The 901,975-nt window shown below is 69.9% G+C and carries 844 protein-coding genes, 8 tRNA genes, 4 pseudogenes and 2 riboswitches (1 of these 858 cut by a window edge); of the genes and pseudogenes, 541 read left to right on the top strand and 315 right to left on the bottom strand.

Going from position 1 to position 901,975, the window contains the following annotated elements:
- The 7 genes from serS to ACFQ0P_RS04250 form a co-directional block, all read left to right on the top strand.
- A protein-coding gene (gene serS / locus ACFQ0P_RS04280; RefSeq protein WP_204980704.1) for a serine--tRNA ligase crosses the window boundary here: on the top strand, positions 1-317 show its final stretch. 955 nt of this gene lie to the left of the window's left edge; only the last 317 of its 1,272 coding nucleotides appear in the window; its start codon lies off the left edge, out of view; the stop codon is at positions 315-317.
- Positions 314-1,222 (top strand): HAD family hydrolase, encoded by a 909-nt coding sequence (locus ACFQ0P_RS04275; RefSeq protein WP_204980702.1) that lies wholly within the window; start codon positions 314-316, stop codon positions 1,220-1,222. Before serS ends, ACFQ0P_RS04275 begins: the two co-directional genes overlap by 4 nt.
- A gap of 134 nt (positions 1,223-1,356) precedes the next feature.
- Positions 1,357-1,441: transfer RNA gene (locus tag ACFQ0P_RS04270), tRNA-Ser, on the top strand.
- A 45-nt stretch (positions 1,442-1,486) separates the two neighbouring features.
- Entirely contained in the window at positions 1,487-2,776 is a 1,290-nt protein-coding gene (locus ACFQ0P_RS04265; RefSeq protein ID WP_378771447.1) for an LCP family protein, read from the top strand.
- The gene (locus ACFQ0P_RS04260; RefSeq protein WP_204980699.1) at positions 2,776-4,086 is read left to right on the top strand and encodes an LCP family protein; all 1,311 of its coding nucleotides are present in this window, start codon (positions 2,776-2,778) and stop codon (positions 4,084-4,086) included. The genes ACFQ0P_RS04265 and ACFQ0P_RS04260 overlap by 1 nt, the downstream gene beginning before the upstream one ends.
- A gap of 87 nt (positions 4,087-4,173) precedes the next feature.
- Positions 4,174-4,262 (top strand) — tRNA-Ser (locus ACFQ0P_RS04255).
- A 142-nt stretch (positions 4,263-4,404) separates the two neighbouring features.
- Positions 4,405-4,797 carry a hypothetical protein gene (locus ACFQ0P_RS04250; protein ID WP_378771445.1) on the top strand — a complete coding sequence of 131 codons (393 nt, stop codon included), beginning with the start codon at positions 4,405-4,407 and terminating at the stop codon, positions 4,795-4,797.
- A 10-nt stretch (positions 4,798-4,807) separates the two neighbouring features.
- On the opposite strand, the gene ACFQ0P_RS04245 is transcribed toward ACFQ0P_RS04250, so the two are convergent.
- Complete coding sequence (locus ACFQ0P_RS04245; protein WP_204980697.1) at positions 4,808-5,812, bottom strand: LacI family DNA-binding transcriptional regulator; 1,005 nt, start codon at positions 5,810-5,812, stop codon at positions 4,808-4,810.
- A gap of 136 nt (positions 5,813-5,948) precedes the next feature.
- Here ACFQ0P_RS04245 and ACFQ0P_RS04240 point away from each other — a divergent pair, with 136 nt between their 5' ends.
- From ACFQ0P_RS04240 to ACFQ0P_RS04205, 8 genes and pseudogenes are all read left to right on the top strand, one after another.
- Positions 5,949-7,472 (top strand): sugar ABC transporter ATP-binding protein, encoded by a 1,524-nt coding sequence (locus ACFQ0P_RS04240; protein WP_204980696.1) that lies wholly within the window; start codon positions 5,949-5,951, stop codon positions 7,470-7,472.
- On the top strand, positions 7,469-8,455 hold the full coding sequence (locus ACFQ0P_RS04235) for an ABC transporter permease (protein WP_204980695.1): 987 nt from the start codon (positions 7,469-7,471) through the stop codon (positions 8,453-8,455). Before ACFQ0P_RS04240 ends, ACFQ0P_RS04235 begins: the two co-directional genes overlap by 4 nt.
- Entirely contained in the window at positions 8,452-9,522 is a 1,071-nt protein-coding gene (locus ACFQ0P_RS04230) for an ABC transporter permease (RefSeq protein WP_204980694.1), read from the top strand. Before ACFQ0P_RS04235 ends, ACFQ0P_RS04230 begins: the two co-directional genes overlap by 4 nt.
- Positions 9,523-9,552: 30 nt before the next feature.
- Entirely contained in the window at positions 9,553-10,611 is a 1,059-nt protein-coding gene (locus tag ACFQ0P_RS04225) for a rhamnose ABC transporter substrate-binding protein (protein ID WP_204980693.1), read from the top strand.
- 89 nt (positions 10,612-10,700) lie between these two features.
- Positions 10,701-12,143, top strand: a complete 1,443-nt coding sequence (locus ACFQ0P_RS04220; protein WP_204980692.1) for an L-fucose/L-arabinose isomerase family protein — start codon at positions 10,701-10,703, stop codon at positions 12,141-12,143.
- Between the two features lie 2 nt (positions 12,144-12,145).
- Positions 12,146-12,475 carry a putative quinol monooxygenase gene (locus ACFQ0P_RS04215; RefSeq protein ID WP_204980691.1) on the top strand — a complete coding sequence of 110 codons (330 nt, stop codon included), beginning with the start codon at positions 12,146-12,148 and terminating at the stop codon, positions 12,473-12,475.
- On the top strand, positions 12,472-12,840 hold the full coding sequence (locus tag ACFQ0P_RS04210; protein WP_204980689.1) for an L-rhamnose mutarotase: 369 nt from the start codon (positions 12,472-12,474) through the stop codon (positions 12,838-12,840). Before ACFQ0P_RS04215 ends, ACFQ0P_RS04210 begins: the two co-directional genes overlap by 4 nt.
- 13 nt (positions 12,841-12,853) lie before the next feature.
- A pseudogene (locus ACFQ0P_RS04205) lies at positions 12,854-12,979 on the top strand (FGGY-family carbohydrate kinase); the annotation flags it as partial.
- 284 nt (positions 12,980-13,263) lie between these two features.
- Here ACFQ0P_RS04205 and ACFQ0P_RS04200 read toward each other — a convergent pair.
- From ACFQ0P_RS04200 to ACFQ0P_RS04180, 5 genes are all read right to left on the bottom strand, one after another.
- On the bottom strand, positions 13,264-13,446 hold the full coding sequence (locus ACFQ0P_RS04200) for an aldo/keto reductase (RefSeq protein WP_378771437.1): 183 nt from the start codon (positions 13,444-13,446) through the stop codon (positions 13,264-13,266).
- Between the two features lie 62 nt (positions 13,447-13,508).
- On the bottom strand, positions 13,509-15,545 hold the full coding sequence (locus ACFQ0P_RS04195) for a beta-galactosidase (protein WP_204980685.1): 2,037 nt from the start codon (positions 15,543-15,545) through the stop codon (positions 13,509-13,511).
- 71 nt (positions 15,546-15,616) lie between these two features.
- Entirely contained in the window at positions 15,617-18,700 is a 3,084-nt protein-coding gene (locus tag ACFQ0P_RS04190; protein WP_204980683.1) for a family 43 glycosylhydrolase, read from the bottom strand.
- 129 nt (positions 18,701-18,829) lie between these two features.
- Positions 18,830-21,337: a family 78 glycoside hydrolase catalytic domain gene (locus tag ACFQ0P_RS04185; protein WP_204980681.1), complete on the bottom strand. Its 2,508-nt coding sequence runs from the start codon at positions 21,335-21,337 to the stop codon at positions 18,830-18,832.
- Entirely contained in the window at positions 21,316-23,661 is a 2,346-nt protein-coding gene (locus tag ACFQ0P_RS04180) for a beta-galactosidase (RefSeq protein WP_204980679.1), read from the bottom strand. The genes ACFQ0P_RS04185 and ACFQ0P_RS04180 overlap by 22 nt, the downstream gene beginning before the upstream one ends.
- A 411-nt stretch (positions 23,662-24,072) precedes the next feature.
- Here ACFQ0P_RS04180 and ACFQ0P_RS04175 point away from each other — a divergent pair, with 411 nt between their 5' ends.
- The 4 genes from ACFQ0P_RS04175 (at position 24,073) to ACFQ0P_RS04160 (ending at position 28,164) form a co-directional block, all read left to right on the top strand.
- Positions 24,073-24,930: a carbohydrate ABC transporter permease gene (locus ACFQ0P_RS04175; protein WP_204980678.1), complete on the top strand. Its 858-nt coding sequence runs from the start codon at positions 24,073-24,075 to the stop codon at positions 24,928-24,930.
- Positions 24,927-25,748 carry a carbohydrate ABC transporter permease gene (locus tag ACFQ0P_RS04170; protein ID WP_204980677.1) on the top strand — a complete coding sequence of 274 codons (822 nt, stop codon included), beginning with the start codon at positions 24,927-24,929 and terminating at the stop codon, positions 25,746-25,748. Before ACFQ0P_RS04175 ends, ACFQ0P_RS04170 begins: the two co-directional genes overlap by 4 nt.
- A 44-nt stretch (positions 25,749-25,792) precedes the next feature.
- The gene (locus ACFQ0P_RS04165) at positions 25,793-27,076 is read left to right on the top strand and encodes an ABC transporter substrate-binding protein (RefSeq protein WP_204980676.1); all 1,284 of its coding nucleotides are present in this window, start codon (positions 25,793-25,795) and stop codon (positions 27,074-27,076) included.
- 71 nt (positions 27,077-27,147) lie between these two features.
- Positions 27,148-28,164: a LacI family DNA-binding transcriptional regulator gene (locus ACFQ0P_RS04160; protein WP_204980674.1), complete on the top strand. Its 1,017-nt coding sequence runs from the start codon at positions 27,148-27,150 to the stop codon at positions 28,162-28,164.
- Positions 28,165-28,353: 189 nt separating this feature from the next.
- Here ACFQ0P_RS04160 and ACFQ0P_RS04155 read toward each other — a convergent pair whose 3' ends face one another.
- Positions 28,354-29,667 (bottom strand): cellulase-like family protein, encoded by a 1,314-nt coding sequence (locus ACFQ0P_RS04155; protein ID WP_204980673.1) that lies wholly within the window; start codon positions 29,665-29,667, stop codon positions 28,354-28,356.
- A complete protein-coding gene (locus tag ACFQ0P_RS04150; RefSeq protein WP_204980672.1) occupies positions 29,664-32,912 on the bottom strand; it encodes a DUF5107 domain-containing protein in 3,249 nt (1,082 codons plus the stop codon). Before ACFQ0P_RS04150 ends, ACFQ0P_RS04155 begins: the two co-directional genes overlap by 4 nt.
- Positions 32,913-33,000: 88 nt before the next feature.
- Between ACFQ0P_RS04150 and ACFQ0P_RS04145 the strand changes: the two genes are divergently transcribed.
- Complete coding sequence (locus ACFQ0P_RS04145) at positions 33,001-33,864, top strand: AraC family transcriptional regulator (protein ID WP_204980671.1); 864 nt, start codon at positions 33,001-33,003, stop codon at positions 33,862-33,864.
- 190 nt (positions 33,865-34,054) lie between these two features.
- Here ACFQ0P_RS04145 and ACFQ0P_RS04140 read toward each other — a convergent pair whose 3' ends face one another.
- The 3 genes from ACFQ0P_RS04140 to ACFQ0P_RS04130 are packed head-to-tail and all read right to left on the bottom strand — an operon-like array spanning position 34,055 to position 36,556.
- Entirely contained in the window at positions 34,055-35,146 is a 1,092-nt protein-coding gene (locus ACFQ0P_RS04140; protein WP_204980670.1) for a phosphotriesterase family protein, read from the bottom strand.
- Positions 35,143-35,751 carry a TetR family transcriptional regulator C-terminal domain-containing protein gene (locus tag ACFQ0P_RS04135; RefSeq protein WP_204980667.1) on the bottom strand — a complete coding sequence of 203 codons (609 nt, stop codon included), beginning with the start codon at positions 35,749-35,751 and terminating at the stop codon, positions 35,143-35,145. Before ACFQ0P_RS04135 ends, ACFQ0P_RS04140 begins: the two co-directional genes overlap by 4 nt.
- Complete coding sequence (locus ACFQ0P_RS04130) at positions 35,735-36,556, bottom strand: TetR/AcrR family transcriptional regulator (protein WP_378771429.1); 822 nt, start codon at positions 36,554-36,556, stop codon at positions 35,735-35,737. Before ACFQ0P_RS04130 ends, ACFQ0P_RS04135 begins: the two co-directional genes overlap by 17 nt.
- Between ACFQ0P_RS04130 and ACFQ0P_RS04125 the strand changes: the two are divergent.
- From ACFQ0P_RS04125 to ACFQ0P_RS04095, 7 genes and pseudogenes are all read left to right on the top strand, one after another.
- Positions 36,510-37,286, top strand: a pseudogene (locus ACFQ0P_RS04125) (CoA-binding protein); the annotation flags it as partial. The gene ACFQ0P_RS04130 and the pseudogene ACFQ0P_RS04125 overlap by 47 nt on opposite strands.
- An 18-nt stretch (positions 37,287-37,304) precedes the next feature.
- On the top strand, positions 37,305-38,621 hold the full coding sequence (locus ACFQ0P_RS04120; RefSeq protein ID WP_378772354.1) for an acetate--CoA ligase family protein: 1,317 nt from the start codon (positions 37,305-37,307) through the stop codon (positions 38,619-38,621).
- Positions 38,618-39,073, top strand: a complete 456-nt coding sequence (locus tag ACFQ0P_RS04115) for a hypothetical protein (protein WP_204980661.1) — start codon at positions 38,618-38,620, stop codon at positions 39,071-39,073. Before ACFQ0P_RS04120 ends, ACFQ0P_RS04115 begins: the two co-directional genes overlap by 4 nt.
- A gap of 34 nt (positions 39,074-39,107) precedes the next feature.
- Entirely contained in the window at positions 39,108-40,685 is a 1,578-nt protein-coding gene (locus ACFQ0P_RS04110) for an ABC transporter substrate-binding protein (RefSeq protein ID WP_204980659.1), read from the top strand.
- Positions 40,612-41,649: an ABC transporter permease gene (locus tag ACFQ0P_RS04105; protein ID WP_378771425.1), complete on the top strand. Its 1,038-nt coding sequence runs from the start codon at positions 40,612-40,614 to the stop codon at positions 41,647-41,649. The genes ACFQ0P_RS04110 and ACFQ0P_RS04105 overlap by 74 nt, the downstream gene beginning before the upstream one ends.
- A gap of 56 nt (positions 41,650-41,705) precedes the next feature.
- Positions 41,706-42,488 (top strand): ABC transporter permease, encoded by a 783-nt coding sequence (locus ACFQ0P_RS04100; protein ID WP_378772352.1) that lies wholly within the window; start codon positions 41,706-41,708, stop codon positions 42,486-42,488.
- Entirely contained in the window at positions 42,485-43,972 is a 1,488-nt protein-coding gene (locus tag ACFQ0P_RS04095; protein WP_204980654.1) for an ABC transporter ATP-binding protein, read from the top strand. Before ACFQ0P_RS04100 ends, ACFQ0P_RS04095 begins: the two co-directional genes overlap by 4 nt.
- Positions 43,973-44,007: 35 nt before the next feature.
- Here ACFQ0P_RS04095 and ACFQ0P_RS04090 read toward each other — a convergent pair whose 3' ends face one another.
- Genes ACFQ0P_RS04090 through ACFQ0P_RS04070 form a run of 5 tightly spaced genes read right to left on the bottom strand, consistent with a single transcriptional unit; the run spans position 44,008 to position 50,411 of the window.
- Positions 44,008-45,402 carry an amidase gene (locus ACFQ0P_RS04090; RefSeq protein WP_204980651.1) on the bottom strand — a complete coding sequence of 465 codons (1,395 nt, stop codon included), beginning with the start codon at positions 45,400-45,402 and terminating at the stop codon, positions 44,008-44,010.
- A 57-nt stretch (positions 45,403-45,459) separates the two neighbouring features.
- On the bottom strand, positions 45,460-46,632 hold the full coding sequence (gene manA / locus ACFQ0P_RS04085; protein ID WP_204980649.1) for a mannose-6-phosphate isomerase, class I: 1,173 nt from the start codon (positions 46,630-46,632) through the stop codon (positions 45,460-45,462).
- Positions 46,629-47,252, bottom strand: a complete 624-nt coding sequence (locus ACFQ0P_RS04080; RefSeq protein ID WP_204980647.1) for an SGNH/GDSL hydrolase family protein — start codon at positions 47,250-47,252, stop codon at positions 46,629-46,631. The genes manA (ACFQ0P_RS04085) and ACFQ0P_RS04080 overlap by 4 nt, the downstream gene beginning before the upstream one ends.
- A gap of 4 nt (positions 47,253-47,256) precedes the next feature.
- On the bottom strand, positions 47,257-49,386 hold the full coding sequence (locus ACFQ0P_RS04075; RefSeq protein ID WP_378771421.1) for an alpha-galactosidase: 2,130 nt from the start codon (positions 49,384-49,386) through the stop codon (positions 47,257-47,259).
- Between the two features lie 8 nt (positions 49,387-49,394).
- Positions 49,395-50,411, bottom strand: a complete 1,017-nt coding sequence (locus ACFQ0P_RS04070) for a LacI family DNA-binding transcriptional regulator (protein WP_204980642.1) — start codon at positions 50,409-50,411, stop codon at positions 49,395-49,397.
- 297 nt (positions 50,412-50,708) lie between these two features.
- Between ACFQ0P_RS04070 and ACFQ0P_RS04065 the strand changes: the two genes are divergently transcribed.
- The 8 genes from ACFQ0P_RS04065 (at position 50,709) to ACFQ0P_RS04030 (ending at position 61,565) form a co-directional block, all read left to right on the top strand.
- Positions 50,709-52,028, top strand: a complete 1,320-nt coding sequence (locus ACFQ0P_RS04065; protein ID WP_378771418.1) for an ABC transporter substrate-binding protein — start codon at positions 50,709-50,711, stop codon at positions 52,026-52,028.
- Positions 52,029-52,125: 97 nt separating this feature from the next.
- Entirely contained in the window at positions 52,126-53,112 is a 987-nt protein-coding gene (locus tag ACFQ0P_RS04060) for a carbohydrate ABC transporter permease (RefSeq protein ID WP_204980640.1), read from the top strand.
- A complete protein-coding gene (locus ACFQ0P_RS04055; RefSeq protein WP_204980638.1) occupies positions 53,109-53,927 on the top strand; it encodes a carbohydrate ABC transporter permease in 819 nt (272 codons plus the stop codon). Before ACFQ0P_RS04060 ends, ACFQ0P_RS04055 begins: the two co-directional genes overlap by 4 nt.
- Entirely contained in the window at positions 53,924-56,398 is a 2,475-nt protein-coding gene (locus ACFQ0P_RS04050) for a glycoside hydrolase family 2 protein (RefSeq protein ID WP_378771415.1), read from the top strand. Before ACFQ0P_RS04055 ends, ACFQ0P_RS04050 begins: the two co-directional genes overlap by 4 nt.
- Before the next feature lie 32 nt (positions 56,399-56,430).
- Positions 56,431-57,357, top strand: a complete 927-nt coding sequence (locus tag ACFQ0P_RS04045; RefSeq protein ID WP_204980636.1) for a glycoside hydrolase family 113 — start codon at positions 56,431-56,433, stop codon at positions 57,355-57,357.
- A complete protein-coding gene (locus tag ACFQ0P_RS04040; protein ID WP_204980634.1) occupies positions 57,354-58,307 on the top strand; it encodes an N-acetylglucosamine kinase in 954 nt (317 codons plus the stop codon). The genes ACFQ0P_RS04045 and ACFQ0P_RS04040 overlap by 4 nt, the downstream gene beginning before the upstream one ends.
- Positions 58,308-58,384: 77 nt before the next feature.
- Positions 58,385-60,436, top strand: coding sequence for a cellulase family glycosylhydrolase (locus tag ACFQ0P_RS04035; RefSeq protein WP_204980632.1), 2,052 nt, complete (start codon positions 58,385-58,387; stop codon positions 60,434-60,436).
- A 91-nt stretch (positions 60,437-60,527) separates the two neighbouring features.
- Positions 60,528-61,565: a LacI family DNA-binding transcriptional regulator gene (locus tag ACFQ0P_RS04030; protein WP_378771411.1), complete on the top strand. Its 1,038-nt coding sequence runs from the start codon at positions 60,528-60,530 to the stop codon at positions 61,563-61,565.
- 35 nt (positions 61,566-61,600) lie between these two features.
- Here the strand turns inward: ACFQ0P_RS04030 and map are convergent, their stop codons facing one another.
- Positions 61,601-62,362, bottom strand: a complete 762-nt coding sequence (gene map / locus ACFQ0P_RS04025; protein WP_204980630.1) for a type I methionyl aminopeptidase — start codon at positions 62,360-62,362, stop codon at positions 61,601-61,603.
- 62 nt (positions 62,363-62,424) lie between these two features.
- Between map and ACFQ0P_RS04020 the strand changes: the two genes are divergently transcribed.
- On the top strand, positions 62,425-62,694 hold the full coding sequence (locus ACFQ0P_RS04020) for a helix-turn-helix domain-containing protein (protein WP_204981523.1): 270 nt from the start codon (positions 62,425-62,427) through the stop codon (positions 62,692-62,694).
- A 98-nt stretch (positions 62,695-62,792) separates the two neighbouring features.
- Here the strand turns inward: ACFQ0P_RS04020 and ACFQ0P_RS04015 are convergent, their stop codons facing one another.
- Positions 62,793-64,586, bottom strand: coding sequence for an ABC transporter ATP-binding protein (locus ACFQ0P_RS04015; protein WP_204980628.1), 1,794 nt, complete (start codon positions 64,584-64,586; stop codon positions 62,793-62,795).
- Between the two features lie 582 nt (positions 64,587-65,168).
- The gene (locus tag ACFQ0P_RS04010; RefSeq protein WP_204980626.1) at positions 65,169-66,179 is read right to left on the bottom strand and encodes a LacI family DNA-binding transcriptional regulator; all 1,011 of its coding nucleotides are present in this window, start codon (positions 66,177-66,179) and stop codon (positions 65,169-65,171) included.
- Between the two features lie 93 nt (positions 66,180-66,272).
- Here ACFQ0P_RS04010 and rhaI point away from each other — a divergent pair, with 93 nt between their 5' ends.
- From rhaI to ACFQ0P_RS03995, 3 genes are all read left to right on the top strand, one after another.
- Positions 66,273-67,445, top strand: a complete 1,173-nt coding sequence (gene rhaI, locus ACFQ0P_RS04005; protein WP_204980624.1) for an L-rhamnose isomerase — start codon at positions 66,273-66,275, stop codon at positions 67,443-67,445.
- Positions 67,446-67,567: 122 nt separating this feature from the next.
- Positions 67,568-69,604: a bifunctional aldolase/short-chain dehydrogenase gene (locus ACFQ0P_RS04000; RefSeq protein ID WP_204980623.1), complete on the top strand. Its 2,037-nt coding sequence runs from the start codon at positions 67,568-67,570 to the stop codon at positions 69,602-69,604.
- Positions 69,605-69,779: 175 nt separating this feature from the next.
- Entirely contained in the window at positions 69,780-71,138 is a 1,359-nt protein-coding gene (locus ACFQ0P_RS03995) for a rhamnulokinase (RefSeq protein ID WP_204981522.1), read from the top strand.
- 364 nt (positions 71,139-71,502) lie between these two features.
- Here ACFQ0P_RS03995 and ACFQ0P_RS03990 read toward each other — a convergent pair whose 3' ends face one another.
- From ACFQ0P_RS03990 to ACFQ0P_RS03975, 4 genes are read right to left on the bottom strand one after another with little or no spacing between them, the layout of a single operon-like run.
- On the bottom strand, positions 71,503-72,303 hold the full coding sequence (locus tag ACFQ0P_RS03990) for an IclR family transcriptional regulator (protein ID WP_204980621.1): 801 nt from the start codon (positions 72,301-72,303) through the stop codon (positions 71,503-71,505).
- A gap of 16 nt (positions 72,304-72,319) precedes the next feature.
- A complete protein-coding gene (locus ACFQ0P_RS03985) occupies positions 72,320-73,348 on the bottom strand; it encodes a zinc-dependent alcohol dehydrogenase (protein ID WP_204980620.1) in 1,029 nt (342 codons plus the stop codon).
- Positions 73,348-74,220: a fumarylacetoacetate hydrolase family protein gene (locus tag ACFQ0P_RS03980; RefSeq protein WP_204980619.1), complete on the bottom strand. Its 873-nt coding sequence runs from the start codon at positions 74,218-74,220 to the stop codon at positions 73,348-73,350. The genes ACFQ0P_RS03985 and ACFQ0P_RS03980 overlap by 1 nt, the downstream gene beginning before the upstream one ends.
- A complete protein-coding gene (locus ACFQ0P_RS03975) occupies positions 74,217-75,131 on the bottom strand; it encodes an SMP-30/gluconolactonase/LRE family protein (protein WP_204980618.1) in 915 nt (304 codons plus the stop codon). The genes ACFQ0P_RS03980 and ACFQ0P_RS03975 overlap by 4 nt, the downstream gene beginning before the upstream one ends.
- A gap of 88 nt (positions 75,132-75,219) precedes the next feature.
- On the opposite strand from ACFQ0P_RS03975, the gene ACFQ0P_RS03970 reads away from it, so the two are divergent.
- The gene (locus tag ACFQ0P_RS03970; protein WP_378771403.1) at positions 75,220-76,938 is read left to right on the top strand and encodes an IlvD/Edd family dehydratase; all 1,719 of its coding nucleotides are present in this window, start codon (positions 75,220-75,222) and stop codon (positions 76,936-76,938) included.
- 22 nt (positions 76,939-76,960) lie between these two features.
- Positions 76,961-77,704: an SDR family NAD(P)-dependent oxidoreductase gene (locus tag ACFQ0P_RS03965; protein WP_204980616.1), complete on the top strand. Its 744-nt coding sequence runs from the start codon at positions 76,961-76,963 to the stop codon at positions 77,702-77,704.
- A 6-nt stretch (positions 77,705-77,710) separates the two neighbouring features.
- Here ACFQ0P_RS03965 and ACFQ0P_RS03960 read toward each other — a convergent pair whose 3' ends face one another.
- Genes ACFQ0P_RS03960 through ACFQ0P_RS03950 form a run of 3 tightly spaced genes read right to left on the bottom strand, consistent with a single transcriptional unit; the run spans position 77,711 to position 79,886 of the window.
- Complete coding sequence (locus ACFQ0P_RS03960; RefSeq protein WP_204980615.1) at positions 77,711-78,178, bottom strand: DUF3237 domain-containing protein; 468 nt, start codon at positions 78,176-78,178, stop codon at positions 77,711-77,713.
- Positions 78,175-78,642, bottom strand: coding sequence for a MarR family winged helix-turn-helix transcriptional regulator (locus ACFQ0P_RS03955; protein WP_204980613.1), 468 nt, complete (start codon positions 78,640-78,642; stop codon positions 78,175-78,177). The genes ACFQ0P_RS03960 and ACFQ0P_RS03955 overlap by 4 nt, the downstream gene beginning before the upstream one ends.
- Complete coding sequence (locus ACFQ0P_RS03950; RefSeq protein WP_204980612.1) at positions 78,639-79,886, bottom strand: flavin-dependent oxidoreductase; 1,248 nt, start codon at positions 79,884-79,886, stop codon at positions 78,639-78,641. The genes ACFQ0P_RS03955 and ACFQ0P_RS03950 overlap by 4 nt, the downstream gene beginning before the upstream one ends.
- Before the next feature lie 183 nt (positions 79,887-80,069).
- On the opposite strand from ACFQ0P_RS03950, the gene ACFQ0P_RS03945 reads away from it, so the two are divergent.
- From ACFQ0P_RS03945 to ACFQ0P_RS03870, 16 genes are all read left to right on the top strand, one after another.
- Entirely contained in the window at positions 80,070-81,047 is a 978-nt protein-coding gene (locus ACFQ0P_RS03945) for an ATP-binding cassette domain-containing protein (protein WP_204980611.1), read from the top strand.
- A 71-nt stretch (positions 81,048-81,118) separates the two neighbouring features.
- Complete coding sequence (locus ACFQ0P_RS03940) at positions 81,119-81,910, top strand: ABC transporter permease (protein WP_378772348.1); 792 nt, start codon at positions 81,119-81,121, stop codon at positions 81,908-81,910.
- A gap of 164 nt (positions 81,911-82,074) precedes the next feature.
- Complete coding sequence (locus tag ACFQ0P_RS03935) at positions 82,075-83,142, top strand: LacI family DNA-binding transcriptional regulator (RefSeq protein ID WP_204980609.1); 1,068 nt, start codon at positions 82,075-82,077, stop codon at positions 83,140-83,142.
- Between the two features lie 60 nt (positions 83,143-83,202).
- The gene (locus tag ACFQ0P_RS03930) at positions 83,203-84,492 is read left to right on the top strand and encodes a sugar ABC transporter substrate-binding protein (RefSeq protein ID WP_204980608.1); all 1,290 of its coding nucleotides are present in this window, start codon (positions 83,203-83,205) and stop codon (positions 84,490-84,492) included.
- Between the two features lie 58 nt (positions 84,493-84,550).
- Positions 84,551-85,492, top strand: coding sequence for a carbohydrate ABC transporter permease (locus ACFQ0P_RS03925; protein WP_378771397.1), 942 nt, complete (start codon positions 84,551-84,553; stop codon positions 85,490-85,492).
- Positions 85,493-85,494: 2 nt separating this feature from the next.
- Positions 85,495-86,442 (top strand): carbohydrate ABC transporter permease, encoded by a 948-nt coding sequence (locus ACFQ0P_RS03920; RefSeq protein WP_204980607.1) that lies wholly within the window; start codon positions 85,495-85,497, stop codon positions 86,440-86,442.
- A 65-nt stretch (positions 86,443-86,507) separates the two neighbouring features.
- Positions 86,508-87,467, top strand: a complete 960-nt coding sequence (locus ACFQ0P_RS03915) for a glycosyl hydrolase family 32 (protein WP_204980606.1) — start codon at positions 86,508-86,510, stop codon at positions 87,465-87,467.
- A gap of 101 nt (positions 87,468-87,568) precedes the next feature.
- Positions 87,569-90,424: an HAD-IC family P-type ATPase gene (locus tag ACFQ0P_RS03910; protein WP_204980604.1), complete on the top strand. Its 2,856-nt coding sequence runs from the start codon at positions 87,569-87,571 to the stop codon at positions 90,422-90,424.
- A 132-nt stretch (positions 90,425-90,556) separates the two neighbouring features.
- Entirely contained in the window at positions 90,557-91,600 is a 1,044-nt protein-coding gene (locus ACFQ0P_RS03905) for a LacI family DNA-binding transcriptional regulator (RefSeq protein WP_204980603.1), read from the top strand.
- A gap of 91 nt (positions 91,601-91,691) precedes the next feature.
- Positions 91,692-92,639 (top strand): ROK family protein, encoded by a 948-nt coding sequence (locus ACFQ0P_RS03900; protein ID WP_204980602.1) that lies wholly within the window; start codon positions 91,692-91,694, stop codon positions 92,637-92,639.
- Complete coding sequence (locus ACFQ0P_RS03895) at positions 92,636-94,453, top strand: class I mannose-6-phosphate isomerase (protein WP_204980601.1); 1,818 nt, start codon at positions 92,636-92,638, stop codon at positions 94,451-94,453. Before ACFQ0P_RS03900 ends, ACFQ0P_RS03895 begins: the two co-directional genes overlap by 4 nt.
- Before the next feature lie 159 nt (positions 94,454-94,612).
- Entirely contained in the window at positions 94,613-95,884 is a 1,272-nt protein-coding gene (locus ACFQ0P_RS03890; RefSeq protein WP_204980600.1) for an ABC transporter substrate-binding protein, read from the top strand.
- A gap of 5 nt (positions 95,885-95,889) precedes the next feature.
- Positions 95,890-96,831, top strand: a complete 942-nt coding sequence (locus ACFQ0P_RS03885) for a carbohydrate ABC transporter permease (RefSeq protein ID WP_204980592.1) — start codon at positions 95,890-95,892, stop codon at positions 96,829-96,831.
- 2 nt (positions 96,832-96,833) lie between these two features.
- Positions 96,834-97,646: a carbohydrate ABC transporter permease gene (locus tag ACFQ0P_RS03880; RefSeq protein WP_204980590.1), complete on the top strand. Its 813-nt coding sequence runs from the start codon at positions 96,834-96,836 to the stop codon at positions 97,644-97,646.
- A gap of 11 nt (positions 97,647-97,657) precedes the next feature.
- Entirely contained in the window at positions 97,658-99,787 is a 2,130-nt protein-coding gene (locus tag ACFQ0P_RS03875) for a hypothetical protein (protein WP_204980588.1), read from the top strand.
- Positions 99,784-100,944 carry a GDSL-type esterase/lipase family protein gene (locus tag ACFQ0P_RS03870; RefSeq protein ID WP_204980586.1) on the top strand — a complete coding sequence of 387 codons (1,161 nt, stop codon included), beginning with the start codon at positions 99,784-99,786 and terminating at the stop codon, positions 100,942-100,944. The genes ACFQ0P_RS03875 and ACFQ0P_RS03870 overlap by 4 nt, the downstream gene beginning before the upstream one ends.
- Position 100,945: 1 nt before the next feature.
- On the opposite strand, the gene ACFQ0P_RS03865 is transcribed toward ACFQ0P_RS03870, so the two are convergent.
- Positions 100,946-101,995, bottom strand: a complete 1,050-nt coding sequence (locus ACFQ0P_RS03865; RefSeq protein WP_204980583.1) for a DUF4185 domain-containing protein — start codon at positions 101,993-101,995, stop codon at positions 100,946-100,948.
- A 57-nt stretch (positions 101,996-102,052) separates the two neighbouring features.
- Positions 102,053-103,225 carry a DUF4185 domain-containing protein gene (locus ACFQ0P_RS03860; RefSeq protein ID WP_204980581.1) on the bottom strand — a complete coding sequence of 391 codons (1,173 nt, stop codon included), beginning with the start codon at positions 103,223-103,225 and terminating at the stop codon, positions 102,053-102,055.
- A gap of 47 nt (positions 103,226-103,272) precedes the next feature.
- Between ACFQ0P_RS03860 and ACFQ0P_RS03855 the strand changes: the two genes are divergently transcribed.
- From ACFQ0P_RS03855 to ACFQ0P_RS03830, 6 genes are all read left to right on the top strand, one after another.
- Complete coding sequence (locus tag ACFQ0P_RS03855; RefSeq protein ID WP_204980579.1) at positions 103,273-104,271, top strand: DUF4432 family protein; 999 nt, start codon at positions 103,273-103,275, stop codon at positions 104,269-104,271.
- 10 nt (positions 104,272-104,281) lie between these two features.
- Complete coding sequence (locus ACFQ0P_RS03850) at positions 104,282-105,139, top strand: SMP-30/gluconolactonase/LRE family protein (RefSeq protein WP_204980577.1); 858 nt, start codon at positions 104,282-104,284, stop codon at positions 105,137-105,139.
- 13 nt (positions 105,140-105,152) lie between these two features.
- Positions 105,153-105,959 (top strand): SDR family NAD(P)-dependent oxidoreductase, encoded by an 807-nt coding sequence (locus ACFQ0P_RS03845; protein WP_204980575.1) that lies wholly within the window; start codon positions 105,153-105,155, stop codon positions 105,957-105,959.
- Complete coding sequence (locus ACFQ0P_RS03840; RefSeq protein WP_204980573.1) at positions 105,956-106,990, top strand: mannonate dehydratase; 1,035 nt, start codon at positions 105,956-105,958, stop codon at positions 106,988-106,990. Before ACFQ0P_RS03845 ends, ACFQ0P_RS03840 begins: the two co-directional genes overlap by 4 nt.
- 109 nt (positions 106,991-107,099) lie before the next feature.
- Positions 107,100-107,564 (top strand): hypothetical protein, encoded by a 465-nt coding sequence (locus ACFQ0P_RS03835; protein WP_204980571.1) that lies wholly within the window; start codon positions 107,100-107,102, stop codon positions 107,562-107,564.
- Positions 107,565-107,676: 112 nt separating this feature from the next.
- Positions 107,677-107,880 (top strand): hypothetical protein, encoded by a 204-nt coding sequence (locus tag ACFQ0P_RS03830; RefSeq protein ID WP_204980569.1) that lies wholly within the window; start codon positions 107,677-107,679, stop codon positions 107,878-107,880.
- Between the two features lie 20 nt (positions 107,881-107,900).
- Here ACFQ0P_RS03830 and ACFQ0P_RS03825 read toward each other — a convergent pair whose 3' ends face one another.
- On the bottom strand, positions 107,901-108,890 hold the full coding sequence (locus ACFQ0P_RS03825; RefSeq protein ID WP_204980568.1) for a formylglycine-generating enzyme family protein: 990 nt from the start codon (positions 108,888-108,890) through the stop codon (positions 107,901-107,903).
- A gap of 87 nt (positions 108,891-108,977) precedes the next feature.
- On the opposite strand from ACFQ0P_RS03825, the gene ACFQ0P_RS03820 reads away from it, so the two are divergent.
- The 3 genes from ACFQ0P_RS03820 (at position 108,978) to ACFQ0P_RS03810 (ending at position 112,220) form a co-directional block, all read left to right on the top strand.
- The gene (locus ACFQ0P_RS03820) at positions 108,978-109,688 is read left to right on the top strand and encodes an AIM24 family protein (protein WP_204980566.1); all 711 of its coding nucleotides are present in this window, start codon (positions 108,978-108,980) and stop codon (positions 109,686-109,688) included.
- Between the two features lie 586 nt (positions 109,689-110,274).
- Entirely contained in the window at positions 110,275-111,099 is an 825-nt protein-coding gene (locus ACFQ0P_RS03815; protein ID WP_204980564.1) for a sugar phosphate isomerase/epimerase family protein, read from the top strand.
- Entirely contained in the window at positions 111,096-112,220 is a 1,125-nt protein-coding gene (locus tag ACFQ0P_RS03810; RefSeq protein ID WP_204980562.1) for a Gfo/Idh/MocA family protein, read from the top strand. Before ACFQ0P_RS03815 ends, ACFQ0P_RS03810 begins: the two co-directional genes overlap by 4 nt.
- Positions 112,221-112,236: 16 nt before the next feature.
- Here ACFQ0P_RS03810 and ACFQ0P_RS03805 read toward each other — a convergent pair whose 3' ends face one another.
- The 3 genes from ACFQ0P_RS03805 to ACFQ0P_RS03795 form a co-directional block, all read right to left on the bottom strand.
- Complete coding sequence (locus ACFQ0P_RS03805) at positions 112,237-112,851, bottom strand: TetR/AcrR family transcriptional regulator (protein WP_204980560.1); 615 nt, start codon at positions 112,849-112,851, stop codon at positions 112,237-112,239.
- A 29-nt stretch (positions 112,852-112,880) separates the two neighbouring features.
- Positions 112,881-114,068 carry a 4-hydroxybenzoate 3-monooxygenase gene (locus ACFQ0P_RS03800; RefSeq protein WP_204980558.1) on the bottom strand — a complete coding sequence of 396 codons (1,188 nt, stop codon included), beginning with the start codon at positions 114,066-114,068 and terminating at the stop codon, positions 112,881-112,883.
- 86 nt (positions 114,069-114,154) lie between these two features.
- Positions 114,155-114,907 carry an IclR family transcriptional regulator gene (locus ACFQ0P_RS03795; RefSeq protein ID WP_204980556.1) on the bottom strand — a complete coding sequence of 251 codons (753 nt, stop codon included), beginning with the start codon at positions 114,905-114,907 and terminating at the stop codon, positions 114,155-114,157.
- Between the two features lie 118 nt (positions 114,908-115,025).
- Here ACFQ0P_RS03795 and pcaH point away from each other — a divergent pair, with 118 nt between their 5' ends.
- The 8 genes from pcaH to ACFQ0P_RS03755 are packed head-to-tail and all read left to right on the top strand — an operon-like array spanning position 115,026 to position 121,482.
- Positions 115,026-115,850 (top strand): protocatechuate 3,4-dioxygenase subunit beta, encoded by an 825-nt coding sequence (pcaH, locus tag ACFQ0P_RS03790; protein WP_204980554.1) that lies wholly within the window; start codon positions 115,026-115,028, stop codon positions 115,848-115,850.
- A complete protein-coding gene (gene pcaG / locus ACFQ0P_RS03785) occupies positions 115,847-116,407 on the top strand; it encodes a protocatechuate 3,4-dioxygenase subunit alpha (protein WP_204980552.1) in 561 nt (186 codons plus the stop codon). Before pcaH ends, pcaG begins: the two co-directional genes overlap by 4 nt.
- On the top strand, positions 116,397-117,734 hold the full coding sequence (locus ACFQ0P_RS03780) for a lyase family protein (protein WP_204980551.1): 1,338 nt from the start codon (positions 116,397-116,399) through the stop codon (positions 117,732-117,734). Before pcaG ends, ACFQ0P_RS03780 begins: the two co-directional genes overlap by 11 nt.
- A 6-nt stretch (positions 117,735-117,740) precedes the next feature.
- The gene (locus ACFQ0P_RS03775; RefSeq protein WP_204980549.1) at positions 117,741-118,514 is read left to right on the top strand and encodes an alpha/beta fold hydrolase; all 774 of its coding nucleotides are present in this window, start codon (positions 117,741-117,743) and stop codon (positions 118,512-118,514) included.
- Positions 118,511-118,915, top strand: a complete 405-nt coding sequence (gene pcaC, locus ACFQ0P_RS03770) for a 4-carboxymuconolactone decarboxylase (RefSeq protein ID WP_204980547.1) — start codon at positions 118,511-118,513, stop codon at positions 118,913-118,915. The genes ACFQ0P_RS03775 and pcaC overlap by 4 nt, the downstream gene beginning before the upstream one ends.
- Positions 118,912-119,673 carry a 3-oxoacid CoA-transferase subunit A gene (locus tag ACFQ0P_RS03765; RefSeq protein ID WP_204980545.1) on the top strand — a complete coding sequence of 254 codons (762 nt, stop codon included), beginning with the start codon at positions 118,912-118,914 and terminating at the stop codon, positions 119,671-119,673. Before pcaC ends, ACFQ0P_RS03765 begins: the two co-directional genes overlap by 4 nt.
- Entirely contained in the window at positions 119,670-120,311 is a 642-nt protein-coding gene (locus tag ACFQ0P_RS03760; protein ID WP_204980543.1) for a 3-oxoacid CoA-transferase subunit B, read from the top strand. Before ACFQ0P_RS03765 ends, ACFQ0P_RS03760 begins: the two co-directional genes overlap by 4 nt.
- Before the next feature lies 1 nt (position 120,312).
- A complete protein-coding gene (locus ACFQ0P_RS03755; protein ID WP_204980541.1) occupies positions 120,313-121,482 on the top strand; it encodes a thiolase family protein in 1,170 nt (389 codons plus the stop codon).
- Positions 121,483-121,537: 55 nt separating this feature from the next.
- Here ACFQ0P_RS03755 and ACFQ0P_RS03750 read toward each other — a convergent pair whose 3' ends face one another.
- Positions 121,538-122,305 (bottom strand): SDR family NAD(P)-dependent oxidoreductase, encoded by a 768-nt coding sequence (locus tag ACFQ0P_RS03750; RefSeq protein ID WP_204980539.1) that lies wholly within the window; start codon positions 122,303-122,305, stop codon positions 121,538-121,540.
- A complete protein-coding gene (locus tag ACFQ0P_RS03745) occupies positions 122,302-123,258 on the bottom strand; it encodes a LysR family transcriptional regulator (RefSeq protein WP_378771373.1) in 957 nt (318 codons plus the stop codon). Before ACFQ0P_RS03745 ends, ACFQ0P_RS03750 begins: the two co-directional genes overlap by 4 nt.
- Positions 123,259-123,449: 191 nt before the next feature.
- Here ACFQ0P_RS03745 and ACFQ0P_RS03740 point away from each other — a divergent pair, with 191 nt between their 5' ends.
- From ACFQ0P_RS03740 to ACFQ0P_RS03720, 5 genes are read left to right on the top strand one after another with little or no spacing between them, the layout of a single operon-like run.
- A complete protein-coding gene (locus tag ACFQ0P_RS03740) occupies positions 123,450-124,754 on the top strand; it encodes a C-glycoside deglycosidase beta subunit domain-containing protein (protein WP_204980535.1) in 1,305 nt (434 codons plus the stop codon).
- Between the two features lie 35 nt (positions 124,755-124,789).
- Positions 124,790-126,265, top strand: coding sequence for a C-glycoside deglycosidase beta subunit domain-containing protein (locus ACFQ0P_RS03735; protein WP_204980533.1), 1,476 nt, complete (start codon positions 124,790-124,792; stop codon positions 126,263-126,265).
- Positions 126,262-127,185, top strand: a complete 924-nt coding sequence (locus tag ACFQ0P_RS03730) for an alpha/beta hydrolase (protein ID WP_204980531.1) — start codon at positions 126,262-126,264, stop codon at positions 127,183-127,185. Before ACFQ0P_RS03735 ends, ACFQ0P_RS03730 begins: the two co-directional genes overlap by 4 nt.
- 39 nt (positions 127,186-127,224) lie before the next feature.
- Positions 127,225-128,430 (top strand): GDSL-type esterase/lipase family protein, encoded by a 1,206-nt coding sequence (locus ACFQ0P_RS03725; RefSeq protein ID WP_204980529.1) that lies wholly within the window; start codon positions 127,225-127,227, stop codon positions 128,428-128,430.
- Positions 128,427-129,905: a family 43 glycosylhydrolase gene (locus ACFQ0P_RS03720; RefSeq protein ID WP_204980528.1), complete on the top strand. Its 1,479-nt coding sequence runs from the start codon at positions 128,427-128,429 to the stop codon at positions 129,903-129,905. Before ACFQ0P_RS03725 ends, ACFQ0P_RS03720 begins: the two co-directional genes overlap by 4 nt.
- On the opposite strand, the gene ACFQ0P_RS03715 is transcribed toward ACFQ0P_RS03720, so the two are convergent.
- The 3 genes from ACFQ0P_RS03715 to ACFQ0P_RS03705 all read right to left on the bottom strand — a co-directional run bounded on the left by ACFQ0P_RS03715 (position 129,898) and on the right by ACFQ0P_RS03705 (position 136,802).
- A complete protein-coding gene (locus tag ACFQ0P_RS03715; protein ID WP_204980526.1) occupies positions 129,898-132,054 on the bottom strand; it encodes a glycoside hydrolase family 3 N-terminal domain-containing protein in 2,157 nt (718 codons plus the stop codon). The genes ACFQ0P_RS03720 and ACFQ0P_RS03715 overlap by 8 nt on opposite strands.
- A gap of 80 nt (positions 132,055-132,134) precedes the next feature.
- Entirely contained in the window at positions 132,135-133,436 is a 1,302-nt protein-coding gene (locus ACFQ0P_RS03710; protein WP_204980524.1) for an ABC transporter substrate-binding protein, read from the bottom strand.
- 150 nt (positions 133,437-133,586) lie between these two features.
- Entirely contained in the window at positions 133,587-136,802 is a 3,216-nt protein-coding gene (locus tag ACFQ0P_RS03705) for a glycosyl hydrolase (protein ID WP_204980522.1), read from the bottom strand.
- A gap of 146 nt (positions 136,803-136,948) precedes the next feature.
- On the opposite strand from ACFQ0P_RS03705, the gene ACFQ0P_RS03700 reads away from it, so the two are divergent.
- From ACFQ0P_RS03700 to ACFQ0P_RS03645, 12 genes are all read left to right on the top strand, one after another.
- Positions 136,949-137,911, top strand: coding sequence for a carbohydrate ABC transporter permease (locus ACFQ0P_RS03700; RefSeq protein ID WP_204980520.1), 963 nt, complete (start codon positions 136,949-136,951; stop codon positions 137,909-137,911).
- Between the two features lies 1 nt (position 137,912).
- A complete protein-coding gene (locus ACFQ0P_RS03695; protein WP_204980518.1) occupies positions 137,913-138,749 on the top strand; it encodes a carbohydrate ABC transporter permease in 837 nt (278 codons plus the stop codon).
- A gap of 99 nt (positions 138,750-138,848) precedes the next feature.
- Positions 138,849-139,643 (top strand): TIM barrel protein, encoded by a 795-nt coding sequence (locus tag ACFQ0P_RS03690; RefSeq protein WP_204980516.1) that lies wholly within the window; start codon positions 138,849-138,851, stop codon positions 139,641-139,643.
- Positions 139,640-141,181, top strand: coding sequence for a GMC oxidoreductase (locus ACFQ0P_RS03685; protein WP_204980514.1), 1,542 nt, complete (start codon positions 139,640-139,642; stop codon positions 141,179-141,181). The genes ACFQ0P_RS03690 and ACFQ0P_RS03685 overlap by 4 nt, the downstream gene beginning before the upstream one ends.
- 46 nt (positions 141,182-141,227) lie before the next feature.
- Positions 141,228-141,632, top strand: a complete 405-nt coding sequence (locus ACFQ0P_RS03680; protein ID WP_204980512.1) for a C-glycoside deglycosidase beta subunit domain-containing protein — start codon at positions 141,228-141,230, stop codon at positions 141,630-141,632.
- Positions 141,629-142,735 (top strand): sugar phosphate isomerase/epimerase family protein, encoded by a 1,107-nt coding sequence (locus ACFQ0P_RS03675; protein ID WP_204980510.1) that lies wholly within the window; start codon positions 141,629-141,631, stop codon positions 142,733-142,735. The genes ACFQ0P_RS03680 and ACFQ0P_RS03675 overlap by 4 nt, the downstream gene beginning before the upstream one ends.
- On the top strand, positions 142,732-143,781 hold the full coding sequence (locus ACFQ0P_RS03670) for a sugar phosphate isomerase/epimerase family protein (protein WP_204980508.1): 1,050 nt from the start codon (positions 142,732-142,734) through the stop codon (positions 143,779-143,781). Before ACFQ0P_RS03675 ends, ACFQ0P_RS03670 begins: the two co-directional genes overlap by 4 nt.
- Complete coding sequence (locus ACFQ0P_RS03665) at positions 143,774-144,556, top strand: nuclear transport factor 2 family protein (RefSeq protein ID WP_204980506.1); 783 nt, start codon at positions 143,774-143,776, stop codon at positions 144,554-144,556. The genes ACFQ0P_RS03670 and ACFQ0P_RS03665 overlap by 8 nt, the downstream gene beginning before the upstream one ends.
- A gap of 8 nt (positions 144,557-144,564) precedes the next feature.
- The gene (locus tag ACFQ0P_RS03660; protein WP_204980504.1) at positions 144,565-144,981 is read left to right on the top strand and encodes a C-glycoside deglycosidase beta subunit domain-containing protein; all 417 of its coding nucleotides are present in this window, start codon (positions 144,565-144,567) and stop codon (positions 144,979-144,981) included.
- Positions 144,978-146,159: a Gfo/Idh/MocA family protein gene (locus ACFQ0P_RS03655; RefSeq protein ID WP_204980502.1), complete on the top strand. Its 1,182-nt coding sequence runs from the start codon at positions 144,978-144,980 to the stop codon at positions 146,157-146,159. Before ACFQ0P_RS03660 ends, ACFQ0P_RS03655 begins: the two co-directional genes overlap by 4 nt.
- Positions 146,160-146,183: 24 nt before the next feature.
- A complete protein-coding gene (locus ACFQ0P_RS03650) occupies positions 146,184-147,185 on the top strand; it encodes a sugar phosphate isomerase/epimerase family protein (protein WP_204980500.1) in 1,002 nt (333 codons plus the stop codon).
- A gap of 4 nt (positions 147,186-147,189) precedes the next feature.
- Complete coding sequence (locus ACFQ0P_RS03645; protein WP_204980498.1) at positions 147,190-148,182, top strand: Gfo/Idh/MocA family protein; 993 nt, start codon at positions 147,190-147,192, stop codon at positions 148,180-148,182.
- 73 nt (positions 148,183-148,255) lie between these two features.
- Here the strand turns inward: ACFQ0P_RS03645 and ACFQ0P_RS03640 are convergent, their stop codons facing one another.
- From ACFQ0P_RS03640 to ACFQ0P_RS03630, 3 genes are all read right to left on the bottom strand, one after another.
- Positions 148,256-149,128, bottom strand: coding sequence for a ThuA domain-containing protein (locus ACFQ0P_RS03640; RefSeq protein ID WP_204980496.1), 873 nt, complete (start codon positions 149,126-149,128; stop codon positions 148,256-148,258).
- Positions 149,125-150,579, bottom strand: a complete 1,455-nt coding sequence (locus tag ACFQ0P_RS03635) for a hypothetical protein (RefSeq protein WP_378771361.1) — start codon at positions 150,577-150,579, stop codon at positions 149,125-149,127. Before ACFQ0P_RS03635 ends, ACFQ0P_RS03640 begins: the two co-directional genes overlap by 4 nt.
- 69 nt (positions 150,580-150,648) lie before the next feature.
- Positions 150,649-151,917: an ROK family protein gene (locus ACFQ0P_RS03630; protein ID WP_204980494.1), complete on the bottom strand. Its 1,269-nt coding sequence runs from the start codon at positions 151,915-151,917 to the stop codon at positions 150,649-150,651.
- A gap of 103 nt (positions 151,918-152,020) precedes the next feature.
- Here ACFQ0P_RS03630 and ACFQ0P_RS03625 point away from each other — a divergent pair, with 103 nt between their 5' ends.
- The 10 genes from ACFQ0P_RS03625 (at position 152,021) to ACFQ0P_RS03580 (ending at position 163,340) form a co-directional block, all read left to right on the top strand.
- Positions 152,021-153,052 carry a Gfo/Idh/MocA family protein gene (locus ACFQ0P_RS03625; protein ID WP_204980492.1) on the top strand — a complete coding sequence of 344 codons (1,032 nt, stop codon included), beginning with the start codon at positions 152,021-152,023 and terminating at the stop codon, positions 153,050-153,052.
- Positions 153,049-153,813, top strand: coding sequence for a hypothetical protein (locus ACFQ0P_RS03620; RefSeq protein WP_204980490.1), 765 nt, complete (start codon positions 153,049-153,051; stop codon positions 153,811-153,813). The genes ACFQ0P_RS03625 and ACFQ0P_RS03620 overlap by 4 nt, the downstream gene beginning before the upstream one ends.
- Positions 153,814-153,919: 106 nt before the next feature.
- On the top strand, positions 153,920-154,939 hold the full coding sequence (locus ACFQ0P_RS03615; protein WP_204980488.1) for a VOC family protein: 1,020 nt from the start codon (positions 153,920-153,922) through the stop codon (positions 154,937-154,939).
- A gap of 85 nt (positions 154,940-155,024) precedes the next feature.
- On the top strand, positions 155,025-155,987 hold the full coding sequence (locus tag ACFQ0P_RS03610; RefSeq protein WP_378771356.1) for a fumarylacetoacetate hydrolase family protein: 963 nt from the start codon (positions 155,025-155,027) through the stop codon (positions 155,985-155,987).
- A complete protein-coding gene (locus ACFQ0P_RS03605) occupies positions 155,984-156,982 on the top strand; it encodes a cyclase family protein (RefSeq protein WP_204980481.1) in 999 nt (332 codons plus the stop codon). Before ACFQ0P_RS03610 ends, ACFQ0P_RS03605 begins: the two co-directional genes overlap by 4 nt.
- Positions 156,983-157,017: 35 nt before the next feature.
- Positions 157,018-158,154 carry an FAD-dependent monooxygenase gene (locus ACFQ0P_RS03600; protein WP_204980480.1) on the top strand — a complete coding sequence of 379 codons (1,137 nt, stop codon included), beginning with the start codon at positions 157,018-157,020 and terminating at the stop codon, positions 158,152-158,154.
- Complete coding sequence (locus tag ACFQ0P_RS03595) at positions 158,151-159,155, top strand: amidohydrolase family protein (RefSeq protein WP_204980479.1); 1,005 nt, start codon at positions 158,151-158,153, stop codon at positions 159,153-159,155. The genes ACFQ0P_RS03600 and ACFQ0P_RS03595 overlap by 4 nt, the downstream gene beginning before the upstream one ends.
- Positions 159,152-160,129 carry a fumarylacetoacetate hydrolase family protein gene (locus ACFQ0P_RS03590; protein ID WP_204980477.1) on the top strand — a complete coding sequence of 326 codons (978 nt, stop codon included), beginning with the start codon at positions 159,152-159,154 and terminating at the stop codon, positions 160,127-160,129. The genes ACFQ0P_RS03595 and ACFQ0P_RS03590 overlap by 4 nt, the downstream gene beginning before the upstream one ends.
- Before the next feature lie 128 nt (positions 160,130-160,257).
- Positions 160,258-161,745 (top strand): MFS transporter, encoded by a 1,488-nt coding sequence (locus ACFQ0P_RS03585; RefSeq protein ID WP_204980475.1) that lies wholly within the window; start codon positions 160,258-160,260, stop codon positions 161,743-161,745.
- 20 nt (positions 161,746-161,765) lie between these two features.
- On the top strand, positions 161,766-163,340 hold the full coding sequence (locus ACFQ0P_RS03580) for a GMC oxidoreductase (RefSeq protein WP_204980473.1): 1,575 nt from the start codon (positions 161,766-161,768) through the stop codon (positions 163,338-163,340).
- A gap of 64 nt (positions 163,341-163,404) precedes the next feature.
- On the opposite strand, the gene ACFQ0P_RS03575 is transcribed toward ACFQ0P_RS03580, so the two are convergent.
- The gene (locus ACFQ0P_RS03575) at positions 163,405-165,300 is read right to left on the bottom strand and encodes an amylosucrase (RefSeq protein ID WP_204980471.1); all 1,896 of its coding nucleotides are present in this window, start codon (positions 165,298-165,300) and stop codon (positions 163,405-163,407) included.
- A 76-nt stretch (positions 165,301-165,376) separates the two neighbouring features.
- On the bottom strand, positions 165,377-166,051 hold the full coding sequence (locus tag ACFQ0P_RS03570) for a TetR/AcrR family transcriptional regulator (RefSeq protein WP_204980469.1): 675 nt from the start codon (positions 166,049-166,051) through the stop codon (positions 165,377-165,379).
- A gap of 103 nt (positions 166,052-166,154) precedes the next feature.
- Between ACFQ0P_RS03570 and ACFQ0P_RS03565 the strand changes: the two genes are divergently transcribed.
- Positions 166,155-167,183 carry an NAD(P)-dependent alcohol dehydrogenase gene (locus ACFQ0P_RS03565; RefSeq protein WP_204980467.1) on the top strand — a complete coding sequence of 343 codons (1,029 nt, stop codon included), beginning with the start codon at positions 166,155-166,157 and terminating at the stop codon, positions 167,181-167,183.
- A gap of 80 nt (positions 167,184-167,263) precedes the next feature.
- Positions 167,264-167,752, top strand: coding sequence for a DUF6326 family protein (locus ACFQ0P_RS03560; RefSeq protein WP_204980465.1), 489 nt, complete (start codon positions 167,264-167,266; stop codon positions 167,750-167,752).
- Positions 167,753-167,799: 47 nt separating this feature from the next.
- On the opposite strand, the gene ACFQ0P_RS03555 is transcribed toward ACFQ0P_RS03560, so the two are convergent.
- Positions 167,800-168,354: a helix-turn-helix domain-containing protein gene (locus ACFQ0P_RS03555; protein ID WP_204980463.1), complete on the bottom strand. Its 555-nt coding sequence runs from the start codon at positions 168,352-168,354 to the stop codon at positions 167,800-167,802.
- A gap of 66 nt (positions 168,355-168,420) precedes the next feature.
- Between ACFQ0P_RS03555 and ACFQ0P_RS03550 the strand changes: the two genes are divergently transcribed.
- Positions 168,421-169,956, top strand: coding sequence for an FAD-dependent oxidoreductase (locus ACFQ0P_RS03550; protein WP_204980461.1), 1,536 nt, complete (start codon positions 168,421-168,423; stop codon positions 169,954-169,956).
- A gap of 103 nt (positions 169,957-170,059) precedes the next feature.
- On the opposite strand, the gene ACFQ0P_RS03545 is transcribed toward ACFQ0P_RS03550, so the two are convergent.
- Together ACFQ0P_RS03545 and ACFQ0P_RS03540 are read right to left on the bottom strand one after the other, a co-directional pair.
- Positions 170,060-171,703: an amidohydrolase gene (locus ACFQ0P_RS03545; protein WP_378771348.1), complete on the bottom strand. Its 1,644-nt coding sequence runs from the start codon at positions 171,701-171,703 to the stop codon at positions 170,060-170,062.
- A complete protein-coding gene (locus tag ACFQ0P_RS03540; protein WP_204980458.1) occupies positions 171,700-173,130 on the bottom strand; it encodes a purine-cytosine permease family protein in 1,431 nt (476 codons plus the stop codon). The genes ACFQ0P_RS03545 and ACFQ0P_RS03540 overlap by 4 nt, the downstream gene beginning before the upstream one ends.
- A 95-nt stretch (positions 173,131-173,225) precedes the next feature.
- Here ACFQ0P_RS03540 and ACFQ0P_RS03535 point away from each other — a divergent pair, with 95 nt between their 5' ends.
- From ACFQ0P_RS03535 to ACFQ0P_RS03505, 7 genes are all read left to right on the top strand, one after another.
- On the top strand, positions 173,226-173,876 hold the full coding sequence (locus tag ACFQ0P_RS03535; RefSeq protein ID WP_204980456.1) for a TetR family transcriptional regulator: 651 nt from the start codon (positions 173,226-173,228) through the stop codon (positions 173,874-173,876).
- A gap of 76 nt (positions 173,877-173,952) precedes the next feature.
- Positions 173,953-175,167, top strand: a complete 1,215-nt coding sequence (locus ACFQ0P_RS03530; protein ID WP_204980454.1) for a low temperature requirement protein A — start codon at positions 173,953-173,955, stop codon at positions 175,165-175,167.
- Between the two features lie 281 nt (positions 175,168-175,448).
- On the top strand, positions 175,449-176,084 hold the full coding sequence (locus tag ACFQ0P_RS03525; protein ID WP_204980452.1) for an NAD(P)-dependent oxidoreductase: 636 nt from the start codon (positions 175,449-175,451) through the stop codon (positions 176,082-176,084).
- Positions 176,084-176,518 (top strand): MarR family winged helix-turn-helix transcriptional regulator, encoded by a 435-nt coding sequence (locus ACFQ0P_RS03520; protein ID WP_204980450.1) that lies wholly within the window; start codon positions 176,084-176,086, stop codon positions 176,516-176,518. Before ACFQ0P_RS03525 ends, ACFQ0P_RS03520 begins: the two co-directional genes overlap by 1 nt.
- Positions 176,515-177,378, top strand: a complete 864-nt coding sequence (locus ACFQ0P_RS03515; protein WP_204980447.1) for an SDR family oxidoreductase — start codon at positions 176,515-176,517, stop codon at positions 177,376-177,378. Before ACFQ0P_RS03520 ends, ACFQ0P_RS03515 begins: the two co-directional genes overlap by 4 nt.
- Positions 177,379-177,440: 62 nt before the next feature.
- The gene (locus ACFQ0P_RS03510; protein ID WP_204980445.1) at positions 177,441-177,917 is read left to right on the top strand and encodes a YdeI/OmpD-associated family protein; all 477 of its coding nucleotides are present in this window, start codon (positions 177,441-177,443) and stop codon (positions 177,915-177,917) included.
- A 183-nt stretch (positions 177,918-178,100) separates the two neighbouring features.
- On the top strand, positions 178,101-179,294 hold the full coding sequence (locus ACFQ0P_RS03505) for a glycosyltransferase (protein ID WP_204980443.1): 1,194 nt from the start codon (positions 178,101-178,103) through the stop codon (positions 179,292-179,294).
- A gap of 9 nt (positions 179,295-179,303) precedes the next feature.
- Here ACFQ0P_RS03505 and ACFQ0P_RS03500 read toward each other — a convergent pair whose 3' ends face one another.
- Positions 179,304-179,873: a TetR/AcrR family transcriptional regulator gene (locus ACFQ0P_RS03500; protein ID WP_204980441.1), complete on the bottom strand. Its 570-nt coding sequence runs from the start codon at positions 179,871-179,873 to the stop codon at positions 179,304-179,306.
- A 49-nt stretch (positions 179,874-179,922) separates the two neighbouring features.
- Between ACFQ0P_RS03500 and ACFQ0P_RS03495 the strand changes: the two genes are divergently transcribed.
- Complete coding sequence (locus tag ACFQ0P_RS03495) at positions 179,923-180,906, top strand: SDR family NAD(P)-dependent oxidoreductase (RefSeq protein ID WP_204980439.1); 984 nt, start codon at positions 179,923-179,925, stop codon at positions 180,904-180,906.
- Between the two features lie 35 nt (positions 180,907-180,941).
- Here the strand turns inward: ACFQ0P_RS03495 and ACFQ0P_RS03490 are convergent, their stop codons facing one another.
- Complete coding sequence (locus ACFQ0P_RS03490) at positions 180,942-181,436, bottom strand: MarR family winged helix-turn-helix transcriptional regulator (RefSeq protein ID WP_204980437.1); 495 nt, start codon at positions 181,434-181,436, stop codon at positions 180,942-180,944.
- Positions 181,437-181,589: 153 nt separating this feature from the next.
- Here ACFQ0P_RS03490 and ACFQ0P_RS03485 point away from each other — a divergent pair, with 153 nt between their 5' ends.
- Together ACFQ0P_RS03485 and ACFQ0P_RS03480 are read left to right on the top strand one after the other, a co-directional pair.
- Positions 181,590-182,411 carry a DUF4397 domain-containing protein gene (locus ACFQ0P_RS03485; protein WP_204980436.1) on the top strand — a complete coding sequence of 274 codons (822 nt, stop codon included), beginning with the start codon at positions 181,590-181,592 and terminating at the stop codon, positions 182,409-182,411.
- A gap of 11 nt (positions 182,412-182,422) precedes the next feature.
- Positions 182,423-183,055 carry a class F sortase gene (locus ACFQ0P_RS03480; protein ID WP_204980434.1) on the top strand — a complete coding sequence of 211 codons (633 nt, stop codon included), beginning with the start codon at positions 182,423-182,425 and terminating at the stop codon, positions 183,053-183,055.
- 41 nt (positions 183,056-183,096) lie between these two features.
- Here the strand turns inward: ACFQ0P_RS03480 and ACFQ0P_RS03475 are convergent, their stop codons facing one another.
- Positions 183,097-184,110, bottom strand: coding sequence for a LacI family DNA-binding transcriptional regulator (locus ACFQ0P_RS03475; RefSeq protein WP_378771339.1), 1,014 nt, complete (start codon positions 184,108-184,110; stop codon positions 183,097-183,099).
- 147 nt (positions 184,111-184,257) lie between these two features.
- On the opposite strand from ACFQ0P_RS03475, the gene ACFQ0P_RS03470 reads away from it, so the two are divergent.
- The 3 genes from ACFQ0P_RS03470 to ACFQ0P_RS03460 all read left to right on the top strand — a co-directional run bounded on the left by ACFQ0P_RS03470 (position 184,258) and on the right by ACFQ0P_RS03460 (position 187,453).
- Positions 184,258-185,193, top strand: a complete 936-nt coding sequence (locus tag ACFQ0P_RS03470; RefSeq protein WP_204980432.1) for a dihydrodipicolinate synthase family protein — start codon at positions 184,258-184,260, stop codon at positions 185,191-185,193.
- Between the two features lie 116 nt (positions 185,194-185,309).
- The gene (locus tag ACFQ0P_RS03465) at positions 185,310-186,620 is read left to right on the top strand and encodes an Nramp family divalent metal transporter (protein ID WP_204980430.1); all 1,311 of its coding nucleotides are present in this window, start codon (positions 185,310-185,312) and stop codon (positions 186,618-186,620) included.
- A 224-nt stretch (positions 186,621-186,844) separates the two neighbouring features.
- Positions 186,845-187,453 carry an RNA polymerase sigma factor gene (locus tag ACFQ0P_RS03460; protein WP_204980428.1) on the top strand — a complete coding sequence of 203 codons (609 nt, stop codon included), beginning with the start codon at positions 186,845-186,847 and terminating at the stop codon, positions 187,451-187,453.
- 139 nt (positions 187,454-187,592) lie between these two features.
- Here ACFQ0P_RS03460 and ACFQ0P_RS03455 read toward each other — a convergent pair whose 3' ends face one another.
- Genes ACFQ0P_RS03455 through ACFQ0P_RS03440 form a run of 4 tightly spaced genes read right to left on the bottom strand, consistent with a single transcriptional unit; the run spans position 187,593 to position 190,745 of the window.
- A complete protein-coding gene (locus ACFQ0P_RS03455) occupies positions 187,593-188,510 on the bottom strand; it encodes an ABC transporter substrate-binding protein (RefSeq protein WP_204980426.1) in 918 nt (305 codons plus the stop codon).
- 26 nt (positions 188,511-188,536) lie between these two features.
- Positions 188,537-189,268: an ABC transporter permease gene (locus tag ACFQ0P_RS03450; protein ID WP_204980424.1), complete on the bottom strand. Its 732-nt coding sequence runs from the start codon at positions 189,266-189,268 to the stop codon at positions 188,537-188,539.
- The gene (locus tag ACFQ0P_RS03445; RefSeq protein ID WP_204980423.1) at positions 189,265-189,936 is read right to left on the bottom strand and encodes an ABC transporter permease; all 672 of its coding nucleotides are present in this window, start codon (positions 189,934-189,936) and stop codon (positions 189,265-189,267) included. The genes ACFQ0P_RS03450 and ACFQ0P_RS03445 overlap by 4 nt, the downstream gene beginning before the upstream one ends.
- A complete protein-coding gene (locus ACFQ0P_RS03440) occupies positions 189,933-190,745 on the bottom strand; it encodes an ABC transporter ATP-binding protein (RefSeq protein WP_204980421.1) in 813 nt (270 codons plus the stop codon). The genes ACFQ0P_RS03445 and ACFQ0P_RS03440 overlap by 4 nt, the downstream gene beginning before the upstream one ends.
- A gap of 166 nt (positions 190,746-190,911) precedes the next feature.
- Between ACFQ0P_RS03440 and ACFQ0P_RS03435 the strand changes: the two genes are divergently transcribed.
- Complete coding sequence (locus ACFQ0P_RS03435) at positions 190,912-192,330, top strand: dihydrolipoyl dehydrogenase family protein (RefSeq protein ID WP_204980419.1); 1,419 nt, start codon at positions 190,912-190,914, stop codon at positions 192,328-192,330.
- Positions 192,331-192,373: 43 nt separating this feature from the next.
- Here the strand turns inward: ACFQ0P_RS03435 and ACFQ0P_RS03430 are convergent, their stop codons facing one another.
- A complete protein-coding gene (locus tag ACFQ0P_RS03430) occupies positions 192,374-192,976 on the bottom strand; it encodes a flavodoxin family protein (RefSeq protein WP_204980418.1) in 603 nt (200 codons plus the stop codon).
- A gap of 244 nt (positions 192,977-193,220) precedes the next feature.
- On the opposite strand from ACFQ0P_RS03430, the gene ACFQ0P_RS03425 reads away from it, so the two are divergent.
- The 4 genes from ACFQ0P_RS03425 to ACFQ0P_RS03410 all read left to right on the top strand — a co-directional run bounded on the left by ACFQ0P_RS03425 (position 193,221) and on the right by ACFQ0P_RS03410 (position 196,319).
- Entirely contained in the window at positions 193,221-193,772 is a 552-nt protein-coding gene (locus ACFQ0P_RS03425; RefSeq protein WP_204980416.1) for an RNA polymerase sigma factor, read from the top strand.
- On the top strand, positions 193,759-194,550 hold the full coding sequence (locus ACFQ0P_RS03420) for an anti-sigma factor (RefSeq protein WP_204980415.1): 792 nt from the start codon (positions 193,759-193,761) through the stop codon (positions 194,548-194,550). Before ACFQ0P_RS03425 ends, ACFQ0P_RS03420 begins: the two co-directional genes overlap by 14 nt.
- 98 nt (positions 194,551-194,648) lie before the next feature.
- Complete coding sequence (locus ACFQ0P_RS03415; RefSeq protein ID WP_204980413.1) at positions 194,649-195,638, top strand: NADP-dependent oxidoreductase; 990 nt, start codon at positions 194,649-194,651, stop codon at positions 195,636-195,638.
- A 93-nt stretch (positions 195,639-195,731) separates the two neighbouring features.
- The gene (locus ACFQ0P_RS03410; RefSeq protein WP_204980411.1) at positions 195,732-196,319 is read left to right on the top strand and encodes a fasciclin domain-containing protein; all 588 of its coding nucleotides are present in this window, start codon (positions 195,732-195,734) and stop codon (positions 196,317-196,319) included.
- Positions 196,320-196,418: 99 nt separating this feature from the next.
- On the opposite strand, the gene ACFQ0P_RS03405 is transcribed toward ACFQ0P_RS03410, so the two are convergent.
- Positions 196,419-198,587, bottom strand: coding sequence for an alpha-galactosidase (locus ACFQ0P_RS03405; protein WP_378771331.1), 2,169 nt, complete (start codon positions 198,585-198,587; stop codon positions 196,419-196,421).
- A gap of 81 nt (positions 198,588-198,668) precedes the next feature.
- On the opposite strand from ACFQ0P_RS03405, the gene ACFQ0P_RS03400 reads away from it, so the two are divergent.
- The gene (locus ACFQ0P_RS03400; RefSeq protein WP_204980408.1) at positions 198,669-199,169 is read left to right on the top strand and encodes a DUF427 domain-containing protein; all 501 of its coding nucleotides are present in this window, start codon (positions 198,669-198,671) and stop codon (positions 199,167-199,169) included.
- 118 nt (positions 199,170-199,287) lie between these two features.
- Positions 199,288-199,749: a hypothetical protein gene (locus ACFQ0P_RS03395; RefSeq protein WP_204980401.1), complete on the top strand. Its 462-nt coding sequence runs from the start codon at positions 199,288-199,290 to the stop codon at positions 199,747-199,749.
- A gap of 12 nt (positions 199,750-199,761) precedes the next feature.
- On the opposite strand, the gene ACFQ0P_RS03390 is transcribed toward ACFQ0P_RS03395, so the two are convergent.
- Complete coding sequence (locus tag ACFQ0P_RS03390; protein WP_204980399.1) at positions 199,762-200,010, bottom strand: hypothetical protein; 249 nt, start codon at positions 200,008-200,010, stop codon at positions 199,762-199,764.
- A gap of 98 nt (positions 200,011-200,108) precedes the next feature.
- Between ACFQ0P_RS03390 and ACFQ0P_RS03385 the strand changes: the two genes are divergently transcribed.
- The 3 genes from ACFQ0P_RS03385 to ACFQ0P_RS03375 all read left to right on the top strand — a co-directional run bounded on the left by ACFQ0P_RS03385 (position 200,109) and on the right by ACFQ0P_RS03375 (position 204,889).
- Positions 200,109-200,576, top strand: a complete 468-nt coding sequence (locus ACFQ0P_RS03385; protein ID WP_204980397.1) for a hypothetical protein — start codon at positions 200,109-200,111, stop codon at positions 200,574-200,576.
- 94 nt (positions 200,577-200,670) lie between these two features.
- On the top strand, positions 200,671-202,731 hold the full coding sequence (locus tag ACFQ0P_RS03380) for a sigma-70 family RNA polymerase sigma factor (RefSeq protein ID WP_378772346.1): 2,061 nt from the start codon (positions 200,671-200,673) through the stop codon (positions 202,729-202,731).
- A gap of 319 nt (positions 202,732-203,050) precedes the next feature.
- Positions 203,051-204,889: a sigma-70 family RNA polymerase sigma factor gene (locus tag ACFQ0P_RS03375; protein ID WP_204980393.1), complete on the top strand. Its 1,839-nt coding sequence runs from the start codon at positions 203,051-203,053 to the stop codon at positions 204,887-204,889.
- A 482-nt stretch (positions 204,890-205,371) separates the two neighbouring features.
- Here the strand turns inward: ACFQ0P_RS03375 and ACFQ0P_RS03370 are convergent, their stop codons facing one another.
- Together ACFQ0P_RS03370 and ACFQ0P_RS03365 are read right to left on the bottom strand one after the other, a co-directional pair.
- On the bottom strand, positions 205,372-206,130 hold the full coding sequence (locus tag ACFQ0P_RS03370) for a TetR/AcrR family transcriptional regulator (RefSeq protein ID WP_378771326.1): 759 nt from the start codon (positions 206,128-206,130) through the stop codon (positions 205,372-205,374).
- 240 nt (positions 206,131-206,370) lie between these two features.
- Entirely contained in the window at positions 206,371-207,765 is a 1,395-nt protein-coding gene (locus ACFQ0P_RS03365) for a glutamate decarboxylase (RefSeq protein ID WP_204980391.1), read from the bottom strand.
- A gap of 255 nt (positions 207,766-208,020) precedes the next feature.
- Here ACFQ0P_RS03365 and ACFQ0P_RS03360 point away from each other — a divergent pair, with 255 nt between their 5' ends.
- Entirely contained in the window at positions 208,021-208,536 is a 516-nt protein-coding gene (locus ACFQ0P_RS03360) for a gluconokinase (protein WP_378771324.1), read from the top strand.
- Positions 208,537-208,538: 2 nt separating this feature from the next.
- Here ACFQ0P_RS03360 and ACFQ0P_RS03355 read toward each other — a convergent pair whose 3' ends face one another.
- Complete coding sequence (locus ACFQ0P_RS03355; RefSeq protein WP_204980389.1) at positions 208,539-208,880, bottom strand: DUF2834 domain-containing protein; 342 nt, start codon at positions 208,878-208,880, stop codon at positions 208,539-208,541.
- Between the two features lie 86 nt (positions 208,881-208,966).
- Here ACFQ0P_RS03355 and ACFQ0P_RS03350 point away from each other — a divergent pair, with 86 nt between their 5' ends.
- The gene (locus ACFQ0P_RS03350; RefSeq protein ID WP_204980387.1) at positions 208,967-209,446 is read left to right on the top strand and encodes a GNAT family N-acetyltransferase; all 480 of its coding nucleotides are present in this window, start codon (positions 208,967-208,969) and stop codon (positions 209,444-209,446) included.
- Here ACFQ0P_RS03350 and ACFQ0P_RS03345 read toward each other — a convergent pair.
- On the bottom strand, positions 209,421-210,662 hold the full coding sequence (locus ACFQ0P_RS03345) for an MFS transporter (protein WP_204980385.1): 1,242 nt from the start codon (positions 210,660-210,662) through the stop codon (positions 209,421-209,423). The two genes, ACFQ0P_RS03350 and ACFQ0P_RS03345, sit on opposite strands and share 26 nt — an antisense overlap.
- A gap of 157 nt (positions 210,663-210,819) precedes the next feature.
- Here ACFQ0P_RS03345 and ACFQ0P_RS03340 point away from each other — a divergent pair, with 157 nt between their 5' ends.
- Complete coding sequence (locus ACFQ0P_RS03340) at positions 210,820-211,110, top strand: DUF4287 domain-containing protein (RefSeq protein WP_204980383.1); 291 nt, start codon at positions 210,820-210,822, stop codon at positions 211,108-211,110.
- 3 nt (positions 211,111-211,113) lie between these two features.
- On the opposite strand, the gene ACFQ0P_RS03335 is transcribed toward ACFQ0P_RS03340, so the two are convergent.
- From ACFQ0P_RS03335 to ACFQ0P_RS03325, 3 genes are all read right to left on the bottom strand, one after another.
- The gene (locus tag ACFQ0P_RS03335) at positions 211,114-211,719 is read right to left on the bottom strand and encodes a DnaJ family domain-containing protein (protein WP_204980381.1); all 606 of its coding nucleotides are present in this window, start codon (positions 211,717-211,719) and stop codon (positions 211,114-211,116) included.
- Positions 211,720-211,727: 8 nt separating this feature from the next.
- Positions 211,728-212,576, bottom strand: coding sequence for an NAD-dependent epimerase/dehydratase family protein (locus ACFQ0P_RS03330; RefSeq protein ID WP_204980379.1), 849 nt, complete (start codon positions 212,574-212,576; stop codon positions 211,728-211,730).
- 217 nt (positions 212,577-212,793) lie between these two features.
- A complete protein-coding gene (locus ACFQ0P_RS03325) occupies positions 212,794-213,738 on the bottom strand; it encodes an oxygenase MpaB family protein (protein WP_204980378.1) in 945 nt (314 codons plus the stop codon).
- Positions 213,739-213,843: 105 nt separating this feature from the next.
- Here ACFQ0P_RS03325 and ACFQ0P_RS03320 point away from each other — a divergent pair, with 105 nt between their 5' ends.
- From ACFQ0P_RS03320 to ACFQ0P_RS03300, 5 genes are all read left to right on the top strand, one after another.
- Complete coding sequence (locus ACFQ0P_RS03320; RefSeq protein WP_204980377.1) at positions 213,844-214,863, top strand: LacI family DNA-binding transcriptional regulator; 1,020 nt, start codon at positions 213,844-213,846, stop codon at positions 214,861-214,863.
- 117 nt (positions 214,864-214,980) lie between these two features.
- Positions 214,981-215,712, top strand: a complete 732-nt coding sequence (locus ACFQ0P_RS03315; RefSeq protein WP_204980376.1) for an L-ribulose-5-phosphate 4-epimerase — start codon at positions 214,981-214,983, stop codon at positions 215,710-215,712.
- Entirely contained in the window at positions 215,709-217,313 is a 1,605-nt protein-coding gene (locus ACFQ0P_RS03310) for a xylulokinase (RefSeq protein ID WP_204980375.1), read from the top strand. Before ACFQ0P_RS03315 ends, ACFQ0P_RS03310 begins: the two co-directional genes overlap by 4 nt.
- 36 nt (positions 217,314-217,349) lie before the next feature.
- Positions 217,350-218,861, top strand: a complete 1,512-nt coding sequence (gene araA, locus ACFQ0P_RS03305; protein WP_204980374.1) for an L-arabinose isomerase — start codon at positions 217,350-217,352, stop codon at positions 218,859-218,861.
- A gap of 70 nt (positions 218,862-218,931) precedes the next feature.
- Positions 218,932-219,876, top strand: a complete 945-nt coding sequence (locus ACFQ0P_RS03300) for an aldose 1-epimerase family protein (RefSeq protein WP_204980373.1) — start codon at positions 218,932-218,934, stop codon at positions 219,874-219,876.
- 19 nt (positions 219,877-219,895) lie between these two features.
- Here the strand turns inward: ACFQ0P_RS03300 and ACFQ0P_RS03295 are convergent, their stop codons facing one another.
- Positions 219,896-220,468, bottom strand: a complete 573-nt coding sequence (locus tag ACFQ0P_RS03295) for a hypothetical protein (RefSeq protein ID WP_204980372.1) — start codon at positions 220,466-220,468, stop codon at positions 219,896-219,898.
- A gap of 13 nt (positions 220,469-220,481) precedes the next feature.
- Positions 220,482-220,901, bottom strand: a complete 420-nt coding sequence (locus ACFQ0P_RS03290) for a DUF4383 domain-containing protein (RefSeq protein ID WP_204980371.1) — start codon at positions 220,899-220,901, stop codon at positions 220,482-220,484.
- Positions 220,902-221,121: 220 nt separating this feature from the next.
- On the opposite strand from ACFQ0P_RS03290, the gene ACFQ0P_RS03285 reads away from it, so the two are divergent.
- A complete protein-coding gene (locus tag ACFQ0P_RS03285; RefSeq protein WP_204980369.1) occupies positions 221,122-221,508 on the top strand; it encodes a DUF5684 domain-containing protein in 387 nt (128 codons plus the stop codon).
- A gap of 4 nt (positions 221,509-221,512) precedes the next feature.
- Here the strand turns inward: ACFQ0P_RS03285 and ACFQ0P_RS03280 are convergent, their stop codons facing one another.
- Entirely contained in the window at positions 221,513-222,361 is an 849-nt protein-coding gene (locus ACFQ0P_RS03280) for an SDR family NAD(P)-dependent oxidoreductase (protein WP_378771314.1), read from the bottom strand.
- Between the two features lie 91 nt (positions 222,362-222,452).
- Here ACFQ0P_RS03280 and ACFQ0P_RS03275 point away from each other — a divergent pair, with 91 nt between their 5' ends.
- Both ACFQ0P_RS03275 and ACFQ0P_RS03270 read left to right on the top strand, forming a co-directional pair.
- The gene (locus tag ACFQ0P_RS03275) at positions 222,453-223,118 is read left to right on the top strand and encodes an asparagine synthase (RefSeq protein ID WP_204980368.1); all 666 of its coding nucleotides are present in this window, start codon (positions 222,453-222,455) and stop codon (positions 223,116-223,118) included.
- Between the two features lie 96 nt (positions 223,119-223,214).
- Positions 223,215-223,287 (top strand) — tRNA-Arg (locus ACFQ0P_RS03270).
- A 270-nt stretch (positions 223,288-223,557) separates the two neighbouring features.
- On the opposite strand, the gene ACFQ0P_RS03265 is transcribed toward ACFQ0P_RS03270, so the two are convergent.
- From ACFQ0P_RS03265 to ACFQ0P_RS03255, 3 genes are all read right to left on the bottom strand, one after another.
- Positions 223,558-224,445 (bottom strand): zinc-ribbon domain-containing protein, encoded by an 888-nt coding sequence (locus tag ACFQ0P_RS03265; protein WP_204980366.1) that lies wholly within the window; start codon positions 224,443-224,445, stop codon positions 223,558-223,560.
- Between the two features lie 61 nt (positions 224,446-224,506).
- The gene (dinB, locus tag ACFQ0P_RS03260; protein ID WP_204980364.1) at positions 224,507-225,703 is read right to left on the bottom strand and encodes a DNA polymerase IV; all 1,197 of its coding nucleotides are present in this window, start codon (positions 225,701-225,703) and stop codon (positions 224,507-224,509) included.
- Between the two features lie 84 nt (positions 225,704-225,787).
- Positions 225,788-225,967, bottom strand: a complete 180-nt coding sequence (locus ACFQ0P_RS03255; RefSeq protein WP_204980363.1) for a hypothetical protein — start codon at positions 225,965-225,967, stop codon at positions 225,788-225,790.
- Positions 225,968-226,052: 85 nt separating this feature from the next.
- Between ACFQ0P_RS03255 and ACFQ0P_RS03250 the strand changes: the two genes are divergently transcribed.
- From ACFQ0P_RS03250 to ACFQ0P_RS03235, 4 genes are all read left to right on the top strand, one after another.
- Positions 226,053-226,418, top strand: coding sequence for a VOC family protein (locus ACFQ0P_RS03250; protein WP_204980361.1), 366 nt, complete (start codon positions 226,053-226,055; stop codon positions 226,416-226,418).
- Positions 226,419-226,453: 35 nt separating this feature from the next.
- Complete coding sequence (locus tag ACFQ0P_RS03245) at positions 226,454-227,248, top strand: alpha/beta fold hydrolase (RefSeq protein ID WP_378772344.1); 795 nt, start codon at positions 226,454-226,456, stop codon at positions 227,246-227,248.
- Positions 227,249-227,470: 222 nt separating this feature from the next.
- Complete coding sequence (locus ACFQ0P_RS03240) at positions 227,471-229,069, top strand: L-serine ammonia-lyase, iron-sulfur-dependent, subunit alpha (protein ID WP_204980360.1); 1,599 nt, start codon at positions 227,471-227,473, stop codon at positions 229,067-229,069.
- Between the two features lie 89 nt (positions 229,070-229,158).
- A complete protein-coding gene (locus ACFQ0P_RS03235) occupies positions 229,159-229,614 on the top strand; it encodes an Hsp20/alpha crystallin family protein (RefSeq protein ID WP_204980358.1) in 456 nt (151 codons plus the stop codon).
- A gap of 36 nt (positions 229,615-229,650) precedes the next feature.
- Here the strand turns inward: ACFQ0P_RS03235 and ACFQ0P_RS03230 are convergent, their stop codons facing one another.
- Positions 229,651-230,841, bottom strand: coding sequence for a low temperature requirement protein A (locus ACFQ0P_RS03230; RefSeq protein ID WP_204980356.1), 1,191 nt, complete (start codon positions 230,839-230,841; stop codon positions 229,651-229,653).
- 123 nt (positions 230,842-230,964) lie between these two features.
- Between ACFQ0P_RS03230 and ACFQ0P_RS03225 the strand changes: the two genes are divergently transcribed.
- Genes ACFQ0P_RS03225 through ACFQ0P_RS03215 form a run of 3 tightly spaced genes read left to right on the top strand, consistent with a single transcriptional unit; the run spans position 230,965 to position 233,135 of the window.
- Positions 230,965-231,573 carry a TetR/AcrR family transcriptional regulator gene (locus ACFQ0P_RS03225; protein ID WP_204980354.1) on the top strand — a complete coding sequence of 203 codons (609 nt, stop codon included), beginning with the start codon at positions 230,965-230,967 and terminating at the stop codon, positions 231,571-231,573.
- Between the two features lie 51 nt (positions 231,574-231,624).
- Positions 231,625-232,404, top strand: a complete 780-nt coding sequence (locus tag ACFQ0P_RS03220; RefSeq protein ID WP_204980352.1) for an ABC transporter ATP-binding protein — start codon at positions 231,625-231,627, stop codon at positions 232,402-232,404.
- Entirely contained in the window at positions 232,401-233,135 is a 735-nt protein-coding gene (locus ACFQ0P_RS03215; protein ID WP_204980350.1) for an ABC transporter permease, read from the top strand. Before ACFQ0P_RS03220 ends, ACFQ0P_RS03215 begins: the two co-directional genes overlap by 4 nt.
- Before the next feature lie 15 nt (positions 233,136-233,150).
- Here the strand turns inward: ACFQ0P_RS03215 and ACFQ0P_RS03210 are convergent, their stop codons facing one another.
- Positions 233,151-233,591 carry a MarR family winged helix-turn-helix transcriptional regulator gene (locus tag ACFQ0P_RS03210; RefSeq protein ID WP_204980348.1) on the bottom strand — a complete coding sequence of 147 codons (441 nt, stop codon included), beginning with the start codon at positions 233,589-233,591 and terminating at the stop codon, positions 233,151-233,153.
- A gap of 42 nt (positions 233,592-233,633) precedes the next feature.
- On the opposite strand from ACFQ0P_RS03210, the gene ACFQ0P_RS03205 reads away from it, so the two are divergent.
- Positions 233,634-235,436, top strand: coding sequence for a DUF2207 domain-containing protein (locus ACFQ0P_RS03205; RefSeq protein ID WP_204980346.1), 1,803 nt, complete (start codon positions 233,634-233,636; stop codon positions 235,434-235,436).
- 23 nt (positions 235,437-235,459) lie between these two features.
- Here ACFQ0P_RS03205 and ACFQ0P_RS03200 read toward each other — a convergent pair whose 3' ends face one another.
- On the bottom strand, positions 235,460-236,722 hold the full coding sequence (locus tag ACFQ0P_RS03200; protein WP_204980344.1) for an HNH endonuclease signature motif containing protein: 1,263 nt from the start codon (positions 236,720-236,722) through the stop codon (positions 235,460-235,462).
- Between the two features lie 444 nt (positions 236,723-237,166).
- Positions 237,167-237,601, bottom strand: a complete 435-nt coding sequence (locus tag ACFQ0P_RS03195; protein WP_204980342.1) for an SRPBCC family protein — start codon at positions 237,599-237,601, stop codon at positions 237,167-237,169.
- 275 nt (positions 237,602-237,876) lie between these two features.
- On the opposite strand from ACFQ0P_RS03195, the gene ACFQ0P_RS03190 reads away from it, so the two are divergent.
- From ACFQ0P_RS03190 to ACFQ0P_RS03165, 6 genes are all read left to right on the top strand, one after another.
- Positions 237,877-238,416 carry an alternate-type signal peptide domain-containing protein gene (locus ACFQ0P_RS03190; RefSeq protein WP_204980340.1) on the top strand — a complete coding sequence of 180 codons (540 nt, stop codon included), beginning with the start codon at positions 237,877-237,879 and terminating at the stop codon, positions 238,414-238,416.
- 92 nt (positions 238,417-238,508) lie between these two features.
- Positions 238,509-239,060, top strand: a complete 552-nt coding sequence (locus ACFQ0P_RS03185) for a hypothetical protein (RefSeq protein WP_204980338.1) — start codon at positions 238,509-238,511, stop codon at positions 239,058-239,060.
- A 32-nt stretch (positions 239,061-239,092) separates the two neighbouring features.
- Positions 239,093-239,992 (top strand): hypothetical protein, encoded by a 900-nt coding sequence (locus ACFQ0P_RS03180; RefSeq protein WP_204980336.1) that lies wholly within the window; start codon positions 239,093-239,095, stop codon positions 239,990-239,992.
- The gene (locus ACFQ0P_RS03175; protein ID WP_204980334.1) at positions 239,989-240,657 is read left to right on the top strand and encodes a signal peptidase I; all 669 of its coding nucleotides are present in this window, start codon (positions 239,989-239,991) and stop codon (positions 240,655-240,657) included. Before ACFQ0P_RS03180 ends, ACFQ0P_RS03175 begins: the two co-directional genes overlap by 4 nt.
- Before the next feature lie 67 nt (positions 240,658-240,724).
- Positions 240,725-241,096: an HNH endonuclease gene (locus ACFQ0P_RS03170; protein WP_204980332.1), complete on the top strand. Its 372-nt coding sequence runs from the start codon at positions 240,725-240,727 to the stop codon at positions 241,094-241,096.
- Positions 241,054-241,557, top strand: coding sequence for a GNAT family N-acetyltransferase (locus ACFQ0P_RS03165; protein WP_204980323.1), 504 nt, complete (start codon positions 241,054-241,056; stop codon positions 241,555-241,557). Before ACFQ0P_RS03170 ends, ACFQ0P_RS03165 begins: the two co-directional genes overlap by 43 nt.
- A gap of 34 nt (positions 241,558-241,591) precedes the next feature.
- Here the strand turns inward: ACFQ0P_RS03165 and ACFQ0P_RS03160 are convergent, their stop codons facing one another.
- Positions 241,592-242,425 carry an esterase/lipase family protein gene (locus ACFQ0P_RS03160; RefSeq protein ID WP_204980320.1) on the bottom strand — a complete coding sequence of 278 codons (834 nt, stop codon included), beginning with the start codon at positions 242,423-242,425 and terminating at the stop codon, positions 241,592-241,594.
- 10 nt (positions 242,426-242,435) lie between these two features.
- Positions 242,436-243,098 (bottom strand): TetR/AcrR family transcriptional regulator, encoded by a 663-nt coding sequence (locus ACFQ0P_RS03155; protein WP_204980319.1) that lies wholly within the window; start codon positions 243,096-243,098, stop codon positions 242,436-242,438.
- Between the two features lie 90 nt (positions 243,099-243,188).
- On the opposite strand from ACFQ0P_RS03155, the gene ACFQ0P_RS03150 reads away from it, so the two are divergent.
- The 3 genes from ACFQ0P_RS03150 to ACFQ0P_RS03140 are packed head-to-tail and all read left to right on the top strand — an operon-like array spanning position 243,189 to position 246,255.
- A complete protein-coding gene (locus ACFQ0P_RS03150) occupies positions 243,189-244,634 on the top strand; it encodes an MFS transporter (protein WP_204980317.1) in 1,446 nt (481 codons plus the stop codon).
- A gap of 48 nt (positions 244,635-244,682) precedes the next feature.
- Positions 244,683-245,372 carry a peptidoglycan DD-metalloendopeptidase family protein gene (locus ACFQ0P_RS03145; RefSeq protein ID WP_204980315.1) on the top strand — a complete coding sequence of 230 codons (690 nt, stop codon included), beginning with the start codon at positions 244,683-244,685 and terminating at the stop codon, positions 245,370-245,372.
- Between the two features lie 49 nt (positions 245,373-245,421).
- On the top strand, positions 245,422-246,255 hold the full coding sequence (locus ACFQ0P_RS03140) for an aldo/keto reductase (RefSeq protein ID WP_204980313.1): 834 nt from the start codon (positions 245,422-245,424) through the stop codon (positions 246,253-246,255).
- Between the two features lie 10 nt (positions 246,256-246,265).
- On the opposite strand, the gene ACFQ0P_RS03135 is transcribed toward ACFQ0P_RS03140, so the two are convergent.
- A complete protein-coding gene (locus ACFQ0P_RS03135) occupies positions 246,266-247,006 on the bottom strand; it encodes an SDR family oxidoreductase (RefSeq protein WP_204980311.1) in 741 nt (246 codons plus the stop codon).
- 119 nt (positions 247,007-247,125) lie between these two features.
- Here ACFQ0P_RS03135 and sigJ point away from each other — a divergent pair, with 119 nt between their 5' ends.
- Together sigJ and ACFQ0P_RS03125 are read left to right on the top strand one after the other, a co-directional pair.
- A complete protein-coding gene (gene sigJ, locus ACFQ0P_RS03130) occupies positions 247,126-248,010 on the top strand; it encodes an RNA polymerase sigma factor SigJ (RefSeq protein WP_204980309.1) in 885 nt (294 codons plus the stop codon).
- A 9-nt stretch (positions 248,011-248,019) separates the two neighbouring features.
- Positions 248,020-250,170, top strand: coding sequence for a S9 family peptidase (locus tag ACFQ0P_RS03125; RefSeq protein ID WP_204980307.1), 2,151 nt, complete (start codon positions 248,020-248,022; stop codon positions 250,168-250,170).
- Between the two features lie 6 nt (positions 250,171-250,176).
- Here ACFQ0P_RS03125 and ACFQ0P_RS03120 read toward each other — a convergent pair whose 3' ends face one another.
- From ACFQ0P_RS03120 to ACFQ0P_RS03105, 4 genes are all read right to left on the bottom strand, one after another.
- The gene (locus ACFQ0P_RS03120) at positions 250,177-250,362 is read right to left on the bottom strand and encodes a DUF1918 domain-containing protein (RefSeq protein ID WP_204980305.1); all 186 of its coding nucleotides are present in this window, start codon (positions 250,360-250,362) and stop codon (positions 250,177-250,179) included.
- 61 nt (positions 250,363-250,423) lie between these two features.
- Positions 250,424-250,648, bottom strand: coding sequence for a hypothetical protein (locus ACFQ0P_RS03115; RefSeq protein ID WP_204980303.1), 225 nt, complete (start codon positions 250,646-250,648; stop codon positions 250,424-250,426).
- 40 nt (positions 250,649-250,688) lie between these two features.
- The gene (locus tag ACFQ0P_RS03110; protein ID WP_204980301.1) at positions 250,689-251,111 is read right to left on the bottom strand and encodes a VOC family protein; all 423 of its coding nucleotides are present in this window, start codon (positions 251,109-251,111) and stop codon (positions 250,689-250,691) included.
- A gap of 39 nt (positions 251,112-251,150) precedes the next feature.
- Positions 251,151-251,528 carry a SpoIIAA family protein gene (locus ACFQ0P_RS03105; protein WP_204980299.1) on the bottom strand — a complete coding sequence of 126 codons (378 nt, stop codon included), beginning with the start codon at positions 251,526-251,528 and terminating at the stop codon, positions 251,151-251,153.
- 85 nt (positions 251,529-251,613) lie between these two features.
- Between ACFQ0P_RS03105 and ACFQ0P_RS03100 the strand changes: the two are divergent.
- Positions 251,614-251,769 (top strand): annotated as a pseudogene (locus tag ACFQ0P_RS03100) (RtcB family protein); the annotation flags it as partial.
- Between the two features lie 119 nt (positions 251,770-251,888).
- Here the strand turns inward: ACFQ0P_RS03100 and ACFQ0P_RS03095 are convergent.
- Together ACFQ0P_RS03095 and ACFQ0P_RS03090 are read right to left on the bottom strand one after the other, a co-directional pair.
- Entirely contained in the window at positions 251,889-252,869 is a 981-nt protein-coding gene (locus ACFQ0P_RS03095; protein WP_378771295.1) for a DNA-3-methyladenine glycosylase family protein, read from the bottom strand.
- Positions 252,870-253,009: 140 nt separating this feature from the next.
- Positions 253,010-253,789, bottom strand: coding sequence for a winged helix-turn-helix domain-containing protein (locus ACFQ0P_RS03090; protein ID WP_204980297.1), 780 nt, complete (start codon positions 253,787-253,789; stop codon positions 253,010-253,012).
- Positions 253,790-254,325: 536 nt separating this feature from the next.
- On the opposite strand from ACFQ0P_RS03090, the gene ACFQ0P_RS03085 reads away from it, so the two are divergent.
- The 10 genes from ACFQ0P_RS03085 (at position 254,326) to ACFQ0P_RS03040 (ending at position 264,076) form a co-directional block, all read left to right on the top strand.
- Positions 254,326-255,357: a LacI family DNA-binding transcriptional regulator gene (locus ACFQ0P_RS03085; RefSeq protein WP_204980295.1), complete on the top strand. Its 1,032-nt coding sequence runs from the start codon at positions 254,326-254,328 to the stop codon at positions 255,355-255,357.
- Between the two features lie 105 nt (positions 255,358-255,462).
- On the top strand, positions 255,463-256,779 hold the full coding sequence (locus ACFQ0P_RS03080; RefSeq protein WP_204980293.1) for an ABC transporter substrate-binding protein: 1,317 nt from the start codon (positions 255,463-255,465) through the stop codon (positions 256,777-256,779).
- 54 nt (positions 256,780-256,833) lie between these two features.
- Positions 256,834-257,805, top strand: a complete 972-nt coding sequence (locus tag ACFQ0P_RS03075) for a carbohydrate ABC transporter permease (RefSeq protein ID WP_204980291.1) — start codon at positions 256,834-256,836, stop codon at positions 257,803-257,805.
- Complete coding sequence (locus ACFQ0P_RS03070; RefSeq protein ID WP_204980289.1) at positions 257,805-258,692, top strand: carbohydrate ABC transporter permease; 888 nt, start codon at positions 257,805-257,807, stop codon at positions 258,690-258,692. The genes ACFQ0P_RS03075 and ACFQ0P_RS03070 overlap by 1 nt, the downstream gene beginning before the upstream one ends.
- Positions 258,692-260,923: an alpha-xylosidase gene (gene yicI, locus ACFQ0P_RS03065; RefSeq protein WP_204980287.1), complete on the top strand. Its 2,232-nt coding sequence runs from the start codon at positions 258,692-258,694 to the stop codon at positions 260,921-260,923. Before ACFQ0P_RS03070 ends, yicI begins: the two co-directional genes overlap by 1 nt.
- Positions 260,920-262,380 (top strand): glycoside hydrolase family 1 protein, encoded by a 1,461-nt coding sequence (locus ACFQ0P_RS03060; protein ID WP_204980282.1) that lies wholly within the window; start codon positions 260,920-260,922, stop codon positions 262,378-262,380. The genes yicI and ACFQ0P_RS03060 overlap by 4 nt, the downstream gene beginning before the upstream one ends.
- 86 nt (positions 262,381-262,466) lie before the next feature.
- Positions 262,467-262,766, top strand: coding sequence for a GNAT family N-acetyltransferase (locus ACFQ0P_RS03055; RefSeq protein WP_204980279.1), 300 nt, complete (start codon positions 262,467-262,469; stop codon positions 262,764-262,766).
- A gap of 63 nt (positions 262,767-262,829) precedes the next feature.
- Entirely contained in the window at positions 262,830-263,267 is a 438-nt protein-coding gene (locus ACFQ0P_RS03050; protein ID WP_378771291.1) for a DUF1622 domain-containing protein, read from the top strand.
- Positions 263,268-263,336: 69 nt separating this feature from the next.
- The gene (locus ACFQ0P_RS03045) at positions 263,337-263,561 is read left to right on the top strand and encodes a hypothetical protein (protein WP_204980278.1); all 225 of its coding nucleotides are present in this window, start codon (positions 263,337-263,339) and stop codon (positions 263,559-263,561) included.
- Positions 263,561-264,076, top strand: coding sequence for a hypothetical protein (locus ACFQ0P_RS03040; protein ID WP_204980277.1), 516 nt, complete (start codon positions 263,561-263,563; stop codon positions 264,074-264,076). Before ACFQ0P_RS03045 ends, ACFQ0P_RS03040 begins: the two co-directional genes overlap by 1 nt.
- A 75-nt stretch (positions 264,077-264,151) precedes the next feature.
- Here the strand turns inward: ACFQ0P_RS03040 and ACFQ0P_RS03035 are convergent, their stop codons facing one another.
- The 4 genes from ACFQ0P_RS03035 to ACFQ0P_RS03020 form a co-directional block, all read right to left on the bottom strand.
- Positions 264,152-264,376, bottom strand: a complete 225-nt coding sequence (locus ACFQ0P_RS03035; protein ID WP_204980276.1) for a hypothetical protein — start codon at positions 264,374-264,376, stop codon at positions 264,152-264,154.
- A gap of 100 nt (positions 264,377-264,476) precedes the next feature.
- Positions 264,477-265,211, bottom strand: coding sequence for an alpha/beta fold hydrolase (locus ACFQ0P_RS03030; protein WP_378771290.1), 735 nt, complete (start codon positions 265,209-265,211; stop codon positions 264,477-264,479).
- 20 nt (positions 265,212-265,231) lie between these two features.
- Positions 265,232-265,786 carry a hypothetical protein gene (locus tag ACFQ0P_RS03025; RefSeq protein WP_204980275.1) on the bottom strand — a complete coding sequence of 185 codons (555 nt, stop codon included), beginning with the start codon at positions 265,784-265,786 and terminating at the stop codon, positions 265,232-265,234.
- Between the two features lie 65 nt (positions 265,787-265,851).
- Complete coding sequence (locus ACFQ0P_RS03020) at positions 265,852-266,325, bottom strand: 8-oxo-dGTP diphosphatase (protein WP_204980274.1); 474 nt, start codon at positions 266,323-266,325, stop codon at positions 265,852-265,854.
- Positions 266,326-266,418: 93 nt separating this feature from the next.
- Between ACFQ0P_RS03020 and ACFQ0P_RS03015 the strand changes: the two genes are divergently transcribed.
- The 3 genes from ACFQ0P_RS03015 (at position 266,419) to ACFQ0P_RS03005 (ending at position 271,602) form a co-directional block, all read left to right on the top strand.
- A complete protein-coding gene (locus tag ACFQ0P_RS03015; RefSeq protein ID WP_204980272.1) occupies positions 266,419-267,573 on the top strand; it encodes an exonuclease SbcCD subunit D in 1,155 nt (384 codons plus the stop codon).
- Positions 267,570-270,581: an AAA family ATPase gene (locus tag ACFQ0P_RS03010; RefSeq protein ID WP_204980263.1), complete on the top strand. Its 3,012-nt coding sequence runs from the start codon at positions 267,570-267,572 to the stop codon at positions 270,579-270,581. The genes ACFQ0P_RS03015 and ACFQ0P_RS03010 overlap by 4 nt, the downstream gene beginning before the upstream one ends.
- 163 nt (positions 270,582-270,744) lie before the next feature.
- Complete coding sequence (locus ACFQ0P_RS03005) at positions 270,745-271,602, top strand: SGNH/GDSL hydrolase family protein (RefSeq protein ID WP_204980261.1); 858 nt, start codon at positions 270,745-270,747, stop codon at positions 271,600-271,602.
- A gap of 60 nt (positions 271,603-271,662) precedes the next feature.
- On the opposite strand, the gene ACFQ0P_RS03000 is transcribed toward ACFQ0P_RS03005, so the two are convergent.
- Entirely contained in the window at positions 271,663-272,607 is a 945-nt protein-coding gene (locus ACFQ0P_RS03000; RefSeq protein WP_204980259.1) for a hypothetical protein, read from the bottom strand.
- An 80-nt stretch (positions 272,608-272,687) separates the two neighbouring features.
- Between ACFQ0P_RS03000 and ACFQ0P_RS02995 the strand changes: the two genes are divergently transcribed.
- Positions 272,688-272,870, top strand: coding sequence for a hypothetical protein (locus ACFQ0P_RS02995; protein WP_204980257.1), 183 nt, complete (start codon positions 272,688-272,690; stop codon positions 272,868-272,870).
- A 4-nt stretch (positions 272,871-272,874) separates the two neighbouring features.
- Here ACFQ0P_RS02995 and ACFQ0P_RS02990 read toward each other — a convergent pair whose 3' ends face one another.
- The 4 genes from ACFQ0P_RS02990 to ACFQ0P_RS02975 form a co-directional block, all read right to left on the bottom strand.
- A complete protein-coding gene (locus ACFQ0P_RS02990; RefSeq protein ID WP_204980255.1) occupies positions 272,875-273,432 on the bottom strand; it encodes a phosphorylase family protein in 558 nt (185 codons plus the stop codon).
- Positions 273,433-273,552: 120 nt separating this feature from the next.
- Positions 273,553-275,034 (bottom strand): lipase maturation factor family protein, encoded by a 1,482-nt coding sequence (locus ACFQ0P_RS02985; RefSeq protein WP_204980253.1) that lies wholly within the window; start codon positions 275,032-275,034, stop codon positions 273,553-273,555.
- A gap of 37 nt (positions 275,035-275,071) precedes the next feature.
- On the bottom strand, positions 275,072-275,728 hold the full coding sequence (locus tag ACFQ0P_RS02980; RefSeq protein ID WP_204980252.1) for a response regulator transcription factor: 657 nt from the start codon (positions 275,726-275,728) through the stop codon (positions 275,072-275,074).
- 9 nt (positions 275,729-275,737) lie between these two features.
- The gene (locus ACFQ0P_RS02975; RefSeq protein ID WP_204980250.1) at positions 275,738-277,195 is read right to left on the bottom strand and encodes a sensor histidine kinase; all 1,458 of its coding nucleotides are present in this window, start codon (positions 277,193-277,195) and stop codon (positions 275,738-275,740) included.
- A gap of 142 nt (positions 277,196-277,337) precedes the next feature.
- On the opposite strand from ACFQ0P_RS02975, the gene ACFQ0P_RS02970 reads away from it, so the two are divergent.
- The 3 genes from ACFQ0P_RS02970 to ACFQ0P_RS02960 all read left to right on the top strand — a co-directional run bounded on the left by ACFQ0P_RS02970 (position 277,338) and on the right by ACFQ0P_RS02960 (position 279,794).
- Positions 277,338-278,486, top strand: coding sequence for a phosphotransferase (locus ACFQ0P_RS02970; RefSeq protein ID WP_204980248.1), 1,149 nt, complete (start codon positions 277,338-277,340; stop codon positions 278,484-278,486).
- Between the two features lie 110 nt (positions 278,487-278,596).
- Positions 278,597-279,043 carry a hypothetical protein gene (locus tag ACFQ0P_RS02965; RefSeq protein WP_204980246.1) on the top strand — a complete coding sequence of 149 codons (447 nt, stop codon included), beginning with the start codon at positions 278,597-278,599 and terminating at the stop codon, positions 279,041-279,043.
- Positions 279,044-279,215: 172 nt separating this feature from the next.
- The gene (locus tag ACFQ0P_RS02960; RefSeq protein ID WP_204980244.1) at positions 279,216-279,794 is read left to right on the top strand and encodes a hypothetical protein; all 579 of its coding nucleotides are present in this window, start codon (positions 279,216-279,218) and stop codon (positions 279,792-279,794) included.
- Between the two features lie 155 nt (positions 279,795-279,949).
- On the opposite strand, the gene ACFQ0P_RS02955 is transcribed toward ACFQ0P_RS02960, so the two are convergent.
- A complete protein-coding gene (locus ACFQ0P_RS02955) occupies positions 279,950-282,004 on the bottom strand; it encodes an NAD(+) synthase (protein WP_204980242.1) in 2,055 nt (684 codons plus the stop codon).
- Between the two features lie 86 nt (positions 282,005-282,090).
- On the opposite strand from ACFQ0P_RS02955, the gene ACFQ0P_RS02950 reads away from it, so the two are divergent.
- From ACFQ0P_RS02950 to ACFQ0P_RS02940, 3 genes are all read left to right on the top strand, one after another.
- Entirely contained in the window at positions 282,091-285,633 is a 3,543-nt protein-coding gene (locus ACFQ0P_RS02950) for a TM0106 family RecB-like putative nuclease (protein ID WP_204980240.1), read from the top strand.
- A 60-nt stretch (positions 285,634-285,693) separates the two neighbouring features.
- On the top strand, positions 285,694-286,014 hold the full coding sequence (locus tag ACFQ0P_RS02945) for a DUF3467 domain-containing protein (protein ID WP_204980238.1): 321 nt from the start codon (positions 285,694-285,696) through the stop codon (positions 286,012-286,014).
- 180 nt (positions 286,015-286,194) lie between these two features.
- The gene (locus ACFQ0P_RS02940) at positions 286,195-286,710 is read left to right on the top strand and encodes a hypothetical protein (RefSeq protein WP_204980236.1); all 516 of its coding nucleotides are present in this window, start codon (positions 286,195-286,197) and stop codon (positions 286,708-286,710) included.
- 33 nt (positions 286,711-286,743) lie between these two features.
- Here ACFQ0P_RS02940 and ACFQ0P_RS02935 read toward each other — a convergent pair whose 3' ends face one another.
- From ACFQ0P_RS02935 to upp, 3 genes are all read right to left on the bottom strand, one after another.
- On the bottom strand, positions 286,744-287,175 hold the full coding sequence (locus tag ACFQ0P_RS02935) for a DUF6855 family protein (RefSeq protein WP_204980234.1): 432 nt from the start codon (positions 287,173-287,175) through the stop codon (positions 286,744-286,746).
- Positions 287,176-287,208: 33 nt separating this feature from the next.
- Positions 287,209-287,676 carry a hypothetical protein gene (locus tag ACFQ0P_RS02930; protein WP_204980233.1) on the bottom strand — a complete coding sequence of 156 codons (468 nt, stop codon included), beginning with the start codon at positions 287,674-287,676 and terminating at the stop codon, positions 287,209-287,211.
- Between the two features lie 62 nt (positions 287,677-287,738).
- Entirely contained in the window at positions 287,739-288,371 is a 633-nt protein-coding gene (gene upp, locus ACFQ0P_RS02925) for a uracil phosphoribosyltransferase (RefSeq protein WP_204980231.1), read from the bottom strand.
- 105 nt (positions 288,372-288,476) lie between these two features.
- Between upp and tadA the strand changes: the two genes are divergently transcribed.
- Together tadA and ACFQ0P_RS02915 are read left to right on the top strand one after the other, a co-directional pair.
- Entirely contained in the window at positions 288,477-288,908 is a 432-nt protein-coding gene (tadA, locus tag ACFQ0P_RS02920; RefSeq protein WP_204981509.1) for a tRNA adenosine(34) deaminase TadA, read from the top strand.
- Between the two features lie 92 nt (positions 288,909-289,000).
- Positions 289,001-289,747, top strand: a complete 747-nt coding sequence (locus ACFQ0P_RS02915; RefSeq protein WP_204980229.1) for a DUF2306 domain-containing protein — start codon at positions 289,001-289,003, stop codon at positions 289,745-289,747.
- Positions 289,748-289,756: 9 nt separating this feature from the next.
- On the opposite strand, the gene ACFQ0P_RS02910 is transcribed toward ACFQ0P_RS02915, so the two are convergent.
- The 5 genes from ACFQ0P_RS02910 to ACFQ0P_RS02890 form a co-directional block, all read right to left on the bottom strand.
- Positions 289,757-290,686 carry an LLM class F420-dependent oxidoreductase gene (locus ACFQ0P_RS02910; RefSeq protein WP_204980227.1) on the bottom strand — a complete coding sequence of 310 codons (930 nt, stop codon included), beginning with the start codon at positions 290,684-290,686 and terminating at the stop codon, positions 289,757-289,759.
- Positions 290,687-290,692: 6 nt separating this feature from the next.
- Positions 290,693-291,658: a cation diffusion facilitator family transporter gene (locus ACFQ0P_RS02905; protein WP_204980225.1), complete on the bottom strand. Its 966-nt coding sequence runs from the start codon at positions 291,656-291,658 to the stop codon at positions 290,693-290,695.
- A gap of 99 nt (positions 291,659-291,757) precedes the next feature.
- On the bottom strand, positions 291,758-292,870 hold the full coding sequence (locus ACFQ0P_RS02900) for an alpha/beta fold hydrolase (protein WP_204980223.1): 1,113 nt from the start codon (positions 292,868-292,870) through the stop codon (positions 291,758-291,760).
- Positions 292,871-292,953: 83 nt separating this feature from the next.
- Positions 292,954-293,619 (bottom strand): SRPBCC family protein, encoded by a 666-nt coding sequence (locus ACFQ0P_RS02895; RefSeq protein ID WP_204980221.1) that lies wholly within the window; start codon positions 293,617-293,619, stop codon positions 292,954-292,956.
- A 1-nt stretch (position 293,620) separates the two neighbouring features.
- Positions 293,621-294,052 carry an ArsR/SmtB family transcription factor gene (locus ACFQ0P_RS02890; protein WP_204980219.1) on the bottom strand — a complete coding sequence of 144 codons (432 nt, stop codon included), beginning with the start codon at positions 294,050-294,052 and terminating at the stop codon, positions 293,621-293,623.
- A gap of 69 nt (positions 294,053-294,121) precedes the next feature.
- Between ACFQ0P_RS02890 and proC the strand changes: the two genes are divergently transcribed.
- Positions 294,122-294,961 (top strand): pyrroline-5-carboxylate reductase, encoded by an 840-nt coding sequence (gene proC / locus ACFQ0P_RS02885; protein WP_204980217.1) that lies wholly within the window; start codon positions 294,122-294,124, stop codon positions 294,959-294,961.
- Positions 294,962-295,096: 135 nt separating this feature from the next.
- Here the strand turns inward: proC and ACFQ0P_RS02880 are convergent, their stop codons facing one another.
- Together ACFQ0P_RS02880 and ACFQ0P_RS02875 are read right to left on the bottom strand one after the other, a co-directional pair.
- Positions 295,097-295,768, bottom strand: coding sequence for a potassium channel family protein (locus tag ACFQ0P_RS02880; protein WP_204980215.1), 672 nt, complete (start codon positions 295,766-295,768; stop codon positions 295,097-295,099).
- On the bottom strand, positions 295,761-297,200 hold the full coding sequence (locus tag ACFQ0P_RS02875; protein ID WP_204980213.1) for a TrkH family potassium uptake protein: 1,440 nt from the start codon (positions 297,198-297,200) through the stop codon (positions 295,761-295,763). Before ACFQ0P_RS02875 ends, ACFQ0P_RS02880 begins: the two co-directional genes overlap by 8 nt.
- Positions 297,201-297,267: 67 nt before the next feature.
- Between ACFQ0P_RS02875 and ACFQ0P_RS02870 the strand changes: the two genes are divergently transcribed.
- The gene (locus ACFQ0P_RS02870; RefSeq protein ID WP_204980211.1) at positions 297,268-297,672 is read left to right on the top strand and encodes an ArsR/SmtB family transcription factor; all 405 of its coding nucleotides are present in this window, start codon (positions 297,268-297,270) and stop codon (positions 297,670-297,672) included.
- Positions 297,673-297,677: 5 nt separating this feature from the next.
- Here the strand turns inward: ACFQ0P_RS02870 and ACFQ0P_RS02865 are convergent, their stop codons facing one another.
- On the bottom strand, positions 297,678-298,472 hold the full coding sequence (locus ACFQ0P_RS02865) for an ABC transporter permease (protein ID WP_204980209.1): 795 nt from the start codon (positions 298,470-298,472) through the stop codon (positions 297,678-297,680).
- Positions 298,469-299,383 carry an ATP-binding cassette domain-containing protein gene (locus ACFQ0P_RS02860; protein ID WP_204980207.1) on the bottom strand — a complete coding sequence of 305 codons (915 nt, stop codon included), beginning with the start codon at positions 299,381-299,383 and terminating at the stop codon, positions 298,469-298,471. The genes ACFQ0P_RS02865 and ACFQ0P_RS02860 overlap by 4 nt, the downstream gene beginning before the upstream one ends.
- A 97-nt stretch (positions 299,384-299,480) precedes the next feature.
- On the opposite strand from ACFQ0P_RS02860, the gene ACFQ0P_RS02855 reads away from it, so the two are divergent.
- The 5 genes from ACFQ0P_RS02855 (at position 299,481) to ACFQ0P_RS02835 (ending at position 301,639) form a co-directional block, all read left to right on the top strand.
- The gene (locus ACFQ0P_RS02855; protein ID WP_204980205.1) at positions 299,481-300,404 is read left to right on the top strand and encodes a TetR/AcrR family transcriptional regulator; all 924 of its coding nucleotides are present in this window, start codon (positions 299,481-299,483) and stop codon (positions 300,402-300,404) included.
- Positions 300,405-300,524: 120 nt separating this feature from the next.
- The gene (locus ACFQ0P_RS02850; RefSeq protein WP_204980204.1) at positions 300,525-300,716 is read left to right on the top strand and encodes a helix-turn-helix domain-containing protein; all 192 of its coding nucleotides are present in this window, start codon (positions 300,525-300,527) and stop codon (positions 300,714-300,716) included.
- Between the two features lie 82 nt (positions 300,717-300,798).
- Positions 300,799-300,897, top strand: a complete 99-nt coding sequence (locus ACFQ0P_RS02845) for a 30S ribosomal protein bS22 (protein ID WP_003792170.1) — start codon at positions 300,799-300,801, stop codon at positions 300,895-300,897.
- 71 nt (positions 300,898-300,968) lie between these two features.
- Positions 300,969-301,262, top strand: coding sequence for a rhodanese-like domain-containing protein (locus ACFQ0P_RS02840; RefSeq protein ID WP_204980203.1), 294 nt, complete (start codon positions 300,969-300,971; stop codon positions 301,260-301,262).
- Between the two features lie 122 nt (positions 301,263-301,384).
- The gene (locus ACFQ0P_RS02835; RefSeq protein WP_204980202.1) at positions 301,385-301,639 is read left to right on the top strand and encodes a glutaredoxin family protein; all 255 of its coding nucleotides are present in this window, start codon (positions 301,385-301,387) and stop codon (positions 301,637-301,639) included.
- Positions 301,640-301,642: 3 nt separating this feature from the next.
- Here the strand turns inward: ACFQ0P_RS02835 and ACFQ0P_RS02830 are convergent, their stop codons facing one another.
- The 5 genes from ACFQ0P_RS02830 to aspS form a co-directional block, all read right to left on the bottom strand.
- Positions 301,643-302,767 carry an ABC transporter ATP-binding protein gene (locus tag ACFQ0P_RS02830; RefSeq protein ID WP_204980201.1) on the bottom strand — a complete coding sequence of 375 codons (1,125 nt, stop codon included), beginning with the start codon at positions 302,765-302,767 and terminating at the stop codon, positions 301,643-301,645.
- Positions 302,764-303,561: an ABC transporter permease gene (locus ACFQ0P_RS02825; protein ID WP_204980200.1), complete on the bottom strand. Its 798-nt coding sequence runs from the start codon at positions 303,559-303,561 to the stop codon at positions 302,764-302,766. Before ACFQ0P_RS02825 ends, ACFQ0P_RS02830 begins: the two co-directional genes overlap by 4 nt.
- Entirely contained in the window at positions 303,558-304,517 is a 960-nt protein-coding gene (locus tag ACFQ0P_RS02820) for an ABC transporter permease (RefSeq protein ID WP_378771277.1), read from the bottom strand. Before ACFQ0P_RS02820 ends, ACFQ0P_RS02825 begins: the two co-directional genes overlap by 4 nt.
- On the bottom strand, positions 304,496-305,638 hold the full coding sequence (locus tag ACFQ0P_RS02815) for an ABC transporter substrate-binding protein (RefSeq protein WP_204980199.1): 1,143 nt from the start codon (positions 305,636-305,638) through the stop codon (positions 304,496-304,498). Before ACFQ0P_RS02815 ends, ACFQ0P_RS02820 begins: the two co-directional genes overlap by 22 nt.
- A gap of 253 nt (positions 305,639-305,891) precedes the next feature.
- The gene (aspS, locus tag ACFQ0P_RS02810) at positions 305,892-307,232 is read right to left on the bottom strand and encodes an aspartate--tRNA(Asn) ligase (RefSeq protein WP_204980198.1); all 1,341 of its coding nucleotides are present in this window, start codon (positions 307,230-307,232) and stop codon (positions 305,892-305,894) included.
- Positions 307,233-307,268: 36 nt separating this feature from the next.
- On the opposite strand from aspS, the gene ACFQ0P_RS02805 reads away from it, so the two are divergent.
- From ACFQ0P_RS02805 to ccsB, 7 genes are all read left to right on the top strand, one after another.
- Entirely contained in the window at positions 307,269-307,640 is a 372-nt protein-coding gene (locus tag ACFQ0P_RS02805) for a hypothetical protein (protein WP_204980197.1), read from the top strand.
- A gap of 114 nt (positions 307,641-307,754) precedes the next feature.
- Positions 307,755-308,456, top strand: a complete 702-nt coding sequence (locus ACFQ0P_RS02800; protein WP_204980196.1) for a DedA family protein — start codon at positions 307,755-307,757, stop codon at positions 308,454-308,456.
- 42 nt (positions 308,457-308,498) lie between these two features.
- Positions 308,499-309,131, top strand: a complete 633-nt coding sequence (locus ACFQ0P_RS02795) for a histidine phosphatase family protein (RefSeq protein ID WP_204980195.1) — start codon at positions 308,499-308,501, stop codon at positions 309,129-309,131.
- Positions 309,128-309,733, top strand: a complete 606-nt coding sequence (locus tag ACFQ0P_RS02790) for a TlpA family protein disulfide reductase (protein ID WP_378771272.1) — start codon at positions 309,128-309,130, stop codon at positions 309,731-309,733. The genes ACFQ0P_RS02795 and ACFQ0P_RS02790 overlap by 4 nt, the downstream gene beginning before the upstream one ends.
- 29 nt (positions 309,734-309,762) lie before the next feature.
- Positions 309,763-310,590 (top strand): cytochrome c biogenesis CcdA family protein, encoded by an 828-nt coding sequence (locus ACFQ0P_RS02785; protein WP_378772342.1) that lies wholly within the window; start codon positions 309,763-309,765, stop codon positions 310,588-310,590.
- A 1-nt stretch (position 310,591) separates the two neighbouring features.
- Entirely contained in the window at positions 310,592-312,277 is a 1,686-nt protein-coding gene (resB, locus tag ACFQ0P_RS02780) for a cytochrome c biogenesis protein ResB (protein ID WP_378771269.1), read from the top strand.
- Between the two features lie 4 nt (positions 312,278-312,281).
- Positions 312,282-313,322, top strand: coding sequence for a c-type cytochrome biogenesis protein CcsB (gene ccsB / locus ACFQ0P_RS02775; RefSeq protein ID WP_204980192.1), 1,041 nt, complete (start codon positions 312,282-312,284; stop codon positions 313,320-313,322).
- Positions 313,323-313,482: 160 nt separating this feature from the next.
- Here ccsB and ACFQ0P_RS02770 read toward each other — a convergent pair whose 3' ends face one another.
- Positions 313,483-315,486, bottom strand: a complete 2,004-nt coding sequence (locus ACFQ0P_RS02770; protein WP_204980191.1) for a YhgE/Pip domain-containing protein — start codon at positions 315,484-315,486, stop codon at positions 313,483-313,485.
- On the bottom strand, positions 315,483-318,368 hold the full coding sequence (locus ACFQ0P_RS02765; RefSeq protein WP_204980190.1) for an MMPL family transporter: 2,886 nt from the start codon (positions 318,366-318,368) through the stop codon (positions 315,483-315,485). The genes ACFQ0P_RS02770 and ACFQ0P_RS02765 overlap by 4 nt, the downstream gene beginning before the upstream one ends.
- Before the next feature lie 139 nt (positions 318,369-318,507).
- Between ACFQ0P_RS02765 and ACFQ0P_RS02760 the strand changes: the two genes are divergently transcribed.
- Positions 318,508-319,152 (top strand): TetR/AcrR family transcriptional regulator, encoded by a 645-nt coding sequence (locus ACFQ0P_RS02760; protein WP_204980189.1) that lies wholly within the window; start codon positions 318,508-318,510, stop codon positions 319,150-319,152.
- Between the two features lie 25 nt (positions 319,153-319,177).
- Here the strand turns inward: ACFQ0P_RS02760 and ACFQ0P_RS02755 are convergent, their stop codons facing one another.
- The 3 genes from ACFQ0P_RS02755 to ACFQ0P_RS02745 are packed head-to-tail and all read right to left on the bottom strand — an operon-like array spanning position 319,178 to position 322,829.
- Complete coding sequence (locus tag ACFQ0P_RS02755; RefSeq protein ID WP_378771266.1) at positions 319,178-320,170, bottom strand: o-succinylbenzoate synthase; 993 nt, start codon at positions 320,168-320,170, stop codon at positions 319,178-319,180.
- A 35-nt stretch (positions 320,171-320,205) separates the two neighbouring features.
- Positions 320,206-321,867 carry an alpha-amylase family protein gene (locus tag ACFQ0P_RS02750; protein WP_204980188.1) on the bottom strand — a complete coding sequence of 554 codons (1,662 nt, stop codon included), beginning with the start codon at positions 321,865-321,867 and terminating at the stop codon, positions 320,206-320,208.
- Positions 321,864-322,829 (bottom strand): TIGR03885 family FMN-dependent LLM class oxidoreductase, encoded by a 966-nt coding sequence (locus tag ACFQ0P_RS02745; protein ID WP_204980187.1) that lies wholly within the window; start codon positions 322,827-322,829, stop codon positions 321,864-321,866. The genes ACFQ0P_RS02750 and ACFQ0P_RS02745 overlap by 4 nt, the downstream gene beginning before the upstream one ends.
- Positions 322,830-322,964: 135 nt before the next feature.
- On the opposite strand from ACFQ0P_RS02745, the gene ACFQ0P_RS02740 reads away from it, so the two are divergent.
- From ACFQ0P_RS02740 to ACFQ0P_RS02720, 5 genes are all read left to right on the top strand, one after another.
- On the top strand, positions 322,965-323,300 hold the full coding sequence (locus ACFQ0P_RS02740) for a PadR family transcriptional regulator (RefSeq protein WP_204980186.1): 336 nt from the start codon (positions 322,965-322,967) through the stop codon (positions 323,298-323,300).
- Position 323,301: 1 nt separating this feature from the next.
- Complete coding sequence (locus ACFQ0P_RS02735; protein WP_204980185.1) at positions 323,302-324,264, top strand: permease prefix domain 1-containing protein; 963 nt, start codon at positions 323,302-323,304, stop codon at positions 324,262-324,264.
- Positions 324,265-324,411: 147 nt separating this feature from the next.
- Positions 324,412-325,212: an LLM class F420-dependent oxidoreductase gene (locus ACFQ0P_RS02730; protein ID WP_204980184.1), complete on the top strand. Its 801-nt coding sequence runs from the start codon at positions 324,412-324,414 to the stop codon at positions 325,210-325,212.
- A gap of 20 nt (positions 325,213-325,232) precedes the next feature.
- Positions 325,233-326,144 carry a 1,4-dihydroxy-2-naphthoyl-CoA synthase gene (locus ACFQ0P_RS02725; protein ID WP_204981505.1) on the top strand — a complete coding sequence of 304 codons (912 nt, stop codon included), beginning with the start codon at positions 325,233-325,235 and terminating at the stop codon, positions 326,142-326,144.
- Positions 326,145-326,235: 91 nt separating this feature from the next.
- Positions 326,236-327,390 (top strand): AMP-binding protein, encoded by a 1,155-nt coding sequence (locus ACFQ0P_RS02720; RefSeq protein WP_204980183.1) that lies wholly within the window; start codon positions 326,236-326,238, stop codon positions 327,388-327,390.
- Position 327,391: 1 nt separating this feature from the next.
- Here ACFQ0P_RS02720 and ACFQ0P_RS02715 read toward each other — a convergent pair whose 3' ends face one another.
- Positions 327,392-327,775 carry a VOC family protein gene (locus ACFQ0P_RS02715; RefSeq protein ID WP_204980182.1) on the bottom strand — a complete coding sequence of 128 codons (384 nt, stop codon included), beginning with the start codon at positions 327,773-327,775 and terminating at the stop codon, positions 327,392-327,394.
- Positions 327,776-327,856: 81 nt separating this feature from the next.
- Between ACFQ0P_RS02715 and ACFQ0P_RS02710 the strand changes: the two genes are divergently transcribed.
- The gene (locus ACFQ0P_RS02710; RefSeq protein WP_204980181.1) at positions 327,857-328,837 is read left to right on the top strand and encodes a 1,4-dihydroxy-2-naphthoate polyprenyltransferase; all 981 of its coding nucleotides are present in this window, start codon (positions 327,857-327,859) and stop codon (positions 328,835-328,837) included.
- 15 nt (positions 328,838-328,852) lie between these two features.
- On the opposite strand, the gene ACFQ0P_RS02705 is transcribed toward ACFQ0P_RS02710, so the two are convergent.
- Positions 328,853-329,125: a DUF4229 domain-containing protein gene (locus ACFQ0P_RS02705; protein ID WP_204980180.1), complete on the bottom strand. Its 273-nt coding sequence runs from the start codon at positions 329,123-329,125 to the stop codon at positions 328,853-328,855.
- Positions 329,126-329,218: 93 nt separating this feature from the next.
- On the opposite strand from ACFQ0P_RS02705, the gene ACFQ0P_RS02700 reads away from it, so the two are divergent.
- From ACFQ0P_RS02700 to ACFQ0P_RS02690, 3 genes are read left to right on the top strand one after another with little or no spacing between them, the layout of a single operon-like run.
- Positions 329,219-329,701, top strand: coding sequence for a PLD nuclease N-terminal domain-containing protein (locus ACFQ0P_RS02700; RefSeq protein ID WP_204980179.1), 483 nt, complete (start codon positions 329,219-329,221; stop codon positions 329,699-329,701).
- A 1-nt stretch (position 329,702) separates the two neighbouring features.
- Positions 329,703-331,496, top strand: coding sequence for a 2-succinyl-5-enolpyruvyl-6-hydroxy-3-cyclohexene-1-carboxylic-acid synthase (menD, locus tag ACFQ0P_RS02695; protein ID WP_204980178.1), 1,794 nt, complete (start codon positions 329,703-329,705; stop codon positions 331,494-331,496).
- An 18-nt stretch (positions 331,497-331,514) separates the two neighbouring features.
- Positions 331,515-332,378: a PPK2 family polyphosphate kinase gene (locus ACFQ0P_RS02690; RefSeq protein ID WP_204980177.1), complete on the top strand. Its 864-nt coding sequence runs from the start codon at positions 331,515-331,517 to the stop codon at positions 332,376-332,378.
- A gap of 157 nt (positions 332,379-332,535) precedes the next feature.
- Here the strand turns inward: ACFQ0P_RS02690 and ACFQ0P_RS02685 are convergent, their stop codons facing one another.
- The gene (locus ACFQ0P_RS02685) at positions 332,536-333,825 is read right to left on the bottom strand and encodes an isochorismate synthase (protein WP_378771259.1); all 1,290 of its coding nucleotides are present in this window, start codon (positions 333,823-333,825) and stop codon (positions 332,536-332,538) included.
- A 23-nt stretch (positions 333,826-333,848) separates the two neighbouring features.
- Here ACFQ0P_RS02685 and ACFQ0P_RS02680 point away from each other — a divergent pair, with 23 nt between their 5' ends.
- The 6 genes from ACFQ0P_RS02680 to ppsA all read left to right on the top strand — a co-directional run bounded on the left by ACFQ0P_RS02680 (position 333,849) and on the right by ppsA (position 341,237).
- Positions 333,849-334,388, top strand: coding sequence for a DUF402 domain-containing protein (locus ACFQ0P_RS02680; RefSeq protein WP_204980176.1), 540 nt, complete (start codon positions 333,849-333,851; stop codon positions 334,386-334,388).
- Positions 334,389-334,501: 113 nt separating this feature from the next.
- Entirely contained in the window at positions 334,502-335,188 is a 687-nt protein-coding gene (gene ubiE, locus ACFQ0P_RS02675; RefSeq protein ID WP_378772341.1) for a bifunctional demethylmenaquinone methyltransferase/2-methoxy-6-polyprenyl-1,4-benzoquinol methylase UbiE, read from the top strand.
- A complete protein-coding gene (locus tag ACFQ0P_RS02670) occupies positions 335,185-336,240 on the top strand; it encodes a polyprenyl synthetase family protein (RefSeq protein ID WP_204980174.1) in 1,056 nt (351 codons plus the stop codon). Before ubiE ends, ACFQ0P_RS02670 begins: the two co-directional genes overlap by 4 nt.
- Positions 336,241-336,306: 66 nt before the next feature.
- Positions 336,307-337,677: an FAD-dependent oxidoreductase gene (locus ACFQ0P_RS02665; protein WP_204980173.1), complete on the top strand. Its 1,371-nt coding sequence runs from the start codon at positions 336,307-336,309 to the stop codon at positions 337,675-337,677.
- Between the two features lie 25 nt (positions 337,678-337,702).
- Positions 337,703-338,731 carry an alpha/beta hydrolase gene (locus ACFQ0P_RS02660; RefSeq protein ID WP_204980172.1) on the top strand — a complete coding sequence of 343 codons (1,029 nt, stop codon included), beginning with the start codon at positions 337,703-337,705 and terminating at the stop codon, positions 338,729-338,731.
- Between the two features lie 79 nt (positions 338,732-338,810).
- Positions 338,811-341,237, top strand: a complete 2,427-nt coding sequence (ppsA, locus tag ACFQ0P_RS02655) for a phosphoenolpyruvate synthase (RefSeq protein ID WP_204980171.1) — start codon at positions 338,811-338,813, stop codon at positions 341,235-341,237.
- Positions 341,238-341,267: 30 nt separating this feature from the next.
- Here ppsA and ACFQ0P_RS02650 read toward each other — a convergent pair whose 3' ends face one another.
- Both ACFQ0P_RS02650 and ACFQ0P_RS02645 read right to left on the bottom strand, forming a co-directional pair.
- Positions 341,268-341,825 (bottom strand): flavodoxin family protein, encoded by a 558-nt coding sequence (locus ACFQ0P_RS02650; protein WP_204980170.1) that lies wholly within the window; start codon positions 341,823-341,825, stop codon positions 341,268-341,270.
- A gap of 39 nt (positions 341,826-341,864) precedes the next feature.
- Positions 341,865-342,617, bottom strand: coding sequence for an SDR family NAD(P)-dependent oxidoreductase (locus tag ACFQ0P_RS02645; protein ID WP_204980169.1), 753 nt, complete (start codon positions 342,615-342,617; stop codon positions 341,865-341,867).
- A 182-nt stretch (positions 342,618-342,799) separates the two neighbouring features.
- Between ACFQ0P_RS02645 and ACFQ0P_RS02640 the strand changes: the two genes are divergently transcribed.
- Positions 342,800-343,648: a universal stress protein gene (locus ACFQ0P_RS02640; protein ID WP_204980168.1), complete on the top strand. Its 849-nt coding sequence runs from the start codon at positions 342,800-342,802 to the stop codon at positions 343,646-343,648.
- A gap of 2 nt (positions 343,649-343,650) precedes the next feature.
- Complete coding sequence (locus ACFQ0P_RS02635; RefSeq protein WP_204980167.1) at positions 343,651-344,121, top strand: hypothetical protein; 471 nt, start codon at positions 343,651-343,653, stop codon at positions 344,119-344,121.
- A 12-nt stretch (positions 344,122-344,133) separates the two neighbouring features.
- On the opposite strand, the gene ACFQ0P_RS02630 is transcribed toward ACFQ0P_RS02635, so the two are convergent.
- Positions 344,134-344,769, bottom strand: coding sequence for a response regulator (locus tag ACFQ0P_RS02630; protein ID WP_204980166.1), 636 nt, complete (start codon positions 344,767-344,769; stop codon positions 344,134-344,136).
- Positions 344,766-346,493, bottom strand: a complete 1,728-nt coding sequence (locus ACFQ0P_RS02625) for a GAF domain-containing sensor histidine kinase (RefSeq protein ID WP_204980165.1) — start codon at positions 346,491-346,493, stop codon at positions 344,766-344,768. The genes ACFQ0P_RS02630 and ACFQ0P_RS02625 overlap by 4 nt, the downstream gene beginning before the upstream one ends.
- A gap of 146 nt (positions 346,494-346,639) precedes the next feature.
- Here ACFQ0P_RS02625 and ACFQ0P_RS02620 point away from each other — a divergent pair, with 146 nt between their 5' ends.
- The 6 genes from ACFQ0P_RS02620 to ACFQ0P_RS02595 all read left to right on the top strand — a co-directional run bounded on the left by ACFQ0P_RS02620 (position 346,640) and on the right by ACFQ0P_RS02595 (position 354,061).
- Entirely contained in the window at positions 346,640-347,230 is a 591-nt protein-coding gene (locus ACFQ0P_RS02620) for a pyridoxamine 5'-phosphate oxidase family protein (RefSeq protein WP_204980164.1), read from the top strand.
- Positions 347,214-349,148, top strand: coding sequence for a heavy metal translocating P-type ATPase (locus ACFQ0P_RS02615; RefSeq protein WP_204980163.1), 1,935 nt, complete (start codon positions 347,214-347,216; stop codon positions 349,146-349,148). The genes ACFQ0P_RS02620 and ACFQ0P_RS02615 overlap by 17 nt, the downstream gene beginning before the upstream one ends.
- 193 nt (positions 349,149-349,341) lie before the next feature.
- A complete protein-coding gene (locus tag ACFQ0P_RS02610; RefSeq protein ID WP_204980162.1) occupies positions 349,342-349,839 on the top strand; it encodes a universal stress protein in 498 nt (165 codons plus the stop codon).
- Between the two features lie 513 nt (positions 349,840-350,352).
- The gene (locus tag ACFQ0P_RS02605; protein WP_204980161.1) at positions 350,353-350,649 is read left to right on the top strand and encodes a hypothetical protein; all 297 of its coding nucleotides are present in this window, start codon (positions 350,353-350,355) and stop codon (positions 350,647-350,649) included.
- Positions 350,646-351,119 (top strand): hypothetical protein, encoded by a 474-nt coding sequence (locus ACFQ0P_RS02600; protein ID WP_204980160.1) that lies wholly within the window; start codon positions 350,646-350,648, stop codon positions 351,117-351,119. Before ACFQ0P_RS02605 ends, ACFQ0P_RS02600 begins: the two co-directional genes overlap by 4 nt.
- Before the next feature lie 206 nt (positions 351,120-351,325).
- Positions 351,326-354,061 carry an AAA family ATPase gene (locus ACFQ0P_RS02595; RefSeq protein ID WP_204980159.1) on the top strand — a complete coding sequence of 912 codons (2,736 nt, stop codon included), beginning with the start codon at positions 351,326-351,328 and terminating at the stop codon, positions 354,059-354,061.
- 212 nt (positions 354,062-354,273) lie between these two features.
- On the opposite strand, the gene ACFQ0P_RS02590 is transcribed toward ACFQ0P_RS02595, so the two are convergent.
- Positions 354,274-354,456 carry a helix-turn-helix transcriptional regulator gene (locus tag ACFQ0P_RS02590; protein WP_204980158.1) on the bottom strand — a complete coding sequence of 61 codons (183 nt, stop codon included), beginning with the start codon at positions 354,454-354,456 and terminating at the stop codon, positions 354,274-354,276.
- A 95-nt stretch (positions 354,457-354,551) separates the two neighbouring features.
- Here ACFQ0P_RS02590 and ACFQ0P_RS02585 point away from each other — a divergent pair, with 95 nt between their 5' ends.
- Together ACFQ0P_RS02585 and ACFQ0P_RS02580 are read left to right on the top strand one after the other, a co-directional pair.
- On the top strand, positions 354,552-355,160 hold the full coding sequence (locus ACFQ0P_RS02585; protein ID WP_204980157.1) for a helix-turn-helix domain-containing protein: 609 nt from the start codon (positions 354,552-354,554) through the stop codon (positions 355,158-355,160).
- On the top strand, positions 355,138-356,271 hold the full coding sequence (locus tag ACFQ0P_RS02580; RefSeq protein WP_204980156.1) for a tyrosine-type recombinase/integrase: 1,134 nt from the start codon (positions 355,138-355,140) through the stop codon (positions 356,269-356,271). Before ACFQ0P_RS02585 ends, ACFQ0P_RS02580 begins: the two co-directional genes overlap by 23 nt.
- Here ACFQ0P_RS02580 and ACFQ0P_RS02575 read toward each other — a convergent pair.
- On the bottom strand, positions 356,262-356,750 hold the full coding sequence (locus ACFQ0P_RS02575) for a YajQ family cyclic di-GMP-binding protein (RefSeq protein ID WP_204980155.1): 489 nt from the start codon (positions 356,748-356,750) through the stop codon (positions 356,262-356,264). The genes ACFQ0P_RS02580 and ACFQ0P_RS02575 overlap by 10 nt on opposite strands.
- Positions 356,751-357,018: 268 nt before the next feature.
- Between ACFQ0P_RS02575 and ACFQ0P_RS02570 the strand changes: the two genes are divergently transcribed.
- From ACFQ0P_RS02570 to ACFQ0P_RS02535, 8 genes are all read left to right on the top strand, one after another.
- Entirely contained in the window at positions 357,019-358,278 is a 1,260-nt protein-coding gene (locus ACFQ0P_RS02570) for a sugar ABC transporter substrate-binding protein (protein WP_204980154.1), read from the top strand.
- 82 nt (positions 358,279-358,360) lie between these two features.
- Positions 358,361-359,959: an ABC transporter permease subunit gene (locus ACFQ0P_RS02565; RefSeq protein WP_204980153.1), complete on the top strand. Its 1,599-nt coding sequence runs from the start codon at positions 358,361-358,363 to the stop codon at positions 359,957-359,959.
- Positions 359,960-360,039: 80 nt separating this feature from the next.
- Positions 360,040-360,954, top strand: a complete 915-nt coding sequence (locus ACFQ0P_RS02560) for a sugar ABC transporter permease (RefSeq protein WP_204981503.1) — start codon at positions 360,040-360,042, stop codon at positions 360,952-360,954.
- A gap of 122 nt (positions 360,955-361,076) precedes the next feature.
- Positions 361,077-363,065, top strand: coding sequence for a glycoside hydrolase family 13 protein (locus ACFQ0P_RS02555; protein ID WP_378771246.1), 1,989 nt, complete (start codon positions 361,077-361,079; stop codon positions 363,063-363,065).
- 173 nt (positions 363,066-363,238) lie between these two features.
- Positions 363,239-364,144, top strand: a complete 906-nt coding sequence (locus ACFQ0P_RS02550; protein ID WP_204980151.1) for a bile acid:sodium symporter family protein — start codon at positions 363,239-363,241, stop codon at positions 364,142-364,144.
- Between the two features lie 55 nt (positions 364,145-364,199).
- The gene (locus tag ACFQ0P_RS02545) at positions 364,200-364,700 is read left to right on the top strand and encodes an FBP domain-containing protein (protein ID WP_204980150.1); all 501 of its coding nucleotides are present in this window, start codon (positions 364,200-364,202) and stop codon (positions 364,698-364,700) included.
- Positions 364,697-365,611 carry a PfkB family carbohydrate kinase gene (locus ACFQ0P_RS02540; protein WP_204980149.1) on the top strand — a complete coding sequence of 305 codons (915 nt, stop codon included), beginning with the start codon at positions 364,697-364,699 and terminating at the stop codon, positions 365,609-365,611. The genes ACFQ0P_RS02545 and ACFQ0P_RS02540 overlap by 4 nt, the downstream gene beginning before the upstream one ends.
- Positions 365,612-365,709: 98 nt before the next feature.
- A tRNA-Tyr gene (locus ACFQ0P_RS02535) sits at positions 365,710-365,791 on the top strand.
- A gap of 263 nt (positions 365,792-366,054) precedes the next feature.
- Here the strand turns inward: ACFQ0P_RS02535 and ACFQ0P_RS02530 are convergent.
- Positions 366,055-366,678, bottom strand: a complete 624-nt coding sequence (locus tag ACFQ0P_RS02530; RefSeq protein WP_204980148.1) for a TetR/AcrR family transcriptional regulator — start codon at positions 366,676-366,678, stop codon at positions 366,055-366,057.
- 92 nt (positions 366,679-366,770) lie between these two features.
- Here ACFQ0P_RS02530 and ACFQ0P_RS02525 point away from each other — a divergent pair, with 92 nt between their 5' ends.
- On the top strand, positions 366,771-367,424 hold the full coding sequence (locus ACFQ0P_RS02525; protein ID WP_204980147.1) for a hypothetical protein: 654 nt from the start codon (positions 366,771-366,773) through the stop codon (positions 367,422-367,424).
- 68 nt (positions 367,425-367,492) lie between these two features.
- A complete protein-coding gene (locus ACFQ0P_RS02520) occupies positions 367,493-368,173 on the top strand; it encodes a hypothetical protein (protein WP_204980146.1) in 681 nt (226 codons plus the stop codon).
- Positions 368,174-368,251: 78 nt separating this feature from the next.
- Here the strand turns inward: ACFQ0P_RS02520 and ACFQ0P_RS02515 are convergent, their stop codons facing one another.
- From ACFQ0P_RS02515 to ACFQ0P_RS02505, 3 genes are read right to left on the bottom strand one after another with little or no spacing between them, the layout of a single operon-like run.
- On the bottom strand, positions 368,252-368,857 hold the full coding sequence (locus tag ACFQ0P_RS02515; protein ID WP_204980145.1) for a hypothetical protein: 606 nt from the start codon (positions 368,855-368,857) through the stop codon (positions 368,252-368,254).
- Between the two features lie 11 nt (positions 368,858-368,868).
- Positions 368,869-370,065 carry a hypothetical protein gene (locus ACFQ0P_RS02510; RefSeq protein ID WP_204980144.1) on the bottom strand — a complete coding sequence of 399 codons (1,197 nt, stop codon included), beginning with the start codon at positions 370,063-370,065 and terminating at the stop codon, positions 368,869-368,871.
- Positions 370,062-370,889 (bottom strand): hypothetical protein, encoded by an 828-nt coding sequence (locus ACFQ0P_RS02505; protein WP_204980143.1) that lies wholly within the window; start codon positions 370,887-370,889, stop codon positions 370,062-370,064. Before ACFQ0P_RS02505 ends, ACFQ0P_RS02510 begins: the two co-directional genes overlap by 4 nt.
- Before the next feature lie 217 nt (positions 370,890-371,106).
- Between ACFQ0P_RS02505 and ACFQ0P_RS02500 the strand changes: the two genes are divergently transcribed.
- On the top strand, positions 371,107-372,186 hold the full coding sequence (locus ACFQ0P_RS02500; RefSeq protein WP_204980142.1) for a hypothetical protein: 1,080 nt from the start codon (positions 371,107-371,109) through the stop codon (positions 372,184-372,186).
- A 19-nt stretch (positions 372,187-372,205) separates the two neighbouring features.
- Here ACFQ0P_RS02500 and ACFQ0P_RS02495 read toward each other — a convergent pair whose 3' ends face one another.
- Positions 372,206-373,789, bottom strand: coding sequence for a phytoene desaturase family protein (locus ACFQ0P_RS02495; RefSeq protein WP_204980141.1), 1,584 nt, complete (start codon positions 373,787-373,789; stop codon positions 372,206-372,208).
- A 51-nt stretch (positions 373,790-373,840) separates the two neighbouring features.
- Here ACFQ0P_RS02495 and ACFQ0P_RS02490 point away from each other — a divergent pair, with 51 nt between their 5' ends.
- The 4 genes from ACFQ0P_RS02490 (at position 373,841) to ACFQ0P_RS02475 (ending at position 376,643) form a co-directional block, all read left to right on the top strand.
- The gene (locus ACFQ0P_RS02490; protein ID WP_204980140.1) at positions 373,841-374,641 is read left to right on the top strand and encodes an inositol monophosphatase family protein; all 801 of its coding nucleotides are present in this window, start codon (positions 373,841-373,843) and stop codon (positions 374,639-374,641) included.
- Between the two features lie 198 nt (positions 374,642-374,839).
- Entirely contained in the window at positions 374,840-376,399 is a 1,560-nt protein-coding gene (locus ACFQ0P_RS02485; protein WP_204980139.1) for a peptidoglycan DD-metalloendopeptidase family protein, read from the top strand.
- Between the two features lie 64 nt (positions 376,400-376,463).
- Positions 376,464-376,535, top strand: a tRNA-Thr gene (locus ACFQ0P_RS02480).
- Between the two features lie 34 nt (positions 376,536-376,569).
- Positions 376,570-376,643 (top strand) — tRNA-Met (locus ACFQ0P_RS02475).
- A gap of 188 nt (positions 376,644-376,831) precedes the next feature.
- Here ACFQ0P_RS02475 and ACFQ0P_RS02470 read toward each other — a convergent pair.
- A complete protein-coding gene (locus ACFQ0P_RS02470) occupies positions 376,832-377,287 on the bottom strand; it encodes a MarR family winged helix-turn-helix transcriptional regulator (RefSeq protein WP_378771239.1) in 456 nt (151 codons plus the stop codon).
- Positions 377,288-377,312: 25 nt separating this feature from the next.
- Between ACFQ0P_RS02470 and ACFQ0P_RS02465 the strand changes: the two genes are divergently transcribed.
- Complete coding sequence (locus ACFQ0P_RS02465; protein WP_378771236.1) at positions 377,313-378,548, top strand: FAD-dependent monooxygenase; 1,236 nt, start codon at positions 377,313-377,315, stop codon at positions 378,546-378,548.
- A gap of 45 nt (positions 378,549-378,593) precedes the next feature.
- Here the strand turns inward: ACFQ0P_RS02465 and ACFQ0P_RS02460 are convergent, their stop codons facing one another.
- Together ACFQ0P_RS02460 and ACFQ0P_RS02455 are read right to left on the bottom strand one after the other, a co-directional pair.
- A complete protein-coding gene (locus ACFQ0P_RS02460) occupies positions 378,594-378,875 on the bottom strand; it encodes a winged helix-turn-helix transcriptional regulator (protein WP_204980137.1) in 282 nt (93 codons plus the stop codon).
- Positions 378,872-379,276, bottom strand: a complete 405-nt coding sequence (locus ACFQ0P_RS02455; RefSeq protein WP_204980136.1) for a VOC family protein — start codon at positions 379,274-379,276, stop codon at positions 378,872-378,874. Before ACFQ0P_RS02455 ends, ACFQ0P_RS02460 begins: the two co-directional genes overlap by 4 nt.
- A 101-nt stretch (positions 379,277-379,377) precedes the next feature.
- Here ACFQ0P_RS02455 and ACFQ0P_RS02450 point away from each other — a divergent pair, with 101 nt between their 5' ends.
- Entirely contained in the window at positions 379,378-380,466 is a 1,089-nt protein-coding gene (locus ACFQ0P_RS02450; protein WP_204980135.1) for a trypsin-like serine peptidase, read from the top strand.
- Here the strand turns inward: ACFQ0P_RS02450 and ACFQ0P_RS02445 are convergent.
- From ACFQ0P_RS02445 to ACFQ0P_RS02435, 3 genes are read right to left on the bottom strand one after another with little or no spacing between them, the layout of a single operon-like run.
- Positions 380,426-381,202, bottom strand: a complete 777-nt coding sequence (locus ACFQ0P_RS02445; protein WP_204980134.1) for a DUF2071 domain-containing protein — start codon at positions 381,200-381,202, stop codon at positions 380,426-380,428. The two genes, ACFQ0P_RS02450 and ACFQ0P_RS02445, sit on opposite strands and share 41 nt — an antisense overlap.
- Positions 381,199-381,873: a TetR/AcrR family transcriptional regulator gene (locus tag ACFQ0P_RS02440; RefSeq protein ID WP_204980133.1), complete on the bottom strand. Its 675-nt coding sequence runs from the start codon at positions 381,871-381,873 to the stop codon at positions 381,199-381,201. Before ACFQ0P_RS02440 ends, ACFQ0P_RS02445 begins: the two co-directional genes overlap by 4 nt.
- A complete protein-coding gene (locus tag ACFQ0P_RS02435) occupies positions 381,863-382,903 on the bottom strand; it encodes an epimerase (protein WP_204980132.1) in 1,041 nt (346 codons plus the stop codon). Before ACFQ0P_RS02435 ends, ACFQ0P_RS02440 begins: the two co-directional genes overlap by 11 nt.
- A gap of 204 nt (positions 382,904-383,107) precedes the next feature.
- Here ACFQ0P_RS02435 and ACFQ0P_RS02430 point away from each other — a divergent pair, with 204 nt between their 5' ends.
- The 3 genes from ACFQ0P_RS02430 to ACFQ0P_RS02420 are packed head-to-tail and all read left to right on the top strand — an operon-like array spanning position 383,108 to position 386,309.
- Positions 383,108-384,184 (top strand): acyl-CoA dehydrogenase, encoded by a 1,077-nt coding sequence (locus ACFQ0P_RS02430; protein WP_204980131.1) that lies wholly within the window; start codon positions 383,108-383,110, stop codon positions 384,182-384,184.
- Positions 384,181-385,566, top strand: coding sequence for a bifunctional PIG-L family deacetylase/class I SAM-dependent methyltransferase (locus ACFQ0P_RS02425; RefSeq protein ID WP_204980130.1), 1,386 nt, complete (start codon positions 384,181-384,183; stop codon positions 385,564-385,566). The genes ACFQ0P_RS02430 and ACFQ0P_RS02425 overlap by 4 nt, the downstream gene beginning before the upstream one ends.
- Positions 385,563-386,309 carry a glycosyltransferase gene (locus ACFQ0P_RS02420; RefSeq protein WP_204980129.1) on the top strand — a complete coding sequence of 249 codons (747 nt, stop codon included), beginning with the start codon at positions 385,563-385,565 and terminating at the stop codon, positions 386,307-386,309. The genes ACFQ0P_RS02425 and ACFQ0P_RS02420 overlap by 4 nt, the downstream gene beginning before the upstream one ends.
- Positions 386,310-386,311: 2 nt before the next feature.
- On the opposite strand, the gene ACFQ0P_RS02415 is transcribed toward ACFQ0P_RS02420, so the two are convergent.
- On the bottom strand, positions 386,312-386,485 hold the full coding sequence (locus ACFQ0P_RS02415; RefSeq protein ID WP_204980128.1) for a hypothetical protein: 174 nt from the start codon (positions 386,483-386,485) through the stop codon (positions 386,312-386,314).
- 41 nt (positions 386,486-386,526) lie between these two features.
- Here ACFQ0P_RS02415 and ACFQ0P_RS02410 point away from each other — a divergent pair, with 41 nt between their 5' ends.
- Positions 386,527-386,706 carry a hypothetical protein gene (locus ACFQ0P_RS02410; RefSeq protein WP_204980127.1) on the top strand — a complete coding sequence of 60 codons (180 nt, stop codon included), beginning with the start codon at positions 386,527-386,529 and terminating at the stop codon, positions 386,704-386,706.
- Between the two features lie 127 nt (positions 386,707-386,833).
- Here the strand turns inward: ACFQ0P_RS02410 and ACFQ0P_RS02405 are convergent, their stop codons facing one another.
- From ACFQ0P_RS02405 to ACFQ0P_RS02395, 3 genes are read right to left on the bottom strand one after another with little or no spacing between them, the layout of a single operon-like run.
- Complete coding sequence (locus ACFQ0P_RS02405; RefSeq protein ID WP_204980126.1) at positions 386,834-387,064, bottom strand: hypothetical protein; 231 nt, start codon at positions 387,062-387,064, stop codon at positions 386,834-386,836.
- On the bottom strand, positions 387,061-388,041 hold the full coding sequence (locus ACFQ0P_RS02400) for a hypothetical protein (protein ID WP_204980125.1): 981 nt from the start codon (positions 388,039-388,041) through the stop codon (positions 387,061-387,063). The genes ACFQ0P_RS02405 and ACFQ0P_RS02400 overlap by 4 nt, the downstream gene beginning before the upstream one ends.
- Positions 388,038-388,286 carry a helix-turn-helix domain-containing protein gene (locus ACFQ0P_RS02395; RefSeq protein WP_204980124.1) on the bottom strand — a complete coding sequence of 83 codons (249 nt, stop codon included), beginning with the start codon at positions 388,284-388,286 and terminating at the stop codon, positions 388,038-388,040. Before ACFQ0P_RS02395 ends, ACFQ0P_RS02400 begins: the two co-directional genes overlap by 4 nt.
- Between ACFQ0P_RS02395 and ACFQ0P_RS02390 the strand changes: the two genes are divergently transcribed.
- The 4 genes from ACFQ0P_RS02390 (at position 388,285) to ACFQ0P_RS02375 (ending at position 391,037) form a co-directional block, all read left to right on the top strand.
- Complete coding sequence (locus ACFQ0P_RS02390; protein WP_378771226.1) at positions 388,285-388,935, top strand: helix-turn-helix domain-containing protein; 651 nt, start codon at positions 388,285-388,287, stop codon at positions 388,933-388,935. The genes ACFQ0P_RS02395 and ACFQ0P_RS02390 overlap by 2 nt on opposite strands.
- 9 nt (positions 388,936-388,944) lie before the next feature.
- The gene (locus tag ACFQ0P_RS02385; protein WP_204980122.1) at positions 388,945-389,457 is read left to right on the top strand and encodes a hypothetical protein; all 513 of its coding nucleotides are present in this window, start codon (positions 388,945-388,947) and stop codon (positions 389,455-389,457) included.
- 25 nt (positions 389,458-389,482) lie between these two features.
- Positions 389,483-390,166, top strand: a complete 684-nt coding sequence (locus ACFQ0P_RS02380; protein WP_204980121.1) for a phosphatase PAP2 family protein — start codon at positions 389,483-389,485, stop codon at positions 390,164-390,166.
- Between the two features lie 70 nt (positions 390,167-390,236).
- Positions 390,237-391,037: a DUF1206 domain-containing protein gene (locus ACFQ0P_RS02375; RefSeq protein ID WP_204980120.1), complete on the top strand. Its 801-nt coding sequence runs from the start codon at positions 390,237-390,239 to the stop codon at positions 391,035-391,037.
- 21 nt (positions 391,038-391,058) lie between these two features.
- Here the strand turns inward: ACFQ0P_RS02375 and ACFQ0P_RS02370 are convergent, their stop codons facing one another.
- On the bottom strand, positions 391,059-392,774 hold the full coding sequence (locus ACFQ0P_RS02370) for an amidase (RefSeq protein ID WP_204980119.1): 1,716 nt from the start codon (positions 392,772-392,774) through the stop codon (positions 391,059-391,061).
- Entirely contained in the window at positions 392,771-393,808 is a 1,038-nt protein-coding gene (locus ACFQ0P_RS02365) for an agmatine deiminase family protein (RefSeq protein ID WP_204980118.1), read from the bottom strand. Before ACFQ0P_RS02365 ends, ACFQ0P_RS02370 begins: the two co-directional genes overlap by 4 nt.
- 66 nt (positions 393,809-393,874) lie before the next feature.
- Between ACFQ0P_RS02365 and ACFQ0P_RS02360 the strand changes: the two genes are divergently transcribed.
- The 4 genes from ACFQ0P_RS02360 to ACFQ0P_RS02345 all read left to right on the top strand — a co-directional run bounded on the left by ACFQ0P_RS02360 (position 393,875) and on the right by ACFQ0P_RS02345 (position 397,042).
- On the top strand, positions 393,875-394,498 hold the full coding sequence (locus ACFQ0P_RS02360; RefSeq protein WP_204980117.1) for a TetR/AcrR family transcriptional regulator: 624 nt from the start codon (positions 393,875-393,877) through the stop codon (positions 394,496-394,498).
- On the top strand, positions 394,495-395,052 hold the full coding sequence (locus ACFQ0P_RS02355; protein WP_204980116.1) for a cysteine hydrolase family protein: 558 nt from the start codon (positions 394,495-394,497) through the stop codon (positions 395,050-395,052). The genes ACFQ0P_RS02360 and ACFQ0P_RS02355 overlap by 4 nt, the downstream gene beginning before the upstream one ends.
- 221 nt (positions 395,053-395,273) lie before the next feature.
- Positions 395,274-396,242, top strand: coding sequence for an LLM class F420-dependent oxidoreductase (locus tag ACFQ0P_RS02350; protein WP_204980115.1), 969 nt, complete (start codon positions 395,274-395,276; stop codon positions 396,240-396,242).
- Between the two features lie 8 nt (positions 396,243-396,250).
- Positions 396,251-397,042, top strand: a complete 792-nt coding sequence (locus ACFQ0P_RS02345) for a glycosyltransferase family 2 protein (protein ID WP_204980114.1) — start codon at positions 396,251-396,253, stop codon at positions 397,040-397,042.
- Positions 397,043-397,072: 30 nt separating this feature from the next.
- Here ACFQ0P_RS02345 and ACFQ0P_RS02340 read toward each other — a convergent pair whose 3' ends face one another.
- Together ACFQ0P_RS02340 and ACFQ0P_RS02335 are read right to left on the bottom strand one after the other, a co-directional pair.
- Positions 397,073-397,801: a DUF72 domain-containing protein gene (locus tag ACFQ0P_RS02340; protein ID WP_204980113.1), complete on the bottom strand. Its 729-nt coding sequence runs from the start codon at positions 397,799-397,801 to the stop codon at positions 397,073-397,075.
- An 81-nt stretch (positions 397,802-397,882) separates the two neighbouring features.
- Positions 397,883-398,179 (bottom strand): hypothetical protein, encoded by a 297-nt coding sequence (locus tag ACFQ0P_RS02335; RefSeq protein WP_204980112.1) that lies wholly within the window; start codon positions 398,177-398,179, stop codon positions 397,883-397,885.
- A gap of 184 nt (positions 398,180-398,363) precedes the next feature.
- Here ACFQ0P_RS02335 and ACFQ0P_RS02330 point away from each other — a divergent pair, with 184 nt between their 5' ends.
- On the top strand, positions 398,364-399,248 hold the full coding sequence (locus tag ACFQ0P_RS02330; protein ID WP_204980111.1) for an SDR family oxidoreductase: 885 nt from the start codon (positions 398,364-398,366) through the stop codon (positions 399,246-399,248).
- Positions 399,249-399,275: 27 nt separating this feature from the next.
- On the opposite strand, the gene ACFQ0P_RS02325 is transcribed toward ACFQ0P_RS02330, so the two are convergent.
- The 3 genes from ACFQ0P_RS02325 to ACFQ0P_RS02315 all read right to left on the bottom strand — a co-directional run bounded on the left by ACFQ0P_RS02325 (position 399,276) and on the right by ACFQ0P_RS02315 (position 403,113).
- Positions 399,276-400,454, bottom strand: a complete 1,179-nt coding sequence (locus ACFQ0P_RS02325; RefSeq protein ID WP_204980110.1) for an ROK family transcriptional regulator — start codon at positions 400,452-400,454, stop codon at positions 399,276-399,278.
- 122 nt (positions 400,455-400,576) lie between these two features.
- Complete coding sequence (locus ACFQ0P_RS02320) at positions 400,577-401,641, bottom strand: ABC transporter permease (RefSeq protein WP_204980109.1); 1,065 nt, start codon at positions 401,639-401,641, stop codon at positions 400,577-400,579.
- Complete coding sequence (locus ACFQ0P_RS02315) at positions 401,638-403,113, bottom strand: sugar ABC transporter ATP-binding protein (RefSeq protein ID WP_204980108.1); 1,476 nt, start codon at positions 403,111-403,113, stop codon at positions 401,638-401,640. The genes ACFQ0P_RS02320 and ACFQ0P_RS02315 overlap by 4 nt, the downstream gene beginning before the upstream one ends.
- Before the next feature lie 314 nt (positions 403,114-403,427).
- On the opposite strand from ACFQ0P_RS02315, the gene ACFQ0P_RS02310 reads away from it, so the two are divergent.
- The 8 genes from ACFQ0P_RS02310 (at position 403,428) to ACFQ0P_RS02275 (ending at position 410,556) form a co-directional block, all read left to right on the top strand.
- Complete coding sequence (locus tag ACFQ0P_RS02310; RefSeq protein WP_204980107.1) at positions 403,428-404,468, top strand: substrate-binding domain-containing protein; 1,041 nt, start codon at positions 403,428-403,430, stop codon at positions 404,466-404,468.
- 102 nt (positions 404,469-404,570) lie between these two features.
- Complete coding sequence (locus ACFQ0P_RS02305) at positions 404,571-405,716, top strand: Gfo/Idh/MocA family protein (protein ID WP_204981501.1); 1,146 nt, start codon at positions 404,571-404,573, stop codon at positions 405,714-405,716.
- Between the two features lie 27 nt (positions 405,717-405,743).
- On the top strand, positions 405,744-406,745 hold the full coding sequence (locus tag ACFQ0P_RS02300; protein ID WP_204980106.1) for a sugar phosphate isomerase/epimerase family protein: 1,002 nt from the start codon (positions 405,744-405,746) through the stop codon (positions 406,743-406,745).
- 91 nt (positions 406,746-406,836) lie between these two features.
- Positions 406,837-407,730: a DUF2510 domain-containing protein gene (locus ACFQ0P_RS02295; RefSeq protein ID WP_204980105.1), complete on the top strand. Its 894-nt coding sequence runs from the start codon at positions 406,837-406,839 to the stop codon at positions 407,728-407,730.
- A 3-nt stretch (positions 407,731-407,733) separates the two neighbouring features.
- Positions 407,734-408,528, top strand: a complete 795-nt coding sequence (locus tag ACFQ0P_RS02290; protein WP_204980104.1) for a sulfite exporter TauE/SafE family protein — start codon at positions 407,734-407,736, stop codon at positions 408,526-408,528.
- 35 nt (positions 408,529-408,563) lie between these two features.
- The gene (locus ACFQ0P_RS02285) at positions 408,564-409,013 is read left to right on the top strand and encodes an FAS1-like dehydratase domain-containing protein (protein WP_204980103.1); all 450 of its coding nucleotides are present in this window, start codon (positions 408,564-408,566) and stop codon (positions 409,011-409,013) included.
- Positions 409,010-409,423, top strand: a complete 414-nt coding sequence (locus tag ACFQ0P_RS02280) for a MaoC/PaaZ C-terminal domain-containing protein (protein WP_204980102.1) — start codon at positions 409,010-409,012, stop codon at positions 409,421-409,423. The genes ACFQ0P_RS02285 and ACFQ0P_RS02280 overlap by 4 nt, the downstream gene beginning before the upstream one ends.
- Positions 409,420-410,556, top strand: coding sequence for a UDP-N-acetylmuramate dehydrogenase (locus ACFQ0P_RS02275; RefSeq protein ID WP_204980101.1), 1,137 nt, complete (start codon positions 409,420-409,422; stop codon positions 410,554-410,556). Before ACFQ0P_RS02280 ends, ACFQ0P_RS02275 begins: the two co-directional genes overlap by 4 nt.
- Here ACFQ0P_RS02275 and ACFQ0P_RS02270 read toward each other — a convergent pair.
- Positions 410,553-410,684, bottom strand: coding sequence for a hypothetical protein (locus ACFQ0P_RS02270; RefSeq protein WP_378771214.1), 132 nt, complete (start codon positions 410,682-410,684; stop codon positions 410,553-410,555). The two genes, ACFQ0P_RS02275 and ACFQ0P_RS02270, sit on opposite strands and share 4 nt — an antisense overlap.
- Before the next feature lie 198 nt (positions 410,685-410,882).
- On the bottom strand, positions 410,883-412,085 hold the full coding sequence (locus tag ACFQ0P_RS02265; protein WP_204980100.1) for a pyridoxal phosphate-dependent aminotransferase: 1,203 nt from the start codon (positions 412,083-412,085) through the stop codon (positions 410,883-410,885).
- 153 nt (positions 412,086-412,238) lie between these two features.
- On the opposite strand from ACFQ0P_RS02265, the gene ACFQ0P_RS02260 reads away from it, so the two are divergent.
- From ACFQ0P_RS02260 to ACFQ0P_RS02240, 5 genes are all read left to right on the top strand, one after another.
- The gene (locus ACFQ0P_RS02260) at positions 412,239-412,580 is read left to right on the top strand and encodes a hypothetical protein (RefSeq protein WP_204980099.1); all 342 of its coding nucleotides are present in this window, start codon (positions 412,239-412,241) and stop codon (positions 412,578-412,580) included.
- Positions 412,581-412,706: 126 nt separating this feature from the next.
- Entirely contained in the window at positions 412,707-413,588 is an 882-nt protein-coding gene (locus ACFQ0P_RS02255; RefSeq protein ID WP_204980098.1) for an ABC transporter ATP-binding protein, read from the top strand.
- Entirely contained in the window at positions 413,585-414,457 is an 873-nt protein-coding gene (locus tag ACFQ0P_RS02250; protein WP_204980097.1) for an ABC transporter permease, read from the top strand. The genes ACFQ0P_RS02255 and ACFQ0P_RS02250 overlap by 4 nt, the downstream gene beginning before the upstream one ends.
- Before the next feature lie 21 nt (positions 414,458-414,478).
- Positions 414,479-415,681: a sensor histidine kinase gene (locus tag ACFQ0P_RS02245; protein ID WP_204980096.1), complete on the top strand. Its 1,203-nt coding sequence runs from the start codon at positions 414,479-414,481 to the stop codon at positions 415,679-415,681.
- Complete coding sequence (locus ACFQ0P_RS02240) at positions 415,678-416,307, top strand: response regulator (protein WP_204980095.1); 630 nt, start codon at positions 415,678-415,680, stop codon at positions 416,305-416,307. Before ACFQ0P_RS02245 ends, ACFQ0P_RS02240 begins: the two co-directional genes overlap by 4 nt.
- 51 nt (positions 416,308-416,358) lie before the next feature.
- Here the strand turns inward: ACFQ0P_RS02240 and ACFQ0P_RS02235 are convergent, their stop codons facing one another.
- Complete coding sequence (locus ACFQ0P_RS02235; protein ID WP_204980094.1) at positions 416,359-417,954, bottom strand: isocitrate lyase; 1,596 nt, start codon at positions 417,952-417,954, stop codon at positions 416,359-416,361.
- A gap of 13 nt (positions 417,955-417,967) precedes the next feature.
- The gene (gene aceB / locus ACFQ0P_RS02230; protein ID WP_204981500.1) at positions 417,968-419,608 is read right to left on the bottom strand and encodes a malate synthase A; all 1,641 of its coding nucleotides are present in this window, start codon (positions 419,606-419,608) and stop codon (positions 417,968-417,970) included.
- Positions 419,609-419,832: 224 nt separating this feature from the next.
- Here aceB and ACFQ0P_RS02225 point away from each other — a divergent pair, with 224 nt between their 5' ends.
- The 3 genes from ACFQ0P_RS02225 (at position 419,833) to ACFQ0P_RS02215 (ending at position 423,830) form a co-directional block, all read left to right on the top strand.
- Positions 419,833-421,311, top strand: coding sequence for a helix-turn-helix domain-containing protein (locus ACFQ0P_RS02225; protein WP_204980093.1), 1,479 nt, complete (start codon positions 419,833-419,835; stop codon positions 421,309-421,311).
- Positions 421,312-421,617: 306 nt separating this feature from the next.
- Positions 421,618-423,183, top strand: coding sequence for a glucoamylase family protein (locus tag ACFQ0P_RS02220; protein WP_204980092.1), 1,566 nt, complete (start codon positions 421,618-421,620; stop codon positions 423,181-423,183).
- Positions 423,180-423,830, top strand: coding sequence for a TetR/AcrR family transcriptional regulator (locus ACFQ0P_RS02215; protein WP_204980091.1), 651 nt, complete (start codon positions 423,180-423,182; stop codon positions 423,828-423,830). Before ACFQ0P_RS02220 ends, ACFQ0P_RS02215 begins: the two co-directional genes overlap by 4 nt.
- Before the next feature lie 84 nt (positions 423,831-423,914).
- On the opposite strand, the gene ACFQ0P_RS02210 is transcribed toward ACFQ0P_RS02215, so the two are convergent.
- From ACFQ0P_RS02210 to ACFQ0P_RS02185, 6 genes are all read right to left on the bottom strand, one after another.
- A complete protein-coding gene (locus tag ACFQ0P_RS02210) occupies positions 423,915-425,069 on the bottom strand; it encodes a glycoside hydrolase family 1 protein (RefSeq protein ID WP_204980090.1) in 1,155 nt (384 codons plus the stop codon).
- A 29-nt stretch (positions 425,070-425,098) separates the two neighbouring features.
- The gene (locus ACFQ0P_RS02205; RefSeq protein ID WP_204980089.1) at positions 425,099-426,052 is read right to left on the bottom strand and encodes a carbohydrate ABC transporter permease; all 954 of its coding nucleotides are present in this window, start codon (positions 426,050-426,052) and stop codon (positions 425,099-425,101) included.
- A 3-nt stretch (positions 426,053-426,055) separates the two neighbouring features.
- On the bottom strand, positions 426,056-426,991 hold the full coding sequence (locus tag ACFQ0P_RS02200; protein ID WP_204980088.1) for a carbohydrate ABC transporter permease: 936 nt from the start codon (positions 426,989-426,991) through the stop codon (positions 426,056-426,058).
- Between the two features lie 9 nt (positions 426,992-427,000).
- Positions 427,001-428,302 (bottom strand): sugar ABC transporter substrate-binding protein, encoded by a 1,302-nt coding sequence (locus ACFQ0P_RS02195; protein WP_378771204.1) that lies wholly within the window; start codon positions 428,300-428,302, stop codon positions 427,001-427,003.
- A gap of 344 nt (positions 428,303-428,646) precedes the next feature.
- On the bottom strand, positions 428,647-430,038 hold the full coding sequence (locus ACFQ0P_RS02190) for an NAD(P)/FAD-dependent oxidoreductase (RefSeq protein ID WP_204980087.1): 1,392 nt from the start codon (positions 430,036-430,038) through the stop codon (positions 428,647-428,649).
- Positions 430,039-430,242: 204 nt separating this feature from the next.
- Positions 430,243-431,775, bottom strand: a complete 1,533-nt coding sequence (locus tag ACFQ0P_RS02185) for a PucR family transcriptional regulator (protein ID WP_204980086.1) — start codon at positions 431,773-431,775, stop codon at positions 430,243-430,245.
- A 93-nt stretch (positions 431,776-431,868) separates the two neighbouring features.
- On the opposite strand from ACFQ0P_RS02185, the gene gabT reads away from it, so the two are divergent.
- The 15 genes from gabT (at position 431,869) to ACFQ0P_RS02110 (ending at position 446,064) form a co-directional block, all read left to right on the top strand.
- Entirely contained in the window at positions 431,869-433,227 is a 1,359-nt protein-coding gene (gabT, locus tag ACFQ0P_RS02180; RefSeq protein WP_204980085.1) for a 4-aminobutyrate--2-oxoglutarate transaminase, read from the top strand.
- 124 nt (positions 433,228-433,351) lie between these two features.
- Positions 433,352-434,713, top strand: a complete 1,362-nt coding sequence (locus ACFQ0P_RS02175; protein WP_204980084.1) for a flavin monoamine oxidase family protein — start codon at positions 433,352-433,354, stop codon at positions 434,711-434,713.
- Positions 434,710-435,588 (top strand): universal stress protein, encoded by an 879-nt coding sequence (locus ACFQ0P_RS02170; RefSeq protein ID WP_204980083.1) that lies wholly within the window; start codon positions 434,710-434,712, stop codon positions 435,586-435,588. Before ACFQ0P_RS02175 ends, ACFQ0P_RS02170 begins: the two co-directional genes overlap by 4 nt.
- On the top strand, positions 435,585-437,159 hold the full coding sequence (locus ACFQ0P_RS02165) for an APC family permease (protein ID WP_204980082.1): 1,575 nt from the start codon (positions 435,585-435,587) through the stop codon (positions 437,157-437,159). Before ACFQ0P_RS02170 ends, ACFQ0P_RS02165 begins: the two co-directional genes overlap by 4 nt.
- A 40-nt stretch (positions 437,160-437,199) precedes the next feature.
- Complete coding sequence (locus ACFQ0P_RS02160) at positions 437,200-438,564, top strand: NAD-dependent succinate-semialdehyde dehydrogenase (RefSeq protein WP_204980081.1); 1,365 nt, start codon at positions 437,200-437,202, stop codon at positions 438,562-438,564.
- Between the two features lie 209 nt (positions 438,565-438,773).
- Positions 438,774-439,211, top strand: coding sequence for a pyridoxamine 5'-phosphate oxidase family protein (locus ACFQ0P_RS02155; RefSeq protein ID WP_204980080.1), 438 nt, complete (start codon positions 438,774-438,776; stop codon positions 439,209-439,211).
- Positions 439,212-439,355: 144 nt separating this feature from the next.
- Positions 439,356-439,428: transfer RNA gene (locus ACFQ0P_RS02150), tRNA-Trp, on the top strand.
- A 93-nt stretch (positions 439,429-439,521) separates the two neighbouring features.
- A complete protein-coding gene (gene secE, locus ACFQ0P_RS02145) occupies positions 439,522-439,788 on the top strand; it encodes a preprotein translocase subunit SecE (RefSeq protein ID WP_204981498.1) in 267 nt (88 codons plus the stop codon).
- 75 nt (positions 439,789-439,863) lie between these two features.
- The gene (nusG, locus tag ACFQ0P_RS02140) at positions 439,864-440,991 is read left to right on the top strand and encodes a transcription termination/antitermination protein NusG (protein ID WP_204980079.1); all 1,128 of its coding nucleotides are present in this window, start codon (positions 439,864-439,866) and stop codon (positions 440,989-440,991) included.
- 246 nt (positions 440,992-441,237) lie between these two features.
- Positions 441,238-442,068: an endonuclease domain-containing protein gene (locus tag ACFQ0P_RS02135; RefSeq protein ID WP_378771197.1), complete on the top strand. Its 831-nt coding sequence runs from the start codon at positions 441,238-441,240 to the stop codon at positions 442,066-442,068.
- 298 nt (positions 442,069-442,366) lie between these two features.
- Positions 442,367-442,798 carry a 50S ribosomal protein L11 gene (gene rplK, locus ACFQ0P_RS02130; RefSeq protein ID WP_056121761.1) on the top strand — a complete coding sequence of 144 codons (432 nt, stop codon included), beginning with the start codon at positions 442,367-442,369 and terminating at the stop codon, positions 442,796-442,798.
- A gap of 14 nt (positions 442,799-442,812) precedes the next feature.
- Entirely contained in the window at positions 442,813-443,502 is a 690-nt protein-coding gene (rplA, locus tag ACFQ0P_RS02125; protein WP_204980077.1) for a 50S ribosomal protein L1, read from the top strand.
- Positions 443,503-443,717: 215 nt separating this feature from the next.
- Positions 443,718-444,524 (top strand): amino acid ABC transporter substrate-binding protein, encoded by an 807-nt coding sequence (locus tag ACFQ0P_RS02120; protein WP_204980076.1) that lies wholly within the window; start codon positions 443,718-443,720, stop codon positions 444,522-444,524.
- A 69-nt stretch (positions 444,525-444,593) separates the two neighbouring features.
- Positions 444,594-445,262 (top strand): amino acid ABC transporter permease, encoded by a 669-nt coding sequence (locus tag ACFQ0P_RS02115; protein WP_204980075.1) that lies wholly within the window; start codon positions 444,594-444,596, stop codon positions 445,260-445,262.
- Positions 445,249-446,064 carry an amino acid ABC transporter ATP-binding protein gene (locus ACFQ0P_RS02110; RefSeq protein WP_378771193.1) on the top strand — a complete coding sequence of 272 codons (816 nt, stop codon included), beginning with the start codon at positions 445,249-445,251 and terminating at the stop codon, positions 446,062-446,064. The genes ACFQ0P_RS02115 and ACFQ0P_RS02110 overlap by 14 nt, the downstream gene beginning before the upstream one ends.
- 5 nt (positions 446,065-446,069) lie before the next feature.
- Here ACFQ0P_RS02110 and ACFQ0P_RS02105 read toward each other — a convergent pair whose 3' ends face one another.
- Positions 446,070-446,345 carry an acylphosphatase gene (locus ACFQ0P_RS02105; protein ID WP_204980074.1) on the bottom strand — a complete coding sequence of 92 codons (276 nt, stop codon included), beginning with the start codon at positions 446,343-446,345 and terminating at the stop codon, positions 446,070-446,072.
- 58 nt (positions 446,346-446,403) lie between these two features.
- Between ACFQ0P_RS02105 and ACFQ0P_RS02100 the strand changes: the two genes are divergently transcribed.
- The gene (locus tag ACFQ0P_RS02100; RefSeq protein ID WP_204980073.1) at positions 446,404-446,757 is read left to right on the top strand and encodes an iron chaperone; all 354 of its coding nucleotides are present in this window, start codon (positions 446,404-446,406) and stop codon (positions 446,755-446,757) included.
- A 16-nt stretch (positions 446,758-446,773) separates the two neighbouring features.
- Here the strand turns inward: ACFQ0P_RS02100 and lysE are convergent, their stop codons facing one another.
- Positions 446,774-447,427: an L-lysine exporter gene (gene lysE / locus ACFQ0P_RS02095; RefSeq protein WP_204980072.1), complete on the bottom strand. Its 654-nt coding sequence runs from the start codon at positions 447,425-447,427 to the stop codon at positions 446,774-446,776.
- A gap of 71 nt (positions 447,428-447,498) precedes the next feature.
- Between lysE and ACFQ0P_RS02090 the strand changes: the two genes are divergently transcribed.
- Positions 447,499-448,392, top strand: a complete 894-nt coding sequence (locus ACFQ0P_RS02090) for a LysR family transcriptional regulator ArgP (protein WP_204980071.1) — start codon at positions 447,499-447,501, stop codon at positions 448,390-448,392.
- Between the two features lie 5 nt (positions 448,393-448,397).
- Here ACFQ0P_RS02090 and ACFQ0P_RS02085 read toward each other — a convergent pair whose 3' ends face one another.
- The 3 genes from ACFQ0P_RS02085 to ACFQ0P_RS02075 all read right to left on the bottom strand — a co-directional run bounded on the left by ACFQ0P_RS02085 (position 448,398) and on the right by ACFQ0P_RS02075 (position 451,733).
- Positions 448,398-449,429, bottom strand: coding sequence for an NADP-dependent oxidoreductase (locus tag ACFQ0P_RS02085; RefSeq protein ID WP_204980070.1), 1,032 nt, complete (start codon positions 449,427-449,429; stop codon positions 448,398-448,400).
- Between the two features lie 97 nt (positions 449,430-449,526).
- Positions 449,527-450,012 (bottom strand): MarR family winged helix-turn-helix transcriptional regulator, encoded by a 486-nt coding sequence (locus tag ACFQ0P_RS02080; RefSeq protein WP_204980069.1) that lies wholly within the window; start codon positions 450,010-450,012, stop codon positions 449,527-449,529.
- An 11-nt stretch (positions 450,013-450,023) separates the two neighbouring features.
- The gene (locus tag ACFQ0P_RS02075; protein ID WP_204980068.1) at positions 450,024-451,733 is read right to left on the bottom strand and encodes an MDR family MFS transporter; all 1,710 of its coding nucleotides are present in this window, start codon (positions 451,731-451,733) and stop codon (positions 450,024-450,026) included.
- Between the two features lie 126 nt (positions 451,734-451,859).
- Between ACFQ0P_RS02075 and ACFQ0P_RS02070 the strand changes: the two genes are divergently transcribed.
- Positions 451,860-452,363: a 2'-5' RNA ligase family protein gene (locus tag ACFQ0P_RS02070; RefSeq protein ID WP_204980067.1), complete on the top strand. Its 504-nt coding sequence runs from the start codon at positions 451,860-451,862 to the stop codon at positions 452,361-452,363.
- A 37-nt stretch (positions 452,364-452,400) separates the two neighbouring features.
- On the opposite strand, the gene ACFQ0P_RS02065 is transcribed toward ACFQ0P_RS02070, so the two are convergent.
- Together ACFQ0P_RS02065 and ACFQ0P_RS02060 are read right to left on the bottom strand one after the other, a co-directional pair.
- Positions 452,401-453,075: a YqaJ viral recombinase family protein gene (locus ACFQ0P_RS02065; protein ID WP_204980066.1), complete on the bottom strand. Its 675-nt coding sequence runs from the start codon at positions 453,073-453,075 to the stop codon at positions 452,401-452,403.
- Between the two features lie 49 nt (positions 453,076-453,124).
- Complete coding sequence (locus ACFQ0P_RS02060) at positions 453,125-454,561, bottom strand: helix-turn-helix domain-containing protein (protein WP_204980065.1); 1,437 nt, start codon at positions 454,559-454,561, stop codon at positions 453,125-453,127.
- 123 nt (positions 454,562-454,684) lie between these two features.
- Between ACFQ0P_RS02060 and ACFQ0P_RS02055 the strand changes: the two genes are divergently transcribed.
- Positions 454,685-456,565 carry a phosphoenolpyruvate carboxykinase (GTP) gene (locus ACFQ0P_RS02055; protein ID WP_204980064.1) on the top strand — a complete coding sequence of 627 codons (1,881 nt, stop codon included), beginning with the start codon at positions 454,685-454,687 and terminating at the stop codon, positions 456,563-456,565.
- Between the two features lie 192 nt (positions 456,566-456,757).
- Here the strand turns inward: ACFQ0P_RS02055 and ACFQ0P_RS02050 are convergent, their stop codons facing one another.
- The gene (locus ACFQ0P_RS02050) at positions 456,758-458,743 is read right to left on the bottom strand and encodes an ABC transporter ATP-binding protein (protein WP_204980063.1); all 1,986 of its coding nucleotides are present in this window, start codon (positions 458,741-458,743) and stop codon (positions 456,758-456,760) included.
- A 23-nt stretch (positions 458,744-458,766) separates the two neighbouring features.
- A complete protein-coding gene (locus ACFQ0P_RS02045) occupies positions 458,767-458,982 on the bottom strand; it encodes an AsnC family protein (RefSeq protein ID WP_378771186.1) in 216 nt (71 codons plus the stop codon).
- A 122-nt stretch (positions 458,983-459,104) separates the two neighbouring features.
- Between ACFQ0P_RS02045 and ACFQ0P_RS02040 the strand changes: the two genes are divergently transcribed.
- The 3 genes from ACFQ0P_RS02040 to ACFQ0P_RS02030 are packed head-to-tail and all read left to right on the top strand — an operon-like array spanning position 459,105 to position 461,760.
- Positions 459,105-460,046, top strand: a complete 942-nt coding sequence (locus tag ACFQ0P_RS02040) for an ABC transporter ATP-binding protein (protein ID WP_204980062.1) — start codon at positions 459,105-459,107, stop codon at positions 460,044-460,046.
- Positions 460,043-460,933 carry an ABC transporter permease gene (locus tag ACFQ0P_RS02035; RefSeq protein ID WP_204980061.1) on the top strand — a complete coding sequence of 297 codons (891 nt, stop codon included), beginning with the start codon at positions 460,043-460,045 and terminating at the stop codon, positions 460,931-460,933. The genes ACFQ0P_RS02040 and ACFQ0P_RS02035 overlap by 4 nt, the downstream gene beginning before the upstream one ends.
- Positions 460,930-461,760, top strand: coding sequence for an ABC transporter permease (locus ACFQ0P_RS02030; protein ID WP_378771184.1), 831 nt, complete (start codon positions 460,930-460,932; stop codon positions 461,758-461,760). Before ACFQ0P_RS02035 ends, ACFQ0P_RS02030 begins: the two co-directional genes overlap by 4 nt.
- 567 nt (positions 461,761-462,327) lie before the next feature.
- Here the strand turns inward: ACFQ0P_RS02030 and ACFQ0P_RS02025 are convergent.
- The 6 genes from ACFQ0P_RS02025 to ACFQ0P_RS02000 form a co-directional block, all read right to left on the bottom strand.
- Positions 462,328-462,681 carry a Fe-S protein gene (locus ACFQ0P_RS02025; protein WP_204980060.1) on the bottom strand — a complete coding sequence of 118 codons (354 nt, stop codon included), beginning with the start codon at positions 462,679-462,681 and terminating at the stop codon, positions 462,328-462,330.
- A 48-nt stretch (positions 462,682-462,729) separates the two neighbouring features.
- On the bottom strand, positions 462,730-463,209 hold the full coding sequence (gene ribH / locus ACFQ0P_RS02020; protein WP_204980059.1) for a 6,7-dimethyl-8-ribityllumazine synthase: 480 nt from the start codon (positions 463,207-463,209) through the stop codon (positions 462,730-462,732).
- On the bottom strand, positions 463,206-464,480 hold the full coding sequence (gene ribA / locus ACFQ0P_RS02015; RefSeq protein WP_204980058.1) for a GTP cyclohydrolase II: 1,275 nt from the start codon (positions 464,478-464,480) through the stop codon (positions 463,206-463,208). The genes ribH and ribA overlap by 4 nt, the downstream gene beginning before the upstream one ends.
- Positions 464,477-465,163 (bottom strand): riboflavin synthase, encoded by a 687-nt coding sequence (locus ACFQ0P_RS02010; RefSeq protein WP_204980057.1) that lies wholly within the window; start codon positions 465,161-465,163, stop codon positions 464,477-464,479. Before ACFQ0P_RS02010 ends, ribA begins: the two co-directional genes overlap by 4 nt.
- On the bottom strand, positions 465,163-466,194 hold the full coding sequence (ribD, locus tag ACFQ0P_RS02005; RefSeq protein ID WP_378771181.1) for a bifunctional diaminohydroxyphosphoribosylaminopyrimidine deaminase/5-amino-6-(5-phosphoribosylamino)uracil reductase RibD: 1,032 nt from the start codon (positions 466,192-466,194) through the stop codon (positions 465,163-465,165). The genes ACFQ0P_RS02010 and ribD overlap by 1 nt, the downstream gene beginning before the upstream one ends.
- Before the next feature lie 66 nt (positions 466,195-466,260).
- A riboswitch (FMN riboswitch) is annotated at positions 466,261-466,422 on the bottom strand.
- Positions 466,423-466,502: 80 nt separating this feature from the next.
- Positions 466,503-467,462 carry a sugar-binding transcriptional regulator gene (locus tag ACFQ0P_RS02000; protein ID WP_204980056.1) on the bottom strand — a complete coding sequence of 320 codons (960 nt, stop codon included), beginning with the start codon at positions 467,460-467,462 and terminating at the stop codon, positions 466,503-466,505.
- Between the two features lie 92 nt (positions 467,463-467,554).
- Between ACFQ0P_RS02000 and ACFQ0P_RS01995 the strand changes: the two genes are divergently transcribed.
- Both ACFQ0P_RS01995 and glpK read left to right on the top strand, forming a co-directional pair.
- Positions 467,555-469,270 carry a glycerol-3-phosphate dehydrogenase/oxidase gene (locus ACFQ0P_RS01995; protein WP_204980055.1) on the top strand — a complete coding sequence of 572 codons (1,716 nt, stop codon included), beginning with the start codon at positions 467,555-467,557 and terminating at the stop codon, positions 469,268-469,270.
- A gap of 70 nt (positions 469,271-469,340) precedes the next feature.
- Positions 469,341-470,885, top strand: a complete 1,545-nt coding sequence (glpK, locus tag ACFQ0P_RS01990; protein WP_204980054.1) for a glycerol kinase GlpK — start codon at positions 469,341-469,343, stop codon at positions 470,883-470,885.
- Positions 470,886-470,887: 2 nt separating this feature from the next.
- Here glpK and ACFQ0P_RS01985 read toward each other — a convergent pair whose 3' ends face one another.
- From ACFQ0P_RS01985 to sdhC, 10 genes are all read right to left on the bottom strand, one after another.
- Positions 470,888-471,760: an Fpg/Nei family DNA glycosylase gene (locus ACFQ0P_RS01985; RefSeq protein ID WP_204980053.1), complete on the bottom strand. Its 873-nt coding sequence runs from the start codon at positions 471,758-471,760 to the stop codon at positions 470,888-470,890.
- Positions 471,761-471,794: 34 nt separating this feature from the next.
- Positions 471,795-472,361: a GNAT family N-acetyltransferase gene (locus ACFQ0P_RS01980; protein WP_204980052.1), complete on the bottom strand. Its 567-nt coding sequence runs from the start codon at positions 472,359-472,361 to the stop codon at positions 471,795-471,797.
- A gap of 119 nt (positions 472,362-472,480) precedes the next feature.
- Complete coding sequence (gene trpS, locus ACFQ0P_RS01975) at positions 472,481-473,485, bottom strand: tryptophan--tRNA ligase (RefSeq protein WP_204980051.1); 1,005 nt, start codon at positions 473,483-473,485, stop codon at positions 472,481-472,483.
- Positions 473,486-473,509: 24 nt separating this feature from the next.
- Positions 473,510-474,358 carry an exodeoxyribonuclease III gene (locus tag ACFQ0P_RS01970; RefSeq protein ID WP_204980050.1) on the bottom strand — a complete coding sequence of 283 codons (849 nt, stop codon included), beginning with the start codon at positions 474,356-474,358 and terminating at the stop codon, positions 473,510-473,512.
- A 42-nt stretch (positions 474,359-474,400) separates the two neighbouring features.
- Complete coding sequence (locus ACFQ0P_RS01965; protein WP_204980049.1) at positions 474,401-475,723, bottom strand: YhjD/YihY/BrkB family envelope integrity protein; 1,323 nt, start codon at positions 475,721-475,723, stop codon at positions 474,401-474,403.
- Positions 475,724-475,732: 9 nt separating this feature from the next.
- A complete protein-coding gene (locus ACFQ0P_RS01960; protein ID WP_204980048.1) occupies positions 475,733-476,959 on the bottom strand; it encodes an MFS transporter in 1,227 nt (408 codons plus the stop codon).
- A 10-nt stretch (positions 476,960-476,969) separates the two neighbouring features.
- Complete coding sequence (locus tag ACFQ0P_RS01955; RefSeq protein ID WP_204980047.1) at positions 476,970-477,758, bottom strand: succinate dehydrogenase iron-sulfur subunit; 789 nt, start codon at positions 477,756-477,758, stop codon at positions 476,970-476,972.
- Positions 477,758-479,584 (bottom strand): succinate dehydrogenase flavoprotein subunit, encoded by a 1,827-nt coding sequence (gene sdhA, locus ACFQ0P_RS01950; RefSeq protein ID WP_204980046.1) that lies wholly within the window; start codon positions 479,582-479,584, stop codon positions 477,758-477,760. The genes ACFQ0P_RS01955 and sdhA overlap by 1 nt, the downstream gene beginning before the upstream one ends.
- A 41-nt stretch (positions 479,585-479,625) precedes the next feature.
- Entirely contained in the window at positions 479,626-480,081 is a 456-nt protein-coding gene (locus tag ACFQ0P_RS01945; protein ID WP_204980045.1) for a succinate dehydrogenase hydrophobic membrane anchor subunit, read from the bottom strand.
- Positions 480,081-480,515 (bottom strand): succinate dehydrogenase, cytochrome b556 subunit, encoded by a 435-nt coding sequence (gene sdhC / locus ACFQ0P_RS01940; RefSeq protein WP_378771173.1) that lies wholly within the window; start codon positions 480,513-480,515, stop codon positions 480,081-480,083. The genes ACFQ0P_RS01945 and sdhC overlap by 1 nt, the downstream gene beginning before the upstream one ends.
- Positions 480,516-480,700: 185 nt before the next feature.
- Between sdhC and ACFQ0P_RS01935 the strand changes: the two genes are divergently transcribed.
- The 8 genes from ACFQ0P_RS01935 to ACFQ0P_RS01900 all read left to right on the top strand — a co-directional run bounded on the left by ACFQ0P_RS01935 (position 480,701) and on the right by ACFQ0P_RS01900 (position 490,267).
- The gene (locus ACFQ0P_RS01935) at positions 480,701-481,816 is read left to right on the top strand and encodes a mannose-1-phosphate guanylyltransferase (RefSeq protein WP_204980043.1); all 1,116 of its coding nucleotides are present in this window, start codon (positions 480,701-480,703) and stop codon (positions 481,814-481,816) included.
- 196 nt (positions 481,817-482,012) lie between these two features.
- The gene (locus ACFQ0P_RS01930; RefSeq protein WP_204980042.1) at positions 482,013-483,137 is read left to right on the top strand and encodes a BMP family lipoprotein; all 1,125 of its coding nucleotides are present in this window, start codon (positions 482,013-482,015) and stop codon (positions 483,135-483,137) included.
- Positions 483,138-483,237: 100 nt separating this feature from the next.
- The gene (locus ACFQ0P_RS01925) at positions 483,238-484,755 is read left to right on the top strand and encodes an ABC transporter ATP-binding protein (RefSeq protein WP_204980041.1); all 1,518 of its coding nucleotides are present in this window, start codon (positions 483,238-483,240) and stop codon (positions 484,753-484,755) included.
- A complete protein-coding gene (locus ACFQ0P_RS01920) occupies positions 484,752-486,089 on the top strand; it encodes an ABC transporter permease (protein ID WP_204980040.1) in 1,338 nt (445 codons plus the stop codon). The genes ACFQ0P_RS01925 and ACFQ0P_RS01920 overlap by 4 nt, the downstream gene beginning before the upstream one ends.
- Complete coding sequence (locus tag ACFQ0P_RS01915) at positions 486,086-487,378, top strand: ABC transporter permease (protein ID WP_204980039.1); 1,293 nt, start codon at positions 486,086-486,088, stop codon at positions 487,376-487,378. Before ACFQ0P_RS01920 ends, ACFQ0P_RS01915 begins: the two co-directional genes overlap by 4 nt.
- 14 nt (positions 487,379-487,392) lie before the next feature.
- On the top strand, positions 487,393-487,794 hold the full coding sequence (locus ACFQ0P_RS01910; protein ID WP_056121682.1) for a cytidine deaminase: 402 nt from the start codon (positions 487,393-487,395) through the stop codon (positions 487,792-487,794).
- Positions 487,791-489,092, top strand: coding sequence for a thymidine phosphorylase (locus ACFQ0P_RS01905; RefSeq protein WP_204980038.1), 1,302 nt, complete (start codon positions 487,791-487,793; stop codon positions 489,090-489,092). The genes ACFQ0P_RS01910 and ACFQ0P_RS01905 overlap by 4 nt, the downstream gene beginning before the upstream one ends.
- A gap of 59 nt (positions 489,093-489,151) precedes the next feature.
- A complete protein-coding gene (locus ACFQ0P_RS01900; protein ID WP_204980037.1) occupies positions 489,152-490,267 on the top strand; it encodes an adenosine deaminase in 1,116 nt (371 codons plus the stop codon).
- Here ACFQ0P_RS01900 and ACFQ0P_RS01895 read toward each other — a convergent pair.
- The 11 genes from ACFQ0P_RS01895 to ACFQ0P_RS01845 all read right to left on the bottom strand — a co-directional run bounded on the left by ACFQ0P_RS01895 (position 490,242) and on the right by ACFQ0P_RS01845 (position 501,403).
- A complete protein-coding gene (locus ACFQ0P_RS01895) occupies positions 490,242-491,150 on the bottom strand; it encodes an endonuclease domain-containing protein (protein ID WP_204980036.1) in 909 nt (302 codons plus the stop codon). The two genes, ACFQ0P_RS01900 and ACFQ0P_RS01895, sit on opposite strands and share 26 nt — an antisense overlap.
- A 313-nt stretch (positions 491,151-491,463) precedes the next feature.
- Positions 491,464-492,420, bottom strand: a complete 957-nt coding sequence (locus ACFQ0P_RS01890) for an SDR family oxidoreductase (protein ID WP_204980035.1) — start codon at positions 492,418-492,420, stop codon at positions 491,464-491,466.
- A complete protein-coding gene (locus ACFQ0P_RS01885) occupies positions 492,417-493,412 on the bottom strand; it encodes a bile acid:sodium symporter family protein (protein ID WP_204980034.1) in 996 nt (331 codons plus the stop codon). The genes ACFQ0P_RS01890 and ACFQ0P_RS01885 overlap by 4 nt, the downstream gene beginning before the upstream one ends.
- Entirely contained in the window at positions 493,409-494,773 is a 1,365-nt protein-coding gene (locus ACFQ0P_RS01880) for a flavin-containing monooxygenase (RefSeq protein WP_204980033.1), read from the bottom strand. Before ACFQ0P_RS01880 ends, ACFQ0P_RS01885 begins: the two co-directional genes overlap by 4 nt.
- An 83-nt stretch (positions 494,774-494,856) precedes the next feature.
- Positions 494,857-495,651: an alpha/beta hydrolase gene (locus tag ACFQ0P_RS01875; RefSeq protein WP_378771165.1), complete on the bottom strand. Its 795-nt coding sequence runs from the start codon at positions 495,649-495,651 to the stop codon at positions 494,857-494,859.
- Between the two features lie 29 nt (positions 495,652-495,680).
- On the bottom strand, positions 495,681-496,835 hold the full coding sequence (locus ACFQ0P_RS01870; RefSeq protein ID WP_204980032.1) for a mannitol-1-phosphate 5-dehydrogenase: 1,155 nt from the start codon (positions 496,833-496,835) through the stop codon (positions 495,681-495,683).
- Positions 496,835-497,272, bottom strand: a complete 438-nt coding sequence (locus ACFQ0P_RS01865; protein ID WP_204980031.1) for a PTS sugar transporter subunit IIA — start codon at positions 497,270-497,272, stop codon at positions 496,835-496,837. The genes ACFQ0P_RS01870 and ACFQ0P_RS01865 overlap by 1 nt, the downstream gene beginning before the upstream one ends.
- Positions 497,273-497,378: 106 nt before the next feature.
- Entirely contained in the window at positions 497,379-499,052 is a 1,674-nt protein-coding gene (locus tag ACFQ0P_RS01860; RefSeq protein ID WP_204980030.1) for a PTS mannitol transporter subunit IICB, read from the bottom strand.
- The gene (ptsP, locus tag ACFQ0P_RS01855) at positions 499,049-500,722 is read right to left on the bottom strand and encodes a phosphoenolpyruvate--protein phosphotransferase (RefSeq protein ID WP_204980029.1); all 1,674 of its coding nucleotides are present in this window, start codon (positions 500,720-500,722) and stop codon (positions 499,049-499,051) included. Before ptsP ends, ACFQ0P_RS01860 begins: the two co-directional genes overlap by 4 nt.
- A 4-nt stretch (positions 500,723-500,726) precedes the next feature.
- On the bottom strand, positions 500,727-501,002 hold the full coding sequence (locus tag ACFQ0P_RS01850; RefSeq protein WP_204980028.1) for an HPr family phosphocarrier protein: 276 nt from the start codon (positions 501,000-501,002) through the stop codon (positions 500,727-500,729).
- A 20-nt stretch (positions 501,003-501,022) separates the two neighbouring features.
- A complete protein-coding gene (locus tag ACFQ0P_RS01845) occupies positions 501,023-501,403 on the bottom strand; it encodes a PTS sugar transporter subunit IIB (RefSeq protein WP_378771161.1) in 381 nt (126 codons plus the stop codon).
- Positions 501,404-501,588: 185 nt separating this feature from the next.
- Here ACFQ0P_RS01845 and ACFQ0P_RS01840 point away from each other — a divergent pair, with 185 nt between their 5' ends.
- Entirely contained in the window at positions 501,589-503,562 is a 1,974-nt protein-coding gene (locus tag ACFQ0P_RS01840) for a BglG family transcription antiterminator (protein ID WP_204980027.1), read from the top strand.
- Positions 503,563-503,785: 223 nt separating this feature from the next.
- Here the strand turns inward: ACFQ0P_RS01840 and ACFQ0P_RS01835 are convergent, their stop codons facing one another.
- The 4 genes from ACFQ0P_RS01835 to ACFQ0P_RS01820 all read right to left on the bottom strand — a co-directional run bounded on the left by ACFQ0P_RS01835 (position 503,786) and on the right by ACFQ0P_RS01820 (position 508,554).
- Complete coding sequence (locus ACFQ0P_RS01835) at positions 503,786-504,370, bottom strand: GNAT family N-acetyltransferase (protein ID WP_204980026.1); 585 nt, start codon at positions 504,368-504,370, stop codon at positions 503,786-503,788.
- A 66-nt stretch (positions 504,371-504,436) separates the two neighbouring features.
- Positions 504,437-505,828, bottom strand: coding sequence for an MFS transporter (locus ACFQ0P_RS01830; protein ID WP_204980025.1), 1,392 nt, complete (start codon positions 505,826-505,828; stop codon positions 504,437-504,439).
- Between the two features lie 132 nt (positions 505,829-505,960).
- Positions 505,961-507,634 carry a phospho-sugar mutase gene (locus ACFQ0P_RS01825; protein ID WP_378772336.1) on the bottom strand — a complete coding sequence of 558 codons (1,674 nt, stop codon included), beginning with the start codon at positions 507,632-507,634 and terminating at the stop codon, positions 505,961-505,963.
- A gap of 86 nt (positions 507,635-507,720) precedes the next feature.
- Entirely contained in the window at positions 507,721-508,554 is an 834-nt protein-coding gene (locus ACFQ0P_RS01820) for a purine-nucleoside phosphorylase (RefSeq protein WP_204980024.1), read from the bottom strand.
- An 81-nt stretch (positions 508,555-508,635) separates the two neighbouring features.
- Between ACFQ0P_RS01820 and ACFQ0P_RS01815 the strand changes: the two genes are divergently transcribed.
- On the top strand, positions 508,636-510,093 hold the full coding sequence (locus tag ACFQ0P_RS01815; RefSeq protein WP_204980023.1) for an NAD(P)H-quinone dehydrogenase: 1,458 nt from the start codon (positions 508,636-508,638) through the stop codon (positions 510,091-510,093).
- Positions 510,094-510,252: 159 nt separating this feature from the next.
- Here the strand turns inward: ACFQ0P_RS01815 and ACFQ0P_RS01810 are convergent, their stop codons facing one another.
- Both ACFQ0P_RS01810 and ACFQ0P_RS01805 read right to left on the bottom strand, forming a co-directional pair.
- Positions 510,253-512,019 (bottom strand): acetyl/propionyl/methylcrotonyl-CoA carboxylase subunit alpha, encoded by a 1,767-nt coding sequence (locus ACFQ0P_RS01810; protein ID WP_204980022.1) that lies wholly within the window; start codon positions 512,017-512,019, stop codon positions 510,253-510,255.
- A 75-nt stretch (positions 512,020-512,094) separates the two neighbouring features.
- Entirely contained in the window at positions 512,095-512,799 is a 705-nt protein-coding gene (locus ACFQ0P_RS01805; protein WP_204980021.1) for a Maf family protein, read from the bottom strand.
- Positions 512,800-512,822: 23 nt separating this feature from the next.
- Between ACFQ0P_RS01805 and ACFQ0P_RS01800 the strand changes: the two genes are divergently transcribed.
- Genes ACFQ0P_RS01800 through ACFQ0P_RS01785 form a run of 4 tightly spaced genes read left to right on the top strand, consistent with a single transcriptional unit; the run spans position 512,823 to position 517,134 of the window.
- Complete coding sequence (locus ACFQ0P_RS01800) at positions 512,823-514,142, top strand: class I SAM-dependent RNA methyltransferase (RefSeq protein ID WP_204980020.1); 1,320 nt, start codon at positions 512,823-512,825, stop codon at positions 514,140-514,142.
- Positions 514,143-514,161: 19 nt separating this feature from the next.
- A complete protein-coding gene (locus ACFQ0P_RS01795) occupies positions 514,162-514,839 on the top strand; it encodes a response regulator (protein ID WP_204980019.1) in 678 nt (225 codons plus the stop codon).
- A complete protein-coding gene (locus ACFQ0P_RS01790) occupies positions 514,829-516,079 on the top strand; it encodes a sensor histidine kinase (RefSeq protein WP_204980018.1) in 1,251 nt (416 codons plus the stop codon). The genes ACFQ0P_RS01795 and ACFQ0P_RS01790 overlap by 11 nt, the downstream gene beginning before the upstream one ends.
- Positions 516,076-517,134, top strand: a complete 1,059-nt coding sequence (locus ACFQ0P_RS01785; protein WP_204980017.1) for a hypothetical protein — start codon at positions 516,076-516,078, stop codon at positions 517,132-517,134. Before ACFQ0P_RS01790 ends, ACFQ0P_RS01785 begins: the two co-directional genes overlap by 4 nt.
- A gap of 609 nt (positions 517,135-517,743) precedes the next feature.
- Here ACFQ0P_RS01785 and ACFQ0P_RS01780 read toward each other — a convergent pair.
- Together ACFQ0P_RS01780 and ACFQ0P_RS01775 are read right to left on the bottom strand one after the other, a co-directional pair.
- Positions 517,744-517,971, bottom strand: coding sequence for an acyl-CoA carboxylase subunit epsilon (locus ACFQ0P_RS01780; protein WP_204980016.1), 228 nt, complete (start codon positions 517,969-517,971; stop codon positions 517,744-517,746).
- On the bottom strand, positions 517,968-519,557 hold the full coding sequence (locus ACFQ0P_RS01775) for an acyl-CoA carboxylase subunit beta (protein WP_378771152.1): 1,590 nt from the start codon (positions 519,555-519,557) through the stop codon (positions 517,968-517,970). The genes ACFQ0P_RS01780 and ACFQ0P_RS01775 overlap by 4 nt, the downstream gene beginning before the upstream one ends.
- A 191-nt stretch (positions 519,558-519,748) precedes the next feature.
- Here ACFQ0P_RS01775 and ACFQ0P_RS01770 point away from each other — a divergent pair, with 191 nt between their 5' ends.
- The 26 genes from ACFQ0P_RS01770 (at position 519,749) to ACFQ0P_RS01645 (ending at position 549,594) form a co-directional block, all read left to right on the top strand.
- Positions 519,749-521,932: a serine hydrolase gene (locus ACFQ0P_RS01770; protein WP_204980014.1), complete on the top strand. Its 2,184-nt coding sequence runs from the start codon at positions 519,749-519,751 to the stop codon at positions 521,930-521,932.
- Positions 521,933-521,954: 22 nt separating this feature from the next.
- Positions 521,955-522,752 carry a biotin--[acetyl-CoA-carboxylase] ligase gene (locus tag ACFQ0P_RS01765; protein WP_204980013.1) on the top strand — a complete coding sequence of 266 codons (798 nt, stop codon included), beginning with the start codon at positions 521,955-521,957 and terminating at the stop codon, positions 522,750-522,752.
- Positions 522,753-522,822: 70 nt separating this feature from the next.
- Positions 522,823-523,389 (top strand): PH domain-containing protein, encoded by a 567-nt coding sequence (locus ACFQ0P_RS01760; protein WP_204980012.1) that lies wholly within the window; start codon positions 522,823-522,825, stop codon positions 523,387-523,389.
- 64 nt (positions 523,390-523,453) lie between these two features.
- Positions 523,454-524,590 carry a 5-(carboxyamino)imidazole ribonucleotide synthase gene (locus tag ACFQ0P_RS01755; RefSeq protein WP_204980011.1) on the top strand — a complete coding sequence of 379 codons (1,137 nt, stop codon included), beginning with the start codon at positions 523,454-523,456 and terminating at the stop codon, positions 524,588-524,590.
- A 117-nt stretch (positions 524,591-524,707) separates the two neighbouring features.
- Positions 524,708-525,175 carry a 5-(carboxyamino)imidazole ribonucleotide mutase gene (gene purE, locus ACFQ0P_RS01750; RefSeq protein ID WP_204981491.1) on the top strand — a complete coding sequence of 156 codons (468 nt, stop codon included), beginning with the start codon at positions 524,708-524,710 and terminating at the stop codon, positions 525,173-525,175.
- Complete coding sequence (locus tag ACFQ0P_RS01745; protein WP_204980010.1) at positions 525,172-526,644, top strand: LCP family protein; 1,473 nt, start codon at positions 525,172-525,174, stop codon at positions 526,642-526,644. Before purE ends, ACFQ0P_RS01745 begins: the two co-directional genes overlap by 4 nt.
- Positions 526,645-526,647: 3 nt before the next feature.
- On the top strand, positions 526,648-527,769 hold the full coding sequence (locus tag ACFQ0P_RS01740) for a glycosyltransferase (protein ID WP_204980009.1): 1,122 nt from the start codon (positions 526,648-526,650) through the stop codon (positions 527,767-527,769).
- Between the two features lie 96 nt (positions 527,770-527,865).
- Positions 527,866-530,739: an LGFP repeat-containing protein gene (locus tag ACFQ0P_RS01735; RefSeq protein WP_204980008.1), complete on the top strand. Its 2,874-nt coding sequence runs from the start codon at positions 527,866-527,868 to the stop codon at positions 530,737-530,739.
- Between the two features lie 31 nt (positions 530,740-530,770).
- A complete protein-coding gene (locus tag ACFQ0P_RS01730) occupies positions 530,771-531,766 on the top strand; it encodes a GDP-mannose 4,6-dehydratase (protein ID WP_204980007.1) in 996 nt (331 codons plus the stop codon).
- Entirely contained in the window at positions 531,763-532,920 is a 1,158-nt protein-coding gene (locus ACFQ0P_RS01725; RefSeq protein ID WP_204980006.1) for a LegC family aminotransferase, read from the top strand. The genes ACFQ0P_RS01730 and ACFQ0P_RS01725 overlap by 4 nt, the downstream gene beginning before the upstream one ends.
- Positions 532,917-534,080, top strand: a complete 1,164-nt coding sequence (neuC, locus tag ACFQ0P_RS01720; protein ID WP_204980005.1) for a UDP-N-acetylglucosamine 2-epimerase — start codon at positions 532,917-532,919, stop codon at positions 534,078-534,080. Before ACFQ0P_RS01725 ends, neuC begins: the two co-directional genes overlap by 4 nt.
- Entirely contained in the window at positions 534,077-535,174 is a 1,098-nt protein-coding gene (locus ACFQ0P_RS01715) for an N-acetylneuraminate synthase family protein (protein ID WP_204980004.1), read from the top strand. The genes neuC and ACFQ0P_RS01715 overlap by 4 nt, the downstream gene beginning before the upstream one ends.
- Complete coding sequence (locus tag ACFQ0P_RS01710) at positions 535,167-535,805, top strand: NeuD/PglB/VioB family sugar acetyltransferase (RefSeq protein ID WP_204980003.1); 639 nt, start codon at positions 535,167-535,169, stop codon at positions 535,803-535,805. Before ACFQ0P_RS01715 ends, ACFQ0P_RS01710 begins: the two co-directional genes overlap by 8 nt.
- A complete protein-coding gene (locus ACFQ0P_RS01705; RefSeq protein WP_204980002.1) occupies positions 535,802-536,848 on the top strand; it encodes a nucleotidyltransferase family protein in 1,047 nt (348 codons plus the stop codon). Before ACFQ0P_RS01710 ends, ACFQ0P_RS01705 begins: the two co-directional genes overlap by 4 nt.
- A complete protein-coding gene (locus ACFQ0P_RS01700; RefSeq protein WP_204980001.1) occupies positions 536,845-537,543 on the top strand; it encodes an acylneuraminate cytidylyltransferase family protein in 699 nt (232 codons plus the stop codon). The genes ACFQ0P_RS01705 and ACFQ0P_RS01700 overlap by 4 nt, the downstream gene beginning before the upstream one ends.
- Positions 537,540-538,988, top strand: a complete 1,449-nt coding sequence (locus ACFQ0P_RS01695; RefSeq protein ID WP_204980000.1) for a hypothetical protein — start codon at positions 537,540-537,542, stop codon at positions 538,986-538,988. The genes ACFQ0P_RS01700 and ACFQ0P_RS01695 overlap by 4 nt, the downstream gene beginning before the upstream one ends.
- Before the next feature lie 96 nt (positions 538,989-539,084).
- The gene (locus ACFQ0P_RS01690) at positions 539,085-539,990 is read left to right on the top strand and encodes an ABC transporter permease (protein WP_204979999.1); all 906 of its coding nucleotides are present in this window, start codon (positions 539,085-539,087) and stop codon (positions 539,988-539,990) included.
- The gene (locus ACFQ0P_RS01685) at positions 539,987-540,724 is read left to right on the top strand and encodes an ABC transporter ATP-binding protein (protein ID WP_204979998.1); all 738 of its coding nucleotides are present in this window, start codon (positions 539,987-539,989) and stop codon (positions 540,722-540,724) included. Before ACFQ0P_RS01690 ends, ACFQ0P_RS01685 begins: the two co-directional genes overlap by 4 nt.
- On the top strand, positions 540,721-542,682 hold the full coding sequence (locus tag ACFQ0P_RS01680; protein WP_204979997.1) for a DUF6541 family protein: 1,962 nt from the start codon (positions 540,721-540,723) through the stop codon (positions 542,680-542,682). The genes ACFQ0P_RS01685 and ACFQ0P_RS01680 overlap by 4 nt, the downstream gene beginning before the upstream one ends.
- A 32-nt stretch (positions 542,683-542,714) precedes the next feature.
- The gene (locus tag ACFQ0P_RS01675; protein WP_204979996.1) at positions 542,715-543,449 is read left to right on the top strand and encodes a glycosyltransferase family 2 protein; all 735 of its coding nucleotides are present in this window, start codon (positions 542,715-542,717) and stop codon (positions 543,447-543,449) included.
- Positions 543,446-543,877, top strand: a complete 432-nt coding sequence (locus ACFQ0P_RS01670) for a DUF2304 domain-containing protein (RefSeq protein ID WP_204979995.1) — start codon at positions 543,446-543,448, stop codon at positions 543,875-543,877. The genes ACFQ0P_RS01675 and ACFQ0P_RS01670 overlap by 4 nt, the downstream gene beginning before the upstream one ends.
- Complete coding sequence (locus ACFQ0P_RS01665; RefSeq protein ID WP_378771138.1) at positions 543,874-545,118, top strand: glycosyltransferase family 4 protein; 1,245 nt, start codon at positions 543,874-543,876, stop codon at positions 545,116-545,118. The genes ACFQ0P_RS01670 and ACFQ0P_RS01665 overlap by 4 nt, the downstream gene beginning before the upstream one ends.
- On the top strand, positions 545,115-545,726 hold the full coding sequence (locus tag ACFQ0P_RS01660) for an acyltransferase (RefSeq protein WP_378771136.1): 612 nt from the start codon (positions 545,115-545,117) through the stop codon (positions 545,724-545,726). Before ACFQ0P_RS01665 ends, ACFQ0P_RS01660 begins: the two co-directional genes overlap by 4 nt.
- A complete protein-coding gene (locus ACFQ0P_RS01655; RefSeq protein ID WP_204979994.1) occupies positions 545,723-546,820 on the top strand; it encodes a DegT/DnrJ/EryC1/StrS family aminotransferase in 1,098 nt (365 codons plus the stop codon). Before ACFQ0P_RS01660 ends, ACFQ0P_RS01655 begins: the two co-directional genes overlap by 4 nt.
- Positions 546,820-547,806, top strand: coding sequence for a Gfo/Idh/MocA family oxidoreductase (locus ACFQ0P_RS01650; protein ID WP_204979993.1), 987 nt, complete (start codon positions 546,820-546,822; stop codon positions 547,804-547,806). Before ACFQ0P_RS01655 ends, ACFQ0P_RS01650 begins: the two co-directional genes overlap by 1 nt.
- 3 nt (positions 547,807-547,809) lie before the next feature.
- The gene (locus ACFQ0P_RS01645) at positions 547,810-549,594 is read left to right on the top strand and encodes an ABC transporter ATP-binding protein (RefSeq protein WP_204979992.1); all 1,785 of its coding nucleotides are present in this window, start codon (positions 547,810-547,812) and stop codon (positions 549,592-549,594) included.
- A 19-nt stretch (positions 549,595-549,613) separates the two neighbouring features.
- Here the strand turns inward: ACFQ0P_RS01645 and ACFQ0P_RS01640 are convergent, their stop codons facing one another.
- Positions 549,614-550,048, bottom strand: a complete 435-nt coding sequence (locus ACFQ0P_RS01640; protein ID WP_204979991.1) for a hypothetical protein — start codon at positions 550,046-550,048, stop codon at positions 549,614-549,616.
- A complete protein-coding gene (locus tag ACFQ0P_RS01635) occupies positions 550,045-551,463 on the bottom strand; it encodes a glycosyltransferase (protein WP_378771131.1) in 1,419 nt (472 codons plus the stop codon). The genes ACFQ0P_RS01640 and ACFQ0P_RS01635 overlap by 4 nt, the downstream gene beginning before the upstream one ends.
- Between ACFQ0P_RS01635 and ACFQ0P_RS01630 the strand changes: the two genes are divergently transcribed.
- From ACFQ0P_RS01630 to ACFQ0P_RS01620, 3 genes are read left to right on the top strand one after another with little or no spacing between them, the layout of a single operon-like run.
- Positions 551,450-552,601 (top strand): glycosyltransferase, encoded by a 1,152-nt coding sequence (locus tag ACFQ0P_RS01630; RefSeq protein WP_204979989.1) that lies wholly within the window; start codon positions 551,450-551,452, stop codon positions 552,599-552,601. The genes ACFQ0P_RS01635 and ACFQ0P_RS01630 overlap by 14 nt on opposite strands.
- A complete protein-coding gene (locus ACFQ0P_RS01625; protein ID WP_204979988.1) occupies positions 552,598-553,740 on the top strand; it encodes a hypothetical protein in 1,143 nt (380 codons plus the stop codon). Before ACFQ0P_RS01630 ends, ACFQ0P_RS01625 begins: the two co-directional genes overlap by 4 nt.
- Before the next feature lie 49 nt (positions 553,741-553,789).
- Positions 553,790-555,085: a nucleotide sugar dehydrogenase gene (locus ACFQ0P_RS01620; RefSeq protein WP_204979987.1), complete on the top strand. Its 1,296-nt coding sequence runs from the start codon at positions 553,790-553,792 to the stop codon at positions 555,083-555,085.
- A 32-nt stretch (positions 555,086-555,117) separates the two neighbouring features.
- Here ACFQ0P_RS01620 and ACFQ0P_RS01615 read toward each other — a convergent pair whose 3' ends face one another.
- Complete coding sequence (locus tag ACFQ0P_RS01615; protein ID WP_204979986.1) at positions 555,118-556,344, bottom strand: FG-GAP-like repeat-containing protein; 1,227 nt, start codon at positions 556,342-556,344, stop codon at positions 555,118-555,120.
- A gap of 345 nt (positions 556,345-556,689) precedes the next feature.
- Between ACFQ0P_RS01615 and glf the strand changes: the two genes are divergently transcribed.
- Genes glf through ACFQ0P_RS01600 form a run of 3 tightly spaced genes read left to right on the top strand, consistent with a single transcriptional unit; the run spans position 556,690 to position 559,402 of the window.
- Positions 556,690-557,826 (top strand): UDP-galactopyranose mutase, encoded by a 1,137-nt coding sequence (gene glf, locus ACFQ0P_RS01610; RefSeq protein WP_204979985.1) that lies wholly within the window; start codon positions 556,690-556,692, stop codon positions 557,824-557,826.
- A 23-nt stretch (positions 557,827-557,849) separates the two neighbouring features.
- Positions 557,850-558,656, top strand: a complete 807-nt coding sequence (locus ACFQ0P_RS01605; protein WP_204979984.1) for an ABC transporter permease — start codon at positions 557,850-557,852, stop codon at positions 558,654-558,656.
- Positions 558,656-559,402, top strand: coding sequence for an ABC transporter ATP-binding protein (locus ACFQ0P_RS01600; RefSeq protein WP_204979983.1), 747 nt, complete (start codon positions 558,656-558,658; stop codon positions 559,400-559,402). The genes ACFQ0P_RS01605 and ACFQ0P_RS01600 overlap by 1 nt, the downstream gene beginning before the upstream one ends.
- Here ACFQ0P_RS01600 and rfbD read toward each other — a convergent pair.
- Genes rfbD through rfbA form a run of 3 tightly spaced genes read right to left on the bottom strand, consistent with a single transcriptional unit; the run spans position 559,387 to position 562,699 of the window.
- Complete coding sequence (gene rfbD / locus ACFQ0P_RS01595; protein WP_204979982.1) at positions 559,387-560,832, bottom strand: dTDP-4-dehydrorhamnose reductase; 1,446 nt, start codon at positions 560,830-560,832, stop codon at positions 559,387-559,389. The two genes, ACFQ0P_RS01600 and rfbD, sit on opposite strands and share 16 nt — an antisense overlap.
- Positions 560,832-561,830 carry a dTDP-glucose 4,6-dehydratase gene (gene rfbB / locus ACFQ0P_RS01590; RefSeq protein ID WP_204979981.1) on the bottom strand — a complete coding sequence of 333 codons (999 nt, stop codon included), beginning with the start codon at positions 561,828-561,830 and terminating at the stop codon, positions 560,832-560,834. The genes rfbD and rfbB overlap by 1 nt, the downstream gene beginning before the upstream one ends.
- Positions 561,830-562,699 carry a glucose-1-phosphate thymidylyltransferase RfbA gene (rfbA, locus tag ACFQ0P_RS01585; RefSeq protein WP_204979980.1) on the bottom strand — a complete coding sequence of 290 codons (870 nt, stop codon included), beginning with the start codon at positions 562,697-562,699 and terminating at the stop codon, positions 561,830-561,832. The genes rfbB and rfbA overlap by 1 nt, the downstream gene beginning before the upstream one ends.
- Positions 562,700-562,811: 112 nt before the next feature.
- On the opposite strand from rfbA, the gene ACFQ0P_RS01580 reads away from it, so the two are divergent.
- A complete protein-coding gene (locus ACFQ0P_RS01580; protein WP_204979979.1) occupies positions 562,812-565,040 on the top strand; it encodes a hypothetical protein in 2,229 nt (742 codons plus the stop codon).
- Here the strand turns inward: ACFQ0P_RS01580 and ACFQ0P_RS01575 are convergent.
- From ACFQ0P_RS01575 to ACFQ0P_RS01565, 3 genes are read right to left on the bottom strand one after another with little or no spacing between them, the layout of a single operon-like run.
- Positions 564,991-565,914, bottom strand: a complete 924-nt coding sequence (locus ACFQ0P_RS01575) for an NAD-dependent epimerase/dehydratase family protein (protein ID WP_204979978.1) — start codon at positions 565,912-565,914, stop codon at positions 564,991-564,993. The two genes, ACFQ0P_RS01580 and ACFQ0P_RS01575, sit on opposite strands and share 50 nt — an antisense overlap.
- Positions 565,911-566,933 carry a glycosyltransferase gene (locus tag ACFQ0P_RS01570; RefSeq protein WP_204979977.1) on the bottom strand — a complete coding sequence of 341 codons (1,023 nt, stop codon included), beginning with the start codon at positions 566,931-566,933 and terminating at the stop codon, positions 565,911-565,913. The genes ACFQ0P_RS01575 and ACFQ0P_RS01570 overlap by 4 nt, the downstream gene beginning before the upstream one ends.
- Positions 566,930-567,760, bottom strand: a complete 831-nt coding sequence (locus ACFQ0P_RS01565; RefSeq protein ID WP_204979976.1) for a glycosyltransferase family 2 protein — start codon at positions 567,758-567,760, stop codon at positions 566,930-566,932. Before ACFQ0P_RS01565 ends, ACFQ0P_RS01570 begins: the two co-directional genes overlap by 4 nt.
- A gap of 155 nt (positions 567,761-567,915) precedes the next feature.
- Here ACFQ0P_RS01565 and ACFQ0P_RS01560 point away from each other — a divergent pair, with 155 nt between their 5' ends.
- Positions 567,916-568,416 (top strand): GtrA family protein, encoded by a 501-nt coding sequence (locus ACFQ0P_RS01560; RefSeq protein ID WP_204979975.1) that lies wholly within the window; start codon positions 567,916-567,918, stop codon positions 568,414-568,416.
- A gap of 22 nt (positions 568,417-568,438) precedes the next feature.
- Here ACFQ0P_RS01560 and ACFQ0P_RS01555 read toward each other — a convergent pair whose 3' ends face one another.
- The 4 genes from ACFQ0P_RS01555 to ACFQ0P_RS01540 form a co-directional block, all read right to left on the bottom strand.
- Complete coding sequence (locus ACFQ0P_RS01555; protein ID WP_204979974.1) at positions 568,439-569,416, bottom strand: glycosyltransferase family 2 protein; 978 nt, start codon at positions 569,414-569,416, stop codon at positions 568,439-568,441.
- Entirely contained in the window at positions 569,413-571,323 is a 1,911-nt protein-coding gene (locus ACFQ0P_RS01550; RefSeq protein ID WP_204979973.1) for a glycosyltransferase, read from the bottom strand. Before ACFQ0P_RS01550 ends, ACFQ0P_RS01555 begins: the two co-directional genes overlap by 4 nt.
- Before the next feature lie 120 nt (positions 571,324-571,443).
- Entirely contained in the window at positions 571,444-572,757 is a 1,314-nt protein-coding gene (locus tag ACFQ0P_RS01545) for an O-antigen ligase family protein (RefSeq protein WP_378771123.1), read from the bottom strand.
- Entirely contained in the window at positions 572,754-574,151 is a 1,398-nt protein-coding gene (locus ACFQ0P_RS01540) for an O-antigen ligase family protein (protein WP_204979972.1), read from the bottom strand. The genes ACFQ0P_RS01545 and ACFQ0P_RS01540 overlap by 4 nt, the downstream gene beginning before the upstream one ends.
- A 77-nt stretch (positions 574,152-574,228) precedes the next feature.
- Here ACFQ0P_RS01540 and manA (ACFQ0P_RS01535) point away from each other — a divergent pair, with 77 nt between their 5' ends.
- The 4 genes from manA (ACFQ0P_RS01535) to ACFQ0P_RS01520 all read left to right on the top strand — a co-directional run bounded on the left by manA (ACFQ0P_RS01535) (position 574,229) and on the right by ACFQ0P_RS01520 (position 580,247).
- The gene (gene manA, locus ACFQ0P_RS01535) at positions 574,229-575,392 is read left to right on the top strand and encodes a mannose-6-phosphate isomerase, class I (protein WP_204979971.1); all 1,164 of its coding nucleotides are present in this window, start codon (positions 574,229-574,231) and stop codon (positions 575,390-575,392) included.
- Between the two features lie 170 nt (positions 575,393-575,562).
- Complete coding sequence (locus ACFQ0P_RS01530; RefSeq protein ID WP_204979970.1) at positions 575,563-575,889, top strand: WhiB family transcriptional regulator; 327 nt, start codon at positions 575,563-575,565, stop codon at positions 575,887-575,889.
- 90 nt (positions 575,890-575,979) lie between these two features.
- On the top strand, positions 575,980-578,832 hold the full coding sequence (locus ACFQ0P_RS01525) for a glycosyltransferase (protein ID WP_204979969.1): 2,853 nt from the start codon (positions 575,980-575,982) through the stop codon (positions 578,830-578,832).
- Positions 578,829-580,247, top strand: coding sequence for a DUF5719 family protein (locus tag ACFQ0P_RS01520; protein WP_204979968.1), 1,419 nt, complete (start codon positions 578,829-578,831; stop codon positions 580,245-580,247). Before ACFQ0P_RS01525 ends, ACFQ0P_RS01520 begins: the two co-directional genes overlap by 4 nt.
- 4 nt (positions 580,248-580,251) lie before the next feature.
- Here ACFQ0P_RS01520 and ACFQ0P_RS01515 read toward each other — a convergent pair whose 3' ends face one another.
- A complete protein-coding gene (locus ACFQ0P_RS01515) occupies positions 580,252-580,692 on the bottom strand; it encodes a metallopeptidase family protein (RefSeq protein WP_204979967.1) in 441 nt (146 codons plus the stop codon).
- A 99-nt stretch (positions 580,693-580,791) separates the two neighbouring features.
- Here ACFQ0P_RS01515 and ACFQ0P_RS01510 point away from each other — a divergent pair, with 99 nt between their 5' ends.
- On the top strand, positions 580,792-580,998 hold the full coding sequence (locus tag ACFQ0P_RS01510) for a DUF3499 family protein (protein WP_056121530.1): 207 nt from the start codon (positions 580,792-580,794) through the stop codon (positions 580,996-580,998).
- A 53-nt stretch (positions 580,999-581,051) separates the two neighbouring features.
- Positions 581,052-582,521 (top strand): adenosylhomocysteinase, encoded by a 1,470-nt coding sequence (ahcY, locus tag ACFQ0P_RS01505; protein ID WP_204979966.1) that lies wholly within the window; start codon positions 581,052-581,054, stop codon positions 582,519-582,521.
- Positions 582,522-582,533: 12 nt separating this feature from the next.
- On the opposite strand, the gene ACFQ0P_RS01500 is transcribed toward ahcY, so the two are convergent.
- On the bottom strand, positions 582,534-583,379 hold the full coding sequence (locus tag ACFQ0P_RS01500; protein ID WP_204979965.1) for an RDD family protein: 846 nt from the start codon (positions 583,377-583,379) through the stop codon (positions 582,534-582,536).
- A gap of 16 nt (positions 583,380-583,395) precedes the next feature.
- On the opposite strand from ACFQ0P_RS01500, the gene ACFQ0P_RS01495 reads away from it, so the two are divergent.
- Together ACFQ0P_RS01495 and ACFQ0P_RS01490 are read left to right on the top strand one after the other, a co-directional pair.
- Positions 583,396-584,391 (top strand): stage II sporulation protein M, encoded by a 996-nt coding sequence (locus ACFQ0P_RS01495; protein ID WP_204979964.1) that lies wholly within the window; start codon positions 583,396-583,398, stop codon positions 584,389-584,391.
- A gap of 441 nt (positions 584,392-584,832) precedes the next feature.
- Positions 584,833-585,480 carry an MIP/aquaporin family protein gene (locus tag ACFQ0P_RS01490; protein WP_204979963.1) on the top strand — a complete coding sequence of 216 codons (648 nt, stop codon included), beginning with the start codon at positions 584,833-584,835 and terminating at the stop codon, positions 585,478-585,480.
- Positions 585,481-585,538: 58 nt separating this feature from the next.
- On the opposite strand, the gene ACFQ0P_RS01485 is transcribed toward ACFQ0P_RS01490, so the two are convergent.
- The 5 genes from ACFQ0P_RS01485 to ACFQ0P_RS01465 are packed head-to-tail and all read right to left on the bottom strand — an operon-like array spanning position 585,539 to position 591,059.
- On the bottom strand, positions 585,539-586,843 hold the full coding sequence (locus ACFQ0P_RS01485; protein ID WP_204979962.1) for a DUF58 domain-containing protein: 1,305 nt from the start codon (positions 586,841-586,843) through the stop codon (positions 585,539-585,541).
- Between the two features lies 1 nt (position 586,844).
- Positions 586,845-587,831, bottom strand: a complete 987-nt coding sequence (locus ACFQ0P_RS01480) for an AAA family ATPase (RefSeq protein ID WP_204979961.1) — start codon at positions 587,829-587,831, stop codon at positions 586,845-586,847.
- Complete coding sequence (locus ACFQ0P_RS01475; RefSeq protein WP_378771113.1) at positions 587,831-589,024, bottom strand: DUF4350 domain-containing protein; 1,194 nt, start codon at positions 589,022-589,024, stop codon at positions 587,831-587,833. The genes ACFQ0P_RS01480 and ACFQ0P_RS01475 overlap by 1 nt, the downstream gene beginning before the upstream one ends.
- The gene (locus ACFQ0P_RS01470; protein ID WP_204979960.1) at positions 589,021-589,725 is read right to left on the bottom strand and encodes a DUF4129 domain-containing protein; all 705 of its coding nucleotides are present in this window, start codon (positions 589,723-589,725) and stop codon (positions 589,021-589,023) included. Before ACFQ0P_RS01470 ends, ACFQ0P_RS01475 begins: the two co-directional genes overlap by 4 nt.
- Complete coding sequence (locus ACFQ0P_RS01465) at positions 589,716-591,059, bottom strand: glycerophosphoryl diester phosphodiesterase membrane domain-containing protein (RefSeq protein ID WP_204979959.1); 1,344 nt, start codon at positions 591,057-591,059, stop codon at positions 589,716-589,718. The genes ACFQ0P_RS01470 and ACFQ0P_RS01465 overlap by 10 nt, the downstream gene beginning before the upstream one ends.
- A gap of 229 nt (positions 591,060-591,288) precedes the next feature.
- Between ACFQ0P_RS01465 and mtrA the strand changes: the two genes are divergently transcribed.
- From mtrA to hpf, 5 genes are all read left to right on the top strand, one after another.
- A complete protein-coding gene (gene mtrA / locus ACFQ0P_RS01460; RefSeq protein WP_204979958.1) occupies positions 591,289-591,969 on the top strand; it encodes an MtrAB system response regulator MtrA in 681 nt (226 codons plus the stop codon).
- 7 nt (positions 591,970-591,976) lie between these two features.
- Positions 591,977-593,683 (top strand): MtrAB system histidine kinase MtrB, encoded by a 1,707-nt coding sequence (gene mtrB / locus ACFQ0P_RS01455; RefSeq protein ID WP_204979957.1) that lies wholly within the window; start codon positions 591,977-591,979, stop codon positions 593,681-593,683.
- On the top strand, positions 593,680-595,380 hold the full coding sequence (locus ACFQ0P_RS01450; protein WP_204979956.1) for an LpqB family beta-propeller domain-containing protein: 1,701 nt from the start codon (positions 593,680-593,682) through the stop codon (positions 595,378-595,380). The genes mtrB and ACFQ0P_RS01450 overlap by 4 nt, the downstream gene beginning before the upstream one ends.
- 91 nt (positions 595,381-595,471) lie before the next feature.
- Entirely contained in the window at positions 595,472-596,140 is a 669-nt protein-coding gene (locus tag ACFQ0P_RS01445; protein WP_204979955.1) for a ComF family protein, read from the top strand.
- A gap of 121 nt (positions 596,141-596,261) precedes the next feature.
- Positions 596,262-596,921 (top strand): ribosome hibernation-promoting factor, HPF/YfiA family, encoded by a 660-nt coding sequence (gene hpf, locus ACFQ0P_RS01440; protein WP_204979954.1) that lies wholly within the window; start codon positions 596,262-596,264, stop codon positions 596,919-596,921.
- A 57-nt stretch (positions 596,922-596,978) separates the two neighbouring features.
- Here hpf and ACFQ0P_RS01435 read toward each other — a convergent pair whose 3' ends face one another.
- From ACFQ0P_RS01435 to ACFQ0P_RS01415, 5 genes are all read right to left on the bottom strand, one after another.
- Positions 596,979-598,334 (bottom strand): hypothetical protein, encoded by a 1,356-nt coding sequence (locus ACFQ0P_RS01435; RefSeq protein ID WP_204979953.1) that lies wholly within the window; start codon positions 598,332-598,334, stop codon positions 596,979-596,981.
- An 80-nt stretch (positions 598,335-598,414) separates the two neighbouring features.
- Positions 598,415-600,205: a DEAD/DEAH box helicase gene (locus ACFQ0P_RS01430; protein WP_204979952.1), complete on the bottom strand. Its 1,791-nt coding sequence runs from the start codon at positions 600,203-600,205 to the stop codon at positions 598,415-598,417.
- Between the two features lie 248 nt (positions 600,206-600,453).
- Entirely contained in the window at positions 600,454-603,309 is a 2,856-nt protein-coding gene (locus ACFQ0P_RS01425) for an ABC transporter permease (protein ID WP_204979951.1), read from the bottom strand.
- Positions 603,306-604,025, bottom strand: coding sequence for an ABC transporter ATP-binding protein (locus ACFQ0P_RS01420; protein ID WP_204979950.1), 720 nt, complete (start codon positions 604,023-604,025; stop codon positions 603,306-603,308). The genes ACFQ0P_RS01425 and ACFQ0P_RS01420 overlap by 4 nt, the downstream gene beginning before the upstream one ends.
- Entirely contained in the window at positions 604,022-604,636 is a 615-nt protein-coding gene (locus ACFQ0P_RS01415) for a PadR family transcriptional regulator (RefSeq protein WP_204979949.1), read from the bottom strand. Before ACFQ0P_RS01415 ends, ACFQ0P_RS01420 begins: the two co-directional genes overlap by 4 nt.
- A gap of 232 nt (positions 604,637-604,868) precedes the next feature.
- On the opposite strand from ACFQ0P_RS01415, the gene secA reads away from it, so the two are divergent.
- From secA to ACFQ0P_RS01400, 3 genes are all read left to right on the top strand, one after another.
- Positions 604,869-607,700, top strand: coding sequence for a preprotein translocase subunit SecA (gene secA / locus ACFQ0P_RS01410; RefSeq protein WP_204979948.1), 2,832 nt, complete (start codon positions 604,869-604,871; stop codon positions 607,698-607,700).
- An 81-nt stretch (positions 607,701-607,781) separates the two neighbouring features.
- Positions 607,782-609,008 (top strand): pyridoxal phosphate-dependent aminotransferase, encoded by a 1,227-nt coding sequence (locus ACFQ0P_RS01405; RefSeq protein WP_204979947.1) that lies wholly within the window; start codon positions 607,782-607,784, stop codon positions 609,006-609,008.
- A 58-nt stretch (positions 609,009-609,066) separates the two neighbouring features.
- The gene (locus tag ACFQ0P_RS01400) at positions 609,067-609,417 is read left to right on the top strand and encodes a hypothetical protein (RefSeq protein ID WP_204979946.1); all 351 of its coding nucleotides are present in this window, start codon (positions 609,067-609,069) and stop codon (positions 609,415-609,417) included.
- 24 nt (positions 609,418-609,441) lie between these two features.
- Here ACFQ0P_RS01400 and ACFQ0P_RS01395 read toward each other — a convergent pair whose 3' ends face one another.
- A complete protein-coding gene (locus ACFQ0P_RS01395; RefSeq protein WP_204979945.1) occupies positions 609,442-609,882 on the bottom strand; it encodes an Rv3235 family protein in 441 nt (146 codons plus the stop codon).
- Between the two features lie 129 nt (positions 609,883-610,011).
- Between ACFQ0P_RS01395 and ACFQ0P_RS01390 the strand changes: the two genes are divergently transcribed.
- Positions 610,012-610,641 carry a hypothetical protein gene (locus tag ACFQ0P_RS01390; protein ID WP_204979944.1) on the top strand — a complete coding sequence of 210 codons (630 nt, stop codon included), beginning with the start codon at positions 610,012-610,014 and terminating at the stop codon, positions 610,639-610,641.
- Here the strand turns inward: ACFQ0P_RS01390 and ACFQ0P_RS01385 are convergent.
- Positions 610,629-610,910: a helix-turn-helix domain-containing protein gene (locus ACFQ0P_RS01385; RefSeq protein ID WP_204979943.1), complete on the bottom strand. Its 282-nt coding sequence runs from the start codon at positions 610,908-610,910 to the stop codon at positions 610,629-610,631. The two genes, ACFQ0P_RS01390 and ACFQ0P_RS01385, sit on opposite strands and share 13 nt — an antisense overlap.
- 98 nt (positions 610,911-611,008) lie before the next feature.
- Here ACFQ0P_RS01385 and ACFQ0P_RS01380 point away from each other — a divergent pair, with 98 nt between their 5' ends.
- From ACFQ0P_RS01380 to ACFQ0P_RS01370, 3 genes are read left to right on the top strand one after another with little or no spacing between them, the layout of a single operon-like run.
- Positions 611,009-611,638: an SAF domain-containing protein gene (locus ACFQ0P_RS01380; RefSeq protein WP_204979942.1), complete on the top strand. Its 630-nt coding sequence runs from the start codon at positions 611,009-611,011 to the stop codon at positions 611,636-611,638.
- A complete protein-coding gene (locus ACFQ0P_RS01375) occupies positions 611,635-612,966 on the top strand; it encodes an AAA family ATPase (protein ID WP_204979941.1) in 1,332 nt (443 codons plus the stop codon). Before ACFQ0P_RS01380 ends, ACFQ0P_RS01375 begins: the two co-directional genes overlap by 4 nt.
- Positions 612,967-612,976: 10 nt before the next feature.
- Positions 612,977-614,464, top strand: a complete 1,488-nt coding sequence (locus ACFQ0P_RS01370; protein WP_204979940.1) for a sensor histidine kinase — start codon at positions 612,977-612,979, stop codon at positions 614,462-614,464.
- Positions 614,465-614,480: 16 nt separating this feature from the next.
- On the opposite strand, the gene ACFQ0P_RS01365 is transcribed toward ACFQ0P_RS01370, so the two are convergent.
- Positions 614,481-614,729 (bottom strand): WhiB family transcriptional regulator, encoded by a 249-nt coding sequence (locus tag ACFQ0P_RS01365; protein WP_018171995.1) that lies wholly within the window; start codon positions 614,727-614,729, stop codon positions 614,481-614,483.
- Positions 614,730-614,980: 251 nt separating this feature from the next.
- On the opposite strand from ACFQ0P_RS01365, the gene ACFQ0P_RS01360 reads away from it, so the two are divergent.
- A complete protein-coding gene (locus ACFQ0P_RS01360; RefSeq protein ID WP_204979939.1) occupies positions 614,981-615,376 on the top strand; it encodes a histidine kinase in 396 nt (131 codons plus the stop codon).
- A gap of 10 nt (positions 615,377-615,386) precedes the next feature.
- On the opposite strand, the gene bcp is transcribed toward ACFQ0P_RS01360, so the two are convergent.
- Genes bcp through aroA form a run of 3 tightly spaced genes read right to left on the bottom strand, consistent with a single transcriptional unit; the run spans position 615,387 to position 618,331 of the window.
- Positions 615,387-615,863, bottom strand: a complete 477-nt coding sequence (gene bcp, locus ACFQ0P_RS01355; RefSeq protein ID WP_204979938.1) for a thioredoxin-dependent thiol peroxidase — start codon at positions 615,861-615,863, stop codon at positions 615,387-615,389.
- Between the two features lie 21 nt (positions 615,864-615,884).
- Positions 615,885-616,961, bottom strand: coding sequence for a ribosome small subunit-dependent GTPase A (gene rsgA, locus ACFQ0P_RS01350; RefSeq protein ID WP_204979937.1), 1,077 nt, complete (start codon positions 616,959-616,961; stop codon positions 615,885-615,887).
- Positions 616,958-618,331: a 3-phosphoshikimate 1-carboxyvinyltransferase gene (gene aroA, locus ACFQ0P_RS01345; RefSeq protein WP_204979936.1), complete on the bottom strand. Its 1,374-nt coding sequence runs from the start codon at positions 618,329-618,331 to the stop codon at positions 616,958-616,960. The genes rsgA and aroA overlap by 4 nt, the downstream gene beginning before the upstream one ends.
- 152 nt (positions 618,332-618,483) lie before the next feature.
- Between aroA and ACFQ0P_RS01340 the strand changes: the two genes are divergently transcribed.
- Complete coding sequence (locus ACFQ0P_RS01340; protein ID WP_204981486.1) at positions 618,484-619,080, top strand: sigma-70 family RNA polymerase sigma factor; 597 nt, start codon at positions 618,484-618,486, stop codon at positions 619,078-619,080.
- A complete protein-coding gene (locus ACFQ0P_RS01335; protein ID WP_204979935.1) occupies positions 619,077-619,319 on the top strand; it encodes a zf-HC2 domain-containing protein in 243 nt (80 codons plus the stop codon). Before ACFQ0P_RS01340 ends, ACFQ0P_RS01335 begins: the two co-directional genes overlap by 4 nt.
- Positions 619,320-619,329: 10 nt before the next feature.
- Here the strand turns inward: ACFQ0P_RS01335 and ACFQ0P_RS01330 are convergent, their stop codons facing one another.
- Both ACFQ0P_RS01330 and ACFQ0P_RS01325 read right to left on the bottom strand, forming a co-directional pair.
- Entirely contained in the window at positions 619,330-620,235 is a 906-nt protein-coding gene (locus tag ACFQ0P_RS01330) for a diacylglycerol kinase (protein WP_204979934.1), read from the bottom strand.
- Positions 620,232-621,893: an FAD-binding oxidoreductase gene (locus ACFQ0P_RS01325; RefSeq protein ID WP_204979933.1), complete on the bottom strand. Its 1,662-nt coding sequence runs from the start codon at positions 621,891-621,893 to the stop codon at positions 620,232-620,234. The genes ACFQ0P_RS01330 and ACFQ0P_RS01325 overlap by 4 nt, the downstream gene beginning before the upstream one ends.
- A 34-nt stretch (positions 621,894-621,927) precedes the next feature.
- Here ACFQ0P_RS01325 and ACFQ0P_RS01320 point away from each other — a divergent pair, with 34 nt between their 5' ends.
- Positions 621,928-622,509, top strand: a complete 582-nt coding sequence (locus ACFQ0P_RS01320) for a TetR/AcrR family transcriptional regulator (RefSeq protein ID WP_204979932.1) — start codon at positions 621,928-621,930, stop codon at positions 622,507-622,509.
- Positions 622,506-624,065 carry a glycerol-3-phosphate dehydrogenase/oxidase gene (locus tag ACFQ0P_RS01315; protein WP_378771097.1) on the top strand — a complete coding sequence of 520 codons (1,560 nt, stop codon included), beginning with the start codon at positions 622,506-622,508 and terminating at the stop codon, positions 624,063-624,065. Before ACFQ0P_RS01320 ends, ACFQ0P_RS01315 begins: the two co-directional genes overlap by 4 nt.
- Positions 624,066-624,080: 15 nt before the next feature.
- Here the strand turns inward: ACFQ0P_RS01315 and ACFQ0P_RS01310 are convergent, their stop codons facing one another.
- Complete coding sequence (locus tag ACFQ0P_RS01310) at positions 624,081-627,812, bottom strand: multifunctional oxoglutarate decarboxylase/oxoglutarate dehydrogenase thiamine pyrophosphate-binding subunit/dihydrolipoyllysine-residue succinyltransferase subunit (protein WP_204979931.1); 3,732 nt, start codon at positions 627,810-627,812, stop codon at positions 624,081-624,083.
- A 174-nt stretch (positions 627,813-627,986) separates the two neighbouring features.
- Here ACFQ0P_RS01310 and guaB1 point away from each other — a divergent pair, with 174 nt between their 5' ends.
- Complete coding sequence (gene guaB1, locus ACFQ0P_RS01305; RefSeq protein ID WP_204979930.1) at positions 627,987-629,444, top strand: GMP reductase; 1,458 nt, start codon at positions 627,987-627,989, stop codon at positions 629,442-629,444.
- Between the two features lie 103 nt (positions 629,445-629,547).
- Here the strand turns inward: guaB1 and ACFQ0P_RS01300 are convergent, their stop codons facing one another.
- The gene (locus tag ACFQ0P_RS01300; protein ID WP_204979929.1) at positions 629,548-630,501 is read right to left on the bottom strand and encodes a type IV toxin-antitoxin system AbiEi family antitoxin domain-containing protein; all 954 of its coding nucleotides are present in this window, start codon (positions 630,499-630,501) and stop codon (positions 629,548-629,550) included.
- A 310-nt stretch (positions 630,502-630,811) separates the two neighbouring features.
- On the opposite strand from ACFQ0P_RS01300, the gene ACFQ0P_RS01295 reads away from it, so the two are divergent.
- Together ACFQ0P_RS01295 and ACFQ0P_RS01290 are read left to right on the top strand one after the other, a co-directional pair.
- Positions 630,812-632,143: a hemolysin family protein gene (locus ACFQ0P_RS01295; protein ID WP_204981484.1), complete on the top strand. Its 1,332-nt coding sequence runs from the start codon at positions 630,812-630,814 to the stop codon at positions 632,141-632,143.
- Positions 632,140-633,201 carry a hemolysin family protein gene (locus ACFQ0P_RS01290; protein ID WP_204979928.1) on the top strand — a complete coding sequence of 354 codons (1,062 nt, stop codon included), beginning with the start codon at positions 632,140-632,142 and terminating at the stop codon, positions 633,199-633,201. The genes ACFQ0P_RS01295 and ACFQ0P_RS01290 overlap by 4 nt, the downstream gene beginning before the upstream one ends.
- Before the next feature lie 19 nt (positions 633,202-633,220).
- On the opposite strand, the gene ACFQ0P_RS01285 is transcribed toward ACFQ0P_RS01290, so the two are convergent.
- On the bottom strand, positions 633,221-634,285 hold the full coding sequence (locus tag ACFQ0P_RS01285) for an NADH:flavin oxidoreductase/NADH oxidase (RefSeq protein ID WP_204979927.1): 1,065 nt from the start codon (positions 634,283-634,285) through the stop codon (positions 633,221-633,223).
- A gap of 31 nt (positions 634,286-634,316) precedes the next feature.
- Between ACFQ0P_RS01285 and ACFQ0P_RS01280 the strand changes: the two genes are divergently transcribed.
- From ACFQ0P_RS01280 to ACFQ0P_RS01265, 4 genes are all read left to right on the top strand, one after another.
- Positions 634,317-635,147: an ADP-dependent NAD(P)H-hydrate dehydratase gene (locus ACFQ0P_RS01280; RefSeq protein WP_204979926.1), complete on the top strand. Its 831-nt coding sequence runs from the start codon at positions 634,317-634,319 to the stop codon at positions 635,145-635,147.
- Positions 635,148-635,208: 61 nt separating this feature from the next.
- Entirely contained in the window at positions 635,209-636,414 is a 1,206-nt protein-coding gene (locus ACFQ0P_RS01275) for a hypothetical protein (protein ID WP_204979925.1), read from the top strand.
- Between the two features lie 25 nt (positions 636,415-636,439).
- Positions 636,440-636,754: a thiamine-binding protein gene (locus ACFQ0P_RS01270; protein ID WP_204979924.1), complete on the top strand. Its 315-nt coding sequence runs from the start codon at positions 636,440-636,442 to the stop codon at positions 636,752-636,754.
- 114 nt (positions 636,755-636,868) lie between these two features.
- The gene (locus ACFQ0P_RS01265) at positions 636,869-637,609 is read left to right on the top strand and encodes an NUDIX hydrolase (RefSeq protein WP_204979923.1); all 741 of its coding nucleotides are present in this window, start codon (positions 636,869-636,871) and stop codon (positions 637,607-637,609) included.
- Position 637,610: 1 nt separating this feature from the next.
- On the opposite strand, the gene metX is transcribed toward ACFQ0P_RS01265, so the two are convergent.
- Positions 637,611-638,816 carry a homoserine O-acetyltransferase MetX gene (gene metX, locus ACFQ0P_RS01260; protein ID WP_204979922.1) on the bottom strand — a complete coding sequence of 402 codons (1,206 nt, stop codon included), beginning with the start codon at positions 638,814-638,816 and terminating at the stop codon, positions 637,611-637,613.
- Positions 638,817-639,004: 188 nt separating this feature from the next.
- Positions 639,005-640,024, bottom strand: coding sequence for a DUF2332 family protein (locus ACFQ0P_RS01255; protein WP_204979921.1), 1,020 nt, complete (start codon positions 640,022-640,024; stop codon positions 639,005-639,007).
- A gap of 171 nt (positions 640,025-640,195) precedes the next feature.
- Here ACFQ0P_RS01255 and ACFQ0P_RS01250 point away from each other — a divergent pair, with 171 nt between their 5' ends.
- Entirely contained in the window at positions 640,196-640,561 is a 366-nt protein-coding gene (locus ACFQ0P_RS01250) for a hypothetical protein (RefSeq protein ID WP_204979920.1), read from the top strand.
- A gap of 341 nt (positions 640,562-640,902) precedes the next feature.
- On the top strand, positions 640,903-641,847 hold the full coding sequence (locus tag ACFQ0P_RS01245) for a hypothetical protein (protein ID WP_204979919.1): 945 nt from the start codon (positions 640,903-640,905) through the stop codon (positions 641,845-641,847).
- A 57-nt stretch (positions 641,848-641,904) separates the two neighbouring features.
- Here ACFQ0P_RS01245 and ACFQ0P_RS01240 read toward each other — a convergent pair whose 3' ends face one another.
- Positions 641,905-643,227, bottom strand: a complete 1,323-nt coding sequence (locus ACFQ0P_RS01240; protein WP_204979918.1) for a bifunctional o-acetylhomoserine/o-acetylserine sulfhydrylase — start codon at positions 643,225-643,227, stop codon at positions 641,905-641,907.
- A 134-nt stretch (positions 643,228-643,361) separates the two neighbouring features.
- On the opposite strand from ACFQ0P_RS01240, the gene ACFQ0P_RS01235 reads away from it, so the two are divergent.
- The 5 genes from ACFQ0P_RS01235 (at position 643,362) to ACFQ0P_RS01215 (ending at position 650,625) form a co-directional block, all read left to right on the top strand.
- Positions 643,362-644,153, top strand: a complete 792-nt coding sequence (locus tag ACFQ0P_RS01235; RefSeq protein ID WP_204979917.1) for an SDR family oxidoreductase — start codon at positions 643,362-643,364, stop codon at positions 644,151-644,153.
- Positions 644,150-645,103 carry a metal-dependent hydrolase gene (locus tag ACFQ0P_RS01230; protein WP_378771088.1) on the top strand — a complete coding sequence of 318 codons (954 nt, stop codon included), beginning with the start codon at positions 644,150-644,152 and terminating at the stop codon, positions 645,101-645,103. The genes ACFQ0P_RS01235 and ACFQ0P_RS01230 overlap by 4 nt, the downstream gene beginning before the upstream one ends.
- Positions 645,094-645,792, top strand: coding sequence for a uracil-DNA glycosylase (locus ACFQ0P_RS01225; protein ID WP_204979916.1), 699 nt, complete (start codon positions 645,094-645,096; stop codon positions 645,790-645,792). The genes ACFQ0P_RS01230 and ACFQ0P_RS01225 overlap by 10 nt, the downstream gene beginning before the upstream one ends.
- A 9-nt stretch (positions 645,793-645,801) precedes the next feature.
- Positions 645,802-646,419, top strand: coding sequence for a GNAT family N-acetyltransferase (locus tag ACFQ0P_RS01220; protein WP_204979915.1), 618 nt, complete (start codon positions 645,802-645,804; stop codon positions 646,417-646,419).
- Between the two features lie 87 nt (positions 646,420-646,506).
- On the top strand, positions 646,507-650,625 hold the full coding sequence (locus tag ACFQ0P_RS01215) for a DUF7507 domain-containing protein (RefSeq protein WP_204979914.1): 4,119 nt from the start codon (positions 646,507-646,509) through the stop codon (positions 650,623-650,625).
- A gap of 6 nt (positions 650,626-650,631) precedes the next feature.
- Here ACFQ0P_RS01215 and ACFQ0P_RS01210 read toward each other — a convergent pair whose 3' ends face one another.
- From ACFQ0P_RS01210 to ACFQ0P_RS01175, 8 genes are all read right to left on the bottom strand, one after another.
- On the bottom strand, positions 650,632-651,042 hold the full coding sequence (locus tag ACFQ0P_RS01210) for a protealysin inhibitor emfourin (RefSeq protein ID WP_378771083.1): 411 nt from the start codon (positions 651,040-651,042) through the stop codon (positions 650,632-650,634).
- Between the two features lie 16 nt (positions 651,043-651,058).
- On the bottom strand, positions 651,059-652,135 hold the full coding sequence (locus ACFQ0P_RS01205; protein WP_204979913.1) for a M4 family metallopeptidase: 1,077 nt from the start codon (positions 652,133-652,135) through the stop codon (positions 651,059-651,061).
- A 34-nt stretch (positions 652,136-652,169) separates the two neighbouring features.
- Entirely contained in the window at positions 652,170-652,964 is a 795-nt protein-coding gene (locus tag ACFQ0P_RS01200) for an ABC transporter ATP-binding protein (RefSeq protein ID WP_204979912.1), read from the bottom strand.
- The gene (locus tag ACFQ0P_RS01195; protein WP_204979911.1) at positions 652,961-653,788 is read right to left on the bottom strand and encodes an ABC transporter ATP-binding protein; all 828 of its coding nucleotides are present in this window, start codon (positions 653,786-653,788) and stop codon (positions 652,961-652,963) included. Before ACFQ0P_RS01195 ends, ACFQ0P_RS01200 begins: the two co-directional genes overlap by 4 nt.
- Entirely contained in the window at positions 653,785-654,696 is a 912-nt protein-coding gene (locus ACFQ0P_RS01190) for an ABC transporter permease (protein WP_204981482.1), read from the bottom strand. Before ACFQ0P_RS01190 ends, ACFQ0P_RS01195 begins: the two co-directional genes overlap by 4 nt.
- A gap of 92 nt (positions 654,697-654,788) precedes the next feature.
- The gene (locus tag ACFQ0P_RS01185) at positions 654,789-655,739 is read right to left on the bottom strand and encodes an ABC transporter permease (protein WP_204979910.1); all 951 of its coding nucleotides are present in this window, start codon (positions 655,737-655,739) and stop codon (positions 654,789-654,791) included.
- Entirely contained in the window at positions 655,736-657,244 is a 1,509-nt protein-coding gene (locus tag ACFQ0P_RS01180) for an ABC transporter substrate-binding protein (protein ID WP_204979909.1), read from the bottom strand. The genes ACFQ0P_RS01185 and ACFQ0P_RS01180 overlap by 4 nt, the downstream gene beginning before the upstream one ends.
- Positions 657,245-657,382: 138 nt before the next feature.
- Positions 657,383-658,348, bottom strand: coding sequence for an alpha/beta fold hydrolase (locus ACFQ0P_RS01175; RefSeq protein ID WP_378771077.1), 966 nt, complete (start codon positions 658,346-658,348; stop codon positions 657,383-657,385).
- A 202-nt stretch (positions 658,349-658,550) separates the two neighbouring features.
- Here ACFQ0P_RS01175 and ACFQ0P_RS01170 point away from each other — a divergent pair, with 202 nt between their 5' ends.
- The 3 genes from ACFQ0P_RS01170 to ACFQ0P_RS01160 are packed head-to-tail and all read left to right on the top strand — an operon-like array spanning position 658,551 to position 660,312.
- Entirely contained in the window at positions 658,551-659,057 is a 507-nt protein-coding gene (locus ACFQ0P_RS01170; protein ID WP_204979907.1) for a carboxymuconolactone decarboxylase family protein, read from the top strand.
- Entirely contained in the window at positions 659,054-659,782 is a 729-nt protein-coding gene (locus tag ACFQ0P_RS01165; RefSeq protein WP_204979906.1) for a tyrosine-protein phosphatase, read from the top strand. Before ACFQ0P_RS01170 ends, ACFQ0P_RS01165 begins: the two co-directional genes overlap by 4 nt.
- A 56-nt stretch (positions 659,783-659,838) precedes the next feature.
- Entirely contained in the window at positions 659,839-660,312 is a 474-nt protein-coding gene (locus ACFQ0P_RS01160) for an SIP domain-containing protein (protein WP_204979905.1), read from the top strand.
- On the opposite strand, the gene ACFQ0P_RS01155 is transcribed toward ACFQ0P_RS01160, so the two are convergent.
- The 4 genes from ACFQ0P_RS01155 to ACFQ0P_RS01140 form a co-directional block, all read right to left on the bottom strand.
- Positions 660,288-660,815 (bottom strand): Fe-S oxidoreductase, encoded by a 528-nt coding sequence (locus tag ACFQ0P_RS01155; RefSeq protein ID WP_378771074.1) that lies wholly within the window; start codon positions 660,813-660,815, stop codon positions 660,288-660,290. The two genes, ACFQ0P_RS01160 and ACFQ0P_RS01155, sit on opposite strands and share 25 nt — an antisense overlap.
- Positions 660,812-661,633: an arginase family protein gene (locus ACFQ0P_RS01150; RefSeq protein ID WP_204979904.1), complete on the bottom strand. Its 822-nt coding sequence runs from the start codon at positions 661,631-661,633 to the stop codon at positions 660,812-660,814. Before ACFQ0P_RS01150 ends, ACFQ0P_RS01155 begins: the two co-directional genes overlap by 4 nt.
- Positions 661,634-661,811: 178 nt before the next feature.
- Complete coding sequence (locus ACFQ0P_RS01145; RefSeq protein ID WP_204979903.1) at positions 661,812-662,573, bottom strand: PspA/IM30 family protein; 762 nt, start codon at positions 662,571-662,573, stop codon at positions 661,812-661,814.
- 53 nt (positions 662,574-662,626) lie between these two features.
- Entirely contained in the window at positions 662,627-664,651 is a 2,025-nt protein-coding gene (locus ACFQ0P_RS01140; protein WP_204979902.1) for a TPM domain-containing protein, read from the bottom strand.
- Between the two features lie 196 nt (positions 664,652-664,847).
- On the opposite strand from ACFQ0P_RS01140, the gene ACFQ0P_RS01135 reads away from it, so the two are divergent.
- From ACFQ0P_RS01135 to ACFQ0P_RS01110, 6 genes are all read left to right on the top strand, one after another.
- Entirely contained in the window at positions 664,848-665,684 is an 837-nt protein-coding gene (locus tag ACFQ0P_RS01135) for a DUF3097 family protein (protein WP_204979901.1), read from the top strand.
- A gap of 82 nt (positions 665,685-665,766) precedes the next feature.
- On the top strand, positions 665,767-666,504 hold the full coding sequence (gene trmB, locus ACFQ0P_RS01130; protein ID WP_204979900.1) for a tRNA (guanosine(46)-N7)-methyltransferase TrmB: 738 nt from the start codon (positions 665,767-665,769) through the stop codon (positions 666,502-666,504).
- The gene (locus ACFQ0P_RS01125; protein ID WP_204979899.1) at positions 666,501-667,859 is read left to right on the top strand and encodes an MFS transporter; all 1,359 of its coding nucleotides are present in this window, start codon (positions 666,501-666,503) and stop codon (positions 667,857-667,859) included. Before trmB ends, ACFQ0P_RS01125 begins: the two co-directional genes overlap by 4 nt.
- A gap of 11 nt (positions 667,860-667,870) precedes the next feature.
- On the top strand, positions 667,871-668,779 hold the full coding sequence (locus ACFQ0P_RS01120) for a CPBP family intramembrane glutamic endopeptidase (RefSeq protein ID WP_204979898.1): 909 nt from the start codon (positions 667,871-667,873) through the stop codon (positions 668,777-668,779).
- Positions 668,780-669,097: 318 nt separating this feature from the next.
- Positions 669,098-669,162, top strand: a riboswitch (guanidine-III (ykkC-III) riboswitch).
- A gap of 9 nt (positions 669,163-669,171) precedes the next feature.
- Complete coding sequence (locus ACFQ0P_RS01115) at positions 669,172-669,492, top strand: DMT family transporter (RefSeq protein ID WP_204979897.1); 321 nt, start codon at positions 669,172-669,174, stop codon at positions 669,490-669,492.
- Positions 669,493-669,761: 269 nt separating this feature from the next.
- Complete coding sequence (locus ACFQ0P_RS01110) at positions 669,762-670,265, top strand: GNAT family N-acetyltransferase (protein ID WP_378771068.1); 504 nt, start codon at positions 669,762-669,764, stop codon at positions 670,263-670,265.
- Here the strand turns inward: ACFQ0P_RS01110 and ACFQ0P_RS01105 are convergent, their stop codons facing one another.
- Positions 670,266-670,490, bottom strand: a complete 225-nt coding sequence (locus ACFQ0P_RS01105) for a hypothetical protein (RefSeq protein WP_378771067.1) — start codon at positions 670,488-670,490, stop codon at positions 670,266-670,268.
- A 231-nt stretch (positions 670,491-670,721) separates the two neighbouring features.
- Here ACFQ0P_RS01105 and ACFQ0P_RS01100 point away from each other — a divergent pair, with 231 nt between their 5' ends.
- From ACFQ0P_RS01100 to ACFQ0P_RS01085, 4 genes are read left to right on the top strand one after another with little or no spacing between them, the layout of a single operon-like run.
- A complete protein-coding gene (locus ACFQ0P_RS01100) occupies positions 670,722-671,063 on the top strand; it encodes a PadR family transcriptional regulator (RefSeq protein WP_204979896.1) in 342 nt (113 codons plus the stop codon).
- A 1-nt stretch (position 671,064) separates the two neighbouring features.
- Complete coding sequence (locus ACFQ0P_RS01095; protein ID WP_204979895.1) at positions 671,065-671,439, top strand: DUF1048 domain-containing protein; 375 nt, start codon at positions 671,065-671,067, stop codon at positions 671,437-671,439.
- Entirely contained in the window at positions 671,436-672,200 is a 765-nt protein-coding gene (locus tag ACFQ0P_RS01090) for an ABC transporter ATP-binding protein (protein ID WP_204979894.1), read from the top strand. The genes ACFQ0P_RS01095 and ACFQ0P_RS01090 overlap by 4 nt, the downstream gene beginning before the upstream one ends.
- Complete coding sequence (locus ACFQ0P_RS01085; protein ID WP_204979893.1) at positions 672,200-672,964, top strand: ABC transporter permease; 765 nt, start codon at positions 672,200-672,202, stop codon at positions 672,962-672,964. Before ACFQ0P_RS01090 ends, ACFQ0P_RS01085 begins: the two co-directional genes overlap by 1 nt.
- A gap of 145 nt (positions 672,965-673,109) precedes the next feature.
- Here the strand turns inward: ACFQ0P_RS01085 and ACFQ0P_RS01080 are convergent, their stop codons facing one another.
- The 4 genes from ACFQ0P_RS01080 to ACFQ0P_RS01065 all read right to left on the bottom strand — a co-directional run bounded on the left by ACFQ0P_RS01080 (position 673,110) and on the right by ACFQ0P_RS01065 (position 678,608).
- Positions 673,110-673,361, bottom strand: a complete 252-nt coding sequence (locus ACFQ0P_RS01080; RefSeq protein WP_204979892.1) for a hypothetical protein — start codon at positions 673,359-673,361, stop codon at positions 673,110-673,112.
- A 460-nt stretch (positions 673,362-673,821) separates the two neighbouring features.
- Positions 673,822-675,972: a heavy metal translocating P-type ATPase gene (locus tag ACFQ0P_RS01075; protein WP_204979891.1), complete on the bottom strand. Its 2,151-nt coding sequence runs from the start codon at positions 675,970-675,972 to the stop codon at positions 673,822-673,824.
- 99 nt (positions 675,973-676,071) lie between these two features.
- Complete coding sequence (locus tag ACFQ0P_RS01070; protein ID WP_204979890.1) at positions 676,072-676,656, bottom strand: GNAT family N-acetyltransferase; 585 nt, start codon at positions 676,654-676,656, stop codon at positions 676,072-676,074.
- An 80-nt stretch (positions 676,657-676,736) separates the two neighbouring features.
- On the bottom strand, positions 676,737-678,608 hold the full coding sequence (locus ACFQ0P_RS01065) for an alkyl/aryl-sulfatase (protein ID WP_204979889.1): 1,872 nt from the start codon (positions 678,606-678,608) through the stop codon (positions 676,737-676,739).
- Between the two features lie 550 nt (positions 678,609-679,158).
- Here ACFQ0P_RS01065 and ACFQ0P_RS01060 point away from each other — a divergent pair.
- Both ACFQ0P_RS01060 and ACFQ0P_RS01055 read left to right on the top strand, forming a co-directional pair.
- A complete protein-coding gene (locus ACFQ0P_RS01060; RefSeq protein WP_204979888.1) occupies positions 679,159-680,775 on the top strand; it encodes an SPFH domain-containing protein in 1,617 nt (538 codons plus the stop codon).
- A 339-nt stretch (positions 680,776-681,114) separates the two neighbouring features.
- On the top strand, positions 681,115-681,507 hold the full coding sequence (locus ACFQ0P_RS01055) for a hypothetical protein (protein ID WP_204979887.1): 393 nt from the start codon (positions 681,115-681,117) through the stop codon (positions 681,505-681,507).
- Positions 681,508-681,535: 28 nt separating this feature from the next.
- Here the strand turns inward: ACFQ0P_RS01055 and ACFQ0P_RS01050 are convergent, their stop codons facing one another.
- Positions 681,536-682,576, bottom strand: a complete 1,041-nt coding sequence (locus tag ACFQ0P_RS01050) for a nuclease-related domain-containing protein (protein WP_204979886.1) — start codon at positions 682,574-682,576, stop codon at positions 681,536-681,538.
- The gene (locus ACFQ0P_RS01045) at positions 682,573-682,653 is read right to left on the bottom strand and encodes a DUF2510 domain-containing protein (protein WP_204981479.1); all 81 of its coding nucleotides are present in this window, start codon (positions 682,651-682,653) and stop codon (positions 682,573-682,575) included. The genes ACFQ0P_RS01050 and ACFQ0P_RS01045 overlap by 4 nt, the downstream gene beginning before the upstream one ends.
- A gap of 202 nt (positions 682,654-682,855) precedes the next feature.
- Between ACFQ0P_RS01045 and ACFQ0P_RS01040 the strand changes: the two genes are divergently transcribed.
- The 4 genes from ACFQ0P_RS01040 (at position 682,856) to ACFQ0P_RS01025 (ending at position 684,888) form a co-directional block, all read left to right on the top strand.
- Positions 682,856-683,590, top strand: a complete 735-nt coding sequence (locus ACFQ0P_RS01040; protein ID WP_204979885.1) for a thermonuclease family protein — start codon at positions 682,856-682,858, stop codon at positions 683,588-683,590.
- Between the two features lie 40 nt (positions 683,591-683,630).
- Positions 683,631-684,035: a DoxX family protein gene (locus ACFQ0P_RS01035; protein ID WP_204979884.1), complete on the top strand. Its 405-nt coding sequence runs from the start codon at positions 683,631-683,633 to the stop codon at positions 684,033-684,035.
- Positions 684,036-684,067: 32 nt separating this feature from the next.
- Positions 684,068-684,370: a putative quinol monooxygenase gene (locus ACFQ0P_RS01030; RefSeq protein WP_204979883.1), complete on the top strand. Its 303-nt coding sequence runs from the start codon at positions 684,068-684,070 to the stop codon at positions 684,368-684,370.
- Between the two features lie 77 nt (positions 684,371-684,447).
- The gene (locus ACFQ0P_RS01025) at positions 684,448-684,888 is read left to right on the top strand and encodes a GNAT family N-acetyltransferase (RefSeq protein WP_378771059.1); all 441 of its coding nucleotides are present in this window, start codon (positions 684,448-684,450) and stop codon (positions 684,886-684,888) included.
- Positions 684,889-684,898: 10 nt separating this feature from the next.
- Here ACFQ0P_RS01025 and ACFQ0P_RS01020 read toward each other — a convergent pair whose 3' ends face one another.
- Positions 684,899-685,207, bottom strand: coding sequence for a hypothetical protein (locus tag ACFQ0P_RS01020; protein WP_204979882.1), 309 nt, complete (start codon positions 685,205-685,207; stop codon positions 684,899-684,901).
- Between the two features lie 44 nt (positions 685,208-685,251).
- Positions 685,252-685,392: a hypothetical protein gene (locus tag ACFQ0P_RS01015; RefSeq protein WP_204979881.1), complete on the bottom strand. Its 141-nt coding sequence runs from the start codon at positions 685,390-685,392 to the stop codon at positions 685,252-685,254.
- 101 nt (positions 685,393-685,493) lie between these two features.
- On the opposite strand from ACFQ0P_RS01015, the gene ACFQ0P_RS01010 reads away from it, so the two are divergent.
- Positions 685,494-685,808, top strand: a complete 315-nt coding sequence (locus ACFQ0P_RS01010; RefSeq protein ID WP_204979880.1) for a hypothetical protein — start codon at positions 685,494-685,496, stop codon at positions 685,806-685,808.
- A gap of 97 nt (positions 685,809-685,905) precedes the next feature.
- Complete coding sequence (locus ACFQ0P_RS01005; RefSeq protein ID WP_204979879.1) at positions 685,906-687,972, top strand: alpha/beta fold hydrolase; 2,067 nt, start codon at positions 685,906-685,908, stop codon at positions 687,970-687,972.
- A gap of 2 nt (positions 687,973-687,974) precedes the next feature.
- Here the strand turns inward: ACFQ0P_RS01005 and ACFQ0P_RS01000 are convergent, their stop codons facing one another.
- The gene (locus ACFQ0P_RS01000; RefSeq protein ID WP_204979878.1) at positions 687,975-688,478 is read right to left on the bottom strand and encodes a nitroreductase/quinone reductase family protein; all 504 of its coding nucleotides are present in this window, start codon (positions 688,476-688,478) and stop codon (positions 687,975-687,977) included.
- A gap of 101 nt (positions 688,479-688,579) precedes the next feature.
- Between ACFQ0P_RS01000 and ACFQ0P_RS00995 the strand changes: the two genes are divergently transcribed.
- Complete coding sequence (locus tag ACFQ0P_RS00995) at positions 688,580-689,398, top strand: VOC family protein (protein WP_204979877.1); 819 nt, start codon at positions 688,580-688,582, stop codon at positions 689,396-689,398.
- Positions 689,399-689,449: 51 nt separating this feature from the next.
- On the opposite strand, the gene ACFQ0P_RS00990 is transcribed toward ACFQ0P_RS00995, so the two are convergent.
- From ACFQ0P_RS00990 to ACFQ0P_RS00980, 3 genes and pseudogenes are all read right to left on the bottom strand, one after another.
- On the bottom strand, positions 689,450-690,259 hold the full coding sequence (locus ACFQ0P_RS00990; protein ID WP_378772332.1) for an Ltp family lipoprotein: 810 nt from the start codon (positions 690,257-690,259) through the stop codon (positions 689,450-689,452).
- Between the two features lie 108 nt (positions 690,260-690,367).
- Positions 690,368-690,535, bottom strand: a pseudogene (locus tag ACFQ0P_RS00985) (DUF2510 domain-containing protein); the annotation flags it as partial.
- A 682-nt stretch (positions 690,536-691,217) separates the two neighbouring features.
- Complete coding sequence (locus ACFQ0P_RS00980; RefSeq protein WP_378771053.1) at positions 691,218-691,835, bottom strand: hypothetical protein; 618 nt, start codon at positions 691,833-691,835, stop codon at positions 691,218-691,220.
- A gap of 119 nt (positions 691,836-691,954) precedes the next feature.
- Here ACFQ0P_RS00980 and ACFQ0P_RS00975 point away from each other — a divergent pair, with 119 nt between their 5' ends.
- The 5 genes from ACFQ0P_RS00975 to ACFQ0P_RS00955 all read left to right on the top strand — a co-directional run bounded on the left by ACFQ0P_RS00975 (position 691,955) and on the right by ACFQ0P_RS00955 (position 698,062).
- On the top strand, positions 691,955-692,134 hold the full coding sequence (locus tag ACFQ0P_RS00975) for a helix-turn-helix domain-containing protein (RefSeq protein WP_378771050.1): 180 nt from the start codon (positions 691,955-691,957) through the stop codon (positions 692,132-692,134).
- 328 nt (positions 692,135-692,462) lie between these two features.
- A complete protein-coding gene (locus tag ACFQ0P_RS00970; protein WP_204979874.1) occupies positions 692,463-693,542 on the top strand; it encodes a DNA cytosine methyltransferase in 1,080 nt (359 codons plus the stop codon).
- A gap of 9 nt (positions 693,543-693,551) precedes the next feature.
- On the top strand, positions 693,552-695,720 hold the full coding sequence (locus ACFQ0P_RS00965; protein WP_204979873.1) for a BbrUII/HgiDII family restriction enzyme: 2,169 nt from the start codon (positions 693,552-693,554) through the stop codon (positions 695,718-695,720).
- A 264-nt stretch (positions 695,721-695,984) separates the two neighbouring features.
- The gene (locus ACFQ0P_RS00960; protein WP_204979872.1) at positions 695,985-696,953 is read left to right on the top strand and encodes a DUF3825 domain-containing protein; all 969 of its coding nucleotides are present in this window, start codon (positions 695,985-695,987) and stop codon (positions 696,951-696,953) included.
- Positions 696,954-697,102: 149 nt separating this feature from the next.
- Positions 697,103-698,062: a hypothetical protein gene (locus ACFQ0P_RS00955; RefSeq protein ID WP_204979871.1), complete on the top strand. Its 960-nt coding sequence runs from the start codon at positions 697,103-697,105 to the stop codon at positions 698,060-698,062.
- Positions 698,063-698,233: 171 nt separating this feature from the next.
- On the opposite strand, the gene ACFQ0P_RS00950 is transcribed toward ACFQ0P_RS00955, so the two are convergent.
- Positions 698,234-700,975 carry an AAA family ATPase gene (locus ACFQ0P_RS00950; protein ID WP_204979870.1) on the bottom strand — a complete coding sequence of 914 codons (2,742 nt, stop codon included), beginning with the start codon at positions 700,973-700,975 and terminating at the stop codon, positions 698,234-698,236.
- Between the two features lie 560 nt (positions 700,976-701,535).
- Between ACFQ0P_RS00950 and ACFQ0P_RS00945 the strand changes: the two genes are divergently transcribed.
- Positions 701,536-702,768 (top strand): AAA family ATPase, encoded by a 1,233-nt coding sequence (locus ACFQ0P_RS00945; protein ID WP_204979869.1) that lies wholly within the window; start codon positions 701,536-701,538, stop codon positions 702,766-702,768.
- A gap of 656 nt (positions 702,769-703,424) precedes the next feature.
- Here the strand turns inward: ACFQ0P_RS00945 and ACFQ0P_RS00940 are convergent.
- Positions 703,425-703,874 (bottom strand): very short patch repair endonuclease, encoded by a 450-nt coding sequence (locus ACFQ0P_RS00940; protein WP_204981477.1) that lies wholly within the window; start codon positions 703,872-703,874, stop codon positions 703,425-703,427.
- A gap of 188 nt (positions 703,875-704,062) precedes the next feature.
- Between ACFQ0P_RS00940 and ACFQ0P_RS00935 the strand changes: the two genes are divergently transcribed.
- The 6 genes from ACFQ0P_RS00935 to ACFQ0P_RS00910 all read left to right on the top strand — a co-directional run bounded on the left by ACFQ0P_RS00935 (position 704,063) and on the right by ACFQ0P_RS00910 (position 713,136).
- On the top strand, positions 704,063-705,142 hold the full coding sequence (locus ACFQ0P_RS00935) for a DNA cytosine methyltransferase (RefSeq protein WP_378771043.1): 1,080 nt from the start codon (positions 704,063-704,065) through the stop codon (positions 705,140-705,142).
- A gap of 46 nt (positions 705,143-705,188) precedes the next feature.
- Positions 705,189-706,652: an ATP-binding protein gene (locus ACFQ0P_RS00930; RefSeq protein WP_204979867.1), complete on the top strand. Its 1,464-nt coding sequence runs from the start codon at positions 705,189-705,191 to the stop codon at positions 706,650-706,652.
- Positions 706,639-709,380 carry a Z1 domain-containing protein gene (locus ACFQ0P_RS00925; protein ID WP_204979866.1) on the top strand — a complete coding sequence of 914 codons (2,742 nt, stop codon included), beginning with the start codon at positions 706,639-706,641 and terminating at the stop codon, positions 709,378-709,380. The genes ACFQ0P_RS00930 and ACFQ0P_RS00925 overlap by 14 nt, the downstream gene beginning before the upstream one ends.
- A complete protein-coding gene (locus ACFQ0P_RS00920; RefSeq protein WP_204979865.1) occupies positions 709,377-710,345 on the top strand; it encodes a PD-(D/E)XK motif protein in 969 nt (322 codons plus the stop codon). Before ACFQ0P_RS00925 ends, ACFQ0P_RS00920 begins: the two co-directional genes overlap by 4 nt.
- Positions 710,338-712,407: an AIPR family protein gene (locus tag ACFQ0P_RS00915; RefSeq protein WP_204979864.1), complete on the top strand. Its 2,070-nt coding sequence runs from the start codon at positions 710,338-710,340 to the stop codon at positions 712,405-712,407. Before ACFQ0P_RS00920 ends, ACFQ0P_RS00915 begins: the two co-directional genes overlap by 8 nt.
- An 84-nt stretch (positions 712,408-712,491) precedes the next feature.
- Positions 712,492-713,136, top strand: coding sequence for a hypothetical protein (locus ACFQ0P_RS00910; RefSeq protein ID WP_204979863.1), 645 nt, complete (start codon positions 712,492-712,494; stop codon positions 713,134-713,136).
- A 142-nt stretch (positions 713,137-713,278) separates the two neighbouring features.
- On the opposite strand, the gene ACFQ0P_RS00905 is transcribed toward ACFQ0P_RS00910, so the two are convergent.
- The 3 genes from ACFQ0P_RS00905 to ACFQ0P_RS00895 all read right to left on the bottom strand — a co-directional run bounded on the left by ACFQ0P_RS00905 (position 713,279) and on the right by ACFQ0P_RS00895 (position 716,201).
- Complete coding sequence (locus ACFQ0P_RS00905) at positions 713,279-713,893, bottom strand: HNH endonuclease (RefSeq protein ID WP_204979862.1); 615 nt, start codon at positions 713,891-713,893, stop codon at positions 713,279-713,281.
- Between the two features lie 258 nt (positions 713,894-714,151).
- Positions 714,152-715,894 (bottom strand): DNA/RNA helicase domain-containing protein, encoded by a 1,743-nt coding sequence (locus ACFQ0P_RS00900; RefSeq protein ID WP_204979861.1) that lies wholly within the window; start codon positions 715,892-715,894, stop codon positions 714,152-714,154.
- Entirely contained in the window at positions 715,881-716,201 is a 321-nt protein-coding gene (locus ACFQ0P_RS00895) for a nucleotide pyrophosphohydrolase (protein WP_204979860.1), read from the bottom strand. The genes ACFQ0P_RS00900 and ACFQ0P_RS00895 overlap by 14 nt, the downstream gene beginning before the upstream one ends.
- Positions 716,202-716,519: 318 nt before the next feature.
- Between ACFQ0P_RS00895 and ACFQ0P_RS00890 the strand changes: the two genes are divergently transcribed.
- Complete coding sequence (locus ACFQ0P_RS00890) at positions 716,520-717,677, top strand: tyrosine-type recombinase/integrase (RefSeq protein ID WP_378771035.1); 1,158 nt, start codon at positions 716,520-716,522, stop codon at positions 717,675-717,677.
- Between the two features lie 127 nt (positions 717,678-717,804).
- On the opposite strand, the gene ACFQ0P_RS00885 is transcribed toward ACFQ0P_RS00890, so the two are convergent.
- Positions 717,805-717,877: transfer RNA gene (locus tag ACFQ0P_RS00885), tRNA-Arg, on the bottom strand.
- Positions 717,878-717,956: 79 nt separating this feature from the next.
- Positions 717,957-718,769 (bottom strand): SGNH/GDSL hydrolase family protein, encoded by an 813-nt coding sequence (locus ACFQ0P_RS00880; RefSeq protein ID WP_204979859.1) that lies wholly within the window; start codon positions 718,767-718,769, stop codon positions 717,957-717,959.
- A gap of 204 nt (positions 718,770-718,973) precedes the next feature.
- On the opposite strand from ACFQ0P_RS00880, the gene ACFQ0P_RS00875 reads away from it, so the two are divergent.
- The 10 genes from ACFQ0P_RS00875 (at position 718,974) to ACFQ0P_RS00830 (ending at position 731,622) form a co-directional block, all read left to right on the top strand.
- On the top strand, positions 718,974-719,828 hold the full coding sequence (locus ACFQ0P_RS00875) for a transglutaminase-like domain-containing protein (RefSeq protein ID WP_204979858.1): 855 nt from the start codon (positions 718,974-718,976) through the stop codon (positions 719,826-719,828).
- Between the two features lie 49 nt (positions 719,829-719,877).
- Positions 719,878-721,545, top strand: a complete 1,668-nt coding sequence (locus ACFQ0P_RS00870; protein WP_204979857.1) for an arginine--tRNA ligase — start codon at positions 719,878-719,880, stop codon at positions 721,543-721,545.
- 2 nt (positions 721,546-721,547) lie between these two features.
- A complete protein-coding gene (locus ACFQ0P_RS00865) occupies positions 721,548-722,369 on the top strand; it encodes an LmeA family phospholipid-binding protein (protein ID WP_204979856.1) in 822 nt (273 codons plus the stop codon).
- Positions 722,370-722,638: 269 nt separating this feature from the next.
- Positions 722,639-724,057, top strand: a complete 1,419-nt coding sequence (gene lysA / locus ACFQ0P_RS00860) for a diaminopimelate decarboxylase (RefSeq protein ID WP_204979855.1) — start codon at positions 722,639-722,641, stop codon at positions 724,055-724,057.
- On the top strand, positions 724,054-725,385 hold the full coding sequence (locus ACFQ0P_RS00855; RefSeq protein WP_204979854.1) for a homoserine dehydrogenase: 1,332 nt from the start codon (positions 724,054-724,056) through the stop codon (positions 725,383-725,385). The genes lysA and ACFQ0P_RS00855 overlap by 4 nt, the downstream gene beginning before the upstream one ends.
- Before the next feature lies 1 nt (position 725,386).
- The gene (gene thrC, locus ACFQ0P_RS00850; RefSeq protein ID WP_204979853.1) at positions 725,387-726,475 is read left to right on the top strand and encodes a threonine synthase; all 1,089 of its coding nucleotides are present in this window, start codon (positions 725,387-725,389) and stop codon (positions 726,473-726,475) included.
- A complete protein-coding gene (gene thrB / locus ACFQ0P_RS00845) occupies positions 726,472-727,419 on the top strand; it encodes a homoserine kinase (protein ID WP_204979852.1) in 948 nt (315 codons plus the stop codon). Before thrC ends, thrB begins: the two co-directional genes overlap by 4 nt.
- Positions 727,420-727,612: 193 nt before the next feature.
- A complete protein-coding gene (gene rho / locus ACFQ0P_RS00840) occupies positions 727,613-729,718 on the top strand; it encodes a transcription termination factor Rho (protein ID WP_204979851.1) in 2,106 nt (701 codons plus the stop codon).
- Positions 729,719-729,738: 20 nt separating this feature from the next.
- Positions 729,739-730,815: a peptide chain release factor 1 gene (gene prfA, locus ACFQ0P_RS00835; protein ID WP_204981475.1), complete on the top strand. Its 1,077-nt coding sequence runs from the start codon at positions 729,739-729,741 to the stop codon at positions 730,813-730,815.
- A 408-nt stretch (positions 730,816-731,223) separates the two neighbouring features.
- Complete coding sequence (locus ACFQ0P_RS00830; protein ID WP_204979850.1) at positions 731,224-731,622, top strand: hypothetical protein; 399 nt, start codon at positions 731,224-731,226, stop codon at positions 731,620-731,622.
- A 190-nt stretch (positions 731,623-731,812) separates the two neighbouring features.
- Here ACFQ0P_RS00830 and epsC read toward each other — a convergent pair whose 3' ends face one another.
- From epsC to cysK (ACFQ0P_RS00815), 3 genes are read right to left on the bottom strand one after another with little or no spacing between them, the layout of a single operon-like run.
- Positions 731,813-732,403 carry a serine O-acetyltransferase EpsC gene (gene epsC, locus ACFQ0P_RS00825; protein ID WP_204979849.1) on the bottom strand — a complete coding sequence of 197 codons (591 nt, stop codon included), beginning with the start codon at positions 732,401-732,403 and terminating at the stop codon, positions 731,813-731,815.
- Positions 732,400-733,371 carry a cysteine synthase A gene (cysK, locus tag ACFQ0P_RS00820; RefSeq protein ID WP_204979848.1) on the bottom strand — a complete coding sequence of 324 codons (972 nt, stop codon included), beginning with the start codon at positions 733,369-733,371 and terminating at the stop codon, positions 732,400-732,402. Before cysK (ACFQ0P_RS00820) ends, epsC begins: the two co-directional genes overlap by 4 nt.
- A gap of 27 nt (positions 733,372-733,398) precedes the next feature.
- Complete coding sequence (gene cysK / locus ACFQ0P_RS00815; RefSeq protein ID WP_204979847.1) at positions 733,399-734,337, bottom strand: cysteine synthase A; 939 nt, start codon at positions 734,335-734,337, stop codon at positions 733,399-733,401.
- 125 nt (positions 734,338-734,462) lie between these two features.
- On the opposite strand from cysK (ACFQ0P_RS00815), the gene prmC reads away from it, so the two are divergent.
- The 14 genes from prmC to ACFQ0P_RS00745 all read left to right on the top strand — a co-directional run bounded on the left by prmC (position 734,463) and on the right by ACFQ0P_RS00745 (position 747,213).
- On the top strand, positions 734,463-735,341 hold the full coding sequence (gene prmC, locus ACFQ0P_RS00810; RefSeq protein ID WP_204979846.1) for a peptide chain release factor N(5)-glutamine methyltransferase: 879 nt from the start codon (positions 734,463-734,465) through the stop codon (positions 735,339-735,341).
- Between the two features lie 52 nt (positions 735,342-735,393).
- Positions 735,394-736,080, top strand: a complete 687-nt coding sequence (locus ACFQ0P_RS00805) for an L-threonylcarbamoyladenylate synthase (RefSeq protein WP_204979845.1) — start codon at positions 735,394-735,396, stop codon at positions 736,078-736,080.
- Positions 736,077-737,234, top strand: a complete 1,158-nt coding sequence (locus tag ACFQ0P_RS00800; RefSeq protein ID WP_204979844.1) for an MraY family glycosyltransferase — start codon at positions 736,077-736,079, stop codon at positions 737,232-737,234. Before ACFQ0P_RS00805 ends, ACFQ0P_RS00800 begins: the two co-directional genes overlap by 4 nt.
- Positions 737,231-737,758, top strand: coding sequence for a hypothetical protein (locus ACFQ0P_RS00795; protein ID WP_204979843.1), 528 nt, complete (start codon positions 737,231-737,233; stop codon positions 737,756-737,758). The genes ACFQ0P_RS00800 and ACFQ0P_RS00795 overlap by 4 nt, the downstream gene beginning before the upstream one ends.
- Positions 737,759-737,887: 129 nt before the next feature.
- Entirely contained in the window at positions 737,888-738,688 is an 801-nt protein-coding gene (gene atpB, locus ACFQ0P_RS00790; protein WP_378772329.1) for a F0F1 ATP synthase subunit A, read from the top strand.
- Between the two features lie 46 nt (positions 738,689-738,734).
- Positions 738,735-738,971: an ATP synthase F0 subunit C gene (gene atpE / locus ACFQ0P_RS00785; RefSeq protein WP_169581528.1), complete on the top strand. Its 237-nt coding sequence runs from the start codon at positions 738,735-738,737 to the stop codon at positions 738,969-738,971.
- A 28-nt stretch (positions 738,972-738,999) separates the two neighbouring features.
- On the top strand, positions 739,000-739,560 hold the full coding sequence (locus ACFQ0P_RS00780; protein WP_204979842.1) for a F0F1 ATP synthase subunit B: 561 nt from the start codon (positions 739,000-739,002) through the stop codon (positions 739,558-739,560).
- On the top strand, positions 739,560-740,351 hold the full coding sequence (locus tag ACFQ0P_RS00775) for a F0F1 ATP synthase subunit delta (protein WP_204979841.1): 792 nt from the start codon (positions 739,560-739,562) through the stop codon (positions 740,349-740,351). Before ACFQ0P_RS00780 ends, ACFQ0P_RS00775 begins: the two co-directional genes overlap by 1 nt.
- A gap of 60 nt (positions 740,352-740,411) precedes the next feature.
- On the top strand, positions 740,412-742,052 hold the full coding sequence (gene atpA / locus ACFQ0P_RS00770) for a F0F1 ATP synthase subunit alpha (RefSeq protein ID WP_204979840.1): 1,641 nt from the start codon (positions 740,412-740,414) through the stop codon (positions 742,050-742,052).
- A 20-nt stretch (positions 742,053-742,072) separates the two neighbouring features.
- Positions 742,073-742,969 (top strand): F0F1 ATP synthase subunit gamma, encoded by an 897-nt coding sequence (locus ACFQ0P_RS00765; RefSeq protein ID WP_204979839.1) that lies wholly within the window; start codon positions 742,073-742,075, stop codon positions 742,967-742,969.
- Between the two features lie 22 nt (positions 742,970-742,991).
- Positions 742,992-744,440 carry a F0F1 ATP synthase subunit beta gene (gene atpD / locus ACFQ0P_RS00760; RefSeq protein WP_204979838.1) on the top strand — a complete coding sequence of 483 codons (1,449 nt, stop codon included), beginning with the start codon at positions 742,992-742,994 and terminating at the stop codon, positions 744,438-744,440.
- Positions 744,441-744,442: 2 nt separating this feature from the next.
- A complete protein-coding gene (locus tag ACFQ0P_RS00755; protein WP_204979837.1) occupies positions 744,443-744,703 on the top strand; it encodes a F0F1 ATP synthase subunit epsilon in 261 nt (86 codons plus the stop codon).
- A gap of 85 nt (positions 744,704-744,788) precedes the next feature.
- Positions 744,789-745,538 carry a YaaA family protein gene (locus tag ACFQ0P_RS00750; protein WP_204979836.1) on the top strand — a complete coding sequence of 250 codons (750 nt, stop codon included), beginning with the start codon at positions 744,789-744,791 and terminating at the stop codon, positions 745,536-745,538.
- Between the two features lie 154 nt (positions 745,539-745,692).
- A complete protein-coding gene (locus ACFQ0P_RS00745; protein WP_204979835.1) occupies positions 745,693-747,213 on the top strand; it encodes a SulP family inorganic anion transporter in 1,521 nt (506 codons plus the stop codon).
- Positions 747,214-747,228: 15 nt separating this feature from the next.
- On the opposite strand, the gene ACFQ0P_RS00740 is transcribed toward ACFQ0P_RS00745, so the two are convergent.
- Positions 747,229-747,717 carry a DUF4282 domain-containing protein gene (locus ACFQ0P_RS00740; RefSeq protein WP_204979834.1) on the bottom strand — a complete coding sequence of 163 codons (489 nt, stop codon included), beginning with the start codon at positions 747,715-747,717 and terminating at the stop codon, positions 747,229-747,231.
- Positions 747,718-747,875: 158 nt separating this feature from the next.
- Between ACFQ0P_RS00740 and ACFQ0P_RS00735 the strand changes: the two genes are divergently transcribed.
- The 7 genes from ACFQ0P_RS00735 (at position 747,876) to ACFQ0P_RS00705 (ending at position 759,088) form a co-directional block, all read left to right on the top strand.
- Positions 747,876-748,664 (top strand): DUF5684 domain-containing protein, encoded by a 789-nt coding sequence (locus tag ACFQ0P_RS00735; protein WP_204979833.1) that lies wholly within the window; start codon positions 747,876-747,878, stop codon positions 748,662-748,664.
- A 71-nt stretch (positions 748,665-748,735) separates the two neighbouring features.
- Positions 748,736-749,734 carry an aldo/keto reductase gene (locus tag ACFQ0P_RS00730; protein ID WP_204979832.1) on the top strand — a complete coding sequence of 333 codons (999 nt, stop codon included), beginning with the start codon at positions 748,736-748,738 and terminating at the stop codon, positions 749,732-749,734.
- 141 nt (positions 749,735-749,875) lie between these two features.
- Entirely contained in the window at positions 749,876-751,609 is a 1,734-nt protein-coding gene (locus ACFQ0P_RS00725; RefSeq protein ID WP_204979831.1) for an ABC transporter ATP-binding protein, read from the top strand.
- Positions 751,606-753,651, top strand: a complete 2,046-nt coding sequence (locus tag ACFQ0P_RS00720; protein WP_378771015.1) for an ABC transporter ATP-binding protein — start codon at positions 751,606-751,608, stop codon at positions 753,649-753,651. The genes ACFQ0P_RS00725 and ACFQ0P_RS00720 overlap by 4 nt, the downstream gene beginning before the upstream one ends.
- Before the next feature lie 49 nt (positions 753,652-753,700).
- The gene (locus ACFQ0P_RS00715) at positions 753,701-754,558 is read left to right on the top strand and encodes a PP2C family protein-serine/threonine phosphatase (RefSeq protein ID WP_204979830.1); all 858 of its coding nucleotides are present in this window, start codon (positions 753,701-753,703) and stop codon (positions 754,556-754,558) included.
- Positions 754,559-754,624: 66 nt separating this feature from the next.
- Positions 754,625-757,510, top strand: a complete 2,886-nt coding sequence (locus ACFQ0P_RS00710) for an FtsK/SpoIIIE domain-containing protein (protein ID WP_204979829.1) — start codon at positions 754,625-754,627, stop codon at positions 757,508-757,510.
- A 9-nt stretch (positions 757,511-757,519) separates the two neighbouring features.
- Positions 757,520-759,088 carry an APC family permease gene (locus ACFQ0P_RS00705; RefSeq protein ID WP_204979828.1) on the top strand — a complete coding sequence of 523 codons (1,569 nt, stop codon included), beginning with the start codon at positions 757,520-757,522 and terminating at the stop codon, positions 759,086-759,088.
- Between the two features lie 82 nt (positions 759,089-759,170).
- Here the strand turns inward: ACFQ0P_RS00705 and ald are convergent, their stop codons facing one another.
- Together ald and ACFQ0P_RS00695 are read right to left on the bottom strand one after the other, a co-directional pair.
- Positions 759,171-760,286: an alanine dehydrogenase gene (ald, locus tag ACFQ0P_RS00700; RefSeq protein ID WP_204979827.1), complete on the bottom strand. Its 1,116-nt coding sequence runs from the start codon at positions 760,284-760,286 to the stop codon at positions 759,171-759,173.
- Between the two features lie 58 nt (positions 760,287-760,344).
- The gene (locus ACFQ0P_RS00695) at positions 760,345-761,334 is read right to left on the bottom strand and encodes an asparaginase (RefSeq protein ID WP_204979826.1); all 990 of its coding nucleotides are present in this window, start codon (positions 761,332-761,334) and stop codon (positions 760,345-760,347) included.
- Positions 761,335-761,385: 51 nt separating this feature from the next.
- Here ACFQ0P_RS00695 and ACFQ0P_RS00690 point away from each other — a divergent pair, with 51 nt between their 5' ends.
- Positions 761,386-761,862, top strand: coding sequence for an OsmC family protein (locus ACFQ0P_RS00690; protein ID WP_204979825.1), 477 nt, complete (start codon positions 761,386-761,388; stop codon positions 761,860-761,862).
- A 6-nt stretch (positions 761,863-761,868) separates the two neighbouring features.
- Here the strand turns inward: ACFQ0P_RS00690 and ACFQ0P_RS00685 are convergent, their stop codons facing one another.
- Entirely contained in the window at positions 761,869-762,585 is a 717-nt protein-coding gene (locus ACFQ0P_RS00685) for a lysophospholipid acyltransferase family protein (RefSeq protein WP_378772326.1), read from the bottom strand.
- A gap of 147 nt (positions 762,586-762,732) precedes the next feature.
- Between ACFQ0P_RS00685 and ACFQ0P_RS00680 the strand changes: the two genes are divergently transcribed.
- Together ACFQ0P_RS00680 and dxr are read left to right on the top strand one after the other, a co-directional pair.
- Entirely contained in the window at positions 762,733-763,719 is a 987-nt protein-coding gene (locus ACFQ0P_RS00680) for an FKBP-type peptidyl-prolyl cis-trans isomerase (RefSeq protein ID WP_204979823.1), read from the top strand.
- A 25-nt stretch (positions 763,720-763,744) separates the two neighbouring features.
- Positions 763,745-764,827 (top strand): 1-deoxy-D-xylulose-5-phosphate reductoisomerase, encoded by a 1,083-nt coding sequence (gene dxr, locus ACFQ0P_RS00675; RefSeq protein WP_204979822.1) that lies wholly within the window; start codon positions 763,745-763,747, stop codon positions 764,825-764,827.
- A gap of 16 nt (positions 764,828-764,843) precedes the next feature.
- On the opposite strand, the gene ACFQ0P_RS00670 is transcribed toward dxr, so the two are convergent.
- The 3 genes from ACFQ0P_RS00670 to ACFQ0P_RS00660 form a co-directional block, all read right to left on the bottom strand.
- Positions 764,844-766,508 (bottom strand): Mur ligase family protein, encoded by a 1,665-nt coding sequence (locus tag ACFQ0P_RS00670; protein ID WP_204979821.1) that lies wholly within the window; start codon positions 766,506-766,508, stop codon positions 764,844-764,846.
- Between the two features lie 83 nt (positions 766,509-766,591).
- On the bottom strand, positions 766,592-767,305 hold the full coding sequence (locus ACFQ0P_RS00665; protein ID WP_204979820.1) for a YcnI family copper-binding membrane protein: 714 nt from the start codon (positions 767,303-767,305) through the stop codon (positions 766,592-766,594).
- Positions 767,306-767,379: 74 nt separating this feature from the next.
- Positions 767,380-767,961, bottom strand: a complete 582-nt coding sequence (locus tag ACFQ0P_RS00660; RefSeq protein WP_204979819.1) for a hypothetical protein — start codon at positions 767,959-767,961, stop codon at positions 767,380-767,382.
- Positions 767,962-768,040: 79 nt separating this feature from the next.
- Here ACFQ0P_RS00660 and ACFQ0P_RS00655 point away from each other — a divergent pair, with 79 nt between their 5' ends.
- From ACFQ0P_RS00655 to ACFQ0P_RS00645, 3 genes are all read left to right on the top strand, one after another.
- Positions 768,041-769,387, top strand: coding sequence for a M50 family metallopeptidase (locus ACFQ0P_RS00655; RefSeq protein ID WP_204979818.1), 1,347 nt, complete (start codon positions 768,041-768,043; stop codon positions 769,385-769,387).
- A gap of 79 nt (positions 769,388-769,466) precedes the next feature.
- On the top strand, positions 769,467-769,832 hold the full coding sequence (locus ACFQ0P_RS00650; protein ID WP_204979817.1) for a YciI family protein: 366 nt from the start codon (positions 769,467-769,469) through the stop codon (positions 769,830-769,832).
- On the top strand, positions 769,829-771,055 hold the full coding sequence (locus ACFQ0P_RS00645; protein WP_204979816.1) for an RNA polymerase sigma factor: 1,227 nt from the start codon (positions 769,829-769,831) through the stop codon (positions 771,053-771,055). Before ACFQ0P_RS00650 ends, ACFQ0P_RS00645 begins: the two co-directional genes overlap by 4 nt.
- A gap of 283 nt (positions 771,056-771,338) precedes the next feature.
- Here the strand turns inward: ACFQ0P_RS00645 and ACFQ0P_RS00640 are convergent, their stop codons facing one another.
- Together ACFQ0P_RS00640 and ACFQ0P_RS00635 are read right to left on the bottom strand one after the other, a co-directional pair.
- Positions 771,339-773,261, bottom strand: coding sequence for an anthranilate synthase family protein (locus tag ACFQ0P_RS00640; protein WP_204979815.1), 1,923 nt, complete (start codon positions 773,259-773,261; stop codon positions 771,339-771,341).
- Positions 773,262-773,422: 161 nt separating this feature from the next.
- Entirely contained in the window at positions 773,423-774,661 is a 1,239-nt protein-coding gene (locus ACFQ0P_RS00635) for a low temperature requirement protein A (RefSeq protein ID WP_204979814.1), read from the bottom strand.
- A 114-nt stretch (positions 774,662-774,775) separates the two neighbouring features.
- On the opposite strand from ACFQ0P_RS00635, the gene ispG reads away from it, so the two are divergent.
- The 4 genes from ispG to ACFQ0P_RS00615 all read left to right on the top strand — a co-directional run bounded on the left by ispG (position 774,776) and on the right by ACFQ0P_RS00615 (position 778,907).
- Positions 774,776-775,906, top strand: a complete 1,131-nt coding sequence (ispG, locus tag ACFQ0P_RS00630) for a flavodoxin-dependent (E)-4-hydroxy-3-methylbut-2-enyl-diphosphate synthase (RefSeq protein ID WP_204981472.1) — start codon at positions 774,776-774,778, stop codon at positions 775,904-775,906.
- A gap of 189 nt (positions 775,907-776,095) precedes the next feature.
- Positions 776,096-776,497, top strand: coding sequence for a YciI family protein (locus tag ACFQ0P_RS00625; protein ID WP_204979813.1), 402 nt, complete (start codon positions 776,096-776,098; stop codon positions 776,495-776,497).
- Positions 776,494-777,738: an RNA polymerase sigma factor gene (locus ACFQ0P_RS00620; protein WP_204979812.1), complete on the top strand. Its 1,245-nt coding sequence runs from the start codon at positions 776,494-776,496 to the stop codon at positions 777,736-777,738. Before ACFQ0P_RS00625 ends, ACFQ0P_RS00620 begins: the two co-directional genes overlap by 4 nt.
- 158 nt (positions 777,739-777,896) lie before the next feature.
- On the top strand, positions 777,897-778,907 hold the full coding sequence (locus tag ACFQ0P_RS00615) for a hypothetical protein (protein WP_204979811.1): 1,011 nt from the start codon (positions 777,897-777,899) through the stop codon (positions 778,905-778,907).
- Positions 778,908-778,910: 3 nt separating this feature from the next.
- Here the strand turns inward: ACFQ0P_RS00615 and ACFQ0P_RS00610 are convergent, their stop codons facing one another.
- Entirely contained in the window at positions 778,911-779,930 is a 1,020-nt protein-coding gene (locus ACFQ0P_RS00610; protein ID WP_204979810.1) for a 1-aminocyclopropane-1-carboxylate deaminase, read from the bottom strand.
- An 81-nt stretch (positions 779,931-780,011) separates the two neighbouring features.
- Entirely contained in the window at positions 780,012-780,647 is a 636-nt protein-coding gene (gene pcp, locus ACFQ0P_RS00605) for a pyroglutamyl-peptidase I (RefSeq protein WP_204979809.1), read from the bottom strand.
- Positions 780,648-780,696: 49 nt separating this feature from the next.
- Between pcp and ACFQ0P_RS00600 the strand changes: the two genes are divergently transcribed.
- Both ACFQ0P_RS00600 and ACFQ0P_RS00595 read left to right on the top strand, forming a co-directional pair.
- Entirely contained in the window at positions 780,697-782,493 is a 1,797-nt protein-coding gene (locus ACFQ0P_RS00600) for a proline--tRNA ligase (protein ID WP_204979808.1), read from the top strand.
- Between the two features lie 46 nt (positions 782,494-782,539).
- Positions 782,540-783,598, top strand: coding sequence for an LOG family protein (locus tag ACFQ0P_RS00595; RefSeq protein ID WP_204979807.1), 1,059 nt, complete (start codon positions 782,540-782,542; stop codon positions 783,596-783,598).
- A 54-nt stretch (positions 783,599-783,652) separates the two neighbouring features.
- On the opposite strand, the gene ACFQ0P_RS00590 is transcribed toward ACFQ0P_RS00595, so the two are convergent.
- Positions 783,653-784,174 (bottom strand): pyridoxamine 5'-phosphate oxidase family protein, encoded by a 522-nt coding sequence (locus tag ACFQ0P_RS00590; RefSeq protein ID WP_204979806.1) that lies wholly within the window; start codon positions 784,172-784,174, stop codon positions 783,653-783,655.
- Between the two features lie 66 nt (positions 784,175-784,240).
- Positions 784,241-785,074, bottom strand: a complete 834-nt coding sequence (locus ACFQ0P_RS00585; protein WP_204979805.1) for a DUF1206 domain-containing protein — start codon at positions 785,072-785,074, stop codon at positions 784,241-784,243.
- 134 nt (positions 785,075-785,208) lie between these two features.
- Here ACFQ0P_RS00585 and nusA point away from each other — a divergent pair, with 134 nt between their 5' ends.
- From nusA to rbfA, 4 genes are all read left to right on the top strand, one after another.
- Positions 785,209-786,198, top strand: a complete 990-nt coding sequence (nusA, locus tag ACFQ0P_RS00580; protein ID WP_204979804.1) for a transcription termination factor NusA — start codon at positions 785,209-785,211, stop codon at positions 786,196-786,198.
- A 153-nt stretch (positions 786,199-786,351) separates the two neighbouring features.
- On the top strand, positions 786,352-786,603 hold the full coding sequence (locus ACFQ0P_RS00575; RefSeq protein WP_204979803.1) for a YlxR family protein: 252 nt from the start codon (positions 786,352-786,354) through the stop codon (positions 786,601-786,603).
- A 112-nt stretch (positions 786,604-786,715) separates the two neighbouring features.
- Positions 786,716-789,460 (top strand): translation initiation factor IF-2, encoded by a 2,745-nt coding sequence (gene infB, locus ACFQ0P_RS00570; protein ID WP_204981471.1) that lies wholly within the window; start codon positions 786,716-786,718, stop codon positions 789,458-789,460.
- 55 nt (positions 789,461-789,515) lie between these two features.
- On the top strand, positions 789,516-789,947 hold the full coding sequence (rbfA, locus tag ACFQ0P_RS00565) for a 30S ribosome-binding factor RbfA (RefSeq protein ID WP_204979802.1): 432 nt from the start codon (positions 789,516-789,518) through the stop codon (positions 789,945-789,947).
- 3 nt (positions 789,948-789,950) lie between these two features.
- Here the strand turns inward: rbfA and ACFQ0P_RS00560 are convergent, their stop codons facing one another.
- Positions 789,951-790,817 carry an A/G-specific adenine glycosylase gene (locus tag ACFQ0P_RS00560; RefSeq protein WP_204979801.1) on the bottom strand — a complete coding sequence of 289 codons (867 nt, stop codon included), beginning with the start codon at positions 790,815-790,817 and terminating at the stop codon, positions 789,951-789,953.
- A 60-nt stretch (positions 790,818-790,877) separates the two neighbouring features.
- Here ACFQ0P_RS00560 and ACFQ0P_RS00555 point away from each other — a divergent pair, with 60 nt between their 5' ends.
- From ACFQ0P_RS00555 to ACFQ0P_RS00545, 3 genes are read left to right on the top strand one after another with little or no spacing between them, the layout of a single operon-like run.
- The gene (locus ACFQ0P_RS00555; RefSeq protein WP_204979800.1) at positions 790,878-791,564 is read left to right on the top strand and encodes a uridine kinase; all 687 of its coding nucleotides are present in this window, start codon (positions 790,878-790,880) and stop codon (positions 791,562-791,564) included.
- A gap of 41 nt (positions 791,565-791,605) precedes the next feature.
- The gene (truB, locus tag ACFQ0P_RS00550; protein WP_204981470.1) at positions 791,606-792,451 is read left to right on the top strand and encodes a tRNA pseudouridine(55) synthase TruB; all 846 of its coding nucleotides are present in this window, start codon (positions 791,606-791,608) and stop codon (positions 792,449-792,451) included.
- Complete coding sequence (locus ACFQ0P_RS00545) at positions 792,448-792,816, top strand: hypothetical protein (protein WP_204979799.1); 369 nt, start codon at positions 792,448-792,450, stop codon at positions 792,814-792,816. The genes truB and ACFQ0P_RS00545 overlap by 4 nt, the downstream gene beginning before the upstream one ends.
- A gap of 3 nt (positions 792,817-792,819) precedes the next feature.
- Here ACFQ0P_RS00545 and ACFQ0P_RS00540 read toward each other — a convergent pair whose 3' ends face one another.
- A complete protein-coding gene (locus ACFQ0P_RS00540; RefSeq protein WP_204979798.1) occupies positions 792,820-793,896 on the bottom strand; it encodes a peptidoglycan DD-metalloendopeptidase family protein in 1,077 nt (358 codons plus the stop codon).
- A 158-nt stretch (positions 793,897-794,054) separates the two neighbouring features.
- Here ACFQ0P_RS00540 and ACFQ0P_RS00535 point away from each other — a divergent pair, with 158 nt between their 5' ends.
- The 6 genes from ACFQ0P_RS00535 (at position 794,055) to ACFQ0P_RS00510 (ending at position 799,751) form a co-directional block, all read left to right on the top strand.
- Complete coding sequence (locus ACFQ0P_RS00535) at positions 794,055-794,504, top strand: hypothetical protein (protein ID WP_378770997.1); 450 nt, start codon at positions 794,055-794,057, stop codon at positions 794,502-794,504.
- A complete protein-coding gene (locus ACFQ0P_RS00530; RefSeq protein ID WP_204979797.1) occupies positions 794,501-795,475 on the top strand; it encodes a bifunctional riboflavin kinase/FAD synthetase in 975 nt (324 codons plus the stop codon). Before ACFQ0P_RS00535 ends, ACFQ0P_RS00530 begins: the two co-directional genes overlap by 4 nt.
- Positions 795,472-796,224: a hypothetical protein gene (locus ACFQ0P_RS00525; protein ID WP_204979796.1), complete on the top strand. Its 753-nt coding sequence runs from the start codon at positions 795,472-795,474 to the stop codon at positions 796,222-796,224. The genes ACFQ0P_RS00530 and ACFQ0P_RS00525 overlap by 4 nt, the downstream gene beginning before the upstream one ends.
- A 198-nt stretch (positions 796,225-796,422) precedes the next feature.
- Entirely contained in the window at positions 796,423-797,430 is a 1,008-nt protein-coding gene (deoC, locus tag ACFQ0P_RS00520; RefSeq protein ID WP_204979795.1) for a deoxyribose-phosphate aldolase, read from the top strand.
- 18 nt (positions 797,431-797,448) lie between these two features.
- Positions 797,449-798,891 (top strand): aldehyde dehydrogenase family protein, encoded by a 1,443-nt coding sequence (locus tag ACFQ0P_RS00515; protein WP_204979794.1) that lies wholly within the window; start codon positions 797,449-797,451, stop codon positions 798,889-798,891.
- Positions 798,888-799,751, top strand: a complete 864-nt coding sequence (locus ACFQ0P_RS00510) for an aldehyde dehydrogenase family protein (RefSeq protein WP_204979793.1) — start codon at positions 798,888-798,890, stop codon at positions 799,749-799,751. Before ACFQ0P_RS00515 ends, ACFQ0P_RS00510 begins: the two co-directional genes overlap by 4 nt.
- Positions 799,752-799,840: 89 nt before the next feature.
- Here the strand turns inward: ACFQ0P_RS00510 and ACFQ0P_RS00505 are convergent, their stop codons facing one another.
- Positions 799,841-800,557, bottom strand: a complete 717-nt coding sequence (locus ACFQ0P_RS00505; RefSeq protein ID WP_204979792.1) for an NRDE family protein — start codon at positions 800,555-800,557, stop codon at positions 799,841-799,843.
- A gap of 47 nt (positions 800,558-800,604) precedes the next feature.
- On the opposite strand from ACFQ0P_RS00505, the gene coaBC reads away from it, so the two are divergent.
- The 4 genes from coaBC (at position 800,605) to ACFQ0P_RS00485 (ending at position 806,054) form a co-directional block, all read left to right on the top strand.
- Positions 800,605-801,831 carry a bifunctional phosphopantothenoylcysteine decarboxylase/phosphopantothenate--cysteine ligase CoaBC gene (coaBC, locus tag ACFQ0P_RS00500; RefSeq protein ID WP_204979791.1) on the top strand — a complete coding sequence of 409 codons (1,227 nt, stop codon included), beginning with the start codon at positions 800,605-800,607 and terminating at the stop codon, positions 801,829-801,831.
- A gap of 88 nt (positions 801,832-801,919) precedes the next feature.
- A complete protein-coding gene (locus ACFQ0P_RS00495) occupies positions 801,920-802,564 on the top strand; it encodes a hypothetical protein (protein WP_204979790.1) in 645 nt (214 codons plus the stop codon).
- A gap of 202 nt (positions 802,565-802,766) precedes the next feature.
- The gene (locus ACFQ0P_RS00490; RefSeq protein ID WP_204979789.1) at positions 802,767-804,923 is read left to right on the top strand and encodes a DEAD/DEAH box helicase; all 2,157 of its coding nucleotides are present in this window, start codon (positions 802,767-802,769) and stop codon (positions 804,921-804,923) included.
- Positions 804,924-805,025: 102 nt separating this feature from the next.
- A complete protein-coding gene (locus ACFQ0P_RS00485) occupies positions 805,026-806,054 on the top strand; it encodes an ATP-dependent 6-phosphofructokinase (protein WP_204979788.1) in 1,029 nt (342 codons plus the stop codon).
- A gap of 123 nt (positions 806,055-806,177) precedes the next feature.
- On the opposite strand, the gene ACFQ0P_RS00480 is transcribed toward ACFQ0P_RS00485, so the two are convergent.
- Together ACFQ0P_RS00480 and ACFQ0P_RS00475 are read right to left on the bottom strand one after the other, a co-directional pair.
- Positions 806,178-806,594 (bottom strand): endonuclease domain-containing protein, encoded by a 417-nt coding sequence (locus ACFQ0P_RS00480; protein ID WP_378772322.1) that lies wholly within the window; start codon positions 806,592-806,594, stop codon positions 806,178-806,180.
- Positions 806,595-807,230: 636 nt separating this feature from the next.
- Complete coding sequence (locus tag ACFQ0P_RS00475) at positions 807,231-809,354, bottom strand: S9 family peptidase (RefSeq protein WP_204979786.1); 2,124 nt, start codon at positions 809,352-809,354, stop codon at positions 807,231-807,233.
- Between the two features lie 188 nt (positions 809,355-809,542).
- Here ACFQ0P_RS00475 and ACFQ0P_RS00470 point away from each other — a divergent pair, with 188 nt between their 5' ends.
- The 5 genes from ACFQ0P_RS00470 (at position 809,543) to ACFQ0P_RS00450 (ending at position 814,255) form a co-directional block, all read left to right on the top strand.
- Complete coding sequence (locus tag ACFQ0P_RS00470; protein WP_204979785.1) at positions 809,543-810,835, top strand: inorganic phosphate transporter; 1,293 nt, start codon at positions 809,543-809,545, stop codon at positions 810,833-810,835.
- Positions 810,832-811,164, top strand: a complete 333-nt coding sequence (locus tag ACFQ0P_RS00465; RefSeq protein WP_204979784.1) for a peptidase — start codon at positions 810,832-810,834, stop codon at positions 811,162-811,164. The genes ACFQ0P_RS00470 and ACFQ0P_RS00465 overlap by 4 nt, the downstream gene beginning before the upstream one ends.
- A 32-nt stretch (positions 811,165-811,196) precedes the next feature.
- Positions 811,197-812,135 (top strand): phosphodiesterase, encoded by a 939-nt coding sequence (locus ACFQ0P_RS00460; RefSeq protein ID WP_204979783.1) that lies wholly within the window; start codon positions 811,197-811,199, stop codon positions 812,133-812,135.
- A 116-nt stretch (positions 812,136-812,251) separates the two neighbouring features.
- Positions 812,252-813,727 (top strand): aspartate ammonia-lyase, encoded by a 1,476-nt coding sequence (locus ACFQ0P_RS00455; RefSeq protein WP_204979782.1) that lies wholly within the window; start codon positions 812,252-812,254, stop codon positions 813,725-813,727.
- Positions 813,728-813,814: 87 nt separating this feature from the next.
- A complete protein-coding gene (locus tag ACFQ0P_RS00450) occupies positions 813,815-814,255 on the top strand; it encodes a DUF4190 domain-containing protein (protein ID WP_204979781.1) in 441 nt (146 codons plus the stop codon).
- A gap of 51 nt (positions 814,256-814,306) precedes the next feature.
- On the opposite strand, the gene ACFQ0P_RS00445 is transcribed toward ACFQ0P_RS00450, so the two are convergent.
- Positions 814,307-815,170, bottom strand: a complete 864-nt coding sequence (locus ACFQ0P_RS00445) for a fumarylacetoacetate hydrolase family protein (protein ID WP_204979780.1) — start codon at positions 815,168-815,170, stop codon at positions 814,307-814,309.
- Positions 815,171-815,235: 65 nt separating this feature from the next.
- Between ACFQ0P_RS00445 and ACFQ0P_RS00440 the strand changes: the two genes are divergently transcribed.
- Positions 815,236-816,447, top strand: a complete 1,212-nt coding sequence (locus ACFQ0P_RS00440) for a PrsW family intramembrane metalloprotease (RefSeq protein WP_204979779.1) — start codon at positions 815,236-815,238, stop codon at positions 816,445-816,447.
- Between the two features lie 169 nt (positions 816,448-816,616).
- On the top strand, positions 816,617-816,985 hold the full coding sequence (locus tag ACFQ0P_RS00435) for an FKBP-type peptidyl-prolyl cis-trans isomerase (RefSeq protein ID WP_204979778.1): 369 nt from the start codon (positions 816,617-816,619) through the stop codon (positions 816,983-816,985).
- Between the two features lie 69 nt (positions 816,986-817,054).
- Here the strand turns inward: ACFQ0P_RS00435 and ACFQ0P_RS00430 are convergent, their stop codons facing one another.
- Positions 817,055-817,702 carry an NAD(P)-dependent oxidoreductase gene (locus ACFQ0P_RS00430; RefSeq protein WP_204979777.1) on the bottom strand — a complete coding sequence of 216 codons (648 nt, stop codon included), beginning with the start codon at positions 817,700-817,702 and terminating at the stop codon, positions 817,055-817,057.
- Positions 817,703-817,814: 112 nt separating this feature from the next.
- Here ACFQ0P_RS00430 and ACFQ0P_RS00425 point away from each other — a divergent pair, with 112 nt between their 5' ends.
- The gene (locus ACFQ0P_RS00425; RefSeq protein WP_204979776.1) at positions 817,815-818,765 is read left to right on the top strand and encodes an AraC family transcriptional regulator; all 951 of its coding nucleotides are present in this window, start codon (positions 817,815-817,817) and stop codon (positions 818,763-818,765) included.
- Between the two features lie 105 nt (positions 818,766-818,870).
- Entirely contained in the window at positions 818,871-819,437 is a 567-nt protein-coding gene (locus ACFQ0P_RS00420; RefSeq protein ID WP_204979775.1) for a YceI family protein, read from the top strand.
- Here the strand turns inward: ACFQ0P_RS00420 and ACFQ0P_RS00415 are convergent.
- Positions 819,400-820,428: a DMT family transporter gene (locus ACFQ0P_RS00415; protein ID WP_378770985.1), complete on the bottom strand. Its 1,029-nt coding sequence runs from the start codon at positions 820,426-820,428 to the stop codon at positions 819,400-819,402. The two genes, ACFQ0P_RS00420 and ACFQ0P_RS00415, sit on opposite strands and share 38 nt — an antisense overlap.
- 219 nt (positions 820,429-820,647) lie before the next feature.
- Between ACFQ0P_RS00415 and rpsO the strand changes: the two genes are divergently transcribed.
- Positions 820,648-820,917: a 30S ribosomal protein S15 gene (rpsO, locus tag ACFQ0P_RS00410; protein WP_005048780.1), complete on the top strand. Its 270-nt coding sequence runs from the start codon at positions 820,648-820,650 to the stop codon at positions 820,915-820,917.
- Positions 820,918-821,105: 188 nt separating this feature from the next.
- On the opposite strand, the gene ACFQ0P_RS00405 is transcribed toward rpsO, so the two are convergent.
- A complete protein-coding gene (locus ACFQ0P_RS00405) occupies positions 821,106-822,128 on the bottom strand; it encodes an isopenicillin N synthase family dioxygenase (RefSeq protein ID WP_204979774.1) in 1,023 nt (340 codons plus the stop codon).
- Positions 822,129-822,207: 79 nt separating this feature from the next.
- Positions 822,208-823,380: an acyltransferase family protein gene (locus tag ACFQ0P_RS00400; RefSeq protein ID WP_204979773.1), complete on the bottom strand. Its 1,173-nt coding sequence runs from the start codon at positions 823,378-823,380 to the stop codon at positions 822,208-822,210.
- 100 nt (positions 823,381-823,480) lie between these two features.
- On the opposite strand from ACFQ0P_RS00400, the gene ACFQ0P_RS00395 reads away from it, so the two are divergent.
- The 3 genes from ACFQ0P_RS00395 (at position 823,481) to ACFQ0P_RS00385 (ending at position 826,373) form a co-directional block, all read left to right on the top strand.
- Complete coding sequence (locus tag ACFQ0P_RS00395; RefSeq protein ID WP_204979772.1) at positions 823,481-824,362, top strand: alpha/beta fold hydrolase; 882 nt, start codon at positions 823,481-823,483, stop codon at positions 824,360-824,362.
- Positions 824,363-824,521: 159 nt separating this feature from the next.
- Positions 824,522-825,727, top strand: a complete 1,206-nt coding sequence (locus ACFQ0P_RS00390) for an LLM class flavin-dependent oxidoreductase (RefSeq protein WP_204981467.1) — start codon at positions 824,522-824,524, stop codon at positions 825,725-825,727.
- 1 nt (position 825,728) lies between these two features.
- A complete protein-coding gene (locus ACFQ0P_RS00385; protein ID WP_204979771.1) occupies positions 825,729-826,373 on the top strand; it encodes an FMN reductase in 645 nt (214 codons plus the stop codon).
- 3 nt (positions 826,374-826,376) lie between these two features.
- On the opposite strand, the gene ACFQ0P_RS00380 is transcribed toward ACFQ0P_RS00385, so the two are convergent.
- Positions 826,377-827,183, bottom strand: coding sequence for a DNA/RNA non-specific endonuclease (locus ACFQ0P_RS00380; RefSeq protein WP_378770981.1), 807 nt, complete (start codon positions 827,181-827,183; stop codon positions 826,377-826,379).
- Between the two features lie 46 nt (positions 827,184-827,229).
- A complete protein-coding gene (locus ACFQ0P_RS00375; protein WP_204979769.1) occupies positions 827,230-827,928 on the bottom strand; it encodes a DedA family protein in 699 nt (232 codons plus the stop codon).
- A 32-nt stretch (positions 827,929-827,960) separates the two neighbouring features.
- Here ACFQ0P_RS00375 and ACFQ0P_RS00370 point away from each other — a divergent pair, with 32 nt between their 5' ends.
- On the top strand, positions 827,961-829,931 hold the full coding sequence (locus ACFQ0P_RS00370; RefSeq protein ID WP_204979768.1) for a GDSL-type esterase/lipase family protein: 1,971 nt from the start codon (positions 827,961-827,963) through the stop codon (positions 829,929-829,931).
- Here the strand turns inward: ACFQ0P_RS00370 and ACFQ0P_RS00365 are convergent.
- Genes ACFQ0P_RS00365 through ACFQ0P_RS00355 form a run of 3 tightly spaced genes read right to left on the bottom strand, consistent with a single transcriptional unit; the run spans position 829,928 to position 832,539 of the window.
- The gene (locus ACFQ0P_RS00365; protein ID WP_204979767.1) at positions 829,928-830,614 is read right to left on the bottom strand and encodes a response regulator; all 687 of its coding nucleotides are present in this window, start codon (positions 830,612-830,614) and stop codon (positions 829,928-829,930) included. The two genes, ACFQ0P_RS00370 and ACFQ0P_RS00365, sit on opposite strands and share 4 nt — an antisense overlap.
- Entirely contained in the window at positions 830,611-831,870 is a 1,260-nt protein-coding gene (locus tag ACFQ0P_RS00360) for a sensor histidine kinase (RefSeq protein ID WP_204979766.1), read from the bottom strand. The genes ACFQ0P_RS00365 and ACFQ0P_RS00360 overlap by 4 nt, the downstream gene beginning before the upstream one ends.
- Before the next feature lie 36 nt (positions 831,871-831,906).
- The gene (locus ACFQ0P_RS00355; RefSeq protein ID WP_378770975.1) at positions 831,907-832,539 is read right to left on the bottom strand and encodes a YrhK family protein; all 633 of its coding nucleotides are present in this window, start codon (positions 832,537-832,539) and stop codon (positions 831,907-831,909) included.
- Between the two features lie 167 nt (positions 832,540-832,706).
- Between ACFQ0P_RS00355 and ACFQ0P_RS00350 the strand changes: the two genes are divergently transcribed.
- Positions 832,707-834,158, top strand: a complete 1,452-nt coding sequence (locus tag ACFQ0P_RS00350) for a cation:dicarboxylate symporter family transporter (protein ID WP_204979765.1) — start codon at positions 832,707-832,709, stop codon at positions 834,156-834,158.
- Positions 834,159-834,212: 54 nt separating this feature from the next.
- On the opposite strand, the gene ACFQ0P_RS00345 is transcribed toward ACFQ0P_RS00350, so the two are convergent.
- A complete protein-coding gene (locus tag ACFQ0P_RS00345) occupies positions 834,213-834,398 on the bottom strand; it encodes a hypothetical protein (protein ID WP_204979764.1) in 186 nt (61 codons plus the stop codon).
- Between the two features lie 11 nt (positions 834,399-834,409).
- Entirely contained in the window at positions 834,410-834,592 is a 183-nt protein-coding gene (locus tag ACFQ0P_RS00340; RefSeq protein ID WP_204979763.1) for a DUF5302 domain-containing protein, read from the bottom strand.
- A 317-nt stretch (positions 834,593-834,909) separates the two neighbouring features.
- On the opposite strand from ACFQ0P_RS00340, the gene ACFQ0P_RS00335 reads away from it, so the two are divergent.
- The 3 genes from ACFQ0P_RS00335 (at position 834,910) to ACFQ0P_RS00325 (ending at position 839,202) form a co-directional block, all read left to right on the top strand.
- Complete coding sequence (locus ACFQ0P_RS00335; protein WP_204979762.1) at positions 834,910-837,192, top strand: polyribonucleotide nucleotidyltransferase; 2,283 nt, start codon at positions 834,910-834,912, stop codon at positions 837,190-837,192.
- Between the two features lie 239 nt (positions 837,193-837,431).
- The gene (locus tag ACFQ0P_RS00330) at positions 837,432-838,466 is read left to right on the top strand and encodes an aldo/keto reductase (RefSeq protein WP_204979761.1); all 1,035 of its coding nucleotides are present in this window, start codon (positions 837,432-837,434) and stop codon (positions 838,464-838,466) included.
- A 133-nt stretch (positions 838,467-838,599) separates the two neighbouring features.
- Positions 838,600-839,202 (top strand): histidine phosphatase family protein, encoded by a 603-nt coding sequence (locus tag ACFQ0P_RS00325; protein ID WP_204979760.1) that lies wholly within the window; start codon positions 838,600-838,602, stop codon positions 839,200-839,202.
- Here ACFQ0P_RS00325 and ACFQ0P_RS00320 read toward each other — a convergent pair whose 3' ends face one another.
- Positions 839,203-839,685, bottom strand: a complete 483-nt coding sequence (locus ACFQ0P_RS00320; RefSeq protein ID WP_378770969.1) for a GNAT family N-acetyltransferase — start codon at positions 839,683-839,685, stop codon at positions 839,203-839,205. It lies immediately after the preceding gene.
- A gap of 58 nt (positions 839,686-839,743) precedes the next feature.
- Between ACFQ0P_RS00320 and ACFQ0P_RS00315 the strand changes: the two genes are divergently transcribed.
- Both ACFQ0P_RS00315 and ACFQ0P_RS00310 read left to right on the top strand, forming a co-directional pair.
- On the top strand, positions 839,744-840,559 hold the full coding sequence (locus ACFQ0P_RS00315) for a 4-hydroxy-tetrahydrodipicolinate reductase (protein WP_204979758.1): 816 nt from the start codon (positions 839,744-839,746) through the stop codon (positions 840,557-840,559).
- Positions 840,556-841,005, top strand: coding sequence for a hypothetical protein (locus ACFQ0P_RS00310; protein ID WP_204979757.1), 450 nt, complete (start codon positions 840,556-840,558; stop codon positions 841,003-841,005). The genes ACFQ0P_RS00315 and ACFQ0P_RS00310 overlap by 4 nt, the downstream gene beginning before the upstream one ends.
- A gap of 4 nt (positions 841,006-841,009) precedes the next feature.
- Here ACFQ0P_RS00310 and ACFQ0P_RS00305 read toward each other — a convergent pair whose 3' ends face one another.
- The 4 genes from ACFQ0P_RS00305 to ACFQ0P_RS00290 all read right to left on the bottom strand — a co-directional run bounded on the left by ACFQ0P_RS00305 (position 841,010) and on the right by ACFQ0P_RS00290 (position 843,419).
- Positions 841,010-841,936 (bottom strand): TIGR01777 family oxidoreductase, encoded by a 927-nt coding sequence (locus tag ACFQ0P_RS00305; RefSeq protein ID WP_204979756.1) that lies wholly within the window; start codon positions 841,934-841,936, stop codon positions 841,010-841,012.
- On the bottom strand, positions 841,929-842,354 hold the full coding sequence (locus ACFQ0P_RS00300; protein WP_204979755.1) for an OsmC family protein: 426 nt from the start codon (positions 842,352-842,354) through the stop codon (positions 841,929-841,931). The genes ACFQ0P_RS00305 and ACFQ0P_RS00300 overlap by 8 nt, the downstream gene beginning before the upstream one ends.
- A gap of 92 nt (positions 842,355-842,446) precedes the next feature.
- Positions 842,447-842,989, bottom strand: coding sequence for a DUF4395 domain-containing protein (locus ACFQ0P_RS00295; RefSeq protein ID WP_204979754.1), 543 nt, complete (start codon positions 842,987-842,989; stop codon positions 842,447-842,449).
- Positions 842,982-843,419 carry a TlpA family protein disulfide reductase gene (locus ACFQ0P_RS00290; RefSeq protein WP_204979753.1) on the bottom strand — a complete coding sequence of 146 codons (438 nt, stop codon included), beginning with the start codon at positions 843,417-843,419 and terminating at the stop codon, positions 842,982-842,984. The genes ACFQ0P_RS00295 and ACFQ0P_RS00290 overlap by 8 nt, the downstream gene beginning before the upstream one ends.
- 108 nt (positions 843,420-843,527) lie before the next feature.
- On the opposite strand from ACFQ0P_RS00290, the gene ACFQ0P_RS00285 reads away from it, so the two are divergent.
- The 19 genes from ACFQ0P_RS00285 to dapF all read left to right on the top strand — a co-directional run bounded on the left by ACFQ0P_RS00285 (position 843,528) and on the right by dapF (position 861,492).
- A complete protein-coding gene (locus tag ACFQ0P_RS00285; protein WP_204979752.1) occupies positions 843,528-844,337 on the top strand; it encodes a thymidylate synthase in 810 nt (269 codons plus the stop codon).
- A complete protein-coding gene (locus ACFQ0P_RS00280) occupies positions 844,334-844,843 on the top strand; it encodes a dihydrofolate reductase (RefSeq protein WP_204979751.1) in 510 nt (169 codons plus the stop codon). Before ACFQ0P_RS00285 ends, ACFQ0P_RS00280 begins: the two co-directional genes overlap by 4 nt.
- 10 nt (positions 844,844-844,853) lie before the next feature.
- Positions 844,854-845,618, top strand: a complete 765-nt coding sequence (locus ACFQ0P_RS00275; RefSeq protein ID WP_204979750.1) for an SDR family NAD(P)-dependent oxidoreductase — start codon at positions 844,854-844,856, stop codon at positions 845,616-845,618.
- 106 nt (positions 845,619-845,724) lie between these two features.
- Positions 845,725-846,702, top strand: coding sequence for a 4-hydroxy-tetrahydrodipicolinate synthase (dapA, locus tag ACFQ0P_RS00270; protein ID WP_204979749.1), 978 nt, complete (start codon positions 845,725-845,727; stop codon positions 846,700-846,702).
- Positions 846,699-848,381, top strand: coding sequence for a ribonuclease J (locus tag ACFQ0P_RS00265; protein WP_204979748.1), 1,683 nt, complete (start codon positions 846,699-846,701; stop codon positions 848,379-848,381). The genes dapA and ACFQ0P_RS00265 overlap by 4 nt, the downstream gene beginning before the upstream one ends.
- Before the next feature lie 61 nt (positions 848,382-848,442).
- The gene (locus ACFQ0P_RS00260; RefSeq protein ID WP_204979747.1) at positions 848,443-848,937 is read left to right on the top strand and encodes a GNAT family N-acetyltransferase; all 495 of its coding nucleotides are present in this window, start codon (positions 848,443-848,445) and stop codon (positions 848,935-848,937) included.
- Between the two features lie 79 nt (positions 848,938-849,016).
- Positions 849,017-851,695, top strand: a complete 2,679-nt coding sequence (locus ACFQ0P_RS00255; RefSeq protein ID WP_204979746.1) for an FtsK/SpoIIIE family DNA translocase — start codon at positions 849,017-849,019, stop codon at positions 851,693-851,695.
- A gap of 29 nt (positions 851,696-851,724) precedes the next feature.
- Positions 851,725-852,297 carry a CDP-diacylglycerol--glycerol-3-phosphate 3-phosphatidyltransferase gene (pgsA, locus tag ACFQ0P_RS00250; RefSeq protein ID WP_204979745.1) on the top strand — a complete coding sequence of 191 codons (573 nt, stop codon included), beginning with the start codon at positions 851,725-851,727 and terminating at the stop codon, positions 852,295-852,297.
- Positions 852,294-852,755, top strand: a complete 462-nt coding sequence (locus tag ACFQ0P_RS00245; RefSeq protein ID WP_204979744.1) for a CinA family protein — start codon at positions 852,294-852,296, stop codon at positions 852,753-852,755. Before pgsA ends, ACFQ0P_RS00245 begins: the two co-directional genes overlap by 4 nt.
- 170 nt (positions 852,756-852,925) lie before the next feature.
- Positions 852,926-853,234, top strand: a complete 309-nt coding sequence (locus ACFQ0P_RS00240; RefSeq protein ID WP_172990241.1) for a helix-turn-helix domain-containing protein — start codon at positions 852,926-852,928, stop codon at positions 853,232-853,234.
- A gap of 36 nt (positions 853,235-853,270) precedes the next feature.
- A complete protein-coding gene (locus tag ACFQ0P_RS00235) occupies positions 853,271-853,492 on the top strand; it encodes a DUF3046 domain-containing protein (protein ID WP_204979743.1) in 222 nt (73 codons plus the stop codon).
- A 308-nt stretch (positions 853,493-853,800) separates the two neighbouring features.
- Positions 853,801-854,853, top strand: a complete 1,053-nt coding sequence (gene recA / locus ACFQ0P_RS00230; RefSeq protein ID WP_204979742.1) for a recombinase RecA — start codon at positions 853,801-853,803, stop codon at positions 854,851-854,853.
- A 51-nt stretch (positions 854,854-854,904) separates the two neighbouring features.
- The gene (locus ACFQ0P_RS00225; RefSeq protein WP_204979741.1) at positions 854,905-855,672 is read left to right on the top strand and encodes a regulatory protein RecX; all 768 of its coding nucleotides are present in this window, start codon (positions 854,905-854,907) and stop codon (positions 855,670-855,672) included.
- Between the two features lie 94 nt (positions 855,673-855,766).
- A complete protein-coding gene (locus ACFQ0P_RS00220; protein WP_204979740.1) occupies positions 855,767-856,750 on the top strand; it encodes an ABC transporter ATP-binding protein in 984 nt (327 codons plus the stop codon).
- The gene (locus ACFQ0P_RS00215) at positions 856,747-857,625 is read left to right on the top strand and encodes an ABC transporter permease (protein ID WP_204979739.1); all 879 of its coding nucleotides are present in this window, start codon (positions 856,747-856,749) and stop codon (positions 857,623-857,625) included. The genes ACFQ0P_RS00220 and ACFQ0P_RS00215 overlap by 4 nt, the downstream gene beginning before the upstream one ends.
- A 71-nt stretch (positions 857,626-857,696) precedes the next feature.
- Positions 857,697-859,247 carry a tRNA (N6-isopentenyl adenosine(37)-C2)-methylthiotransferase MiaB gene (miaB, locus tag ACFQ0P_RS00210; RefSeq protein WP_204979738.1) on the top strand — a complete coding sequence of 517 codons (1,551 nt, stop codon included), beginning with the start codon at positions 857,697-857,699 and terminating at the stop codon, positions 859,245-859,247.
- Positions 859,244-860,173, top strand: coding sequence for a tRNA (adenosine(37)-N6)-dimethylallyltransferase MiaA (gene miaA / locus ACFQ0P_RS00205; protein WP_378770958.1), 930 nt, complete (start codon positions 859,244-859,246; stop codon positions 860,171-860,173). The genes miaB and miaA overlap by 4 nt, the downstream gene beginning before the upstream one ends.
- Positions 860,170-860,592, top strand: coding sequence for a GNAT family acetyltransferase (locus tag ACFQ0P_RS00200; RefSeq protein WP_204979736.1), 423 nt, complete (start codon positions 860,170-860,172; stop codon positions 860,590-860,592). The genes miaA and ACFQ0P_RS00200 overlap by 4 nt, the downstream gene beginning before the upstream one ends.
- 30 nt (positions 860,593-860,622) lie before the next feature.
- A complete protein-coding gene (dapF, locus tag ACFQ0P_RS00195) occupies positions 860,623-861,492 on the top strand; it encodes a diaminopimelate epimerase (RefSeq protein ID WP_204979735.1) in 870 nt (289 codons plus the stop codon).
- A gap of 25 nt (positions 861,493-861,517) precedes the next feature.
- On the opposite strand, the gene ACFQ0P_RS00190 is transcribed toward dapF, so the two are convergent.
- Positions 861,518-862,159, bottom strand: coding sequence for a class I SAM-dependent methyltransferase (locus ACFQ0P_RS00190; RefSeq protein ID WP_204979734.1), 642 nt, complete (start codon positions 862,157-862,159; stop codon positions 861,518-861,520).
- Positions 862,160-862,264: 105 nt separating this feature from the next.
- Between ACFQ0P_RS00190 and hflX the strand changes: the two genes are divergently transcribed.
- Complete coding sequence (gene hflX, locus ACFQ0P_RS00185) at positions 862,265-863,788, top strand: GTPase HflX (protein WP_204979733.1); 1,524 nt, start codon at positions 862,265-862,267, stop codon at positions 863,786-863,788.
- Here hflX and ACFQ0P_RS00180 read toward each other — a convergent pair.
- Positions 863,785-865,704 carry a prolyl oligopeptidase family serine peptidase gene (locus ACFQ0P_RS00180; protein ID WP_204979732.1) on the bottom strand — a complete coding sequence of 640 codons (1,920 nt, stop codon included), beginning with the start codon at positions 865,702-865,704 and terminating at the stop codon, positions 863,785-863,787. The genes hflX and ACFQ0P_RS00180 overlap by 4 nt on opposite strands.
- A gap of 274 nt (positions 865,705-865,978) precedes the next feature.
- Here ACFQ0P_RS00180 and ACFQ0P_RS00175 point away from each other — a divergent pair, with 274 nt between their 5' ends.
- On the top strand, positions 865,979-866,938 hold the full coding sequence (locus tag ACFQ0P_RS00175) for a methylenetetrahydrofolate reductase (protein ID WP_204979731.1): 960 nt from the start codon (positions 865,979-865,981) through the stop codon (positions 866,936-866,938).
- Positions 866,935-869,271, top strand: coding sequence for a 5-methyltetrahydropteroyltriglutamate--homocysteine S-methyltransferase (metE, locus tag ACFQ0P_RS00170; RefSeq protein WP_204979730.1), 2,337 nt, complete (start codon positions 866,935-866,937; stop codon positions 869,269-869,271). Before ACFQ0P_RS00175 ends, metE begins: the two co-directional genes overlap by 4 nt.
- Here the strand turns inward: metE and ACFQ0P_RS00165 are convergent.
- Both ACFQ0P_RS00165 and lexA read right to left on the bottom strand, forming a co-directional pair.
- The gene (locus ACFQ0P_RS00165) at positions 869,268-870,749 is read right to left on the bottom strand and encodes a hypothetical protein (protein ID WP_204979729.1); all 1,482 of its coding nucleotides are present in this window, start codon (positions 870,747-870,749) and stop codon (positions 869,268-869,270) included. The genes metE and ACFQ0P_RS00165 overlap by 4 nt on opposite strands.
- A gap of 70 nt (positions 870,750-870,819) precedes the next feature.
- Positions 870,820-871,500, bottom strand: a complete 681-nt coding sequence (lexA, locus tag ACFQ0P_RS00160; protein WP_204979728.1) for a transcriptional repressor LexA — start codon at positions 871,498-871,500, stop codon at positions 870,820-870,822.
- Between the two features lie 271 nt (positions 871,501-871,771).
- Between lexA and ACFQ0P_RS00155 the strand changes: the two genes are divergently transcribed.
- The 7 genes from ACFQ0P_RS00155 to ACFQ0P_RS00125 all read left to right on the top strand — a co-directional run bounded on the left by ACFQ0P_RS00155 (position 871,772) and on the right by ACFQ0P_RS00125 (position 877,583).
- On the top strand, positions 871,772-872,158 hold the full coding sequence (locus ACFQ0P_RS00155) for a LysM peptidoglycan-binding domain-containing protein (RefSeq protein WP_204979727.1): 387 nt from the start codon (positions 871,772-871,774) through the stop codon (positions 872,156-872,158).
- A 14-nt stretch (positions 872,159-872,172) separates the two neighbouring features.
- Positions 872,173-873,267: a histidinol-phosphate transaminase gene (locus tag ACFQ0P_RS00150; RefSeq protein WP_204979726.1), complete on the top strand. Its 1,095-nt coding sequence runs from the start codon at positions 872,173-872,175 to the stop codon at positions 873,265-873,267.
- A complete protein-coding gene (gene hisB / locus ACFQ0P_RS00145; protein ID WP_204979725.1) occupies positions 873,264-873,872 on the top strand; it encodes an imidazoleglycerol-phosphate dehydratase HisB in 609 nt (202 codons plus the stop codon). The genes ACFQ0P_RS00150 and hisB overlap by 4 nt, the downstream gene beginning before the upstream one ends.
- Complete coding sequence (gene hisH, locus ACFQ0P_RS00140; RefSeq protein WP_204979724.1) at positions 873,869-874,519, top strand: imidazole glycerol phosphate synthase subunit HisH; 651 nt, start codon at positions 873,869-873,871, stop codon at positions 874,517-874,519. The genes hisB and hisH overlap by 4 nt, the downstream gene beginning before the upstream one ends.
- A 52-nt stretch (positions 874,520-874,571) precedes the next feature.
- Positions 874,572-875,318 carry a bifunctional 1-(5-phosphoribosyl)-5-((5-phosphoribosylamino)methylideneamino)imidazole-4-carboxamide isomerase/phosphoribosylanthranilate isomerase PriA gene (gene priA / locus ACFQ0P_RS00135; protein WP_204979723.1) on the top strand — a complete coding sequence of 249 codons (747 nt, stop codon included), beginning with the start codon at positions 874,572-874,574 and terminating at the stop codon, positions 875,316-875,318.
- The gene (locus ACFQ0P_RS00130) at positions 875,302-876,069 is read left to right on the top strand and encodes an SseB family protein (RefSeq protein ID WP_204979722.1); all 768 of its coding nucleotides are present in this window, start codon (positions 875,302-875,304) and stop codon (positions 876,067-876,069) included. Before priA ends, ACFQ0P_RS00130 begins: the two co-directional genes overlap by 17 nt.
- A gap of 113 nt (positions 876,070-876,182) precedes the next feature.
- Entirely contained in the window at positions 876,183-877,583 is a 1,401-nt protein-coding gene (locus tag ACFQ0P_RS00125; protein WP_378770950.1) for a pyridoxal phosphate-dependent decarboxylase family protein, read from the top strand.
- On the opposite strand, the gene ACFQ0P_RS00120 is transcribed toward ACFQ0P_RS00125, so the two are convergent.
- The gene (locus ACFQ0P_RS00120; protein WP_204979721.1) at positions 877,580-877,972 is read right to left on the bottom strand and encodes a DUF1844 domain-containing protein; all 393 of its coding nucleotides are present in this window, start codon (positions 877,970-877,972) and stop codon (positions 877,580-877,582) included. The genes ACFQ0P_RS00125 and ACFQ0P_RS00120 overlap by 4 nt on opposite strands.
- Positions 877,973-878,182: 210 nt before the next feature.
- Between ACFQ0P_RS00120 and infC the strand changes: the two genes are divergently transcribed.
- From infC to pheT, 10 genes are all read left to right on the top strand, one after another.
- Complete coding sequence (infC, locus tag ACFQ0P_RS00115; protein WP_204979720.1) at positions 878,183-878,854, top strand: translation initiation factor IF-3; 672 nt, start codon at positions 878,183-878,185, stop codon at positions 878,852-878,854.
- Positions 878,855-878,925: 71 nt separating this feature from the next.
- Entirely contained in the window at positions 878,926-879,120 is a 195-nt protein-coding gene (rpmI, locus tag ACFQ0P_RS00110) for a 50S ribosomal protein L35 (protein WP_018172232.1), read from the top strand.
- 32 nt (positions 879,121-879,152) lie between these two features.
- On the top strand, positions 879,153-879,536 hold the full coding sequence (rplT, locus tag ACFQ0P_RS00105; protein WP_204979719.1) for a 50S ribosomal protein L20: 384 nt from the start codon (positions 879,153-879,155) through the stop codon (positions 879,534-879,536).
- Between the two features lie 98 nt (positions 879,537-879,634).
- On the top strand, positions 879,635-880,432 hold the full coding sequence (locus tag ACFQ0P_RS00100) for a TrmH family RNA methyltransferase (RefSeq protein ID WP_204979718.1): 798 nt from the start codon (positions 879,635-879,637) through the stop codon (positions 880,430-880,432).
- Positions 880,433-880,511: 79 nt separating this feature from the next.
- Positions 880,512-881,303 carry an amino acid ABC transporter ATP-binding protein gene (locus ACFQ0P_RS00095; protein ID WP_378770944.1) on the top strand — a complete coding sequence of 264 codons (792 nt, stop codon included), beginning with the start codon at positions 880,512-880,514 and terminating at the stop codon, positions 881,301-881,303.
- A gap of 120 nt (positions 881,304-881,423) precedes the next feature.
- A complete protein-coding gene (locus ACFQ0P_RS00090; RefSeq protein ID WP_204979717.1) occupies positions 881,424-882,338 on the top strand; it encodes a glutamate ABC transporter substrate-binding protein in 915 nt (304 codons plus the stop codon).
- A gap of 72 nt (positions 882,339-882,410) precedes the next feature.
- Positions 882,411-883,067 carry an amino acid ABC transporter permease gene (locus tag ACFQ0P_RS00085; protein ID WP_204981463.1) on the top strand — a complete coding sequence of 219 codons (657 nt, stop codon included), beginning with the start codon at positions 882,411-882,413 and terminating at the stop codon, positions 883,065-883,067.
- Positions 883,064-883,978: an amino acid ABC transporter permease gene (locus ACFQ0P_RS00080; protein WP_204979716.1), complete on the top strand. Its 915-nt coding sequence runs from the start codon at positions 883,064-883,066 to the stop codon at positions 883,976-883,978. Before ACFQ0P_RS00085 ends, ACFQ0P_RS00080 begins: the two co-directional genes overlap by 4 nt.
- Before the next feature lie 44 nt (positions 883,979-884,022).
- A complete protein-coding gene (gene pheS / locus ACFQ0P_RS00075) occupies positions 884,023-885,063 on the top strand; it encodes a phenylalanine--tRNA ligase subunit alpha (protein WP_204979715.1) in 1,041 nt (346 codons plus the stop codon).
- A complete protein-coding gene (pheT, locus tag ACFQ0P_RS00070; RefSeq protein WP_204979714.1) occupies positions 885,063-887,609 on the top strand; it encodes a phenylalanine--tRNA ligase subunit beta in 2,547 nt (848 codons plus the stop codon). The genes pheS and pheT overlap by 1 nt, the downstream gene beginning before the upstream one ends.
- Before the next feature lie 10 nt (positions 887,610-887,619).
- On the opposite strand, the gene ACFQ0P_RS00065 is transcribed toward pheT, so the two are convergent.
- On the bottom strand, positions 887,620-888,750 hold the full coding sequence (locus ACFQ0P_RS00065; RefSeq protein WP_204979713.1) for an AAA family ATPase: 1,131 nt from the start codon (positions 888,748-888,750) through the stop codon (positions 887,620-887,622).
- A 92-nt stretch (positions 888,751-888,842) separates the two neighbouring features.
- Between ACFQ0P_RS00065 and ACFQ0P_RS00060 the strand changes: the two genes are divergently transcribed.
- From ACFQ0P_RS00060 to argH, 8 genes are all read left to right on the top strand, one after another.
- Positions 888,843-889,817: an NAD-dependent epimerase/dehydratase family protein gene (locus ACFQ0P_RS00060; RefSeq protein WP_204979712.1), complete on the top strand. Its 975-nt coding sequence runs from the start codon at positions 888,843-888,845 to the stop codon at positions 889,815-889,817.
- 226 nt (positions 889,818-890,043) lie between these two features.
- Positions 890,044-891,090, top strand: a complete 1,047-nt coding sequence (argC, locus tag ACFQ0P_RS00055) for an N-acetyl-gamma-glutamyl-phosphate reductase (RefSeq protein ID WP_204979711.1) — start codon at positions 890,044-890,046, stop codon at positions 891,088-891,090.
- A gap of 55 nt (positions 891,091-891,145) precedes the next feature.
- Positions 891,146-892,303 carry a bifunctional glutamate N-acetyltransferase/amino-acid acetyltransferase ArgJ gene (gene argJ / locus ACFQ0P_RS00050; protein WP_204979710.1) on the top strand — a complete coding sequence of 386 codons (1,158 nt, stop codon included), beginning with the start codon at positions 891,146-891,148 and terminating at the stop codon, positions 892,301-892,303.
- The gene (argB, locus tag ACFQ0P_RS00045; RefSeq protein WP_204979709.1) at positions 892,300-893,199 is read left to right on the top strand and encodes an acetylglutamate kinase; all 900 of its coding nucleotides are present in this window, start codon (positions 892,300-892,302) and stop codon (positions 893,197-893,199) included. The genes argJ and argB overlap by 4 nt, the downstream gene beginning before the upstream one ends.
- Positions 893,196-894,422 carry an acetylornithine transaminase gene (locus tag ACFQ0P_RS00040; RefSeq protein ID WP_204979708.1) on the top strand — a complete coding sequence of 409 codons (1,227 nt, stop codon included), beginning with the start codon at positions 893,196-893,198 and terminating at the stop codon, positions 894,420-894,422. Before argB ends, ACFQ0P_RS00040 begins: the two co-directional genes overlap by 4 nt.
- Positions 894,419-895,342: an ornithine carbamoyltransferase gene (gene argF / locus ACFQ0P_RS00035; protein WP_204979707.1), complete on the top strand. Its 924-nt coding sequence runs from the start codon at positions 894,419-894,421 to the stop codon at positions 895,340-895,342. The genes ACFQ0P_RS00040 and argF overlap by 4 nt, the downstream gene beginning before the upstream one ends.
- A gap of 16 nt (positions 895,343-895,358) precedes the next feature.
- Entirely contained in the window at positions 895,359-896,492 is a 1,134-nt protein-coding gene (locus tag ACFQ0P_RS00030) for a heparan-alpha-glucosaminide N-acetyltransferase domain-containing protein (RefSeq protein ID WP_204979706.1), read from the top strand.
- Positions 896,489-897,919 (top strand): argininosuccinate lyase, encoded by a 1,431-nt coding sequence (argH, locus tag ACFQ0P_RS00025; RefSeq protein ID WP_204979705.1) that lies wholly within the window; start codon positions 896,489-896,491, stop codon positions 897,917-897,919. The genes ACFQ0P_RS00030 and argH overlap by 4 nt, the downstream gene beginning before the upstream one ends.
- Positions 897,920-897,940: 21 nt before the next feature.
- Here the strand turns inward: argH and ACFQ0P_RS00020 are convergent, their stop codons facing one another.
- On the bottom strand, positions 897,941-898,537 hold the full coding sequence (locus ACFQ0P_RS00020; RefSeq protein ID WP_204979704.1) for a hypothetical protein: 597 nt from the start codon (positions 898,535-898,537) through the stop codon (positions 897,941-897,943).
- Positions 898,538-898,549: 12 nt separating this feature from the next.
- The gene (locus ACFQ0P_RS00015) at positions 898,550-899,182 is read right to left on the bottom strand and encodes a DNA-binding protein (RefSeq protein WP_204979703.1); all 633 of its coding nucleotides are present in this window, start codon (positions 899,180-899,182) and stop codon (positions 898,550-898,552) included.
- Between the two features lie 164 nt (positions 899,183-899,346).
- Here ACFQ0P_RS00015 and tyrS point away from each other — a divergent pair, with 164 nt between their 5' ends.
- Together tyrS and ACFQ0P_RS00005 are read left to right on the top strand one after the other, a co-directional pair.
- The gene (tyrS, locus tag ACFQ0P_RS00010) at positions 899,347-900,654 is read left to right on the top strand and encodes a tyrosine--tRNA ligase (RefSeq protein WP_204979702.1); all 1,308 of its coding nucleotides are present in this window, start codon (positions 899,347-899,349) and stop codon (positions 900,652-900,654) included.
- 33 nt (positions 900,655-900,687) lie between these two features.
- A complete protein-coding gene (locus tag ACFQ0P_RS00005; RefSeq protein WP_204979701.1) occupies positions 900,688-901,647 on the top strand; it encodes a DUF4184 family protein in 960 nt (319 codons plus the stop codon).
- The last annotated feature ends 328 nt before the right edge of the window (positions 901,648-901,975 follow it).

Genomic DNA, 901,975 nt, shown 5'->3' with positions numbered 1-901,975 from the left:
CGGCCGGCGACCTCGGGTCCAGCGCCGCGCGCAAGTACGACGTCGAGGCCTGGGTCCCGACGCAGAACGCGTACCGCGAGCTCACCTCGACCTCGAACTGCACGACGTACCAGGCGCGGCGGCTCGACATCCGTCACCGCCTCCCCGCCGACCGCGGCGGCAAGACCGAGCCCGTCGCGACGCTCAACGGCACCCTCGCGACGACGCGGTGGATCGTCGCGATCCTCGAGACCCACCAGCGCGAGGACGGCTCGGTCACCGTCCCGGAGGTGCTGCGCCCGTTCCTCGGCGGCCTCGAGGTGATCGAGCCCGTATGACCGAAGCGCACCTGCCGCCGACCGGCGCCGTCAAGGTGGTCAAGCCCAAGAAGGCGGCCAAGCTCGTCGAGCGGGTCGCCCGCGACACCGAGGACGCGTCCGTCCACACCGAGCGACTGCTCATCGTGCTCGACATCGACGGCACGGTCATCCTCGAGGACGAGTCGCTCAGTCCCGGGGTGGTCGACGCCGTCGCGCACGCGCAGCGCGCGGGCCACGAGGTGATGATCGCGACCGGGCGCAGCTGGGAGGGCACGCGCGGCATCCTGCGCGTCCTCGGGATCGCGCCGGAGTACGTCGTGTGCTCGAACGGCGCGGTGGTGCTCAAGCGTGTCGAGGCCGACGAGCTGCGGTACGAGCGCGACCACGTCGAGACGTTCGACCCGGCAGAGGTGCTGACGCTGCTGCGCGAGCATCTCCCCGACGCGCGCTATCTCGTCGAGCTCCCCGACGGGCGCCGGCTGTACACGGAGTACCTCGACGACTGGAACCTCGTGCACGCGCAGCGCGTCCCGTTCGACGAGCTCGGCGCCCAGCCGGTGTGCCGCATCGTCGTGGTCGCCCCGGATCAGCACGAGGACGACTTCATCGACCTCGTCGACCGCATCGGCCTCAACCAGGTCTCGTACGCCGTGGGGTGGACGGCGTGGCTCGACATCGCGCCGCAGGGCGTCGACAAGAGCACCGGCCTCGAGCTGGTCCGCACCGAGCTGGGCATCGATCCCGCGCACGTCCTCGTGATCGGCGACGGCCGCAACGACGTCGGCATGTTCCGGTGGGCGCTGCAGAACGGCGGGCGCGCCGTCGCGATGGAGCAGGGTCCGGCCGAGGTGAGGGATGCCGCGGGCGAGACGACCACGTCGGTGTCGGCGGGCGGCGTGGCCGAGGTGCTGCGCCGGCTCTGACGCTGCGCGGGGAACGCGGCATCCGGTGCGTCTTTCAGACCTTGCACAGGCGGTGCTGGAAGAATCGGTCGACAGTGCTGTCGGCTAGACTCGACGCCTGTTCGACGGATGCCTCCTCACGGAGGGGTCGGTCGGGAGGGTTGTCCGAGCGGCCGATGGACCTGGTCTTGAAAACCAGTGGGCAGCAATGTCCCGTGGGTTCGAATCCCACACCCTCCGCATGGCGTGGCTCGTCTGGGGGGTGACCACCCCGAGAGGAGCCGAGTGACCGAGACGACCAAGCCCGCCAAGCGCGGCCGTCGCACCGTCGCACGGCACGGCGAGTTGCGCTCGCCGCATCCTTTCTCGCTCGTCATGAAGGTGATCGGCGTGATCCTCGCCGTCGTCCTCGTGTCGGGGGCGGGCGTGGCCGCCTATGCCGCGATCGACCTCACCTCGAGCATCGCCCAGAATTCCGTGGCCCTCGAGGGTCAGGAGCCCGTGCCGCCCGACATCGGGGCGATCGAAGGCGGCGTGAACGTGCTCCTCGTCGGGACCGACGAGTGCGAGCCCGAGTACGCGGGGATCTTCGGTGACCGCTGCACCGGCGCGGATGCCGGCGGGCAGCTCAACGACGTCAACATGCTGCTGCACATCTCCGACAATCCGCGTCGCGTCACGGTGATCTCGTTCCCGCGCGACCTGATGGTCCCGATCCCGTCGTGCACGCGCGAGGACGGGTCGGTCAGTTCGGCGATGTCGAAGCAGCAGATCAACACGGCGTGGTCGTACGGCGGCCTGTCCTGCGTGACCAAGACGGTCTCCGAGCTCAGCGGCATGAACATCCCGTTCGCGGCGAAGGTCAGCTTCGGCAACGTCATCAACATCACCGACGCGATCGGCGGCGTCGACGTGTGCATCGGCAACGGCGGCATCCGCGACCGCTACACCGGCATCGACTGGCCGGCGGGCAACCGCAACGTCCAGGGCCTCGAGGCGCTGCAGTTCCTGCGCACGCGCCACGGGCTCGAGAACGGCAGCGACCTCGCCCGCATCTCCAACCAGCAGCAGTACATGTCGAGCCTCGCGCGGAAGCTGACGAGCGAGGAGGTGCTGTCGAACCCGGCAACGCTGTACAAGCTCGCCACGACCGCGGTCGACAACATCACGCCGAGCCAGTCGCTCGCCAACCCGACCACGATCGTGCAGATCGCGCTCGCGGTGAAGGACGTGCCGCTGGACGAGATCGTGTTCCTCCAGTACCCGGTGGGCGCCGACCCCGACGACATCAACCGCGTCGTGCCGGACTACGCCACGGCCGACACGCTGTGGACGCTGCTCGCCGAGAACAAGCCGCTCAACGTCACGAACGACCCGAACCAGGGCGGCGGTGTCATCGCGGTCGAGCCGCAGCCGACCGAGCAGCCCGCCGAGACCCCTGCGGCCACCCCCGAGCCCACCGCTTCGGGTACGCCCGAGCCGACCGAGACGCCCGTCGACCTCCCCGACTCGATCGCGGGCACGTCGGGCGCCGACCAGACCTGCTCCGCCGGAAACCTCCAGGCCGTCGGCTGATGGCGGGGTCTCCGCCCGCGAGCCGGGCCACCCTGGCGCGTCACGCCACCGGCCGGGAGCGGCATCCATTCGTCTCCCTGCTCGCGATGGTCGCCGTCGTGCTCGGCGTGGTCGGGACGAGCGCCGTCGGCCTCCTCGCCTTCCAGGTGTGGGATGCCGCGAACTCGCTGTCCGCGAACGCCGTGGTCATCGGACAGGACCAGGAGCTCCCGCCGTCGCTCGGCGCGATCGAGGGCGGCGTGAACCTGCTCGTCGTGGGGACCGACTCGTGCGAAGGGGCGAACGCGACGCTGTCGGGGGCGTGCCAGAACGGCGACACAGACGGCGAGCGCAACGACGTGACGATGCTCGTGCACATATCGGACGAGCCCCGGCGCGTGACCGTGGTGTCGTTCCCGCGCGACATGGTGGTGCCGATTCCGGCGTGCCCGACCGAGGACGGCTCGGGCTACTACTCGGCGATGAGTGCGCAGATGCTCAACGCGTCCTACATGTACGGCGGGCTGCCTTGCACGGTGCTGACCGTGCAGCAGCTCATCGGCGAGGAGATCGACTTCGCGGCGGCGATCCGCTGGACCGGCGTGATCAACATGTCCGACGCCATCGGGGGAGTGGATGTGTGCGTGTCGGGTGACGTGAGCGATCCGCACACGGGCCTGAGCCTCACCGCGGGCACCCACACCCTCGAGGGTGTGCAGGCCCTGCAGTTCCTGCGCATGCGGCACGGGATCGGCGACGGATCAGACCTCGGCCGCATCTCGAACCAGCAGCAGTTCATGTCGTCGATGGTGCGCAAGCTGCAGTCCGACTCCGTGCTCGCAAACCCGTCCGTGCTGTTCAACCTCGCCGGGACCGCGATCAGCCAGGTGCAGCAGCAGCAGCTCGTGCTCAGCCAGTCCCTCGCCAACCCGACACTTATGGTGCAGATCGCCATGGCGGTGAAGGACGTCCCGTACGAGGACATCGTGTTCGTGCAGTATCCGACCGCATACAGCGAGGGCTACAGCCGGGTGCTTCCGGTGACGGATGCCGCGGAGGTGCTGTTCGCCGCGATCCGCGACAACAAGCCGCTCACGCTCACGGGCGAGGCGAGCCAGGGCTACGGCGTCGAGGTGACCGGCGAGGCTGCGCAGCCGACCCCCGATCCCGATGCGACGGCGACGCCTTCGCCTGACGCGGGTGGTGGCGAGGCTGGCGGTTCCGGGGCCGACACTCCAGCGGAGGCCGCGCCCGAGGAGCGGGTCGATCTGCCGTCGAACATCGCGGGGCAGACGGCGGCCCAGACCACCTGCACGGTTCCGCAGTACTGACCCGCGCCGGGTCGGGCCGGTTCTGTGCGGTCGCGCGGAGCGGTTATGATTGCTGGGCGCGTCCGGCCGGTTTACGCTCGGGCGCCTGGAGACGTCGCATAGTCAGGCCTAGTGCACCACCCTGCTAAGGTGGAGTCCCCTCACGGGGACCGAGGGTTCAAATCCCTCCGTCTCCGCAGAAAAATCCCCGGTTATCCGGGGGTTTTGGCGTTGGCGTGGGATTGCGGTTTCGGAGCTGGACCAGCGAATATCCACGCCAACTGTCCCCCAAGTGTCCCCCGACGGAATCAGGGCCTCGGCGGTGGCCAATCGTGCGGCGTGTGCGCGCCGCTGACCTTCACCGAGAACGTGAGCGTAAACGGCCAAGACCGTGCGGGGGTCATCGCCGAGATACTCCGCGACTTCGTGCACCGGCGTGCCGAGCCGAAGCCACGTCGATGCCGCATAGTGCCGAAGTGCGTGCCGGTGGAATCCGAGCAGGAACTTGCGGACGACGCCTACGGCCAGCTGTCCGCCTTGAGTGTTGGTGAAGAGGTAGTCGCTGTGCTTCTTGCCGGCGGCATGCTGACGGAAGATTCCGACGGCCCGGGGGGGCAGGGGGATCGCGCGACTGCCGCGCCACGTCTTGGGCGCCTTCTCGTCGTACCGATCCGAGTGCGAGCTCTCGACGGCGGCAACCCCCCGATCACCCGCGCGACGCCGACCTCATGACCGGGTGCATCTAGGCGGCGGGAGCCGACGAGCGGACGATCAGCTCGGGTACGAACACTGTCGTAGTGTGGCGATGGCTCTCGCCGTCCGCGATCTCAGAGATGATGTGCCCTACGGCAGCTCGGCCCATTTCGGCTTTGGGCTGCGCCACGCTCGTAATCTGGACGTCGCCCTCTGTCGCCAAGGCAAGGTCGCCGTATCCGACTACCCGGGCATCGCGAGGCACGTCAAGCCCTCCTTCGTGCAGGCCTCTGATGACCCCGAAGGCGAGTTGGTCGTTCGTGCAGAATACGTCGCGGGGGGAGCCCGATTCGGCAATCATGCGGCCCACTGCCACACCGTCCTCAATGGACATGCTTTCCGTCTCGTACTGCACAAGGCTGTGCGTGTCTACCGCCTGCAGGGTTCCCGCGAGACGGTCCGCACACTGCGGAATCGTCAGCGCGCCGTTCACGATCGTCAGCGCGCGAGTGTCGGGCCGACCGAGCAGGTGGTCCGCGGCTAGGCGTCCTCCGGCGACGTCGTCGACAACGACGGCGCAACTGTCGTGGGAGTTTTCTACGCGGTCGATCAGCACCAGATGGGTGCCTACCATTCGCAACTGCGTCAGTCTTTCAGCGGTGGCGAGAAGGGGCACCACTATGGCCCCCGCCGCGCGGTGCTCGGCGAGCATCTCGAAGTGGCGACGCTCCACCGCCGGGTCGTCATGGCTCACGCACAGCGCCAGCGCGTAACCCTGTTCGCCGGCTTCGACGGCGACGGATTCCGTGACTGCCGCGTAGAACGGGTTCACGATCTCAGGGACGACCAGGCCGATTACGCGAGCCGATCCCTTGCGGAGTGTCGCCGCAGCGCGGTTCGGGACGAAGTCGAGTTCCGTCATGACCGCGAGGATCCGCTCGCGGGTCGATTGGGCGACGAGGTGTGGGCGATTGATGGTGTTCGAGACCGTCGCGACAGTCACACCGGCGGCAGCTGCCACACGCGCGAGGCCGAGCCCCTTCTCGGCTGCCATCGACGATCCTCTCTCTCCCGGCTAGATCGTAGTCCCGACAGAATCACAATCTGATCGCCGCTCTTGACTTGGGCGCTCGCGCGGCTATAGTCGGGTTAGATTTAATCGATTAAACCACTCAATGGAGAGGATGGCGATGGTGCTCGAGCAGCCGGACGATCTGCCAGTGGTCGTTGCCCTCCGCGGCGCTGTCAAGACTTTCGGGCCTGTCGTGGCGTTGTCCGACGGCAGCATCGAACTGCGTGCTGGCGAGATTCACGCCCTGGTCGGCGAGAACGGCGCGGGCAAGTCCACGCTCGTGAAGATCCTCGCCGGCGTGCACCAACCGGATGCCGGCGAGTTCCTCGTCGCGGGCCAGTCCGTCGCCTTCAAGACGGTGGCCGAGAGCAAGGCGGCGGGAATCTCCGTCATCTATCAGGAGCCCACCCTTTTTCCGGACCTCACCGTGGCCGAGAACATCTTCGTCGGACGGCAGCCCCACAACCGGCTCGGGTTGGTCAGCCGGAGCCGGATGCGTCAACAGGCGCACTCGCTCTTCGAGCGGTTGGGCGTGGTCATCGATCCCGATCGGTCAGCGGAAGGACTTTCGATCGCCGATCAGCAGATCATCGAGATCGCCAAGGCGATCTCGATCGACGCGCGAGTGCTCGTCATGGACGAGCCGACCGCCGCGCTGAGCGGAGCTGAGGTCGACCGGCTGTTCGGGGTGGCCCGCGCCCTCCGAGACAACGGTGCGGCGATCCTGTTCATCTCGCACCGGTTCGAGGAGGTCTTCTCTCTGGCGGATGCGATCACGGTGATGCGCGACGGACGCTACATCTCCACCCACCGGACATCCGAGACGGACGCAGGGTCCATCGTCCGCGAGATGGTCGGCCGCGACATCGGGGCCCTCTTCCCAAAGGCGCCCGCCGATATCGGCGCCCCCGTCCTGGAGGTGAGGGGCCTCACCCGCGCAGGTGTCTTCTCCAATATCGACCTGACTGTGCGCGCCGGCGAGATCGTCGGTCTGTCGGGACTCGTCGGCGCGGGTCGCACTGAGGTCGCCCGCGCGATCTTTGGCATCGATCCGTACGACTCCGGCGAGGTCCGCGTGGGAGGCTCGTTGCTCTCACGGGGCAAGCCCCGGCGCGCAATCCTCGCAGGCATCGGCTTCGTTCCCGAGGATCGCCGCAAGCAGGGGCTTGTGATGGACCTCTCGGTGATGCGCAACATCGCGCTCACCCTGCGCAACTCTCTGTCCCGCCTCGGGATCATTCCGCCGCGCGCAGAACGCGCTGCGGCGGCCGAATGGGCCCAGAGGCTCCAGGTGAAGGCCGGGTCGCCCCTCATCGCCGTGTCCACCCTCTCGGGTGGCAATCAGCAGAAGGTCGTTCTCGCCAAGTGGCTCGCCACCGAACCGTCCCTGCTCATCGTCGATGAACCGACTCGCGGAATCGACGTAGGGACCAAGTCGGAGGTGCACCGGCTGCTCTCCGAACTCGCGGGACGCGGCATCGCGATCCTGATGATCTCGTCGGAGCTCCCCGAGATCCTGGGCATGTCTGATCGGGTGCTGGTGATGTCGGAAGGCCGCATCACCGCCAACCTGGACCGGGCAGATGCGAGTCCCGAAGCCATCATGCACGCGGCCCTGCCGTCGAAGGAGACCGTCCGATGAGCCTGTTGAGATCCGCCCTGCGTCTGCGGGAGGCGCCCGTAACGCTCGCGCTCATCGCGCTGGTGGCTCTCACGGCAATCGCCAACCCGCGGTTCCTCGCGCCACAGAGCGTCAAGGATCTCCTTCTGAATGCGACCATCCTGATGATCCTCGCCGCTGGTCAGGCAATCGTCCTCATCACCCGCAACGTCGACCTCTCCGTCGGATCAATTCTCGGCATTTCGGCATTCCTCACTGGCACACTCTTCGCCACGGTGCCGGGCATCCCGATCCCGATGGTGTTCGTCGCGGGCATCGCCATCGGCGGCGTGCTCGGGGCACTGAATGGTCTGCTGGTGACGATCGCGGGCGTGCCCTCGCTGGTGATCACCCTCGGAACGCTCTACATCTACCGAGGCATCAACAACGCCTGGGCCGGAGGCAAAGAGTACTTCTCGGGCGACCGCCCGGCGGAGTTCGGCAACCTCTCTATCGACACCATCCTCGGGTTCCCGATTATCACGCTGATCGCGATCGTCGTGATCGCGTTCCTGGCCATCGCCCTGGGATTCACGCGTAAAGGGCGTGACCTCTATGCGATCGGGTCGGACCCGGACGCCGCCCGCCTGTTCGGAATCCCCGTCACATCCCGCGTGTTCACAGCGTTCGCCGTGAACGGCATTCTCGCGGGACTGGCGGGCGTGCTCTACACGTCGAGGTTCAGCTCGGTCGGGGCGACAACCGGCACGGGAATGGAGCTGGACGTCGTCGCTGCCGCCGTCGTCGGCGGAGTTGCGATCTTCGGCGGCAGCGGGAGCGTGGTGGGGGCGGCGATCGGCGCGGTCCTGCTCACCACGATCACGAGTTCGCTCACCGCGGTGCGCGTCGACAAGTTCTGGCAGCAGGCGATCGTCGGCGTGCTCATCCTCGCGGCCATCGTCATCGATCGGCTGGCGGGGATGCGCGCGAAGCGAAAGCTCCGGATCAGCGAGGCAGTCTCATGACCATCACCCCGACTTCACCGATCTCTCTCGTCGATGAGGCCAAAGTGCGCTCCGGACCGGCGCGGGTGCTCCTGAGCCGTGACGGCATCTTCGTCGGCATCCTGCTCATCACCGTGCTTCTCGCGTGCCTGTTCGTACCGCGGTTCGCATCGCCCGTCACCTCCGGGTATCTGCTGCTCAACGCGGTGCCGGTGCTGCTGGTCGCCCTCCCGATGACGCTCATCATCATCACCGGCGAGATCGACCTGTCGGTGGCGAGCATCGCAGGCCTGACCGCGGCGACGGTAGGAAGCGTCACCCTCGCGGGGCACCCGTTCGGTCTCGCCGTGGCCGCCGCGATCGTCGTGGGCATCCTCGCGGGAGCCTTCAACGGTTTCCTTATCGCTTACGTCGGCCTACCCTCCCTCGCCGTGACGATCGGCACGCTTGCTCTCTTCCGAGGCCTTGCCCTCGTGCTCATCGGAGACAACTCGGTTTCGGCGAGCGCGCACCCCGAGTGGGCGACGGCCTTCATCAACGCGAAACTGGGCGGTTCCGGCATCCCGTTGATGATCATTCTCGTCGCCGTGATCATCGTCATCTTCGCGATCGTGCTGCACGCGACGCCCTTCGGCCGCGGTCTGTATGCGCTCGGTTTCAGCAAAGAGGCGGCCCGATTCGTCGGCATCAGTGTGCGCACGTCGAAATTCTGGCTCTATGTCGCCAGCGGAGCGGTGTGCTCGCTCGTCGGCATCTTCTGGTCGCTCTACTACAGCGCACGCAGTGACAGTGCGGCCGGACTGGAGCTCACCGTCATCGCGGCCGTGCTACTAGGCGGTGTTTCGATCTTCGGTGGACGCGGCACGATCCTGGGCGCCGTCACCGGTGTCCTGCTGATCGCCACAATCACGTACGCAATGCGCTTGCAGCGCATTCCCGACGTGACGCTCGTGATCGTCACCGGGGTGCTCCTCATCGCCTCCGTTATCGGCCCGCGCGTGCTGGACGCTCTCCGCGAGCGCTCGCACGTGCGGCGGGTTCAGCGCACACTTCCTCGACCTGCCCGGGCCGAGGCGTCCGACGCCTAGCACCAGGCGTCCTGCTCGAAGGGAAAGACAATGAAGTTCATCCGCACCACCAGGACCAGGCGCCACGGCGCCGGCATCGTCGCCGCAGCCGCAGCTGTCGTCCTCGTCATGACCGGTTGCGCTGCGAGTGGCGGCGACGGCGGCGGCGAGTCCGAGGCACCCGCAGACGCCGCGATCACATTCATTCCGAAGAACCTCAACAACCCCTACATCACCCTGGAGCTGTCTGGAGCGAAGGAAGCGGCGGAAGAGCTCGGCTACACCTACGCCGAGGCAGCCCCCCTCGACGCCGGCGCCGACAGTCAGATCCCGTTCATCCAGACCGAGGTTCAGAACGGCACCAACATCGTTGCCGTCTCGCCCAACGATCCCGATGCCGTCTGCCCGGCGATGGAAGACGCCCGTGCAGGAGGCGCGAAGCTCATCACCTTCGACTCCGATTCGGCTGTCGAGTGTCGTGACCTCTTCATCAACCAGGTGTCGGTGGAAGCCGTCGCCAAGGGTCAACTCGAGCAGCTGTACGAACAGATCGGTGGAACCGGAGAGATCGCCATTCTCTCCGCCACGGCGGCAGCCCCGAACCAGAACTCGTGGATCGCGGCGATGGAAGAGGAGATCGACGCGAACCCCGACTACGAGTGGGACCTGGTAGCCACCGTGTACGGCGACGATGACGACACCAAGTCGTTCCAGGAAGCACAGGGGCTGCTGCAGTCCTACCCGGAGCTGAAGGGCATCATCTCGCCCACCACGGTGGGCATCGCTGCGACTGCGCGTTATCTGTCTACGTCGGAATACAAGGGCAAGGTCGCATTGGTGGGCCTGGGCCTCCCCGGCCAGATGAAGGAATACCTCGAGGACGGCACCGTGGAGGCCTTCGCCCTGTGGGATCCGTCCGAGGTCGGCTATCTGACGACATACGCCGGCAAGGCGCTGCTCGACGGAACCATCACAGGAAAAGAGGGTGACACCTTCGACGCCGGCAAGCTCGGTTCCTACACGGTGGGTCCCGATGGGCTCGTCCTCGTCGGCGAGCTGCTGAAGTTCGATGCCGAGAACATCGACGAGTACGACTACATCTCGTTCTGAGCCACGGGGTGGCGGGCACAGCTCGCCACCCCCCATTTCCCCCGCACACTCCCGGCCATCTGCGCCGACCCCGAAACGAAGGCGACGCCATGCCCGCCCCCGGCGATTCTCTTGCCACTCTGCTTCCGCCCAAGGAGCGGCGCAAGCCGCGTATCGGCCTCGTTGCCGGTGGTCTCGGAACTTACTGGCCTCAGTTCCCCGACCTGCTCCCTCTGCTCACGGAGTCGTCACGGTACGTCTCAGAGCGGTTCGCGCAGATGGACGCCGACGTCACCGACGTGGGCTTCATCTCCGACGCCGTCGACGGCGCCGCAGCCGCCGAGAAGCTGCGCGTAGCCGACTGCGACCTCATCGTGCTCTTCCTGACGACCTACCTGACCAGTTCGATGGTGCTGCCCATCGCCCAGCGCGCGCAGGCGCCGGTCCTCGTCATCGATCTTCAGCCGACGGAGAAGATGGATCACGCCACCTTCGACACCGGTGCATGGCTGGCGTACTGCGGTCAGTGCCCCGTTCCCGAGGTAGGAAACGTTTTCCGGCGCGCTGGCATCGAGTTCCGCTCCGTTTCTGGCTGGCTACGTCAGGAGTCGGCATGGCGGCGGATCGAGCAGTGGATCGACGCGGCGCACGTCCGCTCCGCCCTGCGCCACGCGCGTCACGGACTGATGGGGCACGTCTACCCGGGCATGCTCGACGTGTCGACTGACCTCACATTGCTGCCGGCGACCTTCGGTTCGCACGTGGAAGTGCTCGAATTCGACGATCTGCGCGTGCGCGTGGAGGCGGTGACGGATGCCGAGATCGAGGCTCGCATGGATGAGGCACGCCGCATCTTCACTCTCGACTCCTCCGTGGTGGATGACGACTTCGCCTGGGGCGCTCGCGTATCGGTGGGGCTCGACCGTCTCGTCGACGACTTCGCGCTGGACTCTCTCGCCTATTACCATCGGGGCCTCAACGGTGAGATGCACGAAAAGCTCGGCGCCGGGATGATCCTCGGTGCCTCCCTGCTGACCGCCCGGGGCATCCCAGCCACCGGCGAGTACGAACTGCGCACGACCGTCGCCCAACTCGCGACCCAGGTCGTCGGCGCCGGTGGCTCGTTCTGTGAGATCCAGGCACTCAACTTCGAGGACGGCGTTGTCGAGATGGGCCACGATGGCCCCGCGCACCTGGCCGTCTCATCCCGCGACCCGTTGCTCCGGGGCCTCGGGGTTTACCACGGCAAGCGCGGATGGGGTGTCTCGGTCGAGTTCGACGTCACCCACGGTCCGGTCACCCTCCTCGGACTCGGTCAGGACCGCGACGGCTCTCTCTCGTTCGTCGCGTGCGAGGGCACGATCGTTCCGGGGCCGCTTCTCTCCATCGGCAACACCACCAGCCGGGTCGACTTTGGGCGTGACCCCGGCGAGTGGGTCGACGAATGGTCGGCGACCGGGATCGGCCACCACTGGAGTCTCTCCCTCGGGCACCGCGCGGGCACCTATCGCGCCGCGGCGTCCCTCCTCGGTATCGACTTCCGGAAAGTGTGAGCATGGCCGTCTCCGTCGTGGCGGTGCTTACCGCGAAGCCCGGGTTTGGCCCCTCGGTCATCGAGGCATTCCGCGAGGTGAGTCCGCTCGTGCACGAAGAACCCGGCTGCGAGCTCTACGCCGCGCACCTTGAGCAGGACGGCGACACCGTTGTGATGGTCGAGCGGTGGACCACCCGCGCCGACCTCGACGCGCACGCGCAGGGGGCACCTCTGGCCCGGCTCAACGAGCTCAACGCCGGTCTGCTCATGCGACCGTACGACGTGTGGTTCCTGGACGCGGTTGTGCTCGGAGACCCGGCCAAGGGCATGATCGCGGCGGTGAACGAGTGAACCGGTACTGCTTCCAGCTGCGGGTGGCTCCCGCACACCTGGATGAGTACCGCCGCCGCCACGCGGCGGTATGGCCCGAGATGCTTCGCGCACTGCGCGATTCCGGGTGGAGCAACTACTCTCTGTTCCTCCGCCCGGACGGGCTGCTGATCGGGTACTTCGAGTCCGAGCACGAATTCGAGACGGTGCAGTCTGCGATGGCCGCGACAGATGTCAATGCACGCTGGCAGGCCGAGATGGCCCGGCTCTTCGAAGGCCTCGACGGCACCCCGGATACCGGACTGTTGCTGCTGGACGAAATCTTTCACCTTGAAGATCAGCTTGCGGATGCCGATGCATCCGGAGCGGAAGGCGACTCATCGTGACCACCCTTCCCCCCACATCGTCGGCGGCGGGGACTTGAACCGTCTGCTGTGCCAGACGACGGCCGACCGGGCCGGGTTGCCGGTGCTCGCGGGGCCCGTCGAGGCGACCGCAATCGGCAACCTGCTGATCCAGGCGCGCCCCTATCGGAGACGGGCGACGCCGCCGAAGGCCCCACCTTCGTTCTCGCGTGAGGGGTGAACCCGACCATTCACGACCCCAAGAATGCCTACGGTACAAGGGACTTCGGGGTGGTTGAGGCCGCGGATTGTCGCCTCACCTTTTGCTCCAGCCGGTGCCGGCTTGCGCTGTCACCGCTCTGCCAGCTCCTCATAACGGGTGAGCTGCTCAATGGTCGCGCCGGTCCACGCCAGCCCTCCCAGTACGACTTGGTCACGCGCCGCCGTCCCCTTCGTCGCGAGCCATCAACCGAGGATCTCCTCGGTCTGGCCGGGGCGACTGCCCAGCGGCGGTCTGCCGTAGACGTCAGCGGTGTCGATGACGTTCACTCGGGCATCTACGGCGTGATCCAGCATCGCGCACGCGGCGGTTCCGCTCACGACCCGGCCAAAGTTCATCGTTCCCAGACTGATGCGACTTACCCGCACCCCGGCCCACCCGAGATGCCCCTACTCCACCGTGCTCTTCCTCAGGCTCGTTTCGGCCGCGGTCAAGCGGTCCCAGAAATCTCGACCACCCGCACCCCGCCGGCAGGGACCGCGTCGGTCGCCGTCACTGGGCTGCCCGTGAGGAGGTCGTGGCCGACGAGACCCGCGCCGTCGTCGTGGGTGCCGTGGTTGATCTGGATGGCGAACGCTAGGTCGTCGGTGGTGCGCAGCACCGTCTCCACATCGCTGGGAGGTGCGTAGGACACGCCCGCGCTGTCGAGAACGCCAGTCACGAACAGGTCCAGGTCGGCCCCGTCCAGCGCCGTGGAGAGGTACCACGCCGAACCAGCGCCATGCTGGTTGCGAGTGATAGCCGGAGCCCCTGCCGCCGGGCCGTCCGAGTAGCGGACAACCACCTCAGCGCTTGACGGGGTAATGTCATCGCTCCACACGCGGCCGGTCCTGCCGTCACTGAGCGTCACCGTTTCGTGGGCTCGCAACGGCAGGAACTCCTCAATCACCAAGCCGAGAACGTCACGCAGCTGGCCCGGGTAGGGGCCGAACGGGACGTCGTCGTTGGTGGAGACGATGCCCGAGAAGTAGGAAGCGGCGAACGTGCCTCCGTTGGCGACGAATGCCCTGATGTTCGCGGCAGCATCGTCATCGACCAGGTACAGCGAAGGCGCGAACAGGACGTCGTATCCGCTGAGATCGGCGGCGGGGTGTACGAAGTCGACGGTGACGCCACGGCGCCAGAGCGTTGCATAGAACTCTTCGATCCGCTCGCGGTGATCCAGATCCACGGATGGGCGCCAGTCGAGGTCCTGTGCCCAGAATGACACCCAGTCCCAGGCAATGGCGACACGAGCATGGACCCGCGAGCCGACCAGCGCGTCGAGCGAGGCGATTTCCGCTCCGAGCTCAACGGCCTCTCGCCACTTCTTGGATCCCTCACCGGCCTGTGGGATGAGTGCGGAATGGAACTTCTCTGCACCCTTCTGGCCAGCCCGGATCTGGAAGAACATCACGGCGTCTGCGCCGCGGGCGGCGTGCGCCAGACTGTTGCGCCGCATCTCGCCGGGCTGCTTCGCGATGTTGCGAGGCTGCCAGTTCACTGCGGACGTGGAGTGTTCCATCAGGATCCAGGGCTTGCCGCCCGCCAGGGACCGGCACAGGTCTCCTGAGCGGGAGACATCGAGGTGATTCTTGGGTCGCTCTGCAATCAGATAGTGGTCATTGGCGATGATGTCCACTTCGTTAGCCCACTGCCAAAGGTCGACGCTCGGGCAGGTGATGGCCATGAAGTTGGTGGTAATCGGCTGGGGAGCATGCTCCCGGATCGCGTCACGTTCGATCCGGTAGCACTCGAGCAGCGCATCAGAACTGAAGCGAGCGAAGTCGAGTCGGTGCGCAGGATTGCTCGCTGTTCCCGACTCGCGCGGCGCGTCGACCTCGGCCCACTGGCCGTACCGCTGACCCCAGAAGTTCGTGCCCCACGCATCGTTGAGCCGATCCAGGGTTCCGTAGCGCCGCTGCAGCCAGAACCGGAACGCGGCCACCGACGCCTCGTCGTAGCTCTCCGCGACCGGGGTTCCGTACTCGTTGTGAACATGCCAGAGCACGACTGCGGGGTGGGAGCCGTACCGCCGCGCGAGTTGCATCGCGATGCGGCGAGACGCCGCGCGATACTCAGGGGAGCTCGGGCTGACGATGCCGCGAGATCCGAACGCCAGGGGGGTGCCTGCGCGGGTGACTGCGCGGCTGTGCGGATACTTCCGGTAGAACCAGGCCGGCGGTGCCGCCGTCGGGGTCGCAAGATCCACGTCGATGCCTGCGGTATGAAGCAGATCGATTATCTCGTCAAGGAAACTGAAGTCGAAGATATTCTCCTCAGGTTCGATGAGCGCCCACGAAAAGATCCCGATGCTCACCAGATTGACGCCGGCATCCTTCATCAGCCGGATGTCTTCATCCCACGTCTCCCGCGGCCACTGCTCCGGGTTGTAGTCACCGCCGAAACGGATGATACGGCGACCCGGGATCCAGGTGCCGGTCGTCCTGCTGTCGGGTTGTTCGGCGCGGAGGGTGGTCTCGGGCACTGCGGGTCCTTGTCTTTGTGAGGGCGCCGCCCTCCTAGGGGACTAGGAGGGCGGCGCCGGTTAATGTGGGGTTACGGCGTGGCTGGCTTCCAGGGACCGTTGGGGTCGCCCGGAGCTTGATTGCGGGTCCACCACTTGGCGACGTACTTGTTGCCGTTGTGAATGACCACGTCGCCGGTGTTGAAGATTCGCGACGAGGTCCAGACGGCGACGCCGGCCTGCTCACGAATCTCCTGCCAAGGGCCGTAGGGGTCGCCCGGCTTCTGGTTCTTGGTCCACCAGCTGGCGAGCCAGATCGCGTCTGCGAAAAGCACCTTCTGGCCGGTGTTGTACGCCGTGGTGGCCGACCATGCGGCCAGCACGGTCACCTTCACTGTGGTGGTGGTTGCCGCCGCTCCGGTCGCAGTGAGCTGCGAGCTCACGGTGACAGTCAGCGTCTTCTCTCCCGCCTGCGCGGAGGAGAAACCAGCAACGGTGTACTGGCCGTCGCCCAGCTGCGCCTCCGTTCCGTCGGTCTTCCGAGTGGTGACGGTGAGAGTCTCTGGCTGGAAAGGAGCGCCCACGGCGTACAGGGCTTTGGACGTCGTGACAGAGACCGACGTGACAGCAGAGACGAGTCCGTCGCGCGCTGCGGTGAGCGCCGAGGCGGCCGCGTCGATTTCTGCCTGTGTGGATGTCGCCGCGGCGAGCACGCTCCCCGCGTGGGTGCGCGCGTCCGCAAACGGCGACCAGCTAGCGGCGGAGTAGTCGGAAACGCTCGCCGACTCCGTGTCGTCGTACACCGACTGCAATGCCGCGGAGTCGGTGGCCTGCCGGACCAGGGACAGCGAGTCCACGCGCACGTTCTGGTTCCCACCGGCGCTGCGTGCCTCCACGGAGATGGTGGCCACCCCGCCGGAGATCTTCATGTCGCGGGCTTCGACACTTGCCCAGCCGCTCGTAGCGTTGTTCAAGTCGACGGTGTGCCGTTGCCCGTTCTCACCACGGATGACGACCCGGGCGTACTCGAGACCGCCGGCGGTGTTCACCTTCGCGCGGAATGTGTAGACGCCGCCCGGGACCTCGTTCTCTTGCGACACAGAACCGGAGAATGCGCCCGCCGCGCCAAGCTGCAGCGCAAACCGGGACGAGTCAGCGCCTGGACCTGGGTTGGAAACGAAGGCGCTGGTTGCCGAGTCCGCGTCCACAGTGGTCGTCCAGCCGGTGACATTCGTCACTGCGATCCGGTCGGCAGCGAAGTCGGGGTTGCGTACGTAGTTGTTGTTCGCCCCGACTCTCCACTCGCCGGTAACCGCGTTCAGCTCCCAGTGCGTGAGCGCATTGAAGGAGAGCTCATCATTGTCATAGCTGAGCGGCACCCACTGGTTGTAGCCGATGCCGTTCCATGCGAAGTTGGCCCACCGATCCCCGGCGTAGAGGACGGTGTCCTGCTCTGTACCGTGGATCGTGACGAAGAAGCCCGTCTGCGTCACCAAGCTGTAGTCCTTCTCGGTTCCCTTCAGCGTGTACTCGGGGCTATACGTGCCCTGGATGTCGCCGGTGAGCGACTCGATTACGTGGTTGACGGAGGAGTTCCACCCGTGGAGGTCGCTCGTGAGCATGTAGTACTTGCCGTTGAGCTTGAACATCGCGTTGCCCTCGCGGCCGCCATTGACGCGGTTCACGTGCACTGCCGGTTCTATGCTGAGCGAGTCGCTAGGCGCGATCTTCCCGACGTAGGCGTTGGCGCGGCCGCTGCTGTTGGAGAAGATCAGGTAGTCGGTGCCGTCGTCATCGGTGAAGACCGTCTGGTCTCCGGTCGAGTTCGTGGGCACGTTGGTGATCTGCGGCTGGATATTGCCGTAGTCGAAGTCGTCGGTCGGCGAGTCTCCCTGGAGGAAGAGCACCATTCCGCGCTTGGACGTGTCGGGCTCGAATCCCTGGCCGCTCTGAACCATGAGGACGTACTTGCCGGTGTTCTCGTTGTAGACCACACCGAGTCGGCCAACCCAGATCGCGTCAGCGAGCGTCTGCATCTTCGCGAAGTAGGTGCCCTGTGACTCGGGAACCGTAATCGGAGTCGAGGTTGTGGCGACGTCGTTCTCGAAATTCCAGTTGACGAGGTCCTTCGACGAGTAGACGGGGATCGACGCGAACGTGGAGGTGTTGTACGCGCGGGTGGGGCTGTTCCGGTAGGTTTCTGCCTCCTTGTAGTGCACCCCGTACCAGTAGTACGTGTCGCCGAACTGGAAGATGCCGCCGCCCTGCGAGTAGATCGGGTTGCCGTCGGTGTCTGTCCAGAAGGTGTTGTTCGTGATGGGCTCGAACGTGCCAGTGGTCAGCGCATCCAGACCGGCTGCCGCGCTCTGCAGCGCGGACTTCGCTGCCACGACTTCAGCATTCGTCGAGGATGAGGTCCCTTCAAGGTCCTGCGCCGCGGACAGCGCCGACGCGAACGGCTGCCAGGAGGCTTCCGTGTAGTCGCTGGGTACCCGAGTGCTGTAGTCAGCGATGAGGTCGCGGAGTCCGCCGACCTCTACCAGCGCTGCGGTCGCGCTCTTGAGCTGAGCGAGCGCCGCGGCCCGCTCGGCTGCGGTACCTCCCGTTCCGAGTGCGGTCGCCGCTGTGCGCGCGTCGCGGAACGCCGGCCACGAAGCGGGGGTGTGGTCCCCTTCAACCTTGACGGCTGCGGCGCGGACAGCATTGGTGAGGTCGTCCGCGGTGGGCGCCGGGGTGGTGTTGGTGGTGAACACCGCCGACGCGTGATCGATGTAGCCGCCTTCGACCTGGACGAGGAGGACATGGCGTCCCTCTGCCAGGCCGTCCTTGGTGAAAAGAACCCGTGCGGTGCTGTTCTTCGCGGCACGGTAGTTGGCCATGCCCACTTCCACTCCGTCGACGAACACGCGCCCGGTGCCGTGACCGACGTCGGTGAGCCCGTAAAGCTCGAGCTTGCTGCCATCGAAGACGATCTCAAACGACGACCCGGCGGGTGCGTAGTGGCTGCGGGAGGTGGCTCCCCAAGTGCCCTGGTAGTAGGTCTTGTTGAGCGTTCCCTTGGTCGTGGTCACTTCACTGTGGCTGACGGTGTAGCTGGTCGCGGCAGACGCGGAGTCGACACCGGTGAGTTGAGATAGCGTCAGCGCCGCTATGACGGCGGTGACGGCGACGAGCACTGCTCGCGCGCGTGTTCGGATCGTTCGACGCATGTTCTACTTCCTTGTAGTCGGATGACTGGGTGATGCGGGGCGGCAGCCTTGTGGGCGCTTGGGGATGGGACGCTGTGGGGTCACCCACGGCGTGAGCTATCGGCGGAGGACGGCGTTGGGGGGCAGGATCACTTCTCGTTCCACGTGGGCCGGCAGGTCGACGGTGACGACAACGGTGCCGTCCTGGTCTCTTTCCCACGCCACCGTCATCCGCCCCTGCGGCGAGTCGAACGTGGTGCTTACGGTGTCGACTCCCTGCAGCGGGTAGGGGCGGATGACGACCTTCTCCCAGCCGACTGAGCCGGGGGCTTGGCGGAGTCCGGCTACGTCACCTGTGAGCCAGTCATCGATGACGCCGAGCATGAAGTGGTTTTGCGAGGCCACCCCGGTCTGACCTTCCGTGCCTTGCCAAGACTCGGCGAGCGAGCTGGCACCTTCGTCGATCTGGTGGCCATAGCCGGGGGCGTTCTGGTGTCGAATCAGGCGGTTGAGCTTGTCTGCCTGCCCGATCTCAGTGAGTGCTCGGATGAGATGCGGTAGCGAGATCTCACCAACCGTGAGGGTGTCGCCCGCGCGGCTGATGGCGTCCAGCAATCCCCGCGCGATGGCGTGCGTCGCATCGGAGTCAGCGTGGCGGGAGCTCCACGCGAGAGCCCAGCTTCCCTGGCTGCCGCTGCCCCACACACCCGTGCGGGGTTCCCAGAATCTGCTACGGAACGCCGCCCATACTTTGTCGGCTCTAGCGCGCCAGATCTTGCCGAGGTCATCAAATCCGACGGCCGAGGCGCTGTCCGCGGCCGTATCCAGCATGGAGGCCCACCCGTGGGTGGCGACCATATCGCGGGGGGTAGTGGTGTCCACCTCGATCCAATCGCCCAACCCGAAATCGAGGATGTGGTGGGTCGCGCGGGTGTCCAGGTAGGCGAGGTAGCGGGTGATTGCGGGCAGCGCCTCGATGATGATGCGCGAATCGCCGTATTGGCGGTACAGAAGCCACGGCACGTCGATGATTGCGCGGCCCCAGTTCGGGTCGTTACGGAACGCGTCGATGTCGCCCTTCACCGGGTACTCGTTGAACACGACGAGTTCCGGCGCGATGTTGGGGATGAGGCCGTCCGGCGTCTGAGCTTCAATCATGTGCCGCACAATGTCCCCGAGGTGAGCGTGCACATCGTAGCCACGGGCGAGGACCGAGAAGCAGTAGTGAATCTGTTCGAGCCAGCCGAGCTTCTCCCGGTGGGGGCAGTCGGTGAAGACGCTGAACATGTTGCTCTGCACAGCGCGGTCGATGATCTCGTGCAAGCGAGACAGGAACTGGTCGCTGGAAGAGAACTCGCCGACGCGTTGATTGTCGGCGCGGAGCACCTCGAGCTCGATGGCCTGCCCAGCCTCCTCTGCGCTCACGCCGGTCACATCCCAGTAGCGCGCGCCGTGATACACCCCGATGGGCGTCCACTCCGCACGCGGACTCACGGGCGTAAAGCTGTCCCAGATGGGGGAGCCGGTCGTGGACTGATCCACGAACCCGTCTTTCAACAACTCCGATGGGGTGAGGACAATCGGCTCGGTCGGACGAGCCGCCGAGAGCTGCAGCCGTAGCCGCCCTGCACAGTTCGTGCCGAAGTCGACGACGAGGTGGCCCTTGTGGTGCCGGATGTGCTGAGGGCGGAGCACATCGACAACGCGTACAGGTGGGGCCGCTCGCCATCTGACTGGGGCCACCGCTTTGACCAGGACCGCGGGCTCCCATGGCGTGGCGTGACCATCGACGAAGGTCTCGCCCCCGTACCAGTGGGACGTCACGACGGGGCCCAAGCGCGCTTGCCAGGTGTCGTCGGTCACAACAACAGTGCTCGTCCCGTCTGGGTGGCTTGCCTCCAGCCGTACCTGCGCCCACACCGGCTCCCCGGTGCGTTCGAACTTCGTATACCGCTTCCCCGAGGGGAGATATGCGATGCCGCTGGCGAGGGTCAGTTCGAGCGAGTTGACGCCGTCCCGGATCGCGTCGGTCACATCCCATGCGGTAGCGAGAGTACTCACGCGCAGATCGCTGTACCCGGGTTCGAGTTCCGCGTCGATGGCGCGGTTCCCGTTGAGGTCAGGGACGACGACTCCTGCCCCTGTGAGGTAGAGCCGGGCGGATGTGACTTTGGAGTGGATCGAGAAGGTAGTGCGCAACTGGGGAAGGGCGGCCGGGGCGATGGCTCCGGGACGCAGCCATTCCTGGTGCGTGATGGGCGTCGCCTGCCACTCTTCTGGATGCCAGAGAGGAGCTTCGACGAAGGCAGGGTCGGACCACGGTCCGTCATCAGCGGAGACCGCCCACCACACCCGTTGCCTGCTCTGCAGCTCAGCCGCCGGCCACTCGGCGGTGGTGCCCGCAACGGTGATGTCGAAGACGTCGCCCTCACCCTCGACGAGCCGCTGGAGCGTGCTCGCCCCGAGGACTCTGAAGTGATCCGGTGCGACCGGCCCGTCGAGCTTCCAAGACAGCCAGGGACGGGGTGAGCGCACTCCCACCGGGTCTGAGAGCCCGTCCGCTTGCAGCGCCCGCGGAGCCGGATGTGTCGACGCCGAGCCCATCACAGACTTGCTTCCTGCCATCGTCCGCGTACCGCGGCACCCACCTCTTCGACCCCGCCCAGCGGGCCTGCGGCCGCGGTACGGCGGTGCGCGGCTGTGACTGAGAGGTTGACCTGTGCGGCCGGGTGCATCGGCAGAACCTCAAGTTCTACCGCGGCTCCCGCGCCAAGATCCAGGGGACGGAGATCCACGACCCAGTTCCCGCCAGACCAGAACTGGTCGCCCACAGGTACGCCGTCCACTACAAGCCGAGCCACGTCACCGGCCCATGCGACGGTGAGCTCCCCGTCTCGGGCCCACGGGGGCAGTCCGAGGGCGAGGCGGTCCGCGTACGCCTGGAAATCCGCGTCGACGGGTGCGCTGGCGCGTTCGTCGAACGAACCGTACGAGGTCGGCACGGGGAGTGCGGCGACGGTAGACGTGTACTGCAGCGGGGTGTACGGCGTGGCGGCAGAAGTCACGGTCACCTCCACAGCCACGAAATGCCGGGCAGATGGAGAGTAGCGGTGCACGGAGGGCAATGCGTCGGTGTGGCGACCGGTCAAGCGGTCACCCTCCAGCCACAGCGGTTCCGACGACAGCACCAGCTGGCGACCACCAGGACCCTCGAGCACCCAAAGGTCGTTGGCGAGTGTTGACGGGATGACGAGTATGTCGAGTTCGCCGGCGGGAGACGTGGCACGCAGCACAGCAGGTGCGACCGGGTCGACAGTGACGACGCCGCCCGTGAGGGCAGCGCCGCGCGAATCAGCCACAGCGACTCCCTCAGCCAAAGCGATCCGGGCATCGATCCCTGTTTCGGCGGTGAGCACGAGGGTGGGTGTATCGCCGTCCAGCACCGTGAGTGGACTGGCTGTAGCCCAGTCGAGCGTCACGCCACCGACGGTGAGATTCACGGGCCAGTGCGCCAGCGTCCCCGCAGGAATGGTCACAGGACGGTCCGGGAACTGCACCACGGTGTCATTCAGGACGAGGTGGAACTGGGCATCTGGGTACGGCTCGAGCGACACGAAGGGCTGATGCCAGCTGACGAACACGAAGCCGGCGCTTCCGTTACTGCGAAGTGCCCAGCGCAAGGTGTCGACGTCCTCCACCCCTCGCGGCATCTCCGTAGGCAGGGAGGATGGCATCGGTGCAAGCACTTCACCGAACGCGCGAAGGAATGCGTGCTGCCGGCGCAATGCCGAGTGCGTGTCGTTCAGGCGGCCGGTTGCGCCAATGGGTGCCTCGAAGTCGTAGTCGAATCGTGCGAGATCATTCGGGTATCCGGTGGCATGCGATTCCTGCGCTCCGCCGTCGACTGCCGGGTTGGTTCCCCCCGTGTACATGTAGTAACCCTGCCAAGCCGACCCGTTGCCGATCTTGTTGTGGGCGACAGTGGCGATGTCCAGTCCGGTGGGGCAGGGACGACGGTGATAGGCCTTGGCCATTCCGCCGCCGAGCTCACACGTTGCGGCCGGGAACAAGGTCGAGGGCGTGCGGGGCGAGGGGTGGCCGACAGCGCCCCCGCCGATCCCGGCGTGCGCGCGCAAATCGGCCCCGATCCCGGGGTCATCCCACACATGGGAGAAGAAGAAATGCTCGCGGAAGGTGATGTCCCAGGGAGCGTCCCAGTTCACCCAGAATCCGTCGGCGTAGCCGCCGAACAAGGGCATGACCTCGCCGTCGGGGAGTTCGGCACCACCCCATCCGGTGGCGGTCCAGATCGGTGCGGACATGCCGACTTCGCGCGCGATCCGCTTCAACGTGACGATGTGTTGTGGCTGGTCGTATAGCTCGTTCTCGATCTGGATCGCGATGATCGGACTATGCGGGCCGAAAAGCCCCGTCAGCTGCTCCGCGAGGGCGGCAAACCATGGGCGCACGAACCCCAGGTACGCCGGATCGTCCGTTCGGTGGGCGACGGGTGCGTGCTGGACCCAGTCAGGGAAGCCGCCGTTGCGGGCCTCCCCGTGGCACCACGGGCCGATTCGCAGGACCACATCCAGCCCGAGCTCCTCGCAGAGCTCCACGAACGCGCGCACATCTCTGTTGCCATCGAAACGGAGTTCACCGTGCCGCTCTTCGTGATGGATCCAGAACACGTAGCTGGCGACGGTCGTGATACCCCCGGACTTCATGAGCTGGAGACGCTCCGCCCATGCTTCCCGTGGCACCCGACTGAAGTGCATCTCGCCGGACACAGGGATGAATGGCACACCGTCTCGTTCGACGAACTGGTTGGTCAAACGGATGCGGGCGTGACGGTCGACCTCGTTGCTCATGACGGGCCGGCTCAGCGGCGACTCCCATTGCTGATGCGTGATGGACAGGGCGGGCGCCGAGACGCGCGACGTCGCAGTCATGAGGGGCGGGACTCTCCTTTGAAGCGTGTCCTGTAGTGGTTTCCCAATGCTTGAGAACTGCAAACGTTCACAGCAATTTCTTCAGTATGCACAGTCGTCCCGAAAAGATCTACCTTCACTTGTTGCATAAAATCCCGGTGGCCACGCGGGACTCGACCACCTGGGGCTACCCTTTGCACGTTTCAGACCGGTGTGCAATACTGTGATCGTTTACAGGCTCTCGGCGCAGAGAGAGCTTCCTCAACGGAGATGGAGCCGGACAATGACCCTCTGCCAGATGCCGAGTAAGTCTCTCGGCCAGGGCGCATGACTCAGGTTCTGAACAACCCGGCCACCGTCGAGGCTGCCGAGATTCATCCGCGCCGCGGGAAGCGGCGCTGGCGTCGCGCAGGTGACCCAGCAAAGGGACCCGTGACGCCGACCTGGTTCATCATTCCCGCGCTCATCGTCTACACACTCATCGTGTTGTGGCCGAACCTGCAGGGGTTCTTCTACTCGTTCACGGATTGGGATGGCTTCGGCCTGACGTGGTCGTTCGTCGGGTTCGAGAACTTCCTCGGTGTGCTGCAGGACCCGAACACGATGCGCGCCATCCTGAACACGTTCCTCATGACGATTGTCGTGACCGTTGGCCAGAACGTCGTCGGACTGCTGCTGGCACTCGGGCTGAACACGCGGGTCAAGACCCGCTATGTGCTCCGCCTCGTCTTCTTCCTCCCCGTGGTCCTGACGCCCATCGTCGCGGGCTTCCTCTGGAAGTACCTTCTCAGCCCGACGGGATCGGTCAACACAATCCTCGAATCGCTCGGCCTGGGATGGATGCAGCAGGACTGGCTCGGCAATCCCGACATCGCGATCTACTCCATCTGCGTGGCGATCATCTGGCAGGGAGCGGGCTACTCGATGGTGATATTCCTCGCCGGCCTGCAAAACGTGCCCGAAGACGTCCTGGAAGCAGCCGAGATCGATGGCGCCGGATCCTTCCGCCGGACATGGAGCATCGTGCTCCCCCTCATCAACGGGGCAATCGTCATCAACGTTCTCCTCTCGCTGATCGCAACGCTCAAGCAGTTCGACACCGTGTTCGCGATGACCAAGGGGGGCCCCGCCGGAGCCACCGAGACCATGGCGACGATTGTGTACAAGACCGCGTTCACCTACCTGGAGTACCCGACCGCACTCGCGCAGGGAGTAGTGCTCACCATCATCGTCGGCGTCATCGCGTACACGCAGTTCCGGGTGACGCGTCGCAAGGAGGAGATCGCGTGAACCGGTACACGGTCAGGACCGCAATCCTCGAGGCAGTTCTGATCCTCACCGCGGTTGTCTTCATCGCGCCCCTGGTGATCCTTCTCTCCGTAGCGCTTCGCGATCCACACGGGGAGGCCGGCTTCCTCGGGTTCACCTGGCCGCTGAACTTCGGCAACCTGAGCACCGCGTGGGTCGACTCGGCGATGGGCGCGAGCCTCATCAACAGCGCCCTGATCACCACAACGTCGGTGGTGCTCATCGTGGTGGTCTCCTCGTCAGCCGCCTACACCCTTGCGCGAAAGACACAGGCTTGGTCTCGCGGGCTGTTCTACCTATTCCTCGCCGGGTTCCTCTTCCCCGGTCAGCTTGCGATGCTCCCGCTGTACCTCTGGTTCGCCAACATCGGCCTCGTCGGGTCGCCGGTCGCGGTGATCGTCATCAACGTCGGTGGTTTCCTCCCCTTCGCGATCTTCCTTTACGCCACGTTCCTCCGTGACCTGCCTCGCGAGTACGAGGAAGCGGCGACCATCGACGGCGCGCGGCCGACCCGCACTTTCGTCTCGATTGTGTTCCCGCTACTTAGGCCAGTCACCGGCACCATTGTGATCCTGACCGGCCTGGCCATCTGGAACGACTTCTTCACGCCGTTGCTGTACCTCTCGGGCAGCGGAGCATCCACCGCACCGCTCTCCGTCTACAGCTTCGTGAGCAGATACAGCGCCAACTGGCCGCTGGTCTTCTCCGCGCTGATCATCTCGGTGATCCCGATCCTCATCGCGTACTTCCTCATGCAGCGGTTCATCATCCGCGGCTTCGCCTCCGGCCTAAAAGGCTGACCAGTACCTGCACCGCCCACCCTGCAATACCCGAAAGGAATCCCATGTCACTGAAGACACCGCTCCTCCGCACCGCTACGGCGGTGCTCACAATCGGGGCACTCGGCATCGCCGTCGCCGGTTGTTCCACCTCCAACGCCGGGAACGGCTCCGGAGATGAGCAGACCCTTACGGTCGCCACCAACGGTGGCACCGGCATGGAGGCTGTCATCGACGAGTTCGAAGAGGACAACCCTGGCGTGACCGTCGAGCTGCTCGATTCGCCCGACTCGTACCAGCAGGTCACGGCGACCCAGCTCACCGGTGGCACCGCGCCTGACGTCATCCAGGTGTTCCCGGGCACGGGCAACAACGTCAGCGTGAAGATCGCCGGCGATAAGGGCTACTTCAGCGACCTGAGTGACGAAGCGTGGGTCAGCGAGCTTCCCGAGGCATCGGTCGATCTGCTCAGCACCAGCGACGGCCAGGTCGTCGCCGTTCCCATGACGTTCTCGTCGATTGGCGCGATCTACAACGTCGACACCCTCGACGAGGTCGGCCTCACCCCGCCCACGACGTGGGACGAGGTGTTGCAGTTCTGTGCTGACGCCACCGCGGCCGGCAAGGTCGCCTACGGGCTCGGCCTATCCGACACGTGGACCACCCAGCTCATCCCGTACGCGCTCACGGCAACTCTCGTCTACGCCGAGGACCCCGACTTCGCGCAGCAGCAGGTCGACGGAACCGCGACCTTCGCTGACTCGGGCTGGGAGCAGGCGTTCGACCAGTACCTTGAGATGGAGGACGCGGGCTGCTTCAACCCGTCGCCCAACGGCACCCCCTACGCGCAGGTGCAGGAGGCCATCGCTGACGGTTCCACCATCGGCACGGTGAGCGTCGCCGCCGAGACGCAGGGCATTCAGACGGTCGCAGGCCGTGACCTCAACCTCACGTACGAGGTGTTCCCGGCCACGAACAACGCCGACGAGACCTTTCTCTCCGCAACCGTGGGACCGTCGTTCGCCGTGAACGCGAAGGCGAAGAACCAAGATCTGGCGAAGAAGTTCGTTGCCTACCTCGCCGACTCCGAGACCCAGGTGACCTACGCGGACGCGTACGGTGACACCGCGGCTCTCCCCGGCGACAACGTTCAGGACACCGCGGTCGCGGCGGTTGTGAGCCAGTTCGTCGGCGAGAACAAGATCTCGACCTGGCCCGACCAGCTGTGGCCGAGCACCACTATCCAGCCCGCGGTGTTCGACGGCGTGCAGGCGCTGTTCGCCGACCAGACCACGGTCGACGATGTCCTCGCCAGGATGGACGCCGCATTCGCCGAGGGCGCGGAGTAATCCATCCCAATTCGCCCGCCGTGCTGCCGATAGGTCGCACGGCGGGCGAAATCTCTAGACTGAGGCCCATCATGACCACCTCGCCGACGAACGGGCGCCGCCCGACTATCGACGACGTCGCTCGCGCCGCAGGGGTCTCCAAAGGAACCGTCTCACGTGCACTGAACGGGCACCGCTGGGTGAGCCCTGACGCGCAGCGGGCGGTCGAAGCTGCCGTCAAGCAGACCGGCTACCGCGCGAACGCACTGGCAAGAGGTCTGAAGCTCCAGCGCGCAGGGTCCGTCGCGTTCCTACTGGGCGAGGACCTGGACCACATGTTCGGAGACCCGAACTTCGCCACGCTTATGCGCGGTGCATCCGACAGCCTCGCGGAGATGTCGATGTCGATGGTGCTGCTGCTCGCGGGCTCCGCCGACGAGCAGGCCCGTGCGCTGGATTTCATTGGCACGGGAACCATTGACGGCGTCATGTTCGTCTCGTGGCATCACGACATGTCAGTCCTCACCGACCTGAACCGCGCGGGGATTCCTACCATCTTCTGCGGTACTCCGCGAGCCGGCGATCCCATGACGAGCTTCGTGACAGCCGATGACCTGGACGGCGCCATCCAGATGGTCGAACATCTGCTTTCACGCGGTCGCAAGCGCATCGGGATGATCGCTCCGCCGAAGGACGCCGTCGGTGGCTCGCTGCGTGTCGAGGGGTATCTCCGGGCACTCGGCGATCTCGCAGACGAGAGCCTGATTGTGTACGGCGACTACACCCGCGAAGGCGGTCGAGCCGGCATGCTCAAGTTGCTGGCACAGCATCCTGACATCGACGCTGTTTTTGCGGCGAACGACCTCACTGCGGCCGGCGCCATCGAAGCGGCCCAGGCCGAAGGCAAAGTCGTACCTGACGACATCTCCATCGGCGGCTTCGACGACAACTCCGCCGCTACCTCGACGGTCCCAGCCATCACGACGATGCGTCAGCCGTTCATCCGCTTGGCCAAAGAGATGACGCGTCTACTCATAGACCAAATCAATGGCGAACCGCCAGCGCAGTTGACGTTGCGCACCGAGCTCGTGGTGCGCGACTCGACCTAGATGCCCCACCCATCGACGTCAACTGCTTGCCCGCGCCGATCGGCGTCGTCGCCGTGATCGCGCTGGCGGCGAATCGAAGACGGACCGATGACACTGGACTTCGCTGCACCGCCGGGTGCTGTCGTCGACGTGCGGGTCGGCCCGGGGTGGACCCGTCATTGCTCGTTGATAACGCCTACTTCGACGGGGTCAATGGGGGACGAACCCGGTGACTCGTGCGGTGAGCTGGCGCTGCCACTCGCGCTGACGCCACATCGGATGATGCGCTGCCGCATTCGAGCAGAGCACAACCCCCCATACGCCGTGCCGGAGTGCCGTCTCGATGCCGTGCTCGGCGAGTCGATGCCCGACCCTGGATTCCTCGAAAGAGCCGAGCAATGGCGTGTACCCGATCCAGCCTTCTCCCACGACCGCCGGGATCGTCTTCCATCGCGCCCATGCGGCGATTGCGATGGTTCGGGACTCGATCTCGCGGAGCATGACACGTTCGTACGCCGGATACTCTGTGAACAGCCACGCATCCCAGGCCACGGGGTCGATCCAGTCGTAGCCGTAGATCATCTGGTCTGTGACGACCGTGGCCTCGAACTTCCACGAGGCGGCGCGGCCGTATTCCTCCGGCGTCGGCGCGTCCGCACGAAGCAGGGAGCGCAGAGGCGCATTGGGGAATCCTGGACTACGGTCGGACCGGATGGCGAGGATTTTCTGCAGTTCGTCCAGGACACCGTAGCTGTAGACGTGGCACTGTGCAGCTGAGAGTCCGTCGGGAAGCGCATGCATGGCCAGATGCGGCGGCTTTCCGAAGCTCGCGGTGAAGAGCAGATCAGGATGCTTTGCGCGTAGAAGCGCGACCGCGGCAACGCCGCCGTTTGCGAGGGCGGGCAGGATCGAGTAGTCGACCTCATTGTGGAGCTCCACCATGGCGATGCCTTCACGGTGGCCAAGCGCGGTCAGCCAGACAATGAGTCGATCCCAGGCAGCCGCGAGCGCGCCGTACCGGTGCGCGAGCGGCACCCCATCGATGGCCTCGAACCATGTCGACGAGGCGGCGAACGCGGTGGACTGTTGGTACTCCCAGCTGGCCAGAATGACGACCATTCCGTGGCGCTCAGCGGCCTCGAAGAGTCCGAGCAGCCGTGCGTACAGATCGATCCGGTAGCCTCCGGGCGCGTCGTACCAGCGGGTTCTCTGCCCGAAGAATCCTCCGTGCGGGCTCGCCCCGAGGCCCTCGATCTCGAGGTCCGCTGCGAGCCCATCAAGACCGACACCACCGAACAGCAGCAACGGCGCGGCGCAGATGCGAATGGCGTTGTAGCCCAATGACGCCGCATCCGCTGTCACCGCATCTAGATCCTCGTAGGGTTGGCCCGGTCCCGCCTGCGTGTACCAGGAGAAGTCCCACAGCGTGATCGCCAGTCGCGGCGGGAGATGCGAGGGCAGCGGGCCCGTCAACGACGAGTCGTTGCAATCCGCCGAGCCAGAGCCGAGATAGCGATTCGTCATGTGGCGACCGTCCTGTGCGCTGCGCGCCCGCGGGCGGCCAGTGACATCAACGCCTCCGCGGCGCGATGGCGAGTCAGCGTGGTATCGGAGTCGAACAGTGCCAGTTCCGGAAGCGATGTGGCGAAGTAGTCGACGGCATCCCGCTGTTGTCGGAGCTGCGCCGCGCGATCATCGAGCTCCCGCCACGCGGCAGCAGCCCTCGCGGCATCGCCGAGGCGTCCGTGTGCGACGCCCACCCAGTACGTCGTCTCGTCGGCGGGGCGGGTCTCGACCGCGTGAGGTGTCGTTGCGCGCGCTGACTCCCACGCGGCACGCGCGCCCGTGTCGTCGCCGTTGGCTTTGCACGCGTCCCCCAGAACCACCCAGCGTTCGGCCGGCCGTTCCGCTGGATGACGCCCCTCGCCGAGGTTCTTCGGCGCTGTGAACCCCTGCTCCAGGAGTTCGATCGCCGCGCTCGGGTCGCTGCGAGCGAGTGCCCGAGCGAGCACACATGCTGCACGGTCGTAGGCGGCAATGACACGACCTTCGCCGCCTTCGAAGGGTTGGAAGGTGCGCGTGGTGAGGATCTTCCAGGCGTCGGAGGTCCGTCCGACGTCGAGGAGGAGTGTGACGTGTCGAAGCGACAGGTCGTCACGCGAACTCAGGAGCGGTGTGTACTGCTCCAAGAGATCGAGGCGCTCTTGGGCCCCACATCCTCGCCGTTCCGCGAGAATGTCGCGTTCGAACACCAGACGGGCATCGGCGCGCAACGAGAGCGCGTGCTCGAATGCGGTCGCCGCGGCCTCCTCATCGTTCCCAGCCGCAACCGCGGCCACCGCGAAATTGCGCCACACGACCGGGTCGACAGAGTTCAGCTCGGTCGCGGACCTCAGCAGCGCCAACGCATCCTCCGCACGTCCGGCGTTGAGCATCCACATACCCAGCAAGCCGGCCGCGACGTCGTCCTCGGGGTCGGACTCAACGGCAGCGGCCAGCGCGTCGTACTGATCGAGGCCCGCCGGGAAGGCGAAGCGCGGATCGGAGAGTCGCGCCTCGGCACGTTCAGCCGCAGCCTCCTCGACTCGACCGGCCGCTCTCAACCAGTGGGCGCGCAGGTAGTGGCGGATCGGACCCGCAAGTCCGGCGGCCGGCGAGGCGCAACTCTGACGCGCAGTTGCGCGGAGCGCCGCTTCCAGCGCGCCAGCGCGGGCGAACTCGGAGCCGACGTCGAGTGCGGTGCGAGCGTCGCGGTCGTTGTGGATTCCCAGGAGCGCGGCGGTTGCCGCATCCAGCGGATCTGCTAGATGCAATGCCGTCAAGGTCGACGATGCTGCCACGGCCTTGCCCAGCGCCGCGGCTGCGAGAGCGGAGAGGCGCTGCCCTTCTGGAATGGCCCCGGCAGCCGCGGCGAGCCGGGCTGCACGGCGCGCGTCGCCGGTGCGCAGCGCGATGCGGGATCGTGCGAGGTTCGCGGGCGCCGCCCACGCGCCGTTCCACGCGGCCTTCGCGAGCCAGCGATCGGCTTCGGCATGGTGGCCCAGGCGGTCGCAGGCAAGCCCGAGAAGGTAGAGCGGCTCTCCTTCCCGCGGGTTGAGATTTCGACGGGTAACTCGGGCCACCGCCGTCTCGAGCGCTTCTCGAGCGAGCTGGTACTCGCCGCGACTGTAGTGCCAGCTTCCGAGCGCGGTCGCGGCGCGCGAGTCGAACGGATCTCGGCGCAGCGCCTCACGCAGATAGAGAAGCGGCGAACGAGTGGGGTGGCGGTACTGGATCAGGTGGATCGCGATGGCGTAGAGCTCGTCATTTGAATCGATGGTCTCCGGCGCATCGGGCGCGGCAGCGACCGAAGGTTCATCGATGGCTGGGGGCTTTGCGCGCCATTCCACGAGAATGGAATCCTCGCCATCAACCCTTACCCGACTGACGGCTTCGCGCGATGAATCGACCTCACAGATGAATGGATTCTCCGGATCGAGGCGGGTAGTCCAGTCCGCAAGCACCGAAGTCGCCCCCCAGACTGTGACTGAGACCAGGGAGTGGGAGCCAGTCGACGCAACCCCGATGCGGGTACTCGTCTCGCCGAGCGACACGGACACAGCGGCCTCCGGCGTCGCTTGACGAACCGGCCCGATGCGATGGATGGGATACCAGAACTGACTGAACGTTCTGGTCTCGCCGGGAAGCAGCCAGCTGAAGTCGGGCTGGTTGTCCGTGTATACGCCAGCCATCAACTCGACGTAAGGGCCATCGTCGTCTGTGAGCTGCCGGTCCCACGCGTGACCGATGGGGCCATTCCCCCATGTCCACTGCTTCTTGCCGGGGGATATCGCGCGGTCCGCCCAGTGGACGAAGCCCGCACCCGCGGAGTGATCGTAGCCGCCGAAGAACTCGTCGCCGGTGTCGGTGATCATGTATGACGTTGGGACAGGGATGTTCGAGTAGCGATCGATGCGGTCGGCACCTGCGTGCAGCATCGCCAATGCCGGATAGTCGACGCCGTAGTACGGCCGGTCGGAATGGGGGAACGCGGTGATCGCCCTGCGCGCGTGGTCGGCGACGAATCCGACGTCGTCAGGGAAGAACGACTGGTAATTCTCGTGCACCCGGGCAGCCGCATTCGCCCACCACAGGAACGTCTGCGGCACATCTGTCCGATTGTGAAGGCGGGCCTCCGCTTCGACCAGCGACGATCCCGGTCGAAGTCGGATGCCGTGTACGCCTCGCATTCGCTGGAGCGGGTCCAGGTCGCTGTGCCATACGACGACCGCGCCGTCCTCCTCGCGCTCGATCCGGGTGTCGACGGGGAGGAACGTCCCAGGGCGGTGATGCTGTGGCCAGTTGAACTCGACGCCCCCAGAGATCCACGGCCCTGCGAGGCCTACGAGCCCGGGCTTGATGACGTTGTTCCTATAGAAGAAGTCGTATCCGACGACCTTGTCATAGCCGATATGGATCCGGCCGCCGATCTCCGGCAGGAGCATAAGGCGGACGTATGCATTCTCTATATGGATCGCCTGCCAGAGGCGCGGCGCCTTCGCCTTCGACACGTTGTCAATCATCGGCAGCGGGTAGACCTTGCCACTCGACCCCTGATAGACCCGACGGTCGAGAAACAGCGGATAGGGGTCTGGATCCCCCACCTCATAGGTGTCGATCGCGACCGGCTCGCTCCAGCACGCAACACCACCCCCGCTGAGGATCAGGGCCTGTTCGTCCGGCGGATCCGGTAGGAGGATTCGGCTCTGAGCTTCGTTGTCACTGGACACGGCCTCAGGCTACGGTTGCCCGCACCAGCGGAGAATAGGCTTTTCGCGGCATACCTGGACTAATCAATGATCTCTGGAGAGTTGGTCGATGGATCGCGGCGATGGATTCGAGGGACAGCGCGTCGCTGTCGTGCCGCGGTCGGTCGTAGAGTCGGCGCTCGGGGCTCCGGTGACCCGCCGCATGATGGTGACCGATGCGGGATGGTTCCCGCTCGCAGATCGACATGCCCGCCGCCGCGCCTCCGGCGCTAGGGAGACGATCGTCATTGTCTGCGTGGCGGGATCGGGCTGGATCGAGACCGGTGGTGTCGCCGAACGACTCGCTGCGGGGGATGCGGCGATCATCCCCCACGACGTTCCTCACGCGTACGGCGCAGCTCCCGGCGATCCCTGGACGATCTGGTGGCTCCATGTGGTCGGAACAGATGTGGCCGAACTTGTCAGCGCCGCCGGCGTTTTTCCCGGTCGGGCGAAGGTTACGCTTCGATCGCCCGACCCCATTGTGGCGCTGCTTGACGAGATTCTTCTGGCGCTTTCGCGCGATACAACCTCGACGACGCTCATTGCTGCGTCGGGGATCGCGTGGCGTGTGATGACCGAGCTTGCCACGGACCGCCGCCGTCCCGAACGGGGGACCCCGCTGCAACGCGCAATTCGCGTGCTCGAGGAGCGGATCGATCGTCGGGTCTCGGTCCCAGAACTCTCGGCGCTCGTTGGGCTGTCGCCCTCCCATCTGTCCGCTCTGTTCCGTGAGGCGACCGGTGGGGGTGTGATCGCATATCACTCGATTCTGAAGATGGCACGCGCTCGAACGCTCCTTGACACGACCGATCTGTCGATCGCTGATGTCGGGCGTGCAGTGGGAATGCACGATCCCTTCTACTTCTCGCGACGGTTCAGTCGCCTCCACGGAGTAAGCCCCCGGTCGTATCGGGCGATGGCCAAGTTCTGAGCTCGCACCGCGAGGCGTAGCTTTCGCGTTATGGGTCAGGGTCTCGTGCGGGCGCGCGTGAAGGCCCGGGCGTGAGGATGCGTCCAGGCTGTGGGGTTGATCGCGTGGGGGCTGTCCATGTATTCGCCCGCCTTCGCCGAACGCAAACGAACTCCTCCTGAGTCTGCCCACGCACCACGCGGCCGTTACGTCAGGTCGTATGGGCTGCCGGGGCGCGGCCGGGCGAAAGCGAGAGGGCGTGAGCCGGGTTGACTCGTGTCAACTGATGGAGCTGATCCGTAGTCATGCCCATCGACTGAGCAAGCGGAAACACATTCTCGAGGATGTGCTGGAGACCTTCGCCGCCGTACTTCGTCGTCTGCATTTTCATGGCGAGGTCCTGGCTGATGAGCAGCTGGTCTAGGTATCCCTCCTCGATGAGGCCGAGAAGCATCTCGACTCGCTGCGAGTCGCTCGCCTGCGAGACGGAGCCGTGGGGTCCGTCGGAGAGGAGCGGTTGTTCGAATCCGAACATGTCGAGCTCGAGCCACGCGCCGCTCTGTGCGAGTTCGATCACCTCCGCCGGTCGGACCGACTGCAGGTCAATGTGGGCCATGATCGTGCGGGTCGGGTCGCCGCCCGTATTCACCACGACATCGAGCGCGCGCTTCGCGGCACCAGAGACGACTGCGTGGATCTGGAGGGCGACGCCTGTTTGGCGCTGTGCGGAGACAGCCGCGCGCAGGCCGCGTTCCTCAGCGGGCGTCGGTTCGGGAGACATGCCGATCTCACCGAGGATTCCGCACCGGATGCCGGTGCCGTTGACGCCGACCTCGATGTCGCGAACGAAGGCGTCAGTGAGCTCGCCTTCATCAACATCCCGCGTCCATTGCGGATGGACTGGGTCGATGTACAGCCCTCCGCCCATGACGATGTGCACGCCGGTGGCCCGCGAGACCCGGGCTAGCCCGACCGGGTCGCGTCCGAGACCGATCGAGGTCGAGTCCACGACGGTGCCCCCGCCCCATTCCTTGTAGAGAGCGACGACTTCGATCGCCTCGGCCACGTCGAATCGCTCGAGATTGTCGCGGCAGCAAAATGGGTTGCGGCGGATGTGCTGGTAGTTCTCGAGGGATACCGGCTGATCCAGCCAGTATCGGTCGCTGAACGGCATGTCCTCTGGCACTTCGAGGTAGAGGGAAGCGTCGGCCAGGACGTGCTCATGCGGCTGAATGTGCCCGAGTTCGTGCGCCGGAACGTCGCCGAGGACGGTGCGAACCGCAGGGACGAGCGTTTGCGTCATGAGTTTCCTCTCGAAGGACCATCAGGTGCGCCCGGCGTCGTAAACGACAAGATGGAGTCCAGGAGAATGGATGCCGCGCGCACTTGGCGCTGCCGGGTCCACTTGCCTGGATGCTCCGCCGCACTGAGAACGGCGCCGTTTGTCACAGCGCGTACGTAGAGGGTGAGCGTCTCCAGCTCCTCGGGCCGGACGATCGGAGCGAGCCGCTCACGGATGAGGCTCCGCATCCGTTCCTCGAGGTTGTCGAGAAACTCTCTGATGCGAACATCGTCATCCGCGCGGGTGAGAAGCGACAATCGTGCGCGCTCCATGGCGAGGGAACGCTCATCTGTCGGCAAGCACCACTCGATGAAGGTCCTCAGGCCCATCAGATCATCGCCGGCCGACTGGAGGCTCAGTTCAAGATCGGATTCGAGCCACGAGAGCACCCCGTCATAGAGATCCGACTTGCGGGGATAGATATGCGTGATCAGCGTCGTCGAACCGCCGAGTTCGGTGGCCAGCGCCTTGACGGTCAGCGCTTTGCTTCCGCCACGAGCCAGGACCGTCATCGTCGCTTCCGCGATCTCCTGCTTGCGCGCCCGAAGATCAAGAGTGCGCGGCATCGGTGACCTCCCGGAGCGGAAGCGAGTGGAGGGCGGTGTCAGCGACCTTGCGTTGCCGCCCCGCCGGCCAATCCGCAGGATGCTCGACAGCGGCGAGCACGATGCCGTTGATTGCCATCCGCAGCGCGTCCGTCGAGTCCTCAAGATCATCGGGATCCATCAGCGGCTCGAGGTGCTCGCGAAGGAGCTGGGTCATGCGCTCTTCGACACGGTCGAGATGGGCGCGAATCCACTCACTGTAGGAGCCGAGCTCCGAGACGAGCTGGACGCGAGAACGCTCTTGGATCCACGATGTGTGATCGTTGGGTAGGAACCAGTCGATGAGTATCGACAATCGCTCGCGATCGTTCGATCCCTTCTCGAGCTGAGATAGCTCTTCGTCGAACTGCTCGAGCTGATACTCCAGCAGGTCCCTCATCAGGTCGCTTTGCGTGGCGTAGTAGTGCGTCACCAGTGTCGGCGAACCCCCGAGCACGTCGGCGATGGAGCGAACCGTGATCGCGCCGTACCCGCCACCCTCCAGCAGCGAGTTGGCGGCGTCGAGGATCGCCTTTGCTCGCTCGTCCCGAGGGCCGTGCGATTCCATGAGTCCTCCCTCGAGTCCCAGCCAGTGTTTCACGTCGGTAAATTCTGTCGGATCGCAGCGACCGGCTCCCGTTGACACTGTATAACAGACGATGTACAACGGATGTAACAAACATTGGAGTTTCGTTGTGAGTTTCCGCAGCACCGGTCGCGCGGCCTCGATCTCGGCCCTGATGAAGCCGACCTCGATCGCGATCCTCGGGGCGTCCGCGAGGCGCATATCGAGTGGGAACGAGGCGCTTAGGAACCTGATCGCCGCGGGCTACCCCTCAGAGGCCATCCATCTGGTGCATCCGACCGCAGACTGGATCGACGGCCGTCGAACATTCCCCTCCCTCCGAGACCTTCCGACCGTGCCGGACGTGGCGCTCCTCGCCATTCCCCTGACGGCGGTGCCTGCCGCTCTCACCGAACTCGAGGCCCTGGGCTGCCCAGCCGCGATCGTCCCGGGAGCAGGGCTCGCGCCAGATGAGCAGGCCGAACTCCGCGCGATCGCCGAAAGCGCCCACATCGCGGTGCACGGGAACAACTGCATGGGAGTCCTGAGCATCGCCGATGAGGTGCCGCTCTGGTTCTATGAGGGGATCCTGACCGATCTTCCAGCCGGTCCGATCGCCATAGTGTCGCAGTCGGGGTCCGCGACATTCCTTGCCCGAGCGGTCGAAGGTGCCGGCTTTTCGCGCGTCATCTCTACGGGCAACGAGATCGGACTGACCTCGGCTGACTACCTGGATTGGCTCGCGGACGACCCTGCGACAGAGGTTGTTGGGCTCGTCGTCGAGTCGGTCCGCGATGTGACCGCGTTCAGTGCGGCCGTCGCCCGCCTGCGTCAGGCGGGAAAGCCGCTCGCTGTGCTCAAGGTCGGTCGAACCGATGAGGGAGCGAAGGCGGCCGTCGCCCACACAGGTGCGGTGGCTTCGTCAGCGGCAGCCGCTCGGAGCTACTTTCAACGACTCGACGTCCCCCTGGTGGCGGACTACGACGAGCTCGCAGCGACGCTGCAGGTGCTCGCCGCGGGCATCCGTCCGCGGGGGCAGAACGTGGCTGTCATCACCGACTCCGGCGGGCAGGCGGCCCTCACCGCCGACCTGGCGGTCACGGCTGAGGTGCGTATCCCGCCATTCCGTCCGGAGACGATTGATCGGCTGCAGCGTTTGGTACCTCACGCGAAGATCGGCAACCCGTTCGATGCGGGAGCGAGTCCGTTCACCACAGACCAACAGTACGAAGATGCCTTCGCCGTCGCGGCCTCCGATCCTGGCATCGACGCGGTGGCGGTGATCCTCGAAGCCGCAGGGAGTGCGCCCCGGTCTGAGGCGATGTACGCCGTGTCGATGATGGGCGGCGGGATCGCGCGGATCGCGGAGACCGGCAAACCGGTGATAGCTGTGTCTAGCACGACAGCGACCACCCATCCCGCGTCGCGGGAAGCGCTCGGCGGGGTCCCGCTCGTGCGGGGAATCTCGTCCGGTCTCGTCGCCCTCCGGGGTTCGGCGGGCAACCGGACACCGCTCCCCATCGAGCACCATCGGCCCTCGAGTCTTCCCACGGCGCAGCAGGTCGCGCAGTTGCGCGACCTGCTCTCGGAGCGCGGCGACGGCGTGCTGCCAGACGGCACTGCCCGTGGACTGCTCTCGGCTTACGGCATCGAGATGGTCCCTTCCACGATCGTCGAGACTGCCGAGGAAGGCGTCGAATGGGCGGACGGCCGGTACCCCGTCGTCGTGAAGATCTCGTCGCCTGACATTGCCCACCGCTCCGACATCGGCGCCGTTGTTACGGGAGTCTGCGGGCCTGAGCAACTTTCTCGTGCGGTGTCCGACATCCTCGCCGCCGTAGAGCGGCGGGCACCGTCAGCTGCGGTGAAGGGCGTGGAGATCCAGGAGCAGGTGTCTTCTGGACACGAGGCGATTGTGGGACTGGCGAGCGATCCTGTCTTCGGCCCAGTTGTGGTTGTGGGCTCGGGCGGGATCTTCGTGGAGCTGTTCGACGACGCCCAGCTTTCCGTGGTCCCGGTGACACACGCGGAAGCAAGCCGACTCGTCGATGCCACCACACTCCGCGCGAGGATGGACGGCCACCGATCTCTCAGCGCACAGGTCTCGACGTCCGCTCTCGCCGAACTCGTCCAGCGCGTCAGCTGGCTGGGGCACGACATGCGGGGCTTGGTCGACGAGATGGACCTCAACCCCGTCGTCATCAACCGGGCGACCGGGCAGCCCATGCTCGTGGATGTCTTGATCACCAAACGAGCAGCCCTCGCAACCAAAGGAGTGCCCGCATGAACTCGCGCAACACGGTCCTCAGCCTCGCTGATTTGGCGCGGCTGGAAGGAGAGGAAGCAACCGGGGACTGGTTCTCGGTCGATGCCGAGCACGTAGCCGCCTTCGACAAAGCGAGCTACTTCCCTGCCGATGAGGACTACATGGACGGCTATCCCGACGGTCTCGTCGAGGGCTTCTATCTCCTCGCCTTGCTCGACGAGTTTGGGTCGAGGCTCTTCCCTTTCGACACACAGACCCTCATCCCGTGGAACTACGGGCTGGACCGCGTGCGCTTCATCACGCCCGTGCACATCGATGAGCCCTTGCGGCTGAGTGCAACTATCACGCGGGTCGACGATCGGGGAGATTCACTCCTTGTCGCTACCGAGTACCGCGCCGAACTGGCCGGCGCCGATCGACCGGCGTTCGTTGCCGAGCAGCTCACCCTCTGGCGCGAAAAGACCGGGTCATGACCGACCGCAATCACAGAACACAGGAGACAGTGAAATGAACGTTCCCTCACGGATGACACTCGTCGCCGTCTCGGCGATCACCGCGATCACTCTCAGCGGTTGCGGGGCCGGCGCTCCATCGCCGACCGGGTCCCCCGTAAGCGGCGGGTCCCTCACGATCGCGGAGGCGGCAGACACCTCGGAGCTCGACCCCCAGACGAGCCTCTACGACTCCAGCTGGCGCCTCCAGGATCTCGTTTACGATTCGCTCGTGACCACGAACTCCGCGTCGGAGATCCTGCCGTCGATCGCCGAATCCTGGACCGACGACGGCACCAGCTACACCTTCACGCTCAGGGACGATGTCGCGTTCTCGAACGGACGCCCGCTCGCCGCATCGGATGTTGTCGGCTCCTTCCAGCGGCTCCTGAGCCCCGACACCGGCTCCTACTGGGCGGCCCAACTGGGGCCTGTGACCGACGTGGTCGAGGTGGACGCCCAGACGGTGCGCTTCGATCTCGCGACGCCTTGGGCCCCGTTCCTGGCGTCCCTCGCGAGCGTCAGCGCTGCGATCCTCCCCATGGAAGAGATCGAGGCAGGCACGTTCGACCCCACCACCGAGATGCTCGGCACCGGCCCATTCCAGTTTGAAGAGCACGTGCAGGATCAGCAGTGGACCTTCACGGCGAACCCCGAGTACTGGGGTGCCGATGAGGTCGCCCTCGGTGAGGTCATCGTCCGCATCGTCCCCGACGACTCCGCGCGCATCGCTGCACTGCGCGATGGGTCCACCGATATCGCGTACTTCGCGAACCCCGACTCGTCGACCCTCCTCGCCGGGGTGCCGGATGTCGAGACGGTCGTCCAGGAATCCAGCGACGTGTACTGGCTTGCACTCAATTCCGTATCGCCGGAGTCGCCATTCGTCGACCAGGACCTTCGCCGGGCGACCGCGACAGCGGTCGACCGGGCGGCGCTCATCGACACTGCCCTCGCGGGGAGTGGACTTCCGACAGCGATCGCCTCCGCCGGACTTCCCGGCTCCTGCTCGCCCGACGCGCTGCCTACCTACGGCGGCACCTCCCAGGAGGCCGCAGAGCTCCTGGCAGACGCGGGACTCGCCGGCACCGGCTTCGACATCATGTCGCCCCCCTATCTGTCCACATTCGACCCGATCGCACAGGTCCTGCAGCAGGGGTTCGCTGACGCAGGACTCGATGCAACGATCGAGACACCAGAGATGGGCGCCTACATCGACCGCGTCTACGTGCAGAATCCGTCCGACTTCGACGCGCTGATCGACTACTACGCGGGCTACCTCTACCCGACCATGGCGATCCAGAACCTCGTCGTCGACCCCGCCAACCCGAACGAGCTCTCGGGCTTCTTGTCGGTGACTCCCGGCCTGGAAGAGCTGCTCAACGTCGCGAACACCAGCAGCGACCCCGAGGAGCGGTCGCAGGCGCTTGAGGACCTCTGCGTCCTCGTCGCCGAGACGGCCAACGTCGTTCCGCTCGCGACCAAGTCCACCACGATCGCGGTGCGGACGGACCAGGTGGATGCCGAGATCCCGGCGTTCGACGGCTACGACATCTACCTCCGCAACATCACCGAGTACACCGAGTTGGGTTGACGTGAGACTTGCCGGGTTCCTGCTCCGAAAGATCGGCACAGCAGCCATCACGCTCCTCGTGGTGCTGCTGGTCGTCTTCCTCTCCCTCCAGCTCCTCCCGGGCGGGTTCGCGGAGATCGTCCTCGGGCCGAGGGCGTCGGAGCAGGCCCGGCAAGAGGCGATCGAGCGGTTTGGCCTTGATCAGCCCGTCCTCGTTCAGTTCGGCAACTGGCTGCTCGCGGCGCTGCAAGGAGACTTGGGCGTCTCCCTCGTCAGCGGCCGCCCCGTGGTCGACGAGATCGAAGTGCGCTTGCCCCCTACCCTGCAGTTGGTGATCGTCGCGCTGCTGATAGCAGTGGTGGCTGGCATAGTCCTGGGCCTGGTCGCGGGCCTCGCCCGCCATCGAGCGGTTCGGGGCTCGGCGCGGCTGGCGGGGACCCTCAGCCTCAGCCTTCCGGACTTCGTGCTCGGTACGCTGCTGCTCTATTTGGCCACGGTATGGGGATGGGGTCTGACGAACCGGGGATACATTCCTTTCTGGGTGGATCCGGCCGGTGCCCTGGCGTCGGTGATTCTTCCGGCGATCACCCTCGGGCTCGGGGGAGTCGCGCTGGTGATGCGGACCCTGCGGGATTCGTTGCAGAGCACGCTCGCGCAGCCGTTCATCTCCACGGCGGTTGCGCGCGGCGACTCTCCCTCGCAAATCGTCAGGCGGCACGTTCTGCGCAATTCTGCTGCGCCGACGGTCACCGTCATCGCCCTGCTCATCGGCGGTTTCCTCGGGGGCACCGTCGTGGTCGAGACCCTCTTCTCCGTGCCCGGCATCGGGTACTTCTTCGCAACGTCGGTCCGTAGCCGTGACTTCGCCGTCGTGCAGGCCATCGTGCTTCTGAGTGCGACCGTCTTCATCGTCGCCAACATGATCGTGGACGTCGTGCAGGTGCTGTTGGATCCCCGGCGCGCAGAGAGGCGGGATGCCGCGTGAGAACCACACGCATTCACCTGCCGTTCCGGCGAGATCCTTTGGCGCGTATCGGTCTGGTGCTGTTGACTGCCCTCCTTGCCGTGTGCCTGTTGAGCCTCGTGCTCCCCGGACTGGACGGCACTTCGACGGTGGGGGCGCGGTTCGAGCCCCCGTCCTGGACCTTCCCTCTGGGCACGGACGCTCTCGGGAGGGACCTTCTACCGCGCCTGATCGAAGCGACACGGACGACCGTCTTCATCTCCGTAGTCGCCGTCACTTTGAGCACTCTCCTCGCCACGGCCATCGGCATCGCAGCGGGACTCATGGGTGGACCGGTCGAAGTGCTCTCGATGCGCATCGCCGACGGGCTGTTCGCCTTCCCGGCCATGCTTCTCAGCATTCTCGTGGCGACGATCGTCGGAGCCGGTGAGGTCGCGGCGATCGCATCGATCTTCATCATCACCCTCCCCCTCATGATGCGTGTCTTCCGTGGTGCCACGCGAGACGTCGTCCACCGGGACTTCGTCACGGCCAGCGCGGTAGGAGGAGCACGGGGCCTGAGGATCGCCGTCCGGCACGTTCTCCCCAACATCGGCGGCGCGGTCGCTGTCCAAGCCACCTACGCGGCCTCGATCGCGATGCTGATCGAAGGCGGCCTCAGCTTCCTCGGCTTCGGTGTCGTTCCACCCGCCGCGTCCCTCGGCTCGCTTGTGCAGGAGGGGTCGGCGTACCTCACCGTCTATCCGTGGCTCGCGCTCGTGCCGGGTGCCGTGCTCGCGGCCGCGATCCTCTCTGTCAATCTCGTGGGGGACGGCCTTCGCGACGCACTCGATCCTCGCGACGAAAGGTCGATGTCATGACGTCCATGTCGGCATTGGAGATCGCCGGACTCGCAGTTTCCTACGCCACCTCGCGCAGTCCAGTCCAGACCCTGCGGGATGTCGACCTCCGCATCGCGCCAGGAGAGATCGTCGGGGTCGTCGGCGAGAGCGGCTCGGGAAAGTCGACGCTCGCGGCCGCGATCTCGGGCACGCTCGCACCGAATGCCTCGCGCGACGCTCGCACGCTCTCCATCGCCGGCGCAGATCTCGCGAGCGCGACGGCTGACGAGCGTCGGGCGATCCGCAGGGATCGGCTCGGTCTCATCAGTCAGAACCCCATCACATCCATGGATCCGACCCGAAAGATCGGGAGGGCGTTCTCGGACATCGGGCTCGATCTGGCAGCTGCAGAGGCTGCACTTCAAGCAGTGGGCCTGCTGGAGACGCATCGTATCCTCCACTCCTTCCCGCATCAGCTCTCGGGTGGGATGGCGCAGAGGGTCGGAATCGCGCTGGCTCTGGCGCGCCGCCCTCGTCTGCTCGTCGCCGATGAACCGACCAGCGCCCTCGACGCGAACGTCGCAAGAGCCGTGCTCGAGCGACTTGTCGCGCTTGCGCGCGAGAATGATGCCGCGTTGCTGCTGATCACCCACGACCTGACCGTCGTCCGCGAACACTGCTCGCGTGTGCTGGTCATGTATCGCGGCGAGATCGTCGAGCAGGGGGCGGTGGAACAGGTTGTGTCGCAGCCGAAGGCGGAATACACGAAGCGCCTCCTCGCGGCGACGAGCCTGCGTGATGCGGAGCCTCGCGAGCCGCGAACGACCAGCGCCGATATCGCGGTCTCGATCAGCAAAGCGAATGTCGAGTTCGTCTCTGGACCTCCGTGGGATCGCACCCGCAGGCGCGCATTGCGGGACGTCTCGGTCGAGATCCGGCGGGGTGAGATTCTCGGCGTCGTCGGCGCCTCGGGATCCGGAAAATCAACGCTCTGCCGCCTGATGCTCGGTCTTCAGAGCCCGGACTCCGGGTCCGTTCTTCTCCGAGGACGGCCGTTGCGCGAAGAGCGTCGTCGCAATCGTGGATCCGTGCAGGTCGTCCTTCAACACCCCGACTGGGCGCTCAATCCAAGCCTGCGCGTCGGAGCGTCGATCGCTGAGCCGCTCAGGGTGGTCGGAAGGCCAGGCAGGTCTGAAACTCGAACCAGAGTGCGCGCGACGATGGAGCGGCTCGCGCTGGACCCCGATCTGGCCGACCGGTTCCCTCACGAGCTGTCGGGAGGTCAGCGGCAGCGCGCGTCGATCGCGCGCGCGCTCATCGCGAAGCCCGAGCTGATCGTGTTCGATGAGGCCGTGAGCTCCCTGGACGTCTCGGTGCAGGCGCAGGTGCTGAGGGAGATCGCCGCTGTCCACCGGGAGCTCGGCTTCACCGCGGTGTTCGTTTCGCACGACGCCGGTGCGGTGGCCTACGTCGCCGATCGAGTAATTCGTATGGAGGACGGCTGCGCCACTGAAGTCGCGTAGTGGTCCGGTCCGCGTCCTCCGCGGACCGGATGATCTCAATGCGGGTGCCGCTGCCCAGCATCGCTGAGCTGCTCGAAGGCCGCAGCAATGGAGAGGACCGAGGCGTCCGCACGCGGACGTCCGATGACCTGCAGGCCGATGGGGAGGCCGCCGCTTGTAAATGCTGCCGGGACGCTGATCGCCGGCAGTCCGGCATGGGTCGCAGATTCCGTAAGGCGGTGCAGCGCGAACGAGAGGCCGAAGTCGCCGTTGTCCGCGAGTATCTCGCTGTGGAGTGGTGCGGGCATCGGCGTCGTCGGGGTGACGAGGAACTCACAGGGACCGAGGATTCGCATGTACTCGTTATAGATGAGCGTGCGTGTGCCGCGCAGGGCGTCGCTCACCGTGCGGGGGTCGAGCGCTCGCGCGCGGTCGGCGATCTCGCTGATCAGCGGCCATAGTGGTGTTCCGGAGGCCGCGAAGTCGTCGGCGACCGCGATGTACTCCGGCCCCCAATACGCGACGAAGTATTCGAGGACATCGGGCAGCGACACGTCGACGGGTTCGATGAAGGCGCCGGCGTCCTGCAGCCGATTGACGGCAGACTCGAAGCCCGCGCGCGTCTCCGAATCGAGTCGCCCAATGCCGAGGTCCGGGCTCACCGCGATCCGCACTCCACGCAGGTCTCGGGGGTTGCGGGCGGCGCCCGAAAAGCTTTCCCCGGTGTGAGGAAGCGCGAATCGATCCCGATGGTCGGGCCCCGCTGTTGCGTCGAGCAGGAGTCCCGCGTCGAGCACAGTTCGGGTGATCGGGCCCTCCGTGGTCGACGGGTCGGTGCTGTCTCGAAGCGGGATTCGGCCGAGGCTCGCCTTGAACCCCACCGTGCCGCACAGCGAAGCGGGGACGCGAATGGATCCTCCGCCGTCACTGCCCCACGCTAGCGGGGTGACTCCCGCGGCGGTCGCGGCCGCTGCCCCTCCGCTCGAACCTCCCGAAGTCCGACGACAGTCCCACGGGTTGGAGGTCGTACCGCTCAGATGGCTCTCGGTCGTTCCCAGTAGACCGAACTCCGGAGTGGTCGTCTTCCCGATCAGGATCACCCCGCACGCCTTCAGGCGTTCCCATGAGATCGCATCGGCCGTGGGCACGTGGTCCTGGAAGATCGTGCTCCCGTAGGTCGTCCGGACTCCGGCGGTGTCCGTCAGATCCTTGACGGTGATCGGAATGCCGAAAAGCGGTGGCAGTGCCTCGCCGGCCCAGAGTCGCTCCTCTGCGACCCTCGCTCTCGCGCGCGCTTCGTCCGTCGTCACGGTGACGAAGGCGTTGATCGACGGATCGACGCGATCGATCCGCGTGAGGGCGGCGTCGACGACCTCCACCGGCGAGAGCTCGCGACGACGGTACCTTTCAGCGAGCTGGGCCGCGGACAGCCATGTCACGTCATCGGTCAATGTGCGTCCCTCCCAGCGGCCTATGTTACAGACGTTGTACATCCCTTGTCATTCTCTTCACCGCCTCGTCGTCTCATCGCCCACGGCGAGGTAGAGCCGACCGGCCCCGCGGACGGCGAGATGCACCGGGCTTGTCACGAGGAACGCCGACCCCTGAGCGAACGACTCACCTGAGTCGCCCGTTGACACGACGAACTCACCGTCGACCACCAGCCCGACGGTCGGGCCGGCTGTGGTCACCACGTCGTCGCCGTCGATCATGACGAGGGCGAACGGGACATTCCGACCTGTCGGAACCGATGCGGGCCGGTACTCGATGACGTGGTCGGACAGTCGATCCGCGTCCAGCCGGGACGCGGGCCCCGTCGAGAAATCGAGCACCTGGATCAGTTCGGGGAGATCCACATGCTTGGACGTCATCCCCCCGCGCAGCACATTGTCTGACGGGCCCATGAGCTCAATCCCCGTCCCACGAAGGTAGGCGTGGATGTTCCCCGCGGGCAGCCACAGCGCCTCGCCCGCCGCGAGGGTGACGTGGTTGAGCATGAGGGAGATCGCGATTCCGGCGTCGGCGGGGTATTGCCGCGCGATGCGATCGGGCAGTTCGTAGCGGAGAGGATCGGCGGATGCGACAGCGGTCAGGCTAGCCACTAGCCGGTCTACCGTTTGCCCTCCGTCGAGGAGCCATCTGAACGCGGCACGCACCCCGTCCGGTCCGCGGAGGATTCGCCCCCACTTCTCGAACGGCGCACGATCCGGCGAGGCATCGGCCAGGTCGCGGATGGCTGCGACCGTGTCTGCGGGTTCACGGAATCCGCAGAGTGCCTCGAACCCATCCTCGAGTGCGACGATCAACTCTGGCTTCGCATACGGATCCTTGTAGTTTCGCTCCCTCGCGGACTGTGGGATGCCCACGGCTTCTTCGGCTGCGAACCCTGCCGCCGCCTGTTCCGTTGTCGGGTGCGCCTGAAGTGACAGGGGGGATCTCGCGGACAGCAACTTCAGCAGGAAGGGAACCGACTCACCCGTCGCGCTCTCCCACCCGGCGAGGTCACTCTCGCCGGCCGGCACGGTCGTGATCCGCGCGGGCGCAGACGCGTGTGCTCCGAGCCACAGCTCGGCCTCGACTTCCTCGGTCTCGGCACGGCCGAGTACCCGCGAGATGCCGCCGCGCGAGCCCCAGTCGTAGTCGCGGATGACCCCTTCGATCCTGAGCAGGCGGGCGCTCATACGGAACCCGGTGTTGTGATCGGTGCGTGGGCGAGCCATGTTGCGGCCAGCGCGAGGTGACCCGCGGGGCTCGGATGCACTCCGTCCGGGGCGAGCTCGGTCGAACCCTCTCGTCGAAGCGCCGTGAGCAGCGTCTGCGTGGGCACGAGGCGCGCGCCGAACTCGGCGGCGAGACCACGAACTGCGACGAGCTTCGGCTCCAGATCCTCGTACCACTCCTCCTGATCGGAGTTCACCGGGAGGAGGACCGGCTCGCAGACGACGGCGGAAACTCCGGCCTGGGAGAGGGACTCCAACAGGTACCGGTAGTCAGCGACGAATTCGCCGAGAGGGGTCGGGTCGTCGCTGTCGTAGCGCCGCCAGACGTCGTTGATTCCGATCAGGATGCTGACGATAGAGGGCTTCTGGGAAAGCACCTCTCGCTCCCACCGGGCCTTCAGATCTCGCACGCGGTCGCCTGCCACCCCGCGATTGATGACACGGAACCCCCGCAGTGCTCTGGAGGCTGCGAGCTGTTCGACGTACCCGTCACCGAGCTCGCGCGGGTCCTCTCTTCGACCGCAGTCGGTGACGCTGTCGCCCGCGAAGACGATAGTTGGTCGGGTTTCTGCTGCACTCACCGGTTCACTCCTCAGATCTGATGTGCAGGACGATGGCCTGCATAGGCCACAGCACGGGTAGCTGGAGACCCGCCTGCGCAAGGACGCGCCCCGAGAGGCGAACACCTTCTTCGTTCATCCATCCCGGGATGTTCCACCCCGCCACGAGCTCGCCGAACTCGGTCCGCATGGCGACCCGGAACAGGCGATTCGGATCGAGGCCGTCTATGCGCAGCCGTTCGGCTCTGGCATCCTCTAAGCCCGACACCGTGGCTGCGATGACCACGGCCTCGCGGCCGTCCGGGTGGAGGAAGGTGGTCACGCGCCAAGCGGGATCCCTCATCGCCGGATGCGCGACGACGCTGGAGTGGATCAGCGGACGCAACTCCTTGTACGCAGATGCGAAGCCAGCTATCGCGTCACGCTCTTCCGCGCTGCACGTGAGGATGTTCCACTCCAGTCCCGCCGACCCCATGAGGCTCGTAGCCATCCGCATCCCCAGCGAGGTCACCCTGCCGGAGCTGTGCGATTGAGCGGGTCCTACGTGAGCCCCGACGAGTTCCGGCGGCACGAGCAAGCCGGTCCAGCGCTGGATGTCCTGCCGCTCGACCGGGTCGTTGGAGTCGCTGCCCCACACGCGGTCGCAGACATCGAGAATGGCGAGGTCTGTGCGGGCCCCGCCGCTCGAGCAGGACTCGACCTCAAGGCTCGCGTGGCTCTCCTTCAGCTCGCGGATCAGCCGGTAGACCGCCTGGGTCTGCACGTGGGTCCCCGGTCGGCCGTCGTGCACCGACTCGATCAGATCGCGGTTGTGGTCCCACTTGATGTAGTCGATCCCGATCTCGTCGATGAGCGCGTCGATGCGATCCCGGATGTACGCGTACGCGTCGGGGTTCGCCAGATCGAGCACGTATTGGGAGCGCCACGATAGGGACGCGTCGTGCTCGAGGTGCCGCGGGTCGTGCAGCAGCCAGTCGGGGTGACGGCGCGCGAGGTCGGAGTCGAGGCTGATCATCTCGGGCTCGAACCACAGCCCGAACTGCATCCCGAGGCCGTGCACCCGATCGGCGAGCGGCCGCAATCCGTCGGGCCAGACGGTGGTGTCCACCGTCCAGTCGCCGAGGCTCGTCGTGTCGTCGCGTCGCCCGGCGAACCAGCCGTCGTCGAGGACGAAGCGCTCCACGCCCACCTCGGCTGCCACGTCGGCGAGCCTCTCGAGCTCACGAGGATCTTGGTCGAAGTAGACGGCCTCCCAGGTGTTGAGCGTGAACGGACGGGGAGAACGCGGATGCTGCGGTCGACCGCGAAGCCACGTATGCACACGGTGCGCTAGGCCATCCAGGCCGGCGTCGGAGAACACGAAGGCCACCGCCGGTGAGCGGTACTCCTCGCCGCGTTGCAGGACGATCTCTCCCGGCCGCAGCAGCTCTCCACTGCCGAGCAGCGTCAGGGACTCGGTGAGACGGTCGACGCGGTAGGTCGTGTCCGCGGACCACGCCGCGTGAGTGAGCCAGACCCGTCCACGATCCCACTGCGGTGCCCCTTCCGAGAGGGCGAAGAACGTCGCCGCGTCATGGCCCGGACGCCCTCGTCGCGATTGGCGGACCGTCGAGCCCGGCGGAATCTGCGACTCCGCCGGGCGCTTCTCCCGGGACCACCGACCGTCGAGGCTCGTCACGTGGGTGGTCGAGGACGGGACGGGGAGCGTCGGCTCGATCCACTCCACTTCGAAGACAGCGTCCTCGACTCCATCGTGGCGCAATGCGCCGGTGCACCAGACCACACCGCCAGCGGCGATCTCCAGACCGACGTCAAGCGTGAGTCCGGATGTCGCGTCCCGCGCTTCGACGTGGAGTGACGAGGCGGCGGACTTCAGTTGCACAACCTCCCACCGCGGCCTGAGGAGCACGCCATCCCTGCGCACCTGTATGCCGGGCCTCCCGCTCCACCCGTCGCCCTCCAGCGGCAGGAGAGTCGTTTCCCAGGCGGAGTCGAGTGTGGCGGGCGGTGTTTGACGCGCGAGCGCCCGGGCGGTCTCGGCCGCTTCTCGATCGTCGAGTTCGCCCAGGCTCGAGCCCCAGTAGAGCGCGCGGGGGAGTCCGCGGTGGCTCGTATCGATCAGGAGCGAGATGCCTTCGGATTCGAGGTGAATCACTTCGCCACTCATTCGCTTGTCTCCGGTACGCGCTCGCCGGTCCCGCGCTCGATCACCCACGTCGGGAGCGTGATCGACTGCGTCGCACCGGTGGGGTCGGCGATCCTCTCGACGGCTAGGCTGGCGGCGCGGCGCCCCAGCTCGAACGGGTCGTAACTGATGACGCTCACGCCGATCACGTCGGCCGTATCGAAGTCGTCGAATCCGATGAGGGCGGTCTTTCGGTCGTCGAGGTCCTTCATTGCCCGCAGAGCGCCGATCGTCATGCGGTTGTTGCCGCAGATGACCGCCGTGGGTGGATTCGGCCCTGCGAGCAGATCGCGCATCAGCGCTTCGGGCTCGAGCTCGCGATCATCTCTCAGGCGCTCCCACTCGTGGGTATCAGCGATGCCGGCATTGGCCATCGCCTGTCGATAACCGGCCACGCGTTCAGACTGAGAGTAGATCGACGCCGGATTGCACGCGTATGCGATGCGGCGGTGCCCGCGTTCCAGAAGGCGCGAGGTCGCGTCGAAGGCTCCGGTTCGGTTGGCGAGGAGCACGGAGTCGGCCACAAGGTTTCGGGCGGGGCGGTCCACGGCGATGACCGGCGTGCCCAAGTGCCGTTCGCCTTCGAGATACGACTGGTCGTCCGAGACCGGGATCATGACCAGGGCCGCGATGCGCTGGGCGAGGAGGGCGTCCGCCACCCGCTCCTCACCTTCGACGGTGTCGTCCGAGGTTGCGAGCACGACCCTGAATCCGCCCGCGGCCAGCTCGTGTTCCAGCCCCGCCGCGACCTTGTAGTAGAAGGGGTTTCCGAGCTCTCCGACCATCAGGCCGATCGTGTTGGTACCGCCTCCCCGCCGCAGCCCCCTGGCCAGAGTGTTCGGCCGGAACCGCAGCCGCTTCGCCGCGATCATGACGCGGTCGACCGTCGCCGGATTGACCAGTTCGCGCTGATTGAACACCCGTGACACCGTCTTGGCGCTCACTCCGGCGAGTCTGGCGACGTCCTCCAGCGTCGCCCGTTGCTGAACGCTCATCTGCGCTGCTCAAGGTCGGGGGCAGAGGCACCTTCATCGCGGGGAGACCTGGTTTGGGCAACCAATGACCACGAAGGACATTCTCCGGACATCAGCGTCCTCTTTCTCGGGGAGGTACATGGGAATCGGCCGCGAGGCGGTCGTGGATTGGGAGAGGCGATCGAGGACAGTGTAGGACAAAAACTACTAAAGCGCTTTACTCCACGTGTCGATTGTCCTACGCTGACACCGCACCCCGACGGTGAGGGCACCCTCGCCACACCGGTGGGTGCCCACACCAGCGAGGGAGACATTCACATGGCAACACGCAAGGCAATGATCGGCCTTGTCGCGGCGGCAGCGGCGACGACGCTGCTGCTGACTTCCTGTTCAGGCGGCGGAAGCGGCGAGCCCACGAGCGACGAAGTCGCGGGGGACATCACGTTCCTCACGAACCGCACCGACCTGGAGACGGATGGGACCTGGGACGCCTACATCGAGGAGTTCCAGAAGGAGTACCCAGACGTCAACGTCACGGTCGAGGCGATCACCAACTACGCGGATGACGTCCGCACCCGCATGAGCAGCCCGAACGGCTATGGCGACGTGCTGCTCATCCCACAGGTGCCCGCAGATCAGTTCGCGGACTTCTTCGAGCCCCTCGGGGACGTCGGTGAACTGGAAGGGACCTACCGGTTCCTGGCACCCGCCAGCTACGACGGCGTCGCGTACGGCATCGCACTCGGCGGCAACGCCAACGGCGTGCTCTACAACACGGAGGTGTTCGAGGCGGCCGGCGTCACCGAGGTTCCGACCACCGAGGACGAGTTCCTCGACGCGCTGCAGGCCGTCAAGGACAACACCGAGGCAATCCCGTACTACACCAACTACAAGGACGGCTGGCCGCTCGGCGGTCAATGGACGGCCAACGTCGGCGCGCTGACCGGCAATGCCGACGCGCAGAACGAGATGGCTACCGACCCCACGCCGTGGGTCGAGGGCACCGACATCTACGCAATCGACTCGCTGCTCTATGACATCGTCGCGGAAGGACTCAACGAGCCCGATCCCCTGACGACGAACTGGGAGCAGTCCAAGTCGGACTTCGCCACAGGGAAGATCGCATCGATGGTTCTCGGATCGTGGGCGATCTCGCAGTTCCAGACCGCCGCCGCCGACGCCGGCGCATCGGAGGACGTCGTCGGCTTCATGGCCTTCCCGGCCACGGCCGAGGACGGCACGCAGTACGCGACCATCGGTGGTGACTACAACCTGGCGATCAACAAGAACTCCTCGAACAAGGCGGCTGCCAAGGCGTGGCTGGACTGGCTGGTGGAGGAGTCCGGCTTCACTGACACGCAGGGCATGATCTCGGCAGTCATCGATGCCCCGCTGCCGTCCAACCTCACCTCCCTCGCCGACGGCGGTGTCGAACTGATCGAGGCCGCCCCCGCGCCCGCCGGCCAGGAGGGCCTGCTGAGCAACGTGGCCGACACCTCGAAGGTCGACATCTGGGGCAACATCTACCGCCAGCAGCTGGTGGACGTCGCCCGCGGCCAGGCGGACGGAGACAAGGAGACCTTCTTCGCCGATCTCAACGAGCGCTGGAGTGCAGCGGTCGAGGAGCTCGAAGGATAGTCCCCCGGACCGGTCGTCCGGACCCGCTCGCCCGCGGTCCGGACGACCGGCCATCCCCGCCCGCCGGCGGGAAGCACCATCGAAGGAAGAGAGCACTGTGTCGGTCTCGACGAACGGACCCGTTCCCGCGGGAATCTCCGGTCCGCTCCATGGAGTAGCGGATCTCGAGCGGCGGCCACGCCGCCGCAAGCCGAGGCGATCCGGGGGCCCTGCCGGCCGCGGGTGGCTCGCCGGCCTCACCCCGTACCTGTTCATCGCGGTGGCGGTAGGACTGCTCGTCCTTCTGACCTACGTCCCCGCGATCAACATGATCTGGTACAGCCTGAACGACTGGACGGGGTTCGGTCCGGTTGACGAATTCGTCGGGATCGACAACTACGTCAAGGTCTTCACCGAACCCGAGATCTTCGCGGTCTTCGGCGTGAGCCTCTATTACTTCGTCGCATCGTTCGCGCAGATGGCGATAGCGCTCTACTTCGCAACACTGCTCAGTTTCAGCACGCGATTCTCCAACTTCTTCCGGGGGGTTCTCTTCTTCCCCTACCTCATCAACGGGGTCGCCATCGGGTTCGTGTTCCTTTATCTCTTCCAGCCCGGCGGGACCCTCGACACCGTCCTTTCCTGGGTGGGTGTCACAGAGCCGCCCCAGTGGCTCGGTGACTCGTCGATCGCCAACTACTCGCTGGCGGCGACATCCGTGTGGCGCTACACCGGTCTGAACTTCGTGCTGTTCCTCGGCGCGATCCAGTCGATCCCCGCGGAACTGTACGAAGCCGCAGAACTGGACGGCGCCGACCGCTGGAAGCAGTTCCGATACATCATCTTCCCCGGCATCCGGCGGATCATCGGGCTCTCGTTCATCCTCGCAGTGGCCGGAAGCCTCTCCGTATTCGAGATCCCGTTCATCATGACGGGCGGAGCCAATGGCACGGCCACGTTCGTGATCCAGACGATCCAGACAGCGTTCAACTTCCGCCAAGTCGGACTCGCGTCGGCGATGGCGGTGGTCCTGCTCGTCATCGTGCTGGTGGTCACCTTCGTTCAACGAAGAGTGTTCCCTGACGAAAAGGTGGACCTGACATGACCCGCGTCATCCCGCGCGTCGTAAAGTACGCATCGCTCATCATCGCAACCATCGTGGTGCTGCTGCCCCTGTCCGTGGTCGTCTTCGCGAGCTTCAAGACGAGCGAAGAGTATGCGACGACGGGGCCGCTGACCCCTCCGTCGAACTGGTTCAACATCGACAACTTCCGCGTCGCGGCCGAGCAGGGCGACATGGTCGCGGGTTTCGTGAACACCACGATCGTCCTCGCCATCACGCTCGTCGGAACGGTGCTCATCGGGACGATGGCCGCCTATGCGATTGATCGGTTCGCCTTCCGCGGGCGCCGGCTCGTCCTGGGCCTGTTCCTCGTGGCGACCTTGATCCCCAGCGTCACGAGCCAAGTGGCGACCTTTCAGATCATCAGCGGTCTCGGTCTCTACAACACCAAGGCCGCGCTGGTCCTCCTCTTCATGGGCACCGACATCATCGCGATCTACATCTTCATCCAGTTCATGCAGTCGATCCCGATGTCACTCGACGAGGCGGCGATGATCGACGGCGCCAACCGCTGGACCATCTACTGGCGCGTCATCCTGCCACTGCTCAAGCCCGCGATCGCCACGGTAGTGATCATCAAGGGGATCGCCGTCTACAACGAGTTCTATCTCCCCTTCCTCTACCTGCAATCCGAACCACTGATCTCCACTGCGCTCTTCCGCTTCAAGGGACCCTTCGGGGCGCAGTGGGAGCTCATCGCTGCGGCGACCCTCCTCGTCATCATTCCCACCGTCATCGCCTTCGTGTTCCTCCAGCGCTGGATCTACAAGGGCCTCGTCTCTGGAGCAGTCAAGTGACCATCGCAAACCCCCTCCTCGCGCCCCTGTCGCGTACCCCGATCACTGAGGGATGGACGGTGCGCGCGGCATCGGGGCCTGCCGAAGTGGGCAGCCAGCACCTGCTGGCGACCGTTCCTGGAGTTGTGCACTTGGATCTCATGGCGGCCGGGCTCATCCCCGACCCCTACCTCGACGACAACGAGTCGAAGCTCGCGTGGATCGGCCTCGTCGATTGGACGTACGAGACTCAGGTGACGGTGACCGCGGAGGTTCTCGCGGCCGGAGAGCGGCACGAACTCGTGTTCGACGGACTGGACACCATTGCCACCGTCAGCCTGAACGGTGAGCGGCTCCTCGAGGTCGCGAACCAGCATCGGAGGCACCGAGTTGACATCACCGACCGCCTTCGCGCCGGCGACAACCGCCTCACTGTCGAGTTCCGCAGCCCGGTGCGATACGCGAATGCGCAGAGCGTCGCGCTCGGCGCACGCCCGCGGCCCTATCCCTTCCCGTACGACGCGATCAGGAAGTCCGCGTGCAGCTTCGGCTGGGACTGGGGGATCGCGACCTACTCGAGCGGGATCTGGCGCCCGGTTCGCCTGGAGACCTGGTCCGGTGCACGTCTCGGCGACCTGCTCGTAACCGCCGAACCTCAAGGAGCCGGCGGCATCGTGCGGGTGAGGGCAGCAGTGGTCCGCACGGGCGGCGAGCTTCCACTCACCATGACGGTGTCCGTCGCCGGTGAGTCGGCGACCGTCGACGTGGACGCCGACAGGGGCGTGGACATCGAGGTGCGGATCCCGGACGTCGAGAAGTGGTGGCCCGCCGGGCACGGTGCGCAGCCGCTCTACGACGTCTCGGTTCGACTCTCGGCCAACGCATCCCTTCTCGACGAGACCACGCGAAGGGTCGGCTTCCGCACCGTCCGGTGGAACACCACTCCGGATGCCGCCGGCACGCCGTTCGAGCTTGTGGTGAACGACCGCGCCATCTTCGTCAAGGGGGTCAACTGGATCCCGGATGATGCCTTCCCGAGCAGGATCGATCGTTCGCGGTACCAGCGCCGGCTCGAGCAGGCGACGCACGCGCACATCAACCTCATCCGAGTGTGGGGCGGAGGCATCTACGAGGCCGACGACTTCTACGACCTCTGCGATGAACTCGGTCTTCTCACCTGGCAGGACTTCCCGTTCGCGTGCGCAGCGTATTCAGAGGACGAGCCCCTGCGGTCGGAGGTGGAGGCAGAAGCGCGCGACAATGTCACGCGCATCGCTCATCACGCCTCCCTCGTCCTGCTCACCGGCAACAACGAGAACCTGTGGGGCTACGAGGACTGGGGGTGGAAGGAGCGGCTCGACGGCAAGTCGTGGGGGGAGCACTACTACTACGAGCTGCTGCCGACCATCGTGGCCGAGATCGCGCCGCACGTCCCCTATGCACCGGGCAGTCCGTTCAGCCCCGGCGGAGAGCACCCGAACGCCGAACGACACGGCACGATGCACCTCTGGGAGCAGTGGAACCGGCTCGACTGGAAGACCTATCGGGATCAGACGCCGCGCTTCGTGGCGGAGTTCGGTTGGCAGGGGCCTCCGACCTGGTCCACTCTCACCCAGGCAATCCACGACGAGCCGCTCACGCCGGAGTCTCCGGGAATGATCGTGCACCAGAAGGCCATCGACGGAAACGCAAAGCTCACGTCCGGACTCGTGCCGCACTATCGAGTGCCCGAAGACATGGAGACGTGGCACTGGGCGATGCAGCTGAACCAGGCGAACGCCGTGACTGCGGCGCTCGAGTGGTTTCGCTCGCACGCCCCGCATACCTCGGGAGCGGTTGTCTGGCAGCTGAACGACTGCTGGCCGGTGACCTCATGGGCCGCCATTGACGGCGGCGGCCGGGAGAAGCCTCTGTTCTTCGCGCTTCGGAACGCCTTTGCCCCGCGCGTCGTCACCGTGGTCCCGGTCGCCGGCGAGCTCACGGTCACGCTCGTCAACGACACCGACGAATCCTGGTCGGGTGATCTGGAACTGCGCCGCCGCGACTTCTCCGGCCGCATCGTGGCCACCGACTCGCGTCACGTCGCCGTGGGTCCCCGCGCTACCGTGCGCGTCGCAGTCGATGGTGCGGTCGCCGAACCCGGCGACGCCGCGCGCGAGCTCCTTACCGCCGAGGCGCTCGGCCAACGGGGAGTCTGGTGGTTCTCAGAGCCGCGCGACAGCGCGCTCCCCGCCCCCGAGTTCTCGCTCGCGGTCTCGCACACAGACGAGGAGACGTTCGATGTCGAGGTGACTGCGGGCACCATCCTGCGTGACCTCGCGGTCCTGGTCGACAAGATCGCCCCCTCCGCCACGGTCGACGAAGGACTGCGCACCCTCCTCCCTGGCGAGATGACCACATTCCGGATCAGCGGCGTTGCGGCGATCGCAGAGAGCGAACTTCGAGAGCCGGGAATCCTGCGCTCTGGCAATGAACTGGTGGCAGGCTCGTGAGTCACGAAAGTGAGATCGCTCCCGTTTGCGGCATGACCTGGGGATGGGTCGGCGTCCCCGGCACGTGGGCGACTCCCGAAGGCGAGGCATCCATCACGTCGATGGCTGAGCACGAGGTGAACTGGACTGCCCTCGCCTACACCGGCATCCAGGACACCGCCTTCTCCACCAGCGTGCGGTACGGGGCCCCCACGGGCGTCGGGGAAGGGGAGATCACCTGGGCGATCCGGAAGGCGCACGAACTGGGCATGAAGGTCTGCCTCAAACCCGTCGTCAATGTGGCCGATGGCACGTGGCGTGCACACATCGGATTCTTCGACTGGGACGTGCCCGGCGAGCCATCGTGGACGGAGTGGTTCGACTCCTACAGCGATTTCATCCTCGACGCGGCTCGAATCGCCGAGCGCGAGAGCTGCGAGATGCTCTGCGTGGGTTGCGAGATGGTGCGATCGGATGGCCAGGAGCAGCACTGGAGGCGGCTCATCGCCCGCGTACGCGAGGTGTACAGCGGCGTCATCACCTACAACTGCGACAAGTACCAGGAAGACCGAGTCTCCTGGTGGGACGCCGTTGATGTCATTTCTTCGAGCGGCTACTACCCCGTGAACGCGTGGGAGCGCGAACTCGACCGGATCGAGGCGGTGGTCCGTTCTTCCGGCAAGCCCTTCTTCTTCATGGAAGCGGGGTGCCCCTCGCGAGTCGGGTCACCTGACCTGCCGAACGATTGGTCGCTCGTCGGTGCGCCGTCTGGCGAAGCGCAGCTCGCCTACTACCGCGAGATGTTTCGCGCGTGCCGCAACCGAGACTGGGTGGGAGGACTCATGCTCTGGGACTGGCCGGCTCAGCTGTACTCGCCGGAGGAAGCGTCCACCAACGATGACTACTGTCCCTATGGCAAACCCGCGGGGGCGTTCATGGCTGCTCAGTACGCCGAGTGGAAGTCGGTGACAACCTCGTGACGACCGTCCACCCCTACGGCGGGACGACCGTCGCGATTGATGCCGGACAGACGGGCACGAAGGTCCGCGCGCGTGACGGTGTCGAGTCCCCCGTCGAGACGCTGTACCCGGGCGTGCGGACCCACGAGCCTCTACTGCCCCAGCTGGTCGAGGTGGTGCGCGCGCAGCAGCGCGAGCTCGGCCGGCCTGTGGAAGCGGTCGCGTTCGGCGTGTCAGGGCTGACCCGCAGCCAGTCCGACGCCGGCGCGCTTCTCGCAGCGCTCGGCGATGTGGGTGCCCGGCATGTGCTGCTCGCCCACGACTCCGTCACGTCGTTCCTCGGCTCCCTCGGCGATGCTCAGGGCGCTGTCATCGCTGCGGGGACCGGTGTGGTGACGCTCGGCGTCGGATCGAACCGTATCGCGCGCGTCGACGGCTGGGGCAACATCATGGGCGACGCCGGCAGCGCCTACTGGATCGGTCGCGAGGCGCTCGAGGCAGCGATGCGCGCGCACGACGGCAGGGATGCCCCGACCGCGCTCACCGAGGCGGTGCGGGAGCGCTGGCGTGACATAGAGGACGCCTACGTCCAGTTGCAGTCGGACCCGGACCGCGTCCGCATCGTGGCGTCGTTCGCGTCGTCGGTGACCGAACTCGCCGACGTCGATGCAGCGAGTGCACAGATCAGTCTGCGCGCTGCTCGCGAACTCGCGCGTTCGGTCGTAACCGCGCTTCGCCGGGTCGAGGATCCGGCCAACCCCGACGCCGAAGAATTCGTGAGTGCCATTGGAGGAGTGTTCACGTCGCAGCGCATCTTGGGGCGCTTCGGCGAACTGGTGGCCGAGGCTCGTCCCTCAGCGCACATCGTGAGTCCACGCGGCACCGGACTCGACGGCGCAGCGATGCTCTTCGGCGTGCCGCCTCAGCATCCGCTCACCGAGCTCATCCGCGTCGCGAGACGGGATCGGTAGCGCGAGAAGGACCCGGGGTCGGGCGCCCGGGTCACGCCACCGGTGGCATGCGCCACCGCAGATCAGGAAGGTCGAAGATGACACACATTCCGCCCGACAGGGGCCGCCGCGCGGTCGCGACTCTCAGCGTCGCCGCGCTCGCCGTCGCGTTGCTGGCCGCGGCGACGCCGGCGAGCGCCGCACCGCCGCCCTCACCCTCCGCCTCGCAGTTCGTGAAGGCGCACGGAAACAAGCTGACGCTCGGGGGAAGACCGTACGAGTTCGCAGGCACGAACAACTACTACCTCGGATACAAATCGACGGGGATGGTTGACGCCGTCCTGGACGACGCCGCCGAGGCAGGGTTCGACGTGATCCGCACCTGGGGGTTCCAGGACTTCCAGTCGCCAGACGGCTCCGGATCCGTCCACCAGAACTTCGAAGGCGTCTGGTATCAGGCGTGGGATGAATCAGCCGGGAAGCCGATCGTCAACGAAGGGGCCGACGGCCTGCAGAAGCTCGACTACGTCATCGCCGCCGCACGCGAGCGCGGCATCCGGCTCATCATCCCCTTCACGAACAACTGGAACGCCTTCGGGGGAATGGACCAGTACGTCCGCTGGGCCGGACTCGACGAGCACGCCGACTTCTACACCGACGCAAGAATCCGCGGATGGTTCAAGGACTGGATCGCCACACTGCTCGATCGGACCAACTCGCTGACCGGCGTCAAGTACAAAGATGATCCGACCATCTTGGCCTGGGAGCTGGCCAACGAGCCTCGCTGCACCAGCGCCGGCGTCTACCCGGATGGCACCTGCGATACCACGACCATCACGACGTGGGCTGACGAGATGAGCCGGCACGTCAAGTCCATCGATCGCAAGCACCTGCTCGCGGCCGGCGACGAGGGCTTCTTCTGTCGGCCGGAGAACAAGTGGTCCCTCACGCAGAAGTATGGGCCCTCGGGATACGGGCCGGGATTCGGGGAGGACTGCGCCGACGGCGTCGACACCGTCGCCCTCGCATCGCTGAAGCACATCGACATGATGTCGATGCATCTGTACCCCGATCACTGGAAGACCACCACGGCGTGGGGGACGGGCTGGATCGCCGAACACGGCGCAGCAGCCGCGAAGATCGGCAAGCCGGTCTACCTCGGAGAGTTCGGGCTCGTCGACAAGGCGACGCGCATGCCGGTCTACGACGAATGGCTGCGAACGATCCGGCACTCCGGTGTCGACGGCGCGCTCTACTGGATCCTGTCCGCTGAGCAGGACGACGGCACGCTGTATGCGGATTACGACGGCTTCACCGTGTACTGCCCGAGCCCTGTCTGCACGCTCATGAGTGCGCACGCGAAGCTCGTGCCCTTCTCGCTCGCCGGTGCGAAGACGCTGCTCCAGACGATCGCCGACAACGACGCGATCACCGTGGAGCGCGATACGGCAGCCGTGGTGGACGTGCTGGCCAACGACGTGTCCCTGACGCTGCCGCTGCGAAAGAGCACGCTCGACCTCGACCCCGCGGTTCGAGGACGGCAGACGTCCGTCGCGCTGCCCGGTGGATCGCTCGCGATCACCGCTCCGGGCGTGGTCACCTACACCCCTGAGGCTGGCTTCGTCGGCAAGGTGGAGTTCCCGTACACAGTCGGAAACGGCGTGACTACGTCGAAGGCGGTCTTGACCGTCACGGTGCGTCCGGCGCCCGGGGATCCCGTCGTGCTTGCGTCATGGGAGGGCGGACTCGAGGGATGGGCTCCAGCCAACTGGCAGACCGATCCCGGCGCGCTCAATGTCGGCCCTATTGGCGCGACCGACGGGAGCGCCGCGCTCCAGGTGACGTCGAACGGAGCCTGGTTCGGGTCGCCCGCCGACAGTCCCGTCCTCGACCTATCGACGCGCACGGCGCTCGAGTTCGACATCACGACAGCGGCTGCGGGGACATCCGTCTCTGTGGCCGTGCGCTACGGCGACGCCTGGACGTGGTGCCAGTCGCCCTGGGAGTGGGTGCCGGAGAACACGACCCGGGCGGTCACCGTTCCGCTCGACGGGTTCGGATGCGATGCATCCAGCCTCACGGCGGTGCATGACGTGCTGATCTTCTTCAACGCGGGTCAGTTCGCGATCGATCGCCTCACCGTGAAGTAGACCGGGGCGGATGCCGGGGGTCGCCCGAGTCCCGGCATCCGCCTCTTCCTCGCTTCGCGCAAGAGCGCACACACGGGCATAGGGTTCAAAGGTGTCCACCTCAGGTCTGCCCAGCAGTCGCGTGACGATCAGTGACATCGCCCAGCGGGCCGGCGTCTCGATCGGGGCCGTATCGTTCGCGCTGAACGGACGCAAGGGCGTATCGGAGGAGACGCGCGAGCGTGTCCTGAAGATTGCCAACGAGCTCGGCTGGGCGCCAGCCAGCGCGGCGAGATCACTGGCGGAGGCGCGCACCGAGACCTTCGGGATGGTACTCGCCCGAGATCCACGCAATCTCGGTGTCGAGTCCTTTTACATGCAGTTCCTCGCAGGGCTCGAGGTCGAGCTCGCCCGCCGCTCCTACGGCCTGTTACTGCAGGTCGTACCCTCGCGCGCGGATGAGCTCGCCGCGATGGAGAAGTGGCGCCGCTCTCGACGCGTGGACGGCGTGCTGCTCGTGGACGTCGCCACGGATGATCCCCGGATCGCGTTGTCGACGCAGCCCGGCGCGCTGCCCGTTCTTGTTGTGGCGGATCCGTCCGTCGCGGGCGGCCTACCGTGTGTGTGGACGGATGACGCGACCTCTATGCGCGAGGCCTTGCGCTATCTCGCCGGGCTCGGCCATCGCGACGTGGTCCGTGTGGCCGGCCTCGACTCGCTCGCGCACACTCGAATTCGGGACGATGCCTTCCTCGACGAGGCGAGGCAACTCGGACTCGACGTCGCGATCCTCAGGACCGACTATTCACCTGAACTTGGCGCGAGTGTGACGCGACAGGCGCTGAATTCGGCGACCCGGCCCACGGCCTTTGTCTACGACAATGACGTTATGGCGGTCGCCGGGCTGACGACAGCGATGGAGCTGGGTCTTCGAGTCCCCGATGATGTTTCGATAGTCGCGTGGGACGACTCCGTACTGTGCGAGCACACTTTCCCGAAGCTGACCGCTCTCAGCCATGATGTGGTCGCCTTCGGCTCTCATGTTGCGCGCCGGCTCTTCGACGTCGTCGATGGGACCGGTTCCGGCGCCTTCCTCGACTCCACGCCCAAGCTCACCGTCCGCGGGTCTACTGGCCCGCCGCCGCGCTGACCCACGCGCCTCCGCGAGAGGGGCAGTCCGGAGTGCTACTCGGTCAGCACGAGGGGTCCGTCCTCCGTGATCGCCAGGGTGTGCTCGGTGTGGGCCGCGCGGCTCCCATCAGCCGATCGCACGGTCCAGCCGTCGGGGTCCATCCGGATCCGCGAGGTCGTCTCGGCCCACCACGGCTCGAGCGCGATCACCATACCGGGGCGTAGGCGGTAGCCGCGGCCGGGTCGTCCGTCGTTCGGAATGTGTAGATCGCCGTGCATCGTGCGCCCTACGCTGTGGCCTCCGAACTTGAGGTTTACCGGGTAGCCCGCGGATGCGGCGACCGCACCGATCGCGGCCGAAAGATCGCCGATGCGGTTGCCGGGCACTGCAGCCGCGATCCCGGCTGCGAGGGCCTCCCGGGTCGATCGAATCAGCTTCTCGTCGCTCTGATTGCTCTCGCCGACGACCCTCGTAACGGCTGCATCGGCCACCCAGCCGTTGATCGACACCGCGAAGTCCAGGCTCAGCACGTCGCCGTCTTGCAGCCGGTAGTCGTGCGGTAGTCCGTGTTGAGCGGCGTCGTTGACAGAAGTGCAGATCACATTGCGGAAGGGCCCGTTGCCGAAGGACGGCGCGTAGTCCCAGTAGCACGAGACGGCCCCGCGTGCGTCGATTTCGCGACGCGCGGCGTGCTCGATCTCGAGCAGGTTCATTCCCACCTCGGCTCGGGCTGAGAGGGAGGCGAGGGTGTCGCGGACAAACGCACCCGCCGCGCGCATCTCATCGATCTGGGCGGGGGTATGCAACTCGATCATGCCGGTATAATAATATGAACGAACGGTATGAAAATACCACAAGCTCAAAGGACCCCGACATGATGGTGCGCGCCCCGCTCACGCCGGAGCAGCTTGAAGCCGGCCGTCGGCTCGGTGAGACGCTCCGTCGGGCCCGTGGAGTCCGGACGTTGAACGAAGTCGCCGCGCAGGCAGGGCTCTCGCCCGAGACGTTGCGCAAGATCGAGACCGGCAGGCTCCCCAGTCCAGCATTTGGCACCGTTGCGGCGCTCGCGCTCACACTGAATCTTTCACTCGACGCGCTCGCGCTTGAATGGGCGGGAGCATCCACCGCGGAGGCCCGCGGAGCCTGATCCCTGTCGGCAACCTACGCACCGACAGTTTGCCGAAGAGCTTGTCGGGGACGGAACTGTGACAGCGCGATGAGCCCGACGCGACACTTGGCGCAGACTTAACCGGATGTGGCGAGTCGCGCGTAGAGCCCCCCGCGTGCGATGAGGGAGTCGTGATTCCCGACCTCGGCGAGGCGGCCACTCTGCAAGACCACGATCCTGTCGGCTCTGCGTATCGTCGACATGCGGTGCGCCACGATGAGAGTCGTCCGACCGTGGCGTGCCCGATCGAGTGCAGCCGTGACCCGCGACTCTGAAATCGGGTCGAGAGCGCTCGTCGCCTCGTCCAACACCAGGATGCGAGGCCGGCGCACCAACGCACGGGCAATGGCTAGACGCTGACGCTGGCCGCCAGACAGAGACGACCCCCGCTCGCCGACGATGGTGTCCAGACCCGCGCCGCCGTCGTGCAGGATGTCGAGGGCATCGGCTTCTTCCAGGGCGGTGAAGATGTCCTCGTCGCTGAGATGAGGCGTCCCGTAGGCGACGTTGTCGCGCACCGTCCCCGCGAGGAGCGCGACCTCCTGTGGCACGATCGAGATGTGTGACCGGAAGGATCGTCGGTCCAGTGACTGCATGTCGCGGCCGTCTATGAGAACGGACCCGGACTCGGGGTTGACGAAACCAAGCGCAGCGTTCAGCAGTGTGGACTTTCCGGATCCCGAAGCGCCGACGAACGCAACCGTCTCACCAGGGGCGATGCGGAGATTGATCCGGTCCAATGCGGGAGTCTCCGCCGGCGAATACCGCACGACGACATCCCTGAACTCGACACAGCCGTCTACGCGCTCCACCGGCAACTTGCCCTCATCATCCTCGACGTCTAGTTCCTCTGCGACGTCCGAGAGTGACCTGACAGCATCGAGCCCTCGCGCGAAAATCGGGGTGACATTGAGCAACATCACGATCGAGCTCGTGAGCAGCCCGAAATAGGTGCTGAGCAGGACGACCTGGCCGGCAGAGATGGGGAAAATCTGCGACACGGCAAGCAGAGCGGCGGAGACCAGGCACAGCAGACCGAGTACCTGGTAGGAGAGCCATGACAGCGCACTAAATCGCCCATTGAGGAGGTCGAGATCGCGGCCGACCTGACGCACCGAATCTGCATGCCAGGCCACTCGCTCCGTCGCAACGTCCTCCAGACCGTGCCCCCTCGTGATCGGCATGAGGGCTGCCATCTCACTGACTTGGGCAGAGAGGCGTTCGACCTCGGAGCGGAAGGCCTCGTTCCGGGCGGAAGCGCGCCGCCTGATGAAAGCTACGAGCGCTGCGGCGACCGGTATGGCAAGTAGGAAGACCGCAACAAATGGAGGGACGGAGATGGCCGTGATGACGATCGCGCCCACCACCGTCGCGCAAGCAGAGACCACCGTGGGGAGTACCTGAGCAAGCATGAGCTCGAGGCTCTCCACGTCTCTCACGATCTTTGTCTGGACCAGCGAGGCGCTCTGCCGATTGTGAAAGCCGAGCGAGAGTCGCTGGAGTCTCGAGGCCAGTCCTGTCCGCACGGCGTAGGCAAGCGTTCGAGTCGAACTGCTGCTGAGGCGAACGAAGATCATCGTGAACGGGTAGTTCAAGGCCAGCACCGACAAAGCCACAGCGCCCCATGCCGCAATTCGCCAGGCTGGGCCGCCCGCGACGACGATGTCGATGATCGCAGCCGTGACGGGTGGCAGCACCCACACTGGGCTGTCCTTAATGACGAACGCCACCACCGCGAACGCCATCTTCTTGCGGTGCGGGTGCAGAAGACGGAGGAGTGACCTGAGGGGCTGGTCGCGGCGGACGCTACTCGCGAACGCGGACTCGCTGTCGCGGTGCGCCCGGTCTGTCGCTCTGCGTCGATCCGTCATGAATCCAATGCTAAAGCGCTTTATGCCTGAGGTAGATCTGCTATTGCGTCCATTGGCGCAACGCGTTCAGTTCGATCTCGTCGGGACGGATGTTGAAACGGGCGAGTCGGCAACGTCGTCGTCCGCTCTGCCGCAGCAGGTTCGTTTTCTGACGACGTGACGAAGGCCAGGATGCCCCATGAGTAGTTCGAATCGTCGATCCGTAGCGGCGAGGATCGCGAGCCCCGATTTGGCTTCTGGCGGCAACATCCGCGGGAACAATCGAGTGTGGCTCGACGCACGTTCGAGAACTCGAACCGTTGATTTCATGCGGTTCTGTGACCTGATGTGATCCGGTGACCACATCCCGTATGCGTTCACATCCCACCGTCGCCGTCAGAAATCGGCGTTTCGTGGCTGAACGGGGCGGTTTCCGTTCTCGCCGTGTTCCCGCCCGCCGTCCCACGCCTTGTCATTGACCCGTGAAGCCGTACTCCCATGCAGACCCTTCCGCGCACCGGCACGCACGGGACCTGCTGACTCAACTCCGATGCGGGGTGATGGTCGGTGCTAGACGGTTCAGCGTCCGGATCAGATGCTCCATCATTGCTGACGCGCAGCGGTCGACTGCCGCACGATGAGTTCGGGAGGAAAGACCACCTGGTCCACCCCTGCTCCGTCGTCGATCTCCGCGAGAAGCAGATCTACCGCTCGTCGGCCGATGAGCTCGCTGGGTTGGCGGATCGATGACAGGGGGACGACGGCGGCCGAGGCGAAGTCGATGTCGTCGTAGCCGATGATCGCGATGTCATCGGGGACCGTGATGGAACCCAGCATGACGAGGGCCTGGAGCACTCCGACGGCGAGCAGGTCGTTCGCGGCGAAGACGGCGTCGGGGCGGTCGCCGGGCTTGCGCCCCCGGAGACGTTCGCCTGCAGCGCGGCCCTCAAGGACGGTTAGGGCGGTCGCCTCGATCACCTCGAGCGAGGCATCCCGTTCCGACTCCACCGCGCGACGCGCGCCGGCGAGCCGGTCCGTCACCTGGCGCGTGGTCAGCGGCCCGCCGACGAAGGCAATGCGGCGTCGGCCGGTGTCGAGCAGGTGGCGCGCGGCGAGGTAGCCGCCGCCGACGTCGTCCACGGCGACGGACGAGAACTCGCCGCTGTCGCTGGGGCGATCGACGAGCACGACGGGGATGCCTCGGGCTCGAAGGCGCGCGAGCCGTGTCGAGACGTCGTCGACCGGCGTGATGAGCACCCCCTGCACGCGCTGTTCCTCGAAGAGGTCGAGGTACCGCGTCTCGCGCGACTCGTCGTCGTCGCTGTTCCCGAGCAGGATGGCGAGGTCGCTCTCGGCGGCGCGCCGCTCGGCGCCGCGGGCGACATCGGTGAAGAACGGATTGCCGACGTCCAGCACCACAAGGCCGATACTGCGACTGCGTCCCGCCCTTAGTTGGCGGGCGGCGTCGTTGCGGACGAAGCCGAGCTCGTCGATCGCCGCCTGGACGCGCTGCACGGTCGCTGCCGAAACCTTGTCGGGCCGATTGAGCACGTTGGAGACCGTGCCCACCGACACCTGCGCGAGCGCGGCGACATCCTTGACGCTGATCGACATCCCGACCTCTGCTTCCGACCCGGTTGGAGTTGCGTGAAACGATACAGGGCGCTATTGTTTGAAACGATTCATAACCGCTTGGAGACCTCGACGATGAGTACGGCAACGCTTCCCCCCGAAATCCTGAACCAGCTTGCCGGCCAGGGCATCGAGCTCCCGTCGTGGGCGTTCGGCAACTCGGGTACCCGCTTCCGCGTGTTCACCACTGCGGGGACCCCGCGCGATCCCTTCGAGAAGATCGCGGATGCCGCGAAGGTGAATGAGTTCACCGCGCTCGCCCCGAGCGTCGCGCTGCACATCCCGTGGGACAAGGTCGACTCGTACGACGAGCTGCGCGACCACGCCGAGGGCCTGGGCGTGAAGCTGGGCACGATCAACTCGAACACGTTCCAGGACGAGGACTACAAGTTCGGAGCCCTGACGCACGCCGACGACCGCATCCGCCAGAAGGCGATCGATCACCACTTCGAGTGCATCGACATCATGCACGCGACCGGCTCGCGCGACCTGAAGATCTGGCTCGCCGAGGGTTCGAACTATCCCGGACAGAACGACATGCGCGCCCGCCAGGACCGCCTTGCCGACTCGCTGCAGCAGATCTACGCGCGCCTCGGCGACGAGCAGCGTCTCGTGCTGGAGTACAAGTTCTTCGAGCCGGCCTTCTATCACACGGATGTCCCGGACTGGGGAACCTCGTACGCTCAGGTGGCCGCGCTCGGCGATAAGGCGATGGTGTGCCTTGACACCGGGCACCATGCGCCGGGGACCAACATCGAGTTCATCGTCATGCAGCTGCTGCGCCTCGGGAAGCTCGGCTCGTTCGACTTCAACTCGCGGTTCTACGCCGACGACGATCTCATCGTGGGCGCGGCCGACCCGTTTCAGCTGTTCCGCATCCTGTTCGAGGTGATTCGCGGCGGCGGGCTCAACAACCCCGACGTGGCGTTCATGCTCGACCAGTGCCACAACATCGAGGACAAGATCCCCGGCCAGATCCGCTCGGTCCTCAACGTGCAGGAGATGACCGCTCGGGCACTGCTCGTCGACCGGGATGCCCTCGCCGCAGCGCAGGCCGCCAACGACGTGCTCGGCGCCCAGGCAGTGTTCATGGACGCGTTCTACACCGACGTGCGCCCGGCGCTCGCGGCCTGGCGTGAGGATCGCGGGCTTCCGGCCGACCCGATGGCTGCGTACGCGGCATCCGGCTACCAGGAGCAGATCGCGGCGGATCGCGTCGGCGGCACCCAGGCCGGCTGGGGCGCCTGACCCACTCCCGAAACCCGTCGAGGCCACTTCTGTGCGAGACAGCCAGGGCGTTCGCCCCCATCTCGCACAAAACTGTCTCTCGCTGGCCGAGACTTTCCCGCTCCACTCGACGAAGGAACCTCATGACGAACCCGACAGCTGCCGAGCTGATCGCGCGGTCGAACCGCCTCGGCGCCGACCCGAAGAACACGAACTACGCCGGCGGCAACACGTCCGCCAAGGGCACGGGGACCGACCCGGTCACGGGCGAACCGCTCGAACTGCTGTGGGTCAAGGGCTCGGGCGGCGATCTCGGCACCCTGACTGAGTCGGGCCTCGCCGTTCTGCGTCTGGACCGCCTGCGCGCGCTCGAGAACGTCTACCCCGGCATCGAGCGCGAGGACGAGATGGTCGCCGCGTTCGACTACTGCCTGCACGGCAAGGGCGGTGCGGCGCCGTCGATCGACACCGCCATGCACGGACTGGTGGATGCCGCGCACGTCGACCACCTCCACCCCGACTCGGGCATCGCGATCGCGACCTCCGCCGACGGGGAGGAGCTGACGGCGAAGATCTTCGGCGACCGCGTCGCCTGGGTGCCGTGGCGCCGCCCGGGCTTCCAGCTCGGCGTGGACATCGCCGCGATCAAAGCGGCGAATCCCCGGGCGGTCGGGTGCATCCTCGGCGGCCACGGCATCACGGCGTGGGGCGACACCTCGGACGAGGCCGAGTCGAATTCGCTGTGGATCATCCAAACCGCGGCGAACTACATCACCGAACACGGCAGGCCCGACCCCTTCGGCGCCGCGCGCCCGGGCTTCGAGGCGCTGCCCGAGACCGAGCGGCGTGCGAAGGCCGCCGCGCTGGCCGCGACGATCCGAGGACTTGCCTCGACCGACAAGCCGATGGTCGGCCACTTCTCCGACGCCCCGGTCGTCACCGACTTCCTCGCCTCCGAGAAGGCGCCGGCCCTCGCGGCCCTCGGCACGAGCTGCCCCGACCACTTCCTGCGCACCAAGGTCAAGCCGCTGATTCTCAACCTTCCGGCAGACGCGACGGTCGAGGCATCCATCGAGCGCCTGCGCGAACTGCACGCCGAGTACCGCGCCGACTACCAGTCCTACTACGACGCGCATGCCACCGCCGACAGCCCCGCGATCCGCGGCGCCGACCCGCTCATCGTGCTGGTCCCCGGCGTGGGCATGTTCTCGTACGGCGCGAACAAGCAGACCGCTCGCGTCGCAGGCGAGTTCTACATCAACGCGATCAACGTGATGCGCGGTGCCGAGGCCCTGTCGACCTACACGCCCATCAGCGACGCCGAGAAGTTCCGCATCGAGTACTGGGCGCTCGAAGAGGCCAAGCTGCAGCGGATGCCCAAGCCCAAGACCCACCAGGGCCGCATCGCGTTCGTCACGGGCGCGGCCTCCGGCATCGGCAAGGCCATCGCGACCCGCCTGGCCGCTGAGGGCGCGTGCGTCGTGGTCGCCGACCTGGACCTGGAGAAGGCGCAGGCAGCCGCCGCCGAACTCGGCAATACGGATGTCGCGATCGGCGTCGCCGCGAACGTCGCCGACGCCGCAGGCGTCCAGGCCGCGATCGACGCGACCCTGCTCGCGTTCGGCGGCATCGACCTCGTGGTGAACAACGCCGGCCTGTCGCTGTCCAAGCCGCTGCTGGAAACCACCGAGAAGGACTGGGACCTGCAGCACGACGTCATGGCCAAGGGCTCGTTCCTCGTGTCGAAGGCGGCCGCGAAGGCCCTCATCGAGCAGGGGATGGGCGGTGACGTCATCTACATCTCGTCGAAGAACTCCGTCTTCGCCGGCCCCAACAACATCGCCTACTCCGCCACCAAGGCCGACCAGGCCCACCAGGTGCGGCTGCTCGCGGTGGAACTGGGCGAGCACGGCGTGCGCGTGAACGGCATCAACCCCGACGGCGTGGTGCGGGGCTCGGGTATCTTCGCGGCCGGCTGGGGCGCGAACCGCGCCGCCACGTACGGCGTCAAGGAGGAGGACCTGGGCCAGTTCTACGCGAACCGCACGATCCTCAAGCGCGAAGTCGTGCCCGAGAACGTCGCCGACGCGGTGTACGTCCTCACCGGTCCCGAGCTCTCGCGCACGACGGGCCTGCACATCCCCGTGGACTCGGGCGTCGCGGCCGCCTTCCTGCGATGAGTGGCCCGACACTTCCCCGCCGAGACCGCACGGTCTCGCCGAGACCGCACCTGGTCCACGCGAACAGCGGGGTCAGTCGGCGAGACCGCGCTCTCTCGACGAACGCGAGCGCGCAGTGAGCTCGACCGGCGGGGTCGTCGCTGCCGTCGATCTCGGCGCGACCAGCGGGCGCGTCATGCTCGGATACGTCGGCGATGGGATGCTGCGCCTCGAGGCGGTCTCGCGGTTCCCCAACGGCCCGGTGGCCGGGCCCGATGGCCTGCACTGGGACTTCACGGCGCTCTACCGGCACGTGGTGGACGGGCTCCGCGAAGCCATCGCCCGCGAGCCGGAGCTGACGAGCGTCGGCATCGACTCGTGGGCCGTCGACTACGGCCTGGTCGTGGGCGGCGAGGTGTCGGGGGAGCCGTTCCACTACCGGGACGACCGCACCGTCCGGGGCGTGGAGCAGGTGCACGCCGTCGTCCCGTTCGATGAGCTCTACCGCCGCAACGGTCTGCAGTTCCTGCCGTTCAACACGCTGTACCAGTACGTGACCGAATGCGGCCTCGCCGATGCGGATGTCGCGCTCCTCGTGCCCGACCTCGTTGCCTTCCTCCTCACCGGAGCACAGGTCGCCGAGCGCACCAACGCATCGACCACGGGGTTGCTGGACGTGCGCACGGGGGAGTGGGACCTCGAGCTGGCCGAGCGCCTGGGCATCCCGGCATCCGTGCTCCCGCGCCTCATCGACCCGGGCGCCTCCCTCGGCACCCTAAGGGGAGCGGCGCGCGAGCGTGTGGGTGCCCCGCTCGAGGTCATCGCAGTCGGATCGCACGACACCGCTTCGGCCGTCGTGGCGGTTCCGCTCAGCTCGCCGAACGCGGCGTTCATCTCGTGTGGCACGTGGGGCCTGGTCGGCGTGGAGCTGCAAGAGCCCGTGCTGACCGATGCTGCGCGGGCCGCCAACTTCACCAACGAAGGCGGCGTCGACGGACGGGTCCGCTTCCTCCACAACGTCACCGGGCTGTGGCTGCTGAGCGAGTCGGTGCGCGCGTGGGAAGCAGAGGACGGTACGGCGATCGACCTTCCCGAGCTCCTGGAGGCCGCGGCATCCGTCTCCGGCGACATCCCCACTTTCGACGCCAACGATCCTCGGCTCTCGGCGCCCGGCGACATGCCCGCTCGCATCACGGCCGTCCTCGAGGAGACCGGCGCTGGAACGCCGACCTCTCGCGCGGCGTTCGCACGCACGATCGTGGAGAGCATCGCGCAGGCGTTCGCCTCGGCCGTCGCCACCGCCGGCCGACTCACCGACCGCGAGATCGATGTCATCCACGTCGTCGGCGGCGGCGCGCTGAACCGGCTGCTCTGCCAGGCGACCGCGCACCGGGCGGGTCTCCCCGTGCTGGCTGGGCCTGTTGAGGCGACCGCCATCGGCAACGTGCTGGTGCAGGCGCGCACGCACGGCTGGTTCGGGCCGGATGCCTCGCTCGAAACGCTCCGGGAAGGCGTCGCCGCAGCCTTCCCTCCGATCAGATACGAGCCGCGGTAGCTGCACCGAGTCGCAGCCCGGATCAAAGGGCGGCACGCCGACCGGTGAGAACAAGAGCGGGAACAAACGAGGTGAAACGAGTGCGACTCGATCGTGTCCCTGAGACATTCGAGCGTTGATTTCATGCGGTTCTGTGACCTCAGGTAGTCCGTGTGACCTGATCCCGTATGGGTTCAAATCCCACCGTCAGGGCGGCCGCGCCCGCGCTCCCGTCGTGCCCGGTCCGCGCAACAGCAGCCATCGCCTGATCGAGGACGTTCCACCGGCGACGGGCAGGACCAGCTCGTCGCGATGCAGCAGGCATCCAGACGCGAGCTGCTGAGCGCCTCCATTCAGCGCGACGAACCGCCGACCCGCGGCTGCCCTACCCGAGTGCCCGCGGTCCGAGGTGCCGGCTGATGGCATCCGTGATCTGGGGGACGGCCGCTTCGAGGCGTTCGAGGGGGGTGCGGAAGCTGACCGCACTCACGCTGACGGCGCCGGTCGGAGTTGCGGAGCCGTCGAGGAACACGGGCACGGCGACGCAGTTGATGCCGACCTCGTTCTCCTGGTCGTCGATCGCATAGCCGCGGCGGCGCGTGGTCTGCAGCTCGGCGAGCAGCGCCTGCGGCGTCGTGCGGGTGTGCTCGGTCTTCTGCTCGAGCGGAAACGAGCCCACCCACTCCCCCACCTCTTCGAGGGTGCCCAGCCGCGAGCTGAGGAGCATCTTGCCGACCGCCGTGCGGTAGGCCGGGTTGCGGCCGCCGACGACCGAGGTCAGCCGAACGGCGCCCTGGGGCGGATCCATCTTGGCCCGGTAGACGATGTCTCTGCCGGAGAGGACGGCGTAGTGCGCGGTTTCTCCGAAGGTCGTGGCCAGCTCTTCGAGCAGCGGCTGCAGGCGCGCGGTCTCCGGCCGGCCGTCCAGGTTGCGGAAGGCGAGGCGGAGGAACTCGTCGCCGAGCACATAGACGCCGCGTCCGGTCATGTCGGCCAACCCCGCTCGGCGAAGGGTCGCGAGCGCCCGGTGGACTGTTGGCTTGGAGCTTCGCAGCGTGCCGGCCAGTTCGTCGAGGGTGACTCCGAGTGGATGCTCCGCAAGCTCGGTCAGCACCGCGATGACGCGGTCCGCGCCGACCAGCTTCTCCTCGGCGGGAGGCTCGGCATCCGTCAGCTGATCAGTCATCGCGCATCTCTTCTCGTCAACCCCGGGCGCGCGGATCGACGTGCACCTTGGGGCCGGGACCCGCGTTCGCGCCCCGTCGTCCTTCGAACCGGGCCGGGACGTCTTCCAGTGACACGACCTCGCTCACGAGCGCGTCGGGCACGACCGATCCGGCGGCGAAATGCTCGATCGCCCCCGCGAGTCCGGGCGAGGCGGAGAGGATGCCGACCGCGGTGATGTCCTTGAGCGCGATGTCGCGAGTGTCGACGAGGCTCGGTGTCGAAGAGAGGCCGATGTAGACGACGCGGCCGGCGGGCTTCGCGAGCCGGACCGAGAGCGCCGGCATCCGGTCGTTGCTCGTCGCCTCGATGACGGCGTCGAACCTGTCCGACTCCGACGCCGCGAGCTCATCGAGCTGCCACGTGTGCGGCACGCCGAGGGACTGCGCCAGCGCGAGCGATCCCTCGCGGACGCCGCCGACGTGCACCTCGGCGCCTTCCGCGAGGGCGAACTGCGCCGCGAGGAGGCCGATCGTGCCCGACCCCAGCACGAGGACTCTCTGCCCCTCGCGGACGGCGGCCGCGCGAACAGCCCGTAAGGAGTTGCCACCCGGCTCGACCAGTGCGGCGGCTGCGAGACTGACGTGGCCGGGGATCTCGAAGGCGAAGCGCGAGGGAATCAGGACCTTCTCGGCGAGTGCGCCGGCCCACGAGCCGCGGATGCCGACCTCGGCCCGATGCGGGCACACGTGCTGGTTCCCCGCCCGGCAGTACTCGCACTGTCCGCAGCCCAGCATCGTGTCGCCCGTGATCCGCTTGCCCAGCCATTCGTCGTCCGCGGCGTCGCCGACGGCAACGACACGTCCGGTCCACTCGTGACCGAGCCGGATCGGGAAGCTCGTGTGCCCCTGCTCGATGTACGCCATCTCGCCCGTGTACAGCTCCACGTCGGTACCGCAGATCCCGACGCGCTCGACGTCGACGAGCAGCTCGCCGGGAGCGGGGACCGGGTCGGGAACCTCCTGGACGGACGCCTGGCGCGGCGCCGTGACGACGAGAGCACGCATCAGCCGACGGCGGCGGGGTGCGCGACGACGCGCTGGGTCTGTGTGCCGAGGCGCGTGATGCCGAGGGTCATCGTCTCGCCGCCGCGCAGGAACACCTGCGGGGACCGGCCCATGCCCACCCCCGGGGGAGTCCCGGTGTTGATGAGGTCGCCGGGTTCGAGGGCGAGGAACTGGCTGAGGTAGTGCACGATGAAGGCGGGACTGAAGATCATCGTGGAGGTCGAGCCGTCCTGCCGGCGCGTGCCGTCGATGTCGAGCCACATGTCGAGGTCGAGCACGTCGCCGATCTCGTCGGGCGTCACCAGGTAGGGTCCCGCCGGGTTGAAGGTCGGCGCGGACTTGCCCTTGGACCACTGACCATTGCGCTCGAGCTGCCACTCGCGCTCGCTCACGTCGTTGACGAGGACGTATCCCGCGATGGATGCCTCGGCCTCGGTCTCGTCCGCCAGGTAGGACGAGTGCCGCCCGATCACGATGCCGAGCTCCACCTCCCAGTCGGTCTTGTGCGACCCGCGCGGAATGAGCACGTCGTCGTCGGGTCCGACGAGAGTGTTCGGGGCTTTCGTGAAGAGGATGGGCTCGGTCGGAACCGCCTGCCCCGTCTCGGCGGCGTGGTCGCGGTAGTTGAGACCGATGCAGAGGATCTGGTGGGGACGAGCGATCGGCGCGCCGAATCGGCGGTCGCCCACCGGCTCGGTGCGCCCCGCGGACACGCGGTCGGCGACGATGGTCGCCAGGGAGGCGAGCGCGCCGGAGGCGAAGAAGGCCTCGTCGAAGTCGGGCGTGACATCCGACAGGTCCACGAAGACGTCGTCGTCGACGAGGACTCCGGGGGTTTCGGTGCCTGCGGGGCCGAGGCGGACGAGTCTCATCTGGATGCTTCTTTCTGCTGGTGCCAGTAAGGGGTGGTCGTGTCGCCGAGCCAGGCCGGGGCAGGAAGCCCCGCTGCCTCGACGTCGGCCAGGAAGACGGCGCCGGACTGGTCGCTCCAGGAGGCGAGACCCTCCTGGGCCGTGGTGATCGCGAGGATGTCGAGATCGGCGCCGACGAACGCCGGACACGAGACCTGAGAGGCATCGACGGTCACGATGTCGAGGAGCTCGCCGGTCGGAGCGTGGCGACGCACGCACCCGCCGCCCCACTGCGCGATCCACAGCGAGCCGTCGGCGCTGACGGTGAGCCCGTCGGGGTGGTGGGGGAGGTCTTCGAGCACCACCGCCCACGGCTCTTCGTGGTCGAACACGCCCTCGCCGTAGGAGTGCTCCGACACGGTGTTGGCGAGGGTGTCGACGTGATAGATCGTCGCACCGTCGGGCGAGAACGCGACGCCGTTCGAGAGGCGCAGGCCATCGCGCAGTGTCTCGACGGTACCGTCGGGCGCGATCCGCAGCAGCACCTCGGTGCCGGTCTCGTCACCCAGCGCCAGGGTGCCGACGACGAACCGGCCGTGCGGGTCCACGGCGCCGTCGTTGAGGCGCACGTTCCGCCGATCGCCGAGCAGGTCGGGGCCGATCGAGACATCGCCGGTCGGCGAGACGGTGGCGAGGCCCCGCGCCGCGGCGAGCAGAAGGCCGCCGTCGCTCGCGAGCGCGACGGCGCCGACGGTCTGTCCGAGGCGGATCGCGCCGATGTCCTCGATCCGATCGCCGCTCAGACGGCCCGCGAGAACCTCGCCCTTCCAGATGTCCACCCAACGCACCACGTCGGCGGCAGCGTCGAAGATGACCCCCTCGGCGAGCTCGAACATCGCGGGGGTTGCAGGGAGGGAAGCGAACGTCGTCATCGACCCTGGTCTCGATCTGCATCCGCGGCTTGTGCCATAATTCTGAATGTTAGCGCAGCGTTCAGTTTGTTGGAAAATGAGGTCGACGGTGAATCAGCTTCGAAGCGCCGACTGGTACGCCGGAAGCGATCGGAACGCGTACATCCACCGGGCCTGGATGCGCCGCGGTCTTCCCGAGGACGCCCTGGACGGGACGAGGCCCCAGATCGCGATCGCCAACACCGCTTCCGACCTCACCCCCTGCAACATGCACCTCACCGAGGTCGCCGAGAGCGTCAAGCAGGGCGTGTGGGCAGCCGGGGGAGTGCCCTACAACCTCCCCGTCGTGTCGCTCGGCGAGACCCAGGTGAAGCCGACCGCCATGCTGTGGCGCAACATGGCGGCGATGGCGATGGAGGAGATGTTCCGCGCGAACCCGATCGACGGGCTCGTGCTTCTCGGCGGATGCGACAAGACGATTCCCGCGCTGCTGATGGCCGCGGCATCCGTCGACATCCCCGCCGTGGTCGTACCCGGCGGTCCGATGATGACCGGCCACTTCCGAGGGGAACCTCTCGGCTGCGGGACGGATGTCTGGCGCCTGAGCGAAGAGGCCCGGGCCGGGACGATCTCGAGGGCGCAGTTCCTGCAGTCGGAACAGTCCATGATCCGCGGCAAGGGGCACTGCAACACGATGGGGACGGCATCCACCATGGCGGTCGTGGCAGAAGCGCTCGGCATGACCATCCCCGGATTCGCCGGGACACCCGCCGCGGACGCCCGGCTCCTCTCGCTGTCGCACGACACGGGCCGGCTGATCGTGGACATGGTCGCGGCAGGGCGCCGGCCCAGCGACATCATGACGAAGGATGCCTTCCTCAACGCGATCATCGCCGTCGCCGCGGTGGGCGGGTCCACGAACTCCGTCGTGCACCTCCTGGCGATCGCCGGACGACTCGGGCTCGACCTGACGCTCGAGGACTTCGACGCCGCCGGCGCGGGCGTTCCGGTCATGGCGAACCTGCAGCCCAGCGGGCAGTACCTGATGGACGATCTCTACCGCGCCGGCGGACTGCTCGCGGTGCTCTCCCAGGTGAAGGATCTGTTCCACCCGGAGCCCCTCACCGTGACCGGCAGGCCCTTCGTGGACTCGCTCGGCGAGCATCCTGTCTACGACGACACCGTGATCCTGCCGCGCGACGCGCCGCTGATGGACGACGCCGGCATCGCCGTGCTGCGCGGCAACCTCGCCCCCCGCGGCGCGATCATCAAGCCGTCGGCGGCCACCCCGGAGCTGCTCCAGCACGTCGGGCCGGCGGTCGTGTTCGATTCGATCGAGGACATGCGCGCCCGCATCGACGATCCCGGCCTGGAGGTCACCGCCGACTCTGTCCTGGTGCTGCGCGGCTGCGGGCCCCGCGGCTACCCGGGAATGCCCGAGGTCGGAAATATGCCGCTCCCGCGCAAGCTGCTCGAACAGGGTGTGCGCGACATGGTGCGCATCAGCGACGCTCGAATGAGCGGCACGGCATACGGCACCGTCATCCTGCAGGTCGCGCCCGAGGCGGCCGCGGGCGGACCGCTCGCGTTCATCCGTACGGGCGACATCGTCACCGTCGACGTCGAGAACCGCGTCCTCAGCTTCGAGGTCTCCGACGAGGAGATGCAGTCGCGCTCGCAGACGCCCGCCAGCGAGGCTGCCTACGCCGCGCCCCAGCGCGGCTGGGCCAAGGTGTACGTCGACCACGTGATGCAGGCCGACACCGGGGCCGACCTGGACTTCCTGGTCGGCTCGAGCGGCGACGCGGTGAGCCGTGAATCGCACTGACCCGACCCACCGAAGGAGAGAGATGTCCGAGTTCGACGGAGCAGTCGCGGTCGTGACGGGCGGTGCGAGCGGCATCGGTGCCGCCACGGCAGCCCTTCTGGCCGGACGCGGCGCACGCGTGGCGGTCCTGGACCGGAGCACCGACGGCGTGCCCGACGCGATGTTCGCCGCTGCCTGCGACGTGACCGATGCCGACCAGGTGGATGCCGCGGTCGCCGCGGTCGCCGCGCACTTCGGCGGGATCGACATCGTGATCAACAACGCCGGCATCGGCGCAGCGGGCGACATCGCCGCGAATGACGACGCCGAGTGGCGGCGCGTCCTGGACGTCAATGTGATCGGCATCGCCCGCGTGACCCGCGCCGCGCTGCCCCACCTCAGGGAGTCCTCGCGCGCGGCGATCGTGAACACATGCTCGGTCGTCGCGATGGTCGGCGTGCCCGACCGCGCGCTCTATTCGGCGAGCAAGGGCGCGGTGGCCGCGCTCACGCTGGCGATGGCCGCGGACCACGTCCGTGAGGGAATCCGCGTCAACGCGGTCACACCGGGGACCGCCGACACCCCGTGGGTGGGACGGCTCCTGGATGCGGCCGACGATCGGGATGCCGCGGCATCCGCTCTTCGCGCCCGCCAGCCGATGGGTCGCCTGGTGACGGCCGAGGAGGTCGCGCACGCGATCGTCTATCTCGCTTCGCCGCTGTCTTCATCGACGACCGGCACGCTGCTGGCCGTCGACGGCGGGATGGCCGGCATCCGAGGGAAGTGATCCGCCTCACGTCACGCGATAGGCGGTGTACCGGACCGATGCCGCCTCGCGGACGCAGGACGCGACGAAGATCGCGTGCTCGAGATCGGCGTGCGCCGGAGCGGAGGTCTCGATCCGCACGGACGTGCGGAAGTAGTAGGCGTCGGGGGCCACGCTCTCGCCCGCGAGCAGGGCGGCGAGGACGTCCGGCGGACCGCTGCGCACCCCCGCGACTTGAAGGTAGAGCAGCTCACCCGCTGACGTGCGCGCCGAGTAGCGGCCGTCGATCTCGAGTGCGCCGTCCGGCCGGACGACCTGCCAGTCCGCACCGCCCGGCAGGATCGTCGCCTCGAGGGCGCCCGAGATCTCACCGCCGACGATCGGGATGACTCGCCGGTGACCGGCCCGCGTGATTCCGTAGTCGTCGAGAGGGCCGAGGCGTACGACGACGTCGAACGCGGGGGCCAGGCCGGGCACCGCGGGTGGGGCGCTCACGACGCCGCCTCGGCGCGCGCGGCGGCGCGCTGTGCGACCAGGACGTCCCGCAGCCGCTCGAGAGCGGGGACGGCTTGCTCGAGGGCGGTCAGGTCTTCGGCGGAGAGGGATGCCGCGGCATCCGCCACGATCGCCTCCGAGGCGCGGTCGAAGCGCTCGAAGTAGCCGAGCGCTTTCGCCGAGGCGACGACATCGACCTGGCGGCGATCGTCGGAGCGCGGCCTTCGTGCGACCAGGCCCGCCCGCTCCATGCTCGCCAGAAGGTTGCTGACGGTCGAGCGGCGGAGGCCGAGCGCGTCGGCGAGGCCGCTCGGAGAGGCGACGGTGCCGTGGGGCAGCGCGCGGACGACTTCGACCTGCGCGTCGGGGATGTCGGGCAGGCCCTCGCGCTCGCGGGCAGCGGCCAGCAGTGCCCGGCGGAGCGGGGAGATGACGGCCGCGAGCCGGCCGGCGTCGAAACTCACGACGCCCGCCGCGCCGTCAGCGACCGGCGGTCGTTGAGCACGTCGGGGTGGAAGCCGGCGGCGCGTTTGTAAGCGGCGGCGATCTCGGCCAGCTCATCGGCGGGGATCACGTCGTGCACGTCGTCGAAACCGCCGGGCGCGCGTTCGTACGCGAGCTGCATGACCCGCTCCGGGCCGGTCTGGCGGGTCATCTCGAGCAGCCTCGCCGTCACAGGGCGGCGGTCGGCTTCGTAGGCGGCGAGCGCGTCGGCCGGCGTGGTCGCGGTTGCGAGATGGTAGGCGAGGGTGCGTGCGTCGAGGATGGCCTGCGAGCCGCCGTTCGAACCGTTCGGGTACATCGCGTGCGCCGCGTCGCCGAGGAGCGTGGTGCGGCCGAACGTCCACTGCGGAAGGGCGTCGCGGTCGACCATCGGATACTCGAGGATCTCATCTGCCGCGGCGATCGTGGCGGGCACGTCGAGCCAGTCGAACCGCCAGTCGGCGAACAGCTCGACGATCGGCGCAGGATCGACCGCACGGTTCCAATCGACGTCGGGCGAACCGGCGCTGCGCCGCTCTGCGATGAAGTTCACGCGCGCTCGGCCCGCGGTATCCGGTGCCGACAGCGGGTACGCGACGAACTTCTGCTCGCCGTCGCCGGCCATGATCATCGTGCGGCCATCCAGGTAGGTCGGGACCACCGCGGTGCCTCGCCACAGCGTCAGCCCGCTCCACACGGGTCCGCCGTCGTCGGGGAACAGCTGCGCCCGCACCGAGGAGTGGATGCCGTCGGCGGCGACGATCACGTCGGCCTCGAGCTCGACCGGTCCGGAGGGGGTCTCGAATCGAGCGACGTCGACGTCACCGCCGCTCACGATCTCGATCAGACGGTGGTCCGTGCGCACCACGTCGCCGAGGCGTTCCTGGACGGCCGCGAGAAGCGCGAGCTGCAGACCTCCGCGATGCACGGACTGCTGCGGCCACCGATAGCCCGCTTCCAGGCCCCGGGGCTCCGTCCAGATCGGCTGACCGTACCGGTTGAAGTAGCTCAGCGCGCTCGGCGCGACCCCGAGCGCCGCGATGCGCTCCGCGAGCCCGAGCTCGGTCAGCTCCCGCATCGCGTGCGGGAGCAGGTTGATGCCCACCCCGAGTCCGCGGATCTCGGAGACCCGCTCGTACACGGCAATGTCGCGGAATCCCGCCGCCTCAAGGCTGAGAGCAGTGGCCAACCCGCCGATGCCGGCGCCGACGATGGCGATACGCATGTGAACCTCTCCCCGCGACTCCGGCGTCGCGCTGTCCACATAGTTTTGTGTATGAATTATTAGGAGTCAAGCCGTGTCTGTTCGGCTGCGCCTTACGCGCCCGGAGTCCGGAACCACCGCCACCGCTGACGATCGGGCTCCCCGCCGAGCCGACCCCCCTGCGCGCGCCGCTAGCATTCAGCCATGGCCTACATCGAGGCGCACGATCTCGTCAAGACGTACCAGCCGAAGGGGGCGCCCGAGGTGCGCGCGCTCGACGGGCTCAGCCTCGAGGTGCCGCAGGGGACCGTGACGGCCCTGCTGGGTCCGAACGGCGCCGGCAAGACCACCACGGTGAAGGTGCTGACCACCCTCATCCAGCCCGACTCGGGGAGCGCGCGCATCGCGGGGATCGACGTGATCGCCGATCCCCAGCGAGTGCGGCGGATGAGCGGGGCGAGCGGGCAGTACGCCGCGGTCGACGAGAACCTCACCGGCTTCGAGAACCTGCTCATGGTCGGACTGCTCTACCACCTGGGGCGCAAGCGCGCGGCCCAGCGCGCTCGTGAGCTCATCGAGCTGTTCGACCTCGTCGAAGCTCAGAACCGTCCGGTGAAGGGCTTCTCCGGTGGGATGCGGCGGCGCATCGATCTCGCCGGGGCGCTCGTGATCAATCCGCCCGTCCTGTTCCTGGACGAGCCCACCACGGGTCTCGATCCGCGGAGCAGGCTGGCGCTGTGGGACGTCATCGAATCGCTCGTCGGCGGCGGGACGACCGTCCTGCTCACCACGCAGTACCTCGAGGAAGCGGACCGCCTGGCCGATTCCATCTCGATCATCGACAACGGGAAGGTCATCGCCGAGGGGACCGCGGACGAGCTGAAGTCCTCGGTGGGCGGACAACGCGTCGCCATCACGCTCGTCGACCCCGCGGACGCGCCGGCGGTCCGCGGCATCCTCGAGCGTGTGGGCACCGGACCCGTCACGGTCGATGGGGACCGCACGCTGGTGGTCCCGGTGTCGGACGGTGCCGACGCACTCGTCCACATCATGGCCGACGTCGGAAGCGCGGGCGTCCTGCTCCACGACGCCGGGATGCGGCGCCCCACCCTGGATGACGTCTTCCTGCAGCTCACCGGCCACGCCGCCGAGAGCTCGGCCGACGAGGAGGAAGCCGCGTGACCACCACCCGCGCCACCCGCGACGAGAGCCCGTCCTCCCAGGCGACGCTCGAGCCCGAGGCGGGGACCCCGATCAGTCGCTTCCTCTCCGACGGATACGTGACGACCTGGCGGAACATCAAGAAGATCGTCCGGGTTCCCGACATCCTCGTCTTCACTCTGATCCAGCCGATCATGTTCGTCCTGCTGTTCACGTTCGTCTTCGGCTCGTCGATCCAGGTCCCCGGCGAGAACTACACGTCCTTCCTCATGGCGGGCATCTTCGCCCAGACGATCGTGTTCGGATCGACCTACTCGGGCTCGGCGATGGCGCAGGACCTCAAAGACGGCATCATCGACCGGTTCCGCACGCTCCCGATGAACGGGTCGGCGGTGCTGGTGGGACGCACGCTCGGCGACCTCGTGATCAACTTCCTCTCGCTCGTGGTCATGATGCTCACCGGCTTCCTCGTCGGCTGGCGCGTCGAGTCGGGGGTCGTCGGATTCCTCGCCGGCGTGGCACTGCTGCTGCTGTTCTCGTACGCGTTCTCGTGGGTGATGAGCTTCCTCGGGCTGAGCGTGAGGAGCCCCGAGGTCATCAACAACGCCTCGTTCCTCATCCTCTTCCCGCTCACATTCATCTCGAACGCTTTCGTGCCGAGTGAGAACCTCCCCGGGCCCCTTCAGGTCTTCGCCGAGTGGAACCCCGTCTCGGCGCTGGTGCAGGCGGCACGCGAACTGTTCGGCAACATCCCCGCGAATGCGCCGACCCCCGATGCGTGGCCGCTGCAGCACCCCGTCCTCTACGTCCTCGGCTTCGCGGTCGTCATGCTCGTCGTCTTCGTGCCGCTGTCGGTGCGGCGCTTCGCCCGCCTCAGCCGCTGAGCCGCTGAGCCGCTGAGACGCTGAGACGCTGAGCGCGGTCGTCCTTCGTCCGGACCGAACCACGACGACCCGCGAGGTGCGCGAAAGTCGCCCTTGACGACGGCCGGTCGACAGGTCGATAATCTTCGGTATCGGCTAAATCGATTTATCACGAAGGTGTGAAGATGGCTCGGGCCCGGATCTCAGACGTCGCAGCGGCGGCAGGCGTGTCGGTGACGACCGTCTCGCTCGTCATGAACGACGTCGAGTCACGGATCTCCGAGCAGACTCGCCGACGCGTGCGCGAGGCCGCGCGCGCCGTGGGCTACGCGCCGAGTTCGGTGGCCAGGGGCCTGCGGACGCAGCAGACCCGCACGGTCGGGCTCATCTCCGACCAGATCGCGACGACCCCGTTCGCGGGGCGGATGCTCGCCGGTGCGCAGGACGCCGCTCGCGAGAACGGTCACCTCGTGTTCCTCGTGGACACGGGCGGCAACGGAGCCATCGAGCGCGACGCGATCACGGCACTGACCTCGCAGCAGGTCGACGCGATGATCTACGCGTGCATGTGGCACCGCGTGGTGGAGGCGCCCGAGGGCCTGCCGCCGGCTACGGTGTTCCTCGACTGCCGGCCCGCCGCGGGCGGCTTTCGCAGCGTCGTGCCGGACGATCGGGCGGGCGGCTATGCCGCGACGCGCGAACTCATCCGGGCGGGCCATCGGCGGATCGCCTATCTCGACACCGACGACGGCCCGATCGCCTCGAACCTGCGTCACGAGGGCTACCTCGAGGCACTGGCCGAGGCCGGCATCCCGGTGGACCCGGCTCTCCACGTCACCGGCGCGACCACCGCACAGGGCGGAAGGTCGGCCGCGGAGGTCCTCCTGGACATTCCGGAGAGCCGGCGTCCGACTGCGATCTTCTGCTTCAACGACCGCATGGCCGTGGGTGCCTACACGGCCGCCCATCACCGCGGACTCGAGATTCCGCGAGACCTGTCGGTCATCGGCTACGACGACCAGCAGCTCGTCGCCGCGGAGCAGGATCCCCCACTCACCACGATCGCCCTTCCCCACTACGAGATGGGTCGCTGGGCGATGGAGGTCGCGCTCGGCGTGCGCGAGGAAGGGAATGACAACGCCACGCACCAGATGGAGTGTCCCGTCGTGAGACGAGACTCCGTGGGCCCGCCGCCGGCGCAAGTCGCCAAACCGAACCGGCGACGGGCTTCATACACCGAACGACTGCCGTAGGCAGTCTCCGATCAGCGGACGGCGCGCGCGCCGACCGCCAAACAAAGGAAACCACAGAAAATGCGCAGAACGACGCCGATGTTCGTATCGGTCGGGCTGGTGGGGGCGATCGTCCTCACCGGATGCGGCCAGGCCGGTCAGGGCGAGTCCACGACCGAGGACGGTCGCACCCAGCTCACCATGTGGACGCACTCCGCCGGAAACCCCGCCGAGCTCGAGGTGTACGAGCGGATCATCTCCGACTTCAACGAATCGCAGGACCAGTACGAAGTCGTGCACGAGTCCTTCCCCCAGGGTGCCTACAACGACGCGATCGTCGCGGCCGCGGCATCCGGTGATCTCCCGTGCCTGCTCGACCTCGACGGACCGATCATGCCGAACTGGGCGTGGGCGGGGTACCTGCAGCCGCTCGAGCTTCCGACCGAGCTGACCGACTCGCTGCTGCCCACGGCGGTCGGCGTGTGGAACGACGAGATCTACTCCGCCGGCTACTGGGATGCCGCGCTGGCGATCTTCGCGCGCGAGTCCGTTCTCACCGAGAACGGGATCCGCATCCCGACCGTCGACGAGCCGTGGACCGCCGACGAGTTCGGTGAGGCGCTGGCGGCGCTCAAGGCGGCAGGATACGAGACCCCGATAGACATCGGCGCCGAAGACACCGGCGAGTGGTGGCCGTACGCCTACTCGCCGTTCCTGCAGAGCTTCGGCGGCGACCTGATCGACCGCTCGACCATGCTCAGCGCCGAGGGGGTGCTCAACGGACCGGAAGCGGTGGCGTGGGGAGACTGGTTCGCCGGGCTGTTCGCGGACGGGTACGCCGGCAACAGCGGGACCGTGGGGAACCAGGAGTTCATCGACGACGAGGTCGCCCTCAGTTACACGGGCGTGTGGAACGCCGTCGCGGCGCTCGACGCCGTCGGCGACGACCTGCTGATCCTGCCCCCGCCGGACCTCGGCACCGGGCCGAAGATCGGCGGCGGTTCCTGGCAATGGGGCATCTCGTCGGAGTGCAACGACGCCGACGGAGCGCGCGAGTACCTCGAGTTCAGCTTCCAGGACGAATACATCACGGAGTTCGCCGACAAGCAGGTCGTGATCCCGGCGACCGAGGCGGCGGCCCAGGCGTCGGAGTACTTCGGCGACGACGGCGCGCTGCGCCCGTTCGTGGAGTTCTCGCAGGAGTACGCGGTGCTGCGCCCCGAGACCCCCGCCTACGCGGTGATCTCCACCACCTTCGAGACGGCGGCGAAGGACATCATGAACGGCGCGGACGTGCAGGAGACGCTCGATCGCGCCGTCTCGGAGATCGACGCGAACATCGCGTCGAACGACGGGTACGGCTTCCAGTGATCCGCCGCGCCGGCGGGGGCTGCGTGTCCCCGCCGGCGCACTCTCAGAGAGCTCCGTCATGACTGTCACGCCACCGACGGTCGCCGCCGAGGAACCTCGGCGCGCCACCCGTCGCCTCCGCTCCATCAAGGGCCGCGAGACCTGGGCCGGCCTCGGGATGATCGCCCCCGCCGGCATCCTCCTCGTGCTGTTCCTGATCATTCCGGTGATCCTCGCGTTCACGCTGTCGTTCACCAACGCACGACTCATCTCGCCGAATCCTCCGCGGTTCGTGGGGTTCGACAACTTCATCCGCGCCTTCACGGCCGATCCCGTCCTCATCCAGTCCATCGGCAACACCGCGATCTTCGCGCTGGTCGTCGTGCCCGTGCAGGCCGCGCTCGGCCTCCTCCTTGCTGTGCTCGTGAACCGGCGCATGCGCGGCATCACGGCGTTCCGGGTGATCTTCTTCATCCCGGTCGTCACCTCGATCGTGGTGGTGTCGATCCTCTGGAAGTTCATGTACCAGGAGGACGGGCTGATCAACTCGATGATCGATGCGCTCACATTCGGGTTGTGGTCGGGCCAGGACTGGCTCAACGATCCCCAGACCGCGCTGGGCGCCATCATCTTCATGTCCATCTGGCAGGCCGTCGGCTTCCACATGATCATCTGGCTCTCGGGGCTGCAGACCATCCCCGAGGAGCTCTACGAGGCGGCCAAGATGGACGGCGCGAGCCCGTGGCGTCAGTTCACCAACGTCACGTGGCCCGGTCTGCGGCCCACGATGGTGTTCGTCCTCGTCACGATCACCATCGCCGCGCTCGGCCTGTTCGTGCAGGTCGACGTGATGACCCAGGGCGGTCCGGTCAACTCCACGTCGACGATCGTCTTCTACGCGGTGCGCAAGGGATACGAGCAGCAGGAGATCGGGTACGCCGCGGCGATCTCACTCATCTTCTTCGTGGCGGTGCTGATCATTGCACTGATCCAGCGTCGCCTGACGCGAGAGAAGGACTGACCATGTCCGAAACGAGAACCCTCACCACCGCCGCTCCCGCGGATCGCCCGCTCCGGACGCCCGCATCGAGCGAGCGATCCCACCGCCGCAGGAGCACGATCCTGCTCTACGCGGCGCTGTCGCTGTTCGGCATCGTCTTCCTGTTCCCGCTGGTGTTCATGTTCGTCTCGAGCCTCAAGCCCGACAGCCAGATCCTGCAGGACATCGATTCGGTGAACGCCTTCCTCCCGATCGGCGACATCAGCCTCGACAACTACTTCGGGGTGTTCGACCGCGTCCCCGTCGCGCAGTTCATGTTCAACTCGGTCCTCGTCACGGTCCTCACCGTCGGGTTCGGCCTGATCGTCAACTCGATGGCGGGGTTCGCCCTCTCGAGGCTGGAGTGGAGGGGCCGCGTCGTCGTGCTCGCGCTCGTCATCGCCACGCTGATCGTGCCCTTCGAGACGATCGCGGTCCCGATGGTCTACTGGGTCGCGCAGCTGCCGACGCTCGTGATGGAAGGCGGCGTGCTCAAATACGACTTCGGCTGGCTCAACACCTACGAGGTCCAGATCGTGCCGTTCATCGCGAACGCGTTCTCGATCTTCCTGTTCACGCAGTACTTCTCGACGATCCCCAAGTCGCTCGACGAAGCGGCCCGGATCGACGGGGCGAGCTGGTTCACGATCTACCGCCGTATCCTCGTGCCGCTGTCGGGCCCAGCCTTCGCGACCGTCGCGATCCTGACCTTCCTCCCCGCGTGGAACCAGTACCTGTGGCCCCTGATGGTGGTCCAGAAGGAGGAGCTGCGACCGGTGATGGTGGGCATGCAGTACTTCTTCCAGCTCAACACCGCGTGGGGTGAGGTGATGGCGTACACGTCACTCATCACGCTGCCCGTCCTCATCATGTTCCTGATCTTCCAGCGCGCGTTCGTCAGCAGCATCGCCGCGAGCGGGGTCAAGGGATGACGGTGAACGTCTCCGCGACCCCGCACCGAACATGCGCGCCCGCGCCGACCAACGAAGGATAGACCTTGTTCGACCTCCCCGACTCCTGGGTGTGGGACTTCTGGTTCGCTGACGACGGCGACCGGTACCACCTCTTCTTCCTCTACGCTTCACGCGCGCTGCACGACCCGGACGCACGGCACTACCGCGCGTCGATCGGGCACGCCGTCTCCACCGATCTCGTCGAGTGGACTCAGGTGGCCGACGCGCTCGTGCGCAGCGACGCCCCGGCATTCGACGATCTCGCGACGTGGACCGGATCCGTCGTCCGGCACCCGGACGGCACCTGGTTCCTCTTCTATACGGGCTCGTCTCTCGCGGCCGACGGCAAGAACGTCCAGCGCATCGGGTACGCCACCTCCACCGATCTCCAGACGTGGACCAAGAGCGAAGCTCCCGTGCTGGAAGCCCGAGCGCCCTGGTACGAGAAGCTCGACAGCGGCGACTGGCACGACGAGGCCTTCCGAGACCCCTGGGTGTTCGCGGACCCGGGCGGCGACGGCTGGCACATGCTCATCACGGCCCGTGCCGCCCAGGGCCCCGTCGACGGGCGAGGCGTGGTCGGCCACGCGTGGTCGTCCGACCTGCGCACGTGGGAGCTTCGTGAACCACTTTCGGCCCCGAGCGCGGACGGCTTCGGACAGCTCGAGGTGACCCAGGTCGAGGTGATCGACGGGCGGCCGGTGCTGATCTTCTCGTGTCTCGCCGACCACGCGACCGCCGGCCGACGGGGTCAGAGCGGCGGCACGTGGGCGGTGCCGGCGGAGTCCGTGACCGGCCCGTTCGATGTCGACGCCGCCTACCCGCTCACCGACGAGAGGCTCTACGTCGGGAGGCTTCTTCAGCGCCGCACCGACGGCCGATGGCTGCTGTTCGCATTCCACAACCTCGATGACGGCGGCGCCTTCGTCGGCGGGGTGACCGATCCGATGAACGTCGGATGGGAGGGGGACCGGCTCGTAGTCGAAACGCACGGCGGCGCTTGACCCGACCACGGCGGGGGCCGCTACGTTGTCCACAGGGGGCGGCGGCCGCAGGCACGACCACCGCGTTCCCCGCCGCCGCCTGACGGAAGCGAGCAACCCCCGTGACCTCCGACACCAAGCCCGCCGACCCGGCCCTCGGGCTGACTGACGCCGAGGTCGCGGAACGGGTCGCCGCAGGGCGGACCAACCGCTACACGCCCGACTCGAGCCGCAGCGCGTGGCACATCGTCCGCGCGAACGTCTTCACCCTCTTCAACGGCATCGTGTTCGCGTGCTTCTTCGTCCTCTTCCTCGTGGGGCGCTGGCAGGACGCGCTGTTCGGCTTCGCCGCGTTCGCCAACTCGATCATCGGCTGCGTGCAGGAGTTCCGGGCGAAGGCGGCGCTCGACAGGCTCGCTCTCCTCAACGCGTCGCTCGCCCGCGTGAGGCGGGATGGCGCGGAGCGCGAGATCACTCCCGACGATGTGGTCGTCGACGACGTCCTCGTGCTGCGCGCCGGCGACCAGGTCCCGGCGGATGCCGTCGTGCTCGAGTCGCGTGCCCTGCAGATCGACGAGTCGATGCTGACGGGCGAATCGGATGCTGTCGACAAGCACGAGGGCGACGAAGCGCTCTCGGGCTCGATCGTCGTCGCGGGCGAGGGCACCGCCCGCGTCACCAAGGTGGGTGCCGACTCGTACGCGAACCGGTTCGCGGGGGAGGCGAAGCGATTCTCGCTCGTGTCGAGCGAACTCCGCTCCTCGGTGAACCGGGTCCTGAAGTGGGTCGGCTGGGTGATCGGGCCCGTCGGGCTGCTGGTCTTCAACGCCCAGATCATGGTCGCCGGGGGCTACTCGGCCGCGTTCGAGTCCGGCGGCTGGGTGCAGGCGGTCGTGAACACGATCGCGGCGCTGACCGCGATGATCCCGCTCGGCCTGGTGCTGATGACGAGCATCGCCTTCGCCGTCGGTGCGGCGAAGCTCGCGAGCAAGCAGGTGCTGGTGAACGAACTGCCGGCGGTGGAGGGACTCGCCCGCGTCGACGTGGTCTGCCTCGACAAGACCGGGACGCTCACCGTCGGCGACATCGCTTTCGACCAGGCGCACTCGATGTCGAGCGAGCCCGCTCGAGCCGCGGCCGAGGACGCGAGCCGGGTCCTCGGGTGGTACGCCGTCGCGTCCGACGCGAACGCCACCGCTCGGGCGCTGCGGACGGACTACGCGGATCCGCACCTCACGGCCGAGCGCGACATCCCCTTCTCCTCGGCCCGCAAGTGGAGCGCCGTCTCCTTCCGGGAAGTCCCCGGCACGTGGGTGATGGGTGCCCCCGAGATGATCTTCGGCGACGCGGCCACCTCCCCCGAGACCGAACTCGGGCGCGCGGCCACGGAGCTCTCCGCGTCGGGCCGCCGCACCCTCGTGCTCGCGCGATCCGACGAGGCGCTGTCGGAGACGGATGCCGCGGCCGAGCGTCTGCCGTCGAACCCGGCTCCGATCGTCGTGCTGACCTTCCGCGAGACGGTGCGACCGGATGCCGCGCAGACCCTGGCGTACTTCGAGCGGCAGGGGGTCGGCATCCGGGTCATCTCCGGCGACAATCCGCGCACGGTCGCCGCCATCGCACGGGAGGTCGGACTCGACGTCGTCGGCGGCTTCGACGCGCGCGAGCTGCCCGACGACGACGCGGCGCTCGCCGACGTGCTGGAGCGCGAGACCGTATTCGGACGCGTGACTCCCGAGCAGAAGAAGCGCATGGTGACCGCGCTGCAGAGCCGCGGGCACGTCGTCGCGATGACCGGTGACGGGGTGAACGACGCGCTCGCGATCAAGACCGCGGACATCGGCATCGCGATGAACTCGGGGTCGGCGGCGACGAAGGCCGTCGCCCGGCTCGTGCTGCTGGACGGACAGTTCTCGCACCTTCCCGATGTGGTCGCCGAAGGCCGGCAGGCGATCGCGAACATCGAGCGCGTCTCCATGCTCTTCCTCAACAAGACGGTCTACGCGACGGCCCTGGCGATCATCTTCGGTGTGCTCGTGCTCGAGTTCCCGTTCCTTCCCCGGCAGCTGTCGATCACGGACGGACTCACGATCGGCATCCCCGCGTTCTTCCTCGCCCTGATGCCGAACGCGCAGCGCTACCTGCCGGGGTTCCTGCGCCGCTCGCTGATCTTCGCGATCCCGTCGGGCCTCGTGATCGCCCTGGGACTCACCTGGTACACGTACGTGGCGAAGGGGCTCGGCGTGACCGAGGAGCAGCTGCGGACCGGGGCGACGATCATCCTCGCGATCGTGGGCATCTGGGTGCTCGCGGTGCTGTCGCGGCCGCTCAACCGCTACAAGGTCCTCATCATCGGCGCGATGTTCGTCGCGCTGGTCGGGGTGTTCACCATCCCGCTCGCCACGACCTTCTTCGAGCTGGTCGATCCGGGCCAGGAGCTGTCGACGGCCCTCGTAGGAATCGTCATCGTGATGATCGGGGCGATCGAGGTCGTGCGTCTCGTGCATCGCCGGCTCACGTCCTCGCTCACGGAGGCGCCCGCTGTCGATACCCCTCTCCGGTCGCGCGGCGCGCTGGCCGTGACGACGCTCGTCGCGGTGCTCGCATACGGCGGCGCCGCGCTGGCCGTGCTCCTCGGGGTCCTCGTCGTCCTGTCGCGCTATGACGCCGTCGACGACACCGAGGTCCGCACCATCTCACTTGTCGGCGCCGGACTCGTCCTGCTCGGTCTGCTGGTGCTCAGCGCTGCGGCGGGCCTGCGCCGGGGGAGCGGATTCTCCCGGCTGCTCGTGACCGTCTGGTTCGCGTTGCTGCTCGCCCTCAACACCCTGATCCTCGTCGGCAGCGACGCCTGGGACTGGGTGGCTGCCGTCAGCGCGCTCGTGGCGGGTGCCGTGATCGCGCTGCTGTGGACGCCGCCGGCGGCGCGGATGTTCGGACGCATCCGCGATTCCTCCCTCGGCACAGCGGGGCCGTGACGGCCGAGCCGATAACGTTATCAGCGGCGACGCGTTCCCCGGACGGCTGCCGCAGGGATCCCGCGTGAGCGAAGCGGGCCCGGCGGGACGGCATCCGCTACCGTGAAACCGCGTCGCGAAGGAGGGATCGACATGTCCGGTGTCGCCGGAGCGAGCAAGAAGCCGACGGTCAAAGAGGTCGCCCGCCGCGCCGGCGTGAGCCCGATGACGGTCTCGCGCACGCTCGCCGGCGGGGCGAACGTGCGTCCGGATGTGCAGGAGAGGGTCCTGGCAGCGGTCCGCGAGCTGGGATACCACCGCAACGAGAACGCGCGCAGCCTGCGTCCGGGGCAGTCGAGCGGCCTCATCGGCGTCGCGATCACGAACCTCGGCAATCCGTACTACGGCAACTTCGCTCTCGGAGTCGAAGAGGTCGTCGCCGAGACGGGCCGCCGCATCATCCTGGGGAACACCGGCGGCGAATCGTGGCGCGAACGTCAGCTGGTGGCCGACCTGCGGGGTCGTCAAGTCGAAGGGCTCATCCTCGTCCCCGCCGGCGGTCCGTCCGACCATCTGTCGCCCGATCATCTCGGCGACATGCCGCTGGTGCTCGCGTCACGCCGGATCTACGGTCTCGACGTCGACGTCGTGCTCCTGGACGACGTGGGCGGCGCGTACCGGGGCACGCTCGCGCTGCTGGATGCCGGGCACACCCGGATCGGCTACCTCGGCAACGTCGGGTCCGCCTTCACGGGAGGTCGCCGATACGAGGGCTTCGCGCGCGCCCTCGCCGAGCGCGGCGTGATCGCCGACCCCGAGCTGATCGTGCGCGAACAGCAGGATGCCGCGTCGGCCTCGGCGGGTGAGGCCACCCGCCGCCTGCTCGACCTCCCGGCGCCGCCGACGGCGATCTTCAGCGCGAACAACCGCAACAGCATCGGCGCACTGCGCGAGATCGGGCGCCGCCTGCGGGCCGGCAGCCGTGCCGCCGACATGCCCGAGATCGTCAGCTTCGACGACTTCGAGCTGGCCGAGCTGATGCCGGTCCCGGTGACCGTCGTGGAGCACGACGCGCGCCAGCTGGGCAGGGAGGCTGCGAGGCTGCTGCTCTCGAGGCTGCAGATGACAGACCGCTCGGAGCAGCCGGCCCGTCTCGTCGAGATGCCGGTGCGCGTCGGCCGAGCCGTGCACGTCTGACACTGTGCAGGCCGGGTGTTGCGGCATCCGATCGACTCGGCTATGGTAACGTTACCAACTTAGATCACTCAGGAAAAGGACGACGGCGTTCATGCGAATCGCGGCGATCGACTTCGGCGGCACGGCCGTGAAGCTGGGCGTCTTCGACTCGCGCACGCTCGTCGCCCAGGAGGAGATCGCGATCGGCGAGGCGGGCGTCGATCTCGCCTCCGTCGCAGATCGGGTCGGCCGGCTCCTCGATGGAGCGGAACCGGCCGCCCTCGGCATCGCCGTGCCCGGAATCGTCGACGAGTCGGGGAGCAGCCTGCTCGCCGCGCACGGGAAGTACGCCGACCTCCACGGCGTGGATCTGCGGGCCTGGTCGCGCGAGCAGTTCGGGGTTGCGGCAACGGTCGAGAACGACGCCCGCGCTGCCCTCATCGGCGAGATGGTCGCGGGCAGTGCGCGGGGTGCGCGGGATGCCGCACTCATCGTGCTGGGAACCGGGATCGGAACCGCCGCAGCGCTGGACGGCCGCATCGTGCGCGGTGCCCACGGCCACGGCGGCATCCTCGGCGGACACGTCACGGTGGATGTCCTCGGCCCGCGCTGCACGTGCGGAAACATCGGCTGCGCCGAGGCACTCGCGAGCACGTGGGCGCTGGCGGCCGACGCCCGTGCAGGTCGGCTCGACCTCGGTCCCGCGCTGGCGGCGAGGCTCGCGGAAGACGGTGCGATCGGCATCCGCGATCTCGTCGAGACGCGAGACGAAGCGGAGTCGCAGTCTCTCCTCGAGCGGTACATCTCGGTGTGGGCAGCAGCGGTGGTCACCCACTGCCATGCGTTCGACCCGGAGGTCGTCGTCCTCACCGGCGGCGTCCTGCGCTCCGCCGACGCGATCCTTCCCGCACTCCGCGAGACGGTGCACCAGAACCTCTGGTCGTCGTCGTTCCGCCCCGCGTTCGTCGTGCCCGAGGACCCCTCCGCCTCCGTGATGCGCGGCATCGCCGCGCTCGCCGCCGACCCAGATCCGCTCGACCTCAGTGAAGGACAGTCATGACCGCCGTCGATTCGCCGGGAGTCCCGCTCGAGGACTACATGATGGACGACCGCAGCAGCTACGTGAAGCTCCCGACCGTCTCCCTGCCCGCGGGCAGTGAGATCCTCGTCGGCGACGAGGCGTGGCGCGCGGCGATGGATATCGCGCAGTCTCGCGCGGCCCACCCGGTCGTCGCCGTCGACGTCTACCCCGGTGCCGACGTGGCGGAGATCACCGCCCGCATCCGCACCGTCGTGCCGCATGCCGAGGTGATCGATGTGGAGGATGCCGCCGCCGCCGCACCGGAGGCCATCGACGCCCTCATCGACCGCAATCTCACCGACGACCGCGTGTTCGGGGTCATGAGTCACTTCACCCTCGACGAGTTCTACGACGCGGAGCGCCTGGCGGAGCTGCGCCGACGCGTCGACGAGCGGACGGGGCCGGTGATCCTGGTGGGCTGGGGAGCCGATCTCGCAGCCGCCGGTGAGGCCCACGCGCTGGTCCTCGTCGACATGGCGCGGTGGGAGATCCAGCAGCGACAGCGCGCCGGCGCCGGCAACTGGCGGGCCGGGAACGGCGGCCTCGACGCCCTGCGCAAGTACAAGCGAGGCTTCTTCGTGGAGTGGCGCACGGCCGATCGCCACAAGCGCGGCATGTTCGACCGGATCGATCTCGTCGTCGACGGGAACGCCGACCCCGACGCGGCGGGCGCGGTCCGCGGCGAGGACTTCCGCGCGGGGCTGGCAACGGCCACCTCCGGCCCCTTCCGCGTCGTCCCCTTCTTCGATCCGGGGGTGTGGGGCGGGCAGTGGATGAAGTCCGCGCTGGATCTCGATCCGACCGTCCACAACTACGCCTGGTGCTTCGACTGCGTGCCCGAGGAGAACTCGCTGCTGCTCGAGGCCGGTGGCCGTGTCGTCGAGGTCCCCGCGATGGACCTCGTGCTGAGCCAGCCTCGAGCCCTGCTCGGCGAGCGCACCTTCGCGCGGTTCGGCGCGGAGTTCCCGATCCGCTTCGACTTCCTCGACACGATGGGCGGAGGCAACCTCTCGCTCCAGGTGCATCCGCTCACGGAGTACATCCGCGACACGTTCGGCATGTCGTACACGCAGGACGAGAGCTACTACATGCTGGATGCCGCCGACGACGCCGTCGTGTACCTCGGGGTGAAGAACGGAGTGGACCCCGCCGAGATGATGGCCGCGCTGCGGGCGGCGACCGACGGGGACCATCCGTTCGAGGCCGAGAGGTTCATCAACACCTACCCCGCCCGCAAGCACGATCACTTCGCCATCCCCGCGGGCACCGTCCACGCGTCCGGCGCGAACTCGATGGTGCTCGAGATCTCGGCGACGCCCTACATCTTCACGTTCAAGCTGTGGGACTGGGGCCGCGTGGGGCTCGACGGCATCCCTCGCCCGGTCCATCTCGATCACGGTGAGAAGAACATCCAGTGGGAGCGCGACACGGACTGGGTCGAGCGCAATCTCGTGGGCCAGGTCGAGGAGCTCCGTCGCGAGCCGGGACTGGTCGAGGAGCGGACCGGACTGCACGAACTCGAGTTCATCGAGGTGCGACGTCACTGGTTCGAGGACGAAGCCGCTCACGACACCGAGGGGACGGTCAACGTCCTGAATCTCGTGGAAGGCGACGAGGTCGAGGTCGTGAGCCCGACCGATGCGTTCCCGCCGTACGTGATCCACTACGCCGAGACCTTCATCGTCCCGGCCGCCGTGGGGCCGTACGTCATCCGGAGGAGATCGACCTCCCGAAGCGAGCGCTTCGCGACGGTGAAGGCCTACGTCCGCGGCACGCGATCCACCGACGCCTGATCGGCCCGAGTCCACAACTGAACAGACCGACAACTCAATACGCAGCACAGCACGCGGCACCCGCCGCGGTCGGCGCCCGCCTTGCATCCGCTCTCCCGAGTTGATACCTTGGATCGGCCCGGCTTGGTAACGATACCAACCTTGGACAAAGGAGTTCCAATGAAGTCACGACGCATGATCGGGGCTGGCCTTGCCGCCCTCGCGACCTCCGCCCTGGTGCTCGCCGGGTGTTCCGGCGGCGGCGGCGGCGACGACGCCGGTGCCACGACGGGCACACTCGATTTCTACACCGACAAGGCCGCGTGGGAGCCCGACTTCGAAGAGCTGAACGCGGCCAGCGAAGACGAGGCCGAGATCACCCTCAACACGACCGGCTACTCGGATGCCGCGCAGTACGACGCGTTCATCAAGCAGTCGTTCCGCACCCAGAAGAGCCCCGGCCTGTTCACCTGGCACACGGGCGACGCTCTCCGGGAGCTCGTCGACGAAGGTCTCGTCGCCGAGACCACCGACCTGTGGACGAAGGCCGTCGACGAGGGATGGGCGACCGAGGGGCTCCGGGACGAGTACACGTTCGACGGCAAGCAGTACTGCGTCCCGATGAACATCGCCTACTGGGTGATGTACTACAACAAGAACATCTTCGAGGAGTACGGCATCTCGGAGCCGACGACGTGGGAAGAGCTGGACGCCGCGGCGGCCACGCTCAAGGATGCCGGCGTCACGCCGTATTACCAGACGAGTGTCCTGTTCACGTTCCAGTGGTTCCAGCAGCTCGTCGCCGGAACCGATCCCGACCTCTACCGCGGGCTCTCGACCGGGGAGGTCAAGTACACCGACCCCGAGATCGTCGACATCATGAACATCTGGCTCGACCAGCAGGAGAAGGGCTGGTTCAGCGACGCCGGAAGCACGATCGACCCGGCGGTCGGCCTCAACGAGGGCCAGTTCGCGATGATCAACTTCGGGTCGTTCTTCAACGGCTCCCTCGACGGAGCGGGCATGGTGTCGGGTGAGGACTACGACATGTTCGTCATCCCCGCGGTGAACCCCGACCTCGACAAGACTCCGGTCGCCGTCGAGACGGGACCGCTCTGCGTCGCCGAGAACTCGCCGCAGAAGGACCTCGGCATGGCCTACTCCGAGTGGTGGATCTCGCCCGAGGCGCAGACGGCCTGGAACGCCGCGCGCGGCGACGTGGCCTTCAACCCGATGGCGACGGTCAACGACCCGATGCTGGCCGAGCTCGGCACGACCGTGGCCGACGGCGAACACGAGCTCGTCACCCGCTACTTCGAGGCGACGCCCACGCCGATCCTCACCGTCGCGCTGGAGCAGTTCGGCGCCTTCAACGCCAACCCGGGCGACCCGATGCCGTTCCTCGAAGCCATCCAGGCCGAGGCGGACGACTACTGGGCCGACCAGGAGTAGATCGCGTGACCGTCCTTCAGACACCTGAGCGAGAGCGGGCGGCACGGGACTCCACACGGGGTCCCGGCCGGCCGCCCCGCCGGAGGACGCAGTATCAGGGTTCCGCCCGGGGCTTCATCGCCCCGGGCGTGTTCCTGGTCGCCGTCCTCCTCTACCTGCCGCTGCTGTGGACCACGTTCCTCAGCTTCACCGAATACAACGGGCTCGGCGATCCGGACTGGGTCGGCATCGACAACTACGTCGAGATGTTCGAGGACCCGTCCTTCGTCGGCTCCCTCCTGAACACCCTGCTCTGGGTGGTCGGAACCCTCCTCATCCCGGTCGGGTTGGGCCTCGCGATCGCTCTGCTCACGTGGAACCTGCCCGGTGGGGTCTGGCTGCGACTGCCGTTCCTGATCCCCTACGCGGTGTCGGGCATCGGGGTGGGCGTCATCTGGTCGTTCATCCTGTCCGCCAACGGCGCGCTCGACCAGGCGCTCGAGGTGTTCGGAGTCGCAGATCCGCCGCGCTGGCTCATCGACGCGCCGCTGAACACCATCGTGATGATCCTCGCCGCGTCGTGGCAGGGCGTCGGGGTCAACGCTCTCCTGTTCACCATCGGACTCCAGTCCATCCCCAAGGAGCCCCTCGAGGCTGCCCGCGTCGACGGCGCGACGGGCTTCCGCCTCTTCGGCAGCATCCTCTGGCCGATGCTGCGCCCGCTCACCGCCGTGGTCGTCGGGCTCTCGATCGTCGCGAGCCTCAAGACGTTCGACATCGTGCTGTCGATGACGCGCGGCGGGCCGGGCCGCGCCTCCGAGACGCTCGCCCTCACGATGTACCGCGAGACGTTCGTGAACAGCGACTACGGGCTCGGGTCCGCGATCGCCGTCTTCCTGTCGGTCGTCACGCTGATCGCGTCGGTGCTGTACCTCCGCCAGCAGCTCTCCCGGAAGCACGAGATGTGAACATGTCCAAAGTCATCCGCACCGCGGTCCTGGTGATCCTGGGCCTCTTCTGGCTCGTTCCCGTCTACCTGCTCGTCGTGAATGCGAGCAAGGCTCCGGCCGAGTTCGTCTCCAGCGAGGCGTGGGTCCCGAACGGCTTCGCCCTGATTCCGAACATCCTCGACGCTCTGCAGCTCTCGGGTCTCGCCGACAGCGTGGTCAGCACCATCATCTACGCGGTGGTGTCGCCGATCATCGCCGTCCTCGTGGGCGCCGCCGCCGGCTTCGCGATCGTCGCGCTGCGTCTCAAGAGGGGATTCCTGTGGTTCGTGATCATCTTCGGCGGCACCGTGTTCCCGCTGCAGATGGTCCTGCTCCCGCTCTTCGACGCCTACTCGCGTGTGGGTCTGTACGACACGCAGGTCGGCATGATCATCGTGTACACCGCGATCTCCATCCCGTTCTCCGCCTTCGTCATGCGCAACTTCTTCACCGGCGTCGCCTACAACGTTTTCGAGGCGTCGGTCCTGGACGGCGCGTCGACGTGGCGGATCTTCACCCGCATCTACCTGCCGATGGCCTCCAGCGCGCTCGTGGCGGTGTTCATCCTCCAGGCGACGTTCATCTGGAACGACCTGCTGCTGGGACTCACGCTCACCCAGTCCGACGAGGTGAGGCCGATCGTCACCGCCCTCTCGGGCATGCAGAGCACCTACGGCGGGGCGCAGATCTCGACCGTCCTCGCGGCCGCCGTGCTGGTGTCGCTCCCGACGGTCATCCTGTTCCTGTTCACCCAGAAGTTCTTCGCGCGCGGTCTCGCGCTCGGCCAGTACTAGAAGGAGATCCGTTGCTCACCGCGACACGCCATATCCCGACCGTGGCGGACCTGTCGGCGGACCCGGTCACGCATCACTACGACGACACCGTGGCGCCCGCCGGATTGACGAACAACCTCGGGACGGTGAGGGTCGACCACGACCTCACGGCGATCACCGCAGTGCAGTTCCCGCCCGTGTCGCAGGGTCTCGCGGCGACCGCCGTCGCCTTCGTGGACGGGAGGATCTTCCGTTCGTACGGGGTGCCCGTGACGCACGAGTGGCGACCAGACCGGGTGGTCCGGCGCGCTGCGCTCGACGGCCTCGACCTCGAGACGACGACGGTGGCCGTCCCGGGGACGACGGCGGTCGCGATCGACGTCCGCGTGCGCAACACCGGATCGGAGGATCGCACGGTCGAGGTCATGCTCTCCCTCGCGTCGCGGGTGGTGGCGCACGACGGCCCGTGGCTCGCGGCCGAGTCCCCGGACGCGCGGAACGAGGCATCCGTCGACGGTTCACGCCTCGTCTTCACGGACGCGGCGGAGACCGCGTGGAGCGTCCAGGGCGTCGACGTGCCCGCCACCGCCCGGCTGAGCGGGGTCGCGCCGACCTCGGAGCAGTTCTCCATCGGCGTCGGCGGGATGGGGCGCGGGGGAGATGTGACGGTCGCGATGGAGGTCGCGGCGGGCGGGAGTGCGCGCTTCGGCTATGTCCAGGCCGTGGGTGGCTCGCGCGAGGCTGCGGTCGGTGTGTTCGACGCCGTGGCCGCGGACGTCCCCGGGGCGGTGCGAGCCGCCGAGGTCTACTGGAACGCGCAGCTCGAGGCATCCGTCACACCGGGGAACACCGAGTTCTCGGGGCACCTGCCCCTTCTCGAGACACAGTCCGATGCGCTCCGCCGGCTGTACTGGTGGGGCATCCTCGGCATCCTCTACTTCCGCCGGGACTACGAGGGCAACGTGCTCGGGCGCAGCTACGACACCCTCATGCCGAACTACTGGGGCACCACGACGTTCCTGTGGGACTTCAGCCTGAGCTCGGTCACCCACGCCCTTCTCGATCCCGCCGCGATGAAGCGGCAGCTCTCGCACTGGATCTCGCGCGACACGCACACGCTGTTCGGGACGTCGTCGCTCACGGGCGACCCGGTCGGTCAGTGGTACTCCGTGAACGACTACGCGATGACCCGGCTCGTGCGGGACTACGTGAGGTTCACCGGCGACCACGGCTTCCTCGACGAATCGCCCGCGAGCGAGCGCACCGTGCTCGACCATCTGCGACTGTGGGCGCGCGCGTGGCAGGGCCTTCGCCGGTCTTCGAAGCTCGCGGACTACGGCGAGATCGAGAACCTGCTGGAGTGCGTCAGCTCGTACACCCACGAGGTCGCGAGCTTCAACGCGGCGAACGTCTGGAACCTGCGGGTCACGGCGGACGTGCTCGAGCATCGGGGGGATCGCGCGGGCGCGGGTGAACTGCGGTCCGAGGCCGACGCGCTCGTCGAGGCGGTGCTCGAGCTCTACCTTCCGGGGGAGGGCTTCTTCGCGGCAGGTCAGCCGGACGGCACGAGGCTTCCGGTGCGCCACTGCTACGACTTCAACATCGTCGGGACCTCGATCGCCGACGACCTCGACGACCAGACCCGGCGCGAGATGGTCGCGTTCTTCCGACGGGAGCTGCAGACGCCCGAGTGGATGCGGGCGCTGTCGCCGTGGGACCCCGACGCGTCCTACAGCGTCCGGCCCGATCACCAGTGGAACGGCGCCTACACGGCGTGGCCGGCCGACGCCGCCCGCGCCCTGGTGGCGCTGGGGCGGCCGGACGTCGCGCTCGATTGGCTGCCGGGGCTGGCTCGCACAGCGAACCAGGGTCCGCCCGGCCAGGCGCACTTCGTCGAGGAGGCGCAGCCGCTGCTGGGAGGCGGAGCGCGCAAGGCCCCTCCGCAGCTGCCCTACATCAACGACTGGGCCTGCTCGTCGTCCGGCGCGTACGTCGCCCTCGTCATCGAGTCGCTCTTCGGCGCCGAGCCGGGTCTCGACGGCCTCGCGGACGCGGACGGCTGCGTCGCGGCGCTCGATCCGTCGGCCGTGCTGCGGGGCCTCCGGGTCGGAGACCGGCTGGTCGACGTCCACGCCGACGGGCGTGTGGTCGACCGCCCGTGAGCGAAACCCTCCGCGAGGTCGATCTCGCCGACGTCCGCGTGCGGGGCGCTGTCGAGGTCGAGCGCACCGCCCGCGGCATCCTGCCCCACCGCCTTCCTGCGTGGGCCCGCGCCCAGGTTCCCGACGCCTTCATGGCGCAGACCTCGGCCGAGAGCGCGGGCGTGCGCCTCGCCTTCCGCACCGCGGCGACGGTCATCGAGCTCGAGGTCTCCGCCCGCCGGATGGCGCCGGACGCCCGGTCCCCGCTCCCGCCGAGCGTCTACGAGCTGGCGGCCGACGGCTCGGTGGTCGCCGCGGTGGCCGCGGCATCCGGATCGCGGTACCTGTTCACGTTCGACGATCCGAGCGGCACCGTCGTCGACGGTCCGCCGACGCTCGTGCGCTTCGCCGGCCTGCCCGCCGCGGACACCTCGTACGAGCTGTGGCTGCCGTACACCGATGCCGTCGAAGTGCTCGCGGTCCGCGCGGATGCGCCGGTCCACCCGGCCGAGGAACCTGTCGCGCTGCGCTGGCTCCATCACGGCAGCTCGATCAGCCACGGCTACCGCGCCGACGCCACCTCTGGTACGTGGCCGGTCGTGGCGGCGCTGGCGGCCGGGGTCGAGCTGACGAACCTCGGGTTCTCAGGCAGCGCGATGCTCGACCCGTTCACCGCCCGCACCATCCGCGACCGGCCCACGGATCTGATCACCGTCAAGATCGGTATCAATCTCGTGAACGGCGACGTGATGCGGATGCGCGCGTTCCGGCCCGCGCTCGACGGCTTCCTCGACACCGTTCGAGAGGGCCATCCGTCGACCCCCATCGTGGTGATCTCGCCGATCTTCTGCGCTCCGGTGGAGACCGCCGCCGGGCCGACGGTCCAGGATCCGACCCGGCCGTACGAGTGGTCGATCGCCGGTGGAACCGAGGCGGATGTCGCGCAGGGCAAGCTGTCGCTGGGGTCCATCCGTGCCGCGATCGCCGACATCGTCGAGCGGCGCCGCACGGCGGACGACCGGCTGCGTCACGTGCACGGGCACCTGCTCTACGGACCCGACGACGCGCGCACCCTGCCGCTTCCCGACAACCTGCATCCCGGTCCCGACGTGCAGCGCCTGATGGGGGAGCGATTCTCGGAACTGGTGCTGCACCCCCTGCTCGCACAGCGGCCCTGACTCAGGCGAACGTGATCTCGATGAGGTGCGGCCGGTAGACCGTGGAGTCGATGAAGGTCATGTACGTCACCTTCCCGCCCTCACGCGCGAACTCCGGATGCTCCTTCCCGGCGTTGAAGAGCGCGGCCTCCGATCCGCGCTCGGGGCGGAACACCACCTCGGGGTCGCTCCACGGGCCCGTCAGTGCGGGGGCGGTCCGCATCACCAGGATGTTGTCGCGCCGGAAGGTCGTGAGCGAGATGAAGCATCCCAGGTACGGGTTCCACGACGCCGACATCTCGTTCGGAACGTCGGAGAAGAGGCACGCGGTCGGCGCAAAGGCCTTGGCCCACCGCACCTCGCGGTCGGGCTGCGCCGTGGTGGGCGCGGACACCAGGTACTCGTACGCCCCGGCGTCCTCGATGCGCTCGGGCAGGACGCGAGCGAGGTACATGTCGCCGGCCGACTTCGACTCGGGCTGTATCGAACCCCACAGGTACAGGTGCTCGCCCTCGCGCTGCACCCAGACTCCGAACCCGGGCTGGTCGCCCTTCCACCACTCGTAGGTGCCGTCGGGAGCGAGGAGGCGTTCGAACCGGTGCTCCTCATCCCCGCGGGCGACCCCCATGCCGTCCAGAGTGAAGGTCTCGAACACATCGAGGGCGGGATCCATCGTGATGCGGTGGTAGTAGAGGTAGAGGTGCCCGCCGGTGTGCACGCCGTGGATGGCCCACAGCCGCTGCGTCGACCTGTGCTCGGGCGGGAGGAAGTCGATGAGCTGCCGGGCTCGCGTGCCGCTCTCGTCCTTCAGGTACCGGAATCGCGTCACACCGTCCGTGAGGTCCTGCATCGGCACGATCGCGCCGGTGTTCGAGAGCACGTCGGTCAGTTCGAAGCCGCGGATCGAGTCGAAGGGTCCCTCGACGGAGTCCCCGAAGACCCAGAACGTCTCGTCGCCCGGCAGTTCGACGGAGCTCACGGCATCCTGTCCCGTGATGTCGACGTCGTTGCCGCTGAACTGCACGCCGAGGTCCCGCACCGAGGCGACCCGCCGGCTGGGTTCGAGCATCATCGTGATTCCTCCCTGCGACCGGACCCGCGCCACGGCGGGTCCGGTCGAATCGGCCTGTTACGGCGTGACGGTCAGCTCGACGCTGACGAACCGCGGCCGGTAGATGGTCACGTCGTCGTAGAGATCGTCCGGGACGAAGCTGTTGACGTTGTACGTCACCAGCAGCGTGTCGCCGTCGCGGTCCTCGGGGTGCTCGTGGGCGTTGTACGTGAAGACGTTCGGGTTCCCGTACGACCCGAAGGCGCCGGTCTCGGGGGTCCGGTACAGCTCGGCGGCGACCGTGAACGGTCCCGTCGGCGAGCAGGAGACCTGGGCGACGATGCGCGTGCTGAAGAGCTCGCTCGTGTCCTGCGTGACCATCAGATACCCGTCGCGGTAGGGCTCGACGCTGAACTCGTTCGCGACGTACGAGGCGACCGGCACCGCGTCTGCCTCGTTCGGTGCCCACCGCTCGCCGTCCCAGAACTTCCACCGCTTGGTCAGGTCACCGCCGTTGACGCGGGCCACGAAGGCGGATCGGACGCCGTCGATGTCGTTGATCCCGTAGACGTACGTCGTGTTGCCCTCCGACAGCGTGTACGAGCCCCAGTTGATGCCGACCTCGGAGGGCAGTTCGGTGATCGACTCGAGTTCGAGGGTCGTTCCGTCGAGCGTCGCCAGGCGGTTGGCCGACCACCCCCAGTCCCACATGCCGGTGCCGAAGCGCTCGAACTGCAGCAGCGGCACCTGCACGTCGCCCTTCTTGTTGAGCTCGGGATCGCCCAGCCAGTGCCAGTTCCCCTCTGCGGTGGGTCCGATGATGGATGCCGGAGCCTCGGGGGTGCCGCCGGTCACGGTCGACAGCTCGCCGCCGGAGTCGAGCACGATCGAGTTGTTGAGGAACGGCGTCGACAGCGGCCGACCGAGGTCGGCATCGACCGGGCCGAGGAACGTGTCGGAGAAGAACCAGGCCTGACGGCCGTCCTCCAGCACGAGGGAGTAGGTGCTGTCGCCGCCGGTCCACCCTGCGCCGGAGTTGCCGTACTCGGCGAACTGCGACGTCCGCTCGGCGTCGACCGTCGACGTGGCGCTGATCGTGCTGTCGACCAGATCGCAGCTTCCGGAGTGCGCCGGCCGCGCGGTGGCGCCCGCGTCCGCGGCGGCGGGAATCGCCGGGATCAGCAGTGCGGCGGCCATCGTCGCCGTCGCGGCCGTGGCGGTGAGTCGGCGGGGATAACGGGGGGTGTTCATGACGCTCCTTCGCGTTGGTATCGTTATCAAACCTGGTATCGTTAACAATGTCACGGGGAGCCATTTGGTTCAATCCCCTCGGCCGCACTCGACGAGGAGGCGATCGCATCACTCCGCTCACGCTGGGCAACGGGCAGATCCAGGTCGACATCGACCCCGGGCGCGGAGCCGACATCCTGCAGGTCACTGACGTGGCGTCGGGCGTGGGCGTGCTGGCCGCCACCCCGTGGCGCGCCCGGGCAGACAGCATCCGCGACCATCGCATGGCCCCGAGCACGATCGACCCCGCCGACCGGTGGCTCGAGCAGTATCGAGGCGGGTGGCAGACTCTGTGCCCCAACGCGGGGCCCGCGCGGCGGGTGGGTACGGTCGAAGTGGGATTCCACGGCGAGGCATCGACGTCGGCCTGGGTCGTCGACGCCGTCGACGATGCCGCTGCTCGACTGTCGATCGAGCTCTTCTCCGTTCCCGTGCGGATCGAGCGTAAGCTCCGGATCGTGGGAGCGTCGCTCGTCCAGAAGGACACGCTGATCAACCTGAGCGACCTCGGGGTGGAGCTCGATTACGTCAGCCACCCGGCTTTCGGCGGCGCGTTTCTCGATGGCCGCTGTCGCGTCGAGACGGATGCGGCCACGTTCACCCTCGACCCTGACGAGAGCGGCGAGCGGACCGCGCCGTGGCCGCGCTCGCCGGCCGCCGACGGCACGCCCGACCTGAGGGCAGTGCCCTCGCCGGGGCAGTCGTCCCGCGCCTTCGGCTGGCTGTCGGGCTTCACCGAGGGCTGGTACTCGATCACGAACGCAGACCTCGGACTCGCCGTCCGCGTCGAATGGGATGCGCGCATGCTCCCGCACGCGTGGTGGTGGCAGGAGCTCAACGCGTCGGCGGACCACCCGTGGTTCCGGCGCGCACGGATCATGGCGATCGAGCCCGCGAGCACGACGACGTCCGGTCCCGGGCGGGGCACGACCCTGCGGCTCGAACCTCGCGCGGCAGTCGAGATCACGATCGCGCTCCGACTGTCGACGTCGGGCCCCGCGAAATGAGGTGGACGCCATGAGCGCCGACGAGCGCCTTCTCCTCCGGGCGGCGGCCCGCGTGGGCGAGGGGCCGGTGATCGACACGCGCACCGGGCGCCTGTGCTGGGTCGACATCCTGTCGGGTGCGCTGCTGCAGAGCGATCTCGAGACAGGGACGACAGAGCGGTGGGAGTTCGACACGCTCATGGGCGCGATCGCGCCGCGCGCGTCCGAGCGGGGGTTCGCCATTGCGATCTCCGAGGGGTTCGGCTTCGCCGTCGACGGCGAACTCGTCATCGCGGACCCGGCCATCCCGGACCCCGCGCTGCGGATGAACGACGCCAAGTGCGATCCGCTCGGACGCATGTGGGCGGGGAGCAACGAGCTCGCGTTCGCCGAAGGCCGCGGCGCGCTGCACCGTTGGGACGGCCGCGGACCCAGCACCGTCATCCGCGGCGGTCTCACGTTGCCCAACGGACTCGGCTGGACCGCAGACGGTCGGACGATGTACCTCGTCGACAGCATGGCTCACGTCGTCCTGCGCGCACCGTTCGACCCGGACGGCGGCGAGGTCGGCGAATTCGAGCCGTTCGTGCGGATCGACGAGGGCCTGCCCGACGGACTGGCGGTGGATCAGGACGGCGGCATCTGGGTGGCGGTGTGGGGCGCGTCGTCGGTCCATCGCTATGACGCCACCGGCCGCCTCCTGCGGAGCATCCACCTGCCGGTGAGTCAGCCCACGAGCTGCGCCTTCGCGGCCGACGGCACTCTGTTCGTGACATCGGGCCGGGAGGGCCTCTCCGCCGAGCGGCTCCGCGACGAGCCGCTCGCCGGCAGCGTCTTCGCCGTCTCCACCGATACGCGGGGCGTGCCGGTCACGCCCTTCGCCGCATGAGAGGAACGAATCGATGAGGGAGCACGAGGGTCGGTCCTGCCTTGTGATCGGCGGGAGCAGCGGAATCGGACGCGCGGCGTGCATCGCCCTCGCCGCGGCCGGTGCGCGGGTGACGGTGCACGGACTGGACGAGGGCGAAGCGGCGGCGGTCGCGGCATCCATCCGCGACGAGGGGGGAAGCGCGATCGCCGTCGGTGGCGACGTGCGCGACCCCGACACGTCGCAGCGGGCCGTCGAGCGTTCCCTGGCCGAGTTCGGAGCGCTCGATTCGCTCGTCGTCTCCAGCGGCATCCAAAAGTACGGCGATGTGATCGAGACGACGGTGGACGACTGGGATCACGTGTTCGACGTCAACGTGCGAGGGGCCTTCCTCGCCGCCCGTGCCGCGCTGCCCGCCATCCGGGCTGCCGAGAGCGGCACCGTCGTCCTGGTGGCCTCGGTGCAGGGCTCGGCCAGCCAGCCCCGCGTGGCCGCCTACTCGGCCAGCAAAGGTGCGCTCCTCGCGCTGGTCCGGTCGATGGCGATCGACGAAGCCGCCCACGGCGTGCGCGTCAACAGCGTGAGTCCGGGGTCGATCGACACCCCCATGCTCCGCTCCTCCGCCCGGGACGCCGCTCGGGCCGGCGGCGCCGAGGTCGAGCGGGTGCTCGCACACTGGGGGACCGCTCACGCGCTCGCGCGCGTCGGCGCACCGGACGAGGTCGGCGAGGCGATCGCGTTCCTCGCCGGGCCCCGTTCCGGGTTCATCACGGGCGTGGATCTGAAGGTCGACGGCGGGATGATGGCGCGGCTCCCCGGACCGATCGGAGACCTCTCATGACCCGCGACATCGACCTCATCGAACTGCTGCCTCCACGCCCCTCGCGTCTATGGCCGCTCCTCCAGCAGTGCGGCGTGGACGGCGTGGCCGCGCTCATGAACGGCGCAGAGCAGGATCAGCGCATGTTCCGCTCGGTGGGTGTGGGATCCGGCCGCATCGACGATGCGGACAGCGGACCTCGACCCTGGAGCGAGGAGGCCCTCTCGCGAGACATCGCGGTCTTCGCCGACGGCGGCTTCACCGTCCGCGTCATCGAGGACACACCTCCCCTCGACAAGGCGCGCGTGGGCGCCGACGGGCGCGATGAGCAGATCGACGCCGTGATCACGCAGGTCAGAGCGATGGGCAACCTCGGCATCCCCGTGCTCTGCTACAACTGGATGGCCGTCACGAGCTGGGCCCGCACGTCGATCGAGACCGCCGGACGCGGTGGGGCGCTGGTCACGGCCTTCGATGCGGACGACCCCGCCGCACAGGATGCTCTGCTCCCGCCGGGCGAGCTCACCGCCGCGCAGCTCTGGGACGCGCTTCAGTACTTCTTGGATGCGGTCGTACCGGAGGCCGAGGCGGCGGGCGTGCAGCTGGCGATGCACCCCGACGATCCGCCGAGGTCCGAGGTCCGGGGCGTTCCGCGGATCATGAGCTCGGTGGACGGGTTCCGCCGGCTGCTCGACCTCCACCCGTCACCCGCGAATGCGATCACCCTCTGTCAGGGCAACTTCGCGCTGATGACCGATGACCTCCCCGCGGTGATCCGGGAGTTCGGCGACCGCGACCGGATCGGCTTCGTGCACTTCCGCGATGTCGCCGGCACCGCGGACTCCTTCGTGGAGACGTTTCACGACGACGGTCCGACCGACATGGCAGCGTGCCTGGAGGCGTACGAGATGACCGGATTCCGGGGCGCGCTCCGCCCGGACCACGTACCCACCATGGCCGGCGAGACCAACGACATGCCCGGTTACGGCACGCTCGGCCGGCTCTTCGCCGTCGGCTACATCCGAGGTCTGCAGGACGCGCGATCCCGGTAGCGGTGTCCGCCTACGTCGCTCCTCAGGTCAGCCACGGGACCTCGGGTCGCGTGCACCGTGCTCTTCACCGGTGCTCGCGTCCCTCCGGCTCTCCGGTGAGAATGGCCGCATGACGAACCCGATTCTCACGAAGCTCAACCTCGGGTCCCACGAACGCGCCTACGTCATCGACGCTCCCGCGTCCTTCGAAGCGGTTCTCGCCGAGGTCCCCGCCGATGTGGAGGTCGAGCGCAGCCTCGTGGAAGTGACCGGCGCGGGTTTCGCCCTCGCGTTCGCCACCACGAAAGCCCAAGTCGACACCTTCGCGGAAGCCGTCGGCAGGGCGACGGTCGGCGACGCCGTCGTGTGGATCGCCTACCCCAAGTCCACCTCGCGGCGATACACCTGCGAGTTCAACAGGGATACGGGGTGGGACACCATGGGGGCGGCGGGCTTCGAGCCGGTGCGCCAAGTGGCGATCGACGAGGACTGGTCGGCGCTCCGCTTCCGGCGTGCGCAGTACATCAAGAACTGGACCCGAGCGTTCGCGTACTCCGAGGAGGGGCGCCGCCGGCTCGCCGAGCGCGGCAGCTGACGCCGACCGAACCGGGGCAGCAGCGGTTCGCCGCGCAGCGCGGCAGCGGTGCTCTCGCGCATCCACCCACGAGGGGCTACTCCGGCCGGACACGGGCGGGTACCTTAGCGCCATGGACCTCGTGATCGCGCTGATCGTGTTCCTCGCGGCCACGGCCGTCGTGCTCGTGTGGTTCGGCATCGAGTGGCGCCGCCGCCGCTCGACGACGCGTGACGACCTGGTGCGTGTCGGAGACGAGGTCGAAGTCGATCCCCGGACGGCCACCTTCCGCGCTCAGGGGAAAGCGGCATGGACGCGCATGAGCGGCGGGGTCTAGCGGCCCGCATCCGCGCCCGGTCAGGCTGCGACGGTCCGGAAGCCGGCGTTGCCCATCGACGAGTCGGGGGTGTTCTGCGACCGCGCCGAGTTGCGGTAGCGGTTGCAGTAGGAGATGTGACACAGGTAGCTGCCGCCGCGGAGCACTCGGGCAGCACCCGTCGGTGGGCCGTCCGGCGAGGTGGCGGGTGAGCGGCGGTAGAAGCCGGGGTCGAACCAGTCCTGGCACCACTCCCAGACGTTCCCGACGGTCTGCCACAGGCCGTAGCCGTTGGGCTCGAACGTGCGCACCGGTGCGGTGGTGAGATAGCCGTCGTCCCGGGTGTTGTGCTGCGGGAACGATCCCTGCCAGATGTTGGCGCGCCATCCGCCCTCGTCGACCTCCTGGTCGCCCCAGGGGTACTTCGCCTGGTCGATGCCGCCGCGCGACGCGCACTCCCACTCGGCCTCGGTGGGGAGCCGGCGCCCCGCCCACGCGCAGTAGGCCTGGGCGTCGTTCCAGCTGATGTGCACGACCGGATGGTCGCCGAGTCCGTCGAGCGACGAGTGGCGGCCGCCCGGGCGGCGCCAATCCGCGCCCTTCACGCCGAACCACCACGGCGTTCCCGATGCGCGGCCCATGATGTCGGCGTCGGGAGCCTGGAGAGCGAGGTGGAAGACCGCCGAGAACCCGAACGTCTCCGCCTCGGTCCGGTAGCCGGTCGCATCGACGAACCGGGAGAAGTCTTCGTTGGTGACAGTCGTGGCGTCGATCGAGAACGAGGGGAGAGTGACGGGATGCTGCGGCACCTCCCCGTCGCCCGGATTCTGGTCTTCGGACGAGTCGCCCATCACGAACGTGCTCGCCGGGATCAGGACCTGCTCGACGCCGTGCCGACCCGGCGTTGAGGACGCCGCTCCGCTCCCCGTTGCCGGGGCGCCGATCGCGACGAACTGCGAACGACCGGGTGCCCCGCACGAGCACGAGGGTCCGCAGCCTTCGTCCGTCCCAGGCGCCGTCTCGTCGCTCATGCCTGAACCCTACCGACCGTCTCGTCCTCGGGAGGTCGATGCGGGCGGAGTCTCGCTTCCACGCGTGCCGAGCGCTACGTTGACGGCATGAAGTCCACCATCGCCGGCACCACCATGCCCGTGCTCGAGATCACCCTGGAGCCGGGGGAGCGCATCATCGCGGAGGGTGGTGACGTGTCGTGGCTCACGCCGGAGTTCGACATCGAGACCTCCACGGGCTTCGGTTCGGGCGGCAAGGGCGGGTTCATGAGCGGACTCAAGCGCATGGTGGGAGGCGGCCAGCTGTTCCTCACGCAGTACACCGCCAAGGCGCCCGGAAGCTTTGTCGCGTTCGCCGCACAGCTGCCCGGGACCATCCGGGAGCTCGTGATCGATCCGGCGGATCAGTTCATGGTCCAGTCCGGGTCGTACATGGCCAGCACCTCCGACGTCGAGGTCTCGGTCGGGCTGCAGACCAAGCTCGGCGCCGGCATCTTCGGGGGCGCGGGCGTGGTGTTCCAGAAGCTCGCCGGCAACGGAACCGCCTGGGTCCAGCTGGCGGGGGAGATCACGGAGTACGAACTGCAGCCCGGGCAGTCGATGCTCATCCACCCCGGCCACCTCGCCCTCTATCGGGCGGAGATGAGCCTCGAGTTCGCCAGCATCAAGGGCGTCAAGAACAAGATCTTCGGCGACTCCCTTTTCCTCGCGCGTCTGCACGGGCCCGGCCACGTGTGGCTGCAGTCGATGACGCCGGCGAAGCTGGCCGCGGCGATCGAGCCGTATCTGCCCGACAAGTCGTCGTCCAGCAGCAACTGACTCGCCTCCCTCCTGGCGCGTTCCCCCGTCGACAGCGTGGCATCTCGCCGAGTGACCCCGCTGGTTGCGTCGACAACACGGTCAGTCGGCGAGTAACCGCGATGTCGATGAGCCGCCGCACGGATGCCGCGGCCCGCCGTCTGTCGCTGCCTGAGCTGCGGCGTCACGACGCGATACCGCATGAGCCTCGGAGTCTCATGGTCTGTTCTGCGGAAACCCGTCGTCGATAGATTCCGAACCGGTGATCCGACCGAGGGGAGCATCGTGCGGGTACTGGCGTTTGTCATCAGCGTCTTCGTGTCGACGGCGCGATCACAGACGGCGTCTCCAGCCCCGCCCGCAGGCTCAGCAAGGCGATCGTCGGACGGAAGCCCGTCGAGCTGACGGATGCCGAGCGTGCCATGCTTCCCGACTACGCGTTTGCGTCAACACGCACGAGGGCAGCGGCGCCGAGCGCTGGCCGCGCCAGGCGGAGTGGCTCCGATCGCTGGCAACCGCGGACCAATAAAAACCTCCGCCTGGAGGTTTCTGCTAGCATCTGTACAGCATCGCCGCGTCGCCGCGGGTGCAGGAAAGGAAGACCACCGTGACTCTGCCGGTCGCCTCAGTTCAGCTCTACACGCTCGCCGATGAGTTCTCGGCGGATATGGACGGCTCCCTCGCCCGACTCGCCGCCCTCGGCCTGCGCCACGTCGAGGCCTTCGACTTCGTGCGTCGTCCCGACGAGATCCGTGCCGCGCTCGACGCCGCCGGCCTCGAGTCGCCCACGGGCCACGCCCCGCTGCTCTCGGACGAGCTGTGGACGCCCGACGGTTCGATCCCGACGCCGGCGCCGGAGGTCGTATTCGAGGCCGCCGCGAAGATCGGCATGAAGACCGTCATCGACCCCTTCGTCGCCCCCGAGCGATGGCTCTCTGACGATGGCGTGGCAGACATCGCCGAGCGGATGAACGCGCTCGTCGAAACCGCCGCCGGCTTCGGGCTCAGCGTCGGCTATCACAACCACGCCCAGGAATTCGTGGCGGACTTCGACGGGCAGACCGCGTACGAGCGCTTCGTCGCATTGACCGACGAGCGGGTGCTGCTCGAACTCGACCTCTTCTGGGCCCGCGCCGGCGGACAGGATGCCGTGACCCTCGTCGAGCGCCTCGGCGGCCGGCTGCGCGCCGTTCACGTCAAGGACGGAGTGGTGCCGGCATCCAACCCCTGGGCACCCGGCGCTTCGGCGTTCGCCTCCGCCAGTCTGGACCAGCGCCCCGCAGGCCACGGAGACGTTCCGCTGGCCGACGCGCTGCGCGCGGCACGGTCGGTCGAGTACGCCGTGATCGAGTACGACAACGCGCCCGGCGACGTCTTCGACGACATCGCCGCGAGCCTGGCGTTCCTGCGCGACGGCGGGTTCGTCCGATGACCGCGGTGGGCATCGGCCTCATCGGGGCCGGAGTGATCAGCGACACCTACCTCGAGAACCTCGCGTCCTTCCCCGACACCGAGGTGCTGATCATCGGCGACCTCGATCAGGACCGCGCACGCGTCCAGGCGGAGAAGCACGGCGTTCCCGCTCACGGCAGCGCCGACGATGTGCTCGCGCATCCCGACGTCCGGCTGGTGGTCAATCTCACGATCCCCGCCGCCCACATCGAGGTCTCCCGGGCGGCGATCGCCGCGGGGAAGCACGTGTGGTCGGAGAAGCCCCTCGGCCTGGACCGCGCCTCGGCGACGTCGCTGCTCGCCGAGGCCGATGCGGCGGAGCTCCGCGTCGGCTCCGCGCCCGACACCCTCCTCGGGCCGGGCTTCCAGGCCGCCCGACGAGCCATCGAGGAGGGCCTGATCGGCCGGCCTCTGTTCGCGCACACCGCTTTCCAGACGCAGGGGCCCGACCTGTGGCATCCCAATCCCGCATTCCTGTTCGCGCAGGGCGCCGGTCCGCTGCTCGACATGGGGCCCTACTACTTCTCGGCACTCGTGAGCCTCTTCGGATCGGTCGATCGCGTGGCCGCGGTCGGGATGAAGTCGCGCGAGGAGCGGGAGATCCGCACGGGGCCGAACGCCGGCAGCCTGTTCCCGGTCGAGGTGCCCTCGACGATCCAGGTCGTGACCGCGTTCGAGTCCGGGCAGCAGGCGCACAGCCTCCTCTCGTTCGACTCCGCCCTCGAGCGGCACGGAGTGCTCGAGGTGCACGGCACCGAGGGATCCATCGTGCTGCCCGACCCCAATCGGTTCGACGGGCGCATCGAGTTCGTCCGTCCGCTCGGAGTGCTGCGCGACGGGATGTCGTTCGAGCAGCCCTGGATCGAGGTCGAACATCGTGAGTACGAGGTCGGCCGCGGACTCGGCGCGCTCGACATGGTGCGCGCCATCGCGGAGGGCCGCCCGCACGTGGCCTCCGGCGAGCTCGGCCTCCACGTCCTCGACGTGCTGCTCTCGGCGCAGGAGTCCGCGCAGACCGGCGAGACCGTGGCCGTGAAGAGCTCGGTCGCGCCGGTTCCGCTCGTGCCGGAGGGTTTCGACCCTCTCGCTCCGACGGTCTGACCGACGCCGGCGGGGCTCAGGAGCCGTTGGGCCCCGCGAGCAGTCGGTCCAGCATCGCGAGCGCTGCCTCGTGGTCGACCGACGGATCGAGCAGCCACTGCGTCTGGAGGCCGTCGGACGCCGCGATCACGAGCGCGGCCACGAGGCGGGCCTCCACGTCCTGCCGCAGCACTCCGGACGCCTGCAGCCTCTCGACGCGCGCGGTCAGTTCGTCGCGCAGCCGCTCGAATCTCGTGGTCGCCCACTCGTGCGCTGCGGAGTTGTCGTCCTCGAGCGCCGATGCGACCAGCGTCGAATAGAGCTGGACGAGCCCGGGAACGGCGCGGTTCTCGTGCGCCGAGACGCGCATCGCCTCGGCGGGGGTGGTGTTCGACTCCGGGCCGTCCGGGCCGTGGTCGTCGTGCTGCTTCGACTCCTCGTAGACGGCGACGAGGAGTTCGTCCAGCGAGGAGAAGTAGTGCGTGAGCGCCGCGTGCGTTACGCCGACCTCGCTGGCGATCGCGCGCAGGCTCGTGCGCTTCGCGCCCCGCTCGGCGAACACCTCTCTCGCTCGCTCGAGGATCTCCTGACGCCGTGCGACGCCCTTCGCATAGCTCCCGCGGGGGCGCGGCTCCGGGTCGGTTGGGTTCACAGGAGGAGCCTAGCGAGCCCGGTGCGCAGTCAGCCGAGCCCCTCCAACGGCCACCCCGTGTAGGCCTCGGCCAGGTAGGTCCGACCGGCCTGGGACTCGACGACCGACCGCAGTTCTCCGAGCTGCCGGCGGCGGTCGAAGTCGCTCGCATCCGGAGCGACGTGCAGCATGCTCGTCATCCACCACGAGAAGTGCTGGGCCTTCCAGATGCGGCGGGACGCGGTCTCGGCGAACTCGTCCACGAGCCGCCCGTCGCCCTCGAGGAGCAGCGCGCGCAGCGCGCGGTCGAGCAGCACGACATCGGCGACGGCGAGGTTCATGCCCTTGGCTCCCGTCGGTGGCACCGTATGCGCGGCATCCCCGACGAGCACCGCGCGGCCGCGGCGCAGCTCGTGCGCGACGAAACTGCGGAACCGCAGCACGTCGCGCTGGAAGACGGGGCCCTCGATCAGCGTGGTCCCGGGCACGCGGGCCTGGAGCGTGTCCCAGATCTCCGCTTCGCTCATCGCGTCCGGGTCGGCCTCGGGGTCGCACTGGAAGTACATGCGCTGAACGCTGGCGCTGCGCTGGCTGATGAGCGCGAAGCCCGCCGGCGCATTGCTGTAGATGAGCTCGCCGGCGCTGGGCGGCGCCTCGCACAGGATGCCGAACCACGCGAAGGGGTATTCGCGGAAGTAGCCGCCGGTCGACGACCCCGTCACCGCCGAGCGCACGACGCTGCGCGACCCGTCCGCGCCGACGACGAACTCGGCGTCGATCCGCAGGTCTTCGCCGCCCGCCGTGGTCGCGAACACCGACGGGCGATCGGTGTCGACGCCCTCGACGTGGAGCGCGGAGACGCCGAACCGGAGGTCCTGTCCCGCCGCGAGCCTCGCCGCGATGAGATCCTTGAGCACCTCGTGCTGCGGGTACAGCCACACGCTGCGTCCGACCAGCGAGGGGAAGTCGATCCGGTGGCCCTGGCCGTCGAAGCGGAGCTCGATGCCGTCGTGCCGGTGCCCGTCTCGCAGGACGCGGTCGGAAGCCCCGGACCCGGTGAGCACATCGACCGTTCCCTGTTCGAGGATGCCGGCGCGGATCGTGCTCTCGATCTCCTCGCGCGCGCGCTGGTCGATCATGACCGAGTCGATGCCCGCCGCGGCGAGGAGGTGCGAGAGCAGGAGGCCTGCGGGCCCGGCCCCGACGATGGCGACCCGTGTGCGGACGGTGGTGGTCATGGCGTCTCCTTCGACGGATGGACGCGACCATTGTGCGGGGATGCCGCAGCCCCTACGCGCGGCATCCCGTTCAACGGGATTCGGCGTCACACACGGTAGCCGAGCGCGTTCTCGATGCCGCGCGCGGCAGCCCGCAGCTCGGCGAGAGCCGGGGGGACGGGATCGTCCCGGCGCAGCACGCTGGAGAGCGCGGCGATCACCGTGCCTGTCTCGTCGCGCACAGGGACGGCGACGCCGGTCGATACGGACTCGATGTACCCCGGCGCGACCGCGTGACCGAGCGAGCGCACCTCGGCGAGCTTGCGCCGCAGCGTCGCGGCATCCGTGATCGTCTCGTCGGTGAGCGCTCCGAGGGGGCCCGAGAGGACCCGCTCCTGAAGGTCGTGGTCGCCGTAGGCCAGCAGCACGAGGCCCGAGGAGGACGCGTGCAGGGGGAGGCGCCCGGCGACCCGTGTGACGTTCGAACCAGAACCCGGGCCACTGAGCCGCTCGAGGAAGAGCGCTTCGTCCTGCTCGAGGATCGCGAGCTGCGTGTGCTCCCGGATGCGCGCCTGGACGCGCTCCATGTACGGCAGTGCGACCTGCCGAAGCCGCAGCGCGTGCGACGACCGGGTCGCGAGCTCCCACAGGCGCATGCCCACGCGGATGCGCCGGTCGTCGTCGCGCTCGAGCAGCCCCGCGTCGACCAGTTCGCCGACGATCCGGTGCGCGGTCGAGGGTGGGAGCCCGGCGCGGCGGCCGATCTCGGCGGCCGTCTGCACGGTCCGGATCGGTGTGAACGTGTCGAGCACCCGGATCAGGCGGTCGGTGACGGAGTCGCCCGAGGTCGAGTTGGCCATGACGACATGGTGACATAGCGCCAACTCCATTCCCATTGGATGGGAGGAGCCGCCCAGTCGGCCCACGAACGGTGGACCATGCTCTGAGACTCATCGCTTCCGTGTCGAGGGAGACACCATGTCCGATCCCATCATTCCGATCGCTGCGGCGCCGGAATCGTTGCTCGCGTCTCCCGATCAGGTCGACCAGCGGACCGTCAGCCGCGAGATCGGCGAGCTCCACGCGGGATACGCGGAGCGGGAACGCCGCGGCGAGGCGCTCCCCGCGACGATGCACGACTTCCCGCCGTACCGATCGAGCCTCCTGCGGCATCCCACCAAGAATCCGAGGCTCGTCGATCCGGAGACGATCGAGCTCTGGTCGCCGGCGTTCGGCCAGCGCGACGTGGCCGCGATCGAGTCCGACCTCACGGCCCAGCACGCCGGCGAGCCGCTCGGGGAGCGGATGACCGTGCGCGGACGCCTGCTCGACTCGGGAGGCCGGCCACTCGCGAACCAGCTCGTCGAGATCTGGCAGGCCAACAGCGCGGGGCGGTACATCCACCAGCGCGACCAGCACCCGGCACCGCTCGACCCCCATTTCACCGGCGCGGGTCGCGCGATCACGAACGATCGCGGTGAGTACCTGTTCACGACGATCAAGCCCGGCCCGTACCCGTGGAAGAACCACGTCAACGCGTGGCGTCCCGCGCACATCCACTTCTCGATCTTCGGCACCGGGTTCACCCAGCGGCTCATCACCCAGATGTACTTCCCGGGCGACCCGCTGTTCGCGCTGGACCCGATCTACAACTCCATCTGGCGTCAGGCGGACCGCGACCGGCTCGTCGGCGTCTACGACCACGATCTCACCGCGCCGGAACTCTCGACGGGATACCGCTTCGACATCGTCGTCGACGGGCCCGACGCGACCTGGTTCGAGCCCGAGGAGGCGGACGCATGACCCGCGAGAAGTCGTTCGCGCCCACACCGGGCCAGACCGTCGGGCCGTTCTTCGCCTTCGGGCTCGGGTACGCGAAGATGCATGAGATCGTCTTCCCGCACTCGCCCGGCGCGATCGTGCTCGGCGGCACCGTCTTCGACGGCGCGGGAGCCCCGATCCCCGACGCGTTCGTCGAGATCTTCGGGGCGGACGAGCGCGGCGCCGTCCCCCGAGCGCGGGGATCCCTCCGGAGGGACGACCACACCTTCACCGGGTTCGGCCGCGCCTTCACAGACGACGAGGGCCGCTTCGAGTTCTGGACCCGCAACCCCGGTTCCACCGGAGACGGCGCGGCTCCGTTCTTCGCCGCGATCGTGTTCGCGCGGGGACTGCCCGACAAGCTCCATACCCGCATCTACCTCCCGGACGATGCCGAGGCGCTGGCGGGCGATCGGCTGCTGGCATCCCTCGACGAGGTCGATCGCGCTACCCTCATCGCGACGCGCCTGCCCGGTGGCGGACTCCGCCACGACATCCGGCTGCAGGGCGAGAAGGAGACGGTGTTCCTTGCCTTCTGAGCCCCCTCCGCCCGTCGACGCCGGCCTGCTGTCGCCGGTATCGGTCGGACGTGACGCTGCGGTGAGCGACACCGCCGTGCTCGACGCGCTCGTCACCGCCGAGGTGGCCCTCGTGCGCGCGCTCGCCGCGACGGGCCTGCTCGACGGGGCCGCCGCCGAGAGCGTGTCGGCGGAGTTCGGCTGGACGTCCCGCGGATGCCGCGACCACGGCTTCGAGGTGACAGCTCTCGCGAGCGCCGCTGCGGCGGGAGGCAACCCGGTGATCCCGCTCGTGAGCGAGATGCGCCGGCGCGGCGTCGGGGGTGACGCGATCCACCGTGGTGCGACGAGTCAGGACATCGTCGACTCCGCGCTGATGCTGGTGTCGCGTCATGCCGTCGACGAGATCGTGGCGGACCTGGCGCGCGCCGGCGCGGCGCTCACCACCTTCGCGCAGGAGCACCGCGGGGTCGTCACCGCCGCCCGCACCCTCACGCAGCACGCGGTGCCGACGACGGTCGGCGCGCGCGCCGCGGGCTGGGTCCGCGGCATCCGTCGCGCGACGCGACGACTTCGCGATGCCCAGTCGCAGCTCCCCGCGCAGCTCGGTGGCGCCGCCGGCACTCTGGCGGCGTCCGCGGACGAATGGGGCCCGGATGCCGCGGCCGCCCTCCCCGCCGCGTTCGCCGCGGAGCTCGGCCTGGCCGCCCCCGAGGCGCCGTGGCACACGGAGCGGTGGCCCGTCACCGAGCTCGGCGATGCACTGGTGCAGAGCGTGGACGCGCTCGGCAAACTCGCGGCCGACGTCCTCGTCCTCGGTCGGCCCGAGATCGGCGAGCTGTCGGAAGGCCGGGGCGGCGGGTCGAGCACGATGCCCCAGAAGCGCAACCCCGTCTCGGCGGTGCTCATCCGCTCCGCCTCGATCCGCGCCCCCCAGCTCGCTGCGACCCTCCATCTCTCGGCCGCACTCGCCGTCGAGGAGCGACCCGACGGCGCGTGGCACGCCGAGTGGCCCACGCTCCGGGAGCTGCTCCGCCTCGCGCTGGGGGCGTCTGCACATGCCGCCGCGCTCGCCGAAGGACTCGTGGTCGATCGGGAGGCGGTCGCCCGGAACCTCGCCGTGTCGGGCGGTCTCATCGTGAGCGAGCGCCTCGCGCGAGTGCTCGTGCCCCGCATCGGACGCGAGCGGTTCGGCGAGCTCGTCGCATCGACGTCGGCGGGGTCGTTCGCCGAGGCGCTGCGGGCGCTGCCCGAGGCGGGCGATCTGGACCTCGACGCCCTTCTCGATCCGGCCGGGTACACCGGGCTGTCGGGACGGCTCGTCGACGACCTGAGCGACGGCGGCTGACCGGTCATGGCTCTGTCGATCACCTTCACCGATCCCGTTGGCCCGGACACCGCTCCCCTCCTGGTGCTGGGCCCGTCGCTCGGCACCTCGACCGTGCTGTGGGAGACCGTCGCCCCCGCGCTCTCCCGTCGCTTCCGCGTCACCGCGTGGGATCTTCCGGGCCACGGACGCTCGCCCGTGACCACCGCGGACTTCGGTGTCGCCGACCTCGCCGACGCCGTCGCCGCCGGAGTCGGCGAGCCGACCTTCCACTACGCCGGTGTCTCGCTGGGCGGAGCCACCGGACTCGAGCTTGCGCTGCGGCATCCCCGGCGCCTGCGCTCCGTCGCCGTCATCGCCTCCGGCGCGAAGCTCGGCGGACCGGAGGCATGGCACGAGCGAGCCGCGCAGGTGCGCGCGCAGAGCACGTCGAGCCTCCTCATCGCGTCGGCGCAGCGCTGGTTCGCCGAGGGATCGGTGGCCCGGAATCCCGACATCTCCGGGCGCCTGCTCCACGCGCTGCAGGATGCGGACGACGAGAGCTACGCGCGGTGCTGCGAAGCGCTCGCGCGGTACGACGTGCGCGACCGGCTCGGGGACATCGGGACTCCGGTCCTCGCGTTGTGGGGAGAGCACGACCGGGTGGCTCCGCAGGACGAAGCGACGGAGATCGCGGCCGGCGTCCGGCGGGGCGGGGCGGCCATGATCGCGGCTGCCGCGCACCTCCCGCCCGCAGAACAGCCCGAGGCCGTCGTCGGGCAGCTGACGGCGTTTCTCGCCGGAATGGAGGAGACGACATGACCCGACCCGCGGGCGAGGGACTGACCGACGCGCAGCGCTACGACAGCGGGATGACGGTCCGCCGCGCCGTGCTGTCCGACGCGCACGTCGACCACGCCGTGGAGGCGACGGTTCCCCTCACGGCCGACTGGCAGGACTTCATCACCCGGGTCGCGTGGGGTGACGTGTGGTCGCGACCCGGGCTGGACCGCCGGTCGCGGTCGATCGCCGTGCTCACGGCGCTCATCGCCCACGGTCACCACGAGGAGTTCGAGATGCACCTGCACGCCGCCGTGCGCAACGGCCTGAGCGTGGAAGAGATCCGCGAGGTGATCCTGCAGTCCGCGATCTACTGCGGCGTCCCCGCCGCGAACACCGCCTTCCGCATCGCCGCCCGGGTCTTCGGGGAGGACAGCGCATGATCGACAAGACGGTCGAGGATGCCGCGACCGCGGTCGCCGGCATCCCCGACGGATCGACCATCATGATCGGCGGATTCGGGCGCGCCGGGCAGCCGGTGGAGCTCATCGACGCCCTCATCGCCGGCGGCGCGACCGAATTGACCATCGTCAATAACAATGCCGGCAACGGCGACACGGGCCTCGCGGCCCTGCTCGCCGCGGGGCGCGTCCGCCGGATCGTGTGCTCCTTCCCGCGGCAGCACGACTCCTGGGTGTTCGACGGTCTGTACCGCGCCGGCGAGGTCGAGCTCGAACTCGTACCGCAGGGCAACCTCGCCGAGCGAATCCGCGCCGCCGGTGCCGGGATCGGGGCGTTCTTCTCGCCGACGGGAGTCGGCACCGAGCTGGCCGCGGGCAAGGAGGAGCGCACGATCGCCGGCCGCCGCTACGTGCTCGAGTACCCGATCCATGCAGACTTCGCCCTCATCTCGGCCTGGAAGGCCGACCGGTGGGGGAACCTCGTCTTCCGCGAGACGGCCCGCAACTTCGGGCCGATCATGGCCACCGCGGCCGCGACGACGATCGCGCAGGTCGACGAGATCGTGGACCTGGGATCGCTCGACCCGGAGGCGGTCGTCACGCCGGGCATCTTCGTCGACCGCGTGGTTCCCGTCGGAGAGCGGCCGTGGCTGTCGGGCGGCCGCTTCGTCGGGGGAGTGGACATCGAGGGACGTGGGCGGGATGCCGCGGCATCCGTCCCCGCTGAGGTTGACCGATGAGCACCCGGATCTCGCGCGACGATCTCGCCCGGCGCATCGCGGCGGACATCCCCGAGGGCGCGTATGTGAACCTGGGCATCGGCGCCCCCACCCTCGTCGCCGACTACCTTCCCGAAGACCTCGAGATCATCCTCCACACGGAGAACGGACTGCTGGGGATGGGACCTTCGCCGGATCTTGCCCTGATCGACCCCGACCTCATCAACGCCGGCAAGCAACCGGTGACCGCCTTGGCCGGCGCCGCCTACTTCCATCACGCCGATTCGTTCGCGATGATGCGCGGCGGGCATCTCGACGTGTGCGTGCTCGGCGCGTTCCAGGTCTCGCAGACCGGCGACCTGGCGAACTGGTCGACCGGTGCGCCGGGCGCGATCCCCGCCGTCGGCGGCGCGATGGATCTGGCGATCGGCGCCAAGGAGGTCTTCGTCATGACCGACCTGCTCACCAAGACAGGCCAGCCCAAGCTCGTCGAGCGGTGCACCTATCCGCTGACCGGGGTGGGCTGCGTCACGCGCGTCTACACCGATCACGCGGTGTTCGATGTCGCAGGCGGCCGCTTCGCGGTGCGCGAGACGTTCGGCGACAATACGCTCGACACGCTGACCTCGCTCACCGGCCTCGAGCTCGGAAGGATCTGACATGCCCGCCACCTACATCTACGACGCTGTGCGCACGCCGTTCGGCCGGGCCGGCGGAGCACTCGCGGGGACCCGCCCGGACGATCTGGCGGCCGTGGTGATGCGGGCCGCGGTCGAGCGCACGGGTCTGGACCCCGCCCGGATCGACGATGTGATCTTCGGCGATGCGAACCAGGCCGGCGAGGACAACCGCAACGTCGCCCGCATGGGTGCACTCCTCGCCGGATTCCCGACCACGGTCCCCGGGGCGACGGTCAATCGCCTGTGCGGGTCCTCGGTCGAAGCGGTGATCCAGGGGTCGCGGGCGATCGAGGCGGGTGACGCGGCCGTCGTGCTCGTCGGCGGGGTCGAGTCGATGAGCCGCGCGCCCTACGTCGTCGAGAAGTCGGCCAAGCCCTGGCCGGCGGTGGGAAACCAGACGCTGTGGAACACGGCGATCGGGTGGCGCATGACCAACCCGAAGCTGCCGGTGGAGTGGACGATCTCGAACGGGCAGTCGGCGGAGAAGCTCGCTCGAATCCACGATATCTCCCGTGACGCGCAGGACGCCTTCGCGCTGCGCAGCCACCGTCTCGCCGCCGATGCCTGGGCAGCCGGGGTCTACGACGGCGAGATCGTCCAGGTGCCCGGCGCCGAGCTCTCGCGCGACGAAGGCATCCGGGCCGACAGCTCCTTGGAGAAGCTCGGCGCGCTGAAGGCGCTGTTCGCGGCGGACGGCACCGTCACCGCGGGCAACTCCTCACCCATCAATGACGGCGCATCGGCTGTCCTCCTCGGAGCCGAGGGTGCGGTGAATGCCGAGCCCCTGGCCCGGATCACCGGACGCGGAGTCTTCGGCAACGACCCCGACGTGTTCGGGGTCGCCCCGGTCGAGGCCGCGAACCGCGCGCTTGCTCGGGCGGGGCGCTCATGGACGGACGTCGACCTCGTCGAGCTCAACGAGGCGTTCGCCTCGCAGTCGCTGGCGTGCCTCGCGGGCTGGCCTGATCTGGACCCCGATCGCGTCAACGTCCACGGCGGGGCGATCGCGATCGGTCACCCTCTGGGCGCGTCTGGCGGCCGCATCATCGGCCACGCTGCGCACGAGCTGAAGCGCCGCGGCGGAGGAGTCGCCGTCGCCGCCTTGTGCATCGGGGTCGGTCAGGGTCTCGCCGTCGTCATCGAGCGCTGAGCGGATCACGCCGTCGCGATCGTGACGAGACCACCGCCGTGACCGTGGGACAGCGCTAACCCGACAGCCGATCGGCGATGAGCTTCGCGCCCGCGGACGAGGTGAAGCCGCCATCCACCGGCAGCTCGGCGCCGGTCACGTAGGACGCGGCGTCCGAGAGCAGGTACGCCACCGCCTGCGCCACCTCACCGGGCTCAGCCGTCCGCTCGAGAGGGGTGAGCTCCAGCTGGGCGGCGCGCATCGTGGCGGGAGCGGACGAGGTCATGTCCGTCTCGACGAACCCGGGGTGGACGATGTTGACCCGGATGCCGCGTGGGCCGAGCTCGGTGGCGGCCGCGTGCGTGAGCCCGCGCAGCCCCCACTTGCTCGCCGTGTAAGCCGCCGGGTAGTGCCCGGTCAGCGCGGCGGATGAGCCGACGTTGACGATCGACGACCCGGCGTCCATCAGGGGAAGCACGCTCTGGATGCCGAGCATCGCGCCGGTCAGGTTCACGGCGAGAACGCGATCCCAGTCCGCCCGCTCGAGGTGACCCAGGCGAGCGCGGTGGGTGATGCCGGCGTTGTTCACGAGCCCTCGGAGCGGCCGGCCGGCGAGTCGACCGCGGAGCCACTCGGCATACGCCGCCCAGTCGGCTCCGTCGGCGACATCCAGCCGCCGGTACGTCAGCCGGGCGCCGTGCAGAGAAGGCGGCGTCGTATCGCTGAGATCGGAGGCGTAGACGTCCGCGCCCGAGCTCGCGAGGAGGAGCGCCTCAGCCAGCCCCTGTCCGGCGGCGGCCCCCGTGACGACGATCGCCGCGCCCTTCAGCCCGGGAAGCGTCATCGCGCAGCCTGCGCGGCTGCCAGTTCCCCGCGTGCCCCGGTCACTTCCTCCGCGGCGCGGGCGAAGATGCCCCGCATCCAGGCATGCTCGGGGTCGCGTCCGTGCACGGGGTGCCACCACAGCGCATTGACGACGGGAGTCGCGTCGAACGGCGGCTCGAGGACGCGGATGCCGTCCACTCTCCCGGCGGTCGAGGCGAGACCTGCCTGAATGAGACCGAGCCGGTTCGTCCCGGCGATGAAGTGGGGGAGCGCGAGAAAGCTCTCGACGACGGCTTCGACGTGCGGCTCGACCCCGAGCTGCTGGAGCTGCCGCGCCGCCGAGGTGAAGGCGGTGCGGGTCTGGAAGGTGAAGACCCACGGGAGCGCCCCGAGCACCTCCATCGTGAGCTCGTCGCCCACGTCGGCGTTGTCTTCCGAGGCGAGCACGACCCAGCCGTCGCGCCAGAGGTCGATGAAGGGTAGCTCCGTGAGATGTCCGTGGGGGATCACCATCCCGTCGACGGAGCGCAGTCGCACCGCTGCGTCCTCCACGATGGTCGGGTTGTGCAACATGAACCGCAGCCGCACCCCGGGCGCCTCGTCCGCGACCAGGCGCGAGACGGTCGCGCCGATGGTGGCGAAGCCGTAGTCGGACCCGTAGATCGAGAACTCGCGGGACGAATCGTGAGGGGTCCAGATGGCCTGACTCTCGAACACGCGTCGCGCGGCATCCAGCGCTGTCGTCGTGTGGTCGGTCAGGCGCAGCGCGAGAGGGGTGAGCTCGTAGGTGTTTCCTCGCCGAGCGAGGATCGGATCGTTGAAGTGCGTGCGGAGTCGCGCGAGCGATGCACTCAGCGCCGGCTGACTCAAGTGCAGGCGCTCGGCCGCGCGAGTGACGCTGCGCTCGGTCAGGAGGGCGTCCAGAGCGACCAGCAGATTGAGGTCGAGGCGGGAGAGCAGGGGATCGGACACGGCGGTGTGTTCCTTCGGACGGGCGTTCGCTCTCACGAGTGTATCCGTCGCGTCTATGGCGTGGGGAGCCGTCATCGGTCTCAGCGATTCGGACGGCGGAGGATCCATTATGTGCTCATCAGACTTACTTATGAGTGAATAGTGCAAAACCCACTAGGCTGGACGAACCTTCCTGCAGAGAGTGAGCATCGATGCTTCTCGAACGAGACCTCATCCAGGCCGTCGGATTCCGCAACGTCCGCGAGGGGAGCGAGGTCACCGGCTTCCAATTGCGCCTGCGCATGCAGTCGTACCGCGGGATGGCGGCATCCCTCATCGACGGAGTCGCGGTGCGCGTCGGCGACCTCGTTCACGTCGGACCCGAGGTCCCGCTCTGGACGCTCCAGGGACGCACCTTCTCGCTCGCACAGCTGTGGGACTCGGAGGGCGTGCGGTGGCCGCTCGAGGACGCCGCGATCATCACCGTGCCGTTCCCCGGCGGCCTGCCCGAGGGGATCCACGAGGTGAGCGTCGAACTGCGCCTGCGGATGTCGTACATCCCCCTCGAGCACCAGCCCTCGGTCTACCGCCAGACCAAGCGCATCACGCTCACCTCCGACCTCGAGGGCGGCCCGTTCCGCTACGGCGTGAGCCTCTACAGCTTCATGCACGACTTCGGGACGGTGCTCGACCTGGAGACCGCCCTCGCCCACGTCGCCGACGTCGGCGCGACCGGCGTCGAGATCCTCGGCGAGGGTCACGTCTCGGGCTACCCCGAGCCCACCGCGCACTGGATCGACACGTGGTTCACCTTGCTGGACCGGTACGGGCTGGAACCGACCAACTACGGCTCGTGGATCGACACCCGACTGCACTCGAGCGGACCGAACGCGCGCGATCTCACGGCCGCGGAAGGGGCGGCGCTCCTGCAGCGCGACCTCCGGCTCGCGAAGCGCCTCGGCTTCTCCTTCGTGCGGCCGAAGATCGGCGTCGTCACGAGCGATCTCGTGCCGCACCCGAGCTGGACCGAGGCCGTCGAGCGCAGCCTCGACCTCGCCGCCGATCTCGACGTGGTCATCGCTCCCGAGATCCATTCGCCGACCCCGATCAAGCACGAGGTGGTCGACGACTACATCGACCTCATCCAGCGCACCGGCACGAAGCACTTCGGTCTGCTGATCGACACCGGCATCTTCCAGGATCGGCCGATCCCGCTCGGCCCGGGGGAGCTGCCCGGTCAGCGGCCCGCCTTCCTCGACGGCATCGGCGTCGACCCCGCGGATCTGCTCGACATCGGCGAGTACGTCGTGTTCGTGCAGGCGAAGTTCCACGACATCGACGACGACCTGGTCGATCAGCAGATCCCGTGGGAGCCCGTGCTGCAGGGACTCAAGGACGCGGGCTACACCGGCTGGCTCTCCAGCGAGTACGAGGGCGACCGCGCACCGTGGCGGTCGATCGAGCAGGTGCGCCGCCAGCACTCGCTCATGCGCCGCGTCGCCTCCGGACTGCGCTAGTCGCGGCATCCGATCCCCCTCGACAGGAGACCCACATGCCCAACGGACTGATCCACGACGACAGCCTGCGCCCGCACCCCGACGGGCTCGCCCTCGCCCTCACCCTGCCGTGGTACCGCAGCCTGTGGCTCTCGTCCGTGTCCAGGCTGGAGCTCACCGTCGACGGACTCCGCGTGCCCGAGTCCGACCTCGTGCTCGAGCTCGGCGGCACGCGGTACACCCTCGACGAGATCCCCCAGCAGAGCGAGGTGCTCTGGTACCTGCAGGAGCACCCCCTGCTCATCGCGACGCTGCCGACGCCCGTCGTCGTGGGCGAGGCGCACGACATCGTCCTCCACGGCGAGCTGCGCCTGCCGTACATGCAGATCGCACCCGGTCAGGACGGCGGACCGGGCCAGTATGTGCCGAACGTCGTGCACGACGTGAAGCGCCTGACGGTGACGGAGATGGATGCCGCGGCCCCGGCCCTCGTCGCGGGCGTGACACCCCCGCCGCCGGTCGCTGACTCCGATCCCTTCAGGCTCGGACTCACCCTCTACTCGGCCAGCGCGGAGTTCCGCGCGGGATGGTTCGACTTCGCGGGCCTGCTCGACAGGGTCGCGGAGCTCGGCATCGGGCCCGGCATCGAGATCGTCGCCTCGCAGGTGCTGCCGACATATCCGGTGGTCTCCGACGATTTCGTGCGCACGTGGCGCTCCGCGTTCGACCGTCACGGCTTCGTCGCCAGCTCGTTCGGGGCGAACCTCGACATGGGCCGCCGCCGCGATCGCGACATGACCCCGGACGAGGAGTTCGAGTTCTCGAAGGTCATGTTCGACGGCGCCAAGAAGCTCGGGTTCCCGCTCGTGCGCATCCAGTCGGCCAAGCCCGAGCTGCTGCGGCGCCTTCTGCCGATCGCCGAGCGGCTCGAACTCCAGCTCGCCTATGAGATCCACGCGCCGATGGGGCCCAACGCCGAGCCGATCGTCAAGGTGCGCGAGACGTACGCCGAGCTGGACTCGCCGCTCCTGGGCTTCGTGGCGGACTTCTCGTCCACGATGCACGCCATGTCGCCCACCCTCCTCCGCGCGGTGCGCCGTGCGGGTCTCGACGACGACGCCGTCGAGACCCTGCAGCGGATCTGGGCGACCGATGCTCCGATCCGCGAGCGGCAGCAGGAGTTCATCGGCTACCTCGAGGGTCGCGACTTCGACCCGGGACGGCTCGGGGCGTTCGCCCACCTCGCGTTCAACATGCACGGGCACGTCGCCCCCGGCGAGTGGGCCGACATCATGCCGCAGATCCTGCACGTGCACGCGAAGTTCTACGACATCGACGACACCGGCCAGGAACCCGCGATCGACTACCCCGAGCTCGTGCGCGTCTTCGTCGAGGGGGGCTATCGCGGGTTCTGGTCGAGCGAATGGGAGGGGCACGCCTTCGCCGAGCTCGGCGAGGTCGACCCGCTGCTGCTCGTGCGCCGTCAGCACGACCTGGTTCGTCGCTCGTTGCGCGAGCTCCAGCCCGCATGAGCGACGCCGATCCTGTCGAGGTACCGGACTTCCGGTCGATGCCGCTCTCCGACGCCGTCCGGTGGCTCGCCGAGAACGGCGAGCCGGCCGACCCTCGAACCGACATCGACACCGCCTCGCTGAAGCTCCGGTTCCCGCACCTCGCCGCCGTCGAGGCAGCCGACATCCGAATCGACGGGCCGGGCGGGCGGATCGTGCCCGCGCGTCTGTACCGGGACCCGACGGCGGCGGCCTCCGGTCGGGCGCTCGTCTGGGTGCACGGCGGTGCCTTCATCGGCGGACATCTCGACATGCCCGAGTCCAACTGGGTCGCACTCGAACTCGCCGCGCGCGGCGTTCCGGTGCTCGCGCTCGACTACGTCAAGTGCCTCGGCGAGACGCACTTCCCGGAGCCGTCCGACGACGTGCTCGCCGGCTGGGCCCACGCACTCTCGCACCGCGACGAGCTCTTCGGACTCCCGGTTCCTGCCGTCGTGCTGGGGGGTGCGAGCGCGGGAGGCAACCTCGCCGCCGGTGCCGTCGCGCGGCTCCGCGATGCCGGTGGGCCGGTGCCGGCGGGCCTCGTCCTGGTCTACCCGGTGCTGCATCCGAACGGCCCCGACGCGTCCGCAGAGGTGGACACCGCCTCGTCGCACGGACAGCTCGCGCTGAACTTCGCGGGAAGCGTCGAGGCGCTGCAGGACCCGCACGCCTTCGCCGCTCTGGGTCCGGTCGCGGGCTTCCCGCCGACGCTCGTCGTCGTGTGCGAGTTCGACGAGCTGCGCCCGTCGGGCGAGGCGTTCGCGCGCCGGCTGCGATCCACCGGCATCCCGGCTGCGGTCCACGTCGAGGCCGGCGCCGATCACGGACACATCAACGAGCCCGCCGATCCGACGGCGCGTCGGACCATCGACGCGGTCGCGCAGTGGATGGCACGCTGAGGACTGGTCGCGCGCCTGCGGCATCGTGAAGGAGCAGAAGTGAATCAGGACACCACCGACCTCATCCGGGCGAGCCTGCGAGGGAACGTCGACGTCGAGGTCACCGCGACCGGACTGAAGCCGGTGCGACTGCCGTTGAGCGCCCGGGCTCAGTCCGACTCCGACTGGATGTGGATCGCGGCCGAGCAGGCCTCGGGGGTGCGGTGCGAGTTCCGAACGGCGGCGACATGGATCGAGCTCACCGTGGAGACGACCGGCCTGCGCCTGCCCTGGATTCCCGATCAGGAGTGGTGGGCGGTGTTCTCCGCGACCGTCGACGGCCATCCCGTCGGGGATGCGCGGGTCACCGGTGGATCGGAACTGCACCTCGGCGAGCCCGGAGGACCGCGATTCGTGCAGGGCCAGCCGGTCGTCGTGCGGTTCGATTTCGCCGGGACGGGGGGCGAGGAGCGCCGCGTGGTCGTGTGGCTGCCGCAGACCGAGACCGTCGAGATCCGCCACGTCCGCGCCGACGCGCCCCTGCTGCCCGCCGCCCCACGAGACCAGCTGCGCTGGTGGCATCACGGCAGCTCGATCAGCCACTGCATCGAGGCCGCGACTCCTCGCGGCGTGTGGCCCGTCGCCGCCGCCGACCAGCTGGGTCTGGACGTCACCAATCTGGGCTTCGCCGCGAACGCCCATCTGGATCCCTTCACGGCGCGGGCGATGCGCGACTCCGGTGCCGACCTGCTCAGCCTGAAGATCGGCATCAACATCGTCGGCGGCGACACGTTGAAGCGCCGAACGTTCGTGCCCGCCGTGCACGGGTTCCTCGACACGATCCGCGAAGGCGCCCCGGAGACCCCGATCCTGGTGATCTCGCCGATCATCTGCCCGATGCACGAGGAGACGCCTGGCCCGACCGTCACCGACCCTGAAACGGGTGAGCGTCGCGGCACCGCGGTCCCGGCGCCCGACCCCTTCAGCCTGCCCCTCACGCTCCGCTCGGTGCGCGAGATCCTGCAAGACATCGTGCGGGCGCGCTCCGCGCACGATCCCGCGCTGTTCTACCTGGACGGGCTCGACCTCTTCGGCGCGGGCGACCTCGCGGAGCTGCCGGACGGGCTTCACCCCAGCCCGGCCGGGTACGCGCTGATGGCCGAGCGGTTCACGGGCTCGCCGGTGGTCTCCGAGTGGATCGCAGCGGCGCGCCCCGGCGACAGCACGACCGCCGAGGCCGCGGAGCGGATCGGAGCCGGGATGTGAGTGCACCGGGGGCGACGTTCACCAACCCGATTCTTCCGGGCGACCGGCCAGACCCCGCGGTCCTCAAGGTCGGCGACGAGTACTGGATGACCTACTCGTCGTTCGAATCGGCGCCCGGGCTGCTGCTGTACCGCTCGAGCGACCTCGTGAACTGGACGTACGAGTGCGCCGCGCTGCCCGAGCCGATCGGCAGCACCTTCGCGGTCGACATCGCCGAGCACGACGGCCGGTTCTTCATCTACATCCCTTTCATTCCCGCGCCGTGGTCCGCGCTCACCCAGCCGTCGATCTTCGTCATCCACGCGCCCTCGATGCGCGGCCCGTGGTCGGAGCCGATCGATCTCGGCATCCGCGGGGCGATCGACCCCGGCCATGTGGTGGGCGAAGACGGCGTGCGCTACCTGTTCGTGAGCGGTATCCGCAGGGTCCGCCTGACGGAAGACGGTCTGTCGACCGTCGGCGAGGTCGAACACGTCTACGACGGCTGGCGGTACCCCGACGCCTGGGTGACCGAGGCGTACGCGCTCGAGGGGCCCAAGCTCTTCTGGCGCGACGGATGGCTCTACCTCGTCAGCGCGGTCGGCGGCACCGCCGGTCCGCCCACGGGCCACATGGTGATCGTCGCGCGTTCGCGCTCGGTGAACGGGCCGTGGGAGAACCATCCGCGCAACCCGATCGTGCGCACGACCGATCCGCGCGAGGCGTGGTGGTCGCGCGGGCACGCCACGATCGTGCGGGGGACCGGACCGGACGAATGGTGGATGGTCTCGCACGGCTATCAGAACGGCTATCGAACCCTCGGCCGTCAGATCCTCCTCGAGCCGATCGCGTGGACCGACGACGGCTGGCCGGTGGCGACCCGCGACGACATCGGAGGGATCCTGGATGCCCCGGCCGCCGCATCCGGTCAGCGACCATCGCTGCCGTTCGCGGACGACTTCTCAGTCCTTCGGCTGGGTGCGAGGTGGACGTTCCACGCCCCCTCCCCCGGGGAAGCCCGGCGCCTGGCGCCGGATGACGGGCTCGTCATGAAGGCGAAGGGTGCCGCACCCGGGAACGCGTCGCCGCTCACGCTCACCGTGGGCGATCACGCGTACGAGGTCGAGGTCGAGGTCGAACTGCTGGACGGCGGGGTCGAAGGCGGCCTGCTCCTGTTCTTCAACGGTCGGCTCTTCTGCGGGATGGGCATCGATGGCGAGCGTATGCCCAGCTACGCCGGCGGCCACCGGACCCACTGGCGCGAGCCGGCGCCGACCGTGCGTCGCCTGCAGCTGCGCCTTCGCAACGACGAGCACATCGTGACCGGCTGGTACCGCGAACCGGGAGGGGAGTGGGTCCGCCATGCGATCCGCTACGAGACCTCCGGCTATCACGCCAACACGATGGCCGATCTGCTGAGCCTGAGGCCCGCGCTCTACGCGGCGGGTGAGGGACGGGTGAGGTTCCGCGACTTCCGGTACACCCCACTCAGCTGACGCGGAACTCGACGTGCTGCGTCGCCGCGAGCGTGCTCCCGACGTGCAGGCGGAACAGGCCTGGCTCCACCACGAAACGTGCGGACGAGGCATCCCAGAAGTGCAGCTCGTCGCGACCGATCTCGAAGGCCAGCGTCGCCGTCTCGCCGGGCGCGAGCGTTCGCCGCGCGAACGCGATCAGTCGCCGGACGGGCTGCGCGACCGTCGCCACGAGGTCTTGCACGAAGACCTGCAGGACCTCGTCGCCCGAGCGTGACGCGGTGTTCGTCACGTCGATCTCAAGCGTCACGGTGACGCCCGCACCGAGGTCGGCGAGTGACACCCCGCTCGCCGACAGGCGGGGGATCGAGTGGTCGAACGTCGCGTAGCTCGAGCCTCGGCCGAAGGCGAACTGCGGGCCCAGGTCGAGGTCGAGGTACTTCGACGTGTACTTCTCGTGCACCTTGTCGGGCCCGTGCAGGCCGACGTCCTCGGCCTCGGCCGAGAGCGTTCCGCCCCTCGTCGCCGGCCGGCCGGTGTTCTCGTGCGCGTAGTAGACCGGCACCTGCCCGACCGAGCGCGGCCACGACATCGGCAGTCGTCCCGCCGGGTCCTCGTCCCCGAGCAGGACGTCGACGATCGCCGCGGCAGCCTCCGTGCCGCCGTGCCAGACGACGACGAGGCTGCCGGCGAGCTCCGCCCAATCGCCGACGACGAGCGGGCGCCCGGCCACCACGACCACGACGAAAGGGATGCCTGCTCCCGCGACCGCCCGGATGAGCTCGGTCTGGCGACCCGGCAACCGCAGGTCGCTCCGGGAAGCAGCCTCGCCGGACAACGCGCTCGGCTCGCCGACGACCACCACCGCGACGTCGCAGTGCGCGGCGGCGGCCACGACCTCGTCGATGCCGCCGGGGTCGTCGTCGAGGAAGTCCACCCCCGGCACGACCTCGGCGTCGATCCCACGCTCACTCAGGGCAGCGGCGATCGACCCGGCCTCGGCCCCGAACGACTGGGTCCACGCGCCGAGATGGTCGGTCGAGGTGGCGTACGGCCCGGTGAGCAGGATGCGTCCGCGGCGCCCGAGCGGAAGCGTGCCGTCGTTCTCGAGGAGCACCGACGAGCGTGCGGCCGCACGGCGGACGAGAGAGCGGGCTTCGGCCGTCGGACCCGTCCGCTCGTCCTGCTCGTGGACATACGGCCGCTCGAACAGCCCGAGGCGCTCCTTCAGGGTCAGCACGCGCGCCACGGCGTCGTCGATCCGGGCGGAGTCGATGCGGGTGAGCGCTGCGTCGTCGAGATCGGAGGGCGCGCCGCCCATCTCGATGTCGATGCCGGCGTGGAAGGCCTGCGTGACCGCATCCGCCAGATCCTCGGCGACACCGTGCGGGAGGAGGTTGCGCACGCCGTCGGCGTCGCCGACGATCACTCCGCCGAAGCCCCACTCGTCCTTCAGCGTGCCCGTGAGGAGGCGTGAATTCGCGTGCATGGGCCGTCCGGCGACGGTGTTGAACGCGGCCATGACCGACGCCGCGCCCTCGTCGACGACAGCGCGGAAAGGCTCGAGGTGGATGTTGCGCAGCCGGTGCTCCGAGACGTCCACGGTGTTGTAGTCGCGGCCGCCCTCCGGCTGTCCGTAGGCGACGAAGTGCTTGGCGGTCGCGGCGATCGTGCCGGGAAGCGAGAGGTCGGATCCCTGGTAGCCGCGCACCATCGCCCTGCCCATGATCGACGTCAGGTGCACGTCCTCGCCGAACCCCTCGACGACGCGCCCCCACCGGGGGTCGAACGACACGTCGACCATCGGTGAGAACGTCCACGTCACACCGCCCGAGCGCGCCTCGGAGGCAGCGAGCCGGGCGAGCTCCTCGACGAGCCGGGGATCGAAGCTCGCGGCCTGCGCCAGGGGCACCGGCGCGATCGTCCGCTGCCCGTGGATCACATCCAGCCCGACGAGGAGGGGGATCCCGAGGCGCGTCTCCGTCACCGCGACGCGCTGCAGCCGGTTCACCGCAGCCGCCGAGCGTGGCCAGAACACCGAGCCGATCCCGTCGCGGACGAGCCGGGCCGCATCGTCCAGCCGGGGCCGGAACACGATCTGCAGCTGTCCGAGCTTCTCGCGGGGTGTCATGTCCGCGAGCAGTCGGCTCACGCGTGCGCTTCGATCCATCGGTCTCCTCCTCGGTGCCGAGACGGAGGTGCCGCCCGGGGTCGAAACCCCGGGCGGCACCGTTTCGCGCAGTCAGAGGATCAGCTGTCCCACGCCGCATCCATTTCGTCGAGAACCTGGTCGACGGTCTTCTGACCGGTCAGCAGACCCTGGACACCGGTGCCCAGCGCGTCGTAGACGGCGGGGTTCGGCCACGTGGCGTTCGGCAGTCCCACGTACGCGCCGTCGGCGAGGAGGCCGCCGATGGGCTCGTACTGCGGAAGCAGCGTCGCCGGGTCGATGCCCGTGATCGGCACGCTGCCGGAGAGCTCGGCGTAGGCCTGAGCGTTCTCGGGCTGCGCGACCCAGTCGAGGAAGGCCTGGGCGGAGGCCTTCACGTCTTCGTCCGACGAGGCGTTGATGCCCCACGCGTAGTTCGCGCCCGTGACGGTGAACGCGTCCTGGCCGTCCGCGGGCGGGAAGGCCTGAACGTTGAGCTCGGCGCCCGTCGCGTCGCTGATCGAGGCCGCCGCGCTGCCCGGAACTGCGGCGGTCAGCGACGTCCCTCCACCGAGGCCCTGCGTGATGCTGTCGAACGTACCGCCGGCAGCGCCGTCCTGGAAGCAGCCGGAGTCGTTCATCTCGACGATGTCCTCGAGGACGTCGCGCCAGCCGCTGTCGGCGAAGGAGACATCACCGGCGGCGCGCTGTGCGTTCCAATCCGGCGTCTCGGCGTACACGCGGGTCGCCGAGATCAGCATCGAGAACAGGCCCGTGTTGAAGGGGATGCCGCCGGCGAGCACCGTGAAGGACTTGCCGCCGTCGCGAGCGGTGGTGCACGCGTCGAGCAGCTCCTCGTAGGTCGCGGGGTACTCCGAGACGCCGCTCTCGTCGGCCGCGGTGACGTTGAAGACCATCCCGACCGGGGTGAGCGCCGTCGGCTGGGCGAACGTGTCGCCGTCGATCTGGAACTCCGCCTCGGCGCCCGCGGGGATGATGCTCGCCGACGTCTCGTCGAGGGGCTCCAGGAATCCGGCGTCGGCCAGCGTGATCACGGAGATCGGCTGACCGGTGCCGGGGGCGAGGATCATGACGTCGGCGGCGTTGCCGGCCTGCAGCTGCGTGGTGACCTGGGTGTTGTACGCGTCGGAGGGGTAGGGGATGACCTCGACCTCGACGCCGGTCTCTTCGGTGTACTGCTCGATGATCTGAGCGTAGAAGTCGTCCTGGTCATTCGCCTGAGCGACCATGACGCTGAACGGGGCGTCGGCGGCGCCGCTGCCGTCGTCGGTGCTCTCTCCGCCGTTGTCGCCGCTGCCGGAGCATCCGGCGAGGATGAGGACTCCCGCGATCGGCGCCGCGAGAAGCGACCACCGGAGGCGGGAAGCTGTGTGCTGTGGCATTTCGACCCTTTCGTGACTTCGTTGTCGCCAGCGTCGGGTTGCTGGCTCGGCGCTCGGCCGCTCCTTCACAATGACACACATTCGCCGGTTTTCGACATTAGTATCGTTTATGTAGTGCAATAGCCCGGCTGATCCGCGCGATTCGGCCGATCAGGAGGTCTTTTCGACGAGCAGTGAGACGGGCCCCATCAGACCGGCCGGAAGTTCCACCGCCGATGCTTCGAAGACCTCCCTCATCGGCGGGAACACCTCACCCGACGGGCGGACGGCCTCCGCGATCAGGCGATTGCGCCAAGGGGTCGCCACCATGACCTCGATCGTGTTCGTGCCCGCTCGCAGAGCGTTCGCGACGTCCACGCGGAACGGCGCCGTCCACGCCACCCCGCAGTCGACGTCGTTGACGACGACCCGCGCGATGTCGTGAACACCGCCGAGATCGACCCACGCACGCGCGCCATCGAGAGGTACACGGTGTTCGAACACGGTCCGATACGTCCCCGTCCCCGAGAAGCCGCGGGCGGCGCCGCCCAGCTCGGTCCACAGGGCCGGCCGTGGCAGGACGATCTCCTCCCGGCCGGGCAGGGCGAGCCGCCACGGTCCGTCGGTAAGCGGCGCGGGTCGACGCACCGGCACCTCGTCGCCGGCACTCGCCGCCGCGGATCCGAGTGGCACCACGAAGACGGATCCAAACGGCGGCAGGACCAGTTCGACCACCGTTCTGCCGTCGCCGGTGGTGACGCCCGGCAGCGGAGTGGCCGACAGCTCGACGGGATCCCACGCGCTCAGCCCGCCGACGCGCTCGGGGACCGAGAGACGCACGTGGGCGATCTGGTCCGAGGGGTTGGCGAGGAACGTGACGCGTCCTCCGTCGACGCTCCGCGCGACCGTGCGGACAGGATGCCCCGTGATCTCGAAGTCCGAGCGCAGCCCGAGCGAGGTCAGGGCCTCTGCGAGATCCGACGTCGCGAGGACGCGCCCGGCCGGGCGATCCTCCGCCCAGATTTCGTCGCACAGGCGCCGGAACTCGCTTTCGTCGTCGGCGAGCGACGGCGTCGAGTGCGGCGGGAGCCCCACGATCGTCGCTCCCGCATCGGCGAGCCGCTGGAGATGACGCAGGGCCGCGACGGTGAGCCGGCTGCTCGAGCCGCCCAGGACCAGCAGCCGGTAGCGGGCGCCGACCGAACGCAGGTCCCCGTCGCGATCGACGCGCAGGACCGCCAGCCCCGCGGCATCCACGTAGTCGAAGTCGAATCCGGCGGGCACGGTCGTATCGAGGCCGTCGGCGAACAGGCCGGTGACCGGAGCCTCCTCGCCGACGAAGACCGCGAAGTCGACGGCGGGCTCGCCGGCGGACAGCATCGCCGAGCAGCGGGCCAGGTACTCGATCCAGGGACCGGCCATGGCGGCCCACGTCTCGTTCACCGTGAACGCCTGTCCCAGGAAGGGCGCCAGCGCGATCCCGGGAGGTGGTGCCGCGAGCGGCTGATGCGGAGACGTGTGGATGCAGAAGCGCGTCACGCCGAGGGCGAGCTGCAGATCGGCGACGTGCTTGAGGCTGCGCGGGCTCGACGCCCAGGGCCGGTCGAAGCTGGTGAAGGCCTCGGCGCCGGTCCACTTCCGGCCGTGGACATGGGCGACGGATGCCGCACCCTTGAGGTCGGCCACGTAGGTGGGGCGCGGCCCGGTGCCGGGATCGTACGTCCACATCGCACCCATCGGCACGTCCGCGTGCGAGCGCATCGCGAGGTCGTCGCCGAGTTGCGGTCGTCCGTCCTCGAGCGCTTCGGCGTAGTAGCGCATGCCGCGGCGGTGCGCCTCCGCCGCGAGAGTGGCGTAGTACTCGGCCGAGAGCAGGTCGGCCAGGGTGCGCCGATAGTCGTAGAGGAATCTGTCCGACTCTTCGGCCCCGCCCACGAGATAGCCGGCGAGCGTCGGCAGCCACGGGGTGGGGTCGTAGCCGCGCAGGTCGCGGAACCGCTCGGCGATGCGGTCCGTCCAGTTCTGGCTGCCCGCCTCGATGCTGTCGGACAGGAGCGCGTCGAAGTCCCCCGCCTCGAATCGGTCCAGATGGCGGGCGAGGAAGGCCGCGACTCGGACGCCATCGAGCTTGTCCACCTCGAGGCCGGTGCCGTCGGGGAGAGCGGGTCCGTTGGTCTGCCCGGTGAGCGACGCGCCCAGCCGGAGGACGCGCCAGCGGCCCGGGGGAGCCTCCCAGTCCAGGACGCCGCCCTCGACGAGCGCGGTGAGATCGTGCACGTCCGCCGCCCGGACGGCCGCGGCATCCGCGCCGGCATCCGTGTCGACGGCGTAGTAGTCCGGCACGACCCCGAAGCCCGCCTTCGTCTCGGCGTGGTGGACGCGGCCGCCACCTCGCAGTGCGAACTCCGACACGTGGAAGGCGTCGCTGCGGTTCAGCACAGGCGGGATGCGCACGCCGTCGGCGACGGGCGGAAGCGCCTCGGCTGCGCTCGCGCCGGAGAGCATCAGACGGAACCGACGCGCGGTGACGGGAGGGAACGCGACGGTCCGCGCGGGAGCGGTCGTCGCTTCGAGGTGCGCGATCGGCTGGAAGCCGCCGTCGACGTCGCCCGCCTCGAGCACGGCGTCGGGGGGCGGCGCCGCTCCGAATCCGCGCGGACCGGGGAGCCCCACCGTCACGGAGCCGACCGACACCGGCTCGTCGAACTCGACCTCCAGCCACGCGGAGGATCGGCGATCGGGATCCCGCGGCAGTGCGAGCGCCGCCTCGAACCCGCCGTCGGTCAGGCAGGCGACGTCGGCCAGCATGCCCGAGCCCCGGACGCGATCGGGCCGGAGCGGGTCGTGGGCATCGTCGGCCGGGAAGGCGACGACTCGCCAGTCCGTCGACCATGCGTCCCGCGGAGAGGCGCCCCAGCGGGGGGCGTCCTGGAAGAGCCCGGCGACTGCCGGAAGCGGGGGCAGCGTCACGCGCCGTCGACCGCCGCCGTCGACGATCGCCTCCGACCACACGATCTTCTTCATGGCGTCGCGGGGCTCCACCCAGGGCCCTCCGCTCGCGCTCCATCCGGCCGAAGTGGCCACGGCCAGCTCCAGGCCGAGGTCCGAGGCGGTGCGCGTGGTCGTGCGGATCGCTTCGCTCCACGCGGCCGATCCCGGTCGGACCGGCTCCGGCACCACGAGCGGCACGCCCATGCCGCCGTCGAAGAGCTGGACGCCGCGCACGCCGACGTCGTGGAGCCAGGTGAGGTCGCGGACGATTCCGGCTGGATCGACGTTCCCGTCCATCCAGTGCCACCACGCGCGCGGGCGGGCATCATCGGGAGGGTCGATGAATCGGCGCCACAGGTCCGAGGTGGTCGGCGTCGATTGCGGGAGCTCCGGCATGCCTTCATCCTCTCCGTCGCTCGGCCCGCTCATCCGTCTCCGCCACTTATATCCGATATCGCTAAAACTAATGTGTGCTTTCGACGCAAGTGTGTGAAAGTGGCATCAGCGCCGGTGACGGCGAGTGACGACGAGGTCAGGGAGAGATGACAGTGACGATCGAGCGCGATGCCACTCGCACCCTCACGGTGCCTCCAGAGGCACGGCGCACCCCTCGCCCCCGCGGCCGCAGGCCGCTGATCAGCTACGGACACTGGTGGTGGGCGCTTCCCGCCATCATCCTCGTGATCGCCGTCCACTACGTCGCCAACCTGACCGGCGGGTTCTTCGCCTTCACCAACTGGACGGGGCTGGGCGACTGGGAGTTCATCGGCCTCGACAACTTCGTGCGCATCTTCCAGGACCCGTTGCTGTTCGGCTCGGTCGTGAACACGCTCTTCCTGGCCTTCGGTTCGGTCGTTCTGACGAACATCCTGGGGCTCGGGTTCGCCCTCGCGATCAACCGCACCCTCAAGACGCGCTACGTCCTGCGCACCCTCCTCTTCCTCCCCGTGGTGCTGAGCCCGCTCGCGGTCGCGTACATCTGGAAGTTCATCTTCCAGTTCAACGGACCGCTCAACGGCTTCCTCGGCGCCATCGGCCTGGAGTCGTGGCAGAAGATCTGGCTGGCCGACCCGAACTGGTCGATCTGGGCGATCCTCCTCACCGTGGTCTGGCAGCAGACCGGGTTCGTGATGGTCATCTACCTCGCCGGCCTCGCGTCGGTGCCGGTCGAGATCGAGGAGGCCGCGGCACTCGACGGCGCGAACATCTGGCAGCGGTTCTGGCACGTCACCGTGCCCGCCATCCGTCCGTCGATCGCGATCGCAACCACCCTCGGCATCATCCAGGGCCTGCGCATCTTCGATCAGATCTTCGCGCTCACCGGCGGGGGCCCGGCCGGAGCCACCGAGACCCTCGCCACACAGGTCTACAAGCAGGCGTTCTCGCTCGGGCAGTTCGGCTTCGGCTCGGCGCTGGCGCTGGTCCTGACCCTCATCATCCTCGTCTTCGCCATCCTCCAGCAGTACGCCACCCGCGACCGCGACGCCGTCGGAAGGGCCGCCTGACATGTTCCGCTACACCAAGCTCACCGCGGTCCGCGAGGTCGCGATCTGGATCGTCACCCTGCTCGGGCTCCTGCCGTTCTACTTCCTCTTCGCCACGGCGTTCAAGACCGACGAGGAGACCCTCACCACCAGCGCGATGACGCCGCCGTCGTCGCTGAACTTCACCGCGTTCGTCGACGTCCTCACCACCGGCGGGCGCAACAGCATCCCGATGGGCATCTTCAACAGCGTCATCATCACCGCCGGGGCGATCGCCGGGCTCATCCTCTTCGGCTCAGTCGCCGCCTACGTGATCACCCGGCGGACGCGCACCTGGACCAACATCACGTTCTACCTCGTCCTGATCGCCATCATCCTTCCTGCGCAGCTGGGCACCGTGCCCCTCTACATCGGCGCGCGATCGGTGGGCCTCACCGGCAGCGCGATCGGCATGATCCTGCTGTGGATCGGCATCCTGCTGCCACTGTCGGTCTTCCTCTACGCGAGCTTCTTCCGCGGGCTCACCACCGAGTACGAGGAGGCCGCGGTCATCGACGGCGCCACGCCGACCCAGGCCTTCTTCCGCGTCGTGCTGCCGCTCATGGCTCCGGCGACCGGCACCGTCGCGATCCTCGCGGGCCTGATCGTCTGGAACGACTTCTTCAACTCCCTCATCTTCCTCGGGGGGTCGACCACCCAGACACTGCCCGTGGCGATGTACACGTTCGTCGGAGGACTGGTGTCGGCGTGGAACAAGATCTTCGCCGTCGTGATCATCTCGATGATCCCGATCCTGCTCTTCTACATGTTCGCGCAGAAAAAGTTCATCCAAGGCTTCGGCGGCGGCCTGAAGGGCTGACGCCGGGCATCGATTCGGGGGCGGCCGGATCGTCGAGCGGAAGCGGGGTCACCCGCGCCGCACGTCGCCCACCCATTCGACACACCGACCGGAGACGCCATGTACCAGCTCGCACCCAACATCGAACTCCTCTTCACCGAAGCCGGGGACTACCACGACCGCGTGCGCGCCGCCGCCGCGGCGGGTTTCGACGCCGTGGAGATGTGGGGACCGACGGGGGTGGATGCCCCGGCGCAGCCGAAAGACCTGCCGGCCCTGAAGGCCGCGCTCGAGGAGACCGGGACGCAGCTCACCGCTCAGCTGTCGGAGCCGCGTACGCAGTTCATGATCCCGCCGTGGGACCACTCGGAGTTCTTCCGCAAGCTGGACGAGGGCGTCGCCATCGCGCAGGACCTCGGCTGCCCGCGGATCGTCGTGGGAAGCGGCACCGGGTTCGGCGGCTGGAAGCGCCAGGTGCAGCTGGACAAGCTCATCGAGATCTACCAGAAGGCGATCGCGCAGATCGACGGGTCGGGGATCACGCTCGCCCTCGAGCCGGTCAATGTGCGCGTGGACCACCCAGGCTCGCTGCTGGATCGCACGGCGGAGGCCGTCTACGTCGCCCGCGGCGTGGACTCGCCCTTCTTCGGCGTGCTCTACGACATCTACCACTCGGCGGTGGAGGGCGAGGACATGGCGGCGGAGCTCGAGAACGCCGGTGACCTCATCGCCTACGTGCAGCTCGCAGACGCCCCGGGCCGTGGCGAGCCGGGCAGCGGTTCGCTCGACTGGACCGAGCGGCTCGGCGTCCTGCGGTCCTCGGGGTACGACGGGCCCATCGGCCTCGAGTACTACCCGACGCAGGAGTCCGCGGCATCCGTGGTCCTGATCCGCGAACGGGCGGCCGAGGCGTGAGCAGATACCCCGATCAGGTCGACGTCGCGATCGTCGGAAGCGGTCCGACGGGAGCCGCGTACGCGCGCATCCTGAGCGAGGAGGCGCCGGCTGCCGTCGTCGCGATGTTCGAGGTCGGTCCGACCGTCTCGGACCCGCCCGGTGCCCACGTCAAGAACATCACGGACCCTGAGGCTCGAGCGGCGGCGCAGCGCGCCTCGGAGGGGCCGGGTGCGGGCGCGGCGACGGTGAAGGATCCGGGAGCCGTGAAGGCCGGCACGCGCATGGCGCGGCCGGGGACCTACCTCCTCGAGGACGGGTTCCGCTTCGACGGTGAGGACGGGCTGCCGGTGGTGGCCTTCTCGAGCAACGTCGGCGGGATGGGCGCGCACTGGACGGCGGCGTGCCCGCGGCCCGGCGGCAGCGAGCGGATCGACTTCCTGCCCGACTTCGACGTGCTGCTGTCCGAGGGAGATCGGCTCCTCGGGGTCACGACCGACGCCTTCGACGGCGCGCCGTTCACGGCCCTCGTGCGCGAGCGCCTCGCCGCCGCCGTCGACGACGGGCGCGAGCCCGCCACGCGCGTCCAGCGGATGCCGCTCGCGGTGCACCGCCGCGAGGACGGAGCGCTGGTGTGGTCGTCGTCCGATGTCGTCATGGGCGACGTCACCCGTCAGAACGCGAACTTCTCGCTCCACGACGAGTCGCTCGTCACGCGGGTGCTCGCGGACGACGGCCGCGCGGTCGGTGTGGAAGTCCGCGACCGCCGCACCGGCGAGATGCACGAGGTGCGTGCGCGGTTCGTCGTCGTCGCCGCCGACGCGCTGCGCACTCCGCAGGTGCTCTTCGCCTCCGGCATCCGTCCTCCGGCCCTCGGGCGCACGCTGAACGATCAGTCGCAGGTGGTCTTCGCGGCTCGGATCCGGGATGCCGCGCCCGTCGTGGCCGCGGAGGGCGAGTCGCTCGACGAGCACCGCGTCGTCGACGGCGCGATCAGCGAACAGAGCGGCGTGAGCTGGGTCCCGTTCACCGACGACCAGCCGTTCCACGGCCAGATCATGCAGCTGGATGCCTCGCCCGTGCCGCTCGCCGACGACGATCCGGTCGTCCCGGGCTCGATCGTGGGCCTGGGCCTCTTCACGGCCAAGGACTTGCAGTGGGACGACCGCGTCGAGTTCAGCGAGACCGAACGCGACTGGTACGGAATGCCCGCCCTGCGCATCCATTACCGGCTGACCGGGCGCGACCATGCCGTGCTCGATCAGGCGCGGGAGCGGATCGTCGAGCTCGCGCACGCCGTGGGCGAGCCGATCGGCGACCGTCCGTTCACGATGCCGTTCGGCGCCTCCCTGCACTACCAGGGGACGACCCGGATGGGACCGGCCGACGACGGCCGGTCGGTGTGCGGGCCCGACAGCGAGGTGTGGGGGGTGCGCGGTCTCTTCGTCGCCGGCAACGGCGTCATCCCGACCGCCACGGCCTGTAACCCGACGCTGACCTCGGTCGCGCTCGCCGTGCGTGGCGCTCGACGGATCGCCCGAGAGCTTGCTTATGTCTGATTCAGACATTAGAGTGTAGAAACACGAACAAAGTCAAGGAGGACTCGTGATCCCCGATCGCATCATCGAGCAGGGCACGCTCACGATCGACGGCGGCCGCGCCTCGGTCGAGGTGCGCCTGCCCTGGTACCGTGCGCTTCCCGCCTCGTGCATCGCCGGCGCCACCCTCACCATCGACGGCGTCGCCGCTCCGGCCGACTCGCTGCGCTGGGAGATGAACGGCCGCAAATTCACTTTCGCCGAGCTGGTCCCGAACACCGAGGAGTGGTGGTTCCCCACCGACTCCGCCGTCCTCTCGGGCGAGCTGGCTCTCGACCACAGCGCCGAGCACAAGGTCGAGGTGGGCCTCGTCCTCTACATCCCGTACATCGTCATCGGCGCCGACGAGGTGCTCCACATCGAGGAGCGCGACGCCAAGACCATGACCGCACGAAAGGCGGTGGCGGCATGACCACGCTCGGCTCGCCCATCCAGGGCGTCACGCTCTACAGCTTCACGCGCGCCTTCCACGGACGCGAGTACGACCTCGAGGGCCTGATCCGCAAGGTCGCCGCCGACGGTTACGGCCCCGGACTCGAGATCATCGGCTTCTCGAGCTTCCGCGGCTTCCCGCAGATCGACGACGCCTACGCGGGCTGGTTCCGCGACCTCGTCGCCGAGACCGGGCTCGTCACGACCTCTCTCGCGGTAAACGCCGATGTCGGCATCCACCGCGACCGCCTGCTCACGCAGGACGAGCTCATCGAGTACATGACTCTGCAGATCAAGGCGGCGGCGAAGCTCGGCTTCCCGATCGCCCGCGTACAGATCTCGATCACCCCCGACTCGATGGAGGCGCTCGCGCCGATCGCCGAGGAGCACGGCGTGACGCTCGCCCTCGAGGTGCACGCCGACCAGTACGCGTCGCACCCCCGCATCCTCGCACTCCGGGACCGCTACGAGAAGGTCGGTTCACCCTTCCTCGGCTTCACGATGGACTGGGGCGCGACCGTGTCGGGCTTCGCCCCCTCGCTCATCGAGGCCTACCGCCGACGCGGCGCGTCGGAGGAGCTCCTCGCCGCGGTCGTCGCGCTGTGGGACGAGTTCTACGAGCAGGGTCCTCCGGCCGACCAGGCCGAGCACGGCCAGCGGTTCGGACGATTCATCGGTCTGGCCGCGCAGAGTGGCCGCCCCGATCTCGGCATCGACTTCGGGATCAACGGCACCGGCCTGTTCGGACCGGCCCGCGTTGACGACTGGCTCGAGATCTTCCCCTGGATCAAGCACGTCCACGGCAAGTTCTTCGGCATCGACGAAGACGGCGAAGAGCCGTCGGTCCCCGTGCGCGACCTCGTCCGCCTCCTGGTCGAGAACGGGTACTCGGGAGCGATCTCCAGCGAGTACGAGGGATGGCACTGGAACTACTGGCAGTCGCCGTTCGACATCATCCGCGCCGAGCAGGCGGTGCAGCGTTCGGCGGCCGAGGACGCGGGTTCGCGCATGATCACGAATGCCTCGCAGGCCCGCGCTGCGCTGGCCGCACATCTTCCGACCACGACAGGAGCCAGCGCATGAGCGCCGAAGGAATCGCCGGGACGGGCATCAAGCTCGGCACCACCCTCTACTCGTTGACCAGCGAGTTCGCCGCCGGTCTGTACACGCCCGAGACGCTGATCCGCGCGGTGCACGACGAAGGCATCGGCCCCGGTGTCGAGTTCAACATCGCGCAGCTGCTGCGCACCTACCCCGACGTCGACGACGAGTTCGTGAAGCTGTGGTTCGACTCGCTCGAGAAGTACGGACTCGAAGCGAGCGCGGTCGGCACGAACCTCGACATGGGGCGGCGCAAGGACCGCGACATGACGCCGGATGAGGAGCACGACTTCCTCGCCCGGCAGCTGAAGACCGCGCACACCCTCGGCTTCAAGCGGGTCGTGATCCGCTCGCACGGCAAGGAGCTGCTGCGCAGCCTCCTCCCGCTGGCGGAGAAGTACGACCAGAAGCTGGGCTACGAGATCCATGCGCCGTCCGGGCCGAACGATCCCGCCGTGGTGCAGATGCGCGAGATGTACGACGAGCTGCAGTCCGAGCGGCTCGGCTTCACGGCCGACTTCTCGTCGACGATGCACAGCCTCTCGCCGACGCTGCTGCGCACCCTGAGCCAGATGGGCATGGATGAGAAGCACTTCCCCGTCATGGACGAGATCTGGCACGAGCCGACGCCCATGTACGTCCGAAACCAGAAGTTCGAGGACTACCTCACGAGCGAAGGCGTCGACCCGCTGACGTTCGGCCCCTTCACGCGACTGGCATTCAACATGCACGGCCTGGTGCCGCCGGAGGAGTGGCTCGACATCATGCCGCAGATCTTCCACGTGCACGCCAAGTTCTACGACATCGGTCCCGACGGGGAAGAGCCCGCCATGGACATCCCGCGCATCGTGAAACAGTTCGTGACGGGCGGGTACACGGGATACCTCTCGAGCGAATGGGAGGGGCACGCGTTCTCCGACCTCGGCGAGGCCGACCCCATCGACCTCGTGAAGAAGCAGCACGCACTCATGCGCAAAGCCATCGAAGACACCGTCGCCGAGCAGTCCAAGGAGACCGCGAATGTCTGACACCCTCACCGAGGCATCCGTCGCCGAACTGCGCGCCGAGCTCGAGAGCCTGCGGGAGCAGGTCGCCGACGCCCGCCGCCTCGCCCAGCGCGCCGAGGACCGCGGGCAGGTCGAGAACCTCTTCAACCGGTACATGTATCTGCACAACGCGTTCCAGGACGAGCAGATCATCCCGCTGTGGGTGAAGGAGGGCACCGAGGGCATCCGCGCCCGCTACACCAACGCCGGGCAGTACACGACGTGGGAGAGCGTGACGCGATACCACCGCGGGCGTCCGACCCCCGAGGGCAAGCTCATCCTTCACGCGACGACCACGCCGGTCATCGAGGTGGCAGCGGACGGCAGGACCGCCAAGGGCGTGTGGCTGATGGCGGGCACCGAGTCGGGCCTCACCGACCCGAAGGTGGCCGAGGCGTTCCCCGACATGTACTCGCCCGAGGAGGTGCTCGGCAAGAAGGTCTGGGCGCACTGGGTGTGGTGCAAGTACGCCATCGACTTCCTCAAGCAGGACGGCGAGTGGAAGTTCTGGAAGTTCCGCTGCTACGAACTGGCCCGCGCGCCGTTCGAGGAGAACTGGGTCAGCTTCGGCTTGAAGAACCAGGGCGCGTTCGACCTCGACCTCATGTACTTCGGCGACGACGGCAAGCCCGTCTTCATGCCGCCCGCCGACGAGCCCGTGCCGTCGACGAACCACCCCTACAGCCCGCAGTCCGTGCAGAAGCTCGAGCCGGCGCCGCCGGTGCCGCACGACACCTTCACCGACACGTTCGCCTAGGAGACGTCATGGCCACTCACAATTCCCTCTTCTCCGAGAAGGACGTCCGTCGCACAGACGGCGGCATCGCCGTCTCGGTCCAGCTCCCCTGGTACCGCAGCCTCTGGCTGTCGGCGGTCGACGACGTCGCGGCATCCGTCAACGGCGTCCCCGTCCCGAAGGAGTCGCTGCGCTTCGTGCTGGAGGGCCGCAGCTACCGCATCGAGGAGCTGCCCGAGCAGTCCGAGACGCTGTGGTTCGTCGCCGACCGGCCCGACGTCGTGATCGACCTCGGTCGCGACGTCGAACCGGGCGAGAAGCTCACCGTCGAGGTCGTGCTGACGATGCGGCTGCTCTACATGCAGATCATGCCTGGCCAGGACGGCGGCCCCGGCCGGTACGTGACAAACCGCGTCCCCGTGGAGCGTGAGGTCGTACTCGCATGACTCTGCGGGTCGCCATGATCGGGTACGGCTTCATGGGAGCCGCCCATTCGGTGGGCTGGCGCCAGGCGCCCCGCATGTTCGCCCTGCCTGACGACGTCGAGATGTCGGTGATCGTCGGGCGCAATGCCGAGGCGGTGGCGGATGCCGCGGCCCGGTGGGGCTGGCGGGAGTCGGCGACCGATTGGCGCGAGGTGATCGGGCGGGACGACATCGACCTCGTCGACATCGTCACACCCGGAGACTCGCATGCCGAGATCGCGATCGCGGCGCTCGAGGCGGGCAAGCACGTGCTCTGCGAGAAGCCGCTGGCGAACACGGTCGCGGAAGCCGAGGCGATGGCGGATGCCGCGTCCCGTGCCGCGGCCCGCGGGGTGCGGTCGATGGTCGGGTTCACGTATCGGCGGGTGCCGGCGGTGACGTTCATGCGCGATCTCATCGCCCAGGGAGTCGTGGGGCAGGTCGCGCAGGTGCGGGCGGCGTACCGGCAGGACTGGCTGGTCGACCCCGAGATGCCGTTGGCGTGGCGGTTGCAGAAGGAGCACGCCGGCTCGGGTGCGCTGGGCGACATCGGCGCCCACATCATCGATATGACGCAGTTCGTGACCGGTCAGGCCGTCACCGCCGTCGCGGGCACGTTGGACACCATCGTGAAGACGCGGCCGCTGCAGGGATCGGGATCGGGGCTGTCGGGCACCGCCGCCGACGGTTTCGGCGAGGTCACCGTCGACGACGTCGCGATCTTCACGGGGCGGCTCGACGACGGTGCGCTCGTCTCGTTCGAGGCATCCCGCTTCGCGACCGGTCGCAAGAACGGGCTCACGATCGAGGTGTCCGGAGACAGGGGCGCACTCGCCTTCGACCTGGAGGACCTCAACAGCCTGCAGTTCTATGATCGCACCGATCCGACCGACCGGCAGGGCTTCCGCACCATCCTCGTCACCGAAGCCGAGCACCCGTACGTCGCCGCGTGGTGGCCGGCCGGTCACATGCTCGGTTACGAGCACGGCTTCACCCATCAGGTCGTCGATCTGGTCACCGTGATCGCGGAGGGCACCGACCCGCACCCGTCGTTCGCGGAGGGCCTGTCGGTGCAGCGGGTGCTCGCCGCGGTCGAGCGGTCGAGCGAGAACGAATCCGCCTGGGTCCGCGTCGCCGCGGACGTTTCCGCGCCCGTTTGAGAAGTCGATTCGAAGGAGTATGCGATGTCGCGTCCGGTCACGTTGTTCACGGGGCAGTGGGCTGATCTGCCGTTCGAGGAGGTGGCGCGGCTGGCGGGTGAGTGGGGGTATGACGGCCTGGAGATCGCGTGCTGGGGTGACCACCTCGACGTGTCCCGGTGGGATGACGAGGAGTATGTGCAGTCCCGGCTGGGCATCCTGGAGCGCAACGGGCTGCGGGTGTGGGCGATCTCGAATCATCTGACCGGGCAGGCGGTGTGCGATGACCCGATCGATCAGCGGCATCGCGACATTCTCTCGGACCGGGTGTGGGGTGATGGGGACCCGGAGGGGGTGCGGCAGCGGGCGGCGGAGGACATGAAGGACACCGCCCGGATGGCCGCGAGGCTCGGGGTGTCGCAGGTGAACGGGTTCACCGGGTCGTCGATCTGGAAGGCGGTGGCGATGTTCCCGCCCGCCAGTGACGAGTGGATCGCGGCCGGGTACCGGGACTTCGCGGACCGGTGGCACCCGATCCTGGACGTGTTCGAAGAGGTGGGGGTGCGGTTCGGGTTGGAGGTGCACCCCAGTGAGATCGCGTACGACTACTGGACGGCGAAGGCGACCTTGGAGGCGATCGGGCACCGTGAGAGTTTCGGGTTGAACTTCGATCCGTCGCATTTCATGTGGCAGCAGCTGGACCCGGTGGCGTTCGTGCTGGACTTCGCCGATCACATCTTCCACGTGCACGTGAAGGAATCGGTCACCAACCTCGACGGCCGCAACGGGGTGCTCGGCTCGCACCTGCCGTGGGCCAACCCGCGCCGGGGGTGGACGTTCGTGTCCACCGGGCACGGGCAGGTGCCGTGGGAGCCGCTGTTCCGCGCGCTCAACGCGATCGGCTACACCGGCCCCACCAGTGTGGAGTGGGAGGACGCCGGCATGGACCGCCTGACCGGCGCCCCCGAAGCCCTCGCCTTCGTCCGCAAACTCAACGCCATCACCCCACCCGACGCCGCCTTCGACGCCGCCTTCTCCACGAAGTAGAGCTGTGGCGCACGAGATCGGAGTCGGCGTCCTCGGCGCCGCGAACATCGCCGAACGCGCGATCGTCGAGCCGGCGCGTGCGCTCCACGGGGTGCGCGTCGTCGCGATCGGCGCGCGCGATCCCGAGCGCGCCCGCGAGGCCGCCGACCGTCTCGGCGTCCCCGACGCGGGCGATTACGCCGCCGTGATCGCGAACCCCGACGTCGACCTCGTCTACATCCCACTCCCGTCCACGCTGCAGGCGGAGTGGGCGGTGAAGACGCTGCAGGCCGGCAAGCATGTCCTCTGCGAGAAGCCCCTCACGGCCAATGCGATCACCGCGGCGCTCGTCGCCGAGACGTCCGAGGCGACCGGGAAACGCGCGTTCGTGGGCTTCCACTACCGGCTGCACGGCTTCACGCGAAGGCTTGTCGAGGTGCTCCGCTCGGGGATGCTGGGCGAGGTCCGCCGCGTGGAGTTCGACTACAGCATCCCCCACTTCGTCGTGAAGCCGGGCAACATCCGCCTGGATGCCGACCTCGGCGGCGGTTCGTTCATGGACGTGGGCTGCTACGCCGTCGACCTCGTGCGCGCGGCCTGGGGTGAGCCCGTCGTGCGCTCGGCGGAGGCAATCCTCTCGGAGGACGATCCGCGGGTCGATCTGCAGACCGATGCCGCGCTCGAGCTGCCCGGGGGAATCCCCCTCGGCATCCGCTCGTCGTTCGTCGGCGATGACCGGGGCAGCATGTCGCTGCGGGTCGAGGGGTCGGCGGCGTCGCTTGTCGCGACGAGCGTGATCGTGCCGCAGTGGGGGGCCGCGCTGACGGTGACCGCCGGCGACGAGGTGCTGCTCGAGGAGACGGCCATCGAGGGCGAGAACAGCTACGCACGGCAGCTCGAGCACGTCACCGCGGCGCTCCGCGACGGCACGCCGAGCGAACTGGATGCCGCGCTCGGCGTCGGTACGATGCGCGTCATCGACGACGTGTACCGGGCAGCAGGCCTGCAGCCGCGCTGACCCCGCGCGTTCCGGTGGCAGGTGGTGTCGCTTCTCTCGCCGTGACGCGACACGACCCGCCACCGGAGTGGTCTCAGCCCTCGTGGTTGTAGTACGGCCAGGGCAGGAATCGGCGCTCGCCACGGCGGTCGGGGCCTGTGAGTGAGACCGAACCGGTCGCGGCCCACTCAACGCCCCGCGGGAACATCCGGATGAACTCGATGCGCCGGAACGTGTCGATATCGTGGCCGATCGTGATCGTGAAGGACCGGCCGGCTCCGTACTCGTTGATCCACGCGATGGGCTGGTGCGTGTTCATGCCGTTGAGCTCGGCGATACCGCCGTCGGGGATGACGACCGGGTAGTGCGACATCGGCCAGACGGGCGCGTTCTCGTAGGCCTCGAGATCGTCGAACGTCGTCAGGAGCACCTGGGCGCCCTCGTAGAGGTCGACGCCGGTGAGGATGTCGTCGCCGGTGACGGTCCAGGTCGCGTTGATGCCCTCGGTGATCGGATGCCGCGGCTCGGCTGTCGAAAGGACCGCCTCGCCCCACGGGCGAGGCCGCAGCCCGGTCTCGTACGCGCTCAGCTTCGCCCCGCGCATGACGTTGTACTCCTCGGGGTAGCCCCACGAGTCCTCCTGGGCGGCCGACCCGTGGAACCACACGATGCCCTTGCCCTCGTCGTGCACGAAGCGCAGGATCGCGGCGTCCGTCTCGTCGCCGAAGCCGACGGCCCGGTCGAAGTAGCCGTCACGGCCCTCGAAGACGACGATCAGCACGTCGTACTTGTCGATGATCTCGGCGCCCAGCCCACGCGGATCCTCGACGACCCGGACGCGGAAGCGTCCCGTGTCTTCGAGGAGCGAGGTGATCCACTGGTTGTGCTGGCGGAAGCTGCGGTGCTCGTTGTCGTGCTCTCGGGTCATGTGACCCGAGAGGATCAGCGCGTTCAAGACGTCGGTCATGCGTGGTCCGTTCGGTTCGTGGTCGGCGCGGATGCGAAGTCGCCCAGTGCCGTGCGCGCGAGCGCGAGGTGGGCGCGAGTCATGGTCGCGGGGTCGTCGTCGAGCCATTCGTGCCCGCCCCACTCGCTCGTGAGGGTGCCCGTGAAGCCGGTGCGGCGAAGGGCGGCGCCGATGTCGGAGATCGGGCCGGAGACCCGTGCGCCGGTGTCGTCGAGATCCCAGAATTTCAGGTGCACGCCTTCCGTGAGCGGCAGGAGGGGAGCGATGTCCTCGACCGTCGACCGCCCGAACCGCACGAGGAGATTCATGAAGAGCGTGTGCGCGGCCGGCGGAACCTCCCCATTCTGGAGAGCGCCGAGCACAGCGGCATGGGTCTCGGGTGAACGCCAGTCGTCCGTCAGCCGATCGACGAGCTCGCCGGTCACTCCGGCGTCACGGAGAGCGTCGAGATAGCTCGGTGGTAGTGACGGCATGAGCATGCTGATGTCGATCAGCACCCGGATTCGCGGATCGGCCAGTGCCGTCAGCAATTCGAGGTTCGCGGCGTTCGCGGGTGCGTCGAGGGTCTGCTGGCCCTGGATCTCCTCGTACAGCACGATGTCGAGGTCGGCGAGTGTCGGCTGGAGGAGGCGCAGGAGACCGGGGCCCGCCTGCCCGAAGGGCACACGCACGCCCCGAGCGCCCAGCGCGGCGGCTGCCCGGAGCTGCGGAACGAGGAACTCCCACCGCTCCTCGTCGCTGCGGCGGCGCTCCCGAGAGTCCCAGTCGTCGATGCTGCCGCCCACGATCGTCACGGCTCCACCGGCGCGGCGGAGTCGCTCGCGGAGCGCGAGGACCTCGTCGTGGGTCGGCTCCGGGAACGACCGCCAGAGCTGGCCGGGCTCTATCTCGATCGTCGGGGCGATGCCCGCCTCGACGATCCCGGCGACGACGTCGAGGGCCTCCCGCTCGGCTCGGATGATCTCAGGCGTCCAGTTGAATGCGCTCGCCGACAGCGCCCACGTGCTGGCCGACGTGGGCTCGGCCACGCTCGCGGCGGGGGTCGCGCCCCTGGCGCCGGGCGCCGACGTCGCGGCACCGGGCGGACGGACTTCCAGCGCCGCGTCGGCGCGGAACGGCAGCGTCAGCGGACCCGCCGGACCGGCCGGGAGATACGGCACGACGAGTGCGAAGGACACCGCGACGTCGTGGATGCCGGGGCGCAGCATCCGTCCTCCGTCCAGCGTGAGCCGGTCTTGGACGAACCACCATTCCGACGTGGACGAGAGGGCCACCGGATCGACGCGGCGGCCGTCCATGCGGACCTGGACGTCGACCGCCTCGCCGTCCACCTCGACGGCGAGACCGATGACGCTCGCCAGAGGCAGAGAGCGGATCCACGGCAGGCTGATCCTCAGGGCGAATCCGTCCGACGTCGCGGCGAGCGCGTCGTCGAGCAGGACTGGGAGCATCGTCGCGCCTCGCTTCTGTCTAGTTCAGACAGAAAGCTACACGCTTTAGTCGAAATGCGGAAGAAGTTGTCAGGCGGCGTCGACGAAGATGCCGCCCACCGTGGGCCGGCCGGCGGCGAACCAACGGGGGAACGTGACGTCGAACAGCTGCTCGCGGACCATCTCGGCGCCGCCCCTCAGCGGCTCTCTGGCGTCGTCGACGGACTGCGCGATCGTGAGGTCGCGCGTAGCGAGAGGCAGCGAGAGCTCGTACACCCGCTGGCGCACTTCCGCGAGGAAGATCTCGCCGGCGGACGGCACGGCACCCCCGACCACGATCGTCGCCGGGTTGAACATGTTGACGAGGGCTGCGATGGACTCCCCGACCACGCGCGCCGAGCGCTGCACGAGCGAGATGGCCACCGCGTCTCCGTCTTCGGCGGCGCGTGAGATGGCCTCGGGAGTGAGCGCGTTCCCCTCGCTCACCCAGCGCGCGAGGTGCCCGGTCGAGCCGTCCGCGACGGCCTGCTCGGCGTCGCGCACCAGCGCCCAGCCTCCCGCGACGGCCTCGAGGCATCCGGTCTTCCCGCACCGGCAGGGCACGTCGGAGTCCCGCACTCTGACATGGCCGATGTCGCCAGCCGCGCCGTTGGCGCCGCGATGCAGGCGTCCCTGGGAGAGCAGGCCCGCGCCGATGCCGGTGCCGATCTTGCAGTAGATGAGGTCGGCGTGCTCATCCCGGCGCCGCGCGCGCTCGTTCAGCGCGAGCAGATTGACGTCGTTGTCGACCCATACGGGCGCCTCGTAGCGCTGCGCGAACTTGCGGCGCACGTCGAATCCGTTCCAGCCCGGCATGATGGGCGGCGCGACCGGGCGGCCGGTGCCGAAATCCACAGGACCGGGTACCCCCACGGCGACGCCCCACACGGGCACGTCCGGGGTGCGCGCAAGAAGCTCGTCGATCATTCCCATCGCCGTGTCCAGCGTCTCGGCCGGCCCCCGCGAGATGTCCCAGGCACGGTGCTCGGCGTCGAGCACGTCGCCGTCGAGAAGCGTGACGCCGACGTGGATGTGCAGAGCGCCGAGTGCGCAGACGATGATGCGGCCGCGGTCGCTGCGGAAGCGCAGCGTACGCGGCGCGCGGCCGCCTGATGAGGGGCCGAACTCGCCGTCCTCGAGGAATCCCATCTCGATCGCCTGATCGACCCGCTGCGTCACGACGCCGCGGCCGAGACCCGTGACGCGGCCGATCTCGGGCCGGGTGCTCGCCTCGTGGGTGCGAACGAGGTTGACGACCCGCAGAAGGCTCGTGACCTCGTCCGTCTGAGCGCCGAAGCGCAGCGTTGACTGTTTCGCCATAGCTGATCTTGACACGACTTCTGTCGCCTAGCGACCTTTCCACAACAGCTATGGTCATATCCAATAGGACTTATGTAGTCTTTCTGCGAAAGAGGAGGTGAGGATGCCTCACGGAGTCGGCATCGTCGGCGCTGGCCCCGGGGTCTCGGCGCTGCATCTGCCCACACTGGCGCGCCTACCCGAGCACTTCACCGTCGTCCACATCGCCGACGGCGGCAGCGGGCGTTCCGTCGGCCTCGCCGCCCGCGTCGGCGCGCGATCGTCACGCGGGCTCGACGACATCCTCGCGGATCCACGTGCGGAGATCCTCGCCATCTGCAGCCCGCCCGCCGAGCACGCCGACCAGATCCTCGCCGCGGTGGCCGTCGGCAAGCGTGCGATCTTCTGCGAGAAGCCCATCGGCACGACGATGGCCGAGGCGGAAGCCGCCGTCGAGGCGTGCCGCGCGGCCGGCGTGCCGCTGATCGTGGGCACGAACCACTTCTACGACCCCGCGTGGGGCCGGGCCCGTCATCACCTGCAGACGTCGGGCGGACCGGTGGTGTCGATCTCGGTGGTCCTCGCCCTGCCGCCGAACGGTCGGTATCACGACGCCGTCACCGAACTCGAACAGCCCATCGCGGGACGGCCGGCGCCTGATCTGTCCCGCCCCGAGGTGGCCGCCGGGGTCGTGCGTCAGCTCCTCACCGGCCTCGCCATCCACGACCTCCCCCTCGTCCGCGACCTCGCACCCGTATTGGAGCGCGTGGTCTTCGCCCGACCGATCGCGCCGATCGGCTACGCCGTCGGCTTCGTCGCGAGCGGCATCCCGGTGCAGCTCGCGGCCGTCATGCTCCCCGACGGCGCGGACGCCCTCTGGCGCGTGACGGTGACGACGACGGCCGATCGGCTCGACGTCACCTTCCCGCCGGCCTTCGTCCACGCGGGGAGCGCGCGCGTCCGCGTCCTCGCCGCCGACGGGCGGGACACGACGTATGCGCGCGAGGCGGAGGACGGGTATCTCGCGGAGTGGAGGGCGCTCGCGCAGCTGCTGGCGGACGGCGTGCCGGTGGAGTACGACGAGCTCCTCGACGACATGCGGTACGCACTCCGGCTGGCAGAGGATGCCGCTGCGCTCGTGGAGGCGACCGCATGAGCGCCGTCGGCGTCGCGGCTGAGCTCGCCGCGTACCGCGCGGCGACGGCCGAGCTTCCGCGCAGCGCCCGTGCCGCCGCTGCCGGAGCCGGGGTCGTGGTGGTCGTGGACGGATCGGGCCGATGGTGGACCGCTGCGCGATCCGCGATCGCCGGTGGCGCGTCGGGCATCGTCGTCGCCCGGCCCGAGCGCCTGCCGGACGAGGGCATCGGCGACCTGATCGCCTCGGGCATCCCCGTCGTGGTCGAACGCCCGCTCGTCCGACCGGATGTGACCGCACTCGCCCTGCCCGATGGCGTGCGGCCGGCCGCCGTCACCGTCGAGTGCCACGCGCGCGGGCTCGCAGCCGCGCTGCGCGATGCGGTCGGCTGGGCGAGAGTGGTCGCGGGCGGCGCCCTCGTCCTCCGGCAGGCGGCATCGGCCGCGCCCGGGCGCAGTCTCGCCCTGCTCGAGAGCCCGTCGGGGCTCGCGGTGTCGTTGCTGGCGGCGACGCAGCCGGGCGCTCCCGGCGGTGGTCGCGTCCGAGTGACCGCCCTGGGCGAGGAGCTGGCGGAGCTCGATGCCGACGCCGGCGCGCTCCGCCTGGCGACCGCCGATGCCGCGGGCGGCCGGATCGCACCGATGCGCTGGGAGACCTCCGAGCGTCTCGCGCTCCGCCGCGTGATCGATGCCGTGCGAACGGACTCGGGGCCGCGCGACCTCGTTGAGCTCGATGACGACGAACGCCTCGCCCGCGCCATCTTGTCGGCGCCGCGTTCATAAACACCGTCGATCCTGGAGATAGGCGATCGCGCGTTCCCTGATATGCCCGTCTTCGACAAAAGTGGGTGACGGGATAACCCCGAAGACTCACCGAAAGGGATCGAAGATGATCAAGCTGCTTTCGCACTTGTCGTACGTGGCGATCACATCGCCGGATGTCGAGGCATCCGTCGACTTCTACGTCACCCAGGTCGGACTCACGGTCGTGGACCGTGAGGACGACCGCGTGTACCTGCGCTGCTGGGGTGACTACTACAAGTACTCCGTCGTCGTGGTGAAGGGCGACGAGCCCGCGCTCGAGACGATGGCCTGGCGCACGTCCTCGGCCGAGGCGCTGCAGGCTGCGGTCGAGCGGATCGAAGCCGCCGGCGTGACGGGTGAGTGGTTCGAGGGCAACGGCATCGGCCGCGCCTACCGCTTCACCGGCCCGTTCGGCCACAGCATGACGCTGCACTGGGACGTCACGCGTCACCACGACACCGAGGGCGACGCCGCGTCGATCTACCCCGACCGTCCGTCCCGCCGCAGCAAGGTCGCGGGCGCGCCGCGCCAGCTCGACCACGTCACCGTCGCGACGAGCGACGTGGATGCCTTCGTGAAGTGGTACGTCGACGTGCTCGGGTTCCGCTTCATGGCCCGCACGGTGCTGGACGAGGCGCCGGTCTCGGTGTTCTCGGTCCTCACCACGAACGAGAAGTCGCATGACCTGGGCGTCGTGCTCGACGGCTCGACCCGCGCCGGGCGCGTCAACCACTACGCGTTCTGGGTCGACACGCGCGAGGAGCTGCTGATCGCGGCGGACCTCCTCGGCGAGAACGGCTTCCCCATCGAGTACGGCCCGTCGATCCACGGCATCGGCGAGCAGAACTTCCTCTACTACCGTGAGCCCTCGAGCCTGCGCATCGAGCTGAACACCGGCGGCTACCGCAACTACGTCCCCGACTGGGAGGCGAACACCTGGCGGCCGTCGCAGGGCTCCAACAACTTCTACCGGAACAGCGTCATGCCGATGTCGATGACCGAGTCCTTCCCTCCGGCAGACGGCCCGAGCGCGACCGAGGAGGGCGTTCCCGACGAGATCAAGGACGCCCTTCTCAACCCGTACGCCAAGCACGGCCAGGGCTGACGGCTTCGCGGGCGATCCGGTGCTCCTCCTTGCCCGGGTCGCCCGCGACACCACTTCGCGCGATGATGAGCGAGAACGGATGACGATGACGATCGAACGCTTCGAAGCGCCTTTCGCGCTGGTGCGGTTCCGCACCGGCGCGGGCGTGCGACTGGGTCTGCTGGCAGGCGAGAGGGTGCGGCCGCTCTCGAGCGACGACCTCGGCGCAGCCGGCCTCAACGACTTCCTCGCCGCGCCCGACTGGGACCGGCTCTCCGCACTCGCGACGGACGACGGCGAGTGGATGCCGCTGGCCGACGTCGCGCTGACGGCTCCGGTCGAACCGCGCCAGCTGCTGCAGACCGGTGCGAACTACCGCCAGCACGTCATCGAGCTCGTCGTGGCCGGGCTCACCCAGGACGGCACGCGGACGCCCGACCAGGCCCGCTCCTTCGCCGCCGACATCATGGACGAGCGCAAGCGAACCGGCGAGCCCTACTTCTTCATCGGGCTTCCCGCGGGGGTCGTCGGCGACGACGTTCCGCTGGTGCTCCCCTCGTACAGCAAGGTCCACGACTGGGAGCTCGAACTCGCGATCGTCATCGGGCGCGAGGCGTTCCGGGTGAGCCGTGAGGATGCCCTCGGTCATGTCGCGGGGTACACCATCGTCAACGACATCACCACGCGCGACCTCGTGTTCCGCAAGGACATGAAGGAGATCGGCACCGACTGGTACCGCGCCAAGAACGCGCCGGGGTTCTTCCCCGCCGGACCCCTCCTCGTTCCCGCGCCCTTCGTGGACCCGTCGGATCTGAATGTCCGGCTCGAGCTCAACGGCGAGGTGATGCAGGATGCCTCCACCTCGGACCTGCTGTTCGACATCCCCGCTCTCGTCTCGGGCGCTTCCCAGACGATGCCCCTCCTTCCCGGCGATCTGCTGCTCACCGGCAGCCCCGCGGGGAACGGTCAGCACTGGAAGCGGTTCCTGCGCGACGGCGATGTCATGACGGGTTCCATCGAGGGCCTCGGCACGCAGGTCGTGCGCTGCGTCGCGGAGGAGGTGCGATGACGAGCCCGAGCGAGGATCCCGCCGACCTCGACCGCGCCGCCCCCGAGGCCGAGATCGCCGCGCGCGCCGCCGCGGTCCGCAACTGGGGCCGCTGGGGCGAGGCCGACGTGCTGGGCACGCTGAACTTCATCGAGCCGGCGAAGCGGGTCGAGGCCGCCGCCCTCGTCCGGGAAGGCACGGTGGTGTCGCTGTCGCAGGCCTTCGACACGAACGGCCCGCAGAAGGGGTGGCGGCGTCGCACGAACCCCGTCCACACGATGACGGACACCGGCACGGATGCCGAACGGGGGAGCCAGGGCTTCCCGCACGGCATCGGCGGCGCCGATGACGTCATCGCCATGCCCCTGCAGTGCTCGACGCAGTGGGACGGCCTCGGCCACATCTTCGATCACGGCAACGCCTGGAACGGCCGGCGAGCCGGTGACGTCGTGACGAGCGACGGCGACCTCGTGACGGGCATCGAGCACGCGGCATCCGTCATCGTCTCACGCGGGGTGCTGCTGGACGTCGGACGGCACCTCGAGCCCGACACCGGCGAACTCGCCGACGGCTACGCCATCACCGCGCGTGACCTCGAGTCGACGATCGCCGCCCAGGGACCGTCCAGTGCGGTCGGTCGCGGGGACATCGTGGTCGTGCGCACCGGCCAGTACGCCCGCGCGCGCCGCGACGGCTGGGGAGACTACGCCGGCGGTCCGGCCCCCGGCCTCTCGCTCACCACGGCGGCATGGCTCCACCGCACCGAGATCGCTGCGATCGCGACCGACACGTGGGGTTTCGAGGTCCGTCCGAACGAGTTCGACGTGCCCGCGTTCCAGCCGCTCCACCAGGTCGCGATCCCCAACATGGGGCTCACGATCGGCGAGATGTGGGATCTCGACGGCCTCGCCGAGATCTGCGCTCAGCGCGGACAGTGGGACTTCCTGCTGTCGGCGGCCCCGCTTCCCATCACCGGCGCGGTCGGGTCGCCGATCAACCCGGTCGCCATCCTCTGATCCCCACCGTCCACCCAGAACAGGGAGGTTCTGACATGACCGCAGTCTCGAAGGTCGCGATCGCCGGTGCCGGCGTCGTCGGGCTCGCCGCCGCCATCCAGCTCGCCAAGGCGGGCGTCGAGGTCGATCTGTACGAGGCCAAACCCGAGCTCAGTGCGCTGGGCTCCGGCATCTCGCTCCAGGGCAACGCTCTGCGCGCCTTCGACGCGCTCGGTGCATGGGACGACATACGCGCCGCGGGGTACCCCTTCGAGGGCCTCACTCTCCGCGCGCCCGGACCCGATGCGCCGGTGGTGGCGAGTCTCCCGGACGTCAAGACGGGCGGGCCGGACTACCCGGCCGCGATGGGGATGCCGCGCGCCGAGCTCGCGCGCATCCTTCTGTCGCACGCCGAGCGCGCCGGGGCGAGGGTGCACTTCGGGCGCAAGATCACGGGTCTCGACGCGCGGGCGAGCGACGGCGTGGAGGTCTTCGTCGACGACGCGTCGGCGGGCGTCTACGACCTGCTGATCGGCGCGGACGGACTGAACTCCGCGGTCCGCGGCCTCCTGGGCATCGACACCGTGCCCGAGCCCAACGGCATGGGCATCTGGCGCACCTTCGTCTCGCGTCCGCCCGAGGTGGAGCGCACCGAGCTCTACTACGGGGGTCCCGTCTACATCGCCGGCTACACCCCCACGGGCGACGACACCATGTACGCGTTCCTCGTCGAGAAGTCGCAGGACCGGTTCGGCGTCAGCGACGAGGACGCCACCTCGATCATGCTCGAGGAGTCCCGCGCGTACGGGGGTCCGTGGGAGTCCATCCGCGCCGACCTCGCGAAGGGCGCGCACGCGAACTACACGTGGTTCACGAAGCACATCGTCGAGGGCCGCTGGAACCGGGGCCGCGTCGTGATCATCGGCGACGCCGCGCACTCGTGCCCCCCGACGATCGCCCAGGGCGCCGCGCAGGGGCTCGAGGACGCCGTCGTGCTCACGGAGCTCCTCGTCTCGCGCGACACGATCGACGACGGCCTTTGGGACGAGTTCCACGCGCGCCGCGTCCCCCGGGCCACGGCCGTGGTCGAGGCATCCGCCCAGCTCGCGCAGTGGCAGATCGACGGCGATCGGGATGCGGACGCCGGCGGCCTGATCTTCGGCATCGCCCAGCAGATGGCGACCCCGGCATGATCGTCGACGTCCACGCGCATCTGCTCCTGCCCCAGCTGCACGCCGAGGTCGAGCGCCGCGCTCCCGAGCTCGTCGCCGAGGCAGCGGATCTCGAGCGTCGCCGCAACGGCGTCGAGAGCCTCCAGGCCTCGGGCGCCATGGTGCGCGATCGCATCCCGCAGCTGACGGATCTGCGCGCCCGCCTCGCGGCCATGGACGCGCAGGGCGTCGACCGGCAGTGGGTGAGCGTCTCGCCCAACCACTTCTACCCGTGGGCCCCCGAGGGCCTGGCGGTGTGGGTGGCGATGGAGACCAACCGCCTCGTCGCCGAGCACGTCGCTCAGGCGCCGGACCGGCTCGTGGGACTGGGAGTGGTGCCGCTGCAGCATCCCGAGCGGATCGTGGAGTACCTCGACGACGCGATCCTCGGGCGCGGGCTCGCGGGCGTGGAGATCTCGTCCTTCGCGGGAGACGTCGAGCTCTCCGACGAACGACTGGAGCCCTTCTGGGCGCGGGCGGCCGAACTCGGCTGCGTCGTGTTCCTCCACCCGTTCGGCTGCAGCCTCGACGAGCGGCTCGACCGTTTCTACCTGTCCAACACGGTGGGTCAGCCGACCGAGAACGCGGTGGCTCTGTCACATCTCATCTTCTCGGGGGTTCTCGACCGGCATCCCGAGCTGAAGATCGTCGCGGCCCACGGCGGCGGGTACCTGCCGTTCGCGATCGGCCGCTCCGACCGCGCCTGGAAGGTGCGGCCGGAGGCGAAGCGCTGCGCGCACGCGCCGTCGACCTACCTGCGCCGGCTGTGGTTCGACACCGTCGTGCACGACCCCGTCGCGCTCCGGCACCTCGTCGAGGCGGCGGGCGGCGGCAGGGTGCTGCTCGGCAGCGACTTCCCGTTCGACATGGGGCTGGATGACCCTGTCGGCGCCATCCGGTCCGCGGGTCTTCCGCCCGAGGTCGCCTCCCGCATCCTCGGGGAGAACGCCGAGGCTCTGCTCGGCAGCCTGGTGCGCGCATGAGGATCGCTCGATGGCTCGACGGCGCCGACCTCGGCGAGGGGTTCGTGATCGGCGATCGTGTCGTACCGTTTCCGAACGGCCTGCGCGTCGCGCAGGTGCTCGCCCAGGGGCTGCCCGCCGCGCGCCTCCTCTTCGCGCGCGTCGCCGACGAGAAGGGAGCGGCTCTCGACTCGGTGCGGCTGCTCGCGCCGCTGATCCCGGCATCGATCCGCGACTTCGTCGCGTTCGAGGAGCACGTCGAGGGCGTGAGCGCGGGCGTCGAGGGCACGAGCCACGTCGCCCCGGAATGGTACGAGGCGCCGACGTTCTACTTCACCAACCCGCATACGGTGCTCGGACCGGGCGAGGAGGTGCGGCCGCCCGTGACCGATCGGCTCGACTTCGAGCTCGAGCTGGCGGTGGTCATCGGGGGCGTGGACGGCTCCGATGGGCGCAACCTCGATGCCACGGCGGCCCGCGCGCACATCTTCGGCTACACGATCATGAACGACTGGTCCGCCCGCGACCTGCAGGCGCGGGAGATGAAGGTGCGGCTCGGACCCGCCAAGGGCAAGGACTTCGGGTTGTCGCTCGGACCGTGGATCGTGACCGCCGACGAGTTCGAGCCGTTCGAGGACGACGAAGGCTTCCTCGAGGTGCGCGCCGAGGTGCGGGTGAACGACGAGCTCATCGGGTACGACCTGCTCTCCAACGCCGGCTGGCCGTTCCCCGAATTCGTCGCATATGCGTCGCGCAACTCCCGCGTCGTTCCCGGGGACGTGCTGGGATCGGGGACCGTCGGCAACGGCGGGTGCCTCGGCGAGCTGTGGGGACGCAACGGCGCGCTCACTCCGACGCCGCTCTCCGCCGGAGACGTGGTCCGCATGTCGATCGAAGGCATCGGCGAGCTGATCAGCCCTGTCGGGTCGCAGGTGAGGGCACCGGAGATTCCCCACGCCCGCGCCCGGCCTCGGCTGCGGACGCGCGAACTTTAGTTCGTTTCCGACTAAAGCGTGCTACCATGGTGAGGACGCCGGGGCTTCACGGCCCGTTCCCGCAGGCGCAGTCGCATGCGGGGCACACACCGTCGCGTCGATGGCCCGATCGTTCGGGTGAACCGCGCATGCAGCTGTCTCCGCTGAGGCTCCGCCTCCTCGTCGTCTCGCTTCTCTCAGTCTCCTTCCTCGGAGCCCTCGACCACACTGTCGTCTCCACCTCGCTGGCGACGATCGCCGGCGACCTCGGGGCGCTCGAGCACATGAGCTGGATCGTCGTCGGCTACACGCTCGCCAGTACCGTGCTGCTCCCGGTCATCGGAAAGCTCGGAGACCTCATCGGGCCCCGACTCGTGTTCCTGACGTCGCTCCTGGCGTTCCTCGCCGCCTCGCTCCTGTGCGGCTTCGCGCCGAGCATGCTGTGGCTGGTCGTCGCCCGCGTCGTGCAGGGCATGAGCTCGGCAGGGCTCCAGCTGATGTCGCAGACGATCATCGCCCACGTCACCTCGCCCCGGGAGCGCCCCCGCCACATGGCGGTCATCGGTGCGGCGTTCCCGATCGCGATCCTCATCGGTCCCGTGGTCGGCGGGTTGATCACCGACCACTGGGGTTGGCCGTGGGTGTTCTGGATCAACGTTCCGATCGGCCTGGCCGCGCTGGCACTGGCCGTCGTCGCCGTCCCTCACATCGAGACCTCCGCGCCGCGCCGTTTCGACGTGGCCGGCGCGGCGTGGTTCACGGCCTCGCTCGTCGCCCTCGTGCTCGCGGTGACGTGGGCGGGCGACCGGCAAGCGGCGAGTTCCGCGATCGTGGCCTTCGTCGTGGCGCTCCTGTCCTTCGCCGCCTTCCTGTTCGTCGAGCTGCGGGCGCCCGAGCCCATCGTCCCGCTGCGCCTCTTCGCGAACCGGACGATCGCAGCCGGTCTCGCGCTCTCCGCGATCATCGGGATCGGCCTCTTCTCGGTCACCGCGTACCTTCCGACCTACTTCCAGATGGCGTACCGCACGTCGGTCACCGTCTCGGGGCTGGTCCCGATCGCGACGGTGTTCGGGATGCTGGTGAGCAACCTCGTCACGGGCTGGCTCGCCAGTCGCAGCGGGCGCTACCGCGTGTTCGCCATCTCCGGCACCGGCCTGGCCGCGGCCGGGCTGGCGACCATGGCGCTGCTCCCCGCCGGTCTGCCCCTCGCGGTGCCGATGCTCGTCATGTTCGCCGTCGGAGTCGGCACCGGCTCGTTCATGAGCCTCATCGTCACCGTGGTCCAGAGCGCAGTGTCCCGCTCCGAACTGGGTTCGGTGACGGCATCCGTCAACCTCGTGCGCCAGGTCGGCGCGACCGTCACCACCGCTGTCATCGGCGGGGTCATCGCCGCCGGAGTGGCTGCGGCCCTTCCCTCGGGCTTCGACGCCGCCACGCTCACCCCGCAACTCGTCCACTCTGCGCCGCTCGCCGCGCAGTCCGAGATCGCCGGCCTGTACACCGACGTGTTCTCACCGATCTTCATCGGTCTGGCCTTCACCTACGCGCTCGGTGTGATCGCCGCCGTCCTCCTGCCGGCCGGACGCCTGCCGGACGAGCAGGGATCGCCCCTCGACGCCGAACCGCTTCCCGCATGAACCCCCGAGAAGGAGACGCCATGTCCCACGCGCCCCATATCGTCGTCGTCGGAAGCGGCCCGATCGGCTCGGCCTACGCCCGCGTCATCCTCGAGTCGCACCCGACCGCCCGGGTGACGATGTTCGAGGCGGGTCCGCAGCTCACCGAGATCCCCGGACAGAGCGTGCGCAACATCGAGGATCCCGCCGCCAAGGAGCGTGCGCGAGAGATGTCGCAGGGTCCGCAGGCGGGGGCGCTGCGGGAGAGCCTCGGCATCCCTGCCGGCGTGGTCGTCGAGGGCATGTTCACCGCGCGCCAGGGGACGCACCTTCTCGACTTCGGCGGCGACGGCTCGGCGCATGCGTCGACGTTCCCCGCGGCCGCCGCGGCGACGAACGTCGGCGGGCAGGGCGCGCACTGGACCTGCGCCATCCCGCGGCCCGCATTCAGCGAGAAGGTGCCGTTCATCCCGGACGAGGAGTGGGAAGGGCTGATCGAGGCCGCCGAATCGCTGCTCCACGCGCAGCGCGCGGCCTTCTCCGACTCCGCCATCGGCAGCGCGATCCGCACCCTGCTTGACGCGGAGTTCGGCGCGGAGCTGCCCGAAGGCTACGGCGTCGGCACGCTGCCGGTCGCGGGCGACCCGCAGCCGGACGGGTCGATGAGGTGGGCGGGAGCGGACGTCGTGCTGGGACCGCTCATCGAGGCGGGCGACCCGTTGGCGGAGCGCTTCACGCTGCGCGATCTGTCCCTCGTGCGCCGCGTCGAGCATGACGGCACGCGGGCCACGGGCGTGGTCGTCGAAGATCTGCGCACGCGCGAGGTCTCCACGGTCGACGCCGATGTCGTCGTGGTCGCGGCCGACGCCTTCCGCTCGCCGCAGCTGCTGTGGGCGTCCGGCATCCGTCCGTCGGCGCTCGGTCGCTATCTCACCGAGCACCATGTCGTGATCACCACCGTCGCCCTCGATGGCGAGCGGATGGGCTCGCTCGTCAGCGACGACCAACTCGACGTGGAGCTGGCGCGCCGCGCTCAGCATGCGGCGGACCCGGTGGCGGCCGTCAACCGGATTCCTTTCTCGGAGCCCGACCACCCCTTCTCGCTGCAGGTCATGTACGCCGAGAACCCGCCGTTCCAGCTCGATCCGGACAGTCCTCACGCCGGGAACCGCTGGGGCTACGTGAACATGGGCTACGGCGTCCGCAAGCATCCCCGCGCCGAGGACGGGGTGACCTTCTCCGACGACGAGCTCGACTATCGCGGGCTGCCGAACATGACGATCGAGTACGCGCTGACGGATGCCGAGAACGGCGAGATCGCGGAGGCCACCGAGCGGCTGCGCCGAGCAGGCGGTGCTCTGGGAGCCTTCGTCGCGCCGCCGCGACTGCTGCCGAACGGGTCGAGCCTGCACTACATGGGCACCATGCGCATGGGCGAGACGGATGACGGCTCGTCGGTCGCCGATCCGTACTCGCGCGTGTGGGGCTTCGAGAACCTCGTCGTGGGAGGCAACGCGCTGATCCCGACCGCGAACACCATGAACCCGACCCTCATGAGCGTGGCGATCGCCGTGCGCGGCGCGCGGCACATCGCCGCCGGCCTGACGGCCGACTGAGTTCTAAGGGAATCGCGCGGCGATCGGTTGCAGGCACGCCTCTGTTCTCGAGCGAGACGCCGGGCTAGCGCGGTCGGACGCGAAGCCAGAAGAATCCGTGCGCGGGCACCATGAGCCCGCTCGCCAGATTCACGCGTGCGCCCGTGACCACGTCGCTCGCCTCGGACCGGAAGCCCGATAGCGTGAGCGGGTCGATCAGCACCTCGGAATCGCCGACGTTCGCCAGCACGAGGACGACGTCCTCCGACCCGATGCGCTGGTAGGCGACGACTCCGGGATGAGGTGTCTGGAAGGGCGTCAGCGCATTGCCGGCGAACTCGGGCGTGCGCTGCCGCGCCCGGATGAGCTCGGTCAGCCGCGCGTGGATGCGGCCGGCTACCGTCGACGGGTCGTGCCGGGAGGCGTACGCGTCGGCGTCGCGGTGCGGGCGGTGGACCCAGCGGCTGTCGCCCGCGAGAGCAGGGTCGCCGCGGTACCCGTAGTCGTTGAGCTGCCCGACCTCGTCTCCGAGATACAGCAGCGGGATCCCGCCTGTCGACAGCGCCAGCGCGTGGGCGAGGATCACGCGGTCCTCGCCGCCGTCGTCCCCCGCTTCGACGCCGGCGAGCGAGGCGGTCGTCCCGGCGACCCGGGCATCGCCCGTGTTCGGGTTCTCCTGGAACGGCACCCCGCGCGAGAACGTCCCCGGGAACCGGCCGACGTAGAAGTCGTTGAGGAACCGGCGGTGGGAGAATCCGTCGATGCCGAGCGCCGCGGCATCCTCGTCGGCGAACGTCCAGCCGATGTCGTCGTGGCTGCGGACGTAGTTCACCCACGACGTCCCGGCGGGCAGCGCGTGGCGTTCGTCGAGCGCCTTCTGCAGGAGTCTTCCGTCCCTCGTCGCGAGCGCCTCCCATCCCAGAGCCATCTGGAGCGGGTTGTAGGACAGCTGGCACTCCTCGGGCGAGATGTAGGCGATCACCTCGTCGGGGTGCACGATGGCCTCCGACTTGAACAGCACCGAGGGTGCCCCGAGCCGCAGCACCTGGTTGAACGCGCGGAGGAGCAGGTGAGCCTCGGGGAGCGACTCGCACGTCGTGCCCAGGCGCTTCCAGATGAACGCGACCGCGTCCATCCGCAGCACCTCCACGCCCTGATTCGCGAGGAAGAGCATCTCCTGCGCCATCGCGCGGAACACCGCCGGGTTGGCGTAGTTGAGATCCCACTGGAAGTGGTAGAACGTCGCCCAGATCCATCGGCCGTCGGGGAGCTGCACGAACGCGCCGGGGTGATCGTCGGGGAAGATCTCGCGCACCGTCTGCTCGTAGAGGTCGGGCATGGTGCGGTCGGGGAAGATCAGGTAGAAGTCCTCGAACCCGGGTTCGCCCGCGACCGCCTTGCGCGCCCAGTCGTGCTCGTTGCTGGTGTGGTTGAAGATGAAGTCCAGCACCAGCGAGATACCCGCCGCCCGCAGATCGGCGGCGAGGGCGGCCAGGTCGGCCATCGATCCGAGCCGCGGATCGACGTCGCGGTAGCTCGACACCGCGTAGCCTCCGTCGTTGTTGCCCTCCGGCGAGGCGAAGAGCGGCATCAGATGGAGGTACGTCAGGCCGAGCTCGCGGAAGTAGGGGATCTGCTCGCGGATGCCCGCGAGGGTGCCGGCGTATCGATCCACGTAGCAGACTCCGCCCAGCATCCGCTCGGACAGGTACCACTCCGGGTGCACCGCTCGCCGCGCGTCGAGATCCTTGAGGTCGTCCGGCCGGTCGCGCCAGCTCGCCGCCGCTGCCCCGACCACCTCGGCGAGCGCCTCTCGTCCGTCGTCGCGCTCGCCGTACAGCTGCGCGAACAAGCCGTGGAGCACCGGGAAGACGTCGTCGAGTCGGTCGCGGAAGCCGGCGTCCGGGCCGCCCAGCCGCTCGTCGGCCGCCGCTCTCGCGGCGGGAAGGTCGACCGACGGTTCAGGGGCTAGCCGTGCCATGACACTCCAACGCTGGGATCAGGTGCTCGGCATCGTACCGTTCGCAGCCGCCCGCCCGCACGTGCCACGACCGTCCCTAGCCCGACGCTCGCACCGCCTCGAGCGCGTCGAGGATGAGGTCGAGGCCGAAGCGGAACTCGTCCGCGGGGTCGTATCCCGAGGCTGCGAGCGCGGCGGCCGACTCGTTGAGGTAGGGGAACTCCTCGGGCGGCAGCTGCGGGAGATAGACCTGCTCAGCGGCATCCGCGAAGGAGGCGGCGCCGTCGAAGGACAGGCTCGCCTCCTGCAGGGCGAAGCCGTACAGGTAGCTGTCGAGCAGCCAGTTCGCGTGCGTCGCCATCGACACGGAGAACCCCGCGGTGCGCAGGCACCGGGTGACCGCCTCGTGGTGACGCAGGTTCGCCGGCCCCGGCGCGGTGCGCGCGTCCATGAGCCCGATCGCCCACGGATGCCGCGCCAGCACCTGCCGCGCGGAGATCGCTCGCCCGCGGATCGCGGCGCGCCAGTCCTCATCCTCCCGCGGCAGCTCGATCTCGTCGAACACGACGTCGATCATCGCGTCGAGCAGCTCTTCCTTGCTCGCCACGTAGTGGTAGAGCGTCATCGCGCCCGCGTCCAGGACGCCGGCGAGGCGCCGCATGCTGAGTCCGTGGACTCCTTCGCGGTCGGCGAGGCGGATCGCCTCGCTGACGACGCGCGTCCTGCTCAGCGCCGTGTCGGGTCCCGCTCGACGGCCTTCCCTCGCAGCCATGCATCTCCTCATTTGGTGCGGCGACTTGACAACCGTACAGCGTACGGTCATAGTACAGCGTACGACGTACAGTGTACGAAGCCACGACCCGAGGGATGACCGCATGGACACCGATGAGCGACAGACGTCCGGAGAACGGATGCCTCAGGCCGAGGCATCCACGATGCGCGCCGTCGTCCAGCACCGCTACGGCCCGCCCGACGTGCTCGGGCTCGCCGACGTGGCGCTCCCGGCACCCGGGCCCCGCGACGTGCTCGTGCGGGTCGAGGCGGCGTCGGTGCATCCCGGCGACTACTTCGTCGTGACCGGAACGCCGTACATCGTGCGCCTGGCGTTCGGGCTGCGACGACCGAGGCACGGCATCCCGGGGAGGGATCTCGCCGGCGTCGTGGTCGCGGCCGGAGCCGATGTCGCCGACGTGCGCGTCGGCGAGAGGGTCTTCGGCTGGAGTGCGGAGGGGGCGCTCGCGGAGTTCGCGCGCGTTCCGGCGCGCACCCTCGCACCGACGCCGGACGACCTGACGGCGGAGCAGGCGGCCGCGGTTCCGACGTCGGCCGTGACCGCGCTCCAGGCGCTCCGCGACGTCGGGAGGGTCCGGGCCGGGCAGAGGGTGCTCATCACGGGCGCATCGGGCGGTGTGGGAACCTTCGCCGTCCAGATCGCGAAGGCCCTGGGTGCCGAGGTGACGGCCGTGTGCAGCGCCCGCAACGCCGACCTGGTCCGGTCGCTCGGCGCCGATCATGTCGTGGACTATGCGACCACCGACTTCACCCGCACGGGCGAGCGGTACGACGTGATCCTCGACACCGTGGAGGCCACGTCCCTGACGGCCGTCCGTCGAGCGCTGGCGCCCGCCGGAACCCTCGTCCCGATCAGCGGGCGGGGTGGTCGGTGGATCGGACCCCTAGGCCGGGTCGTCCGGACGCGGTTGCTGTCCGCCTTCACGCGCCAGCGGCTGAGGCCTTTCACGTCGGTCGGCCGCCGGGCCGACCTGCTCGCTCTGGCCGAGCTGCTCGGCACCGGCCAGATCTCGCCGGTCATCGACCGCTCCTTCGCACTCGCCGACGCGGCCGATGCCCTCCGCTTCGTGGGCGCGGGCCACACGCAGGGAAAGGTCGTGATCACCCTCTGACCAGGACCGACGAGAACGTCCCGCCCATCCCTCGCCCCAGGGTCGCCACTCGGGTGACCCGGCACACAGAAAGACTTCCCATGACCAACCGACCCGCCGCAACGAGCCCGCTCGACACGTCGCCGGTGCCCGTCCAGACCAAGCTCGTCGCCGCCTGGACGAGCCTCATGTTCATCATCGTCTACGTCGACATCTTCAACTTCTACAAGCCCGGCGTGATCGACGGCATCCGCAGCGGACTCATCTGGGAGTTCGACATCAGTCCCACGCTGCTGACCGTGTTCCTCGCGTCCATGATCGTTCCGGCGGCCATGATGCTGGTCTCGGCCGCGCTTCCCGCGCGCGCCAACCGCATCACGAACCTCGTCGTCGCGATGCTCCTCATCCCGTACTGCGTCTTCAACGCGGCAGGAACCACCGCGGAGTGGGTGCCCTTCTACGTCCTCTCCATCGGGGTCGAGGTGCTCATCCTGGTCTTCGTCCTCCGTACGGCGTGGCGCTGGCCGCGGGTCGTCACCGCACCGGCCGCGCCCGAGGCATCCCTAGCCGGCGCGAGCGTCGGTCGGTAGCGTTCGGCGTCGCTGCTTCGGCGCCGCCGGGAACCGGCCAGATGCCGCTACTCGGCCCGGTAGGTGTGCATGCGCTTCCCGGCGGCGCTGAAGATGCTCAGGACCTCCGCCGGTCCGTCCGCCGTCGCGCTGAGACTGTGCGGCAGGCGGGTGTCGAACTCGGCCGCCTCGCCGCGCTCGATGAGGTGCTCGTGCTCGTCGAGGACGAGGCGCACACGCCCACTCAGGACGTAGAGCCACTCGTAGCCGTCGTGGATGCGCGGCGACGGCGCCTTCTCGGACGGGGGGTAGATGACCTTGAAGGTCTGCACGGGCGAGTCCTCGAGCGTCAGGGGGGCGATCACCATTCCGTCGCGACGCTCGATCGCGCGGCGCACGCGGGGGTCGGCGGATGACGCGGGGAGCAGATCGTCGATGCGGATGCCGAGCTGCCGTGTCAGAGGGAGGAGCAGTTCGAGACTCGCCTGGCGCTTGCCCGACTCGAGGCGCGACAGCGTGCTCGGGGACACGCCGGCGCGCGTCGCCAGGTCTTCGAGGGTCCAGCCGCGCTTCCTGCGGGCTGCCCGCAGGCGGGGTCCGACCTGTTCGAGCACGGCATCCATGAAGCCATCTTGCCATTTATGCAAGAGAGTTTGCGCGCACAGTTGACGATCGCGAAGAGTGGACCCATGACGAACGAGTGGGATGCCGTGATCATCGGCGGTGGTGTGGCGGGACTGAGCGCGGCGCAGATGCTGGGACGCTCCCGGCGCCGCACGCTGGTGATCGACGCCGGAGAGCCGCGGAATCGCTTCGCCGCGCACATGCACGGAGTGCTCGGCCACGACGGGATGGACCCGCGTGCCCTCCTCGAGCGGGGGCGCGCCGAGGCGCGCGCGTACGGAGTCGAGATCGTCGAGGGGGCCGTCGCCCGCCTCGAGGACGCCGGTGACGGGGTCCTCGTGCACCGCGCAGACGGAACGATCGACACGGCGCGCGCCGTCGTCATCGCCGCGGGGATCCGCGACGATCTTCCCGACATCCCCGGGTTGAGCGACGCGTGGGGGAGGGCGGCACTCCACTGCCCGTACTGCCACGGCTGGGAGGTCGCGGGCGGCGCGCTGGGAGTGGTCATGACCTCGCCCGCCGGCATCCACCAGGCGCAGCTCGTGCGACAGCTCTCCGACCGCGTCACCGTGTTCGCCGCGGGGGGAGTGCCGATGGGCGACGACGCCATGGGCCGTCTCGCCGCGCGCGGAGTGAGCGTCGTGGCGGCTGCGGTCGTGGGTGTCGCGCCTCGCGGCGATCGCCTCGTGATCGCCACCGCGGACGGCGAAGAGCGCGTGCTCGACGCGATCTTCATCGCCGGCGCTCCTGTGCTGGACCTGGCCTTCGCCGATGGTTTCGACCTCGCTCGTGCGGACATGCCCGGTGCGCCGCTCGACGTCGATCTCATGGGTCGGACGAGCCACCCCCGCGTGTTCGCCGCGGGGAACGTGACCGCGCCGTTCGGCAACGTCCCGGTCTCGATGGCGTCGGGCTCGATGGCGGGCGCGGGAGTGAACGCCGTGCTGACCGAAGAGGACTTCGACCGCGCGGTCGCCGAGCGCACCGCCGAGCGCAATGCCGGCTGGGAGGAGCGCTACGCCGCCGAAGACCGCTTCTGGTCCGGCCGCGTCAACGGCTCCGTCGCCGCGGTCGTCGCCTCCTTCGAACCGGGCACGGCTCTCGACGTCGGCTCGGGAGAGGGCGGCGACGTCGTCTGGCTCGCCGAGCAGGGATGGGAGGCGACCGGGGTCGACGTCTCCCCGACGGCCGTTCGTCGCGCGACAGCGCTCGCGGCGGAGCGCGGCGTCGAAGCCCGCTTCGTGGTGGGCGACGGCGTCGGATCCGTGGTGGGTGAGTTCGATCTCGTCCTCGCCGGGTTCCTCCACTCGTGGGAGCCGGACTTCCCGCGGATCGGGATGCTGCGGGCTGCCGCGGACCGAGTCGCACCGGGCGGCCGGCTCCTGATCGTGTCGCACGCCGCCCCGCCGCCCTGGGCCCGCGAGGTCCCCGATCACGCGCCCGCCATGCGGTCGCCCGCCGAGGAGCGCGCGCTCCTCGATCTGGACCCCGCCGAGTGGGAGGTCGAGCTCGAGGAGGTGCGAAAGCGCGCCGTGACCGCGCCGGACGGTTCACCCGCCGAGCTCGACGACGGCATCCTCCTCTTCCGCCGTCGCTGACGCGGTAGGGCGTTCGGGGCCGGAGCTGCGCGCGCGGCGGTTCGCGACGCGCGCGGCAGTTCGCGACGCAGCGGATGCCGCAAACTGCAGCGGGTGCCGCCGGTCAGCCGTCCGCGCGGTAGCGCGACCTGCCCGCGACGATGGTCTCGACCACGCGGGTGCCCAGGAGCGAGCGCTCGCCCGCCTCGAACGGATCGGTGTCGAGCACGACGAGGTCGGCGGCGAATCCGGGTGCGATGCGGCCGCGCCAGTCCCCGTCGCCGACGGATGCCGCGGCATCCCGTGTCGCGTGGCGGAGCGCCCGCTCGAGCGGAAGCGCGTGCTCCGGCTGCACGGCGTCGACCGACGGATCGAGCGCCGAGGCGCGCGTGCTGGCGACGTACATGTTCGCGAGCGCGTCGTAGGGCGCGGTGGGCGCGTCGGTCGAGAACGCCAGGAGGGCGCCGGCCTCTTCGTACTCCTTCCACGCGAACGCCCGCTCGACACGGTCGTCGCCGAGCATCGCCACCCAGTTCGCGAAGATCGCGGGGTCGGCGTGGACGGGCTGCATCGATGCCGTCACGCCCAGGCGGGCCATGCGGGCGGCGGTCCCGGGGGCGGCGTACTCGAGGTGCTCGATGCGGTGCCGCCGCGGACGATCCCCGCCCTGCGCGACCGCCTTCTCGACCGCGTCGAGGGCGATCTCGCTCGCGTGGTCGCCGATCGCGTGCATTGCGACCTGGAGGCCTGCAGCATCCGCCGCTGCCACGACGGGGTCCAGCTGCGCGGGCGGCCAGATCGGATCGGCGTTCGACCCGTCGGCATAGGGATGCCGCATCGCGGCCGTGCAGGCGTCGATGACGCCGTCGAGGATCAGCTTGATGCCGACCACGCGGAGCCACGGTGTCGCAGGGCTCTCCGCGAGTTCGGCGGCGCGCGCGACCTGCGCGAGGTTGGCCGCGTCATCCCCGGTGTTCTCGATCAGCCAGTGCGCCGCCACGCGCAGCGGGAGCTCGCCGCCGCGGCGGTCCTGCGCCCGCTGGAACGCCGCGAGACCGTACTCGTCGAACGCCATGTCGACGGCGCCGGTGACCCCCGCCGCGAGGTAGGCGTCGATCACCCGCTCGACGTCGGCGTCGCGGTCGGCGTCGGTCGTGGTCGCGTCGCGGTGCGCCCAGGCGTACTGGGTGGCCGCGGTCTCGAGCAGCAGGCCGGTCGGCTCGCCGTCCGCGCCGCGGACGATCTCGCCGCCCAGCGGATCGGGGGTGTCGCGGGTGATTCCGAGGACCGCCAGCGCCGCCGTGTTCACCCAGCACGAGTGGTAGTCGTTCGCGTCGAGGAAGACGGGGACGTCGGCCACCGCCGCGTCGATCATCGCGGCGGTGGGGCGCCCGCCGGGGACGGCGTCGAAGAGCCAGCCGCGGCCACGGAGGTCCGCAGCCGAGGGGTCGGCCTCTCGAGCCTCGCGCAGCAGGCGCTGGATCTCGGCCAGGCTGCGGGCATCGGTCAGGGGGACCTGTCCGAGCGAGGCGCCGGTCATGAGCAGGTGCGTATGGCTGTCGGTGAACCCGGGCAGGACCAGTCGTCCACCCAGGTCGACGATGTCGCGCACGGCGGGAGCCTCGTCGCCGTCCCCCACCCACCGGATCGTGTCGCCGTCGACGACGAACGCCTCCGCGAATGCGGCATCGCCCTCTGCGTCCGCCGTGAAGACGCGGGCGTTCGTGTACAGCACTCCGGTCGGCTCGCCCGACCCGCCGACGCTCACGGCCGTCCCGCCTTCGCCGCCGCCGAACGCTGCAACACGGCGTAGAGCCCGGCCGACACGATCATCCCCGCCGGAACCGACAGGTCGACGTAGCCGGTCGCCTCGGCGATCGGCCCGGCCCACACGCTGGTGGCGAGGCACAGCCCGGTGACAAGCCCGCCGACGAGCAGCGCGGCGATCCCGGGGATGCTCCAGCCGCCGGTGTACCAGAATCGGGAGCTCCGATCGGTGTCGAAGAGCTCCGCCCCGTCGTACGCGTACCGCCGCATCAGGGCGTCGACGGCGTAGACGGCCATCGCCGGCCCCGACACCACGACGAGGAACTGCAGCATCAGGTTCGCCGCGTCGACGAGGTTCGAGGAGAGCACGAGGTAGATCGTGAGCGCGGTGCCCACCAGCCCGACGATGACCGTGGCGGGGATGCGCCGCAGCCGGAATCCGATGGCCTGCAGCGCCATGCTCGACGTGTAGGCGGTCATCCCGTTCAGCGCGATCGTGTTGATGACGACGCCGAGCACGAGGACCGGACCCAGCCACGGGGGGAGGAGGTCGAGAAGCGCGACATCGAGTCCTGCGGCCACCGACTCCGGGGTGAGTGCGGTCGCGAGCAGCGCGCCGATGATCGTGAAGACGACGAACGGCACGGCGCCGCCGAGCGCGGTCGCCGCGGCGATGTGGGACGGCTTCGTCGAGCGCGGCAGGTAGCGGGCGATGTCGGGGCTGTTGATGAACGACAGCGGGGTCGAGGCCAGGATCGTGAAGCCGATCGACATCGCCGACCACAGGGCGACGCCCTCGAGCGGCTCCGCGGGGGCGTATCGCCAGTCGACGGAGGGCAGGATGAAGGCCGCCGCGAGCAGGAAGATGACGAAGACCGCCGCCGAGAGGAACGGGAACAGGCGCAGGATGAGCCCGTGGCCGAAGACGGCGACCACCACGGTGATCGCAGACACGACGAGGGTCACCGCGATCGGGACCCACACCGGGTCGGTGAGCCCCCAGCGCCGCAGCAGGTCGGCGCCGAGGAAGGACGAGGCCAGCCAGGTCAGCGACAGGAAGACCGCCCCGATGAACCAGCCGACGAAGACGACGAACAGCCGGTTGCCGACCACTCCGTACATCGCGCGGGTGATGACGGAGCCCGATGTCCCCGCTGCGGGACCGCTCGCCGCGATCAGCCCCGGGAAGATCCACAGCAGCGCCGCCGCGAGGATGACGGCGATCGCCTGCCACATCTCCAGCCCCAGGAAGATGAGCGTCGCGCCGATCGTGAGGCTCAGGATGCTCACGTTGGGCGCCGCCCAGACGAGGAACAGATCGCGCGCCCGGCCGTGCCGCTCACCCTCGCCGATGAGTTCGATGCCGCGGGTCTCGGGGTGCGACGCGGAGTCCGTCGTCCGCTCCGCGGACGGCCGTGTCTCGATCATGGGATTCCTCTCGTCCAAGCCTCATCGCTCGGTGCCGACATTATTGGTCATGCGCCCAATAGACTGTTGGTCACACATTCAATAGCATGGTGACCATGACGTCAAGTGCGGTATCGACCCGGTCGCGCAAGCGGCCCGAGGAGCGCCGCGAGGAGATCCTCGCCGCGGCGGCCGATATCGCGCTGGAGGAGGGGCTGGAGCGCATCACGCTCCGCGCCGTCGCCGAGCGGCTCGGTGTGCGTCCCGGCCTCATCACGCACTACTATCCCGCGGCCGAGGAGCTCGTCCTCACCGCCTTCGAACGGGCCGCGGTGCAGGAGCGGGCGCGGTTCTTCCCCTCACGTGGCACGCCGGTGGAGCGCCTGGCGCACTTCATCGACCACGTCGAGAGCGGCGCCTCGCTCGCCCTCGCGCGGCTGTGGCTCAACGCACGCCACCTCTCCCGCTTCAGCCCCGCCCTCGACGCGCTCCTGCAGGAGCAGGACGCCCTCGATCAGGCCCAGCTCGTCTCGCTGATCGGGGACGGCATCGCGTCGGGGGACTTCGCCGAGGTGGATGCCGCGGCCGCCGCCATCCGGATCTTCATCGCCGTCGACGGCGGCGGTTCGTACGTCAACACCGCCGCCGTGATCGATCACCCCGCGCACGTGCACTTCACGCGCGACGTGGCGGAGTGGACGCTCGACCTCGAGCCCGGCACTCTCGCTGAGGTGCTGGAGCGGGGGAGGTCGCGCGGGGAAGCGTGATCGTCGGCGCGCGTGCGCGCAGACGGGCCTGTGGATGACGCGCCCCGCTCCGTCGTCGGCTCCTACACTTTCCCCTGTGAACGCTCGACCCGTGACCTCCCGCGGAGGCGGCCGCCTCCGTCGTCTCCCGTTGCCGACCATCGCGGACGGCACGAGTCGCGTCACGACGTTCGAGCTGTTCTTCGATCTCGTCTACGTCTTCGCCTTCACGCAGGTCTCACGGCTGATGGCCGAGACCCACAGTGCGGTCGGGGTGGCGCAGGCGCTCATCGTCCTGTCGCTCATGTGGTGGACGTGGGTCGGGTTCAGCTGGATCTCCAACTCCGCGTCGGCCGACCAGCCGTTCCTGCGCACGGTCATGTCCGCCGCGATGATCGCGGTGTTCGTCGCCGCGCTCACGATTCCCGAGGCCTACGAGGATCTCGCGGGGGGCTGGAGCGGACCGCTGGTCTTCGCGTGCGCGTACGCCGCGGTGCGGATCATCCATGTCGGCCTGTACGCGGTGGTGGGGTGGCGCTCGCCGGCGCTCCTCCGCCAGCTCGGCATCTTCATGGTCGCGATGATCCCCGCGGTCGCCCTCGTGGTGACCGGAGCTCTCGTCGGCGGCGTGATGCAGGTGTGGCTGTGGCTGATCGCCATCGTGTACGACGTCGCCGCCACCCGTGTCGGCTCGGCCCTGGGTCAGGGGTGGCGGCTGCCGTCCGCCGAGCACTGGGCGGAGCGCCACGGTCTCGTCGTGATCCTCGCCCTCGGTGAGTCGATCGTCGCGATCGGGGTCGGTGTCGCGCAGGAGCCCATCGACTTGCCGATCGTGGTCGGATCGGCACTGTCCGTCGTGGTCTCCGTGCTGCTGTGGTGGTCCTACTTCGCGCGGCTGGCCGTCGCCGGCGAAGAGGCTCTCCTGGCCCGAGACGAGAAGAAACGCGCGCTTCTCGGCTCCGACGCATACTCGTACGCGCACTTCGTGATCATCGCCGGCATCATCGTCACCGCGCTCGGCATCGAGGACGCGATGAAGCACATCGCCGATGCCGAGCCCTTCGGCTGGTTCGGCGCGGCGGCTCTGGGGGGCGGCATCGCGACGTTCGCGCTCGGGACCATCGTCTTCGCCGTGCTGATCGGTCAGCGGCGCTTCGTGATGCGCGCGGTCGAGGCGGGAGTGGTGCTGCTCTCGATTCCGCTCCTCGCCGCCGTCCCGCCTCTCGCCGCGCTCGCGATCGCCGTCACGCTGATGGCGGTCGTGGCGCTCGTCGAGACCCGGCTTCACCGCGGCGGTGCCCACCGCGCGTGACGCGTGCGGTGGGAAGCGGGCGAGGGGGAGTCCTCCCGACTCCGCGCGCCTCGCCCGGCGCGATCGCTGCATCCACCGCGATCACGCGAGGTGACACATCTCAGGATTGGCCGCCAGCTCCCCAGTCAGCGGCCGAGCATTCCCCGATGCGTCCCTCCCTTTCACATAAGCATGCGCCCTGAGAGGCCCGTCGCGCACCCCCTTTGACGCGCTGAATAGCGGGCGGCCGCCGCATCCCCGCGCCGCCGTGCTCTAGTCGTTTAGTCTCTAAACTAGATGGCATGACGACCATCGCCCTCTTCGGAGGAACAGGGAAGACCGGCAGACGAGTGCTCGAGCGTGCTCTGGAGGCGGGCTACACCGTGCGAGCTCTCGTGCGCGACCCGGCCAAGCTCGCCGTGACCTCGCCCCGTCTCACCGTCATCACCGGGGACGTCACCGATCCGGTGTCGGTCGGAGAGGCCCTGGACGGTGCGGATGCTGTCTTCAGCCTGTTCGGGCACGTGAAGGGCTCACCGCCGACCCTGCAGACGGACGGCACCCGGACGATCGTCGAAGCGATGACGTCGCGCGGGATCCGGCGGATCGTCACCCTCTCCGGCGGTGGCCTTCGCGCCGAGGGCGTCGACCAGCCTCGGCTCCCCGACAAGGTCATCCGTCTGTTGCTCAAGACGCTGGCCGGCGACGTTCTCACCGATGCTGAGAACCACCTCGCGGTGCTTCGGCAGTCGGGGCTGGACTGGACCGTGGTGCGCGGCCCGCGCCTCACGGAGAAGCCCGGCGCGGGCAGCTACCGGGTGGGCTGGGTGGGTGTGAACGCCAGCACGCAGATCAGTCGCGACGACCTGGCCGACTTCATCCTGACGCAGGTGGACGACCGCCGGTACGTCGGCAAGCTCCCGTTCGTGAGTCACTGATGGATGCCGCGAGGAAGGTTCTCGTCGGCGAGGTGCTGGGGGCCATCGTCGCCGCGGGCCGTCCGCTGATGACCGAGCGGAGGCATCCGTTCGGCGACGTGATGATCACGGCGACGCAGATGCATGCGCTGTTCGTGGTCGCCCACCACGCGGGCCCCGTCACCGTCGGCGACCTCTCCACCGAGCTAGGTGTGACCCCCGGCGCCGTCACGCAGCTCGTCGACACTCTCCGCACCCGAGGTCTGGTCACCCGTGAGGACAATCCCGACGATGCGCGTTCGAAGCACATCAGGTTGACGGATGCCGCGGCCCGGTCCGTCTCGGAGTTCGAGTCCGCTGCGATCGCCAGGTCGCAGTGGCGGTTCGCCGATCTGGCCGACGACGAGCTCGAGAATCTCGCCGCCCTCCTGCGGAGAGTCCGGGTGCACGCGTGAGCGCCGTGTTCGTGACCGGCGCCACCGGCATCGTCGGGTCCTCCGTGGTGGACGCGCTTCGGCGCGCGGGCACCCACGTGATCGCAGCCGTGCGCGACCCGGCCGACGCCGCGACGCTTCCCCCCGGCGTCGCCGCGCGACCGTTCCAGTTCGGCGCCTCGGCCGACGAGCTGGATGCCGTCCTCGAGGGTGCCGACCGCGCGTTCCTCCTGCGTCCGCCGCAGATCGAGGACGTCCAGACCTACCTCTTTCCCTTCGTCGACGCGTGCAACCGCAACGGGGTCCGCCAGGTGGTCTTCCTGTCCCTTCAGGGGGTGCAGTTAAACCGGCGCACCCCGCATCACGCCGTCGAGGCCTACCTCGCGCAGACGAAGACGCCGTCCACATCGCTGCGCCCGAACTTCTTCATGCAGAACCTCATCCGCCCGTTCGGAGACGCCATCCGCGACCACGATGAGATCCGGGTGCCCGCGGGCCGATCGTTCACCGCGCTCATTGACCCACGCGACATCGGCCGGGTCGCGGCGACCGTGTTCACGCACCCCGGGCACATCGGAAAGGCCTACACCCTCTCCGGCGAGAAAGCACTGACCTACAGCCGGGTCGCGAAGATCATGAGTGATGTCCTGGGCAGGCCGATCTCCTACACGAGGCCTAGGGAGTCCGAGTACCTGGCACAGCTCGCCGCGGAGGGCAGTCCCGAGGATTACATCGCCGTCCAGCGGATGATCTTCCGCATCGTGCGGATGAACGTCTCCGCCTTCCCCAACCGAACGGTGCGCAAACTCACCGGCGAGCCGGCGACCAGCCTCGCCGAGTTCGTCGACGACTTCCGAAGCGCGTGGATGCCTCGGCCCTGAGGCCGGCGACACCGCGAGCGAGGCGGAGCGACGGTTGCTCGTGACGGCGCTACCCTGCTGGGGTGAGCGTCTCCTGGCCCGCGGTCGGTCCCGCCCACGAGTTCGACGCCTTCGTCGAGCCGATGGTGTGGGGCTCCTCCACCTACACGATCGTTCGCGTGCCGCCCGCGCTTGTCGCCGCGGCACAGGAAGCCGGCACGCGCCGGGTGGAGGGTGAGCTGGACGCTGTGGCGGTCAACCTCGCCCTGACCCGCGCGCCGGTCATCGACGACACCTTCGTATGGGCCGGTGCTTCGCTTCTGCGCCGGCTGCGGCTGGAGGCGGGCGATCCCGTCCACGGCCGTCTGGCGCCGGTGGATCCCGACCACGTGCCGATCCCGGCGGATCTCGCTGCGGCGCTCAGCGGCGACGCGCTGCGCCGGTGGGAGGAGCTGCGGCCCGCAGATCGTCGTCGTCGACTCGTCCCCCTCGACTCCGCGGCCACCGCCACCACGCGGCAGCGTCGCCTGCATGCGCTCGTCGACGGCCTCGGCGCCTGACCGGATTCCGCTGCGGCGCCGGGCGTCGCGAGCCGTTCACGAAACGCACGTCCGCGGTTCATCGACATCCGCGGCCGCCGGCCGGAGCATGGGTTCATTCGGCGCCGGCGCTGCACGGTCGGGGATGTGCGGCGATGCCGGCGCCCGGATCGAGCGGACGCCGCCTGGGACGGAAGGCACGCGATGACTCGACCCACTCGGGTGATCTCGATCTACGAGGGCTTCTTCGCCGGTGGCGCGAGGATCCTCCATACGGACGTCGTCGCCGGCCTCCATGGCCCGACGCAGGCGCACTCCGTGCTCGCCATCGCCTCCCGCGCGCGGCGCGAGAACACGATGCAGCACATGGAGGACGACCCTCGGTACCGGCAGCTCCGTCACGCGGGCGTAGAAGTCGTCACACTCGGGCGCACCGCGGACGCACACGCGCTCGACGCGGTGGACTTCACCACGGCCGAACTCACCCTCGCCGCGGAGGCCCTCCGCGACGCCGACCTCGTGCTGACCCTCAAGGAACAGCCGCTGGCGCTCCTCGACGCCCTGCGCGCGCACGGCCTCATGCCCGACGTCCCGGTCGCCACCTGCCTGCACCGCTCGGATCCGATGCACTCGGGATCAGCCCTCGGGCGGTTGAGTGCGGCGACGTCCGACGGAAGGGTTTCGGCCACGATCTCGTGCGCGCAGTCCACAGACCACGCCTACGCGCAGGCGGGGGTGCGCGCGGCGCAGCGCTACGTGATCCGCAACGGCATCGACACCGAGCGGTTCGCCCCGGCCGCGGACGCGGAACGGCGCCGGATCCGGGCCGAGCTCGGCATCCCCTCCAGCGCTGCCGTCGTGGTGTTCGCGGCGCGGTTCGATGCCATGAAGGACCCCGGCCTCTTCTTCCGCACCGCAGCCGTCCACGCGGCGCAGCATCCCGGGACGCACTTCGTGCTGTGCGGTGCCGGCATGACATGGGACAACGCCGCATTCCGCGCGCTCGCCGCCGAGTCCGGGGTTCGCGAAGCCACGCACGTGCACGCTCTCGGCATCCGGCAGGACATGCCCTCGATCTACCAGATCGCCGACATCGTCGCTCTGACCAGCGCGTTCGGCGAGGCATCCCCCCTCTGCCTGATCGAAGGGGCTGCCTGTGGAGCCACGCCCGTCACGACCCGCGTCGGCGACTCGGCCGCGGTCGTCGACGGCTTCGGGGTGATCGCGCCGGCCGAGCCGGCGGCGATGGCCGAGGCCTGGCGAGGCGTGCTTCTGCGCCGGCGGACGTGGCGGGCGAGAGCGCTCGCCGCGCGGCCCCACCTCGACAGGCAGCGGATGCTGGACGACTACCGTGTCGTCACCGAGACGCTGCTCGGACGGGCCGAGGCCGCGGCCTGAGCGGATTGTCTACGGCACGGGCCACGTCAGCGCACCCGCGACGCGCGGGAAGCGCTCGTCGACGAGGGCGCGGAGGTCCGTATGCGGAGACTCCAGCCACTCGTGGAGCGCTCCGGTGAAGATCGCGAAGCCGACCGCCGCGAGGATCGCAGCGTCGTCGCGGCGGTAGCCGCGACGCTCCAGGGCGTCGGCAACCGAGTGCTGCCAACGCGCCTGCTTGGCGAGCTCGCGCCCACCGAGCGCCACGTTCTCGGCGATCAACCGGTCTCGCTGTGCGAGGCGCTCGTGATGGCCGGACATGCTGTCGGCGAGCACGCCGAGAACCTCGCGCATCATCTCGCCGGAGTCCGACGCGCCGCTCGATCTCTCGATGCTGGTGACGAGGAGCGGGAGGAGCTCATCGTCCTCCGAGAACAGAACCTCCTCCTTGTCGGGGAAGTGGCGGAAGAAGGTCCGCGAGGTGGTCCCCGCGCGATCGGCGATCTGCGCGACGGTCGTCTCGCTGTATCCACGGTCCACGAAGAGGTCGTAGGCGGCCTCGACGAGGCGCTGCTTCGTGTCATCCGGCCAGCGCGGCATGGCAAGATCCTATCTTGCGTCACATGATGACATCACTTATCGTATCGCCATGACACAAAGTGACATCACGCCGACCGTACTCCTGACGGGTCCGACGAGCGGCATCGGTGCGGCGATCCTCCGCCATCTGAGCGTCCATCCGTCGCGGCCTCGGCTGCTTCTCGCCGGCCGCGATCCCGACCGACTCGCGCGCGCCGTCGACGCGTCGCGAGCCGCCGGGCTGCACGTTCACCCGATCCGCCTCGATCTGGCCGACCTCGACAGCGTCGCGGACGCAAGCTCAGAGATCTCCCGCCTCGTCGAGGACGGCGACGTCCCCGGAATCGACGTGGCCATCCTCAACGCCGGAGCTCAGTTCACGGACCGCCGCCATCGGGGCGTGCAGGGCTGGGAGCTGACCTTCACGGTGAACGTCGTCGCCCAGCACTCCCTGCTCCGCGGCATCCGGCCATTGCTGGCGCCCGGCGCGCACGTCGTGATGATGGGATCGTCCACCCATCGCGGCAAGCGCGCGTCGTTCCATCTGATCCCCGATCCGGTGTGGCAGGCACCGGAGCTCCTCGCGACAGCGCAGCCCCTCCCCGCGGGGAACGAGCGGCCGTCGGCCGAGCGCGAGGCAGGCGGCATCGCGTACGCCTCGAGCAAACTGGCGCTGGTCACCCTCGCGCACCGCTGGGCGAAAGAACTGGCCGAAGACGGCGTGCGCCTCAACACCTACGATCCCGGCCTCGTGGCGGGTACGGGCCTCGGGCGGGACATGCCCGGCTACCGCTACTGGGTGTGGCGGCGGCTCATGCCGGCGATGAGCGTTCTCCCCGGCGCCACCACTGCGGGCGTCACCGCCCGGCACGCCGTCGAGCTCGCGCTCGGCGACGCGCACGCCGACCTCCGCGACGGTTACGTCGAGATCGGGCGCGTGACGCGGGCGGAGGCGATCACGTTCGACGAGGCTCGCCAGGCAGACCTCTGGGACTGGCTCGAGCGCGCCGCGGACGCGCGCTCGGTCGAGCCGATCAGGCGTCGAACCCCCTGACGCGTCCGAGCCTCACCAGCCGCGTGGTTCCTGACTCATGGGCCGATGTGCGACCGATAGACGGCGACCACGCGCTCGAGGTACTCGGTGATGATCGACTGCTCGTCAGCGGAGAAGGCGTCCAACTCGGCGTCGATGCCCATGATCATCGGCATGAGCGTGCTGAGGGCGCGGCGGCGCGAGGACTCGGTCGGCACGACGAGGATGCCTCGCCGGTCGGTGGGGTGCGCCTGCCGTGTGACGTGACCGAGATCGACGAGCCGGTCGACCACCTTGGTGGTCGAGGCGGTGGAGATGCCCAGCCGCCTCGAGAGCTCGCTCGGGCCCAGAGGCCCTGACATCAGAAGGTGCTCCATCGCCTGCAGGTCGGTGGGGTTCACGGTGAGCTCGCGACCGAGGTGGCGCTCGAAGTCCTCGCTCACCTCAAGGATCTCCCGGAGGAGCGCGGTCGCGCGGCGGACCGGTGGCCCGGTCCTGTCAGACTCTGCGGCCGCCGGTGCGTGGACGGATGTCGCGCTGTGAGCATCCATCCGAGCATCCTACCAACCGGGTCCTAGAAATACTTATAGCTAGAGAAACTAGATAAGTGAGCCAATATCCGGACACTGCATCCAAACCCGCGAACCCCCCGGAAAGACTCTTCGATGGGCGGCGATGGGCCGCTCCGACGAAGGAGGAACATCGTGCGAAAGAAGATTCTCGCCGCCGTCGCCGCCGGGGCAATCGCCGCCCTGGGTGCGGTCGCTCCGGCGCAGGCCGACACCTCGGGTGCTGTGCTCTCGGTGCTGCACGGCATCCCGGACACCCCGGTCGACGTCTATGTCAACGGCGAGCTGACGATCGACGACTTCCAGCCCGGCGATCTCGCGGGCCCGCTCGACCTGCCTGCGGGCACCTACTCGGTCGCCCTGACGGCGACCGATGCGACCGACGACAGCGCGCCGGTCCTCGGGCCGGTCGACCTCACGCTCGACGCGGGCGTGAACTACACCGCGGTCGCGCACCTGGACGAGTCCGGTGCCCCGACCGTCACCCCCTATGTCAACGACACGTCGCAGACCGCTGCGGGTGAAGGTCGCCTCACCGTCCGGCATGACGCCGCCGCCCCCGCGGTGGATGTCCTCGCCGGCGGATCGCCGGTGATCGAAGGCCTCGCCAACCCCGACGAGGCGACGCTCAACCTGCCGGCCGGAACGGTCGAAGCATCGGTCGCCGCTGCGGGCACCACCGACCCGCTGATCGGGCCGGCTCCGGTCGAGATCCAGGAGGGCGTCCTCACGATCGTCTACGCGTGGGGCAGCCTCGAGGACGACAACCTCGACCTCGCGGTGCAGACCATCACCGGCCTTCACTCGGGTCCTGACGGCGTCGAGTCCGGAACGGGTGGGCAGCTCGCCCAGCGCGACATGATGCAGCAGTCGCTGTGGGTGCTCGGCGGTCTCGCCGTGGCCGCGGCGATCGCAGCGGGTGCCGTGTTCGCCGTCCGTGCGCGGGCCGACCGCTGATCACGCGAACGATGAAGAGGACGACCGCAGGGGCCGCTGGAGCCCTTGCGGTCGTCCTCGCGCTCACCGCGTGCGGGTCGCCCCCCGGCGCCTCGCCCGCCGTCTCCGTCTCGCCGTCTCCCACCGCCACGGTGCGTCCGACTCCCACTGTCGACGTCCCGGTTGCGGCTGCCACGCCGCCCCCCGCTCGCACGACGACACCGCCGGTTCGGCTGGTCGCCCCGTCGGTCGGGGTCGACGTCTCGGTGCAGCCGGTCGGGGTCGAGCCGGGTGGCTTCATGGAGATCCCCGCGGACCCGTCGATCGGCGGCTGGTACCGGTACGGCTCCGACCCGAGCAGCCAGGACGGGAACGTGGTCATCGCCGCGCACGTCGACTCGCGCATCTACTCGATCGGGCCCTTCAGTCGCCTCCGCGACCTGGCGGGCGGTGCCGTCATCGAGGTCACCGACTCCGCCGGCACCGTGCACCAGTACACCGTCGAGAGCGTGGAGTACATCCGCAAGCGCGAGCTTCCGGTTGCCGATCTGTTCGCCCGCGAGGGGTCGCGAAAGCTCGTCCTCATCACGTGCGGCGGGCCGATCGATCCGGAGACGAATCTCTACGCCGACAACGTCGTCGCGATCGCGACGCCGGTGGGCTGAACGGTCGGTCCGCGGAACGGAGCCGTGATGCTGCGCCGGCGTCAGCCGGCGCGACCCGTCGACGACCGGGGGATCAGCGTGGGCATGAACCTCCGCAGGACGGCATCGGCCGACCCGGGGTGCAGCAGCTGGTCCATCGCGGATGCCGCGATCTGGTCGAACGGGACCTTCACCGAGGTGAGGGGCACGGGAAGCTGCGCCGCGAGCGGGATATCGTTGTAGCCCACGACCGAGAGGTCTCTCCCCACGATCAGGCCGCGGCTCGTCGCCGCGCTCACGATGCCGATCGCCAGGTTGTCGTTTGCGGCGAACACCGCCGTCGGGCGCTCGGGGCCCTCGAGGATCGCGTGTCCGGCAGCCACGCCGGACTCCACTCCATAGCCCGTCGACGTGACTCTGTCGGGGCGGAGGACGATCGACTGCTCGCTCAGCGCTCGTCGCGCGCCCTGCAGACGGTCTCGTGCGCTCGAGGTGAAGGAGGGTCCGGTCACCACAGCGATCTCGCGGTGGCCCAGATCCACGAGGTGTCGCGCCGCGAAATAGCCCCCCGCGTCGTCATCGCCGAGCGACGAGGGGCTCACGCCGTCGGTGCGCAGGACAAGTGAATGTCGGATGCCTCGCTCGCGGAGGGAGGCGGGAAGCGCGTCGTCGAGCCGCGCCGTGGCGAGGATCACGCCGTCCACGCCGCGGTCGAGAAGTCGTTCGGTGGCGCTGGCCTCCTCGTCGGGGTCGTCGCCGCACGTAGCCACCACCGCGAAGTATCCGCGGGCCCGCGCGGTGCGCTCGATCGCCTCGAACATGAGCGCCATCACCGTGTCGGCCAAGCGCGGGACGAGCGCCCCGATGGTCGCGGTCTCGCCGCGCCGGAGGCTCGACGCGAAGACGTTGCGGCGGTAGCCGAGCTCGTCGGCGATGCGTCGAACCTTCTCCGCCGTCGCCGACCGGGACGGGCGGGTGCGTTCGTCCAGCACCCGGCTGACCGTGGAGATGCTGACGCCGGCGGCGAGTGCGACATCGCGCAGCGTCACGGCTGTCGCATCCACTCGGTCGCTCACGGTCTCATCCTCTCGCACGCGTCCGTGCCCCGCTGCTTCCGATCGGGTGCTTGACACATCGCGTGGGGATCAGCATACTTGCAATCGTTCTTGCAAACGTTCCCGTTAACGTTCTCGCAGGACTCGACCACACCGAAGGAGCCGATGATGTCCCTGGACCTGCGCGGGCTCAACCCCGCACCCGTCACCCCGTTCACCCCCGACGGAGACGTCGACTACGACGCCATCCACCGACTCGGCTCCTGGCTGGGCTCCATCGACGGAGTCAAGAGCCTGGTCGTGCTCGGCCACGCCGGAGAGGGCACGTTCCTCACCGATGAGGAGCAGCTCGACGTCATCCGGGCCTTCGTGGCATCCACCGACGGCCGGGTGCCCGTCATCGCGGGGATCACCAAGGAGGGCAACAAGACCGCCGCCCTCGAGGCCAAGAAGGCCGTCGAGGCAGGCGCGGTCGCCGGACTGGTCTACCCCTCCCACGGATGGCTGCGCTTCGGCTTCCAGGAGGGCGCCCCGCAGTCGCGCTACCGCGAGATCCACGAGGAGTCCGGGCTTCCGCTCATCCTGTTCCAGTACCCCGACAACACCAAGGCCTCGTACGACCTCGACACCCAGCTCGAGATCGCCGGCCAGCCGGGCGTCTTCGCCACGAAGAACGGCGTGCGCAACATGCGCCGGTGGTACACCGAGATCCCCGCGCTCCGCGCCGCGTACCCCGACCTGCAGATCCTGTCGTGCCACGACGAGTACCTGCTTCCGACCATGTTCGACGTCGACGGTCTGCTCGTCGGCTACGGCAACATCGCACCGGAAGCTCTCGTCGAGCTCATCGAGGCCGGCAAGGCGCGCGACTACGCCCGTGCTCACGAGATCCACGAGCGGTTGCTGCCCGTGACAAAAGACGTCTACCACCGCGGGTCGCACATGGAAGGAACCGTCGCCCTCAAGTGGGGGCTGGTCCACCGCGGCATCCTCGACCACGCCACGGTCCGCACGCCGCTCCTGCCGCTCCCCGACGGCGCTGACGCCGAGATCGCCGCGGCATTCGCCTCGGCAGGACTCGAGAAAGTGGCAGTCCCCGCCTGACGCCGAGGGAGGGTGGCGCCCACCGCGCCACCCTCCCGGCATCCCCTCCCTCCGACGCAGCACCCGTCAACGACGACACCGCGGCAACGACGCCGCCCGCGAAAAAGGATCCGACGATGATCGATCGCACCACCGACCGCCACACCTCCACCACGCCCGGCACCGGGTATGGGCGCGTCTCGACTGAGACGATGAGAAGCATCGTGAACGCCCGCAGCACGCGACGCTCCTTCTGGAAGCAGCTCGCCCTCATCGGCCCCGCCTTCGTCGCCGGGGCCTGGCAGTTCGGCCCCGGCAACCTCACGACGGCCGTCCAGGCCGGGAGCGCCTACCAGTACGCACTCATCTGGGTCATCGTCGTCTCGACGATCCTGATGATCTTCCTCACCGACATGAGCGTGCGCCTCGGCATCAAGTCGCCGGTCTCGCTCATCGCCTCCATCAAGGACCACCTCGGCCGCTGGGTCGGGGTGCTCGCGGGAATCGGGATCTTCCTGATCACCCTGTGCTTCTCGGTGGGCAACGCGGTCGGGTCCGGCCTGGGGCTGTCGATGCTCTTCGGCGGGAGTCCCGTCATGTGGACCGTCGTGTGCACCCTCGCCGTCGCCGGCCTGCTGCTTCTGCGCAACGTCTACCGCGTGATCGAGAAGGTCCTCGTCACGATCGTCGCGCTGATGGCGATCGCCTTCGTCGTGTCGGCGTTCGTCTCCAACCCGGATTGGGCTGCCGCGGCATCCGGCCTTCTCCCCACCGTCCCCGACGGCTCGTGGCTGCTCATCGTGGCCCTCGTCGGCACGAATTTCTCCATCAACGCCGCCTTCTACACTTCGTACGGCACGAAGGAGCGCGGCCGGACGGAGGCCGACTACCGCGACGTCACCGTGGTGGACACCATCCCGGGGATCGTGGCCCCCGGCCTGATGACGGCGCTGGTCATCGTGGTCGCCGGGGCCGTACTCGGCCAGACGGGTGAGGCGGCGCCGACCATCGTGGCGCTCGCGGGCGTCTTCGAGCCGCTGGCGGGACCCATCGGATCGACGGTGTTCGCCCTGGGGTTCTTCGGCGCGGCCTTCTCCTCCATGATCGCCAACGCCACCGCCGGTGGCACGATGCTCTCGGACGGTCTGGGGCGCGGGTCGTCGTCCAGCTCGATCACGGCCAAGGTCGTCAGCGGCAGCATCCTCGCCTTCGGCGTCGTGATCGCCCTGATCTTCCAGGCCTCTCCCGTGCAGCTGATCGTCGTCGCGCAGGCGCTCACGGTCTTCGTCGCACCCGTGCTGGCCGTGCTCATCATCGTCATGGCCAACCGTCGCTCGCTCATGGGAGCCATGCGCAATCGCTGGTGGCAGAACGTGCTCGGCGTGGTCGGCCTGGTGGCGGTGCTCGGGCTGTCGGTGAGGCTGTTCCTGACCCTCATCGCCGGCTGATCGGTTCGGTTCGACGCCGGCCGCTGACCGATTCCCGGCGGGGCCCCCTCATCAGTGAGGGGGCCCCGCCCGTTCTGGCACGTGAAGATCCCCATCATTGAGGATGGGAAAGAATCGCTCATTCTTGCACCCTGGATAGACCCCGCTCGACGACCTGAGTCATCCAGCACTCGATCCCTGCGGGCGATACGAACCGGACCCGAACCGGTGGCCAGGGGGAGATCATGAGGTACGACTGCGATGCCTCGGCGCGCCCGCATATCGTCGAAGCGGATGCGGAGCCGACGGACGGAGAACTCATCGAGCTCGTGCGCGAGGGCGATGCCCGCGCCTACGGGCGATTGTGGGAACGGCATGTGGGTGCGGCCTGCGGCGCCGCGCGCAGGATCACGTCCAAGCTGGAGGCGGACGACATCGTCTCCGAGGCCTTCGCGGCGACGCTCAGCGCGATCCGCACAGGCGCCGGGCCTCGCGAAGCATTCCGTCCCTATCTCTTCCAGGCGGTGCGGAACGTCGCGGCGACCTGGGGCCGGAAGCCGAAGGATCTGGCTCTCGAGCTCGTCGACGAGGCGACATACCCGTCGTCGGCCGATGCGAGTCTCGCCGTCGACGACCGGATGCTCGTCGCGGCGGCGCTGGACCAGCTGCCGCCGCGGTGGCGCACCGTGCTGTGGCACCTCGAGATCGAGGGGATGAGCCCGCGCGAGCTGGCTCCCGTCCTGGGGATCTCGGCCAACTCCGTATCGGTGCTCGGCCATCGCGCTCGCGCGGGACTGCGACGGGCGTGGAGTGAACTCGCCGAGGCGCCGGAGCCGCGCGCGCTGAGCGCGTGATCGACCGCGGCGATGCGCTCAGGGGCGCACGCACTCCTCGCCCGGCTGCGGCAGCTGCGACCGCGCCCTCCTGACGCGGATGCCGCGCCGCGACTCCGATCGGAGAGGCGACGCGGCATCCGTCAGGCGGGGGTCGTCGTCAGCTGAGGTCGTTCTCGGCGAGCCAGTCGGCCGCGATGTCCTCGGCCGACCGCTGGTCGACGGTGGACTGGACGTTCAGCGCGACGAGACCCTCGGGCGTGAGGGCGGCACTCACCGCGTTGATGACGTCGGCGATCTCATCGGCGATGTCGGCGCTCACCACGGGGACCACGTTCGAGGCGAGGAAGAGGCCTTCGGGGTCCTCGAGGGTCACGAGGTCGTCGGTCTCGATCCGCGGGTCGGCGCTGTAGACGTTCGCGACCTGGATGTTACCGGCGACCAGTTCGTCGACGGTGGTGTCGGCGGTGGCGGAGAAGTCGACCGTCACACCGTAGACGTCCTGCAGGCCGGTCGGGCCGTAGGGGCGCTCCTCGAGCTCGGGCGCACCGCCGAGGACGAGCCCGTCGATCCCGGCGAGGTCGCCGATCGTGACGAGGTCGTTCTCCTCCGCGAACGCCGCGGTGACGTTGTAGGAGTCCTGATCGGTGGCCGACGACTGGTCGAGCACCTCCAGGCCCTCGGGGAGCGCCTCCTGCAGCGCCGCGTAGACGTCGTCGGACGTCGTCGCGGTCGTCTCGGGGTCGAAGAACTGGAGCAGGTTGCCGGTGTACTCGGGGAACAGATCGATCGAGCCGTCCTCGAGGGAGGGCATGTAGAGGTCGCGCTGGCCGATGTTGAAGTTGCGCTCGACCTCGAAGCCCGCGCCCTCGAGCGCCTGCGCGTAGATCTCGGCGATGATCTCGTTCGAGTAGTAGGCCTGCGAGCCGATGACGATCGTGCCGGTGTCGCCCGACGGTTCGTCGCCGCCCCCGCCGCTGATCGGGTCGCTCGAGGCGCAGCCGGCGAGCGTGAGGGCGGCGATGGCGGTGGTGCTCAGCGCGAGGGCGAGCCGGGTGCGTGTGCGTGTGCGTGACATGGAGAACCTCCGGTTGTGGGTGCGGGTCAGGCGGGGGATCCGGCGAGGGCGCGGGTGCGCGCGCCGGCTGAGCGTTGGGGCGTGTTGACGCGGGCCGCGACGCCGCGCGGGACGACGAGGCGCTGCAGCAGTGCGAAGACGCCGTCGAGGACGAGGGCAAGTGCGATCACGACGATCGAGGCGCCGAGGATCTGCGGGAAGTTGCGGGTCTGGATCCCCTGAAGGATGTAGAAGCCGAGCCCGCCTAGCCCGATGTAGGCGGCGATGGTCACGGTCGCGACCACCTGGAGGGTGGCGACGCGCAGTCCGCCGATGAGCAGCGGGAGGCCGAGCGGCACCTCCACCTTGCCGAGCAGCTGCCACCGCGTCATTCCCATCGCGCGGCCGGCATCGATCACGGTGCGGTCGATGGCCTCGAAGCCCGCGTAGGCGCCCGCGAGGATCGACGGCACGGCCAGCAGGACGAAGGCGACGACGGCGGCCTCGGTCTTGAACGCCACCCCCATGAGCATGTAGAGCAGGACGATGAGGCCCAGGGAGGGCAGGGCGCGCGCCGCCCCGGACAGCAGGACGGCGAGCTCCCGCCCCCGCCCGGTGTGACCGATCCACCAGCCCGCCGGGATCGCGATGAGCGCGGCGATGAGCACCGAGCCGAACGTGAATGCCAGGTGTTGCGCGATCGCCGTCGGCAGGGGGAGGGAGCCGGTGAGCCGTTCGGGCGAGAAGATCCACGCGAAAGCCTCGAGGAAGTAGTTCACGCGGTCACCGCCCGGAGGGCGCGGACGCGACGGCTCGGCCGGTGGTTCCAAGGCATCAGCAGTCGCCCGGCGAGGATCAGGAGGAGATCGATCAGCACGGAGACCAGGACCACGGCGACGACGCCGGCGAAGACCTCGGCGACGATGCGCCGCTGGAACCCGTTCGTGAAGAGGTACCCCAGATTCTGGACGCCGATCAGGATCCCCACGGTGGCGAGCGAGATCGTGGACGACGCCGTCACCCGGAGCCCCGCGAGCAGCACCGGGCCGGCCAGCGGGAGGTCGACGGTCCAGAACCTGCGCCACGGGCCGAATCCGACCGCGACCGCCGCCGCGCGGGTGGCGGGCTCGATCGCGGCCAGGCCGTCGGCGACGGAGCGGGTCATGATCGCCACCGCGTAGATCGTCAGCGCCACGATCAGGTTCGCCTCGGACAGCAGCGGGATGCCGAACGCGGCCGCGAGCACTGCGAAGAGGCCGAGGGAGGGGATCGTGTACAGGAGTCCGACGGTCGTGAGGGTCGGGCCTCGCAGCGCCGAGTAGCGGAAGGCTGCCCAGCCGATGGGCAGCGCGACGACGAAGCCCAGGAAGACGGCGATGAGGCTCTGCCGGAGATGGTCCAGCGTCAGCCCCCAGATGAGATCCAGGTTGTCGGCGACCCAGGTCACGCCTCTGTCACCAGCTCTTCCGCCGCCGGCCCGGCGTCTGCCGGTGCCGCCACGCGCTCGCCGCGGCGCCACGCGCGCGAGTCGTCGTCGATTCCGATGAAGCTCGCGACGAAGTCGCTCGCCGGATTCGCGATGATCTCGTCGGGGGTGCCGACCTGAGCGATCTTCGCGCCCTGCTCGAGGATCACCACCTGGTCGCCGAGGAGGAAGGCCTCGTCGATGTCGTGGGTGACGAAGACGATGGTCTTGTCGAGTTCGCGTTGGAGGCGCAGAGTCTCGGTCTGCAGCTCCTTTCGCACGATGGGGTCGACCGCGCCGAAGGGCTCGTCCATGAGGAGGATGTTGGGATCGACGGCCAGACCGCGAGCCACTCCGACGCGCTGCTGCTGGCCGCCCGAGAGCTGGCTGGGATAGCGCGAGGCGAGTGAGCGGTCGAGGCCGACGACGTCCATGAGCTCGAGGGCCCGCGCTCGGGCTTCGCGCTTCGGCGTGCCCGACAGGACCGGCACCGTGGCGATGTTGTCGACGACGGTGAAATGGGGGAGGAGCCCGGCATTCTGCATGACGTAGCCGATGCCGCGCCGCAGTCTGACCGGGTCGCGCCCCGACACGGGCTCGTCGTCGATGAGGATCTCGCCGGCGGTCGGCTCGACGAGTCGGTTGACCATCCGCAGGAGGGTCGTCTTGCCCGAGCCCGAGGACCCCACCAGCACAGTGGTGCGGTGCGCCGGCATCACCATGCTGAAGTCGTCGACGGCGAGAGCGCCGTCGGCGAACCGCTTGGAGACGGAGCGGAATTCGATCGCCATGCTGTCCTTCCGGCAGGGACTCCAGAAAACCACAGGTCTCGGACATCGGGGCCGACTTGCGGCACTTCCGCCGATGTGCTTCCCCGTATGACGGTCCGCGGTGCCGGCGGATGAGGCTTCCCCGCGGATCGGCCCGAATGTCGCCCGCCGACGTTACGGTGGGGCGATGACCACTCGGGAATTCGATCTCATCGTCATCGGGGCCGGCGCCGTGGGCGAGAACGTCGCCGATCGTGCCCGGCAAGGCGGCCTGTCGGTCGTGATCGTCGAGCGCGAGCTCGTGGGGGGCGAGTGCTCCTACTGGGCGTGCATGCCGTCGAAGGGCCTCCTGCGCAGTGGCGCCGCGATACGCGCGGCACGCGATGTCGACGGCGCATCGCAGGCCGTGACCGGCAAGGTCGACATCGCGGGCGCGCTGCGGCGGCGCGACGCGATCGTCCATGAGTGGAACGACGGCTCGCAGGTCGAGTGGCTCCAGTCGGCCGGCATCGAGCTCGTGCGAGGCGACGCCCGTCTCACGGCGGAGCGCGAGGTCACCGTCGACGAGCCCGACGGCGCCACGACGGTCCTCCTCGCGCGGCACGCGGTCGCGGTCTGCACGGGTTCGGCCGCTCTCCTGCCCGACATCGAAGGACTCCAGGATGCCGCGCCCTGGACGAGCCGCGAGGCGACGAGCGTCCGCGACGTCCCGGCATCCCTCGCGATCCTGGGCGGGGGAGTCGTGGCGACCGAGATGGCGACCCTCTTCGCGGGGTTCGGCACGGACGTGACGGTCATCGCGCGCTCCAGCCTGCTCGGCGGCATGGAGCCGTTCGCCGGCGAGGCGGTCGAGACTGCGCTGCGGGATGCCGGAGCCGATGTCCGCACCGGCGTCGAGGTCGACCGGGTCGCCCGGATCGACGGGGGCGATGTCGTCCTCACCCTGTCGGACGGCCATGAGGTACGGGCTCAGCAGCTGCTGGTCGCGACCGGCCGCGTGCCGCGCACGATGGACCTCGGACTCGAGCACGCGGGCCTGACGGACGGCGAGTGGCTCGACGTGGACGACACCCTGCGCGTGCGCGGCGTGGACTGGCTCTACGCCGTGGGCGATGTGAACCACCGCGCCCTGCTCACGCACCAGGGCAAGTACCAGGCGCGCGCGGCGGGCGACGTGATCGCGGCGCGTGCGCTCGGGCGCGACGTCCATGACGCGCCGTGGGGCGCTCACGCGGCCACCGCGGATCACGACGCCGTCCCGCAGGTGACCTTCACCGATCCCGAGGTCGCCTCGGTCGGACACACCGCCGCGTCGGCCGAGAAGGCGGGCATCGGCATCCGCGTCCTCGACTACGACCTGTCGTGGCTCGCGGGGGCCTCCACGTACGCCGACCACTATCGAGGAACGGCCCGTGCGATCGTCGACGAGGAGCGCCGCGTGCTGATCGGGGCGACCTTCGTCGGTCCCGACACCGCCGAGCTGCTGCACGCGGCGACCGTCGCGATCGTCGGAGAGGTACCCATCGACCGGCTGTGGCACGCCGTGCCGCCGTACCCCACGCTGAGCGAGGTGTGGCTGCGCTGGCTCGAGGAATTCGGGCGGTGACCGCCGCAGCGGGCACCCGCGCGGGCGGGCAGCCGTCCGCCGCCTACGGCGCGGGGTAGGGCCGCGCCGACAAGAGCGCGGCGAGGTGGGCCGCGTGCCGGGCCACCGTCTGCGTGGTCGTCGCCACCTTCTCGGGGGTCTCGGCGAGGTCCTTGTAGTCGGTTCGCTGCATCGCCTCCCCGTTCCAGTACACCGACCCCTGCGAGGGGATGGTGTAGCCGACGTCGGCCAGCCCCTGAAACGCGTCGGCGATGATCGCGTGCGCTCCGTCTTCGTTGCCCACGACGGCGATGACGGCGACCTTGTCGGCGAGGGCCGGACGGCCCGCGTCGTCGGTCTCCGAGATCTCGGCGTCCAGCCGTTCGAGCACGCGCTGGGCGACGCTCGACATGTGGCCCATCCAGGTCGGGGTGGCGAACACGAGGATGTCCGCGGCCATCACCCGCTCACGCAGTCGGGGCCATTCATCTCCGTCGCCCATGTCGGCGTCCACGCCCGGCTTGACGTCATGATCCACGACGCGCACCGATTCGCCCTCCACGTCGTGGGCGGCGAGGGCGTCGAGCACCTGCTGCGCGAGCAGCTCAGTGCTGGATTCGGCCGGCGACGGCTTGAGCGAGCAGGTGAGGGCGACGGCACGGAGCATGGGTGATCCTTTCGCAGGCCTAGAAACGTACCGGGAGCGCGATCGGCGAGTGACCCCCTTGACCGAAGACGGCCCGGGGCCTAAATGCATCCGAATCCGGCCTCCGCGCCGAAGAACATATCGATGGGAGGCGACAGACCCGTCGCGAGAGGGGAGACGGGGCCATGACGCCGCTAACGTGGTCGCGAGCGCGACCCCTGTCACGCGACCCGGCACGACGCCGGAGAATCCGGAGCGGAACAGAGTGGACGACGAGGAAGACCGCGCACTGGCCGAGCGGTTCAGGGCCGGCGACGAACGCGCTCTCGAGCAGCTCTATCGGCGGTGGTCGCCCATCGTCTTCACGCTTGCGCTTCGCCTGCTCGGCGATCGGGGGGACGCAGAGGACGTGACGCAGAAGACCTTCGTCTCGGCCTGGACGTCGCGCGCCTCGTACGACCCGGCCAAGGGCAAGATGTCGACGTGGCTGGTGACGATCACCCGGCGCCGCATCGCCGACACCCTCGAAGCCCGGCGGCGCGTGCGCGAGCTCCAGGAGAAGCTGCAGGCGCTCACGCTCCCCGACGAACGCAGCCAGACGGATGTGGATCTCGGCGATCGGCTGCTCCTCGCCGACGAGATCGATCAGCTCGAGCCCGACGCCCGGCAGGTCGTCCGTCTGGCGTTCTACGACGACCTCACCCACCAGCAGATCGCGACGCGACTGGACATGCCCCTGGGAACCGTGAAGAGCCATATCCGACGAAGTCTCATCCGACTGCGCAGCCGATTGGAGGTGCCCCATGTCGCATCTTGACCCCGAGCGACTCGCTCTGATCGCCATCGAGAACTCGACGACGGATGCCGAGCGCGACCACCTCGCCTCGTGCGACGCGTGCTCGATCGAGCTGGCCGAGCTCGAGCACACGGTCACCATCGGTCGCTCGACCCTGAACCTCGGGGTCCTCGAATCCCCTCCCGAAAGGGTGTGGGAAGCGGTCCTCAGCGAAGTCCGCGCGCAGTCCGAGGGCACCGGAGACACTCGAGACACCGGAGGCCTCGAACACACGAGCCCGACCACGGGCGCAGCGCCCGCGGCCGAGTCCGCGGCATCCGGGCCCGACACGACGGCGGCGGAGCCGGCCGTGCGCCTCCGCAAGCGCCGCGGCCTGTCGCGGCTCCTGCTCACCCTTGCTGCGAGCATCGCAGCTGTCGTGGTCGTCGTCGGCGCCTGGAATCTCACTCGCCCACCGGAGTCCGTCGAGATCGCATCCGCGAGCCTCGCCGCGTTCCCGGATCATCCGGGAGCCGCCGGCGCAGCGCTGGTGACCGAGCTGCCGAACGGCGAGCGAACCGTGACGGTGAATCTGGATGCCGCGGCCGGCGAGGGCTTCCGCGAGGTCTGGCTCATCACGGCCGATGCTTCGGCGCTGGTGAGCCTGGGTGAGCTGGAGGGCTCGGAGGGGACGTTCGTCGTGCCCGACGACATCGACCTGCGCGACTACGTCCTCGTGGACGTCTCGCAGGAGCCGCTCGACGGCGATCCGACGCACTCCGGGGACTCGATCGTGCGAGGCGAACTCGACTTCGGCTGAGCCGCTGCATCCAGGTCCGCCGCTCCTCCGGAATAACCCGGAGAGCACACGTCCGGGCATCCGGCCCGGAGGCGTTCGACGCGGAACGGAGCGGTGCCATGCGAGTGCCCACGACGGCGATCAGATTCGAGTACGACGCACCCGGGGGCCCGTCGGTCCTGGAACGGCGGACGGTTCCGCTGTCGCCACCCGGACCGGGCGAGGTCACCGTCGAGATGGTGTGCGCCGGCGTCAGCCACGTCGACGCGATCATCCGCCGCGGCGATGAGCCGGAGTGGGCGGACGAGCCCTTCCCCCGGGGATCGGGATCGGACTTCGCCGGCATCGTGGTGGCCGTCGGGAGCGGCGTCACCTCGCTCCGCCCGGGTGCCGAGGTGATCGGCCATGTGCGCACCGGCGCGCACGCGACCTACCTCACGGTTCCGGCATCCCGGCTCGTCCCGAAGCCGCGCATCCTCGAGTGGGAAGCCGCCGGAGGACTGTTCCTCGCGGGCGCCACGGCGCTGACGATCCTGGACGAGCTGCGCATCGGGAGTGGGGACACGATCGTCGTCACCGCGGCTGCGGGCGGCGTCGGAAGCCTCGAGGTGCAGATCGCCAAGCACTGGGGCGCGAAGGTGATCGGCACGTGCGGCGCGCGGAATTTCGACTATCTGCGCCAGCTCGGGATCACGCCGGTCCAGTACGGCGAGGGCATCGTCGAGCGCATCTCACGGGCAGCCGGCGGGCCGGTGACCGCGTTCATCGACAACTTCGGGCAGGACGGCGAGGACATCGCCGAAGCGCTCGGCGTCTCCCCGGCGCGCTACCGTTCGAGCGCCGACAGACGCGAGGTCGAACTGCGGCTCCTCAGCGAAGACCCCGAGGACGTCGCGGCGGGGACGAGCCAGCTGCGTCGCCTTGCCCGGCTGGCGCAGGACCGCGCGTTCCGGCTCCTCGTCTCGGGCGTCTACGCGACGGACGACATCGTCGAGGCGTACGAGGACCTCGAGAAGCTCCACGCGCGGGGCAAGATCGTCGTCGCCACCCACCCGGTCGCGGCCTATCGGACGCTGCGGGCGCGCGACCTCCACGAGGCGATGCCGTGAGCGGTGCATCCAAGAGCGGAGCGCGGCGCGAATACCACCGGTGACGTCGCCATCCGGGGAGACGCCGCATATCCATCGAAGGAGATCGGAATCATGAAGAAGTCCCGTCTGGTCATCGCGGCGGCCGCCGCGCTCGCCCTCGTCCTCTCCGCTGCACCCGCGCAGGCCTACGGCGGTACCCCGAGCGGCACCATCGTCGATGTCGCCGTCAAGGCCTCCGGCGGCGGAACCCCCGACAAGAACCCGTACGACTACGACATCCTCGTCCAGGCCGTTCTCGCGACGGGGCTCGATGGCGCGCTCGCCGACACGTCCACGAAGTACACCGTGTTCGCACCCAATGACCGCGCGTTCCTGCGCCTGGTGGGAGACCTCACGGGAAGCGCGCCGGCGAGCGAGCAGGCGGCGCTCGAGGCGATCACCTCGACGTTCTCGACCGAGCAGATCGCCGACATCCTGCTGTACCACGTGGTGGCGGGGAAGAAGCTCGGCCCGGTGAAGGTCCTCACGGCGCGCTCGCTGACGATGGCGAACGAGGGCATCGTCCAGCCGCGCGGGCTCACGCTGCGCGATGAGACCCCCGCCCTGCGCGACCCGCGTCTCGTGCTGTGGGGCATCAACATCCAGGCCTCGAACGGCGTCATCCACACCATCGACCGGGTGCTCGTGCCCGCGATGTGATCAGCGATCCTGCACGGACGTGGCGGGCGCCCCGAGGGGTGCCCGCCACAGCCGTGCGGGTTCACTCGAGGCACTCCGCTGCCCCGGTGATCGCGGTTCTCAGGACTCCGCGGTGAACTCGATCACGGTCGACTGCTGGGGGAACTGGAGCGGGGGCCGCACGCCGACCGTCGCGAGCGCCCGGCCGGAGAGCGTCACGCCGTGCTCCGCCCACGCGAGCGCGGACTGGCCGGCCCCCGGCTCCGCCGCGATGACCCGCACGCGGTAGGTCGACTCGTCGCGCAGCCCGGGGAAGCGCACCCGGCCGGGCGGGTGCGCGGCGGTCGAGGCGGTCTGGGTGACGGTGAAGACGGCGGATGCGGCATCCACCGCCACGATCCCTCGCACATCGATCCCGGCCTCGGTGCCGTCCACGTGCACGACGCGGCCCGTCGCGACGAGGGGCCGGAGCCGCTTGGCGAGGGCGACCCAGCCGGCGATGGCCTCGCGCTCGCCGGCATCGACCGTCGTGAGGTCCCATTCGATCCCGAAGTGCCCGAGCAGTGCGACCGCCGCGCTGAACCCGAGCGAGACCGTCCGCCCCGACGAGTGGACGACGGGGCTCGTGAGGTGCATCCCCATCATCTCGGGCGGCACGACCAGCCCGGTGTAGCGCTGGTTGACGAGGCGTTCGAGCGGGTCGAGGCTGTCGCTGGTCCAGATGCGGTCGGTGCGGTCGAGGATGCCGAGATCCACGCGCGCGCCGCCCGACGCGCACGACTCGATCTCGAGGTCCGGGTGCGCGGCCTTGAGCTCGTCGAGGAGGCGGTAGACGGCCAGCGTGTGCGCCCGCACGCGGGCCTCGCCCTCCGGTCCGCTGCCCGCATCGACGAGGTCGCGGTTGTGGTCCCACTTGAGGTACGCGATCGGGTACTCGTCGAGCAGCGCGTGCAGGTGCGACGAGATGTGGGCGTACGCGTCGGCGCGCGACAGGTCGAGGACCTGCTGCTGGCGTGCCGACGGCGGAAGCGTCGTCCGGGCTCGGAGGATCCAGTCGGGATGCTCCCGCGCCAGCTCGCTGTCCGGGTTCACCATCTCGGGTTCGACCCAGAGGCCGAACTCCATGCCCAGCGACCGGACGTGGTCGACCAGCGGGTGCAGTCCGTCGGGCCACACATCGGCGTCGACGGTCCAGTCACCGAGGCCGGCCGTGTCGTCGCGGCGGCCGGCGAACCAGCCGTCGTCGAGCACGAAGCGCTCCACGCCCACGGCGGCCGCGGCATCCGCCAGCTCGTGCAGGCGCGGCAGGGCGTGGTCGAAGTAGACCGCCTCCCATGTGTTGAGCGTGACGGGCCTCGGGCGACGTGGATGCTGCGGCCGCTCGCGCCACTCGTCGTGGAACCGCTGCGAAAGGGCGTTGAGGCCCTCACCCCACGAGCCGATCACCCACGGACCGGTCGCCGATTCGCCCGGGGAGAGGACGAGCTCACCCGGCAGGAGGAGTTCTCCGCCGGCGAGGAATGCGTCTCCGCCCGGCCCGCGCTCGACGAGGACGCGGTGGTTGCCGCTCCAGGCGACGTGGATGCCGTGGACCCGACCGCTCTCGAAGCCGAAGCCCGGACGCCCCGCGGCCAGGAGAACGGTGGCGTCCGCCCCCGGGCGCCCGCGGCGGCTCTCGCGCAGGTGCGTGCCGATCGCGAGGTCCCGCCGCTGCGGAGTCCGCTCGCGCAGGTGGTGGCCCGTGGTGTCGAGGATCTCGGTCGCGTCCCACGGCACCGGGAACGTCGCGTGCATCGACTGCACGGTGTACGGCGATTCGCCGGTGTTGCGCAGCGAGAGGCGCTGGTGGAACAGTCCCGCGGAGCCCAGGCGCATCTCGATCTGGGCGGCGACGCGCGCCTCGGGGTCCACCAGCGAGATCGTCGCACGGTGGTCGTCGGCCTCCACGCCGACCAGCGCGAAGCTCGCGCTGAACCCGCTGCCGGCGCGGTGCCCCTCGAGTGCGGGAGTGCCGAACCAGCCGTCCGCGGCGGTGGGGAGGATGCCCAGCATCGGGGTCTGGTCGAGGCCACCCGAGACGCGCTGCGGGTGGGCCGCTTCGGCGAGGCCGCGCAGGACGCTCTCCGACACCACTCCGAGATCCTCGCCCCAGTGCACGATGGCGGGCGCCGGGTGGGCGGCGAGGTCGATCACGACGCTCGTCCCGCCGCGGCGGAGGTGAAGGATGCCGGCGGGTGCCGAGGCGGATCCGGTCGCGGCGTCGACGCCGAGGGGAGGGTTATTGCTCACCACACAGTTCTACAGCGTGAACCTCGTGCGGAGTGCCGGCGGAACGACCCTCGCCGCTCGCGGCCGATCTACGCTGGATCCATGGCGCAGCACCCGCAGCCCGATCCCGTCTCCGTCGGCCAGGAGTCCGTCTGGGACTACCCGCGGCCACCGCGGGTGGAGCGGGTGGATCAGCGGGTGGTGATCCGGTTCGGCGGGAAGGTCATCGTCGACACGGCAGATGTGGTCCGCGTCCTCGAGACGAGTCATCCGCCCGTCTACTATCTGCCCATCGCGGACTTCGCCGACGGATCCCTTGTGCCGGCGACCGGGGGGTCCTTCTGCGAGTTCAAGGGCGGCGCCCGGTACTTCGACGTGCGTTCCGGCGAAACCGTCGCGCAGCGCGCGGCCTGGAACTACCCGAGTCCGAGCGCGGGCTACGAGATGCTGGCCGAGCGGGTCGCCGTCTATGCGCGCCCGATGGACTCGTGCGAAGTCGGCGGTGAGACCGTGGTGCCGCAGCCCGGCGGGTTCTACGGCGGCTGGATCACGTCGGCGATCGTCGGGCCGTTCAAGGGCGGGCCGGGTTCGATGGGCTGGTGACCCGCGCCCGGGCCCCCGTCCGGGCGGCGGGCTCGCGCGTCATGTTCGCGCGGTCGAGCGGTCTGTAGGGACGACGCCGCCGGAGGGGCGGCGTGCCCTCACCCTCGGAGACGCGCCTTTGACCGACCTCGCCACGATCGAACGCTACGCCCTCGCCGTGCCGCTGCGCGTGGCGGCGACTGTGCTGTCGACGACCCCGGTGGGTCTGCGACGCGGGCTCGCCCTGGGCACTCTCAGCGGCATCAAACTCGGACCCCAGTGGTTCCTCCGGCGATCCGACGCCGTGCTCTACGCGCAGTCCCGCACCTCCGATGACGACGTGCACCGCTTCCTCGGACGGTGGGCGGGTGCGGACCCCGTCTCCCTGCCCGCGCAGCTGGAGCTGTCGGAGGTAGAGCTCCTCCTGGCGGAACGGCGGACGATGCTCTACCGACTGCTCGTCTCGGGCGCGCTGCCGGGCGTGCGAGGTCGCGACGGGTGGACCGTCCCGCGCGACGCGCTCCTGACCGCGCTCGGCCGTTCGCGTGCCCTCGACGACAGGCCGGTAGCCGTACCCGCGCACATTCGTCCGACGGCCTGACAGCGGCCCTCGTCAGGAAGCGGGCTCGTGTGCGATCGGGTTCACGGAGACGATGTAGATGTTGAGGGCGGCGAGGACGTCCAGCAGTCCCAGCAGGGCGGACTGGTCGGGGACGTCGGCGATCAGTCGGGTGAGCGATCCGTCGACGACGATGTCCGCGACATAGGCGCCGAGCGCGCTGATCAGGGCGGGTCCGAACCGGCCGCGCACCACGATCTCGGTGAGCGTGGACGGATCGGACGACGTGCGGTCGGTATCCATGGCTGCCTCGAACCTCCTCACCAGCCCAGAGTGCGAGGAGAGCGGATCATGACGGGATGCGCGCGTCACGATCCGGCCCATGCCGCGTCTTTTCTCTCGTGCACCCTCCCGACTCCTTCCGGCGACAGCGGCGCTCACCGTTCCTCTCCGCGGGGGCGGCGGCCCGTGTCACCGGACTCTCCTCCAGCACGCTGCTGTCGCGGCTGCGCTCGGACGCACTGCCCGGCTACGAGCTCGGGGGCCGGTGGTTCGTTCCCGAAGAGGAGCTCCGCCGCGCGCTGAGCTCGCGCGCGCCCGCGGCCGACCCCGATTCGGCGGCGGCGGAGGCCGTGCGGGAACTCACCGCCCACCTGCCGCGCACTCTCGACGCCGAGACACTCGCCGTCTTCTTCGGGGTCCGCCGCGGCGTGGTCGGGGAGGTGCTCGGCATCCCTCGTCGGTCGCTGCTGTTCCATCCCGATCGCGTGACCACGGTCGGTGTGCTCGGCGTGACCCTGCTGCACGGCCGGAACGGCAGCCGGTACTTCCCGGTGAACGCACGCTCGGTGTCGGCACGTGCGGCCTGACGGCGTCGAGCCCGCCGTCGCGTCATGATTCCCGTCCTCGTCCGTCCTTGAGATGTGCGCCTCACGCGACCGCGCACACGGGGAGCCACACGTGATGATCAACAGCCGCGCAGAGCGGTACCTCGAGGACTCGGGAGAGCCTTCCGACGAGAGCCTGGTCGAGGCGGCTCGCGGCGGGGACGACACGGCGTACGGCCTGTTGTGGGAGCGGCACGCCGACGCAGCCCGCCGCGCGGCGCGCGCGATCACCACGACCTGGGACTCCGACGACATCGTCAGCGAGGCGTTCGCCGCGGTGCTGAGCGCGATCCGCGCGGGTGGCGGGCCCACCGAGGCGTTCCGCCCGTACCTGTTCGCGACGATCCGCAACGTCACGGCGATGTGGGGCCGTCAGGACCGCCCCTTCCCGGTGGAGACGCTTCCCGAGCACGTTCTCGTCGATGATGCCGGAGACCCGTTCGAGTCGATCTCGGAGCGCTCGGTCATCGCACAGGTGTTCAAGTCGCTGCCTTCGCGCCACCGCACGGTGCTGTGGTACCTCGAGGTAGAGGGCATGAAGCCGCGCGAGATCGCGCCTTTGATGGGTCTGACGGCCAATGCCGTGTCCGCGATCTCGTACCGGGCACGTGAGGGATTCCGCCGCGCGTGGCTCGCAGCGCACATCGCCGCGCCGGGGCGTACTGCGGACTGCCGCTGGTTCTGCGAGCGCGTCGTGCTCCCCGCGCGACGAAAGCTCGAACCGGCTGACGCGAGCCGTTTCACCGAGCACCTGCGAGCGTGCCGCGCATGCCAGGTGATCGCGGCCGACGTCGTGAACGTGTCGCAGCGCCTGCGCGCGGTGGCGCTGCCCCTCATCCTGGGTGGCGCGGCCGCACTCGCCTACCTCGAGGGGGGCTCGGAGCTCGCCGCCGCCGCGGTGCCCGCAGGACGGGGCGAGGGTGTCTCCCCGGATGCCGTGTCGCCGACCGCGCAGGGCGGCACCGTCCCGCGGTTCCGGGTGCGCGGTCGGCACGCCTCCCGTATCTCTGCGCGGGGTCGCTCACCGGTCCGCACGGTGGCGCTGACCACGGGCGTCGCCGCGATCGCGGGTGCGCTGGCCGTCTCCGCGACCCTCACGCTCGCGCTCGCGCCGGAGCTCGATCGGCCGGTGGCGGGCGCGGTGCCACCGGCCTCGCCCACCGGACCCGCCGGGTGGCCGCCCGCGGCCGCTCCGAACGTCGCCCAGACGCCGGCCGACGCGGAGGGTCCGGCCGATCCCGCGCGTCCCCCGGATCCGTCCGTCCCCACAGACCCGGCGGATCTCGAAGATCCGGCCTCGCCTGCGCCGCCGGATGCCGACGATGAAGGCGCGGTCTCGGAGGCCTCGACGGGAGCTTCGGGGTCGCCCGCGCCCGGTCCGAAGCCCACCGGGGCGCCGTCCGCTCCGCCGGCAGGCCCCGCTCCGTCGCCGGCGCCGAGTCCGGACGCCGAACCGGGTGGTTGGCCGCGTTTCGCGTTCACCAACGCGGTCCCGTCCGGCACGGCGGTTCCCGACCTGCTGACCGGTGTGGGCACGCCGGGGGCTCGCGTCTTCCTGTTCGACGAGACCGGTGCGACCCTGGCGGTGACGACCGTCGCGTCGGATGGAACCTTCTCGGCCGACGTGTCCGGCACCGATCTGCATCAGGGGATGAGCATCCACGGGGTGCATGAGGTCGCGGGAGGGGGCGCGCCACAGACCACCCTTCCCCTCGGTCCGCTGACCTTCGCCGAACCGTCGATCTCTCCGCTCGACGGGGAGGACGCAGGTGACGAGGAGCCGGCGGTCGCGGGCGCGGACGCGGCCCCGGCGGGCCTCCGCATCACGGGGATCGCGGGCGCCTGGGTCGCGGTCAGCACCGGCGAGGACGCAGCGGTCGTGCATCTTGCCGGCGGTGCCTACGAAGGAGTCCCTGTCGACCTGTGTCGCGGAAGCAATCGGATCACGCTGCAGTACGTGGATCCTCTGACGGGACGCGGCGGCGTCCTCGTCGAGCATCACGTCGTGCTGCCTGCGGGAGAGGCCGCCGGCGGCGTAGGGGAGGTCGGCGGGGAGCAGTCCGATCGGTCGCAGCTCGCGGAGTCCTCCGAGACGCCGGCCACGGTGCTGGGCCGCGAACCGGGCGAGCCCCACTGAGCGACATCCGCCCCGCCGACGCGGTTCGCGGCCGGGATCGCGGATCGAAATCGAATAAACTGGTCGGTGCGGTCGGAGTGGGGACCGACCAGCCAGGGCCGCGAGGTGTGGGATTCATATCCAGCGGCCGGAGGATCCGTGGTCGTCGGGGCTGGGGAGCCGACGCCGTCCTCACCGTCAAGACGTGCCGCGACGCAGATGATCCACGCTTCCCCGGAGCGCGCTGAAGCTGAGAGTTTCCTGAACCGCGTCATAGTCGCGCCCGAATCCCGTCTATTCCTTGTGGGCCCGGCTGCGAGGGCCAGGCTGGGAGAGACACGTGACATACACGAGCGACGTTCCGCACCGCACGCTCGACGACCTCACCGACGATGAGCTCGTCGACGCCACGCGCAACGGAGCGGTCGACGCCTACGGCGTCCTGTGGCGTCGGCATGCGCCTGTCGCGCGATCCGTCGCCCGCGCGATCACGTCGTCGTTCGACCCGGATGACCTCGTCGCAGAGGCCTTCGCCTCGGTCCTGTCCGCCATCCGCAGCGGAGGGGGCCCGCGAGAGGCGTTCCGCCCCTACCTGCTGGCTGCGGTGCGCAACGCCGCGGCCAGTTGGGGCTCGCGCTCCCGCGAGTACGCGACCGACGCGCTCGACGAGCGTTCGGTCGCCTCCGACGACCGGATCGACGGCTTTGCCGATCGCGACCTGATGGCCACCGCATTCCGAAAGCTCCCCGAGCGCTGGCGCACGCTGCTCTGGCACCTCGAGGTCGAGGGGATGAAGCCTCGCGAGATCGCGCCGCTGATGGGCATGACGCCGAACGCGGTGTCCGCCCTCGCCCACCGCGCACGCGAAGGATTCCGCACCGCGTGGCTCACGGAGTACGTCGCCGACCCCGCCCGGCCGGAGGCGTGTCGTCGCGTATGCGAGCGCCTCATCGCACGGGGGCGACGTCCCCTCTCCGCCGCCGACCGCCGCCGCTACGCCGACCATCTGGCGGGATGCCGCACCTGCGCGCTCGTCGCCGCCGACGTCGAGCAGGTCTCTCGACGTCTCCGCGTGGTGATCATCCCCCTCGTCCTCGGTGGCGGAGCATCGGTGGTCCCCCTCGCCGCAGGGGGCGAGCCGGCCGTCGCAGCCGTCGTCGACAGCACCGTCGTGTCCCCCGCGCGCAGTGCGGCCGTGTCGGGCGCGCGAGCGACCAGTCTGGGCAGGTTCGCGGGTCTCGCCGCCGTGGTCGTCGGGTTCGGCGTCGTCGTGGCGCTGAACTCCACGCCGGTGACCGAGGCCGGAAACGCGACCGCATGGGGGAGACCGCCCGCCTCGCGTGCGCCCGCCGCGACGGAAGCCCCGACGCCGACGCACTCTCCGGCTCCGACGCCGACAACGGAATCCGGACCCACTGAACCCGTGACCCCGGTCGCCCCGCCGGCCGACCCGGTACCCGTCTCGACGCCGACAGCCCTCGCGGGGGAAACCCGGACCGCGCCGCCGGCCCCGGGTCCCGTCACGCCGGCCCCGACCGCCGCCCCGAGACCCACACCCACTCCCACTCCCACTCCCACTCCCACTCCCACTCCCACCCCCCAGCCCGCCGCGCCGACTCTCCGTGCGTTCCCGACCAGCGGCGTCACCGTGCTACCGGTGCTGCACGGCACGGCCGCCCCCGGCGCGACGGTTGAGATCGTGGACGAGCTCGGAGCGGTCCTCGGCGCCGCCACAGCCGACACGCGGGGTGAGTTCGCCGTCGACCTTTCGTCGTCGCCTGCGCTCCGGTCCGGCATCACGCTGTTCGCCTCGGCAGCACAGGAGTCCGGAGACCCGGTGCGCAGCGAGGGCCTGGGGCCGATCGACTTCGTGCTTCCGGTCCTGACCGGCCCTGACGGAGGCCGAGCCGTGCCGCTCACCGACGCCGATGCCGACGGCTATGAGGATGACGCGGTGCTCTCCGCCGCGGGCCCGGCCGGACACCGCATCGACGTGCTTGTGAACGAGGTACGCCAGCCGCTCGTGCTGCTCGACGACCGGGGCGCGGGGACCGTGGTCCTGACCGATGTCACCGCCGGCTCTCACGCCATCGTCGCACGCTACATCGACGACGCCGGCCGGGTCGGTCTGTCGGCGATGTACCAGCTCGTCGTGGACACGGCATCCCTCCCAGGCTGACCCGTTCGTCCCCTTCGGCCCGAACTGCACCTCGAATCTTGCCCGGCTGCGTAAGCATCCGCGATCGAGGATGTCTTGTTCGGTGGGGCTCCGTCGCAGCGGCGTCCCATGCGGCTGCACTTCGGGTGTGCTGCCGCCGAGCGCGTCGGGTGAGCGTTCGCCCCCAACGGGCGCTCCCCGGCGCGCTCCTCGTCGCGCGACACTTCGCCCGCCCACCGACGGGCGTGTGAACAGCGAGTACGCGGATGCGCGATGCGCCGGCGGCGCGGCGGCGCGTCGCGTGGGGAGGCGAGACGACCCCAGGTCTCACCCTCCCCACGCGCTCGGCGGCGGACCCCCCGATCCGCGCGCCGGCAGGAAGCCCCAGACCGGATCGGGGGATCCGGCATCTCTTCCCGATGTAACGACCGGCAACCGTCCGGATTATGACGCGCCGGGTGAAAAAGTGCTCGCCGTTCTTCTCCGTCCCCCCTCGACGGGGATCAGCCGGCGGGTTCGGTGAAGGCCTCGTAGACGGCGTGCACGGCGAGACCCACGAGGTGCCAGGGTTCGGGCTCCTCGTCGCCCGTCGCGACCATGCGGGGGCGGTCGACGCCGAGAGGATCGATGCGGCGGTGGTCGCTCATGCCCTCGATGACGGCCATGATCGAGAGCGCGAGATCCTGTTCGGTGAGCGGGGCGCGCATGCGCAGTCCGAGCGATTCGTTGAGGCGCCGGTACACGGTAGCCATACGGCTGACGTAGCGCCGGTCGATCTCGCCGAGCAGGGTGCGGATGCTCTCGCCGCCGGGCACCGAGTCCCCGCTCACCAGCGCGGCGGACAGCGTGCGGTACGCGCGCCACGTCACGGAGTCCTCGACGGCGACGATGTTGTGCGCGGTGGTGCGGCGCACGACGGCGCGCAGGACGGCCCGTCGCGCCTCAGCGGGATCGGCGTCCTTCGACGCCTCCGCGATCGCGTGCTCCAGGAGTTCGAGCGTCTCCTCGTCGAAGCCGGCCTCGAAACCGGGGTCGGCATCGAACAGGGCGCGGACGAGATCGCCGATGAACGCGTCCCGGTCGGGCCAGATGCGGAAGACGGTCGACCGCGGAACCCCGGCGGCGCGGATCAGATCCTCGAGCTCGAGGTTGGCGAAGTCGATGCGCAGTCCTTCCCGCGACACGCGTTCGATCGCGGTCTCGAGGAGCAGCGCGCGCGTCTCGCCGGCGGGCCGTCGGGTACGGGCTGCGAGGTTGGACACGATCCGATTATCCCGCTTCCGGCGTGCGCCCGGGGGCGGATATACCGCGCGGGCTCGTGCCGCTGCCGGAGGGTCGCGGTGCCGGGTCCCCAGCGGCCCGGCACCGACACGGACCGCGCGATTGCGCACTCGCGGCGGCCCGTTGTGCTCTCACCCCCCGGGAGCACCTCCGCCACTCTAGGGACTCGAAGTCTCAACGTTCAAATCACGCGCTGATCGCCGTCGGTTCCTCGAGCGCGCTCAGTGGTGGAAGGTGCCCGCCTCCTCCTCCGTCATCGAGTTGACGATCGGGTGCGCGTCGAAGTGCGCGATCGCCGCGCGGTAGTCGTCCATCAGCAGGGATGCCGCGTCCCGGTCGAAGCCCTGACGCACGAGGATGCGCTGCACGGGCAGGTCCTCCCGGTTCTTGGGCATCGTATAGGCCGGCACCTGCCAGCCGCGCGTGCGCAGCCGGTCGCCGAGGTCGAACAGGTTGAAGGGGTGCTCCACACCCTCCTTGAGCTTCCAGGACACCGCCGGGATCCCGGACTCCGCGCCGCCGTCGTTGATGATCTCGAAGTGCCCGAGCTGCGAGATCTGCTCGGCGAGATACATCGCGGTGTCGTGGCACGACATGTGCACCTTGCGGTATCCCTCCCTCCCGAGACGCACGAAGTTGTAGTACTGCGCGACGATCTGCCCGCCGGGGCGCGAGAAGTTCAGCGCGAACGTCGGCATGTTCCCGCCGAGGTAGTTCACGTCGAAGATGAGCTCCTCGGGCAGCTCCGCGGCATCCCTCCACACGATCCAACCGACGCCCAGCGGAGCCAGACCGAACTTGTGGCCCGAGGCGTTGATGGACTTCACGCGCGGGAGGCGGAAGTCCCACACCAGCTCGGGCACCGTGAACGGCGCGATGAATCCGCCGCTCGCGCCGTCGACGTGAATCGGGATGTCGAGGCCGGTCTCCTCCTGCAGGGCATCGAGCGCCTCGTTCACCGCGTGCACCGGCTCGTACTGGCCGGTGAACGTGACGCCGAGGGTCGGGACGACGCCGATCGTGTTCTCGTCGACGCGCGCGATCACCTCGTCGGCGTTCATGATGTACCGGTCGCCCTCCATCGGGATCTCGCGCAGCTCGACGTCCCAGTAGCGCGCGAACTTGTGCCAGCAGACCTGGACCGGACCCGTGATGAGGTTGGGCTTGTCGGTCGGCTTGCCCGCCTCGCGCCGCCGCGCGCGCCAGTTCCACAGCAGGGCCATGCCCCCGAGCATCGCCGCTTCGCTGGATCCGGTGGTCGAGGTGCCCAGGGTGTTCGCGGCTTCGGGCGAGTTCCACAGGTCGGCGAGGATGTGCACGCACCGCGCCTCGAGCTCCGCCGTCTGCGGGTACTCGTCCTTGTCGATCATGTTCTTGTCGAGGGTCTCGGCCATGATCGCGCGGACTTCGGGCTCGAGCCAGGTCTGGCAGAACGTGGCGAGGTTCTGCCGGGAGTTCCCGTCGAGCATCAGCTCGTCGATCACCAGCTGGTGCGCGTGGCTCGCCAGATGCTCGTTCGGCGGCATCCGGTACTTCGGCAGTGACACCGAAAGCTCGGTCGAGGCGAACACCTCGTCGAGGAGCTCGCCCCGGATGTCATCCTTCTTGTGCAGCATGTCCCGTCCTCGTCTCTCGGATCAACGGCCACCGGCCGCCGCGCGCCGGCCGCCGGCAGCGGATCGAGCCCGAGGCGGCGGCGACCAGGCAAGGTTCGCGGACGACGGGGCGCACGGGCGTCGTTCCCCGGGGGTGATCTTCGCAGGTCCCGTCGACCGCGTCGATGCCCCGCCGCGCACCGCCGACGGCGGGCCGGGGATGACACCGCTACTGTGGGCGGAGCATCCATCCCCTTCCCGCCCGAGGAGAACGCCGTGCCGATCGTCGTGATGGGGGTGTCGGGATCGGGCAAGTCGACGATCGCGGCGGCGCTCGCCGCCCGGGTCGGCGGCACCTTCCTCGACGCGGACGACTTCCATCCGCCCGCCAACGTCGCGAAGATGCGTGCGGGGGTCCCGCTCACGGATGAGGACCGGATGCCGTGGCTCGCACAGGTCGCCGACGCGGCGGTAGCCGCAGAACAGCGCAACGGCCCGGCGGTGGTGGCGTGCTCGGCGCTGCGCCGCATCTACCGCGATGCGCTGCGCGACGTCTCGCCCGGGATGTTCTTCGTCCAGCTGGACGGGTCCGCCGAGCTCCTCGCGCAGCGCATCGGCGCGCGCACCGACCACTTCATGCCCGCATCGCTGCTGGACTCGCAGCTCGCGCTTCTCGAGCCGCTCGGTCCGGATGAACGGGGCGCGATCGTCGCGATCGACGCCGCGCCCGCGGAGATCGTGGAGGCGGCGTTCTCCCGCTGGGTCGGTGCGACAGGTCCGCGCGACCGCTGACGTCACTCCGCGGCGCGCGCGAGCTCGGTCTTGCGGCGCTCCCGCATCGCGAGGAAGAGCGGGAAGGTGAAGGCGAACGCCGTGAGCGCCGAGCCGACCACGTAGAGCCAGCCGAACCGCATCCCGAGCCGGCGGGCCTCGACGAGCAGGAACACGCTGCCCGCCACCGCGACGACGAGCAGGTCGACGGTGATCGATGACACCGCGGGACCGCTGGAGACGAGGTCGCCCAGGAAATCCGTCATGCCGATGATCGCGAGCGCGTTGAAGTACCACGTGCCCACGAGCCCGGTGAGGGCGAGGCACGCGTAGACGACGGCGAGGGGGGTCCAGTGGCGGGTCATGCGCCGATCATGCACCGCGTCGCCCGCTGAGACGAGATGCGCGGGCGGTGCGCCTGACAGAATGACCCCGATCGAGAGGAGTGCCGATGACCGACGCCTGGCTGCCCGAGGACTTCGCCCACCCGCTGAGGGCAGAGCTCGTCGACGGTGTGCACCTCCGGCCCATCCGCGCGTCCGACGTCGACATCGACATGGTCGCCGTCATGGGCGATCAGCCGATGCTGTGGCAGATGTACGGCGAGGCCTGGGGGTGGCCTCCGGCGACGATGACGCGCGAGGAGGACGAGGCCGATCTCGCCCGTCACGCCGCCGAGATGGAGACCCACGAGTCCTTCAACTACGCGGTGCTGACCGAGGACGAGGACCGGCTCCTCGGGTGCGTCTACATCGATCCGCTCGACGCCGCCGACGGCGTGGTCGCCGCCGAGGTGTCCTGGTGGACCGTCACGGATGCCCCCGGGGGCGTCGCCGAGGCGCTCCGGTCCTTCGTCCCGGCGTGGCTGGACGAGCGATGGCCGTTCGACCGGGTGACGTATCCGTTCAACCCCGGGGTGCGCGAGGCCTGACCCGCGAAAGCGGCACGTTCGCGATGCCGGCGCCGAGCACGACCGCGGCCGCGGCGATCGGCGCGATGAGCGCCGCCTGCGCGCCGGCCGACTCGGCGAGGAATCCGGTGAGGGCGGATGCCGCGGACTGGCCGACGACGACCGCCGAGCCCAGCATCGTCATGACGGTGGCCGATCGGCCGAGCGGGCTGCGCGCGGCGGCGAGGCTGTACTGGGTGACGAGCGTCGGGCCGATGCCGACGCCGATCACGAGGAGGCACACGGTGATCGCGCCGACGCTTCCGGCCAGCGGAAGGGCGAGGGTGCCCGCGACGAGGATCGCGGCGAACACGACCCAGCGCGCGCGAAGCGTGAAGCGCGCGGGGAACAGGGCGACGCCGAGGGCGAGCGCCGCCGATCCGATCCCCATGGCCCCGTAGACGAGTCCGGCCTGCTCGGGCACGCCCCGCTCGGCCATGAACGCGGTGAGCGAGGTAAGCATGGCGCCGAAGAAGAGGCCCATGCCGAGGGCGCCGATCACGGTGGTCAGCAGGGCGGGCCGGACCAGCTCGCGCGCGGGTGCCTGCTTCGGGGCGGCCCCGTGCGCGGGTGCGGCCGCCGCGGCCGTGGGGTGGAGCGCGAACGCCGTGACGAACACGAGCGCGAGGACGGCGGCGCCGATGACGGGCGCGGCGGGGCTCATCGTCGTGGCGAGGAGCCCGACGATCACCGGGCCGAAGACGAACACGATCTCGTCCGCGGCGGACTCGTACGCCATGGTGCCGCCGACCACGGCGTCACGGCGCTCGGTCGGGAAGGCGCGTCCGACGATGCCGACGAGACGGCTGCGTGACAGCGGCGCGACCTGAGGCATGGACGCGCCGATGAGGAACGCCACGACGAGAAGCGCGGCATCCGGAACCGTCGCGAACGCCAGCCACGCGATCGCGACGAGGAGCAGGCTGTTGGCGAGCCCGGCGATCAGCAGCACGCGGCGCTGTCCGAAACGGTCGGCCGCGGCGCCCAGCAGCGGGCCGAAGATCGCGGTTCCGAGGCCCGTCATCGCGGAGGTCAGTCCGCCGAGTGCGAGCGAGTCGCGCGCCGACACCACGAGGGTCAGGATGCCGACCACCATCATGGCGAACGGCAGGCGCGCGATCAGCGCGACGGGGAAGTAACCGAAGCCCGTCTCGCGGACGAGGCTGGTGCGGCGCGGCGCCGCGAGGGTGGTGTGCATCGAGGATTCCTGAGCAAGTCCGCCGCGGTTCGCGGCATTTCGTGCCGCCTTGGCCGCAGGGCCAGGTAGATACACATCGGAGATGGTGACCACAGTCTACCCGGTCGCGCTGAGGGAACCCCGGGCACGTGTCGGCGGGGCTGGCTAGGCTCGCCACATGTCATTCCAGGCCTACCTCGACGCCGTCGAGACCAAGACGGGGCTGACCCCGCGTCAGCTCATCGACCTCGCCCGCGAGAAGGGCTTCGACGAGACGACGAAGGCGACGCCGATCGTCCAGTGGCTCGCCGAGGACTACGGCCTCGGGCGCGGTCACGCCATGGCGATGGTGCACGTCATCACCAAGGGCCCGCAGATCAGCGACAAGCACGTCGACTCGGGCGGTACGCACTCCGATCCCTCGAACACGCTCTGGCTCGACGGCAAGGCCACGAACCCCGCGGGGTGAGCCTCAATCGCGCCGGCGCGGCCACCGCCGGCGACGCGGGGGTGCAGCATCCGCGGCCGGCTCGGCGGGGCGCGACCGGCGTCGCTCCGCCCACGCGGCCACCTCGGCGTCCACCTCGCGCGTCGGCGTGACGACGGGCGGTCCGCCCTGGAGCTGACGCCGAGCCTCGATGACGCGGCGGTTGAAGTCGTCCAGGGCCGCGCGGACGTCTTCCTCGCGCGCCAGCGCGTCGAGGCGATCCTCGAGCTCGGCGCTCTCGACCCGCAGCATGAGTGCGGGCGGACCGAGTCCGGTCAGCTGCTCGGTCTGGATCTTGCGCCGGATCCACCAGTCCGGGTCGTGCGAGGCACCGAGGCCCGGGATCGGCTTGCCGGCACCGGGCAGGTGGTCGAAGTCGCCCCGGCGGATCGCCTGCTGGATCGCGGTCTCGACGTAGGCGGCGCGGTCCACCGCGCTGGCCGCGCGCACCCGTTCCGCCCGATCGTCCGCCTCACCCGCCTCAGCCCCCGTCGCCTCGCGCCCCGCGGACGACGCACGCGCCGGGTCGGCGGCCGCGGCATCCCGTTCGTGGCGGTAGCGGGCCGCGGCGACCCGCGGATCCTCGGGCATCTTCGCGTTCAGCCCGCGTGGTCGCGCCACGAGTGGCGCGGATCGAACCCGATCAGGCGGCGGGCCTTGTCGATCGACAGCAGCGTCTCGTTCGGCCCGAACTCGCGTGCCACGGGCACGTCCGGGAAGACCTCGGCGAGCAGCTCGGCGTTGGGGCGCGACATGACGGTGTCGGACGCCGCGATGAGGAAGTTGTCGAACCCGGCCGGCGCGACCTCGAGCGCGCGCTGCACGGCCTGCGCGCCGTCGCGCGCGTCGATGTAGCCCCACAGGTTCCACTTGCGCAGACGGGCGTCGGAGTCGTAGTCGGGGAACTCGGCGTAGTCCTCCGGGACCATGACGTTCGAGAACCGCAACGCCGTGATCGAGAGATCGGGATGCCAGCGCACGAGCTCCCGCGCGAGGCGCTCCTCGAGTGTCTTCACGAGCGAGTAGACGGACTCGGGACGCGGCTCGTACTCCTCGTCGACCGGCACGTACGGCGGCGGTGTGTCGAACGGCAGACCCTGCACCGTCTCGCTCGAGGCGTAGACGATGCGACGGATGCCGAGGCGGACGGCGGCCCAGAAGACGTTGAAGGTCGCCGCCATGTTGTTGTGGAACGTCGCGATGTCGCTGCGGATGCCCGGCGCGGGGATCGCCCCCAGGTGCACGACCGCGTCCACGCCGTCATGGCGATCGCCGACGGCCCCGAGCGCGTCGACCACTTGGCCGTAGTCGGTCAGGTCGACCTCGACGAAGGAGGGTCCTCGCGGCCCGACCACGTCCATTCCGATCACGTCGTGTCCGGCCGCGCGGAGTTCGCGGGCGACGACCGTGCCGAGCTTTCCGGACGAGCCGGTGAGAGCGATGCGCATGCTTCCAGCGTGCCACGGTCCGCGGCATCCCCGGCCCGTCGTTAGCCCGTCGCCCGGTGTGCGCTGCAGTTTCCGACGGGCGCTGCGTCGCGAAGTGCAGCGGTTGTCGGGAAGTGCCGCGCGGGACGCCGGGCGGTGGATATTCAGAGGCTGTCGGGAAACGCCGGGCCTCGAGTGTCACGGCCTGCGCAGATCCGGGCCCTCCCGCGGGCGGCGCTCAGCCGAGCGGTGCGGATGCCTCGAGCCGGCGCAGCCGCTCGCGCGCGAAGTCCTGCGAGCGGGGGCCGTCGTCGAGTGCTCTTTCGACGATCGCGAGCACCAGCCGGGTCGCTGTCACGACCGGCAAGGGGGAGCGCCGCAGCCCGAGCAGCGCGCGGTAGCGGCGCGGGATCGTCGCCACGGCGCTTGCGAACAGCACACGGTACGCGAGCGACATCGATCGCGAGCCTCGGAACGGCGGGCGGCGGAGGAAGCGGACGACGTCGTCGACGCGCTCGTCGCGGCGCAGGATGCCGCGCACGAGGAAGTCGTCCCGTCGCCGGCGGAGCTCGGCCTCGGAGCGGGGCGGGTCGGTCACGCGCATGAGCGTGCCGGCGGTGGCCCACTCGTCGACGTACGCGTCGGCTCCGCCGGGGATCTCGCCGCCCCAGGTCTGGTGGCACGACAGGAACGCGTCGGTGAAGGCGAGATGCACCCACTCGACGAGGTCGGGGTCGGTGGCCGAGTAGGTCCGTTCCTCGCCGTCGGTCGCGCGGTACGTGCCGTTCACGCGACGATGGAACCGCCCCACGCGCGCCGTCTCGCGCTCGGCCTGCGCGCGTGATCCGTACGTGAGGCAGATGACCCACCGCACCGTCCCGCTCAGGCGTCCGATCGGATCCTCGCGGTACCGCGACCAGTCGTGGACGCCCGCCAGCGCGCCGGGATGCAGCGCCTGCATCAGCAGCGCGCGGATGCCCGCCACCATCGTGCCCATCCCGCCGTGCACGACCCACGCCGCGCCGTCCTCGGGGAAGAAGCCCGCGTCGTCTCCCTCGGCGAGTTCGCGGACCCACGGCGGCGTGCCGTCGGGGTCGCCGGACAGTGCGGTGAGCACCCGCGCACGCACCCCGGCGATCGGTCCGTGCCGTCGGGTGCGGCCGGTGTCGACGGTCTCTGTCACGCCTCCAGCGTCCCACGGGATCGGATGCCGCGGCGCGGGCGTCGAGCGACCGGTGCGCGACGCGAGCCCTACGATGTGCTCAGCAGGAGAGCGAGGTGATCCGCGGTGTCTGAACCGGCGACGCAGGGCCGACGGCGCCCGAGCATCTACGACGTCGCCGAGCGGGCCGGCGTCTCGCACATGACGGTGTCCCGCGTGCTGAACGGGCACCCGAACATCCGCGAGTCGACGCGTGAGCGCGTGCTGCAGGTGATCGACGAGATGAACTACACGCGCAGCTCGATCGCGCGAGCGCTCGCACAGGGGCGCGCCATGCGGATCGGGGTCCTCGTCGACAGCCCGACCCAGTGGGGCCCCAACAGCACGCTGCGCGCCCTCGAGGCAGCCGCGCGGGAAGAGGGCTACGCGATCAGCGCCTTCTCGATCTCGGACGACGAGCAGTCGCAGATCCACGCCGGGGTCGTGGAGCTGCTGACCCAGGGCGTGGACGCGCTGTGCGTCATCGCGCCGCGGGCGTCGTCGCTCGACATGCTGCGTCAGCAGAGCACCGGCCTGCCGACCCTCGTCATCAAGGCGGAGCCGGAGGCCGAGATGCACACCGCCGCCCTCGACCAGCGGGCCGGGGCGATGGCGGCCGTCATGCACCTCATCGAACTGGGGCATCGCTCGATCGCCCACCTCTCGGGACCGCTGGACTGGTACGACGCCCGAGCGCGCGAGCAGGGCTGGCGGGACGCGCTCGCCGACGCGGGGCTGCCGATCGCGTCGCCGGTCGTGGGCGACTGGACGTCGGACTACGGCTACACCTTCGGGAAGAGCTACGACTTCGCCCGGACGACGGCCGTCTTCGCCGCCAACGACCAGATGGCGCTCGGGCTCGTCCACGGTCTGGCAGAACGCGGGCTGCGGGTCCCCGACGACGTCAGCGTGGTCGGCTTCGACGATCTGCCGGACGCCCGCCACTTCCTCCCGCCGCTGACCACGGTGCGCCAGGACTTCGCGGCGCTCGGCGCCCTCGCGTTGCAGATCCTCATCGCGGCGATCGCGGGGGAAGAGGTCGACGGGCACGACATCATCGAGCCACGGCTGGTGGTCCGTCGATCGAGCGCTCCGCCGCGCGCCTGATCGTTCGTGCGGGTCCGCACGTCGGGGCCTACGTCGGTCGCGCGTGTGCAAGAGCGCCTCGGGGCGTACAATGTTCGCGGTAACGCAACGGTGCGACGAAGTGCGGAGGGCGACGTGATGGCGACCGAACGGGAGGCCGCGATCGCGGCGGTGCGCGAGGACGTCGCGCGGCTCCACGGCGAGCTGGTGCGCTACGACCTGATCGTCTGGACGGGCGGGAACGTCTCCGGCCGGGTGCGGATCGGCGACGACCCTCACGAGGATCTCTTCGTGATCAAGCCGTCGGGGGTGTCCTACGACGACCTGACGCCCGAGAACATGATCCTGTGCGATCTGCACGGCAACGTCGTGCCGGGCACCCCGGGCAGCGAGCGCAGCCCGTCGAGCGACACGGCGGCGCACGCGTACGTCTACCGCCACATGCCGGAGGTCGGGGGAGTCGTGCACACCCACTCGACCTTCGCGGTGGCATGGGCGGCGCGGGGCGAAGAGATCCCGTGCGTGATCACGGCGATGGCCGACGAGTTCGGCGGTCCGATCCCGGTGGGCCCGTTCGCGATCATCGGCGACGACTCGATCGGCCGCGGCATCGTCGAGACGCTCCGCGGTCACCGGTCGCGTGCGGTGCTGATGCAGAACCACGGCCCGTTCACGATCGGGGTGTCGGCGAAGGACGCCGTGAAGGCCGCGGTGATGGTCGAGGACGTCGCGCGCACGGTCCACTACGCCCGCGAGGCGGGTCCGCTGATCCCGATCCCGCAGGACGCGATCGACCGTCTCTACGACCGCTACCAGAACGTCTACGGCCAGTCCTCGGACGCGCGCCGGGATGAGGGGGCGGCGTCATGACCGCGAACGACGGGGCCGCGGCATCCATCATCGCCGAGGGCCGGGCGGTGCTGGGAATCGAGCTGGGCTCGACACGCATCAAGGCGTGTCTCGTGCCGGCCGACGACCCCGCGACGGTCCTCGCCGTGGGCAGCCACGCGTGGGAGAACCGGTTCGAGGACCGGCTCTGGACGTACGCGCTCGAAGACGTGTGGGCGGGAATCCGGGATGCCTATGCCGCCCTGGTCGCCGACGTCCGAGGCCGCTACGGCGTGGACGTCGAGTCGCTCGCGGCGATCGGCGTATCGGCGATGATGCACGGCTACCTCGCCTTCGATGCCGACGGCGAGCTCCTCACGCCGTTCCGGACGTGGCGCAACACCAACACCGAACAGGCCGCGTCCACGCTGTCCGACCTGTTCGGCGTGAACATCCCGCTGCGCTGGTCGATCGCCCACCTCTATCAGGCGGTGCTCGACGACGAGCCCCACGTGCGGGACGTCCGCTTCGTCACCACACTCGCCGGGTACGTGCACGAGAAGCTCACCGGGCGGAAGGTGCTCGGCGTCGGCGATGCCTCCGGCATGTTCCCGATCGATGCCGCGACGCGCGACTACGACCGGGTCCTCCTGGAGAGGTTCGACCGCCTCGTCGGCGGCCGCGCCTTCGGCTCCCCGGTGTCGGAGCTCCTGCCCGCGGTGCTCGTCGCGGGCGAGGCGGCGGGCGAGCTGACCACCCAGGGTGCCGCGCTGCTCGACCCCACGGGCTCGCTGCGCGCCGGCATCCCGCTGTGCCCTCCCGAAGGCGACGCGGGCACCGGCATGGTCGCGACGTGCTCGGTGGCGCCGCGCACCGGCAATGTGAGCGCCGGGACGAGCATCTTCGCGATGGTGGTGCTGGAGCGCCCCCTCGCGCGCGTGCACCACGAACTCGACGTCGTGACGACCCCGGCCGGTGATGCCGTGGCGATGGTGCACTGCAACAACGGTGCGAGCGAGCTGGCCGCATGGGCAGGCCTGTTCGAGAGCTTCGTCGCGGCGACCGGCGCGCGCCTGGGCCCCGACGAGGTGTTCGAAGTGCTGTTCCGCGCGGCGCTCGAGGGTGAGCCGGATGCCGGCGGCCTTCTCGCGTACAACCATCTTGCGGGCGAGCCGATCGTCGGCTTCGCCGAGGGACGGCCGCTCTTCGTGCGGACCCCGGACAGCCGGTTCACCCTCGCGAACGTGATGCGCGCGCACCTGTACGGCGTCTTCGGCACCCTCGCTCTCGGCATGCGCGTGCTCGAGGAGGAGGGGGCCGTCATCGACCGCATGTTCGCGCACGGCGGCGTGTTCCGCACGGCCGGGGTCGCGCAGCGCTTCCTCGCCGGCGCCCTGGGTGCGCCGGTCGCGGTCGGCGAGACCGCCTCCGAAGGCGGGGCGTGGGGCATCGCGGTGCTCGCCGCCTTCCTCTCGGCCGATCCCGGGCTCGACCTCGACGCCTACCTCCGCGAGCGCGTGTTCGCCGCGGCATCGGTCGACACCGTCGATCCCGATCCGGAGGACGTCGCCGGATTCGCCGCCTACCTCGACCGCTACCGCGCCGGGCTCGCCGTCGAGGCGGCGGCCGTCGCCGCCCTCTGAACCACCTCTCGCTCTTCACCCCGAAGGACCACCGTCATGACCCGTCATCCCCTCCAGACCTCGCTCGATCCGTACGAGGTGTGGTTCGTCACCGGCAGCCAGAATCTCTACGGCGAGGAGACCTTGCGTCAGGTCGCGGAGCAGTCGCAGGCGGTCGCCGAGGGCCTGTCGGGGCTCCCGGTGCGGGTGGTGTGGAAGCCGGTGCTGAAGGATGCCGACTCCATCCGCCGTCTGGCGCTGGAGGTGAACGCGCGCGACGACGTGATCGGCGTGATCGCGTGGATGCACACCTTCAGCCCCGCCAAGATGTGGATCGCGGGGCTCGACGCGCTGCGCAAGCCGCTGCTGCACCTGCACACGCAGGCCAACGTCGAGCTTCCGTGGGCCGAGATCGACTTCGACTTCATGAACCTGAACCAGGCCGCTCACGGAGACCGCGAGTTCGGCTACATCCAGAGCCGCCTCGGAGTGGCCCGCAAGACCGTCGTCGGACACGTGTCGAACCCGGCGGTCACCGCGCAGATCGAGGACTGGCAGCGCGCTGCGGCGGGGTGGGCGGCGATGCGCACCCTGAAGCTCGCGCGCTTCGGCGACAACATGCGATACGTCGCGGTCACCGAGGGCGACAAGACCGAGGCCGAGCTCCGCTTCGGCGTGCAGGTCAACACGTGGGGCGTCAACGAGCTCGTCCAGGCGGTCGACGCCGCCACCGACGACGACATCGACGCCCTCGTCCGGGTCTACCTCGATGAGTACGACGTCGCCGACGAACTCCAGCCCGGCGGCGACCGCCACCAGTCCCTGCGGGACGGGGCCGCGATCGAACTCGGGCTGCGCTCGTTCCTGGAGGAGGGCGGGTTCGGCGCGTTCACGACGTCGTTCGAGGACCTCGGTGCGCTCACGCAGCTGCCGGGCCTGGCCGTGCAGCGGCTCATGGCCGAAGGGTACGGCTTCGGCGCCGAGGGCGACTGGAAGACCGCGATCCTCGTCCGCGCCGCGAACGTCATGGGGGCGGGCCTCCCCGGTGGCGCGTCGCTGATGGAGGACTACACGTACGACCTCGTGCCCGGCTCGGAGCGCATCCTCGGCGCCCACATGCTCGAGGTCTCGCCGTCGCTCACGACCGCGAAGCCGCGTCTGGAAGTCCACCCGCTCGGCATCGGCGGCAAGGACGACCCGGTGCGGCTGGTCTTCACCGCCGACCCCGGCCCCGCGCTCGTCGTGGCGATGAGCGACATGCGCGACCGGTTCCGGCTCGTCGCCAACGTCGTCGAGAACGTCTCGGCACCCGACCTGCCCCGGCTGCCCGTCGGCCGGGCCGTGTGGAAGCCGGCGCCGGACTTCGCCACGAGCGCCGCGTGCTGGCTCGCGGCCGGTGCCGCACACCACACCGTCATGACGACCGCGGTGGGCATCGATGTGTTCCGGGACTTCGCCGACATCGCCGGGACCGAGCTCCTCGTCATCGACGAGGGCACCACGGTCCGCAGCTTCCAGCGGGAGCTCCGCTGGAACCAGGCGTACTACCGACTCGCCCAGGGCTTCTGAGCGGCGTTCCCCGGACCGCCGGCGCGCAATACTGGGTTCTTCCCGACAAATGACCTGAGGTAGTGGATCCATGGCTCGAATCCCGATGTCCGGCACCCAGCACGCGCTCCGCGCGGGCGACTACGAGGCGGTCGTCGCCAGCGTCGGCGCGACGCTGCGATCGCTGACCTTCCGCGGCCGCGACCTCGTCGTGCCCTTCGACGCGGACGAGGTGCGTCCGTCGTACCGCGGGGCGACGCTCGCCCCCTGGCCCAACCGGGTGGTGGACGGTCGCTACTCGTTCGGCGGCGCGGAGTACCGGCTCGCCCTCACCGAGCCCGCCCGCGGGCACGCGCTGCACGGGCTGGCCGGATGGCTCGACTTCGAGTGCGTCGACAAGGGACCCGACCACGTCACCCTCGCGGCCGTCGTGCAGCCGCAGACGTCCTACCCGTGGCGCCTCGAGGTGCGCACCACGTTCTCGCTCGGACCGGACGGCATCACGCAGACCGTGACGGCCCGCAACGACAGCGCCGAGGCCGCGCCGTGGGGGACGGGCCCCCACCCGTACCTCGTCGCCGGCGCCGGGCTCGTCGACGACTGGACCCTCGAGCTCCCCGCGGATGAGGTGCTCGCCGTCACCGACGACCGCCTCATCCCGACCGAGCTCGTCGCCGTCGATGCGCAGGACCCCGACCGCTTCGACTTCCGCTCGCCGCGCCTCATCGGCCCGGTGGAGATCGACCACGCGTACTCGGGCCTCGTGCGCGACGCGGCGGGCGTCGCGACCGTGCGCGTCACGGTGGCCGGCGGCAGCGGCGTCGAGATGACGTGGGATGCCGCGTGCCCGTGGGTGCAGATCCACACCGCCGACAAGCCCGATCCATCGCTGAGCCGGCTAGGTCTGGCGGTCGAGCCGATGACGTGCGCCCCCGACGCTTTCAACGACGGGAACTACGCGTTCGACACGGGGCTCATGTCTCTTGAACCGGGGGCCGAGTCGACGGCATCCTGGCGGATCGCCGCGATCGGCTGACCGACCGGTCTCGCGCCCGTCAGTGGTGGCCGGGCTCGAACAGCTGGTGATCACCGTGAGGCTGGGCGTGGCGCCCCGCCTCGGTCGCGGCCAGGGCGGGCGTCACGAGCGCTGCCACGACGACGGCGGCGACCAGGATCACCCACACGCGGGGTGCCGCGGCATCCGTCCCGCCTCGTGCCCGTCGCCGGAGCACCGCAGCGCACGCGAGCGCGACCGTGATCAGCAGCGCAGCGCCGGCGGCGACGGCGAGCACGCTCGTGCGCACCGGGTCGGACACGACGGCGACGGTCCCGGCGGCGATGCCGGCGAGAGCCACCGCGACGCCCGTCCGCGGGACGACGATACGTCCGCGGGCGAGCGTCACGGCTCCCCATACGAGCCCGCCGGCGCCGAGCGCGAGCAGGACGGCGCCGGCCCCCCGGGCGGCACCGTCCTGCGTCAGCGCACCGGCGCCCACGGCGAGCTCGATCAGTCCCGCACCCCACGCCGCGACGGCCGCCCACGAGACGGCGATGCCCGCGACCCGGTGCCCGGACGACCGGTCGGCCGTCCGGGCACCGGCGTCCGGCGCGATGGCTGCGGTTGTCATGCGATACCTCGCGTCAGGCCGTGCGGCCGGGGACGTCGGCGCGCACCGAGCGCTCGGCTCCGAGTCCGACACCGAGCAGCACCAGGGCGCTCGCGAGGTGCAGGAAGTGGTCGAACGTGTTGAGCGCGAGGATGTTCAGCGCCGTGCCGACGAGGAAGAACCCGACGACGCCGAGCAGCAGGTAGACCGCGCCGACGACGATGTTGACGGTCTTGGCGGCGCGTGCGTTGCTCAGGCCCGCGATCAGCAGTGCGGCCCCGATCAGCAGGTGCGCGATGTTGTGGAGCGGGTTGACCTCGAAGATGCCGAGGAGCAGTCCTCCCTCGGTCGCGATGAATCCGACGCCCGCCGTGACGGCGAACCCGAGAGCGCCGACGATGATGTAGACGGCCCCGAAGATCGTGGCGACGAGGCGATTGGGTGACGATCCCATGAGCGTCCCTCCTGTTCGTGTGCGGCGGATGCCGCGTCTGGATGGTGTTCGGATCATTCGCCGGATCGGTTTGGACCGAGCCGCCGAGGCGATCGCGATCCGACGCTAGGGGCGGAGGGATGCTTCGGCACGGGGCTTGCGCCGACCGTGTCGCATTGGGTATTCGCGCGTCGGTATACGCGTTCCCGCGCGTTCCTGCCGGCGGCCCTATGCTGAGCGCATGACCCTCGCCAACGCCGTCACCGATACCGCCGACATCAGCAGCCTCCTGTGGGGCCCCTACAGCGTCGTCGCCATCGTCTGGTACGTCCTCGTGGCCGTCGCGCTGTGGCGCGTCTTCAGCAAGGCCGGCTATCCCGGCATCCTCGCGATCATCCCGATCGTGAACCTGTTCGTCCTCGTCAAGATCGCCGGGTACTCCGCGTGGCTGACCCTGCTCTACCTGATCCCGATCGTGAACCTCGTGTTCTCGATCATGGTCGCCCTGCGGGTCGGGCGCGGCTTCGGCAAGGGCGGCGCGTGGTCGTTCTTCCTGCTGTGGCTGTTCTCGTTCATCGGCTACTTCATCCTCGGCTTCGGCCAGGCCACCTACACGAAGCCGCAGTGACGGCTCAGCCGATCGGCGTGGTGGTGTCCACCGCCTCGCGCAGCGGTCGGCGCATCGGCACCCAGTAGCGGGTGGGCGTGAGACGGGTCAGCACGTCGACCAGTCGCGCCTCGCGGCCGATCATCGTGCGCGGTCGACGCCTCACCGTCGCCTCGACGATCCGCGCGGCGGCATCGGCGGGCTCGGTGTGGTACATCGCCGCCTGCGCGGCCGCGGCGCGCTCGGCGACGGCCGGGTCGATCGCCGCGGCGTAGCGTCCGCGCCCGATGATGCCCGTCTTGACGCCGGCGGGGTAGACGGCGCCGACCGTCACGCTCGTGCGCTCGAGCTCGTGCCGCAGCGCCTCGGTGAACCCGCGCACCGCGAACTTGCTCATCGCGTAGGGGATCCGCCCGGCCGGGGCGGCGAGGCCGTAGATGCTCACGAGGTGCGTGACGTGGGCGGCGGGCTCCCGTCGCAGGGCCGGAAGCAGCGCCTGCGTGATGTTGACCGTGCCCCACAGGTTCACGTCCATGAGCCACCGCATCTCCGCCATCGTGAGCTGGTCAACGCTCCCGAGCATCGACGATCCGGCGCACGTGATGAGCGACTGCACGTGGGGGTGGGAGGCCTCGATCGTGCCGGCGAGGGAGGCGACGGCGTCGTCGTCGGTGAGGTCGACGACGTGCGCGGTGTGCCCGATCCCGGTCAGGCTCCGCTCCAGTGCGGCAAGCCCGGCGGCGTCGCGATCGAGCAGGGCGAGCCGGGCTCCTCGCCGGTCGAGCTCGCGGGCGATCTCGGCACCCATCCCGCTGGCCGCGCCGGTGATCACCGTCGTCCTGCCGCGCACCTCGAGCCGGCGCATCCTCGCCATGTCGGCTCCTCTCGTCCTCGGGGGTCCGTGTCCTCGATTCTCGCTGACTCATGGCGCCGCCGCGGACGCTAGCCTCGATACGGGAGGTGCGATGGGCAAGACCGCGGAGGCGATCGCCGAGGGTGTGTCCATCGCGTCGGCTGCGGCCCGTCTCGCCGTGCGCAACCACATCCTCGTCGAGACGATCGCGCACGACGCCCCGTTCGAGGTGTCGACGTTCGCGCCGTTCGCGCACGACACGCTGATCTCGCTCGCCGAGGAGCAGGAGGCGGCTGCGGCCCTGGCCAAGCGGCAGCGGAAGAAGGCGTGGGGCAAGTTCACCGACCCCGACGGCACGCACGACTACCGCGATCGTGACATGCGCAACCTCCGTCGGCGCCACCGCCAGTACGTCGGGGTGGCGAAGGAGCTGCGCCGCATCGCGGAGGACCCTCACGCCGTGCGCACCCTCGTGGAGCAGTCGCGGGATGCCGCGTGGGGCGACGTCGAGGCGAACCTCCAGCGGCGCCTGCGCGCCGAGGGCATGCGCCCGGACCTCGATCCCGACTACGACCGGATGCGCGCCGCCCGCATGCAGTCGCTCCGGCTCGTCGATCTGCCCAGGCTCGCCGCGCACCGGCGCCGCCTTGCCGACGAGGCGGAGCACGCCGACGACGCGCACCCCGCCGATGAGCAAGGGGATGCCGCAGCCGACGCCCCACCCCAGGCTCCGGCTCGACGTCGTGCGGGGATCGACCTCAGCGAGCTCGACGATTGACTCCCGCCGGGGGCGTGGCCGCGGCATCCCGCCGATTCGCGCGCATGCAGGGCGTGGGGTATCCTGGACGACGTTGTGCGCGAGAGCGAGCAACGTGCGCCCGTAGCTCAATGGATAGAGCATCTGACTACGGATCAGAAGGTTAGGGGTTCGAGTCCCTTCGGGCGCGCAGCGTCCTTGTGACAGAGTGCGCGCACTGTGTTGAGACAGTGAGGAACGGCTCGCTTCGGCGGGCCGTTTCGCTTTGCCCGCCCGCACCTCACCCGCGCTCGGGCAGCGCCACCTTCTGTTGTCGCCGACTTCGCACGTTCTCGCCGAGAACGCACCTCGGGAGCGTCGGCGGCGTGGTCGCTCGGCGAGTATGCACGATCCCGACGGCCCGCCCCGGGGCGGCTCGCTTCGGCGGGCCGTTTCGCTTTGTCTGATGACGTGCGGCCGGTCACCGCAGGTACGGGTCGACCATGAGCGGACCTCGGATGTCGCGCAGCACGTCGACGAGTCGGTCGAGGCCCGCGCGGTTCCAGGCCGACAGCCGCAGGTCGTGTGGACCGAGCGGCTCGAGCTTCCCGGTGCGGATGCGGATGACCTCCCAGCGAGCGGCGCGCAGCGCGCGATCCTTGCGGCGGTCGGCGTCGGCGCGCCCGCCGACGTGCTCCAGCCCGTGGCGGCCGATGCTGTCGTACTCGATCGCCACCCGCAGCTCGGGCAGGAGGATGTCGGGCCACGCCTCGAGGTGGTCGAAGAACGGCCGCGCCAGGCGCACCGCGGTGAAGCCGGGCGTGACCGCCAGCCGCGCGAACACGTCGGCGCGCAGCCTCCCCTCGACGGCGGATGCGGGCGGGGGAGCGCAGGACGAGACGAACGGCTCACCGACCGGGAGGTCGGGCGTCTTCGGGCAGAGGCGCTGCCGGCGCTGCGTCGGCCGCGCACGCAGCACCGCGCGCCCGACCGGAGCGGCGATCGCCGCGGGCACGGCCGTGTCCGTCGGAGGCAGGACGTCGCGCATCGGGAGCGCCCTCGGCGGGCGGGCGAGCTCGATGCACTCGGGACACCACGCGGAGCGGCGGCGCTCGCGACCCGGACGGTGCCGCTGCTCGTCGGGCGTCGCGGCGAAGGTGTGACCCGCCTCGCACTGCCACAGCAGCAGGACGTCGGCGGCGGGCGGGATCTGGCTGAGCGCTATCCCGGAGTTGAGGTCGGGGTGGTACTGCCGGATCAGGGCGGGGTACGGCGCCCACGCCTCGCGGTAGGTGCCGACCGCGTACGGCACCTCGGCGCTCTTCGAGAACTGGCGCCGCGCCCACCACAGCCCGATCCGCTCCGCCATGGGGGAAGGGTAGGGCCGGCCCGCGACATCCGTCCCCCGCGTGCGCCGCGCAGCGCCGGCCTCACTCGTGCTCGGGAAGCACGGGGGTCGACCAGCCGGGATCGCGGCCCAGCTGCGTCGCGCGCGCGACGGATGCCGCGCCGAACCGATCGCGGACCGAGTCGAGCACGGTGTCGAGCCGGGCGCCGTCGTCCCACTCGATCGGCAGCTCGGGCTGGACACTGTCGACACGGCCGAGCTGCGACAGCGAGATGCCGATGAGGGTGATCCCGCGCTGCTCGATCGTGGGCAGTGCGCCGGCCAGAAGCGACCGGGCGACGGACAGCAGGACGGCGGTCCGGTCGGTCGGATGCCGCACACTGTGCGAGCGCGTGGCCTTGGCGTAGTCGCCGTAGCGCAGCCGCAGGACCACCGTGCGGCACACCCGGTCGTGCTCGCGCAGGCGCCGGGTGAGCCGGTCGAGGAGCTGCGTGAGGATCACGTCGAGCTCGTCAGCCGTTCGCGCGCGCGTGCCCAGCGCCCGCTGCGAGCCGATCGAGCCGCGCCGCCTCGTGGTGTCCACCGGTCGCGGGTCGCGCAGCCGGGCGAGCGCGTGCAGGTGGGCGCCCGCCGCCCTGCCGAGAAGCCGCTCGGCCGTCGCCTCCTCGAGCTCGGCGAGCTGTCCGACGGTGCGGATGCCGATCCGATGCAGCTTCTCGGCCGTGACGGCGCCGACGCCCCACAGGCGTTCGACGGGCAGGGGGAGGAGGAACTCCTCCTCGCCCTCGGGCTCGACGACGAGCAGACCGTCGGGCTTGCTCACGGCGCTCGCGACCTTGGCGAGGAACTTCGTGCGGGCCACTCCCACGGAGATCGGCAGTCCCACCTCGGCGCGCACCCGGGCTCGCAGCCGGACCGCGATCTCCTCGGGGGTGCCTGCGATCCGCCGGAGGCCGCCGACCTCGAGGAACGCCTCGTCGATCGAGAGCCCCTCGACGAGCGGTGTCGTGTCGCGGAAGATCGCGAAGACGTCCTTGCTCGCCTGGGAGTAGGCATCCATCCGCGGCGGCACGACGATGGCGTCGGGACACAGCTCGCGGGCCTGGCGGCCGCCCATGGCCGTGCGGACGCCGCGCGCCTTGGCCTCGTAGCTGGCGGCGAGCACCACCCCGCCGCCCACGATCACCGGCCGGCCGCGCAGGTGGGGTGCGTCGCGCTGCTCGACCGAGGCGTAGAACGCGTCGAGGTCGGCGTGCAGCACGCTCGCCTCGCCGCGCATCCTGCCCTCCCCGCTCCGCTCTCACGGGGATGCTCCCACGCACCCACGACATGCGCGGGTGGGATGCCGGTCACCCGCGGGCGGTCACTCCCGGCGGTGGTGGCCGGAGTCCCGGTGCTGGGTCATGACGGGCACGGCCACGGCGGCCGATATGCACAGCACCCCGGCGATGAAGACCAGCGCGGGGAGGACCGGCGACGCGAACGAGGCGCCGACCAGGTACATGCCGCCGAGCAGCAGGATGGCGTAGAGGGCGAAGAGCATGGTCCACCTCCGACGGACGTTCCGGACACCTCATTCCTACTCCTCTCCCGCCGTGTGGGGCGGGGATTGACGGATAATGTGCCCCATGAGACTCGCTCAGATCGCGCAGCGCGCCGACGACCTGACCCGCGCGGCCGACTTCTACACCGTGCTGCTCGACCGCGGTCCGGTCGCGACGTACGATCCGCCGGGTCTGCTGTTCTTCGACCTGGACGGCGTGCGCCTCCTGCTGGACCGCAACGCGCCGTCCGCCCTGATCTACCTCCACGTGGACAACGTCCACGAGACGCTCGAGCGTCTCGAGGGGCTCGCGGCGGTGGTGACGCCCCCGCACGTGATCTTCACGCACGAGGACGACGGCCTCGGGCCGGCAGGGCACGAGGAGTGGCAGGCGTTCATCCGGGACTCCGAGGGCAACACCGTCGGGCTGATCGCGTTCCAGCGCCCGTGAGCGCGCCCACCGGCCGCGGCGAGGAGAATGGCCGGGTGGATGCCGCGTTCCCCGCCCTCACCGAGATGCCCGAGCCGCAGTTCGTGATGTCCGCCGAAGGGCACCGCATCGCGACCTACACGTGGGGCGACGACGATGCGCCGACCGTCCTGTGCGTGCATGGCTTCGCCTCGAGCTGCCGCGACAACTGGGTCGGCACGGGATGGGTCCGCGACCTCACCCGCGCGGGTTTCCGCGTGCTCGGCGTGGACCAGCGGGGTCACGGCGCGAGCGACAAGCCGCACGAGCCCGAGGCGTACGGCATGGACGCCCTCGTCGCCGACCTCGTGGCGGTGCTCGACACCTACCTGCTCGACTCGGTGCGCTACGCCGGGTACTCGCTGGGCGCGCGCGTCGGCTGGCAGCTCGCGGTGAACGCCCCCGAGCACGTCTCGCGCGCGGTGCTCGGCGGCATCCCGGACGGGCGCCCCCTCGCGCGCCTGCAGATCGAGCAGGCCCGGGCGTACGCCGAGCAGGGCACGCCGGTCGAGGACCCCGTCACCCGCAACTACGTGACCCTCGCCGAGCGCGTGCGGGACAACGACCTGCGGGCGCTCGTGGCGCTCGCCGAGGGGATGCGGCTGGGTGACGCGGATCCCGACACGTCTCATCCGCCCACGCAGCCCGTGCTGTTCGCGACGGGATCGGAGGACGCGATCCTCGAGCGCTCGCGGCGCCTCGCCGACGCCACGCCGCACGGCGAGTTCGTGGAGCTTCCCGGCCGCCACCACTTCAACGCCCCGGGTTCTCGCGAGTTCCGGCGCGCAGCGCTCGACTTCTTCGCCGCCTGAGCCCCGGTCCCCCTTCGGCTCATGCATGTCGCGCGCCTTGCGGGTTGCGCGGTGTCGCACCCACCATTCGCGTGACATGGACGCGGCTTCCGTTCCGACGGGCAGACGAGGGCGGATGCCGCGAACACTGTGCCTTCCGGCGTGGGCGAGGGCGAGGCATCCTGCTCACCTCGATGTGATGGTCGCGTGCACTCTGCGCTCCCGAGCGCGTAGCCTGGGAGTGTGAGCGCCTACGTCTCGGCGTTCGAGCTGTTCTCCATCGGCGTAGGACCCTCGAGCTCCCACACGGTCGGCCCGATGCGGGCCGCCCTCGACTTCGTCGCGCGGCTGCGCGCCGAAGCCCTCCTCGACCGCGTCGGGCGCGTGACGTGCACGCTGTACGGCTCGCTCGGCGCCACCGGAATCGGCCACGGCACGCCGGACGCCGTCGTGGCGGGCCTGATGGGCCTCGAGCCCGAGACGGTCGATCCCGCGGCGGTGCGCGCGGCATGGGCGGAGTGGCCCGACGGTCGGGATCTCCCGCTCGGCGGGACGCGTCCCGTCGCCTTCGCGAAGGACGACATCGCCTTCGAGCCCCGCACGCGCCTGCCCGCCCACCCGAACGCCATGACGATCGAGGCGTGGTCCGACCCCTCCGCCGGGCCGTCGCGACGGACGACGGCGACCGCGTCCGCCGTCCGCTCGACGGGGACGAGCCTCGGCTTGCCGACCTTTCCCGCCCCGCCCGCGGATGACACGGGACTGCTGCTGCGCGAGACTTACTACTCGGTGGGCGGAGGATTCGTGCGCCGCGACGGGGAGCCGCCGCGGGTGGCGTCCCGCGGATACCGTTTCGACTACGGCAGCGCCGAGGAGCTGCTTTCACTGTGCGACGAGCACGGGCTCACGATCGCCGAGCTGGCGCGCATGAACGAGGAGGCGCTGCGCGACGACGAGCAGATCGCCGCCGGGCTGGATGCGATCTGGGACACCATGGCCGCGTGCGTCGATGCGGGCCTGCACGCGGAGGGCGTGCTTCCGGGGATGCTGCAGGTCAAGCGCCGTGCCGGATCCATCCGGTCCCAGCTCGAGGAGGCCGAGGCGGACGGGCGGCGCGAGCTCCCGGGCGAGTGGCTGGGCGCCTTCGCCCTCGCCGTGAACGAGGAGAACGCGGCCGGCGGACGCGTCGTCACCGCCCCGACCAACGGCGCGGCCGGGATCCTCCCGGCGGTCGCAATGTACTGGTGGAGGTTCCTGGCCGACTCCGGACTCGGCGCCGGGAACGCCGTCACGCCCTACGGCGAGCTCGTCGGCAGTGCGCTGCTCGGCTACGACGGGCACGCCGCCGCGCCCGAGGAGGCCGCCGCGTGGGACGAGGCATCCATCGCCGATGCCAATCGCCGTCGCGGCATCCGCCGGTTCCTGCTCACCGCGACGGCGCTCGGGTCGCTGTTCAAGGCGAACGCGTCGATCTCGGGGGCCGAGGGCGGCTGCCAGGCGGAGGTCGGCTCGGCGTGCGCGATGGCGGCGGGCGGGCTGACCGCGGTCATGGGCGGGACCAATCGTCAGATCGAGAACGCCGCGGAGATCGCCATGGAGCACCACCTCGGCCTCACGTGCGACCCGGTGGGCGGGCTGGTGCAGATCCCTTGCATCGAGCGCAACGCCATCGCCGCGTCGACGGCGGTGACCGCCGCGCGTCTGGCGCTGCGCGGTGACGGGAGTCACTACGTCTCCCTCGACACGGTCGTGGAGACGATGCGCCAGACGGGCATCGACATGTCGCACAAGTACAAGGAGACGAGCGAGGGCGGCCTCGCCGTCAACGTGATCGAATGCTGAGAACCTCTTAGCACTCGAAGGGTGAGAGTGCTAATCTATCGACAGTTGAGTCGAGTCGACTCAACCCCACGATTCGAGAGGAGATCACCATGGCCACCTACGACCCGTTCCGTGAATTCGACCGCCTTGCGTCGAGCCTTCTCGACCCGCGGCGCGGTCCGCGCATGATGCCGATGGACCTGTACCGCGACGGCGACCACTACGTGCTGACCGCCGACCTTCCCGGCATCGATCCGGGTTCGGTCGACATCGACGTCGACGGCCAGCTGCTCACCATCCGCGCCGAGCGCTCCGTGCCCACCGGCGAGGGAGTGAAGTGGATCACGCGCGAGCGCGAGGGCGCCAGCTTCCTGCGCCAGCTGAGCCTCGGCCAGGGAGTCGACACCGAGCGCATCTCGGCGAGCTACGACAACGGCGTGCTGAGCGTGACGATTCCGGTCAGCGAGAAGGCCAAGCCCCGCAAGATCGAGGTCACCGCGGCCGGTCAGCCCACGGTCGTGCACGCTCACGAGAGCAGCGAGGAGCCGCAGCGCATCGAGCAGTGAGCCGATCCGTCGTGCACACCTGTCGCGGGGGCGGTCTCACCCGCCCCCGCGGCGTCCGCGCCGGACGCGCGCGATGGTCTCGCCCACGGCGACGGCGGCGAGCACGAGGGCTGCGAGGGCCGCGAGGGTGAGTGCGTCCGAGGAGCCCGCGAGGGCCGTGATCGCGATCACCAGGAGCGCCCCGATTCCGGCGAGCTGCGAGAGCTGCCACCCGTCGCCGAGCACGCGGCGGAAGATCACGGTGCCGACGAGGAACACCACCGGTCCGCCGAGCACCACGAGGGTCGGAGTGAGCCCCTGAGCGTCGGGGTGGGACAGCGCCTCCTTGTCGCCGACGCTCAGGAGCACCAGGCCCGCCACGATCGCGAGGTGGACCCACGTGTAGGCGGTGCGTGCGAGTCGCCCCGGTTCGTCCGACGCCTCGATCGCCTCGGAGCCGATGCGCTCGCCGTGATCGAAGTAGATCCACCACGCGGCGGCGGTCGCCACGAAGGCGGACGCCATGGCGACGAAGGACTCGGGGGAGGACTCCATGCCGACGAACGTGAAACCGGTGGCCAGGAGGGTCTCGCCGAGCGTGATCAGGACGAACAGAGCGGTGCGCTCGGCGATGTGGGGGCCGGAGAGGTCCCACGCGCCGATCAGCACGCGTCCGTGCCGCGGCACAGGGAAGCCGAGCAGCGTCCCGAGGAGCTCGATGCCGAGCGCGGCGATCCACAGCGGGAGCTGCCAGGGGAGCGGCAGGAGCGCCCCGCCGATCCACAGCGCCGCGCTGGCACAGGTCCACACGAGCACCCGGGTGAAGTCCTTCGACACCTCGCGGTCGTGGCGGAGCGTCGCCCACACGATGAACCCCGTGCGTCCGACCTGCAGCACGACGTAGGCGAGCGCGAACGCCCACGCGCGCTCGCCGAACGCCTCGGCGATCGAGACGCTGAGCACGAACGCCACGAACGTCAGGGCGACGACCGCACCGCGCACCGGGAGCTTCGCCGGGTCGAGCCAGTTCGTCACCCACGTCGTCGACACCCACGCCCACCACAGTGCGCACACCATGATCACGCCCTCGAGCACCCCGATCGGCGTCTGATTCTCGGAGAGGTAGGCCGACAGCTGGGTGAGGGCGAACACGAACACGAGGTCGAAGAAGAGCTCGACGTAGGTGACGCGATCGGCGCGCGGCGAGTCGGTCGGTCTCCTCACGTCCTGCGCCAGCCCGAAGGTCATGGCTCATCATGGCATTCCGCGGCGGCGCCGCCTCGCCGAGCGGGCGCATACGACCATTGCTGCCGTGCGAGACCGGTGATGAGCGCCCGCTCGGCGAGGCGGACCGCGTCGTAGGCTTGCCGCGTGGCGGAGTACGCGGTCCCGGCGCCCCGACGGCGGCGCGGTCGGCCGCGGGCGGGGGAGTCCGACGCACGCGAGCGGATCCTCGCGGCGGCGGTCGAGGAGTTCGCGGCCGCCGGCTACGACGCGGCGACGATCCGCGGGATCGCCGCGAGGGCGGGGGTGGACCCCGCGCTCGTCCACCACCACTTCGGCACGAAGGCCGATCTCTTCGGGGAGGCGGTCCACGCCCCGATGCGCCCGGACCTCGCCCTCCCGGAGATACTCGAGGGCGACCGGGATCGCGTCGGCGAGCGGATCGTGCGCTACCTCCTCGAGACGTGGGAGAAGCCCGACGTCCGCAAACGAGGGGTGGTCCTCCTGCGCGCCGCGATCGGCAATCGACTCACCACGCCGCTGCTCGCGGAGTTCCTCTCCCGCGAGCTCCTCTCGCGCCTGGCGCGCGCACTCGAGGTCGAGGACGCGAGTCTGCGCGCCTCGCTCGTCGCCTCGCAGGTCGCGGGCCTGCTGATCGCGCGATTCGTGCTCCGGCTCCCGGCGCTCGCCGAGGCATCCGTCGACGAGCTCGTGGCCCGCGTGGGCCCGACGGTTCAGCGGTACCTCTTCGACTGAGCGTCTCGGGTCTTGACCGCGGCCGGTCGCGGGCCAATAATTCATCGTGTGATGAATAAATCTCCGGCCGCCGCGGTCGCGGTGCGCGGTCTGCACGTGAGGCGCGGCACGCGTGACGTGTTCACCGACCTCGATCTCGACATCCCGCGCGGGCAGATCACCGGGCTGCTGGGGCCGTCGGGGTCGGGGAAGACCACCCTGATGCGGGCGATCGTCGGAGTGCAGAGGGTGCTCGGCGGGACGGTCACCGTGCTGGGCGAACCCGCCGGCACCGTCGTCCAGCGTCGCCGCGTGGCCTACGACACGCAGGCGGCATCGGTCTACGCCGACCTCACGATCGAGCAGAACCTGCGTTACTTCGCCCGCGTGATCGGCGCACCCCGGGGGGACGTCGATCGCGTCATGGAGCACGTCGGCCTGAGCGCGTACGCCCGCCAGACGGTGGACTCGCTCAGCGGCGGACAGGAGAGCAGGGTGTCGCTCGCGGTCGCGATGCTCGGCAACCCCGAGCTGCTGGTGCTCGACGAGCCGACCGTCGGGCTCGACCCGGTGCTCCGCGCCGAGCTGTGGGAGCTGTTCCGCGAGCTGGCCGGCGCGGGCGCATCGCTCATCGTGAGCAGCCACGTGATGGACGAAGCGCTGCGGTGCGACCGACTCCTCCTCATGCGCGCGGGGCGCATCATCGCCGACACGACACCGCAGGGGATGCTCGCCGACACCGGCGAGACCGATCCGGATGCCGCGTTCCTGCGCCTCATCGAGCGCGACGCCGCGGGGGCCGGCCATCACCCCTCGACGAGACGGCGCGCGCGAGAGGAGGGAGCGGGATGAACGGCGTGCGCACGCTGGCGACCGCGACGCGCGTGCTGCGCCAGCTGAGCCACGATCCGCGTTCGATCGCACTGATGCTCGTGGCGCCGAGCCTCCTCGTGGGGCTGTTCGCGTGGCTCTTCAGCGATCAGGACGGCGTGTTCGACATCTACGGCCCGCCGATCCTCGCGCTCTTCCCCTTCATCATCATGTTCCTCATCACGTCGATCACGACGCTGCGGGAGCGTCGCTCCGGCACGCTCGAGCGGCTCATGACGACGCCGCTCGGCAAACCGGACTTCATCGTGGGGTACGCGATCGCGTTCGGTTTCATGGCGATGCTGCAGGCGCTGGTGACGGTGTCGTTCGCGGTGTGGGTGTGCGGCCTGGACACCGACGGTCCCGTGTGGCAGCTCGGGCTCGTGGCGGTCGTCGACGCCGTGCTCGGGATGGCTCTCGGCCTCCTGGCGAGCGCGTTCGCGCGCACGGAGTTCCAGGCCGTGCAGTTCATGCCCTTGATCGTGTTCCCGCAGATCCTGCTCGGGGGCCTCTTCATGCCGCGCGACCAGATGCCGGAAGCGCTCGAGGTGATCAGCGCCTTCCTGCCCCTCAGCTACGCGATCGACGCGATCAACGCCGTGACCGCGGGCGACGAGGGGTGGGACGTGTACGGGCCGCTCCTCATCGTGGGCGCGTTCCTGCTCGGATCGCTGATCCTCGCCGCCCTCACGCTGCGGCGACGCACGCCGTGACGCTGATCGAGGCCCTCAGCAGCCCGGCTGCTTCTTGCGCAGCTTGGCCGTGAGGTCGCGCAGCTGAGCGAGCTCGTCGTCGCTGAGCAGCGACATCCGTTCGGCGATCGCCCGGCCGTGGGCGCTCGCGATCCGGCGGAAGGCGGCGGCTCCGGCATCCGTCGCCCGCACGAGCGAGCCGCGCCCGTCGTCGGGATCGGCGCACTTGGCGATGAGGCCGCGTGCCGCCATGCGATCGACCAGGCGCGAGACGCTCGGCTGGCTGATGAGCATGTTGGCGGTGACGTCCCGCAGGCGCGCCGTCATGTCGTCCCCTCGCGTGACCGTGAGCAGCACGTCGTACTCCGCCTGACTGAGCGTGTTCTCGTGGAAGTCGTCGTTGATGTCGTCGAAGATCTCGTGCTGCGCGCGGAACAGGCTCTCCCATGCATCGATGGCGAGGCGGCGGTCCGTCATAGCCACCAGAGTAGAGCCAAAGCGGCCCCGTAGGCTGGGCCCATGGGGACCGTTTCGTCCGTGTCTCGGCGCCTGCGCGTGCTGATCCTCGTCGCCGTCGGGCTGATGCTCGGGGCGGCCTTCATGCTCGGCGGCGGGGCGCCCGAGGTCCGCGCCGACGTGAACGACTTCGAGTTCGAGAGCCTCGACGTCGAGTACGAGCTCGATCGTGCCGACGACGGCACCAGCACGCTCACCGTCGTCGAGCGGTTCGTCGCGGTCTTCCCGGACTTCGACCAGAACCGCGGCATGCAGCGACGCATCCCGGAGGCGTACCTCGGTGCGCCGCTGCATCCTCGCCTCGTCTCGATCACCGACGGCGACGGCAATGCACGCGAAGCCGAGACGGAGTCCGACGACGGCACCTTCATCATGACCTCGCGGGCAGGAGACTTCGTCCGCGGGCGTCAGACCTACGTGTTCACGTACACGCTCGAGAACGTCACGCGCTACTTCGGGGACACCGCCGTCGACGAGTTCTACTGGAACGTCAACGGCACTGAGTGGCAGCAGCCCTTCGGGCGCGTGTCGGCCCGCGTCGTCCTGTCGCCCGAGGTGGCCGACGATTTCACCGGCGCCTACAGCTGCTACGTCGGCTACGCGGGGGCCACCGAGCCGTGCGCTCGTATGGAGGTGACCGGTGACGGCGAAGTGACCGCACTCGCGGCGCCGGTCGCGCCGTACCAGACGCTGACGGTGGCGATCGGCTTCGATGCGGGCACGTTCGAGGAGTTCGACGCGTCCTTCTTCGCCTCGCCGTGGGGCTGGCTTCAGGCCGCGGCAGGTCTGGGGCTGGTCGGGGTTGTGGCGTGGGCGGTGGTGGTCAGGCGCCGGCACCTGCGGGACGAGCCCGGACGCCCGGTCATCATCGCCGAGTACACGCCGCCGCGCACGGTCGACGCTCTGGAGGCCGCCGTGATGCTCGGACACACGACCAAGGCCATCCCCGCCGAGGTTCTCGAGCAGGCGGTCGTCGGGAGCATCCGGATCGTCGAGGGCGAGCGACGGATGTGGGGCGGGGTCAAGCTCAAGGCGCAGCTCGTCGATCCGTCGAAGGCGGACGGAGACGGGCGGATGCTGCTCGACGGCCTCTTCCCGGGCGGCACGCCGGGCGACGAGTTCGAGTTCGGTCGCGCGGACACCCGCCTCTCGTCCGCCGCGCAGACGATCCTCAAGGCGGCGAACCAGGAGCTCGTGAACCGGCGGCTGCGGCGACCCGTCCCCGCCCGGAAGCGGGTCGGGCCCCTGCTGGCGGCGGTCGGGGCGGCCGTGCTGGTGTTCCTGACAGGGTTCGCCGCGCTGGACGCGATGGTCTTTCCGCTGGTGCCGATCCTGCTCATCGTCGGCTCCGTGCTCGCGACGATCGTCGTGGGCGGACTGGTGGCGCGCAAGCCGCTCACCGCCCTCGGGGCGGAGACGCGCGACCACCTCCTCGGCCTGAAGGTCTTCATCGAGTGGGCGGAGGAGGACCGCATCAGGATGCTCCAGTCCCCGCAGGGTGCGGAGCGCGTGCGCATCGACACCTCCGATCGCGGGGCGATGCTCCACCTGTACGAGGCGCTCCTGCCCTACGCCGTGGTGTTCGGGCAGGAGAAGGAGTGGGCGAAGGAACTCGCCGTGCTCTACGGGCCGGATGCCTCGCCCGGCTGGTACGCGGGAAGCGCGGGGTTCAACGCGGCATCCTTCTCCTCGGGCCTCTCGACGCTGTCCACCAGCACATCGTCCTCGTCGTCGACCTCCGGCGGCTCGAGCGGCGGCGGCTCGGCCGGCGGCGGCGGCGGAGGTGGGGGCGGCGGCGGGGTCTGACCCGCGGGGGCGGAGGGCCCCGCTCAGAACGGCGGTGGATCTCCGCTCATCCGAAACCGGACCGTGGACGGCGGTTCGTCGAGGTGGACCCGGCCGGTCGGACTCGACCAGACGAGCGTGCCGTCCGGGCGCTGCCGCACCGTCCAGTCCGACGCGTGCTTGAGCGAATGATGACGGCGGCAGAGGTGCGCGAGATTGCACGTGCTCGTCGCGCCCCCGCGGGCGGCGTCGACGGTGTGATCGACGTCGCAGCGGTGGACGGGCATGCGGCAGCCGGGGAAGCGGCAGCGCTCATCGCGGGCGCGCAGCAGTCGTCGCTGCTCCTCACTCGGACGGTAGCGGTCGACGGCGATCACCGCGCCGGTGGCCCGGTCGGCGAAGATGCGATCCCATCCCGGGGCGGCGCCAGCCAGGCATCGCGCGGTGTCGCGGTCGATCGGGCCGTGGCCGACCAGCTCGGCTGCCTCGGAGCCCTGGCCGGTCAGCGTAGCCACCGGCACGAGCACCTGAACGGTGGCGACGATGGGCTCGCGCGACCTCGGCACCGCGGTCGGCTCCGCCGTCAGAAGCAGGTCGGAGAGGGCGTCAGCGCGCAGCTGATCGAGCGTCCGCCGGTCGTCGCCGGACGGCTCGCGGGCGTCGATCACCTCGTGCCCGAGTCGGGTGAGGCGGTCGCGGATCGCGTGCGCGACTGCCGTCGGGAGGGTGGCGATGAGCTGGGCCATCCCGTCGTCGAGGTCCTGGACCCACACGCCCCTCCGCTCGTTCGCGGCGGCGTGGCGGGAGTCGATCGACGAGGGCTCGAGCCGCTCCGCGAGCGTCCGCAGCAGCGGGCGGAGCCGCCCGGGCGACTCACGCTGGGCAAGGGAGACGGCCGCCCGCTCGAAGTCGGCCCGGGCCGCGGCATCCGTCAACACGGCACCGGTCTCGAAGATCACCGAGAGGTGCGCGCGATCGATCCGCCCCGCCCCGAGCGCGCGAACGGCGGCGGGGAAGCTGCGCGTGAGGGCGGATGCTTCGTCCATGCGCCGCTGCACGGTGCGGTCGCTGGTGCGAGTGGCGGTGGCGATCTCGGCCGCGATCGAACGTCGGGGCATCTCGCGATCGCGGCTGCTGCTCGAGGTGAGGCGCGAGGTCTGCTCGTCGGCGAGAGCCTCTGCGGACGCCAGAAGAGTCACCTCGAGCGCCTGGAGCGCCGCCACCGCGGCCCGCGTCTCGGCGATGCTCGTCACCAGCGAGTCGAGCAGCGCGAGCTCGCGCGCCTCGGTCGTCGGTGCGGGTGTCATGGGTCCAGTGTGGCCGGGGGTTCCGACATCCACGCGGATAAAGGGCCGGTCAGCCTGTGGAAAAGTCCAGGCTGTGGAGGAAGCGATGACTCGCGGCCACACGTCGTCGAGGAGCCGCGGCAAGAGTAAGGGCCGGTCGGAGAGGCTCCCGACCGGCCCTTGTCCCTTGCACCAAGAGTGTCCTGCAATCACATGTAGGCAGCTGCCACAGCAAAACAACTACCGTGCGATCACTCTATAACGGCGAGATAACGACGACAAGGGTTTGGCGTTATCTTTCTGTGATTTCCTCGATCTTCGGCCGCAGGGCTTCCGGACGGCATCGAACCCGGGTCCGAGTTCCCGGGCGACGTCTTCTACCGCGAGACCGAAGACGGGCTGTGCGTCGTGGACATCGCCTGGGCCACCCTCGTGGAGGAAGGCTGATCCGACGGCCGCCTCGTCTCACCCGGCCTCGAGCAGCGCCTTCGCGCGCTGAAGGCTCTCGGAGAAGGTCGACCGCACGGTCTCGGAGATGATCGGCTCGGCCAGGCGCAGCATCCCTTCGGGGCTGCCTTCGATCGTCGCCGTGACTCGGGAGCCGTCCGCCGTGTCGGCGATGTCGAACCTCAGCCGCGTGGGCATCATGCCGGAGGTGCTGACGAGGGCCATCGCGGCGGGTGGTTCGAACACCGTCACGCGCCAGTCGTACTCAGCGTCGCGGCCGAGGATCGACATGCGCGTGCGGATCGCGCTGCCCGTCTGAACCGGCGGCGGGGACAGGAGTCGCTCGGACACGACGGAGCGGTCCCATTCGGCGCGGCGCGCGGGATCCGTCAGGAATTCGAAAACGGATGCCGCGCCGCGGGCGACCTCGACGCTCTCGGTCACGGTGAACACGGCGCTCCTCTCGCAGACGTTGTCCCAGCCTGACACGCCGGCGGCGGGCCGGGGCCGGTAGTCGGAAACCACCGTCGACGGCCGCGAAAAGCCGGACCTGAGGTCCGCGTGGGCGGATCTTGCGTTTGGTCGAACCCTCGCGCATCCCTTGCGGAAACGTTGCGGTTCCGCTCTGAGAACCCCGTGATCGGTCTTCCAGGCTGTTCCCATCAGGCACCGCGGATCGCGAGCCGAGAGCCATGCGGGCCCCAGACCCGCCGAACAAAGGAACAGCAATGAAGAAGTCCATGAAGGGCACCATCGCCATCGCCGCCGGAATCGCGCTGCTGCTCGGCGGCAGCGGATCGCTCGCCTACTGGCAGGGCAGCACCTCCACGAGCTCCGCCACGATCCAGACCGGCGAGCTGAGTGTCGCGCTCACCTCCGGCGCCACCTGGCAGGTCAAGCGCGGTGCCATCACCACCGACATCGCCGACATCTCGACCTTCAAGATGGTCCCGGGCGACCAGGTCATCTACACCGTCCCCTTCCAGACCAAGGCGAGCGGCACCAACCTGACCGCGACCGGCGCTGTCGCGTGGGGCGGCTACACCGGCATCCCCGCCCACCTGACCTCGACCGCGGCCGGCTCGTACAACGGCGCGGCCATCAGCGGCACCTCGTTCACGGTCGCGAGCGGCACCGCCAACGGCTCGCTCGTCTTCACGCTCACGTGGCCCTTCGGCGCCAACGCGACCAACGACACGGCCGCCGCCACGATGAACAAGAGCTGGAACCTCGGCGCCACCACCGTCACCGTCACGCAGACCAACTGACGCCGACCCTCGAACCGGAGGCGCCGGGCGGGAACCCGAATCCCGCCCGGCACCTCCTCCACCGGACCAGGACCACACGAAAGGGCACGCGGATGTCGCGCAAGAAGGCAGGGGCACCCCTCGGGGTCGTCGGGCTTCTGGCCGCCGCGGTCGCCGTCGCCGTGCTCATCGCCCCCGGAACCCTCAGCTATTTCGTCTCGAGCGCGCAGACCCCGGCGACCACCGTGTCCACCGGCGAAGCAGCCCTCTCGATCGCCGGAAACGGCGGGCCGAGCGGCACCGTCTACCCCGGAGGCCCGACGCAGCTCCTGGCGACCCGCACCATCACGAACACCGGCGATGTCGCGCTGAGCCTCGTCTCGGCATTCACCGCCACCGGGGCACTCGCCCCGAGCCTCACCATCACGGTGAGCGTGCAGTCCGGCGCCTGCGGCGCCACCCCGCCGGCCACGTGGCCCGCCGACTCCGGTCGCTGGCAGGGCACCACGGCGGGCCTCACGACGTCGGTTCCGACCACGATCGGCATCGGCGCCACCCGCAGGCTCTGCGCGTGGCAGAGCCTGGGCGTCAACGCCCCCAACGGCACCCAGGGTCAGGCCGCCCCCGTGAGCATCACGGTCACCGGCACCCAGGTCGCCCCCTGATCCCCCACCCCCGCACGAGACGAAGGCACATCATGACCAAGCGAGCGAAGATCCTCACGGCGCTGATCGCCGCGGTGGCGCTCGTCCTGGTGAGCCCCCTCGCCGCGACCGCCTACTGGGTGGTCAGCGCGCAGCTCGCGGTCACGGCTCAGGCCAGCACCTTCTCGGTCGCGCCCTTCGCGCTGGCCGCGGCGCCGGCCGGCACCTCTTCGAGCTTCGCGGGACCGACGGGCACTCGCTACTACGCCGCCCCGCTCGTCAACGACGGCGCGACGCCGTGGGCGGGTCAGAGCGTGACCGTCGACGCGGCATCCGGCTTCGGCGCCGGCGCGGTCGCCACCGTCCAGGTCGCCTTCGCCGCAGCCGCGTCCGCCTGCCAGACCGACGCGACGTACGCGCCGGTGGCGCCGCAGAACGCCCTCGCCTCATCCACGTGGACCTCGACGAGCGCGGTCGCACCGGGAGGCACCATCGTCGCGTGCGCCAAGGTCGTCGTGACAGACACCGACACCAAGACGCCCTCCGGACAGCCGGCGCCCGCGCCGAGCCTGACGCTGACGGCGACCGCCAAGGCCAACCAGCGCAACTGGACCGACCAGGAGCAGGCGGCCGTCACCCTCTCGAGCACCGGCTGGGCCGCGTGCACCTCGAACGGCAACAACAACGTCGCCCTCACGCTCCCCGCCCCCGTTCCCGCCGGGACTTACACGCTGACGCGCAACGACACCGGAGCGACCTTCACGGGCACCGTCTCGGCATCCGCGCCGACGACCCTCAGCTTCTCGAACGCCGCGAACGGCGCGGAGTCGGCGACCGAGACGTACGTCACCGTCACGAACTCCTCCGGCGCGGTCGTGGGCGTCGCGAACGTCACCTTCCGCTCGTACTACTTCCTCTTCATCTTCCTGATCCGAACGGCGGCCTGCGCATGAACGGAAACGCCCTGCTCGATGTGGCGGCACAGCCCAGCGCACCCGACGAGGGGAGTGTCGCGATGACGGATGCCGAGTCCACCGGCGAGGATCGCGTATCGATCACGCGGATGATCCTGCAGGCCATCTCGTGGGTGCTGCTCATCCTGGTGTCGCTGCTCGCGATCGTGGTCGTCGTCGTGCCGCTGGTCACGGGGGCGAAGCCCTACACGATCCTGACCGGATCGATGGAGCCGCAGTACCCGCCGGGGACGCTCGTCGTCGTGCAGCCGGCGGAGGCCGAGGACATCAACCTGGGCGACGTCATCACCTACCAGCTCGAGTCCGGCAAGGCCCAGGTCGTCACCCACCGCGTGGTCGGCGTCGGCGCCGACGCCGACGGAACGCCCGTCTTCATCACACGCGGCGACGCGAACGACGCCGACGACGCCGACCCCGTCCTGCCGGTGCAGATCGTCGGCAAGCTCTGGTACTCGGTGCCCTACATCGGCTGGATCAACAACGTCGTCACGGGCGAGGCGCGCGCGTGGGCCATCCCGATCGTGGTCGGCGGGCTGTTCGTCTACGGCATCGTGACGATCCTGCTCGGGTTCCGCGATCGGCGTCGCGAGAAGGCCGCGGCCCGCGACGCCGCCTCCTCCTCCGACGACGTCACCGAGGACTGATCCCGCCGCGGGGCGACGCCGGGCGCGGCATCCGTTCACCGCCCGCGACGGCCGGTATCTTCGCACCATGCCGGTCAGCAACACCCGCCGAGCCCGCGCCTCTCGGCGCCGCGCCCGCCGCGTCGCGGCCGCCGACAACGACCTCACGCCCCACGAGTGGGCCGCGATCGTCGAAGCCTGGGGGGCCTGCGCCTACTGCGGTTCGCTCGCCGGCCCGTTCCAGAAGGACTGCGTGCTGCCGATCTCGCGCGGCGGGCGCTACACGTACGAGAACGTCGTCCCCGCCTGCCGATCGTGCAACGCCAGCAAGTGCAATGACGAGGTGACGTCGTGGCTGCGGCGAAAGCGGCTCGACGAGCGGGCCTTCCTGCAGCGCCATGTCGAGATCCTCGGCGCATGGCGGGAGCGAAGCACGCAGGGAACGGCGGCCTCCGCATGACGATCACCGTCCGTCCGTACGAATCCCGCGACTGGGACGACATCCGCCGCATCCACGACGCGGCCCGCCTCGACGAGCTTCGCGGCGCCGGCCTGCTGGAGGCATACCTCGACCTCGAGGCGACCTACGAGAACGAGGGTCTCTTCGACGACGACGTCTGGGTCGCCGAACTCGACGGCCGCGTCGCCGGCTTCCTCGCCGGATCGCCGGGCGAGATCACGTGGGCGTACGTCGACCCGGCGCTCTACCGCCGAGGCGTAGGACGCGCGCTCGTCCAGCACGTGCTCGACCGGGCGACGGGACCGGTCGAGCTCGAGGTTCTCGACGGCAACGCTGCGCGTGCGTTCTACGAAGCCGTCGGATTCGAATGGGAGGCCACCACGACCGGCAAGCTCGCGGGCAACGAGGCGTTCCCAGCCACAGGTCACACACTCGTGTGGCGCCCAGCCACGAAGGACTGACCCGAGCCCGGCCGCGGCGACCGCGGCCGGCGGCTCACGCCGTGGCCAGCATCCGGACTCCGTCGAGGACGGCGTGGTGGGTCTGCTTCGAGGCCAGCACCCGGAAGTGGCCCCGCGCGGGCACCAGCACGTTCGTCGCGCCGTCGAGCGCACTGCCCTCCGGGATGTGCGGGTCATAGGGCCCGAACACCGACACGATCCGCCCGTTGACCGACGTCTCCCGACCGAGCATGACGATCGTCTCGTCGCCGGGGAGGAACGCGCGGATGCTGGGATCCACGAACAGTCGGGCCCGCCGGGCGCCGGCGAACGGCGTGGCGACGGCCACGAGCCCGAGGAGTCCCAGCGGAGCGCGTCCGGCCGGTGCGGCGGCGGCCGCGGCCTCCGCGGGCTCCCCTCCGACGGCTGCCTCGGCCGCCGCCGCACCCGCCGCACCGCTCGTGATGAGCACGTGCTTGCCGATCAGACCGCCCTTGCTGTGCGCGACGAGCACGCGCCCCGCCGGAGCCGGCGGCAGGTCGGCGAGGACGCGGGTGAGCCGTTCGGCCGTGTCCGCGATCGCCCGGCGGTTCACCCCGAGGCCGTGGACCACGCGCACGCGGTGTCCGGCGGCGGCGAGGGCGTCCCCCAGCGGGCGCAGGAAGGTCCAGTGCTCGTAGACGCCGGGGAGGAGCACGACCTCGGGGAGATCCGCCGACCCGACGCGCCAGGGCGCGGGCGTGGGCCGACGCCGGCCGACCGCCCACGGCGGTGAGAGTATCGCGAGCTGCCGGCGGGATGCGTAGACGTAGTCGGCGGCCCACCACCACGCACGCTGAAGGCTCCACGGACGACCGCCGTGGATCGCGGAGCCGCCGCCGGTCGTCATGGCCGAGAGTCTAGGGCGCGTCGTCGGCTCGCACGGGGTCGGCGGTGCCGCGGACGCCGGCGATCGTCGACTCGACCACGGCGGCGGCGAGGGCGTCGACGACGTCGGGCGGCTGCCACTGCAGCGGCCCGTGGGCGGCGATGTCGGCGAACCCGTGGACGGCGGACCAGCAGGCCCACTCGGCGAACGGCCGTCTCTCGGGTGCGAGAGCTCCGGCATCCACCATCGCATCGAGAGTGTCCAGCAGCAGCTGGAACGGCGCGACCACCTCGTCGTCGAGGGTCACGATGCCCTCGCCCGTGGAGCGGTCCTGGGTCGAGAAGGCGAGCTCGAACCAGCCGCGCTCGGCACGGGCGAAGTCGATGTACGCCAGGCCGACCCTGCGCAGCCGCTCGGTCGCCGCGTGTGCCGGCGATGCCGCAGGGCCGGCAGCGTCGACGCGCGCGCGGATCGCCCGGGCGAGCGCGAGCTGGGCCTCGCCGGCGACGGCGCGGACGAGGTCCTCGCGGTCGGTGAAGTGTCGGTAGGCGGCGTTCGGGGTGACACCGACGGCGCGCGTCACCTCGCGGAGGGAGACCGCCGCCGGGCCGCCGGTCCGGGCGAGGCGGAGGCCCTCGTCGATCAGCGCGCGTCGGAGGTCCCCGTGATGATAGGCGCCAAGCTGCGGTGCCATTGCGATGCCTCGACTCGATGTGTACGGTGTGAACATTGATCGTAGCGCGCCGGCGCCCGCGCGCGGAACGCACACGCAGAGAGACGAACGATGAGTCAGCAGACGCCGTCATCACCGACCGATGCCGACGCGGCGCAGTACGCGCCCGGACCCCGCACGGTCCGGGCCTTCCACCACGTGCTGGCGAACACGGCGCTGGCGAACGTGACCTCGAGCTTCCTGTGGTTCGCACTCACCTTCTGGGCCTACCTCGAGACGCAGTCGGTGCTCGCGACCGCCATCATCGGCGGCTCGTACATGCTGCTCGTCGCCGTCTTCGGCGTCGTGTTCGGCGTGCTCGTGGACCACATGAAGAAGAAGGCCGTCATGGTGCTCTCCAGCGTCGTGACGCTCTCGACCTACCTCATCGCCGGCGCGCTCTATCTCGCCTTCCCCGAAGACGTGCTCGTCGACTGGGGCGGTCCGTGGTTCTGGGTGTTCGCCGGCGTCATCCTGATCGGGGGAGTCGTCGAGAACCTGCGCAACATCGCGCTCTCCACGACGGTGACCCTTCTCGTCCCGTCCGACCGACGCGACCGCGCGAACGGACTGGTGGGCGCCGTTCAGGGGATCGCGTTCATGGTGACGAGCGTCTTCTCCGGCCTGTCGGTCGGCCTTCTCGGCATGGGGGCGACCGTCGTGATCGCGATCGCCGCCACCGCGGTCGCCCTGCTCCATCTGCTGTTCCTCTCCATCCCCGAGCGCGGCATAGTCCACGCCGAGGGCGCTCCCCGCGGCTTCGGGTTCCGAGAGGTGATCCCCGCGGTGATGGTCGTCCCCGGCCTCCTGGCGCTGATCCTGTTCACGACGTTCAACAACCTCGTCGGCGGCGTGTTCATGGCGCTGATGGACCCGTATGGCCTGACGCTCTTCTCCGTCGAGGTGTGGGGGGTGATTCTCGGGGTCACCAGCATCGGCTTCATCATCGGCGGCGGGCTGGTCGCGAAGTTCGGTCTCGGAGTCAACCCGGTCAAGACGATGCTGCTGGTCAACGTCGGGATCGCGATTCTCGGCATGACCTTCGCGATCCGCGAATGGTGGTGGCTGTACGCGCTCGGCATCCTCATCTTCATGTGCCTCATGCCGATCGCCGAGGCCGCGGAGCAGACCATCGTGCAGCGGGTCGTGCCGTTCGAGAAGCAGGGGCGCGTCTTCGGCTTCGCGGCGAGCGTCGAGTCCGCCGCGGCGCCGATCTCGGCCTTCGTGATCGGTCCTCTTGCGCAGTTCTGGCTGATCCCCTACATGGATTCCGCCGCCGGGCAGGACGCCTTGGGATGGCTGCTCGGGCCGGGGGAGGCCCGCGGGATCGCTCTCGCGTTCCTCGGCGCCAGCGCGCTGCTGCTGGTGGTGGTCATCATCGCCTTCGCATCCAAGCCCTACCGCCGGCTGTCCGCGGCCTACGCCGCCGCGCCGCCGTCGCTGCGGACGGACGATGAGGCGCCGGATGCCGCAACATCCCCGTCGTCACAGGCGGCGCCGGTCGTCCCGGGTTCCTAGTCGAGTCGGCGACTGCCGCCCGCCGCCCCGCGGGACTACTGTCGGATCGTGCCCGAGGGACTGGGGAATCCGGTCGTCGTCGACTTCCCCCTGCGCGGCGAGAACTGGATCGCCGTGACGACGCCGGTCGCCCGCGTGCCCAGCCACGGCGTCGACGTGCTGGGTCAGCGGTACGCGTACGACTTCGTGAAGGTCGACGAGCGCCCGGGGCTGCACGTCCACCCCGGCTCGGCTCTCGTCACGGCGACGGTCGGCGGCCGGACGACCGACTGCTACGCGTGGGGAGCCGAGGTCGTCGCCCCTTTCGAAGGGGAGGTGGTGGCCGCGGTCGACGGCGTCGCCGAGCGCGGCTGGATCAACCCGCTCCGCGAGGCTGCTCGGGGAATCTGGACGGGGCTGACGTATCGGCCGGCGAAGATCCCGTCGATCCTCGGCAATCACGTCATCCTGCGCCGTGGTGATGTCCACGCCGGCTTCGCCCACCTCGCCCCCGGTACCGTGACCGTGACCGAAGGTGATCGCGTCGACGCGGGAGCGGTGCTGGGCAGGGTCGGCCACACGGGCAACTCGACCTCCCCCCACCTGCACTTCCAGCTCATGGACAGCGCGGATCTGACGGTCGCTCAGGGGATCGCGTGCGCGTTCCGCGCGTATGAGGTGCGCGAAGGCGACCGGTGGCGGCTCGTCGAGGCCGGGTTCCCGGGACCGAGGGAACGCCTCCGGTCGGTCGCGACGTGAGCGGCGCCGCGCGGCCCCGACTGCGCCGGTGACGGGCCAGGATGGGACCATGACGAGCATCCCCACCGTGACCCTCAACGACGGCACCGCATTCCCCGAGCTCGGGCTCGGCACCTACAACCTCACCGGCGAGGAAGGCCGCGCCGCCATCGTCGGGGCGATCGAGAACGGCTATCGCCTGCTCGACACCGCGGTGAACTACGAGAACGAGAGCGAAGTCGGCGAGGCGGTCCGGCGCAGCGGGATCGACCGCGACGAGCTCCTCGTCACCTCGAAGATCCCCGGTCGCCATCACGGGTACCAGCAGGCGATCGACAGCATCCAGGGATCCCTCGGGATGCTGGGCCTCGACCGCATCGATCTGCACCTCATCCACTGGCCCAACCCCAGCGTGGGCAAGTACGTCGACACGTGGCGCGGCATGATCGAGGCGCGAGACCGGGGGATGGTGCGCTCGATCGGCGTCTCCAACTTCACCGAGGAGATGCTCACCGAGCTCATCGACGAGACCGGCGTCGTCCCGTCCGTCAACCAGGTGGAGCTGCACCCCTACTTCCCGCAGACCGCGCTGCGCGCGTTCCACGCGGAGCACGGCATCCGCACCGAGAGCTGGAGCCCGCTCGCGCGGCGCAGCGAACTGCTCACCGAGCAGCTGCTGCAGGAACTCGCGGTCGTCCACGACGTGACGCCCACGCAGCTCGTCCTGCGGTGGCACGTCCAGCTCGGCAGCACGCCCATCCCGAAGTCGGCCGACGTCGATCGTCAGCGTGAGAACGCCGATGTGTTCGGACTCACTCTCACCGACGATCAGGTGGCGGCGATCTCGGCGCTCGAGCGCGGGCGCCTGTGGGACGGCGACCCCCTGACCCACGAGGAGATGTGACCGTCGCGGATCAGAGCGCGGCGAGCCACTCGGCGTAGGTCTGCCTGCCGCGCAGGGCGTCCGCGTCCGGCAGGGCGTCGCCGGCGCGCATCCCCTTCATCTGCGCGCCCGGAAGGCTGACGGACGGGATCCATCCGCGATGTCCGGCATGCCGCGCGAAGGCGCGGACCATCTCGTCCAGCCGCTCCTCGCGCGGTCCGCCGAGGTCGCGCGCGCGGCCCTGCGCCCCGCCCGCGGCGAGCTCGGCGAGGTGCTCGCCCACCTCGCGGGCCGCGATCGGCTGCACGCGGGCACGCGGAGCCACGTGCAGCGGTCCGATCCTGGCCTGCCCGTACAGCTGCCCGGCGAACTCGTGGAACTGCGTCGCCCGCAGGATCGTCCAGGGGACAGGGGATGCCTCGACCACCCGCTCCTGCGCGATCTTCCCGGCGTAGTAGTCGTACGGCATCCGGTCGATCCCGACGATCGAGAGCACGACCACGTGCGCGACCCTCGCCCGCTGCGCCGCCCCGAGGAGGTTGCCGGTCGCGGTCGTGAAGTACTCCTCCGCGGTCCGGGCCTTGAGCGTGGACACGTTGACGGTGTCGATCACGGCGTCGGCCCCGTCCAGAGCGGCGTCGACGCCGGTTCCGGCGATGAGGTCGACGCCGACCGAGCGGCTGAGGGAGACGGCCTGGTGACCCGCCGCCCGCACCGCATCCAGGGTGTGGCGCCCGACGGTTCCGGTGCCTCCGGCGATCACGATCTTCATGGGGTCCTTCTTTCCGCAGCGGTCGATCCGCTCTCCTTCTTCGACGACGCAGCACCCCAGAATGTGAGTATCGGCTCACATTCACCGGCGCCGCGTCGTCGGATCCTCGGGAGGCCCTGATGAACGACGTGGATGCGCTCGAGAGCGAACGCCGCTCGCTGCTCGCTCTGTCCTACCGCATGCTCGGAACGGTCGCCGATGCCGAGGATGCCGTGCAGGAGACCTACCTGCGCTGGTACCGGCTCCCCGACGCGGAGCGCGCCGCGGTCCGCAATCCCGCGGCGTGGCTCACACGAGTCGCGAGCCGCGTCTGCCTCGACATGCTCGGCTCAGCCCGCGCGCGCCGCGAGAGCTACGTCGGGGAGTGGCTGCCCGAGCCGCTTCCCGCGTCCTCGCCGCTCGCGGCATCCGTCGCCGTCGACCCGCTCGACCGCGTGACCCTCGACGACTCGGTGTCGACCGCGCTCCTGGTCGTGCTGGAGTCGCTCACGCCCGCGGAGCGGGTGGCCTTCGTCCTGCACGATGTGTTCGGGATGCCGTTCGGCGAGATCGCCGAGGCGGTCGGCCGCACGCCGGACGCGGCACGTCAGCTGGCCTCGCAGGCGCGCCGTCGTGTGCGCGAACGGCGCGCGGGATCCGCGACGCGTGCGGAGCACGATGCGGTCGCCGAAGCGTTCGCCGCCGCCACCGCGACGGGCGACCTCGCCGCGCTCGTCGCCGTGCTCGACCCCGACGTCGTGCTGAGGGCGGACGGCGGAGGTCGCGTCTCGGCGGCGCGCCGCCCGGTGGTCGGCGCCGATCGCGTGGCCCGCTTCCTGCTGGGCCTGCCGCACCTCCTCCCCGAGGCGCGCGTGACTCCGACGGCGACGACGGACGGACTGGCGTTCGAGGTCTCGGTCGACGGCGTGACGGACTCCGTCATCACCCTGGCCGTGTCGAGTGGGCGGATCACCGAGGTGTACATCGTGCGCAACCCCGACAAGCTCACCGCGTGGCGGGGCTAGCGTGGGGGGATGGCGACTCCGTTCCACTCCCTTGATGACTTCATCGCCCTTCCGCGCGTGGAGGCGCTCGCGCTGTCTCCCGACGGCTCGACCGTCGTCCTGACGGTCGCCGCCCTCAAGAAGGACGGCACCGGCTACGACCGCTCGCTGTGGAGCGTGCCGTCCGACGGGGCCGGCACACCGCGCCGGCTCACGCGGTCGGCCAAGGGGGAGACGGGGGCCGCGTTCACGGCGAGCGGCGACCTGCTGTTCGTCTCGGCGCGCCCCGACGCCGAGGGCGACGCCGACGACGAGTCCGGGCAGCTGTGGATGCTGCCCGCCGCCGGCGGAGAGGCGCGGCCCGTCACACGGCTCGCGGGCGGGGTGGACGGCATCATGGCCACGGCGGAGTCGAGCGACCGCGTCGTGGTCGCGGCATCCCTCCTCCCGTCGGCGGAGTCGATCGAGGCCGATGCCGCGCTGCGCGCGCGACGCAAGGACAAGAAGGTCTCGGCCATCCTCCACCAGACCTACCCGGTGCGGTTCTGGGACCACGACCTCGGTCCGGCGGCGCCGCACCTGCTCGTCGTCGACGCCGACGAGCTCGCCGACACGATCGCCGCTGCGGTGGCGGACACCGCCGCCGAGGACGAGGCGGTGCGGGATGCAGCGGCGACCCTCGCCGACGGTGCGGGTGCCGCGAGTCCCGGCGGTGCGGATGCCGCGACCGAGCCGCAGCCGTATCCGGCGACGCTCCCGCGGCCCCGCGACCTCACGCCGCGCCCCGGCCGGTCGGCCGATCACGCCGCTGGCGCCCTCACTCCCGACGGATCCGCCCTCGTCGTGTCGCTGGACGAGCGCGAGCAGCGGGCGGGCCGCCGGGTGATCGTGCGGATCGACACCGAGACGGGGGAGTGGACGACCCTCTTCGACGAGATCGGCGTCGACTTCGAATCGCCCGTGGTCAGTCACGACGGGCGCCTCGTGGCGTTCCTGCGCACGGTCAAGAGCACTCCCGCCGCGCCGACCGACTCCGAGGTGTGGGTCGCCGAGATCGATGGATCCGCCGCGCGCCGAGTCGCGGAGGGCTGGGACCGGTGGGCGTCGTCGCTGTCGTTCGCCGTCGGCGACATCGCGCTCATCGCGACGGCCGACGAGGACGGGCGCGGCCCGGTCTTCCGCCTCCCGCTCGACGGCGGCCCGGTCGAGAGGCTGACCGAGGACGACTTCACCTACACCCACGTGCGGGTCGTGCCGGGCAGCGCCGAGCTGGTCGCGCTGCGCTCGTCCTGGATCGCTCCGCCGCACCCCGTCCGCATCGCGGGCGCGGGCACGGTCACGCCGCTGTCCTCGCCGGTGGCGACGCCCGACGCGCCCGGGTCGATCACCGAGGTGGAGACGGTCGCCGAGGACGGCACCCGGGTGCGCGGCTGGCTCCTCCTTCCCGATGGCGCGTCGGCGGATGCTCCGGCACCGCTCCTGCTGTGGATCCACGGCGGCCCGCTGAGCAGCTGGAACGCGTGGAGCTGGCGCTGGGCGCCGCTCCTCGCGGCCGCGCGAGGGTACGCGGTTCTCCTCCCCGACCCCGCTCTGTCCACGGGGTACGGGCTCGACTTCATCGCGCGCGGCTGGAACAGCTGGGGCGGCAAGCCGTACACCGACCTGCTCTCGATCACCGACGCCGTCGAGTCGCGGTCCGACATCGATGAGAACCGGACCGCCGCGATGGGCGGCTCGTTCGGCGGCTACATGGCGAACTGGATCGCCGGCCACACCGACCGGTTCCGTGCGATCGTCACGCACGCGAGCCTGTGGGCGCTGGACCAGTTCGCCGGGACGACCGACTCGTCAGAGTACTGGCAGCGCATCTTCACGGACGAGGCGATGATCGAGAACTCCCCACATCGCTTCGTGCGCGACATCCGCACCCCGCTGCTCGTGGTGCACGGCGACAAGGACTACCGCGTACCGGTCGGCGAGGGACTGCGCCTCTGGTCGGAGCTGGCCGAGCATCACGCCGACGCGGAGGGCCGCATGCCGCACCGCTTCCTGTACTTCCCGGACGAGAACCACTGGGTGCTGAAGCCTCAGCACGCGGTGATCTGGTACGAGACGGTATTCGCCTTCCTCGCGGAGCACGTGCGCGGCGAGGAACCCTCCTTCCCGGAGCTGCTCGGCTGACGGAGGTCAGGCCTCGTGGCGGATCTCGCAGTCGCTTCCGGGCGCGAGGATCGCCTCGTGGCCGTCGTCGTAGCGGACGACCAGGAGCGGGGATTCCTCGGTGCCTCGGACCTCGATCACCTCTCCCGCCCGTTCGGCCGAGCCCACGATGCGCCCGTGGATGACCACGCGGTCGCCGACGGTGGCGTTCATTCGGATCACCTCCCGGCGCTCACGATACGACGCGCGCGGGGCCGACGGAAGACGGGTGCCGCTACAGCTGCGCGCCGTCGTCGTCGCGGTTCTCGAGGCCGACGTTGCGCCCGCGCCATGACTCGTACGCGATGAGCCAGCCGATCGACACCGCGAAGGCGAGGAAGAGCCCGACGAGCACCTGGCCCCAGATCAGCCCGAACACGATGCCGAGGGCGAAGATGAGCGCCGTGCCGAAAGACCAGCCCGAGTGCCCGCGCGTCCAGCGCCTGCGAGGTGTCGTCATGCGCACAGCCTAGGGCCGCACCGGCCGCCGCTGCGCCGGCTCACGCGGGCGCAGCGTTGAGGGCCACCATCCACTCGACGCCGTACCGGTCGGTGAGCATGCCGAACCGGCCGCCCCACGGCGGAGTGTCGAACGGCATCATGATGACGCCGCCCTCGGCGAGGCCGGACCAGAGCCGCTCGAGCGTCGCCTCGTCGTCGCCGCTGACCGAGACGGCGACGCCCGTCGGAGCCCGGTACTCCATGCGGCCGGGAGTGTCGGCCGCCATGAGGACGAGCCCCTCGGGGGTGGTGAGCTGGGCATGCATCACGAGGTCGCGCTCGGCGGGATCGTCGACCATGCCCTCGTACTGACCGAACGTGGAGACTTCGAGCTCACCCCCGAATACCCGCTGGTAGAAGCCCATGGCCTCACGGGCCTGGGTGCGGAACGACAGATACGGGTTGAGGGTGAGGCTCGGCATGGGGCCAGTGTGCTCCGGGCTCCCGACATCCGCGGGGCGCTACGCGCCGCTCGGACCCTCTGCCGCCCACGCGACCGCGTCGTCGACCGCCGCGACGCCGAAGATGCGCACCTCGCACGGGAAGAGAAAGGAGATGCCGTGCACGATCTCGCCGATCAGGGAGTGGTCGGTGACCAGGGCGATGCGCCCCCACGTGTCGGCGGGCTTGCCCTCCAGACGCGCGTCCTGCCACAGCGCGCCGAGGGTGTACCGCTCGAACTCGTCGCCCAGCACGAGGACGAGGTTGACCTTCTCCCCCCGCTCGATGGCGGCGTCGATCGCGGGGTCGAGGACCGACTCGTAGTCCGAGGAGTCGACCGCGCCCACGGCGCGGAATCCGAGGACGCCGTCGGGCAGCCCGTGCATCGTCTCGATCATGCGCTCATCCTCGCGTGCCGGGCCGCGAGCGGGAGCGAAGAGCCAGGGCGGGTCGCGGCATCCGTCGTCGCCTCGAGCAGCTGGGGAGGCGATGACCGGCATCGAGTTCCGCGACGCCGACGCGTTCATCGACGAGATCCCGCAGGCGTACAAGCCGATCGACCGGGTCATGGCTGACGCGGCCGACCTCGTGTCGGTGCGGCATGAACTGCGTCAGCTCATCAACGTCAAGGGGGCCTGAGCGGCATCGTTGCGCGACCCGTCCGTCCGGCCGAAACTCGCAGAATCGTCTCGGATTCGCAGTGATCGGCCCGGAATCTGCGGAGCTCGCGCGATTCTGCGATCGAGCGAGCGTGCCGGTCAGCGCTCGCGGTTGTCGTTGATGCTCATGCGCGGGCCCCGGCGCGGCTCGCTCACGCCGCTGGCATAGATCAGGCGGATCACGCGCTGACGCTGGCCCGCCCACGGCGCGAGGAGCCGCAGCATCCCGTCGTCATCGACTCGCTTGCCCGTCAGCGCGTAGCCGACCTCGTGCGCGAGGTGGTAGTCGCCGACGCTGACCGCGTCGGGGTCTCCGAGGGCGCGGATGCGCGTCTCGGCCGACGTCCACGGGCCGATGCCCGGCTGGCTGACCAGCACGCGGTCGACCGCCTCTCCGTCGTCCGCCGCGAGCACGGAACGCACCAGCGACTCTCCGCGCTGTGCGGCGCGCACGAGCGTCTTGGCCTGCGGCGGCTCGAGTCCGGCACGGTGCCACGCCCACGAGGGGATGCGGCGCCAGCCGTCGATCGTCGGGGGCGCGAACATCGCGCGCGGAGTGGGGCCGGGGGCACGTTCGCCGAATCGGGTGAGGAGGCGGCGCCACGCCGCGAACGCCTGCATGCCCGTGATCTTCTGCTCGAAGATCGCGCACGCCAGCGCGTCGAAGACGAGCCCTGTGGCGCTCAGGCGGAGTCCGGGGTTGCGCCGGTGGGCATCGGCGATGAGCGGATGCTTCGACGCGTCGAAACCGGTCGGGTCGTCGTCGGCGCCGCACAGGGCGGGCACCTGGGCCAGCGCCCACTCGCGTCCTGGTCCCCATGCCGCCGCGCGCACGGCGCCGCCCGCGCCCTCGCGCAGCGCCAGCGTCGCGACGCCTTCGGGTGTGCGGCTGGCGCGCCACAGGACCGGACCCGCGACGACGAACGCGGGATCGTTCGCCCCGCGGCGCTGGACGAGCACGGTGCGTCGCAGGTCGAGCGGATGCCGCGGCCGGTACTCCGTCTCGAGGGGGCGCCCCGCGTCGGGGAGGGACTCGCGCACGACGCCGGCGGCGCGGCCGGTCGGTGCGACGGAGGTCATGCTCCGACGATACGCCTCGCCCTCCGACATCCGCCCCTCACCCCCGCGGCTCGGATCAGGAGATATGCCCGGATCAGGCCGAATCCGTGCGGAGCGACCTGACTGCGGCAGATCTCCTGACTGCGGCAGTCCGGCGAACGTCAGAAGCGGTCGGGCGAGGGCGTGCCGTGACCGTAGCGGATGACGACGTCGGCGTGGCGGTCGAACCGGTAGCCGACCCCGCGGACCGTGCGCACGATGTCCTCGTAGCGGCCGAGCTTCGCGCGCAGGCGGCGGACGTGCACGTCGATCGTCCGCTCTCCCGGCGCCTCCTCCTCGGAGGCCCCCTGCCACAGCGAGGTCACCAGTTCGGTGCGCTCGATCGTGCGCCCCTCGCGCAGCACGAGGTACTGCAGCAGTTCGAACTCCTTGAAGGTGAAGGCCGCCGACTCGCCGTCGATGAGCACGCGCTTGCGCGAGATGTCGACGACGACGCCGCCGCCCGCGCGGTCCTCGTCCTCGGGCTCGTCCTGCTTCGTGCGGGCCGTGGCCGAGGGCTCGTGGAGCGCGAGGCGCACGACGTCGACGTCCCGTCCGCCGGAGCCGACGGGTGCGAGAGCGACGGTCGCGTAGGTCTCGGCTTCCGGCGCCAGGTCTGCGAGGGTGCGGCGCAGCGCGTCGACGAGCACGCCGAGGCTGACACCGGAAGCCGCGGCCTTCGCCTCGTCGATGCCGACGTAGAGCGCGAAGCCACGCGGGGCGGTCCCCGGGGGGAGGTGGCGCTGGGCGGGCTGGGTCGGCTGTGCCGGTGCGGCGGGAGCCGCGGCGGCGGGAGCCGCGGCGGCGGGATCGGGGGCCGGAGCCGGGCGCGTCACCGCGCGGAGGTGACGGACGGGAGCGGCGGGGGCGGTCGGGCGGTCGAGGAGGGCGGTGGTCGACATGATGATGGGTCCTTGCGGAAGGGAGCCGGGCCGAAGACGGCGGGAAGAGGCTCGGATGTGCGTGTGCCCGGTGGGGCGGTGCCCGTGATCGGGCGTTGAGCGAGGCATCCGGACGCGCGTGATCGACGCAGCGGAACCGGTGCTTCGGGGACTCGCCAGGCCGTTTTCAGAAGCGGCGTGCGGGTCCGGCGGGGGTCACCGTGCTAGTGGCACATTCGACAACACATGGCAACGCGGCCGGCCATCATCATGCCGGCAGCTCCGTTCGCCTCCCAGGCGGACAGGTAGCTTGCGTTGTCAGTCATGTGGCTGATTATGACGGAGTGCGTCGCAATGCGTCAAATCGCTCGGATGCCACGCCTGCCGCATGACGAAATGTGACACTTTGCTCAATCCGGACCGCACCAACCCAGGCCCTATTTGTTGGCCAATTCGACAAATCGCTTGCGCTGCGCGAACGACTGTGCCTAACATTCGTGTCGAAGCGTTTCCGCGAAGCGCTTCGACCTGAATCACCGACAGACGACGAGGTCGACGTGGCGAACATCAACGAGGTGGCTGAGGCCGCCGGGGTGTCCATCAGCACGGTCTCCTACGCGCTGAGCGGGAAGCGACCCGTCGCCCCCGACACGCGGCGCCGCATCGAGGCCGCCGTGCTCGAGCTCGGCTACAGCCCGAACGCCGGGGCGCGCATGCTCGCCGGATCGCGCACGCAGATCTTCGCGCTCACCGAGCCGCTGCGCACCGACACGCACGCGCCGACGCACATGGCGTTCGTCCTCGCCACGGCCGTCGCGGCGCGGCGCAACGACTACGACATCCTCCTTCTGACCGACGAGCAGGCACAGGCCGGGATGAGCCGGGTCGCCGCCAACCGTCTCGTCGACGCGATCCTCGTGCTCGACGTCGCGCCCGACGATGCGCGTGTGGCGCTCGCCAGGCAGATCGCCACGCCGACGGTCTTCATCGGCATCCCCGACGACAACGAGGGCCTCATCTGCGTCGACCTCGACTTCGAGGCCGCCGCCGCCTGGGCGGTCGACCTCCTCGCCGACGCCGGGCATCGCTCCATCGGACTGGTCGGCCAGGCCGACACGGCCTACGTGAAGTCCAACTTCCCGCCGCGCGTCCGCGCCGGAGTGCTCGAGCGCAGCGCCGAGCGCGGACTCTCCGCGGCCTTCGGAACCACGGGCGTGCGTCACACGAATCGTCAGCAGACGCGCCGCGCCGTCGCCGAGATGCTCGACGCGGGCGCAACAGCCCTCATCCTCCACTGCGCGGACGACGCGCACGCCGCGGTCCTCGCCGAGCTCGACGACCGGGGGATGAGCGTCCCCGGAGATGTCTCGGTCATCTCGGTCGGCGCATCGTTCGACCTCGGCGCACTGCCCGTGGCGCTGGACTCGATCCCGCTCGTGCCGCAGTCGTCGTGCGACCTCGCCGTCGACCTCGCGCTGCAGACACTCGGGCCCGACCAGCCGGAGCCGGGCGTGCGTCTGATCCCTCCCGTGTACACCGCGCGCGGCTCCATCGCCGCCCCCCGATCGTCGGAGGCCCCGGCGGACTGACCGCCGCGGCATCCGATCAGCGTTTCGCCGCCCGTTATCGAAGCGCTTCGACAACTGAATCCCACCCCTCGACCAACGCAGGTCACCAAGAAAGGAGTGCCACCGATGGCACGAATCACACGCAAGAACGCCCGGCGCGGCCTCGTCGCGCTCGGCGCCGTCACGGTCGGGGCGCTCGCGCTGGCCGGCTGCGCCGGCGGCGGATCGTCGGACGGCGGAGGCGACGGCGAGACGCTCAAGCTCTGGCACTACGAGGGCGCGGACAGCGCGATGGGCAAAGCCTGGGCCGAGGCCATCGAGATCTTCGAGGAGGAGACGGGCGCCACGGTCAAGTTCGAGGAGAAGACCTTCGAGCAGATCAACTCGACGGCCAGCCAGGTGCTCGACACGGATGCCGCGCCCGACCTCATGGAGTTCAACAAGGGCAACGCCACCGCCGGCTTCCTGGCCTCGACGGGCCTCATCGCCGACATCTCGGACGCGGTCGAGGAGTACGGCTGGGCGGACCTGCTCGCACCGTCGCTGCAGACCACCGCGAAGTACTCGGAGAGCGGCGTCATGGGCGGCGACACCTGGTACGGGGTGCCCAACTACGGAGAGTTCGTCGGGGTCTACTACAACCTCGACATGTTCGAAGAGGCAGGGCTCGAAGTCCCGACCACCTACGACGAGTTCGTGGAGGTGCTGGACGCGTTCGTCGCGCAGGGGATCACCCCGCTGGCCGAGGCCGGCGCCGAGTACCCGCTGGGACAGCTCTGGTACCAGTTCGCGCTCGCCGAGGGCGATCGTCAGTTCGTCAACGACTACCAGCTGTACGAGAACCCGGTCGACTGGCAGGGCCCCGAGATCACCGCGGCGAGCGAGACGCTCCTCGACTACATCGACAAGGGCTACATCGCGTCGGACGTGGCATCCGTCGTCGCCGAGGACGCGGGTGTCGCGTTCATCAACGGCACCGCGCCGATCTTCGTGTCCGGCTCGTGGTGGTACGGCCGCTTCGTCGAGCAGGCCACCGACTTCGAGTGGACGATGACCGCGTTCCCCGGCTCCGACCTGTCGCTGGGCTCGTCCGGAAACCTCTGGGTCGTCCCCGAGAACGCGGCGAACAAGGAGCTCGCGTACGAGTTCATCGACATCACGATGCGCCCGGAGATCCAGGCGATCCTCGGCAACAACGGCGGGCTGCCCGTCGCGGCCGACCCCGCCGACATCACCGACCCGAAGAGCCAGGAACTGATCGCCACGTTCAACGGCATCCTCGACGCGGACGGCCTGTCGTTCTATCCCGACTGGCCCGCTCCCGGCTTCTACGACGTCATCGTCCAGCAGCTGCAGGGTCTCGTCACCGGCACGCAGGACGTCGAGACGACCAACGCCAACCTGGGCGCCGAGTACGAAGAAGGGACAGCGGACTTCCGCTGACCCACGCGCGGGGGCGGCGGCGACGTCGCCGCCCCCGCACAACGGGAGTCGAACATGTCTGTCATCACGCGCGCCGATCGGCCCGCACGCACGAAGCTTCCCCCTGACGAGCCCGCGATCCCGCAGCGGCGGGGTGGAACGGCCGGCTACTGGCTGTATCTGGTGCCCGGTTTCGTGCTGCTGCTGGTCATCGTCATCCTCCCGCTCATCTTCAACGTGTATCTCACGTTCACGAAGTGGCGGGGAGTCAACGAGCCGGAGTTCATCGGGCTGGAGAATTGGGTCAAGCTCTTCGGCGATGCGGACTTCTGGACCTCGTTCGGGAACTCCGTCTGGATGATCGTCGCGATGGTGATCGTTCCGACGCTCCTCGGGCTGGTGATCGCCGCAGCGCTCTTCGACGTGGTGGGGCGCAAGTTCGGCGGCAAGGTCGGGAGCTTCCTGCGGGCCACCTACTACCTGCCGCAGATCCTGCCGATCGCGGTGGCCGGAATCGTCATCGGCTGGATCTTCCGTCCGGGCGGCACCGGCGCGATGAACCAGTTCCTCCAGGTGTTCGGCATCGGCCCCGTCGACTGGCTGGGACAGATGCCGTCCGCGCTGCTCGTGCTGATGGCGGTGCTGGTCTGGGTGCAGATCGGCTATCCGGTCGTCATCTTCATGGCCGCGCTCCAGCGCGTCGATCCCGAGCTGTACGAGGCCGCCGAGCTCGACGGCGCGAACTGGTACCAGCGGTTCACCGCGATCACGCTGAGCATCATCCGTCCCGAGGTCTTCGTGGTGACGCTCACCTGCACCATCGCCGCCCTCAAGGTCTTCGGCCCGGTCTTCGTCATCACCCAGGGCGGCCCCGCGGGGGCGACCCTCGTTCCCGCCTATTACGCCTACACCGAGTTCTTCACCAAGCGGAACGTCGGCTACGGCGCCACGATCGCCACCGTGCTGACGATCCTCGTCGTCATCGTGTCGATCATCTTCATCCGGGTGCAGAACTCCGCGGAGCGCAAGGAAAGGGCGGGACTGTGATGACCGCGACCACCGCCATCGTCACCGGCTCCCGGCGCGCCAAGCGCGGACGGGGCGGAATGATCAAGAAGCGTCCCGTCGACTGGCTCATGCTCGCGCTCGTCGTCTTCGGCGCAGTCATCGTGCTGGTGCCCTTCTACCTCATCGTCGTGAACGCCTTCAAGTCGCCCATCGACTACGCCACCTCCGGGCCGTTCGCGCTGCCGCAGGCGCTGGACTTCACCGGCATCCAGAACTTCTGGGAGCGCGTGAACTTCCCGCAGAAGGTGTGGAATTCGATCTTCATCTCGGGACTGGTCGCCGTGCTCGCGGTCCTGATCTCGATGTTCAACGCCTTCGCGATCGGCATCGGACGCGTGCGCGGCCGCACCTGGATCGTGCTGCTGTTCCTCCTCGCGAACCTTCTGCCGCAGGAGGCGCTGCTCTACCCGCTGTACTACATGTTCAAAGAGGTGGGGCTCTACGACAACGTGTGGTCGGTCATCATCGTCTTCACCGTCATCCAGGCCGCCTTCGGCACCTACCTGCTCTCATCGGTGTACGGGACGTTCCCCAAGGAGGTCCTCGAGGCCGCGTCGATCGACGGCGCCTCGCGGTGGCAGATCCTGTGGCGCGTGGTGTTCCCGATCAGCCGCCCGACCCTGTCGGTGCTGCTCATCTTCTTCTTCATCTGGACGTGGAACGAGTTCCTCATCCCGCTGACGTTCCTGGCGTCCAACGCCAACCAGACGGTGCCGGTGGCGATCAGCGTGCTCCAGGGCGACCGGCTCATGGATGTCACGACCACGGCCGGTTCGGCGTTGCTGGGCATCATCCCCACGATCATCTTCTTCCTCATCTTCCAGCGCACCCTCACGCGCGGCATCACGGCAGGAGCAGTCAAGTAATGAAGTTCACCGACGGGTTCTGGCAGCTCCGACCCGGAGTCACCGCCCTCTACGCGCAGGAGGCGTACGACGTCTGGGAGACGGCCACGGCGGACGGTCCGGGGCTGGTGGTCACCGCGCCCACCTCGGTCATCGCCAAGCGCGGGGACACGCTCAACCGTCCCGTGCTGACCGTGACGCTGTCTTCGCCGCTCGAGGGTGTGGTGCGCGTGCGCATCGCCCACCACGAGGGCGGCGCGTGGCACGGCGGATTCGGGCTTCCCGGCGCCGTCTCCGGCGTCGGTCGGGCGTCGGTCTCCGGCGACGGGGGAGTGCTGACGACGGGGGGTCTCACCGCCCGCATCTCTCACGGAGCCCCGTGGTCGCTGTCGTTCGAGCACGGCGACGGCGTCCTCACGACGAGCGGGCACAAGGCGCAGGGATACGTCCGGCTCGCGCCGGACGCGCAGGTCGACACCGGCATCGTCGGCAACGCACGGGGGGACTCACCGGCCCCGCTCGAGCGCGTCTTCGTGCACGAGCAGCTCGACCTCGGCGTCGGCGAGGTGGTCTACGGCCTCGGCGAGCGATTCGGGCCGGTGGCCAAGAACGGCCAGACGGTCGAGATCTGGAACGCCGACGGCGGGACCTCCAGCGAGCAGGCGTACAAGAGCGTGCCGTTCTACCTGTCGAGCCGCGGGTACGGCGTGCTCGTGAACGACCCCGGTCACGTCTCGTTCGAGGTCGGCTCCGAGGCCGTCGAGCGCGTGCAGTTCTCGGTGCCGGGCGAGGTGCTCGAGTACTTCGTGATCGACGGGCCGACGCCCAAGGACGTGCTTTCGCGCTACACGGCGCTCACGGGACGACCGCCGGTCGTGCCCGCGTGGTCGTACGGCCTGTGGCTGTCGACATCCTTCACGACCGACTACGACGAGGCCACCGTGACCTCGTTCATCGACGAGATGGCCGCGCGCGAGCTGCCCGTGTCGGTGTTCCACTTCGACTGCTTCTGGATGCGCGAGTTCAACTGGTGCGACTTCGAGTGGGACCCCCGCACCTTCCCTGACCCCGACGGCATGCTCGCGCGCCTGCACGCGAAGGACCTCCGCGTCAGCGTGTGGATCAACCCGTACATCGGGCAGCGCTCGCCGCTGTTCCGCGAGGCCGCCGACCAAGGCTTCCTCGTGAAGCGCGCCGACGGCACGGTGTGGCAGTGGGATCGGTGGCAGGCCGGCATGGCTCTGGTGGACTTCACCAACCCCGAGGCCACCGCCTGGTACCAGGGGCACCTGCGCCGCCTGGTCGACCAGGGTGTGGACTGCTTCAAGACGGACTTCGGCGAGCGCATCCCCGTCGACGTCGAGTGGGCGGACGGCTCCGACCCTCAGCGCATGCACAACCTCTACACGCAGCTGTACAACGAGGCCGTGCACTCGGTGCTCGTCGACGCCCGCGGCGAGGGCGACGCGGTGCTCTTCGCGCGGTCCGCGACCACCGGCGGGCAGACGATGCCCGTCCACTGGGGCGGCGACTCGACGTCGACGTACGCGTCGATGGCGGAGACGCTCCGGGGAGGGCTTTCGCTCGCCTTCAGCGGGTTCGCGCACTGGAGTCACGACATCGGCGGCTTCGAGGGCACACCGGATGCTGCGGTCTTCAAGCGCTGGACCGCTTTCGGGCTTCTCGGCTCGCACTCGCGCTTCCACGGCTCGGGTTCTTACCGCGTGCCGTGGGCGTTCGACGAGGAGGCGGTCGAGGTCACGCGGCGCTTCACGCACCTCAAGATGCGACTGATGCCGTACCTCTTCCAGGCGGGCGTGGATGCCGCGGCCACAGGGGTCCCGATCCTGCGCCCGATGCTGCTGGAGTTCCCCGACGATCCGGCGGTGCTGCACCTCGACCGGCAGTACATGCTCGGGTCCGACATCCTCGTCGCCCCGGTCTTCTCGGCCGACGGGCGTGTCGACTTCTACCTGCCCGAGGGGGAGTGGACGAGCCTGCTCACCGGCGAGACCGTGACCGGCGGGGGCTGGCGGCGCGAGACGCACGGGTTCGACAGCCTCCCGCTGTACGTGCGGCCAGGGGCGGTCATCCCCTGGGGTGCACGGTCCGATCGTCCCGACTACGACTACTTCGACGGTCTCGAGCTGCGGGTCTTCCCGGGCGGTGAGGGGACCCGCACGATCACCGTGACCGCGCCCGACGGACGTTCGCAACAGTTGACGGCCGACCTCTCGGAGGTGACACGATGACATCCGTGACTTCTCCCGCCTCGCCCGCCGTCCACGGAAGCCCCGACTACCGCGACGCCGGCCTGGTGTTCCCGCCCGGGTTCACCTTCGGCTCGGCGACCGCGTCGTACCAGGTCGAGGGCGCTTTCGACGAGGACGGGCGGGGCCCGTCGATCTGGGACACCTTCAGCAAGACCCCGGGCAAGGTGTGGAACGGCGACACCGGCGACGTGGCGTGCGACCACTACCACCGCGTCGACGACGACCTCGACCTCATGAGGGAGCTCGGACTCGGCGCGTACCGGTTCTCCATCGCGTGGCCGCGCATCATGCCGACCGGCACCGGCGCGGTGAACCAGGCGGGCATCGACTTCTATTCGCGACTCGTCGACGGACTCCTCGAGCGCGGCATCCGTCCCGTCGCCACGCTCTACCACTGGGATCTCCCGCAGGCGCTGGAGGATGCCGGCGGCTGGCCGGCGCGCGCGACCACCGACGCTTTCGAGCGGTACGCCGAGGTGATGGGCGCAGCTCTCGGCGACCGCGTGCACACGTGGACGACGCTCAACGAGCCGTGGTGCTCGGCGTACCTCGGCTACGGACAGGGGGGACACGCGCCCGGGAGGCACGAACCCGCCGCCGCGCTCGCCGCCGTGCACCACCTCAACCTCGCGCACGGGCGCGCCGTCCAAGCGCTGAGGGCGACGTCGACGGGCGACCCGGACTACTCCGTCACGCTGAACTTCCACGTCCTGCGGGGTCTGGGCGACGGTGCGGCGGAGGCCATGCGGCGCATCGACGGTCTCGCGAACCGCGTCTTCACCCACCCCATGCTGAAGGGGGAGTACCCGGCCGACGTGCTCGCGGACACGGCATCCGTCACCGACTGGTCGTTCGTGCGCGACGGCGACCTGGACGCGATCAACCAGCCCCTGGACGTGCTGGGCGTCAACTACTACTCGACCGCCACCGTGAGGCTGTGGGACGGCGTCTCGCCCAAGCAGATGAACGACGGGCACAAGGGTGCGGCCGGTGGCACGGCATGGCCGGGAAGCGACCGGGTCGTCGAGTTCGTCGAGCAGCCGGGGCCGTATACGGAGATGGGCTGGAACATCGCTCCCGAAGGGCTCGAAGAGCTGCTGCTGGCGTTGACCGAGGAGTTCCCCGACCAGCCGCTCATGGTGACCGAGAACGGCGCGGCTTTCGCCGACGTCGTGGCCGAGGACGGTTCGGTGCCCGACCCCGAGCGGCTCGACTACCTGCGTCGGCACTTCACCGCGGCCCACCGGGCGATGGTCCGGGGCGCCGATCTGCGCGGCTACTTCGTGTGGTCGCTGCTGGACAACTTCGAGTGGGGGTACGGCTACGCCAAGCGGTTCGGCATCGTCCGGGTCGACTTCGACACCCTCGAGCGCACGGTGAAGGACAGTGGCCGCTGGTACTCGCGACTGGCCCGCACCGGAGTGCTCCCCGGCTGAGCGCCCGCCGGGACATCGCTGTGCGAAGGCCGCGACATCCCGGGTTCGCGCGTCCCGCCGCGCCCGGGCAGGTCTACTCTGACGTGGTGACCGAGCTCCGCTTCACGCACGAACCCGACGCCTCGCGCTACACGCTCCACCGCGGGGACGACCTCGTGAGCGTGCTGGACTACCGCGACGACGGCCGCACCGTCGCGATGACACGCGCGTACACCGTGCCGACCTTCCGCGGTCACGGGTACGCGGGCGAACTCGTCGAGCGGGCCGTGTCCGAGCTGGAGCGCAGCGGCGGCCGCCGCGTCAGCCCGGTGTGCTGGTACGTCGCGGACTGGTTCGCGGCCCACCCCGGACGCGGGGGCATCCTCGCCGACCGCCGTTCGGCCTAGTCCGCCGCCGAACCGCCGCGGCACCGCCGCGCGGGGACCGCGCGCGAGCCCTATGCTGGCCGCGTGCAGGTGGAAGAGGTGTTCACCCTCGTCGCGGTCGGCTTCGAAGCCGTCGGCGCCGCGGCGATGATCGTCGGCTTCGTGATCGCGCTCGTGCTCGGAGCGCGCTCGCTCGCCCGCCACGAGGGCGGCGGGGCGGCGTTCACGGTGCTGCGGACGACGCTCGGGGCGGCGATCCTGCTCGGCCTCGAGGTGCTGGTCGCCGCGGACCTCATCCGCACCATCACGTCAAAGCCCTCGCTCGAGGATGCCGCGATCCTCGGCATCATCGTCCTCATCCGCACCCTGCTGTCGATGTCGATCCAGATCGAGATCGAGGGGACCCTCCCGTGGCGCCGCGCTCTGCTGCGCAACGGCGGTCAGATGCTCGGCGACGCGGTGGCGCGCGACCGCACGGCGCAGGCCGCCATGAAGGCCGCGACGGGCAGCCAGCCCGCCTGACCCGTCTGTCAAGCCCTTCTCCTGAGGGATGCTTCGGCCCCAGGCTGGGGGAGACGAGAGGAGCGTTCCATGGACCGCGACCTGCCCGAAGGCGTCATCGACGCCGACCCGCCCGGTGGCTGGGACGAAGTCGGGGACGGCGAGACGGCCGCCCGCAATGAGTCGGCGGACGCCGAGCAGCCGTCGGCGGACGCCGGGCTCGCCCCCGACGACCCCGTCGAAGGCGAGATCGCCCGCCAGAGCGCCGATCCCGACCTGGCGTCAGACACCGACCGAGGCGAAGAGGAGCCGTGATGACCGACCACGAGAAGAACGCGAACGAGACCGCGCCGCCCGACCCGGCCACGCCGGAGGTCGCCGCGACGGGGCCGGACGAGCCGCAGGCCACAGAACCGCCGACGACGGATCCGACGACGGATGCCGCGGCCCCCGCGGAGGGAGGGGACGACGCCAGCCACGAGGCGATCGGCATCGGCGTGATCGCGTCCGGGAACGGCGGCGATCACCTCGGCCAGGACGAAGGCCGTGAGACGCTCACGGCCGGTCAGGCGCAGCGCGAGGGCGGCCTCGGCAGCGAGCAGGAGCAGCGCCTCCCGGCGATGTCGCAGAACGATGCGTCGTCGGTGGACAAGGTGGCCGGCATCGTGGCGCAGACCCGGCAGGACGTCGGCACGGAGTCGCTCGAGCAGATCGAGCACGTGCTCGCGCAACGGCTCGAGCAGTCTGGTGTGCCGCTGCCGGAGTCGGACGTGAAGGAGCTCGCGCGCCAGGTCTCCACCGGTGACGCCGAGTCCCCTCAGGAGTCCTGAGGCTCCGGTCTCACCGAGACGGACGCCCCGCGCTTCGGCGCGGGGCGTCGTCGCATTCGTGCCGTGGACGCCGCGTCAGGCGACGGCGCACGCCGCGGTCGTGCAGACCTCGGCGTTGGTGAGGCGCACCCCGATCGGGCGCGCCCACTGCGCGCGCGCGATGCGCTGCTTCGGAACGGCGCGCTCGACCGATTCGGCCGCCCGTCGTTCGCGGATGGCGGCGAGCAGCGCGCGTTCGCGGTCGCGGGCCCAGGTGTCGTGGCGATACTGCTGTTCGGCGGCGGTGACGAGCGAGAGCATGACTTCCTCCGTATGTTCCGATGACTCGAACGTACGCGGGGGGTCGGACATTGCCGGAGGTCCCGGACATGGCAGGAATCCGCGGGTGGGCGGCAGTCCCTCAGCCCTCGCCGACGAACTCGCGGATGAGCGCGGCGGCGGGCGCGGCATCCCGGATCATGGTCTCGTGCCCGTGGCCGGCCACCTCCGCCAGCCGTCCGTCGGGAAGGGTCTCGACGATCCGCTCGCACCATTCGCGGGGCGCGACCACGTCGTGTTCGCCACGGAGCACGAGCGTCGGCGCGGCGACCTGCGGCAGCACATCCTCGGGGCGGTGAGCGAGCGTCGCGCGGAACTTCCCGCGCAGCCGGGGTCCTGCGCGCAGGTACTCGCGCGCTCCGATCGCGATGACCCGGGGACTCTCGACGGCGATGTCGCACAGCAGCCGGCCGATCTGGCCCAGTGCGGTGCGGGCCCGGGGGTCGACGGTGGGTCCCACGAGCACGAGGCGGGAGACGGCGCCCGGATGCCGCGCCGCGACCTCGAGGGCGATCTGCGCGCCCATCGAGTGCCCGACGACGACCGCGGGCTCGCCGACGTGCGCACGCAGATACGCGGCCACGAGGTCGGCCGTCCGCTGCATCGTGAGCACCCGCGGAGGTGGCGGGGCCTCGCCGTATCCCGGGAGGTCCATGGTGATGACCTCGGCGGTGTCGTCCAGGTGGGCGACGAGGTCTGCGAACACGCTGCGCCCCATGCCGAGGCCGTGGATGAGGACGTAGACCGGACGCCCAGATCCGCGACGCTCGACGATCAGCGTGGCGCCCGCGAAGGAGAAGGGGCGAGCATCGGTCACACCGGCAGACTAAGCCACGCTCACGCCGCGCCCCGCTGGTCGCGCAGGCCGACACGGTCCGGGATGTCGAAGTGGACGCGGCGCAGCCAGTCCGGGCCGGGCCACGGTCGCGAGGAGGGAAGCGCGCGCAGGCGTGCCCGCAGCGCCGTGTCCGACGCCTCGACGGGGAGCACACGCGAGGGCGCCCGCTGGGCGAGCGCTCCGAGCCACCAGTGCCGCCACGTGCCCTCGATCGACTCGGGCGCGGCGACCAGGTAGTAGTCGGGCATGACGGCCTCCCCCGAGGCGAAGAGGCCGAGCAGCGTCTCGACCTCGATCTCGAGGGTGCCGAGCGTCGCCTTCTCCTCGTACAGCTCCACCCAGGCGGCGGCCACGTGCTCGAGGGGATCGGCGTCGTGGACCACGTAGGGGGAGGAGGAGGCGGCCACGGCCCGCGCGGCCTCGGCGGGCTCGGTCTCGCGAAGGGCGAGGGCGGCGATCGCAGGGAAGCGTGCGAGCCCGCCCAAGAGCTCATCTCTGTCGGCCCCGACGAGGGCCACGACGGTGGAACGGGGTGATTCCGGTGAGGGCGCCATATTCCACGATACGTCGGCTGCGGCATCCGTTCGCCACCCGCGCCGGGCGATTCGGCCGCGGACCGTCAGCTCGTCTCGAGGACCACGGTCGACAGGTCCGGGCCGAACGTGTACCGGGCATCGACGCTGCCGCCGCGCAGCACGCCGGGTAGCCAGCGGACGGCGTCGTCCCACATGCGGGCGTACGGGACGGCGGCGAGCGGGTACCACCGCGGGGCGATCTCGTCCGTCGCCACCGGTTCGCACTGCCACCGCCGCGTCGTGAACACCGTCGAGCGCTGCGACCACTCCGGCCGGGTGGGGAAGTGGTAGTCGATCGCGCCCGCTTCGACGAGGTCGGATGCCGCGACCACCACGCCGATCTCCTCGTGGACCTCGCGCACCGCCGCCTGGCGGGGGCTCTCGCCGGGGTCGAGCTTGCCTCCGATCCCCACCACCTTTCCGCGACCGAGTCCCGTGAGCTTGTCGCCGAGCAGCACCTCCAGGCCGTCGGAGCCGCGGCGGAGCAGGTACACCACGCACACCTCGGGCAAGGCCATGGGGGCAGGATACGCCCGGGAACGAGGCATCCCCGTCGCCCGTGCCCGGCACGCCTCGACGACGATGTCGGAGCGCGAAAGTACCGTGTGAGCATGCGGATCCTGCACACCTCGGACTGGCACATCGGGCGGTCGTTCCACGGCCACGCCACGCTCGATGCGCTGCGAGGCGTGCTCGGCGCGCTCGTCGCCCAGGTGCGCGAGCACGACGTCGACGTCGTCGTCGTCGCCGGCGACGTGTTCGATTCCGCGGCTCCCGCGGCGGCCTGCTACGGACTGCTGACCGACACGCTGCGAGGCCTGTCCGACGCCGGGGCGACGGTCCTCGTCACGAGCGGCAATCACGACTCCGCGGCGCGCCTGGGGTTCCAGTCGGCGCTGCTCCGCGACGGCATCCACGTCGTGACCGACCCGCTTCGGGTCGGGACGCCGGTCACGGTGGCCGACGCCGACGGTCCGGTGCACTTCTACGGCATCCCCTACCTCGAGCCGGCGCTCGTGCGGCACCTGTGGCCCGACGGCGACGTGCGGTCCCAGCGGAGGGCGGTCGAGCACGCGATGGCCTTCGTGCGCGCCGATCTCGCCGAGCGAGGCGGGCGATCCGTCGCGATCGCTCACTGCTTCGCCGCGGGGGTGGATGCCACGCCCGGCGTCGAGCGCGAGATCCGCCAGGGCAGCCTCGACGTCGTTCCGCTCTCGGTGTTCGACGGTCCGGACTACGTGGCCCTGGGGCACATCCACGGCCGACAGCAGCTGTCCGACCGTGTGCGCTACGCCGGTGCGCCCCTGCACTACGGGTTCACCGAGGGCGACAAGCCGCGCGGGTCCTGGCTCGTCGACTTCGACGCCGCGGGCTTCGCATCCGCGACGTGGCTCGACCTCCCCGTTCCGCGGCCGCTGGTCACGCTTCGCGGCACGCTCGACGAGCTGCTGACCGACCCGCGCTTCGCCGACGCCGAATCCGCGTGGGTGTGCGCGAAGTACACCGATCCCACCCCGCAGTCCGACCCGATGCGGCGCCTCCTCGCGCGCTTCCCGCACTGCGCGACGGTCGTCCACACGCCGGAGGGCGTCCGCGGCGACGACGGCCTGTCGTATTCGCGCCGCGTCCGCCGCGCGCGGTCCGATGCCGAGCTCGTGGACGCGTTCCTGTCCCACGTCCGCGAGGGCGATGGCGCCTCCGAGCCGGAGGTCGCGATCATCCGCGACGTGATCGACGAGCGCAGCGTCGTGGAGGCGACCGCGTGAGGCTTCATCGACTCGAGCTGACGGGTTTCGGCCCGTTCCGCGAGCGCCAGGTGGTCGACTTCGACGCGTTCGCCGCCGACGGGATCTTCCTGATCTCCGGGCGCACCGGCGCGGGCAAGTCCAGCGTCCTCGACGGCGTCACCTTCGCGCTCTACGGCGGGGTGCCGCGCTATGACGGCTCCGACCGTCGCCTCCGCAGCGACCACTGCGCCCCCGACGACCCGACGCGCGTGAGTGTGGAGTTCAGCGCCGGCGACAGGCGATGGCGCGTGACGCGCTCGCCGGAGTACGAACGCCCGAAGCAGCGCGGTTCAGGAATGACGACCGAGCCGCACCGTGCCCAGCTCGACGAGCTGGTGAACGGCGAGTGGATCGGGCGCGCCGCTCGTCCCGTCGACGTCGCGCGCGAGCTCGACGACATCCTCGGCCTCAGTCAGCAGCAGTTCCTGCAGGTCATCCTGCTCGCGCAGAACCGGTTCGCCGAGTTCCTCCTGGCCAAGAACGACGAGCGACAGCGGCTCCTTCGCCGTCTTTTCGGCACCCGCACCTACGAGGGCTACCAGGCGGCGCTGGAGCAACGTCGCAAGGACGCGGAGCACGAGCTGTCGCTCGCCGGCGACGGCGTCGAGCTGCTCGTCGGCGAGGCCGAGCATCTGCTCGCCGCTGAAGGCCTGCTGCCCTCCGACGCGTCCGATCCCGCGAACGCACCTCCGGCATCCCTCGCGACGCGGCTCGAGGCCACCGCAGTCGGGGTGCAGCGCGCGGCGTACCGGGCCGAGACTCTGGCGCGCGAGCGAGCCGAGGCCGACGCCGCACACCACGCTGCCGAAGCGGCGCACGCGTCGGCCAAGGCGCGGCACGCCACCCACGAGCAGCGCAGGAGGTCGCGCGAGGCGCTCGCGCGGCTCGAGGCGGCCGAGCCTCTCATCGCCGAAGACCGTGCCGTTCTCGCACAGGCCGCTGCCGCCGAGGGCCTCCGCGCCTACCTCGACACGGCAGCCGAGGCCGAGCTCGCCGCGAAGGTGGCGGAGGACGACGCCGCTCGTCTGCTCGGCGAGTGGCGCGCGGCGGGGAGATCACCCGCGCAGCCCGACACCGAGGCGCTCGCCGCCGTCGTGGAGCGTGTCACCGGCGACCTCGCGGTCTGGTCAGCGGCCGAAGCCGCCGAGCGAGAGCTCGAGCGGATCGTCGCCGAGGCCGCGGACGGCGAGGCGAGGGCTGCGGAGTTCGAACAGGCGCTCGCCACGCTCGACGCCGCGCGATCTGCCTTCCCGGCGCGTGTGGCCGAGATCGATGCGGCGCTCCCCGATCTGCAGGCGCGGGCGGGAACGCTCGAGTCGACGCGGCAGCATCGGGAGGCGACCTCCGAACGATTGCGGGCCGCCCGTGACGCTGAGAAGCTGACCGAAGCGGCCCGCGCGGCGGAGGTCGCCTACCTCGCTGAAACCGGCCGCCATGATCGCGCCCGCTCCCTCGTCACCACGCTCCTGCGCCGCCGGCTCGCCGGCCATGCGGCAGAGCTGGCCGCGGCCCTCATCGACGGCGAACCGTGCGCCGTGTGCGGCGCCACCGAGCACCCTGCTCCCGCGGAGGCGACCGAACAGCCCGTCTCCGACGCCGAGATCGCCGCGGCAGAAGGTGCGCGGGACGCCGCCGCCGTCGCCGAGAAGGCCGCAGCCGACGCGGCGCGAGGCGCGCGCGAGGCCCTCGCGACGGCGATGGCCTGGGCGGGCGAGGGCGTCGCCGCTCTCGTCGACGCCCTCGCCCAGGCGGATTCCGCGGCGGCCGCCGCCCAGGAGGCCGCGGCCGAACGGGACCGGCTCACGGCGGAGCGGAAGGGACTGACCGCCGCCGACGCCGAGGCCCGCGACGAGCGCGAAGCCCTCGCCGCCGAACTGGCCGCACTGCGAGAGCGACGTGCCGCGCTGGAGGCGCAGGTCGGAGCCGCTCGGCAGACGGTCGACGCTGCGCGCGGGGAGTTCGCGACCGTCGCCGAGCGCATCGCCCACGGCACGGCGCTGCGCGATCAGGCGTCGGCTCTCGCCGCGGCGCTCGTCGCGGCCGGAACGGCCGCCGACCGGGCTCGCAAAGCCGCGCGCGAACGCGACGAACGGATCGCCGCCTCGGTGTTCGCGGACGCCGCCCAGGCCGCTGCCGCCCTGCGGTCGACCGCCGACCGGGATTCGCTCGAGGAGCGGGTCGCGGCGCACGACGTCGCCCTCCGCATAGAGCGCGAGCGACTGCGCGAACTCGAGCTCGAGCTCGCCGGAGAGCCCGACGACGCTGTCGATCTGACGGCGACGGCCGCGGCGCTCGCGGCGACCCGCGAGCAGTGGAGCGCGGCGGTCGATCGTGCCGCGCACGCGGAGCAGGCCGCCGCCCGGCTGGCCGATCTGGTCGATCGTGCGCACGTATCCCACGACGGCATCGCCGTTCTCGCCGAGACGCACGCAGTGGTCTCGCGCCTCGCGAACACCCTCAACGGTCGCGCCCCGAACACGCACCGCATGACACTCGAATCCTTCGTGCTGGCAGCGGAGCTGGAAGAGATCGTGGAGGCGGCCAACCTCCGCCTGTCCGACATGTCGTCCGGTCGGTACCGCCTGCAGCACAGTGACGCCCTTGCGGCGCGCGGCGCGGCATCCGGACTCGGCCTCGAGATCATGGATGCGCACACGGGGATGGCGCGCCCGGCGCAGTCGCTGTCGGGAGGAGAGACCTTCCTCGCCTCGCTCGCCCTCGCGCTCGGACTCGCCGAGGTCGTGACCGCGCGCGCCGGCGGGGTGCGCCTTGACACGCTCTTCATCGACGAGGGCTTCGGCTCCCTCGACGACGACACGCTCGAGCTCGCCATGCGCACGCTCGACGAGCTGCGGCAGGGCGGTCGCACGGTCGGGCTGATCAGCCACGTCGCCGCGATGAAGGAGCAGATCCCGGCGCAGCTCATCGTCGTCGCCACCCCTCACGGCCCGAGCACGATCTCGCAGGACGCCGCACTCGTCGCGTGACGGGCCCTCGGCGTGCGGGCCATTGATGCGGCGTGACGCGCGGGTGTAGGGTCGCGCCAGATCCGGTTCTGGGGACCCGATCCTGCCCGACCGCCGGCGCGCTCGTCCGGCCGCGGCTGCTGCCGCGCCCACTCCATCCACGATGTCGTAACGGAGTCACCTCATGCGCTCTTCCTCCAGGGCGCGTCGCGCGCTCGCCAGCCTTGCGGCCGCGGCCGTCATCATCTCGGGAACCCTGTTCACCTCGTCGGCCGCGCATGCCGCCCCCCTGCCGCCGGACGGCGTCAGAGTGATGGCTGCCCTCGGCGACTCCATCACGCAGGCGTCCATGACCTGCAGTGCTCTCGCCAGCTGCCCGGCCGGCAGCTGGTCGACCGGCACGACGACGTCGGTCAATTCACACCTCCTCCGCCTGCGCGCCACGGCCGCTCCCGACAACCTGGTCGGGTACAACGACGCCGTCGCGGGGGCGAAGTCGAGCGCGCTCACCGCGCAGGCGCAGAAGGCGGTGGCGCAAGGTGCTCAGTACGTCACCATCGAGATCGGCGCCAACGACGCCTGCACCCGGACCGTGGCGGAGATGACACCCACCGCCACGTTCGCCGCGAACGTCCAGGCTGCACTCGCCACGCTCTCGACGAGCCCGAGCACGCCGCAGGTGTTCGTGGCCAGCATCCCGAGCCTGCAGCGGATGTACGACCTCAACAAGTCGAGCCTCAGCGCTCGCTTGACGTGGGGTCTCCTCCGCATCTGCCAGTCGATGCTCGCCAACCCCACCAGCACGAAGGCGGCGGACGTCCAGCGCCGGGCCGCCGTTCAGGCGAGGGTCGACGAATACAACGCCGCGCTCGCGGCGGCCTGCGCCGGCTACCCCGGCACCTGCCGGTGGGACGGAGGCGCGGTCGCGACCTATGCCTTCACCAGGTCGGACATCTCGACGCGCGACTACTTCCACCCGTCGCTGTCTGGTCAGGCGGCGCTCGCCGCGGTGACCTGGCCGAAGACGCAGTGGTCGTCGTGATGCCGTGACGCGCGGGGGCGGCGGCTCGGCGAGCCGCCGCCCCCGACCGTCACCGGCCGATCACTCCTCGACGAGGTACATCTCGGCCGCGTCGTACACCGTGTCGTAGAACGCGATGGCCTGTTCTTCGGCGAACAGCCCGTCACTGCTCTCGACGGTGGATGACACGAACGCGTCGCGGGCGGCGTCGCCGGCCACGAGCAGGGCCTTTCCGGTCGTGATCAGCATCTCGTCCGAGTAGATCTGGCTGATCATGTCCTCGGTGATGCTGGGATCGATCTCCTGCAGGATCTCGGTGATCCGGGGGCGCACGACATCAAGGTAGGCGGCCTCGTCGTAGGTGCCGGTCTGAGCCTCTCCGCCGTCCTCGGTGCCTCCGTCGTCCTCGGTGTCTGCGCCGTCGCCCGGCGTCGCCTCCTCCGACACGGACACGTCCGGATTCGAGCCCGAGCTCGAGCTCGACGCGGCGAGCCCGATCCACACGAACGCGGCGACGATCGCGAAGACCCACAGGATGCCACCCAGCACCGACACCGCGATCGCGCCGATCCCGAGTCCCTTGCCCCCCTGCTTCTTGCTTGCGAGCGTCACGATGCCCAGGACGAACGCAACCAGGAGCAGCAGTCCGCCGAGGACCGCGAGGACCAGCGAGACCCACAGGAGCGGGGCGAACGCGATGCCGACGAGAACCAGACCGCCGATCGCGAGGCCGAGCGAGGCCCACGCGAGACCGCGCGGGCGGTCGGTCTCGGACACGGGCGCCTCGGGGGCGCCGTAGGTCTGAGTCGGCGCACCGTACGCAGGCTGCCCGTACGACGGCTGCCCGTAAGCGGCTGCGCCCCCCGGCTCGCCGTAGGCGGGCTGTCCGGCGGGCGGGTACGCCTGCGTGGGCTGCTCGTCGGCGGGCGGGTACGCCTGCGTGGGCTGCTCGTCGGCGGGCGGGTACGCCTGCGTGGGCTGCTCGTCGGCGGGCTGTGCCGGCGTGGGGTCGCTGGGAGTGGTCATCGTCTTCCTTCGGCGGGTGTGTGCGGACGCGCGGAAGCAGATCGCACCCCCGCGGCCCCCACACTATCTAGGCTGTAGGGGTGAACAAGACCACCGTCTGGACTGTCATCGGAGTCGTCGTCGCGATCATCATCGCGTGGGTGCTGGTCGACGTGCTGTTCTCGGTCCTCTGGTTCATCGGCAAGCTCGTCGTCGTCGCCGTCGTCGCGGTGATCGTGTTCTTCGTGCTGCGGGCGATCTTCGCGCGGTCGCGCCGCGACTGACCCGTCAGACGCCGTACTCGGCGAGGATCTTGTCGCGCAGCCGGTGGCTGCACGCCGTCACCGTGGCTCGCCAGTCCGTCAGCGCGTTGTCCTGCGCGCGGTCGGAGACGGCCTTCAGCACGCGGATCGGCACGCCGAACCGCTCCGCCACCCAGATGTACGCGTAGGTCTCCATGTCGACGAGCCCGGCGCCCAGTGGGCGGATGACCGAGACGGCCTCCGCGTCGTCGACGAAGTGGTCGCCCGTCGCGATCGTGACGCCTTCGCGTCCCACCTCGACGCGGGGCGGGAGCGAGACGTGCTGGCCGACGATGCCGTCGATGTCGGTGACGTCGTGCTGGATCGCGGCGTCGATGTCGTACACGTCCGCATCCAGGCGTGCGTCGATCGCGCCCGCCGTTCCGACGACGACGACCTCGTCGTAGTCAGCCGCGTCGAGCGCACGCGTCAGCGCGTATGTCGCCTGGAGCTTGCCGGGGCCGGTGACGAGCTGGTCGAAGCCGGGAAGATCGGCGGGGAACGCGACGAGTTCGGCCTCGAGGGCCGCGACGAGGAGCTTCACCCGTCCATTCTCCCCTTCCCGCCTCCGCCACCTCGCCGAGAGGGCGCTCCCGACCGGAAATCCCGGGCAGATCTGGTCGGGAGCGCCCTTTCGGCAATCCGGGTCGGGGGGAGGGTGGGGTCAGCGCAGCGACAGCGGGCCAATCACAGGGCTGCGCCGATCCCGGACCCACCGGTCGCCCGACGCGCGGAACTCGGCGCGCGTGGTGAATCGGTAGCGGTACGCGACGGCACGCACCCAGCGTGGCCGCTCGCCGCCGAAGGGATCGCGGGCCAGCAAGCCTAGGGTCGCGGCATCCGCCTGCAGCAGACGCACGAGGAACACCGTGAACCAGTCCTCGAGCGACCGGCCGAGCGGCAGGAACCACATCAGCCAGTCCAGCCGCAGATGGTAGGGCGCGACCTGCCGGGGAAGGCGCCGCACGTCGCCGGGCTTGCGCTTGAACGCGTACTCGCGCCAAGTCGCGGCATCCGGGTCCTCGTCGGGCGTGCCCTCGACCACGATCTCGATGCGCTCCTTCGTCACCGTGCCGAACGCGCCGTAGGCGTTGGCGAGCTGCCAGCGGTTGAAGCCTGCGTTCATGAGCTGGCGCCGGGCGAACAGATTCCGCAGCGCGGGCCAGCTGATCACGACGTAGAGCAGGCCGATCCCGGTCGTCACGACCACCCAGGGCAGCGGCATCCCGTCGATGAGCCAGGGCGGATCGCTCGGCGGCGACCGCACGGGCGCGCCGATGCCGAGCAGCCCGATCGCCGAGAACGCCAGCACGATGGTCGCCCAGTTGAGCCACGCGAAGTTGCCCGTGGCGACGAGCCAGAGCTGCGTCGCGATGACGATCGCCGCGGCGACCGCACCCACGATCGCCGGGACGGGACCCGGCACGATCAGCCCGAGGAGCGGAGCGAACAGGAACCACGGCACCACGAGCTGCGCGAAGTGATTCCCCAGCACCTCGCCGCGGTGGAACCACTTCGGCAGCAGATGGGCCTGCCGGCTGAGGGGTCCGGGCATCGGCTGCGTCTCGTGGTGGTACATCAGCGCCGTGAGGTCGCGCCACTCCCGCCCACCGCGGATCTTGATCATCCCCGCGCCGAACTCGAGCCGGAACACCAGCCACCACAGCAGCACGAGGACGACCGTCGGGGGCGGCTCGGCCTCCGACCCGAGGAAGGCCGCCAGGAAGCCGGCCTCCAGCAGCAGCATCTCCCACCCGAATCCGTAGAACGTCTGGCCGATGCTCACGATCGACATGTAGCCCAGCCACAGCAGCAGGAAGCACGCCATCGGGATCCACGGCGAGAACAGCTGAGGGATGCCGCAGACCACGGCCGCCGCGATCACGATGCCCGTCCCGCACAGCGCCGCCAGTCGGCGGTCGGTGTACCGCACGTATCGGAACAGCGTCGGGCGGAGGAGCGTCCGCCCGCGCGGGGAGCGCCGGGCCCAGTCGAGCAGCTCCGGGGCGGGGAGCAGTCCGCGCTCGCCGAGGAGCGGTCGGAACTGGTTCAGAGTCGAGACGAACGCGACGAGGTAGAGCGCCGCGATCCCTCGCTGCAGGACCTGGCGCGCGAACTCGAAGTCGACCGCTGCGAAGCCGTCCACGCCCTCATCCTGGCACCGCGGAGGGGCCGGCGCACCGTCACACCAGGCGATACCCCACGCCGCGCACCGTCTCGATCCGCTCGGGCCCGAGCTTGTGCCGCAGGTACCCGATGTAGACGTCGGCGACGTTGGAGCCCGGGTCGAAGTCGTAGCCCCACACCCGGCTGAGCAGCTGTTCACGGCTCAGGACCTGCCCGGCGTTGCGCACCAGTTCCTCGGCAAGGGCGAACTCGCGCGCGGAGAGTTCGACGCCGACGCCGGCGACATCCGCTCGCCGCGTGCGCACGTCGAGAGTCAGGTCGCGGTGGCGCAGCTCCGCTGTCGGCGCTGCCTCGTCGCGCCTCATTCGCAGGCGGATGCGAGCGACGAGCTCGTCGAAGCGGAACGGCTTTCCCAGGTAGTCATCGGCGCCGCCCTCGAGCCCGGCCACCGTGTCGTGCAATTCGACCCGGGCGGTGAGCATGATCACGGGCATCCGCGACCCCGATCCGCGGATTCCCTCGAGCACGGCGAACCCGTCCATCTCGGGGAGGTTCACGTCGAGCACCAGAAGGTCGAATTCGCCGCTCAATGCCAGGTCGAGCGCCTGCCGCCCCGTCGTGGCGACGCGGGTGGCGAAGCCCGCGGAGCGCAGGCCCTTGTCGATGAACCCGGAGATCCGCGATTCGTCGTCGGCGATCAGGATGGATGCCACGGGACCCCCTCAGTCGGACATCACGGTCGTCGCAGCCGGCGCCGGCGCAGGCGGACGCGGAGGAATGATCAGGCCCTCCGGCGCCTGCCGGCCGCGGACGAGCGGAATCGAGATCGTGAACGCCGCGCCGCCACCAGGCGCGTCATCGACGCGCACGCTGCCCGCGTGGGCGCGCGCGATGACCTGGACGATGTTCAGCCCGAGCCCGCTGCCCGCGGGGTCCTCGGCATCCGTCCCCCGGTGGAAGCGGTCGAAGACGCGGGGCTTCTCGTCGTCGGGGACCCCCCGTCCGAAGTCGCGGACCGTGATCCGGAGCTGATGGTCCGCGACGACGCTCGAGATCTCGACCTCGCCCCCGCCGTGGGTGACGGCGTTCTGCGTCAGCTGGAGCAGCGCTTGAGTGATCCGGGAGGGATCGAGCTCCGTCACGACCTCCGCGAGGTCGCCCATGCGGATCGTTCCGCCGTCGATGCCCTGTGCCTTGCGGACGACCTGACGGAGGAGGTCGGCGGCATCGACCAGCACTGGCTTGACCGGCGCGGGACCGTGGAGGGATGCCGCGGACGCGAGGTCCTGGACGAGCCTGTCCATGCGCTCGAGCTCGTCGACGGCGAGATCCCGCGTCGCGCGGACGTCCTCCGGGTCGTCCGGATCGACGACCTCGACATAGCCTCGGACGATGGTGATGGGGGTCTTGAGCTCGTGGCCGACGTCGCTGAGCAGCCGTCGCTGCGACTCCAGGGCTTCATCCAGCCGGTCCAGCATGTCGTTCATCGTCCGGGCGAGTTCGGACACGTCGTCGCGTCCGACGATCGGAATGCGCTCGCTCATCGACTGCCCCGACACCCGCTGCGCCGTCTCCCGCATCTGACGCAGGGGTGCGAGGAGTCGGGTGGTCACCCAGCCGGCGGCGAGCGCGATGACCACGAGGGTCGCCGCCGACGCGATGAGCCACACGCGAGCCGCGGAGTTGATCTCCGCAAGCTCCGCCTGCACGTCGTACGCGATGACGAAGAGGGCGGACGGCTCCGGCGTCGACTCGACCGTCACGGGCATCGCCAGATACCGCCACGCGTGGCCGTTCTCGGCGTAGGTGCCGACCACGGGATCGCCTTCCTCGGCGGAGCCGACCACATGGTCGATGAACGCCGGGTCCTGGAGGAGATCGACATCGAGGGGTACTCCGGGCACGAGCGAGGCCGCGCCGTCCACGATGCCGACCACGCCGGTGTTGTCGTCGGGTGCAGCGCGCTGGACCACGGCCGCCAGGGCCTCTTGGGCGCTCGTCCAGGGCTCGCCCGCCACCGGATTCTCCACGAGGTCCCGGCCGGCGGCGAGGTTCGCGATGAGCAGGTCGTCGACCTGGCGCAGGATGCGGTCCCTCTCCTCGAGATAGACGACGAAGCCGACGGCGGTCATGCCGAGGGCCGCGACGACCGTGATGACGGCGATCAGGCGGGTTCTCACCGAGATCGCCGGGGAGTGCGGTGCTCGCTCCCGCCCGGCTCGACCTCTCACGCCGTCAAGTATGGTGCGCGTGCGAGTCGTCGGGATCGACACTAAGAGAGGTCTCATCACTCGCGTACGGCGTTCGTGCTGGGATCGGAGGATGCTGCACGCCGCGCCGTCCGACGAAGAACTCCTGCGCGAGGCCCTGGACCTCGCGCCCGGGGCCTCGGTGACTCGGATCAGCCGCGAACCCCTCGGCGACGGCTCGGTGGTCGGATTCGATGTCGTCGAAGGAGCGGCATCCGTCACGTACTTCCTCGACACCTCTGGGCGCACTGTTCCACGCGAGACCGGTCTGCTCGTCGGGGAGCCCGACGCGCCGGATATGCGGGTGTGGCTGCATCCTGCCGATCCGCACCTGCCTGCCCTGGCCCCCGTGGCCTTCGCGCACGCCGCCGAGTCGATGCTCGCCCGACTCGGTCTGACCGCGGCCGGTGCGCCCGAGACGGTGGTGTACCGTGCCGGCCGGCGCGCGGTGTTCCGGGTGCCGACGGACGACGGGCTCGTCTGGGTCAAGGTCGTGCCGCCCGCCCGGATCGGACGGATCGTCCGCGCCCACGCCGCGTTCGACCGGGCCGGGGTGCCGGTTCCGACCGTGCGGGGCTGGTCGGACGAGGGGATGGTGGTGCTCGACTCGGCGGCGGGAACGCCGGCGACCGAGGCGACCTGGACCGCCGCCGCCCTCGTCGACCAGGTGGACCGGCTGCGGGGGGCCATCGCGCGGATCCCGCTCAAGGGTCGGGCACGGACGGACCTGCGGCGAAGGGCGGCCTGGTACGCGGACCGGTTCGAGCACGAGGCGCCCGGCTATGCACGTCGCGTCCGCGAACTGCGACGTCGAATCGAGACGGGGTGGCGTGACGGCCGGGAGAGGTCGGTCCACGGAGATTTGCACTTCGGCCAGCTCTTCCTCGGCGACAGCGGTGAGCTGAGCGCGGTCATCGACGTCGACACCGCCGGTACGGGGGCGGCGTCGGACGACACCGCAGCCTTCGTCTCCCACGCGCTGTCCAGCGCCCTCCTCACTCCCGTGCCGCACGATGAGCGGGTCTGGCTGCTCGCCGGTGAGGCATTCGCCCGGTGGGACGCCGATGCCGACGCGGGCGACGGGCTGCGCGGCCGGACCGTGAGTCACTTGCTCGGGCACGCGCTGGGTGCGGTGCAGCGCGGCGACGAGGCCCGGACCGGCGCGCTGCTCGACGCCGCCGACGCGGTCCTCGAGGGTCGCGTCACGCGTCCGCGTGCATAAGAGGCATCTCATCGCATCCTTCGCCGCGGCTTACCCGGCACCAGCAGGCTGAAGTCAGCGGCAGGGTCGACGATCCCCCCGGAGACCCGCCGGACGAAAGGAACACGAACATGATGAACAAGAAGAAGTGGGTCGCCTACGGTGTCGCAGGTGCCGTCGGCTTGAGCCTCGTGGGCGGTGCAGCGGCCGCCACCGCGGCGAACATGACGATGCGCACGAGCGACGGGTCGGTGGTCCCCGGCGGCCCGGTCGTCGGACCGCGCGGCGGCGATGTTCTCGACCGCGGCGGACTTCAGCTGCGGGTGACCGACACGTCGGCGTCGGTCGTCACGTCTCCATCGCCGTCGCCGTCTCCGTCGTCTTCGGCGCCGACCGTCGCTTCCCCGGCAACCCCGGTCGCACCCCCCTCGCCGGTCTCCGCTGTGAGTGCCCCGACCCCCGTCGCACCGGCTCCCGCACCGGCCCCCGCCCCGGCTCCGGCCCCTGCGCCGGATTCGCCCGCTTCGCCGGCGTCGGCCCCGTCGGCCGGATCCGTGGCCTCGGCAGCGTCGGACTGAGGACGACCCGGGGTCGCAGAGAGGGCGGGGCAGTCATGCCCCGCCCTCTTCGTGCGTCGGCCGGGGTCGCGACCGAGTGACAGCAGGCGAGCGCGCGGCGCGGCATCCTTCCCCCGTCGGGGCGCCGCGGGCAGGATGAGAAGCGCGCAGACGCCGCGGGAAGAGGTGCACCATGCAATCCGTTCTGCTCGAGACGCCCCCGGGGATCACGGCCAGGCTCGGCTGGGATCCGAAGATGGCCGAGCACGACCGCAAGCGCGAGCTCGCTCGTGAGATCGTCGCCGCGCAGCTCGGGATCGAAGAGCGCTCCGTGCGCATCGAGCGCGAGGCACCGGGGCAGTTCGGATTCCACACCCAGCTCATCGCCGAGGTCGACGGGCAGGAGGTGCCACTGCGGATCCGCAACGCGAACTTCCGCGCCGCGACCGTGGTCGCCGTCGCCGATCCGGCGGTGCCGCTCGGGCTCGATCTGCGCGACGCGCATCCCGATGACGCGACTGTCCGCGAGATGAGACGCCACTCGCACCTCGTCGAGGAGGACGACGTCGGCAAGCTCCTCACCCACTGGACCCGCGTGCAGGCGGTGCGCGACGCCGACGGGAGGGGCGCCCGCGTCGCGGCCGACCACGTGCGCCTCGACAGCCCGCTCACGAAGGGCTGGATCCCCGACCGCCGCGTCTACTACCAGCTGGCGGATCTCTCCCGCGACGGCTGGGTGATCACGCTCGCGTACGGCGCCGCGCCGGCCTGAATCCGCCCGACGCGCCCGTCCGGGTCAGGAGATCTGCCCGGATCAGGCTCACCCGGCGCGAAACGGCCTGAAGCCCGCAGATCTCCTGAGCCGGGCAGGAGCGTCAGAGGCGACGAGCTGAGGACGGACGGATGCCTCGGGCCGAGGCATCCCGTTCACTCCTTGACGAGTTCGGGCAGCGCCGCCTTCAGTTCGGCGATCCACGCGTTGGCGTTGCCGTCCGAGGGCGCGCGCCAGTCGCCGCGCGGCGACAGCGACCCCGTCGGCGACACCTTCGGCCCGTTGGGGATGGCGGAGCGCTTGAACTGCGCGAACGCGAAATAGCGCCGCAGGAAGACCTGCAGCCACTTCACGATCGTCGGCAGGTCGTAGGCGTAGCGGTCCTCCTCGGGGAAGCCCGGGGGCCAGGCTCCGGCATTCTTGTCCTCCCACGCGCGCGCCGCGAGGAAGGCGATCTTCGAGGGGCGGAAGCCGAACCGCAGGATGTGGTGCAGGGCGAAGTCGTGCAGCGCGTAGGGCCCGATGCGGTCCTCGGTCGACTGGATGCGGCCGTCCTGGCCGGCCGGCACGAGTTCCGGGCTGATCTCGGTGTCGAGCACGGACTGCAGGACCGCGGCCTCGGCCTCGTCGACGCCCTCGCGGTGTGCGATGACCCAGCGGATCACGTGCTGGATGAGCGTCTTGGGCACGCCGGCGTTCACGGCGTAGTGGCTCATCTGGTCGCCGACGCCGTAGGTGGCCCACCCGAGCGCGAGCTCGGACAGGTCGGACGTGCCGATGACCATGCCGCCGTGCTGGTTGGCCAGCCGGAAGAGGAAATCGGTGCGGATGCCGGCCTGCACGTTCTCGAACGTCACATCGTGGACCGGCTCGCCGTCGGCGAAAGGGTGCCCGATGCCCTCGAGGATCTCGGTCGCCGCGGAGCGGATGTCGATCGTCTCGATCGTGGCGCCGACGGACTCGGCGAGGGCGATCGCGTTGGACTTGGTGTGATCGCTCGTGGCGAAGCCGGGCATCGTGTACGCGAGGATGTCGCTGCGCGGCCGGCCCATGCGATCCATCGCGCGGGCGACGACGAGGAGGGCGTGCGTGGAGTCCAGCCCGCCGCTCACGCCGATGACGGGCTTCGGGCCGCCGATCGCCGTCAACCGCTGCACGAGACCCGAGACCTGGATGTTGAACGCCTCGTAGCAGTCCTGAGCGAGGCGCGCCGGGTCGTCGGGCACGAACGGGAAGCGGTCGAGCGTGCGGTGCAGGCCGATGTCTGCCGTCGGCGGATCGAGTTCGAAGTGCACGACGCGGAACTGCGGGTCGTGCGTGCGCCGGTTGTCGTCGAACGTGCCCTGTCGAAGGCGGTCCTGGCGGAGGCGATCGAGGTCGATGTCGGCGACCGAACGCCGCGGGCCGTCCGGGAAGCGCTCGGTCTCGGCCAGCAGCGCGCCGGCCTCGTAGATGAGGGTCTGCCCGTCCCACGACACGTCGTTGGTCGACTCGCCCATGCCGGCGGCGGCATACGCGTAGGCGGCGAGGCAGCGCAGCGACTGCGACTGGCACAGGTCGGTGCGGTCCTCGGCGCGCGCGATCGTGATCGGACTGCCGCTGAGGTTCAGCAGGACGGTGGCGCCCGCGAGCGCGGCGCCGGCCGACGGCGGAATCGGGACCCACACGTCTTCGCACACCTCGGCGTGCACGACGAGACCCGGCACGTCGAGCGCCTCGAAGAGCAGATCGGGACCGAACGGTGCCTCGAGCGATCCCACGCGGATGTCCTCGCCGGACTGGTCGTCGCCGGGGGCGTACCAGCGGCGCTCGTAGAACTCGCGGTACGTCGGCAGGTAGGACTTCGGCGCGACGCCGAGCAGCTCGCCGCGGTGGATGACGACGGCGCAGTTGTAGAGACGGTTGCGGTGACGCAGCGGCGCGCCGACCACGATCATCGGGAGCAGATCGACGGATGCCTCGACCAGCCGTTCGATCGCGCGCACGACCGCGTCGAGCACGGCATCCTGCATCACCAGATCCTCGATCGAATAGCCGGTCAGGCAGAGCTCGGGGAAGACCGCGACCGCCACGGCGTCGGCGTCGCACTCGCGCGCCGATGCCAGGATCGCGGCGGCGTTGGCCGCGGGGTCGGCGATGACGATCGGGATCGTGCACGCCGCGATCCGGGCGAACCCGTGTCGGTAGGCGCTCTCGAACGGCAGGCTCATGCGCCCAGTCTGTCAGGCGCCCGCGTCGACGTCGCGTGCGGAGGTGTCGGATGCCGCGGCTAGGGTCGTGAGGACGAAAGGCGGGCATGCGATACATCGAAGACGAGGGCCGGATCGTCTGGAGCGCGAGCGACCTCAAGGCCGCGGCCGAGTGCGAGTTCGCGTGGCTGCGGGCCATCGACGCCAGGCTCGGGCGGGTCGCCGCCGTCGAGGAGCCCGAAGACCTCACGCTCGAGCGTGCCGGCCGACTCGGCACCGCCCACGAGCGTGCGGTGCTCGCGGACTACGTTTCCCACTTCGGCGACGGTGTGATCGAGATCCCCGAGACGCGCTCGTCGGATGCCTCGGCCCTCGCCGACGCCGTCGACCTCACGAACGCGGCCCTGCGATCGGATGCCGACGTCGTCTACCAGGCCGCGTTCGCGACCGCCGATTTCGTCGGGTTCGCCGACTTCCTGGTGCGCGACGACGCCGGGCGATGGGTCGTGCAAGACACCAAGCTCGCCCGCCGGGCACGCGTGACCGCCCTCATGCAGCTCGCGGCCTATGTCGATCAGCTCGACCGGCTGGAGGTCGCGCGGTCCGACCGCGTCGAGCTGCTGCTCGGCGACGGCAGCGTGAGCGTCCACGAGGTCGACGATCTGCTGCCGCTCTTCGGCCTGCGCCGCGAGCGGCTCGCGGCCCTCATCGCCGATCGCCGGCTCGACCTCGGCGGCGCGGGTGCGCCCGTTGCCTGGGGCGACCCGCGCGGCGACCTCGACGTCGTGGCGTGCGGCCGGTGCGCGACGTGCGACCTCGAGGTCGTGGCATCCCGCGATCTCCTGCTGGTCGCCGGAATGCGACCGGTCCAGCGCGAGCGGCTGCGCACCGCGGGCGTCCGCACGATCGACGAGCTCGCCCTCGCCCCCGCCGGACCCGCGGGGATGAACCCCGACACGTTCGGGATGCTGCGCACCCAGGCTCGTCTGCAGCTCGAGAGCCCGGCCGGCACGCCGCCCCTCGCGGCACCCGCTCCCCACGCCGACGGGCTCCCTCCCGTTCCCACGTACCGGGTGGTGGCCCCCACCGCCCTCGGCGCACTGCCGCGACCCGACCACGGCGACCTCTTCTTCGACTTCGAGGGCGACCCGCTCCACACCGAGCCCCCGTCCCCCGGGCGCGAGGGCGAGCCGGTGCCGTGGGGACTCGACTACCTCTTCGGCTGGGTCGACACGCGCGAGGAGTACACCGCGCTGTGGGCCCACTCGTTCGCCGACGAGAAGCGAGCGCTCGAGACGTTCCTCGACATCGTGAACCTCCGTCGGGCCCAGTATCCGGGGATGCACATCTACCACTACGCGCCCTACGAGCCGACCCATCTCCTGGCGATGGCGGCTCGGCACGGCGTGCGGGAGGCGGATGTCGACCGGCTGCTGCGCGACGGCGTGTTCGTCGACCTCTATCCGATCGTCCGTCGCGCCCTCCGCGTGGGCTCGCGCTCGTACTCGATCAAGAAGCTCGAACCGCTCTACATGGGCGACGAGGTGCGCACGAGCGACGTACAGAAGGGCGACGACTCGATCGTGCGCTACGTCGAGGCGCGCGCGCTGATCGCCGACGGCGACGAGGCAGGCGGTGGGGCGATCCTGGACGATCTCGCCGACTACAACCGGTACGACTGCGTGTCGACGCGCCGGCTCCGCGACTGGCTGGTCGATCGCGCGCGCGAGACCGGCATGCGTCCGTCCCCGAATCCCGAACCCGACGAGCGCGCGTACGAGCCGTCGCCGCGGGCCCTCGCGCTGGACCGCCTTGCGGAGCTGCATCCGTCCGACTCGGCCGCGGCGCAGTCTCTGCGGCTCGGCGCCGCCGCCATCGACTACTACCCGCGCGAGGCGAAGTCGTTCTGGGCGACCCACTTCCTGCGTCTGCGCGAACCCGTGCCCCTGTGGGAGGAGACCCGCGACGTCGTGATCATCGACCCCGCCCGCAGTCGCGTCATCGAGGACTGGCACTTCGCCGAGAGCGGCCGGGGCGGCGAGCGGCGCACCATCGAGCTGCGGGGCGAGCTGGCACCCGGCACGCGGCTGAGCGAGGGGGCCAACCCGTTCGCGCTCTACGAGCTTCCCGCGCCCTACCCCTTCGACGCCTCCCCACGGTGGATCCACTCGTACCGCAGCATCACCGTCGTCGAGGTCCTCGACGACGGGGCGATCGTCGAGGAGACCGCCGTCGACGGTGTCACGTGGTCGAAGCTGCCCCTCGCCCTGAGTCCGGCGGCGCCTCCCTCTGCGGGCAATCAGCAGGCGGCGATCGACGAGTGGGCCGACGCCGTCATCGACGCGGCGCCGGAGGTCCCCGCCGATCCCGCGACCGACATCCTGCGGCGACGTCCGCCCCGCACGGTGGCCGGAGGGCTTCCCGAGCCCGCCGGCGACGACGTCGATGCAATCGTGCGCGCCGTACTGGGCCTCGATCGCAGCTATCTCGCCGTCCAAGGCCCCCCCGGCACCGGCAAGACCTACGTCGGATCCCACGTGATCGCCCGCCTCGTGCGCGACCACGCCTTCAAGGTCGGGGTCGTCGCGCAGGGTCATGCCACGATCGAGCAGCTGCTCGAGCGCGTCGTGACCGCCGGGGTGCCGCCGCAGTCCGTCGCCAAAGCGCCGAAGGATCCGGCCGCCCCGCACGGCTTCACGGTGATCCCCAAGAACGGGGTATCGGCGTTCACCGCCGAGCAGGCCGATTCCGGTTACGTCATCGGCGGCACGGCCTGGGACTTCAGCCACCAAGGACGCATCCCGCGGGGGAGCCTCGACCTGCTCGTCATCGACGAGGCGGGCCAGTTCTCGCTGGCGTCGACGGTCGCGGTCTCGCTGGCGGCATCGCGACTGCTGCTCCTCGGCGATCCGCAGCAGCTCCCGCAGGTGAGCCAGGGCACGCACCCCGAGCCGGTCGACACGTCGGCGCTGGGGTGGATCATGGACGGGGCAGACGTCATCCCGCCCGAGTACGGCTACTTCCTCGCGCGCTCGCGGCGCATGCATCCCGCGGTCGCCGAGCCGGTCTCGCACCTGTCCTACCGTGGCGAGCTCGAAGCGCATCCCTCGACCGCGCTGCGAAGCATCGCCGGGGTTCCGGCCGGTGTCGTACCGTTCCCAGTGCGCCACCGCGGAAATGCGACCCATTCGCCCGAGGAGGCGGCCGTCGTCGTCGATCTCGTGCGCGACCTCGTCGGCCGGGACTGGACCGACGTGCAGGTCGATGATGAGCACCAGGCGACGATACGACCGCCTCGTCCCCTCACCACCGACGACATCATCGTCGTGACGCCATACAACGCCCAGCAGGTCGCCGTCGAAGACGCGCTCGGCGCCGCGGGATTCGGCGACGTGCCCGTCGGGACGGTCGACAAGTTCCAGGGACAGGAGGCCGCGGTCGCGATCGTCTCGCTCGCCGCCTCTTCCGGGCGCGACGCCCCTCGAGGTCTGGAGTTCCTGCTGCTGCGCAACCGGCTGAACGTCGCCGTCTCGCGCGCGAAGCACACGGCCTATCTCGTCTACTCGCCCGCGTTGCTGGACGACCTCCCGCGGACCCCCGAGGGAGTCGCCCGGCTCAGCGGTTTCGCACGACTGGTCGGGCGCGCGTGAGGCCCGCGTAGACTCGCGCACAGGCGCGCCGGGCCGCCGGTGCACGGAGGAGGGCAGGCCATGGCCGAAGAGGCACCACGCCAGTTCGAGATCGATCTCCCGCCGGAGCTCATCGGCGGCGCGTACGCCGACTTCGCCAACGTGTGGCACACCCCCACGGTCTTCGTCATGGACTTCCTCACCCTGGCGCAGCCGCCCCGCGAGCAGGTCGATTCCGAGACCGGGGAGAGGCACACCGTCGTCCCCGCTCGCGTGGTCAGCCGCATTCGGATCCCTCCGGAGCAGGTGTTCGAGCTGGCGAAGGCCCTCACCCAGCAGCTCGAGTTCTGGGAGCAGGAGACCGGGCGCCGCAACCCGGGCGGGCCGCTGCTCGACGACTGAGGCGATCGCTAATCACCTCGCGCGGGCATGTCAACCCCGTTCGCCTGATCGTCGTCCTCGCCTAACGTGAGAAGCGCGTCGGATAGACGCGGGTGCGGCATTCGTTCGGCGAGGGGCGAATGCCGCACCGTCGTATCACCGCGCCGCACCTCTCCTCTGTCACGGGGAAGGGGGTGCGACATGACCGCGACCGCCACCGACGCCGCCGCCACGCGTCGCCGCGGCATCCTCTTCTGGATGCGGCGTTACCTGCCTGCCGAGGTCGCCGGCACCGCGCTGATGCTCGGCGCCGGACTGGCAGTGACGCTCTGGACCGATTCCGCCGCGGCGGTCGCACTCGCCGCGCTGCTGGGGGAGATCGTCGGGTTCTACGCCGTACTCGCCGTGAGCGTCTACCTGGAGCAGCGCTCGGCGGCGCGGTCGCGACGCCGCGCCCTCGCGAGGACCGGGATGCTGCTGATCGCGGAGTTCGGCGCCGCCGAGGTGCTCGACACGCTGCTCATCCGACCGATCGCCCTCGTGGGCGGCGTCTGGCTCCTCGGAGATCCGGTGTGGGGACTCCTGGTGGGCAAAGTCGTCGCGGACGTAGTGTTCTACGCGATCGCGGCGGGTGCGTTCACCCTCACGGCGCGCACCGGACTGCGAGGTCGGCCGGCCCAGAGGGAGAAGGACATCCCCCTCTCGCGCGCGGGGTGAGGAAACTCCGAGCTGTCTGTCGGCAGCCCGCCGTCACGAGTCGTGCGGGATCGCGCGGACCCGGTTGTTGCGAGGGTTGTGCTCGAGCTCGACGAGGCCGAGCGCCTCGAGCAGGGGTGGCACGTACATCCCGAATCGCCCGCGGTACCCGGAACGTTGCCCGTACCATCCGCCGACGGGGTTGTCGGCGGACCGGCCCCACGCTTCGACGGAGTCGGGGGCGGGCTCCTTCTTCTCGTCGGCCGCACCCAGCACGACCCAGTCGCCGCGGCGGACCAGCTCGGCGTGCAGATCGTCGATCGCCCGCGCGAGGTACGTCAGCCGCGTCGCGCCCACCTGGCACACCAGCAGCGGCGGGTCGCTCGCCTCGTCACGGTACATCGTGTACTCCGAGGACAGCGGCGCCGTCTTCAGGACCCACGGATCGTCCGCCGTACCCGCACCCGACCACGTCGTCTCACTCATCCTGCGCTCCCTCTCTCGAACCAGTGACCGTCTTCAAGAGTCCGGCGGCGTCGAAGCGTGACGTTGCGTGCCGATCTCGCTTCGCTCGTCCTCGACCTCTCCGGCTCGCACGACGAGATCGCGCAGCTCATCGAGGTCGAGGTCCTCGGCGGATCTGAAGGTCACGGCAGCCGCGCCGATCTTGACCCGGCCGAGGCGATCCCCCCATGACTGCACCAGGTACCGGCCGTCCTCGGCGGCGTTGACGTAGATCGAGAGGTGGTTCTGCTGCGCGGCGAGTCCGACGAGGAACCAGTCGGCCTCCGCCCCGCGTGGCCGGGGCTGGCTGATCGAACGGTAGCCGATGATCGCCTGGTCCGTCCCGCCCCACATCCGGCCGCGCCACAGCACGCGATCGGCCGTCGGAAGCGCCTCCCGCAGCAGCCGGTCCAGAGCGATCAGGTCGTCCGCGCGCGCGGAGTCCCGAAGGAATGCGTCGACGTCGTCGTCCACCTTCTCCACGGGGCCGAGCATAGCCCTGCTCGCCGACGTTCGTCAGGGCCCGTCATCGCGGACGGCGGGAGTCAGACGGTGCCGTACAGCCGGTCGCCGGCGTCACCGAGGCCGGGCACGATGTAGCCCTTGTCGTTGAGGCGCTCGTCCATCGCGCCGAGCACGAGCGTGACGTCGCGCCCGGCGACCTGCTTCTCGATGGCGGCGACGCCCTCGGGGGCGCCGAGGAGGCAGATGGCCGTGACATCCTGGGCGCCGCGCGCGAAGAGGAACTCGATCGCCGCGCCGAGCGAGCCGCCGGTCGCGAGCATCGGGTCCAGGACGAAGCACTGCCGGTCGCTGAGGTCGTCGGGCAGTCGCTCGGCGTAGGTCGACGGCTCGAGAGTCTCCTCGTTGCGCACCATCCCGAGGAAGCCGACCTCGGCGGTCGGGATGAGCTTCACCATGCCCTCCAGCATCCCGAGCCCTGCGCGCAGGATCGGCACGACGAGGGGCCGCGGCTCGCTGATCTTGACGCCCGTGGTGGTCGTGACCGGTGTGGTGATCTCGATGGGGGACACCCGCACGTTGCGGGTGGCCTCGTAGGCGAGCAGGGTCACGAGCTCCTCGGTGAGCTGACGGAACACCGGCGACGACGTGCGCTCGTCGCGCAGCACCGTGAGCTTGTGGGTGATGAGGGGGTGATCGGCGACGTGCAGGCGCATACGCCCAGGGTAGTGCGTCGCGACCCGCCCGCCCGAAGCGGTTCGCGGTCCGCGGGGCGGGCCTACGCTCGTGTCGTGACCTTCGAGCCCGCCGACCTCGCCGCGATGGAGCGTGCGCTCGCGCTGGCAGAGGCCGCAGGCGCGGCCGGCGATGTCCCGGTCGGTGCCGTGGTGATGGATGCCTCGGGCCGGGTGATCGGCGAGGGGCGCAATCTGCGCGAAGCCACCCACGACCCCACCGCGCACGCCGAGGTGGTCGCGTTGCGGGAGGCGGCGGCATCCCTCTCGGCGTGGAATCTCGAGGGCTGCACGCTGGTGGTCACCCTCGAACCGTGCGTGATGTGCGCCGGAGCCGTGCTGCAGGCGCGCATCTCGCGGCTGGTGTTCGGTGCGTGGGACGGGAAGGCGGGCGCGGCGGGATCGGTCTACGACGTCGTGCGCGACCGACGCCTCCCGTACCGCGCGGAGGTCGTCCCGGGCGTGTGCGAGGACGAGGCATCCGCCCTGCTGCGCGCATTCTTCGACGTCCGCCGCTGAGGTGCGGGACAAAGGATCCGGGGGCGGACGGCACCACATCTCGGGGGTCTGCCCCCTGTCCCGGCCCGACGCCCGGTTCTACCGTGACGGGCATGACTCGCCTGGCGCACACCGTTCGCACCTCTCCCGGGGGCGGTGATCCCCGCATAGCCGCGCTGGGTCGTGTCGGGCCGCGCATCGCCTGGACGTTCGTCCTCCTGTCGGCGCTCGCGATCGTCGGGTTCTCCGCGGCTCCGTACTTCACCGGATCGCTCCGCGCGCTCGCAGCCCAGGAGATCGGACTCGCGCCCGCCTACGCGGAGACGTCGGTCCTCGTGCAGGGAGCGCTCTACGTCCACATCGTGGGCGGCTCGGTGGCGCTGATCGGCGGGGCCCTGCAGTTCTGGCGGGGACTGCGGGAGCGGATGCCTCGCGTGCACCGCTGGACGGGGCGGGTCTACCTGATCGCCGTCGGAGTCGGCGGCGTCACCGGCCTGGTGATCGCCCCCTCGAGTCCTGCCGGTTACGTGGGCTTCTTCGGATTCGGGGCTCTCGCCGTGCTGTGGCTGATCACCGGATGGCGGGCCTACCGCGCGATCCGCCGCCGCGACATCCCGAGTCACCAGGCCTGGATGATCCGCAATTACGCCCTCACCTACGCCGCCGTGACGTTGCGCGTGTGGCTGCCGCTCCTGCTGCTCGCCCCGCTCCTCCTCGGACAGCCGTGGGAGTTCGACAGCGCGTTCGCGAACGCCTACGCGGCGGTGCCGTTCCTGAGCTGGCTGCCCAACCTCGTCTTCGCCGAGTGGCTCATCCGCCGTCGGGGCCTCCCGTCGTACCGCCTGCCGGCGTCGGGGTGACGCGCCGCGTCAGCGGGGGAGGTGCGGCAGGACGTCGGCGCCGAGGTACTCGACCTGCTCCACGTCCTGGAGGTCGAGCAGCTGGAAGTAGACCCGGTCCGCGCCGAGTGCGACCAGGCGCTCGACCTTCGCGGCGATCTCGGCTCGCGCGCCGACGATGTTCACGTCCGGGTGCAGCTCGTCGACGGTGCGCCCGATCGCCGCGGCCCGCCGGGCGAGGCCGTCCTCGGTCGGCGCGGCGAGGGTGGGAAGGGCCACCGAGAGCTGGAGGGTCGCCGGGTCGCGCCCGATCCGCTCGCACGCGTCGCGAACCCCCGCGAACCGCTCGGCGATCTCGGATTCGGACCGGAAGCCGATGTTGAACTCGGTGGCGAACCGCGCGGCGAGCTCGGGAGTGCGCTTCGGCCCGGCGCCGCCCACGATGACGGGCATTCGCGGCTGGGTCGGCCGGGGGAGCGGCGGCGCATCCTCCAGGTCGTAGTGGCGCCCGTGGAAGTCGAACGTCTCGCCGGCGGGCGTGTTCCACAGTCCGGTGACGATGGCGAGCTGCTCCTCGAGCAGATCGAACCGTTTCGCGGGGAACGGGATGCCGTAGGCCCGGTGCTCTCGCTCGAACCAGCCGGTCCCGAGCCCGAGCTCGGCGCGCCCGCCCGACATCGCGTCGACCTGGGCCACCTGGATCGCGAGGATGCCCGGCTGGCGGTAGGTCACCGACGAGACGAGCGTGCCCAGACGGATGCGCGAGGTTTCGCGCGCGAGGCCCGCAAGGGTGGTCCAGGCGTCGGTCGGCCCGGGGAGCGGGTCGCCCGCGCCCATGCGCAGGAAGTGGTCGGAGCGGAAGAAGCCGTCGAACCCGACGCGTTCCGCGGTCTGCGCGAACGCGAGCTGATCGTCGTAGCTCGCGCCCTGCTGGGGCTCGGTGAAGACGCAGTACTCCATGGCGCGTCAGTCCGCCGACCTGATGACGAACTCTTCCGTCGGCGGCGTCGGATCGTCACCGGGCCGGTAGATGTCGGGCTCGAGGTAGATGACGCGCGCGGTGGGCACGGCCTCGCGCACGCGGGTCTCGATCCGGTCGATGTCCACCGCCACGTCGGCGAAGGTCCGGTCCGGAGCGAAGCCGAGCTTGGCCGCGACGAGCAGCTCGTCGGGGCCGAGGTAGAGGGTCTTGAGGTGGATGAGCTTCTCGGCCTCGTGCCCGGCGGTGATGGCGCCGACGATGCGGTCGTGATCGGCATCCGTCGCCCCCTCGCCGACGAGCAGGCTCTTCGTCTCGATGCCGAGGGTGATCGCCACCAGGATCAGGAGCGTGCCGATCATGAGCGTGCCGATCGCGTCGAAGACCGGGTTGCCGGTGAGCCAGGTCATGCCGACGCCGAAGAGGGCGAAGACGAGACCGGTCAGCGCCGCGATGTCCTCGAGGAGCACGACGGGCAGCTCCGGGGCCTTCGCGTGCCGCACGAACGACACCCACGACTGCCCGCGCGCCCGGACCAGGTTGCTCTCGCGGATCGCGGTGCGCAGTGAGTACGACTCCAGCCCGATCGCGATGAGCAGGACGGCGATCGGGATCCAGTAGTTCGTCAGCTCGTGGGGGTGGGTGAGCTTGTCCACGCCCTCGTAGATCGAGAAGAGCCCGCCGACCGAGAAAAGGATGATCGACACGACGAAGGCGTAGACGTAGCGCTCCCTGCCGTAGCCGAAGGGATGCTCCCGGTCGGCGCGCTTCTTCGCGCGGCGGCCGCCGAGCATGAGCAGCAGCTGATTGCCCGAATCGGCGACGGAGTGGATCGCCTCGGCCAGCATCGACGCGGAGCCCGAGATGAACCAGGCGATGAACTTCGCGAGGGCGATCCCCATGTTGGCCAGGAACGCCGCGAGGATCGCCTTGCCGCCGCCGGAAGCACTCATGCCCCGAGTCTAGGGATGCCGCCGCCCGCGCTGAACGGGTCTTGACGGGCGTGCGAGACCCGGGTTCGCGTGCGGGCCCGCCGCGCGCGAACCGCCGGGTCAGTCCGCCGAGCGGATGATGATCGCCTCGGTCGGCGGGGCGGGGTGCGCCGACGGCCCGACGTAGCCGATCACCGTGAGAAGTGCGTGGCGGAACTCCGCGGGGCGCTCGAGGTGCGGCGAGTGACCGACTCCCTCGAGGCTCAGCTCCGTCACCTCGCCGCCGCCGGCGGAGTACCGAGCCAGCACATCGCGGGTCTGCGACACCATCTCTTGCGGTGGCGCGACCTCGTCGCCGGGCCAGCCGGGCACGATCCCGAGCTTGCCGAGATAGTTGAAGTCGTAGAACGAGGCGTCGGACACGATCGCGTCCACCGTGCCGTGCACCCACAGGATCGGCGGCTTGTCGGCGATTTCCGCGATCCCCGACACGTCGAAGTACCGCGGGGCCATCGTGTTCAGCACGCCGATCCCGCCCGCGCCGAAGCCCGGCCAGTTGGGGCTGGTGACCGAGTCACCGGGATAGTTGCCGGTCGCCGTCGAGGTGGTGAGCATCGACTCGACCCACACGTCCTCGTTGTCGGTGTGGAACCCGGGAGCGACGTAGCCGGATCGGAAGACGCTGCGCGGCGAGGTCGCCGCCTCGTCCGTCGTGTCGTGGTCGATGAGGCGCTGCACGAAGTCCGGATTCGCGCCGCCTCCGCCGCATCCCGCGTCGTCGTCGGTGAGGCGGGTGCCGTCGCGGCGCGTGCCGCCGAAGCCGTACGGGGAGACCGGCGACTGGAGGGTGAGGCTCAGCACGGGGTGGTCGAGTGCGTACTGCATGACGACCCCGCCCCCCATCGACCAGCCGACGAAGTGCGCGGTCGGGATGCCGAGGGCCTGAAGGGTCGCGTGGACGTCGTCGCTGAAGTCGCGCACACCCCTCGTGGCGTCGACCGGCGCGTGCTCCGTGCCGCCGAAGCCCCGCAGATCGATCGCGATCACGCGCAGATCGCTCGGCAGGTCCTCCATCAGTTCCTGCCAGAACAGCGAGGATGAGACGTTTCCGTGGATCAGCACCACCGTGCGCTCCGGCGGCGTCGACGGGTCGTCCCCCGTGCGCTCGAGGATGTTGACGTTGAGTCGCGGCGTCTCGATGAGGCGCGCCCCGATCCCGTCGAAGAGCGTCATGTCCGCTGGCCTCCCACAGTCCTCGAAGGAGGCTGCCTCGCCTCCGCTGTGACGATGATAACCCTGCCCGTCCGGGCGAGGATTCAGCCCTCGGGCTGCGGAGCTCCGGTGTAGAACGCGAACGTGTTGTCGGCGGCCCGAGCGGCGGCCGCGGCATCCGCTCCGAAGCCCTCGTGCGCGCGAGCCCACCCGTCGGCGGCGCCGCGGTAGAAGGCCACGCCCTCTTCGGTGGCGGCCCACGCCGCCGCCTCGGCCGGCGTAGGGCCGTCGACCTCGCTCGAGAGGTGGATGGCGAGTCCGAGCATGCCGCCGTCCCAGCCGACGCCGGTCGCACCGGGGCCGTACTGCTCCCAGAATCCCGGGGGCATGTCGTCCGCCCGCGCCGTGTGCGTGAGCTCGAGGCGCGTCGCGGAGTCGCCCTCGGAGGTTAGTCTCACCTCGAGCCACGTCACCCCGCCGCCGAACTCCCACGTGGCGGCGTAGTGCGCATCCCCGTCGCGCGGCGGAGAGCATTCCCGCACTTCGCCGCCCGCGTTCCCCTCGAGCTGATACCGCCCGCCCAGGCGGAGGTCACCCGAGATGGGAAGGAACCAGCGCCCGATGCGGTCGGTGGTGACGGCATCCCACACGTCCTCGATCGGGGCCGGATACGTCTGCGCGAGCGTCTGCACGCGAGTCTCGGCCCCGTCGCGCTCTCCCGTCGTGACGCCGCGGGTCACGGCATCCAGTTGTCTCTGCACATCGACCATGTCAGTCCTCCTCGGATCGGTCGTCGTTTGTTTCGTCTCGGTCTTCGGGATCGTCGGCGCGCTCTGCGGTCGCACCCGTATCGGCCCCCTCCGCCCTCTCGGCGGCCAGGCGGCGCCGGCGGCGCTCGCGCGCGAGCTCGGTGCCGAGCGCGTCGAGGGGCGGCTGCCAGAAGCGCCGGAACGGGTCGAACCACGCGGCCGCTGCCGAGATCGGCGCGGGGTCGAGGGCGTAGAGCCGCCGGGTCCCGTCCGCACGCACGGTCGCGAAGCCCGCCTCGCGCAGCACGCGCAGATGCTGCGACACCGCGGGCTGCGAGATCCCGAAGTCGCGCTGCACGACCTCGCCGATCTCGCCGGCGCGGAGCTCGCCGTCGGCGAGCAGTTCGAGGATGCGCCGGCGGACCGGGTCCCCGAGGACGTCGAGCGCGTGCATGCGTCAATCATTCAGTTACGACTTATATAAGTCAAGAGGCAATAAGCGGATCACTTCTAAACTTCCCCCATGACTGCCACCGTCGCCCTTCCGCCCATCGCCATCCTCGGAGCCGGCTCGATGGGGGGCGCGATCCTCCACGGACTCGTACGATCCGGCGTCGCGGGAGGCGTGACCGTCACGAACCGGACCTCCGCGAAGGCCGCCGCCCTCGCCGACCTCGAGGGGGTGAGGAGCATCGCCCTCGAGGAACAGCCCTCCGGGAACGTGGATGCCGCGGCCGCCGCCGAAATCGTCCTCGTGGGCGTCAAGCCGGCCATGGTGCCGGACCTGCTGCGCGAGATCGCACCCGTCCTGCGGCCGGGAACGATCGTGGTGAGCCTTGCCGCCGGGGTGACGCTGGCCACCTTCGAGTCCCTCCTGGGCGACGACGTCGCGGTGATCCGCTCGATGCCGAACACGCCGTCTCTCGTCGGCAAGGGCGTGACCGGACTGGCGGCGGGGACGCGCGCCGGGGCGGACGCGGTCGCCGTCGTGCGGCGACTGTTCGAGACGGTGGGCATCGTCGTGGAGGTGCCCGAGGCGCAGATCGACGCCCTGTCGACGATCTCCGGGTCGGGGCCGGCGTACTTCTTCCTCGTGGTCGAGGAGTTCACCAAAGCCGCGGTCGGCAGGGGCTTCTCGGTCGAGGATGCCCGGCTCATGGCCGAGTACACGTTCATCGGGTCGGCGGCGCTGCTCGCGGCATCCGACGACGACCCCGCCGAGCTGCGCCGCCGCGTGACCAGCCCGAAGGGCACGACCGAGCGCGCCGTCGCGGTGTTGCAGGAAGCGCGCCTGGACGAGACGTTCACCGCCGCGACCGCCGCCGCACTCGCCCGCGCCAAGGAGCTGGCCGCCGGCGCGTGATGCGCCGCCGGCCAGCGACGGTTGTCGAGTAGCGGCGCAGCCGCGTATCGAGACAGGCCGCCGGCGCGTGATGCGCCGCCGGCCAGCGACGGTTGTCGGGGAGCGGCGCAGCCGCGAAGGCTTCGCCGAGTCGTCTCAGCGGTCGAGCGCGGCGAACCTCTCGATGTCGGAGTTCGTGCCCGACACGATGATGAGGTCGTGGTTGGTCACGACGGTCGCCGCCTCGGCGTAGCGGAACGGCTTGCCGGGACTCTTCACACCCACGACGGTCACGTTGTACTTCGTGCGCACCCCGGACTCGTTCAGACCGACGCCTCGGATGAACTTCGGCGGGTACATCTTGGCGAGCACGAAGTCGTCGTCGAAGCGGATGAAGTCCAGCATCCGTCCGCTGACGAGGTGGGCGACGCGCTCGCCGGCCTCGCGCTCGGGGTAGATGACGTGATTCGCGCCGACGCGGGCGAGGATCTTGCCGTGCGACTGCGAGACGGCCTTCGCCCAGATCTGCGGCACCTTGAGGTCGACGAGGTTGGCGGTGATGAGGACGGATGCCTCGATCGACGATCCCACCGCGACCACCGCGACCTGGAAGTCCTGCGCGCCGATCTGCTTGAGAGCGTCGATGTTGCGCGCGTCCGCCTGCACGGTGTGGGTGACGCGTTCCGACCACTTCTGGACGAGCTCGAGGTTGTCGTCGATCGCGAGGACCTCGCGCTCGAGTCGGTCGAGCTCGCCGGCGCACGCGGCGCCGAAGCGCCCCAGCCCGATCACGAGGACGGGGGCGTCGCTGCGGATCCGTTCAACCAACGATCGGCCTTTCCACGGGCAGCGAGTAGAGCTGCGATCGGGACGACGCGGCCACGGCCGCGGCGAGAGTCACTGTACCAATGCGGCCCATGAAGATCGTGAGGGCCATCACGTACACGGCGGGGTCGGGGAGCTCCGCCGTGAGGCCGGTCGACAGCCCGACGGTGCCGAACGCCGAGATGACGTCGAAGAGGACGTCGGAGACCTGTTCCTGACTGATCTGGGCGATCACGATCGTCGAGAGGGCGACGATCGTCGCGCCCCACGCGACGACGGACAAGCCCACGCGCTGCACATCGCTCGGGATGCGGCGGCCGAACGCCTCGACCGACTGACGACCCTTCGCCTCGGACCAGACCGCGAGGGCGAGGACGGCGAGGGTCGTGACCTTGATGCCTCCGGCCGTCGAGGCCGATCCGCCGCCGACGAACATCAGCATGCACCCGACGATGAGGGACGATCCGTACAGCTCGCCCACGTCGACGACGGAGAACCCGCCGGATCGCGTCATGGCTGACAGGAAGAAGGCCTGGAACGTGGTGTCCCACGCGTCCATCGAGCCGAATGTCTTCGGGTTGTTGTATTCGAGGGCGAGGAAAGCCGCGGCGCCGGCGAAGAAGAGGAGCACCGTGGTGATGATCGTGAGCTTGGTGTGCAGCGGCCATCTGCGCACGTGCCAGTAGTGCTTCCACAGCGCGTAGATCACGGGGAAGCCGATGCTCCCCAGGAACACGGCCGCCATGAGGACCGTGAGCAGGAAGTAGTCGTCGGCGAACGGGACCAGCCCACCCGGGTTGGGCGTGAACCCGGTGTTCGTGAAGGCCATCGCGGCGTAGAAGGGCGCTTCCCACAGGGCATCGAGGGGGTGGATGCCGGCGAACAGGAGCGCCGGGTAGAGCGCGATCGCGACGAGCGCCTCGATGAGCAGCGTCGACAGGGCGACGGTGCGCAGCAGCGTGCCGACCTCACCCAGACGGACGGTCTGGCCCTCGTTCACGGGGCCGCCGTGCGTGCGCAGCGGGTTGGAGTCGCTGGCGGCGATGAGCTTCGCCCGCAGGCCGAGCCGCTTGGAGATCACCAGGCCCAGGATGGACGCGAGCGTCAGCACCCCCATACCGCCGATGTTGACCCCGATGAAGATGATGGTCTTGCCGAGGGGCGAGAAAGTCGACGCGATGTCGACCGTCGTCAGGCCGGTCACGCAGATCGTCGACATCGCGGTGAACACGGCATCGGCCAACGGCAGGCGCCGGCCGCTCGTCGAGGCGGCCGGGAGGGACAGCAGCGCCGTGAACACCAGGATCAGCGACGCGAAGACGAGCACGGCGAAGCGCGCCGGCGAGGAGGTGGTGAGGTTCCGGAGCCGATCCCACAGCCCGTGCAGGGCGGATGCGACGCGTCGAACGAGCGACCCACGCGGGTCCGTCGCCATCCACTGCCCCTTTCGCCACGAGACTCCCGTCATGGTACTCCGCGGGGGTCATGACTACTCTGAGCACATGGCGGACATCTTCGACGTGATCGCGGACGGCACGCGTCGCGACATCCTGCGGCTTCTTCTCGATCGTTCCACCGCCGGTGAGCGGGGAACGAGCGTGTCGCAGATCGTCAGCGAGCTCGGGGCCAGCCAGCCCACCGTGTCGAAGCACCTCAAGGTCCTGCGCGAGGCACACCTCGTCTCGGTGCGCGAGGAGGGGCAGCACCGCTACTACAGCCTCTCCGCCGGCCCGCTCGACGAGGTCGACGACTGGCTTCTGCCCTTCCTCGACGACGACCAGCCCGAGTCTGCGTCGGGTTCGTCCCTCCCCGATTCCGCCGCGCACGCGGCCGACGTGGTCGGCCGGGCCGCGGCATCCGCCAAGCACGTCGTCACGACCGCGCTCAAGAAGCTCCCCGGGCGCTGAGGGTCTCAGGACACTCTGCGCCGGAACAGCCACGCGCCCCACGCGACCGCGAACGCGAGGATCGCAAGACACCACCCGACGCCCCACCACGCCTGACCGTCCAGAGGCGTGCCCATGAGGAGACCGCGGATGGTCTCGATGATCGGAGTGACCGGCTGGTTCTCGGCGACCCACTGCAGCCATCCGGGCATCGTGTCGACCGGCACGAACGCGCTCGACAGGTACGGCAGGAACAGGATGATGAAGCCGTAGGCGTTCGCGCTCTCGGGGCTGCCCGATGCGAGGCCGATCGCGGCGAACAGGTAGGTGATCGCGAGGATCCAGACCGCGATCATCGCGAGGGCGCCCAGCCAGCCTCCGATGCCCGCGGTGGGGCGGAAACCCAGCAGCAGCGCGACGCACACGACCAGCCCGGTCGCGACGAGGTTGCGCAGCAGGCTCGCCACCACGTGCCCCGTCAGCACCGCGCTCGCGCGCACGGGCATGGTCCGGAACCGGTCGATGATGCCCGTCTTCATGTCGGTTGCGACATACACGGCCGTGCTCGAGGCGCCGAAGCCGGCGCACAGCAGGATGATGCCCGGGACGACGTAGTCCACGTACCCGCCCGACGGGTCGATCGCCCCGCCGAAGACGTACGTGAACAGCAGCATGATGATCACCGGCAGCGCGAGGGCCATGAGCCCGGACTCGCCGTCGCGCAGGGAGTGTCGCAGGCTCCGTCCGAGGAACACCGCCTCGGCGGTGAGGCCGCCGATCCGCGGGCGCAGGGCGGGGGATGCCGAGGGCAGGGCGGTCATGAGATCTCCTCGAGTGCGGCCGCATCGCGACGGGGGGCAGGGGTGGTGAGGGCGAGGAAGACGTCGTCGAGACTCGGGCGCCGCAGCGTCACCACGCCCTCCGCTCCGGCGGCGTCGAGCAGGTCGAGGGCTGCGCGGAGTCCGGAGACGGTGCCGTCGGTGGCGACCTCGCGGAGGAGCTCGCCGTGGTCGTCGTGGACCTCCACGGTGTCGCCGCCGATGCGCGACTTGAGCTGGGCGGCCGTGCCGGTGCCGACGATGCGCCCGCCGTCGAGGACCGCGATGCGATCGGCGAGCTGGTCGGCCTCCTCGAGGTACTGGGTCGTGAGGAAGACCGTGGTGCCGGCGTCGGCGAGCGAGCGGATGACGTCCCACAGCTCGCGGCGACTGCGGGTGTCCAGTCCCGTGGTGGGTTCGTCGAGGAAGAGGACCTCGGGGGTCACGACGAAGCTCAGCGCGAGATCGAGGCGCCGGCGCATGCCGCCCGAGTAGGCGCCCACGCGCCGGGATGCGGCATCCGTGAGATCGAAGCGCGCGAGCAGCTCGGCCGCCCGACGCCGTGCGGCTCGACGGGAGAGGCCCGAGAGTCGCCCGAGCATCTCGACGTTCTCGGTGCCGGTGAGCACGTCGTCGACGGCGGCCGCCTGCCCGGTGAGGCTGATGCGCCGCTTCACGCCCTCGGGATCGCGCGCGACATCGACGCCCGCGACCTCCGCGGTGCCCGCGTCGGGCCTCGTGAGGGTGGTGAGCACGTTGATGGTGGTCGTCTTCCCGGCGCCGTTGGGACCGAGGAGGGCGAACACCTCGCCGCGCGCGACGACGAGATCGAGGTCGTCGAGCACCACGTGGGAGCCGAAGGACTTGCGCAGCCCGCGGACCTGGATCGCGGGCGGATGGGGCGTGGTCGGCATGAGCTTCTCCTCTCGACGATGCGGTGACTGTGTACGCCGCAAACTGTTTATGACAGTAACACACTGTTTATCTCGTATACAGACCTAGACTGAGCGCATGACGACCGAGCCCGAGCTGCCGCGGGGGATCGCCCTGGCCTGGGGCGTCGCCGCGAGCCCGCAACGGGGTCCCAAGCGCGAGATGAGCGTGGAGCGCATCGTCGAAGCCGCGGTCGAGATCGCGGATGCCGACGGCCTGAGTGCCGTCTCGATGGCGGCGGTCGCGGCCCGCCTGGGCTACACCCCGATGTCTCTGTACCGCTACGTCAGCGCGAAGGAGGACCTCATCCTGCTCATGCAGGAGGAGGCGACGGGGCTGCCGAGCGCCGAGAGCCGGCACGCGGGCGGATGGCGCGAGCAGCTCGAGGCGCTCTACCGCGAGCAGGTGCAGATCTATCTGCGTCACCCGTGGGTCCTCGACGTCGCGATCCGAGGCATCCCATCCACGCCCCACAGTGCCGCATGGATGGATGCCGGACTCCAGGCGCTCGCCGACACCCCGCTCACCCACGACGAGCGGCTGGCTGTGCTGCTGATCGTGACGGGCGCCGCGCGGTGGTCGGGAATCGTGCTCGCGAGCTACGCCCGGCTCGAACGCGAACGCGGGATGGCGGAGAGCGAGATCGCACAGTACGAGGACGCGATGTTCCGTTCGCTGATCACCGCCGACGCCTATCCCGCGCTGCGCGAGGCGATCGACGCCGGTGCGTTCCTCGACGAGTCCGATCCGTTCGCGTTCGGTCTCGAGCGGAGCCTCGACGGGGTCGCCGACTACATCGAGGCGGTCGCCGAGGGGCGGCGACCCCCGCGCGCGCCGTGGCAGCGTCTCGACGACGCGGAGATCGCCGACGACAAGCGCTATCGCGAGGCCCAGAAGGGCGTGCGCGACGCCGAGAAGTCGCTGCGCGACGCCCACCGGATGCTGCGCCAGACCGCGCGTGAGGCTCGTGAGCGTCGTGCTCGCCAGCGAGGCGGAAACTGACCCAGCGTTGTCCCAGCAATCTCATTGGTCACACAGGTTTACACCCGTCCCCCGGAAGCCCTAGAGTGTGGCAAGCACTTTCTGGGGAATGATCCCAGCTTTTCTGGGGAAAGGGATGACATGCCGGAGCTGCCTGATGTCCGATTCTTGACGGTCGCCGAGGTCGCCGAGCTGATGCGCGTGTCCAAGATGACCGTGTATCGCCTCGTCCACGCCGGCGAGCTGCCCGCGGTGCGCTTCGGGCGCAGCTATCGGGTCCCCGAATCGGCGGTGACCGCTGCTCTGCAACGGCCCATCGCCGACGTCGGCTAGACTGTCCCGAGGCATTTTCCGCATCTGCCCGATCCCGGGCGCGCACGCGTCGCGCCCAGACCCCGACATTGTGAGGTTCTCCGTGGGTTCAGTCATCAAGAAGCGCCGCAAGCGCATGGCGAAGAAGAAGCACCGCAAGCTGCTTCGCAAGACTCGCCACCAGCGCCGCAACAAGAAGTAAGCGGCACCGACACCAAGCGCCTGTCTTCGGACGGGCGCTTCGTGTATCCGTCGCGCCCCGAAGGAGAGTCCATGCGGTCGATCACCGTCCACCAGCTTCGCGAGCAGCCCGATGTCCCCGTCATCGACGTCCGGGAGACGTGGGAGTTCGAGTCGGGGCGCGTCCCCGGCGCCGTGAACCTGCCGATGTCGACGATCGGCGAGCACCTCGACGAGCTTCCCGACGGCGCCTTCGCGGTCATCTGCAAGGTCGGCGGCCGCTCCGGCGGGGTGGTCGAGGCGCTGGTCGCGCGCGGCTACGACGCCACGAACGTCGACGGCGGCACCGACGAGTGGATCGCGGCCGGCTATCCCGTCGAGACCTGAGCCGCGGCATCCACTCGCCGCTGCTTCTCCGCCCACTCTCGCCGAGCGGGCGCCAACGACGACCGATCCCCTCTGAGACCCGTGATTTGCGCCCTCTCGGCAACCGTGGTCAGACTGGACGGGTGACGACGCTCACCCTCATCGGCAAGCCGGACTGCCACCTGTGCGATGTGGCGCGCGAGGTCGTCGAGACCGTCGTCGCCGAGATGCCCGAGGATGCCGTCGAGGTCGAGGAGCTCTCGATCGCCGACGACGCCTCGCTCTACGCGCAGTGGTGGGAGAAGATCCCCGTCGTCCTCATCGACGGGTCGCTGCACGGCCACTGGCGCGTCTCGCCCGACCGGCTGCGAGCCGCGCTCGAGGCCGCGACCGCCTGAGGGTCAGTCGCCCTCCCCGACAACGACAGCACGGCGCACCGCCACCGGGACCGGATCCACGGCGATGCGTACGCGGTCGTCGTATTCGACGCGGTCTCCCGCCCCGTGCTGCACCCGCACGAGCGCCCCGTCCGCCGTGCGCACCAGCGTGCGGCGGAAGCTGCCCAGGAACGTGCTCTCCTGCACCGCGGCATCCACTCCCGGTTCGGATGCCGCGACCAGCCGGACGTTCTCGGGCCGGAGGAACACCTCGACGTCCCCCTCGGACTCGGACGCGAGCAGCGGAATGCGCTGCCCCCAGACGGTGACCGCGCCCCTCGAAACGACGCCGGGCACGACGCTCGAGACCCCGACGAACGCCGCCACCCCCGCGTTCGCGGGGTGGAGATAGAGCTCCTCCGGTGACCCGATCTGCTCGATGCGACCGGCATCCATCACGGCGATGCGATCCGAGACCGCGAGCGCCTCTTCTTGATCGTGGGTCACGAAGACCGTGGTGATGCCGAGCCGGAGCTGGATGCGGCGGATCTCGTCTCGCAGCTGCACTCTCACCTTGGCGTCCAGCGCGGAGAGGGGCTCGTCCAAGAGCAGAACACGCGGCTCGGTGACCAGTGCGCGTGCCAGGGCGACGCGCTGTTGCTGCCCCCCGGACAACTGGTGCGGAAAGCGTGCGGCGAGGTGGCCGAGCCCGACCAGTTCGAGGGCGGCGTCGGCGCGACGTGCGGCTTCTCGCTTGCCCACGCCGCGCCGGCGCAGCCCGAAGGCCGTGTTCTCGACCACCCGGAGGTGAGGGAACAGCGAATACGACTGGAAGACCATGCCGATATCGCGCCGATTCGTCGGAACCGCGGTCATGTCGACATCGCCGAGAAGCACCTTCCCGGCGGTGGCGTTCTCGAGGCCGGCCAGCACGCGCAGCGCGGTGGTCTTGCCGCACCCGGACGGGCCGAGCAGCGACACGAACTCGCCCGGCGCGATGTCCAGGTCCACGCCGTGGAGCACTCGGGTGGGTCCGTAGTCCTTCACCACCCCGCGGAACTCGACGTGCGTTCCGGCGCCGGCCTCGGCGAGGAGGGCGTTGTCGGCTGTCGCGGGGAGATGGCGGGGAGCGAGTTCGCCGGCGGTCATGTGGTCTTCCTTCCGATGCGACCGCGTCCGGCACGTCCGATGACGAGGAGGAGCAGGAACGCGAACGTGAGAGCGAGCAGAGTGAACATCGCGGCCGCGTAGCCGTCGCTCTTGCTGACGACGAGGATCCCGGTCTGGAACACCTGTCGGTTCAGCAGCGAGGCGATCGTGAACTCCCCGAGGACGACGGCGACGGAGATGAGGGATGCCGCGAGGAGCCCGGGTCGGAGGTTGGGGGCGACCACGTGGACCAGGATCGTGAACCAGCCGGCGCCGAGGGTACGCGCCGCTTCGGTGAGCGTGCGGAGGTCGACGGCGTCGATGGACGCCTGGATGGAGCGATAGGCGAAGGGGAGGACGAGGATGCCGTAGGCGAACGCGAGAGTCCACGACCCGGTGCCGAGCGTTCGGCCGATCTGGAGGTAGATCGGCGCCAGCCCGACCACGAGCACGATCGCCGGGATCGTGAGGGGCAGGAGGGCGATGAACTCGAAAGACCTCCGCAGCCGCGGGAACCGCAGGGCGACCAGCACCATCGTCGGCGCCAGGACCAGCAGCACGATCACGACCGTGACGACGGCCAGCACGAGGGAATTCGCCAGTCCGGTCCAGATCGGCCGGTAGAGCCCGGCGTTGGCCGGGTCCAGGAGCCCGGCCCAGCGCTCGAGCGTCGGGGCGCCCTCGCGCGAGGAGATCGTGAAGAGGAACGTGCAGACGAGGGGCAGGGCGAAGAATGCCCCGACCACGATGCCAATCACCCACCGGGTGCCCGTGCGGGGTGCGATGCCGTTCATGACTGCCACCTCGCGGCGCGCCGTTGGATGGCCGAGTAGCCCCACATGGCGAGCGCGACGACGACGATCATCCCGAACGCCAGCGCCCCGGCGAGGTTCTCGCGTCCGAGCAGCGTCTCGCTGGTGAGGGCGGTGCGGATCTGCAGCGGGACGATCTGCGACCCCTGGCTGGCCAGTGCTGCGGCCGTCGCGTACGACGAGTACGCGTTCGCGAACAGCAGCAGCAGACTGGCCAGGAACGAAGGTGCGAGCACGGGGACGGCGATGTCGCGCCAGAACCCTGCGCGTGTTCCTCCGAGCGTGAGATTGGCTTCCGCCCACTGCGGCCGCAGCGCCGACATCGCGGGCATGAACGTGATCACCATGAGCGGCACCTGGAAGTAGATGTAAGGGAGGATCAGCCCCGGCAGGGCATAGATCCATGCCCCGTCCGCGAAGATGTTCACCCCGAACCAGGTCATGAGCGCTTGCGTCACGACGCCCTGGAGGCCGATCGTTGCGATCCAGGCGAACGCGAGCATGACGCCGCCGAACTGGGCGAGGACTCCGGACGCGGCATCCACCATCGTGCGCATTGCGCCCGTCTCAGGAAGCCCGAGGAGGGCGTAGCAGGCGAGCGCGCCGACGAAGGCACCGACGAGGGCAGTGAGCAGAGACACCCACGCGGAGTTCCAGAACGTCATCAGGATCACGGGGTCAGCGAGCGCGCCGAAGTTGGCGAACGTGAGGGATCCGTCGTCGTCGAAAAGGCCGGAGGCCACCGAGAGGACGGTCGGGAGGAGCAGGAAGAGAAGGAGATAGGCGGCGAAGGGCACCAGGCCGAGGGCCGCCAGCCATCCGCCACCCGAGCCCCGCCGCGCCGAAGCGCTGGGCTCCGGGACGGCGGGGCTCGTCACGCGGTCCAGATCCGGACCGGTGAGCACGGGGGACGAGGTCACTGGACTGCTGCGGCCCATTCGGCGCCGAGCAGCTCGCCTGCCGCGGTCGACTGCTCCTCGGTCGGCACGACCGTGTCCTCGGGGGCGGTGGGGAGTGCGTCCGCCAGCTCCTGGTCGATCGTGCCGGCCTCGATCATGGCCTCCATGCGCACCGGGCGGGCGCCACCCTTCAGCCACAGGTTCTGCACCTCGTCGCTGTAGAGGAACTCCTGCCAGAGACGGGCGGCGGCGGGGTGCGGGGCATCGCGGTTGATGGCCTGGTTGTAGTACCCGGCGTAGCCGACTCCCGGGAAGACGACGACCTCCCAGTCGGGGTTGTCGGCCTGGTGCGCGGCGTTGAGATAGTCCCAGTCGAAGACCACCGGCGTCTCGCCGCTGGCGACCGTCGCCGAGGTGACGTCGACCTTCAGCATGTTGCCGGCGTCGTTGAGCTCGCTGAAGAAGTCGATGCCGGGCTGGAAGTCGTCGAGCGTGCCGTCCGACTGCACGGTGGCCAGGCCCACGGCCGCGAAGGCGGCGCCGGCCTGGGTCGGGTCGCCGTTGATCGCCACGGCGCCGCGGTACTCGTCGCCGAGCAGGTCGTCGAGCGACTCCGGCGCGTCGAACTTCGCCGAGTCGTACCCGACGGACATGTATCCGCCGTAGTCGCCGACGAACAGGCCGGAAGGCTCCTTGAGCGCGTCGGGGATGTCGTCCCACGTCGCCACCTGGTACGGGGCGAACCAATCGGTGTTCTGGAGGGCGACGGTCAGTCCGAGGTCGAACACGTCGGGGGCCGTGTCGAGGCCCTCGTTCGTCTCGGCGGCCTGGATCTCCTCGGCGCTCGAGACATCGGGGGACTGCTCGTTGATCGTGATCTCGGGGTAGCGCTCGGCGAACAGGTCGATGATCTCGCCGTAGTTGGCCCAGTCGCGGGGAAGGGCGATGACGTTGAGCTGACCCTCCGCCTTCGCGGCCGCCTCGAGGTCTTCGAGTGTGCCGAAGTCGGCGAGGCTCGTGGCGGTCGAGGCGTCGACGGATGCGGCGTCATCGTCTCCGGCGGCCGGCGCGGAGGTCGCGGCGCAGCCGGCGAGGGCGAGAGCGGCTGCGGCGGAAACGGCTGCGACGGCCGTGAGGCGGCGCGTGGTGGTGCGGAACATGGTGATCCTCTCGGGTAGCCGTCGCCGGGCGCGCTGAAGCGCGTGGCGAAGGGGAACGAGAGGAACCTACGAGCCCTCGGTGAATCACCGGACGGATGCCGGTGAACGCCGCGTGAGCACCCGGTGCACGTCTAGCCGGGCCGACGGACCTGACGGCGCGGTGCGGCGCTGGTACCTGCTCGGTGCGCGGGTGCACCTGCGCACCGAGCGAGAAGATGCGTCCGGGCGCGGCGAGTGCCTGCGGAAGCGTGGCCTACGGCGCCAGGCGTGTCGGCCCGCGGAACAGGTACGTCACCTCGCGGATCGAGTCCTGCCCGAGCAGCAGCATCATCACGCGGGCGAGGCCCATGCCGAAGCCGCCGTGCGGCGGGGCGCCGTAGCGGAAGAAGTCGAAGTAGAAGTCGAGGTGCTCGGGCTCGAGGCCCTTCTCGGCGGCCTGCTCGATCAGGACGTCGACGCGGTGCTCGCGCTGGGCGCCCGTCGTGATCTCGACGCCCTTGAAGAGCAGGTCGTAGCTCTTGGTGAGCCCGGTCTGCTCATCGCGCATGTGGTAGAACGCCCGGATCTCGGGGTGGTAGTCCGTGATGAAGACGAACTGGTGCCCGTAGGTCTCCTCCACGTGAGCCGAGATCTGCCGCTCGCCCTCGGGGTCGAGGTCGCCGTCGGTGCGGGGGATCTCGTAGCCCCGCGCCTTCACGATCTCGCGCGCTTCGGCGAGCGGGATGCGCGGGAACGGGATGCTGGGCACCCGCACCTCGAGACCGAAGAGCTCTTCGATCTCGGCCCCGTGCTTGTCTTTGACGGCCTGGAATCCCGCCTGCAGCAGCTCCTCCTGCATGGAGGCGACATCCTCGTGGGAGTCGATCCAGCTGATCTCGGCATCCACCGACGTGAACTCGGTCGCGTGTCGCGACGTGAACGACGGGTCGGCGCGGAAGGCAGGTGCGATCTCGAAGATCTTGCCAAAGCCGGCGACCTGGGCCATCTGCTTGAAGAACTGCGGCGACTGGGCGAGGTAGGCCGTCTTCTCCTCGAAGTAGGGCACCTCGAAGAGCTCGGCGTTGGACTCCGACGCCGACGCCATCAGCTTCGGCGAGTGGATCTCGATGTAGTCGCGCTCGATCCAGTACGAGCGGAACGCGTGCTCGAGGGTGGTCTGCACGCGGAAGATCAGGTTGTTGCGCCGCTGACGCAGGTCGAGGAAGCGCCAGTCCATGCGCTTGTCGAGACCGCTGTCGGCGGCGATGGGCGTCTCGGGGAGGGCTTCGGCCGCGATTTCGAGCGCGCCGATCTTGATCTCCACACCGCCGAGCTTGACGCGCTCGTCGTGCTTGAGCCCGCCGGTCACCGTGAGGAACGTGCCCGTCGACAGGTTCGAGATGAGGTCGGTGAGCGCGAGCGCCGCGGCGTCCTGCTCGGTGCCGTCGTCGGCCGGACGCGTCGCGGGGTTCACGAGCTGCACGGCTCCGGTCTCGTCACGGAGGATGACGAACTGCACCTTCTTCTGATCGCGGACGGTCTCGACCCATCCGGAGACGGAGACCGGTCCGTCGGGAAGACCCTGCAGCTGCTGGACGAGAACGCGTTCACTCACGGGGAGCCAGTCTACGTCGCCGAATAGGATGGCGCCGTGACCAGGTCTCCCGCGCACCGCTACGGGTCTCCCCGCGAGCCGCTCAAAGTGTGGGACATCGTCGTATCGACCATCCTGCTCGTGCTGCTGGCGGCGCTCGCGGCCCTGATGTCTTTCTTCGGCTTCTTCCTCGCGATGGCGTCCGACCCGTGCGGCGCCCGGGACTGCAGCTACGACCTCATCGGGACGGGCCTCATGACCGCGGTGGCGCTGCCCTGGGTCCTGCTGCTCGGGTCATCGGTCATCACGATCCTGCTGCTGGCGTTCCGTCGCATCGCGTTCTGGGTGCCGCTGGCGACCGCGCCCTTGGTGATCGGGTCGTGGTTCCTCGGCGCCGCCATCGCCGCCGCGGGCGTTCCCTCCGGCTGAGAGTTCCCCCGATACGGGGGCCAGCCCCCAGGTTCGGTTCACCTTGATCCCCTAGCGTGGGAGTGACCGTGCGGCCGTGGCCGCGGCATCCGATCACCGAAGGCGACGCCCCCGATGACCGAAACCTCGTCCGACTCCTCCTGGCTCGCAGGCCTGCTCGACTGGTCCGTCTCGCTGATGGACGTCATCGGCCCCGCCGGCGCCGGCATCGCGATCGGCCTCGAGAACCTGTTCCCTCCGCTTCCGAGCGAAGTTGTGCTGCCGATGGCCGGTCTCGCGGCGAGTCGCGGGTCGTTCACCCTGTTCGAGGCGCTCGCCTGGACCACCGCGGGCTCGATCGTCGGAGCCTTCCTGCTCTACGGCCTCGGCGCGTGGCTGGGCGTCGACCGCCTGCGGCGCATCGCCGCGCGAGTGCCCCTCCTGCACCCCGAAGACATCGACCGCACTGTCGGCTGGTTCCAGCGGCACGGTTCGGTCGCGGTCTTCTTCGGCCGGATGATCCCGATCTTCCGCAGTCTGATCTCGATCCCCGCCGGGGTGACCCGCATGCCGCTGTGGCGGTTCGGGCTGCTCACAGCCGCCGGAAGCCTCATCTGGAACACCGTCTTCGTTCTGGCCGGATTCCTCCTGGGCGAGTCGTGGCACGTGATCGAGCAGTACGTCGACATCGTGCAGTACGTCGTGATCGTTGTCGTCGCCCTGGCCGTGGCGTGGTTCCTGTTCGTCCGCACACGGTCGCTGATCGCGGCGTCCCGGAACCGCTCCGACTCCACCACCGACGCCGCGCGCGAAGACGAGCGGGTCTCGGCCGGCTGACGCTCAGCCGACTCAAAGAACCGGCCACCGTAGACTGGACCCGTGCCCGCCGACCGCCTTCACCTCGTGCGCCACGGGGAGGTCCACAACCCCCAGCGCGTGCTCTACGGGCGACTCCCGGGCTACGGCCTGAGCGAGGACGGGCGGCGCATGGCGCGTCAGGCGGCCGAATACATCCAGACGCTCGATCGCCGTGTGAGCACGCTCGTGTGCTCGCCGCTGCAGCGCACGCAGGAGTCCGCCGAGCCCTTCACCGAGCTGTTCGGCCTCGAACCCCGCGTCGACGAGCGCGTGATCGAGCCGACGAACGTCTTCGAAGGGCGACGGATGCTGCGCGCCCTGGTCAACCCGTGGAACTGGCGTCACCTCCGCAAGCCCGCGCTGCCGAGCTGGGGCGAGCCCTACGCCGACGTGATCGCACGCATGAACGAGGCCATGACCGACGCCTGGGAGGCAGCCGACGGCGGAGACGTCGTCATCGTGTCGCACCAGCTCCCGATCTGGATCACGCACCTCGCCGTCGCGGAACTCCCGCCGCGGCACGACCCGCGAGACCGCCGGTGCGCGCTGTCCAGCGTCACGAGCTTCGAGATGGACGCCGACGGCAAGTGGACCGAGATCGCCTACGTCGAGCCGGCGTCGCTGTCGGGCTCCGTCGACGTGGGGGCGGTGTGAGCCGGCGTCGCGCGCGGGGCGCGGCATCCCTCCTTCTCTCCTTGGCGCTCGTCGCGGGACTCGCGGCCTGCGCGAACGACCCGCTCGCCGAGCAGTACCGCTCGGGCGACGGCAAGGGGTTCATCGCCGCCGACGGGTTCGAGGTCGTCGAGATCCCCGAGGCCGAGCGCACCGAGCCGGTCGACTTCGAGGGCGTGCTCGACACCGGCGACACCACGAGCAGCGACGACTACCGGGGCGAGGTGCTGGTGGTCAACTTCTGGTACGCCGCATGCGCACCGTGCCGGGTCGAGGCGCCAATCCTCGAAGAGGTCAACCGGTCCTTCGCGGGCGACGACGTCGCGTTCCTCGGGGTGAACCTCTACGACGGCGCCGAGGCGTCGCAGGCCTTCGCCGAGACGTACGGCGTGGCCTACCCGAGCGCACTCGCGAGCGTCGACGGATCGATCAAGCTCGCCTTCGCCGGTCAGACGCCCCTCAACGCGGTGCCCGTGACCCTCGTGCTCGACCGCGAAGGCCGCGTCGCGGCGCGGGTGATCGGGCAGGTGAGCGAGACCACGATCCTCGAGACCCTCGTCAGCGACGCCCTGGAGGAGTCGTGATCCCGGGGGAGGTGATCGCCGACGGATCCCTGCTGATCGCGATCCCGATCGCCGTGCTGGCGGGGCTGCTGTCGTTCCTCTCGCCGTGCGTTCTCCCGCTGGTGCCCGGCTACCTCGGCTTCATCGGCGGCGCCGTCTCGCCCCGCGAGCCTCGCGTTCCCCGCGACGCCGCGACCGCCGCGTCAAACGGGCGGGATATTCCACGCTCCAGCGCTGCCCCAGGCCCCAAGACCGCAGAATCTCCCCCCGGTTTGACGGTTGTCGCCGCCGACACCCCGCCGCGCGGCCGGCTGCTGCTCGGCGTCGTGCTGTTCATCGCCGGCTTCACCGTCGTGTTCGTGAGCATCGCGATGCTCGGCGGGACGCTGGGTCGCTTCCTGCTGGAGTACGCCGACCTCATCACGCGCATCCTGGGGGTGCTGATCATCGCGATGGGCCTGGTGTTCATCGGGGTGTTCGGCCTCGCGCAGCGGATCGCGCGCCCGCAGATCCGCGGCAACCTCGGTCTCGTCGGCGCTCCGCTGCTCGGCATCGCGCTCGGCATCGGCTGGGCGCCGTGCATCGGGCCGACCCTCGCGGCGATCCTGGCCATGTCGTTCGACTCCGGCTCGGTCGGCCGGGCGGCGCTCCTGGGCGTCGCGTACTCGCTCGGGCTCGGCATCCCGTTCGTGCTCCTCACGCTCGGCTTCGGCTGGGCGACGCGCTCGGTCGCCTTCGTCCGCCGCCACATCCGCACGGTCAACGTCATCGGAGGCGTGCTGCTCATCATCCTGGGCCTCTTGATGGTCACGGGCGTGTGGACCACCCTGATGGCGCAGCTGCAGGGGGTGTTCAGCAGTGTCCCCCTCCCGCTCTGACGTGACCGAGCCGCTGCGCCCCGCCGACCACGCCGACAGCGACGGCGAGATCACCCAGCCCGCGCTCGGCCTCGTCGGCTGGCTGCGGTGGGGCTGGCGGCAGCTGACGTCGATGCGCACGGCGCTCGTGCTGCTCCTGCTGCTCGCGATCGCCGCCGTGCCCGGGTCTCTCGTGCCGCAGCGCAGCGCCGACCCCAACGGCGTGACGCAGTACTTCGCCGACAACCCCGACCTCGCGCCGATCCTCGACAACCTCAGCATGTTCGACGTGTACACGTCGCCCTGGTTCTCGGCGATCTACATCCTGCTGTTCATCTCGCTCATCGGCTGCGTCATCCCGCGGACCAAGCACCACTGGAAGGCGCTGCGCGCTGCGCCGCCGCGGACGCCCGCGCGCCTGTCGCGGCTCGACGTCCACCGCACGGAGGTGGTCGAGCTCAGCCCGGGGTCGGATGCGGCCGCGGTCGCGGCATCCGCCGTCGAGAGTGCCGGGCAGCAGCTGAAGAAGGCGGGCTACCGGGTCGCCCGCTACGACTCGGGCGCGACCCTCTCGGTCTCGGCCGAGCGCGGGTATCTGCGCGAGACCGGCAACCTCGTCTTCCACGCCGCCCTCGTCGGCGTTCTGCTGTCGGTCGGCCTCGGCGGCGGCTTCACCTACACCGGCCAGACGGTGATCATCGAGGGGCGCACGTTCGTCAACTCGATGCTCGACTACACCTCGTTCAACCCCGGACGCTTCGTCGACGAGGACGCCCTCGAGCCCTACGCGCTCACGCTCGACCGCTTCGACGTGACCTACGAGCCCTACGGCGAGCCCGGATCGGGCCAGGCCGGCGACTTCGTGGCCAACCTGACGACGCAGCGGGCGGGGGAGGAGCCCGCGTCCGGCGAGGTGCGCGTCAACCACCCGCTCGAGATGGCCGGCGACCGCATCTACCTGATGGGCAACGGCTACGCCCCCACGATCACGATCCGCGACGCGGACGGCGACGTCGTGTACTCCGAGTCGGTGCCGTTCCTGCCGCAGGACACCAACATGACCTCGCTCGGCGTCGTGAAGGTGCCGGACGGCCTCGCGGACTCCTCCGGTGCTCCCGAGCAGATGGGACTCGTCGGCTTCTTCTACCCGACCCAGGCGCCGCTCGACACCGGCGCGTTCACGTCCGCGTATCCCGATCTCGTCCTGCCGGTGCTGTCGCTCGACGTCTACGTCGGCGACCTCGGCATCGACGACGGCACGCCCCGCTCGGTCTACACGCTCGACCCGAGCGGCATGGACAAGCTCGCCGGCCGCGGTGCCGACGCTCCCGCGATCGAGCTCGCGCCGGGCGACACGGCCGACCTCCCCGGCGGGTACGGCACGATCACGTTCGAGAACGAGGCATCCGATTCCGCCGACGGCTACGCGGGATCGGTGAAGCGCTACGTCTCGCTGTCGATCCATCGGGATGCCGCGGCCACGTGGGTGCTCGTGTTCGCGGTGCTCGCGACCGCGGGTCTGCTGGCCGCGCTCTTCGTGCCGCGTCGCCGGATGTGGGTGAAGGCGACGCCCGACGGAGGGACCGTGCGCATCGAGTACGCGGGGCTCGCGCGCGGCGAGGATCCGACGCTGGACGGCGCCGTCGCACAGTTCGCCCGGCGGCACCGCGCGAGCCTGCCGGCCGCCGAAATCCCCCGCGTAGACTGAGATCATGCCCGAAACCGCCCTCTCTCTCGACGACATCTCGGTGCTCCTCGTGTGGACGGCGATCGCCGTGTACGCGCTCGCCTTCATCGCCTACGGGGTCGACCTCGCCCGGCGCGGAGCCGTCGCGGTGGACGCGAAGGACGCCAAGGGCGCCGAAGTGCGCGAGCTGGTCGGTGCGGGTCGCGTGGGGATCGCCGAGATGCGGGCGCAGGAGCGGGCGGCGGAGTCCGCGCTGAACGCCCCGCCGTCGCAGCGGCCCCGACTCGTGTGGGCGCGCATCGGCACGTCGCTGACGGTGCTCGGCTTCCTCTTCCACCTCGGCGCCGACGTGACCCGCGGGATCGCGGCTGGGCGCGTGCCGTGGTCGAACATGTACGAGTTCGCCCTGACCGGCACGCTGCTGATCATCGCGGTGTACCTCGGGGTGCTGTTCCGGTACGACCTCCGCTTCCTCGGCACGTTCATCACCGGGCTCGTGGTGGTGCTGCTCGGCGGCACGGCGATCTGGTTCTACACCGAGATCGTCCCCCTGATGGATCCGCTGAAGTCGGTGTGGCTCGTCATCCACGTCTTCGTCGCCTCCCTCGCGACGGCGCTGTTCGCGCTGGCGTTCGGTCTCTCGGTGCTGCAGCTGATGCAGGCGCGGCGCGAGCGCCGGGCGCTGGCCGCAGTCGAGCTCGCGGACGCCGCGCCGGCGAAGGACGGCCCGCGATTCCTCCGGACGCTGCCGAGCGCCGAGGCGCTCGAGTCGCTCGCCTACCGCTTCGCGATCCTCGGCTTCATCTTCTGGACCTTCACGCTCATCGCCGGGTCGATCTGGGCCAACGACGCGTGGGGCCGCTACTGGGGCTTCGACACGAAGGAAGTCTGGACCTTCGTCATCTGGGTGCTCTACGCCGGCTACATCCACGCCCGCGCGACGCGCGGCTGGCGCGGCTCCCGCTCCGCATGGCTGTCGATCATCGGCTTCACCGCGGTCATCTTCAACTTCACGATCGTGAACATGTTCTTCAAGGGCCTGCACGCGTACTCCGGCCTGAGCTGAGACTCCTCTCGTCGAGAGACCGCGGTCCCGCCGAGAGGCCACGCTGCCCGCGTCGATTGCATGCGGGCTCGGCGAGTAAGCGCGAAGTCTACGAAGAACGACGGCCCGGCCCCCGATGGGACCGGGCCGTCTCCGCGAGGAGCGGGTCAGGGGGAGCGGGTCACGCGGGCGCGGGGGCGGTGCGCAGCAGGGCCGCGGCCGAGGTCGTGCGCTTGCGCGCGACCGCCAGCACCGTCGCTCCGAATGCCAGCACCGCCCACACGGCGAGCCCGACGAGCGCCGCGCCGACCCCACCGGTCTCGGTGAGGGCGGCGAGCATGCCGTTGTAGGCCGGAGACGTCGGCATGAGCGCCGCGACACCGGACAGCACGCCCGGCACCGTCGACACCACGCCCGTGGCGACGGCCAGCACCCCGATGAGGGCCGAGATCCAGCGCCCGGCGCCACCGAACACGGCGACGAGCGCCTGGTTCACGGCGGCGAAGGCGATGCCCGCCACGACGCTCACCCCGGCGAAGACCCACCACTGGCCCCACTCGTAGGAGGCGGCGAGCTGCACGACCGCAGCCACGAGCACACCCTGGGCGGCGCCGAGGGCGGCGGCGGGGGCGAACCCGCGCAGCGCGAGGAGCGCGGAGGGCTCGCGGGCCGTGAGGGCGCGGCGCGACACGGCCTGGAGCGCGATGAAGGTCGCGAGGCCGCCGAACCAGAGCGCGAGCGTCGACAGCAGCGGGATCGCGGACGCGCCGAACAGCGACGTCCCGAGGCCGTCGGCGGCGACGGGGTTCGCGACGACCTCGGCGAGGCTCGTCGCCTCGGAGTCGGTGTACGAGGGGAGGGCTCCGGATGCCTCGTCCAGCCCGTCCGCGAGCGTCGCGGTCCCGTCGGCGAGCTGCGCGACGCCGTCCGCGAGCGAGCTCGCTCCGGTCCCCGCCTGGGCGATCCCGTCGGCGAGCTGCGCCGCGCCGGACGAGAGCTCCCCGGCCCCGGACGCGGACTGCGAGGTCCCCGCGGCGAGCTGGTCGAGTCCGGACCCGAGGGCCGAGGCGCCCGCGCCGATCTCGCGGAACTGCTTCGCGAACTCGGCCGTCGCGCCGGCGTCGAGTGCGGCGATTCCGTCCGCGGTGTATCCGGTCAGGGCGGCCGCGCCGGGGTTCTCGGCCGTGCCGTCTCCGTTCAGGATCGTGCTGGACGCCCCCGCAGCCTGCACGGCGCCGACGAGCTGCTCGCAGAAGCCGGGCGGGTTCACCGCGGGGTTGCACGTGGCGGCGAGACCCTGCAGCGTCGCGAAGGTCGTCTCTGCGTAGCCTGCCGCGGCGGTCGTAGCCTGCTCGGTTCCTGCGGCAAGAGTGGTGAGGTCGGCTGGCACGATCCCGGTCTGCTCGAGCTGTGCCGCGCCGTCATCGACGCCCGCCGCGAGGTCGCGCGCGCCGTTCGCGGCTTCTCCGATCCCGCCGGCGATCTGCCCGAGTCCGCCCTGGAGCTCGCCCGCCCCCGACGCCAGCCCGCTCGCGCCCGACGCGAGCTGCGGCATCCCGTCGGCCAGCTGCGTGGCGCCGTCGGCGGCGCCGGCCGCACCGTCGGCCAGGGACTGCGCACCCGACGCGGCCTCGCCGAGCTGGTCGCCGAGCGTCGTGAATCCGAGGAACACGTTCTCGAGGTACACCTCCGAGAGCTGCTCGCCCAGGATGGATGCCGCGGCCGAGGTGACCTGAGCGGTGATCGCGTCATCGACGATGAGGCTGTCGGGCGGCGTCGTCACCTCGATCGTGGCCTGCTCGGGGGTCTCGCCCGGCCGGGTCGATGTCGCGGCAGCCGAGAAGTTCTCGGGGATCGTGATGACCGCCGCGTAGGTGCCGTCGGCGAGCCCGGCCTCGGCGTCCTCGGCGTTCGAGAGCGTCCAGGTGAGGTTGCTGGGCTGGTCGTCCGCGCCCTCGACGAGACCCGCCGTCAGCTGTCGGCCGAGGGGCACGAGCTGGTCGTCGATCGTGACGGGCTCGTCCTCGTTCACGATCGCGGCGTTGAGGGAGTCGAGGCGCTCGGTCGGGTTGTACAGCGAGGCGACGAGGATGCCGCCGATCACGACGGGAAGCAGCAGCACCCCGATGAGGGTCAGCCACGTGACGGGCCGACGGGTGCGGGCGCGTTCGATGGAGAGGGTCATGCGGTCACCTCGGTGAGGGGAGAAGCGGATGCCGCGCCCGCCCGGAGCGTGAGCGCTGTCACGTCCGGACGCCGGGCGTCGGAGAGGAGGGCGATCGCGGGACCGTCGGTCCTCGCGGTGGCGACGACGGTGAGACCGGCGCCGGAGCCGTCGTCGGAGCGCGCGCGCAGCGCGGCACGGGCGTCGCGCAGCAGCGCCGCCGCCTGGTCGCGCTCGGCGGCGTCGAGGGCGTCCACGCCGTCGATCACGATGAGGGAGGTGCGTCCGCGCAGGGCCCGGCGGAGTTCGGCCACAGGGTCGTCGGCATCGGCGAGGAGGGCGACGCCGACGTGGGCGCGCACCCACGCGGCGCGCTCGGGGAGCAGGTGCCCGGCGACGCGCAGGAGGCCGTCGGTCGGGGCCAGCCTGCCGGCGACGGTGAGCGCGAATGCGCGCGCGGCGCGCGGGTCGCCGGTCGCGAGCAGGGTACCGCCGGGCTCCACGCGGAACGAGGCGTCCTCGAACAGCGCGACATCGCCGGCCGCGTCCTCGTCCGCCCGCACGGTGACGCCCTCGCCGACGACCGCGGCGGTGGTATGCGGCTCGGGCCAGCCGCGGAGGGCGATCTCGCGCTCCACGGCCTCGCCTTCGATGTCGAAGTGGGGGAGGATCCGCTCGAGTCGCCGAGGCATCCACCACGCCTTGTCACCCAGCAGGGCCATGACGGCGGGGACGAGCGTCATGCGCACGAGGAAGGCGTCCACCGCGATGCCGACCGCGAGGCCGAGCGCGATCGGCTTGATCGAGGAGTCCCCTTCGGGCACGAAGGCGGCGAAGACGGCGAACATGATCACGGCGGCGGCGGTGACGACGCGGGCCGACGCGGTGAATCCGGAGCGCACCGCGCCGATCGCGATGTCACGGGCGCCGCGGGTCTGGTGGCCCGCGCGGCGGGCGTGCACGTAGTCCTCGCGCATGCGGCTGACGAGGAACACCTCGTAGTCCATCGCGAGCCCGAACAGCACGCCCATGAGGATGATCGGCATGAAGCTGATCACCGGGCCGGTGCGATCCACATGGAGGAGTTCGGCGCCCCAGCCCCACTCGAAGACGGCCGCGACCACGCCGAACGCGGCCATGACCGACAGGAGATAGCCGAGCGCGGCCTTGATCGGCACCCAGATCGAGCGGAACACGATCATCAGCAGCACGAGCGAGAGACCGACGACGAAGATGCCGAACGGGAGGAGCGCGGCGCCCAGGCGGTCGGAGATGTCGATGCCGACGGCGGTGAATCCGGTGACCTTGAGGTCGACGCCGTATTCGTCCTCCAGCTCCGGGGCGAGAGCGCGAAGGTCGCGGACGAGCTCGGCGGTGGCGGGGTCGTCGGGGGCCGTCTCGGGCACGATCTGGATCAGACCGGTGTCGGCGGTCTCGTTCGGCGTGGCGAGGACGATCTCCTTGACGCCGGGAACCTGCTCGATCTCGTCGGCGAGGTCGGCCATGAGGCCGAGCGGATCGGTCGAGGTGACGATGGTGCCCGTCATGATGAGCGGGCCGTTGGCGCCGGGGCCGAAGTGCTCGGCGGTGAGGTCGTACGCCTGGCGCGCCTGACTCGTCTCGGGCTGCTGACCGGCGTTCGGCAGCGCGAGGGTGAGGCTCGCGGCGGGGATCGCCATGACGCCGAGGGTCGCGACGACGGCGACGGTCGTGACGATCGGATGCCGCGTCACGAGCATCACCCACCGGTTGGTCTTCTTCAGCGGAGCGTGGCCGGTGGCGGGGGCGTCGGTGTCGGCTGTGTCAGCCGTCGCGGATTCCGCGCGCGCGGACGAGCGGCGCACCCGGAGCGCGATGCCGCGACGCGCGCGCCCGTGGCCCCAGCCGACGACCCGGCCTTTCGCGAAACCCAGCAGCGCGGGGGTGAGGGTCACCGCGACGATCACGGCGATCGCCACGGCGACGGCGGCGGCGATTCCCATCGTCGTGAGGAAGGGGATGCCCGCGAAGCCGAGGCCGATGAGGGCGATGAGCACCGTCACACCCGCGAAGACCACGGCGGATCCGGCGGTCCCGGTAGCGCGCGCGGCGGACTCCTCCGGCTCCGCCCCGGCACGCACCTGGTCCTGATGTCGCGCGACGATGAAGAGGGCGTAGTCGATCCCGACGGCGAGCCCGAGCATGATCGCGAGCATCGGCGTCGTCGACGAGATCGAGGCGAACGCGGTGGAGACGTAGATGAGGGCGATCGCGAGCCCCACTCCGATGAGCGCGGAGACGAGCGGGAACCACGCCACCGCGAAGGAGCGGAACGTGACGATCAGCACGAACAGCGCGATCAGCACGCCGACAGCCTCGATGATCGACAGGGCGGGAACGGACTGCGAGAACAGGTCACCGCCCATCGCGACCTGCGAGCCCTCGGGGAGCGTCTCGCGCAGGTCGTCGGCGACCTGCTGGAGCTGGTCCTTCGTCTCGTCGGACACGTCGGTGGCCTGGCCGTCGAACTGGAGCCGGACGATCGCAGCCGACTCGTCCTCGGACACGAGGCCGGTGACCATCTCGTCGAACGGATCCGTGACGGCGATGACCCCGTCGATGTCTTCGAGGGCCGCGACGGTGTCGTCGATCTCGTCCGCGTACGGCTGGGCGGTGACGGACCCGCCGTCCTCGGCCACGATGACCAGTTGCGCGCTGGTGCCGCTGGCCTGGGGGAAGCTGCGGTCGAGCAGCGCGATGCCCTCCTGCGCCTCGGTGCCGGGGATCGAGAAGGAGTTGTCGGTGCCCTTCATGAAGAGCGCCGCGCTGCCGCCGGCGATTCCGAGCAGGAGGAGCCATGTGACGAGCACGCGCCAGGGGTGGCGGTACGACCAGCGACCGAGGGTGTACAGCAGAGTGGACACAGCGCCTCCGCGGATCGGGATCAGGGGTGATCGATACAGCGCTGTATCGGATACATGAGTGTATCGTAGGCCCGGAGCGTCGTGCGAACCTGAGCAGTAGGTGTGTGTTCCCGAGGGAGCGCGCGGAAAGGAGGAGCGGATGACCGACACCGTCGCCGTGACCTCGCGACGTCGCGAGGCGACCCGCCAGAAGCTGCTGGATGCCGCGGCCCAGGTCTTCGCCGAGGTCGGGCTGGACGCGGCATCCGTCGAGGCCATCTGCGATCGCGCCGGATTCACCCGCGGCGCGTTCTACTCCAACTTCGAGTCGAAGGACGAGCTGTTCCTCGAACTCGCCGCGAACGTGGCGCGCGAGCGCGTCGCGGCCGTGCGCGGGCGCGTCGGCGAGCTGGAGCGCGCCGGAGCCTTCGAAAGCACCGCCGGCGATGCGCTGGAGATCATCCAGCAGGTGCTGGACATCTCGGCGGACGATCGTCTGGGTGTGCTGCTGATGAGTGAGATCCGCATCCACGCGCTGCGCAATCCCGCGCTCGCGTCGGCGTATCTCTCGCAGGACGACGAGATGCGCGAGAGCGTCACCCAGATCATCGACGACATCGGACGCGCGAACGTTCTGCGGTTCCGGCTGCCGTCCGACGAGGCCGCGCGGCTCATGCTCACGGTGTGGGAGGGAGCCGCCGTGCGCTCGGTGATGGCGGGCCTCGACAACGACGAGATGTGCCGTCGGACGAACGAAGAGCTCGCGCGCGTGGCCCAGCTCATCATCGAGCCCCCGCGGGCCTGAGCCCGCTTCCGCGCTCGCGCGCCCGTCAGGAAAGCAGGGCGTGGCAGCGGGCGATGCGCTCGAGCCACCACTCCCGCCGGTCCGCGGATGCCGTGTGCCGCTCGAGGAGCGCCGGATCGGGCGCGATCCGCCCGACGGGCAGTGCCCCGGCGACGGGCGTGAGGGAGGGGTCTGCGACGTCGGCGGCGAACAGCGACGCCGTGCCGAGCCCGCAGTCGTAGTCGAGCTCGGGGAGGGCCGCCGCCAGCGCGACTCCCATCGCCAGTCCCACCGACGTGTCCAGCGCGCTGGAGACCACCGCGGGCAGCCCCGCCCTTTCGACGAGCGCCAGCGCCCGGCGCACCCCGCCGAGCGGCTGGGCCTTGATCACGAGCAGATCTGCCGCGCCCGCGCGCGCGACGGCGAGCGGATCCTCCGCCTTGCGCACGCTCTCGTCCGCCGCGATCGGGATCTGCATGTACTTGACGCGCCGCCGCAGCTCGGCGAGCTCGTCGACCGTGGCGCAGGGCTGCTCGGCGTACTCGAGGTCGTACTCGGCGAGGGCGTGCAGTGCGCGCTCGGCCTCGTCCACGTTCCACGCGCCGTTGGCGTCGATCCGGATCCGCCCCTCGGGCCCCATCGCCGCGCGCACCGCTGCGACACGGGCGACGTCGTCGGCGAGGCGCTGGCCCGGCTCCGCCACCTTGACCTTCGCCGTGCGGCACCCGTCGAAGCGAGCCAGCACGTCGGGGACGGATGCCGCGGCCACCGCGGGCACCGTGGCGTTCACGGGTACGACCTGACGCACCGGCGCCGGCTGCGGCATCCATCCGAAGTCGACGGCGGCGGCCAGCCAGGTCGCCGCCTCGGCGTCGGGGTACTCGGTGAACGGCGAGAACTCGGTCCACCCCTCGGGGCCTTCGAAGAGAACCGCCTCGCGCACCTCGACGCCGCGGAACCGCGTCACGAGCGGAAGGGCGACGACCCGCGCGCTCTGGAGGATCTCGGGGAGTGGGGGGACCGTTGTGGCGATGCTCACCCGCCCATCATGCCCCGCGCGGCGCCAAGAGCGGCTCAGCCGATCCGGCCGTCGCCGGGTCGTGCGACCCGCTGCCACGACCAGCCGTAGGGCGGCAGCTCGACCTCGACCCGTCCGCGCTCGTCGAGCGGCGTGCTGCCCGGGCCGAACAGGTCGCTGAGCGCGGTGCCCTCGGGCTCGTCCTCGAGGGTGACGCGCACCGACGCGGGCTCCTCCGTGAAGTTGTGGAACGCGATCATCCTGCCGACGTCGGCGCTGACCGAGTGTGCGAGCACGCCGGGCGAGTCATGCTCGAGGATCTCGAGCTCGCCCCAGCCGATCTCGGGAGAGATGCGGTAGCGCGCCGTGAGGCGGCGGAAGAAGTGGAGCAGCGAGCCCTCGTCGTCGATCTGATCCGCCACGTTCACGTGCTGCGGCGAGTAGCCGCCGTCGGGCGGACGCGCCTCCAGGCGCGACGGCGGCGCGGTCGAGAAGCCCCCGTTGCGCTCGGCGCTCCACTGCATGGGCGTGCGCACCGCCATCCGGCCGGGGATATCGGGGTTCTCTCCCAGCCCGATCTCCTCGCCGTAGAACATCACCGGTGTGCCGGGAAGGGAGAAGAGGAGGCTGTAGACCATGCGGATCCGACGGGGATCGCCGCGGAGCATGGTCGGCAGCCGCCGGGTGATCCCGCGACCGTAGACGCGCTGCGACTCGTCGGGCGCGAACACCGTGAACACCTCTTCGCGCTCGGCGTCGGTCAGCTTGTCGAGCGTGAGCTCGTCGTGGTTGCGGACGAAGTTCGCCCACTGCGACTCCGGCGCGATGGCCGGCCGGCTGCGCAGCGCCTTCACAAGGGGGCGGGGGTCCGAGCGGGCAAGCGAGAGGTACAGCGCCTGCATCCCCACGAAGTCGAACTGCAGCGTGAGCTCCTCGCCCTCACCGGTGCCGAAGTACGCCCGCTGCTCCCGGTACGGCAGGTTGACCTCGCCGAGGAGCACCGCGTCCTTCGACCGCCGCTGGAGGAATCGGCGCAGATCGCGCAGGTACTCGTGCGGGTCCGAGAAGTCCGCGCCCTCGGGCACCTCGAGCAGGAACGGCACGGCATCCACGCGGAATCCGCTGATGCCGAGCTGCAGCCAGAACCCGATCGTCTTGGCGATCTCGTCGCGCACCGTCGGATTGGCGATGTTGAGGTCGGGCTGATGACTGTAGAAGCTGTGCAGGTAGTACTGCCCCGACTTCTCGTCCCGCTCCCACAGCGTGCTCTCCTCGCCGGGGAACACGGCGTTGACGTTGTTCTCGGGCGGCTCGTCGCGCCACACGTAGAAATCGCGGTACGGCGACGTGCGCGAGCGCCGGGCCGCCACGAACCACGGGTGCTTGTCGGACGTGTGGTTCACGACCAGATCGACGATGACGCGGATGCCGCGATCCCGCGCCGAGCGGATGACCTCGACGAGGTCGCCGTGATTGCCCAGTCGCGGATCGACGCCGTAGAAGTCGGTCACGTCGTAGCCGTCGTCGCGGTCGGCGGTCGGATAGAACGGCATCAGCCACAGGCACGTGACCCCGAGGTCGGCGAGGTAGTCGATGCGCCGTCCGAGTCCGGTCAGGTCGCCGACGCCGTCGCCGTCGGTGTCGAGGTAGGTCTCGACGTCGAGGCAGTAGACGACGGCCGTCTTCCACCACAGGTCTCCGGTGTCGGTGATCTTCACAGCGACCTCCGCAGCGCCGGGAGCAGCTCTTCGCCGGCGCGGGTGAGGAAGGTCTCCTGGTCCTTTCCGACGTGGTGCAGGTAGACCCGGTCGAACCCGATGGCCACGAGCTCGGCGACGCGCTGGGCGAGGGAGCCGGCATCGGCATCGACGAGCACGGCCTTGCGGAGCTCGTCCTCGTCGGGGTCGGCCGTTGCGGCGTCGAAGTCCTCGGGCTGCTCGAAGTCCCACGCCCGCGGCGGACCGATCAGGCCGTTCGGCCATTGATCCTTCGCGAGGGCGAGGGCCGCGGCATCCGTCTCTGCGAGCGAGACGTGCACCTGCAGGACGCACGGTCCCTCGCCACCCGCGGAGCGATACGCGTCGACGACCCGACGCAGCGCGTCCGGCGACTGCGCGACGGTCGTGAGCCCGTCGACGCGGCCGGCGAGCCACCCCGCGGTCTCAGCGCTGACGGCCGCACCGAGCAGCGGGGGAGCCTCGGCGGGCCGGGACCACACCCGCGCCCGGTGCACGCGCACCGCGCCGTCGTGGTCGACCTCGTCGCCGCCCAGCAGGCGCCGGATCACGTGAAGAGACTCGTCGAGGCGGGTGTTGCGCTCGTCCTTGGGTGGCCACGGGTCGCCCGTGACGTGCTCGTTCATGGCCTCGCCGCTGCCGAGGGTCGCCCAGAAACGGCCCGGGAACATCTCCTCCAGCGTCGCGATCGCCTGCGCGATCACGACGGGGTGGTAGCGCTGGCCGGGAGCGTTGACCACGCCGAGGGAGAAGGATGTCGAAGCCAGCGCCGCCCCGAGCCACGACCACGCGAAGCCCGACTCGCCCTGCCGCACACCCCACGGCTGCAGGTGATCGGAGCACATGGCCCCGTCGAAGCCGGCTTGTTCGGCGGAGATGACGGCGCGGAGGAGCGCGCTCGGCGGGAGCTGCTCATGGGAGGCGTGAAAACCGACGAGGACCATCATCCGAGTCTTCGGCCACTGGCGCGGGAGCTCAAGGGTCTTGCAACCGGCGCGATGTCGCCCGCAGTCATCATCGGAAATCACATAACAATGTGCCGTTGACGATAGTGTGTGACACACAGTACAGTGTGAGCCATGAGCGAAACCGAGATCCTCGACACGCACCTGCAGGAGCTGCGGCGCGGCACGGTGGTGCTCGCCTGCCTGCGCCTGCTGGAGGCTCCCGGCTACGGGTACGGGCTGCTCGAGCAGCTCGGGGTGCGAGGATTCGCCACCGACGCGAACACGCTGTACCCGCTGCTGCGACGCCTCGAGAAGCAGGGCTACCTCACGAGCGAGTGGAACACCGACGAGGCCCGGCCGCGCAAGTTCTACCGCACCAGCGCCGCGGGCTCACGCCTCGCCGGCGCGCTCACCGACGAATTCCGCGCCATCGCGACAGCGATCGGCGCCCTCCCCGAGGAGAACTGACATGACCGCCGCCACCACGCTCACCGACCGCTACGTCGACGCCGCGATGCGCACTGTGCCCGAGTCGCAGCGCGCGGACCTCGCGACCGAGCTGCGCGCCTCCATCGAAGACCAGATCGAGGCGCGCGCCGCCGCGGGCGAGGCGCCGGACGCGGCCGAGCGCGCGGTCCTCGAGGAGCTCGGCGATCCCGACAAGCTCGCCGCCGGGTACACCGACCGCCCGCTGTGGGTTGTCGGACCGCGCTATTACCTCCAGTGGTGGCGCCTGCTGAAGCTCCTGCTGTGGATCGTGATCCCGTGCGCCGTGTTCGGCGTCTCGCTCGGCATGGTCCTCGACGGTGCGACATTCGGCGAGATCATGGGGACGATCTGGCCGCTGGCCCTGACGGTGGCCGTGCACCTCGCGTTCTGGACGACCCTCGTCTTCTTCGTCGTCGAGCGCTCCGAGAGCCGCGGAAAGCCGATCGAGCTGGGGGCCTGGAGTGTCGACCAGCTGCCGGAACCGCGTCCACGCGGCGCGGGCCTGGTCGAGCTGGTGTGCTCGCTGGTCTTTCTCGTCCTCGCCGCAGGCGCGATCCTGTGGGATCTCTTCATCGGGTTCGTGCCGACCGAGCCGGGTCTGTCGTTCCTCGACCCGGGGCTGTGGCCCGGATGGATCTTCGCGCTCTTCGTGCTCATGGCGCTCGAAGCCGGCCTCGCGGTCACCGTCTACGCGCTCGGCCGCTACACCGTCTGGCTGGCGATCGTGAACGGGGTCCTCAACGCGGCGATCGCGTTCCCGGCGATCTGGCTGCTCATGCAGGGCGAGCTCATCAACCAGGAGTTCTTCCCCACGATCATCGGCCCGGAGGGCGCCGAGGTCGGCGCGATCGTATCGACCGTCGCGGGCTTCATGATCGCGGGGATCGCGATCTGGGACACCATCGACGGCGCCCTGAAGGCGGTCCGCGCTCGCCGGGGTTGAACCCGCCTTCGCAAAGTCGCGCGGGAATCGCAGGATCAGAGCGATCCGGTGCGAGACCGGCGCGATTCTGCGAATCTCGCGAGGTGGGACGGATGCCGGGGCCGCGGCATCCGTCCCACCCCCGTGCGCCGGTTCTAGGCTGGATCCATGCCTCTTCTCGACACGCCCGTGCGCCTCGGCGTGCAGCTGCAGCCCCAGCACGCCCCTTATCCCGCCTTCCGTGACGCCGTGCTGCGGCTGGAGGAGATGGGGGTCGACATCCTCTTCAACTGGGACCACTTCTTCCCGCTCTCGGGCGACCCCGACGGGCTCCACTTCGAGTCGTGGACGATGCTCGCCGCGTGGGCCGAGCAGACCGAGCGCGTCGAGTTCGGGGCCCTCGTCAACTGCAACAGCTACCGCAACCCCGACCTGCAGGCCGACATGGCGCGGACCATCGACCACATCTCGGCGAAGGACGGCACGGGGCGCTTCATCTTCGCGACCGGCTCGGGGTGGTTCGCCCGCGACTACGAGGAGTACGGCTACGAGTTCGGCACGGCCGGCTCCCGTCTCGACGACCTCGCCGAGGGCCTCGCGCGGATCGAGGCGCGCTGGGCGAAGCTGAACCCGGCGCCGACCCGCGACATCCCGGTCATGATCGGCGGCAAGGGCGAGCAGAAGACGCTGCGCCTCGTCGCCCGGCACGCCGACATCTGGCACAGCTTCGTGCGCCCGGAGGAGCTCCCGCACAAGATCGAGGTCATCGAGCGCTGGGCCGAGCGCGAGCAGCGTCCCAGCGACGGACTCGTGATCTCGAACGAGCTCGACCGGCGTGGCGAGGACGTCGCCGACCGCCTGTACGACGGCGGGGTGCGCCTGTTCACGCTGGCCTTCCACGGACCGGACTGGGACTACGACCTCGTCCGCTCGTGGCTGCGCTGGCGCGACGCGAAGAACGGCGCCTGAGCCGCGGCATCCCCCGCCATATGCTGGAGCCCATGGTCTCGGAGCTCTTCGACGCGGAACTGTGGATGCCGGCGCCCGGCGCCGAGCGGTACACCGACATCACCGCGCACGTGTCGAAGGACGGTCGCATCGCGCGCATCGCGTTCGACCGGCCCGAGGTGCGCAACGCCTTCCGCCCGCACACCGTCGACGAGCTCTACCGCGCGCTCGACGACGCGCGGCAGGATCCCCGCATCGGCGTGGTGCTGCTCACGGGCAACGGCCCCAGTCCGAAGGACGGCGGCTGGGCGTTCTGCTCGGGCGGCGACCAGCGCATCCGCGGCCGCGAGGGCTACACCTACGCCGCCGACGATGCCACCGCCCCCGACCCGGCGCGCGCCGGCCGCCTGCACATCCTCGAGGTGCAACGGCTGATCCGCTTCATGCCGAAGGTCGTGATCGCCGTGATCCCCGGGTGGGCGGCCGGCGGCGGGCACTCCCTCCACGTCGTGTGCGACCTGTCCATCGCGTCGGCCGAGCACGGGCGCTTCAAGCAGACCGACGCCGACGTCGGCTCGTTCGACGCTGGTTACGGCTCGGCGTACTTCGCGCGGCAGATCGGGCAGAAGTTCGCCCGCGAGGTGTTCTTCCTGGCGGAGGAGTACTCCGCGCAGCGCGCGTTCGAGATGGGCGCGGTCAACCGGGTCGTGCCGCACGCCGACCTCGAACGCGAGGCAGTCGCGATGGCGCAGACGATTCTCACCAAGTCGCCGACCGCGATCCGCATGCTGAAGTTCGCCTTCAACGCCGTCGACGACGGGCTGGTCGGTCAGCAGGTGTTCGCGGGGGAGGCGACGCGCCTGGCGTACGGCACCGACGAGGCCGTCGAGGGGCGCGACGCGTTCCTCGAGAAGCGCGACCCCGACTGGTCGCCGTACCCGTGGCAGTATTGACGCGCTGCGGATCAATGCGAAGCGTTGATGCGTGGCGGGTCAACATTGAGTAGCACCGCGCAGCGGCGCGTATCGAAATGCAGGCCAAGAAATGAAGCTCGAGCCGGTGGTCGGCGATGATCCTCGCGAGATCCTGCGGGGTCTTCGCGGGGCGCTCCATGGCGCCGGTCCGGCGCTCGGTCTCGGCCTCGTCAGCGACCTGCCCGCCGAGGTGAACCCCGGCACGGCCGTCGTGGTGACGACGTCCGGGTCCACGGGCGTGCCGAAGAGCGTCGTGCTCAGCCGCGACGCCCTCACGGCGAGCGCCCTCGCGACGGCCGACCGCGTCGGTGACGGGGCGTGGCTGCTCGCCCTTCCGGCGAGCTACGTCGCCGGGATGCAGGTGCTCGTGCGCTCGATCGTGGCCGATCGCGAGCCGGCGATCCTGGCGGGCGCGTTCACCCCGCAGGCGTTCGCCTCCGCCGCGCTCATGATGGCTTCGAGCGTGGGCGGCGTGCGGGTGCCGACCTATACGTCGCTCGTGCCCGCGCAGGTGGCCAAGCTGCTGGATGCCGCCGCCGCCGACTCCGCGGTCCTCACGGCGCTGCGCTCCTTCGAGGCGATCCTCGTCGGAGGCCAGGCGCTTCCGCCGGTGATCCTCGAGCGCGCCCAGGATGCGGGCGCGCGTCTCGTGCGCACCTATGGATCGACCGAGACCTCGGGCGGCTGCGTCTACGACGGCGTCCCCCTGCGGGGAGTAGGCGTGCGCATCGTGAGCGGGGAGGTTCAGCTGTCCGGGCCGACGCTCGCCGACGGCTACCTCGGCGCACCGGAACTGACCGGCGACGTCTTCCGGCGTGATCCCGACGGCACGCGGTGGTACCGCACGGGCGACGCCGGGATGCTCGAGGACGGGATGCTGCGCGTCCGGGGCCGGATCGACAACGTCATCGTGTCGGGCGGCGTCAACGTGTCGCTCGACCGTGTCGAGCGCATCGTGCGGACCGTGCCCGGTCTTGCTTCGGCCGTCGTCGTCGGAGTGCCCGACAAGCGGTGGGGCGAGGCATCCGTCATCGTCGCCACCCGCGGTGAAGCGCTCCGGCGCAGCGAGGCCGTTCAGCTCGAGGAGGCGCGGGCGGCGGTGTCGGCCGAGATCGGGCCGCACGCACGTCCCTCGCGACTGGTGCTCGTGGACGAGCTCGACGTCCTTCCGTCGGGCAAGCCCGACCGCGAGGCCATCCGCCGCGCGGTGGCCGCGCTGCACTAGGTCACGTGCGGTCGAACGCGCCCGTGTCGACGACGCAGAAGCGGTTGCCCTCGGTGTCCTCCAGGACGATCCAGTCGGCGTCCTCGGGGTACGCGTCCCAGTCCACTTCGCGCGCGCCGATCGCGAGGAGCCGCTCGACCTCCGCCGCCTGGTCCTCGGCGTACAGGTCGAGGTGGATGCGCGGCGGATAGTGCTGCGGGTACCCGGTGATCGACAGCGCGAGGCTCGCGCCCGGCGCGGCCCAGCCCGCCTTGTCGGGCGGGTCGAGGATCACCCAGTCGTCCCCCGGCTCTCCGCGGTTGACGTAGCCGAGGGCTTCGCGCCAGAAGCTCCCGGCACGATCGATGTCTTCGACGGTCAGCACGATCGATCCGATGTTCAGCATGCCGCCATCCTGTGCCCCCCGTGCGACGCGGGCCAAGGGGCTTGCGCGCGCGCAGACGACCGGCGTCTAGGATGACCATTCGTGGCAGGCACTCCCAGCAAGAAGCGCAAGCACCCGGCTCCCAGGAAGAAGGCGCCGCGCGGCAATCCCCAGAAGCCGGGCCCGTCGCGCGATCCGCGGACCGTGGAGCCCGCGACCACCCGCGACTGGATCGCGGCGGCGCGCCTGCGCACCCTGCCTCTCGCCGTGACCCCCGTCCTCATCGGCACGGGGGCCGCGATGCTCGTCGTGGACGAGTTCCACTGGGTGATCGCGCTGTTCTGCCTGATCGTCTCGGTGTCGCTGCAGATCGGCGTGAACTTCGCCAACGACTACAGCGACGGCATCCGCGGCACCGACGACCGGCGCGTGGGCCCCGCGCGACTGACCGCCTCGCGCAAGGCATCGCCGCGCGCGGTGCTGACCGCCGCGCTGCTCTTCTTCGGCATCGCCGCCGTCGCGGGTCTGGCGATCACCATCCGCACGCAGCAGTGGTGGCTCATCGCCGTCGGTGCGGTGTGCCTCGTCGCCGCCTGGTTCTACACCGGTGGGAAGCGGCCGTACGGCTACTACGGCCTCGGCGAGGTCGTGGTCTTCGTGTTCTTCGGGCTCGTTGCGACTCTCGGCACCACGTGGGTGCAGGCGTTCTCCCTCCCGCAGGAGGCGTGGTTCGGAGCCGTCGGCGCGGGGCTGCTCGCGTGCGCCGTGCTGCTCGCGAACAACCTGCGCGACATCGACCAGGACCGTGTGGCGGGCAAGCGCACCCTCACGGTGCTGATCGGGCGGACGCCGACGCGGTGGCTGTTCAGCCTCTTCGTCCTCGCGCCGTTCGGCATCGCCGTCTTCCTCGCGCTGTTCTACCCGATCGCGTGGCTGACGCTGCTCGTGCTGCTCGCGGCGCTGCCCGCGATCCTCATCGTGTGGACCTACCGCGACCCGCGCGAGCTCGTCGTCGCGCTCGGCCTGACCTCGCTCACCTCGGTGGCCTACGGCGCGTTCCTGTTCTGGGCGTTCGTGGGCTGAGCCGCCCGCGGTCCGTCAGTCGTCGGCCGCTTCGGCCGCGGCATCCTCGGCCTGTTCGTCGGTCGCGGCGCGGCGCTCGCGCTCGCGCCGCTCGGCCATGCCGGACGTCATCTCCTCGAGCGGACGACGCAGGAACAGCACCGACAGGCTGAGGCCGATCAGGGCCGCGAAGATCGCGGCGAGCCAGTAGTACTCGCGCATGATCGGGAAGAGCATGAGGATGCCGAACGGCACGAGGAAGGCGAGGAGCCGCAGCACCGAATAGAGCAGGGCGGAGCGGGCTTTCACGCGTCCATCGTAATCGAGCGGCGCGTGGTTACTCCCGGCGACGGTTCGGTCACGACAGGGCCCGGTCCGTCCGCGCTCGCCTAGGATGGGAGGATGACACGGGCCCTGCTGATCCTGGCCCTGGTGGCCACGGCCTTCTGGGTCTACACGATCGTGGACTGCGCCGTCCAGCCGCCCACGCGGCACCGGGGTGTGAGCAAGCCGATCTGGATCCTCATCGTGGTGCTGATCCCCGTGCTCGGCGGACTCCTGTGGCTGGTCGTGGGTCGCACGCGCAAGTCGACGATCGCGGCGCGCCGCGCACCCGACGACGATCCCGAGTTCCTCGGGCGGCTCGGAACGATCTCCGACCAGGACGAGCGCATCCGCCGCCTGGAGGAAGAGCTCGCGCAGCTCGACGCCGAGGACGACGACCCGCGGTGGACGACACCGGGCGCGGCGACGGCTGGCCCCGAGACCCCGGGTACGACAACCCCGGGCACGCCCGCGTCGGCGGCACCCGACATCCCTTCCGACCCGCCCGTGCGCCCCACCGACGACGGGGACGAGCGCGGACAGCGCGGAGCCTTCGGCTGACGTGTCCCGACCCGAGCGCGGACTCGCCTCCGCCGCCACCGACGCTGCCGCCGCGCTGCTGACCCGCCTGGTCGAGCTGGGTGTCTCGCACATCGTCCTGAGCCCCGGCTCCCGCTCGCAGGCGCTCGCCCTCGTGGCGGCCGAGCTCGAACGGCGCGGCGCGATCCGGCTGCACGTGCGCATCGACGAGCGGGTCGCCGGTTTCACCGCTCTCGGGATCGGGAGGGAGACGGGGATGCCGGCGGCCGTGGTGTGCACGTCGGGCACCGCGGTCGCGAACCTGCTGCCGGCCGCGCTCGAGGCGCACCACGCCGGGGTGCCGCTGCTGCTCCTGACCGCCGATCGTCCGCCGGAGCTGCGAGGGGTGGGGGCGAACCAGACGACGCGGCAGCCGGGGATGTTCGCGCCGAACGTCCGCTTCGAGGCGGATCTGCCGGTGCCCCAGTACGCCGATGCGGCGGAGGATGCCGAGCGCGGCGCGATGTTCCGCCGGGTCGCCGAGGATGCCGTGGCGGCAGCCCTCGGGGTCGGTCTGCGCCCGCCGGGGCCGGTGCACGTGAACCTGCCGTTCCGCGAGCCCCTCGCGGGCGACCTTCCCGCGTGGTTCGGCGTGCCGGGCCCCGCGGGCACGGCGACGGAGGCGTCCGAGGAGTCGGAGGACGAGGCATCCGGAGCGCTGTATCAGGGCGGTGGCGGCATCGGGGAGTCGGACCTGCCGGACGATCCCGACGACCGTCCGTTCGTGCTGGAGCCCGGGCCGCGGACGGTCGTGGTGGCGGGTGCCGACGCGGGACCGGGTGCGGAGGAGCTGGCCCACGCCGGGTCGTGGCCGCTCATCGCCGAGATCGTCAGCGGCGCACGGTTCGGCCGCCACCTCGTGCACGGGTACCGCGCACTCCTGCGTGACGCCGAGCTGGGCGGACGGGTGGAGCGCGTCGTCGTGCTGGGGCATCCGACCCTGAGCCGCGAGGTGACGGCGCTCCTGTCGGACCCGGGCGTCGAGGTGATCGCGTTGCGCGGACCGGGGGAACCCCTGAACCTCAACGGATCGACGACCGCGGTGGATGCCGTCGCCGTCGCCGTCGGTCCCGGCGAGGCTGATCGCGCGTGGCTCGGCGCCTGGATGCAGGCATCCCGCGAGGCGATGGTCGACCTCGCCCCGCCGGCGCCGGACGCGGACGGCCTGTCGTCCGCGGTGCCGCAGGAGCGTCTCGGCGCGATCGCGGCGGAGCTCGCGGTCGTGCGGGCACCGCTCGACCGCGCGGCACTCGTCGACGCGGTGTGGCGGGCCACGTGGCCGCACGACCGCCTGGTGTTCGGTTCGTCGCGCCTCGTCCGGGTCGCCGACGAGGTGCTGGGCGGCAAGAAGGTACCGGTGCACGCGAACCGCGGTCTCGCCGGCATCGACGGCACCGTGGCGACGGCGACGGGGATCGCGGTGGCGAGCCAGGGCGAGGAGCGCCCCGGTGTGACGCGGGTGCTGCTCGGCGACCTGGCGCTGCTGCACGACGTGGGGGCGCTGCTGCTGCCTCCGGGCGAGGACGAGCCGCGCATCCAGGTCGTGGTCGGCAACGACCACGGCGGGACGATCTTCGACGGTCTCGAGGTGGCCGGGATCGCCGGGGCCGAGGCGATGGACCGTGTGCTCCTCACCCCGCACGCGGTGCGGCTCGAGCACCTGGCACTGGCGTACGGCTGGGAGTACCGGAGGGTGACGACGCGTTCGGCGCTCGACCAGGCCTTGACTTCGCCGGTCGGCGGACGCCAGCTGATCGAGGTGCCGCTGGAGCGGTAGGCCCGCCATGATGGGCACATGATCGCGAAGAGCCAGAAGCACTGGACCGGAGATGTCGCCCAACTGCTGCGCGTCGGCGAGGGGTTCGTGCTCGACGACGTCGATCCGTCGGCGACTCCGGGTTACGAGGAGAACAAGGCGCAGGCCGCCGAGGATCTCGCGGCGGGGGCGCTTCAGCTGGACGAGTACCAGGAGCGGCTGTTCGCCGAGAGCCGCGTCGGTGCCACACGGGCCTCCGTGCTCCTCGTGCTGCAGGCGATGGACTCGGCGGGCAAGGGCGGCATCGTGCGGCACGTGGTCGGGTCGGTCGATCCGCAGGGGGTGTCGATCACGGCGTTCAAGAAGCCCACGCCGGAGGAGCTCGAGCACGATTTCCTGTGGCGCATCGCCCAGCGGCTGCCGGAGCCCGGCGTGATCGGGGTCTTCGACCGATCGCACTACGAGGATGTCCTCATCGGGCGCGTGCGCGAGCTGGCGTCTCGCGACGAGATCGAGCGGCGCTACGGTGCGATCAACACCTTCGAGAAGCAGGTGACGGATGCCGGAACCCGCGTCGTGAAGGTGATGCTGCACATCTCGTCGGACGAGCAGAAGGCCAGGCTGGGCGAGCGACTCGACCGCCCTGACAAGCACTGGAAGTACAACCCCGGCGACGTCGACGAGCGGGAGCTGTGGCCGGCGTACATGGACGCCTATCAGCGTGTCTTCGACCGCACGTCGACCGAGCACGCGCCGTGGCATGTCGTACCGGCGAATCGGAAGTGGTACGCGCGGCTGGCGGTGCAGCACCTGCTGCTCGAGGCTCTCGAGCAGATCGACCCGCAGTGGCCGGCGGCGACGTTCGACGTGGAGGCGGAGAAGAAGCGGCTGGCGCAGACCTGAGCTTCGCGGGCGCGCCGCGTCGCGCGGCCGGATCGTCGATGCGTTCTCGCCGCATCGTGTGTCTCGGCGAAGGCGAGGTGTATCCGTTTTCCGTATGTGAGTTCGTGTTCACAGATGCGAGATGGGTTCGTCTCCGCGTCGCCACCCCGGCCGACCCTCAAGCGAGGGCGTCGACGATCGGGCGGAACTTGACACGGGTCTCGAGCAGCTCGGTCTCGGGGTCGCTTCCCGCGACGATCCCGGCGCCCGCGTGCGCGACCACCGGCATCGTGTCGCTGAACTCCGCGAAACCGCGCACGGGGTCCCCGCCGATCTGCGCGCAGCGCAGGGCGATCGCCCATTCCCCGTCTCCGTGAGCGTCGACCCACCCGACCGGTCCCGCGTACCGGCGCCGGTCGAAGGGCTCGATGCGACGGATGACTTCGATCGCGGCATCCGTCGGCGTTCCGGCCACGGCCGCTGTCGGGTGCAGCGCCGCGACGAGGTCGAGCGCCGACGCGTGATCGGCGATCTCGCCGGCGACGTCGGTCGCGAGGTGCCACAGGTTGGGAAGCTCGAGCGCGAACGGCTCGTCGTCGGCGCGCAGCGTGCTCACGTGCGGGGCGAGCGCATCGAGCACGCTCTGCACCGCGTACTGGTGCTCGTCGAGATCCTTCCCGCTGTGGGCGAGGCGGAAGGATGCCGCGGCGTCCCCCTCGTTGTCAGCTCCGCGCGGGATCGTCCCGGCGAGCACGCGGGCCGTCACCTCGCCGCCCGACACCGTCACGAGAGTCTCGGGGCTCGCGCCGATCAGACCGTCGACCGCGAAGGTCCACGTGTCGAGATATCCGGTCGCCAGCGCGCGGACGAGACGCCGCAGATCCGCGCTCGCCGGAACCGTGCCGACCAGATCGCGCGCGAGCACGACCTTGCCCACCTCGCCGGTCGCGATCGCCTCGAGCGCCGCGCGCACGGCCGACTGATACCCCGCGGGATCGAGCGCGCCCGGACCCAGGGTCGCCGACCAGTACGGTCCGAAGGGCACGGGCTCCACCACCGGCGGAGAGGCCGTCGAAGCTGTCGAGCGGATCGTCGTGACCCACGACCGGCCGTCGCGGCTCCCCACGATCGCCTGCGGCACGATCAGCCGGCTCGATGCCCGCGAACGCGGGTCGAACGTCAGCGTGCCGAACGCGACCAGGCCCGTGCCGTGCACGCCGACCGGGTCATCGACCTCCGCCGAGGCGGACAGCTCGCGCCAGGCCTCGGCCGGTGAGGGCAGCGCGTCGGGATCGACACCCTCCAGGCCGGTCTCGTACCCCGTGACCGCGTGCCCGACGCCGACGATCCCCTCGCCGCGACGCAGCCAGGCCAGCGGAGACCGGGGATCGGCGAAGGCCAGCAGATCCTCGACCGGATCGATCTCGCGCGTCTCCACCACCAGGTGAGGCAGGCGAGGAGAAGTCACGGCTCAAGCCTAGACTCGGCGAAGTGACCGAAGACGCGCGCCCCGAGCCGGGCACCCGGCTGCTCTTCCGCTGGCGAAAGTGGGACGGCGGAGCCCACTGGGTCCACGAATGCGTGTACCTCGGCAGCGACCGGTGGGGTGACTGGTTCGGCCAGCTCCCCGGATGGGACAGCTCACGTCCGGGCCGCACGTTCACGCCGCAGCATCCCAACGTCACCCTCGTCCCGCCCAGCGGCGAATGGGTGTTCACGCGCAACGCCGCCCCGCACCGCACGCGCACCTACATCGACCTCGCGTGGGACGTGCGGTGGGAAGGCGGGGAGCCCATCGGGATCGACATGGACCTCGACGTCGTCGACCGCGAAGACGTCGGCGTCTACATCGACGACCAGGACGAATGGGACGAGCACCGCGTCGCCTACGGCTACCCGGCCGACATCGTCGAGCGCCTCGAAGCGGCCGCCGCCGACCTCGAGCGGCGCGTCATCGCGCGTGAGGCGCCGTTCGACGACGCCACTCCCGCCGCCTGGCTCGACCGGCTCGCCGCGCTCGGGCTCCGGTGACCGCCCGCCGCGCCCCGGCCGACCGCGCCTAGACTCGGACCGTGGCCCCCGACCCCTCCGAACACGAGCCGAACCGCGCCGATCTGCACAAAGACCCGTCGCGCGTGAGCGGGATGTTCGACCAGGTCGCACCCGCCTACGACCGCACCAACACCGTGCTCAGCATGGGAAACGACCGGTTCTGGCGGGCGGCGACCACGCGCGCCGTCGCCCCGCGCCGCGGTCAGCGCATCCTCGACCTCGCCGCCGGCACCGGCGCCTCGAGCGTCGCTCTCGCGCGCAGCGGAGCGACCGTCGTCGCCGCGGACTTCTCGCCCGGAATGATCGCCGAAGGGCGGCGCCGGCACGACGGCATCCGTAATCTGTCCTTCGTCGAGGCCGACGCGACCGACCTCCCGTTCGGCGACGCGGAGTTCGACACCGTCACGATGTCGTTCGGGCTCCGCAACGTCAACGAGCCGAAGAAGGCGATCGCCGAGCTCCTGCGGGTCACGCGGCCCGGCGGGCGCCTCGTGATCTGCGAGTTCTCGCACCCGCCGTCGCGCACCTTCAACGGCCTCTACCGCTTCTACAACGACCGCGTGCTCCCCGTGGTGGCGAAGGCCGTGAGCTCCAACGCCGAGGCATACGACTACCTCAACGAATCCATCCGCGACTGGCCGGATCAGCGCACGCTGTCGGCGTGGATCCGGGAGCAGGGCTGGACGGATGTCGCGCACCGCGACCTGTCGATGGGCATCGTCGCGCTGCACCGGGCCACCAAGCCCCACGACGACCGGGTCGGTAGGCTGGGTCCGTGACTCCCTCAGCGCCGGGCTCGCGCATCGCGGGCAAGCTGGGCCTCACCGACCGCATCTTCGCCGGAACCCGTTCCCGCAAGCTCCTCTCTGCGGTCGAGGCGGGCCTGCAGCGCGTCGACGCCGCGCTCGAGCGCGAGCTGCGCAGCTCCGATGCGCTGGCCGACACCACCAGCCGGTACCTGTACGACGCCGGGGGCAAGCGCATCCGGCCGGTCCTCGCGCTGCTCACCTCGCAGCTCGGCGACGGTGCGACCGACCGCGTCATCGACGGTGCGACCGCCCTCGAGATGACGCACCTCGGCTCGCTGTACCACGACGACGTCATGGACGCCGCCGACAAGCGCCGCGGAGTCCCGAGCGCCCACGAGGTGTGGGGCAACAGCGTCGCGATCCTCACCGGCGATCTGCTCTTCTCGCGCGCGAGCCAGATCATGGCCCGCCACGGCGACCGCGCGATCCAGCTGCAGGCCGACACCTTCGAGCGGCTCGTCCTCGGTCAGATGCACGAGACGGTCGGCCCGCAGGAGGGCGACGACCGCATCGCGTTCTACCTCCAGGTCCTCTCCGACAAGACGGGCTCCCTGATCGCCGCCGCCGCCCAAGCCGGGGTCATCTTCTCCAACGGTCCCGAGGAGTTCCAGAAGCCGATGGTGACCTTCGGCGAGAAGGCCGGGGTCGCCTTCCAGCTTCTGGACGACGTCATCGACCTCTCCTCCGACCCCGACGAGACCGGCAAGGTGCCCGGCACCGACCTGCTGGCCGGGGTGCCGACGATGCCCTACCTCATCCTCTCCGAGAGGACGGATGCCGCGTCCCGCGCGCTGCGGGAGCGCATCGACGACGGCGTCGCGCGCATCGCCGACGGCGCCGACCCCGCTCACCTCGACGACGCGCTCGCCGACCTGCGCGACCACGAGGCGACGCAGGCCACTCTCGACTACGCGCACGCGTGGTCCGACGAGGCGATCGCGGCCCTCGAGCCGTTGCCCGACGGACCGGTGCGCGAAGCCCTCACCCGCTTCGCTCAGGCCGTCGCCGACCGCTCGAGCTGAGGCATCCACCCGCCCGGTTGTCGAGTGCGGCGAAGCCGCGTATCGAGACACGAAAGGATCTCTTCCATGACCAAGCTCCGACTGGCGATCGTCGGCGCGGGCCCGGCGGGCATCTACGCGGCCGACATCCTGCTGAAGGCAGAGCGCAAGTTCGACGTCTCCATCGACCTGTTCGAACAGCTTCCCGCGCCCTACGGCCTGGTGCGCTACGGCGTCGCCCCCGACCACCCCCGCATCAAGGGGATCATCACGGCGCTGCGCGAGGTGCTCGACCGCGGCGACATCCGCATCTTCGGCAACGTCCGCTTCGGTGAGGACATCACCCTCGAAGACCTCAAGCGCCACTACCACGCGGTGATCTTCGCCACGGGTGCCGTGCGCGACTCCGCCCTCAACATCCCCGGCATCGACGCGGAGGGATCGTACGGGGCGGCCGACTTCGTCAGCTGGTTCGACGGGCACCCGGACGTGCCCCGCGAGTGGCCGCTGGATGCCGAGTCCGTCGCCGTGATCGGCAACGGGAACGTCGCGCTCGACGTCGCCCGCATGCTCGCCAAGCACGCCGAGGACCTGCTCCCGACCGAGATCCCGGACAACGTCCACGCGGGCCTGGCCGCATCGAAGGTCACCGACGTGCACGTGTTCGGGCGCCGAGGCCCGGCGCAGGTGAAGTTCACGCCGCTGGAGCTGCGCGAACTGGGCGAGCTGCGCGACGTCGACATGGTCGTGTACGACGAGGACTTCGACTACGACGAGGCATCCAAGGCCGCCATCGCCAGCAACAAGCAGGTGCTCGTCATCGACCGCGTGCTGCAGTCGTGGCGTCAGCGCCCGTCGGCGAACAACGCCGGGGGCACCGCCTCGCGCCGCCTCCACCTGCACTTCTACGCCAAGCCCGTCGAGGTCGTCGCCGACGACGCCGGTCGCGTCTCGGCCTTCCGCTATGAGCGCACGCGTCCCGACGGCGAGGGCGGGGTCGTGGGAACCGGCGAGATGCGCGAGGTGCCGATCCAGGCGATCTACCGCGCGGTGGGCTACTTCGGCTCGCCGCTCCCGGGAGTGCCTTTCGACAAGCGGCACGGCGTGATCCCCAACCACGAGGGTCAGGCCCTCCACAAGGACTCCAACGAGCGGGTCCCCGGCGTCTACGCCACCGGCTGGATCAAGCGCGGACCGGTCGGCCTCATCGGCCACACCAAGTCCGACGCGATGGAGACCGTGCGGCACCTGATCAACGACCAGGGCTCGTGGTGGACCCCCGAGGACCCGTCGGAGGAGGCCATTCCCGCCCTCTTGGCCGAGCGCGGCGTCATCTGGACCGATCTCGACGGCTGGCACCGCCTCGACGAGCACGAGATGGCTCTCGGCGCGCCGCACGGCCGGGCGCGGATCAAGGTCGTTCCGCGTGAGGAGATGGTCCGCATCTCGCGCGACTGACCCCGTCTCTGCCTAGGCTGAGGCCATGTCAGCCCAGTGGAGCCCCGATGTCCTGGGCAAGCCGTTCGAGCAGCTGACGCTCGATCTCGGCGTGAAGGGGGAGTCGGGAGAGCTCCTTGTCGCGACGCTGGTGCGCAGCATCCCGGATCCGCTCACCTCCTGGTGGCGGCCTCTGCGGGATGTCGACGTGCTGTACGTCCACGGCTGGTCCGACTTCTTCTTCCAGACCGAGCTCGCGCGATTCTGGACCGACCGCGGCGCGCGCTTCTTCGCGCTGGACCTCCGACGGTACGGGCGGAGTCTGCGGCCCGGGCAGTCGCCCGGGTACATCGACGCGCTGGACGACTACGACGTCGACATCGAGGCCGCGCTCGCCGAGATGGGCCACGCGCCGGCGGCCGACGCGCGCCGTCGGCTCGTACTCCTCGGCCACTCGACCGGCGGCCTCACGCTCACCCTGTGGGCCGCGCGGCATCCCGGCCGCGCGACGGCTCTCGTGCTCAACAGCCCGTGGCTCGAGCTGCAGCTCGGCGCCATCGGACGCCAGGCGATCGCACCCCTCGTGCAGGCGCGCGCTCGGTGGGATCCGCGCGGCAACCAGCCGGCGGTCGACCTCGGGTTCTACACACGGGCGCAGACCGAAGTCGGCGCGCTGCCGCTCGCGGTGGACCGGCCCGAGTGGCGCCCCGAGCGCGGCTTCCCCACGCGCCCGGCCTGGCTGGCGGCGATCCTGGACGGGCATCGTCGGGTGGCGCGCGGCCTCGACGTGGGGTGCCCGGCCCTCGTGCTCCTGTCGACGAGGTCGTCCCCGCCGCTGGCGTGGGACGAGGCGATGACGTCGTCGGACTCGGTCCTGGTGGTGGACGACATCGCCCGCAGCGCGACGCGGCTGGGCTCGCTCGTCACGATCGCGCGCCTCGACGGAGCCATCCACGACGTCTTCCTCTCCCGGCCGGAGCCGCGCGCGGCGGCCTATCGCGCGCTCGCGCAGTGGATGACCGGATGCCTCGTGCCGAGGCATCCGCCCTCCCGCTCGGAACAGACCGTCCGGTAGGACCTTCGGCCCGCGGGGAGAGTCAGCCCGCAGAGACACTGTTCCCGCATCGCGACAGTCCGATGCGAAGGAGGAGTGCATGAGCACCGTCATCCCGCTCGCCGACATCTCGATGGCCGATCTCCCGGAGGTCGGCGGGAAGAACGCCTCCCTCGGAGAGATGATCGGCCGGCTCGCAGAACGCGGCGTCCGGGTTCCCGGCGGCTTCGCCACGACGGCGACGGCGTACCGCAGCTTCCTCGCCGCGGGAGGACTGGACGCCAGGATCGAGCGGATGCTCTCATCGCTGGATGTCTCGGATGTGACGGCGTTGACGCACGCCGGCGCCGCCATCCGATCGATGATCGAGGAGCAGCCGCTGCCGCCGGAGCTCGAACGGGACATCCGGGAGGCGTTCGCCCGCGCGGTCGGGCACGAGTCCGACCCCGATGTGACCTGGGCGGTCCGTTCGTCGGCGACGGCCGAAGACCTCCCGGATGCCTCGTTCGCAGGACAGCAGGAGACCTTCCTGCACATCGCCGGTGCCCGGAACATCCTCGCGGCGATCAAGAAGGTGTTCGCGTCCCTCTACAACGACCGCGCGATCGCCTATCGCGTGCACCAGGGATTCGCGCACTCCGATGTCGCGCTGTCGGCGTCCGTGCAGAAGATGGTCCGGTCCGACGTCGGCGCCTCCGGCGTGATCTTCACGCTCGACACCGAGTCGGGCTTCCGGGACGCCGTGCTGATCACCAGTGCGTACGGCCTGGGTGAGGCGGTCGTGCAGGGCGCCGTGAACCCGGACGAGTTCCTGGTCTACAAGCCGGGACTGCGAGCCGGGCGCCCCGCCATCCTGCGGCGCCGCCTCGGCCAGAAGGCCATCGCGCTGCGCTTCGCGGGCGAGAGCACCGTCGACCACAGCACCGTGTTCGAGGACGTCGCGCCGGAGGAGCGCGCACGATTCAGTCTCACCGACGACGACGTCGTCGAGCTCGCGCGCTATGCGCTCGTGATCGAGGAGCACTACGGACGGCCGATGGACATCGAATGGGCCAGAGACGGTCGCGACGGGCTGCTCTACATCCTGCAGGCGCGTCCCGAGACGGTCGCCTCGCGGGACGACGGAGCGAGTCTCGACCGGTTCGTCCTCCACTCCCACGGCGACCTTCTCGCCTCTGGCCGTGCGATCGGTCAGCGCATCGGGGTGGGAGCCGTGCGCGTCATGGCCTCCGTCGCCGAGATGGATCGCGTTCGCCCGGGTGACGTCATCGTCGCGGACATGACCGATCCCGACTGGGAGCCGGTGATGAAGAGGGCGGCCGCGATCGTCACCGACCGGGGCGGGCGGACGTGCCACGCGGCGATCGTCGCGCGCGAGCTCGGCATCCCCGCCGTCGTCGGCACCGGAACCGCCACGCGGGACCTCATCGACGGAGCGGTGGTGACCGTCAGCTGCGCCGACGGCGTCAACGGGCACGTCTTCGCAGGGTCGGCCGATTTCACCGAGGAGCGCACGCGCATCGACCGGATGCCTCCCATCCCGGTGGACCTGATGATGAACGTCGGCGCGCCCGACCAGGCGTTCGCCTTCGCCGAGCTGCCCCACGCGGGCGTCGGGCTCGCCCGCCTGGAGTTCATCATCAACGAGATGATCGGCATCCATCCGCAGGCCCTGCTCGACCTCGATTCGCTGGATGGGGTGATCGCGGACGAGATCTCGCGACGCGTCGCCCCGTACGGCGGGCCGCGGGAGTACTTCGTCCGGCGGCTGGCCGAGGGCGTCTCGATGATCGCTGCCGCCTTCGCTCCGAAGCCGGTGATCGTGCGCACCAGCGACTTCAAGACCAACGAGTACGCCCACCTGCTCGGCGGGGACCGGTACGAGCCGACGGAGGACAACCCGATGCTCGGCTGGCGCGGCGCGTCGCGCTACGTCACCGATCGGTTCGCCGAGTCGTTCTCGATGGAGTGCGAGGCGCTGCGCTTCGTGCGCGACGAGATGGGCCTGGCCAACCTCAAGATCATGATCCCCTTCGTGCGGACCGTCGGCGAGGCGGCGGCCGTCGAGGCCGCGCTGGCGGCCAACGGCCTGCGGCGCGGGCAGAACGGCCTCGAGGTGATGATGATGTGCGAGATCCCGTCCAACGCGATGATCGCCGACCGCTTCCTCGATCACTTCGACGGCTTCTCGATCGGCTCGAACGACATGACGCAGCTCGTGCTCGGCGTCGATCGCGACTCCGAGCTCGTTGCTGCGGCCTTCGACGAGCGCGATCCGGCCGTCCTCGAGGTGCTCGGCCTGGCGATCGACGCGTGCAACCGGCGCGGGAAGTACATCGGGATCTGCGGGCAGGGTCCGTCGGACCATCCCGACTTCGCCGAGTGGCTCGTCGACCGGGGTATCCGCTCGATCTCGCTGAACCCCGACAGCATCGTCGGGACCTGGATGCGCCTCGCCCAGCGCGGGGCCTCCGCGCTCCCCGAGCCCGAGTCCGCTCTCGAGCCCGCGGGGGGACGTTCGTCCTGAGGAACCGGTTGCGCACCGGCCCGCCGCCCCTCAGCGCGCGGGGGAGGGGAGCAGCTGGGCGGCCAGCTGCATTCCCCACGCCCGGGCTCGCTCGACCTGTCCGGCCTCCAGATGGCTCTCGCGGTCGACGAAGAAGCTCTCGGGTTCGATCACCCGCTTCGACCCCAGCTTCGTCAGCCGACGATCGATCGCGGCAGCGGCCGAGCCGGCGAAGATCCGGGGCATGTCGGCGCGCGTGTCGAACGCGGCGTGGTGGGCGACCTGCGGCGAGAAGTCCTTCAGCCACTCCCGGATCCCGAGATCGGACCACACGCCGTCGAGGTGCAGGTCCTTCCGCTCGTCGCGCGCCCACTGCACGGCTTCGGCACGTGACTCGGGGCGGCTCAGGCTGTGGGCATGGGTCGGCGCGCCGACCACCAGCACGTCGATGTCGTCGGGAAGACGTTTCGCCTCCTCGACCGGGACCACGGTCACCGGATGGAAGGCGCGCATGCCCTCGGCGATCGCCTCGGCGATGCGGCGCGTGCCGCCGAACATCGACTCGTACACCAGCGCCACCTTCGGGGCGCCGGTCTCGGCATCCGACATGGATCCCTTCCTTCCTGCCGGCCGGGCGGCCGGCTCATCTCAGATCGCGGCCCAGCCGCCGTCGACCGGGATGATCGCGCCCGACACGTTGGAGGCGTCGTCGCTGAGCAGCCAGGTGATCGCGGCGGCGAGCTGCTCCGGGCGGGCGACCGCGGGGAGGTTCGTCTGGAAGAACGGTCCGAGCCGGGCCTGAGCCCATTCCGAGCGGAAGGGCGCCTCGATGTTCGTCGCCACCGGACCGGGGGCGACGGCGTTGCACCGTACGCCGCGGGGCGTGTAGAAGAAGGCGGTGCTCACGGTGAGCCCGTTCACCGCGTGCTTGGAGGTCGTATAGGGAGTCCCCGCGGCCGAGCCGCGCAGGCCGGCCTCCGACCCGACGTTGACGATGCTGCCCTGCTCGCGGGCGAGCATGCCCGGAAGGACCGCTCTCGTGAGCCGCATCATGGCGGTGACGTTCACCGCCATCACGCGCTCCCACGTGGCGTCGGCGATGTCGGCGGTCGGCTCGAAGCCGTCCATGATCCCGGCGACGTTGGCCAGCCCGTCGATGCGGTCACCCGCGAGCTCCAGGATCGCGGCCGTGCTCGCCGGGTCGGTGATGTCGGTGGCGAGGGTCACGATGTCGCCGTCGACCTCCTGCTCCAGGTGCGCGAGTCGCTCCGCCGACACGTCGACCGCGACCACGCGGCACTCCTCGGCAGCGAGCCGCTCGGCCGTGGCCCGGCCGATTCCCGAACCGGCCCCCGTGACGATGACCGTGGCACCGGCGAAGCGGTGAGCGTTGTGAGTCATGAGATTCCTTCCGTCCACGCCATTGCACCGCGGCGGAACGGCCGGCGCCGGGCCGAAGGTCCCGCCCGGCGAGCGCCCGGGGTGAATGCCCGGCGCGGCGGGACCTTGGACCCGTTGACGCCCTGCGCCGGGTCCTAGCGTCGCTCTCGCGGCGGTGGTCGCGGAGAGTTCTGGAGGCATCGGTGGAACGCATCGTTCTCGGTTACGACGGTTCCCCGGCGTCGGGCTCGGCGCTGAGCTGGGTGGCGCGCCGGGTGGCGGCGGAGTCGGCTCGGGTCGGGGTGGTGAACGTCGTGGCCCGGCTCGCGAGCGACCGGGAGTCCGCCCTCGCGCAACTCGCCGAGGCCGAGACCTACCTCCGCGAGCATGCGCCCGGCGTGGCCGTCGAGCTTCATCGCCTGGAGGGCAGCGCCGCCGAGAGCCTCACGGACTTCGCCGACGACGCCGATCTGCTGGTCGTCGGAATCAACCCCGGCCACCCGATCCGCGCCGCAGTGGCCGGCGCGCTGCCGTTGAAACTGAGCACCAAGGCCCACGTGCCGGTCACGATGGTGCCGGCCGGCTGGGTCGACAGCGCCGAGTCGGTGACGGTGGGGATCGCGTCGGACGGGTCATCGGCCGCGGCGCTCGCGTTCGCCGTCCAGGAGGCCAAGCGGACCGGTGCGGGGCTGCGGCTCGTGCACTCGTGGCTGATGCCGACGCCGTCGTTCGCGGGGAGCGCGGTGATGGTGGCCACTCCCGAGACCGTCATGGGCGAGCACCGAGAGGTCCTGGAGGCGGCTCTGACGTGGGTTCTCGACAGACAGTCGATGATTCCAGTGCAGACGGAGCTGATCCGTGACAGCCGGTCGGCGGCACTGCTGCGTTTCGCCTCCCGTTCATCGATGCTGGTGATCGGCACGCACCGCCGGGGCCTGCTCGCCGGAAGCCTGCTCGGGTCGGTCGCCCAGGAAGTGCTGTGGCACGCCGAGTGCCCCGTCACAGTGGTCCCCGCCGACGCGGGGCCCGCGCGGTTCGAGGAGGAGGACTAGTCATGGTTCGCACGGCCAGCATCGTTCTGCTGTCGGTCCTCGCATTCGTCTCGGTCACCGCGCTCGCCGGGGGAATCGCCCTGATCGCGGGCTCCCTCGATCCCGCACTCGGGTCCGTGCTCGTGCCGCCGATGGAGTATCTGGAGGGCTCGCCCTTCACGTCCTACGTCGTGCCCGGCCTCGCGCTGATCGTCCTCGTCGCCGGCAGCCAGGCGCTCGCGTTCTTCGCGGTCCTGCGTCATGCCGGGCGAGCGGCCTTCCTGGCAGCCGCGACGGGGTTCGCGTGCCTCATCTGGATCTTCATCCAGATGGTCTTCATCCCCTTCAGCCCGCTGCAGGCGGTGTACTTCACGGCGGGGATGCTGGAGCTCGGGCTCGTCCTCGTCCACCTGGGCGTCCTGGACTTCGAGCCCTATCCGCGCCGGTCGACAGCGACCTCCGCACGCCGCCCGACGGAACCCGCGGGGCGCTGAGACCTCGGTCCGTCACTCCGATCGGTGCTCCAGTTCGAAGATCGCGGCCTGCGTGCGTCGTTCCAGTCCCAGCTTGCTCAGCAGCGACGAGACGTAGTTCTTCACCGTCTTCTCCGCGAGTCCGAGCCGCTCGCCGATCTGCCGGTTGGTCAGTCCGTCGGCGATCAGGCGCAGAATCTGTCGCTCTCGGAGCCCGAGGGACCCGAGTCGAGGATCGTCATCGTCCGCGCGCTGCCGGATGCGCGTGGCCGCGCGGCGGACGAGCGCCGGATCCATCAGCGAACGACCGCCGGCGACCGCGCGGATCGCGTCGACGAGCCGCGATCCGCCGACATCCTTCAGGATGTAGCCGGATGCCCCGGCCAGCACCGCGGCGCTCACCGCCGAGTCGTCGTCGTAGGCGGTCAGCATGAGGCAGTGCACCTGGGGCAGTCGGGAGCGGATGTCGCGGCAGAGGTCGACGCCGCTGCCGTCCGGAAGGCGCACGTCGAGCACGGCCACGCTCGGGGCCGTCGCCTCGATGCGCCCGCGCGCCTGGCGCACCGTCGCCGCTTCGCCCACGACTTCGAGGTCGGGTTGGGACCCGACGAGATCGACGAGACCGCGGCGGACGATCTCGTGGTCGTCGACCAGGAAGACGCCGATCATCGGCCGTCTCCCCTCGGCGGCGCCGGCGAAGGCTCCAGGGGCACCCGCCAGGTCGCCCGGGTCCCCGCGCCGCCGGTCGCGATGGTGAGGGCACCGCCGCGCCGCCGTGCCCGGTGCTCCAGGTTGTCCAGTCCGCTGCGCGTCACGTCGTCCGCGATTCCATTCCCGTCATCCTCGACCGTCACCAGCGCGGAACCTCCGTCCACGGCCACCTCGACCGAGATGCGGTCCGCGTTCGAGTGGCGTACCGCGTTGCTCAGCAGCTCCCGAGCGACCCCGACGACCTCGCTGGAGAGGTCGCCTGTGATCGAGTGATCGACCGGCCCGGTGAAGCGGATCGCCGGGGGGTGGCGCACTGCCGCGGACAGGTCGGCCACGACATCCAGCACGTGGTGTCTCACCGACACGTCATCTCGCTGGGACAGCGCGAACACGACGGTGCGGATCTGCGAGATCGCACTGTCGAGCTGATCGATCGAGTCCGCGAGCCGGTCCGCAGACCCTCCTGCCGGAAGTGTGCTCGCAACGGCCTGCAGGGTCAGCCCCGTGCCGAACAGCTGCTGGATGACGTGGTCGTGCAGGTCGCGGGCGATGCGCCGGCGATCGTCCGCGAGCATCGCCCGCTGGCCCTCTTCGCGCGCGATCGCCAGCTCGAGGGCGATGGCGGCGCGCGAGACGTAGTCCCCGATGCTCTCGCTCTCCGCCCGCGTGAAGTGCGGGCGATGCGGTGCCCTCGCGAGGCACACCGCGCCCCAGAGCCTCGACTGCGTGCGCAGCGGGGCGACGAGGGCGGGGCCGACAGCTCCGTCGGCGGACAGGCGGAGCGGATCGGCTGCGCCCTCCTCGTCACGGCCGAGTGCGTGCGTCGAGTCCGCGGCGAGGGCGACGCCGGCGCACACGCGGCTCGCGTCGACGAGTGCGCCCCGAAGCTCGGCCTCGTCCGCGCCGCGAGAGGCGGCCACGCGAAGGGGCTCTCGCGGGTCCTCTCCGAGCAGCACCGTCACTCTGTCGACGTCGGCCAGATCGAAGGTCCGGCCAGCGATGAGGTCGAAGGCGGTGTCGGTCGGCGTGGAGAGCAATGCTGCCGACAACTCGGCGGCGGACGTCATCCACCGCTCCCGTGTGCGCGCCTCCTCCAGCAGTCGCGCGTTGTCGACGGCGAAGCCCGCGGTGACCGCGAGGGCGCCGGCGAGCCTCTCGTCCTCCGCGGTGAACCCGCCGTGCCGGCTGTTGGTGAGGTACAGGTTCCCGAACGCTTCGCCGCGCACGCGCAGCGGAACACCGAGGAACGAGGTCATCGCCGGATGGTGATCGGGAAAGCCCACCGCACGCTCGTCGTCGGACATCCGCGCGAGCCGGATCGGGTGGGGATCGGCGATCAAGGCTCCGAGGAGCCCCTTGCCGGAGGGCAAGTGGCCGATCTGCTCCGCCTCGGCTGCCGAGAGCCCGACGTAGATGAACTGCTCGAGCCGGTCGCCCTCGGGGGCGATGACGCCGAGAGCGCCGTACTCCGCGTCGACGAGTTCGATGGCGGCCTCGACGATCCGGCGCAGCACGGTGGAGAGGTCGCTGTGCTCCACGACCGCCCGCGTGGCGCTCAGGAGCGCGCGCAGCCGATCCTGGACGTGTCGCACCTTCTCGGCCTGGGCCAGCAGGGCTGCCAGCGCCTCGTCCGCTTCGAGGCGGGAAACGTCCGGGAGGTCGGGCTCGTCGTCCGTGGTCATCGGCGCCTCCCTGGTTTTCGCGCCGCGTTCAGCGTAGGACCCCGCGCCGCGCGGCGCCAGATCCCGTGGCGGTCGTCGGGCGGGACCTTCGACCCCCGGCCGCGAGCACGAGCATGCTGGACTCGCTTCGACGGAGGGAGTCGATCATGGCAGCGTCGTCCGGCAAAGGGCACACCCCGCTGGCGGAGCACCTCGGGACCGCGGAGTGCTGGGGGCTCCTCGAAGGGGAGCAGTTCGGGCGGCTCGCGCTCATCGGCGACAACGACGTGCCCGACGTCTTCCCCGTGAACTTCGTCGCCCACGAGGGCGCGATCTACATCCGCACCGCGCACGACTCCAAGCTCGTGCGCGTCGCGACGCATCCGGTCGCCGCTTTCGAGATCGACGGCTCCGACGGCGAGCACCGCTGGAGCGTCGTCATCCGCGGTCCGATCGCCCGACTCACCGACGAGGCCGAGATCGCCCGGTCGGGCATCGGGTCGGTGCGGTCCGAGAGCCCGCGTCACAAGCCGTACGTCCTGAAGCTGTCCGGGAACGTCGTGACGGGCCGGCGGTTCCCGATCGCGGAGGAGCGGCCCGTCCGCCCGCGCGGCGCGCCCATCTCGCCCGGCGGAGGCGGCACGGATGCGCCGGGCGTGACGCCGGTCGAGGAGCATCTCCCTGCGGACAAGCCGTACCACATCCCCTCTCACCGGCCGGTCCCGGAGGTCGACGTCGAGAATGGCCGCGCCCATTGACGAGCGTCCGGCGACGCGCCGTGGCGGGTGGCTGGCCTATCCGTACCTGATCGCCGCGCTCGCCGCCGGCGCGGCGGCGGGTGCGCTCCAGCTCGCGGGTTGGACCCTCGCCTCCCAGGGCACGCTCATCGCGCTCACGGTCGTGATGGCGGTGCGCAGCGGCATCCGGATGCTGCGTCAGCTGCGCAGCGGAGCCTTCGGCGTCGACCTGCTGGCCGTGATCGCGATCATCGCGACGATCCTGGTCGGGGAGTACTGGGCGTCGTGGGTGATCGTGCTGATGCTGTCGACCGGCGAGGCTCTCGAGGACTATGCGGGTCGGCGGGCGCAGCACGACCTCGACGCGCTCATCGACCGCACGCCGCGCATCGCGCACGCCGTGGGAGAGGACGGAGCCCTGCGCGACGTCCTCGTCAGCGAGGTCCGGGTGGGCGATCGGCTGGCTGTGGGACCCGGCGAGCTGGTCCCGGTCGACGGGGAGCTCGTCGACGCCGTCGCGGCCCTCGACGAGTCGTCCGTCACGGGGGAGAGCCTCCCGGTGGAGAAGGGCGCCGGCGACGAGCTCCTCAGCGGGACTGTCAACGGAGCGACCGCGATCACGATGGTCGCCGTCCGCGCGGCAGCAGACAGCCAGTACCAGACGATCGTGCGCATCGTGGAGGAGGCCGCGCGCAGCCGTCCGCCGCTCGTCCGGCTCGCCGACCGCTACGCCGTGCCGTTCACCGTCTTCGCCCTTGCGCTGGCCGCAGCGGCGTGGTGGTTGTCGGGAGATCCCGTCCGGTTCGCCGAGGTGCTCGTCGTCGCGACGCCGTGCCCGCTGCTCGTCGCGGCACCCGTCGCCTTCATCGCCGGCATGAGCCGGGCGGCCCGCGAGGGGATCATCGTCAAGACGGGTGGGGCATTCGAGGTGCTGGTCCGCGCCCGCACCTTCGTCTTCGACAAGACGGGCACCCTCACGCGCGGTCGGCCCGCACTGGTCGAGCTCCGCGCCGAACCGGGCGCGCCGCCGGAGCTGCTGCGCATCGCTGCCGAAGCGGAGCAGCTCTCGCCGCACGTGCTCGCTCGGGCGACCGTGCGCGCGGCCCTGGACGCGCGCATCCCCCTGCGCTCCGCCGTCGAGGTCGAGGAGACGCCGGCTCGAGGCGTTCGCGCGAGTGTCGGCGGTCGAGCGATCAGGATCGGTCGGCGCTCGTTCGTCGAGGAGGGGATCGGCGCCGCGCTCGCGCCGGCTGTGCTGAAGGCCGGGGAGATGGCCGCGTACGTCGCCGTCGACGGCCGCTACGCCGGTGCGCTGATCTTCCGCGACGAGGTACGGCCGGAGTCGGCTCGGCTCGTGCGGGCGCTCCGCGAGCACGGCGCGCGGACGATCGCGATGGTGACCGGAGACGACGCGCAGACGGCGCGCCACGTCGCGGACCTCGTGGGTCTCGACGACGTCCGGTCCGGATGTCTCCCCGCCGACAAGGTCGAGATCGTGCGTGCCCTGCCGGACCGTCCCGTCGTCATGGTCGGCGATGGAGTCAACGACGCGCCGGTGCTCGCCGCCGCCGAGGTGGGCATCGCGATGGGCGCGGCCGGCGCGACGGCGGCGAGCGAGTCGGCCGAGGTCGTGCTGCTGGTCGACGACCTCTCCCGCGTCGGCCGTGCGCTTCGGGTCGCGAAAGACACCTTGCGCGTCGCCCTCCAGAGCATCTGGCTGGGGATGGGGCTGAGCGCGGCGCTGATGGTGATCGCCGCGTTCGGTCTGCTCCCGGCCCTCGTCGGCGCGCTGCTTCAGGAGGTCGTCGATGTCCTGTCGATCCTGTCCGCCCTCCGGGCTCTCGGGGCTCGCAGGAGCTCCGGTGCTCGCGGACCGGGATCACCGGAGCTCGGCTCGCGGGGGACCTTCGTCCCGGCACCGCCGCGGGCACGGCCGTAGCGTCGAACTGCGGGTCGCACCCGTGCAGCCGGTGCTTACGGTGCCCCGATCAGCTGCGTCCTTGGGCGCCGCGGCTGCTGCAGCGAGGGGAGGCGGGTCGGGAACCGCCTCCCCGATCCGTGCGAGCGCGGAAGGCGCCGGCCGCGGGACCTTGGGCCCGGCGTGAGCGACGCTCGAACGCGACGATGAGGACATGTCTCAGCCGCAGCAGTCCTCGCCCTCCCGGCCCATCATCGTGGGCGTGGACGGGTCCGAGCCGTCACGTCTCGCCCTGCGGTACGCGGTGGACATGGCTTCCCGGCTCGGGCTTCCGCTCCATGCCCTCGTGGCGTGGGACTACCCGACGCTCTCGTGGGGCGACGCGTGGTACCCGCCGGAGTCGATGGAGACCCTCGAAGAGGGCGCGCTCGAGGTCGCAGAGCAGGAGGCTCGCAGGGTGTTCCCCGCCGAGCGCCCGGACTGGTTCACGACCGGCACACGTCAGGGAGACACCGCCGACCAGCTCATCGTCGCGTCTCGGGATGCCGCGATGCTCGTGGTCGGAACCCGCGGGCACGGCGGCTTCACGGGTCTGCTTCTCGGCTCGGTCAGCAGGGCGTGCGCCGCCCACGCCCACTGTCCTGTGCTCATCGTCCGCAGCGAGCGGGGGTCGGAGGACGGTGCGGGCCTGCCGGGCTCTACCGGTAGTTGACGCATTGCATCCGACACGTAGTGCGCGATTGGGCAAGGGCGAATCGTGCGGAATCACGCGGATTCTCAGTTGCTGGGTGAGGGGCCGCGCAGGGGCGCTGGGAAGATCTTGCGGACTTTTCGCGGACTGCGCGCCGTGCCCAGGCTCGCGTCGGACTGATGAAATCACCTGAGCTCGGGTCTTGTTGACTCGCTGAGGTGGCTGAGCGCCGCGGCCTCGTGAACGTGGCGACGAACCGTCCGCTTTCGCGCCAGCTTGCCCTCACGCTTCAGTCGAGAACCGCCTGGGCGTACGTAACTGTCGCCAGGGGCAACCGCGGGTTGCACCTTCGCTGAAGATGAGAGTTTCGTTAGAAGCGCGGATGTGTTTATGATGAGCGCGCCGGGCTTAGCGAGACGCACTTCGGGGATGGGGTTCCCCGGGTTGTATGGGGCCGCGACAACGGCATTGGTCGTGTTGTCGTTGGTCTCCAAGTCTCTAGGAGTTCGTCTTGCGTGCTTTCGGGCTTGATTTGTGGGCAGATTCACATCGAGCGCGGGCGGAGACTCCGCGGTTGCGGCGAACGGTCGACGTGCGCACGAGGCCTACTCCTCATTGTTCGGCGAGGAGGTTTCCACAAACGCTCGTATTCCGGGCACGATGCTTCGTCCTGACGCGATTGACTGGTCGAACCGAATTGTCCGCGAGCTCAAGCCAGACACCGCCAGTGGAATCGCGCGAGGCTATCGTCAACTACGCGGCTACCTCCGCGCGCTAGATCCGGATGGTGACCAGGGGTGGACCGGAGTGTTGGACGTCTACAAGCCATGAATGACATGAAAGAGCTCAAATCGCTCATCTTCTCCGCCCTGAAGACTGCTGGTTTCGAAGGGCGCGGCGCGACAGTACGACGACACTGGGCCGAGATTGAGTGGGTGTGCGACATCGATCGAGTGCCGCACCTGAACCGATACGAGCTAGACGTCGGCATCAACCTCAATCCAAGCGTGCCGACGCGACGCGCGAACGATTGCGCCGTCGTCATACGCGCTGACCAACTCTTGGCTGGCTCCTCCGGATGGGATCGTGACGGTTACCGCTCCGCGATGTCGTTGGACGTGGAGATGGACGGGGCGTCCCGTGAAAAGTACATCGTCACTGTAGTCGACGCCCTCGGGGCGGTTGCGGGCACGAACCGGACGCTTGGTCGGGTGGCTCGGCTTTGGAAAGAGGGCGCGTTTCGGCATGGGTTCGTGTCTCGCGGCGCAGTACAGGTCTTCTCGGCCCCCGACGATTTGTGAGCAATTCGATCAGACGGTGACTTGCGGATCACTTCGGCGAGATCGTCCGCGAGTCGCCAGCACGTCGCGAGCTCTACTCGTCGCGAGCTCTACTCGGCGTGATCGAGCCCGACATCGCCTTGAGGACGTTCAGAGTCAGCAATGCACGCAGGCACCAACTGTGATAGCTAGTGGAAACCAACTCGATATCGCAGTAGCATGTCGACATGCGTGGCGGACTGGAGCGGTGGAAGCGAGGGGTCGATTCCCGCGGAGTGCGCCAAGCCATCGCATACGCGCTCGAAGGCTCGTGCGACGCACATCTCGGCTCCGGCGCGGACGCACTCAAGGCATACGGCGCCGCCGACGGAGCCAGCGTTCAACGCTTCATCGCACAGGACGGACGTCTCCGGACAGACGAGCTGCCGGCCGGGGCTCTCCGCGTATGGGTCACCGGTCACGACCCGGTCACGGGCGAGGAGCGTGGGCGACCCAACCTGCGAGCCGAGGCGGATCTTCTCCTCGACGGCACCTTGAATCACCCGAAGTCGTACAGTATCGCTGCGTTGCTTCATCCCGAGCTGGCGACGGCGTTCGAGGCGCTCCAAGATCTCATACGCGATCGCACAATCCTGCTGTGGCAGCGCGAACTGAACGCACGGCGCGGACACGGAGGGCTTGTCCGCGAGTTGATCGCCCGCCTCGAAGTGGTCGAACTGCAGCATCGGCGCTCGCGAGCACTGGACCCGCACATTCACCGCCACCTGTGGTTGAACATCAAGGTGCGCGGCGAGGACGACCGCTGGTCCAACATCGACTCGCGGGTGGCGATGAAGTTTCACACGGTGGTCAACGCGGAGGGCGAACTCGCCGCGCGCACCGACCCTGAGTGGATTTCTGCTCTCGCTCGATACGGCTACCACATCGGCGAGGACGGCGAGATCGCCGAACTCGCTGGAGCAGTGGCACCGCTGTCGCGCCGCTCCGCGCAGATCGAGGTCAATCGCGGTCGGCTGGTTGCCGAATGGCAAGCAGCTCACCCGGGTTTGCACCCGACAGAGGACGTTCGCAAGCAGATCGATCGACGGGCGTGGGCGATGGCCCGGCCAGGCAAGCCCGCCCTGGTCGACGAGGCCGCATGGAGTACCGCGGTTCGAGACGAGCTGGGAAGCCTCGATCCGGGCCTGCTCGAGTCTCGAGAAGCACGATCCGACCCTGTGATCGCTGTCGAAGATCTCGATCTCGACGCCCTTGCCGCCGCGGCAGTCGATGACGCCGATGAGAGGTCGCGACGATCGAACGGGAGATTCAGCGATTTCGACTTGCGGGCAGGAGCGTTGCGGGCGCTCTCCCGCACGGGATTAGCCGTCAACCGCGAGATCCTCTCTACGATCGAGCAGCAGATCCTCGCGCGAGCTCACCGTTCCGTCCTCGCGCTCGTCGACGATCCGGACGCGCCGGGGCACCTCAAACGGCTCATGGCAACGCGGACGATGCAGCTGAAGACTCGGCTCGTCGGTCGATTCGCCGCGCTCGCGCACCCAGGCAGGTCGCTCCTGCCGGACGAACTCCCACGAGTCCCGGCAGCCGTCGAAGGCAGCGCTGCGCTCGACACCGCGCAGACTCACGCGGCGTGCGCCATCGCGGGGACCGGGGGTCTGGTCACCGTGACCGGGCCGGCGGGCGCAGGTAAGACCACGATGCTTCGAGCCGCGCACGCGGCGATCCTCGCCCGGCGGCGTCGGATGCTCGTCGTCGCACCGACCCGCAAAGCCGCATCGGTCGCTGCGCGCGAAACGGGCGCGCAGGCGTCGAGCCTTCACGCGTTGCTCTTCGACCACGGCTTCCGATGGACCAACGACTCCACAGCCGCGCAAGAGTGGACCCGGCTCGAGGTCGGCGAACACGACCCGGTGACAGGAGTGGCCTACGTAGGTCCGCAGCGGTACCCGCTCACCTCAGGCGACAGGATCGTGGTCGACGAGGCCGGGATGATGGACCTGCAGACGGCCGCCGCGCTGGCCGACGTCGCGATCGCCTCGGGCGTCAGCATCGCGCTAATCGGTGACCCGTACCAGGCCCTGCCCGTCGGGCACGCGGGAGCGATAGCGATCGCCGTCCGGCATGCCGACGCAGCGCTCGAGCTCGACACCGCCCATCGCTTTCGGGATGCCACCTACGCGGCTCTGACGCTGCAGCTCCGAGAACCGCGAGACGACATCCATGCTCTGGAGGTCGCGGGCCTACTCGCGGAGCGAGGGCATGTCCATCGCGTCGGCAGCGCGGATGAAGCACGCGCGGTGATGGTGGACACCTACGTCGACGCGCGCGCGCACAGCCACACCGTGGCGCTGGTGTGCGCGACGAACAGCGAAGCCGACGCGATTAACCACCTTATCCAGCAGCACCGCGTCGAGCACGGTGAGCTGGATCCGAAACGCTTCGTGTGGGGCCGCGACGAGCAACGGCTCCACGTCGGCGAGGTCGTACAAACTCGCCGCAATGACCCACGTGCCGGCGTCGATAACCGGGCGAACTGGATAGTCGAGAGGATCGACTCCGACCGCATCTGCCTCAGGTCGACAACGGATCCGGGCGAGCGCGCCTGGGTTGACCACGGTTTCGCGCTCGAGCACGTTCATCTCGCCTATGCGTCCACGGTCCACGGCGTCCAGGGTGAGACGACCGACATCTCGATCGTCGGTCCCGACGTGGATGCCGCGGGCTTGTATGTCGGGCTCACGCGCGGTCGCCGACAGAACATTACGATCACGGTCGCACGCACCGATGCCTCGGCTCGGGCGAACATCGCGAGTTCTATGCTCCGCGGAGTTCCCGAGGTGACCATCGCGGACTCGATCCGCGCAGTCCACCTCGAACGGCAACGCGCTGCGCGCGAGCGTGAAAACCCCCAGTCCGTCTACGGGGCGCCGAGCGCGTCGGGCGCGGGGATCTCGTTGTAGTTATCGGCGCCGTATCGGCTGAGCGGAATCGGCCCGACGGCGTGAGGGTAGCCGCCCGCTGCGTCTCCGTCCCGGGCTTTCGACGGCATATGCTCCGGCCTCCGCTCGCGCTGCGGCCGTCCGCTATTCCACGACCCGGGACTACACCGCAGCAGCCGACTCGATCAGCTGCATGTCGGAGCGATACCGGACTCCGACGATGGGAACAGAGATCAGTTCGGCGTGCTCGAGAACGCCTCGTCGATGAACTTCTCGACGTCGGACTGGCGCCAGCAGCGGCGGCCGGCGATCATCGCCGACTGAGGGGCAGTACCGCAATGCACCATCCACCGGAGCTGAGCGGGCGTACGCCGAAGCAGATCGGCCACCTCCTCGATGAAAAGAATCTTGTCCATGTCCTCACCTCCTTTCATAGTTGAAGTCGACTGCATATCTCAGTAGACCATGATTTCTAGTCGTGCGCAACAGTTATTCGTAGTAGGGTGAGCGTATGGCTAGTGATGTCGAAATCGGTAGGAATCTTGCGCGCATTCGAGGGGCTCTGAGCCAGAAGGACCTTGCCGACGCGATGCGCGCTCGGGGCTTCCGCTGGTCGCAGGCAACGGTGTGGGCTGTCGAAAAGGGCGAGCGCCCGCTCCGGCTGTCAGAGGCCGAGGCGGTCGGGCGGATCCTCGACGTTCACCACGCGATCCTTTTGTCGACATCCGAGCAGATCGACTTCACGCACCGATTCCGCGAGTTCACCGACGTCCTCGACTCGATTGAACAGCTCGCGTACGACTCGTTCGAGATGCAGCGGCAACTCGCCCTATTCATGGACTGGAACCCCAGTGCGTTCGATAAGGACGATGACCCCGCCGTTCTCATCGTCCGCACCGCACTCGATGCGGCGGCCGCAGGGCTCATCCGTGCCGAGGCGCACTATCGGGGCCTGCTCGAGGTGACGGCGTTCCCCGATACGCCCGACGACGTTCCGTCCGCCGGCCGCTATTCGGACGAGTTCATGAAGGCGATCACTCAGCGGTTGGCCGAGGAGCGCGCACAGGCCCGCGCCGCTCGGGAGAAGGAGGATTCCGATGGCATCGATAAAGCAACGTGAGGACGGCGTCTGGCGTGCTCGCTATCGCGACGAGGTGGGCAAGGAGCATGCGCGACACTTCGCACTGAGGCGCGACGCGCAGCGTTGGCTCGACGAGGTCGCGGCCGCTGTCGTCACCGGCCAGTACGTCGATCCCAAGGCCGGGCGCATCACTTGGGATGAGTGGACGAGGGAGTGGATGGAGCGCCAATCGTGGGCCATGGGCACCCATGAAGCGGCGGCGGTCGCCGTCCAAAGTGTGCCCTGGCGAGAAGGTCAGATCTCGAGCGTGAAGTCATCGCACGTGCAAGCCTGGGTCGCGGGGGAGTCGAAGCGAGGTCTCGCCGCCTCGACCATCAAGACCCGCCTCAACTACATCCAGATGTCCTTCCGCGCGGCGGTCGCCGACCGCGTCATCGCGACCAACCCCGCGCTCGGCGTCAAGGCACCGCGCAGTCGGCGGGCCGAAGCCGCCATGCGCATCCTCACCGCCGAGGAGGTGCGAGAAGCGCTCGATGCCGCCGACGAGTTCCGCGGCTTCGTGGAGGTGTGCGTCTTCGCGGGGCTTCGGCTCGGGGAGGCCGCGGGGCTGCAACTCCGCGACGTGAACTTTCTCGGTCGGTCGATCACGGTGGCCCGCCAGGTCCAAGGGTCGACGATCAAGGCCGCGAGGATCGTCGCGCCGAAGTACGAGTCGGAGCGCACGGTCTACGTTCCCGATGAGCTGATGACGTCGCTGGCCGCGCACGTCACGCGCGCTCAGGTGACCGCGCCGGACGAGCAGCTGTTCGTCACGCCCCTCGGTCGGCTCTGGAATCGCAACAACGCGGCCGGCGAGTGGCGCCGAGTCCGCAAGGATGCCAGGCTCCCTGACGAGGTGACGCTACACACGCTGCGCCACACGTTCGCATCGAACCTGATCGCGCAGGGATGCGACGTCGTCACGGTGCAGCGCGCCCTCGGCCACTCCACGCCCTCGATCACGCTGAACGTCTACAGCCACCTGTGGCCGTCCGCGGAGGACAAGACGCGGTCCGCGACAGCCTCCTTCATGGGCGAAATCCGGGATTCTGCGGACTCAGTGCGGACTGAAACCGAAAAACCCCAGGTCAGAGGGTCGCGCTACCGGTAGTTGACGAACTGGAGATCGACGTCGAGGTCGGCGGCCTTGAGCAGGCGCTGGACCTCCTGCAGGTCGTCGCGGGACTTCGACTGCACGCGAAGCTCGTCGCCCTGGATCTGCGACTTCACCGACTTGGGGCCCTCGTCGCGGATGATCTTGGAGATCTTCTTGGCGTTCTCGGACGAGATGCCGTCCTTGATCGTCGACGTGATCCGCACCTCTTTGCCGCCCTGCACCGGCTCGCCGGACTCGAGGCTCTTCAGCGAGATGCCCCGCTTGATGAGCTTCGACTGGAAGACATCGAGTACGGCCTTGGCCCGCTCTTCGGTGCTGGCCTTGATGAGGATCGCCTCACCCGACCATTCGATCGACGCACCCGTGCCCTTGAAGTCGTAGCGCTGCTCGACCTCTTTGCGGGCCTGATTCAGCGCGTTGTCGGCCTCCTGGTGGTCGACCTTGCTCACGATGTCGAAGGAAGAATCAGCCATAGCGGGCAGTCTATCCGGGGCTCCGCGTTGCCCGGGGACGCACTATCCCTTGGAAGCGTTTGCAGATCGGTGTATTTCGCGGGCAAGCCGCGAAACACGGAAGTCACGAACTCGTATCGTTTCTCCCAACTCCGGCTTGCATTCTCGCGACATCGTGGTAACAATGTAAGCGCTTGCAGTTTCTGCGAGCCGAAGAACGGCCTTCACGGTGCTCGGCGCCGGCCTGGCCGGTTCGGATCCCAACAGCACTTCAGAGAGGCACACACCGATGAAGGTGAACAAGAAGAGCGTGCTCGCGATCAGCGCGCTCATCGCCGGCGGCGCGCTCGTGCTCTCCGGCTGCGCAAGCGGCGGCGGAGACAACGGTGGCGACAACGGAGGCGACAACGCCGACACGACCCCCATCACCGTCTGGGTCGACATCGAGCGCAAGCCCGCGCTCGAGCCGATCTCGGAGCAGTTCACCGAGGAGACCGGCATCGAGGTGAAGCTCGTCACCAAGGACTTCGCGACGGTCGACCAGGACTTCATCAGCCAGGTTCCCACCGGCAAGGGCCCGGACGTCATCGTCAGCCCGCACGACAAGCTCGGCGCCTACTACGCCGCCGGTGTCGTCGCGCCGCTGGAGCTCGGTGATGTCGCCGACGGCTTCAGCGAGGCATCCCTCGCCGCCGTCACCTACGACGGCAAGGTCTACGGCGTCCCGTACTCGGTCGAGAACGTTGCGCTCGTGCGCAACGCCGACCTGGTGGCGGAGCCCGCCACGACGTACGACGAGGTCATCGCCAACGGCCAGGCCGCCGGCACCGAGTACCCCTTCCTCGTCGGCCTGTCACCGGAGCAGGGTGACCCGTACCACCTGTACCCGTTCCAGACCTCTTTCGGCTCGCAGGTCTTCGCCCAGAACGCCGACGGAAGCTACGACGCGTCGCAGCTCGTCCTCGGCGACGAGGCGGGCCAGGAGTTCGCCGACTGGCTCGGCACGCAGGGCGCCGCCGGTGCGGGTGTCTTCAACGCCAACATCGACGGTGACAAGGCTCGCGAGTTCTTCATCGCCGGCCAGTCGCCGTACTACCTGACCGGACCGTGGAACATCCCCGCGATCTCGGAGGCCGGCATCAACTACGCCATCGACCCGCTCCCGAGCGCCGGTGGCCAGGAGGCCAAGCCGTTCGTCGGTGTCAACGCGTTCTTCCTCTCGAGCAAGTCGACCAACGCGCTCGCGGCGACGAACTACATCGTCAACTACCTCAGCACCGAAGAGGCTCAGCTGAGCCTGTTCGAGGTCGGCGGCCGTCCGCCGGCACTCATCTCGGCCTACGAGAAGGCTGCGGCTGACGACCCCGACGTCGAGGCCTTCGGCAAGATCGGCCAGACGGGCGCTCCGATGCCCGCCATCCCCGAGATGGGTTCGGTGTGGTCGGACTGGGGCAACGCTGAGCTCCAGATCATCAAGGGCGAGGGCGGCGAGCCCGCCGAGATCTGGACGACGGCTGCCAACAACGTCCAGGCAAGCATCGACGGCTGATCCGTCGAACGATGGGCGGGGCCCTTCCGGGGTCCCGCCCATCCTTCTACTCTGACTCTGACACTGCGATGAGGGAGCGTCCATGGCCGACGTGAAGACCGAGGCACCCCCGGCGAAGCCGCCGAGGAGACAGCGAACCGGGGCACCCGAGTTCGGGCCTCAGAGAAAGCTGACCAGCGGCGGCATCCTCGCCCTCGTCATCAAGGTCGTGCTGCTGGGCATGATCGACGCCCTCGCGGTTTTCGGCCTTTACGTCCTCATCGGCAAGGGTGACTGGGTCGCCGCGATCCTGCTGGTGGCGGTCGTCGCACTCATCAACTACATCTATCTGAAGCCCGGCGTGCTGCCGGCGAAGTACCTGACGCCCGGCCTCTTCTTCCTCGCCATCTTCCAGGTGTTCGTCATCCTGTACACCGGCTACATCTCCTTCACGAACTACGGCGACGCGCACAACAGCACCAAGGAGGACGCGGTCGCGCAGATCGTGCGCACCTCGCAGGAGCGCGTCCCGGACTCTCCCACCTACGCCGTGGAGATCTACCGGCAGGCCGACCAGTACGGAATGCTCGTCGCCGAGCCCGGCGGCGGCACCGCCTTCGGCACGAATGATCAACCCCTGGAGGATGCGACCAGCGCACCCGATGGATGGGAGCGGCTCAACCTCAACCAGGTGCTGCGCTTCCAGGACGAAGTTCTCGCGCTCAACGTCCCGGTGTCGGACGACATCAACGACGGCACCCTGCGCACCCCTGACGGTTCCACGGCCTTCGTCTTCACCTCGACGCTCGAGTACGACGAGGCGGCCGATACGTTCACGAACACCGAGACGGGGGTCGTCTATGCCGATGACGGCGAAGGCAACTTCCGCGCCGAAGACGGCCAGGCTCTGACCCCGGGTTGGCGCGTGGTGATCGGCTGGGACAACTACGCGTTCGCGTTCACGAACGAGCAGATCCGTGATCCGCTGATCCGCGTGACGATCTGGACGTTCGCCTTCGCGTTCTTCTCGACCCTCCTCTGCTTCGCGCTCGGGCTGTTCCTCGCGATCGTGTTCAACCACCCCACCCTTCGCGGCAAGAAGATCTACCGCATCCTCGTGATCCTGCCGTACGCCTTCCCGACCTATCTGACGGGTCTGGTCTGGGCGGGCATGCTCAACGAGGAGTTCGGCTTCATCAACGAGGTGCTGTTCGGCGGTGCCGACATCCCGTGGCTCAGCGATCCATGGCTCGCTCGCCTCAGCGTGCTGCTGGTGAACATGTGGCTGGGTTACGCCTACATGTTCCTCGTGTGCACGGGCGCACTCCAGTCCCTGCCCGACGACGTCATCGAGGCGGCCAAGATGGATGGCGCGGGCGCGTGGCGCATCTTCCGCTCGATCAAGCTGCCGCTGCTGTTCGTCGCCGTCGTGCCCCTCCTGATCGCCACGTTCGCGTTCAACTTCAACAACTTCGCCGTGATCTTCATGCTCACCGGCGGTAATCCGAGATTCCCCGATACGACCCTGCCGATCGGCGCCACCGACATCATGATCACGATGGTCTACAAGATCGCCTTCGGCAGCGGTGGCGGTCGTGACTACGGTCTCGCGAGCGCACTGTCGATCCTGATCTTCATCATCGTCGCGATCATCGCGGCCATCTCCTTCCGACAGACGAAGTCACTGGAGGATCTGCACTGATGTCCGACTCGATCGATCGCCAGATCAAAGAGGACCAGCTCCTCGAGAACCGGATGGGTCGCGCAGACGGCGTGACCACGATGGCCGGCATCAGCGACTTCGCCGCCAAGCCGCCCAGGCGCGACCCGAACGCGCGTCGCCAGCCGTTCGGCAAGTGGTTCGTCGACAAGGGATGGCGTCATCTCGTCGCCATCGCAGCCATCATCTTCGCGCTGCTGCCCCTGGCCTACGTCCTGTCGGCGTCGCTGAACCCGATCGGCACCCTCACCGGGTCGAACGAGCTCTTCCGCGCCTTCTCGCTCGACAACTACATCGACATCCTCACGCGTGACAACGGTATCTACCTGACGTGGTACTGGAACGCGCTGGTGATCTCGGTGGTCTCGAGCCTCGCGACCGTGCTGCTGTGCGCGATGGGGGCGTACGCATTCTCGCGCATGCGCTTCCGCGGCCGTCGTTCGGGCCTTCTCGGCCTGCTGATCCTGCAGATGTTCCCCCAGCTGCTCATGATCGTGGCGATCTTCCTCACCATGATCTGGATCACCGACATCTTCCCGGCGATCGGGCTCGGCACCCACGCGGGCCTGATCATGGTCTACCTCGGCGGCGCGCTCGGCGTGAACATCTTCCTGATGTACGGGTTCTTCAACACGATCCCGACCGCGATCGACGAGGCGGCGAAGATCGACGGCGCCGGACACGCGCGTGTGTTCTTCACCATCATGCTCCCGCTCGTGACCCCGATCCTGGCCGTCATCGGCCTGCTGAGCTTCATCGGCTTCATCGGCGAGTTCGCCATCGCGAGCGTGCTGCTGACGGATCCCCGTGACCAGACCCTCGCGATCGGGCTCTTCCAGCTCGTGTCCGGCTTCCAGTCGCAGAACTGGGGCATCTTCGCCGCCGGCGCGGTGCTCGCCGCACTGCCGGTGATGATTCTGTTCCTCCTGCTGCAGCGCTACATCGCCGGTGGCCTCATCGCGGGCAGCGTGAAGTAGACGGATGCCGCGGGCCGCGGCATCCTGAATCCCAGACAACTCAAGGGCTCTGTCATGGCCACGGCCGTGCAACCACGTCGCATTCCGGCGGCGCGTGCTGCCGATCGTCCGAAAGGCCTGTGATGTCCCTCGTTCCGCACCACGACGGCTCGCCCCTCCACGTCTCCGCGGTCGCACCCGCGCTCGGCGGCGTTGTGCGCGTGCGGCTCCGCGTCCCGTCCGGCTACGGCCCGCTCACGGACGTGCGCACGCGCTCGAATCCCGATCACGAACCTGAGTGGACCCGCGCCGAGCGCGTAGGGTCCGCGGACGGCTGGGACTGGTGGGAGGCGCCGATCACGGTGCGCAATCCCCGCCATGGATACCGGTGGATGCTGCGCCACGAGGACGGCCGCATCGAATGGCTCAATCAGGCCGGTCTCCACGACATCGAGACCCTGGACGCCGACGATTTCGCGCTCGTGGCCTATCCGGCCCCGCCCGCGTGGATGAACGACGCCGTGATGTACCAGGTCTTCCCCGACCGGTTCGCGCGGTCGGCGCAGGCCGACACGCACCCCACGCCGGGGTGGGCGATCGCGGCCGACTGGTCCGACCCGGTGGATGCGACGATGCCCGGTCGCTCGCAGCAGTTCTACGGCGGCGACCTGCCCGGGATCGTCGAGAAGCTCGACCACCTGGTGGCGCTCGGCGTGAACCTTCTCTACCTGACCCCCGTGTTCCCCGCCGAGTCCAATCACCGGTACGACGCGGCGAGCTTCGACCGCATCGACCCGCTCCTCGGCGGCGACGAGGCGTACATCCGTCTGGTCGAGGCCGCCCATGCCCGCGGCATCCGTGTCATCGGTGATCTCACGAGCAACCACTCGGGTGACAGTCACGAGTGGTTCCGTGCGGCCTTCGGTCACCCCGAGGCGCCCGAGGGGGAGTACTACTACTTCACCGACGACGCCCACACCGAATACGTCTCGTGGCTCGGATACGCGAGCCTGCCGAAGTTCGATTGGTCGTCGGAAGAGCTGCGGCGCCGCTTCATCACGGCGGACGACTCGGTCGTGGCGAAGTGGCTGAAGCCGCCGTACAACACCGACGGCTGGCGGATCGATGTCGCCAACATGACCGGGCGGCTCGGAGCGGTCGATCTCAACGCCGAAGTCCGGCAGCTGCTCCGCGAGACGATGCACCGCATCGACCCCGAGTCGATCCTGCTGGGGGAGTCGACCAACGATGCCGTGAGCGACCTCCAAGGAGACGGCTGGCACGGTGCGATGACCTACCCGTCCTTCACACGTCCGCTGTGGGGCTGGCTGAGCGAGCCCACGGGAGCCTCGTATCGCGGCCCCGACGGCGCTGAAACGACCGAGCCCTGGTTCTTCGGGCAGCCGATCGGCGGGATTCCGCGGTACACCGCGCGACAGTTCGCCGATGCGGTGACCCGCTTCAGCGCCGGCATCCCGTGGCGCGTGCGCCTGGGCAACATGCAGCCGCTCGACAGCCACGACACGGGCCGGTTCGCGACCCACGCCGCTCCCGGCGCTGTACCGGTGGCGGCCGGGCTGTCGATGACGATGCCGGGGCTTCCGGTGGTCTTCGCCGGGGACGAGTTCGGTGCCGTGGGCGCCGATGGCGAACTCAGCCGCACCCCGATGCCGTGGGGGACGGAGGATTCTCCGGCCGTCGCCGAGCGGATCGCCCTCTACCGCGACCTCATCGGCATCCGGCGTGCGCACCCGGCGCTGCAGACCGGCGGCCTGCGATGGCTGCACGTCGATGACGAGACGCTCGTCTTCGTGCGCGAGTCCGAGCAGGAGACCGTACTGGTGCTCGCGACGAGGGGCGATGCGGATGCCGCGATCGCCGCAGGTGCGCTCCCCGGTGCCACCTCGGCACGGGCGCTGTACGGCGACGCGACCCTCGCGGTGGCGGCCGACGGCGCCGTGCTCGTCTCGGCAGAGGGCCCTGCGTTCGCGGTGTGGGCGCTCCCCGGGGTGGTGGTTCCCGCTTCGGCCGTGCCCGGCTCGGCCGGCGCCGAGCGGGAGCAGGCGGAGGTGTCCCGCGGCGTCGTCGGCGCGGACGAGGTCACGCCCGCCGAGGAGGTACGCGGCTCCTGACCGTTCCCGCAGCCCTGGCTTGCCGAGAGGGCGCGCGCGAGCGTCCGGCGGCCCCTTCAGTCGTCGTCAGCGCCCTCTCATCAAGTCTGGGCGGGGCGGGGAGGGGTGGGCTGGGGTGGGAGCACCCGCGCGGCGCGTGACACGGGGTCGCGGCATCCGGCACACTGAGTTCCATGTCAGCGTTGACGACCATCGGGCTACCCGTCGCCCTCGGGATCATCATGTTCGGGCTCGGACTGAGCCTCACCGTCGGAGACTTCGCGCGAGTGCTCAAGCAGCCCAAGGCGGTGATCGTGGCGCTGCTCTGCCAGCTGATCCTGCTCCCGGCGATCTGCTTCGGTCTCGTCCTGGCGTTCCAGCTGCCCCCGGTTCTCGCTGTGGGAATGATGATGCTCGCGGCGTCGCCCGGAGGGACGACCGCGAACCTCTACAGCCACCTGTTCCGCGGCGACGTCGCGTTGAACATCTCGCTGACCGCCGTCAACTCGGTGATCTCGGTCGTGACCCTTCCGATCATCACCAACCTCGCGATCGCCTACTTCAATCCCTTCGACGACCAGCTGGGGATGCAGTGGGCCAAGGTGCTCGAGGTGTTCGCGATCGTCCTGATCCCGGTGGCCGTGGGAATGGTCGTGCGTCGGTTCTGGCCGGCGTTCGCGAAGGCGATGGACAGGCCGGTGCGCATCGCGTCCGTCATCATCCTCGTCGTCGTCATCGCGGGCGCGGTGGCCTCGAACTGGGCCCTTCTCGTGGAGAACTTCGGCCGGCTCGCGCTCATCACCATCGTGTTCTGCGTGATCAGCCTCTCGGTGGGCTACCTCGTCCCGCGACTGCTGAGGGTGGGTCAGCGTCAGGCGATCGCCGCCTCGTTCGAGATCGGCATCCACAACGCCACCCTCGCGATCGTCATCGCGCAGACGGTGCTCGGATCGACGGAGCTCAGCCTCCCGGCGGCCGTGTACGGGGTGCTGATGTTCTTCGTGGCGTTCGGCTTCGGGTTCCTGATCCGCGAGCGCGGCGGGCCTCCGGAGGACGAGGAGGCCGTCGTCGACGACGCGTCGGCGGGGCGTTCGGCCTGACGACGGGGTGGCGGGTGTCGCGGTCCCCCGTAGAGTGGGGTCGCGAGGAGGTGCCATGCGCCCACTGACCGAAGAAGACGTGCGTTCATCGTTCGTGAACGCCTCACCCGACGAACTGCGGATCGTCGCCCTGCCGCTCGACTTCCCGATCGTCGATTGGGACCACCTCGACTTCTTCGCGTGGCGCGACCCCCGCACGCGCGGACGCGGCTACCTGATCGCCGAACTCGACGGCGAGCCGCGGGGCGTCGTGGTGCGTGCCGCCGAGGGAAACTCGCGAGCGCGGTCGGCGATGTGCAACCTGTGCCACACGATGCAGCCCGCCGACCAGGTCGCCCTGTTCACGGCGCGCCGCGCCGGTTCCGCGGGAGAGCACGGCGACAGCGTCGGCACCTACATCTGCACCGACCTCTCGTGTCACGAGAACGTGCGTTTGGCGATGCCGCTCGCGCCGAGCGAGGTGCGCGCGAGCGTCGACCTGCGCATCGACGGCACCCGCCGACGCACCGAGGCTTTCGTGGGCCGGGTGCTCGAGACGGCGGAGGTCCGACGATGAGCCGCGTGGTCGTGGTGGGCGATGCGCTCATCGACGAGCTGCGCGACGACAACGGCGTGCGCGAGTTCGTCGGCGGGGCGGCGCTCAACGTCGCGGTCGGACTCACCCGGCTTGGCGTGCCCGCCACCCTGATCGCGATGGTCGGCGACGACGAGCCCGGGTCGCGCATCCGCTCGTACCTCGCCGACTACGGCGTCGAGCTCCTCGCCACGCCGTCCCCCCTGGGCACGGCGCGCGCGGTCAGCACCCGCAGCGGCGGGGGCGAGCCGGAGTACGTGTTCAACGAGGCATCCCAGCAGCGTCGCATCCGGTTCGGCGAGCGGGAGCGGGCGGCGATGACGGATGCCGCGCTCGTCGTCGTCAGCTGCTTCGCGTTCGACGACACGGCGCAGGCCGACGAGCTGGCCGACGCGCTCTCCTCAGCCGGTGCCGCTGTCGCCATCGATCCGAATCCACGAGCGGGCATGATGCGCGATTCTGAGGAGTTCGTGCGCGGCTTCGAGGCTCTCGCGGCGGGGGCGGTGCTGGTCAAGGTCGGCGAGGACGATGCCGCTCTCCTCTACGACGACACCCTCGACGCGCTCCGCGCCCGGCTGATCGACCTGGGGGCGGCCGCGGTGCTCGCCACTCAGGGGGCCTCGGGAGCCACGATCGAGGCGGGGGAGGTCACCGTCACCCACCCGATCTCGAGCCTCCCGGGGCGGATCGTCGACACGATGGGGGCGGGCGACGCGGCCTTCGCCGCAACAGTCGCCGCGCTCGCCGACGACGCTCCCGGCAGCGAGGACGAGTGGGCTCGGGTGCTCGCAACGGCGATGGATGTCGCGGCCGCCACGTGCCGCTTCGAGGGTGCGCTGCTTCGCACTCCCGCCGCGCTGCAGGCGATGGATCTGGACCGCCTCGGCACCTGATCTGCGCGGGGTCGGTCTCGATTTCGAGCACCGCCCGACAGCGCGTAAGATGAGTGATCGCGCCTCCGGTCGTCTGCAAAAGTCGGACGGGTGCGCCTGGCGAGTTACCCAAGCGGCCAAAGGGATCTGACTGTAAATCAGCCGGCGTAGCCTTCGGGGGTTCGAATCCCTCACTCGCCACCGAACGAGCAAAGCGCCCCCTCGTGGGGCGCTTTGCTCGTTCTATCTCGTGCTGTGGGATTCGGGGAGGAGCCCCGCGCAGCGGTGCGACGGAGTCCCTCGCCCGCCACCCTGCCGATCAGCCGTGCACCGATACGGAGATGTGCACGATTGCGGATGCTTCACCCCCGCAGCATCCGAAATCCTGCATATCTCCGCGATTGTGCATGCGCAGCGCGGGCGGTAAAGCGTGCGGGCGGACGGGACGTCGCGCGGTTCTTCGGCTACTGACCCTCGCGCGGAACGGTCCACGCGGTGGTGACGGCATGGACGGCGATGCGGAGGGTTTCGGCTTCGGACTCCACCAGTACCGCGCCCGCGGGGAGGGCACGCTCGGTCATGAGGCCGTTGGTCACGGTCGCGAGGAACCGGGCCCGCGCCTCGACGTCGCCCGGTGGGATGGCGCCCTCCTCGATGAGGACGTCGAGCCAGCGCTCGATCCGGTGGCGTCCCAGTCGTTCGAGCGCCAGATAGGTGGCTGCCTCATCGTCGGACGGGGCCGAGGCGACATAGGCCTCGTACATCGCTGACCACTGCCGGCGCGCGGCTTCGCCGACGCCGACCTCCGCCAGCATGAGCCGCAGTGCGGCGAGCAGCCGCTCGGTAGGACTCAGGGTGTGGTCGTTGATGGGGTCGTTCGGGATGTCGAGGTCGTAGAGCCCAGCCACGACGGTGTCGATCAGGGCGCGCTGCGTGGGGAAGAAGTGGCGCAGCGATCCGGTGCTGACCTGAGCGCGTGCGGCGACGGCTCGCACGCTGAGCCGCGCCGTGGGGTTCTCGCCCAGCATGGTCGCGGCGGCGATCAGGATCTTCGCGCGTGTTCCCGGCTGCTTCGCCTCTTCGTCCATGGCCCCTCCTCGACCCCGACACTATCACGGTGTGCTAGTGTTGCCGATCGGAACTAGCACAGTGTGATAGCGACGACGGATGAGGGGCGAAGATGAGTATCGAAGCATGGCGATTCCGCCGCGCCTCACGGCGGGTGCGGGCGGGACGAGGTGAACCGCTGCCGCCGTTCCGCTGGTGGCAGGTGTTCGGGCGGTCGCTGATGCGGCTCACCGTAGAAGGCCCGCGAGGCGCGGCATCCACCTACGCGGTGGATGTGCGCAAAGCCGGCGACGGGCACGACGGACGGGTGCGGGCACGGCTCTACCGCGACGGCCGCCTCGAGTCGCTCTCGACCCTCCCTGCTCGTTTCTCGGTGCCCGGCGGTCACATCGAGGTCGCGGTCGGCGGGTTCGGTCTCCGCCGATGCCACTATGTGCGGATCGACGGCGGCGAGTCGCCGCTCACCCCGGATCCGGCTTCCGCGGAGGGTCTTCGCGGGCTCCTGCGCCGGCAGCATCCTCGCCTGAGTGCAGCCATCGGCGCGCTCTCCCTCGTGTTCGTCGTCGCCGGGTTGTGTGTGACGGTTCCGCAGCTCGTCGAGACGATCTCCCGCGTCCCCGCGATCGCCGAGTCCATCGGCGTCTTCGACTCTCCGGTGGATCTGCCGATCGGGGTCAACGTGGTCATCGGTGCGGCGGCGGTGCTCGGCAGCGTCGAGCGCGCCCTCCGCATGCAGGCCGGCTGGATCGACGACCTCGCCAGCTGAATCGCACCCCGCCTGAATCACACGCCCGCCTGAATCACGCCGCGCCCAGCGGCCCACGAAAGGAACCCATGTCCGCCCCCACTTCTCCCGCCCGCGAGCTCGAACTCGAGCAGCAGCGTCGTGCGCCCGCCTTCCTGAGGCGGCCGTTCGGGATCATCCGCGCGAATGCCCGCGTGTATCTGCTCCTCAATCTGCTCGCGTATGGTCTCGTCGCGATCGGAATGGTCATCGGGATGCTGTTCCCCGACCTCACCGCCGGAAGAGCGGAGAGCCTCGAGGCCGACGGCACCGGCGACTTCGTTCGCTCCCTGATCAGCAGCCCGTGGTTGTTCGCCGCGGTCATCCTGGTGGTGAACCTCTTCCAGATGAGCCTGCTGACCGTCGTCCTTCCCTCGCTGGTCATCCCGTTCGTCGGCATCCTCACCTTCTCGGTCTGGGCCGTCGTCACCGGGGTCACCATCGTGCCGGGCGACGCGCAAGGCTGGGTCGCGATGATCCCGCACTCGCTCACCCTCGTGATCGAGCTGCAGGCGTACGTGCTCGTGCTGCTCGGTGTCTTCCTCCTCGGCAAGCAGTGGCTGCGACCGGCAGCCGTGGGTGAGCGGACGCACCGCCGCGGATACCTCCGTGGGCTCCAGAGCCTCGGCTGGCTGGCCATCCCCGCGCTGATCCTTCTCGTGATCGGCGCGGTCTGGGAGTCCTTCTCGCTCCTCTACCTCGTCTACCCGCTGCAGCAGTGGCTGCTCTGACGTCGCGCACCTCTCGTCGATCCGCCGTGCACATCTCCGAAATCGTGCACGCGGATGCGCGACCGCCGCGACACCGGGTCAGCCCTTGACGCCGATGTCCCGCGCGAGCGCGCCCAGGAAGGCGTCGTACGCCGCGCGCTGGCGGGTGGCCAGCGCCGCGCGCGCCTCCCGGCCGTCGGGTTGCTGAGTGGAGAATCGACGCGTCCACGAGCTGCGCCAGCGGCGGCCCCATTCGTTCTGCAGATAGGCGATGTCCGCGCGCAGCCGTGCGTCCTCGCCGCGGGCGATCCAGGTCTCGAAGAACTCCGTCATGAACGACCTATGCGCTGCGAGGGTTTCCGGGCTGAGAAGCGCCCCGTTGATCTTGACGGATCGGTCGACCGCGCGCTTGTGCGCGAGGACCTCCTCGGGGGAGATCCGCTTCCAGTCGCCGATGCAGGCGTAGAAGCAGATGATCGCGTTGATCCGCGGGGCGATCTCGTCATACACCTCGATCCGCTTGGCGACGAGCGCCTGGCTCTCGGCTTTTCGCCTTTCGAGCGATATGCCGAGGAGAGTTCCGGCAGCGCCGACGAGGAGGGTGACAAGACCGGTGATGAGGATGGTCGCGATGTCCGGGCCGCCGCTACCGACGGCCGGTGCGATCGATGGCGTGGGCGTCGACGCGAGCAGGTTCTGAAGCATCTCATCCACCCTCATCGTTCTCGCCGATTCGCGGGGATCAGGTCTTCGATCGGAGTCGGGAACGCGCGGGCGGGGAACTGGCTGCCCAGCCATGCGAGCCCGCGATCGACGGCGTCCACCAGGTCGTCCGGGTCCGGCCGCCATGGGATGTGTCCCGTCGTCATGGGCTGCAGGTGCGCCGCCGAGAAGACGAGGACGCGGGCTTCCGTCCAGCCCAGCTCGAAGAGCACGCGCGGGTCGCTCAGCACCCGGTGGAGCAGATCGAACGCGGTGGCGCGTGCGGGGTCCGGAGCCCACCGTGCGAACGCCGGCAGCGGCCACGCCCGGAGATCGTCGAAGCGGTTGCCGACGTCCTCGGTCTCGCCGGGCCAGCCCCAGCGGAACAGGCTGCGGTAGAAGTCCTCGAGCTCAGGGGAGCGGGATGTCGCGCCCAGGCGCTCCGCAACCTCGTCGCTCGTCACCGACGCCATGTCCTCCGCGAGCGAACGCGCATCGAGGACGTGATCGGTCACTCCCAGCCGCCGGGCGGCGTAGCCGAGGCGCGCGAGTGCCGATCTCCACTCCCGGACGTTCTTACCGGTCAGGTCGGAAGGTCCCCTCGCGACCAACTCCATCGCGATCGAGCCGATCGCGTCGGCGAGCCCTGTCGTCGGGTCGCGGCTCGTCGCGGAGAACGGAGGCGCCGCCAGGCTCGAGACGACGAATGCGTCCGGGTCACGCCCGATGTCCGGCGCTGCGGCGCGGCCCGACGACTCGTCACCATGCCCGGCCCGGCGTGCCGCGTCGCGGAAGTCCCTTCCGAAGTCCATCAGCGACTTCGTCGTCTCCGCATCGGGGTCTCCTGCCGGACCGCCGAGCTCTGGTTCCCCCGCGGGTGGACCGAACGGACCGCGTCCGCCCTCCTCGGGCGGAGCATCCGGCCCGCCACCCCTTCCGAGGTACACGCGACGGACGAAGGAGACGAGGTCGTCGAGGGCCGCGAACCCCACCTCTGCGCCGTCGAGGAAGACACCCGACTGGAATCGTCCTCGCGCCGCGGCCATCCCGGTGGCTCGGCTGGTGACGGGCGTGGGCAGGAAGTCCGGGGCGCTCAGGAACACTCCCGGGACGGAGAGGTCCGGTGAGTCCTGGCCGAGGTCGGCCGAACGAAACGCGGCGAACGCGAAGCCTCCCGTCGCGTCCAGGGCGTCGATGAACCAGGCCCTCACGATCGCTCCCGTCCGCCGTGCGTCACGATCGAGAGCGGGATCGCGTGCTCACGGAGGGCCTGAGCCGCCCGGCGGCGGGAGCTGAGCCAAAGGAGATCCGTCGCCGAGGGCGCCACCGTGGCGGTGGTCGCGGCGATTGAGAGCTCCTTGGCCGCCTCCCCGCCTGTCGTTCGGGCGCCGCGGATGCGGTCCGGGGCGATCGCTGTCGTGAGCGGCACCTCGATGTACTCCTCGTCTTCGAGGATGCCGCGTCCCACGGCGGCCGTGGTGAGCAGGCGCTCGTCGGATTCCGGCGACGCGGCCAGCACCTTGCGGGCGACGAGCTCGGCGCGGTCCGCCCACCGGCACGCCATTCGCACGAGTGCGTCTCTCACCGCCGCGTCGTCGGCGAGGTCGGGTCGCAGCGGATCCCGCGTGACGTTGTACGAGTTCTGCTCCAGGACGACCTGCGAATCGTCGATGCCCTCCGAGTCGATCACGAGGCAGATGTCACCGAAGTAGCGGACGCCTGCTCCGTTCAGTTCGAGCGCTGCGTAGTGGAGTGCTGTCGGGTCGATCGGCTGTGCTCCGGGCGTCGCGTCGCCCGCGAACTGCGCGGCGATGTCGGCGATCGCGTCGTCGAGCCGATTGCGCGTGGATCGCTCGTCCCCCACCCGCTTCGCGGACAGCTCATGTCGATTCCGCACGCCGCGCACGAAGACGTCCGGGACGACGGCGCAGGGAACGTTCACGACGATCCGCAGGCCGTCCCGGTGTCGCCCGCCCGCGTCGACGGGTGCGCCCTCGACGGTGCGTCTGATCGCGTCGTCGTTGGCCGCGCGCATCGCGCCGGGCTCAGGCGACCCGATTCCCACATCCACCCCCAGGAGGACGATCCATGTGCCCGCACTGTATCGCGGGCGTGAGGGCGTCCGACAGGCCCCTCCTCCACAGCCGAAATCCGCCTGCACGGAATCCCACACGTCCCGTCGCCCTCCCGAGGCGCCGCCCGCCCGTGTCAGGATGGGCGTGCGGGCGTGGCCCGCGACAGAGAGGATCGCTATGACCGCGCCTGAGCCCTACGCCCCCGAACCGCAGACCGCGGCCGAGTCGTCCGGACCCTCGCCGATCCTCCGAGCCGCGATCTGGGTGGCGATCGGAGCACTCATCGCGGCCGCGCTCGTATGCGTCGTCTGGGTCCTCATCGGGGGCCAGAACGGCATCGTCGGGCGGGCGTTCCTCACGATCCTGCTCCTGGTCGGCTTCGCCGGTGCGACGATCCTCGACGCCCACCTCGCGCCGCGTCGCCCCGGATGGTTCGCCCTTGCCAGCATGGGGGTGTGGATCGCCACGCTGCTCATCGGCGCCGTCATGATCTGGATGCCGGACAACTACGCCTTCGGCGGCATCCGTCGCTTCATCCAGTTCCTCTTCATCGTCCTGATTCTGCAGCTCGCGCTGCTCCACGTGCGCCTGTATCTGAAGGCCTTCCAGCGCCACGACACGACGTTCACGCGCGCGGTGACGATCGTGACGGTCATCCTGGTGGCGTGCCTCGCGGTGCTGCTGATCATCCCGCTCATGCTCGGTGAGTACCTGTGGTTCCCCGACATCTACTGGCGCATCACCGTGGCCGTGGCGATCCTCGCGGCCGTCGGCACCGCGCTGATCCCGCTCGTCAACGCGCTGTTCGCCCCCAAGCGGCCCCGACACGCCGCCCCGTACCCGACGCCGTACGCAGGCGGCCCCTTCCCGGGCGGCCCGGGCGTAGCGCTCGCGGCGCCGGCGCCCGCCGCTCCCGCGCAGACGGCACCGCACGCGCCGGAGCCCGCGTCGCAGGAACTCCTGCCGTGGCCCACGTACGTCGACGGGTTCACCCCGCTGCCGATGCTCCCGGACGGCTCGCCCGACTGGAACGCGTACTACACCGGATACCCGACCCCGGGGGCGCACGTGTTCGCCGCGCCCGGGCAGCCCGCCCCCGGGCAGCCCGCCCCCGAGCAGTCCGCTCCCGCGCAGGCCGCCCCCGCCTCGGCGACACCCGAGGCCCCCGCACCCGCACCGGGTTCCGACCCGTCGTCGCCCGACCACCACGGCTACGACGGCTACCCGCCGCCCCCGCCGCTGCCCCCGCGACCGTAGCGCCGCGCCGGCGCCCGGCTCAGCCCAAGAGTTCCAGCGCGGCCATGGCGGCGTTGTGCCCACCGAGGCCGCTCACCGCGCCGCCGCGCCGCGCGCCGGACCCGCAGAGCAGCACGCGCTGGTGCGCGGTCGCCACGCCCCACCGTTGCGCCGGAGTCTCCAGCGGCGCGTCGTCGTCCGCCCACGGCCACGACAGCGGGCCGTGGAAGATGTCGCCCGCCGTCATGCCCAGAGAGGCCTCGAGGTCTGCCGTCGTGCGGGCCTCGACGCAGGGCGTCCCGTCCGGAGCCTCAAACACGACGTCGGCGATCGGCTCGGCCAGCACCGAGTCGAGCGAGCGCTGGGCGGCGTCGAGCAGCGCCGAGCGCGCGGCATCCGGATCCGCGTCCTTCACGAGACGGTGCGGCACCTGAAGGCCGAAAAGAGTGAGCGTCTGCGCACCCGTTGCGCGCAGTTCCGCGCCGAGGATCGTGGGGTCCGTCAGCGAGTGGCAGTAGATCTCCGCGGGGAGCGGATCGGGGATGCCTCCGCCCGAGGCCACCCGGTACGCCTCATCGAGCTGCGACATCGTCTCGTTGATGTGGAATGTGCCTGCGAACGCCGCCTCGGGCGCGACCGCGCCGTCGCGCAGGCGGGGAAGCCGGCGCAGCAGCATGTTCACCTTGACCTGCGCACCCTCGGGCTCGGTGCCCGGGCCCGCGGTCCCGCCCATCAGACGCGTGAGCACGGCCGGGCCGACCCCGCTGAGAACGAGCCGCGCGTGGACGGTCGCGTCGCCGTCGAGCGAGGACGCCGTCACCTCGCCGTCGGGTGAGATCGCCGTGACCTCGACGTTCGTGCGCAGCTCGGCGCCGGCGGCTCGGGCGGCGCGCTCGAGCTCACCGCTGACCCGGCCCATGCCGCCCACCGGAACGTCCCAGTCGCCCGTGCCGCCGCCGATGACGTGGTACAGGAAGCACCGGTTCTGCCGCAGGCTCTCATCGTCGGCCGACGCGAACGTGCCGATCAGCCCGTCGGTCAGCGCGATCCCGCGGGCGATGTCCGAATCCAGCGATTCCCGCAGCGTCGAACCGAGGGGCCGCTCGAAGAGGTCGTCCCACAGGTTCGGGTCGCCCAGCGCGTCGCGCACAGTCGTCCGCCGTCGCAGAGGCTCGGTCACGGTCGGGAAGAGCTGCCGCGCGACCGGTGCGATCCGGTCGGCGAACGCGGCGAAGCGCCGAGCCTCGCTCGCCGAGCCCGTCACGCGGGCGAAGGACTCCGCGGTGGCCGCGGCATCCGCCGTATCGATGAGGATCCCGCGCGACGGGTCCGCCGGATCGGGCGTATAGGAGGAGTAGCGCCGACGCCGCAGGTCGATGCGCAGTCCGAGGTCGTCGATGACACGCCGCGGGAGCAGGCTCACCAGGTACGAGTAGCGCGAGAGCCGTGCGTCGACCCCGGCCCACGGTCGCTCCGACACCGCCGCCCCGCCGACGTGATCGAGGCGCTCGAGCACGACGACCGAGCGGCCGGCACGCGCGAGGTAGGCGGCGGCGGCGAGGGCGTTGTGGCCGCCCCCGACGATCGCGACATCGACGGTGGCGGGGTGGACTGCAGCGGCCATGTCTCCACGCTAGCGGGACGGATGCCGCGTCCCCGCCGCTAGCGTGGACCCATGAGCCTCGCGCACGAACTGGAATCGCTGGCGATCGACATCGCGCAGGATGCGGGGGAGCTGGCGAGGATGCGACGGCGCGAGGGAGTCGCGATCGCCGCGACCAAGTCCGCGCTCGCCGACATCGTGACCCTCGCCGATCGCGAGGTCGAGGCGCTGATCCGGGCCCGCCTCGCCGAAGCCCGGCCCGGTGACGGCTTCCTGGGCGAGGAGACCGGAGCCGAGCGCGGATCCACGGACGTGACCTGGGTCGTGGACCCGATCGACGGCACCGTCAACTACGCCTACGGCAACCCGCTCTACGCCGTCAGCGTCGCCGCCGTGATCGGCGAGCCGGTCGCGGGCGAATGGGAGGCCGTTGCGGCGGCGGTCTACGCGCCGGCTCTCGACGAGACGTTCCACGCGGCTCGGGGTGCAGGTGCCTGGCTGGGCGACGAGCGGATCGTGGTCAACGCCGAGGTCTCCGCGGCCGGCGCGCTCCTCGGGACGGGATTCGGCTACGACCCTGCGACCCACGCCGGCGACCTCGCCCGGGTCTCGAGGGTGATGCCGATGGCGCGTGACCTGCGACGCGGGGGCGCCGCATCCCTCGATCTCGCCTACGTCGCCTCGGGTCGCCTCGACGGGTACTTCGAGCGGGGACTCGCGCCGTGGGACCACGCGGCTGGAGCCCTTCTCGTCACGGAGGCGGGCGGATCCTTCGGCTTCGTCGCGAGCGATGACAGCGCGCCGCGGCCGCTCATCGTCGCGGCGACCCCGGTCATCTTCGAGCGGCTGCTCGACACCGCGCTCGCCGATTGAGCCTGGGTATTCCATAAGAATGGGAGCGATCTCACCCCGATTCCCGAGCCGCACATGGCATTCCCAGCCCGCCCGAGGTAGTGTTTACCCGATCGTTACTTTCGCTCCCCGACCGCGCAAGTGATCACTGCCCGCTGACCGTACCGTTGCCCCCCGAGCGACACGACCGAGAGCTCCCGCTTGCCTTTCGATGCCCCGATGGCTGAGCCCGCGCCCACGCGCCGTTCCAGCCGCACCTCCGCGACGCCTGTTCAGGCGTCCTCGGAGACCCTCGGAGCATCCCGCGCAGAGCTGCGTCGCCGCGCTGCCGGCTTGACCGTCGAGCAGCCCACGATCGCCTGGGGTCCGCAGAACGACGAGAAGCGGAAGGATGCCTCGGACGACGTCGCCGTGGCCCCGCTCACCGACCTGCCGGCCGCTCCCACCGCCGTCGAGATCCCGGCGCCCGCCGCTCCGGCAGAGCCCGCGCCGCTGAGCCGGCGCGCCCGTCGGGCGCTCACGGGTGAGCAGCCCATCGTGGACTCCGCGGCCACCGCGGAGTTCGAGCTCGTGGAGCCCCTTGTGGAGGTCGTCGAGACGCCGGTCGTGCTCGAAGCCGACGAAGCCTCCATCGTGCTCGAGGTCGTCGAGGCTCCGGTGCAGCTCGAGGTCGTCGAGGAGCCGGTTGCGGCGGAGGCCGTGATCGAGACGCCCACTCCCGCGCCGAGCCGGCGTCAGCGTGCGGCCCGCCGCCCGTTCGTCGAGACCCCGCTCGAGACCGAGACTCCCGCGCCGATGGCCGACGAGGTCTCGGCCCCTGCCGAAGAGGCCGCGGGGTCGGCTGCGGCGGAGGATGCGGCATCCATCGACGAGTTCGAGGCTGCGGCACGGCTCTTCTCCTTCACGGGGGAGTTCGCGGTCCCGACGGTCGAGGACCGGACCGAGACCGCGGCGGCGACCGAGGACAACGACTCTTCCGCGGATCCGGCAGCGCACGCCGCTCCCCGTAAGCCCCGCAAGACCCGTCAGCCGCGCGTGAGCCGCGGCACCGCGTTCAAGCGCGTCGCCACCGCATCGTTCTCGGTGGGTGTCATGGGCATCGTCGGCATCATGGCCGTCGGAATGACGACGCCCTCGCAAGCGGTCGCGGCCGCGAGCGGTGTGGATGCCTCGCTCATGGCGCCCGTCGCGTCGGAAGGCGCGCCCACGACCGATCTCAGCCCGGACGAGATCCAGGCCTATGTCGCCCCCTCCACGGTGGAGGCCGAGACGCTCGACCGCTCCGGAAGCTACGACACCACCACGGTCGCGGAGCTCGCATCGCAGGCCGGCATCAGCAACTTCTCGAACCTGTTCCACAACGATCCGAACAGTGCCATCCAGTGGCCCTTCGTCGTGGGTGTGACGATGTCGTACGGCTACGGAATGCGCGACGGCAAGCTGCACAAGGGCATCGACTTCACGCCCGGCTCCGGTGCGCCCATCCAGGCCATCGCAGACGGCACCGTGCGCGTCGCCTCCGAGGCCGGCGGCGACTACGGCGTGCACGTGATCATCGACCACGAGATCGACGGTCAGCTCATCTCCAGCCACTACGCGCACATGCAGTACGGCTCGATGAAGGTCGTGCCCGGACAGAAGGTCACCGTCGGCACCGTACTCGGCAACACGGGCAACACGGGACGCTCCTACGGGGCCCACACGCACTTCGAATTGCTCATCAACGGCACCGTCCCGATCGACCCGATGCCCTGGCTGCGCGAGCACGCCGGAGGCTGACTCGGATTCAGAGAGCCGCCGTCGCTCTGGTATCCTCTTCTAGTTGCCCGCATGCGGGCAGCACGCCCCGATAGCTCAGTGGCAGAGCACTTCCATGGTAAGGAAGGGGTCGTCAGTTCAATCCTGACTCGGGGCTCGCAGCATCCATTCGCGAAGAGCGGATGCCACGCGGCAGGGTAGCTCAGTTGGTGAGAGCGCACGACTCATAATCGTGAGGTCGCGGGTTCAAGCCCCGCTCCTGCTACAGATCGAAGCCCCCGGATTTCCGGGGGTTTTCTTCGTCCTCGGGGATGATGGCTGCCGACCGGTTGTACGGGTCTTGGCTCGGCGGAGGTCGGTCAGCGGCCGAATCGGTGGGCCGTTGGCGGCCCACGGAGATCATCGCGTCGTGACCCAACCAGAAGCCATTCGTGGGCGGGCAAGAGTTGCGCGTCACGGGTGAAGCTCACTCCGGTGTTGCTCGGTCACTTCGGTCATCGCGTCGAGCACGCCGCGCATCGCGTCGATCTGCTCGACAGTGACATCGTCGAAGACGCTCTGCCCTTCCTGGGCAAGCGGCCCGTAGATCGCCCACACTTGTCTCCTGCCCTCATCCGTGAGTTCGACGAGCACGCGGCGCCGGTCATCGTCCGAGGAGACCCGTCGAACGAAATCGCGCTCAACCAGCCGATCGATCAGGGTGGTCGTCGCGGCCGGGCGCAGGCCCGCCGCCACTGCCAGTTCGCCCGCCGTGAGCGGTCCTTCACTCAACCAGTCCAGGCAACGCAAGTCAGTCGGGCCAACGTGCAGCACCCGAGCGGCTGCGTCGTCGAAGGCTTGCACGCTGCGCTGGTAGCGCTGCAAGGCGAGGCCCGCCTCATGGATTGCTGCTTGACGTGTGCGCGGCACTCGTGACACCCTTTCGAGAATCGAAATGTTCGTCTGTCGTAAGACTTGTCGAGGGGAGCTTACAGTGCGCGCAATCATCGTGGGGGGCGGGATCGCCGGCTCGGCATCGGCCATGGCGTTGCAAGCCGTCGGGGTCGAGTCAACGGTGCTCGAGGCTCGGCCCGAAGGCGTCGGGGCAGGTTCGTGGTTCACCGTCGCTCCAAACGGTGTCGCGGCCCTGCAGGAGATCGGCGCGCTGGAAGCGGTGCGGGCAATCGGCGTCCCGACCCGTTCCAACATCATGGTCGGCGCGACGGGAGCGGCGATCGGTTCGGTAGGGCTGGGACGTCCCCTGTCGGACGGCACGCCCGCTTTGTCTTTCCGGCGCCCGGAGTTGGCTGCGGCGTTGAATGCCGAAGCCGTTCGGCGCGGGATCGACGTGCGCTACGCCAGTCAGGTGTCCGCGGTCCGGACGACGTCCACTTCGGCCAGTGTGGTCCTCGCTGGCGGCGAGGAACTCGAGGCTGACTTCGTCCTCGGCGCAGACGGCATCCACTCCCTCGTCCGCCGATGCATCGATCCGCACGCCCCCTCCGCGCGATATCTCGGGCTCGCGAACTTCGGGGGGATCACGCGGAACACCCGTCACTCGGCAACTCTCCAACCCGAGGCGTGGACGTTCGTGTTCGGTCGGCGCGCGTTCTTCGGCGCATTGCCGACGCCGGAGGGGGATGTCGTCTGGTTCGTCAACGAGCCCCGCCCGCCGATCAGCCGCAGCGAGCGTGCTGCGACCACGGACGCCGATTGGGTGTCCCATCTTCAGGGGCTCGCTGCATCCGACGCCGGACCGTTTGCGGATCTCATCGGCGCCAGCGAACTCCAGCTTGCCGGTGATAGCACGTTCGACCTCCCGCGAGTTCCGATGTGGAGCCGGGGCCGCCTCGCTTTGATCGGGGATTCCATCCATGCGCCTTCGCCGAGCTCAGGTCAGGGCGCGTCCATGGCGCTCGAGGACGCTGTCGTCATGGCGGCGTGCATCGATGAGTCACGAGGCGCGCTGTCGGCTGCATTCGCCGCGTTCGAAAGCCGCCGTCGCCGCCGCGTGGAGAAAATCGTCGCCCAGGGGGCTCGCTCCAGCAGCACGAAGACACCGGGACCGGTCGCGCGTCGCGTTCAAGACCACATCCTCCGGCTCGTCTTCCGCCACATCGTCACGGAGAAGAGTCAGGCGTGGGTCTTCGACTACCGCCCTCGTCTGCACACAGCTCATCGCACACCGTAGATGCCCCCGAGATCTGTAGCTCTGCGGGAAGAGCACGCGTCGCCGCTACTCCTGTCCGGCGCCCCAGCGTCGGAGCGCGATGATCGAGTCCCGCAGGGCGAGTCCGCGTTCAGTCAGCGCGTACGCGCGGGTGTTGTGGTGGAGGGGCAGCCGGTGCAAGACGTGAGCCTCCTCAAGCTCTCGGAGGCGGGTGGCCAGAACTTTGGTGCCCATTCCGAGATCGCGTTGCAGGTCGCCGTAGCGCTGTGGCCCGTCGAGCAGTCGTTCCACGATGAGCAGTGCCCACCGCGGACCGATGATCTCGAGGGCTGTGGCCAGCTCGCTCACGCGGACGTGTCAGGTTCCGGCTTCATCCAGAAGGGCGAGTAGTGGTAACCGTCCGGGTCATCGAACTGGCGCTGATACATGAACGGGTAGTCGTCGATATCGCCGACGCGTCCGCCGGCCCTCCCTGCGTGTTCCACGAGCTCATCCACGGCCTCCCGGCTGGCGAGATCGAATGAGATCGTGACCTTCGATGGGGTGTCGGGGCCGCCCACAAGGTCCTCGGTGCCACCGACTGCCGCGTACATCTCGCGGCTGCCAAGCATGACGTACTGTTCGGGCGCGATCGCGAAGCAGGACACGTTGTGGTCCGACATCTCGGCATTCATGGTCCAACCGAGGGATGTGTAGAAGGCCGTCGAGCGCTCGACGCTCTCGACCGGGCAAGTGATGAAGATGCTCATATGCGGACACTTTCAAAATGAAAGTGCGGTGTCAAGGCCCTGTGATAACGCCTCCCTGCGACCGGATGTATCGACGGCGACGACGCGAGCCTCCTCTGTGCATGGAAAAGAACTCCGGCGGCATCGAACCGCCTCTCACGGAACGTGCACTCCGCAAAGCGGAACTCAGCATCCGGCGCCACGAGGCCGCGCCTCCGACGCCGATCACGGCGAGCTTCGACATCGCCACGGACACCGACGGCAAGCCTGAAGTGGCCGTCGAACAGACAGCGGATGGCCGATGGCGCGTGAACGTGTCCATCGATCGTGCTCGAACAGCGCTCATCGAGCGCGCGGCACCAGAACTCATCCGTGTCACGAACCGGAAGCTGACCGCCGGTCTGTCACGCATGAAGCCCGACGAGCTCGCACCCTCCATTCCCGCGGACCGTGACGATCTCGCGATCACTCCGCAGCTCCCGCACGGGCTGCGTGACGTTCGTGCTTTCAGAGACGATCGCGACATTCGGCCGACGACCGTCTTCAACCCGGACGGGCGATGGGTCTACTACGACGAGCACTATCCCTGGCGCTGTGTGGTCCGCATGACGCGGCCATCCGGGTGGAGCGGGAGCGGGGTGCTCATCGGGCCGCGGCACGTGCTGACCGCGAGCCACTGCGTCGACTGGACGCCCGGCTGGCTCCGAGTCGACGTGCTCTACACGAACGGCAGCTCGCTGGCGGCCGCGTACGGCACACACGCGTACTTCGTCCAGAAGGTGACCGCCGCCAACTACAGCTCCACGAACATGGACGACGACTACTCGGTCATCGTCCTCGATCAGCGTCTGGGCGACACGTACGGGTGGTTCGGCGCTCGCACGTACTCGGACTCGTGGGACGACGAGGTGCTCCCCTGGCGCAACATCGGGTACCCCCAGGACTTCAGCTCGACCGGCGAGCTGGTCACGTATCAGCGCGACTTCGCGCTCGACGAGGACGACTTCGACTCCGACAGCGGAGGCCGGGTGCTCCTCAGCGACACGTTCGACAACTGGCCGGGCCAGTCCGGGAGCCCAGTGTTCGGCTTCTGGTCGGACGGCCCCTATGTCGTCGGCGTCACATCGGGCGAGAGCAGCTCGAACAACTTCGTCGCGGGCGGCGAGCGCCTCACCGGGCTCGTCCGTCGGGCAAGGCAGGAACACCCGTGATCGTTCGAGACCGCGTCGACAGTACCGAGTCGGGCTTGGTCCACTGGATGGGGATGTCCCGCATTATGAGGACGTTGTCGAGGGCTGCTGATCCGCCGGGCAGCGCGTCGAAGTAGCTTGACTCGATACGAAGTGGCATGCCGGCGGTGACGCGCCAGTCGAAGGCGCGGAGCTGGAGCCCTTCGAGCGTGTGACCGCTGCGGGTTGGAGACCAGCCCACGTCTCCATGGCGAAAGAACTCGGACGCGTCGTCGAGTGTCGGGAACAGGGAACTGGACCAATCCTCAGTGACGCGCACGTCTGCGGCGACCGTGGTGTTCCGCGTCGTCAGACGTACGTGGATCTGCTCAGGCGTATCTCGTGCCTGGAACCGCGCGTGATGGTGGACGCCGGGGAAGAGGCGGCCGCCGACGACGACGGGAATCCACGACGCGGAGTGTCGCTCGGGAATGAACACGCCGGCATGGGGACCATCCGCCTCGTCCCACTCGACGGCGATGCGGTGCGCGGCGTTCTCGAATCGCCATCCGATGCGCCGAGGCATCCAGCCGGGGCGTACGTGACCCAGCCGGATCATGCAGATTCCGGCGACGGCGGATCCGTCCACCAGCTGAGGCCGGAGTCCGGTCGGAAGCAGGGCGCGGGCGATGGTCGGATCGAGGCGGTAGCTGATCAGAAGTCGCCGCTCGATGACTCCTTCCAACGGAAGGGTAATACGGGTCAGGTCTGCGGTCATGCGTGCACGTCGTTGACGAGCGCGAGCATGTCCCGGAGGGCGCCGCGGAGGATGGGCAGTCGCGCCAAGGGCAGCACGGACCCGAGCAGTTTCAGACCACGGTCGAGGAGCTTTCGTGTGCGGCGCTGACCTTCAGAGGTGTCGTAGACCCAGAACAGGGCGAGCAGCAGATGGGCGAGGACGAGGGCACGGGGAAGCAGGCTTCGGATGTCGTCGGGCACGCCGGTCGCGCTTGCATTGTCGACGGCCTGTGCGAAGAGGCTCTGGACGATCGCGAGGGCTTCGGCGGATTCGGTGGACAGGGGGTTGATCGGGGAGCGCGGCGAGACTGCTGCGGAGAGGAACTCTCCTGCGTGCGCGTGATAGGGGGTGAGCTGGTCGAGGCCGGTCGAATAGACGATGCGGAGGCGGTCGATCAGGCGGGTCTCGGCCGCGAGGAGAGGCTCTGCGACGGTGCGGTGTGCTTCCTGCACGTCGAGATAGAGCTCCTGGATGAGGTGGTTCTTCGACGGGAAGTGGTAGTGGGTCGCGCCCACAGACATGCCGAGTTCGTCCGCGATCTTCCGGATCGTAGTCGCGTCGTACCCGTTGTCCCGGAAGGACGCGAGAGCGGCCGTGCGGATTCGGAGGCGGGTGCGGTCGCCCTTGCCAGGTTGGCGCTCAGGCGACATCGCGGGTGCTCCGTGCGGCGGTGACATGCGGTACGCCGCTGTGGGTGTCATGGCTGCGGAAGACGCCGGTCAGCGCTGCCTCGAGGTCGCCGTGAGCGAACGTGAAGCCGGCGTCGGTGAGGGTCCCGGGCAGAACCCACCGGCTCTTGAGGATCAGTTCCGATTCGGTGCGCAGCGTCCACATGCCGATCTCTAGCATCCACCGCCGCGTGGGCAGCCCGAACGGGGCTCCCACCACCTTCCGCAAGGTCTGCATCAGAGTGCGGTTGTCCGACGGGTTCGGCGAGGCAATGTTGATCGGGCCGGTGAGGCGGTCATCGTCTCGGATGACGCGGATAGCCGCGACGACGTCGTCGATGTGCACCCAGCTGAACTTCTGCCGCCCACCGGTGCGGTACCAGGGAGCGGTGCGCGGTCCGGTCGGATGTGCCCCGATGCCGCGGTAGCGGCGGTGGGGCGGGCACCAGCCGTCGTATTGAGTCCCACCTAGTCCGTACCGTGCCAGGGTGAGAAGCATCTGCGTTGCCGGACCGTCGCCGATCACGATCGCCATGCGCAGTGCGACACGTCGCGTGTCGGGCAGGGACTCTGCGAACAGTTCCGATTCCCAGGCGGTCGCGACATCTACCGAGAATCCTGACCCGATCTCACCGGTCGCTTCCGTTTGCGGACGATCCATTGCCTGGCGGTAAATGGTCGCTGTCGACGCGTTCAGCCAGACACGGGGCGGCCGGTCGGCACTCTTCATCGCTTCTCGCAGAGACCGCGTTGTCGAAAGTCGTGAACTGAGGATCTCGTGTCGGTTCTGGTCGGTGTAGCGGCAGTTCACCGATCGGCCGGCGAAGTTGAGCACGACATCAGCGCCGTCGACGGCTCGTTTGATCGCGTCGCCATCGTTCCAGCCGATGCCAGCACTGCGGCCGATGTAGCGCAGGTCGAACCCATCCGCCTCGAACGCTTCCGCCACCGCAGCTCCGATGAATCCACGTCCGCCGGCGATCACCGCGACAGGCCTGTGCCCCGTGCTCATGATCGAACAGTACTACAGATCTGAACACGTTCAGTAATGCTCGTTTCCGACCTCGAGGGGAAACGCATCTGTACACGTTGCGCGGGCGCGGACGAGGAGACGCTTGTCTCGGTCCCGCCCGCGTCTCCTCAGGCTTCCGAGTTGTGCTGTCAAGCCCCGGGCCACGGCCGCGCGGAGCGTCTAGCGTCGCCGCAGGAGGTTTCTGTGGCTTCAGTGGATGTGCCCGCCCGCGTATCACTCACGGCGTGGGGTGACGAGAGCCGACCGCGCGGCGCCCATCCCGGAATCGAAGCCGCAGGCGGGGGCGACAGCATCCCGGCGCTCATCGACTGGTGCGTCGGCATAGGACGCATCGCGCCCCGAGTCGGTGAAGGCTCCACGGCGGCGCTCTGGGAGCTGCTCGCCGCGGCGGCGTATCGGGATGTCGCGACCGCGCGAGTGCTCGAACCTCACCTGGACGCGCTCAGCATCGTCGCCCAGGCCGGAACCGACTTCGGCGCGGGTCGGGATCCGTGGAACCTGCGCTCGATCGGAGCCGGCGCCGGATCGTCGTGGGGGGTCTTCGCCGCAGAGGGAGCGGGCCTGCGCCTCGATGCGCGCGAAGGCCCGTCCGGCTGGACCCTTCACGGCACCAAGCCGTGGTGCTCCCTCGCCGCGCACCTCAGCCACGCGCTCGTGACGGCCTTCGTCGGGGAGGAGCGGCGCCTGTTCGCCGTCGCCCTCGGAGCGGACGGCGTCTCCGCCCATGACGGGCCCTGGGTCGCGCGAGGGCTTCCCGATGTCGTCAGCGCCCCCGTCGACTTCGACGGCGCCGCGGCGGTGCCGGTAGGCGAAGTCGGCTGGTACCTGAGCCGGCCGGGCTTCGCGTGGGGCGGCATGTCGGTCGCGGCGTGCTGGTGGGGCGGGGCGGTGGGCCTGCTCGATGCGCTCGCCGCAGCAGCGGCGACCGAGCGCGCAGACCAAGTCGCCCTCGTGCACCTCGGAAGAGTGGATACCGCGCTCTGGGCGACCCGCGCGGTGCTCCGCGAAGCGGCCGACCTCATCGACGACCGCGCTCCCGTCGACCCGCGCCTGCTCGCTCAGCGCGTGCGAGACAGCGCCGCGCACGCCGCGACCACCGCGCTCGCCGAGGCCGATGCCGCGCTCGGCCCGCTGCCCCTCGTCGCGGACGAGGCACACGCGCGCCGTGCGGCGGACCTCCACCTCTACATCCGGCAGCACCATGGGCTGCGCGACGCCGCACGACTCGGAAGGCTCGCCCTCGCGGAGGCGGGTCGATGAGCCGCCCCTTCAGCCACCTCGATCCGGGTACGGCGGAGGAGCACTGGCAAGACGAGCTTCGCCGGCGCCCGATCGAACTCCTGGACGACGACATCGACCTCCTCGTCGTCGTCGCGGCCCACCCCGACGACGAGACTCTCGGTGCGGCCGGCCTGATGTCGCGGACGGCGGGGCGCGGCATCCCGGTCATCGTCGTGATCGCGACGGACGGCGAAGGGTCGCACCCCGCCTCGCCGACCTCCTCGCCGGAAGACCTCGCCGAGAGGCGACGGATCGAGACCGCACGGGCCGTGTCGATCGTGGCGCCGGGCAGCGACATCCACTTCCTGGGCCTTCCGGACGGGCAGCTCGAACAGCGCAGCGGTAACCTCCGCGACGCTCTTGCGGGGATCGTGGAGGGCGCATCGGCGGCGCCGGACAGGATGCTGGTGGTCGCGCCGTGGTCGGGCGACGGGCATCGCGACCATCGCATCACCGCAGAGGCATGCGATGCGGTCTGCGATCCCCGCGGTATCCGTAGGGCTCACTACCCCATCTGGGCCTGGCACTGGGGGACCGCGGACGATCTGCCCTGGGCGCTCTCGCGAGCCGTGCGGCTCGACGGGTGGGAGACCGCGGCCAAGAGGCGCGCCATCGCGTCCCACACCACGCAGATCGCGCCGCTCTCGGACCAGCCGGGGGACGAGACTCTCCTTCACGCGCGCATGGTGTCGCACTTCGAACGCGACGTCGAGGTCTTCGTGCTGGGGGAGGAACGGCTCGCCGAGCGGGACAAGGGCAGTCTCGACGCTGCCTATTTCGACGCCTTCTATGCGCGCAACGGCGACGATCCGTGGGGATTCGAGTCGCGCTGGTATGAGGAGCGCAAGCGGGAGATCCTCCTCGCGTCGCTGCCGGACCGGTCGCTCGGCGCTGTTCTCGAGGTGGGCTGCGCCACCGGCGTCCTCACGGAGCGGCTCGCGGCACGTGCGGACTCCGTCTTGGCGATGGATGCTGCGCATGCCGCCGTGAGACGTGCGCAGGAGCGGGTCGGTACTGACCCTCGCGTGACCGTGCGGGTCGGGGCGGCACCCGGCGACTGGCCCGAGGGCGAGTTCGACACCATCGTCCTGTCGGAAGTGGGCTATTACCTGAGCTCGGCGGACCTGAGGAATCTCCGCGAGCGCGTCGCGGGGTCGCTCACCGACCAGGGGTGTGTGGTCGCATGCCACTGGCGGCATCCCGTGCGCGACTATCCGCTCAGCGGCGATGACGTGCACGACATCCTCTCGGAAGACCCCTCGTGGAGGACGCTGGTCTCGCACCGGGAACACGACTTCCGTCTCGAGGTCTTCGCGCCGGCAGCCCGGGAATCGGTGGCGCAACGGGAAGGCCTGGCATGATCCGCCCGCGGATCGACGCCGTGGCGGTGGTGGTCCCCGTCCGCAACGAGGAACGTCTGCTGGCTCGCACCCTGACCGCGCTCACCGCGGCGGTCGACGTCGCGGAGGCTGCGCGCCTCCGTTGCGAAGTCAGGATCGTGCTGGATGCCTGCACCGACGCATCCGGCGAGATCGCCGCCCGCTTCGCCTTCCCGCTCGTCGAGTGCAGCGCCGTCAGAGTGGGAGCCGCGCGGCGACGGGGCGTCGCCGCTGCGCTCGACGCTCTCGACGATGTCGACGACGCGCGCATCTGGATCGCGAACACCGATGCGGACTCACGCGTTCCGAGCCGTTGGCTCACCCGGCAGCGCGCCGTCGCCGAGGTCGCCGACGTGTACACGGGAACGGTGCGCCCGGACTTCGACGAGCTTCCCGCGTTGCAGCAGCGTCATTGGCTGTCGACGCACGCTCCCGGCCGGAAGAACGCGAACGTGCACGGCGCGAACCTCGGGCTGCGCGCGCAGACATACCTGGATGCCGGTGGATTCGCCGAACTCGGAGAGCACGAAGACGTAGACCTCGTCGCCCGGTGCCGGGCACGCGGCGCTGTCATCCTCGGCGACGACAGCGCCGAGGTGATCACTTCCGGCCGATACGTGGGACGGACCCCGGGCGGGTACGCCGATTTCCTGAGGCGGCAGGCATCGCAACTCAGCGACGGCGCGCCCGGCGAAGCCGTTCGGTCCGTCGGCTCGTCCGGCTGACGTCAGATCTCGGGCTCGGCTTGATCGTCCTCCTCGGGCTCGAAGGTCGAGGGCTCGCCCGTATGCCCCGCGGCGACGCCGTCGGGGTCGGGCGGGATCGTGCCGTCGTCTCCGAGTCCGCCCGCCTTGGGTGTTGCCTCGTCGTCCGCGGGGTTCAGGGTGGTGTCGCGGTCCATGTCGGTCCTTCCGTCCTGGCATTCGAACGTACGACGACCCTGTGCCGTCGCCCACCCGGTTGACACCGCCTGGCGTGCGTGGGGTGAGTCAGGACTTTGATGTGTTCCGCGGCGACTTCGCCGCCTTTCGCCGCGTCACGATGCTCGACACGACGGCGACGATTCCCGCCGCTGCGACGACCGCAATCGAGCCCCAGATGGTCAACAGCATCAGCAGTTGATCGCCGAACATGACATCACTCTCCCACTTCCTTGGGTTCCGACCCCTGATCGACGAGGGGTGCCCCGGACCTGCCATCCGGGACACCCCCTCTCGGGCTCAGGCTCACGCAGCCATCGTCATGCGACTCACGGCGCGGAGGTCGGGCCGCCGTGTCGTGATCGGTAGTACGCGCTCATCATCCAGGCGTACCAGCCGAGGCCGGGTACGAGCGCGAGGATGAACAGGGCCACCGACCACTCCGGATTGTTGACGGACACCACCGTCGCGACGGCGATGATCAGGAAGACCGCGATCGTCGCGACGAGGTGCGTCCACGGCCTCGTGATCGTTCCGAACCAGCTGCGGGGCTGCTTCATCGGCAGGGTCCTCCACGATAGGTATCTACCCACCAGTACATTCCCGGGATCACATAAGGATAGGTAGCGGTGATCTGCACGCAGCGCTTGGGGCTCGAGTTCTGTGCAACGCTCGCGTTCCACCAGATCACGCCGCCGGCGACCGCGCACACCGCAGCCATCGCGCCGCAGCCGAGGGATGCGATGACCCCCGCTCCGCCGGACGCGATTGTCGCCGTCTCGGCTCGATTGAATCGAACTCGCCACTGAACGAAGTTCGGGCGGTCGAAGGTCGGATCGGCGACCACCGGGTAGGTGAATGCCCCCTTCCGGTGGGAGACGACCTGCGTCAGGACCGATCCGGACGCGGCGTAGCGAGTGGGCACGTCGACCCCATTCGCGTCCTTCGCCCACGGCGCCGCGATGGTGGCGATGATCTTCTCCCCGTCGAGCGTCTCGCCGGTCTCGGGATCGGTGACCTGCTCGCTCACGTACGCGATCGCGCTGCCGTCCTCCTGCAGCTCCACGGTGGCGCCGGGTCCGAAGTCGTATGAAAAGCGCTGACCCTGGGACGCGCTCTCGATGACCGTGGCCACGCGGATCGCATCCTCGGCCGCAACGACGTTGATGGACGGCGTGCTCGCGTCTCCGACCCACGTCACCGACCCGTCGTCGGCGACCACGGCGTCCTCGAGGCGGCTCGCGCCCGGCAGCGTGAAGGAGACGACGTCGGTTCCGTCGGCGGCGGTCACCGCGACGCCTGTCGAGGCGTCAGCGCCGAGGTGCGTGGCGCCGCCGCCGTCGAGTTGCGCTGCCAGCCCGCCCGGAGTGGCGTCGAGGTCGGCGGCCGAGATGTCGGTCGGAGCAGCCTGAGCGACCTCGGCGGCAACGGCGTTCGGTTCGGCATCCGAGTCGGCGGCATGCGCCGGCAACACAGGGAGGAGCAGCGCGAGCGAGGCGATACTCGCGACGAGTGCGCGACGTTGATGGGTCTTCATCGGGGGTGGGTTCCTTTCGTGTCGGGGGGATGCTGGGGGGTGTCGGGCCCACCGGATTGTTCGAGGAGTGCGTCGGACAGCACCGAGGCGACGAATCCGAGCCACGCGTCGCTGGGAGTCGCTCTTCCTGCCTCGACCCGCGACAGGTAGGACTCGGAGACCTTCGCGCGACGGGCGACCTCGCGCGCCGTGAGCCCCGTGCGCTCCCGCAGAGTGCGGAGGACCTGTCCGGATGCGTCATTCATGATGGGAAAGAGGCTATGGCTTTTTCCGAACCATGACCACAGGATTGCGGAAGATGTGGATAACTTCTTCTTCAATCCCGCGGATAAGGGAAAGACTGCTACCGTTGCCGCCATGGCATCCACCGAAGAGCGGAAAGACCTGCCTCTCACTCGATACGCGATCGAGAAGGCCTCCCATCAGCAGCGGCTCGCCTATGCACGCGCGCTGCGCGAGCTGGTGGCGCGAAGCGACCTGCAGCAGAAGGAGATCGCCGAGGCGTCGGGAGTCACCGCGCGGACCATCCGCAACATCGTTCAGGGGAAGAGCGCGCCCCAAGCCGAGAAGATCATCGCCCTCATGCGGGCGCTGGGGGTCGACGTCGACGGCGACGACGATCTCGACGTCCGCCCGTACACCAAGATGCTCGCCCCGGTGATCAGGCGCATCGACCCCGACCATCGCGCCGCCGCCGTCTCCGACGCCATCGGCATCCTCTCCGACGCGGCCGTCGCACATCCCGACCGGGCTCGCCTCGGACAGATGGCGAGACTCTCCGGCGGCGATGTCGCCGGCAGCGGCGAAGATCTGCAGACGATCTCCTTCGACGACGTTCCGCTGGCGGCATCCACGGACAACACACCCATCGACCCCGCGCGCGGGGAGAGCTAGGAATCAGAGATGGCCATCGCACCGAGGTGCGTCGGCCCGCGCGACGCGACGCGAATGTACGGTGTCGACGGGTTCGACGACGAAGCAGATGCTCGCGACTACGACCCGTGGGAGCACGCGGCGGGCCTCGGCATCCCGATCATCTTCCGAGACGACCTGCCCGACCCGGCGATGGTGGCGTGCTACTCCCACGTCCACCGCGCGATGTTCGTGAGAACGGGTCTGCTCACGTCCGTCGAGCGATGCGCGATCGCCCACGAGATCGTCCACTTCGAGCACGGCGACCTCGGCGCCGGAGCCCACGAGGAGGACCGCGCCGACCGCCTCGCCGCGCGTCGGCTGATCCGGCCGAGACGCCTGCGTGAGCTCGCGACCGTCACCGACGACCCGGCCGTGGTCGCCCTCGAGCTCGGCGTCACCGAGCGGACGATGCGCACCTACCTCCGTACGCACTGCGACACCGACACCGGTCGCGTCAAGAGCGGGCCGGCGATCCGGCAGGCTGGCACGATCGCTTCATGAGTCGTCGTCGCACCGCGGGCATATCGTGACCGACGCGACGATCGCCGAGGAGGCGCGAGACGCGCCGGCCGAGGTCGACGCCCGCCGCGCCGTTGCGCTCGTCGTCGGCGTCGCGGCGACGGTGTGCTTCGTGGTGCTGCGCACGGTCGTCGCCCTCGGCGGCCACCAGCCGCTGCCCATCGATGTCTGGTTCCACGACCTCATGCTCGCCACCCGCACCGACGTGGGCATCGTGCTCGCGTGGATCCCGGCGATCGTCGGCGGCACACTCGGCATGATCGTCATCGGCATCGCGCTCGTCGTCGCGTTCATCGCCCGCAGGAGGCCGTGGGATGCGCTCACGCTCGCCGCAGCCATCGTGACCGTCGTCGCGATCGGAGCACCGATGGCGGCGGTCATCGCGCGCGTGCGGCCGGCGGACTCGCTCGCCGAGTCGGTGCCGACGTCGTTCCCCTCGGGTCACACCGCCGTCGCGACCACGGTCGCGCTGACGCTCGGGCTCCTGCTGCGACGCTGGTGGGTCTGGGCCGCGGGGATCGTGTGGGTGCTCTACATGATGTGGTGCCGCTGCTATCTTCACGCCCACTGGCTGAGCGACGTGATCGCCGGGCTGCTCGAGGGGATCGCTGTCGCAACCCTCGTGTGGGTAGCGGTCGAGGCGTTCCGCGATCGGAGAGCGCTCGCCGCTCGGACCGTCGCTTCCGGGTGAGCCGAACGCCGCAATCCTTCGAGAAATCAAGACCCCTGCGGGTGATCGTCGCCGCGGCTACAGTTCCCGCATGACCAACGCAAAGTCCGCGGCACGTGCCGTGCAGGACTCAACCGTCTTCCGCACGATCGCCCGCATCGGCTACGCGGTCCTCGGCATCGTGCACATCGTGATCGGCGCACTCGCGATCTCGATCACCTTCGGAGGCGGGGAGAACGCCGATCAGGGCGGCGCGATGGCGCAGATCCGCGAGGCTCCGCTCGGCGTGCTGCTTCTTTGGGTGATCGCGCTCGGCCTCGCCGCGCTCGCCTTCTGGCAGATCGCCGAAGCCGTGATCGAACGGGACCCCGACGCGAAGAAGAAGTGGGGCCACCGCGTCAAGTACGTCGGCACCGCCGTCGCCTACCTCGCGATCGCCGTCACCGCGCTCGTCTACGCCCTCGGGGGCCGCTCGGACTCATCGCAGTCCACGACGACGCTCAGCGCACAGCTGCTCTCCACCCCCGGGGGAGTGGCGCTGCTGATCCTCGTCGCGCTCGTCGTGCTCGCCATCGGCGTCGCCTTCATCGTCCGCGGATTCGCGCGGAGCTTCGAGAAGAAGCTCGATCTTCCTCCGGACCCGGCGGGGAAGGGGATCGTCGCCTTCGGGGTCGTCGGCTATGTCGCCAAGGGCATCGCGGTCGCCGTGACCGGCATCCTCTTCGGTGTTGCCGCCTTCACACAGGATCCGGAGGCGGCCGGAGGCCTCGACGCCGCCCTCCACACCCTCGCCGCGCTTCCGCTGGGCGCCGTCATCCTGTGGGTCGTCGGTGGGGGCCTGGTGCTCTACGGCCTCTTCTGCTTCGCCCGCGCGCGCTACGCGCGCATGTGACCGGCACGACCCCGAGGGGTCTCAGTCCGCCAGGGGCGGGGTGCGCGGCGGCGCCGGGCGCCGTGCACCCGTCGCCTCGAACGCGGCGGCGAGTCGCAGCAACCGCGTGTCGTCGTACGCCCGCCCCGCGAAGGTCAGACCGACCGGCATCCCGATGTCGGACATGATGCCCATCGGCACGGTGACCGAGGGGATGCCGAGGTGCCGCATCGCCAGGTTGCCGTTGGCGATCCAGACGCCGTTGCGCCAGCCGAGATCCGCCGAGTGGGGGTTGACGTCCATGTCGGCGCGGCCGACGTCGGCGACGGCCGGGAAGACGACAGCGTCGAGACCGTGCCGGTCCATCCACTCCTCGAGGTCGACACGGCGGGTCTCCTCGAGCCCGCGGAGTCCCGCCTCGAGCTCGGGGATCTCCGCGAAGCTCTCCACCGGGTGGTTCCGCACGTGCTCCGGGTACTCGGCGATGTCGTCGTCGAAATCCGTGTAGCGGTCGGGCAGCGCGCCCTTCGGGTGGGGGAAGATCTGCGACCCGTCGACATGGGCGAGCGTCGGAAGCGCGGGGTCGCCGTTCGCGCGCAGAAAGTCGTCCCATGCCCAGGCGGACAGATCCACGATCTCGCGCCTGAGGTACTCGGGTGTGACCAGCCCGCGCGAGAGGATGGTCGGCGCTCCCGGTCGGTCGCCCTCGTAGTTGGAGATCACCGGGAAGTCCACCTCGACGACGGTCGCGCCGTGAGCCTCCAGGTCGCGACGCGCGTCCTCCCACAGGGCGATCACCGACGGGCGGGTCTCGATGCGCTGCCCGGTCGGCCCGCCGATGCCCGGATGCTCGGACGTACCGGCATCCGGATCGGCGTTGATGTACATCCGCGGAATCCCGACGCGTCGGCCGGCCAGCACGGACCCCGCGGGCTCCTCGGCGAGCGCCCGGTACGAGGCCGGGCGCACGTCGGTGGCAGCGGGGAGCTCCACCCACGGCTGAGCCCGCCAGAAGTCGCCGCGCGTCTCGACATCGTCCGCCACGATCACGTCGAGCACCTCGAGCAGGTCGGCCATGGTGCGGGTGTGGGGGACGACGACGTCCATCGTCGGCACGAGCGGCCAGTTGCCGCGCACCGAGATGACTCCGCGCGAGGGGGTGTAGGCGCACAGGCCGTTGTTCGAGGCGGGTCCCCGCCCGCTCGACCATGTCTCCTCGCCCAGTCCGAAGGCGGCGAAGCTCGCGGCCGTCGCCGTGCCCGACCCGTTCGACGAGCCCGAGGCGAAGGGGGCGGTCAGCCACTCCGCGTTGTAGGGGCTTTCCGCGCGCCCGTAGAGACCGCGCTGCATGCCGCCGTTGGCCATCGGCGGCATGTTCGTGAGGCCGAGGCAGACGGCACCGGCCTCACGGAGCCGTTCGATCGTGAACGCGTCACGCTGAGCCACGAGATCGGCGAACGCGGGGCTCCCCGCGGCCGCGGTCAGTCCTCGCACGAGGTAGCTGTCCTTCGCGGTGTAGGGGATGCCGTCGAGGGGGCCGAGAGTCGTGCCGGCGGCACGGCGGGCATCGGATGCCTCGGCCTCCGCGATCGCGTCCGGATTCGCCACGACCACGGCGTTCAGCGCGGTCGCTGTGTCGGGGCCGTCGTACGCCGCGATCCGCGCGAGGTAGGCGCGGACCAGGCCCACCGCCGTCGCCTCGCCGGACTCGAGTGCCGCACGCAGCTCGGCGATGCTGCGCTCCACCACGTCGATCATCCCGCCACCACCGTCGGCTGCTGCTGCGTGATGCAGTGGATGCCTCCGCCTCGCGCGAAGATCGGCCGTGCGTCGACGGTCACCACGCGGCGTCCCGGATACGCGTCGGACAGGATGCCGCGGGCCGCGGCATCCGCTTCGTCCTCGCCGAATCCGCACGCGATGACGCCGCCGTTGACGACGAGGTGGTTGATGTAGCTCCAGTCGACGAAGCCCTCGTGGTCGCGCAGGGTCGCGGGAGCGGGGACGTCGATGATCTCGAACGGGCGACCCGCGGCGTCGACCTCGCGCGCGAGCAGGTCGCGCAGCTCGCGTGTGACGGCGTGATCGGGGTGAGCGGCGTCGGCCTGGTGGTGGAGGAGCAGCCTGCCGGGCGAGGGGATGGTGGCGACGATGTCGACGTGGCCGTTCGTGCCGAAGTCGTCGTAGTCGCGGGTCAGTCCGCGCGGCAGCCAGATCGCCTTCGTCGAACCGATGGTGCGGGCGAGTTCGGCCTCTACGCGCGCGCGGTCGGCGTAGGGGTTGCGCCGCGGGTCGAGCTGCACCGTCTCGGTGAGCAGCACGGTGCCCTCTCCGTCGACGTGGATGCCGCCGCCCTCGTTCACGAGCACCGAGCTGACGAGCTCCGCGCCGACCTCGGCCGCCACGAAGCGGCCGATCTCGGCCGAGATGCGCCACTCGGCCCACTCGGGCGCGCCCCAGCCGTTGAAGGTCCAGTCCACGGCGCCGAGGACGCCGGGGCGCTCGTCGTCGAGGACGAAGGTCGGACCGAAGTCGCGCATCCAGAACTCGTCCAGCGGCGCCTCGACGATCTCGATGTCGCCGGACAGCATGCGCCGGGCCCGCTCGATCTCGGTCGGGTCGACCACCATCGACACGGGCTCGAACTCCGCGATCGCGTGGGCCGTCGCCGTCCATGCGGCGTAGCACTCCTCCTGCTCGGCGACCTCGTCGCCGAGTGTCTGCCCGGCGCGCGGGAACGCCATCCAGGTGCGGTCGTGGGGAGCGGTCTCCGCAGGCATCCGCCAAGCCATGGATCTTCCTCTCGTGAGTTGTTGATCACTTGATCAATTCGGGATCACGGTACAGAATCGACGGTGATGCCGTCAACAGTCACCCGCAGATCCGCCTCGGAGCGCGTCGAGCAGATCGCCGCAGCCGCGCAGTCACTCGCCCGCGAGGCAGGGCTCAGCGCGGTGACGCTCCGGGCCGTCGCCACCGAGATCGGTGTCGCGCCCGCCCTCGTCGCCCACTACGCGCCGAGCATGGACGCCCTCGTGGGCGACACCTTCACCGCGATCGTCGGAGAAGAGCTCGCCGAGGTGGCGGAGCTCGCCGATCGCACCCCCGATCCCGCCGGCGCACTCACCGCGGTGCTCGTGAGCCTGCTCGACGAACGCCGAGCCGACGTCACGCTGATCTGGGTGCAGAGCTGGTCGCTCGGCGGGCGCAACGACGTGCTCGCCCGATGCGTGCGGGAGCAGATGGATGCCTGGCGCGGGTTCCTCGCGGGCGTCATCGAGCGCGGTCGCGCGGGGGGAGCCCTGCGGTGCGACGACCCCCTCACGGTGGCGGGGCAGATCCTCGGCATGGTCGACGGGCTCAACGCCCACTCGCTCGTCGCGTGGCAGGACGCCACCGAGCGGACGCGGCTCCTGCTTCGGTCCGTCGAGGCGATGCTCGACCTCGCGCCCGGAGCACTCGTCGAGCGGCTCGACGCATGACCGACGTCGCCACCCCTCCCACGCTCGTGATCATCGACATCCAGCGCGACTACTTCCCCGGCGGGGCGTACCCGCTGGTGGGCGCCGACGCGGCCGCCGACCGCGCGGCGGAGCTGCTCGCCGCCGTCCGCTGCGCGGGTGGCCGGATCGTCCACGTGCGGCACGAGAGTCGCGAGGAGGGCGCGACGATGCTCGTGCCCGGGACGCCGGGAGGCGAGCCCGACCCCCGGGTGGCGGAGAGCGGCGGCGAGCCCGTCGTGCACAAGACCTTCCCGAACGCCTTTCTCGAGACGGGCCTGCAGGACCTCCTCGGGGATGCCGCGGCATCCGATCTCGTCGTCGTCGGGATGATGAGCAGCATGTGCGTCGACGCGACCGTGCGGGCCGCGGTCGACCTCGGTTACCGCGTGACCGTCGGCGCGGACGCGTGCGCCGCACCCGACCTGGAATTCGACGGCACGCGCGTCGGCGGCGCTGACGTGCACGCGGCCTTCATGGCCGCCCTCGCCTCGGGCTACGCGCGCGTCGTCCCGGTCTCCGCCCTCCTCGCCTGACCGCCGGTTCCCGTCCCGGGCGCCCCGTTGCTGACGTCGAGACAAGGGATCGGCGCCGAATGCGGGGGCGGGGTCCCCGGTTTCGGCGTGAGCCCCGGTCTCGCCGGCGTTGCTTCCGGATAGCGGCGATGCCGCGGGGCTGTCAAGCCCGTGCGCTCCGGACGCCCGTGCCCGCAGGCTCGAAGGGTGGCGGCAGTCGCGCACACGAGAGCGAGGAAAGCATGGTCCGTTTCGGCTACACCCTCATGACCGAGCAGAGCGGTCCCCGCGAGCTCGTCCGGTACGCCCAGGCGGCGGAGGACGCGGGGTTCGACTTCGAAGTGTCCAGCGACCACTACTCGCCCTGGCTCACCAGCCAGGGGCACGCCCCTTACGCGTGGGCCGTCCTCGGCGCCGTCGCGCAGGCGACCTCGCGCGTCGACCTCATGACGTACGTCACGTGCCCCACGATGCGGTACCACCCCGCGGTGGTCGCGCAGAAGTCCGCGACCCTGCAGCTGCTCTCGGAGGGCCGGTTCACGCTCGGGCTGGGGTCGGGCGAGAGCCTCAACGAGCACGTCGTGGGGGAGGGATGGCCGTCGGTCGACACACGCCAGAGCATGCTCGAGGAGGCGGTGGAGATCATCCGCGAGCTCCATACGGGCGAGCTCGTGACGTTCGATGGCGAGTACTTCCGCGTCGACTCGGCGCGCGTGTGGGACGTGCCGGACGAGGGCATCCCGATCGGGATCGCGGTGTCGGGTGGCGAATCGATCGAACGGTTCGCACCGCTCGGCGACCACATGATCGCCGTCGAGCCCGAGGTGGAGCTCGTGACGGGATGGGATGCCGCGCACGAGGGGTCCTCCCGCAAGATCGGGCAGATCCCCATCTCGTGGGATCCCGACCTCGAGACCGCGGTCGAGCGCGCCCACGACCAGTTCCGCTGGTTCGGCGGCGGCTGGCCGGTGAACGCCGACCTGCCCACTCCCGCCGGATTCGAAGCCGCCAGCCGCTTCGTGCGGACCGATGACGTCGCCGAGTCGATCGCCTGCGGACCGGACCTCGGCGCGCTGGCCGAGAGCGCGCGGCCCTTCGTCGAGGCCGGATTCACGGACGTCGCGATCGTGCAGATCGGCGACGAGCAGCAGGAGCGATTCCTCGCCGAGGTCGCCGAGCCGCTGCTCGAACGCCTGCGGGCGCTGAACTGACGGACGCCATGGCCGGCGTCCCGAACGTCTCGGTCGTCCTCCCCGTGCGGGATGACGCGCGGATGCTCGCCGGATGCCTCGACGCGCTCGCCCGCCAGACCCGTCCCGCCGACGAGATCCTCGTGGTCGACAATGCTTCACGAGACGAGACCGCCTCTGTCGCGCGCGCAGCGGGAGCACGCGTCGTCTTCTGCCCCGAGCCCGGCATCCCCGCCGCCAGCGCCACCGGGTACGACGCCGCCACCGGGGACCTGCTGCTGCGCCTCGACGCCGATTGCCGCCCGTCCCCACAGTGGATCGAGCGCATGGTGGATGCGTTCACGGCCGACGAGAATGCCGGGGCGGTCACCGGAGACGCGAGGTTCGTGGACGGTCCCCGATGGCTGCGCGGGCCGCTCGCCGGAAGCTATCTCGTTGCATACGCGGCGACGACCTGGCTCGCCCTCGGGCATCCTCCGCTGTTCGGCTCGAACCTCGGAGTGCGCCGCGAGGTGTGGCTCAGCGTCCGGGACCGTGTGCACCGTCACGACCGCGAGCTGCACGACGACCTGGACCTGTCCTTCCACGTCGGATCCGCGCACCGGATCCGCTACCGGCGCGGATTGGGGATGGGGATGTCGATACGTCCGTTCCGCGACGGTGGATCCTTCGCGAGGCGGATGGGCTGCGGCATCCGTACCGTCATCATCCATTGGCCGCACGACTTCCCCCCGCGCCGCTGGGTGCGCGTCGCCCGCGCGCGCCGGGCGGCGGTGCTGTCGAATCGCGGAAGACGCCGCGACTTCTCGCCGGCCCGTTGACGGCGTCAGCGCGCCGTAGACCCCGCGGCTTCAGAGCCCGAGCATCCGCCGGAGCGTCCAGGCGTTGCGGACCGCGTGTCCCTCTCCGTCATTGTTGAAGTAGACGAAGACGTCTCGCCCCTGCGCGTGCCATTCTCGGCAGCGCTCCGCCCACCACGTCATGTCGTCATCGGAGTACGAGCCGGCATACAGGTGCTGTGCGCTCGGCCCGTGCAGTCGCACGTAGACGAAGTCGGTGGTCGCGCGGAGGATGCAGTCGAGCCCGGATCCGCTCATCACCACGTACGATGCACGACGTCGCTCGAGCAGAGAGTACACGTCCTCTTCATTCCAGGAGGGATGCCGGAACTCGACCGCGACGCGGAGGCCGTCGGGAATCGCCCGGAGGAAGTAGTCCAGACGTTCGTCGTCGCGCTGCATCGTGGGCGGCAGCTGAACGAGAAGGGCGCACTGGCGGTCGCCCAGCGCGCGCCACCCTTCCACGATCCGCTCGATCCACAGCTCGGGGGCGTACAGCCGCTTCGCGTGGGTGAGCCCTCGGGGCGCCTTCACAGCCATCGCGAACCCGTTCGGAAGGCGGTCGTGCCACATACGGAATCGGGTGGCGCCGGGCCAGCGGTAGAAGCTCGCGTTGAGCTCGACGCTGTCGAACTCCTCGACGTACCGCGCCAGGCGCTGCCCCACGGGGAGCCCTGGCGGGTAGAGCGCACCCTTCCAGTGGTCGTAGCTCCAGCCGGAGGTGCCGACGCGGTACGCCATGGACGGAGTCCGGTCGCCTCACATGGCGTGGGACCGGCGCGAGCCGCTGCTCGAACGCCTTCGGGCGCTGAACTGACGGGCCTATCCGAGAGTCCGTCCGCTGAACGGAGGAAGGTGGGGGATCTCCTCGGGTCGGCGGGACCGCAGCCCGGCCTCGCGGTGGCGACGGAAGTCGTCGAGAACGTCGTCGACGCACAGATACTGAGAGGGAAGACTGATGCCGCGCAGCCAGACGACCTCGATGAGGTCGTCGTCCGTGTCGAAGATCCGGGCGATGACGCTGCGCGAGTCGTCCAGCGGGTAGTCGAGGTCATGGATGAGCGACTCGCTCGGCGAGATCCGGCGCAGTTTCAACTCTCCTCGATGAGTGGGTTCCATGGGCGCCTCCTCAGCCACCCCCTCAGCTTGCGTCGGTTCGGCGCAGACGCCGACACCCTTGACATCTCCGGCCGCGACGTTTACAGCGGAGTCCTCGGGCGCGTCATCGGCCGACGGCGTCAACCCCCTTCCCGCGGACACGCACCTCTCCTTACGTTCAGAGGACACCGACAAGGAGCGTGCGATGACTGACACTCGGATCGACCCCCGCGACAAGCACCCGGAGGGCGGCTTCCCCGGCCAGGAGCAGGACCAGCCGGGGCTCACCGACGAGATGCGTCCCGAGCCCGATCACGGCGAGGAGACATATGTCGGCGCGGGGCGGCTCACCGGAAGGCGCGCGCTCATCACCGGCGGCGACTCCGGAATCGGGCGGGCCGTCGCGATCGCCTTCGCCCGCGAGGGCGCCCACGTCGCGATCGCCCATCTTCCGGAAGAGCAGGTGGATGCCGACGACACGGTCGCCCTCGTGAAGGATGCCGGCGTCACGGGCGTCTCCTTCGCCGGGGACGTGCGCGACGAGGCGTTCGCCACCTCCATCGTGGACGACGCGGTCGACGCGCTCGGCGGCCTCGACATCGTCGTCCTCAATGCGGCGTACCAGAAGGATCGCGACTCGCTGGCGTCGCTGGAGACCGAGGAGTTCGACCGGGTCTTCAAGACGAACCTGTACGGGCTGCTGTTCACCGCCCGCCGGGCGGTCCCGAAGCTCGAGCCCGGCAGCTCGATCATCGTCACGTCGTCGGTGCAGGCCTTCAATCCCTCGCACGGCCTCATCGACTACGCCATGACCAAGGCTGCGCAGGTCGCGTTCGTCAAGGCGCTCGCCGAGGAGCTGGGCCCCCAGGGCGTGCGGGTGAACGCCGTGGCGCCCGGACCGATCTGGACGCCCCTCATCCCCGCCACGGGGTGGGAGGCCGAGCGCATCGCGACCTTCGGCACCGACACTCCCCTCGGGCGGCCCGGGCAGCCGGCCGAACTCGCCGGCGCGTACGTCTACCTCGCCTCGGAGGCCGCGTCGTACGTCTCGGGCGCGGTGCTCCCGGTGACGGGAGGCAAGCCGCTGTGACGCGGGACCGCCGCCGCGGGCGAGGACCTAGGCGGACACCAGCGACGTGAGCGTCTCGGGGGAGAGGGCGTACTCGATCGCGAGCATGCTCGCCCCCAGCACGGCGGCGTTCGACGCGGCCGCGGATTGCACGATCGCGAGATGCTCGGTGGCCAACGGGATCGAGCGCGTGTACACGACCTCACGGACGCCCGCGATGAGGTGCTCGCCGACGCGGGCCATCGACCCGCCTATGGCGATCACGGACGGATTGATCAGGCTGACGCACGTCGTCAGCACCTCGCCGATGTCGCGTCCGGCCTGACGCACCGCCTGGATGGCGTCGATGTTGCCGCGCTTGACCAGATCCACGACGTCGTTGCCGTTCTCGGCGTCGACGCCCTGCGCGCGCAAGGAGCGGGCGATCGCCGGCCCGGAGGCGAGGGCTTCGAGGCATCCCTGATTGCCGCAGTGGCAGGGGACGCCGGCTCCTCGCGCGACGCGCACGTGGCCGATGTCACCGGCGATGCCCTGCGCGCCGCGCTGCAGTGCGCCGCCGGAGATCACTCCCGCGCCGATGCCGGTGGCGACCTTGACGAACATGAGGTGCTCGACGCCCGGGTACGCGAGCGCGCGCTCGCCGAGCGCCATGATGTTGACGTCGTTGTCGACGAGGACCGGCACGTCGAGATGCTGCTGGACCCAGCCGGGAACGTCGAAGCGATCCCACCCCGGCATGATCGGCGGGTTCACGGGCCGGCCCGTCGAGTGCTCGACGGGACCGGGGATCCCCACCCCGATCGCGGCGACATCGCCCCTCGATCGGTCGAGGCGGTCGAGCAGCGAGCCGGCGTGCTCGACGAGCCAGGTCAGCACCGGCTCGGGGCCGAGGGTGACGTCGAGGGGCTCGCTGTGCTGGGCGAGGATGGTGCCGGCGAGGTCGGTCACGGCGAGCGTGGCGTGGGACGCGCCGACGTCGGCGGCGAGCACCAGGCGCGCAGCCGGGTTGAGAGCGAACTGCGATGGCGGGCGCCCGCCGGTCGATACCGTCTCGGCGATCGGCGTCACCAAGCCCATCCGCATGAGCTCGTCGACCCGGGCGGCGATCGTGGACCGCGCGAGCCCCGTCGACTTTGCAAGCTCGGCGCGCGTGCGCGGCACTCCGTCGCGCAGAAGCTGGAAGAGCTGGCTCACTCCCGACACGTTCGTCGTCGTCTCGATGGTCATTTTCGCCACATTTCAGTTTACGAGTGCGGGAAGCGAACCGAAGTCGGCGTGACTTCGGACGGAGTGCGACGGCCCGGCGCCGAGCGCCGACGATAGTCGAGGACGCCGGGTCGCGGCATCCGTCAGGTCGCTCGTCCGGTCGGCTTGGCGAACCGCTGCTGCAAGAGCACCGCGACCACGATGATCACGCCCTTCACGACCGCCTGGATCGACGAGTTCAGGTTGTTCTGCACGAACACATTCGTCAGGGTCGTGAAGATGAGGACGCCGAAGACGGTTCCCGTGATCGTCCCGCGCCCGCCGACGAGCAGCGTGCCTCCGACGACGACGGCGGCGATCGCATCGAGCTCGAGCAGAGTTCCGTGGGTCGACGTGCCGGCCGTGGTGCGGGCGAGGTACATCACGCCGGCGATACCGGCGCACAGACCCGAGATCGCGTAGAGCCACATGGTGTGCCGCTTGACGTTGATGCCGGCGAGGCGGGCCGCCTCGCGGTTGCCGCCGATGGCCACGGTGCGACGACCGAAGGTGGTGCGGTTGAGGATCACCCAACCCGCGATGGCGACGATCACGAAGATCCAGATCAGGATGTCGACGCCGATGAAGTCCTGGTTGAGGAACTCGATGAACCCGCGATCCTGGACCTGGAGCGTGCGTCGCTCGGCGAGCACCTCGGCGAGGCCGCGGGCTGCGATGAGCATCGCGAGGGTCGCCATGAACGCGACGACCTTGCCGTACGCGATGACGATGCCGTTGACGAGGCCGGCGGCGACGCCGACGAGGAGCGCCATGAGGATCATGACGGACCAGTGCAGCTGGTCGGCGAGATCCTGGACGGCTGCGAGTGTCGCGACCACTGAGGCGAGACCCAGGACGGAGCCCACCGAGAGGTCGATGCCGCCCGCCGTGATGATGAGGGTCATGCCGACCGCGACCACGCCGAGGATCGATGCCTGACGGAGGATCGTCAGCGTGTTGCTCACGCTCAGGAACGTGTCGGGCGCGGTCACCGCGCCGACGATCACGAGCAGGAGCAGCGCGACGACCAGACCGAGGTTGCGCCCGACCGAGCCCGACAGCACGCGTCGGATGCCCGAGGGCCGGGTCGGATCGGGAGCGCCGCCGGGCGGCGGTGCCTCCGACGAGGAGGGGACGGCGTCGGTGCCGAGGGTGTGGGACTCGCTCACGCGGCGGTTCCTTTCATGACGAGGTCGAGCACGCCGTGCTCGTCGATCTCGGATGCGGGCAGGGTTTCGAGCACTCGGCCTTCGGCGATGACGAGGACGGTGTCGGAGAGGCCGAGCACCTCTTCGATCTCGCTGGAGACGATCACGATCGCGTTGCCGGCGGCGGCGAGTTCGCGGATGAGCGCGTAGATCTCGGCGCGGGCGCCGACATCGACGCCGCGGGTGGGCTCGTCGAGCAGGAGTACCCGGGTCCCGTGCACGAGCCAGCGCGCAAGGAGGATCTTCTGCTGGTTGCCGCCGGAAAGGGTGATCGTGGGGCGGTCGGGATCCGCGGGGCGCAGCTCCAGCGACTCGATCTGCGAACGCGCGGCGGCGCGCGCCCCGCGCTCGTCGAGGAAGCCGCCCTTGGCGAAGCGCTTCATGGATGCCAGCGTCACGTTGAAGTAGATCGGCTCGTCGAGCACGAGGCCCTGGCTCTTGCGCTCCTCCGGCGACAGCCCGATGCCGGCTGCGACCGCCTTGACGACCGACCCGCGCGGAAGGGGCTTTCCTCCCACTCGGACGGTGCCGGCGGTGGCGCGGCGCGCCCCGTACACCGTCTCGAGGATCTCGGACCGGCCGGAGCCCACCAGGCCGGCGAGGCCGACGACCTCACCCGCGCGGACGGTGAACGACACGTCCTGGAAGACCCCCGCGACGCCGAGGCCATCGACTTCGAGCACATTCGGCGCGTCGGAGGGGACGGGCGCTGCCGGAGGGAAGACGTTCGCGATGTCCCGCCCGGTCATGAGGCGGATGAGCTCCGCGGTGGGGGTGTCGGCGACGGGAAGGCCGGTCGCCGTCGTGCGCCCGTCCTTGAGGACCGTGATGCGGTCGCCGACCTGCCGGATCTCCTCCAGGCGGTGCGTGATGTAAACGACGGCGATCCCCTGCGACGTGAGCTCCTTCACGACGTGGAAGAGGTTCTTGACCTCCTCGGTGTCGAGCACGGCGGACGGCTCGTCCATGATGATGAGCTTGATGTCGTGCGACAGCGCACGGGCCATCGAGACGATCTGCTTGTTCGCGGCGCTGAGGGTTCCGACCTCGGTGTGGGGGGAGAGGCTCGGATGCCCCAGCCGCCGCAGCAGCTCCTTCGTCTGCTTGGCCGCCTCCGATCGCCGGGTGAAGCCGCCGCGGGAGAGCTCGTGACCCAGGAAGATGTTCTCGGCGATCGTGAGGCCGTCGACCACGTCGAGCTCCTGGTACATCGTCGCGATGCCGAGCTCGATCGCCGCCTCCGGGTCGGGGATGTCGACGCGCTCGCCGAGCCACCGGATCTCGCCATCGTCGGGCCGGTGCACGCCCGCGAGGGTCTTGATGAGCGTCGACTTGCCCGCACCGTTCTGCCCCAGGATGCAGTGCACCTCGCCGGCGACGACCTCGAAGTCCACCCCCTGCAGGGCTTTCACACCCGAGAAGCTCTTCGTCACGCCTCGAACGTCGAGTAATGCCGATTCATGGTCAACTTTGATCACTCGCTGAACATAACATGACTTCGCCGCTCCTGCCGAGGGTTCTTGCCGCGGGAGTCGACATCTTGCGCATCAGAGTGACCGCGCACATTTTGAGGGCCTTCCGCGTGATCGTGGCCGATTCGTTACTTCTGTCGACTGCTGAACAAAAGATGTCGGATTACCGCGGCCTTCTGCTACGGTGAACCTCGTCAGCGTGGACCCCTCGGATGAGGGCAGCTTCCCTCTCGGAACCACGCTGTGAAGCTGCATCACATTCAAGGAGGAAAACAATGCGCTCACACCTGAAGGCGCGCACCCGACTGGTCCTCACCGGGACGGCAGTCGTCGCAGCGATCGGACTTCTCGCCGGCTGCACCGGCAGCGGTGCGGACGAGGAGACCGTCGTCGACCAGGGCACCACGACCGAGGAGAACGCCGAGTCGGGCGACACCGTCGTCATCGGCTTCTCCGGTCCCGCGGCCGACCACGGCTGGCTGGGCGCCATCAACTCCGGCGCACAGGCGGCCGCCGACAGCTTCGACGACGTCGAGCTGCGCGTGGCGGAGGGCACCAATGACCCCATCGCGCAGATCGCGGCGGTCGAGACCTTCGTCAATGACGGCGTGGACGCCATCGTGCTGCTGCCGACGGACGGCGCCGCGCTCACCGAGGCCGCCATCGCGGCGATGGAGGCGGGCATCCCGGTCATCAACGTCGACCGCGAGTTCTCGAGCCCGTTCGCCGCGCGCTCCACGATCCTCGGTGACAACTACGGCATGGGAGTCAGCGCCGGCACCTACATCTGCGAGCAGCTCGGCGGCGAGGGCTTCGTCGCCGAGATCGCGGGCATCGACTCGCTGCCGCTCACGCAGGACCGCTCGGAGGGCTTCGCAGACGCCCTGAGCGACTGCGGGCTCGAGGTCAACGCGCGTGTCGCCGCCGACTTCACGGTCGCCGGCGGTGAGGCAGCCGCCTCGCAGCTGCTGGCCGCGAACCCGCAGATCGACGCCATCTGGAACCACGACGACGACCAGGGCATCGGCGTGCTGGCCGCGATCGACGCCGCCGGACGCGACGAGTTCTTCATGATGGGCGGCGCCGGAAGCCGCTCGGCGATGGAGGCCATCGAGGCCGACGACACCGTGCTGAAGGCCACCGTCATCTACCCGTCCACTCAGGCGGCGGACGGCGTGGCGCTGGCTCGCCTCATCGCCCAGCAGAAGACGCTCGGCGACATCGTCACCCCGTCGGTGCCGAACCGCATCGTGCTCGACGCCCCCGTCGTCACCAAGGAGAATGTCGACCAGTTCATCGACCTCTCGTTCCAGTAAGCCCGACGACAGATCCGCGGGGCGCCCGTCCACCGGCGGGCGCCCCGCGCCTCACCTCCCGAGAGAGAGGACACCGCGTTGACCGAGACGCTCCGCATCGCCATGATCGGCCACGGCTTCATGGGCGCCGCACACTCACAGGGCTGGCGCGTCGCGCCGCGCTTCTTCGATCTTCCGCTGGAGCCCGAGATGGCGGTCCTCGTCGGCCGCAATGCCGCAGGGGCCGAGGCATCCGCCCGCAAATGGGGCTGGGACGAGTCGGCCACGGACTGGCGTGAGGTGATCGCCCGTGACGACATCGACGTCGTCGACGTCGTGACGCCCGGCGACACGCACGCCGAGATCGCGATCGCCGCGCTGGAGGCGGGCAAGCACGTGCTGTGCGAGAAGCCGCTGGCGAACACCGTCGAGGAGGCCGAGCGGATGGCGGCTGCCGCAGCGGCCGCGGCCGAGCGCGGCATCCGGTCGATGGTGGGCTTCACCTACCGGCGCGTGCCGGCGACCACCTTCGCCCGCGACCTGGTGGCCGAAGGCCGACTCGGCGAGATCCGCCAGGTGCGGGCCGAGTATCTGCAGGACTGGCTGATGGATGCCGAGGCCCCCCTCACCTGGCGCATGCAGAAGGACCGCGCCGGGTCGGGTGCGCTCGGTGACATCGGCGCTCACGCCGTCGACCTGACCGAGTACATCACCGGTCAGCGGGTCACCACCGTGTCGGGGATCATCGAGACCCTGGTCGAGGAGCGGCCCCTGCTCGGCGAGGGCTCCGGACTCTCGGGGACCGCGACGAGCGAGCGCGGCAAGGTCACCGTCGACGACATCGCCCTCTTCACCGGACGACTCGAGTCCGGCGCGCTGGCCTCGTTCGAGGCCACCCGCTTCCGCACGGGCCGCAAGAATGCGCTCCGCATCGAGATCTCGGGATCGAAGGGGGCACTCGCTTTCGACCTCGAGCGCCTCAACGAGCTCGAGTTCTACGACGCGACGCTCCCGGCGACGGGCCTGGGCTTCCAGCGCATCCTCGTGACCGAGAGCGACCACCCCTATATGGGGCCGTGGTGGCCGACCGGTCACATGCTCGGCTACGAGCACGGGTTCTCCCACCAGGTCTACGACTTCGTCACCGCGATCGACGAAGGGACGCAGCCGCGGCCCTCATTCGAGGACGGGCTGCACGTGCAGCGCGTGCTCGAGGCGGTCGAGCGGAGCTCCGCATCCGGCAGCGCGTGGATCGCGACGGGCGATTGAACCACCTTCCTGAGAAAGGACGACGAAATGACTCGACCGATCACTCTGTTCACTGGGCAGTGGGCTGATCTGCCGTTCGAGGAGGTGGCGCGGCTGGCGGGTGAGTGGGGGTATGACGGTCTGGAGATCGCGTGCTGGGGTGATCACCTCGACGTGTCCCGGTGGGATGACGAGGAGTATGTGCAGTCCCGGCTGGGCATCCTGGAGCGCAACGGGCTGCGGGTGTGGGCGATCTCGAATCATCTGACCGGTCAGGCGGTGTGCGATGACCCGATCGATCAGCGCCACCGCGACATCCTGTCGGACCGGGTGTGGGGTGACGGGGACCCCGAAGGAGTCAGGCAGCGGGCGGCGGAGGACATGAAGGACACCGCCCGGATGGCCGCGAAGCTCGGGGTGTCGCAGGTGAACGGGTTCACCGGGTCGTCGATCTGGAAGGCGGTGGCGATGTTCCCGCCCGCCAGTGACGAGTGGATCGCGGCCGGGTACCGGGACTTCGCGGACCGGTGGCACCCGATCCTGGACGTGTTCGAAGAGGTGGGGGTGCGGTTCGGGTTGGAGGTGCACCCCAGTGAGATCGCGTACGACTACTGGACGGCGAAGGCGACCTTGGAGGCGATCGGGCACCGGCCCAGTTTCGGGTTGAATTTCGATCCGTCGCATTTCATGTGGCAGCAGCTGGACCCGGTGGCGTTCGTGCTGGATTTCGCCGATCACATCTTCCACGTGCACGTGAAGGAATCGGTCACCAACCTGGACGGCCGCAACGGGGTGCTCGGCTCGCACCTGCCGTGGGCCAACCCGCGCCGGGGGTGGACGTTCGTGTCCACCGGGCATGGGCAGGTGCCGTGGGAGCCGCTGTTCCGCGCGCTCAACGCGATCGGCTACACCGGCCCCACCAGTGTGGAGTGGGAGGACGCCGGCATGGACCGCCTGGCCGGCGCCCCCGAAGCACTGGCCTTCGTCCGCAAACTCAACGCCATCACCCCACCCGCCGCCGCCTTCGACGCCGCCTTCTCCAGCAAATGAGAGAAGGGGGAGGAGGGGACCGGATGCTTCGCCCCCGAGGCATCCGGTCCCGTCCATAGGCCCGCCTCCGCGCCCGGGATAGGGTGTGACCATGGCGACGACTCCCCCCGGCTGGTACGACGACGGACACGGCGCGCTGCGCTGGTGGGACGGAGCGCAGTGGACCGAGCACGTCGCCACGCCGGACCCCGAGACCGAGGGCGAAACCGCCCCGACCGAGGCCGACATCGTCGCGGCGAACACGGCAGCTGCCGATGCGCCCGCCGACGCCGAGGCGCAGCCGGCGCCGGTCGGTGCACCGTCGGCGACCGAGCCCGCCGATGTCGACCCCGCCACGGCGCTCGGTCTCGGCGTGCCTCCCGCCGCGGGAGCGCCCGCCGCCCCGTACGGCGCAGGACAGCCGCAGGGTGACTACCCGGGCGGTTATCCGGGCACCGCGGGGGCGTTCACGGCGGCGACCGAGCCCCGCACGTCGAAGCTCTGGATCCTCTGGGTCGTGCTCGGCGTCGTCATGCTCGGCATCGTGATCGCCGCGGCGATCGTCATCCCGCTCCTCTTCCTGAACCTCGCCTCGGGCGGCGGCTCGGCCGGATCCGGCGTGGAGCCGTCGGGCGCCGACGAGCAGGCCGCCGTCGCGGCGGTCGAGCTGTACGACGACGCGTGGCAGAACGTCGATTGCGATGCCTACCTCGCCGCCACGAGTGAGGGCTTCCGGTCCGAGTCGGGGATCGAGGACTGCGAGACGTTCGAGACCACGGCGACGGAGTTCTCCGCCAGTGTCGAGGACTACACCGTGTCGGTGACCAACATCGAGGCTGAAGACGCCCAGGTCGTCGTGTCGACGACCGAGAACTACAACGCGCTGTTCGACGAACAGGGCGAGCCGCTGGATGTCGCACAGCCGCAGCAGTGGGAGTACGTGTACACGGTCGTGGACGTCGACGGCGAGTGGGTCATCGACGACCTCGAAGACGTCACCGGCTGACCTGTGTCGACGGCCACGCCGCGCGCGAGGGACGCGCGCTTCTTCCTGACGTGCGCCGGAGTGGGGCTGCTCGCCGGTCTGCTGTCCGGGCTGTTCGGCGTCGGCGGCGGAACGGTGATCGTGCCGCTCCTCGTGCTGGCGCTGGCCTTCGACCAGCGGCTCGCCGCCGGCACCTCGCTGGCGGCGATCGTGCCGACGGCGACGGTGGGCGTCATCTCCTACGCGGTGCACGGTTCGGTGGCGTGGATCCCCGCGCTGCTGCTGGCCGCCGGCGCGGTCGTCGGCGCGCAGATCGGCACCTGGCTGCTCCCTCGCCTGTCGATCACGATCCTGCGGTGGACGTTCGTCGGATTCCTGGTGCTGGTGATCGTGAGCCTCTTCTTCGTGATCCCGTCGCGCGACGCCGTCCTCGAGCTAACGGTGCTGAGCGGGATCGGCCTCGTCTCGCTGGGTGTGGTGACCGGCGTCGTCGCCGGCCTCATCGGAGTCGGCGGCGGCATCATCGTCGTGCCCGCGCTCGTGCTGCTGTTCGGCACGAGCGACCTCGTCGCCAAGGGCACGTCCCTGCTGATGATGATCCCGACGGCGATCTCGGGCACGGTCGGCAACGTGCGCCGTGGCAACGTCGACCTCGCCGCGGCCGCCACGATCGGTGTCGCGGCCTGCACGACGACGGCTCTCGGCGCCTGGATCGCGACCCTCGTCGACCCGTTCGTGGGCAACGTGCTCTTCGCGGTGTTCCTCGTCTTCATCGCCGTCCAGATGGCCGTCCGAGCGATCCGCGGCCGCCGCCGATAAGCGGAGGTGTGGCGCTCGCGCCGTAGGATGGCACGGTGCCAGTGAACCCCGAGCTCGTCGGTCGCGACTTCGCCCCGACGGCCCCCTACCTCGTGGGTCGTGAGAAGGTGCGCGAGTTCGCTCGCGCCGTCTTCGCGACCGATCCGCAGCACACCGATCCCGCCGCCGCCCAGGCGCTCGGATATGCCGACGTCGTCGCGCCGCCGACGTTCGCGATGGTCGTGCAGGACCTCACCCTCCAGCAGCTCCTGTCCGAACCAGACTCCGGGATCGTCCTGCAGAACGTGCTCCACGCCGAGCAGCGATTCCGCTACACGCGCCCCATCGTCGCGGGCGACGAGCTCACGGCCCGCCTCACCGTGACCGGGATCCGCACCCTCGGCGGCAACGCGATGGTCACCAGCGATGCCGAGATCACGGATGCCGCAGGTGACCACGTCGTGACCGCGACATCCGTCCTGCTCGTGGGGGAGGGCGATCGATGAGCGCCCTCGAGAACCTGACGGTCGGCGAGGTCGTCGCCGAGCGCACGGTGCATCTCACACGGGAATCCCTCGTGCGCTACGCCGGGGCATCCGGCGATTTCAACCCCATCCACTACCGCGACGACATCGCCGCGGAGGTCGGCCTCCCCGGCGTCCTCGCCCACGGCATGCTCACCATGGGCCTCGCCGTCCAGACGATCATCCCGTGGCTCGGCGACTCGGGCCGCATCCTCGAGTACGGCGTGCGATTCACGCGACCCGTCGTGGTCGACGCCGGCGCGGGAGCCGACGTCACGATCGTCGCGAAGGTCGGAGCCGTCGACGACGGCGCCGCGCGCATCGACCTGACCGTCTCGCACGGCGAGTCGACCGTGCTGGGCAAGGCGCAGGTGCGCGTCCGAACCGCATGACCGAGGTCGAGCCCGTCCCGCTGTCGCAGCTGACGACGCTCCGCACGGGCGGGGCGCCCATGCGCATGTTCGAGGCGACGACCTCCGACGAACTCGTCGCCACCCTCCGCGAGGTGTGGGCCGACGACGAGCCGTGGTTCGTGCTCGGCGGCGGCTCGAACCTGTTCGTCGGGGACGATCCGTTCGAGGGCACCGTGGTGCGGATCCGCACCGAGGGCATCGAGCGTCTGCCGTCGCCGCGGCCCGGGTTCGCGCGGCTGCGCGTGCAGGCCGGGCACGACTGGGATGCCCTCGTCGCACACTCCGTCGCCGAGGGGCTGGCGGGGATCGAGGCGATGTCCGGCATCCCGGGGACCGTCGGTGCGGCGCCCGTGCAGAACGTCGGCGCCTACGGCCAGGAGATCGTGCAGACGCTCGTCGAGGTCGAGCTCATCGACGAGTCCACCGGCGAGGTCTCGACGGTGGCCGCCGCCGACCTCGGACTCGGCTTCCGCACCTCGGCCCTCAAGCACCACTACGGGTCGGTCCCGGCCCGGCGGGCGGTCATCCTGTCGGTGACGCTCGAACTGGCCGAGGTCGGCCACGACCAGCGTCCGATCGCGGGGGAGCAGCTGCGCACGGCCCTCGGGCTCGGAGTCGACGACACCGTGACCGTCGCCTGGGTGCGCGACCACGTCCTCGTCACCCGAGCCCGCAAGGGGATGGTGCTCGACGACGACGATCCCGACACGTACAGCGCGGGCTCGTTCTTCCAGAACGCGGTGGTGTCGGCATCCTTCGCCCGCACTCTCCCCGCGGCGTGCCCGCGCTGGCCGGTGACCCCGGACCTGGATCCGGTGCTCGTGATCCCGCTGTCGGCGTTCGACGGGTACGTCCCGCCGCCCGCCGCAATCGAGTCGGACGTCAAGGTCAGCGCGGCGTGGCTCATCGAGCACTCCGGGGTGCGCAAGGGGTTCAAGCTGCCGCGCTCTCGTGCGGCGCTGTCGTCGAAGCACGCCCTGGCGCTCACGAACCGCGGCTCGGCGACGGCTGCCGAGCTCGCCGAGCTCGCCCGATACATCCAGGGGCGCGTGCAGGCGGAGTTCGGGCTCGTCCTGCAGCCCGAGCCCGTGCTCGTGAACGTCGAGCTCTAGTCCGGTCCGAGCACACCGTTCTCGTCGCACCGCGCGTCGTGGTCGTCGGTGCCGAGCAGCCGCTCGCGCTGAGCGGGCGCGAGGTTCGCCAGAGCAGCGACGACTTCCGGCAGATCGATCCGTCCCATGAGCAGTCCCTTCGTTCGGTCTCATGGGAGGCGTCGAACGGCGCGAGCAGATGTCGACGGAACGGCGGCACAGCGCCGAAGGCACACTTTTGTGCGAGACCGCACGCGAATGTCTGTGCGGCTCGCACAAAAGTGTGGTCGCCGGAGGCTCGGGCGGGTCAGGGCGTGGCCGGCGGCGCGACAACCGCCGCCCCGGCCCTAGGCCGAGAAGAGCTGCTGCAGTCGCTGCACGCCCTCGAGGAGCGCGTCGTCGCCGAGCGCGTACGACAGGCGCAGGTACCCGGACGGACCGAACGCCTCACCCGGCACCACCGCGACCTCGGCTTCTTCGAGGATGAGGTCGGCGAGCTCGAGTGTCGTGGTCGGCGTCTTGCCGCGCCACTCACGGCCGAGCAGACCGCGCACGTCGGGGTAGGCGTAGAACGCCCCGAGCGGATTGGGCACGGTGACGCCGTCGATCTTCGACAGCTCCGACACGATCAGGCGGCGACGGCGGTCGAACGCCAGCCGCATCTGCTCGGCCTCGGTCTGCGGTCCTGTCAGCGCGGCAAGGGCGGCGCGCTGCGCGATGTTGTTCACGTTCGAGCACAGGTGCGACTGGAGGTTCGCCGCGACCTTGATGGCGTCCTGGGGACCGACCATCCAGCCCAGGCGCCACCCTGTCATGGCGTAGGTCTTGGCCACGCCGTTGACGAGGATCGTCTGGTTCGCGGCATCCGGAACCGCCTCGACGATCGACACGGCCCGGACACCCTCGTAGACGAGGTTCTGGTAGATCTCGTCCGAGACGATCCAGATGCCGTGCTCGACCGCCCACTCGCCGATCGCCCGCGTCTCATCGGGCGTGTAGACCGCGCCCGTCGGGTTGGACGGGGAGACGAAGACGAGCGCCGTGGTGCGGTCGGTGCGCGCCGCCTCGAGCTGCTCGACCGTGACCTTGTAGTCCTGGTCGGCGCCGGCGAACACCTCGACCGGCACGCCGTCGGCCAGGGCGATCGCCTCGGGGTACGTCGTCCAGTAGGGCGCGGGCAGCAGCACCTCGTCGCCGGGGTTCACGACCGCCTGGAAGGCCTGGTAGACGGCCTGCTTGCCGCCGTTGGTGACGATGATCTGCGACGGGTCGACCTCGAGGCCGGAGTCGCGCAGGGTCTTCGCCGCGATCGCCTCGCGCAGCACCGGAAGCCCGGCGGCGGGCGTGTAGCGGAAGTTCGAGGGGTCCGTCAGCGCGGCGGCCGCGGCATCCACGATGAACTGCGGTGTCGCGAAGTCGGGCTCGCCGGCGGCATACGAGATCACCGGGCGGCCCGCGGCCTGCAGCGCCTTGGCCTTCGCGTCGACCTTGAGGGTCGCGGACTCGGCGATGGCGGAGAGCTTGCGGGAGAGCGGAGCGCGTTCTGTCACGCCTTCGAGCGTAGTCCGCGCGCGCCGGCGGAAGTGTCCGGATTGCGGGTCGCGGGACGACACCTCGCCCCGTGGATGCCGCCGCCTCCGGTATCACCCCGCGACGACCCGCCCTCCTCCCACGAAGACCCGCAACAGGAGAAGGAGAAGGAAATGGCCGATGTCTGGAATCAGGAAGTCACCTCCTACAAGGTCGACGTGTTCCGCGCGCCGACGCTCAACTACGACCGTCAGGTGCGACTCGGGCTCGCCAATGGGGCGACCGTGTCGATCTCGTTCCCGTCGAGTCCGCCCACGGACTACCTGAGCCTGGGCGCCTCGTTCCACCAGGTGCAGCTTCCGGCGCACCAGTTCGACGAGATCGTCCACATGCTGCAGACCGAGAAGCCGGTGTACTTCACCGCCTACGAGCTCGGGTCGCCGGCGATCCGGTTCGCGGGGCTGAGCACGAGCACCGAATCCGTCGGAGAGGGGCTCGCCGACGCCGACGCCTGATCGGGTGCGGAGAACGGATGCCTCGGCCCCCGCAGCGGGTGGGCCGAGGCATCTCCACCGAATGGGGGATCCCCGACCGGACGAACGGGCGTGCCGGTGCTTCTGCGATCGCGGAATCGTGGAGGCATGGACGAAAAAGTGGTGCGGGTGCGGAACCTGCGCAAGGAGTATGCGGGCCGTGCGGTCGTGGACGACGTGTCGTTCGACATCGCGCGCGGCGAGACGTTCGCCCTGCTCGGGCCGAACGGGGCGGGGAAGTCGACGACCGTCGAGATCCTCGAGGGATTCCGGCGGCGGACGTCGGGTGAGGTCACTGTGCTGGGGGAGGACCCTGAGAGCGCGGGACTGGGGTGGAAGGCGAAGCTCGGCGTCGTGCTGCAGTCCGCCGGAAGCCTCGGGGCGCTGACCGTCCGCGAGTACGTGCGGCAGTTCGCCGGGTTCTTCCCGCGGCCGCGCGACGTCGACGAGGTGATCGCCGCGGTGGGGCTGGAGGCCGAAGCGGACCGCCGCGTCGGAAAGCTCTCCGGCGGGCAGCAGCGGCGGGTCGACGTCGCACTCGGGATCGTCGGAGCCCCCGACCTGCTCTTCCTCGACGAGCCCACCACCGGCTTCGACCCCGAGGCGAGGCGGGAGTTCTGGGCGATGATCCGCGGCCTCGCCGCGGACGGGACGACGATCCTCTTGACCACTCACTACCTCGACGAGGCGGAGCACCTCGCGGACCGTGTCGGGATCCTCGTGGGCGGCACCCTGCGGGCCGTCGGCCCCGTCGCCGCGATCGGCGGCGAGGATGCCCGCACGCCCATCGTCCGGTGGCGCGATGCCGGCGGCGACCTCGAGCACCGCACCGCGGAGCCCGGCCGATTCGTCGCCGATCTGGTGTCGTACGGCGGCGGTGAACCGGCCGACCTGCGGATTCTGCGTCCTTCGCTGGAGGACGTGTACCTCGGCCTGGTGACGGCCGACGCCGTCGCGGCGGCCACCGAAGAAAGGAAGGTCACGCGATGAGCACCGCGATCCGCACGACCGAGGCGGGCGGCATCCGCCCCCGCGCTATGAGCCGCAGCCGCGGCGTGATCGGCGCCGGCGTGTGGCGCGCCCGCTTCGAGCTGCTCCAGTACTTCCGCTCGCTCGACACGCTCGTGTTCACGTTCCTCTTCCCGATCGTCATGCTCGGCCTGTTCTCGGTCGCCTTCGGCGGTCAGGGCGACATGCAGCCCGCTGCCGGGCTCCCGCCCGTGCCGGTCGCGCAGATGTATCTCCCCGGCATGCTCGCGGCGGGCCTGCTGCTGTCCGGCTTCCAGAACCTCGCGATCGACATCGCGATCGAGCGCTCCGAGGGGATCCTCAAGCGGCTGGGGTCGACGCCCCTGTCGCCGGTGAGCTACTTCGTCGGCAAGATCGGCCAGGTCGGCGTCACCGGCGTCCTCCAGGCGGCACTGGTCCTCGCGTTCGCCGGTCTGGTCCTGCGGGTGCCGTTGCCGACGGAACCGCAGAAGTGGGCGGTCTTCGCGGGCGTCTTCGTGCTGGGGATCGTCACCTCCTCGCTGCTCGGCGTCGCGATCTCGGCGGTGCCCCGCACAGCGCGCAGCGCGACCGCGGTGGTCATCCCGATCGTCCTCGTCGTGCAGTTCCTGTCGGGCGTCTACCTCTTCTTCTACATGCTGCCCGAGTGGCTGCAGACGGCCGCCGGCGTGCTGCCGGTGAAGTGGATGGCGCAGGGGATGAGGTACGTCTTCCTCCCCGACTCCTACGCGGCGCTGGAGCAGAACGGCGAGTGGAACCTCGCCGGGGTCGCGATCGCGCTCGCCGTGTGGCTCGTGATCGGGCTGATACTCGCCCGCGTCACCTTCCGGTGGATGAGGCGCACCGCGTAGCCTGAGCGCGGGACGGGCACCATGCTGAATCGACGTTGGTGGGACGCGGCGATGATCGCCGTGTCCCTCGCCGTCGCCGTCGCGGTGGTGGCAGGCGGAGGCGCCACGCCCACCGAGCTGGCGGTCGCGGCTCTCGCGCTGCTCGTGTTCGCGGCGGCGTACGTCGGCATCGCGCGCCGCGGCCTGCGCGATCCGCGGCCGTGGCGGATGCCGCTCTTCGCGATCGCGTGCGCCGTGGCGTTGGCGCTCGGGTGCGCGGTGCAGCCGTTCTTCGCGATCGTCCAAGCCATCGCCTATCCGCTCGTGTGGGTGCTGTCGAGCGCGAGACGGCCGGCCATCGCCGGCTCGGCCGTCGTGGCGCTGGGAGTGTTCGTCGGCTTCGCCGTCTTCGGCGGCATCCTCGAAGGAGGGTGGCCGTCGCTCGCCGCCCTCGGCGCCGCGGTGACGACCGCGGTGTTCGGCTTCGCGTTCGCGATCGCCTTCGGACTGTGGATATGGAGCGTCGTCGAGTACGGCGAGGAGCGCGCGCACCTGGTCGCTGAACTCACCGCCGCGCAGGGCGAGCTCGAGGCGCTCAGTCGCGAGCGCGGCGCCGCCGCGGAGCGCGAGCGCCTCTCCCGCGACGTGCACGACACCGTCGCTCAGACGCTCGCGGGCCTCACGATCCTCGCCGAGCGGGCCGGTCGGCAGCTGCGCGAAGAGCGGACGGATGCCGCGGCCGACACGATCGCGCTGGTGGAGCGGCTCTCGCGCGAGGCCCTCGACGAGGCGCGCGCCCTCGTGGCGCGCACGGCTCCGGTTCCGCAGGACTCCGCGCTGAGCGATGCCGTGGAGCGCCTCGTCGCGCGGTTCCGAGACGAGACCGGGCTGGCCATCGACCTCGAGCTGCGGCTGGATGCGGCGGGCTCGCTGAGCCGCGAGTCCCAGCTCGTCCTCCTCCGGTGCCTGCAGGAGTCGCTCGCGAACGTGCGCAAGCACGCCGCCGCGACCGCCGTCCGGGTCGTCGTGGAAGCGAGCGCCGACGGCGACGCCCGTCTCGAAGTCTCCGACGACGGGCGCGGCTTCGAACCGTCGGCACCGCGCGCCGGCTTCGGACTCGACGGCATGTCCGAGCGCATCGCGCTGGCGGGCGGGAACCTCGAGGTGACCTCCGCGCCGCGCTCGGGCACGACTCTCGTCGTGCGGCTCCCGGCCGCTCCCGCGGGGCAGGCGGTGACCGGATGATCCGACTGCTCATCGTCGACGATCACCCGGTCGTGCGTGCCGGTCTCGTCGGCCTGCTCTCGGACGAACCCGGCTTCGAGGTGGTCGCCGAAGCCGCCGACGGCGCGCAGGCGGTGCGACTGGCCGCGGCCACGCGACCCGACGTGGTCCTCATGGATCTGCGGATGCCGGGGGTCGACGGCGTCGAGGCCACCGCTCGCATCACCGCGGACGGTGCGGCCCGGGTCCTCATCCTCACCACCTACGAGTCCGACGACCAGATCCTCTCCGCGATCGAGGCCGGCGCAAGCGGATACCTCCTCAAGGCCGCACCTCAGGACGAGATCGTCGCGGGGATCCGCTCGGTCGCCGCCGGGCAGTCGGCCCTCTCGCCGCAGGTGGCGGTGCGGCTGGTCGAGCGGATGCGGCATCCGGAACCGCCCGTCCTCACGGCGCGCGAGACCGAAGTGCTCGGACTGGTGGCGACCGGCCACAGCAACAAGCAGATCGCGAGCACCCTCGGAATCGGCGAGTCCACCGTGAAGACGCACCTGCTCAAGGTCTTCGAGAAGCTCGGCGTCGCCGACCGCACGCGCGCCGTGACCCTCGCGATGGAACGCGGCCTGCTTCCCGGTGGCAGGGAATGACGGATGCCTCGGCCCCGCGTGTGCGGTGGGCCGAGGCATCCGTCGCCGGTGTCAGCTGAACTGGTTCATCGTGTTGTGCTGGCCGCCGGCCTTCAGGGCCGCCTCGCCGGCGAAGTACTCCTTGTGGTTGTCGCCGATGTCGCTGCCGGCCATGTTCTGGTGCCGGACCGTTGCGATGCCCTCGCGGATCTCGCGCCGCTGCACGCCCCGGACGTAGGCGAGCATTCCTTCGTCACCGAAGTAGCCTTTCGCCAGGTCGTCGGTCGACAGTGCGGCCGTGTGGTACGTCGGCAGCGTGATGAGGTGGTGGAAGATCCCGGCGCGCGCCGAGCCGTCGCGCTGGAAGGTGCGGATCTTCTCATCCGCAAGGCGCGCCAGCTCGGTGCCGTCGTACTCGGCGTTCATCAGGTCGCCGCGGTCGTAGCCCGAGACGTCGGCGCCCTCGGCGGCGAGCAGGTCGTAGACCTGCTGCCGGAAGTTGAGGGTCCAGTTGAACGACGGGCTGTTGTTGTACACGAGCTTCGCGTCCGGCACCTCGGCGCGGATCGCGTCGACCATGCCCGCGATCTGCTCGATGTGCGGCTTCTCGGTCTCGATCCACAGCAGGTCGGCGCCGTTTCGCAGCGACGTGACGCAGTCCAGCACCACGCGCTCCTCTCCGGTCCCGGGGCGGAACTGGTAGAGGTTGCTGGGCAGGCGCTTCGGCCGATGCAGCGCACCGTCGCGGGTGATGACGACGTCCCCGTCGCCCAGGTCGGCGGGCGAGATCTGCTCGGTGTCGAGGAACGAGTTGTACCGGTCGCCCAGGTCGCCCGACTCGTGCGAGACGGCGAGCTTCTGGGTGAGCCCGGCGCCGAGCGAGTCGGTGCGGGCCACGATGACGCCGTTCTCGATGCCCAGCTCGAGGAAGGCGTACCGGACCGCGTTGATCTTGGCCAGGAAGTCCTCGTGGGGCACCGTGACCTTGCCGTCCTGGTGGCCGCACTGCTTCTCGTCCGACACCTGGTTCTCGATCTGGATGGCGCACGCGCCCGCCTCGATCATCTTCTTCGCCAGGAGGTACGTCGCCTCGGGGTTGCCGAAGCCGGCGTCGATGTCGGCGATGATCGGCACGATGTGGGTCTCGTACGTGTCGATCTGGCTGCGGATGAACTCCGCCGCCGTCGTGTCGCCCGCCGCCCGTGCGTCGTCGAGCTTCGTGAACAGCAGGTCGAGCTCTCGCGCGTCCGCCTGGCGGAGGAAGGTGTAGATCTCCTCGATCAGCGCCGGCACCGCAGTCTTTTCGTGCATCGACTGGTCGGGCAGAGGCCCGAACTCCGACCGGAGCGCCGCGACCATCCAGCCCGACAGGTACAGGTACCGCTTGTCGGTGGTGCCCAGGTGCTTCTTGATCGAGATCAGCTTCTGCTGCCCGACGAAACCGTGCCAGACCCCGAGCGACTGCGTGTACGCCGAGGGATCGGCATCGTAGGCGGCCATGTCGCGGCGCATGATGTCGGCGGTGTACTGGGCGATCTCGAGTCCGGTGCGGAAGCGGTTCTGCGCACGCATCCGGGCGACGGACTCGGGGTCGATGGCGTCCCAGGGGGCGCCGTGCTCCTCCTTGAGTGCGCGGATGGCGTCGATGTCGTCGTCGTAGGTGGTCATCGTGTCGTCCTTCTCAGTGCGTGTCGGTCAGGTAGCGGGAGTAAGCGGGGAGGGTGAGGAACGCCGGGAACTCCGTCCCGAGCGCCACCTCCCGGAACACCGCGGCGGCGTCGTCGAAGCGGTCGCCGTCGCGACGGTCGACCTCGCCGAGCACCTGCTCGATGAGTCCCTCGACGTAGTCGCGGGTGATCGGCGTTCCGTCCTCGGTGGTGCGGTCCTGGTGGATCCACTGCCACACCTGGCTGCGGCTGATCTCGGCGGTCGCGGCATCCTCCATCAGGTTGTCGATCGCGACGGCCCCGAGGCCTCGCAGCCACGCCTCGATGTAGCGGATCGCCACGGACACGTTGCCGTGGACGCCGGCCGCCGTGATCGGACGCCCGATGTGCACGTCGATCAGGTCGGCGGCGGTGACCTCGACCTCGGGGCGCTGCCGATCGAGCTGGTTGGGTCGGTCGCCCAGCACGGCGTCGAACTCGGCGCGCGCGACCGGGATGAGGTCGGGGTGGGCCACCCACGTGCCGTCGAAGCCGTCGCCGGCCTCGCGCTTCTTGTCGGCGGCGACCTTCTCGAACGCGCGCTGCGTCACCTCGGGGTCGCGGCGGTTCGGAATGAAGGCGCTCATTCCGCCGATCGCGAAGGCGCCGCGCTTGTGGCACGTCTTCACGAGCAGCTCGGTGTACGCCCGCATGAACGGCACCGTCATCGTCACCTCGCTGCGGTCGGGCAGCACGAATCGCGCACCGCGGCCGCGGTAGTTCTTGATGATCGAGAAGATGTAGTCCCAGCGGCCGGCGTTGAGCCCGGCGATGTGGTCGCGCAGCTCGAAGAGGATCTCCTCCATCTCGAACGCCGCCGGCAGGGTCTCGATCAGCACGGTCGCGCGGATCGTGCCGTGCGGGATGCCGAGCCGCTGCTCGCTGAACGTGAAGACGTCGTCCCACAGCTTCGCCTCCTCGCTGGACTCGAGCTTCGCGATGTAGAAGTACGGCCCGCGGCCGTCGGCGATCAGGCGCTGCGCGTTGTGGAAGAAGTAGAGGCCGAAGTCCACGAGCGACCCCGACGCGGACATCGTGCGTCCCGTCCGGTCGGTGAACCGGATGTGCTGCTCGGGCAGGTGCCACCCGCGCGGGCGCATCACGATCGTCGGCGTCTCGGCCGCGGTCACCTCGTACCGCTTGCCCTCGGGGCTCGTGAACGACAGCTCGCCGCGGATCGCGTCGCGCAGGCTGAGCTGGCCCTCGATCACGTTCTTCCACGTGGGGCTGGTCGCGTCCTCCTGGTCGGCGAGCCACACCTTCGCGCCCGAGTTGAGCGCGTTGATGGTCATCTTGGGATCGGTCGGGCCGGTGATCTCGACCCGTCGGTCCTCGAGCCCGGGGCCCGCTCCGGCGACCCGCCACTCGGCATCCTCCCGGATGTGCCGCGTGTCCTCGCGGAACTGCGGGTCGTGCCCGTTGCCGATCTCGAAGCGGCGGCGCAGGCGGTCGGCCAGGCGGTCGTGGCGACGGGCGCCGAACCGGTGGTGCAGCTCGGTGAGGAAGGCGAGGGCCTCCGGCGTGAGGATCTCGTCGTAGCGGGGGCCCATGCGCCCCGTGACCTCGATCGCGGGCTCGTGGGTGCGGGTGGGGATGGGCCCCGTGCGGGTGCGCATCGGGGCGGTGGTCGCGGGTGTCATTTCGGAGTCCTTCGTGTGATCGTGCGTCGAATCGGATGCCTCGACCCGGCGTGTGCGCCGGGGCGGAGCATCCTGTGATCTGCGTTCTGTGCCGATCGGGGTAGCTCGTGAGACCACTATCCGGTGAAGTCAGGGCCCGTCTCCGACCAAAACGGGTGTGAAGATCGATCGAAATTCTGTTTTCGTGACAGAATCGACCCATGACGAGCCTGCAGAGTCGTGAATCCCTCACGGATGCCGCCGACGATGGAGGCGTGGACCCTCTGACGATCGGACGCCGCATCCGGCAGCTCCGCAGCGAGCGCGGCATGACCCTCGAAGACCTCGCCGCCGCGGTCGACCGTGCGCCGAGTCAGCTCTCGATGATCGAGAACGGCAGGCGCGAGGCGAAGCTCACTCTGCTCCAGTCCATCGCCCGTGCTCTCGGAGTCGGCTTGGACGCGCTGCTCGAGTCCGAGCCGCTCGACGAGCGCGCCACCCTCGAGATCGCGCTCGAGCGCGCGATGCGCGGACAGACCTTCCAGGCGCTCGGCATCCCGCCGTTCCGCATCGGGCGGTCCCTTCCCGACGACGCGCTCAAGGCCATGCTCGCGCTTCAGGGCGAGATCGACCGGCTCCGCGACGAACGGGCCGCGACGCCCGAGGAGGCGAGGCGCGCCAACGTGGCGCTCCGCCGCCTGATGCGCACGCAGAACAACTACTTCGCCGACCTCGAGGAGCACGCCCGGGCGATCCTCGACGCCGTCGACCACCCCGGCGGTCCGCTCACGCAGCGGACGGCATCCGACATCGCCGCGCATCTCGGCTTCACGCTGCACTACGTCCCCGACCTGCCGAACACCACGCGCAGCGTCGCCGACATCAAGAACGGTCGCCTGTACCTGTCGAGCCGGCTCACCGCGAAGGGCGACCCGCGCACCGCGGTGCTGCAGGCGCTGTCGAGCCGCATCCTCGGGCATCGCGAGCCGACGTCGTACGCCGAGTTCCTGCGGCAGCGCGTGGAGACCAACTACCTCACGGGCGCGCTCCTCATCCCCGAAGCCCACGCCGTCCCGTTCCTGCAGGAGGCCAAGAAGGACCGGGCGATCTCGATCGAGGACCTGCGCGACGCCTATTCGGTGTCGTACGAGACCGCGGCACACCGCTTCACGAACCTCGCGACGGTGCATCTCGGCATCCCGGTGCACTTCCTCAAGGTGCACGAATCGGGCACCATCACGAAGGCGTACGAGAACGACGACGTCAACTTCCCGACGGACCGGCTCGGTTCGATCGAAGGGCAGATGTGCTGCCGCAAGTGGACCTCGCGCGTCGTCTTCGACGTCGACGACCACTTCAACCCGTACTACCAGTACACCGACACGGGGAACGGCACCTACTGGTGCACCGCGCGGGTCGAGCAGTCCAGCGAGGGGGCGCACTCGGTGAGCGTCGGCGTGCGGTTCGACGACACGAAGTGGTTCCTGGGGCGCGACACCCCGAACCGAGGTGTCTCGAAGCACTCGGTCGAAGCGTGCTGCCGGCGCGCCCCGGCCGAGCTCGAGGCATCCTGGCGGGAGTACGCGTGGCCGAACGTCCGCACGCCGCGTACCCTGCTCGCGACGCTGCCGACCGGGGCGTTCCCCGGGGTGGACACGACCGACGTGTACGAGTTCCTCGAGTCCCACGCCCCGCGCTGAGCCCGCCCGGCGCCGTCCGTGGCGCCGTCCGTGGCGCGGGCCCGCCTCGCGCTCGTCGGGAGTATCCGTGCGGCCCCGGGCTGCAGTTCGCGACGGGCGCTGCGTCGCGCGACGCCGCCTGCGTCGCGAACTGGCGCGCGCGCTCGGCGCGGCTGGTATCCCGCCCGACCGCGATGGTCGCCCGCGGGGTCGCGTGAGAGACGCGTGAGAGACCGGATGCCGGGTTCCGTGAATACCTGGCAGGTGTTAGGTTTTCCAGACCGACGGTTCCGCCCGACGGAGCCGCTTTCGACGAGGAGAGCGCGAATGAAGCGATTGCTGAGCACACTGACGGCGGCGGGAGTCATCGTCGCCGGACTCGGGATGGCCGCCCCCGCGGCCGCGACGGGCGATACGAGCGACAAAGGCGACAAGGGCAGGCCCGGGAACTCCGACCTCCAGCGCTGGGCCGAGGACACCTGGACCTCGCTCGACGCCATGACCGACGAGTCCACCGGACTTCCCTCGGACAACATCACGGGCGACCTCGAGACCGTCGGCGCGTACACGTCGCCGACCAACATCGGCGGCTACCTGTGGTCGACCGTCACCGCCCGCGACCTCGGCATCATCAGCCACCGCGAGGCGCACGAGCGGATGTCCACGACCCTCGACACCCTCGAGGAGCTCGAGCGCAACGACGCGAGCGGCATGTACTACAACTGGTACGATCCCGCCACGGGGGCCAAGCTCACGACGTGGCCGGACTCGGGCGACCCGGTGCACCCGTTCCTCAGCACGGTCGACAACGGGTGGCTCGCGGCATCCCTCCGCATCGTCCGCGAAGCGGACCGCGCGCTCGCCCGCCAGGCCGACGCCCTCTACGACTCGATGGACTTCTCGGCCTTCTTCAACCCCGAGGGCGCGCCGGGTCTGCCCGCGGGCACCAACCGCGGAGGGTTCTGGGATGCCGCGCCTCCGGGCTGCAGCGTCGAAGCCCCGATGTACAACGGCTCGGGGGAGACGGCGTTCTACACGTGCCACCACTACGACACGACGGTGAGCGAGAGCCGCATCGCGACCTACCTGGGCATCGCCAACGGGGAGATCCCCGCGACGGCCCTCTACGGCACGCACCGCACGATGCCCCCCGGCTGCGACTGGGCGTGGCAGGAGCAGCTCCCCACCGGGAAGTACCGCACCTACCAGGGCTACGAGGTCTGGGAGGGCGTCTACACGTACGCCGGGATGTCGTTCGTCCCCAGCTGGGGCGGCAGCATGTTCGAGGCGCTCATGCCCGACCTGCTCGTGCCCGAGACGAAGTGGGGCGCGCGGTCGTGGCGCGTGAACCACCCGATCACGGTGGCCGTCCAGAAGCACCACGGCCTCGACGAGGCCGGCTACGGCGCGTGGGGCTTCTCGCCCGCGAGCGACCCGTTCGGCAGCTACGCCGAGTACGGCGTCGACCTCGCCGGCATGCGATCCGACGGGTACACCTCGGACGCCGAGAAGACGGATGTCGACGTCGACCGCCCGGGCTGCACCGAGGGCACCAACCCCGACCCCGGGTTCGGCGACGGCGTCGTCACGCCGCACGCGAGCTTCCTCGCGCTGCCGTACGACCGCAAGGGCGTGCTGGCCAATCTCCGCCACCTCGAGGACGACCTCGGCGCCTACGGACCCGGCGGGTTCTCCGACGCGATCGCCGTCGGCAGCGGCACCGTCGCCGACCGGTACCTGTCTCTCGACCAGTCGATGATCATGGCGGCGATCGGCAACGAGCTGACCGGCGATACGCTGAAGCGGTATTTCGTCGACAAGGAGATGGAGAAGCGCCTGCGCCCGGCGATGTCCGCGCAGGTCTTCAGCTCCGACTGGAGAGCGCGCGAGTGACCGAACAGCCGTCGGGTGTCGAGGCCGGGGTATCCGAATCGGATGCCCCGGCCCGGCCCGCGCGCGCCCCGCGGGGCAGCTATGCCAAGGGTCAGGCGCGCCGCCAGCAGATCGTCGACGAGGCGCTCGTCGTCTTCGCGCGGGGCGGGTTCCACTCGGGGTCGCTCCGCGAGATCGCCAAGCGCGTGGGGCTCACCCCGACGGGGCTCATGCACCACTTCGCGAACAAGGAGGAGCTCTTCACCGAAGTGCTCCGCCAGCGTGACGAGGCGATCCGCGAGGCGGCGGGAGACCCGGCCGAGCACACCCTGATCCAGCAGGCGACGAAGGTGGTCGCCTACAACCAGGAGTCGCGAGGCCTCACTTCTCTTTACGCGACGGTCTCCGCCGAAGCCACCGATGCCGAGCATCCCGCCCACGAGCAGTTCGCCGACCGCTACCGCGAGACGGCCGCCAACGCGGCTCCGATCCTCGCCGCCGCACAGGCCGCGGGGGAGATGCGCGCCGATTTCGACCCCGAGCTGGCGGCGCGCCTCGTCAGCGCCGTCATGGACGGCATCCAGCTGCAGTGGCTGCTCGACGACAGCGTCGACATGAACGCGCTCTTCGCCGAGTTCGTGCGCGGCTACCTGCTGCCGCGCGACTGACCTGCCGAGGCATCCGCTCGCCGTCGCCCCGGCCCAGCCCAGCTCGCGCCGAGCGGGCCAGGGCGCGGGAACGGATGCCTCGGGTCAGCGCAGCGCGTTCGCGCGGGCGACCTCGCCCAGCCAGCCGAGGCTGGGCTTCGGCGTGCGCTCGAACGTCTCGCGGTCCCACGCGATGAGCCCGAACGTCGGGCGGTAGCTGCCCCACTCGTAGTTGTCGAGCAGGCTCCAGTGGAGGTAGCCGCGCACGTCCGCGCCCTCGGCGATGCACGCGTGCACGGCCTCGAGCGCCCCGCGGGTGTAGTCGATGCGGCGCGCGTCATCGGCGGTGGCCATGCCGTTCTCGGTCACGTAGACCGGAACGCCCGCCCGCGACCACGCGTTGCGGATGCCGTCGCCCACCGCGGGCGGGTAATACTCCCACCCCGTGAGGGTCCGCTCGGCGTCGTGCGGGATCGGCAGAGGCCCCTCGGGGCCGATCTTCGTCCGCGTGTACGCCTGCACGCCGACCCAGTCATCCCCGCGAGATGCGTCGAGGAACACGTCCTCCCGCGAGGCGCCGTACTCGGCGGCCACGGCCTCGGCGCCCTCGAGCGGCTGATACGCCTGCGTGGCGACGGACCAGCCGGCGAGGCATCCGTCCCCCCGCACGATGTCCACCGCACGCTTGTGGGCGGTGACCAGCCGGTCGGTGACGGCCGGCACGCCGGGCGGGAGTCCGATCTGAGGGAATCCCACCTCGGGATCGGCGAGCACCGAGACCATGTTCGGCTCGTTGATGGTGCACACGAGATCGACGCCCTCGAGCACCGGCAGTGCCGCCTCGACATAGCGGGCGAAGCGGTCGGGTGCGGCATCCGAGTGCCACCCTCCCTCGCGCGCGAACCAGATCGGATTCGTGAAGTGGTGGAGTGTGATCATGGGCTGGAGCCCCAGCGCGTGCGCCGTGTCGACCATGCGCCGGTAGTGGTCGATCGCGGCGTGCGAGATCCACCCGTCCTCGGGCTCGATACGCGCCCACTCGATGCTGAAGCGATAGGTGTCGAGCCCCGCCTCGGCGAGGAGCTGCATGTCCTCGCCGTAGCGGTGGTAGCTGTCGGCCGCGTCGCCCGACGGCGTCTGGACAGACGCGCCGGGAACCCGGCCCCACTCCCGCTCCCACCAGTCGGAGTGGACGTTGCCGCCCTCGATCTGGTGCGCCGCGGTCGACGCACCCCACAGGAAGCCTTCGGGGAACTCCATCGTGCGATGGTCCTTTCTTCGGGGCCGGATCACTTGATGCCGGTCAGCGCGATGCCCTGCACGAAGTAGCGCTGCAGGAACACGAAGACGATCAGCACGGGGACGACCACGACGACCGCGCCGGCCATCATCAGCCCGTAGCGCGCGGCGTTCTGGCCGACGGAGTACAGCGCGAGCGCGACCGGGAGGGTGTACATGTCCTCGGTGGTGGCCACGACGAGCGGCCACAGGAAGTTGTTCCAGCTCGCCAGGAACGTGAGGATCGTGAGGGTCGCGATCGCCGGGCCGCACATCGGCATGATGACGCGCAGGAAGATCCGCCACTCGCCGGCGCCGTCGATGCGCGCCGCCTCGATGAGCTCGTCGGGGAGGCTGAGCATGAACTGGCGCATCAGGAAGACCCCGACCGGCGAGATGAGGAACGGCAGGATGAGGCCGGGATAGGAGTTGACCAGACCCAGGTTGGCCGTCAGCACGAAGAGCGGCACGAACGTCACGACCCCGGGCACCATGAGGGTTCCGAGCACCAGCCCGAACAGCAGCTTCTTGCCGCGGAACTGCAGCTTCGCGAGCGCGTAGCCGATCATCGAGCAGAAGACGATGTTCCCGAGCGTCACGAACACCGCGACGATGATGCTGTTGAGGAAGAACGTCGTGAAGTCGAGCCGGCCGAAGAGCGTCTCGAAGTTCTCGGTGGTGGGGTTCTGCGGCAGGAATCCGGTCGGATTCTGCCGGATCTCGGCATCCGTCTTGAACGACCCGAGGATCATCCACACGAACGGCATGACCATCGCGATGAGGCCGAGCGTGAGGACCACGTAGAGCCACCAGCGCGTGGGCTCACCGCGGCGGCGACGGCCCGCGGGATGCGGCTCGGGCTCGACGACGTCGGTGTCGGTGACCGGGGAGGAGGCGAGCACGGGCCCGAGGCGGCCGGGGCGGCGCGCGTCCTCCGCGGCGGCCGGGGGAGGCGTGGAGGTCATGTCTCAGTCCTTCCGTCCGATGAGGCGGAACTGCACGAGCGCGAGCAGCACGATCGCGAGGAACAGCACGTAGCTCGCGGCCGACGCGTAGGCGTAGTTGCCGAAGCCGAACTGGTCGTAGGTGTACATCGCGGTCGAGAGGGTCGCGTCCAGCGGCCCGCCCTGCGTCATGACGTACGGCTCCTCGAAGAACTGCAGGAACCCGATTCCGGTGATGACGGTCGCGAAGAGGATCGCGGGCCGCATCGCCGGGACGGTGATGCTCCAGAATCGCTGCCACGCGTTCGCCCCGTCGACCATCGCCGCTTCGTGGTGCTCGCGCGGCACGCCCTGGAGCGCCGCGAGGAAGATGACCATGAGGGTTCCGATGTTGCGCCAGACGGCCATCATGATGAGGGACGGGAGTGCCCATGTGGTCGACTGGAGCCAGTCAGGACCCTGGATGCCGAACACGGCCAGGAATCCGTTGAGCAGTCCGTCGGGCTGGAGGATGAACCGCCAGACGATCGCGATCGCGACGATGCTCGTGACCACGGGCGCGTAGAAGCCCACGCGGTACACGGTGCGGAAGCGCCGGATGCCCTTGTCGAGGGCGAGGGCGACGAGCATCGCGAGTGCGATCGTCAGAGGCACCGCGACGACCACGAACGTGAAGGTGTTCAGCAGGGACCGCACGAAACGCGGATCCTGGAAGAGGCGGACGTAGTTGTCCAGGCCGATGATGTTCACCTGGAACGGCGTCTGCAGGTCGCGCGTGGTCATGTCGGTGAAGCTCATGAGGAACGACCCGATGATCGGACCGGCCATGAACACGACGAACAGGATCACGAACGGCGCGGCGAAGAGCCACGCGGTGAGCGTCATGCGGCGCTCCCGCCGCGACGCCCGCGCACGAGGTGCGGGGCGCCGCGACGGGGCGGTGGGGGCAATGGCAGCCATCGGCGTCTCTTACTGACCCGTCCCGATCGACGTGGCCTGCTGCTGGATCGCGGCGACGGCGTCGGCCGGCGTGGTGTCACCGCGCGTGGCCTTCTCCAGCTCCTGGTCGATCACGGCCGACACCTGGGCCCATGTGGGGATGGCCGGCGGAGCCTTCGAGTCCTGCAGCTGCTCGCCGAAGACGCTCAGGTAGGGGTCGTCGGAGAACGTCGCGTCGTCCCACGCCGCCTGGACGCTCGGGAGGTCGGTGGAGATGTCGTACCACTGGATCTGCGTCTCGGGCTGGCTCAGCCACCGCACGAACTTCCAGGACGCGTCGCGGTTCTCGGTGTCCTCGAACACGGCGAGGTTGCCGCCGCCGGTGAAGCTCGTGCGGCTGTCCTCGCCGGGCACCATCGCGACGCCGAACTTGTCGGCGAACTCCTCGCCGCCCTGCTCGAGCAGGAGGCCGACGTGGAACGGGCCGCTGTAGAACGCGCCGACCTCGCCGTTGATGAAGGCCGCTTCGATCTCGCCGCCCTCGAGGCGACGCGGCTCGGCGATGCCCTCTTCGAAGAAGCTCGTGTAGGCCGCGAACGCCTCCTCCCACTCGGGGGTGTCGAAGGTGAACTCGGTGCCGTCCTCGTTGAGGATGTCGCCGCCCTGCTGCCACGCCATCGGCGTCACGTACTGCCACGAGTCGAATCCGCCCGGGGGAAGCGAGACGCCCCATTCGGCGCCGGCCTCCTGGAGGCCCTGCGTGAACTCGGTGTACTCCTCCCACGTCGTCGGCGGCTCGAGGCCTGCCTTCTCGGCGAGATCGGTGCGGTAGTAGAGCACGCGCGTGTCGACGTACCACGGCACTCCGTAGGCGACGCCGTCGACGACGGCCGTGTCCCATGAGCCCTCGAAGAACGCCGACTCGTCGACGAGCCCTTCGGGCGTCGCCTCGAACGCGCCGGTCGCGGCGAACTCACCGACCCATGTGGTGCCGAGCATCGTCACGTCGGGCGTCTCGCCACCGGCGATCGCGGTGGCGATGCGGTCGTGGGCGCTCTCCCACGGGACCGCGGTCACCTCGATCTGCACGTCGGGGTTCTCCTCCTCGAACTGGGCGGCGAGCTCGTCGAGGACTTCGCCCTCGTTGCCCATCGCCCACACCTCGACCGTGCCGGTCGCGGGGGAGTCGTCGATCGCCTCGCCGCCGCCGGCGTCTCCGCCGCCCGTCGGCCCGTCGCTGCGGCCGCATCCGGCAAGGAGCAGCGCTCCCACCACCGTCACGGCGCCGGCTGCCACCAGTCGCGAGTTCCTGCGTGTGATCTTCCTGGTCATCGGTCTGACGCCTCCATCGGTCGTCGCCGCCCTCGGCGGCCCTGCCTCGGCTGTGTTCTCGGCGCACGTCGCGCCGCGCGTTCACTCTACGCCAAAAACCTGACACATGAAAGGTATTAGCGTGAGAATGGCCTCATCGACGGCAGGATGCCCCCGACGGCCGCCATCACGGCAGGCTCTGGCGCAGCATCCTCTCCCGTGCTAGCCGTCCGGCACGTCGGTGCGACTGCCGGGGACGTGCGGCGCCGGTCGTGCCGGCATGTCACACGAACGGTGAGTGCGGGGTCCCGGTACCCGCCATTCGTGTGACACGCGCGCGAATGGTGAGGGGGGCGAGGAAGGTGTCAGTGGCGCCCGGCGACGAAGTCCGCGACGTGCGCGGGCCAGGCCGTGCCGGAGCCGCGACCGGATGCCTCGAACCGGTCGGCGGTGCGGTACGCGGCGTAGATCGCGTTCACCGCGAGCCAGCGCAGCGGCTCGGGCTCCCACCTCTTCGCGCGGTGTCCGACCCACGGCAGCCGCACGAGGTCGGTGTCGCGGCCGAGGACGAGGTCGGCGAGCGTGCGCCCGGCGAGGTTGGTCGCGGTGACCCCGGTGCCGACATATCCGCCCGCCCAGCCGAGCCCCGTGGCCGGGTCGTGCCCCACCGACGCCGCCCAGTCGCGGGGGACGCCGAGGACGCCCGCCCACGCGTGTGCGATCGGCACATCCTCCGCGGCGGGGAAGAAGTCCCGCAGCAGCCGCGTGAGCGAGGCGATCGTGCGCTCCTGGGTCGTGCCGTCGCGGTCGACGTGCGAGCCGTAGCGGTAGGGCACACCCCTGCCGCCGAACGCGATCCGGTCGTCGGCGGTGCGCTGGGCGTACATGTACACGTGCGCGAAGTCCCCGAGCGTCTCGCGGCCGGCCCAGCCGATCGCCTCCCACGCCGAGGCCGGAAGCGGCTCGGTGACGATCATCGACGAGTTCATCGGAAGCCACGTGCGGTGCTCGCCGCGCAGGTCGGCGGTGAACCCCTCGGTCGCCCGGAGCACGTGCGTCGCCCGGACGACACCGCGGTCGGTGACGGCACGGCCCGCAGAGATCTCCGACACCGTCGTCTGCTCGTAGATCGTCGCGCCCCGGCGCTCCACGGCGGCGGCGAGACCCGCCACGAGCTTCGCCGGGTGCACGCGCGCGCAGTGCGGGTGCCACGCCCCGCCGAGCGCGCCGGACACGGCGATCCGAGACGCGGTGGCCGCGGCATCCAGCTCTTCCACGTCGGTGTGGGGCCACGCCCGTTCGGCGCGCACGGCCTCACGGAGGCGCGCGAGCTGCGACGGGGTGCGGGCGACGCCGAACTCGCCGCCCTTGACGATGTCGGCCTCGATCCGTTCGCGGGCGGCGACGGCGATGACCTCGTCGACGGTGTCGTTGAGGGCCTTCTGCTGCGCGGCGGCGGCATCGCGGCCGTGGGATGCCTCGTACCGCTCGCGTCCGCCGGTGACCGTGTTGGTCAGCCACCCGCCGTTGCGGCCCGACGCGCCGAAACCGGCGAAGCGCTGCTCGAGGACGGCGACCCGCAGATCGGGCTGCAGGCTCGTGAGGTAGTACGCCGCCCAGAGGCCGGTGTAGCCGCCGCCGACGATCGCGACGTCGACGTCGATCGAGCCGGGGAGAGGAGGTCGCGGCGCCGGCGTCCCGCCGAGCGACCGCCACCACCACGAGACGTCTCCGTTGGGCACGCGCGGCTCGGTCATGCTCCCATCCTGGCGCGCCTGGGCCCGCGGGCGGTCGGGCGATCCGTCCCGATCTGCCGCGTCCGCCCGACACGTTCGTCGAGGCGGTGTGCCTGATGTCGGCGATCCGGGCAGCTCGACCGCCCGAACCCGGGTCACGGGTCCGTCTGCCGCACGGATCGCCGGCCTTCTGCACGGCCGCGAACCGGGACGAGCCCGGCCGGGTCAGGAGTCGAGTGCCCGCAGCGCGGCCCACAGCTCCGCGCGGACCGCGAACGAGGACAGCTCCTTGCCGAGTACACGCTCGATCAGCGCGAGCCGCGTGCGCACCGTGTGCCGGTGCACCCCGAGAGCGCGGGCGGACGCCTCGTGGGAGCAGTCGTTGTCGAGCCAGGCCCGCAGCGTCTCGACCAGGCGCGTGCCCTCGGCGGCGTCGTGGTCGCGCAGCGGTGCGAGCTCCGCGCGGGCGAGGGAGCGCGCCTCGTCCGACAGCGCCGACAGCACTCCCGCGCGGGCGACCTCCGCGAACCTCGTGACGCCCGCGCCCCCGCGGTCCCGGGCGGCGCGAGCCTGCGCGGCGGCGGCCGCGAACTCGTCGTACCCCGCGGGATCGGAGAGCCCGACGCGCACCCCGAACCGCTCGGCGACTTCCTCGACGGCCTCATGCCGGCCCGCCGGGACGACGAGCACCAGTCCGTCGTCGCCGCGTCCGAAGAACAGCGAGCCCCGGTTCTCGTCGACCCTGAGCTCGAGGAGTTCGGCGATGGCGTCGATGCGGGATGCCGCGGCATCCGTCACCGCCACCTCGATCGGAGCGGACGGCAGCGGGCCGCCGAGCTCCCGCGCGATGCGCCGGGCCAGGCCGGGGTCGTCGGCGAGGAGCGTCTGCACGAGCCCCGCCCGCAGGGCGCCGCGGGCACGGCTGAGGCTCTGCTGCTGCTCGAGGGCGAGACCGGCCATCGCGATCACGGCGGTCACGACGCCGCGGCCCTCCTGGTCGAGGTCTCCCGCGGCGATCGCGATGACGCCGCGGAGGTGGCCGCCGCGCCCGAGGGTCTGCAGGCTCGCGGGCGTCCCCCCGATCCGCAGGGACGAGCCCGCCCGAGCCCCGCGGTTGAGGACGCCCGTCACCTCGCGGCGCAGGTCCGCCGCGGTGGCCGGATCGAGTCCGTCTGCCGGATGCTCCCGCACGAGCTCTCCGGCCGCGTCGTACATCCCCACCCAGGTGTCGAGCTGGCGCGCGAGCTCCGCGACGGTGGCCCCGAGTCCGTCCGGCCGGAGGGCGGCCAGCGCGATCGCCCGCTGCGCGGCGAGCGCCCAGCTCCGGCGCGCGTACGCCTGCGCCGCGATCGCCTCGGCGTTCGCGCGTGCGACGGCGATGAACGGGGTGCGGTAGGGAACCTCGAACAGCGGCATCCGCTCGTCGCGGCAGGCCTCGGCGAGTGCGGGCGGGATGCCGGCCCGCACCACCTCGGTGCCGAAGCCGAGCCCGACGGCGCCGCGCGCGGCGAGCCGGTGGACGTACTCCCGCCAGGACGCCGCGTCGTCGGCGGAGTCCTGGAACTGGGTGCCCGTCGTCAGCAGCACGAGACCCTCGGAGAGGAACGGCGTGGGGTCGACGAGGTCCGAGCTGTGCACCCACCGCACGGCGCGGTCGAGGGTGCCCGGCGGGAGGTGCTCGGCGTCGGCCAGCACCAGCCGGAGGTCGTCCCGCGCGAGCAGCGCGCGCAGCGTGGGGGTCTCGGCGACGGCGGGCATGATCCTCCGAAATGTACGGCCTGTACAGCAGGCTACAGAGAATGTACAGCGAGGAGGGTGCGCGGTGTTCGGGGCCGTCCTACGCTCGCCCCCATGAGCGCTGTCGACACTCTCACCGAAACCCCCCTCGGCGGTCCGACCCTTCCCCAGGAGCGACGCCTGGTCACCAGCATCCCCGGCCCGCGCTCGCAGGAGCTCATCGAGCGCAAGGCCGCGGCCGTCGCCGCCGGAGTGGGCCACACGGCCCCCGTTCACGCGGTCGCAGCCGGCGGCGGAGTCATCGTCGACGCCGACGGCAACTCGCTCATCGACCTCGGCTCGGGCATCGCCGTGACCACCATCGGCAACGCCCACCCCAAGGTCGTCGAGGCCGTGCAGGCGCAGGTCGCGCAGTTCACCCACACGTGCTTCATGATCGCCCCCTACGACTCGTACGTCTCCGTCGCCGAGGCCCTCAACCGAGTGACCCCGGGCGACCACGACAAGAAGAGCGCCCTGTTCAACTCCGGCGCAGAGGCGGTCGAGAACGCCGTCAAGATCGCGCGCAAGCACACCGGCAAGCAGGCCGTCGTCGCGTTCGATCACGGATACCACGGCCGCACCAACCTCACGATGGCGCTCACGGCGAAGTCGATGCCGTACAAGAGCGGTTTCGGGCCCTTCGCGTCCGAGGTCTACCGCGCCCCGCTGTCGTACCCGTTCCGAGACGGCTTGAGCGGAGCGGATGCCGCCAAGCGGGCGATCTCGATCATCGAGAAGCAGGTCGGGGCCGACAACCTGGCCGCCGTCATCATCGAGCCGATCCAGGGCGAGGGCGGCTTCATCGTCCCTGCGGACGGCTTCCTGCCCGCACTCGTCGACTGGTGCCGCGCCAACGACGTGGTGTTCATCGCCGACGAGATCCAGACCGGCTTCGCTCGTACTGGGGAGATGTTCGCGAGCGATGTGTTCGGCATCGTGCCGGACCTCATCACGACCGCCAAGGGCATCGCAGGGGGGATGCCCTTGGCGGCGGTGACCGGGCGCGCCGAGATCATGGACGCGTCCCACGCCGGCGGACTCGGCGGCACCTACGGCGGCAACCCCGTCGCGTGCGCCGCGGCCCTGGCCGCCATCGACGTCTTCGAGAACGACGGGATGATCGAGCGGGCGCGCCAGATCGGCGCGCTGCTGAAGGAACGTCTCGGCGCGCTGCAGGCAGCCGATCCGCGCGTCGGCGACGTGCGCGGTCACGGTGCGATGATCGCGGCCGAGTTCGTCGACCCCGCGACCGGAGAGCCGGATGCCGCGCTCACCGCGGCCGTCGCGAAGGCCTGCATCGCCCAGGGCGTCATCGTCCTCACCTGCGGCACCTATGGGAACGTGATCCGCTTCCTTCCGCCGCTGTCCATCGGCGACGACCTGCTCCACGAGGGCATCGACGTCGTCGCAGCCGCGCTCGCGGCCGCCTGAACCTCCCGCGTCCCGGCGCGTCTCAGCTCGCGACATCCGTTCGGCGAGCGAGCGCGCCGAGACGAAACCGCACCTCCCTCACGAACAGCAAGACCCGCGTGTATCCGCAAGACGAAGGAGTCCCATGCAACAGCTCACCCGTGACGTCGTGATCGTCGGGGCCGGTGCCGCCGGCCTCACCGCGGCGAACGAACTGCGCAAGGCCGGGCTCTCCGTCGTGGTCCTCGAGGCGCGCGACCGCGTGGGCGGGCGCCTGTGGACGGACGTGGTCGACGGCGCCATGCTCGAGATCGGCGGCCAGTGGGTCTCTCCCGACCAGGAGGCGCTCAAGGAGACGATCTCCGAGCTCGGACTGGAGACCTACAGCCGGTACCGCGAGGGCGACTCCGTCTACATCGGACGCGACGGCGCGCTGCGCCGCTTCACCGGCGAGATCTTCCCGGTCGCGCCCGAGACCGAGCGCGAGATCGTCCGGCTGATCGAGAAGCTCGACGAGATGGTCGCGCAGATCGATCCCGACAAGCCCTGGGAGCATCCCGACGCCGAGCAGCTCGACCGCATCTCCTTCGAGGCGTGGCTCGAGGAGCAGACGCCCGACCAGGAGGCGCGCGACAACATCGCTCTCTTCATCGCCGGGGCGATGCTGACCAAGCCCGCCTACGCGTTCTCGGCACTCCAGGCTCTGCTGATGGCCGCGAGCGCCGGCAGCTTCACCCACCTCGTCGACGCGGACTACATCCTCGATGAGCGCGTCGTGGGCGGGCTGCAGCAGGTGCCCCTCCTTCTGGCAGAGCGGCTCGGCGACGACGTCCTCCTCGGCCAGCCGGTCAACGAGGTGCACTGGTCCGACGACGGTGTGCGCATCGTGACCGACGCCGACCTCGAGGTGCGCGCGCGGTTCGTGGTGCTCGCCCACGCGCCGATCCTCTACCCGTGGATCGAGTTCCAGCCCGCGCTGCCCCGACTCAAGCAGCAGATGCACCAGCACATCTCGATGGGCTTCGTCATCAAGGTGCACGCGGTGTACGACCGCCCGTTCTGGCGTGACCAGGGTCTTTCGGGCACCGCGTTCAGCCCCTACGAGCTCTCGCACGAGGCGTACGACAACACCAACCACGGCGACGAGCGCGGCACGCTCGTCGGTTTCGTGTCCGACCGCAACGCCGACGACCTGTTCCGCGTGAGCCCGGAGGAGCGCAAGGCACGCATCCTGGAGTCGCTGTCCCACTACTACGGTCCCGAGGCGCTGAACCCGATCGTCTACTTCGAGAGCGATTGGGGCGCGGAGGAGTGGACCCGCGGCGCGTACGCCGCGAGCTTCGATCTCGGCGGGCTCACCCGCTACGGCGCCGACCTGCGCACGCCCGTCGGCCCGATCCACTTCGCGTGCAGCGACATGGCCGGCGCCGGGTACCAGCACGTCGACGGCGCGATCCGCATGGGGCGCCTCGTCGCGGCGAACATCCTGGACGGAGCCCGTTCATGAGCCGGCGCATCGTCGCGGGCTACACCGCCACCGACGCCGGTGCCGACGCCGTCGCCCTCGGAGCACGGCTCGCCGCGGCATCCGATTCGTCCCTTCACCTGGTCGTCGTCCTGCCCGGTGAGGAGCGCAGTCTCATCACCCCTCCCGATGCGGGGTACGACCGCTACGTGAGGGAGCAGGCGGAGCAGTGGCTGAGGGATGCCGCAGCCACCGTGCCCGACGCGGTGCGCGTGCGCACGCACGTGCGCTTCGCGGACTCCTTCGCCGAGGGCCTCCTCGAATCGGCGCACGACCTCGACGCGTCGCTCATCGTCGTCGGCGCCGCGAACGGCGGCCGACGCGGACGCCACCGGCTCGGCACCGTGGCGGGCGAACTCCTCCACTCCTCCGATGTCCCGGTCGTCCTCGCTCCCGAGGGGGCGCGGCGGATCGACCCGCTGAGCGGCATCACCCGCATCACCGCCGCCATCGGGCTCCGACCCGGGGCCGACGTCCTCCTCGAGGAGTCCATCGCGCTCGCCGAAGTGACGGGCGCCGAGCTCCGGCTCGTGTCGCTCGTGGCGGTCGACCTGCCCGCCGGCATCTCGTCGAACGAGTCCGCCGCGATGCACGCCGACGAGGTCTTCGTGCACGCTCGCGCCGCCTTGCCGAAGGGTGTGGATGCCGAGGCCGTCGTGGGCCTCGGCGACAGCATCGAGGAGGCCGTGTCCCACCTCAGCTGGGAGCCCGGAGAGATCGCCGTGGTGGGGTCGAGCCGCCTCGCGCGCCCCCGGCGCCTGTTCCTGGGATCAACGGCGGCGAAGATGCTGCACGAGCTCCCCGTGCCGATGATCGTCGTGCCTCGCACGCGCAGCAAGAAGGGGACGAAGCGATGAGCCGTCCGCAGAACACCGAGCCGCTCACCGGCGAGCCGCTCACCGGAGCGCTCTCGAAGAAGGGGCTGAGCGCCGGCACCGTCGGACTGATCGGCGCCGTCGTGATCGGGATCTCCTGCATCGCCCCCGCCTACACGCTGACGGCCGCGCTGGGTCCGACGGTGTCCGAGGTGGGCTTCCAGGTACCCGCGATCATCCTCATCGGGTTCATCCCGATGCTCCTCGTCGCCCTCGGATACCGCGAGCTCAACCGCGCGATGCCCGACTCCGGCACGTCCTTCACGTGGGCCGCGCGCGCCTTCGGCCCGTGGGTGGGCTGGCTGGCGGGGTGGGGGCTCATCGCCGCCACGATCCTCGTGCTCTCGAATCTCGCCGGGATCGCGGTGGAGTTCCTCTTCCTCCTCATCGATCAGCTCGCGGGAAGCCCCGGCACGATCGCCGAGCTGGCGTTCAACCCGTTCATCAACGTCGCGGTGTGCCTGATGTTCATGGCGGGCGCGACGTACATCTCCTACCGCGACCTGCAGACGACGCAGAAGCTGCAGTACGTGCTCGTCGGGTTCCAGGTGCTCGTGCTGATCCTGTTCGCCGTGGCGGCGTTCGTCCACGTCGCGAACGGGACGGCCTTCGACGCGAGCCCGGTCGAGGCATCCTGGTTCAATCCGTTCGCCGTGCAGCCGACCGACACGCTGGACGCGTTCGGCGCGATGGTGGCGGGCCTGTCCCTGTCGATCTTCATCTTCTGGGGATGGGATGTCACCCTCACGATGAACGAGGAGACGAAGGACCCCGAGAAGACCCCGGGGCGCGCGGCGACGATCACGGTGATCACCATCGTGCTGCTGTACCTGCTGATCTCGGTGTCGCTGCTCGCGTACGCCGGAACGAGCGCCGGGGATCTCGGCCTCGGAAACGAGGACATCCAATCCAACGTCTTCTTCTACCTGAGCGGACCGATCCTCGGCCCGCTGGCGTTCCTCGTCTCGCTCGCGGTGCTCACCAGTTCGGCGTCGTCGCTGCAGTCCACGTTCGTGGGCCCTGCGCGCACGCTCCTGGCGATGGGCCACTACAAGGCGCTGCCGCCGGCGTTCGCGCGGGTGTCGCCGCGGTTCTTCACCCCCGGGTACGCCACCATCGTCTCGGCCGTCGTCGCCTCGGTGTTCTACGCCGTCATGCGCTTCGTCAGCGAGGACGTGCTGTGGGACACGATCACCACGCTCGGCATGATGATCTGCTTCTACTACGGCATCACGGCGTTCGCGTGCGTGTGGTACTTCCGCAAGCAGTGGATGGATTCGGCGCGGAGCTTCTTCTTCACACTGCTCTTCCCGCTCGTGGGCGGCATCATCCTCCTGCTGCTGTTCGGCAAGACGCTCTACGACAGCATGGACCCCGACTACGGCAGCGGCTCGAACATCGGCGGCCTCGGGCTCGTCTTCATCCTGGGCGTCGTGGTGATCGGGCTGGGTGTCGTCATCATGGTCTGGCAGGCGATCAAGCGTCCGGCGTTCTTCCGCGGCGAGACACTCGGTATGGATGCGCCCGCAAGCCTTAGACGCGCACGCCGCTGAGCGGCAGACTGTGACCACCCACCGATCGGAGAGACACCAAATGAGTGAATACGCCGTCGTCAACCCCGCAACGGGAGAGACCCTGGCCACCTACCCGACGATCACCGACGAGGCGCTCGAGTCGGTCCTCGCGGGAGCGCACGCCGCCTTCCTCACGTGGCGCAACGTTCCTGTAGAAGAGCGCGCCGCACGCATCCGCAAGGTTGCGGAGCTGCATCGCGAGCGTCGCGACGAGCTCGCCGCGATCATCGTCCGCGAGATGGGCAAGCCGCTGGAAGCCGCGCTGGGCGAGGTCGACTTCGCGGCCGACATCACCGAGTACTACGCCGACCACGCCGACAAGATCACCGGCGACCAGCCGATCGACATCGACGGCGAGGGCACCGCGGTGATCCGCCGCTCGCCGCTCGGGCCGCTGCTGGGCATCATGCCGTGGAACTTCCCGTACTACCAGGTCGCCCGCTTCGCGGCGCCGAACATCGTGATCGGCAACACGATCATCCTCAAGCACGCGGGCCAGTGCCCGGAGTCGGCCGCCGCGATCGAGAAGATGTACGCGGATGCCGGGCTCGGCGACGGCGTCTACACCAACGTCTACGCCTCGAACGAGCAGGCTGCCGCGATCATCGCCGACCCGCGCGTCCAGGGCGTCTCGGTCACCGGCTCGGAGCGCGCCGGAGCGGCCGTCGCCGAGGTCGCAGGCCGCAACCTGAAGAAGGTCGCGCTCGAGCTCGGCGGCTCCGACCCGTTCATCCTCCTGTCGACGGACGACCTCGACTCCGCCGTGCAGGCCGCCGTCGATGCACGTCTGGACAACAACGGCCAGTCCTGCAACGCGGCGAAGCGCTTCATCGTCGTGGACGGGCTGTACGACGAGTTCCTCGAGAAGTTCACGGCGAAGATGACCGAGGCCAAGGTGGGCGACCCGTTCGCCGAAGACACGGTCCTCGGTCCCCTCTCGTCCCTGACCGCGGCCGAGCGCCTCGCCGAGCAGGTCGACAAGGCCGTCGCGCAGGGGGCCACACTGGTCGCGGGAGGCAAGCGCGACGGCGCCTACTACCCGGGAACGGTGCTCACCGGCGTGACCAGCGACATGGATGCCTACGGCGAGGAGTTCTTCGGCCCCGTCGGTGTCGTCTACAAGGTCGCCGACGAGGACGAGGCGGTGAAGATCGCGAACGACACCAGTTTCGGTCTCGGCTCGTACGTCTTCACCACCGACGAGGAGCAGGCCGCGCGCGTCGCCGACAAGATCGACGCGGGCATGGTCTACGTCAACGTGGTCCTCGCCGACGAGCCCGGGCTGCCGTTCGGCGGCGTGAAGCGCTCCGGCACCTCGCGCGAGATGGGGCTGCTGGCCGCCGACGAGTTCGTCAACAAGAAGCTCATCCGCGTCGGCGCCTGACCGGCGCCGCGCTCGCGCCCCGCCCGCTCGCCGAGACCGGGGATCCGCGGCGAGACCGGGGGCAGCGTCCCCCGGCTCGACGACGGCCCTTGTCTCGGCGGCGTCGGCGCGCGACCGGCGGCAAGGCGCGCGACCGGTCAGAGCAGCACCGCCGCCCGCGCGCCGTCCCGGGACTACCGCGGGGCTCGGGCGAGCGGGAGGATGGAGGCATGGCAGACACACCGGATCCCGTCGTCGCCCTCACCGACGAAGAGTGCTGGGAGCGCCTGCGGACGCAGGAGCTCGGCCGCCTGGTCACCCACGTGGGCGATGTGCTCGACATCTTCCCCGTCAACTACGTGGTGGACGGCGAGAGCGTGCTCTTCCGCACGGCGCAGGGCAGCAAGATGTTCGAGCTCACGGTCAACGACGAGGTGCTGTTCGAGGTCGACGACTACACCGACACCGACGCCTGGAGCGTGATCATCCGCGGTCACGCGCGGGCGCTCGACACCTCCGAGGAGGTCGAGCGCGCGGACGGCCTGGGTCTTGCGCCGTGGATCCCGACGCTCAAGTACACCTCCGTCCGGGTGGAGGCGGCATCCCTCTCCGGAAGGGCCTTCGAGCGGGCGCCGGAGCCCGACCGGTATGGCGTGCAGCAGTACTGATCGATTCGCGGGCCCCCGGGGCATGCCGTACACTTGGGCGTGCAGTTGAAGTCTGCATTCTTTCGCCGTGCCCACCCTTCGGGCAGGCTCCTCTCGATCAGGTGCCGGTGGAAGAGCGCGGGCTTCCGAGGCCCCCGGGTCTCTAGGGCGGTAGCTCAATTGGCAGAGCAGCGGTCTCCAAAACCGCAGGTTGCAGGTTCGATTCCTGTCCGCCCTGCGCGTCAGCGCAACGTCGGCACCACGTCGTCGGCGGTTGACAACACAGTGCGGCGGCAGATGCCGGCGCACGGAAGGTAATCAGGTGGCATCGATGGTTCAGGACGAGCCGACGGGCGAGGTCGTCCCCGCGGGCGGCGCACCTCGCGAGAAGAAGCCGAACGTCTTCGCGCGGATCGCCATGTTCATCCGTCAGGTCTTCGCCGAGCTCCGCAAGGTCGTCACGCCGACGCGCCAGGAGCTCCTGAAGTACACGGCGGTCGTTCTCGGCTTCGTGGTCGTCATGATGGCGATCGTCTACGGCCTCGACGTGCTCTTCGTGTGGATCACGGCCTACGTCTTCGGAGTGCCGGGCGCCTGACCCGCCTGAACAGGCCCCGTCCCGGGGCACGCGAGCGGACTCGATCCCGCTGCGGACAGAACGGAAGAGAATTCAGTGTCTGAAAGATTCATCGACGACGCCGACTGGGCGACGGCGGCGGAGCAGTCCTCCGAGGATGACGAAGCCCAGGAGGGCAACATCCTCGCCGAAGAGGACCGCGCGAACACCCCGGCCGAGCACGTCGCGATCCACATCGTCGACGACGCCGACGAGGAAGACGCCGAAATCGAAGACATCGACATCGACATCGACGACCCGGAGGCGGACGCCATCGTGAACGACGCTCTGAACATCGACGAGGCCGCCGAGGCCGAGGCCGCCGCCGAGGTCATCAACGACTCCATCGCCGAGGAGGTGGCCGAGCTCGAGGCGGAGGCCGCCGACGAGGTGGCCCCCTACGACGGCCCCGACGTGAACGGCGACGAGGACCCGGCCGTGCTCGACGAGGACTTCGTGGCCGAGGTCGACGCCGCAGCGGCTGTCGTCGACGAGGCGGAGGCCGACGCCGACGCAGGAGTCGACGAGACCGACGCCGACGCAGACGACGCCGATGAGGACGAGGACCCGTACGAGGCGTTCCGCGCCGAGCTGCGCTCGCTTCCGGGCAAGTGGTACGTCATCCATTCCTACGCCGGCTTCGAGCGCAAGGTGAAGGCCAACATCGAGCAGCGCAAGTCGACGCTCGAGGTCGAAGAGGACATCTACCAGATCGAGGTCCCGATGGAGGACGTCGTCGAGATCAAGAACGGTCAGCGCAAGATGGTCACGCGCGTCCGGATCCCCGGCTACGTGCTCGTCCGCATGGAGCTCAACGAAGACACCTGGTCGGTCGTGCGCCACACGCCCGGCGTGACCGGCTTCGTCGGCAACGCGCACAACCCCACGCCCCTCCGCTTCGAGGAAGCCTTCAACATGCTGAAGAGCCTCGTCGAGATCAAGGAGACCGCGCCCGCGAAGGCCGGCGCAGCCAAGAAGGGCGGCGCGGCCGCCGCTCGCGTCATCCCGGCCGAGGTCGACTTCGAGGTCGGCGAGACCATCACGATCAAGGAGGGCTCGTTCGCGGGTCTTCCCGGCACGATCAGCGAGATCAAGCCCGAGAGCGGCAAGCTCACGGTCCTCGTCTCGCTCTTCGAGCGCGAGACGCCGGTCGAGCTGTCCTTCGATCAGGTCACGAAGCTCTAGTCCGGGTTTACGACGAGGCGCCCTTCCCCTCGGGGAGGGCGCCTCGTCATTTCAGCGACTCGCTCCCCGCGGCGTGCAGGGTCGCGGAGATGTGCACGATTTCGGATGCCTCGGCCCGGCGGCATCCGCAATCCTGCACATCTCCGCATCCGTGTCCGCTCCTCCCCAGCCGGCGCGGACAGCCGCGTTGTCCCCGTCGCCCGCGAACACGGCGGAGCCGGGACCGGAAACCGCCACGATGGCGGAGTGAGAGACCTGTCCAGTGCCGTGATCGGGGCGGGAGGCGTCGCGCGCGTCGCCACCCTGAGAGAGAGGGGAATCCCGCGGCGCGTGATCGAAGGGGCCCTCGCCTCGGGAGTGCTGATCAGGCCGCGAATCGGATGGGTTGCGTTGCCGGATGCCGACCCGCTTCTGGTCGCGGCCGCTCGGGCAGGCGTCGTGCTCACCTGCCAGACGCAGGCGCGCCGACTGGGCCTATGGGTCGTGCGGGACGACGCGGTGCATGTCGCCGCCCCGATGCACGGGCACATCGGCGAGGTGACGGAAGAGACTCGGGTCCATTGGGCGAAGCCGCTCGTGCCGCGGCATCCCGATGCCCTGGTCGACCCCGTCGAGAACGTGCTCGCTCTCGTCGCCGGATGCCTGCCGCACGAAGACGCGCTCACGATCTGGGAGTCCGCCCTCCGGCAAGGCGCGGTCGACCGCCACGTGCTCGACCGGATGCCGCTCTCCCGGGCAGCGCGGACGATCGTCGAGGAGTGCTCGCTCTTGTCCGACTCGGGGCTCGAGACGCTCGTCCCCCGGCGGTTGCGCTTCCTTCGATTGCCGGTACGTCAGCAGGTGTGGCTGGCCGGACACCCGGTCGACTTCCTCATCGGCGATCGCCTCGTGCTCCAGATCGACGGCGGTCACCACGTCGGAGCCCAGCGACGCAGCGACATCGCGCACGATGCGCGACTGATGCTGCTCGGCTTCCACGTGATCCGGATCGATTTCGTGCAGGTCATGACCGCGTGGCCCGAGGTGCACGACATGATCGTCCGCGCCGTTGCGCAGGGGCTGCACCGCGCGGCGTGAGGCACCTCTACGGCACCCGCATCCCTTCCGCGCCCCGCGGCGTGCAGGGCCGCGGGGATGTGCACGATTTCGGATGCCTCGGCCCGGCGGCATCCGCAATCCTGCACATCTCCGCATCCGTGTCCGGCTCTCGGCAGAGCTCCGCCACAGGTCTGGGCAGGGGCCTCGGCGCGGGTCGGGGAGAGCATCCGGTAGACTAGAGCGGTTGCGCCCATCGCGCGACGAAACCCCACCACGTCCAGGGATCGCCTGGTTCGTGGAAGCGCGCCCCCCAAGGGTGCTCGAACGAAGGAAAACAATGGCACCGAAGAAGAAGGTGACCGGCCTGATCAAGCTTCAGATCAACGCCGGTGCAGCCAACCCGGCGCCGCCGATCGGCCCCGCGCTCGGTCAGCATGGCGTCAACATCATGGAGTTCTGCAAGGCGTACAACGCCGCGACCGAGTCGCAGCGCGGCAACGTCATCCCCGTCGAGATCACCGTCTACGAGGACCGCAGCTTCACGTTCGTCCTCAAGACCCCTCCCGCCGCCGAGCTCATCAAGAAGGCCGCCGGCCTGCAGAAGGGCTCGCCGACGCCGCACACGACCAAGGTGGGCAAGCTCACCAAGGAGCAGGTGCGACAGATCGCCGAGACGAAGCAGCCCGACCTGAACGCGAACGACATCGAGGCCGCCTCGAAGATCATCGCCGGCACCGCCCGTTCCATGGGCATCACGGTCGAGGACTGAGGGGGATAGGAAACATGGCTACCAAGTCCAAGGCCTTCCAGGCCGCTGCCGCCAAGATCGAGGCGGACAAGTTCTACACGCCCACCGAGGCCGTCGCCCTCGCGAAGGAGACCGGCTCGGCGAAGTTCGACTCGACCGTCGAGGTCGCGCTCAAGCTCGCCGTCGACCCGCGCAAGGCCGACCAGATGGTCCGCGGCACCGTCATCCTCCCGCACGGCACGGGCAAGACCGCCCGTGTCATCGTGTTCGCCACGGGTCCTGCCGCCGAGGCCGCCATCGCCGCGGGTGCGGACGAGGTGGGGGGCGCCGAGCTCATCGAGAAGGTCGCCGGCGGCTACACGGCGTTCGACGCCGCCGTCTCGACCCCCGAGCTCATGGGTCAGGTCGGTCGACTCGGTAAGGTGCTCGGCCCCCGTGGCCTCATGCCCAACCCGAAGACCGGCACCGTCACCCCCAACCCGGCCAAGGCCGTGGAGGAGATCAAGGGCGGCAAGATCGAGTTCCGCGTCGACAAGCACGCCAACGTGCACTTCGTCGTCGGCAAGGCCTCGTTCTCGGCCGACCAGCTCGACGAGAACCTGAAGGTCGCGCTCGAGGAGATCATCCGCCTCAAGCCGTCGAGCTCGAAGGGCCGCTACATCCAGAAGGGTGCGGTGTCGACCACGTTCGGCCCCGGCATCCCGCTGGACGTCAACTCCCTCTGAGTCGTCACGAACGGGGCCTCACCTTCGGGTGGGGCCCCGTTCTCGTTCCGCCCGTCGAGTCGGCGGCTTCTCGCGACAGCATCCAGCCGCCGGGCGAGGCAACGAAGCGTAACGTGCGTCAATGACTCCCATCACGATGTGTTGTACTTGAAGGGCCCGGGACCACGACGTTCCCCTCTGGGCCGACTCCCTCCACCATTCAAGGAAGCACCGTCATGCCACGCCGCAGTCTCACTGTCCTCGCCCTCGCCGCCACCGCCGCCCTCGCGCTCACCGCGTGCAGCACGAGCGGGTCCGAGCCCACCGGCTCCGCCGCTTCCGGCAGCGAGTACGGCCTCGTCGCCGACGGCACGCTGACCGTCGCGACCGAGGGCACCTACCGTCCCTTCAGCTACCACGACGAGAGCGGCGAACTGGTCGGCTTCGACGTCGAGATCGCCGAAGCGGTCGCCGAGAAGCTCGGACTCGAAGTCCGCTTCGAGGAGACGCAGTGGGACGCGATCTTCGCGGGCCTGGATGCCGGACGCTTCGACGTCATCGGCAACCAGGTGTCCATCAACCCCGAGCGCGAGGAGAAGTACCTCTTCAGCGAGCCGTACACCGTCTCGCCCGGTGTCATCGTCGTCCGCGAGGACGACGACTCGATCTCGAGCTTCGACGACCTCGCCGGAAAGACCACCGCGCAGTCGCTCACGAGCAACTGGTACACGCTCGCCGAGGAGAGCGGCGCGCAGGTCGAGGCTGTCGAGGGATGGGCGCAGGCCGTCGCCCTCCTCGAGCAGGGCCGCGTCGACGCGACCGTGAACGACAGCCTCACCTTCCTCGACTACGAGAACTCGGAGGGTCCGACGGGCCTCAAGATCGCGACCGAGACCGACGACCCGAGCCTCAGCGCCTTCGCCTTCACGAAGGACAAGGGCGCGCTCGTCGAGGCGGTCGACGCCGCGCTCGCCGAGCTCCGCGAGGAGGGCGTGCTCGCCGAGATCAGCGAGAAGTACTTCGGGGACGACGTCACCGAGTAGTCTGCCAACCGCCGCCCGCCCGGCCGTGGGCGGGCGGCGGTCCCGTCTGCCCGGAAGGGAGAAACGCCCATGGATGGCAGCACCTGGCAACTGCTGGTGGACTCGTTCTGGCCCCTGCTGCTGGCCGCGATCACGGGGACGATCCCACTCGCGCTCCTGTCGTTCGCGTTCGGCCTGGTCATCGCGGTGCTCGTCGCGCTCCTCAGGCTCTCGCGCAGCCGCGTGCTGTCGGGGATCGCCCGCGTCTACATCTCGGCGATCCGCGGGACCCCGCTGCTCGTGCAGCTCTTCGTCATCTTCTACGGGATGCCGTCGGTGGGGATCGTGATCGACCCCTGGCCGGCCGCGATCATCGCGTTCTCGCTCAATGTCGGCGGATATGCGGCCGAGGTCGTCCGAGCGGCGATCCTCTCGGTGCCGAAGGGGCAGTGGGAGGCCGCTCACACCGTGGGGTTCTCGCAGACCCGGACGCTCACACGCGTCGTGCTCCCTCAAGCGGCACGGGTCTCGGTGCCGCCCCTGTCGAACACCTTCATCTCGCTCGTCAAGGACACTTCGCTCGCCTCGACGATCCTCGTGACCGAGATGTTCCGCAAGGCCCAGCAGATCGCGGCGTTCTCGTTCGAGGTGCTGCCGATCTACCTCGAGGCCGCGCTGATCTACTGGCTCATCTGCCTCGTGCTCTCCGCGGGGCAGAATGCGCTCGAACGGAGGCTCGACCGCTATGTCGCCCGCTGAACCCACCGACGACGCCCTCGCCCCGCCGGCACCCGCCGACGACGCGCCGCTGCTGACCGTCACCGGTCTGACGAAGTCCTTCGGGGCGCACCGTGTGCTCGACGGCGTCGACTTCGAGGTGCGCCGGGGCGAGGTCGTCGCCCTGATCGGTCCGAGCGGCTCGGGCAAGACGACCGTCCTGCGGTCCTTGAACGGTCTTGAGACCCCCGAGGCGGGTGTGGTGTCGTTCGCGGACGGACCGACCGTGGACTTCTCGGCGGCCGTCTCGAAAGCCGATCGGACCGCCCTCCGCGATCGCTCGGCCATGGTGTTCCAGCACCACAACCTCTTCCCGCACCGGACGGTGCTCCAGAACGTGACCGAAGGCCCGATCCACGCGCACGGGGTGCCGAAGGCCGAGGCTGCGGCACGGGCCGAAGCGCTGCTCGCCCGCGTGGGCCTGAGCGAGAAGCGCGACGCCTACCCTTTCCAGCTCTCGGGCGGCCAGCAGCAGCGGGTGGGGATCGTGCGGGCCCTCGCCCTGCAGCCGTCGCTGCTGCTCTTCGACGAGCCCACGAGCGCGCTGGACTCGGAGCTGGTGGGCGAGGTGCTCCTGGCCCTCAAGGAGCTCGCGGACGAGGGCTGGACGATGCTCATCGTGACGCACGAGCTCGCGTTCGCGCGTCAGGTGGCGGACGAGGTGCTGTTCTTCGACGACGGCGTCATCGTCGAGCGCGGTGCTCCGAAGGACCTCTTCACGCGTCCGACTCAGGAGCGCACCCGCCGGTTCGTCGACCGCCTGCTGCGTCCCTTCGAGGACTGATCCGGTCACACCGTCGCGCGCACCTCGAACCCGCGCTCGCCGGTGGTCGCGGCATCCGTCACCCTCGCAGACCGGACCCGCGATCCCGGCGGCCCCTCCGCCATCCACGCGAGCACCTCGTCGACCTGCGCCTCGGTCCCTTCGAGCTCGGCCTCGACGGTGCCGTCGTGGCGGTTGCGCACCCATCCGGCCACGCCGGCGTCGTCCGCGACCATGCGCAGCGTGTAACGGTAGCCCACCCCCTGCACCTCGCCGTCGACGAGGACATGCACACGTCTCATGCTCCTATCGTGCCCGCTGCGGGTATCGCCCGCGCGTCACGGATGTCAGGATGCCTCCATGGGAACCGTGGACGACCTTCTCGCCGGACTGGATGCGGCCGACCGCGACGCCGTCGCGCGGGTCTACGCCCTCGCGCGCGAGGCGGTCCCGGATGCCGAGCAGGGAACCGGCTACGGCATGCCCGCGCTGGTCTATCGCGGCAAGCCCCTCCTGTCGGTGATGCGTGCGAAGAAGCACATCGGCGTGTACCCGTTCAGCCCCGAAGCGGTCAGCGCGGTCGCGGACTCGCTCGCCGGCCGCCCGGGGATCGGACTCGACAAGGGGACGATCCGCTTCCAGCCGGAGCATCCACTTCCCGACGACGTCGTGCGCGCGCTGGTCCTCGCCCGGCGGGAGCAGATCGAGCGCTGAGGGGGATGCGACCAGGTCAGTGGGGGAGCACCAGGCTCACTCCGAGCGCGATCATCACGACCGCGATGACGCCGTCGAGGATCCGCCAGGCGCGGGGGGTGGAGAGCCAGCGGCTGAGGTACCGCGCGCCGAACGCGAGTCCGAAGAACCACACGACGCTCGCGGTCATCGCCCCCGCCGCGAAGAGCCAGCGGGCGTCCCCGTGAGTGTTGGCCACCGTGCCGAGAAGGAAGACCGTGTCGAGGTAGACGTGAGGGTTCAGCCAGGTCAGCGCGAGGCACGTGAGCACCACGGGGGTGAGGCGTGTCCGAGTCGCCGTCGCGGCCGGGCGGGTGCCTGCGCCCGGGGCCGCCGGGGTCTGCTCGTCGACGGAGAGGGCGCGCTCTGAGGGGCGCCACGCGCGTCGCGCGGCGAGGACGCCGTACGTCACGAGGAAGGCCGCGCCCGCCCAGCGCACGGCGTCCACGAGCCAGGGCACGGCCTGTAGGACCAGCCCGACCCCCGAGACTCCGAGGGCGATGAGCAGGGCATCGGATGCCGCGCAGATCGCGGCGACGACGAAGACGTGCTCGCGGCGGAGGCCCTGGCGCAGGACGAACAGGTTCTGGGCGCCGATCGCGATGATGAGCGAGAAGCCGAGTCCGAGACCGGCGAGGACGGGGGTGAGCACCCTTCGACCGTAGGTGCGACAGTGACTTCAGTCCAGCTCATGCTTCTTCAGGTCCATTAGCCTGACTTACTATGAGGATCCCTTTCGAACTCGCCGAGACGGTGGCCGCCGTCGTCGACGAAGGCACCTTGGATGCCGCGGCCCGCCGCCTGCACGTCACCCCCTCCGCGGTCAGCCAGCGGATCAAGGCGCTCGAGGAGCTGCTCGGCCGGGTCGTCCTCGTGCGCTCCAAGCCGGCGCGACCGACCGAGGCGGGGGTCGCCGTCGTCCGGCTCGCGCGACAGGCCGCGCTGCTCCAGCACGACGCCGTGGCCGCCCTGGGTGCCGGCGACGGCGGCGCGCCGCGCACCGCTGTGCCGCTGGCCGTCAATGCCGACTCCTTGGCCACGTGGTTCCTGGCGCCCCTCGCCCGCCTGTCGCAGCGGCATCCGATCGTCTTCGACGTGCATCGCGACGACCAGGACTTCACCGCCGGCCTCCTCGAGTCGGGAACCGTCATGGGCGCGGTGACCTCGCGCGCGACACCGGTCGCCGGCTGCCGGGTGAGTGCGCTGGGGGCTATGCGGTACGAGGCTGTCGCCACGCCTGGGTTCGTCGAGCGCTGGCTCCGAGGCGGGACGACCCCCGGCAACCTCGCCGACGCGCCGGTCGTGGACTTCGACCGGCGCGACGACCTCCAGAACGAGTGGCTGCGCGCGATGGATGCCGCGGGGCGGCCCCCGCGGCACTTCGTCCCGGCGTCGAATGACTTCGCGACGGCGGTGCTGATCGGGCTCGGGTGGGCGCTCCTGCCGACCTTCCAGTCGGCCGATCCGCTCGCGCGCGGGGAGCTCGTGCGCCTGGGCGGCCCCCCGATCGACGTTCCCCTGCACTGGCAGCAGTGGAATCTCCGCTCGCCCCTGCTCGACGCGATCGCCGACGAGGTGGTCGCCGAGGGCCGCCGGGTGCTGGCGCCGGTCAGCTGAGCCGGTCAGTCGTCGCTGACCCGCAGCACGAGCTTGCCGCGGGTGTGGCCGTCCTCGAGCTGGCGGTGCGCGTCGGCGGCGTCCGCGAGGTCGAACACCCGGTCGATGTAGACCTGGACGGCGCCCGAATCGAGGAGGCGGCCGACGGTCGCGAGGACACCGCCGTCGGGGGTCACCTTGAAGCTCGTCGACCGCACGCCCGCCTCGGCTGCGGCATCGGCGTATCCCGGCCAGGACCCCGTCGGCACGAGGACGTACAGGCCGCCGGGCCGCAGCACCCGGAGTGAGCGCGTGCCGACGTCGCCGCCGGTATTGCCGACCAGGTCGAGCACGACGTCCACACTCCCGACGACCTCATCGAAGGCGGTGGCGGTGTGGTCGATGACGACGGAGGCCCCCAGCTCGCGCAGCCAGGACGCGTTGCGGCCCGACGCCGTCGCGGTCACGTGCGCGCCGAAGTACGCCGCGAACTGCACCGCGAAATGCCCCACTCCGCCGCTGCCGGCGTGGATCAGGATGCGCTGCCCCTCGTGGGCGCGCGCGGTCTCGACGACGAGCCCCCACGCGGTGAGGGCGGCGAGCGGCACGCCGGCCGCTTCGACGTGCGACAGCGAGGCGGGCTTGCGCGCGAGCGACAGCGACGGCACGACGGCGTACTCCGCGTAGGTCCCGCCCGTCCGCGGGAAGGCGGCCATGCCGAAGACGGACGTGCCGACCGGGAACGGGTGGGCCTCGAAGGGGCTCTTCACCACGATCCCGCTGAAGTCGAAGCCCAGCGTCGAAGGGTAGGAGGGGATCTGCGCCGAGACACCGGCGCCCACCCGGGTCTTGGCGTCGATCGGGTTGATGCCCGCCGCCACGACGCGCACCAGCACTTCGCTGAGGACGGGCGTGGGGACGGGGATGGATGCCGCGTGCAGCGCGGCGGCGCCACCCGGACGATCGAACACGACCGCGGTCATGAGCTTGGGAGGATCGGCGACGGCGATGCGCTCGGCGTCGGAGGCAGGGGCTGATCGCAGCGGCCGGAATCTCACGGGGACGCTCCTTCCGCGTGCACGTCGTCGTCGGCGGCGGGATCGCCGCGGTGAGGCCAGTCAACCGCGGATTTGTCTCACCCGTGTTACGCGGGTGCTACCGGGTGGAGAAGCCCGCTCCGCCCGCCGGCGACTCGCCCGCGGTGAGCGCGTGCAGCAGGCGCGAGAGATTGCGGATGTCGTCGATCGGCCACTCCGCTAGGGCGTCGACGAGCGCGCTCTCCTGGGGCGCCCGGGCCTCGGCGAGCCGCGCGAGTCCGTCGGGCGTGGGCGACAGCAGGCTCGACCTGCCGTCGGCCGGATCGGGCGTGCGCGCGACGAGGCCGAGCTGCTCCAGCTCGCGGACGGTGCGGCTGATCTGGCCCTTGTCGGCCATGAGCGTCTCCGCGAGTGCGGACAGGGTGATCGATTCGCGGCGGACGATCGTCGTGAACACCTTGTAGGCGCCCGGCAGCATGCCGGGGCTGACGCGGTTCGCGTTGTCGGCGATCACCCGCCGGAAGCGATTGATCAGCTCTCCGAACTCGGCCTCGAGGGCGCGCACCGCTCGGGTGCGCTCCTCGCGGGTCTCGGGAGAGGTCATCGTCATCGACATTAGCGGCGACCGGATGCCTCGTCCGCCGATTCGGCGTCCGCTGTCTTCACCGTCCCGGTCGCCTCCAGAGCGTCCATGCCCTCCGCCGTCGAGACGGTGGCGAGGTCGGCCTCCATGGCTGCGGCTCGCTCCGCCGTGGTCATGCGGGTGAGCGGCTTGTTCGGGAGGAACACGATCGCGATCAGGCTGAGGACCGCGAGGGGGACGGCGATGAGGAACGAGTGCGCGATCGCCTGGGCGTAGATGTCCTCGACGATCACGCGCACGGACTCCGGGAGCGCGGACACCTGCGGGATCGTGCCCGACTGGAGCTGGGCGCCGATCGCGGCGCCCTTCTCGCCCAGCGTCATCAGCGCGGCGCTGATGGCGTCCTTGCGGTCGGTGAAGAGCTCGGTCGCCGACGTCGCCAGGGCGGCGCCCATGACGGACACGCCGATCGTGCCGCCGAGGCTGCGGAAGAAGGTCACTCCCGAGCTCGCGACGCCGATCTCGTCGGGGCGGGCGGTGTTCTGGACGATCAGCACGAGGTTCTGCATCGTCATCCCGACGCCCGACCCGAGCAGGAACATATACAGCGACACCAGCGCGAAGTTCGTGTCGTAGTGGATCGTCGAGAGCAGGAACGAACCCGCGATGAGCAGCACGCCGCCCACGATGAGGTAGGGCTTCCAGTACCCGTGGCGGGTCACCAGCCCACCGACCACGATCGAGGCGAGGAGCAGCCCGGCGATCATGGGGATCGTCATGAGCCCGGCCTCGGTGGGCGTCGCGCCGCGCGCGAGCTGCATGTACTGGCTGAGGAACACCGACGTGCCGAACATCGCGATGCCGATCGAGATGGACGCGATGACCGCGAGCGTGAAGGTGCGGTTGCGGAACATCGTGAGCGGCACCAGGGGCTCCTTCGACCTCAGCTCGACCACGATGAACAGCGCGGCCGCGAGCAGGGCACCGCCGACCATCAGCACTGTCTCGGTGCTCCACCAGTCATACGTGTCGCCGGCGCCGGTGACCCAGATGAGAAGCAGCGACACGGCCGTCGACAGCAGCACGATGCCGAGGTAGTCGATGCTCACCTTGCGACGCGCGCGCACCGGCAGGTGCAGCGTGCGCTGCATGATGATGAGCGCTGCGATGGCGAACGGCACGGCGATGAAGAAGTTCCACCGCCAGTCGACGGTGTCGGTGATGACGCCGCCGAGCAGCGGTCCGCCGACGGTCGCCACGGCCATCACGGCGCCGAAGAGGCCCATGTAGCGTCCGCGCTCGCGCGGGCTGATGATGTCGGCCATGATCACCTGGCTGAGCGCGGCGAGTCCGCCGGCGCCGACGCCCTGCACCGCGCGGAACGCGATGAGCGTCCCGGGATCCTGCGAGAACCCGGCGGCGGCGGTCGCGAGCACGAAGATCACGATCGCGAGCTGGATCAGCCGCTTGCGGTTGAACAGGTCGGCGAGTTTGCCCCAGATCGGCGTCGAGATCGCGGTCGTCAGCAGGGTCGCGGTGATGACCCAGGTGAACGCGGACTGGTCTCCGCCCAGGTCATGGACGATCACCGGCAGCGAGGTGGAGACGACGGTCGATGCGAGCATCGAGACGAACATGCCGAGCAGCAGGCCGGTGAGGGCCTGCAGCACCCGGCGGTGGCGGCGCTTGTCGTCGGCGGTGGTCTCGGCGGCCGAGGCGGTGGCGAGCGTGGTCGAAGCCATGGGGTCTTCCCGGATAGTGGACGGAGAGAGGGAGAACTGTTTGACATCAGTCAACAGTTGATCGGAGTCAACTATATGATCAATCGTTGATCTGTGTCAACTATTCCGGGGTGCGAGGATGAGCTCATGTTCAGCGTCGAGCTGGTGCCGGATGCCGCGACCGAACGCGCGGTCACGAACGACTGGGCCGCACTCCGCGCGGCGGGCCTGCCGGATGCCGGCCGCAATCCGTCGCCGAGCAACCGGCCCCACATCACCCTCGCCGTCCGCGATCACGTCGACCCGGCCGTCCTCGCCGATCTCGCCGACCTCCTCCCGCTGCCGATCGAACTCGGCGGACTGGTCCTCTTCCCCCACGCGCGCAGCGTCGTCGTCGCCCGTCAGGTCGTCGTCACCGCCAGGCTCCTCGCGCTTCACGCCACCGTCGCCGAGCGGCTCGGACCACCCGGTCCGCGCGACCTCCACACCGCGATTGACCGCTGGACCCCGCACGTCACGCTCGCCCGGCGCGTGCCCGCCGAGCGCATGGGCGAGGTCCTCACCGCGATCGCCGCGCCGCTGACGCGCGGAGAGGGCGTGGGGCTGCGCGTGTGGGATGCCGAGGCGAAGGTCGTGACGACACTTCGCTGACCGGTCTGACCGGGCTGACCGGGCCGACCGGGCTGGATCAGTCCGCGAGCGCCAGGGCGCGGAAGGGTTGCCGCGGGGCCGAGGGCTGCGCCATCCGTTCCGCCGACATCGGCTCGACCGGCGTGCGACCGCGCGTCGTGCGGTGGTACAGCTCGTCGATCAGCGCCGTGGCCAGCCGCACCAGCCGGGCGATCTCGACGTCGTCGCGGTCGACCCACACGCAGCGGGGCTCGTCGTCGACCGGCACGAAGTCGTCGTGCTGCTCCCAGGCGACGAGGGTGCGCTCGGCGCCGAGCACATGCTGCTGCCACCACACCTGCCGCAGGTAGGACCGGGGGATGCTGCGCCATTGCTTGTTCGTGGTCTTGATCTCGGCGAGCACGATGCGCCCGCCGGCGTCGACGGCGATCCCGTCGGGCGTCGCGAGGTGGCGCTTCTCGACGACGGCGTGGAAGAGCGCCGACGAGGGCTGGATGCCGTGCGTCGCGGCGACCCATCCGGCGATCTGCGGCTCGCGCGCCCGGCCGTGCGCCGTGTAGGCGTTTCCCGAGAATCCGGAGCCCATGAGCTTGGCGTCGGCCGCGCGGGGGATCGCCCTCTCGGACGTGAGGGACGCGACATCCGTCGCCGTGATCCCGCGCGAACGCGCCCGCACCCACGCCACCCGATCGCGGGAGTCCGCGACGATGCGGGCGGCGAGTTCGGGGGTCACCCCTCGAGGCTACGCCGCCGCCGCGACATCCGCCGCCACGACCCGCGGGTCACGCGTGCCGGTCGAGGAAGGCGTACACCTCGTTGTCGTCCACGCCGGGGAACGTCCCGCGGGGGAGGGGCGAAAACATCTGCATGTGCACGCGCGCGCTGGGCCACGCCTTGTCGGACCAGCGCGCCGTCACCTCCGCGGGCGCGCGACGGCAGCACGACTCGTCCGGGCAGGTCGAGGCGGCCCGCTTCTGGGTCTCGCGCCCGCGGAACCAGCGGGCGTCGTCGAACGGCACGCCCACCGTGATCGAGAACTCGCCCTCGCTCGTGGTGCCGGTCTGCGTGGAGCACCAGTAGGTGCCCGCGGGGGTGTCGGTGTATTGGTAGTGCTCGGTCGTGCGGTTCTGCTCGCTGAATGCGGCGCGCGCGGAGAACCGGCGGCACGCGATCTGCCCGTCCACCGCGCCCGTGACGTCCATCGGCAGCGGCAGGTCGTCGTTCTCGTAGACGCGGGTGATGGCACCCGATCCGTCGACCCGGAGGAAGTGCAGCCGGATGCCGAGATGCCGGGTGGCGAGATTGGTGAGCCGCATCCCGGCTGCCTCATGCGTCACGCCGAAGGCGTCACGGAAGTCCTCCACCGCGAGGTTGCGGTCCTTCTTCGCCTGCTGCAGGAACGCGGCCGACGCCGTCTCGGGCATGAGGCAGCACGCCGCGTAGTAGTTGATCTCGAGGCGCTGCTGGAGGAAGTCGGCGTAGTCCGTCGGCCGCTGGTGCCCGAGCAGGCGGTGCGCCATGGCCTGCAGCGCCATCGAGCGCAGGCCGTGTCCGCCGGGGATCGAGGCGGGCGGCAGGTAGATGCGGCCGTTCTCGAGGTCGGTGATCGACCGGGTCGAGTGCGGGAGGTCGCCGGCGTAGATCAGCTCGAAGCCCAGCTTCTCGGCCATGATGCTCACGGTGCGGTGGGTCAGTGCCCCGGAGACGTGGCCTGCCGCCTTCAGCTGCTTCTCCGCGAGCTTCTCGATGTCGGGCAGGTAGTTGTCGAGGGCGCGCATCTTCAGGCGGAGCTCCGTGTTCGCCCGGCGCGCCTCCTCCGGCGTCGCGATGGCCTCCCGCTCGCGGCGCTGCAGCTCGCGGTGCAGGCCCAGGATCGACTCGAGCGTCTCGTCGGACATGCTCTTCGTGACCTTCACCGGGGCGATCCCCAGTTGGCGGAACACCGATCCGGCCTGCGCCCGCTCGAGCTCGATCTCGAGCGCGGCGCGGCGGTTGGGCGGCTCCGACGACAGCAGGTCGGCGACCTCGACCCCGGTCGCGTTCGCGATGGCCTGCAGCAGCGACAGCTTCGGCTCGCGCTTGCCGTTCTCGATGAGGCTGAGCTGGCTCCCGGCCACGCCGACCCGCTCTCCCAGCTCGTCGAGAGTGAAGCCGTGCGCGATGCGCTGATGACGGATGCGGTGGCCCAGGGTCGACAGTTCGAGCGAGGTCGGGGGCATTCCTTGATGATAGCGAAAGAATCGCAACTTTTGACGGCCACCTCGGGCGGAAGAGGCATCCTGACCGCGGGAAAGTAGATCAGGACCACCGATCTGAACGTCCCATCGAAGAGGAGCGACACCATGGCCCTTGCCGACATCTTCACCCGCCCCGAGGGCACCGCTGCCGCTCGCCGGGCCGTGACGCGCGCCTTCGGCGATCTGCCCGCCGTGCAGGGCGAGGGAATGGCCGAACTGGTCGCGTGGGTGGACGAGATCGCGGCGCTCACCCAGCCCGACCGCGTGCACTGGGTCGACGGCTCCCGCGCCGAGAACGACGCACTCCTGCGCGAGATGGTCGACGAGGGCAAGCTCATCAAGCTCAACCCCGAGTGGCGGCCCGGGTCGTACCTTGCGCGCTCCCACCCGAGCGACGTCGCGCGCACCGAAGCCCGGACGTTCATCGCCTCGGAGCGCGAGGAGGACGCCGGCCCCACCAACAACTGGGTGGCCCCCGACGAGATCCGCGCGGCCATCACGCCGCTCTTCGAAGGGTCCATGCGGGGTCGCACGATGTACGTCGTTCCGTTCTCGATGGGTGCGGTCGGCGGTCCCCTCTCGCACATCGGCGTGCAGGTCACCGACAGCGCCTACGCGGTCGCCTCGATCGAGATCATGACCCGCGTCGGCACGGACGTGCTGCGCGAGATCGCCGGCGGGGCGCCGTGGGTGAAGACGGTTCACTCCGTGGGAGCCCCGCTCCAGCCCGGCGAGCAGGACGTCGCGTGGCCCTGCAACGACGAGAAGTACATCGTCCACTTTCCCGACACGCTCGAGGTGTGGTCCTTCGGGTCGGGCTACGGCGGCAACGCCATCCTCGCCAAGAAGTGCTTCGCGCTGCGCATCGCGTCGGTCATCGGGCGCAACGAGGGGTGGCTGGCCGAGCACATGCTCCTCATCCGCGTGATCGACCCGGCGGGACGGGCGTACCACCTCGCCGCCGCGTTCCCTTCGGCCTGCGGCAAGACGAACCTCGCGATGCTGCGCCCGACGATCCCCGGCTGGCGCGTCGAGACCCTCGGCGACGACATCGCGTGGCTGCGCCCCGGTGAGGACGGGCGCCTGTGGGCGATCAACCCCGAGGCCGGCTTCTTCGGCGTCGCGCCCGGTACAGGGGAGTCGACGAACGTCACCGCCGTCGAGACGCTGTGGGGCAACACGATCTTCACCAACGTCGCCCTCCGCCCCGACGGCGACGTGTGGTGGGAGGGACTCACGGACGAGCCGCCGGCAGAGCTCACCGACTGGGAGGGCAAGCCGTGGACCCCGGCATCCGGCCGTCCTGCCGCCCACCCGAACTCGCGGTTCACGGTCCGCGCGGACCAGTGCCCCCAGATCGCTTCGGACTGGGACGCCCCCGAGGGCGTTCCGCTGGACGCGATCCTCTTCGGCGGTCGTCGCGCCACCAACGTCCCGCTCGTGGTCGAGGCGACCGACTGGACGCACGGCGTCTTCATGGGCTCGAACATCTCGTCCGAGCGAACCGCCGCCGCCGAGGGGACCGTCGGGGAGCTGCGCCGCGACCCGTTCGCGATGCTGCCCTTCTGCGGGTACAACATGGCCGACTACTTCGGGCACTGGCTCAAGGTCGGCCAGAAGCTGCGCTTCGACCGGGCGCCGCGGGTGTTCCAGGTCAACTGGTTCCGCAAGGGCTCGGACGGACGCTTCCTGTGGCCCGGCTTCGGCGACAACGCGCGCGTCATCGACTGGATCATCCGTCGCCTGGACGGCGAGGTCGGGGCCGTCGAGAGCCCGATCGGCCGCCTGCCGCACACCGAAGACCTCGACCTGGACGGCATCGACGTGCCCCAGGCCGACCTCGACGAGCTGTTCGCCGTCGACCCGCAGCTCTGGCTGCACGAGGCCGACCTCACCGAGGAGTTCTACCGCACGTTCGACGGACGCGTTCCCGCGCCGCTCTGGGCTGAGCTCGCCGCCCTGCGCTACCGCCTCCAGCGCTCCTGATCCGCGGTCCGCGGGGGATGCCCCGGCCTGCGCCTGTGCGGCGGGCCGGGGCATCCGTCTTCCACCGTCGGCGCTGCCGCAGCGCGACGCCTGCCGGACTCAGGAGAACTGCCGGGATCAGGACAGGTCGACGCGGCGGCGTCCTGAGTGCGGCAGACCTCCTGACCAGCGACGGGTGGACCGACGCCGCGGTCAGACGAGGAGCTGGTGCTTGGCGAGGTCGCGGTACAGCGGGGTCGAGGCGACGAGCTCGGAGTGGGTGCCCTCGCCGACGACCCGCCCGTGGTCCATCACCACGATGTGATCGCTGTCGACGACCGTGGACAGACGGTGGGCGATCACGATGAGCGTGCGGCCGGCGGCGACCGCGTCGATGGCTTCGCGCATGCGCTGCTCGTTTAGTCCGTCCAGTGATGACGTCGACTCGTCGAGCAGCAGGATCGGCGGCGCGGCCAGCAGGGCCCGTGCGATCGCGAGGCGCTGGCGCTCGCCGCCCGAGAGCATGACGCCGCTCTCACCGACGGGCGCGTCGAGCCCTGCCTCGCTGCGGTCGAGGACGTCGCCGAGGTTCACGGCCCGCAGCACGTCCTCGCACTCGGCGTCGGTCGCGTCGGGCGATGCCAGCCGCAGATTGTCGCCGATCGTCCCGGCGAGCGTGGGTGCGTCCTGCTCGACGTAGCCGAGCTGTGCGCGCAGGTCGGCCCGGTCGAGCGTGCGCACGTCGGCGCCGTCTAGGAGGATCGCGCCGCCGGTGGGGTCGTAGAACCGCTCGATCAGCGCCAGTGTCGTGCTCTTGCCGGCGCCGGAGGGTCCGACCAGCGCCACTCGCGCGCCGCGCGGCACCGAGAACGACACGCCGCGCAGGACGTCGCCGTCGGTCGCTGCGGCGGTGTCGACATCGATGGATGCTCCGTCCCGCGCGATGGCGGAGGCATCCACGTGTGCGCTCTCGAGCACCGCGATGGCCTCCGTCTCGGCCCTGCGGCGTGCGGCGACCACGGCCTCGGGGTAGCGGAAGCGCACGTCCCGGAACTCGACCGCGGGAGCGTCCGCGCGGGCGGTGGCCGGCGGCTCGGGGGTCACCGACGCGGCGATCGCTGCGTCGTTCTGCGACTCCGTCGGAAGGTCGAGGACCTCCTGGATGCGCCCGAGCGCGCCGAGTGCCTGGTTCACCGAGGTGATCGCGCCGAAGAACGAGCCGAGCGGCGCGATGAGCATGAACAGGAACATGATGAAGGTCACCAGGCTCGCGATGTCGATGGCTCCCGTCGCGACCCGGTACCCGCCCAGGCCGATCACCACGAGGAGCGAGACCTGGAGCGCGACGCCGGCGATGGGCACGACCAGGGCCGAGACCTTCGCGATCCGCACGCCGACCGCGTAGGCCTCGGTCGCGCGCTCGGTCACGGCCTCGACCTCGCGATCGGTTGCGCCGGACGCGCGCACCGTGCGGATCGACCCGACCGCGCGCTCCACGCCGGAGGCGAGCTGGCCGACCTTCTCCTGCTGCTCGGTCGAGGCGGTGCGGATGCGCCCGCTCAGGGCGACCACGCCCGCGACCGAGACGCCGATGACGAGCACGATGATCCCGAGCAGCAGCGGATCGATGAGGGCCATCGCGACGAGGGCGCCCGCGAACAGGAGGCCGTTGCCGATCGCATCGGCGAGTCCCTGGGTGAGCACCGCGTAGAGGAGGGTGGTGTCGCTTCCTACGCGCGAGACGAGGTCGCCGGTGCGCCGAGCGTCGAACTCGCTGATCGGCAGGTGCAAGATGCGCGCGATCAGCTTGCGCCGGCTCGAGTACACCACCGCCGTGCCCGTGCGCTGGAGCAGGTAGTGCTGCCAGCCGGAGACGACGGAGGAGGCGATCACGAAGCCGACGAGCGCCCACAGCAGGATGCCGAGCGATGCGTTGTTCTGGACCCGGTCGATGACCTGTCCGACCAGCAGCGGCTGGACGAGCATCGTGACCGCGCTCAGGATGCTGAGCACCGCCACCACGACGAGGGTGCGCTTGTGCTCGAAGAGGAACGGCAGGAGCTGACCGAAGGTGGCCCGCGGCCCGTCGGCCGGCTTGCGGCCGCGGCGTGCGCGGCGGGGGGCGGTGGCGGGGGCCGGCGTGGCGTCGGCGGGGGGTGCGGCGTCGGCGTGGGGCTCGGCGATGTCGGCGGAGGGCATGGTGGTTCCTCGGGAGTGGGGGTTCATCTTCGACCGTACTTCTTGTGCACGGCCTGTCGGCTCACGCCGAGGGCGGAGGCGATCGCCTGCCAGGAGAAGCCCAGGTTGCGGGCGCGGCGCACGGCGACCTCCTCGGCGCGGGAGAGCTCGCGCCGCGCGTCGGCGAGCCGGTGGAGCTCGGCGAGCGGCTCGCGCTCGGGCGTCGACCCGATCAGGGTGCGCAGGTCATCGCCGCTCACGGCCCCCTCCGATCCGCGCCGCGGTCGCGGCATCCGGTTGTCAACCATAGTTGACGCTCGGCGAGGTTGTCAACGTAAGTTGACGAAGGATCGGTGTCGCGGGTGGGGGTTAGGGTAGTCCGGTGCCCGCGCCCGTGATCGATGCGAAGAACCTCGTCAAGTCCTACAAGGTGAAGGGGAAGCCCGACTTCCTCGCCGTCGACGGGCTCTCGTTCGAGGTGGCGCCGGGGGAGTCGTTCGGGCTCCTCGGGCCGAACGGAGCCGGCAAGTCCACGACCATGAAGATGATCGGCGCCGTCTCGACGCGGACGGCGGGCGACCTCTCCATCCTCGGGCTCGACCCCGACCGCTACGGACCCGAGATCCGCTCCCGGCTGGGCGTCGTCCCCCAGCAGGACAACCTCGACGGCGAGCTCAACGCCCGCGAGAACCTCTACATCTACGGCCGGTACTTCGGGCTGCCCGGCAAGGTGTGCGCGCAGAAGGCAGACGAGCTGCTCGCGTTCGCCGCCCTCGAAGAGAAGGCCAAGAGCAAGGTCGACGCCCTCTCGGGCGGCATGAAGCGCCGTCTGACCATCGCCCGCGGTCTCATCAACGACCCGCGCATCCTCCTGCTCGACGAGCCGACGACCGGGCTCGACCCGCAGGCCCGCCACGTGCTGTGGGACCGTCTGTTCCGTCTCAAGGAGCGGGGCACGACGCTGGTCCTCACCACGCACTACATGGACGAGGCCGAGCAGCTGTGCGACCGCCTGATCGTGGTCGACAAGGGACGCATCATGGCCGAGGGCACGCCCGCCTCGCTCATTCGCGAGCACTCGAGCCGCGAGGTGCTCGAGGTGCGTTTCGGCTCCGAGCGCAATGAGCAGGTCGCGCCGCAGCTGCAGGGCATCGGCGACCGCGTCGAGGTGCTGCCCGACCGTGTGCTCGTGTACGCGACCGACGGCGAGGCGGCACTCGAGCAGGTGACCCAGCGGGGCTTGCACCCGTTGACGAGCCTCGTGCGGCGATCGAGTCTGGAGGACGTCTTCCTGCGCCTCACCGGAAGGTCGCTGATCGAATGAGCGACGCGGTTCCCGGCGGCGCGACGGTCGGTACGGAGCCGACGCTCGACGAGCTGCGCGCAGAGGCGATGGAGTGGGGGCGCAAGCCGCGCGGTCTCGGCTCGCTCTACGTCACCGAGCACATGGTGCGGGCGATGCGTGCGTACGGCTGGACGATCATCATCGGCGCCCTCGGGCAGCCCGTGCTCTACCTGCTCGGTCTCGCGGTGGGTCTGGCTGCGCTGATCGACGCGCCGATCGATGTGGGCGGCGAGCAGGTGCCCTACCTCGTGTTCGTCGCTCCCGCGCTGCTCATGACCTCGGCGATCGCGGTCGCGTCCGAGGAGTTCACGTACCCGGTGATGTCCGGATTCAAGTGGCGGCGGTACTTCTACGGCTTCAACGCGTCTCCATTGTCGTCCGGGCAGATCGCCAACGGCGTCGTCGCCGGAGCCGGGGCGCGCATGGCGGTCACCGTCGTGCTGTACTTCGCCTTCATCCTGCTCTTCTTCTCGTGGCTCCAGCCCGACGCGACGCGCCCCGCGACGGCGTGGATCGCCGTCTTCATCGCGCTGCTCGGCGGACTCGCCTTCGGCATTCCGCTGATGGCATACGCCGCCTCGATCGAGGACGACAAGGGCCAGTTCGCGCTCGTCCAGCGCTTCATCTTCATGCCCATGTTCCTGTTCTCGGGCACGTTCTACCCGCTGAGCGCTCTCCCGGACTGGCTGGAGTGGATCGGCTGGATCTCGCCGCTGTGGCACGCGAGCGAGCTGGGTCGCGTGGTGATGTACGGTCAGCCGACGCCGCCGATCATGATCGTCGTCAGCACCGTGTATCTGCTCGTCCTCTCCGTCGGCGGTCTGATCGTTGCCCGGCGCCTGTTCGAGAGGAGGCTCGCGAAGTGAGCGCCGTGACGACCACCACCGAAGCCCCGGTGATCCGCCGGGGCGGCGTGCGGGCGCTGTGGGCGGGCAACCCCCAGTCCGTGGTCCAGCGCGGGCTGATCGCCGCGCGTTCCTCGAGCTGGATCGTCGTGCTCTCCGGCTTCTTCGAGCCCGTTTTCTACCTCGCCTCGATGGGCATCGGCCTGGGGTCGATCATCGGCGATGTCGAGACGTCCGGCGGCGCCGAGGTCTCGTACGCGGCCTTCATCGCGCCGGCCCTGCTGGCGGTCTCGGCCATGAACGGGGCGATCTACGACTCGACGTGGAACGTCTTCTTCAAGCTCAACTACGGCAAGCTCTACGAGGGGATGCTGGCCACCTCGCTCGGTCCGCTCGATGTCGCGCTCGGCGAGATCCTCTACGCCCTGCTTCGGGGTCTGCTCTACGCGACGGGCTTCATGCTCATCATGCAGATCCTCGGCCTGAACCTCGCACCGACCGCGATCCTCGCCATCCCGGCGGTGCTGCTCATCGCCTTCGGCTTCGCGAGCGTCGGGATGGCGGTGACCAGCTACATGAAGACGTTCCAGCACATGGACTGGATCAACTTCGTGCTGCTGCCGATGTTCCTCTTCTCGGCCACCCTGTATCCGATCACGGTCTACCCCGAGTGGGTCCAGCACGTCATCATGGCGTTCCCGCTGTGGCACGGCGTCGAGCTCGTGCGAGGCCTCACGACCGGCATCCTGTCGCCCGACATGTGGTGGCACGTGCTCTACTTCGTCGTGATGATCGCGATCGGGCTCGTCTTCACGACCAAGCGACTGCGCGCCCTCTTCCTCGACTGACCGCGGGCTTCGCGAGACGGAGGTCGGAGCATCCGAACCGCCCCTCGTCGGGCAGAGCGGCACGGAACAGGTCGCCCTCGGCGAGCATCCTCCCCTGCGCCTTGTCCACGAGCGGCACCTTCAGCGTCCACTCGCACAGCCGGCGGCTCGGCGCACTCGGCTCAGCTGTCCTGCGTGGAGCGCGGCCCCGCGCTACAGTTCGCGACGGACGCGGCGTCGCGCGACGCAGCGCGCGTCGGGAACTGCAGCGCGGACGACAAGCGCGGCGCGCGTCGGGAGATCTCGCGGCTAAGGTACGGCAGCGCGGGAGCGATGGGTTCCGCGGCCAGTCCCGCCGCACGCTACAGTTCGCGACGGACGCGGCGTCGCGCGACGCAGCGCGCGTCGGGAACTGCAGCGCGGACGACAAGCGCAGCGCGCGTCGGAAACTGCAGCGCGGGGGACAAGCGCAGCGCGCGTCAGGAACTGCAGCGCGAAGGACTCCCGCGGTGCCAACCAGCGGCGCCGGAACGACGGATGCCGCGACCCGGCGGGGCCGCGGCATCCACGGTGCTGTCGTCCGCGCTGTCAGCGCCAGAGCACGGCGATCGCGGCGTTCGCGAGCGTGAGGACGCCGATCGACCAGAAGACCGCGGGCGGAACCTTGCCTCCCTTGCGCTGGCGCCCGGCGCCGATGCCGAGCAGGGCGCCGATGACGAGGAGGATCACAAGCTTCACGCCGATCTTGACGTAGTTCAGCTCATACTCGATGCCCCAGGGTGCGGCGAGGATCAGGCCGGCCACGGCCGCGATGGCGAGACCCCAGTTCATCAGCCGCGTGACGCCGCGGTGACCGTTGACGAGCTCGACCGCCCACGCGCCGAAGAGGATCGCGAAGCCGACGAGGTGGAAAAGCAGGACCAGATGGCGAAGGAACTCCATGGTCGTGAGGCTATGCCCGCGACCGTGGAAGCGCCAGCAAGGCCCGCCTCACTCGCCGCGGAGCTCCCGCAGCACCAGCGCCGTGCGGAGGGCGGCGTCGGCGGCCTCGTACCCCTTGTCCTCTTCCGACCCGGGAAGCCCCGCCCGGGCGATCCCCTGGGCTTCGTCGTCGAGCGTCAGCACGCCGAAGCCGACCGGCTTGCCGGTGTCGAGCGCGACGCGCGTGAGGCCGTCGGTCGCCGCCGACGACACGAACTCGAAGTGCGGCGTCCCTCCGCGGATGATGACCCCGAGCGCCACGACGGCGTCCGCTCCGGCGTCGAGGGCGGCCTTCGCCGCCACGGGCAGCTCGAACGACCCGGGCACCCGGACGAGCCGCCAGGTCGCTCCGGCCGCATCGAGCGCACGTCGCGATCCGGCGATGAGGCCGTCCGTGATCTCGTCGTGCCACGTGCCCGCGATCACGACCACGTCGAGACCCGTCCCGTCGACGGGCGCTCCGGCCTGAGGCACGCCCTTCCCGCTCAACGCTCCGCTCCTTCGTGCATCTGCGCGAGCGCGTCGGCGAGGTCGGCCTCGTCGATCAGGTGACCCATCCGGTCGCGCTTGGTGGCGAGGTACTGGTGGTTGTTCGGCCCCACCCCGACGAGCAGCGGAACCTGCTCGACGATGTCGAGCCCGAACTCCCGCAGCTGCTTGACCTTGTCGGAGTTGTTGGTGAGCAGACGCACCTTGTCGACGCCGAGGTCGGCGAGGATGCCGGCGGCGGCGGCGTAGTCGCGGGCATCCGCGGGGAGCCCGAGGGCGAGGTTGGCGTCCACGGTGTCCAGACCGCGCTCCTGCAGCGAGTATGCGCGGAGCTTGTTGATGAGTCCGATGCCGCGACCCTCGTGGCCGCGCATGTAGATCACCACGCCGCCGTCCTGCTCGATCGCGTCCAGCGCCGCGTCGAGCTGCGGCCCGCATTCGCACTTCAGCGAGCCGAACGCCTCGCCCGTCAGGCATTCGGAGTGCACGCGCACGAGCGGCGCCTCGCCGATCTCTCCCGAGATCACGGCCAGGTGATCGGTGCCGGTGATGCGGTCCTTATAGGCGAGGAACCGGAACTCGCCGTGCGAGGTCGGCACGAGCGCCTCGGCCCGGAGGCTCACCCGGCGCTTGTGTCCGGGAGTGGCCGCGGCATCCACCGGTGCGTGTTCGTCGAGGTGGGCGATGAGCTGCTCGATCGTGATGACGGGCACCCCGTCGCGCTCCCCGAGCTCGAGGAGACCGGGAAGGCGCATCATCGACCCGTCCTCGGCGACCACCTCGGCGATCGCGCCGACGGGCTCCACGCCCGCCAGGCGCATCAGCTCGACCGCGGCCTCGGTGTGACCGGCGCGCTCGCGCACGCCGCCGTCCACGGCGCGCAGGGGAAGGATGTGCCCGGGGCGGATCAGGTCGGCCGGCACCGATTCGGGGTTCGCCAGCACGTTCAACGTGTGGGCGCGGTCAGAGGCGCTGATGCCGGTCGACTCACGGTCGGCGGCGTCGACGCTCACCGTGTACGCCGTCGCGCGGGCGTCCTGATTGACCTCGACCATCGGCGGGAGGTCGAGCCGGTCGGCCCACTCGGCGGGCATGGGCGCGCAGATGAAGCCGCTCGACCAGCGCACCGTCCACGCCAGCCACTCGGGGGTGGCCAGCTGCGCGGAGAGGACGACGTCGCCCTCGTTCTCGCGATTCTCATCGTCGGCGACGATGACGGGCCGCCCGGCGCGCAGGGCGTCGAGGGCCTCGGGGATCGTGGAAAGGCTCATGCCGAGCCTCCTTCCGTCGGTGCGGACTCAGCCGCGGAGAATGCGGGGATGCCGCGGCCGGGCGTGGCCGCAGCGGTGAAAGAGAGCATGCGCTGCACGTGGCGCGCCAGGATGTCGGTCTCGAGGTTGACGAGATCACCCACTCGGCGCGCGCCGAGCGTCGTCGCCGAGAGCGTCTCGGGGATGAGTGAGACCTCGAACCAGTGGACGCCGTCCACCGGCTCGACGGGACTCGTGTCGCTCACGGTCAGCGACACGCCGTCGACGGCGATCGAGCCCTTGTCGACGACGAGAGGCGCCAGGTGCGCGGGGAGGGCGATGCGGAGCACCTGCCATTCGGCCCCCGGTCGCACCTCGATGACCTCGCCCGTGCCATCGATGTGGCCCTGCACGATGTGGCCGCCGAGGCGGCCGTGCGCGGCGGTCGCCCGCTCGAGGTTCACGGCCCGACCGGGCGCGACGCCCTCGAGCGTCGACATGTCGAGCGTCTGGCGCATCACGTCGGCGGTGAACCAGTCGGCTCCTTGGCCGACGACCGTGAGGCACACGCCGCTGACCGAGATCGAGTCGCCGTGCGCGGCATCCGACACCGCCTTCGGCGCCCGGACCGTGACTCGCACGCCGTCGCCGGAGGGCTCGACCGCGGTGACTTCGCCGATCTCTTCGACGATTCCGGTGAACATCAGCTCGCTCCTTCTGAGGCTTCTGAGAGGGTGGCGACGAGCAGCAGATCGTCGCCGAGGCGTTCGACGTGCGTGAACGTCAGCCGGATCGCCTCGTCGATGGTCGAGACGCCGACATCGCGCAGGGCGAGCAGGTCGCCCCCGAGCAGGGCCGGCGCGACGTAGACGACGAACTCGTCGGCCAGACCCTCGCGCACGAACGAGGCCGCGACGGAGGGTCCGCCCTCGACGAAGACGGAGTGCACGCCGCGGGTGCGCAGATCGGCGAGGGTCGCCTCGAGATCTCCGGGGTACTGGACGAAGGCCAGTGGATGCCTCCGCACGGCCGCGTCGTCGGGAACGTCGCGCTCGCCGAGCACGACGGGGAGCGGCTGCGACTCGTACAGAGACCCGTCTTCTGCCCGGGCGGTCAGGGCCGGGTCGTCGGCGAGGACCGTGCCGGTGCCGACGACGATCGCGTCGGCCTGCGCCCGACGGCGGTGGACGTCGGCGCGGGCGATGGGACCGGTGATCCACTGGCTCGTGCCGTCGGCTGCGGCGGCGCGGCCGTCGAGGCTCTGCGCCCACTTGACGGTGACGTGCGGGCGGCCGAGGCGCTGCACGGTGAGCCACGAATCGAGCAGTGCGTGCGCTTCGTCGGCGCACAGGCCGGACTCGACGTCGACGCCGGCGGCCCGCAGGCGCCCGCTGCCGCCGCTCGACTCGGGATTGGGATCGTCGATCGCGTAGACCACGCGCGCGACACCCGCCTCGAGGAGCGCTTCCGCGCAGGGCCCGGTGCGGCCGTGATGGTTGCAGGGTTCGAGCGTCACCACTGCGGTCGCGCCGCGCGCGGCGCCCGGCTCGAGTTGCGAGAGCGCCGCGACCTCGGCGTGCGGGGTGCCCGCGCCGCGGTGCCACCCCTCGGCGAGTATCTCGCCGTCGGGGGAGAGGAGGACGGCGCCGACCTGAGGGTTCACGCCCCGCGGCCCCCGCAGCGCAAGGTCGAGCGCGCGACGCATCGCGTCCAGCTCGGCCGGTGTCGCCATCATCCGTGTCCTCCGTCTTCACCTCGCGGTGTTCCGGGGGCACGGGAAGCCGGCAACGCTGACGCGTCGCCCGTGCTGCCTCCCATCCGGACTAGCGACGATCTCTCGTCGCATCACCGTCGGTTCCGGAATTCCACCGGATCGGCCGTGGCGGCACCCGATCGGATGCTGATGCCTTGGCTCGCGGACTGTCACCGCCGGTTCGGATTCTCACCGACCCCGGAGCACGTTGATGCTCTCGAGTGTAGTCAACGTCGGCGACGCGAGTTCATTCCGCGTCGGTGAGTGAACGTCGGTGGGTGAACGGAGGATCACCCGGCCAGTGCGCGCGCGACGGCCTCGTCGACGACGAGGTCGGTGACGAGCCCGGCGGCCAGGGCGCCGCGCAGACTGTCGAGCTTCGACACCCCGGACACGATGCACAGCCTCCGGGGCACGCGCCGGAGCACGTCGAACTGCGGTCCGGTCGCCCGTTCGTTCAGCGGAATGCCGTCGCTCGTGCCGTCGGCGCGGAAGAACACGGTCGCGACGTCGCCGACGACCCCTTCGGCGTCGAGGGCGGCGAGCTCCTGGGCTTCGAGGTACCCGCCGGAGTAGACGTGGCTGGGAACCTGCGACCCCGCCGAGCCGGTGCTGAAGACCACGAGGTCCATCGCGCCCTGCATCGCGAGGATGCGGCGGGTGCTGCGCTCGCGCCACATGGCGTGCTTCGTGCGGGGGTCGTCGAAGAACGCCGGGACGGGGAACTGCTGCGCGCTGCCGCCGTAGGCCGTGGCGAAGCGGCTCAGGATCTCGCTGGCGTACAGCAGGCCCGTTGTGTGGGTGTTTCCCGAGCCGTTCAGCTGCACGAACGTCGTGCCGTGGACGGTCTTCGGGACCAGTCGCCGGCTCACCGCTGCGGTCGTCGACCCCCACGCCACCCCGACGGTCATGTCGGCCTGGACGACCTCGCTGAGCAGGTGCGCCGACGCGACCGCGACGCGTTCGAGCCTCTCCACCTCGGTCGCGTCGTCCGGAACGGGCACGACGTGCGCGGCGATTCCGAATCGGGTGGCCAGCAGCTCTTCGCTCCGCTGCGGGCCCTCGAAGGGGGAGCGGATGCGGATGTCGACGATCCCGGTGGCTCGAGCGTGGGCCAGGAGTCGCGAGACAGTCGAGCGCGACGTGCCGAGTTCGCGCGCAATCGCCTCCATGGTGCGGTCCTGCACGTAGTACAGGTGCGCGGCCGTCAGCGCGCGCTGCACCGTGCGCGGTTCGTTCAGCTCGTCCACGCCGACATTCTTGCACGTATGTGCAGACGGCCTGCAAGAACGGCCAGCGGTGTCATCATGGAGGGGTCACAACGACCGATACGGGGGAAGCGATGACCGGGCGCACCGCACGAGGGTTCGACGAACTGAAGGATCGGCCATACGCCGATGTCCTGATCGTCGGGGGCGGTATCAACGGCCTCGCCACCTTCCGCGACCTCGCGATGCAGGGCGTCGACGTCGCCCTCGTGGAGCGCAGCGACTTCGTCAGCGGGGCCTCGGCGGCCTCCTCTCACATGATCCATGGCGGCATCCGCTACCTCGAGAACGGCGAGTTCCGACTCGTCCACGAGGCGGTCACCGAGCGCAACGCCCTCCTCCGGATCGCGCCCCACTACGTCCGGCCGCTCCAGACGACCATCCCGATCTTCTCCACCTTCTCGGGTGTGCTCAGCGCTCCGCTCCGGTTCCTCCGCCACGGCGGGGGGAAGCACACCGAGCGCGGTGCGGCGCTCATCAAGATCGGCCTGGTCATCTATGACTCCTTCTCGCGCGGCGGCGGCCGCGTGCCGCGGCACGCCTTCCGGGGCCGCAAGCGCTCGCTGCAGGAGCTCCCGGCGCTCAACCCGGGCGTCAAGTACACCGCCACCTACTGGGATGCCTCGCTGCACGATCCCGAACGGCTCGCGGTCGACGTGCTCCGCGACGGGCGGGAGGCCGGAGGCGATCGCGCCCGCGCCGCGAACTACACGGCCGCGTCCGGAGTCCGGGACGGCCGCGTCGTGCTGCGCGACGAGGAGTCGGGCGAAGAGCTGCCGTTCGCGGCATCCGTCGTCATCAACGCCTCCGGACCGTGGACCGACCTGACCAACCTCGCGCTCGGCGACCCCACGCGCTACATGGGCGGCACGAAGGGCTCGCACATCGTGCTCGACCACCCGGAGCTGCTGGCGGCGACCGGCGGCCGCGAGCTCTTCTTCGAGAACGCCGACGGCCGCATCGTGCTCATCTACCCGCTCAAGGGCCGCGTGCTCGTCGGCACGACCGATCTCGAGCACGACATGCGACACCCCGCGGTGTGCACCGAAGCCGAGGTGGACTACTTCATCGACCTCATCGGGCAGGTGCTCCCGCGCATCGTGGTCGACCGCTCGCAGATCGTGTACCGCTTCTCGGGCGTGCGACCCCTGCCCGGTCACGGCGACCTCGCCCCCGGATTCGTGTCGCGCGACTACCGCATCGAGTCCGCGCCCCTCGTCGGCGGCGACGCGACCGTCCTGTCGCTCGTCGGGGGGAAGTGGACGACCTTCCGCGCGTCCGCGGAGCACCTCGCCGACCGCGCGCTCGAACTGCTGTCCCGGCCGCGCCGACGCTCGACCAAGGGCGTTCCGATCGGCGGCGGAAAGGGCTACCCCGCCACGGAGCGTGCGCGACGGCAGTGGATCGCCGGTCACGCCGACGGACTCCCGGCAGCCCGTGTCGCGACGCTCCTCGACCGCTACGGGACGGTCGCCACGGCGGTGATCGCGGCGATCGCCGACGACGCCGACGACACCGAGCTCACTCACCTCGCCGGCTACAGCACGGCTGAGCTGCGGCACCTCGCCGCGACTGAGGACGTCGTCCACGTCGCCGACCTCCTGCTGCGCCGCACGAGCATCGCGTTCACCGGCGGCGCGTCCGCGGCGGCCGTCAGAGAGATCGCCGAGGTGGTCGCGCCCGTGCTCGGCTGGGATGCCGACCGCGTCGTGGCCGAGACGCAGCTCGGGCTGGAGCGCGTGCATGCCGCCGACCCGACATGGGCCGGGGCATCCACCGCCTCGCGATAGCCTGACCCCAGCCGGCGACGCCGGCGCAGCAGCCGTGCGGGCGTCGATGCCCGCGAGGAAGGAGGCCGCGGTGGCCGATCACGTCCTGGCGATCGATCAGGGGACGACCTCGACGAGGGCCATCGTGTTCGACGCGACCGGCGGCGTCGTCGCCGTGTCGCAGCGCGAGCACGAGCAGATCTTCCCCCGGGCCGGTCAGGTCGAGCACGATCCCGTCGAGATCTGGACGAGCACCGAGTGGGTGGTGGCCTCGTGCCTCTCGCGCGCCGGGATCGCGGCATCCGACGTCGCCGCCGTCGGCGTCACCAACCAGCGGGAGACCGCGATCGTCTGGGACCGCCGCACCGGGCGCCCGGTGCACAACGCGATCGTGTGGCAGGACACGCGCACGCAGCCCCGCATCGACCAACTCGCCGCCGAGGGCGAGGGCGGCACCTTCCGGTTCGCCGAGCAGACCGGGCTTCCGCTCGCGACGTACTTCTCGGCCTCGAAGATCGCCTGGATCCTCGACCACGTGCCGGGTGCACGGGATGCCGCGGAGGCGGGACACCTCGTCTTCGGAACCCCCGACACGTGGGTGATCTGGAACCTCACCGGCGGCGCACGCGGCGGCATCCACGTCACGGACGTCACCAATGCCTCGCGCACGCTGCTGATGGACCTGCGGACGCTGGACTGGTCCGACGAGCTGCTCGCCGTGTGGGGCATCCCCCGCGCGATGATGCCCGAGATCCGCTCCTCGTCGGGAGTCGTCGGGACGACCGCCCTGCCGGACACTCTGCACGGCACCCCGATCGCGGGCATCCTCGGCGACCAGCAGGCGGCGACGTTCGGGCAGGCCGCATTCGAGGCGGGGGAGTCGAAGAACACCTACGGCACCGGGAACTTCCTGCTCGTCAACACCGGCACCGACATCGTGCGCTCCGACAGCGGGCTCATCACCACCGTGGCCTACCGCTGCGACGGCGAGCCCGCGCGCTACGCCCTCGAAGGATCGATCGCCGTCACCGGGTCGCTCATCCAGTGGCTGCGCGACAACCTCGGCATCATCCAGCGGTCCGAGGACGTCGAGACCCTCGCCGCCACGGTCGACGACAACGGCGGCGCCTACTTCGTGCCGGCGTTCTCGGGACTGTACGCGCCGTACTGGCGTCCCGACGCCCGCGGAGCGCTCGTCGGCATGACGCGCTATGTGAACAAGGGCCACATCGCGCGGGCAGCACTGGAGTCGACCGCGTTCCAGACCCGCGACGTCATCGAGGCGGTCGAGGCCGACACCGGGCGCGCCCTCGAGGAGCTGCGCGTGGATGGCGGGATGACGCGCAACGACGCCCTGATGCAGTTCCAGGCCGACATCCTCGGCATCCCCGTCGTCCGGCCGAAGGTCGTCGAGACCACCGCGCTCGGCGCCGCCTACGCCGCCGGACTCGCCACCGGCGTGTGGACGAGCCGCGACGCGCTGCGCGCCCACTGGCAGGAGGACGTCAGGTTCGAGCCCCGCATGCCCGAGGACGAGCGCGAGCGGCGCTACCGGCTGTGGCAGAAGGCCGTGTCGAAGTCTCTCGACTGGGTCGACGAGGACGCGCGGATCCTCATGGGGACGACAGGTCCGTAGGGCTACTTCAGGAGGCGGGAGAGTCGCCGGTCGGCGAGGATCTTGCCGCCCGTCTGGCACGTCGGGCAGTACTCGAGCGAGTTGTCGGCGAAGAACACGCTGCGCACCTCGTCGCCGCACACCGGGCACGCCTCGCCGCGACGGCCGTGCACCTTCATCCCGCGGCGCTTGGCGTCTTTGAGCTCGGCCGGGGGCTTGCCGGATGCCGCGGCCACCGCCTCGGCGAGAGTGTCGGTCATCGCCTGGAACAGGCGGTCGACGTCGGCGTCGTCGAGCGTGGACGCGAGCGCGTACGGCGACATCTTCGCGGCGTGGAGGATCTCGTCGGAGTACGCGTTGCCCACCCCGGCGATCGTCGCCTGGTCGCGCAGCACGCCTTTGATCTGGGTGCGGCGTCCGGCGAGCAGGCCCGCGAGGGTGTCGCGGGTGAACGCGGGGTCGAGGGGATCCGGACCGAGCCGGGCGATACCGGGGACGTCGGACGGGTCGCGGACGACGTAGACCGCGAGGGACTTCTTGGTCCCCGCCTCGGTGAGGTCGAAGCCCGAGCCATCCGAGAGCGCGACGCGCAGGGCGATCGGGGTCTTGCCCGGACGGATGACCGTGGACGGCAGCTGGTCGTAGAACCGCAGCCAGCCGGCCTTGGCGAGGTGGAAGACGAGGTGGGCCGCGGTCCCCCCTCCGCTCGTGGCGAGGTCGACGAACTTGCCGTGGCGCGCCACCGCGTCGATGCGCGCGCCGGTGAGCGCATCGACCGGCGGGTCGTACGTCTTCAGGGCCGCGATGTTCGCCACCGCGACGCGCGTCACCTCGAGGCCGGTCACGCGTCCGCGCAGGAACTCGACCAGGCCCTGCACCTCGGGCATCTCGGGCATGCGCCCCATACTGCCACGCGGTGCCGACGCCGGGTCAGTTCTCCAGGACCGGCCAGGGCTGCGGCATCCGCTCGTCCTCCGCGAGGAGCGCGGCGATCCAGCCGTCGTCGCGGTGCTTGGGGTTGACGAGGGCGCGCCGCAGCATCCCCTCGTACCGGAAGCCCAGTGCGCTGGCCACACGCGCCGACGGGACGTTGCCGACGACCGCGCGCCATTCGATGCGCGCGAGCCCCGGGCCCTCGGAAGAGAAGCCCCAGTCGATCACGGCGTTCGCCGCCTCCCGCAGCCGTCCGCCGCCGCGCGCCTCGGGGGCCATCCAGAACCCGATCTCTCCGTTGCCGTCCCCCTCCATGCGGTACAGGCCGATCGTGCCGATGAGCCGATCGTGCTCACGGATGCCCCACGTGACGTGGCGCCCTCTCTCCCAGTCCTTGGGAACCTGGGTCACGAACGCCTCGGCGTGGGTGCGCTCGTACGGATACGGCACCGGCGTGTACCGCTGGATGCCCGGGTCCTGGCAGGCCGCGAGGATCGCGTCGACGTCCTCCTCGCGGGGCAGGTCGAGCACGAGCCGGGGGGTGCGGAGGACGACGGGCTGCATCCGCCCAGGCTAGCCCCGGCACCGAAGGGTTCGGCATGTCCCACGAATGGTGGGTTAGGCGGGCCGGAACCCACCATTCGTGTGACATGACACCGGGAGGTGGTGGGGGGCAGTGGGGGTCAGAGGCGGCGGAGGAGGCCGACCTTGTCGTAGACGTCGGCCAGCGTCGCGTCGGCGACCGCATCGGCCTTCGCCGCGTTCATCGCCAGGAGGCGGTCGAGCTCCGCGGGGTCGGCGAGCAGGTCGAGCGCACGCTGGCGCACCGGGCCGAACTCCTCGACGACGACCTCGGCGAGGCCCTTCTTGAAGTCTCCGTAACCGCGGCCGGCGTACTCGTCCTCGATCGCCGGGATCTGTCGGCCCGTGAGGGCGGCGTAGATCACGAGCAGGTTCGAGACGCCCGGCTTCTCGTCGCGGTCGTACCGCACCGTGCCGTCGCTGTCGGTGACGGCACGCATGATCTTCTTCGCGCTCACCGCGGGGTCGTCGAGCAGCCAGAGGACACCGGCGTCGGACTCGGCCGACTTCGACATCTTCGCCGCGGGGTTCTGCAGATCGTAGATGCGGGCGGTGTCCTTCTGGATGACGGGCATCGGCACGGTGAAGGCCGTGCCATAACGGCTGTTGAAGCGCTCGGCGAGATCCCGCGTCAGTTCGACGTGCTGCTTCTGGTCGTCGCCGACGGGAACGATGTCGGTCTGGTAGAGGAGGATGTCGGCCGCCATGAGCACCGGATAGGTGAAGAGCCCGACCGACGTGGCATCGGCGCCGAACCGCTGCGACTTGTCCTTGAACTGCGTCATGCGTCCGGCCTCGCCGAACCCGGTGATGGTGCTCAGGATCCACGCGAGCTCCGCGTGCGCGCGCACGTGGGACTGCACGTAGAGCGTCGACTTCGATGGCTCGATGCCCGCCGCGATGTACTGCGCGGCCGTGCGGCGGGTCTTCTCGCGGAGCTCGGCGGGGTCGTTCGGCTGCGTGAGGGCGTGGAGGTCGACGACCGAGAAGAACGCCTCGTAGGACTGCTGGAGGTCGCGCCACTGCAGGAGCGCCCCGATGTAGTTGCCGATCTGCAGGGAGTCGGCGGAGGGCTGCATTCCGGAGTACAGGCGCGGTTTGCTCACCCGATCGATTCTAGGGCGCTGAATTCACTCGCCGATCGCGTAGTCGGCCACGACGGGAGCGTGGTCGCTCCAGCGGGAGTCCCACGATGGCGCCCGCACGACCCGGTAGTCGGACACGCGCTCCGCGAGGGCGGCGGTCGCGAGGTGGTAGTCGATGCGCCAGCCGCTGTCGTTGTCGAACGCCCGCCCGCGCATGGACCACCACGTGTAGGGCCCGTCGACATCGCCGTGCGCGGCGCGACCGACGTCGACCCACCCGAGCCCGGTGCCCGTCGACCCATCGGTGCCGGTGACCGGCTCACCGCGGGGACCGAGGAACCGGTCGAAGTACGCGCGCTCGCGCGGGAGGAAGCCGGCCTTCTTGACGTTCCCCTTCCAGTTGCGGATGTCGAGCTCGCGGTGCCCCACGTTGAGGTCGCCCATCACGACCGCGAGCGGTGAGGACTGCTCGATCTGCGGCATCCGCTTCTCCATCGCGTCGAGAAACGCCCACTTGGCGTCTTGCCGCGGCGTGTCGGCCTCACCCGTGTGCACGTAGGCGCTCACGACCGTGAGGCGCTCGCCGTCGATCTCGAGATCGGCCTCGATCCAGCGCCCGGCGGAGTCGAGCGGCTCGGGGCCGAGGACCCGTCGCACTTCGATCGCGGGCATGCGGGTCGCGATCGCGACTCCCGCGCGTCCTTTGGCGAGGGCCTCATCGTTGACGAGCTCCCAGCCGGGCAGAGCGGTGCGGAGCTCTTCGAGAGTGGCGCGCACCTCCTGCAGCGCCATCACGTCGACGTCGGCCTCATCGAGCCACTCGATCATTCCCTTGCGGGTCGCGGCGCGGATGCCGTTGACGTTGACGGAGGCGATGCGGACTCTGCGGGGCATCCCACGAGCCTAATCGCGGGTGCCGACACCCCGGATGCCGCGTCAGTGGGCGCCGATGTCGCTGCGGTCGCCGGTGGCCAGCGCCGTGACGGCGGACGCATCGGCGTGCTTGGGCAGGCGCACGCCGGGGATCGTCCGCGCGTGCGGTTTCGGCGGCGCGGCCGCCTCGACCTGGCGCAACTCCTCCTCGGCTTCGCGCACCGCCCGGTCGGCGAGGGGGATGCGCCACCAGCGCGCCTGCGCGCGCGCGTCCTTCGCCGTGCGCAGGCGCACCTGCGCGGCCAGCATCAGCGCCGCGTGCTCCGCGGCAAGACGTTCGGCCTCGGTCTGGGGGAGGAGCACGACGTCGCGGTCGCGCGCGGCCACCGCCACCCACGATGCCGCCGTCAGCAGCACGATCCCCATGAGGCGGAACCACAGCAGCATCCCGATGAAGAACGCGAATCCGGCCAGCAGGGGATTGGAGGGGGTATAGCCCAGGAGCAGGCCGGCGCCGAGCTGGAGCAGCGAGAGGCCGATTCCGCCGATGATCGCGCCGGGCCAGATGCGACGCCAGGGAAGCTTCGTGCCGGTGAGGAAGCGGAACAGGCCCACCAGGGCGGTCGAGGTGACGACGAATCCGACGACCAGGGAGCCGAGGCGCACCGTGACGTCGACCAGGCCGCTCGCCTGGGTCCAGCCCATGAGCGAGAAGAGCCAGTCGACGGTCTGGCTCCCGACGGTGCTGAGGGCGGCGCCGAGGATGAGGGCGGCGCCGAAGATCACGGCCGCCATCAGATCGCGCGCCTTGAGGAGGAAGTAGCTGCGGCGGTCCGGGGGGATCGCGAAGAGCTCGCGCACCGCGCGGCGGGTATAGGTGACCCAGTCGATCGCCGTCCAGATCAGCACGCCGAGCGCGATGACACCGGTCCACCCCAGCACGCCGGCGTTCTCGGTCGCGATCTCCTGCACCTGCTCAGGAGTGGCGAATGCGCTGTCATCGGAGATCAGACCCGGGATGTAGCTGTTGATCAGGTCGATGAGCCGGTCGACAGCCTCGGGGCTCCCGCCCAGCCATACGCCCGCGACCGCGAACAGGAGGTAGATCGCCGCGAAGCACGCGAACAGGGCGACGTAGCTCACGCCGGCCGACAGCAGGAATCCGTTCTCGATCAGGAAGTTCCGCCACACCCGCACCGGGAACCACGCCATCGTCGCCTGCGTGAGGCGGGTCGCGCGGCTGATCGGCGCATCGAAGCGCTGCCGCAGCGAGCGCTCGGTCTCCTCCCACCGCTCGCGCAGCGACTCCTCCTCGCGCTGCGCGGCGTCGGCCCGCTGTGCGGCGTCGGCCGCGGCGCGGGCGTCCGGCGGAGGCGTCTGAGTCACGGTGTCAGATTAGCGAGTGCGCGGGTCGCGGGAACCCGCGCGCGCGACGGAGAGGGCAGGTGCCCGGCGGAACCGCGGCACGGCGAAGAGGATCGCCGCGAGCGCGACCGCGGGGAGCAGGAACGCCGGCCCGAGCCCGGGTCCGTCTGCGAGAACGCCGAGCACGACCGCCCCGAGAATCGCTCCGGCGTAGTTGAACAGGTTGACCCGGGCGATGACCTGGTCGGCGTGGGCGGTCGACAGCTCGCCGGCCGCTCCGAAGGTGACAGGGATGAGCACGCCGGCGCTCACTCCCGCGAGCGCGAAGCCGACGATCGCCGCCACCGGGAACGGAAGGAGCGCGATGATCGTGCACCCGACGGCCGAGACGGATGCCGCGACCGCGACGAGCCGGCCGCGCCCGAGTCTCGGGACCAGGCGGTCGGTCGCGAGCCGCGTGACGAGGACGACGGCCTGGTACGCCGCGTAGCCGAGCGGCGCGACCCACGCGAGCGCGGCCAGGTCGTCCTGGAGATAGACCGTGCTCCATGTGCTCACGGCGGAGTCGGCGACGAACACCGCGAGGATCACCAGCCCGAATGCCCAGATGCCCGCACGTGGGAGCTTCGCGCGCTCGGAGGCAGGGAGCGCGACGTCGATCGGCACTTCCCGGGCGAAGAACCGCCCGCCCACCAGTGCGGCGCCGAGCGCGATGATCCCGGCGCAGGCCAGCGCGACGCCTGCGCCGACCGCCGACAGGGCGACCCCCGAGACGAGGAGCGCTCCCGCGATGGCCGCTGCCGTCGCCGCGGCGAAGAAGCCACCCAGCAGGTGGCGGCCATAGCCCCGCTGCACGGTGACGCCCTGCATGGCGGCCGCGGCATCCACGCACCCGAGACCCACCCCGAACACCGCGAACGCGGCGGCGAAGACGGGAAAGGGAGTCGGCAGCGCGATCACCGGCAGCGCGAGGGCCTGCACGACGAGGCCCAGCACCAGGGCGGTCCGGCTCCCGCGGCGCACCGCGACGGCGTTGGCGATCACCGAGCCGAGGGCCGCCGTGAGCGCGACCCCGAGGACGATGATCGTCACGACGTCGTCCCCGACGTCCTGACGCGCCTTGAGCGCGGGAAGGGAGGTGACGACGACGGCGTACCCCAGCCCCTGCGCAACGTAGGCGGCAGTGACCGCCAGGCGGGCGCGCCGGAGCGCGGTGTCGGACGGAGCGGGGGAGGCGTCGTCGCGAGGCGAGGTCACGCAGGGAAGCTTAGGGGCGCCCGCGCAGAACCGCCTGCTTCACCTCGGCGATGGCCTTGGTCACCTCGATGCCGCGGGGGCACGCCTCGGTGCAGTTGAAGGTGGTGCGGCAGCGCCACACGCCTTCCTTGTCATTGAGGATGTCCAGGCGCACGTCGCCCGCGTCGTCGCGCGAGTCGAAGATGAACCGGTGGGCGTTGACGATCGCCGCCGGGCCGAAGTACTGCCCGTCGGTCCAGAACACCGGGCACGAGGACGTGCACGCGGCGCACAGAATGCACTTCGTGGTGTCGTCGAAGACCTCGCGGTCGACGATCGACTGAATGCGCTCCTTGCCGGGCTCGGGCGTCGAGTTCGCGATGAGGAACGGCTGCACTTCGCGGTAGGAGGCGAAGAACGGCTCCATGTCGACGATGAGGTCCTTCTCGAGCGGCAGACCCTTGATCGCCTCGACGTAGATCGGCTGCGAGATGTCGAGGTCCTTGATCAGCGTCTTGCACGCCAGGCGGTTGCGGCCGTTGATGCGCATGGCGTCGGATCCGCAGATGCCGTGGGCGCACGAGCGGCGGAACGAGAGCGATCCGTCGACTTCCCACTTGATCTTGTGGAGCGCATCGAGCACGCGGTCGGTGGAGAAGAGCTCCACGTCGTAGTCGACCCAGCGCGGCTCGTCGTCGACCTCCGGGTCGAACCGCCGGATGATGAAGGTCACGAGGAAGGACTGGATGCCGGTGTCGGCCGGTGTCTCGACCTCGGTGGTCGCCTCCGCGGGCGCGTCGACTGCGACGAGGGACGCCATCAGTACTTCCTCTCCAGCGGCGGGTAGCGCAACTCGCCGGCCTCGTTCTTGGTGAAGACGACGGGCTTCCAGTCGAGCCTGATGTGGTCGTCGGCGTGCGAGGACCCCGCGTCGCCCGACAGGTAGGCCATCGTGTGCTGCATGTAGTTCTCGTCGTCGCGAGTGGGGAAGTCGTCGCGCATGTGACCGCCCCGGCTCTCCTTGCGGTTGCGGGCGGTGACCACGACGACCTCGGCGATGTCGAGCAGGAAGCCCAGTTCGACGGCCTCGAGCAGGTCGGTGTTGTACCGCTTTCCCTTGTCGTCGACGTGGACGTTCTTGTACCGCTCGCGGAGCTCCTCGATCACGTCGAGCACCTCGCCGAGCGACTCCTCGGTGCGGAACACCTGAGCCTTGCGGTCCATCTCGTCCTGGAGCTTCTTGCGCAGCACGGCGATGCGCTCGGTCCCCTGGTTGGCACGCAGGCCCTCGATCAGTCCGCGCACCTCGGCGGCCGGGTCGTCCGGCAGCGGCACGAAGTCGGCGTCCTTGACGTACTCGACGGCGTAGCGGCCGGCGCGCTTGCCGAACACGTTGATGTCGAGCAGGGAGTTGGTGCCGAGGCGGTTCGATCCGTGCACCGAGACGCAGGCGCACTCGCCGGCGGCGTACAGGCCGGGAACGACCGTCTCGTTGTCGGCGAGCACCTCCGCCTTGATGTTGGTCGGGATGCCGCCCATCGCGTAGTGCGCGGTCGGCATGACCGGCACGGGCTCGACGACCGGATCCACACCGAGGTAGGTGCGGGCGAATTCCGTGATGTCGGGGAGCTTCGTCTCGAGAACTTCGGCGCCGAGGTGCGTGCAGTCCAGCAGCACGTAGTCGCGGTGCGGCCCCGCACCGCGCCCTTCGGCGACCTCCTGCACCATGCAGCGGCTCACGATGTCGCGGGGGGCGAGGTCCTTGATGGTGGGCGCGTAGCGCTCCATGAACCGCTCGCCCGAGACGTTGCGCAGGATCGCGCCCTCTCCGCGGGCGCCCTCGGTGAGCAGGATGCCGAGGCCGGCGAGGCCGGTCGGGTGGAACTGGAAGAACTCCATGTCCTCGAGGGGGAGGCCCTTGCGCCAGATGATCCCGACGCCGTCCCCCGTGAGGGTGTGGGCGTTGGAGGTCGTCTTGAAGATCTTGCCGAAGCCTCCGGTCGCGAACACGACGGCCTTCGAGTGGAAGACGTGGAGGTCGCCCGTGGCCAGCTCGTAGGCCACGACGCCCGCGATGCCGGTCTTGCCCGCGTCATCCTTCACCGTGATGAGGTCGAGGACGTAGAACTCGTTGAAGAAGTTGATGCCGAGCTTCACGCAGTTCTGGAACAGGGTCTGCAGGATCATGTGACCGGTGCGGTCCGCGGCGTAGCAGGCGCGGCGCACGGGGGTCTTGCCGTGGTCGGCGGTGTGCCCGCCGAAGCGGCGCTGGTCGATCTTGCCGTCGGGCGTGCGGTTGAACGGCAGACCCATGTTCTCGAGGTCGATGACCGCGTCGATCGCCTCCTTCGCCAGGATCTCGGCGGCATCCTGGTCGACGAGGTAATCACCGCCCTTGACGGTGTCGAAGGTGTGCCACTCCCACGAGTCCTCTTCGACGTTCGCCAGCGCGGCGGCCATGCCTCCCTGCGCGGCGCCGGTGTGCGAGCGCGTGGGGTAGAGCTTCGAGATGACGGCGGTCTTGGCGCCCGGTCCCGCCTCGATGGCGGCCCGCATGCCGGCGCCGCCGGCACCGACGATGACGATGTCGAACTGGTGGTAGTGGACGCCGTCCTTGACGTACGAGTCCGCGGTCTGAGTGGTCACGTGTGGGATGCCTCTGTTGTCTCTCGTCTTGCGATCCGCGGTCAGCCCTGGGCGTTGCAGATCTCTTGCAGGACGCTGCCGTCGGTCAGGTTGGGCACGCAGGGGTCGAAGGTGAAGACGACCAGCGTGCCGAGCAGGATGAGGAACCCGGCGGTGAGCCACAGCGCCCACACGAGAACCTTGCGGGTGCGCTCGTGCGTGACGTAGTCGTTCACGATCGTGCGCATCCCGTTGGCGCCGTGGATGAGCGCGAGCCACAGCATCAGCACGTCCCACCACTGCCAGAAGGGCGAAGCGAGCTTGCCCGCGACGAAGGCGAAGTCGATGCCGTGGATGCCCTCACCCAGCATGAGGTTCACGAAGAGGTGCCCGAAGATCAGCACGAGCAGCAGCACGCCGGAGACGCGCATGTAGATCCAGCCCCACTTCTCGAGGTTGGGTCCCTTGCGGCGGACGGTCTCGCGCGGTGCGCGCGGGTCGGCGACGGTGGCGCTCATCACTCCCCTCCCCAGCCGTAGGCGAAGACGATCGAGAGGTGTCGCACCGTGAACGGGATCATCGTCACGACGAACAGGGCGATGACGCCCCACCACATCTGGCGCTGGTGGCGGGTCGCCCACGGCCACAGGTCGACCAGGATGATCCGCAGCCCGTTGAACGCGTGGTACACGACCGCGCCCACGAGAACGACCTCGCCGACACCCATGATCGGGTTCTTGTACGAGGCCATGACCGCGTCGTAGGCGTCGGGCGCCACGCGGATCAGCGCGGTGTCGAGGACGTGGACCAGCAGGAAGAAGAAGATCCCGATGCCGGTGATGCGGTGCAGCACCCACGACCACATGCCTTCGTTCCCGCGGTAGAGCGTGCCGCGTGGGACTCGGGATGTGGTTTCGGATACCGACGGTGTGACGCGTGCTGGTGCAGACACGGCCGTCCTCCCTGGATCGAACATGGTGGGGCGGAATCGATGCCCCTGAGGGTTCCCGGCTCGATCGGCGCGGGCTCTCGGCGTCACGCGGGCGCTGGAACCATCCTATTGCGGCCTTCGGCGCCGGGGCGACGAAGGTGCGCCTAAGCTGACCGGGCGTCGCAGGGCGCCGATACCCTGTCGACATGCCTGAGCCGATCGAAGACTTCTACGCCGTGATCCCCGCCGGCGGAATCGGGAGCCGGCTGTGGCCGCTCTCACGCGCCGACGCGCCGAAGTTCCTGCACGACCTGACGGGCTCCGGACAGACGCTGCTCCGCGACACGTGGGACCGGCTCGAGCCGCTCGCCGGACCCGAGCGCATCGCGGTGGTCACGGGGCGTGCCCACCGGGCCGCCGTCGAAACGGAGCTGCCCGGGATCCCCGACCGCAACGTCTTCCTCGAGTCCGAGCCGCGCGACTCGACGGCGGCGATCGGCCTCGCCGCGGCGGTGCTCGTGCGCCGCGAGCCCGACGTTATCATCGGCTCGTTCGCCGCCGACCACGTGATCCGCGTGCCGCACCTCTTCGACTGGGCGGTGCGCCAGGCCGTCGCGACGGCGCGCGAGGGGTACATCTGCACGATCGGCATCCAGCCGTCCGAGGCATCCGTCGGCTTCGGGTACATCCGCAAGGGCGCCGAGCTCGTCGTCGACGGCGCGCCCGAGGCCGCGCTGGTCGAGAGCTTCGTCGAGAAGCCCGACCTCGAGACCGCCAAGGAGTACTTCGCGAACCGCTCCTACCTGTGGAACGCGGGCATGTTCATCAGCCGCGCCGACGTGCTGCTCGGGGAGATCGCCGACAACGAGCCGCAGCTCTACGCCGGGCTGATGGACCTCGCCGAGGCGTGGGACGACCGCGACCTCCGAGGGCCGGTGGTGGATCGCGTGTGGCCCACCCTCACGAAGATCGCCATCGACTACTCCGTCGCCGAGCCGGCGGCCGCACGAGGACGCCTCGCCGTGATCCCCGGCCACTTCGACTGGGACGACGTCGGCGACTTCGCGAGCCTCGCCAAGCTGAACTCCGGCGGCCGCAAGAACGATCTCGCCATCCTCGGCGAGAACGCGCGCATCCTCTCCGATGCCGCGAGCGGGATCGTGGTGAGCCAGACGTCGCGCGTCATCAGCCTGATCGGCGTGCGCGACATCGTCGTCGTCGACACCGAGGACGCCCTGCTGGTCACCACGAGCGAGCACGCGCAGCGCGTGAAGGGCGTCGTCGACGCCCTCAAGCTCAACGGCCGCGGCGACGTGCTGTGAGTCCTGCGGGCATGACGGCTTCGTCTCGTCGTACTCGTGTCGAGTGCCGTGAACAGGTGTCCGCGGTGTATCGAGACATTGCGTCTTTGTAACCATTCGGCTCGGCACGGTCCAAGCGACTGCAACCCGCGCGTCACAGTGGGTAACTTTGTGCAGTCCCCGTGAAGGACGCGGGGCCGTATAAGTGGAGGCTGAGTTGACCATCTCACGCACCAAGAAGCTCGCCGGTGTCGTCGCCGCTGCGGGCCTTCTCGTCGCCCTCGCGGGCTGCGGCGCCGCTCCCGAGACCGCGCCGACGTCGGACGAGACCACGCCGGAAGTCGTCGAGGGCTTCAAGCCCTGCCTCGTCTCTGACGACGGCGGCTTCAACGACAAGTCGTTCAACCAGTCCGCGCTGACCGGCATGGAGACCGCCGCCGACGAGCTCGGCGTCGACTTCATCGAGGTCGAGTCGGCTTCGGCGAACGACTACGCGCCGAACCTCGAGAACCTCGTCGCCGAGGGCTGCACGTTCATCGTGGCCGTCGGCTTCAAGCTCTCGGCCGACACGATCGCCTCGGCGACCGCGAACCCCGACATCGACTACGCCATCATCGACGACTCGGCCGACGCCGACTTCAACGGCGAGACCGACGCACCCAACATCAAGCCGCTGCTGTTCGACACCGTCCAGGCGGCCTACCTCGGCGGCTACGCCGCCGCGTCGTGGTCGGATGCCGCTGGCGTCGACAAGGTCGGCACCTTCGGCGGCATCCAGATCCCGCCGGTCACCATCTTCATGGACGGCTTCGTCGACGGCGTCGCCAAGTTCAACGAGGACAAGGGCGCCGCGGTCGAGACCTTCGGCTGGGATGTCGCGGCCCAGGAGGGCTCGTTCACCGGTGGCTTCCAGGCCAACGACACCGCCAAGCAGACCGCGCAGGGCATCCTCGACCAGGGTGTGGACGTCGTCCTGCCCGTCGGCGGACCGATCTACCAGAGCGCCGCGGCGGCGATCGACGACGCAGGCTCGGACGCGCTGCTCATCGGCGTCGACTCCGACCTGGCCGCGACCGACCCGTCGGTCGCCGACCTGGTGCTCTTCTCGATCATGAAGCGCATCGACGTCGCCGTCCGCGACTCGACGCTGCAGGCTGCGACCGGCGACTTCGACGTCACGCCGTACGTCGGCACGCTCGAGAACGAGGGCGTGGGCCTGTCGGGCTTCGGCGCGTTCGAGTCGGAGCTGCCCGAGGGCCTGACCGACGAGCTCGCCGCGCTGCAGGAGGCGATCATCTCGGGTGAGCTCGAGGTGACCTCGCCCAGCTCGCCCGCGCAGTGACACACGCGTAGTCGAACCGACTGCTGACCGCGGCCGGGTGGATGCCTCCACCCGGCCGCGGTTCTTCCAGCCCGATGGAGACACTGGATAAGGTGCAGATATGAAGCTCGAGCTCCGTGGCATCACGAAGCGCTTCGGATCCCTCGTCGCGAACGACCACATCGACCTGGTCGTCCAACCCGGAGAGATCCACGCCCTGCTGGGCGAGAACGGCGCAGGCAAGTCCACGCTGATGAATGTCCTCTACGGCCTGTATCAGGCCGACGAGGGCGAGATCCTCCTCAACGACGAGGTGCAGCACTTCCGAGGTCCGGGTGACGCGATGAACGCGGGGATCGGCATGGTGCACCAGCACTTCATGCTCATCCCGGTCTTCACCGTCGCCGAGAACGTGATGCTCGGACACGAGGACACCAAGGCGCTCGGCGCCCTCGACCTCGCCAAGGCCCGCCAGCACGTGCGCGACGTCGCGCAGCGCTTCGGCTTCGAGGTGGATCCCGACGCCGTCGTCGGCGACCTGCCCGTCGGCGTGCAGCAGCGCGTCGAGATCATCAAGGCGCTCTCCCGCGACGCGAAGGTGCTCGTGTTCGACGAGCCGACCGCCGTGCTGACGCCGCAGGAGACCGACGAGCTGATGGCGATCATGCGCCAGCTCCGCGACGAGGGGACGTCGATCGTCTTCATCACGCACAAGCTGCGGGAGGTCCGCGAAGTCGCCGACCGCATCACCGTCATCCGCCTCGGCAAGGTCGTGGGCGAGGCCGCTCCCACCGCGACGAACGCCGAACTCGCGTCGCTCATGGTCGGCCGAGCCGTCGAGCTGACCGTCCACAAGGGCGAGCCGAAGATCGGCGAGGGCGGTCTCACGGTGACCGACCTGCGAGTTCTCACTTCCGCAGGCGCTGTCGTGGTCGACGGCGTGAGTCTCGACGTCCGCCCGGGAGAGGTGCTCGCGGTCGCGGGTGTCCAGGGCAACGGCCAGACCGAGCTCGTCGAGGCCATCGTGGGACTCGCCGAGCGCGTGACCGGGTCGATCACCCTCGACGGCGTGGAGCTCGTCGGAAAGAGCGTGCGCGGCATCCTCGACGAGGGCGTCGGCTTCGTGCCGGAGGACCGCACGGAGGACGGCCTCGTCGGCGCCTTCTCGGTCGCCGAGAACCTCATCCTCGACCGTTCCGGAGACGACGAGTTCGTGCGCGGTGGCACCATCCGCCGCGCGGCGCTCGACGAGTTCGCGAAGGCGCGGATCGCCGAGTACGACATTCGCACGCAAGGTGCCGACGTCCCCGCCGGCACCCTCTCGGGCGGCAACCAGCAGAAGGTGGTCATCGCCCGCGAGATGAGCCGGGACCTCAAGCTCCTCGTCGCGGCGCAGCCCACTCGCGGCGTCGATGTGGGCTCGATCGAGTTCATCCACACGCGCATCGTCGAGACGCGGGACGCCGGCGTGCCGGTGCTGGTCGTGTCGACCGAGCTCGACGAGGTCGCCGCCCTCGCCGATCGCATCGCCGTGATGTACCGCGGCGCGATCGTGGGCATCGTGCCCGGCGATACCCCGCGCGACGTGCTGGGTCTCATGATGGCGGGCGAGACGCCGGGAAGCGGGGTGGCGGCGTGAGCGACGACGGCAAGGGCACGACGCCGGGCACGACCGATCCTGAGCGCGGCCTCCCTCCCGAGCAGCTGCCTGCGGTCTCCGGCCCGTTGACCGGAACGGCGACCGGAGAGGTCCCGCCGCCGCCGCGGCAGAACGTGGTCATCAAGGAGATGCTGCGCAGCAACTGGGTGACCACGATCCTCGCGATCGTCGTGGCCATGGTGGTCGGCGGCATCCTCATGGCGCTGACGAACGAGGATGTGCGTGCGGCATCCGTCTACTTCTTCGCCCGCCCGGGTGACACCGTCGTCGCCGTGTGGAACGCGGTGTACGGCGGCTACGAGGCGCTCTTCCGCGGCGCGATCTTCAACCCGCGCGCGGCCGACTTCTTCGCGCAGATCCGCCCTCTGACGAACACGCTCGGCTTCGCGGCGCCGCTGATCGCCGCCGGTCTCGGTGTGGCGCTGGCGTTCCGCGTCGGCCTGTTCAACATCGGCGGTCGCGGCCAGATGCTCATCGGCGCCGCCGTGGCGGGCCTGCTGACGTTCAACCTCGACCTGCCGATGTTCCTCCAACTGCCGCTGACCCTCGCCGCCGGTATCGCCGGCGGTGCGATCTGGGGTGGCATCGTCGGTGTGCTGAAAGCCCGCACGGGTGCGCACGAGGTGATCCTCACGATCATGCTCAACTACGTCGCGTTCTACCTCGTGGCGTGGATGGTGCGCACGCCGGGCCTCCTCCAGCGGGATGCCGAGGACCAGCCGATCTCGAATCCGACGCCTCCGAGCGCGCAGTTCCCGACGCTGTTCGGCGACCGCTTCCCGCTCTTGGACTGGGGCTTCGTCCTCGTCATCGGTGTGACGGTCTTCGTGTGGTGGCTCGTCGAGCGCTCGAGCCTGGGCTTCCGCCTGCGGGCCGTCGGTGAGAACCCTCACGCCGCTCGCGCCGCGGGCATCTCGGTGCAGCGCATGTACATCTACGCCATGCTCTTCGCGGGCGGTCTCGCGGGCCTTGCCGCGATGAACCAGATCCAGGGCTCGGTGACGACCGGCTTCGACGGCTACATCGACGCGGGCATCGGCTTCGACGCGATCACGGTCGCCCTCCTCGGCCGCAGCCGCGCGTGGGGCGTCTTCGCCGCCGGCATCCTGTTCGGCGCGCTCAAGGCGGGATCCTTCACGATGCAGGCCTCGCAGGGCATCCCGGTCGACATCGTGCTCGTCGTGCAGTCGCTGATCGTGCTGTTCATCGCGGCGCCGCCGCTGATCCGCACGATCTTCTTCCTCCCGAAGACCGATGCCGAGAAGGCCGCCAAGGCGAGAGCCAAGGCCGCGAAGAAGGCGGTGAACGCATGACCACGCTTGCCCCCGCCACGGCGTCCGACGGCACGATCCAGCTCGCGACCGTGAAGGTCCGCCACTGGAAGCTCGCGATCAGCCTCGGGATCGCCTCGCTCCTGCTGTTCCTTCTCTTCCTGCTGGTGCCGCGCGGCGGTGTGAGCAACTTCCGCCTCGGCGACGCGTCGGCCGCGATCGGACTTCCCACCGTGAGCGTGCCCGCCGGTCCGACGATGTGGGGCGTCCTGGTCGTGCTCGTGCTGCTCACCCTCTGGGCGGTCTGGGATGCCTGGTCCTACCGTCGGACCGGGATCTGGCTGCCGATCGTCTATGGCGTGCTCGCGATGTTCGCGTTCCTGACGTGGGCGGCCGCGTCGGCCGCGGCATCCGTCCCTGTCACGGGCCTGCTGTTCGGCGCGGTGTCCCTCTCGGTCCCGCTGGTCTTCGGAGCACTCGGCGGCGTCATCGGCGAGCGCGTCGGCGTGGTCAACGTCGCGATCGAGGGTCAGTTCCTGCTCGGCGCCTTCAGCGCCGCGCTCCTGGCCAGCCTGACCGGCAACCCGTTCGTCGGACTCGTCGGCGCGATGATCGGAGGCGTGCTCGTCGCGTTCGTCCTCGCGGCGTTCTCGATCAAGTACCTGGTCGATCAGGTCATCGTCGGCGTCGTGCTCAACGTGCTCGTGACGGGCCTGACCGGGTTCCTCTACGGCGCGCTGCTCGTGCCGAACGAAGCGGTGCTCAACCGGCCGGTGCGCTTCACGCGCTGGGAGATCCCGCTGCTCGGCGACATCCCGATCATCGGGCCCGTGCTGTTCAACCAGACCTTCATCGTGTACCTCATGTACATCACGGTCGGGATCGTGGCCTGGGGCCTGTACCGCACCCGCTGGGGCCTCCGCCTCCGCGCGGTCGGCGAGCACCCGCAGGCTGCCGACACCGTGGGTATCAAGGTCAACACCAGCCGGTTCTGGAACGTCTCCCTCGCGGGCGCGATCGCCGGCATCGGAGGTGCCTACTTCACGCTCGTCTCGGTGGGGCAGTTCACCAAGGAGATGACGGCCGGTCTCGGCTTCATCGCCCTGGCCGCAGTCATCTTCGGGCGGTGGGATCCGATCCGCGCCACTCTGGCGGCGCTCCTGTTCGGATTCGCGACCAACCTCCAGAACCTGCTGACGGTGCTGAAGACGCCGATCCCCAGCGAGTTCATGCTGATGCTGCCGTACCTCGTCACGATCATCGCCGTGGCCGGATTCGCGGGGCAGATCCGCGGGCCCGCGGCAGCAGGCAAACCGTACATCAAGGGTTAGGAAGTGGTCGTCTCGTGACGGACATCGACTGGGACGAGCTGCGCGCGGCCGCGACCGACGCGATGCAGCGCGCCTACGCGCCGTACTCCCGCTACAAGGTCGGCGCCGCCGCACTCGTGACGGACGGCCGGATCGTGACCGGCTGCAACGTCGAGAACGCGTCGTACGGCGTGGGGCTGTGCGCCGAGTGCGGCCTCGTCAGCGAACTGCAGATGTCCGGCGGAGGCAACCTCGTCGCCTTCGTGTGCGTCAACGGGCACGGCGACACGATCATGCCGTGCGGGCGGTGCCGTCAGCTGCTGTACGAGTTCGCGATCCCCGGGATGCTGCTCGAGACCGTGTCGGGCATCCGCACGATCGACGAGGTGCTCCCCGACGCGTTCGGTCCGCGCGACCTCGAGGAGGCCGCGCGATGAGCGAGTCCGCCGCCGTCGAACCGCACGACGCCGTCGACGTCATCCGTGCCAAGCGCGACGGAGGCGCGGTCCCCGAGGACGCACTGCGCTGGATGGTGGACGCCTACACGCGAGGCTACGTCGCCGATTCGCAGATGGCGGCGTTCGCGATGGCCGTGCTCCTCAACGGGATGACCCGCGACGAGATCCGTGTCATGACCGACGCGATGATCGCCTCGGGCGAGCGCATGAGCTTCGCGGGGCTCGGCAAGCCCACCGTCGACAAGCACTCCACCGGCGGCGTCGGCGACAAGATCACGCTGCCGCTCGCCCCGCTCGTCGCCGCGTTCGGCGTCGCGGTGCCGCAGCTCTCGGGCCGCGGGCTCGGCCACACCGGCGGCACCCTCGACAAGCTCGAGTCGATCCCGGGCTGGCGGGCCGCCCTCTCCAACGAGGAGATGTTCGCCCAGCTGCGCGAGGTCGGAGCCGTCATCTGCGCCGCAGGATCGGGGCTCGCGCCGGCCGACAAGAAGCTGTATGCGCTGCGCGACGTGACCGGGACCGTCGAGGCGATCCCGCTCATCGCCTCGAGCATCATGTCCAAGAAGATCGCCGAGGGCACCGACTCGCTTGTGCTCGACGTCAAGTTCGGCTCCGGGGCGTTCATGCGCGACGTCGACAGGGCGCGCGAGCTCGCCCGCACGATGGTCGCGCTCGGCACGGACTCCGGGGTCGCGACGACCGCGCTCCTCACCGACATGAACACGCCCCTCGGGCTGGCGATCGGCAACGCGAACGAGGTCCGGGAGTCTGTCGAGGTGCTCGAAGGCGGCGGTCCCGCGGACGTCGTCGAGCTGACCGTCGCGCTCGCACGGGAGATGCTGACCCTCGCCGGCCGACCCGATGCCGACGTCGAGGCGGCGCTCCGCGACGGCCGGGCGATGGACTGCTGGCGCGCGATGATCCGCGCGCAGGACGGCGATCCGGATGCCGCGCTCCCCGAACCGCGCGAGACCCACACGGTGACGGCCCCCGCTGCGGGCTTCGTCACCCGCGTGGAGGCGCTCCCCTTCGGGATCGCGGCGTGGCGCCTCGGCGCCGGGCGCGCCCGCGCCGAGGATTCGGTCCTCCACGCGGCGGGGATCGATCTGCACGCCAAGCCGGGTGACCGGGTCGAGGCCGGACAGCCGCTGTTCACCCTCCTCGGTCAGGATGAGGCGCGCTTCGCCCGGGCACTCGAGGCCGTCGAGGGTGCGTGGGAGATCGGACCGGAAGCCCCGGCCGCCGACCCTCTCGTCCTCGAGCGCATCACGGCTTAGGCTCAGGCATCCGCCCCTCTTCCGCTCCACCGCAGTCCGCCCCTCCCGAGGAGAAGCCCATGCCCATCGACCAGCACGCAGACGCCCTCCTCGACGGCACCTCGATCCGGAGGCTGCCGAAGGTGTCGCTGCACGACCACCTCGACGGGGGTGTGCGCCCTGAGACGATCATCGAGCTCGCCGACGCGATCGACCTCGAGGTGCCGGAGTCCGACGCCGACGACCTCGCCGACTGGTTCGCCGAGAAGAGCGACTCCGGGTCGCTCGTGGAGTACCTCAAGACGTTCGACCTGACGACCGCGGTCATGCAGACCCGCGAGGGCCTGACCCGGGTGGCCCGCGAGTTCGTCGAGGATCTCGCCGCGGACGGCGTCATCTACGGCGAGGTGAGGTGGGCTCCCGAGCAGCACCTCGCCGGCGGGCTGACGCTCGACGAGGTCGTCGACGCGGTCCAGGAGGGGATCGAGGAGGGCGAGGACGCGGCGGAGAGCCGGGGGCACGACATCCGCGTCGGTCAGCTCATCACGGCGATGCGGCACACCGACCGCTCGCTCGAGATCGCGCGTCTGGCGGTGGACTGGCGCAACCGCGGTGCCGTCGGGTTCGACATCGCCGGACCCGAGGAGGGCTTCCCGCCCTCGAACCACCGCGAGGCGTTCGACTACCTCGCGGCGGAGTTCTTCCCCGCCACCGTCCATGCGGGGGAGGCGGCCGGTCTCGACTCCATCCGATCGGCCCTCATCGACGGCCGCGCGCTGCGGCTCGGCCACGGTGTGCGCATCGCCGAGGACCTCGAGGTCGTGTCGAGGGCGGGTGAGGAGGTGCTCGTGCAGTTCGGCGACCTCGCGCGCTGGGTGCGGGACCGAGAGATCCCGCTCGAGCTGTCGCCGTCGTCGAACCTCCAGACCGGGGCGATCTCCCGCTGGGGGACGACGATCGAGGACCACCCGTTCGACCTGCTCTACCAGCTCGGGTTCGCGGTGACCGTGAACGTCGACAACCGCACGATGAGCCGCACGTCGCTCACCCGGGAGCTCGCGCTCCTCGCCGAGACGTTCGAGTACGGCCTCGACGACCTCGAGGCGTTCCAGCTGAACGCCGCCGCGGGCGCGTTCCTGGCGGTCGAGGAGCGGGAGGAGCTCATCGAGCTCATCGCCGAGGGCTTCGACGTCTGACCGCAGCCCGTTCCGCGTGCACTAACTCCTCATCGCCCTTCGTCTTCGGTGTCGTCTGCGGCCGCGAGGCCCGGTTTCGCGCCGAGATTGAGGAGTTCGTGCGTCGGCTCGGGCGGCGCCCTCCCCGCGGGCCGTGGAGGAGTGCCGACTGCAGGGCGGCGCGCACTTCGTCGCGGCGGAAGAAGATGTCTTCCGCGATGACGCGGACCGTCGTGTACCCCAGGGCGGCTGCCGCGAGATCGCGCCGCTTGTCCCGCTTCACCTGCTCCCAGGACGAGTGGAATGCCTCGCTGTCGCACTCGATGATCAGCCAGCCGTCCACGACGAAGTCGACACGGCCGACGCCGCGAATGACGACCTGGACATCCACGACACAGCCGAGTGTGCGCAGGACGAGGCGCATGAGCGACTCCGTACCGGACTCGCACCGCACGTCGATCAGGCCCCGCAGCACCCCGTAGCGCCGCGGCAGCCGCTCGAATACGAGTCCCAGCTCGGTGTCCTCGATGAATCCGAGGTGAAGGGCGCTGTCGAGGGTCGCGATCGCTTCGCGAGGTCCCTGGCAGCGAACGGCCTCCGCGAGCGCCTCGATCCGATCGGCGTAGAGCGCGTCGCGGCGGACGGAGGAGCGTCGCCAGTGATACCGGACTCCCTCGGTCCGCGGCGGAATCCGGCTCGCGCCCACGTCGATCTGGACGTGCAGGGGCGTCGTCTCAAGGACGAAGACGCCCAGATGGCGCAGCAACGACACGCAGTCCAGCCGCCCGCCCAGCCGTGCGGCGTGGACGACGTCGGGATGCTCAGCCCCCCGGAGGTACCGGTCCCTTCGCGCTCGAACCAGCGTGCCGTCGGCGATCGCGTGGTCGAGATCTGTGCGAGTCATGCCGCCGCGCGTGAGCAGGGTCCGGGTCAGGTGAACCGGTGCGGGGCGGGACCGGAGCGGCGATTGCAGACGAGACACCCGTTCGACTTTGCCGTCCGCAGGCTGTGCCGGGCGGGCGTCCGGCGACATCTGTGAGGAACCGTGCCGGTGATGTGACGGGGGAGGAGGGGCGGCTGGGTGTGGCCGCTGCACCAACTCCTCACATCCAGCGTGGCTGAGAGGTGCGCGGGCCGAGCTCTCGCCCAAGTCCGCCGAATCGAAGGAGTTGTTGCGGCGACGGCGCGATGACTGAGAGAGAAGGGGATGCCGCGGCTCAGCGCCGCGCGACCCCGGGGTGGGTCTCCAGATAGGCCTCGAACGCCTCGGCCGAGGTCTTGGCCGGGGTGAAGCCGAAGTCGCGGGTGAGCGCGTCGTTGGCGAGCACCGGGCGGTAGCGGAGGAAGCCGACCTGCTCCGGGCCGTGGACGGTGAGGCGCAGGGCCCGACCGATCCGCAGCGCGAGGGCGAGCACGCCGGGGCGGACGGTGAACGTCGGCTTGCCGAGCCGCCGGGCGATCTCGTGCACGGTCAGGCGGCCGTCGCCGGCGACGTTGTAGATCCCGGGCCGGCCGTCGGTGGCGGCGCGCGCCATCGCCCCGGCGACGTCGTCGACCCACACGAACACGAAAGGGGAATCCGAGCCGGCGACGGCCAGGATGCGCCGACCGTCCCACAGCGCGGTGATCTGGTTCTGCACCGTCGGCCCGAGGATCGTGCCGATGCGGAAGACCACCTGCTCGAGCTCCGGGTGGCTCCGGCGGGTCTCGGCGAGCATCTCCTCGACGAGCCGCTTGTGCTTCGCGTAGGGGAACTCCTCGTTGCCGCGCAGGGGGTCGGTTTCGTGCAGCCAGGCCGGGTTGTCGGGGTGGTAGCCGTACGCGGCGCCGGACGACGACACGACGATGCGCCGCACGCCGGTCGCCACGCAGGCGTCGATGACGTTGCGCGTGCCCTCGACGTCGACGCGGTACTCGAGGTCGTGGTCGCGTCCCGGGTTCACGATGGCGGCGAGGTGCACGACGACGTCGATCCCGTGCCGTTCGAGCAGCGGGGCGAGTCCCGCGGGCCGGGTCACGTCCACCTCGTCGTACAGGACTCCTTCGATCGGATGCTCCGGCCGCCGCACGTCACCGGCCACGACGAGGTCGACGCCGGGGTGCGTGACGAGCGCGGCCACGACGTACGAGCCGAGGAAGCCCGCCCCGCCCGTGACGAGGACGCGGGCGCTCATCGGGCCGGATCCTCCGCCGGGCCGGCGGTCGCGGCATCCGCGGGTCCGCTGCCCGGGACGGCGTGACGCGTCGCATCGCCCTTCGCCGAGCCCGTGCGGCGCTTGGTGTGCCGCGCCCAGAGGGCCGCGACGACGAGCCCGGCGATGATGTCCCAGATTCCCCACCAGCCGGCGACGATCGCCATGCCCCCGAGCCCGCCGAAGAACGCGAACACGAGGCCCAGCCCGAGCCCCGCATTGCGGATGCCGACCTCGAAGGTGAGGGCCTTCCGCTCGCGCGTGCCCAGCCCGCCGACGACGGCGGTGCTGTAGCCGATCGCGAGGGCGACCGCGTCGTGGACAGTGACGACCAGCACGATGATGCCCAGGAACGCGACGAAGTACGCCCAGTTGCCGGCGAGCGCGGCGACGATGAAGCCGACGAGCGCGAGCAGCGAGAACCACTTCACGAACGGCTGCACCTTGATCGCGAACCCGGGGAAGCGGTTGCGCAGGAGGAGGCCCGCCGCGAACGGCAGTCCGATGATGAGGAAGATGTCCAGCAGCATCGCCCACGCGTTGAGCTCGACGGCCTCGAGCAGCGTGCGCGCCGTGGGGTGGAGGGACCCCCAGAACGCCACACTGAGGGGCAGCGCGAAGATGTAGATCACGTTGGAGACCGCGGTCATCGACACCGAGAGTGCGACGTTCCCGCCGGAGCGGTGGGTCAGCACCTGCGAGATGTTGCCGGGCGGACAGCACGCGACGAGGATCATGCCGAGCGCCATCGACGGTGTCACCGGAAGGATCAGGGTCAGGCCGAAGGTGACCGCCGGGAGCACGAGCAGCTGGGCGAGGATCGCGATGACGAACGGCTTCGGCTTGCGCAGCACGGCCTTGAAGTCGTCGACGGTCGTGTCCAGCGCGATGCCGAACATGATGAGCCCGAGCACGACGTTGAGGATGATGAGCGTGCCGGGGGTGAAGTTCAGCGCGATGTCGTCGGGGTTCATGCGGAGGCCTTCTGCGACGCGGTCCGGCGGCGGGGACGGATGCCTCGGCCGCCGGTCTGCGGCTCTGCCCCGCGCAGCACGGCCGCCGCGGCGCGCACGGCGCGGCGGTAGGCGTCCTTGTTCACGTAGTACGACATGCGCTCGAGGCCGAGGTAGCGGTAGCCGCCGGTGAGGTCCGGCCACGGCTCGTCGGCCACTCGTCGGCGGAAGTCCGCGGCGGACTCGGGCCGGTCACGGAGCGCGGTGAGGTACTCGGCGATCAGCTCGGCCTGCTCGTACCGGCCCTGCCAGCCGATCCCGGATGCCTCGATCATCCCCATCACGTACAGCCCGTTGAACGACGGCGGGAAGACGTTGAGGAACAGCTTCGGCGACCAGCCCGTCCAGTTCAGTGCCTCGCGCGCGACGAAGGGGTAGTCGAGCGTGTACCCGGTCGCCAGCAGGACGAGGTCGTACTCGCCGCGCGAGCCGTCGCGGAAGTGCACCGTGCGGCCGTCGAACCGGTCGACGTCGGCGCGGATCGCCAGGTCGCCCTGCCCCAGGTGGTTGAGGATGAGCGTGTTGACGATCGGGTGCGATTCGTACAGCCTGTAGTCGGGCTTCGGGAAGCCGAACCGCACGGGGTCGCCGGTGAACGCGCGGAGCACCCTGCGGTCGACGAACTGCTTGATCCGTGCCGGCAGGGGACGCCCCTGGTTGAGGGTGTCGCTGGGCCTGCCGAAGAGGTAGCGCGGGACGAAGTAGTAGCCGCGCCGCACGCTCATTTCGACGGATGCCGCGTGGTGGACCGCATCCACGGCGATGTCGCACCCGGAGTTCCCGGCCCCGATGATGAGCACGCGCTTGCCGGCGAGCTGACTCGGCTGCTTGTACGCGCTCGTGTGCAGGAGCTCCCCCGTGAAGTCCCCGCGGAATGCGGGGATGTTCGGCTCGGCGAGCGTGCCGTTGGCGAGGATGACGCCGTCGTAGCGCTCCTCGACGGAGCCGTCCGGGCCGTCGGCGCGCAGCATCCATCCGCCGTCGTCGGCGCGCGTGAGCGCGGTCACGCGGGTGTTGAAGCGGAAGAGCTCCGTGAGACCGAAGCGGTCGGCGAAGTCACGGAAGTAGCGCAGGAGTGCGCGGTGACCGGGGTAGTCGACCGTGGATTCCATCGGGAACTCGGTGAACTCGGTCGTGGTGCGCGACGAGATGAGGTGCGCCGACTCGTACATGGTCGAGCGGGGGTTCTCGATGTCCCACAGCCCGCCGACGCCGCGGGATGTCTCGTACCCACAGACCTCGATCCCCGCCCGCTGCAGCGCCCGCGCGGCGGACAGGCCGGACGGGCCGGCGCCGATGATGGCATAGCGAGGCTCGCTCATTGATCTCCCACACGTCTTCGTGCCGCTCGGCGTCGCCGACCCCAGCGAAGAAACCCTAAGCGCTCATAGGCGTCAGCCGAAAATCACCGCGCGGCGAGCTCGTCCGCGAATGCGAGGAGGAGGGCGGTGAGGGCCTCGTCCATCTCGGCGTCGTCGATGGTCGGCGTGCCGTCGCCCGCCTGCGGGCCGTAGTCGCCGAACGAGGCGTGGCTCGCGCCCTCGATGACCTGCATCTCGGCATCCGCGGGCAGGAGCGGCCGCGCATCGGCGATCTTCTCCGGCGTCGAGAGCCCGTCCTCGCTCCCGGCGATGCTGAGCACCGGCAGACCGGAGTCGGAGAGGTCGTTCGCGCAGTACGAGGCGAAGAGCACGAGCGCATCCGCGTCGCCGGCGAGCTGGCACGCGCGCACGCCGCCCAGCGAGTGCCCCCCGACGGCCCACGTGTCGACCTCGGGGACCAGATCGGTGAAGGCGTCGAGCGGTCGCAGGTCGAAGAAGGCGAGGTTGAGCCACGGCTTCGTGATGACGACCGCCACGTCGCCCTCGGCGACGAGCCCGGACAGGTTGTTCGCGTACGCCCACGGGTCGACCTTGGCGCCCGGGATGAACACCAGCCCGGTCTCGGGCTCGGCGTCGGCGGGCGAGAGGACGATCGCCCCGCCCGCGTCGGTGACCTCGATCGCCGGGTTCTCCCTCACCTCGGCGAGCGGTTCGGGCTCGGCGGGCATGACGCCGACCTGGCTCCAGATGAGGATCCCGACGACCGCGAGAACGATGATCGCCCCGATCGATCCGAGGATCCACCACAGCACCCGCCGGCGGCGGCGCGGCTTCGGAGTCGCGTCGGAGGGCGGCTGCGGCGAGGGGGGCGAGGTCACCCGACGAGCGTAACCCCGCGCCGCCCGCGTCAGACGCCGAGCTCGCTCTGCCGCCCCTCGACGGCGGCGACGACGCGGGCGAAGAGCGGATGCTCCGGCTCGAGGCCCGTCACCGCGGCCGTGAGGGTCGCGGCATCCTGTTCGCGCAGCATCCGCTGCAGGTCGACGGACTGGGGGTCCTCGGTGTCGTCGAACGCCAGCGCGGCGCGTATCGCCTCGACGAGCGCGTCGACCGGGAGCCCGAGTTCGGCCGCCTCGGCGGCAGGGCCCACGAAGCGCTCGTGCCGAGAGAGCTTCCGCAGCGGCTGGCGGCCGACGCGCCAGACCGTGTCGGGGAGGGCGGCGTTTCGGAATCGGCCGAGGATCGTCGACCGGTACGCGGCGAGCTCGGCGGGGTCCAGGCCGTGCTTCGCTGCGAGCAGGGCGGAGGTCTCCTCGAGCGCGGCTTCGACGCTCGCGGCGATCGCGGCGTCGGACAGGGCGCCGGCGATCGTGTCGATGCCCGCACGCGCACCGAAGTAGGCCGTCGTCGCGTGGCCGGTGTTCACGGTGAAGAGCTTGCGCTCGATGTAGGGGGCGAGGTCGTCCACGAAGTGCGCACCGGGGACGTTTGGCGGCATGTCGCCGAACGGCGGCCGCTCGATCGCCCACTCGAAGAAGGGCTCGACGGTGACGTCGACGCCCGCGCCCTCCGGCTGTGCCGGCACGATCCGGTCGACGGCGGTGTTCGCGAACACCGCGTGCGCACTGACCGCATCCCACGCGCCACCGGCCGCGGCCTTCATCTCCTCGCGAAGCAGATCGGTCGCGTTGATGGCGTTCTCGCACGCCATGACCTGCAGCGGAGGTGCCGAAGGGTCGCGGTGTGCGAGGCCGGCGAGGATGTGGGGCGCGACGAACTTGAGGATCGTCGGCCCCACGGCGGTCGTCACCACGTTCGCCGAGGCGATCTCGTCGATGACCTCCTGCGGATGCTCCGCACTGTTGATCGCGCGGAACCCCGTGACGACCGTGTCGCGGCCGCCCTCGCCCACCTCGTGCACGGTGTAGCTGTCGACGCTGTTGATCGCGTCGACGAGGGGGGCCGCGACATCCGAGAACACCAGCTCATAGCCGCCCTCGTGGAGAAGGAGTCCCACGAAGCCGCGCCCGATGTTGCCCGCGCCGAAGTGGACGGCCTTCATCACACGCCCGCCGCCGACACGAGACGGTAGAGCTCCTCCGGCGACGACGCTGCCTTGAGCTTCTCGACCTCGTCCTCGTCGGAGAAGAGGATCGCGATCTGCGACAGGATCTCGAGGTGCTCGTCGCCCTTGCCGGCGATGCCGATCACGAACGTCACGTCCTCCCCGCCCCAGTCCACGCCGCCGTCGTACCGGACCACCGACAGCGCCGACTCGAGGATCGCCGCCTTGGTCTCGTTCGTGCCGTGCGGGATCGCCAGCTCGTTGCCCATGTAGGTCGAGACGGTCTGCTCGCGCTGCTGCATCGCGTCGAAGTAGGCGCTCGTGACGGCGCCGACCGCCTCGAGGATGTCGGCAGCCTCCTTCATCGCGTCCTCACGCGTCGCGCTCCCGCTGTGGATGCGCACCTGGCCGATGCTGAGTACGTCACGTGCCATTTCGTTGCCTTCCTGGTTGCCGGATGCCGCGTCCGCGGTCTTCGCGCGAAGGCCACGGGGTCGGGGGCCTCGCGCCCGCCCGACCCCGCAGCTGCTTCAGCGTCGGTTACGAACCATCCTGGTGCTGGTCGCGCACCAGTTCCACAACCTCGTCGTACTTCGGCGAGTTCATGAAGTTGTCCACCGACACGTGGACCGCATTCGGCGTCTGCTTGCGTGCGCGGTCGGTGAGCTGGTTCTGCGTGATGACCAGGTCGGCTGAGGCATCCAGGTTCGCGATCGCCTTGTTGACCACCGTGACGTCCTCGATGCCCGCCTTTTTGATCTTGTTGCGCAGGACGCTCGCACCCATGGCGGACGACCCCATGCCCGCGTCGCACGCGAACACGATGTTCTTCACGAGCTTGGTCGTGAGGACACCGCCGTCTGCGAGCCCCGCGGTCTCGGCCTCGGTCTCGAGCCGGTCGACGGCCTCCTCGGCTTCGCGGAGCGCCTCGCGGTCGCGTCCGTCCGAGACGCGCAGCGCGTCCATCGCGGCAGAGGTCTTGCCCTTGTTCGCCTCGGTCTGCGCGATCGCCGCGCCGAACGTGTCGGCCTCGGCGAGCAGATCGCGCTTGCGCGACGACCGCAGGATGACGCCCGCGACGAGGAAGGTCACGGTGGCCGCCAGGATCACGGAGAGGTACACGACAAGCAGGTTCGCCACTCCGCCGGCGGCAGGGCTGACCGCGGCAGCGGTGACGGCGATGATGCTCCCCGGTGCAGCAGGGAAGGCCAGGCCTCCGTTGAGGAGCATGTTCGTGGTGACGCCCGTCGCGCCACCGGCGATCAGCGCCAGGATCGTCATCGGCTTGGCGAGTGCGTACGGGAAGTAGATCTCGTGGATGCCGCCGAAGAACTGGATGATGATCGCGCCCGGTGCCGAAGCCCTCGCCGCGCCGACCCCGAAGAACGTGAACGCGAGCAGCAGACCGAGGCCCGGTCCGGGGTTCGCCTCGATGAGGAAGAGGATCGACTTGCCGGTCTCCGTCGCCTGCTCGATGCCGAGGGGCGTGAAGACACCGTGGTTGATGGCGTTGTTGAGGAACAGCACCTTCGCGGGCTCGACGATGATCGACACGAGCGGCAGCAGGTTGTAGGCGACCAGCCATCCGACCGCCGCGCCGAGGACGTCGCTGAACCAGAGGATCGCCGGACCGAAGACGAAGAAGCCGACGATCGCGAGGATCATGCCGAGGATGCCCGCCGAGAAGTTGTTGACGAGCATCTCGAACCCGGGCTTGATCTTGCCGTCCCAGATCTTGTCCATCTGCTTGGTGACCCACGCCGCGAACGGAGCCATGATCATCGCGCCGAGGAACATCGGGATGTTGGTGCCGACGATCACACCCATCGTGGCGATCGTCGCGACGACGCCGCCGCGCTCGCCGTAGACCATGCGGCCGCCGGTGTTCGCGATGAGGAGGGGCAGCAGATAGGTGATCATCGGGCCGACGAGCCCGACGAATCTGTTGAAGGGATCGCCGTTCTCGTCGAGCGCGATCGCGGTCATGGCCCCCGGCCAGTTGATGACGTCGGCGTTGCCGAATCCGCCGAGCAAGGGGGCGACGGGGGTCCACCAGCCGAGCCATCCCACCGCGATGAAGAGCATCGTGATGAAGCCCCAGGCGATGAACGCCGCGATATTGGGCATGATCATGCCCGAGAGGAAGGTGCCGAAGCGCTGGACCGCGACGCGCGCGCCCCCGGGCTTCTTCACCGTGTCAGACGCCGTTGTCATTGCTGTGTCTCCTTGTTTGAGGATGCGGCCTCCTGGGCCGCGGTTCGGGCGGATGCCGCGTCGTTCGCGGCGAGGGCAGCCTGGGCGATCTCTCGCGCGTCGTCGAGGCTGTGCTGGAGGAGGGTCGCCCTCACGTCGGCGAGCGCCGTGGGGGCCATGGACAGGCTCGTGGCGCCGAGGCCCACGAGCACGACCGCGAGGAGCGGGTCGGCGGCGGCTTCGCCGCAGATGCCGACCGGCTTGCCGTGCGTGCGCCCGGCCTCTCCCACCTCGCGGATCAGCCGCAGCACCGCGGGGTGCCACGGATCCTGGAACGAGGCCACCGAGCCGAGCAGGCGATCGGCGGCCATCGTGTACTGCGTGAGGTCGTTAGTGCCGATCGAGGCGAAGTCGGCGTGACCGAGGATCCGGTCGGCCAGCAGCGCCGAGGACGGCACCTCGACCATGACTCCCGCCGTCTTGACGCCGTAATCGCGCGCGAGATCGGTGAAGTAGGCGGCCTCCTCGACGGTCGCGACCATCGGCGCCATGACCCACAGATCGGCGTCGGTGGCGGCATCCGCCTCGGCGAGTGCTGTGAGCTGCTCGCGCAGGATGTCCTCGCTCGCCCGCAGGGCGCGGATGCCGCGAAGCCCCAGTGCGGGGTTCTCCTCGTGCGCGTCGTTGAGGAACGCCAGGGGCTTGTCGGCGCCGGCATCCAGCACCCGCACGACGACCTTCTTGCCGGGGAACGCCGCGAGCAGCTTCGTGTACGACGCGCGCTGCTGCTCGACGGTCGGGGCCTGGTTCGAGCTGAGGAAGAGGAACTCCGTGCGGAACAGCCCGACCCCCTCGGCGCCGAGGGCGACCGCGTCGTCGGCGCCGTCGGGGTTGCCGAGGTTCGCCAGGAGCGGGATCGCGGTGCCGTCGGCGAGGGCGCCGTCGGTGATGGGGGCGCTCGCCGCCGCGGCGCGATCGGCGGCGCGGTTCTGCGCGCGCTCGAGCTCGGCGGCGGTCGGGTCGGTGGTGACGACGCCGGCCGCGGCATCCACGATCACCGTCTCGCCGTCCTTCAGCCCGGTCGCCGCGACCGCGCCGACCACCGCAACGATGGACTTCTCGCGAGCGAGGATCGCCGTGTGCGAGGTCGGTCCGCCGTCGGTCGTCACGAGCGCGAGCACCTTGTCGAGGTCGAGGAGCGCGGTGTCGGCGGGCGCGAGATCCTTCGCCACGAGGACGAACGGATGCCCCGGATCGGGCACACCCGGAGCGGGAACGCCGCGCAGCCGCGCGATCACGCGCTGGGCGACGTCGTCGAGGTCCGCGGCGCGCTCGCCGAGATAGCCGCCGAGGGCGGTGAGCTGGTCGCGGAACGACGCGAATGCGTCGAACACCGCGAACTCGCCCGTCTTCCCCTGCGCGATGCGCGCGTTCACCTCGTCGGCGAGGGTGGGGTCCTCGGCCATCATCGCCTGCGCCTCGAGCACGTCCCGCGCCGCGCCGCCCGCCTGGGCGCCGCGGGCCTCGAGCTCGCGGGCGACGGCGGCGACGGCATCCGCCACGCGTGCCTTCTCGTCGTCGGCGCTCAGGGTGCTCGGGGCGTCGTCCGGCGGAGGCGCCGGCTCGGACATGCGCGCGACGGGACCCTGTGCGACCCCGAGGCCGATTCCCACTCCACGAAGCTCGGTCATCGGCTCACTCCGCATCGTGGTCGGTCGTCAGCAGCTCGGCGAGCGTGTCGAGGGCCGACTCGGCGTTGTCGCCGTCGGCGGTGAGGGTGACGTAGTCGCCCTGCTCGACGCCGAGCGCGATCACGCCGAGGATGCTCGCGGCGTTCACGGGAGTCCCCGAGGCCTTGGCCACGGTGATCGGGATGCCCGCATCCTTCGCCGCCTGCGCGAAGAGCTTCGCGGGGCGGGCGTGCAGTCCGTGCGAGGAGCCGATCCGGACGGTGCGGGATACGGGTGGCATGTGTGGTGACCTCTCTGTCGTCAGTCGGTGGCGGGGAGGGGGGCGGTGGGGGAGGCGGGGGCTGTGGCGGTCCCGGTCTGGCTGGCCGGGCCTGCTGACGCGCCGACGGCGTCCCGCACGAGTGCGAGCGTGCGCGTGCCGTCGAGGTCGGAGAAGATGTCGGACGGGAGCAGCACCACCGTGGTTCCGCGGGCGGCCGCATCCCGCTCGATGCGCTCGAGTGCGTGAGAGAGATGAGGGCCGACGAGGACGACGTCGGCGCCGTCGAGGTCGATCGGGAGCGACTGCTCGGTTCCGGCGAAGGCGGTGTAGGCGAGGCCCCGGTCATGGGCCGCATGGCGCACGCGCTGAGCGACGAAGGTGCTCGACGCACCCGCTCCGCACACCACCAGGATCCTCATCGACCCGCCTCCTCGAAGCCATTCTTGTGAGAACGCTGAGAGCCGACAACCAGTCCTTCTTCCGCGGGGGCGGAAAGCGGCGCGGTCGTCGAACGCGCTTCCGAGGGTCTGTGCGGCCGACCCGCGTGGTTGACTGGCACCACCCCCCGCGGTCGTGGGACCGCGCCGATCATGAAGGATCCGCCGTGACCAGAGCACGTCAGGACAGGCTGCTCGGCCTGCTCGTGCGCGACGGAGAATGGGCGACGGCCGCCACGCTGGCCGATGCGCTGGGCGTCACGCCCCGCAGCATCCGCTCGTACGTGACGGCGGCGAACGCGCGCGTCGCTCCCGGCGTGGCGATCGAGTCCGGCCCCCAGGGCTATCGCGCCGGGGCGGACGCTTCCGCGGCGTTGCGCGCGCCCGGGATGGATGCCGGGACCCCCCGCGACCGGCTCCACCGCCTCGTGCGCGCCCTCCTCGACGCGCCCGAGGGCATCGATGTGTTCGAGTTCGCCGACCGCGTGCACGTGAGCCCGGCCACCCTCGATGCCGACCTCGCGCGAGTCCGCGGGCTCCTCGGCGGCACCGAGCTGACCCTGGAGCGCTCCGCCTCGACCGCGCGGCTCCGCGGCACCGAGATGGCGCAGCGTCGGCTCCTGAGCCGGCTGGCGCACGACGAGATGGACGCCGGGTCATTCGACCTCGCGGCGCTGCGCCGCACCCTCGGTGAGGACTCCGTCGGCGCGGCGGCCTTCGGCCCCTTCAAGGCCGACCTCGTCTCGGAGCTCGGCGCGATGGGTTACTTCGTGAACGAGATCGGCATCGCCGACGTCGTGATGCACATCGCGATCGCGGCCGATCGGGTGTCGCAGGATCGCGGGCTCGAGGCATCCGCCCCCGATCCGCGGCCCGCGCAGCAGGAGATCGCCGGCGTGATCGACCGACTGGCGAGGCGCGACCTCGGCGTCGAACTCGGTACGGGGGACCTTCACCACCTCGCCACGCTCGTCCTCACACGCGTCGTGGCGCCGGGCGACGAGGCCCCGGCCGAACAGGCACGGGCGCGCCTCGACCCCGGCATCGAGGCGGCCGTCCGCGACGTCGTCGGCACCGCGTCGGCCGAGTTCCTCGTCGACATCGCCCACGAGGACTTCATCCTCCGGCTCGCCCTCCACGTGCAGAACCTGCAGCTGCGGGCGCAGGAGCAGGCGTGGTCGCGCAACCCCCTGACACGCTCACTGAAGTCGACGTACCCGATGATCTTCGAGGTCGCCGTTTTCATCGCGAGCAGCCTCCAGGAGCGGCTCGGCATCCCGCTTCCCGACGACGAGATCGCCTACATCGCGATGCACGTCGGGGGCCGCCTCGAGCGGAGCCGCCGGGCCGACCAGCTGCTCACCGCGACCATCGTGTGCCCCGGCTACTACGACCTCCACGAACTGCTGCGCTCGAGCGTGGACCGCTCCCTCGGACAGGCGGTCGAGGTCGTCGGGGTCGAGACCCGCGTGGACCCGGACTGGGACTCCATCGACACCGACCTCGTGCTGACCACGATCGACCCGGCGACACCTTCGGACCGGATCGTGCGGATCCAGCCGTTCCTGACCGACTCCGACATCGAGCGCGTGCAGACGGCGGCGGGCCGCATCCGGCGCAGTCGCCGTCTCGCTCGGCTGCGCACCGAGCTGGAGCGCTACTTCGAGGCCGGCGCGTTCCTCCGCGGGCTGGCCGACCTCGATGCTCCGGCGTCCCGTGCGGCGGATGGCGCGGCCGCCGGCGGGCCCTCCGCCGAGGAGCCCGTGATCCGCGCGCTCGGGAGCACCCTCATCGCGCAGGGCGTGATCGACGAAGACTACGTGGAGCGCGCGATCGAGCGCGAGCGCCTGTCGTCGACGGCTTTCACCGACGCGCTCGCCGTGCCGCACGCGATCGGCATGACCGCGACCCGGACGGCGATCGCGATCGGCATCGCCGACCCGTCGATCCCGTGGGGCGACGGACGGGTGCAGGTCGTTGCGCTCGTCGCGTTCTCCGAGACCGACCGCGAGGCGTTCCAGACCGTGTTCGAGCAGTTCGTCGAGGTCTTCTCCGAGCGGGACAGCGTGCAGCGCATCGTCCGGCGCGCGACCGACTTCGGCGGCTTCCTCGACGAGCTCGTGGCGGTGATCGACGGCTGAGCCGCGGCATCCCCCCTCCCTCTGTGTGGTTCGGGGCGCGTCTCGTCGCTTGGGCTTTCGCCCCGGCATGGTCGCCCGTCCCTCCCGTGTCGCACCCCCACCACGGGGATCAGGAAATCTGCCCGACGCAGGACGCTCAGGCCTGAATCATCCTGACTGCCGCAGATCTCCTGATGCCGGCAGGGGGCTGATCCGGGACGCGGGGAGGATGCCGCGGCCGGCGTCAGCCGCGGCGGAGCCGCTCCTCGAGCCCGAGGCGGACGGCGGGCCACTCGGTCGGGAGGATCGAGAAGACGACGGTGTCGCGGAGCGACCCGTCCTGCCCGAGGCGATGGTTGCGCAGCACCCCGTCTTGCTTCGCGCCGAGGCGGGCGATCGCGGCGCGCGACTGACGGTTGTGCCAGTGGGTGCGGAACTCCACCGCGATCGCGTCGCACTCCTCGAACGCGTGCGTAAGGAGCAGCAGCTTCGCCGCGGTGTTGACGGCCGTGCGCTGCGCCTCGAGTCCGAGCCACGTGTGACCGATCTCGACGTGGCGGTTCGGCTGGTCGATGTTGCAGAACGTCGTCTCGCCGACGACCCTGCCCGTGTCGATCCGCCGGATCGCCCACGCGTTCATGTGGCCCTCGGCCTGCCAGGTGAGGCGCCGGGCGATGTCGGCCGCGATGTCCTGAGCCTGCGGGACGAGCGAGTACCAGGCGTACTCCAGTCCGGTCGCCGCGATCGCGAGATCGTCGGCGTGGTCGGGCTGCAGCGGCTCCAGGCGGACGTGGTCGTTCTCGAGCGTCACCGGCTGGTTGAGGAGCATGGCTCGAGCCTAGGGGCGCCCTCCGGCTCGCGCCCACTCCGCCCGCCTCGCCCCCGGCTGCGTCTGCTACCGGCGGGAGTCATCGCCCTTCATGGTCTGTTCGACGACCTCGGCCGCACTGGCGGCGTCGCGGTCGCCGACGGTCGATGCCCGCCGCGCGGCCTCGATCGCACGCTGCCCGGCCGGCAGCCAGACCGAGAGGCCGATCACGACGAACGTGAGCACGCCGGCCGCGATGAGCAGCGTCTCGATCGGGATCGTGTCGGCGAGCGGCCCGAACACCACCATGCCGACCGGCATCGCGAGGGCCATGACGATGCCGACGAAGCCGAAGACGCGGCCCTGCCGCTCGGGCTCGACGGTCTCCTGGAGCAGCGTCATCGACGGCGTCGAGAAGAACGGCACCGCCAGTCCGACGAGGAACATGAACCCGAAGAACACCCAGATGTTCGCCGAGAGGCCGAGCCCGATCGACAGCGCGCCGAAGACGAGCGAGGACACCACGATCATCCCGATCCGGCTGCGCTTGGCGAAGAACGACGCCACGACGATCCCGCCCAGGGTCATGCCCACGCTGAAGGCGATCTCGAGCACGGCGAGGTTCACGACGTCCTGCGTCTCACCGGCGGGGAAGGTGCGCACGAGCATGAGCGGCGTCAGGTTGGACGGCGCGACGGTGAGCAGGAAGATGATCGCGAAGACGATGAGCAGCCACCGCACGAACGCGTGGTGCACGATGTAGCGCACGCCGTTGACGAGGTCGGCGAAGTAGCCCGTGTCGACGTCGGCCGCCCGGCGCACCGCGCGCACCGGGATGAAGGCGAGGATGCCGATGCCGATCACCGCGGTGACGACATCGATGAAGAAGATGGGGATGAGAGAGGCCGCCGTGCCGCCGCTGGCCGCCGAGGACCACGCGTAGACCGCGCCGGCGGCTGCGGGCGCGAGCAGGGCCATGCCGGACTGGATCGAGCCGTTGATGCCGTTGACCCGGATGAGGTTTCGCGTCGGCACGATCTGGGGGATCAGCGCCGAGACGGCAGGCATCTGGATGCCGGCGCCCGCCGAGCGGATCGCCAGGACCAGGAACAGCAGCCAGACCGCGTCGAATCCGGTGAGCATGATGAGCGCGAGCGCCAGCGTCGACAGGGCGATCGCGGAGTCCGCGCCGATGATGAGGAACTTGCGGTTGTGACGGTCGGCCCACACACCGCCGAAGATCGAGACGACGGCCTGAGGCAGGAAGCCGAAGAGCGCGGCGAGCATCATGTAGACGCCCGAGCGGTACTCGATCGTCAGGTACCAGAACACCGCGTACTGCACGAGCATCGATCCGAACAGGCTGACGGTCTGCCCGCTCAGGAACATCACCGTGTTGCGCAGCCAGTGCGGCGGATCCGCCGAAGACGCCCCGCCTCCCGGCGCGCCGGGCTCGTCGTCGCTGTGTGCGCCGCTCATCGTGGGTTCCTCGCTCCTGCGTGATCGCGCGATCGCCCGCTCGATAGCCGACCGATCCACCGAGCCGAGACTCTAGCAGCGGGCCCGGACACCGCGCCGCCGCGCGAGAAGGAGCGCGACCGCCGACCCTGCTCAGCCGATCGCGTCGAGGAGCTCGCGCGCCCCGGCCGACAGAGCCGCGATCCGCTCCGCGGCGTCCGCCGAGGAATCCCCCCGCACGTCCAGGTAGAGCTTGAGCTTGGGCTCCGTGCCGCTCGGGCGGACGATCACCCGCGAGCCGTCGACCAGCCAGATCCGCAGGACGTCGCCGGGGGGCAGCTCGTCGACACCCTCCCGCAGGTCGTCGACCCGCTCGACGGCGACCTCGCCGATGGCGGAAGGATGATCCGCCCGCAGCGCATCCATGATCCGCCCGATCGTCGACACGTCGTCGACCCGCACCGAGATCTGATCGCTCGCGAAGGCGCCGAAGGTGTCGTCGAACTCGGCCAGGAGGTCCGACAGCGTGGCGCCGCGCCCGCGGGCCTCGGAAACCATGCCGAGCATCGCGATCGCGGCCGAGATGCCGTCCTTGTCGCGCACGGTCTCGGGGTTCACGAGGTAGCCGAGGGCCTCCTCGAAGCCGAACACGATGCCGGGCGCACGTGAGATCCACTTGAACCCCGTCAGCGTGGCGTGGAAGTCGAGCCCGTAGTGCTCGGCGACCGTGCGCAGTCCCGGCGACGAGACGAGGGAGCACGCGAGGGACGCTCCCGCCGCGTGGCCGTCCTCGGCGGCGCGGCGGGCGGCGCGCCACCCCAGGAGCAGGCCGATCTGGTTTCCGGTGAGCCGTCTCCAGCCGCCGTCGGCATCCGGATCGGGCACGGCGACCGCGAGCCGGTCGGCGTCGGGGTCGTTCGCGATGACGAGCTCGGCGCCGGACTCCCGCGCCTGCGCGAAGGCCAGATCCATCGCCCCGGGTTCCTCGGGGTTCGGGAACGACACGGTGGGGAAGGCGCCGTCGGGCTCGAGCTGGTCCGCGACCGGGATCGGGGCCGGATATCCCGCCCTCTCGAGGATGCGCGAGAAGGTCTCCCACCCGACCCCGTGCATGGCGGTGTACACCCACGTCAGCCCGGCCGCGCCGGCCGGGGCGGGCGCGACGGCCGCAGTCGCTTCGATGTAGTCGTCGACGACGGACTCGCCGGCGACCTCGTAGCCGAGCGAGCGGGGAAGCGTCGAGATGTCGCCCGCCGCGGCGACGCGTTCGATGTGCGCGGCGATCTCGGCGTCGGCGGGCGAGACGATCTGCGAGCCGTCGTCGGGACCGCCGAGGTACACCTTGTACCCGTTGTCGTCGGGCGGGTTGTGGCTGGCGGTGACCATGACACCCGCCGCCGCTCCGAGCCGCCGCACCGCGAACGCCAGCACCGGCGTCGGGAGCAGGCGCGGAAGCAGCACGGCCCGCAGCCCCGCGCCCGCGAAGATCTCCGCGGAGTCTTTGGCGAAGACGCGCGAATTGCGCCGGCCGTCGTAGCCGACGACGATCGTCGGGGGCGCGGCATCCACCCCCGCCTTCTCGACCACGTACGCCGCCAGACCCGCCGCGGCCTGGGCCACGAGCACGCGGTTCATGCGGTTGCTGCCCGAGCCCAGCTCGCCGCGCAGACCCGCGGTGCCGAAGGCGAGGCGGGCGGAGAACCGGTCCGCGAGGCCGGCGGATGCCTCCTCGTCACCGGCCTCGGCCGCCTCGATCAGCGCGGCGAGCTCGGACCGCGTCTCGGGATCGGGGTCCTGCGCGAGCCACGATCGGGCGCGATCGAGCAGGGATGCCTCGTCCGCAGGCCTGGCGGGGACCGCCCCGGGCGCGGGATCCTGCGCGTCCGGTGCGGCCGCGGGCACCTCGCCGCCGTTCACAGCGCGCCGATCACGCGGGCCAGCAGCGACGAGATCACCGGCTCGGCCTCGCGGCCGGCTTCGATGACCTCCTGGTGGCTGAGCGGAGTGGTCTGGATGCCGGCGGCCATGTTCGTGATGAGGGAGAAGCCGAGGATCTCCATCCCCGACTGCCGCGCCGCGATCGCCTCGAGCGCCGTCGACATCCCCACGATGTGCCCGCCGAAGGACTTCGCCATGCGCACCTCTGCCGGGGTCTCGTACTGCGGTCCGCGGAACTGGCAGTAGACGCCCTCGTCGAGCGAGGGATCGACGCTGCGTGCGAGGTCGCGCAGGCGCATCGAGTAGAGGTCGGTGAGATCGATGAAGGTGGCGCCCTCGAGGGGGGAGTCGGCGGTGAGATTGATGTGGTCGCTGATGAGGACCGGGGTGCCGGGCTTCCACGTGGTCTTCATGCCGCCCGCGCCGTTGGTGAGCACCATCGTGCGTGCGCCGGTGGCAGCGGCCGTGCGCACGCTGTGCACCACGCGGCGCACCCCGTGGCCCTCGTAGTAGTGCGTGCGGGCGCCGATGACGAGCACGCGCTTGCCCCGCGGCGTCAGCACGCTGCGCAGCGTGCCCACGTGACCTTCGAGCGCGGGCCGGGAGAAACCGGTGACCTCGGTGGCGGGGAAGGTCGCGGTGGTCTCGCCGATGAGCTCCGCCGCCTTTCCCCAGCCGCTCCCTAGGGTGAGGGCGATGTCGTGCCGCTCGACGCCCGTGAGGCGGGCGATGTCGCCCGCCGCCGCGGACGCGACCTCGAAGGGGTCTGTCGCGGGGTCGTCGAGGGGGTTGCCGATGGTGTCTGACATGCCCCCACTCTAGGAACGGGCGGGGTGCCAGGGCCAGTCGCGACCCGGCCGTGGTGATGAGCGAGCGATTCGCGGGGGAGAATGGAGCACATGTCCGTGAGCTTCGAGCGCACCCAGAGCGTCGCCGTCATCGGCGGCGGACCCGGCGGCTACGAGGCGGCGCTGGCCGCCGCCCAGCTCGGAGCGGAGGTGACCGTGGTCGAGCGCGCCGGCATCGGCGGCTCGGCGGTGATCACCGACGTGGTCCCGTCCAAGACGCTCATCGCGACCGCGGACGCCGCCAGTGCCATCGCGGGCGCAAGCGACCTCGGCGTGCAGCTGTTCGCCAAGGGCAAGGACGGGATGCCGCTCAAGCCCGAGATCGCCATCAACCTGGCCGCCGTCAACAAGCGGCTCCTCTCCCTGGCGCGCCAGCAGTCCGATGACATGCGCGCGTCGCTGGCCGAGGCGGGGGTCCGCATCATCTCCGGTCACGGCCGCATCGACGGCGAGAACGCCGTCGTGGTCTCGACGGGTCCCGGGGGCACCGACTTCGATCGCATCGAGGCCGACACGCTCCTCGTGTCGACCGGATCATCGCCGCGCGAGCTGCCGAGCGCCAAGCCCGACGGCCAGCGCATTCTGACGTGGACGCAGCTCTACGACATGAAGGCCATTCCGGAGCACCTCATCGTCGTCGGCTCGGGTGTCACCGGCGCGGAGTTCGCCGGCGCCTACATGAACCTCGGCGCCGAGGTCACCCTGATCTCCAGCCGCGACCAGGTGCTCCCGGGCGAGGATTCGGATGCCGCAGCCGTCCTCGAGAAGGTCTTCAAGCGCGGCGGGATGACGCTCCTGTCGAAGTCGCGGGCCGACAAGGTCGAGAACCTCGGGGATCGGGTCGTGGCGACCCTGAGCGACGGCCGCACCGTCGAGGGCAGCCACTGCCTCATGGCGGTCGGTTCGATCCCCAACACCGCGGGCATCGGGCTCGAACAGGCCGGCGTCCAGATGACCGAGTCGGGTCACATCCAGGTCAACCGCGTCGCACGCACCTCCGTGCCCAACATCTACGCGGCGGGGGACTGCACGACGTTCGTGCCGCTGGCCTCGGTCGCCTCGATGCAGGGCCGCACCGCGATCTTCCACGCGCTCGGCGACGTGGTGATCCCGCTCGAGCGCCGGCGGATCACCTCGAACATCTTCACCGCGCCCGAGATCGCGACGATCGGCTGGCAGCAGAAGGACATCGAGGACGGCCTCATCAACGGCGTCGTCCACAAGCTGCCGCTCGCGGCCAACCCGCGCGCGAAGATGATGGGCATCAAGGACGGCTTCGTCAAGCTGATCGCTCGGCAGGGGAGCGGCACCGTGATCGGCGGAGTGATCGTGGGCCCTCGCGCGTCCGAGCTCATCTACCCGATCGCCATCGCCGTCGAGCGCCGCCTGACCGTCGATCAGGTGTCGCGCGTCTTCGCCGTCTACCCGTCCCTCTCGGGGAGCATCACCGACGCCGCGCGCGCGATGCACGTCGTGGACCACGAGATCTACGGCGGCTGACCGGCATCCCTCTTCCCTGCCGCGGTCCGCGCTCTGCCGCCCATTCGGGTCGGAGATTCGCAGAATCGCGTGAGACTCGCAGGGATCGGGACGGATGCTGCGAACCTCGCGCGATTCTGCGAATCAGCGCGTTAGCGCTCGGCGGATCGGCGCGCCCGGTCAGGAGATCGTCAGCAGCTGGTGCCCGGCCGAGACCGTCGTGCCGGGGTCGGCGTTGATCGCCCCGATGACGCCGTCCTTGTGGGCCTGGATCGGCTGCTCCATCTTCATCGCCTCGAGCACCACCACGAGGTCGCCCTTGACGACCTGCTGGCCGTCCTCGACGGCCACCTTGACGATGGTCGCCTGCATCGGGGCCTTGACGGCGTCACCGGAGGCGCCCGCCACCACGGTGGGAGCGTGCGAGCGACGCGAGGGCGGCACGGCGGCCGGGCGTCCGGCCACCCCGGGTGCGGCCACCACGCGGTCGGGGAGGCTCACCTCGAGGCGCTTGCCGGCGACCTCGACGACCACCGTGTGCCGGTTCTCGCTCGGACCGGGGGCCTCGAGCTCACCGTCCCACGCCGGGATGTCATTGACGAACTCCGTCTCGATCCACCGCGTGTAGACGCCGAACTCGCCGTCTTCGGCTGTGAAGGCGGGGTCGCGCACGACCTTGCGGTGGAACGGGAGCACCGTGGGCATCCCGGCCACCTCGAACTCGTCGAGCGCGCGACGCGAGCGCGCGAGCGCCTCGGCGCGGTCGCGGCCGGTGACGATGATCTTCGCCAGGAGGGAGTCGAATGCGCCCGAGACACTGTCGCCGGCGGTGACGCCGGAGTCGAGCCGGATGCCGGGGCCGCCGAACGTCTTGAACACGTGGATCGGGCCGGGCTGGGGGAGGAACCCGCGACCCGGGTCCTCGCCGTTGATGCGGAACTCGATGGAGTGCCCTTCGGCGACGGGGTCGTCGTAGCCGAGCTCCTCGCCTTCGGCGATCCGGAACTGCTCGCGCACGAGGTCGACGCCCGTGACCTCCTCGGAGACCGGATGCTCCACCTGGAGGCGGGTGTTCACCTCGAGGAACGAGATCGTGCCGTCGGCGCCGATGAGGAACTCGCACGTTCCCGCGCCGACGTATCCGACCTCGGCGAGGATGGCCTTCGAGGCGGCGTACAGGGTGGCGTTCTGCTCGTCGGTGAGGAACGGCGCCGGCGCCTCCTCGACGAGCTTCTGGTGGCGGCGCTGCAGCGAACAGTCGCGCGTCGAGACGACCACGACGTTGCCCGCGGCATCCGCGAGGCACTGGGTTTCGACGTGACGCGGCTTGTCGAGGTACTTCTCGACGAAGCACTCGCCTCGGCCGAAGGCGGTGATCGCCTCGCGCGTGGCGGAGTCGAACAGCTCGGGGATCTCCTCGACCGTGCGTGCGACCTTGAGTCCGCGACCGCCCCCGCCGTACGCCGCCTTGATCGCGATGGGCAGCCCCACCTGGTGCGCGAACGCGACGACCTCGTCGGCGCCGGCCACGGGTCCGGGGGTGCCGGGGGCGAGGGGTGCGCCGACCTTCTCGGCGACGGCGCGCGCGGTGACCTTGTCGCCGAGCGCCTCGATGGCCTCGGGCGACGGGCCGATCCAGATCAGGCCGGCGCCGATCACGGCGCGCGCGAAATCGGCGTTCTCGGCGAGGAATCCGTAGCCGGGGTGAACCGCGTCGGCTCCCGAGCGGCGTGCGACGGAGAGGATCTTGTCGATCGACAGGTAGGTCTCGGCGCTCGTCGACCCGTCGAGCGCGTAGGCCTCGTCGGCGAGACGGGCGTGCATCGCGTCGCGATCCTGATCGGCGTAGACGGCCACGGACGCCTTCCCGGCGTCGCGGGCGGCACGGATGACGCGGACGGCGATCTCGCCGCGGTTGGCAACGAGAACCTTGGCGATTCGAGGCATGGTTGCCAGCCTAACGGGGCGCCGCCGCCCGGTTTTGACTGGTTCATACAAGAACCGGGCGAAGACGTGGGACTTCTACGACAACCCCGGGCTGCCGGAGAACCCGTCTGCCGCCGGAGGCTGCAACGACGGGTCGGTGCTGTTCCACAGCCCGGTCCACTCGACTCCGAGTTCCCGGACCAGCCGGCGCAGCGTCGACACCGACATCCCGACCACCGTCGACGGATCACCCTCGACGCGGGTGATGAACGCGCCTCCGAGGCTGTCGACGGTGAAAGCCCCCGCGACGTGCAGCGGCTCGCCGGAGGCGACGTACGCGTCGATCTCGGCATCCGTCACGTCGTCGGCGAAGCTCACGGATGCCTCGGCCACGGCGTGCACCTCGTGCGGAGCCGCTCCCGGACTCACGCGCACGACCGCGTGGCCGGAGTGCAGCACCCCGGTGCGTCCGCGCATCGAACGCCACCGCGCCGACGCGTTGTCGGCGGTGTACGGCTTCCCGAGGATGTCGCCGTCGAGCTCGAACATCGAGTCCCCGCCGATCACGATGCCGTCGAACGACGGGTCGTCGTCGGCCAGTCGGGCGGCGACGTCGGCGGCCTTGCGCCGCGCGAGCAGGAGCACGTGCTCGTCCGGCGCGAGCGTCCGGCCCTCGGATGCCTCGACCGCCGCGATCACGGCTTCCTCGTCGACGTTCGGCGCCACCGTGAGGGGACGGATTCCGAACTGCTGCAGCAGCATCAGCCGGGCGGGCGAGGTCGAGGCGAGGCACACGCGCATGCCACCACCGTAGGCTCTTCCCCGTGGCGGACACGACAGCGGACGGACGCATCATCGAGCTCGAGATCGGCGGTGTCGCCCACGGCGGCGTGTTCGTCGCCCGCCATGAGGGACGCGTCGTGTTCGTGCCCGACGTGCTCCCCGGCGAGCGCGTCGTCGTGCGTCTCTCCGACACCCGCAAGTCCTCGTTCTGGCGTGCCGATGCGCTCGAGGTCACGGAGGCCTCGCCCCACCGCCGCGCGCACGTGTGGTGGCAGGCCGACATCGACACGCCTCCAGAGCAGCGGCCCGGCGGCGCGGACTTCGGGCACATCGAGCTCGGACACCAGCGGCAGCTGAAGCTGCAGGTGCTCCTCGAGGCGCTCGAGCGGTTCGGCGGGATCATCGGACCCGCCGCGACGATCAGCGGGGTCGCGCCGATCCTCGACGCCGAGTCGTCGGTGCGAGACGAGGAGACGGCGGACGGCACCCGGTGGCGCACCCGCGTGAGCCTGCACGTCGACGCCGACGGCCGGATCGGCCCCTACGCCGCGCGAAGTCATCGAGTGATCCCCGTCCGGGATCTGCCGCTCGCGACCTCGGCCGTGCAGGATGCCGCGCTCGAGCTCCGCGGCGCGAAGCCCGGCCGGATCGATCTGGTGCAGCCGGCCGACGGGCGCGTCCGTGTGCTGCCCCGGCCCGACGAGCCCGCGGGGCGCGGACGCGCGCGGCCGCCGCGCGGCGGACGAGCTGACCGGGAGATCGTCGTGGAACGCGTGGGCGGACGCGAGTTCCGCGTCGACGCGGGCGGCTTCTGGCAGGTGCACCGGCTCGCGGCATCCACTCTCACGGGCGCCGTCACCGCCGCCCTCGGAAGCGTCGGCGGAGTCGACCCCGACGCGTGGCACCTCGACCTGTACGGCGGCGTCGGGCTCTTCGCGGCCGCCATCGCCGGGCAGAGCGGCTCCGCCACGCGGGTGACGAGCGTCGAGTCCGACGCCCGTGCGACCGACCACGCCGGCGAGAACCTCGCGGAGTGGGTCGGCGCGCGCGCCGAGACCGGGCGCGTGGACCGCTGGCTCGCGAAAGTCGTCGCCGAGGCATCCGCCGCCGAGCGCGAGAGGCTGTCGCGAGGCGTCGTCCTCCTCGACCCGCCCCGCGCGGGCGCCGGGCGTGAGGTCGTCGAGTCGGTGACGTCGCTGTCCCCGGCCGCAGTGGTCTACGTCGCGTGCGACCCCGTCGCCCTCGCGCGGGACATCGCGACCTTCCGTGCGCGCGGGTACGAACCGACCCGGATCGACGGCTTCGACCTGTTCCCCAACTCGCACCACGTCGAGGCCGTGGCGACCCTCGTTTCCCGCTGACCGGGGCTAGGCTGGCGGCATGACGCGGGTTGCCCTCATCGACGATCACGAGTCCGTCCGGCTCGGACTCGAGGCGGCCTGCGAACGCGCCGAGACCATGGACGTCGTCTTCTCGGGCAGCTCGGTCACCGCCTATCTCACCTGGCGGTCCAAGACCGGGGCGGCGCCCGCCGACGTGGTGGTGCTCGACCTGACCCTCGGCGACGGCACGACGGTGACCGAGAATGTGCGGCGCCTCGTGCTCGACGGCTCGAGCGTGATCATCCACAGCGTCGCCGACCGACCCGCCGCGGTGCGCGAGGCTCTCGCCGCCGGCGCCGCCGGAGTCGTGAGCAAGTCTTCGCGCATCGACGACGTCATCGCCGCGGTCACCACGGTGGCGCGCGGCGAACCCCTCAACAACGTGGAGTGGGCCAGCGCCGTCGAAGGCGATCGCGAATTCGCCGACGCCCAGCTTTCCGCCCGCGAGCGCGAGGTGCTCCGCCTGTATGCGGCGGGGCTTCCCCTCAAGGTGGTCGCCGATCGCCTGGGCGTCGCCTACTCGACCGCCAAGGAGAATATCACACGCGTCCGCGTGAAGTACGTCGAGGTCGGGCGCCCCGCGCCGACGAAGGTCGACCTGCTCCGCCGCGCCATGGAGGACGGGATCCTCGCCGAGTCGGCCGCGGAGCCGGGGGGCGGTGCCGGTGACGGCTGAGGCACCCGTCTCGCTCCTCGACAGCGCATGGGGTCAGATCCCCCGCTCGCGGGAGGCGACCGCCGGCATCGGCTCGTTCACCCGTACCCGGGTCGAGCGGATCATCTCGATCGTCGCGGGCTTCGGCTCCCTCGTGCTGGGAGCGCAGGCGTTCCTCACGGCGCTCGGTCCCAGCGAGGAGCAGGAGGGCTGGCACTTCCCGCTGATGGTCTTCGTGTTCGCGCCGCTCGCCGTGATGATCCTGGCCTGTTTCGTCGGACGCGGCGTGCGCGTGTGCGCCGGTGTCTTCGCTTTCGCGTACGTGCTCGCGCTCATCGCGTGGCCGGTCGCCTCCGCCGGATCCACCCCCGACCCCGGCGGCCAGCCATGGATCTGGTACCTCGTGAACATCGCCACGCTCGCGGCGGTGCTCGCGTTCCCGCTGCCGGTGCAGGTGGCGTGGACGATCCTGTGCCCGCTGCTGTTCGGGCTCGTGCGGCTCATCCAGGCATCCGACCAGGCAGGGGTCTTCCTTCCCCCGCTCGGGCTGGACGTGTCGTTCGCCCTCATCCTCGGCGGGGTGATCCTCACGCTCGGCTGGATGTTCCGCTCGGTCGCGGCGAACGTCGATGAGACACGTGCTCGCGCGGTGGCCTCCTACGCGACCGCGGCCGCGGCCGACGCCGCCGAGCAGGAGCGCGTCGCGGTCGCGGCGCTCATGCACGACAGCGTGCTGGCGGCGCTCATCGCGGCCGAGCGCGCCGACACCCCCCGCGCGCAGCAGCTGGCCTCGGCCATGGCACGGGAGGCGCTGACGCGGCTGGCCAACACCGAGCAGGACGCGCACGAGGGTCCCGACGAGCCCCGGGACGTCGGCGCGATCGCCGACGACATCGCCCTCGGAGCGCGCGAGGTCGGGGATCCGATCGAGGTCGCGAGCACCGTCGGACCCGACAGTCCCGCGGTCCCGGGACGCGTCGCGCGTGCGCTCACCCTCGCGGCGACACAGGCGATCGCCAACGCCCTCCAGCACGCGGGCGGGGTGGGGCTGGCGGTGATCGTTACCGGCGGCGACGGGCGCATCGCGATCGAGGTGCGTGACCACGGCGAGGGCTTCGACCTCCAGGACGTGCCCGACGATCGTCTCGGCATCCGCGCCTCGATCTTCGCCCGGGTCGCCGCGGTCGGTGGCACGGCGACGATCGACTCCGGGCGCCACGGCACGACGGTGCGTCTGGAATGGCGGCAGGGGGCGGCATGACGAGCGTCAAGAACGTCCTCGTCGCTCTCGGCGTGGCCTTCACCGCCTATCTCGCCGCGCGCGGACTGTGGTGGACCGAAACGGTGCCGTATCCGCTCGCCGTCGTCGCCGCGCTCGGCCTGTACCTCGCCACCACGTGGATCTGCATCTTCTGGGAGCCGTCGCGCAACGAGCACGGGGGCGACGACGTCATGGCCGTGGCATCCCTCAAGCGCACACAGCAGCGCCTGCCGGTGCCCGCGCAGATGCTCGCGCTGGCGAGCGCCGCCATCGTCCCCACGGCGATCTCCCTCGCCGTCGGCGAGGAGTGGCGGACGGCCCCCTTCGCGACGTGGTACCTCGGCGGCATCGGTGCACTCATGACGATCGTCATGGTGCGGCGCCGCCCCTGGACCGCGTGGACGGGGATCGCCCTCCTCGCGGTCGCCTCGATGTTCTGGATGGGGTGGGCCTCCGCCCTGGCACTGGGCCTCGTCGGCTCGATCGTGTGGGTGACGTGCGCGCAGCTGCTCGTCCTCTCGCTGGACCGCGCGGCCCGCGACACCGGCCGCCTCGCCCAGCTCCAGCGTGCGGCATCCGCCTGGCAGGCGTCGCAGGCGATGCGGCAGCGCGAGCGTCGCGTTCAGGTGCAGGAGGCCCTCGCGGTCGCCGGCCCCGTACTGACGCGCACGGTCGCCACCGGTGGGCGCCTGAACGAGGAGGATCGGCTCGAGGCGCGTCTCGCCGAGGGACGCCTGCGCGACGAGATGCGCGGTCCGCGGCTGCTGGACGACGAAGTGCGCGCCGAGCTCGAGCGCGCGCGCCGCCGCGGTGCGAACGTGACGGTGCTCGACGAGGGCGGGCTCGAGGGGCTCGACGAGAACACGCTGTCGATCATCCGCGCCCAGCTCGCCGAGGCTCTCCGCTCGGCCAGTTCCGACCGCCTCTACATCCGCACGTCGCCCGACGAGCGTGTCGCGGTCACCGTCGTGGGCCGGTCTCCCTCGGTGGGCGGGCCGTCGGAGGAGGACGGCGTCGACCTCTGGCGCGAGATCCCGCATCCCGGCGCGGCCTGACCCGCCCTCCGTGCCTGGCTCGGGGTCGGGGTGATCCGCCCGCGACCCACCTCCCGTGCCTGGCTCGGGGTCGGGGTGACCCGACCTCGACCCACCTCGCGCTGCAGTTCGCGGCATCCGCTGCGTCGCGCGTCGGCGCGCGCGTCGGGAACTGCAGCCGAACGGCGACGTGGACGTGGACATGCGGGAGAGCATCATGCCCCGCACGCAGGCCGCCGATCGCGCGCCGGGCGTGGGTCGTTCCCCGTGCCGGTGGGGGAGGGGAACCGAAACGGGGAACGGGGCTCCGAGGAAGGCGAGGGGCGGCGAAGCCGCCCGCCCCTCGCCTGGCGGACCGTTACCCGAAAACAGTCCGCGGTGGCCGAACTCGGATCTGCCGTGAAGCGGAGAGCGAGTCAGCCGAACGCAGAAGCGTTCCAGCGATTCAAGTATCGTCGCGGCGCAAGAGATCCGTCTGTAGGTATTTCGGGGGACATGTTGAGACGCGGAGTCTCTTCGACAGCCGGCTTCGCGCGCTGGGCCGACGCGACGGCTCAGCCCGCGTGTCTCGGTACACCGCCTGCGGCGGCACTCGACAGCCGGCTTCGCGCGCTGGGCCGGCGGGACGGCTCAGCCCGCGAAGCGGCCCCAGGTGAGGTCGCGACGGAGCGGAGTGCGCAGGTTGCGCTGGGTGAGCGACCAGGCGCTGCGCACCTCTTCCTCGGCGACAGCCTCGGCGGCCTCGCCGGCGTACGCCTCGGTCACGACCGCGATCAGGGCCGCGAGCTCCTCCTCGGTCGGCGTGCCCCGCTGAACCTCGACACGGACGCCGTCGGCGTCATCCCCGGCGATCGTCACAGCGGGATGTTCCCGTGCTTCTTGGGCGGCAGGCTCGCGCGCTTTCCACGCAGGGCACGCAGCGCCTTGGCGATCGAGACGCGCGTGGCCGCGGGCTCGATGATGCCGTCCAGCTCGCCGCGCTCGGCGGCGAGGAACGGGGATGCCACGTTGTAGGTGTACTCGTTCGCGAGGCGCGTGCGCACCGCCGCGACATCCTCGCCGGCCTCCTCGGCCTTCTTGATCTCGCCGCGATAGAGGATGTTGACCGCGCCCTGGCCGCCCATCACCGCGATCTCGGCCGTGGGCCATGCGAGGTTCACGTCGGCCCCGAGCTGCTTGGACCCCATCACGATGTACGCCCCGCCGTAGGCCTTGCGAAGGATCACGGTGACCAGCGGCACCGTGGCCTCCGCGTAGGCGTACAGCAGCTTCGCGCCGCGGCGGATCACCCCTGTCCACTCCTGGTCGGTTCCCGGCAGGTAGCCCGGCACGTCCACGAGGGTGACGATCGGCAGCGAGAACGCGTCGCAGAACCGCACGAACCGGCTGGCCTTCTCGCCTGCCTCGATGTTCAGCGTGCCGGCCATCTGCGAGGGCTGGTTGGCGATGATGCCGACCGAGCGTCCCTCGATCCGTCCGAAGCCGATGACGATGTTGGGAGCGAAGAGCGGCTGCACCTCGAGGAAGTCCTCGGCGTCGACGATGCCGCGAATGACCTGGTGGATGTCGTACGGCTGGTTCGGCGAGTCCGGGATGATCGCGTTCAGCGCGCGGTCGGCATCCGTCGTCTCCCACTCGAACCCGGTCTCGTACACGGGGAGCTCGGCCATGTTGTTGTCGGGGAGGAATCCGAGCATCGTGCGGACGTAGTCGATCGCGTCCTCCTCGTCCTCGGCGAGGTAGTGCGCGACGCCCGAGCGCGTGTTGTGGGTGTGCGCGCCGCCCAGCTCCTCCATGCCGACGTCCTCGCCGGTGACGGTCTTGATGACGTCGGGTCCGGTCACGAACATCTGGCTCGTCTTGTCGACCATCACGACGAAGTCGGTGAGCGCGGGGCTGTACACCGCGCCGCCGGCGGCGGGACCCATGATGATCGAGATCTGGGGGATGACTCCCGAGGCCCGCGTGTTGAGGCGGAAGATCTCGCCGTACTTGCCGAGCGCGACAACCCCCTCCTGAATGCGGGCGCCACCCGAGTCGAGGATTCCGACGATCGGCATCCCGGAGCGCAGGGCGAGCTCCATGACCTTGATGATCTTCTCGCCGGCGACCTCGCCCAGCGATCCGCCGAAGGTCGAGAAGTCCTGAGAGTAGACCGCGACCGTGCGGCCGTGGATGGTGCCGACGCCGGTGACGACGGAGTCGCCGTACGGCCGCGAGCGGTCCATGCCGAACGCGGTCGTGCGGTGGCGCACGTACTCGTCCAGCTCGACGAAGCTTCCCGTGTCGAGCAGCTGGTCGATGCGCTCACGGGCGGTGCCCTTGCCCTTCGCGTGCTGCTTGTCCTGGGCGATCCTCTCGGGGTCGAGGACGGCCTCCTGGAAGCGTGCGCGGAGGTCGGCGATCTTGCCGGCGGTCGTCGAGAGGTCGGGCTGCTCGGTCACGGCTTCCACCCTATCGGCGGGTTTCCCGCAGCGGTTGGAGGGTTCGCACAAGGGGTGGCGCGATCGGCTGTCGAGGGCGACCTGCTCACGGAGTGGCCTCTGTCCACTTCGCGCAAGTCTCACGCCGTTCTCATGCCGCAGGCCCCGGTCCCGGCTATCGTCGGGGCATTGTGACTGGTGTGAATCGTGTGATGAGAAATCGGATGCTGCGGGCGGCCGCCTGCGCCGCGGCCCTGGCACTGGTCATTCCGATGATCACCGACGTGTCGGCCGCGCGCGCCGTCGTCGACGATGATCCCGCGTCCGCGACCAGCGCTGACACGGCGCAGGACTCGTCGGCTGCGACCGACGAGTCGGCCGAACCGGATCCGACTTCGTCGACGGACCCGACTCCCTCGCCGGACGCCACGGCGACACCGACCCCCGCCCCGACCCCGACCGCCCCGGCTGCCGACGAGGCCGAGCCCGTCGAGCCGGCGGCGCCGAGCCTGCGGGCTGCTCCCGAGGCCGTCACTCTCGCCCAGGTCCCCGTGCCCTCGGTCCAGAGGATCAACGCCGGTGCGGACACGTTCGCGGCATCGGTGCTCGCGAGCCAGGCGCTCTTCCCGTCCGGCGCGGACACCGTCGTCCTCGTCAACGGCTCGTACCCGATCTTCGCGTCCGCCGCCGCCCCTCTCATCGCCGAGCGCGGTGCGTCCCTCCTCTACGTCCAGGCCGCCGCCATTCCCGCGACCGTGCTGACGGAGCTGCGCAGGCTCGCGCCCAGTTCGATCGTGGTCGTCGGCGGCCCGGGCTATGTGTCGGATGCGGTGATGAGCGCAGCACGAACGGTCGCTCCGACCGTCTCGCGCATCGGGGGATCGTCGCTCTACGAGACCTCGAGGCTCGTGTTCGCGCAGGTGAGCGGCGCGAGCGACACGGTCTACATCGCCGGCGGGAAGACCAACTACGACGCGCCCCTGGCAGCGGTGATGGCACGGGCGACAGGAAAGAAGACGCTCATCGTCAACGGCCACTCCGCGCCCCTCGACGCGGCGACGGTGGACCTCCTCCGCTCCGCGGGGACGCAGCGGGTCGTCATCGTCCGCAGCCTCGCCGCTGCGATGGCTCCGGCGTACGAGCCGGCCCTGCGGTCCGCGGGTTTCGCCACGTCGCGGCTCGCCCACATCGACCCGCCGACCCTCTCCATGATCGTCGCGGCCGACGCGGGCGCGTCACGGCAGGTGTCGATGCTGGTCAACAAGGATCGCCCGGCGCACGTCGGCATCGCGGCAGCGGCAGCGGCGGCACTCGGTCAGCCGCTCTACTATCCGCGCAGCGAGTGCGTCCAGGACAACATGGCGGCGCAGATCGCGGCAGCAGGCGTGCGGCTGCTTCCCGTCGGCGACACCGCCGCGCTCGCACCGGCTGTCGCCACGAACACCACGTGCACGGTGGTGACGAGGCGTCTTCAGACCGACCTACACAACGCGATCACGTCGACCATGTCGAGATACTCCGGCACCTACAGTGTGACCGTCCTGGAGCTCAACGGGCTCGGCCAGGGGACGAACGTGGGCGGAGGCATCCGCCGCGAGCCGGCGAGCATGATGAAGATCTTCGCCGCGTGGGCGGCGTACAAGCGGATCGAGCAGGGCGCCGCGTCGACGTCGACCCGCCTCCCCTCCGGGCTCACCATCGGCACCTGCATCTCGCTGATGATCCACGTCTCGGACAACTACTGTCACACCGACATCGTCCACTGGATCGGGATCTCCAACATCAACGCCATGATCCGCGGCGCCGGTCTGACCAACACGTACTACGGATCGGTGCCGCGCGGGACGAGCGTGCTCTACGCCGGCAACCGCTCCACCTCCAACGACCTCGCTCTGCTCATGAGGAAGCTCCACAGCGGATCGATCCTGTCCAAGCCCCACGTCGATGCGCTCTTCAAGGTGATGGGGATGCAGATCGGTCGCTCGCGGATCGCGTCAGGGATTCCCGTCGGGGTGAAGCAGGTCACCAAACCCGGCGCGCTGTGGGTCGCGTCCGGATTGATGCAGGGCGACACGGGCATCGTGTACGGACCGAAGTCGACGTTCGTGATCTCCATCGTCGGCGACAACCACCCGCCGAAGGAGGCGTTCCAGGCGATCACGCGAACCGTGTATCAGCATTTCCACGGCGCCTTCGGGGCCGCGGCGAGCTATCCGCGCGAGCAGATGACGACGACCAAACCGGTCGGTCTGCGAAGCTCGGCGAACGGACCGGTCGTGGTGGTCGTGCCTGGCGGAACCAACGTGGAGCAGCTGGACTCGATCCGTGACTGGTACCTCGTGCAGTACGGATCGCGCAAGCTGTGGGTGTACTACAGCGGGCTGCGCAACCGATGACGCCCCAGGTAGCGTGAGGCCCATGCCGATCCCCGAAGAGGGCTACCCTCGAGCCGCCGCCGTGAGTCCGCGCGTCCAGGTCGTGGAGTCGACCGACTCGACGAACGCCGACGTCGTCGCCCATCTCCAGGCGGCGCCCGACGAATGGCCGCACCTTTCGCTGCTGCTGACGACCGATCAGCGGGCGGGGCGCGGACGCCTCGACAGGTCGTGGACGACACCGCCGGGTACCGCGCTCGCCCTCTCCGTCGTCGTCCGCGTCGGAGGCATTCCTCCCGAGGCTCGCGGATGGGTCCCGCTCGTCGCCGGGGCGGCGATGACCCGCGCCGTCGCCGCGCAGCTCGAGGGGACCGCCCACGAGGCGCGCCTCAAGTGGCCGAACGACGTCCTCCTCGACGGAGCCAAGATCTGCGGGATCCTCGCGGAGGTCGTGCCGGGGCATCCCGACGTCGTGGTGATCGGATCCGGCGTGAACACGCGAATGCCCCGCAGCGATCTCCCCGTCGAGACGGCCACTTCTTTCGAGGCGCTCGGTCTCGTCGCCGACGAGGACCGGCTGATCGCCGACTACCTCCGTGCGCTCGACGAGCAGCTCGACGCCCTCATCGCGGCTCGGGGAAGTGCGGCCGCGTCCGGCGTGCTCGGCGAGGTGGAGGCCCTGTGCTCGACGATCGGCAGCGACGTGGCGGTGTCGCTGCCCGATGGCGAGACCCTTCGCGGCAGGGCGCAGCGGATCGACGAGGACGGGCGACTCGTGGTCGTGCAGGATTCGGAGTTCGAGAGCGCGGTCTCGGCGGGCGACGTCGTCCACGTCCGCTGAGCGAACCGCGGATGACGCCGCGCGGCGGTGCTCCGACGGCTCGCCGCGGGGACCCCGCACAATGGGGAGCATGACGCAGCCGTTCAGCTACGGCGGGCGCCCCATGGCGCCGGCTCCCGGGGCTCCCACCCCCGAGCTGCGCGTCGCCCGGTTCCGCGGCCATGCCCGGCGCCTCACCTGGTCGGCACTCGTGCTGATCCTGGTGAGCGGCGCGAGCGGTTACCTGTACGCGAATCTTCCGGCGCCGTTCGAGGACTGGATGCTGCTCACGGCCGCTGCGGTCGTCGTGTTCCTCCTCGTCCTCCTGCCGTTCCTCTCGTGGTGGTCGCACGTCTACACGATCACGACTCGGCGCGTGATGGAGCGCTCCGGCATCCTGGTCGCGCGCCGCCGGGAGCTGAGCCATGTGCGCGGCTACACCGTGCAGATCCGTCGTGGCCCGCTTCAGCGCGTGTGGGGCACCGGCACCCTCACCCTCTCCAACGGGGTGGATGCTCCGCTCCGCCTCTCCGATATCCCGAGCGTCGGCCTCGTGCACGAAGCCCTCGTCGACCAGGTCGAGGTGAACCAGATCCTCGCCCACCGCGACGCCCAGCCTCCGCTGCCGCCGGTCCCGCCGCTGCCCGGCGCGCGCTGACCGGACCACCGGCCACGATCGCCGCCGCCGTGCGGAATGATGGAGGGCGGCAGAAAGGTGACCCATGGTGCTGCGAGTCGGAGTCGTCGGAGGCGGGCAGCTGGCCCGCATGATGATCGCGCCCGCGGTCGAGCTCGGCGTAGATCTGCGCGTGCTCGCCGAGGAGGAGGCGATGGCGGCCTCCCTCGCGGCATCGGCCGTGGGCGACTACCGCGACGCCGACACCGTCCTCGCCTTCGCGCGGGACGTGGACGTCGTGACGTTCGACCATGAGCACGTTCCGCAGGACGTCCTCGCCGCGCTGGTGCAGGCGGGCATCGCCGTCCACCCCGGTCCGGGCGCGTTGCGGTTCGCCCAGGACAAGCTCGTGATGCGCGCGCGGCTGGCAGAGCTCGGGATGCCTCAGCCCGACTGGGCCGCGGTCTCCACGACCGTCGAGCTCCAGGAGTTCCTCGACGAGCACGGCGGACGCGCCGTGGTCAAGACGCCGCGGGGCGGCTACGACGGCAAGGGCGTGCGCGTCGTGAGTGCCGCGTCCGAGGCGGACGACTGGTTCGCGGCGCTCGCCGAAGACGCTCGGGGCGGCGCCCTCCTCGTCGAGGAGCTCGTCGACTTCTCACGCGAGCTGGCGCAGCAGGTGGCCCGCCGCCCGTCCGGCGAGGTGGCGGTGTATCCCGTCGTCGAGACCGTCCAGCGCGACGGCGTGTGCGCCGAGGTCCTCGCGCCCGCCCCGCACGCCGGCGACCGGCTGCGCGAGGTCGCTGCCGGCATCGGTGTCGCGATCGCCGAGGGCTTGGAGGTGACGGGGATGCTGGCCGTCGAGCTCTTCGAGACCACTGACGAGCGCCTCCTCGTGAACGAGCTGGCGATGCGCCCCCATAACAGCGGGCACTGGAGTCAGGACGGCTCCGTGACGAGCCAGTTCGAGCAGCACCTCCGCGCGGTGCTCGACCTGCCCCTGGGTGATCCGGCACCCCGCGCACCGTGGTCGGTCATGATCAACATCCTGGGCGGACCGGCGCGGGGCGGCCTCGACGAGCGGTTCGCCGCGGCGATGGCCGAGCATCCCGACGCCAAGGTGCACACGTACGGCAAGACCCCCCGCCCCGGGCGCAAGGTCGGCCACGTGACAGTCTCGGGGGAGGACCTCGACGACGTCGCCTATCGCGCGCGCGCCGCGGCATCCTCCTTCCTCGACTGAGGAGCGGGATTCGGATGCCGAGCCGCGCCGTTGCGGGGTTCTTCCAGGGTGCGCCCCTAGCCTTGTCGGGTGACCCGGCCGCTGCACTCCTCTGACGCGCCCCTCGTCGGCGTCGTGATGGGCTCCGACTCGGACTGGCGGGTCATGAGCGACGCCTCGCAGATCCTCACGGACTTCGGCGTGCCCCACGAGGTCGAGGTCGTCTCGGCCCATAGGACCCCCGACAAGCTCATGCGCTACGGCCGGCAGGCCCGCGAGCGCGGACTGCGGGTCGTCATCGCGGGAGCAGGGGGCGCGGCGCACCTTCCGGGGATGCTCGCGTCGGTCACCGCTCTTCCGGTGATCGGCGTTCCCGTGCAGCTCTCGACGCTCGACGGGATGGATTCGCTCCTCAGCATCGTGCAGATGCCGGCGGGCATTCCCGTGGCGACCGTCTCGATCAACGGGGCGAAGAACGCCGGCCTGCTCGCCGTGCGCATCCTGGGCGCTGCCGACCCGGAGCTCGCCGATCGCGTCGAGGCATACGCGCGCGAGCTCGAGTCCCAGGTCGAGGAGAAGAACCGGCGGCTCAGGGAGTCGCTGTGAGCGTCGCCAGCCCGCCCCGCACCGCCGCCGCGCGACCTCCGCGCGTCGTCGAGGAGCGTCCGCTTCGTCATCCCGACTCCTCATCACCGGCCATGATGACCAGGCGCGGATGGTGGCTCGTCGGCATGAACTTCCTCATCCCCGGTTCGGCGCAAGCTCTGGCGGGCAATCACCGGCTCGCGAGGATCGGGCTCGGCTCGACCCTTGCGCTGTGGGTGTTCGCGGTCGTCGTCGTCCTCTTCGCGCTCCTGGCCCCGACCGCGGGGCTGAGCGTGGCGACGGGGGCCTGGCTTCCGGACTGGCTCGCCCTCCTCCGCCCCGTCCCCCTGCTCCTCGCCCAGGCAGCACTCATCGGCTACGCGGTGTTGTGGGCGGTGCTCACCGTCGACACCCTGCGGCTCGTCCGGCTCGTCCGCACCGGAACCGTCGCGCGCTTCGGGATCGTCGCCCTCGCGGCCCTGCTGACCGTCGTGTCGAGCGGCTCCGCGGCCTACGCGGCCGCGGCCGTCGGGACCGCCCGCGAGACGCTCGGCGCGATCTTCCAGGTCACGGGGCCGGCCGTCCCGCCGTCCGACGGCTACTACAACATCCTGCTCCTCGGCGCCGACAGCGGTGAGGGCCGGGACTCCATGCGCTTCGACAGCATCTCCGTGGTCTCGGTGAACGCCGAGACGGGCGCGACGACGATCACCGGCATCCCGCGCGACATGCCGCACTTCCCGTTCGCGGAAGGGCCGATGCAGGACCGCTACCCCGACGGTCACGAGGGTCACGCCGACCCGACGTGCGGATGGGGCAGCGGCATCAACCAGCTGCGCACCGAGGTCGAGGTCTGCCAGGACGGGGACCTGCTCTATCCGGACGCGACGGCGAACGCGTCGGCGCCCGGGATCGAGGCCACGAAGGACGCAGCAGAGGGCATCCTCGGGATCGAGATCCCGTACTACGTCTTCATCGACATGCACGGCTTCGCGTCGCTCATCGACGCCCTCGGCGGCGTCGAGATGACAGTCGTCGAGCGACTGCCGAAGGGCGGGGGCCCGGCCTACGAGGGGCAGCCCGCTGAGGACTGGGCCATCGGGTGGATCGAGCCCGGCACGCAGCGCATGGACGGCGACACCGCGCAGTGGTACGCCCGCTCCCGCTACACGACCGACGACTTCGACCGCATGGAGCGGCAGCGCGCCCTGCAGCAGGCGATCCTCGCGCAGTTCACCCCTCAAACGGTGCTGACCCGGTTCCAGGAGGTCGCCGACGCCGGGGCCGACATCGTCGAAACCGATCTGCCGCAGTCGCTCATCCCGTTCCTGGCCGAGCTCGCGATGAAGGCGAGGGAGCAGCCGGTGTCGACCATCGAGCTGACGCCCGCGGGCGGCATCGACGAGTACGACCCGGACTACGCCTACATCGCCGAGCTGGTGCGCACGACGCTGCACCCGCCGACGCCGACGCCGTCTCCGGAGGGGTGACCTGTGGTCGCCACGCTCCGAGTCGTGCTGGACCAGCTCGCCTCGCCCACAGATCCGGCCCTGGCCGAGGCATCCCGCGACCTCACACGCGCCCTCATCGCGGGCGCGCCCTCCGGCTGCGAGGTCGAGGGGATCGCGCCGGCGGGGGGTGACGGCGACCCCGAGGTGCCGGGATTGGCCGGGCTGCGTCGCACGGCGCTGCCGCGTCGTGAACTCGCGGCAGCGCTCCAGCTCGGCGTGGGCACCGGCATCGGCGCCGGCATGATCCACTCGCCGACGCTGCTCGCTCCGCTCGTCAAGCACGACCGCGTCCACAACCACGACCAGACGGTGGTGACGGTGTGGGATCTGCGCCCGTGGGAGGCGCCGGGCGAGCTCTCTCGCGCCACGGTCGCGTGGCACCGGGCGATGCTCAAGCGGGCCGTCAAGCACGCGGACGCCGTGGTCGTCCCCACGCACTCGATCGGACAGCGTCTGGCCGGCATCGCCCGGGTGGGCGACCGTATCCGCGTGATCGCGGGGGCCTCGCCGCTCGGGTTCGCCGTGCCGACCGACGAGATCGGCAGGCGCAGGGCACTTGACCTGCCGGAGGGCTTCGTGCTGCTCGCCGGCGGACCGGCGCCGTCCGACGGGCTCGAGGTCGGGTTCCAGGCGATCGCGGACTCGGGCGCCGACCTTCCCGTCGTGGTGATCGACGTCGAGGACGGGCTCGAGCCGGCGGTCGCCGACCTCGCCCAGGCGGCGGGGATCGCCGAACGGCGCCTGCACGTCCGCGGCGCCCTCCCCGCGTCTGATCGCGCGGCGGTCTTCGGCGCGGCGCTGGCCTTCCTCGCCCCGAGTCGTCGGGTCGCGTTCCCCTGGCGGATCGTCGATGCGCTCACTCTCGGCGTGCCCGTCATCGCGGCATCCACCGACGTGAACCGCGAGGTCGTCGTGGACGGCGGCGAGCTGATCGCCGACACGGATGCCGCGGCCCTCGCCGGGGGGATCGGAGCCGCACTGGCTTCCGCCCTGGCGACGACGGCGGCGGCTGAGCGGCTCGCGGTGCTCAGCGGAGACCGCGGGCGGGTGTTCTCGTGGCGTGAGGCAGCAGACAAGGTGTGGCTGCTGCATGCCGAGCTCTGAGGGGAAGTGGGCCGGGAAGTCGCCCGAAACGGCGTGTCGGTCATGCTGATTGGGAAAAAAGTTGTCATCATCCGCCACTTCCGTCACACTGTTCACATGGTGGGGGCTAGGGACGACGGCGCGCGCGCACGGATGAAGCGGACGGCCGCAGCGACGATCGCGATCGTGGCGATGACACTCGGAATTCTGGCTGCTCCGGCAGCTGCTGCGGCCGCCGGAGCGTCGGGTCCGAGTGCGACGACGGGGATCGTGAAGGCAGCCGATCTCAGCAAGTTCCAGGCGGGGAACATCATCAGCGATGCGGTGTTCTTCAATCGCTCCACGATGACCGAGTCGCAGATCCAGTCGTTCCTTCAGTCCAAGGTCTCGAGCTGCCGCTCCGGCTACACCTGCCTCAAGGACTACTACGACACGTCGCGCACCACGACGGCCGACGCCATGTGCGGCGCCTACTCGGGCGGCGTGCGGGAGAGGGCGTCGCGCATCATCTACAAGGTGGCGCAGGCCTGCGGCATCAATCCCCAGGTGATTCTCGTGATGCTCCAGAAGGAGCAGGGCCTCATCCTCTCCTCTGCTCCTTCGTCGTACAACTACCGCGCCGCGATGGGTCAGGGATGCCCCGACACCGCAGCGTGCGACACGCGCTACTACGGGTTCTTCAACCAGGTCTTCGGCGGTGCGTGGCAGATGAAGCGCTACGCGAATCCTCCCGGGACGAGCCAGTTCTTCACGTGGTACGCCCCGGGAAAGACGTGGAACATCCTCTGGCACCCCAACTCGGCGTGCGGGACCTCGCCGGTCTACGTCCAGAACCAGGCCACGGCGAACCTCTACTACTACACGCCGTACCGCCCGAATGCCGCAGCCATCCGCGCGGGGTACGGCACGGGCGACTCGTGTTCGTCCTACGGAAACCGCAACTTCTATCAGTTCTTCACCGACTGGTTCGGTTCGACCCAGAGCGTCGCGGCGCCCGCCAGCTATCCCGTCTCGGGTGCCATCGCGACCGAGTGGAAGCGGATGGGGGGCGCCGCCGGCGGCCTCGGCAGGCCTCTGGCTGCCGCAGCGATCGTGACCGACCCGAACGGGAACGGCGTCGCGCAGAAGTTCGAGGGCGGCTGGATCCACTCCTCCAGCGCGGGGACGTTCTCCTCGCGCACGGCGATCATGGTCACCTACAGCGCGGCGGGGTGGTTGCGCGGCGACCTCGGATGGCCGACGTCCCACACGGTGTGCACGAGCAATATCTGCACGCAGGCGTTCGCGGGCGGCATCATCTCCTACGTCTGGGGCGAAGGCGAGGGCGTCTCCACGCTGGGCGTGTCGGCGGCGGCCATCGAGCAGGAGCATCTCGCCCGCGGCGGCGCCGCCGGTCCGCTGGGCGCGCCGGTCGGTGCCGTCCAGGTGGTGTCGGATGCCAAGGGCAGTGGACTCGCACGGAAGTACGAAGGCGGGTGGATCCATTCCTGGAGCGGAGGAACGTTCACGACGACGGCCAGCCAGATGGACGCGTACAGCTCGGCCGGCTGGGTCCGTGGCAGCCTCGGGTGGCCGACCACAGCCGAGCAGGCGGTGACCGATCCGAACGGGAACGGCCTCGCACAAGGCTTCCAAGGCGGATGGATCCACACCTCCGAGAGCGGGACGTTCGTGTCGCCCGGTGTGATCATGACCGCCTTCAGCGCGGCGCAGTGGGTGCGCGGCTCGCTGGGCTGGCCGTCGAGTCCGTTCGTGTGCACCAACGGCGCGTGCGCCCAGCGCTTCGCGGGCGGCGTCATCTCCGCCCTCGCCGGCGAGCCGGCGGCAACGCACGCCGGCGTGACCGAGGCTGCCATCGACCAGGCTCTGGGCGCACAGCGCTCGGCCGGCTCGACGGGCGAACTCGAGGCCGCGGCGCTCGTCGTCGATCGCAACGGCTCCGGACTGGCGAAGAAGTTCGACGGCGGCTGGGTCCACTCCTCCGGATACGGAACCTTCGTCTCGTCCCACACCGTTATGACGGCCTACAGCAGCGCAGGGTGGGTTCGCGGCGGCCTCGGCTGGCCCACCGGCGCTGAGACCTGCGAGGCGACGATCTGCTCCCAGGCGTTCGATGGGGGTCTGATCGTGTACTCGCCCGGCAAGCCGGCGATCTCGATCCTCGACGTCGGGCCGGACGAGCTGGCTGCGGTCAGAGCAGGTGCCGACGCCGGCCTGGGCACTGCCCAGTCCGCCGTGCAGGTGGTCACGGACCCGAACGGCAATGGGCTGGCTCGCAAGTACGCCGGGGGATGGGTGCACGCTTCGTCGTTCGGCGCCTTCGCCTCTTCGACGGACACGATGACCGCCTACAGCGCCGCACGGTGGCTGCGCGGCTACCTCGGCTGGCCCGTGGCCCCGGAGAATCCGATCACCGACCCGAACGGGGACGGCACCGCTCAGCAGTTCGCCGGCGGATGGATCCACTCGTCCGATGCCGGGACGTTCGCGTCGCCGACCGTGGTGATGAACGCCTACAGCGCCGCCGGGTGGCTGCGCGGCGAACTGGGGTGGCCCACGGGCGACCTGCTGTGCACCGGGACAGCGTGCATGCAGCCCTTCGAGGGAGGCATCGTGGAGTATCTGCATCGCAAGGCGGCGGTCTCGCGCATCGGTGTCGACCAGACGGCGATCGCCACAGCCGTGGCGGAGCAGACCACCGTCACCGAGTCTCTCGGCGAGCCGCAGGCGAAAGTCCAGTCGGTCGCGGATCCTAGGGGGAGCGGGCTGGCTCAGCGCTATGCCAACGGATGGGTCCACTCTTCCGCGCGCGGCACCTTCGTCTCGTCTGCGACGGTCATGGCCGCGTACAGCAAGGCGGGCTGGGTGCGGGGTGCGCTCGGGTGGCCGACGGGAGCCGAGACCTGCTCCGCAGACCTCTGCACCCAGACATTCGTCGGCGGAACGATCAGCTACACCGAGGGCGCGCCCGCGACGGTCAAGCTCAACTGAGGCGCGCGGGCCGGACGGTAAACTGACCGTCATGAAGGTATTGCTCACCGGAGCGGACGGGTTCATCGGGTCGCACCTGGCTGAGCAGCTGGTTCGTGACGGGCACGACGTGCGTGCGCTCGTGCTCTACAACTCGTTCGACTCGAGAGGCTGGCTGGACGGCATCGATCCGGAGGTGGCGTCCGAGATCGACTTCCTCCCCGGCGACGTCCGTGATCCCGCACTGATGATGTCGGCGATGCGCGACCGCGACGCCGTCCTGCACCTGGCCGCACTGATCGCCATTCCCTACTCGTACGCCGCCCCCGACCTCTACGTGCAGACCAATGTCCAGGGCACACTGAACCTCCTCAACGCTGCGCGCGCCACCGGGATCAGCAGATTCATCCACACCTCGACGAGCGAGGTGTACGGAACCGCGCGCTACGTCCCGATGGACGAGTCGCACCCGCTTCAGGGCCAGTCGCCCTACTCGGCATCGAAGATCGCGGCCGATCAGATGGTCTACGCGTTCCACAGCTCGTTCGACCTCCCCGCCCTCACCATCCGCCCGTTCAACACCTTCGGTCCGCGTCAGTCCGCGCGGGCGGTGATCCCCACGATCATCAGTCAGCTGGCGGCGGGCAGGCGGGAGATCCAACTGGGCGCACTCACTCCGACGCGCGACTTCACGTTCGTTCCCGACACCGTGGCCGGATTCACAGCCGCGCTTACGAGCACCGCGGGAGTGGGCGAGGTGGTGAACCTGGGCGTCGGATTCGAGGTGTCGATCGGGACCACGTTCGAGCTGATCGCGGAGGTGATGGGGGTCGACGCGTCGGCGACAGAGGACCCTCGACGCCTGCGCCCTGCCGGCTCCGAGGTCGAGCGGCTCTTCTCCGACAACTCCAAGGCGAAGGAGTTGTTCGGCTGGCGACCGCGATTCGACGGCGTCGACGGATTCCGCGAGGGACTGCGCGCCACCGCGGAGTGGTTCACCGATCCTGCGAACCTGGCGCGGTACCGCACAGACGCCTACGTCGTATGAGCCCGGGGGAGGACGTCCTCGCTGCCCTGCGCGATGTCGTCGGCGATGAGCCGTTCGTCGGGCTGCACGTGCCCGACATCTCGGAGCTGGAGAAACGGCGCGTGCAGGAATGCCTCGACTCCACCTTCGTGTCGAGTGTCGGCGCCTTCGTGGCGGAGTTCGAGCGCGGGATCGAGCAATTCACGGGCGCGCCGCATGCGATCGCGGTCTCCAACGGCACCTCCGCCCTGCAGGTGGCGCTCGAACTCGCCGGTGTCGGACCCGGCGACGACGTCATCGTTCCCACTCTCTCCTTCATCGCGACGGCGAACGCGGTCAGCCATGCCGGCGCACAGCCCTTCTTCGTCGACAGCGACCCCGAGACCCTCGGGCTCTCGGTCGACGCGGTTGCCGCGGTCCTCCGGAGCGCCACTCCGTCCCCTCGTGGGCCGGTCAACGCCGCGACCGGACGACCGATCTCCGCGATCGTCCCCATGCACACGCTCGGTCACCCCCTGCGCGTCGATGAACTCGTCGCGCTCGCGGCGGAGCACGATATCCCGGTCGTCGAGGATGCCGCCGAGTCGCTGGGCAGCCTGCTCGGCGACGTGCACACCGGGACGATCGGGCGGCTGGGCATCCTCAGCTTCAACGGGAACAAGATCCTGACCACGGGCGGCGGCGGGATGATCTTGACGGCCGACGACGAGCTCGCCCGGCGCGCTCGCCACATCACCACCACGGCGAAGCTTCCGCACCGCTGGGAGTTCGAGCACGACGAAGTCGCGTACAACTTCCGCATGCCGAACCTCAATGCCGCGCTCGGCGTCGCGCAGCTGGAGCGGCTCCCCGCATTCCTGGCCGCCAAGCGGCTTCTCGCATCGCGTTACTCGTCACGCTTCGCCGATGTCGCGGGGGCGACTTTCCTCACTGAGCCGGTGGGGACCCGAAGCAACTACTGGCTGTGCGCTGTGCGTCTCGAGGGCGGACGGGCCAGACGCGACGAGGTGCTCGAGGCGACGAACGACGCCGGTCTCCAGTGCCGTCCGATGTGGAACCTGTTGCACGAGCAGGCGCCATACCGGCATCTGCCGCACGCGGATGTGTCGAACGCGCAGGCGCTTCACGCCGAAATCGTGTGCATCCCGAGCTCGCCTGCCTTGGCGGCGTCGTGAGGACCGTCGCCGTTCTCACCGGGACGCGCGCGGACTACGGCCTGCTGCGCGGACTTCTCCGCGAGCTCCGGGCGGATCCCGCGGTCCGTCTGCGCCTTCTCGTGACGGGCACGCACCTGAGCGAAGGATTCGGCCGCACCGCGTCGGAGATCGAGCGAGACGGATTCGATATCGACGCCTCCGTTCCGATCTGGTCGGGCGAGGACGGCCCGGTGGATGCTGCCGCCGACGTCGGTGGCGCCATCCCCTCCTATGCCCGCGTCCTCGCCGAGATGGACCCGGACGTTCTGGTCCTGCTCGGCGACCGGCTCGAAGCGTTCGCGGCCGCGACGGCGGCGACCATCCTCTCCATTCCGGTGGCTCACATCCACGGGGGTGAGCTGACCGAGGGCGCCATGGACGACGCGCTGCGCCACTCGATCACGAAGATGTCCTACCTCCACTTCACCTCCACCGAGGATCACCGCCGGAGGGTGGTGCAGTTGGGCGAGGAACCCGATCGGGTGTTCTTCCACGGGGCGCCGATCGTCGATGCACTGGCCGAGCTCGATCTCCTTCCTCGGGAGGAAGTCGAGCGGCGATTCGGGGTGCGGCTGCCCACACCCACGGCACTGATGACCTTCCATCCGGCGGTGATGGATGTGGCATCACCCCTGCGAATCGTGGACGAGCTGCTCGCAGCGCTGACCTCGATCGAGGACCTCCACGTCGTGATCACCGGCTCGAACTCCGATATCGGCACCGCGGATGTGCGCTCGCGGCTCGCCGAGTTCGTCGCCGCCCATCCTGAACGCACGGACTTCGTCGAGTCCTTCGGCCAGCTGGGGTACCTCAGCGCGATGCGCGCCGCCTCGGTCGTCGTCGGGAACTCCTCCAGCACGGTGCTGGAGGCGCCGGTGCTCGGGGTGCCCTCGGTCGTCATCGGCGATCGTCAGCGCGGCAGGCCGCTGGCAGCGAGCGTCTCGTCGCCGCCCGTGGACCGGGGATCGATCCAACGCGCGCTGCGGGACGCGCTCGCCGGAGGCCCGGCGACGGCCGGTGCCGAGGTGTTCGGCGCCCCGGGCTTCGCCCGTCGCACGGCGCAGACGCTGCGCGACCACGACATCCCGCGTCCACCGCGCAAGACGTTCCACGACCTCGAGGGAGACACCCGCCGATGACCGATTCCGTATTCGTGATCGCCGAGGCGGGCGTCAACCACAACGGCTCGCTTCAGACGGCCAAGGAACTCGTCGATCTCGCGGCTTCCGCGGGTGCGGACGCCGTGAAGTTCCAGACCTTCTCAGCTGACACGCTCGCCCTCGAAAGCGCCGCGATGGCGGACTATCAGCGACGCGCGGACGACGACGCTCGGTCGCAGCTCGACCTCCTCCGCGCGCTCGAGCTCGGCCACGACGACTTCCGCGTTCTGCGCGATCACTGCGATGCGCGCGGCATCCGGTTCTTCTCCACCGCCTTCGATCTCGGCGGCCTGGCCTTCCTCGTGGAAGAACTGGGGATCCCTGTCGTGAAGATCGCATCCGGCGACCTGACGTTCGCCCCCCTCCTGGTGGCGGCGGGGCGGACGGGTCTGCCGGTGATCCTCTCCACGGGCATGGCCGACCTCGGCGAGATCGCCCGCGCCCTGCGGTTCCTCGCCGCGGGGGTCGCGCAGGCGCACGGTGCGCTGGACGTCGGGGCGCGCCTGACCCCCGACGTCCTCGACGCCGCCTGGCAGAGACGCGACGACGTCGTGGACTTCGCCCAGCACGTCACGATCCTCCACTGCACGACCGAGTATCCCGCCGCCGACGACCACCTCGATCTGCGAGCGCTCACGACGATCGCCTCGACCTTCGGGCACCGCGTCGGCTACTCGGATCATTCGCTCGGCTCGCTCGCATCGGTTCTGGCCGTCGGGCTCGGCGCGGCCGTGGTCGAGAAGCACTTCACCCTCGACACCGCAGCGGAAGGCCCCGATCACGCCGCTTCGCTGGACCCCGACGCATTGCGCGCGTACGTCGCCGACCTGCGACGGGTGCCCGTGATGCTCGGGTCGTCCGATAAGCGACCGCACCCCGTGGAGGAGCGCAACCGCGCGGTGGTGCGCCGAAGCCTCGTGGCAGTGCGCGACATCGCGCAGGGGAGTGTGATCGGCGAGAAGGATCTGGGCTGCTTCCGTCCGGAGTCGGGGCGGACGTCGTTCGACTTCTGGGACGTCGTGGGCAGCGTGGCGTCCCGCTCCTACTCCCGCGGGGAGCTCATCGATGGCTGAGTACGTGATCCTCGGTGGCGGCGGTCACGCGCGCTCGGTGATCGCTGCGCTGGTCCTTCGCGGTGAGACCGTCCGCGGGTACGTGGCGCCCGAGCCGTCCCCGGCCCTCGGGCCGCTGACGCATCTCGGTGATGACGACTGTCTCGACGCGCTTCCGCCCCACGTGCTGCTCGCCAACGGCCTCGGAACGACCGGCTCCACGCACGCCCGGCGCCGGCTGCACGAACAGGTCATCGCACGGGGCATGGAGGTGGCCCAGGTCCTGCACCCTCGCGCCTTCATCGATCCGGCGGCAGACCTCGGCCCCGGGGTTCAGGTGCTGGCGGGAGCGATCGTCAACGCCGGGGCTCGATTGGCTGAGGGCGCGCTGATCAACACCGGCGCGATCGTCGAGCACGACACGGAGATCGGCCGCCACGCACACGTGGCTCCGGGGGCGATCCTCGCCGGGGGAGTGCGGGTCGGCCTCGGGGCCCTCGTCGGGCTGGGCTCGAGGGTGCTTCCCGGGATCGCGATCGGAGCCGACAGCGTGGTCGCCGCCGGTGCCGTGGTGGTCGCCGACGTCGATCCAGGATCGATCGTGATGGGCATCCCCGCGCGCCCGCGCGGTGACAGAGGAGACACGCAGTGATCGATTCAGCGCATCTGACGATCGGCCCCGACGTCCGGCTGCGGGAGGCGCTGCTCAGCCTCGACCGCAGCCGACTGCAGGTCGTCTTCGTGGTGGACGCGGAGGGGCGGCTGGTCGGCGCTGTGAGCGACGGCGACATCCGGCGAGGACTCCTGGCCGGCGCCACCCTGGACGACGCGATCACCACGGTGATGAACCCCTCCCCGGCAACCGTCTCGCCGACCGCGACACAGGAGGACGTCGACATCCTGAAGCGCCAGCGTGGCATCCGCGTGGTCGCCGTCGTCGATGAGGAGGCCCGGATCGTCGACGTCGTCGCGGAAGGCGAGCGCATCGCCACCCCCCTCTCGACTCCTGCGGTGCTGATGGCCGGCGGACGAGGCCAGCGCCTCTACCCCATCACCAAGGACATCCCGAAGCCGCTCGTGCCGGTCGGCGACACCCCCATGATCGACATCATCCTCGGCCGCCTCCGGTCGCAGGGCTTCCGCCGCATCCACGTCTCGGTCAATCACCTGGGCCATCTCATCGAGGAGCATCTCGGCGACGGGCGCCATCTCGGGCTCGAGATCAGCTATCTTCACGAGACCGCGCCGCTGGGGACCGCGGGCGCGCTCGCGCAGCTCAATGGCGAGGTGGAGTCGGAGTTCGTGGTCATGAACGCCGATCTGCTCACCGACGTCGACATGCGTCGCATGCTCGGTTTCCACCGCACAGCGGCGGCCTCGGCCACGATCGGCGTGCGCGAGTACGGGTTCGAGATCCCGTTCGGCGTCGTCCGCCGCGACGGCGACCTGGTGACCTCTCTCGCCGAGAAGCCGCATCATCAGGAGCTCGTGAGCGCGGGCATTTACGTGCTCGAGCCCCACGCGATCGCCTCGCTCGAGAGAGATGAGTACTGCGACATGCCGACGCTCCTGAGCAGGCTGATCGACGAAGGTCGCGCGGTAGGCGCATTCGAGATCCATGAGGAGTGGATCGACGTGGGCCGTCCCGAGGATCTCGAGCGGGCCCGCCGGGCCTGGGAGAGGGCGGCCCGATGAGGATCTGCACCGTCACCGTGCGAGCCGGCTCGAAGGGGGTTCCCGGGAAGAATCTTCGCGTCGTCGCCGGAAGGCCCCTGTTCGGACATTCCGTGGCCCAGGCTGCGGCATCCGGACTGTTCGACGAGATCGTGGTGTCCAGCGATTCCGAGGCGATCCTCGCGCTCGCGCCATCGTTCGGGGCGACGAGGGTCGTGGTCCGTCCCCCGGAGATGGCGACCGACACCGCGGGCAAGGTCCCGGCGATCGCGCACGCGGTGCGCGCGACGGAAGAGCGCACGGGAAAGACCTTCGGCGTCTGCGTGGACCTCGACGCGACGAGCCCGCTGCGCACCGTCGACGACATCCGGGGTGCGGTGGCGATGTTCGAGTCGGCGGATGTGGACTCGCTCATCACCGGCGCCGAGGCGCGACGCAACCCGTACTTCAACCTGGTCGAGGAGCAGCCCGACGGCACCGTCGCCGTGAGCAAGGCGCCCGATGATGCCGTCCTCCGCCGGCAGGATGCTCCGCGCTGCTTCGACATGAACGGCTCGATCTATGTCTGGAAACGCGAGTCTCTTCTCGATGGGCAGGTCGTGTTCTTCCCGTCGACGATCCTCTACGAGATGCCCGCCGAGCGGTCGACCGATGTCGACAGCGAGTTCGATTTCGCGGTCGTCGAGTGGCTGATGAACCAGCGGAGCGATCTGTGACGGCGGACGACCTTCCGGCTCGGACGTCCCGCACGATGCGGAGGTTCCTCGAACTGGAAGACGCCGTGCCCGACGCGCTGCTGGAGATCGTGCCCGGCGCCACGGTTCCCTTCTGGGCGCTGGTTCGGATGCAGATCTTCTGGATGCTGTCCGCCGAGCACACGGGGAGCGTCGACGTCGTCTCCGCGAGCGAGTGGACGCGGTGGAAGGAGGCGCGGCGTGTCGCACGCGGGTACCTTCCGGGCAGATGGGACGCCGTGCGACGCGCGCGGCACCACGACGTGTTCTTCTACGTCTCCGGTGCGACGATGTCAGAGCACGGGCGCGAGGCCCGGAACTGGCTCGTAGACGACTTCGCCTCGGCCGCCGGCGATGCCCTGGTCGTCCAGGTGCGCCCGCTGCCGTCGGCGATCGGGCGCCCGTCGTTCCGTCCGACGCTGAGCATGGAGCCGGCGATCGCCCGCGCCCGCTGGCGCGCGCGCGGCACCTCCCTCGCTGCGGGGACGGTCCGAGCGATGGATCTGCTGCTCGACGAGTTCGCGAGGCTCCTCGGGCAACCCGCGGGCTCGTTCGCACACATCGCGAAGAACGTGCGCCGCAGCGAGCTCCAGCGCCCTCATCAACTCGACGAGCTCTCGCGTCTGCTCGAGCGCGTCCGGCCCGGGGTCGTGCTGTTCGACAACGGCTCCTACTCGTATCACGGGGAATGGGTGGCGTTGATGAAGGATGCCGGTGCCTGGGTCGCCGAACCCCAGCACGGCTGGATCGGCCCCTCCCATGCCGCGTACAACTACGGCGCGGCGTTCCGCAGACCGGCGCTCCAGCGCGCCCTCCCCGACGAAGTTCTGACGTTCGGAAGCTACTGGTCGGAGTCGATCCGCCATCCCGGAGCCGTCACTGCGATCGGGAAGCCGCATCTGGAACGCGAAGCTGCGGCTGCCCGCCCCGATCGTGGACGCAGCATCCTGGTGGTGTCGTCCCGCACGGCGCCGGACGTCACCGACGCGTTCGTCATGGGCCTTCGGGCGGAACTGAGCGCGGAGTGGTCCATCGCGTTCCGCCCGCATCCCGGGGAGCGCGCCGAGACCGCGCGGCGGTATCCGCGGCTGGCGGCAGATCCCGGCGTGACGGTGGATGTCGCGCCGGACGTGTACGAATCGCTGAAGAAGTCGGCGGTGGTGATCGGCGAGGCGAGCACTGTCCTGTTCGAGGCCCGCGCTTTCGGGTGTCGCGTGATCCCTCGCGACAGTCCGTTCGCCGACACGGTGATCGGCGACAGGTTCGGTGCGAGGGTGCGTGATGCCGCCGAGGCCGCCGCGCGGGTTCGGCTCGTCGCCGACGGCGCGATGGAAGCGACGACCGACCCCGCCATCTGGGCTCCCGGCGCGATCGACGCCTTCCGCGGGTGGGTGCAGCAGCGCAGGTCGGAGCGGGGCCGGACCTGAGCCGTGCGCCTGCCGGATGCGCTCAGGTTCGCTGATCTAGAATGTGCAGGTCCCCGCGGTGACCTCCCGTCGCCGTGCGCCGAATGAGTGAGGCCCGTGACCGATACCCGAGACCTCTTCAGCGCCGTCCCGCGTTCCGAGTTCGATATCCCCGGCAAGAGCCGTGGGCTGATCGATGTCGTGCGGTGGCGCTACCTGCTGCGCCTGCTGATCCGCACCGGCGTCACCACGCGTTACCGCAATTCCGTCCTCGGCTGGACCTGGTCGTACGTGCGCCCGGCCGCGCAGTTCCTGGTGTTCTGGATCGTGCTCGGTCTGTTCCTGAGAATGGACCGGGGCATCGAGAACTACGCCGTGTATCTCTTCAGCGGGATCGTGGTGATCAACCTCTTCTCGGAGGCTTTCAAGAACGCGACCACGTCGATCGTCGGGAACGCGGCGCTGGTGCGCAAGGTGTTCCTCCCGCGTCAGCTGTTCGCCGTGTCCGCCACGGTCGTGGCGTTCGTGCACTTCCTGCCGCAGGTCGCCCTGCTCCTGGTGGTGTGCCTCCTCCTCGGCTGGATCGTGCAGATCTCGGTCCTGTCGGTGCTCGCGATTTTCGCGGGCATGGTCATCGTCATGGTCTTCGCACTCGGTCTCGGACTGCTGTTCGGGGCGATCAACGTGCGCTATCGCGATGCCGAGAACATCGTGGAGCTGCTCCTGCTGCTGGCGACCTGGGCATCGCCGGTGCTCTATTCGTGGACGCAGGTCGAGGACGCGCTCGTCGGCACCCTCGGCTGGCCGCAATGGGTGCTCGAGCTGTACCTGCTCAATCCCCTCACGCAGGCCGTCGAGCTCTTCCACTACGCGTTCTGGCGGCCCGTGACACCCGGTGCTTTCGCGATTCCGCCGAACCTGGCGTGGAACACCCTCGCCACGTTCGTGATCGCCCTTGCGACCCTGCTCATCGGGCAGCTCGTGTTCCGTCGCCTCGAGGGAAGATTCGCTCAGGACCTATGACTCAGCAAACGGCGATCAAGCCCAGCATCATCATCGACGGCGTGCGCAAGCGCTTCACGCTGAACCACGCCTACTCCCTCAAGGACACCGTCGTGTCCTGGATCAGGCGACGCAAGCTCACGAGCGAGTTCGAGGCGCTGAAGGGCATCGATCTCGCGATCAGCGAGGGCGAGTCCGTCGCCGTGCTCGGTCTCAACGGGTCGGGCAAGTCCACCCTTCTGAAGCTGATCTCGGGGGTGATGGAGCCCGACGAGGGCGAAGTCCTCACGCGCGGACGCGTCGCGGGGCTCATCGAGGTCGGAGCGGGGTTCCATCCGGAGCTGTCGGGACGCGAGAACGTCTTCCTCAACGCGGCGATCCTCGGCATGAAGAAGCACGAGATCGAGGCGCGCTACGACGAGATCGTCGCATTCAGCGAGATCGAGCAGTTCATCGACCAGGAGGTCAAGCACTACTCGTCGGGCATGTTCATGCGACTCGCCTTCTCCGTCGCGATCCATGTCGAACTCGACGTGCTGCTCGTCGATGAGATCCTCTCGGTCGGTGACGCGCCGTTCCGCGAGAAGTGCCGTTTGAAGTTCGAGGAGCTCATCGCCCAGCGCAAGACGCTGCTCATCGTCAGCCACGACCTCGATATGGTTCGCGAGCTGTGCAGCCGCGGTGTGGTTCTGAACCGCGGAGAGGTCGTCTACGACGGCCCCGTCGAGGGGGCCGTCCGCCTGGTGGAGTCGTGATCGGCGACTGGCTCGCCGCCGCCCCCGCGATCCTCGTCGCGGCGGCCGTGGTGTTCCTGCCCGGACTCGTGTCGGGTGCGGGCCTGCGGCTGCGCGGGCTCACTCTGTGGGCGCTGTCTCCTGTGCTCTCCGTGGCGGCGATCGCGGGGCTGGCGCTCGTGTACGGCATCGCGCGGGTGCCGTGGTCGGCGGCGTCGATCCTCATCGGCATCGCCGTGCTGGGAGGAGCCGCGTGGCTCGTCGGGTGGGCCCTCGGCCCGCGACGGCCCTCCGTGACCGCCGCGCGGCGTTCTCTCATCCTGCTCGCCGCCGGACTCGTGATCGGCGTGGGACTCACCGCCGTGCGGTTCGTGATCTACGTGAACGACCCGGCCGCGATCTCCATGACGAACGACGCCGTGTTCCACCTCAACGCCGTCCGTCACATCCTCGAGACCGGCTCCGCCTCTTCGCTGCAGATCAGCTCGGTGGTGGGCAGCCGCGGCTTCTATCCGGCGGCATGGCACGCTCTCGCATCCGCGGTCGTGATCTTCACGGGGGTCGAGATCCCCGTTGCGGCGAACGCGGTCTCGCTCATCATCGCGGCCGGCGTGTGGACGCTCGGCGTGACATGGTTGGCGCTGCGATCCACGGGTCGCTCGTCCATCGTGGTCCCGTTGGCGGCGGCGCTCTCGGCATCCCTCGTCGTCTTCCCGATGCTGATGTTCCAGTGGGGCGTGCTCTACTCCTTCGCGCTGTCGCTCGCGCTCGTTCCCGCCGTGGCCGGGCTCGTGGTCGGGTCGGCGCAGTGGATGCGGGAGGACTCCCCGGTTTCCGGTCGGGTCCGGTCAGCCGTGCTCCTCGGGATCCTCGTGCTGGCCGGTGTCGGGGCGATCGCGCTCTCGCAGCCGGCATCGCTGCTCACGTGGGGCATCCTCGCGGTGTCGTGGTTCACGTGGTGGGCGATTCCGAAGGCGGCCGGTTCGCGAGGGCGCACCCGTGCCCTCCTCGCGGGGGCGCTGGCCGTCGTGTGGGTGGTCTTCGTGTCGATGTGGGTCACCCTGAACCGCAGCACCTCGGGCTCGCACTGGCCGCCTTTCCGCTCGAAGGTCGAGGCCGCACTCGACGTCCTGTTGAACGGCATGGTGCTATTGCCCGTGCTCCCCGGGGTGAGCATCCTGATGATCGTCGGTGTCGTCGTCGCGGTCCTCCGGCGCGACCTGAGGTGGCTCGCCACCTCCTGGCTTGTGCTGGCAGGGCTCTACGCGGCCGCAGCGTCGGTGGGCAATCCCCTCGTGCGCCGCTTCCTCCTCGGCGCGTGGTACGCCGATCCGTATCGGATCGCGGCGGCGTGCGCCGTCGTGATCATTCCGCTCGCGGCCATCGGGCTCGCGTCGATCGTGGACTGGGCCGCCCGCTCGGTGTCGCGCAAACGCGGAGCGGAGGCGGCGTCCTCCGGAGCGGCCTGGGGTCTGGCGGCGGTGGCGGCGCTCGGCATCGCCTCGCTCATCGCCGCCCCCGTGATCCAGATGCGCGCCGTCACGGAGGGCACGACGGACACCGAGTCGCGGTATGTCACGGAGGACTACCTGTCACCTGACGAGCGCGCGCTGCTGGAACGCCTCGACGAGCACGTCGGGGCGGACGAGCGCGTGATCGGGAACCCGTCCACGGGCATGGGCTTCGGATACATGCTGAGCGGCCGCGATGTCTATCCCCGCACGTGGGCGCATCCGCGCACCCCGGAGTGGGAGGTCATTCAGAGCGACCTGCGCCGCGCCGCCTCCGAACCGGAGGTCTGCGAGGCGCTCGAGGTGTACGGCTCGCCCGCATTCGTCCTGGACTTCGGTCTCGGAGAGCAGTCTCCCGGCCGCTACGAGCTCGAAGGCATGACCCGCTTCGCCGGGCAGCCCGGCTTCGAGCTCGTCGACCGCCAGGGGGAGGCGTCGCTGTGGCGGATCACCGCTTGCACTCCGTGAGGCAGACCTCCGTCCGGCTAGGATTGCGTGATATGCCCGCCCCCGAAGACCGCCTCCTCGTCGTCGTTCCGGCGCTCAACGAGGAGGCTTCGGTCGGAGACGTGGTGCGGAGCATCCGCGAGGCCGTCCCGCGAGCCGTGTGCCTCGTCGTCGACGACGGATCGACGGATGCCACGGCCCGCGTCGCGCGTGCGGCTGACGCCGTGCTGCTTCGCCTTCCCTTCAACCTCGGCGTCGGGGGAGCGATGCGGGCCGGTTTCCGCTACGCCCGGGATCACGGTCACTCGATCGTCGTCCAGGTCGACGCCGACGGTCAGCACGACCCCGCGTACATTCCGGACCTGATCAGCGGGCTCTCCGAATCCGACGTGGTGATCGGGGCGCGGTTCGCCGGGGTGGGCGAGTACGGTGCGCGCGGGCCGCGGCGGTGGGCCATGCGGGTCCTGGCATGGGCGATGAGCAAAGTCGCCGGACGGCGCCTCGACGACGTCACGAGCGGCTTCAAGGCGAACGGGCCGCGGGCCGTGGACCTGTTCGCCGAGACGTATCCGGCCGAGTACCTCGGCGATACCGTGGAGGCCCTGGTGATCGGGGCGCGCGCGGGTCTGCGGATCACCCAGCTGCCGGTGGCGATGCGACCGCGTCAGGGCGGCGCACCTTCGCATCAGCCTCTGCGCGCTGCCGTGTACCTCTTCCGTGCCGGGATGGCGTTCCTGCTCGCCCTCCTCCGTCCCCGTGTCCCTCTCAGCGCGGCGGGCGCGTCATGAACCCGGTCACATATGCCTTCGGCATCGCGGCCGCCGTTCTCGCCCTCGTGGCCATCATCGAGCTGATGCGACGGGCCACTCTTCGCGAGCGGCACGCGGTGTGGTGGCTCATCGGCGGCGTCCTCGCGCTCATCGTCGCCGTCTTCCCGCAGACGCTCACCTGGGCGGCGCAGCTGCTGGGGATCGCGGTCCCTACAAACCTCGTCTTCTTCATCGCGATCGGTCTCCTATTCCTCGTCAGCCTCCAGTACGGCGCCGAGCTCACCCGCGCCGAGGAGAAGATCCGCACGCTCGCGGAGCAGAGCGCGTTCCACGAGCTGCGGCTGACCGAGCTGGAGAAGGCGGTGGCGGGGGTGGATGCGGCCGATCGCACGGGGGAGGTCGCGACATCCGACGATGACGCGCACGATGCGGGAGCAGAGGCGTGAGCGGCAGCTCCACCGTGCCGGTCGTCCTGCTCGCGACACGCACATACCCGCCCGAGGTGAACGCGGCGGCCTTCCGGCTGGGCGCGCTTGCACGTGCGCTGGCGCGTCGCGCGGGCGTCACCGTCATCACGTCGACTCCGGCGGCGCACGCGCCGACCATCCGCGATGCGGCGGGCGTGAAGGTGAAACGACTTCCCGCCCTGCGTGACCGAGGGGGCAACATCCGCGGGTACGTGCAGTACATGAGCTTCGACGTACCGCTGCTGCTCCGGCTGATCGCCCGGCGCTTCTCCGTCGCCGTGGCGGAGGCGCCTCCGACGACGGGAGCGGTCACCGCAGTCGTCGCGGCGCTGCGGCGCCGTCCCTTCGCCTATTACGCGGCCGACGTCTGGAGCGACGGGGTCGCTGCTGTCGGCGCACCGCGGCTGGTCGTCGGCCTGATGCGTTCGATGGAGCGATTCGTCCTCCGCCGTGCGGCATGCGTTCTGTCGGTGTCGGACGGAGTGAACGAACGGCTCGCCGCACTCGGAGTGGACCTGGCCCATGTGACCGTCGTCGGGCACGGCGTCGACACCACCGTCTTCACGCCGCTCGCGCCGGCGAGCGGAGACGGCGCGTACTTCGTCTACACCGGAACCATGTCCGAGGTTCATCGGCCGCAGGTGCTCGTCGAAGCGTTCGCTTCCATCGCGCCGCAGCATCCCGATCTCACGCTCCGTTTCTACGGTCAGGGCGTGTACGAGCAGGAGCTGCGCGACCTGAGTGAGCACCTCGTACCGGGTCGCGTCGAGTTCGGTGGGGTGATCGCCCCCGAACTGGCGGCTCGCCAGCTCCGTGGAGCCGTGGCGGCACTCGTCACGCTCGCGCCGGGAACCGGCTACGAGTTCGCACACCCGACCAAGGCGTATGCCGCCGCCGCGTGCGGGACGCCCGTGCTGTACGCGGGGCCCGACGAGTTCGGCGCGATCGTCCGCGAAAATGATCTGGGACTGGCGGTCTCGCACGATCCCTCCGCGGTCGCCGACGCGATGGAGCGGCTTCTCAAGGACCGCGAACTCGGCGCGACCGAACGCGAGCGCCCGCGTCGGGCGCAGTGGGCAGCGGACAACGTGTCCCTCGAAGCGGTCGGTGCTCGCGCTGCGGACGCCGTCCTCGCCCTGGCTGGTCTCCCACGGACCGCCGGTAGAATCGAGCAGGATCAGGGGCCATCCGTCCGCCCCGTGCAGGAGCCCCCATCGTGACCAATACTTCCGCTGTGCGCATCGTCGAGTCCGCCGATGTGTCGCCCGACGCTCGTATCGGCGACGGTTCGTCCGTCTGGCATCTCGCCCAGGTACGCGAGCGTGCCGTGCTCGGACGCAACTGCATCATCGGCCGCGGGGCGTACGTCGGCACCGGTGTCGTCATGGGCGACAACTGCAAGGTGCAGAACTACGCGCTCGTCTACGAGCCGGCCCGACTGGCCGACGGGGTCTTCATCGGCCCGGCAGTCGTCCTCACGAACGACACCTACCCGCGGGCGATCAACGCGGACGGATCGCTCAAGAGTGCGCACGACTGGGAACCCGTCGGTGTCACGATCGAGACCGGCGCGTCCATCGGGGCGCGTGCGACCTGCGTCGCACCGGTGACGATCGGCGCGTGGGCCACGGTGGCCGCCGGCGCTGTCGTGGTGAAGGACGTCCCGCCGTTCGCCCTCGTCGCCGGCGTTCCGGCGAAGCGACTGGGCTGGGTCGGCAGGGCAGGTGTGCCGCTGAGCCGCGAGTCCGCCGACGGCCCATGGATCTGCCCCGTGACGGGCGCCCGCTACACCGAGTCCGATGGACTTCTGAAAGAGGAGCACGCGTGAGCGACTTCATCCCCCCGGCAAAGCCCATCATCGGCGACGAGGAGCGAGAGGCCGTCGATCGGGTCCTCCGCAGCGGAATGGTCGCGCAGGGACCCGAGGTGGCGGCCTTCGAGAAGGAGTTCTCGGAGCACTTCGTGCAGGGGCGACCGGTGGTCGCCGTCAACTCCGGCACCGCCGGTCTGCATCTCGGCCTCCTCGCGGCGGGCGTCGGCCCCGGCGACGAGGTGATCGTGCCGTCCTTCACGTTCGCGGCTACCGGCAACTCCGTCGCCCTGACCGGCGCCACCCCGGTGTTCGCCGACATCGAGCCCGACACCTTCACGCTCGACCCTGCATCTGTCGAGGCATCCATCACCTCCCGCACCAAGGGCATCATGCCGGTGCACCTCTATGGACACCCCGCCCGCATGCGCGAGCTGCAGTCGATCGCCGACGAGCACGGCATCGCGCTGTACGAGGACGCCGCCCAGGCGCACGGAGCGGCGCTCGACGGACGGCCGGTCGGCACGTTCGGCGCATTCGCGATGTTCTCGCTCTACCCGACGAAGAACATGACCAGCGGCGAGGGCGGCATGATCTCAGCCGCGACGGAAGAGATCGCCCGCGGTGCTCGCCTCCTGCGCAACCAGGGAATGGAGCGCCAGTATGAGAACGAGGTGATCGGCTTCAACGCGCGGATGACGGACATCCATGCGGCCATCGGCCGGGTGCAGCTGACGAAGGTCGATGCGTGGACAGCGGCGCGCCAGTCGAACGCGGCGTTCCTCGACGCCAATCTCCGCGGCGTGGTCGTCCCTCCGGTGATGCCGGGCGCCGTCCACGTGTACCACCAGTACACGATCCGCGTCGCCGATGACCGCGACGGCTTCGTACGAGCGCTGAAGGAAGAGCACAACATCGGGAGCGGCGTGTACTACCCCATTCCGAACCACCGCCTTCCCTCTCTCGCGCACTACGCCGTCGAGCTCGACCTGCCCACGACCGAGACTGCGGCGCGCGAGGTGGTGTCGCTCCCCGTGCACCCGTCACTCTCCACCGACGATCTCGAACGGATCGTCGGTGCGGTGAACGCCGTCGCCGGGGCAGGCGCCTGATGGCCGCTCTGCGGGCCGGCCTGCTCGGCGTCGGCATGATGGGACGCCACCATGCCCGGGTCCTGCGGGAGCTGGACGGCGTCGAGCTCGTCGCCATCGCAGACCCGGGCGGCGATCCGCACGGCGTGGCGGGCGATCTCCAGATCCTCCCCGACATCGACGCCCTCATCGATGTCGGGCTGGAGATCGCGGTGGTCGCTGTGCCGACGAGGTTCCACGAGGCGGCGGCGCTGAAGCTCGCTGAGGCGGGCGTGCACACTCTCGTCGAGAAGCCCATCGCCGATTCCGTCGAAGCCGGGCAGCGGATGGTGGAGGCCTTCGCGGCCGCCGGGCTGATCGGCGCGGTGGGGCACATCGAGCGGTTCAATCCCGCGCTCCAGGAGCTCCGCCGCCGCATCGAGGCGGGCGACCTCGGCGCCGTCTACCAGGTCACGACCCGCCGCCAAGGACCTTTCCCGTCGCGAATCGCGGACGTCGGTGTCGCGAAGGACCTCGCGTCGCACGATGTCGATCTCACGGCGTGGGTCGTGCAGAGCGACTACGAACGTGTCTTCGCGCAGACCGCGTTCAAGAGCGGACGTGAGCACGAGGACATGATCACGATCACGGGTCGCACCGGATCGGGGGTCATCGTCAACAACATCGTCAACTGGCTCAGCCCGATGAAGGAGCGTGTCACGGTCGTCACCGGTGAGAAGGGGGCGTTCGTCGCCGACACCTCGACGGGGGACCTGACCTTCTTCGCCAACGGCACGATCCCGCTCGAATGGGAATCGGTGTCGTCGTTCCGAGGGGTGTCCGAAGGCGACGTCACGCGCTTCGCGTTCGCGAAGCGCGAGCCGCTGCGCGTCGAGCACGAGGCCTTCCGCGATGCCGTCCTCGGTGACAAGACCGATGTCGTCACGATGGAGCAGGGCCTTCGCGCACTCGCTGTCGTCGAGGCTTCGCTCGCGTCGGCGCGCACCGGTGACGCGGTGCGGCTCTGACCCATGATTCACATCTACCGCACGCTACGACGCCTTCTCCCGCTGCTGCCGGCCTCGGCCAGCAGGTTCCTCGTGGCGTTCAGCGTCGTGTCCAGCGTGCTGGCCGTGGTCGATGTCGTCGCTCTCATGGCCCTTGCCGTCGTCCTCGCGGCGACGGTCGCCGGAGCCGACGTCGAACTGCCGGTCATCGGCGCGATTCCGCAGGATCAGGTGATGTGGCTCATCCTGATCCTGGCAGGGGTCGTCATCGCGAAGTCCGCGGCGAACGTCTGGCTGCAGTGGATCGCGACCCGACGCTTCGCGACGTACGAGCTCGCGGTGGGGCAGCAGCTGTTCGGGGCGTACATCCGTTCCTCGTGGACGGACCGGATCTCGCGCAACAGTGCTCAGATCGTCGCCATGACCGACAGCGCGATCGCCAACGTCGTCGGAGGGTTCCTCCTACCCGTGACGACTCTCCCGGGGCTGATCGTCACGTCGGTGGGCGTGGTGGCGATCATCGTCGTGGCCCAGCCTCTCACCGCGGTCATCACGACGGTCTACCTCGGCGGGATCGCCATGCTGCAGTACCTGGTCCTCACGGGAAAGACCCGGCAGGCCGCGAGAGTGGCCCGCGACTCCTCGCTGCGCGTCGCGGCGCTCATCTCGGGGATGATCGCCTCGCTGAAGGAGATCACTCTGCGAGACAAGGCCGATGAGGTCACGGCCGTCGTCGGTGCGACGCGTCGGCGGACGGCGCAGGCCCGGGCGAACGTGAGCTTCCTCTCAGCCGTGCCGCGGTTCATCTTCGATGCGGCGATCATCGGCGGATTCGTCGTGGTGGGCGGTGCGGCGTACCTCACCAACAGCGGCGACATCGCCGCAACGATTTCCGCGGTCGCCCTCTTCGGCATCGCAGGGTTCCGCCTGGTTCCGTCGCTGACGGGCTTCCAGGCGGTCCTCACGCGAACCGCCACCGCAGGACCCTACGTCGACCTCGTGATGTCGGACATCGAGGCATCAAAGCGGTATCACGCCGACCGGGAGGACCTCGGTCGCGAGCCCCTTCCCGGCGCACCGCGGATGCTGCGACTCGATCATGTGTCGTTCTCGTTTCCCGGCGGCGACGTGCCTGCGCTGCGAGACGTCTCCCTGGACATCCCGCTGGGATCGACCGTCGGCATCGTGGGGTCCTCGGGCGCCGGTAAGTCCACCCTGGTCGACCTGGTGCTGGGCCTGCTGACTCCGAACTCGGGGGAGATCAGGATCGATGAACTCCCGTTGACGGGCGTGCTCAAGGCGTGGCGGACGCACGTCGGATACGTCCCGCAGGAGGTGACCCTCTTCGATGGGACGATCGGTCAGAACATCGCCCTCACCTGGGAAGACTCCTACGACCGCGGTCGGGTCGAAGCGGCGGCGCGCCGAGCTCAGCTCTGGGATGTCGTGGAGGCGCGTGCGGACGGCCTCGACACCCGCGTCGGCGAACGCGGTCTGAGCCTTTCCGGCGGGCAGCGGCAGCGGCTCGGCATCGCCCGCGCCCTCTACAGCGATCCGCTGATTCTCGTCCTCGATGAGGCGACGAGCGCCCTGGACAACAAGACGGAGGCCGATGTCGCCGAGGCGATTCGCGGACTCCGCGGTGATGTGACCGTGATCGCGGTCGCCCACCGCCTGAGCACGATCCGCGACTACGACCGGATCGTGTTCATGCAGGGAGGGCGGGTCGGCGCCCAGGGGACGTTCGACGAGGTCGTCGCTCAGAGCGACGAATTCGCGCACCAGGCCCGGCTCGCCGGGTTGAGCTGAGGCCGACGATGGTGGCGGATCAGGTCGCCGAGCGAGCTGCGGCATAGCGCGCCGCCGCGACGCCGAACACTGCGGCCCACGGTCCGTCGAATCTGCGCGTCCGGGTCATCTTCCACACGGTGAAGACGGCGTCGCGGTCTGCGGCGACCACGATGTCGGCCGAGCGGATCAGGTCCGCGATCCGAGGATCGTCGCGGACCGCGCGCCAGAGCCGGCGCGACTGATCGAGCGGCGAGATGCGCACGAGATTCCGTCCGATCGCGCTCCGCTGAGCAGCCGAGACGATGCGGGCGGCGACGGGAGCACGGACGGGCACGGCGGCGGGGTACGTGTGCGGCATCGTTCCGGGCGCCACGTCGCCCGGAACGATCACTGTGAGATCATGCTCGGCGGCGAGATCGGCGAGCGCTTCCACAGCGCCCGGGTGGGAGACCACTGCGACCACGCGGCTCATGCGGCACCTCTCGCGTCGATGTCCGCTCGCCACCGCTCGGCGATCGGGTCGAGGATACGCGCGCGCTCGTAGCGTTCGGCCCAGGCGCGGGCCACCTGTCGGTCTTCGAGCGTCTGTGTGGATGCGATTTCGGCCACGCGCACGAGTGCGTCCGCGACGTCGGCTGCCTCCAGGGACTCCGCCGGCACCCACGCGGGGTAGCCCTGGAGGGTGTCGCTGACGGCGTTGCGCGGATCGTGCACCGAGACGATGGGCAGGCCGGTCGCCATGTACTCGAACACCTTGCCGCTCGTCATGAAGGGACTCGTCCCGAGCGGGAGGATCAGCGCATCCAGGCGCGCGTACACCTCGGCGATGGTCGCTTTGGAGACAGCTCCCCGATAGCTCACGCTCCCGTCCTGCACGCGGGCGATCTGCTCGAGCACGCGCCCCTCGTCGTCGCCCTGATGTCCGAGATAGCCGAACAGGTCGATGCGGTCCTGCGCGAGCGCGCCGCGCTCGCGCGCCGCGATCCAGCCGTCGACGAGCTGGCGGATGGGAGTCTGCGATGTCATCGTTCCTATGTTGCCGAGTACGAGCCCCTCACCGCGGTCGGTGCGCGGCGCTGTCGGCGCTCCGACGAACTCCGGGTCGAAGCCGTTCGAGACGACGGAGATCTTCTGTGCCCACTCGGGATAGAGTTCGCGGTGCCACGCGGCGATGGGCTCGTTCACGAACCAGATCTCGTCGGCGGCGGCGACCATTCGGCGCTCCCACGCGGCTCCCCTGCTCTTCGGCGAGAGCGTCCGTCGTCCGGAGTACATGTCGAGTTGCCAGGTGTCGCGGTAGTCCATGACGAACGGCACCCCGTGGCGCTCGTGGAGGTGGAGGCCGGCAGTGTGCACGACGTTGGGATTGCCGGAGCCGATCGTGAGCGACACCGGACGTTCGGCGTGGATGCGCTCCGCTGCGCGCTCGAGCTCCGGCCGCCACAGACCGTACCGTGGCTCAGGGAAGACCCGCGCGGTCTGCCAGGCCTTCCAGCCGTTCCAGAGCTCCGGAGCATGGGCGCGAAAGGCGCCCCATGTCCGCAGGTCGAGGTTCGTCTCCTCATGTGGGAACGGAATGCGCTCGACGCGCACGCGCGTGTCCGCACGCGACTCGAGCGACGGGTCGACGCCGGTGCTGCGCTCGAAGACGTCTCGAGGCACCGTCAGCACCGTGACGTCCCAGCCCTTCCGCGCGAACGCATTCGCCGTGGCGAGGAGCCGGTAGACGCCGCCACTGCGAGAGGGGGCGAAACCCCAGGCGACATAGAGTAGGTGAGGCGGGGAGTCGTGGCGCAAAGCGAACCCGTCGAAGAATGAGCAACCGGGACGTGGAGCATCCACGTTATCACCGGCCCACCGCCCGAGGAGTCCGATGCGCGTCGCCATGACGAAGGGATCGCTGCTGATTCCTCCGACGTATTTCGCGGTCGCTCATCCCGTCGCTCTCGCCGGTCCGTTCGACTTCCGATTCTTCGTCGGCGCCGCATCGATCACCGATGAGGGTGCGCGGGAGGCCATCGACGTCGACGACACCGTCTCCCGGCTCCTCCCGTTCACCGACGGCTGGCCCGTGAGGCGCCGCGAGCAGCTCGGCGCGCTCCTGACGGCCGCGACGGCACGCGCGGTGCAGGCGTGGCGGCCCGACATCATCCATCAGCACTTCGCGTACGGCTCCCGAGCGGCAGTCCGCGCATCGCGGACGTGCGGCGCGCCGTCGCTCGTGACGGTGCACGGGGGCGATGCGTTCGTGCCGCTGTCGCCGCCGTCGTCTCGCCGACCGCTCGGACGCCCTGCGCTGGCGCGCATGAAGCGGGATGTCGCGGCGATGTACGCACAGGCGCGCGCGGTTCTCGCGGTGAGCTCGTACATCGCCGACATCGCCGCCCGCGGCGGAGCCGACGTCGCCAAGCTCATCGTGCACTACCAGGGGGTCGACACCGAGCTCTTCCGGCCGCGCAGCGCCGAGCGCGCGGAAACGCCCCGTGTACTGTTCGTCGGTCGGCTGAGCGAAGTCAAGGGTGTGCACGATCTCGTCGAGGCGTCGATCGCCGCTGTCCGCTCACGGCCGCACGAGCTCGTGTTCGTGGGTGACGGGCCGGAGCGTTCCGCGCTCGACCGTGCCGCTGAGCATCATCCCCACATCCGCATCACCGGCAGCCTGACCAGCGACAGGGTGAGGGAGGAGCTCACCGCCGCCCACGTCCTGGTCCTCCCCACACGGGTCAACGGAATCGCCAGAGAGGCAGCGGGCCTCGTGCTCCTCGAGGCGCAGGCGTGCGAGGTGCCGGTGATCGCTTACGACAGCGGCGGAACATCCGAGATGCTGCGCGACGGGGAGACCGGCTGGCTGGTGCCGGAAGCAGACACGGCCGCGCTCGCCGCTCGGCTCCTGGAGGCGCTGTCGCTCTCCGCGGAGGAGCGCGATGACCTCGGGCGACGGGGTCGCGGCTTCGTCGTCGCCGAGCGAAGTCTGGCCCGCAGTGCCGAAGAACTCGCCGAGATCTACCGGGAACTCCCCACATGACACGCATTCTCTGCATCTCTCTCACTCCGATCCGACGCGACGCCCGCGTACTGCGCCAGATCGACGTTCTCCGCGAGCTCGGCGAGGTCACGACGGTCGGTCACGGTGACGCTCCGCCGGGTGTCGCGGATCACATCCGTGTCCCCGACGACAAGCCTTCGCTGCCGCAGACGGTCGGCGGCGTGATCCTCCTCGCCACTCGGCAGTTCGACCGGGCGGAACTGGCTGCCCCGGGGGTCGCCTATGCGGCGGAGAAGCTCGAAGGCCGGCACTTCGACCTCGTGGTCGCCAACGACGCCCGCGTGCTCGGTCTCGCCTTCGCCGTCAGCGGCGGCGCCCCCGTGTGGGCCGATCTCCACGAATGGGCACCGGAGGAGCGGACGCACGTCTTGTCGTGGAGGCTCCTCGTCGCGCCGTTCATGGTGCACCTGTGCCGGAAGTACCTGCCGCGGACCGCCGCGGCGACCACCGTGGGCGGCGAGATAGCCGAGCTGTACGACGAGAACTTCGGCGTGCGCCCCCTCGTGATGCGCAACGCGGCACCGTTCGCCGACCTCGCACCAACTCCCGTCTCGCCCGATCGGATCCGCCTCGTCCACAGCGGCGGCGCCATCCACGGGCGGAGCCTGGAGACCATGATCGACGCCGTGCGAGCCCTCGACGAGCGGTTCACACTCGACCTCTACCTCGTGCCGGCGGCGGACGGCGGCAGGTATCTGTCGCAGTTGCGCAATCGTGCCGGCGGCGATCCCCGGGTGACGTTCCATGAGCCCGTGCCACCGTCCGATCTGCCCCGGACGCTGAACGCCTATGATGTCGGCGTCTTCTGGATCCCGCCTGTCCACACCAATGCGCGACTCACTCTGCCGAACAAGCTCTTCGACTTCGTGCAGGCTCGGTTGGCGATCGCCGTCGGTCCCACCCTGGAGATGGAACGCGTCGTCCGTGAGTACGGTCTCGGCGTCGTCGGAGACGACTTCACGCTGGAGGGCTGCGTGCGAGCTCTCGCGAACCTCACTTCCGATCGAGTGCGCGAGTACAAGGAACGATCCCACGCGGCCGCCCGAGCACTGAGCTTCGACCGTGAGCGCGAGGTCGCGTTGTCGATGCTTCGCGCCGTGCTGCCCGACCGGGAGTGAGGCTCCCCGTCCGAGGGAGGAGTCGTGTCGGTCGCCTAGACTGGAATCCATGCGCATCGCCGTCGTGGCCCTCGGAAAGATCGGCCTTCCCCTCGCCGTCCAGTTCGCCGACTCCGGACACGAGGTGATCGGAGTCGATGTCAACGCGAAGGTCGTCGAGGCCGTCAACGCCGGTCACGAGCCGTTCCCCGGAGAGGCGCATCTGCAGGAGAAGCTCTCGGAGCTCGTGCCGGGTGGCCGCATGCGAGCCACCACCGATTACGCCGAGGCGATCCCCGGTGCCGACGCCGTCGTCCTCGTGGTCCCGCTCTTCGTGAACGACACGACATGGGAGCCGGACTTCGCCTGGATGGATGCCGCGACGCGCTCGCTCGCGGAGCACCTGACCCCGGGAACGCTGGTGTCCTACGAGACGACTCTCCCGGTCGGCACCACGCGAGGCCGGTGGAAGCCGATGCTCGAGGAGGGCTCCGGCCTCGTCGAGGGGTCGGACTTCCATCTCGTCTTCTCACCCGAGCGGGTCCTGACGGGCCGCGTGTTCTCCGACCTGCGCAAGTACCCGAAGCTCATCGGCGGGCTGTCCGACGCGGGTGCGCGCCGCGCGCGGGACTTCTACGAATCCGTCCTGCAGTTCGATGAGCGGGATGACCTTCCCCGGCCCAACGGCGTCTGGGATCTCGGATCCGCGGAGGCAGCTGAGATGGCGAAGCTGGCCGAGACCACGTACCGCGATGTCAACATCGGCCTGGCGAATCAGTTCGCCCTCTTCGCCGCCGACCACGGAATCGACGTCTACCAGGTCATCGAGGCCTGCAACTCCCAGCCCTACAGTCACATCCACCGACCCGGGATCGCGGTCGGAGGCCACTGCATCCCGGTGTATCCGCGTCTGTATCTGTCGACCGACCCCGATGCCGACATCGTCCGGACGGCGCGACTGCTCAACGCTTCGATGCCCGAGCGACTCGTGGCTCAGGGGGCGAGCATCCTGGGCTCGCTCGAGGGCCTGCGTGCCGTCGTCCTCGGGGCCGCGTACCGAGGAGGCGTCAAGGAGACCGCCTTCTCGGGGGTGTTCCCCACCGTCGCAGCGCTCGAGGCGAGGGGCGCGCAGGTGCGCGTGCACGATCCTCTTTACTCCGACGAGGAGCTCCGCTCACTGGGGCTCGAGCCGTTCGCGCTGGGCGATGAGGTCGACGTGGCGATCCTGCAGACCGATCACGCGGAGTACCGTTCGCTCACGCCCGCCGACCTTCCGGGCATCCGGTTGCTGGTCGACGGACGGAACGCGACGGATGCCGCTCCCTGGGCCGGGACGCCCCGTCTCGTCGTCGGCGCCGCCGCTTAGAAATTCGGGTCTCTCGCACCGGGCCCGTCGGCTCACCCGATGCCGGTGAACGCGTTCCATCCCCGACCGACCGTGGACACCGTGCCCCAGCCGCCCTTTCCGTTGCCGCGATAGAGCAGCAGCACCCCATCGCTGCGCCGCGCGAGGACATCAGAGGTGCCGGTGCCGTCGAAGTCGCCCGGACTGAAGACCGACGTCAGGGAGTTCCACCCCTTGCCGACCTGTTGCGCGCGGCCCCATGAGCTCGATCCGGTCGTGGGATACATCCAGAGCGTCCCATCACCGCGACGGGCCAGGACGTCGCCTCTCGTGTCGCCGTTGAAGTCGCCCGCGTAGAAGACAGCGGTCATGGCGCCCCAGCCCGAGCCCACCTTCACTCCCGCCGCCTTCCAGCCGCCGGAGCCGTTGCCGCGATGGAGCATGAGAACCCCCGTCGTGGTGACCGCGAGCACGTCCGAGAGGCGGTCTCCGTCGAAGTCCACTCCACCGAAGGCCAGCCGATAACCCGACCATCCCTGGCCGATCGTCACCGGCGCCCCGTACGTGCCGTTGCCCTGACCGCGGAGGAGCTGCAGGCTCCCGTCGGCCCGGATCCGGCCGATGTCGTTGACGCTGTCGCCGGTGAAGTCCCCCATAGTCACCAGCCTGTCCGTGGCCGCCCAACCCGAGCCCGCCGCCGCGCTGCCGGACCACCCCCCGCTGCCGTTGCCGCGATACACCATGACGGACCCGTCGCTCCGATGCGCGACGACGTCCGCACGGACGTCACCGCCGACATCGCCGGCCCCCGGGTTGGCCGCGGTCTTGGTCCAGCCGAAGATCTGCACCCAGTACGACGAGTAGCACGTGCCCTTCGCGTAGCCGATCCCGACGCCCGTGTACCGCGAGTCGAGGATGTTGGCGCGATGTCCCGGCGAAGCCATCCAGGCGGAGACCACGTTGTAGCCGTCGTACCCGGCAGCGATGTTCTCGCCGGTCGCGGACCACCCCGCCTTGGCGACGCGCGTCGCCCGCCAGTTCGACGAGCTGTGCGTGAAGCTGCAGGACTTGGCCAGTACGCGCGCCCACTCGTCGGCCGCGCGATCGAGTGCGAGGTCGGAGATGAGCGGCTTGAGCCCGGCCCGGGCGCGCTCGGCATTGGTCTGGTTGAACACCGTCGCCGCATCGCCGGCCGCCGCTGTGGCGGGCGTCGCCGCGACGACGCTGCCGCCGATGATCAGGACGGCCGAGACGAGGATCGAGAGGATGCGGGCGCGCATGAGGGCCCTCCTTTGCACGCTGGGGTCGTACAAACGGCAAGGGCTTGGGGACGCCCGAGCGCCCGGGTGAAGCGCCTCCGACCACGGTAGCCGAGGGACGGATGTGAAAGAAGTGCACTCTCGTCCCCTCTTTGGGGGACATATTGAACGGCTTCGGCGTGTCGTACTCGAGAGTTCCCCTTGGTAGAGCTAGACGGCCGCGGGATCGCTCGCCCACGGAGCACGCGCATCGGGGCGTTCACCCAGGGTCGGAGTGGGCGGCCCGGTAAGCTGGTCCGGTGCGGCGGCGCCTTCTGCCCGCCGCGTCGCCGTGTCTGCGGCATCCGCCTCACGAAAGCGTTTCACATGGATCTCCTCGTCGTCGGGTCCGGCTTCTTCGGACTCACCATCGCCGAGCGCGCCGCAGCATCCGGTCGGAAGGTCACCGTCATCGACCGCCGCCCCCACATCGGCGGCAACGCCTACAGCGAAGACGAGGCGACGACGGGCATCGAGGTGCACCGCTACGGCGCGCACCTCTTCCACACCTCGAACCCCGGAGTGTGGGAGTACGTCAACCGCTTCACGACCTTCACCGACTACGTCCACCGCGTGTACACGAACCACAAGGGCGTCGTCTTCCCGCTGCCGATCAACCTCGGCACGATCAACCAGTTCTTCCAGGCCGCGTACTCCCCCGAAGAGGCGAAGGCCCTCGTCCACGAGCTGGCGGGGGAGTTCGACGCGAAGGATGCCGCGAACCTCGAGGAGAAGGGCATCGCCCTCATCGGGCGGCCCCTGTACGAGGCCTTCATCCGGGACTACACGGCCAAGCAGTGGCAGACCGACCCGAAGGATCTGCCCGCCGAGGTCATCAGCAGGCTGCCCGTCCGCTACAACTACGACAACCGGTACTTCAACGACACGTGGGAGGGTCTTCCCACCGACGGCTACACCGCGTGGCTCGAGCGGATGGCCGACCATGCGAACATCGAGGTGAAGCTCGACACCGACTTCTTCGACGAGTCGCAGCCGCTCCACCGGACCGCGACCGTCGGGCAGCTGCCGATCGTCTACACCGGCCCGGTCGACCGCTACTTCGAGTACACCGAGGGTGCGCTGTCATGGCGCACGCTCGACTTCGAGCAGGAGGTGCTCGATGTCGGCGACTTCCAGGGCACGTCGGTCATGAACTATGCGGACGCGGACGTCCCGTTCACGCGGATCCACGAGTTCAAGCACTTCCACCCGGAGCGCGCCGATCGCTACCCCGCAGACAAGACCGTCATCATGCGGGAGTTCTCGCGCTTCGCCGCTCGCGAGGACGAGCCGTACTATCCGGTCAACACGCCCGAGGACCGCGCGGGCCTCGTCGCCTACCGCGATCTGGCGAAGGGCGAGAAGGACGTCTTCTTCGGCGGACGCCTCGGCACGTATCAATACCTCGACATGCACATGGCCATCGGCTCGGCGCTGTCGATGTGGAACAACCAGCTCGCCTGAAGTCCGGCCCCTAGACTCGCATCGTGACCACCGCGACAGTCGGCGCGCCCGGATCGCCGAGGCGGTACCTGCACTCGCTGTGGCTGCTGTCCGCCCGCGACCTGCGGGTGCGGTACGCCACCAGTGCGCTCGGCTACCTGTGGTCGGTGCTCGATCCGCTCGTGATGAGCGCGATCTATTGGTTCGTCTTCACGCAGATCTTCCAGCGGACCGTCGGGCACGAGCCGTACATCGTCTTCCTGATCACGGCCCTGCTCCCGTGGGTGTGGTTCAACGCCGCGGTGTCGGACTTCACCCGGGCATTCAACAAGGACGCCCGGCTCGTGCGCTCGACGGCGATCCCGCGGTCGATCTGGGTCAACCGCATCGTGCTGTCCAAGGGGGTGGAGTTCCTGTGCTCGCTCCCCGTCCTCGCGCTGTTCGTCATCGTCGCGCAGTTCACCACGACGCCCGTGGAGATCGGCTGGGGGCTTCTTTTCTTCCCTCTCGCGGTGATCCTCCAGGCTGTGCTGCTGGTGGGGCTCGGGCTGCTGGTCGCGCCGCTCTGCGTCATCTGGACCGATCTCGAGCGCACGACCAAGCTGATCCTGCGTGCCCTGTTCTACGCGTCCCCGGTCATCTACGGGGTGTCCGACCTTCCCGGGTTCTTCGAGACGCTGGCCGCCTTCAATCCGCTTTCGGGGATCTTCGCGCTCTACCGGGTCGGATTCTTCCCGGAGGAGTGGGATCCGTGGGTGATCGGCGTCGGCGCCGTGATGAGCTTCGGCTTCCTCGCCCTCGGGATGCTCACGTTCCGCAGGCTCGAGCGACCGCTGCTGAAGGAGCTGTGATGGAGGCATCCGGCCACGCCATCGAGGTGCGCGATCTCGGCGTGCGCTTCCGCCGCAACCGTCGGGGGCGCCGCAGCCTCAAGGACCTCTTCGCCGACTCGTCGCGCCGCAGCAAGCCCGGCGAGTTCTGGGCGCTGCGCGACGTGTCGTTCGATGTGCGTCCGGGGGAGTCGATCGGCGTCGTGGGTCGCAACGGCCAGGGTAAGAGCACGCTGCTCAAGCTGGTCGCGGGCGTCCTCATCCAGGATGAGGGCACCGTCCGGGTGAACGGCGGCGTCGCACCTCTCATCGAGATCACCGGCGGATTCGTGGGCGACCTGACCGTGCGCGAGAATGTCCGCCTGACGGCGGGCCTGCACGGGATGCCGAAGGCCGAGGTCGCACGACGGTTCGACGGGATCATCGACTTCGCCGAGCTCCACGAGTCCATCGACACGCCGTACAAGCACCTCTCCAACGGCATGAAGGTGCGTCTGGCGTTCTCCGTCGTGTCGCAGCTCGAGGAGCCGATCCTTCTCGTCGACGAGGTGCTCGCCGTAGGCGACAAGGCCTTCCGCGAGAAATGCTACAAGCGCATCGACGAGCTGCTGTCGGAGGGGAGGACGCTCTTCTTCGTCAGCCACAGCGAGCGCGACCTGCGTCGCTTCTGCACGCGCGGACTCTATCTCGACGGGGGCCGGCTGGTGCTGGACGGAGAGATCGCCGACGTGCTCGATCGCTACAACGCCGACTACGACGCGGGCTGAGCGTCGCCCGTGGCCGCCGCCTGTGCGGCGAGCGAGTCCCGAAGCCCCGTCTCCCAATCACCGAGCTCGAGGCCCGTGGCTGCGATCTTCGTCAGATCGAGCACGCTGTTCAGCGGCCGGGGTGCCACCGGTCCTGCTGCCTGGGAGAAGTACTCAGCGGTGGACACCGCTCCGACGCGAGTCGGATCGTGCCCGGTGAGGGCGAAGATCCGTCGGGCGACCTCGCACCAGGACGCGGGTTCGCCGGCGCCCGTGAGGTTGTACAGGCCGTAGGGGGCGCCCGTCTCGAGGAGATGACGGATGCCTCGGACGAGATCGGTCGTGAAGGTGAGGCGTCCGATCTGGTCATCGACGACCTTCGGGTCCACACCTCGTTCGGCGAGGGCGCGCATGGTCTGGACGAAGTTGCGGCCGTCGCCGATGACCCACGAGGTGCGCAGGATGTAATGGCGGTCCGTGCTCGACACGATCGCGTCGGCTGCCGCCTTCGTCTGTCCGTAGACACCGAGCGGGCTCAGGGCAGCGTCCTCGCGATAGGGGAGCGGCGATGCACCGTCGAAGACGTAGTCGGTCGAGACGTGCACGAGGGTGATCCGGTGTGCGCGGGCGATGCGGGCGAGGTTCGAGACGGCGGTGACGTTGATGGCCCAGGCCTGCCGTCGTCCTTCCTCGGTCTCGGCCGCGTCCACGGCCGTGTAGGCGGCGGCGTTGACGATCGTGTCGTAGTCGCGCCATCGCCGTGCCGTGTGCAGGTCGGACGACGTGAGGTCCAGGTCTGCCCGCGTCGCGTACTCGATGTGCCCGGGTTCGCCGAGCTCGGCGCGCAGGGCTCGGCCCAGCTGCCCGTCGGCACCCGTCACCAGCACCCGCCGCGGGGACACCGGAACGACTTCGGAGAGCTTCGGATGCGCCCGATCCTTGGCCGAGACCTCGGCGCGGTCAAGCCCGATCGGCCACGCGATCGCAACCGTGGGGTCCGCCTGATTCAGGAAGGTGTACTCGGCATCGGGCGACCAGTGGTCGTTGACGAGGTACGCGTATGCCGTGTCGGGTTCGAGGGTCTGGTACGCGTTGCCGACTCCGCGGGGCACGAAGACCGCGGTCGACGGATCGATCTCGGCGGTGACGACCGCGCCGAACGTGGGTCCTTCACGAAGATCCACCCATGCCCCGAAGACGCGGCCCGTGGCCACCGAGACCCACTTGTCCCACGGCTCGGCGTGGATGCCGCGGGTCGTGCCGACGGCGTCGTTGAACGAGATGTTGTTCTGCACAGGGCCGAAGTCGGGCAGACCGGCCGCGGTCATCTTCTCCCGCTGCCAGCTCTCCTTGAACCAGCCGCGGCTGTCGCCGTGCACCGGCAGATCCCACAGCGTCAGGCCGGGGATCGCGGTGGCGGTCGCCCGGAGCGGTTTGCCGAACTCCGCCATCACTGGCCCTTCGACGCGTAGAACGCCTCGGTCGCATCCTTCGCCGGTGCCCACCAGGACTCGTTGTCGCGATACCACTCAATGGTCGCCGCCAGCCCGGCCTCGAAGTCCTGGTATGCCGGAGTCCAGCCGAGCTCGCTGCGCAGCTTGGTGGAGTCGATCGCGTACCGGAGGTCGTGGCCCGCCCGATCGGTGACGTGATCGTACGCGTCGGCGGGCTCACCCATCAGCTCGAGGATCAGCTCCACGACTTCCTTGTTGTTCTTCTCCCCGTCGGCGCCGATCAGATACGTCTCGCCGATCTCGCCCTTGTCGAGGATCGTCAGCACCGCCGCCGAGTGGTCCTCCGCGTGGATCCAGTCGCGCACGTTCTCGCCTGCTCCGTAGAGCTTGGGGCGGATGCCGCGCAGCACGTTGGTGACCTGTCGCGGAATGAACTTCTCGACGTGCTGGTACGGTCCGTAGTTGTTGGAGCAGTTCGAGATCGTCGCGGCGACCCCGAAGGAGCGGACCCACGCGCGCACGAGCAGATCGGAGCCCGCCTTCGTCGACGAGTAGGGGCTCGACGGATTGTAGGGCGTCGTCTCGGTGAAGCGGGCCGGGTCGTCGAGCTCCAGATCGCCGTAGACCTCGTCCGTCGAGATGTGATGCAGCCGTGTCCCGTGCCTGCGGGCAGCCTCGAGCAGCGTGTACGTTCCGACGATGTTCGTGTCGAGAAACGGCCGCGGGTCGTGGAGCGAGTTGTCGTTGTGCGACTCCGCCGCGTAGTGCACGACCGCGTCGACGTCGGCGAAGAGCTCGTCGACGAGCGCCGCATCGACGATGTCGCCGTGTACGAATCGGAAACGGCTCGGGTCCAGTCCCTCGAGCGAGGCCGCGTTGCCGGCGTACGTGAGCTTGTCGAGCACCGTGATGTGGTGGTCGGTGTGGGCGAGGGCGTGGTGCACGAAGTTCGAGCCGATGAATCCGGCACCGCCGGTGACGAGCAGGCGAGCCATCAGCGGCCTCTTTCCAGGAGAGTGAGGAGGTAGGCGCCGTAGCCGGACTTCACCAACTTCTCGGCGCGGACGCGCAGCTCGTCGTCGGTGAGGAAGCCCTGTCGCCACGCGACCTCCTCCGGCGCGCCGATCTTCATGCCCGTGCGCCGCTCCATCGTCCGGACGTAGTCCGCGGCATCCGTCATCTGGTCGAAGGTCCCCGTGTCGAGCCACGCGGTGCCACGCGGGAGCACTTCGACGGCGAGCTTGCCGCGCTCGAGGTAGGCGCGGTTGACGTCGGTGATCTCGTATTCGCCGCGGGGACTGGGGGCCAGGGCGCGGGCGATGTCGACGACGTCGTTGTCGTAGAAGTAGAGCCCGGGCACCGCGTAGCTGCTTCGCGGGTGGGCGGGCTTCTCCTCGAGCGAGATCGCCTTGCCGGTGTCGTCGAACTCGACGACACCGTATGCCGTGGGGTCGGAGACCCAGTACGCGAAGACGGCGCCCCCGTCGATGTCGGTGAATCGGGCGAGGCGGGTGCCGAGGCCCGGGCCGTAGAGCAGGTTGTCGCCGAGCACGAGCGCGACGTTGTCGTCCGCGATGAAGTCCGAACCGATCGTGAACGCCTGCGCGAGGCCGTCGGGCGACGGCTGCTGCGCGAACGAGATCGAGATGCCGAACTGCGACCCGTCGCCCAGGAGGCGCCGGAAGTGCTCGGAGTCGTGGGGCGTCGTGATCACGAGGATGTCCCGGATCCCCGCCAGCATGAGAGTCGACAGCGGGTAGTACACCATCGGCTTGTCGTACACCGGCACGAGCTGCTTCGAGACGCCGAGAGTGATCGGATGCAAGCGCGTGCCGGATCCACCGGCGAGAATGATCCCCTTCACCGTCCAATCGTGTCACAGCATCTCGCATGCCCGCGACGCGCCGCCCGGACGCACGGGACGTGCTTGCTAGCATGGTCCACGCCCTCGCCCCCCGCCTGCCGATTGGCACGACGTGACATCTCAACCCCGAGCCGATGCCGCCAGGCTTTCGACCGCGCTCTGGGCCGTGTCCGCCGTCCTCGTCACGGGGCTGTTCGCGGCTGCGCGACTGTTCGCCACGCCACGGTTCTACTTCGCCGACGACAGCGAGGTCGGCGCTTTCGGGCAGTGGTGGCAGCTCGGAGACCGGCTGCTCAGCGGGCGCCTGCCGGTCCTCGACCCGCATGCCTGGCAGGCGGGCAACTACTTCGCCGAGGGCCAGTGGGGTCTGCTCAACCCCGTCACCTGGGCAATCGCGATCGCCGCCCGGTGGGCGGAGAACCCGGTCGTCCACACCACGACGGTCAAGATCCTCTTCCTGATGCTGATGGCCGGCGGCGTGTACCTGCTGGCGCGCTCCTTCTCGGCGAGCGGCCCCTGGTCCGCGGTCGCCGCGGTGCTGGTGCCCCTCGGCGGGTTCACGGTGTACATGGATGCCGCATCCTGGGCGACCGGCCTGTTCAACGCGGCGCTTGTGCCGTGGGTGTGGTGGGGACTCCGGCGATCCGTCGAATCCCTGAGGTCGCCCGTCCCGTATCTCGTCGCGAGCTACGTCCTGATCACCTTCGGATACGTCTTCGGGGTGCTGATCCTCGTCATCATCCTCGTCGAGAGCCTCGTGCGAGCGATGGTCGCGCGTGATCGCGACCGCGTCATCCGCACGCTGCTGGCCTCCACGTGGGGTGCCCTGCTGACCGTCGCCGTCTACTTGCCGGGGGTGCTCACCGCACCCGTGACGGAGCGCGCGGGGCTCAGCATCATCAACACGCGGTTCCTCAACGCCGACCTGAGCGACCTCATGTCCGCCTCCTCGCCCACCGCGACGGCGTCCGTCGGGTCCTGGTGGGGCCAGGAGACCGCAGCCCCCCTCGTCTACGTCGCATGGGTGCTCCCGCTGCTTCCGATGCTGCTCCCGATATCGCGTGACGTGGTGCGTCGCTGCATCCCTCTGTTCGTTCTGCTGGCACTGATGACGGTCGTCGTCATCGGCCCGAGCCAGGTGGGTCCGCTGCGGTGGCCGGTTCGCTTCATGCCCTATCTCTGCCTGGCCGTCGCCGTCCTCCTCGCCGTCATGGCGTCGCACTCCTTCCCGGCCGGGACCACGCGCCGCCGACTGGGATGGTCGCTGCTGACGCTCGCGGTCGTGACGGGCGTGACCTTCGCCAACACGCCTCCGCAGTGGCGGTCGCTGGCGATCGTGATGGTCATTCAGGCGTTCGCGATCCTCGCCCTCGCCTACATCGCGAAGGGCCGGCGCGTTCCCCGCGGAGTATCTCGGAACGGGGTCGCCGCCGGACTCGCGATCGCGGTGTCCGGCGTGCTCGTCATTCCGCAGATGGTCGTGTTTCCGTTCACGCCGCTGCCCAAGTTCGGAGTCCCCGACAGCACCGCGCGCATGGAGGCTGTCCTTGCGGATGCCTCCGGCGACGCCATCGTCGTGGGAGACATCTACGCGTACGGCGGGATGGATGCGAGCTTCGACGAGCGGCTGATGGGCAACCTGTGGTACCTGAGCCCGACGCCGGTGAGCAGCCTCTACACCGTTCTGCCCTACTCCGCCTTCTCGAAGGACCTCTGCATGGACCTGCGGGGCTCGACGTGCGCGGACGCGCTCGACACGCTGTGGAGCACGGATGGCGAGACGGGCCTGCCGGTCGCCGACCTGATGGGCGTGAGCAGCATCCTCGCCATGAAAGCGACCTTTCCCGACCGCCCGGAGGCAGTGGAGGGATGGCGTCTGGTGTCGGAGGGGGACATCACCTGGCTGTTCGAGCGCGACGAGCCGCTCCCGGGCGCCGGAGGCGTGGTCTGGACCGGCAGCGGGACCGAAGTGACGGTGGTCGACTCGTCCGACACGGCGGTGTCGCTGCGCGTGGATTCGGTGGGCGCCGACGGGCGGGTGGTGCTCAGCCGGCTCGACTACCCGGGGTACGCCGTCCGCGGTGCCGCGGAAGCCGACCCTGCCCGCGGCTGGCTGCTCACGGTGGACGCCTCCGGCGCGCAGCCGGGCGACGTCGTCACGGTCGAGTTCCGCCCGCCGGGCCTTCCGATCATGATCGTCGCGCTCGCGCTCAGCCTGGGCACCCTCGTTGTCTGGCTCGTCCTCCAGCGCCGCGCCCGCCGCAGATCCGGCCCGCCAGCCGGAGGGGCCGTCACCTCGGGTTCGCCCGTCCCTGCAGCTGCGCCTGATACACCCGGCTGAGCCCCTCCGGGAGGGTCGTGCGCACGAGTCCGTCCAGATCCGTCCACACCTCGGACCGGATGCGCAGGTCGAGCGACTGCCCATGGGCGTCTCCGCCGCCGAGGACGATCGGACCGCGGTGCCTCCGGATTCGGGTCAGCTCGGAGAGGAGGGCGCCGATCGACACCGCGCGCATCGCGCCGACGAGCTTCGTGATCGTCCGCCCCTCGGGTTCGGCATCCAGCCGTCGCACTCCAGCGTCGATGACGGCGGCGCAGTCATCTTCATAGATGTAGTCGCGCAGGGTGTCCAACGGCACATACACCGAGGTCGGCTGGCCACTGAGATGACCCTTGACGAGGGCGGAGATCAGCCCTTGGGGCTTGGAGAGGTCCTGACCCGCTCCGTAGATGTTCGTGATCCTGCCGATGAGCGACCTCCAGCCGCCGTCGCCCGTCGCCTCGCGCAGAGCGCTCTCCATGCGCAGCTTCGTCTCGCCGTAGGCGCTGATGGGAGCCACGGGGGTCGACTCGGTGAACGGCGGGGCGGGAGATCCCGCATAGGCGCCCCCGACGGACGATGCGAGGAAGAACGCCAAGCGGGAGCGCACGTCGGCAGGCTGGGTGCGGAAGCCGTCCAGGAATCCTTCGAAGACGGATGCCTCGACATCCAGCTGCTCGCGTGGAGTCGAGGTGACCCCTCGTCCGGCGCACCAATAGACCTCGAGGGGACGGTCGCCTGAGGCGAACGTGTCGATCGCCTCCCGAAGCGTGTCGAGCGAACCGCCGGGGTCCGCCCACGGGACGGCCACGCGGAACGTCTCATCCGGCCGCGTGCGCTCCACGGCGCGGCCCAGCAGCCCTCGGCCGATGATCCACCGTCTCGGCGCGATCATTCGGGGTCGATGCTGCGAGGCGGGCGCGGCGCCGCGTGGCCGAGCGGGCCACTCGCGGGGTCGCGGACGATGAGGTACGCGGGCTTGCCGAGGGCGGATCCCACCGCCACACCGAGATACTCGGCGATGATGCCCAGTGACACCAGGATGACCCCCGTTCCCAGAGCCGTGAGCACCATCTGCGACGTCCAGCCTTCGGGGATGTCCCCCGAGACGAATCGCGCGATGGTGAGATACAGCGCGAACAGGATGCCTCCGACGAAGAAGATCACGCCGACCGCCGTGACCAGGCGGAGGCCGCGGGTGCCGGAGGTGAGGACCATCCGCCAGAAGTGCGCGAAGAGGCGCCGGTACGAATAGCCCGAAGGACGATCGCCCTCGGCGCGCAGAGTCACCGGGGCCGTGACGACGTGGCTCGCCACCCACGACAGCGCGACGTCCAGGTACACGCCCGTGCCCGCGTACGCGGCGACGCTCCGGCCGATCTCGCCCAGCACCAGCCGGAAACTGTTGAAGTGCGATGCGGGACCGCCGCCCAGCAGGGACTCGAGCGTGCGCTTGGAGGCCTTGGATGCGGTGTTCCTCACGAATCCGTGGGGCGCACGGTTGACCGGCTCGGCGTAGACCAGGTCGGCGGACTCGGCGAGGGCGCGGTCGAGGAGGACTTCGATCTGCCGCGGGTCATGCTGGCCGTCCTCGTCGATCGTCGCGATCCACTCGCCCCCGGAGCTGGCCATGCCCGCGAGCGTGGCCGCATGCTGACCGAAGTTGCGGCTGAGCCACACCGGCTTGATCCAGGGGTGCTCCTGCGCCAGTTCTCGGATGACCCGTGCCGATCCGTCGGGGCCTCGGTCGTAGGCGAGAACCACCTCCTCGACGCGGGCGCGGTGTCCGCCGGCCGTGGTGAAGGCAGTGGTGAGTCCGGTGATCTCGTCGATGACGCCGCGGAGCGTTCGCTCGCCTTGATAGACCGGGATCACGACGCTGATCCGGTGCACGTACTCCTCGTCGGCGGTCACCGCATCCTCCTTTCGAGCAGACGATACGACATCCGCCGTGCGCGAGCCATCGCCGCCGCGCGCACGTCGCCGATGCGCACATCCGCCGCCGACAGCGCCTCCGGGTGCTCCCGTCGGAGCCAGGCGTGGAAGGCGCGGGCCTGACCGGACTGCTCGCGGACCAGGGCCACGCTCCACTGCGTTGCACTCATGCGGAAGGTCGCGCCCACCTCGGGATCCGGGGCGAAGTCTCCTTCCAGCAGTACGCGCGAGTACGTGGCCTGGTCGATGAGATAGGGGAAGCGGTCGAACCATCCACCTGTCGCGGCGAGGACGCTTGTGCGCATCATCACCGACGCGGGCTCGCCGAACAGATTCGACCCGGCGCGGACAGCCTTCCGGACGGCGTCCCTGCCGGGCATCGGCTGCGTCAGCCCGCGCAGTCCCCATCCCGCCATCAGCGTCCGCCCCTCGGCATCCACCACATCGCGTCTGCAGGCGGTGAGCACGGACCCGGTGGACCGAAGGAGCGATACCTGTCGGGCCAGCACACCGGGACGGAGCACGTCGTCGCCGCACACGAGCTTGAGGTACTCACCCGTCGCGGCTTCGGTGACCCGGTTCCAGTTGCGGCCGGCGCCGCCTCCCGCGGGGGTGTCGAGCAGCGTGACCCTGCGGTCGTCGGCGAAGCGGCTCATGACCTCGGCCGTGTCGTCGGTCGAGGCGTGGTCGGCGACGATGACTTCCAGTCCGTCCACGTTCTGCTCCAGCACCGACTGGAGCGTCTCCGCGAGTGTGCGTCCGTTGTTATAGGCGGGGACGACGACGCTCAGGAGGGGCGCGCTCACGATTCTGGCTCCTTCCGTCGGCCGTGGACCTCGAGAGCGGGGGACCCGGTCCGCAGGCGACGGCAGAACGCCGACGTCGAGCCTAACGCACCGACCGGTGCGCCTTCGTGGTCGCGTACAGCCCTGCCGGGAGTGTCGCGTGTAGGGTTGGCGCGATGCGCAACCTGCTCCTGGCGGTCACCCGACGGCCCGAGATCCGGTACCTCGTGTTCGGCGGGTTGAACACCGCCTTCTCGTACGGGCTCTACGCCGTGGCGCTCCTGGTGCTGGACGCGTGGGGCGTCCCCGCGGACTACGCCATCGCGATCACGTTCAGCTGGGTGGTGTCCAACCTGACGTCGTTCCTGCTCCAGCGGCGCTTCGTCTTCCGCGGATCCGGTCACCCGTTCCGTGAGTTCGTGAAGTTCACCTCGGTCACGCTGGGTTCGTTTCTCGCGAATCTCGCGCTGAGCTGGTTCTCGGCGTCCGTGCTCGGGTTCGACACCGCCGAGCAGAAGCTCGTGAGCCAGCTCGTCGTGACCGCCTTCCTCGTGGTCGTGACGTACGTCCTCCACAAGTCGTTCTCATTCCGCAAGGCCGGGGCTGCACCCTCGGGCATGGTCGCCGTCGAGGAGGACGAGGCCGACCCCGCGCAGCAGGGCGAGCCAGGACGCTGAGGAGGTCCGCCCCGACGGCGTGTCAGGCCGCGGGTCGGTCGGCGGTGGGTGCGGCAAGCGGAGGCATCGGGCTCCAGGGTGCCTTCGCGACTCTCCGTCCGTCGCGGATGCCGCGGAAGAGGTTGCTGGTACCGCGGACCTTGCGCTCGACGAAAACGAGCCGAACGAGCTCCTTGGCGAAGGTCAGACCCGACCCCAACCAGAACCGGACCGGTCGGTAGGCGCCGTGCTCCTTGAAGTAGCGCTTCATGTAGCCGCGGTTGCGCATGATGTAGTACCGGTACGCGTCACTCGAGGCGTTCAGGTGGCGGATGCCCATGTCCCACTGCCGGATCTCGCGGGTGCGCCGCAGGACGAACTCGTTCACGATGACCGCGGTGGTCTTGCGTGACGCCAGCCATCCGTAGATGGAGTCATCCCAGTAGATGAAGAATCGCGGGTCGGGCAGGCCGATCTCCGCCACGATGCTCCGGTGGATGAACATCCCCTCGAAGCATCCGCTGTTCATCTCGCGATAGCCGGAGTCGTCGAACCCGGCCGGCGCGAAGGGGATGGGGACGCCGAAAGGGATCGAGAGGCGGTACTGCCAGTAGAACTCGCTGCCGTCGTAGTCGTACCGGCGACCCTGGATGCTCTTGAACCGCGGCGCCCACTTCCCCATCTTCGCCAGGCCGTCCGGGATGACCTCGACGTCGTCGTCCATCAGCCAGATCCACTCCGCGCCGAGCTCGTACGCCAGGCGCATTCCCTCGCTGAACCCTCCGGAGCCCCCGGTGTTGGATTCCATTCGCCGGTAGACGAGCTCGGTGCCGAGGCGCTCTCGGAACGACTCGACGACGTCTCCGGTGTTGTCGACGGATGCGTTGTCGACCACGACGACGTATCCCGGGCGGGGATCCATGGTGACGACGCTCTCCAGCAACCGGGTGAGCAGCGCGGAGCGATTGTAGGTGACGATCGCGATCGCGGCACTGGCCGGATCGAACGTCTCCGCGGTCATCGCGCCCCCTCGAACGTCCGCTCCCACGCTTCGAGCGACGTCATCTCGGGGGTGGCGGCTTGGTACTGCGCCGCGAGCCGGGGCCAGTCGCGGCGGAGCCTGCGGTGCAGGCGGACGCTGTCGAGGAGCATCCTGCGGAACTTCCTGCGATCCCGCGTGTAGATGTTCTTCCCGGACCCGTCTGCCGCGCTGACCAGAGCGCTGTCGTAGATCGGCACACGCCACCAGTGCGCGTCGTTCTTGCCGAACTCGACCTCCGGCTGCGCCACGTTCTCGGGGCGGGGTGCATGGAACCAGTGAGAGACGAGCGTCGACAGCGTGAACCAACGCAGACGCAGGCCCGTCGGACTGTCGAAGTCGTGGCGGGGGCGCCGTTTGAAGACGACGCGCCCGCGCCGCGCCCGAAGGGGCACCCCCGGTTCCTTGTGCACGACGGTCTCGGGGAAGTCGGCGGCGAGCGCGCGTGCGGCCGGCATGGCGGTCGCGAGGTTCCCGCGCATGTGCGCGGGACCCGAGAGGATGTCGCGCAGAGCGCGGTGCCGCAGGGCGACTGGGTAGTACTGCATCATCATGAGGTGCTTGAGGTCCACCCGTCGGCTGTGCCGCAGGAGAGTGCCGCCGCGCGGAGCCCGGGAGTGGATGAGGCCCGCGACGATGCGGTTGCGGGCGTGGAAGTAGGCCTGCCAGTCGATCGAGTCGTCCTTGCCGACCCAGGAGACGTGCCACAGGGCGACTCCCGGCAGCGACACCGTCGGTGCGCCGTGTTCCCGGGCGCGCAGACAGTACTCGGCGTCATCCCACTTGATGAAGGCGGGGAGCGGGAGTCCGGTTTCGCGGATGACGCTGACGGGGATGAGGCACATCCACCATCCGTTGTAGTCCGCGTCGAGCCTCATGTGGAGCATCGGGGTCTGGCGGAGGTTCGCCGCGGTGAAGTCGTGCGGCAGCTTCTCCTGGTACAGGGCGCGCCACATGAAGGGCTCCTCGTCGACCACCTCGGCCCACGCGTGGAGCTTTGGCCTGTCGAGGAGATCGAACATGTGGGCGCCGACGATCGTGGGCACGGTGGCGAACTGCGCGAACACGATCGAGCGGCGTACGGATTCGGGTTCGAGCCTGACGTCGTCGTCCATGAGCTGGACGAACTCCGTTTCGGGCCGGGCGAGGCTCTCGGCCATCACCCGCGCGAAGCCACCGGACCCGCCGAGGTTGGGCTGCGTGACGATCTGAAGGGTGTCACCGAGCATGGACGACACTTCGGGGAAGTCGGGCTGGGCGTCCACGCGGCGATCGCCCTGGTCGACGATGAAGACGCGGTCGACGAGCTCCAGGACATCCGGCGACTCGGCCAGATTCTTCAGCGTCCAGACGCAGTAGTCGGGCTTGTTGTAAGTGGTGATCCCGATGGACGCCTTTCCGGAGCGCGGCGGCTCCTGCTCGGTCGTCCATGTGGCGCCGTGGAACAGGGCGTTCTTCTCGTCGGCGACGATGTCGAACCAGATGAAGCCCCCGTCGCTGAACTGGTCGAGGGTGAGGTCGAACACCGTGACGGCGGATCCGTCCACTTCGCGGGTGTCGATCCGCTGCCGGACACCCGATCCGTTGGACCGGTAGACGAGGAGGGTCGCGGGACCTTCGGTGTGCACCGTCAGGCGCACCTCGCGGACGGGAGTCCAGTGCTGCCAGTACGACGCGGGGAACGCATTGAAGTAGGTGCCGAACGAGACTCGTCGGCCGGCGACGATCCGCGCCGACGTGCGGTCGATGATGTTGCCGAGCTGTGCCCGGCTGGAGACCCGGACCGGCTCCTCGTCGATGACGGACCACGTCTCGGGGTCCACGTACAGCGGAAGGAGGTCGGGGTCGCGATCGGTCGGGAAGACGACGTTCTGGAGAATGTGGGTCACGTGGGAGCTTCCGTGTCAGCGGGCGCGTGAGGCGTCGAGCCGAGAGAGAAGCCTACCCTGCGTCGATGGGTGCGATCCTGAGTTTCGGGACAGCTAGCTCTCGCATGATGCCCCCGGCCGTCAGCCGGCGAGGTGGGGCAGACCGCCCTCGGTCCCCGGGGCGTCGATGCGTTCGCGCCACGAGCGGGACTGGCCGGCTCTCACGGCGCACAGGACGAGCATCAGCCAGCCGATGCCGACGAGCGTGAAGCTCTCGAACATCGAGTCGATGAGCAGCGTGATGAGGATGAGCGGCGTCCAGGCGTAGACGACGGAGCGCCGCTCCGATGCCGCCAGCCACGCGCGCACGAGGGCGATCGCCGCGAGGGCGACGAAGAGGCTGAGGCCCACCCATCCGAGCTGGAGGAGCACGTCGAAGTACGCGTTCAGCCCGGTCGCGTGCGAGGCATCCAGGATGAAGTTGATGTAGGCGAAGGGGTACTCCCCGGCGCTCCACGCGCCGTACCAGCCCCAGCCCTGCACGGGTTCGAACCGCACCCAGTCGACCATCACGTTCCACAGGTCGACCCGCATCGCGAAGTCCGTTCCGGCGCCCAGCCACGCGATGATCGGATGCCGCGCGAAGTACCCCGCGATCACCCCGATCACGACGATGGCACCGAGGCCCAGCTGAAGAGCGCCCCGGTGCTCCGGCCGCGTGTGCCGTACCAGTGCGAGCGCCGCGACGGCGAGCCCGACGCCGACGGCGAGGACGAGGACGGTCGGCGAGTCGCTGAAGGCCGCCAGCCCGCCGGCGAGCAGCACCGACGCCAGCGACACGCCCGTGCGCACCGACTGCGTGCGGTACTCGATGAGGAACGTGATGAGGGCGAGCACCGCGACGAACCCCAGCATGTTGCGGGTGCCGAAGATCCCCTGCACGGGCCCGAGCTCGGCGAGATTCCCCTGCACGCCCAGGAACGGGAAGGGGATGTCGAGCAGGACGCCCGAGAGCACTTCGACCCCGAGCGACACGGCGAGCAGGGTGCGCAGCACGTCGCCGAGAGCCCGGACGGTCTGGAGCGTGTCGCGCACATGACCGATGACGACGGCGAGGAACGCCACGGCGAGGGTCGTCACCCAGCTCGCGAGCGAGGTGCCCGGATCGCGGCTCCAGAAGACGCTCGCCAGCGCCCATCCGAGGAAGAGGACGACGGTGGTGGGCACCAGGCGCAGCAGCGAGATCTCACGGCGACGCGCTACGAGGATGGCGGCGCCGAGGACGCACAGGCCCGCCACGATCGACACGTACGTCACCCGCCCGGCGATCCGCTCGATGGCGAAGGAGGCGAACACGGCTCCGAACACGGTCAGCGTGTAGGCGCGCGCCAGATCGGCCGAGGACAGCAGCGCGGTGAAGCGCCCGTGCGTCCCCGAGATCTCCGGCGGGGTCACGGCGCCTGCTTCGTCGGCTCGCCGCGCTCGATGGCGAGCGTCTGCTCGGCGGGGCCCTCCCCGACGTGCGGGGACTGCTTGATCTTCGCGCCGAGCATGACCACGAACATCCAGCCCCACAGCAGCAGCGGCGTGGACTCGGCGAGACCCTGCACGAGCACGATCGCGCCGACCAGGGTCGGCAGCAGGGTGATCGGCGAATAGGGACGATCGGCGCGCAGGTCCCAGCGCGGCCGGTCGACAGCGAAGAACCACGATCTCCAGACGAAGGCGAGGTAGACGAGCGCGGTGGCGACGACGCCGACGATGCCGAGCTGCATGCGGATGTCGACCCACATGTTGTGTGCCTGCAGCACGGTCTGGCCGTGATCGATGATCCAGCCGTCGAAGGCGGGGTCCCAGGGTGCCCAGGGGGTGGCGTAGCCCCAGCCGAACCAGGGCCGCTCGGCGGCGCGCGCGAGGACGGCTTCCCAGATCTCCTCGCGTCCCGTCAGATCGGCGCTGCGCCCGAGGGCGGTGAAGATCGCATCGCGCAGGAGGAAGAGCGCGGCCAGCCCGCCGATGCCCACGACGGCGTACGCGACGTAGTACTTGGTGCGCTCGTGCGGCCGCCGGGCACGCCGCATGAGGAGCACGGTCGCCAGTACCACCACGACGCCCGCCGCGGCGACGTAGGCGGTCGCGGAGGATGCCCGGAAGAAGAGGAACGCCGAGAGGCCGATCCATCCCCACAGGAGCGTGCGCCGGGGCGCTCGCAGGGCGATGCGGATGCCGAACACGATGATCGCGAGGAGGGCGACGGGCGCGAGCAGGTTGGCGTTGCCCATGATGCCCTGCAGCCGCTCGCCGTCGAACAGGTTGTTGCGGGACCAGTACTCGATCGGATCGTCGGCTTGGCCGACGACGAAACCGGGAAGGAGGGGCGCCTGGACGAACACGGCCACCCACACCTCGAACAGGAGCGAGAGCGCCATCACCCACTTGAGGGCGGATGCCGCGGCGCGCACGAGTTCGCGCCAGGTGAGCACGCTGCCCACGAACAGCGCCTGGATCGTCGTGATCCACAGCAGGAGAAGGGTCAGCGCGGTGGTCTGCGGCCACGCGGACCACAGCAGCGACAGCGTCGCGAGCGCGACGAAGGCGACCACGAACCAGGGCAGGCGGCGCCACTGGAAGGGCGGGCGGACCACGATCCACAGGATCACCGAGAGAACGCCGCCGGCGATCGTGATCGCCGCCGCGATCGGCTCCCCGAACGCATGCACCCAGGCCGTGCCGGACAGCGCCATGAACATCACGAAGATGCACCACCCGCGCAGCATCAGGTGGCCCGTCTTCTCACGGACCGGGGGCGCGGGCGGCGCCGATGCCGGGTGCTTCGAGTGGACGGCCATCGCACACAGATTACCCCCGGCATCCGGGCGATCCCCGTGGGCCGGGGCCGCCCCGTCGACGGCTCTACGCTGGACGCATGCTCCTCCCGCTGACGAACGAGCCGCGCGACTACGCGTGGGGCTCCACGACCCTCATCGCTGCGCTCCAGGGACGCGCACCGGCCGATCGGCCCGAGGCCGAGGTCTGGTTCGGCGACCACCCGGGCGATCCGTCGATCACGCCGGACGCCCGCCCGCTCGACACGTGGCTCGCGCAGGAGGGCGCGGCGGCGGGGGTGGAGGGATCGCTGCCGTACCTGCTGAAGCTGCTGGCCGCAGCATCCCCCCTCTCCATCCAGGCCCACCCGACCCGCGCGCAGGCGGAAGCGGGCTTCGCGCGGGAGGAGGCGGCCGGCGTCGGGCTCGACGCTCCGCACCGCATCTATCGCGACCGCAACCACAAGCCGGAGCTCATCGTGGCACTCAGCGACGAGTTCCACGCGCTCGCGGGCCTGCGCGAGCCCGCGGACGGCGCACGGCTGGCCGAGGCCATGGGTGCGAGCGGACTCGCCGGACGGCTGTCCGCACCGGATGCCTCGATCGCCGATGTGATCGCCTGGGTGCTCTCGGCGTCCGCGCGCGACGAGGTGCGTGAGCTGACCCGACGGGCCGCGGCGGCCCGCTCCGAGGAGTTCGCGGCCGATTTCGCGCTCGCGCGCGCACTGGAGGAGCAGTATCCGGGGGATCCGGGGATCATCGTCGCGCTGCTGATGAACCGCATCACCCTGCGGCGCGGCGAGGGGCTGTTCGTCCCCGCCGGCGTGCTCCACGCATATCTGGACGGTCTGGGCGTGGAGATCATGGCCGCGAGCGACAACGTGCTGCGCGGCGGACTCACCCCGAAGCACATCGACGTCGACGAGCTCCTGGAGGTGCTGGACGCGCGCACCGGACGGCCCGCAGCGCTGCGCCCGCGCCCGGTGGCGCCCGGCGTGGAGCAGTACGACGTCCCGGTGGGCGACTTCTCGCTGCGCCGCGTGGCGGCCGAGCAGGGGGCGGTGCTCCCCGTCGGCGGTGCCTCCATCGTGCTCTCCACCGACGGAGAAGCGGACGTGACCGGGGTCCGCAGCGGCGGAACCGTGCGCCTCGGTCCGGGCGAGGCGGTGCTGGTCACACCCGACGAGGCGGAGGTCCGCGTGTCGGGTGATGGTGAGGTCTTCATCGCCGGACCGGGAGTGGCTGAGGGCGTCGGCGCGGAGTGAGGGACTTCTCATCGGACCGTTATCGCAAGGGGATGCCGGTCGGCGAGTCGCGAAGGTTCAAGACGGACTTGAGCCTTTAGTATCTGCGACTTGACCTCGGGGAACTACACGAGTGTAATTACTCCCAACACGCACACCGCGTGCAGGGGGATCCCCGGGGGGAGAACGAGATGACGGCTTCGCACTACCGTTCCGCCGTTCCCGACAACTGGTTCGTCGATCCGGTACAGCTCGGGGTTCCGGGCGTGCGGCGTCCGGTCGACGGCGAGGACGACAATCCGCTTTCGTGGCAGACCGACGCCCTGTGCTCCCAGACCGATCCCGAGGCGTTCTTCCCCGAGAAGGGCGGCTCCACGCGCGACGCGAAGCGCGTGTGCGGGTCGTGCGACGTTCGCGGCGAATGCCTCGAGTACGCGCTCCAGAACGACGAGCGCTTCGGCATCTGGGGCGGGCTCAGCGAGCGCGAGCGGCGCAAGCTGAAGCGTCGCGCCGGCTGAGCGCCGGGTTTCGATTCCCGCGCGGCGACGTTGCGACGCGCGGCGCGTACGACCGGGCCGCGCCGGGATGCCGCCTAGGCTGACCACGTCATGCCCGCCCGAGTACACGCCATCCTCGTCGTGCGTCCCGATGGTCGCACGCCGGCGGCCTACCATCTGCGTCGCACGCTGGCGGCGATCGACGAGCAGACGCGGCCGGTGGACGTTCTCACGATCGTCCTGTGCGGCGGGGACACGGCGCTCGAGGAACTGGCCGGGTCGTCGTCGGCCGAGTCCGTCGTGCAGGCACCGGCCTCGACCGGATACGCCGCAGCGGTGGCGTTGGTGAGCCCGCGCCTGGACGGCGATGCCGTCTGGCTGCTCGCGCAGGACACCGCCCCGGAGCGCGAGGCCCTCGCGCGTCTCAGCGGGGTCCTCGAGGTCTCGCCGTCCGCCGCATTCGCCGCGCCGAAGCTCGTGCGCTGGGACGACCGCTCCGAGATCGTGTCCCTCGGCGTGGGGATGACCCGGTTCGGGCGCTCGGTCGGCCTCGCCGACGGCGAGCTGGACCAGGGGCAGCACGACGGGCGCACGGATGTGCTGGGCACCGATGTGCGCGGCATCCTCGTGCGCGCCTCCGCGTGGAGCGAGCTCGGCGGGCTCGACCCGGCACTTCACGGTGCCGACGAGGGCCTCGACCTCGGCGTGAGGGCCCGACTCGCCGGTGCGCGCGTCGCCCTCGCCCCGACCGCGATCGTCGCGACGGCCGGCGACGGCGTCGCCGGCCTCCCGGCTCCGCTGACACCGCATCGTCGTCGCCGCCGAGCCTTCTCGTCTCGGGTGGCGCAGCTGCACCGTCGCCTCGCCTACGCTCCGGCCGCCGCCGTCGTCCTGCACTGGCTCGCGATCCTCCCGCTCGCCGCGTGGCGCACCGTCGCCGACCTCGTCCGCAAGGAGCCCGGCAGCATCCTTCCCGAGTGGGGCGCCGCATTCGTCGCCCTGCTGCGCCCCGTCGCCGTCGCGCGCAGCCGCAGGCGCCTGGCGGGGGCCAAGCGCACGTCGTGGGCTCAGCTCGCCCCGCTGCGGACGAGCGGTACCGAGCTCCGCGAGCAGTTCGGCGACGAGTCGGGGGATGCCTTCATCAGCGCCCCGCGACGATCCGAGCTGCGGTTCTTCTCGGGCGGCGGCGCATGGCTCGTGCTCGGAGCGCTCGTCGTCTCGATCGCGGCGTTCCCCGCGCTCCTGGCCTGGCCGACGCTCGGCGGCGGCGCGCTCCAGCCGCTGCGGACGACCGTCTCGCAGCTGTGGGCCGATGCCGCGTTCGGCCAGCGCGCGCTCGGCCTCGACACGGTCGGTCCCGCCGACCCGTTCTCGAGCGTGATCGCCCTGATCGGGTCGCTCTCGCCGTGGGAGCCGTCCCGCGCCATCGTCGTGCTGTGGGTCCTCGCGCTCCCGCTCGCCGCGCTGGGCGGCTGGTTCGCCGCGACGCGCGTGACCGAGCGCTCGCTGCTGCGCGCGATGGTCGGCGTGCTCTGGGCCCTGTCACCCGCGCTGCTCGCCGCGCTCACGCAGGGACGCCCTTCGGCCGTGATCGCCCACCTGCTCCTGCCGTGGCTGTTCCTCGCCGGCTCGGTCGCGCACCGTTCGTGGGCAGGTGCCGGTGCCGCCTCGCTGCTGTTCGCGGCGACCGTCGCGGCTGCGCCGTCACTCGCGCCCGCGCTGCTCGTGGCGGTCGTCGGCGCGATCGTGGTCGCGGTGATCGTGCGGGCGGGGCGCGGCGTCGTGCGTCTGCTGTGGGTCCTCATCCCGGCGGCGGTGGTGTTCGCCCCTCTCGTATGGAGCGCCGTGCGCCGCGGAGAGGTGTGGGGTCTCGTCTCCGACCCGGGCGTGCCGTGGGCGGGCCCCCAGGTCGGTGCGGACGCGTCCGGACGCGCCCTTCTCGCCGCCGGCATCCCGACGCCCGACGTCGCGGGGTGGACGACGGTGCTGCCCGACGGACCGATCTGGTGGGTGCCGCTCCTCGCCGCCCCGGTCGCCCTGCTCGCGCTGGCCGCGCCGCTGACGCAGCGGTGGGCCGCGGGCATCGCGCTCCTCGTTGTGACGGGCCTCGGCCTTGCGACCGCGTTCGCGGCGGTGGGGATCTCCGTCTCGTTCGAGCAGTCGCTGCCGGTGACCGTGTGGCCCGGAAACGGCCTGAGCCTGGCGTGGCTCGGTGCGATCGGCGCCGCGGCGGTCGCCCTCGACGCCGGGCTGGCGCCGCGGATGACCCTGCTGCGGGGCGCCGCCGCCGCCGTCGCCCTCGCCGCGGTAGCGGTGCTCGCGCTCCCGTCGCTCACCGCCACGGCGCGCGGCGCCGCGGGGCTCGAGAACGGTCCTGAATCGACCCTCCCGGCGTACGTGGCGGCGGAGGGCGACGACGACGCCGACGTCGGCACGATCGTGCTCACCCCGCAGAACTCCGGAGGGGTCGCGGCGCAGGTCGTGTGGGGTGGCAGCGAGACGATCGGCGGGCAGACCACGATCCTCTCCACGCGCGCGGAACCCGATCCGCAGGCGGTCGAGCTCTCCGAGCTGGCCGCGGATCTCGTCACCTCGTCGGCCGAAGACGTCGTCGCCCGTCTCGCCGCGCACGGCATCGCATTCGTGCTCGTGGCGCCGGCGGCCGAGCCCGAGTCCGACGCGGCGCGCACGATGCGGCTGTCGGCGGTGACCTCGCTCGATCAGCGCGACAGCCTCGATGCGGTGGGGGAGACGACCAAGGGCGCGCTGTGGCGCGTGACGACCGATGTGGCCGACCGGCCGGGGGTCGCGGCATCCGTCCACGCCACCGCAGCGCTCGTCTTCGCCGTGCAGGCCGCCGTGCTCGCCGCCGCCCTGCTGCTCGCCGTCCCGACGGCGGCATCGCGCCGCGAAGCGCGACTGATGCCGCGCGTGGTCGGACCCCACTGGCAGGAGGGCCGATGAGCGATCGACGCGTGTTCCGCTGGGCCACGACCAGCACCCGCCTGCTCGCCGGCACGCTGGCGGCCACGGGCGCGGTCGTCGCGGTGGTGACCGCCGTGACGATCCCGTGGCCCGGGGTCGTGCGGGAGCCCGCCGCACTGTCGGTCGTGCCCGCACCGGCCGCGTCGGTCGTCGCGTGCGACGGGCCGCTGCTCTCGCTGGGGCGTGACGTGACGCAGGCCGGCGGACTGACGGTGGCGGCCACCCAGCAGGTCACGAGCGGCGTGTCCGAGGGGGCCGCGGCGCCCGGGCAGTCCGCGGTCATTCCTGACGGCCGATCGACTCCCGACGGTCCGGCCGTGTTCACCGCGCCGCCGGTCGACCGGCAGCGGGTGGATGTCGCCGCCGCCGGCTCGTCGACGGTAACGGCCGAGGACCTCAGCGGGTTCGCGGCCTCGGCCTGCCGTCCGCCCCTGCTGGAGTCGTGGCTCGTCGGCGGCTCCGGGGAGACGGGAGCGGCAGACCTCGTGCTGCTGTCGAATCCCGGCGTCGTCCCGGCGACGGTGCAGCTGACGGTGTTCGGCTCGGCGGGGGAGCAGAACCCGCCGGGGGGCGCCGACATCGTGATCCCCGCCGGAACGCAGCGCGTCATCCCGCTCGCCGGCCTCGTGCTCGGCGAGGCGAGCCCCGTCGTGCGGGTGTCGGCCTCCGGCGCTCCCGTGCACGCCTCCCTGCAGACGAGCATCACCCGCACACTCGTGCCCGGCGGCGTCGACCAGGTCGACCCGATCCGCGAACCGCAGGCGACGCAGGTCATCACGGGGGTCGCCGTCACCCGAAGCCCCGGCGCGGACGGCGCCTCGGACGTCGCGACCGCGCTGCGGCTGCTGTCTCCCTCGGCCGACACGTCGGCGTCGGTGACGGTGACGCCGGTCGGACGCGACCAGCCGGCCCTCGCGCCGCAGGACGTCCCGCTCGTCGCGGGAGAGCCGATCGAGGTCGACCTCGGAGGGCTCCCGATCGGCTCGTACACGGTGCGCGTCGAGGCGGGCGAGCCGGTGGTGGCGGCCGTGTGGCAGGCCACCGGATTCGGCGCGGGCGACGACTTCGCTTGGTACACGCCGGCCCCCCTCGTCTCCGTGCCGAGCCTCTTCGCCGCCCCGAGCGGCCCTGCTCCGGTGCTCACGGTCATCAATCCGGCGTCCGAGCCGGCGGACGTGGTCGTGGTCTCGGCCGACGGGGCATTCCGCCTCGAGGTGTCGGTGCCCGCCGCGGCGAGCGTGACCGCGCGGCTGTCGTCCAACACCGTCTACCTGCTCGACCCCGGTGACGGCGAGGTGCGCGCGGGCCTGTCTCTTACGGGCGACGGGGCGCTCGCCGGCATGCCGGTGTGGTCGGCGGATGCCGCGACCCCGCCGATCGTGGTCTACCCGTAGCGGCTCAGAAGAAGCGGAACCGCTCGGGGCCGAGGTCCCACGGATCGCGATCGAGGTACTCGGCGGCGGCGCGGAACACGCAGCTCTCGATCATCATCCGGCGGTGCAGGTCGTCGGTGCGGTGGAGTCTGCTCAGCCGCTCGACGGGCAGCCGGTAGACGATGATCCGGTGCGAGTCGCGCAGTACCGTCCACCGGGGGATGCCGTCGTCGTCGGAGGCCGCGGGCATGTCGGCGATCTCGAAGCTCACGTCGCGCAGCTCCGGCCACGCGGAGCGCAGGAACTCCGCCGCCGTGCCCACGGCGAGGTCGAATCGGTCGATCCGCGTATCCAGCGGGGGAAGGGGCGGGCGCACCACCGGGCTGCGGTCCTCGCGCCCGTGGCGTCCGTGCCGGGAGAGCCGCCGGGACGGCGCTGGGGTGCTCCGGGTTCGCCGCCACGCCATGCACCCATCCTAGGCGCCGGTCGTCGCCGCGAACCGGATCGGCGTCGTCGGGGCGCGGCATCCCCTCATCGCCCGGAGGGCGGGGCTAGGGTCGAGGCGATGCGCGAGAGACTCTGCTCCAAGGTGGGATGCGCCCGCGAGGCCGTCACGACGCTGACCTACGACTACGGCGATCAGATGGCGGCCCTCGGACCGCTCGGCGGAGGGACAGATCCGCACGCGCACGACCTGTGTGCGATCCACACTGACCGGCTGTCGGTGCCGAAGGGGTGGGTCGTCGTGCGGCACGAGACGCTGCGCGTCTGACAGCCGGATGCCGCGGCCCGCCGCCGCTCTCTGCCGGGTGCGAGAATGGGCGCATGCCCACGGAATCCACCGCCGCCGTCCGTTCGCTCGAGTTCGAGGTCGCCGACCTGACCCTGGCCGAGGCGGGGCGTCATCAGCTCCGGCTGGCCGAGAACGAGATGCCGGGCCTCATGGCCCTGCGCGAGGAGTTCGGTCCCCTCCAGCCGCTGCGCGGCGCCCGCATCGCGGGGTCGCTGCACATGACGGTGCAGACCGCGGTGCTGATCGAGACGCTCGTGGCTCTCGGCGCGCAGGTGCGCTGGGCGAGCTGCAACATCTTCTCCACGCAGGACGAGGCGGCGGCCGCCGTCGTGGTGGGTCCGACGGGCACCGTCGATGCGCCCGCCGGTGTCCCGGTCTTCGCGTGGAAGGGCGAGACCCTCGAGGAGTACTGGCGGCTCGCCGACCGCATCTTCGACTGGTCGGCCGAAGGGGCCGACGGCCCGAACCTGATCCTCGACGACGGCGGCGACGCGACCCTGCTCGTCCACAAGGGGGTCGAGTTCGAGGCCGCGGGGGCGGTTCCGGATGCCGCGGCATCCGATTCCGCGGAGTACCGGATCGTGCTCGACACGCTGCGTGAGAGTCTCGCGCGCGATCCGCAGCGGTTCACGCGCCTGGCCGAAGGGCTCGTCGGCGTGACCGAGGAGACGACGACCGGTGTCCACCGGCTGTACGAGCTCGCGGCATCCGGTCGCCTGCTGTTCCCCGCGATCAACGTGAACGACTCGGTCACGAAGTCGAAGTTCGACAACGTCTACGGCATCCGCCATTCGCTGCCCGACGGGCTCAACCGCGCCACCGACGTGCTCATCGGCGGCAAGGTCGCCTTCGTCGCCGGCTACGGCGATGTCGGCAAGGGCGCGGCGGAGGCGCTGCGCGGTCAGGGCGCGCGCGTCATCGTGGGCGAGGTGGACCCGATCTGCGCGCTCCAGGCTGCGATGGACGGCTTCCAGGTCGCACGCCTCGAGACCGTCCTCGAGCAGATCGACATCGTCGTGACGGGCACGGGCAACACGCGGGTGGTGACGCCCGAGCACCTCCTCGGTCTCAAGCACCTCGCGATCGTCGCCAACGTCGGCCACTTCGACGACGAGATCGACATGGCGGGTCTGGCCGCGATCCCCGGCGCCGAGCGGGTCGAGATCAAGCCGCAGGTGCACGAGTGGCGTCTTCCGACCGGCCGCAGCGTGCTCGTGCTGAGCGAGGGCCGGCTCATGAACCTCGGCAACGCCACCGGGCACCCGTCGTTCGTCATGAGCGCGTCGTTCACGAATCAGGTGCTCGCGCAGATCGAGCTGTTCACTCGGCGCGAGGAGTACCCGATCGGCGTGCACACGCTGCCCAAGGCGCTCGACGAGAAGGTCGCCCGGCTTCACCTGCCCGCACTCGGGGTCGAACTCACGACGCTCACGCCCGAGCAGGCCGAGTACATCGGTGTGCCGGTCGAGGGCCCTTACAAGCTCGACCACTACCGGTACTGAGGGGCGGCGCGGTCAGCGCTGCGGGAATCCGCGCGGCACGGCCGCGACTGCGCCGGTGAGATTATCGACGCGGGCGGCCTCGAGCTGCAGGGCGCGCAGCTCCCGCTGGCGCCGCACGGCCACGACGGCGCGGATGAGCGTCTCGGGGTCGGCGGCGGGCACCGGCGACACGTGACGGGCGGCCTCCTGGGCGAGGGATGCTGCGACCCGCGCGCGGGCTGCGGGCTCCATGTTCGGCGCCGAGGACGCGAACTGGGCGAGGCGACGGGAGAGGCGCTCCGGAAGCCGGCCGACGTCGGCCACCGCCGCCCACTCGAGAAGCGGCGGGGGGACGGAGAAGTCCGCGGCAGGCAGTCGCGGGGTCCGAGTGCGCTCGGAGTAGGTGCCCGCCATCAGGTCGCCGAGGCGCTGCGAGCGCGGGGTGAAGGCGCCGACGAGAGCCGCGACGGCGCCGAGGGTGAACCACAGCTCGAAGACGCCGACGAGCGCGCGGATGAACGCGTGCCGGAACCCGGTCGCTCCGCCGTCGGTGCGCACGATGCGCCCGCCTACGGCGAGCTTGCCGATGCTGCGGCCGCGGCTGAGCGTCTCGACCACCGTGGGAATCGCCACCAGCACGAGCACGAGCACGGCGATCGTGGCGATCGTCAGGGTGGATTCGTCCACGGCGCCGATCGCGATGAGCCACGTGACGAGCAGCACGTAGAGGAACAGCAGGACGACGCCGATGAGCATGTCGATGAAGACCCCGAGCGCCCGCAGGAAGTAGCCGACGGGCTGCACGTCGAGGGCGACGGCCTCACCGGTGAGGATCTCGTCCTGGTGGATGTCGATGATCGAGGCGCGGCCGTCCGGCATGGGTACAGTGAAGCACATGGATCTCGACGCCCTGTCCGCTGCGCGACAGGCCGAGTGGGCGCGACTCGACGAGCTCAGCCGCACGCGGCGGCTCACCGGCGCCGAGGTCGACGAGCTCGTCGATCGCTACCGCGCAGCGTCGGCGGATCTGGCGGATGCGAAGACCTCCGCGGGTCGCAGCATCCACGGTGACCACATCTCCACGATGCTCGCCCGCGCGCGCCTGCGCCTCACCGGCGCCCCCGAGAACGTGCTGCGCAAAGTGCCCCGGTTCTTCGCCCTCCAGCTGCCGGCGGCCCTGTACCGGCTGCGCTGGGCCACGCTCGTCATCGCCGTCGGCTTCGTGCTCGTCGGAACCGTCGTGGCCCTGTGGGTGTCGGGCGACGATGCGCTCGTCGCCGCCCTCGGGAGCCGCTGGCAGCTCGAGCAGTACGCCGAGAACGAGTTCACCGACTACTACAGCGAGAACCACCCGGCCGCCTTCGCGGGGACGGTGTGGTCCAACAACGCGTGGATCGCGCTGCAGTGCGTGCTGTTCGGCATCACCGGGTTCTGGCCGATCATGGTGCTCGTGCAGAATGCGGTCGGCGTGGGCACCGCGGCCGCCGTCATGATCGAGTTCGGCCGCGGCGACGTCTTCCTCCTCTACATCGCGCCGCACGGCCTGCTCGAGCTCACGAGCCTCTTCGTCGCCGCCGCCGCCGGGCTCGCGATCTTCTGGGCCTGGGTCGCGCCCGGTCGCCGCACCCGCGGCGAGGCGCTCGCTGCCGCCGGCCGCTCGCTCGCGACCGTCGCGATCGGCATGGTGTTCGCCCTCGCGCTCTCGGGCGTCATCGAGGGCTTCGTCACCGCGCAGCCGTGGCCGTGGCCGCTCAAGATCGGGATTGGGGCGGCGGCACTGGCGCTGTTCCTTTTCTACATGATCGTCGTGGGCGGCCGCGCCTACCGCCGCGGCGAGACCGGCGACCTCACCGAGTACGAGGCCGGCACGCCCACCCTCACGGCGGGGTGAGCAGGCGCCATTCCCCTCGGCTGAGCACTGATCGGCGCCGCTATGGCACGTCTTCCGAGACCCGCGTGCTGTGGGGAGCAGGCGCCTCGCGGAGCGCGGTCTCCCGAACTCGTCGGCCGTGAGCCAGCGTAAGCAGGAACTTTCTCCACCAAGGCTCGCCCCTGAGAAGCGGTCTATGGGAGTAGCGGCGAACGTTTGCAATAACCGCACCCGCCCCGACCGTGACCACGTAAAGCGGGACTGCGCCGGGAGCTTGGGGCATCTGGGTGATCGCGAGAAGTACGAACGCAGCCGTGACCCTCCACCGCCTGGATGCAGAAGACATTGGGCGGAGCGCGTGCACCCGCGCGGTCTCCCTGAGAAACGCCTGAGCGTCCGCTAGTCTCGGGGTCGTATCGAGGCGGGGCAGGTCGCGCCGCCCGTGTGACTGGAGGATTTCCCATGACGGGCACGGTTCGCAGTGCAGTCGCCGAACTGGTCGGCACGTTCGTCTTCGTCTTCGCGATCATCAGCGCGGTCAACAGCGGCAGTGACCTCACGCCGCTCGCGATCGGCTTCGCACTCATGGTGATGGTCTACGCCACCGGGCACATCTCCGGCGCCCACCTCAACCCGGCAGTCTCGGTCGGCGTGTGGCTCCGCGGCGCGATCGACGTCGTCGGCCTCGTCGTCTACATCGTCGCGCAGCTGATCGGGGCCGCGCTCGCCGCCGCCGTGAGCTTCGCGCTGTTCCCCGCCGCCAGCGCCCCGATCGAGGTCGAGGTCGGACCCGCCCTCCTCGTCGAGGCGCTCTGGACCTTCGTCCTCGTCTACGTCGTGCTGAACGTGGCGACGTCGAAGGACCACCCGAACAACTCCTTCTACGGCCTCGCGATCGGCACCACGGTGTTCGTCGGCGCGGTCGCTTTCGGCTCGATCTCGGGCGGCGGGTTCAACCCCGCCGTGGCCCTCGGCCTCTCGATCACCGGCGCGTTCGCGTGGAGCTCGTACTGGATCTACTTCCTCGCCCCGATCGTCGGCGGAGCGATCGCCGCCGTCGTTTTCCGCGTGCTCAACGCCCACGACAAGCTGCCGGCCACCGACAAGTAAGCCGTCAGGAGAAGGGCCCGGACGCATCTCGTCCCGGCCCTTTCCCATGCCTCGAGGATCAGAGGCGGCCGGCGGCCTTGAGCGCGAGGTAGCGGTCGGCGATCCGCGGCGGGAGCGCGTCGGGGGAAGCCGAGATCGCCTCCGCGCCCGCCCGGGCCATCGCCGCGGCGACGGTCGCGGCATCCCTCGCCGTCTTCTCGCGCGCCGCGGCAGCGTAGACGGATGCCGCGTCCGGCCGATCCTCGGGCGGTTCGGGGTCCTGCGTCACCGTGCCGACCAGCACCTGCGTGCGGCGCGTGAGAGCGGGCAGCGAGCCGAGGAAGCCCCGGGCCGCCTCGGCGGCGTCCTGGGCGGTGAGGAGTACCACGAGCGACGGGCGCGACGTGAGCGCGCGCACCTCCGCGAAAGCCGCGTCCCAGTCGGTGTCGATCAGCTGCGGCTCGACCGGGGCCATCGCGTCCACGAGCGCCGGAAGCAGCGACGGCCCGTCCACGCGCGTGACGCGCGCGCGGACGCGGCGGTCGAACATGAGCAGATGGGTGTGGTCGCCCGCGCGGGACGCGAGCGCCGCGAGCAGCAGTGCCGCCTCCATCGCGGCATCCAGTCGCACCCCGTCACCGACGCGAGCAGCCGACGTGCGCCCCGTGTCGATCACGATCACGACGTGCCGGTCGCGCTCGGGCCGCCACGTCCGCAGCATGGTCGTCGACGAACGCGCGGTCGCCCGCCAGTCGATCGAGCGCACGTCGTCACCGCGCACGTACTCGCGAAGGCTGTCGAACTCGGTGCCCTGGCCGCGCACCTGCACGCTGGTGTTTCCGTCGAGTTCGCGGAGACGGGCGAGCCGCGAGGGGAGGTGGCGGCGCGAGGAGAACGGCGGAAGCACGCGGATCGCGCCGGCCGAGTCGAGTCGCGCCTGCCGCCCGGCGAGCCCCAGCGGACCGTCGGACCGGACCACGACGAACCCCGACCGCAGCTCGCCACGCCGGCGGGGAAGGAGCGGGATGGTGAACGACCGACTCTCGCCCGGGGGCACCTCCAGTGCGATGCGGGACTCCGGCGCGCCCGCCGTCGGCTGCCACGCGTCGCGGAAGCGCCCGCGCACGGTGCGGTCGCCGTCGTTGCGCAGGCGCACCTCGGTGCTCGCGGGCTCGCCGAGCAGCACGCGTCTCGCCGTCTGCCGCCGCTCCACGGTGATCCGGCGCGGATCCGGCGCGATCGCCGCATCGACGAGGGCCACCACGACGCACAGCAGGATCCACCCCGCCGCCGCGAGCCACGCGTCCACGCCGGCGACGGAGAGCAGCACGACGGGCACGGCGCCGAGGGCGACGAGCAGCGGGAGACGACCGGTGAGGTACATGTCAGATGGGTACGCGGGTCTGCTGGACGACCGAGCCCAGCACCGCGTCGACCGAGACGCCCTCGAGCTCGGCGTCGGGACGCAGCCGGATCCGGTGGCGCCACGTCGGCAGGAGCATCGTCTGGACGTGATCCGGCGTGATCGCCGGGTACCCGCCGAGCCACGCCCACGCCTTCGCTGCGGCCAGCAGCGCGGTCGTCGCGCGCGGGCTCACCCCGAGCTGCACCGACGGGCTGCGGCGCGTGGCCTGCGCGAGGTCGACGACGTAGCCGAGCACGTCGTCCGAGACGGTGACGGATGCCGCGGCCCGCTGCGCCGCGTGGACCTCATCGGCGGTGGCGGCCCGCTGCAGTCCGGCGCCCGCGAGATCCCGCGGGTCGAAGCCGCTCGCGTGGCGCCGGAGCACCGCGAGCTCGGCGTCGCGCGCCGGGACCTCGACGATCAGCTTCAGCAGGAACCGGTCGAGCTGCGCCTCGGGCAGCGTGTAGGTCCCCTCGTGCTCGATCGGGTTCTGCGTCGCCGCGACGAGGAAGGGGTCGGGCAGCGGCCGCGTGACGCCGTCCGTCGACACCTGCCGCTCCTCCATTGCCTCGAGCAGCGCGGCCTGGGTCTTCGGGGGCGTGCGGTTGATCTCGTCGGCGAGCACGATGTTCGTGAACACCGGTCCCTCCCGGAACTCGAACTCGCCCGCCCGGGCGTCGTAGATCAGCGAACCCGACACGTCGCCCGGCATGAGGTCGGGGGTGAACTGGATGCGCTTCGTGTCGAGCCCGAGCGCGGTGCTGAAGGCGCGCACGAGGAGGGTCTTGGCGACACCCGGCACACCCTCGAGCAGCACGTGGCCGCGCGCGAGGAGCGCGATCAGGAGGCCGGTCACCGTGCCGTCCTGCCCGACGACGGCCTTGCCCACCTCGAGGCGGACGCGGTTCATCGCTTCGCGCAGCGCCGCATCGTCGGACCGAGGCGGGGTCGGGGGAGTGTCGCTCATCAGGGGTTCCTCTCGGGGCGGACTCGGGTGTGGACGGTGTCTTCGAGCAGGCGCAGTCGCTGCGCGAGGTCGACGAGCTCGGCGTCGCGCGCGGGGATCTCGTCGATCAGGAGGGCGCGGACGCGGCCGCGATCCATGCCCGCGCGGGCGGCCGCGGCATCTGCGATCTCGGCGGCGGACGCGCCGGCGCCGAGGCCGAGGAGGAGCGCGAGGCGCTGGAGCGCACCGATGCGTAGCTGATCGGCGGCGTGCACGACGTCGCGGGACTGCGCGTACAGCCGGGCGCGGCCCTCGGAGGTCTCGGACGCGCGGACGGTCACGGGAAGGTGCTCGGCGACGAGCGGGCCGAAGCGGCGACCGCGCCAGATGCCCGCGGCGACGCCCGCGACGAGCAGCAGCACGATCACCGGACTCACCCACGGCGGGGTGAGCTCGCCGAGGGTCGGATCGGTGTCGGCGAGGTCGGTGTCGCCGAGGCCGGGCTGGTACCAGACGACGAGCGGATGCCGCCCCATGAGGTTGACGGCGAGGGCGGCGTTGCCGTCATCGGCCAGGTGCTCGTTCGTGAAGAGCACCGTGCCGTCCACGGCCGCCGCGCGGCGCTCGCCGTCCGCCGTGACCAGGAGTCCGAAGCCGCCGTCGACCGGGTAGCACGCGGACGTGTCGGCACCGGGGGAGAAGAGCGCGCCGGGTGCGATGCCGCCGGAGCGCTCCGCGTCGCCGGAATCGCAGTCCGGCAGGACGACCGCGTCCGGCGCGGCGCCGGCCATCGTCGCCCCCGGGAGCACGAGGTCGAGCGTGCGGGCCCGCGGGTCGATCAGCACCACATCGGTGGCCTGGTCGATGAGCGCCTCGAGTCCGTCGTCGGAGAGGGCGGGCGTGTCGGGCAGCACCAGGGTCGCGGGTCCGCGGGTGAGCGCGCGGGTGGCGGCGGCGCGGTCGCGGGCGACGACGACCTCGACACCCTGATCGCGCAGGATCTCGGCGAGTGCCCGGGTGCCCGCCGGACCCGCGGACTCGGGGTCGAGCGCCTCGCGCTGCGCCCACTGCGAGGCGGCCTGGAGCGCAGCTCCACCGGCCCCGACCACGAGGAGCACAACGCCGATCGCGATCCACACGCCGATCCGGCGGCGGCGCGGGGTGGATGCCGGAGCCGTCGTCGGCGGGGCGGACACCGTCGCGGGCGCGCTCATGCGGGCACCTCCGCGCGGGCGGGGCGCGCCGACGTCACCGCCGCGTCCGCCTCGGCGACGCGGCGGTAGAGCTCCTCTGTGCCCGGACGTCGCAGGTAGCGCACGTCGTCGAAGGCCGTTGCGGCCGCCTCGAGATCGTCGGCGAGGCGCGGGAACATGCGCGCCGCGGCCCGGGCGAACGCGTGCACGGTCGCTCCCGGCGGCAGGTCCACGACGCCTCTCTCGAGGCATCCGCGCGCCAGCGCACGGAACCGGAGCACGATCGCCTCGTCCCAGTCACCGCGAGCGGCTGCGGATGCCGCGGCGGTCCGCAGTTCGGCGGCGGACCGTTCCTCCGTCTCGCCGAAGAGGGTGGCGTGCGCCGTGCGCGCCCGCCGGGTGGAACGCGGCACGCCCCACACGGCGAAGGCGACGACGATGACGGCGATGACGATCGTGGCGGCGATGATCGCCACCACCGACCCCCACTGCCCCGACAGCTCGGTCGAGAACAGGTCGCCGAAGAAGTCCGCGACGGCCTGGGCGAGGCGATCGAGTGGCGTGGGCTCGGCGATGTCGTACACGGGATCGGACAGCTCGACCTCGGCCCACCGCCGGGCCTCGTCGCCGTCGGGTTCGAGCGGGGGCACGGCATCCGCGGCGCGCGCGACGACGGCCGCCCCCGAGCCCACGATCGCCGCGCTCAGTCCAGTCAGGCCCACGGAGACTCTCGGTCGACGCCGTCGGAGGGGGTGCCGGGTGCCGCCCACGTCGTGGGCGGCGGGGCTGCCGGCCCCGATGGCGCGTCCGGCGAGGTCGCGGGGGGCGCAGCCGGCGCGGGAGCCGGCGCATACGGCGGCTGCACCTGCGGCGGCGCGCCGTACGGCTGCGCGTACTGCGGCTGGCCGTACTGCGGCTGCCCGTAGGGCTGCTGTGCATACGGCTGCTGGCCGTACGGCGGGGCGTAGGGGCCGGGGGCGGGGTAAGCCGGTGCGGCGCCGTACGTCGGTCGTGCCAGCGCGCGACCGACGTTCGCGCGGTACGGGTCGGGCAGGTCGGTGGCTCCGGCATCCCGCCGCTCGACGTATGCCAGGAGATCGAGGTCGAGGCCTTCGCGTCGCATGCGGCAGTCGATGTAGATCAGCGCCGTCGCCGTCGACTGCACGACGAGCGCGACCGACTGGATGAGGAGCGTGATGACCTGGGTGAACAGGCTCACCGCGATGACGCCGATGATCGCGCTCGGCTCGGGGTCGCCGGTGGGCGCGATGATCGTCGTCAGGCCCGAGCCCAGCAGGCTGAACGGGATGCTCACCGCCTGCGCGACGAACCCGAAGATCATCGAGATCAGGAAGATCACGCCGAGCGAGGACCAGAACCGCCCGCGCGTGAGCGCCCAGGACCGGGCGATCGCGCGCCCGATGGTGGCGCGCTCGAGGATGATCGCCGCGGGGACGAGCAGCAGCTTGATCATGAGCCACCAGCTCAGCGGGATCGCCGCGATGATGAGCAGAACGACCAGGACGATCGCGACGGGCCCGGTCACCGCGCCCAGCGCGACAGCGGCCGTCGCGACCACGGCGATCGCCGCCACGATGACGAGGATCACGAGCGCCGAGTAGCCGATGAGGCGCCACGCGATCGGCTTGACCTGCCGCCACAGGGCACCCAGCGTCAGCCGTTCGGCGACCGCGGCGTGGGCCACCTCCGTCACGACGATGCCCTGGACGAGGACGCCGAGCGCGCCGGCGGCGAGCCCCAGGACGAGACCCGCGATGGCGGTGATCGCGATCGACCCGGCGAGCACCGCGTTGTACTCGTCGGTCCCCGGCTGCAGGGTGTCGAGCCGCACGAACGAGGCGAACGCGATGCCGACCACCGCGGCCAGGACGACGATGTAGGTGACCGTCTGCACCACGAGGGCGAACCCGAGCAGCACGCGCGGGTTGCTGCGCAGCGCGGCGAACGAGCGGCCGAGCAGCATGCCGAACGAGAGCGGATGCAGGGGGATGATCCCCGGACGGGATGCCGGGGTCCAGGCCTGTTGGGCGGTCACGTTCGTCCCCTTTCGGGCGGGGGCGTCCCGTCGACACGGGCGCCCGGCGAGAGCTTCCCTCATCGTGTCATACCCGCCGGGCGCGGCATCCGCTTTCCGCGGCTTTCGGCTCGGTCACGGGTCGTCCTCGGCCCGTCTCCAGGCGGGGTCGACTACTCTGTGGGGAGCGCAAGGGGAAGGCGCGTACCGCGCTCTGCCCGCGCGACGAACAGAAGGACGAATCCGCGCGATGACATCACGCATCCTGGTGGTCGACGACGACACCGCTCTCGCCGAGATGATCGGCATCGTGCTGCGCACCGAGGGATTCGATACGGTGTTCTGCGCCGACGGGTCGCAGGCCGTCGACGCATGGCGCACCGAGCGTCCCGATCTGATCCTGCTCGACCTGATGCTCCCCGGCATGGACGGCATCGAGATCTGCACGCGCGTGCGCGCGGAGTCGGGCGTGCCGATCATCATGCTGACCGCGCGCACCGACACCGCCGACGTCGTGAAGGGCCTCGAGTCCGGCGCCGACGACTACATCGTCAAGCCGTTCAACCCCAAGGAGCTGGTCGCCCGCATCAAGACCCGCCTGCGCCCCGCCAGCCAGCCCGCGAGCGACCACCTGCGCATCGGCGACCTCACGGTCGACGTCGCCGCGCACGAGGTCCGCCGCGGCGACGGCGCGATCGCCCTCACGCCGCTGGAGTTCGAACTGCTCGTCGCCCTCGCCTCGAAGCCGCAGCAGGTGTTCTCGCGCGAGATGCTGCTGGAGCAGGTGTGGGGGTACCACTACAAGGCCGACACCCGCCTGGTGAACGTGCACGTGCAGCGATTGCGCGCGAAGGTGGAGCAGGACCCCGACAACCCGAAGATCGTCACGACGGTGCGCGGCGTCGGCTACCGCGCCGGCGCCGTCGTGTGAGCACGACATGGCAGCCCCGACCACGGGGGTGACGGCGACCCGGACGCCGCTGACCGGCTGGCGTCACCTGCGCGCGTGGCCGGGCAACCTCGCCGCCCTCTGGCGCCGATCGCTGCGATTCCGCACGATCATGGTGACGCTCGGGCTGACGGCGCTCGCGGTGATCGTCGCGTGCGTGTGGATGGCGCTGGCCATCCAGAACGACCTCTTCGTCTCGCGGAAGGACCAGGTGCTCCTCAACGCGCAGCGTGCGACCGCCGCCGCGCAGCTGACGCTCGACAGCGTCTCGGGGCAGGACGGCGTCCAGCTCCAGAACGCGATGGGCCTTGTCCGCACCACGCTGAACCAGCAGGCCACGAGCGACGAGTACGCCGCGTTCCGCATCGGGCCGCCGTCGCCGAACGCTCCTCAGGACTTCACGTCCGACCTCGCCTTCGAGTCTCTGCTCACCGACGGACTGCGCGCCAGCGTGCGCGCCAATGACGACCGCCAGGTGTGGCAGTCCATCGGGCTGCCCACCGACGAAGGGGACGTCGTGCCCGGGATCGTGGTCGGCCAGCAGCTCACCGTGCCCGGCGTCGGTCCGTACGAGCTCTACCTCGCCTACGACCTCGCCAACGCACCGCAGACGCTCGGCTTCGTCCAGGGCACGCTGTGGATCGTCGGCATCGCCCTCGTCCTGCTCATCAGCGGGATCGCGTGGTTCGTCCTCAGGTCGGTGACCACGCCGATCGGCGAGGCCGCCGACACCAGCGCGCGCCTGGCTTCGGGCGACCTCGGCGTTCGCCTTCCGGTGCGGGGCGAGGACGAGCTGGCCACGCTCGGCCGCTCCTTCAACGCGATGGCCGACAGCATGGAGTCGCAGATCAAGGAGCTCGCCGCCCTGTCGCTCGTGCAGCAGCGGTTCGTGTCGGATGTCTCGCACGAGCTGCGGACTCCGCTCACGACCATCCGGCTCGCGGCCGACATGATCAACGACCAGCGCGACGAGTTCGACCCGGCGACGGCCCGGGCCGCCGAACTGCTGAACAACCAGGTGCAGCGCTTCGAGACACTCCTCACCGACCTCCTCGAGATCAGCCGGTACGACGCCGGGTCGGTGCAGCTCGAGCTCGAACCCACGAGCCTCGCCCACCTCGCCGAGGACGTCATCGCGTCGATGGAGCAGCTCGCCGAGCAGCATCAGACCGACGTGCGCCTGGTCGCTCCGGGAGGATATTCCCCGGTCGACATGGATCCGCGGCGGGTCCGCCGGGTCGTGCGGAATCTGCTCGGCAACGCGATCGAGCACGGCGAGGGACGCCCCATCGTCGTCACCGTCGACAGCGATCAGCAGGCGGTCGCCCTCGGAGTCCGCGACTACGGGCTCGGCATGAAGCCCGACGAGGTCGAGCGCGTCTTCGACCGCTTCTGGCGCGCGGACCCCTCGCGGACGCGCACGATCGGGGGCACCGGCCTCGGCCTGTCGATCGCCCTCGGTGATGCCCGCCTGCACGGCGGGGAACTCGGCGTGTGGTCCGAGCTCGGCCGCGGCACCCACTTCGTGCTCACCCTTCCGCGCAAGGAGGGGCGTCTCACCGGCCCCTCGCCGATCCCGCTCGACCCGGGTGACGACTCGATCGCCGGCGCCCCGGACCTCGGCCTCACACAGCCCATCACGCTCCCGCGCACGGTGCCCGCGGCGGATGCCGCGACCCCCGGAGGTGCCCGGTGACGGCGCGGCGCGGCATCCTGGTCCTTGTCGTGACGGCGCTCGCGCTGGGCCTCGCGTCGTGCGCCGGGCTGCCGACGACCGGCAAGGTGAACTACGGGCTGAGCACGGCCGACACGCCGGACTCCGACGACACCTCCTTCCTCCTGCCCGACAGCCCGCAGCCCGGCGCGAGCCCCGAGCAGATCGTCGACGGGTTCCTCCGTGCGGGTTCCGGCCCGGGGGTCGGTGCCCGCTGGGACCGGGCGCGCGAGTTCCTCACGCCCGACTTCGCCGAGGCCTGGGACCCGTCCGCCGGCGTCATCGTCGACATCTTCGAGGACCGCTCGCCCGTCGACTCGGGCGACGCGCCCGACGACGGCGAGGGAACGGTCTCGATGTCCATCACGGCCGTCGCGACGGTCGACGACAAGGGCGTCTACCAACAGGCCGAACTGGGTGAGCGGGAGCTGCCCTTCGAGCTCGTGCAGATCGACGGCGAGTGGCGCATCTCGTTCGCGCTCGACGGCGTCGTGCTCGATCGAGGCGAGTTCCCGCGCGTCTTCCGCAGCTACTCCGTCATGTACTTCGACCCGACGTGGGAGTTCCTCGTCCCCGACGCGCGGTGGTATCCCACGACCAGCGCTCCCCGCGAGGTCGCGCTCGCCTTCAACGACGCGCCGACCGCGTGGCTCGCGGAGTCGGTCCAGAGCGCCTTCCCCGAGGGCGTGTCGGTCGTGGCGGCCGTCCCGCAGCCCGGCAACCGGTACGAGGTCGACCTGTCGGTGTCCGCCCTGAGCGCGGACCCCGAGAGCATCGACCGGATGTACACCCAGCTCCAGACGAGTCTCGCGACGGCGGGTGTGACCGGCGTGGATCTCACCGTGCAGTCGGCGCCGATCGACGCCGAGCTGGTCGCGACGCGCTCGACCCGCGTCGCCGGCGCGCCGCTCGTGCTCACGGAAGAGGGCTTCGGCTTCCTCGCCGGAGCCGGCGAGATCGAGCCGATCCCCGGACTCTCCGACATCATCGAGGAGTTCGCGCCGGTCGCCGCTCAGGTGGGCGCCCAGCGCGAGTCCGCCGCCGTCCGGCAGTCCGACGGCGCGGTCTCGGTCGTGCGCGCCGACCAGACCTACGACGTGCTCGACACCCGGACAGGTCTCGTCGATCCCTCGATCGACCCGTTCGACATGGTGTGGACCGTGCCGCGCGGCCAGCCCGGCGGGGTGCAGGCCTACCTGCCGGACCTGACGCCGGTCGTCGTCGCCGACGCGTGGCCGGGCGCCACCGCGATCCAGGCGATGTCGGTGTCGCGCGACGGTGCCCGCATCGCCGCACTCGTCACCGTGGGGGGTCGGTCGGAGCTCTGGGTGGCCGGCATCGTCCGTGGCGCCGACCAGCTCCCCGAGCGCCTGAGCGAGCCGGTGGAGCTGGCCGTTCTGTCGGGCCCCGGCGTCGGCCTGGCGTGGCTCGACGACCTCTCGATCGGTGTGCTGTCCGCGGATGAGGAGGCCTCGCTCGTCCTCGAGCAGGTCGTCGGCGGCACCTCGACGACCAGCACGGCCGCCGCGGGCATCGAGTCGATCGCGGGCGGGACGTCGCTCTCGAGCGTGCGTCTGCTGTCGGAGGACGGCACGCTGTCGGTCAAGCGCGGCACGAGCTGGCAGCCGACCGCGACCGGGGTTCTGGTGCTCGCGACGCAGCAGGGCATCCCGGAGTAGAGGTTCCTCCCCGGACGGCGAGGAGGACCGGGCCGTCCACAGGTCCGGCCGCGCCGCATGAGCGCGGACCCGACCGTGCCACGGTGTCGTCATGGACCTCCCCGATACGCCGACCCTCGTTCGCACGGCGCTCGCGGACGCCCTCGCCCTTCTCCTTCCCGTGGTCTGCGCGGGCTGCGGTGCGAGCGATTCCTCCCTGTGCGAGGACTGCCGACGAGCTCTCCAGCCTCAGCCGGTCCGCCGATTCATCCACGCCGACGGAGGGCCGATACCGGTGTGGAGCGCGCTCCCGTTCGAGGGCGTCCCGGCGCGTGTGCTGCGGGCGATCAAGGAGGAGGGGCGGACGCCGCTGGTCCGGATGCTCGCGCCGGCGATGCGTGCCACCTGGGAGCGGAGCGGCGCGGAAGAGTGCGCGGTCGTGCCGCTGCCGACCTCGCACGGGTCGTACCGCCGCCGCGGGTACCGCGTGCCGGATCTCCTTGCGGCCCAGACCGGGCAGCCGGTCGCGCGCCTGCTGCGGATCGCCCGCCGCGCGGGGGACCAGCGCGGGCTGGATCGTGCCGCGAGACGCGCCAACGTCGCCGGCAGCCTGCGCGCCGTCGCCCCTGGCCCGCACCGCCTTCGGGCGGTCGTGCTCGACGACGTGGTGACCACCGGCGCCACCATCGCCGAAGCCGTGCGGGCGCTGCGCGACGCCGGTGTCGATGTCATGGGTGCCGTCACCGCGGCTGCCACACCGCGCCGAGCGGCCGCCGGGTGAACCGCGGGGGTCGCGTGCGAAACTCACAGGTGACACCCGACGTGTGCGCGGCTACCGTGGGTGGGACAAGGCGACTGATGGTCCGCCCTTGGCCGGGCGGACCGGAACAAGGAGGTCAGGGATGGAAACCAGCATCGTCGGCGTGGGAGTGGGGATCACGGATCGCTTCCGCTCGGTCGTCGAAGACAAGGCCGCCCGCATCGAGCACCTCGCTCCGCGCGCACAGCGCGTGGAAGTAAAGGTCACGCATCGCGCGTACCACAACGGCCGCGTTGAGGACGACACAGTCGAACTGACCCTCACCGGGAAGGGCCCGATCGTCCGGGCCGAGGCCACCGACGGTGACAAGTTCACCGCGCTGGACCTCGCCGTCGACAAGCTGTGCGAGCAGCTCCGGCGCGCGAAGGACAAGCGCCTGGACGCCCGCAACCACCCCCGCGGCGCCAAGCTCGACAAGAGCAGCGGCGCCCTCCAGGGGATCGATGTGCAGCCGGCATCCGTCGACGTGCTCCGCGCCGTCGCGACCGGCGAGATCCCGATCATCACGGGCAACGAGGAGGAGGACGGTTACACACCCGTCGTCATCCGCACGAAGGAGTTCGAGGCGGAGTGGATGTCGGTGGAAGAGGCCGTCGACCGCATGGAGCTCGTCGGGCACGACTTCTTCCTCTTCGTCGACGTCCGCACGGACCACCCGAGCGTCGTGTACCGCCGCAAGGGGTGGGACTACGGCGTGATCTCGCTGACGACGCAGGCGGCTCCCGAAGCCGTCGCATCGTAGGCGCGCGCTGATCGGATGCCCCGGCCACACGGTCGGGGCATCCGCATGTCGAGCGGATCAGTCGATGAATCCGTCGAGGATGCTGCCGATCACGAGGCCGCCGAGGATGCCGCCCATCAGATCGCTGCCGCCGCGACGACCCCCGCCCCAGCCCTGCTGCGGGCCGCCGCCCCACTGATCGGGGCCGCCCTGCGGTCGCGATGAGTCGATGTCGCGCTGGGCGAGCTGCAGTGCTTCGCCGGCGAGGAAGGCGACACGGCGCGCCATGGCCATCGCCTGCTCGCGGTGGTCCTCGTCGATGTCGGTGGCCGCGCTGGCCGAAGTGCCGAGGTACCGGTCGAGGTCGATGCGGACGCGCTCGGCCTCGGCCAGACGGGTGCGCGCGTCGGCGCCGATCCACCCGCGGTGCCCGGCGATGACGTCCTTCGCGACGGCGAGCTGGCGGTCGCCGTCGTCGATCGCGTGGCGCACGTGCTCGAGTGGCGGAAGCGGCCGCGCGGCGCGCTCGCGGGCCTTCGCGATCGCCTCGTCGAGGGCGGCATTGGCGGTGCGCAGCCGCGAGAGGAGGGCGAACGGGTCAGTGTTGACGCCCGCGGCGGGAAGCGACGCGAGAGCGGCTTGGAGGTCTCCGATCGCCGCGCTCACGGCGGGCGTGTGCGGCTCGCGGAGGGCGACCGCGATGTCCTCGCGGGAGTCCTCGACGATCGCGGCGAGGGTGGACTCCGCCCGGAGCGCCTCGACCTCGAATGTCTCGACGGCGTCGATGAGGGTGGCGGCGCGGCGCGCGGCCTCGGCGCAGGCCTCGAGGGCCAGGTTCGCCTGCTCGCGCTGACCGGCCTCACGCCGGCGCTCCGCGATGCCGGCGCTGTGCTCGGCGAACCCGAGAAGCTGCTCGGCCTCGGCCGGGTTGGCCTCCACCTGGGCGAGCGCCTCGGCCGAGTACCGTGCCGCCAGGCGCTGGACGGTCTCGCGGGCCTGGGGGATCCGCGTACGCAGGCGCACGGCATCCTCCCTCACCTTCGCGATGATCTCCGGCGCGCGCCGGGCGCGCTCGATGGATGCTGCGAGGGCTTCCGTACGGTCGTCGAGCAGGTCCTCGGCCCACTCGCACAGCTGAACGATCCGCGCGTTGCGCGTGCGCAGCTCTTCGGGTGTGTCGGGGATCTCGTCGTGGTTCAGCTGGTGAAGGTGGAAAGCCTCGCCGAGGTGCGTGCGGACGGCGTCGAGGGCCTCCCGCAGCTCCTTGGTCGCATCGACTCCGAGCTCCGCCTCGGCGAACACGAGCTCGTCGGTGGTCACCCGGATGCGCTCGTCCGCCCCGACGAGGGCCGTGCGTGCCCGACGCGCGAGGTCGGCGTCCTGCGCCTCGAGTTCTTCCTGTTCGCGTTTGCGCTTGCCCCAGAATCCGGCCATGCATCAGATCCTATGTTCGGCGCCGGGGAGTCGGCTGATCGCGGGGCCGAGCCGAACCCTGCGTCCACCACACGAACTGATCAGTGGTCGCGGTCGGCGCTCCGGTGCCGGGGCTTCTTGGCGGGGCGTTCGTCGTACCGAGGGCGATCGTCGCGGCGACGGCCGGGGCCGCCGGTGTCGAGGCGAAGCTCGATGAGGCGCCCCGAGATGCGGGTGTCGGTGAGCTTCTCGAGCGTGCCGCGCGGCAGGTCGGCGGGAAGCTCGACCAGCGAGAAGTCGGGGCGGATCTGGATCGCCCCGAAGTCGTCGCGGCGCAGCCCTCCCTCGTTGGCCAGCGCGCCGACGATCTGGCGCGGCTCGACGCGGTGGCGCTTGCCGACGGCGATCCGGTAGGTCGCCATGCCCTCGCGCGGGGTGCGCTCCCGGCGCGGCGGGCGATCGTCGCGATCGCCACGGCCCGGGCGGTCACGGTCTTCGCGGTCGCGGAAGGGTCGCGCACTCGGCGCGGGGTCGGGCTCGAGGAGGAGAGGAGACTCGCCCTGGGCGACCACGGCGAGGGCGGCGGCGACATCCACTTCGGGAACATCGTGGTTGCGCACGTAGTGGGCCACGATGTCGCGGAAGCCATCGATGCGCTCGGTCTCGGCGAGCGCGGCGGTGATCCGGTCGTCGAAGCGCGACAGGCGCGTGACATTGACCTCGTCGACGCTGGGCAGCTGCATCTCGGTGAGCTCCTGGCGCGTCGCGCGCTCGATCGCACGGACCAGGCCGCGCTCGCGCGGCGTGACGAAGCTGATCGCGTCTCCCGAGCGTCCGGCGCGTCCGGTGCGCCCGATGCGGTGCACGTACGACTCGGTGTCGGTCGGGATGTCGAAGTTGACCACGTGCGAGATGCGCTCCACGTCGAGGCCGCGCGCGGCGACGTCGGTTGCGACGAGGATGTCGAGCTTGCCGGACTTGAGCTGGTTCACGGTCCGCTCGCGCTGGACCTGCGCGACGTCGCCGTTGATGGCCGCGGCGGAGTAGCCGCGCGCGCGGAGCTTCTCGGCGATCTCCTCGGTGACGCTCTTGGTGCGGCCGAAGACGATCATGCCGTCGAAGTTCTCGACCTCGAGGATGCGCGTGAGGGCGTCCATCTTCTGCGCGAAGGAGACGATGAGGTAGCGCTGGGCGATGCTGGCCGACGTCGTGGTCTTGGCCTTGACCGTGATCTCCTCCGGATCGTGGAGGTACTGCTTCGACATGCGGCGGATCGCGGCGGGCATCGTGGCCGAGAAGAGCGCGACCTGCTTGGTGTCGGGGGTCTCCGCGAGGATCGTCTCGACGTCCTCGGCGAAGCCCATCTTGAGCATCTCGTCGGCCTCGTCGAGCACGAGGTACTGCAGCTCCGACAGGTCGAGGGTGCCCTTGTCGAGGTGGTCCATGATGCGCCCCGGGGTGCCGACGATGATGTGCACACCGCGACGGAGCGCCGACAGCTGCACCCCGTACCCCTGCCCGCCGTAGACCGGCAGGACGTGCACGCCCTTGAGGTGCGAGGCGTACTTCTCGAACGCCTCGCAGACCTGGAGCGCGAGCTCGCGGGTGGGGGCGAGAACGAGGGCCTGCGGGTTCTTCTGCGACAGGTCGAGCCGGTCGATGATCGGCAGCGCGAAAGCGGCTGTCTTGCCGGTGCCGGTCTGCGCGAGCCCGACGACGTCACGGCCGCCGAGGAGCGTGGGGATGGTCGCGGCCTGGATCGCCGACGGCGTCTCGTACCCGACGTCCCGCAGCGCCTTGAGCACCGCATCGCCCAGTCCGAGGTCGGAGAACGTGATCTCGGCGGGCTCGACGGGGGCCTCGTCCTCGATCGGGGTATCGGTTTCGGTCACGCTTCAGGGTAGTGCCCGCCGGCTGGGAGACGACAGCATGCGGCCGCGGGAAGGCCTCACGCCGACCGCGGATGCACCGCCTGCTCGACGAGCTCCGTGATGTCGATCGGCTCGGTCGGGGGCAGGTGGAGGGCGGCGGGATCGATGGAAGGCACTGCGGGGGTCATGGTTCGTCCTCTCCGACGGTTCGTCTCTTATGTGTCCGGCGCGGCCGGTTGGTCTCGTTCCGCCGCGCGATCGGCGTGGCCTCAGGCGATCGCGGTGCGGCGGGTGAGTTCGGGATGCCGCGGCGGCACGAGCCACGCGACGAGGGTGATGGCGACGGGAAGGCCGATCGCCAGCATTCCGAGCCACGGCCAGGGAAGGTCCGGAAGGTTCTGCGCGCCGGCCGACGACTGCGCCGTGCCCCACACCGGGATGAGGCCGGACAGGGTTCCCACGACCGCGCCGATGCCGACGATGATCGCCGCCTGCCACGCGTTGACGCGCCGGCGCAGCCCGCGCGAGCCGCCCACGGCGGTGAGGGTCGCGTCGTCGGGTCGGCGTTCGAAGCGTGCGAGGCCGAGGACGACGGCGCTCGCGCCGATCACCAGCACGGCGGCGACGCCGACGATCAGCCACAGCCACGGAGCGATCGGCGCCGGGCCGCGCTCGACCTGGAACCACAGGTACGCCCCGTCGGGAAGGCGCACGGACTGGGCCTCGAGATTGAGCCGGTCGAGCGTCGCATCGGACAGGGCCTCGTCGTACGTCGCGACGAGCGAGGAAGGGGTCGAGTGGATCCCGAGCGACGCCGCGGTCTCAGGGGCGATCATCACCTGGAACATCGACGACGCGCCCGTGTCGACCCGCAGGCCGGGGAGGGGGATCTCGGCGTCGGCGCGAGGGAGATGCGCGAAGCGCTGGTCCTCGGGAGCCTGCCAGTCGATCGCCATCATCGCGTTCGAGAAGTCCTCCTGGCTCTCTACGGTCCAGCGGGTGAGGACGACCTCGCCTCCGCGGGAGACGTAGCCGTCGCCGGTCACGAGCGCGGCGCCGTCGCGATACGCCGCGAGGTCCGAGGCTCCGACCGGGTGGTCGAGCACGAGGCTCACGTCGGCGGCGTCGACGATCGACAGCTGTCCGTTCATCGCCGAGGAGGGATCCGTCGCGCAGTCCGCGCAGCCTGGCCACGGCTGCCCGGCGACCGCCCATAACGGGTGGTCGGGATCATCAGGCTGGCCGGTCCGCGGGTCGTAGGCGGGGGAGGTCGGCGCCTCGACGACGGCCGATGCGACGGGCTGGGTCGGAGCGAGGATCTCCTCCGCTGTCGAGAGCAGCGCGCCCGTGGGCTCGCCGGTCTCGTACACCGAGGCCGTGACGCTCCCGAGCGGTCCGTTGTACCAGTACATCCGCTCGTTCTGCGCGGACGTGAGCGCCGTGGTCGAGATCGCGTAGGAGGCCAGGAACACGCACGCCGCGATCGCCGCGAATGCCGGGACGACGCGCGCGGGGTTGGCGGCCGAGTCGCGTCCGGCGAGCCGCGGGGCCAGTCCGAGACGCGAGAGCGGCCGGGAGACCGTGACGAGCACCCAGTGGCCGGCGAACAGGAACCCGAGCTGGAACACGATCGGTCCGAGCGCGATCGCGAACAGCGCGACCGAGCGCAGGGGGAGGGATGCCTCGCCTGCCGTGGGTGCGTCGAGGATGACCATCCCGATCGCCCCGGCCACCGTCGCGACGAGCCCGGCGATCATGAAGGCGAGTCCCCACCACGGCCGCTTGCGCTTCAGCACCGTCGGGCGCCGCGAACCGCGAAGCGCCCCCAGCACATCGCCCCGCGTCGAGGCGCGCGCCGGCGCGACGGCGGAGAGCGTGCCGGTGAGCACGGCGAATCCGAGGATCCCGGCCAGCAGAAGCCACGGCACCTTGTATCCCCAGTTGCCCCAGAACGAGTTCAGCGCGCCGGCGTCGGTCAGCTCGAGCGCCACCCAGGCGAACCCCGCGCCCAGTGCGATGCCGATCACACCGGCCGCGCCGCCCAGCACCGTCCCCTGCATGACCACCACGCGGAAGATGTCGGCGCGGGCGGCTCCCACGCTCGCGGCCACGGCCAGCGACTGGTGCTGGCGCCGGGCCGAGACGGCGAAAGCCGCGCCGGCGAGCAGCACCACCAGATACCCGCTGAAGGCGGCGAGCAGGAGCCCCGTTGTGAGCAGGGAGGCGTCCGTCCCGGACCCGGTGACCCACGTGCTCGTGCGTGCGCCCGGCGGTGGGTCGATCGCGAGCTCGCGGGCATAGGCGACGTAGCCGGCGCGATTGAGTTCGCTCAGCTCCGCCTCATCCGGCTGCCACCCCTCGACGAACCAGCGGGTCTGCCCTTCGACGAGCTCGGAAGCGCGCGCGGGGAGGAAGAGCTCCTCGGATTCGGGCATCGCGTCCGCCACTCGGATCGTGCCGGTGATCGTGAACGCGCGGTCGGCGTCGATCAGCACCACCTCGTCTCCGACGTCGGCTCCGAGTCGCTCGAGGAGCCCGGGGGAGACCATCGCCTCGTCGGAAGAGGTGGGCGCGGTCCCCGAGAGCGCGACGTAGCGCCCCGCGAACACGTCGTCCCAGACATCCCCCGCCGACACGGTGACATTGCCCACACCGCGCTCCGTCTCGACGTACGCCGAACCCCACTCGATGACCTCGTGAACGGTGCTGCCCGCGGGGATCTGCGCCGGAGGACCTTCGGGCTGCGCCTCCTCCGGGTTCACCGGTCGCCCCGCGTCGTCGACCTCGACACCGTTGTCCCAGGGGATGTCGACCGCCTGCCAGCGTGTCGGATCCGGGCCGCCGACGACCTGGATCCACGTGTCCGCGCGTCCGAGCTCGAGCGTCGCGGACTGCTCGGGACTGGGCACGTGGCTCTGCCAGAAGATCGCGCCGCCGGCGAGCCCCGTCACCGGCAGGAGCACGAGGAGCATCACGAGCGCGCTCGACCCTTTCGTGCGGCGCACCTGTCGTCGCGCGAGCCGCACGTCGGTCCGCAGGCGCCGCCACCCGCTGCGGCGCCGTCGCACCACCCCGCGCGCCGGGAGGGCGGATGCCTCGGCCGGCGCGTCCGTCCCGGGCGTCACCGTGCGTCCGCCAGGAGCGCATCGGCGCCGTCGCGGCGGGACTCGTCGACGATGCGGCCGTCGCGCAGGAAGACGATGCGGTCCGCCCACGCGGCGTGGCGGGCCTCGTGCGTCACGAGGATCGCGGCGGCTCCGGCATCCACCCGGCTCCTCAGCACGCGCAGCACGAGTTCGCCCGTGACCGAGTCCAAAGCGCCGGTCGGCTCATCGGCGAGGATGAGCCGGCGTCCGCCGACCACCGCGCGCGCGATGGCCACGCGCTGCTGCTGGCCCCCGGAGAGGTCGTCGGGATAGGAGTGGAGCTTGTCGTCGAGTCCGACGGACTGGAGCGCGTCGCGCCCCGCACGGTGTGCGACGCGGCGGGAGAACCCGTCGAGTTCGAGCGGGAGGATCACGTTCTCGATCGCAGTGAGAGTCGGGATCAGGTTGAAGTCCTGGAACACGAAGCCGAGCGAGCGGCGACGCAGCGCCGCGAGCGCCTTCGGGCTCTGCGCGCTCAGGTGCTGCCCTTCGATCACGACCTCCCCGGTCGTCGGGGTCGCGAGGCCGCCCGCGATGGACAGCAGGGTCGACTTGCCCGATCCGGAGGCCCCCATGACAGCGACGAGCTCGCCCTTGCGGACCGCGAGGTCGACGCCCGACAGAGCCGAGACCGCCGTCGGGCCGGAACCGTACTGCTGGGTGACGCCGATCAGGCGCAGGACCGCCTCGCTCATCGCGCCGCCTCCTCGAGGGACGTCCCGGCCTTCACCGGCCGCCCTCGCTTGGGCTTCTCGGTCGACAGCTCGAGCGCCATCGCGTGGTCGGGGTGCAGGGCGAGCCGCTGCTCGGTGTGATCGAGCCACCGCACCTCCGCCTCGGCGGCGAAGATCATCGAGTCGACCACGAGCGACCACGCGAGCTCCTCGGGTCCGTCGGGGTTCGCACCGGCGTACTTCGCGCGGTTCAGCGACTGCAGCTGCGCCAGCGACGCGCGCCGCTGGGTCTGGATGATCCCGGCCACGTCGACTCCCGGGAGGGTCGCCGCGACGGCCAGCTTGACGGCGAGCTCGTCCCGCGTGCCCTGCGACCGCTCCACGGGGGAGGCGAGCCAGCGGTGGACCTCGACGGATCCGGCATCCGTGATCTGCCAGTACACGTGACCGTGCTCGTCGACATCGCCCTTCGCCACGAGCCCGTCGCGCTCGAGGCGGTCGAGCGTGTTGTAGATCTGCCCGACGTTGAGCGGCCACGTCGAGCCCGTCCGCCGATCGAACTCGGCCCGCAGCTGATACCCGTAGCAGGGTCCCTGATCGAGGATGGCCAGCAGGCTCTGTCGAACCGACATCGTGTCTCCCGTCGTCGCCGGTGCATACCGGGTATGTACATGCCGAGTATATGCATACCGGGAATGTTCGAGCGGATGCCGCTTCTCGGCATGTTCGCGAGGGGCGGAGTGCTGGGCTCACACCCAGCGCACGTCAAGGTCACGGGCGGATAACATGGGCAGGTATGCCTGGGGTCCGCGCCCCGGGCGGCATCGGCGCCGTGGCGCCACACCCGACAGATGGAGACACTCCGTGGCCAACCCCCTCGAGAAACTGCTTCGCGCCGGCGAGGGTCGCATCCTCCGGCGGCTCCAGCAGGTCGTGAAGGCCGTCAACGCCCTCGAAGAGGACTACGCCCACCTCACCGATGAGGAACTGCGCGGTGAGACCGCAGAGCTCCGCGCGCGCTTCGACGCCGGCGCCACGCTCGACCAGCTGATGCCCGAGGCCTTCGCCGCGGTGCGAGAGGCGGCCAAGCGCACCCTCGGTCAGCGCGCCTACGACGTCCAGATCATGGGCGGCGCGGCGCTCCATCTCGGCAACATCGCCGAGATGAAGACCGGTGAGGGCAAGACCCTGACCGGCGCGTTCCCGGTGTACCTCAACGCGATCGCCGGCAAGGGCGTGCACGTCATCACCGTCAACGACTACCTGGCGTCCTACCAGGCCGAGCTGATGGGCCGCATCTACCGCGCCCTCGGCATGACGACCGGCATCATCGTCGCCGGTCAGACCCCCGACGTGCGCCGCGAGCAGTACAACGCCGACATCACCTACGGCACCAACAACGAGTTCGGCTTCGACTACCTGCGCGACAACATGGCGTGGCGCAAGGAGGACCTCGTCCAGCGCGGCCACTTCTTCGCGATCGTCGACGAGGTCGACTCCATCCTCATCGACGAGGCCCGCACCCCGCTCATCATCTCGGGCCCCTCCTCGGGCGAGGCCAACCGGTGGTTCGTCGAGTTCGCCAAGATCGCCAAGACCCTCGAAGCGGGCGTCGACTACGAGGTCGACGAGAAGAAGCGCACCATCGGCGTGCTCGAACCGGGCATCGAGAAGGTCGAGGACTATCTCGGCATCGACAACCTGTACGAGTCGGCCAACACGCCCCTCATCTCGTTCCTCAACAACTCGATCAAGGCGCTCGCGCTGTTCAAGCGCGACACCGACTACGTCGTGATGAACGACGAGGTGATGATCGTCGACGAGCACACCGGCCGCATCCTCGTCGGTCGCCGGTACAACGAGGGCATCCACCAGGCCATCGAGGCCAAAGAAGCGGTGCCGGTCAAGGCCGAGAACCAGACGCTCGCCACGGTGACGCTGCAGAACTACTTCCGGCTGTACGAGAAGCTCGCCGGCATGACGGGTACCGCCGAGACCGAGGCCGCCGAGTTCATGTCGACCTACAAGCTCGGCGTCGTCGCGATCCCGACCAACAAGCCGATGATCCGCAAGGATCAGCCCGATCTCGTCTACAAGAACGAGCAGGCGAAGTTCGGACAGGTGGTCGAGGACATCGCCGAGCGCCACGCGAAGGGCCAGCCCGTGCTCGTGGGCACCGTGAGCGTCGAGAAGAGCGAGTACCTCTCGCGGCTGCTCGCCAAGAAGGGCATCAAGCACGAGGTGCTCAACGCCAAGAACCACGCGCGGGAGGCCGAGATCGTCGCCCGGGCCGGGCGGCTCGGCGCGGTCACCGTGGCCACCAACATGGCCGGGCGCGGCACCGACATCATGCTCGGCGGCAACGCGGAGTTCCTCGCGGTGCAGGAGATGAAGGCGAAGGGACTCGACCCCGTCGAGACGCCCGACGAGTACGAGGCCGAGTGGGACGCCGTCTACGAAGCGGTCCGTGAGCGCGTCGCCGAGGAGGGCGCCAAGGTCGTCGAGGCCGGCGGCCTCTACGTGCTGGGCACCGAGCGCCACGAGTCGCGCCGCATCGACAACCAGCTGCGAGGGCGCTCCGGCCGTCAGGGCGACCCCGGCGAGAGCCGTTTCTACCTGTCTCTCACCGACGACCTCATGCGCCTGTTCCAGTCCGGAGCCGCCGAGGCGATCCTCGCGCGCACCAACTTCCCCGACGACGTCGCGATCGAGTCCGGCATGGTGACCCGCGCGATCAAGTCCGCGCAGAGCCAGGTCGAGGCGCGCAACGCCGAGATCCGCAAGAACGTCCTCAAGTACGACGACGTCCTCAACCGCCAGCGCGAGGCGATCTACTCCGATCGCCGTCACATGCTCCAGGGCGACGACATCGCCGACCGCGTGCAGCACTTCATCGAGGACGCAATCAACGCCGTCATCGACGACCACACCGGCTCCGGGCACAACGAGAGCTGGGACTTCGACGCGCTGTGGACCGAGCTCAAGACCCTCTACCCGGTGAGCGTCACGATCGACGAGGTCGTCGCGGAGGCCGCCGGGCGCAAGGGCGGCATCACGTCCGAGGGTCTCAAGCGCGAGATCCTCTCTGACGCCCGCATCGCCTACGCCAAGCGCGAGGAGACCCTCGGATCGGCGGCCACACGTGAGCTCGAACGGCGCGTCGTCCTTCAGGTGCTCGATCGCCGCTGGCGCGACCACCTCTACGAGATGGACTACCTCAAGGACGGCATCGGCCTGCGCGCCATGGCCCAGCGCGACCCGCTGATCGAGTACCAGCGCGAGGGCTATCAGATGTTCCAGGCCATGATGGGGCAGATCAAGGAGGAGTCCGTCGGCTACCTCTACAACCTCGAGGTCGAGGTTCGCCGGCAGGGCGAGGGCGAGGCCGAGGTCGAGGCCAAGGGTCTGGGCGGCCAGCCCGTCGAGGGCCAGCGGCTCGAGTACTCGGCGGCCAACGACGCCGGCGAGGTCGAGGTCCGCAACGACCGTGGTCAGGTGCAGCAGGCGGCGACGAATCGGCTCCGTCAGGCCGCTGCGGCGGCCGCGGCATCCGGTCAGACCGCCGCCGCACCCGCGCCCGCGCCCGAGACCCAGCGCGGCGCCTTCGGTCAGCGGACGGATGCTCCGGCCGCCGCACCGCAGCAGACTCCCCAGAATCGCGCGCAGCGCCGGGCCGCCGGACAGAAGAAGCGCTGAGGTGCGCCCGGGGCGTCGCACAGCGCCGCCCGGGCCACCCGGCGTCGATTGGCCACCGCCGAGCCTCGATATCCTGGGCCGATGAGTCCCCTCCGCCCGCTCGACCAGTCCGGCAAGCTCAAGCACGTCCTCTACGAGATCCGCGGGCAGGCACTGGTCGAAGCCGATCGGCTGGAGAACGAAGGCCACACGATCCTCAAGCTGAACACCGGCAACCCGGCGGTGTTCGGATTCGAGGCGCCGTTCCAGATCGTGCGCGACATGATCGAAGCGGTTCCCCACGCGCACGGGTACAGCGACAGCCGCGGCATCATGGCCGCCCGCCGCGCCGTGGTCTACCGGTACGAGGAGGACCCCACCTTCCCGCCGTTCGGCCCGGAGGATGTCTACCTGGGCAACGGCGTCTCCGAGCTCATCACGATGGTGATGCAGGCGCTGCTCGACGAGGGGGATGAGGTCCTCATCCCCGCCCCGGACTATCCGCTGTGGACGGCGATGACGAGCCTCGGAGGCGGAACGCCGGTGCACTATCTCGCCGACGAGGCCAACGGCTGGCAGCCCGACCTCGACGACATCCGCGCCAAGGTGACGCCGCGCACCAAGGCGATCGTCGTCATCAACCCCAACAATCCGACCGGGGCGGTGTACTCGCGGGAGGTGCTCGAGGGGATCGCCGAGATCGCGCGGGAGCACTCCCTGCTCGTGCTCGCGGACGAGATCTACGACCGCATCCTCTTCGACGACGCGGTTCACATCCCCATGGCGTCGGTTGCACCCGACCTGCTGGTGCTCACGTTCAACGGGCTCTCCAAGACGTATCGCGTCGCCGGGTACCGTTCGGGATGGCTCGTCATCACGGGCCCGAAGGCGCACGCGGCGGGGTTCCTCGAGGGGATCACGCTGCTTGCGTCGACGCGCCTGTGCCCGAACGTCCCCGCGCAGCACGCCGTTCAGGCGGCGCTGTCGGGCGTGCAGTCGATCGACGCGCTCATCGCGCCCACGGGCCGCCTCCACGAGCAGCGCGACGCGGCGTGGGCGGGCCTCGAGGCCATCCCCGGCGTGACGTGCGTGCGGCCGGAAGGCGCCCTCTACGCGTTCCCGCGGCTGGACCCCGAGGTCCACGACATCCGTGACGACGCCAAACTCGTCTACGACTTCCTCGTCGCCGAGCACGTCCTCCTCGTTCAGGGCACCGGCTTCAATTGGCCGACCCCGGACCACCTCCGCATCGTCACGCTGCCCGAGGCGCGCGTGCTCACCGAGGCGATCGAGCGGCTGGGGAACTTCCTGTCGTCATATCGGCAGTGACCCGCGGCGCCGCGTCAACCCGCTGGCCCGTGCGCCGCGACGCTCCTAGCGTGGCGGCATGGCTATCGAACTGAACCGACCGGCCCTCCGCCAGGCGCGCGCGCTGGTGCGCGAGGGAAAAGTGGTGCGTGACGAGCAGGGTGACTGGTCGGAGGCGGCGCCGACGCCCGACGAGGAGAACGGCTTCATCGAGAGCGACGGCTGGACGGCCTACGCTCACTGGCACCTGGGTGTGGACAAGTCGGAGAGCCGCCAGACCAAGCAGGCATGGTCGTTTCCGATCGGGGACTTCCGACGCGTCCACCGCTCGGGGGTGATCGCGGCGGAGAGCCGTGCCGGTCAATTCGGACATGACACGATCCGCGACGCGTGCCGGTCGCTCCTCGACCTGATCGACGACGGCGGCTGACCGCCCCGACGATCGACGGCCCGGCTACAGCAGGGCGAGAGATGTCGCGCGCCAGCGCCGATCGATGCCTTCCAGGCGCATCGCGACCGCTCGCGTGCGGGCGGGTCCTTGCACGATGACGACCGCTTCGACCACCCCGTCCGCCGGCGTGGACGCGTGCACCGAGAGGATCGTGTGAACCGGTCTGCGTGCCGGAACGCCCCGCGCGCTGCGGGCGCGCGTCGCGAGGTTCGCGCGGGTCGACAGCTTGCGGTACGGGTCTTCGGTGAGCCAGCGCGCGAGCTGGTCGACCTCGCGCACACCGGCCAGCACCTCGAGCACACCCCGTGTCAGGTTCCGCAGGAATGGCTGGGGATCGGGCAGCGCGGTCGAGGGGGTCCGCTGCGGTGCGAAGAACTCGGAGAGCTCCACCGCGTTGGCCGGCGCGCTGAGAACACGGGCAATGCCCGCGGGCGACGTTGCCATGAATACCTATCAAGGACATGGGGGGATGTCGGCACCCAGTAGACCACAGCCGGGAGCGTCGTCGGAGCCGAGACAACCGCTTGTGGATAACTTCTCCGTCCGTGCGCCGCGATCGCCTAGTGTCGCGGGGTGCGCTGGGACGACTTCTTCGCTGACCTCGAGCATCAGCTCGCCTCCGAGCGGGCGGCTGAGAACGCCGCGCTCGCGACCGAGTCCGAGCGGCTGCGGATCTCGCGCGTCACGCTGATCACCCGCCTGCGGGCTCTGTCGGACGAGGGGGAGTCCGCGCCCGTGGTCTCGCTCGAGCTCATCGGCGGGGTCGCCGTCCGGGGCCGCCTCATCGGGACCGGGTCGGACTGCGTGGTGGTCGAGCCGGACGACCGTCGGCGCGGCGCGGACGTCCTCCCCGTGGCATCCATTCGCGGGATCGGGGTCGCGCGGGGCGATCTGGTCCGCAGCGCCGGAGCGGCGTCTCCCGCTCCGGCGCTCGTCGACCGTGTCACCTTCGGGTTCGTCGCACGCGACCTCGCCCGGCGCAGGGCCGGAGTCTCCCTTCACCGGGTCGACGGGTCGATCCTCCACGGGACGATCGACCGCGCGGGGGCCGACCACCTCGACCTCGCGCTGCACGACCCCGGCGCGCCGCGCCGGAGAGACGCCGTCACGGGCCACCGCATCGTGCCCTTCGCGGCGATCGCGTGCGTCCGGGTCGACACGGTGCCCGCGGTCTTCGGGACGAGCCCGCGTCAATCGGCGTGACGAACCGGACCTGATCCCCAGAGCTCAGGGAAGCTCGCGTTCTGCGCCTGCTGCCACAGGGCGATGCGCCGGGCGTCCTCGGCCTGATCGTCGAGATAGTTCGCCACGCTGGTCTCTTCCACACGCCAGCGTGCGGGCGAGCCGACCCGGGCACCGCGAAGCTGCCCTTCCATGACGAGGCTCATGACCTCGTCGACCGAGACGCCGAGCACCTCGCCCACCTGCGCGGGAGCGAGCATGCGCACGTCCGACGTCGGAATCTCGGGCATGACCCCATTATGGCCCTGCCAGGCAGGCGAGCACCGGCCGGGACATCCGCTGTGGATAACGGAAACGGCCCTCCGCCCATCGCGGCCACGATGGGATCATGTCATCAGCCGATCCCGTTCGCTCCTCCCGTCGCGCCTTCTGGGGCGACGCGAGATTCCTGCTGGGCATCCTGCTCATCGTCACCTCGGTCGCCGGGGTCTGGTTCGTCGTCAGCGCCGCCCGGCAGACGGCGCCGGCCTTCGCCGCCTCCCGCACGATCGTCGCGGGTCAGCCGGTGGCGGCCGACGATCTGCGGACGGTGGACGTGAGTCTCGGCTCCCTCGGCGACGCGTACCTCGCACCCGCCGCCTGGACGGACGGCCTCGTCGCGACGCGCACGATCCCGGCGGGCGAACTGGTCCCCGCGGATGCGCTCGGGCCATCCGATCGGTTGCGGACGACATCCCTCGTCGTGGAGAGCTCCGTCGACGTGCCGGCGTCCGTCGGGGCCGGCGATGTCGTGGAGGTCTGGAGCGCGCCGTTGCAGGACGCCGGGGCCTACGATGATCCGCGCATCCTGGTGGCGGACGCCGTCGTCGTATCGGTCGAGCGCGACGAATCGATGATGGGAGGCGGGTCGGCGCGACTGGAAGTGGTGGTTCCACGCGCCGACGTCGCGGCGGTGCTCGCCGCGCTGTCGAACGGCTCGGCGCTCTCGGTCGTCCCGGCCGTCGGCGGTGCGCCGTGAGGGTCGTCGTCGCGATGGACGCACCCGATGTGCTCGCACGGGGGCTGGAGCGCGAAGGACATGAGATCCTCGCCGCGGTGCCCGCCGGGTCGCTCGCGCTCGCCGCGCAGGACGGTCTCCTCGCCGACCGCGCTGAGCCGCTCCTGGGCGCGGTGGCGGACGCGGACGCCGTCGTGCTGGAGGTGCGCCGCGACACCGTCACCGGCGCCGTCGTGGGGATGTGCGACCGCGTGGGGACGCGCATCGTGCCGTTGTGCGCCGACGGCGCCGACGAGAGGCTGGCGCAGACCTTCGGACTGGAGCACCCGCTGTCGTCGGCAGTCGAGGCGTGGCGGGTCTCCGACGCGCTGACGTCCGTGCCGTCACGCCCGGCGCCGGACCGCTCCACCGACGCGGGGCCGCGGGTGATCGCGGTGTGGGGGCCGACGGGCTCACCGGGGCGCTCGACGATCGCGATCGAGCTCGCCGTCGAGTTGGCGCGCGGTGGGCGTCACGTCGGGCTCGTCGACGCCGACAGCCATGCCGCGTCGCTCGCCATGGCCCTCGGGCTGGCAGACGAAGGGCCGGGGTTCGCCGCCGCGTGCCGGCAGGCGGTGCTCGGCGGTCTCGACCCCCGGGAGCTGTCCCGCGTGAGCACGCCGCTCGGGCGGACCGGGGTCGACGTTCTGACCGGGCTCAACCGACCGAGCCGCTGGCCCGAGCTGACCGATGAGCGGGTGACCGGGGCATTGCGGGTGTGCCGTGAATGGGCGGACTACGTGGTGGTCGACGTGGCCGCGCCGCTGGAGCGTGACGAGGAGATCGTCAGCGACCTCGACGGTCCGCGGCGCAATGCCGCAACCCTGGCCACTCTTCGCGCCGCGGACCTCGTCGTCGCGGTCGCCGCCGCGGATCCGGTCGGGGTGGCCCGCTTCCTGCGCGGTCACGCAGAGCTGCGCGAGGTGGTCGGATCGACTCCGATCGCCGTCCTCGCGAACCGGCTGAGGCCTGCCACCCTCGGTGTCGATGCGCGCGGTCAGGTGCGGCGCACCCTCGATCGCTTCGGCGGGGTGCGCGACGTCTGGTTCCTCCCCCTCGACTGCAGATCAGCCGACGCGGCGCTCCTCGCGGCACAGCCCATCGCCGTCGTCTCGCCGAAGTCGTCGTTCACCCTGGCCCTGCGGAGATTCGTCGGCGAGGCGGTCGTCGCCGGTCACGCGGGGTTGCGCCGCCGTTCCGTCGGCGCCGCCGACTCGGAGAGGGCGCGCCGGAGGCGGCGATCGTCGCGCCGGGGCGGGAGGGGGTCGCGCCGCGACGACCGCGCGGGAGGCGCGGCAGCCGCCGTCTAGGCTGAGATGCGTGTCGACCCTCAGCGATCTCGTGTACGCCCAGGGCCGTTCGAGCGCCGAGGACGTGGAGTGGCTCCACCGCCTCGCCGGCGACGGCCAGCTTCTCGCCGATCTCGCGTTCGCCGACATCGTGCTGTGGGTTCCGACATCCGATGACTCCTTCGTCGCCGTCGCGCACACACGGCCGAGCGGCGCGGCGACGCTGTTCTACCGCGACATCGTGGGCGACCGCGTGCGGCCGCAGTGGCGCACGCAGGTGCGCGACGCCTTCCAGTCGGGACGCATCGTCGATTCGGCGTCACCGGACTGGTTCGAGGAGACCCCGACCCGCGTGCGCGCCGTACCGGTGGTGCGGTCGGGCGGCAACGAACCCCCGCGGGCGATCGGCGTGCTGACGCGCCACACGAACCTCGGCGAGGCGCGCACCCCCTCGCGCCAGCAGATCACGTTCAACGACTGCGCGGACGAGCTGTTCGGGATGATCGCGACGGGGGACTTCCCCGACATGGCCGCCCCGACGTCTCCGCGACGCGGAGCGCCTCGCGCGTCCGACGGACTCGTGCGCCTCGACGTCGACGGCATCACCACCTTCGCGAGCCCCAACGCGCTGTCGGCGTTCAACCGGCTCGGCTTCGACGACGAACTCGAGGGCGAATCCCTGGTCGAGGTGGTGACGAAGATCCTGCCGACCAAGCGCCAGTTCGACGAGTCACTGCCGGTGGTCGTGACCGGCCGGGCGCCGTGGCGGGCCGACCTGGAAGCACGCGGCGTCACCGTGTCGCTGCGCACCATCCCGCTGCGCGACCGCGGCACGCGCATCGGCGCGATCGTGCTGTGCCGCGACGTGACCGAGATCCGACACCAGGAGCAGGAGCTCATCACCAAGGACGCGACGATCCGCGAGATCCATCATCGGGTGAAGAACAACCTGCAGACGGTGGCCTCGCTTCTGCGGATCCAGGCGCGCCGCTCGCACACCGAGGAGGCGCGTGAGGCCCTCACGCAGGCGATGCGACGCGTCTCGGCCATCGCCGTCGTGCACGACACCCTCTCGGAGGGCCTCGCGCAGAACGTCGACTTCGACGAGGTGTTCGCGCGGGTGCTGAAGCTCGTCGCCGAGGTCGCCGCCGCCCCCAACACGCGGGCGCGCACCCACTCGAGCGGTCGATTCGGCACCCTCCCGAGCGAATACGCCACGCCTCTCGCGCTTGCACTGACCGAGCTCGTCACCAATGCGGTCGAGCACGGGCTGGCTGGCCAGGAGGGTGACGTCGAGATCATCGCCGAACGCTCCGACGAGCATCTCGCCGTCCGTGTGCGCGACACCGGGTCGGGACTGCCGGAGGGTCAGGTCGGGCGCGGGCTCGGCACGCAGATCGTGCGCACCCTGATCCAGGGCGAGCTCGGCGGAACGATCGACTGGCACACCATCATGGGCAGCGGAACCGAGGTGACGATCGATATCCCGCTGCGCTACATCGAGCGCAGCGGCGCCTGAGGCGCGGCCTCTCGCGTCAAGACGCGCGGCGGGCGCGGGCGGCGCGACGCTTGAGCGCGCGGCGCTCGTCTTCGGACAGGCCGCCCCACACGCCCGAGTCCTGGCCGGTCTCGAGGGCGTACTGGAGGCAGATCTCGGTGACGGTGCACCGTGCGCAGACGGACTTGGCCTTCTCGATCTGATCGACGGCCGGTCCGGTGTTCCCCACGGGGAAGAACAGCTCGGGGTCGACGGTCAGGCAGGCGGCTTTGTCGCGCCAGTCCATGGTGGTGCTCCTTGATAGCGGGGAATTGTGAAGAAAAGAGGGTGCTGGTTCGGGTCCGGTACCCTGTGGGAGTGCGAGTTGATGCTCGCCCCACGTCGCTGTGGGAGCACACTGCTTAACCAATCGTCCCACAGCGGTTTACCTAGATCAAGGGATCCGCGCCGGGATTCCGCGCATCTTGCTGAGCATTCCCTTTGCGACATGGAGGGTTCGCACAATCGCCGCCCGCCCGACCCGAAAGATTCCCAGCCATGCGAACAAACCCGATCGGCCGCGTCGCCGCCGTGCTCGTCGCGCTCGAAGGTCTCGGGCTCGGCGCGCTCACCGTGTGGCAGATCGTCGCGATCGTGGCCGGCGACACCGCATCCATCGACAGCGCCATCGCGCTCATCGTGCTCACCGCCGTGGGCGCCGCAGCGGTCGTCGCGTTCGCGGTGGCGATCTGGCGCGGGCGATCGTGGGGACGCTCGGGCGCGATCGTCACGCAGCTGCTGATCCTCGCCGTAGCGCTGGGTGCCGCGACGGGAGCCTATGCGGAGCCGACGGCCGCGCTCGCCCTCGCCGCGCCGGCGCTGGGCACCCTCGTGCTGCTGATCCTCGCGGTCCGCGCGGCGGGTCGAGAGGCGAAGGACGAGGCATCCGCCTGACGACGACCGCCTACGCGGCGCCGAGGCCGACGAGCGCGCGTACGCGCGCGACATGCCCGGTGGCCTTCACGTTGTAGAGCGCGTGCTCGACCGTGCCGTCCGGCCCGACCACGAACGTCGACCGGAGGACACCGACGACCGTCTTGCCGTAGTTCGTCTTCTCTCCCCACGCGCCGTACGCCTCGTGCACGGCGTGATCGGGATCGCTGAGGAGGTCGTACGTCAGGCCGTCCCGCTCGCGGAATCGGCGCAGCTTCTCGGGCTCGTCGCGCGAGATGCCGAGCACGGTGTACCCCGCAGCCTGCAGGGGCGCGAGGCTGTCGCGGAAGTCGCAGGCCTCGGTGGTGCACCCGGGGGTCATCGCCTCCGGGTAGAAGAAGAGGATGACGCGGCCTCCGCGCAGCGCAGAGAGCGAGACGTCGCGGCCGTCCTGGTCGGCGAGGGTGAAGTCGGGAGCGGGGGAACCGGTTTCGAGTCGCGTGGTCACGACTCCAGCCTAGGCTCCCGCTCAGCCTGCGGCGTCGCGTGTCGGCCCGGCGGCGTCGCGCTTGGCGAAGGTCTCGAGCAGACGCTGCAAGGAGTCCAGCCGCGCGGGCCCGCCCGGTCCGAGGCGTCCCTCCGCGACCGCCTCGACGATGGCGCAGTCCGGGGCGTCGGGAAGGTGCGTGCAGCCGCGAGGGCACTCCTGGGCGATCTCGTCGAGGTCGGTGAAGGCGCGCAGGATGTTCGCGGTGTCGACGTGGCCGAGACCGAACGACCGGACACCGGGGGTGTCGATGACCCAGCCCGTGCCGCGCTCTCCGACGTACCGCAGGGACACCGTCGAACTCGAGGTGTGACGACCGCGGCCGGTCACCTCGTTGACGTGGCCGGTTGCACGCCGGGCTTCGGGCACGAGCGCATTCACGAGGGTCGACTTGCCGACCCCGGAGTGGCCGACGAAGACCGTCGAGTGCCCGACGAGCGCGGCACCGATGCGATCGAGCGGCATCTCCTCGCGTCCGCTCGTGAAGACCTCGAGCTCGAGACCCTCGAAGTGCGCGAGGAACTCCGCCGGGTCGGCGAGATCCGTCTTGGTCACCACGAGAAGGGGGCGGATCCCGGCGTCCAGCGCCGCGACGAGGTAGCGGTCGACGAGCCGCGCGCGGGGCTCGGGGTCGGCCGCCGCCACGACGACCAGCATCTGGTCGGCGTTGGCGACGATGACCCGTTCGACCTGGTCGGTGTCGTCGGCGCTCCTCCGCAGCAGCGAGGTGCGCTCCTCGATGCCGACGATCCGCGAGAGCGTGCCCTCGTCACCCGTGGTGTCGCCGACCACGCGCGCGCGGTCCCCGGTGACGATCGGGGTCTTGCGCAGCTCGCGCGCTCGGACGGCCAGGATCGCGCGCTCATCGGGGAGGTCTTCGTCGACGAGGACCGTGTAGCGCCCGCGGTCGACGCCGAGCACGCGGGCGATCCGCGCGTCGGCATGTGCGGGACGCCGCTTGGTGCGGGGTCGGTTGGCTTTCGGGTTCGGGCGGACGCGCACGTCCGCCTCGTCGAACTCGGGTTCGTCGTCGTCGTCGAGATCGTCGAGCCAGCTCACGATGCCCGCATCGTCTCCGCATCGTGGGTGGCCGCGTCTCCGCCGTCCTCGAGCATGGCGTCCCACAGCTCGGGGAACTCCCTCATGGTCTTGGCCGTCGTGCCGATGTCGTCGACGTCGACCCCGGGGACGGCGAGGCCGATCAGCGCGCCCGTCGTCGCCATGCGGTGATCGTGATGAGCCTGCCAGACACCCCCGTGCAGCGGACGCGGAACGATGCGGATGCCGTCCGGCAGCTCGTCGGCCTCGCCGCCGAGCCGGCGCAGCTCCGTCACGAGCGCCGCGATGCGGTCGGTCTCGTGACCTCGGATGTGCCCGATGCCGTGCAGGGTGGACGGCGAATCGGCGAACGCCGCGAGCGCGAAGATCGTGGGGGTCAGCTCCCCTGCGGCAGACAGGTCGAGGTCGACGCCCTGGATTCCGCTGCCGGCGGTGACGGTGAGGGCACCGCCGCGACGCTGGACCCTGCCGCCCATGAGCGCGAGGATCTCGGTGAGCATCGCCCCCGGCTGGGTCGAGTGGGCGGGCCAGCCGGTCACCGACACCGAGCCTCCGGCGACCATGGCCGCGGCGAGGAACGGGGCCGCGTTGGACAGGTCGGGCTCGATGGCCACATCCTTGCCGCGGACCGCGCCCGCGGGCACGATCCACTCGCCCTGAGCGGGTCGCTCCACGTGCACACCGCGGTGGGCGAGGGCCTCGACGGTCATGTCGATGTGGGGGATGCTGGGCAGCCGCGCGCCCGAGTGGTGAAGGTGCAGTCCCACGTCGAAGCGCGGCGCGGCCAGCAGCAGGCCCGAGACGAACTGGCTGGACGCGCTCGCGTCGATCGTGACCTCGCCGCCGCGGACGTGTCCGTGACCGCGCACGACGAAGGGCAGGGCCCAGTGACCGCCGTCGTCGATGTCGACGCCCACTTCGCGCAGCGCGGAGATCATCGCGCCCATCGGACGGTGGAGGGCGCTCTCGTGGGCGGTGAGGGTGACGTCGCCGCGCGCGAATCCGCCCAGGGCCGCGACGAACCGCATCACGGTACCGGCCTGGCCGCAGTCCACAATGGAGTCGCCGTGGAGCGGCCACACGGGCGTGACGAGGATGTCGGGACCGAATCGGCCGGATCCCGGCTCGAGCTCGATGCGCACCCCGAGCGCGCGCAGCGCGTCGATCATGCGGTCGGAGTCGTCGGAGTGAAGGGGTGAGGTCAGCCTGCTCGGCCCGTCGGCGAGGGACGCGAGGATGAGCTCGCGATTGGTCAGCGACTTCGACCCGGGCACGGTGACGGTGGCGTGGAGGGGGCCTGCGGCGACGGGAGCGCGCCAGGGTCCGCGCCCGTCCGGCGCGGAGCTGGGGGAATAGCCGCTGCCTGTCATCGGGTTCTACCCTACTGAACCGCGCCCCGACGGGCCGGAATCGACGACGGAAGTGGAGCCGGATGATCGCCACCCTGGACCGCCTCGACCTCGAGGCGACGTCATGGGACTTCTCGGGTGCGGAGGAGGTGCCCACCGTAGACTTGCGCGTGATGAGCGACCCTATCGAGCAGGTGGAAGACCCGCGTGCGCAGTTCGAAGAGCAGGCACTGCCCTTCATGGACCAGCTGTACGCCGCCGCGATGCGCATGACCCGCAACCCCGCGGACGCCGCCGACCTCGTGCAGGAGACCTTCGTGAAGGCCTTCGCCTCGTGGAAGACGTTCACGCAGGGGACGAACCTCAAGGCGTGGCTCTACCGCATCCTGACGAACACCTATATCAACACCTATCGCAAGAAGCAGCGCGAGCCCTACCAGGGCACGATCGACGAGCTCGAGGACTGGCAGCTCGGCGGCGCCGAGTCGACCACCGCGACCAGCACGCGATCGGCGGAGGCCGAGGCCATCGACCACATGCCCGCGTCGGTCGTCAAAGACGCGCTGCAGTCCATCCCGGAGGACTTCCGGCTGGCGGTGTACCTCGCGGACGTCGAGGGCTTCGCCTACCAGGAGATCGCCGACATCATGAAGACCCCGATCGGCACGGTCATGAGCCGCCTGCACCGTGGCAGGCGAATGCTCCGTGAACTGCTGGCCGACTACGCGAAAGAGCGCGGCATCAGCGCCGCCACGAGGAGCACGACATGACCGACTGCGGCTGTGAGAAGGCGCGGCGCGACCTGGAGGAGTATCTCCGCAACGAGGTGTGCAAGACCCAGCACACCGACATCGCCGAGCATCTGGAGCATTGCGAGGGATGCCGCGACGAAGCGCTCGTGGCGCGCACCCTGACCGAGGTCGTGGCGCGCGCGTGCAAGGAGACGGCGCCGGAGGAGCTTCGCGACCAGGTGCTCGCCAGGCTGCGGGCCGTCCAGGCCACGCACTGACCCGGACCGGTCAGACCGCCGGAATGAACACGCGCAGCGCGCGGGGCGCGACATCCACCGTGAGCGGAAGCGCTCCGATCGGATCGCCGTCGGCATAGCCCGTGACCCCCGGCGACACGATCCGCACCGAGCGCACCCGGTGCATCGCGACCTCGGGAACGGTGCCGTGCGTGCCGCGGTACACCCTCGGCAGGAGGCGCAGCAGGCGGGCCCGACCGGCCGGGCGGACCAGCACCAGATCGAGCAGCCCGTCCGTCGGGTCGGCGTCGGGACTGATCGGGATGCCGCCGCCGTAGGTGCGGCCGTTCGCCACGGTCGCCATCACGAGGTCGCTCTCGACGCGCTCGCGCGCCCCGTCGGCCGATTCGAACTCGACCACGTAGGGCATGCCCGCGAGGGTGACGAACTCGCGCAGGATCGCGATGGTGTAACGCGAGCCGCCGCGCGGCCAGGTCATCGCGTTGGCCCGGTCGTTCACCCGCGAGTCGAAGCCGCTGGCGAGGACGGTGGCGAAGTGCTCCGCCGTGCCGTCGTCGCGCAGGACCCTCGCGAGGTCGACGTCGAGGGTCGTCCCCGCCGCGATCGCGTCGGCGGCCGTCTCGACGTCGAGTTCGCGCAGACCGAGCGCCGCGGCGAAGTCGTTGCCCGTGCCCGTCGGGATGATGCCGAGCGGGATGCCGGTGCCGGCCAGGTGCTGGATCGCGAGGCGCACCGTCCCGTCGCCGCCGGCGACGGCCACTGCGTCGACCCCGGCGTCGATCGCCGCGCGCAGCAGCTCGGACGACTCCAGAGCGCTTCCGCCGCTGACGATCGCGGTCTGCACGCCGTGCGTGCGGAGCCGTTCCGCGGCCCGCATGGCGGCGCCGGTGCGCGCCCCCGAGCGGGCGGCCGGGTTCGCCAGCAGTGCGATCCTCACGCGGACGGCTCCCGCCGGTCGGGCGTGTCGGCGACGAGCGCTCCGGGATTCATGATGCCCCGCGGGTCGAGCACCGCCTTGACCGCTCGCAGCACGTCCATCCCCAGGGTGCCGACCTCCGCTTCGAGGTAGGGCCGATGGTCGCGGCCGACGGCGTGGTGATGGCTGATCGTGCCGCCGGCCTCGACGATCGCGCGGGAGGCGGCATCCTTCGCCTCCGCCCACTGCTGCTGCGGGGTCTCGGTGAGCGCCGCGACGACCGTGAAGTAGAGCGACGCACCGGCGGGGTAGACGTGCGAGATGTGGCACAGGACGATCGGCTTCGTTCCGGCGGCGGAAAGCGAGGCCGACAGGGCTGCCGTCACGGCGGCCTTGAGACCCGGGAGCCCCGCCCATGTCGCGGCGGTCTCGAGCGTCTCGGCCAGCACGCCGGCGTCGAGGAGCGTGTCGCGCAGTGCGGGGGAGGCGAAGCGTCCCCGCTCCCAGGACTGCGCGGGCCCCTCGCCGCGGGACTTCCCGCCGTGGCGCGCGAAGACCCGGTCGACCTCGTCGCGAGCGCGCTCGGCTTCGGAGTGGTCGGCGCCCTCGAAGGTGGCCACGGCGAGGCATCCGGAGAGGCGCGTGAGGTGCCCGCCCATCGCGGCGTTGACGCGGGTCTCGGTCTCGTCGCTGAGCCGAAGGACCGTGGGACGGATGCCGCGCTGCGTCGCCTCGCGGAACGCGGCCGCTGCGGATTCGAAGTCCGGAAAGGTCCACGCGGCGTAGGCGGTGGCCGCCGGACGCGGCCGGATGCGCACGGTGACCTCGGTGAGGACGCCGAACGCTCCCTCGGACCCGAGGAACAGCTGCCGCAGATCGGGACCGGCGGCGCTCGCGGGCGCGCGTCCGAGCGCGAGGTCTCCCGCGGGGCTCGCGATGCGCAGCGCGTGCACGAGATCGTCGAAGCGACCGTAGCCGCGCGAGGCCTGCCCGCTGGAGCGCGTTGCTGCGTAGCCGCCGATCGAGGCGTGGTGGAAGCTCTGCGGGAAGTGTCCGAGAGTGAACCCGCGGTCGCCGAGCAGCTCCTCCGCCTGGGGCCCGGTCGTGCCGGCGCCGAAGGTCGCCAGCAGCGAGACCTCATCGAGGTCGAGGAGCGCCGCCGTCCGGCGGAGGTCCAGGGCGATCACCGCGCGGTGCGCGCCGCGGTCGGGGTCCACGCCGCCGACGACGGAGGTGCCGCCCCCGAACGGGACCACAGCGATGTCGAGGCGGTCGCAGAGGGTCAGCACGGCCGACGTCTGCTCGTGATCGCCCGGGAGCACGACGGCGTCGGGCGCCGACTGCGGCTCGTCGAGGCGGCGGCGCAGCAGGTCGGGGGTGCTCTTGCCGCCGAGGTGCAGCATCCGCTCCTCGTCGCCCGTGACGACGCCGTCCTCGCCGACGACGGCGCGGAGGGCGGCGGCGTCGTCGTCCGTCAACAGGGAGGGTGTGAGCACCGGAGCGCTGCGGCGCGGCACCGGGTGGGCCTTCCCGGGGAGGAGGGTCGCGAGGATCGCCTTCGCGCCGGCGGGCAGGCGGGCGGGCTCGGTGCCCCACGCGTCCCACTCCGACCGGGGGCCCGGTGGGGGAACGGCCAGCGGACGCGGCACGGGATCGGGAGAGGGCGCCGTCGCGGTCATGGCGACAGTATGACACATTCTGTATGGTTGTCACATGACCGACGGAGTCGCCGCCACCGAGACCGCGATCCTCGACGCCGCGCTCGCCGAGGTGCTCGCCCACGGCATCCGCCGCACCACGGTCTCCGACATCGCGCGGCGTGCTGCCGTGTCGAGGCAGACGCTCTACCGCTACTGGCCGGACGCGCAGGCGATCTTCGCCGCGCTGGTCACGCGCGAGCTCCTCGCCGCGCTTCCCGCAACCGCGGCCGAGTCGGGCACGATCGACGAGCTCGTCGGGCTCCTCGTCGAGACGGCCGATCGCGTGCGTCGCATGCCGCTCGTGGAGCGCCTGCGCGACACGGACCCCGAGCTGTTCGCGCGGTACATCCTGGACCGGCTCGGCACGAGTCAGCGGGCCATCGTCGCCGAGACCAGCCGGCGGCTCCGCGCGGGGCAGAGCGCAGGGTTCGTCCGCCCGGGCGATCCCGAGTCGCTGGCCGCCATGGTCCTCCTCATCGCGCAATCGGCGGTGCAGTCGGCGCCCCTCGTCGCCGAGTGGCTGCCCGACGAGCGCTGGCGCACCGAGCTCGCTGCCGCGCTGCGCGGGTACCTCGCCCCGGGCAGGACGCAGTGAGGCTCGTCGGCCGCACGCCCCACCCGACCGCGCTGAACGCGGCACGCCGCGCGCGCGAGTTGCGGGCGCTCGCCGACGGCGCGCCCGTGGACGTGCTCGTCATCGGCGGCGGGGTCACGGGGGCCGGGATCGCGCTGGATGCCGCCAGCCGCGGACTGCGCACCGCCCTGGTCGAGCGCCACGACCTCGCGCACGGGACGAGCCGGTGGAGCTCCAAGCTCGTGCACGGCGGACTGCGGTACCTCGCGACGGGCCAGTTCGCGATCGCCCATGAGAGCGCGGCCGAGCGTCACCTGCTCATGACGCGCCTCGCCCCTCACCTCACGCGCGCGCTCGCGCAGGTCGTGCCGCTGTACGCGCCCGGTCACGTGCGCCGCGGTGCATTCGTCGGCGTCGGCTACGGCCTCGGCGACGGGCTCCGCCGCGTGGTCGGGACGCCCGGATCGGTGCTCGGTCCGCCCGGCCCGATCGGGCGAGCCGAGACGTTGCGGCTCGTGCCCGCCGTCCGGGCCGATGGACTTCGCGGCGGCCTGCGCGGCTGGGACGGGCAGCTCATCGACGACGCGCGGCTGGTGATCGCCGTCGCGCGGACGGCCGCCGGGTACGGGGCATCCGTCCTCACGCGCGTCGAGGCGCTGTCGGCGACGGGAGACACGGCGCGACTCCGGGACGCCCTGACGGGCGAGGAGTTCGCCGTACAGGCGCGCGCGATCGTCGGCGCGACGGGAGTCTGGGCGGGCGAGCTCGACCCCGGGGCGCTGCTGCGCCCCAGCCGCGGCACGCACCTCGTCGTGAGCGCGGACCGGCTCGGGGGAGCGGATGCCTCGCTCACGGTGCCCGTCCCGGGATCGTCGAGCCGCTTCGTCTTCACGCTTCCCGCACCCCACGGACGCGCCTACATCGGTCTCACCGACGTGCCGGCGGCGGCCACGGTGCCCGAGGTCCCCGAGGCGAGCGAGCCCGAGATCGCGTCCCTTCTGTCGACGGTGAACACGGTGCTCGCCGAGCCCCTCACGCGCGACGACGTCCTCGCGACCTTCGCCGGGCTGCGGCCCCTCCTCGCGGGAGGAGCCGAGGGGGCCGCCGATGCCGACACGAGCGATCTGTCCCGCAGACACGCGATCATCGAGTCCGGGTCCGGGCTGCTCAGCGTCGTGGGTGGGAAGCTCACGACCTACCGCCGTATGGCCGAGGACGCGGTCGATGCCGTGATCCGCCGCGACCCGTCGCTTCCGGCGCGTCCGTCGCGCACGCGCGGCATCCCGCTCGTCGGCGCGTGGCCGCGCGAACGGGCATCAGAGATCGCGGCCCCCGCGCGATTCGTGCGGCGATACGGAGCCGAGGCTCCGTTCGCGGCGTCGCTGCCCGACGGCCCGGGTGGCGCGCACGGTGTGACAGCGCAGGAACTGCAGTGGGGGATCGCAGTCGAGGGCGCGCTCGGGGTCGACGACCTGCTCGACCGCCGCACGCGACTCGGCCTGGTCCCGCTGGATCGCGAGGCGTCGATGGATGCCGCGGCCGCCGCATTCGAGCGCGCGGACGTCGATCCGGTCTGAGCGTGGTCGAGCTCGCTACAGCGTCAGCGCCTGCTTCATGATCTCGGCCTGCTCGGCGGCGTGGACCTTCGGCGAGCCGGTCGCGGTCGACGCCGCGGCGGCGCGGGACACGCGTCGGACGGTGCGACCGTTGAGGTGCTTGCTGATCTCGAGCGCGATGAAGGGCCAGGCGCCCTGGTTCTCGGGCTCGTCCTGGACCCACACCAGCTCCGCGTCGGGGTACTGGTCGACGACGGCGTTGAGCTCGGTGACCGGCGACGGATAGAACTGCTCGAGCCGCACGAGCGCGATCCCCGGGTTGGGGTTCTTGTCGAGCTCTGCGCGCAGGTCCCAGTGGATCTTGCCGGAGTGCAGCAGCACCCGCGTGACGGCGCTCTTGTCGATGCCGCGGTTGTCATCCAGCACCGGCTCGAAACGGCCGGTGAGGAAGTCCTCGACCGGGCTGGTCGCCCCGCGCAGGCGCAGCATCGCCTTCGGCGTGAACACCACGAGCGGGCGACGCGGACGCGCGTAGGCCTGGCGGCGCAGCAGGTGGAAGTACGACGCCGGGGTCGACGGGCGGGCGACGGTCATGTTGTCCTGCGCGCACATCTGCAGGTACCGCTCGATGCGGGCGGAGGAGTGGTCGGGGCCCTGGCCCTCGTAGCCGTGGGGGAGCAGCAGAGCGACGCTCGACTGCTGGCCCCACTTCTGGTCGGCCGACGAGATGAATTCGTCGATGACGGACTGGGCTCCGTTGGCGAAGTCGCCGAACTGGGCCTCCCACAGCACGAGCGAGTCGGCGCGCTCGACCGAGTAGCCGTACTCGAACGCCATCGCCGCGTACTCGCTGAGCAGAGAGTCATAGACCCAGAACCGGCCCTGATCGTCGGCGAGGTTGGTCAGCGGGATCCACTCCTGCCCGTTGGCCCGGTCATGGAGGACGGAGTGGCGCTGCACGAACGTGCCGCGACGGGCGTCCTGGCCGGCCAGTCGAACGTTGGTCTTCTCGAGGAGCAGCGAGCCGAAGGCGAGCAGCTCGCCGAAGCTCCAGTCGATCGAGCCGTTGCGGCTCATGTCGAGCCGCTTGTCGAGGAGCTGCTGCAGCTTCGTGTGGACCGTGAAGCCCTCGGGCTTGTTCACGAACGCGTCGCCGATGAGGTGGACGACCTCGCGGCTCACGCCGGTGGTGTCGGGCTCCCCGACGGCGGGCTCGTCGGCCGCGGCATCCGGCTGGACGATCTGGGACGAGCCCGTCTCGGCCGCATGCGTCTCGGCGAACGCGATCTCGAGGCGGTTCTGGAAGTCCTGCTTGGCCTTCTCGTACTCCTCCTCGGTGATGTCGCCGCGACCCACGAGCGCCTCGGTGTACAAGCGGCGGACCGAGCGCTTCGCCTCGATGAGGTTCGTCATGAGCGGCTGCGTCATCGAGGGGTCGTCGCCCTCGTTGTGGCCGCGGCGGCGGTAGCAGACGAGGTCGATCACGACGTCGCGGTGGAACCGCTCACGGTACGCGAACGCGAGCTGCGACACCCGCGTCACGGCCTCGGGGTCGTCGCCGTTCACGTGGAAGATCGGCGCCTGGATCGTCTTGGCGACGTCGGTGGCGTACACCGACGAGCGTCCGTCGTAGGGCGTGGTGGTGAAGCCGACCTGGTTGTTGACGACGACGTGCACAGTGCCGCCCGTGCGGTAGCCGCGCAGCTGCGACATCTGGAGCGTCTCGACGACCACGCCCTGTCCGGCGAAGGCGGCGTCGCCGTGCACCAGGATCGGCAGCCACGAGAACGTGCCGATGGGCTTGCGGTCCTGCTTCGCACGGACGATGCCCTCGAGCACGCCGTCGACCGTCTCGAGGTGCGACGGGTTGGCCGCGAGATACACCGGGAGCTGCTTGCCCTGGTCGGCGACGAAGGTGCCCTCGGTGCCGAGGTGGTACTTCACGTCGCCCGAACCGCTCTTGGAGCCGATCGCGACCGACCCCTCGAACTCGCGGAACACCTGGCCGTAGGTCTTGCCCGCGATGTTGGTGAGCACGTTGAGGCGCCCGCGGTGGGCCATGCCGATCGCGGCGCCGTCGAGGCCCGCCTCGGCCGCGCCCTGCAGGATCTCGTCGAGGAGCGGGATCAGCGACTCGCCGCCCTCGAGGCTGAAGCGCTTCTGGCCGACGTACTTCGTCTGCAGGAACGTCTCGAAGGCCTCGGCCTGGTTGAGCTTGTCGAGGATGCGCAGCTGCTCGTCGTGGCCGGGCTTCTGGTACTTCTGCTCGACGTTCTCCTGGAACCACTTGCGCTGCTCGGGGTCCTGGATGTGCATGTACTCGATGCCGATGGTGCGGCAGTACGAGTCGCGCAGGACGCCGAGGATGTCGCGCAGCTTCATCGTGCGCTTGCCGCCGAAGCCGCCCGTCACGAACTCCCGGTCGAGGTCCCAGAACGTCAGTCCGTGCTGCTCGATCTCGAGGTCGGGGTGGGTGCGCTGGACGTACTCGAGCGGGTCGATGTCGGCCATGAGGTGACCGCGTACGCGGAACGAGTTGATGAGCTCCTGCACGCGAGCCTGCTTGTCGACGCGCTCGGCGAGGTCGACGTTGATGTCGGCAGCCCAGTGGATCGGCGCGTACGGGATGCGGAGGGCGGCGAAGATGTCCTCGTAGAAGTGGCGCTGCCCGATGAGCAGCTCGTGCACCTTCTTGAGGAACTCGCCGGACCCGGCGCCCTGGATGACGCGGTGGTCGTACGTGCTCGTGAGGGTGATCGTCTTGCCGATCGCCATCTCGTTGAGCGTCTTCTCGCTGGCGCCCTGGAACTCGGCGGGGTACTCGAGGGCGCCGGCACCGACGATGCAGCCCTGCCCCCTCATGAGGCGCGGGACGGAGTGGACGGTGCCGATGCCGCCGGGGTTCGTGAGCGAGATCGTCGTGCCCTGGAAGTCGGCGGCCGTGAGCTTGTTGTTGCGCGCGCGGGAGACGAGGTCCTCGTAGGTCGTGAGGTACTCGCCGAACGTCAGCTGGTCGGCGCGCTTGATGCTCGGGACGAGGAGCGCGCGCGTCCCGTCGGGCTTGGGGAGGTCGATCGCGATGCCGAGGTTCACGTGCGCCGGCGCGACGACCGACGGCTTGCCGTCGATCTCGGCGTAGAACACGTTCTGACTCGGGAACTCCTTGAGCGCCCGGATGATGGCCCAGCCGATCAGGTGGGTGAAGCTGACCTTGCCGCCGCGCGTGCGCGACATGTGGTTGTTGATGACGATGCGGTTGTCGATCATCAGCTTCGCCGGGACCGTGCGCACGCTCGTCGCGGTCGGGACGGTCAGCGACTCGTCCATGTTGGCGGCGAGAGTCTTGGGCATGCCGCGCAGGACGGTGACCTGGTCTTCGCCGGCTTCGACCGCCTCGGAGGGGAGCGACTTCGGCGCCTGGGCGGGGATGGGCTGCGGTGCCGCCGGCCGCGCGGTGGTGCGCGCGACGGGCTGGTTGCCGATGACGGGCACGGGAGCCGTCACGGGGCGAGGCTCGTCGGTGGTGGCGCCAGCGGCGGACGGCACAGCGGCCTCGGAGGCCTGCGCGGCCGGCACTTCTGGTGCGTCCGGCTTGCCGGAGGGTGCCGCCTCGTCTACCGGGTGGTAGGCCTCGAGAACAGGCCACCAGGCCTTGTCGACGGAGTTCCGGTCGATCTTGAACTGCTCGTACAGCTCGTCGACGAGCCACTCGTTGGCTCCGAATTCTCCTTCATTCGAAACCCCGACGCCCGTCACCTGGCTCGACACGCTGAATCGCCTGCTTTCATCGGTGAAATTGTGGGAGACGCGACGGACCGGAGGGCCTTCGCGCACGACTCTCAAGCCTAACCCAGTCTGAGGGGCCGGTCGGGGGCGTGAGCGCTCACGGCGAAAGCTCGCGCACCGCCTGGCGCACAGGAACTGTCAGTACGATTTCTCCACATGGAGTTCTACGGCGCTCAGCCCGATGTCGACCTCACCTACTCGGACGTCTTCCTCGTCCCCCGACGGTCCGAGATCACGAGCCGCCTCGACGTCGATCTGTCGCCCGGCGACGGCACCACCGCCACCGTTCCGCTCGTATCGGCGAACATGAACTCGGTCACCGGCGCGCGCCTGGCGGCGACCCTCGCCCGTCGCGGCGGGCTCGGGGTGCTCCCTCAGGACATGCCGCTGCAGGAGCTGGATGCCGCGATCCGCTGGGTCAAGGCCCAGCCGGTGCCGTGGGACACCCCCCTCGTCCTCCCGCCCGACGCGACGGTGGCCGATGCGGCGCGGCTGCTCCCGGCGACCGAGGGCCACGGCATCGTCGTGGCCGACGCGTCGTCGGGCCGTGTCGACGTCGTCGACATCCTCGGCGTGGTGCCCGCCACGCGCCTGGGCACCGCTCTGCCGGACGCACGCCTCGGCGACCTCGCACGGGGGCGCGCCGCATCCGTCGACGCCGTCGACATCGAGAGCGCACGGCACGCGTTCGACGTCATCGTGGCCGCCGGCGCCGAGACGGTGTGCGTGGTCGACCACGGCCACCTCGTCGGCACGCTGTCGCGGCGCAGTGCGCTGCGCTCGACCCTCTACCGCCCCGCCGTCGACGCCTCGGGCCGCCTGATCGTCGCGGCGGCCGTCGGCATCAACGGCGACGTCGCCGCGAAGGCGAAGGCGCTCGCCTCCGCCGGCGTGGACGTGCTCGTCGTCGACACCGCCCACGGTCACCAGGAGGGGATGCTGCGCGCCCTCCGCGCCGTCGCGGATCTCGATCTCGGCATCCCGATCGCCGCGGGCAACATCGTCACCGCGGAGGGTGTGCACGACCTGGTGACGGCCGGCGCGAGCATCCTCAAGGTCGGCGTCGGACCGGGAGCCATGTGCACGACGCGCATGATGACGGCCGTCGGACGCCCGCAGTTCTCGGCCGTGCTGGAGACCGCCGAGGCCGCCCGGATCATGGGAGCCCACGTATGGGCGGACGGCGGGGTGCGGTATCCGCGCGACGTGGCCCTCGCGCTCGCGGCGGGCGCGGCATCCGTCATGATCGGCTCGTGGTTCGCGGGAACCATCGAGGCTCCCGGCGAGCTGCAGGTCGACGAGGCGGGACGCGCGTACAAGGAGTCGTGGGGCATGGCCTCGACGAAGGCCGTGCATGAGCGCTTCGGCCGCCTCGACCCGTACGAGCTGGCGCGCAAGGAGCTCTTCGCCGAGGGCATCTCGTCGTCGAAGATCTACCTCGACCCGCTGCGCCCCGGCCTCGAGGACCTGCTCGACATGATCACGTCCGGCGTGCGGTCGTCGTTCACCTACGCCGGAGCGTCCACCGTCGCGGAGTTCCGCGACCGCGCGCGCGTGGGCCTGCAGTCCGCGGCCGGGTACGAGGAGGGCAAGGCCCTCCCGGTCAGCTGGTAGCCCGACGGCGGGTGCGGGTCGGGGGGCGGGCTCGGCGATGCGCCCCTTCCCGCTGAATGCGCAGATGCAGCCGCGCACCGAAGGGCAAATCGCGCCGGGCCCGTCAGCGACCGGGCCGCGCTCGGCTGGCGGGTAGACCGTCACCGCGGAGGATGTCATACAGCCGGGCCGGCCGCTCCAGGTCGGGCGTGCGCCAGCGGCTGAGGGCACGCACCTGCCGACGGATCTGATCGCCGCGGTCTTTCTCGGCGAGGAGGGCTTGGCGGGGCGTCCGCCCGCGCAGCAGCCGGGGGTCGGTGTACTTCCCGGTGCCGTCGAACTCACCGGCATGGTGATGCTCGGGCCACCAGAAGTCGGTGAAGGCGCGGCCGCCGGGGAGGTGGATCGGATGCTGCAGCTCGGGCTCCGGGAAGCCCAGGGCGGCGATCAGCACCCGGCTGTGCGACTCGCGCACGCTGTCGGACCCGGGACGCGCGAAGGCCGCGACGCGCAGCACTCGCGCGCCGGCGCGTCCTGCGAAGGTCTCCGCCGCCCGGAGAAGGTCCGCGCTTGTAGCCAGCGCGCCTCCGGGCCGCCGCGTCCACAGAGCCTGGTCGGCCGCGACGACCCCGTCGAGGTAGCCGGTCGCGGCCAAGTCGATCGCCGTCCGGGTCGGCGTCGTCACGAAATGCCTCTGCCACACCGCGGCTTCCGAAGCGTCAATCGCGCGGCGGCGGCGTCGGATCACGCCCGAGTTGCCCATCGTGGTCTCACCGCCGATCTCCGCATAGTCGGGCCACGGGCCGATCCGGTCCATTCCGTGGAGTGCCGCAGCGGAGGTGTGTGAGAAGACGGCGCCGGGTGACATCCGCGCTGCGACCTCCCACACGAACTGCGCATGCCGGGCCATCGGGCTGAGCGCCGCCCACTCTTCGGCCGGCGCGAACGAGCCGCGGGTCACTCTCACGAGCACGCCCGCGCGCACCAGCCGTCCGATTCGCCGGTCTTCGGCGGCGGGGTCGAGGGCGTCTCCGCGGCGGACGATCGAGACGAGCGGTGGGGTGAGGAGCCACGACATGCATCAATGCTGTGCCGCGGCATCCTCTCGATTCTCCTATCGCACGAACCCGGTGGACGGCGAACGCCGCCCGCCCGCGGGGGAGGAGTCGAGCCTGACGGGCCGGGGCATCCGCTCGGGCGCGCATTCCGGCAACGTGCCTCGCTGCAACTGCGCACAGTGCGTCGACGTGCGCCTGGCGCGGGAGAGGACGGATGCCGCGGCGCGGCGCATCGGACTGCCTTAGACTTGTCGGCACGATGGACGACCCTCCTAGTTGCAGACGATCGCCCCACCGACCCGACTCCCGTTCGATCGGGGGTGACGCGTGATGGATTACGTCATGCTGGGCGTGGGGCTCCTGCTCACCGTCGGAACCGGACTCTTCGTCGCGAGCGAGTTCGCGCTGGTCAATCTCGACCGAGCCGATCTCGAAGCGCGACGGGCCGCCGGCGAATCGCGACTGTCGCTGACGATCAGCGCGCTGAAGATCACCTCGACCCATCTGTCGAGCGCGCAGCTGGGCATCACGCTGACCACCCTCCTCACCGGTTACACGATGGAGCCGGCCATCTCGAACCTGCTGCGCCCGGTGTTCACCGCATGGGGCCTGCCGCAGGGACTCGTGAGCCCGCTCGCCGTGTTCATCGCGGTCTCGATCGCGACGATCTTCTCGATGATCATCGGCGAGCTCGTCCCGAAGAACTTCGCGCTGGCGGTTCCCCGGCAGACCGCCAAGCTCGTGATGCCGTTCCAGGTGGCCTTCACCACCGTGTTCCGCCCGGCGATCTTCGTGCTCAACGGCAGCGCCAACGGCGTGCTGCGCTCCGTCGGCATCGAGCCGAAGGAGGAGCTCTCGGGCGCGCGCACGGCCGAGGAGCTCTCGAGCCTGGTGAGGCGCTCCGCGAGCGCCGGGGTCCTCGAGGAGGACACCGCGTCGCTGCTCGACCGCAGCCTCACCTTCTCCCGTCTCAGCGCGGCCGACGTCATGACCCCGCGCCCCAGCATCCACGCCGTCGCGGCGGCCGACTCCGCTGAAGACGTGATCCAGCTCGCCCGGCGCACCGGCCACAGCCGGTTCCCGGTGTACGACGACTCGATGGACGACATCACGGGCATCGTCCACCTCAAGGCGGCCGTCGGCGTGCCGCGCGACCGTCGCCGCGACGTCCCGGCGGGTGCGCTCGCGACCGAGCCGCTGCGGGTGCCCGAGGCCGTCCACCTCGACGCGCTGGTCTCGGAGCTGCGGGCCCGCGGGTACCAGATGGCCGTCGTGGTCGACGAGTACGGCGGCACGGCCGGCGTCGTCACGCTCGAGGACCTGGTCGAGGAGATCGTCGGCGAGGTGCTCGACGAGCACGACCGCCGGCGCGCGGGGATCGTGCGCGTGGAGGACACCGTGCTCTTCCCCGGCGAGCTGCGGCCCGACGAGGTGCTCGACCGCACCGGCATCCGCATTCCCGAGGGCGACGTGTACGACACCGTCGGCGGCTACATCATGAGCGTGCTCGAACGGATCCCCGTGGTCGGCGACCGCATCGAGACGGAGGACGGCACGATCGAGGTGCAGCGGATGGATGGGCGCCGCGTCGATCGCGTGCGCTTCATCCCCACGCCGATGCCGCACGAAGCGGCCGCGGCCGAGGGGGGTGAGTCCCGATGAACGATTGGGCGGGAATCGCCTGGCTCGTGGTGCTGCTGATCGCGAACGCGTTCTTCGTCGGCGCGGAGTTCGCCGTCATCTCGGCCCGCCGCTCGCAGATCGAGCCGCTGGCCGAGAAGGGCTCGCGCTCGGCCAAGACCGCGCTCTACGCGATGGAGCACGCGACGCTCATGCTCGCGACCAGCCAGCTCGGCATCACGATCTGCTCGCTGCTGATCCTGAACGTCTCGGAGCCCGCGATCCATCACCTGCTGGCGGAGCCGCTGGGTCTCACGGGCTGGTCCGAAGCCGCGGTCGACACCGTCGCCTTCGTGATCGCCCTGCTGCTCGTGTCGTACCTGCACGTGGTGTTCGGCGAGATGGTGCCGAAGAACCTCGCGTTCTCGGTGCCCGACCGTGCCGTGCTCATGCTCGCGACCCCGCTCGTGTGGGTGTCGAAGGTGTTCCATCCCGTGATCGTGACGCTGAACTGGATCGCGAACCACATCGTCCGTCTCTTCCGCGTCGAGCCGAAGGACGAGGCCGCCTCGACGTTCACGCTCGAGGAAGTCGCCACGATCGTGAACCAGTCGCGCATCGAGGGAGTCCTCGACGATCTCGCCGGCACCGTTGCGGCCGCCGTCGAGTTCACGGACAAGAAGGCCGCCGACATCGCCGTCCCGCTGGCGGACCTCGTGACCCTGCCCGAGTCGACGACGCCCGACGAGATCGAGCGCGCCGTGTCCAAGCACGGGTTCTCGCGCTACGTCATCGTCGACGCCGACGGCGCGCCGCTCGGGTACGTCCACCTGAAGGACGTGCTGCGGGCGGCGGAGGGACCGGATGCCACCGCCGACGTGGTGCGGCCGATCCCGCCGAAGCGCATCCACCACATGGTGCCCGTCCTGGAGACGACCGATCTGGAGGATGCGCTGGCGGTGATGCGCCGGGCCGGACGCCACCTCGCTCAGGTGCGCAACCAGGCGGGCGAGACCACGGCGGTGCTCTTCCTCGAGGACATCATCGAGGAGCTCATCGGCGAGGTGCAGGACGCGACGCGTCGCGGCCTCGGGAGGTGACGCCGGTGGATGCCGCGGCTCAGCGCCGTGCGCGGAGGTACTGCGCGGGCCAGTAGTCGATGTCGGCGCCGAGCTCGGTCGCCGCCCGCAGGGCGTAGTGCGGGTCGCGGAGCCACTCTCGGCCCGACATGACGGCGTCGGCGTCGCCGGCGGCCAGGATGCGCTCGGCCTGGGCGGCGTCGTCGATCATGCCGACCGCGCTCACGGCGACCCCGGCCGTCCGGCGCACGTGCGCGGCCAGGTCGACCTGATAGCCGGGACCCGTCGTGATCCGCTGATGGGCGACGAGGCCGCCGCTGGAGATGTCGAAGAGGTCCACGCCGCGCTCGGCCGCCCAGCCGGCGACGGTCGCCGTCTGCTCGACATCCCATCCGCCGTCGGCCCAGTCCGTGGCGGAGAACCGCACCAGGAGCGGGACGGCGGGCGCGGCATCCCTCACCGACTCGATGACGCGCAGGAGCAGCCGCGCGCGGTTCTCGAGAGAGCCGCCGTACTCGTCCTCGCGCCGGTTCGACAGGGGCGAGAGGAACTGGTGCAGAAGGTATCCGTGGGCCGCGTGGATCTCGAGCACCTGGAATCCGGCCTCGATCGCGCGGCGCGCGGCGCTGCCGAAGTCGGCGACGACGCGGTCGATGCCGGCGGCGTCCAGGGCGATCGGCTCGGCATAGCCGTCGAACGCGATCGTCGAGGGGGCGACGGTGGTCCAGCCGCCGTCGGCTTCGGCGACGGTGCCGCGGCGTCCCGAGAACGGCGACCACGTCGACGCCTTGCGGCCCGCGTGGGCGAGCTGCACGCCGGCCACCGCGCCGCGGGCACGGAGAGCGGCGACGATCGGCCGCCACGCGTCGCGCTGCTCGTCGTTCCAGAGCCCGGTGTCCTCGGGCGAGATGCGCGCCTCCGGTGAGACCGCGGTCGCCTCGGTGATCACGAGCCCGGCGCCGCCGGATGCGAACTGCGCCAGATGGGTGTGGTGCCACTCCTGCGGCACCCCCTCGACGGCGCTGTACTGGCACATCGGCGCCACCCAGAGCCGGTTGCGCACGGTGACGTCGCGCAGCGAGAGGGGGGTGAAGAGCCTGGTCATGTGGGGGAGTCTCCGCGGGTAGGGTGGCGCCATGACCCGGTCTTGGGCGGCGGCGGACGCCGGACGCGTCCTGCGGAGGCCAACGGCCTCGGACGACAAGTATTCCCGTGGGGTGCTCGGCATCCGCACCGGCTCGGACGACTACCCCGGCGCGGCGGTGCTCGGCGTCGAGGCGGCGTGGCGCACCGGGCTCGGGATGGTGCGCTACCTCGGCGCGGAGCGGCCGACGGCGCTCGTGCTCGCGCGCAGACCGGAGACGGTGGCCGCCGACGGGCGCGTGCAGGCGTGGCTGATCGGGTCGGGCACCGACGCGCGCAGCCGCTCGTCCGCCGAGACCGACGCGCTGCGTGGCCTGCTGCACGGCGAGGTGCCTGTCGTGGTCGACGCGGGGGCGCTCGACCTCGCGGTCGGCGCGACCGCTCCCCGCATCCTCACGCCGCACGACCGTGAGCACGCCCGGCTGCGCGAGGCCCTCGGCCTCGGATCCGACTCCTCCGACCGTGTCGCCGCGACGCGCGAGACCGCCGCCGCGACGGGCGCGGTCGTCCTCCTCAAGGGTGCGACGACGGTGGTCGCGACGCCCGACGGCGACGTGATCGAGGTGTCGGCGGGCACGCCGTGGCTGGCGACCGCGGGGACGGGCGACGTGCTGGGGGGCGTCATCGGCGCGCTGGTCGCGTCGGCCGCCGCCCACGGAGAAGTGGATGCCTCGTCCCTCGCCGCGCTCGCCGCCTCCGGCGCGTGGCTGCACGGCCAGGCCGCGCGTCTCGCATCCGCCGCGCGGGACGGCGGCCCCGTCACCGCCCTGGACGTGGCGGAGGAGCTGCCGAGCGCGGTCGGCGCCTGCCTCGGCGCCGGGTGAGGCATCCGTCCCCCGCCCGGCGCGGGCCGGGGCCGCAGTGACGCGGAAATAGGATGACAGGATGTCGAGGCGCGCGGGGCTGTGGGGGGCGTTCGTGCTCGTCCACCTCGCGGTCGCGTGGCTGGGTTTCGTCCTGCCCAACAACCCGATGGGCGATGTCACGCTCGTGTACGAGCCGTGGGTGCGGGCCGCCGTGGAGGGCGGCTGGGTCATGGGCATCGCCGAGGACTGGGTGTATCCGCAGCTCGCGATGGTGCCGCTCGTGCTCGCGTTCGGGATCCACGGGCTCGGCGGATACCTGATCGCGTGGGCGATCCTGGTGACGGCCCTCGACGCCCTGGCGTTCGCGATGCTCGTCGGCCGCGGCAGGTCGATCGGCCGGACGGCCGCGGCGGCGTTCTGGCTCGCGTTCGCGCTGCTGCTCGGCCCCGTGGGGATGTACCGCCTCGACGCGATCACGGTGCCGCTGGCGATGGCGGGCGTGCTGTGGCTCGTGGGCAGGCCGCTCGTCGCGTCGATCCTGCTGTCGGTCGCGACCTGGATCAAGGTGTGGCCGGCGGCCCTGCTCGCCGCCGCGGTGATCGCGGTGCGACGGCGCATTTCCGTGCTCGCGGGCGCCGCGCTCGTGTCGGCGCTCACGCTCGTCGCGATCTTCGCCGCGGGAGGCGGCGCCCACGCGTTCGGGTTCGTCGCCGGGCAGACCGGCCGGGGCCTGCAGCTCGAGGCTCCGGTCGCGGGCTGGTACCTCTGGCAGGCCGTGGCGGGCGTGGAGGGGGCATCGGTCTTCTACGACGTCGACATCCTGACGTTCCAGGTGACCGGTCCGGGAGTGGATGCCGTGATCGCGGCGATGACGCCGCTCCTCGCGGTCGCGGTGATCGCCGTCGCCGGCTTGGGGGCGCTCAAGGCCTGGCGCGGCGCGTCGTTCGCGTCCCTCTTCCCGCCGCTCGCTCTCGCCCTCGTGCTGGTCCTCATCGTCTTCAACAAGGTCGGTTCGCCGCAGTTCCAGACCTGGCTCATCGCGCCGATCGCGCTCGGGCTCGTGCTCGATCGCCGCCGCTGGCGCGCGCCCGCGATCGTCGCGCTCGGCGCGGCGCTGCTGACGCAGCTGGTCTACCCGCTGCTCTACGACCGGCTCATCGCCGCCGACCCGCTCGCCGCGACCGTGCTCACGCTTCGCAACCTGCTGCTGGTGGCGCTGCTCGCGTGGGCGGTCACTGCCGTCGCGTCGGTCCGCCGCGGCATCCTCGTTCGTCCATCCCGCTGAATCCATCCACCCACGGAGGTTCCTCATGCTCGTCGCCTTCTCCGTCGCTCCCAGCGGCACCGGCAACGCCGACGGCTCGGTGCACGACGCGGTCGCCGCCGCCGTGCGCGTCGTGCGCGACAGCGGGCTGCCGCATCGCACGACGTCGATGTTCACCGAGATCGAAGGGGAGTGGGACGAGGTCTTCGATGTCGTGCGCCGCGCCACCGATGCGGTGATGCCGTTCGGATCGCGCGTGTCGCTGGTGCTGAAGGCCGACATCCGTCCGGGCTGGACCGGCGAACTCGACGGCAAGGTCGAGCGCCTCGAGGCGGCGATCGAGGAGCACCGCGACGCGTGACGCCGGCGGGCGGGGCTCTTTCGTGGTCCTGCGACGGGCTCGGGCGTGCGTGACTCCGGCCCGGGGCATCGGCCCAGGGACGGCAGGTCGACCGGCCCGGCCTAGAGTGGTCGGGTGCCGGAGGAGACCCCCGCAGACCGCGCCGCGCGCGCCGTCGCCGACTCGATCGCCGAGGCCCGCGACCGCACCGCGGCGGACGCGTCGGATCCCGACATCCCCGTCGCCGCCACGGTCGTGCTTCTGCGCGATGGGGCCGAGGGTCCTGAAGTCCTGCTGCTCGAACGCCCCGAGCGCGGATCGTTCGCGGGAGCGTGGGTGTTCCCCGGGGGCAAGATCGAGGATGCCGACCGCGTCGAGGCCGAGGAGGGGTCCGCGCGCCGGGCAGCCGTGCGCGAAACCCGCGAGGAGACCGGCCTCGAGGTCGACCCCGGAGCGCTCGTCACCCTGTCGCGCTGGGACCCACCGCCGGGCATCGCGCTGCGCATCCGCACCTGGTTCTTCGTCGCCGAGGCACCGCCGGGCGACCTGCACCTGCAGCCCGACGAGGCCGTTGCGGCGGAGTGGGCGCAGCCGGCCGAGCTCCTCGCGCGGCACGGCCGCGGCGAGCTGACCCTCTACCCGCCGACCTGGGTCACGCTGCACGGGCTGACCGCGCACCCGGACGCGGCATCCGCGCTGTCGTCGGCGCGGCTCGCCGGCAGCGAGCACTTCGAGACCGTCGCACGACGCGGAGCCGAGGGGCCGATCCTGCTGTGGCAGGACGACGCCGAGTACGGACCGGATGCCGCAGCCGCGGCATCCCGTCACCGACTCGAGATCGGCGCGCTGCCGTGGCGGTACACGCGCGAGGGGTGAGTCAGGACTCGAGCAGCCGACGCACGTGCGCACCCACGCGGTGCGTCTCGATGAGGAACCCGTCGTGTCCGAAGTCGCTCGTGAGCACGACCGCGCCGTCGCCGTCGAGCGTGCGCCGGATGCCGCGCGCGATGCGATGCTGCCCCTCGATCGGGAAGAGGCGGTCGGTGTCGATGCCGAGCACGAGCGCCGTCGCGGTGACGCGCGCGAGGGCGTCCTCGATGCCGCCGCGGTCGCGGCCGACGTCGTGCGAGTTCATCGCCTCGACGAGCGCGATGTAGCTGTTCGCGTCGAAGCGGCGCGTGAACTTGTTGCCGTGGAAGTCGAGGTACGACTCGACCGCGAACCGCCCGCCGTGCCCGAGCGGACTGACGCCGGACTGCCACGACCGCTGGAATCGCTGGTTGAGCTCCGTGGGCGAGCGGTAGTTGAGCAGTGCCATGCGCCGCGCCAGTGCGAGGCCGCGGGACGGTCCGTCGCCGTCGGCCGCGTCGTAGTACTCGCCGCCCTGGAAGCGCGGGTCGATCCGGATCGCCTCGAGCTGCACCGAGTTGAGGGCGATCTGGTCGGCCGTGTTCACCGGAGGAGCCGACAGGATGCCGACCCGCTCGACGCGGTCGGCAAAGCCGACCGCCCACTCGAGCGCGTGCATGCCGCCCATCGACCCGCCCACGACCGCGGCCCACACGTCGATCCCGAGCGCGTCGGCCAGACGCACCTGCGCGGCGACCTGGTCGCGGATCGTGAGGTAGGGGAACCGCGACGCCCACTCGTAGCCGTCGGGCGCGATGCTCGCCGGACCCGTCGAGCCCTGGCATCCGCCGAGCATGTTCGGCGCCACCACGAACCAGCGGTCGGTGTCGATCGGGCCACCGGGGCCGACGATGTCGTCCCACCAGCCGGACGTCGGATGCCCCGGCCCGGCCGCCCCGCGCACGTGGCTGTCGCCCGTGAGCGCGTGGAGCACGAGCACGGCGTTGTCCCTCGCGGCATTGAGCTCGCCCCACGTCTCGAACGCGAGGCGGTACGCCGGAAGCTCGCCACCGCCCTCGGTGCGGAACGCCCCGAATGCCGCGAACTGGCGGTCGCCGACCGGGTCGCCGTCGCGCCACGCACCGGTCGCGGGCGGGCGACCGAGAAGCAGTCGGGCATCGGCCTCCGTCACCGGTGCCGACGGCACGGTGTCTTCGGAGGTCTGCCAGTCCATCCGCCCATTCTCGCCGGTGCGCGCGGGGGAGGCCCGACTGTTACGCGTGAAGAACGCGGGAGATTCTGGCCGACACGCCGGTGCGGGGCGGCCGAAACCGGCGTTTCTCCCGGCCGTTTGACGGGACGGGGGCGGGACCCGACTCGGCGACCCGCGGTGCGCGGCCGACTGCGGCCGATCCCACCGCCTCAGCCGCGGAACGGCGCTGTTTCGTACACCGCGCCGTGCTGCCCGGCGAGGGCGATCGGCCGGGCGTCCCAGGTCTGCACGAACCGGTGGTCGGTCGCCGTCCCCGGCGGCACGGCCGCGTCGATCTCGGGCAGCGTGCCCAGGGTCTCGTTGGACAGCCACACCACCCGCCGCCCGACCCGCTCGCCGAGCCCGGCCATGAGGTCGGCGAACTCGCGGCGGCCGTCGGCGTCGAGGTACAGCAGGACGGCGCTGTGGAACACGACGACCGTGGCGTCCGCGGGGGCGGAGGCGGCGGCCGCCGTCACGCGCTCGCGCAGGTCGCCGCGCTCGATCGTCGGCGGATCGGCGGCCACGATCGCCGCCGCGGCCCGCAGCCGGGCGACCCTCGCGTCGTGGTCGGGGCCGGGCCACACGAGCGTGGCGAGCCAGTCGACGGCGTCGGGGTCGGAGGCGTCGATCGGGTCGAGGTCGATCCCGCGCCGCCAGACGACGTCGGGGTGGCGGGCGGGGACGGATGCCTCGTCGTCGACGCGGCACGTCAGCACGACGTCGCTCGGCCCGGTCGCGGGGTCGACGCGCCGCGGGCCGGCGGGAGTGTCGTACTCGACGCTGTACCGGTCGGGGAAGAGGCACAGTCCGGCGGCGGCTCCGACCTCGAGCAGCGCCAGGGGACCGTCGATGCGGGACAGCGGCGGCAGCCAGGTCGCGCAGCGGTTGGCTTCGTTCGTCTGCACGGTCCGCGCGGCGCCCGTGGCGACGATGCGGTCCCAGTGCTCGAGCAGCCACGGACGCACCTCGTGGTAGGGGCTGAGCGCCGCGCCCTGCCAGCGGGCGGAGGCGAACACGAGGTTGGGCTGGCGCTTGGGCTGCGGCAGGGCGGCGAGGCGCGCGAGCACCTCGGGATCGCGCGCGATGCCGAGCGCCCAGTCCTCGTAGAGGGGCGACGTGCCCTGCGCCCAGCGGCGTCCGAAGTCGTCGTAGAAGGCGGCGACCCGCTCGCGCTCCTCGGTGCCCATGCCGTCACCCTACGGCGCGGGCGGGGTCGCCCGCATTCAACCTTTTCTCCTCGGTACCAAACTGCCGGCCGAGCACGACTCCCGCCGAACCGGGACTCGTCCCCGGAAGATTTCTCGATTCACGTAAGTTTCGATCTGGTTTGGTGTCTTGAAGAGGAAAGGAAGTTTCACATGTCGGTCGATGAAGCAGCGTGGTGCGAGCGGTTCTTGGCACGGGTGCACGACCTATCGTCGAGCACGGTGCTTCCCTTCGTGTGGGTCGCGGGGGCGGTGTTCCAGGATCGCTTTGCCGTCGTGATCTACCGGGAAGCGCGGTTGGATGCGCCTCTCGTCGGTCGCGTCTACGAGGCGGCGAATGAGATCGGGGCGTTTGAGGGATCGAGTCCCGAAGCGATCGCAGAGGCAGCGGTCGCGGGCGACATCACGGATCCGTCAGGCCCCGGCCTGCCTTCCCCCTGGCCATGGGCGCAGCACCTGGCCAGAACATCTGAGGCCATCGGCTGGCATGGGCCGATTCCACTGCCGAAGTCGAGATGAGGGCTGTTATCGAGACGGCAACGAAGTCGTTGTATTACAACGTCAGACTCAACGCGTCCCCTGGGGTTCTGACTACCTACTGCGTCAACGCCAACGGGGCTGATGCGTGCCCCTGGTGGGTGGACACCGCATTCGCGAACGGAAATCGACCTCCTGGCACGACGGCGGGGGCGGCGACGGCAACCGCTGGTGCGGAGCACGACCAACTATTCTCCGCCGCGTATACGCAGAGTCTTGCCTCTGACTGAAGATCCCCCGCGTCGGAAACGGCGTGGACGAAGAGCGTCAGGGACAGGGACCCGCGCGGGGCCGTGTCGCCGGGCCGGTCTAGCATCCGTGGAATGGACGTCATCGAGTACCTCATGACCGGAGACCCGGCGATCCGCTGGCAGGTGATGCGCGATCTCACCGACGCGTCGCCCGAGGCCGTCGCGGCCGAGCGGGAGAAGGTCGCCGCCGAGGGGTGGGGTGCTCGCATGCTCGCCGAGCAGGCCGACGACGGTCGCTGGGACGGCGGTACGTACCGACCCGGCTGGGTCGACGAGTCCCGGCCGTTCTTCGACGCGTGGACGGCGACGCACTTCTCCCTGCAGTCGCTCGTGGAGTTCGGGGTCGATCCGGCCGATCCGCGGGTGCAGCGCGCGGTGGGGCTCGTGCGCGACAACGTGCGGTGGGAGTACAACGACGAGTTGTACTTCGAGGGCGAGGCCGAGCCGTGCATCAACGGCATCGCCCTCGTGTCGGGCGCCTACTTCGGCCAGGCGGCAGGGCGGATCGCCGACACGCTTCTGGCGACCCAGCACATCGACGGCGGCTGGAACTGCTGGGAGGACGATGCCGCGACCCCCGGCTCGTTCCACTCCACCCTCTGCGCGCTCGAGGGGCTGTGGGCGTGGGAGCAGGCGACCGGCGGCACCGAGGCGATGCGCGACGCGCGCCGGCGCGGGGAGGAGTACCTCCTCGAGCGACAGCTCTTCCGGCGCAAGTCCGACGGCTCGATCATCGACCCCCGGTTCGCCATGACCTCGGTGCCGGGGCGCTGGTTCTACGACGTGCTGCGGGCGCTGGACTACTTCCGCCTCGCGCGCCCCGAGCGCGATCCGAGGTGCGCCGAGGCGGTCGAACTCATCCGGGCCAAGCGTCTCGACAACGGCCTGTTCCCGTTCGAGAACCACCATGAGGGGCCGATGCTGTTCGCCCTCGACGGCGAGCACGACGGATTCCCGAGCCGGTGGGTCACGCTGCGGGCGTTGCGGGTGCTGCGGTGGTGGGACGCCGGGGCATGACACGACGGATGCCCCGGCCGTGGTGGCCGAGGCATCCGTCGTGGTCGCGTGTCTGCGTCAGGCGCGAGCGGCTTCCGACACGCGTCGTGCGGCGGCGAGCGCCTGCTCGAGGTCCGCCTTGAGGTCTTCGACGTTCTCGAGGCCGACCGACAGGCGCACCAGGCCGGGCGTGACGCCGGTCGTGAGCTGCTGCTCGGGCGTGAGCTGCGAGTGGGTCGTCGAGGCCGGGTGGATGACGAGCGAGCGGACGTCGCCGATGTTGGCGAGGTGGCTGAACAGGGTGAGCGAGTTGACGAACTCGCGACCCGCTTCGACCCCTCCCTTGAGCTCGAACGACAACACCGCGCCGACGCCCTTGGGGGCGTAGGTGTTGGCCGCGGCGTACCAGGGCGAGGTGGGGAGGCCCGAGTAGTTCACCGACGCGACGTCGGACTGGTTCTCGAGCCACTCCGCGATCTCCTGCGCGTTCTGCACGTGACGCTCGATGCGCAGCGAGAGGGTCTCGATGCCCTGGATGAGCAGCCACGCGCTCTGCGGCGAGATGGCGGCACCCAGGTCGCGCAGCAGCTGCACGCGCGCCTTGATGATGTACGCGAGGCCGTCGCCGACGGCCGCCGTGTACGAGGCGCCGTGGTACGAGGGGTCCGGAACCGTGAGGCCGGGGAACTTGTCGACGTTCTCGGACCACGCGAAGGTTCCGCCGTCGACGATGACACCGCCGATGACGGTGCCGTGGCCGCCGAGGAACTTCGTGGCCGAGTGGATCACGATGTCGGCACCGTGCTCGAAGGGCTTGATCAGGTACGGGGTCGCGATGGTGTTGTCCACGATCAGCGGCAGGCCGTTCTCGTGGGCGACGTCGGCGACGGTCCGGATGTCGAGCACGTTGATCTTCGGGTTGCCGATGGTCTCGGCGAAGAAGAGCTTCGTGTTCGGGCGGACCGCAGCGCGCCACTCCTCGGGGTCGTCCTGGTTCTCGACGAAGGTCGTCTCGATGCCGAGCTTGGCGAGGGTGTACTTGAAGAGGTTGTAGGTGCCGCCGTAGATCGAGCTCGACGACACGATGTGGTCGCCGGCCTCGGCGATGTTGAGCACCGCGAAGGTCTCGGCGGCCTGGCCGCTGGCCACGAGGAGGGCGCCCGTGCCTCCCTCGAGCGCGGCGAGGCGCTCCTCGACGACGGCCTGCGTCGGGTTCTGGATGCGCGTGTAGATGTTGCCGAACTCGGCCAGCGCGAAGAGATTGGCAGCGTGGTCGGTGTTGTCGAACACGTACGACGTGGTCTGGTAGATCGGCGTCGCGCGGGCCTTCGTCACCGGGTCGGGCTGCGCGCCCGAGTGGATCTGCTTGGTCTCGAAACGCCAGTTCTCGGGTGCGGACATGGCTTGCTCCTGCGGGTTCGTGGGCGGAGGCGGCATCCTCCGACCGGTTCGACAGTACGGATGCCGCGTCCTGTCAACAACGAAAGGGAAATGTGACGTAACGTGCGGCGGCGGGGCCTGGGTAGCGTGGAGGGATGACGATGAGACGTGCAGTGGTGACCGGGGCGAGCTCGGGTATCGGGGAGGCGACGGCGCGCGCTCTGCGCGAGCGCGGATGGGAGGTCGTCGCGGTGGCCCGCCGCGCTGAGCGGCTCGCGGCCCTCGAGGCAGAGACCGGAGCCGTCGCGTTCGCCGCCGACCTCACCTCGGACGCCGACGTCGAGGCGCTCGCGGCGTTCCTCGAGGACCTCGGCCCGGTGCACTCGCTCGTGCACGTGGCGGGCGGCGCGCGCGGCACGGACCGCGTCGAGGACGGTCTGGTCGCCGACTGGCAGTGGATGTTCGACGTCAACGTGCTCTCGGCGCAGCGCGTCGTCGCGGCGCTCCTGCCGCACCTGCGGCGGGCCGCCGCGCAGGACGGCCACGCCGACACCCTCTTCGTCACCTCGACGGCCGCCCAGACGGCCTACGCGGGCGGCGCCGGTTACAACGCGGCGAAGGCGGGGGAGGCGATGGTCGCCCACGCGCTGCGGCTGGAGCTGAACGGCGAGCCGATCCGCGTCATCGAGATCGCGCCGGGGATGGTCCGTACCGAGGAGTTCACCGCGAACCGCCTCGGCGGCGACACGGCCGCCGCCGAGAAGGTCTACGAAGGGGTCGAGGCGCCGCTCACCGCCGAGGATGTCGCGGACGTCATCGCGTACGCGCTCGACGCACCGGGGCATGTGAATCTCGATCTCGTGACGATGCGGCCCGTGGCCCAGTCCGCACAGTTCCTGCTCGCCCGCGGACCGCTGCGTCCGCGCCTCGAGGGCGGGCACACGTGATCCCCGCGTCCGGAACCGTCGTCACCTTTCCGTCGGGCGCGACGACCTCGACCGGCACGGTGCTGCACACCGCCGACGCGGGTGAGGGTCGCACGGCGGTCGTGCTCGATACGACCGCCTTCCACCCCGTCGACACCGCGTGGCCGGACCAGCCGGCCGACCGCGGCGTGCTCGTGCGGGCGGGGGTCGCGCTGCCGATCGTCGACGCGGTGGTCGGGGCGATCCAGGGCGACGTGCTCCACCTCGGCCGTGACGTGCCGGTGCGGACCGGCACCGAGGGCTGGACGTTCGTGGTCGCCCACCTCGTCGAGACCGGCCCGTCCAGGGGCGAGGTGTCCGAGGGCACGGTGTCCGAGGGTGAGACCGTGCGCATCGAGGCGGATGCCGCGTACCGGACGGAGCTCTCCGCCGGTCACACGGCATGCCACCTGGCCTCGCTCGCCCTCGACGCCGCGCTCTCAGGCGCGTGGCGCAAGGACGTCCCGCTCGACGCGCTCGGTGCACCGGCGTTCGATGCCCTCGCGATCTCGGAGTCGCGGATCCTCCCGGACGGCTCGAGGGACGTCTACCGGATCGGGAAGTCGCTGCGACGCAAGGGCTTCGATCCCGACGCCCTCGCCGACCTCGACGGCGTCACCGCCCGCGCGAACGAACGACTCGCGGAGTGGATCGACGGCGGCGGCGAGGTGCGCATCGAGGCCGACGGGCCCGAACTGGCCGATCGCCGTACGTGGGTGTGCGCGCTCCCGGGTGCCGAGGTGCGCATCCCGTGCGGCGGTACGCACGTCTCGTCGCTCGCCGACCTCGCCGCCGTCACGGTCGCGCTCGACGTGCGCCCGGTCGACGGCGGACTCGAGCTCGTGATGACGACCGCCGCTCGTCGCCGCGCCGCCGGGGGCGGCGACGGCTCGGCCGGTGCGGCTGCTCCCCAGGACGCCGCATGGCGATGACCCTGCCCGAGCTCGCCGACGCAGGTCTCGTCGATCCGGCCTGGGCCGAAGCGCTCGCACCCGTCGCTCCCGACATCGCGGCGCTCGGCGACCGACTGCGCGCCGAGGTCGCCGCGGGCCGCTCCTACCTGCCCACCGGCGACCGGGTCCTCCGTGCGTTCCAGCGCCCGTTGTCGGGCGTGCGGGTGCTGATCGTCGGGCAGGACCCGTACCCGACGCCGGGGCATCCGATCGGGCTGTCCTTCGCCGTCGACGCGCACGTGCGGCCGCTGCCGCGGAGTCTGGCGAACATCTACCGCGAACTCGAGGCCGACCTCGGCGTGCCGCCCGCACCCCACGGCGACCTCTCGGCGTGGAGCGATCAGGGCGTCATGCTCCTCAACCGTGTGCTCACCGTCAGCCCCGGCCGCCCGGCATCCCATCGCGGATGGGGCTGGGAGCGCGTCACCGAGCACGCGATCGGCGCGCTGGTCGACCGCGGCGGGCCTCTCGTCGCGATCCTGTGGGGAAAGGATGCCGCGAACCTGCGTCCGCTCCTCGGGCAGACGCCGATCATCGAGTCCCCTCACCCTTCGCCCCTCTCGGCAAGCCGCGGATTCTTCGGCTCGCGACCGTTCTCGCGCGCGAACGAGCTGCTCGCGCGGCAGGGTGCCGATCCCGTCGACTGGGCCCTTCCGGCGGACGCGTAGGCTGGCGCAATGCTCGAGGAGGAATACGACCGGGACCGGCGCAGACTGCCCCGGCACCTGCGCCGCCAGCCCGAGCCGGAGCTTCCGTTCGCGTTCACGATCCGCCCGGTCGCCGACCGCGACATCCCCGACGTGCGCGAGATCTACAACTACTACGTGACCAACTCGGTGGTCACGTTCGACGAGAAGAAATGGTCGGTCGCGCAGTGGCGCGACAAGATGGCGCTCCTTCGCAAGCTGGATCTGCCCTTCCTGGTCGCCGAGTCGCCGACGGGGCAGATCCTGGGCTACGCGCTCGTGCAGCCGATGTCGAGCAAGTCGGCGTATCGGTACTCGGTCGAGAACTCGATCTACCTGGGGCAGGCGGCCGCCGGCAAAGGCCTCGGCAAGGCGCTCCTCGTCGCCCTCATCGCGGCGTGCGAGGAGAAGGGCATCCGGCAGATGGTCGCCGTCATCAGCGACAAGGGCGCCGAGGCATCCATCGCCCTCCACGAGCGCCTCGGCTTCGTCGAAGTCGGCCGCATGGGCCGCGTGGGGTTCAAGTTCGGACGCTGGCTCGGCACGATCTACCTGCAGAAGGAGCTCAAACCCGTCAAGAAGAAGAAGCGCGGCCTCTTCTCGCGGTGACCGGCCCGCTTCGCAGGGCTCGCGTGTGCGCTCCCCGCGACGAAAAAACTTGATGCGCGTTTCGGGGTTTGGTGACAGAGTGACCCCGTGAGGCACGGGAGGCCGCGGGCGCGCGTCGTGATCGCGGGCGCCCTCGCAACGCTCCTCACCGCGGGAGCCTTCGTCGCGCTGACTCCGTCCGCGGCGGTCGCGGCGGACCCGCTCCCGAATCCGGAGATCCCCGCTCAGTGCGGGCTGGGCGTCACGCTGGTGCTCGATGCGAGCGGATCCGTCCAGCAGTCCAACGCCGTCGGCGCGGTGCGATCGGCGGCGGAGGCGTTCCTCTCCGCTCTGTCCGACACGGGTTCGACCGCCCGCGTGATCCAGTTCGGCTCGCTCTCGCAGCAGCTCGCCCCCCGCGCGACCGTGGACGCTGCCAGTCTCGCGCCCGGCGGTGTGTTCCGCGGGGCTGTCGACGGGTACTACAACCCCATTCCCCCGAGACCGTCGAACGTCGAGATCAAGCGCTACAACTCCGGCAGCCCGTCGTCCGCGAGCAGCTGGTCGGCCGCGAACTCCAACACCCAGTACACCAACTGGGATCAGTCGCTCGCGCAGACGGCGACCGACGCGGGCGACCTCGTCGTGTACGTCACCGACGGCGACCCCACCGCCTACGACTTCAACCAGCCGGGCGACCCGTTCAGCCCCGGTCCGCCCCCCGATGTGGGCACCGGCACCGACCGCAACGCGCAGGTCGCGGCGGTCACTCTCGACCGCGCCGTGACCCGGGCCAACCAGGTCAAGCAGACCGGGGCTCGCGTGCTGGCGCTCGGAGTCGGCGAGGCGCTGCAGAACCAGGCGAGTGTCGATCGTCTCATCCAGATCTCCGGGCCCGACGTCGCGAGGACGGTGGGGGAGTTCGACATCGAGGTGACGGACGTCGCTCTGATCCGCGACTTCGACAACCTCGGCGACGCCGTTCGCGGACTCGTGCTCGAGCTGTGCTCGCCGTCCCTGACGATCCGCAAATTCGCGCAATCGGAGACGGATGCCGCCTACCTCCCGGCGGACGGCTGGCCGATGACCGTGACCCCGAGCGTTCCCGGCGGTTTCGACTGGATCCTGCCGAACGGCGCCACGGGTCCGTCCGCGACCGTCACGACCACGGGAGGCGGCTTCGCGCAGTTCCAGTGGGAGCCGCGGGATGAGACCGATCTTTCGGCCGCCGCCGTTTCCGAGCAGCTTCAAGCGGGGTTCAGTCCGGGCAGGCCGGGTCCTGCGAATGACTACCGCTGCGAATTCCGCAACGCCGACGGCGATGTCAGGGTGGTCACGGGTGAGCTCACCGACGGCGGCGCGACGGCGTCGTTCTCGCTGTCCGGCATCGGCGACGAGATAGGGACGTGCTCCGTCTACAACTCGTTCGACTACGCCCCGGAGATCGCGCTCACCAAGGTGAACAGTCCGACCAGCGTCCGCGGGGATCTCAGTCCGCCGGCCGTCGTGCGTTCCGACTACGTCGCCACGAACCCGGGCAACACACCGCTCGCCGCGGTGTCGATCTCGGACGACCGCTGCGCTCCGGTGGTCCAGGTGACGGCTCCGCCGCCGGACCAGGCGTTCAATGTGGGCGACGCGAATCGCAACGCGCTCCTCGATCCGGGCGAGTCCTGGGAGGCGTACTGCGACCGGGGGATCCGCACCTCCGGCACACAGGCCGTCGCCGGAACCAACATCGTGAACACCGCGGAGGTGCAGGGAACCGACCCCGCGGGCACCGTCGTCACCGACACGGCGACGGACGACGTCGACGCGTTCGTCCCCCTGATCGGCCTGACGAAGCTCGTCGACGGCGCGAAGTCCGTGACGATCGCGAGCGGCGCCTCGGTGGACTACACGTATGCGGTGGAGAACCTCGGCAACACCCCGCTCGCCCCGGTCGTCCTCGCCGACGACACGCCGCCCTGCGAGACTCCGACGCGGGGTGCGGACATCTCGGGGAACGGCGACGCCGTGCTCGATGTCGGAGAGACGTGGAGCTACTCGTGCTCGGCGTCGCCCACGACGGGGGTCGTCAACACGGCCACGGTCACGGGCGTCCCGCTCGACCCGACCACGGGTGCCGCCTTCCCATCGCCGAACCCCCTCGTCAGCGCCGTCGACACCGCCGAGGTCGTCGTCCTCGATCCGTCGCTCTCCCTCGTGAAGACGGTGGATCAGTCGGTGGTCTTCCCGGGCACCACGGTCACCTACAGCTATGCGGCCACCAACACGGGCAGCGCGGATCTGCGCAACGACACCGGAGACGCCGGCTGGGTCGCCGACGACAGGTGCGCGCCGGTCGCCCCGGTGCTCGCGGGTGCGTTCAACGTCGGCGACGTGAACACCGACGACCTCCTCAACCCCGGCGAGACGTGGTCGTTCACCTGCCAGACGGCGATCTCCGACCTCACCGTGAACATCGCCACGATCGTCGCCCAGCCGGTCGCAGGCGGCACTCCCGTCGGCTCGCCGCTCACACGGCGCGATGTCGCGATCGTCGAGATCGTGAGCCCGGGCATCGACATCGTGAAGACGGCGCTCGTCCCCGTCGTACTCGATCCCTCGGCCGATCCCCTCGCAGGTCCCGATTTCCCCACGCCTCGATCCGCCGAGTACCTCTATGAGGTGGAGAACACCGGTACCGTGCCGCTGCGCGACGTCGCGCCCACGGATGACCGGTGCGCGCCGTTGGTGCTCTCCAGCGGCGACACCGACGCCGACCTCGCACTGGATCCCTCGGAGGTGTGGGTGTACACGTGCAGCACACAGCTCTCGCGTGCACAGGCGACCCCTCCGCCCGTGGGTGCGGAGTCCGGACTCGTCACCAACACCGCCTCCGTCTCGGGCACGCCGTTCCTCCCCGAGGACCCGTCCGTCGAGGGGCCCGTGCAGACCGCCACCGACTCCGCACAGGTGCTCGTCATCCAGCCCGGCCTCTCGATCACGAAGACCGCCTCCGCGGACGCGGTCCGCGTGGGCACGGCCGTCACCTACACATTCGAGGTGACCAACACCGGCGATGTCGGACTCCTCGTCATTGGGCCCGCAGACGACAAGTGCTCGCCGCTCACCTTCGACGGGGGCGACACCAACGGAAACGACCTTCTCGACGGCGCGAACTCGGGGGCGCCCGAGACGTGGACGTACACGTGCACGCGCGCCCTCGGATTGCCGGCCGAACCGGACACGGCAGATGTCAACGAGGTGGCGGTCCTCGGGGTCGATCCGCTCGGCAACATCTACGGGGCGACGGACACCGCCGAGGTGGTGGTGCTCGATCCCGCGATCGCGCTCACGAAGTCCGTCAGCGACCATCTGGTCCTCGTGGGGAGTGAGGTCACCTACTCCTTCGGTGTCACCAACGTCGGGCGCAGCCCGGTCGCGGCCGACGACGTCCTGATCGACGTCACGCTGCTCGATGTCGCACAGCCTTCGCAGCCCTCCTGCGAGACTCCGAGCCTGGTCAGCAAGACCGGCGGGGATCAGGACGATGCGCTTCAGCGCGATCCGCCCGAGCTGTGGACGTACGACTGCACGGCCGTGGTGTCGGCGCCCACCCTGAACATTGCGGCGGTCATCGCGCTCGGCGGGTCGACGTTCGGGCTCGAGATCCCGGTTGCGGCCTTCGCGGGCGAGAGGGTCCAGACCTTCGATCCTCGGATCGAGGTGACCAAGACGGCGAATCCCACCACGACCACCCCCGGCGGCCGGGTCACGTACACCTATGAGGTGCGCAACACGGGCGATGTGCCGCTGGCGGGCGTCGCCGAGCGGATCGCCGACGACACGTGCTCACCGGTCGGCTACGTCTCGGGAGACATCGACGGGGACGGCCTGCTGGACACGCCGAACAGCATCTTCGAGGACTCGCTCGATGAGACCTGGGTCTTCACGTGCTCCACGACGGTGCGGGTCACGACGGTCAACACGGTGGTGGTCACCGGGACGGCTGTCGATTCCACCGGTGAACCGCTCTGCGACACCCCGGTGGCGGCGGTGGAGAACGGGCCGACCTGCGAGCCGACGGATCAGGCGCAGGCGATCGTGAAGGTGTCGGCGATCTCTCCGCTCCCGCCCACAGGCGGCACGATCATGTGGTCCTTGCTGGCGCTCGGCGGAGTGCTTGCGGCCCTGGGAGCGGCGCTCGTGCGGGTGTCGCGGAGAGCGCGGAGCATCATCTGAGTCAGCTCAGCTCTGGCGGGCCCAGGTGCGCACCGCGTCGACGAGCTCCCGCCATGCGCCCACGAGGGCGGCGTCTCCGAGTTCGGCCTCGCGCTCGTCGGCTTCGCCGCATCGGGCCTGGATACGCCAGGTGAAGCGGTCGGCGCCGCCGCCGTGAGGATCGCGCGAAGCTTCGGCGAGCGACTCGGGGGCGTCCCACGGGCATCGGGAGATGAGGTCGATCCAGGTGGATGCCTCGGCCACGGCCGGCTCGGCCCGCCACTGCTTCGTGAGTCCGGCGAATCCGCCCGTCCGCTCGACGGCCACCTCGACCGGCGGGGTGGCCGCGCCGCGCTGGTCGCCCGGGCTCGTCTCGTCGCGGGGTGCGGGGGAATCGTGCTGGTCGGTCCCGCCCGGGCTCGCCTGTTCGTGGGGCACGGCGGAATCGCTCTGGTCAGTCCCGCTCGGGTGCGGCTCCTGCATCATCGATCACGCCGACGCTCGTCCACGCGTCGCGGACGGCGGCGGCCTCCTCCGACTCCTCACCGTACTCCGCTACGGCGGCCGCCTGCGTCGCCTGTGCGAAAGCCACGAAGTCCGCGCGCGACGAGAGGGTGCCGGTCGTGATCGCGCGGTACCAGATCAGGCCCGCGCGCTCCCACGCCCGGCCACCGAGAGACATCGCGGTCTGGTAGAAGGCGTGGTTGGGGATGCCGGAATTGATGTGCACGCCGCCGTTGTCGTCCTGCGTCTCGACGTAGTCGCGCATGTGCGCCGGCTGCGGGTCGCGGCCGAGGACGTCGTCGTCGTAGGCGGTGCCGGGGGCCGCGAGCGATCGCAGCGCGGCCCCCTCCACCGCGTCGGTGAAGATGCCCTCGCCGATGAGCCAAGACGCCTCATCGGCGGTCTGCCCGAGGGAGTGCTGCTCGGCGAGCGCGCCGAACACGTCGGCGATCGACTCGTTCAGGGCCCCCGACTGCCCGCGGTAGACAAGGCCGCCCTCGTCCTCGATCACGCCGTGCGCGAGCTCGTGCGCGATGACCGTGAGCGAGCCGGTGAACCCGCGGAACACCTCGCCGTCGCCGTCACCGAAGACCATCCGCTCGCCGTTCCAGAAGGCGTTGTCGTAGTCCTGCCCGTAGTGCACGGTCGCGAGCAGGGGACCCCCGGCGCCGTCGAGCCCGTTGCGCCCCCACGCGTCCCACAGGAAGTCGAACGTCGCCCCGAGCCCGTCGAACGCCTCGTCGACCGCGGCGTCGCCCGTCGCCGGGTCGTCTTCGCGGCGCACCGTGACCCCCGGGAGCTCCTCCCGCCGCTGCGCGTCGCTGATCTCGCGGTCGGGCGCGGGCGTGGTCTCGGCGACGAGCGTGCCGTCCTCCTCGATCGACAGGCGCAGGCGGGAGCGGACCGGCCGGTACTCCCGCGGCGCCGCGAGGGTCGACCGGGCGGCCTCGGCGGCGTGGGCCCACGCGGGCTCCTGCACGGCGGCGATGCGGGCGAGCAGGTACGGGGGGACGATCGCGGGGGCCATGCTCCGAGGCTAGCCGTGGCTTCCGACGCCGGGCTCAGGCCGTGCCGGGGTCGATCACGGGGATCGAGGCGAGCAGCCGCCGCGTGTACGAGACCTGGGGCTGGAGGAGCACCGCCTCGGTCGGCCCTTCCTCGACGATGCGTCCGTCCTTCATCACGACGACCTGGTCGCACAGGTTCTGCACGACCCCGATGTCGTGGGACACCAGGAGGAGGGTGAGGCCGTCGCGCGCGCGGAGCTCGCCGATCAGCTCGAGGATCTGGGCGCGCACCGTCACGTCGAGCGCGGACAGCGGCTCGTCGCCCACGAGGAGCCGGGGTCGGTGGACGAGCGCGCGGGCGAGGGCGATCCGCTGCCGCTGGCCACCCGAGAACTCGTGCGGGAAGCGCGCGGCCATACCCGCTTCCAGTCCGACGTCCTCGAGCACTTCGCGCACCCGTGCGCGGCGGTCGCCCTCGATCCCGAGGGCCCACAGCGGCTCGCCGACGATCCGGCCCACGCTCATGCGCGGGTCGAGCGACGCGTACGGGTCCTGGAACACGATCCCGGTCTGCCGCCGCAGCCAGTGCAGCGCGCGAGCGCCGGCCGCGGCATCCACCGGTCGTCCGTCGAACTCGACGGTGCCCGAGGTCGGGGTGTCGAGCGCGAGGAGGAGCCGCACCAGCGTCGACTTGCCCGAGCCGGACTCGCCGATGATGCCCACCGCCGAGCCCTCGTCGACGTCGAGGTCGGCGTCCTCGAGTCCCGTCGTGAAGACCCGCGGACCGAACACCGTCGCCTTCGGCGCGGGATACCGGCGCGTGAGGCCGCGCGCGCGGAGCAGGCTCATGCGGCACCTCCGACCGGATCGCCGCCGACGGGCCCCGGCGCCCCCGGGCCCGGACGCCACAGCGTGGCCGTGGCATCCCGCAGCAGCCCGCGCGTGACGGGCGAGCTCGGCGCGGTGAGCAGTGTCGACACGGGCGCGTCCTCGACGACCCGGCCGTCTTCGAGCACCACGCCGTGCGTGGCGATCTGCGACAGCACGGCCAGGTCGTGGGTGATGAAGACGAGCGACATCCCGTCGTCGCGCACGAGCGTGAGGAGGAGGCGCAGGATGTCCGCCTGGATCGTCACGTCCAGCGCCGTCGTGGGCTCGTCGGCGATGAGCAGACGCGGACGGCACGCGAGAGCCATGGCGATGGCGACGCGCTGGCGCTGGCCGCCGGACAGCTGGTGCGGATAGCGCGACACGATCCGCTCGGGGTCGGGCAGGGCGACGCGGGATGCTTCGGCCACCGCCCGGGCCGCGGCATCCCGTTTCGATGCCTTCTCGTGGATGCGCACGGATTCGGCGATCTGGCGACCCACCGTGCGGATCGGGTTGAGCGCGGTGCGCGGCTCCTGGAAGACGATGCCGATCTCGTCGCCCCGCAGTCGGGCGAGTTCGCGATCGCTGAGGCCGATCAGCTCGCGGCCGTTCCAGCGGATGCTGCCGCTCGCACTCGCCCCGTCGGGGAGCAGTCCGAGCACGGCGAGGGCGGTGAGCGACTTGCCCGATCCGGATTCGCCGATGAGGCCGACCCGCGCGCCGTCGGGCACCGTGAATGAGACGCCGTCCACGACCCGGCGGCCCTGGATCTCGATCGTCAGGCCCTCCACCTCGAGGCTCACGCCACCACCTCCGGCACGTGGGTGCGCGCGACGCGTCCGGCTCCGCGGGCGCGGCTCAGGGTGGGGTCCGTCGCCTCGCGGAGCCCGTCGCCGAGCAGGTTGAGGCCGAGCACGGTGAGCGTGATCGCGAGGCCGGGCCACACGACCGACAGCGGATACACGGTGATGAACTGCTGCAGTTCGGCCAGGAGGAGGCCCCACGACGGCTCGGTCACCGGCGCCCCGAAGCCCAGGTACGACAGGCCCGCCTCGGCCAGCACGGCCACCGCCATCGCCCACGACAGCTGGACGATGAAGACCGGCGCGACGTTGGGCAGCAGGTGACGCACGAGGTTCTGCAGGGGCGTGAGGCCCGAGGCGCGGCCCGCCAGCACGAAGTCGCTGTGCAGCACGCGCCGCAGCTCGGGTCGGGTCACGCGCGCGATGTTCACCCCGAAGCCGATCCCGACCGAGAGGATCACGACCCACAGCGACCCGCCCCACACGGCCGCGATCATCATCGCGATGATCAGCACCGGGAACGCGATGAGGATGTCGACGAACACCGCGACCGACTCGCGGATCCAGCGGGCGGTCAGCGCGCCGAGCGCCGCGAGCGCGATGCCCACGAGTGTCGCGATCACGCCGGCTCCGACCGCGACCCACACGGTCGTGCGCGCTCCGGCCATGACGAGGCTCAGGATGTCGCGGCCCGTCGCATCCGTGCCGAGCAGGTGCGGCCACCCGGGCGGCAGCCATCGCGCGGAGATCTCCACCCGCTGCGGGTCGAACGGCGTCCAGAACCGCGCGACGAGCGCGGTCGCGAGGACCACGATCACCACGATCAGCCCGAATCGGCCGGTGGAGAGGTGCCACAGTCGTCCGAGCCACGCCCACCGCGACGGACGAGCGTCGGGAGCCGGGGGCATGTCACGCGAATGGCGGGTCGCGGCGCTCTCCACCGACCGATCGTGTGACATGCCGGGGGCGGTGGATGCCGCATCCCGCCGGTCTTCGCTGCTCACGAGGCCTCCCGCTGCCGGGGGTCGATCACGCGGTGCACGAGGTCGACCACGAACCCGACGACGAGCACGAACCCGGTGAGCACGAGGAGTTCGCCCTGCACCATCGGCAGGTCGCGCGCACCGACGTCGGACACCAGCATCCGTCCGATCCCCGGGAGGGTGAACAGCTGCTCGATCACGACCGCGCCGACGATGATCCCGGCCACCTGGAGCCCCAGGACCGTGATGACCGACAGGCCGACGTCGGGCAGTCCGTGGCGGATGAGCGCGGCGTTGCGGGTGAGCCCTTTCGCGGCAGCCGTGCGGACGTGGTCCTGGCCGACGGCCTGCAGGGTGGCGCTGCGGACGAAGCGCAGGAGCATGGCGCCCTCGACGATGCCGATCGTGAGCGCGGGAAGGATGAGGGCCCGCAGCGCCGCCGCGGGATCGTTCCAGCCCGCGCGGGGGAAGCCCTGCGCGGGGAGCCACCCGAGCCACACCGCGAACACCACGACGAGCATCATGCCCGCCCACACGACGGGGACCGCGGCCAGCGCCTGCGCGCTCACGCTCAGCGCCGTGCCGTCGGGGCGTCCGCGGCGCATGGCCGACAGCACGCCGAGGGGCACGCTGAAGAGCACCGCGATCGTCAGCGCCAGGAGTCCGAGCGGGACGGTGACCTGCGCCTTCTCGGCGAGCTCGCTCGTCACGCTCGAGCCCGTGAGGAGGGAGGTGCCGAGGTCGCCGCGCAGCACGCCGCCGATCCAGTCGAGGTACTGCGCCGGGAGGGGCTGGTCGAGCCCCAGCCGCTCGCGGATCGCCGCGATCTGCGCGGGTGTGCTGTCGACTCCCGCGATCAGCTGGGCGACGTCACCGGGGAGGACCCGGAGGGCGAGGAAGATCAGCACGCTGGCGACGAACAAGCCGAGCACGAGCAGGGCCAGGCGCGTCAGCGTGTATCGGATCACCCGTTGCTCTTGGTCAGCTCGGCGAGATTCAGGCGCTCGTTCACATTGATCGAGGGCATACCGGCGATGTTAGTGCCGACCCCGACGACCGAGGCCCCGTTGTACAGCCAGTCGCCGGCGGCGTCCTCGGACACGATGCGGGCGGCCTCGGCGAGCAGGTCCGCCGCTTCCTCTTCGTCGGTCGCCGCGAGCGACTGGGCGTAGAGCTCCTGCACCTCGGGGTTGTCGTAGGTGAAGTAGTAGTCGGGGTTCGCCCAGTTCTCGAAGTCGCGCGCCTCGGTGTGGAGCACGAAGCTGAGGTCGTAGTCCTTGTTCACGTAGACGTCGTTGAGCCAGGTCGAGAAGTCGACCGACTCGACCTCGAGGGTCACGCCGACGTCGTTGAGATTCGACACGAGGATCTGCGGGATCGTCGTCGGGTAGAAGTTGGGGATGGTCAGCGTCAGCTCGAGGTCTTCCGCGTCTGCCTCCTCGAGGAGCGCGCGGGCCGCGTCGGGGTCGAACGGCGCGACGTCGGAGAGGTCCTCGTAGCCCGGGTCGAGGGACGGGATCGGGCCGTACTGGGTCTCACCCGCGCCGAGCGCCTCGACGAAGGCGTCGTGATCGATCGCCTGCCGGATGGCCTGCCGCACGCGCTGGTCGGCGAGCGGGCCCGAGGTCTGGTTGAACGCGAGCGTGCCCTTGTCGGTGGACTGGCCGAGCACGAGGGCGAAGTCGCCGCCCTGCTCGATCTGCTCCTTCAGGTTCGCGTCGAACCCCGTGACGACGTCGACCTCGCCCGCCACGGCGGCGTTGAGCGCCGCCTGGTTGTCGGGGATGTAGTCGAAGACGACCTCGGCGACCTGCGCGGGCTCGCCCCAGTAGTCGTCGTTGCGCACGAACGTGATGCTGTCGCCCTGGCGCCACTCGTCGAGGCGGAATGGCCCGGTGCCGTTCGCCGCGGTGTTGTAATCGACGGTGTCGCCCTCCTTGAGGATGATCCCGGCGCGGCCGGTGAGGTTCCACAGGAGACTCGAGTCCGGCTCGTCGAGCTCGAGCACGATCTCCTGCCCGTCGGCCGTGATGGAGCTGACGTTCGCGAGCCGCGCCGAGTCACGCCACTCCGGCGTCTCCTTGCGCGTGGTCAGCGACCACACCACGTCGGCAGGCGACAGCTCCTGCCCGTCGTGGAAGGTCACGCCCTCGTTGAGCGTGAAGGTGTAGGTCAGCCCGTCCTCCGACACGGTCCAGTCGCTCGCGAGCGCCGGGACGATCTCCTGCTCGGGCGTGCGCGACACGAGGCCCTGGTAGACGTTGTCGACGAGGATCTGGTCGAGGGCCGCACCCGCGGTCTGGCGGATGTCGAGGTTGCCGGGCTCGAGGACCAGGCGGATCGCGACCGAGGCGTCGGGATCGGGCTCGCCGGTCGCCGTCGGAGCCGGGGTTCCGCCGCCGCTGCAGGCGGTCAGCACGAGGGCGCCGGCGGCGAGGAGGGATGCCGCGACGATGGCCGTACGACGGAGCATGAGGGTCCTTTCGGAGGGGGGATCCGCGGGATCGCGGTGCCGGCGGACGGTGCGGGAGGTCCGTCGCCGGTGCGCTAGCAAGCCTAGAGAACCGGTGCCGGACCGGGGCGATCCGCTACCCGGAACGCAACAGAAGCGTTAATCGTTCCCCGCGAGCCCGCGCAGCATCGCGGCGAGCTCGATCGGGGCGTCCTCCTGCACGTTGTGGCCGCTCGCGAGGGTGGTCACCGTCGCCTCGGGGTTCCGGCGGACGAACTCCGCGGCATCCGCCTCGGTGACGTACCCGCGCGCGCCGCGCACGAGGGTCGTGGGCGCCGCCCAGGCGGCGAGGTCCTCCCATCCTGCGTCGCCGAGGACGGCCGACACGGCGTCCGGCGTCGACGCGGATTCGGCGGGCGGGGCATCCGGCGCGCCGGGGGTGGATGCCGCGGCCGCCGCGAGGTGCGCGAAATGGTGCTTCCACTCGACGCGCCCGTCGGGCCGCACGCGCGAGTTGAAGAAGACGCCGCGCTCGGCCTTGCGCCGTGTCCCTCCGCCGAGGCCGAAGGCGAGCGCGCGGTCGACGAGCTCGTCGCGCGAGGCCCAATCCGTGGGTCCGGCGAAGAACTCGCGGATCTGCGACGGCCCCGCCGACGGGTCGACGCCGGGCGTGATGTCGACGACCACGAGCTCGCGCACGAGGTCGGGACGGGATGCCGCGACCGCCGCCGCGGTCAGGCCGCCCAGCGACTGGCCGACGAGCAGCTGCGCCCGATCGGTCCACGCGTCCATGCCGGCGGCGACATCCGGCGCGAGCACGCGGCCGACGTAGGCTGCGTCGTCCCGCCACGAGGAGTCGCCGTGCCCGGGGAGGTCGATCGCGAGGGCCGGGAGGCCGAGCGCGAGGACGGTCGTGTCCCACGTGTGGGCGTTGAGCCCGGCGCCGTGGAGGAACGTCACCACCGGCGCGGAGGCCGACCCGTCCGGGGTCCAGCGCAGGGCGCTGAGCGTGCGGCCGCTCGGGAGGGCGAGGTTCACGCGCTCGCCGCGGGGGAGTGGTCCTTCGAGGCCGGCGTCGGCGGCCTGGTCGGGCAGGAACGAGAACTCGTCGATCGGATCGCTCACCCCGCCATTGTCCCCCGGCTCCGGGGAAGGGATGCCGTGGCCGCCCGTGACGGGAACACTTTTGCGCGAGCTTGCCCATGATGTCCGGGTCGGTTTCGCACAAAAGTGTCCGGGTGGTGAGGGCGCGGCGAGGGGAGGGGGATGCCGCGGCGCCGCGCGGCCGGACCGTGCCGGGCACGAGGGGCGTGGGTAGGCTGGCGGCATGACCGAACGGCGAGTCCACCTGTCGCGTTCCGCCCCGCAGGCGTACCAGGCGCTCGCCGCGTTCTCCAAGACGGTCGGGAGCATCGCGGCCGAGGGCGGCATCGACGCCCGGCTCAAGGAGCTGGTGCAGATCCACACGTCGCAGCTCAACGGCTGCGCGTTCTGCGTGCGGGTGCACGTGGAGCGGGCGCTCAAGGAGGGCATCACCGCCGACGTCGTCGCGCAGCTGCCGGTGTGGCGGGAGTCGGGCGTGTTCTCCGACCGTGAGCGCGCAGGGCTCGAGCTCGCCGAGGCGTTCGCCTTCATCCACGAAGAGGGAGTGCCCGACGACGTCTACGACCGTGTCGGCGCGATCCTCAGCGAGCAGGAGTATGTCGCACTGAGCTGGATCCTGGTGGCGATCAACGCGTTCAACCGGATCGCGATCGCGGGGCGCTACAGCGTCCCGCCGCGCGACGATCTCGCGGGAGAGGACCGGGACGCGGCATCCGGAGCCGCGTGGTGACCACTCCCGGTGCGCCCGACGTCCCGGGCGCGGTGAACCTCCGCGACGTGGGCGGGCTGCCGGCGGGCGAGTCGGTCACGCGTCACGGCGTGCTGTTCCGCTCCGGGAATCTCGCCCAGCTCGAACCGGCCGGAACCGCCGCGCTCGGCGGACTGGGACTGCGCCGCATCATCGACCTCCGCGCGGACGAGGAGGTCGCCCACGCGCCGAGCCGCCTCGACGGCCTGGAGGTGACGACGCAGCGCGTGCCGCTGTTCCTCGGGTCTGTGGAGTCCTTCTTCGCCGACGACATCAGCCTGGACGAGATGTACCGCCGCCTGGTCGAGGACTCGTCGTCGCTCGTGGTCGAGGTGGTGCGCGGCATCCTGGCCGATCAGCCGGTCCTCGTGCACTGCACGGTCGGGAAGGACCGCACGGGCGTCACCGTCGCCCTGACGCTCGCCGCGGCGGGGGTGGATGCCGATGCCGTCGTCTCCGACTACGCCCGGACGGAGGGAATGCTCCCCGAGTGGCGCAACCGCCGGATCGTGCAGTTCCTGCGGTCGATGCATCCCGAGGCGGTCCACCTCGAGGATCTCGCGACGCGCTCGCCCGCACCCGTGATGCGCGCGATGCTGGACGGGATCGATGCGAGCTACGGCTCCGCCGCCGACTACCTGCGTGCCCACGGTCTGGCCGACGACGAGGTTGCGGAACTGCGTCGCGTGCTGCTCCGGCCCGTGTGACCCCGGGTTTCGACTGAGGTTAGGCAACCCTTCTTTCGCGGTATAGTGGGAGGGTCATGAACCACTCCGCCGAGCACACCGCCGAGCACACCGCCGCGTCCTGCCGCGCGTCGCGGCACACCCGCGTCCAGCACCTCATCACGGCCGACGAGTCCTCGCTCGCCGACCTCGAGCTGCTGCTCGCGACGCTGCCGATCTGCTCGACGGGTCGCGTGTTCGTGGAGATTCCGGATGCCGCGGCCCGCGCCGACATCGTCGTGCCCAGCCGCATGGTGCTGACGTGGCTCGACCGCTCGCAGCGCTCGGGCGCGCCGGGCACGAGCCGCGGGTGCGCGCCCGGCGAGGCGCTCGCGCGCGCCGTGACCGCGTGGGCCGACGAGATGCTGTGCGCGGATGACGACGCGACGCGCATCCACCTCCTGGGCGGCTACCTCGGCACAGCCGACATCGTCGACCACCTCACCGCGATGGGCGTCGCCGCCGAGGCGATCCACACCCCCGCCGCTTACGGGCTTTCGACCGCGCGCTGAGCCGCGGCATCCCTTCGCCCGTCGGCGCGGGCGATGCCGGGACGCGAGGCCGTACCGCGGGGGAGGTAGTTGCCGTCCTCGAGCCCGGCTTCGATCTCGAAGCGGTTGCGCAGCGGGTTGCGGCCGGCGAACAGGTACAGGAACGGCATGAGGAAGCCGTACCGCTGCCACTGCCGCTTGTGCACGCCCTCGTGCCGGAGCAGCTGATCGGTCACGCGCCCGCTCCCGGTGAGGAAGCATCCGCCGACGCACACGCCTCCGCGGGCGAAGGTCCAGCCCGGCATGCCGCGGAACACCCACAGACCTTCCCGCCGCTCGATGGGCCCGGTGCTCCACAGCGTGCCCCAGATCCAGCCCACGGTGTTGCCGTACCAGTAGCCCACACGGCTGATGGGGGAGTCGAGCAGGAAACCCGGGATGAGACGGTCGATGCGGTGGCCGCGCGCGAGGGCGCGATCGGCGTCGGCGCGCCAGCCGGCGGGCGGGGATGCCGCAGGACTCACGCGAGCGCTCCGACGACGCGCAGGATCGCGCCGAGGTCGTCGGTGGCGGTGGCAGGCGAAGCGGGCGAGTAGCCCGCGAGCGACGCGCCGACGAGGGGGGTCTCGGCGCGGACCGCGGCGATCGCCGCCGTGAGCTCGCGGACACTGAGGCCGAACGGCTCGGGATGCGCGTTGCCGGTGACCTCGGACGGGTCGAGCACGTCGACGTCGACGTGGATGTACACGCCGTCGGCCCCGGTGGCCCGCACCGCCGCCGCGAGCGCGGCCGGGTCGGTGAGCCCGTCGACGGGAAGCGTGACGAGGCCCAGCGCTACGACGGCGTCGAGCTCGGCGTCGTCGTAGGACCGCGCGCCCGCGACGATCACACGCGCGGGCGGGACGGCGCCCTCCGGGAGCGTCAGACCCGGGTCGCCGCCGCCGGTGACCGCGCGCAGCACCATTCCCGCGAACGCGCCCGATGGCGAGGACTCGGGGGTGTTGAAGTCGGGGTGCGCGTCCAGCCAGACAAGCGCGAGCGACGGCACGCGGCGCGCGGCGTGGGCGATCGGCTCGAGGGCGACTCCGCAGTCGCCGCCGACGGTGAGCACCGGCTCGTGCTGGCCGTCGAGCGCGGCGGCGATCTGCTCGCGCACGCGCTGCAGGGAGCTGAGGCGGTGGATGCCGGTGTCCAGGGATTCCCCCGCCTCCATCGGCACGTCGAGCACCGTCGTCGAGGCGCGGGGGAGGTCACCGGCGATGGCCATCGCCCCGTCGATCAGCTGCATCGCGCGCGACGACGGGCTTCCCTGCCACTGCGGAACGACGAGGTAGCGCATCATCCCCACATCCTCTCACCGCGCACGCTCGCGCCCCACCCGGGTTCGCTCTGCCCGGCCCTCCTGCGCGTCGAGAACGCAGTCACTCGCCGAGACCGCACGCGCGCGACGCGAACGTCGTGCGGTCTCGGCGAGAACGTGCGTACTCGACGGGTGCCGGGGCTGCCGGGAAGGACGCGCCCTACGGCGTGTAGGGCGCGCTGGGCGCGTCGATCGCGGCCTGCGCGGGTGCGCCGCCGGTCTTCAGCGCGGCGAGCCGGGCCTCGACCTCGGTGAGCTCACCGACGTCCTCGAGGCTCTCGAACTGCGCGTCGAGGCTGGATGCCGCAAGCTCCTGCTTGCCGGCGGCCAGGGCCTCCTGGCGACGGACCTTGTCCTCGAAGCGCCCGAGCTCGCTCGTCGGGTCGAGCACGTCGATCGACTTGACGGCGTCGTGCACCTTGTTCTGCGCCTCGGCGGTCTTGGCACGGGCGAGCAGCTCGGAGCGCTTCGACTTCAGCTGCTCCAGCTTCTGCTTCATGCCGTTCAGGCCGTCCTTGAGCTTGGCGACGACCTCGGTCTGCGACGCGATCGTCGGCTCGACGGCCTTGGCCTCGTTCTCCTCGCTGATCTGACGCTGCAGTGCGATCTTGGCGAGGTTGTCGAACTTGTCGGCGTCGGCGGTGTTGCCGGCCTGACGCAGCTCGTCGGCCTTGCGGCTGGCCGCGAGCGCCTTGTTGCCCCACTCGGCGGCCGCCTGGACGTCCTCCTGGTGGTCGCGCTCGAGCAGGCGCAGGTTGCCGATCGTCTCGGCGATCGCGGCCTCTGCGTCGGCGATCGAGTTGGTGTAGTCGCGCACCAGCTGGTCGAGCATCTTCTGCGGGTCCTCGGCGGAGTCGAGGAGTGCGTTGATGTTGGCCTTCACGAGTGTCGAGATGCGACCGAAGATGGACTGCTTCGCCATCGGTTTTCCTTCCTATCGGACAGAACTGCGGGTGGTTCGAGAAATCGTCGCGGTCAGAATCGGCCACCTCCTCGGCGGGCGCGGGTTCCGCCTCCGCCGAAGCTGCCGGGGCGGATGCCGCCTCCGCCGGAGCCGCCGAGCATACCGCCGAGGCCGCCGAGTCCGCCCCCGAGACCGCCGGAGGACCGGCCGCCGCCGCCCATCATGGAGTTGATCAGGATGCCGCCGAGCACGGCGCCGAGCATCCCGCTGCCGCTGCCGCCCTGCTGCGGTGCGCCGCCGAGCATGCCGCCCCCGAGACCGCCGCCCGAAAAGGCGCCGACGTCGTTCTGGGCGAGCTGGATCGCCTGGCCCGCGAGCTGGTCGGCGCGCTGCGCGTGCTGCATCGCCTGCTCGGGATCGCCCTGCTGCAGCTGCTGCGCGCGCACCAGGGAGGCTCCGGCCTCGGCGAGCCGCGTCCGCGCTTCGGCGCCCACGGCCCCGCGGCGCGCGGTGATGTAGTCCTCGGCGGTGGAGACCTGCGCCTGGGCCTGCATGATCAGCTGGCCGACCATCTGACGTGCGCGCTGCGCGCGGGCCTCGGCATCCCTCACGCCCTGCACGAGCGCGTCGATCTGCTGGTTCGCCGCCTCGAGGCTCTGGAGGGTGAGGAGCGGTCGCTTGCCCGGACCCGACAGGTTCGCCTTCGCGGCGCCTATCTGCTGCAGGGTCGCGGAGATCGCGCCGGCGATGCGCCCGTCGGGGTCGGGCAGACCGCGCGCGACGGCGACGTCCTGCTCGAGCTCGGCGATGAGCGCCGACGCGCTCTGCTCGGCGGCCACGAGGTCGTCGGCGAGCTTGCCGACCGCGGCCTCGAGGAGGACCGCCTGGCCGACGGCTTCTTCGGCCGCGCGGATGCCGACCGCGGCCTCGCCGCTGCGGCCGCCGCGGATGTCGTCGTGTGCGGCGCGGAGCTGCTCGTCGGCGAACGCGAGCCGCTGTCGCGCCTGCTCGGGGTTGTCGGCGACCGTGGCCAGAGCCTCGGCCGCGTAGGACGATCGCAGCGTCTGCAGTCGAGCCGCCGCGCCGTCGAGGGATGCCTCGGCCTTCGCCTTCTCGGCCTCCACGCGCGCGAGCGCCTCGGGCGCGTTCTGCTCGAGCTTGCGCAGCTCATCGAATGCCTCGGCCTTCTCGTCGAGCAGCGTGTTCGCCTGCGTGCACAGTGCGATGATCCGCTCGTTCCAGGCGCGGGTGTCCTGCGCGGAGTCGGGGGTCGCGTCATCCAGCTGCTGCTGGAGCGTGAAGGCCTCGTCGAGGTTGGCCTTCGCCTGCGCGAGCGCCTGCTCGAACTCGACGGTGGCCTCGTCGCCGAACTGCGCCTTGGCGAAGCCGAGCTCCTGGGCGCTGGTCTTGAGCGCGTCGTCGGTCTCGACGAGCGCGGATGCCGCCTGCCGCTCGAGCTCGGCAACAGGGATCTGCTCGACGGCGGGGCCGTTGGCGCCGCCCGCGCCGGCGCCGCCCTTCTTGCGGCGCCGGAGGAACATCACGAGCAGGACGATCCCGACGCCGATCACGACGATCACGAGGATCCAGGTGAACCACCCGCCGCCCGAGTCGTCGCCGCCCGCGCCGAGAGCTGCGCGCATGCTGTCGGCGGCCGCCGTGATGGCGCCCGCGTAGTCTTCGTCGCTCAGGAAAGGACGGATGTCGGCCTCGACGGCGGCGACTTCCTCCTCGTCGAGCGGACCGCTGGAGTCGGCCGAGAGGTAGAACTGGCGCGCGTCGGTCGCGACGGCCAGCAGGTACTGACTGGGACCGAGGCCGTTGATGTCGGCGACCGTGTTCGCCCAGTCCTCGCTCGAGGCGGGGTCGGTGAACTCGTCCACGAACACGACGTAGAGGTCGGCGCCGCTGTCGGTGTAGAGCTCGGAGAGCTCGACCTGCGCGGCACCGGCCTGCTCATCGGTGAGGGCGCCGACCTGGTCGAAGACGTAGCCCGAGCTGAGCTCGACGGGGTCGGTCGCGTGCGCCGCGCCTCCGATCGCGATGACGGCGATCGCCACGGCAGAGGCCAACGCCGCACCCCAACGCCGTCGCATCGATCACCCTCCGGAAGTCCGGGATATCCCCTTCCGCGAGTCTATTCAGGCGCGACGACACGACGGTAGCCCGCGGCCCCCGGGAGGCAGGGAGTTCGCCCAGAGCGCGACGGCCGCGCGCGCGGTTCGGCCAGAAGCCGGGTCGCTCCCGCTGTCTTCCCGAACTGCGAGGTAGCGTCTGCGATCCGGAGGACACATGGACGATCGCTACGGCACCGACGTGCTCGCCGCGGGGTGGCGCACGCACGGGAAGCGTCCGCTCGTGCGGGTCGAGGCATCCCGCGACCTCGTCGTGGAGGTCGCCGCCGACGGATTCTGCGGTGCGGTGGTGGGGCTGTCGTCGGGCATGGTCGAGCTCGAGGACCGCCACGGCCGCCGCCGGCTCTTCCCGCTCGGTGCGGGCTTCCTCGTCGACGGCGCGGACGTCGTGCTGGTCCCGCCCGCCGCCGCGCCCACCACGATGGGTCCGCAGCGCACGGCATCCGGATCCTTCGCCGCCCCCGAGGCCCGCGCGCGCGTGGCCCGGGCGAGCCGCATCCTCGTCGAGGGCCGCCACGACGCCGAGCTCGTCGAGAAGGTGTGGGGCGACGACCTTCGCGCCGAAGGGGTCGTGGTCGAGTACCTCCAGGGCATCGACCTGCTGGATGCCGCGCTCGACGAGGAGCCGCCGTCGGCCGGCCGTCGCTACGGCGTGCTGGTCGACCACCTCGTCCCCGGTTCGAAGGAGTCGCGTATCGCCGACGCCGTCGCGCGCGGACGCCACGGCGCGCACGTGCGGATCGTGGGGCACCCGTGGGTCGACGTGTGGCAGTGCGTCACGCCCCGGGCCGTCGGCATCGAGCGCTGGCCCGACGTGCCGCGCGGCATCGAATACAAGGTCGGCGTGTGCCGCGGCCTCGGGTGGCCCGCGCGCGACCAGGCCGACCTCGCGCGGGCGTGGCAGCGCATCCTCGGTTCGGTGAAGAGCTACCGCGACCTCGAGCCGGCCTTCCTCGGCCGCGTCGAGGAGCTCATCGACTTCGTCACGGCCTGATTGCCTCGGCGCCGCCGCGCGCGCACTCCGGCCCCCGCTCGCCGGCGCGTGGGTTGTCGGTCGCGCTCGGTAGCCTGGAGGGGTGTCCGACCCCACCGCCCCCGCGCCGACGTTCCGCGACCGCCCGGTCTCGTTCGTGCGGCGCAGCGGACGGATGTCGGAGGCCCAGGAGCGCGCGTGGTCCGAGCTGTCCGCGCGGTACCTGATCGAGTCGCCCCGCGATGTGGCCGCGACGAGCATCCGTCCCGGATCGGCGATCGATCCGGTCGAGGTGTGGGGGCGCGAGGCGCCGCTCGTCGTCGAGATCGGCTCGGGTCAGGGTCACGCGATCGTGCACGCCGCGGCATCCCTTCCCGGCACCGACTTCCTCGCGATCGAGGTGTTCCGTGCCGGGCTCGCCCGCACCATGCTCGACGCCGACAAGGCCGGTGCGACGAACCTGCGCCTCGTCGAGGCGAACGCGCCCGAGGTGCTCGAGCACCTGCTGCCCGAGGCATCCGTCGACGAGCTGTGGGTCTTCTTCCCCGACCCGTGGCACAAGAAGAAGCACACCAAGCGGCGGCTCGTGACCGCGTCGTTCGCGGCGCTCGCGGCACGGGCTCTGAAAGACGACGGGATGCTGCGCCTGGCCACCGACTGGGAGGACTACGCGCGGCAGATGCGCGAGGTCATGGGCGTGGCCACGGACTTCGAGGCGACCTTCGAGGGGGAGTGGGCGCCGCGCTTCGACGGGCGCGTGCTGACCGCCTTCGAGCGCAAGGGCGCGCGTGTGGGGCGCGACATCCGCGACATCTCCTACCGCCGGCGACCGCGGTCATGACGGGCGAGCATCCGCCGCTCTCCGGACCGACGCCGGCACCGCCGTCGGAGCCGGCCGGCGAGCTTTCCGCGGTCGAGACCCCGCCCGCTCACCGCGACCCGTGGCGCTTCGTGCGGCCGCTGGCGCATCGGGACTTCCGGATGCTGTTCGGCGCGGTCGTCCTCTCGATCTTCGGCGCGGGCATGTGGGCGGTCGTCATGGTCTACAGCGTCATCGACGCCGGCGGCGGGCCCGTGCAGCTCTCCCTCGTCGCCGCGGCCAACGCCGTCGGACTGCTGGGATGCGCGATCCCGGGCGGCATCGCGGCCGACCGCGTGCAGCGGCGGATCCTGCTGCGCCTCGTCGCGCTCGTGGACCTCCTCGCCATCGGGTCCGTCGCGGTCGCCGGTGTGTTCGGCGTCGTCACGATCCCGCATCTGACGGTGGTCGCGTTCGCTCTGGGTGCGGGCGCGGGCTTCTTCTTCCCGGCGTACAGCGCGATCCTCCCGCGCATCCTCCCGCCGACGCAGCTGCTCGCCGCGAACGGCCTCGAAGGGGCGATCCGTCCCGCGCTGCAGCAGGCGGCCGGTCCCGCCGCCGCGGGGGTGCTCGTCGCCGCCGTGCTGGCCCCCGCGCACGCGGCCTGGGGGATCGTGGCCGCCCACGCGGTCGCCCTCGTGCTGCTGCTGTTCGTCCGGCCCGAGCCCGCGGCGCCGGAGGGGGAGGCGCGTGATGTGCCGGAGGGCGTGCGCGGCGTGCTGCACGACCTTCGAGAAGCGGTCGGTTTCACCGTGCGCACGCCGTGGCTGCTGTGGTCGCTGCTGTTCGCGAGCGGGTGGGTGCTCGTGTTCCTCGGGCCCGAGGAAGTGCTGCTCCCGTTCCTCACGCGCGACCGCATCGGGGAGGATCCCCGCTTGTTCGGCTTCCTCCTCGCGATCTACGGACTCGGCGGTGTCGCCGGATCTGTCGTGGTCTCGTCGATGCGGCTGCCGCGCCGCTACCTGACCGTCATGATGACGGTGTGGGGACTCAGCACGCTGCCCTTCGCGATCGTCGGCATCACCTATCAGTACTGGGTGATGGCGCTGTGCCTGTTCCTCGTCGGCTTCGGCTTCAGCTATGGCAACGTGATCTGGGGCACGCTGCTCCAGCGGCGCGTCCCCCGGCACATGCTCGGCCGCGTCTCGAGCCTGGACTTCTTCGTGTCCCTTGCCCTCATGCCGCTGTCGATGGCGCTCGCCGGGCCGCTCGCCGAGGTCGTGCCGATCGAGACGATCTTCATCGCCGCCGGCGTCATCCCGCTCATCCTGGCCGCCGTCGCCTACGTCGTGGCACACATGGCGCACGACGAGATCGCCCACCCCCTCGAGACCTGAACCGGAGCCCCATGCCCGCCCATCCCGCCGCCGCCCCCGTCGCGACGCTTCCCGCGTGGTCGTGGCGCCTGGTGCCGGCGCTCCTGGTGTGCCTCGCCGCGCCGGCCTTCTTCGTGCTGCGGGTGCCGTGGGTCGGGTGGATGCTGCTGGCCGCCGGGCTCCTGATCGCCGTGGTCCTCGAGCGACGGGGTGCGGATGCCGCCGCCCCGGTCCGCGCGAACGGCGACGAGGATCGCGCCGAGGGGCGCGGCATCCGTCCCCCCTCGATCGTGCGCGATCTGTCGCTCATCGCCGTGGGCCTGCTGATCGTGAGCTCGATCCCGCTCAAGGCCGAGCTCGACGACCTGTCGATCGTGCGGTTCGGGGTGGTGCTCGGCGCGGCGGTGGCGGTGCCGTACGTGATCTCGCGGTGGGTGTACCGCGACTGGGCGATCCGATTCCCGTGGCGCGGCGGCGGGCGCTGGAACGCCTTCCAGTGGTCGTGGCTCGCCGCTGTGCTGGTGCTCGGGTGGCTGATCCTGCCGTTCTACTTCATCACGTCGGGCGTGTACCTGAACTGGCCCGTGGTCGACACCCCCGACCTCATCGCACGGCTGTTCGTCGGGGTGGGTGCGGTCGGCATCTGGGACGAGCTGTTCTTCATCTGCACGTGCTTCGCCCTGCTCCGGCGGCACTTCCCGTTCTGGCAGGCCAACGTGCTGCAGGCCGTGGTGTTCGTGTCGTTCCTGTGGGAGCTCGGGTACCAGGCGTGGGGGCCGCTCCTGACGATCCCGTTCGCGCTGCTCATGGGCTGGATCTTCATGCGCACCCGCTCCCTCGCCTACGTCGTGACAGTGCACCTTCTCTTCGACGCGGTCGTGTTCCTCGTGCTCGTGCACGCCCACAACCCCGGCATCCTCGACGGCTTCTTCCTCGTCTGACCGGCCCTGGCCGGGCTCGCTGCCTGGGCGCTGGTGGCTCAGCCGCGCATAACTCCTGCACTTCGGGCGGATCGACCGCGTACGGGCGCGTTATTCCGGGCGCGGTGGCTCGCGCGCTCGGAGAACCGCAGGAGTTATGCGCGGCCGGGCGCGATGACGGGGATGTGCAGGATTTCGGATGCTGCGAGCCCGAGGCATCCGAAATCGTGCACATGTCCGCAGCTGTGCACGCGAGGTCCCGGCGACTTTTCCGCCCCGCGACCCTCCGCATAGCCGTCCCCTGCTCAGGGGGTGACCAGGATGCCGCGGTAGCCTGGTGTGCGGATCCCGACCGGATCCCCGGACGACGGATCAGTACCCGGTGAGCGACAAGACTGGCCAGGAGCACAGTCATGTCGTGGGTCATCCTCATCCTCTCGGGCGTCCTCGAGGCCGTCTGGGCCACCGCGCTGGGCAAGTCCGAGGGCTTCACGAAGCTCTGGCCGACCATCGTCTTCGGTGTCACCCTGCTGCTGAGCATGGGCGGTCTGGCCCTCGCGATGCGCGAGATCTCGACCGGCACCGCCTACGCGGTGTGGGTCGGCATCGGCGCGTCTCTCACCGTGGCGTACGCCATGATCACCGGCGACGAGTCGTTCTCGATCGTGAAGATGCTGCTCATCCTCGGCCTCGTCGGGTGCGTCGTCGGGCTGAAACTGGTCGGCCACGAGTGAGTCCGCGCCGCGGAAAATTCACCTTCAACCTGACGTAGAAATGACTTCGCGATGAACTCTTGACGACGCGCGCGGGCTGAGTAGATTCAGTTCTGCGAAGAGAAAACAGAGACGAAGGAACCCGAAAGGGAACCAGAAACAGAGACCGCACATCGCTGATGATCGCCCCGGGGCTTCGGCTCCGGGGCGATCTTCGTCGTGTCCGGATGCCGTGTCCGGATGCCGTGTCCGCATGCCGGGGGACGGATGCCGCCGCGTACGCTCGGCGCATGGAACCCACGACCCTCCTCGGCGGCGCGATGCTGCGCGAAGCCCGACCCGGCGACGAGGCCGGCATCCTCGCGTGCATCCGAGGGCTCGCGGAGTACGAGCGCGAGCCGGACGCCGTGGCGAACACCGCGGAGGCACTGACCGAGAACCTGTTCGGCGCCGACCCGAAGGTGTTCACGCACGTCGTCGAGCGCGAGGGTCGCATCGTCGGCATGGCGATGTGGTTCCTCACCTACTCGACCTGGACGGGCCGGCACGGCATCTGGCTCGAGGACCTCTTCGTCCAGGACGATCAGCGAGGCCACGGTTATGGCAAGGCGCTGCTGGCGTCGCTCGCCCGGGTCTGTGTGGAGCGCGGCTACTCGCGGCTGGAGTGGACGGTGCTCGACTGGAACGCCCCCGCGATCGCGTTCTACCGCTCGGTCGGCGCCGTGCCGATGGCGGAGTGGACGACCCAGCGCCTCACGGGCGACGCGCTGACCACGCTGGCCGGCGCGCGCTGATCACGCGCCGTCGTCGGCGGTTCCCGGGTCTTCTTCCGGGTTGCCGGGGCGAACGGGCGCGTCGTCGCGGATGTCGATGCGCGTGATCCCCTCGCCGCGGTCGGTCACCTCGATGCGCGGCGCGGCGTCGTCCTCCGTGGCGTTCGGCGCAGCCAGAAGCTGATCGCGGCGCTTCTCCTCGTCCGTCATGGCGTCGGTCGTCGAGTCGTTCGTGTAGTCGCTCACTGGGTCGTCCTCTCCGTGCGGCCGCGCCGAGGTGGATGCCGCGGCAAGCCCGCGCCGCGATGGCGCCTGCGACCGACCGTACCGAGCGCCGGGCTCTGAGCGCCCCGGGTTGACAGCGGCGGAGGCCGCGGCATCCCTCTCGGAAGAATTCCGGTACTCGGTGTTGCCAAGTACCGGTACTCAGTGTTACCGTCTAGTGGTAGTCAGCAACACAGAGTAGAGGAGGAGCCGATGGGCAGTCAGATGACCGAGATGCTCAAGGGCACCCTCGAGGGCATCGTCCTGGCCGTGCTCGCAGCGCGGCCCGCGTACGGGTACGAGATCACCGCGCAGCTGCGCGACCAGGGGTTCTCGGACCTCGTCGAGGGCACCGTGTACGCGCTGCTCGTGCGAGTCGAGCAGAAGGGCCTCGTCGACGTGGCGAAGGTCCCGTCCGAGAAGGGGCCGCCCCGCAAGGTCTACACGCTGAACGCGCAAGGCCGCGAACAGCTCGAAGAGTTCTGGAGGACGTGGAGCTTCCTCGCAGAGCGGATCGATCAGCTCCGCACACACGACACCGAAGGAGGCAGCTGAGATGGCTGCGAAGTGGTACGAGCTGGTCACCGGATCGCTCGCCGACAAGAAGGCATACCGCCAGTACAAGGCGCGGATCGCCGCCCTGCCCGAACCGTACAAGACCGCCGCGAACGCGTTCGAGCGGTACTTCATGTACAACGGCGGCATCACCGATGGAGACCCCGCCGTGATGCTGACGATGCTGAACGACTTCGCCGATCTGTGGGAGCGCGCCGCAGCCGACGAGACGCCGGTGCACGAGATCACCGGCGACGACCCGGTCGAGTTCGCCGAGACGTTCGCCGCCTCGTACTCCGGCAAGCGCTGGATCGACAAGGAGCGCAACCGCCTCACCGACACCATCAAGGGTCTCGACGGGAAGGAAAGGAAATGACCGCCGCCATCTCCGTCGCCGGGATCGAGAAGTCCTTCAAGGACCTGCACGTGCTGCGCGGCGTCGACTTCGAGGTCGAGCGGGGGAGCATCTTCGCCTTGCTCGGCTCGAACGGTGCCGGCAAGACGACGCTCGTGCGCATCCTGGCGACACTGCTCAAGGCCGACGCGGGCACCGCGACGGTGAACGGCTACGACGTCGCAATCCAGCCGGGCGACGTGCGTCAGTCCATCAGCCTGACCGGCCAGTTCGCCGCGGTCGACGAGGTGCTGTCGGGGCGCGAGAACCTCGTGCTCGTCGCCCAGCTGCGACACCTCAAGAATCCGGGCGAGGTGGCCGACGAGCTTCTGGCGCGCTTCGCGCTGTCGGATGCCGCGGCACGCAAGGCATCCACCTACTCGGGTGGCATGCGCCGACGTCTCGACATCGCGATGAGCCTCATCGGCGACCCGCCGATCGTGTTCCTCGACGAGCCGACCACCGGCCTCGACCCGCAGGCGCGAATCGAGGTGTGGCAGACCGTCCGGCAGCTCGCCGCGGGCGGCACCACGGTGCTGCTGACGACGCAGTACCTCGACGAGGCCGAACAGCTCGCGGACCGCATCGCGATCCTCCACCGGGGGACCATCATCCAGAACGGCACGCTCGACGAGCTGAAGGAGCTTCTTCCGCCCGCTCAGGTCGAGTACGTCGAGAAGCAGCCGACGCTCGAAGAGGTCTTCCTCGCGCTCGTCGGCGATGAGAAGAAGGAGGCGGCCTGATGTCCGCACACGTCGTCGGCGACACCGCCGTTCTGACGAGCCGGTCGCTGCGGCACATCCTGCGCAGCCCCGACACGATCATCACCACCGCGGTCACGCCCATCGCGCTGATGCTGCTGTTCACGTACGTGTTCGGCGGCGCCATCAACCTGGGGTCGCAGGAGTCGTACATCGACTACATGCTTCCCGGCATCCTGCTCATCACGATCGCGTCGGGGGTGGCCTACACCGCCTACCGGCTGTTCCTCGACATGCAGGGCGGCATCTTCGAGCGGTTCCAGTCGATGCCGATCGCCCGGTCGAGCGTGCTGTGGGCGCACGTGCTCACGTCGCTCGTCGCGAACCTCATCTCGATCGGGGTGGTGATCGGGGTGGGCCTCATCATGGGGTTCCGCACCGGCGCCTCGGTGTGGGTGTGGCTCGCGGCCATCGGCATCCTCGTGCTGTTCACCCTCGCGCTCACCTGGATCGCGGTGATCGCGGGCCTGTCCGCGAAGACGGTCGACGGGGCGAGCGCCTTCAGCTACCCGCTGATCTTCCTGCCGTTCATCAGTTCGGCCTTCGTGCCGACGGAGTCGATGCCCGCACCGGTGGCGTGGTTCGCCGAGAACCAGCCGGTCACGTCGATCGTCGACACCCTGCGCGCGCTGTTCGCGGGGGAGCCGGTCGGCGCCGACATCTGGGTCGCGCTCGCGTGGCTCGTGGCGATCCTGATCGTGGCGTACGGCTTCGCCGTCGCGATCTACCGGCGCCGCATGCGCTGATGCCGAGCGGCCCTCCGGCCGGCCGCATACGAAGATCCCCCCGCGCTCTGCGCCGGGGGGATCTTCGTTTCTGGGGGGTGGGGCTCCCGGGGGGAGCTGGTGGGGCTGGGGTGTCGTGGTGGATCGCCGGGGTCTGGATGCGGGGTCAGGCGTTCTGCGGAACGAGCCGCTCGGCGATCGCCGCGAGCGCCTCTCGCAGGGACTCGAACTCGCACACGCCGGTCGCGCCGTTCACCCACAGCACGTAGACGCGGGAGTCCTTGCACTCGAGGTAGGCGATCACCCGGCGCGGGTCGTTCACATCGGCGTCCGGGTCGTTGGCGACCCAGGCGCCGTCGCCCACCCATTGCAGGTCGGGCTGCCGGTCACGACGGGCGATAGGGCTGGACGCGAGCATGTGGGAGCCTCCTCGATCCGGAACACGCTGTCGATTCACCACCAAGGATGACTCCGAAGTCGCCCTCGGGGAGGACCCTTGACGACGCCGCGAAGTTCTGCAAGCCGGTGAGGAGGTGCGGGTTGGTGGTGCGAGTGGGGGGCGAGCGCCGTTCGGTGCCTGTGGGCGGTTCGATTCGGGGGGTCCGCCGGGTCGCGCTGCAGTTTCCGACACACGCTGTGCTTTCCGACGCAGCGTGTGTCGGAAACTGCAGCGGTTGCGCGGTTGCGCGGTTGCGCGGGTGCGCCGTCAGCGTCGGGTGAGCGCGACGGGCGTCGGGTTGCGCGGCGCGGCGGGCGTCGGGTTGCGCGGCGGGCGTCGCGTTGCTCTGCGTTGCGTCGGGTCGCGCTGCAGTTTCCTGCGGAGGCGGCGGTTCGCGACGCAGCGCGTGCAGGAAACTGCAGCGGTTGCGCGGCTGCGTTCAGCGCTGGGTCAGCGCGGCGGGGTCGAGGTCGAGGCGCCGGAGCAGTTGGGCGTTGAGCGCGACGACGACCGTCGACACCGACATGAGGATCGCTCCCACCGACATCGGCAGGACGAACCCGATCGGCGCGAGGATCCCTGCGGCGAGCGGCACCGAGATGAGGTTGTAGCCGGCGGCCCACCACAGGTTCTGCGCCATCTTGCGGTAGCTCGCGTGGGACAGCTCGATCACCGACAGCACGGCGCGCGGGTCGTCGCCGGCCAGGATGACGCCCGCCGAGGCGATCGCGACATCCGTCCCCGCGCCGATGGCGATGCCGACGTCGGCCTGCGCGAGGGCGGGGGCGTCGTTGACACCGTCGCCCACCATCGCGACCCTGCGGCCCTCGGCCTGCAGCTCGGCGACCTTCGACGACTTGTCCTCGGGGCGTACCCCGGCGAAGACGCGGTCGATGCCGAGCTCGCCGGCGACCGAAAGGGCCACGGCTTCGGCGTCACCGGTGATCATGACGACCTGGATGCCGCGATCCTGCAGCGCGCGGACGGCGTCACGGGACTCCGGCCGCACGTCGTCGGCCAGACGCAGCGCGCCCGCGACCTCGCCGTCGACGAGGACGTGAAGGATGATCGCGCCCTCCCCGCGCCAGATGTCGGCGATGGGGAGCTCTCGCGCGCCCTCCTGGGTCAGCAGGTGCGGACCGCCCACCTGCACGCGGCGCCCGTCGACGCGGGCGCTCACTCCGACAGCGGGTGCCGAGGTGAAGTCGGTGGCGGCCGCGAGCGCATTTCCGCGATCGCGGGCGGCGGCGACGATGGCGCGGGCGAGTGGATGCTCCGAATCAGCCTCCGCCGCGGCGGCCAGGGCGAGCACGCGGTCGGCGTCGTGTCCGGGCGCCGATTCGACGGCCGTGACGGCGGGAACCCCGCGCGTGAGGGTGCCCGTCTTGTCGAACAGGACGGTGTCGACGGTGCGCATGCTCTCGAGCGCGAGCCGGTCCTTGACGAGCACGCCGCTGCGGGCAGCGCGCTCGGTCGCGATCGAGACGACGAGGGGGATCGCGAGGCCGAGGGCGTGAGGGCAGGCGATGACGAGCACGGTGATGGTGCGCACGACGGCCTCGTCCGGATAACCGAGAACCGACCACGCGATCGCGGTGATCGCGGCGGCGCCGAGCGCGAACCAGAAGAGCCAGCCCGCGGCGCGGTCGGCGAGCCGCTGCGCGCGCGAGGACGAGTTCTGTGCTTCGGTGACAAGTCGCTGGATGCCGGCGAGCGCGGTGTCGTCTCCGACCGCCGTGATCCGCACCCGGAGCCCGGAATCGGTGGCCACGGTGCCGGCGACCACGGGGTCGCCGTCGCTGCGGCGCACCGGGCGGGACTCTCCGGTGATCATGGACTCGTCCACGCTCGCGGCCCCCTGGACGACGGTGCCGTCGGCGGGCACGCGGCCGCCCGGGCGCACCACGACGACGTCTCCGACGCGCAGTGCCGACGGCGGGACGGTGACCGTGTCGTCCCCCTCGACCCGCTCGGCCTCGTCCGGCAGCAGCGCCGCGAGCGAGTCGAGCGCGTTCGTCGTCTGGGCGAGCGAGCGCATCTCGATCCAGTGGCCGAGCAGCATGATCACGATGAGCAGGGCGAGCTCCCACCAGAAGTCGAGCTGGTGGTGCAGCATCCCGAGGGTCGCGCCCCACGAGGCGACGAACGCGACGGTGATCGCGAGTCCGATCAGGAGCATCATGCCGGGCGTGCGGGCACGGAGTTCCTCCACGGCGCCGGTGAGGAACGGTGCGCCGCCCCACACGTACATCACGGTGCCGAGGGCGGGGGAGATCCAGACGACCCATGACGCGTCGGGGAGCGGGTAGCCGAGGAGCATGGCGAACATCGACGAGAACGCCACGACCGGGATCGCCAGAAGCAGGTTCCACCAGAAGAGGCGCCGGAATCGGATGACGTGGTCAGCGCCGTGACCGGCGTGCCCCGCGCCGTGGCCGGCGTGGTTCCCGGCGTGGTCAGCGTGGTCAGCGTGAGCGGGCAGGTGATTCTCGTGAGCCGAGTGGTCGGATCGGGAGCGATCGTGGACGGCGTCGTGAACCGCATCGTCGTGTGCGGCCGGGGTGGCGTGCGGACGGTTGTCTTCGCGCATCACTGGCCTCCTTCGCGGGTGCCGACTCGGAAAGGCATCCCTCGGATCCAGCAACAGGATACCCCCATAGGGTATTCCGAGAAACCGGTTGTCGCTCGGTCACGCCGCGGGAACGGTGATCCGCATGACGGTCTTGCTCTTGCCGATGTGGCGCTCGAAGGTGAAGCCCGCCTTCTCGAACATCGCACGCGTGCCGTTGTGGAGGAACGAGGACGACGTCCGCTTTCCGGGTTCGAGCTCGTTCGGGAACGACACGACCTCGCCGCCGCCCGCCTGGGCGATCAGGCCGAGTGCGCCGTCGAGGGCCTCGCGCGCGACGCCCGATCGGCGGTGGTCGCGGTCGACGAAGAAGCACGTGATGCGCCACGGCACGGGGCTCGACTCGCCGGCGTCGTACTGCTTGCGGTGGTAGATGTTCGGCAGCTCGGCGGGAGAGCCGAACTGGCACCACGCGATCGCATCATCGCCGTCGAACACGAGAGCGGCGTGCGCGACGCCCTCGTCGACGAGCCGCCTCTTGAACGTCGCACGGTCGTACTCGTCTTTGACGGTGCCGGCCGTGTCTCCGTGGAAGTACGAGCAGAAGCATCCGCCCCACACGCCGTTGTGCTTCTCGGCGAGCGCCAGCCAGGCGGGGAACGTCTCGGGCGTCAGCGGCTTGATCACGTGCGCAGTGTCGGACATCGCGGCTCCTCGCGTCGGTGGGGACAGTCTGCACGCACCCTCGGACGCTCGACAGGGCACCGCGATCCGCGCCGCCTCCGTTAGGGGAGCACGATCTCGAAGTCGGGATCCCCCTGATCGAGTACTTCGAGGATCTGCGTGAGCACGCCGAGGTCGCCGCGCACCTCCATCCCGTCGCCTGAGGTGTCGCCCCCGGCGAGGCGGATGAGCCGCGGCTTGGTGAGGGTGAGTCGCAGCGGGGTCGCGTCGTCGGCAGGCCGCTCGACGTAGACCAGCACACCGTTGCGCAGTGTGACGTGGAAGCTGCGGTCGAGGTCGGTGAGCACGAGGTCGAGGGCCAGGTCGAGGTCCCAGGCCCTCGGTCCGTTCACGCGGATGGCGACGGCGTCGAGCAACTGCTCCGGCGTGAGCTGGGCGATGATGAGCGGCGCCGCGGTCGTCGTGGGTGTTCCGAACGAGCCCTCCCGCAGTTCCGTCGCGCCGGACAGGAAGAAGCTGCGCCAGGTCCCGTTCTCCGAGCCGTAGGCGAGCTGCTCGAGTGTGTCGGCGTAGAGCGTGCGAGCGGGGGTGTGCGCGGCATCCGTGAACACCGCATGATCGAGCAGCGTCGCCGCCCACCGGAAGTCGCCGGCGTCGAAGGCCTCCTGGGCGAGCTCGACGACGCGGTCGATCCCCCCGATCGCCGCGACGTAGCGCTCGGCCTGCGCTTGCGGCGGGTGCGGCCACAGCCGTGCGGGGTTGCCGTCGAACCATCCCATGTATCGCTGGTAGACGGCCTTGACGTTGTGGCTGACCGAGCCGTAGTACCCGTGGGTGCTCCAGGCTGCCTCGATCGCCGGAGGCAGCTGGATCAGCTCGGCGATCTCGGCGCCGTTGTATCCCTGATTGAGCATGCGCAGCGTCTGATCGTGGAGGTAGGCGTAGAGGTCGCGCTGGATGCCGAGGAACTCCCGCACGGCGGCGTTGCCCCAGGTCGGCCAGTGGTGCGACGCGAACACGACGTCGACCTCGTCGCCGAAGCGCTCGATCGCCTCGGTCAGGTAGTGCGCCCACACGTGCGGATCGCGCACGAGCGCGCCGCGCAGAGTCAGGAGGTTGTGGAGGGTGTGCGTCGCGTTCTCGGCCATGCAGAGGGCGCGGAAGCGCGGGAGGTGGAAGTGCATCTCGGACGGCGCCTCGGTGCCGGGCGCCATCTGGAACTCGAGCTCGACCCCGTCGATCGTGTGCTTCTCGCCGGTCGCAGTCACTTCGAGCGTCGGCGGCAGGACCGTCGCGGTGCCCTTCGAGGTCGTCTGCCCGAGTCCGGCGCCCACCTGCCCACGGGGACCCTTCTCCAGCGCGGCGCCGTACATGTAGCCGGCGCGGCGCGCCATCGCGGTGCCCGCGTAGACGTTCTCGGCCACCGCGTGCTCGAGGAAGCCCTCGGGGGCGATGATCTGCACGCTGCCGTCGTCGACCTGGTCGGCGCTGACGATCCCGATCACGCCGCCGAAGTGGTCGATGTGACTGTGCGTGTAGATGACGGCACGGATCGGCCGATCGCCGCGGTGCGCGCGATACAGGTCCATCGCCGCCGCCGCGGTCTCCGTCGAGATGAGCGGGTCGACGACGATCACCCCCGATTCGCCCTCGATGACCGACATCACCGACAGGTCGAGGCCACGCACCTGGTAGAGGCCGGGCACGACCTCGTAGAGGCCGTGCTTGGCGGCGAGCCGGGACTGCCGCCACAGGCTGGGATGGACCGAATCGGGGGCTTCGCCGTCGACGAAGTCGTAGGCCGAGGCATCCCACACCACCTCGCCGTCGGCGTTGCGGATCTTCGGGTCGTCGAGCGTGGCGATGAAGCCGCGATCGGCGGCGGCGAAGTCGTCTTCGTCATGGAACGGGAGGGATGCCCGCGCCTCCGCGTTGTTCCGCACGATCGACGGTTCGGGGTGTCGCTGATGCATGGGGTCCTCTCGTCGTGCCCAGTCTTGCCGCAGCGCGGACGGTCGGCAAGACGGCGTATTGCGCGCGAGACCGCGCGTCGGACCGCCGCGCGTCGGGCCTGCACCATCCGCTGCGGGCGCGGCAGACGGTTCGCGCTGCAGTTTCCTGCACGCGCTGCACATCTTTCTGCAGCGGGTGGAGGAAACTGGCGCGGTCGCCCCGGGCCGGGAACCGGTCCGGTCATCCCGCCGCGGTGGGAGCGGTGGATGCCGCGGCATCCGTCACCGGCCCGCGGCGCGCACCGCCGCGGAGGCTCGGCCGTGCCGGGTTTCGGCAGTGCGCATAACTCCTGCATACCTGCTCGCGTCGCGCGCCGCCTCCGCGCGAACTCCGCAACTGCGGCGCACCGGTGGCCGAAAGTGCAGGAGTTACGCGCACCGGCTACGCAGCCGAGCCCCGACGCGGGCTGTGCACAGCGGCGGAATCCGCTCGGGTGGGTCGCCTCTCATCTGGCAGGGTGGGGGAGGGTGCCGGAACACGGTTGCCCGCACTCGTGAAGAAGGAGTCCCCATGGAGGTCGCCGGAGTCATCGGCATCCTGACCATCGTCGGCATCGCCGTCGTCGCCCTGATCATCGTCGGACTGATCGTGCTGCTGTTCGCCCGGAGCTGGATCAAGGTCGCACGCGCCGACGAGGCGCTGGTGATCTCGGGGCGCAAGCAGAAGGTGCAGAGCACCGTGCTCGCTGCCGACGGCTCGAGCCGGTCCGAGATGTCGGAGTCGCCCGTCACGGTGATCGTCAACGGCAAGGCGGTGGTGAACCCCATCACGCAGCGGCACGAGATCATCTCGCTGCGCTCGCGCCAGGTGTCGCTGAACGCCGAGGCCCAGTCGCTCGACAACGTCACCCTCAACGTCGATGGTGTGGCGATCGTGAAGATCGGCTCGGACCCGCTGTTCGTCCGTCGCGCGGCCGAGCGCTTCGCCTCGCAGGATAAGGCGATCGAGCAGTTCACCACCGAGCAGCTCGAGGGTGCGCTGCGAGGCATCGTCGCGACCCTCTCCGTGGTCGAGCTCATGCGGGAGCGCAAGAAGTTCTCGGATCAGATCGCGGTGGATGTCTCGCACGAGCTCGCTGAGCAGGGGCTCATCCTCGACTCGTTCCAGATCAAGGGCATCACGGATGCCGTGGGCTACATCCGGTCGCTCGGTGCCCCCGAGATCCAGGCGAAGCGACAGGCGGCGGAGATCGCGCAGACGAACGCCGACCGCGCGATCAACCAGAAGATGATCGCCAACCAGGAGGCGAACCTCGTCGAGCAGACCGCGCTCGACACGAACACCGCCAACGCCGACGCCGGGGTCGGTCGCGCGCGTGCCGAGGCCGAGAAGGCCGAGGAGCTCGCGCGGGCGAAGGCCGAGCAGGCGGTGCTCCAGCAGCAGGCCGAGAACAAGCAGGCGCAGCTGGATGCCGACGTCAAGCGCGTCGCCGACGCACAGCGCTACGAGGCCGAGACCCGCGCGCAGGCCGACCTGTACACGCGTGAGCGTTCCGCCGAGGCCGCGGCGATCGAACAGGTGAAGCAGGCCGAGGCCCGCACCCGCATCGCCGAGCAGCAGGCCGAGGCCGACAAGGCTCGCGCCGCCGGTGAGGCCGCTGCGGCCGAGGCGCAGGCGATGGGTGAGGCCAGTGCGCTGCGGGCGCTGGCGGATGCCGAGGCATCCGCTCGCCGTCTGCGCGCCCAGGCCGAGGCCGACGCGATCCGCGCCGAGGGTGAGGCGCGCGCGCGTGCGCTCGAGGCCGAGGCCGAGGCGATCGCGTCGAACCAGGAGGCGTTCCTGTCGCAGCGTGTGCTCGACGTGCTGCCGTCGATCATGGCGGAGTTCGCGAAGGGCTACGCCGCGATCGGCAGCGTCTCGATCGTGGGTGGCTCCGACGACGGCGCGAGCGGCGTGGTCGGGTCAGACAGTGCGAAGGCGATGCGGTCGGTGTTCGACAGCGTTGAGGCGGCGACCGGGCTCGACCTGGCCGCGATCATCCAGGGCCGCACGGTGGGCCGGTCGATCGGCGAGGGCGTGGCCGAGGGTGCGCCCGCGAAGGTCGGTGCGCGTTCGGCGGCCGGCGACGCGGACGCCAAGACGGATGCCGCGGCCCCCGCCGCCCGCACCGGGAGCGAGTCGGAGTAGAGGTTCTCGAGCGAAGGGGCCGGCCCCTCCGGGTCGGCCCCTTCGTCGTCTCTCGCCCGGCGGGGTGCGCAGGATTGCGGGGATGTGCACGATTGCGGATGCCCCGGCCCCGCCGCATCCGCGATTCTGCACATCTCCGCACACTCTGCACACCCCGGACGGCGGCTCACCGTGCGTGCGCATCCTCGCTCGATCGAGAACGCGTCCACCGCGGCGCGGGGACCTCGCGACCCTTGACGTGCGACCGTCCGCGCGAGGATCATGCGTGCGAAGGACCGGCCGCTGGGGACGGATCCATCGTGATGGGGGTGGGGCATGAATCCGGGGCCGATTTGGGGTGTGGTCTTTCTGGCAGCCGCGGTGGCGCTGATCCTGTGGGACGTGATCAGCTCGATCGCCGCCAACAAGAGCGCGAAGAAGGTCGAGGAGGCGAAGGCGAAGCTGGATGTCGCCGTGCTGAAGCTGGATGCCGCGAACGCGTCGGTCACCTCGCAGATCGGTCTCTTCGATGCCTCGCAGTCGGGAGTGATCCAGCAGGTCGCCGCTGCGACAGAGGACGCGAAGGCTGAGGTGACGAGCGCGAAGGATTCCCTGGTCAAGGCGTTCGACATGGCGCTGCAGGAGATGGCGAAGACCCACTCGAAGCTCGTCGTCGGTGCCGGGTTCATCGTGCTCGCGGCGGGTGCGTTCGGCGCGCCGATCCCGTTCATAGGCACGGGCGTCGGGGGATAGGCCGGGGCGCGGTCATCCGCGCCGTGCGTCAGGGGAGGAGGGCTGCGAGGGTCGCCTGGAGTAAGCCGTTCGCCAGGGCGAACGCCAGCGTCAGGGTCACGGCCAGCATGCTCAGTGCCCCGACCGACGCCCAAACGAGTCGACGCCGACGGGCGCTGACGACCTCCTGACGGAGGGCGGCGAATCCGTCTAGGTCGGCCTCGGCGAGGATCGGATCGCCCCAGGTCTTGGGGTCGACGGCGAGGCGCGAGACCCTTGCGACGTTGGCGTCCGTCAGGGTTGCTGGCCGCCGTGTCAGCCATCTCACCAGGGACGTCGAAGATAGGACCACGACGTCGGCTGGTCTCTCCTTGAACGCGATGGCCCGCGCCCCGACGATCGCGACGATGGGAGTGACCGCGATGGGCTCGCGAGCCGAGCGGGACAGGATCTGCGCTGCGCGCTTGGCCTCGAAGGAGGCGTTTCGCAGGTGTTCGGTCGGTTGACCACTGACGAGGAGCCGGCGGGATCCCACCCAGATCCGTTTTCCCTCATGGTTCTTGGTGTTGATGGTGAAGACACCACCGGGCCCGACCAGGAGGTGGTCGATGTCGCTTCCTCGGGTTCCGACGGGGATCGCATGGATCGTCGTCCATCCCGGTCCGAGGCGCGTCAGTGTCCGCGCGATCTCGAGTTCGCCCAGCGCACCCTGGTACCAGGGCAGCGCTTCGGCGCTGAGCGGGCTGGCTCCGAAGAACCGCGCGGCCCGGGACCGGGGTGGACCGGAGGCCCGCGCTCGCAATGTCTCAGCGATGACCGCGCTGCCGGGGGCGCGGAGGCGCAGCACGTCCGCGTCGGGCTCGACGTCGGTGTCGATGTCGGTGACCGGTGGCGCCGGTGCGTGCGCGTCAGGGTCGTGCCCCGCGGAGGAGGTCGCTTCAGACTCCGGGGCGATGGCTGTGCCGGGGCATCCGAGACAGCGCACCGTGCGGCGCGACCGTTCGTAGACGGCGGACGTCCGGGCGGGGATCGCTGCTCCGCAGACGCGGCAGGTGCCGGCGTACCGGAGCCGCATCGAGGTGTCGGTCACTGCTCCTGCCCGTCCCACCACCTGCCGAGGAGGGGGTCGACGGGATCGGGATACCAGCCAGGCTCAGATGCCGTCATTCTCTTGTTCCCCTCGTGCCAACGGGTTCGACCCTGTCAGAGCGACCGAGGTCGAATCAGCCGACGGAGTACTGATCTTGGGGAATGCTGATCCGTTCCTGAGGTTGATCGCCCCCCGCGCCGCCGGCTGAGTCCGAGCCCCCTGATACCGTCGCTTCGGCGCGGGCGTGGTCGCGCACACACGGCAGCAGATCGGGGAGCGGTGCGCACGAAGAGAACGACCTCGCTCCTCCTGGGCGTCGTGGCGATCCTCGTGGGCGTGCTGACGCTCACCGGATGCCTCGGCCTGGGCTCCCTCGTCAACCCCGAAGCGCCGAACCCCGCGCCGCCGACCGGCGCGGGCGAGGAGCGCGCGACCTTCGTGGCTGTCGTCGACGGCGACACGATCGAGACCTCTCTTGGCACCGTCAGGCTGATCGGTATCGACACGCCTGAGCGTGGCGAGTGCGGGCATGCCGAGGCATCCAACTCCCTTCTCGCGGTCGTCGCTCCCGGCGACGGTCTGGTGCTCGAGCTGCCTGAGGGTCAGAACGACGAAGACCGGCACGGCCGTTTGCTCCGCTATGCGACGACGGACGCCGGGGTGGACCTCGGGATGCTGCAGCTCGAAGCCGGCAGCGCGGTCGCTCGTTACGACTCGCTGGACGGCTATCCCGCGCACCCTCGCGAAGCGGACTATCACTCGGCCCAGGTCGCCACATTCGGCGCGGATGCCGCGGTGATCGCTGTGGGGTGCGCAGCGGCCGACCTGCCGTCGATGGACGAGCGGTGGTGGGAGGAGTACTCGTCGTGCGGGAAGCTGCGGAAGAACGATCTCGGGCTGCCGGTCGGCCCGTTCGACCGCGACGACCCGGCGGAAGCCGAGCAGTACGACTGGTTCGCGAACCGGACCGGCAACAACGGTGACGGTGACGGCGACGGCCTCGCCTGCGAGTGATCGCGACGGCGGGTGTGCCGGGCTGGGGTAGCGTCGAGCGATGACCTCGACCCCGAAACCACTCCGCGTCGTGCGGACCATCGCGCGATGGCTGCTGATCGGGCTGCTCGCGCTCGCCGGGGCATCCCACCTCACGTGGGGCAGGCGCGGGTACCGCATCGTGGTGCCGGACTGGTCGACTCGCTACACGGGTCTCAGCAAGGACGCTGTCGTGGTGGGCTCGGGGGTCGCCGAGTTGCTGCTCGCCGGTGCCGTCGCCACCATGCCGCGCGAGCGGAGCGTCGGCTGGCTCGTCGCGGGCTTCTTCGTCGCCGTCTTCCCCGGGAACGTCCACCAGTGGCGCACCGGCCGGTCGGCTCCGATGCTCCGCACGGATCGGGCCCGGTTCGTGCGCCTGTTGCTGCAGCCGGTCCTCGTCGTCTGGGCGCTGTGGAGCGTGCGCTGAGTCGTGTCGGTGCTCGTCGTTAGCGTGGGGCCATGGTCTTCGCGAATGCCGGCACGCTCGGTACTCTCCCCGGACGACGCGACGCGCTCGTCGCTCACCTGACCCGGCGCAGCAGCGCTCTGGCCGAGATCGGATGCCTCGCCTACGAGGTCGGCGTCAACGATTCCGAGCCCGACACCGTCTTCGTCGTCGAGCTGTGGGAGAGCGCCGAGGCGCATCGGGCGTCGCTTCAGCTTCCTGAGGTCCAAGCATCCATCGCCGCCGCGCGGCCGATGCTGTCGGGGGAGTTCGGCGGCTTCCAGTTCGATGTCGTCGGGTCGCCGCTGCGCGACTGACACGGTCGCGCGCGGTCCAGTCCACTCGCATCCGATAGGCCCGGTCGCCCCGGCGGCCGCTGCTGGTGAGATGAAGTGTGCCTGACGAACTCGTCTTCTCCTCCGACGCGGCGATGATCGACGTGGATCTCGTCCACCGCTGGCTGTCCGAGGAGTCCTACTGGGCCCGTGGCCGGACGCGCGAGAACCATGAGCGTGCGATGGCGGGCTCCCGCAACTACGGCGTCTTCGACGCGCGCACCGGGCGGCAGCTCGCGTACGCGCGGGCGATCACGGACAGCGCGACCTTCGCGTGGATCGCCGACGTGTTCGTCGATCCCGCGGCGCGCGGGCGCGGGGTCGGCATCCGTATCATGCGGGGCATCCTCGACGACCTCGAGCCCCTCGGCCTCAAGCGCACGGCGCTCTTCACCGAAGACGCACACACCCTGTACGAGAAGTTCGGGTTCCAGCGACTCGACGACCCGGAATGCTGGATGCTGCGCTGGGGCGCCGGGTTCGCGCCCGTCGGGGCCTAGCCCGGCACGGCTACCAGTCCCGCGGCCCCGGCCCGGGGTTGAAGTCGGGGCGCCGACGCTCGCCGTCTCGGAAGTCATCGATGCCGCCCGGAGCCCGGCGGGCCGTCCCGGAGGCCCCCGCGTCGGGGTAGCCGGCGCCTGTCGCCCACAGCTGGGGGAGCGGCTCGCGCTTGTCGTGTAGCGCCGCGCGCCGCGCGTGCCGCTTCGCTCGGGATTGCGCCAGCCGACCGCTCGCCCAGCGCAGCACGATCATGAAGATCGCGCCCCACATCAGCCCGATGACCAGGCCGACGAAGAACATCGATACTTCAGGGTTCACAGGATCAATCTAGGGCGCCATCCCGAGCTTGGGGCCGCCGCCCCTCAGGTCGGCTCGGTCGCGCGCACGAGCCCGCAGTTGAGGCACGACCACGCGACAAGGAACCTCTCGTCGTCGAGGATCTCGAACGTGAGCGGATCGCCGCACGTCGGGCAGACGCGCGGGTCCGCGGCATCCTTCGCCATGAGGTCAGCCTACGATTCCGGATGCCGCGCAGGGGAGCGTTCGTGTCGGCGGTGAAATCGTAGGATTGCCTCGACGGCCGGAGGAAGGTTCCCGGGCCGACTTGACGAAGAACCGTCGCTACGAGGCGCACTACGACGACCTCAACGATCGCAAGATCGTGCAGGCCGCGGCCGACCTCACGCCGACGACGCTTCCGCTGCAGGCCTACGGCCCGAATCCGATCGCGTGGGCGGCCCGTGACGCACAGCCGCCCGTGTGGGCGTGGGTGTCGTGGCGCAACGCGCCGGCATCGAAGATCCCGGCCGTCGCCGCCGGGTGGAACGACCGCGTCGTCGTGGTCGAGTGGGAAGCTCCCGGCGGGCGTCGGTCGGTGGTCGTATGGCGCGGCGCCGTCACGCACCGCGCGGTCGGCTGAACTCCCTCGTCCCTGACGAGGCCGTCGACGACGGCCATGGGCTTCCCCCGTGTGGCGGGCCCCACTACCATCTGGCCATGAGCCTGTGGGGAAGGCCATGACTCGCGAGCGCGCCGAACTACGCGTTCATGGCATGGGTGACCATGACTACCTGTCGGCGCTTGGGCGCGCGCGGGTCGTGACGATTCGTCATCCGGACGCGCCGGATACCGCTGTTCCGCCCGACATCCCGGAACACGAAGTACGCCTGCTCAACTGGTCGAGGACTTCGCGGCACAGTGCAGGGATTGCGTGGTATCTCGCGTTGCCGTTCACGCTCGTGAACGTCGCCGCGCATATGGGCAGGAAGGATTCCGCCGGCCATCGGTGGACGCTGTGGGCGGCATCCGTCCTGGCAGGTGTTGCGTTGACAATCACCGCCCATGTGTGGCTCGTCGCGCTCGTGGAGACTGTCTCCCGACAGGTGAGGGCGACTTACAGCGATGAGTACTCGGGCGCGACCGTGGTCATCGCGGTCACAGCGTTGCTGGCGCTGCTGATCGCTGTGCGCTGGATCTACACGTCCTATCGTGTCTCGCGCCGCTCAGAATCGCGGATGCGGGTGTGGAAGCCCGCCTGGTCGATCGCCATCACGTCCGCGCTCAACCTGGTGGTCGTCGTCGTGCTCGGCGTCGTCATGGTGACGTGGCCACCGACACAGATTCCGTTCGAGTTCCCGCTGCTCTCGACCCACGTCCCAGAGAGCGACGGTGCCTTTCGCCGGATCGTCGACGAGTTCCCCGGCAGCGTCGTGGATGCGGTCTGCGCCGCGCACGGCGCCGGGAGCCCCCTCCTCGAGTGGCGACTGAATCCCCTTGCCGCCGTCGTCTTCGGAGGCTTCGGCTTCGCGCTCGCGACCTCCGTGCTGCTCCTGCTCATTGCCCCCTTCTTCGGTGCAAAGAAGACCATCCCGACCTTCGCTGGCGCTGCGCTCATAATCGGCGTCGGGATCGCACTGCTCAATGCCGTCGCGGCCACGCTTCGACTCGGCCTCGAGTGGGTCATGATCTTCCTCGACTCTCAGGACTCGCTTGGCTGGTTGGCGCGGCCGTCGGGCGCCCAGGGTGGTGGCCCGGACGAGCGGGCGGCGGTGATCGGCGCCGTCTCAGAGCGGTACGTACTGGCCTTTCAAGGAGGCATCGCCCGGTGTCATCCGAACGATGTCGTGCCGCCCTACGCGACGACCTACTACCTTGACTCCTTGCCGCTCATCGGCCTGCTCGGCCTGCTCTCTCTGGCGTTCGGTCTGTGGCTCGTCAATCGCAGCGCGCTCCAGCGCATCACTCGTACCGGCGACCTTCCTGCAAAACAGGTGAAGCTCGAGTTCGCGCACGACGTCGTCGGCAGACTGGGATCCCGTCTTTGGATCGGGATGCTCGTTGCCATCGTCACCTGGCTCGCGCTGGTCTTCTTGGTGTGGGCTGCCGTGACTCAGGGCTTTTCAAGCTGCAACTGGTGCAGCCGCTTCGTGCGGGATGCGGTGAGGGTGGTGGCGCAGGTCGTCGCCGTCGGCGCGGTGATCTTCGTGATCTGGGGCCATCCGCAGACTGTGAGACGCATCTTCGCGATGGTCGCCGACATCGCCGGATTCTGGGATCCGACATTCCATCCGCTCGCCGGTGACACCTACCGACACCGCGTCATAGTCGGGCTGGAAGAAGAGGCTGACAGCATTTCCGATCGAGATGTCGTCCTTGTGGGCCATTCTCAGGGCTCTGTGATCGCGGCCTGGTTCTCGGCGAATCGAGAGCAACCGACCTTCGCCCTGGTGACCTGCGGATCCCCGCTGGTCTCGCTGTACCAGACGTTCTTTCCCGGGTATTTCGACGATGACTTTTTGAAGGCGGTAGATCGGGGAACACTCTGTTGGCGCAACTTCTGGAGGAGGACCGACCCCATCGCGACTCCTGTTCTCCGTCAGATCGGAAAACCTGACGGCGACGTGCGCCTCCAAGATCCGCTGCCGGTCAGTGAGGTCCACGGCGCGCCGCCGCCGAGCGTCCGCGGCCACTCGGACTACTGGACGGACCCCACCCAGATGGCGACGGTCGTCGGACTGATGGAGATGGCCGAGGTCGCCGAATCGAGCGAGGACGGCGCGCAGGACGACGCTGAAGAGCAGTAGGCTCAGGCCTTCATCTCCAGCGGCGCCGACGCGGCCTCTCGCAGTCGCAGCGCGTGCGTGATGCCGAACAGCGAGATCGCGACGCGGTCGGCCGCGGCAATGGGCGTCTGCACGATCGGCACGACCTCGGGGTCGGTCGCCTCGATCTCGCGCCCGTCGTGGATCACGGTCGCGCCGCCGGCCGCGCGGACGTTGCGCAGCCACTGCGTCCCCTCGCCGTAGACGAGCGAGATGTAGAGGTCGTCGCCCACGCGCTTCACGCCGACGGGAGTGTCGTAGACGCGGCCGCTGACCCGGCCGGGCACGCGGACCACGGCCCACGGGGATCCGGCGGTACCGGCATCCCGTAACGCTCCGCGATTCAGCACGTCGCGCTGCATTCTGCGGGCGAAGCCCAGCACCCTCTCGTCGCGCGATCGGACGCCCACGACGAACGCGGTTCCGGCGACGAGGACGGCGCCGACCACGAGGGCGGCGATGACGGAGAGCGTGCGGACGAAGGCCATGACCTCACCCTTCTCAGACTGTGCGGACGCCCAGACTCGTGGGTTTCCGCGCTGGGCGCAACCCCCTTGGTGTCGCTCTGATGGCACGGTACTTTCCCGCCATGGAGAGCCCGCACATCACCGATCAGCGCGCGTATCCGCCGGGGGCGCCGAGCTGGATCGACCTCGCCACAACCGACCCGCATGCGACCTGCGACTTCTACGCGGGGCTGTTCGAGTGGTCCTGGGAGGAGGTTGGTGACGGCTCGTACTGGGTCGCACGCCTGGACGGCCATGACGTGGCCGCGGCGCGGCGCGAACCCGACGACGACGGGTGGATGAGCTACGTCGCGACCGACGATGTGGACGCGCTCGCGGCGAGCGTCGAGGATGCCGGGGGCACGGTCATCGATCGTCCGGCCGACGTCGGAGCGGCGGGCCGCGGGGCGACGCTCGCCGACCCCGACGGCGCTCGGTTCCGCGGCTGGCGCGCGGGCAACCGACTGGGCGCGCAACTGGTCAACATGCCCGGAGCCTGGAACTTCAGCATCCTTCACACCCCCGACCGTGCTCGCTCGATGGACTTCTACGGTGGCGTCTTCGGTTGGAGAGTGGATGCCGCGCTCGGCGCCGGAATGATCAGGCTGCCCGGCTACGGCGACCACCTCGAGTCGACGATCGATCCGGGCATCCGGGAACGTCAGGCGTTCGCACCCGAGGGCTTCGAGGATGTCGTCGCCGGGCTGAGCGACATCCCGGCCGGGCCGGCACGGTGGGTGATGATGTTCACCGTGGCCGACCGCGACGAGGCGGTCGAACGCGCGGTCGGCCTCGGCGCGACCGTGGTGTCGACGCAGGACAGCGAGTGGACGCAGGAGGCGGAGCTGCTCGACGTCCGTGGATCGGCGTTCGTCGTGAGCGCGCTGGTCAAGACCGAGTAGGGAGGCACTCGGTCCGGCGCGCTCGCCGCGCGCCGGACCGTCTGAGTAGAGTCAGAGGCCTACCTGGTCAAGCGCGTAGTTGGCCTGCTCGGGGGTGAACGACTCGCCGTACTCGCTGGTCAGCTGCTCGAACAACCCATCGCGACTGAAGCCCTTGAAGTCGAGATAGGACTCCGCGGACTGCACCGCCTCCTGGTTCCAGTCGACGCCACCCGTCTTCTCAATGTGCGCGATGGCAAACTCAGCGTCCGCCGGATCGAACCCTTCCCCGTATTCGCTCGTCAACTGCTGAGTGAGCCCGGCACGGCTGAAGCCCTTGAAGGACAGGTATGACTCGGCGGAGCGGACGGCAGATTGCTGAGCAACGGTCATCGCTGCAAATGCTTCCTCGGCTGCGGCGGCTGCTTGCTCTTCCTCCGTGAGGATCTTCTCAACGTTGACGACAACCGTGTCGCCCTCCTGGGCGGTGTCCCCGGCGGCGGGTGTCGTTGACTTCACAGTCCAGTTGTCGCGGTCGAGGACGACGCCTTCCTCCGCAGAGAACTCGACGTCGAGCCCAACGTTCTCGATAAGCGCCTGTGCTTCCTTTGCAGTAAGCCCGGTGGTGTCGGGGACCAGCACCTCAACTGCGGCGGCCTCCTCCTGGGACTGAGCGCTGGGAGGCGCCGGCGCGGTCGAGTCGCCACCTCCGCCACGGGCCAACGCGTTGCCGACGCCGCTGATCAGGATGATCCCCGCGACAATACCGACGGGTATGACGATGGCCTTGCGCTTGTACCACGGGCTGTTGGCGGGCGGGGTGGTGGGCGCTGACGTGGTCTGAGTTCCGGGATCGGCCGTGGATGCGGCGGGGCGGGACATGTCCACACGCCACTGCGCACCGTCCCAGTACATCTCCGTGCCGGGTACGGAGCTGTTCGGGTACCAGCCCGGCGCGGACATCGGGGTCGTGACTTCCGAGGGGGCCGATCCGACCGGCCGAACACTCTCGGACCACGCCGCGCCATCCCAGTACCGCTCTTGGCCGGCAATACCGGCGGGGTACCATCCGGCGGGCGTGGTTGAAGGCGTCGTATCTGGCAAAGAAGTCCCTTTCGATTTCCGGCTACAACACGTTGGCGGGCCGGGAAGCTGCATCGCGAACTGGCGACCTCCGAACTCTATGAATGCCACCTCACCGCACTCGCAGCATTAGCTCAGGTTTGGACTAAGAGTCCCAAGAACTGCAGACTCATGCCCATTCGTCGGCGGTGATTGGATGCCGCGGAGCGACGGCGACGGCCGCGAACCCGAGCCCGAGCGCAGCGAGCTCGGCGATCAGCGGATCCATCATCGGTCCGGGGAGAACACGCCCCTCAGGAGCGAGACACGTTCCACATCGCCAGCGTAGGTCGGCGATCGCCCCGCCCCTCGATCAGCGCCCGAGGGGGGCGGCAAAGGTCGGCGTTCCACCGCGCCGGGGCGGGGAGCGGCGAACCGCCCGGGATGCCCCGGGTGATGCCTCGGACGATCAGCCAGGCGAACGGCACCGACGCCAGGAGCAGACTCTCGCTCACGATGCTGACCGAAGCTGACCTTTGGTACCGGAAATGTCGGAGAGCGATTTCCGAGATCTGCAGATACCTGCAAAACCCGCGGAATTCCGCGGGTTCTCAAGGTTCCGAGGTGCGTTTGGCTTCGCCCGAAAACACCTGGAATCTCACGAAGTGTGGGCAAAATGTGGGCAAATCTGGGCGCGTGGTGGAGCCCCGTGCGCGGCCGCCACTCGCCGAACCCCAATGCCCCTGGGGTGGGAGGTTAGGCGCCACCGGCGGGCCACTCAGCGTCCGAGTGACGGGCCTCCGGGCTGGGCCGGCCCCTGGTGGGGGCTATAGGGATCCACCGCTGGCGCCCGCCGGGGTTCCTGAATGCGGACTTCGGGAGCCAAACCCGAGTCGCGTGCGCGACTCATGAGCCGGGTCGCGGTGCTCTGGCTGATCTGGAGAGTGTCCGCGACGAGCTTCAGTGGCGGATAACTGAGCGCTGCCGCGACGCGATAGACGGAGATCGCGGCGTACAGCGACTCCAAGGGCTCGCGCTCCTCATGTGCCCGCACGCGGGTGAGATAATCGCGTACCGGAATGCGGTTTGTGTTGGTGCCGTCCTCAGCGCCGACGTTGACGGTGACGACATCGAGCGCTGACCTCGTCATGATCCAGTGCGTCCGCACCTCGCGGAGCACCTGGCTGGTGATGTCGACGCCCTCTCCAGCGCGCTCGAGAGCAGCGAAGACGACGGCGGTGCGTCCGAGCGAGTCGTCCCACTCCACGCGGACGGTGATCGTGCCGGGCACGTCCTGCTCTCCCGACACGCGCGCTCTCCAGGATCTCGGAAGCGTCACCCCACTCCCGAGATCAATGCGTTCTTCGCTGAAGTCATACGCCTCGACGTCTGCCATGAAGCCCACTATCCCAGGTCATCGGAGATTCGCGAAGAGGACTGTCGATCTTGGCTCACGGGTGTGGTACGTTTCGACGAAGGGAGACTGACATTGCTGGCTCAGAGGAAGACAGAACCATGAACCGATCACAGCATTCGCTCGCACTGACAATGAAGGATGCCGCCAAGCTCGTCGGCGTCGACTACCGCACGATCAAGCTCGGCATCGAAAGCGGGACGATCCCCACCGTCCAACTCGGCCCGCGCCGGATGATCCCTCGCGTGCCGTTGCTACGCGCGTTCGGCGTTGACGCCTGAACAGAGGCCGTTCCGAGCAGGGAGTCTGACCGTTCGTCCAACACTCGCTTGCGGGTGGTAGCCCACCGACTGCCGCATCGCCGTCCGCCGAGGTGCTCCGCTTCGACGCCTTTGCACACACGGTGTGCGGTCGTTGCAGGCCGGGGCACCGGATTCCACACCTCGCTCCACACAGTGATCCCGCGTTTGGAGATGTCGGAGGTGGTCGCTTGGCTTTGATCGTGGATCGTGTCGGCCCGGTCGTCGACGCGAGCGCCATTTGACGACACAATGGGGAGGGCCCGCGCCCCGGCGTGGGGCTAGTAGGCCGAATGTGGGGAGGCTGCCGGTGACCGGCGTAATCGAGGACACACCTGACAGGGCACCGGTGATCAGTGCCGTTGACCTCTTCTGTGGCGCGGGCGGGCTGTCAACAGGGCTTCAGGACGCAGGGGTAGTAGTCGTCGGCGGGGTCGATATCGAGGCCAGTTGCGCGTACCCGTTCGAGACCAACATTGAAGCCCCTTTCCTCCACTTGGACGTCCGACACGTCACAGCGGCACACCTAGAGCCGCTGTGGGTGCCCGGCTCGGTGAGAATGCTGGCGGGCTGCGCGCCGTGCCAACCGTTCTCGGCATATCGTCGGGGGACTGACACCTCCAAAGAAGAGCAGTGGCCGCTTCTCAGGGAGTTCGCACGCCTCGTTCGAGAGGTGCAGCCGGATCTGGTCACGATGGAGAACGTCCCTCGTATAGGCACATCGGCCATCTTTGAAGAGTTCGTTGCTGAACTCCGCAGCGAGGGCTTCGAGGTCGACTGGCAAACGGTCTACGGACCCCGCTACGGCCTTCCCCAGCACCGCCGCCGAATGGTGCTACTTGCCTCGCGCTTGGGCTCGATAGCGGTGCCCGCGGGCAGTCGGAACGACGGAGAGTACAAGTCGGTCCGTGACGCCATCGGCGTCCTTCCCCCCGTCGTTTCCGGAGAGAGCGACCCTCACGATGCGCTTCACACCGCACGCAGGTTGTCGTCGTTGAACCTTCAGCGCATCCGCGCCTCCGCGCCCGGCGGGTCGTGGATGGACTGGCCGGAAGATCTTCGCTCTCCGTGCCACAACAAAGCGTCAGGCGCGTCGTTCAAGAACGTCTACGCGCGGATGGAATGGGACAAGCCGTCGCCCACGATCACCACGCTCTCCAACAACTTCGGTGCTGGGCGATTCGGGCATCCGGAGCAGGACCGCTCTATCACACTGCGGGAAGCGGCGATCCTTCAGGGCTTCCCGCGGGATTACCGCTTCATCAAGCCGGGAAACAGGCTCAATGTCACTGCCACGGCGCGCCTCATTGGTAACGCCGTACCCCCGCCTATTGCTCGCGCGATCGGCGAGGCTGTTAGTTTGCACGTGGAACGAAGCCGAAGGAACTAGGGGGATCCTGTGTCGGACGCTGGCGAAGCGGGTGAAAAGTCAGTCGTGGGGCAAGATGACGCCGACGCCGTCTACACGATGTCGGTGGAGCTGTCAGTCCTGGAGTCACTTGGCATCAACCTGTATAGCAACGCGGCCGCGGTGCTCTCGGAACTGGTGGCCAACGCCTACGATGCCGACGCCGGAACGGTGAGCATCACGTGGCAGCCTCGCGTGCCGGAAGAAGAGTCGGACGGTGAGAAGAAGCTCGTCGAGGTGGTCGTCAGCGATGACGGCTGCGGCATGACTCAGAAGCAGCTCAATGATCGATTCCTTACCGCCGGGTATAAGAAGCGGGACGAGGAAGGCAATGTCTCAAGCAAGTGGAACCGCCCGTTCATGGGTCGCAAGGGGATTGGAAAGCTCTCGGTCTTCTCGCTAGCCCGGCAGGTCGAGGTGTTCAGCAAGGTCGATGGTCATCCTGCGAATGGTCTGCGAATCGTTGTTGCCGACCTCGAAGCAGCGATTCGTACCCCTGGTGCTAAGTACCATCCAAAGCCGATCCCGGTGCCGGCCGAGTACGACAAAGTCGGGACGACGTTGGTCTTGAGCGACTTGAAGAGTCAGCGGGCGGGCCTTACTGCCGCGGCTCTTCGTAAGCGGCTCGCTCGCAGATTTGACGTTCTTGATCCTCGCGAGCCTGGCAAGGGCGGATTCCACATCGCCATCAACGGCAAACAAATCACATGGGCAGATCGACAAGAGCTAAAGAAGCTTCAGTTCATCTGGGAATTCGGCGGAGCGACGATACCGGCGGAAGCGCTACCCAACGACATCATCCGTTTCACACTGCCGCGCACGTTCGTGGACGAGGAGGAAGGATGGCGAGTCAAAGGATGGTTTGGAACGACTCGGAAGCCGACGGACCTCGTCGATGATGACGAAGCAGGGTCGCTGAAAAACATCATTGTGCTGGCACGGAAACGGCCAATTCAGGAAGGGATCATCGAGAAGCTCGATTTCAGCCGGATCTTTGGCAATTACGTCACGGGTCAGATTGAGGCCGATTTTCTGGATCTGGACGACCCGAATTACGATGACATCGCGACAAGCGACCGCCAGCGTCTGATCGAGGATGACGACCGGGTTGTGAAGCTGCAAGAATTCCTGCGCGCGGCTTTCGTCACAGCTGCGGACCAGTGGTCGGCAGCGCGTCAAACCGAAGGTGCGACCGACTCGCTGGAGAAGTACCCAAAGCTCGCCGCTTGGATCGATTCTCTTCCGGACTACCAGAAGCCTGCGGCCAGGAAGATGATCGGCACGATTGCGAGCCTTGACTTCGAGAAGAAAGCGGAGGAATCGGCACGACGAGATCTCTTCCGTTCAGGAGTGCTAGCTTTCGCACGCGTTGGCCTACGAGAGAACACGGAGCAGCTTGATCTCCTGGCCAGCGTCACGGCGGAAGATCTCCTGCCGCTGCTCGGCCAGCAGGATACCTACGAAGCGGGGCTATGGGTCGACATCCTCAAGTCGCGCGTTGAGGCAATCGAGAAGCTGCAGAGTCTTACCGACGCGAACGAGAAGGAGAAGGTACTTCAGCAGCACCTTTTCGAGCATCTTTGGCTTCTTGACCCCTCGTGGGAGCGGGCAACAATTCAGCCGCGCATGGAGGAAGACCTTCGCAAGATCGAGCCTGGCCTCTTCGCGATGGACGAAGAGGAAAAACAGATAACTGGCCGAATCGATATCCGCTATGCCACCGTGAGCGGACGGCACGTCATCGTCGAGCTTAAGCGCTACAACCTCACTGTTGATGCGCGCGAGTTGGCCGAGCAGGGTCTGAAGTACGCGAAGGCGCTCGCAAGCATCCTCACCCAGCAGCAACGCGAGGCTGAGATCCCAAACATTGAGGTTGTATTTGTCCTAGGCAAGAAGCCCGGCACTCAGGGGCAAGGCCCGTCCCAGAATGAAGCCGATTTCTACGCGGCGACATTCCAGGCCTCTAGAGGATCTTTCCGCCTGTACGACGCTCTGATCGACTCGGCGAAGAATCAGTACCAGGAATACCTGGACGCTTCTGGTAAAGCCCGGGCTCTGGAGGATCTGCTCGGGACCCTCGAGGAGGCTACCGAAGATGGGACACTCGATGATTCAACTGATGTCGAGCCCGGCGATGTCGAGTCGGCCGTAGTCGGTTAGCGGTGGAGTCTGCTCTCAGCGCCGTGGAGCGGGGATCGTCGGCCCCTCGAGCGCTTGCAGGCAGATAAAACCGTGCCAGGCACCCGTGAGAGTTTGGGGCAGCCCCGGCGGCGGGGAAATCACTTCTAACTCGCTCGGGGCGCAATCGATCGGCCACCGTTTACATCTGCGCTCTGCGACGCCGCGCGATCTCTCTTCCTGAACGGTCGGCCGGTACGCGGTTCCGTCTCCCGCCCCCGCCCCCGCCCCCGCTAGTGTTCAGGAATGGATGCGGTCCCCAGCCCTGCCGAAGTCGCCCGGCGACAGTCTCCCGAGATCGGCCCTGTTACGGACGGCCATGCTGAGGCTCTCCGTACATTCGCGTTCTTTCCGTATCGTGGTCCGAAGTCAACTCCTGGAACTTTGCAGCCGGCTGAGCTGGGGCGGCGCGCGTGGGACGACACCTTGCGCTCTCTCGCCGCGCTTGCCGAGGCGGAGGAATGGACAGGTTCTACCCCGACGAATCGCCCCCTTCCGATCCTGGACAGTTTCCTTCGCTATACGCACCGCCGGCTTGTGATGGAGGACAAAATCAGCGTGACGGTGGACGGCGAGTACGCGGCCTCGAACACGGGGCTCCTAACTCCGCACGCCGAGGAAATCTTCGGGTTCTATCAGCGCAACCAGCACGAAGACGCGCAGCATTGGTTCTTCGTCGGGTGGGTCCCGGAGTCGAATCGCGAACTACTGAGGCACTTTGACGAACCGCCGCAAATGGCGGAATACGTCACGTCGGCCTCGGAGCTAGTGTACGACTGGCGTCGCGAGTTGAAGCTTGCATACGATCACATTCTTGGCGACAACATCGACCGTTTCCCCGCGGAGATGGTAGAGCAGCCGTTGCGCGCTCGACAGGCTCTCGACTCAGCCATCAATCTCACGCTGCGTCGCGTTCGCCGCAACCACAAGCTTGTGATTCCGCAGTGGTATCCGAAGCTGGGAGAAGCTGGCGCGCAGTTCCTAATGCCCCTGGATCTCACCGGCGACGGGACAGCCGACCTTGCGCTCGTTGTCTCGGCGATTGGAGATCGCGCGTACCGCGGCCACACGGTCCTCACGCTCGACATGGCGTACACCAACGCGCGGCTGGTTGCTCGACCTGACAGCGATTGGCTGGCCCCGAGCGCGGCGCCAAACCCCGCAATGGACGAAGCCTTCGCAGCTGGGGAAGCTGCAGGCGACTCATTGCTTTGACCCGATCGACCGGAGCGCGCTCGCCGAGTTGACGCATTGTCCACGCCACCACACGATCGGGCGCTGCGCCGGGAGTTGATTTCGCCCGTCGCCATCCGCCTGCGACCCGTCATCCAGTGATCCCTGCTGCCCGCACTAATGTATGGCCCATGACCGATGCGCGCCCGACCTGCTTTATCGCAATGCCAATCACTACGCACCCTGAGCAAGCAGAGACGTACGGGGACGCTGAGCATTGGATACATGTCATGGAGTCGCTCTTTATCCCCGCGGTAACTAGGGCTGGCTTCGAGCCGATCAGCCCGATCGCCCAGGGAACAGATTTGATCCATGCCGGGATCGTGAAGCACTTGTCCACCGCCGATCTAGTGCTCTGCGACATGAGCAGCCACAACCCAAACGTGTTCTTCGAGCTGGGCGTTCGCACGGCTGTGAACCGCCCAGTCGCCCTCGTCTGCGAGGTGGGTACACGGCTTCCGTTTGATATCTCCAGCCTGAACACACATTCATACAGACCCACGCTCAATGCGTGGGACACGGAGGCTGAAGTTGCTTCCCTTGCTGCGCACATCACCGAAAGCGCGGCAAGCAGCGATAACAAGAACCCACTGTGGCGTCATTTCGGATTGACCATCGAGGCAACGGAGCCACAGCCCGGCGTTTCACGTGACGAGGCGCGTGACGAGCTCATGTGGGAGAGCCTCCACGACATTCAGCGCCAACTGTCTGAGTTGTCTAGTGAGCGCACGCTCAGGACGCCCTTTGGTGTGGACGACGTGCTCAGCCTGGATCGCGCATCCGAGCATCTGGTGCCGAGCGAGACGAGACTGCGGGGCCAACTGCTGGTCAACGACATCGCAAAGACAGTCCACCGAAACGTCAAGCCGAACTGGAGAGTTGACGACACAGGTGGGTTGCATTTGGCAGTCAGATTCTCAGCGTCCGAACACGGGGTCATGGCCGCTATGCCAGTTCGCGATCACGATCTCCGGGTGGTCGCGCGCCGTCACTCGTTCGAACTCGTTGGGCTCTCCAAGAATCGTGACGGTGTAACGGGAGCACAGTTTGCGCCCCACGACCAAGCGCTCGGCACGACCCCGATGGAGTGACCGCCTTCGACGGATGCCTATCCAAGGGCACGCAATGACTTGCCGCGACCGGAAGCCGGTTCCCCTAATGAACCAGGCGAGGAGCTGTCGCTGGGCCCTCACGACGCATCGACCTCGGCCGACTAGCCAGCCCAAGAGCCTGCCTACTGAACGCCCACATATCAAGCGCCGCTACATCCCAATCCCACGCATCCCTCCCGGCGCCCCGACCACTGGGCCCGTCATCATTCCCACCTCCCGGTTCCTCGCCGCACGGCGCACCTCTGCCTGGGCCGCCCGCACCGCATCCTGCATCGTCAACTCCGGCGTGCCGCGCTGCATCGACTCGGCGAGGCACTCGCGCGCCGCCGCATCCGTCCGGGCGACGACGATCGCGACGTTGTGTAGTCGACCGCGGGTGAGGCCGACGTAGAGTCCCGCGGCATCCACATCGGGCCCGACGACCGAGGCATCGGCGGTGTCGCCCTGCACGCCGTGCACGGTGGACGCGTAGGCGAGCTGCACGTGCTCGCACGCGTACTCGGTGGACACACGCGCCACCTCGCCGCTGTCGCTCACGGAGACAAGAGACAGGTACTCGTCGCTGATGCCGCGCACGATCCACTGCGCGCGATTCTCGACGCCCGTGAGCCGGTCGTTGCGACGGGTCTGGACGGTGTCGCCGACGAGGATGCGCTGCTGCCCGATTCCCCACGCGGCGACACGGGCGTCGAGCTCGCGCTGGTCGACCCGTCGCTGCTGGATCGCGTCGTTGATCGCATCCGCCTCAGCGTTCGTGCCGGTTACCAGCGTCACCCGCTTGCCGCGTGCGTGCCAGTCGAAGTATGCGTCGATCATCCGCTCACGCGCCGCGTCGTGATGTTCGACCCGGTCGACATGACCGTGTTCGGCAAGCTCGCCCGCAACCTTCAGCGCACGCTCGCGGTCACCCGCATCCCGGAGCCGCAGTGTGAGCGTCGCATAGTCGAGATCGCGGAACCGGTGCACTGTGTCGAGCTCGACCGCGGTGTTCGCGTGCCGGATCGCAGCACCCATCGCACCCGCATGCCCGACTGGCAACGCCTGATGCGTGTCACCCACGAACGCCAGCCCGACACTCTGCTCGATCGCGAGCTCGACGAGCACGCTAGCCGTCTGCAGATCGACCATGCCGGCTTCGTCGACGACGATCCGATCGCGAGAACGCAGCACGTACTGGGTTGGTCCGCGGTATACGGCGCCTGTGCCGGGATCGACATCCCCCACTTGAAGCCTGGTCCACACCTTCGCGCCGGCCCCGTCGGTGGCCCATCTGTAGCCATGGTCCGAAAGCAAGGCATGGATACTGGATGCCGCGGCCCCGACCTCGCGAGACGCCACCGATGCCGCCTTTCGCGTGGGGGCGACGACGAGCATCCGTCGCCGTTGCGACGTGAGCGCCGCGAACGCCGCGCGCAGCATCGTCGTCTTGCCTGTGCCGGCGGGGCCGGCAACGGTCACGAGCCCGTCCGTGCCGGCGATGGCGCACGCTGCAACGCCCTGCGACGTATCCAGCGCCGACAGAACCGCGTTTGGTGCGAGCCGGTGTAACTCGTCCGGCAGGAGGGAGCGCCCGGGTCGGGCGAGCACGCCAAAGCGGCCAGCGAGGCGCACCTTGGCGAGGACGGTTTCCGTCGCCATGAACGCCTTCACGTGCGTGGGTGGATCATCCGCAACGAGCCGATAGGCGGAACGCATTGCACGCTCCGTGATCTCGGTGATCACACCGCCGAGACGGTCGCGTTCGGCAACGACGCCCGTGCGCGAAAGCGCACGTATTGCGCCCGCGCGCATGTCTAAAATGCTGAACCTCCCGCCGCATGACGTGGATCGTTCGTCCGCGTCGACCACCGCCTGCGCCGCGAGCAGGTCCAAGTCGATGGCGTGCTGCTCCGTGGCGGCAACTGGAATGGGTGCGCGCGGGCCGGTCAGATTCGGATCGATCGCTGCGATCTCGTCGCGGACCCGGGCCTCCCAAGACGCCTCGTCGAGATCCACCGGCTTGTCCGGACGCGACACTGCCCACGCGCGTCGATCGATCTGCTGCAGCACCTCCACGCTCGGCGCAGATCCCCCGTGCGCCGCCGACCACTCCGCGATCAAACGCGCGCGATTTGCCTCGATCTGTGCCGACCGACGTGAGACGGGTCGGACGGCGCCGGCGAGTTCGGCGATCTCTCCGGCGTCGTTGAGCGTGTAACCGTGTCGGGCGAGTGCGGCGATCCAGCCGGGATCGGTGCGGGCGGCAAGCTCACCCTCGGCGTTGACGACGGTGTGCAGCTTCATCGCGACGCGCGAGTCGAGGTTCGACCACTTGCCGTCCGCGCCGAGCACTTTGATGTTCAGCCACAGGTGACGGTGGATGTGCGGGTCGAGCGCGCGCGAGCGCCGATGCTGCAGCTCGACGACCTCGATGCGGGTGACCTTCTCGCGGATGACCCCGCCGTGCCCGCGCCGTGCGTTGAGCTCCGTCTGCCACGTGAGCAGGATGCGGTCACGCAGCCGGTCCTGAAGCGCCTCGAACTCGGTGGCGAGCTCGGGATGCAGCAGCGCCGCGATGCTGTACGACTTCGGATGGTTGAGTGTTCCGTCGAGCAGCAGGTCGGCGTCGGGGCTCAGCCGCTGATGGCCCCGCTCTTCCCCGGTAACCGGGTCATGTCCGGTGAGCCAGACACGAAGGCCGCCGGCCGTGAGTTCGTCGGAGGTGATGATGCCATTTGCCGCGATGAATCGCGAGACGGTCGAACCGGATGCCGCACTGTACGCTTCGAGCGCGTCAACACCGGGGGAGCGCTGCAGGTGAGCATCGCAGGTGCCCTCGAGCGCGTAGGAGATCGCTTGTCGAACCCCGCGGGATTCGACACCTCGCTTCCATCGCTCCAGGCCTCCGCGCACGCCGCCAGGATAGGCTAGGTTTTCCTCGCTATCCAGGGATTTTTCTGCCATGCAGGTGCATGTCGGGGAGTGCCTTTAAAGGGTGTCGTTCACCACGGGTGCCTGCGTGCATCACCAGTTGCTGATCTTCTGATGGATCACCAATCGCTGATCTTGTGATGGATCACCAATCGCTGATCTTGTGATGGATCGAGCGTCCCCTATCGATCACGCGGGATCTTGCATCTCGGATCTTTGACGGGTCCGACGCTCGTTTGAGGTGAAGGGGAATGGCGATCGCCTCGAGCCCGAGTCACCGCAACGCGGTGGCGCGGGACGGGTTCCGCGCCACTGACGCCCCAGTCGGTAGACGCATCAGCTTTAGTCAGGTCTCTCCGGTTACCCCACGGTGCGCCGATAGGCGGTCTCGAACGCACTCTCGTTCGCTGGGCTCGCGATACGTCTCAATAGTCAATCGATCGGGCATCCTTGAGATCGCACTCGATTCGCGTGCGCCCGCCCAGCAGGCTTGGCAGGACCAAGCCCTCGGAGAGCACCTGCCAGGCAACCCGGAGGACCTGATGTACCGACTCCATGGATACCGATCAGCCCGCTTCGACTTCTCGCTGAATCGGTCCGAGGCGCTTGATAATTGCTTCTCGATCGTGATCGGGCCGAATGGAACTGGCAAGAGCCGGTTGCTGGGCGAACTGGCCAGAACTGCGCTCTCGGACGACTCCGGCTATAGGCAAGACGAAACTCATCCACCGACCCGCGTCCTCGCGATATCGAATCTGGTGACAGACGTATTTCCGTTCGTCCAAGCGAATTCGTCGGCATACCGCTACCTGGGCCTTCGCCAAGCGTCGAACTCAATGTCGAGTGGCGCCGCGACGTCATCGCTGGCTCGATACTGGGCAGAGATCCGCGTCGATCAACCATTCGACTTCAACCTCGGCTCCGTACTGGACTATCTGGGGCTGCCGCCCGCGTCTCTTGCTGTGAAACGCGGCGTGAGGCCAACTGCAGCAAAAAACGCGCGCGAGTCGCTGCGCCGCATGCTCTCCCGCAATGGGCATGAGCCGATCGAATGGGCAATCGATGACCTGGATGGTGCATTTCGGACGCTTTCGGACGAGCTGCGCGCGATGGCTAAGGCTGAGCAGTCGGACTACGCAGTGGTTAGCCTCGTCGGAAGGTTGGCCACTGAAAGCGGACTCGACGTAGGAACCGTCGTGGATGCGTTGCGGCGCATCTATAGCGTGCGGCTGGACATGAGTTTCGGGTTGCGCTCCGCTAGGCCCTTTGAGCCCAGCGCCGGTCAGACCCTTTTGCTCTCGATGGCCTTGCGCCTAGTTGCAAGCCTCCGTCCAGACTCTCTCGTCCTTATCGATGAACCGGAGACCGGCCTGCATCCGAACTGGCAATCTGACTTCGTTCGGTTCCTGGAATCGCTGTTGCCAACGGGGATGGGATGCCATTTCTTGATCGCTACCCACTCGCCCTACGTGGCCGCGGGTGGAACGAACATCCTCACCCCCAGCGTCGAAGGTGGTTTCGAGGAACTCGAGACGGAGCACCAGGGCATGTCAGTGGAGAGCATGATCTATCGCGTATTCCAGACACGAGTTGTCGGGAGCGAGACCGTCGATCACGACCTCACGTTGATTATCAACTGGCTTGGGGCTCAGGGCGAAGCCCCGACGCAGGCCGTACGGAGAGCGGCTCAAAACCTATCTCGGCTGGCTGGCCCCGACACGACGACTGTCAATGATGTCCTGGCGGAGTTTGAGGCGAAGGCTGGCCATCGCTGATGCGAACGGTCAGGCAACCGCCTAGAGCTCTCGCTCTTTCCGCCGCAGACAGTCGCGACGCCGACGGTGCGATCCGAAAATGGAACTCTACCAAGGCTACGAAGGGCTTCAGGGTTCAACTAACATCCTGGCTGGCTAGGCGCCAAAAGGGCCGGTGCACGTATTGTTCTCTCCCAGTTGGCGACGCTGGCCGTCGGTCGAGGGCACTCGACCACTTCGTGCCAAAAGCGGGCGCAACTGGCGTGGCCGACTGGACTTTCGAGCTATGCAACCTGATTTTGGCTTGCGAGTTCTGCAATGCTCGCAAGAAGCGAAACTTCAACCCACTGATTGCTAGAGGGGCTTCATATCGCAAGTCCGAGTTCAGCTTGTTCCATCCCTACCTGGACCGGGCTGCTGATCACATCGAAGGCGGCTATAGGGGAGGTGCTGACGAGCCATCGACGCCCCGAGGACTCTCTGATGCCGGGCGGGCAACGATTAGGCTCTTTGAGCTGGCCACCCCTGGGGTTCGCGAGTTATGGATCCAACAGCGGCGGATAGCGGTCGATCGAAATGTTCGGCGGGATTGGACCGCGAGTCGGCTCGACGAGTTTGAACGGGCGCGCGACGAGTTGGAGAGAAGTTTCGGATTGCGATGACACTTGCTGAGGCGCTCAACGCTCGGATGAGCGCCGGCTTGCGCCGAGTGCCCTCGTCGGCGCGTGGGAGCGCACCGCTGTGATGATGATGTTGGCAGCCTCCGCGGGTGAAACGTGCTCCCAGATTCGAATGACGGTCCAGCCCGCGGCGCTCAGTAGTTGGTCAGTGTCGTGGTCCCGGGCTACGTTCTTAGCGAGCTTCGGGCGCCAGTAGCCGCTGTTGGTGGCGGGGCTAACGCCGTGAAGTGGGCAGGAGTGCCAGAAGCATCCGTCGATGAACACCGCAATTCGCTGTCGCGGAAACACGATATCCGCCTTTCGTCGGCCCCCGAGTGGGGCGAAGTCCACGCGGTAGCGAAGACCAGCGCGGTGTATCAGTGAGCGGACCGCCAACTCAGGCTTCGTATCGCGCCGTCGGTTGCCCACCATTGTTCGGCGCGCAGCCTCGCTGGAGGCCCAGGACATCGTCACCCCAGGAGGGTAACCGGCGTTCCGCGCGTCGGGAAGGGATGGTGTCCGTGCCCGACCATACGATGGCCGAAGGTAGCTTCGCTGTCCGCCTCTCGATGCGGGGCAAGCGGATGCCGTAAGCTGCAGGGGCGGTTCACGCTCCTCGATCGGGATGGAACACGGTGTCACGACTTTCCTTCAGGATGGGTGAGCTCTTCTCAGGCCCCGGGGGCATGGCGCTCGGGGCCCACAACGCCGCCCTGGCGACCGGTGTGGAGCTGATGCACGCTTGGGCGAACGACTACGACCAGAGCACGTGCGATACGTACGTGGCCAACATCCCCGGGGCCACTCAGGCCACCGTCACGTGCCAGAACGTCCGTGATTACCCGATCGAGCAACAAAGCAAGGTGAGCGGATTCGCCTTCGGTTTCCCGTGCAATGACTACAGCCTTGTAGGCGAGTGGCGCGGGCTCGATGGTAAGTACGGCCCGCTCTACTCATACGGTGTCCGGGTGCTCGATCACCACAACCCCGACTGGTTCGTAGCGGAGAACGTCTCCGGACTGCAGAGCGCGAACGCCGGACGGGCGTTCAGGCTCATCCTGGACGAACTGGCCGAGGCCGGCGAATTCGGCTATCGCCTCTATCCTCATCTCTACAGTTTCGAAGAGTACGGCGTCCCTCAGAAGCGGAAGCGCATCATCGTCGTCGGTGTGCGCAAAGATCTTGACGTCGACTTCCGGGTGCCCAGCCCCGCTCTCTACGCCGGGCTGGACGTATCGGCGCGCACAGCCCTCACTGTTCCTCCAGTGGGAGGCAATCTCGCAAACAATGAACGGACTCGGCAGTCGGCTCAGGTGGTTGAGCGGCTCGACCATATTCGCCCTGGGGAGAACGCCTTCAACGCGGACCTGCCTGCGCACCTGCGACTCAATGTGAAGGGAGCCACGATCAGCCAGATCTATCGCAGGCTCCATCCGAATGAGCCGGCCTACACCGTGACGGGCTCTGGGGGCGGGGGAACGCACGTGTATCACTGGGACGAGTCACGAGCATTGACCAACCGCGAGCGTGCGCGCCTGCAGTCCTTCCCGGACACCTTCGTTTTCAAGGGAACGAAGGAGAGCGTTCGCCGGCAGGTCGGAATGGCAGTCCCCGTAAAGGGGGCCGAGGCGGTGTTCACCGCACTCTTCCGTTCGTTCAATGGGCAGCCCTACCCGGCCATCGACGCCAACCTTGCCCATCTCGTAGCCTCAGACCGCAACCTCGCGCGCGCGTAGCGCCCGGGTCGTCAACCGCTCGGCGTCGAGAACTGAAGGAGCTCGGATGGAAGACGAGATCGTTGCGCCCGGGGTTGAACTGCTGGAGTCTATGCGCTCGGTCGGCTACTCGCTCAGCGCCGCACTCGCCGATCTCATCGATAACAGCATCACAGCGGAAGCCCGCCGCATCGAGATCGATCTGGAGCCAATCGACGCTGACCACATCGCGATCCTCGACGACGGCAAGGGGATGTTGCCGTCGGTCGCTCGCGAGGCGCTCCGCCTCGCCGGCTCTGTGGGGGCGCGAACCCGCTCTGACCTCGGGCGCTTCGGGCTCGGTCTCAAGACGGCCTCGCTCTCACAAGCACGATGCCTGACTGTCATTTCCCGCAGCGACGGGCAGACCACGGGCCTTCAATGGGACATCGACCACATCGCCGCGACCCAAACGTGGAGTCTGCAGCGGTTGACTCAGGCCGAGCTGCGCGCGACACCCTGGTACGAGCGCCTTGAGCTTCGCGAGTCCGGCACGCTGGTGGTGCTGCGGAAGCTGGATCTGCTGCTCGGCGACGCGAAAGACCCGGGCGCCCTGATCCGCGAGCGCGCACTCGAGGTGAGCGCGGACCTTTCCCTCATCTTTCATAGGTTCCTCGCCCGCCGAACAGACCGCGTGGCGATCTCGGTCAATGGCGTCGAAGTGAAGCCTCTCGATCCGTTTGTCACGGCAAATCCGCGCACTCAGGAGTCGCCCACGCAGTACATCCCGGTCGATGGTGAGCAGGTCGCGGTGACCGCCTTCACGCTTCCGCACCCGTCTGGCCTGACGCCGGCAGAGCGGCGTCGGCACGACCTCGGCGAGGGCATGCGTGAGGCGCAAGGGTTCTACGTCTATCGAAACGAGCGGCTGATCTCTCACGGCCACTGGTATGGGCTCGCTCGCATGACTGAGATCTCCAAGCAGACCCGCATCAGAGTCGACATTCCCAACTCTCTGGATCATCTGTGGCAGCTGGACATCAAGAAGTCTCGAGCTGAACCTCCTGCCTCCTTCAAGGCTGAGCTTCGTCGACTCATGGACGGGGTCCTTGAGCGCGGCCGACGCGTGCACACGTTCCGTGGGCGCAAGTCCGGACCGGCTGAGGTCACCCACCTGTGGCAGAAGGTGCTGGATCGCGATGGGATCCGGTACGACGTCAACTTCGAGAACCCGTTCGTCATCTCCGTCCTGAGCACACTTGACACATCCCAGGCGGAGAAGGTGAATCGGCTCCTGAACGTGCTCGCCGACGGATTCCCTTCCTACGACCTGTACGTGGAAATGGCGAAGAACACGACTCCGGCCAATACGAGCCCAGCTGTCGAAGCGGTGAAGGAATCACTGCGTCAGATAAGGGAGTCAGGGCTTCTGGGCGACGACGTCGCAAGCGTCGGCGCGGCGCTCGCTCATACGGAGCCCTTCGATACACTTCCCAACCTCCTCGAGATGGTCGAACAGATCTGGAAGGAACACCGCGTTGAAGCTCAGTGACCGACAGTCCGGACTGAAGATGCTCCTAAAACAGCAGCTCGTCGCCGGCAACCGTGAGATGACTTTCGACCAGCTCGCTGACAAGGCGACCGGCATCGCAGGACTCCTGTTCTCCGAACTCTCTCCTGACGAGGTCGCGGCTGTCGTCGCGGAGCTCACGCGCGAGGAAACAATCGTGCTGGACGACGGCGGCACGGTGATCGACCGCGACACATTCGAGCGCTGGCTCGCTGACAAGGCCTCGGATGTCCCTCACAACCGATACCAGGCATACGAGCAACTGCTCGTTGCCCGAGACTGGGCCAGATCAGTGATCGAAGATCTGGCGACGCAGACCGACGAGGTGGTGGAGCTGCTTGGCGATCCCACCAAGGCGGGGACCTGGGCCCGTCGGGGCTTGCTGATGGGTGAGGTGCAGTCGGGGAAGACCGCCACCTACATCGGAATCTTGAACAAGGCGATCGATTACGGCTATCGCCTCGTCATCGTTATCGGCGGCCACACCAACGATCTTCGCGCCCAGACTCAGAAGAGAATCGACTCGGATCTCACAGGCATCGACTCTGACTATCTCGACGACAACATCAGATCGGCCGCTGTTCAGCAACTCGGAATCGCGCGGTTCGACCCCGACTTCCAGCCGAATGTGCTCACCACCGTCAGGAGTGACTTCAGCGCGAGCGCGAAGCGGTCGGGAATCGTCTGGGTGGCGTCCGGGAACCCAACGGTGTTCGTAATAAAGAAGAATGCGGGTCTCATCCGAAATGTCGCCGACTACATTCGGCGCCAAGCGCAGGGAGGGCGGCTGGACACGCCGCTCGTCGTCATCGATGACGAATCAGACTGGGGCACGCCGAATACGAAGACGGACACCGACCCCGCCGCCGTGAACAAGCAGATCCGTCGCCTGTTGGACAGCTCGCGACGCAGCTCCTACCTCGGAATAACTGCCACACCGTTCGCGAACATCTTCATCGACCACGAGGCGGCCAAGGACGACCTCGGGAACGACCTCTTCCCAGCCGACTACATCCGTGTCATGAGCAGCCCCTCGAACTACCAGGGCATCGGCGGATACTTCTCCGGGGAGCATCCCGCGATTCAACTTGATGTGGAGGACTGCCTCGAGGTGATCCCCATCAATCACAAGAGCGATCTCGTGGTGGACGACCTCCCGGACAGCATGAAGGACGCTATCGTCTCCTTCTATCTCGGCACCGCGATCCGACTCCTTCGCCACCAAGGCCTTGCCTCGGAGGCTTCCATGCTCATAAACGTGTCGCGCTTCAACGACGTCCAGAGCCAAGTGTTCGACCTGGTGGAGCCTTTCTCTCTCGCGCTCAGCGGCGTGATCCGTGGCGAGTTGGGACGGTCGGACTCAGCGCGCAGCAGCGGGTTGCGGGGGCGCATCGAGCGCGTCTGGAGCGAGCAGTTCGCCGGCGTCGACGTGGAATGGGACGATGTGCGGGGCGCGCTGTTCGACGTGTCGCAGGAGGTGCTCGTTCAGCTCGTCAACAGCAAGACCGCGGCCGCCAGATCGAAGGCACGGCGGCTCATGACACGTGACCAGAGACGGGAGGAGGACCTCCGCCCGACGATCTTCATCGGCGGCGATGTTCTCTCGCGTGGGCTCACACTCGATGGGCTTCAGGTCAGCTATTTCGTCCGGGAGCCTCGGTCGATGGACACGCTCATGCAGATGGGCAGATGGTTCGGCTATCGCCCCGGTTATGCAGATCTGGTACGGGTATGGATGCCAGAGTCCACGCGCGACGATTTCCAGTGGTCATCAGACGTCACGGGCGAGCTCCGCGAGCTGTTGCTGGAGATGCGCGCAAAAGAGCTCACACCGAGGGACTTCGGCCTACGGGTCCGCGCCCACCCGGAGGGCTTTCAGGTCGTCGCCGCGAACAAGCGAAAAGCGGCCGAGCTCGTCACTGGCACCATCCTGATCCACGGGCAGAAATTCGAGTCGCACTTCCTGTCAGAGTCCGCCGCTGACCGAGACCGCAACAAGCGGGCTCTTCAAACGCTCCTGGACGGACTTACCCGCGGAGTCGAGGAAGGACGGATCACTCGATCACAGTCCAACCTGAATTACCCAACTTGGTCGCAGGTGTCACCCGAGGCGATCTCGGACTTCTTCACTGACTTCAAGGGATTCAAGAGCGACCCTTGGTTCGGCGGCGCGGGGACGGCGGTCGCACCCCAGATCGCCGCTCATCTCGGCGAGGCTCGTGGGGCCGACGAGTGGCGAGTGGTCCTCGTTGGAGGAACCGGCGACCCCGTCGACTTCGGGAATGGACTCGCCGTGCAGAGCAGCGTCCGCAACGCCATCAAGCGAACGGCTGGCGGTGCTCTGGCGCTCGGGAACCGGCGCGTGGCGACGGCAACCAATCTCGCGGGAGCGCTCACCCGCGCAGAGCGGGCCGCGCTGAACGGGGCCGCCAGCGAAGCGGCTGTGATCGCGAGCATCGACCACCCGATGCTGCTCGTCTTCGCCATCACGACCAACGCTGACGAGCAGAGCAAGACCCCTGAGGTCGCCATCTCCGCTTCGGATCCATTGATCGCTGTCGTTCTCGTCTTCCCCGACATTCCCGAGGAGGAGAAGGCTGACATCCTCAGGAGGGGAGGGGGGCAGCAGTTCTGGGTCAACTCCGTCGAGCAGCGAAGCCTGTACGGATACCTCGACGATGGAGACGACATCGAAACGGGCGACGAATGATGTCCGTTGAAAGCGCGATGACGGGCGCGCTGCAGGGCCCGAATCATCGCGTCGTCCAGGTGCCGCATCCGTGGTTGACTGTGCTCGCCGAGAACAACGACGGTCACGCGGCCCTCGTCGTGCAGGCATCACTCCCGGCTGATGTCATAGTCGGAGATGGACGCGGATTCGCCGTGAAGACGGTTCGCTCCGGGGCGGACGACTTCGTTCGGATCAGCTCAAAGGATCCCGGGCTCCCCTCGATCTTTCTGAAGTTCCTCGAGTACGTTCTGACACATAGCGCAGAGGCCGACTCAGCTGACTCGGCGCTCGTCGCTTTTGTGAACGCCGTCGACCAGTTCCGCCGGTTCGGTGCCCGCGCCGCGGGCCGACTCTCTGAGGAACAGATCCGCGGACTCTTCGCAGAGCTCGAGCTCGCGATAGTCCTAGAGCGTGATGCCGGTTTCGATGCCTTCCAAGTCTTCGAGGCGTGGGGTGGTCCCTTCGGCGGGCTCCACGACTTCGAGTTCGCTGACGGATCCTCGATCGAGGTGAAGTCATGCCACCAACCGCCAAAGGAGGTTCGGATCACCTCGCCGGCACAGATCGCTCCTATTGATGCTGGTCTTGACCTTCTCGTTCTGCCCATGGACCGGGTATCAGCGTCAGATCCGTCCGGCACGAGCTTCCTCGACCTCGTGGACGAGGTCCGCCAGATTGCCGAGCGCGGCGGTGCAACCGCGCTTGAGAGGTGGGATCTCGCGCTGACCGCCCTCGATCTCGACGTCGGCGACGAGTACTACCGGCAGTGGCGCTTTCTTCCTGGCAAGTGGCTCCGCTTCCAAGTCGCCGAAGGGTTTCCAACGATCGCCCCTGAGGCGGTTCCCGAGGGCGTGGTGAAGGTGGCCTTCTCGCTACGGGTTGCGGCGCTGAATCCCTTCGCCGCAACCATGAACGGACTCGGATCGGCGGCGCGCGGTGAGTGATCAATTGGACCAACTCCGGAACGATATAAAGATCCGATCCGCCGGCTCCGACAGCTTCGAGCTGAGAGCCTTCGTCGAGGAGTTCGCGTCGCGACTCGAGGACGCGGACGTGGCGTACGACATCGTCTCGGAACCTCTTCAATGCCGCGGTCCGCGCGGACGTGTTCTGTCGTTGCTCGGCTATGCGGAGGATTCGACTGACGCCTCCCTCACCGTCATCGTCGGGAAGTACTTCGACGGTGAAGGCACTGTGACGCTCGGCGACGCGAACGACATGTTCGGTCGCGGTGCAGACTTCCTGCAGTTGGCGGCGGATGGCTGGCTCGCCGAGAACCTGGAACCGAGCTCCCGTGAGGTCGAGTACGCCGACTACTTCCGGCACCGGCTGTCGTCGGTCGCGCGCATACGCTTCCTGCTCATCACTGATGGCCTGATGAGTGAGCGCATCAGGACGATCCCGAACGGCATCGTGGCGGACCGGCCCGCCTCGTACGCGATCTGGGATCGCAACCGCATCTTGGCAGCGGCAACACCTCAGACCGGCGACGAGGCGATGCGCATCGACTTGACGAAGTGGTTGCCGGACGGGCTCCAGTGCCTCGTCGCCGCAGACGGTGGCTCGTCGACCCAGAGTTACCTTGCGGTCCTGCCCGGTCGCCTGCTGGCAGACGTCTTCGAGGAGTACGGCAGCCAGCTCCTCGAGTCCAACGTTCGGACCTACCTCAGCGCTCGGGGAGCCGTCAACCGAGGAATTCAGCAGACTCTCGCTCACAAGCCCGAGATGTTCCTTGCCTTCAACAACGGGCTGACGACTACTGCGACGGACGTGGATCTAGTCACTCTTCGCAAGGGCACGTTCATCCGCTCAATCGAGAACTGGCAGATCGTGAACGGCGGACAGACGACGGCTTCGCTCGTCCATTACTTGCGCGGCGACAGCAAACGATCTGTGGACGACGTCTTCGTACAGATGAAGCTGGTCACCGTGAGCAGCGAGAACGCAGCCGAGGTCGTGGCCGACGTCTCCAAGTATGCGAACAGCCAGAACCGAGTCAGCGCGGCCGATCTCTTCTCAAATCACGAGTTCCACGTGCTGATGGAGCAGACCAGTCGCCGCCTCCGAGCCCCGGCGCGCGAGGGGGAACAGTATCAGACTGGCTGGTACTACGAACGCTCGCGCGGGCAATGGGAGAACGACAAGGTGGCTCGCGGATCTGCCGCGGAGCAGAAGAAGTTCGAGCTGGAGTACCCGAAAAGTCAGCGCCTGGTGAAGACCGATTGGTCGAAGTACGCCTTCAGCTGGGGCCAACGCCCTCACACCGTCAGCAAGGGGGCGCAGACCAACTTCATCGAGTACGCGCACCAAGTCGTCGCCTCATGGGAGAAGGATCCGAATCAGTTCGGTGACGCTTACTTCAAGAACAACGTGGCGAAAGCGATTCTCTTCAACGACCTCCACAAAGCTGTACGCGAATCGGCCTGGTACGGCAAAGGGTACCTGGCGAACATCGTCGCGTACGGCGTGGCGAAGCTGGCACACGAGATCCCACGCCAGTTCTCTGGCTCAAGGCTCAACTTCGATGCCATTTGGGCCCGCCAGAGCACGAGTCAGACGCTCCTCGGCGCCGCATTGGTAGTGGCTGAGCGGGCCCAGGAGCACTTGACCGATCCTCGCAGGAAACAGGCCAATGTGACCCAGTGGGCGAAGCAGGAAGTCTGCTGGACGACGTTCAGGGAAGCCCCGGTCCCACTGCCGCGCGACCTTGCCGTCGACCTCATCGATGCTGATACCGCAACTAGCCAAGCCAGTGACGACAAGAAGCAACGCCGCATGGACAGTGGGTTCGAGGCTGTCCAGCGCGTCCTGAAGATCCCGTCGACCGTCTGGGAGGCGGTGTACTCCTCATCGGGTGCTGTCCGTCTCTCCCCGATGGAATCGGACCTTGTCGCAGGCTTCGGGTTGCGCAAAGGACGCATACCTACCGAGAAGCAGGCCGCCGCCCTCTTGAAGGCCCTCGATCGAATGGCCGAGGGGGCAGTGATCTCGAAGGACGCGTATTGACCTTCTTGGACTCCAATGCGTCGCCCGAGCGATCGCGATCGCGAGTGGAACGTAGACGTCGACGGCGGTCGGTAGTCTCGCACCATGCTTTCGTATGCCGACCTGACCGACCGCGGATCCGTTGAATGGGCGATGGCGGAGTTCGATCGGCTTGGTCGCAACGCGTTTCTTCAGAGGTATGGCTACGGCGAGGCGAAGGAGTACTTCGTCGTCACGGAGGACGGTCGCTACGACTCCAAGGCGATCTTCGCGGCCGCCTATCAGCGGCAGCACGGAGTCTCCGTTAGCCATGACGAGATCAGCGGCGGCAAGCACGCAGCCGCGGGCCGCCTCGCTGAGCTCGGGTTCACCGTCGAGGGCATCGACGACCGATCGGGGCGCAAGACCTTCCAGACCTTCGAGGAGGCGCTCAAGCACTACCGGATCCCGCTCGAGAACCTACCTGTCGTTCGTGAGTTTCTCGCTGGCCGCGAGTTCCGAGAGTTCTACATCCCAAGAAGCGGCAGCTACATCGCCGCAGTCCCGACGGACGGCGTGCGCAAGGCATTCATTCACTCGGGGTACATCTGGCATCGCGTGAAACGAGGGGTCGGCGAGGAGATCGAGCTCCCGGTAAATCGGATCCGGGACGGCGGGTACTGGCGAAGCGTGAGGCCCGAACGGCCGAAGGAGCTGTGCGAAGTCCACTTCGTCGAGCTTCCGGCGAGCGGCGACTGCCCGTACTGCTAACGCGACAGCGAATCGCGTTGCATCACTTCTCGCCATGGCGCTCGGCGATCGCATGTTGTGCAGGCCCGGAGCGGACGTTGGCCGTATGGTCTACGGCGATCTCCCGAGAAGGATGTCGGTGGTCGACCCTGTCGGTTACTGATCAACTCTCGGCAACGGACGAATCCGCGACTATGGGGGGCTCGATCTGTGCGCTGGCCTCCGCGATTCGCTGACGGATCGCGCGGGCGGTGCCCTCGGCTTGCCTCATCAACTCAAGAATGGCGCTGTGGTTCTCCCAGTGAGCGGCCCAGAGCTCGGCGCCCGCGACGTCCGCCATGTCGACGCGGGAGGCGCTTCCCCACTTCTCATAGTCCTCGATGCGGGACATCTTTTCCTCTAGGCCGGGAACGCCGCGAGACGCGGGGGACCTGGGCGCTGTTCCGAGCATCCAGTCGCGCCATGGCTTGTTGCCCTTGCTCTGGTTGCACTTGCCGCATGACGGAACGAGGTTGTGAATTTCCGAAATGTAGCCCGTGGGCCGCTGCCCACTCACCAGCGGGCGAAGGTGGTCCCACTCGGTCGCTGGGTCGCCGCAGTATGCGCAGCGGACCACCTCGTCCATGCCGAGTATCGCGAGGGCCTGCTCAATCTGCTCGGCCGTCGGTCTGATCACCGGAATGATGCCGTTCACGAACGAGTTAGTGATGCTCGAGCTACGCCCGGTTATCCGAACCGGCAGCGGCATGGCAAAGCGAAACTCTCCGAGCGGCGGCACAGACGGAGCATAGCGTTCGCTCCGGCGTGTCGTACGCTTCAGCGGGTTCCTCGTCGCGCACCGACAGCCCGGCTCTTCAGCGATCGCTCGGCGTTGTGCTCCACAGGGAACGTCTGCCGGTGCTCTGTGCTAATGCGCACGCGGCGGAGTGCGAAACCGACTGGGATGAAGCCGCTTGGGCCTTGGATTCCTGGCGTCGCGAGAACGATCCAGCGCCTCACGCCTCGTACCTCACAGTCGGGGGACGGTGCGCCTCTGTCAGTCCCCCTCTAGGACAGATGCGAAGTGCTTGCGGAGGTCCGAGTCGCACACGTAGATGTACGTTCCGAGGATCCCCCGCGTGAGCAGGACTCCGTAGATGTTCTGAATGAGTGCCAGGAGATCGTCGTCTGTTGTTGGCCGACGAAGCTGCGCGAGGTTCTCCTTGCCCTTCTTGTCCCGGTAGGCGTCGCGGTCGACCACAACCTGTTGGGTGAGCTTGTCGTATCGGAGGTCGCCGCCGATGATCACGCCGGCGTAGTTGAGGTCGTAACCCTGCACCGTGTGAATCGAGCCGACCTCGTCGATCGATCCGGGGGAGTTGATCCAATCCTTGTCTGTGCGATTCCAGACGAACCCGGTTCCCTCGAGTTCGAAGTCGAAGCCGGGTCCGTTGCCGCGGGTCTTCCAGTCCCAGGCGTAGCCCGCCACGAGCCGGGCGAGCCCTACCTCGCGGTTGCGGTCGCGGATGGCCTGCTGCATTTCCGCGACGCTCTCGAAGAACCGCAGGTCGTATTCACCGAAGTCTGGCCGGTCACCGGTGCGAAGTTCACCCCGTAGGATCTGGCGGACGAATCCCACGTAGTCTGCGTCCGCCCTTACCCGCATCTGCCTCGCCAACGGGAACCATCGATGCAGTCGCTTGGCATCAGTGATCTCAGCAGTTAGTACTTCGCTCGGGAGGTCTGCGGGCCGCACGCCCTGCTGCTCGTCGATGAGGAGGATCTGGTGGGTGCTCTGCGCGCGGATCCAGTCGAGCTGGGTCTTGCTGAGGTCATCAGATCCGAACAGCCGCGCGTTGATGTCCGCGAAGTCGCGGTTGCGCATCCCCGAGGATTGGTTTGCGCGGCGATTGAGTCGGTGCGTCTCGTCGACGATGAGTAGGTCGAATGGCGTAGACGATTTGCCGACGTCGAACGGGTTCAAGACGAGATCCTCACTGACCTTCGGCGTCTTCTTGAACACCTTCTTGATTGAGTCTCGAAGCGACTGCTGGGGTACGACCAGTCCGACGCGGACGCTCTTCAATAGCTCCCGGTTCTCGGGAACGAAGAACTCAGAGAAGAGGGAGTCTTGCTCGATCTCATCGGTGTCTTCGTAGTCGCGAATGTCCGCCAGCAGCTTCATCAGGAAGATTGCCACGATCGTCTTGCCCGTACCCGGATCGCCCTGAATGACGCTGGTCGATCGCGTGCCTGTCGCGAGGTCCGCGAGGAATGCCTCCACAATCTGCTCAACCGCGATGGCCTGCTCCCGTGTGAGGACTTTGAAGGGTGAGAGCTTGAACAGGTCGCTGTTCTCGATCTCAGGGATGCTGCGCTGAAAGATCCCGTCCGCGCGCAGCTGCTCGAAGATGTCCCGGAAGCTCTCGCGGTACTGGTCGCGCTCGTAGTACCGCGCATCGATGATGCCCTCGTTCCCGTTGAGCACTGTGTAGTGCCCGTCGCCGGCGAGCCAGCGGATGAGGTGCGACTCGAGGTCGAGGCACGCCGACTTGTTGAACGTCTCGTCTATGACGACACGGACGCGGCGGAATCCTGCTTTCGAGGGGTTTTGAAGGTGCTGACGGATTCGTGACACAGCACTGACCGTCTCGCCGACGTAGACAGATGGCGCATCTGGGGACCCGCCGCTGTCGAGAACGTAGACGACGGGCCAGTTCGTCCGCCGTTCATCGCCGGACGCCCATGTGGAGATCGCGGGCGTAGTGAAGTCGAGCCGCTCGATCTCAAAGGGCGTCATACTTCGTGCTCCGCCCTCGCGATCGATCCGCGGGGTACTTCGAACTAGTAACCGCGAGTTTCTGCAGGACGATCTCGTCTAGGTCGACACCCAGCCGCTCGGCGAGAAGCGTGCAGTAGGTGACGACGTCGGCGAGCTCGCCGCGTACGCGCACCTCGTCTGCGTCGTCGCTCCACTGAAAGCATTCGAGGAGTTCGCCGGCCTCGATGGAGATGCTCTTCGCGAGGTTGGCCGGCGTATGGAACTGAGCCCAGTCGCGCTCGCGCACCAACTCCGACAAGGCTTCACGAACTCGGTCACTCGTCACGGTGTGACGGTATCGCACAGCGGCCGTCCCTCCGACGATCAGCCCATCCAGCGGTCGGGCGCGGCGCAGTGCTCGCCGTCGAACGGCTGCTAAGCGGAGCGCGCCAGCGCGCAGTCTGCAAGGAGTGAGCGGCGAGAACGGAGATGCGAACGATCGCTACACTCTCGGCGTCGGAGGGAGGCGCCCTTCCATCGCAACGCCAGTTGAGGACGTCCTCCGACATCTGTCCACAACTGTGATCGGCCGCGTTGACGGGGCACGAACAGTGTTCGAGACTGGCCCCTACTCGCCGGCGAGCCGGCATGAGCGGAGGTCGAAATGGGCAGCATCACCGCATACGAATCGGCAGATGGCCGCCGCTATCGCGTGCGGTATCGCAAGCCCGATCACTCCCAGACAGACAAGCGCGGCTTCCGCACCAAGCGCGACGCGGAGGAGTTCCTTCACATGGTGGAGCTCTCGAAGGCCCGAGGTTCATACGTCGACCCAGCGCTCGCGCGAGTCAACGTCGAGACCTGGGCGCGGGACTGGCTCAAGAGTCAGGCCCAGCTCAAGCCGACGACCTTGGTGGGGTACGAGAGCGCGTTGAGCAAGCACATCATCCCGCGGTGGGGGAGGCGCAGTCTGAGCGACATCGGCTACGCCGAGATCCAGCACTGGGTCAGCGACCTGTCGAAGACCCTCGCACCTCAGAGCGTGCGTAACATCTACGCCGTCTTCTCGCTCGTCTTCTCCTTCGCCGTGAGGGACGGTCGGCTCGTCCGGAACCCCGCCGAAGGCATCCAGTTGCCGCGCCGCATCAAGGCCAAGCGTGGCTACCTCACGCACGTTCAAGTCCACCGTCTGGCCGACGAGTGCGGCGACTCCCGAACCTTGGTGCTGTTCCTTTCGTACACCGGCCTGCGGTGGGGCGAAGCGGCGGCGCTCCGCGTCCGTGACGTCGATTTCACCCGCCGCCGCGTGGAGGTCGCCAGAGCGGTGTCCGAACCGGCGGGTCGCATCGTGTTTGGCACTCCCAAGACCCACGCTCGGCGGTCAGTGCCGTTCCCGCAGTTCCTCGTCGATCCGATCGCCGAGGCCTGCAAGGATCGCGAGCCCGACGACCTGCTCTTCCCGTCGCCGAACGGCGACGTCATCCGCGCCGGCAACTTCCGCTCCCGCACCCTCGCCTCGGCGGTGCAGCGGGTGCAGCAGGCCGACTCGAGCTTCCCGCGAGTCACGCCGCACGATCTCCGCCACACGGCAGCGAGCCTCGCACTCTCATCGGGCGCGAACATCAAGGCGATCCAGGGCATGCTCGGCCACGCCTCCGCGACGATGACTCTCGACGTCTACGCCGACCTGTTCCCCGACGATCTCGACAGCGTCGCGGCCGCGCTCGACCTCGCCGCGCAGCGTCATCTCGTCACTCGCGACGACGCCGCGAGCCCGACTCTGCCAACCAATCCGCCGCACGTTGTCGGCTTAGGAAGCTGAGTGCGCTCGACCGTGGTTGAAGGCCTACAAAACCGATGTGGGCAAAATGTGGGCAAATCGGCCCCGAAAACGTCAACTACGAACGCGGGCAAAGAAAAAATCCCAGGCTGACCTGGGATTTATCTTGTGCCCCCGACAGGAATCGAACCTGCGACCTTTGGTACCGGAAACCAACGCTCTATCCCCTGAGCTACGGAGGCGTGCCGATCGAGATTACCACCCCGCGAGCGGGGGACCCGCCGCGGAGGCGCCGGCGCAGACACCCGAGCCCAGAATGACTCAGGGCGTGACGACCTCTTCGTCCAGCGGGGCGTCGGCCACGACATCCGTCTCCGCGAACGTGCGCGAGAGCGACTCAGCCACCCGCTCGGCCAGGTAGGCGTGGCCGTCGGTCGAGGGATGGTCGCGGCCGATCGGACCCGTGTCGATCACGTCGAGGTAGTTCGCCTCGGTGATCCAGCCCTCGGCGATGGGGGAGATGTACCACCAGCCGCGCTCGCCGGCCAGCCGCGCCAGCTCCAGATCTATCTGCGCGGTCGGCGCCTCAACGGGGAGCACCTGCGGCGCTGGACCCAGGATCACGATCGCGGCTTCGGGGTACAGCGCCTCGAGCGAATCCCACGCGGCGGTCACGGCATCCGTGTATCCGTCCGGAGAGAACAGCCGGTCGTTGATCGAACCCTCGACGATGACCAGGTCTGGGTCGAGCGCCGGATCGAGGTCGGCGATGCGCTCGCCGTAGGTTCCGCCGTCGAGCCCGGTCCGCAGATAGCCCGAGGCTCGGATGCCGTCGACGACGGTGTCCCAGCCCAGGTTCTCGCCCAGCCGGTACGCGAAGCCGAGCGTCGGCACGACCGCAGCCGAGCCGTACACCCACGAGTCGCCGAAGATCAGCACGCGCGGCTCGTCGGGCAGCTCGATCGGATCCGGCGCGATAGACACCACCGCCTGATTCTCCTCGACGGCGACGGGCGCCGACGGGGTCACCCACGGCCGCCACATGCCCAGCGCGCACACCGCGGCGACGGCGAGCGCAGCCCCCACGACGGGGAGCCACGGACGCCGAGGGCGAGGGTGACCGGGCGCGGGCATGCAGAGAGGGTACGTCACGAATCCGCCTCCGCCGATTCGGGCGCCCGAACGTTGGGCAACGCCGCGCGAATCCTGAGGTGCGGCGCCCTGGGAGGCCGTGCAGAAATCGCCCGCGAACCCCCGCACGCACACATTCTGCGCACCCGCGAAGCCGCCGTCCGGAGGTGGTGAGAACCGGCCGCCACGCGTGCGTAAGATACTCCGGTGCAACGCGTCGTGACCGCCGAACTGGACCTCGAACTGGGGTCGTCCGTCGACCTCATCTTCCAGATCACCGCGGCCCAGGGCGTGCCCCTCGTGGGCGAGCAGCTGACCTTCACGCAGGGCGAGCGCGTGTACACCCCGACCGAGATCGTCGACCAGTCCGGAAGCCGCCTCCACCGCCTCCTCGGCGAGGCCGGACGCCTCGAAGTCCGCTACGAGGCGACCGTCGAGGGGCTCTCCGCCGCCAGCCGCACGAGCGACCTCGAAGCCATCACCTACCTGCGTCCGAGCCGCTACTGCCAGTCCGACGAGGTCTTCCAGCAGGCCCGCCGCCAGTTCAAGGGGCTCTCGGGCCACGACCTCATCGCCGCGGTCTCCGAGTTCGTCTCGTCGAGCACCACCTACACGCCGGGCCTCAGTCAGGGCACCGACAGCGCCGTCACCACCCTCATGACCGGACAGGGCGTGTGCCGCGACTACGCCCACGTCGTGATCGCCCTCCTGCGCGCCATGGACATGCCCGCCCGCTACGCCGCCTGCTTCGCGCCCGGCCTTCGCCCCATGGACTTCCACGCCGTCGCCGAGGCCTACCTCGACGGCGCCTGGTACGTCATCGACGGCACGCGCCTCGCGAACCGCCGCACGCTCGTGCGCATCGCCACCGGGAGGGATGCCGCGGACTGCGCCTTCCTCAGCTACCACGGCGGGTTCGTGGGCCTGGAGCACATGCGCGTCGACGCCCGGGTGGTCGCGGACGAGTCGTCGCTCGACGGCCTCGACATGCTCCCGGACTCTGCGCCCGAGGCATCCGACCCCTCCCTCGACGACTTCACGTCGCTCGTGCAGCTGGCCTGAGCGCGCACGCGGAAAGCGCCCGGGCACCGCGAACTAGACTGGTCCGGCTATGAACCCCGAAGCCCTCTCCGCCGCCCTGCTCGCCGTCGTCGCCCCGCTCGCCGAGGCACGACGACCCGGCGCCGCCGAGGGACTCACCGCCGCCGACCTGCCGCTGGAGCGCCCCAAGAACCGCGACCACGGCGACTGGTCCTCCAACGCCGCGATGAAGCTGGCCAAAGCCGTGGGCGCCAACCCGCGCGAGTTCGCGACCGAGATCGCCGACGGGCTCGGCCAGGTCGATGGCATCGCGAGCGTCGAGGTCGCAGGCCCCGGGTTCATCAACATCCGATTGGATGCCGCAGCCGCCGGCGCCCTCGCCAAGACCATCGTCGAGTCCGGCGCCGCCTTCGGCACCAACGACTCCCAGCGTGGCAACACGATCAACCTCGAGTTCGTCAGCGCCAACCCCACGGGTCCGATGCACATCGGCCACACCCGCTGGGCCGCGCTCGGCGACGCGATCGCGCGCCTGCTGCTCGCGAGCGGCGCCACCCTCGTGCGCGAGTTCTACATCAACGACGCCGGCGCCCAGATGGAGCGGTTCGGGCGTTCGGTGCTCGCCGCCGCCAAGGGCGAGCCGACCCCTGAGGACGGCTACGCCGGCGCCTACATCGACGCCCTCGCGCAGCGCGTGCTGAACGCGCGCCCCGACCTGCTCGAACTCCCCGCCGACGAGCAGCTGACGGTGGCGCGCGACACGGCCTACGACTTCCAGCTCGGCGAGCTGCAGGCATCCCTCGAGAAGTTCAACGTGCACTTCGACGTGTGGTTCTCGGAGCGCACTCTGCACGCCAAGCCCGCCGACGGCGGCCCGAGCCTCGTCGACGAGGCCGTCGACCGCCTGCGCGAGCAGGGGCACGTGTTCGACGACGAGGGCGCCGTGTGGGTGCGCACAACCGACTTCGGCGACGACCGCGACCGGGTCATCCGCCGCTCCAACGGCGAGTACACGTACTTCGCCGCCGACGCCGCGTACTACCTCAACAAGAGCGACCGCGGCTTCCGCCACAAGATCTACCTGCTCGGCGCCGACCACCACGGCTACGTCCATCGCCTGAAGGCGCTCGCGGGTGCCGCCGGCGACGACCCCGAAAAGGACATCGAGGTGCTCATCGGGCAGCTCGTGTCGGTCAACGGCGCACGCCTGTCCAAGCGCGCCGGCAACATCATCGAGCTCGACGACCTGCGCGAGTGGCTCGGCACCGACGCGCTGCGGTACTCGCTCGGCCGCTACCCGGCCGACTCGCCGCTGACGCTCGACCCTGAGATCCTGCGCAAGCGCACGAACGACAACCCGGTCTTCTACGTGCAGTACGCCCACGCGCGCACGCACAACGTCGCCCGCAACGCGCACGGCTCCGGCGTCGACCGCTCCGAGTTCGCCCCCGAGCTGCTGTCGCACGAGACCGAGTCGGCACTCCTCGGCGCCCTCCAGGAGTTCCCGCGCATCGTCGCGTTCGCCGCCGAGGTGCGCGAGCCCCACCGCGTCGCCCGCTACCTCGAAGAGCTCGCGGGCCTCTACCACCGCTGGTACGACAACTGCCGCGTCATCCCGCTGGGGGACGAGCCCGTCGAAGCCGTGCACCGCACCCGCCTGTGGCTCAACGACGCCACCGGCCAGGTGCTGCGCAACGGCCTCGACCTGCTCGGCGTCGGCGCACCGGAACGGATGTAGCCATGAGCTCCGGCGACACCAAGCCCACCGAACCGCTGCCCGAGTGGGCCGTCGCCGAACCGGTGCCGCCGCGCCGCCGCCGCGCGTGGCCGTGGATCGTCGCGCTCGTCGTTCTCGTGGTGCTGGGCGTCGTGGTGTTCTTCGTCGCCGAAGCCATCGCGCGCGACGTCGTCGAGCGCACCGCCAAGACCGAGATCGCCGAGCGCCTCGCTCTTCCCTCCGACCAGGAGGTGGATGTCGAGATCCCGGGTCTCGTCATCCCGCAGCTGCTCGGGGGCAGCCTGAACGAGGTGACGGTGTCATCCGACGACGTCGCGGTCGGCGAGTTCGAGGGCGACGTCACCGTCACCGCCACGGACGTGCCGGTCCAGCAGGGCGCCGACATCGGCGGCGCGACGGCGACCGTCACCCTCGACGAGGCGCAGCTGCAGAGCCTGCTGGCCCAGGTCGACCGGTTCCCCTCCGAGACGGTCGGGCTCGCCTCGCCGAACGTCACGATCACGTTCGAGCTCGAGGTCTTCGGTCTGAGCTTCCCGATCGGCGTCGCCCTCGCACCGTCGGTGTCGGAGGGGGCGCTCGTGCTGGCACCCGCGAGCTTCGACCTTGCCGGGGCATCCATCGACGCCGCCGCGATCTCGGAGCGCTTCGGGCCGATCGCCGACGTCGTGCTGCAGGACTGGACGATCTGCCTCGCGGAGTACCTGCCCGCCGGCGTCACGCTCACCGACGTCGAGGTGAGCGGCGACTCCATCGTGGTGAACGCCGACATCGACGGCGCGATCGTCACCGACCCGGCCCTCCAGGCCAACGGCACCTGCGGCTGAGCCCACAGCCCGCGTCGTATGTATCCGCCGAGGTAGGGGATCGTGCCGAAGCAGGGCGGTATGCGGCCCCGTCTCGGCGAGGTCCCCTGTTTCGCCAAGCGGCGCGAGCCGCGACCTCGTCCGCCCGCGTCACACATCACGGGCCCGGCATGGGGTGTGCCCTAGACTGCAAGGACGCCCGGCGCGTGGACTCCTCCGGCCGCGGCGAACGCGCCGATCCGGACGCCCGGACGGCTCAGCGCCGAAGCTCGAACCGATTGGTCCCACCCGTGTCCGCCCCTTCGCAGTCCCGCACCCTTGCCCCGGACTGGCTCGTCGAGCCCGAAGACGCGAACGCCCTCGCCCCGCTCGTCTGGCCCGAGGCGGCGACCCGCGACGACGAGGGCGTGCTGGTCCTCGGCGGAGTCCGCACGACCGAACTGCGCGACCAGTTCGGCACTCCGCTGTGGGTGCTCGACGAAGACGAGGTGCGCGCTCGCGCCCGCCGCACGCTCGCCGCGTTCCGCGCCGCCGCGGCCGCTCACGGCGTGAACGCCCGGGTCTACTACGCCGGCAAGGCGTTCCTCAGCACCGAGGTGGTGCGCTGGGTCACCGAAGAGGGACTCGCGATCGACGTCGCCACCGGCGGCGAGCTGGCCGTCGCGCTGGCAGCGGGCGCCGATCCGTCGCGCATCGGGGTGCACGGCAACAACAAGAGCGTGCGCGAGCTCGAGGCCGCGGTCGACGCGGGCGTCGGCTCGATCGTCATCGACAGCCTCATCGAGATTGAGCGCCTCGCCGCGATCGTCGACCGCCGCGGCGCGCACCAGTCGGTGCTGCTCCGCGTCAACAGCGGCGTGCACGCCGAGACCCACGACTTCCTCGCGACGGCCCACGAAGACCAGAAGTTCGGCTTCACGCTGACGGATGCCCCGGCCGCCGCCGCGCGGATCCGCGAGCTCCCCGGCCTGACGCTCGTCGGCCTGCACTGCCACATCGGCTCGCAGATCTTCGGCACCGCCGGCTTCGAGGAGTCGGCGGCCCGTGTGGTCGAGCTTCATGCCCTGCTCCGCGCCGACGGCGAGCTGCCGGTCCTCAACCTCGGCGGCGGCTTCGGCATCGCCTACACGTCGGCCGACGACCCCACGCCGATCGAGGACCTCGCGGCCGGGATCGCCGACGCCGTCGCCCGCGAGTGCGAGGTGCGCGGCATCCCGATGCCGAACCTCGCGTTCGAACCCGGCCGCGCGATCGTCGGCCCCGCCGGCGTCACCCTCTACGAAGTCGGAACGACGAAGCCCGTCGCGATCGGCGACGGTGCGCAGCGGCTCTACGTGAGCGTCGACGGCGGCATGAGCGACAACGCCCGCCCGGCGCTCTACGGCGCGGCCTACTCGGCGCGGCTCGCGTCGCGCACGAGCGACGCCGGCCCGGCTCTCGTCCGCGTCGTGGGCAAGCACTGCGAGTCCGGCGACATCGTGGTGGATGCCGAGTACCTCCCGGGCGACGTGACCCCGGGCGATCTGCTCGCGGTGCCGGCAACCGGCGCGTACTGCTTCTCGCTCGCGAGCAACTACAACTACGTCCCCCGCCCGCCGGTCGTGGCGCTGCGCGGGGGAGAGGCGCGCGTCATCGTGCGCGGAGAGACGATCGACGATCTGCTCTCGCGCGACGCGGGCCTCACCGCACCCGAGGAAGGGACCGCATGACTGACTACCGCCGCCTGAGGGTCGCGCTGCTCGGAGCGGGCGCCGTGGGCTCGCAGGTCGCGTCGCTGCTGCGTCAGCACGCCGACGAGCTCGCCGACCGCGCCGGAGCCCGCCTCGAGCTGGTCGGCATCGCGGTGCGCGACGTCGACGCCCCGCGCGAGGTCGACCTCCCGCGCGAGCTGCTGACCACCGACGCCGAGTCGCTCATCGTGGGCGCCGACATCGTGATCGAGCTCATGGGCGGCATCGAGCCGGCCCGCACCTACCTGCTGCAGGCGATCAACTCGGGCGCCGACGTCGTCACCGCCAACAAGGCGCTCCTCGCCACGCACGGTCCCGAGATCTTCGACGCCGCCGACCAGGTGGGCGCCGAGGTCTACTACGAGGCCGCCGCCGCCGGGGCGATCCCGATCATCCGCCCGCTGCGCGACTCCCTCGCCGGCGACCGCGTGCAGCGCATCATGGGCATCGTCAACGGCACGACGAACTACATCCTCGACCGCATGGACACCGAGGGCGCCGAGTTCGCCGACGTCCTCGCCGACGCGCAGCGCCTCGGCTACGCCGAAGCCGACCCGACGGCCGACGTCGAGGGCTACGACGCGGCGCAGAAGGCCGCGATCCTCGCGAGCCTCGCCTTCCACACGACCGTCCCGCTGGACGCCGTGCACCGCGAGGGCATCACCTCGATCGACAAGCAGATGATGGATGCCGCGCGCCACGCCGGCTACGTCATCAAGCTCCTCGCCGTGTGCGAGCGCCTGAACGCCCCCCGGCCGTCGAGGAGCGGCGAAGCCGCGTATCGAGACGAGATCTCCGTCCGGGTCTACCCGGCCCTGGTGGACCGCGCGCACCCGCTCGCGAGCGTGCACGGCGCGAACAACGCCGTCTTCGTGCAGGCCGAGGCCGCCGGAAACCTCATGTTCTACGGCGCGGGCGCCGGCGGAGTTCAGACCGCGTCTGCCGTCCTGGGCGACGTCGTGTCCGCCGCCCGCCGCCACATCGCCGGCGGCGTGGGCGTGGGGGAGTCCACCCTCGCGAACCTTCCCATCGTCCCGATCGGCCGCGTGACCACGCGCTACCAGATCACCCTAGAAGTCGACGACCAGCCCGGCGTGCTCGCGACCGTGGCGGGCACCCTCAGCGACGGCCGCGTGTCGATCGCCAACGTCGAGCAGACCGTCGCGGGCGAGGACGCCCGCACCGCGCGTCTCGTCATCGGCACGCACAAAGCCTTGGAGCAGGACCTCAGCGAGACGGTCGACCGTCTCGCCGCGAGCGGCGTCGTCGAGCGCGTCGTCTCGGTCCTGCGTGTGGAAGGAGACTGACATGGCACACGTCTGGCGCGGAGTCCTCCGCGAGTACGCCGACCGTCTGGGCGTCACGGATGCCTCGACCATCGTGACCCTCGGAGAGGGCGGTACGCCGCTCCTGCCCGCCCCGGCGCTGTCGCGCCGCACCGGCACCGACGTGTGGGTGAAGTTCGAGGGCATGAACCCCACGGGCTCGTTCAAGGACCGCGGCATGACCGTCGCCGTCTCCCGCGCGATCGAGCACGGCGCGAAGGCCGTCATCTGCGCGTCGACCGGCAACACGTCGGCGTCGGCCGCCGCCTACGCGGCGCACGCCGGGATCACCGCCGCCGTGCTCGTGCCCGAGGGCAAGATCGCGATGGGCAAGCTCAGCCAGGCCGTCGCGCACAACGGCCAGCTCATCCAGATCCGCGGCAATTTCGACGACTGCCTCGAGATCGCGCGCGAGCTCGCCGCGAACTACCCGGTGCACCTCGTCAACTCCGTCAACCCCGACCGGATCGACGGTCAGAAGACCGCCGCGTACGAGGTGGTCGAGCAGCTCGGCGACGCCCCGGACTTCCATTTCATTCCGGTCGGCAACGCCGGCAACTACACCGCGTACACGCGCGGGTACCGCGAAGAGGCCGAGGCGGGCGTCTCGACCCGCGTCCCGCGCATGTTCGGCTTCCAGGCCGAAGGGTCCGCTCCGCTCGTGCGCGGCGAGGTCGTGCGCCACCCCGAGACGGTCGCGAGCGCGATCCGCATCGGAAACCCGGCCTCGTGGGAACTCGCGATCGACGCCCGCGAGAGTACCGACGGCTACTTCGGAGCCATCGACGATGCGCGCATCCTCGCCGCTCAGAAGCTCCTCTCCGGCGAGGTCGGCATCTTCGTCGAGCCCGCCTCCGCCATCAGCGTCGCGGGGCTCCTCGACCGCGTCGAGGCCGGCGTCGTGCCGCAGGGCGCGCGTGTCGTGCTCACGGTCACCGGCCACGGTCTGAAAGACCCTCAGTGGGCTCTCCGCAATGCCGATGGCAGCCAGGTCGAGCCCACGGTCGTCGACGCGACGACGTCGGAGGTGGCATCCGTCCTGCACCTCGCCCCCGTCGGGGCGACCGCGTGAACGCAGCCCCCGCCCCGGTCACGGGGCGGCGCGTGGTGGTGCGGGTCCCTGCGACGAGCGCGAACCTGGGGCCCGGCTTCGACACGCTCGGCCTCGCGCTGAGCGTGTACGACGAGCTCGACGTCGAGGCCCTGCCCGCGGGCGAGCTCAAGATCGAGGTGAGCGGCGCGGGCGCCGCGGACGTTCCGAGGGATGCCTCGCACCTCGTGGTCCGCTCGATCGCCTACGCGTACGAGTCGGTCGGGCGCCCGATGCCGGGCCTGCGGCTCCGTGCGCACAACGTGATCCCGCACGGCCGCGGCCTGGGCTCGTCGGGTGCAGCGGTGGTCTCCGGGCTTCTCGCGGCGAAGGGACTCCTCGAGCCCGAGCTGGAGCTCTCGGACGAGACCCTGCTGCGCCTCGCGACCGAGCTGGAGGGGCATCCCGACAACGTCGCACCGGCGCTCTTCGGCGGCCTGACCATCGCATGGGTCGACGAGAGCGGTCCGCAGCACAAGAAGCTCCTCGTGCACCGCGGGGTCTCGCCCCTGGTGTTCGTGCCCGAGTTCACGATGTCGACCAAGGTCGCCCGCAGCCTCCAGCCCCTCCAGGTGCCGCGCGAGGACGCCGTGTTCAACGTCTCGCGGTCGGCGCTCCTCATCGCCGCGCTCACCCAGAGCCCCGAGCTGCTGCAGGCCGCCACCGAGGACAAGCTGCACCAGAACTACCGCGCGAGCGCGATGCCCGACACCGATCGGCTCGTGCGCGCGCTGCGCGCCGAGGGCTTCGCGGCGGTCGTCTCGGGGGCAGGACCGAGCGTGCTCGTGCTCGCCGACGGACCCGGTCGGCGCCTCGAAGCGGCCGCGCTCGCCGACCGGCTCGACGACACCCCGTGGGAGGCGCTCATGCTGGCCGTCGACTTCAAGGGTGGTACAGTGAGGGAGTACGCGGAGGGTTCCACGTAGATCGTGAATCTGGCCTCCGTCGCAAATCTGCGAAACCCCGCACGACCCCCATCCTGCTGACTGGTCTCTGAGCGCCATCGCGGTGCACACGCCGATCGAAGGATCTTGAGTACGTCGAGGAGTCGGGAAGACGCCTGCTGAGCAGAGCGCCCGTGGGAACGTGCATTTCCATTCGTCTGACAAGGGAGAACTCGTGGAGTCCATCTCCGAGATCCACGCCGCCGACGCTGCGGCCGAAGAGCGCACAGAAGCGCCCGCGGCCGCCGAAGAGACCGGCACCACCACCGAGGCTGCGGCCACCGAGGCTGCGGCCACCGAGGCTGCGGCCACGGAAGCCGCCGCGGAAGAGCCGGTTGCCGAGGAGGCTGCCGCTGAGGCCGAGCCCGCGGCTGAGGTTGTCGCTGAGGCACCCGAGGCCGCCGCCGAGGCGCCCGCCGAGGCTGAGGCGCCGGCTGAGGCCGCGGCGCCGGCCGAACCCGAGGCGCCCGCCGCCGAGGAGGCCCCGGCGAAGGCGCCGCGCAAGCGCGCACCGCGCCGCGCCAAGAGCACCGACCCGAAGCCCGAGGCGGCCGCCGCCGACGCTCCGGCGGAGACCACCGAGGCGTCCGCCGGGACCACCGAGGCACCCGCCGACGCCGCCGCGAACCCCGCCGAGGCTGACGCAAAGCCCGCCGAGGCTGAGCCCGCCGAGGCGGACACCAAGCCCGCCAAGGGTCGGTCCGGCAGGGGCGCGTCCACCAAGAACGCCGCGGCCGACGCCAAGACCGAGACCGCGGAGGCTTCCGCCGACGCGCAGGCCGAGGCATCCGACAACGGCTCGACCGACTCCGCAGAGCAGTCCGGTGACAGCGCCGACGACACGCCCAGCCGCGGCCGGAGCCGCAGCCGCAGCCGCAGCCGCAACCGCAACGGGAACGCGCAGGGCGGCAACGCCCAGGGCGGCCAGGCCCAGGGCGGCAACGCGCAGGGCGGCAACGCCCAGGGTGCGGGCAAGGACGACAAGTCCGACGCCGACGACGACCAGCAGCAGCAGAGCGGCCGCAACCGCCAGCGCAACAAGCGCCGCGGCGCCGCCCAGACCGGCGACGAGTTCGAGACCGAGATCGGCGAGGACGACGTCCTCATCCCGATCGCGGGCATCCTCGACGTCCTCGACAACTACGCCTTCGTCCGCACGTCGGGGTACCTCCCCGGCACGAGCGACGTGTACGTCTCGCTCGGCCAGGTCAAGAAGTACAACCTGCGCAAGGGCGACGCCGTCGTCGGCGCGATCAAGCAGCCCCGTGAGGGTGAGCAGTCGAGCCGTCAGAAGTACAACGCGCTGGTCAAGGTCGACGCGATCAACGGCCTGTCGGTCGACGACGCGGCCACCCGCGTGGAGTTCGGCAAGCTGACGCCGCTCTACCCGCAGGAGCGCCTGCGCCTCGAGACCGCGCCCGAGAAGCTCACCCAGCGCATCATCGACCTCGTCGCCCCGATCGGCAAGGGCCAGCGCGGCCTCATCGTCGCGCCGCCCAAGGCGGGCAAGACGATCGTGCTGCAGCAGATCGCCAACGCGATCGCGACGAACAACCCCGAGGTCCACCTCATGGTCGTGCTCGTCGACGAGCGCCCCGAAGAGGTCACCGACATGCAGCGCACGGTCAAGGGCGAGGTCATCGCCTCGACGTTCGACCGTCCGGCCGAGGACCACACCACGGTCGCCGAACTCGCCATCGAGCGCGCCAAGCGCCTGGTCGAGCTCGGTCGCGACGTCGTCGTGCTGCTCGACTCGATCACCCGCCTCGGCCGCGCCTACAACATCTCGGCGCCGACCTCGGGCCGTGTGCTCACCGGTGGCGTCGACGCGTCGGCGCTCTACCCGCCCAAGCGCTTCTTCGGCGCCGCGCGCAACATCGAGAACGGCGGCTCGCTCACGATCCTCGCGACCGCCCTCGTCGAGACCGGGTCCAAGATGGACGACGTCATCTTCGAGGAGTTCAAGGGCACCGGCAACAGCGAGCTGCGCCTGAACCGCCAGCTCGCCGACAAGCGCATCTTCCCGGCCGTCGACGTCAACGCGTCGAGCACCCGCCGCGAAGAGATGCTGCTGTCGCCCGACGAGGTCAAGATCACCTGGAAGCTCCGCCGTGCGCTCGCCGGCCTCGAGCCCCAGCAGGCCCTCGAGGTCGTGCTCGGAAAGCTCAAGGAGACGCAGTCCAACGTCGAGTTCCTCGTGCAGATGCAGAAGTCGATCCCCGCGCCCACCTCGGGTCACGGCGGTGGCCGCAGCCACGCGGACGACAACAGCATCCGCTGATCGCGATGTCCGAACCCGCCATGTTCGAATCCGTGCGGGGGCTGATCGAGGAGCACGCCGCCGTGCAGGCGGAGCTCTCCGACCCCGCGGTGCACGCCGACGCGGCGCGCGCCAAACGGGTGAACCGGCGCTACGCCGAGCTGTCGCGCATCGTGAAGGCCCACGAGGACTGGGTCGCGGCATCCGATGATCTGGATGCCGCGCGCGAACTCGCCCGCGAGGACGAGGCGTTCGCCGCCGAAGTCCCCACGCTCGAAGCGGGCCTCGCCGAGGCGCAGGAGCGGCTGCGGCGCCTGCTCATCCCGCGCGACCCCGACGACGCCCGCGACGTCATCATGGAGATCAAGCAGGGCGAGGGCGGCGCCGAGTCGGCGCTGTTCGCGGCCGACCTGCTGCGGATGTACCTGCAGTACGCGGCATCCAAGGGCTGGAAGACCGAGCTGCTGGAGCGCAACGAATCCGACCTCGGCGGGTACAAGGACGTCCAGGTCGCGATCAAGGGCTCGTCCAGCGATCCCGCGCAGGGAGTCTGGGCGCACCTCAAGTACGAGGGCGGCGTGCACCGCGTGCAGCGGGTGCCGGCGACCGAGTCGCAGGGGCGCATCCACACCTCGACGACCGGCGTGCTCGTGTTCCCCGAGGTGGACGAGCCCGACGAGGTCGAGATCAACCAGGCCGACCTCAAGATCGACGTGTTCCGGTCGTCCGGACCCGGCGGGCAGTCGGTGAACACGACCGACTCGGCCGTGCGCATCACCCACGTCCCGACCGGCATCGTCGTGTCGATGCAGAACGAGAAGTCGCAGCTGCAGAACCGCGAGGCCGGCATGCGCGTGCTGCGGGCCCGGCTGCTCGCCCGGCAGCAAGAGGAGAGGGATGCCGCGGCATCCGACGCCCGCAAGTCGCAGATCCGCGGCATGGACCGGTCCGAACGCATCCGCACGTACAACTTCCCCGAGAACCGCATCGCCGACCACCGCACCGGGTACAAGGCCTACAACCTCGACCAGGTGATGGACGGCGCGCTGGAGCCCCTCATCGAGTCCGCGATCCAGGCCGACGAAGAGGCCCGGCTCGCCGCCCTCGGCGGGGACTGAGCCGCGGCGGTCGTGCCCGGGGTTCCCGGGCATTGGCCGAAACCGGGGATCTCCCCGAGACCGGGGATCTCGCCGAGACCGGGGATCTCGCCGAGACCGGGCCGCATGGCACCCGGTGTCGACGGAATCCCTTGTTTCGGCGGGTCGTCCGGCTCGCGCTGCAGTTCGCGACGCGCGCTGCGCCGCGCGACGCAGCGCCGGTCGGAAACTGCAGCGCCGAGCCCAGGCCACCAGCCGCAAACTACAGCGCCCGCCGCAAACTGCAACGCCGGTCGGAAACGGCAGCGCCGAGCCGGAGCACCCGCGACGGGATGCCGCAGCCGCCGTTCACGGCGGGCGGGGCCGGGCGAGGCATCCACCCTCCTGACACAGGCGCGCTCCGGGGCGCGGGCGCGCTAGCCTGAGCGCGTGATCACCTTCGTCATCCGCGCGCTGATCTTCCTCGTGTCGGCGTTCCTCGGGCTGGTCGTTGCGGACCTCCTGCTCCCGGGCTTCTTCCTGCACTGGAACGACTGGTGGGGCATCGTGCTCGCCGTGGTGATCTTCGCCGTGCTGCAGAGCGTGCTCGCGCCGTGGCTGTTCAAGGTCGCGCGCCGCCACGCGGATGCCTTCGTCGGCGGCATCGGCCTGCTCTCGACGTTCGTCGCGCTCCTCATCGCGGTGCTGATCCCGGCCGCCGGCATCGGCATCGACGGCCCGGTCGCGTGGATCATCGGCACCCTCGTCGTCTGGCTCGTCACGGCCCTCGCGACGTGGCTCCTCCCGCCGCTGTTCATCAAGAAGAAGGTGAGCGACCGTCGCTCCTGACTCCGGCCCGCAGCCGCCGTGGTCCGGCCGACGGCCGTAACTCCTCAAAGCTTGCGCGGCGCGCGAGTTTCAAGGCCCAGGTCCGGCGGTTCGGCCCCGATTTTGAGGAGTTGCGGCGCGCTCAGGGAGAGCAGGATCGCGCCCGGCGGGCACGAGCGGTGTCGTCATCCGCGCCGCGAGGGGGAGCGGGTCAGATCACGTACTCGGGATACTCCGGGGCGGTGAGCAGGGCCCGCGTGTCTTCGCCCGTGCGGCGCTGGCGCGGCTTGGCGGGCACCCCGACCAGCACGCTGTCGGCCGGGGCATCCTTCGTCACGACCGCGTTCGCGCCGACCACCGAGCCGGCGCCGACGGTGATCGGTCCGAGGATCTTCGCGCCGGCGCCGATCGCGACGCCGTCCTCGATGGTCGGATGCCGCTTCCCGCCCTCGCGCTGACGGCCGCCGAGCGTCACGCCGTGGTAGAGCATGACGTCATCGCCCACCTCGGCGGTCTCGCCGATCACGACGCCCATGCCGTGGTCGATGAAGAACCGGCGGCCGATCGTCGCCCCCGGGTGGATCTCGATGCCGGTCAGCCAGCGTGTGATCTGCGATCCCGCGCGCGCGGGGAAGCGAACGCGCCGCACCCACAGCCAGTGCCACAGGCGGTGCGCCCAGATCGCATGGAGCCCGGGGTAGAGCAGCGCGATCTCCACGTTGCTGCGGGCGGCGGGGTCGCGGAGACGCGCCGCCGTGAGGTCTTCGCGCAGGCGGGTGAGGGGGCCGATCCGCTCGCTCATGCCGACGCCTTCTCGGGCTCGCGAGACTTCTCGGGCTCGCGCAGGTGCTCGTACAGCGCCGTCGACAGGTAGCGCTCGCCCGAATCCGGGATGATCACCACGATGCGGGAACCGGATGCCTCGGGCCGCGCCGCGATCTCGAGAGCCGCCCACACCGCGGCCCCCGCCGACATTCCGGCGAGGATCCCCTCGCGCGTCGCGAGCTCGCGTGCGACGCGGATCGCGTCGTCGTACTCGACGTCGACGACCTCGTCGATCACCGAGAGGTCGAGCACGTCCGGCACGAAGTTCGGACCGATGCCCTGGATGCGGTGTCCGCCGGCGCGCCCCTCGGACAGCAGCGGGGAGTCCTTGGGCTCGACCACGACGATCTTCACGTCGGGGTTGCGCTCCTTGAGCACCTGGCCGACGCCGGACACCGTGCCGCCGGTCCCGGATCCGGCCACGAACCAGTCCACGCGCCCCTCGGTGTCGCGCCAGATTTCCTCGGCCGTGGTGCGCCGGTGGATCGCGGCGTTCGCCTCGTGCTCGAACTGGCGCGCGAGGATCGCGCCGGGCGTCTGCTCGACGATCCGCCTGGCCTCGGCGACCGCCTCGGTCATGCCCTTGTACGGATCGGTGAGCACGAGCTCGGCGCCGTATGCCTTGAGCAGCATCCGCCGCTCCTTCGACATCGACGCGGGCATCGTGAGGATGACCCGGTACCCGCGCGCCGCGCCGATGAGCGCCAGGGCGATGCCGGTGTTGCCGCTCGTGGACTCGACGATCGTGCCGCCGGGCTTCAGCTCACCGGCCTCCTCGGCCGCCGAGATCAGCGCGTAACCGAGGCGGTCCTTGACGCTCGAGCCCGGGTTGTAGAACTCGAGCTTGGCGAGCACCTCGGCGCCGACTCCCTCGGTGAGGGAGTTGAGCCTCACCAGGGGGGTCTCGCCGAAGGCGGTGGAGATGTCGGAATGGATCCCTGGCACGGAGCGCCTTTCTGCAAGCGGTGTGACTCAATCCTCTCGCAGGTTCTCGAACAGGGCGGTCGAGAGGTAGCGCTCGCCGAACGACGGGATGATCACGACGATGTTCTTGCCGGCTGCCTCGGGACGCGCGGCGATCTGCAGCGCGGCCCAGACGGCGGCGCCCGACGAGATGCCGACGAGGATGCCGTCCTTCGTGCCGACGGCGCGGGCGGTCTCGATCGCGTCGGAGAACTCGACGTCGACGACCTCGTCGATCACGCCCTGGTCGAGGATGGCGGGCACGAAGTTCGGTCCGATGCCCTGGATCTTGTGCGGGCCGGGGGTGCCCTTCGTGAGGAGCGGCGAGTCGGCCGGTTCGACCGCGATGACCTTGACGCCCGGCACGCGCTCCTTGAGCACCTGGCCGACGCCGGTGATGGTGCCGCCCGTGCCGATGCCGGCCACGAAGTAGTCGATCTGGCCGTCGGTGTCGCGCAGGATCTCCTCGGCCGTGGTCTTGCGGTGGATCTCGGGGTTCGCCTCGTTCTCGAACTGCCGCGCGAGGACGGCGCCGGGGATCTCGGCGACGAGCTCCTCGGCCTTGGCGACCGCGCCCTTCATGCCGCCGGCGGGGTCGGTGAGGACGAGCTCGGCGCCGTAGCCCTTGAGCAGGAGGCGGCGCTCGATCGACATCGACGAGGGCATCGCCAGAACCACGCGGTAGCCGCGCGCGGCGCCGACCATGGCCAGCGCGATGCCGGTGTTGCCGCTGGTGGCCTCGACGATCGTGCCGCCGGGCTGGAGCTGACCGGATGCCTCGGCCGCGTCGACGATCGCGATCCCGAGGCGGTCCTTGACGCTCGAGGCCGGGTTGTAGAACTCGAGCTTCGCGATGACGTTGCCTCCGACGCCCTCGGCCACGCGGTTGAGGCGCACCAGGGGGGTGTTCCCGAAGGCGGAGGTGATGTCGGGGTGGATGGCGGTCATTGTCGGGCCTTTCGTGAAGGTCTGCGGGTGGCAACAGCCTAAACGGCGGCGTCTCGCGTGAGTCCTTGTGTGACGTCGCCCAGGCGAGGGGCGGGTACCCTGCCGGGCTTAGGCTGGACGGGCCCATGGCTTCGCCCGAAACCCCCCTCCTCGTCTCCGCCGCGCTGCGGAGCGCCGCCGCGCGCCTCGCGTCGGCCGGCGTCCCCGACGCCGAGGTCGATGCCGAACTCCTCGCCGCCTTCGTGCTCGGCGCCGGACGCGGGGGAGTGCAGGCCGCCGCCGTGCGCGGCGACGCGCTCACGGACGCCGAGGCCGCGCGGCTGGAGGAGCTCGTGACCCGCCGTGCGACGCGGGAGCCGCTGCAGCACATCGTCGGCACGGCCCCGTTCCGCCACCTGGAGCTGCGCGTCGGTCCGGGCGTCTTCGTGCCGCGTCCCGAGACCGAGACGGTCGCGCAGCTCGCGATCGACGCGCTGCGGGCCGCGGCATCCCCCTCGCCCGTCGCGGTCGATCTCGGCACCGGAAGCGGCGCGATCGCCCTCGCGATGTCGACCGAGGTGCCCCACGCGCGCGTGTTCGCGGCCGAGAACTCGGTCGACGCCTTCGTGTGGGCCAAGGAGAACTTCGCGCACGTCGGCGCCGACAACGCCCGCCTGGCCTTCATCGATCTCGCGAACGCCTTCCCCGAGCTCGACGGCACGGTCTCGGTCGTGGCATCCAACCCGCCGTATGTTCCGGATGCCGCGATCCCTCGCGACCCGGAGGTGCGGCTGTTCGACCCGCCTGCGGCGCTCTACGGCGGCGAGGACGGGCTGGACGTCGTACGAGTTCTCAGCGGTGTGGGGCTGCGACTCGCGCACCCCGGCGGCATGATCGTCATCGAGCACGGGGAGTGGCAGGGCGAGGCCATCCGGGCGATCCTCACGGCCGACGGATGGCGGGCCGCGGCGACGCACCCCGACCTCACGATGCGCGATCGGGCGACGACCGCTGTCCGTCCGTGATCGGCCGGTTGCCAGCATCCGCCCACCACCGCGCAATTAGAATGTGCGCGACATGTCCCCCATCTTCGACTGCCGTGATGAGGCGCAGCTGCTGACCGGCATGCGCCAGGCGCGCCAGGCCATCGGCCGCGGCGAGCTCGTCGTCCTCCCCACCGACACCGTCTACGGCGTCGCCGCCGACGCGTTCAGTGCGAGCGCCGTGCAGAAGCTGCTCGACGCGAAGGGGCGCACCCGTCAGATGCCCCCGCCGGTGCTCGTCGCCGGCGTGGCGACGCTGCGGGCGCTCGTGGCCGAGGTGCCGGAGTCCGTCGAGCGACTGGTCGAGGCGTTCTGGCCGGGAGGTCTGACGATCGTCTTGCCCGCTCAGCCGTCGCTGTCGTGGGACCTCGGCGAGACGCGGGGGACCGTGGCCGTGCGCATGCCCGCGCACCGCATCGCGCTCGAACTCCTCGAGGAGACCGGGCCGCTCGCGGTGTCCAGCGCGAACCTCACCGGACGCGCGGCCGCGATCAGCGCCGAGGACGCGCAGGCGATGCTGGGCGACAGCGTCGCGGTCTATCTCGACGACGGGCTGTCGGCGAACGGTGTCGCCTCGACGATCATCGACGCGACGAGCCTCGTGGGCGGAGGCGATCCGCTCATCCGCGTGCTCCGCGACGGCGCGATCACCCGTGCGCAGCTGCGCGAAGTGCTGAGCGATCTCCTCGAGCCCGATCCTGAAGACCCGAGCACCTCGTGACGCTGTACGTCCTCACGGTCGTTTTCACGGCGCTCGTCACCTTCGCCTTCGCGTGGACGGTGTGGCGACTCAGCCGGCGCTACAAGCTCTACCCGGGCATCCGTGAGCGCGACGTGCACAAGACCCCCACGCCGCGACTGGGCGGCGTGGCGATGTTCCTCGGCGTGGTGGCCGCGTTCCTGCTGTCGTCGCAGCTTCCGTTCTTCGCGATCATGTGGAGCGAGCCGGCGCAGGTGTGGGCCATCCTCGGCGCGACCGCGCTGATCGTGCTGGTGGGCGTCGCCGACGACCTGTGGGACGTCGACTGGATGATCAAGCTCGGCGCGCAGTTCCTGGCCGCGGGGATCATCGCGTGGTTCGGGGAGCTGCAGATCTACTCGCTGCCGATCGGCGGCATCGCGATGGGCTCGAGCTGGATGAGCTTCACCCTCACGGTGTTCGCGATCGTCGTCGTGATGAACGCCGTCAACTTCATCGACGGACTGGACGGCCTCGTCGCGGGTGTCGCCCTCATCGCGAACGGCGTGTTCTTCGCGTACTCCTACATGCTCTCGCGCGACACCGGCGCGAGCTCGTACTTCAATCTCGCCTCCTTCATCGCCGCCGTGCTGATCGGCGTCTGCCTCGGATTCCTGCCGCTCAACTGGCGCCCGGCGAAGCTCTTCATGGGTGACTCGGGCGCCCTCATGATCGGCCTGCTGATGGCCTGCTCGGCGATCGCGGTCACCAGCAGCATCACCCCGGCGATGGTGGGCGACAACGACGAGTTCGGCCGTTCGCAGCTGCTCGGCGCGTTCATCCCCATCCTTCTGCCGATCGTCATCGTGCTGCTGCCGCTGCTGGACTTCGGACTGGCCGTCGTGCGCCGAATGAGCAAGGGCAAGTCGCCCTTCTCGCCGGACCGCAAGCACCTGCACCACCGCATGCTCGATATGGGCCACTCCGACCTCGAGGCCGTCGTCATCTTTTACGCCTGGACGTCGATCGTGAGCCTCTCGGTGCTGCTGATGTACATCGGCACGTCCGAGAGCTGGCCCGGCGACTACCTGATCGGCGTCGCGTTCGGGGTCCTCGGCGCTGCCGCGTGCCTCGTCGTGACCCTGCTTCCCTCGCGCCGCCCGGCGCCCGCACCCGTCCTGGAGGACGCCTCATGACCCCCAGCCCCGTCTCGAGCACCCCGATCCTGCGCACCGTCCTGGTGTGGGCGGGGATCGTCACCGGAGGCCTCGCCCTCGTCGGAGGCGTCGTCGGCTACCTCGTGGCCGGCACCGACGGCCTGTGGAGCGCGCTGCTCGGCGTGCTCGTCGCGGCGGCCTTCCTCGGCATCACCGTCGCCAGCATCCTCATCGCCAACCGGTGGTTCGGCGACCCGCTCTACGTGCCGATCTTCTTCGGCATCGTGCTGGGCGGCTGGATCCTGAAGTTCGTCGTCTTCCTGGTGCTGCTGCTCGTGCTGCGCGGTCAGCCGTGGGTCGAGCCGATGGTCTTCTTCCTCGCACTCGTGGCGAGCGTCCTGGCGTCGCTCGCCGTGGACGTGCTGGTGCTCCTGCGGATGCGGATGCCGCACGTGAGCGACATCTCGCTGCCGACCGACCCCGACGAGGGCGATCGGACGGACCGGCCGGCGGAGGGGCGGAACGGCGCCGGTCCGGCGGAGTCGGGGGCCTCCCAAGTTTGATAGGCTCTTCCTGCGCCCGCCCGCTCGCCTCGCGAGCATTTGCGGAGTGACGCTCATCGACCATCGTCGCAACGGTTCTCGACCGATGCCCCGAAGCTGGAGCCAGCGCTGACTACTCAAGCTGCGACCCTGATCGCCCACATTGCCGCGGACGCTCCGCCGGAATTCCACGGTCCCTCGATCGAGGAATTCTTCCCCGAGATCCTCTTCACGCCGTTCGGCATCGAAGCGCTGTCGATCCACCGCATCCACCTGATCCAGTTCCTCGCGACGATCGCGGTCGTGCTGATCTTCTGGCTGGGCACGCGTCGCATGAAGGTCGTCCCGGGCCGCTTCCAGAGCCTGGTCGAGATGGGCCTGGACTTCGTCCGCGTCAACATCGGCGAAGACCTGCTCGGCAAGAAGGACGCCCAGCGCTTCCTGCCGATCCTCACGACGCTCTTCTTCATGATCCTGTTCATGAACATCACGGGCATCATCCCGGGCCTGAACATCGCCGGCACGAGCATCATCGCGGTGCCGCTGACGCTCGCGATCGTGAGCTACGTGACGTTCATCTACGCCGGAATCAAGAAGAGTCCCAAGAACTTCTTCAAGAACTCGCTCTTCCCGTCGGGCGTGCCGTGGCCGATTTACATCATCGTCACGCCGATCGAGCTCATCTCGACGTTCATCATCCGCCCCGTCACCCTGACGCTGCGACTCCTGATGAACATGATGGTCGGCCACCTGCTCCTGGTGCTGTTCTTCGCCGCGACGCAGTTCTTCATCTTCGACCTCGGGGGCTGGTGGTCGATCCTCGGCGCCGGCAGCCTCGCGTTCGGCTTCGTCTTCACCCTGTTCGAGATCCTGGTGGCTGTCCTCCAGGCCTACGTCTTCGCCCTTCTCACCGCGGTCTACATCCAGCTCGCGGTCGCCGAAGAGCACTGAAACGGGACGGCCGGAAGGCCGCCCTCAACCGAAAGGAAACACCCCCGTGGACGCAACTACGGTTCTCGCCGAGGTCACCGGCTCCGTCGCCACCGTCGGTTACGGCCTTGCCGCGATCGGCCCGGCCATCGGCGTGGGCATTGTCGTCGGCAAGACGATCGAGGGCGTGGCGCGCCAGCCCGAGCTCGCCGGCCGCCTGCAGGTGCTCATGTGGATCGGTATCGCCTTCACCGAGGCGCTCGCCTTCATCGGCATCGCGACCGGCTTCATCTTCGGCTTCTGATCGCTCACTCTCGACCTAAGGAGACAGGATGCTGAACGCTCTTGTCACGTACGCCGCGGAGGAAGGGGAGAACTACAACCCCCTTCTCCCCGCCACGTACGACATCGTGTGGTCGGCGGTCTGCTTCGTCGTCATCCTCATCATCTTCTGGAGGGTCGCCCTTCCTCGGATGAAGAAGCTGCTCGACGAGCGCTCCGCAGCGATCGAGGGCAACATCGCCAAGGCCGATGAGGCTCAGCGCAAGGCCGAGGCCGCGCTCGAGGAGTACACCGCTCAGCTCGCCGACGCCCGCAAGGAGGCCGGTGAGATCCGCGACGCCGCCCGCGAGGACGGCAAGAAGATCGTCGCCGAGGCGAAGGAGACGGCTGCCTCCGAGGCCGCACGTCTGACCAGCACCGCGCACGCGCAGATCGAGGCCGAGCGCCAGACCGCGCTCGTGTCGCTCCGCAGCGAAGTGGGCACGCTCGCCCTCGACCTCGCCGGCGGCGTGATCGGCGAGACGCTGTCCGACGACAAGAAGGCCCAGGCCGTCGTCGACCGCTTCCTGGCCGAGCTCGAGGCGTCCGAGGCAGAGAAGGCGACGAAGTAATGGGCAGCGCGACCACTCAGGCCCTCGCGACGACGACGAAGGCGCTCGACGCCACGCCGGGCGTCGACCTCGACGTGGCCGGTGAGCTCTTCGCCGCGGCGCGCGCCGTGGGCGACTCGTCGCAGCTGAGCGGCGCGCTCGCCGACTCCGCCGCACCCGTCGAGGCTCGTCGGGGCGTCGTCGCCGCCGTGTTCGGCAAGACGGTGCGCCCGGCGACCGCGTCGCTGCTGACGACCGCCGTCGAGCAGCGGTGGTCTTCGGCATCCGACCTCGTCGACGCCATCGAAGAGCTGGCCGTGCGCGCCGCCGCGGTCGCCGACACGGCGACCGACGTCGAGGAGGAGCTCTTCCGCTTCTCCCGCACGGTCGCCGAGAATCCCGAGCTCGAGCTCGCGCTCGGCAGCCGGCTCGGGGATGCCGCGGCCAAGGGCGCACTCGTCGAGAAGCTCCTCGCGGGCCGCGCCGGTCGGTCGACGACGCTGATCGCCTCGTCGCTCGTCCAGCAGCCGCGGGATCGCCGCGTGCGGCAGCTGCTCACGCGTGCGACGAAGGTCGTGGCCGACCAGCGCGGTCGCAAGGTCGCCACGGTCTACGCCGCGTCGCCGCTGAGCGCCGCCCAGGTCGATCGGCTGACCACGGCGCTGTCCCAGCGCTACGGCACGGCCGTGTCGCTCAACACCGTGCTCGACCCGAACGTGGTCGGCGGCCTGCGCGTGCAGATCGCCGACGACGTGATCGACGCGAGCGTGTCGTCGCGGCTGGCCGACCTGCGCCAGCGCCTCGCCGGCTAACAGTCTTCCCGCCGTGAGGCGGAGGTTTCGGGGCCACCGCCCCATGAACGAAGGAAAACAATGGCAGATCTCACTATCAGCCCCGACGTCATCCGTGACGCGCTGAAGGACTTCGTCGCCGCCTACGAGCCCACCGGCGCGGCGGCGACCGAGGTCGGCACCGTCATCGACGCCGCGGACGGCATCGCCCACGTCGAGGGCCTGCCCGGCGTCATGGCCAACGAGCTCGTGACGTTCGAGGACGGCACGCTCGGCCTCGCCCAGAACCTCGACGAGCACGAGATCGGTGTCGTCGTCCTCGGCGAGTTCTCCGGCATCGAAGCCGGCACGGCGGTCACCCGCACGGGCGAGGTCCTCTCGGTTCCCGTTGGCGAGGGCTACCTCGGCCGCGTGGTCGACCCGCTGGGCAACCCGATCGACGGTCTCGGCGAGATCACCGGCATCGAAGGTCGCCGTGCCCTCGAGCTCCAGGCTCCCGGCGTCATGCAGCGAAAGTCGGTCCACGAGCCGCTGCAGACCGGCATCAAGGCCATCGACGCGATGATCCCCGTCGGCCGCGGCCAGCGTCAGCTCATCATCGGCGACCGCCAGACCGGCAAGACTGCGATCGCGATCGACACGATCATCAACCAGAAGGCCAACTGGGAGTCGGGCGACGTCACCAAGCAGGTGCGCTGCATCTACGTCGCGATCGGCCAGAAGGGCTCGACCATCGCCGCGGTGAAGGGCGCCCTCGAGGACGCCGGCGCGATGGAGTACACCACGATCGTCGCGGCTCCGGCCTCCGACCCCGCGGGCTTCAAGTACCTCGCCCCCTACACCGGCTCGGCCATCGGCCAGCACTGGATGTACGACGGCAAGCACGTCCTCATCATCTTCGACGACCTGTCGAAGCAGGCCGAGGCCTACCGCGCCGTTTCGCTGCTCCTGCGCCGCCCGCCGGGCCGCGAGGCGTACCCCGGTGACGTCTTCTACCTGCACTCGCGTCTGCTCGAGCGCTGCGCGAAGCTGTCCGACGAGCTGGGTGCCGGCTCGATGACGGGCCTCCCGATCATCGAGACGAAGGCGAACGACGTGTCGGCCTACATCCCGACCAACGTCATCTCGATCACCGATGGCCAGATCTTCCTGCAGTCCGACCTCTTCAACGCCAACCAGCGCCCCGCGGTCGACGTCGGCATCTCGGTGTCCCGCGTCGGCGGTGACGCCCAGGTGAAGTCGATCAAGAAGGTCTCGGGAACCCTCAAGCTCGAGCTCGCCCAGTACCGGTCGCTCGAGGCGTTCGCGATGTTCGCGTCCGACCTCGACGCCGCTTCGCGCCGTCAGCTCGCCCGTGGGGCGCGCCTGACCGAGCTGCTCAAGCAGCCGCAGTACTCGCCGTACCCGGTGGAGGAGCAGGTCGTCTCGATCTGGGCCGGCACCAACGGCAAGCTCGACTCGATCGAGGTCGAGGACGTGCTGTCGTTCGAGCGCGAGCTGCTGGACTACCTCCGCCGCAACACGACGATCCTCGACACCCTGCGCGACACCAATGTCCTCGACGATGACACGGTGGCCGAGCTCGGCAAGAAGACCGACGAGTTCATCCTCGAGTTCCAGGCCGGCAAGGGTCAGGCGATCGGCAAGCCCGGTCACGAGGAGGTCGCGGCAGCCGAGGCCGAAGACGTGAACCAGGAGAAGATCGTCAAGGGCCGCCGCTAAGGCGAACCGGAGCACCAACCATGGGCGCACAACTGCGGGTCTACAAGCAGAAGATCTCTTCTGCCCAGACGACCAAGAAGATCACGAAGGCGATGGAGCTCATCGCGGCTTCGCGCATCCAGAAGGCGATGGCGCGCGTGCGCGCCTCCTCGCCGTTCGCGCGCGCCGTGACCCGGGCCGTCTCCGCCGTGGCGACGCACTCGAACGTCGACCACCCGCTGACCGTCGAACGCGAGACCATCCGCCGCTCCGCGGTCGTGATCTTCTCGTCCGACCGCGGTCTGGCGGGCGCGTTCAACTCGCAGATCCTCCGGGAGGGCCTCGAGCTCGCGCAGCTCCTGCGGTCGCAGGGCAAGGAGCCGGTGTACTACCTCATCGGACGCAAGGCGGTCGGCTACTTCCAGTTCCGCCGGATGGATGCCGCGGCCGAGTGGACGGGTGACACCGACACGCCGCACTTCCACACCGCGGAGGAGATCGCCGCGACGCTGCTGGACGCGTACGACCGCGGCGGCGAGGACGGCGGGGTCGACGAGATCCACCTCGTCTACAACCGCTTCGTCAGCATGATGACCCAGACCCCGGAGCAGGTCCGCCTGCTGCCGCTCGAGGTCGTCGAGGCCGACGAAGAGGCATCCGCTCAGGTGTACCCGCTCTACGAGTTCGAGCCGGACGCCGAGACGGTGCTCGACGCGCTCCTGCCGGTGTACATCCAGAGCCGCGTCTTCAACGCGCTCCTGCAGTCGTCGGCCGCGAAGCACGCCGCGACGCAGAAGGCGATGAAGTCGGCCAGCGACAACGCCGACAAGCTCATCACCGACTACACCCGCCTGCGCAACAACGCGCGCCAGGCCGAGATCACGCAGCAGATCGCCGAGATCGTCGGCGGCGCCGACGCGCTGGCGTCGGGCAAATAGACCACACGAAAGAGAAGAAGCCATGAGCCTCACCGCAGAGAAGACCGAGACCGCGGTCGTCGGCCGCGTCGCGCGCGTGACCGGTCCGGTCGTCGACGTCGAGTTCCCCCACGACGCGATCCCCGACATCTACAACGCTCTCAAGACCACCATCACGATCGACGGAGAGTCGACGGAGATCACCCTCGAGGTCGCTCAGCACCTCGGCGACGACCTCGTGCGCGCGATCTCGCTCAAGCCGACCGACGGCATGGTCCGCGGCCAGGAGGTGCGCGACACCGGCGAGCAGATCACCGTTCCCGTCGGCGACGTCACCAAGGGCAAGGTCTTCAACGTCACCGGCGAGGTGCTCAACGCCGAGCCGGGCGAGACCATCGAGGTCACCGAGCGCTGGCCGATCCACCGCCAGGCGCCGAACTTCGACCAGCTCGAGTCCAAGACGCAGATGTTCGAGACCGGCATCAAGGTCATCGACCTCCTCACGCCGTACGTGCTCGGCGGCAAGATCGGCCTCTTCGGCGGTGCGGGCGTGGGCAAGACCGTCCTCATCCAGGAGATGATCCAGCGCGTTGCGCAGGATCACGGCGGTGTGTCGGTGTTCGCCGGTGTCGGCGAGCGCACCCGTGAGGGCAACGACCTCATCCACGAGATGGAGGAGGCGGGCGTCTTCGACAAGACCGCCCTCGTGTTCGGTCAGATGGACGAGCCGCCGGGCACGCGTCTGCGCGTCGCCCTCTCGGCCCTGACGATGGCGGAGTACTTCCGCGACGTGCAGAAGCAGGACGTGCTGCTCTTCATCGACAACATCTTCCGCTTCACGCAGGCCGGTTCCGAGGTGTCCACGCTGCTCGGCCGCATGCCGTCCGCCGTCGGCTACCAGCCGAACCTCGCCGACGAGATGGGCATCCTGCAGGAGCGCATCACCTCGACGCGCGGACACTCGATCACCTCGCTGCAGGCGATCTACGTCCCCGCCGACGACTACACCGACCCGGCTCCCGCGACCACGTTCGCGCACCTCGACGCCACGACCGAGCTCTCGCGTGAGATCGCGTCGAAGGGTCTGTACCCCGCCGTCGACCCGCTCACCTCGACGAGCCGCATCCTGGACCCCCGCTACATCGGCGAGGACCACTACCGCGTGGCCACCGCCGTGAAGCAGATCCTCCAGAAGAACAAGGAGCTGCAGGAGATCATCGCGATCCTCGGTGTCGACGAGCTCTCCGAGGAGGACAAGATCGTCGTGTCGCGTGCGCGCCGCATCCAGCAGTTCCTCTCGCAGAACACCTACATGGCCAAGAAGTTCACCGGCGTCGAGGGCTCCACCGTCCCGATCAAGGAGACCATCGAGTCGTTCGACGCGATCGTCAAGGGCGACTTCGACCACGTCGCCGAGCAGGCGTTCTTCAACGTCGGCGGCATCTCGGACGTCGAAGAGGCCTGGGCTCGCATCCAGAAGGAGAACGGCTGATCATGCCGCTGCACGTGAGTCTCGTCTCCGCCGACGCGGAGGTCTGGTCGGGAGAGGCGTCGCTCGTCGTCGCCAAGACCGTCGAGGGCGAGATCGGCTTCATGACCGGCCACGAGCCCGTGCTGGCGATCCTCGCCGAGGGGCAGGTGCGCATCACGCAGACCTCCGGCACGAAGATCGTCGCCAACGCGCAGGACGGATTCCTCTCGATGGAGGGCAACGACCTCACGATCGTCGCGGGCAACGCGGCGCTCATCTCCTGACATCGGCTGATCGAAACGCCCCGGCGCCCCTCACGGGCACGGGGCGTTTCGTCTCGCCGCGCCCGACACTTCCCCCGGAGTCCGCGTGCTGATCCTCCTCCCTCCGTCCGAGACCAAGCGTCCCGGCGGCCGCGCCCGCGTGTGGGACGAGGCATCCCTCGCCCTGCCCTCGCTCGCGCCCCAGCGACAGGCGGTCGTCGACGCCCTCGTGGCCCTGTCCGTGAACGAGGACGAGGCTGCCCGCGTACTCAGGCTCGGCGCCACCCAGCGGCATGAGGTCGCCGTCAACGCCGCACTCCGCGACGCGCCGACGATGCCCGCGGTGGATCGGTACACCGGGGTCCTGTTCGACGCGCTGGATGCGGCATCCCTCCCGTCCGCCGCGCGACGCTGGCTCGGCGCGCACGTGCTCGTGCACTCGGCTCCGTTCGGGCCCGTCGGAGCTCTCGACGCGATTCCCGCATACCGGCTCGCTGCCGGCGTCTCGCTCCCGGGCCTGCCGTCGCTCGCTCGTGTGTGGGCGGATGCCGTGACGCGCGCCCTCGCCGAGGAGGCACCGCGGTTCGTGCTCGATCTGCGGTCGGAGGCGTACGTCGCGCTCGGTCCGGTGCCCGCTGAGGTGCCCTCGGCCTACGTGCGCGTCGTCGCCGAGGCTGAGGGGGGCGCGGTGCGCGCCCTCAACCACTTCAACAAGCACGCGAAGGGGGTCCTCGTCCGGCGGCTGGCCGAGGACCGGCCGCGCATCGCCTCCCGCGCCGGATTCGTCCGATGGGCGGATGCCGCGGGCCTCCGCGTGCGCGACGGCGTAGAGGGCGAGCTCGAGCTGTTCGCCTGACGCGGCCGAGGAGTCGGAGGCGTCGTTGCGTTAGGGTGCTGGAGGGCGCCGCACGATCATGCGCCCGAATCGACCATCCCCCTCGCCCGACCTCTGTGCGCAACGGTGCGCGCTTCCCTCGCGGGCCCCGCCCCGCCCGCTGTCAAGGAGCGCCATGACCGCCGTCGTGCCCACGCAGGACCCCGCCAGCCGATATCGCATCGAGCCGACCGTGCTTCAGGCGCTGCGAAGCCCTCGGATCCTCACCCGCGAGGTGCTGGCCGGCCTCGTCGTGGCGATCGCCCTGATCCCCGAAGCCATCGCGTTCTCGATCATCGCGGGGGTCGATCCACGGGTCGGGCTGTTCTCGTCGTTCGTGATGGCCGTCGCCATCGCATTTCTCGGCGGACGACCGGCGATGATCACCGCGGCGACCGGCGCGATCGCCCTCGTCGTGGCTCCGGTCGCGCGAGAGTACGGGATGGACTATCTCATCGCCACGGTGATCCTCGGCGGGCTGATCCAGGTCGCCCTCGCGCTGCTCGGCGTGGCGAAGCTGATGCGATTCATCCCGCGCAGCGTGATGGTCGGATTCGTCAACGCACTCGCCATCCTCATCTTCGTGTCGCAGGTTCCCCAGCTGATCGGCGTTCCTTGGTCGGTGTACCCGCTCGTGGCCGCCGGACTGCTGATCATGTATCTGATGCCCCTGCTCACCCGGGCGGTTCCGGCGCCGCTCATCGCGATCATCCTCCTCACGGGCGCCGCGGTCGTCTTCGGGATCAGCGTTCCCACCGTCGGGGATCAGGGGCAGCTGCCCGAGAGCCTGCCCGAGCTCTTCATCCCCGGCATCCCCCTCACTCTCGAGACGCTGGGAACCATCCTGCCGTTCGCCGCCGGAGTGGCCGTCGTGGGGCTGCTCGAGTCGCTGATGACCGCGAAGCTCGTCGACGACATCACCGACACGCACTCGCGCAAGACGCGCGAAGCGCTCGGTCAGGGCGCGGCGAACATCCTTTCCGGCGCCTTCGGCGGTATGGGCGGATGCGCCATGATCGGGCAGACGATGATCAACGTGAAGGCGTCCGGCGCACGCACGCGCATCTCGACGTTCCTCGCCGGGGTCTTCCTCCTCATCCTCGTCGTCGCGCTGGGGGACGTGGTGGCGGTCATTCCGATGGCCGCGCTCGTCGCAGTGATGATCGTCGTGTCCATCGCGACCTTCGATTGGCACAGCATCCGCCCCTCCACGCTGCGACGCCTGCCGGTGAGCGAGACGGCCGTGATGGTCGTGACGGTCGGGATCACGGTCTGGACCCACAATCTCGCGATCGGGGTCGGCGCAGGTGTCATGGCCGCGATGATCCTCTTCGCTCGCCGGGTCGCCCATTTCACGACGGTGACCCGCGAGCTCATCGACGGCGAGCAGCCGCTCGCGCGCTACACGGTCGACGGCGAGCTCTTCTTCGCGTCCAGCAACGACCTCACCACGCAGTTCGAGTACAGCCGGGATCCCGACCACGTCGTCATCGATCTCTCGAGGTCGCATGTGTGGGACGCCTCCACCGTCGCGGCGCTCGATGCGATCCACAACAAGTACGAGCACCTCGGCAAGACGGTGACGTTCACGGGGATGAACGAGGCCACCACGCAGTTCCACCGGCGGCTGAGCGGCGGGCTGGGCGGCGCGCACTAGCCGCGCCTGACGTACTCAGCGCCGGGTGTGCTGCGCGGTCCGCTCGGTGTTCTCGGCGATCGCGATGAGAGCGACGACGGCTTCGATGATGAACCGCAGCGCGATGATCGCGATGAACGACACGAGCGGCACGATGATGAGGGTCGCGATGATGCCGGTGACTCCCGCCCCGACGTTGATCCACAGGAGCGACACGGCGCCCACGATCCCGTTCACGAGGTACACGATGAACCCGATCGCGATCGCGATGAGCCCGACGAGGTAGAAGACGCTCGCCAGGCGCCGGGTGATGAAGGTGCGGAAGCTGAGGTCGAAGAGGGCCGAGAAGAAGCCGCGGCCCACCGCGGCCGGGTCGTCACCGAGCGACCTGGGAACCCCGGTGTCGTCCGGGTCCGCCGCCGGATCGTACGTCGGAGCGGCACCCGGCGCGGGCGCGGCCGCCGCGCGTGCCGCCTCCGCGGCGGGCTGGTCGGGCAGGGGCGGGACGGACGGAGAGTCGCTCATGAGGGCCAGGCTACCCACCGATGGTCCGGGGGACAGCACCCGAAACGCCCCGATCCTGCTGACACGGCGCCGTGAGCCTCGCTAGCATGTGAGCCGCGGGGCGTGGCGTCCCGCTCGGTGTGCGCGGCACGCCGACGATCGTTCCGGAGAGGACGTTCATGTACGACGACTACGGAGCAGGGGGGCTCATCGCCTTCTACCTCGTTCTGCTGCCCTTCCTGTTCGTCTTCGCCATCGCGGGTTACGTCATCACCTCGTGGTTCCTGATGAAGATCTTCGAGAAGGCCGGCGTGCAGGGCAAGTGGCGCGCCTGGGTCCCCGTCTACAACACGCTGATCTTCGTGAAGCTCGGTGACCTCAACCCGTGGTGGCTGCTGATCCTGTGGGGAGCGTCGGCGGTGCTCGGCTGGATCCCCGTGATCGGCGGGCTGCTTCCGCTGGCTGCCTTCGTCTACACGCTGCTCGCCGCCTGGCGTGTCGGCTTGAAGCTGCAGAAGGAAGCCGTGTGGCTCATCCTGTACTTCTTCCTCGCCATCGTCTGGCTGGGCATCAACGCTTTCGACAAGTCGCGCTGGAACACCGCGATCCCGGCCGCGCCGTGGGCGGGCAACTTCCTCGCCGACAACACGAACTGGTCGGGCATCCCCGCCCAGGTTCCGGCAGGCGGCTACCCCGCGAACCCGGCGACCGCGCCCGGGTCGTACGCGCCGCCCGCCGGGTACCAGCCGCCGCCACCCGCCGGCTATCAGCCGCCGCCGCCGGCCGGCTACACCCCGCCGCCCGCACCGCCGGCTGCCCCGCCTGCTCCGGCGACTCCGCCCCCGGCGGCCGCCGAGCCGCCCGTCACGCCGCCTCCGGCCGCATCGCCCCCTCCGGCGACCGAGCCTCCCGCGGCCGAGCCCCCGGCGACCGAGCCTCCGGCCGGTCCCGACGCGCCCAAGCCGTAACCCGGCAGTCGACGGCCCCTCACCCCCCCGGGTGAGGGGCCGTGTCCGTCCGTGCGGGATAGCGTGGAGGGATGACCCCCGAAACCTCCGTCCCTCTGCGTCGTGTCGGCGCTTCCGGTCTCCTCGTCTCGTCCGTCGGCCTCGGCTGCAACAACTTCGGCCGGCCGGGAACCCGCACCGAGACGCTCGAGGGCACGCGCGAGGTGCTGGATGCCGCGATCGACGCGGGCGTGACATTCCTGGACACCGCCGACATGTACGGCGCGGAGCCGGGGCTGTCCGAGTCGCTCATGGGGGAGGCGCTCCGGGGGCACCGGGACCACGTGACCCTGGCGACCAAGTTCGGCCACTCCGGACGCGACATGGGATACGGCGTGGCGGCGGCGAAGGCCTCCCGGACTTACGTGCGACGCGCGGTCGAGGCATCCCTCCGCCGCCTGCAGACCGAGTGGATCGACCTCTACCAGCTGCACACGCCCGATCCGCAGACCCCGATCGAGGAGACGCTCGACGTGCTGGGCGACCTCGTGCGCGAGGGGAAGGTGCGCTACATCGGGCACTCGAACCTCGCCGGCTGGCAGATCGCCGAGGCGCACTACGTCGCCGCCGAGCGCGCGGGCGTTCCGTTCGTCTCGGCGCAGAACCACTACAGCCTCCTCGCCCGCGCGGCCGAGCGCGAGGTGCTGCCCGCGGTCGAGCGGTTCGGACTCGGCTTCCTGCCCTACTTCCCGCTGCACAACGGTCTGCTCACGGGCAAGTTCACGCGCGATGAGGCACCCGCGGACACCCGCATCATGCGGCAGCGCCGACACGTGTGGGAGCAGGCGCCGTGGGACGCGCTGGACGCGTACCGTGCCTTCTGCGACGAGCGGGGCATCACGATGCTCGAGGCCACCTTCGGGTGGCTGCTCGCCCGTGACTCGCTCGCGAGCGTCATCGCCGGCGCGACCTCCCCGGAGCAGGTCCGCGCGAACGCGGCAGCGTCGTCGGCCTGGTCGCCGACGGCGGCGGAGCTCGAGACCATCGACGCACTGTTCCCGCTGCCGGAGGACCCCGGCGCGCGGGTCTGACGCCTCTCCCACCGCGCGCGCTCGGTGGTTCGCCGAGGGCGTACGCCGACGGTTTGGCTCGTGCGCGCGGCGAGGCGTAGCGTCACAGTCTGTGCGCACACCGCGGACCACGGCGGCCTCCCGCGCACGGGAAGGACCACTGTGCTCGGAAAGCTCCTGGTGCGCTATCTGCGCCCCGCCTGGGCCCTCATCATCGGCGTCGTCGTCTTCCAGCTCGCGCAGTCGATCGCGTCCCTCCTCCTGCCCACGCTGAACGCCGACATCATCGACCAGGGCGTCGTCACCGGCGACATCCCGTTCATCTGGCAGACCGGCGGGGTCATGCTCGCGGTGAGCCTCGTGCAGATCGTGTGCGCGATCGTCGCGGTGTACTTCGGCTCCCGCCTCGCGATGGGGATGGGACGGGACCTCCGCGGCGACCTGTTCCACCGCGTCGTGGCGTTCTCGCAGCGGGAGGTGGGTCAGTTCGGGGCGCCATCCCTCATCACCCGCAACAGCAACGACGTGCAGCAGGTGCAGATGCTCGTCCAGGTCTCCGCCACGCTCATGATCTCGGCGCCCATGCTCGCGATCGGCGGCGTCATCATGGCGGTGCGTCAGGACGCGGGGCTGTCCTGGCTCATGGCCGTCGCCATCCCGGTGCTGCTGGTGATCGTGGGGGCGATCGTCTGGCGGATGGTGCCGGCGTTCACGAAGATGCAGAAGCGCATCGACCGGGTGAACCAGATCATGCGCGAGCAGCTCACGGGCATCCGCGTCGTGCGGGCGTTCGTTCGCGAACGCGAGGAGGCGGCGCGCTTCGCCGTGGCCAGCGACGACGTGCAGGAGACCGCCCTGCGCGCGGGCAACCTGATGGCGCTCATGTTCCCCGCCGTGATGCTGGTGATGAACGTCTCGAGCGTCGCGGTCATCTGGTTCGGCGCGTTCCAGGTGCAGTACGCCGGGGTTCAGATCGGCACCCTGTTCGCGTTCCTGCAGTACCTGATGCAGATCCTCATGGGCGTCATGATGGCGACCTTCATGTTCGTGATGATCCCGCGCGCGGCGGTGTGCGCGAACCGCATCGGCGAGGTGCTCGACACGGCTCCGTCGGTCGCCGCCCCTGTCGACCCCGTCCAGGCCCCGGTTCCCGCCGGCCGCGTGCAGTTCGACGACGTCGACTTCGCCTACCCCGGCGCCGACGACGCGGTGCTCCGCGACATCCGCTTCACCGTCGAGCCTGGCACCACGACCGCGATCATCGGCTCCACCGGGTCGGGCAAGACCACGCTCATCGGCCTCGTCGCGCGGCTGTTCGACGTCACTTCCGGCGCCGTGCGCGTCGACGGCGTGGACGTCCGCGCGTACGACCCCGACGACCTGTGGCGGCGCATCGGACTCGTGCAGCAGCGCGCGTTCCTGTTCTCGGGCACAGTTGCCTCCAACCTCCGCTACGGCAATGCCGAGGCATCCGACGACGAACTGTGGGACGCTCTCGACCTCGCACAGGCCCGCGATTTCGTGGCGGCGCTCCCCGAGCAGCTCGACGCCCCGATCGCACAGGGCGGCACGAACCTCTCGGGCGGACAGCGCCAGCGCCTCGCGATCGCCCGCGCGCTGGTGAAGCGCCCCGAGATCCACATCTTCGACGACTCGTTCTCGGCCCTGGATCTGAGAACGGATGCCGCGCTCCGCCGCGCCCTCGACACCCGCCTGCCGAACGCCACCCGGATCGTCGTCGCCCAGCGCGTGTCGACCATCCGCCATGCCGACCAGATCGTCGTGCTCGACCACGGACGAATGGTCGGGCTCGGGACGCACGACCGCTTGGTCGAGACGTGCGAGACCTACGCCGAGATCGTGGAATCGCAGCTCGCGGCGGAGGCGGCGGCATGAGCGGCGTGCAGCGCGGACCCCAGCAGCGGATGCCGCTCCAGCGCGGACCCATGGGGCAGGTCGCCGGGGGCGAGAAGGCCAAGAGCTTCGGCCCGAGCGCGAAGCGCCTGCTGGCCACGCTCCGCACCGACATGCCGCTGCTCGTGGTCGTGCTCGTCTTCTCGGTGCTGTCGGTCGCGCTGAGCGTGATCGGCCCGAAGCTGCTCGGCAACGCCACGAACGTCGTCTTCGCGGGCTTCGTGTCGCTCCAGGTGCCGGCCGGGGCGACGAAACAGGAGGTCGTCGACGGGCTGATCGCGCAGGGCAACCAGGACCAGGCGAACATGATCGCCGCGATGGACTTCGTGCCGGGGGCGGGAGTCGACTTCGAGCAGCTGGCATGGATCCTCGCCGGCGTGCTCGCCGTCTACGTGCTGGCGAGTCTGTTCGGGTGGCTCCAGGCGCGCCTGCTGAACGGGATCGTGCAGCGCGCGATGCACCGCCTCCGGCTGCAGGTCGAGGCGAAGGTCCACCGACTCCCGCTGTCGTACTTCGACAAGGTGCAGCGCGGTGAGCTCCTGAGCCGGGTCACCAACGACGTCGACAACATCGGCCAGACGATGCAGCAGACCCTGTCGCAGGTCGTGATCTCGCTGCTCACGGTCGTCGGCGTGCTGGTGATGATGTTCGTGATCTCGCCCCTGCTGGCCGTGATCGCCCTCGTGACGATCCCTCTCACGGTGCTCATCACGGTCGTCGTGGCCCGTCGCTCCCAGAAGCTCTTCGTGGCGCAGTGGAAGGCGACGGGAGTGCTCAACGCGCGCGTCGAGGAGACGTTCTCCGGCCACGCGATCGTGAAGGTCTTCGGACACCAGCGCGAGGTCGAGGCCGACTTCCGCGCCGAGAACGAGGAGCTCTACCGGGCGAGCTTCGGTGCCCAGTTCATCTCCGGCATCATCATGCCGGCGATGATGTTCGTCGGGAACCTCGTGTACGTCGCGATCGCCGTCGTCGGCGGCCTGCAGGTCGCGGCGGGACTGCTGTCGATCGGCGACGTGCAGGCGTTCATCCAGTACTCGCGGCAGTTCACCCAGCCGCTGAGCCAGCTCGGATCGATGGCGAACCTGCTGCAGTCCGGCGTCGCGAGCGGCGAGCGGGTCTTCGAGCTGCTCGACGAATCCGAGGAGGAGCCGGACGACGCGGAGCCCAAGACCGCTCCCGATCACGCCAGCCGCCTCGCGTTCGAGGACGTCTCCTTCCGGTACTCGCCCGACAAGCCGCTCATCGACGACCTGTCGCTGGCGGCGGAGCCGGGCAGCACGGTGGCCATCGTGGGCCCCACGGGCGCCGGCAAGACGACCCTCGTCAACCTCATCATGCGGTTCTACGACACCGACTCCGGCCGGATCACGCTCGACGGCGTCGACACCCGCCGGATGACGCGCGACGACCTGCGTTCGCGCACCGGCATGGTCCTGCAGGACACGTGGCTCTTCGCCGGGACGATCCGCGAGAACATCGCCTACGGAAGGCCGGATGCCTCGGAGGAGGACATCGTCGCCGCGGCCACCGCCGCCTACGTGGACCGCTTCGTCCATGCGCTTCCCGACGGCTACGACACGATGCTCGACGACGAGGCGACGAACCTCAGCGTGGGGGAGCGTCAGCTGATCACGATCGCCCGCGCGTTCCTCGCCGATCCGCGCATCCTGATCCTCGACGAGGCCACGAGCTCGGTCGACACGCGCACAGAGCTGCTGATCCAGCGGGCGATGTCCAGACTGCGCGAGGATCGCACCGCGTTCGTCATCGCGCACCGCCTGTCGACGATCCGCGATGCCGATCTGATCCTCGTCATGGAGGACGGATCCATCGTCGAGCAGGGCACCCACGACGAGCTGCTGGTGGCCAAGGGCGCCTACTGGCGGCTCTACAACGCGCAGTTCGAAGCCCCGATGGACGAAGAGACGCTCGTCGATCCGGAGACCGTCGGGGCCGCGGCATCCACCGCCTCGCCCGGGCCGGACGCGGAAGGGCGTGCGGAGGAACCTACTAGTATGTGAGGACGCGGCGGGCCGCCAGGCCCCGTGAACGTCGACCGGGAGGACAGGCGTGCCCGAGGTCTCCACCCATTCGCGCACGGTCCCCGTGCCGGGCGGATCGCTCGATCTCGCATGGGCGGCGGTCACCGATACCGGTCGCCGCCGCGAGGTCAACCAGGACGCCGTCTTCGCGGCCTACCCCCTGTTCGTCGTCGCGGACGGCATGGGCGGGCACGTCGGGGGAGAGATCGCCAGCGCGAGCACGATCGACCGGCTGAAGGCCATGACCGAGGCCGGGACGGTGACGCCGAAGACGATCGAGAAGGCGCTCGCGCGCGCCGTCAAAGACATCGCCTCCCACCCCGAGGCGACCGACGACGGCACGGGCACCACCCTGACGGGCGTGTACCTCGACACCAGCGGCGACGCGCCGCACTGGGTGACGCTCAACATCGGCGACTCGCGCGTGTACCTCGTGCGCGACGGCGCGATCATCCAGATCACGACCGACCACTCGGTCGTGCAGGAGCTGATCGCCTCCGGCCGGCTGAGTCCGGAAGAGGCCGAGAATCACCCGTACGGCAACGTGATCACGCGCGCGGTCGGTCCGAGCGAGGGTGTCACTCCTGACTACGTGCGGCTCGACGTCCTGCCGGGCGACCGGTTCGTGATCTGCTCCGACGGTCTCACCAAGGAGCTCACCGACTACGGCATCCGCCACTTCCTCGACGAGAACCCCGACCCGGCCGACGCGGTGACGGCGATGCTCGACGCCGCGCTCGAGAACGGCGGCCGCGACAACATCACGATCATCGTGCTCGACGTCGAGCCCTCCGCGCGTGCCGCGGACTCCGGCGCCGGCATCTCGGACGCCGACGCCGACACCGACGACCTGCGCGACGCCGGCTCCTCCCCAGCCGCGGACTGACCGCGGCTGTCCACGGCTTCCGGCTCGCGTGGCGCTCGCCGCGGTCGGAGGCGGTGAACTGAAGCGGTGCGCTTCCCTCCCGCTCCCGCCGTCGCCCGGTCCACCTCTTCCGGCCCGCTCGCCGCCCTGTCCGACGATTCCGTCGATCCGCTCTCGCTCCCCGCGGCCTTCTCGCCCCCGGCAAGGCCGCCGTTCCCGCTCGTCGCGGCGATCGTCCCCGTGGTCGGCGCGGTGGGTCTCTGGCTCGTCACCGGGTCGATCCTGTCGCTGTGGCTGGCCGCGCTCGGTCCGCTCATCGCCGCGGCGACCGTGGCCGACGCCGCGCGGACGACCCGTCGCGATCGCCGGCGCCACGAGGCGGACTCCGCGCGCGCCCGCGTCGACGTGGCGCGCGCGGTCGACGTGAAGCACGAGGCGGAACGGCGGCGGGCCTGGGCGCGGCATCCCGATGTCGCGGGGTACGTCGCGCGCGACGACGAGGTGTGGCGGCGAGCCCCGGAGCGGGCCGACGTGCTGGTCGCAGGAGAAGGCGAGGTCGCCAGCGCGCTGCGCGTCACCGGCGGCGAAGGCGATGCGGATGCGGCGGCCCTCCGCGCCCGGGCCAACCGGCTGAGCGGCGCCCCGGTGGTGGTGCCCGCGCGCGGCGGGATCGCCGTCGTCGGCGCACCGGTCGTGGCCGCTGCCGTCCAGCGGGCACTCGCGCTGCAGCTGTGCCACGCGCTTGCGCCGGGCGAGCTCGCGCTGACGGGTTCGTTCGACGGCGACAGGGAGTGGATGCGGATGCTGCCGCATCGGTCGACGCCCGGCACCCGCCGCCTGGCGGTCGTGGCGGCGGGCGAGTCGGTTCCGCACGAGGCGGACATCGCCATCGCGCACCGGGTCCCGGGTGAGCCGCTGCCGCCAGGACTCTCCGCGGTGCTGCACGTGAGCGCCCCTGGAGCCGCGCGCCTCGAGCACGCGGGCGAGGCGGCGGACGTCCGGGTCGAGGCGCTCGCGCGAGACCAGGCCGAGGTGCTCGCCGAGTCGCTCGCGCGGCGGGGGGAGCGGACCCTCGGCATCGCGGCGGGGGAGGGCGGTCCGCTCCGGCTCGCGGAGCTCATCGATCAGGGGCCCGAGGAAGTCGGGACGCTGGCCGCGGTCATCGGCGCGGACGCCGCATCGCCGGTCGTGCTCGATCTCGTCGACGACGGTCCGCACGCGGTGGTCGCCGGCGTGACCGGGTCGGGGAAGAGCGAACTCCTCCTCACGTGGGTGCTCGCGCTGTGCCGGACCCGCACGCCGCGAGAGGTCGTGTTCCTCCTCGCCGACTTCAAGGGCGGCACCGCCTTCGATCCGCTCCGCGAGGTGCCGCACGTGACCGGGGTGATCACCGACCTCGACGGATCCGGCGCTCGCCGGGCGATCGAGAGCCTGCGCGCCGAGATCCGGTGGCGGGAGGCGGCGATCGCCGGCGCGGGGGCGCGCGACATCCGCGACCCTCGAGTCGACCTTCCGCGCCTCGTCGTGGTCGTCGACGAGTTCGCCGCGCTCTTGGGCGATCAGCCCGAGCTCCACGCGGTCTTCGCGGACGTCGCGGCGCGAGGTCGGGCCCTCGGCATCCACCTCATCCTGGGGACCCAGCGGGCTGCCGGGGTCATCCGCGACAACCTTCTCGCGAACTGCCCGCTGCGGGTCAGCCTCCGGGTGACCGACTCCGCCGACAGTCGAGCGCTCATCGGGACCGACGACGCCGCCCTTCTACCGGGGGGTCCGGAGGGCCGAGGACGCGCGCTCGTGCGACGCGCCGGTGATGCGCGGGCGCGCTCCGTCCGCGTGGCCCTGTCCGACGCGTCCGACGTCGACGCCGCGTCCGGCTCGTACGCCGGGCCCGAGCCGCGCCGCCCGTGGCTTCCCGAGCTGCCCGCGCAGATCACGCTCGCCGAGCTCGGCGCGCGCCCGACGGACCGCGGAATCGCCCTCGCGCTCGCCGACGAGCCCGAGCGGCAGCGCCAGCGGACGGTCGTGATCGAACTCACGGACCGGGCCCTCCTCGTGCTCGGTGGCCCCGGCTCCGGCGCCAGCAACACACTCCGGGTGCTCGCCGCGCAGGCGCCGGGGGAGGCGCGACGGATTCCCTCCGATCCCGAGGGTGCGTGGGATGCCGTGGCCGCCCTCGCGGCCGAGCCGCCGCATCCCGGTGACGTCGTCTGCATCGACGACCTCGACGCGGTCGTCTCCGGCTTCCCGCCCGATCACGCGCAGATCGTGGTGGAGAGGCTCGAGGCACTGCTGCGCGAAGCGGGTGGGGGCGGCTTCCTCGTCGCGGCGGCGGTGCGGCGCCTCACCGGCCCGATCGCGCGGCTCGCGGACCTCTTCTCCCGGCGCCTGATCCTGGGGTTCCCGACGCGGGGCGACCACATCGCCGCAGGCGGCGATCCTGCCCGCTTCCGGGGCGGCAGCGCGCCCGGACGCGGAGACCTGGACGGTGTCGAGGTCCAGGTGGCTCTCGCGCCGGCATCCGCCCCCCTCGAATCTCCGCCGCCGACTGCGTGGCACCCTTCCGCTCCGATCTCCGGCTTCGTGTCACGACGTTCTCCGGCGGCGCGCGCGGCGCTCGGCGAATGGAGCGCGCGGGGGGTCCGCGTGGTCGACGTCGACGCCTACGTCGCAGAGCCCTCGGTCACCGCCGACGGGCCGGTGATCATCGCGGGCGAGCCCGACGACTGGCAGCGCCATTGGCGCCTGCTCGCCGAGGTGCGCGGTGATCACGACCTGGTGGTCGACTCCGCCTGCGCACCGGAGCTCCGGCTGCTCACCGGCATCCGCGGCGTACCGCCCTACTGCGAGCCCGGACGCGGGCGCGCGTGGCTGGTCGCCGCCGGCGCCGATCCCGTCCGCATCGTCCTCCCACCGGCCCACATCCGGCCGAACCGTCGACCGCGCGATCTTGACCCGCTACCGACGACCCCATAGCTTCACTGTGTGACTACAACCCCGATCGACCTTCAACGGCCCGAAGGCAAGGGACTCGCAACGGGGACGCTGGGACTCTGGGGCTCCACGGTCATCGGCCTCGCCTCGACTGCGCCGGTGTACTCGCTCGTGGCGACCCTGGGCTTCGTCGTGCTCGCGGTCGGCGCACAGGCTCCGATCGCGTTCGTCATCGCCTTCATCCCGATGCTCTTCATCGCGTTCGCCTACCGCGAGCTCAACAACGAGATCCCCGACTGCGGCACCACCTTCACGTGGGGGACCAAGGCGTTCGGCCCATGGGTCGGCTGGCTCGGCGGCTGGGGCGTCGCGGTCGCGGGAATGGTCGTGCTCGCCAACCTCGCGCAGATCGCGGGCATCTACTTCTGGGCGCTCATCGACGGGATCGTGCGCACGCCCGAGGACGCGCTCCTCTCCGACAACGTCCTTCTCGTCACGGCGACGGGCGTCGTGTTCATCGCCGCGATGACGTGGGTCAGCTGGCGCGGGGTCGAGATCGGCGAACGCATCCAGAACGTGCTGCTCGCCATCCAGTACGCGGCGCTCGCGATCTTCGTCATCGCCGCGCTCTGGCACTTCTTCGCCGGCACGGCTCCGGACCCGACGCCGTTCGACTGGGCCTGGTTCAACCCCTTCGCGTTCAGCGAGTGGTCGGGCTTCATCGAAGCGATCCTGCTCGCGCTGTTCATCTACTGGGGCTGGGACACCTGCCTCGCCCTCAACGAGGAGACGAAGGATCCGAAGCGCATCCCCGGTCGCGCTGCGCTGCTCACGACCGTCATCCTCCTCGTCACCTACGTCGGCGTCACGGTCGCGGCGATGATGTACGCCGGCCTCGGCGAGAGCGGTACCGGGCTCGGCAACGAGGCCAACGCCGACGACTTCTTCCTCGCGATCAAGGACGGCCTGCTCGGACCGCTCGGCTGGGTGCTCGTCGTCGCCGTCATGATCTCGGCGATCTCGTCCACGCAGACCACGATCCTTCCGACCGCCCGCGGGACCCTCGCGATGGCTGCCTACAAGGCGCTGCCGCGGCGCTTCGCGACCGTGCACCCTCGCTACAAGACGCCGTCCTTCTCGACGCTCGTGATGGGCGCTGTCGCCATCGTCTACTACGTCGGCATGACGCTCATCAGCGACAACATCCTGCAGGACTCGATCCTCTCGCTGGGCCTCGCGATCGCCTTCTATTACGGCATCACCGGCTACGCGTGCGTCTGGTACTACCGGCGGGAGCTCTTCACCTCGACGAGGAACTTCTTCTACAAGTTCCTCTTCCCCCTCCTCGGGGCGCTCATGCTGACCTACGCGTTCATCCAGTCGGCTATCGACATGTACAACCCCGACTACGGCTACAGCGGCGGCGTCGGGCCCGTGGGCAGCACCTTCCTGCTCGGCATCGGCGCCCTCGCCTTCGGCGTCGTGCTCATGGTGCTGTGGTACCTGTTCCCGCGGGCCAAACCCTTCTTCCGAGGCGAGAGCCTCAACCGCGAGACGCCGGTGCTCGTCCCCGACGACCCGACCAACTACGGCCGCTCGATCGACCGCGGCCTCACCTGACGCCGGCTCGCGCCCGCGGCCGGGGTGCGAACAAGGGAGGGGACGGATGCCGCGACATCCGTCCCCTCCCTTTCAGCGTGCGTCAGACCAGCGCGGCCTCGAGCGGCGCCAGTTCCAGCCCGTGGGCCGTCGCCACGCCGGGGTTGACGACGGCGCCGCCGACGACGTTGAGGCCGCCCGCGAGAGCGGCGTCGGCGCGCAGGGCGTCCTTCCACCCGCGCCGGGCGATCTGCCGGACGTACGGGAGGGTGGCGTTCGTCAGCGCGGACGTCGAGGTGTTCGGCACCGCACCGGGCATGTTCGCGACGCAGTAGAACACGCTCTGGTGCACCGCGAACGTCGGATCGGCGTGGGTCGTGGGCTTGGTGTCCTCGAAGCATCCGCCCTGGTCGACGGCGATGTCGACGAGTACGCTGCCGGCGCGCATGCGCGAGACCATCTCGTTCGTCACGAGCTTGGGCGCCTTCGCGCCGGGGATCAGCACCGACCCGATGACGAGGTCGGAGTCCACCACCGCGCGGTCGAGGTCGAACGGGTTCGAGGCGGCGGTCTTGACCCGGCCCTGGAAGTGGTCGTCGAGGTAGCGGAGACGCTGGACGTTGGTGTCGAACACCGTGACGTCCGCGCCCATCCCCACGGCGATGACCGCGGCGTTCGCGCCGGCGACGCCCCCGCCGATGACGGTGACGCGCGCGGGGCGGGTGCCCGGCACGCCCGACATGAGCAGGCCGAGCCCGCCCGCCGACCGCATCAGGGTGTTGGCGCCGACCATCGGAGCCAAACGGCCGGCCACCTCGCTCATCGGCGCGAGCAGCGGCAGTCCGCCGCCCGCGACCTGGACCGTCTCGTACGCGATCGCGGTGACGCCGTCCGCCATCAGCCGCTCGGTCAGCGGCCGATCGGCGGCCAGGTGCAGGTACGTGAAGATCACCAGGTCGTCGCGGAAGTTGTCGTACTCGCTCGCGATCGGCTCCTTGACCTTGAGGAGGAGCTCCGCGCGCGCCCACACCTCGGTCGCGTCGTCGAGGAGGATCGCTCCGGCGGCCGCGTATTCGTCGTCGGGCATCGACGATCCGGCGCCGGCGCCGCTCTGTACGAACACCTCGTGCCCGGCCGCGACCAGATCGTGAACGCCGGCCGGCGTGAGCGCCACCCGGTACTCGTTGTTCTTCACCTCGGTGGGGACGCTGATCCTCATCGTGTGTGATCCTTTCCGCTCCGCCGTTGGAGCGCTCGGGCTCCTCGTGGGAGCGCCTCTAGAACGCGGGGCGAATCGCCCCGACGACCTGTCCGCCGCCGGTGATCGACAGCGGAAGCCTCTGCATCGTGGCGGCGACGTCTGCCGGCGCCAGTGCGCCGGAGCGCTCGAGCAGGCGCAGCGCGACGGCCGTCGCCGCCCGGCCGCTGCCGTCGAGCATCTTCAGTGCGACCGTCGTGCCGTTCGGCGCCACCATGACCATCACGCCCTCGGCGCCGCCCTTCGCGAACACCCCGAGCGACTCGATCGCGATCGTGTCGTGACGCCCCGGGCCGTCGATCGTCCAGGGATTGTCGCGCACCGCCTGCACGAGCGTCCCGGCGCTGCGGTGCAGCGCGAACGGCGACGTCGTCGACGCGGTGCCGATGCGGTGGATCGCGCGGGCGAGCCCGAAGAGCGTCGTGGCGAACACGGGCGCGCCGCAGCCGTCGACGGCCGTCGCCGAGGTCTTCTCGCCCAGCAGTCGCTCGACCACCTCGCGGACGTGGAGCTGCAGCGGATGCTCCGGCGACAGGTAGCAGGAAGGATCCCAGCCGTTTGCGACGCATGTCAGCAGCATCGCGGCGTGCTTGCCGGAGCAGTTCATCCGGATGCGGGCCGGTTCGGCCCGGTCGCGCACGAGTTCGTCGCGCGTGTCGGTGTCGCCGGGCCACGCGGGCGGACAGCCCAGGGCCTCTTCGCCGAGCCCGGCGGCGTCGAGGATGTCGCGCACGACCGCCACGTGGCGGTCGGTGCCCGAGTGGCTCGCGGTCGCGAGCGCCAGCCTCTCGCCCTCGAGCGACGCCCCCGCCGACAGGAACGCGAGGGCCTGGAGCGGCTTGAGGCTCGATCGCGGGAGGATCAGCGCCGACGGGTCGCCCAGGCGTTCGGCGATGGTGCCGTCGGGTGCGAGGACCACCGCGATGCCGGCGTGCCGTGACTCGATGAATCCGCTGCGGTCGACGACGGCCAGCTCGACGGCGTCGGCTGCGGCGAAGGTCTGCGGCACCCGGCCAGCCTACCGCCGAGCGGCGACGGCACCGCATGACAGACTGTGCACATGTGGGGAGAGCATCGATACTCCGTCCGGACGACGTGGACCGGTGACCGCGGCACCGGCACGTCGGGGTATCGGGACTACGACCGCTCCTCGACGATCGAGATCGCCGGGAAGCCGTCCCTCCTCGCGTCGTCCGACAAGCCGTTCCGGGGCGACCCGTCGCGGTGGAACCCCGAGGACCTGCTCCTGGCCTCGCTGAGCGAGTGCCACCTGCTGTCCTATCTCCACGCGTGCGTGCAGGCGGGTGTCGTCGTCGTCGGCTACGAGGACGACGCCACCGGCCTCATGGTCGAGGACGGACGCGGCGGAGGCGCATTCCGCGAGGTCGTGCTGCGCCCGCGTGTGACGGTGGCGGACGCGTCGATGACGGATGCCGCGGCCGCCGCGCACGCCCAGGCGAACGAGTGGTGCTTCATCGCCAACTCCGTGAACTTCCCGGTGCGCCACGAGCCGACGATCCTGGTCGCCGGGGAGTGACCGCGCTCAGCGGCGCTCGTGCGGCAGCACCTGCTTGATGCGCTCGATCGGCGTCTGCGCGGGCACCTCGTTATAGGCGTTCGCGAGCTCCTGGCCGGACAGGGCGTGGATGGCGGCCATGATGTCGTCGGTGGCGAGCCGACGGGCGCGACCCGACGCCGCGGGTCCGTGGTGACCGAGGTCGAGCGGCTCGCCGAACTTGACGGTGACCCGGTGCTTGAGCGAGGGGCGCTTGGCGCCGACGGGCATCACCTTGTCGGTGCCGATGAGCCCCACCGGCACGACGGGAGCCCCGGTCTGAAGCGCGAGGAACGCGACTCCGGTGCGCCCCTTGTAGAGGCGGCCGTCGAGAGAGCGCGTGCCCTCGGGATAGAGCGCCACGGCGCTGCCCTGTTCGAGGAGCATCCGCTGCTGGTCGAGGGCGTCGAGCGCCGCCTGCCCCGCCCCGCGCTTGACGGGGATCGCACCGATCGCGGTGAAGAACTCCCGCGACGCCCAGCCCGTGAATCCGGTGCCGTCGAAGTAGCTCGCCTTCGCGAGGAAATGCACCGGGCGAGGCGCGGCCACGGGGATCGCGATGGAGTCGATGAACGACATGTGGTTGCTCGCGAAGATCACCGGGCCCGCCTTCGGCACGTTGTCGCGCCCCTCGATGCGGGGCCTGTAGACGAGTCGGGCGAGCGGGGTCAGGACGAAGCGACCGAGGAAATACGTCGCACCCATGCGCGTCACGGGCTGCTCGGGCGCTTCGTCGGCGGTCGGGTCGTCCGCTTCTGGCACCAGGTCGGAAGTCACCCGTCGAGGGTACTCCCGTTTCCATTCCGGCACGGGCATGGCCTGTTCCCAGGCGGGACGGAGGAAAGATGCGGAATGATGGAGCGTTCCCTGACATCGACTCGAGGTCTCATCGTGCGCATCCGCCCGCTCGCCGCCCTGTCCGTCGCCGCCCTGTCGGCCGTGCTCCTCGCGGGCTGCGCGGGTTCGGCCCCGCAGTCGACCCCGACACCGACCGAGGCGGGCGCCGCCGACGACCTGTGCGCCGTCGCGGTGCCGGACGGCGATGTCGCGGCGTCGGTGAACGTCTCGGGCGAGGTCGGCGAGGCACCGACGGTCGACTTCGACGCCCCCCTCGAGCTCACGAGCGCGGAGCGCGCCGTGGTGATCGAAGGCGACGGCACGCAGATCGCGAACGGCGACTACGTGACCTACGCGCTCGCGGTCTACGACGCCGCGAGCGGGGAGGAGCTGCAGGCGGGCGGGTACGACGAGGAGACCCCGATCCCGCCCACGCCGATCACGATCGGCTCCGGCCCCGACGCCTACTTCGGATGCGCGACCGAGGGTTCCCGCATCGTCGTCACGACGCCCGAGAGCCAGCAGGGCGGCGCCCTGGTGTACGTGCTCGACGTCCTGGGGGTGACGCCCGCCGCCGAGTGGTGCGCTGCGACCGAGCCGGGCGACGTCTTCCCGACGGTGGAGTACGACGCCGACGGTGTTCCGACGATCACGATCCCCGACGGCGAGGCTCCCGACGGCGTGCAGCTCGAGGTGCTGGAGGAGGGCGACGGCGCCACCGTGCAGGAGGGCGACACGGTCACCGTGAACTACACCGGCGTGAAGTGGAGCGACGGGTCGACCTTCGACTCGAGCTACGAGCGCGGCGAGCCCGCGACCTTCCAGACGACCGGCGTCGTCGCCGGGTTCAAGCGCGCGCTCGAGGGTCAGACGGTCGGCTCGAAGATCCTCGTGTCGATGTCGCCCGCGTGCGGCTACGGCGAAGCGGGGTCCAGTGACAACGAGCTCGCCGGCGAGACCCTCGTCTTCGCGCTCGAGATCATCGAGGTCACCGAGCAGTAGCCGGCCGCGCCGATAGGCTGGCGCGATGCGACGCGTCCTCGTCCTCGGCTCCACCGGCTCCATCGGAACGCAGGCGCTCGACGTCATCCGGGCCAACCCCGGGCGGTTCGAGATCGTGGGGCTCTCCGCGGGCTCCCGCCGTGAGGCCGTCGAGGCGCAGGCCGCCGAGTTCGGCGTCGAGCACATCGCGCTCGGCGCGGTCGAGGCCGAGCAGCTCGTCCGCGACGTCGAGGCCGACGTGGTGCTCAACGGCATCACGGGCTCCGTCGGCCTCGGCCCCACCCTGGCCGCTCTCGAGACCGGACGCACCCTTGCGCTGGCGAACAAGGAGTCCCTGATCGTGGGCGGCGACCTCGTCACTGCGCTCGCGCGCCCCGGGCAGATCGTCCCCGTCGATTCGGAGCACTCCGCGATCGCACAGGCCCTCCGGTCGGGGGATCGCGCGGAGGTCCGACGGCTCGTGCTCACCGCGTCGGGAGGCCCGTTCCGCGGACGCAGCAGGGCCGACCTCGAAGCCGTGACGCCCGCCGAGGCCCTCGCGCATCCGACCTGGGACATGGGTCGCGTCGTGACGACGAACTCGGCGACGCTCGTCAACAAGGGGCTCGAGGTGATCGAGGCGCACCTGCTGTTCGGGGTCCCGTACGGCGAGATCGACGTCGTCGTCCACCCGCAGTCGATCGTCCACTCGATGGTGGAGTTCAGCGACGGCTCGACCATCGCGCAGGCGTCCCCACCCGACATGCGACTGCCCATCTCCCTCGGGCTCGACTGGCCGCACCGGATCGCCGGCGTCGGGCGTCCGCTGGACTGGACGGTCGCGGCATCCTGGACCTTCGAGCCCCTCGACGAGGAGGCTTTTCCGGCGGTGAAGCTCGCCAAGAGCGTCGGCCGGGCGGGCGGAACGTTCCCGGCGGTCTTCAACGCCGCGAACGAGGAGGCCGTCGACGCGTTCCACGAGGGGCGGCTGGGATTCCTCGGCATCCTCGACACGGTCCAACGCGTCGTGGACCGTCACGAGGCGCCCGGCGCGCTCACGCGCGAGACCCTCGCCGAGGCCGAGCGCTGGGCGCGTACGGCCGCGGAGAAGGAGATCGCCGCGGCCTGAGTCCGGGCCTCCGAAGCTACGCGTCGGGGAAGGCGGGCCTCAGCGGGTCGGAGTCCGGGGTGGTGTCGTCGGGGTACGGCACCGGCCAGTGCGGCTCGGGGACGGGCCAGCCCGCGGCCCGCAGCGCACGGCGCGACAGTTCACGCGCGGAGTACGGTGTGCGCACACCACGGATGTCGCGATAGTCCTGGTGCCCGGGCCCCGCCCACAGGATCGCGTCGCCCTCGCCGACCAGCGCGACGGCCTCGATGATCGCGCGCTCGGGCGGAGAGAACTCGAGGATCTCGGCGTCGGGCCGGGCCCGCCGCGCGCCCTCGAGGAGCGTCGCACGGATCGCGTCGGGGTTCTCGTGACGCGGGTGGTGGTCGGTGATGACGAGGATGTCGCTGCCGTCCACCGCGGTGCGGCCCATGTCGAGGCGCTTCGTCGCATCGCGGTCGCCGTCGGCGCCGAACAGCATGACGACGCGCCCGGGCGTGACACGACGCACCGCCGCGAGCGTCTTCTCGAAGGCGTCCGGGGAGTGGCCGAAGTCCACGTACACGGCCGGACCGGACTCGCCGGAGACGAGTTCGGTGCGCCCGGGGAGATAGGCGTCGATGCGGCCGCCGTCGAGCGCCGCGACGAGCCGCTCCCACGCGTAGCCCGCCTCGAGGATCATGACGATCGCGAGGCCGGCGTTCGCGGCCATGTGGCGGCCGATGACAGGGACGAGGGTCGTGAGGGTGCGGCCGTCGCGGGCGGTGAGCCGGAACTCGGTGCCGACCTGTCGCTCGTCGAGGATCTCGACGGTCCAGTCGGCCTGTGCCGCGGCATCCGGATCCGACGCCAGGACCGGCGTGCCGACGGTGACCGTGGGCACTTGGCTGCGCGCGACGACTTCGGCGCCTTGCTCGGAGTCGACGCAGACGACCGCACGGCGCGAGCGGTCCGGAAGGAAGAGGGGCAGCTTCGCTTCGAAGTACTCCCGCATGTCGGCGTAGTCGTCGAGGTGGTCGTGGGTGAGGTTGGTGAAGCCCGCGACGTCGAACACGATGCCGTCCACTCGGCGGCGGCTCAGCGCCTGCGCGCTGACCTCGACGGCAACCGCCTCGACCCCCCGCTCCCGCATGAGGGCGAGCAGCGCGTGCATCTCGTAGGCCTCGGGGGTCGTGAGGCGCGACACGATCACCTGACCGGCGATGTGGCGCTCGGCGGTCGACGACAGGCCGGTGACAGCGCCGAGCTGACCGAGGATGCCCTCGAGCAGGTGCGACACGCTCGTCTTGCCGTTCGTGCCGGTGGTACCCAGGAGCAGCGGGAGGTCATCGTCGCGCCCGGTGCGGTAGACCCATGCGGAGAGGTCGCCCAGGAGCCCTCGCGGGTCGTCGACGAGGACGACCGGGAGCCCGCTCGCCGTGGCAAGTTCGGCGCCCTCGCGATCGGTGACCACGGCCACGGCGCCGCGGGCGGCTGCGTCCGCCGCGAACTCGGCGCCGTGGCGGTTGACGCCCTTGACGGCGACGAACACGTCCCCGGGGCGCAGGTCCGCCGTCGCGAGAGTGATGCCGGTCAGGGTCACACCGGCGAGGTCTCCGTGCACGTCGACGGCGAACCGATCGGCGAGGTCTGCGAGGGCGTGGGCGGGTGGGGCGTCCGGTCGCAGGACGGGCGGCAGGTTCGAGGGTGCATCGGTCGGCATGGCGGATCCATCCTCTCATCCGGCGCGGACGCCGCCCGCTCGGACGGAAGGGGGATGCCGGGGCGCGGCATCCCCCTTCGTCATCAGCTCTTGCGCGAGCGGCCGCGCACCAGGACGACCGCAAGCGCCGCGAGGCCCGCGACGAGCCCGCCCGCCGCGAGCCAGCGCGCCAGCGGGTCGCCGCCGTCGCTCGACGCGGAGGCCGCCTCGGCGTCGGTCGCGGACTCGTCGTGCGAGGCGTGGTCGTCGCCGGCGCCGGCGGCATCGCCGTGTCCGTCGCCCTCGGCAGCGACGGCACCCACCTCGACGACGGGCGCGGGCGACTCGAGGTCGTGCGGGTCCTGTCCCTCCTCGGCGACCTGGGTCCAGGCCGTCTCACCGTCGACGCAGAGCTGGGTGACCGGGAACGGGATCGAGGTGTCCGCCGCGGACTCGTCGAAGAGCGCGTCGAGCGAGACGGCCGCCTTCAGACCGTCCTCGACGGGGGTGTCGGCGGTGAACGTGACCTGCGTGGGCACGCCGTCGTCACCGACCTCGCGCGTGATCGTCCAGCCGCCCTGGACAACGGGAGTGGCGTTGCCCACGCCCTCGGGGATGTCGATCACGAGCGCGGTCGTGGGGGAGCCGTCGCAGCCGTGGGAGAAGTCGAACGTCAGAGTCGACGTCGCGCCCGCCGACGCGGTGCCGGGGTTGACGTGGACGTGCGCCGAAGCGGCGAGCGGAGCGCCGACCGCCAGTGCGAGGCCGGCGATGGAGCCGATCACGAGCGAACGGCGCAGGGGAGTGCGGGTGGTCATGGTGTCTCTTTCGTCGAGGAAGTGCACGGATCAGCGGCACGCGCAACGGTTGCGCGCGCCGGAGGATGCCGCGGTCAGGCGACCGCGTCGACGAGCAGCGGGGGTCCGCGCCGCGAGAGATCCGACAGGACGACGCCGCGAGGCGCCCGGCGGGAGGGAGCGAACGAGGGCGCGGGGAGCGCGGTGGGGAACGCGCGAGGCGCGACGTCGGCGCGCGACAGCAGTGAGCGGATGCCGCGGCCCAGGGCGCGCAGCATCCGTTCGCCGCCGTAGAGCCCGAGGACCGTCACCGCCGCGGCGAGGGCGTGGGCGAGGAGCATCGGCGTGTCGGGGAGGACCGCGCCGGCCTCGGCTGAGCCGCCCAGCGAAAGGTGGTGGAGGTGCCCGGTCGCGGCGGACGGATCGGCTCCGGCCGTGACGGCGAAGGCGACGTGGAAGAGCACCTGAGCTGCGGTGACCGCGATTGCGAGCTGCCACGCGGTCAGGCGCCGCCCGACGAGCGCGATGCCGATGGGCCAGGCGAGGACGCCGACGACGAGGACGAGGAGCGGAGCAGGCGCGCCGCCACCCGCGAGGGTGTGCGACGTGGCTGCGACGACCGTGGCGACCCAGGCTGCCGCGGCACCGCGCAGGGTGCGAACGTGGCGTGGGGTCACGGGATCCTCCTGCGAAAATCCTACGGGGCCGTTCGCGGGGTCGGAGCCAACTCAAAGCCGGCGCGGGTACCGTGAGGGTGTGGAAGCTCTCGCGTTCGTCATCGGGTTCGCCCTGCTCTTCGTCGGGCTCGCCGTGTCGATCGCGCTCCACGAGCTCGGGCACCTGTGGCCGGCGAAGGCGTTCGGCGTGCGGGTCGGGCAGTACATGATCGGATTCGGCCCCACCCTGTGGTCACGTCGCAGGGGCGAGACCGAGTACGGCGTGAAGGCGTTCCCGATCGGCGGCTACATCTCGATGGCGGGGATGTATCCGCCCTCGCCCACGGAGCGGGCAGCCGCGGCTGCCGGCCAGCGCGGGGGACGCGCCGGCGGCGGGTTCTTCGCGACGATGGTGCAGGACGCGCGCGCCGCCAACGACGAGACCCTCGTCGCCGACGACGACCGGGTCTTCTACAAGCTGCCGGTGTGGCGTCGCGTGGTGATCATGCTCGGCGGGCCGGTGATGAACCTGCTGTTCGCGATCGTGCTGTTCGCGGTGCTCTTCACCGTGATCGGCGTGCAGACGCCCACTCGCACGATCGCGACGGTGTCGGAGTGCGTGCAGCCCGCGGATGCGACGGCCGCCGAGTGCGCGGCGACCGATCCGACCGCTCCCGCGGCGGCCGCGGGCATGCGGCCGGGTGACACGATCGTCTCGATCGACGGGACGCCGGTCTCGACCTACGACGAGGCCACGGAGATCATCCGGGCCTCGCCGGAGCAGACGCTCACCGTGGTGGTGCAGCGGGGCGGCGAGGACGTGACGCTCGCGCTCACCCCGGCGCTGGCCGAGCGCCCGGTCTACGACGACCGCGGTCAGCCGGTGCTCGACGCCGAAGGCGATCCGGTCACGGCCGAGGTGGGATTCATCGGCATCACTCCGCAGTACGCCCTCGTCCAGCAGCCGATCTGGGCGGGTCCGCAGGCCGCGGTCGAGAACGTCGGCGCAGTGGCGGGCATCATCTGGCAGATGCCGGTCAAGGTGTGGGAGGCGGGCTCCACTCTGATCACGGGCGAGGACCGCGATCCGAACGGTCCGCTCAGCATCGTCGGCGCGGGGGTCATCGCTGGCGAGGTGGCCGCGGCGGAGGCGCCCGTGGTCAACCGCGTGGCGGGTTTCGTCTCCCTGCTGGCGTCGCTGAACATCGCCCTCTTCGTCTTCAACCTCATCCCTCTGCTCCCGCTCGACGGCGGACACGTCGCCGTCGCGCTGTGGGACGGCCTCAAACGCGCGTGGGCGCGGCTGACGAACCGGCCGCCGCCCGAGCCGGTGGACGCCACGAAGCTCGTTCCGGTGACCTTCGTGGTCGTGGTCGCCCTCATCGTCATGGGCGCCGTGCTGATCCTCACCGACATCGTCAACCCGGTGTCGCTGTTCGGACGGTGATTTCGGCGGGGATGTCGAAATCGGTCTTGCCCGTTCGCTGAGGGGATGAAACGGTTCCCCTGACGAAAGGACCACGACCGTGAAGTACGTCATCATGTTCACCAGCACCCCCGAACTCGACGCGGCCGTGCCGCCCGAGCGCGTACAGCAGGTCTATGCCCGTGTCTACGAGTGGTTCCAGGAGCACGAGGCTCACATGGCCGACGGCGGTGCCGAGCTCCAGCCCGTCGACACCGCCACGACGGTCCGCCACGGAGCGGAGGGACCCGTCGTCGTGGACGGTCCTTTCACCGAGGCGCGCGAGGCGGTGGGAGGCTTCTCGGTCATCGACGTCGCCGACCTCGATGCGGCGCTCGCCCTCGCGCGCACGTGGCCGATGCTCGAGCTGCCGGGGACATCTGTGGAGGTCCGACCCATGGTGACCGACTACAGCCAGTTCGAATGACGACGGATGCCGCGGCATCCGACCGGCTCCTCGCGCGAACCGTGCGCGAGGAGTCGGGCATGCTCGTGGCAACGCTGACCCGATCCTTCGGGAGCCTCGACCTCGCGGAGGAGGCGGTCGCCGAGGCCGTCGAGGAAGCGCTGCGCGCGTGGCGGGGCCGCGGCATCCCTCCCAAACCGGGCGCGTGGCTGCTGCAGGCTGCGCGGCACAACGCACTCGACCTGCTCCGGCGCGACAAGGGGCTCCGCGAGCGGCTGCCCGTGCTGGCGGAGCGGGCGGTGCCGTCGCCGCCGATGGAAGCGGCGCACGCGGATGTCGATGAGCGCCTGCCGCTGCTGTTCGGCTGCTGCCATCCTGCGCTGTCGCCGGATGCGCAACTGGCGCTGACCCTCCGCGCGGTGTGCGGGCTGACGACGGCGCAGATCGCGCGCGCGACGTTCAGCGCGGAGTCGGCCGTCGGCCAGCGCATCGTGCGGGCCAAGCGCAAGATCGGGGATGCCGGGATTCCGCTGCGGATCCCCGAGGGCGCCGAGCGCGCCGAGCGCCTCGACATCGTCCTCACGATCGTGTCCGTCATGTACACCGAGGCGCACTTCGTCGCCGGGGGCGACGCGTCCGCCGATCGCGATCTCGCGGACGACGCGCTGTGGCTCGCGCGGGTGATCGCGGCGGCCCTGCCACGGGAGGCCGAGGCGCTCGGACTGCTCTCGCTGCTGGCGTTCCATCGCGCGCGTGAGTCGGCGCGCGCGGTCGACGGCGAGCTCGTCCTTCTGCCCGACCAGGACCGCTCCCGGTGGGATGCCGCGCTCCTCGCCGAGGCCCGCGCGGTGCTGGAGAGCGCTGCTCGTCTGCGTCGTCCGGGTCGGTGGCAGCTGCACGCCGCGATCGCGGCCTGCCACGCGGATGCGCCGGATGCTGCGAACACCGACTGGCTCCAGGTGCTGACCCTGTACGACATGCTGCTGGCGTACGACCGGTCGCCCGTGGTGAGACTGAATCGCGCCGTCGCGCTCGCACGGGTGGAGGGGCCGGCCGTCGCACTCGAGCAGGTCGACGCCATCGAGGGACTCGCCGGACGCGCGCATCTCTGGCATGCCGTGCGCGCGTCGCTGCTTCGCGAGCTCGGCCGCGAGCCGGACGCGCTCGCCGAGGATCTTCTCGCGCTCGAGCTGACCGCGAATGAGGCGGAGCGTCGCCTGCTGGCGGAGCGCGCGGGGCGCTGAGCGGATTCGCCCTTCGTTCCTGTGCGGGGCTGCACAGGTATCCGTTTTCGGTATGTGAGTGAATTCACGCTCACAGACGCGGGTGCGAACTCAGGTCGCGCACCGTTCCAGCGAATCCCGGTAGCCGACTGTGTGAGCGAGAAGTCACATGGTCTTCTGTGAGCGAGAACTCACTTGAGCAATACGGACAACGTCGGCGGCCGAGCGGCCGAGCGCCGAGCAGCTGACGGCCGGCGGCCCCCGGTCACGGCCACACGCGCCGCGTCCCGCACCGAGGAAGCGCTCACGCCTCGACCGGATCGAGGGCATGGGAGACCAGCCGCTCGAGGGTGACCATGCCGTCGCGCGACAGGATCGACTCGAGATGACCCTGGATCGACGCGAACCCCGCGCCGCGCATTGCGTAGACGTCGCCGGTCGCCGGATCGGCCGCGACATCCGCGGCGCCGACCGTCTCCGTCCCGGCGGGGACGCGCGCGGTGAAGGTGTTGTAGAAGCCGATGGATGCGGGTTCGCCGAACACGTCGACGCGCTTCTGCAGCCCCTGGTGCGGCGACGCCAGCGGCGCGAGCGAGATCCCGAGCGAGTCGGCGAGGATCTGGTGGCTCAGGCATACGGCGAGCAGCGGCATCCCCGTCGCGCGGCGGCGGGCAACGACCTCGCGCATCCGCGCCATCCGTGGGCTCGCAGCATCCCGCGGGTCGCCCGGGCCCGGACCCGATACCACCAGCTCCGCGGTGTCGATCTCCTCGTCGGTGACGGCGCTCCAGGGCACGATGCGCACGTCCAGACCGAGATGACGCAGCTGGTGGGCGAGCATCGTGGTGAACCGGTCCTCGGCGTCGACGACGACGGCGCTCCGACCCGCGAAGGGCCCGTCCTCACCGCCCTGGGGCTCGAGCCAGAACGACGCCAGGCGCGCGTTGCGCGACGCGAGCAGCGTGGCGATGGCCGGATCGTCGGCCAGCCGTCGCGGTTCGGGGGCCGGGGCATCCTCATCGATCGCCTCGAGCTGCTCCGCCGCGATGTCGCGCGCGATCGCGCCGATCGCCCCGAGGACGCCCGCGGCCTTGCCGTGCGTCTCGCCGACCTCGCCATAGGGGTCCGAATGCCGGACCAAGGTCGCTCCGACGGGTACCCGCAGGCGCCCGCCCTCGAGGTACGCCGTGCGAATCAGGATCGGTGCGTCCAGATCGTGCGTCTGTTCTCCGGGCGCCGCGTCCGCACGCGGAGTGAACAGGGCCGCGACGCCGGAGTAGTAGCCGCGCGGCGTCCGCTCGTGCCGCGTGATCACGGTGCACGCGTTCTGCATCGGCGAACCGGTGACCGTCGGCGCGAACATCGTCTCGCGGAGGATGTCGCGCGGATCCAGACGGCTGCGGCCCCGCAGCACGTACTCCGTGTGGGTCAGCCGCGACATCTCCTTCAGATGCGGGCCGGTGATCCGACCGCCGTCGGAGCACACCGCGCTCATCATCTTGAGCTCCTCGTCGACCACCATGAAGAGCTCCTCGGTCTCCTTGGTGGACTCGAGGAACTCCGTCAGGGCCTCGGCCGTGGCACCCCCGGCGGGGTGACGGAACGTGCCCGAGATCGGGTTCATCGTGACGACGCCGCCCTGAGCGCTCACGTGCGCCTCCGGGCTCGCGCCAACCGCGACATGACCCGGCGTGACGATCGCGAACGTCCAGTACGCGCCACGCTCGTACTGCAGTAGCGCGCGGAACCACGTCAGTGCGGCGGTCGCGGCATCCGCGTCCACGCCCGCGGTGAAATCGCGCCGGATCACGAAGTTCGCGCCCTCGCCGCGCCCGATCTCGTCCGCGATGACGGTGCGCACGATGTCGGCGTAGGTCTCGTCGTCGATGTCGAACCCGGCGTCCGTCAGCGGGATCGGCTCACTCGGCAACTCGGCGAGCACCACCTCGCGGGGCACGCTCGTGTGCTCCGAGACCACGAGGCACCGCAACGGCGCGCCGTCGTCGTGACACTCGAATCCGCGCTCGCGCACCTGCCGGAACGGCACCAGAGCCAGTACCTCGCGGAGCGATCCGCTCGCGTCGGCGAGCGGGATGTCGGCGAGCAGGTCGACATCCACGACGTCGCCGGTGAGGATCTCGACGGTCGCCGCGTCGCGAGCGAGCAGGGCGAAGGGGATGCCGCGCGCGGCCAGATCTCGGACGGAGGAGTGGGCGGGCCCGGTCATGATCGGTCTTTCGTCGTGGGGGCGGTCAACCCTACGAAAAAGAAGACCGCCCGGAGGCGGTCTGTGGTCGCGCGAACCCACCGCCTAGACGGTGAGCCACCAGGTCGGGTGCGCGGACATGCGCCGAACCTACCACACGGCCCGCCGCGGCATCCTCCCGCTCAGCGGGGAGCCGTCGCGCGCGCGAGCATCTCCTGACCGTGCCGCCAGCCGACCGTCTCGTAGCCCACCACCACGACGACGGGGGAGCAGGCGATGAGCAGGATGCCGACCCCGAGCGACGCGCCCAGCGCCACGGCGCCGACCCCGATCGCGAGCACGGCGATCACCCCGAGGAAGAGCCAGAGATGGAAGAGGTCCACCTCCATCACGAGCAGCGCGTACAGGACGAACAGCATCGTCTCGAAGGCGAGCACCGGCACCGCGATCGTCATCGCCGCGAACACGGCGTCGACATGCGCCTCATGAGAGATCACGTACGCCGCGACGTGGAGCCCGGCTCCCACGGCGACGACCGATCCGAACATCAGGATCTGAAGGTACCCCCAACCCCACGCGCGTCCCGGATGGGCCTTCAGCACCGCCCCCCACGGGATTGCGAAGTACATCCACCACATGCCGAACGTGAGGGCCACACCGCCGAAGGCGACGAACGCCGCCTCGAGCGTCCAGCCCTGCTCCTCCACGACGGCCGAGATCGCCAGGATCGTCCCCAGGATCACCTCTCCCAGCGTGATGATCAGCAGGAGCCCGTAGCGCTCGGCGATGTGGTGCGGATGCCACGGCGTGCGCCCGAACCGCAGCTCCGCGAAGAGCGGCCCGGCCAGCTCCAACAGCACCAGCAGCGTCGTGAACACCAGGGTCGTGCCGATCGGGAGGCTCAGGAAGATGAGCGCGACCCACCCCACCTGGGCGATCGCGATGTTGCCGGCGTAGGCGAGCGCCGTCCGACGTCGCTCGGGGTCCTCGCGCGCGACGCGCAGCCACAGGGCGATCGTCGCCACGCGCATGATCACGTACCCCGCCACCATCACGCCGTTGTCGAGCGTCCGCCCCTCGTCGATCGAGTGGAACACCGACGGAACGCCGAGGGCGACGATCAGCACGCCGATCATCACGACCATCGTCGCGAGGCGGAAGTAGACGTCGTCGGTGTCGTACGCCGACGCCAGCCAGGAGTAGTTGATCCACGCCCACGCGGTCGCGAACGTCGCGAACCACCACCCGAGCATCGCCGTGCCGGTGTGGCCGAGCTCGAGATAGTGCGCCATCTGCGTGCCGACCTGGCTGAAGGCCACCACGAAGACGAGGTCGAAGAGCAGCTCCAGCGGCGTCGCCGAGCGGTGGGTCTCATTGGGATTGCGCCCGGTCATGCGCGCGTAGAGATGGTTCACCGTCATGGCGGCGAAGATACACCGCCCGAGCGTCACGCTTGCTCGCTCGGCCCCGTCCGCAAGCGGCCGGGCCTCACTCGCTGCGCGTAGGCTGGAGGGGTGCCAGCTGTGAACATCGGGATGCCCAAGGTCCCCACAACGCTCGCCCCTCGCCGCAAGACGCGCCAGATCAAGGTCGGCAAGGTGCTCGTGGGCGGTGACGCCCCGATCAGCGTGCAGTCGATGACGACGACGCCCACGACGAACATCAACGCCACGCTGCAGCAGATCGCCGAGCTGACCGCCTCCGGCTGCGAGATCGTGCGGGTCGCGGTGCCGTCGCAGGACGACGCCGACGTGCTCCACATCATCGCCAAGAAGAGCCAGATCCCCGTGATCGCCGACATCCACTTCCAGCCGAAGTACGTCTTCCAGGCGATCGACGCCGGCTGCGCGGCCGTGCGCGTGAACCCGGGCAACATCCGTCAGTTCGACGACAAGGTCGGCGAGATCGCCGCCGCGGCCAAAGCGGCGGGCGTCTCGCTCCGCATCGGCGTCAACGCCGGCTCGCTCGACAAGCGCCTCCTCGAGAAGTACGGCAAGGCCACCCCCGAGGCTCTCTGCGAGAGCGCCGTGTGGGAGGCGTCGCTGTTCGAGGAGCACGACTTCCACGACTTCAAGATCTCGGTCAAGCACAACGACCCCGTCGTCATGGTTCAGGCCTACCGGCTCCTCGCAGAGCGCGGCGACTGGCCCCTGCACCTCGGCGTGACCGAGGCCGGGCCGGCGTTCCAGGGCACGATCAAGAGCGCGACCGCCTTCGGCATCCTGCTCGGCGAGGGAATCGGCGACACGATCCGCGTCTCCCTGTCCGCGCCCCCCGCCGAAGAGGTCAAGGTCGGCCACCAGATCCTCCAGTCGCTCAACCTGCGCGAGCGCAAGCTGGAGATCGTCTCGTGCCCGTCGTGCGGACGCGCACAGGTCGACGTGTACTCGCTCGCCGACAACGTGACCGAGGGGCTCAAGGACATGACCGTCCCGCTGCGCGTGGCTGTCATGGGCTGCGTCGTGAACGGTCCGGGAGAGGCGCGCGAGGCCGACCTGGGCGTCGCATCGGGCAACGGCAAGGGGCAGATCTTCGTCAAGGGGCAGGTCATCAAGACCGTTCCCGAGGCCGACATCGTCGCCACCCTCATCGAAGAGGCCAACCGCATCGCCGACGAGATGGGCCCGAGCGCCCCCGTCGGCACCGCCCAGGTCGTCACCAGCTGATCCACCGCTCCTGCACGAGTCCCGTTCGCCGCACTCGGTCTCGCCGTGCGCGAGCGGTGTCCCCGGAGTTTTCTCCGGTCTAGTGTCGTATCCGGGCGTCGCCGTTCGTGGATGTGGTGTGCGGCCCGATGTGGGTCGCCGCCCCGAGGCTCCGCGACCCGGACCTCGTCCCGATGAGAGGAGACGCAAATGCCCAAGTACCTGATCGCGTTCAACGACGAATGGGTTCCCGTGCACACCCCCGACGAGCTGCGCAGCAAGGGCGCGGCGTCGCAGGCGGTGCTCGACGACATGAGGGAGGCAGGCGTCTTCCTCTACGCGGACGGCGGGATCGACGCTTCGACCGCGGTGTTCAGCGTCGTGAGCCGAGACGGCGAGCCGGTCTTCACCGACGGGCCGTTCGTCGAATCGAAGGAGCACCTGGGCGGCTTCACCGTCGTCGAGGTCGCCGACGACGAGGCCGCCCGCTACTGGGCGGGTCGACTGGCGGTCGCGCTCGACTGGCCGCAAGAGGTGCACCGGTTCCCCGAGCACATCGAGGAGATCATCGAACGGTATCCCGAGGCATCCGTCGCCCCGCGGAATCCGTGACCGACGCGAGCGTCGAACAAGCCCTCGCCCGCGCCCACCGCGAAGAGTGGGCGCGGGTGGTGGCGGGCCTCGCCCGGCGCTTCGGCGACCTCGACATCGCCGAGGACTCCGCCGCCGAGGCGTACGTGGTCGCTCTCGAGCGGTGGCAGCGTGACGGGGTGCCGCCCAATCCCGGCGCGTGGCTCACGACGACCGCGACGCGCAGGGCGATCGATCGCCTCCGACGCGAGTCCCGACGCGACGACAAGCACGAGGCGGCACACATGCTGCTCGACGACAGTCCCCCCGAGCCGATCGGGCCGGTCGAGGACGACCGTCTGCGACTGGTGTTCATCTGCTGCCATCCCTCCCTGCCCATCCAGGCACGCGTCGCGCTCACTCTCCGCTTGATCGGCGGACTCACCGTCGCCGAGATCGCCCGTGCGTTTCTCGTGCCGGAGGCCACCATGGCCCGTCGAATCACCCGGGCGAAGGCGAAGGTCGGGGCCGAGGGGATGCCCTACCGGATGCCGACGGCGGCGGACGTCCAGGAGCGCCTCGCGGGTGTGCTCGCCGTGGTGTACCTCATCTTCAACGAGGGCTACCTGGCCACGGCGGGAGACGACCCGGTGCGCGCAGACCTCACCGGCGAGGCGATCCGCCTCGGCCGCATGCTCCGCATGCTTCTTCCCGACGAGGGCGAAGTGACAGGACTGCTGGCCCTGATGCTGCTCACGGACGCCCGGCGTACGGCCCGCGTCTCGCGCTCGGGCGAGCTGGTCACCCTGGACGAGCAGGACCGCGGCGCCTGGGATCGATCGCAGATCGGCGAGGGTCACGCCCTCGTCCGCGAGCGGATCGAGGCGGTCGCCGCCGGGTCCGGGCAGCCGGGACAGTATCAGCTGCTGGCGGCGATCAACGCGGTTCATACGGACGCCCCCGCCGCACGGGACACCGACTGGTCGCAGATCGTGTCGCTCTACGACCGACTGATGAGGATCGATCCGTCGCCGATCGTGCGCCTGAATCGTGCGATCGCCGTCGCCGAGGTCGATGGGCCGGACGTGGCGCTCGCCGAGATCGAGCGCCTGGGCGACCACGTGGGCGGCTACCACGCGTTCCACGCCGCGCGCGCCGACCTACTGCGACGTGTGGGCCGAAGCGACGAGTCGAGTCTCGCGTACGACCGTGCGATCGACCTCGCCGGAAACCCCGCCGAGCGTGCCTATCTCACGCGGCGGCGCGATCAGCTCGGATCCTGATGGGGCGGCCTGTTGCGGCCCTCGTGCCAGGAGATGGCGCGGCGCATTCCGCGTCATGCATGCGCGTGACCGAATCGTTGTGTGCCCCGCGCGTACTCGCCGCGGAAGCATGAAACCATGACCGGATGAAGGCCTCCCGCACCGCAGGTGTCGCGATCGTGCTCGTGACCCTCGCGCTCACGGCGTGTTCGTCAGGCGCTGTCGGTGAGCCGACGCCGACAGAGATCGTGAGCGCGCCGAGCCCCACCCCCACGCCGACACCGACGCGCGAGCCGCAGGTTCCCTTCGACGGTGATTGCACGAGCGTGCTCTCCGCCGCGCAACTCGACTCCCTGTTTCCCGGCGGGTGGAGAACTGAGGCCGAATCCCGCGATGCGCAGGGGCTCCCGTCCTACCCTGATATCCGGGCGACGTCGGTGGGCACTCTCGGTGGAATCGAGTGCGAGTGGCACAACGCCGCCGCCTCGTCCGACGGCAGCGAGGCCTATTCGCTCGCAATCGTCGTTCTTCCCCAGGATCAGGTGCCCACCGCCTTCGTCGAGGACTTCGCCATCGCGCGATGCGATCCCTCCTACGACGCTCAGGGATGCCGCGTCGCCAGATCGGCGGGAGAGTACTGGGTCATGTCCCGGACGTACGGCTCCCAGGAAGCGTCGTCGTCGTTGCTCGAAGCTGCAGCGGACGCGGCCGTGAGCACGATCGGCGACTCCTTCGACGGGGTGCCCGCGGACGACCGAGACGGTTGGTTCACCCCCCTTGAATGCGAAGACCTCGCAGAGGAGATCAGCATCGGCGATGTGATCGGTGCGGGGTACGTGAATGGCTACTGGGAGGGATCGACACAGCCTGAGGAGATCCTGCTGTCCGAAGGAGGCGTCGGGTTCACCTGCCCCTGGTACAGCGTCGACGGGAGCGCGCCGGGCGGGCGGAGCTACATCATCCAAGCAACGGTCGCGTCCGGTGGGGCCTGGGACTGGGACCGGATCGCGACTCGGGAAACAGCGACCCCCGTACCCGTCGAGGGGGCCGTTGCCGCGGTCACCTACCCCGTCAACGGCGACAGCGTGTGGCTGTATGCGACAGACGGTATCAACGTCGTCGAGTTGACCAACGGCGACGTCGGGGGCCTCGGAGAGCTTGCCGGCCGGATGCTCGCTCTGAACGGCTGACCATCAGTCCCAGAGGCGGTGGTACGCATTGATCGCCGGCTGCCCGCCGAGATGCGCATACAGCACCGTCGAGTCCTTCGGGATGTCGCCGGAACTCACGAGGTCGATCAGGCCGGCCAGCGACTTGCCCTCGTACACGGGATCGGTGATCATCGCCTCGAGCTGCGCGCCGAGCGCCATCGCCTCCATCGTCGACTCGACCGGGATGCCGTAGAGGTCGCCCGCCCAGCCTTCGAGGACCTGGATCTCGTCGTCCCGTACGTCGCGCCCGAGTTCGATCAGCGCTGCGGTGCTCCGGGCGATGCGCGCGACCTGATCGCGCGTCTTGTCGATCGTGGCGGAGGCATCGATCCCGAGGACGCGGCGCTTCACCCCCGTGAGCTCCTCGAGGGCGGCGAATCCGGCGATCATGCCGGCGTGCGTCGAGCCCGTGACCGTGCAGACCACGATCGTGTCGAAGAAGACCCCGTGCTGCTTCTCCTGCTCGGCGACCTCGAACGCCCAGTTCGCGAAGCCGAGTCCGCCCAGCGGGTGCTCCGACGCGCCGGCCGGGATCGGGTAGGGGGTGCCGCCGGATGCCTCGACCTCGGCCAGCGCGTTCTTCCAGGAGTCGCGGATGCCGATGTCGAAGCCGGCGTCATCCAGGCGCGAGTCAGCCCCCATCATTCGCGACAGCAGGATGTTGCCGACCTTGTCGCCAATCGGGTCCTCCCAGGGCACCCACTTCTCCTGCACCAGGCGGGCCTTGAGGCCGAGGTGCGCCGCCACGGCCGCCACCTGGCGGGTGTGGTTGGACTGGTAGCCGCCGATCGACACGAGGGTGTCGGCGCCCGAGGCGAGCACGTCGGGGACGATGTACTCGAGCTTGCGCACCTTGTTGCCGCCGTAGGCCAGACCGCTCGACACGTCCTCGCGCTTGGCCCACACCTGCGCGCCGCCGAGGTGCTGAGTCAGCCTCTTCAGGTGCTGGAGCGGACTCGGCCCGAAGGTGAGCGGGTAGCGGGGGAACTGGTCGAGCTTCACGGGGTCTCCTCGCGCGCGGAACGGTCTCGATATGCAATATATTGCGCGCGAGCCGCGAAAGCGAATCGATGTTCTCGGTCCTCAATGCAGAGTGCCCGCGGGGATGTCCGCGTCTGTCTCGGTGGCAAGCGTCGCGCGGACAGCGATCTCGACGGCCTGCGCGATCTTGCGCAGGGGCAGGGTCGCGGCATCCGGATCCGGCGCGTGCTCGGATGACCACGGCACGTGGATGAATCCGGCGCGGGTGCCCGAGGGAGCGGCGTCCAGCGCGGTGAAGAACACGTGGTTGCACACGAAGGTCCCGGCCGAGTACGACACCTCGGCCGGCAGCCCGGCTTCGCCGATCGCCTGCGCGATCGCCTTGACCGGGAGCGTGGAGAACGCTGCCGCCGGTGCGCCCGCGACGCTCGGCTCGTCCACCGGCTGCGCGCCGTCGTTGTCGGGGATGCGCGCGTCGAGGAGGTTCACCGCGATGCGCTCCACTCCGATAGCCGCGCGTCCGCCCGAGAGCCCGACGCAGATCACGACGTCCGGCCGGTGCTCGACGATCAGCTCGCGCAGCCGCCGGGCGGCGCCACCGAAGGTGACGGGCAGCACCGCGGAGACGAGCACCTCCGGCCCGACCCAGTGCGCAGCGACGGCGTGCACTGCTTCACCGGACGGGTTGGAGACGTCGCCGGCGAAGGGCTCGAAGCCCGTCAGCAGGACAGTGGTCACCGAACCAGGCTACGGGGCAGTGTCGCCGCCCGCCCTAGACTTGACCCTCGTGGTCACCCGTCTGTCGCACTTCTTCCTCCGCACGCTCCGTGAGGACCCGGCCGATGCCGAGGTCACGAGCCACCGTCTGCTCGTCCGCGCGGGCTACATCCGCCGCGCTGCGCCGGGCATCTTCACGTGGCTCCCGCTCGGCCTTCGGGTCAAGGCGAAGATCGAGGGCATCATCCGCGATGAGATGACGAACGCCGGGGCGTACGAAGTGCACTTCCCGGCGCTCCTGCCGCGCGAGCCCTACGAGCAGTCCGGCCGGTGGACGTCCTACGGCGACGGCATCTTCCGCCTCCACGACCGCAAGGGTGCCGACTACCTGCTCGCGCCCACCCACGAGGAGATGTTCACCCTTCTCGTCAAGGATCTCTACTCGTCCTACAAGGACCTTCCGCTGTCGATCTACCAGATCCAGGACAAGTACCGCGACGAGGCGCGCCCCCGCGCCGGGCTCCTGCGCGGGCGCGAGTTCACGATGAAGGATGCCTACTCGTTCGACTACACCGACGAGGGGCAGGATGCCTCGTACCAGGCGCAGCGCGACGCCTACGAGCGCATCTTCCAGCGGCTCGGGCTCGAATACGTCATCGTCGCGGCCGACAACGGGCTCATGGGCGGGGCACGGTCCGAGGAGTTCCTCCACCCGATCGCCGTCGGCGAGGACACCTTCGTGCGGTCCGAGGGAGGGTACGCCGCGAACGTCGAGGCGTATACGACCACGGCTCCCGGTGCGATCCCGTTCGACGGAATAGGCGCCCCCGTGATCTTCGATTCGCCCGACACACCGACGATCCAGACGCTCGTCGACCACGCCAACACGCACCTCGCCGCTCCCGCGTCCGGCATCGCCGGCCCCGCGACCGACGGCGCGACCGAGTGGACGGCCGCGCACACGCTGAAGAACGTCGTCCTCGCGCTCACCCACCTCGACGGCACGCGCGAACTCGTGATCGTCGGCCTCCCGGGTGACCGCGACGTCGACGACAAGCGCGCCGAAGTCGCCTTCGCCCCGGCCGCCGTCGAAGCGGCGACCGAGCAGGACTTCGAGAACCACCCGCTGCTGGTGAAGGGCTACATCGGGCCGTGGTCCGAGAGCGGCCCCGTGCTGGGGGAGGAGTCGGCCACCGGCATCCGCTACCTGCTCGACCCGCGCGTCGTCGACGGCACGGCGTGGATCACGGGCGCGAACATCGACGAGAAGCACGTGCACACGCTCGTCGCCGGTCGAGACTTCACGGGCGACGGATTCGTCGAGGTCGCGAACGTCCGCGCCGGCGATCCCGCCCCGGACGGGTCGGGGCCCGTCGAGCTCGCGCGCGGAATGGAGATCGGCCACGTCTTCCAGCTCGGCCGGTTCTTCGCCGAGACGCTGGGCCTGAAGGTGCTCGACGAGAACGGAAAGCTCGTCACCGTGACGATGGGCTCGTACGGGATCGGCGTGACCCGCATCCTCGCGATCCTCGCCGAGCTCAACAACGACGAGCGCGGGCTGGTGTGGCCCGCGTCCGTCGCGCCGTTCGACGTGCACGTGGTCGCGACCGGCAAGGACGCCGTGGCGTTCGAGCTGGCGGAACGCGTATCGGCCGAGCTCGAGGCATCCGGTCTCGACGTGCTCTACGACGATCGGCCCAAGGTCTCGCCCGGCGTCAAGTTCGGCGATGCCGAGCTCGTCGGCGTGCCGCGGATCGTCATCGTCGGACGCGGTGCCGCCGACGGCCAGGTCGAGCTGTGGGACCGCCGCTCGGGCGAGCGAGAGGTCGTCTCGGTCGAAGACGCGGTCGCGCGGCTGCGCGGCTGAGCCGCACACCCGCCTTCGCCCTCCGCTGACGTGGCAGGGTGGAGGCATGTCGCGTGACACGTCCGTCTCGGCCGCCGTCACGGCCGACCTGCGTGCGGTGATCGCCGACGCGGGCATCACCGAGAACACCGACCTGATCGCGCGCATCCTGGCGACGGGAGTCGGCCTCGGGCTCGACGGCGCCAGTCGGCTGGACCTCAAGATCACGACGGCCGCCCTCGCCGAGATGCGAGCAGCGTTCCGGCATTTCGCGCCGTACGCCGGCGTGCCGAAAGTGACGATCTTCGGCTCTGCGCGCACGCGGCCGGACGACCCCGTCTACCGCGCCGCCTCCGAGGTGGCCGCTGCGCTCGCCGAGCGGGGATGGATGGTCGTGACCGGCGCCGGGCCGGGCATCATGCAGGCGGCCGCCGAGGGCGCGGGGTCCGAGCGATCGCTCGGGGTGTCGATCCGGCTGCCCTTCGAGGAGCGCCCCAACGCTGTCATCGCCGAGAACTCGCGCAACGTCGCGATGAAGTACTTCTTCACGCGCAAACTGATGCTCGTCAAGGAGTCCCACGGCTTCGTGTGCGTGCCCGGAGGTTTCGGCACGCTGGACGAGCTGTTCGAGCTGCTCACCCTGCAGCAGACCGGCAAGGCCGAGCCGACACCCATCGTCCTCCTCGATCGGCCGGGAGGAACGTTCTGGCGCGGGCTCGAGCGTTTCGCCGACGAGCAGCTCGCGGCATCCGGCCTCATCTCGCCCGACGACTTCGACCGGCTTCTGCTGACCGACTCGGTCGAGGATGCGGCTGCGGAGATCACCGGGTTCTGGCGCAACTACGACTCGCTGCGGTGGGTCGGCGACCGCCTCGTGCTGCGCCTGCGTGCCGAGCCGACGGATGCCGAGGTCGCCCGTCTGAACGAGCAATTCGGCTCTCTGCTCACGTCGGGCCGGATCGAGCGCTCGTCGGCGCTTCCCGCGGAGGCCGACGACGAGGCGCGCGCGGGGATGCCGCGGCTGGTGCTGCGCCTGGCCCCGGTGCAGGTCGGATCGCTCCATCGGCTGATCCGCGCCGTCAACGCACTCGGCAGCGCCCCCGGCGGTGAACCCCGCGCGGTCTGACCGCGTGTGGTCGCCCGGGTTCACCGCGGCTGAGCCCGCTCCGGATCCGCGCCGTCAGCAGCTCACGCGGCCGTGCCGCATGGTGTCGTCGGGAGTGTCCTTCGTGACGAGTGCCTTGAGCATCCCCGCGGCGGTGACGAGCTTGCCGTGCGCGGGCTCCCAGAACTCGCACTCCACCGGGGTCACCCGAAGGAGGGCGATGTCGGGGGTGTCCAGGCCGTTCTCGAACCAGATGTCGAGGTCGGGGGAGTAGAGCTCCTCCATCTTCGCGCGGTCGCGCACGACGGAGGCGCGTCCGGCCACCGACACGTAGCGGTGGTCCTTCGCGTCGAGGTACGACAGGCCGACGTCGTGCTGGGGATCGCTCTCGGCCTCGTCCACCTTCTTCGTGTGCTCCAGGGTGAAGAACCAGATGTCGCCCGAGTCGTCCATCTGCCGCGTGCTCATCGGCCGGCTGACGAGGTTGCCCGCGGCATCCGTCGTCGTGAGCATCGTGAAGTCGATGTCCTCGACGAGCTCCTTGACGCGCGCGATGGCCTCGGTGCCGCCGATCTCGTTGGGTGTGGTCTCTGCCATGATCCGACGCTCCTCCCGCGAGCGCGCGGCGGCAAGGCATTGACAGGACGGATGCTGCGCCCTACGTCACATCCGCGCGAACCGCGCCCGGAAGACGGTGAAGACACCGTAGGCGAGCAGCCCCGCCCCGACGACCCCCGCCAGGAGCGGTCCCAGGGCGAGCTCCAGGAGCGCGTCGATGGCGCCGTCCATGCCCCCGGCGGTCTCGGCATCCGTGCGCACGGCGGCGATCACGAGGAGGATGCCGACGATCAGGAGCGCGGCGCCCTTCGCGACGAAGCCCACGACGCCGGCGATCTCGACAGCCCGCCCGGCGGTGCCGTCGGGGATGTCCATGCGCTTCCGGAAGCTCCGCAGCACCCCCATCACGACGAACGACACGCCGCCCGCGCCGACCCCGACTCCCACGAGCGCGAGCACGATCGAACCGCCGGGGACGTCGAGCAGCCCGCGACTGGCGAGTTCGGCGGTCGCCTCGGCGTCGGGGCGGGCGCCGAGCGCGACAGCGGCGGCGATGACGCCGAGGGCGACGAAGACGAGCGCCTGTCCCCACTCGGCGGCGCGGCGTCCCCACTTGCGGGCGGCGCCCTGGACGTCGTCCGAGCGATCGCGCGCGAGGACTCCTTCGGCCAGATGCCAGAGCCCGAGCGCCCACAGCGCGACGGCACAGAGCCCGAGCAGCACGAAGCCCAGCGGAGCCGCCGCGAGCGCCTTCATCGCCCCGGCCTGATCGCCCTCGGCCTCGCCGCCGAACGCCAGGACCAGCACGAGGACCCCGATGAGGATGTGGACGATGCCGTTGGCGGCGTAGCCCGCTCGCGCCAGGACCTCGAACGCCGCGCTCGACTCGGCCTCCCGCGCCGCCGTCCTCGCGGCGGATCGGGGTGTGGATGCGGCCATCGGATCAGACTACGGCGGACCCGGGTGGCCGCGCGTGGCCAGCGGCTTCCCAGCGTCGCGGGCCGCGGCATCCGGTAACGTAGGAGGGTTCCGGCGGCTGGATGCGCCGGTGAGAGCTGAATACGGAGGCCAGAGTGGACATCGATCTCGGATTGCTGCGGACCGTCGAGCGTGAGAAGGAGATCCCCTTCGACGAACTCGTGCGGATCATCGAGCAGGCCATCCTGACCGCGTACGCCAAGCACACGTCGCCCACGGGCGAGCTTCCGGAGGGCGCACGCGCCGAGCTCGACCGAAAGACGGGGCACGTGTCGGTGTTCGTCCCCGTGCTCGACGACGAGGGCCTCATCATCGGCGAAGAGGAATCGACTCCCGAGGACTTCGGTCGCATCGCCGCGTTCGCCGCCAAGCAGGTCATCAGCCAGCGGCTGCGCGACATCGCCGACGACGCGGTGCTCGGGGAGTTCCGCGGCAAGGAGGGCGACATCGTCGCCGGCGTCGTCCAGCAGGGACCCAACCCGCGAATGGTGCACGTCGATCTTGGAACGGTCGAGGCCATCCTCCCTCCCGAGGAGCAGGTCGCCGGCGAGGAGTACGCGCACGGCTCGCGCCTGCGGGTGTACGTCACGTCGGTCTCGAAGGGGACGAAGGGGCCGCAGATCACCGTGTCGCGCACGCACCCGGGCCTCGTCCGCAAGCTCTTCGCCCTCGAGGTCCCCGAGATCGCGGCGGGCCTCGTCGAGATCGTGTCCCTCGCGCGTGAGGCCGGGCACCGCAGCAAGATCGCCGTCAAGGCCAACGACCCGACCATCAACGCCAAGGGGGCGTGCATCGGTGAGCTCGGACGACGCGTCCGCGCGGTCACGGAGGAGCTCGGCGGCGAGAAGATCGACATCGTCGACTACGACCCGGAGCTGGCCAAGTTCGTCGCGAACGCGCTGTCGCCCGCGAAGGTCACCTCCAGCTTCGTTCTGGACGCCTCGAGCAAGGCCGTGCGCGCGCTCGTGCCGGACTACCAGCTCTCGCTGGCTATCGGCAAGGAGGGCCAGAACGCCCGCCTCGCCGCCAAGCTCACGGGCGCCAAGATCGACATCCAGCCCGACAGCATCCTGGAGGATGCCTGACCGGTCGCCGACGTTGTCGGCGTGCGATCGGACGCTGGGTGTCGGAGAGGGGGTCCGGGGGATCGTCCCTCGGGGTATGGGAGAGGGGGTCCGGGGGATCATCCCTCGGGGTATGGGAGAGGGGGTCCGGGGGATCGTCCCTCGGGGTATAGAATGGAATCAGTACGAACGTGCGTCGGATGCCGCACACGTGCCTCCCGCTCCGCCCTCCTGAGGGTGGTCGCCATCGACTCCGTCCTCGTCCCCGACGAGCGAGCGGTGCTGCCGGGGAGGGGCGCGTGGGTGCACGAGACGAGCGAATGCGTGGATGCCGCACTCCGGCGCCGGGCGTTCGTACGGGCATTGCGTGTGTCAGGCCCGCTTGACACGCAGACCATCGAACAGCACATCCAGCGAAAAGGCTGAACGGCTATGGAAACAAAGTGAACGGCTCGAAATGAGACCCGTCCGCAACTAGCGGTCTGCCCTGTCTGGGTGGACCCCAGACAGGAGAATTGTGGCAAACGCCAAACCACGCGTGCACGAGATCGCTTCCGAACTCGGTGTCGACAGCAAGGTCGCCCTCGCCAAGCTCAAGGAGCTCGGCGAGTTCGTGAAGAGCCCCTCGTCGACCATCGAACCCCCCGTGGCCCGCAAGCTGCGTGCTGCCCTCGAGGCTGACGGTGTCGCCGCGCCCGCAGCAGGCGCCAAGCCCGCCGCACCCGCGCGACCCGCGGCACGTCCCGGCCCCGCCCGCCCGGCGGCTCCGGCGGCCCCCGCTCCCGCTCCGGCGTCGAGCACGCCCGCGCCCGCGACCCCGGCCGCTCCGGCAGCCGAAGCGAAGACCCCGGCCGCTCCCGAGGCGCAGGCGAAGCCCGCACCCGCCGCGGAGAGCGCCGCTCCCGCCGCCGGCGGTCCGAAGCCCGGCGCGCCGACCCCCGGCGCTCCTCGCCCCGGCGGTGCACCTCGCCCGGGCAACAACCCCTTCGCGTCCGCGCAGGGCATGGGCCAGCGTCCGGCCGGTCCGCGCCCGGGCAACAACCCCTTCGCGTCCGCGCAGGGCATGGGCCAGCGTCCCACGCCCGGCAACATCCCGCGTCCTCAGGCTCCGCGCCCCGGCGCCCCGCGTCCCGGCGCCCCGCGTCCGGGCGGCGCGGGTCGTCCCGGCGGCGGCGGTCGTCCCGGTGCGCCCTTCCAGCAGCGTCCCGGCGGCCCCGGCCGTCCCGGCGGCGCGGGCGGTGGCTTCCAGCGTCCCGGCGCACCCGGCGGCGCACCCGGCGGCTTCGCCGGTCGTCCCGGCGGCGGCGGTGGCCGTGGTCGTGGTCCCGGCGGCGGTACCGCGGGTGCCTTCGGAAAGGGCGGCGGCAAGTCGAAGCAGCGCAAGTCGCGTCGCGCGAAGCGGCAGGAATTCGAGATGCGGTCGGCGCCCGTCGTCGGCGGTGTCAACGTCCAGAAGGGCAACGGCGAGATCATCCGCCTGCGCCGCGGCGCATCCATCGCCGACTTCGCCGACAAGCTCGAGGCTCTGAACGGCTACACCGTCCAGCCCGGCACGCTCGTCACCATCCTCTTCAACCTCGGTGAGATGGCCACAGCCACGGAGTCCCTCGACGAGGCCACCTTCGAGGTGCTCGGCGAAGAGCTCGGTTACAAGATCCAGATGGTGTCGCCCGAGGATGAGGACAAAGAGCTCCTCGAGGGCTTCGGTCTCGACCTCGAGGCCGAGCTGGAGGCAGAGAGCGAAGAGGATCTCGAGATCCGGCCCCCGGTGGTAACCGTCATGGGCCACGTCGACCACGGTAAGACGCGACTGCTCGACGCGATCCGGCAGACCAACGTCGTCGCGGGCGAGGCCGGCGGCATCACCCAGCACATCGGTGCCTACCAGGTGTGGACTGAGCACGAGGGCATCGAGCGCGCGATCACCTTCATCGACACCCCCGGTCACGAGGCGTTCACCGCCATGCGTGCCCGCGGTGCCCAGGTGACCGACCTCGCGATCCTCGTCGTCGCGGCCGACGACGGCATCATGCCGCAGACGGTCGAGGCCCTGAACCACGCGCAGGCCGCCAACGTGCCGATCGTGGTCGCCGTCAACAAGGTCGACAAGCCCGAGGCGAACCCGGCCAAGGTGCGCCAGCAGCTGACCGAGTACGGCCTGGTCGCCGAGGAGTACGGCGGTGACGTGATGTTCGTGGATGTCTCGGCCCGCCAGGGCACCGGCATCCAGGAGCTGCTGGACGCGGTGCTCCTCACCGCCGACGCCGGCCTGGACCTCACCGCCAACCCGAACAAGGACGCCCGTGGCGTCGCGATCGAGGCGAAGCTCGACAAGGGCCGCGGCTCGGTGGCCACGGTGCTCATCCAGTCCGGAACGCTGCGCGTCGGCGACGCGATCGTCGCGGGCACAGCCTACGGCCGCGTGCGCGCCATGATCGACGAGAACGGCGACGCGGTCGACGAGGCCTACCCCTCGCGTCCGGTCCAGGTGCAGGGTCTGAACTCGGTGCCGCGGGCCGGCGACACGTTCATCGTGACCGAGGAGGACCGCACGGCGCGTCAGATCGCCGAGAAGCGCGAGGCCGCCGAGCGGAACGCGCAGCTGGCGAAGGCCCGCAAGCGCATCTCGCTCGAGGACTTCACCCGCGCTCTCGAAGAGGGCAAGGTCGAGTCGCTCAACCTCATCATCAAGGGCGACGTGTCGGGTGCCGTCGAGGCGCTCGAGGAGTCGCTCCTCAAGATCGAGGTCGACGACTCGGTCCAGCTGCGCATCATTCACCGCGGCGTCGGTGCGATCACCGAGTCCGACATCAACCTGGCCACGATCGACAACGCGATCGTGATCGGCTTCAACGTGCGCCCCGACACCAAGGCACGCGAGCGCGCCGCCCGCGAGGGCGTGGACGTCCGGTTCTACTCGGTCATCTACAACGCGATCGACGATGTCGAGCAGTCGCTCAAGGGTCTGCTCAAGCCGGAGTACGAAGAGGTCCAGTCGGGTGTCGCCGAGATCCGCGAGGTGTTCCGCTCCTCGAAGTTCGGCAACATCGCCGGTGTCATCGTGCGCTCGGGGACGATCACGCGCAACGCCAAGGCGCGCGTCATCCGCGACGGCGTGGTCATCGCCGACGGCCTGGCGATCGAGTCGCTGCGCCGCTTCAAGGACGACGTCACCGAGGTCCGCACGGACTTCGAGGCCGGTATCGGCCTGGGCAAGTACAACGACATCCAGGTGGGCGACGAGATCGAGACCACCGAGATGGTCGAGAAGCCTCGCGGCTGATCGCAAACGGTGAGGGGCGCCACGCGGCGCCCCTCACCTGTCGAAAGGAACGAACATGGCCGGAGAACGTCAGGCACGACTGGGCGACCGGATCCGCGTGATCCTCGCCGAGCGGCTCGAGAAGGGTCTGCGCGACCCGCGGCTCGGCTTCGTGACGATCACCGACGTCCGGGTGACCGGCGACCTCCAGCACGCCTCGGTGTTCTACACCGTGCTCGGCACCGAAGAGGAGCGCACCGCGTCGGCGCAGGCGCTCGCGTCGGCGACCGGGATGCTGCGCTCGGAGCTCGGCAAGCATCTCAACGTCCGCCTCACGCCGTCGCTGGAGTTCATCCCCGACGCCATCCCCGAGAACGCCGACCACATCGCCGACCTGCTGCGCGAAGCGCGCGAGCGCGACGCGGCTGTCGCGGGGCTGGCTTCGTCGGCGACGTACGCGGGTGACGCCGACCCGTACGTCAAGCCGCGCGAGGACGACGAGGACTGACGCTCACGTCGGCAGGCTCAGGTATCCCTCGGACGCCTCGGCCAGGCCATCGGCGATGAGCGAGTCGATCGCGCGATCGCGCTGAAGGGCGTCCGGCCAGTCCGCGGCGACGTCGGTCAGCGCCACCCGGTGAGCCGGAGCATCCCTCAACGCCCTCAGCACCGCGCCGCGCGCCTGCCGATCACTGCCCTCGTACCGGGCCTGACGCCTCCGGTTGTCCCCCGTGTCCGGGTACCCCGCGGCGCGCCACGCGCAGCGGTCGGAGATCGGGCACACGTCGCAGCGCGGCGAGCGGGCGACGCATACGGTTGCGCCGAGCTCCATCGCCGCCGCATTCATCACCGCCGCGTCGGCGTCTGCTTCGGGGAGCACCGCCTCCATCGCGGCCAGGTCCCGCCGCGCCGGAGGCGCGGGCTGCGCTCGCGCCTCGACCGCGCGGGCGAGCACGCGACGTGTGTTGGTGTCGACGACAGGGTGCCGATCGCCGTACGCGAAGACCGCCACGGCCCGGGCTGTGTAGTCGCCGATCCCGGTGAGCGCGAGGAGTGCGTCGACGTCGCGCGGGACGACGCCGCCGTGGCGGTCGCGGATCTCCACGGCCGCGCGATGCAGCCACAGGGCGCGTCGCGGGTAGCCGAGGTTCGCCCACTGGCGCACGGCCTCGGCCGGAGCATCCGCCGCCAGCGCCGAGGGTGTGGGCCACCGCTCGAGCCACGCCTCGAGGTGAGGCACAACGCGGCTGACGGGCGTCTGCTGCAGCATGAACTCGCTGACGAGCGTGCCCCATGCTCCGAATCCGGGGCGACGCCAGGGGAGGTCGCGGGCGTTCTCTCGATACCACGCGATGAGCGGCGTGGCGAGGTCGGGCATGGAGTTCAGCCTAGGCGCGCGCGACCGAGAGGGTCCGTCGCGCGGCTCTAGGCTGGGAGCATGCGCCTGCCCATCACCCCCGTCACCACACTGTGGCGCGAACTGCGCGATGAGGTGCGCCGGCAGTATCCCGGCGGGCGCGTGATCGTCGCCGTCGACGGTGTCGACGGGGCGGGGAAGACCACGTTCGCGGACGGTCTGGCCGAGACCTTCGCCGAGACCGGCGCGGCGGTCTACCGGGCCGGCATCGACGGGTTCCACCGCCCGCGCGCAGAGCGGTACCTCCGCGGTCGGCACAGCCCCGAGGGCTTCTACCGCGACTCCTACGACTACGCGACCTTCCGCCGCGTGCTCATCGACCCGTTCCGGGACGGCGCGCAGACTTCCGGCGCGACCGGCTTCCAGCTCGCCGCGTTCGACGCCGCCCGCGACGCGCCCGTCGAGGCGCAGTGGGTGACCGCGCCGCGCGATGCGGTGCTCGTGGTCGACGGCATCTTCCTCCACCGGCCGGAGCTTCGCGACCTGTGGGACTGGTCGGTCTGGCTCGACGTGACCCCCGCGGTGGCGGCTCGCCGTCTCGCGCAGCGCGACGGCAGCGATCCCGACCCCGAAGCGCCCTCGAACGCCCGGTACCGTCAGGGACAGGCGCTCTACCTCCGCGAGGCGGATCCGGTGGCCGCGGCATCCGCCGTCGTCGACAACGCCGACCTCGCCCATCCCCGCCGCGTGGATCGGGCGCCGCGTTGACCGTCGCTGCCGGCATCGGCCTCGTCGACAAGGCGGGCGGCATGACGTCGCATGACGTCGTGGCCCGCGCGCGCCGCGCGCTCGGCACCCGCAAGGTGGGGCACGCGGGCACCCTCGACCCGATGGCGACCGGTCTGCTCGTCCTCGGGGTGGAAGGCGCGACGCGCCTGCTCACGTTCATCGTGGGCCTCGACAAGACCTACGAGGCGACAATCCGGCTCGGCGTCTCCACCGACACCGACGATGCCGACGGGCAGGTGGTGGCGCAGACGGATGCTTCGTCCCTCGACGATCGTGACGTCCGGACGGCGGTGGCGGCCCTCACCGGGCGCATCGCCCAGGTGCCGAGCACCTATTCGGCGATCAAGGTGGACGGCCGCCGCGCGTACGATCTCGCGCGCGCGGGCGAGGAAGTCCGGTTGAAGGCGCGGGAGGTGACGGTGTCGCGGTTCGACATCCTCGCCGAGCGCCGCGAGGGCGCGGTCGTCGATCTCGACGTGGTCGTGGACTGCTCCAGCGGCACCTACATCCGCTCGCTTGCGCGCGACCTCGGCGACGCCCTCGGGACCGGCGGTCATCTCACCGCCCTCCGGCGCACCCGCATCGGTCCCTTCGCGGTCGACGACGCGGTGCCCGTCGACGCGGTCGGCGGGCGGCCGCTCGTGAGCCCGGCGTCCGCCGCGGCCGCGGTTCTCGGGCGCTTGGATGTGACCGCCGAGGAAGCGCGCGACCTCCGCCACGGCAAACGCCTCACCGGCGCGGCCCCCCGCCTGTCGGTCGAGCCCGCCGCGGCGATCGATCCCGACGGGAGACTCGTGGGTGTGGTCGGGTCGAGGGGAGCGGACGTCAAGAGCGTCATGAACATGCCCGAGGAGGCTTCCGGATGATCCTGTGGTTCACCCTCGTTCAGGTGGGAGTCGCCGTCGCTGCCGGACTGCTCTGCGTGATCGCCGGACTGGCCGGCCGCCGCCCCAGCGACCTCACGGTCGGCTCGCTTGCGCTGCTCGAGCTGCTCCTCATCGTGCAGATCGTCGTCGCGATCATCGCTCCGTTCGTCGGCAATCCCCCGACGGGCAGCGCGCTCGAGTTCTGGGTCTACCTCGTCTCCGCCGCGCTCCTGCCGATCGCGGGCGCCGCATGGGCGCTGCTCGAGCGCAGCCGGTGGAGCACGGTCATCATGGGGATCGCCGCGCTCGCCGTCGCCGTCATGGTGTGGCGCATGCACGTGATCTGGACCGTCCAGATCGCGTGAGGATCAGCGCTTGACGAGGTAGGCCGAGTGCACCCAGCCGGTCTTGCCGGAGTAGGTCACCTGGCGCCAGACCCCCTTGGCAGCCGCGACAGTGCCGACGTTCGCGCCACTGGGGAGGAGAAGGATCCGCGGCGCGCTCGTCGAAGGCTCCGTGCGGAGATTGGCCCGTGCGGTCGTCTGGTACGTCCCAGCCGGGGGTGTCGTGGTCGGCGGGGTAGCCGGGGGTGGAGTCGGTGCGGGCGGAGGCGTTGCCGGCTTCGTGGGAGTGACCAGAGAGATCGAGACCCACCCCGACTGCGTGCCGACCTTCACAGGGATGAAACCGTTGTTCAGCTGGCCCGGCACGTGCACCACCGCGGTGCCCAGCGGGAGCATGCGGATGATCGAGTGGCTGGTCGAGGGGCCGGTACGGAAGTTGACTCCGCCCACCGTGTAATACGTGCAGGTCGCGGGCGTGGGCTTGGCCCAGATGCCGGTCGCGGACCCGAGCAGGTCGACGCCTCGGGGCTTCAGGGCCGCCGCGGGGTCTTCGGCGACGAATCCCGCGGAGGTCTGGCGCCACAGTTCGAGGTGCAGGTGATTTCCGGTCGATGCACCGCTGCTGCCCACCTCGCTGATCCGTTGGCCGGCACTGACGGTCTGCCCCACTTTCACGCGCGTCGTCGAATTCCAGATGTGCATGTAGACCGACTTGTACTCCACCCCGCCGATGTTGTGGCGCAGCGAGATGTAGCCCTCGCGAGACGAGGTGCCGTCGACGGTGGCCGTCACGACGCCTGCCGCGATCGCATAGATCGGCGAGCCACCGGCCGTGGCCATGTCCAGCCCCCGGTGCACGGTCCCTCCGTTCTGGATGGGAATGCAGCGCGGACCGAAGAAGGACGAGATGCCGTACGTCTTCGCGGCGAGAGGCAGCCGGAATGTGGTCGCCGCGGGGACGGAAGACGTGGAGGCCTGCGCCGGACGCACGGACGGCGCGGTGACGGCGCCCTGGAGAGCGCTGGCGGTCGGGGAGATGGCGCCGACGACGAGCGCCGCGGCGGCGGCGCCCGCGACCAGGAGAGTGCGGATCGATCGCATGGTGTGCTCTTCGCAGGGGAGGCGGACGGGGGAGGACGGTCGGTCCGTGCTGTGAATATTGTCACTTATCGGTGTGTCTGTCTATTGATGTGGTCAAAGTGACTTATGTGACTCGGCAAGAACCGAGCGCACGACGCCGCAACTAGGATTGACGCGCAATGACTACGCCCGCCCGACCCCGCCCCCGCATGACCGGAATCGGCCGCGTGCTCGTCGTCGTCTACGCGATCATGGCGCTCGCAGCCACGGGCCGGTCCTTCGTCCAGATCGTGCAGCGCTTCGACGAGGCGCCCCTCGCCTACACGCTCTCGGCCGTGTCCGCCCTCGTCTACATCGTGGCCACTCTCGCGCTCGTCTTCGCGGGATCGCGACCGTGGTATATCGTCGCCTGGATCGCGATCGTGTTCGAGCTGGTCGGGGTGCTCGTGGTCGGCGCGCTCAGTCTCGCGCTGCCCGATCTGTTCGCGCACCCGAGCGTCTGGTCCTGGTTCGGGCTGGGTTATCTGTTCGTGCCGCTCGTGCTTCCCTTCTTCGGTCTGTGGTGGCTCATGACCCACCGGCCAGGGGCCCGGCAGAAGACTGAGCGGGCTGCCGCGGTGGCCTCGTGATCGTCTTCCGCCACCCCGCGGAGGTGCCGGACGACTTCGGTCCGTCTGTCGTCGCCATCGGCAAGTTCGACGGCGTGCACTCGGGTCATCGGGCGGTGATCGACCGGGCGAGAGTGGATGCCGAAGCCGCCGGCGCGCGGGTCGTGGCCGTGACCTTCGACAGGAACCCGCTCGCGCTGCTTCGGCCGGAGATCTGCCCCGACAGCCTGGTGGGGGTCGAGCAGAAGCTCGACCTGCTCGCCCAGGCGGGCGTGGACGCGAGCCTCCTCCTCACCTTCGACCGCGAACTGGCGGATCTCGACGCCCGCGCGTTCGTCGAGCACGTCCTCGTCGGCGCGCTGGGTGTGACGATCGTCATGGTCGGCGGTGACTTCCGCTTCGGGCGCGGCGGTGCCGGCACCCCGGATCTCCTGCGCGAACTCGGCGTCGAACTCGGATTCGAGGTCGACGTCGTCGACGACGTGCGAGCGATCGAGGCGGGCCGCCGCGTGTCGTCGACCTGGGTGCGCGAGCTCCTCAGCGCGGGAGACGTCTCGGGCGCCTCGCGGCTGCTCGGCCGACCGCACGCGGTGCGCGGCGAAGTCGTGCACGGGCTCAAGCGAGGTCGCGAGCTCGGCTATCCCACCGCCAACCTCTCGCGCGATCTCGAGGGGTTCGTGCCCGCCGAGGGCGTCTACGCCGGCTGGCTCGTCGACCGTGGTGCGCACACCTCGGACAGCGGGGGAGACCCGCGCCGCAGCATCCGGTACCCGGCTGCGATCAGCGTGGGGACCAACCCGACGTTCGACGACGTCGCGGTGCCACAGGTCGAGGCCTACGTCCTCGACGAGACCGACCTCGATCTCTACGGCCGCACCGTGGAGGTCGAGTTCGTCGCGCGCATCCGCGGTATGGTCGCGTTCGAGGGGATCGGACCCCTCATCGAGCAGATGGCCGACGACGTGGTCAAGGTGCGTGAGGAGCTGACATGACGGAGGCCGCCCCGACGACGATGCCCCGCGCGAGCGTTCTGCGTCGGGTGATCGTCGGCGTCATCATCGTCTCCTTCGGCCTCGCGGCGCTCGGGGGGATCGTCGTCCTCCTCGGCGCGTCGCTGGGCGACCCGGCCTGGAAGGTGCTGGCGACGACCGCGATCGTCGGAGCGTTCAGCGTCGCGGTGCTGTGCTGTGCCGCACTGCTCGGCCGCCGTCTTCAGACGGTCGGCATCATCGGCGCCGTGGTCTCGGTCCTCGCCGCCGCACTCTCCATCGTCGCGGTGTGGTGGCAGCCCGACTTCCGCGCCGAGCTCTACTGGGATCTGCTGTGGACGTTCATCGCGGCATCCGTCGCGCTGTCGTTCGCCAGCCTCCTGCTCCTGCTCGCTGATCGGCGCCAGCGCGCCGTGCGCGTCGGTCTCGTGGTCACCCTCGCTCTGTTCGCTCTGCTGTTCGCGCTCGTGGTCTACCCCATCTGGGTGAACCTGTCCGGGGGAGAGGCGTACTCTCGCGCCGTCGGGATCACCGCGATCCTCGCGGCGCTGGGAGCCATCGTCGTCCCCGTGCTGTCGCTCCTGCTGCGCGATCGCCAGGTCGTCGCCGACCAGGCGACGGGGCCGCTCTCTGCCTCCACCATCGCCCAGCTCGAAACCGAGGCCGCCCGGCGAGGGGTCACGCCGGACGAGCTCGTCGCAGATCTCCTCCGCACCGGCGACGCCTCGGCGTCGGGTGCGGCCGAGCCGTAGACCGGCCCCGCCTCGCGCGCCTACGATCGAGCCGTGCACGGCATCGATCCCGCGACGCGGGTAAGCTGGAAGTTCGCGCAAATCCGGGGCGCGAGGGCGGTCGACGGCATCGCAGCGGAGCCGCGTTACGGGCCCGCCGCCGGGCGCGGGATCTCGTGAGCCGTCCCACCCGCACCGACATTCGACAGAGGGAGCACCATGAGCCGCACCGATCTGCAGACGCTGCCCGAACGGGCCGTCGCGCTGCTCGGAGGGGAACCCGACGACACGACGCTCCGACGCTACCTGCACGGCCTTCCCGGCGTGGACGCCGTCGGTCTCGAGCAGCGCGCCGCCGGACTCGGCACGCGGTCGATCAAGACGTCGTCGAAGGCGTGGGCGCTCGACAAGATCATCGAGCTGATCGACCTCACCACGCTCGAGGGCGCCGACACCCCCGGCAAGGTCCGCTCGCTCGTCGCGAAGGCGCTGAACCCGGATGCTTCGGATCCGACCTGCCCGCGCGTGGCTGCGGTGTGCGTCTACGGCGACATGGTCCCCTACGCGGTCGAGGCCCTGGGCTCGGCCCACGGTGACCCGGATCAGGGCGGCGTGAGCGTGGCGGCCGTGGCCACGGCGTTCCCCAGCGGCCGTTCCTCGCTGGAGATCAAGCTGGCCGACACTGCCGAGGCCGTCGCACACGGCGCGGACGAGATCGACATGGTCATCGACCGCGGCGCGTTCCTGGCCGGCCGGTACGGACTCGTGTTCGATCAGATCGCGCGGGTCAAGGAGGCCTGCCGCCGTGAGGACGGCACATACGCCTCCCTCAAGGTCATCCTCGAGACCGGCGAGCTCAACACCTACGACAACGTCAAGCGCGCATCGTGGCTGTCCATCCTCGCGGGCGGCGACTTCATCAAGACCTCGACGGGCAAGGTGCAGCCGGCGGCGACCCTCCCGGTCACCCTGCTGATGCTGGAGGTCGTGCGGGACTGGCACCGCGCGACCGGCGAGAAGGTCGGGGTCAAGCCCGCCGGCGGCATCCGCACATCGAAGGACGCCATCAAGTACCTCGTCACCGTCGCCGAGACCGTGGGTGAGGAATGGCTGCAGCCGCATCTGTTCCGCTACGGGGCGTCCAGCCTGCTCAACGACGTCCTCCTGCAGCGCCAGAAGCTGAAGTCCGGGCACTACTCGGGCTCCGACTACGTGACGATCGACTGAGACACCGGGAAGAAGAGAATGAGTTTCCTCGAATACGCCCCCGCACCCGAGTCCCGCGCGATCCTGAACCTGCGCGATGAGTACGGGCTGTTCATCGACGGCGAGTTCCGCCCGGGCGCGGGCGAGTCCTTCGCCACCATCTCGCCGGCCGACGAGAAGCACATCGCCACCATCGCCACCGCGAGCGAAGCGGATGTCGACGCCGCCGTCGCCGCCGCGCGCCGCGCCTACGACAGGACGTGGTCGAAGATGAGCGGACGCGACCGCGGCAAGTACCTGTTCCGCATCGCCCGCCTCGTGCAGGAGCGCGCCCGCGAGCTCGCGGTCGCCGAGAGCCTCGACAACGGCAAGCCGATCAAGGAGAGCCGCGACGTCGACGTCCCGCTGGTCGCCGCGTGGTTCTTCTACTACGCCGGGTGGGCCGACAAGCTCGACTACGCCGGCCTCGGCCCGAACCCGCGCGCGCTCGGCGTCGCGGGTCAGGTGATCCCCTGGAACTTCCCGCTGCTCATGCTGGCGTGGAAGATCGCTCCGGCGCTCGCCGCCGGCAACACGGTCGTCATCAAGCCGGCCGAGACCACGCCGCTGTCGGCGCTCATCTTCGCCGAGATCCTCCAGCAGGCCGACCTGCCCCCGGGTGTCGTGAACATCGTGACCGGCGCGGGCGCCACCGGTGCCGCCCTGGTGCGGCATCCCGACGTGAACAAGGTCGCGTTCACCGGATCGACCCCGGTCGGTCGGGAGATCGCCAAGGCGGTCGCCGGCACCGACAAGAAGCTCACGCTCGAGCTGGGGGGGAAGGCCGCGAACATCGTCTTCGAGGACGCCCCGATCGACCAGGCCATCGAGGGCATCGTCAACGGCATCTTCTTCAATCAGGGTCACGTGTGCTGCGCCGGCAGCCGCCTGCTGGTGCAGGAGTCGATCCACGACGAGGTCGTCGATCGACTGAAGACGCGACTGTCCACGCTGCGGCTCGGAGACCCCCTCGACAAGAACACCGACATCGGCGCGATCAACTCGCGCGAGCAGCTGGACCGCATCCGCGAGCTGAGCCGCATCGGCGAGGAGGAGGGCGCCGAGCGCTGGAGCGCCGACTGCGCCATCCCCGACAGCGGTTTCTGGTTCGCCCCGACGATCTTCACGAACGTCCAGGCATCCCACCGCATCGCGCGCGACGAGATCTTCGGCCCCGTCCTCTCGGTGCTGACCTTCCGCACGCCGTCGGAGGCGATCGAGAAGGCGAACAACACGCCGTACGGGCTCTCCGCGGGGATCTGGAGCGACAAGGGCTCGCGCATCCTCGCCGTGGCCGACCGCCTGCGCGCGGGCGTGATCTGGGCGAACACGTTCAACCGATTCGACCCGTCCTCGCCGTTCGGCGGATACAAGGAGTCCGGCTACGGCCGGGAGGGTGGCCGTCATGGCCTCCTGGCGTACCTGAAGGGAGCAGCGGCGTGAGCAAGCGACTGACCGTGCCCAAGACCTACAAGCTGTTCATCGGCGGGGCCTTCCCGCGCAGCGAGTCCGGCCGCACGTACGAGGTCCTCTCGACGAAGGGTGACTTCCTCGCCAATGCCGCCCTGGCCTCGCGCAAGGACGCTCGCGACGCGGTGCTCGCCGCGCGCGGCGCCGTCAAGGGCTGGTCGGGAGCGACGGCCTACAACCGCGGTCAGGTGCTCTACCGGGTGGCCGAGCTCCTCGAGGGCCGACGGGCGCAGTTCGTCGACGAGATCGTGCAGCAGACCGGGGTGTCCGGCTCGGCCGCGCAGGCCGAGGTCGACGAGGCGATCGACCGCTGGGTCTGGTACGCGGGCTGGTGCGACAAGTTCGGGCAGGTCGCCGGCAACGGCAACCCCGTCGCCGGACCGTACTTCAACATCTCCGTGCCGGAGCCGACGGGCGTCGTGGCCGTGATCGCCCCGCAGGAAACCGCCCTGGTCGGCCTGGTCTCCACGATCGCCCCGGCGCTCGTATCGGGCAACACCGTGGTCGTCGTGGCCTCGCAGCGGTTCCCGCTGTCGGCGATCAGCCTCGCCGAGGTGCTGGCGACCTCGGACGTCCCCGGCGGTGTCGTGAACGTGCTCACCGGCTCGCCGGCCGAGCTCGCCCCGTGGCTTGCGTCTCATCCCGACGTGCACGGGCTCGACCTCGTGGGCGCCGGCGACATCGAGTGGGTCGACCTGCAGATCGCGGCGGCCGAGACCCTCACGCGCGTGCTGCCGCCCGAGCAGGGCAAGGATGCCGCCGCCCCGAGCCTCGACCGGATCGCCGCGTTCACCGAGACCAAGACCGTCTGGCACACGAAGAGCCTCGTGTAGCCTCGCGAGCTTCGCAGAATCGCTCCGATCTCGCGGCATCGCCGCGCCATCCTGCGAGTCTCGTGCGATCCTGCGAGTGCGAGGCGAGGTCAGACGAGCTCGAGGCCGCCCCAGCGGCCGGGCCTGTCGAGTTCGCCGTAGTGCACGTCCACCCCGTCGGGTGAGATCGAGGCGACGCACGCCAGCAGCGACTGCGTCGGATACCCGTGAGGGCGGTTGTCGCGGATGATGGCCTCGTCGTCGGTCGGCTCGAGTTCGGCCGAGCGGCGGAGCACCTCGACCCACGGCATCCACCAATCCCCGTCGGCAGACGGCTCGGCGGCACGGAACTCGGGCAGCCACCGTGCGATGCGCGGCGTGCCGGCGTCGTCGGCGTCGTCGTGCGCGATCATGTGGGTTCCCGGCTCGAGCGCCGTGGTGCGCAGCCGCTCGCCGTCCCACGTCAGCACACGCGCGCCGGCAGGATCGACGTCGACGAGGTTGAAGCCGTGCGTCGCCGGCTCGCCTTCAGGCAGGCGGCCCGCGACGGCGTCGAGCACGATCCCCCCGCGGGAGACCAGTTCGTCCTCGGGCCGGGTCGAGACGTCCGCACGATTGAGCAGGACCGCGAGGCGCCGCGACTCCGCGTCGGCCGCGAGCCAGGCCCCGCCGGCGCGCGCGTCGCGCACGCCGACCACGCCCGCGTGCGGCTCCGGCCACCACGCGCCGAGCGGGTTCCACGGGCGCGCGGGATCCTCGTCGCGGACCGCGAGCAGCCGCGTCGGCGCGTCCGGGTCTGCGGGAACGCGGATGACGACGGTGCACATGGGTCTTCTCCTGTCTGCGCCGATCGGGGTCGTGCCAAGATCGGAGGATGTTCGTCGTGGTCGGAGTGACGGGCGGGATCGCCGCCTACAAGACGGTGCACGTCGTGCGCCTCCTCGTCAAGGAGGGCCACGACGTGCACGTCGTGCCGACGGCGGACGCCGTGCGGTTCGTCGGACTGCCCACCTGGGAGGCGATCAGCCGCAATCCGGTCACGACCTCCGTCCACGAGGACGTGGCCCGCGTGCGCCACGTTGCGCTCGGCCAGTCGGCCGACCTGGTCATCGTGGCGCCCGCGACCGCGAACACGCTGGCGAAGATGGCGACAGGGCTTGCGGACGATCTCCTGGGCACGACCCTACTCGCCACCACGGCGCCGGTCGTCGCCGCCCCGGCGATGCACACCGAGATGTGGCGGCACCCCGCGACCGTGCGCAACGTCGAGACCCTGCGCGAGCGGGGCGTGGTCCTGGTGGGCCCCGACGACGGTGCGCTCACCGGCGGCGACAGCGGCCCAGGACGGATGTCGGAGCCCGAGGCGATCGTCGCCGCGGCGCTGGCCGTGGTGGCCGGCCCGCCGGCCGACCTGTCGGGACTGCGCGTGGTCGTCACGGCCGGCGGCACGCGCGAGCCCATCGATCCGGTGCGCTTCATCGGCAATCGCTCCAGCGGCAAGCAGGGGATCGCGGTGGCGCTCGCGGCCGCGGACCGCGGGGCCGAGGTCGCGCTGATCGCGGCTCACGTCGACGAGGGCGTGCTGGCTGCGGCATCCGCTCACCCGCGGGTCGGCGTGACGCGCGCCGGAACCGCCGCGGAACTGGCCGAAGCGGTCGGCGAACGGGCGGCGTCGGCGGATGTCGTGGTCATGGCCGCGGCGGTCGCCGACTACCGGGTGGCCGAGGTCTCCGACGCCAAGCTGTCGAAGGACGCCGCGGACGGAACCCGCCTCACGCTGGACCTCGTCGAGAACGACGACATCCTCGCGCGGCTCGTGCGCGAACGGCCGGAGGGCCAGACCGTCGTGGGGTTCGCCGCCGAGACGCCGGTCGACGGTGAGACCCTCCTCGATCGCGGTCGCCGCAAGGCTGCGCGCAAGGGCGCCGATGTTCTCGCCGTCAACCGGGTGGGCTGGTCGGAGGGCTTCGAGTCCGACGGCAACGAGGTCGTCCTGCTCGCCGCCGCGGGAGACGTGATCGCCACCGCCGCGGGCAGCAAGCGCGAGGTCGCCGACGCGCTGTGGGACGCCGTGCTCGGCATCCGGTCCGAAGCCGTGTGACCGGGCCGCGGTCGCGCGGCGTGGTTCTCGGTCTCGGGCGCCCGACGAATTACTCTCGAAGGCGTCCCCACGACCACGGAGGTTCCCGATGACGATCGACCGTCGACGGATCGTGTTCCACGGCGCCGGCGCGCTCGCCGTTCTCGTGGTCACCGCCGCGCTCGCGGTGGGCTGCGCCCCTGAGCCGGGTCCGGGGGGGAGCCCCAGCGCGACGCCGTCGGTGTCGCCGCGTCCAGGCGGGCCGACGCCCTCGCCGATCGAGACCGAGCTGCCGGACGCCGGATTCGAGGTGCCCGGCGAGTGCGCCGAGATCTACTCGCCGGCGATGCTCTCCAGCCTCGAGGCCGACAACCCGCCGCTCAACGACCCCGGCGTGACCATGCTGTCGACCCAGGTCGCGAGCCTCTCCCAGATCATCGACGAGTCGCCCGCGACGCTCCGCTGCTCGTGGGGAGCGCCCGGCGAGTACGGCCTCGCGACCAACGTCACCGCGGTCGACTCCGCGCAGGCCGAGCTCATCGGGGACGAGCTCGTCGCCCAGGGGATGGCCTGCGAGCCGCTCGCCGAGGGCACCATCTGCCGATTCGAGGAGAAGGGCATCACGCTCGACGACGCGGAGTACGCCACCGGCGAGACGCACTACCTCGGCGGGGGTGCGTGGGTGGCGACCTCGTGGATCAACTTCTCGCCCGTGGGCTACACGGAAGACATCGTCGCCACGCTCTGGGGCTAGCGCTCCCCGGTCCGCTAGACTGTGCCGCAGGGGATTCCGTCCGTCGAAGCCGCAGCTCGCTGAAGCGAGTGCCCGCGACCGCCGGCGAGAGCACCCGTCCCGCGTTCGCGACGGCGTCCGCGCCGCCCGCGGGAGCATCGCAGCAGTCTCGGCCCTCGCGCCGATCGCCGCCGGTCCGCCGGCACACACGCTCAGGAGGAGCATGCCGCCCACGGCACCCGCCCAGACGTCCGCTCAGCGACGCCGGAAGTCGTCTTCCGCCCGCCGCGACGACGAGGCGCCCATCATCCCGATCCTCGCTCGCAAGGTCCGCGAGGTCGAGGCCAAGGCCCAGCGCGGCAAGCTCGGGCCCACCAACCGCGTCAAGTTCCAGGTGATCGCCTTCCTCGTGCGCGAGGAGCGCGCGCGTGTGAAGGCCGACACGTCCGTGACGGATGCCGCGCGCGCCGAGCTGCTCAAGCGGCTCGACGGCGTCGCCACGATCCTCGCCAAGACGGCCGCGCGCGACACCTCCCTCATCCAGCTGCTCGAGGTCGACCAGGCCGCCTCGCCGGTCGCACGTCGGATGCGCCGGGACTGGCTGCTCGAATCGGGCGCCGAGCTGCCGCCCGACGAACTCATCATCACCGACCTCCCCCCGCTCGCGGCGCCCGTCGTGCCGGCCGCGCTGGCCGAGCGCCAGGTCGTGCCGCCGCAGGTCGAGGCTCGCCGTGAGGCCCATCCTTTCCTCGCACCCGACCTCTCGCTGCGCACGCCCAAGGAGACGCCGCGACGCCGGCTGGACGGCTGGGAGCTCATGGGGCCCCTGTACAAGGCGTTCGAGACGGGCGCCGGCGGCGGCGCGGCGACGATGGAGCTGCCCGGCGTGCCCGAGTTCGACCGCCTCTCGCCGAAGGGCCTCGAGGTCATGCCGCACCAGTCGCGGTTCCTCGAGGCGGTCCGACGCGGACACCGCACCTTCCTGCTCGCCGATGAGCCGGGTCTCGGGAAGACCGCGGAGTCGGTGCTCGCAGCATCCGTCGCCGGTGCGTACCCGCTGCTGGCCGTCGTCCCCAACGTCGTGAAGATGAACTGGGCACGCGAGGTCGAGCGCTGGACTCCGCAGCGCCGCGCGACCGTCATCCACGGTGACGGCGAGGGCATCGACGCGTTCGCCGACGTGTTCATCGTGAACTACGAGGTGCTCGACCGGCACCTGTCGTGGCTCGGCGACCTCGGCCTCAAGGGCATGGTCGTCGACGAGGCCCACTTCATCAAGAACCTCACCTCGCAGCGCTCGCAGAACGTGCTGGCGCTCGCGACCCGCATCCGCGAGCAGGTGCGCGACCCGCTCCTGCTCGCGCTCACGGGTACGCCGCTCATCAACGACGTCGAGGACTTCGACGCGATCTGGCGGTTCCTGGGCTGGACGACCGGCGAGAAGCCCGGGCCCGCGCTCATGGAGAAGCTCGACGAGACCGGCCTCACGCCGGCCGACAAGGCGTTCTATCCCGAGGCGCGCGACGCCGTGATCTCGATGGGCATCGTGCGGCGCAAGAAGAAGGATGTCGCCGCCGACCTGCCCGACAAGCTCATCGCCGACCTGCCGGTGGAGCTGGACGACGAGTTCGGCCGCTCGATCCGCCAGGCCGAGCGCGAGCTGGGCGAGCGGCTCGCCGCCCGCTACCGCCGGATCATCGAGGCCCGCGGCGACCGCGGCCTCGCCCCGGGAGAGGTCGACTCCGACATCGTGCGCCTCGTCGCCCAGAACGAGCTCGACGAGTCCAAGGCGGCCGGCACCGGTTCCGAGAACGTCTTCACGATGGTCCGCAAGATCGGCCAGGCCAAGGCGCTGCTCGCGGCCGACTACGCCGTGCAGCTCCAGCGGTCGGTGGGCAAGGTCGTCTTCTTCGCCAAGCACATCGACGTGATGGATGCTGCGGAGAACCACTTCGCCGGCGCCGGGCTGCGGACGGTGTCGATCCGCGGCGACCAGACCACGCCGGTGCGCCAGCAGGCCATCGACGACTTCAACAACGACCCCGCGGTGGGGATCGCGGTGTGCTCGCTGACGGCGGCCGGCGTCGGACTGAACATGCAGGCGGCGTCGAACGTGGTGCTCGCGGAGCTGTCGTGGACGGCGGCGGAGCAGACGCAGGCGATCGACCGCGTCCACCGCATCGGACAGGACGAGCCCGTGACGGCGTGGCGCATCATCGCGGCGCACACCATCGACACGAAGATCGCCGAGCTGATCGACTCCAAGCAGGGCCTCGCCCAGCGGGCGCTCGACGGCCAGGCCGTCGACCCGCAGTCCAGCGACTCGGTGCAGCTCTCGGCCCTGATGCACCTCACCCGTCAGGCGCTCGGCGCCGAGTGAGCGGACGCCGCGGTCGCCGTGTGGCAGGCCGCGGCATCCGGCACTAATGTCAGGTGAGGCAGCGTCGCCGACTCTCTTGTCCCGACAGCGAGGAACACAGCTATGAAGATCGGCATCCTGACGAGCGGCGGCGATTGTCCCGGGCTCAACGCGGTCATCCGCGGCGTCGTGCTGAAGGGCACGACGGCGTACGACCTCGAGTTCGTGGGCATCCGCGACGGCTGGCGCGGGGTGGTCGACGGCGACTTCTTCCCCCTCACGCGGCACGAGGTGAAGGGTCTGTCGAAGGTCGGCGGCACGATCCTCGGCACCAGCCGCACCAACCCCTACGAGGGCCCGCGCGGCGGCGCCGAGAACATCGCGAAGACGATGTACGGCCATCGCCTCGACGGCATCATCGCGATCGGCGGCGAAGGGACCCTCGCGGCGGCGAACCGGCTCGCGAACGACGGCATCAACGTGATCGGTGTCCCGAAGACGATCGACAACGACCTGCGCGCGACGGACTACTCCTTCGGCTTCGACACCGCGGTGAACATCGCGACGGATGCGATGGATCGTCTGCGCACCACCGGCGACTCGCATCAGCGGTGCATGGTCGCCGAGGTGATGGGCCGGCACGTCGGCTGGATCGCGCTGCACGCGGGCATGGCCGCGGGCGCGCACGCGATCTGCATCCCCGAGGTGCCGATGTCGATCGACGAGATCGCCGCGCTCGTGTCCCGCGCGCACGATCGCGGCCGCGCGCCGCTGATCGTGGTGTCGGAAGGATTCAAGCTCAAGGGGCAGGACGAGGCGTATTCCGACAAGGGCCTCGACGCGTTCAACCGTCCGCGGCTCGGCGGCATCAGCGAGGTGCTGGCCCCCGAGATCGAGCGGATCACCGGCATCGAGACGCGTGCCACCGTGCTCGGCCACATCCAGCGCGGCGGTTCGCCCTCGGGCTTCGACCGCGTCCTCGCGACGCGGCTCGGCCTGCACGCGGCCGACGCCGTGGTCGCCGGCGCCTGGGGGCAGATGGTCGCGATGCGCGGCACCGACATCGTGCGCGTGCCCTTCGCCGACGCCCTCGGCGAGCTGAACACGGTTCCGCTGCACCGCTACGAAGAGGCCGCCGCCCTCTTCGGCTGAGCTTCGTGGATGCCTCGGCCCGAGGCATCCCTTTCCGCGCCCTCGTCAGGAGTTCTGCCCGAGTCAGGACGAGATCTCGGGGTTTGGTCCTGACAGGGGGAGATCTCCTGAGTCCGGCTGCGGTCACCGAGGGCGGTGGAGGCCCTGTGCCATCGCGGTCAGGATTGTCGCTGTCACGTGACCGGGATCGAAGAGGACTTGCTGATAGTCGAACCGCAAGACGTGGAATCCCCTGAGCAGGAGCCGGGCGTCGGCTGCGATGTCGCGCCTGCGATCAGCAGCGCGATGGTGCGCGAAGCCGTCGAGCTGGATGGCGAGGCGGTCGCCGATCAGCCCGTCGAGCGGATGCCCGTCCACCCATACCTGCTGGCGCACTGCCACGCCGGCCGCACGCATGAGTTCGATGAAGTGGGTCTCGACGCCGGAGTCGGAGAGGATGCCCGCGACGTCGGCGAGCGCGCGTGCCGAGGGAGAGGTCCACGGCACGGCGGCGAGCAGCAGCGGATCTGTGAGCTTGCGGCTGAGCGCGGACTCCCACACGGCCAAGGCGCTCGCTCGGGGGAGGCACCGAGCAACCTGTAAGAGGACATTCAGGAGTGGCTCGTCCGCGGCCGTTCGGGGAAGCGGCACGGGACCCACTGCCCAGTGGACGACCATTCCGCTGGCGTCGAACCGCGACGCATGAGGTGGCAGCGATACATGGGGCTCGTCATGATCGGGCGTCCACAATCCCATGAGGCGGGTGGCGCTCACACAGGTCGCGCGACCCCCGACCTCGGCAGCCGCACGGCGCTCCGGATCGCAGTCGGGGGTGGTGAGCCAGGATCGGCGAACCCGCTGGAGGTGCCCGGACTCTACCGCTTTGAGCGCATCATGGCGAGAGTAGCCGCCTCGTCGCGCGATCGACGAGTGGACGACGCCGCCGTGACGGCGGACCCAGTTGGCGATGTCGCGGGGCACCTGCCAAGCATGCGGCTGCGCCCCACTGGTGACGCGGCTCCGGCGCTCAGCTGTGGAGATTTGCCTTCGGGCCGCCGGCTGGGGAGGGGGCGTCCCGAATCAGGAGATCCGCGCCAGGCAGGAGCATTCGCGGGCTGTAGGTCCTGAGCCGGGCAGATCTCCTGCCGGCGGCCGCGGGCACGGGAGGGGATGCCTCGGCCGAGGCATCCCGCCGCGTCAGGCGTCGGCGACGCCGAGGACGTCGAGGAGCCACGCGAGTTCGAACGCCCGCTCCCGCCACGCGTTGTAGCGGCCGGAGACGCCGCCGTGGCCGGCGACCATCTCGCACTTCAGCAGAGCGTCCGCGCCGACCTCGCGCAGTCGCGCGACCCACTTGGCGGGCTCGACGTACAGCACGCGCGTGTCATTGAGCGAGGTGACGGCGAGGATCTTCGGGTACGCGGCATCCGTCCGCACGTTCTCGTACGGCGAGTACGACTTCATGTAGGCATAGACGTCGGCGTCGTGCAGCGGGTCGCCCCACTCGTCCCACTCGATCACCGTGAGGGGGAGCGACGGGTCGAGGATCGTCGTCAGGGCGTCCACGAACGGCACGTCCGCGAGCACGCCGGCGAAGAGCTCGGGCGCGAGGTTCGCCACGGCGCCCATGAGGAGTCCACCGGCCGATCCGCCCTCGGCGACCATGCGGTCCGGCGTCGTGTAGCCCGCGTCGACGAGGTGGCGCGCGCAGTCGACGAAGTCGGTGAATGTGTTGCGCTTCGCGAGCAGCTTGCCGTCCTCGTACCACTGCCGGCCCATCTCGCCCCCGCCGCGCACGTGGGCGACGGCGAACACGACGCCGCGGTCGAGCTCCGACAGGCGCGGCACCGAGAACCCCGGTTCGATCGAGTGCTCGTACGACCCGTAGCCGTAGAGGTGGAGAGGGCGCGGCTCGGCGCCGGCCTCGCCGAAGGAACGCTTCCAGACGAGCGAGATCGGAATCCGGGTGCCGTCGGTGGCGGGCGCCCACACGCGTGCCTGGGCGTAGTCGGCGGGGTCGTAGCCGCCGAGCACCGGCTGGCGCTTCCGCAGGAGCAGCTCGCCCGTCGCGATCTCGTAGTCGTAGACGGTTCCGGGCGTGATGAACGACCCGTAGCCGATCCGAAGCAGCGGCGGCGCCCACTCGGGGTTGCCGCCCGATCCGACCGCGTACAGCGGCTCATCGAACTCGAGCTCTTCCACGGCGCCGGATGCGTAGTCGAGCAGTCCGAGTCGGGCGAGCCCGCCGCGGCGGTAGCCCACCACGCCCCAGTCGCGGAACGTCGACACGCCGAGCAGCCGGTGTCCGGGACGGTGCTCGATCACGACCGTCCGCTCTCCGGAGGGGTCGGATGCCGCGACCCGCACGAGTTCGAAGTCCAGGGCGCCGTCATTGTGGAGAACGAACAGCACGTCCTCGCCGCCGACGACCGCGTGCGACGACTCGTACTCGACGCCCTCCGAGCGCGGCCACACCACGCGCGGCTCGGCGCGGAGGTCCGCGGCATCCAGGATCCACTCCTCGGACGTGATCGACGAGCCCACCTCGATCATGAGGAACCGGTCGCTGCGGGTGAACCCCGCGCCGACCCAGTAGCGCTCGTCGGGCTCGTGGAAGAGCTTCGCGTCCGCCTCGACCGGTGTCCCGAGCTCGTGCAGCCAGACGGTGTCGGGTCGCCAGGCGTCGTCGACGGTGGTGTAGACGATGAAGCGCCCGTCGGGGGAGAACGTCGCGCCGGCGAACGTGCCGGGGATCTCGTCGGGCAGCTGCTCGCCGCTGATGACGTCGCGGACCCGCACGGTGTAGCGCTCGTCGCCCGCGACGTCGACGCCGTAGAGCATGAGCCGTCCGTCGGTGGAGATCTCGAAGCTGCCGAGGGAGAAGAACTCGTGGCCCTCGGCCTCCACGTTGCCGTCGAGGAGGATCTGCTCGCCGGGGACTTCGGCGTCGGGCGACAGCTCCGGCGGCGTCCAGTCGTCGGGGGACGCGAGCGGGGCACGGCACTGGATGCCGTACTGCTTTCCCTCCACGGTGCGGCCGTAGTACCACCAGTCGCCGCGCCGCGTGGGCACGGACAGGTCGGTCTCGAGCGTGCGGGCCTTGATCTCGTCGAAGACGCGTCCGCGCAGGGCTTCCAGGTGCGCGGTGCGCTGCTGGGTGTAGGCGTTCTCGGCCTCGAGGTGGGCGATGACGGCCGCGTCGTCCTTCGCGCGAAGCCACTCGTAGCGGTCCTCGACGTCGTCGCCGTGATGGCTGCGGACGACGGGACGAGGCTCGGCGACGGGGACGGATGCTGCGGCGGAGGCGTCGGGATGAGTCACGCTTCCACGCTAGCCGGGTCGGGCCGTCGTGCGGTCGCTGAGAGTGCGCCCCTCCAAGTTGACCCGGCGCCGAGGCGGTGTAAGGATTCTCCTGGCCGGTTGCCGGTTCCTGAACTCTGGGTGAACTGTTCGTTCGTCACGCCGATCTCGTCGGCACCACATCCACATCCCTTTACGGAAAGCGAACGGTGGAAACCGCAACCATCATCGTCGTCGTGCTGACGATCGCACTGGCGCTGTTCTTCGACTTCACGAACGGCTTCCACGACACCGCCAACGCGATGGCCACGCCCATCGCCACCGGCGCCCTCAAGCCGAAGGTCGCGGTTCTGCTGGCGGCGGTGCTGAACCTCGTCGGCGCCTTCCTGTCCACGGAGGTCGCCAAGACGATCTCGGGCGGGATCATCAACGAGGGCGACATCGCCTCGTCGATTCTTCCGGCGGTGATCTTCGCCGGACTCATCGGGGCGATCACGTGGAACATGATCACGTGGCTCCTGGGCCTGCCATCCAGCTCGTCCCACGCGCTGTTCGGCGGTCTCATCGGGGCCACCATCGTCGGCGTCGGCGCGACGGCGGTCAACTTCAGCGTCGTGGTCTCGAAGGTCATCCTTCCGGCGGTCATCGCCCCGCTCACGGCCGGCATCATCGCCTTCACGGCCACGAAGCTCGCCTACGCCATCACCCGGCGCTACGACAGCAAACCCGACGGGCGCGACGGATTCCGCGTCGGACAGATCTTCACGTCCTCGCTGGTCGCCCTCGCGCACGGCACGAACGACGCGCAGAAGACGATGGGCGTCATCACGCTCCTCCTCATCACGGTGGGCCTGCAGACCAGCTCCGAGCCGCAGCTGTGGGTCATCGTCGCGTGCGCCGTGACCATCGCCCTCGGCACGTACATGGGCGGGTGGCGCATCATCCGCACGCTCGGCAAGGGTCTGACCGACGTCAAGCCCGCGCAGGGCTTCGCCGCCGAGAGCTCGACGGCCTCGACGATCCTCGCCTCGAGCGCCCTCGGCTTCGCGCTCTCCACCACTCAGGTCGCGTCGGGGTCGGTGATCGGCTCGGGTCTCGGTCGCCGCGGATCCCAGGTGCGGTGGCGCACCGCGGGACGCATCATGGTCGGCTGGATCCTGACGCTTCCCGCCGCCGGGGCAGTGGGCGCATTCGCCTCCCTGCTCGTCGTCTGGTTCGGGTTCTGGGGGATCGCGATCGACGCGGTGCTGGCCGTCGTGATCATCCTCGGGCTCTTCCTGCGCTCGCGGCGCGACCAGGTGAACGCCTCCAACGCCATGAGCGAGGTCGCCGACTCCGGCAAGGCGGTCAAGGTGAAGCGCAATCCCCCTCCGACACGGCGCCAGCGCGCCCTCGCCCGCAAGGAGGCACGACGCCTCGCCGCGGACGACGCGGCGGCCAAGCGTGAGGCCAAGGCGGCGGAGCGATCCGCGCGCGGCCCGAAGAGCGGGGGCCGCCCGTGATCGTCATCGACTGGCTCGCCTTCGTGCAGGTCTTCGTCGCCGCCTTCCTCGCGGCGACCGTCGTCGTCACGGCGTACTCGACCGGTCTCCGGCTCCTCGTGCGGGCAGGCCGCTCGCCCGTGGTCGCTCCCGCCGAATTCACCGACGCCATCACGGTCATCTCCGAGAAGGAGGCCCGCCGGGCCGAGAAGGCGGCGGCGAAGGCGGCGAAGAAGAGCCCGCTCACCGAGGGGCAGAAGCGGCTCGCACTCGTGGGCGCCTATCTCTCCTTCGCCGTCGCGGGGGCCGCGGTGCTGGGCGGCCTGCTGCTCATCGTCTTCAACCACTGAGCGCGGTCGGAGACCGGTCGTAGGCTGTGGGCATGGTCGCCACGCCCTCCGCCGACGCCGCCGGCGCGGCATCCGCCTCCTTCGGCCAGTACCCTCCCGCGCGTCGCACGCTGCTGCACCTGAGCGACACCCACCTGCTCGCGGCGAACCGTGCGCTGGCGGGCCGGTTCGACACCGCAGCCAACCTCGCGCGCACCCTCGAGGCGGTCGAGGCCACCGGCGTGCGGCCCGATGCGATCGTGTTCACCGGAGACCTCACCGACCTCGGCGAGCCCGAGGCCTATGCGGCGCTGCGCACGGCGGTCGAGCCCGTCGCGGCCCGGCTCGACGCGCCGGTGGCGTGGGTGGCCGGCAATCATGACGAGCGCGCCGCCCTCCGTAGCGGACTGCTCGGCCTCGCGCCGACCGAGGAGCCCGTGACGGTGGTGTGGGACCTCGACGGGCTGCGGCTGATCGCGCTGGACACGACCGTTCCCGGATGGCATCACGGCGACCTCGACGCCGCACAGCTCGCGTGGCTCGCCGGAGTGCTCGCCGTGCCCGCACCGCTGGGCACGCTGCTCGCGCTGCACCATCCGCCGCTCCCGTCGCACATCCCGCTGTTCGACATCCTCGAACTGCGCGACCAGGGCCGGCTTGCCGACGTGATCGCCGGCACCGACGTACGGGGGATCCTCGCGGGGCACCTGCACTACTCGACGAGCGGCACGTTCGCCGGAGTTCCGGTGAGCGTCGCCGCAGCGACCTGCTACACGATGAACCTCGCGCGTCCCGCCGTCGAGGTCAACGGCATGGACGCCGGTCAGTCGTTCCACCTCGTCCACGTCTACGACTCCACGATCACGCACTCCGTCGTGCCCGTCGTCGACGCGCCGACGGGCGACTACTTCTCAGCGGACTGGGTGGAGCGGATGTCGAAGCTCACCCCGGACGAACGCCTCGAGGCCTTCTCCCGCAAGCCCGGCCGATAGACCCGATGTACATGTCGACGTCACCGCTGTACCCGGCGTACACCGTGCGGCGCGGCGCGCCCGCGTAGGGTTGAGGCATCCCACACCGCCGTGACCAACCCACGAGGATCATCACCATGGCTTTGGACGCAATGACGCGCACCCGCACCGAGACCGACTCCCTCGGATCCCTCGAGATCCCCGCCGACGCGTACTGGGGCATCCACACCGCTCGGGCGCTCGAGAACTTCCCGATCTCGAAGCGACCGATCTCGGTGTACAAGGATCTGGTCCGGGCGCTCGCGATGGTCAAGCAGGCATCTGCGCGCGCGAACCGCGACATCGGCGTGCTCAGCGCCGAGAAGGCCGACCTGATCGATCGTGCCGCGCAGCTCGTCATCGACGGGCAGTTCCACGAGCAGTTCGTGGTGGGGGTGATCCAGGGCGGCGCCGGGACCTCGACGAACATGAACGCGAACGAGGTCATCACCAACATCGCCCTCGAGCTCGCCGGCCGGGAGAAGGGCGACTACGCCTACCTGTCTCCCATCGACCACACCAACCGCAGTCAGTCGACGAACGACGTGTATCCGACGGCGATCAAGGTCGGTCTCGGGCTCGACCTGCAGACACTGCTGGAGGAGCTCGACCTGCTCCGCCGGGCGTTCCTGGAGAAGGCGGTCGAGTTCCACGACGTGCTCAAGGTCGGCCGGACGCAGCTGCAGGACGCCGTGCCGATGACGCTGGGGCAGGAGTTCCACGGGTTCGCCACGACCCTCGGCGAGGACTACAGCCGACTCAACGAGAACGCCTACCTGCTCTATGAGATCAACATGGGCGCGACCGCGATCGGCACCGGAATCACCACGCACCCCGACTACAGCAAGGCGGTGCTGGGACACCTTCGCGACATCACCGGCCTCGATCTGGACCTGGCCACCGACCTGGTGGAGTCCACGAGCGACACGGGTGCGTTCATGTCGTTCTCGTCCTCGCTCAAGCGCAACGCGATCAAGCTCTCCAAGATCTGCAACGACCTGCGGCTGCTGTCGTCGGGCCCGCAGGCGGGGCTCGGGGAGATCAACCTTCCTGCACGTCAGGCGGGGTCGAGCATCATGCCCGGCAAGGTCAACCCCGTCATTCCTGAGGTCGTCAACCAGATCGCTTTCGCCGTCGCGGGCGCCGACCTGACCGTGACGATGGCCGTCGAGGGCGGCCAGCTCCAGCTCAACGCGTTCGAGCCCGTGATCGCCCACTCGATCTTCCAGTCGATCACGTGGATGCGTCGTGGCATGCACACCCTGCGCGTGAATTGCGTCGAGGGCATCACCGCGAACCGGGAGCGTCTCGGGGCGATGGTCGGGGCATCCGTCGGTGTCATCACGGCCCTCACGCCCTTCATCGGCTACTCGGCGGCGGCGGCGCTGGCGAAGACGGCGCTGCTCACCGGGCGCAACGTCGCCGACCTTGTCGTCGAGGCGGGGCTGATGTCGCGCGATGAAGTGACCAAGCAGCTCTCGCCGGCCCGGCTTTCGGGGCTCGAGGCGATCACCGCGGCGATCCCCATCGTCCCGCAGCGGGAGGAACCCCTCGTCGACGACCCGCAGATCTGATCCGCGACGCGCCGCGACGTCGCGGTGATTGCCCGTGCCGCGCGCGGGCCGATACGGTCGTTCCCAGCGCTACGCGAGAGGAAACCCATGACCGACCCGCAGAACCCCAACGACCCGTCGAACGTCCCGCCCGCACCGCCCGCCTACGGGCAGGCACCCGGCGCACAGCCGCAGTACGCCGCCGCACCGCCGCCCGCCGCGGCGCCGCCGGCGAACGCCGCGATCCCCGGGCGGACGATGGGCATCGTCGCGTTCATCCTGTCGTTCTTCGTGCAGCTCATCGCGCTGATCCTCGGCATCGTCGCCCTCGTGCAGAGCCGCAAGGCCGGCCACAAGAACGGATGGGCGGTCGCCGCGATCATCATCAGCATCGTGCTGATGGTGCTGGGACTGATCCTCGTGTTCGCGGTCGTCGTCCCGCTCGTGACGCTCTCGGGCGAGGTCTTCCAGGCATGTCAGGCCGTCGGCTTCGACGGCACGGTCGAGGTGCGCGGCGTCCCCGTGGACTGCGGCACCATCAACCGCTGAGCGTTCTTCCTGTGACGGCGGCATCCCTTCGGGGGTGCCGCCGTCTCGTCGTCAGCCGACGATGCGGCAGTGCGTGGTGAGCTCGCCGATCCCGTCGATGCCGACGGTGACCGTCGAATGGTCCCGAAGGAAGACCTGCGGGTCGCGGGAGTAGCCCGCGCCGCCGGGTGATCCGGTGGAGATGAGCGTTCCGGGAAGCAGCGTCGCCGACTTCGACAGATGCGCGATGAGGGTCGACACCGGGCGCACCATCTGGGCGGTCGAGGCATCCTGCATCGTGTGTCCGTCCAGGACGGTCCAGATGTGCAGATCCTGCGGGTCGGGGACCTCGTCCTTCGTCACCACGAACGGGCCGGTCGGCGTGAAGCCGTCGAACGACTTGCAGCGGGACCACTGCGCCTCGGAGTACTGGATGTCGCGCGCCGTGATGTCGTTGACGACCGTGTAGCCCCACACGTGGTCGAGCGCGTGGTCGGCCGAGACGTCCTTCGCGGGCGTGCCGATGATGACGCCGAGCTCCGCCTCGTAGTCCACCGACTCGCTCAGCGTGCGGGGCCAGGTCGTGGTCGCATCGTGCCCCGTGAGCGAGTTCGGCCACAGCACGAACACGGTCGGCGTCGAGTCGGTCTTGAGGCCCAGTTCGCTCGAGTGGGCGGCGTAGTTGAGGCCGATCGCGAGGATGACGGGCGGGTCCAGCAGCGCCGAGGCGAACCGCCGTCCGGCGAGCGGATGCCGCGTCCCCGCGCCGGCGGCCTCGCGCACGCGCTGAAGCAGGGGGTCGCCGCCGGCGATGAGCGCCTCGAGCCGGCTCGGGGCCTCGTCCCACAGTTCATCGACGAACACGCCGTCATCACCGTCGACGAGGACGAGCCGAGGGTCGTCCGACCCCGCCGGGAGCACGTGGGCGAAACGCATTCCTCCAACCTACCGGCCGCGCGGGACGCGATCGCAGCCGTCGCGAGGGGCCGTAGGCTGAGCGCATGACGCACGCGCCCGGCGACGGCCGGCCCTCGCTGGTGCCGCCCGACTTCCCGTCCGCCCTCGCCCAGCCGCGCCACGGCGCCCCGGCCGCGATCCCGACCACCACCGCCGCGCTCGCGGGTGTGCCCGTGCCGGCGCGCCGCGGGCGCACCGCGCCCGTCTGGATCGCCGGCATCCTCGTCATCGTCCTCGTGGTCCTGGTCGGGTACTTCCTCCAGGCGATCGGACCCGTCGCGTCGCTCATCGGAATGGTGCTCGCCCTCGTGCCCCTCGCCGGCGTGCTGCTCGCGGTGCGCCTCGTCGACCGGTGGGAGCCCGAACCGCTCAACCTCGTGATCTTCGCGGTCGCGTGGGGCGCGATCGCCGCGGTCGGGATCGCCCTCGGCGTCGATGCTCTGCTCGCGCTGGCGTTCGGCTCGTCGTCCGCGCCCGCGGCAGAGGTGATGTCGGCCGTCGTGCAGGCGCCGATCGTGGAGGAGTTCGGCAAGGGGCTCGGCGTCTACATCATCTTCCTCGCCGCCAGGCGCGCGTTCGACGGCCCGGTGGACGGCATCGTGTACGGCGCACTCGTCGGCGCGGGCTTCGCCTTCACCGAGAACATCCAGTACTTCGCGGTGAGCTTCCTGGAAGGCGGCGCGGCCGACGCCACCGCGACGTTCTTCGTGCGCGGCATCCTCTCGCCGTTCGCGCACGTCATGTTCACCAGCGTCACGGGATTCGCGCTCGGCCTGGCCGCCCGGCGGGGAGCGAGCGCCGGACGGGCGCTCGGCCCCTGGATCGCCGGCATGGCCGGCGCGACCGTCCTCCACGCGATCTGGAACGCCTCGGCCGTCCTCGGCGACTTCTGGAGCCTCTACTGGACGCTCCAGGTGCCACTCTTCGTCGGTTTCATCCTGGGCATCATCGCTCTGCGTCGCGAGGAGTCGCGCCTGACACGACGCCGACTCGGCGAGTACGCGAGCGCCGGATGGTTCACGCCGCAGGAGGCCGACATGCTCGCAACGGGGGCGGGCCGCAGGGCGGGGCTGGCGTGGGCCTCGACGCTGCGCGGCGACCGCACGGCGCTGATGAAGAGGTTCATCGCCGACGCCACTGCGCTCGCGGCGGCGCGGCAGCGGGCGATCAGCGGGCGCGATCCGCACGCCGCGGAGGACGAGGCCGTGCTGCTTCAGAGGGCGGTGGCGGCGCGCGCCGCTCTGTTCGCTCCGTAGCAGCGGTCGCCGGCCGGGGTCTTGACACCTTCGCACCCGCCCCGGCATCCTGATGGCAGGCCAACTCAGCGCTCGGTCGTCACGCAGGCATCGCCGCGGCACCGGGCGCTGAGTCTTGTCACGGGTGGTGTCGTTTGACCCGGGCTACCGCCTCGGGTTGGATGGACGCATGACTGCTGACCGCACCAAGCCCGAGTTCGACGCCCCCGAAGGACCGGCTCCGAGCGAGCTCGTGATCCGCGACCTCATCGTCGGAGACGGCGCCGAGGCCAAGCCCGGCGACACCGTGACCGTCCACTACGCGGGCGTCGAGTACGAGTCCGGCGAGGAGTTCGACTCGTCCTGGAACCGCGGCGAGAGCATCCAGTTCCCCCTCCGCGGGCTCATCCAGGGCTGGCAGGACGGCATCCCCGGCATGAAGGTCGGCGGTCGCCGCGAACTTGTCATCCCGCCGCACCTGGCGTACGGCCCCGCCGGCGGCCACTTCCTCGGCGGCAAGACGCTCGTCTTCATCATCGACCTCATCGCCGTCGGCTGATCCGACGCAGGTCGCACGAGAGAGGGACGGATGCCGCGGCATCCGTCCCTCTCTCGTGCGAACGGGTGCTCATCCAGACACCGAAACGGTCTCCGCGATCATCTCCGGCCGCTCGACGAGGTCGGCGTGCACTTGAGCGACCGCGCGTCGGGCGACTCGGCGCAGGCGGGTGGTGCCGTCGGTGGAGGTGAAGTGCTCCGACGACTCGTCGTCGGTGAGGTACACCGGCTGGACGATCGTCCAGTCGAGGTCGGATCCGCGCAGCAGCATCTCCTGCAGCTCGGTGTCGAAGATCTGCGGCTTGATGAGCAGCGAGAAGAGTGCGCGGTCGACGAATCCGAGCTGATCGCGCGTCTGTCCGACGCCGTACGACGACTGGACGACGACGCGTCGCACTCCGGCCGCGCGGGCGGCGCGGATCAGCTGCTCGGTCGCCCGCGACCGCACGTCGTCGGGCGTCCCCTTCGCCCCTCGCAGCCGCACTCGGAGCACCGGTTCGGAGATTCCGAGCGTCACCACGACGGCGTCGTGACCGGGAAGGATTCGATCGAGCGTCTCCCTGCGGGTCGCATCGCCGTCGACGGGCTCCAGACCATGTCGGACCGGGAGGGTGGACGCACGCCGCGCGAGGGCCGTCACGCGGTGCCCGCGGTCGAGCAGGGCGTCGCAGACGGCGCGGCCGGACCCGCCGGTGGCGCCGATCACCAGGATGTTCATCAGGATCTCCGTTCGATCGTCAACTCGTGAACGAGTCGACTCTGGCATCGCAGGTTCGGATGATCTATCGTCAGCGATACAGATTTCTTGATCGATCGTCCAAGGAGCCCCCATGACCGCTCCGATGCCGTGGGACAACGACAGCCCGCTCACCGACGCGCTCTACCGGTTGCGCATGCGCGGTGCCTTCTACTCCTGGACCGAAGCGTCCGGCTCGGGCTCTCTCGAGATGCCCCAGTTCCCCGACACCCTCAGCTTCCACATCGTCTCGCGCGGCACCGCCTTTCTCGAGGTCGACGGCGAGCCCCCTCGTCGGCTGGAGGAAGGGATGCTGGCGCTCGTGCCGCGGGGCATCGGGCACCGGGTCGCGACCGAGCCGGGGGCCCGCGTCCTGGGTCGCGCCGATGAGCTGCCCCAGACGATGCTCGGCGACGCCTTCTCCGTCCTGCGCGTCGGCCCGGCCGACCGTCCTGCCGACCTCGCGATCCTGTGCGGCGTCGTGGCGTTCGACTCGCCGGCGGTGCACGACATGCTCGCCGTGCTCCCGGCGGTCGTCGGGGTCGACTCGTCGCGGCATCCGGTGATGGCGGCGCTCCTTCCCCTGCTCGCCGGCGAATTGCGGGACCCGAGGCCAGGCGGAGAGGCGATCGCGACGCGGCTCGCGGACGTCCTGGTGGTGGAGACCGTTCGCGCGTGGCTGGAGGACGAGCCGGATGCCGCGAGCGGCTGGCTGGCCGCGCTCCGCGACCCGCAGCTCGGGGCCGCGATCGCCGCGGTCCACCGCGATGCCGGGTATCCGTGGACGCTGGGCGAGCTCGCGCGGCGTGCGACGATGTCGCGGTCGAGCTTCGCGGCCCGGTTCACCGCCGTCGTCGGGATGCCGCCGATGACCTACGTCGCCGCGTCGCGCATGCGCAACGCGCACGCCATGCTCTCCGCCGGCGAGACGGTCGCGGCCGTCGCCACTGCGCACGGCTACGGCTCCGAGGCTGCCTTCAGCCGGGCCTTCGCGCGGATGACGGGCCAGACGCCAGGTCGGGTCAGACGCACGGTCGCGGTCTGAGCGAAGCATCCATCTCTCTTTGCATTCACGGGAATAGAGTTCGGCGTCTCGTGTTGGACCTGTCATGCCTGCCGCAGACCGCGGCGACCGACACGAAGGAAGACCATGACTGACACCACCTCGACGATCGACATCCCCGGCTACAAGACGGGCACCTGGGTGCTCGACCCCGCGCACAGCGAGGTGACCTTCAGCGTCCGCCACATGATGATCTCGAAGGTGCGCGGCACGTTCGGCATGAAGAGCGCCACACTCGTGGCCCCGGAGAACCCGCTCGAGGCCACCGTCGAGGCCAGCGTCGACGTGAGCTCGGTGGACACGAAGGACGAGGGACGCGACAACCACCTCCGCTCGGGCGACTTCTTCGACGTCGAGAACCACCCGACCATGGAGTTCCGCTCCACCGGCGCGCGCATCGAGGACGGCGACTACCTCATCGACGGCGACCTGACGATCCGCGGCGTCACCAAGCCCGTCACGTTCGACTTCGAGTTCGGGGGCTTCGGCACCGACCCGTGGGGCAACTACAAGGCCGGAGCGACGGCGAAGACCGTGATCAACCGCGAGGAGTTCGGCCTCACCTGGAACGCCGCCCTCGAGACCGGCGGCGTGCTCGTCGGCAAGGACATCACCATTACGCTCGACCTGCAGGGCGCCCTGCAGCAGGACTGAGCCCGCCCGCAGCGGCAGGGGAGGGGACGGGGGCATCGGCCGCCGTCCCCTCGTCTTTGCGGCGGCGCACCTGGAGGCGGTCCTGTGCGAGCAGGATGCCGAGGAACACGACCAGCGCGCCGACGGGCTCGTTCCACGTGATCGTCTCGCCGAGAATGAGGATGCCGAGCCCCACGCCGACCACCGGTGTGATGTAGGTCACCGTCGAGGCCCGCGTCGGCCCCCAAGCCCGTACCGTGTTCTGGTTCCAGACGTACGCGATGCCGGTGCCCAGGCAGCCGAGGAGGACGAGACTCACCACGATCGGCGCGTCGAGCCGCACGGGCGTGAGCACGAGGAACGGCGTCAGGATCGCCATGACGACCCCGGCCATGGCGACATAGCCGAACGTGAAGGCCAGGGCAGACATCCCGGTGTGGGAGACGAACCGCCGCATGTAGGCGAGGCTGAAGCCGTAGCTCGCGGTCGCGCCGAGGATGGCGATCTCGGCGACGAGGCTGCCGTCGAACGACATGCCCTGCCACGGCGCGATGATGACCATGATCCCGAGGATGCCGACGCCGATGCCGATCACCTGCAGCACCTTGAGCTTCTCGACGCGGAACACCAGCCAGGCCATGATCGCGGTCATGATCGGCGTCGTCGCGTTGAAGATGCTGGCGACGCCGGAGGTCACGTGCTGCTGAGCCCACGAGAACAGCAGGAACGGGATGACGCAGAAGGTGAGGCCGAGCACCAGGAGGTGCGCCCAGACCCGCACGCTGCGCGAGAGCACCTCGCGGCGGAACAGGACGAGGGCGCCGAGCGTGAGCGCCCCGAGGATGATGCGGGTCCACGCGACCTGGGCCGGAGAGATGCCGGTGAGCGCGACCTTCATGAAGAGGAAGCTCGCGCCCCACACGACCCCCGCCAGGATGAACTGCGTCGTGACCCACCCGGACGACGTGACACTGTCGCGCGGGAGCGTCGGAAGGACGGGGGTGGTCGGCACCCGGCGACTCTACGCCGAGCGTCCGACGTGCGGCCGGGCGTGGGAGCGCGACGTCCGAAATCCGCTGGAATGCGGCGGTCCGGCTACGGTCCGGTCGGGTTCCGCACGCGTCTTCAGGGCTGGTAGACTCTCGAGGTTGCCGTTTGATCGGCCGCGGATAAAGAGAGCTCGCGCATCAGGCGTCGGGCACCGCGCAACGACGAGGAAGGGGATCACTTTATGGCACTGGAAGCAGACGTCAAGAAGGCGATCATCGAAGAGTACGCGACGCACCCCGGTGACACCGGATCCCCCGAGGTGCAGGTCGCGATGCTGACGCAGCGCATCAAGGACCTCACCGAGCACCTCAAGGAGCACAAGCACGACCACCACTCGCGTCGTGGGCTGTTCCTGCTCGTCGGTCAGCGCCGCCGCCTCCTGGGTTACCTCCAGGACATCGACATCAACCGTTACCGCTCGCTCATCGAGCGTCTCGGACTCCGTCGCTGAGCATCATCGACTGAGCGTTCAATCGCGCAGAACATTCTTGTGAAGGCCTCCCCACGGTGTGGGGAGGCCTTCTTCGTGCGTCGGGACGCGGCATCCGCAGTCAGGAGATATGCACGGCTCAGGACGCGTAGCCGCGGTTGTGTCCTGAGGTCGGCAGATCTCCTGAATGACGAAGACGGACGCCGCGGCTACTGCGCGGTGGCGGCTCGGGCGGCGACGAGGTCGGGGTGGTGGATCGCCGCGACGTCGGGGTGCGCACGGAGGCGCGACTTCAGCGCGTTCTCGCCGTACAGCGCATGGATGGGGTTCGACGGATCCTGCGTCACCCCGCGCGCCTCGGCGGCGAGTTCTTCGGGGAGCTGGATGAGCGGCAGCCGCTTGTCGAGGGCGGGGTTGAAGAAGAACGGGACCGAGATGCGGTCGTCCGGGTAGCGCGGCGAGATCACCCGGTGGTTCGTGGCGACGAGGTACCCCTGCGTCGCATACTCGAGCAGCTCGCCGATGTTCACGACGAATGCGCCGGGGACCGGGGGAGCGTCGACCCACTCACCGTCGCGCTCGACCTGCAGCCCGCCCTTTCCCGGCTCGACCCACAGCAGCGTCAGCACGCCGGAGTCCTTGTGCGCACCCACCCCCTGCTGCGGCGTCGGATCCTCCTTGCCCGGGTAGCGCACGATCTTGATCAGGGTCGACGGCTCTCCGAAGTGCTCGTCGAAGTAGCTCTCCGACGCCCCGAGCGACAGCGCCCACGCGCGCAGCAGCTTGCGTGCGACGCCGGAGAGGTGGTCGTGCCACTCCGACACGACGTCCCGCAGCTCCGGCTGGGCGGCGGGCCAGAGGTTCGGCCCGACGAGGCGGAAGAAGTCCGCTGCATCGGGGTCGGTGATCGCCTCGCGCTCGGGGCCGATGTCGATCTGCTCCCGCCAATCGACCTTGCCCTGGGTACGCTCGCCGCCGATGCGCGTGTATCCGCGGAAGTGCGGGCTGTTGACGTTCTCGATGGCGAGCTTGTCCGCCTCGGGGAGCGCGAAGAAGTCGCGGGCCGCACGGTGGAGCCGCGCCTCGAGCTCGGCGGTGACCCCCGTGCCGGTGAGGTAGAAGAAGCCGACCCGGTGCGCAGCGTCGCGCAGGTCGCGACGGAACCGCGCCGCCTGTTCGGGGCCCCGGTCGAGCTGCGAGAGGTCGAGGATCGGCAGGTTGAGGTCGGTCATGCAGCGAGAGTAGGCGGATGCCGCGGCATCCGCCCGTGTGTTACCGAGGGTTACCCGCCCGACGCGACGAGGATCCCCGTCAGCCGTTCTGACGGGGATCGGCGTGGATCTTCGCACGCTCGGGCGGACGGCGCGAACCGGTGGGATCGCTGCGCCTGCCCTCCTTGGCTGCGAGAGTGCGGTCGGCGAAGAGCCACGTGGGCCGCGGCTCGACGAGTGGCCGGAAGACGCGACGCACCGGTCTGGTCGCCAGAGCGAGCGCGATCAGCACCGAGAGGACCACGACGATCGGCAGCCACAGCCAGGTCGGATCGAGGTTGCGCAGGACCCCGGACTCGCGGAACGGGTACAGCACGAACGAGTGCAGCAGGTAGACGTACATCGTGTACTGGCCGAAGTGGGTCCACCAGTGCGTGGAGCGGGGGACGAGGGCGAAGAACGCCGTGCTGAGCACGATCGCGACGAGCATGAGCGCCAGCCGCACTCCGCCCGCCCACCACTGCGTACCGCCGATCGCGGCGTAGTTCTCGTCGTAGAAGAGCCAGTCGCGCAGACTCATCGCGCGCCACTCGTCGACGAAGAACCACGCCGTCCAGCCGGCGACCGCGAACGCGGCCAGCCCGCCGGCGAAGACCCACCACGCCCGGGAGCGCAGCAGACCGAGGCGTTCGACGATGTCGTGCTCCCGCAGCCACCAGCCGAGGGTGAAGAACGGGAGCAGCCCGAGGGTCCGCGACAGCGAGAACGTCGAGTCGATATTGGGGAGGTAGCCGGCGCCGATCGAGATGAGGACCGTCCACAGGAGCGGCCAGCGCAGCAGCGCGAGATAGGGCAGCACGAGGCGGAAGATCCCGAGGGCGAGCAGGAACCACAGGGTCCACGCCGGCTGCGTGAGGTTCGGATCCGCGCGCCCCTCCACGAGCCACTTCGTCAGCGCCCACAAGCCCTCGAAGATGAGGTACGGCAGCAGGATGTCGGTGATCACGCGCGCCATCTGCCGGCGGTTGGGGGAATCGGACTTCGAGAAGTAGCCCGAGATGATCGCGAAGGCCGGCATGTGGAAGGCGTACACGAGCAGATACAGCCCGAGCGCGATGTCGGAGTCGTAGGTCAGGCGCTGCACGGCGTGGCCGAGGACCACGAGCACGATGCACGCGAAGCGCGCGTTGTCCCAGAACGGCACACGGCGCTTCGGCCGCGCGATCGCGCCGGTCGGAGTCGCTCCCGTCGACGGGGCGCCGTTGTCGGTCATGTGCTCCCTCTCGCCCGCCGGTGACCAGACTAGCCCGGTGCGGCCCCACGCCGGGAGCAGCGACGGAGGTGCGCGGGGGTGGGGGTAGTCTGTCCGCGTCATGACGACGATCGACGACGCACTCTCCCGGGACCGCGCCCTCACCGACATCGACTGGCGCGTCTTCCCGGCCGGCACCGAGCGCGATCTGTTCGACGCGCCCAGCGGCCCGCTCGCGCGCGTGCGGCTCGGCGATCCGAACGGGCAGCGCGTGGTGCTCGTCTCCGGGGTCGCCGGCTCGAAGGAGGACTTCGTCCTGCTGTTCCCGCTCTTTGCCCAGGCGGGATACCGCGTCGAGTCGTTCGACCTGGCCGGCCACTACGGTTCGATCGGCGCAGGCCCGCACCGGCTCGATCCGCCGCGAGAGCACTTCGACTACCCGCTCTTCGTCGACGACCTGGTGGCCGTCCTCGAGGACGGCCGGACACCCGCGCACGTCCTCGGCTACAGCTTCGCCGGCCTCGTCGCCGAGCTCGCCCTCGAGGCCCGCCCCGACCTCTTCGCCAGCCTCACGCTCATGTCGGCGCCGCCCGCCACCGGGCAGGTGTTCCGCGGGGTGAAGCACATCGGGCCGATCTCCGACATGCCGCCCCACCGTGCGGCGGGACTGATCCTGTGGGGAATCCGCTACAACCTCAACCGAACGCCGCCGGGCCGCATCGCGTTCGTGCGGGAGCGCATGGCGGTCACGCCTCGCGCGTGCATCGACGACGTCGTCGCGCTCATGATGGAGACGCCCGACATGACTGGTGCGGTCGCTGCCGCGGCGATTCCCAAGCTCATCGCGGTGGGCGAGCAGGATCTGTGGCCCGCGGATCAGCACGCCGCGTACGCCGAGCGCATCGGTGCGCAGGTGGCGACCTATCCGACCGGCCACGCTCCGTGCGAGAGCGCGCCTCACCAGCTCGCGCGCGACATGCTCGCGCTGTTCGAGACGGGCTGACCGCGGGGGTGGACGGGCCGCGGCATCCGCCCGGGAATATCCTTGGAGCGCACGCGTTCTACGAGATACATTCATTTGCATAGATTCGCCCGCGACGGAGATCCCGCACGGCGAAGGAGCGGAGAAGCGATCGTGAACGACAGCACGACGTGGCAGGGCATGCAGTTCGGCATCTTCACGGTGAGCGACATCACCGAGGACCCCACGAACGGGAAGACGCCCAGCGAGGCGGAGAAGATCCGCAACACCATCACCGTGGCCAAGCACGCGGAGGACGTCGGTCTCGACGTCTTCGCGCTGGGCGAGCACCACAACCCGCCGTTCTGGTCGTCTTCCCCCACGACGACCCTCGCCTACATCGCCGGACAGACCGAGCGCCTTGTCCTTTCGACGGCGACGACCCTCATCACCACGAACGACCCGGTCAAGCTGGCCGAGGACTACGCGATGCTCCAGCACGTGTCCGGCGGCCGTGCCGACCTCATGCTCGGCCGCGGCAACACGGGCCCGGTGTACCCCTGGTTCGGCAAGGACATCCGTCAGGGCCTGCCGCTCGCGATCGAGAACTACAACCTGCTGCACCGTCTGTGGCGCGAGGACGTCGTGGACTGGGAGGGGCAGTTCCGGACCCCGCTGCAGGGGTTCACCTCGACACCGCGACCCCTGGACGGCGTGGCGCCGTTCGTTTGGCACGGCTCGATCCGCACTCCCGAGATCGCGGAGCAGGCGGCGTACTACGGTGACGGCTTCTTCGCCAACAACATCTTCTGGCCCAAGGAGCACTACCAGCGCCTGATCACTCTCTACCGTCAGCGGTACGCGCACTACGGACACGGTTCGCCGGAGCAGGCGATCGTGGGCCTGGGCGGACAGGTGTTCATGGCCAAGAACTCCCAGGACGCGGTCTCGACGTTCCGGCCGTACTTCGACAATGCACCGGTCTACGGCCACGGTCCCTCGCTCGAGGACTTCAGCGAGATGACGCCGCTCACGGTCGGCTCGCCCCAGCAGGTGATCGACCGCTACGCCGCCATGCGTGAGACCTACGGCGACTACCAGCGCCAGCTGTTCCTGATCGATCACGCCGGCCTGCCCCTCAAGACGGTGCTCGAGCAGCTCGACATCCTCGGCGGCGAGGTCGTCCCCGCGCTTCGTCGCGAGCTGCAGCAGGGCCGGCCCGCGGAGGTCCCCGACGCCCCGACGCACGCGAACCGGGTGGCGGCCGCCTACGGCGACGCCGCGCCGCGCCAGGCGGTGCCTGGCGCCAACCGCGGCGACAACCTCGTGGGCGGGTCGCCCTACCAGGACGCACCGGTTGCGGCGGGTTCCGCGTTCGGCGCGGCCGCGACCCGGACGGGAGCCTGAGATGAGCACCCGTCGCATCGCGGTCCTGTCGGCCGGACTCTCCAACCCCTCCTCGACCCGCATGCTCGCCGACCGCCTCGCGGCGGCGACGGCCAAGCACCTCGGGGAGCGCGACATCGCGGTGGAGGTCGACGTGTTCGAGCTGCGTGACTACGCCCACGACATCACCAACAACCTCCTGACCGGATTCGCGCCGCCGGCGCTGGAGTCGATGATCAACGCCGTCGTGTCGGCCGACGCCGTGATCGCGGTGACGCCGATCTTCTCGACCAGCTACTCGGGGCTGTTCAAGTCGTTCATCGATGTGCTCGACCCCGACGCGCTGAGCGGCAAGCCGGTGCTCATCGGTGCGAACGCCGGGACCGCGCGGCACTCCCTCGCGATCGACTACGCGATCCGTCCGCTCTTCACGTACCTTCACGCCGAGCCCGTCTCGACGGGAGTGTTCGCCGCATCGAGCGACTGGGGCGCGTCCGGCGACCAGGTCGCCCCTCTGGGCGAGCGCATCGAGCGCGGCGCACGAGAGCTGGCCGAGGCGATCGCCCGCCGCGAGCCCGCGCGGAACGAAGACCCGTTCGATCCCGCGAACTACCTCGGCGAGGGGCGGTCCTTCGGCCACCTCCTCGGCGGGCTCGCGGGCGAGTAGGACTCAGCCCAGCACGATGTCCTCGGGTGCGCGCAGGAGCCGCCAGGCCTCTGCGCGCACCGGCGTTCCGCCGAGCACGTCGGCGTCGACGAGAGGGCCGAGGTCGACCCCGGCCAAGGCCTCGATCTCCGCGACGGGCACCTGGAACGTGCGGTATGCGCCGAGCGGTGCCACTCCGAGCGCCCCGTCTTCGCGCGGGTCGATCAGCTCGGACTGATCCAGGACGAACCCCGCCGACTGCAGCCTCCCGCCGGGCGGGACCCAAGCGGCGGCCTTGAAGAACCGGCGGGGGATGCCGACACCCCGGTACGGCGGATCGTCGGGCGCGAGCACGGGAGCGGTGAAGACGCTGATCCGCTGATCGGTGGCGTCGGCGTACGTGAGGACATGGTCCTCGAGCCCGAGCCACAGCTCCTTCGACTGGTTGAAGGCTCCCGCCTGCGGTGCGGCGTTGGTGTAGAAGAACGTGGCCTCGGTCGCGGCGCGGGCTTCGGCCTCGGTACCCCAGCCGGGGTCCCGCCGCCGGACGAGGTGGCCGCGGTCGAGGTCGTTGGCGGCGTACACGGCAGGACCGGTCTGCTCCGACGCAGGCGCGCGGTCGTCGAGTCGCCACTCGCCCGTGCGCGGGAGGTCGAGCAGGGATGCGCCGTCGATGTTGACCGCCGTCACCGCCGCGAGCCGTCGCACGGTGTCGAGCACGACCGTGAACCGCGGGTAGAGGAGTTCGCGCGTCGGCGAATCGCCGAGTGGGAGCGGGAGAGGGACCGCGCTCTCGAGGAAACCGTCGTCGTATCCCGTCGCATCCGTCACGCCCACCATCCTGCCCCGTCCCCCCGGGGCTCAGGTGCGACGGGGCTCAGGTGCGGCGCAGGCGCCGGGCCAGGACGGCGTCGATCGCGAGGCCGATGCCGACCGCCAGCACGATCGAGACGATGACGGCCAGCACCGGGCCGCCCGGGAGGAGCGCCGCGACGACCGCGCCGATGAAGGACTGGTAGACCGCCCACGCGAGCGCCGCGCACGCCGCGATCGCGAGATAGCGAGGCGCGGGGATGCGAGCCGCTCCGGCGGTGAGATTGACCGCCAGCCGTGCGAACGGGATGAAGCGCGCCGTGAAGAGGACGAGCGCCGCGCGTCGCTCCAGCCGTGCGCGCGACCACGCGAACGCCGTCCGCACGCGCGGCGTCCGCATCCACCGCCAGCGCTCCAGTCCGATCGTGCGGCCGACCACGTAGCACGCCGCGTCGCCGAGCGTCGCGGCCACGGCGGCGACACCGACCACGGCCCACAGGGGCGGCTCGCCCTGCGACACGGCGAGCGCGCCGAACGCCGTGACCGCGGCCTCGCCGGGCACGACGACGAGGAACGCGTCGCCGAGGACGAGCGCGAACAGCAGCGGCAGAGCCCACGGGCTCGCGGCGACGGCGGTCAGCAGATCGTCGAGCACACCTCCGTCGTACCGGCCGCCGGTGAACGGCGACGGAACGGCGCACGTCCGGTGACCGGGGTCGGTGCATCCGGTGAACTCTCGCGGAAGGCGGCCGGGTCGAGGCATCCGTCCCCGCCGAGTGCCACCACGCTGGAACCGTGAGAGTCGCACTCCTCGCCGAATCGTTCCTGCCCCACATGAACGGGGTCACGGGGTCGGTCCTCCATGTGCTCCGCCATCTGGCTGCGCAGGGCCACGAGACCCTGGTGATCGCGCCGCGCTCCGGGGAGCTCACCGGCGATCTGCACGGTGCGCGCACCGAGCTGCTGCGGTCCGTCCCCCTCCCCAGCTACCCCGAGGTGCGCGTGGTGTTCGCGCGGGCCGCACGACTGGCCGCCATCCTCGACCGCTTCGCGCCCGACGTGGTCCACCTCGCGTCCCCGTTCGTCCTCGGCTGGCAGGGGGTGGCCGCGGCCGACTCCCTGCGGGTCCCCGCCGTCGCGGTCTACCAGACCGATGTCGCGGCGTACGCGGAGAAGTACGGCGTTCCCGGTGCCGCCCCGCTCGCCGCCCGCCACATCGCGCGGCTGCATCGCCGCGCCACCCTCACCCTGGCCCCCTCGACCGCGTCGCTGCGGCAGCTCGGGGATCTCGGCGTCGATCGGCTGCGGCGCTGGGGGCGTGGAGTGGACACCGCGCAGTTCTCGCCCGAGCGTCGGAGCGACGCGTGGCGGGCGCGCGTCGCGCCGGGCGAGACGGTGATCGGGTACGTCGGCCGGCTCGCCCCCGAGAAGCAGGTCGAGGATCTCGCCGCGCTCGCCGGGCTGCCGGGAACCCGTCTCGTCATCGTCGGCGACGGACCGTCGAGGCCCCTGCTGGAACGCGCGCTTCCCCACGCCGTCTTCACCGGGCACCTTCGGGGCGCGGAGCTCGGCGAGGCGCTTGCGAGCTTCGATGTGTTCGTGCACCCCGGGGAGACCGAGACCTTCGGGCAGACGATCCAGGAGGCGCTCGCGAGCGGCGTGCCCGTCGTGGCGACGGGCGTCGGCGGACCGGTCGACCTCGTGCGGTCGAGCGTCGACGGCTGGCTGTATCGCCCCGGCGATCTCGAGGAGCTGCGCGCACGGGTCGCGGATCTCGCGGGCGACGCCGGCAAGCGGCGGGCGTTCGCCGAAGCCGCCCACGCGTCCGTGCGCGATCGATCGTGGGATGCCGTGTGCCGCCGTCTCGTCGAGCACTACGACGAGGCGCGGATGCTGCGTCCCATCGACGACGCACTGCGCCAGCGCGCTGCAACCCGGCCTTCGGCGCCCGTCCGCGAGCTGCGCGCGCGTCCGCGATGGACGCGGTACGTCGCGCTGGGGGACTCTCTCACCGAGGGACTGTGCGACACATCCCGCATGCCTCACGGACAGCACCGCGGCTGGGCCGACCGCCTGGCCCAGTTGCTCGCGCACGAGGGCACCGGAGCGGAGCCGTTCCGGTACGCCAACCTCGCGGTCCGCAGCCGGCGGGTGCGCGATCTCACCGCAGAACAGCTTCCGCGCGCGGTGGCGCTGCGCCCGGACCTCGTGTCCATCCTCATCGGCGCCAACGACCTCGTCGGTCGGCGGGTGAACGTCGCCCTGCTCGCCCGCGAGCTCGAAGCGGCAGTCCGTACCGTGCGCGCGACGGGCGCGGACGTGCTCCTGGTGACGCCGTTCCTGCCCCGGCGACGGGCGGCGGCGCTGTTCGCCCGCCCGTTCGCGGCGTTCGCGTCCGAGGTCCGGCGCATCGCCGAGTCCACGGGAGCTCTGCTGCTCGACCTCGAGGCGCTGCCCCGCATCGGTGATCTGGATCTGTGGGCCGACGACAAGGTGCACCTGCGCTCGCGGGGGCATCGATTCCTGGCTTACCGGGCCGCGGAGGTCCTCGGCGTGCCGGATGCCGAGGCGCTCGGCGGTCTCGACGAGGCGCTGCACGCCGACGACGATCCCGTGATGACCGGCACGTGGCTGCGGCGCGACGCCCTGCCGTGGGTGTGGCGCCGGCTGCGCGGGCGGACGGCGGGCGACGGGGTCGCGGCGAAGCACTCGGGGTACGTCGTGATCCGCGGCCGGGGCGACGTCCGGGCGCCGGTCGCGCCCTAGCGACTCAGCGCCCGCCGGTACTCCGACTCCGGACGCCCGGGAGTGCCGTACCGGGGTGAGCGCACCACGGCGCCGGACGACACGAGGTGCTCGAGGTACCGGCGCACCGCGACACGCGACATCCCGAGGCGCCCGGCGGCCTCGACCGCCGATACCGGCTCGTGCGCCCGCAGGTCGGCGGTGACGCGTTCGAGCGTCTCGGGTGACAGTCCCTTCGGCAGAGCGGGGGCGGTCGCGGGGCGCAGCGCCCCCAGGAGCGCGTCGATCTCCGCCTGGGTCGTCGCGGACCCTGCCGTCTCGCGCGCCCGCCGGCGGTACTCGACGTACTGCTCGAGACGCTCGCGGAACGTCGAGAACGCGAACGGCTTGACGAGGTACTGCGCGACGCCCAGACCGACCATCTGCCGCACGACGTCGGCCTCGCGCACGCCGGTGATCGCGATCACGTCGACGTCCGCGCCGCGCGCCCGCACGTGGCGGAGCACGTCGAGACCGGTGCCGTCGGGCATCGTGACGTCCAGCAGCACGAGGTCCACGGCCTCGCCGTGCTCCAGGATCGCCGACACCGCGGCGCGCGCTCCCGTGGCCTCCGCGACGACCTCGAAACCGCCCATGCGGTCGAGGTAGGACCGGTGCAGCTCCAGCGTGAGCGCGTCGTCGTCGACGAGGAGGACCCCGATCACCGATCCCTCCCGGGGAGGACGACCGTGAAGACGGTCGGGTCGGACGCATGGTCGACAGACCCGCCGGCGCCCTCCACGATCGAGCGCACCAGCGACAGGCCCACCCCGCGTCCGGCGGCTTCGGCGGGCTTCGTGGAGAAGCCGTGCTCGAACACGCGGTCCGCGAGGTCGGGCGGCACGCCGTCTCCGCTGTCGGAGACGTCGATGCGCAGCATCCGCTCGCCCGCCGAAGTGAAGCGCACGCGCACCCACCGCGGGGCCGATCCCGCGGCGGCCGCGTCGAGGGCGTTGTCGATGAGGTTGCCCACCACCGACACCGCGTCGACGGGGGAGAGGCTGCTGCGGGGCGCGTCCGCGGCGATGTCCGCGGTCCACTCGACGCCGCGCTCGCGAGCCTGCGCCGCTTTGCCGAGGAGGAGCGCCCCGACGGTCGGGTCGCCGTCCCGCCGGGCGGCCACCTGGTCCACCAGAGCCTGGCTCTGGCGGGAGGTCTCGGTGAGGATCTCGATCGCCTCGCGCGTGCGGCCGAGCTCGAGAAGCGAGACCGCTGTGTGCATGCGGTTCCCGTGCTCGTGGGTCTGCGCCCGCAGCGCCTCGCCGAGCGTGCGGACGGACTCATACGACGAGACGGCGTCGCGGATGGTTCCTGCGGGAAGGTCGCCGGCAACCTGCCGCGTCGTCCGCTGGGCGAGGTAGGCGCCCACGAAGCCCGCCGCCAGCACCGCGCTTGCGATGGCGAGAACCCCGGGAAGCCGGGGCACGATGTCGGAGGCGATGCTCCCCACCGTGAGGCCGACCGACACCCAGCCGACGAGGTCGCCGTCCGCGGCGATGACCGGCGTGATCGTGCGGATGCTCGGCCCGAGCGTCCCCGTGAACTCCTCGGTCGCGGCGACGGGCCGTGCGGGGATGGTGCCGAGGTACGGGCGGCCGATCTCCTCTCGCTCGCGGTGCGTCACCCGGATTCCGTCCGGGGTCATGATCGTGACGAAGTCCACGCTCGCGTCCGCCATGACCGACTCGGCGAACGGCTGGAGATCCGCCGGCGCGCTGCCGTCGAGCGCGCCCACGACGGCGGGGGTCACCGCGAGCGCGGACGACACCGCGTGCGTGACCTCCTCGGCCTCGGCGCGTGCCGCCCGCTGCGCGTCGAGCACGAGGAGGCCGGACAGGAGCAGCACCAGCGCCATGACGGCGACGGCGACCACGACGAAGACGCGCGAGGCGGCGCTGCCCCGACGTGCGCGCTCGACCATGTGCTCACCCTTCGCGTTGCGCCGGAGACTCCATCCTCACCCCTGGGGGATCGCGCGGCGCGAGAGCATCGCGGCCACGAAGAAGCACACGGCGCCGATCGCCGTGCCCCCGTTGGCCCACGCCTCGTTCGCGAGGTCCCCGGTCGCCGGCAGGACGTAGGCGCCGACGGCGGACACCCCGAACGCCACGGACCCGACGAAGTTCAGGATCGTCCCATGCCACGTGCGCGCGTCCCGGTCCCACAGCTCGCCCCGGTCCTTCGTGGCGACGATCGCGAGGAAGCTCGAGATCAGGAAGGCCGCCGACCCCCACGCGTCGGGCTTCCACCCGGCGCCCACGGCATCGGGGTCCCTCACGGCCGCGATGAGGGCGGCGACGGTGGAGACGTTGAACAGCAGCGTGCCGGCGAACTGGATCGCCGCGGCCCACCAGTCGACGCGGTCGGGAGTCGGCATCTCCCGCCTCGGGACGGATCGGCCGCTCAGCGCCAGCTGGATCAGCGCCGCGAGTGTGAAGAAGACCGAACCGACGAAGAAGGTGACGTTCGTCCCGATCAGTCCCGCCCACGCCGCGTAGAAGGGCAGCGCTCCCGCCAGGAAGCACAGGGATCCGATCATGAATCCCCACGCCTCGCGACGGAGACGACGGGCGACGGGGGGCGGGGCCATGGCAACCTCCGGCGGGGACGAGGGGCGGATGACGGGGGCCGCGGCATCCGTGTCGCGACCAATACGACCACAACTCGGCGCTGCGCGCACGGCGGCGCACGCTGGTTTCATGCCGGCGATACCCGGCGATCGGCGGACAGCGACTTGTCCATCCTTTGGAGGCGATGATGGCTCTTTCGACGCGGACGACTTCGTTCACACTTCCCGGCTTCAACTGGCGCCGGGGCAAGCGGGCGTGGGACAAGCACACGTGGCTGTACATGGCGGTGATCGCCGCCGTGGTCCTCGGCGCGATCGTCGGCCTCGTCTGGCCGGACGTGGGCGTCGCACTCAAACCGCTCGGCGAGGCGTTCGTGGGGCTGATCAAGATGATGATCGCCCCGATCATCTTCTGCACGATCGTCGTCGGAGTGGGCTCGATCGCCAAGGCGGCCACCGTCGGCAAGATCGGCGGGCTCGCGCTGCTGTACTTCATGGTGATGTCGACGTTCGCCCTCGCGATCGGCCTCGTCGTCGGCAACCTGCTCCACCCGGGCGAAGGTCTCAACATGGCGAACTCGACCTACGAGGCGACGGGGGAGGCCAAGACCACCCAGGAGTTCCTCCTCGGGATCATTCCCACCACGTTCTTCTCGGCCTTCACCGGCGAGAGTGTGCTCCAGGTGCTCTTCATCGCGCTGCTGGTCGGCTTCGCGCTGCAGCAGATGGGCACCAAGGGACAGCCCATCATGAACGCGGTGAAGCACCTTCAGGCGCTCGTGTTCCGCATCCTCGGCATGATCCTGTGGCTCGCGCCCATCGGCGCGTTCGGCGCGATCGCGGCCGTCGTGGGCAACACCGGCGTCGCCGCCATCTGGGCGCTCGGGACGCTGATGGTCGCCTTCTACATCACGTGCATCCTGTTCATCGTCGGGATCCTGGGCACGCTCCTCTATGCCGTCACGCGCATCAACATCTTCCGTCTCGTGAAGTACCTCGCCCGCGAGTACCTGCTCATCGTCGGCACGTCCTCGTCGGAGTCCGCGCTGCCGCGGCTCATCGCGAAGATGGAGCACCTGGGCGTCTCTAAGCCGGTCGTGGGCATCACGGTGCCGACGGGGTACTCGTTCAATCTCGACGGAACCGCGATCTACCTGACGATGGCCTCGCTGTTCATCGCGAGCGGCATGGGAGCGCCGATGTCGATCGGCGAGCAGATCGGACTCCTCGTCTTCATGATCATCGCGTCCAAGGGAGCAGCGGGCGTGACCGGCGCCGGCCTGGCCACCCTCGCCGGCGGGTTGCAGGCGTATCGCCCCGACCTGGTGAACGGCGTGGGAGTGATCGTCGGCATCGACCGCTTCATGTCGGAGGGGCGTGCGCTGACGAACTTCACCGGAAACGCCGTCGCGACCGTCCTCATCGGTGCCTGGACGAAGGAGCTCGACGCGCAGCGAGCTCGCGATGTGCTCGCCGGCGAGCTGCCGTTCGACGAGACCACGATGGCGGGTGACGACCACGACGGCATGTCGGACGCGCCCGACGCCGTCGGCGTCGCGGGGCTCGAGGAGGCCGCCATCGCCGAGGCCGAGGCGAAGGAGCGGCGCGCGCAGGAGCGCGAGTCCGTCCTCAGTCGCTGACACGCCCCTGAGCCGGGTCCGTCCGCTTCCCGCGGGCGGACCCGCCGCGCGCGGTCAGCTGCCGGGGTCGATCTCGCCCGATTCGATCGCGGCTTCACGTTCTTCGAGGTCGAGTTCGTCCATCTGCTCTTCGACCGACTCCATCGGGTCGAGCGTGGCGGGCGGCAGCTCGAACTCCACTTCGTCGTCCAGCGGGACGTCGCGCTCCTCGTCGGGGATCCGCTCGTGGAAGTCGCTCATGGTGCGATGCCTCAGCCGCTCTTGCGGCGGAACTCTCGCTTGGTGACCGCACCGTGCGTGCCGTGGATGGCCGAATCGGCATCCAGGTGGGCCTCGCCCTCGCGGTGCTGGGAGTTCTTCTTGTCGAGTGCTTCCTTGAACTTGCGCTTCATCTCATCGGATGCCGCGCCCGCCGGCTTCTCGTCGGTGCTCATGCCCCCACCCTAGGCATGGGCGACGACGCGCGCCAGGGAAGCGGCCGGATGCCTCGGCGCGACGGCCTCACTGGTAGGATCGCAAAGGTTGCCCTCGTGGCATCCGCTCAATTCAACATGAGCTCACGGAGCAGGCCGGCAGCTAGCTGGTCCCCTGTGGTGGTCTCCTCTCCTCGGAGGGTGGATTTCCACTGGTGGCCAGTGCTGGCGCGAATCCGCGGCATCCGCCGCGCGCCGAGATCTGCCTGTTCCTGCTCCTTCGATCGCACTCGCGCGCCATACGGGCGCGCGAGTCAAAACAAAGAAGGAGAGACCTCTTGGAAGGTCCTGAAATCACCGCCGCTGAAGCCGTTCTCGACAACGGCCGCTTCGGCACCCGCACCGTCCGGTTCGAGACCGGGCGACTCGCGCAGCAGGCACAGGGTGCCGTCGCCGCGTACCTCGACGAGGAGACGATGCTCCTCTCGGCCACCAGCGCCGGAAAGCACCCGCGCGAAGGCTTCGACTTCTTCCCGCTCACCGTGGACGTGGAGGAGCGCTCCTACGCCGCCGGCAAGATCCCCGGGTCGTTCTTCCGCCGCGAGGGCCGCCCCTCGACCGAGGCGATCCTCGTCTGCCGTCTCATCGACCGCCCGCTGCGCCCGTCGTTCGTCGACGGCCTCCGCAACGAGGTGCAGATCGTCGTGACCGTCCTGTCGATCGCGCCGGGCGAGTTCTACGACGCGCTCGCGATCAACGCCGCGTCGCTGTCGACCCAGATCTCGGGTCTGCCGTTCTCGGGTCCGATCGCCGGCGTGCGCCTGGCGCTCATCCCCGGCCACGGCGAGCACGGCGACCAGTGGATCGCCTTCCCGACCGTCAGCCAGCTCGAGGAGGCCGTGTTCGACCTCATCGTGGCCGGCCGCGTGCTGCCCGACGGCGACGTCGCGATCATGATGGTCGAGGCCGAGGCCACCGAGCACAGCTGGAACCTCATCAAGGCCGGCGCGACCAAGCCGAACGAGGAGATCGTGGCCCAGGGCCTCGAAGCCTCGAAGCCCTTCATCAAGCAGCTGGTCGAGGCGCAGAACGTCGTCGCGAACACCGCGGCGAAGGAGGTCAAGGAGTTCCCGGTCTTCCTGCCCTACAGCCAGCAGACCTACGACTTCGTGGCCGGTCGCGCCTACGACAAGCTCGTGCCGATCTACCAGATCGCCGACAAGCAGGAGCGCCAGAACGCCGATGACGAGCTCAAGGAAGCCGTCAAGGCGGAGCTCCTGGCGGCCGTCGAGTCCGGCGAGCTCCCCGCCGTCGCGACGCTGGAGTTCAGCGCCGCCTACAAGTCGGTGACGAAGACGATCGTGCGCGGTCGCATCCTCGCCGAGGGCGTCCGCATGGACGGCCGGGGCCTTGCCGACATCCGTCCGCTCGACGCCGAGGTGCAGGTCATCCCGCGCGTCCACGGCTCGGCGATCTTCCAGCGCGGCGAGACCCAGATCCTGGGCGTCACCACGCTGAACATGCTCAAGATGGAGCAGCAGATCGACTCGCTGTCGCCGGTGACGAGCAAGCGCTACATGCACCACTACAACTTCCCGCCCTACTCGACCGGTGAGACCGGTCGTGTCGGCAGCCCCAAGCGGCGCGAGATCGGGCACGGCTTCCTGGCCGAGCGCGCGCTCGTGCCGGTGCTGCCCAGCCGCGAGGAGTTCCCGTACGCGATCCGTCAGGTCTCCGAGGCCCTCGGCTCGAACGGCTCGACCTCGATGGGCTCGGTCTGCGCGTCGACCCTGTCACTGCTGAACGCCGCTGTGCCCCTGCGCGCGCCGGTCGCCGGCATCGCGATGGGCCTCGTGTCCGACGAGGTGGACGGCCAGACCCGCTACGCGGCGCTGACCGACATCCTCGGCGCCGAGGACGCCCTCGGCGACATGGACTTCAAGGTCGCCGGCACGAGCGAGTTCGTCACGGCCATCCAGCTCGACACGAAGCTCGACGGCATCCCGTCGTCGGTGCTCGCGGCCGCGCTGACGCAGGCCAAGGAGGCCCGTCTCACGATCCTCGGCGTCCTCAACGCCGCGATCGACGGCCCCGACGAGATGGCCCCGACCGCCCCGCGCGTCATCAGCGTGCAGATCCCGGTCGACAAGATCGGCGAGCTGATCGGGCCCAAGGGCAAGACGATCAACGCGATCCAGGACGAGACCGGCGCCCAGATCTCCATCGAGGAGGACGGCACCGTCTACATCGGCGCGACAGACGGGCCGTCGGCCGAGGCCGCCCGCGCCCAGGTGAACGCGATCGCCAACCCCACCAACCCGGAGGTCGGCGAGCAGTTCCTCGGAACTGTCGTCAAGATCGCGACGTTCGGGGCGTTCATCTCGCTCCTGCCCGGCAAGGACGGCCTGCTGCACGTCAGCGAGGTCCGCAAGCTCGCCGGCGGCAAGCGCGTCGAGAACGTCGAGGACGTGCTCGGTGTCGGCCAGAAGCTGCTGGTGCGCATCACCAAGATCGACGACCGCGGCAAGCTGTCGCTCGAGCCGGTGCTCGAGGAGGCCGCCGACCAGGAGGGCTCCGCTGCTGCCAGCGAGGGTCCGGGAGACGCTCCCGCCGAGGGCTGATCCTTCGATCTCCTTCCGGATGCCCGTCCTCTCCGTTGCGGAGGGGCGGGCATCCGTCGTCGAGGTGGATGCCTCTTCCCGCGCCTCCTCGTGATGAAAGCGTTATGCAATGTTTACCGATCGGACGCGTCCCTGACCGGTCGTGTCCCCGGTCTGGCCTACCCTCGAAGTACGCGCCGGGGGGTGCGGAATCGGTGATCACGGCGACACCCGCGGGCGTCGCCGTGAGGGGGTGACTCATGGCTGTCTTCGGCGTTGGCTCGGCGCTCTCCTCGCCGAGCGCGCAGAACCCCGCGCCCGGTCACGTCCATCCCTCCGCGCCCATTCCCGTGCAGGGTCCGTCGATCGGCTCACAGGTGCGCGTCCCGCTCGGTGAGAGCGGCTTCGACGTGTTCCCGCTGATCCTCGGCGGCGCGGAGTTCGGGTGGAACGTCGACCTCGAGTCGAGCCACGCCATCCTCGACACGTACGCCGAGCTGGGGGGCAACGTCGTCCACACGTCCGACAGCTACTCCGCCGGCCGCAGCGAGCACATCGTCGGGCAGTGGATCCATTCGCGCGGCCTGCGCGAAGACGTCGTCCTCGCGGTGCGCGTGGGCGGTCACGCCGACAACCCGGGCCTCGGGCCGGTGAACCTCATCCGTGCGGTCGAGGCCTCCCTCACGCGGCTGCGCACCGACCGCATCGATGTGCTCTACCTCGACGCCACCACCGATACGGCGTCCGCGCTCGAAGACACGCTCGCCACCGCGGAGTGGCTCGTCGAGACAGGCAAGGTCCGTGCGATCGGCGCTGTCGGCTACACGCCCGCTCAACTGGTCGAGGCGCGCATCTTCTCGTCCGCCGGATTCCCGCGCATCACCGTGCTCGACGTGCCGTTCAACGTTCTTCGTCGCCACGAGTTCGACGCCGACCTCCGACTCGTCGCGGGGGCGCAGAGTATGGCCGTCACGCCCTCCCACGCCCTCGAGCATGGGTTCCTCGCCGGTCGCCAGCGCACGCGCCTGCGCGGCACGCTCTCGGTGCGCGGCGCGCAGCTGGCCGCCAACCTGAACCGCCGCGGCAGCCGCACGCTGCGCGCGCTCGACGCGGTAGGCGGCGAACTCGGCGTCCCCGACGCCGCCGTCGCGGTCGCCTGGCTGCTCGCGCAGCGCCTCGTCACCGCCCCGATCGTGAATGCCTACGCGCCCGAGCACGTCGAGGAGCTCGTGCAGGGGGTCGGGGTCCGCCTGAGCAGGGCGCAGCTCGCCGACATCGCCCGCGCCTCCGAGTAGACGCGCGGGAGCGGCATCCCACGGCTGTTCACCCGCGCCGCGCCGCACCGGCACCCGAGGGGCCACGCCGCCCGTGACGTAGGGTGGAAGAGGTGTCCGTTGTGGGCACGCGAACCCCGACGGAGTGAGCTGCGTGACGCACTACATCTACCTCGTGCGGCATGGTGAGCATCAGGATGCCGAGCACGGTCTCGTCGACGGTCCACTGTCTCCGCGCGGGCGCCGCCAGGCCGGATTCCTCGCAGACAGGCTCTCGGGCGTGCCGTTCGACGCGGTGTGGCACTCCCCGTTGGAGCGCGCGAGCCAGACGGCCCGTGCCGTGCAGGAGCGCATGCCGTCCCTGCGGCCGGAGCCGTCGGCGCTGCTGTTCGACTGCGTTCCGACGGGCATGACCGAGGAGACGCCGTCCGCGTTCGAGCCGTTCTTCGGCTCCGTCACGGAGGCCGAGGTCGAGGCCGGTCGCGCGCAGATGGCCGACGCCGTGAGCGAGTACCTCACACGCAAGCGCGGCGAGGTCCACGAGCTCCTCATCACCCACAACTTCGTTATCGCGTGGTTCGTGCGGGAGGTCCTCCAGGCACCGGACTGGCGCTGGATGACCCTCAACCAGGCGCACTGCGGGCTGACCGTGATCGCACAGAAGCAGGGCCGGCCCTGGACGCTGCTGTCCCACAACGACATGGCGCACCTGCCGGTCGAGCTCCGCACGGGCCTCCCCGAGGTCTACCCGGTCTGATCAGGCGCCGTCGAGCACCTTCGCGTACCACCGCGACGCGTTGGGGTTGTCGTTGTAGGGCTCGATCTCGACGAAGCCCGAGCGGGCGTACAGCGCCCCGGCGGCCTCCAGCGAGTGATGCGTGTCCAGCACGAGTTCGCGCGCCCCGAGCTCCCGCGCGCGCTCCTCGAGACCGTCGAGCAGCAGTCGCCCCCAGCCTCGCCCACGCGTCTCGGGCCTCAGGTAGAGGTGCTTGACCTCGTAGCGGGTGCCGCGCTCGCCGTCGGCGATGTGACGGATGCCACCGCATCCGACCGCCCGCCCGGCGTCGTCGTGGACCAGCAGGAAGACCCCGGCCGGCGGGACGAACGCCGCGGGCAGCGGAAATGTCGTCGTGTACGCGACGCCCTGAGCGCCGAATCCCTCCGTGCGGTCCTGGAAGTACTCGGCGAGAAGCTCGCGGGCCTCGGGGGAGTCGACGGGGGATTCGCGCAGTGCAGCCACCCCCACAGCGTATTCGGCGCGGGCGAGGCCTGAGGCGGGCGCACCTAGGATGGAGCGCATGACGACGCGCGTGGCCATCGTGGGAGGAACCGGCAAACTGGGCGGGATCATCCGCGACGTGATCGAGCGCGAACCGGAGTACGACGTCGTCGCGGTCCTGTCGTCGAGGTCGGATCTGGCCGAGCTCGACGGTGCGGACCTGGTGGTGGATGCCTCGACCCCCGCGGTGTCGATCGACGTGGTCCGCGCGGCGGTCGAGCGCGGCATCAATGTGCTGGTCGGGACGTCGGGCTGGTCGGCCGAGCGCATCGCGCTCGTGCGTCCGCTGGTCGACGCCGCGGGCACCGGCGCGGTGTTCATCCCCAACTTCTCGCTCGGCTCGGTCATCGGCTCGGCGCTGGCTGCGACCGCGGCGCCGTTCTTCCCCTCGATCGAGATCGTCGAGGCGCACCGCGAGACGAAGGTCGACTCGCCGAGCGGGACGGCGGTGCGAACGGCCGAGCTCATCGCCGCGGCTCGCAGCGACGCGGGGCCGGTCGAGTCCCCGCACGTCGACCAGCGCGCCCGGGGTCAGCAGGTCGCGAGCGTCCCGATCCATTCGCTGCGCCGCCCGGGCGTCGTGGCGCGACAGGAGACCGTCCTGTCGGGTGCCGGCGAATCCCTCACGATCGTCCACGACACCGTCGAGCCGGCGCTCGCGTACGGTCCCGGCATCCGGCTGGCGCTCGCCGCCGCGAAGGATGCGACCGGCGTGATCGTCGGCCTCGACAGCTTCCTCGACATCGGCGTGCGACACCCGCGCCGGCGGTCGGCCGACGGCCCCGTCGACGAGGGGGGAGTCCCCGGTCAGGTCGCGCAGGTCACGAGCACATGAGTGCACGCATCGGCGTCGCCGTCATGGCGGTGCTGCTGGGGCTGTACATCGTGCTCGTCGCCCAGCGCGCGTGGCTCCTGCTCATCAGCGGTGATCCGATCGGGGTCGCCATGGGCGTCGCCCTCGTGGTTCTTCCCGTGATCGCCGCGTGGGCGCTCGGGCGTGAGCTGTGGTTCGGCGTGCGCGCCGAACAGCTCGGTCGCCGCCTCGCGGCCGAGGGAGCCCTGCCGTCAGAGGAGATCACGGTGCGCCCGAGCGGGCGGGCCGTGCGGGCCGAGGCCGACGCGCTCTTTCCCGCCTATCGGGCCGACGTCGAGGCGAACCCCGAGGACTGGCGCGCGTGGTACCGGCTCGGCCTCGCCTACGACGCGTCCGGCGATCGCAGACGTGCCCGGGAGGCGGTGCGCCGCGCCATTCGGCTGGAACGCGCCGGGCCGGGTCGCTGAGCGGTCATCCCGCCGGCGGGACCGCTGCCGCGACCGCCTCCTCCACCGTGGGGTGGTGGAACGTGAAGCCCGACTCTTCGAGCACCCTCGGCGCCACGTCCGCATCGGTCGTGAGCAGCGCCTCCACGGCGTCCGAGCCGAGAGCCGCCTTCATCGCCCACACCGGCGCGCGAAGCACGAAGGGCCTGTTGAGGCGCCGCGCGAGCGCGAACCCGAGGTCGTTCGCGGTGGCGCGGGTCGGGCCGGTGAGGTTGACCGGGCCGGTGATGCCGGCGTCGATCACGTGCCGGATGGCCCGGATCTCGTCGTCGAGCGAGATCCACGGCCATACCTGCGTGCCCCGCCCTATCGGGCCGCTGACCCCCAGCTTCGTCAGCAGGAGAAGCGGTTTGAGAACGCCCCGCTCGTGGATGATCGGTGCCGTCCGCAGCATCGAGACCCGCGCATTCTCGCCGGCCGTCTGCGCCGCGGCCTCCCATTCCCCGCAGACGTCGGCGAGGAACGAGTCGCCGCGCGGCGACGTCTCGTCGAGGTGTGCACCCGGCGCGGAGCCGTAGTAGCCCACCGCCGATGCCGAGACGAAGGCCGGAGCGTCCGTCCCCAGCTCGCGCACCGCCCGCGCCAGCGCCTGCGTCGGCGTCACGCGCGACCAGAGCAGCGTGTGCCGGTAGCCCGCGGTCCACGGGAACCGGCCGATGCTCGCGCCGTTCAGACCCACGACCGCCTCCGCGCCCGCCAGAACGTCCGGGTTCAGCGGCGCATCGTCCACGAGCCACGTCACCTCGTCGGAGGCCTGCGCCTCGTGGCGGACGAGCCGGGTGACCTCCACGCCGTCGGCGCGGAGGTCGTCGACCAGGGCGGATCCGATGAGGCCGGAGGCGCCGGCCACGACGACGCGCCGGCCGGACTCCCGCCGCGCCGGATCAGGCAAGCGTGGCCTCGAGGGTGATCTCGATGCCCGCGAGCGCCTGCGACACCGGGCAGCCCGCCTTCGCCTCGTTCGCGAGCCGCTCGAAGTCCTCGGGGTCGAGCCCCGGCACGACGGCATTGACGTTGAGGTGGCTGCCGGTGATCCCCGTGCCGGGTTTGAAGGTGACGGATGCCGTGGTGTCGATCGACTCCGGGGGCGTGCCGTTCTCGGCGAGGGCGAGCGAGAAGGCCATGCTGAAGCACGACGAGTGGGCCGCGGCGATGAGCTCCTCGGGCGTGGTGACCGAGGTCGAGCCCTCGCTGCGGGCCTTCCAGTTCACGTCGTAGGTGCCCAGTCCCGACGAGACGAAGGTCACCTCGCCGGAGCCGTCGAACAGGCCGCCCTTCCAGGCGGTGGTGGCTTCGCTCGTGACCGTCATGGGTGCCTCCCGTCGCTGCGCCCGACGTCCGGGCGTCTCGCGGTCAGCCTAACGTTGGGCCTGAGGCGGCGCGACGGGTTGACGACGAATGCTCAGGCCGAGGCGGTCCGCGTACGGCCGACGACGCCGAGCCGCTGCAGGAGCAGGTACAGCTGGCACCCGAGGCACAGGCCGAAGGCCGCGTTGAGGAAGGCCGCAACGAAGGCCATCGCCGCAGCGATCACGAGCGCCCACGGCACGCCGGCGAGGTGAAGCGCCAGGCCGGCCGCGGTGACGACGAGACCCACCCCCTGCGCGAAGCGCGGAGGACGAGGGTCCTCGCGCTCGGTCGGCGGAGCCAGGCGCGGAGCGACCGCCGTGCGGTACAGCGCCGCCCACGGCGCGGTGCGAGGGGACAGCACGCCCCACAGGAAGAGCAGCGCGATCAGGAGCAGCAGCACGAATGCGGGATCCTGCGCGCGCTCGGCCGGCGTCGCGGCGGTGATGGCCCACCCCGATGCGCTCTGCGCGGCAGAGACGCCGATGAGCCCGAGGAAGACGTCGATCAGGAGCAGCAGCGAAGTGATGCCGGCGACGAACCGGGGACCTCGGGGGTCGATGCCGCCTCCGGCCGGCGCATCCTCGACGTCAGACATGGGCGCCCTCCGCTGTCAGGCGCTGGAGCTCGAGCTCGAGGACATCGCGGCTCGGGGTTCCGCCGAAGCGGGTGCGGACGACGCCGTCGCGATCGAGGACCAGTGTGGTCGGGGTCTGCAGCACGTGGAAGTGCCGGGCGATGTCGGGGCGATGCGTGAGATCGACGTCGAGGTGGCGCACGCCCTCGTGGGCGTCGGCGATCGCCGACAGCGTCCGGTGGACGCCGGGGCAGCGGGCGCACAGCTCGGTGCTGAACTGCAGCAGCGTGGCCGTCTCGCCGAGGCCGTCGGCGCCCAGGCGCTCCGGCTCGACGACCTCGTGCGGCACGTGCCGTCGCGGCCGCGACTGCACCCAGCGCAGATACAGGCCGGCGCCGATCGTCAACGCCAAGAGGACGGCGATGCCGACGAGCGCGGGGACGAGGTTCACAACACATGAGGGTATCTCTGTTCAACTGAATGGAACCCGGATGCCTCGAATGTGACGCTCCGGACGTAACGAAGCCGCGTGGGGGAGGGCGCGGGTATCGTGGCAGCCGTGACCGGCGCGATCCCGACCCCCTACGAAGACCTGCTGCGAGACGTCCTGGAGCACGGCACCCACAAGGACGACCGCACCGGCACCGGGACGACGAGCGCCTTCGGGCGTCAGATCCGGTTCGATCTGTCTCAGGGCTTCCCGCTGGTGACGACCAAACGCGTGCACTTCAAGTCCATCGCCTACGAACTCCTGTGGTTCCTGCGCGGCGAGTCCAACGTCAAGTGGCTCCAGGACAACGGCGTCACCATCTGGGACGAGTGGGCCGACGCCGAGGGCGAACTCGGTCCGGTCTACGGCGTGCAGTGGCGCTCGTGGCCCACCCCCGACGGTGCCCACATCGATCAGATCTCCCAGGTCGTCGAGCAGATCCGCACGAACCCCGACTCGCGCCGCCTCCTCGTCTCCGCGTGGAATCCCGCCGACATCCCCGACATGGCGCTCGCCCCGTGCCACGCGATGTTCCAGTTCTACGTCGCCGACAGTCGGCTGTCGTGCCAGCTGTATCAGCGCAGCGCCGACCTCTTCCTCGGCGTGCCCTTCAACATCGCCTCGTACGCGCTGCTGACGCTGATGGTCGCCCAGCAGACCGGTCTCGAACCGGGCGACTTCGTCTGGACCGGTGGCGACTGCCACATCTACGACAACCACGTCGCGCAGGTCCGTGAGCAGCTCACCCGCGAGCCTTTCCCGTACCCGACCCTCCGCTTCGCCCGCACGCCGGAGTCGATCTTCGACTATCGGTACGAGGACTTCGTCGTCGAGGACTACCAGCACCACCCCGCGATCCGCGCCGCGGTCGCCGTATGACGGTACCCATCGGCCTCGTGTGGGCGGAGGCCGCGGCCGGCGTGATCGGCGCCGACGGCGGCATGCCATGGCACGTGCCCGAAGATCTGGCGCACTTCAAGGAGGTCACCGCCGGGTCGCCGGTCGTGATGGGACGACGCACCTGGGAGTCTCTTCCTCCTCGATTCCGTCCCCTGCCCGGCAGGCGCAACATCGTCGTCACGCGCGCCGCCGACTGGTCGGCGGACGGTGCGGAGCGCGCGGCGTCGCTCGCCGCCGCCCTTGAGGCGGCGGAGAGCTCCGACCCCCAGCGGGTCTGGGTCATCGGCGGTGGCGAGCTCTTCCGAGAGGCGATCGGGCACGCCGACAGACTCGAGGTGACCGAGCTCGACCTCGAGGTGAGGGGCGACACCTTCGCCCCCGATCGCTCGGGCTGGCAGGTCGTCGCCGCCGACCCGCACGAGGGATGGCACACCTCGGGCAGCGGCATCCGGTATCGATTCCTGCGGTACGAGCGACCGGCTTAGGCTTTCGGGCATGGCGAAGACGGCGGTCATCACGGGCGCGAGCTCGGGTCTCGGTGCGGAGTATGCGCGGCAGCTGGCCGCGCGCGGGGCCGATCTGGTGCTGGTGGCCCGCGACCGCGAGGCGCTCGAGCGTCTCGCCGGAGAGCTCACCGCGCGCCACCGCGTCGATGCCGAGGTGATGGACCTCGACCTGCTCGTCCCGCGCCAGCTGCGACGGCTCGAGCGACGCCTCGCCGATGCAGGGCGCCCGGTCGAGATGCTCGTCAACAACGCAGGCTTCGGGCTGCCGCTCGCCTTCGAACGGAACGACGTCGACGACGAGGTGCGCCACCTCGAGCTTCACGTCGAGGTCCCGATGCGACTCACCCACGCTGCGCTCGGTCCCATGCTCGCCCGAGGCCGGGGGCGCATCGTCAACATCGCCTCCGTGGCCGGATTCACGCCGCGCTCCACGTACGGCGCCTGCAAGGGGTGGCTCATCAGCTTCAGCCGATGGGCCAACGGCGCCTACGCGCCACGGGGCGTCACGGTGACCGCGGTCTGCCCGGGGTTCACGCACACGAACTTCCACGAGCGCGCGGGCCTGCCCCCCGGGCAGGAGGGGATCCCCGGCTGGATGTGGCTCGACGCCCCGACCGTCGTCAGCGAGTCGCTGCGCGACATCGCCCGAGGACGCGCCGTGTCGATCCCGTCCGCCAAGTACAAGGCGCTCGTGACCCTCGCCCGCTTCGTCCCGTCGTCGGTCGTCGCCCGTGCCGCCGCGAGAGGCCGCTGAGCGGCATCCGGTTCGCCATCTCGCGAGCCGTCTTCTCGTCACACGGCGGACTGCGCGGCGGGAAGGGGAGAGGCGGCGGGGAGCGGCATCCCGATAACCTGAAGGCATGACGCATACGGGCAACCCCTTCGGACAGGTGCTCGTCGCGCTCGTCACACCGATGACGGCCGACGGCGAGGTGGATTGGCCCGCGGTCGAGAAGCACATCGACGACGTCATCGCCGCGGGCGCCGACGGGATCGTCGTGACCGGGACGACGGGCGAGACCTCGACGCTGACCGATGCCGAGAAGATCCGGCTCGTCGAGGTCGGCAAGGATGTCGCGGCCGGCCGCGCCAAGATCATCACCGGCGGAGGCTCCAACGAGACCGCCCACGCGATCGAGCTCTACAAGGCGAGCGAGAAGGTCGGCGCTGACGGCATCATGATCGTCACGCCGTACTACAACAAGCCGACACAGGCGGGGATCCTCACGCACTTCCGGCTCGTGGCCGACGCGACCGAGCTGCCGGTCATCCTCTACGACATCCCCGGTCGCACCGGCGTGCCGATCCGCTACGAGACGATCCTGCGGCTGGCGAAGCATCCCAACATCCTCGCCATCAAGGACGCCAAGGGAGACTTCAGCGAGGTCAGCCGCGTGCTCAACCAGACCGACCTCATGTACTTCTCCGGCGACGACGCGAACGTGCTGCCGCACCTGTCGATCGGGGCTACCGGCCTCATCGGCGTGACGGCGAACATCGCTCCCGCCCCGTACCGGACGATCGTCGACGCCGTCAACGCGGGCGACCTGACCACGGCGACGGCCGCTCACCGCCGGCTGGAGCCGCTCGTGCGGGCGGTCATGACCCACGTTCCCGGCACGGTCTCGGCGAAGTACATCCTGCACGGACTCGGGCGCATCGGCAGTCCGCGAGTGCGATTGCCGCTGGTGGGTCCCGAAGAGTGGGAGGCGGCGATGATCGAGGACGAACTCGCCCTCGTCACCGGCGTCGCGGGCGCCGACTTCTCGAACTTCCGGCCCGATCGCAACGCAGCCGCCGGCGGCGCGCTGCCCAAGGTCTCGGGGACGACCCGATGAGCCCTCTCACCGCACCCTTCGACCCGCCCGCGCTCGAGTCGGGGACGCTGAGGATCACCCCCCTCGGCGGCCTGGGCGAAGTCGGGCGCAACATGACCGTGTTCGAGTACGGCGGAAAGCTCCTGGTCGTCGACTGCGGCGTGCTCTTCCCCGAAGAGCATCAACCGGGCGTCGACCTCATCCTCCCCGACTTCGAGCCGCTCAAGGGGCGCCTCGACGACATCGTCGGGGTCGTGCTCACCCACGGACACGAGGACCACATCGGCGCGGTGCCCTACCTGCTCAAGCTCAAGAGCGACATCCCCATCGTCGGATCGGGCCTCACTCTGGCCCTCACCGAGGCGAAGCTCAAAGAGCACCGGATCAAGCCGTACAGCCTGACCGTCGCCGAGGGCCAGCGCGAGAACCTCGGCCCGTTCGAGCTCGAGTTCATCGCGGTCAACCACTCGATCCCCGACGCCCTCGCCGTCGCGATCCGCACGCCCGCCGGGCTCGTGCTCGCGACCGGCGACTTCAAGATGGACCAGCTGCCCCTCGACGGGCGCCTCACGGATCTGCGCGCCTTCGCCCGCCTGGGCGAGGAGGGCGTCGACCTCTTCCTGGTCGACTCGACCAACGCGGACGTCCCGGGGTTCACGCCCCTCGAGCGCGAGATCGGTCCCGTGCTCGACCAGGTGATCGGGAAGTCTCCGCGACGCGTGATCGTGGCGAGCTTCTCCAGCCATGTCCATCGCGTTCAGCAGGTGCTGGATGCCGCGGCCGCTCACGGCCGCCGGGTGGCGCTCCTCGGCCGGAGCATGCTGCGCAACATGACGATCGCCGAGGATCTGGGCTACCTCAACGTTCCCGAGGGCGTCCTCATCGACTACAAGAAGGCGCGGGATCTGCCCGAGGACCAGATCGTCTACATGTCGACGGGGTCGCAGGGCGAGCCGATGGCGGTGCTGAGCCGCATGGCCAACCTCGACCACGCCATCGAGCCCGGTCCGGGCGACACGGTGATCCTCGCGTCGAGCCTCATCCCCGGCAACGAGAACGCCGTGTACCGGGTGATCGACGGACTCACGAAGCTCGGCGCGAACGTCGTCCACAAGGGCAACGCGAAGGTGCACGTCTCCGGTCACGCCGCAGCCGGCGAGCTCCTCTACTGCTACAACATCCTCCGTCCGCGCAACGTCCTGCCGGTGCACGGCGAGTACCGCCACCTCATGGCCAACGCGCGCCTCGCACAGGACACCGGAATCGACGCCGAGCGCACGATCCTCGCCGAGAACGGGACGGTCATCGACCTCTCGGACGGCGTGGCGCGGGCGGTCGGCCAGCTCGACCTCGGATTCGTCTACGTCGACGGATCCACCGTCGGCGAGATCACCGACGCAGACCTCAAAGATCGCCGCATCCTCGGCGAGGAGGGCTTCATCTCGGTCATCGTGGTGGTCGACGCCTCGACCGGCAAGGTGATCTCCGGGCCGGAGATCCACGCCCGCGGTTTCGCGGAGGACGACGCGGTTTTCGATGACGTCAAGCCGAAGATCGCGGCGGCGCTCGCCGATGCGGCGAAGTCCGGAGTGCGCGACCAGCACGCCCTCTCGCAGGTGGTGCGTCGCACGATCGGACGCTGGGTGAACCAGTCGCTGCGCCGGCGGCCGATGATCGTTCCGCTCGTCATCGAGGCGTGAGGACGGAGCCGTCCCGCGACACGCGGGACGGCGCATCCCTCGTCGTCGCTAAAATCACCGCATGCCCCCCGCCTTCTCCGTGCGCGCCGCCACCCAGGCGGACGGTGTGTTCCTGGCGGACATGGTGGTCGAGGCCGCCAACTGGCGCCCGGGGGGCGGGCGCCCGAAGCACGAGCTGATCGCGGACTCCGAGCACAGCCGGTACGTTTCGGGGTGGATGCGTCCCGGCGATGCGGGCTTCGTCGCCGAGGCCCCCCACGCAGAGCCCATCGGCGCGGCGTGGTACCGGATGCTGCCCCGCACCGAGCCCGGGTTCGGCTACGTGGGGACGGGGGTCCCCGAGCTCATCATCGGGGTGCGGCCCATCTGGCGGGCGCACGGCGTGGGGCGTGCCCTGCTGCAGCGGCTGTGCGAGCACGCTCGGTCGCAGGGGTTCGGTCGCATCAGCCTGAGCGTCGAGCGCGGGAACTTCGCCGCCACGCTGTACCGGAGCGAGGGATTCGCGGTCGTCGAGGCCGGCCACGGCCGGGACACGATGGTCAAGCGGCTCCGCTGAGTCCCGCGCCAGGCTGCGGGGGCTCGAAAGCGCCGCGCGGCTCCCCGGAAAAGTCGGAGGTCCCGCTTACCGTGGGGGGATGGCCAGGAGCTCCAGCCCGACCAAGAGCGGTCGCGCGCCCTCACGCACGCAGGCGTCCTCGTCGCGCGCCAAGAAGCCCGCACCGGCACCGAAGCGCTATGTCGGAGAGCAGGAGAAGCCTCCCGTGATCGTTCGGGCGTGGCTCGGGCTCGCGCACGCGACGGGCGCCCTCTTCCGGGCTTTCGGGCCCGAGACCCTCGAGAAGGACCAACGCCGCGACGGCTTCCCGTTCCTGCTCGTGCTCCTGGCGGTCGCGGGCGCCGTCAACGAGTGGTTCTTCATCGGCAACGAGGTCGCCGGCACCGTGAGCGCCTTCACCGTGGGCGCGCTCATCGGCCGTGAGGCCTTCATCCTGCCCGTGCTCCTCCTCGTCCTCGCCGGCTGGATGTTCCGCCATCCGTCGTCGGTGCACGACAACGGCCGGGTCGGCATCGGGTTCGGTCTCCTCATCTGGACGATCGCGGGCTTCTGCCACGTCGCGGGGGGCCGACCGCAACCCAGCCAGGGCCTCCCGGCGCTCAGCGAGGCCGGGGGCCTGTCGGGCTGGATGATCGGCGAGCCGCTCGCCCTCGTGCTCACCGACGTCGGCGCCTACATCGTGCTGTCGGTGCTGGCCGTGCTCAGCATCCTGATCATCACGAAGACGCCGCCCAATCGCATCGGGCGGCGCCTGGGCGAGCTGTACGCGTGGATGTTCGGCGCCGAGCCCCGCACCGAACAGACGTCGACGGATGCCGCGGCCGACGAGTCCGGCGACGAGCCGTCGCTGCCGTGGTGGCGCCGCAACAAGACCGGCCGCGAAGAGGATCCCGACGACGGGGTCCTGGGCTCGGACGACCTGACCGCACTGCTCACCCCCGGCGCGACGCAGGGCGGGTTCGACCAGGTGCTCGAGCCGGCGCCCGCGCCCGACGCCGTGCCGACCGACGCCCTGACCGAGATCATCGACCCGGCCGTGCTGTCGGCGGCCAAGGGGTCGAAGGCATCGGGGACGTCGCTGCGCGACGACAGCGCGGATCCGCTCGAGGACGACCTTCTGCCCGGTCTTTCGGGGATCGGCACCGATGCCCCCGCGGCGACCACCGCCCCGTACCGCCTGCCCTCCGTCAACGCCCTCGCCGCCGGGACGCCCCACGTGGCCCGCTCACAGGCGAACGACGACACCGTGAAGGCGATCACGAGCGTTCTCGAGCAGTTCTCCGTCGACGCGCGCGTGACGGGCTTCTCGCGCGGTCCGACCGTGACGCAGTACGAGATCTCGCTCGGTCCCGGCGTGAAGGTGGAGCGGATCACCGCCCTCACCAACAACATCGCCTACGCCGTCGCCTCGAACGAGGTGCGCATCCTCGCGCCGATCCCCGGCAAGAGCGCCATCGGCGTCGAGATCCCCAACACCGACCGCGAGATCGTCACGCTCGGCGACGTGCTGCGATCCCACAACGCCCAGCAGTCGACGCACCCGATGACCATCGGCGTCGGCAAGGACGTCGGCGGCGGCTACGTCGTGGCCAATCTCGCGAAGATGCCGCACCTGCTCGTCGCGGGGTCGACCGGGTCGGGCAAGTCGAGCTTCGTGAACTCGATGATCACGAGCCTCCTCATGCGCGCCAAGCCGGCCGACGTGCGAATGGTGCTGATCGATCCCAAGCGGGTCGAGCTCACGTCCTACGCGGGCGTGCCCCACCTCATCACGCCCATCATCACGAACCCGAAGAAGGCGGCCGAGGCGCTGCAGTGGGTCGTGAAGGAGATGGACATGCGGTACGACGACCTCGCGTCGTTCGGCTTCCGCCACATCGACGACTTCAACAAGGCCGTGGTCGCGGGAGAGATCACGCTTCCCGCAGGTAGCGAGCGCGTGCTCAAGCCCTATCCGTATCTCCTCGTGGTCGTCGACGAGCTCGCCGACCTGATGATGGTGGCGCCCCGCGATGTCGAGGACTCGATCGTGCGCATCACGCAGCTCGCACGCGCGAGCGGCATCCACCTCGTGCTGGCGACCCAGCGGCCTTCGGTCGACGTCGTCACCGGCCTCATCAAGGCCAACGTGCCCTCGCGCCTCGCGTTCGCGGTGACGAGCGTGACGGATTCGCGCGTCATCCTCGACCAGCCGGGAGCGGATCGCCTGATCGGTCAGGGCGACGGACTCTTCCTGCCCATGGGGGCTTCCAAGGCTCTGCGCGTGCAGGGCGCGTGGGTCAGCGAGCAGGAGATCGAGAAGGTCGTGAAGCACGTGACCGCGCAGGCGCGGCCGGAGTACCGGTCCGACGTGCAGGCGGCCGCCGAGAAGAAGGAGATCGACGCCGACATCGGCGACGACCTCGAGCTGCTGCTGGCAGCGGCGGAGCAGATCATCTCGACGCAGTTCGGATCGACGTCGATGCTCCAGCGCAAGCTGCGCGTCGGATTCGCCAAGGCCGGGCGCCTGATGGACCTGCTCGAGTCGCGCGAGATCGTCGGCCCCTCCGAGGGTTCGAAGGCGCGCGATGTGCTCGTCGCTCCCGACCAGCTCCCGGCGGTGCTCGCACGGCTGCGCGGTGAAGACGTTCCGGCCGCCCCGGCCGCGGCATCCGATCCCTACGGGGCCGACGCCGTCGACGCGCAGTACGACGGTCTTCCGACCGTCGACGGCGATGAAGGCTCCGAGGACGCGTGGGGCCTGACCGGCCGCGATTGACCGTACGACGACGGGGATAGGCTCGGCGCATGGCGATTCCGCGGCAGCTTCCGAACGCGATCACGATCGTGCGCATCCTGTGCGCTCCGGTGTTCCTGTGGATGCTGCTCGCCGACGGCGGTGCCGACTGTCCGCTGCGCTGGTGGGCGGCGGTGCTCTTCATCGTCGCGATCGCCACCGACGGCATCGACGGCTACCTCGCCCGGAAGCATCACATCGTCACAGATCTGGGCAAGCTCCTGGATCCGATCGCCGACAAGGTGCTCACCGGATTCGCCTTCATCGGCCTGTCGATTCTGGCCGAGCTGCCGTGGTGGATCACGATCATCGTTCTCGTGCGAGAGATCGGCATCACCGTGCATCGACTGATCGTCGCAAGCGACCACGTGGTCGCGGCCGCGTGGATGGGCAAGCTGAAGACGCTCGCCCAGGGCGTCGCCCTCTCGCTCGCCCTGCTGCCGCTGTGGACGGTCGTCGGAGACTGGATCTTCTGGGTCAACGGCGCGACCATGACGATCGCCGTCGTGCTCACGGTGGCGAGCGGTGTCGACTACGTGATCACCGAGGTGCGCGGTGCGCGTCGTGCCAAGGGCGCGGCGTGACGCACGCGGCCGACCTGCTCGCCGCACTCGGCGCCCGAGGATGGACGGTGGCGGTTGCCGAGTCGCTCACGGGCGGCCTTCTCGCCTCCGCGCTCGTCGACGTGCCGGGCGCTTCGGTGTCTGTGCGCGGGGGAGTGGTCGCCTACGCGACGGACGTGAAGCGCGACGTGCTGGGGGTCGATCCTGCCCTCCTGGATTCCGTCGGGGCGGTCGATGAGGCGGTGGCGTCGCAGATGGCCGCGGGGGTGCGCCGCCTCCTCCGGGCTGATGTGGGGATCGCCACGACGGGCGTCGCCGGTCCCGAGCCCCAGGACGGCAGGCCGGTCGGCGCGGTGTGCATCGCGGTGACCACTCCGCAAGGAGGCACGACGACTTCGTTCCTCCTCGAGGGCGACCGTGCGCAGATTCGCGCGGCGGCGGTCGAGAAGGCGCTCACGACGGCCCTGGGCCGCCTCTGATCATGCCGTTCCGGCGAATCCGCGGTTGCGGGAACAGGGCGTGTTTCTTCTCGGTTACATTCGGTGATTCCCACCCATTCCCCAGTTCGCGGGATTAGATTGGCACCATCGGGTGATGTACTGTTGTCCACCCCGGACATGCGGAATCAGAAGTGAGGAGGGGGCCCACCATGATCCTGGTTCGTCAAGAAATCGGCGAAGTGCTTCGTGATTTCCGCCAGCAGAAGGGACGCACCCTCCGGCAGGTCGCCAGTCGTGCCAGTGTGGCACTCGGCTACCTGAGCGAGGTGGAGCGCGGCCAGAAGGAAGCGTCCAGCGAGATCCTCGCCTCCGTGGCCGAGGCCCTGGATGTCCCGATCTCGACGATCATGCGCGAGGTCGGCGACCGCATCTCGGTCCTCGAGGGCCTCCAGACCTTCCCCGACGTCGTCCCCGACGAGCTCGTCGCGTCCGTCGACGCCGAGCTCTCGCTGCGCTGACGTTTCGCGTCTCGATCCTCCGGAGTCGCACGCCTCATGCGCCGCAGTGAGTTCAATCGCGCCGTGAGCGACGAGTTCGGTCTGCGCGGTGATGCCTTGGTCGTCGATCTCGTCCTGCCCGCCGTGGGTGGGCAAACCGCCGCCGAAGCAATGAAGGCGGGCGTGCCTCCACGCGAGGTGTGGCTGGCGCTGTGCGCCGAGACGGACGTCCCCCTGGAGCGTCGCTACGGCGCGGGCCGGCTCGAGCCCAAGCGTTGACCCGGCGCCGGCGCGCGGCGTGTCGTCGCCCTTCGATACGGAGCGCGGTGCGCTCCTACTCAGGGGCCTTGCGGCGCCGCTGCGCGGCGTGTCGTCGAAGAAGTGTTCGATAGCCGCGTAGGCTCCTGCACAGCAGGCATCGAGGACGTGTTTGTCCACACGAGTGGGGGAGCGAAGGCGGATGTCGGAGCCCCTCTCTAGCGTGGACCACGTCGAACGACACCTCACGCCTTGTCGCAGCATCCATCCCACCGGGGTGGAGCGCGACAGCCTACAGGCGACGGAACGCGAGCAAATAGGAGCACGTCATGCCCTCAGCAGTTGACCGCGAGAAGGCCCTCGAGTCGGCCCTCGCCCAGATCGACCGGCAGTTCGGAAAGGGCTCGGTCATGCGGCTGGGCAGTGACGAGCGTGCTCCCGTCGAGGTGGTTCCCACCGGGTCCATCGCCCTCGATGTCGCGCTGGGCATCGGAGGCCTTCCTCGGGGCCGTATCATCGAGATCTACGGTCCGGAGTCGTCGGGTAAGACGACACTCACCCTCCACGCGATCGCCAACGTGCAGCGCGCGGGCGGCATCGCCGCGTTCATCGACGCCGAGCACGCGCTCGACCCGGATTACGCACAGAAGCTCGGTGTCGACATCGACTCGCTGCTCGTGTCGCAGCCCGACACCGGGGAGCAAGCCCTCGAGATCGCCGACATGCTGGTGCGCTCCGGTGCCATCGACCTCGTCGTGATCGACTCCGTCGCCGCGCTCGTTCCGAAGGCCGAGATCGAGGGCGAGATGGGTGACTCGCACGTGGGTCTTCAGGCTCGCCTCATGTCACAGGCTCTGCGCAAGCTGACCGGTGGGCTCAACCAGACGAACACCACCATGATCTTCATCAACCAGCTGCGCGAGAAGATCGGTGTGTTCTTCGGGTCTCCCGAAACCACCGCCGGTGGAAAGGCGCTGAAGTTCTATGCGTCCGTGCGTCTCGACATCCGCCGAATCGAGACCCTCAAGGACGGCACGGACGCGGTGGGCAACCGCACTCGCGTCAAGGTCGTGAAGAACAAGATGGCTCCGCCGTTCAAGCAAGCCGAGTTCGACATCCTGTACGGCGTCGGCATCTCGCGTGAGGGCAGTCTCATCGACTTCGGCGTGGAGCACGGCATCGTCAAGAAGTCCGGTGCGTGGTACACGTACGACGGCGAGCAGCTCGGCCAGGGTAAGGAGAACGCCCGCAACTTCCTCATCAAGAACGAGGATGTCGCGGCCGAGATCGAGTCGAAGATCAAGGCGAAGCTCGGCATCGGCGTGCCCAAGTCGGTCGAGGCGTCAGCCCAGGACGAGCTGGCCGCACGCCGACCTGCATAGTGTTCCGGCAGTCATCCGTGTTTCGAGGTCGCTCGACGACCGGGGAGAGCTGTGGATAGCGGGCACGGGGGCGACGACCTCGCCCCCGTGATCCCGCTCTTCGGAGGGCGAACTGAGCGGCGCGATACCGCCGGCGGCGCGCTCCGGGGTGACGCGGGTGCCCGAGGCGACGAGCTCGGCCACGACGTCGACTCGGGTGGCGACGAGCTCCACGGCGAGGCTGACGCCCCCTCGACCCTCCTCGCGTGGCACCCGACGTGGACCGCCGACGGATCGGTCGCAGAGGACGAGGGTCGCGTGAACGACGATCGAGCGGACAGCGACGAGGATTCTCGGCGCGATCTCGCCGAGAAGGCTCTCATCAAGAGACTGCGGACACGGTCGGTTTCCGTCGCGGAAGCCCGCGGGATGCTGCGGGAGCACGACCTCGATGAGGCTTCGATCGAAACGGTGATCGTGTCGCTGACCGGCTACGGCTACCTGGATGATGCGGCGCTTGCAGAACAGCTCGTCCACGTGGGCGTCGATCGCAAGGGCCAGGGCAGGCGGCTGATCGCGCAGACGCTCGCGAAGCGGGGAGTTCCGCGGGACGTCGCCGACTCGGCCCTCCAGGCGCTGCCCGACGACGATCTCGAGCGGGCGCTGGAGTATGCGAGAGGCAAGGCGCGGGCGCTTCGATCGCTCGATCGTGAGACCGCGCTGCGACGGCTGTCCGGCCAACTCGCTCGTCGCGGCTACAGCGGCTCGCTCGCCATGAACGCCGCGCGAACGGCGCTCGACGAATCCACCGGCGAGGGGAGCGGCGTGAGGTTCCGCTGAGCCGCGCGATGTCGCGCGAGAATCCCGCCCGCCCGATGGCCCGAGCGCCCTCGACGAGGTGCGAGACTGGCACAACGTCGACTCGAGGAGGAACATGGCGATCCGCGTGGAGGGCCTGACCAAGCGCTTCCGTACGACCACCGCCGTCGACAACCTCACCTTCTCGGTGCCGGACTCGTCCGTCTTCGCCTTCCTCGGTGCCAACGGTGCCGGCAAGTCGACCACGATCAATTGCCTGACCACGGTCCTGCCCTTCGACGAAGGAGCGGTCCAGGTCGCCGGCCACGACGTCGTCGCCCATGGCGAGCGGGTGCGCGAGCGCATCGGCGTGGTCTTCCAGGACTCGGTTCTCGACCCGATGCTCACCGTGCGCGAGAACCTCCGTCTGCGCGCCACGCTCGCCAAAGTGCCGCACACGCGCGCCGATGAGCGGATCGCCGCGCTCGCTTCGCTCATCGAGCTGGAAGCCTTCCTCGACCGCCGGTACGGCGCGCTCTCGGGCGGTCAGCGTCGGCGCGTCGACATCGCCCGCGCTCTCCTCCACGAGCCCGCGATCCTGTTCCTCGACGAGCCGACGGCGGGCCTCGACCCCCGCAGCCGGGCGATCCTGTGGCGGACGGTGCACGGCCTGCGGTACGAGACCGGTCTCACCGTCTTCCTCACCACGCACTACATGGAGGAGACCGAGGAGGCCGACCGCGTGTGCATCATCGACCGCGGAAGCATCGTCGCCGACGGCACGCCCGCCGCGCTGCGGGCCGAGCACAGTCACAGCATCCTGACCGTCACCACGCGCGACCCGGGGGCCCTCATCGGCCTCGCGTCCGCACACGGCGGAGACGCGTCGGTAGACGGCGAGCTGGTCGAGATCGCCGTCCCGGATGCCGCGACGGCACGAGCCCTCCTGACCGCCCACGGCGAGGACGTGCGCGACTTCGAGTTCCGCCACGGACGGATGGACGATGTCTTCCTTGCCCTCACCGGCCGCGCCGCGGCCGACGCCGACGAGACCACGACCGACGACGGGGCCGCTCCCGACGCCGGGACGAAGGCCGGTCCGGCGGGCCGTCGCTCATGACCGTCGTCCTGGCCATCGTGCGGCGCAACCTGCGCCTGTTCTTCCGCGACCGCATGAACGTCTTCTTCTCGCTCCTCGGCGCGCTCATCCTGTTCGTGCTCTACACGCTCTTCCTGGCGCGCCTGCAGATCGACGGGCTGCAGGAGACCTTCCCGCAGGCGTCGGAGGACGACATCCGCGTGTTCGTCGACACATGGATGTTCGCCGGAATCGTGATGCTGTCGACGATCACGACCGGCCTCGGAGCGCTCGTGACCCTCGTCGACGACGGCGAGTCCGGCCGATTCCGCGACTTCCTCGTGTCTCCGGTGCGTCGCACTCAGCTCGTCCTCGGCTATCTGATCTCGGCCATCACCGTCGCGATCATCATGTCGATGATCGTCCTGACGCTGAGCGTGCTCTATCTCGGCCTCGTCGACTCGACCTGGCTCCCGCCGCTGACGGTCGTCCGCATCGCCGGAATCACGCTGCTCTGCTGCGCCGGGTTCACCGCGCTGTCCGCTCTCATCGTCTCCTTCATCCGCACAGGCGCCGCCTTCTCGGGGTTCGCCACCGTCATCGGCACGGTGCTCGGATTCATCGCGGGCGCCTACATCCCCGTCGGCTCGCTGCCAGGCGCCGTCGCCACGACCATCAACGCACTTCCCTTCGCTCAGGGGGCGATGCTGCTGCGGCGGGAGTTCACCGCAGACTCCCTCTCGACGATGGTGGGCGACAACGCCGACGCAGCCGACGCGGTCAAGGAGTTCTACGGCATCGACGCCTACGTCGGTGATCTCATCGTGCCCGCCACGATCGCGTTCGGCGTCCTCGTCGCCATGGCATTCGGATTCACTGCTCTGTCCGCAGGGCGGATCCGCGCGCGCATCCGCTGACCCGCCGGTCCGACCGGCTCGGCCGCCGCACATCCGGCCGCCGACCGAGGGCTCGTAGAATGGCAGGCATCATGACCACCCCCTCCACCTCTCCGACGCTCATCGCGCCCTCCGACGCCGCCCGCGCCGCCGACGGCCGCGCGCGCACCTACGAGGTCCGCACCTTCGGCTGCCAGATGAACGTCCACGACTCCGAGCGGCTCTCCGGCTCGCTCGAGAGCGCCGGCTACGTGCGCGCCGAGGTCGGCGAAGAAGCCGACGTCGTCGTCATCAACACCTGCGCCGTCCGCGACAACGCCGCCGGCAAGCTCTACGGCACCCTCGGCCACCTCAAGTCCCGCAAGGACCGCCACGAGGGGATGCAGATCGCCGTCGGCGGCTGCCTCGCGCAGATGGACAAGGACGCCGTCCAGCAGAAGGCGCCCTGGGTGGACGTGGTGTTCGGCACCCACAACATGGGCTCGCTGCCGGGGCTGCTGGAGCGGGCGCGCCACAACGGCGAGGCCGAACTCGAGATCCTCGAGTCCCTCGATGTCTTTCCGTCGACGCTGCCGACCAAGCGCGACAGCGTCTACAGCGGCTGGGTGTCGATCTCTGTCGGCTGCAACAACACGTGCACGTTCTGCATCGTTCCGAGCCTCCGGGGCAAGGAGAAGGACCGCCGTCCCGGCGACATCCTCAACGAGATCCGCCTGCTCGTCGAAGACGGCGCGATGGAGGTCACGCTGCTCGGCCAGAACGTCAACTCGTACGGCGTCGAGTTCGGCGATCGCCGGGCCTTCGGCAAGCTGCTGCGCGCAGCCGGCGAGATCCCCGGCCTCGAGCGGATCCGCTTCACGAGCCCTCACCCCGCCGCGTTCACCGACGACGTCATCGACGCCATGGCCGAGACGCCCGCCGTCATGCCGCAGCTGCACATGCCGCTGCAGTCGGGGAGCGACCGCATCCTCAAGGCGATGCGTCGCTCGTACCGCAGCGAGCGATTCCTCGGCATCCTCGACCGCGTGCGCGCCCAGATGCCCGACGCGGCCATCTCGACCGACATCATCGTCGGCTTCCCCGGCGAGACCGACGAAGACTTCGAAGACACCCTGCGGGTCGTCGAGCAGGCGCGCTTCGCGAGCGCGTTCACCTTCCAGTACTCCATCCGCGAGGGGACTCCCGCCGCGACGATGCCCGATCAGGTTCCCAAGGAGGTCGTGCAGCACCGCTACGAGCGCCTCGTCGCCCTTCAGGAGCGCATCTCGCTCGAAGAGAACCAGAAGCAGCTCGGTCGTGAAGTGCAGGTGCTCGTCTCGACGGGCGAGGGCAAGAAGGATGCCGAGACCCACCGCCTGACCGGACGCGCCGAGGACAACCGCCTCGTCCACTTCGAGGTCCCCGAGGGCTCCGGCATCCCGCGCCCGGGCGACGTGGTCTCGGTGGTGGTGACGCACGCCGCTCCGTTCCACCTGCTCGCCGACTCGGTCGACGGCGCGCCGCTGCGCATCCGCCGCACCCGCTCCGGCGACGCATGGGACCGCACGCAGGCCGAGTCGTGCGGCGTGCCCGCTCCGGAGGGTGCCGCGGGGGCCCCGCGCGCCGTGTCGCTCGGGCTCCCGACGCTGCGCCTCGGCGGGTGACAGCCGCCGCGCGCACCCCGAGACTGTGGGCGATCGTCGGGGCGACGGGCACCGGCAAGACCGCCCTCTCCCTCGACCTCGCTCATGCACTGGGGGAGCACGGGATCGCCGCCGAGGTCGTCAACGCCGACGCGATGCAGCTCTACCGGGGCATGGACGTCGGCACCGCGAAGCTCCCCGAGGCGGAGCGCCGCGGCATCCCTCATCACCTCTTCGACGTGCTCGAGGTCACGACCGAGGCGGCCGTCGCCTGGTATCAGGATGCCGCGCGCACCGTGATCGGCGGAATCCACGACCGCGGAGCCGACGCGATCCTCGTGGGCGGTTCGGGGCTGTACGTCTCGAGCGTGGTGTTCGACTTCCGCTTCCCGCCCCACGATCCCGAGGTGCGCGCCGCGCTGGAGGCCGAACTCGACGCACACGGTCCCGGCGTGCTGTTCGCGCGGCTGCGGGACGCCGACCCGATGACGGCCGCACGGGTGGATCCGAAGAACGGCCGGCGCATCGTCCGCGCGCTCGAGGTGCTCGCGCAGGGTGCCGACACGCACGGCGCCGCGCTCCCCGATCGCCCCGTCCTCTGGCGCGAGCCCACCACCCTCGTCGGGGTGTCCGTGCCGCGCGAGGATCTCGTCCGCCGGCTCGATGCCCGGGTCGAGGCGATGTGGCGGGACGGGCTTCTCGACGAGGTCGCGCAGCTGCGCGAGGTCGGTCTCGACGACGGCGTCACCGCTCGCCGGGCGATCGGCTACGCGCAGGCACTCGCCCAGCTCGACGGCCGTCTGACGCGCGAGGAGGCCATCGCCGAGACCCAGGCGCTCACGCGTCGCTACGCACGCCGCCAGGTGTCGTGGTTCGCCCGCTACCCGGGCATCAGCTGGGTGGAACCGGGAGCGGATGCCTCGACCCTGGCAGACTCGGTGTCATGAGCATCGCGATCCGAGCGTTCGAACTCCCCGACACCGAAGCGGTCGTCTCCCTGTGGCAGGCGACGAGGCTCACCCGGCCCTGGAACAACCCGTACCAGGACATCAGCCGGAAGATGAAGGTCCAGCCCGAGCTGTTCCTCGTCGCCGTGGACGGGACGCAGATCGTCGGATCGGTGATGGCCGGATACGACGGTCACCGCGGATGGCTCTATTACCTCGCGAGCGATCCGGCCCGTCGTGGAGAGGGCATCGCGCGAGATCTGGTCGAGCACGCCGAGCAGCTCCTCCTCGACATGGGCTGCCCGAAGGTGCAGCTGATGGTGCGCCCCGACAACGAGATCGCGAAGGGGTTCTACGAGGCTCTGGGTTTCGAGGCCTTCGAGACGTGGGCCACGGGCAAGCGCCTCATCGCCGACTGAGCGCGCACGCGACGCCCCTAGACTTGTCCTATGCCGCAGATCTCGTTCACCAAGGGTCACGGCACGGGCAACGACTTCGTCATCATTCCCGATCCCGACGGCGCGCTCGAGCTGTCCGACGATCAGATCGCCGTGCTGTGCGACCGTCGATTCGGCATCGGCGGCGACGGCATCCTGCGGGTCGTGCGCTCCTCGGCCCTCGAAGACGGGACGGAGGCCGCGGCATCCGGAGCCGAGTGGTTCATGGACTACCGCAACGCCGACGGATCGAAGGCCGAGATGTGCGGCAACGGCGTCCGCGTCTTCGTCCGCTACCTGACGGAGGTGGGGTGGGCATCGGTCGACGACGGACCGCTCGCCATCGGCACCCGCGCGGGCGTGAAGGCGGTCACCCGCAGCGACCTCGGCCTCGAAGTCGACCTCGGACCCTGGCGCGTCGAGCCCGACGAGGTGCTCGTCCGTGCGCGCGGGATCGGCGCGCCCCGGCCGGGCCTGGGCATCGACGTGGGCAACCCGCACGTCGTCGTTGCGCTGCCCGACCATCGCGAGCTCGAGGGACTCGATCTGACCGTCCTCCCGCAACTCCAGCCGGATCCTCCGCACGGGACGAACGTCGAGTTCGTGGTGCCGAGCGACCCGCTCGTGCGCGACGGCGTCGGCTCGATCCGCATGCGGGTCTTCGAGCGCGGGGTGGGCGAGACGCTCAGCTGCGGCACCGGCGTCGCGGCGGCCGCGCTCGCCGTGCGCCACTGGGCCGGCCCGGCCGCACCCGACCACTGGACGGTCGACGTGCCCGGCGGCACGCTCGGGGTGCGCATGCCCTACGTCGGCGACGAGCAGCACGTTCTGCTGTCCGGCCCCGCCACCCTGGTGTACTCCGGCGAGGTCGCACTCGCCTGACCGCGAGTCCGTCGCGGCGCTGTGGTCAGGGCAGCTCGATGCCGGCGGTCGGCGTCGCGCCGTGGCGGCGCACCTTGATCACCCGGAATCCTCGTCCCGTCGCGGCGCGGTGCACGCTGTATCCTCGCTCGAACGTCGCGGCCAGCCACCGCTGCAGCGAATCCGAGCCGAGGTTGCGCTGCACCACGAGCCACGCGTCGGCGCGTTCGTCGAGCCGCGGGATCCATCGCTCGAGCAGGCCGTGGAGCTCGTTCTTGCCCACGCGGATCGGGGGATTGGACCGGATGCTGCGGAACGCGACGTCGTCGGGAACATCGTCGGGCAGCACGGCGTTGACGTTGTGGAGGCCGAGCGCCTCGGCATTGCGGCGCACGAGGTCCAGCGCCCGCTCGTTGACGTCGACCGCCCACACCGTGGCGTGCGGGGCATCCAGCGCCAGCGAGAGGGCGATCGGACCCCATCCCGCCCCGAGGTCGAGCAGGTTGCCGCCGGGCGGCGGCGGGGGCGTGTTGGAGAGCAGCACCTCGGTACCCGAGTCCACGTGATCGGGACTGAAGACTCCGCCGGCGGTCGTCACCTCGACGTCGCGTCCGGCGAGCGTGACCCGGATGCGGCGGAGGTTCTCGGGACTGGCGGGCGATGCACTGAAGTAGTGGTCGCTCCCCATGACCGACGAGCCTAGCGGAGGACCTCCCCGAGGCGGGAGGCTAGACTTCACGGATGCCTCGAACAGGCCGATGAGGCCGCGAAAGCATCATCTCGAGAGGAACGAATGACGGATACGACAACCCCCCGCAGCACGGACGAGACGCCGGTGGACCCGGTGGATCGGGTGCTGTCGCGCGCCGACGCGCGGTCCGGGGTGCGTGTGTTCGGAGCCGCTCAGGCGCTGCAGGACGAGGCGACGATCGGCCGTACCGACACCGATGGCGAGCAGTGGGATCGCGAGGAGCGGGCGGCGCTGCGGCGTGTGCCGGGACTCTCGACGGAGCTCGAGGACGTCACCGAGGTCGAGTACCGGCAGCTGCGCCTCGAGAACGTCGTGCTGGTGGGCGTGCACCCACAGGGAGAGCAGGAGGACGCCGAGAACTCGCTGCGCGAACTCGCCGCCCTCGCCGAGACCGCCGGTGCCGTTGTGCTCGACGGGGTGCTTCAGCGCCGGCCCCACCCCGACCCGGCGACCTACGTCGGGCGCGGCAAGGCCGAGGAGCTGCGCGACATCGTCGCCGCCGTCGGCGCAGACACCGTGATCGCCGACACCGAGCTCGCGCCCAGTCAGCGGCGTGCGCTCGAAGACGTGGTGAAGGTCAAGGTGATCGACCGGACCACCGTGATCCTCGACATCTTCAGTCAGCACGCCAAGAGCCGCGAGGGCAAGGCGCAGGTCGAGCTCGCGCAGCTCGAGTACCTGCTTCCCCGGCTCCGAGGCTGGGGTGACTCGATGAGCCGCCAGGCCGGTGGTCAGGTCGGTGCGGGCGGTGCCGGCATGGGCTCTCGCGGACCCGGTGAGACCAAGATCGAGCTCGACCGCCGCCGCATCCGCACCCGGATGGCGCAGCTTCGTCGCCAGATCCGCGACTTCGCGCCCGCGCGCGACGCCAAGCGCGCCGAGCGCAAGCGCCACACGATCCCGTCCGTCGCCATCGCCGGGTACACCAACGCGGGCAAGTCGAGTCTTCTCAATCGCCTCACGAGCGCCGGCGTGCTCGTCGAGAACGCCCTCTTCGCCACGCTGGATGCCACGGTCCGCCGCTCCGAGACGACCGACGGTCGCATCTACACGCTGACCGACACGGTCGGCTTCGTGCGCAACCTGCCGCACCAGCTCGTCGAGGCTTTCCGCTCCACGCTCGAAGAGGTCGGCGGGTCCGACGTGATCGTGCACGTCGTCGACGGATCGCACCCCGACCCGGCGGCGCAGCTCGCGACGGTCCGCGATGTGATCGGCGATGTGGGAGGTCGCGACATCCCCGAGATCGTGGTCTTCAACAAGGCCGATCTCGTCGACGAGGACACGCGCCTCGTGCTGCGCGGACTGGAGCCGAAGGCGCTCTTCGCCTCGTCGCGCACAGGGGAGGGGATCGACGCGCTGCGGGCAGCCGTCGAGGCCGCTCTGCCGCTTCCCGCGGTCGAGCTGGACGTCCTGGTGCCCTACGACCGCGGCGAGCTGGTCTCGGCCATCCACGAGCAGGGCATGATCCTGTCGCAGGCGCACGAGGAGGGAGGCACCGCGGTGCACGCCCGGGTCGGTGAGCACCTCGCGGCGCGCCTCGCGCCGTTCGTGCGCCCGAACTAGTCCAGTTCGAGCGGCGCGACGCCGTCGGGCTCGAATCCGAGGATGCGGCCGAGGAACGCGATCTCGGCCTCGAGCTGCCGCACGACGGTCTCCGCGCGCCGGAACCCGTGCCCTTCGCCCTCGAACGCCAGGTAGGCGTGGGGCACGCCGTTGGCGGCGAGCGCATCGCGCACGGCTTCGGACTGCGACGGCGGGACCACCGCGTCCTCGAGCCCCTGCTCGATGAGCATCGGCGTGCGGAGGCGGTCGAGGTGCGACAGCGGGGAGCGTTCGATGTAGAGCTGTTCGGCGGCCGGGAGCGGACCGACCATCGAGTCGAGATAGCGCGCTTCGAAGTCGTGCGTGTCCGCAGCGAGTCGACGCAGATCCGCGACGCCGTAGCGGCTGATGCCGGCGGCGAACGCCTCCCCCCGGGTCAGAGCGCACAAGACGGTCCAGCCGCCGGCCGAGCCGCCGGCCACCGCAAGCCGGCGGGGATCGCCGAAGCCCGCGTCGCCTACCCCCGAGGCGGCGGCGAGGACGTCGTCGACGTCGACGACCCCCCACTGTCCGAGCAGGCGCTCGCGGTATGCGCGGCCGTAGCCGGTCGATCCTCCGTAGTTGACGTCCAGGACCCCGATCCCGCGACTGGTGAAGAAGGCGATCTTGCTCGACGGCGCACCACCGACATGGGTCGTGGGGCCGCCGTGCACGAACACCACGTAGGGCGGGCGCTCGCCGTCGGGACCGATGGCGTGCGGATTCGTGGGCGGGAAGTCGAATGCATGCACCGGTCCGCGCGGGCCGTCGAACGTGACGGCGCGGGCCCGCGGCATCCACTCGACGCCCCAGGGTGATCCGCCGCCCGCCACGCGCACGGCCGAGGCGGGGTCGTCGACGTCGAGATCCCACAGCGCCGTGCCTTCTGCGCCGGACCCGCTCACGAGCACACGCGTTCCGCGGGCGTCCTCGACGCACAGACCCGCGATGGCGTCGATCGCGAGCGGCTGGACGGTATCGCCGTCGATGAGCACGAGCTCGTCGGAACCGTGGGTGCGCACCGCCACCACCCGGCCGTCCTCGAGCACGGTGAACCAGCGCTGTCCGAGCGCCCACAGCGGTCCGCCCGTGTCGGCATCGGCGGGAGCGATCGGCCGATGCGCGAGATCGGCCGTGAGTCGGAGCCGCCAGAGGTTCCAGCGTCCGGTGGGGTCATCGGCGTAGAGCAGGTCGTCGTCGTCGAGCCACTCGGGCTGGAGCGGAGCGCTCCCGCCCCCGGCGACCGTCGTCCACTCGGCCACGACGCCGTCCTCGAGGCGGCCGACACGCAGTTCCGTGCGGTCCCACGGCATCGCGGGATGGTCCCACGCGATCCAGGCGAGGTGGGAGCCGTCCGGCGACAGCGCCGGATGCGCCAGGAAGTGGCTGTCCTCGACGAGCGACGTCAGGGACGAGGCATCCCGCGCCGCGCTGCCGTCCAGGGGGATCTCGACGATGTCGCGGTGCGGAACCGCCGATCCGCCGTGGGTCTCGCGCACGGCGAGGAGTCGTCCGCCCTCCCACGTCAGTCCGCCGAACCGCACGTCGCCGCCGTCGGGCGTGAGCGGATGCGGTGCCGCGGCGCCGTCGGACATCCAGACGCGCTGGTCCGCCTTCTCGACGAACACCAGACGCTTCCCGTCCACCGCGGTCCAGGCGCCGCCGCCGTACTCGTGCACCCGCGAGCGCGCACTCCACGGCGGAGGGATCAGGTCGGAGACAGCACCGGATGCCGCACGCCGGCGCACCGCGGTGCGGCCCGCCTCCTCGGCCACCGTCTCGCCCCACCACACCTCGTCACCCACGTAGCGGGCGCCTTCGATGCGCGCGGACGCCGCCGAGACCGCCCGGGCGGACAGCGGGGAGGGCCAGGTGCCGTAGGGCCGGGGAGTGCTCACGAGACCACGCTAGGCGAAACAGTCCGGGTGAGCCTGTCGAAACAGTTCTGTTGAGCCTGTCGAAACAGTTCTGTTGAGCCTGTCGAAACACAAGGTCACAGGGAGAGCCCGCCCGCCGCCACTGGGCTAGCTTGGTCCCATCGTCGCCCGGGCCATCCCGGGCAGGGAGCGACAGCCGAGCCCGGCACCCGCCCGCGATGACCACCGCGCCACCGGACTCCGGCGGCGCGACCGTCCGCGGCCGTCCGGCCCTTCGTCCCTCCGAGAGCACGCCATGTCGATCGACCTCAGCACCCCTCCGGTGCCGTTCTCGTTCGAGGTATACCCGCCGAAGTCCGATGCCGGGGTCCTCGCCCTGCACGAGACGATCCGTCGGCTCGCCGCCGCGGGTCCGCGATTCATCTCGGTCACCTACGGCGCGGGCGGCTCCACCGGCGGGCGGTCTCTCGATCTGCTCCGTCACATCCTCACCGAGACATCGGTGGCTCCTCTCGCGCACCTCACGTGCGTCGGCAACACCTACGCCGGCGCGAACGCCCTGATCCGCGAGTTCCTGGACGCCGGCATCACCGGTTTCCTCGCGCTGCGCGGCGACCCGCCGGCCGGTGCGGAGGAGGGTGAGGAGTTCCTCGGCGACCTGGAGAGCTCGGCTCAGCTGGTGCAGCTCATCGACCGCGTCCAGGCCGAGCGCGCGCCCTACACGGAGCGCCCGATCCCCGGTGTCCCCGGCGCGGCGCGGGTCGAACCGCGGCAGAAGGTCGACATCGCGGTCGCAGCGTTCCCCAACGGGCACCCGCGGTCGCGGCATCCCCGCGAGCACATCGACGCGCTGCTGGCGAAGCAGGCGGCCGGAGCGACGCTCGCCATCACCCAGCTGTTCTTCCACGCCGACGACTATCTCGCCTTCGCGCAGCGGTCGCGCGAAGCCGGCGTCACCATCCCGATCCTGCCCGGCATCATGCCGATCACGTCTCCGGCACGGCTCCGGCGCGTCCTCGAGCTGACCGGCGAGGACCTGCCGTCCGAGCTCGCGATACCGCTCGAGGTCGAGCCCACCGCCGAGGGGCAGCGCGCGGTGGGGATCGCCCACGCCGCCGGCCTCGCCCGAGACGTGGTGGCCGGCGGTGCGCCGGGCGTCCACCTCTACGCCTTCAACAGCCATGACACGGTGCTCGCGGTGCTCCGCGACGCCGGCATCCTCACCCACCCCCTCGAACAGGAGGCCGCACGATGACCGACCCCACTCCCGCCTTCCCCCGCGGAACGATCCTCGGATACCCGCGGATCGGCCGCCGCCGCGAGCTCAAGCGCGCCGTCGAGTCCCACTGGAAGGGCGCGATCGACGAGGCCGCGCTCGAGCAGACCGCGGCAGACCTGCGACGTGCCACGCGCGAGCGCCTGGCCGAGCTCGGGCTGGGCCGCGACGACTCCTCGATCCCCGAGTCGTTCTCCTACTACGACCAGGTGCTGGATGCCGCGGCCGCGGTGGGCGCCCTGCCTGAGCGATTCGCCGGCCTGCGCGAAGCCGACGGCACGGTCGGCCTCGCCGCGTACTTCACCGCGGCGCGCGGCGAGGGGGAGAACGCGCCCCTCGAGATGACCAAGTGGTTCGACACCAACTACCACTACCTCGTGCCCGAGATCGGCCCCGAGACGTCCTTCGCCCTCTCGAGCGACCGCTTCGCCCGCCAGGTGGCGGAGGCGAAGGCCGACGGCTTCACCGTCCGCCCGGTCGTCGTGGGCCCCGTGACGCTGCTCGCGCTCGCGAAGGCGACGGATGCCTCGCCCGACGGCTTCGATCCCCTCCGTCGCCTCGACGACCTCCTCCCGGTCTACGCGGAGCTGCTCGCGTCGCTCCGGGCGGTCGGCGCCGAATGGGTTCAGCTGGACGAGCCGGCGCTCGTGAGCGAGAGCCTTCCCGCGTCCGCGGACGCGCTCGCTGCGGCGGCGGAGCGCGCGTATGCGATGCTCGGCGGGTCCGCCGACCGCCCGGCCATCCTCGTGACGGCCGGTTACGCGCAGCTCTCGACCGAGGCGTGGACCGTGCTCGCCGCGGCGCCCGTCGAGGCGCTCGCGATCGACCTCACGCGCGGCGCCGTCCCCGCCCCCGCTGCCGGCCTGGACGGAAAGGTCCTCGTGGGAGGGGTCATCGACGGGCGCAACATCTGGCGCGGCGACCTCGCGGGCGCCTGGGCCACGCTCGAGGATCTCGGCAGGCTGGGCGCCGCGCAGATCTCCGCCGGCACCTCGACGTCCCTGCAGCACGTCCCGCACGACGTCGCCGACGAGTCCGCGCTCGACCCGCGCCTGGTGTCGTGGCTCGCGTTCGCCGACCAGAAGACGGCTCAGGTGGTGACGCTCGCGCGCGGGCTCTCCGAGGGAGCCGATGCCATCGCCGGGGAGGTGGCCGAGGCATCCGCCGCCCTCGCCGACCGTCGCAGCGCCCCCGGTGTGCGCGACGGCGCCGTCCGCGAGCGCGCCGCCGCCCTCACGCAGGCGGACTTCTCGCGGGTCGATTATGCCGCGCGCGTGGCCGCACAGCAGGAGGCGCTCGGCCTGCCCGTGCTCCCGACGACGACGATCGGCTCGTTCCCGCAGACCGGCGACATCCGCCGTGCCCGCGCGCGCCATGGGAAGGGCGAGATCACGACGGAGGAGTACGAGCAGTTCCTCCGCGACGAGATCGCCCGCGTGGTGACGCTCCAGGAGGACCTCGGTCTCGACGTCCTCGTGCACGGCGAGGCGGAGCGCAACGACATGGTGCAGTACTTCGCCGAGAACCTCGACGGGTTCGAAGTGACCCAGAACGGCTGGGTGCAGTCGTACGGCTCCCGCGCCACCCGGCCGTCGATCCTGTGGGGCGATGTGTCGCGTCCGGCGCCCATCACGGTGGCCTGGTCGGCCTTCGCGCAGTCGCTGACCGAGAAGCCGATGAAGGGGATGCTCACCGGACCGGTCACGATCCTGGCGTGGTCGTTCGTGCGCGACGACCAGCCGCTCGCCGACACGGCGAACCAGGTGGCGCTCGCCCTGCGCGACGAGATCGCCGACCTGGAGGCCGCCGGAATCGGCGTGATCCAGGTCGACGAGCCCGCACTCCGCGAGCTGCTGCCGCTGAAGCGGAACGACCAGCCGTCGTACCTCGAGTGGTCGGTCGGCTCGTTCCGTCTCGCCACCGCCGGGGCGGCGGAGTCCACCCAGGTCCACACCCACCTGTGCTACTCCGAGTTCGACGTCGTCATCGACGCGATCGCGGCTCTCGACGCCGATGTGACGTCGATCGAGGCGGCCCGAAGCCGCGGAGAGGTCATCGGGGACATCGCCGCGTCCGGGTTCACGCACGGTGTCGGCCCGGGTGTGTACGACATCCACTCGCCGCGCGTGCCGTCGGTCGCCGAGGTCGCGGATCTGCTGGACCGCGCCGCCACCGAGCTCCCCCTCCGGCAGGTGTGGGTCAACCCGGACTGCGGGCTCAAGACGCGCGGCTACGACGAGACCGTCGCGTCGCTGCGCAACATCATCGAGGCGACGCGGTCGATCCGCGACAAGGTCGGGGCGACCGTCTAGCGCTTCGGGCCCTTCTTCGCGGGGGCGGATGCCGCGGCCCCGGTGGCCGCGGCATCCGGCGTTCCGGCGGGCACGACCTCGTCTGCGGCCACCGTCTCGCCGGCGAGCACGAGGGCGTCCGCGTCGTCCGTGTCGACGATCTCGGACGCCTCCGCCTCGGCGCGCTCCTCCGCGCGTCGCTGCAGGATCTCCAGCAGCCACGCGACCACGAAGGCCACCACGATCACGAGCACCAGGTCGCCGAAGGACAGCGGGCGCAGAGCGAAGAGCCACAGCACGGCCAGCACGGCGATCACGGTGCGCACGAGCACCTTGTAGCGGGCGAGCCACGCACCGAATCCGCCGGTGTCCATGCCGCGAGCGGCCAGCTGCCGGCGCGCCGAGGCGTTGAGGCCGCCGACCGCGTCGCGGGTGGTCCGGGCGGCCGTCGACCTGCCCATGGCCCAGCCGAGCAGGGCGATGAAGACGCCGAGGACGCACAGCACGACGGCGGTGTGGGTCATGGCCCCGACCAGCTGGCTGTAGATCACGTCGAGCGCTGACGGGGAGAGCCCGAGGTCTCCCGCGACGATCCCCATCGCGGTGCTGCCGATGGAGAGGGTCGCGGCGAGCGCTCCCGCGCCGACCGCGATGCCCAGGCCGGTGCCCAGGACGGCGACGCTGCGGCGGCGGGCGAGCGCGATGCCGAGGCCGAACAGCGCGAGGGTGATGACGGGAATCCACCAGCCGAGAGTGGTGGCGAGCGCGTACGCGGTCCGGATGGCGGCGAGGTTGTCGCCCTCGCCGATGATCACGACGCGATCGATGGCCGGGATCAGCTGGGCGGCGCTGATCCCGCGGTCCACCAGTCGCTGCTTCACGTTGTCGACGATGGCACCCAGCTGGATGCCGACACCCTCGTCCGTGCGGACGACGAGACCGCCGCCGTCGGACGTCGCGGCCGTGGTGAGGGCGCGGTGCGCCGCGCGCGTCGCCGTCGCCCAGACGTCGGCGAAGGCATCCGATTCCACCACCCGCGTGACCGCGCCGCTCACGAGGTTCTCCAGGCCGTCGGCGGCCGGCTGCTGCAGGAGCGCGAGGGCCTGGGCGGCGCGCGGCGGGAAGCCGTCGATCGAGGTGATGCCGTCGAAGACGTTGGCGGTTAGCTGATCGAAGTCCACCTGGGCCGAGATCGCCTCCATCGTCTCGTCGATGATCATCGCCTGGACGGCGGTGTCGTCTACGAGGGGTGCGAGCGTGGAGACGAACGCGTCCTCCTCGACGAGCTGGACCCGCGCCCACGCCGACACGATCGACACGGGCACCAGGATCGCCGCCACGACGATGCAGATCGCGGAGACCGCCGCTCGCCAGCGTCCCCCGGTGACCGGTGGTGTCTGCGCGGGGGCGGCTCCGGCGGACAGCCGGGCATTCTCTGACTCCAGCTCGCGGATACGCGCGGCGAGGGCATGGGCGTCCTGGGTGTCGATGTCGCTCATGGCGACATTCTGCCCATCTTGCGTACGCGCGCGGGAAGATTCACCCGCGGCGGGTGATCGCCCGTGCCGTTCAGACGGCGCGGAGAACGGCGACCACCTTGCCCAGCACGACGGCCTCGTCGCCGAGGATCGGCTCGAAGGCGGAGTTGCGGGGCAGGAGCCACGTGTGACCGTCGCGCTGGCGGAAGGTCTTGACGGTCGCCTCGCCGTCGAGCATCGCCGCGACGATCTCGCCGTTCTGGGCGTCGGGCTGCGAGCGGACGACGACCCAGTCGCCGTCGCAGATGGCGGCGTCGATCATCGAGTCGCCCGACACCTTGAGCATGAACAGGTCGCCTTTCCCGACGAGCTGACGGGGGAGGGGGAAGATCTCCTCCACCTGCTGCTCGGCGGTGATGGGCACGCCTGCGGCGATCCTTCCGACGAGGGGCACCAGAGCTGCGTCGCCCACCGACGGGGCGGAGTCCGCCGGGCTCTCCGTCGCCACCCCCGGGAGATCGATGAGCACCTCCATCGCACGCGTCTTTCCCGCGTCGCGCCGGAGATACCCGCTCAGCTCGAGCTGATTGAGCTGGTGCGTCACGCTCGACAGCGACTTGAGGCCGACGGCATCGCCGATCTCGCGCATGCTCGGCGGATAGCCGTGACGGACGATCGAGCGCTGGATGACCTCGAGGATCGCGCGCTGCTTGTCGCTCAGGCTCTTGCGGCGACGCGTCTGCGGTCGCTCGCGCCCGGGGGCGTCGCTCATGTCCGGCTCCTGTCTCGCCGCCTCCCGGCGGCGCGGGGAGTGCAGCGGTCTTCGAATGTCGGAGGCCCGTGGTGGGGTACTCGTATCGAAACCGTATCCGGCTTCGTGGTCCGAACGGGGCAGCTTCACCGCGTGTCGCGTTCGACGATCACTCACCGTATCCGGCTGTTGACATCGTAGAACATCGAAGATAACTTCGGTACAGAGGTTCGCATCCCCCGCTCCCGGCCGAGCGGCGGATGCGAACCTCCCCCCACCAGGAGGAGCAGAAATGACCGCGATCGGCATCACGACCCCGTCGTTCGGCACCCGCGCATTCGCAGGGGAGCGTCATCGCACGCGCCTGCGCCTGACCGTGCGCGGACGCCGCGTCCTGGCGTCGCTCGCCGCGCTGCCGGCGGTCATCGCGATCGCCCTCGCCCTCGTCTCCGGCGGCACGGCGCTCGCTTCGCGCGAAGACGGTGCGGTAGCGGGGAGCTTCGAGACCGTGACGGTGTCCCACGGCGATTCGCTGTGGTCGATCGCCGAAGCGGTGGCGCCCCAGGCCGATCCGCGCGACGTCGTCGATGCGATCGTCCGTCTCAACGCACTCGACGGAGTGACGGTGCAGGCGGGTCAGAGCATCGCGATCCCCGCGGAGTACGCGTCGCAGCGCTGACGACGCGCTCTACCATGGGAGGGGTGAGTCCCCGCCTCGAAGACCTGCCCTTACGCGACGATCTCCGCGGAATGACGCCGTACGGCGCACCGCAGGCTCCGCTTCCGGTCGCCCTGAACGTGAACGAGAACACCCATCCCGTTCCGCAGGACGTCGCCGACGACATCCTGGACGCCGTCGCACTCGCCCTGCGCGAGGTGAACCGCTACCCCGACCGCGAGTTCACGGAGCTCCGCGAAGGATTCGCCGCCTACCTCGGGCACGGCCTGACGCGTGACCAGATCTGGGCGGCGAACGGCTCGAACGAGGTCCTCCAGCATGTGCTCCAGGCGTTCGGCGGTCCGGGGCGCACGGCGTTCGGCTTCGCGCCCACCTATTCGATGTACCCCCTGCTGACCCGCGCGACCGGGGCCGAATGGATCGCCGGCGGGCGGGGGGTGGACTACACGATCCGGGCCGACGACGCGGCGGCGCAGGTGGCGGATGCCGCGCCCGACGTCGTGTTCCTGTGCTCTCCGAACAACCCCACCGGCACGCCCCTCGGCCTCGACGTCATCGAGGCGGTCTACGACGCCGCGCCGGGCGTCGTCGTGGTCGACGAGGCGTACTTCGAGTTCGCGCCCCGTGACGAGCGGTCGGCCCTCACGATGCTCCCCGGCCGGGAGCGCCTCGTCGTGTCGCGCACGATGAGCAAGGCCTTCGCGTTCGCCGGTGCCCGCGTGGGGTATCTCGCCGCCGATCCGGCGCTCATCGACGCGCTGCGCCTCGTGCGCCTGCCCTATCACCTGAGCGCGCTCACGCAGGCTGCGGCATCCGCTGCCCTTCGCCACGCCCCCACGATGCTGCGCATGGTCGATGAGATCGTCGGCCAGCGGGATCGCATCTCGGCCACCGTGGAGGCCCTGGGATACACCCCCCACGAGTCCTGGACGAACTTCGTCCTCTTCGGGGGCGTCGACAACCCGTCGTCGACGTGGCAGGCCCTCTACGACCGAGGAGTGCTCATCCGCGACGTCGGCATCCCGCACCACCTGCGCGTGACCGCGGGCACCGAGGACGAGACGACGGCGTTCCTGGACGCGCTCGCCTCGATAGGATCGGACGCATGAGCGCCGCCCCGCGTACCGCGTCCCTCCGCCGGGCGACGAGCGAATCGACCGTCGAGCTCGAGCTCGACCTCGACGGAGCGGGTCGGAGCCGCATCGACACGACGGTTCCCTTCTTCGACCACATGCTGACGGCGTTCGCGAAGCACTCGCTGACCGATCTCACGGTCCGCGCCTCGGGCGACACCGACATCGACGCGCACCACACCGTCGAGGACATCTCGATCGTCCTGGGCCAGGCGATCCGCGAGGCGCTCGGCGACAAATCCGGCATCTCGCGGTACGGCGACGCGCTGGTCCCGCTGGACGAAGCGCTCGCGCAGGCCGTGGTCGACATCAGCGGTCGGCCGTACCTCGTCCACACCGGTGAGCCCGCAGGCTTCGAGCACCACCTGATCGGCGGCCACTTCACGGGGTCGCTCGTGCGACACACCTTCGAGGCCATCTCGTTCCACGCGGCGCTCACCGTGCACGTGCGGCTGCTCGCCGGTCGTGATCCGCACCACATCGCCGAAGCGGAGTACAAGGCGTTCGCGCGCGCCTTCCGGAAGGCGAAGGCGCTCGATCCGCTCGTCGACGGCATCCCCAGCACGAAGGGCGCTCTGTGAGCTCCAGACCCGTCGTCGCCGTCCTGGATTACGGGTCCGGCAACGTCCACTCGGCGGTCAAAGCCCTCGACGCCGCGGGTGCCGATGCGCGGCTGACCTCCGATCGCACGCTCATCCGAGATGCCGATGGTCTCGTCGTCCCGGGGGTCGGGGCGTTCCGCGCCGTCATGGAGTCGCTGCGGTCCATCCGCGGCGGCGAGCTCATCGGACGCCGGCTGGCCGGCGGACGCCCGGTGCTCGGGATCTGCGTCGGCATGCAGGTCCTGTTCGAGCGCGGCGTCGAGCGGGGTGTCGACACGGAGGGACTGGCGGAGTGGCCGGGCGCCGTCACCGAACTCGACGCTCCGGTTCTGCCTCACATGGGCTGGAACACCGTCGAGCCGGGTGAGGGGTCCCGCCTGTTCCGAGGCCTCGAGCACGAGCGCTTCTACTTCGTCCACTCGTTCGGAGCGCAGCAGTGGGCCCTCGACGTCCAGGCCCCGTTCCCGCAGCCCGTTCTCACGTGGTGCACCTACGGGCAGCCTTTCCTCGCTGCCGTCGAGAACGGGCCTCTCTCCGCGACGCAGTTCCACCCCGAGAAGTCGGGGGATGCCGGCATCCGACTTCTCGCGAATTGGATCGACGGCCTCGCCGGGGATACCCTCTGAGATCGTGCCGTCGGCGGGAGCGCCGTCCCGAGACCTTTCCGCACGAGGAGCCATGAACGATTTCGCCTCAACGCCCGAACTGATCCTGCTTCCCGCGGTCGACGTCGCCGACGGCAAGGCCGTCCGCCTCACCCAGGGAGAGGCCGGAACCGAGACGAGCTACGGCGACCCCGTCGACGCGGCACTGGACTTCGCGCGGCAGGGCGCCCGGTGGATCCACCTCGTCGACCTCGACGCGGCGTTCGGCCGCGGCTCGAACGCGGGCATCATGCGCAAGGTCATCAAGCAGGTCCGCGGGGTCCAGGTGGAGCTGTCCGGCGGCATCCGCGACGATCGCACGCTCCAGGCCGCGCTCGAGAGCGGTGCCGCGCGCATCAACCTCGGCACCGCCGCGCTCGAGAACCCGGAGTGGGCCGCCGACGTGATCGGCCGCTACGGCGACGTGATCGCCGTGGGGCTGGACGTGCGCGGCACGACTTTGGCCGCGCGCGGATGGACCCGCGAAGGCGGCGATCTGTGGACCGTGCTCGACCGCCTGGAGTCGGCGGGCTGCAGCCGCTACGTCGTCACCGACGTGACCAAGGACGGCACGCTCCAGGGTCCCAACGTCGAGCTGCTCCGCGAGATGACCGCCCGCACTCCCAAGCCGATCGTCGCCTCGGGCGGCGTGTCGAGCCTGGATGACATCGCGGCGCTGCGCGAGCTCGTGCCGCTCGGCGTCGAGGGCGCGATCGTGGGCAAGGCCCTCTATGCGGGCGCCTTCACGCTCGCCGAGGCACTGGATGTCGCCGGACACTGATCCCGGCTCCGACTCGGCCGGAGTGCCGTGGGAGGGGCGCAGCTTCCACGCCAATCCGCACGCCGGCGATGACGGGTCGGCCGACCCCGCGCTCCTGGCGGCCCTCACGCGGTTCCGGGCGGGGGAGGGCAGCCAGGTCGAGGTCGTCGAGGCCTATCGGTCCGCGCGCCTGCTCATCCCGCTCCTCGCCGAGAAGGGCGACGAAGGCGTCGGCGCCCACGGGCTCGCGGTCGACAAGACCCAGGAGCTGTCGATCGTGACCGTCGCGGCGCCCGACGGACGACGGGTCCTCCCGGTTTTCACGTCGGTGGACGCCATGCAGCGATGGGATGCCTCGGCCCGTCCGGTTCCGGCCGAGGGCGTGCGCACGGCGGCCGCGGCATCCGCCGACGACACCGATCTCATCGTCATCGATCCGGGGTCTCCCACCGAGTTCGTGCTCCGGCGGCCCGCGCTGTGGGCGATGGCCCAGGGGCAGCCGTGGGAGCCGAGCTTCCTCTCGCCTGACGTGTTCGCCGGGCTCCAGGCGAGCATCGGCGGCGAGCTGGCGGTGATCGATCTCTCCGTCGAGGCGGGGGACCCGGATGCGCGCCTGCGGGGGCCGGAGCTCGTCGTCCGCCTCCAGCTGATCCACGGCCTCGCGCAGGCGGAGCTCGACGCCGTCCTGTCGCGGCTGGCCACGCGCTGGGCGGCGGACGACCGTATCGCGGTGCTCGTCGACTCGCTCGCCGTCAAGCTCCTGCGCGCCTGACACGTATTCCGCGGCGGCTCCCGCCCCTCGTGTGGTGCAGGCCGCAGATCGCCCGGCGGCCTCTTGCCCGAGTCCGCGCGGAGGCGGAGGATCACCACGGTGGAGGGGGAGTCATGGACACCGCGATGAAGCAGCAGTACCGCGACGCGCTCGAGGTCGCGCACCGCCACGCCCTCGAGTGGATCGAGTCGCTCGACGAGCGCCCGATCCGTCCCGAGCTCGATGTCGACGGGGTTCTCGCGCGCCTGCGACCTGAGCTCCCGGACACCGAATCGGATGCCGCGGCCGTGGTGGAGGAACTGGCCGAGGCATCCGCGCCCGGTCTCATGGCGATGGGCTCCTCGCGCTTCTACGGCTTCGTGATCGGCGGTGCGCACCCCGCGTCGCTCGGTGCCGACTGGCTGGTGTCGGCGTGGGACCAGAACACAGGCTCCCGTCAGCCGACGCCGGCGACCGCCGCGCTCGAGGAGGTGGCGGCGCAGTGGCTGCTCGCCATCCTGGGGCTGCCGAACGCAAGTGGCGTGGGGTTCGCGACCGGCGCGACGATGGCCAACACGTCGTGTCTCATCGTGGCGCGTGATGCGCTGCTGCGGCGAGCGGGCGCCGATCCGCTCGCGGGTCTCCAGGCGGGTCCGCCGCTGCGCTTCCTCGCGGGCGACGCCGTCCACACCTCCGTCGTGCTGGGCGGACGACTGGCGGGCCTCGGTGAGCCGCGGACCGTCGGCGCGGACGACCAGGGGCGCATCGACCTCGCCGGGCTCCAGCGCACCCTCGCGGCGGAGGACACCCCGGCGATCGTCGCGCTGCAGGCGGGCGACGTGCACTCGGGTGCTTTCGACGACTTCGGCGCCGCGATCGCCGTCGCGCACGATGCCGGCGCGTGGGTGCACGTCGACGGGGCGTTCGGGCTGTGGGCCGCGGCGAGCCCGCGGCTGCGCCACCTCACGACAGGCGTCGACGCCGCCGATTCGTGGGCGACCGACGCGCACAAGACTCTCAACGTGCCGTACGACTGCGGCGTGGCGATCGTGCGGGACGAAGCGGCGATGACCGCGGCACTCGGCGCTCACGCCGCGTACCTTCCGTCGGTCGAGGCGGTCTCGGACCCCTATGACCGCGTGGTCGAGCTGTCGCGGCGGGCGCGAGGGGTGCCGGTGTGGGCGGCGCTGCGGGCGCTCGGGCGCTCCGGGGTCGCGCGGCTGGTCGAAGGGCTGGCGGATGCCGCGACCGCTCTCGCCGAAGGCTTCCGGGCGATTCCGGGGCTCGAGGTCGTCAACGATGTCGTCTTCACACAGGTCTGCCTGGCCGCGCGTGATGGTGTCGAGACGGCGGCTCTCGGCGACTGGCTGCGTGCGGAGGGCACGGTGTGGGCGTCGTCATCGACCTGGCGCGGCCGCACGGTGGTGCGCTTCGCCGTGAGCAACTTCGCCACGGACGCCGAGGCCGTGCGCCGGACGGTCGACGCCGTGGCTCGCGGCGCGGCCGCGCTCGGCATCCGCGACGCGGTCTCCTAGGTGACCGGTCCTGTCCACTTCTCACCGGGGCCCTTGCCGATCGGGTCGGGAATGACCGACGCCTCGCGGAAGGCCAGCTGAAGCGACCGGAGCCCATCGCGGAGCGAGCGGGCGTGCATGTCGCTGATCTCGGGCGCGCCCGCCGTGATCAGCCCCGCGAGGGCGTTGATGAGCTTGCGCGCCTCATCGAGATCGGTCTGCGTGGCGGGGTCGTCCGCCAGGCCCACCTTGACCGCGGCGGCGCTCATGAGGTGGACTGCGGAGGTCGTGATGACCTCGACCGCGGGGACGTCGGCGATGTCGCGGCTCGCCGCCGCGGCGGCGCGCTCCTGCTCCTCCCAGCGGGCGTGGCGGTCGTCGTCGGCGGGCGGAATCGTGGTCACGCGCATCTCTCTGCTAGACTTGTGCGGATTCCGGTGCGATCTGTGCCGGACCGAAAGAGGATTACATCCCACCCGCGCTTGCCGCTCCAGGCTACCGGGTCACGCACTCCGCCCCGTCCGCTCTGCGGCCGGGGTAGCCGCTGAAGAGCGGGAACCGGGTGCACGAGCCGGCGCTCGAAAGCCCGGCCGGGTGGAATGAATGCTCTTCCGCCCGCGATGCTCCCGTGTCGCGGTGATCACCAGCCGCAACCCAAGGAGTTCCGCATCAGCGATCCCCGCACCAACGACCGCATCCGCGTCCCCGAGGTCCGCCTCGTCGGACCCGCGGGTGAGCAGGTCGGCGTCGTCCGCATCGAGGTGGCGCTGCGCCTGGCCCAGGAGGCCGACCTCGATCTCGTCGAGGTGGCCCCCAACTCGAAGCCTCCCGTGGTCAAGATCATGGACTACGGCAAGTTCAAGTACGAGGCTGCGCAGAAGGCCAAGGAAGCGCGTCGCAATCAGGCGAACACCGTCCTCAAGGAGGTCCGGTTCCGTCTGAAGATCGAGGCCCACGACTACATCACCAAGCTCAAGCGCGCCGAGGGATTCCTCAAGGCGGGCGACAAGGTCAAGGCGATGATCCTCTTCCGCGGTCGCGAGCAGTCGCGTCCCGAGCAGGGTGTTCGCCTCCTCCGCAAGTTCGCCGAGGACGTCGCCGAGTTCGGCACCGTCGAGTCGAACCCGACGATCGACGGACGCAACATGGTCATGGTGGTCGCCCCGCACAAGAACAAGTCCGAGGTGAAGACCGAGCAGAACGCTCAGCGCGCCGCGAACAAGGAGGCCGCGCGATCCGCCCGCACCGGGGCGGCTCCCGAAGCCGAGGCAGAGCCGGCATCCGCCGAGTAAGCCCCCACAGACTCCCGCACCGCGGGACACCGACTCCCGCCTGAGCGGGATGTGAAACGAAGGAAGAAGAGATGCCGAAGCAGAAGACCCACTCGGGCGCCAAGAAGCGCTTCAAGGTCACCGGCAGCGGAAAGCTCATGAAGCAGCAGGCGAACCTTCGCCACAACTTCGAGGGCAAGTCCAGCCGCCGTACCCGCCGCCTGTCGCAGGAGCAGGTCCTCGCCCCGGGCGACGCCAAGGTCGCGAAGAAGCTCCTCGGCCGCTGACGCGAGCCGACGCAAGTTAGGAACACCAAGAAATGGCTAGAGTCAAGCGGGCCGTCAACGCCCACAAGAAGCGTCGCGTCATCCTCGAGCGCGCCTCCGGTTACCGGGGCCAGCGCTCGCGTCTGTACCGCAAGGCGAAGGAGCAGGTCACCCACTCGCTCGTCTACGCGTACCGCGACCGCCGCAAGCGCAAGGGCGACTTCCGTCGCCTGTGGATCCAGCGCATCAACGCTGCGAGCCGCCAGAACGGCATCACGTACAACCGGTTCATCCAGGGCCTCGGCCTCGCGGGCGTTCAGGTCGACCGTCGTATGCTCGCGGAGCTCGCCGTGAACGAGCCCGCCGTCTTCGCCTCGCTCGTCCAGACGGCCAAGGCCGCGCTGCCCGAGAACGTCAACGCTCCCAAGAGCGCCTGAGACGCAGCATCCCGAAAGGGGCGTCCTCCACGCGGAGGGCGCCCCTTTCGCCGTGCCGCAAAGCCGGGATCCGGATGCCGCGACCCTAGACTGATCCCGTGCTCGAGAACCCTCGCTCTCCGCGCGTTCGCGCCGTCGCGAAGCTGACCAAGCGCAGCGCGCGTCAGGAGACCGGACTGTTCCTCCTCGAGGGTCCGCAGGCCGCGCGAGAGGCGCTCGGACATCGCCCCGACACGCTGGTGGAGCTTTTCGCCACACCGACGGCGCTCGAACGTCATGTCGACGTCCGGGATGCCGCGCGGGAGGCGGGCGTCGAGGTGGTGTTCACGACCGAAGACGTGCTGGCCGCGATGGCCGACACCGTCACTCCGCAGGGGATCGTCGCCGTCGCACGCCAGTCGCCCACGTCCGTGCGCGACGTGTTCGCGGCATCCCCCCGTCTGGTCGCGATCTGCGAGGAGGTGCGCGACCCGGGGAACCTCGGCACGATCATCCGGGCAGCGGATGCCGCGGGCGCCGACGCCGTCGTCCTCACGGGCCGCACGGTCGATCCGTACAACCCCAAGGTGGTCCGCGCCACGACCGGCTCGCTCTTCCACGTCCCGGTCGCGGTCGGCGTCGACCTGGCCTCCGCCGTCGAGAAGGCCCATGCCGCCGGGGTGCGCGTCATCGCCGCGGACGTCGGCGGCGGAGACTTCCTCCGCTCGCGCGAGCTGCTCGCCGAGCCGACGGCGTGGCTGTTCGGCAACGAGGCGCGAGGACTCGACGAGTCCGCCCTCGCCCTTGCGGATGTCGCGCTGAGGCTGCCGATCTACGGGGCGGCGGAGTCGCTCAACCTCGCGACCGCCGCCAGTGTCTGCCTCTACGAGACGGCCTTCGCGCAGCGGGCGGGGTGAGCCGTCCGGCTGTTACAACACGGTTAAGACGCGGTTCAACCCCTGGTAGACCGTCTGTGCCGGGTCCTAGGGTCGAAGCATGACGATCGATGACACCACTGCACCGAAGACGTCGAACATCTCGGTTCGCCGTGGTGACCCCCTCGTCCAGATCGCCGACGTCCAGAAGCACTACGGCGAGTTCCAGGCCCTGAAGGACATCGACCTCACCGTCAACCGTGGCGAGGTGGTGGTCGTGATCGGTCCGTCCGGCTCCGGCAAATCGACGCTGTGCCGCACGATCAACCGTCTCGAGACCATCACGAGCGGCACGATCACGATCGACGGCAAGGAGCTCCCGAAAGAGGGGAAGGAGCTCGCCGCGCTCCGGGCCGACGTGGGCATGGTCTTCCAGTCGTTCAACCTCTTCGCGCACCTGACGATCCTCGACAACGTCACTCTCGGGCCGATCAAGGTCAAGGGCATGAAGAAGTCCGACGCCGAGAAGCTCGGCACGCAGCTGCTCGACCGAGTGGGCGTCGCCCACCAGGCGTCGAAGCTGCCCGCCCAGCTCTCCGGCGGCCAGCAGCAGCGTGTCGCGATCGCGCGCGCGCTGGCGATGCAGCCGAAGGTCATGCTCTTCGACGAGCCGACCAGTGCTCTCGACCCCGAGATGATCAACGAGGTCCTCGATGTGATGGTCGGCCTCGCGGCCGACGGCATGACGATGATCGTCGTCACCCACGAGATGGGATTCGCCCGCAAGGCGGCAGACCGCGTGGTCTTCATGTCGGACGGCCAGATCGTCGAGGAAGCCACGCCGGAAGAGTTCTTCACGAATCCGAAGAGCGACCGCGCGAAGGACTTCCTCTCCAAGCTGCTCACCCACTGATCCGGGCGGACGCAGCGAGCAAGGAGGCGACGCACCAGACCACACGCAGGAGCACTCCGAACGGACCCGAAACGTCGGATATACGGAACCAGCACGCATACACAGCAACCAGGAGGAGACATGCGTAAATCACGGATCATCACAGGGATCGGAATCTCGGCGATCGCGATGCTCGCGCTCACCGCGTGCAACAGCGGCACGCCGGGCGCGGAGCCCGGAGACGGCGGGGACGGCGGTGACGGCGGCACGGAGGCGCTCTGGGAGGTCGCGAGCGACGTGACCCTCGAGGGAAGCCCGACGTTCGACGCGATGACCGAGCGCGACGGTGTCGTCATCGGTGTCAAGAACGACCAGCCCGGCCTCGGCTATGAGGATGCGGCGTCGGGAGAGCGCACCGGCTTCGACGTCGACATCGCACGTTGGATCGCAGCCTCGCTCGGCTTCGCCGAGGACCAGATCGAGTACGTGACGATCCCGTCGGCCAACCGCGAGCAGGCGCTGGTGAACGGCGACATCGACTACTACGTCGGCACCTACTCGATCACCGACACCCGCAAGGAGCTCATCGACTTCGCGGGACCGTACTTCATCACCGGTCAGGGACTCCTCGTCGCCGCCGACAACGAAGACATCAACGGCCCCGACGACCTCGAGGGAAAGATCGTGTGCTCCGTCACAGGATCGACTCCGCTCCAGCGGATCCGCGACGAGTACAGCCCGGGAGACACCGTCGAGTACGACACGTACTCGCAGTGCGTGGAGCAGCTGAAGGCCGGATCGGTCGATGCGATCACGACCGACGAGGCGATCCTCGCCGGTTACGTGGCGCAGGAGCCCGACGCGCTCAAGATCGCCGGTGAGCCCTTCAGCGAGGAGCGCTACGGCGTCGGCGTCGCCAAGGGCGACACGGTGCTGGTCGAGCACATCAACACGCTGTTCACCGACGGCGGAGACGTGTGGACGGCGCTCTTCGACGAGCACCTGGCACCGGCGGGAATCACGGGCACGCAGCCCGAGGTCGACCCCGTCTCGTGATGAGGCCGGGGGGCGGCGCGCCTGCGCGTCGTCCCCCGCTTCACCGCGGATTCACATGAGAGGAGCGGACAGCTGAACGTCATCACCGACAACTGGGACGTGTGGGCCGAAGGTCTGGTCGGAACGCTGATCCTGTTCTTCGCGGGCGGGCTGCTCGCGCTCCTCCTGGGGATCATCGTGGGCGCGATGCGCGTCTCGCCGATCCCGGTCGCGCGCACGGTGGGGTCGCTCTACGTGAACACCATTCGCAACACGCCGCTGACCCTCGTCTTCTTCGCCTTCGCGTTCGCACTCCCGCCGCTGCTGGGACTGCGACTGACCTCCGAGGTGTCCCTCACGCTCGCGATCTGCGCACTCGGGATCTACACGGCGACGTATGTCGCCGAGACGATCCGGTCGGGGATAAACACGGTCCCCGTCGGTCAAGCCGAGGCCGCCAGGGCCGTCGGCCTCACGTTCGGGCAGGTGATGACCCTCGTCGTGATGCCGCAGGCATTCCGTTCCGTCATCCCGCCGATGATGAGCGTGTTCATCGCGCTCCTCAAGAACACGACCGTGGCCGCCGGCTTCGGTGTGGTGAACCTGGGCGCGGCGCGGAACTACCTCAGTGAGCGCGGGGCGAACCAGATGCTCGTGATCATCTGGGTCATGGTCATCTTCGTCGTCCTGGTGCTTCTGCTCTCCTGGGCGCAGCGAGCGCTCGAGAACAAGTGGAGGGTTGCCCGATGACCTCCGTCCTGTACGACGTCCCCGGTCCCCGCGCGATCGTCCGCAACCGCATCCTGGGCGTCATCACGGTCATCGTGGTGGGCGCCATCCTCGGCTTCTTCCTGTGGCGCCTGATCGACACCGGCCAGTTCACCGCTGAGAAGTGGCAGGCCTTCACCTACACCAACGTGTGGGTCCAGATCGGGCTCGCCACCCTCCGTACTCTCGCCGCGTTCGGCGTCGCCGCCGTCGGTGCGCTGATCCTGGGGTTCGCTCTCGCGATCGGCAGGATGTCCGACCACGCATGGATCCGTGTGCCCGTCGGCGCGGTCGTCGAGTTCCTGCGTGCCGTGCCCGTGCTGGTCTTCATGTTCCTGCTCTACTACGGCTTGCCGGTCATCGGCGTGCGCATGGCACCGTACTGGGCCGTCGTCATCGCTCTGATCGCGTACAACGGGTCCGTCCTCGCGGAGGTCATCCGCGCGGGGGTGGAATCGCTGCCACGTGGGCAGAAGGAGGCCGGGTACGCGATCGGTCTCCGCAAGGCCGGGGTCATGCGACTCGTCCTGCTGCCTCAGGCGATCCGCGCCATGATGCCGGTCATCATCGCCCAGCTGGTCGTGACGCTGAAGGACACGGCGCTCGGGTTCATCATCACGTACCCCGAACTCCTCTTCTACGCGCGCTACATCGGGTCGCAGTCCAGCCTGGACTCGCCGATCGTCCCCGCGACCATCATCGTGGGCGCGATCTACATCGGCCTGTGCCTCATCCTGTCTTTCGTCGCGAACACCGTGGAGAAGCGGTTGCGGCGATCCTCGCCCGGTGAGCGCATCGCGCATGCCGAGCAGCCGACGCAGGAGGTCACCGACACCGAGCTCATCGCGGCGCAGAAGGGCGCGGGCAAGTACGACCCGGGCAACCTCGCCTGACCGCGCGCGGGGCGAGGCATCCGCCCTCGGTAGACTCGGTTCTCGTGTCTGATGCTCATGAGATCACGCCCGAGGCGGTGGAGACCGCCGTGCAGTCGGCGCTCGATGCCGTCGCCGCGGCCGGCGACACCGCCGCCCTCAAGGCCGCTCGTTCGGCCCACAGCGCCGAGGGCTCGCCGCTCGCACGGCTCAACGCGCGCCTGCGCGACGTACCGAGCGACAAGAAGGCGGAGTTCGGCAAGCTCGTGGGCCAGGCCCGCGGGCGCGTGAACCAGGCCTTCGCAGCGCGCGAGCAGGAACTCGCCGAGGCCGAGACGGCCGCGCGGCTCGAGGCGGAGCGCGTCGACGTGACCGCGCTCGCGCAGCGTGCGCGGGTGGGGGCGCGGCATCCGATCTCCCTGCTCCAGGAGCAGATCTCCGACATCTTCGTCGGCATGGGGTGGGAGATCGCCGAGGGTCCCGAGCTCGAGCACGAGTGGTACAACTTCGACGCCCTGAACTTCGACGAGGACCACCCGGCCCGTCAGATGCAGGACACCTTCTTCGTCGAGCCCGTCGAGCGCCACCTCGTGATGCGCACGCACACGAGCCCCGTTCAGGTGCGCTCGATGCTCGAGCGCGACCTTCCGCTCTATGTCCTGTGCCCCGGCCGCGTCTACCGCACCGACGAGTTCGACGCGACTCACCTTCCCGTCTTCACGCAGTTCGAGGGCATCGTGGTCGACAAGGGCATCACCATGGCCCACCTCAAGGGCACGCTCGACCACGCCGCAAAGGTGCTGTTCGGCGCCGAGGCGAAGACGCGATTCCGCGCGAACTACTTCCCGTTCACCGAGCCGTCCGCCGAACTCGATCTGTGGCATCCGACCTTCAAGGGCGGAGCGCGGTGGATCGAGTGGGGCGGCTGCGGGATGATCAACCCCAACGTGCTGCGCGCGGCGGGGATCGACCCCGAGGAGTACTCGGGCTTCGCGTTCGGGATGGGCGTCGAGCGCACGCTCATGTTCCGCAGCGACGTCCAGGACATGCGCGACATGGCCGAGGGCGATGTGCGCTTCAGCGAGCAGTTCGGAATGGTGGTCTGATGCGCATCCCGCTCTCATGGCTTCGTGAGTTCGTCGACGTCCCGAAGGATGCGACGCCCGAGGACGTCCTCGCGGCGCTGGTCTCGGTCGGCTTCGAAGAGGAGGACGTCTTCCGCTTCGAGCTGCAGGGGCCCATCGTCGTCGGCGAGGTGCTCGAGTTCGTCGAGGAGCCGCAGTCCAACGGGAAGACGATCCGCTGGTGCCAGGTGCGCGTCGCGCCCGACGCGCAGGCGGCCGCCGACGGCGGCGACGCGGTGCACGGCATCGTGTGCGGCGCCCGCAACTTCTTCGTCGGCGACAAGGTCGTCGTGACCCTGCCGGGCTCGGTGCTGCCCGGACCGTTCCCGATCGCCGCGCGCAAGACCTACGGCCACGTCTCCGACGGCATGATCGCGTCGGCGAAGGAACTCGGCCTGGGCGACGAGCACAGCGGCATCCTCCGGCTGGTGGAGCTGGGCATCGATGCGCCCGTCGGCACCGATGCGATCGCGCTCCTCGGCCTCGACGACGTCGCCGTCGACATCAACGTCACGCCCGATCGCGGCTATGCGCTGTCGATCCGCGGTGTCGCGCGCGAGTACTCGCACGCGACCGGGGCGGCCTTCCGCGATCCCGGTCTCCGCCCCTGGGGCGACCTGCAGCAGCCGACCGAGGGCTTCGCGGTCGCAGTCGACGACGCCGCGCCGATCCGCGGCCGCGCCGGAGCGTCGGAGTTCGTGGCGCGCATCGTGCGCGACGTCGACCCGACCAAGCCCACGCCCGCCTGGATGGTCGCGCGGCTGACGCTGGCCGGCATCCGGTCCCTCGGCATCCTCATCGACATCACCAACTACGTGATGGTCGAGCTGGGGCAGCCGATCCACGGCTACGACCTCGACAAGCTCACCGGCGGCATCACCGTCCGCCGCGCGTCGGCGGGGGAGAAGCTCGAGACCCTCGACGGCAAGGTGCGCGCGCTCGACCCCGAAGACCTCCTGATCACCGACGACTCCGGCCCGATCGGCCTCGCCGGAGTCATGGGCGGCGGCACGACCGAGATGAGCGATGCGACGCGCAACGTGCTGATCGAGGCGGCGACCTTCGACACGGTCTCGATCGCCCGCACCGCCCGTCGCCACAAGCTGCCCAGCGAGGCGTCGCGGCGCTTCGAGCGCGGCGTCGACCCCCTGATCCCGTTCGTCGCGGCGCGCCGTGTCGCCGACCTCATGGTCGAGTACGCCGGCGGAACGCTCGACGTCGAGGTCGGAGGCGCGCTGTTCGCCACCGTCGAGCAGCGCGCGATCAGCCTGCCGAAGGCGTTCGTGCCGGCTCTGATCGGCGTCGACTACACCGAGGCAGAGATCGTCGCGGCGCTCGAGATGGTCGGCACCGAGGTCAGCGACGCGGGCGACCAGGCCGACGGTCCGCACTGGTGGGTCACTCCGCCGTCGTGGCGCCCCGACCTCACCGACAAGTGGACGCTCGCCGAGGAGGTCGCCCGCATCGAGGGGTACGACCGCATCCCCTCGGTGCTTCCGCTGCCCCCGTCGGGACGCGGACTCACCGCCGCGCAGGAGGGCCGTCGCCGCGTCGCCAACGCGCTCGCCGCGGCGGGCTACGTCGAGACGCCGTCATTCGCGTTCACGACCGAGGAGCTCAACGACCTGCACGGCTCCGCCTCCGGCGAGCACCTGCCCAGCGTCAAGCTCGCCAATCCGCTCGACGGCCAGGCGCCGTTCCTGCGTCGCTCGCTCGTGCCGAACCTGCTGCAGGTCGCGCACCGCAACGTGTCGCGCGGACTCACCGACCTCTCGCTCTTCGAGACCGGCGCCGTGTTCGTTCCCGAGCCGGGCATCGTCTACGGCACGTCGCACGTCCCGCCGCTGGCGGTGCGGCCCGATGCCGCGACCCTCGCCGAGCTCGACGCGTCGATCCCGCCGCAGCACCGCCATGTGGCCGTGCTCCTGACGGGCAGCCTCGTCGCGAAGCAGCCGGGTCTCGCCCCGGTGGTCGCCGAACTCGCCGATGCCGTGGACGCGGTGCGCACGATCGCCGCCGCCGCGGGCGTCTCGGTCGAGATCGCCCAGGGTCAGCGCGCGGCGCTGCACCCGGGTCGCACCGGCGTGCTGTCGGTGGCGGGCACCGAGGTCGGATACGTCGGCGAGCTGCTGCCGGCCGTGGCCGAGGCATCCGATCTTCCCGGTCGCGTGATCGTCGCCGAGCTCGACCTCGACCTGATGCTCTCGCTCGCCGGCGAGAAGGTCGTCGCCGCGTCGCTGTCAGGATTCCCGGCGGCCACGCAGGACGTCTCGCTCGTGCTCGGAGCCGACGTGCCCGCGGGCGACGTGCGTGCCGCGCTCGTCGAGGGTGCGGGGGAGCTGCTCGAATCGCTCCGCCTCGTCGACGACTACCGTGGCCCCGGCGTGCCCGAAGGCGCCAAGAGCCTCACGTTCGCGCTGCGCTTCCGTGCGGCGGACCGCACTCTCACGGCGGCCGAGGCGACCGAGGCGAAGCTCGCGGGCGTCGCGGCCGCGGCCGGGCGCTTCGGCGCGACCCTGCGCGAGTAGCGGCGCTCGGTCACCGCGCGGCCCAGTGCCACCCGGGCCGGTCGAGCGCGCCTTGACCCGCGACCCGCGTGCCGTCGGGGTGCGCCTCGAGCCGGTGGGTGAGCCCGCCCGCGCGCTCGAGCGCGCCCGAGAGACGCTCGGCATGGGTGACGACGACGACCTGGGAGCGGGTGGATGCGTCGGCGACGAGCTCACCGAGAGGCTCGAGCAGATCGGGATGCAGGCTCGCCTCGGGCTCGTTGAGCACGATCAGCGGCGCCGGTCGGGCCGGAAGGAGCGCCGCGCACAGCAGGAGGAAGCGCAGCGTGCCGTCGGAGAGCTCGGTGGTCTCGAGCGGGCGCAGCAGACCGGTCTGGTGCATGACGAGCCGGAACCGGCCGTCGGTGGCCTCGATCGCAACGCGCGACCCCGGGAAGGCGCGGGACACCGCGGTGTCGAGGGATCGGCCGTGCCCGGCATCCTGGATCGTCGCCCAGACCGCCGCCAGATTCTCGCCGCCGTGCGCGAGGGTCTGCGTGCGGGTGCCGACCTGGGGCTGGCGTGCGGGGGCGTCGGCGTCGACGCGGAAGTGGTCGTAGAACCGCCAGCCTCCGAGCGTGCGCCGCAGCGACAGCAGCTCCGGCGCGGTGTCGCCGTCGGCCAGATCGGTGACGATGCTCTCGTACGGCGCGAGCTGCTGGTCGAGCGAGACCCAGGAGCCGTCGCGCACCCGGGTGCCGCCGCGCAGGCGGTCGATGAGCAGTGTCGCGGGCTTCGCCAGCGGTCCGGCGAACACCTGCTCCCGCTTGATCTCGGGATCGCGGGCGAACAGGCTAGCCTGGTCGACCTGCGGGATGCCGAGGTCGACCAGATACCCGAGCTCGTCCGAGGCGAATCCGAGCCGGACCGCGACGGGTCCTTTGCGGACGGTCCCCTGGTCGCCCCCGAACTCGGGCCCGGCCCACAGCAGCGACGGGAGGCCGCCCTCGCGCGCGATCGCCCCGACGAGCGACCCCGCGGCGGCGTGGGACAGCAGCCGCAGTGCGCGGTAGAGGTTCGACTTGCCCGAGCCGTTGGCGCCGGTGACGACGGTGAGACCTGCGAGCGGGAGCACGACGTCGCGCAGCGACCGGTAGCCCGAGACGGCGACGGTGGTGAGCATGCCGTCATCCTGTCAGCCGGGTCCGACGCGGTGAGCGCCGCTGACGGCAGAACCGGATGCCGACGCCCGGCCGGGTCTGGTTGGGTGGAGCCATGACCGACGTCCTGATCCTGGGTGGCACCGGCTGGCTGAGCGGCCGCGTGGCCGAGCGATGGGCGGATGCCGGGGCATCCGTCACCTGCCTCGCCCGCGGCGGCCGCGACGCGCCGTACGGGACGGCTCTGGTGATCGGGGACCGCGACGACCGCGCCGCGTACGACGCGGTCGCGACCCGCGAGTGGGACGAGGTCGTCGACATCTCGTCCACCCCCGCGCACGTGGCCGCGGCGACCGGCGCGCTGGGGGAGCGGGCGAAGCACTGGACCTACGTGTCCACGGTGTCGGTGTACGCGGCGAACGACGAGCCGGGGGCCGACGAGTCGGCCGAGCTCCTGGTGCCCCTCGGCCCGGACGACGAGCCGGACTACGGGCGGGCGAAGGCCGCGGCCGAGGCATCCGTCCGCGCCGCACTCGGTCATCGCGCGGCGATCGTGCGCCCGGGGCTCATCGTCGGACCGGGTGACCCGACGGACCGGTTCGGGTACTGGGTCGGGCGGTTCGCGCTCGCCGGCGACGATGATGTGCTCGTACCCGGGACCGGTGACCGCGGCGCCCAGGTGATCGACGTGGACGACCTCGCCGACTTCCTCGTCGCCGTCGGACGCGAGCGCTGGACCGGCGTCGCGAACGGCGTCGGCGATCCGGTTCCTCTCGACCGGCTGCTGCGCGAAGCGGCGGACGTCGCGGGATTCACGGGCTCGACGCGCGAGGCGGACGACGCGTGGCTCGAAGCCCACGACGTCGCGTACTGGATGGGACCGCGGTCGCTCCCGCTGTGGCTCCCCGCCGGCATGCCCGGGTTCTGGACGCGCTCGAACGCCGTCTACCGGCTCCTCGGCGGTCGCGTCCGACCACTCTCCGAGACCCTCGCACGGACGCTCGCCGACGAGCGCGAGCGAGGTCTCGACCGCGAGAGGCGGTCGGGGCTGTCCCGCTCGGACGAGCGTCGGCTCCTCGAGGAGCTGTGACGACCCGCGTCGCCGCCGATTTGCGGATGCCGCGGCCCGGCCGCTATCGTCGCGGCATGCTTCCGGCGCCCCAGGGACCCTCGACGCTCGCTTCGAGCGCCGCTCCCGCGCGCCGACGCCGTCTGGGCGAGCGCCGACTGTAGGCGACCCCGCACGCGGTCCTGTCATGGATCCGGCGGGCGTCGCCGTCTCCGGCCCCGCACCCCCAGACCCTAAGGTGGAATCCATGACATATTCGGTCGCCGTCTCCGGCGCATCCGGCTATGCGGGCGGCGAGATCCTGCGGATCCTCGCCGCACATCCCGACGTCGCGATCCGCACCGTCACCGCGCACTCCAACGCGGGACAGCCGCTCATCCAGCACCAGCCGCACCTGAGGTCCCTCGCCGGGCTCACCCTGCAGGAGACCACGCCCGAGATCCTCGCGGGGCACGACGTCGTCTTCCTCGCGCTCCCGCACGGTCAGTCGGGCCGGTACACCGATGCGCTCGCCGAGACGCCGCTCGTCATCGACGCGGGCGCCGACCATCGACTCGAGTCCGCCGATGACTGGGCGGCGTTCTACGAGGGGGCGTTCCGTGATCCGTGGACGTACGGCGTCCCCGAACTGCCCGTCGACGGTGCGAAGCAGCGGGACCGCCTCGTCGGCGCCTCCCGTATCGCCGCTCCCGGCTGCAACGCCTCGACGGTCTCCCTGTCGCTGGCGCCGGGTGTCGCCGCCGGCGTCATCGACCCGTCCGACATCGTCAGCGTGCTCGCCGTCGGCCCGTCGGGCGCGGGCCGGAGCCTCAAGACGAACCTCCTGGCGAGCGAGATCCTCGGCACCGCGAACCCGTATGCCGTGGGCGGCACGCACCGTCACATCCCCGAGATCCGGCAGGCGCTGCGCGCGGCGGGCGCGACCGGCGACGTGCGGATCTCCTTCACCCCCGTGCTGGTGCCGATGGCCCGCGGCATCCTCGCCACGTCGACGGCTCCGATCGCGCCCGGAACCACGGATGCCGAGATCCGCGCCGCCTGGCAGTCCGCGTACGAGGACGAGACGTTCGTCCAGCTCCTCCCCGCGGGCGAGTTCCCCCGCACCGCCGACGTGCTCGGCGCCAACACCGCGCTGATCGGGCTCGCGATCGACCGCGCCGCGAACCGGGTGGTGGTCGTCGCGGCCGTGGACAACCTGGTCAAGGGCACGGCGGGGGCCGCCGTGCAGTCGATGAACATCGCACTCGGCCTCGCCGAAGACACCGCACTGACCGTGAACGGGATCGCACCGTGATCGCGGTGAGCCGTGGCGGAGACCTCGGCATGCGAGGCGAGAAGGGAACCACGCCGTGAGCGTCACCGCGCCCCAGGGATTCGAGGCGGCCGGGGTCGCCGTCGGATTGAAGTCGACCGGCAAGCCCGACGTGGCGGTGGTGGTCAACCGCGGCCCGCTCAAGGTCGGAGCCGCCGTCTTCACGTCCAACCGCGCCAAGGCCAACCCGATCATCTGGTCGCAGCAGGCCGTGCAGGACGGCGTCGTCGAGGCCATCGTGCTCAACTCCGGGGGAGCGAACTGCTTCACGGGGTCGTTCGGATTCCAGACAACCCACCAGACCGCCGAGAAGGCGGCGGAGCTCCTCGGCGTGAGCGCGGGCGACGTGCTCGTCTGCTCGACGGGACTCATCGGCACGGGCGATCAGGTGTTCCGCGGCAAGGTCCTCGCCGGCACCGAGCAGGGGATCGCCGAACTGTCCGCCGACGGCGGGGAGGCGGCATCCCTCGCCATCATGACCACCGACTCGCGTCCGAAGCGGGCCGTGCACACCGGCGAGGGCTGGACGATCGGCGGCATGGCGAAGGGGGCGGGGATGCTGGCGCCCGGCCTCGCCACGATGCTCGTCGTGGTCACGACCGACGCGGTCCTCACCGCGGAGCAGGCCGACGCCCACCTTCGCCACGCGACCGCAGTGAGCTTCGACCGGCTCGACTCGGACGGCTGCATGTCCACGAACGACCAGGTGACCCTCCTGGCCAGCGGCGCCTCGGGCATCGCGCCCGACGCGGCAGGATTCCGCGCGGCGCTCGCCGCGGTGTGCCTCGATCTGGCGGAGCAGCTCCAGGGCGACGCCGAGGGTGCGAGCCACGACATCCGGATCGTCGTGAAGAACGCGGCATCCGAGGACGACGCCGTCGAGGTGGGTCGGTCGGTCGCCCGCAACAATCTCTTCAAGGCGGCGATCTTCGGCAACGACCCCAACTGGGGCCGCGTGCTCGCGGCGATCGGCACGACCGAAGCGCAGTTCGACCCGTACGACGTCGACGTCTGGATGAACGGCGTGCGCGTCTGCACGGCGGGCGGCCCGGACGCCCCGCGCGAGGCCGTCGACCTGACGCCCCGCGCGACCGAGGTCGTCATCGACCTGAAGGTCGGCGACGCCGTCGCGACCATCCTCACGAACGATCTCACCCACGACTACGTCCACGAGAACAGCGCGTACTCCTCATGACCGAGCTCCAGGACACCGATCCCGACGAGGCCAGCCGCAAGGCGGCGACGCTCATCGAATCCCTGCCATGGCTCCAGCGCTTCCGCGACCAGGTGATCGTCATCAAGTACGGCGGCAACGCGATGGTCTCCGAGGAGCTGCAGGATGCCTTCGCCGCCGACATCGCCTACCTCCGCTACGTCGGGGTCAAGCCGGTGGTGGTGCACGGCGGCGGCCCGCAGATCTCCTCGATGCTCGACCGGCTCTCGATCCCGAGCGAGTTCAAGGGCGGGTACCGTTTCACCTCCACCGAGGCCATCTCGGTGGTGCGCATGGTGCTCACCGGTCAGATCAACCCGCAGCTCGTGGCGAAGATCAACACGTACGGGCCCCACGCAGCGGGGCTCAGCGGCGAGGACGCGGGCCTGTTCGGCGGCCGCCGCCGTGGCGTCATGATCGAGGGCGTCGAGCACGACCTCGGCAGCGTCGGCGACGTCGTCGAGGTGGATCCGAGCGCGGTGCTCGATCAGCTGGCCGCCGGGCGGATCCCTGTGGTCTCGAGCATCGCCCCCGACCTGGATCACCCGGGACACTCGTTGAACGTCAACGCGGATGCCGCGGCATCCGCTCTCGCCGTCGCCCTGGGCGCGGCGAAGCTGGTGGTCCTCACCGACGTGCCCGGGCTCTACGCCGATTGGCCGAACCGAGACTCCCTCGTCTCGCATCTGACCTCGACCGAACTGCGGGCGATGCTGCCCTCGCTCGAGTCCGGCATGATCCCGAAGATGAAGGCGTGCCTGGATGCCGTCGAGGGCGGCGTCGACACCGCCGCGATCATCGACGGGCGGGTGCCGCACTCGGTGCTCGTGGAGGTCTTCACCAGCAAGGGAATCGGAACAGAGGTGGTGCGCGGATGACGTGGCAGGAAGATGCGGGGCGCGACCTCGTGCGAAGCTTCGGCGAGCGGATGGCGATGTTCGTGCGCGGCGAGGGCTCGCACCTGTGGGACGCCGACGGCAAGCGCTACCTCGACTTCCTCGCGGGCATCGCGGTCGACTCGCTCGGTCACGCGCATCCGGTGTTCGTGGCCGCGCTCGCGAATCAGGCCGCGACGCTCGCCCACGTCTCGAACTACTTCGCGACGCCGCCCCAGCTCGAGCTCGCCGCCCGACTCAAGCGCCTGGCCGGGACGGGGGAGTCCGGACGCGTCTACTTCGGCAACTCGGGGGCCGAGGCCAACGAGGCCGCGTTCAAGCTGGCGCGGCTGCACGGCGGCGCGGGGCGCCCGCGCATCCTCGCCCTCAAAGACGCGTTCCACGGCCGCACGATGGGAACCCTCGCGCTGACCGGAAAGCCCTGGATGCAGGAGCCGTTCCTGCCGATGACGCCGGGCGTGGAGTTCATCGACTCGACGGCCGAGGCACTCGAAGCGGCGCTCGACGACCGTGTCGCCGCGCTGTTCGTGGAGCCCGTGAAGGGCGAGGCGGGCGTCATCGACCTGCCCGACGGCTACCTCCAGGCGGCACGTGAGCTCACGGCGCGCCATGGCGCGCTGCTCATCGTCGACGAGATCCAGACGGGCGCCGGCCGCACGGGGGAGTGGTTCGCCTTCCAGCACGCCGGCATCACCCCCGACGCGATCACGGTCGCCAAGGGGGTCGGCGGCGGATTCCCGATCGGCGCGCTCATCACGTTCGGCGCCGCCAGCGACCTTTTCTACCCCGGCACCCACGGCTCGACGTTCGGGGGGAACGCGCTGGGAACGGCTGTCGCCGGCGCCGTGCTCGGCGAGATCGAGCGCGCCGATCTCGTCCGCAACGCGGCCGAGCGGGGGGAGCAGCTGCGCACCGCGATCCTCGGCATCGAGTCGGACCTCATCGGCGGGGTGCGCGGCCGCGGACTCCTGCTCGGCGTCGCGCTCACCCATCCGGTCGCCAAGGCCGTGGTCGCAGCGGCGCAGGAGCACGGCCTCGTGATCAACGCGCCCAACGACGAGACGCTGCGGCTCGTGCCGGCCCTCACGATCGGCGACGTCGAGATCGACGAGTTCATCGAGCTGCTGACGGCATCGGTGCGCACCGTCGAGGACGCGCTCCTGCTCGAGGCCCACTCGGACACCCACACGGAGGCTCACGCATGACCAGACACCTGCTGCGCGATGACGATCTGACACAGCACGAGCAGAACGAGATCCTGGAGCTCGCCGTCGCGCTCAAGAAGGACCGGTGGAAGCTCAAGACACTCGAGGGTCCCCAGACCGTCGCGGTGATATTCGACAAGTCCTCCACGCGCACGCGCGTGTCCTTCGCCGTCGGGATCGCCGACCTCGGCGGGTCGCCCCTGATCATCTCCACGGCGAACAGCCAGCTCGGTGGCAAGGAGACCCCCGCCGACACGGCGCGCGTCCTCGAGCGCCAGGTTGCGGCGATCGTGTGGCGCACCTACGCGCAGTCGGGACTGGAGCAGATGGCCGAGGGAACCCGTGTTCCGGTCGTCAACGCCCTCAGCGACGACTTCCATCCCTGTCAGCTCCTGGCCGACCTGCTCACGATCAAGGAGCACAAGGGGGAGCTCGCGGGGCTCACCCTCGCCTTCTTCGGAGACGGGATGTCGAACATGGCGCACTCCTACGTGCTGGCCGGCGTCACCGCAGGGATGCACGTTCGTGTGGCGTCGCCCGAGGCGTACGCGCCGCGGGAGGACGTCGTGGCCGACGCCGACCGGCGCGCCGCGGAGACGGGTGGATCGGTCACCCTCTACACCGACCCGAACGAGGCGGCGGCGGGCGCCGACGTCATCGTGACCGACACGTGGGTGTCGATGGGCAAAGAGGAGGAGAAGCTCGCGCGCCTGCGCGACCTCGGCGGGTACAAAGTCACGACGGAGCTGATGAGCCTTGCTCGGCCGGAGGCGATCTTCATCCACTGCCTTCCTGCGGATCGCGGGTACGAGGTGGACGCCGAGGTGATCGACGGTCCGCAGAGCGTCGTCTGGGACGAGGCCGAGAACCGGCTCCACGCGCAGAAGGCCCTGCTCGTGTGGCTGCTCCGGCAGGACTGACGGCGGGCGTGCGGGCGTGAGCGGACCGGTCCCCGCGACGGAGCCGGGCTGGCTCGGGACGCGCTGGACGCGCCTGAACGGCCCGGGCCGCGTGGCGGGCGTCGACCTCGCACGCGGCCTGGCCGTGCTCGGGATGTTCGCGGCTCACCTGCTGTGGATCCGCGAGCCCTTCACCTGGACGGATGCCTCCACCTGGGTCGCCGTCGTGGACGGGCGGTCCTCCATCCTCTTCGCGATTCTCGCCGGGGTGTCGATCGGACTCGCCACCGGCGGGCGCACGCCGCTCGGGGGTGAGTCCTTGCGCACGGCGAGGGTGAAGCTCATCGTGCGGGCGGCTCTCCTGTGGGTCATCGGCATCCTGCTCATCCTCACGGGCGTCCCCGTCTACGTGATCCTCCCGGCCTACGCTCTTCTCTTCCTCCTCACGGTGCCGCTGATCGCGTTGGATTCGCGCACCCTCCTCGTCCTTGCGGGCACCCTCGCGGCGGTCATGCCGGTGGCCCAGGTCGCGCTCGACGACCTCCCGCTGTGGCGGACGACGTCGGGAAGCCTGCTGTCGGCCGTGATCGGCTGGCACTACCCCTTCACGACCTGGATCGCATTCGTCCTCGCCGGACTCGGGGTTGCGCGGGCGGGTATCGGCCGCATCGAGGTACAGCTGCGGATGCTCGGCGTCGGGGTGATCCTCGCCGCGGTCGCGTACGGGCTGGATGCCGCCACCGGCGTCGCCGAGGCGGACGAGCGGAGCTCGTACCTCGCGGCGCTGTGGACCGGCCGCGCGCACTCGACGGGGCTGCTCGAGGTGCTCGGGTCGGGCGGATTCGCGCTCGCCGTCATCGCCGCTTGTCTCCTTCTCTGCCGCACCGTCGCGGTGTGGGTCGTCCTCCCGCTGCGGGCGGTGGGCGCCATGCCGCTCACGGCCTACGTCGGCCAGCTCCTCGTGTGGGCGGTGGTCGCGTCGGCCGTTCTCGGACGGCCGGGCGATCTCGCAGGCTTCCGCGAACTCGATCCCTTGGCGCCGTTCGTGCTGTGGACGGTCGCGTTGTGCACCGCGTGGGCGCTCCTGATCGGCCGTGGGCCGCTCGAGTGGATCCTCGACCGGTCCTCGCGCCTCGTCGCCACCGCGTCGGTCGGTAGGGTGGAGCGGTGAGCGAGAGCAAGGGCGACGGGACCAACGAGGGCGCACTCTGGGGGGCCCGATTCGCGACCGGACCGTCACCGGAACTGGCCGAGCTGAGTCGTTCGACGCACTTCGACTGGGAGCTGGCTCCCTACGACATCGCCGGGTCGCACGCCCACGCGAAGGCGCTCGCCGCGGCCGGATACCTCTCGCCGGACGAGGAGGCCGCCATGCATGAGGGCCTCGACGCCCTCGCGCGCGGCGTGGCCGACGGCACGCTGCGGGCCGCTCCGTCAGATGAGGACGTCCACGGCGCCCTCGAGCAGGCCCTCATCGGCATCGTCGGTCCCGAGCTCGGCGGCAAGCTCCGCGCGGGACGAAGCCGCAACGACCAGATCGCCACGCTCGTGCGCATGTACCTGCTCGACCACTCGCGCACCATCGCCCGCGAGGTGCTCCGTCTCGTGGACGCGCTCGTCGCCCAGGCCGAGGCGCACCCGGACGCCGTGATGCCCGGCCGCACGCACCTTCAGCATGCGCAGCCCGTCCTCCTCGCCCATCACCTCCAGGCGCACGCGTGGCCGCTCGTGCGCGACCTCGAACGCCTGCGCGACTGGTCGACCCGTGCCTCGGTGTCGCCCTACGGCGGCGGTGCGCTCGCGGGATCAACGCTCGGACTGGATCCCCAGCTGATCGCGCGCGAGCTGGGGCTGGACCGGCCGGCCGAGAACTCGATGGACGGGACCGCCGCCCGAGACGTGGTCGCCGAGTTCGCCTTCATCGCGGCGATGATCGGCGTCGACGTGTCGAGGCTGGCGGAGGAGATCATCCTCTGGAACACCCGCGAGTTCGGCTTCGTCACGCTCGACGACGGTTACTCGACCGGATCGAGCATCATGCCGCAGAAGAAGAATCCGGACATCGCCGAGCTGGCGCGAGGGAAGTCCGGACGACTCATCGGCAATCTCACGGGGCTGCTCGCCACCCTCAAGGCCCTGCCCCTCGCGTACAACCGCGACCTTCAGGAGGACAAGGAGCCCGTCTTCGATTCCGTGCGGACGATCGAGACGGTTCTGCCGGCGTTCGCGGGCATGATCGCGACCATCCGCTTCAACACGGACCGCATGGCCGAGCTCGCCCCGCAGGGCTTCTCGCTCGCGACCGATGTGGCGGAGTGGCTCGTCAAGCAGGGAGTTCCCTTCCGCGACGCGCACGAGATCTCGGGACATCTCGTCCGCGTCTGCGAGGAGGAGGGGATCGAGCTGCACGACGTCTCAGACGATCAGCTCAGGTCGGTGTCGCCGTCGCTGACGCCTGACGTGCGCGAGGTGCTCACGGTCGAGGGATCGGTCGCGAGTCGATCGGGAGCGGGCGGGACCGCGCCGGTCCGCGTCAGAGAGCAGCGGGCGGAACTCATCGAACGCGTCCAGACCGCCGTGCACGCCCTCGGTCTCTGAGCCCGACGCGGCCGCCGGGCCTCAGGCGATCGCGAGCCGGACGACACCCGCGACGACGCATGCCCACAGCAGGCTGGCGAGCGTGCCGGTGATGAAGCGCTCACGGGCCTCAGCGGCGGCGAGCTCCGAGAACCGGCCGATGCCCTTCACCGCCACGACGACGGCGATCGCTTCGGGGAATCCGACGATGATCGCCAGTGCGACACCGAGGCGCTCGAGGTAGCCGATCGTCGTTCCGCCGCGCAGGACCTCCCGCGCGGGGGCGTCGTCGGGGACGATGCCGGGGATCGCGGCAGGGCGCAGCAGGATGCCGCCGTTCTCGCCGTCGGGAACCCTGCCGTGCGTCGCGACGTCGAGGATGCGCTTGGTGACCGGGCTGCCGCCGACCGCGGCGAGGGCGACGCCGAGCATCGCGATCACGATCGCGCCGACGAGGTGGACCGCCACCGGAACGATCAGCACCACGACCAGGGAGAGCACGACGAGTGCGCCGGCGATGAAGAGAGGGATCTCGCGCGGACGCCGGGTGCTCACCACGACGAGCACGAGCGCGGCGCCGAGGGCGAGGAACAGGAGCGTCGAGGCGACGAGCGAGTGCAGATCCGGGGGCGTGATCATGGCGTCAGTCTGTCACGGGCCGGCGACGCCGGCCGAGGCATCCCTCTCCGTCGCCGCCGCGGCGTCGTCGGCGCGACGCAGCAGCCGCTCGAGCGCGGGAAGCGCGCCCTCCTCGGTGCGCAGTCCGGCGTTGCGTGCGCGCTGGCTCACCGCGCCTTCGGTGATCCCGAGGCGTGCGGCTGCGTCGCGCTGCGTGAGTCCCTCGGCGAGGAGATCGCACAGCTCCCACCCCTCTTCCGTGCGGCGGTCGCGCAGTTCGACCAGGAGGCGCAGGAGGGCTTCGGCATCCGATCCCTCCTCGCCGCCGACGATCGATATGCGCGTGGGAGTCTTCTTCGCACGCTCGACCCCCTCCCTCGCGTTCAGGAACGCCGTGCCACGCGCGGCGCGCACGTCGTCGGGAAGGGGCTGCTCGACCGGGCCGACCCCGATCCCCACGCTCCACTCGTGCGTGCGGGAGAGGTGCAGCGCCACGTCGATGACCGCCCGCGCGTCCGGAACCGCGACCTGGACCTCGTCTCCGGCGGTGCGTGCCGGGGCGAGTGCGAGGCGGCTGCCGGCGAGGCTGCCGATGGCCTGGAGCCCGGCCGGCACGAGGTCGGCGCGGGCGCGGCTCCCTCGCTGATCTGCGGTCACAACGAACATGCGTAAACCCTTCAGTCTGCAAACTGCATTATCATAAGTTTAGCTCACGAGCTATACCTACATAAGGTCCTATGCTGAATTCTCTGAGATGAAGGTGAGGAACTGAAGTACGGAGGTGTGAGCGCGGCGAAGGCGTGAAGGCGCCCGCTGATAGCCTGAAGCGCGTGTCTGAAACCGTCGTGAGCGCGACCGCGCCCGCCAACGACCCCACGTTCGAGAACGTCTGGGACGAGATCGTCTGGCGCGGACTCGTGCATGTGTCCACCGACCAGGAAACGCTTCGCGCCCTTCTCGCCGACGGTCCGATCACGTATTACTGCGGCTTCGACCCGACAGCGCCGAGCCTGCACCTGGGTAATCTCGTGCAGCTGCTCCTGATGCGGCGCCTCCAGCTGGCCGGGCACAAGCCGCTGGGCCTCGTCGGCGGCTCGACGGGTCTCGTCGGCGACCCCGGCGGCCGCGACGCGGAGCGCGTGCTCAACCCGGTCGAAACGGTCGAGGAATGGGTCGGCTACCTGCGCGCACAGGTCGAGCGATTCTTGAGCTTCGAGGGTGACAACGCCGCCCGCATCGTCAACAACCTCGACTGGACGGCCCCCCTGAGCGCGATCGACTTCCTCCGCGGGATCGGCAAGCACTTCCGCGTCGGGACGATGATCAAGAAGGACGCCGTCGCCGCGCGCCTCAACTCCGAGGCGGGCATCAGCTACACCGAGTTCAGCTACCAGATCCTCCAGGGCCTGGACTACCTCGAACTGCACCGCCGGTACGGGTGCGTCCTTCAGACCGGGGGCAGCGACCAGTGGGGGAACCTCACCAGCGGCACCGACCTCATCCACCGCGTCGAGGGCGTCTCGGTCCACGCGATCGGCACCCCGCTGATCACCAACAGCGACGGCACCAAGTTCGGCAAGAGCGCGGGCAACGCCATCTGGCTCGACCCCGAGATGTGCAGCCCGTACCGCATGTACCAGTTCTGGCTCAACACCGACGACGCCGATGTCATCACGCGGCTCAAGGTGTTCACCTTCCTGACACGCGCCGAGATCGAGAGGTACGAGCAACTCGTGGCCGACGAGCCGTTCCGGCGCGCCGCGCAGAAGTGTCTCGCTCTCGAGGTGACCACCTTCGTGCACGGAGCGGATGCCACGGCCGCCGCGGTCGCGGCATCCGAGGCCCTCTTCGGACAGGGCGATCTGGCGAGCCTCGACGCGGCAACGCTGCGGCAGGCCCTCGAGGAGCTGCCGAACGCCTCGATGACCTCCGGGACGCCCGTCGTGCAGGCGCTCGTGGAGACCGGTCTGGCCGCAAGCCTGTCGGAGGCGCGGCGCTCGATCGCCCAGGGCGGCGTGTCGCTCGATGGCGCGAGGGTCGACGATGAGACGGCCGTCGTCACCGGTTCGCTGCCAGGCGCCGTTTCGGTCCTGCGCCGCGGCAAGAAGACGCTCGCGGGAGTGTTCGTCCAGCGCTGATCCCGTCCCGACCGTCTCGATCGCGGAGGTCTGATGCCGTTCACGCCGAGCCACGCGGTCGTGGCGCTTCCGTTCGTGCGGACACCGCTCGTACCCGCGGCCATCGCGGTGGGCGCGATGGCGCCCGACCTTCCGCTGTTCGTCCGCGGCCTCCCGTTCCACTACGGGCGCACGCACGACCTCGCGTGGCTCCCGGCGACGGTGGGGCTCGCCCTCGTCCTGCTTCTGATCTGGCGCGCCGTTCTTCGCCCGGGTGTGCGCGACCTCTCTCCCGAGTGGCTCGCGGTCCGGCTCCCGCGCGAGTGGGATGCGCCCGCGCCGCGGGCGCTGCGGGAGACACTCGCGATCACCGGCTCCCCCGAGGGGAGCGGGCGCCGGCGCGTGTCCGTGAGGGGGATGCTGCTCCTCGTCGTGTCCCTGCTGATCGGGGTGGTCAGCCACATCGTGTGGGACCTCTTCACCCACGAGGGCCGCTGGGGTGTGCAGACGGTTCCGGGACTCGAGTCCGAGTGGGGTCCGCTGCCGGGCTTCACGTGGCTCCAGCACGGGTCCAGTGCCCTGGGACTGGCGATCATCGGGGTGTGGGCGCTCGTGTGGCTGGCGCGTCGCCCGGTCGGGCCCGCGGTCGATCGCGTGCTGCCGCGCGCCGTGCGGTGGATCTGGTGGGTGTCTCTGCCGCTGGTGCTGGCAGCGGCGTGGTTCGGCGGGCTGGCGGTGCTGGGTCCGCTCGACGCGGAGTTCACGGTCGCGCACCTCGCGTACCGCGTGCTGCCTCCGGCGTGTGCACTCTGGGGGGCGATGACGGTGGCCGTGTGCGTCGTCGTGCAAGCGGTGCGGGCGTCGCGACGCCGCGTCGAACGTGCGCGATCACGCCGTGCGGTGAAGATGCCGCTGGCGCTGGACCACACCGAAGGCGAGAGAGCGCGGGGGACTGCGGAGCACGACACGCCCGGGATGCACGCCGGATTCGACGAGCACCGCGACGTCACGTAATGTTCTTGTTGTTCGCCCCAAAGGGAAGAGCGGAGAGGCCGAAGGCCCCGCCCCCTCAAGCGGAAAACACCCCCTCCTGAAGCCTCTCCCGAGAGGCGCGATCCACGGGTCCGTGGAGGGGACATCCTCTTCGGATGCGCGGTCGATGGCCGTGGTCGCGGTCCTCGGACTGCCGCCTCGCCGGTTTGACGAGCGGGCCGAAGTCGGATAAGGTTGTGAAGTTGCCCTGCTGTGCTGGCCTTGGTGGTTGGTGGGTGGGTGCGTCCGATCCTTGAGAACTCAACAGCGTGCACTTGTCAAATGCCAAATAACCTCGTCGGTCAGTTTT

This window comes from Microbacterium insulae (assembly GCF_042677065.1).
GTDB classification, from domain to species: domain Bacteria; phylum Actinomycetota; class Actinomycetes; order Actinomycetales; family Microbacteriaceae; genus Microbacterium; species Microbacterium insulae.
Note: the sequence above shows the minus strand (reverse complement) of the source record. Positions and strands in the feature narration are given on the sequence as shown.

Bases quoted from the DNA above. Each gene is read 5' to 3' on its own strand.
- ACFQ0P_RS04275 (WP_204980702.1), top strand. From the start codon at position 314: ATGACCGAAGCGCACCTGCCGCCGACCGGCGCCGTCAAGGTGGTCAAG.
- ACFQ0P_RS04260 (WP_204980699.1), top strand. From the start codon at position 2,776: ATGGCGGGGTCTCCGCCCGCGAGCCGGGCCACCCTGGCGCGTCACGCC.
- ACFQ0P_RS04245 (WP_204980697.1), bottom strand. From the start codon at position 5,812: ATGGCAGCCGAGAAGGGGCTCGGCCTCGCGCGTGTGGCAGCTGCCGCC.
- ACFQ0P_RS04240 (WP_204980696.1), top strand. From the start codon at position 5,949: ATGGTGCTCGAGCAGCCGGACGATCTGCCAGTGGTCGTTGCCCTCCGC.
- ACFQ0P_RS04235 (WP_204980695.1), top strand. From the start codon at position 7,469: ATGAGCCTGTTGAGATCCGCCCTGCGTCTGCGGGAGGCGCCCGTAACG.
- ACFQ0P_RS04230 (WP_204980694.1), top strand. From the start codon at position 8,452: ATGACCATCACCCCGACTTCACCGATCTCTCTCGTCGATGAGGCCAAA.
- ACFQ0P_RS04225 (WP_204980693.1), top strand. From the start codon at position 9,553: ATGAAGTTCATCCGCACCACCAGGACCAGGCGCCACGGCGCCGGCATC.
- ACFQ0P_RS04220 (WP_204980692.1), top strand. From the start codon at position 10,701: ATGCCCGCCCCCGGCGATTCTCTTGCCACTCTGCTTCCGCCCAAGGAG.
- ACFQ0P_RS04215 (WP_204980691.1), top strand. From the start codon at position 12,146: ATGGCCGTCTCCGTCGTGGCGGTGCTTACCGCGAAGCCCGGGTTTGGC.
- ACFQ0P_RS04185 (WP_204980681.1), bottom strand. From the start codon at position 21,337: ATGGCAGGAAGCAAGTCTGTGATGGGCTCGGCGTCGACACATCCGGCT.
- ACFQ0P_RS04180 (WP_204980679.1), bottom strand. From the start codon at position 23,661: ATGACTGCGACGTCGCGCGTCTCGGCGCCCGCCCTGTCCATCACGCAT.
- ACFQ0P_RS04165 (WP_204980676.1), top strand. From the start codon at position 25,793: ATGTCACTGAAGACACCGCTCCTCCGCACCGCTACGGCGGTGCTCACA.
- ACFQ0P_RS04160 (WP_204980674.1), top strand. From the start codon at position 27,148: ATGACCACCTCGCCGACGAACGGGCGCCGCCCGACTATCGACGACGTC.
- ACFQ0P_RS04155 (WP_204980673.1), bottom strand. From the start codon at position 29,667: ATGACGAATCGCTATCTCGGCTCTGGCTCGGCGGATTGCAACGACTCG.
- ACFQ0P_RS04145 (WP_204980671.1), top strand. From the start codon at position 33,001: ATGGATCGCGGCGATGGATTCGAGGGACAGCGCGTCGCTGTCGTGCCG.
- ACFQ0P_RS04140 (WP_204980670.1), bottom strand. From the start codon at position 35,146: ATGACGCAAACGCTCGTCCCTGCGGTTCGCACCGTCCTCGGCGACGTT.
- ACFQ0P_RS04135 (WP_204980667.1), bottom strand. From the start codon at position 35,751: ATGCCGCGCACTCTTGATCTTCGGGCGCGCAAGCAGGAGATCGCGGAA.
- ACFQ0P_RS04130 (WP_378771429.1), bottom strand. From the start codon at position 36,556: ATGCGCCTCGCGGACGCCCCGAGGATCGCGATCGAGGTCGGCTTCATC.
- ACFQ0P_RS04115 (WP_204980661.1), top strand. From the start codon at position 38,618: ATGAACTCGCGCAACACGGTCCTCAGCCTCGCTGATTTGGCGCGGCTG.
- ACFQ0P_RS04110 (WP_204980659.1), top strand. From the start codon at position 39,108: ATGAACGTTCCCTCACGGATGACACTCGTCGCCGTCTCGGCGATCACC.
- ACFQ0P_RS04105 (WP_378771425.1), top strand. From the start codon at position 40,612: ATGCCGAGATCCCGGCGTTCGACGGCTACGACATCTACCTCCGCAACA.
- ACFQ0P_RS04095 (WP_204980654.1), top strand. From the start codon at position 42,485: ATGACGTCCATGTCGGCATTGGAGATCGCCGGACTCGCAGTTTCCTAC.
- manA (WP_204980649.1), bottom strand. From the start codon at position 46,632: ATGAGCGCCCGCCTGCTCAGGATCGAAGGGGTCATCCGCGACTACGAC.
- ACFQ0P_RS04070 (WP_204980642.1), bottom strand. From the start codon at position 50,411: ATGAGCGTTCAGCAACGGGCGACGCTGGAGGACGTCGCCAGACTCGCC.
- ACFQ0P_RS04065 (WP_378771418.1), top strand. From the start codon at position 50,709: ATGGCAACACGCAAGGCAATGATCGGCCTTGTCGCGGCGGCAGCGGCG.
- ACFQ0P_RS04055 (WP_204980638.1), top strand. From the start codon at position 53,109: ATGACCCGCGTCATCCCGCGCGTCGTAAAGTACGCATCGCTCATCATC.
- ACFQ0P_RS04045 (WP_204980636.1), top strand. From the start codon at position 56,431: ATGACCTGGGGATGGGTCGGCGTCCCCGGCACGTGGGCGACTCCCGAA.
- ACFQ0P_RS04035 (WP_204980632.1), top strand. From the start codon at position 58,385: ATGACACACATTCCGCCCGACAGGGGCCGCCGCGCGGTCGCGACTCTC.
- map (WP_204980630.1), bottom strand. From the start codon at position 62,362: ATGATCGAGTTGCATACCCCCGCCCAGATCGATGAGATGCGCGCGGCG.
- ACFQ0P_RS04020 (WP_204981523.1), top strand. From the start codon at position 62,425: ATGGTGCGCGCCCCGCTCACGCCGGAGCAGCTTGAAGCCGGCCGTCGG.
- ACFQ0P_RS04015 (WP_204980628.1), bottom strand. From the start codon at position 64,586: ATGACGGATCGACGCAGAGCGACAGACCGGGCGCACCGCGACAGCGAG.
- ACFQ0P_RS04010 (WP_204980626.1), bottom strand. From the start codon at position 66,179: ATGTCGATCAGCGTCAAGGATGTCGCCGCGCTCGCGCAGGTGTCGGTG.
- rhaI (WP_204980624.1), top strand. From the start codon at position 66,273: ATGAGTACGGCAACGCTTCCCCCCGAAATCCTGAACCAGCTTGCCGGC.
- ACFQ0P_RS04000 (WP_204980623.1), top strand. From the start codon at position 67,568: ATGACGAACCCGACAGCTGCCGAGCTGATCGCGCGGTCGAACCGCCTC.
- ACFQ0P_RS03995 (WP_204981522.1), top strand. From the start codon at position 69,780: ATGCTCGGATACGTCGGCGATGGGATGCTGCGCCTCGAGGCGGTCTCG.
- ACFQ0P_RS03990 (WP_204980621.1), bottom strand. From the start codon at position 72,303: ATGACTGATCAGCTGACGGATGCCGAGCCTCCCGCCGAGGAGAAGCTG.
- ACFQ0P_RS03985 (WP_204980620.1), bottom strand. From the start codon at position 73,348: ATGCGTGCTCTCGTCGTCACGGCGCCGCGCCAGGCGTCCGTCCAGGAG.
- ACFQ0P_RS03980 (WP_204980619.1), bottom strand. From the start codon at position 74,220: ATGAGACTCGTCCGCCTCGGCCCCGCAGGCACCGAAACCCCCGGAGTC.
- ACFQ0P_RS03975 (WP_204980618.1), bottom strand. From the start codon at position 75,131: ATGACGACGTTCGCTTCCCTCCCTGCAACCCCCGCGATGTTCGAGCTC.
- ACFQ0P_RS03965 (WP_204980616.1), top strand. From the start codon at position 76,961: ATGTCCGAGTTCGACGGAGCAGTCGCGGTCGTGACGGGCGGTGCGAGC.
- ACFQ0P_RS03950 (WP_204980612.1), bottom strand. From the start codon at position 79,886: ATGCGTATCGCCATCGTCGGCGCCGGCATCGGCGGGTTGGCCACTGCT.
- ACFQ0P_RS03945 (WP_204980611.1), top strand. From the start codon at position 80,070: ATGGCCTACATCGAGGCGCACGATCTCGTCAAGACGTACCAGCCGAAG.
- ACFQ0P_RS03935 (WP_204980609.1), top strand. From the start codon at position 82,075: ATGGCTCGGGCCCGGATCTCAGACGTCGCAGCGGCGGCAGGCGTGTCG.
- ACFQ0P_RS03930 (WP_204980608.1), top strand. From the start codon at position 83,203: ATGCGCAGAACGACGCCGATGTTCGTATCGGTCGGGCTGGTGGGGGCG.
- ACFQ0P_RS03925 (WP_378771397.1), top strand. From the start codon at position 84,551: ATGACTGTCACGCCACCGACGGTCGCCGCCGAGGAACCTCGGCGCGCC.
- ACFQ0P_RS03920 (WP_204980607.1), top strand. From the start codon at position 85,495: ATGTCCGAAACGAGAACCCTCACCACCGCCGCTCCCGCGGATCGCCCG.
- ACFQ0P_RS03905 (WP_204980603.1), top strand. From the start codon at position 90,557: ATGTCCGGTGTCGCCGGAGCGAGCAAGAAGCCGACGGTCAAAGAGGTC.
- ACFQ0P_RS03900 (WP_204980602.1), top strand. From the start codon at position 91,692: ATGCGAATCGCGGCGATCGACTTCGGCGGCACGGCCGTGAAGCTGGGC.
- ACFQ0P_RS03895 (WP_204980601.1), top strand. From the start codon at position 92,636: ATGACCGCCGTCGATTCGCCGGGAGTCCCGCTCGAGGACTACATGATG.
- ACFQ0P_RS03890 (WP_204980600.1), top strand. From the start codon at position 94,613: ATGAAGTCACGACGCATGATCGGGGCTGGCCTTGCCGCCCTCGCGACC.
- ACFQ0P_RS03880 (WP_204980590.1), top strand. From the start codon at position 96,834: ATGTCCAAAGTCATCCGCACCGCGGTCCTGGTGATCCTGGGCCTCTTC.
- ACFQ0P_RS03865 (WP_204980583.1), bottom strand. From the start codon at position 101,995: ATGATGCTCGAACCCAGCCGGCGGGTCGCCTCGGTGCGGGACCTCGGC.
- ACFQ0P_RS03860 (WP_204980581.1), bottom strand. From the start codon at position 103,225: ATGAACACCCCCCGTTATCCCCGCCGACTCACCGCCACGGCCGCGACG.
- ACFQ0P_RS03855 (WP_204980579.1), top strand. From the start codon at position 103,273: ATGTCACGGGGAGCCATTTGGTTCAATCCCCTCGGCCGCACTCGACGA.
- ACFQ0P_RS03850 (WP_204980577.1), top strand. From the start codon at position 104,282: ATGAGCGCCGACGAGCGCCTTCTCCTCCGGGCGGCGGCCCGCGTGGGC.
- ACFQ0P_RS03845 (WP_204980575.1), top strand. From the start codon at position 105,153: ATGAGGGAGCACGAGGGTCGGTCCTGCCTTGTGATCGGCGGGAGCAGC.
- ACFQ0P_RS03840 (WP_204980573.1), top strand. From the start codon at position 105,956: ATGACCCGCGACATCGACCTCATCGAACTGCTGCCTCCACGCCCCTCG.
- ACFQ0P_RS03835 (WP_204980571.1), top strand. From the start codon at position 107,100: ATGACGAACCCGATTCTCACGAAGCTCAACCTCGGGTCCCACGAACGC.
- ACFQ0P_RS03830 (WP_204980569.1), top strand. From the start codon at position 107,677: ATGGACCTCGTGATCGCGCTGATCGTGTTCCTCGCGGCCACGGCCGTC.
- ACFQ0P_RS03825 (WP_204980568.1), bottom strand. From the start codon at position 108,890: ATGAGCGACGAGACGGCGCCTGGGACGGACGAAGGCTGCGGACCCTCG.
- ACFQ0P_RS03820 (WP_204980566.1), top strand. From the start codon at position 108,978: ATGAAGTCCACCATCGCCGGCACCACCATGCCCGTGCTCGAGATCACC.
- ACFQ0P_RS03810 (WP_204980562.1), top strand. From the start codon at position 111,096: ATGACCGCGGTGGGCATCGGCCTCATCGGGGCCGGAGTGATCAGCGAC.
- ACFQ0P_RS03800 (WP_204980558.1), bottom strand. From the start codon at position 114,068: ATGACCACCACCGTCCGCACACGGGTCGCCATCGTCGGGGCCGGGCCC.
- ACFQ0P_RS03795 (WP_204980556.1), bottom strand. From the start codon at position 114,907: ATGGCCAACTCGACCTCGGGCGACTCCGTCACCGACCGCCTGATCCGG.
- pcaH (WP_204980554.1), top strand. From the start codon at position 115,026: ATGTCCGATCCCATCATTCCGATCGCTGCGGCGCCGGAATCGTTGCTC.
- pcaG (WP_204980552.1), top strand. From the start codon at position 115,847: ATGACCCGCGAGAAGTCGTTCGCGCCCACACCGGGCCAGACCGTCGGG.
- ACFQ0P_RS03775 (WP_204980549.1), top strand. From the start codon at position 117,741: ATGGCTCTGTCGATCACCTTCACCGATCCCGTTGGCCCGGACACCGCT.
- pcaC (WP_204980547.1), top strand. From the start codon at position 118,511: ATGACCCGACCCGCGGGCGAGGGACTGACCGACGCGCAGCGCTACGAC.
- ACFQ0P_RS03765 (WP_204980545.1), top strand. From the start codon at position 118,912: ATGATCGACAAGACGGTCGAGGATGCCGCGACCGCGGTCGCCGGCATC.
- ACFQ0P_RS03760 (WP_204980543.1), top strand. From the start codon at position 119,670: ATGAGCACCCGGATCTCGCGCGACGATCTCGCCCGGCGCATCGCGGCG.
- ACFQ0P_RS03755 (WP_204980541.1), top strand. From the start codon at position 120,313: ATGCCCGCCACCTACATCTACGACGCTGTGCGCACGCCGTTCGGCCGG.
- ACFQ0P_RS03750 (WP_204980539.1), bottom strand. From the start codon at position 122,305: ATGACGCTTCCCGGGCTGAAGGGCGCGGCGATCGTCGTCACGGGGGCC.
- ACFQ0P_RS03740 (WP_204980535.1), top strand. From the start codon at position 123,450: ATGCTTCTCGAACGAGACCTCATCCAGGCCGTCGGATTCCGCAACGTC.
- ACFQ0P_RS03735 (WP_204980533.1), top strand. From the start codon at position 124,790: ATGCCCAACGGACTGATCCACGACGACAGCCTGCGCCCGCACCCCGAC.
- ACFQ0P_RS03730 (WP_204980531.1), top strand. From the start codon at position 126,262: ATGAGCGACGCCGATCCTGTCGAGGTACCGGACTTCCGGTCGATGCCG.
- ACFQ0P_RS03715 (WP_204980526.1), bottom strand. From the start codon at position 132,054: ATGGATCGAAGCGCACGCGTGAGCCGACTGCTCGCGGACATGACACCC.
- ACFQ0P_RS03710 (WP_204980524.1), bottom strand. From the start codon at position 133,436: ATGCCACAGCACACAGCTTCCCGCCTCCGGTGGTCGCTTCTCGCGGCG.
- ACFQ0P_RS03705 (WP_204980522.1), bottom strand. From the start codon at position 136,802: ATGCCGGAGCTCCCGCAATCGACGCCGACCACCTCGGACCTGTGGCGC.
- ACFQ0P_RS03700 (WP_204980520.1), top strand. From the start codon at position 136,949: ATGACAGTGACGATCGAGCGCGATGCCACTCGCACCCTCACGGTGCCT.
- ACFQ0P_RS03695 (WP_204980518.1), top strand. From the start codon at position 137,913: ATGTTCCGCTACACCAAGCTCACCGCGGTCCGCGAGGTCGCGATCTGG.
- ACFQ0P_RS03690 (WP_204980516.1), top strand. From the start codon at position 138,849: ATGTACCAGCTCGCACCCAACATCGAACTCCTCTTCACCGAAGCCGGG.
- ACFQ0P_RS03675 (WP_204980510.1), top strand. From the start codon at position 141,629: ATGACCACGCTCGGCTCGCCCATCCAGGGCGTCACGCTCTACAGCTTC.
- ACFQ0P_RS03670 (WP_204980508.1), top strand. From the start codon at position 142,732: ATGAGCGCCGAAGGAATCGCCGGGACGGGCATCAAGCTCGGCACCACC.
- ACFQ0P_RS03665 (WP_204980506.1), top strand. From the start codon at position 143,774: ATGTCTGACACCCTCACCGAGGCATCCGTCGCCGAACTGCGCGCCGAG.
- ACFQ0P_RS03660 (WP_204980504.1), top strand. From the start codon at position 144,565: ATGGCCACTCACAATTCCCTCTTCTCCGAGAAGGACGTCCGTCGCACA.
- ACFQ0P_RS03655 (WP_204980502.1), top strand. From the start codon at position 144,978: ATGACTCTGCGGGTCGCCATGATCGGGTACGGCTTCATGGGAGCCGCC.
- ACFQ0P_RS03650 (WP_204980500.1), top strand. From the start codon at position 146,184: ATGTCGCGTCCGGTCACGTTGTTCACGGGGCAGTGGGCTGATCTGCCG.
- ACFQ0P_RS03640 (WP_204980496.1), bottom strand. From the start codon at position 149,128: ATGACCGACGTCTTGAACGCGCTGATCCTCTCGGGTCACATGACCCGA.
- ACFQ0P_RS03635 (WP_378771361.1), bottom strand. From the start codon at position 150,579: ATGCTCCCAGTCCTGCTCGACGACGCGCTCGCCGCGACGTCGGACGGA.
- ACFQ0P_RS03630 (WP_204980494.1), bottom strand. From the start codon at position 151,917: ATGGCGAAACAGTCAACGCTGCGCTTCGGCGCTCAGACGGACGAGGTC.
- ACFQ0P_RS03625 (WP_204980492.1), top strand. From the start codon at position 152,021: ATGCCTCACGGAGTCGGCATCGTCGGCGCTGGCCCCGGGGTCTCGGCG.
- ACFQ0P_RS03620 (WP_204980490.1), top strand. From the start codon at position 153,049: ATGAGCGCCGTCGGCGTCGCGGCTGAGCTCGCCGCGTACCGCGCGGCG.
- ACFQ0P_RS03615 (WP_204980488.1), top strand. From the start codon at position 153,920: ATGATCAAGCTGCTTTCGCACTTGTCGTACGTGGCGATCACATCGCCG.
- ACFQ0P_RS03610 (WP_378771356.1), top strand. From the start codon at position 155,025: ATGACGATCGAACGCTTCGAAGCGCCTTTCGCGCTGGTGCGGTTCCGC.
- ACFQ0P_RS03605 (WP_204980481.1), top strand. From the start codon at position 155,984: ATGACGAGCCCGAGCGAGGATCCCGCCGACCTCGACCGCGCCGCCCCC.
- ACFQ0P_RS03600 (WP_204980480.1), top strand. From the start codon at position 157,018: ATGACCGCAGTCTCGAAGGTCGCGATCGCCGGTGCCGGCGTCGTCGGG.
- ACFQ0P_RS03595 (WP_204980479.1), top strand. From the start codon at position 158,151: ATGATCGTCGACGTCCACGCGCATCTGCTCCTGCCCCAGCTGCACGCC.
- ACFQ0P_RS03590 (WP_204980477.1), top strand. From the start codon at position 159,152: ATGAGGATCGCTCGATGGCTCGACGGCGCCGACCTCGGCGAGGGGTTC.
- ACFQ0P_RS03585 (WP_204980475.1), top strand. From the start codon at position 160,258: ATGCAGCTGTCTCCGCTGAGGCTCCGCCTCCTCGTCGTCTCGCTTCTC.
- ACFQ0P_RS03580 (WP_204980473.1), top strand. From the start codon at position 161,766: ATGTCCCACGCGCCCCATATCGTCGTCGTCGGAAGCGGCCCGATCGGC.
- ACFQ0P_RS03575 (WP_204980471.1), bottom strand. From the start codon at position 165,300: ATGGCACGGCTAGCCCCTGAACCGTCGGTCGACCTTCCCGCCGCGAGA.
- ACFQ0P_RS03570 (WP_204980469.1), bottom strand. From the start codon at position 166,051: ATGGCTGCGAGGGAAGGCCGTCGAGCGGGACCCGACACGGCGCTGAGC.
- ACFQ0P_RS03565 (WP_204980467.1), top strand. From the start codon at position 166,155: ATGGACACCGATGAGCGACAGACGTCCGGAGAACGGATGCCTCAGGCC.
- ACFQ0P_RS03560 (WP_204980465.1), top strand. From the start codon at position 167,264: ATGACCAACCGACCCGCCGCAACGAGCCCGCTCGACACGTCGCCGGTG.
- ACFQ0P_RS03555 (WP_204980463.1), bottom strand. From the start codon at position 168,354: ATGGATGCCGTGCTCGAACAGGTCGGACCCCGCCTGCGGGCAGCCCGC.
- ACFQ0P_RS03550 (WP_204980461.1), top strand. From the start codon at position 168,421: ATGACGAACGAGTGGGATGCCGTGATCATCGGCGGTGGTGTGGCGGGA.
- ACFQ0P_RS03540 (WP_204980458.1), bottom strand. From the start codon at position 173,130: ATGATCGAGACACGGCCGTCCGCGGAGCGGACGACGGACTCCGCGTCG.
- ACFQ0P_RS03535 (WP_204980456.1), top strand. From the start codon at position 173,226: ATGACGTCAAGTGCGGTATCGACCCGGTCGCGCAAGCGGCCCGAGGAG.
- ACFQ0P_RS03525 (WP_204980452.1), top strand. From the start codon at position 175,449: ATGACGACCATCGCCCTCTTCGGAGGAACAGGGAAGACCGGCAGACGA.
- ACFQ0P_RS03520 (WP_204980450.1), top strand. From the start codon at position 176,084: ATGGATGCCGCGAGGAAGGTTCTCGTCGGCGAGGTGCTGGGGGCCATC.
- ACFQ0P_RS03505 (WP_204980443.1), top strand. From the start codon at position 178,101: ATGACTCGACCCACTCGGGTGATCTCGATCTACGAGGGCTTCTTCGCC.
- ACFQ0P_RS03500 (WP_204980441.1), bottom strand. From the start codon at position 179,873: ATGCCGCGCTGGCCGGATGACACGAAGCAGCGCCTCGTCGAGGCCGCC.
- ACFQ0P_RS03495 (WP_204980439.1), top strand. From the start codon at position 179,923: ATGACACAAAGTGACATCACGCCGACCGTACTCCTGACGGGTCCGACG.
- ACFQ0P_RS03490 (WP_204980437.1), bottom strand. From the start codon at position 181,436: ATGGATGCTCACAGCGCGACATCCGTCCACGCACCGGCGGCCGCAGAG.
- ACFQ0P_RS03480 (WP_204980434.1), top strand. From the start codon at position 182,423: ATGAAGAGGACGACCGCAGGGGCCGCTGGAGCCCTTGCGGTCGTCCTC.
- ACFQ0P_RS03470 (WP_204980432.1), top strand. From the start codon at position 184,258: ATGTCCCTGGACCTGCGCGGGCTCAACCCCGCACCCGTCACCCCGTTC.
- ACFQ0P_RS03465 (WP_204980430.1), top strand. From the start codon at position 185,310: ATGATCGATCGCACCACCGACCGCCACACCTCCACCACGCCCGGCACC.
- ACFQ0P_RS03460 (WP_204980428.1), top strand. From the start codon at position 186,845: ATGAGGTACGACTGCGATGCCTCGGCGCGCCCGCATATCGTCGAAGCG.
- ACFQ0P_RS03455 (WP_204980426.1), bottom strand. From the start codon at position 188,510: ATGTCACGCACACGCACACGCACCCGGCTCGCCCTCGCGCTGAGCACC.
- ACFQ0P_RS03440 (WP_204980421.1), bottom strand. From the start codon at position 190,745: ATGGCGATCGAATTCCGCTCCGTCTCCAAGCGGTTCGCCGACGGCGCT.
- ACFQ0P_RS03435 (WP_204980419.1), top strand. From the start codon at position 190,912: ATGACCACTCGGGAATTCGATCTCATCGTCATCGGGGCCGGCGCCGTG.
- ACFQ0P_RS03430 (WP_204980418.1), bottom strand. From the start codon at position 192,976: ATGCTCCGTGCCGTCGCCCTCACCTGCTCGCTCAAGCCGTCGCCGGCC.
- ACFQ0P_RS03420 (WP_204980415.1), top strand. From the start codon at position 193,759: ATGTCGCATCTTGACCCCGAGCGACTCGCTCTGATCGCCATCGAGAAC.
- ACFQ0P_RS03415 (WP_204980413.1), top strand. From the start codon at position 194,649: ATGCGAGTGCCCACGACGGCGATCAGATTCGAGTACGACGCACCCGGG.
- ACFQ0P_RS03410 (WP_204980411.1), top strand. From the start codon at position 195,732: ATGAAGAAGTCCCGTCTGGTCATCGCGGCGGCCGCCGCGCTCGCCCTC.
- ACFQ0P_RS03400 (WP_204980408.1), top strand. From the start codon at position 198,669: ATGGCGCAGCACCCGCAGCCCGATCCCGTCTCCGTCGGCCAGGAGTCC.
- ACFQ0P_RS03390 (WP_204980399.1), bottom strand. From the start codon at position 200,010: ATGGATACCGACCGCACGTCGTCCGATCCGTCCACGCTCACCGAGATC.
- ACFQ0P_RS03380 (WP_378772346.1), top strand. From the start codon at position 200,671: ATGATCAACAGCCGCGCAGAGCGGTACCTCGAGGACTCGGGAGAGCCT.
- ACFQ0P_RS03365 (WP_204980391.1), bottom strand. From the start codon at position 207,765: ATGCTGCACAAGAAGGATGACATCCGGGGCGAGCTCCTCGACGAGGTG.
- ACFQ0P_RS03355 (WP_204980389.1), bottom strand. From the start codon at position 208,880: ATGACCCGCCACTGGACCCCCCTCGCCGTCGTCTACGCGTGCCTCGCC.
- ACFQ0P_RS03350 (WP_204980387.1), top strand. From the start codon at position 208,967: ATGACCGACGCCTGGCTGCCCGAGGACTTCGCCCACCCGCTGAGGGCA.
- ACFQ0P_RS03345 (WP_204980385.1), bottom strand. From the start codon at position 210,662: ATGCACACCACCCTCGCGGCGCCGCGCCGCACCAGCCTCGTCCGCGAG.
- ACFQ0P_RS03340 (WP_204980383.1), top strand. From the start codon at position 210,820: ATGTCATTCCAGGCCTACCTCGACGCCGTCGAGACCAAGACGGGGCTG.
- ACFQ0P_RS03335 (WP_204980381.1), bottom strand. From the start codon at position 211,719: ATGCCCGAGGATCCGCGGGTCGCCGCGGCCCGCTACCGCCACGAACGG.
- ACFQ0P_RS03330 (WP_204980379.1), bottom strand. From the start codon at position 212,576: ATGCGCATCGCTCTCACCGGCTCGTCCGGAAAGCTCGGCACGGTCGTC.
- ACFQ0P_RS03315 (WP_204980376.1), top strand. From the start codon at position 214,981: ATGGCGACCGAACGGGAGGCCGCGATCGCGGCGGTGCGCGAGGACGTC.
- ACFQ0P_RS03310 (WP_204980375.1), top strand. From the start codon at position 215,709: ATGACCGCGAACGACGGGGCCGCGGCATCCATCATCGCCGAGGGCCGG.
- araA (WP_204980374.1), top strand. From the start codon at position 217,350: ATGACCCGTCATCCCCTCCAGACCTCGCTCGATCCGTACGAGGTGTGG.
- ACFQ0P_RS03300 (WP_204980373.1), top strand. From the start codon at position 218,932: ATGGCTCGAATCCCGATGTCCGGCACCCAGCACGCGCTCCGCGCGGGC.
- ACFQ0P_RS03295 (WP_204980372.1), bottom strand. From the start codon at position 220,468: ATGACAACCGCAGCCATCGCGCCGGACGCCGGTGCCCGGACGGCCGAC.
- ACFQ0P_RS03290 (WP_204980371.1), bottom strand. From the start codon at position 220,901: ATGGGATCGTCACCCAATCGCCTCGTCGCCACGATCTTCGGGGCCGTC.
- ACFQ0P_RS03285 (WP_204980369.1), top strand. From the start codon at position 221,122: ATGACCCTCGCCAACGCCGTCACCGATACCGCCGACATCAGCAGCCTC.
- ACFQ0P_RS03280 (WP_378771314.1), bottom strand. From the start codon at position 222,361: ATGGCGAGGATGCGCCGGCTCGAGGTGCGCGGCAGGACGACGGTGATC.
- ACFQ0P_RS03275 (WP_204980368.1), top strand. From the start codon at position 222,453: ATGGGCAAGACCGCGGAGGCGATCGCCGAGGGTGTGTCCATCGCGTCG.
- ACFQ0P_RS03265 (WP_204980366.1), bottom strand. From the start codon at position 224,445: ATGGCGGAGCGGATCGGGCTGTGGTGGGCGCGGCGCCAGTTCTCGAAG.
- dinB (WP_204980364.1), bottom strand. From the start codon at position 225,703: ATGCGCGGCGAGGCGAGCGTGCTGCACGCCGACCTCGACGCGTTCTAC.
- ACFQ0P_RS03255 (WP_204980363.1), bottom strand. From the start codon at position 225,967: ATGCTCTTCGCCCTCTACGCCATCCTGCTGCTCGGCGGCATGTACCTG.
- ACFQ0P_RS03250 (WP_204980361.1), top strand. From the start codon at position 226,053: ATGAGACTCGCTCAGATCGCGCAGCGCGCCGACGACCTGACCCGCGCG.
- ACFQ0P_RS03235 (WP_204980358.1), top strand. From the start codon at position 229,159: ATGGCCACCTACGACCCGTTCCGTGAATTCGACCGCCTTGCGTCGAGC.
- ACFQ0P_RS03230 (WP_204980356.1), bottom strand. From the start codon at position 230,841: ATGACCTTCGGGCTGGCGCAGGACGTGAGGAGACCGACCGACTCGCCG.
- ACFQ0P_RS03220 (WP_204980352.1), top strand. From the start codon at position 231,625: ATGAATAAATCTCCGGCCGCCGCGGTCGCGGTGCGCGGTCTGCACGTG.
- ACFQ0P_RS03215 (WP_204980350.1), top strand. From the start codon at position 232,401: ATGAACGGCGTGCGCACGCTGGCGACCGCGACGCGCGTGCTGCGCCAG.
- ACFQ0P_RS03210 (WP_204980348.1), bottom strand. From the start codon at position 233,591: ATGACGGACCGCCGCCTCGCCATCGATGCATGGGAGAGCCTGTTCCGC.
- ACFQ0P_RS03205 (WP_204980346.1), top strand. From the start codon at position 233,634: ATGGGGACCGTTTCGTCCGTGTCTCGGCGCCTGCGCGTGCTGATCCTC.
- ACFQ0P_RS03200 (WP_204980344.1), bottom strand. From the start codon at position 236,722: ATGACACCCGCACCGACGACCGAGGCGCGCGAGCTCGCGCTGCTCGAC.
- ACFQ0P_RS03190 (WP_204980340.1), top strand. From the start codon at position 237,877: ATGAAGAAGTCCATGAAGGGCACCATCGCCATCGCCGCCGGAATCGCG.
- ACFQ0P_RS03185 (WP_204980338.1), top strand. From the start codon at position 238,509: ATGTCGCGCAAGAAGGCAGGGGCACCCCTCGGGGTCGTCGGGCTTCTG.
- ACFQ0P_RS03180 (WP_204980336.1), top strand. From the start codon at position 239,093: ATGACCAAGCGAGCGAAGATCCTCACGGCGCTGATCGCCGCGGTGGCG.
- ACFQ0P_RS03175 (WP_204980334.1), top strand. From the start codon at position 239,989: ATGAACGGAAACGCCCTGCTCGATGTGGCGGCACAGCCCAGCGCACCC.
- ACFQ0P_RS03170 (WP_204980332.1), top strand. From the start codon at position 240,725: ATGCCGGTCAGCAACACCCGCCGAGCCCGCGCCTCTCGGCGCCGCGCC.
- ACFQ0P_RS03165 (WP_204980323.1), top strand. From the start codon at position 241,054: ATGGCGGGAGCGAAGCACGCAGGGAACGGCGGCCTCCGCATGACGATC.
- ACFQ0P_RS03160 (WP_204980320.1), bottom strand. From the start codon at position 242,425: ATGACGACCGGCGGCGGCTCCGCGATCCACGGCGGTCGTCCGTGGAGC.
- ACFQ0P_RS03155 (WP_204980319.1), bottom strand. From the start codon at position 243,098: ATGGCACCGCAGCTTGGCGCCTATCATCACGGGGACCTCCGACGCGCG.
- ACFQ0P_RS03150 (WP_204980317.1), top strand. From the start codon at position 243,189: ATGAGTCAGCAGACGCCGTCATCACCGACCGATGCCGACGCGGCGCAG.
- ACFQ0P_RS03140 (WP_204980313.1), top strand. From the start codon at position 245,422: ATGACGAGCATCCCCACCGTGACCCTCAACGACGGCACCGCATTCCCC.
- ACFQ0P_RS03135 (WP_204980311.1), bottom strand. From the start codon at position 247,006: ATGAAGATCGTGATCGCCGGAGGCACCGGAACCGTCGGGCGCCACACC.
- sigJ (WP_204980309.1), top strand. From the start codon at position 247,126: ATGAACGACGTGGATGCGCTCGAGAGCGAACGCCGCTCGCTGCTCGCT.
- ACFQ0P_RS03125 (WP_204980307.1), top strand. From the start codon at position 248,020: ATGGCGACTCCGTTCCACTCCCTTGATGACTTCATCGCCCTTCCGCGC.
- ACFQ0P_RS03120 (WP_204980305.1), bottom strand. From the start codon at position 250,362: ATGAACGCCACCGTCGGCGACCGCGTGGTCATCCACGGGCGCATCGTG.
- ACFQ0P_RS03115 (WP_204980303.1), bottom strand. From the start codon at position 250,648: ATGACGACACCTCGCAGGCGCTGGACGCGCGGGCACTCGGGCTGGTCT.
- ACFQ0P_RS03110 (WP_204980301.1), bottom strand. From the start codon at position 251,111: ATGCCGAGCCTCACCCTCAACCCGTATCTGTCGTTCCGCACCCAGGCC.
- ACFQ0P_RS03105 (WP_204980299.1), bottom strand. From the start codon at position 251,528: ATGATCGAGACGATGCACGGGCTGCCCGACGGCGTCCTCGGATTCCGC.
- ACFQ0P_RS03095 (WP_378771295.1), bottom strand. From the start codon at position 252,869: ATGACCTCCGTCGCACCGACCGGCCGCGCCGCCGGCGTCGTGCGCGAG.
- ACFQ0P_RS03090 (WP_204980297.1), bottom strand. From the start codon at position 253,789: ATGTCGACCACCGCCCTCCTCGACCGCCCGACCGCCCCCGCCGCTCCC.
- ACFQ0P_RS03080 (WP_204980293.1), top strand. From the start codon at position 255,463: ATGGCACGAATCACACGCAAGAACGCCCGGCGCGGCCTCGTCGCGCTC.
- ACFQ0P_RS03075 (WP_204980291.1), top strand. From the start codon at position 256,834: ATGTCTGTCATCACGCGCGCCGATCGGCCCGCACGCACGAAGCTTCCC.
- ACFQ0P_RS03070 (WP_204980289.1), top strand. From the start codon at position 257,805: ATGACCGCGACCACCGCCATCGTCACCGGCTCCCGGCGCGCCAAGCGC.
- yicI (WP_204980287.1), top strand. From the start codon at position 258,692: ATGAAGTTCACCGACGGGTTCTGGCAGCTCCGACCCGGAGTCACCGCC.
- ACFQ0P_RS03060 (WP_204980282.1), top strand. From the start codon at position 260,920: ATGACATCCGTGACTTCTCCCGCCTCGCCCGCCGTCCACGGAAGCCCC.
- ACFQ0P_RS03045 (WP_204980278.1), top strand. From the start codon at position 263,337: ATGGACCGCGACCTGCCCGAAGGCGTCATCGACGCCGACCCGCCCGGT.
- ACFQ0P_RS03040 (WP_204980277.1), top strand. From the start codon at position 263,561: ATGACCGACCACGAGAAGAACGCGAACGAGACCGCGCCGCCCGACCCG.
- ACFQ0P_RS03035 (WP_204980276.1), bottom strand. From the start codon at position 264,376: ATGCTCTCGCTCGTCACCGCCGCCGAACAGCAGTATCGCCACGACACC.
- ACFQ0P_RS03025 (WP_204980275.1), bottom strand. From the start codon at position 265,786: ATGGCGCCCTCACCGGAATCACCCCGTTCCACCGTCGTGGCCCTCGTC.
- ACFQ0P_RS03020 (WP_204980274.1), bottom strand. From the start codon at position 266,325: ATGGCCTTGCCCGAGGTGTGCGTGGTGTACCTGCTCCGCCGCGGCTCC.
- ACFQ0P_RS03015 (WP_204980272.1), top strand. From the start codon at position 266,419: ATGCGGATCCTGCACACCTCGGACTGGCACATCGGGCGGTCGTTCCAC.
- ACFQ0P_RS03005 (WP_204980261.1), top strand. From the start codon at position 270,745: ATGCGCTCTTCCTCCAGGGCGCGTCGCGCGCTCGCCAGCCTTGCGGCC.
- ACFQ0P_RS03000 (WP_204980259.1), bottom strand. From the start codon at position 272,607: ATGACCACTCCCAGCGACCCCACGCCGGCACAGCCCGCCGACGAGCAG.
- ACFQ0P_RS02970 (WP_204980248.1), top strand. From the start codon at position 277,338: ATGCTGCACGCCGCGCCGTCCGACGAAGAACTCCTGCGCGAGGCCCTG.
- ACFQ0P_RS02965 (WP_204980246.1), top strand. From the start codon at position 278,597: ATGATGAACAAGAAGAAGTGGGTCGCCTACGGTGTCGCAGGTGCCGTC.
- ACFQ0P_RS02960 (WP_204980244.1), top strand. From the start codon at position 279,216: ATGCAATCCGTTCTGCTCGAGACGCCCCCGGGGATCACGGCCAGGCTC.
- ACFQ0P_RS02955 (WP_204980242.1), bottom strand. From the start codon at position 282,004: ATGAGCCTGCCGTTCGAGAGCGCCTACCGACACGGGTTCGCCCGGATC.
- ACFQ0P_RS02950 (WP_204980240.1), top strand. From the start codon at position 282,091: ATGCGATACATCGAAGACGAGGGCCGGATCGTCTGGAGCGCGAGCGAC.
- ACFQ0P_RS02945 (WP_204980238.1), top strand. From the start codon at position 285,694: ATGGCCGAAGAGGCACCACGCCAGTTCGAGATCGATCTCCCGCCGGAG.
- ACFQ0P_RS02940 (WP_204980236.1), top strand. From the start codon at position 286,195: ATGACCGCGACCGCCACCGACGCCGCCGCCACGCGTCGCCGCGGCATC.
- ACFQ0P_RS02935 (WP_204980234.1), bottom strand. From the start codon at position 287,175: ATGAGTGAGACGACGTGGTCGGGTGCGGGTACGGCGGACGATCCGTGG.
- upp (WP_204980231.1), bottom strand. From the start codon at position 288,371: ATGCGCCTGCACGTCGCCGATCACCCCCTCATCACCCACAAGCTCACG.
- tadA (WP_204981509.1), top strand. From the start codon at position 288,477: ATGGAGCGTGCGCTCGCGCTGGCAGAGGCCGCAGGCGCGGCCGGCGAT.
- ACFQ0P_RS02915 (WP_204980229.1), top strand. From the start codon at position 289,001: ATGACTCGCCTGGCGCACACCGTTCGCACCTCTCCCGGGGGCGGTGAT.
- ACFQ0P_RS02910 (WP_204980227.1), bottom strand. From the start codon at position 290,686: ATGGAGTACTGCGTCTTCACCGAGCCCCAGCAGGGCGCGAGCTACGAC.
- ACFQ0P_RS02905 (WP_204980225.1), bottom strand. From the start codon at position 291,658: ATGAGTGCTTCCGGCGGCGGCAAGGCGATCCTCGCGGCGTTCCTGGCC.
- ACFQ0P_RS02900 (WP_204980223.1), bottom strand. From the start codon at position 292,870: ATGACGCTCTTCGACGGGATCGGGGCGCGCCTCATCGAGACGCCGCGA.
- ACFQ0P_RS02895 (WP_204980221.1), bottom strand. From the start codon at position 293,619: ATGGTCGATGTGCAGAGACAACTGGATGCCGTGACCCGCGGCGTCACG.
- ACFQ0P_RS02890 (WP_204980219.1), bottom strand. From the start codon at position 294,052: ATGCACGCGCTCGACGTCCTCGGGGACCCGGTCCGCCGGCGCATCCTC.
- proC (WP_204980217.1), top strand. From the start codon at position 294,122: ATGACTGCCACCGTCGCCCTTCCGCCCATCGCCATCCTCGGAGCCGGC.
- ACFQ0P_RS02875 (WP_204980213.1), bottom strand. From the start codon at position 297,200: ATGGCGACGGACCCGCGTGGGTCGCTCGTTCGACGCGTCGCATCCGCC.
- ACFQ0P_RS02870 (WP_204980211.1), top strand. From the start codon at position 297,268: ATGGCGGACATCTTCGACGTGATCGCGGACGGCACGCGTCGCGACATC.
- ACFQ0P_RS02865 (WP_204980209.1), bottom strand. From the start codon at position 298,472: ATGACCGCCCTGCCCTCGGCATCCCCCGCCCTGCGCCCGCGGATCGGC.
- ACFQ0P_RS02860 (WP_204980207.1), bottom strand. From the start codon at position 299,383: ATGCCGACCACGCCCCATCCGCCCGCGATCCAGGTCCGCGGGCTGCGC.
- ACFQ0P_RS02855 (WP_204980205.1), top strand. From the start codon at position 299,481: ATGACGACCGAGCCCGAGCTGCCGCGGGGGATCGCCCTGGCCTGGGGC.
- ACFQ0P_RS02850 (WP_204980204.1), top strand. From the start codon at position 300,525: ATGCCGGAGCTGCCTGATGTCCGATTCTTGACGGTCGCCGAGGTCGCC.
- ACFQ0P_RS02840 (WP_204980203.1), top strand. From the start codon at position 300,969: ATGCGGTCGATCACCGTCCACCAGCTTCGCGAGCAGCCCGATGTCCCC.
- ACFQ0P_RS02830 (WP_204980201.1), bottom strand. From the start codon at position 302,767: ATGACCGCCGGCGAACTCGCTCCCCGCCATCTCCCCGCGACAGCCGAC.
- ACFQ0P_RS02825 (WP_204980200.1), bottom strand. From the start codon at position 303,561: ATGAACGGCATCGCACCCCGCACGGGCACCCGGTGGGTGATTGGCATC.
- ACFQ0P_RS02820 (WP_378771277.1), bottom strand. From the start codon at position 304,517: ATGGGCCGCAGCAGTCCAGTGACCTCGTCCCCCGTGCTCACCGGTCCG.
- ACFQ0P_RS02815 (WP_204980199.1), bottom strand. From the start codon at position 305,638: ATGTTCCGCACCACCACGCGCCGCCTCACGGCCGTCGCAGCCGTTTCC.
- ACFQ0P_RS02800 (WP_204980196.1), top strand. From the start codon at position 307,755: ATGACCGAAACCTCGTCCGACTCCTCCTGGCTCGCAGGCCTGCTCGAC.
- ccsB (WP_204980192.1), top strand. From the start codon at position 312,282: ATGCCCGAAACCGCCCTCTCTCTCGACGACATCTCGGTGCTCCTCGTG.
- ACFQ0P_RS02770 (WP_204980191.1), bottom strand. From the start codon at position 315,486: ATGACCCTCTCCATCGAACGCGCCCGCACCCGTCGGCCCGTCACGTGG.
- ACFQ0P_RS02760 (WP_204980189.1), top strand. From the start codon at position 318,508: ATGACCGACACCGTCGCCGTGACCTCGCGACGTCGCGAGGCGACCCGC.
- ACFQ0P_RS02745 (WP_204980187.1), bottom strand. From the start codon at position 322,829: ATGGTCCTCGTCGGTTTTCACGCCTCCCATGAGCAGCTCCCGCCGAGC.
- ACFQ0P_RS02740 (WP_204980186.1), top strand. From the start codon at position 322,965: ATGAGCGAAACCGAGATCCTCGACACGCACCTGCAGGAGCTGCGGCGC.
- ACFQ0P_RS02735 (WP_204980185.1), top strand. From the start codon at position 323,302: ATGACCGCCGCCACCACGCTCACCGACCGCTACGTCGACGCCGCGATG.
- ACFQ0P_RS02730 (WP_204980184.1), top strand. From the start codon at position 324,412: ATGCCTCTTCTCGACACGCCCGTGCGCCTCGGCGTGCAGCTGCAGCCC.
- ACFQ0P_RS02725 (WP_204981505.1), top strand. From the start codon at position 325,233: ATGCTGGAGCCCATGGTCTCGGAGCTCTTCGACGCGGAACTGTGGATG.
- ACFQ0P_RS02720 (WP_204980183.1), top strand. From the start codon at position 326,236: ATGAAGCTCGAGCCGGTGGTCGGCGATGATCCTCGCGAGATCCTGCGG.
- ACFQ0P_RS02715 (WP_204980182.1), bottom strand. From the start codon at position 327,775: ATGCTGAACATCGGATCGATCGTGCTGACCGTCGAAGACATCGATCGT.
- ACFQ0P_RS02700 (WP_204980179.1), top strand. From the start codon at position 329,219: ATGACACGGGCCCTGCTGATCCTGGCCCTGGTGGCCACGGCCTTCTGG.
- ACFQ0P_RS02690 (WP_204980177.1), top strand. From the start codon at position 331,515: ATGATCGCGAAGAGCCAGAAGCACTGGACCGGAGATGTCGCCCAACTG.
- ubiE (WP_378772341.1), top strand. From the start codon at position 334,502: ATGTTCGACCAGGTCGCACCCGCCTACGACCGCACCAACACCGTGCTC.
- ACFQ0P_RS02665 (WP_204980173.1), top strand. From the start codon at position 336,307: ATGACCAAGCTCCGACTGGCGATCGTCGGCGCGGGCCCGGCGGGCATC.
- ACFQ0P_RS02660 (WP_204980172.1), top strand. From the start codon at position 337,703: ATGTCAGCCCAGTGGAGCCCCGATGTCCTGGGCAAGCCGTTCGAGCAG.
- ppsA (WP_204980171.1), top strand. From the start codon at position 338,811: ATGAGCACCGTCATCCCGCTCGCCGACATCTCGATGGCCGATCTCCCG.
- ACFQ0P_RS02650 (WP_204980170.1), bottom strand. From the start codon at position 341,825: ATGTCGGATGCCGAGACCGGCGCCCCGAAGGTGGCGCTGGTGTACGAG.
- ACFQ0P_RS02645 (WP_204980169.1), bottom strand. From the start codon at position 342,617: ATGACTCACAACGCTCACCGCTTCGCCGGTGCCACGGTCATCGTCACG.
- ACFQ0P_RS02635 (WP_204980167.1), top strand. From the start codon at position 343,651: ATGGTTCGCACGGCCAGCATCGTTCTGCTGTCGGTCCTCGCATTCGTC.
- ACFQ0P_RS02630 (WP_204980166.1), bottom strand. From the start codon at position 344,769: ATGATCGGCGTCTTCCTGGTCGACGACCACGAGATCGTCCGCCGCGGT.
- ACFQ0P_RS02625 (WP_204980165.1), bottom strand. From the start codon at position 346,493: ATGACCACGGACGACGAGCCCGACCTCCCGGACGTTTCCCGCCTCGAA.
- ACFQ0P_RS02620 (WP_204980164.1), top strand. From the start codon at position 346,640: ATGGCAGCGTCGTCCGGCAAAGGGCACACCCCGCTGGCGGAGCACCTC.
- ACFQ0P_RS02615 (WP_204980163.1), top strand. From the start codon at position 347,214: ATGGCCGCGCCCATTGACGAGCGTCCGGCGACGCGCCGTGGCGGGTGG.
- ACFQ0P_RS02610 (WP_204980162.1), top strand. From the start codon at position 349,342: ATGTCTCAGCCGCAGCAGTCCTCGCCCTCCCGGCCCATCATCGTGGGC.
- ACFQ0P_RS02600 (WP_204980160.1), top strand. From the start codon at position 350,646: ATGAATGACATGAAAGAGCTCAAATCGCTCATCTTCTCCGCCCTGAAG.
- ACFQ0P_RS02595 (WP_204980159.1), top strand. From the start codon at position 351,326: ATGCGTGGCGGACTGGAGCGGTGGAAGCGAGGGGTCGATTCCCGCGGA.
- ACFQ0P_RS02590 (WP_204980158.1), bottom strand. From the start codon at position 354,456: ATGGACAAGATTCTTTTCATCGAGGAGGTGGCCGATCTGCTTCGGCGT.
- ACFQ0P_RS02585 (WP_204980157.1), top strand. From the start codon at position 354,552: ATGGCTAGTGATGTCGAAATCGGTAGGAATCTTGCGCGCATTCGAGGG.
- ACFQ0P_RS02580 (WP_204980156.1), top strand. From the start codon at position 355,138: ATGGCATCGATAAAGCAACGTGAGGACGGCGTCTGGCGTGCTCGCTAT.
- ACFQ0P_RS02575 (WP_204980155.1), bottom strand. From the start codon at position 356,750: ATGGCTGATTCTTCCTTCGACATCGTGAGCAAGGTCGACCACCAGGAG.
- ACFQ0P_RS02570 (WP_204980154.1), top strand. From the start codon at position 357,019: ATGAAGGTGAACAAGAAGAGCGTGCTCGCGATCAGCGCGCTCATCGCC.
- ACFQ0P_RS02565 (WP_204980153.1), top strand. From the start codon at position 358,361: ATGGCCGACGTGAAGACCGAGGCACCCCCGGCGAAGCCGCCGAGGAGA.
- ACFQ0P_RS02560 (WP_204981503.1), top strand. From the start codon at position 360,040: ATGGCCGGCATCAGCGACTTCGCCGCCAAGCCGCCCAGGCGCGACCCG.
- ACFQ0P_RS02555 (WP_378771246.1), top strand. From the start codon at position 361,077: ATGTCCCTCGTTCCGCACCACGACGGCTCGCCCCTCCACGTCTCCGCG.
- ACFQ0P_RS02550 (WP_204980151.1), top strand. From the start codon at position 363,239: ATGTCAGCGTTGACGACCATCGGGCTACCCGTCGCCCTCGGGATCATC.
- ACFQ0P_RS02545 (WP_204980150.1), top strand. From the start codon at position 364,200: ATGCGCCCACTGACCGAAGAAGACGTGCGTTCATCGTTCGTGAACGCC.
- ACFQ0P_RS02540 (WP_204980149.1), top strand. From the start codon at position 364,697: ATGAGCCGCGTGGTCGTGGTGGGCGATGCGCTCATCGACGAGCTGCGC.
- ACFQ0P_RS02530 (WP_204980148.1), bottom strand. From the start codon at position 366,678: ATGGACGAAGAGGCGAAGCAGCCGGGAACACGCGCGAAGATCCTGATC.
- ACFQ0P_RS02525 (WP_204980147.1), top strand. From the start codon at position 366,771: ATGAGTATCGAAGCATGGCGATTCCGCCGCGCCTCACGGCGGGTGCGG.
- ACFQ0P_RS02520 (WP_204980146.1), top strand. From the start codon at position 367,493: ATGTCCGCCCCCACTTCTCCCGCCCGCGAGCTCGAACTCGAGCAGCAG.
- ACFQ0P_RS02515 (WP_204980145.1), bottom strand. From the start codon at position 368,857: ATGCTTCAGAACCTGCTCGCGTCGACGCCCACGCCATCGATCGCACCG.
- ACFQ0P_RS02505 (WP_204980143.1), bottom strand. From the start codon at position 370,889: ATGCGCGCGGCCAACGACGACGCGATCAGACGCACCGTCGAGGGCGCA.
- ACFQ0P_RS02500 (WP_204980142.1), top strand. From the start codon at position 371,107: ATGACCGCGCCTGAGCCCTACGCCCCCGAACCGCAGACCGCGGCCGAG.
- ACFQ0P_RS02495 (WP_204980141.1), bottom strand. From the start codon at position 373,789: ATGGCCGCTGCAGTCCACCCCGCCACCGTCGATGTCGCGATCGTCGGG.
- ACFQ0P_RS02490 (WP_204980140.1), top strand. From the start codon at position 373,841: ATGAGCCTCGCGCACGAACTGGAATCGCTGGCGATCGACATCGCGCAG.
- ACFQ0P_RS02485 (WP_204980139.1), top strand. From the start codon at position 374,840: ATGGCTGAGCCCGCGCCCACGCGCCGTTCCAGCCGCACCTCCGCGACG.
- ACFQ0P_RS02465 (WP_378771236.1), top strand. From the start codon at position 377,313: ATGTTCGTCTGTCGTAAGACTTGTCGAGGGGAGCTTACAGTGCGCGCA.
- ACFQ0P_RS02455 (WP_204980136.1), bottom strand. From the start codon at position 379,276: ATGAGCATCTTCATCACTTGCCCGGTCGAGAGCGTCGAGCGCTCGACG.
- ACFQ0P_RS02450 (WP_204980135.1), top strand. From the start codon at position 379,378: ATGGAAAAGAACTCCGGCGGCATCGAACCGCCTCTCACGGAACGTGCA.
- ACFQ0P_RS02445 (WP_204980134.1), bottom strand. From the start codon at position 381,202: ATGACCGCAGACCTGACCCGTATTACCCTTCCGTTGGAAGGAGTCATC.
- ACFQ0P_RS02440 (WP_204980133.1), bottom strand. From the start codon at position 381,873: ATGTCGCCTGAGCGCCAACCTGGCAAGGGCGACCGCACCCGCCTCCGA.
- ACFQ0P_RS02435 (WP_204980132.1), bottom strand. From the start codon at position 382,903: ATGAGCACGGGGCACAGGCCTGTCGCGGTGATCGCCGGCGGACGTGGA.
- ACFQ0P_RS02425 (WP_204980130.1), top strand. From the start codon at position 384,181: ATGAGCCGCCCCTTCAGCCACCTCGATCCGGGTACGGCGGAGGAGCAC.
- ACFQ0P_RS02420 (WP_204980129.1), top strand. From the start codon at position 385,563: ATGATCCGCCCGCGGATCGACGCCGTGGCGGTGGTGGTCCCCGTCCGC.
- ACFQ0P_RS02415 (WP_204980128.1), bottom strand. From the start codon at position 386,485: ATGGACCGCGACACCACCCTGAACCCCGCGGACGACGAGGCAACACCC.
- ACFQ0P_RS02405 (WP_204980126.1), bottom strand. From the start codon at position 387,064: ATGAAGCAGCCCCGCAGCTGGTTCGGAACGATCACGAGGCCGTGGACG.
- ACFQ0P_RS02400 (WP_204980125.1), bottom strand. From the start codon at position 388,041: ATGAAGACCCATCAACGTCGCGCACTCGTCGCGAGTATCGCCTCGCTC.
- ACFQ0P_RS02390 (WP_378771226.1), top strand. From the start codon at position 388,285: ATGATGGGAAAGAGGCTATGGCTTTTTCCGAACCATGACCACAGGATT.
- ACFQ0P_RS02395 (WP_204980124.1), bottom strand. From the start codon at position 388,286: ATGAATGACGCATCCGGACAGGTCCTCCGCACTCTGCGGGAGCGCACG.
- ACFQ0P_RS02385 (WP_204980122.1), top strand. From the start codon at position 388,945: ATGGCCATCGCACCGAGGTGCGTCGGCCCGCGCGACGCGACGCGAATG.
- ACFQ0P_RS02375 (WP_204980120.1), top strand. From the start codon at position 390,237: ATGACCAACGCAAAGTCCGCGGCACGTGCCGTGCAGGACTCAACCGTC.
- ACFQ0P_RS02370 (WP_204980119.1), bottom strand. From the start codon at position 392,774: ATGATCGACGTGGTGGAGCGCAGCATCGCCGAGCTGCGTGCGGCACTC.
- ACFQ0P_RS02365 (WP_204980118.1), bottom strand. From the start codon at position 393,808: ATGGCTTGGCGGATGCCTGCGGAGACCGCTCCCCACGACCGCACCTGG.
- ACFQ0P_RS02360 (WP_204980117.1), top strand. From the start codon at position 393,875: ATGCCGTCAACAGTCACCCGCAGATCCGCCTCGGAGCGCGTCGAGCAG.
- ACFQ0P_RS02355 (WP_204980116.1), top strand. From the start codon at position 394,495: ATGACCGACGTCGCCACCCCTCCCACGCTCGTGATCATCGACATCCAG.
- ACFQ0P_RS02350 (WP_204980115.1), top strand. From the start codon at position 395,274: ATGGTCCGTTTCGGCTACACCCTCATGACCGAGCAGAGCGGTCCCCGC.
- ACFQ0P_RS02345 (WP_204980114.1), top strand. From the start codon at position 396,251: ATGGCCGGCGTCCCGAACGTCTCGGTCGTCCTCCCCGTGCGGGATGAC.
- ACFQ0P_RS02340 (WP_204980113.1), bottom strand. From the start codon at position 397,801: ATGGCGTACCGCGTCGGCACCTCCGGCTGGAGCTACGACCACTGGAAG.
- ACFQ0P_RS02335 (WP_204980112.1), bottom strand. From the start codon at position 398,179: ATGGAACCCACTCATCGAGGAGAGTTGAAACTGCGCCGGATCTCGCCG.
- ACFQ0P_RS02330 (WP_204980111.1), top strand. From the start codon at position 398,364: ATGACTGACACTCGGATCGACCCCCGCGACAAGCACCCGGAGGGCGGC.
- ACFQ0P_RS02325 (WP_204980110.1), bottom strand. From the start codon at position 400,454: ATGACCATCGAGACGACGACGAACGTGTCGGGAGTGAGCCAGCTCTTC.
- ACFQ0P_RS02310 (WP_204980107.1), top strand. From the start codon at position 403,428: ATGCGCTCACACCTGAAGGCGCGCACCCGACTGGTCCTCACCGGGACG.
- ACFQ0P_RS02305 (WP_204981501.1), top strand. From the start codon at position 404,571: ATGATCGGCCACGGCTTCATGGGCGCCGCACACTCACAGGGCTGGCGC.
- ACFQ0P_RS02300 (WP_204980106.1), top strand. From the start codon at position 405,744: ATGACTCGACCGATCACTCTGTTCACTGGGCAGTGGGCTGATCTGCCG.
- ACFQ0P_RS02295 (WP_204980105.1), top strand. From the start codon at position 406,837: ATGGCGACGACTCCCCCCGGCTGGTACGACGACGGACACGGCGCGCTG.
- ACFQ0P_RS02280 (WP_204980102.1), top strand. From the start codon at position 409,010: ATGAGCGCCCTCGAGAACCTGACGGTCGGCGAGGTCGTCGCCGAGCGC.
- ACFQ0P_RS02275 (WP_204980101.1), top strand. From the start codon at position 409,420: ATGACCGAGGTCGAGCCCGTCCCGCTGTCGCAGCTGACGACGCTCCGC.
- ACFQ0P_RS02270 (WP_378771214.1), bottom strand. From the start codon at position 410,684: ATGGGACGGATCGATCTGCCGGAAGTCGTCGCTGCTCTGGCGAACCTC.
- ACFQ0P_RS02260 (WP_204980099.1), top strand. From the start codon at position 412,239: ATGGCCGATGTCTGGAATCAGGAAGTCACCTCCTACAAGGTCGACGTG.
- ACFQ0P_RS02255 (WP_204980098.1), top strand. From the start codon at position 412,707: ATGGACGAAAAAGTGGTGCGGGTGCGGAACCTGCGCAAGGAGTATGCG.
- ACFQ0P_RS02250 (WP_204980097.1), top strand. From the start codon at position 413,585: ATGAGCACCGCGATCCGCACGACCGAGGCGGGCGGCATCCGCCCCCGC.
- ACFQ0P_RS02245 (WP_204980096.1), top strand. From the start codon at position 414,479: ATGCTGAATCGACGTTGGTGGGACGCGGCGATGATCGCCGTGTCCCTC.
- ACFQ0P_RS02240 (WP_204980095.1), top strand. From the start codon at position 415,678: ATGATCCGACTGCTCATCGTCGACGATCACCCGGTCGTGCGTGCCGGT.
- ACFQ0P_RS02235 (WP_204980094.1), bottom strand. From the start codon at position 417,954: ATGACCACCTACGACGACGACATCGACGCCATCCGCGCACTCAAGGAG.
- aceB (WP_204981500.1), bottom strand. From the start codon at position 419,608: ATGCGCACCCGCACGGGGCCCATCCCCACCCGCACCCACGAGCCCGCG.
- ACFQ0P_RS02225 (WP_204980093.1), top strand. From the start codon at position 419,833: ATGACGAGCCTGCAGAGTCGTGAATCCCTCACGGATGCCGCCGACGAT.
- ACFQ0P_RS02220 (WP_204980092.1), top strand. From the start codon at position 421,618: ATGAAGCGATTGCTGAGCACACTGACGGCGGCGGGAGTCATCGTCGCC.
- ACFQ0P_RS02210 (WP_204980090.1), bottom strand. From the start codon at position 425,069: ATGGAGTTCCCCGAAGGCTTCCTGTGGGGTGCGTCGACCGCGGCGCAC.
- ACFQ0P_RS02205 (WP_204980089.1), bottom strand. From the start codon at position 426,052: ATGACCTCCACGCCTCCCCCGGCCGCCGCGGAGGACGCGCGCCGCCCC.
- ACFQ0P_RS02200 (WP_204980088.1), bottom strand. From the start codon at position 426,991: ATGGCTGCCATTGCCCCCACCGCCCCGTCGCGGCGCCCCGCACCTCGT.
- ACFQ0P_RS02195 (WP_378771204.1), bottom strand. From the start codon at position 428,302: ATGACCAGGAAGATCACACGCAGGAACTCGCGACTGGTGGCAGCCGGC.
- ACFQ0P_RS02190 (WP_204980087.1), bottom strand. From the start codon at position 430,038: ATGACCGAGCCGCGCGTGCCCAACGGAGACGTCTCGTGGTGGTGGCGG.
- ACFQ0P_RS02185 (WP_204980086.1), bottom strand. From the start codon at position 431,775: ATGCCCGCCGTCGCCGAGACCCCCACGCTGCGCGCGCTGCTCGCGCGG.
- gabT (WP_204980085.1), top strand. From the start codon at position 431,869: ATGAGCGCTGTCGACACTCTCACCGAAACCCCCCTCGGCGGTCCGACC.
- ACFQ0P_RS02175 (WP_204980084.1), top strand. From the start codon at position 433,352: ATGCAACAGCTCACCCGTGACGTCGTGATCGTCGGGGCCGGTGCCGCC.
- ACFQ0P_RS02170 (WP_204980083.1), top strand. From the start codon at position 434,710: ATGAGCCGGCGCATCGTCGCGGGCTACACCGCCACCGACGCCGGTGCC.
- ACFQ0P_RS02165 (WP_204980082.1), top strand. From the start codon at position 435,585: ATGAGCCGTCCGCAGAACACCGAGCCGCTCACCGGCGAGCCGCTCACC.
- ACFQ0P_RS02160 (WP_204980081.1), top strand. From the start codon at position 437,200: ATGAGTGAATACGCCGTCGTCAACCCCGCAACGGGAGAGACCCTGGCC.
- ACFQ0P_RS02155 (WP_204980080.1), top strand. From the start codon at position 438,774: ATGGCAGACACACCGGATCCCGTCGTCGCCCTCACCGACGAAGAGTGC.
- secE (WP_204981498.1), top strand. From the start codon at position 439,522: ATGGTTCAGGACGAGCCGACGGGCGAGGTCGTCCCCGCGGGCGGCGCA.
- rplK (WP_056121761.1), top strand. From the start codon at position 442,367: ATGGCACCGAAGAAGAAGGTGACCGGCCTGATCAAGCTTCAGATCAAC.
- rplA (WP_204980077.1), top strand. From the start codon at position 442,813: ATGGCTACCAAGTCCAAGGCCTTCCAGGCCGCTGCCGCCAAGATCGAG.
- ACFQ0P_RS02120 (WP_204980076.1), top strand. From the start codon at position 443,718: ATGCCACGCCGCAGTCTCACTGTCCTCGCCCTCGCCGCCACCGCCGCC.
- ACFQ0P_RS02115 (WP_204980075.1), top strand. From the start codon at position 444,594: ATGGATGGCAGCACCTGGCAACTGCTGGTGGACTCGTTCTGGCCCCTG.
- ACFQ0P_RS02110 (WP_378771193.1), top strand. From the start codon at position 445,249: ATGTCGCCCGCTGAACCCACCGACGACGCCCTCGCCCCGCCGGCACCC.
- ACFQ0P_RS02105 (WP_204980074.1), bottom strand. From the start codon at position 446,345: ATGAGACGTGTGCATGTCCTCGTCGACGGCGAGGTGCAGGGGGTGGGC.
- ACFQ0P_RS02100 (WP_204980073.1), top strand. From the start codon at position 446,404: ATGGGAACCGTGGACGACCTTCTCGCCGGACTGGATGCGGCCGACCGC.
- ACFQ0P_RS02090 (WP_204980071.1), top strand. From the start codon at position 447,499: ATGAGGATCCCTTTCGAACTCGCCGAGACGGTGGCCGCCGTCGTCGAC.
- ACFQ0P_RS02080 (WP_204980069.1), bottom strand. From the start codon at position 450,012: ATGACCTCTCCCGAGACCCGCGAGGAGCGCACCCGAGCGGTGCGCGCC.
- ACFQ0P_RS02075 (WP_204980068.1), bottom strand. From the start codon at position 451,733: ATGGCTTCGACCACGCTCGCCACCGCCTCGGCCGCCGAGACCACCGCC.
- ACFQ0P_RS02070 (WP_204980067.1), top strand. From the start codon at position 451,860: ATGTTCAGCGTCGAGCTGGTGCCGGATGCCGCGACCGAACGCGCGGTC.
- ACFQ0P_RS02060 (WP_204980065.1), bottom strand. From the start codon at position 454,561: ATGCCCCCGACCTCGCTCGAACTGTCGACCCTGGGCCACCGCATCCGT.
- ACFQ0P_RS02055 (WP_204980064.1), top strand. From the start codon at position 454,685: ATGGCCCTTGCCGACATCTTCACCCGCCCCGAGGGCACCGCTGCCGCT.
- ACFQ0P_RS02050 (WP_204980063.1), bottom strand. From the start codon at position 458,743: ATGCCCTCCGCCGACATCGCCGAGCCCCACGCCGACGCCGCACCCCCC.
- ACFQ0P_RS02035 (WP_204980061.1), top strand. From the start codon at position 460,043: ATGAGCGACGCGGTTCCCGGCGGCGCGACGGTCGGTACGGAGCCGACG.
- ACFQ0P_RS02025 (WP_204980060.1), bottom strand. From the start codon at position 462,681: ATGGAGTTCCTTCGCCATCTGGTCCTGCTTTTCCACCTCGTCGGCTTC.
- ribA (WP_204980058.1), bottom strand. From the start codon at position 464,480: ATGAGCCTTTCCACGATCCCCGAGGCCCTCGACGCCCTGCGCGCCGGG.
- ACFQ0P_RS02010 (WP_204980057.1), bottom strand. From the start codon at position 465,163: ATGTTCACCGGAATCGTCGAAGAGATCGGCGAAGTCACCGCGGTCGAG.
- ribD (WP_378771181.1), bottom strand. From the start codon at position 466,194: ATGATGGCGACACCGGCCGAGCTGGACGCGATGCGTCGCGCGCTCGAC.
- ACFQ0P_RS01995 (WP_204980055.1), top strand. From the start codon at position 467,555: ATGACCGGGCGCACCGCACGAGGGTTCGACGAACTGAAGGATCGGCCA.
- ACFQ0P_RS01985 (WP_204980053.1), bottom strand. From the start codon at position 471,760: ATGCCCGAGATGCCCGAGGTGCAGGGCCTGGTCGAGTTCCTGCGCGGA.
- ACFQ0P_RS01980 (WP_204980052.1), bottom strand. From the start codon at position 472,361: ATGCAGCCCGTCGTCCTCCGCACCCCCCGGCTCGTGCTCGACCTGCCC.
- ACFQ0P_RS01970 (WP_204980050.1), bottom strand. From the start codon at position 474,358: ATGCCCCGCAGAGTCCGCATCGCCTCCGTCAACGTCAACGGCATCCGC.
- ACFQ0P_RS01955 (WP_204980047.1), bottom strand. From the start codon at position 477,758: ATGGCGTCCCTCGTCGCAGTCGACGCGCCCGCGGAGGCGACCACCGAG.
- ACFQ0P_RS01945 (WP_204980045.1), bottom strand. From the start codon at position 480,081: ATGAGCGCCACCGTCGCCGACCCGCGCGCACCGCGCGAGACCGTCCGC.
- ACFQ0P_RS01935 (WP_204980043.1), top strand. From the start codon at position 480,701: ATGCCTGAGCCGATCGAAGACTTCTACGCCGTGATCCCCGCCGGCGGA.
- ACFQ0P_RS01925 (WP_204980041.1), top strand. From the start codon at position 483,238: ATGAAGCTCGAGCTCCGTGGCATCACGAAGCGCTTCGGATCCCTCGTC.
- ACFQ0P_RS01915 (WP_204980039.1), top strand. From the start codon at position 486,086: ATGACCACGCTTGCCCCCGCCACGGCGTCCGACGGCACGATCCAGCTC.
- ACFQ0P_RS01905 (WP_204980038.1), top strand. From the start codon at position 487,791: ATGAGCGAGTCCGCCGCCGTCGAACCGCACGACGCCGTCGACGTCATC.
- ACFQ0P_RS01900 (WP_204980037.1), top strand. From the start codon at position 489,152: ATGCCCATCGACCAGCACGCAGACGCCCTCCTCGACGGCACCTCGATC.
- ACFQ0P_RS01895 (WP_204980036.1), bottom strand. From the start codon at position 491,150: ATGACTCGCACAGATCTCGACCACGCGATCGCCGACGGCACGCTGGTT.
- ACFQ0P_RS01890 (WP_204980035.1), bottom strand. From the start codon at position 492,420: ATGAGCGCCCGCGTCCTCGTCACGGGCGGGGCGGGCTTCCTCGGCTCG.
- ACFQ0P_RS01885 (WP_204980034.1), bottom strand. From the start codon at position 493,412: ATGAACCCCGACGACATCGCGCTGAACTTCACCCCCGGCACGCTCATC.
- ACFQ0P_RS01880 (WP_204980033.1), bottom strand. From the start codon at position 494,773: ATGAGCGAGCCTCGCTATGCCATCATCGGCGCCGGCCCGTCCGGCCTG.
- ACFQ0P_RS01870 (WP_204980032.1), bottom strand. From the start codon at position 496,835: ATGAAGGCCGTCCACTTCGGCGCGGGCAACATCGGGCGCGGCTTCGTG.
- ACFQ0P_RS01865 (WP_204980031.1), bottom strand. From the start codon at position 497,272: ATGGCACGTGACGTACTCAGCATCGGCCAGGTGCGCATCCACAGCGGG.
- ACFQ0P_RS01860 (WP_204980030.1), bottom strand. From the start codon at position 499,052: ATGACAACGGCGTCTGACACGGTGAAGAAGCCCGGGGGCGCGCGCGTC.
- ptsP (WP_204980029.1), bottom strand. From the start codon at position 500,722: ATGACCGAGCTTCGTGGAGTGGGAATCGGCCTCGGGGTCGCACAGGGT.
- ACFQ0P_RS01850 (WP_204980028.1), bottom strand. From the start codon at position 501,002: ATGCCACCCGTATCCCGCACCGTCCGGATCGGCTCCTCGCACGGACTG.
- ACFQ0P_RS01845 (WP_378771161.1), bottom strand. From the start codon at position 501,403: ATGAGGATCCTGGTGGTGTGCGGAGCGGGTGCGTCGAGCACCTTCGTC.
- ACFQ0P_RS01835 (WP_204980026.1), bottom strand. From the start codon at position 504,370: ATGCTCCTCAACCAGCCGGTGACGCTCGAGAACGACCACGTCCGCCTG.
- ACFQ0P_RS01830 (WP_204980025.1), bottom strand. From the start codon at position 505,828: ATGAGCGGCGCACACAGCGACGACGAGCCCGGCGCGCCGGGAGGCGGG.
- ACFQ0P_RS01820 (WP_204980024.1), bottom strand. From the start codon at position 508,554: ATGTCAGACACCATCGGCAACCCCCTCGACGACCCCGCGACAGACCCC.
- ACFQ0P_RS01815 (WP_204980023.1), top strand. From the start codon at position 508,636: ATGGAGCACATGTCCGTGAGCTTCGAGCGCACCCAGAGCGTCGCCGTC.
- ACFQ0P_RS01810 (WP_204980022.1), bottom strand. From the start codon at position 512,019: ATGCCTCGAATCGCCAAGGTTCTCGTTGCCAACCGCGGCGAGATCGCC.
- ACFQ0P_RS01805 (WP_204980021.1), bottom strand. From the start codon at position 512,799: ATGCGCGTGTGCCTCGCCTCGACCTCGCCCGCCCGGCTGATGCTGCTG.
- ACFQ0P_RS01795 (WP_204980019.1), top strand. From the start codon at position 514,162: ATGACGCGGGTTGCCCTCATCGACGATCACGAGTCCGTCCGGCTCGGA.
- ACFQ0P_RS01785 (WP_204980017.1), top strand. From the start codon at position 516,076: ATGACGAGCGTCAAGAACGTCCTCGTCGCTCTCGGCGTGGCCTTCACC.
- ACFQ0P_RS01770 (WP_204980014.1), top strand. From the start codon at position 519,749: ATGAGAAATCGGATGCTGCGGGCGGCCGCCTGCGCCGCGGCCCTGGCA.
- ACFQ0P_RS01765 (WP_204980013.1), top strand. From the start codon at position 521,955: ATGCCGATCCCCGAAGAGGGCTACCCTCGAGCCGCCGCCGTGAGTCCG.
- ACFQ0P_RS01760 (WP_204980012.1), top strand. From the start codon at position 522,823: ATGACGCAGCCGTTCAGCTACGGCGGGCGCCCCATGGCGCCGGCTCCC.
- ACFQ0P_RS01755 (WP_204980011.1), top strand. From the start codon at position 523,454: ATGGTGCTGCGAGTCGGAGTCGTCGGAGGCGGGCAGCTGGCCCGCATG.
- purE (WP_204981491.1), top strand. From the start codon at position 524,708: ATGGGCTCCGACTCGGACTGGCGGGTCATGAGCGACGCCTCGCAGATC.
- ACFQ0P_RS01735 (WP_204980008.1), top strand. From the start codon at position 527,866: ATGGTGGGGGCTAGGGACGACGGCGCGCGCGCACGGATGAAGCGGACG.
- ACFQ0P_RS01730 (WP_204980007.1), top strand. From the start codon at position 530,771: ATGAAGGTATTGCTCACCGGAGCGGACGGGTTCATCGGGTCGCACCTG.
- ACFQ0P_RS01725 (WP_204980006.1), top strand. From the start codon at position 531,763: ATGAGCCCGGGGGAGGACGTCCTCGCTGCCCTGCGCGATGTCGTCGGC.
- ACFQ0P_RS01715 (WP_204980004.1), top strand. From the start codon at position 534,077: ATGACCGATTCCGTATTCGTGATCGCCGAGGCGGGCGTCAACCACAAC.
- ACFQ0P_RS01710 (WP_204980003.1), top strand. From the start codon at position 535,167: ATGGCTGAGTACGTGATCCTCGGTGGCGGCGGTCACGCGCGCTCGGTG.
- ACFQ0P_RS01700 (WP_204980001.1), top strand. From the start codon at position 536,845: ATGAGGATCTGCACCGTCACCGTGCGAGCCGGCTCGAAGGGGGTTCCC.
- ACFQ0P_RS01685 (WP_204979998.1), top strand. From the start codon at position 539,987: ATGACTCAGCAAACGGCGATCAAGCCCAGCATCATCATCGACGGCGTG.
- ACFQ0P_RS01675 (WP_204979996.1), top strand. From the start codon at position 542,715: ATGCCCGCCCCCGAAGACCGCCTCCTCGTCGTCGTTCCGGCGCTCAAC.
- ACFQ0P_RS01670 (WP_204979995.1), top strand. From the start codon at position 543,446: ATGAACCCGGTCACATATGCCTTCGGCATCGCGGCCGCCGTTCTCGCC.
- ACFQ0P_RS01650 (WP_204979993.1), top strand. From the start codon at position 546,820: ATGGCCGCTCTGCGGGCCGGCCTGCTCGGCGTCGGCATGATGGGACGC.
- ACFQ0P_RS01645 (WP_204979992.1), top strand. From the start codon at position 547,810: ATGATTCACATCTACCGCACGCTACGACGCCTTCTCCCGCTGCTGCCG.
- ACFQ0P_RS01640 (WP_204979991.1), bottom strand. From the start codon at position 550,048: ATGAGCCGCGTGGTCGCAGTGGTCTCCCACCCGGGCGCTGTGGAAGCG.
- ACFQ0P_RS01630 (WP_204979989.1), top strand. From the start codon at position 551,450: ATGCGCGTCGCCATGACGAAGGGATCGCTGCTGATTCCTCCGACGTAT.
- ACFQ0P_RS01635 (WP_378771131.1), bottom strand. From the start codon at position 551,463: ATGGCGACGCGCATCGGACTCCTCGGGCGGTGGGCCGGTGATAACGTG.
- ACFQ0P_RS01625 (WP_204979988.1), top strand. From the start codon at position 552,598: ATGACACGCATTCTCTGCATCTCTCTCACTCCGATCCGACGCGACGCC.
- ACFQ0P_RS01620 (WP_204979987.1), top strand. From the start codon at position 553,790: ATGCGCATCGCCGTCGTGGCCCTCGGAAAGATCGGCCTTCCCCTCGCC.
- ACFQ0P_RS01615 (WP_204979986.1), bottom strand. From the start codon at position 556,344: ATGCGCGCCCGCATCCTCTCGATCCTCGTCTCGGCCGTCCTGATCATC.
- glf (WP_204979985.1), top strand. From the start codon at position 556,690: ATGGATCTCCTCGTCGTCGGGTCCGGCTTCTTCGGACTCACCATCGCC.
- ACFQ0P_RS01600 (WP_204979983.1), top strand. From the start codon at position 558,656: ATGGAGGCATCCGGCCACGCCATCGAGGTGCGCGATCTCGGCGTGCGC.
- rfbD (WP_204979982.1), bottom strand. From the start codon at position 560,832: ATGGCGGAGTTCGGCAAACCGCTCCGGGCGACCGCCACCGCGATCCCC.
- rfbB (WP_204979981.1), bottom strand. From the start codon at position 561,830: ATGGCTCGCCTGCTCGTCACCGGCGGTGCCGGATTCATCGGCTCGAAC.
- ACFQ0P_RS01575 (WP_204979978.1), bottom strand. From the start codon at position 565,914: ATGATCGCGCCGAGACGGTGGATCATCGGCCGAGGGCTGCTGGGCCGC.
- ACFQ0P_RS01560 (WP_204979975.1), top strand. From the start codon at position 567,916: ATGCGCAACCTGCTCCTGGCGGTCACCCGACGGCCCGAGATCCGGTAC.
- ACFQ0P_RS01555 (WP_204979974.1), bottom strand. From the start codon at position 569,416: ATGACCGCGGAGACGTTCGATCCGGCCAGTGCCGCGATCGCGATCGTC.
- ACFQ0P_RS01540 (WP_204979972.1), bottom strand. From the start codon at position 574,151: ATGGCCGTCCACTCGAAGCACCCGGCATCGGCGCCGCCCGCGCCCCCG.
- manA (WP_204979971.1), top strand. From the start codon at position 574,229: ATGCTCCTCCCGCTGACGAACGAGCCGCGCGACTACGCGTGGGGCTCC.
- ACFQ0P_RS01530 (WP_204979970.1), top strand. From the start codon at position 575,563: ATGACGGCTTCGCACTACCGTTCCGCCGTTCCCGACAACTGGTTCGTC.
- ACFQ0P_RS01525 (WP_204979969.1), top strand. From the start codon at position 575,980: ATGCCCGCCCGAGTACACGCCATCCTCGTCGTGCGTCCCGATGGTCGC.
- ACFQ0P_RS01520 (WP_204979968.1), top strand. From the start codon at position 578,829: ATGAGCGATCGACGCGTGTTCCGCTGGGCCACGACCAGCACCCGCCTG.
- ACFQ0P_RS01515 (WP_204979967.1), bottom strand. From the start codon at position 580,692: ATGGCGTGGCGGCGAACCCGGAGCACCCCAGCGCCGTCCCGGCGGCTC.
- ACFQ0P_RS01510 (WP_056121530.1), top strand. From the start codon at position 580,792: ATGCGCGAGAGACTCTGCTCCAAGGTGGGATGCGCCCGCGAGGCCGTC.
- ahcY (WP_204979966.1), top strand. From the start codon at position 581,052: ATGCCCACGGAATCCACCGCCGCCGTCCGTTCGCTCGAGTTCGAGGTC.
- ACFQ0P_RS01500 (WP_204979965.1), bottom strand. From the start codon at position 583,379: ATGCCGGACGGCCGCGCCTCGATCATCGACATCCACCAGGACGAGATC.
- ACFQ0P_RS01495 (WP_204979964.1), top strand. From the start codon at position 583,396: ATGGATCTCGACGCCCTGTCCGCTGCGCGACAGGCCGAGTGGGCGCGA.
- ACFQ0P_RS01490 (WP_204979963.1), top strand. From the start codon at position 584,833: ATGACGGGCACGGTTCGCAGTGCAGTCGCCGAACTGGTCGGCACGTTC.
- ACFQ0P_RS01485 (WP_204979962.1), bottom strand. From the start codon at position 586,843: ATGTACCTCACCGGTCGTCTCCCGCTGCTCGTCGCCCTCGGCGCCGTG.
- ACFQ0P_RS01480 (WP_204979961.1), bottom strand. From the start codon at position 587,831: ATGAGCGACACTCCCCCGACCCCGCCTCGGTCCGACGATGCGGCGCTG.
- ACFQ0P_RS01475 (WP_378771113.1), bottom strand. From the start codon at position 589,024: ATGAGCGCGCCCGCGACGGTGTCCGCCCCGCCGACGACGGCTCCGGCA.
- mtrA (WP_204979958.1), top strand. From the start codon at position 591,289: ATGACATCACGCATCCTGGTGGTCGACGACGACACCGCTCTCGCCGAG.
- mtrB (WP_204979957.1), top strand. From the start codon at position 591,977: ATGGCAGCCCCGACCACGGGGGTGACGGCGACCCGGACGCCGCTGACC.
- ACFQ0P_RS01445 (WP_204979955.1), top strand. From the start codon at position 595,472: ATGGACCTCCCCGATACGCCGACCCTCGTTCGCACGGCGCTCGCGGAC.
- hpf (WP_204979954.1), top strand. From the start codon at position 596,262: ATGGAAACCAGCATCGTCGGCGTGGGAGTGGGGATCACGGATCGCTTC.
- ACFQ0P_RS01435 (WP_204979953.1), bottom strand. From the start codon at position 598,334: ATGGCCGGATTCTGGGGCAAGCGCAAACGCGAACAGGAAGAACTCGAG.
- ACFQ0P_RS01420 (WP_204979950.1), bottom strand. From the start codon at position 604,025: ATGAGCGAGGCGGTCCTGCGCCTGATCGGCGTCACCCAGCAGTACGGT.
- ACFQ0P_RS01415 (WP_204979949.1), bottom strand. From the start codon at position 604,636: ATGTCGGTTCGACAGAGCCTGCTGGCCATCCTCGATCAGGGACCCTGC.
- ACFQ0P_RS01405 (WP_204979947.1), top strand. From the start codon at position 607,782: ATGAGTCCCCTCCGCCCGCTCGACCAGTCCGGCAAGCTCAAGCACGTC.
- ACFQ0P_RS01400 (WP_204979946.1), top strand. From the start codon at position 609,067: ATGGCTATCGAACTGAACCGACCGGCCCTCCGCCAGGCGCGCGCGCTG.
- ACFQ0P_RS01395 (WP_204979945.1), bottom strand. From the start codon at position 609,882: ATGGCAACGTCGCCCGCGGGCATTGCCCGTGTTCTCAGCGCGCCGGCC.
- ACFQ0P_RS01385 (WP_204979943.1), bottom strand. From the start codon at position 610,910: ATGCCCGAGATTCCGACGTCGGACGTGCGCATGCTCGCTCCCGCGCAG.
- ACFQ0P_RS01380 (WP_204979942.1), top strand. From the start codon at position 611,009: ATGTCATCAGCCGATCCCGTTCGCTCCTCCCGTCGCGCCTTCTGGGGC.
- ACFQ0P_RS01365 (WP_018171995.1), bottom strand. From the start codon at position 614,729: ATGGACTGGCGCGACAAAGCCGCCTGCCTGACCGTCGACCCCGAGCTG.
- ACFQ0P_RS01360 (WP_204979939.1), top strand. From the start codon at position 614,981: ATGCGAACAAACCCGATCGGCCGCGTCGCCGCCGTGCTCGTCGCGCTC.
- aroA (WP_204979936.1), bottom strand. From the start codon at position 618,331: ATGACAGGCAGCGGCTATTCCCCCAGCTCCGCGCCGGACGGGCGCGGA.
- ACFQ0P_RS01340 (WP_204981486.1), top strand. From the start codon at position 618,484: ATGAGCGACCCTATCGAGCAGGTGGAAGACCCGCGTGCGCAGTTCGAA.
- ACFQ0P_RS01335 (WP_204979935.1), top strand. From the start codon at position 619,077: ATGACCGACTGCGGCTGTGAGAAGGCGCGGCGCGACCTGGAGGAGTAT.
- ACFQ0P_RS01325 (WP_204979933.1), bottom strand. From the start codon at position 621,893: ATGACCGCGACGGCGCCCTCTCCCGATCCCGTGCCGCGTCCGCTGGCC.
- ACFQ0P_RS01320 (WP_204979932.1), top strand. From the start codon at position 621,928: ATGACCGACGGAGTCGCCGCCACCGAGACCGCGATCCTCGACGCCGCG.
- guaB1 (WP_204979930.1), top strand. From the start codon at position 627,987: ATGGAGTTCTACGGCGCTCAGCCCGATGTCGACCTCACCTACTCGGAC.
- ACFQ0P_RS01300 (WP_204979929.1), bottom strand. From the start codon at position 630,501: ATGTCGTGGCTCCTCACCCCACCGCTCGTCTCGATCGTCCGCCGCGGA.
- ACFQ0P_RS01295 (WP_204981484.1), top strand. From the start codon at position 630,812: ATGGATTACGTCATGCTGGGCGTGGGGCTCCTGCTCACCGTCGGAACC.
- ACFQ0P_RS01290 (WP_204979928.1), top strand. From the start codon at position 632,140: ATGAACGATTGGGCGGGAATCGCCTGGCTCGTGGTGCTGCTGATCGCG.
- ACFQ0P_RS01285 (WP_204979927.1), bottom strand. From the start codon at position 634,285: ATGACCAGGCTCTTCACCCCCCTCTCGCTGCGCGACGTCACCGTGCGC.
- ACFQ0P_RS01280 (WP_204979926.1), top strand. From the start codon at position 634,317: ATGACCCGGTCTTGGGCGGCGGCGGACGCCGGACGCGTCCTGCGGAGG.
- ACFQ0P_RS01275 (WP_204979925.1), top strand. From the start codon at position 635,209: ATGTCGAGGCGCGCGGGGCTGTGGGGGGCGTTCGTGCTCGTCCACCTC.
- ACFQ0P_RS01270 (WP_204979924.1), top strand. From the start codon at position 636,440: ATGCTCGTCGCCTTCTCCGTCGCTCCCAGCGGCACCGGCAACGCCGAC.
- metX (WP_204979922.1), bottom strand. From the start codon at position 638,816: ATGGACTGGCAGACCTCCGAAGACACCGTGCCGTCGGCACCGGTGACG.
- ACFQ0P_RS01255 (WP_204979921.1), bottom strand. From the start codon at position 640,024: ATGGGCACCGAGGAGCGCGAGCGGGTCGCCGCCTTCTACGACGACTTC.
- ACFQ0P_RS01250 (WP_204979920.1), top strand. From the start codon at position 640,196: ATGTCGGTCGATGAAGCAGCGTGGTGCGAGCGGTTCTTGGCACGGGTG.
- ACFQ0P_RS01245 (WP_204979919.1), top strand. From the start codon at position 640,903: ATGGACGTCATCGAGTACCTCATGACCGGAGACCCGGCGATCCGCTGG.
- ACFQ0P_RS01240 (WP_204979918.1), bottom strand. From the start codon at position 643,227: ATGTCCGCACCCGAGAACTGGCGTTTCGAGACCAAGCAGATCCACTCG.
- ACFQ0P_RS01235 (WP_204979917.1), top strand. From the start codon at position 643,362: ATGACGATGAGACGTGCAGTGGTGACCGGGGCGAGCTCGGGTATCGGG.
- ACFQ0P_RS01225 (WP_204979916.1), top strand. From the start codon at position 645,094: ATGGCGATGACCCTGCCCGAGCTCGCCGACGCAGGTCTCGTCGATCCG.
- ACFQ0P_RS01220 (WP_204979915.1), top strand. From the start codon at position 645,802: ATGCTCGAGGAGGAATACGACCGGGACCGGCGCAGACTGCCCCGGCAC.
- ACFQ0P_RS01205 (WP_204979913.1), bottom strand. From the start codon at position 652,135: ATGGCCCCCGCGATCGTCCCCCCGTACCTGCTCGCCCGCATCGCCGCC.
- ACFQ0P_RS01200 (WP_204979912.1), bottom strand. From the start codon at position 652,964: ATGAGCCTGCTCCGCGCGCGCGGCCTCACGCGCCGGTATCCCGCGCCG.
- ACFQ0P_RS01190 (WP_204981482.1), bottom strand. From the start codon at position 654,696: ATGCCCCCGGCTCCCGACGCTCGTCCGTCGCGGTGGGCGTGGCTCGGA.
- ACFQ0P_RS01180 (WP_204979909.1), bottom strand. From the start codon at position 657,244: ATGCTCCGTCGTACGGCCATCGTCGCGGCATCCCTCCTCGCCGCCGGC.
- ACFQ0P_RS01170 (WP_204979907.1), top strand. From the start codon at position 658,551: ATGACCGAACGGCGAGTCCACCTGTCGCGTTCCGCCCCGCAGGCGTAC.
- ACFQ0P_RS01160 (WP_204979905.1), top strand. From the start codon at position 659,839: ATGAACCACTCCGCCGAGCACACCGCCGAGCACACCGCCGCGTCCTGC.
- ACFQ0P_RS01150 (WP_204979904.1), bottom strand. From the start codon at position 661,633: ATGATGCGCTACCTCGTCGTTCCGCAGTGGCAGGGAAGCCCGTCGTCG.
- ACFQ0P_RS01145 (WP_204979903.1), bottom strand. From the start codon at position 662,573: ATGGCGAAGCAGTCCATCTTCGGTCGCATCTCGACACTCGTGAAGGCC.
- ACFQ0P_RS01140 (WP_204979902.1), bottom strand. From the start codon at position 664,651: ATGCGACGGCGTTGGGGTGCGGCGTTGGCCTCTGCCGTGGCGATCGCC.
- ACFQ0P_RS01135 (WP_204979901.1), top strand. From the start codon at position 664,848: ATGGACGATCGCTACGGCACCGACGTGCTCGCCGCGGGGTGGCGCACG.
- ACFQ0P_RS01125 (WP_204979899.1), top strand. From the start codon at position 666,501: ATGACGGGCGAGCATCCGCCGCTCTCCGGACCGACGCCGGCACCGCCG.
- ACFQ0P_RS01120 (WP_204979898.1), top strand. From the start codon at position 667,871: ATGCCCGCCCATCCCGCCGCCGCCCCCGTCGCGACGCTTCCCGCGTGG.
- ACFQ0P_RS01115 (WP_204979897.1), top strand. From the start codon at position 669,172: ATGTCGTGGGTCATCCTCATCCTCTCGGGCGTCCTCGAGGCCGTCTGG.
- ACFQ0P_RS01110 (WP_378771068.1), top strand. From the start codon at position 669,762: ATGGAACCCACGACCCTCCTCGGCGGCGCGATGCTGCGCGAAGCCCGA.
- ACFQ0P_RS01100 (WP_204979896.1), top strand. From the start codon at position 670,722: ATGGGCAGTCAGATGACCGAGATGCTCAAGGGCACCCTCGAGGGCATC.
- ACFQ0P_RS01095 (WP_204979895.1), top strand. From the start codon at position 671,065: ATGGCTGCGAAGTGGTACGAGCTGGTCACCGGATCGCTCGCCGACAAG.
- ACFQ0P_RS01090 (WP_204979894.1), top strand. From the start codon at position 671,436: ATGACCGCCGCCATCTCCGTCGCCGGGATCGAGAAGTCCTTCAAGGAC.
- ACFQ0P_RS01085 (WP_204979893.1), top strand. From the start codon at position 672,200: ATGTCCGCACACGTCGTCGGCGACACCGCCGTTCTGACGAGCCGGTCG.
- ACFQ0P_RS01080 (WP_204979892.1), bottom strand. From the start codon at position 673,361: ATGCTCGCGTCCAGCCCTATCGCCCGTCGTGACCGGCAGCCCGACCTG.
- ACFQ0P_RS01075 (WP_204979891.1), bottom strand. From the start codon at position 675,972: ATGCGCGAAGACAACCGTCCGCACGCCACCCCGGCCGCACACGACGAT.
- ACFQ0P_RS01070 (WP_204979890.1), bottom strand. From the start codon at position 676,656: ATGTCCGACACTGCGCACGTGATCAAGCCGCTGACGCCCGAGACGTTC.
- ACFQ0P_RS01065 (WP_204979889.1), bottom strand. From the start codon at position 678,608: ATGCATCAGCGACACCCCGAACCGTCGATCGTGCGGAACAACGCGGAG.
- ACFQ0P_RS01060 (WP_204979888.1), top strand. From the start codon at position 679,159: ATGGAGGTCGCCGGAGTCATCGGCATCCTGACCATCGTCGGCATCGCC.
- ACFQ0P_RS01045 (WP_204981479.1), bottom strand. From the start codon at position 682,653: ATGACGGCATCTGAGCCTGGCTGGTATCCCGATCCCGTCGACCCCCTC.
- ACFQ0P_RS01035 (WP_204979884.1), top strand. From the start codon at position 683,631: ATGACCTCGACCCCGAAACCACTCCGCGTCGTGCGGACCATCGCGCGA.
- ACFQ0P_RS01030 (WP_204979883.1), top strand. From the start codon at position 684,068: ATGGTCTTCGCGAATGCCGGCACGCTCGGTACTCTCCCCGGACGACGC.
- ACFQ0P_RS01015 (WP_204979881.1), bottom strand. From the start codon at position 685,392: ATGGCGAAGGATGCCGCGGACCCGCGCGTCTGCCCGACGTGCGGCGAT.
- ACFQ0P_RS01005 (WP_204979879.1), top strand. From the start codon at position 685,906: ATGACTCGCGAGCGCGCCGAACTACGCGTTCATGGCATGGGTGACCAT.
- ACFQ0P_RS01000 (WP_204979878.1), bottom strand. From the start codon at position 688,478: ATGGCCTTCGTCCGCACGCTCTCCGTCATCGCCGCCCTCGTGGTCGGC.
- ACFQ0P_RS00995 (WP_204979877.1), top strand. From the start codon at position 688,580: ATGGAGAGCCCGCACATCACCGATCAGCGCGCGTATCCGCCGGGGGCG.
- ACFQ0P_RS00990 (WP_378772332.1), bottom strand. From the start codon at position 690,259: ATGTCCCGCCCCGCCGCATCCACGGCCGATCCCGGAACTCAGACCACG.
- ACFQ0P_RS00980 (WP_378771053.1), bottom strand. From the start codon at position 691,835: ATGGCAGACGTCGAGGCGTATGACTTCAGCGAAGAACGCATTGATCTC.
- ACFQ0P_RS00975 (WP_378771050.1), top strand. From the start codon at position 691,955: ATGAACCGATCACAGCATTCGCTCGCACTGACAATGAAGGATGCCGCC.
- ACFQ0P_RS00960 (WP_204979872.1), top strand. From the start codon at position 695,985: ATGGATGCGGTCCCCAGCCCTGCCGAAGTCGCCCGGCGACAGTCTCCC.
- ACFQ0P_RS00955 (WP_204979871.1), top strand. From the start codon at position 697,103: ATGACCGATGCGCGCCCGACCTGCTTTATCGCAATGCCAATCACTACG.
- ACFQ0P_RS00945 (WP_204979869.1), top strand. From the start codon at position 701,536: ATGTACCGACTCCATGGATACCGATCAGCCCGCTTCGACTTCTCGCTG.
- ACFQ0P_RS00940 (WP_204981477.1), bottom strand. From the start codon at position 703,874: ATGTCCTGGGCCTCCAGCGAGGCTGCGCGCCGAACAATGGTGGGCAAC.
- ACFQ0P_RS00935 (WP_378771043.1), top strand. From the start codon at position 704,063: ATGGGTGAGCTCTTCTCAGGCCCCGGGGGCATGGCGCTCGGGGCCCAC.
- ACFQ0P_RS00930 (WP_204979867.1), top strand. From the start codon at position 705,189: ATGGAAGACGAGATCGTTGCGCCCGGGGTTGAACTGCTGGAGTCTATG.
- ACFQ0P_RS00920 (WP_204979865.1), top strand. From the start codon at position 709,377: ATGATGTCCGTTGAAAGCGCGATGACGGGCGCGCTGCAGGGCCCGAAT.
- ACFQ0P_RS00910 (WP_204979863.1), top strand. From the start codon at position 712,492: ATGCTTTCGTATGCCGACCTGACCGACCGCGGATCCGTTGAATGGGCG.
- ACFQ0P_RS00900 (WP_204979861.1), bottom strand. From the start codon at position 715,894: ATGACGCCCTTTGAGATCGAGCGGCTCGACTTCACTACGCCCGCGATC.
- ACFQ0P_RS00890 (WP_378771035.1), top strand. From the start codon at position 716,520: ATGGGCAGCATCACCGCATACGAATCGGCAGATGGCCGCCGCTATCGC.
- ACFQ0P_RS00880 (WP_204979859.1), bottom strand. From the start codon at position 718,769: ATGCCCGCGCCCGGTCACCCTCGCCCTCGGCGTCCGTGGCTCCCCGTC.
- ACFQ0P_RS00870 (WP_204979857.1), top strand. From the start codon at position 719,878: ATGAACCCCGAAGCCCTCTCCGCCGCCCTGCTCGCCGTCGTCGCCCCG.
- ACFQ0P_RS00865 (WP_204979856.1), top strand. From the start codon at position 721,548: ATGAGCTCCGGCGACACCAAGCCCACCGAACCGCTGCCCGAGTGGGCC.
- ACFQ0P_RS00855 (WP_204979854.1), top strand. From the start codon at position 724,054: ATGACTGACTACCGCCGCCTGAGGGTCGCGCTGCTCGGAGCGGGCGCC.
- thrC (WP_204979853.1), top strand. From the start codon at position 725,387: ATGGCACACGTCTGGCGCGGAGTCCTCCGCGAGTACGCCGACCGTCTG.
- prfA (WP_204981475.1), top strand. From the start codon at position 729,739: ATGTTCGAATCCGTGCGGGGGCTGATCGAGGAGCACGCCGCCGTGCAG.
- epsC (WP_204979849.1), bottom strand. From the start codon at position 732,403: ATGAGCGAGCGGATCGGCCCCCTCACCCGCCTGCGCGAAGACCTCACG.
- cysK (WP_204979847.1), bottom strand. From the start codon at position 734,337: ATGACCGCCATCCACCCCGACATCACCTCCGCCTTCGGGAACACCCCC.
- prmC (WP_204979846.1), top strand. From the start codon at position 734,463: ATGGCTTCGCCCGAAACCCCCCTCCTCGTCTCCGCCGCGCTGCGGAGC.
- ACFQ0P_RS00805 (WP_204979845.1), top strand. From the start codon at position 735,394: ATGTCCCCCATCTTCGACTGCCGTGATGAGGCGCAGCTGCTGACCGGC.
- ACFQ0P_RS00795 (WP_204979843.1), top strand. From the start codon at position 737,231: ATGACCCCCAGCCCCGTCTCGAGCACCCCGATCCTGCGCACCGTCCTG.
- ACFQ0P_RS00780 (WP_204979842.1), top strand. From the start codon at position 739,000: ATGCTGAACGCTCTTGTCACGTACGCCGCGGAGGAAGGGGAGAACTAC.
- ACFQ0P_RS00775 (WP_204979841.1), top strand. From the start codon at position 739,560: ATGGGCAGCGCGACCACTCAGGCCCTCGCGACGACGACGAAGGCGCTC.
- atpA (WP_204979840.1), top strand. From the start codon at position 740,412: ATGGCAGATCTCACTATCAGCCCCGACGTCATCCGTGACGCGCTGAAG.
- ACFQ0P_RS00765 (WP_204979839.1), top strand. From the start codon at position 742,073: ATGGGCGCACAACTGCGGGTCTACAAGCAGAAGATCTCTTCTGCCCAG.
- atpD (WP_204979838.1), top strand. From the start codon at position 742,992: ATGAGCCTCACCGCAGAGAAGACCGAGACCGCGGTCGTCGGCCGCGTC.
- ACFQ0P_RS00755 (WP_204979837.1), top strand. From the start codon at position 744,443: ATGCCGCTGCACGTGAGTCTCGTCTCCGCCGACGCGGAGGTCTGGTCG.
- ACFQ0P_RS00745 (WP_204979835.1), top strand. From the start codon at position 745,693: ATGACCGCCGTCGTGCCCACGCAGGACCCCGCCAGCCGATATCGCATC.
- ACFQ0P_RS00740 (WP_204979834.1), bottom strand. From the start codon at position 747,717: ATGAGCGACTCTCCGTCCGTCCCGCCCCTGCCCGACCAGCCCGCCGCG.
- ACFQ0P_RS00735 (WP_204979833.1), top strand. From the start codon at position 747,876: ATGTACGACGACTACGGAGCAGGGGGGCTCATCGCCTTCTACCTCGTT.
- ACFQ0P_RS00730 (WP_204979832.1), top strand. From the start codon at position 748,736: ATGACCCCCGAAACCTCCGTCCCTCTGCGTCGTGTCGGCGCTTCCGGT.
- ACFQ0P_RS00720 (WP_378771015.1), top strand. From the start codon at position 751,606: ATGAGCGGCGTGCAGCGCGGACCCCAGCAGCGGATGCCGCTCCAGCGC.
- ald (WP_204979827.1), bottom strand. From the start codon at position 760,286: ATGAGGATCAGCGTCCCCACCGAGGTGAAGAACAACGAGTACCGGGTG.
- ACFQ0P_RS00690 (WP_204979825.1), top strand. From the start codon at position 761,386: ATGTGGGGAGAGCATCGATACTCCGTCCGGACGACGTGGACCGGTGAC.
- ACFQ0P_RS00685 (WP_378772326.1), bottom strand. From the start codon at position 762,585: ATGGGTGCGACGTATTTCCTCGGTCGCTTCGTCCTGACCCCGCTCGCC.
- ACFQ0P_RS00680 (WP_204979823.1), top strand. From the start codon at position 762,733: ATGATGGAGCGTTCCCTGACATCGACTCGAGGTCTCATCGTGCGCATC.
- dxr (WP_204979822.1), top strand. From the start codon at position 763,745: ATGCGACGCGTCCTCGTCCTCGGCTCCACCGGCTCCATCGGAACGCAG.
- ACFQ0P_RS00670 (WP_204979821.1), bottom strand. From the start codon at position 766,508: ATGCCGACCGATGCACCCTCGAACCTGCCGCCCGTCCTGCGACCGGAC.
- ACFQ0P_RS00665 (WP_204979820.1), bottom strand. From the start codon at position 767,305: ATGACCACCCGCACTCCCCTGCGCCGTTCGCTCGTGATCGGCTCCATC.
- ACFQ0P_RS00645 (WP_204979816.1), top strand. From the start codon at position 769,829: ATGACGACGGATGCCGCGGCATCCGACCGGCTCCTCGCGCGAACCGTG.
- ACFQ0P_RS00640 (WP_204979815.1), bottom strand. From the start codon at position 773,261: ATGACCGGGCCCGCCCACTCCTCCGTCCGAGATCTGGCCGCGCGCGGC.
- ACFQ0P_RS00635 (WP_204979814.1), bottom strand. From the start codon at position 774,661: ATGACGGTGAACCATCTCTACGCGCGCATGACCGGGCGCAATCCCAAT.
- ispG (WP_204981472.1), top strand. From the start codon at position 774,776: ATGCCCAAGGTCCCCACAACGCTCGCCCCTCGCCGCAAGACGCGCCAG.
- ACFQ0P_RS00625 (WP_204979813.1), top strand. From the start codon at position 776,096: ATGCCCAAGTACCTGATCGCGTTCAACGACGAATGGGTTCCCGTGCAC.
- ACFQ0P_RS00595 (WP_204979807.1), top strand. From the start codon at position 782,540: ATGTCGCGTGACACGTCCGTCTCGGCCGCCGTCACGGCCGACCTGCGT.
- ACFQ0P_RS00590 (WP_204979806.1), bottom strand. From the start codon at position 784,174: ATGGCAGAGACCACACCCAACGAGATCGGCGGCACCGAGGCCATCGCG.
- ACFQ0P_RS00585 (WP_204979805.1), bottom strand. From the start codon at position 785,074: ATGGCCGCATCCACACCCCGATCCGCCGCGAGGACGGCGGCGCGGGAG.
- ACFQ0P_RS00575 (WP_204979803.1), top strand. From the start codon at position 786,352: ATGGAATCAGTACGAACGTGCGTCGGATGCCGCACACGTGCCTCCCGC.
- rbfA (WP_204979802.1), top strand. From the start codon at position 789,516: ATGGCCGGAGAACGTCAGGCACGACTGGGCGACCGGATCCGCGTGATC.
- ACFQ0P_RS00560 (WP_204979801.1), bottom strand. From the start codon at position 790,817: ATGCCCGACCTCGCCACGCCGCTCATCGCGTGGTATCGAGAGAACGCC.
- ACFQ0P_RS00555 (WP_204979800.1), top strand. From the start codon at position 790,878: ATGCGCCTGCCCATCACCCCCGTCACCACACTGTGGCGCGAACTGCGC.
- truB (WP_204981470.1), top strand. From the start codon at position 791,606: ATGACGTCGCATGACGTCGTGGCCCGCGCGCGCCGCGCGCTCGGCACC.
- ACFQ0P_RS00545 (WP_204979799.1), top strand. From the start codon at position 792,448: ATGATCCTGTGGTTCACCCTCGTTCAGGTGGGAGTCGCCGTCGCTGCC.
- ACFQ0P_RS00540 (WP_204979798.1), bottom strand. From the start codon at position 793,896: ATGCGATCGATCCGCACTCTCCTGGTCGCGGGCGCCGCCGCCGCGGCG.
- ACFQ0P_RS00535 (WP_378770997.1), top strand. From the start codon at position 794,055: ATGACTACGCCCGCCCGACCCCGCCCCCGCATGACCGGAATCGGCCGC.
- ACFQ0P_RS00525 (WP_204979796.1), top strand. From the start codon at position 795,472: ATGACGGAGGCCGCCCCGACGACGATGCCCCGCGCGAGCGTTCTGCGT.
- deoC (WP_204979795.1), top strand. From the start codon at position 796,423: ATGAGCCGCACCGATCTGCAGACGCTGCCCGAACGGGCCGTCGCGCTG.
- ACFQ0P_RS00515 (WP_204979794.1), top strand. From the start codon at position 797,449: ATGAGTTTCCTCGAATACGCCCCCGCACCCGAGTCCCGCGCGATCCTG.
- ACFQ0P_RS00505 (WP_204979792.1), bottom strand. From the start codon at position 800,557: ATGTGCACCGTCGTCATCCGCGTTCCCGCAGACCCGGACGCGCCGACG.
- coaBC (WP_204979791.1), top strand. From the start codon at position 800,605: ATGTTCGTCGTGGTCGGAGTGACGGGCGGGATCGCCGCCTACAAGACG.
- ACFQ0P_RS00495 (WP_204979790.1), top strand. From the start codon at position 801,920: ATGACGATCGACCGTCGACGGATCGTGTTCCACGGCGCCGGCGCGCTC.
- ACFQ0P_RS00490 (WP_204979789.1), top strand. From the start codon at position 802,767: ATGCCGCCCACGGCACCCGCCCAGACGTCCGCTCAGCGACGCCGGAAG.
- ACFQ0P_RS00485 (WP_204979788.1), top strand. From the start codon at position 805,026: ATGAAGATCGGCATCCTGACGAGCGGCGGCGATTGTCCCGGGCTCAAC.
- ACFQ0P_RS00460 (WP_204979783.1), top strand. From the start codon at position 811,197: ATGGTCGCCACGCCCTCCGCCGACGCCGCCGGCGCGGCATCCGCCTCC.
- ACFQ0P_RS00455 (WP_204979782.1), top strand. From the start codon at position 812,252: ATGGCTTTGGACGCAATGACGCGCACCCGCACCGAGACCGACTCCCTC.
- ACFQ0P_RS00450 (WP_204979781.1), top strand. From the start codon at position 813,815: ATGACCGACCCGCAGAACCCCAACGACCCGTCGAACGTCCCGCCCGCA.
- ACFQ0P_RS00445 (WP_204979780.1), bottom strand. From the start codon at position 815,170: ATGCGTTTCGCCCACGTGCTCCCGGCGGGGTCGGACGACCCTCGGCTC.
- ACFQ0P_RS00440 (WP_204979779.1), top strand. From the start codon at position 815,236: ATGACGCACGCGCCCGGCGACGGCCGGCCCTCGCTGGTGCCGCCCGAC.
- ACFQ0P_RS00435 (WP_204979778.1), top strand. From the start codon at position 816,617: ATGACTGCTGACCGCACCAAGCCCGAGTTCGACGCCCCCGAAGGACCG.
- ACFQ0P_RS00430 (WP_204979777.1), bottom strand. From the start codon at position 817,702: ATGAACATCCTGGTGATCGGCGCCACCGGCGGGTCCGGCCGCGCCGTC.
- ACFQ0P_RS00425 (WP_204979776.1), top strand. From the start codon at position 817,815: ATGACCGCTCCGATGCCGTGGGACAACGACAGCCCGCTCACCGACGCG.
- ACFQ0P_RS00420 (WP_204979775.1), top strand. From the start codon at position 818,871: ATGACTGACACCACCTCGACGATCGACATCCCCGGCTACAAGACGGGC.
- rpsO (WP_005048780.1), top strand. From the start codon at position 820,648: ATGGCACTGGAAGCAGACGTCAAGAAGGCGATCATCGAAGAGTACGCG.
- ACFQ0P_RS00405 (WP_204979774.1), bottom strand. From the start codon at position 822,128: ATGACCGACCTCAACCTGCCGATCCTCGACCTCTCGCAGCTCGACCGG.
- ACFQ0P_RS00400 (WP_204979773.1), bottom strand. From the start codon at position 823,380: ATGACCGACAACGGCGCCCCGTCGACGGGAGCGACTCCGACCGGCGCG.
- ACFQ0P_RS00395 (WP_204979772.1), top strand. From the start codon at position 823,481: ATGACGACGATCGACGACGCACTCTCCCGGGACCGCGCCCTCACCGAC.
- ACFQ0P_RS00390 (WP_204981467.1), top strand. From the start codon at position 824,522: ATGCAGTTCGGCATCTTCACGGTGAGCGACATCACCGAGGACCCCACG.
- ACFQ0P_RS00385 (WP_204979771.1), top strand. From the start codon at position 825,729: ATGAGCACCCGTCGCATCGCGGTCCTGTCGGCCGGACTCTCCAACCCC.
- ACFQ0P_RS00375 (WP_204979769.1), bottom strand. From the start codon at position 827,928: ATGCCTCGACCCGGCCGCCTTCCGCGAGAGTTCACCGGATGCACCGAC.
- ACFQ0P_RS00360 (WP_204979766.1), bottom strand. From the start codon at position 831,870: ATGGTCGAGCGCGCACGTCGGGGCAGCGCCGCCTCGCGCGTCTTCGTC.
- ACFQ0P_RS00355 (WP_378770975.1), bottom strand. From the start codon at position 832,539: ATGGCCCCGCCCCCCGTCGCCCGTCGTCTCCGTCGCGAGGCGTGGGGA.
- ACFQ0P_RS00350 (WP_204979765.1), top strand. From the start codon at position 832,707: ATGGCTCTTTCGACGCGGACGACTTCGTTCACACTTCCCGGCTTCAAC.
- ACFQ0P_RS00345 (WP_204979764.1), bottom strand. From the start codon at position 834,398: ATGAGCGACTTCCACGAGCGGATCCCCGACGAGGAGCGCGACGTCCCG.
- ACFQ0P_RS00340 (WP_204979763.1), bottom strand. From the start codon at position 834,592: ATGAGCACCGACGAGAAGCCGGCGGGCGCGGCATCCGATGAGATGAAG.
- ACFQ0P_RS00330 (WP_204979761.1), top strand. From the start codon at position 837,432: ATGGCTGTCTTCGGCGTTGGCTCGGCGCTCTCCTCGCCGAGCGCGCAG.
- ACFQ0P_RS00315 (WP_204979758.1), top strand. From the start codon at position 839,744: ATGACGACGCGCGTGGCCATCGTGGGAGGAACCGGCAAACTGGGCGGG.
- ACFQ0P_RS00310 (WP_204979757.1), top strand. From the start codon at position 840,556: ATGAGTGCACGCATCGGCGTCGCCGTCATGGCGGTGCTGCTGGGGCTG.
- ACFQ0P_RS00300 (WP_204979755.1), bottom strand. From the start codon at position 842,354: ATGACGGTCACGAGCGAAGCCACCACCGCCTGGAAGGGCGGCCTGTTC.
- ACFQ0P_RS00295 (WP_204979754.1), bottom strand. From the start codon at position 842,989: ATGTCTGACGTCGAGGATGCGCCGGCCGGAGGCGGCATCGACCCCCGA.
- ACFQ0P_RS00280 (WP_204979751.1), top strand. From the start codon at position 844,334: ATGACGGTACCCATCGGCCTCGTGTGGGCGGAGGCCGCGGCCGGCGTG.
- ACFQ0P_RS00275 (WP_204979750.1), top strand. From the start codon at position 844,854: ATGGCGAAGACGGCGGTCATCACGGGCGCGAGCTCGGGTCTCGGTGCG.
- dapA (WP_204979749.1), top strand. From the start codon at position 845,725: ATGACGCATACGGGCAACCCCTTCGGACAGGTGCTCGTCGCGCTCGTC.
- ACFQ0P_RS00265 (WP_204979748.1), top strand. From the start codon at position 846,699: ATGAGCCCTCTCACCGCACCCTTCGACCCGCCCGCGCTCGAGTCGGGG.
- ACFQ0P_RS00260 (WP_204979747.1), top strand. From the start codon at position 848,443: ATGCCCCCCGCCTTCTCCGTGCGCGCCGCCACCCAGGCGGACGGTGTG.
- ACFQ0P_RS00255 (WP_204979746.1), top strand. From the start codon at position 849,017: ATGGCCAGGAGCTCCAGCCCGACCAAGAGCGGTCGCGCGCCCTCACGC.
- pgsA (WP_204979745.1), top strand. From the start codon at position 851,725: ATGGCGATTCCGCGGCAGCTTCCGAACGCGATCACGATCGTGCGCATC.
- ACFQ0P_RS00240 (WP_172990241.1), top strand. From the start codon at position 852,926: ATGATCCTGGTTCGTCAAGAAATCGGCGAAGTGCTTCGTGATTTCCGC.
- ACFQ0P_RS00235 (WP_204979743.1), top strand. From the start codon at position 853,271: ATGCGCCGCAGTGAGTTCAATCGCGCCGTGAGCGACGAGTTCGGTCTG.
- recA (WP_204979742.1), top strand. From the start codon at position 853,801: ATGCCCTCAGCAGTTGACCGCGAGAAGGCCCTCGAGTCGGCCCTCGCC.
- ACFQ0P_RS00220 (WP_204979740.1), top strand. From the start codon at position 855,767: ATGGCGATCCGCGTGGAGGGCCTGACCAAGCGCTTCCGTACGACCACC.
- ACFQ0P_RS00215 (WP_204979739.1), top strand. From the start codon at position 856,747: ATGACCGTCGTCCTGGCCATCGTGCGGCGCAACCTGCGCCTGTTCTTC.
- miaB (WP_204979738.1), top strand. From the start codon at position 857,697: ATGACCACCCCCTCCACCTCTCCGACGCTCATCGCGCCCTCCGACGCC.
- ACFQ0P_RS00200 (WP_204979736.1), top strand. From the start codon at position 860,170: ATGAGCATCGCGATCCGAGCGTTCGAACTCCCCGACACCGAAGCGGTC.
- dapF (WP_204979735.1), top strand. From the start codon at position 860,623: ATGCCGCAGATCTCGTTCACCAAGGGTCACGGCACGGGCAACGACTTC.
- ACFQ0P_RS00190 (WP_204979734.1), bottom strand. From the start codon at position 862,159: ATGGGGAGCGACCACTACTTCAGTGCATCGCCCGCCAGTCCCGAGAAC.
- hflX (WP_204979733.1), top strand. From the start codon at position 862,265: ATGACGGATACGACAACCCCCCGCAGCACGGACGAGACGCCGGTGGAC.
- ACFQ0P_RS00175 (WP_204979731.1), top strand. From the start codon at position 865,979: ATGTCGATCGACCTCAGCACCCCTCCGGTGCCGTTCTCGTTCGAGGTA.
- metE (WP_204979730.1), top strand. From the start codon at position 866,935: ATGACCGACCCCACTCCCGCCTTCCCCCGCGGAACGATCCTCGGATAC.
- ACFQ0P_RS00165 (WP_204979729.1), bottom strand. From the start codon at position 870,749: ATGAGCGACATCGACACCCAGGACGCCCATGCCCTCGCCGCGCGTATC.
- lexA (WP_204979728.1), bottom strand. From the start codon at position 871,500: ATGAGCGACGCCCCCGGGCGCGAGCGACCGCAGACGCGTCGCCGCAAG.
- ACFQ0P_RS00155 (WP_204979727.1), top strand. From the start codon at position 871,772: ATGACCGCGATCGGCATCACGACCCCGTCGTTCGGCACCCGCGCATTC.
- ACFQ0P_RS00150 (WP_204979726.1), top strand. From the start codon at position 872,173: ATGGGAGGGGTGAGTCCCCGCCTCGAAGACCTGCCCTTACGCGACGAT.
- hisB (WP_204979725.1), top strand. From the start codon at position 873,264: ATGAGCGCCGCCCCGCGTACCGCGTCCCTCCGCCGGGCGACGAGCGAA.
- priA (WP_204979723.1), top strand. From the start codon at position 874,572: ATGAACGATTTCGCCTCAACGCCCGAACTGATCCTGCTTCCCGCGGTC.
- ACFQ0P_RS00130 (WP_204979722.1), top strand. From the start codon at position 875,302: ATGTCGCCGGACACTGATCCCGGCTCCGACTCGGCCGGAGTGCCGTGG.
- ACFQ0P_RS00125 (WP_378770950.1), top strand. From the start codon at position 876,183: ATGGACACCGCGATGAAGCAGCAGTACCGCGACGCGCTCGAGGTCGCG.
- ACFQ0P_RS00120 (WP_204979721.1), bottom strand. From the start codon at position 877,972: ATGCGCGTGACCACGATTCCGCCCGCCGACGACGACCGCCACGCCCGC.
- infC (WP_204979720.1), top strand. From the start codon at position 878,183: ATGCTCCCGTGTCGCGGTGATCACCAGCCGCAACCCAAGGAGTTCCGC.
- rpmI (WP_018172232.1), top strand. From the start codon at position 878,926: ATGCCGAAGCAGAAGACCCACTCGGGCGCCAAGAAGCGCTTCAAGGTC.
- rplT (WP_204979719.1), top strand. From the start codon at position 879,153: ATGGCTAGAGTCAAGCGGGCCGTCAACGCCCACAAGAAGCGTCGCGTC.
- ACFQ0P_RS00095 (WP_378770944.1), top strand. From the start codon at position 880,512: ATGACGATCGATGACACCACTGCACCGAAGACGTCGAACATCTCGGTT.
- ACFQ0P_RS00090 (WP_204979717.1), top strand. From the start codon at position 881,424: ATGCGTAAATCACGGATCATCACAGGGATCGGAATCTCGGCGATCGCG.
- ACFQ0P_RS00080 (WP_204979716.1), top strand. From the start codon at position 883,064: ATGACCTCCGTCCTGTACGACGTCCCCGGTCCCCGCGCGATCGTCCGC.
- pheT (WP_204979714.1), top strand. From the start codon at position 885,063: ATGCGCATCCCGCTCTCATGGCTTCGTGAGTTCGTCGACGTCCCGAAG.
- ACFQ0P_RS00065 (WP_204979713.1), bottom strand. From the start codon at position 888,750: ATGCTCACCACCGTCGCCGTCTCGGGCTACCGGTCGCTGCGCGACGTC.
- ACFQ0P_RS00060 (WP_204979712.1), top strand. From the start codon at position 888,843: ATGACCGACGTCCTGATCCTGGGTGGCACCGGCTGGCTGAGCGGCCGC.
- argC (WP_204979711.1), top strand. From the start codon at position 890,044: ATGACATATTCGGTCGCCGTCTCCGGCGCATCCGGCTATGCGGGCGGC.
- argB (WP_204979709.1), top strand. From the start codon at position 892,300: ATGACCGAGCTCCAGGACACCGATCCCGACGAGGCCAGCCGCAAGGCG.
- ACFQ0P_RS00040 (WP_204979708.1), top strand. From the start codon at position 893,196: ATGACGTGGCAGGAAGATGCGGGGCGCGACCTCGTGCGAAGCTTCGGC.
- argF (WP_204979707.1), top strand. From the start codon at position 894,419: ATGACCAGACACCTGCTGCGCGATGACGATCTGACACAGCACGAGCAG.
- ACFQ0P_RS00020 (WP_204979704.1), bottom strand. From the start codon at position 898,537: ATGATCACGCCCCCGGATCTGCACTCGCTCGTCGCCTCGACGCTCCTG.
- ACFQ0P_RS00015 (WP_204979703.1), bottom strand. From the start codon at position 899,182: ATGTTCGTTGTGACCGCAGATCAGCGAGGGAGCCGCGCCCGCGCCGAC.
- ACFQ0P_RS00005 (WP_204979701.1), top strand. From the start codon at position 900,688: ATGCCGTTCACGCCGAGCCACGCGGTCGTGGCGCTTCCGTTCGTGCGG.